Here is a 922746-nt window from a genome sequence, read left to right as displayed (position 1 = left end):
CGTCGGCCGCAGCTGCCGCCGCGCGGTGGTGCGCGGGCCGAGCTGCCGGGTGGCAACCAGCCCTCCCGCCCCAGCTGGAGCGACGAGAACGCCCAGCCGCCGGTGCCGCGCGCCTCGCTGGACACCCCGCGCGGGCACGACGAGGACCCGGCACAGACCTCCCGGATGCCGCGGATCGACGACCGTCAGGGCCCGGGCTCGACGGCCGAGATCCCGGCGGTCCCGCGTCCCGACGCACACCAGGGCCCGGGCTCCACGTCCGAGTTCGCCCGCCCCGGTGCGAACGCATCGCAGAACCCGGGCCAGTTCGTCCGACCGGACGTCTTCGGCGCCCCGGGCACGCAGAACAACTCGTCGCAGACGGGTCAGTACCCCGCACCGCAGGCGTACGACAGCGGCTCGACGGGCCAGCACGCCCTGCCCGGCCGCCCCGGCGGCGACTCCACCGGCCAGTTCGAGCGGCCCCAGGTCAACGGCACGTACGGCGGCGGCTCCGGCTACGGTGCCCCGCAGCCCCCGGCCCCGGCGCGTCCGCAGCAGCGGCCCGCCCGCCAGGAGCCCGAGGCCCTGCCGCCCGCGACGGGTCCCGGTGACGGGCGTACCCCGCTGTACGACACGCTGGAGACCAACTGGTTCCACGGCGGCCAGCAGGGGCGTCAGCCCGGTGCGGGCGGCTCGGCTCCGGCTCCCGCTCCCCAGCAGCCGCAGGCTCCTGCGGCTCCCTCCCAGCCTCCCGCCTCGGCCTCCTGGCGCAGCTCGCCGAACGACGACCTCGTCCGGCAGGCGGAACGCGTCCGGCAGCCGGCCGCGGGCGGTGTCACCACCTCCGGCCTGCCGCGCCGGGTGCCCAGGGCGAACCTCGTCCCGGGTACGGCTCAGCAGCAACAGCACCAAACCGGTCCGCAGGTCTCGCGTGCGCCTGACGACGTACGCGGCCGGCTGACCAATCTCCGTCGGGGTATCGCGCAGGGTCGACAGGTCGGTAGTGGCCAGACCGGCAGCTTCCCGAACCCCACTCACCAGCAGGAGCGTTAGTTGAGCCAGATGAGCCAGGCGGCACAGAACCTCAACTGGTTGATCACCAACTTCGTGGACAACACACCGGGTGTGTCCCACACCGTCGTCGTGTCAGCCGACGGTCTTCTGCTGGCCATGTCGGAGGGGTTCCCCCGCGACCGTGCCGACCAGCTGGCGGCCGTAGCGTCGGGTCTGACCTCGCTGACGGCGGGGGCCTCCCGGATCTTCGAGGGCGGCAGCGTGGCACAGACCGTTGTCGAGATGGAGCGGGGATTCCTCTTCCTCATGTCCGTCTCGGACGGTTCGTCCCTCGCCGTCCTGGCACACCCCGAATGCGACATCGGCCTCGTCGGCTACGAGATGGCGCTGCTGGTCGACCGCGCGGGCGCGGTGCTCACGCCCGACCTGCGCGCCGAACTCCAAGGCAGTCTGCTCCACTGATCACTCCCGGATCCACCCGTCTCACCAAATCACCGTCCGGCCGCCACAATCCCCCCATCGGCCTTCACCAGACGGCTTGACTGACCGACTTGCTGTCCCCGCCCGGAGGATTCATGACCCCGCCCACCGCCTCTCATGATCCGTACGCGGAGCCGTACGAGGATGAGGGCGACCAGCCGCTGGTACGGCCGTACGCGATGACCGGCGGCCGGACGCGGCCGCGCTACCAGTTGGCCATCGAGGCCTTGATCAGCACCACGGCCGACCCGGCAGCACTCATGGGGCTCCTCCCGGAGCACCAGCGCATCTGCCATCTGTGCCGTGAGGTGAAGTCGGTCGCCGAGGTCTCGGCGCTGCTGTCCATGCCGCTGGGTGTGGCCCGGATCCTCGTCGCGGACCTCGCGGAGGCCGGCCTGGTCGCCATCCACCAGCCGGGTGGCGACGAGAACAACGGCGGCGCACCGGACGTGACGCTGCTCGAAAGGGTGCTCAGTGGACTTCGCAAGCTCTGAACCGGGGCGGGCCACCACCTCCGCCAAGATCGTGGTGGCGGGCGGCTTCGGCGTGGGCAAGACCACGTTCGTGGGCGCCGTCTCGGAGATCAACCCGCTGCGCACCGAGGCCGTGATGACGTCCGCGAGCGCGGGCATCGACGACCTCACGCACACCGGTGACAAGACCACCACCACGGTGGCCATGGACTTCGGCCGTATCACCCTGGACCAGGACCTGATCCTGTACCTGTTCGGTACGCCGGGCCAGGACCGCTTCTGGTTCATGTGGGACGACCTGGTGCGCGGCGCGATCGGCGCGGTGGTGCTCGTGGACACCCGGCGCCTGGCGGACTGCTTCCCGGCGGTCGATTACTTCGAGAACAGCGGCCTGCCCTTCGTGGTCGCGCTCAACGGCTTCGACGGGCACCAGCCTTACCAGCCCGAGGAAGTGCGCGAGGCGCTGCAGATCGGTCCGGACACCCCGATCATCACGACGGACGCCCGGCACCGCTCGGATGCCAAGAGTGCGCTGATCACGCTGGTGGAGCACGCGCTGATGGCGCGGCTGCGGTAGATCAAATCGGAAGCGCCATACGGCAGTTGTCGTAGATGTGGCGGAGCCGACTGTGGCCTTTGACACGGTCGGCTTCGTTGTTCATAACGTTTCGGCAGAGGAATCGGGTGGTACGGCCACTCGTCGCGGTCAAGCGGTCTCGCTGCGCGCACAAAGGCCCCGTCTTTTGACGGGGCTCGTTCTTTATGACCGTTTTATCTGGGGCTTACATCACTCCGAATCCGCCGCTTCCACTGTTTGGAAGAGCGCAGGCCGACGTGCTGGAATGCCTGAACTGCCCAATAGTCAAAGACGTACTCAGCAGTACTGCGTACTCAATGGCGAACTGGGCTCTGAGACACTGCGGCACAACGTAGGTGCCGACCCCGCCGGAAGGTTGTTGGTCGAGTGAGGCGAAGCAAGAACAGTCCCGAGCCGTCGGCCCGGGGCAACTTCACCCCGCCGCCGCGCGGAGCGGCGCCCGCCCCTGTGCCCGGATCGGAACCCACGGCGGCGCCCGCGCCCAGCGGCGGCCGTCTCTCCCCGCGCAACTGGCGCGTGCCGACCCGGCTGAACGCGATCCTGCTCATACCCGTGCTGGTCGGCCTCGTCATGGGCGGCTTCCAGGTCAAGAGCTCGATCGACACCTGGCAGGAGGCCGAGGACGCGGAGAACACCGCGCGTCTGGTGCAGGCCGCCCTGGCCTACGGCGACGCACTCCTCGTCGAGCGCGACTCGACCGCCGCTCCCCTGCTGCAGGGCAAGGGACAGGACGACCCGGCGGTCGTCGCGGCCCGCGACAAGACCGACAAGGCCGCCGACGCCTTCGACGAAGCCGCCCAGAACATGCCGGACCGGCCCAACCTGGAGCGCCGTCTGGAGCGCTTCCGTGAGGTGGAGCCCGACCTGGCGGAGCTGCGCGCGGCCGCCTACACCGACAAGCTCGAGGGCGTGGAGACCGAAGAGGGCTACGTCGAGGTCGAGCACCGCCTGCTCGAGTTCTCCAACGAGCTGGGTCTCGGCACCGGCAACATCACCAGCTACGGCCGTACCGTCTACGCCATCTCGCTCACCAAGGGCGCGCTCTCCCTGGAGCGCTCCATCGGTATGCACATGCTGGTCAAGCCGGGCCCCAAGCCCACGGACCTGGCCCGGCAGCGCATCGCCCTCACCTCGTACGCCTACCTGGAGGGCATCGCCATCCAGGAGTACATCAGCGGCGGCACCGAGCAGGACAACCAGAAGCTCGACAACGCCAAGAAGGACATCCAGGCCGAGGGCCTCGCGATGGCCAAGGCGGCCAAGCAGAAGAACCCCGACTACGTCCCGCCGCCCGCCAAGCCGGAGACGATGGTCGGGTTGCTGGCCCGGCTGACGTCCACGGACACCAGTGAGCGTGCCGCGCTCGCCCAGCAGGGCATCACCGCCGAGAACTGGTGGGCGGTCAACACCCTCAAGTACAACGCCTACCGCGACATCGAGAACGACCTCGCCAACACCGCGGTGAACGAGGCCGCCGCCATCTCCGACGACGCCAAGCGCGACGCCCTGATCACCGGTGCCGCCGTCGTGGTCGCCCTGCTCGCCGCGTTCATCCTGGCCGGCATGGTCGCCCGCCAGATGTCCCGCGCGATGCGCCAGCTGCGCAACGCCGCCTTCGGTATCGCCGAGCAGCGTCTGCCGATGCTGGTCGACCAGCTCTCGCGCACCGACCCCGGCCGCGTGGACACCCGTGTCGCACCCATCCCGATCAACACCCGGGACGAGATCGGCGAAGTCGCCCGCGCCTTCGACCAGGTCCACCGCGAGGCCGTCCGGCTCGCCGCCGAGCAGGCCCTGCTGCGGGGCAACATCAACGCGATCTTCACCAACCTGTCGCGCCGCAACCAGTCGCTGATCGAGGGCCAGCTGACCCTGATCACCGACCTGGAGAACAACGAGGCCGACCCGGACCAGCTGGAGAACCTCTTCAAGCTGGACCACCTCGCGACCCGTATGCGCCGCAACGGCGAGAACCTCCTCGTCCTCGCCGGCGAGGAGCCCGGCCGCCGCTGGGACCAGCCGGTCCCGCTGGTCGACGTCCTGCGCGCCGCCTCCTCCGAGGTGGAGCAGTACGAGCGCATCGAGCTGTCGGGCGTCCCGGAGGCCGAGATCCACGGCCGCGCGGTCACCGACCTCGTGCACCTGCTCGCCGAGCTGCTGGAGAACGCGACGACGTTCTCCTCCCCGCAGACCAAGGTCCGCGTCACCGCGACCCGTCTCCCCGACGGCCGCATCATGATCGAGATCCACGACAAGGGCATCGGCCTCACCGCCGAGGACTTCGCGGACATCAACCACAAGCTGGCCAACCCGCCGACCGTGGACGCCGCGATCTCCCAGCGCATGGGCCTCTTCGTGGTCGGCCGGCTGTCCGACCGGCACGGCATCCGCGTCCAGCTGCGCCCCTCCGGCGAGCAGGCCGGCACCACCTCGCTGGTCATGCTGCCCGACGCGATCACGCACGGCGGTGGCGGCGAGCAGCAGCCCGCCCACGACGAGTTCACGGTGTCGCAGATCATCCCGGAGCAGAACTTCCAGGGTGAGGACTTCAACAACGGTCTGCCGATGCGCACGGCCGCCGAGCTCGGCTTCGACGACAGCCGCTACGCCGAGGTCCCCGACGACATACGCGAGCTGGACCCCGTCGGCCGCTCCCTGATGCGTGAGGAGCGCCGCGCGGCCCTGGAGGCCCAGGCGCACGGCCAGCAGCCCGGCCAGGAGACGCCCGAGGCGCCCGCGTACGACGAGTTCACCGGTCAGCAGGGCTACGACGGCCAGAACGGCTTCCCCGAGCAGCCCGGCGGGTACGACCCGCAGCGGGCGTACGAGGAGCAGCGGCAGACGTCGTACGAGGAGCAGCAGCAGGCTGCGTACGACGAGCCTCAGCGGGGCGGCTATGACGAGCCGCAGCGGCCGTCGTACGACGACCAGTACTACGCGCCGAACGGTGGCCTGCCGCAGAACGACACCTTCTCGTCGGGCGGCGGCTACCCCGAGCCCTCGTATCCGGAGCCGTCCCACGAGGAGCCCGCGGCCGCGAGCGCGTCCGCCTCGGAGACCTTCCCGGCCTTCGAGCAGCGGCGTCAGCAGGACGACTGGCCGCAGTCGAACGGCTACCGCAACGGATACCCGGACAGTTACGCTCCGGAAACGGAATCTGCGCAGGCCGATGACGCAAACGAGCATGACCGCGTAGGCTTCGACCGTCCGGGACCGGCTCCCTCCGCCGGCCACGCGCTGACCGATGCCGGGCTTCCCCGCCGCGGGTCCACGGCGAGCGGCACCAACGGCGCACGGCCCGCGCGGCAGGAAGCGCCGGCCCCCACACCGGAGAGCAACGGCGACAGCAGCTGGCGTTCGCAGAACGACGACCGCTGGCAGCAGGCCGCGCAGCTCCGGAAGCCCAAGGCAGGCGGGGTGACCTCCTCCGGCCTGCCGCGGCGGGTACCCAAGGCCAACCTGGTCGAGGGAGCCGCCGCAGCCACCCCACAGGGCGGCCCACAGGTCTCCCGCGCTCCCGAGGACGTCCGGGGCAGGCTGAGCAACCTGCGCCGGGGTGTCCAGCGGGGTCGCAGTGCGGGAAGTGAAACGAACGGCCAGGGCTTCGGTCCTGACAGCACCTACAACCAGGAGCGTTAGTGTGAGCCCGATGAGCCAGGCGGCACAGAACCTGAACTGGTTGATCACCAACTTCGTGGACAACACCCCCGGGGTGTCGCACACGGTGGTGGTCTCCGCCGACGGACTCCTTCTGGCGATGTCCGAAGGCTTCCCGCGCGACCGCGCCGACCAGCTCGCGGCCGTCGCCTCCGGTCTGACGTCACTGACGGCAGGCGCCTCCCGCATCTTCGAGGGTGGCAGCGTGAACCAGACGGTTGTGGAGATGGAGCGGGGATTCCTCTTCATCATGTCCATCTCCGACGGTTCGTCGCTCGCCGTCCTCGCACATCCCGAGGCGGACATCGGCCTCATTGGGTACGAGATGGCGCTTCTGGTCGACCGTGCCGGTACGGTCCTGACACCGGACCTGCGTGCGGAGCTTCAAGGCAGCCTGCTCAACTAACAGACAGTCGGTGCGTTTTGGCGTCCCGGGGCCGTAAGGTTTCGGGACGCGGCTCCACATGATGGGTGCCAGGCACAGTCGGAGGAGGAGAGAAAGTGGCAACACCCCCAGACGGTTCGTCAGCGGGCAACTGGTCGTACGGCCCTGCCCAGGGGCACGGCGACGGTTCCCAGAACCGGTACAACTTCCCCTCCCAGCCGAGCCAGCGTCAGCCGTACGCCCCGCAGGGCCCCGGGCCCTCGCCGTACGACCAGCCGCCGACGCCGCGCATCCAGCCCGTGCAGCCGCAGCGACGCGCCCCTGAGCCGGCGCCCGCAGGGGCGTCGAACAACCCCCTGGTGCGCCCGTACGCCATGACCGGCGGCCGGACGCGCCCGCGCTACCAGCTCGCCATCGAGGCACTGGTGCACACCACCGCGCAGCCGCACCAGATGCAGGGCCAGCTGCCCGAGCATCAGCGGATCTGCAACCTCTGCCGGGAAATCAAGTCGGTAGCCGAGATCTCCGCGCTCCTGACGATCCCTCTCGGCGTGGCCAGGATCCTCGTCGCCGACTTGGCGGAGGCGGGCCTGGTCGCCATCCATCAGCCGGGCGGCGACGAGAACGCCGGCGGCCAGCCAGACGTGACACTGCTCGAAAGGGTGCTCAGTGGACTTCGCAAGCTCTAGCGGCGGTCCTTCCCGCTCCACCACCTCCGCGAAGATCGTGGTGGCGGGCGGCTTCGGCGTGGGCAAGACCACGTTCGTCGGCGCCGTCTCGGAGATCAACCCGCTGCGCACAGAGGCCGTCATGACGTCTGCGTCGGCGGGCATCGACGACCTCACCCACACCGGAGACAAGACCACCACCACGGTGGCCATGGACTTCGGCCGTATCACCCTGGACCAGGACCTGATCCTGTACCTGTTCGGTACGCCGGGCCAGGACCGCTTCTGGTTCATGTGGGACGACCTGGTGCGCGGCGCGATCGGCGCGATCGTCCTGGTCGACACCCGCCGTCTCGCCGACTGCTTCCCCGCGGTCGACTACTTCGAGAACTCGGGCCTCCCCTTCGTCATCGCCCTCAACGGCTTCGACGGCAACCAGCCGTACTCGCCGGACGAGGTCCGCGAGGCGCTGCAGATCGGCCCCGACACCCCGATCATCACGACGGACGCCCGGCACCGGGCGGACGCCAAGTCGGCGCTGATCACGCTCGTCGAGCACGCCCTGATGGCGCGGCTGCGCTAGCCGGCCCGTCTCTTCGGCACGTTTCGCTTGCGGCCCTCGTTCCTCCTGTGGGAGGGATGGGGCCGTAAGTCGTTCGGGGAGGGGATACGAGGGTGATCGCGGAGACGGCCGCATTACGGCTGGGCACGACCGTGGCGAACACGGCGGCGCAGATCTGGCTCGGAGGCAGGCGGCGCGAGCAGGAACGCCATCTGTCCATCGAGGAGCTGGCCCGGGTGCGGATACCCGGGGTGAAGTTCTCGCGGAGTGTGAAGCGACAGTTCGAGCAGATCGCCGACGCGGTGTTCGACCGTCTGGAGCCGTTCCTGGAGCATGAGTTCAGGCGTCTGGAGGAGTCCGGGCGACAGGCGGTGATCGACGCGGTGTGCGACACGTTCGCGGCGGCGGACCTCTCCGACGGGGCGCTGCTCGCGGCGGACGCCCAGCCGGCCGAGCTGATCCGGCGGATCACCCGGGAGGTGCGCCCGCCGGTGGGGCTGGGCGAGGCGGAAGGCCGGTTGTACGAGCGGCTGTTCAACGAGTGCGTGGAGTACTACGTACGGATCGTGCGCGGCCTGCCGGTGTTCGAGGAACGGGCGCTGGCGGAGCTGTTGACGCGAACGACGTCGCTGGGCGCGGAGATCGCCCGGGTGTTGGAGCAGTTGCCGGACCGGTCACTCTTCGCGCCGGAGGGAACGGACCGGGACGAGGGGTTCCGACGACGATACCTGGAGCTAGTGAGCGCATCGCTGGACGAGGTGGAGCTGTTCCGCCGTACGTCGGACCGGGGGGCGGCGCAGGCTCGGCTGTCGGTGGCGTATGTGAGCCTGCGGGCCACAGGGGACGACGGGACAGGGCGGCGCTCAGCAGGCCCCCGGCAGCGCTCTCTGCCGCCGCTGCGGCCCGATATGAGCGACTGGGAGGACGGCGGCAGGCGCGAGGCCGCAGGAATGCGCGTGGAGGCTGCTCTGGGCGGCGCCTCGCGGGTTCTGCTCCGCGGTGAGGCCGGCTCCGGCAAGACGACGTTGCTGCGGTGGCTGGCGGTCACAGCGGCGCGGGGCGCGTTCGCCGGCGAGCTGGCCGGCTGGAACGGTCTGACGCCGGTGTTCGTAAAGCTGCGGGAGTACAGCGGGCGGGCGCTGCCGACGCCGGAGGCGATGCTGGACTCGGTGGCCGGGCACATCACCGGCGTGATGCCGAAGGCATGGGTCGAGCGGCAGTTGGCGGTCGGGAAAGCGTTGCTGCTGATCGACGGAGTGGATGAGCTGCTGGATGGGGAGCGTCGTGCGGTACGCGAATGGCTGCGCAAGCTGCTGGCGGCGTACGGAGAGGTGAGGGTGGTCGTCACTTCCCGGCCCGCGGCAGCAGGCGCGGACTGGCTGCGCCGCGAGGAATTCACGGCGCTTCATCTGGACCGCATGACGCCGCCCGACCTCGCGGCATTCGTGCGGCAATGGCATCAGGCGGTGCGGGAACTGGGCGAGGAACTGCCGTGTGCGGTGGAGGAACTGCCGCAGTACGAGCAGTCGTTGCTGAACAGCCTAAAGGACCGGCCGCATCTGCAGTCGCTGGCGGGGACGCCGCTGCTGGCGTCGATGCTGTGCGCGATGCATCTGAACCGGGGCAGCCAACTCCCCCGCGACCGGATGGAGTTGTACCGGAACGCCCTGCACGCCCTGGTCCATGAGCGGGACGCCCACCGGAACGTCCCCAGCGCCGTGGACAGCAGACTCAGCCTCGGGGACAAGCTGGTGCTGCTGCGGGATCTGGCGTGGCGGCTGTCGGACAACAACCGCAGTGAGATCTCGCTGGAGCAGGCGGAGCGGCACGTCGGGCGCAAGTTGGCGGGGATGCGACACCTGGAGGAACAGGACGGGGTGCGGGTCCTGGACCAGTTGCGGGGGCGCTCGGGCGTGCTGCGCTCCCCCGCCGTGGGGCGACTGGACTTCGTGCACCGCACCTTCCAGGAGTACCTGGCCGCCGAGGAGGCGACGGAGGAGGACCGCATCGGCAACCTGGTCGGGCGGGCGCATCTGGACATCTGGCGCGAGACGATCATCATGGCCGCGGGGCATGCCAACCGGCCGCAGCGGGAGGAACTGCTGGGCGGGATCCTGGACCGCGCGGAGGAGGAGCCCCGGCACGCGCGGCGGTTGCGGTTGTTGGCGGCAGCTTGTCAGGAGACGGTGCTGGAGGTGTCAGAGGGGCTGGCGGGGCGGTTGGATGGGGCGGTGGAATCCCTGTTGCCGGCGCGACGGGAGACGGATCCGCCTGCGCTGGCGGCGGTAGGGGCGAGTCTGCTGCGGAAGATGCCTCGGACGCTGGGGGAACTGACGGAGAAGGCGGCCGTACAGACCGTGCGGACAGTGGCGTTGATCGGCGGTGAAGAGGCTCTGGCACTGCTGGCGGAGTACGTCCGGGATGATCGCCGTCCTGTCATCGCCGAACTCATAGACGCCTGGGCCTACTTCGATGCGGAGGCCTACGCGCATGAGGTCCTGGCCCACCTGTCGCTGACGGGCCGTACCGTCAAGCTCACACACTCCGGCCAGTGGGCTGCGGTACGCCGCCTGGCGTCCGTCGACACGCTGGCGATCCACCATCCCTTCACGGACCTTGCGGCGTTGGGCGAGCTGCCACCCCTGCGAGAGCTCGTGATGTTCAATTCTCACGGCGTCGCAGACCTCACCGAGCTGCGTGTGCAGCCCTCCCTCGCGGTCCTCGCCATCTTGGGCAATGCGACTCTGGAGCACCTGGAAGCCCTGCGCGACCTGCCGAACCTGCGGGAGCTCTACTTGGGGCTCAGCGGTACACCGAGCCTCGACGGCCTGCGTCTCGGGTCGGACGTACGGTCCCTGGGACTGCTGAACGTGAGGGCGGACACGGACCTGGCCCCGCTCGCCCACCAAGACCACATCACGCAGCTGAACGTTCTGCCCATGGGCTACAGCCTGCCCGCCGACCTGAAGGCCGTGTTTCGCATGCCCCAACTCACCAACCTGAGCCTGCACGACGCCGACGTGGCCGCCTGGTCGACCGAGCCACCAGGGTTTCCGCCGAACCTGAAACGCCTGGCCCTGTACAACTGTCTCCTGCCCGACGACCCACGCGCCCTGGAACTGCCCGGCGTGGAAGTCATCATTGGCTGAAGCACACCACGGCCCCGCGCTCCCCACCGGGAGCACGGGGCCGCAGCCACACTCAAAGACTCAACGCCAGCTGTGCGGCGCCCGGAAGCCGGGCTCGCGCTCCAGGCGGCGCCAGCCCGCCTTCGCGCGGCCTCGGTGGGCCGGAGTCGGGGCGGAGGGCTGGGCGGCGGCGCGGGCCAGGAGGATCGCCGTGATGGCGGCGACTTCCTCGGGCTCGGCGTGGCCCTTCTCGACGCGAATATCAGGGAGGTTCATGGGTGTCAGTCTCCGTGAGAGAGGTTTCCGCGGGGGTGCCGCGAAGGGTCCGCCGGGTTACTGCGGGGGGTTGCCGTGCTTGCGGGAGGGCAGGTCGGCGTGCTTGGTCTGGAGCATCGCCAGGGACTTGATCAGCACCTCGCGGGTCTCCGAGGGGTCGATCACGTCGTCCACGAGACCGCGCTCGGCCGCGTAATACGGGTGCATGAGCTCGGACTTGTACTCCTTGACCATGCGGGCCCGCATGGCGTCGGGGTCCTCGGCCTCGGCGATCTGCCGACGGAAGATGACGTTGGCCGCACCCTCCGCGCCCATCACGGCGATCTCGTTCGTCGGCCAGGCGTAAGTGAGGTCGGCCCCGATGGACTGGCTGTCCATGACGATGTAGGCACCTCCGTACGCCTTGCGCAGGATCAGCGAGATCCGCGGCACGGTCGCGTTGCAGTAGGCGTAGAGGAGCTTCGCGCCGTGGCGGATGATTCCACCGTGCTCCTGGTCGACACCGGGCAGGAAGCCGGGTACGTCCAGAAGAGTGACGATCGGGATATTGAAGGCGTCGCACATCTGCACGAAGCGCGCGGCCTTTTCGCTGGCCTCGATGTCCAGCACACCCGCGAGCACCTGCGGCTGGTTGGCGATGATGCCGACCACCTGGCCGTCCAGCCGGGCCAGCGCGCAGATGATGTTCCGCGCCCAGCGCTCGTGGACCTCCAGGTACTCGCCGTCGTCGACGATCTCCTCGATGACCTTGGCCATGTCGTACGGCCGGTTGCCGTCCGCCGGGACCAGGTCGAGCAGGACGTCCGACCGGCGGTCGGCGGCGTCCGTGGACTCCACCCGGGGCGGGTTCTCGCGGTTGTTCTGCGGGAGCAGCGACAGCAGGTAGCGCACCTCGGCGATGCACGTCTCCTCGTCGTCGTACGCGAAGTGGCAGACGCCGGACGTCTCGGCGTGCACATCCGCGCCGCCCAGGCCGTTCTGGGTGATCTCCTCGCCCGTCACCGCCTTGACCACGTCCGGGCCGGTGATGAACATCTGGGAGGTCTCGCGGACCATGAAGACGAAGTCCGTCAGGGCGGGGCTGTACGCCGCGCCGCCCGCGCACGGGCCGAGCATGACCGAGATCTGCGGGATGACACCGCTCGCCTTGGTGTTGCGCTGGAAGATGCCGCCGTAGCCGGCGAGGGCGGAGACACCCTCCTGGATACGGGCGCCCGCGCCGTCGTTCAGGGAGACCAGCGGAGCGCCCGCCGCGATGGCCATGTCCATGATCTTGTGGATCTTGGTGGCGTGGGCCTCGCCCAGCGCGCCGCCGAAGATGCGGAAGTCATGGGCGTAGACGAAGACCGTGCGGCCCTCCACCGTGCCCCAGCCGGTGATGACACCGTCGGAGTACGGCTTCTTGGCCTCCAGGCCGAAACCGACCGCGCGGTGCCGGCGCAGCTGCTCGACCTCCCGGAAGGAGCCCGGGTCCAGCAGCAGCTCGATCCGCTCCCGGGCGGTCAGCTTGCCCTTGGCGTGCTGCGCCGCGGTCGCCTTCTCGCTCGGACCGGCCAGCGCCTGCGCACGGATCTCGTGCAGCTCGGCGGTCCGCCCGCGGGCGTCGATCGGCTCACCCGGTGCCTCTTCCAAAACGGTCATGTAGCGACCTTACGAAGGACGAGAAGGAAAGCGAGCCGTTGACTCCGTACAGTCTCCGGAGCGTTTTCCTGGTACCACTGAACAGAACCATCACGGCATGCAGCCTTTCCGACTGCTCAGAGGGCGTGCGGGTTGTCGGGGTCGCACAAAGACGTCAGCCGAGAGCCACCTCACATCGGTGGGTCGTACATACCATCCCCGGAGTGACACGGACACGCAGTCGGCGGCCCGCCGAGAGGACCTCGACCGAGTCGTCCGCCCGTACGATCCGCCGTACGGGGTGGTCCCAGGTGATCTCCAGCGGCTCGCCCGTGCGCGGCGGCTCGCTCACGCAGAGCGTAGCGGTACGGCCCCGGCGGCGGAGCAGCACGCTCGCGCCGGCGGAGGCGGCGAGCGGGCCCGCCGTACCCGGCTGCCAGAAGGTGGCGGCCGTCAGGCCGAGGGAGGGGACGCGGACCGCCTGATGGGCGGCGTCGTTGGCGAGGACCGACAGCCAGCGCCGGTCGGCGGCGCGGGCGGCCACCTCATCGCGGCCGGCGCCGGGCATGAGCAGGTAGACGTACGTCGCGTCCGTCGCGTCCGTGCCGTGGTCCAGCCAGAGGGTCTGCCAGCGGCGGGTGCGGCGCTCGGCCGTACTGCCGGTGTTGATGTCGGCCCAGGCGCCGGTGCGGTCCTCGCGCAGGGTGCGCAGATCGCCGTACGGCACCACCCAGCCGCCGTGGCCCTCCAGGTGCGCCCAGCCGGGTCCGCGTACGAAGGCCTGGGTGCCGCCCTCCCCCAGGTTGCGGTTGTCGACGACCGTCTCGACGGGGACGCCGTCGGCGCAACTGATCCCGGCACCGAGGCAGATCACGGCGTCCGCGACACAGAACCACGACTTGCGGGCCTCGAGGGTCGACCCCAGTCCCTTCACGTGCTGCCCGATCGCCGCGTACTCGCCGTCGGTCGTGCCGCCGACCCATCGCACGTCCGGCTTGGGCTCGCCCCACTCGCCGCCCGCCTTGTCGGGGAGGCGCTTGGTGGAGACGGTCGTACCGGGGAGGCGGTACCAGTCGACGGTCGGCCAGTACCAGTCCGTGTACTGATCGGACCGGCCGCCGAGACCCTCCGCCCACCAGGAGAGCATCCCGGCACCGGTGTGCCAGCCGCGCGGGTTCTCGCCGTTGCCGCACTCGTAGTACGCGATGCGGTCACTGGCCATGGCGATGTTCGCGACGAACCGAGGACGGCGGTGGACGGCCCGGTCCATGGCGGCGAAGAGGTGGTGGCCGGTGGGCTCGGGCGCGGCGGGGATAGGCGACGCGGCGACGGCGTGCAGTCGGGCGAGGTCGGCGACCCCGAACTGACGGGCCGTCAAGATCGGTGTGACCGTGGCCCGTTCGATCCACCCCTTGATACGGCCGTGCCAGCGCTCCCGTTCCGCCGCGCTCGCGCCGTCCGCGAGCAGGGCCATGGCGGCGATGACGCCCTGGCCGTGGAAGTGGTCGCTGCGCATCACGTGCCGCTCGTCGCTCTTGAGGTAACCCCGGCTGATGGCACGGCCGTTGACGCTGTCCATCATCAAGCCGTCGTGGATGAGGGGCGCGTAGGCACGCTCGACGCTGTCGAGCGCGATCTGCTTGTTCGGGTCGGTCACCGCCCACTCGGATCCGGCGAGCAGGGCGAAGAGGCGGCCCAGTCCGTCGAGGAGGACCTGGCCGTAGGTGCCGGAGTAGGCGACCCAGGTGTGCTGGACGAAGGAGCCGTCGGCGTAGAGGCCGTCGCCCTTCGTGACGTACGGGAAGACCGGCGAGAGCGCGTCACGGGCGAGCGCGATCTTGACCGGGGCCCGGCCGAGGATGCCGCGCAGGGCGGCGCTGCGGCACAGGTCGACGCGGTTGGCTCCGGTGGAGGTGCCGGAGTAGTCGGTGAGCAACGAGTCCGGGATGAAGTGGTCGACGGCCGCGCAGGCGGCGGTGATCCGGGCGTCGCCGAGGTGGCCGTACAGGGCGGCCGTGATGTCCATCAGCAGGCGGGGGCTGCCGATCTGCCATTCCCACCAGTTGCCGTAGCGGGTGGTCGAGGGGTTGTAGACGGTGGCGGAGAGGTGGTCGAGGCCGCGCAGGACGTCGGCGAGGAGGGCCGGGTCGGCGGTGGAGCCGGTGCCCTGCTGGACGTAGGCCTGGGTCATGGTCCACAGGCGGCCGTAGCTCTGGGTGATGCCGGCGGGCGGGTCGTAGGGGTGCCCGGGCCAGAGGGAGGTGGGAGTCGGGCTCATGGCCGCCTGGAAACCGCGGGCAAGGGTGCCGGTTTCGGCGAGGCGGGAGGCGTACGGCTGTGCCGCGGGGTCGTAGCCGGTACCGAGGGCGATGTCGAGCCAGCGCAGGCGGAGGGTGTCGTAAGGGTCGGCAACGGCTGCGCGGGCGGTGGGAGCGGCCGGAGCGGCCGTGGTCAGGAGGGCCGCCGTGAGTAAGACGGCTCGGCGGGTGGGGCCCGTGGAGGCTCTTCCGGAGGCTCTTCGGTGTGGGTTCATGCCCTGGGCATCTACCACCTCAGAGTAGTCACGCCAACACCTTGCGGATGATGTTGAATCCTGAACGGAATAGGTCTAAGGTCGGTCGCGTTGATGTAGTTAAAGATTCAACATCCTCGGGATTCAGCATCCTGGCGAAGGAGTACGTCATGACGAACACCGACCTGTCCGCACTGACCGGCGACTACACGATCGACGCGGCCCACTCCACCATCGGCTTCACCGTCCGCCACGCCATGGTCACCAATGTCAAGGGCAAGTTCCTCGACTTCAGCGGCTCGCTGCACCTGGACGGCAGCGACCCGTCCGCGTCCACGGCGTCCATCGACGTCAAGATGGAGAGCATCGACACCGGGTCCGCGGACCGCGACGGCCACCTCAAGAGCGCCGACTTCTTCAAGATCGACGAGTTCCCGACGATGACCTTCCGCTCGACGTCGGCCGAGGCCGTCGGCGGCGACGACTACCGCATCACCGGCGACCTGACGATCCTCGGCACCACCAGGCCGGTCACCATCGACCTGGAGTTCAACGGCGCGGCGAAGGACCCCTTCGGCAACGAGCGCGTCGGCTTCGAGGGCAAGGCGGAGATCAAGCGCTCCGAGTGGGGCCTGACCTGGAACGCGGCCCTGGAGACGGGCGGCGTGCTGGTCTCCGACAAGATCAAGCTGAACTTCGACATCTCGGCGATCAGGAACGCGTGAGCCTTCGGCGACAACGCCGCCGCCTGCTTCCTCCTCCCCTCCCGCTGAGCACTCGCCCTCCTACTCCCCCGTGTCAGGAGGGCGGGTGCTCGGTCATGTCTGCCGTGTCTGCAGAGATTCCGCATCGGGGGAGGCGCCATGCCCAGGAAGACAGGACCGGCTGGTCAAGTTCGCGAAGGCGGCGGTGGAGAACCGACGGAGGACTCCAACTTCGCCACCGCGGAGGCCACTTGAGCCGCGCGGCTCTCCGGCGTCCGCGCCCGGAGGATGCCGAGCATGACGAGGTACCGATCCGTCCTGCCCAGCCCGTCGAAGGCCGCCTCGGCCCGGGGATTCCGCTTCAGTGCGGCCGCGAGGTCGTCGGGGACGGTGGCGTCCTTCTGCGACGCGTACGCCGCCGCCCACCGCCCGTCGGCCTTCGCGGCGTCCACCTCCGCGAGCCCGGCGGGCCGCATACGGCCGGCGGCCGTCAGCTGCTCGACGCGCCGCACATTGACCATCGACCACAGGCTGTCCGGCCGTCGCGGAGTGATCCTCTGAAGGAAGTGCGTGGCGTCGAGCCCCTTGCGCTGACCGGTGATCCAGCCGTGGCACAGGGCGACGTCGTTGACCTCGGCGGCGGTGACGGAGGGGATGCCGGAGCCCTTCTTGGCGACCTTGATCCAGAGGCCCTGGTGCTGGGGTGCGGGGTGGGTGGTCAGCCAGGTGTCGAGGGCGGTGGCGGACTCGAAGGACAGGGGTTCGGTGCCGTCGAGGGGGGTCATGGGAAACACGGTAGGTGCGCTATAGGTCAGTTCTTGGCCTAGAAGGTCGGCAGGCCGGGGCCTGTGGCGGCTCGGGTTGCATTCCGGCCGGCCGACCGCTGTCGTCAACGGCCCGTCGCCGCCCGGCTGGTGGCATGCCGCCGGGGAGCGGTACGGACGGCGGTTCCCGGGCGGGGCGCCCGGGTCCTGAGCGGGCGTGGCCGGATTTGGCCACTTGTGAAGGCGCTCACAGCATTCCCATAATCCAGCAACAGATTTGACCGGCGCATGTCACAAGGAGAGGTTCCCCTTTCCCTCTCCTTTCCCCTTGTGTGGCATGCCCCTGACGGACCAGCGCTCTCCAAACGTTCGCATGTCCAACCCCCCACGGAAGGCATCACGTTGAAGAAGCTCCTCACCGCGCTCAAGAGATGCGCGGCCATCGGCGCCACCGCTCTCGCGATCGTCAGCCTTCAGCCCGTCTCGGCCGCGGAGGCCGCTCCCCAGCCCGTCGTCGGCGGAACCCGTGCCGCACAGGGCGAGTTCCCGTTCATGGTCCGGCTCTCCATGGGTTGTGGCGGCGCGCTCTACACCCAGCAGATCGTGCTCACCGCCGCGCACTGCGTGGGCTCGACCGGCCCCAACACCAGCATCACCGCCACCGCCGGCGTCGTGGACCTGCAGTCCACCAGCGGCCGCGTCCAGGTCCGCTCCACGTATGTGTACCGGGCGCCCGGCTACAACGGCAACGGCAAGGACTGGGCGCTGATCAAGCTCGCCCAGCCGATCAACCTGCCGACGCTGAAGATCGCCACGACCACGCAGTACAACACCGGCACCTTCACCGTCGCCGGCTGGGGCGCGGCCACCGAGGGCGGCGGCCAGCAGCGCTATATGCTCAAGGCCAACGTGCCGTTCGTCAGCGATGCCCAGTGCCGTTCCTACAGCGGCTACAGCGGCCTCATCGCGAACGAGGAGATCTGCGCCGGCTACCCGCAGGGCGGCGTCGACACCTGCCAGGGCGACTCCGGCGGCCCCATGTTCCGCCGTGACGCCAACAACGCCTGGATCCAGGTCGGCATCGTCAGCTGGGGCATAGGCTGCGCCCGCCCGAACGCCCCCGGCGTCTACACCGAGGTCTCGACCTTCGCCTCCGCGATCGCGTCGGCGGCGTCCGGCCTCTGATCTTTCAGCACCTCTGACCTGCCAGTACTGCGGGCCCGGCGTCCTCCGACGCCGGGCCCGTGCCTGTCGCGCCCACCGGCCGTCCGCTCAGAATCCTCCGCCGTCGAACCCTCCCCCGCCGAAGTCCCCTCCGCCGAAGCCTCCGCCGTCGAACCCACCTCCGTAGTCCCCAGTATCGAAGTCCGCCCCGGACACGTCGCCGCCCTCATGACCTCCGCCGCCGTACCCGTACCCCGCGCCGTAGTCGGCCGCGTAGGCGGGGGTGGCCATCATGCTGCCCAGCATCGTGCCGATGAGCAGGCCGGGGAGGATGCCGCCGCCGAAGTAGCCGCCGGCCCAGGGGCCGTAGGCGGGGCCGGCCTCCCAGTACGGTCGGCGGCCGTGCTCGGTGTCCACCTCGCGGACGACGGGGTCGCGACCGGCGGCCAGACGGGTCTGGTCGGCCGCGCAGACCGGGACCTCGCGGGCAGCGCCGCCGGGCGGGGTCCAGGTCTCGTCGGCGACCGCCGGGCCGTGGCGCGGGTCGAAGAAGCAGGGCGGGCGGCGTTCCGGCAGGGGCCGGTGATCCCGGCGGGCGGCCAGCTGGGTGAGGGAGAAGCGGCCGTCCGCCAGGGCTTGGGTGACCGCCTTGACGTCCTCCGGTTTGCGGGCCCCGTCCATGAGCCGCTTGGCCTTCTCGTAGGTGTCCAGCGCGCGTTCGTAGTCCGCGCGCATCGCGTCGTCGGCGCCGGGCTCGGCCGGGTGGAAGTCCAGGCGGTCCAGTTCCTCGCCGAAGGCGGTGATGTCCTCGTCGACCACGACCCGCAGCTTCTCCAGCGCCGCCCGCTGCTCCTGCTCGTGGCGCCGCCGGTTGCGCCGGACCAGCGCGTACGCGCCCGCGCCGCCCGCCGCCAGCACCGCGCCGACCGCGATCAGCCCGCTGACGTCCACGCCTGCGCCGCCCCCGCCGTCGCTCCAACTGGCGGGCGCCGTGCCGCGCACGTTGCGCAGCGCCGCGTCGACGAAGTCGTTCAGCTGGGCCTTGGGATCGCCGGCGCTCTGCACCGAGGTGACCAGGTTGTTCACGCCTTGCCGGGACAGCACGACGGAGTCGGCCGCCGCGTCGAAGCGATCACCGACCCGAACGCCGTACAGGCCCGTGACACCGGTCTCGGTACGGAGGTTCAGCAGGAGGTTCTGTGTCGGCTGATCGGCCGGGAGGACGGCGACGAAGACCGGCTTGTCGGCGTCCCTGATCTTGTCGGCGAGCGCTTCGGCGTCAGCCGACGACAGCTGGTCCGAGGCGGCGGGGGCCACGTAGACGGGATCCTCGCGCAGCGCCTCGGCGACCTGGGAAAGGTCCGTGGCCGCATGTGCGCCGGGCGCGCCGGCCATGAGCACCGCAACAGTCGCGGTGACCGGCACGATCAGCGAGCGCATGAGGCCCCGGAACAGCGGAGTCCTCATACCCTCGACGCTACCCGATGGACCGGGCGATGGCGTCGGTCCCGGTGGGGGAATCCCACCGGGACCGACATCCCTGCGCCGGTACCTGGTGCCGTACGACGGCTCACGCCGCCCGGTACGCCGCGCTCAGCTTCTCCACCGCCGCCCCGTACCGGCCCGTCAGCAGCAGATGGTCGGCCTCGGCGAAGGGCCCGGCCATCGCCTCGGTGATCTCCGTTCCGGCCTTCCGCTGGACGATCAGCCGGGCCTTGGTGACCAGGGCACGCCCTGCCTCCTCCGCACCGGCCTTCTCGGCGGCCGCGGCGGCGATGCCGAGCGCCTTCAGGGTCGCGGCGCCGCCCCCGGGCACCTTGGTCAGCGTGGGCAGGCCCCAGCCGTAGGGGAACCTGGGGTCGTACGACGCGTCCCCGACGTTGATCGGCAGCTGCGCCTCGCTCCTCGGCCAGGTGACGGGGAGCTGCCCGGTGAAGGGCCGCTTGCCGTAGAGGACGTCCGCTACGCCGTCGCCCTCGGTGCCCGGCAGCCAGGAGGCGACCAGCGCGTCGATCCCGGCCAGCGTCTCGTCGTCGATCAGCTGCGGGCGCCCGGAGACGGTCAGCACCGCGCACTTCATCGCGCCGCACACCTTGTCGACGGCGGCCAGGTCGGCAGCGCCGATCCGAAGGTCGTGCCCGTTGCCGACGTCTCCGGCGCCCTCGGCGTACGGGGTCTCGCCGACGACGACCACGCCGACGTCATGGCCGTCCGTCGGGGCCGAGGCGTCCTTGGAGTACGTCAGCCGCGCGGAGTTCTTCCGCACCGCCTCCAGGATCGTCGTACCGGGGGTGATGTCCCCGGACGAGCCCTGCCAGGTGATCGTCCAGCCGCCGCTCTGGTTGCCGATGTCGTCGGCGTTGGATCCGGCGACGTACACCTTCTGTGTCTTCCTCAGGGGCAGGAGCCCGTCGGCGTTCTTCAGCAGCACCTGCGACTCGGCCGCGGCCTGCCGGGCCACGGCCCGGTGGGCGGCGGACCCGATCTTCGATGCGCCGCTCGTGTCGGCGTACGGCTTCTCGAAGAGCCCCAGCCGGAACTTCTGCGTGAGGATGCGTGCTACGGCGTCGTCGATCCGCTTCTCGCTGATGCGCCCGGCCTCGACCTCCTTCACAAGCGTGGTGCGGAAGTCCCGGAAGGCGTACGGGGCCATGATCATGTCGAGGCCGGCGTTGACCGACGTACGGATGTCGGAGGCGTAGTCGCCGGGGATCTGGTCGATGCCGTTCCAGTCGCTGATGACGAAGCCGTCGAAGCCCATACGGTCCTTGAGTACGCCGTTGATCATGTCGGCGCGGGCGTGCATCTTGACGGGGCCCCGGCCGTCGCCGATCAGGTCGAGGGAGGAGTACGACGGCATGACCGTGCCCACACCGCGGTCGACGGCTGTCTCGTACGGCGCCAGGTGGACGGCCTCCAGCTGCTGCCGGGTGACCTTGGTGACGCCCTGGTCGATGGTGTACGTGCCGGTGGCGGAGGAGCCGTAGGCGGTGCCGCCGTCGCCGACGAAGTGCTTCGCCGTGGCGAGGACCTTGTCGGCGTCCTTCAGGTCCTTGCCGTTCGCGGCTCCCTGAAGGCCCTCGATGATCGTCTCCATGGAGTCCACGAGGGCCGGGTCCTCGCCGAAGGACTCGTACGCCCGTCCCCACCGGTCGTCCCGTGTCACGCACAGGCAGGGCGCGAAGTCCCAGGGGATGCCGGTGGCCCGGGTCTCGGCGGCCGTCACCGCGCCGGCCTGACGGGCGAGCGCCGGGTTCCGGGTCGCGCCGAGTCCGACGTTGTGCGGCATGATCGTCGCGCCGGCCAGGTTGTTGTGGCCGTGCACCGCGTCGACGCCGTAGATCAGCGGGATCTGGAAGCGCGTCGCCTGCGCCCGGAGCTGGAAGCCGTCGATCATCTTCGCCCAGGCCTCGGCGGTGTTGGGCGTCGGGGTGGAGCCGCCGCCGGAGAGCACCGAGCCGAGGGCGTACGTGGCGATGTCACCGGACTCGGTGAGCGCGCCGCGCTCCGCCTGGGTCATCTGGCCGGCCTTCTCCGCCAGGGACATGCGGGAGAGGAGGTCGGCGACGCGCTTGTGCACGGGCAACTTGCTGTCGAGATACGGCAGTCCGTGCGCGTCCACGACGATCTGAGGGGTCTCGGCCGGGGGCTTGGCGCCGGTGACCGTCAGCTTCAGCGGGATCGTCTCGGCCGGCTCGGCGGACCTGTCCCTGAGGGTGGGGACGCGGATCTCGCGGGTGGTGCCGGAGGCCGTGCCCGCCGGGAAGGTGACGGTTCCCGTGACCGGGGTGTAGTCGCCGCCGGGGTCGGCGGTGCCGCCCGTCGTCTCGTAGGTGACGGTCACGGGCTCGTCGATGGGGGCGGAGCCGGTGGTGGCCACGGTGAGCCGCGCGGTCGCCGTGCCGCCCTCGTCCGTCGGATACACGGCGGAGTCGGTGCGGACGGAGGCCTTCAGGGACTGGTCGGCCTTGCCGTACAACTCGACGCCGTCCATGGCGAACTCGGCTTTGGTGCCGACGGGGAGAGTGACGGAGTAGCCCCAGGTCTCGGTGAGGCCGAGGATGTGGTCGATGCCGCCGACCGGCTGGTAGTCCGTGCGATACGTGAAGTCGGTGAAGGGCAGTTCGATCTGTTTCCAGCCGGTGAAGTCGTCGGTGAAGGACGTCGTCCACAGCTCGGAGGCCTCGCCGTTGGCGCCGCCGTCCTTCAGTTCGAAGGCGATCTTCTTGCCGTTGTTCCGGCCGTCCCACCACAGGCGGATGCCCTTGTGGGCGGACCAGTCGTGGGCGGGCGCGGCGAAGGCGAAGTCGTGGGTGAAGCCGCCGTAGCCGCTGATGTCGTACGTGCCGGAGAGGACCTGCTCGCCCTCGGGCGCGTCGTCGCGGGCGGTCAGCCGGAGGGCGGGCGGGTCGTCGGTGTCGCCGCCCCAGGTGAAGATGCCCTCGGCGGGAGGGCTCGCGAAGGGGACCTCGCCCTCGAAGCGGTCGACGGGGACCGGGGCGGGGTCGTCGGCGCCGGACGCCGGGGCAGCGGTGGTGAGCGGGAGCAGGGCGGTCAGGAGCGCGGCGGAGGCGAGCAGGGCGGTTCTTCGCATGGAACGTCCCTCGACTCTCATAGTCCACATATGACTTAGCTCACGCCGTGAGTTAACTGGCGGTGCCTCTTGGCGTCAAGACTTCACGTCAGGACCGGTGTGCCCTCAACTCCTGGCCGGATCGGAGGGGTTGTCCCTTCGGCAAGTGAACGCGCGACCCCTTGACGTGTATAGGAAGCCGTCATTTACTCACGCCTCGCACGCCCCCATCCCCCACCTTCCAGAAGGGCGGCGCTCCATGAGGAGATCCACTCGGACGCTCGGGCTGCTCCTCGCCGGGCTCCTCACGACGGCCGGTTTCTCGGCGACCGGCTTCCCGCTGGCCACCCCCGCACAGGCCGCGGGCGAACAGGTCACCGCCTGGCTCACCACGACGGACGACGCCGGCGGACGCCATGTGGTCCGCGGGCTCCAGCCGCAGACGCCGTTCGCCTTCCAGGCCGGGTCCGGTGGCAGCGGCGAGAACATCACCGTCGACGAGAACACCCGCTACCAGACCTTCACCGGCGGCGGCGCGTCCTTCACGGACACCGCGGCCTGGCTGATGGACGGCAGCGGTGCGTTGCCGCAGGCCACGCGGGACGCCACCATGCGCAAGCTGTTCTCCCCGACGGAGGGCATCGGGCTGTCGTTCCTGCGCAATCCGATGGGCGGCTCGGACCTGGCGCGGTTCGGGTACACGTACGACGATGTGCCGGCCGGTCAGACCGATCCGGATCTCTCCGAGTTCTCCATCGCACACGACCTCCAGGACGTCGTACCGCTGACGAAGCAGGCGCTCCAGCTCAATCCCTCGCTCACCGTGATGGCCTCGCCGTGGACCGCTCCCGCCTGGATGAAGGACAGCGGGCAGCTCAACGGGGGCTGGCTGAAGGCGGAGTACTACGGGGCGTACGCCTCGTACTTCGTGAAGTACGTGCAGGCCTATCAGGCCCAGGGCATCCCGATCTCCTACGTCACCGCCCAGAACGAACCGACCTGCTGCTCGGGCTATCCGTCGATGAGCTGGAACGCGAGCGGGCTGGCGTACTTCACGAAGAACGAGCTGCTGCCGAAGCTGCGGAGCGCCGGGCTGTCTACGAAGGTGCTGGCGCACGACTGGAACTGGGACACCTACGACGCGTACGCGGCCCAGACCGTCGACGACGCGGCGGTCCGCTCCCACCCGAACTTCGGCGGGATCGCCTGGCACGGCTACGGCGGTGACGTGGCCAAGCAGACGCAGGTGCACCACCAGTACCCGCAGCTCGACGCGTTCGGCACCGAGCACTCGGGAGGCACCTGGATCGCGAACCAGCAGCGCGAGGACATGATGAACATCATCGACTACACCCGGAACTGGGCGAAGTCGGTGACGAAGTGGTCGCTGGCCGTGGACCAGAACCGGGGGCCGCACAACGGCGGCTGCGGGGTCTGCGACGGTCTGATCACCGTGCACAACGGGGACTCCCGGCACGGGCAGGTCGACTACACCGTCGAGTACTACACGATGGGCCATCTGACGAAGTTCGTACGGCCGGGTGCGCAGCGGATCGCGTCCACGGCGTCGTCGTCCGTGCCCAACGTGGCCTGGCGGAATCCCGACGGTTCGAAGGCGCTGATCGCCTACAACGACGCGTCGACCGCGAAGACGGTGACGATCAACTGGGGTTCGCAGCACGCCACTTACTCCCTGCCGGGCAAGACGTCGGCGACCTTCACCTGGTCGGGCACGCAGTCCGGGGGCGGGGAGCGCTCGGGCTCGTTCGTCGGACTTGCGGGCAAGTGCCTTGACGTGGCGGGGGGTTCGACGGCGAACGGTACGCCCGTGCAGCTCTACGACTGCAGCGGCTCGGCCGCCCAGCGGTGGACCGTGCAGGGCGACGGGTCGGTGCGGGCGCTCGGCAAGTGCCTGGACGTCACGTCCGGCTCGACCGCGGACGGCGCGAAGGTGCAGCTGTACGACTGCAACGGCACGGGTGCACAGCAGTGGTCGTACGACGCGTCGACCGGTGACGTGGTCAACCGCGCCGCGGACAAGTGCCTGGACGTGACGGACAACTCCTCGGCGAACGGCGCCCGCGCGCAGATCTGGAGCTGCACAGGGGCCGGCAACCAGAAGTGGCGGTTGCAGTAGGGGGGCGCCCCTTCAGGGCCGAAGCAGAGGTCTGGGGGCCGCAGGCCCCCAGCAGGGCCTGCGGCGGCTGCGCGTCCCACCCTCGGCCGACCCGCACCGGGCACGCGGTCCGCCTACTCCGCCGGCGTCACCCCGGCCCGCAGCAGGCCGTACGTGTACGCGTCCTCCAGGGCCTGCCAGGACGCCGCGATGACGTTCTCGGCGACGCCGACCGTGGACCACTCGCCCGTCCCGTCGGACGTAGAGATCAGGACGCGGGTGGTGGACTGGGTGCCGTGGACGCCTTCGAGGATGCGGACCTTGTAGTCGACGAGGTCGAGCTTGGCGAGCTGGGGGTAGATCTTTTCGAGGGCCACGCGCAGGGCCCGGTCGAGGGCGTTGACCGGGCCGTTGCCCTCCGCCGTGGCGACGATGCGCTCGCCCTTGGCGAAGAGCTTGACCGTGGCCTCGTTGGCGTGGGTGCCGTCGGGGCGGTCCTCGACGATCGCGCGCCAGGACTCGACCTGGAAGTACTTGAGGGGCTTGCCCTCCACCTCGGCCCTCAGCAACAGCTCGAAGCTCGCGTCGGCCGCCTCGTAGGTGTAGCCCTTGAGCTCGCGCTCCTTCACCCGCTCGACCACCCGGCCGACCAGCTCGCGGTCGCCGCCCAGGTCGATGCCGAGTTCCTTGCCCTTGAGCTCGACCGAGGCACGGCCCGCCATGTCGGAGACCAGCATCCGCATGGTGTTGCCGACCAGCTCGGGGTCGATGTGCTGGTACAGGTCCGGGTCGACCTTGATCGCGGAGGCGTGCAGGCCGGCCTTGTGGGCGAAGGCCGAGACGCCGACGTAGGGCTGGTGGGTGGAGGGGGTGAGGTTCACTACCTCCGCGATGGCGTGGCTGATGCGCGTCATCTCGCGGAGCCGGCCCTCGGGGAGGACCTTCTTGCCGTACTTCAGCTCCAGGGCCGCCACCACCGGGAAGAGGTTGGCGTTGCCGACCCGCTCGCCGTAGCCGTTGGCCGTGCACTGGACGTGGGTCGCGCCCGCGTCGACGGCGGCCAACGTATTCGCCACCGCGCAGCCCGTGTCGTCCTGGGCGTGGATGCCCAGGCGGGCGCCCGTGTCGGCCAGGACCGTCGAGACGACTGCCTGGACCTGGGCCGGGAGCATGCCGCCGTTCGTGTCGCAGAGGATGACGACGTCCGCGCCGGCCTCCGACGCCGTACGGACGACGGACTTCGCGTACTCGGCGTTGGCGCGGTAGCCGTCGAAGAAGTGCTCGCAGTCGACGAAGACGCGGCGGCCCTGCGAGCGCAGGTAGGAGACCGTGTCACGGACCATTTCGAGGTTCTCGTCGAGGGTGGTGCGCAGGGCCAGCTCCACGTGGCGGTCGTGGGACTTGGCGACCAGGGTGATCACCGGGGCGCCCGAGTCCAGGAGCGCCTTGACCTGCGGGTCCTCGGACGCCTTGCCGCCGGCGCGTCGGGTGGAGCCGAAGGCGACCAGCTGGGCGTGCTTGAAGTCGATCTCCTGCTGGGCGCGGGCGAAGAACTCGGTGTCCCTCGGGTTGGCGCCGGGCCAGCCGCCCTCGATGAAGCCCACGCCGAACTCGTCCAGGTGACGGGCGATGGCCAGCTTGTCGGCGACGGTGAGGTTGATGCCCTCCCGCTGGGCGCCGTCGCGCAGGGTGGTGTCGAAGACGTGGAACGAGTCGTCGAGCTCGCTGGTTACCGTCATGGTCGTAAGGCTCCTGTGTTGGATCTCGGTCTACCGGAATGACCGGCTCCACCGTCCCCACCTATGGTCCCTCGCGCTCTCCGCCCGGCTGCGGGTGGGCCGGGAAACAGAAAAACCTCTCGCGGGTGCGAGAGGTCTGCGCGCGGGTCGAGGACGACGGTGTCCGCCCGTACCTGGTCGTACGTGGCGGTCACTGCGGACCGGCGCGCCTGCTGCCAATAATCATGGCGAACGAGAGCACGGGGGCAGTCTGGCACAAGTCGCCCCAGTGCTCACCGTCCGTCTCAGGATGCGAGCACTGTGCTGATCAGCCCGCGCGGCGGACGAAGCCGTCGTTCACGCCGTTGGTGTCGCCGGCTACGAGCTGGGCCGAGGCGCTGCCGAGGCTGATGCGCTTCGCCCCCGCGCTCACCGAGGTCAGCCGGACGTAGGTGTCCGTCACGGGCCCGCCGGTGACCGACTCGCTGATCAGGCGGGTGGAGCCGGTGCGCAGGTCGCGCAGGTAGACGTTGGCCGGGCCTAGCGTTCCGCCGGGCAGCCTCGGGGTGGCCTCGTACCCCACGTACCGGCCGTCCGCGCTGATCACGGGCCGGTCGGGCATGCTCTCGCCGCCGGGGCCGGCGTCGACCCGCCGGGTGACGTCCGTGCGCAGGTCGCGGACGTAGAGGTCGGACGCGTCCGGGCCGCCGCCGGGGACCAGGTCCTCGTCCCAGTTCTGGAAGGCGACGGTGCGGCCGTCCGCAGAGAGCGTGGCGGGCAGTGCGTACCGCTGGGCCGGGGAGCCGTCCGCCTTGACGTTGACCCGCTCCTCGGCGCCGGTGCGGCGGTCGTGCACCCAGGTGACGCCGAGGGAGCTGCGCGGGACGAGCTGTGTGTAGAGGACGTAGCGGCCGTCGTCGCTCACGTCCTGGAACAGTGCCGGGTTGGTGGGACGGTCATGGTTGCTGATCCGCTCGGTCGTGCCGGTGCGGCGGTCGAAGACGTACACGGCTCCGAAGAGGTCGCGGGCGCCCTCCTCCATCCGGTCGGCCTTGGCGTTGAAGGCGATGTAGCGGGCGTTCGCCGAGAGGTCGGCGCCGGCCGCGTAGGCGGAGCCCCCGTCGAAGCCGACGCTGATCCGCTGTGTGGTGCCGGTGCGCCGGTCGTGCAGATAGATGTCGGCGGCGCCCGCGTCCGTGGGCGGGGTGTCCCAGTGGACCAGGTTCCGTGCGGTCGAGCTGAACAGGACGTACCGCCCGTCGGCGCTGATGGCCTGCACCGACGACTGCTGGTCGGCCTGCGCGCCGTCCGAGCTGACGCTGACCCGCTCGACGGACCCCTTGCGCAGGTCGCGCACGAAGACGTCCGACACCCTGTTGGTGTCGCCGGGCACCAGGTTGGACGCGTCGGCCGTGAAGGCCGCGAAGCGGCCGTCGGCGCTGAGCTGCGGTCCGTAGGAGTCGTCGTTGCCCTGGTCCCCCGTCGCCGACAGGGTGACCCGCTCGGTGGACGGGACGCGGGGCTCGGCGCCCGTCGACGTTCCGGTCAGTGCCACCGTGGCGGCGACGAAGGCGGCGGCGAGCGCGACGGCTCGCTTGGTGCTGTGCATGGTTGTTCCCCCGTGGGTGGTTGGTGTCATGGCACTGTCCGCAGGAAGACGTCCGACACCCCGTTGGTGTCCCCCTCCACCAGATCGGGTGACGCCGACTCGAACGCGACGACTGTGCCGTCGGCGTTGACGGAGGGGTGACCGGCCGGGAGGTCGTTGCGGCCACCCCAGCGGTCGACGCTGATCAACTGCCGCTTTCCCGTGGACAGTTCGAGGAGGTGTACGGCGCCCCGCGACACGTAGGCGACGTGCGTACCGCTCCCGGAGAGCGAGGGCTGTGCGCCCCTGACGCGGGTGGTGGCCCCGGTGTCGAGGTCGCGGACGTGGACGTGACGGCCCTGCTGGAAGGCGACCTTGCGGCCGTCGGCGCTGAGGGACGGTGCCGACGCGTTCTCCCAGGCCTTTTCCAGGGCGCCGGTGTCCAGGTCGCGGACGTAGAGGTCACCGCCCTGTTCGAAGGCGATGTACCGGCCGTCGTAGTTGATCGACGGATTGTCCGCCCCCTCGCCCATGGGTGCGCTGACCACGTCGGTGGTACCGCCGTTGAACTTGAAGCGGTAGACGCGGGGTCGCGGGTCCGGGTCGGCGTCGGTGGCGGGCAGCGTGGCGGCGTAGGTGATCCACTGGCAGGTGGGGTCGACCGCGGGCTGTCCCATCCAGGTGAAGCGGACGCCCTGGTAGGAGCCGAGGGTGGTGAGCTTGCCGACCGCGCGGTTGCGGATGTGGACCGCGGGGCCGCCGTCGGACTCGTGCGGGGCCACATGGCCGACCTCGCGTCCGCTGTAGCAGGGCGTGCCCTCGGACGACGGTTTCTGCGTACTGGAGTTGACCTGGGAGATGCCGCCGGACGCGTTGACGAACACCGAGCCCTCCGACGTGAAGGAGACGACCTTGTCCTCGCCCATCACCGGGTCGTACGACGCCCCGGACCGCTGCTGGCCGTTGGCGGTCAGGCTGATCCGCTCGGTGACGGAGGGCATCGGGGGCGGGTGGGCCGAGAGTCCGCCCGAGAAGACGAACACGTCCGACTCCCTGTTGGTGTCCCCCGGCACCAGATGGGACGCCGACGAACTGAACGCCACGGCACGCCCGCCCGCGGCCAGCGCCTCGTCCATCACCTGGGCGGCGTCCGGGAGGGCGGCCCCTTTCCGCCCGGTCCGCAGGTCGCGCACCCGTGTGCCGTCCTCGCCCGAGACGACGGCGTACCGGCCGTCCGCCGTGGCCGTGGAGGCGGTTCCCTCGGCGACGCGCCGGGACTCGCCCGTGCGGAGGTCATGGACGTACACACCGGAGTCGGCGTTGAGGAGGACGCGGCGGCCGTCCTCGGTGATGCGGATCAGGGTGGCGGTGCCGAGACCCGCGTCGACCTGGGTGCGCTCACCCGTCCTGCGGTCCTTGACGAAGACGTCCCTCGGGTCCGTCTCTTCGCTGGGCCCGGGCAGCGAGTAGGCGACCCGTGCGCCGTCCCCGCTGACCGAGGCGCCGCCCTTGGAGCCCTCCTCGGCCGGTGAGACGAGTTCGTCGGTGCCGGTGGCCGTGTCCCGGACGTACAGGAGCCGGGTGTTCTCGGGGCCGTGGCGGTTGCCGATGGTGTACGCGATGTGCGTGCCGTCCGGGCTGATGGACTGCACGCGGCCCAACTCGTTGAAGCCGGGCGGGCCTTGCGGCCACAGCCGCTCCGCGCGGCCGGTGGCGCGGTCGTACAGGTAAGGGGCCAGGAACCGGGTGCCCGCGGAGAAGGCGATACGGCTGCCGTCGGCGCTCGGCATCGGCGAGCCGTACGTGTGGCCGCTGCCGAGGTCGATCCTGGTGACCTCGCCGGTGGTCAGGTCCTTCGTGAGCAGACACGGCGTGAAGCGCGCGCAGCCGAAGCCCGGTGCGGTGGACGTGAACACGACGTGGCGGGCGTCGGCGCTGATCGCGGCCCCGCTCGACGGCCCGTCGGCCTGGGTGCCGTCGGCGGCGGTGCTGATTCTCTCCGTTCTCGGAGTGTGCGGCGCGGCTGACGCGGTCGTTGCCGTGACCGCGAGCAGTAAAGCCGCGCCTGAGAGGCATGCGGCGGCTCTGGACAAGTTCCCCCCTGATTTCCCCGTTGACGCTTCTCCCCCGGCCCCGCGCCGAGGGCTCCCTACGAGGCAAACGCACCACGCGCTACAGGGTCAATCCGCAATATTGCGTACAACCAGGACGTGCGCTCACGCGTCCGCGAGGAGGCTGTCGGCCAGGAACTCCCGTACGTGGCGCAGAACTTGCGCCCGGTCCGTGCCGCGCAGCCCGATCGCCACGTGGATGGCGAAGCCGTCGAGCAGGGCCCGCAGCCGGGACGCGAAACGGTCCGGGTCGACGGGCCGGAACTCGCCCCGCGACACCCCCTCCGCGAGCAGTGCCACCAGGTCCCGGTGCCAGGCGCCCTCGATCGCGGCCTGCCGGTCGCGGGCGGCGTCGTCGGCGTTCTGCGAGCGGTTCCAGACCTCCAGCCAGAGGGTCCAGTGCGGGTCGCGGTGGCCGTCGGGGACGTACAGGTCGACGTATGCGTCGAGCCGCTCGCGGGCCGGTGCCGTGCGGGTGAGCAGTCGGCCGCGCTCGGCGCCGAGCCGGCCCTCGCTCCACTCCAGGGTCTCCAGCAGCAGCTCGTCCTTGGAGTGGAAGTAGTAGAGGAGATGGCCGCTGCTCATGCCGACCTCGCGGCCGAGCGCCGCCATCGTGAGCTTCTCCAGACCGCGCTCGGCGATCATGTCCATGGCGGCGGCGAGGACGTCCTCACGCGGCGGCGCGTTCTTCCGCGCCCGCGCCGCACCGGTCGCCCGCGCCGCACCGGCCATCTGCTGCTCCTAGATCTTCGGCTGCTGTTGGGTGATGCAGTGGATCCCTCCCCCGCCAGCGAAGATGGTACGGGCGTCCACCAGCGTCACCGTCCGCTCGGGGAACAGTCGCCGGAAGATTCCGGCCGCGATCTCGTCGCGCGGGTCGTTGAAGCCGCACAGGACCACGCCGCCGTTGCAGAGGTAGTGGTTGATGTAGGAGTAGTCGGCCCAGTGCCCGTCGGCCTCCAGGACGGTCGGCGCGGGGACCTCCACCACCTCCAGCCGGCGCCCGCGCGCGTCCGTCGCCGACTTCAGGATGCCGATGACCTCCTTGGTCACCTCGTGGTCGGGGTGGGCCGGGTCCGGCTGGTGGTGGGCCACGACCACACCGGGGCGGGCGAAGGCGGCGACGATGTCGACGTGGCCGAGGGTGCCGAAGCCGTACGGGGGGTAGTCGCCGGTGAGGCCGCGGGGCAGCCAGATCGCCTTGCGGGTGCCGAGCATGGCGTGGATCTCCGCCTCGACCCGCTCGCGCGTCCAGTGCGGGTTGCGCTCGGGGCCGAGCTGGACGGTCTCCGTGAGCAGGACCGTGCCCTCGCCGTCCACGTGGATCGCGCCGCCTTCGTTGACGAGGTCCGAGCCGTACGTCCGCACCGCCCCCGCGAGGTCGGAGACGTACGCGGCGATCTTCGCGTCATGCTCCCAGCGGGCCCAGTCCTGGGCGCCCCAGCCGTTGAACGTCCAGTCGACGGCGGCGAGTTCACCCTTGCCGTTGGTCAGGAAGGTGGGGCCGATGTCGCGCATCCAGGCGTCGTCGAGGTCCCGTTCGACGGTGTCCACACCCGGCCCGAGCAGCGCCCGGGCCCCCTCGGACTGCCCGGGGCCGCACACCACCGTCACCGGCTCGAAGCGGCGGACGGCACGGGCGACCGACGCCCAGGCCAGACGGGAGGCGGCGAGTTCCTCGGGATCCTCGAAGGTCGCGTTCGGGCCCGGCCACGCCATCCAGGTGCGCTCGTGCGGGGTCCATTCGGCGGGCATGCGGAAACCGTCGGCGGCAGCGGACATCAGTGATCCTCACAGGCTGTGACATTAGAAGAAATACAGGCGGTTGAGGGAGACGGACTCGGCGGGCTCGGAGCGCAGCGGCTCTCCGTCGAGCGTGACCAGCCCCGTGCGCTGGTCCACATCGACCGCCCCGGTACGGGAGTTCAGACGCAGATCGGCCGGCCCGATGCCGCGCGTGCCGCGCACGGCGACCCTCCGGCGGCGGGTGGGCATCGTGTCGTTGCCCTGGTCGACGGCGGCCTGGGCGACGAAGGCGACCGAGATGTCGGCGGGTGTGGCGCCGTACGCCCCGAACTGCGGGCCGAGGACCAGGGGTTCGCAGGTGTCGGTGGCGGCGTTGGGATCCCCCACCACGCCGTACGCCGGGAAGCCGGCCTTCAGAACGAGCTGCGGCTTGGCGCCGAAGTACTCCGGCCGCCACAGCACGATGTCGGCCAGCTTGCCGACCTCCAGCGACCCCACCTCGTGCGCGAGGCCGTGCGCGATGGCCGGGTTGATGGTCAGCTTGGCCATGTAGCGCAGGACGCGCTCGTTGTCGTGACCACAGTCCGGGGCGCCGAACTCGGCCTTCATCTTCCCGGCCATGGCGAAGGTACGGCGGACCGTCTCGCCCGCGCGTCCCATGCCCTGCGCGTCCGACGAGGTGATACCGATCGCGCCCAGGTCGTGCAGGACGTCCTCGGCGCCCATGGTGCCGGCGCGGATGCGGTCGCGGGCCATGGCGGCGTCGCCGGGCAGATCGGTCTTCAGGTCGTGGACCGAGACGATCATGCCGTAGTGCTCGGCGACGGCGTCCCGGCCGAAGGGCAGGGTGGGGTTGGTGGAGGAGCCGATGACGTTCGGGACGCCGGCCATCTTCAGGACGTTCGGCACATGTCCGCCGCCGCAGCCCTCGATGTGGAAGGCGTGGATGGTGCGGCCCTCCAGTACCCGGAGGGTGTCCTCGACCGACAGGCACTCGTTCAACCCGTCGCTGTGCAGGGCGACTTGGACGTCGTGCTCCTCGGCGACGCGCAGCGCCGTGTCCAGCGCCCGGGTGTGGGCGCCCATGTCCTCGTGCACCTTGAAGCCCGAGGCGCCACCTTCGGCGAGGGCCTCGACCAGGGGAGCCTGATCCGAAGAGGAACCTCTCCCCAGGAACCCGATGTTGACCGGCCAGGCGTCGAAGGCGTTGAACGCGTGCCGCAGCGCCCACGGCGAGTTGACCCCGACGCCCCACACCGGCCCGAACTCCTGCCCGATGACCGTGGTCACCCCGGAGGCCAGCGAGGCCTCCATGATGCGCGGCGACAGCAGATGGACATGCGTGTCGACGGCCCCGGCGGTGGCGATGAGCCCCTCGCCGGACACGATCGACGTGCCGGTGCCGACGACGACGTCGACCCCGTCGAGGGTGTCGGGATTACCGGCCCGCCCGATCGAGCAGATCCGCCCCTCCCTGATCCCGATGGAGACCTTCCGGATCCCCAGCGCCGCGTCGATCACGACGACGTTGCTGATGACGACGTCACAGGTCTCCCGGACAGCGGCCGCCTTGAGGTGCAGCCCGTCCCGGGCGGTCTTGCCGAAGCCGGCGAGGAACTCGTCGCCGTAGCGCTGGGAGTCGGACTCGACGCGAATGGTGAGACCGGAGTCGCCGAGCCGGATGCGGTCACCGGCCCGCGGACCGTGCGTGGCGGCGTACTCGTACGGGCTGAGGCGGCGGGCCTCCGCGGGGTGGCCTCCTGGGCGGCTCATCGCTAGACCTCCTGATCCGGTGTTTCCGATACGCCATCAGGTGCTTCCGATACGCCGAGGTAGCCGCAGGCGGCGGCGCGGCGCAGTGCCTCCTCGCGGGCGCCGGGCGCGTCCAGCGCCCCGTCGACCAGACCGGCGAACCCGATGGCGATCCGGTCACCCCCGATCGGCACGAGCCCGACCTCGACGCTCTCCCCCGGCCCGAAGCGCACGGACGACCCGGCGGGGACGGCGAGCCGCATGCCGTAGGCCGACGCGCGGTCGAAGTCGAGACGCGGGTTGGTCTCGAAGAAGTGGAAGTGGGAGGTGACGGAGACGGGGACGGTCGCGGTGTTGGTGACCGTGAGCCGTACGACCGGTTCGGGCTCGACGTGCTCGGGCCCCGGCAGCAGCGCGCCGGGAGCCTGCGGACCGAGCCCGCCCCCTATCGGGTCGGACACGACCGCGAGCCGCGAGCCGTCGTCGAAGACCGCCTCGACATGCACCTCGGTGACGATGTCCGCGACGCCCGGCAGGACATCGTCCGGGCCGAGCACCGACCGGGCGCGGTCGATGGCCTCGGCGAGCCGGACCCCGTCCCGGGCGGCCTCGCACACGGTGTCCGCGATGAGCGCGGTGGCCTCCGGCACATTGAGCCGGAGCCCTCGGGCCCGGCGGGCGCGGGCCAGCTCTGCGGCTCCGAAGAGCAGCAGCCGGTCACGTTCCGTGGGGGTCAGTCTCATGACGCGGGCACCTCCTTGCCTCCCTCACATTAGAGCATCACTCTAAACATGAAATCCCGAGAACCGAAGTGTTGACTCGGCGGAACCGATCCATCACATTGAACGTCGCTCTAACTCTGGCGGCCGATCGAAGGAGACCTGCCATGCCGATGGAACAGCGCGGAGTCGACACCATCCCCGACGAGGAACGCACCAGCGGGCCACGCGATCTCGTCTCGATCCTCCTGGGCTCGAACCTCTGTCTGGGAGTGATCGTCTTCGGCTGGCTGCCGCCGTCCTTCGGCCTGGGCTGGTGGGCGTCGGTCAGCTCGATCGTGGTCGGCACCCTCGTCGGCACGGCCCTCACCGCCCCGCTGGCCCTGATCTCCCTGCGCACGGCGACGAACCTGTCCACGTCCTCCGGCGCCCAGTTCGGCGTCCGGGGCCGCCTGGTCGGCTCGGTCGTCGGCCTGCTGCTGGCGCTGGGCTACTCCGCCCTGACGGTGTGGATCGGCGGCGATGTGATGGTGAGCGTGCTGGGCCGCCTGTTCGGCGTGCCGGCGAACGACGTGTCGTACGGCGTCGTCTACGCACTCCTCGCCGCCGCGACCGTCACCGCGGCGGTGTACGGCTACCGCGTGCTGCTCGCCCTGTCCCGCGTCCTCGCGATCGGCATGACGGCGCTGCTGGTCCTCGGCGTGATCGCGTACGCCCCGCACTTCACCACCGCCGCCCTGCCGGACGCCGACGGCTATCTGCTGGGCGGCTTCTGGCCGACCTGGCTGCTGGCCATGGTGGCCGCGGGCCTGTCCGGCCCGATCGCCTTCATCACGCTGCTCGGCGACTACACCCGCTACATCTCCCCGGCCCGCCACACCTCCCGCCGCGTCCTGCACGCGACGTGGCTCGGCCTGATCCTGGGCCTGCTGGTCCCGCAGCTGTTCGGCACGTTCACGGCGTACGCGGCGCAGGCCGCCCTCGACTACGCCGGACCGCTCGTCTCCGCCTCCCCCGCCTGGTACCTGGTCCCGCTCCTGCTGGCCGCCTCCGCGGGCTCGGTCGGCAACGCCGGTCTGATGCTCTACTCCATGGGCCTCGACCTGGACGCCATCCTGCCGCGCGCGTCCCGGGCGACGGCCACGTACGCGGTCGCGGTGATCGCCACGGCCTGCGTGTTCATCGGCCACTACTACTCTTCCGCGCAGGACGCGATGACGTCCTTCGTGCTGCTTCTGACAGCGATCGGCACACCTTGGGCGGTCATCACCCTGATCGGCTTCGCGCGGTGTCGCGGGACGTACGACGCGGAGGCCCTGCAGGTGTTCAACCGCCGGGCGCGGGGCGGGATCTACTGGTACTCGGGCGGCTGGAACATCCCGGCGACGGTGTCATGGGCGCTGGGTGCGGTGGTCGGCGTGCTGGCGGTCGCGCTGCCGTCGTACGAGGGGCCGCTGCTGCGCCTGACCGGCGGGGTGGACTGCAGCTTCCTGTTGTCGGGGCTGGTGGGCGGACTCGCGTACGTGCTGCTGACGATCGGTGACTCCGCACCGGGACGCGAAAGGGCCACCACGGACGCGGAGTCCGCGGCGGCCCTGACGGTCCCGGCCGACAACTAGCCCAGCTTGTGCATCCAGCCGTGCTTGTCCTCGGACTTGCCCCGCTGAATGTCCAGGAGAGCCTGGCGGAGCTTCATCGTGACCTCGCCGGGCTCTCCGCCGCTCTGCTGCCACTCGGCGCCGGTGCGCTTCACGGTGCCGACCGGCGTGATGACGGCCGCCGTGCCGCAGGCGAAGACCTCGGTGAGGGTGCCGTTCTCGGAGTCGCGCTGCCACTGGTCGACGGAGATGCGGCCCTCCTCGGACTCGTAACCGAGGTCACGGGCGACCGAGAGGAGGGAGTCACGGGTGACGCCTTCCAGGATGGAGCCGGTGAGGGACGGGGTGATGATCTTGTTGCCGTACACGAAGTACAGGTTCATCCCGCCGAGTTCCTCGACCCACTTGCGCTCGACCGCGTCCAGGTAGCAGACCTGGGCGCAGCCCTTGGCGGCGGCCTCGGCCTGGGCCAGCAGGGACGCGGCGTAGTTGCCGCCCGTCTTGGCGTCGCCCATGCCGCCCGGCACGGCGCGGACGTGGTCCTCGGAGACCCAGATGGACACCGGCTTGACGCCACCGGGGAAGTAGGCGCCGGCCGGGGAGGCGATGACCATGAACAGGTACTCGCCGGCGGGCTTCACGCCCAGGCCGACCTCCGTCGCGAACATGAACGGACGCAGGTAGAGGGACTCCTCGCCGCCGTGCGCCGGGACCCAGGCCTCGTCCTGCTTCACCAGCACGTCGCACGCCTCGATGAACGTCTCCACCGGCAGCTCCGGCATGCCCAGCCGGCGGGCGGAGGACTGGAAGCGCCTGGCGTTCTTCTCGGGACGGAACGTGGCGACGGACCCGTCGGGCTGGCGGTACGCCTTGAGGCCCTCGAAGATCTCCTGCGCGTAGTGCAGGACCATGGTGGCCGGGTCGAGGGAGATCGGCGCGTACGGCACGAGCTCGCCGTCGTGCCAGCCGCGGCCCTCGGTCCACTTGATCGTCACCATGTGGTCGGTGAAGTGGCGGCCGAACCCCGGGTTGGCCAGTATCGCCTCGCGCTCGGCGGCGGAGAGCGGGCTGGCGGAGGGCTTGAGCTCGATCGTGGGCGTCGTCATGAGTGGATGTCCTTCACCGGTTTTCGTTGTGGCGGGCCGCACTCACGCCAGTACTGCCCGTGGCCAGTGCTAGGACGTCCGAGCATTCCTTCAATCCGCGGCTCCGCGTTCGATTATCTCAAGCGGGTGCCGTGGAAGAAATCGGCCTGTTCGGCGTGATCGGCGTGAAACCGCGACCCAGGGGTTGATGGTGTCACCCGGCGGCGGACATGGGGAAGCCGCCGGGTGCGATGTGACCCGACGGCTTCGAAGGTTGTTCGAGTGCGCGGCAGGTCAGCCGGCTACTCGTGCGGCCAGCGCGTCACCGATCTCGGCGGTGCTGCGGGCGGGCTTGCCGGTGCGCTCGGCGAGGTCCGCGGAGACCGCTTCGTCGATGCGGGCGGCCTCGGCGTCGTAGCCGAGGTGGCGCAGCAGCAGGGCGACGGACAGGACCGTGGCGGTGGGGTCGGCCTTGCCCTGGCCGGCGATGTCCGGGGCCGAGCCGTGGACGGGCTCGAACATGGACGGGAACTCTCCGGACGGGTTGATGTTGCCGGAGGCCGCCACGCCGATGCCGCCGGAGACGGCCGCGGCGAGGTCGGTGATGATGTCGCCGAAGAGGTTGTCGGTGACGATGACGTCGAACCGCTCGGGCTGGGTGACCAGGTAGATGGTCGCGGCGTCGACGTGCATGTACTCGGTGGTGACCTCGGGGAACTCCTCGGCCACCTTGTTGAAGATGTTGGTCCACAGGTGCCCGGCGAAGGTCAGCACGTTGTTCTTGTGGATCAGCGCCAGCTTCTTGCGCGGGCGGGCCTGCGCGCGGGCGAAGGCGTCGCGGACCACGCGCTCGACACCGAAGGCCGTGTTGACGGAGACCTCGGTGGCGACCTCGTGCTCGGTGCCCTTGCGGATGGTGCCGCCGTTGCCGGTGTACGGGCCCTCGGTGCCCTCACGGACCACGACGAAGTCGATGCTCGGCTCACCGGCGAGCGGGGTGGCGACGCCCGGGAGGAGCTTCGACGGACGCAGGTTGACGTGGTGGTCGAAGGCGAAGCGCAGCTTGAGCAGGAAACCGCGCTCCAGGACGCCGGAGGGGACGCTCGGGTCGCCGATGGCGCCCAGCAGGATGGCGTCGTGCTGCTTCAGGGCGTCGAGGTCGGCGTCGGTGAGGGTCTCACCGGTGGCGTGGTAGCGCCGGGCGCCGAAGTCGTACTCCTTGGTCTCCAGCTTCACATCCTGCGGAAGGACGGCGGAGAGGACCTTCAGGCCTTCGGCCACGACCTCCTGGCCGATGCCGTCACCCGGAATCACTGCGAGATTGAGGCTGCGAGACATGTCGGCACCCTACTCCTCGTCCCATGGGATGACATGGCGCGTCCGCGATGCGGACAGCCGGACGGGGGACGGCGTCAGTGCGTCGGCTGCCGTTCACCCGTATGTGGGGCGGGCGTTGGCCTGCGCTGGGAAGTTCCCTTCCATGGACATCCCCGACTTCGGCATCCCTCCCCAGCTGGCCCGCCGTATGAGCATGGCGGAGCAGCACGAGTACCTGCGTACGAAACTGACCCGGCGTCGCACGCTGGTGACCGCGGGCGCCGTGGCGGGCGGGCTGCTGACGGGCTGCTCGGCTTCGGGGGCGGGTACGGCGACCGGCCACTCGGCGTCCGCCTCCCCGCCGGCCAAGGTGCCGGGCTCCGCCGCGACCCCCTTCGGCCGCCACCTCGCCTTCGGCGCCGACCCCAGGACGCAGATGCGGACCTCCTGGCAGGTGCCGGCCGCGGTGAAGAAGCCGTACGTCCGGATCGGTCTGCGCCCGGACGACCTGGACCGCAGGATCGAGGCGGAGCTGCGCGACCTGAAGACCCCGGAGGTGGCGGGGGTGAGCGCGGCGGTGGAGCAGTACTACCTGCACGCGGCCCTGGACGGCCTGCGGCCCGGCACGACGTACTACTACGGCGCCGGACACGACGGCTTCGACCCGGCCTCCCCCGGAAACCGGTCCACGATCGCCTCCTTCCGCACGGCGCCCGCGTCCCCGCCCGAGCGGTTCGTGTTCACCGCGTTCGGCGACCAGGGGGTCGGCATGCACGCCGCCGACAACGACCGCGCCCTGCTGCGCCAGAACCCGGCCTTCCATCTGCACGCCGGGGACATCTGCTACGCGAACCCGACCGGCAAGGGCAAGGACTCGGACGCGTTCCAGGCGGGCATGTGGGACGTCTTCCTCAAGCAGACCGAGCCGGTGGCGAAGTCGGTGCCGTGGATGGTGACGACCGGCAACCACGACATGGAGGCCTGGTACTCGCCGGACGGCTACGGCGGCCAGCTCGCCCGTTTCTCCCTCCCGGACAGCGGCTTCGACCCGCGTACGGCGCCGGGGGTGTACGCGTTCACGTACGGCAACGTCGGCGTGGTCGCGCTGGACGCGAACGACGTGTCGTACGAGATCCCCGCCAACCTCGGCTACACGGAGGGACGGCAGACGAAGTGGCTGGACCGCACGCTCGGCGAGCTGCGGGCCGACCTCTCGGTCGATTTCGTCGTCGCCTTCTTCCACCACTGCGCCTACTCGACGTCGACGCACGCCTCCGACGGGGGCATCCGCGCCGAGTGGGTGCCGCTCTTCGCCAAGCACCAGGTCGACCTGGTGATCAACGGGCACAACCATGTGTACGAGCGGACCGACGCGATCCTGAACGGCGAGGTCGGCGCGCAGGTCCCGATCGGCGCGACGACGGACCCGACGCGCGACGGGATCGTGTACGTCACGGCGGGCGGCGGCGGCAAGGACCTGTACGGCTTCCCGAAGGGCGTCGAGGAGAGCTACGAGGGCCATGTCACCGAGCGGGAGTCGGTCGACTCCTTCAAGTGGACCAGGTCACGCGAGACCAAGGCGGAGAGCGTCCAGTGGTCGCGGGTGCGCTACCGCGGCTTCTCCTTCCTCTCGGTGGAGGCGGAGAGCGGAGCGAAGCCCCGGCTGAAGGTGTCGGCACTGACGCCCGACGGCGAGCGCGTCGATCACTTCGAGGTGCGGCGCGGCGCCTGATCGACCGGAGGCGCAGCGCCCCTGAAGGGGGCGCTGGGCTGTATCGATATGCGGCTCCGCCGCGTGGGCGCGACCAGCCACAACGGCGCCGCAGACGCACGAGGGCCCATCGCGGCATCCAGCGGAGCGCTACGCGGCCTGGTGACCGGTCGCGCCGCCGTTGTCCCGGCGGTCAAGCGCGCGCTGGAGCGCAGCCGCGGCGTTCTTGCGGTCGGACTCGCTCGTACGGGAGAGGTGACGGACTCGACGGCGGGCGGTCGTCTCGGCCATGGGAAATCGACTCCTTCGGCAATCCTGGAGTGCAACAAGGGGTTACGAGACGCCGGGTGGGGCGGGGAGCGGTGCCGCAGGGGTTGCCTGCACGGGGCCCGGCTCACGACCGCCATTCGCTTGATCGAGCGAGACGTTCGGCTTCTACAAAGCTAAGCGAGGACGGGGCATCTGTCTCCACAATTACTCGGACTTCCTACTATCTGAGACGGGGGAGTAGGTCACAAGCCGCTGACCTGCGCTTTCATCATCACGCGCAAGGGACGGAGCTGACAGCGGATCGCCCACTCGGCTGATGATCCGGGCGGCACGGGACGGACGGCCACGACGAGGGGAACGCTGACGTCATGAACGACACGGCGAAGGTGTTCCTCGAAGGCGGCCCGGACGATCTGCCCGAACGGATCGTCCCGACCCCGTCCCCCGGCCCGGATGTGAAGATCAAGCTCCGCGGTGGATACGAGCACTTCAGGCCGACGTCACGGCAGACGAACACGCCGGAGGGAGCGCTGACCGTGTACGAGTGGTGGGAGCGGACGGAGATCGCCGAATAGCTCGCCTCGACAGCGCGAGGGGCCGGGCGTGCGCCCGGCCCCTCGCCGCATGCTGACGGACCGTCAGCCCATGTGCGGGTAGGTGTAGTCGGTCGGCGGGACCAGCGTCTCCTTGATGGCGCGGGTCAGCGTCCAGCGCATCAGGTTCTGCGGGGCGCCGGCCTTGTCGTTGGTGCCGGAGGCGCGGCCGCCGCCGAAGGGCTGCTGGCCGACGACGGCGCCGGTCGACTTGTCGTTGATGTAGAAGTTGCCGGCCGCGTAGCGCAGCTTGTCCATCGTGTACGCCGCCGCCGCGCGGTCGCCCGCGATGACCGAGCCGGTGAGCGCGTAGGCGGACACCGACTCCATCTGGTCCAGCATCTCCTCGTACTTGTCGTCCTCGTAGACGTGCACGGCGAGGATCGGACCGAAGTACTCGGTGGTGAAGACCTCGTTCTCCGGGTCGTTGCACTCGATGACGGTCGGGCGGACGAAGTAGCCGACCGAGTCGTCGTAGGAGCCGCCCGCGACGATCGTGCAGGACGGGTCGGACTTGGCGCGGTCGATGGCGGCCTTGCTCTTGGCGAAGGCGCGCTCGTCGATGACGGCGCCGATGAAGTTGGACAGGTCGGTGACGTCACCCATGGTGATGTAGTCGACCTCGGCCGCGAACTCCTCCTTGAAGCCGGAGTTCCAGATCGACGCCGGGATGTACGCCCGGGAGGTCGCCGAGCACTTCTGGCCCTGGTACTCGAAGGCGCCGCGGGTCAGCGCGGTCTTCAGCACCGCCGTGTCGGCGCTCGGGTGGGCGACGACGAAGTCCTTGCCGCCGGTCTCGCCGACGATGCGCGGGTAGGAGCGGTACTTCTCGATGTTGTTGCCGACCGTCTTCCACAGGTACTGGAAGGTCTTGGTCGAGCCGGTGAAGTGGATGCCGGCGAGGTCGCGGTGCTCCAGCGCCACCTTGGAGACCTCGATGCCGTCACCGGTGACGAGGTTGATGACGCCCTTGGGCAGCCCTGCCTCCTCCAGCAGCTGCATGAGCAGCACGGCGGCGTGGGTCTGGGTCGGAGACGGCTTCCACACGACCACGTTGCCCATCAGCGCGGGCGCGGTGGGCAGATTGCCCGCGATCGCCGTGAAGTTGAACGGCGTGATCGCGTAGACGAAGCCCTCCAGCGGGCGGTGGTCGAGGCGGTTCCACACGCCCGGGGAGTTGGCCGGGGGCTGCTCGGCGAGCAGGTCACGGGCGTACTTGACGTTGAAGCGCCAGAAGTCGACGAGCTCGCAGGGCGTGTCGATCTCGGCCTGCTGGGCCGTCTTCGACTGGCCGAGCATGGTGGAGGCGGCCAGCGTCTCGCGCCACGGGCCGGCGAGCAGCTCGGCGGCGCGCAGGATGATCGCCGCGCGGTCGTCGAAGGACATCGCACGCCAGGCCGGCGCGGCGGCGAGGGCCGCGTCGATGGCGTCCTGGGCGTCCTGCTGGGTGGCGTTGCCGTAGGTGCCGAGGCGGGCCTTGTGGTTGTGCGGCTGCACGACGTCGAACCGCTCACCGCCGCCCAGCCGCTTCTCGCCGCCGATGGTGCAGGGCAGGTCGATCGGGTTCTCGGCCAGCTCCTTCAGCTTGGCCTCCAGCCGGGCGCGCTCGGGCGAGCCGGGGGCGTAGCCGTGCACCGGCTCGTTGACGGGGGTGGGGACCTGGGTCACAGCGTCCATGGGTTCCGTAACTCCTTGACTTGAGCGGTGTTCTCGAGCGGGTGCGGGCTCAGCCCTTGGTGATCATGCTGCGGACGAAGAAGCGCAGGTTGGCGGGCTTCTCCGCGAGCCTCCGCATGAAGTAGCCGTACCAGTCGGTGCCGTAGGCGGTGTAGACGCGCATCCGGTGGCCCTCGGCGGCCAGACGCAGGTGTTCGTCGCTGCGGATGCCGTACAGCATCTGGAACTCGTACTCGTCGGGCTTGCGCCCGGCGCGCCGCGCGAGCTCCTGGGCGATGGAGATCAGGCGCGGGTCGTGGGACCCGATCATCGGATACCCCGCGCCCTCCATCAGAACCTTGAGGATCCGGACGTACGCCTTGTCGATCTCGTGTTTCTGCTGGTAGGCGACCTCGGCGGGCTCCTTGTACGCGCCCTTGACCAGGCGCACCCGGCTGCCGTTCGCGGCGAGGCGGCGGGCGTCGGTCTCGGTGCGGAAGAGATAGGCCTGGATGACACAGCCGGTCTGCGGGAAGTCCCTGCGCAGTTCCTCGTGGATGGCGAACATCGAGTCGAGGGTGGTGTGGTCCTCCGCGTCGAGGGTGACGGTCGTACCGATGGCGGCGGCGGCCTCGACGACGGGGCGAACGTTGGCGAGGGCCAGCTCGTGGCCGCCCTCCAGGGCCTGCCCGAACATCGACAGCTTCACGGACATCTCGACGCGCTCGCCGAGCTCCAAGTCCTTGATCCGGTCGACGAGACGCAGATAGGCGTCCCGGGCGGCTTCGGCCTGCTCGGGGCGGGTGATGTCCTCGCCGACGACGTCCATCGTCAGCTCCAGGCCCTTGCCGGTGAGGTCCTCGATGATCGGCACGACCTCGTCGACCGTCTCGCCGGGAATGAACCGGTCGACGACCTGCTTCGTCACCGGGGCCGCCGAGATCAGGCGTCGCATCCGGTCGCTGCGCGACGCGGCGAGAATCACGGGACCCAGCACGGGGCACCTCCACAGACAGCAGAAAGGCGGCCGAATCCCAACCATTCGGGTACGGCACGGAGAACCACCGTGAAACCTAAGGATCCCTCCGATCGTCGGCCATCGACAGCTGTCACGCATCCGTGCCGCAGATCTCAGACAGATGTATGACGCCCCTGCGGTTATGCGGGAGAATGCCCGAGTGACAGCCGATTACAAAGGCGACTACCAGGAACTGGTCGACGAGATCTCGGAGCTCCTCGGCGCCCCCGCGACGCTGGAGAACCGGGACTTCGAGCTGATCGCCTTCGGCGCGTACGACAGCGAGGGCGAGCTGGACGCGTCGGCCCTGGACCCGGTCCGCACCCGCTCGATCCTGACGCGCCGCTCCACGGCCGCGGTACGGAGGTGGTTCGAGGGCTTCGGCATCACGCGGGCGACCGGGCCGGTGCAGATCCCGCCGACTCCGGAGGCCGGGGTGTACCGGGGGCGTATCTGCCTGCCGGTACGCCATCGGGGTGTCGTCCTGGGCTACGTCTGGCTGCTGGACGACGACCCGGGCCCGACCGAGCAGCAGCTGACGGCCGCGATGGAGGTGACGGCCCGCATCGGCGAGCTCCTCGCCGACGAGGCGCAGCACGGGGCGGATCTCAGCCGGGAGCTGCGGGCGGTGCTGACCGCCGAGGGCGGCTGGCAGGCGGACATGGCGGTGGCCGAGCTGCGCACGGCGCTGGGTCCGCGCGCGGACGGCGTCCATACGGTGGTCTGCGTGGCGCCCTGGCCGTCGGCCGACCCCGACGACGCCCCGTCCGTCCGTACGGTGCCGCACGCGACGGCGCTGTGCACTCTCCCGTGGGGCGCAAGCGGACAGAGCCTCGCGGTGCTCGTCCGGCTGCGCTCGCCGGAGGTGCGGACGGCGGCGCTGGCGGCGGCGTCCCGGCTGCTGAAGGAAGGGGCGGCCCAGACGCCGTCCCGGCCGTCCGCTCAGGGCCGGTCACCGGTGGCGGCCGGCCTCGGCGAACCGCGCACGGGCCTCGCCGATCTGAACGCCGTCTGGCAGGAGGCGTCGGCCGCGGCCCGCGCGGCGCTGGCGGAGCCGAGGCTCGGGCCGGTGGCCGAGTGGTCGCGCATCGGGCCGTACCGCCTGCTGACCTCCCTCTCCCCGCGGACGGCCCACGATCCCGCGGTCGCCCCGCTCCTCTCCCCCGCCCACCAGGAACTCGCCCGCACCGCCGAGGTCTACCTGGACTGCGCGGGTCAGGCCGGCCGCACGGCCGCCGAACTCGGCATCCACCGCCAGACCCTGTACTACCGCCTGTCCCGCGTCGAGCAGCTCACGGGGCTGGACCTGGACGACGGGGAGGACCGGCTGCTGCTGCACATGGCGTTGAAGGGATCACGCCTGTAGGCGTGGGGACTTCCGTCGTGGCCGGGGTGGCGAACGTGTGTGAATTGATCGCTCGGCCGGCTGTAATTCCCTTGCGCCCGGGCATACTTCACCGCGACTGTCACGCTTCGTACGCCGACGCCGACCAATTCGGGGGGCCTTGTGTACCGGCACGTGCTCACGCGGGCGATGCAGGTGGTGTCCTGCGTTCTCTCCGTGCTCGTGGGCCTCTCGATGAACTATGCGACCAACGTCGAGCACCCGCCGGCCTTCCTCGCCTTCCTGCAACGGTGGTCGGTCTCCGCCCTGGTGGTCACGGGCGTGATCTTCATCCTGCTGACCTGGTGGCTCAGCAGGTTCGACCAGCCCGTCACGACCAGAGCGGTGTCCTGGTCCGAGCGGCTCTCCCCCTACCCGGGACTTGAACCCTTCGACGAGCGCTACAGCAGTGTGTTCTTCGGTCGCGACCAGGAGATCGTCGCCCTCAGCCGTAGGATCAACCCGCCCTCGCGGACACAGAGTTCGCAGACCCTGGTCGTCACCGGAGCGTCGGGAGCGGGCAAGTCGTCCGTCCTCCGGGCGGGCCTCCTGCCGCAGCTCGCGCGGCGGGCTCAGTGGATCGTCGTCAGCCCCTTCACGCCGGACATCAACCCCTTCGCCGGGCTGGCGCAGGCGTTGGCCTCGGGGTCGCCCGTCACCACCGCGGCATCCGTGGAGGCCGAACTGCGCCGGACGGGGGCCGCCGCCCTGAGCCGGCACCTGGACGCCATGCGCGGCCGGCACCGCGGCGGCCCTCGCCCGGTGGTCATCACCGTCGACCAGGCCGAGGAGCTGCTCACCCTGGTCACCGACGAGGAGCGGGACGCCTTCCTCGGTCTGCTCGACGCGGCCCTGCACGGTGACCACCGGCTGAAGGTCGTGTTCGCCTTCCGTTCCGAGTTCATCACCCGTCTGGGGACCCTGCCCCATGCGCACCTGTTCCGCGACACGTTCTTTCTCGGGCCGGTGGCGCGCAGGTCCCTGTTCAAGGTGGTCGCGGAGCCGGCCGCCCGGGCGGGCATCGGCTTCGAACCCGGTCTGGTGGATCTGATCGTCAGCGAGGCGAGTGGAGGCGACGCCCTGCCGCTGCTGGCCTACACCCTGCAAGCCCTCGTCCCGGACCTGGACCGGCCCCAGCAGATCTCCGTTCAGGAGTACGAGGCGATCGGTGGAGTGGCCGGGGCGCTGACCGAACGGGCCGATCTCATCCTGTCCGGCCTGACCGCGGACGATCCCGACGCGCCGGTGCTGCCGACCCTGCTGAAGTTCGTGACGATCACCGAGGGCCAGCCCTCGCAACGCCCGGTGCCCAAGAACGCTCTGCAGCCGAGGGAGCAGGCGGTGACCGAGGCGTTCCTCGCCGACCGGCTGCTGGTGAGCGACGGGGACGGCAGCGAGCCGATTCTGCGGGTGGCCCACGAGGCGCTGTTCCGGCAGTGGCAGCCGCTCCGGCAGTCCATCGACGCGGCGGCGGAGGATCTGGCGCTGGCGGCCGACGTGGAGCGCTGGGCCACGGAGTGGGACACCGCCGGCAGACGCGAGTCGTATCTGCTGCGGGACGAGCGTCTGCGCCGGGCGCTGGGCTGGCTGTCCCGGCAGTGTGACGCCGTGGCCACCCGGCCGGTCGCCGTCGAGTTCCTGGAGTCCTCCCGCCGGGCCGACGAGGAGGCGATGCGCTGGCTGTCGGAGACGGTCGCGCAGCGCGCTCTGCTGGCGGTCGAGGACGATCCCGAATCGGGTCTGCTGCTGGCCCTGGCCGCGCTGGAGGACTGTGCGGACACCCATCTGGCCCGGCTGGCGCTGGTCAGCGCGCTCGCCTCGACCCGTATGTGCGTTCCGCTGACCGGGCACACGGGCCTCCTCCAGCGGGTGGCGTGGTCCCCGGACGGACAGCGTCTGGCGACCGCCTGCTACGACGGCACCGTTCGCATCTGGCGGGCCACGGACGGCGCGGTGGAGCGGGTCGTCGACGCCGGTTCCGGCTATCTGCACGAGGTCGCCTGGTCCCCGGACTGCCGTCTGCTGGTGACCGCGGGCCACGACGGCACCGCCCGCATCTGGTCGGCTCAGGACGGGTCCGCCACCGCGGTGCTGACCGGCCATGACGCGGAGATCCGCGGTGTGGCCTGGTCACCGGACGGGACGGTGATCGCGACCACCTCGCAGGACGGGACCGTCCGCCTGTGGGACCCGGTGACCGCGCGGCAGACCGCCGTGCTGACCGATCATGACGGGTTCGTTCACGCGGTGGCCTTCGCTCCCGACGGAGCCCGGCTGGCGACCGGCGGGCAGGACCGGCTGGTGCGGATCTGGGATGTGGCCGACCGCACCCTGGTGGGCGTGCTCGACGGCCACCAGGAACTGGTACGCACCGTCGCGTGGTCCTCCGACGGGCGGCTGGCCAGCGCGGGATACGACCACACGGTCAAGGTGTGGGACGTCGCCGCGGGCCGGGCGGCGCTCACCCTGCCGGCGGCGAAGGACCTGGTGCAGTCCGTCGCGTGGGCGCCGGACGGCACCCGGCTCGCGTCGGCGGCCAGCGACTGCACGGCCCGCGTGTGGGACGCGTCCACGGGAGCCGAGCTGATGGCCCTGCACGGGCACCAGAGCGTGGTGCGCGACGTCGCCTGGTCGCCCGACGGCGCCCGCATCGCCACCGTCGCCAATGACGGCTCCGGCCGGATCTGGGACCTCATGCGCCCCGACGACGTGGTCGTCCTGCGCGGACACGACGCGCTGGTCGAGGCGGCCGCCTGGTCACCTGACGGGCGGCTGCTGAGCACCGCCTCCTTCGACTGCACGGCCCGGGTGTGGGACGCCCGGCACGGCATCTGGCTGCACACCCTGGAGGGGCACCGCGACCCGGTCCGGGACGTGGCCTGGTCCCCGGACGCCCAGTTCATCGCCACCGCCTCCAACGACCGCACTATGCGCATCTGGTCCGCCGCGACCGGCCAGATGCTGAACACGGTCCAGGCCCACTCCGACCGGGTCGAGGGGGTGGCCTGGTCACCGGACGGCACGCGCGTCGCGACCAGCGCCCACGACCGTACGGTGCGGGTGTGGGACGCCTCCACCTGGGAGCTGCTGCACACGCTCGCCGGTCATGAGGACCTCATCCGCGACGTCTGCTGGTCACCGGACTCCACCCGCCTCGCCTCGGCCGCGGTCGACCGCACGGTGCGGATCTGGGACGCGGACACGGGAGCCGAGCTGCACTGCCTGACCGGCCCCACGGACTTCGTCCAGGCGGTCGCATGGTCGCCCGACGGTACGCACATCGCCTCCGTGTCGAACGACAGGACCCTTCGGATCCACACAGCGGCGGACGGAAGTCAGGTCCGCGCGATGACCGGCCACGACGACACCGTCCGGGACGTCTGCTGGTCGCCTGACGGCCGTTTCGCCGCCACCGGCTCCGCGGACGGCACGGCACGGATCTGGGACGTCGAACGGGGCGCGGAGCTGCTGATCCTCGGCGTGCACTCGGGCGGCGTCGAAAGCGTCGCCTGGTCACCGGACGGCGCACGGGTGGCCACGGCGTCCCGGGACCAGACCGTCCGCATCTGGTCGGTCGCCACGGATCTGCAGACCCTGATCGACAGGGGCCGCAGCCGGGCCAGTCGCGCGCTCAGCGCGGAGGAACGGCGCCGCCACGGTCTGCGGTAGCGGCGGTCGCCCCGACCGGCGAGCCCGGAAGGGCAGGCGGGATTATTGGAAATGATTGTCATCATGCTACGGTTCGCAGCAACCGCTCTCTTGACCACCCTTTTACCCGGAGGGTCCCGTGCGCCACCCCGCCCGCCTACTCCCCGCCACCGCCCTCACCGCCGCCTCCGCGCTGCTCACCGGCTGCTTCGCCGGTGCGGAGTCGTCCGCGGGCACCGAAGCGGGCGGCAAGCGCATCCGCGTCGCGCACATGCTGCCGCCCCGCTCCGGCCTGTCCCCCCTGAGCGACGACGCGTTCAAGCTCTCACGCTGGTCGACCGCCGAGACCCTGGTGAAGCTCGACGAGGACGGTGACGCCCAGCCGGCCCTCGCCACCGAGTGGCAGCAGTCCGGCCGTACCTGGACCTTCGAGATACGCGACGGCGTCACCTTCCACGACGGCACGAAGCTCGACGCCGAGGCCGTCGTGCGGTCGCTCACCAAGGCGGCCGGCGCCTCCCCCAAGCCCCGCATCCTCGACGGCGTGGAGCTGACCGCGAAGGCCGAGGACACCGACACGGTCACGGTCACCACCGGCACCGAGGATCCCCTCGTCCCGCAGCGGCTGAGCTCGCCCCAGCTGTCGATCCTGGCCGCCAAGGCCTACAACGGGAAGACGGTGAACCCGGTCGGCGCCGGCACCGGCCCCTTCGAGCTGGTCGAGGTCAACGGCACCGCCTCCGCCTCCCTCGACCGCTACGACGCGTACTGGGGCGGCAAGGCCAAGGCTCCGGGAATCGACGTCACGTTCGTGCCGGACGGGACCGCCCGCGCCGCCGCCCTGCGCACCGGCGAGGCCGACATCGTCGAGGCGATTCCGGTCTCCCAGGCCGCCGTCCTCGACCAGGACCTGATCACCGAGGTCCCGATGCCGCGCACCAACACGCTCTACCTGAACACCGAGAAGGGCGCTTTCAAGGACGCCTCGCTGCGTGCCGCCGCCCGGGAGGCGATCGACGCCAAGTCGATCGTCGAGGGCGTGTACGAGGGACGGGCGGATGTCGCCGAAGGGCTGCTCGGGCCCGCCCTGCCGTGGGCGGCCGACCTGCGCACGCCCGTCAAGCACACCGAGGCCGGCAAGCCGAACGGCACGACGATCACCATCGGCACCTTCACCGACCGGGCCGAACTGCCCGAGGTCGCCGCCACGCTGCAGCAGCAGCTGCAGAAGGCCGGATTCAAGGTGAAGCTCGACGTCCGCGAGTACGCGAACATCGAATCCGACGCCTTGGCGGGCAAGTTCGACGCGTTCATCCTCTCCCGCGCCACCGTCCTCGATTCCGGCGACCCGGTCGCCTACCTGTACAGCGACTTCGCTTCCGACGGATCCTTCAACATCTCCCAGCTCGCCGACCCCTCCGTGGACGCCGAGTTGAAGAAGGCCGGCGAGACCAAGGCCGGCGACTCCCGCCGCAGGGCGGTCATCGAGGCCGAGGCCGCCGTGCTCACCAAGGACGCGGCGATTCCCATGCTCCACGAGCGGGTCATCCAGGGCGACGCCGCCGGTGTCGTGGACGCGGCCCACGACCCGCGCGAGCGTGAGCTCGTCACGGTGGACACCTACGTCAAGTGAAACCCGCCGTAAGGAAGGTGGCCGGCCCGGCCGGGCTGACCCGCTTCGTCTGTCTCGTCGCCGTCCTGGCCACGGTCGGGCTGCTGCCCTGGCTCTCGCACAAGGACCCGGCGCTCACCGTGCTGCGCGCCCGTTCGGCCGAGCAGGAGGCGACCGGCGAGGCCCTGTCCGCGATCCGCGAGGACCTCGGCCTGGACGCCGGCCCCCTTTCGCTGCTGGGGAGTTGGGCCTCGGACCTGCTGCGCGGCGACTTCGGCACCTCCTGGGTGTCGGGGTACGACGTCCTGCCGTCCGTCGTCGCCGGGCTCCAGGTGTCGCTGGGCCTGATGGGCGCGGCGCTCGGCGTGGCGGTCGTGCTGGCCGCCGTACTGGTGGCGCCGGTGCTGGTGCGGGGGCGCGGGTCGGCCGGGGCGTTCGCCGCCATGCTGGCCGCCGTACCGGAGTTCCTGCTGGCCACCGTCGCACTGCTGGTGTGCGCAGTGTGGCTGGGATGGCTGCCGACAGCCGGCTGGGCGGGCCCCGAGTACCTGGTGCTGCCCGCGATCGCCCTCGGCGTCCCGGCGGGCGGCCTGCTCGGGCGGCTGGTCGCGGACGCGCTGCCCGCCGTCCTCGACGAGCGGTGGGTGGAGCTGTGGCGAGGTGCGGGAGTGAGCCGTACGAGGATCTCGGCGGCCGCCCTCAAGCGCGTCTTGCCGCCGCTGGTACCGCAGTTCGGGATGGTCGCCGTCGGCCTGACCGGAGGCGCGGTCGCGGTGGAGATGGTCTTCGCGGTGCCCGGCATCGGCCGCACGGCTCTGGGCGCGGCCAAGTCGCAGGATCTGCCGCTGCTCCAGGGCTCGGTGCTGGCCCTGCTGCTGCTCGGCCTGCTCGCCGGCGCGGCGGCGGCGCTCACCCGGCGTCGGCTGCTGGGCCCCGCCCTGCGTGACGCCGGTCTGACGCTGCCCCCGGCGCGCCCGGTCCGTACCCACCCGGCGATCCCGTTGGCGCTGTTCACCGTCCTCGCGGTGACCATCGGCTGGGGCCTGCTGCGGGACCCGTACACCGTGGACACGGCCGCCCGCCTCGCCGCCCCTTCCTGGGCGCACCCGCTCGGCACCGACGCCCTCGGCCGCGACGTACTCGCCCGGCTCGGCCACGGTGCCGCCTCGACGGTCGGCACGGCCGCCGCCATCTGCGCCCTGAGCCTGCTGATCGCGCTCGCGCTGGGCTTCCTGCCCGGCGTCGCGGCGGGCGCGGCGGACATCGCCAACGCCCTTCCCCCGGTGATCGTCGGCATCCTGGTCGCGGCGGCGACCGGCCCCGGCACCGGGGGCGCGGCCCTCGCGGTCGCGCTGATCTCGTGGCCGGCGCTGTCCGCGCACGCCGCCGCGCTGGTGCAGGAGGTGCGGGCGTCGACGTTCCTGACCGCCCAACCGGCCATGGGCGCGACCCCGTTCTGGATCCTCACCCGGCACGTCCTGCCGTCCGTCGCCGCCCCGGTCGCCCGGCACGCCCTGCTGCGCCTGCCCGGCATCGCCCTCGCCCTGGCGTCCCTCGGCTTCCTGGGCCTGGGCGCCCAGCCGCCCGCCCCCGAGTGGGGCCTGCTGCTCGACGAGTCCCGCGCCTACGTGGAACGCGCCCCGTGGGCGGCCCTCGCCCCGGCGGTCGCGCTGGCCCTGCTGGCGGGACTGGCGGTGTCGGGGGCGGCCGCGGTCCAGGGGAGGCGCCCGCGGAAAACGACCGGCCGCCCGATCGGCGAGCGCGGGACGGATGCCGTACGGAAGGAGGCCCCCGTTGGAGCCTGAGAACCGCTCCGAAGCGCTGCTGTCGGTGCACGATCTCCGCATCGCCTTCGACGGGGTCGAGGCCGTGCGCGGTCTGTCCTTCGAGGTCCGGCCGCGCGAGGTCCTCGCGATCGTCGGCGAGTCGGGCGCGGGCAAGTCCCTCACGGCCCGGGCGCTGCTGGGCATGCTGCCCCGGGGCGCGACGACGAGCGGGACGATCGAGCCGGACCTCGCGGCCCACCGCGGTCGCCGTATCTCCCTCGTCCCGCAGGACGCCCTGTCCGCCCTCTCCCCCGTGCACCCGGTGGGCGACCAACTCGCCGCCGCCGTACGGTCGGTGTCCCGCGTCTCCCGCAAGGAGGCCCGGGCCCGGGCGGTCGCCGCGCTCGACCGGGTGGGGATACCGGACGCCGCCCGCAAGGCACGGTCGTATCCGCACGAGTACTCCGGCGGCATGCGGCAGCGCGCCGTCATCGCCATGGCGACGATCAACGAGCCGGACATCGTCGTCGCCGACGAACCCACCACGGCCCTGGACGAGGAGCGCCGCGACCAGGTGCTGCGGGTGCTCGCCGAGCAGGGGGAAGCCGTGGGGGCAGCGCTCGTGCTGGTCACGCACGACATGGATGTCGTACGGGACCACGCGGACCGCGTGCTGGTCATGTACGCCGGACGCCTCACCGAACTCGGCCCGGCGGACGAGGTGCTGGGCCGCCCCCGCGCCCCGTACACCGCGGGCCTGCTGGCCTCCCTCCCTCAGCACGCATCCCCCGGCCGCCGCCTCCCCGCCCTGCGCGGCACCCCGCCCGCCCCCGGCGCGCTCCCACCGGGCTGCGCCTTCGCCACGCGCTGCCCGCTCGCGGCGGACGTCTGCCGTACGGCGGAACCGGAGCCGCAGCAGGTGGAGGTACGCCTGGTGGCCTGCCACCGCTGGCAGGAACTCCCCCACCCGGCAAAGCGGTTGTTCCAGGAACCGGAAGAAGAACAGGAAGAGGAGCGGCAGCCCGCATGAGTGACGACGCTCTGCTCGACGTCCGCGACCTCGTGGTCCGCTACGGCGGCGTCACCGCCGTCGACCATGTCTCCTTCAACCTGGCCGCCGGCGAGACCCTTGCCCTCAACGGCCCGTCCGGCTGCGGCAAGTCCTCCACGGCCCTCGCGGTTCTCCAGCTGCGCCGCCCGGACTCCGGTGAAGTCCGCTTCGAGGGCCGGGAGTTGACTACCCTCACCGAGCCCGAGCTGCGCCCGCTCCGCCCGCGTATGCAGCCCGTCTTCCAGGACCCGTACGGGTCGCTGAGCCCCCGCCACCGCATCCGGGACGCGGTGGCCGAACCGCTGAAGGTGCAGGGCCGCTGGAGCAGCGCCGACGGCCCCGCCCGGGTGGCCGAACTCCTCGACCGGGTCGGCCTCGACCCGTCGTACGGCGACCGCCGCCCGCACGAACTCTCCGGCGGCCAGTGCCAACGCGTGGGAATCGCCCGCGCCTTGGCCTCGGAGCCCCGCCTGCTGGTCCTCGACGAACCGGTGTCGTCCCTCGACCCGTCGGTGCGCGCCGGTGTGCTGAACCTGCTCGCCGACCTCCAGGACGCCCTCGGCCTCGGCTACCTCTTCATCTGCCACGACCGGGCGGTCGTTCGGCATGTGGCGGACCGGGTGATCGAGATGCGCGAGGGGCGGGTCATTTCCGGGTAGCGGCCTCGATCACCTGGCGGAGGCCTTCGGTGAGTTCCGCGGCGCTGGGCGCGGTCTCGGGGTCGAACGTCCACTGAGCGATGAGTCCGGTCATCAGCGTCAGATAGAACTTGCCGAGGGTGTCCACGGTCTCGTCCCGGACATCCTCCTCACGCCCGCCCATGAGCAGCGGGATGATGCCGCGCCCGGCCTCCAGCTGGGCACGCGACAGATAGTCGCGCACCTCGGGCAGCTGGTCGCCCAGGGCGATGATCTCCACGCTGAGGCGCCACACCGAGCCGGGCTCCCGCATGGTGCCGATGATGTTCGACCACACCTCTTGGAACCGCTCGATCGAGCCCGGTTCGGCGGTGAGCCCGACGGTCCCGTCGCCCTCGAAGGCGTCGCCCAGCCCCTCGACCAGCGCCACGTACGCCTGCGCCAGCAACGCGTCCTTCGAGCCGTAGTGATAGCCGATCGACGCCAGATTGGTCCCCGACTCCTTGACGATGTCGCGGGCCGTCGTGCGCACGAACCCCTTCGCCAGCAGGCAGCGCTTGGCGCCTTCGAGCAGATCCTCACGGTGTCCCATGGCACCCCACCCTACCCCGGATCCATACGCCCGTCCTATACAAGCGTTCTAGACAAGCGTTTAAGACGCGTGTACGTTCACCGCCATGACAACGAACGCGACGAGCACCACGCCCCCGCCCCCGTCCGGCCGCGCCGGCCGCCGCGAATGGACCGCCCTCGGCGTGCTGATGCTTCCGCTGCTGCTGGTCTCGATGGACGTCTCGGTCCTCTACTTCGCGATCCCGGCGATCAGCGCGGATCTGGAGCCGAGCGGCACCCAGCAGCTGTGGATCTTCGACATCTACGCCTTCGTCCTGGCCGGCCTGCTGATGACGATGGGCTCGCTCGGCGACCGCATCGGCCACCGCCGCCTCCTGCTGATCGGCGCCGCCGCCTTCGGCACCGCCTCACTGGTGGCGGCGTACGCGAACAGCGCCGAGATGCTGATCGCGGCCCGCGCGGTCCTCGGCATCGGCGGTGCGACCCTGATGCCGTCGACGATGGCCATGCTCCGCACGATGTTCGCCGACCCCGCCCAGCGCGCGAAGGCGATCGGCCTGTGGTCCGGCGTGATGACGGCTGGGATCGCGCTCGGCTCGGTGATGAGCGGAGTGCTGGTCGAGTACTTCTGGTGGGGCTCGGTCTTCCTGGTCAACCTGCCCGCGATGGCTCTGCTGCTGATCCTCGGCCCGATGCTGCTCCCCGAGTCGAGGAACCCCGCGCCCGGCCGCTTCGACCGGCTGAGCGTGCCGCTGTCGATGGCGGCCGTGCTCCCTGTGATCTACGGCCTGAAGGAGATCCCGTCCGAGGGCTGGAACGTCCGCTACGTCGTCTCGATCACCGTCGGCCTGCTCTTCGCCGCCCTCTTCGTCCACCGCCAGCGCACGGCCGCGGCACCGATGATCGACCCGGCGCTGTTCCGCGGACGGGGCTTCGCGCCATCGGTCGGCCTCAACCTCGTCTCGGCGTTCGGCGTGATGGGTTCGGCCTACTTCACCACGCAGTACCTGCAGTCGGTGCTCGACAAGAGCGCGCTGGAGGCGGCCCTGTGGGCGCTGCTGCCGTCGGTGCCGATCGGGGCGGCGGCACCGATCGCGACCCAGCTGGTGCACAAGGGCGTCAACCGCGCCTACGTCGTCAGCGCGGGCTTCGCCATCGCCGCGTCGGGCTTCGGGCTGCTGGCCCTCGCGGGTACCGACTCGATGGTGCTGGTGCTGGTCGCCTGTGGGGTGCTGGCCGTCGGGTGCGTCGTGGTGATGTCCCAGATCATGGACCTGGCGATGGGCACCGCCCCGGTGGAGCGGGCGGGCGCGGCGTCCTCCCTGATGGAGACCGGCGCGGAGTTCGGCGGCGCACTGGGCATGGCGGTGCTCGGCTCGATCGGTACGGCGATCTACCGGCACGAGATCCCGGCGTCGGCTCCGGACGTGGCACGCGAGACGCTGGGCGGCGCGCTGGCGGTCGCCGATCAGGTGCCGGGACTGGCGACGGCGGCTCGGGAGGCGTTCACCAGCGGGATGCAGGGGGCGGCGATCGCGGGGGCGGTGCTGCTGGCGGGGGCGGCGGTGCTGGCGGCGGTGGCGCTGCGCCGGGTCGGGATGCGGGAGGTGACGGAGGCACGGGAGCCGGAGAAGGTACCGGCATGACCAAAGGGAAGGGCGGGCTGAGACACCTCAGCCCGCCCTTCCCTTTTTCGTTGAGCGTCAGACCAGGTTCACCGAGCGGGCCGACGTGGCGCCGATCTCCTCAGCCACCTCCGTCAGCACCGCCTGGGACACCGTGTCATCCACCGTCAGGACGGCCAGCGCCTCACCACCGGCCACCGACCGCGACACCTGCATACCGGCGATGTTGATCCCGGCCTCACCGAAGATGCGGCCGACCGTGCCGACGACACCCGGACGGTCCTCGTACTTCAGGACGACCATGTGGTCGGCCAGCGCGAGGTCCACGTCGTAGTCGCCGACCGCGACGATCTTCTGCAGGTGCTTCGGGCCGGCCAGCGTGCCGGACACCGACACCTCCTCGCCGTTGCCGAGCGTGCCGCGCACGGTGACGACGTTGCGGTGGTCGGTCGCCTCCGAGCTGGTCGTCAGGCGCACCTCGACGCCGCGCTCCTGCGCGAACAGCGGGGCGTTGACGTACGACACCGTCTCGTCGACGACGTCCTCGAAGACACCCTTGAGGGCGCTGAGCTCCAGCACCTTCACATCGTGCTGGGTGATCTCGCCGTACACCTCGACGTCCAGGCGCACCGCGACCTCACCGGCGAGCGCGGTGAAGATACGGCCGAGGCGCTCGGCGAGAGGCAGACCCGGCTTGACGTCCTCGGCGATGACACCGCCCTGCACGTTCACCGCGTCCGGGACCAGCTCACCGGCGAGGGCGAGGCGCACCGAGCGGGCGACGGCGATACCGGCCTTCTCCTGCGCCTCGTCGGTGGAGGCACCGAGGTGCGGGGTGGCGACGACCTGGTCGAACTCGAACAGCGGGGAGTCCGTGCAGGGCTCCTTCGCGTACACGTCGAGGCCGGCGCCGGCGACCCGGCCCTCCTTCAGCGCCGAGTACAGCGCCTCCTCGTCGACGATCCCGCCGCGCGCGGCGTTGACGATGCGCACGCTCGGCTTGACCTTGCGCAGCGCCTCGTCGCCGATGAGGCCGAGGGTCTCGGGGGTCTTGGGCAGGTGGACGGTGATGAAGTCGGAGACCTCGAGAAGCTCGTCCAGCGACAGCACCTTGACGCCCATCTGCGCGGCCCGCGCGGGCTGCACATAGGGGTCGTAGGCAACGACCTTCATGCCGAAGGCGGACATGCGCTGCGCGACGAGCGCACCGATGCGGCCGAGGCCGACCACACCGAGGGTCTTCTCGGCGAGCTCCACACCCGTGTACTTGCTCCGCTTCCACTCGCCGTTCTTCAGCGCGGCGTTGGCCTGCGGGATGTTGCGGGCGGTGGCGAGGAGGAGACCACAGGCCAGCTCGGCGGCGGTCACGATGTTGGAGGTCGGGGCGTTGACGACCATCACGCCGGCCTTGGTGGCGGCGGAGACGTCGACGTTGTCCAGGCCGACGCCGGCTCGCGCGACGACCTTCAGCTTCTTCGCGGCGGCGATCGCCTCGGCGTCGACCTTGGTGGCGGAGCGGATCAGGATCGCGTCCACGTCGGCGATGGCAGGGAGCAGTTCGGCTCGGTCTGCTCCGTTGCAATGGCGGATCTCGAAGTCGGGGCCAAGCGCGTCGACGGTGGCGGGCGACAGCTCTTCAGCGATGAGTACGACGGGTTTCGAGCTCACGTGAGTCCTCACATGTCCAATGCGGACGGCCGTCCCGACGGCCGCAGGCGAGGGAGGGTGGTGGCCGCGTGGAAGACGCACGACGCTGTGGGCCTGACGCGTATGTAGTACGGCAGTGTAGTGCCGTGGCGGAGGTCGTCTTACGCCTCTGCGGAAGGATCACCCGGACGGGAAACTCCATTTTGTATGGGGGCTTCGCACGGGGTCCGGAGCAAAGCTCCGTGGCGGCACCCCCTGCCGAGGGTACCGCCACGGACGTGAGGCTTACGCCTCCTCGTTCACCCAGCTCATGAGCTTGCGCAGCTCCTTGCCGGTGGTCTCCAGCAGGTGCTCGGAGTCGGCGTTCTTGTACTCGTTGTACTTCTTCAGACCGCCGTGGTACTCGTCCATCCAGGCCTGGGCGAAGGTGCCGTCCTGGATCTCGGCGAGGACCTTCTTCATCTCGGCCTTGGTGGCGTCGGTGATGATCCGCGGGCCGGTGACGTAGTCGCCCCACTCGGCGGTCTCGGAGATCGACCAGCGCATCTTCTCCAGGCCGCCCTCGTACATGAGGTCCACGATCAGCTTCAGCTCGTGCAGGCACTCGAAGTACGCGATCTCCGGCTGGTAGCCGGCCTCGGTCAGCGTCTCGAAACCGGCCTTCACCAGGGCGGCCGTACCACCACAGAGGACGGCCTGCTCACCGAACAGGTCGGTCTCGGTCTCCTCGGTGAAGGTCGTCTTGATGACGCCGGCGCGGGTGCCGCCGATGCCCTTGGCGTACGACAGGGCGAGCGCGAAGGCGTTGCCGGAGGCGTCCTGCTCGACGGCGGCGATGCAGGGAACGCCGCGGCCCTCCTCGTACTGACGGCGCACCAGGTGGCCCGGGCCCTTCGGGGCGACCATGCAGACGTCCACGCCGGCCGGGGGCTTGATGAAGCCGAAGCGGATGTTGAAGCCGTGGCCGAAGAACAGGGCGTCGCCGTCGTTCAGGTTCGGGGCGATGTGCTCCTCGTAGACCTGGGCCTGGATCGGGTCCGGCACCAGGATCATGATGACGTCGGCCTCGGCGGCGGCCTCCGACGGCGTCACCACGCGCAGGCCCTGCTCCTCGGCCTTCGCCTTGGACTTGGAGCCCTCGTGCAGACCGACACGCACGTCGACACCCGAGTCACGGAGCGACAGCGCGTGGGCGTGGCCCTGGCTGCCGTAACCGATGACCGCGACCTTGCGGCCCTGGATGATGGACAGGTCGGCGTCGGCGTCGTAGAACAGCTCGGCCACTTTGGGTTCTCTCCTTGAGTGCAGGTGTTGCGTCCCACCGTATGACGGCGGGGGGAAGGGAAGTTTCGGGGTCTCGCTATACGGGCGGAATCCGGACGGCCGGTGTCACCCGGCCGTCCGAACGCGTCCTTATGCCGAACGGTCGAGCGCCCGCAGCGACCGGTCCGTGATCGACCGCGCGCCGCGTCCGATCGCGATCGTGCCCGACTGGACGAGCTCCTTGATGCCGAACGGCTCCAGCATCTTCAGCATGGCCTCCAGCTTGTCGCTGGAGCCGGTGGCCTCGATGGTGACGGCCTCCGGGGAGACGTCGACGGTCTTGGCGCGGAACAGCTGGACGATCTCGATGATCTGGGAGCGGGTCTCGTTGTCGGCCCGCACCTTCACCAGAACGAGTTCGCGCTGAACGGCCGAACCGGGCTCCAGCTCGACGATCTTCAGCACGTTGACGAGCTTGTTGAGCTGCTTCGTCACCTGCTCCAGCGGGAGGTCCTCGACGTTCACCACGATGGTGATGCGGGAGATGTCGGGGTGCTCGGTGACGCCGACCGCGAGCGAGTCGATGTTGAAGCCGCGGCGGGAGAACAGGGCGGCGATCCGGGCGAGGATGCCCGGCGTGTTCTCCACCAGGACGGAGAGCGTGTGCTTGGACATGGTGTTCTGCTCTTCCTCGCTCAGTCGTCTTCGTTGTCGCCGAAGTCGGGGCGGACGTCCCGAGCGGCCATGATCTCGTCGTTGGAGGTGCCGGCGGCGACCATCGGCCACACCATCGCGTCCTCGTGGACGATGAAGTCGATGACGACCGGACGGTCGTTGATGGAGTTCGCCTCTTCGATGACCTTGTCGAGGTCGGCCGGGTCCTCGCAGCGGATCGCGTAGCAGCCCATGGCCTCCGACAGCTTCACGAAGTCGGGGACGCGGGTGCCGGCGCTGGGCTGCTTGCCGTCGGCCTCGGGGCCGGAGTGCAGCACGGTGTTGGAGTAGCGCTGGTTGTAGAAGAGGGTCTGCCACTGGCGGACCATCCCGAGGGCGCCGTTGTTGATGATGGCGACCTTGATCGGGATGTTGTTCAGGGCGCAGGTGGTGAGCTCCTGATTGGTCATCTGGAAGCAGCCGTCGCCGTCGATCGCCCAGACGGTCTGGTCCGGGGCTCCGGCCTTGGCGCCCATCGCGGCCGGGACCGCGTAGCCCATGGTTCCGGCGCCGCCGGAGTTCAGCCAGGTGGCGGGCTTGTCGTACTGGATGAAGTGCGCGGCCCACATCTGGTGCTGGCCGACGCCCGCCGCGAAGATCGTGCCCTCCGGGGCGAGTTGACCGATGCGCTCGATGACCTGCTGCGGGGACAGCGAGCCGTCCTCGGGCTGGTCGTAGCCGAGCGGGTAGGTCTCGCGCCAGCGGTTGAGGTCGTTCCACCAGGCGGTGTAGTCACCCTGGTGGCCCTCGGCGTGCTCCTTCTGAACGGCCTGGACCAGGTCGGCGATGACCTCGCGGGCGTCGCCGACGATCGGCACGTCGGCGGCGCGGTTCTTGCCGATCTCGGCCGGGTCGATGTCGGCGTGGACGATCTTGGCGTACGGGGCGAAGCTGTCCAGCTTGCCGGTGACGCGGTCGTCGAAGCGGGCTCCGAGGGCGACGATCAGGTCGGCCTTCTGCAGCGCGGTGACGGCGGTGACCGCACCGTGCATGCCCGGCATTCCCACGTGCAGCGGGTGGCTGTCGGGGAATGCGCCGAGCGCCATCAGGGTGGTGGTGACGGGCGCTCCGGTGAGTTCCGCGAGGACCTTCAGCTCGGCGGTGGCGCCGGCCTTGATGACACCGCCGCCGACGTAGAGGACGGGGCGCTTCGCGGAGGTGATGAGCTTGGCGGCCTCACGGATCTGCTTGGCGTGCGGCTTGGTGACGGGCCGGTAGCCGGGCAGGTCCATGGCAGGCGGCCAGGAGAAGGTGGTCTGCGCCTGGAGGGCGTCCTTGGAGATGTCGACCAGGACCGGTCCGGGGCGGCCGGTGGAGGCGATGTGGAACGCCTGGGCGATCACCCGCGGGATGTCCTCGGCCTTGGTGACCAGGAAGTTGTGCTTGGTGATCGGCATGGTGATGCCGACGATGTCCGCCTCCTGGAAGGCGTCCGTGCCGATCGCCTTGGAGGCCACCTGCCCGGTGATCGCCACGAGCGGCACCGAGTCCATGTGCGCGTCGGCGATCGGGGTCACCAGGTTGGTGGCGCCCGGTCCCGAGGTCGCCATGCAGACGCCGACCCTGCCGGTGGCCTGCGCATAGCCGGTGGCCGCGTGGCCGGCGCCCTGCTCATGGCGGACCAGGACGTGGCGCACCCTGGTGGAGTCCATCAGCGGGTCGTACGCCGGAAGGATCGCACCACCGGGAATGCCGAATACCGTGTCGGCGCCGACCTCCTCGAGCGAACGGATGAGGGACTGCGCACCCGTGACGTGCTCGGGGGCGGACTGGTGTCCTCCGGATCGGGGCCGCGGCTGCGGGTGAGCCCCGGTGGCCTGCTCGGTCATCGGCATTCTCTTCTCGATGCTGAGGGTTTTTGCGAAGTTTGGGCGGAGTTTCGATGCTGCACGACTGGTGCCTGTGCAACAAAAAACCCCTCGTGCCAAAAGGCAAGCGAGGGGAGCGCGCCGGGTGTGGTCGCTGGGAGTTCCGGGTCCGTCCGGACGTCACCAGCTTCAGCCGACGCGCTTTCCAAGTACGAGAATTCGGGTGCGCATGGCACTGACCCTCCCCCCGGCACGCACTCACTGTCAAGTGGGTGGGACGGGAGTCTCATTATGTGAGCGAAGGGCACTGCCGCCTCCGAGAACAGCGGTCACACCACTGGTGTACACCGCGGGCCCACTCCCCGCGAACGCGGGCTCCACCGGTCCGTGCGGCACCGGGTAGTGGCCGGAACTGAGCGCCCGGCGCAGCCGGTACTCGTCCAGCGCCCCGGAGAACGCCATGCCCTGCCCGTGCGTGCACCCCATCGCGCGCAGGGCCACGACCTGTTCCGGCAGGTCCACGCCGTCGGCCACGGACTGCAGCCCGAGGTCGCCGGCGATCCGCAGCAGCCCGCTGGTGATCTTGTGCAGCCGGGCCGACTCGACGACTCCCTCGACCAGACCGCGGTCGAGTTTGAGCACGTCGACGGGGAGCCGACGCAGGGCCGTGATCGCCGCGTATCCGCTGCCGAAGCCGTCCAGGGCGACCCGGACACCGAGTCTGCGCAGGCCGCTGAGGCGGCGCTCCAGTTCGTCCAGCGAGACGCGGGGGTCGAGGTCGGACAGCTCGATGATCAGCGACCCGGACGGCAGCCCGTGCCGGGTCAGCAGCGCCTCGATCGAGCCGAGCGGCATCGACCGGTCGAGCAGCCGGCGCGCGCCCATCCGCACCGCGACGGGTACGGCGAGCCCGGTCGCGGTGCGCTCGGCGGCCTGCTCGACGGCCTCCTCCAGCATCCAGCGGCACAGCTCGGCGGTCTTGTCGCTGTCCTCGGACACCCGCAGGAACTCGGCGGGCGTGAACAGCACCCCTTGCGAGGACCGCCAGCGCGCCTGGGCGGCGACCGACGTGATCCGGCCGTCCGCCAGACACACCACCGGCTGGTGCAGCAGCGCGAACTCGCCGTCGTGCAGCGCGGCACGCAGGCGCGTGGCCAGCTCCGCCTTCCTTACGACGTCCTGCTGCATCTGCGGCTTGTACAGCTCGACGCGGCCCTTGCCCCCCGCCTTGGCGCGGTACATGGCCAGGTCGGCGTTGCGCAGCAGCTCCCCCGCGCCGAGGCCGGGCTCGGCGAAGGCGACGCCGATGGAGGCGTTGACGCGGACATCGTTGCCGTCGATGAGGTACGGCTGGGACAGCGTCACCCTGAGGCGGTCGGCGAGCTCCAGGATGTGCCGTTCGCGGGCGGTGCGGTCGCGGGTGTTGTCCCCGGCGATCAGGGCCGCGAACTCGTCGCCGCCCAGCCGGGACGCGGTGTCCCCGTGCCGGACGGCCTCCTGGAGTCTGCGGGCGGCCTGGACGAGCAGCTCGTCGCCGGCCTGGTGTCCGATCGTGTCGTTGACGCCCTTGAAGCCGTCGAGGTCGATGAAGAGGACGGCCGTGTTGCGCAGGGCGAGGCCGCGGTCGGTGGCGCGGCGGCCGGACAGGGCCTGCTGGACGCGCTTGGTGAACAGCGCGCGGTTGGGCAGGTCGGTGAGCGGGTCGTGCTCCGCGTTGTGCTGGAGCTGCGCCTGCAGGCGCACTCTTTCGGTCACGTCCCTGCTGTTGAAGATGAGGCCGCCGTGGTGCCGGTTGACGGTCGACTCGACGTTGAGCCAGCCGCCGTCGCCGGACCGGAAGCGGCATTCGATGCGCGTAGTGGGTTCCTCAAGTGGGCTGGCGGCGAGGAAGCGGCGCACTTCGTGCACCACGCAGCCCAGGTCCTCCGGGTGGATGAGGTTGGCCAGTTCCGTACCCACCAGCTCCTCGGCGGAGCGGCCGTAGACCCCGGCGGCGGCCGGGGAGACGTACCGGAGGATGCCGTTGGTCGCGGCGATCATGATGACGTCGCTGGAGCCCTGCACCAGGGAGCGGAAGTGGTTCTCCTTCTGCGCCAGTTCCTGGGTGAGGGTGATGTTGTCGAGCAGCATGATGCCCTGGCGCACCACGAGGGCGAGCACGACCGTGCCGCCGGTGATGAGCACCACGCGGTCGACGCTGCGGCCGTTGAGGACGTTGTAGAGGATCCCCAGCGTGCAGACGGCGGCGGCGAGATACGGCGTGAGCGCGGCCAGGGAACCGGCGATCGGCCGCGTGGCCGGGTACCGGGTGAGATCACCTCCCTGCGCGGGCGTGTGGTGGTGGCTCGTGGCGCGCTGTCCGGGCACGTGCTCGTGCACCACGCGCGTGTGCCCCGTCCCTTCCTGCCGTTCGGCGTCCGCGCGCCCGCGCCGGGGCGTGGCCCACGGGGCGTACGCCAGGAGCAGCGACCCGGCGAACCAGCCCGCGTCGAGCAGCTGGCCGGAGCGGTAGCTGTTGTGCAGCAGCGGCGAGGTGAACAGGGCGTCGCACATCACGGTCAGGGCGAGCGCGCCGATCGCGGTGTTGACCGCGGTGCGGTTCGCCGAGGAGCGGCGGAAGTGCAGCGCGAGCACCATGCTGACCAGGGCGATGTCGAGCAGCGGGTAGGCGAGCGAGAGCGCGGCGTGCGCCACGCTCGTCCCTCCGCCGGCGTCGATCTTGGCCGCCTGGGCCAGGGCGAGGCTCCACGCGAGCGTCAGCAGCGAGCCGCCGATGAGCCAGGCGTCCAGCCCGAGGCAGACCCAGCCGGCCTTGGTCACCGGGCGCTTGGCGAGCACCAGGAGTCCCACGATGGCGGGCGGCGCGAAGCAGAGGAAGAACCCGTCGGCGTAGGAGGGGCTGGGCACGGGCCGCTCCAGGACGACCTCGTACCACCCCCAGACCAGGTTGCCGAGGGCCGCCATCGCCGAGGAGAGGGCGAACAGCAGCCAGGCGGGTCGAAAGCGGATACGGCGGCTACGGGCGTAGCGGAAGCACGACACGGCGGCGGCGCCGGCCGCGGCGGCCAGCCCGAAGTCACCCATGATCAGCGCGAGTTGGTCCGACCCCCAGCCGAGCGCGGAACCGACGGCGTATGCCGCGCACACCAGAGCCAGAACGAGTTGCGGAACCATTCCCGAACCGCCGCCGGGGGACGAGAGGCGGGGCAGCATCGCCGCCGGCGACGGCTGTGCCCGCAGCGCCGAGTCGAGGGTGGTCGTGGGGGGCGGCGGCGAGCTCACCGGGCCCTCCCGGTCCGCGCCGCTCCCGGATCCCGAGGGTCCCGGTGCGCCGGCTGGGCATGCCGCCTGCGGCTGCTGTGCCTGCGGTGGTGATGGTTGTGACGGCAGCCGTGGATGCCGTGGTGGCCGCGTCTGCGCGCGGCCGTACTCCAGGGTCGCCGTCGGCGGCCCCGCCGCGTCGGATCGCTCGTCCATAGGCCGTGCATCGCCCGTCGCCCCCCTCACAAATCTGAAATGTCCATCCCCGGCGCCGACGGTGCGCGGCGCAACCCCTGTCGGGACGATACACCAGTCTCGTCACTCAGGGACATAGCGCCTCTACGCTCCGTGACGACCAGCGCATATGCGAGTACGGACCGCTTCCGTGAGGTTGCGGAGGGTACTCGAAGCGGATTAATGGTCGGTTGCGATTCGCGCACGCGGCCCGCGCGCCACGCTCAGCCGGTGAACGTCACGCGCGCGTCGCGCCCGTCGTAAGGATCACGTTGCGCAGCGGCTCCCGGTTCACATGACGACGCAACTGGTCCACCAGAAGCCGCTTGGCGCGCGGCAGGAACGCGGACGTCGGCCCGCCCACATGCGGGCTGATCAGCACGCCCGGCGCACGCCACAGGGGGTGCTCCCGAGGCAGCGGTTCGGGGTCGGTGACGTCCAGGGCGGCGGTGATGCGCCCGGTCTCCAGCTCGGCGAGCAGCGCCTTGGTGTCGACGACGGCTCCCCGGGCGACGTTGACCAGCAGCGCGCCGTCCTTCATCCGGGCGAGGAAGTCGGCATTGACCAGGTGCCGGGTGGCGTCCGTCAGGGGCGTGGACAGGATGACGACGTCCGCTTCCGGGAGCAGGGCGGGCAGTGCGGTGAGCGGATGCACAGGTCCGCGCGCCGTGGTGCGCTCAGAGCGCGCGACGCGCGCCACCCGCGCGACCTCAAAGGGTGCGAGCCGGTCCTCGATCGCGGCCCCGATCGAGCCGTATCCCACGATGAGGACGTTTTTGTCGGCGAGCGCGGGCCGGAATCCACCGATCCACTCCCCCTTGTCCTGCGCCCGCACGAAGTCGGGGATGCCGCGCAGCGAGGCGAGGATCAGCGTGAGGGTGAGCTCACCGGTGCTCGCCTCGTGCACCCCGCGCGCGTTGCACAGCCGCACGCCCGGGCGCAGGTACTTGAGGCCCGCCTCCACGTGGTCGATGCCGGCGGACAGCGTCTGCACGACCTCCACGGAGCTCATGTACGGCAGGGGACGCTGCCCGAGCTCGGGCGCCTTCATGTACGGGACGACGTAGAAGGCGCAGTCGGCCGGGTCGGCGGGGAAGTCCTCGGCGCCGTTCCAGAAGCGGTAGTCGGGCCCGTCCGGGAGTCCCTCGATCTCTTCCGGCGGGATGGGGAGCCATACGTCACCAGTCATGGTCAGGAGGCTATGTCAGGCGAACAGGAGTTCAGAGGTTAGGTTGGGGTGCCGGAAGAGGGAGGGTCACGTCCAGGTGGAGCGCAGGACGATCGGCGCGGCGGCGCTCGCGGTGGGAGCCGTCGGGCTCGGGTGCATGCCGATGAGCTGGGCGTACAGCGCGTCGCGGCAGCGGGGCGAGGAGTCGGTCAGGGCGGTGCACCGGGCGCTCGATCTGGGCTCGACGCTGCTGGACACGGCCGACATGTACGGTCCGTTCACCAACGAGCTGCTGGTGGGGCGGGTGCTGAAGGAACGCCGCCAGGACGCGTTCGTCTCCACGAAGGTCGGTCTGCTGGTGGGCGAACAGCACATCGTGGCCAACGGCCGTCCCGGCTATGTGAAGCGGGCCTGCGATGCCTCCCTGCGCCGCCTGCAGACGGACGTCATCGACCTCTACCAGCTGCATCGCCCGGACCCCGAAGTCCCCGTCGAGGAGACGTGGGGCGCGATGGCGGAGCTCGTACAGGCCGGAAAGGTACGGGCGTTGGGGCTGTGCGCGGTGGGCGCGCGGGGTGGCCGCCGCTCCGGAACGCGCCTGCACGACGTGACGATCCGTCAGCTGCAGCGGGTGCAGCAGGTCTTCCCCGTCAGCGCCGTGCAGGCGGAGCTGTCGGTGTGGTCGCCGGAGGCGCTGGAGACGCTGCTGCCGTGGTGCGAGGCGCGCGGCGTCGGCTTCCTGGCGGCCATGCCGCTGGGCAACGGCTTCCTCACCGGCACGCTGACCCCCGGCGAGGGCTTCGAACCGGACGACGTCCGCGCCCGGCACCCGCGCTTCACCGCGGAGATGATGGCGGCGAACCAGCCGATCGTGGCCGGCCTGCGCCGAATAGCGGCCCGTCACGGCGCAGGGGTCACACCCGCGCAGGTGGCGCTGGCGTGGGTGCTGGCGCAGGGGCGGCACGTCGTCCCGGTGCCCGGCACCAAGCAGGAACGCTGGGTGACGGAGAACGCGGGGGCCGAAGGGCTGCGGCTGACGCGGGAGGACCTGGCGGACGTGGCGGAGCTGCCAGGGGCGCAGGGGTCCTGGGACTGACGTCCGCGCAGGCCGGGCGGAATCCGGCCGGGGAGACCGGAAACGGCTGAGGGCCGGGCGGCGCTGAGCCAAGGTCCAGGGCGGCGCTGATTCAAGGTTCATGGATCGGGAACCTCTGAGACGCGAGCGGTGTATGAAGAGTAGAACCGGCCGCGTCGAAGGGACCGTGATCGTGCATCGTCGAGCTGTGACGGCCGTATGGGCCGCGGCCGCACTTGTGCTGACGGCCGGCTGCTCCTCCGACGACGGGGGATCACCGGGCGAGGGCAAGAGCGCGGCATCGAGCACCGCTACGGCCGGGGGGTCGTCGCCCACGGGTGCCGCGGCCGAGACTCCGCCCGCGCAAGGCACGGCCAAGGTCGTGCGCACGGTCGCCGAGGGCCTGAACACTCCCTGGGGCCTGGCCCCGCTCCCCGACGGCGACCTGCTCGTCTCCTCCCGCGACGAGGCCACGATCACGCGCGTCGACGGAAAGACGGGCAGGAAGACCGAGCTGGGCGAGGTGCCGGGGGTGTCCCCGGCGGGCGAGGGCGGCCTGATGGGCCTGGCGCTGTCGCCGGACTACGCCTCGGACCACATGATCTACGCGTACTTCACCTCGGCCTCGGACAACCGCATCGTCCGGATGCTGTACGACGAGGAGCGGCCGTCCGGCGAGCAGCTCGGCGCGCCCGACACGATCTTCAAGGGCATCCCCAAGGGCTTCATCCACAACGGCGGCAGGATCGCCTTCGGCCCGGACAAGATGCTGTACGCGGGCACGGGCGAGAGCGGCGACACGGGCTTGTCCCAGGACAAGGAGTCCACGGGCGGCAAGATCCTGCGCATGACACCGGAAGGCGAACCGGCTCCTGGTAACCCGTTCCCCGACTCCCCCGTGTACTCGTACGGCCACCGCAACGTGCAGGGCCTGGCCTGGGACTCCAAACAGCGCCTGTTCGCCGCGGAGTTCGGCCAGGACACCTGGGACGAGCTGAACGCGATCAAGCCGGGCGACAACTACGGCTGGCCGGAGGTCGAGGGCAAGTCCGACGACGCCGAGTTCCACAACCCACTGGCCCAGTGGGGCACCGACGACGCCTCCCCCAGCGGTATCGCCTACGCCGAGGGCTCCGTCTGGATGGCCGGCCTGAAGGGCCAGCGCCTGTGGCGCATCCCGCTGAACGGGACAGAGGCCTCCGCGGATCCGCAGGCGTTCCTGGAGAGCGAGTACGGCCGCCTGCGCACGGTCGTCGCGGCGGGCGGCGGCAAGCTGTGGCTGACGACCAGCAACACGGACGGGCGGGGCAGCCCCAAAGACGGGGACGACCGGATCCTGGAGGTGCAGGTGAGCTGAGCCGCCCCTGCCGTCACTTCTGCGCGTCCTCCTCCGCGTCCTCCTCGGCCGACACCTCGGGCCGCCGTACGACGACCTTCCCCGACGCGAGATCTATCGGCCCGCGCCAGGGGTCGTTGTCCCCGACGTCCTCGCGGGTCAGCTCCAGACGCTTCTGCTCGTCGCGGGTGTGCTTGCGGCCCGGGGCGAAGAGCTCTTCGAACGCGTTGAACACGGATCCTCCCTGGACCGACGTCCTTTACAGCGTAAGCCTCAGCTTCGCGTCCCGGACGTGAGTGTTTCGGCCGAAAACAACCCCATTCGATGCGCCACCGCAGCCGCCTCGCCGCGCCCCGAGACACCGAGCTTGCCCAGGATGTTCGAGACATGGACGCTGGCCGTCTTCGGGGAGATGAACAGTTCCTCGGCGATCTGGCGGTTGGTGCGGCCGGCGGAGACCAGGCGGAGGACGTCCCGTTCCCGGGTGGTGAGACCAAAGGCGTCGGACGGGTCGGGCGGGGGCGGGGCTGTCGTGAGGGCGAGGCGGGCTCGCTGGGCCAGGTGGGCTGTGGCGTCGGCGAGGGGGCGGGCGCCCAGGTGGGTGGCGGTGGCTCGGGCCAGCCGGAGCAGTTCCGTGGCGCGGGCGCGCTCGTCGTCGCCGCCGATCGCGAGCAGGGCCTCGGCCAGGCGGTGGCGGACCTGGGCGAGGTCGTAGGGGCGCTCCAGGGCTTCGAAGGCGGTGACCACGTCCGACCAGGTGTCGGGAGTGGCCCGGCTCTCGGCGCGGTCGAGCTCGGCTCGGGTCCACTTCTCGTACGCCAGCCACAGGGGCACGCCGGTGGTGAGCCTGCGGACGGCTTCGGAGAGCCGTTCCAGGAAGGCGGCGCGGCCCTCTTGTGCGGCGGGCAGCGCGCGGGCGTCGGACTCGGCGACGGCGGCGGCCCTCAGCAGCGGCCAGGCGTAGCGATGGGTGCCGGGTGGGAAGCCTGCGCTCAGGGCCCGGTCGGTCTCGGCGCGGGCGTCGAGAAGGCGGCCCTGTGCGGCGGCGATGCCCACAGCGAGGCAGGACATCGGGAGGTTGTTCTGCGGCATGGGGTCGTGGCTGCCGTAGGAGGCGCGGGCGGCGGCGAGGTGGCGGGCGGCGTCCGTGATCTCGCCGCGGGCGAGCGCGAGGTGGCCGAGCCAGTTGGAGCCTCCTCCGCGTGGCTTGGCGGACTGTCCCGTGCCCCGCGCGTTGACCGCGGCCTCGGCGGCCTCCTCCCAGCGGCCCAGGGACATCAGTGACTCGGCGAGATTCGCCCAGACCCAGGCCTCGGAGTCGCGCAGGCCCATCTTCTGGGTCAGGCGCAGGCCCTCCCGCAGGATGCCGGTGGATTCCTCGGAGCGGCCTATGCCCTCCAGGACGGACGGCAGGTTCACATGGCTGCGCCCGACCACCGCGGTGAGGCCGCGCGCCAGCACCTCGTCCCTGACCTCGTACATCTGGGCCAGTCCGGTCTCGATCTGCCCGGCGTCGACCATGAGGCCGCCGAGCGTGAGGCGCGCGTTCAGTTCGATGTCCTCGGCGCCCACCATGCGCGCGTACTCGACGGCCCGCTCGGCGGCCGACATGGCCTCGGGCCCCGGGTTGCGCAGCATCGACCAGTTGGCCGCGGTGGCCAGTACCTCGGCGTGCACCTCGGACGGTGGCAGACCGCGCACCAACTCCCGTGCCGTGCCGAGCTCTTTCCAGCCGTCGCCGCGGGCCTGGGCCTGGACCAGGCGGGAGCGCTGGACCCAGAACCAGGCGGCGCGGAGGGGATCCCCCTCGTCCTCCAGCAGGTGCAGGGCCCGCTTGGTGATCTTCAGGGCCCGTTCGCGCTCCCCGCACAGCCGGCCGGCGACGGCGGCCTCGGCCATCAGGTCGAGGTAGCGCAGGGGTGTGGTCTCGGGGTCGCAGCCGCAGGGCGGATAGACCTCGGTGTAGTCGACGGGGCGCAGCGTGGCCCGGATGTCCTCGGGGGCGGAGTCCCACAGCTCCATCGCGCGTTCCAGCAGCCGCAGTTGCTCGGAGTGGGCGTGCCGGCGGCGGGCGGCGACCGAGGCGTCCAGGACGGCGGGCAGGGCCTTGGCCGGATCGTGGGCGTGGTACCAGTAGCTGGCCAGCCGCATGACGCGCACGTCGGCCGGGACGAGCGTCGGGTCCGCCTCCAGGGCTTCCGCGTAACGGCGGTTGAGACGGGAACGCTCGCCGGGCAGCAGGTCGTCGCCGACGGCCTCGCGGACCAGGGAGTGCCGGAAGCGGTAGCCGTCGCCGTCGGGCGCGGCGATGAGGATGTTGGCGTTCACGGCGGCCCGCAGCGCCTCGATGAGGTCGTCCTCGGCGAGCTGGGCGACGGCGGCGAGCAGCCGGTACTCGACGGTGGAGCCGCCCTCGGCGACGATCCGGGCGATCCGCTGGGCGCTCTCGGGCAGCCCCTCCACGCGGACCAGGAGCAGGTCGCGCAGGGAGTCGGTGAGGCCGGTGCAGGAGCCGTCGTGGGCGGCGACGGCGAGTTCCTCGACGAAGAAGGCGTTGCCGTCGGAGCGTTCGAAGATGTCGTCGACCTGGGCCGGGTCGGGTTCCGTGGCGAGGATGCCGGCGATCTGACGGCCGACCTCGGCGCGGTTGAAGCGGCCGAGTTCGATACGGCGGACCGTGCGCACCCGGTCGAGTTCGGCGAGGAGCGGGCGCAGCGGGTGGCGGCGGTGGATGTCGTCGGAGCGGTAGGTGGCCAGGACGACGAGGCGGCCGGTGCGCAGGGTGCGGAAGAGGTAGGCCAGGAGGTGGCGGGTGGAGGCGTCGGCCCAGTGCAGGTCCTCCAGGGCGACGACGACGGTGCGGGCGGCGGCGACGCGCTCCAGGAGACGGGCCGTCAGCTCGAAGAGGCGGGCCATGCCCTCCTCGTCGGAACGGTCCGCCCCTCGGGCAACGGCCGTCTCGCCCAACTCGGGCAGCAGCCGGGCCAGTTCCTCCTCCTGACCGGCGGCCGCCGCGGCGAGCTCGTCCGGCAGTGCGCGGCGCAGGGCGCGCAGCGCGGTGGAGAACGGGGCGAACGGCAGTCCGTCGGCGCCGATCTCGACGCAGCCGCCGAGCACGACGACGGCGCCCTCGCGGGCGGCGGCGGTGGCGAACTCCTCGACGAGGCGCGTCTTGCCGACGCCGGCCTCACCGCCGATCACCAACGCCTGCGGGTTGCCTCCGGCGGCTTGGGCGAGGGCGGCGTTCAGCGTCTCCAACTCGGTTGCGCGGCCGACGAACACGGGGCTTACGGACCTGGTCTCCACGGGGCCGAGCATCGCACGCGGCACCGACAGTCCGGCACCGGTTTTCGCTGGGCTCGGCGCCGGTGGTGCCGTCTCCTGGGGGCTGCCGCCCCCAGACCCCCGCTTCGGCCCAGAAGGGGCCTCGTCCTCAAACGCCGGACGGGCTGGATTGCCTGGACCGGCGTCGAGAGGTGCGGCCCCTTGCGGGTGGGTGGGGGCTAGGGACGGCTTCCCCTCGTCCTCAAACGCCGGAACGGCCGGAATACCGGGACCGGCATCGAGAGGTGCCGCCGCCAACGGGTGGGCGGGGGCTAGGGACGGCTTCCCCTCGTCCTCAAGCGCCGGACGGGCCGAGATCGGCTCGACCGGCGTCGAGAAGCCATCGCCTGCCCCCGTGGCCCCCGCCTTCACGCGGCGCGTGGGTGTCGGTGCCTGCGGTGGCGGGACGTATGCGCCTCCTTCTCCGCCGCACCCTCAGCGGAGCGTTCCGTGGCCTCGCGGCGGGCGGCGCGGCGGGCGCGGAGGGCCTCGCGGACCAGGCGCTCGTGTTCGGCACGGCGGATCAGGTCGGCGGAGCGGAGGTGGTGGAACTCGTAGTCGTACATGGCAGGTTCCTCGTTCTTCCTGGTGAGAGTCGGTTGTCGGCTTCGCTTGCTGCGATGCCTCAACTTTCGTCTCCCAGGCGGGCCCGCCACATCGGGAGAGTTCCGCATCTTCGCCCGTGGGTGGGGCCTTAGACATGCCTGAGGGGCCTCAGGCGCCGCCTAAGGTGCTTACGGCGACTCTGAGACCCCTCGGGACCTGCGGTGACTCACCCCGCTGACGGTAGGCCGAGCAGCGCGTCGGTGTACTTGAGCACGGCCAGCAGCAGGCCGATGACGCCAAGCGCGACGCCGCCCCAGGCGACCGACTTGATCCACACGGCCTGCGGCTTGCCGGGCGTCCCGAATGCGGGCCGGGCGAGCACCACGACGCCGACGATCAGCGCGGCCAGCGCGAACACGGCGGCCCACAGGGCGGAGGTCTGCCAGGCGTCGCCGTAGACCTCCTTGATCTGCTTGGCGACGCTCGCGTTCGAGGCGGTCTCCAACTGGCCGACGAGGGTCTCGCGCGCGGCAGCGACCGTGCCGATCCAGCCACCGGTCAGGGAGACGAGGCCCAGCGCCGCGGAGACGACCGCCCCCGCGCCCTGGCCGACGCCGGAGGGGCCCGCTTCCGTGGCCTCAGCGGTCACCTCGTCCCCGGCCTCGTCGTGCTCCGCCACCTCGTCGGCGTCGGTGGAGTCGGTCGCGTCAGTCGTCTTGACGACGTCCACCTTCTCCTCGTCGGTCTTCGCCTCGGTGCCGGTGTCGGCGCCGGTCTCGTCCACTGTCTTCGTTCCCATGCCTCGCACCGTACGGACGCTGTCTGAGAGGTCTCTTAATGATCGCGTGGCGATCGAGAGGACTCTTCATGGTCGTTGTGAGCGGCACGCGCGCGTGCCTCACGCCACTCGGGGGCGAGGACGGACCACACCTCGAGGTCCTGGCGCACTCCCCGATAGGGGTAGCTCTGTCGCAGCACGCCGTCACGCGTCATGCCCAGCCGCCGCGCCACGTTGATGCTCGGTTCGTTGGCGGACGACGCCTGCCACTCCACACGGTGGATGCCGCGCACGTCAACCGCCCAGTCGATGAGGACCCGCATGGCACGCGTGACCAGTCCGCGCCCCGCGCCGGCCGGCTCCAGCCAGCAGCCGACCTCGCAGGTGCCCCGCTCGGCGTCGAAATGCAGGAACAGCACACCGCCGACGAGCTTTCCGTCCAGCCACAGGCCGTGCAGGCTGCCAGTGTCTGCGGCGCGCTTGTCCGCGTATGACTGAAGGAGTTCCCGGGCGGAGTCGGCGTCGGTGGCGTTGGCCCCGAACGGGATGTGCTGCCCGATGAACTCCCTGCCCCGGTTCAGATGCGCCAGGAACTCCTCCGCATGCCAGGGCTCCAGAGGCCGCAGTTCCGCTCCGTCGTCACCCAGCGATATCGCGTACATCCCGCTGTCGCCCCTCCTCCGCCAGCACGTCCGCCACCTCGGCGTCCGTCGCGGCGGCCAGCCTCTCATGGGCGGCACGGGACTCGGGCGGCTCGATGCTGATGCGGGGCATGCGCCGGTCGAGCCAGCGCGGCAGCCACCAGTTGGCGCCGCCGAGCATGTGCATCAAGGCGGGGACGAGGAGCGTACGGAGCACGAAGGCGTCCAGGGCCACGGCGGCGGCCAGCGCGATGCCGAACATGGCGATCACGCGGTCACCGCTGAGGACGAAGGCGAGGAAGACCGAGATCATGATGACCGCGGCGGAGTTGATCACCCGGCTGGTCTCGGCGAGGCCGACCCGGACCGCCCGCCGGTTGTCGCCGGTCTCCAGCCACTCCTCGTACATCCGGCTGACCAGGAAGACCTGGTAGTCCATGGAGAGGCCGAAGAGGACGGACACCATGATCACCGGGAGGAACGGCTCGATCGGGCCCGCGCGGCCCAGGCCCAGCAGCTCGCTCCCCCAGCCCCACTGGAAGATCGCGACAACGACGCCGAAGGCCGCGGCGACGGCGGCGACGTTCATCACGGCGGCCTTGAGCGGGATGCCGACGGACCGGAAGGCCACCAGGAGCAGCAGACAGCCCAGGCCGATGACGACCCCGACGAACAGCGGCAGCTTGCCGACGATCACGTCGGCGAAGTCGTCGTAGCCGGCCGTCATGCCGCCGACGTGCACATCGAGCGAGGTGCCGGTCTCGGCGCGCGGCAGCACCTCGGAGCGCAGCCGCTCGACGAGGTCGCTGGTCTGCCGCGACTGCGGGGAGGACTCCGGTACGACGGTGAGGTACGCGGTCTCGCCGCCGGTGTTGTACGTCACCGGGGTCACCGCCGCGACGCCCTCGGTGCCGCGGAGGGTGGCGTCGAGGTTGTCGAGGGCGAGCTTGTCGTCGCCGCCGTCGACCTCGGTGACCAGGGTGAGGGGGCCGTTCACGCCGGGTCCGAAGCCGTCGGCGAGGAGGTCGTAGGCCTGGCGCGTGGTGGAGGACTCGGGGTTGTTGCCCTGGTCGGAGGTGCCCAGGCGCAGGCCGAGGGTGGGCAGGGCGAGGACGGTGATGACGGCCAGGGCGATCGCGCCGAGCGCCTTGGGGTGGCGCTCCACGAACGCCGACCAGCGGGCGGCGAACCCGGTGGGCAGCTCCGGCTCGGGCCCGTGCTCGGCCAGCCGGCGCCGCTCGCGGCGGCTGAGCGCGCGCATGCCGATGAAGGACAGCAGGGCGGGCAGCAGGGTCACGGAGGCCGCGACCGTCAGGACCACGGTCAGCGAGGCGGCGAGGGCGACGCCGTTGAGGAAGCTGAGCTGGAGGATCAGCATCCCGAGCAGGGCGATGCACACGGTGGCACCGGCGAACACGACCGCGCGCCCTGTGGTCGCCACGGCGTTGGTGATCGACTCGGAGACGGTCAGCCCGCGTTTCAGTCCGCGCCGGTGTCTGGTGACGATGAACAGCGCGTAGTCGATGCCGACGCCGAGCCCGATGAGCATGCCGAGCATGGGAGCGAAGTCGGCGACGGTCATGGCGTGCCCGAGCAGCGCGATGCCGGCGTACGCGGTGCCGACGCCGACCAGTGCGGTGCCGATGGGCAGCAGCGAGGCGGCGAGGGAGCCGAAGGCGAGGAAGAGCACGACCGCGGCGACGGCCACGCCGACGATCTCGGCGATGTGCCCGCCCGGCGACTCGGTGAGCCCGACGGCGCTGCCGCCCAGCTCCACCTGGAGCCCGTCGGCCTCGGCGGCCTTGGCGGCGCTCACGACGGCCTGCGCCTCGCCCTTGTCGAGGTTCTCGGCACTGTCGTCGAAGGTGACGGTGGCGTACGCCGTGTGCCCGTCCTCGCTGATCTGGGCGGCGCCCTGCTTGCCGTACGGGCTGCCGACGGCCGCGACACCGGGCAGGTCCGCGATCTTGCCCAGCGTGCGGGTCATGGTCTGTTCGACGTCGGCGGCGCGGACGGTGCCGGAGGTGGTGTGCCAGACGACGGTGTCACTGTCGCCGCCGAGGCCGGGGAAGCCGTCCTCCAGGAGCTGGGTGGCGCGGCCGGACTCGGTGCCGGGGACCTGGTAGTCGTTCGAGTACGCGGTGCCGGTGACGGCGGCTGCCGCGGTCACCCCGCCGAAGGCGAGCAGCCAGAGCAGTACGGCGACGAGGCGGCGTTGTACACACCAGCGTGCAAGAGCTGCCACGAACGTGCTCCCGGTTCGACAATGTGTGGATCTTTGGCCGGGAACAGTTGTTCATGAAGTGAACAGCCCGCAAAGAACGCATGAGGGTTGTGGAGCCACTGTTGCAGGCGCCGGTGATCGTTTGCCGTATTCGTGGGTTTATTCACAGGAATGGGAGGCAGATCACAGGACAGTAACGGCCCCTTTGTCGCCGGGCGTGGTATCTCTCACAGAACTACGTCCGCGCAGTGGGAACTTCTCAGTCGAACTGGTCCCCCAGCGCCATCACCATCACCCCGGCGACGAGCAGCCACAGCGCCCGCCGGGTGCGCCCCCGGGAGCCGAGGAACGCGGCCAGCGCGCAGACGGCGGCCCCGAAGGCGTAGGCCGCCGGGACGAGGGCCGGCGCGGAACCGGCAGCACGCAGCGTCGAGGCGGCCAGCCCGGCGAGGGCGAGGAGCGCACCGGTCGCGGCAGCCGTCCAGCGGGCCCGCCGGGCCACCAGCGCCGGGTCCTCGACGTCCTCCGGATCCTCGGCGCCCTCCGGGTGCTCCGGATTCTGCGGGTCCTGCGCGTCCTCCGGGCCCGCCAGGTCCCGCTCGTCGTCCGGCGTCTGGGACTGGTCCTCCCGTGTCTCGGCTATCTCGGAATCACCACGTCCACTCATGGCGGGGGAGCGTAGCGCGTCGCGCCGGAAAACCCCGATGCGGGGCAGGACGGCCGGCTGCTAGCTTCCGAAGGTCAGCCGTCCTGCGGCACATCGCCGCCGACCTGGGCAGGTGCATTGTTTGAGCGTCCGGCCGAGCTCCGACGTATCCCTTTCCGCTTCCCCGGACTCAAGGAGCCCGTTCACCGATGCCGGACATCACCCCGAGGACCTCGAGTGAGGACCTCACCAAGCGGCTGAGCCACGCCCGCTACCCGCGCAGCAACAGCTACGACACCCGCTGGGTCATCGAGAACCAGATGGGTCCGAACGCCCTGTGGCTGCTGGAGTGGCTGGCCCCCGCCCTCGGCCTGGACGCCCTGCGCCCCTGCGCACGCGTCCTCGACCTGGGCTGCGGCCGGGCGATGACCTCGGTCTTCCTGGCCAGGGAGTACGACGCCCAGGTCACCGCCGCCGATCTGTGGATCAAGCCCGACGACAACGCCCGGCGCATCGCCGAGGCCGGCTTCGCCGACCGCGTGCTGCCCGTGCACGCCGAGGCACACGACCTGCCGTTCGCGGAGGGCAGCTTCGACGCGATCGTGAGCATCGACGCGTACCACTACTTCGGCACCAACGATCTGTATCTGCCCACGCTCACCCGGCTGTTGAAGCCGGGCGGGCGGATCGGTGTCGTCGTACCGGCGCTCCGGGAGGAGCCGGAGGGCACCGAGCCGCCGGAGCACCTCAAGCCGTGGTGGGAGCCCGACTTCTGGTCCTTCCACTCCGCCGAGTGGTGGCGACGGCACTGGGCCCGCAGTGGCGCCGTCGAGGTCGAGGCCGCCGACTGGCAGCCGGACGGCTGGCGGGACTGGCTGCTGTGGTGCGACGTGATCGCCGAGGAGAGCCCGGAGGAGTTCCATCGCACGATGGCCCGCCGGGTCGGCGAGATGGTGCGGCTGGACGAGGGCCGCGCGCTGGGCTTCGTACGGCTGGTGGGTCGCCGTATCCCATAACGGGCGCTCGAGGCCGCCGTATCCGAGTACGCGGGCCCGAGGCCGCCGTATCCGAGAACGCGCCGAGGGGGATGCATCGCCGTTGATGCATCCCCCTCGGGGTTTCACGACGGTGGGTCTCAGCCCTCGCTGACGCCCAGCTTCTCCAGGATCAGCTCCTTGACGCGCGCCGCGTCGGCCTGACCCCGGGTCGCCTTCATGACCGCGCCGACCAGGGCGCCGGCCGCGGCCACCTTGCCGCCGCGGATCTTGTCCGCGATGGCCGGGTTGCCGGCGATGGCCTCGTCGACGGCGGTGCCCAGGGCGCCCTCGTCGGAGACGACCTTCAGCCCGCGCTTGTCGACGACCTCGTCCGGGGTGCCTTCGCCCGCGAGGACGCCCTCGATGACCTGGCGGGCCAGCTTGTCGTTCAGGTCGCCCTTGGAGACCAGCTCGGCGACCCGGGCGACCTGCGCCGGGGTGATCGCCAGCTCGTCCAGCGCCTTGCCCGACTCGTTGGCGCTGCGGGCGAGTTCGCCCATCCACCACTTGCGGGCGGAGGCCGCGTCGGCACCGGCCTCGATGGTCGCCACGATCGGCTCCAGCGCACCGGCGTTGAGGATCGCCTGCATGTCGGTGGCGCTGATGCCCCACTCCTCGCGGAGCCGGTTGCGGCGCACGAGCGGCAGCTCGGGCAGCGCGGCGCGGATCTCCTCGACCCACTCGCGGGTGGGGGCGACGGGGACCAGGTCGGGCTCCGGGAAGTACCGGTAGTCCTCGGCCTCCTCCTTCACGCGGCCCGAGGTCGTCGACCCCGTGTCCTCGTGGAAGTGCCGGGTCTCCTGGACGATCGTGCCGCCGCTGCTCAGGACGGCCGCGTGCCGCTGGATCTCGTAACGGCAGGCGCGCTCGACGGACCGAAGCGAGTTGACGTTCTTGGTCTCCGAACGCGTGCCGAACTTGTCGGAGCCCTTCGGCATCAGCGACAGGTTCACGTCGCAGCGCATCTGGCCCATCTCCATACGGGCCTCGGAGACGCCGAGCGCCTTGATGAGCTCGCGCAGCTCACGGACGTACGCCTTCGCCACCTCGGGGGCACGGTCGCCCGCACCGACGATCGGCTTGGTGACGATCTCGATGAGCGGGATGCCGGCGCGGTTGTAGTCGAGCAGCGAGTGCGAGGCGCCGTGGATACGGCCCGTCGCGCCGCCGACGTGCGTCGACTTGCCGGTGTCCTCCTCCATGTGGGCGCGCTCGATCTCCACGCGGAAGGTCTCGCCGTCCTCCAGCTGGACGTCGAGGTAGCCGTTGAAGGCGATCGGCTCGTCGTACTGGGAGGTCTGGAAGTTCTTCGGCATGTCCGGATAGAAGTAGTTCTTCCGGGCGAAGCGGCACCACTCGGCGATCTCGCAGTTCAGCGCGAGGCCGATCTTGATGGCGGACTCGACGCCGGTCGCGTTGACGACCGGGAGCGCGCCGGGCAGGCCGAGGCAGACGGGACAGGTCTGCGTGTTGGCGTCCTGGCCGAGCGCGGTCGAACAGCCGCAGAACATCTTGGTCTTGGTGCCGAGTTCGACATGGACCTCGAGGCCCATGACGGGGTCGTACGACGCCAGAGCGTCCTCGTACGACACCAGGTCGGTCGTGGTGGTCACGGTGAACTTCCCTCTCAGCCCAGCAGGACGTCGTCGTCGCCGAGACGCTTCAGCTCGCGGTACATGATGGCGAGGTTGGTGACGACAGCGGCGCCCGTCACGACGGCGTCGATCAGCCGCAGCGTGTCGTTGTCGGTGCGGGCCTTCTTGATCTGCTTGACGACACCGAGGACGCCGAAGGCCGACGTGGCCATCGACACATACAGACCGGACTTGGACTTCTTGAAGCCCTTGGCCTTGGACAGTGCACTCACAGCGACGGAGCCTCCTCGAGCAACGGGTGCCCCCACTTTTCCACGAAGGCGGCCTCAACGGCGGCGCCCACCTTGTACAGGCGATCGTCCTTCAACGCCGGGGCGATGATCTGCAGGCCGACCGGGAGGTTGTCCTCCGGTGCCAGACCACAGGGCAGCGACATGGCCGCGTTGCCCGCGAGGTTCGTCGGGATGGTGCACAGGTCGGCGAGGTACATCGCCATCGGGTCGTCGGCACGCTCGCCGATCGGGAAGGCGGTGGTGGGAGTCGTGGGGGACACGATCACGTCCACCTGCTCGAAGGCCTTCTCGAAGTCGCGCGTGATGAGCGTGCGGACCTTCTGGGCGCTGCCGTAGTACGCGTCGTAGTACCCGCTCGACAGCGCGTACGTACCCAGCATGATGCGGCGCTTCACCTCGGGGCCGAAGCCGTCCGCGCGGGTGATCGAGGTGACCTCCTCGGCGGAGTGCGTGCCGTCGTCGCCGGTCCGCAGGCCGTAGCGCAGGCCGTCGAAGCGGGCGAGGTTGGAGGAGCACTCGGAGGGCGCGATCAGGTAGTACGCCGACAGCGCGAGGTCGAAGGACGGGCAGTCCAGCTCGACGATCTCGGCGCCGAGCTCCCGCAGCAGCTCGACGGACTCGTCGAAGCGCTGGATGACGCCGGCCTGGTAGCCCTCGCCGCGGAACTGCTTGACGACACCGACGCGCATGCCCTGGACGCTGCCGTTGCGGGCGGCTTCGACGACCGGCGGCACGGGCGCGTCGATCGACGTCGAGTCGAGCGGGTCGTGCCCGGCGATGACCTCGTGGAGCAGGGCCGCGTCCAGGACCGTACGGGCGCAGGGGCCGCCCTGGTCGAGGGAGCTGGAGAAGGCGACCATGCCGTACCGCGAGACGGCACCGTACGTCGGCTTCACGCCCACCGTGCCGGTGACGGCGGCCGGCTGGCGGATGGAGCCGCCGGTGTCGGTGCCGATGGCGAGGGGCGCCTGGAAGGAGGCGAGCGCGGCGGAGGAACCGCCACCGGAGCCGCCGGGGATCTTGGTGAGGTCCCAGGGGTTGCCGGTGGGCCCGTACGCACTGTTCTCCGTCGACGACCCCATGGCGAACTCGTCCATGTTGGTCTTGCCGAGGATGACGACGTCAGCGGCCTTGAGCTTCTTGGTGAGGGTGGCGTCGTACGGCGGAATCCACCCCTCCAGGATCTTCGAACCGACGGTCGTCGGGACGCCCTCGGTGGTGAAGATGTCCTTGAGCGCGAGGGGGACGCCGGCCAGCGGACCGAGCTTCTCACCGCGCTGCCGCTTCTCGTCGACGGCACGGGCCTGGGCGAGGGCGCCCTCGCGGTCGACGTGCAGGAAGGCGTGGACCTTCTCGTCGACGGCCTCGATACGGGCGAGGTGGGCCTCGGTGACCTCGACCGCGGTGAGCTCGCCGGAGGCGATCTTCGCGGCGGTCTCGGCGGCCGTGAGCTTGATGATGTCCGTCATGGCGATTAGTCCTCCCCCAGGATCTGCGGCACCTTGAAACGCTGCTGCTCCTGGGCCGGGGCGCCGGAGAGCGCCTGCTCGGGGGTGAGCGACGGACGGACCTCGTCCGCGCGCATGACGTTCGTCAGCGGGAGCGGGTGCGAGGTCGGCGGTACGTCTTGGTCGGCGACCTCACTGACGCGTGCGACCGCGCCGATGATGTCGTCCAGCTGTCCCGCGAAGTGCTCGAGCTCTTCGGGCTTCAGCTCCAGACGCGCCAGCCGGGCGAGGTGGGCGACCTCCTCGCGCGTGATGCCAGGCATGCAGCGATCCTCTGGGGTGAGTGTGTGTGGTTTGGGGCTGGGGCTAGTCGTCCCATTCCCGTCGTCCGCCCGAAGGGCGGGTCGCGCGGCGTCGCGCGACAGACGGGAATGGGACGACTAGCCCCAATCCTATGGGGCGGGGCCCGATGCCAGTGAAACGGTTTCCCGACGCCCGGCGTAGCGACGGCCACGGCCGTCATACGGCGAACAGCAGTCCGGCGCTGATCAGCACAACGACCGCCGTGGCGAAATGGATCCCGAACGCGACGGCCTTCGTACCGCCGTGACGCAGCACGATCACGGTGTCGAACAGCGGGATCAGCGCCACGCACAGCATGAACCAGGCCTCGGCCTCGGCGCCGACGAACGCGAGCAGCGCCAGGCCCAGCAGGCCGAAGGTGCCGTCCCGCAGCCCCTTGATCGTGAGGTACGCGGAGGCGTCGCCGTCGGGGTCGGCCGGCACGCCGTAGCCGGCGGCGGAGGGGCGGGGCTGGAGCAGGAAGCGGGCCCCGATGAACAGGACGAACAGGTTGAGTACGACGGCCAGGGTGTACGCGGTGACGGTCATGCCGTGTCTCCTCGTCAGGTCGAACGACGGAACTCCTAGCGGCGCTAGCGTTTGAAGCGACGCTAGCAGAGCACCGACAGATTCGCTAGCGCTGCTAGAATCCGAGGTATGTCCATCCAGACGCGCCGGGAGCGCGAACGAGCGGAGCGCGAGCGACTGATCGTCACGGCCGCGCGGGAGCTGGCGGAGGCCGAGGGCTGGGAGGCGGTGACCACGCGTCGCCTGGCGGCCGAGGTCGAGTACAGCCAGCCCGTCCTCTACAGCCACTTCAAGGGCAAGGACGCGATCATGGCGGCGGTGGCCGTGCAGGGCTGCGCGGACCTGGCCGCGGAGTTGCGTACGGCACGTGAGGCGGCGAAGGGAGAGCGCGGGGCGCTGGCCGCGGTGGGTGAGGCGTATACGGCGTTCGCGCGGCGTCGGCCGGCGCTGTACGACGCGATGTTCACCCACCACGTGGACCTGCCGTTCGCCACGCCCGAGGCACCGGCGGCCTTGCAGGAGGCCTTCGGCGAGCTGAGGCAGGCCGTCGAGCCGATCGCGGCCGAGGGTGACGACGTGGGCCTGCTGACGGAGACGTACTGGGCCGGGCTGCACGGCCTGGTGACGCTGATGCGGAGCGGGCGGCTGCCGGAGGGGGCGCATGAGCGGAGGCTGGAGCTGCTGACGGGGCACTTCAGTGCGGGGGCGCTTCGCTGATGGGGCCGCGATGGGAAGTGCCGCGATAGGTCGGCTGGCGTCTACGGGTTGGTTGTAGCTGGTCGCGCCCACTCGGCGGAGCCGCGTATCGATGGAGCCCCGCGCCCCTTAGGGCGTTGACCTCACTCGGCGGCAGGAAGGGCTGCCCTCGGGCGCTGCCAGCCTCGTGATCCCCGGGCCCGAAGCCAAGCCGTCGTTTCCTCCGGTGGCATCGCGGCCGCCACCAGCCATCCCTGTACGGCGTCGCAGCCGAGGTCGCGCAGTCGTTCCCAGGTCTCGTCGTCCTCGACACCCTCGGCCACGACGAGCAGCCCCAACGAGTGCGCCAAGTCGACCGTGCAGCGCACGATCTCCGCGTCCTCGGTGTCCACGGCCAGGCGGGCCACGAACGAGCGGTCGATCTTCAGTTCGCTCACGGGCAGCCGTCTGAGGTGCACCAGGGACGAATACCCCGTGCCGAAGTCGTCCAGGGACATCTTCACGCCGTGCCCGGTCAGGCCGGCGAGGGTGTCGGCGGCGCGCTGCGGGTCCTCCAGGAGGACGTGTTCCGTTATCTCCAGCTGGAGCGCTCCCGCCGGGACACCGTGCCGGGCGAGCCGCGCGGCGACGGAACCCGCGAACCCGGGTGTGTGGACATCGCGGGGGGAGACGTTGACCGCGACGGGCACGTACAGCCCCTGCGAGCGCCACTGAGCTACCTGCGCGAGCGCCGTCTCCAGCACGTACTCCGTCAGATGCGGCATCAGCCCGGACGACTCGGCGATCGCTATGAACTCGTCCGGCGGCACCTTCCCGCGTTCCGGATGCACCCAGCGGACCAGGGCCTCGAGGCCGGCGACCTGTCCGTCGAAGCGGACCTTCGGCTGGTAGTGCAGCTCGACCTCCTGCGCGTCGAGGGCCCGGCGCAGGTCCCCGAGCAGGCCGAGCCGGTCCGGGGTGTTGGAGTCCCGCTTCGACTCGTAGACCTCTACGCCCGTACGGTCCCGTTTCGCCTGGTACATCGCCACGTCCGCGCGCCGCAGCAGGCCCTCGGCGTCGAGGGCGTGGTCGGGGAAGACGGCGACGCCGGCGCTGGCCTCCAGGACCAGGGTGAGCCCGTCCAGGTCGAGCGGGGAGCTGAGGGCGGCGACGAGGCCGCGGGCGACCCGGGTCGCGGACGTCGTGGAGTCGGCGACCGGCAGTAAGACGGCGAACTCGTCGCCGCCGAGCCGCGCGGCCTCCGCTCCGCGCGGCAGCGCGAGCCGCAGCCGGTCGGCTATCTGCAACAGCAACCGGTCACCGGCAAGATGACCGAGCGTGTCGTTGACCGATCGGAAACGGTCGAGGTCGATCAGCATCAGGGCGGACCGGGCGCCGATGCGCTCGGCGTCGTCGAGTGCGGTCCAGATGCGCTCCAGCAGCCACTGCCGGTTGGGCAGCCCGGTCAGCGGGTCGCGCAGCTGCTCCTCCGCCCGGGCCCGGGCGATCCACAGGGTGGAGTCGAGGGCGATGAGGGGGATGGAGAACAGCGGCAGCAGGAGGGGCTTGGCGATGGCGACCACACACACCAGCGGTGCGATACCGAGCAACGCCACCGCGACCAGGCCCTGTCTGACCAGGGCGGTGCGGGCGACGGTGGGCAGGCCGCCGCGCGGGGCGTGCAGATACCACAGCAGAACGCGGGTGACCGCGAGATAGGCGGCGGCGACGAGCACCACGCCGGGGGCGGTGTAGAGCGTCCAGGTGTCGGGGTTCCAGGGGTTCTCGACGGTCGGTACGCGGCCGAAGGCGGCCAGCACCAGGGCGCCGGCGGCGATGCCGAGGATGTCCACCGCGCCGTGCAGCACCCCCTGCCGCCAGCGGCCCCGGCGCGCGACGCCGACCAGGACGACGACGGTCAGGCTGACCATGCCGGCGGACACCCAGCCGTACAGCACCAGGACGGCGAGGGTGAGAGCGGCGCCGGAGCCGGTGCCGCCCCACCAGCGGGCCCGGCCGAGCATGACGAGGTGGCCGACGATGACGCCGGTCAGCACGGCCAGGGACCAACCGACGGTGCCGGACGGGAAGAGGGCGTGGTTGCCGGTGAACGCCCGGTAGAACCCGGCGCCGAGGACGAACCCGGCCGCCGCGACGACCGCCGCGGGCAGCGCGGGCCAGGACAGGTGCCGTTCATGGTCGGAACCCGGCAGTCCGGCGGTGCGCTCGGCGTCGAGCGGCACGGCGGCGTGGCCGTCCGCCACGGTGTGCGGTGCGGCGGCGCTCCCCGCGCCTCTTTCCGCGCGCGAACGCTCCGCGGTCCGCGCCGCCCACCCCCGCCATGCGCCGGCCATCCGGCGCAGCCGTGAGTCGGGGGCGGCGCTCTCGGTCGGTTCCATTCCCGTCCCTCTCACAGCCGGCGGTGCCCACGCCACGCGGCCCGATGCCCGACAACAACCTTCAACGGCACCGCGTTGGAAAACCCTTCCCCTTGCCCTTCAAAGCCCTTCAGAGCCAAGGGGATGCCCCAACCGCAGCTGGGCACGGCAGGCGCACCCCTCAACAGTAGGCCGCAGAAGGCTTCCACGGGCAGCGGTCGTCGACGGTTGCCCGAATGCGCCCCAGCCACCCGTATGCATCTGATATGCGCCGATCGGGTGGCCTTCAACCACTACTCCTCTGTCGGGAGAGCAACTTCGGCCGCCGCGTCGGGCCCCTGCTCCAGCAGGACATTGAAGCCGTCCTCGTTCAGCACAGGCACCTTGAGCTGCATGGCCTTGTCGTACTTCGACCCTGGGCTGTCACCTACGACGACAAAAGACGTCTTCTTCGAAACGGAACCGGTCACCTTCGCTCCGCGACTTTGCAGGGCCTCCTTGGCGCCGTCGCGGGTGAAGTGCTCCAGCGTGCCGGTGACGACGACGGTAAGCCCTTCCAGCGGACGGGGGCCTTCGGCCTCGCCGGAGCCCTCCTCCTCCATGCGGACGCCGGCCGCCTTCCACTTGCGAAGGATCTCCTGGTGCCACTCCTCGGCGAACCACTCCTTGAGCGAGGCGGCGATGATCGGGCCGACGCCGTCGGTGTTCGCCAACTCCTCCTCGCCGGCCTGTTCGATGCGGTCGATGGAGCGGAACTCCCGGGCCAGCGCCTCGGCGGCGACCGGACCGACGTGCCGGATCGACAGGCCCGTGAGGATGCGGGCGAGCGGGCGTTCCTTGGCGGCGGCGATGTTCTCCAGCATCGCTACCGCGTTCTTCTTGGGCTCGCCCTGCTGGTTGGCGAAGACCGTGGCGATCTTCTCCTCACCGGTCTTCGGGTCCCGCTTGGGCAGACCGCTGTCCTGGTCGAGGACGTACGCCTTGATGGGCAGCAGCTGCTCGACGGTGAGGTCGAACAGGTCGCCCTCGTCGACGAGCGGCGGCTCGGCCGGCTCCAGCGGCTTGGTGAGCGCGGCAGCGGCGACGTAGCCGAAGTGCTCGATGTCCAGCGCCTTTCGGCCCGCGAGGTAGAACAGGCGCTCGCGCAACTGGGCCGGGCAGGTGCGGGCGTTCGGGCAGCGCAGATCGACGTCGCCCTCCTTCATGGGCCTGAGCGCCGTACCGCACTCCGGGCACTCGGCGGGCATCACGAACTCCCGCTCGCTGCCGTCACGCAGGTCGACGACCGGTCCGAGGATCTCCGGGATGACGTCGCCGGCCTTGCGCAGCACCACCGTGTCACCGATGAGAACGCCCTTGGCCTTGACGACGTCCTGGTTGTGCAGGGTGGCGAACTCGACCTCCGAACCCGCCACGGTGACCGGCTCGACCTGGGCGTACGGCGTGACGCGGCCCGTACGGCCAACACCCACACGGATGTTGATGAGCTTGGTGTTGACCTCTTCCGGCGCGTACTTGTACGCGATCGCCCAGCGCGGCGCGCGCGAGGTGGAGCCGAGGCGGCCTTGGAGGGGGATCTCGTCGAGCTTGACCACGACTCCGTCGATCTCGTGCTCCACGGAGTGGCGGTTCTCGCCGAAGTAGGCGATGAACTCCCGGACCCCGTCGAGGTCCTCGACCACCTTGTTGTGCCGTGCGGTGGGCAGGCCCCAGGCTTTCAGCAGGTCGTAGGCCTGGGAGAGGCGGCTCATGCCGTCGAAGCCCTGGAGGGCGCCGATGCCGTGGACGACCATGTGCAAGGGGCGGGTGGCGGTGACGCGCGGGTCCTTCTGGCGCAGTGAACCGGCGGCCGCGTTGCGCGGGTTGGCGAAAGGCTTGTCGCCGGCCTCGACCAGACGGGCGTTGAGCTCCTCGAACTTCTCCATCGGGAAGTAGACCTCGCCGCGGATCTCCACGAGGTCGGGGATGCGGTCACCCTTCAGACGGTCCGGAATGTCCGCGATCGTACGGACATTGGGGGTGATGTCCTCGCCGGTGCGGCCGTCGCCGCGCGTTGCCGCGCGGGTGAGGCGGCCCCGCTCGTAGGTGAGGTTGACGGCGAGGCCGTCGACCTTGAGCTCGCACAGGAAGTGGTACTTGGAGGTGCCGACGTCCTTGTGGACGCGCTCGGCCCAGGCGGCGAGCTCCAGATCGTCGAAGGCGTTGTCGAGCGACAGCATCCGCTCGCGGTGCTGGACCGCCGTGAACTCCGTCTCGTACGCGCCCGCCACCTTCTGCGTCGGTGAGTCCGGCGTGCGCAGCTCCGGATACTCGTCCTCCAGCGCTTCGAGCGAGCGCAGCAGCTTGTCGAACTCCGCGTCGCTGATGACGGGAGCGTCCTTCACGTAGTACCGGAAGCGGTGCTCCTCGATCTGCTCAGCGAGCTTCGCGTGCTGCTCCCGTGCCTCGACGGGCACCGTCGTCTCCGCTTGCTTGTCGCCGGCCACCGTGTTGTCCTCCCGTTACTCTGGGTTGTCCGCGAGGGATCTCGCCGCCCGGACGCAGTGGGCGAGAACCTTGCGCGCGTACTCCGGGGAGGCCCCCGCGAGTCCGCACGACGGCGTGACCGTGACCGCCTCCGCGAGAAGCCCCGGTGACAGCCCCAGCCTGCGCCACAGCGTCCTGACACCCATGACGCTACCGGCAGGGTCTGACAATGGGCCGTCCGTGCCCGGGACGACACCTGCGAAGAGCCGGGTCCCCGCTTCCACCGCCTCGCCGATCGCGTCGTCGTCACGCTCGGTGAGGAGGGAGAAGTCGAAGGAGATCGCCGCCGCGCCCGCCCGGCGCAGCAGGGCGAACGGGACGTCCGGTGCGCACGAGTGGACCACGACGGGGCCGTCGCCGTGAACCCCGACGACGTCCCGGAGCGTGGCCTCGACGATCTGCCGGTCCACGGCCCGGTGGGTCCGGTACCCGCTGGCGGTCTTCACGTGTCCGCGCAGGACGGCGACCAGGGAGGGCTCGTCGAGCTGGAGGACGAGCCGGGCGCCGGGCACGCGCCGCCGGACCTCTTCCAGGTGCTGCCGCAGCCCTTCCGTGAGCGAGGCGGCGAGGTCGCGGCAGGCTCCGGCGTCGGAGAGGGCGGCCTCGCCGTTCTTCAGCTCCAGCGCGGCGGCCAGGGTCCACGGCCCGACGGCCTGCACCTTCAACAGCCCTTCGTACCCCTGCGTGAACTCCTCCAGCGCGTCGAGGTCCTCCCCCAGCCACGATCGCGCCCGCTTGGTGTCCCGGCCCGGCCGGTCCCCGATCCGCCACCCGCTGGGCTCCACGCGCGCGTACAGCTCGACGAGCATCCCGGCGGTCCGGCCGATCATGTCCGCACCGGGGCCGCGGGCGGGCAACTCGGCGAGGAACGGGAAGTCCTCGAAGGACCCCGTGACGGTCTTGGCGGCCTCGCGGGCGTCGGTGCCGGGCAGGGAGCCGATGCCGGTGGCGGGGGCGAAGGTGGGGTTGTCGTTCACGTGGTGAAGCCTACGTATGGTTTTCGCCCCCGCCGCCCCTACCCGTCCCATCCTTGAAGGGGCTCCGCCCCCTCCACCCCGCCAGGGGGCTCCGCCCCCTGGACCCCCGCTCCTCAAACGCCGGAGGGGCTGACTTACCCAGCCCGTCCGGCGTTTGAGGACGAGGCCCCTTCAGGGCCGAAGCGGGGGTCTGGGGGCGGCGGCCCCCAGGGACGGGACGGGTAGGGGCGGCGGGGGCGAAGAGCCTCCGTCAGCGCCCGGGGCGCACCGTCACATCGTTGACCTCCGCGTCCCGTGGCAGGTCGATCGCCATCAGGATCGTCGTCGCCACCGACTCCGGGTCGATCCACTTCGAGGCGTCGTACTCCTTGCCCTCCTGCTGGTGGACCTTCGCCTGCATGGGGCTGGCCGTGCGGCCGGGGTAGACCGAGGTGACGCGGATGCCGTTGCCGTGCTCCTCGTGCCGCAGGGAGTCCGCGAGGGCCTTCAGGCCGTGCTTGGAGGCGGCGTACGCGGACCAGTCGGCGTGGGCGTTGAGGCCGGCGCCCGAGTTCACGAAGACCACGTGGCCACGGGTGGCGCGGAGTTGGGGCAGGAAGTGGCGGGTCAGCTCGGCCGGGGAGATCAGATTGACGTTGAGCTGGTGACGCCAGGACTTCGGGGTCAGGTCGCCCACCGGGCCCAGGTCCACGACCCCGGCGATGTGGAGCAGGGAGTCGACCCGGTCCGGAAGCGACTGGTGGGAGAAGGCCCAGGACAGCTTGTCCGGGTCCGCCAGGTCGCCGACCAGCGTCTTCGCACCGGGGAACGCCGCCGCCAGCTCCTTCGCACGGCCCGCGTCGCGCGCGTGGAGGACGAGATCGTCCCCGCGCTCGTGCAGGCGGCGCGCGACGGCGGCGCCGATGCCGGAACCCGCTCCGGTGATCACATGAGTAGCCATGCCCGCCATGCTCGCATCAGTGCGAGGCCACCCCACTCCCCGGCCCACTCACCCCCGGCACACTCGCCCCCGCTCACTCCACTCCCCGGCGCACTGGCCCCCTGCTCACTTCACCCCCCGGCTCTCCTCCAGGTACGCCAGCGCCCCCACCGGCTCCTCCGCGAAGAACACCAGGTCGCTCAGCGGGCGGGGCAGGAAGCCCTCGTCGTCCATGCGGCGGAACTGTTCCTTCAGGCCGTCGTAGAAGCCCGCGGTGTTGAGCAGGACCACCGGCTTGTCCGTGTGGCCGTGCTTCTTCAGTTCCAGGATCTCCGTCGCCTCGTCGAGGGTTCCCGTGCCGCCGACCATGATCACCACGGCGTCGGCCTTCTCCAGGAGCAGCTTCTTGCGCTCGGCGAGATCCTTCGCGATCACCATCTCGTCGACGCCCGGGCGGACCTTGGCGGCCAGGAACTCGACGGAGACCCCGACGAGCCGCCCGCCCGCCTCCTGCACCCCGTCGGCGACCACCTTCATCAGCCCGACGTCGGAGCCGCCCCACACGAGCGTGTGCCCGCCCTTGCCCAGCAGTTTCGCGAACTCGCGCGCGGGGCGCGTGTAACGGTCGTCGAGGTCGGCGGCGGAGAGGAAGACGCAGATTCGCATGGAACCACCGTATGCGGGAAGAACCGGGGGCCCGCGAACGCTTTTCGGGTATGGCTGACGGACACACGATCACGATCGAGCAGGGCACACAGCGCGTACGGGTCGTCCACGGCGACCAGGTCCTGGCGGAGAGCGACCGGCCGCTCGTCCTGCGGGAGACGGGCTGTCCCGTGCGGTACTACATCCCGGCCGAGGACGTACGACTGGACCTGCTGACGCCCTCCGACACGCACACTTACTGCCCGTTCAAGGGAACGGCCTCCTACTGGTCGCTGCCGGACGCGGCGGACCTGGTCTGGGCGTACCTCGACCCGAAGCCGGACGTGGCCGAGATCAAGGACCACCTCTGCTTCTACGAAGTACAAGTGTCGTGACGCGCCGCTCGCCTCACCGATGAGTTCCGTGCCGTACGGCAGTCTCCACAGGCATGGACAAGAAGACCATTTCGCGCGACGGCACCTCCATCGCGTACGAGAGCACCGGTCAGGGTCCGGCGGTGATCCTCGTCAGCGGCGCGATGTCCACCGGGGGCACGGTGGCGCCGCTGGCCGTTCCCCTGTCGGAGCGCTTCCGAGTCGTCGTGTACGACCGTCGGGGGCGTGGCGAGAGCGGTGACACGAAGCCGTACGCGGTGGAGCGCGAGGTCGAGGACCTCGCCGCGCTGATCGAGGCGGTGGGCGGCGAGGCGGCGCTGTGCGGCGTCTCGTCGGGCGGCGCGCTGGTGCTGGAGGCGGCGGCGAGCGGGCTGCCGGTGCGTCAGGTGGCGGTGTACGAGGTGCCGTTCGCCGTCTACGAGGGCGGCGCGAAGGAACGCGCGGAGTACACCGCGCGGCTGACCGAGGCACTCGAGCAGGGTCGTCGCGGGGATGCCGTCGAGCTGTTCCTGCGGCTGACCGGGATGGCCGAGGAGATGATCCAGGGCGCCCGCCACTCCCCCATGTGGCCCGGCATGGAGTCGATCGCGCCGAGCCTCGCCTACGACGACGCCGTGATGGGCGACGGTCTGGTGCCCCGGGAACGGCTGGCCTCGATCACGGTCCCGGCGCTGGCCGTCGCGGGCGGCGCGAGCCCCGCGTGGATGCGCGAGGCGGCGCGGGCGATCGCGGAGGCCGTGCCGGAGGGAACGTACCGGAGCTTGGAGGGGCAGACCCACATGGTGGAGCCGGGCGTCCTCGGGCCGGTGCTGGTGGAGTTCTTCGGGGGGTGACCGGGGCGACCGGGGCCGGGCACGCGCGTGTGCCACGGGGGAGCACACGCGCGTGTTCCCTTTCGCGCGGCACGGCTGTGTCACTGCCTACGCCTTCGCGCGCCACGCGTCTGTGCCGACTTACCCCATCGAGCGGCACGCGTGTGTGCCGGCCTACCCCTTCGAGCGGCACGCGTGTGTGCCGGCCCACCCCTTCGAGCGGCACGCGCGTGTGCCTGTCCCCCTGGGAGCGGGACGCGGGTGTGTCTACGCCGGCTCAGGCCACGCCCGCCGTCGCGCGCACCGTGGACGCGATCGTCGCCGAGCCCACCACGCGCGTGCCGTCGTACAGGACGATCGCCTGGCCGGGGGCCACGCCGCGGACCGGCTCGGTGAACGTGACTTCCAGGGAGTCGTCGACGAGTTCGGCGGTGACTTCCGTCTCGCCGCCGTGGGCGCGGAGCTGGGCGGTGTAGGTGCCGGGGCCGGTCGGGGCGGCGCCGCACCAGCGGGGCTTGATGGCGGTGAGGGCGGTGACGTCCAGGGCGGACGCCGGGCCGACCGTCACCGTGTTGTTCACGGGCGAGATGTCGAGGACGTAGCGCGGCTTGCCGTCGGCGGCCGGGGTGCCGATGCGCAGGCCCTTGCGCTGGCCGATGGTGAAGCCGTACGCACCCTCGTGGGTGCCGAGCTTGGCGCCGGACTCGTCGACGATGTCGCCCTCCGCCTTGCCGAGGCGGGAGGCGAGGAAGCCCTGGGTGTCGCCGTCGGCGATGAAGCAGATGTCGTGCGAGTCGGGCTTCTTGGCGACCGCCAGACCCCGCCGCTCGGCCTCGGCCCGGATCTCGTCCTTCGTCGTCACCGTGTCGCCGAGCGGGAACATGGCGTGCGCCAGCTGCTTCTCGTCGAGGACGCCGAGGACGTACGACTGGTCCTTGGCCATGTCGGAGGCGCGGTGCAGCTCGCGGGTGCCGTCCTCCTTCAGCACGACCTTGGCGTAGTGGCCCGTGCAGACGGCGTCGAAGCCCAGGGCGAGCGCCTTGTCCAGCAGCGCGGCGAACTTGATCTTCTCGTTGCAGCGCAGGCACGGGTTCGGGGTCCGGCCGGCCTCGTACTCGGCGATGAAGTCCTCGACCACGTCCTCGCGGAAGCGGTCGGCGAGGTCCCAGACGTAGAAGGGGATGCCGATGACGTCGGCGGCGCGGCGGGCGTCGCGGGAGTCCTCGATGGTGCAACAGCCCCGCGCGCCCGTGCGGAAGGACTGGGGGTTCGCGGAGAGCGCGAGGTGGACGCCGGTCACGTCGTGCCCCGCCTCGGCCGCGCGGGCGGCGGCGACGGCGGAGTCGACCCCGCCGGACATGGCGGCGAGGACGCGGAGGGGGCGGGAGCGCTGCGGGGTGTCAGTCATAGCCCTTCCAGGGTACGGGGGCGTGGGAACCAGAGCCCGCGAGTATCCGTTGACGATCACATGGGACAGCGGAAGGCTCCGAAGGACGGCGACCGGAAGGTCGGGCGTCGCGCGTTGCTGATCGGTGGGACGGTGGCCGCGGCGGGCTCGGCCGTGCTGGCCCGCGATGAGCTGGCGCGCCTGTGGTGGCGGGTGCCCGGCGTGGAGAAGCCGCGCAAGGAGGGCGAGGTCGACTATGCCGGCGCGCGGTGGGTGGCGGCGTCGGACGCGAACTGGAGGCGGGCTGACCGTCCCGACGACTACGGCATAGACATGGTGATCATCCATGTCACCCAGGGCAGCTTCGACAGCGCGGTGAAGGTGTTCCAGGACCCGGAGCACGGGGCGGCCGCGCACTACATCGTCCGTAAGGACGGCCACATCACGCAGATGATCCGCGAGCTGGACGTGGCGTACCACGCGGGCAACCGCGACTACAACGAGCGCAGTGTCGGCATCGAGCACGAGGGCTTCGTGGACCGGCCGCAGGACCTCACGGACGAGATGTACGAGGCGTCGGCGCGGCTCACGGCCCGGATATGCGCGCGGTACGACATCCCCGTCGACCGCGAGCACATCATCGGGCACGTGGAGGTCCCGGGGACCGACCACACGGATCCCGGCAAGCACTGGGACTGGGACCGGTACATGAAGCTCGTTCGGGCGGCGCGTACGGCGCCCGCGTAGCGGCCTACGTGAGCCCCGCCGCCCGCGCCCGTTCCACCGCCGGGCCGATCGCCTTGGCGACCGCCTCGACGTCGGCCTCCGTGGAGGTGTGGCCGAGGGAGAAGCGGAGGGTGCCGCGGGCCAGGTCGGGATCGGTGCCGGTGGCGAGGAGGACGTGGCTGGGCTGGGCGACGCCGGCGGTGCAGGCGGAGCCGGTGGAGCACTCGATGCCCTGGGCGTCCAGCAGCAGGAGCAGGGAGTCGCCCTCGCAGCCCGGGAAGGTGAAGTGCGCGTTGGCCGGGAGGCGGCCGCCGGGTGCCGGGTCGCCGCCGAGGATCGCATCCGGGACCGCCGTACGGACCGCCTCGACCAGGGCGTCGCGCAGGGCGCCGATCTCGTTCGCGAACCACTCGCGCTGCTCGGCGGCGAGGCGGCCGGCGACCGCGAAGGAGGCGATCGCGGGGACGTCGAGGGTGCCGGAGCGGACGTGGCGCTCCTGGCCGCCGCCGTGCAGGACGGGTACGGGGGTGTACTCGCGGCCTAGGATCAGGGCTCCTATCCCGTACGGGCCGCCGATCTTGTGGCCGGAGACGGTCATCGCGGCGAGGCCGGAAGCGGCGAAGTCGACGGGGACCTGACCGAAGGCCTGAACGGCGTCGGCATGCAGGGGGACGTCGAACTCCCTTGCCGTGTCGGCCAGTTCGCGGATCGGCATGACCGTGCCGATCTCGTTGTTTGCCCACATCACGGTGGCCAGGGCGACGTCGTGGGGGTTGCGGGCGATGGCTTCGCGCAGGGCGTCCGGGTGGACGCGGCCGTAGGAGTCGACCGGGAGGTACTCGACCGTGGCGCCCTCGTGCTCGGCGAGCCAGTGGACGGCGTCGAGGACGGCGTGGTGTTCGACGGGGCTGGCGAGGACCCGGGTGCGGGTGCCTGCCGGGTCGGCGTCGCGGCGGGACCAGTACAGGCCCTTGACCGCGAGGTTGTCGGCCTCGGTGCCGCCGGAGGTAAAGACGACCTCGCTGGGGCGGGCGCCGAGCGCTTCCGCGAGGGTCTCGCGGGCCTCCTCGACGGTGCGCCTCGCGCGGCGGCCGGATGCGTGGAGGGAGGAGGCGTTGCCGGTGACGCTCAGCTGGGCGGTCAGCGCCTCTGCCGCCTCCGGGAGCATCGGGGTGGTCGCGGCGTGGTCGAGGTAAGCCATGGTGGCCATGATTCTAAGGGGCGCCGGTAAGGGGGCCCGTGTCAAGGTTCCCCGGGGTGCTGCGAGGTCGTACGCCTTACCCGCGTGGCCCTGGAGGCCGATGGCGGTCGGGCCCGGCGCTGCAGGCCGTGCCCACTCTCCCCCGCTCTCCCCCGCTCTCGGCTGCGCTCGCGGCTCGTCCCCAGCCGCTCGCCGTCGGCTCGGGCAGGGCCTAGAAGCTCCACGACAGCGTGTTGTCCACCTGCATGAACGTCAGCAGGACCAGCAGGTCGGCGACGCCCAGGCCCATGCCGAGGAGTGCCCTGCCCCTGCGGTTCGTGCCGCGCCAGAGAGCCACCGCCGCCAGGACGATGGCGGTCGGGCCGAGGAAGAGGTTGAAGACGAGGAGGCCGATGAGGCCGAGGATGAAGGACGCCACGGCCATGCCGTCGGCATCGCGGGTGCGCGTGCGGGTGCCGGGGCGACCGGTGGCCGGTGCGGTGAGTTGCATGGGTGTCAGCTCCTGAGAGGTCGGTACGGACCGGTGGACGGAGTCAGTTGCGGCGTGCGTGGCGCTCGCGGGCGGCGAAGACGGCCAGCCAGACGGCGATCACGACAGCGGCGACGGCGGTGAAGCCGAGCGGCGCGTGGGCCACGGTGCCCAGCAGCACACCCAGCAGCAGGAGTGCGGCGACGAGGAACAGCATGAGATGGATCCCCCTCCGAGATCTCTCGCGTCGATCTCACTCGTTACATTTCGGTGAACAGTTGTAGTAACAGTTGTTCACTGACTCCAAGTCTAGCGCGCCCCACGGCTTTTCAATTCCAGAGAACAGTTGTTAACTGCATGGTATGAGTCACACCCTCGGCATCCGGCAGGCCCAGAAACAGAAGACCCGGCAGGCGCTCCTGGACGCGGCGTTGGGCCTGCTGGAGGAGCAGAGCCTGAGCAGTCTGGGGCTGCGCGAGGTCACCCGCGAGGTCGGCGTCGCCCCGACGGCCTTCTACCGGCACTTCCGCTCCACCGCCGATCTCGGCGTCGCCCTCGTCGAGGAGGCGCTCGGCAGCCTGCACCCGATGATCCGCTCGATCGTCTCCTCGCCCGGCGAGGCCGACCAACGCGTAGAGCGCGCCGTCGGTTTGATCGCCCAGCATGTCGCGACCCATCCGGCCCACGTCCGCTTCATCGCCCGCGAGCGGCACGGCGGAGTGCAGTCGGTACGGGAGGCGATCCAGGACCAACTGGCCCGTTTCGCCGACGAAGTGAAGGACGCGCTCACCAAGGACCCGGTGTCCGAAGGCTGGAACGACGACGACCTCCTCATGCTCGCCAACCTCTACGTCGACCAGATGCTGATGACGGCCTCCCTCTTCCTGGACGTCCTGGACGCACCGGAAGAGGAACGCCGGCGCGTCGCCCAGGTCGCGACCCGCCAGATGCGGCTGATCAGCATCGGCCGTGAGCACTGGCTGGACTGAGCGTCGGCAGCACGGGGGCCGCAGCAGGCGCAACAGAAGGGGCGGCACCCCCGTTCACCGGGAGTGCCCGCCCCTGTTGTCGTCCGCCAGAAGTGCCGGCCCTGTTGTCTTTCGCCGGAAGTGCCTCCCCGGCCGTACGTCGAGCCCCGTCAGCTCTTGGTCGCCGTCGCAGCCGCGCTCGGCGCGCCGCTCGGCGCACCGCTGGGCGCCGCCCCGCCGCCCTGGCCCCCGCCCGGACCGCCACAGCCGCCACCCTGCCCGCCGCCGGGGCCGCCCTGGCCGCCAACCTGGTCGGCACCACCCTGTCCCCCACCGGGGCCGCCACTGGGCGCACCGGACGGCTGGGCGGTCGGGGCGCCCGACGGAGCCCCGCTCGGTGCCCCCGACGGAGCCCCGCTCGGCGGCTGGCACGACGCCGATGACTGCCCGCCGGAGTTGCCGCTGTTCGAGGTCGACGACGTGTCGCCGGACCCGCAGGCCACCAGGGCCAGGGGCGAGAGCGCCAGCAGGTCCACGGCGGGGAGGAGACGCGCACGCTTCATGAGAAACAGCTCCAGGGAGGATGAGGAAGTGCTGTGCGGGAACTCAACCAACGCCGCTTAGGGCTTCCTTGAGGCCTCGCTGTAAGCGGCCTGTGCCAGGAGCAAAGCGCACCTAAAGGGACCCAGCTGACCTGCGGGTTTCCTCGGAGCCTGGCCTTACTCGCTGGTACAGGGCCGTGACAGAAGCGGCCGCCCGCGCCAGTTCCTCCCGCACCTCGGGCGGCGAGACGACCTCCACCCGGTCCGAGAACTGCAGGAGTTGGCGGGCCTCGCCGACAACTCCCAGCGAGAGACGGGTGGTGGCCCAGTCGCCCTCGACCTCCGGCAGGGAGATCAGCGACGACGCCATGAGCCGCAGAAACAGGTCGAGCCGGTCGCGTCGTACCCGCACGATGACGTCGATCCCGCCGGGCCGCTCCTCCACCTGGCGGCGCAACACCTCCCAGGCGTCGGCGAGTTCGACGCCCGGCCGCCGCCGCACCGCGTCGTCCAGCACGGTCGCCGACCGCACCCGGTCGGCGCGGAACAACTGCGGTTTCCCGCGCCGGTCCGCGACCAGGTACCAGACGCCGGCCTTCGAGACCAGGCCGTACGGGTCGACGGTGTACGTCCGCGGCTCCTGCTCCCCACCGTGCCGGTACCGCAGCCGGAGGCGGCGGTCGGAGAACACCGCGTCCTGCAACACGTCCAGGTCCACGGCGGGTTGGGGGCCGCCCTTCCAGCGTGTGGCGTCGACGAGGATACGGCGGGAGGTCACCTCGGCGGCCGGGCGGTGCGGGGCCGGCAGGGCCGCCATGACCTTGCGCAGTGCCGAGCCGAGCGCGGCGTCCAGGCCGAGGGCCGCGTGTGCGCCCTGTGCGGCCAGGATGAACAGGGCGCGGGATTCGTCGGCTGTGAGGCCGGTGACGTCGGTGCGGAAGCCGGCGAGCAGCTCTATCCCGCCGTGTCGCCCGCGCTCGGCGTAGACCGGGACGCCTGACGTGGAGAGAGCCTCTACGTCCCGGTAGACGGTGCGGACCGATACCTCCAGCCGCTCGGCGAGTTCTCGTGCGGGGATTCGGCCTCGGGTCTGGAGGAGCAGGAGGATCGAGAGGAGGCGGTCGGACTTCACGTGGTCAGGCTATGAGGGATGGTGCGCCTATTGACCAGCGCGGCGGAGCCGCACATCGATACAGCCCCGCGCCCCTGAAGGGGGCTCTTCAGCTCAGCCTTGCTCGCGCCAGTTGCCTCGACTGGGCCACCAATCTGTCCGCGCTGTCCCAGACCTCCGCGTCCTCCTCAAGGAAGCCGCCCGCGAGGTTGCGGGTCGTGATCGACACGCGCAGCGGTCCCGGCGCCGGTCGGCACCGCACATGCACGGTCAGCTCGACCGTCGGGACCCAGCCGGAGATGCCGATCTCGAAAGCGGTCGGGGGCAGTGCGTCGACCGCCAGGAGCAGGGAGAAGGGGTCGGGGTCGCGGCCGTCGGCGAGGCCGAACCAGGCTCGCATCTCGCCCTTGCCCGAGGGCTGACCGAGCGCCCAGCCCAGGGTGGAGGGGTCGAGCTTGAGCATCAGGCGGTCGGCGATGGCCGAGCTGCCGGAGACGGGGGCAGGACCGTCCTCGGGGCCGAAGCACTGGTCCAGCGGCGGGATCGCGGGCGGCTTCGCCGTCGTGCGGACGTCGTCGGGGAGGGAGTCCAGGTCGCCGTAGGACGCGAGGACGCGGATCCGTTCGACCTCGCGGCCCTGCTCGTCGTACTGGAAGAGCGAGGCCTGTCCGGTCGACAGCGTCCGCCCGGTGCGTACCACGTCCGTGCGGACGACCGCCGGGCCCGGCTGGGACGCGGTCAGGTAGTGCGCGGAGATGGTGAACGGGTCGCCGTGCGGCAGGGCGTCCGCGAGGGCGCGGCCCAGGACGGCCAGCAGATAGCCGCCGTTGACGGCGCTGATGATGGTCCAGCCCGCCGAGAGGTCGATGTCGTAGACGCCGGGTTCGCGCCGGGTGAGCGCGGTGTCGCGGTCGAACTCGCTGTCGCCGATGGTGGCCCGCGGGGCCGTCGGTGCGGAAGCTGCTTCTGGCATGGATGAACCGTACAACAGCCAACTACTAAGCGGTAGCTTTGGTGGCGGGTGAGGAGACGTCCGGGCAGCGTCCACGTGTGTCAAGGCGCATTGAGATGTGGGCAACTTTTCGGTAAGTGTCGGCACCCGTCCGAAACCTGAGACGGCGATAAGCCCTCTATCGGGACATGAGTCTCACCGGGACCGCGTTCCTCTACACGCTCTTCGCGCTGTGCGTCGTCGCCGTCGTGCTGCCGCTGGTCCTCTGGTCGCGGGTGCGCGGGCCGAGGGTCGTGCGGGCCGCCGCCAGGGTGCTGATGGTGCTGTTCGCCCAGGGCACGGCGGTCGCCCTGGTCTTCACGCTGGTCAACAACTCCAACCAGCTGTACGACAACTGGGGCGACCTGCTCGGCACCAGCGACCATGTGCAGGAGGCCGCCGACCTCGGGGCGAGCGGCACCGGCGGGATCGCGCTGGAGAAGCTGCCCAAGGTCCGGCAGGCCTTCAAGCAGGCCAAGGGGCCGGGCATGCGTGCGGACGGCGGGGTGCTCGTCACCCAGCTCAAGGGCCGGGTGTCCGGAGTGCACGCCGAGGTCCACGTCTGGCTGCCGCCGCAGTACCACGACCCGGCCTACCGCGATCACCGGTTCCCGGTCGTCGAGGTGCTGCCGGGCTATCCGGGCTCCTCGAAGGCGTGGTACGGGACGATGGACGCGCCCCAGCAGCTGGCACCGCTGATGCGCAGCGGGCAGATCGCGCCGTTCATCATCGTCTCGCCGCGCACCACACTGCTCCCCGGCCAGGACACCGGCTGCGCGAACATCCCCGGCAAGGTGAACGCCGACAGCTGGCTCAGCATCGACGTGCCGAAGATGGTCATGGACAACTTCCGGGCGCAGGCCGCGCCGGACGGCTGGGCGGTGGCCGGGTACTCGGCGGGCGCGCACTGCGCGGCGAAGCTCGCCGTCGCCCACCCCGACCGCTACCGGGCCGCGGTGAGCATGTCCGGCTACAACGACCCCATCGCCGTACCCCAGTCACTCGCCGGCAAGTCCCCGGCCCTGCGGGCGGCGAACAACCCGTATGTGCTCCTGAAGGGCGCCCCTGTGCCGCCGCGCGTCGCGCTCTACCTGTCCGGCCAGCCCAAGGACGGGTACGAGGCGGCGATGGCCCTCCGGCGCGTGGCGAAGGCGCCCACGACCGTGGACGTGGTGTTCATCCCGAGCAGTGCGGGAGGCCACACCATGGCGCTGTGGAAGCCGCAGGTGGTGCCGGCGTTCCGCTGGCTGACCGAGGTGATGGGGACCGGGCAGCGGACCCGGACGGCGCCGGGGACTACTCCTCTCGCACCGTCGACCGCCGGTTCCAGGCCCGCGGAGCTCGCCAGTGGAACCGCATCGCGAGCAGGCGCAGAACGAAGGCCGTGACGGCCGCGAGGGTGCTGGTGAGCGGGTTCAGGGCGTCGTAGTGGATGCACAGGACGACCATCGTGGCGCCGACGATCGCCGGGACCGCGTACAGGTCGCGGTCCCAGCGCAGCAGTGACGGCACCTCGTTGGCGAGGACGTCCCGCAGCACACCGCCGCCGACGGCGGTCGCGAGGCCGAGGGTGGCGGACGCGGTGAGGTTGAGGCCGTAGTCGTACGCTTTCGTCGTCCCGGCGACGCAGAACAGGCCGAGGCCCGCCGCGTCGAAGACGTTCACGCCGGTCTGGATGCGCTCCACGTGCGGGTGGAGGAAGAAGACGAGGAGCGCGGCGAGCAGCGGGGTGAGGAAGTACCCCAGGTCCGTGAAGGCGGCCGGGGGTACGGCGCCGATGACCACGTCCCGGAACAGCCCGCCGCCCAGGGCCGTGACCTCGGCGAGGACGGCGATGCCGAAGACGTCGAAGTTCTTGCGGACGGCCAGCAGGGCGCCGGAGATCGCGAAGACGAAGATGCCGATCAGGTCGAGCGTGTGCTGGACGGACGGGCTGAACAGTTGCTGGAGCACCCTGCCATTCTTACGCAGCAAAACGCCCCCACCTTGCAAAGCAAGGTGGGGGCCGGAGCGCTCTTACTTGTTCTCGTCCTTTGACGGCTCCGTGGACTCTTCGGAATCCGTCGTTCCCGTAGCCGCCTCGGCCTTCACCTCCGCCGCCACCGCCGCCGACGTCTCCGCGGACTCGGCCAGCACCTCGTCGGCGACCAGCTCCGCCGCCTCCTTGGCCGCGGTCAGCAGCACCGTGTCCTGCGGCTGCTGGTCCTCGAAGTTCTCCGGGTGGTGGCAGGCGACGCGCTGGCCGGGGCGCAGCTCGACGAGCGGCGGCTCGGCCGTCGTGCAGATCTGCGTCGCCTTCCAGCACCGGGTGTGGAAGCGGCAGCCGCTCGGCGGGGAGATCGGCGAGGGAACGTCGCCCTTGAGCAGGATGCGCTCGCTCTTGGCGTTCCTGCGCCTGGGGTCCGGTATCGGGACCGCCGACATCAGCGCCTTGGTGTACGGGTGCATCGGCGTCTTGTAGAGCAGGTCGCGGTCGGCCAGCTCCACGATCTTGCCGAGGTACATCACCGCGATCCGGTCCGAGACGTGCCGGACGACCGAGAGGTCGTGCGCGATGATCACGTACGTCAGGCCCAGCTCCTCCTGGAGGTCGTCGAGGAGGTTGACGACCTGTGCCTGGATGGACACGTCCAGCGCGGAGACCGGTTCGTCCGCCACCACGAGCTTGGGGTTGAGCGCGAGCGCGCGGGCGATGCCGATGCGCTGGCGCTGGCCGCCGGAGAACTCGTGCGGGTAGCGGTTGTAGTGCTCGGGGTTGAGGCCCACGACCGACAGCAGCCGCTGGACCTCCTTCTTGATGCCGCCCTCGGGCGTGACGCCCTGGAGCCGGAAGGGGGCGCCGATGATCGTGCCGATGGTGTGGCGCGGGTTCAGCGAGGAGTACGGGTCCTGGAAGATCATCTGCACGTCGCGGCGCATCGGGCGCATCCCGCTGACGCCGAGGTGCGTGATGTCCCGGCCCTCGAACTCCACCGTGCCGGCGGTCGGTTCGAGCAGCCGGGTGATCAGCCGGCCCATCGTCGACTTGCCGCAGCCCGACTCGCCCACCACGCCGAGGGTTTCACCGGCCCGGACCTCGAAGTCGATGCCGTCGACCGCGTGCACCGCGCCGACCTGCCGCTGGAACAGGCCCTTCTTGATCGGGAAGTGCTTCTGCAGCCCGGTCACCTTCAGCAGGACCTCGCCGGGGGCGGCGTCCTTGGTGAGGGTGGCACCGTCGCTCTTCGCGGGAGTGGTCACAGCCGTGTCCTTGGATTTCTCGCTCACAGCTTCGGCGCAATCTCTTCGGTCCAGATACGCTCCCGCTGCTCCTGGGTCATGTGGCAGGCGGCCCAGTGCCGGCTGCCGACCTCGGTCAGCTCGGGGCGGACCGTGCGGGTGACGTCGTCCTTCGGGATGTCCGCGTACGGGCAGCGCGGGTGGAAGGCGCAGCCGGACGGGACGTTGATCAGGGAGGGCGGGGAGCCCTTGACCGGGATCAGGCGCTCCTGCTGCTCGCGGTCCAGGCGCGGCATCGAGCCGAGCAGGCCCCAGGTGTAGGGGTGGCGGGGCTCGTAGAAGACCTTCTCGGCCGGTCCGCGCTCGACACAGCGGCCGCCGTACATCACCAGGATGTCGTCGGCCAGCTCGGCGACGACGCCCAGGTCATGGGTGATGATGATGACCGCCGAGCCGAACTCCGTCTGGAGGTCGCGGATGAGGTCCAGGATCTGCGCCTGGACGGTGACGTCGAGGGCGGTCGTCGGCTCGTCCGCGATGAGCAGTTCGGGGTTGTTCACCAGCGACATCGCGATCATCGCGCGCTGGCGCATACCGCCGGAGAACTCGTGCGGGTAGCTGTCGACCCGCTTGTCCGGCTGTGGGATGCCCACCCGGTCGAGCATCTCGACGGCACGGCGCTTCGCGGTCTTCTTGTCGACGTCGTGGTGGATGCGGTACGCCTCCACGATCTGGTGGCCGATCGTGTAGTACGGGTGCAGCGCGGACAGCGGGTCCTGGAAGATCATCGCCATGTCGCGGCCCCGCAGCTTGCGCACGTGGTCCGGGTCGGCGGACAGCAGCTCGGTGCCGTTCAGCCAGATCTCGCCGGAGATCTGCGCCTTGCGCTTGCCGTACTGGCCGGCGGTGTGCAGGCCCATGATGCCGAGCGAGGTCACCGACTTGCCGGAGCCCGACTCGCCCACGATGCCGAGGGTCTTGCCCTTCTCCAGCTGGAAGCTGAGCCCGTCGACGGACTTGACCAGGCCGTCGTCGGTCGGAAAGTGCACCTTCAGGTCGCGCACTTCCAGGAAGGAGGCCGGGGCCGGCGAGGTGCCCGTGGGCTCCCCCACGGCCGCTCCGGTCTTGCTGAGTTCCGTCATGCGAGCCTCACTCGGGGGTCGATCACGGCGTACAGGACGTCCACCACGAGGTTGGCGATGAGCACCGCGAGAGAAGTGATCAGGGTGACGCCCAGGATGACGGGCAGGTCCTGGTTCTTGATCGCGTTGAGCACCGCCTGGCCGAGGCCGGGCAGGCTGAACGTGGTCTCGGTCAGGATCGCGCCGCCGATGAGGGCGCCGAGGTCCATGCCCAGCATGGTCAGGATGGGCGTCATCGTCGAGCGCATGGCGTGCTTGCGGATGACGACGCCCTCGCGCAGGCCCTTGGCGCGGGCGGTGCGGATGTAGTCCTCGCCGAGGATCTCCAGCATGGTGGCGCGGGTGATCCGGGCGTACATCGCCGCGTACAGGAACGCGAGGGTGATCCACGGGAGGATCATGCCGCCGAGCCAGCCGGTGAAGCTCTCCTCCAGTGGCACGTACTCCGCGTTGATCCAGCCCAGACCGTAGGAGAAGATCGCCAGGCTGAGCAGACCGGTGAAGTAGATGGGCAGGGAGACACCCGCGAGGGCGACGACCATCGCGCTGCGGTCCCACAGGGTGCCCCGCTTGAGGGCGGAGAGGACACCCGCCGCGACACCGAACAGCAGCCACAGCACGGCGGCACCGAGTGCGAGCCCCAGGGTCACCGGGAAGCGGTCGGTCAGCACCGGCCAGATGGCCTGCTCGCTGCGGAACGAGTAGCCGAAGCAGGGCGCGGCGCACTCCGTGATGTCACCGCCGGCCGCGTAGGTGCGGCCCACGAAGATGCCCTTGAAGAACTCCCAGACCTGGACGTAGATCGGTTCGCTCAGGCCGAGCTTCTGCCGCACGGCCTCGACGGCCGCAGGGTCGGCCTGCTTGCCCACGAAGCTGGTGGCGATGTCGACACCCGCCCACTTCGGGACGAGGAAGAAGATGCCGAAGACCACCATGACGATGACCACGAGCATCACTGCGGCGGCGAAGAGCCGCCTGATCAGATAAGCGAGCACAGATCTCGGCCCGCCGCGGACCGTGGGCCACCGGAGGTCGTCCGATGGCCCACGGTCACGCCGCGCCGGCCTTCACCTGCCTTTCGTGCCGTACGGCGGGTGTGCCGGGGTTACTTCGCGGACTTCAGGCCGAGGTTGACGAAGTCGTACATGCCGCTGTACGCGTCCGTCGTGTAGACGTTGGCCAGGTTGTTCCCGCGCCAGTTGATGAACTTCTCGAAGACGAAGGGCAGGTAGTAGCCGCCCTCCATGACCTTGTGGTTGATCTCCGTGGCGATCTTGACCTTGCCGGCGTCGTCCAGCGTGGTGACGTACTGGTTGAACAGGCCGTCGATCGTCTTGTCCTTGATCAGGGCGTAGTTGTTGTTGCCGCTCTCGAGGATGTACTTGCTGCTCCACAGCGGCAGACCGTAGCCCTGGACGGACGGGAAGTCCGGGCCCCAGCCCATGATGATGATGCCGTAGCCCTTCTTCTTCACGTTCGAGGGGCTGCCGATGATGCCGGAGCTCTGCGAGCCGTCGTACTGGTCGATGTCGACCGTGATGCCGACCTGCTTCAGCGAGGCCTGGAGGGACTCGGCGGTGGCCACCTCGGCCGGCTTGTTGTTGCGGACGGCGATGGTGGTCTTGAAGCCGTTCGGCTGGCCGCAGGCCTTCAGCTCTTCCTTGGCCTTGGCGACGTTGCCCTTCTTGTTGGCACCGGCGAGCTCGTACGGGTCGTACTTCTGGCCCTCGGCGCCCGGGACGGACGGCGGCAGCATGTTGGTGCCGATGTCACCACCGGCGACCGGGCCGCCGCGCGCGTTCTGCAGCGAGACGTGGTCGGCGCCGTAGATCACGGCCTTGCGGCAGTGGATGTTGTCGAACGGCTTCACACTCTGCGGGAAGACCGCGTAGCGGATGTAGCCGGAGACCGGGTTGTCCAGGTTGGCCTTGTGCTGCTTCAGGGCGGTGGTGCGGCCCTGCGGCGACATACCGGTCTGGTTGATGTCCAGGTCGTAGTCGCCGGCGATCAGGCGGGCGTCCATGTCGTTGGCGTTCGTGAAGAACTTGACCGTGATCTTGTCCGGGTAGGCCTTGCGGATCGGGTCCGAGGCCTGCTTCCACTCGGTGTTGCGGACCAGCGTCAGGTCCTTGCCCGGGTTGTACGACTGGAACTTGTACGGGCCGGAGGAGAACGGGTGCAGGCCGTACTTGGACTTGGTGTCCTTGTCCTGGCGGACCGGGGACGCCGAGGTCAGGGCCAGCATCTCCTCGAAGTCGGAGTTGGCCTGCGGCAGTTTGAAGACGATGGTCTTGTCGTCCGGCGTCTCGATGGCCTTCAGGCCCAGCTTGTCCGCGGCCTTGTCCTTGTACGGGCCCGGGTACTCGCCCTTGGGGTCGAGCACGTCCTTCAGGTAGACCGGGCCGCCGGACAGCACGTCCTGCGCCCACTGGCGCTCGATGCCGTACTTGATGTCCTTGGAGGTGATCGGCTTGCCGTCCTCCCACGTGACCCCGTCACGCAGGGTGTACGTGTAGGTCTTGCCGTCGTCCGAGATCTTGGCGAGCCCGGTGGCGAGGTCGGGAGTCAGCTCGGCGCCGGCCTTGCCGGGCTCGGCCTTGCCCGTGACGAGCTGGCGGCTGTAGTAGCGCGAGAAGTTCCACATGAAGCCGTAGTAGCCACGCGTGGTGTCCCACGAGTCGGCGTCCTGGACACCGGCGAACTTCAGCGTGCCGCCCTTCTTGGCGAGGGAGGCCTGGGCAACCTTGTTGTTCGCGGCGTCGAAGCCCGGCGCGCCGCCCTTCGACCCCTCGTTGTCGTTGCCGCCGCCGCACGCCGCCGTGGTCAGCAGCGCGGCGACCACGGCGGCAGCGGCCATGGCCTGCTTGCGCCGCCCTGAGGTGCGTTGGGTAGTCACGATCTCGGATCCTCCGGATTTGAAGAGAGACCCCGTGTGGTGCCACGGGTCACTTGCGTACGGCAGTTCAGCGGGAGCCCTTCGGGTCCAGCGCGTCACGCACGCCGTCGCCGAAGAGGTTGAAGGCAAGAACGGTGATGAAGATCGCCACGCCCGGGATCACCATGTACATGGGGTCCGAGTCGTAGTAGTCGATCGCGCTCGAGAGCATCTGCCCCCAGGAGGCCGTGGGCGGCTTGACGCCCACGCCCAGGAAGCTGAGTGCCGCCTCGGTGAGGATGTTGGTGGGGATCATCATCGTCGTGTACACGATGATGGGGGCGACGAGGTTGGGCAGCAGTTCCTTGAACAGGATGTAGAACCGCCCGGCGCCGAGCGATCGGGCCGCCTCGACGTACTCCCGCTCGCGCAGCGAGAGCGTCTGGCCGCGGACCACGCGTCCGATGTAGGGCCAGCCGAAGAAGCCGATGACCAGGATCATCACGAACAGGCGGACACCGGTGCCGGTCAGCCCGAGCATCTCGTTCGGCATGACCGAGACCAGCGCGATGATGAACAGCAGCTGCGGGAAGGCCAGCAGGCCGTCCATGACCCGGCTGATGACCGAGTCGACCCAGCCGCCGAAGAAGCCGGCCAGGACGCCCAGGACGGTGCCGATGACGACGGCGACCAGCGCGGACAGGAAGCCGACGAGGAGCGAGATCCGGGCGCCGTAGACGATGCGCGCGAAGATGTCGCGGCCGCTGACCGGCTCGACACCCAGCAGGTGCTCGCCGCTGATGCCGCCGAGCGACCCGGTCGGCGTGCCGAACAGCGGGTCGATCAGGTCCTCGTGGTGCGTCTCCGGGTCCTGGCCCACCAGGTTGGCGATCACCGGCGCGAGCAGGGCGACGGCGATGAGCACGAGCACCACGACACCGCCCGTGAGGGCGAGTTTGTCCCGCTTCAGCCGCTCCCAGGCGATCCGTCCCAGGGAGCGCCCCTGTACGGCCTTGGCGCCGGTGGTGGCGACCGCCGCCTCTTCGGCCGCGCTGGGGGCAGCTTCCGCGGTCGGCTCGTGCAGTGGTGCCGTCATCAGGCAGGGACCCCTCTTCGATTCAACCGGCGGTAGCCGGCCCGCGCTTGCCGCTGTGGCGGCGTGATCAGTCCGTTGTACTCGTTCCTCGCACAGAGGGGCGAGCACCCCTGGAGCGGGAGTCTTCAACGCTTCAGCGTTTTGTTGCCAGAGTTGGCGAGGAAAGGATGCGCAACCGTGATGCTGTCTGGGGGGTTCCGTTATCCGAACAGCAGGTAACGACCGTCGGACGCCCATCAGTTGGGGCGTATGAGGGCGGACCGGGACCTTCCGATCGCATCTACGCGCGGAGATCCGCCTGTGAAACCGAAGTCGATGGCCGTCTGGGCCTGCGACAGTGCGGGTGCAGACTGAACAGTAGGTTAGCCGGAGAACGATCAGCGCTGATCAGTAACGACCCTGCGCCGGAGGGTAACCGTAGCCCGCCGCCGGAGCCTGCGCGGGGGCGACGGCGTGGGCCTCGCGGTCGTAGAAGGGCCGGGCGCTCGCGCGCATCCACATGGCGACCGGGTCGTACTCGTCGGACATCGCCACGGTCGAGACGGGCAGCCCGTCCGGGACCGCGCCGATCGACTGCGACATCATCGAGCGCACCGAGTCCACGGCGGGCGGGCTGGTGTCGTACACGTCGAGCCCGATCGCGAGATAGGGCGCACCGAGCGCCGGCTGCACCCAGGCGCGGCGCAGGGAGCGGACGGCCGGGGTGCGGTGGGCGTTCTGCGCGAGCAGGGCGTAGAACTGCGGGATCTCGATGGCGGGCTCCGACAGGCGCAGCGGGCCGGCGGGCTGGCGGTCCAGGCCGGTGGCGATGCGGCGCAGGTCGAGCCAGGGGATGCCGACGCCCCCGCCGGGGGCGTGCGGGTTGAGCCAGAGGCCGTAGTGGTCCGGGTAGAGGGTGCGGGCGACGTCGACGCCGTCGACCACTTCGTAACTGCGGTTCCAGCCGCTGGCCGACAGTTCCTGGGCGGAAGTGACGCACGGGGCGTAGCCGTGGCCGTCGACCTCCATGTTTCCGTACTGGGCGTCCGGGGAGCCGGCCTGGCCGTGCCACAGCAGCATCCAGACCTGGCCGGCGGACGGGGTCGCGAGCGCGCGGAGGAGCGCCTCGTAGGCGTCGTAACGCCCCGGCGTCACCTGGCGCAGCATGTGCTCGACCTGTCCGGTCGCCGCGGTGCCGCTCGCGCTCACCTTTTACCGCCCTTTCGGGAAACAGCCGTTTTCGCAACCAGCTTAAGCGTTGAGAGCTCGGGACTTGATGTGGTCTGCGGGCCGCGGGCCCTGTGCGGCTTGCCGCGCGCACGCGGGGAGCCGCACATCGATGCAGCCCCGCGCCCCTGAAAGGGCGCTGCCCCTCAGGGACCCCTAGAAGTCCCGCTGGTAGAAGGGCCTCACCTTCGCGCGCATCCACTCGATCACCGGATCCTGGGCCACGTCCAGCAGGACCAAGTTGACCGGCCACTGGATCGGGACCTTGCCCAGGGCTCGGCCCAGGGCGTCCGTCGGAGCGGCGCGCAAGTCGCCCTCCCACTGGGAGAGTTCCACGCCTATGAACATCACGGGGGCGGCCGTCTCGATCGCTGCCAGGCAGCGGCGGGCCGTGAGGACGACGCCGGTTTCGGCGAACTCGGCCGACGCCGCCGCGAGGAAGTCGACCGGGTCGTCCTGCCAGTCGGGTTCGTAGAGCTTGACGCGGCCCCCGGAGGTGAGGCCGTCCAGCGGGGTGCGGCCCACGCGGCAGAGCTCGGCCACCGCCGCCGGGGGCAGGGGAACGCCGACCACGCCGTCCGGGTTGACGGCGATGCCCACCTGCGGGGGCAGGCCGCGGGCGAACTCCACGGCCGGGGCGACGGTGTACGACATGTGGGAGCCGACGACCTGGCGGAACTGCTCCTCGGAGCTGAAGACCGGGACGTATGCCTGCCCCTCGATCTCCATCGTGGGCAGGTCCAGCGGGCCGCTGTGCGGGCCGCCCCCGTTGGGCAGGGGCACCCAGACGAAGCTGCGGCCCAGCACCTCGATGATCCGGCCGCCCGCCGACGGCAGGCCGAGGGAGGCCGAGAGCACCTCCTCCAGCTCGTTGCCGGGCCAGCCGCCGTGCGGGTGGAGGTGTGTCTGTGCCGGGAAGTCCGCGGGGAGATCCGCTGGGAAGTCCATCTGTCTGACCGCCTGCTGTGAACCACGTCTGTGGCCCAAAAGGCTATCCGGTGTCGGGGCGGGGCAGGTCCAGAGTGGGGCAGGTCCAGTGTGGGGCAGGCCCAGAGTGGGGCAGGTCCGGGCAGGCCCTGGGGGACCTCAGCCCGTGAACCCGATCCGGCGCAGTACGTCCGCCGCCGACCGGTCGATCAGTACCGCCGAGCCGCAACCCTGGGGCAGGTCGCCCTTCTCCACGGAGTGGAGCAGGCGGGCGGCCGCTCTGCGGTGGCGCAGGAAGGCGTAGCGGGAGACGCCTCGGCCGCGCTCGCGCTGGCCTTCCAGGGCGGCGTCCGGAGCGACGTCCAGCAGGAGCAGGTGGAGGGTGCCGCCGCGGCGGCGGGCCTCGCGGGCCAGCCAGCCGCGCACCCAGGCCTGGGTCCCGCAGTCGTGCACGACGACGCCCTCGCCGGAGCGCAGGGCGCGGCGCAGTCCGGCGTAGTGCGCGAGGCGTACCAGAGGGCGGTAGACGCCGTAGGGGAGGAAGCCGGGCATGCGGGCGTCCCAGCGGTCCCGGGTGTCCTGGGAGTCGATGCGGATGCCCTTCACCGTCCGCTCCATCAGCGTGGACTTGCCGCTGCCGGGCAGGCCGGTGACCACGACGAGGTCCTTGGGGCCGAAGAGCAGGGCGTGCGGGCTGTGGCCGGAGCGCTCGCGCAGGTCGCGGACGACGGGTGCGGGACACGTGCCGCGGGCATCGGCGGCCGGGGCCGCGGGCTGCTTGGGCAGCGCGATGCCCGAGGTCGTGGCGTACGCCGTGGTGCGGTTCACCGTCATCGTCCTCCTCCGGGGTCAGGATTCCCCATCCCCACTGAGCGTAAAGAGAAGGTAATGGAGGATCTCTCGCGTTTTCGTTCGCTTCCCGCCACAAGCCGGTTACAGAGGTGGCCTGCCACAGACGAGCCCGGCATGCAATGATGTCCGCGCCAACTGCATACCGGCCGTTTGAATCCGCGCGGGAGAGTTCCCAGCAGTGCATCGCTGGGACGCCGAAGGAGCAAGTCCCTCCCTTGAATCTCTCAGGCCCCGTTACCGCGCGGGCGAGGCACATCTGAAAAGCGGGCCGTCCCTCTCTTCGAGACGTTCGAGTCTTCGAGCAGAGGCGTGGCTCCACCCAAGGTGCAAGCCGTGATCGTCCCCGTGGCGGTCGTGGCGAACCTCTCAGGTTCCGATGACAGATGGGGAGGAACGACCTCGCCCTCCCCACGCTCGAATTCGCTCGCGCGGGGGACCCCCATCGCCCCTGGGAGACGACCGACCGATGAGCAGTACCGAACCCACTGGACCGCGCCGCACCGCGCTCGATGCCCTGCATCGCTCGCTCGGCGCGACGATGACCGACTTCGCCGGCTGGGACATGCCGCTGCGCTACGGCTCCGAGCGCGACGAGCACAACGCCGTGCGCACCAAGGCCGGTCTGTTCGACCTCTCCCACATGGGCGAGATCACCGTCACCGGCCCGCAGGCGGCCGCCTTCCTGAACTACGCCCTGGTCGGCAACATCGCCTCCGTCGGCGTCGGCCGCGCCCGCTACACCATGATCTGCCGGGCCGACGGCGGCATCCTCGACGACCTGATCGTCTACCGGCTCGCCGAGACCGAGTACATGATCGTCGCCAACGCCTCCAACGCCCAGGTCGTGCTGGACGCGCTGACCGAGCGGGTCGCCGGCTTCGACGCCGAGGTACGTGACGACCGGGACGCGTACGCCCTGATCGCCGTCCAGGGTCCCGAGTCCCCGGGAATCCTGAAGTCACTCACCGACGCCGACCTCGACGGCCTGAAGTACTACGCCGGCCTGCCCGGCACCGTCGCCGGCGTCCCCGCCCTCATCGCCCGCACCGGCTACACCGGCGAGGACGGCTTCGAGCTGTTCGTGAAGCCGGAGCACGCCGTCGAGCTGTGGCAGGCCCTGACCAAGGCGGGCGAGGGCGTCGGCCTGGTCCCGTGCGGCCTGTCCTGCCGGGACACCCTGCGGCTGGAGGCGGGCATGCCGCTGTACGGCCACGAGCTGTCGACTTCCCTCACGCCCTTCGACGCCGGGCTCGGCCGGGTGGTGAAGTTCGAGAAGGAGGGCGACTTCGTCGGGCGCGAGGCGCTCGCCGAGGCCGCCGCCCGTGCCTCGGAGAACCCGCCGCGCGTCCTGGTCGGCCTGGTCGCCGAGGGGCGTCGCGTCCCGCGTGCCGGGTACCCGGTCGTCGCCGGCGGCGAGGTCATCGGCGAGGTCACCTCGGGTGCGCCCTCCCCCACGCTGGGCAAGCCGATCGCCATGGCGTACGTCGACGCGGCGCACTCGGCGCCGGGCACGGCCGGGGTCGGCGTGGACATCCGCGGCAGCCACGAGCCGTACGAGGTCGTGGCGCTGCCGTTCTACAAGCGGCAGAAGTAGCACCAGAAGCGGCAGAACCCGCGCCAGACGGAGAGACTGGCAGCGGCCCGTGCGTGACCCTGCGCACATTTCCGCTGCTCACGCACGTTTCCAGCTGTCCCCCATTCATCACCACTCCCGCGCGTACAGGAGAATTCAGGCCATGAGCAACCCCCAGCAGCTGCGCTACAGCAAGGAGCACGAGTGGCTGTCGACCGCCGAGGACGGCGTCGCGACGGTCGGCATCACCGAGTTCGCGGCCAACGCGCTCGGCGATGTCGTCTACGCCCAGCTCCCCGAGGTCGGCTCGACCGTGACCGCGGGTGACACCTGCGGCGAGCTGGAGTCGACCAAGTCGGTGTCCGACCTGTACTCCCCGGTCACCGGCGAGGTCGTCGAGGTCAACGAGGACGTGACGAACGACCCGTCGCTGGTGAACTCCGCCCCCTTCGAGGGCGGCTGGCTGTTCAAGGTACGCGTCACGGAGGAGCCGGCCGACCTGCTCTCCGCCGACGAGTACGACGCCCACACCGCCGGCTGAGGAGTCGTATCCCCCTATGTCTGACATGTCACTTCTGAACGCGCCCCTGCACGAGCTCGACCCGGCCATCGCCGCCGCGCTCGACGCCGAGCTGGAGCGTCAGCAGTCCACCCTGGAGATGATCGCCTCCGAGAACTTCGCGCCGCTCGCGGTGATGGAGGCGCAGGGGTCGGTGCTGACCAACAAGTACGCCGAGGGCTACCCGGGACGGCGCTACTACGGCGGCTGCGAGCACGTCGACGTCGCCGAGCAGATCGCCATCGACCGGATCAAGGAGCTGTTCGGCGCCGAGTACGCCAACGTCCAGCCCCACTCCGGCGCCTCCGCCAACCAGGCCGCCCTGTTCGCCCTGGCCCAGCCCGGCGACACGATCCTGGGGCTGGACCTCGCCCACGGCGGCCACCTCACCCACGGAATGCGGCTGAACTTCTCCGGCAAGCAGTTCAACGTGGTCGCGTACCACGTGGACGACGCCGGCCTGGTCGACATGGCCGAGGTCGAGCGGCTCGCCAAGGAGCACCGCCCGAAGGTGATCATCGCGGGCTGGTCGGCATACCCGCGCCAGCTCGACTTCGCCGAGTTCCGCCGGATCGCCGACGAGGTCGAGGCGTACCTGTGGGTGGACATGGCGCACTTCGCGGGCCTGGTGGCCGCGGGCCTGCACCCGAACCCCGTCGAGTACGCGGACGTCGTCACGTCCACCACCCACAAGACCCTCGGCGGGCCGCGCGGCGGCATCATCCTCGCGAAGAAGGACTTCGCGAAGAAGCTGAACTCCTCGGTCTTCCCGGGCTTCCAGGGCGGGCCGCTGGAGCATGTGATCGCGGCGAAGGCGGTCTCCTTCAAGGTCGCCGCGAGCGAGGAGTTCAAGGAGCGCCAGCGCCGCACGGTCGAGGGCGCGAAGATCCTCGCCGAGCGGCTGACGGCCGCGGACGCCCGTGAGGCGGGTGTCAACGTCCTGTCCGGCGGCACGGACGTCCACCTCATCCTGGTCGACCTGCGCGAGTCCGAGCTGGACGGCCAGCAGGCCGAGGACCGCCTCCACGAGGTCGGCATCACGGTCAACCGCAACGCCGTCCCGAACGACCCGCGCCCGCCGATGGTGACGTCCGGTCTGCGCATCGGCACGCCCGCCCTGGCCACCCGCGGCTTCACGGCCGAGGACTTCGCCGAGGTCGCGGACATCATCGCCGAGGCGCTCAAGCCGTCGTACGACGCGGAGGCGCTCAAGGCCCGGGTCAAGGCCCTGGCCGACAAGCACCCGCTGTACCCCGGTCTGAACAAGTAGTTCCTTTTTGTGGGGTGTCCCGCACACTGGTCAGTGAGCGAGCGGGGCACCCCGCAGAAACCCTTCTGCACCACCCCGTATTGAGGAGTCCCCGTGGCCATCTCGGTCTTCGACCTGTTCTCGATCGGCATCGGCCCGTCGAGCTCCCACACGGTCGGCCCGATGCGCGCGGCACGCATGTTCGCGCGACGCCTGCGCAACGAGGACCTGCTGTCCTCCGTGGCGTCCGTCCGCTCCGAGCTGTACGGCTCGCTCGGCGCGACCGGCCACGGCCACGGCACGCCCAAGGCGGTGCTGCTGGGCCTGGAGGGCGCCTCGCCGCGGACGGTGAACGTGGAGACGGCGGACCAGCGGGTGGAGGACATCAAGGCAGCGGGCCGGATCCGGCTGCTCGGCGAGCACGAGATCCCGTTCTCCTTCGACGACGACATGGTCCTGCACCGCCGCAAGGCGCTCCCGTACCACGCGAACGGCATGACCCTGTGGGCGTTCGACGCTTCCGGGGCCGAACTGCTGTCGAAGACGTACTACTCGGTGGGCGGCGGCTTCGTCGTCGACGAGGACGCGGTCGGCGCGGACCGCATCAAGCTCGACGACACGGTGCTGAAGTACTCCTTCCGCACGGGCGACGAACTGCTGCGCCTGACGAAGGAGACCGGCCTGTCGATCTCGTCACTGATGCTGGAGAACGAGCGGGCCTGGCGCACGGAGGAGGAGATCCGCGCGGGCCTGCTGGAGATCTGGCGGGTGATGCGGGAGTGCGTGTCGCGCGGCATGTCGCGGGAGGGCATCCTGCCGGGCGGCCTGAAGGTCCGCCGCCGTGCCGCGGTCTCCGCCCGCCAACTCCGGGCGGAGGGTGACCCCTTGGCGCACGCGATGGAGTGGATCACGCTCTACGCGATGGCGGTGAACGAGGAGAACGCCGCGGGCGGCCGGGTGGTGACGGCCCCGACGAACGGCGCGGCGGGCATCATCCCGGCAGTCCTGCACTACTACATGAACTTCGTGCCGGGCGCGGACGAGGACGGAGTGGTCCGCTTCCTGCTGGCCGCCGGCGCGATCGGCATGCTCTTCAAGGAGAACGCGTCCATCTCCGGCGCCGAGGTCGGCTGCCAGGGCGAGGTCGGCTCCGCCTGCTCGATGGCGGCGGGCGCGCTGGCGGAGGTGCTCGGCGGCTCCCCGGAGCAGGTCGAGAACGCCGCCGAGATCGGCATGGAGCACAACCTCGGGCTGACGTGCGACCCGGTCGGCGGCCTGGTCCAGATCCCGTGCATCGAGCGCAACGGGATGGCCGCGGTCAAGGCCGTCACGGCGGCGAAGATGGCGATGCGCGGGGACGGCTCGCACAAGGTGTCCCTGGACAAGGTCATCAAGACGATGAAGGACACCGGCGCCGACATGAGCGTGAAGTACAAGGAGACGGCGCGGGGCGGGCTGGCGGTCAACATCATCGAATGTTGACAATTCCACGTCACGGACGCGTCAGCCGTGCCACGGTGGGGCATACACCCATTCCAACCCCTGTCCCCCCACCGGCGTTTCAGGGAGTCCCCTCATGCTGCGCGGCATCGACGTAAGCGCGTACCAGTCGTCGACCTACGACACGGACGGCATCTCCTTCGTCTTCATCAAGGCGACGGAGGGCCGCTCCTACGTCAACCCGAAACTCGGCGCCCAGACCAAGCGCGCCCGCGACGCCGGCCTCGTCGTCGGCTTCTACCACTTCCTCTGGCCCGGCAACCTCTCGGCCCAGGCGGAGTACTTCGTCAGCAAGGCCCCCGAGAGAGCGGGCGACATCCTCGCCGTCGACTGGGAGACGACGAGCGCGGGGACGCATGCGAGCAACGCGGAGAAGGATCTGTTCATCCGAAAGGTGAAGGAGAAGCGACCGAACAATCCGGTCGTTCTGTATGCAAACAGACACTACTGGCTGAACGTCGACAGGACGTCATACGCCGGCGACGGTCTCTGGATCGCCGACTACGTGACCGCCGGCAAGCCCCGCATCAGGGCCAAGTGGCGCTTTCACCAGTACACGGACGACCCCCTGGACAAGAACGTCGCGGACTTCCCCAGCAAGGCCGCCCTGCGTGAATGGGCCGAGAACGCATGACGATCCAGTGGCCCGACGTAGCCAGTTCTGCCCTGAGTCGCCTGGCGGGCGGATCAGCGAGGTACCTGTTGAGCAGCTCGAAGGTGCGAAGCTCGGGCGGCAAAGAGCGCCCGACGCATTGAGCGGCGAGTACTCGGACGAAGGCTTGTGCTCACCGCATCCGCGACACTCGATGACCCCACGCTTGACCATCTCCTGAACGACGCCGCTGGCCCTCTTCGCCCGCAGCGGCGTGAGCGGTTGGCCTTTGCTCTGCCGTTGGTAGTGACCAGTACAGAACCCTCGGGAGTACATGGCCCTGGCGCATCCCTCGAAGGAACATGAGCGCCCCTCAGCCGTTGCGCGCTCTGGATTGATGGGCGCCAGCCCTCTCCCTCGTCGGTGCTGCATGTAGTGCGTCTTGCACAGACCCTTCGTCAGTGGGTACCTGTCGGACGACCGGCCGCACGCCCATCCGTCCCCATACGCCTCGCACACCTTCACCCAATCCCCCTGCTACAGAAATTCGTTGACCTACCATCCGATCAACGACGACGTCGAACACGCGTCACGCTTGCGCACATCAATGCGGTTATCAGGGGTGGCGTTGGGGCTCATATAGGCTCCACCTGCGGCGAAGCAATCGCCGTACGGAAGAGGGGAACTTCTCGGCATGGGTGGGACCGTCGCTGCGGTCAGCAGCAACAGCACGTACTCGTTCACCAAGCCCAACCGCGACAGCATCACGCTGATCGCCGGGCTCGGAGTGGAGGGTGATGTGCATGCGGGGGTGACCGTGAAGCATCGGTCTCGGGTGCAGCGGGATCCTTCGCAGCCCAATCTGCGGCAAGTGCATTTCATCCATGAGGAGTTGTTCGAGGAGGTGCGGGCGGCCGGCTTCGAGGTGGCCAGTGGGGAGCTCGGGGAGAACGTCACGACGCGCGGGATCGATCTGCTCGGCCTGCCGAAGGGGACCCGGCTGCGGCTCGGGGACGAGGCCGTCGTGGAGGTGACCGGGCTGCGCAATCCATGTGCGCAGATCGACGGGTTTCAGAAGGGGCTGCTCAAGCAGGTCGTCGGGCGGGACGGCGACGGGAGCGTGCGGTTCAAGGCGGGGATCATGAGTGTGGTCGTCGCGGGCGGTGTCGTGCGCCCCGGGGATCCGGTGGCGGTGGAGCTGCCGGACGGGCCCCACCTGCCCCTCGAGATCGTCTAGCGTCCGGCCATGCCGGCAAGCGCCTCGGCCTGCCGCCGGCCTTGGAGCGGCACGGCGGGCGCTGGGCGGTACTGATCCGGTCCCGAACATGACGAAGGGGCGCCCGTCGGCCGCGCAGGCCTGCCGGGCGTCCCTTTCGCGCAGGTCACTTGTTCAGGAAGGTCCAGAACTCGTCGAACGACAGGAGCTTGTCGCCGTCCAGGTCGCGGCTGTTGATGATCGCCTGGGCGACCGCCTCGGTCACGTTCCAGTCGCCCTCCTGGGCCAGGGCGGTCTTGAACTCGGCGGCCGTGATGGCACCGTCCCCGTCCGCATCGATGCGCTCGAACTGCTTGCGTGCTTCCTCGATGTCGATGTGCGCCACCGATCCGCCCCTTTTCTCGCGTGTGTCATGGTGTGCTGGCTTACTGCCGCAGGTCAGATTAACCGCCTGCCCGCGCCTCCAGTGCGGCGACCACCCAGGCGAACTCCGCGCGGTGGGCGGACGCGGGTCCATGGCCCTTCACCACGGCCAGCAGCTCGCGATAGCGGGAGACCTTGTCGTTCGCGCCGGCCCTCATGCGTTCGAGCACGGCCGCCGGGTCGGCGTCGCCGAGCAGCTCCCCCAGGATCCGCTCCGCCTCGGGCGACTGCGGTGCGATGTCCTGCTCCCTCGCCTCGGCCGCCAGCTTCACCAGCTTCCTGGCGAACCACATCGACGCCCCGGCGGGCGTCTCGGGCCCACGGCCGGCCGCGTTGAACTCGGCCACACTGCGCATGTGCGCCCGGAACTCCGGGTCCTGGAGCAGCTCGGCCAGCTCCACCCAGGCGTCCACCTGCTCCGATGTCGGCTCGTCGGGCAGGTCAACGGCCATCTCCCGCATCCGCGTGCGGATCACGGGATCCGCCGTGTGCAGTCCGTGGAACATCTCGTCCACGAACTCCTCCAGGATCCGCCTCCGCTCGGCCGCGGACAGCCGCGCGAGCTTGTTCATGAGCGTCATCTCCTCCGCGGTCGACCCGCGCCTCGCAACGGTCGACAGCACCGCACGCGTCACCTTCAGCGACCGGATCTGTGCCTCCAGCGCGGCGACGTGGGTGGCCGCGACCGACGCCACGTCCTTCTCTCCGCTGACGACCTTCCGTACGTCGTCCAGACCCAGACCCAGCTCGCGCAGCGTGCGGATCAGCTCCAGGCGGGCGGCGGACTCGGCGTCGTAGAGGCGGTAGCCGCCGGACGACCGTGTGACGGGGCGCAGGACGCCCTCGTCGGACCAGTAGCGGATGGTCCGGACGGTCAGTCCGGTGGCCCGGGCCAGCTCGCCGATGGTGAAGAGTCCGGTGCTGTCTTCGGTCATGCCTGCGAGTGTGGGCCCTCCAGTGGGTGGAGACTCAACAGGCGGCTCCGGCGGTCTCTCAGTGCCAGGCCTCGTAGTGCGGGTTGCTCTGGCAGCCGCTCATGATCTCGACCTTGGTCGTCTTGTTCACCGGGCAGACGCCGATGATGTACTTGCGGGCGATGCCGCCCGGGAAGGCGACCTCCACCTGGTCGGCCCATTGGTGGGTGTCGCCGATGGTCTTGTTGACGTCGATGCCGCCGGGGGCGTCGATGTAGTAGTTCCAGCCCGACTTCCACCACTTCTTGTACAGGTCGTGGTCGTACGTCGTGGACACGAACGGGGAGGGCTGGTTGACCAGGACGTACTGCTCCAGGTCGTACTGGCCGTTCATCACGTCCTTGGGCTTGAAGCCCTCCTGGAAGACGATCTCCGGGCCGCGGCCGTCGGCCCGGTAGAGCGTGCCGCAGGTGGTGCGCCACGCCGGGTCGGGGGTGATGCGGTCGACGTCGACGCGGCGGTCGGCGGCCGCCTTGATCTTGTCGTCGTACTGGACGGGACAGGCGGCCGGGGCGGGGGCGGCGGCCGGGACGGGGGCGGCGGCCTTGTTGACGGTCGCGGCAGCCGAGGCGGGGTGTGCGGCAGCCGAGGCGAGGTGTGCGGTGACCGAGGCGGGGAGCTCGGTCGCCGAGGTGCGGGCGGTCTCGGGAGCCGTGGCGGCCGTCGTCGCGAGGACGGCCGAGAGGGACAGGACGGCGGCAGCGGCCCGCCGCGGCAGGCGAGTTGTGATCATGGGAGTACCATTCCGGGCCCGCGGGGGTGGGCCGTGGAGCGTCACTCGTACGACGGCGTGTCCACTGACTGCCGGTCAACCGCCGTTCACCGCCGGTCAACTGACCGTCCGCTAGCGGAAGATGCCCGTGTGGCCCAGGGAGTAGCGGCCCGGCTGCGGGTAGACGGCCAGGCCGTGCGGGCCGCTGCCCACCGGGATGCGGGCGAGCTGTTCGCCGGTGCGGGTGTCGATGGCGTACACCTCGGCGTCGTAACGTCCCGACAGCCACAGCACCTTGCCGTCGGCGGAGACGCCGCCCATGTCGGGGCTGCCGCCGTCGGGGAGGTGCCACTTCTTGGTGAGCCTGTTCTTCCGGAAGTCGAAGACGGAGACGCTGCCTTCGCCGCGGTTGGAGACGTACATCTCGCGGGAGTCGCGGCTGACGTAGAGGCCGTGGCAGCCCTTGCCGGTGGGCAGGAGCGTGGGCTCGGTGAACTTGTCGCCGTCCAGGACCCACATGCCGTGGGCCATCATGTCGGCGATGTAGAACCGCTTGCCGTCCGGTGAGACCTTCACGTCCTGGGGCATCGCGCCGTCGAAGGGGAGTTTTTGCTGGCCCACGACCTTCATCCGCTCCGTGTCGACCTTCAGCAGTTCCCCGCTGAACTCGCAGGAGACGATGAAGTAGCGGCCGTCGAGGGAGAAGTCGGCGTGGTTGACGCCGTAGCAGCTGACCGGCTCGGTCCTGATCCGCTTCATGGTGTGGGGGTCGCGGAAGACGAGTTCACGGTCGAGGGAGGCCATGACGACGGCGTACTTGCCGTTGGGGGTGAAGTAGAGGTTGTAGGGGTCGTGCACCTCGACCGGCTTGCCCGCCTTGCCTGTCTTCGGGTCGATGGGGGTGAGGGTGTGGCCGCGGTTGTTGTTGACCCAGAGGGTCTTCAGGTCCCAGGACGGGACGACGTGCTGAGGCTGCCGTCCGACGGGGATGGTCTCGGTGATCTCGTACGTCTTCGGGTCGATGACGGAGACGGTGTCCGACTCGGTGTTGGGGACGTAGACGCGGGACGGGAAGTCCTTGACGACCGGGGAGAGCTTGCCCGGGCGGTCGGCGGCGTAGACGTCCTTCGGGTCGAGGACGGGGGGCATGCCGGGGAGGCCGTTGAGGGGCTTCTTCTTCGGTGGGGCGGGGATGGCGGCCTGGGTGGCGCCGCGGGACTCGACGGCCGCGCTGCTCCTGTCCTTGGCGGACTCCGTGCCGCAGGCGACGAGCGCGAGGAGGCCGAGGCCGGCGAGGAGGGTGCGGTGGATGAGGTTCATCGGCAGTTCTTCCGTGCGGCGGGGAGGGCGGCGGCTGGGCAGCAGGTCAAGGTCACCGGACTATTTAATGAGGATTGCGTCGAAAAACGCATGATTCACCCGATAAGCGGCTCGTCCGGGTCGCCCTCAGCAGTGTTCTTCGCCCCCGCCGCCCCTACCCGTCCCATCCTCCAGGGGCTCCGCCCCTTCGACCCCGGCCGCTGGGGGCTGCCGCCCCCAGACCCCCGCTTCGGCCCTGAAGGGGCCTCGTCCTCAAACGCCGGACGAGCTGGGTGACGCGACCCGGCGCCAGAGACCGACCGGAGACGGCATGAACGCCCCAGCGGACGGGTGGGGGCTCGGGATGGTTGGCGACTCGCCCTCAAACGCCTGACGAACTCGATGACGCGACCCGGCGCCAGAGACTGACCGGACGTGGCGTGAACGCCCCCAGCGGGCGGAGCGCCAGGGGGGTCGGGGTCGGGCTCTTGCGGACGGCGGGGGTTAGCGGTCCGCCACCCTCATCTCGAACCACGTCGTCTTCCCCCGCGGCAACAGGTCCACGCCCCAGCGGTCGGAGAGTTTGTCCACCAGGAACAGGCCCCGGCCGCTGACGTCCATCTCCTGGACCGGCATCAGGCAGGGCAGCCCACGGGACGGGTCACGGACCTCGATGCGGATCCAGCCTCGGCGGCGGCGCATGCGGAGGCCGAAGACGCGGGCGCCGGTGTGGCGGACGGCGTTGCCGACCAGTTCGGAGACGAGTAAGACCGCGTCCTCGGTCATCTTGGGGGTCAGCCCCCACTGGCGCAGGACCACGACCTGGGCCAGCCGGCGTGCGGTGGCGGCGGACTCGGGGCGGGAAGGGAGCGGAACCTCCGCCTCCGTGGGATTGCCGAACAACTCCAGCGCCTTCGAGGCAGCTTCGTCCTCGACCCCCGGCGACCAGCGCGCCGCAATCGCACGGCCGTGTCCCCGCGGCTGTTCGACACCCTCCAGCCCCGCCATGCCCCCATCATGGCCGCCGACAGCGCCCTCCGGGGCCGTTCCCGAGGAATACATCCCCCGGAATGCCTCATTCCGACGGACTCCCGGGGCATATGACAGCGGCAGTTCGGAGTCGCCCACAGCCTGCCTTACCTGCGGCGACGGGGCCGCTGGAGGCAATCGACGGACTCCCCCGACAAGGCACGCTTAAGGCTGCCTTAAGGCTGCCATAAACCGCCCCATCGAGGGACCTGGATCAGACACCCCGTCAATTGCAAGTGAGTTGAGGGACTTTCGGGATGGAACTTGGCCCGGCTCCGCAGGCCTCAGAGACTCTCAGCAGCACTCTGAGGCCTCAGCACCCCTCAGAGGAACTTCGCCTTGCCCGGCCCCTCCTCCACGAAGCTCCGCATCCCCCGCTCCCGGTCCTCCGTCGCGAACAGCCCCGCGAACCAGTTCCGTTCGACCGCGAGGCCCGTCTCGATGTCCGTCTCCAGACCCGTGTCGATCGACTCCTTCGCCGCGCGGAGCGCGATCGCCGGGCCCTGCGCCAGCTTCGCCGCCCACGCGTGCGCCTCGGCGTAGACCTGGTCCGGCGCCACGACGCGGTCCACCAGGCCCAGTTCGCGCGCCTCGTCCGCCTTCACCATACGGCCGGTGAAGATCAGGTCCTTCGCCTTCGACGGTCCGATGAGGCGGGACAGCCGCTGGGTGCCGCCCGCGCCCGGGATCAGGCCGAGCAGGATCTCCGGCTGGCCCAGCTTGGCGTTGTCCGCGGCGATCCGGTAGTCCGCGCACAGCGCCAACTCGCAGCCGCCGCCGAGCGCGTAGCCCGTCACCGCCGCCACCACCGGCTTGGGGATCCGGGCCACCGCCGTGAACGAGTCCTGCAGGGCCCGGGCGCGCAGGACCATCGCCGTGTGGTCCATGGCCTGCATCTCCTTGATGTCCGCGCCGGCCGCGAACACCTTCTCCCCGCCGTAGATCACCACGGCCCGTACGTCGTCGCGCCGGGTCGCCTCCTCGGCGAGCTCCTTGAGGCGGTCCTGGGTGGCGATGTCCAGGGCGTTCATGGGCGGGCGGTCGAGGCGGAGGGTACCGACACCTTCGGCGACTTCGAGATTCACGGTCATGCGAGCAGGTTAACGGGGACTAACGCGGACGGCCCCGGTGCCGTACCTCACATCGAGGCCATGCACCGGGGCCGTACGTCGACGTCGGGACCGTACGCCGTCAGGAAGGCGCTACGCCTTCCACTTCTCCCACGACATGTTCCACCCGTTCAGCCCGTTCTCGGGAGCCACCGTCGCGTCGTTGGAGTTCTTCACGACCACCACGTCACCGATCATCGAGTGGTTGTAGAACCACGCGGCCGGCGTACCGCCGTCGTACGCCCCCTGGACATCGCGCAGGCCGACGCAGCCGTGGCTGGCGTTGTAGTTGCCGAAGGCGTCGCCGCCCCAGTAGTTGCCGTGGATGAAGGTGCCGGAGTCGGTGAGGCGGATGGCGTGCGGGACGTCCTCGATGTCGTACTCGCCGTCGTAGCCGACCGTGTCGCCGTTCATGCGGGTCTGGACGAACTTCTCGGTCATGACCATCTGGCCGTTCCAGGTGTCGTACCCGGGCTTGCCGGTGGTGACGGGGAGGGTCTTGACGACCTTGCCGTCCTGCATGACCTTCATCTTCTTGGTCTTCACGTCGACGACCGAGACCTGGTTGCGGCCGATGGTGAAGGAGACGGTCTTGGTCTGCTCGCCGTAGACGCCGGGGCGGCCCTCGACGCCGTCGAGGTTGAGGGCGACGGTGACCTTGGTGCCTTCCTTCCAGTATTTCTCGGGACGGAAGTCGAGACGGTCGTTGCCGAACCAGTGGCCCGCGACCTCGACGGCCGGCTCGGTCTTGACCGTGATCGCCTTCTCGACGTCCTCGGGCTTGGTGATGCCCCGGGTGAAGCGGATGGAGAACGGCATTCCGACGCCGACCTTGGAGCCGTCCTCCGGCCTGAAGTTGCCGAGGAAGGTGTTCTGGGGCGTGAGAGTGGTGAAGTCGGCCTCCTTGGTGGCCTCCAGCCCCTCGGAGTCCTTCGCGACCGCCTGCACGGTGTACTTCGTGGCGGCGGCGAGATGCGTGGACGGCGTCCAGGTGGCGCCGTCGCCGGATATCTTCCCGGCTATCGCCCTGCCCTTGGTGTCCTTGACCTCGACGGCCGTCAGCCTGCCCTTGGCCGCGGTGACCTTCAGCGCACCGCTGGTCTCGACGGACTTGGCGCCGTCCCCCGGGGCTATGGTCACGACGGCCTGCGACTTCTTGGCCTCCGCCGTGGAGGAGTCGTCGCCCTTCCCGTCGCCGGCCCCCGAGCCCGCTCCGCCACCTCCGCCGCACGCGGCGACGCCGAGCAGCAGAACGGCAGCCAGTGCCGCCAGCCCCTTGCCCCTACGCCCCCGCGCGTCAACCGACGCCCCCGATATCGGCCGCACGTTCAAGTCGTTCTCCCCTCCCCGGGCCCCGGCCACTGTCGGCCTGGTCGGACCCGCTCCCCCGCGCGTTCACCGCGCGCACCGGCGCATATTAACCACAAGGTCACGGGCGTCGGCCCGCGCGATTGTCACCGTTCCGTTCCAACATCGGCGGATAGCCGGTTGGTCGAGCAACTCACCCCCCTGTCCGATTACTTCACCGCACTCCCCCTCTTCCACTCCTTCCAGCCCATATTCCATCCTCCGAGGCCATTGTCGGGAGCGACCTTTTTGTCGTTGCTGCGGACGACCTCGACGACATCCCCGATCAGGCTGCGGTCGAAGAACCAGCCCGCGGGCGTCTCGGACCCGCCGCCCTTGACGTCCCTGAGCCCCACGCAGCCGTGGCTGACGTTGCTGTGGCCGAAGATGTCGGTGTCCGCCCAGTAGTTGCCGTGCAGGAAGGTGCCCGAGTCGGTGAGGCGCATGGCGTGCGGGACGTCCGGGATGTCGTACTCGCCCTTGCCGTCGGCCTTCTTGAAGCCGACCGTGGCGCCGTTCATCCGGGTCAGTTCGAGCATCTCGGTGACGACCATCTTGCCGTTGTAGGTGGTCGTCTTCGGGGCTCCGGCGGTGATCGGCACGGTGGCGAGCAGTTCGCCGTCGCGCCTGACCTGCATGGTGTGCCTGGCCGCGTCGACGAGGGAGACCTGGTGGCGGCCGACGGTGAAGGAGAACGTCTTGTCCTGCAGCCCGTACACCCCGGGCGCCCCTTCGAGGTCCCGCAGGCGCAGCGCGACGGTGACCCGGGTGCCGGGCTTCCAGTAGTGCCGGGGACGGAAGTCGAGGCGGGAGCGGCCGAACCAGTGCGGGCGGATCTCCACGGCCGGCTCGGCGGTGACCCGGACGGCGCGTTCGACGGCGGCGCGGTGCTCGATCTCCCGGTTGAACTCCAGGGAGACGATCATTCCGGTGCCGACGGTGGAGCGGTGCTCCGGGGTGACGTATCCGATGAACCGCTCGTCGGGGACGTACGTGGTGAACGTCGTGTGCCGTGCGCTGCGGCGCCCGTGGCCGTCGAGGGCCACCGCGTCGACCGTGTACCGGGCGGCCAGTGCGAGCCCGGGGTCGTCGGGCTCCCAGCGCAGGCCATCCTCGGAGATGTGCCCGGGGACCGGGGATTCCTCCGCGTCCTGGGACTTGACGACCTTCACCGACTCCAGGCGCCCGCTGAGCACGCGCACGAGCAGCCTGTCGTCGGGGCGTGCGCCCTTGGTGCCGTCGTCGGGTGTGACCCGGATGACGTCCTCGGGGGCCGGCCCCTTGCCCAGCATCTGGTCGATGCCGGAGCCGTCCGAAGTGCAGCCGACCGCCCCGGCCAGCAGTCCCGCCCATGTCAGTACGGCGGCCAACACGGCCCCCGCGCGCCGCGCGCGCCCTTGTACGTGCCTCACGAAGACCCCAACGATCGGGGTGGCCCTGGGGAAACGTGAGTGCGAGCCACCCGGTGGGCAGAACATGTGGGAGGACGACGCGACGGGGAGCCGCGGCTCGGGACGCCAAGGGCCCCTCCGCCACATTCGTGTGGTCCCTGAGCCGTGGGAGGCCGACAGGTGTCGAGCGCAGCCGAGCAGGAGGCGGTGGCCGGTGCGGTCGCCGCTGAGGAGGGGCGCCCGGCCGCCGTCGTGAACGGCGCGCAGCGCAAGGCCCCCGCGGTGCCCGTGTGGCCGGGTGCGCCCATGCCGCTGGGCGCCCGTTTCCGGGTCGGTCCGGACGGGGTGGCCGGCACCAACTTCGCGCTGTGGGCGGGCGGGGCGGAGGCGGTCGAGCTGTGCCTGTTCGACGGGCACGGGAAAGAGACGCGGGCCAAGCTGACCGAACTGACGCACGAGATCTGGCACGGGTTCGTGCCGGGTGTGATGCCCGGTCAGCGCTACGGCTACCGGGTGCACGGCCGCTGGGACCCGTGGACAGGCGGCCGCTGGAACCCGGCGAAGCTGCTCCTCGACCCGTACGCGCGCGCGGTGGACGGCGACTTCAGTCTACCGCCGGAGGTGTACGGCCATGTCCGCGACTGGCCCCAGCAGCATGTCGCGGACACCGTGCGCGACGACCGGGATTCGGCGCCGTACGTCCCGAAGGGCGTGGTCGTCCACGACGACGCCCCGGACGACGAATGGATGGACGACCGCCGGCCGAAGACGCCGTGGGCCGACTCGGTGATCTACGAGGTGCATGTACGGGGCTTCACTAAGCTGCACCCGGGGATACCGGAGGAACTGCGGGGGACGTACGCCGGTCTCGCGCATCCCGCGGCGATCGAGCACCTCGTCGAGCTGGGCGTGACGGCCGTCGAGCTGCTCCCGGTCCATCAGTTCGCGCACGAGGACCATCTGCTCCGCAAGGGCCTGCGCAACTACTGGGGCTACAACTCCATCGGCTACTTCGCGCCGCACGCCGCCTACTCCGCGTCCGGTACGACCGGTCAGCAGGTCGGCGAGTTCAAGCGCATGGTGCACGCGCTGCACGCGGCGGGGATCGAGGTCATCCTCGACGTCGTCTACAACCACACGGCGGAGGCGGGCGAGCTGGGCCCGACGCTGTCGTTGAAGGGCATCGACAACCGGGGGTACTACCGGTTGCAGTCGGACGCGCGCCGGTACGCGGACTACACGGGCTGCGGGAACACCCTGCACGTCGTCCAGCCGCACGTCCTGCGGCTCATCACCGACTCGCTGCGCTACTGGGTGACGGAGATGGGCGTGGACGGCTTCCGCTTCGACCTGGCGGCGGCGCTGGCCCGCTCCATGCACGACGTCGACATGCTGTCGCCGTTCCTGGCGGTGATCGCGCAGGATCCGGTGCTGCGGCGGGTGAAGCTGATCGCCGAGCCGTGGGACGTGGGGTCGGGCGGATATCAGGTGGGCGCCTTCCCGCCGCTGTGGACGGAGTGGAACGACCGCTACCGCAACGCCGTACGGGACTACTGGAGGGGCGCGCTGCCGGACGTCCGGGACCTGGGGTACCGCCTGTCGGGTTCGAGCGACCTGTACGCGTGGGGTGGCCGCCGCCCGTACGCCTCGGTCAACTTCGTGACCGCGCACGACGGTTTCACGCTGCGGGATCTGGTGTCGTACGAGCGCAAGCACAACGAGGCGAACGGGGAGGGCAACCGGGACGGCTCGGACGACAACCGGTCGTGGAACTGCGGCGCCGAGGGAGAGACGGACGACGAGCGCGTACGGGCGCTCAGGCGCCGCCAGTTGCGGAACCTGCTGACCACCCTGCTGTTGTCGACGGGCGTGCCGATGCTGGTCGCGGGCGACGAACTGGGGCGCACCCAGCGCGGCAACAACAACGCGTACTGCCAGGACAACGAGATCAGCTGGCTGGACTGGAGCCTGCTGGAGGACCCGGGCTGGAAGGCCCTGTTCGACCTCACCTCCCGGCTGATCGAGCTGCGGCACCGGCACCCCGTGCTGCGCCGCCGTGCCTTCTTCTCCGGGCGGGCGCACTCGGCCGACGGGCTGCGGGACCTGGCCTGGTTCACCGCGCGGGGCACGGAGATGACGGAACGGGACTGGTACGCGCCAGCCGCCACGCTGGGCATGTATCTGTCCGGGCGGGACATCCCGGGCCGGGACGAGCGCGGGGCGCCGATCCTCGACGACAGCTTCCTGGCCGTGCTGCACGCCGGGGACCGGCCGGTGAGCTTCGTGCTGCCGGGGCCGCCGTGGGCGGAGCGGTACGAGGTGGTCGTCGACACATCGCGGGAGGAGCAGGGGGAGGCGCCGGGGGTGGAGCACCGGGCGGGGGCGGCGATCACGGTGCCGGCGCGGGCGGTGCTGTTGCTGAAGGTGGACGGCTGACGATCCCCCGCTGTGTACGACCCTTCGAACGCGCAGGTCGTAGGACCAGCGGCCGATTGCGGACCGGCCAAAACTCGGTGGGCAGTGTCAGTGGCGATCCGTAGGCTCGCTGCTGATGGTGACGACACGTGCAACCGACGAGGACAGGGCCGATCGATCCGCCGTGCGTACGCTGCTGCGTCTGTGGCCGTATGTGCGGCCGGTGCGTTTGCGGTTGTTCTCCGCCGCGTTCGTGGCGATCGTCGCCTCCTGTCTGTCGCTGGTCATTCCGCTCGTCCTGAAGTGGATGGTGGACGGGCCCGTCGCCGACCGGGATCCGGCCGGGGTGTGGCTCGGGGCGCTGTTCCTGCTGCTGCTCGGGGTCGGGGAGGCGTTGCTGTTCGGGCTGCGGCGGTGGCTGGTGGCGCGGCCGCTGGCGGGGGTCGAGGCGGCGATGCGGGCGGATCTGTACCGGCATCTGCAGCGGCTGCCGGTGGCGTTCCACGATCGGTGGGCGTCGGGGCAGTTGCTGTCGCGGGGCACGACCGATCTGATGCTGCTGCGCATGTTCCTCGCCTTTCCGCTGACGTTCCTGCTGGTCAACGGTGTGACGATCCTCGTCGGCGTCCTCATCATGCTGCTCCAGGACTGGACGCTGGGGCTGGTGATCCTGGTCCCGGCCGTGCCCGTGGTCGTCACCTGCGTGATCTTCGAGAAGCGGTACGCCACAGTGGCGCGCCGCGCGCAGGACCAGGTGGGCGACCTGACGACGGTCGTCGAGGAGAGTGTGCTCGGGATCCGGATCATCAAGGGGTTCGGGCGGCACCGCAGTCAGGCACGGGCGTTCCGGGAGCTGTCGCGGACGCTGCGGGGGACTGAACTGCGGAAGGCCCGGCTGCTGGCGACGATCTGGGGCGTCATCGTGACGCTGCCGGAGGTGGCCATCGGGGCGGCGCTGGTGCTGGGTGCGGTGCAGGTGGCGGACGGGGGGTTGTCGGCAGGGACGCTGGTGGCGTTTCTGTCGACGGCGCTCGCTCTTCGGTGGCCTGTGGACTCGATCGGGTTTCTGCTGGCGATGAGCCAGGAGGCGGCTACGGCGACCGAGCGGTACTTCGAGGTGATGGACGCGGTGCCGGAGTCCGAGGAGGCAGTTGGCGTAGCTGCGGGCAGTCGTGCCGCTGGGGCGGCTCCCGACCCACAGAGAGCGGCACCTCGAAGCGCCGAGCTGCGCGACGTCCCCTCGCTCGCCACCGACTCCGGGCGCGCGGACGGCCTACGGTTCCACAACGTCCGCTTCCGCTACCCCGATGCGCCCACCGATTCCCCACCCATCCTCGACCGCATCGACCTCCACATCCGCCCCGGCGAGTCCATGGCCCTCGTCGGCGCGACGGGCAGCGGCAAGACGACCCTCACGGCCCTCGTCCCCCGCCTCCACGAGGTGACGTCCGGCCGCATCACGCTCGACGGCGAGGACATCGCCGAGATGCCCAGGGACACGCTGCGCGAACTCGTCGCCGTCGCCTTCGAGGAGCCCACCCTCTTCTCGGCCAGCGTCGCGGACAACGTTCTCATGGGGGCCGGAGAAGGCGCGGGAGAGCCCGAGCTGGAGCGGGCGCTCGCCGTCGCACAGGCCGACTTCGCGCACGCCCTCCCGCACGGCACCCACACGCAGGTCGGCGAGCAGGGGCTCAGTCTCTCCGGCGGGCAGCGGCAGCGGCTGGCGCTCGCGCGGGCCGTCGTCGGACGGCCGAGGTTCCTCGTCCTCGACGATCCCCTGTCGGCCCTCGACGTCCACACCGAGGCCGCCGTCGAGGCCGCCCTGCGGGACGTGCTGGCGGAGACCACCGCGCTCATCGTCGCCCACCGCCCCTCCACGGTGCTGCTCGCGGACCGCGTCGCCCTGCTCTCCGGCGGCCGTATCGCCGCCGTCGGCACGCATCACGAACTGCTGCGCACGAACGCCGAGTACGCCCATCTGATGGCCGGGACCGAGGAGGCCGACCGATGACGGCGACGACCGCCACCGCACCGGGCAAGGAACAGCCGGCCGAGGAACCCCCCAAGCCGGGCGACCCCTTCGACCGCGACGTCCTGCCCACTCCCCCGGGCGCCACCGGGGCCCTCCTGCGCTCCCTGCTCGCCCCGATGAAGGCCCGCGTCGCCCTGACCACGTTCCTGCTGCTGCTCCAGCAGGCGGCCGTGCAGGCGGGCCCGCTGCTGGTGGCGTACGCCATCGACACGGCCGTACCGGCGTTCCGGCGCGACGACCTGGGCCCGCTGATCGCCGTCGCCGTCGGCTATCTGCTGTGCGCGCTGGCCTCCGGCGGCCTGCAGTACGGGTTCATCCTGGTCTCCGCCCGCGTCAACCAGGACGTGCTGCTCGACCTGCGCGGCCGTATCTTCCGCCATGCCCAGGCCCTGAGCATCGACTTCCATGAGCGCTACACCTCGGGCCGGCTCATCTCCCGCTCCACCACGGACGTGGAGTCCCTGCGCGAGCTGCTCGACGAAGGCCTGCAGGAACTCGTCACCGTCGTCCTGTCCTTCGTCTACATCTCGGCGATGCTGCTGTGGCTGGACCTCGGCCTGGGTGCGGTCGCGGTGGCCTCCTTCGTGCCGCTGTACCTCCTCGTACGGCTCTATCGGCGGCGTGCCGCGCGCGTGTACACCGTGCGGTCCACCGCCATCGCCGCCGTGATCGTCAAGTTCGTCGAGACGATGAACGGCATCCGCCCGGTGCGCGCCTTCCGGCGCGAGGCCGCCAACGACGCCGACTTCGCCGTGCTCAACACCCGGCACGAGCGGACGAACGGCGACGCGCTGCTGGAGATGGCCCGTTACGTCGTCGGCTCCCGGCTCGTCGCCAACACGGCCGTCGCGGCGATCGTGCTGTGGGGCGCCCACCGGGTCGCGGGCGGCACCCTGGCCCTCGGTGTACTGGCGGCCGCGGTGCTGTATCTGCGGCGGCTGTACGACCCGATCGACCGGCTCGGCATGTTCCTCAACTCGTACCAGTCGGCGGCGGCCTCCCTGGAGAAGATCGCCGGGCTGCTGGCCCAGACGCCGTCCGTGCCCGAGCCCCGGGAACCCCGGCAGCTCCCGCCGCTCGAGAGCGAGCATCCCGGCCGCGAGGTCGTCTTCGACGGCGTCCGGTTCGCCTACCGCACCGGCGGCGAGGTCCTGCCCCGCTTCGATCTCACCATCCCGGCCGGCCAGACGGTCGCGGTCGTCGGCTCGACCGGCGCCGGCAAGTCGACGCTGGCCAAGCTGCTCGCCCGGTTCTACGACCCCTCCGACGGCCGGGTCCTGCTGGACGGCGTGGACCTGCGCGAGCTGGCCGTGCCCGAGCTGCGGCGCGGGGTGGTGATGGTGACGCAGGAGGCGTTCCTGTTCTCCGGCACGGTCGCCGAGAACATCGCCATCGGGCGGCCCGACGCCGGCCGCGAGGAGATCGAGCGGGCGGCGAAGGCCATCGGCGCGCACGACTTCATCAGCTCTCTCCCCGACGGCTACGACACCGACGTACGCAAGCGGGGCGGCCGTATCTCCGCCGGGCAACGCCAACTGGTCGCGTTCGCACGGGCGTTGCTCGCCGACCCCGCCGTGCTGATCCTCGACGAGGCGACCAGCTCCCTCGACATCCCCGGCGAACGGGCCGTGCAGCGCGCGATGTCGACGGTCCTGCACGGGCGTACGGCGGTCGTCATCGCGCACCGGCTGTCCACCGTCGAGATCGCCGACCGGGTCCTGGTCATGGAGCACGGCCGGATCGTCGAGGACGGCACCCCGGCCGAACTCATAGCGGGGACGGGCAGGTTCGCGGATCTGCACCGGGCTTGGCGGGACAGTCTGGCGTGACCGTGGAGGGACGGTCTGACGTGACCGTGGCAGGACAGTCTGGCGTGACCGTCCAGGGGGACAACAGGTGATCGACGCGTACGAGGATCCGGGCACTCCGGACTCCCGGGGTGGCTGGCGGTATCTGCTGTGGCTGGTGCTGCGGCAGCCCTGGCGGTCGGCGGCGGGGGCACTGCTGGGCAGCGTGTGGATGGTGCTGCTCGCGGCGACGCCCTTGCTGATGGCCCGGGCCGTGGACGAGGGGCTGGAGAAGGACGACATGGGCGCCCTCGCCCTGTGGTCGGGGCTGCTGGTGGTGGTCGGGGCGTTCAACGCCTGGCTGAGCATCATGCGGCACCGCACGATGACGCGGGTGCGGATGGACGCCAACTTCCGCACGGTCAAGGTCGTCGTCGGGCACGCGGTACGGCTCGGGGCCGCGCTGCCACGGCAGGTCGAGGCCGGGGAGATCGTGACGATCGGCGTGGGCGACGTGCACCAGATCGCCTCCGCGCTCACGGTGATCGGTCCGGGGGTCGGCGCGATCGCCGCCTACCTCGCGGTCTCCGGCCTGCTGCTGACCGTCTCCGTCGAGCTCACCGTGGTGGTGCTGCTCGGGATGCCGATGATCGCCCTGCTCGTCGGGCCGTTGATGCGCCGTCTGCAGGGCACGGAGGCAGAGTACCGGGAACGTCAGAGTGTCCTGACGGCCCGGATCGGCGACCTCGCGGGCGGCCTGCGCGTCCTCAACGGCCTCGGCGGCAAGGGCCTGGTCGCCGAGGCCTTCCGCCGCGACTCGGCCCGTCTGCGCGAGCAGGGCTACCGGGTCGGCTCGGTGACCAGCTGGATGCAGGCCCTCGGCGTCGGACTGCCCACGCTGTACCTCGCGGTGGTGACCTGGATGGCGGCCCGCATGGCGGCCCAGGGGACCATCACGGTCGGCGAGCTGGTGTCGGTCTACGGCTATGTCGCGGTCCTCGTCCGCCCGGTGTCGTACTTCGTGGACTGGGGCTACCAGCTCGGCCGGGGCGTGGTGGCCGCACGCCGCGTCGTACGCCTGCTGCGCCTGGAGCCGGAACCGGACACGGGCACGTGCGAGGCCCCCGCCGAGCCCTCGGTGCTGTACGACCCGGAGTCCGGCGTACGGGTACTCCCGGGCCGCCTGACCGCCCTGGCCGCCGCTGTGCCGACGGAGGCCGCGGCCGTGGTGGACCGCCTCGGCCGCTACACCCCGTCGGCGGCGACCTGGGGCGGCGTACCCCTGGCCGACATCCCGTTGCCGCAGCTCAGGGCACGCATCCTGGTCGCCGACCACGAGGCGGACCTGTTCGCGGGCACACTGCGTGAGCTGGTCGGGGGGCACTGGGGCCCCGACGGCCGCAGCGAGGCGGAGATCGCCCGGGCCGTACACACAGCAGTCGCCGAGGACATCGTCCGCGGCCTGCCCGACGGCCTCGACACCCCGATCGACGCCCAGGCCCGCAACCTCTCCGGCGGCCAACGCCAGCGTGTCCGCCTGGTCCGCGCGTTGCTGGCCGATCCCGAGGTCCTGCTGGCGGTGGAGCCGACGTCGGCGCTCGACGCCCACACGGAGGCGAGGGTCGCCGAACGCCTGCACGCGGCCCGGCAGGGCCGCACGACGGTCGTGACCACCACGTCCCCCCTGGTCCTGGACCAGGCGGACACCGTCCACTACTTGGTCGACGGCAAGGTGACGGCAACGGGCACGCACAGCGAACTGCTCGACGGGGAGCCGGGATACCGGGCACTGGTGGCACGGGACGAAGACGCCGAGGAGCTCTTGAGGTGACGGAAGCCAAACGCCGATCAGGGGCGCGGGGAACTGCGCGACAAGCCACAAAGCAGCCGCACCCGGCACACAACCCCAAGTCCCGAGCCCTCCCCCGCAATTCCCTCCCCATCGCAGAACCCAAAGACGTACGACAAGCCACCCTCCGCCTCATCCGAGCCGACGCCAAAGCCTTCACCGCCGTACTCGCCCTGAACTCCCTCGCCGCACTGGCCGGCCTGGCCGCCCCCTGGCTGGTAGGCCGCATCATCGACGAGGTCCGCGCCGGCCACGGCACAACGACCGTGGACAAACTCGCCCTGGCGATCCTGATCGCGGCAACAGCCCAGCTGTTGCTGGCCCGCTAGGCCCGGTACGAAGGCCACCGCTTCGGCGAACGCACCCTCGCCCGCATCCGCGAGGAGTTCGTCGACCGAACCCTCGCCCTGCACGCCTCCGTCGTGGAACGCGCCGGCACCGGCGACCTGACGGCCCGCGGCACGGCCGACGTGGCCACCGTCGGCACCACGCTCCGTGACGCCGGCCCCGAGATGCTGATCAACGTCGTGCAGGCGCTGTTCCTGCTCGCCGCGGTCTTCGCGATCGACCCGCTGCTCGGCGCGCTGGGGGTGCTCGTCCTCACCCCGATCTGGTTCGTGCTGCGCTGGTACCTGCGGCGGGCCCGGGACGCGTATCTCGCCGAGGGCGCGGCGAACTCGGAGGTCGCGGAGATCCTCGCGGCGACCGCGGCCGGCGCCCGCACGGTGGAGGCGTTCGGGCTCCGGGAGCACCGGGTCGCGGTCAGCCGTGCGGCGCTGGAGGAGTCCCGGCGCACACGCTTCCACACCCTGTTCCTGCGCTCGGTGTTCTTCCCGGTGGTGGAGGTGTCGTACCTCTTCCCGGTGGCGGGCGTGCTGCTGATCGGCGGGATCCTGCACGCGCACGGGGCGATCAGCCTCGGCGCGGTCGTGGCGGCCGGCCTGTACTTCCGGCAGTTCGAGGGGCCGCTCGACGAACTCCTGGTCCGGGTGGAGCAACTGCAGAGCAGCGGCGCCTCGTTCGCCCGCGTGGAGGGGCTGGCACGGGCGCCCCAGGCGAAGGAAACCGATTCTCCGATCCCCGCCGACGACCGCATCGACGTGACCGGCGTGCACTACACCTACGACCGCGGGGGCGAAGTCCTCACCGACGTCGACCTCACCGTACGGCCCGGAGAACGCCTGGCCGTGGTCGGACCGTCCGGCGCGGGAAAGACGACCCTCAGCCGCCTCCTGGCCGGCGTCGACGCGCCGACCGCCGGCTCGGTGACGGTCGGCGGCGTACCCGTCGTCGCCCTGGGCCCGGAGGAGCTGCGCCGCCAGGTCGTCCTGGTCACCCAGGAGCACCACGTCTTCCTCGGCACGGTCCGCGACAACCTCCGTATCGCCGAGCCGTCCGCCACGGACGAGGAGCTGTGGGCCGCGCTCACCGCGGTCGGCGCGGACACCTGGGTACGGCGGCTGCCCGACGGCCTGGACACGGCGCTCGGCGACGGCGGCTGCCGTACGGACGGCTCGCAGGCCCAGCAGCTCGCGCTCGCCCGCGTGGTGCTGGCCGACCCGCACACCCTGATCCTCGACGAGGCGACGGCCCTGCTCGACCCGACGACCGCCCGGCACACCGAGCGCGCCCTGGCCGCCGTACTCCAGGGCCGTACGGTCATCGCCATCGCGCACCGCCTGCACACCGCGCACGACGCGGACCGGGTGGCCGTGATGGAGAACGGCCGCCTCACGGAGCTCGGTACCCATGACGAGCTGGTCGCCGCGGACGGGGCGTACGCGGCGCTGTGGCGGTCGTGGCACGGGGAGCGGCCCGCCTCGCCCGGAACGGCGTCGGCCTGATCAGGCGATCTATGCTCGGTACCAGCACTGTCCGCTTCTCCTGGGGAAGTCCGTTGAACTTCTGGTCGATCTACCAGCACGGCTTCGCGCGCGTCGCCGCGTGCACCGGCCACACCGTCATCGCCGACCCGCACGCGAACGCGGAAGCGGTTCTGCGGCAGGCGCGCCGGTGCGCGCAGGAGGGCGTCGCGGTCGCCGTCTTCCCCGAGCTGGGCCTGACCGGCTACTCGATCGAGGACCTGCTGCTGCAGGACGCGGTGCTCGACGAGGTCGAGGAGGCGCTCGGCACGGTGGTGGCCGGGTCGGCGGACCTGCTGCCGGTGCTGGTCGTCGGCGCCCCGCTGCGCCACCGCCACCGGATCTACAACTGTGCGGTGGTCGTGCACCGCGGCCGGATCCTCGGCGTCGCGCCGAAGTCGTACCCGCCGAACTACCGGGAGTTCTACGAGCGGCGCCAGATCGCGTCCGGCGAGGACGAGCGCGGCGGAACGATCCGGCTGCGCGGCGAGGAGGTGCCGTTCGGGGTCGACCTGCTCTTCGAGGCGGCGGACGTGCCCGGCCTCGTGCTGCACGCGGAGATCTGCGAGGACATGTGGGTGCCGGTGCCGCCGAGCGCGGAGGCCGCGCTGGCCGGCGCGACCGTGCTCGCCAACCTCTCGGGCAGCCCGATCACGGTCGGCCGGGCCGAGGACCGGCGGCTGCTGTGCCGGGCGGCGTCCTCGCGCTGTCTGGCGGCGTACGTCTACTCGGCGGCCGGTCTGGGCGAGTCGACCACGGACCTGTCGTGGGACGGCCAGACCATGATCTACGAGAACGGTGTCCTGCTGGCCGAGACGGATCGTTTCCCCCTCGACGACCAGTACGCCGTGGCCGACGTCGACCTCGACCTGCTGCGCCAGGAGCGGCAGCGGATGGGCACGTTCGACGACAACCGCCGCGCCCACGCCACCCGTACCGGCGACTTCCGGCGCGTGCGGTTCCGACTCGACCCGCCGACGGCGGACCTGGGGCTGAAGCGCCGGGTCGAGCGCCTCCCGTTCGTGCCCGCCGACGCCGACCGGCTCGCCCTGGACTGCTACGAGGCGTACAACATCCAGGTCGCGGGTCTCCAGCAGCGGCTGGCGGCGATCGGCAGCCCGAAGGTGGTCATCGGGGTGTCCGGCGGCCTGGACTCCACGCATGCGCTGATCGTCGCCGCCCGGGCGATGGACCGCGCCGGCCGCCCGCGCAGCGACATCCTCGCCTTCACCCTGCCCGGCTTCGCCACCAGCGACCACACCAAGGACAACGCCCACAAGCTGATGAACTCGCTCGGCGTCACCGCGGCCGAGCTGGACATCACGCCGACCGCACGGCTGATGCTGCAGGAGATGGGCCACCCGTTCGCGTCCGGTGAGCCGGTGTACGACGTCACCTTCGAGAATGTGCAGGCGGGTCTGCGCACCGACTACCTGTTCCGCCTCGCCAACCAGCGCGGCGGCATCGTGCTCGGCACCGGCGACCTGTCGGAGCTGGCGCTCGGCTGGTCCACGTACGGCGTGGGCGACCAGATGAGCCACTACAACGTCAACGGCGGGGTGCCGAAGACGCTGATCCAGCATCTGATCCGCTGGGTCATCGGCAGCGGCCAGTTCGACGACGAGACCGGCAAGACACTGGCCGCGATCCTCGACACGGAGATCAGCCCCGAGCTGGTGCCGGGCGAGGAGATGCAGTCCACCGAGTCCAAGATCGGTCCGTACAACCTGCACGACTTCACGCTCTTCCACGTCCTGCGGTACGGCTTCCGGCCGTCGAAGATCGCCTTCCTGGCCTGGCACGCCTGGCACGACCCGGAGGCCGGCGCCTGGCCGCCGGGGTTCCCGGAGGCCAAGCGGGTGGCGTACGACCTGGCGGAGATCCGGCACTGGCTGGAGGTCTTCTGCCGGCGCTTCTTCGCGTTCGCACAGTTCAAGCGCTCGGCGATGCCGAACGGGCCGAAGGTGTCGGCCGGCGGTTCGCTCTCCCCGCGCGGCGACTGGCGCGCGCCGTCCGACGGCAACGCGGCTGTCTGGCTGCGGGACCTCGCCCGTATCGACGTGTGAGCCGCCCGTCCTGTCCGTTCCGTTTATCGAACGTGAACTCCCGGACAACGAACGATTTCCGGCCAACTTTCTGACGCGGTCCTGACAGAAACCGCAGTCAGCTGGCACTCTTCCCACGGCCGCGACACAGCAACCCCACAGCACCGTCACACGACGGTGCCCGCGGCCGAACTCCCGCACGCGCACGTCAGCTCCCGCACGCGCACGTCGTTCTGCGTACCACCCCGCTCTGCCCGGACGGCCCACCCGCCGGACGGTCTCCCCTGGCCGCGTGATCCGCGGCCGCGCAGAAGGAGTCAGTGTTGAGAGACAGTTCCTCCCACAGACGCACCCCCCACGCAGCACAGCGCCCCACGGCGTCCCGCCGGGCCGCCGCCGTCGCCCTCGTCGGCGTGGCCGCCCTGATCGCCGCGGCCGTCCAGTCGGGCGCCGCCACCGCAGCACCGGAGAAGGCACCGTCGGCTGCGGGCAAGGTCATACCGGGCGCCGAGTCCGTCAAGCTGTCCCCCGCCCAGCGCGCCGCGCTGATACGCGAGGCCAACGCCACCAAGGCGGACACCGCGAAGGACCTGGGCCTCGGCGCCAAGGAGAAGCTGGTCGTCCGTGACGTCCTCAAGGACGGCAACGGCACGGTCCACACCCGCTACGAGCGGACGTACGACGGCCTGCCCGTCCTCGGCGGCGACCTGGTCGTGGAGACCGCGAAGTCCGGCGAGACCGAGGCGGTCGTCAAGGCCACCCGCGCCGCCATCACGCCGGCGACCACGAAGGCCGTCGGATCCACCGCCAAGGCCGAGAAGCAGGCGCTGGCCGCAGCGAAGGCCGAGGACGCCAAGAGCCCCGACGTCAACCGGGCGCCGCGCAAGGTGATCTGGGCCGCGAACGGCAAGCCGACCGTGGCGTACGAGACGGTCGTCGGCGGCTTCCAGCACGACGGCACCCCGCAGGAACTGCACGTCATCACCGACGCCACCACCGGCGAGAAGCTGTACGAGTGGGAGGCGATCGAGACCGGCACCGGCAACACGGTGTACTCCGGCACGGTGAACCTGACCACCACGCAGTCCGGTTCGACGTACAACCTCACCGACGGCGCGCGCGGCAACCACAAGACGTACAACCTGAACCGCGGCACCTCCGGCACCGGCACCCTCTTCTCCGGCCCCGACGACGTCTGGGGCAACGGCAGCCCGTCCAACCTGGAGTCCGCGGGCGCCGACGCGCACTACGGTGCCGCGCTGACCTGGGACTACTACAAGAACGTGCACGGGCGTTCGGGCATCCGCGGTGACGGCGTCGGGGCCTACTCCCGCGTCCACTACGGCAACAACTACGTCAACGCGTTCTGGTCCGACAGCTGCTTCTGCATGACGTACGGCGACGGTTCGGGCAACGCCAACCCGCTGACGTCGATCGACGTGGCCGCGCACGAGATGACCCACGGGCTCACGTCGAACACGGCCGGTCTCAACTACAGCGGCGAGTCCGGCGGCCTGAACGAGGCCACCTCCGACATCTTCGGCTCGACGGTCGAGTTCTACGCCAACAACTCCTCCGACGTCGGTGACTACCTCATCGGCGAGGAGATCAACATCAACGGCGACGGCACCCCGCTGCGCTACATGGACAAGCCCAGCAAGGACGGCGCGTCCAAGGACGCCTGGTACTCGGGCATCGGCTCGATCGACGTGCACTACTCGTCGGGCCCCGCGAACCACTTCTTCTACCTGCTGAGCGAGGGCAGCGGCACCAAGACCATCAACGGTGTCACCTACAACTCGCCCACCTCGGACGGCCTTCCGGTCACCGGCATCGGCCGCGCCAAGGCGGAGAAGATCTGGTTCCGCGCGCTGACCACCAAGTTCACCTCGACCACCAACTACTCGGGCGCCCGCACCGGCACCCTCGCGGCGGCCGGTGAGCTGTACGGCACCACGAGCGCCGAGTACAAGGCGGTGCAGGACGCCTGGGCGGGCGTCAACGTGGGTGCGCGGTCCGACGGCGGCGGCGGTGGCGGTACGTCCTTCGAGAGCGGAACCGACGTGTCGATTCCGGACAACGGGGCGGCGGTGACGTCCCCGATCACGGTCTCCGGCCGGACCGGCAACGCGCCCTCCAACCTCCAGGTCGCCGTGGACATCGTCCACACCTACATCGGTGACCTCAAGGTGGACCTGGTCGCCCCCGACGGCACGGCGTACACGCTGAAGGGCTACGGCACCGGCGGCAGCTCGGACAACCTCAACACCACCTACACCGTGAACGCGTCCTCCGAGGTCGCCAACGGCGTGTGGCAGCTGCGGGTCCAGGACAACGCGGCCATCGACACCGGTTACATCAACAGCTGGAAGCTCACCTTCCCGTAGGCCGGTTCGCGGTCCGCTCAGGACAGGGCGTCGTCTCGGTGGGTTCAACTCCCGCCGGGACGGCGCCCGTTCACATTTTCGAAACATTTACCGGACAGTCAACTTTCGGCCAACATCACCGAACCCTCCTGACATGTACGCGCCCCAGGTGTCACTCTTCGTGCACCCGCCGCACAAGCACCACTGCACCTCCCCCACAAAGGAGCTCGTGTGACCCCCCTCTACGCGCGTCGCAAGCGCACCACTCTGGCCATCGCCACCGCGGTGGCGGCCGGAGCCCTCCTCACCACCGGTCTGACCGCGGGCAGTTCCGCCGCCGAGGACCAGGCGCAGAGCAGCAGAAAGGCGGCCCCCCTCGCCGTCCCGGTCGCGCTGGCCCCCGCGGCCCGCACCGCCCTCATCAAGGACCAGCAGGCCGAGGCGGCCGAGACCGCCGACGAGATAGGCCTCGGCGCCCAGGAGAAGCTGGTCGTCAAGGACGTCGTCAAGGACGCCGACGGCACGGTCCACACCCGCTACGAGCGCACCTACGCGGGCCTGCCCGTCCTCGGCGGCGACCTGGTCGTCCACGAGTCGTCGTCCGGCGCGACGAAGGGCGTCACCAAGGCGACGAAGGCCGCCATCAAGGTCGCCTCGCTCAAGCCGGAGATCACCGCGGCCAAGGCCGAGGGCCAGGCCGTGAAGCTGGCCAAGGCCGCCGGATCGAAGAAGACCGAGGCGGACAACGCGCCCCGCAAGGTGATCTGGGCCGCGAACGGCAAGCCGACCCTCGCCTACGAGACGGTCGTCGGCGGCCTCCAGGAGGACGGCACGCCCAACGAGCTGCACGTCATCACCGACGCTGCCACCGGCAAGAAGCTGTACGAGTACCAGGGCATCGAGACCGGCACCGGCAAGAGCCTCTACTCGGGCACGGTCACCCTCGGCACGACCCTGTCGGGTTCGACGTACCAGCTGTACGACACCTCGCGCGGCGGCCACAAGACGTACAACAAGGCCCGCAGCACCAGCTCCTCCGCGGGCACGCTGTTCACCGACGCGGACGACACCTGGGGCACCGGCGCCGCCTCCAGCTCCTCCAGCGACCAGACGGCCGCCGTCGACGCCGCCTACGGCGCCCAGGTCACCTGGGACTACTACAAGAACACCTTCGGCCGCAGCGGCATCAAGAACGACGGAAAGGCCGCGTACTCCCGCGTCCACTACGGCAACGCATACGTCAACGCCTTCTGGGACGACAGCTGCTTCTGCATGACGTACGGCGACGGCGAGGGGAACACGAAGCCCCTGACCTCGCTCGACGTGGCCGGCCACGAGATGACCCACGGCGTCACCTCCAACACGGCGGGCCTGAACTACTCCGGCGAGTCCGGCGGCCTGAACGAGGCCACCTCCGACATCTTCGGCACGGCGGTGGAGTTCTACGCGGCGAACTCCTCCGACCCCGGTGACTACCTCATCGGCGAGAAGATCGACATCAACGGCGACGGCACCCCGCTGCGCTACATGGACAAGCCGAGCAAGGACGGCAACTCCGCCGACTCCTGGTCGTCGTCGCTGGGCGGCCTGGACGTCCACTACTCCTCGGGTCCCGCGAACCACTTCTTCTACCTCCTGTCGGAGGGCAGCGGCGCCAAGACGATCAACGGGGTGAGCTACAACTCCCCGACGTCCAACGGCTCGACGGTCACCGGGATCGGCCGCGCCAAGGCCGCCGCGATCTGGTACAAGGCGCTGACCGAGTACATGACGTCGACGACGAACTACAAGGGCGCCCGTACGGCGACCCTGAGCGCGGCGTCCGCCCTGTACGGCGGCACCAGCAGCACCGAGTACAAGGCGGTGGCGGCCGCGTGGTCGGCGGTCAACGTCAGCTGACCGCAGGCCTGTTGACGCCCGACTGACGCAAGACCGGACACAGGTCCGACAGGGCGGCACCCGGAACGAAGGCATTCCCGGGTGCCGCCCTACTCTTGTCTCCCATGTCCTTCACGTACGACCACGTCGGCGCGACCCGGGAGAACGGCTTCTGCCCGCCCGGCTTCCACCCCCTGCATGTGCGCACCCGCATCGGCGAGGGCGAGGAGGTCTTCCGCAGAGCCGCCGAGGCGGTCATGACCTGGGAGATGCACCGCGCCATGGGCGTCGGCATCGACGCGTCGGCCCCCCGCGCGGCCCCCGACGTCGATGTCACGGTCACCCTCGCCGGCATGATCAAGGCACCGTGCCGGGTGGTCTGGACGGTGGAGGAACACCGGCGCGTGGGGTGGGCGTACGGCACGCTTTCCGGCCATCCGGAGTGCGGCGAGGAGGCGTTCCTCGTGGAACGCACGGGCGACGGCACCGTATGGCTGACGGTGAACGCATTCAGCCGCGGGGCGAAGTGGTACGCGCGGGCGGGGGGACCGGCCACCCGCGGACTCCAGCACGCTTATGCGCGGCGGTGCGGTGTGGTGCTGCGGCGGTTGTGCGCGCCGGTGCAGGAGGACTGACCGGGCGATACCGCGTTATCGGAATTACCCCGCAATGGGGACAATCGGTCAGAACTCTGTGATCGCAGAAAACCCCTTGACCCGGCAAACGCTTCCATGATTCCGTTTGCCTCAACGGGGGGAGTGATTCTGTGAGATTAGCGAGCATTCCTTGGGGGCAAACTCGCCGCGTCCTGGCGAGCTCAGCAGCCGCTCTGGCAATTCTGGGCAGTGCCATAGCGTGCGGCCATCAAGAGACGGCCGGCGAAGAGCGCACGAAGACCAGCGACGTGCGCACAGCGGACGACACCTCCATTCGCCGAATCGACCTCCCGCTCGACACGGCCATGAAAGCAGCCGCGGACCAGGGGAAAGGATTCGCCCTCCGCGATGCGACAAGCCTGGGCCGGTACATCAGCCCGGCCTACGCAGGCAACTTCAAGGCGTGCTTCGAAAAGCAGAAGCCGAACCTCAGGGCCGTTGATTTCTTTGCGGTCCGGCGTTCCGAGAAATGCCCACTTCGCGTCGGCGACGACATACCGCCCGGCAAAACGCCGAAGGTCCTCGGCGTGAGCCTGCGCACGGCGGTCCACCAACTCGTCGAAGCGGGATTTGCCCCGGACCACATCAGCGTCGACACACTCGACGAGGCTGGAAACAGGACCAACGAGCGCCATTGGTCATGGGAAGTCTGCACCCAGAATCCCACTGCCGGTACGCCTTTCTCGGCAGATCTGAAACCAAAGCTCGTCGTCGAAGCCTCTTGCTCCGGGGATTGAACCGGAACGTATCACTGCGAGAGAAGGAGGACGTAATGAAAAAGCGTCTGTTCGGGCGTACGGCAGCTATTCTTCCGATCGTGGCGGCACTCACTCTGGGGGTGTCTGCGAACGCCCACGCCGAGACGGACTGCACCGACTACTCCGACAACGGCGGCGGCAAGGCGACGTTCAAGGCGTACGGCGAACACCTCTTGGTGGACGACATCTTCGCCGACGGTCACTCCGCCATCGGGTTCATCGAAATCTACGGCGACGGTCAGTACTGGTACTGGAACCGGATGGGCGCGGACGGCGGTGTCCGCGACGTGGACCTCTCCCTCGCGGAGGGAACGACCGTCCACGTCGGTGCCTACCTCGGGAACTGGGACGGCACCGTCACCGGCGGCATCGACTTCGGCTCCAACGCCGTCATTCCGTCCTGTATCGGCACGGCCTGAAGCACGTACAAAGGGGAGGAGAGGCAGTCATGCGCACGTTTCTCAGGGTGGGGACCGTCGCGGCCACCGCGGCGTTGACGTTCGGTGCCATGGCGGGGGTGTCGTCGGCCGACACGTACGACAAGGGCTGCGCGGACGGGTGGAACGACCCGGGCGGCAGGGACTGCTGGGCCGAGTGGCGCAACAGCAGCGGCGTGGTCGTCTCGTGGGCCGGATTCACGGCCTATGACGAACTCATCTACGCGGTGGACGACAAGGCCGACGGTCGCGGGGTGTACGTGAAGGCCTCCTGGTCCGGCGGTTCGGCCGAGCTCAGGCACACACAGGGTGCCGACGCCCCAAGACTTGAAAAGGACCTCAACATAACGGAAGGCGCCTCTGTCTCCTTGACGATGTGCCAGACCGACGGTGGGGCGCTGCTGAACTGCGCCTACACGACAGCCATCGCCTGACGCGCGAGCAGGTGGCACATCGCGCTCGGCCGGGAGATCCCGGCCGAGCGCCACTGCTCATCGCATCAGCACCCCGGCCCCCTGCCCCATCTCCTCCGAAGGCACCGCCACCAGCCCCAACTCCGCGCCGGACGCCAGCAACCGATGCGCCGGCAGGATCCGCACCGTGTAGCCGTACGGGCCCGTCCGGTCCAGGGAGAGCGGCCCCTCGTACACCCACCGCCCCTCCGCGTCCGGATTCCCCGTCGGCTTCAGCGGCACCGTCGACGCGTCCGCGATGCGGTCCTCCGAGTCGACGCGGCCCGAGACCGCCTGGACCTCCACGTCGTCCGGACCCAGGTCGCCCAGGCCCACCCGGACGCGCAGGCTGAGCGTCGACCCGAGTTCCGCGGTGGCCGTCGGCGCCGACGTCTCGACGTGGTCGACCGTGACGCCGTGCCACGCCGAGCGCACCCGCCTCTTCCACTCCGCGAGTTCGCGCGCCGCGTCCGGCGTCATCGCGCGGTGCGCGTGGGCGGCCGGGGTGTAGAGGCGCTCGACGTACTCGCGGACCATCCGGCCGGCCAGGACCTTCGGGCCGAGCAGCGTCAGGGTCTGGCGGACCATCTCGATCCAGCGGTCGGGCAACCCGCCCTGGCCCCGCTCGTAGAAGCGGGGCGTGACGCGCTGCTCCAGCAGGTCGTACAGCGCCGCCGCCTCTATGTCGTCGCGGCGGTCCGGGTCCGTGCCGGTGCCGTCGGCCGTGGGGATCGCCCAGCCGAAGTCCGGCTGGAACCACTCGTCCCACCAGCCGTCCAGGACGGAGAGGTTGAGACAGCCGTTCAGCGCCGCCTTCATGCCGGACGTACCGCAGGCCTCCAGGGGCCGTAGCGGGTTGTTCAGCCAGATGTCGCAGCCGGGGTACAGCTTCTGGGCCATCGCCATGCCGTAGTCCGGCAGGAACACGATCCGGTGCCTCACGCGCGGGTCGTCCGCGAACCTCACCAGTTCCTGGACCAGGCGCTTTCCGCCGTCGTCCGCCGGGTGCGCCTTGCCCGCCACCACGATCTGGACGGGCCGCTCCGGGTGCAGAAGCAGGTCCATCAGGCGGTCGCGGTCGCGGAGCATCAGCGTAAGGCGTTTGTACGACGGGACCCGGCGCGCGAATCCGATCGTCAGGACGTCCGGGTCCAGGACGCGGTCGATCCAGCCCAACTCGGCGGTCCCGGCGCCGCGTTGCCGCCAGGAGGTGCGCAGGCGCTGCCGCACCTCCGTCACGAGTTGCTCGCGCAGGTTCCGGCGCAGCTCCCAGATGTCCTGGTCTGGGATGTCCCCGACCGCGTCCCAGCGGTCCGAGCCGCCGACGGTCATGGCGTCCTCGGTGCGCTGGACGCCGATCTGGCGGGCGCCGAGGCGGAAGACCTCGGGGGCGACCCAGGTCGGGGCGTGCACGCCGTTGGTGACCGAGGTGATGGGGACCTCGTCGGGGTCGAATCCCGGCCACAGGCCCGAGAACATCTCGCGGCTGACGTGGCCGTGGAGCAGCGAGACGCCGTTCGCCCGCTGGCCCAGGCGCAGGCCCATCACGGCCATGTTGAAGAGGTTCGGTTCGCCGCCGGGGTACGTCTCCATGCCGAGCTGCAGGATCCGCTCGACCGCGATGCTCGGGAGTTCGGCGTCGGGGCCGAAGTGGTGGGCGACCAGCTCGCGGTCGAAGCGGTCGATGCCGGCCGGGACGGGGGTGTGGGTGGTGAAGACCGTGCCGGCGCGGACGGCTTCCAGCGCGGAGTCGAAGTCCAGGCCCTCGGCGCAGAGTTCGGCGATGCGCTCCAGGCCGAGGAAGCCGGCGTGGCCCTCGTTGGTGTGGAAGACCTCGGGTGCGGGGTGGCCGGTCAGGCGGCAGTACGTGCGGACCGCCCGCACCCCTCCTATGCCCAGCAGCATCTCCTGCAGCAGCCGGTGCTCGCTGCCGCCGCCGTAGAGCCGGTCGGTCACGCCGCGTTCGCCGAGGCCGTTCTCCTCGACGTCGGAGTCCAGCATCAGCAGGGGCACCCGGCCGACCTGGGCGAGCCAGACGCGGGCGTGCAGCTGCTTGCCGCCGGGCAGGGCGAGGGAGACCTGGGCGGGGGTGTCGTCGGGTTCCTTGAGGAGCGCGAGCGGCAGCTCGTTGGGGTCCAGGACCGGGTAGTGCTCCTGCTGCCAGCCGTCCCGGGAGAGACTCTGGCGGAAGTAGCCGTGGCGGTAGAGCAGCCCGACGCCGATCAGGGGTACGCCGAGGTCGCTGGCCGCCTTGAGGTGGTCGCCGGCGAGGATGCCGAGGCCGCCGGAGTACTGGGGCAGGGCGGCCGTGATGCCGAACTCGGGCGAGAAGTAGGCGATGGCGGCGGGCAGTTCGGCGGACTGGTCCTGATACCAGCGCTCGCCCGTGACGTAGTCGTTGAGGTCACCGGCGACCGCGGTGAGGCGGCGCAGGAACCGGCGGTCCTCGGCCAGCTCCGCGAGCCGTCCGGGCGACACGCTGCCCAGCAGCCGTACGGGGTCGTTGCCCGAGGCGGCCCAGCACTCGGGGTCCACGGACTGGAAGAGATCGCGGGTCTCGGCGTGCCAGGACCAGCGCAGATTGCGGGCCAGATCGCTCAGCGGCCGGAGGGCTTCGGGGAGGACAGGACGGACGGTGAATCGACGGATCGCCTTCACGGTTCCACCTCGGGCAGCGCGTGGCGGGGGACGCACGGCAGTGTGCGTCCCGTCATCACTGCGCACGCTATCGGTATGCGGGGCTTCGTAACCACAGTGCGTTTTTGTGGCTGTCAAGCTGAGTACGAAAGAGCACGTCCGTCCGAAAAGCGCCGCAACCTTTGCACACCCCCCAAAGCCGATATGGCCGATTCCGCCCCCGTAGGCGTCCTTGTGGCGACTTCTCACGTCAGGAGAGGCTGACACGTGGCGCACCGGTCCACGCCGGGTGCACCCGGTGATCCAGGGCCGCCGTGCGCCGAGTTGAGGAGGGGAACTCACACCATGGCACGGACGCGCACACGGCGTCTGCGCCGGGCCGGTGGCCTGACCGCGGTGACCTGTGTCGCCGCACTGTCGGCCACCACCATGCCCGCGCACGCCGCACCGGAGGGGCAGATACTCGGCGCCGGAGAACCCGGCTCCGTCAGCGGCAGTTACCTGGTGACACTCAAGGGGGGAACGAAGGCTCCGTCGGCGGCCGGGAAGAGCCTCGCCGAGAAGTACGGGGCGAAAATAAGCCACACTTACGGCACGGTCCTCAACGGATACGCCATCCAGGCCAACGAGAGACAGGCCAAGCGGCTCGCGGCCGACTCCCGCGTCGCGTCGGTCGTCCAGGACACCCGCGTGACGCTCGACCACACCCAGAAGAACCCGCCGTCCTGGGGCCTCGACCGCATCGACCAGCCGAACCTGCCGCTGGACAACCGCTACACCTGGCCCGAGTCCGCGGGCGCCGGAGTGACCGTCTACGTGATCGACACCGGCATCCGCGTCTCGCACAAGGACTTCGGCGGCCGGGCGAGCTACGGCTGGGACTTCGTGGGCAACGACAGGACCGCCGGCGACGGCAACGGCCACGGCACCCATGTCGCCGGCACCATCGCGGGCAAGCAGTACGGCGTCGCCAAGAACGCGAAGGTCGTCGCCGTACGCGTCCTCGACAACGCCGGCAGCGGCACCACGGCCCAGGTCATCGCGGGCATCGACTGGGTGACCAGGCACGCGAAGAAGCCGGCGGTCGCCAACGTCAGCCTCGGCGGCCCCCGCAACGCACAGCTCGACGCCGCCGTGCGCAACTCGATCGCGTCCGGCGTCACCTACACGGTCGCGGCGGGCAACGACGGGCTGCCGGCCGGCCTCTACTCCCCCGCCGCGGTGAAGGAGGCCATCACCGTCGGCGCCACCGACAAGAAGGACGCGCGGGCCGGCTTCTCCAACTTCGGCTCGGCCCTGGACCTGTTCGCCCCGGGCGTCTCGATCACCTCGGCGTCGTACGCGAGCGACACCGGCCGGGCGACCTTCTCCGGTACGTCGATGGCGTCGCCGCACGCGGCGGGCGTGGCCGCGCTCTATCTGGCCGACCACCCCAGGGCCAGGCCGGCCCAGGTGTCCAAGGCGCTGGTGGACGGGGCGGTGTCCGGCAAGGTCTCCGGGCGCGGGCTCGGCTCGCCGAACAAACTCCTGCAGGTACCGGGGTCGTAGCGGCCTCTTCACGCCGAAATGCAGTCATCGGCCCCGTTCTTGCGAACGGGGCCGGTCTTGTGTGTAGACATACGCGTGAGTAGTTAACAAAGTGCCGGATTGCGTACCCGAATAGGGTGGGAAGGCTCCTCCGGTACACCCCACCCGTGCGCCCCCGGGCGTACTGGGAAACACCACGCAGGACCCACCTCCCCACAGCCATCCGCCCACCCACGTTGACGCGGACAGGAGCGGTCATGCCCGCCATGCACCACCAGTCGTCCTCACCCCCGACGTCCCGCACCGATGCGCTTCCCATCCAGCGCGCCGTCACCGCCGACACCGGACCACCCGCCGCGGAGCGATCCTCCGCGAGGGACACGTCCGTCGGCGTCGGGCGCATACCCGTCCTCGACGTCCGCCCGATCGTCCAGCACGGGCGCAGGCCCGCGAAGGCGGTGACCGGCGAGTCCTTCGAGATCTCGGCGACCGTGTTCCGTGAGGGGCATGACGCCGTGGCCGCCAATGTCGTGCTTACCGACCCGGACGGCCGTCCCGGCCCCTGGACGCCGATGCGTGAACTGGCCCCGGGCACCGACCGCTGGGGCGCCACCGTCACCGCCGGCGAACCCGGGCACTGGACCTACCGGGTGGAGGCCTGGGGCGATCCGGTCAGCACCTGGCGGCACCACGCCCAAATCAAGATCCCGGCCGGGATGGACACGGAACTGGTGCTGGAGGAGGGTGCCCGGCTGTACGAGCGTGCGGCCGCCGGAGTGCCCGAGAGCGACGGACGGCGTCAGGTGATCCTCGCGGCCGCCGAGGCGTTGCGGGACGAGAGCCGCCCGGCCTCCTGGCGGTTGGCGGCCGCGCTGACGCCCGAGGTGGATGCGGTGTTGGGGCGGTATCCGCTGCGGGACCTGGTCACCGCCTCGGATGCGCTGCCGCTGCTGGTGGAACGCGAACGCGCCCTGTACGGGGCCTGGTACGAGTTCTTCCCCCGCTCCGAGGGCACCCCCGAACGCCCGCACGGCACCTTCACCACCGCCGCGCGCCGGCTGCCCGCGATCGCCGCCATGGGCTTCGACGTGGTCTACCTGCCGCCCATCCACCCCATCGGCACCACCTTCCGCAAGGGCCGCAACAACACCCTGTCCGCCGGCGCGGACGACGTCGGCGTGCCCTGGGCCATCGGCTCCCCCGAGGGCGGCCACGACGCCGTCCACCCCGACCTGGGCACCCTCGAGGACTTCGACCGCTTCGTCGCCCGCGCCGCCGAACTCGGCCTGGAGATCGCCCTCGACTTCGCCCTGCAGTGCTCCCCCGACCACCCCTGGGTACAGAAACACCCCGAGTGGTTCCACCACCGCCCCGACGGCACCATCGCCTACGCCGAGAACCCGCCGAAGAAGTACCAGGACATCTACCCCCTCGCCTTCGACGCGGACATGGACGGCCTGATCACCGAGACCCTGCGGGTGCTGCGGCACTGGATGGCCCACGGGGTGCGGATCTTCCGGGTGGACAACCCGCACACCAAACCGGTGGTGTTCTGGCAGCGGGTGATCGCCGACATCAACCGCACCGACCCGGACGTGATCTTCCTGGCGGAGGCGTTCACCCGGCCGGCGATGATGCACACCCTGGCCCAGATCGGCTTCCAGCAGTCCTACACCTACTTCACCTGGCGCAACAGCAAGCAGGAGCTGACCGAGTACCTCACCGAGCTGTCGGGTGAGGCGGCGGCCTACATGCGGCCGAACTTCTTCGCCAACACCCCCGACATCCTGCACGCCTACCTCCAGCACGGCGGCCGTCCCGCCTTCGAGGTGCGTGCCGTGCTGGCCGCCACCCTCTCGCCCACCTGGGGCATCTACAGCGGCTACGAGCTGTGCGAGAACACCCCCCTGCGCGAGGGCAGCGAGGAATACCTCGACTCGGAGAAGTACCAACTCCGACCCCGCGACTGGGAAACCGCCGAACGGGAGGGGCGTACGATCACGCCCCTGATCACCCGGCTCAACGCCATCCGGCGCGCGAACCCGGCCCTGCGTCAGCTGCGCGATCTGCACTTCCATCACGCGGACAAGGACGAGGTCATCGCCTACTCGAAGCGGCAGGGCTCGAACACGGTTCTGGTGGTCGCCAACCTCGACCCTCACCACACCCAGGAGGCGACGGTCTCGTTGGACATGCCGCAACTCGGCCTGGACTGGCACGAGTCGGTGTCGGTGCGCGACGAGCTCACCGGCGAGACCTATCACTGGGGCAGGGCCAATTATGTGCGCCTTGAGCCGGGCGGCACGCCCGCGCACATCTTTCGTGTTCTGCGACCGTCCACCCCGCAGATCGGAGGGTCACCCACAAAATGATCGTCAACGAGCCCGTTCAGGACACCTTCGAGGACACTCCTGCCAAGGATCGTGACCCGGATTGGTTCAAGCGCGCCGTCTTCTACGAGGTCCTGGTCCGCTCCTTCCAGGACTCCAACGGCGACGGCGTCGGCGACCTCAAAGGCCTGACCGCCAAACTCGACTACCTGCAATGGCTCGGCGTCGACTGCCTGTGGCTGCCGCCCTTCTTCAAATCACCCCTCCGGGACGGCGGCTACGACGTCTCCGACTACACCTCCGTGCTGCCCGAATTCGGTGACCTCGCCGACTTCGTGGAATTCGTGGACTCGGCCCACCAGCGCGGCATGCGCGTCATCATCGACTTCGTCATGAACCACACCAGCGACCAGCACCCGTGGTTCCAGGAGTCCCGCAGGGACCCGGACGGCCCCTACGGCGACTACTACATGTGGGCCGACGACGACAAACAGTACGCCGACGCGCGCATCATCTTCGTCGACACCGAGGCCTCCAACTGGACCTTCGATCCGGTCCGCAAGCAGTACTTCTTCCACCGCTTCTTCTCCCACCAGCCGGACCTCAACTACGAGAACCCGGCGGTGCAGGAGGAGATCCTCTCCGCGCTGAAGTTCTGGCTGGACCTGGGAATCGACGGTTTCCGGCTGGACGCGGTGCCGTATCTGTACGCGGAGGAGGGCACGAACTGCGAGAACCTGCCCGCGACCCATGAGTTCCTCAAGCGGGTGCGGAAGGAGATCGACGCCCACTATCCGGACACGGTGCTGCTGGCGGAGGCCAACCAGTGGCCGGAGGACGTCGTCGACTACTTCGGCGACTTCCAGTCCGGCGGCGACGAATGCCACATGGCCTTCCACTTCCCGGTGATGCCCCGCATCTTCATGGCCGTCCGGCGGGAATCGCGCTACCCCGTCTCCGAAATCCTCGCCAAGACCCCGGCCATTCCCTCCGGCTGCCAGTGGGGCATCTTCCTGCGCAACCACGACGAGCTGACCCTCGAAATGGTCACCGACGAGGAACGCGACTACATGTACGCGGAGTACGCCAAGGACCCGCGTATGCGCGCCAACATCGGCATCCGCAGGCGGCTCGCCCCGCTCCTCGACAACGACCGCAACCAGATCGAGCTTTTCACCGCTCTGCTGCTGTCGCTCCCCGGCTCGCCGATCCTCTATTACGGCGACGAGATCGGCATGGGCGACAACATCTGGCTCGGCGACCGCGACGCCGTCCGCACGCCGATGCAGTGGACCCCGGACCGCAACGCCGGTTTCTCGTCGAGCGACCCGGGTCGGCTGTTCCTGCCCACGATCATGGACCCGGTCTACGGCTACCAGGTGACGAACGTCGAGGCGTCGATGTCCTCGCCGTCCTCGCTGCTGCACTGGACCCGTCGCATGATCGAGATCCGCAAGCAGAACCCGGCCTTCGGACTCGGCTCGTACACCGAACTCCAGTCGTCGAATCCGGCCGTGATCGCCTTCCTGCGCGAATACGAGGACGATCTCGTCCTGTGCGTGAACAACTTCTCCCGGTTCGCACAGCCGACGGAACTGGATCTGCGGAGGTTCAACGGGCGGCATCCCGTCGAGCTGTTCGGCGGGGTGCGATTCCCGGCCATCGGTGAGCTCCCGTACTTGCTGACTCTCGGAGGCCACGGCTTCTACTGGTTCCGGCTGCGCAAGGACGCCGCCTGAGAGCCCGGCGGGGCGGTTTCTACCGCCCCGCCCGGGGCACGCATCAGTAACACCCCGACCGGCCCGGGGAAAGGACGCGACGCCATGTCGGAAGCCGTCACCCGTACCACCCTCACGACCTCTCCCGGTCTCCTTGCGTCGCTGGACCCACTCCTGCGGGAGTGGCTGCCGCGGCAGCGGTGGTTCGCGGGCAAGGGCCGTCCCGTCACGGGCTTCTCGCTGGTGGCGGCCACCGAGCTGCTGCCGCCCGGCGGCAAGCTGGGCCTGTACCACCTGCTGGTGCGCGCCCATCAGCCCCTCGTACCGGTGCCGGGCGCCCCGGAGCAGCCCGCGGACTGCTACCAGCTCCTCATAGGAGAGCGCGAGGCGCTGCCGCCCCGGCTGGCGCCCGCGCTGATCGGACACGTGGCCGAGGGCCCGCTCGCCGGACGCACTGTGTACGACGCCCTGTACGACCTGCGCCCCGCCGAACTGCTCCTGGAGGCACTGCGCGCCGGGGCCAGGATCGGCGGGCTGCGCTTCGAACGCGACGGGAGCCAGGAGATCCGGTCCGGCCTGGTGCCGCGCCTGGTGACCTCCGAGCAGTCGAACTCGTCGGTCGTCTACGGCGATACGTTCATCCTGAAGCTGTTGCGCCGGGTCGTCCCCGGCGTCAATCCCGACCTGGAGCTCCCGCTGGCGCTGGCCCGCGAGGGCTGCGACCGGGTGCCCGCGCCGACGGCATGGATCAGGGCGGAGCTCTCCGGCGACTCGTACGTCCTCGGCGTGCTCCAGCCCTTCGTGCAGGGCGCGGCGGACGGCTGGGAACTGGCGCTGCGCGAGCTGGCCAAGGGCGAGGACTTCGGCGCCGCGGCACGGGCGCTCGGGCGCGCGACCGCCGAGGTACACACGGCGCTGGCCCGTACGCTTCCGACGGTGACTCTGGGGCACGTGCAAGTGCAGCAGCTGGTCGACGGCATGGTCGAGCGGCTGGACGCGGCCGCTCAGGCCGTGCCCACGCTGCGGCCGTACGCCCCCGGTCTGCGCTCCGCCTTCGAGGCGCTGGCCGACCTGGCCGCCGAGGGCTGCACCTGGACCGCCCAGCGCATCCACGGCGACCTGCATCTCGGGCAGTGTCTGCGCTCGCCCGCCGGCCAGTGGTGGCTCATCGACTTCGAGGGCGAGCCGTCGAAGCCGCTGGCCGAGCGGCGCATGCCACAGCCGCCGGTGCGGGACGTGGCCGGGATGCTGCGCTCCTTCGACTACGCGGCCCACTCGGCCGACCCGCCCATACCGGGCTGGGCCGAGACCTGCCGGGCCGCGTACTGCTCCGGATACGCCGAGGTCAGCGGCGTCGATCCGCGGACCGATCCGGTGCTGCTGCGCGCGTACGAGACCGACAAGGCGATCTACGAGGTCGTCTACGAGGCCCGCCACCGCCCCGACTGGCTCCCCGTACCGCTGTCCGCGATACGCCGTCTCGCCTCGGACTCCGGCACCCCGATCCCGTCACCGTCCCCGTCCCCCTCCACCCCCGCACCCGCATCCCCACCTTCGCCGAGGAGGCCCCGCCCGTGACCCCCCGCACCACTCCCTCCAGCGGTTCGGATCCGAAGAAGACGGCCGAGAAGCCGGTCGTGGACACGACCGAGGAGAAGGCCGCGAAGACGAGCGTCGCGAAAAAGGCGGCGACGAAGACGGCCAAGGCCGCCGAGAAGGCCGCGGAGGCCATGAAGAAGGGGACGACGAAGAAGGCCGCGGCGAAGAAGACGGCCGCGAAGAAGGCGCCGGCGAAGAAGGCCGCCGCCAAGAAGACCACCACCAAGAAAGCCACCGCGAAGAAGGCCGTGGCCAAGAAAGCCACCGCGAAAACCACGACGGCGAAGACCACGGCAGCGAAGAGCACCACTCCGAAGAAGGCCGCTGCCAAGAAGATCCCGGCGCAGAAGACGACGCCCAAGAAGATCCCCGCGCAGAAGGCGGCCCCCGAGAGGGCCACTCCGAAGCCTGCGGATCCGAAGCCCGCGGAACCCCTGGCGCCCGTAGAGGCAGCCGTCTCCCCCGCTCTCGACGCCGGCGACCGCGACCGTCTCCTCAGCGGCACCCACCACGACCCGCACTCCGTCCTCGGGGCACACCCGGTGCCCGGCGGGGTCGCCTTCCGCGCCTTCCGGCCGTACGCCCTGTCGGTGACCGTCGTCGCCGGGAGCCTGCGGGCCGAGCTGCACGACGACGGGGAAGGGTTCTTCTCAGGCCTGTTGCCGCTGCGGGACGTACCGTCGGACTACCGGCTCCTCATCGCCTACGAGGGGACGGTCCAGGAGACCGAGGACGCGTACCGTTTCCTGCCCGCACTGGGCGAGCTCGACCTGCATCTGATCGGTGAGGGACGGCACGAGCAGCTGTGGCGGGCGCTCGGCGCCGAGCCGATGACACACCAGGGCGTGACCGGCACCCGCTTCACGGTGTGGGCGCCGAACGCACGCGGCGTGTCGCTGGCCGGCACCTTCAACTACTGGGACGGCACGGGCTATCCGCTGCGCTCGCTCGGCGGCTCCGGCGTCTGGGAGCTGTTCGTGCCCGGCATCGGTGAGGGCGAGCTGTACAAGTTCGAGATCACGCGGCCGGACGGTTCCAAGACGCTGCGCGCGGACCCGCTGGCCCGCCGAACCGAGGCGCCGCCGAACACGTCGTCCGTCGTGCACGCCTCGCAGCACGAGTGGGGGGACGCGGCGTGGCTGGAGCGGCGCGGGTCGGTGCCGACGCACGAGGCGCCGTTCTCGGTGTACGAGGTCCACCTCCCGTCGTGGCGCCCTGGCCTGACGTATCGTCAACTCTCCGAGCAGCTCCCCGCGTACGTCAAGGACCTGGGCTTCACCCACGTCGAGCTGATGCCGGTCGCCGAGCACCCCTTCGGCGGCTCGTGGGGCTACCAGGTCACCGGCTTCTACGCGCCCACGGCGCGGCTCGGCACGCCGGACGACTTCAAGTACCTGGTCGACGCCCTGCACCAGGCCGGGATCGGCGTGCTGATGGACTGGGTGCCGGCGCACTTCCCGCGGGACGACTGGGCGCTGGCCGAGTTCGACGGGCGTCCGCTGTACGAGCACGAGGATCCGCTGCGGTCCGCGCACCCCGACTGGGGGACGCTGGAGTTCGACTTCGGGCGGCGAGAGGTGCGCAACTTCCTCGTCGCCAACGCCACGTACTGGTGCGAGGAGTTCCACATCGACGGGCTGCGGGTGGACGCCGTCGCCTCCATGCTCTACCTGGACTACTCGCGCGAGCCGGGCCAGTGGGTGCCGAACGAGCACGGTGGGCGGGAGAACCTGGACGCGGTGGCGTTCCTGCAGGAGATGAACGCGACGGTGTACCGGAGGGTGCCGGGGGTCGTGACGATCGCGGAGGAGTCGACGGCCTGGGACGGCGTGACGCGCCCGACGCATGTGTCGGGTCCCGGCGGTTTCGGGGGCCTCGGCTTCGGCCTGAAGTGGAACATGGGCTGGATGCACGACTCGCTGGAGTACATGGCCAAGGAGCCGATCCACCGCAAGTACCACCACAACGAGATGACGTTCTCGATGGTGTACGCCTACAGCGAGAACTACGTGCTGCCCATCTCCCACGACGAGGTCGTGCACGGCAAGCGCTCGCTGGTGTCGAAGATGCCGGGTGACTGGTGGCAGCAGCGCGCCAACCACCGTGCGTACCTGGGCTACATGTGGGCCCACCCCGGCAAGCAGCTCCTCTTCATGGGACAGGAGTTCGCGCAGGGCGCGGAGTGGTCCGAGGCGCACGGGCCGGACTGGTGGCTGCTGGATCCGGCGTACGGGGCGGAGCCGGACCACCGGGGTGTGCGGGACCTGGTCCGCGACCTGAACACGGTCTACCGGCACACCCCGGCTCTCTGGCAGCGGGACACCGACCCGTCCGGCTTCCAGTGGGTGGTCGGGGACGCGGCCGACGACAACGTGTTCGCGTTCCTGCGCTTCGACGCCGAGGGGGCTCCGCTGCTGGCGGTGTCGAACATGTCGCCGGTCGTGCGGCACGAGTACCGGCTGGGCGTGCCGGACGACGTCCCCGCGTGGCACGAGACGCTGAACACGGACGCGGCGCGCTACGGCGGCAGCGACGTGACGAACCCCGACCCGATCAAGCCGGAGGCCCAGCCGTGGCACGGCCGCGCGGCGAGTATCCGGCTGACGCTGCCACCGCTGGCCACCGTCTGGCTCCGGCCGGCCTAGGGTTTTTCGCCCCCGCCATCCCTACCCGTCCCATCCTTGAAGGGGCTCCGCCCCTTCCACCCCGCCAGGGGGCTCCGCCCCCTGGACCCCCGCTCCTCAAACGCCGGAGGGGCTGACTTACCCAGCCCGTCCGGCGTTTGAGGACGAGGCCCCTTCAGGGCCGAAGCGGGGGTCTGGGGGCCGCAGGCCCCCAGGAACCGGGGTCGAAGGGGCAGCGCCCCTGGAGGACGGGACGGGTAAGGGCGGCGGGGGCGAGACCCGTTCAGGTCGTGGTCAGCGGCTTCGGCAGGCGGCCCGTGTGCAGGACGCCCAGCCGCTGCGTGGCCCGCGTCAGCGCCACGTACAGGTCGCTCGTGCCGTACAGCCCGGGCTCCACCACCAGCACCGAGTCGAACTCCAACCCCTTCGACTGACGTGGATCGAGGAGGACGACGGCCTGCGTGAGGTCGGGTTCCGCCCCCGCCGTCACCCCGTCCAGCCCCGCCGCCAGCCTGCGGTGCAGATGGCGAGGCGCGATGACCGCGAGGCGACCCTCCGCCGGGGTCAGCTCCTCGACCGCCTTGGCCACCGCACCGGGGAGGTCGTCGGTGGCGCGGATCCACGGCCGTACGCCAGTCGAGCGCACCGAACTGGGCGGTTCGAAGTCGGGGTTCTCGGCGCGCACCACAGCCGCCGCCAGCTCCATGATCTCGGCCGGTGTGCGGTAGTTGACGCCGAGGCGGGTGTGCTCCCAGCGGTCCTCGACGTACGGGGCGAGGATCCCGGACCACGAGCCGACGCCCGCCGCCTCCGCGGTCTGCGCCGGGTCTCCGACCAGCGTCATCGAACGGGTCGGGCTGCGCCGCATGAGCAACCGCCAGGCCATCGGCGACAACTCCTGCGCCTCGTCGACGATGATGTGCCCGAACGCCCAGGTACGGTCGGCCGCCGCCCGCTCGGCGGCGCTGCGATGGTCGTCCTCCTCCTGGCGTTCGGCGAAGCGCTCGGCGTCGATGATGTCGTGCGCGGAGAGGACCTCACTGTCGTCGTCCTCCTTGTCCTCGAACTCGTACGTCCGCGAGGCGTACGAGACATCCAGGACGCCCTGCGCGTACGCCACCTGCGTCTCCCGCTCGCGCTCCGCCCGCGCCCGCGCCACCCGCTCGTCCACGCCCAGCAGTTCGGCCGCCTCGTCGAGCAGCGGTACGTCCGCCACGGTCCACTCCCGGGTCACCGGCCGGCGAATCGCGGCCGCGTCCTCGTCGGGGAGGTAGCCGACCGGATCGGCGAGGAAGTCCGCGACCAGGCGCTGCGGGGTCAGTCGCGGCCACAACTGGTCGATGGCCGCCCACACTTCGGGGTTCTCGGCGAGCTCGTCGCGGATCTGGGTGATGTCGGCGTCGTCGAGGAGGCTGGTGCCGTCGTACGGGTCGGTGCCGACGCGCTCGGCGTACAGCTCGGTGAGCGTGTTGAGGATGTGGCCCTCGAAGTGCTCGCGCGCGACGTTGTGCGGCAGCCGTGCGGCGCGGGTCTTCTCGCGCGCCACCTTCACCAGGCCGTCGTCGAGCATCAGGATCTCGCGGTCGTGCTCGATCGCGATCACCGGATCGGGCAGCGCCTGCCAGTCGCGTACGACCTCGGCGAGCACGTCCGCCATGTCGGCACGCCCCTTCACCGCGGCCGCCTCACGGCTGTCGGCCGCCGTCGCCCGCACGCCGGGGAACAGCTCGCCGACCGTGGCCAGCAGCACACCCGTCTCGCCCAGCGAGGGCAGGACCTCGCCGATGTAGCCGAGGAAGGCGGGGTTGGGGCCGACGATCAGGACCGCGCGCTTGGCGAGCAGTTCGCGGTGCTCGTAGAGGAGATACGCGGCGCGGTGCAGGGCGACCGCCGTCTTGCCCGTGCCGGGGCCGCCCTCCACCACCAGCACTCCGCGGTGCGGGGCCCGGATGATCTCGTCCTGCTCGGCCTGGATGGTCTGGACGATGTCGTTCATCCGGCCGGTGCGCGCGGAGTTCAGCGCGGCGAGCAGCACCGCGTCACCGGTCGGGTCCTCGTGGCCGGTCCGCTCCTGGTCGCCCAGGTCGAGGATCTCGTCGTGCAGGGCCGTGACGGTACGGCCGCTGGTGGTGATGTGCCGCCTGCGCCTGATCCCCATGGGGGTGTGGCCGGTGGCCAGGTAGAAGGGGCGGGCGACGTCGGCCCGCCAGTCGATGAGGATCGGGGTGCGCTCGGCGTCGTCGGTGCGCAGACCGATCCGGCCGATGTGGTGGGCGACGCCCGAGGAGTGGTCGATCCGGCCGAAGCAGAGCGAGCCGTCCACCGCGTTCAGCGCGGCGAGCAGCCCCGAGCGCTCGGCGACGAGGATGTCCCGCTCCAGCCGCGCCTGCATGGGCGTGTTGCCCTGGGCGAGCGCGTCCGTGACGGAGGTCTCGGTGTCACCGCGCAGCGCGTCCACGCGCGCGTACAGGTCGTCGATGAATTCCTGCTCGCGCCGCATTTCACCGTCTTGAAATTCGGTGTTTGACAATTCCGCTCCCGCCCGGATATACTGTGCTCACTGAACTTCTCCGCGACCCAACCCGATTGAAGTCGCGAACCATTGAATATACGCAAAGAAATCCCCGAGCGCAATTGCTCGAGGGATTTTTCCGTATTCCGGCGAGATCGGACGGGCTCAGCGAGATCAGAGCACGTCGGACAGCTCCTCCAGCAGCCGCCGCTTCGGTCGTGCCCCCACCATCGACTTCACGGGCTCGCCGCCGCGGAACACCATGAACGTCGGCATGGACAGCACCTTGTAGGCATTCGTGGTCAGTGGGTTGGTGTCCACGTCCAGCTGCACCACCTTGAGCCGCTCCCCCTCCTCAGAGGCGACAGCGCTGAGCACCGGCCCCATCTGCCGACACGGCGGGCACCAGTCGGCGGTGAACTCCACCAGCACCGGCAGCTCCGCCCCGATCACCTCCGCCTCGAAGTCCGCGTCCGTCACCTCGGCCACGCCTGCTGCCCTGATCACAGCTCCTGCCCTCCCAGTTCGCACAACGGTGGTTCCCCTTCGGCCAACACTGTCTCCTGCTCGGCCATCGCGAGCCGCAGGCCGATCTTGGCCCGCACGGCCTGCAACTCCCCGATCAGCGCGTCGAGCTCGTCCAGCTTGCGCCGGTAGACCGCGAGCGAGGCGGGACACGAGTCGCCCTCCGGGTGCCCGGCCCGCAGACACTCCACGAACGGCCGGGTCTCCTCCAGGTCGAACCCGAAGTCCTGCAGCGTCCTGATCTGCCGCAGCAGCTTCAGATCGCTCTCGTCGTACGTCCGATACCCGTTGCCACTGCGCCGCGCGGGCAGCAGCCCCCGCGACTCGTAGTAGCGCAACGTGCGCGTCGTGGTCCCGGCCCGCGCGGCCAGCTCGCCGATTCGCATGCGTACGAACGTAAGCCTTGACGCCGACGTCAGGGCAACCGCGGCAGGAGAGGCTTTCCCCGCACGGGGGAGGACAGCACGATCGACGTCGTCGTACGGCCCAGCGCCGAGGTCTGTTCGAGGACCTCCTCCAGGTGGACCGTGTCCTCGACGGCGACCTTGAGGATCCAGCAGTCCTCGCCGACGACGTGGTGGACCTCGATGATCTCCGGGCGGCCGATCAGCTCCAGGGTGCGCGGATGGCGGAGGGTGTAGCCGCCGTGCGGGTTGACCCGGATGAAGGCCTGGATGCCGTAGCCCAGCCGGGCGGGCGCGACCTGGGCGCCGTACCCCGTGATCGCTCCCGCAGCCTCCAGCCGCCGTACCCGCTCGGTGACGGCTGCCGGGCTGAGGCACACCCGGCGGCCCAGCTCGCTCAGCTTGATCCGGCCGTCGGTCTGGAGCAGTTCCAGGATCTGCCGGTCCAAGGCGTCGAAGGCCACCGATGTTTCGTTGGCGGCCGGGCGCAGATGCCGTGGTTCTTTCGGCGTGGTGGCCGGATCTCCCATGTCTTCCCCTTCAGAACGCGATGCGGGGCCCAGAGAATTATGGTCATGCGAAAGGCACGAGAGGTACTGGTCATCGGCGGCAACCGCTACTTCGGCAAACGGCTGATCGCGCGGCTGCTGGCCGCCGGAGACCGCGTGACGGTCCTCAACCGCGGATCGTCGGCTGCGCCGCCCGGCGCGGGGCGGCTTGTCGCCGACCGGAACGACGAGAAGTCCCTGACGGCGGCGCTGGGTTCGCGGACCTTCGACGCCGTGGTCGACCAGGTCTGTTACACACCGCGCCAGGCGGAGATCGCCCGCCGGGTCTTCACCGGCCGCACCCGTCGTTACGTGCTGACCTCGACGGTGGAGGTGTACGAGTACGAGGACTCGATCGCCCCCGTGCGCGAGACGTACGTGAATCCGCTGGACGTGTCCGTGGACCTCGAACTCCCCTGGGACGACCCCGAGTTCCTCGACACCCACTACGGCGAGGGCAAGCGGCAGGCGGAGGCCGTGTTCGCAGCCGACCCGGCCTTCCCTTACACGACGGTGCGGGTCGCCCATGTGCTGGGCGGGGACGACGACTTCACCGGCCGTATGACCCACTACGCGAGCCGCATCCGCGCCCGCGCGCCCATCGCCGTACCCGTGGTGAACCACCCGGCGACCTACATCCACGTCGAGGAGATCGCCGACTTCCTGTTCTGGGCGGTGGGCCAGGACTTCACCGGCCCCGTCAACGCCGCCTCCCACGGCCGGCTGACCACCGCTGACCTGTGCGACGCGATCGCCGCGCGCATCCCGGACGGCGAGACCGTCTTCCAGCCCGTCGAGGTCGGCGAGGTCTCCCCGTTCTCCTTCACACGCTTCTACGGCATGGACAACTCCCGTGCCACGCGGCTCGGTTTCCGCTTCACGCAGGCCCGGCAGTGGCTCCCGAAGGCCGTCGCCGAGACGCTCGGAAAGGACGGCACCTGACATGCGCCACCGCACTCTCGGCCCCCACCGCGTGAGCGCCATCGGCCTCGGCGTGATGCCGTTGTCCATCGAGGGCCGCCCCGACGACCGGCGCGCCCTGGCCACCGTGCACGCCGCCCTGGACTCGGGGGTGACACTGCTGGACACGGCGGACTCGTACCATCTGCCCGGCGCCGAGCCCGGTCACAACGAACTCCTCGTGGCCCGCGCGCTGGCCGCGTACGGCGGTGACACGGACCGCGTGCTCGTGGCCACCAAGGGCGGCCGCGGCAGGCCTGCCGACGGCAGCTGGACGGTCAACGGCGACCCCCGCCACCTCAAGGCGGCCGCCGAGGCCTCGCTGCGGCGGCTCGGCGTCGAGGCGATCAGCCTCTACCAGCTCCACAAGCCCGATCCCTCCGTTCCCTTCGAGGAGTCGGTCGGCGCGCTGCGCGAGCTTCTCGACGAGGGCAAGATCCGCATGGCCGGCGTCTCCAACACGGACGCGGACCAGATCCGCACGGCCCGTCGGATCCTCGGCGAACAGCTGGTCTCGGTGCAGAACCGGTACTCGCCCGCCGTACGGGACAGCGAGGCCGAGCTTCGGCTGTGCGCGGAGCTGGGACTGGCGTTCCTGCCGTGGAGCCCGCTGGGCGGCATCTCCCGCAGCTCGCTGGACGGGCCGTCGCGGACGCAGGACGACCCGCGCTTCGGCGCCTTCCACGCCGTGGCCGACGCACGCGGCGTCAGCCCACAGCAGGTGTGCCTGGCCTGGCTGCTGGCACGGTTCCCCGCCGTGCTCCCGATTCCGGGAGCGAGCCGCCCGGAGACGATCCGGGATTCGGCGGCCGCGGCGGACCTGGTGCTCGGCGCGGAGGAGTTGGCACGGCTCGACGGTGCGACCGCTCGGGTCGGTTGACGATCCCCGCTCAGTCCTCGTCCTCGTCCCTCTCCCCGTCGTCCCCCTCCTCATCGCGCATGCCCTCCGTGTCGGTGCCCGTGTCCGCGTCCGCGCCCCGCACCCCGAGCAGGCGGCGGGTGAGGCGGTCGTGGTCGGAGAGGAGTTCGTCGAGGGCGGCGCGGACGTCGTCCGGCTGGGTGCGGGGGGACTCGCGCTCGGCCGCGATCAGCACGGAGCGCCGTACCAGCTCCTTGGTGAAGGAGGCCGTCGTGCCCTCCGTGCGGGTCACCACCTCGTCCGTGATGTCCTTGCCGAGGCCGAGTCCGGCGCCGTAGAGGTCGAGCAGGCGGGCGCGGCCCTCGGCGTCCGGGAGGGGAATCTCGACGGCGAGGTCGATACGGCCGGGGCGCTGGGCCAGGGCCGGCTCCAGCAGGTCGGCCCGGTTGGTGGTGAGGAGGAAGGCGACGTCGGCGTCGTCGCCGAGGCCGTCCATCTCGTTCAGGACCTGGAAGAGCAGGGGCTGGTCGCCACCGCCGTAGTCGCGGGCCTCGGCGATCAGATCGCAGTCCTCCAGGACGACGAGCGCCGGCTGGAGCATACGGGCCAGGGCGCAGGCGGGGCCGATGGCCGAGATGCTGGTGCCGGCGAGGATCACCACCGTGAACTGCGGGAGGTGGGAGAGCAGATAGCGGATCGTGTGGGTCTTCCCGGTGCCGGGCGGGCCGTACAGCAGCAGTCCGCGGCGCAGATGCCGGCCGGCCGCGCGCAACTGCTCGCGGCGCCGGGCCACGCCCACGACCTGGCGTTCCAGACGTTCGAGGAGGCCGGGGGGCAGCACGATGTCGTCGCGGGTGAGGACCGGACGGCGATGGAAGCGGAAGGGCCCGAGACCATGCCCGAACTCCGAGCCCTCGAAGGAGAGGACCTGCCCACGGAAGACGTTGTCTTCCCGTACGAGGATGTCGAGCTCGGCGAGCACGCGGTCCCCGAACTCCTTGTCCCGCGCGAGGACTTCGACCTCGACCTTGTTGCGCCCGTACTCGTCCTGCGGTCCGCGCAGCAGCACCGCGAACCGTTCGTCGCCCTCGCGGCCGAGGTAGAACCCGCAGGAGACGCAGGCCAGTTCGGTGTCCGGCGCGACGGGGAGGTGGGCGTAGTCGACGGCGCCGATCACGAACCGGTCGTAGCGGTCGGCCGCGTCGAGGATGTCGCCGAGGGTGAGATCGCCGTGGTGCCGGCCACCGCGCAGGCCGATCAGCTCGTGGGAGCGGGCGGCGTCGGCGGCGAACCAGCGCTCCAGGGCGAGATGGACGTTGGGCAGGTCGTACGGTGCGTACGCCGCCTTGACCACGGGGCGGTCGGTCGGGGTGGAGCCGAGGTGGGCCATCAGCCGTGTGCTGAGGTTACGGCCGTCCTCCTGGTCCTTGCGTGATGCGCGGGCGACCGCCATCAGGAACTCGTAGAACAGGTCGTTCACTTGCTCCAGCGAGACAAGGGACGGCTCCTGGGCCCGTGGGGTGGACAACGGCTCTCGGGCCGGTGGGACCGCTGACGGTTCCTGGTCACGTGAGCCGGTCGACGCCTCTTCCGCCATGCCCGCCTCCTGGGGGACGGCCTGCATCAGGGCTTCCAGCGTGAGGCCGGGCGGGACGGCGGGTCAAAGGATTTCGGCGAGCGGGGCCACGCCCCGTAGGTGACCGGGCGGCTGAGAGACGGGGGAGCATCTCAGCCGCCCGGAGTGTGATGGCCGGACGCCCGGCCCCGGTTCAGGCGGGGCCGGGCGTCCGGAGCAGGGACCGGACGGGCCGGAGGTCAGGCCTTTGCGAGTTCCTTCTCGCCGCCCTGTTCCGGGACCTCGGCCGGGGCGCCGTGGCCGTCGTCGTCCAGGAGGGTCTTCTCGTCGAACGGGAGCTGACCGGCGAGCACTTGGTCGACGCGCTCGCGGTCGATCTCCTTCGTCCAGGTGCCGATCAGGACCGTGGCCACGGCGTTGCCCGCGAAGTTCGTCAGGGCGCGGGCCTCGCTCATGAAGCGGTCGATGCCGACGACCAGGCCGATGCCGTCCACCAGGGCCGGTTTGTGCGACTGCAGACCACCGGCCAGCGTGGCCAGACCGGCCCCGGTGACACCGGCGGCGCCCTTCGAGGCGACCAGCAGGAACAGCAGCAGCGGGATCTGCTCACCGAGTGACATCGGCGTGCCCATGGCGTCGGCGATGAACAGGGACGCCATGGTCATGTAGATCATGGTGCCGTCGAGGTTGAAGGAGTAGCCGGTCGGGACGGTGATGCCGACGACGGGCTTGCTGACACCCAGGTGCTCCATCTTCGCGATGAGCCGCGGCAGCGCGGACTCGGACGAGGACGTGGACAGGATCAGCAGGAACTCACGGCCCAGGTACTTGAAGAGCGTGAGGATGTTGAGGCCGGCGACGATCCGCAGCAGCGCGGCCAGCACGATGAAGACGAAGAGGAAGCAGGTGACGTAGAAGCCCAGCATCAGCACGGCGAGGCTCTTGAGCGCGTCCAGACCGGCGGAACCGGTGACGGCGGCGATGGCACCGAAGGCACCGATCGGCGCGGCCCACATCACCATGGCGAGGATGCGGAAGACGAGCCGCTGGATGTGCTCCACACCCCGCAGGATCGGCTGCCCGGCATCGCCCATGGCCTGCAGGGCGAAACCGGCCAGCAGCGCCACGAGCAGGGTCTGCAGCACCTCGCCCCCGGTGAAGGCGGAGACGATCGTGGTCGGGATGATGCCGAGCAGGAACTCGGTGGTGTCCTTGGCCTCCGCGTCGACCTGCGCATGACCGGCGTCCTTGACGGCGTCGGTGATGGCGAGCCCGGTGCCCGGCTCCAGGATGTTTCCGACGACGAGCCCGATACCGAGCGCGACCAGCGACATCACGAGGAAGTAGACCAGCGCGATACCGCCGACGGCACCGACCTTGGCGGCCTTCCGTACCGAGCCGATGCCCAGCACGATCGTGCAGAAGATGATCGGCGAGATCATCATCTTGATCAGGTTCACGAAGCCCGTTCCGATGGGCTTCAGCTCGACCGCGAGGTCGGGCGCGGCCAGACCCACGGCGATACCGAGGGCGACCGCGATGATCACCGCGATGTAGAGGTAGTGCGTGCGGTCCCGCTTGGCGACGGGTGCGGCAGGTGCCGTATCGGGGGAACTGGCGGCGGCCACGGCTGCCCTCCTTGACGTCTTCGTCGGCATCACCGGCGTGCGGCTCACGTCCGGGGTGGGGGTTCGCTGAGCGGGTGCCGCGCCCCGGTGCGGGGACGACGCCCTGGGGACGGGGGTCGTATTCAGCGATGCGGTGACTATCTCCCGCTGTGTGAGGGCGGTCACCCTTCCGTTCATTTAGTTCACAATCAGCCAGGGAGGCAGACTGACGACATGCGCATCCGTGTCCCGAGACCCCGCAGCCTCGCCGCTCAGCTCTTCGCCATGCAGGCCGTGCTGATAGCGGTGCTCGTCGCCGGATACGCGATCTTCACCTACGTCAGCGACCGCGGCCAGGCCGAGGACGCGGCGGGCCGGCAGGCCATGGCGGTGGCCCAGTCGATCGCGGACGCCCCGTCCGTACGGGAGGCGATCCGCACCGACGACCCGACGGCCGAGCTCCAGCCGTACGCGCTCCGGGTCCAGCACGACGCCGACGTCGACTTCGTCACGATCATGAACCGCGAGGGCATCCGCTGGACGCACCCCGACAAGAACCAGATCGGCCAGCACTTCCGCGGCCACACGGAGCGCGCCCTGCGCGGCGAGCCCTTCACGGAGGTGTACACCGGCACGCTGGGCCCGTCCGTCCGCGCGGTCGTACCGATCTACGACGGGGGAAGGGACCCGGCGCACATCGTCGGGCTGGTCAGCGCGGGCATCCGGGTCGAGGCGATCAGCAAGCGGGTGCAGGACCAGGTCGCGGCCCTGATCGGCGTCGCGGGGGGCGCGCTCGCACTGGGGGCGATCGGCACGTACGTCATCAACGCCAGGTTGCGCCGCCATACGCACGGCATGAACGCGGCCGAGCTCAGCCGCATGCACGACTATCACCAGGCCGCGCTGCACGCGGTGCGGGAGGGGCTGCTGATGCTGGACGGGCAGTACCGGGTGGCGTTGATCAACGACGGCGGGCGGGAGCTGCTGGGTGTGGACGGCGATGTCGTGGGCCGGTCGGTGGCGGAGCTGGGACTGCCGGCGCCGCTGACCGGGGCACTGCTGGCGTCCGAGCCGAGGGTCGACGAGGTGCATCTGGCGGCGGAGCGGGTGCTGGTGGTGAACACGTCGCCGGTGTCGGGCGGTGAGCGGCGCGGAACGGTGGTGACGCTGAGGGATGTGACCGAACTCCAGTCCCTGATGGGCGAGTTGGACTCCGAGCGGGGCTTCACCCAGGCCCTGCGCTCCCAGGCCCACGAGGCGGCGAACCGGCTGCACACGGTGGTCTCGCTGATCGAGCTGGGGCGGGCCGAGGAGGCGGTCGAGTTCGCGACAGCCGAGTTGGAGCTGGCACAGGCCCTGACCGACCAAGTGGTGGCCGCGGTGAGCGAGCCGGTGCTGGCGGCGTTGTTGCTGGGGAAGACTGCGCAGGCGAACGAACGGGGTGTGGAGCTCGTCGTATCGGAAGACAGCCGGCTGGACGACGGCCTGCTGCCGGACGCCCTGCCCGCTCGGGACCTCGTGACGATACTGGGCAACCTGATCGACAACGCGGTGGACGCGGCGCAGGGAAGCGTGGGGGCGCGGGTGACGGTGACGGCGTACGCCGAGGGCGGCGAGCTGGTGCTGCGGGTGTCGGACACGGGAGCCGGGGTGGACCCCGCGCTTGCCGAGGCGGTGTTCCAGCGCGGGTTCTCGACGAAGCCGGCCGGGCCGGGGGGACGGGGGCTGGGACTGGCGCTCGTACGACAGGCCGCGATCCGGCACCAAGGGGTGTTGTCGGTGGCGGAGGCCGACGGGGGTGGGGCGGTGTTCGAGGTGCGGTTGCCGTTGTCGGGAGGGGGTGGGTCGGAGGCGGGCGGGGCCCACGGGGGCGGGGCCCACGGGGACGGGTCCCAGGGGGCTGGGTCGGAAACGGCCAAGTCCGAGGGGGCCGGGTCGGAGGGGACCGGGCCGGAGGGGACCACGCCGGAAGGGACCGTTTCTCAGGGCGCGGCGGTTTCGAGAGGTGACGTATGACGGCGGCGGACGAGCAGGCGATTCGTGTCCTGGTCGTGGAGGACGACCCGGTGGCGGCGGACGCGCACATGATGTACGTCGGCCGGGTGCCCGGGTTCGTCGCGGTCGGCAAGGCGCATACGGGGGCGGAGGCGCGGCGCGCGCTGGAACGGACGCCGGTGGATCTGCTGTTGCTGGACCTGCACCTGCCGGATGTGCACGGGCTGCAGTTGGCGCGGTCGTTGCGGGCGGCCGGGTATCACGCGGATGTGATCGCGGTGACGTCGGCGCGGGATCTGGCCGTGGTGCGGGAGGGGGTGTCGCTGGGGGTCGTGCAGTACGTGCTGAAGCCGTTCACGTTCGCGACGCTGCGGGATCGGCTGGTGCGGTACGCCGAGTTCCATGCGGCGGTGGGCGAGGCGAGCGGGCAGGACGAGGTGGACCGGGCGTTGGCGGCGTTGCGGGCGCCCTCGCCTGCGGCGCTGCCGAAAGGGTTGAGCGGGCCGACGTTGGAGCGGGTGACGGGGGCTGTGCGGGAGGCCGAGGAGGGGCTTACGGCGGCGGGGGTGGCTGAGGCTGTGGGGATTTCCCGGATTACGGCTCGGCGGTATCTGGAGCATTTGGTGGAGGCGGGGAGGGCTGAGCGGAAGCCGGTTTATGGGCAGGTGGGGAGGCCGGAGTTGGTTTATCGGTGGGTTCGGGGGGCGCCGGGTCGCTGAGGGTTTCTGCCCAGGCGAGGGCTTGGGTTGCTTCAGTGGGGGCGTGGGCGCGAGTGAAGGCATCGGCGGCCTGGAGATAAGCGGTCCGGGCTTCGGCGGGGTGGTCGGCGGCCGTATGAGCCATCCCCAGATTTCTGAGAGTTCGGCCGACTTCGAACCAGTCGTCGAACTGCCTCAGGATCTCGCAGACGTGGCCGTATAACTCGATGGCCTCTTCCCTCCGGCCCATTTCCTCCAAGGCAAGACCCAGGTTGTTCAGCGACATGGCCTCACGTTGGTAGTCCCCAACGGCATGGAACAGATCTCGAGCATGAACGTGAGCCTCGAATTCCTCTTCTTCCCGTCCCGCCTGCCCAAGGGTGCTACCTAGATTTCCCCACGCCATGGCCTCGCGATGACGGTCTCCGACCGACCGAAACAAATCACGGGCGTGAATATGGGCCTCTATCGCCTCCTCCACTCGGCCTGACTGCACCAGGCTGACGCCCAGGTTGGAGAACGTGATGGCCTCTCGGTGGCGATCGCCGACGGACCGGAAGAGTGCAAGCGCGCGGTTGTGCGCCTCGACCGCCTCCTCGGGCCGATCCGTCTCCCGCAGGGCGATGCCGAGGTAGTCCGACTGCGTGGCCTCTGCCATGGCGTCACCAGCGCGGTGCGCCGCCTCGCGCGCGATGCTGGAGACAGTGATCCAGTCGTCGAACTGCCGGCGCCACGGCAAGTACTGCGCGAGGCAATCGGCCAATCGCACTGCCGTGGCCGCATAGCGTTTCTGCCGAGCCCACTGCACCGCCGCCACTAGCCCCGCCCGCTCAGCGTCCAGCCACGAAATTGCGTCCGCCCGCGATGCGAACCCCTCCGGTTCAACCGTCCCCGGCAACCAGCGCAACCGGTCATCAGCCGCATCCGCCCACCGGTAGTAAAAACCCAGCACGCGCTCCCGCGCCGCCTCCCCCTCCTCCCGCAACCCCGCATCCCCCGCCACCACACCCACCCCGAACACCCGCACCAAGTCATGCAACCGCCACCATCCACGCCCACTCCCCCGCCCAACGAGGTGTGCACGGGCCAAGGCCTTCAGCTCCCGCACCGGTGGTGCCTCAGCATCGACCAGCGTGGCGGCAACCTCGTCGCTCACCTCGGGTCCCGGCGCAAGGGCGAGCAAGCGCAGCAGCCGAGCCTGGTCCGGCGGCAGCCGACGGTAGGAGAGCTCGAAGGCAGCACGGACGCTGCGTTCGCCGTCGTCGAGATGGTCGAGGCGGTCACGGGACGCGGCGAGTTCCTCCACGAGTTCCGCCACCGGCATGTCCGGGTCCTCCGCCAGCAGAGCGGCCGCAATCTGCAGGGCCAGCGGGAGGTGCCCGCAGAGGCCGGCGAGTCGCTCGGCCGTGTCGGCATCGTCCACGACCCGGCCGTCGTACGGGTCGGCGATGCGCAAGGCGCCGTCGAGGAGTTCGTACGCCTCCTTCGGGCTGAGCTGGTCCAAGGGGACGAGCCGCGCGCCCAATTGGGGCAGCCGGTCGCGCGACGTGACCAGGACATGGTGCCGGGCGTCGCCCGGCAGGAGGGGCCGTACCTGATCCGGTGAGGAGGCGTTGTCGGCCAGGACCAGTACCGCGCCGCGCTCCTCGGCCCGGGCGGCCAGTGTCGAACGGTAGAGCACCGCCCGCTCATCTGCCGTAGTCGGGATGTGTTCCGGCGGGGTGCCCAGGGCGCGGAGCAGGGCCTGGAGGGCATGGTCGGCGGCGACGGGCTCCTGGTCGTAACCGTGCAGGTCGATGAAGAGAAACCCGCCGGGGAACCAGTCCCGCTCACGGGCCAGGTGCGCGGTCTCGACGGCCAGCGCGGTCTTGCCGATGCCGCCGAGACCGGACACGGCGGCGACGAGCGTCGCCGGGGACTCGGACGACTGCGCCCCGGCCGGGTCCAGCGCGCGCAGCAACGCAGCGGTCTCGCGCTCCCGGCCGGTGAATCCGCCGGGCCTCGGCGGCAGCCCGGCCAGCGCCTCGGGAACCGCGACCCCGCCCTGCTGAATCACGACCTGTACGCCGACCACCTCGCGCAGAAAGACCCCGCCCCGAAAGTCGGCATGGTCGCCGTCGTACCAGGACGTCTCGCTTCCCGGCGCATTCCCCTCCATGGCCCGCGCGACGGCACCAGCGGCACCCTGCGGATCGGCGGCGAGCAGGTCGGCCACTGCCTCGCCCCACTCCCGTACGGCGTCTCTCCGTGCCGGGTTCTGAGCCGCCTCGGCGATTTCCTGGGCGGATGCCCCAGCACTCAGCCCCACGGCCCGCGCCAGCCTCTCCACCGCCCGGCGTCCGCCGTCCCCACCCGCGCCCTCGGCCAGGGCCACCAGTAGCGCAGCTTTCATCCGCCCGTTCCCTACCCCGTGCTCGCCCCCGTCGGCCGGTTCAAGACCGTACGTACGTCAAAGGTACGGCGTCACAAGGGAGTTCACGCCTTCGCGTACCACACCACCTGCGAGGCAAGCCCAGCCACGGCGAGCGCCTCCAGCACCGACAGCGCGACGAGCAACCCGCCACCATCACCGTCCGCCCAGAACAGCACCAGCGCTGCCAGCGGCACTGCGCAGAACGCCGTCAGGTCCACGACAGTCTGGAGTGCCTTCCGCGACCTGCGCCGCGCGTCCCCACGATGCGCGGTCTCCCAGCCGAACGCCTGGAAGCCGCCGCTCGGTTCGGCCAGCGCCGCGAGCCGCGGCCCGAGATCCTCGCGGACGTACTTGCCGATCGCCGAGATCTTCTCGTCGTTCACGAGGTAGGTCCACCCGAGCACGACGCACACCGGCGGCAGCGCGAGCAGCATCGACGCCTGCTTTGCCTGCGCGGACGCGGCGATGACGGCGGCCACGGCCGCCAGGGTCACGTAGAGCAGGTTGTCCCGGAACCCGATCCGCGCCTTCTGCTCGTCCTTCACGCTCTGGTACTCGGCGAGCAGCAACTGCCCGACGGTGACGTCCTGTTCCGGCACTCGATTTCCTTCCCCCGGCTGTACGTTATGAGTGTGCCGGAGACTCAGCCCACTGTTCTCGTCCTGACCGCGCTTCCTCTCGAATACGCCGCCATACGCGCGCACGTCGAGAAACGGCAGGAGCTCGTGCACCCTGACGGAACCCGAGTCGAAGAGGGCCAACTACCCGGTACGCCCTGGCATGTTGCCATCGCCGAGCTGGGCATGGGCGCCGAGCGGGCCGCCGCTCTCACCACACAGCTCATCAACTGGCTGCATCCCGAGGCCGTGTTCTTCGTCGGCGTCGCCGGCAGCCTGAAGCACGACGTCGGGATCGGCGACGTCGTCGTGGGCACGCAGGTGCACGAGATCCATGGCGGCAAGCAGACACCCGAGGGTTTCCTGGTCCGGCCGAAGGCCCTGCCGGGCTCGCACGCGCTGGAACAGGCGGCCCGTTCCGCCGTGCGGGACATGCCCGACGTACGGGCGCACTTCATGCCTATCGCGACGGGTGACGTAGTCCTCGCGGACGCCGAGTCGGAGATCGCCCGGTTCATCCGCAGGAGCTACAACGACGCGGGCGCGATCGAGATGGAGGGCTCCGGGGCGCTCCAGGCGGCCCACCTGAACGGCCAGTTGAACGCCCTGGTGATCCGGGGCATCAGCGACCGGGCCGACGCGGGGAAGAGCAGGGCTGACGCCTCGGGTTCACAGGAACTCGCCGCCAAGCAGGCGGCTGCGGTGACGGTGGCCGTGCTGCGTAAGCATCAGCCCCGCAACCATTCCTCCGACTCCGAGGAGGGGCCCCATCGGCGCGGGGAGGGCGGAGCGACGTACGGCGGAGACCACATCGACTTCCGGGGCGGCACCTTCTACGGCCCCGTCACCGGCAAGAGCGACAGACGACGGTAGGAGCAGCAGGGGTACCACCCACGGCCCTGTCCCGCGAGCGACCGCCACACTCCCGCCCCGCCCCCTGGGGTTCACCGGCCGATCGGCAGAGCTGGATCGCCTGCTCCCGCACCTCTCCCCCGACGAGGACGACACGGCCGCGCTCCCGCTCCTCATCTTCGCGGTCACCGGTATGGGCGGCATCGGCAAGACCGCGCTGGCCGTGGAGGCGGCACACCGGGCCCGTGCGCGGGGCTGGTTCCCGGGCGGGACGCTCTTCGTGGACCTGCGCGGGTACGACGACGACCCGGCTACGGCCGATCAGGCGGTCCTAGCCCTGCTGGACGCGCTCGGCGTGCGGGACCGGGATCTGCCGCCGACGCCGGAGCGTCAGTACGACGCGTACCGCGAGCTCCTCTCCGAACGGCGGGACCGGATGCTGCTGATCCTGGACAACGCGTCGGGGCCGTCCCAGTACCTGCCGCTGCTGCCCGGGACGGACCACCACCGGGTGCTCATCACTTCGCGGGACCGTCCTGACGCCCTTCCGGTACGACTGATTGACCTGGAGACACTCATCCCAGGTGACTCCGTCGCCCTCGTGACCCGCGCCCTGCACGACACCGACGAACGGGACGACCGACCGGCACGCGAACCCGGAGCACTGCGCGAACTGGCCGATCTCTGCGGACACTTGCCCCTGGCTCTGCAGATCGCGGCGGGGATGCTGCGTCGGCGACGCCGTCGGGACATCGCTTCTCTGGTGGCCGAGATCCGGGACGCCGGGGATCCGACCGCTGTCCTCGACCGTGGCAGCCCTGGAACGGACATGTATGGGCGCTCGCTCGTTCTGCGTCCTGTGCTGGAGACCTCGTACCGTCGGCTGTCGCCCGACCAGGCCAGGCTGCTGCGCTTGCTCTGCCTTGCTCCGGGTGCGGAGACCGGTACGGAGGCCGTCGCCGCTCTTGCCGATCTCGACGCGGAGTCCGTGCTGCCCCTGCTGGAGGACTTGGCCGCCAGACATCTCGTCACGCCAGTGCGGCGCAGCAACGGGACGGCTTCCGCAATGCGGTGGCGGTTGCACGACCTGGTGCGGGTTTTCGGGGCGGGTGTGGTGGCGGGCGATGCGGGGTTGTGGGAGGAGGGGGAAGCAGCGCGGGAGCGAGTGCTGGGGTTTTACTACCGGTGGGCCGATGCGGCTGATGATCGGTTGCGGTGGTTGCCGGGGATGGCGGAGCCGGAGCGGTTCGACGACCGGGCGCAGGCGTTGGCCTGGCTGGACGGGGAGCGGGCGGGTCTGGTGGCGGCGGTGGGGTGGGGGCGGGAGGAGCGGTTCGCGGGCGCGGCCGTGCGGCTGGCCGAGTGTCTGGGGGAGTACCTGTCCTGGCGGCGGTATTTCGACGACTGGATCGCCGTGGAGGAGGCCGCGCGGGAGGCCGCCCACCGGTCCGGGGACCGGCTGGACGAGGCGGGCGCATGGAACAACCTCGGCCTCGCCCTGCGGAATGCGGGCCGGGTGGAGGAGGCGATCGACGCCCACACCCAGGCCCGCGACCTCTTTCAGGCCACCGAAAACCGCTACGGCGAAGGCATCGCGTGGAACAACCTCGGCCTCGCTCTGCGAGAAGCGGGCCGGGCGGGGAAGGCGATCGACGCCCACACCCAGGCCCGCGACCTGTACCAGGCCGCCGAAGACCGCAATAGCGAGGCCATGGCGTGGAACAACCTCGGTAGCGCCCTGCGGGAGGCGGGCCGGGCGGGGGAGGCGATCGACGCCCACACCCGGGCTCGCGCGTTGTTCAGGGCTACCGGAGACCGCCGCCGCGAGGCCACTGCGTGGCACAACCTCGGCGTCGCCCTGTGGAAGGCGGACCGGGTGGAGGAGGCGATCGAGGCGTACGGCAAGTCCCTGGAGGCATACCGGGGGTTCGAGGACTGGTACGGCGAGGGACAGGTCCTGCGCAACCTGGCCGTCGCACACCAGGCTGTCCGCCGCCCCGCCGAGGCACGCGCCGCTCTCCTCGGAGCCGCCGACGCCTTCACCCGCGCCAACGCCCCAGCCGAAGCCGCCGAGGTCCGCGCCCGCGCCGCCGAACAACCGGAATAACTTCCCACCCTCACACCCCCGCATACTCCCCGAGCCCCTGCCAAGGCACCACCACCCACATCCGCGTCCCACCCCGGGCTCCCGCCCCTCCCCGAACCCCATCGAATTGCGCGTGCTCCCCGTCGAATCCGGCGCGTTCTCGGGCACCGGGCACGCCGTTCTATGCCTACGGCCCGATCCCCCAGCTCGACACCGTGCATCCGCGACATCAAGTCCGGCAAGGCCGACCCCCTCCTGTAGGCGTTCGCCGCCACCCCACCGCCCAATCAGCCGCAGACGCATTGACCTGACTAGACCACTCAACCTACGTTCACCAGGCAGCCATCCCCGCGCCACAACGACGTGCGCCCGCAGGAGGTCATGCCCGTGCGCCCCACCGCCGTTCTCCCCGCACTCCTCGTCGCCGCCCTCACCGCCACCGCCCTCACATCCTGCGGCAGCGGTTCCGGCAGCGACCCGGACACCCTCAAGGTCTCCTTCAAACAGTCCACGGACAACTCCATCAAGGTGATGGACACCTACCTCGCGGACATCAAGAAGCAGTTCGAGAAGGCCAACCCCGGCAAGAAGGTCGAGTTCGTCCCCATCAAGGCCCCGGACTCGGAGTACTACACCAAGCTCCAGCAGATGCTCCGCTCCCCCAAGACCGCCCCCGACCTGGTCTACGAGGACACCTTCCTCATCAACTCGGACATCACCAGCGGGTATCTGAAGCCCCTCGACCCGTACCTCGGCAAGTGGCAGGACTGGAACCAGTTCATCGACACGGCGAAAGCCGCGGCCAAGGGCGAGGACGGCAAGACGTACGGCGTCCCGGACGGCACGGACACCCGGGGCCTGTGGTTCAGCAAGGACATCTTCAAGAAGGCCGGCCTGCCCGCCGACTGGCAGCCGAAGACCTGGGACGACGTCCTCGAAGCCGCCCGCACCATCAAGGAGGAAGTCCCCGACGTCATCCCCCTGAACGTCTACACGGGCAAACCCGTCGGCGAGGCCGCCACGATGCAGACTTTCGAGATGCTGCTCTACGGCACGGGTACGAATGCGGACGACGGCACATCGGACCCTCTGTACGACAGGGCCGCCAAGAAATGGATCGCCGGCAGCCAGGGCTTCAAGGACTCACTCGCCTTCGTGGAGACGGTCTACAAGGAGAAGCTCGGCCCGGACGTCTCCGACGCCCTCGACCCCAACGTCATGACCCGCGTCCGCGGCGAGTGGCTCCCGCAGGGCAAGCTCGCCATCGCCCTCGACGGCTCCTGGCTCCCCCAGGACTGGCTCCCCGGCAGCGGCCACGAATGGCCCGAGTGGTCCGACGAACTCGGCCTCGCCGCCATGCCGACCCAGAACGGCCAGGCCCCCGGCAAGGTGAGCATGTCCGGCGGCTGGACCTGGTCGATCCCTGCCAAGGCGGCCAACCCGGACCTGGCCTTCGAGTTCATCAAGACGATGCAGACGAAGGCGAACGCCCAGAAGTGGTACGTCGCCAACTCCGGCATCGCGGTACGGAAGGACGTCGCGAGCGACCCGTCGTACGTCAACGCCCAACCCGGCATCAAGTTCTTCACCGATCTCGTCGCGAACACCCACTACCGCCCCGCCTACCCGGCGTACCCGAAGGTCTCCACCGCGATCCAGGAGGCGATGGAGGGCGTGACGACGGGTGACATGTCGGTCGACGAGGCGGCGAAGGGCTACGACGAGGAGCTGAAGACGGCGGCGGACGGCCAGGTGATCGAGAAGTGAGCCCCCGCGCATGACGACCGTCGCCAAAACGCCAGGGTCCGGACCGGGAGCGGGACGGGGACGTGGGCGAGGGTGGGGACGGGGACGGGGGCAGGGGCCGGCCAACCCCCACGCCGCGCCACATCGCCCGCACTCCCGTCCCCTCCACCGCTCCCTCGCCCGAGCCCTCCCCCTCTCCCCGGCCGTCGTCCTCCTGCTCCTCTTCCTCGCCGGCCCCATCGCCTACTGCGCCTACATCGCCTTCACCGACCTCCAACTCACCGGCCAGGCAGCGGAGTCGTTCGTCGGCTTCGACAACTTCCGTACGGCCTTCGGTGACGAGGCGTTCCTCAACGCGGTCTGGCTCACCCTCGTCTTCACCGTCATCTCGGCCCTGCTCGGCCAGAACACCCTGGGCCTGGCCCTGGCCGCACTGATGCAGCGCGCGTCGAAGCCCGTGCGCACGCTGGTCGGCGGCATCGTCATCACGGCCTGGGTCCTGCCGGAGGTCGTCGCCGGTTTCCTCCTCTACGCCTTCTTCCGCCGCGAGGGCACTTTGAACGCCATCCTGGAGTGGCTCCATCTCCCCACCCAGAACTGGCTGTTCACCCTCCCGATCCTGGCAGTGTCCTTCGCGAACGTGTGGCGGGGCACGGCCTTCTCGATGCTGGTCTACTCGGCGGCGCTGAACGAGATCCCCAAGGAGATCACGGAGGCGGCGGAGGTCGACGGCGCGGGCGGCTGGCGCCGTATGTGGCACATCACGCTCCCGATGATCCGCCGCTCCATCGGCACGAACCTGATGCTCATCACCCTCCAGACGCTGTCCGTCTTCGGCCTGATCTGGGTGATGACGAGGGGCGGCCCGGGCGGCAAGAGCCAGACGCTGCCGCTCTTCATGTACGAGGAGGCGTTCCAGAAGAGCATGATCGGCTACGGCACGGCGGTGGCCCTGTTGTTGCTGGTGGTGGGCTCGTTGTTCTCGGTGGTCTATCTGCGTCTGCTGCGAACGGAGGTCTGACGCCCGTGTCCCGTACTCTCGCCTCCCGACGCACCACTCACCGCCTGGCCGCCGACGCCGGCCTTCTGGTGTTGGCCGCCGCGTTCGTGCTCCCACTGGCGTGGGTGATCCTCTCCTCGGTCGACACGAACGCCAACCTCCAAGTGAAGCTCCCGGACGGAGTGACCCTGGACAACTTCGACGCCGTCCTGACACCGGACATCACCTTCACGCCCCTGCTCAACAGCCTGCTCCTGTGCGGCGGGGGTACGGCACTGACCGTGGTGTGCGCGGCGCTGGCCGCGTATCCGCTGTCGCGGTTCGGGTCGCGGTTCAACCGGCCGTTCCTGCTCACGATTCTCTTCGCCACGAGTCTGCCGATCACGGCGATCATGGTGCCCGTGTATGCGCTGTTCGTGCAGGTGAACCTGATCGACACCATGCAGGGCACGATTTTCTTCTTCGCCGCGTCTCAATTGCCGTTCGCCATCTGGCTGATGAAGAACTTCATGGATGGCGTGCCGAAGGAGCTGGAGGAGGCTGCCTGGACGGACGGGGCGTCGTCGCTTCAGTCGCTGGTGCGGGTTGTGCTGCCGCTGATGGGGCCCGGTGTGGCGGTGGTGACGGTGTTCTCGTTCGTGATGATGTGGGGGAACTTCTTCGTGCCGTTCATGTTGTTGCTTACGCCGGATCAGATGCCTGCGGCGGTGAGCATCAATGAGTTCTTCGGGAATCGGGGGACCGTGGTGTATGGGCAGCTGGCGGCGTTCTCGGTTATCTATTCGACGCCGGTGATTTTGCTTTATGTGGTGGTGGCTCGGCGGTTGGGTGCGGGGTTTGCGTTGGGTGGGGCGGTCAAGGGGTGAGAGGTTCGGCTGCTGCGGTGCGGGCTGCGGCAGCTCGGTCGGGAGCCATGGCCCGGGTGAAGGAGTCAGCGGCGCGAAGTCGGCAGGACCGGGCCTTGGAAGGTTCCTGAGCGTCTTCGTATGCCCGGGCCAGCATCTCCAGGGTCAGACCTTCCGCGTACCAGTCCTCGAACTCCGTGTAGTACTCCAGGGATTCCTTGAACGACTCGATAGCCTCCTCCACCCGTCCCACCTGTTGCAGGGCACTGCCGAGGTTGCTCCACGCGTAGCCCTCGTGGTGGCGGTCCCCCACCCTCCGGAAGAGGTCACGGGCACGGGTATGGGCATCGATCGCTTCTTCCAGCCGTCCCGCTTCCCGCAGGGCGCCTCCGAGGTTGATCCACGCGATGCCCTCACCACGGCGGTCCCCGGCGGTCCGGAACAGGTCCAGGTCGGACAGGTGGACATCAATCGCCTCTTCGAGTCGACCCACCTTTTGTAAGGCGATGCCGAGTTGGTTCCGCGCAAAGACCTCGCGGTCGGCGTCCCCGGCGGCTCGGAACAGGTCGCAGGCCCGCCTGTGAGCGTCGACAGCCTCATCATCCCGCCCTGCCTGCCGCAGCGCGCCACCCAGACTCTCCCAGGCTCCGGCCTCGGCACGTCGGTGCCCCGAGCGGTGGGCCACTCCCCGGGCGGTACTTGCAACCATGATCCAGTCGTCGGAGTACCTCCGCCTGCTCAGGTACGTCACCAACCGTTCGGCCAACGACACCGCCATGTCCGCGTACGGGCGCTCATGAGCCCACTGCACGGCAGCCACCAGACCCTCACGCTCCCTGTCCAGCCACTCGAACGCGGCAGCACGGTCCGCGAACCGCTCCGGCTCCGGCCGTCCCGGAAACCACTCCAGCCGCTGATCGGCGGCCGTTGCCCACCGGTGGAAGTACTCCAGCAGCCGCCACCGGGCCGCGTTCCCCTCCTCCACGAAGTCGGCGCGATGGGCCACCGTCGCCACCCCGAACGCCCGCACCAGGTCATGCAGGCGCCACCGTCCGCGAGTACTCCCTCGCCCGACGAGGTGAGCTCGGGCCAGCTCGCCCAAGGCCCGAGTCGGCGGGGCATCCTCCCCGCTCAAGGCGGTTACGGCTTCGGTAGTCACCTCGGCCCCCGGGGCAAGGGCAAGCAGCCGCAGCAACCGGGCCTGATCAGGCGGCAGACGCCGATACGACAGGTCGAAGGCAGCGCGGACGCTGCGCTCCCCATCGTCGAGGTGAACCAAGCGGTCACGGAACTCCGAGAGCTCGGCGGCCAGTTCGGCAACGGGCTTGCCCCGGTCCAGCACCAGCAGCGCCGCCGCGATCTGGAGAGCGAGCGGCAGACACCCACAATGGGAAGCAACGTGCATGGCCGCCTCGGCTTCCTCGGCAACCCGGCTGTCGGCCGGGTCCGCGACCCGTAGCGCACCGTCGAGAAGCTCGAACGCCTCCCGCGGCGCCAACTCGTCCAGTGCCAGCAACCGCGCCCCCAGCTGCGGCAACTTACTGCGCGAGGTGACCAGCAACCGATGCCGCCCCTCACCGGGAAGCAACGGCCGCACCTGCCCCGGCGAGGACGCATTGTCGGCCACCACCAGCACCGCGCCCCGCTCCCGCCCCCGCTCGGCAAGCACCGACCGGTACAGCGCCCCCCGCTCATCCACCCCCACCGGAATGTGCTCCGGCTCCACACCGACCGCCCGCAGCAACGCCTCCAGCGCCTGCTCCCCCGTCACGGGATCGTCGTCGTACCCATGGAGATCCAGAAAGAGCACCCCGCCCGGAAACCACCCCTTCTCACACGCCTCGTGCGCCGCCTCCACCGCGAGCGCGGTCTTCCCGATACCGCCGAGCCCGGACAGCGCGGCGACCAGGACAGCCTCCGGCCCTCCGGTCACGGTCGGATCGAAGGCGCGGAGCAACTCCTCCAGCTCCTCGCCCCGCCCCGTGAAGCCGGCCGGCCTCGCGGGCAGCGCGTCCAGCGCCGTAGGCGCAGCAGCCTGCTGGTAGAAGGTCCCCTTGGCCACAACAGCCCCGTTGAACGCCCCGCCCCGGAGATCGACATGATCCCCGCCGTACCGCCCACCCTCACCGACCATGGCGCCGCCCCCGTACCGCCCACGAACCTCGCGCCCGAACACGGTACGCCCCGGAACCCCCGGGCAGATCGTCCTCCCGGAGCTCGGCGAGGGACACCGCCTCACCCGACGTCGGGATTGAGCCGCCGCTCACCCACCTCTCGGCGACCGCTCGGCCCGTTGACCATGCCGCACTCCTCTTCGATGTCCGTTCACACGATCCATGGCCGCAGCACCACCACCACGGACGACAAAGAGATCGACATGGGAGCACTTTCCCGAATATGCCCCCTGACCTTGCCATTCACCGAATGTCACCATCCATCGGGCCAAGCCGTCCCCCGCCCTGGCGCAACACGCCCCACTATCGCCCCACCTCGACAGACGACCTCCCCCCGTAAACGAACCCGCCAGTAGTCATAGCTTCCTACAATCCGTAATCCTGGCCGAACAGACCGTAGTCACCCCACCCCGCCGGCCCTACGTTGTGCCCCGTGCGCCGACCCCCAGCTCAACCGAACCAGCCCCACCACCACAACCATCACCCCGACCACCCCAGCCACCCCAACCGCCACAAACACCCCAACCGCTCCAGCCACCGGACCCCACCCACTCCCCCCTTCAACGCCCCCGCCGCCCGCAGACTCCGTGCCGCCCTCAACATGGGGCCCGAGCATGTCGCCTACGGCATGCGGGCCTCGTACGGGCTTCCCTACGTCACCGAAGACCTGGTCATCGCCTGGGAACGCGAGCTCGCCGCGCCGACCAGCAACGAGCTCACCGCACTCGCGGGGGTGCTGTGGTGCTCGCCCAGTGAGCTGCTCGGCAAGCCGCGGACGTTGCGTGAGCACCGCATCGCGCGCGGGCTCGCACCCGAGGACGTGGCGCGTACCGTCGGGCACGACCTCCCGGCCTATCTCCGCATGGAGGAGCTCGACGACTGGCGCGGCACCGACCGCCAGTCCGCCGCCCTCGCCGAGATCCTCGGCCTGTCGCTGCCGGACTTCATCACTGTCACGGGCCGCGACGGGAAGCTCGCCGAGCTGCTGCGCAGTGCCGTGACGACGCGCTGGCAGGCGTACGTACGCCCGGTCGGCAAGATGGTGCCCCTGGACCGGCGCATCCTGGAGACCGCCCTCCAGGAGCTGCACCAGAACTACCAGGGGCAGATGACCGCCACCCTCAGCTGGGGCGGCGACAACACGCACTCCGGTGCGGCCGGCCGCGAATACCTCGACCGGATCGTCGATCACTTCTGGACGACCGTCGGGAGAAGTGCCCCCTGAACTTCGACCCCGACTGAGTCTCCGGCCGCCCGGGAACCCGGCCTAGAACACCGACTCCGCCTCGTCCATCCGGTCCTTCGGCACCGTCTTCAGCTCGGTGACCGCCTCCGCCAGCGGCACCATCACCACGTCGGTCCCCCGCAGCGCGGTCATCCTGCCGAACTCGCCCCGGTGCGCCGCCTCCACCGCATGCCAGCCGAAGCGGGTGGCGAGGACGCGGTCGTACGCGGTCGGCGTGCCGCCGCGCTGGACGTGGCCGAGAATGACCGGCTTGGCCTCCTTGCCGAGGCGGCGCTCCAGCTCGAACGCCAGTGCCGTACCGATGCCCTGGAAGCGCTCGTGGCCGAACTGGTCGATCTCGCCCTTGCCGTAGTCCATGGTGCCCTCGGCGGGGTGGGCTCCCTCGGCGACGCAGATCACCGCGAACTTCTTGCCGCGCGCGAAGCGCTCCTCGACCATCTTCACGAGGTCTCCGGGGTCGAAGGGGCGCTCAGGCAGGCAGATGCCGTGCGCACCCGCGGCCATGCCGGACTCCAGCGCGATCCAGCCGGCGTGGCGGCCCATGACCTCCACCACCATCACCCGCTGGTGTGACTCCGCGGTCGTCTTCAGGCGGTCCATGGCCTCGGTGGCGACCCCGACCGCCGTGTCGAAGCCGAACGTGCGGTCCGTGGACGAGATGTCGTTGTCGATGGTCTTCGGCACGCCCACCACCGGCAGGCCCGCGTCCGACAGCATCCGTGCCGCCGTCAGGGTTCCCTCACCGCCGATCGGGATCAGCGCGTCGATGCCGAAGTCACGGGCGATGTCGGGGGCGCTCTCGCACGCCTCGCGCAACCGGTCGCGCTCCAGCCTCGACGACCCCAGGATCGTGCCGCCGCGCGCCAGGATGCCGCCGACCGCCTCCAGGTCGAGGCTGCGGTAGCGGCCGTCCAGCAGGCCCGCGTATCCGTCCTCGAAGCCGATCACCTCGTCGCCGTAGTGGGCGACGGCCCGGTGCACGACCGACCGGATCACTGCGTTCAGGCCGGGGCAGTCGCCGCCTGCGGTGAGAACTCCGATACGCATCGTGCTGTGTCTCCTGCTCGCTGTTGATACCGGTGAGCCGGTCCGATTGTTTCATGTTCCCCGCCTTGCGCCGCCGCATGTCCGACCCACGGGCCTGACGGGCGCCTAATCCACAGACAAGGGTATTGTCAAGAGGGTTTCGCTCACCTCACTGGGCGAATTTGCGACCAAAGGCTCCGCCAAGCCGCTGACAGACGGCCGGACCAGACGGCCAGACGGACGAACAGACGAAACGGAGAGCACGCGTGACGCGCAGCGTGTACGTGACCGGAATCGACCGCGGGGACGGCCGCCAGGTCGTCGAGCTCGGGGTGATGGAGCTCCTGACCCGGCAGGTCGACCGGGTGGGGGTGTTCCGGCCGCTGGTCCACCACAGTCCCGACCGGCTGTTCGAGCTGCTGCGCGCCCGCTATCGCCTCTCCCAGGACCCGGCCACGGTCTACGGCATGGACTACCACGAGGCGTCCGCGCTCCAGGCCGAGCGCGGGACCGACGAGCTGGTGTCCACGCTCGTCGACCGGTTCCATGTCGTCGCCCGCGACTACGACGTCGTCCTCGTCCTCGGCACCGACTACGCCGACACCCAGCTCCCGGACGAGCTGTCCCTCAACGCCCGGCTCGCCAACGAGTTCGGCGCGTCCGTGATACCGGTCGTGGGCGGGCGCAAGCAGACCACCGAGTCCGTGCTCGCCGAGACGCGAAACGCCTATCGGGCGTACGACAGCCTCGGCTGCGACGTGCTGGCCATGGTCACCAACCGGGTCGCCCGGGAGGACCGGGACGAGATCGCCGAGCGGCTCGAGTCGCGGCTGCCGGTGCCCTGTTACGTCGTCCCGGACGAGCCCGCGCTCTCCGCGCCGACCGTCGCGCAGATCGCCCAGTCCCTCGGCGCGAAGGTCCTGCTGGGCGACGACTCGGGGCTCGCGCGCGACGCCCTCGGGTTCGTCTTCGGCGGCGCCATGCTGCCCAACTTCCTCAGCGCCCTGACCCCGGGCTGCCTGGTCGTCACCCCGGGCGACCGCGCCGACCTGGTCGTCGGCTCGCTGGCCGCGCACAGCGCCGGCACCCCGCCGATCGCCGGCGTGCTGCTCACCCTGGACGAGCGCCCCGGCGACGAGATCCTCACCCTCGCCGCCCGCCTCGCCCCGGGCACCCCGGTGCTGTCGGTGCCCGGCTACAGCTTCCCCACCGCCGAGCAGCTGTTCTCCCTGGAGGGGAAGCTGAACGCGGCCACCCCGCGCAAGGCGGAGACCGCCCTCGGCCTCTTCGAGCGGTACGTCGACACCGGTGACCTGATCAAGCGGGTCTCGGCGCCGAGCAGCGACCGGGTCACACCGATGATGTTCGAGCACAAGCTCCTGGAGCAGGCCCGCTCGAACATGCGCCGCATCGTGCTGCCCGAGGGCACCGAGCCGCGCGTCCTGCACGCGGCCGAGGTGCTCCTGCGGCGCCGGGTCTGCGACCTCACCCTCCTCGGCCCCGTCGACCAGATACGCAAGAAGGCCGCCGACCTCGGCATCGACCTGGGCGACTCCCAGCTGATCGACCCGGCCACCAGCGAGCTGCGCGACGCCTTCGCCGAGAAGTACGCCCAGCTGCGCGCGCACAAGGGGGTCACGGTCGAGCTGGCGTACGACGTCGTCAGCGATGTGAACTACTTCGGCACCCTGATGGTGCAGGAGGGGCTCGCGGACGGCATGGTCTCGGGGTCCGTGCACTCCACGGCCGCAACCATCCGGCCCGGCTTCGAGATCATCAAGACCAAGGCCGACACGAAGATCGTCAGCTCCGTCTTCTTCATGTGCCTCGCCGACAGGGTGCTCGTCTACGGCGACTGCGCGGTGAACCCCGACCCGAACGCCGAGCAGCTGGCCGACATCGCCATCCAGTCGGCCGCCACCGCCGAACAGTTCGGTGTGGAGCCGCGGATCGCGATGCTGTCGTACTCGACGGGCACGTCCGGTTCGGGCGCCGATGTCGACAAGGTGCGCGAGGCGACCGAGCTGGCGCGGGAGCGGCGGCCCGATCTGAAGATCGAGGGGCCCATTCAGTACGACGCCGCCGTGGAGCCGTCCGTGGCCGCGACCAAGCTGCCGGAATCGGACGTGGCCGGGCAGGCAACGGTTCTGATCTTCCCTGACCTCAATACAGGTAACAACACCTACAAGGCCGTGCAGCGTTCGGCCGGCGCGATCGCCGTCGGCCCGGTGCTGCAGGGTCTGCGCAAGCCGGTCAACGACCTGTCCCGGGGCGCGCTCGTCCAGGACATCGTCAACACCGTCGCCATCACGGCGATCCAGGCCCAGTCCCCCAGCGAGAAGGTTTCCCAGCAGTGAGTGCGTCCCGCGTCCTCGTCCTCAACTCCGGCTCCTCGTCGGTGAAGTACCAGCTGCTCGACATGCGGGACAGCAGCCGGCTGGCCGTGGGCCTGGTCGAGCGCATCGGGGAGGAGACCTCCCGGCTCAAGCACACTCCGCTGGCGGGCGGCGGCGAGAGCCGTGAGTGGACCGGACCGATCGCCGACCACGAGGCCGCCCTGAAGGCCGTGTCGGCGGAGCTCGCCAAGGACGGTCTCGGGCTCGACTCGCCCGAGCTGGCCGCGATCGGGCACCGGGTGGTGCACGGCGGCAAGCACTTCACCGAGCCGACCGTCATCGACGACGCCGTGCTCGCCGAGATCGAGCGGCTGATACCCGTCGCCCCGCTGCACAACCCGGCCAACCTCACCGGCATCCGCACCGCCCGCCAGCTGCGGCCGGACCTGCCCCAGGTCGCCGTCTTCGACACCGCGTTCCACACGACGATGCCGGAGTCGGCCGCCCGCTACGCGATCGACGTCGAGACCGCCGACCGGCACCGGATACGCCGGTACGGCTTCCACGGCACCTCGCACGCGTACGTCTCCCGGGCCACCGCCGAGCTGCTCGGCAAGGCGCCCGAGGACGTGAACGTCATCGTGCTGCACCTGGGCAACGGCGCGTCCGCGTCCGCCGTACGGGGCGGTCGTTGCGTGGACACCTCCATGGGGCTGACGCCTTTGGAGGGGCTCGTGATGGGTACGCGATCCGGTGATGTGGATCCGGCGGTCATCTTCCATTTGGCGCGCGTTGCCGAAATGTCCATCGACGAAATCGACACTCTTCTCAACAAGAAGAGCGGTCTCATCGGTCTGTGCAGCGACAACGACATGCGGGAGATCCGGCGCCGCGTCGACGAGGGCGACGCGGAGGCGAAGCTCGCCTTCGACATCTACATTCATCGTTTGAAGAAGTACATCGGCGCCTATTACGCGGTGCTCGGCAGGGTGGACGCGGTGGCGTTCACGGCCGGCGTCGGGGAGAACGCGGCGCCCGTGCGGGAGGCGGCCGTCGCCGGCCTCGAGGAGCTGGGCCTGGCGGTGGACGGCGAGCTGAACGCCGTACGCGGTGACGAGCCGCGGCTGATTTCGCCGGCGCACGCGCGTGTGGCGGTCGCCGTGGTGCCGACGGATGAAGAACTGGAGATCGCGACGCAGACCTACGCACTGGTCGGACGCATTTGATATGCGGCTCCGCCGTGTGGAACGCCTGAGTAACACGGCTGAGCAATGCGCAGCTCATTTGTATCTTCCGCCAGACGGAATATTCCGCGGCGAAACAAACCGATAGGATCGTCCCATGCGCCGTTCGAAAATCGTTTGTACTCTCGGCCCCGCGGTCGACTCCCATGAACAGCTCGTCGCGCTGATCGAGGCGGGCATGAATGTGGCCCGCTTCAACTTCAGCCACGGCACCCACGAGGACCACCAGGGGCGGTACGAGCGCCTGCGTGCCGCCGCCCGGGAGACCGGGCGGGCCATCGGTGTGCTCGCCGACCTCCAGGGTCCGAAGATCCGTCTGGAGACCTTCGCCGAGGGCCCGGTCGAGCTGGAGCGCGGTGACGAGTTCGTCATCACGACCGAGGACGTCCCGGGCGACAAGTCCATCTGCGGGACCACCTACAAGGGCCTGCCCGGCGATGTCGCGCGCGGCGACCAGATCCTGATCAACGACGGCAACGTCGAGCTGAAGGTCCTGGACGTCGAGGGCCCGCGGGTGAAGACGATCGTCATCGAGGGCGGCGTCGTCTCCGACCACAAGGGCATCAACCTGCCCGGCGCGGCCGTGAACGTGCCGGCGCTGTCCGAGAAGGACGTCGAGGACCTGCGGTTCGCGCTGAACATGGGCTGCGACCTGGTCGCCCTGTCCTTCGTGCGGGACGCCAACGACGTGCAGGACGTGCACAAGGTCATGGACGAGGTCGGCCGCCGCGTCCCGGTCATCGCCAAGGTGGAGAAGCCGCAGGCGGTCGCCAACATGGAGGACGTCGTGATGGCGTTCGACGGCGTGATGGTCGCGCGTGGCGACCTGGCCGTCGAGTACCCGCTCGAGAAGGTCCCGATGGTGCAGAAGCGGCTCATCGAGCTGTGCCGCCGCAACGCCAAGCCGGTGATCGTGGCGACCCAGATGATGGAGTCGATGATCACCAACTCCCGTCCGACCCGCGCCGAGGCCTCCGACGTGGCCAACGCGATCCTGGACGGCGCGGATGCCGTCATGCTGTCGGCGGAGTCCTCGGTCGGCGCGTACCCGATCGAGACCGTCAAGACGATGTCGAAGATCGTCACCGCGGCCGAGCAGGAGCTGCTGTCCAAGGGCCTGCAGCCGCTCGTGCCGGGCAAGAAGCCCCGTACGCAGGGTGGTTCGGTGGCCCGCGCGGCCTGCGAGATCGCCGACTTCCTCGGCGGCAAGGGCCTGGTCGCCTTCACGCAGTCCGGCGACACCGCCCGCCGCCTGTGCCGCTACCGCGCCGCCCAGCCGATCGTGGCCTTCACCACGGACGAGGGCACCCGCAACCAGATGACGCTCAGCTGGGGTGTGGAGCCGCACGTGGTGCCGTTCGTCAACAGCACCGACGAGATGGTCGACCTGGTGGACCAGGAGATCGTCAAGATGGGCCTGTTCAACGAGGGCGACATCGTGGTGATCACGGCCGGTTCCCCGCCCGGCGTCCCCGGGACCACCAACATGGTCCGCGTCCACCACCTCGGCGGCGGCGCACGGGACTGACCCGAGGCCTGACAAGGCTGTCGTACGGCGCTGAGGGCGCCCCCTGTGACCAGGGGGCGCCCTCAGCGTTTTTGCGGCTCCCGAACGGGCTTGTGCGGACGCTCAGTCGGTCGTGAGCGCGGTTCAGTCGGTCGTGAACATGTGCATCCCGGGCACGTGCAGCGTGCCGCCGAACTGGGCCGCCTGGACGACCCTCACCTTGGTGAAGTAGATCAACGGGATGTTCAGGGGCGGCGGGTGCTCCGGGTCGAACGTCACCGGGATCAGGCCGAGCAGATTGCCGGAGATGCTCTCGGTGTACATCACCGTCGTGCCGTTGCGGATCGTGGACGTGGAGCCCTGGGCCGCCTGCACGTGGTAGGTCTTGCCGGACTGCTTGTCCTTGACCAGCTGGTGCAGGTCGCCGATGTCGGTGCCGTCGGAGATGACGTACTTCAGCACCTTCTTCTTGGTGCCGTTGGCGGTCTTCACCTCGACGATGCCCTGGTAGTCCGCGCCCTTCAGCAGCAGCGAGCTGGCCTCCAGGTACCAGGGGTCGTCCGCCACCGGCACCTTGTTGTCGACGCCGCTCTCGTCGTCGGTGGCGGCCGGACAGTCCTCGGCGTCCGTGGTGGAGCTCGCGGAGGGGCTCGGCGTGGCGGCGGCGGCAGCCTCCTCGGCGGTCTCCTGGGCCGCCTCGGTGGTGTCCTCCACGGCCTTGGACGCCGAGTCGGTGGTGTCCTTGACCGTGTCGGTGACCTTGTCGGCGGTCTCCTTGGCGGGGTCGGAGCCCTCGGAGGTGTCCTTGCCGGAGTCGGAGGACCCGGAGGACGTCTCCTCGCTCGCGCTCGCGGAGGGCGTCGGCGTCGGGCTCGCGCTCTCCTCGGAGCCGGAGCCGCCCGTGAAGATGCCGGTGATCGCGTCGCCGATGTCCTCCAGCAGGTTGCCGCCGCTCTCGGACGGCGAGGGGGACGGCGTGGTGGTGTCGCCGGACTGCGCCTCGCTCGACGTGCTCGGGGACGGCGCGGGCGTGGGCTCGGCCGCGTCGTCGGAACCTGAATCCGACGAGGAGGAGCCGCCCGTGGAACCCGAGGAACCGGACGTGTCCGAGGAGTCCGACGAACCCGAGGAACCCGTGGAGTCCTGGCCGGAGGAGGCCGACGGCGTCGGCTCCGGCGAGTCGTCCTGGTCCGTGGAGTCACCGGAGCTCGCGGAGGGCGACGGCGAGGCCGAAGCGTCCTCGGAGTCGTCCAGGGCCGCCACGCATTCCTTGTACTGGTCCGCGAACTCGTCGTACTCGTCCGCCGTCAGGCTGTTCGACGTCAGCTTCGACGAGTCGTTGCTGTCGGCCTGCGCGAGCGTCGGCGTGAACCCCATCCCCATGAGGACGGCGGTGGGCATCGCCGCCAGGGCTATCGCCTTGCCGGCCGGCATGTGGAACCTGGTGAACAGCGGCTTCTTGGGCGCCGCGTGACGCGGCCCGGTTCTCACACGGGACTTGTCCACATCAGTCCCGTGGGTCACCTCGTCAGCCGGCACTGTGCCTCCCGTTCGCCCCGTTCGCCGGGCTCGTTCCTGACAGATCGTTCGACTTGCCCAACTCGGCCGTGTCCTGGACCGGCTTGAGGACCGTGGTGTCGGGGTCCAGGCCCTCGGGAGCGCCACCCGTCCCCGTCGTGTCCGTCCGCGCCGGCTCCTGCTCGGGCGGCGCGCCGGGCACCCACGCCACGGCCATCGCCCCACCGATGAGGGCGAAGAGGAAGCCGATGAGGAAGCCGCCGAGGTTGGACAGGGGGATGGACACCAGCCCCAGCAGGATCGCCGCGATCCCGGCGAAGGTGCGGACGTGCTGCTGGAACCAGAGGGTGAAGCCCAGGACGACGAGCAGCACACCGATGATCAGCGAACTGGAGCCCCCCGCTGTCTGCATCGCCAGCGTCAGATGACCGATCTGAAGGTTCGCGTACGGGAAGTAGGCGATCGGGAGTCCGCCGAACATGACGAACAGACCGGCCCAGAACGGCCTCGTACCCCGCCAGGCGCGGAACTGCAGCCTCCGGCGGGTGAACTGGCCGGATACGGCAGGAGTCTCGGCGCTCATGGAAAACAGCTCCCTGGAACGGCGTTGCTGTGGTGGTGGTGCGGTGGTGAGTTGGTGAGCATGTGACCGCTTGTGAAGAAAGCGGGCGGAGAGTGGACGGGCGGGGGCGCCATCGGCTCCCCCGCCCGTCAGAGAGTGCTTAGTAGCACTCCTTGACACCCGTCGACAGCGACATCTTCAGACCGCTGAGCTTGAAGGTTCCGGCGGTGGTCGCCCACGCCGTCTGCTTCACGTCGGTCAGCGTGGCCTTGTCGGCCTGCTGGGCGAACCCGAAGGGGTTGGCCTGCTCGCCGCCGCCCTTCATGCCCGGACCCTTGCTGGCGTCCTTGGCCGCCACACCGATGTCGATGTTCTCGAACGTCGCGTCCGCGTTCAGTTCGGCGACGTCGATGTACAGGTTCTTGGCCTCAACCGGCGTGTCGCCGCCGCCCGCCCGCAGGATCAGGCTGACGCTCCCGAGGATCGGGACGTCGGGGGTGACCACGGACTGGCACAGGTTGTTGATCGTCGCGGACTTGAAGCCCGAGACGGCGACGGGGTGAACCGTCTTCTTGCCGGTGAGCGTGTAGCCCTCGTCAAGAGCGCCGTACTGCGAGAAACCCGTACCGACGAGCTTGTCGGTCGTGACCTTGAACGACTGGCCGGAGACACTGAACGACGCGGCGAGAGCGCCCTGCGCGAGGGCGACACCTATCGCAGCCGTGGCGGCGACGCTGGGCACCATGACCACAGCGAACCGCTTCCATCTGGTCCCGCCACGCACCTGGGACTCCATATTTCCTCCTTCTCGGACGTACATCTCCTGGCCTCGACCGAGCTCCCGTAGTCGACGGGTCGGCCAGGCAGGGATGGGAGAAGTGCTACGTCCTCGGGAAGGAGAGCGCCTGCGCTCGGTGGCGCGAACCGCGCCCGAATCACCGGCGATCACCCCCGAGCGACAACCACTGGTCGCGCCTGACACGCATCACGCACAACCTTGCTGGACAGGCTTCGCCGAGTGGGCGAAGACCCCCCTGTCCAAGAGCCGGCGCCACTGCCGCCGACTCTGCTCGGTGGGGACCCAGGAACTCCCGTGACCCGACCGGCTGTCGGGGTGCGGAAATGGACCGAGCGTGGCCGATCGTGGTGCATTCTCGCCGCCCGCACAAGGGGCTTCGTTACTCAGTAGTAACGGCGGGATAACCGAACAACGACCCGTCGGTCTCGGACAGCCACACAGGGTGGCGTCAAGCGACCGGACAAATCCAGGTATCACCGGACAGGCTCTGACAGAACGAAGCCTGTGACTTACCCCCAGTAACTGCGGCCGCGATTACCAAGATTTGGTAAAGCGCGGCCGCAGTGACGCCCTGTCGGCAAATCTTTCACTCGGGCCACACGCGCCCGTGCGTTTAGTGACTGGTCAGAACGGGGCCGCCGCCCCGCTCACTGGTCCGGTCAGAACAGCGCACGCGCCAACGCCCTGCGCGCCGCCGCCACACGCGGGTCCTCGGCACCCACGACCTCGAACAGCTCCAGTAGCCGAAGTCGTACGGTGTCCCGATCGTCACCCACCGTGCGCTGCACGGTCTCGATGAGCCGCCCGAAGGCGTCCTCGACATGACCGCCCACCAGATCCAGGTCGGCGGCGGCGATCTGCGCCTGCGCGTCCCCGGGCTTCTCGGCGGCGTTCTTGCGCACCTGCTGCGGGTCGGCACCCTGCACCCGCTGCAGCAACTCGGCCTGGGCGAGCCCCAGTTTGGCCTCCGAGTTCGCCGGGTCCTCGCTCAGCACGTTCTTGTACGCCTGTACGGCACCGGCCAAGTCGCCCGCGTCCAGGGCCTGTACGGCGGCCTCGAGCAGTGCGTCGTACGGACCGGCCGGCACGGCGGGAGCGGTCTGGGCGCCGCCACCCGGCTCGGCGTCCGGGTCGACGGTGAGACCGGTCAGGCCGAACCGCTGCTCGGCCACCGCGACGAGCTGGTCCAGCGTCTGGCGGATCTGCGCCTCACCGGCCGCCCCCTGGAAGAGCGGCAGCGCCTGCCCGGCGACGACGGCGAAGACGGCCGGAATCCCCTGCACGCCGAACTGCTGCATCAGCATCTGGTTGGCGTCGACGTCGATCTTGGCCAGCAGGAACCGCCCGTTGTACTCGACGGCGAGCCGCTCCAGTACCGGGCTCAGCTGCTTGCAGGGCTGGCACCACTCGGCCCAGAAGTCGATGACGACGGGCACCTCGGCGGACCGCTGCAGGACCTCCCGCTCGAACCCTGCCTCATCCACATCAATAACAAGATCGGCGGGCGATACGGCGCCGGTGCCCCCGCCCTGCCGGGCGGCCTCGGCACGCGCCTGCTCCGCCTTCGCCTTGGCCTCCTGGGCCGCCTTCACCGCGGCGAGGTCGACGACTCCGCTCATGGACATGTTCCGTGGCTGCATGCGTCTATCCTCCCCCGTCCGCGCGCATCAGTGAAAAGCGTTGCGAGAGCCGGTCGTGCTCTGCGCTGTACGACGCCGGGTCCCCACCCCACGCCAGTGGTTTCGCTACGAGTCGTAGCGTAATGGCACCGGGTGCCTCCGGAACACCACTCTCCGGTGATCTCCCTCACGGCCTCACAGGAACCGTCGTCTTATGGTCATGGGATGCAGACCCGCACTCCCGCCCCACGCGCCACAGGACGCCCCCGCAGCGCCGCGGCGGACGCGGCGATCCTCGCGGCCACCCGGGAGGCCCTGGTGGAGGTGGGCTGGTCCAAGCTCACCCTGGGAGACGTGGCGACGCGGGCGGGAGTTGCGAAAACCACCCTCTACCGCCGCTGGTCCGGCAAGAACGAGCTGGTCGTGGACGCGGTGGCGGAACTCTTCGACGAACTGGAACTCCCCGACCGGGGCACCCTGGCCGCCGACATCGAGGGCGTGGTCCTCCAATTCGCGGCGATCCTGGCCCGTCCCGAGGCCAAAAGTGGCCTGATGGCGGTGGTGGCGGAGGCGACCAGGGACGAGGCCCTGCGCGAACGCATCCGCGAGTCGATCGTCGAACGCCAGAAACGCCTGGTCCTGGAGGGCCGGGCGAGGGCCCAGTCCCGCGGCGAACTCCCACCCGAGACCGACCCCACGGAGTCCGCCCGCACGGTCGACCTCATCTTCGACATGGTGGCGGGAGCAGTGGTCCACCGCACGCTGGTCAGCGCGGAACCGGCGGACGAGGAGTGGGCACGAAATTTCGCCCGAATCCTGTCACTGGGCCTGGCACACTCAGCCCACTGATCTGCCCACCACTCAGCCGGTCCGGCGTTTGAGGACGAGGCCGTTCAGGCCGATGGGGGGTCTGTGGGGCGAAGCCCCCCAGGGATGGGAAGGGTAAGGGCGGCGGGGGCGAAATCATCTAGAACCCGGCCGGCTCCGTGTACACCCCCCACTCCTCCCGCAGCACCCCGCAGATCTCCCCCAGCGTCGCCTCGGCCCGCACCGCCTCCAACATCGGCTCGATCATGTTGGCGCCGCTCCGCGCAGCGCCCAGCATCCCGTCCAACGCGGAGCGCACCGCGGCATCGTCCCGCCCCGCCCGCCGGGCACCCAGCACCCGCACCTGCTCCCGCTCCACCTCATGGCTCACCCGCAGGATCTCCAGATCCCCGGTGACGGACCCGGTGTGGGCGTTCACCCCGACGACCCGCTTCTCACCCTTCTCCAGCGCCCGCTGATACCGGAACGCCGACTCAGCGATCTCCCCGGTGAACCAGCCGTCCTCGATCCCCCGCAGAATCCCGGACGTGATCGGCCCGATCGGGTGCCGCCCGTCGGGATGCGCCCGCAGCCCCCGCTCCTTTATCTGCTCGAAGATCTTCTCGGCGTCGGCCTCGATCCGGTCGGTCAGCTGCTCGACGTACCACGAACCACCCAGCGGATCGGCCACATTGGCGACCCCGGTCTCCTCCATCAGCACCTGCTGCGTCCGCAGCGCGATCTCGGCGGCCTGCTCGGAGGGCAGCGCGAGGGTCTCGTCGAGGGCGTTGGTGTGCAGCGAGTTCGTCCCGCCGAGCACGGCGGCCAGCGCCTCCACGGCCGTACGCACGACGTTGTTGTACGGCTGCTGGGCGGTCAGCGAGACACCCGCGGTCTGCGTGTGGAAGCGCAGCCACTGCGCCTTCTCGCTCTTCGCCCCGTACACGTCCCGCATCCACCGCGCCCAAATGCGCCGCGCCGCACGGAACTTGGCGATCTCCTCGAAGAAGTCGACGTGCGCGTCGAAGAAGAAGGAGAGACCCGGGGCGAAGACATCGACGTCCAGCCCGCGCGACAGCCCCAGCTCGACGTACCCGAACCCGTCCGCCAGCGTGTACGCCAGCTCCTGCGCGGCCGTCGCCCCCGCCTCCCGGATGTGGTACCCGGACACCGACAGCGGCTTGTACGCGGGAATCCCGGCGGCGCAGTACTCCATCAGGTCGCCGATGAGGCGCAGATGCGGCTCGGGCTGGAAGAGCCACTCCTTCTGGGCGATGTACTCCTTGAAGATGTCGGTCTGGAGGGTCCCGTTGAGCACCCCCGGATCCACACCCTGCCGCTCCGCCGCCACCAGGTACATGCAGAAGACGGGCACGGCCGGCCCGCTGATGGTCATGGACGTGGTCACGTCGCCCAGCGGGATGTCCTTGAACAGGACCTCCATGTCGGCGGCCGAGTCGATGGCGACCCCGCAGTGCCCGACCTCGCCCAGCGAGCGCGGATCGTCGGAGTCCCGCCCCATGAGCGTCGGCATGTCGAAGGCGACCGAGAGACCGCCGCCGCCGTTGCCGAGGATCATCTTGTACCGCTCGTTGGTCTGCTCGGCGTTGCCGAACCCGGCGAACTGCCGGATGGTCCACGTCCGCCCTCGATAGCCGGTCGGATACAGCCCGCGCGTGTAGGGGTACTCCCCGGGCCAGCCGATCCGCTCGAAGCCCTCGTACCTGTCCCCGGGTCGGGGACCGTACACCGGCTCCACGGGATCGCCGGAGAGCGTGGTGAAGTCAGCGTCGCGCTTGCGCGCGGCGTCGTACCGGGCCTGCCAGCGTCGGCGGCCCTCCTCGATGGCGTCAGCGTCCATACCCTCGAATTTACTAGGACGTCCAAGTAAATGTCGATGGGAAACCGCCGCACGCGTTCCGTACGGCGGTGGGGGTCAGGCCTTGGCGACCGCCGGCGAGCCCTCAGAGACCTTGGCCTCCAGCTCGTGGGTGACCTTGCGCTCCACGAAGAAGGCGGCCGTCGGGATCGTCCCGGCGAGCAGCACCCACAGCTGCCGCTTCACCGGCCACTTCGCCTTGGCGCCCAGGTCGAAGGCGAAGACGAGGTACACGACGTAGAGCCAGCCGTGCGCGATGCCGACGACGCTCGTGAAGCTGTCGGCGCCGTCCATCTTCAGCAGGTACTTGGCGACGACGCCCAGCGTGAGCAGGACGAGGAGGACACCGGTCACGTAGGCCATGACGCGGTAGCGCGTCAGCACGCTCTTCTTCATGCGTACGAGCGTAACCACCCGTTCCGGGAGATCTTGGCCGGGGTGGGGCCCGGGTCGGACCCAGGTCGATCCCGGTCAGCTCTCCTCGAAGTCGTGCGCCGCCACCCGCAGCGGGCGCAGCATCGCGAAGATCTCCGCGCACTCCTCGGCGTCGTAGACCCCGAGCCCGAAGTCCATCGCCATGAGGTCGCGGGTGGCCGCCTCGACGACTTCGCGGCCCTTGTCGGTGATGGAGGCGAGCGTGCCCCGCCCGTCGTTGGGGTTGGGCCGCTTGTCCACCAGACCCGACCTGACCAGCCGGTCCACGGTGTTCGTCACCGACGTCGGGTGGACCATGAGCCGCTCGCCGATCTTGGACATGGGCAGTTCGCCGGCCTTGGAGAAGTTGAGCAGCACCAGGGCCTCGTACCGCGCGAACGTCAGCCCGTACGGCTTGACCACCGCGTCGACCTCGGCGAGCAGGATCTGCTGGGCGCGCATGATCGAGGTGATGGCGGCCATGGACGGCACATTGCCCCAGCGCTGCTTCCAGAGTTCGTCGGCGCGCGCGATGGGATCGAAGGGAAGACTGAGCGGCTTCGGCACGGAACCGACCTTACCGGCCGGTCACATGCTGGTCAGCCCCGTCTCGCCCTTCGGTCCGCGCTGTGCGTCGGCCGTCTCCCTGATCCGGAAGACCGCCGTCCACCGGTCGTCGTGCAGGCAGGCGTTCATCGGCGCGACCAGGGCCTGGTGATCGGGGTCGGCCCGCCACTGTTCGACCGACTCCAGGCTGTCCCACTCGCTGGTGAGCAGCCAGCGAGCGGGATGGTCGATCGAGCGGCCCAGCTGCTCGCCGAGGTGCCCGGGGAACCGCACGGCGCGTTCGAGCACGCCCTGATAGGACTCCACGAAGTCCGCTTCCCGTCCTTCCCGGACGTGGAGCAGCCGAATGACACGCACGCGTTCCATGGCGCTCCCGTCAGGACGGGTCGAGGACGACGGGCAGCTCCGCGAGTCCGCGGAAGGCCGGGAACGGCACGGTCAGCCAGCGCGCGTCCTCGGGTGCCCCGGCCAGGGCCATGCGGGGGTACCGGCCGAAGAGGGTGGTGAGGGCGATCTGCATCTCCAGCCGGGCCAGCGGCGCGCCGATGCAGTAGTGCGGGCCGACGCCGAAGGCGATGTGCGTCGCCTGGACGTTCGGGCGTGTGACGTCGAGGCGGTCCGGATCGGCGAAGGCTTCGGGGTCACGGTGGGCCCCGGTGATCGAGATCTGCACGAGCGCACCCTTGGGGATGAGGGTGTCGCGCATCACGATGTCCTCTGTCGCGTGGCGGAACGTCGAGTTCTCCACGGAGGTCTCGAAGCGGAAGATCTCCTCGATGGCCGCGGTCATGGCGGTCTCGTCCCGGAGTGCCAGTTGCTTCTGCTCCGGCTGGGCGAGCAGGTGGTAGACGGCGTTGCCGATCTGGTAGGCGGTCGACTTGTGGCCGGCGAACAGCAGCACCCACGCCGTGGAGACCAGTTCGTGGTCCGTGAGCGCGCCATCCACGTCCTGTGCCGTGACGAGTGCGCTGAGCAGGCCCGAATCCGGCTCCTTCCGCTTTCGTGCGCACAGGTCCACAAGATAGTCACGTAGATTTCCCTCGGCGATTTCCAGCTTCTTTCTCGCCTCCGGCCCGAAACCGGTCTGCGCGACGGTGGCGGACCATTCCTGAGCCTGTTTGCGCTCGTTTTCCGGGACGCCCAGAAGTTCACAGATCACATGGAGCGGAAGCGGGAAACAGAACTCCGGGAGGAGATTGAACGGCCCCGATGCCGGGCATTGGTCCAGCAGTTCGTCGGTGATCTGCTGGACGCGCGATCGCAGCGATTCCACCCTTTTCGGAGTGAAGGTACTGCCGACGATCCTGCGGAGCCTGGTGTGCTTCGGCGGGTCCGAGAAGAGCATGTTGTCGTCGAGCGCGATCGACGAGTCGCCGAAAATGCGGTGGTAGGCGTCGATGGCGCCGTACATGTCCTTGCTCAGCCGGGGGTCGGCCAGCGCGGCACGCGCGTCGTCGTACCGCGTGATCAGGTACGTCTCGACGCCGTGGGGCGGCGACAGCGGGCACACGGGTGCCGTTTCCCGGAGCGCGGCGTACACGGGATGCGGGTTGGCGCGGAACTCCCGGCTGCACGCCGAGGCCGCGGCGGCGGCCTCTTCGGGCGACAGTGCCTCGGATTCCTCGGATGCGAACGCTTGCGTCATGGCTGGTCCCCGGGTAGGCGTGGATTCCGGCGGTCGGATTCCGCCGGTCAGTGCCACCGTTTCCCGGGCGGCACCGCGCCGCAAACGGCGCTGCGCCATATGGGTCGGGTCCCTGTAGGACGTGTGGGCCGCAGTCCGAGCTGGTAAACATCGTCGACGTGAGTGGACACGAAGCGGAATCTGTACCTGTGCTCATCGTCGGCGGATCCCTGGTGGGTCTTTCCACTTCGGTTTTCCTGGGGCGCCTCGGAATTGAGCACATGCTCGTGGAGCGGCATGCCGGGACGTCGACGCACCCGCGTGGCCGCGGCAACAATGTGCGCACCATGGAGATTTACCGGACCGCCGGCCTGGAGTCGCGTATTCGGCAGGCGGCCGGTGTGCTCGCCGGAAACGACGGCATTCTCCAGGTGGACACACTCACCGGGACGCAGCGCCGCTGGATCATCGGGGACATCTCCGGCGGCATGGACATCTCCCTGGTCAGCTCCTCGGACTGGTGCCTGTGCAGCCAGAACGATCTCGAGCCGGTCCTGCTGAGCTACGCCCGTCACCAGGGCGCCGACATCCGCTTCGACTCGGAGATGCTCTCCTTCACACAGGACGACGAGGGCGTTCAGGCGCAGGTCATGCGCCGGGACACCGGTGAGACGTACACCGTGAACGCCGGCTTCCTGGTGGCCGCGGACGGCCCCAGGAGCCCCATCCGCAGTCAGCTGGGGATCGGCCAGTCAGGGCCGGGCGAGCTGTTCCACAACGTCAGCGTCACGTTCCGCAGCAGGGCACTCAGGAACCACGTAGGGGAGAAACGATTCGTCGTCTGCTACGTCACCGACCCCAGGGGCGAGGGAGCCCTGCTGCCGGTGGACAACGAGGAGCGCTGGGTGATCCACGTTCCCTGGTATCCGGACCGGGGTGAAACCCTGGAGGACTTCACCGACGAGCGGCTGACGGCCCACATCCGCGCTGCCGTCGGCGTCGCGGACATCGACGTCGAGATCACGGGAAGGGCCCCGTGGCACGCCTCGAAGCGGGTCGCGGACCGATACGGCGAGGGCCGGGTCTTCCTGGCCGGCGACTCGGCCCACGAAATGCCGCCCACGGGGGCGTTCGGCTCCAACACCGGCATCCAGGACGCCCACAACCTGGCCTGGAAGCTGGCCTCGGTCCTGCGCGGCTGGGCCGGCCTGCCGTTGCTCGACTCCTACGAGCGGGAACGCCGGCCCGTCGCCCTCGCGACCGGCACGCGCGCGTGCGTCCAGGCGGCCGACGAGCAGCACCCGGGGTTCAGCCCTGCCGCGGGCCGCAACGACGACCCGGCGGACCTGCTGACCGTCGCCCTCTGCTACCGGTACGCGTCGAACGCCGTGGTGGGTGCCCCGCCGGACCGGCCGATCGTCCCCGACGCCTTCCAGCTGGGCGGCGAGCCGGGGAGCCGGGCACCCCACATGTGGGTCATGAGAGAAGGCCGCCGGATCTCCACGCTCGACCTGTACGAGCGCTCCTTCGTACTGCTCGCCGGGTCGGGAGGGCAGACATGGCGCAACGCCGTGGAGAAGGCCTCCCTGAACCTGGGCGTCCCCGTCGAGGCGTACCTCGTGGGAACGGGACCCGATCACGACCTCGCCCCCGACCCGGACGCCGACTGGGCGCAGCTGCACGGCACGGCCGAGGACGGTGCCGTCCTGGTACGCCCGGACGGCTTCGTCGCCTGGCGTGCGGGCGCCGCGATCCCGGACGCCGATCGCGTCCTGACGAACGTGCTGCAGACCGTGCTCTGCCGCGACTGAGCGATCCCTCGCCGAAACCCCTGCCGAAACCCCCTGCCGAACCCCCCGAACATCCCACACGGAGGACGTTGTTATGACCCTTGCCGGACGCGTCGACGTCCACCACCACTTCACCGCGCCCGCCTGGCTGGACTGGGCGGAGGCGCAAGGAGTGGTCAACCGCGAGAAGCTGCCCTGGTGGACGCGCTGGGACCTGGACTCGGCCCTGGAGGTCATGGACAAGACGGGCATCGCCACGTCCGTCATGACCGTCGCGATGCTCGGCCGGTTCCGCTCGCGTGTCCAGCGCCAGGACAGCGCCCGTGTCGCCCTGCGCGCGGCCGCCGACGTCGTCGAGAGCAACCCCGCGCGGTTCGCCTTCTTCACCCCCGTCTTCCTCGACGACCTGGAGCTCTCGTCATGGAGCGTCAGGTACGGCCTCGACGAACTCGGGGCCGTCGGGGTGAGCACGCGCACGAGCGTGGAAGGCGCGGTCCTCGGGGACAAGTCGCACGACCGCCTCCTGCACGAGCTGAACGAACGGTCCGCCGTCATCAGCACGCACCCCATGGAAGTGCCGGCCGGGCCGGACGGTTCGGGACTGCCGGGCATGCCGCCCTTCGTGTGCGACTTCCTGATGGACACCACCCGTGCGGCCATCAACCTCATCAGGAACGGCACGCTGGACCGCTATCCGAACCTCAGCTTCATCCTCCCGCACGGCGGAGGCTTCCTCCCCTACATGGCCACCCGGCTGGAACTCTTCGGCGGGCGCATCACCCCCGGCATCGAGCCCGGCCGGGTCCGTGACTACCTGCACCGGTTCTACTTCGACACCGCGGGCCCCATGTCCCCCTCGGCCACGCCCACGCTGCTGGCGACGGTCGACCCCGGCCGTATCCTCTTCGGCACCGACTGGCCGCCGACGCCCGCGCATGTCATCGTCGACCGCGTGACGCCCGCGCTGGACAGCGATCCCTGTCTGTCGGAGTCGCAGCGCCGAAGCATCAACCGGCAGAACGCGCTGCGGCTCATGCCGGCACTCGCCCGGCTGTCCCGGCTGTGACGGTTGCCCGGAGACCGAATGCACGAAGATGCCGCCGCCCGCGCTCGGTCAGCGCGGGCGGCGGCCTTCTGCGTTCTTCAGTCCCTCTCCCAGTGGTAGAAGCACCGCGCCATCGCGTCCTTGGGACTCCGCCAGGTCTGCGGGTCGTACGGGCTGACGAACGCTTCGAGCTTCCTGCTGATGTCGACGAACTCGGGGTGCCCGGTCACCTTCGCGATGGCGGGGCCCGGGTCCTGTTCGGCCTCGATGAAGTGCATGTACACATCGCCGAACTGGAACAGGGAGCGCTGGGTCACACCGACGAGGTGCGGGAGTTCGCCGCGGTCGGAGGCCGCGAAGACGCCGGCGATGTCCTGGGCCGACTGCGGGGCCATCCTGGCGACGATCAGGGCGTGGTGCACGAGACCTCCTCGATGCGGTCGCGGATGAGGGCCATCTGGATGGGCGAGTTGCGGTTGATGATGTCCGTCATCCCGGCGTCGTCGACCGGGGCGTCGGGCTTCATCGCGAAGTCCTGCGTCCAGTGCATGCGGGTGCCGTCGGGGGTCTCCTCGTACTCCCACACGATGTTCATGTACTCGAACGGGCCGGTCTCGACCCGCCGGGCACGGACGATGAGGTTCTCTCGGTCGGCGGTCCGTTCCGAGACCCAGCTCCACACCTTGCCGTTCTCGTCGGGGTGCATGGTCAGGCGGAAGGTCACCGTGTCGCCCTCGCGGGACAGCACGTCGCAGGACGCGTACTCGCTGAAGAGCTTGGGCCATCGCTCCAGGTCGTTCGTCATGTCCCAGACGAGGTCGACGGGTGCGGCGATGGTGATCTCGTTCTCGGTGTGACCTGGCACGTCAGGCTCCCGTCGTCAGTGCGCCGTTGACGAGCTCGAGGAAGGCGCGAGGACTCTTGCACCGCTCCGCGTCGGTGGGCAGCGCCACGCCGTGCCGGTTCTCCAGCTCGCCCACGATGCCGAGGAGGCCGAGCGAGTCCAGGCCGAACTCGGCGAACGGGGTGTCCGCCCGGCTCGCGAGCTCCGCCGGGTCGACGCTCACCCCGGCGGCCTTCTTCATCAGCGCGGCCAGTTCCTCGACGGTCACTTGGGTCACTTCAGTGGTCATGCGGTTCTCCTTGTCGTTCTAGACAGCGGATCCGGGGCCCCGGCGCAGGATCAGCGCCGCGTTGGAGCCCATGAGTCCCCGGCTGAGGACCAGGGCCGTGTGCAACTCGGCCGAGCGCGCCGTGGAGGTCACCAGGTCGATCTCGTGGCAGGCGTCGAAGACGTTCGGGGTCGGCGGTATCTGCCCGTGCTCCATGGCCAGCACCGCGGCCGCGATGTCCAGCAGCGGTGCCCCGCAGTACGACCGCCCGATACCGGTCTTGGGGGCCGTGACGGGCACGCGGGTGCCGTGCGGGCCGAGGGCGTCGACGAGGGCGAGGGCCTCCGCACGGTCCGCCTGGGGTACGCCCATCGCGTCGGCGAAGACCACGTCGATCTCCTCCGGCGCACAGCCGGCCTCGTGGAGGGCGCCGTGGATGGCCTGCGCGAGTCCTTCCCGTGACTGGTCCCAGTGCGCGGCGCCGGTGAAGGTGGCGGCATGTCCCGCCACGGTGGCCCGTACGACCGCGCCCCGGCGGCGTGCCCGGTCCGCCTCCTCGACGATCAGTACGGCACCCCCCTCGGCGGGCACGAAGCCGCGGGCCGCCGAGGTGAAGGGGCGGTAGGCGGTCGACGGGTCCTCGTCGGTGCTGAGCTCGGGGTAGCCGAGCTGACAGACCATCGAGTACGGGGCGAGCGGCGCCTCGGCCGCGCCGACCACCACCACGTCCGTCCCCCGCTCCACGACCCGGGCGGCGTGCGCGACGGCGTCCAGGCCGCCCGCCTCGTCGCTGGCCACCACTCCGCAGGGGCCCTTGAAGCCGCTGCGGATGGAGATCTGGCCGGTGCTGGCCGCGTAGAACCAGGCGATGGACTGGTAGGGCCCGACGAACCGGGACCCCTTCCCCCACAGCTTCTGCAGTTCCCGCTGGCCGAACTCGCCGCCGCCCGACCCGGCGGCGGTCACCACACCGACCGAGTACGGGGAGTCGGCGACGGCGGCCGCCTTGGTCAGCCCCGCGTCCTGCAGCGCGGCGTCGGCGGCGGCCAGGGCGAAGTGGGTGAACAGGTCGGTCTGGACGAGGAAGGTCTCCTCGATGAGCGCCGACGGGTCGAATCCGCGGACCTCGCCTGCGACCCGGAGCGGAAGGTGCTCGCAGCCCTCCCTGGTGATCCGGTCCAGAACGCTGGCGCCTTCCTTGACGGACTTCCAGTAGGTGTCCGTACGAAGGCCGTTGGGCGCGACCACACCGATCCCCGTGACGGCGGTGCGCCGGGTGCGTATGTCACTACCACTGTCGTTCATCGTTTCCTCCCAGCCGGCCCCGTCAGGAGCACCGCGGACTGGAACCCGCCGAAGCCGCTGCCCACGGAGAGCACGTGGTCGAGGCGGCGGGAGCGTGCGGTGCGCGGTACGTAGTCCAGGTCGCACTCGGGGTCCGGGGTCTCGTAGTTCGCCGTCGGCGGGACCACCTGCCGGGCCAGGGCGAGGACGCAGGCGACGACCTCGATCGCGCCGATCGCCCCGAGCGAGTGGCCCACCATGGACTTGATCGAGCTCATGGGGGTGTCGTAGGCGTGGGCGCCCAGGGACTTCTTGACCGCGGCGGTCTCGTGCCGGTCGTTCTGCCGGGTGCCCGAGCCGTGCGCGTTGACGTAGTCGATGTCGGTGGGGTTCACGCGCGCGTGGTCGAGCGCGGTGTCGATGGCGCGGGCCATCTCCAGGCCCTCACTGGTCAGGCCGGTCATGTGGTAGGCGTTGCCGAAGGTGGCGTAGCCGCCGATCTCGCAGTAGACGTGCGCGCCGCGCGCGCGGGCGTGTTCCAGTTCCTCCAGTACGAGGACGGCCGCGCCCTCGCCCATGACGAATCCGTCGCGGTGGGCGTCGAAGGGGCGGGAGGCGTGCTCGGGGTCGTCGTTGTTGGGTGACGTGGCCTTGATGGCGTCGAAACAGGCCATGGTGATCGGGGAGATCGGCGAGTCCGACGCCCCGGCTATGCAGATGTCGGCGCGGCCCTCCTCGATGGTGTGGAAGGCGTAGCCCACCGCGTCGAGGCCGGAGGTGCAGCCGGTGGAGACGGTCTGCACCGGCCCCTGCGCGCCGAACCGCTGCGCGACGTCCGCCGCGAGGGTGCTGGGCGAGAAGGCCCGGTGCAGCTCCGGCTCGGCGGCGCGATGGTCGACGTCCCAGCGCTTCCCCCGATCGCTGACGAGGACGTAGTCGTGCTCCAGCCGGGTCGTGCCGCCCACCGCGCTGCCCAGGGACACGGCCACACGCCAGGGGTTCTCCGCGGCGAAGTCGACACCGCTGTCGGTGACGGCCTCCGTCGCGGCGACCAGGGCGAACTGGATGTACCGGTCGGCGCGTTCGACCAGCTCGGGGCCGAGTCCGTGGGCCAGGGGGTCGAAGTCGCACTCGGCGGCTATGCGGGACCGCAGTCCGTCGGGGTCGAACAGGGTGATGCCACGTGTCGCGGTACGGCCGCTCGAGAGGAGGTCCCAGAACGCGGGCACCCCGATCCCTCCCGGAGCGACCACGCCTATGCCGGTGACCGCCACCCGCCGGGTCACGACAGGACCCCCGGTCGTTCGGGCTGCCCGCCCTCCTCCTGGATGCGCGGGTACGACGCGACGTCGTCACTGATCTCCGGGGCCTCCGTGTCGACGTGCCCGAGGCTCGGCTTCGGCGCGAGCGGACTCAGGTGGAAGACCATCCGGGCTTCCTCGTCACCGACGTTGCGGAAGCGGTGCCGCATGTCGATGGGGATCATCAGGCCCTGGTCGGCACGGAGAGGAAACGTTTCGCCGTCCAGGTCGACCTCCAGCCTGCCCTCGACGACGTACACGAACTCCTCGGAGTACGGGTGGTAGTGCTCGCTGATGCGTTCGCCCGGCCGCATGATGGCCAGGCCCATGAACCCGCTGGTGGCGCCCACCGTGACAGGGGTGAGCAGCGTGCGCAGGTCACCGCCGCGCTTCCGATTGGGCTCGATCTCTCTCACGTCCACGACGCGCGGGCGCATCTTCTCCATGGTCTGTCTCCAGGTCGGTCGATGGGATGGTGGTCCCTGAGGGCCTGTCCGGGCCTGTCCGGCGGAACGGGCCGGCGTCGCGGTCAGGACTGCGCAGCCCTGCGGTCGGTGATCAGGCTCATGTCGGCGTGCGCCAGGAGGCGGGTCGCCTCCCGCTCGCCCGTGGGCGCTCCCGCGAGGCCCAGTGCGGCGCTGTCGAGCAGCCGCGCCAGTACGGCGGCCTTGCGCGGGCCGTGGATGCCGAGCGCCCGGACCGGATCGGTCTCGGGGTCTCCCCGTACGTCGATGAGGCGGACGACGATGTCCTCCCGCTGGAAGACGGTGCTGCGGTGCACGGGGCCGGCCGGGTCGGCCGCCGCGGTCTCGTCCTGCCGCGACAGCAGCCGGGCCAGTGCCATCCCGCAGCCCTTGCGGGCCGGGTAATAGAGGGCGTGCCGCGTGATGTCGTCCGGTTCCGGTCCGCCGCGTGCCACGTGGTGGACGGCCGGCATGGCGGCGCGGGCGAAGAAGGCCCGTGCGGACTCGGGGTCGGACAGGTCCCGCTGCTGCTCCAGATGAGGGTTGAGGGCCTCCTCGACGGCTCGCACCTCGGGCTGGCGCGAGACGTGGCGCAGGGCGGCCATCAGGTCGCCCTCCACCTCGACGGTGCGCACCACCCGGTTGCCGTGCAGGAACAGGGTGGTGCGGCGCAGCCGCGTGGAGTCGTCGACGCGGGACTGGGGCGGCGCGTACCCGGCGAGGATCTCCGCGACCTTGGACTCGGAGCCGGGCTTGACGGTGAAGGTCAGGGCGTGGCGCGTGACCCCGTCGCCGACCCGTGCGTTCGTCTGGAGGCCGCCGATGCCCGGGCGGGCGCCGCCGGTCTCGCGGACGATGCCGTAGCGCATCGACTTCAGCTCACGGACGCAGTTCTGCAGGGGCCTGACCGTCTCGAAGTGCTCTTCACTGTTCACCCAGGCGAGGTACGGCGGGGCGGTCGCCCATTCGCTCGTGATGAGCCACTGGGACGGGTTCTCCAGGGACTGGCACAACTGGTCACCGAGGTGACCGGGGACCGACGCGACTCGGTCGCGCATCTGCTCGTAGGCGTCGAGGAACTCCTGCTGGGCGCCTTCGTGGAGATCGACCAGCAGGGTGACGCGCATCCGGGAGCCGTCGAATGCCGACTGGGATGTGTAGGGCGAAGTGGTCATCCGGAAGACCCTTCCTTCGCGGGAGCAAGCGGCGGCCGTCCCTGTCCACCAGCGGGAACGCGGGTTCCGGCCCTGAGCCTTCATCGTGGGTCAGGGCCACGGGGTCCGCGAGCCGCGCGGGCCAATCGAGGGAACTGCCCGCCGGACACGCCGGAATGCGGGTACGGATCACCTGCCGACGCGGTGTCAGGCGGGTCCCGGGGTGGCCGAGCCGTGGCGGACCACGAACCGAACTACCCGTTCAGCACAGGGAGTTGGATACGGAAACGCGCCGGGGCGGAGGTACGGGAGTCGTACGTCCACCCCGGCGCGTTGCCGGCCTGTGCACTGCGGCCTATTCGGCCAGATGCCGCTCCACGGTCTCCACCTTGGAGGTGAGACCGTCCGTCACACCGGGCCTGATGTCCGCCTTGAGCACCAGCGACACGCGCGGTGCCCGCGCCTCGACGGCGGCCACGGCGCGCTTGACGACATCCATGACCTCGTCCCAGCTGTCGCCCTCGATGGAGGTGAACATGGCGTCGGTGCGGTTGGGCAGACCCGACTCGCGGACGACCCGGACGGCGTCGGCGACGTACTCCCCCACGTCCTCGCCGACACCGAGCGGCGTCACGGAAAAGGCGACGATCACGCGTTGACCTTGCCTTCCCGACGGGCGCGGGAGGCGATGACCGCGTCCTCGGCCGCGCGCTTGAGCTTGCGCTCGGCGAAGAAGCCGCCGGCCGGCAGGACGGAGAGGACGAAGTAGAGCGCCGCCGTCTTCAGGGACCACTTGGTGCGGTTCCAGGCGTCCGCCCAGAAGATCACGTAGAGGATGAAGAGCACGCCGTGGACCATGCCCATCACGGGCACCGCGTTGAAGTCCGTGGTCCGCTTCAGCACCGAGCAGACGAGCAGGAGCAGGAACGACACCGCCTCGGGGGCCGAGACGAGTCGGAGGCGGCGGAGGGCGGTGGCGGTCTTGAGGTCCACGGGTCACCTTCGGTGGGGTTCGGTGGGAGAGAGGTCGGTCGGCTCGGATCACCTTGTGAACGCAAGCACAAACGCGCGTCCATTGTGGCAAACGCCGGGCGCGGGGTGGGGTCCGGGGTCGGAAGGACACCAGTGGACGACAGCACCGGCCTTCCTCGCCCCCGCCGCCCCTACCCGTCCCGTCCCTGGGGGCCTGCGGCCCCCAGACCCCCGCTTCGGCCCTGAAGGGGCCTCGTCCTCAAACGCCGGACGGGCTGGGTAAGTCAGCCCCTCCGGCGTTTGAGGAGCGGGGGTCCAGGGGGCGGAGCCCCCTGGCGGGGTGGAGGGGCGGAGCCCCTTCAAGGATGGGACGGGTAGGGGCGGCGGGGGCGAGAAAAAGCGAGGCTCGTACCGGCGCCGGACGGACTGGATGATGCTGGCCGGCGCCGGAAGCCAGGGTGGCGTCAGGGGTGATGTCCACCCATGGGATCTGTCGGCGGTGGGCACCCGCGGGCTACCTTTCGCTGCGTGGCGATGTTCCGACTGCAAGGCAGCAAGGTGCTCGCCGTCGACATGACCGGGGATGCCGTGAAGGCGAAGAACGGCTCGATGGTCGCGTACGACGGGCAGATGGCCTTCAAGAAGATGAGCGGCGGCGGTGAGGGCCTGCGGGGCATGGTGACCCGGCGCCTCACCGGTGAGCAGATGACGGTGATGGAGGTGAAGGGGCACGGGACGTGCTGGTTCGCGGACCGCGCCTCCGAAATCAACCTCGTGAACCTCCAGGGCGACAAGCTCTACGTCGAGTCGAGCAACCTGCTCGCGACCGACGCCGGGCTGCGGACCGGCACCACCTTCACGGGGATGCGCGGCGCCTCGCAGGGCAACGGGCTGTTCACCACGACCGTCGAAGGGCACGGGCAGGCAGCGATCATGTCCGATGGGCCGGCCGTGGTGCTGCGCGTCAGCTCGCAGTACCCGCTGACCGTCGACCCGGGGGCCTATGTGGCCCACCAGGGGAACCTGCGGCAGTCCTTCCAGTCCGGTGTGACCTTCCGCACCCTCATGGGCGAAGGCGGCGGCGAGGCCTTCCAGATCCGGTTCGAGGGAGACGGGCTGGTGTACGTACAGCCGAGCGAGCGGAACACGATCGCGGGGGACGTGTGACATGGGCTTCCGTGAGATCAACTCCAAGATGATCGAGGCGACCGTCGTGCCGGGGCAGCGGCTGTTCAGTCAGCGCGGGGCCATGCTCGCCTACAAGGGCGAGGTGTCCTTCACCCCGAACACGGCCGGCGGCCAGGGCGGGATCATGTCGATGATCGGGCGCCGGGTGGCGAACGAGGACACTCCCCTGATGACCGTCGAGGGCAGCGGCACGGTCCTCTTCGGGCACGGCGGCCACCACGTCCAGGTGATCAACCTCACGGGCGACACCCTGTGCGTCGAGGCGGACCGTCTCCTCGCCTTCGAGGGCACCCTCCAGCAGGGCACGATGTTCCTCGGCTCGCAGGGCGGGGTCATGGGCATGGTCCGGGGGCAGATCAGCGGGCAGGGGCTGTTCACGACCACTCTGAAGGGGCACGGAGCGGTGGCCGTGATGGCGCACGGGGGCGTCTTCGAGATCCCGATCACCCCGCAGCGGCCGGTCCATGTCGACCCCCAGGCCTACGTCGCCCACCACGGCGACGTGCGCAACAAGCTGTCCACCGCCCTGGGCTGGCGCGACATGGTGGGCCGCGGCTCCGGCGAGGCCTTCCAGCTGGAGCTCAGCGGCAGCGGTGCGGTGTACGTCCAGGCGTCGGAGGAGAAGCTGTGAGCCACTACCCGGGCGCGGGGCCCACGATCTACGACCCCACGACGCTGCCCTCCGACGACAACGTCAACGCCTACACCTTCTGCGTGGAGCTCAAGGGGAGCCAGTGGTTCCTGCAGAAGGGGAAGATGATCGCCTACTACGGCTCGATGGAGTTCAACGGCGTCGGGCACGGCCGACTGGACCGACTTGTCCGTACGTCCTTTCATTCGCCTCTGCACGCGAGCGACTGGGTCGTCGCGGCGGGCTCGGGCAAGATGCTGCTGGCCGACCGGGCCTTCGACGTCAACTCGTACGACCTGGAAGACGGCAATCTGACCATTCGCTCGGGCAACCTGCTCGCTTTTCAGCCAAGTCTCGCCCTCAAGCAATCGATTGTGCCGGGTTTTCTGACACTCATCGGAACCGGAAAGTTCGTGGCCGCATCTAACGGTCCGGTGGTGTTCATGGAACCCCCGATCCGGGTGGACCCGCAGGCACTCGTCGGCTGGGCCGACTGCCCGTCACCGTGCCACCACTACGACCATGGCTACATGACCGGCGTAATGGGCGGTCTACGTGCACTGACAGGCCTCGGCGGGGCCTCCGGAGAGGAGCATCAGTTCGAGTTCGTCGGAGCGGGCACGGTCCTGCTCCAGTCGACCGAGACCCTCATGGCCGAGCAGGCCACGGGGGCGGTCCCGCCGGACGCCGGAGTACCCGGTTCCGGTGGCACCCCCACAGGCCCTTCACAAATGGCCGGTGTACCGCGCCTTCCCGGACAGCTGGGAGACCTCCAGCGTCGCTTCGGGCTGTGAGCGGTAGTCTGCGGAGTGTGACATCGAACGTGTGCGCACACTGTCATGTCACAGAAAACCCTCACTAGTTCGCCTTTCAACTTCTTAGGTAGACTTCATTCATGGAGACCGAGACGGCCACCCCCTGGCTCACCGATGCGGAGCAGTGCGCCTGGCGCACCCACCTGGAGGTCAACAGGCTGTTGACGTACCAGCTCGAAAAGGACCTGCAGCCGTTCGGCCTGACAATGAACGACTACGAGATTCTGGTGAATCTCTCCGAGTCGGAGGACGTACGGATGCGGATGAGCGACCTCGCGTCCGCCACCCTCCAGTCCAAGAGCCGCCTCTCCCACCAGATCACCCGGATGGAGAACGCGAACCTGGTCCGGCGTGAGAACTGCGAGTCCGACCGCCGCGGGCTCTACGCGGTCCTCACCGACCACGGCATGGAGACGATGAAGAAGGTCGCGCCGCACCATGTGGCGTCCGTGCGCAAGCACTTCATCGATCTGCTGTCCCCCGAGGCCCTGACGGAGCTCGACAAGGCCCTCAAGCCGATCGCGGAGCACCTGCGCGGTCAGCGCGGGCGCCCGTAGCCCGGGCGCACCCGGCGCCTACGGAGCCTGCGGCAGGCGGAGTTCGAACAGGGCTCCGCCCGCCGGCGCCCGGCCCACGGTGAGCGTGCCACCGTGCCGTACGGCGACGTCGCGGGCGATGGCCAGGCCCAGCCCGGCGCCGCCGTCGTCGCGGCTGCGGGCCTCGTCGAGCCGGACGAACCGCTCGAAGATCCGCTCCCGGTCGGCCTCGGCCACCCCGTCCCCGTCGTCGGCGACGGCCGCGACGGCCCACGCCCCGTCCTTCCGGACGGTCACGGTGACCGCCGAGCGGGCGTGCCGCTGGGCGTTGTCCAGCAGGTTGGTGAGCACCCGGCCCACCTGCCCCCGTGCCCCCGCCACCGCCACGGCCTGCGCCTCCACCGTCACGTTCGCCCGCCCGTCGGCCTGCTCCCGGGCCAGCGCGCCGAGGTCGAACCGCGCGTCACCGGGCCGCTCCCCCGCGTCCAGGCGAGCGAGGAGCAGCAGGTCGGCCGCGAGGTCCTGGAGCCGTACGGTGTCCTCCACGGCGCCGTCGAGGTCGAGCAACTCGGGGTGGGCGGCGCCCACTTCGAGCTGGGTGCGCAGGGACGCGATCGGGCTGCGCAGCTCGTGCGAGGCGTCGGCGACGAAGCGGCGCTGGCGTTCCACCGAGGTCTGCAGGGCGGCCAGCGTCTCGTTGGTGGTCAGGGCGAGACGGGCGACTTCGTCGTGGGTGTCCGGCACCGGTACGCGGCGCGCGAGGTCCTCGGAGGCGGTGATCGCGGCCATCTCGCCGCGGATGCCCTCGACCGGGCGCAGGGCGCGCCGGGTGACCAGCCAGGTGACGCCGGCGACGACGCCGAGCAACAGCGGGAAGCCGATCAGCAGTACGGTCAACGCGGTCTTGACGGCGCTCTGTTCGGCGGAGAGCGGAGCGCCCGCGTACACGGTGAGCGTGCCCCTCCCGTCGACCTCGACGTGGACCTTGGCGAAGCGGTACTCGTCGGTCTCGCCGTCGACCGTGGCGGTGCCGTTCGTGAAGGTGGTGTGGTCGCTGATCTCGCCGGGTTCGAGGGATGCGAGGGAGGAGTCGTCGTCCGCGTCGTCGTCGGAGTCACCGGAGTCCCCGGCGTCGCTCGCGGCTCCTCCGAGGGACGGCTGCGGCTGCGGCCGCACCGCGTCGGTGCCCGTGCCGCTGATCCGCTCGAGATCCTCGCTGGCCGCGAGCAGCTTCCCGTCCTCGTCGACGATCTGGACCGGCACGTCCTTGTCCACCGACAGCCGGTCCTGCGGCTTGGTGAGCGCGATCTCCGAGGCGACGGCCCGTGCGGCGCGTTCCGCCTCCGTGGCTGCCTGCCCGATCAGGTTCGACCGCAGCGACAGCAGCACGGCGGTCCCGGCCGCGACCAGCGCCACCGCGACGACGAGGGTGGCGGCCAGCGTCGCCCGAGAGCGGACGGAACCGAAGAGGCGGCCCCTCACGGCGACGCCTCCGCTCTCTCCAGCCGGTACCCGACGCCGCGGACCGTCCGGATGAGCCCGGCACGCAGTTTGCGCCGCAGGGTGCTGACGTACACCTCGACGATGTTCGGATCGCCCTCGTACGCGAAGTCCCAGACGTGCTCCAGGATCTCCGCCTTGGACACCACCTCGCCGGCCCGCACGACGAGCGTCTCCAGCACCGCGAACTCCTTGGCGGTGAGGGTGACTTCCTCGTCGCCGAGGAAGACCCGGCGGGCGGCCGTGTCGACCTTGAGGTCGCCGTTGACGTGCACGGGAGAGGCTCCGGCGCCCTGGCCGCCGCGCCGCAGCAGCGCCTTGACGCGGGCGACGAGGACGACGTACGAGAACGGCTTGGTCAGGTAGTCGTCCGCGCCCGTGTCCAGCCCCTCGGCCTCGTCGTACTCGCCGTCCTTGGCGGTGAGCATCAGGATCGGCACGTCGTGGCCGGCGGCGCGCAGGGCGGCGCAGACGCGGTAGCCGTTCATGCCGGGCAGCATGATGTCGAGGATCACGAGGCCGTACGACCCCTCCGAGGCCCGGTACAGCCCCTCACGGCCGTCGTGGACGACGTCCACGGCATATCCCTCGGCCGTCAGCCCCTTGGCGAGCGACAGGGCCAGCCGCTTCTCGTCCTCCACGATCAACAGGCGCATGCGTAAAGGTTCGCAAAGCGAAGCTGAAGATCTCTTCAGGGGGCTTCAGGTTCCTCTCAGCGTCGGTTCGGCAGATTGATTCCCGTCGAAAGACAACGACTGCGAGTCAATCGGTATGAAACGGGAGGGAACCCAATGAAGCGCAACATCGTCATCGCCACCGTCGCCGCCGCGGCCCTGATCGGAGGCGGCACCGTCGCGGCCTACGCCGTCGGTGACGAGGACAGCGCGCCCACACAGCGTCAGTCGAACGTACGGGTCGCCGACGACCGGGACGACAGCGCGGCGGACGACCGGGACGACGACACCGCCGAGGTCCGTTCGGAGGCCGCCGCCAAGGTCACCGCCGCCGACGCGATCGCGGCCGCGCTGAAGCACACACCGGGTACGGCCGTCTCCGCCGACCTGGACGACGACGGCTCGGACGTGTGGGAGGTGAACGTCGTCAAGGGCGACGGCGCCGAGTACGACGTCCGGGTCGCCGCGGACGACGGCAAGGTCCTCGGCGCCCAGCGCGACGACGATGACGACAACGACGGGCGTGAAGACCTCGCCGCGCTGAAGGGCGCGAGCGTCGACGCCCGCGAGGCCGCGCAGGCCGCCGCGGCGAAGGGCACCGTCATCGACGTCGACCTCGACGACGACGGTCCGGCGGCCTGGAGCGTGGAGACCACGAAGGGCGAGTGGAAGGTCGACCTCAAGACGGGCAAGGTCACGCAGGACCACGACGACCGGGACGGCGACGACTCGGGCGACGACGACTGACGTCGGGTGCGGTCGGGTTTCCTCGCCCCCGGCCGCCCCTACCCGTCCCATCCTTGAAAGGGCTCCGCCCCTTCCACCCAGCCAGGGGGCTCCGCCCCCTGGACCCCCGTCGGCCCCGACAGGGCCTCGTCCTCAAACGCCGGACGGGCTGAACCTTCGTGACCGTCAGGCCTGCGTCAGCCCCGCCACCAGCTCGTCCGCCGCCCGGTACGGATCCAGCTCCCCGGCGACGATCTTCTCCGCCAGTGCGCCGAGGCGGCGGTCGCCGTGGAGGTCGGCGATGCGTTCGCGCAGGGCCGTGACGGCGATGGTCTCCACCTCGCGGGCGGCGCGGGCGCGGCGGCGTTCCGTGAGGACTCCGCGCTCCTCCATCCAGGCGCGGTGCTTCTCCAGGGCCTCCACGACCTCGTCGACGCCCTCGGCGCGGGCGGCGACCGTCTTGACGATGGGTGGGCGCCAGTCGCCGGGGCCGCGGGACTCGCCGAGGCCGAGCATGTGGTTGAGCTCGCGGGCGGTGGCGTCGGCGCCGTCGCGGTCGGCCTTGTTGACGACGTACACGTCGCCGATCTCCAGGATGCCCGCCTTCGCCGCCTGGATGCCGTCGCCCATGCCGGGGGCCAACAGGACGACGGAGGTGTCGGCCTGGGAGGCGATCTCGACCTCGGACTGGCCGACGCCGACCGTCTCGACCAGGATCACGTCGCAGCCCGCCGCGTCCAGGACGCGGATCGCCTGCGGGGCGGCCCACGCGAGGCCGCCCAGGTGGCCCCGCGTCGCCATCGAGCGGATGTAGACGCCCGGGTCGGAGGCGTGCTCCGACATCCGCACCCGGTCGCCGAGCAGGGCGCCGCCCGAGAACGGCGAGGACGGGTCGACGGCCAGGACGCCGACCCGCTTGCCCTGCTTGCGGTACGCCGTCACCAGCGCCGAGGTGGACGTCGACTTGCCGACGCCCGGGGAGCCGGTCAGGCCCACGACATAGGCGTTGCCCGTCAGCGGGGCCAGCGCCGCCATGACCTCCCGCAGCTGCGGGGACGCCCCCTCCACCAGGGAGATCAGCCGGGCGACCGCCCTCGGCCGACCCTCCCTGGCCTGGGTCACCAGCGTGGAGACGTCCTGCATCACAGCTCCGTTCACAGAGAGGTCCTACTAAGGAGAACTCAGGCCTTGGGTACCCGCACGATCAGCGCGTCACCCTGACCGCCGCCACCGCACAGCGCGGCCGCGCCGACGCCGCCGCCCCGCCGCTTCAGCTCCAGGGCCAGGTGCAGGACGAGACGCGCACCCGACATACCGATCGGGTGACCCAGGGCGATGGCACCGCCGTTGACGTTCACCTTTTCCGTGGACACTCCGAGGTCCTTCATTGACTGCACCGCGACGGCGGCGAAGGCCTCGTTGATCTCGATCAGGTCGAGGTCGGAGACCTCCAGGCCCTCCTTCTTCAGGGCGTGGAGGATGGCGTTGGAGGGCTGGGACTGGAGGCTGTTGTCCGGACCCGCCACGTTGCCGTGCGCGCCGATCTCCGCGATCCAGTCCAGGCCGAGCTCCTGCGCCTTGGCCTTGCTCATCACGACCACGGCCGCCGCGCCGTCCGAGATCTGCGAGGCCGAGCCGGCGGTGATGGTGCCGTCCTTCGAGAACGCGGGGCGCAGCTTGCCCAGCGACTCCGCGGTCGTGTCCCCGCGGATGCCCTCGTCCTTGCTGAACAGGACCGGGTCGCCCTTGCGCTGCGGGATCTCGACCGGGGTGATCTCGGCCTCGAAGATGCCGTTCTTCTGCGCGGCGGCGGCGCGCTGGTGGGACAGGGCGGCGATCTCGTCCTGCTCGGGGCGCTTAATGCCGAGGCGCGTGTTGTGCTTCTCCGTCGACTCGCCCATGGCGATGCCCTCGAAGGAGTCGGTCAGACCGTCGTACGCCATCGCGTCGATCATCTCGACCGCGCCGTACTTGAAGCCCTCGCGGGACTTCGGCAGCAGGTGGGGGGCGTTGGTCATGGACTCCTGGCCGCCCGCGACGATCACGTCGAACTCGCCAGCGCGGATCAGCTGGTCCGCGAGCGCGATCGCGTCGAGGCCGGACAGACACACCTTGTTGATGGTGAGCGCCGGGACGTTCATCGGGATGCCGGCCTTGACCGCGGCCTGGCGCGCCGGGATCTGCCCCGCCCCGGCCTGCAGCACCTGGCCCATGATCACGTACTGCACCTGGTCGCCGCCGATCCCCGCACGGTCGAGGGCGGCCTTGATCGCGAAGCCGCCGAGGTCGGCTCCGGAGAAGGACTTCAGTGAGCCGAGCAGCCGCCCCATCGGGGTGCGGGCACCCGCGACGATGACGGACGTCGTGCCGTTTCCAGAAGACATGAGGTGCGATCCCCTTCCAGCCTGCTACAGCCGAGGAGTGAACGAGGGTTTACTTCGAATGTACTGAGTGGCACTCCGTGCCGTCACCGGGCCGTCGGTGTGATCGCGCGCACGTTGCGTAACCACCGCAGGAGCGCTGCACTGAACAACATGCTGACGCGAATCGACCACATCGGAATCGCCTGTTTCGATCTCGACAAGACTGTCGAGTTCTACCGGGCCACCTATGGCTTCGAGGTGTTCCACTCCGAGGTCAACGAGGAGCAGGGCGTCCGCGAGGCCATGCTCAAGATCAACGACACGTCCGACGGAGGCGCCTCCTACCTGCAGCTTCTCGAGCCCACGCGTCCGGACTCCACCGTGGCGAAGTGGCTCGACAAGAACGGCGAGGGGGTCCACCACATCGCTTTCGGTACGGCGGATGTGGACGGCGACGCCGCCGACATCAAGGAAAAGGGCGTACGCGTTCTGTACGAAGAGCCCCGGCGTGGCTCCATGGGGTCACGAATCACCTTCCTGCACCCGAAGGATTGCCATGGCGTACTGACAGAACTGGTCACTTCGGCGCCTGTTGAGTCGCCTGAGCACTGACCCTCGTACATAGAGGCCGGTAGGGTTGGGGGCGGTCGCCGCTTCCTCCAGGGCGACCGCCATGTCCGGGGTCCGGGTTTCGGGGGACGAGGGTGGGGCAACAGCCCGTGCTCCGCCGTTGATCTGACACCATTCCCCGGGGGCCCCGTTCGGCGGATGGACGGTGCTCGTATGGAGAGACTTGCGACCAGGGGACGGATGGGACCGCGCAGTGCGGGGCTACGAACGCCAGGAGCGAGAGCCGGCGGCTGACGTCGACCACCTCTCTCGGTTCGAGGCCGAGATGGATCGGCTGAAGACCGAGCGGGAGAAGGCGATCCAGCACGCCGAGGACCTCGGCTACCAGGTCGAGGTGCTGCGCGCCAAGTTGCACGAGGCGCGGCGCACCATCATGTCCCGGCCCGCCTTCGACGGCGCCGACATCGGCTATCAGGCCGAGCAGTTGCTGCGCAACGCCCAGATCCAGGCCGACCAGCTGCGCCAGGACGCCGAGCGGGAGCTCAGCCAGGCCCGCGCGCAGACCCAGCGGATCCTCCAGGAGCACGCCGAGCAGGCGGCCCGGCTCCAGGCCGAGCTGCACCAGGAGGCGGTGACCCGCCGCCAGCAGCTGGACCAGGAGCTGGCCGAGCGGCGGCAGACCGTCGAGTCGCACGTCAACGAGAACGTGGCGTGGGCGGAGCAGCTGCGCGCCCGCAGCGAGCAGCAGGCCCGCCGGCTGCTCGACGAGTCCCGGGCCGAGGCCGAGCAGGCCATGGCGGCCGCGCGTGCCGAGGCCGAGCGGCTCACCGCCGAGGCCCGCCAGCGGCTGCAGAGCGAGGCCGAGTCGGCCCGCGCGGAGGCCGAGCAGATCCTGCGTCGCGCGCGTGCGGACGCCGAGCGGCTGCTGAACGCCGCCTCCACCCAGGCCCAGGAGGCCACCGACCACGCCGAGCAGCTGCGCAGCTCCACCGCGACCGAGTCGGATGCGGCCCGCCGGCAGGCCACCGAACTCAGCCGGGCCGCCGAGCAGCGCATGGCTCAGGCCGAGGAGGCGCTGCGCAAGGCGCAGTCCGAGGCCGAGAAGCTCGTCACCGAGGCCAAGGAGGCCGCCGCCAAGGCCCTCGCCAGCGCCGAGGCCGCCAACGAGACGCGCACGCGCACGGCGAAGGAGCAGGTCGCCCGGCTGGTCGAAGAGGCCACCAAGGAGGCCGAGAACACCAAGGCCGACGCCGAGCAGGTCATCGCCGACGCCCGCGCCGAGGCCGAGAAGCTGCTCGCGGAGGCGGCCGAGAAGGCGCGCACGATCACCGCCGAGGAGAGCGCGACCCAGCTGTCCAAGGCGGCCAAGACCGCCGAGGACGTCCTCAACAAGGCGCAGCAGGACGCGCAGAACACCACCAAGGCCGCGGCCGAGGAGGCCGAGCGGATCCGCAAGGAGGCCGAGGCCGAGGCGGACCGGCTGCGCGCCGAGGCGCACGACATCGCCGAGCAGCTCAAGGGCGCGGCGAAGGACGACACCAAGGAGTACCGCGCCAAGACGGTCGAGCTGCAGGAGGAGGCCCGCCGGCTGCGCGGCGAGGCCGAGCAGCTGCGCTCCGAGGCGGTCGCGGAGGGCGAGAAGATCCGCGCGGAGGCCCGCAAGGAGGCCGTCCAGCAGATCGAGGAGGCGGCCAAGACCGCCGAGGAGCTGCTCGCCAAGGCCAAGCAGGACGCGGACGAGCTGCGCCAGAAGGCCACCACGGACAGCGAGAAGGTCCGCACCGAGGCCATCGAGCGGGCGACGACGCTGCGCCGCCAGGCCGAGGAGACCCTCCAGCGCACCCGCCAGGAGGCCGAACGGCACCGCGAGGAGGTCGTCGAGCAGGCCGAGGGCATCAAGGCCGACGCCGAGCGGGCCGCGCGCGAGCTGCGCGAGGAGACCGAGCGTGCCGTCGAGGCCCGCCGCGTGGAGGCCGCAGAGGAGCTGACGCGGCTTCAGGCGGAGGCCGAGCAGCGGCTCGCCGCCGCCGAGCAGGCGCTCACCGACGCCCGCGAGGAGGCCGCGCGCATCCGCCGCGAGGCCGCCGAGGACACCGACCGGCTGCGCACCGAAGCCGCCGAGCGGATCCGCACCCTGCAGCAGCAGGCCGAGGAGGAGGCCGACCGGCTGCGCACCGAGGCCGCGTCGGACGCATCCGCGTCCCGGGCCGAGGGCGAGGCCGTCGCCGTACGCCTCAGGTCGGAGGCCGCGGCCGAGGCCGAGCGGTTGAAGTCGGAGGCGCAGGACACCGCCGACCGGGTACGGGCCGAGGCGCAGGCCGCTGCCGAGCGGCTGGCCACGGAGGCGTCCGAGACGCTGGCCGCCGCCCAGGAGGAGGCCGCCCGGCGCCGCCGCGAGGCCGAGGAACTCCTCGGCAGCGCCCGGCAGGAGGCCGACCAGGAGCGTGAGCGGGCCCGCGAGCAGAGCGAGGAGCTGCTGGCCTCCGCCCGTAAGCGGGTGGAGGAGGCGCAGGCCGAGGCGGTGCGGCTGGTCGAGGAGGCCGACCGGCGCGCCACCGAGATGGTGTCGGCGGCCGAGCAGCACGCCCAGCAGGTGCGCGACTCCGTGGCCGGCCTGCACGAGCAGGCCCAGGAGGAGATCACCGGGCTGCGCAGCGCCGCCGAGCACGCGGCGGACCGTACCCGCCGGGAGGCCCAGGAGGAGGCGGACCGGGTCCGCTCCGACGCCTACGCCGAGCGGGAGCGGGCCCGCGAGGACGCGGGCCGCGTCCGGCGCGAGGCCAACGAGGAGGCCGAGGCCGCCAAGTCCCTCGCCGAGCGCACGATGGCGGAGGCGATCGCCGAGGCGGAGCGGCTGCGGTCGGACGCCGCCGAGCACGCCCAGCGCATCCGGACCGAGGCGTCGGACAAGATCGCCGAGGCCGACCAGGCCGCCACGCGCACCCGGGCGGACGCCCGCGAGGACGCCAACCGGATCCGCTCGGATGCGGCGACGCAGGCCGACACCCTCATCACCGAGGCGCGCAACGAGGCGGAGCGGCTCCAGTCGGAGACGGTCGCGGAGGCCGACCGGGTGCGCGCCGAGGCGCTCGCCAAGGCCGAGAAGCTGGTCGGGGACGCCACGTCGGACGCGGAGCGGCTGCGCGCCGAGGCCGCCGAGACGATCGGTGCGGCACAGCAGCACGCGGAGCGGATCCGCAGCGAGTCCCAGCGGGTCAAGGCCGAGGCGGCGGAGGAGGCCGAGCGGCTGGTGGCGTCGGCGCGCGAGGAAGCCGAGCGCACCCTCGACGAAGCCCGCAAGGACGCCAACAAGCGGCGCTCCGAGGCGGCCGAGCAGGTCGACAAGCTCATCACCGAGACCACCGCCGAGGCGGACAAGCTGCTCACCGAGGCGCAGCAGCAGGCGCACAAGACGACCGCGGACGCCGAGGCGCAGGCCGACACCATGGTGGGCGCCGCCCGCAAGGAGGCCGACCGCCTCGTCTCCGAGGCGACGGTCGAGGGCAACTCCATGGTGGAGAAGGCCCGTACGGACGCGGACGAGCTGCTCGTCGGCGCCCGCCGGGACGCCACCGCGATCAGGGAGCGCGCGGAGGAGCTGCGCGACCGCATCACGACCGAGATCGAGAACCTGCACGAGCGGGCCCGTCGTGAGGCCGCCGAGACGATGAAGTCGACCGGCGACCGCTGCGACGCCCTCATCAAGGCCGCCGAGGAGCAGCTGGCCAAGGCACAGGCGAAGGCCAAGGAGATCGTCTCGGAGGCCAACTCCGAGGCGGGCAAGGTCCGTATCGCCGCCGTCAAGAAGGCCGAGGGGCTGCTGAAGGAGGCCGAGCAGAAGCGGTCCACGCTGATCAAGGAGGCCGAGGAGCTCAAGGCCGAGGCGATCCGCGAGGCCAAGCGCACGGTCGAGGAGGGCAAGCGCGAGCTGGAGGTCCTGGTCCGGCGCCGCGAGGACATCAACGCCGAGATCTCCCGCGTCCAGGACGTCCTGGAGGCGCTGGAGTCCTTCGAGGCACCCTCGGCGGGCAAGGACGGCGGGGTCAAGGCCGGTGCGACGGTGGGCGCCCCCCGATCGGGTGGCAAGTCGCCGGACAGCTAGCCAAGAGACCGGCCTCCGGTGTTTTCTGGGGCCTTTGACCAGATCTTTGGCAAGCAGTCCTGAGGTTAGCCACCCAAAAGGGGTGTCATTCTCCAGATCAAACACGCATCCGCTCGATGACACACCGCTTCGGCCCCTAGGATTCCACCTATCACCTCACCGGTCTCATTCGACAGGAACCCCATGAGCGACACTTCCCCCTACGGCTTCGAGCTTGTGCGGCGTGGGTACGACCGCGCTCAGGTGGACGAACGCATCTCGAAGCTCGTCTCCGACCGCGACAGCGCTCTGGCCCGTATCACCGCCCTGGAGAAGCGCATCGAGGAGCTCCACCTCGAGACGCAGAACGCCCAGGCCGCCGTGACCGACGCGGAGCCGTCGTACGCGGGTCTCGGCGCGCGTGTCGAGAAGATCCTCCGCCTCGCCGAGGAAGAGGCCAAGGATCTGCGCGAGGAGGCCCGCCGCGCCGCCGAGCAGCACCGCGAGCTCGCCGAGTCGGCGGCCCAGCAGGTCCGCAACGACGCAGAATCGTTCGCTGCGGAGCGCAAGGCCAAGGCCGAGGACGAGGGCGTCCGGATCGTCGAGAAGGCCAAGAGCGACGCCTCTCAGCTGCGTGCCGAGGCCCAGAAGGACGCGCAGTCCAAGCGCGAGGAGGCGGACGCCCTCTTCGAGGAGACCCGCGCCAAGGCCGCGCAGGCCGCCGCCGACTTCGAGACGAACCTCGCCAAGCGCCGCGAGCAGTCCGAGCGCGACCTGGCGTCCCGTCAGGCCAAGGCCGAGAAGCGCCTCGCCGAGATCGAGCACCGCGCCGAGCAGCTGCGCCTGGAGGCCGAGAAGCTGCGCACCGACGCCGAGCGCCGCGCCCGCCAGACGGTGGAGACGGCCCAGCGCCAGGCCGAGGACATCGTGGCCGACGCCAACGCCAAGGCCGACCGCATCCGTTCGGAATCCGAGCGCGAGCTCGCGGCCCTCACCAACCGCCGCGACAGCATCAACGCCCAGCTGACGAACGTCCGCGAGATGCTGGCGACCCTCACCGGTGCCGCGGTGGCCGCCGCGGGCACGCCGGCCGAGGACGAGCCGATCTCCCGCGGGGTGCCGGCTCAGCAGACCCGGTAACCAGTAGCGCGATCAGAGGCCCGCACCGTCTCCCCCGAAGGTGCGGGCCTTTGTCGTACCCACAGGGCTCCGGTCGACGGTGTTCACGTTGTTGCCGTCCTCGTAGGCCTCCGTTTGCCCGGTGGGGTGGCAGTCGCCGAAACCCGGCCCTAGCGTGGGCGCATGATTGAGCTCGAGGGGCTGACCAAGCGGTACGGCGAGAAGGTGGCGGTCAACAACCTCACCTTCACCGTCAGACCGGGCATGGTCACGGGCTTCCTCGGGCCCAACGGCGCCGGCAAGTCGACCACGATGCGGATGATCCTCGGGCTCGACCGCCCCACCGTCGGCGACGTCCGCATCGACGGCAAGCACTACGCCCAGCTCAAGGACCCGCTGACGTACATCGGCGCCCTGCTGGAGGCCAAGGCCTGGCACGGCGGGCGCAGTGCCTACAACCATCTGCTGTGCCTCGCGCAGAGCAACGGCATTCCGAAGCGCCGGGTGCGTGAGGTGCTGGAGACGGTCGGGCTCACGGCGGTCGCGCGGAAGAAGACCAAGGGCTTCTCGATGGGCATGGGACAGCGGCTCGGCATCGCCGCCGCGCTGCTCGGCGACCCGCAGATCCTGATGTTCGACGAGCCGGTCAACGGGCTCGACCCCGAGGGCATCCACTGGATCCGCAACCTGATGAAATCCCTTGCCGGCCAGGGCCGTACGGTCTTCGTCTCCTCGCACCTGATGAGCGAGATGGCGCTGACCGCCGACCACCTCGTCGTCATCGGGCAGGGCCGGCTGCTGGCCGACACGACCATGGCCGACTTCATCGAGCGGAACTCCAAGTCGTACGTCCGGATCCGCACCCCGCAGCGGGAGCGGCTGCTCGACGTGCTGCACACCGCCGGGATCACGGCCGTGGAGGCGGGCAACGGCACGCTCGAGGTCGACGGTGGCAAGGCGGAGCAGATCGGGGAGCTGGCGGCGCGGCACGGGGTCGTGCTGCACGAGCTGAGCCCGCAACAGGCCTCGCTGGAGGAGGCGTTCATGCAGCTGACCGCCGAGTCGGTGGAGTACCACGCGCACTCCGCGGCGCCGTCGCCCGGGCAGCCGGCACCGCCCCCCGGGCAGCAGCAGTGGGGCGAAGGCTGGAGGAGGGGCTGAACATGGCAGCGACCCAGGTCATCCGCTCCGAATGGACCAAGATCCGGTCCGTCGCCTCCACCGTGTGGACGCTCTCCCTCGCCGTGGTGGTCACCATCGCCCTCGGCATGCTGATCTCGGGCCTGTCGGCGAACGAGTTCGACAACATGAGCGAGCGGGACAGGCTCTCCTTCGATCCGACCTTCATCAGCTTCGCCGGGATGAGCCTCGGTCAGCTCGCGATGATCGTGTTCGGGGTACTCGTCGTCTCGAACGAGTACAGCACCGGCATGATCCGCAGCTCGCTGGCCGCCGTACCGCAGCGCGGCACCTTCCTGTTCAGCAAGATCGCGGTGGCGACCGGCCTCTCCCTGGTCGTCGGCCTGGCCACCAGCTTCGTCACGTTCTTCCTCGGGCAGGCGATGCTCGGCGAGCACAGGGCGGAGATCGGCGACCCGGGTGTGCTGCGGGCGGTGATCGGCGGCGGGCTCTACATGACCCTCATCGCGATGTTCTCGATGGGCGTCGCCGCGATGCTGCGCTCGCCGATGCTGTCGCTGGGCATCCTGATGCCGTTCTTCTTCCTGGTCTCCAACATCCTCGGCAACGTCTCGGCCACCGAGAAGATCGGCCGCTATCTGCCCGACCAGGCCGGCAGCAAGATCATGCAGGTGGTCACGCCGGTCGACGACGACACACCGTACGGTCCCTGGGGCGGGCTCGGCATCATGGCGCTGTGGGTGCTCGCGGCGATCGCCGGCGGTTACGCCACGCTCAGGAAACGGGACGCGTAGCGAGGGCGGGGGTACGAGCAGCGAGGGGCCGGCGGTGCGAGGTTTTACCTGCCCTTGAGTGGAACCGTCAGCGCCTCGATATCCTCCTAACCCTTACGGGGGCGTGTGCCCCGCTGTCCTGAACCTTTCGATGGGTGCGGAGCATGATCGAGGCAGTCGGCCTGACCAAGCGCTACGGCGACAAGACCGCTGTGTACAACCTGTCCTTCCAGGTGCGGCCCGGTGCCGTCACCGGCTTCCTGGGGCCCAACGGCTCGGGCAAGTCGACGACGATGCGCATGATCCTCGGCCTGGACAACCCGACTGCGGGGAACGTCACCATCGGCGGCTACCCGTACCGCAAGCTGCCCAACGCCCCCCGCCAGGTCGGCGCCCTGCTGGACGCCAAGGCGGTGCACGGCGGCCGCGCGGCACGCAACCACCTGCTGAGCCTCGCCCAGCTGTCCGGCATCCCGGCCCGCCGGGTCGACGAGGTGCTGGGCGTGGTCGGCCTGCAGGACGTGGCCAGGAAGCGCTCCAAGGGCTTCTCGCTCGGCATGGGCCAGCGCCTCGGCATCGCCGCCGCGCTGCTCGGCGACCCGCAGGTGCTGCTGTTCGACGAGCCGGTCAACGGCCTCGACCCCGAGGGCATCCTCTGGGTGCGCAACCTGATGAAGTCGCTGGCGGCCGAGGGCCGTACCGTCTTCGTCTCCTCGCACCTGATGAGCGAGATGGCGCTGACCGCCGACCACCTGATCGTCATCGGCCGCGGGCAGCTGCTCGCCGACATGAGCGTCAAGGACTTCATCGCGGCGAACTCGGCCGGCTTCGCCCGGGTCCGTACGCCCGACACCGAGCCGCAGCTGCGCGAGAAGCTGGCCGGCGCGCTCACCGAGGCGGGCGGTCATGTGCTGCCCGAGCAGGACGGCGCGCTGCGGGTGACCGGGCTGCCGCTCCCCCGCATCAGCGACATCGCGCACGACACCGACGTAAGGCTCTGGGAGCTGTCGCCGCACCAGGCCTCGCTGGAGGAGGCGTACATGCGGATGACGCAGGGCGCCGTCGACTACCGCTCGACCATCGACCAGAAGGAAGGGCTCCAGCAGCCGCTGCCGCCGGGCGCGCAGCCGCCGATGCCGGTCCCGGGCCAGGGCCAGCCGGGCTGGTACGCCCCGCCGCCGCCCCAGCAGGGCGGGCAGCCGTTCGCCCCGCCGCAGGGCGCGCCGGGCCAGGCGCCCGCCGGTCCGTACGGCGCTCCCGGGGCGCCCGGCGCCGGTACGGCCAACCCGTACGCCCAGCAGGCGCCCCAGCAGCCTCAGACGCCGCCCAGCCCGGCCCCGGGGCAGCCCGCCGGTCAGCAGGCCGCCGCCCCGCCCGCGCCCCAGCAGGCGCCCGCACAGCCGCCCGTGTCCGCCCCCGCGCAGACCGACGCACCCTCCACCCCTGCCGCCCTGACCAAGCCCGAGGACGCCCGATGAGCACGCCCCAGCCCCCGATGCCGCAGACCGCCGCACCGAACTGGCAGGCGGCGCCCGGCTCGCCGTACCCCACCTACACCTCGCCCATCCCCGTCGTGCGCACGCACCTCGGGCACGCGCTCGCCTCGGAGTGGACGAAGATCCGCTCGGTGCGCTCCACGATGTGGACGCTCGGCGTGTTCGTGCTGCTCGTCGTCGGCATCGGCCTGGCGGCCGCCGCTCTGGTCGCCGGCAACACCGGGCCCGGGGGCATGGGCGACCAGAACCCCCTGTCGTTCGGCTTCTTCGGGCTGCTGCTCGGCAGCATGTGCATCATCACGCTCGGCGTGCTGACCACGGCCTCGGAGTACGGCACCGGCATGATCCGGACCACGATGACCGCGTGCCCGAGCCGGAGCCGGGTGCTTGTGGCCAAGTCGATCGTGTTCTTCGCGGTCGCGTTCGTGGTGACACTGGCGTCGGCCCTCCTCGTCTCCCTCGCGGACGTGGCGCTGCTGGACGCGCGCGAGCCCACCGGTTCGGAGTGGCTGAAGGGCACGGTCGGCGTCTCGCTCTACATCGCGCTGCTCGGCCTGCTCTCGCTCGTGGTCGGCTCGATCATCCGGCACTCGGCGGGCGCGATCACGATCATGATCGGCGTGGTGCTGGCCCCGCTGGTCATCGCGCTGTTCATGTTCTCGGAGTCGCTGCAGGACCTCCAGAAGGCCCTGTTCGAGTACTCCATCCCGAACCAGCTCAGCGTCTTCTACGAGCAGTCCCTCAGCAACACCGGCCCGGCCGGCTGGGACCCGCTGTGGATCATGCTCGGCGTCACGGCCGCCGCGTTCGCCGGCGCCTTCGTCCTGCTGGAGCAGCGGGACGTGTGAACCCCTGCCGCGGTGACCGCGGCTAGAACCTCGGCGCGTTACGGGACCGCTGCACCCGCGTGGTGCGGCGGTCCTTCGCGTTCCAGCACGCCTTGTGCCAGTGGCGGCGGTCGTCGACGCCCGCGTGGTCCGGCCAGGCGACGACATGCGGGACGCCGTCGGGGATCAGCTGGTCGCAGCCCGGGCAGCGGTACGCCTTGCCCTGGGCGCTGGCCCCCGCCACATGCCGTACGTTCCAGTCCTCGCCCTGCCAGCTCTCCGAGGACTGCCAGCCGCCGTAACGACCGGAGCGGTCGTCCTCGGCACTGCGTCCGAACGAGGCCGCTCCTTTGGGGCCGTTGGGCCGGTTGCGACGCGGGGACACGGAACACCTCACGGGGCTATACAGGATGCACGGGTCATGTCCAGCCTACGCGGCGCGGACAGGGGTATTCGTACGGGACCAACCCCCACAAGTCCCTCACCCCGGGAATTCATTCGGACCGATTCTGCAGACAATCCGCAAATCTCTCCGTCAAGCCGTGTCCTCGGCACGTGTCAGACGGTTATGCCGGGTGGGGGAGCTCCGCGTCGGAGCCAAGGAAGCAGGAAAAGCAATGCGCGTAGGAAGTTTCGTGTTGGCGGCCCGGTTCCCGGGACAGGGCGACGGGGAGGCGCTGCACCGCGCGGTCCGCTCCGCCGAGGTCGCCGAGGAAGCGGGGCTCGACACGGTCTGGCTGGCCGAGCACCACTTCGTGCCGTACGGCACCTGTCCGTCCGCGGTCACTTTGGCCGCGTTACTGCTCGGCCGCACCCGGCGCCTGAGGGTCGGCACGGCGGTCAGTGTGCTGCCCACCGCCCACCCGGTGGCCCTCGGCGAACAGGCGGCGCTGCTGCACATCACCTCCGGCGGGCGGTTCTCGCTGGGTGTGGGCCGCGGCGGGCCCTGGGTCGATCTGGAGGTCTTCGGCTCGGGTCTCAAGGCGTACGAGGAGGAGTTCCCGGAATCACTCGATCTGCTGCTGCGCTGGCTGCGCGAACCCTCCGTCGCGGCCGCCGGCGAGCGGTTCGGGTTCCGTGAAGTCCCCGTCGTGCCAAGGCCCTCGGAGTGCCTCACGGACATGGAGGGTCCCGAGGTCGTCGTCGCGTGCACGTCGCCGCGGAGCGTACGCCTCGCGGCCGAGCGCGGGCTGCCGATGCTGCTCGGGATGCACGTGGGCGACGAGGAGAAGGCCGAGATGGTCGCCCTGTGGCGGGAGTACGCCCGCGCCGCCGGGCGGCCCGCCGAGGAGATCCTCGACGCGGCCCATGTCTCGGCCGGCGTCTGCCAGATCGCGGACCGGCGCACGGACGCGGTGGAGACCCTGACCAAGGCGATGCCGGGCTGGCTCCGACAGGGCTTGGAGGCCCATGTGACGGTGGACGGCCGCCAACGTGCGATGCGCGACCCGCTGGCGTACACCGAACTGCTCTGCGGACTGCACCCGGTGGGCACCCCGCGCCTGTGCGCCGACCGCCTGGCGGCGACCAGCGAACGGACCGGCATCTCCCGCTTCGCCCTGCTCGTCGAGGGCTCGGGCGACCTGGCGGCGACCGAGGAGAACGTACGACGGCTGGGTGCCGAAGTGCTGCCGCACCTCGGCTGAAGGTCCCCTGCTGTGCCTGTGCGTACCGAACGGACCGGTTCGCCAGGGGGCTTGCCGCCCCAGTACTGAATGCACCTCCCGCGTACGGAGCGGCAAGCAAGCGGCTGCCTGCGTCAGCAGTCCCTGAATTCCGGAGACTGGTTCAGCAGCTGACTGCGGACCGAGGTGAAGCGGGCAAGCGTCTCGTCGACCGAGGCGTCGAGCGGGAACACCGCCACCCGGTGGCAGTTCTGGAAGGCCAGTCGCACCCCGAAGTGCCGCTGCAGCGCGCCGCGTATCGCGTCACTCGCAAGCGCACGCAGCAGCTGGCCACGTGCCTGCTCGTCCGGCGGGGGCGTCTGGTTGTCGGCGAACGAGCCGCCATCGACCTTCAGCTGGGCCACCAGGGAGCTGATCATCTCCCATGCGTAGGGCAGGGAGGTCCGGACGCAGTCGACGAATTCGGCTTCGTCGACCTCGCCTCGCTCGGCCTTTTCGAGTAGGGCCGGTGAGACGTCGAGCGACATGGGTTCTCCTCTCGCACCCCCGAAGAGCAGGGGTTGCCTGACAGATAAGGGAGTTCGCGATATCGAACACTCTGCGTACACGCCTCGCGACCTCCCGTTTAATACGGTAGGCAACAGACGGTGACGGCACCAGGAGATTGCGTACATGGGCGGTCCCCGTTAGGCCCACAATCGGCCAGAAATGAACAGGGGCAGTCCGGGGTCATACGGACTCCCCCAGGGCGAATCGCGTCCACCCGTGCCCGTCGAGTAGCGTTGCCGACCATGCGTCTCGTCATTGCCCGATGCTCCGTCGACTACGCGGGCCGGCTCACCGCCCACCTGCCCTCGGCGCCCCGTCTGATCCTGGTCAAGGCGGACGGCAGCGTCTCGATCCACGCGGACGACCGGGCCTACAAGCCCCTGAACTGGATGTCGCCGCCGTGCACCCTGAAGGAGGGGGACGGCGAGCAGAAGGACGTCTGGACGGTCACCAACAAAGCGGGCGAGAAGCTGATCATCACGATGGAGGAGGTCCTCCATGACTCCTCGCACGAACTCGGCGTTGATCCTGGCCTGATCAAGGACGGTGTGGAAGCTCACCTCCAGGAACTCCTTGCCGACCGCATCGAGACGCTCGGCGAGGGCTACACGCTCATCCGACGCGAGTACATGACGGCGATCGGACCGGTGGACATCCTGTGCCGGGACGCCGAGGGCCAGACGGTCGCGGTCGAGATCAAGCGCCGGGGCGAGATCGACGGCGTGGAGCAACTCACGCGCTACCTGGAGCTGTTGAACCGGGATCCCCATCTCGCACCGGTCCGCGGCATCTTCGCGGCCCAGGAGATCAAGCCCCAGGCCCGGGTCCTCGCCACGGACCGCGGGATCGGGTGCCAGGTGCTCGACTACGACGCGCTGCGCGGGATCGAGGACGACAAGCTGCGGTTGTTCTGACCGGCGGTTCGCAGGCGGTCTTGGCGGTTCTACGACGGTGAGGGCCGGGTCCGAAGGGTGGACCCGGCCCTCTCGCGTGGCGCGGTGTGGAGCGGTGCGTCAGATCACGGCGTCCGAGCTGCTCGGTGAGCCTGCCCCGCTCGTCTCCGGTGCGCTTGCCGAACTGCTCGCGGGGGCACTGGAGGCGGGGCCGCTGGCCGAGTCCGAGGTCGTCGGTTCGGTCGTCGTCGGCTGCTCCGTCGGCGTGGGCGACGTGCTCCCGGTCGGCGTAGGCGTGGGCGACGGCGAGGTCGGTCGAGTCGTCGGACTCGTCGGCGGCCTGGTCGTCGACGGCGGCCTCGTGGTCGACGACGGCGGCTTCGTCGGAGAACTCGTCGTACCGCCACCCTGCGTGCCACTCGGGTCGTCCGACGGCTTCGTCGGATCGCCCGTCGGCGTCGGATCGTCCGATGTGCCGAGGGTGCCGTCGGGTCCCGGATCCGTCGGCCGGCTCGTCGCCGTACCGGTGTCGCCGGAGTGCTTCCCGTCGTCGCCCTCCGCCTTGTCGGCGCCGAGGCTGTCGTCGCCGATGCCCTGGCTGGCGGACGGGTTGACGCCGACCTGGTCGGCCGGGACGTTGGGGTCGTTGTCGGAGGTCGCGCCGAGGGTCACCACCGTGCCGAGTACGGCGACGAGCAGCGCGCCCGCGCCGGCCGCGACGAGGTTGCGGCGCGCGAAGTTCCGGACGCCGCCGCGGCCCTTGTGCGAGGCCGCCGGGGACGACGACGAGGACGCCTGGTGGGTGACCAGCGTCGTGTTGTCCCCGCCCGGCGGGAACGCGGTCGGCACGCCTCCGGGCGGCGACTGCGACTCCTCGTACCGCGCGCCGGACACCTCCTCCCCCGCGGTGGCGGCGAAGGCGGCAACCCCGGGCGTCGTACCGGAGCGGTCCGAGACCAGCGCGAGGGCGCGGCGGCCCGCCACCGTGCCGCGCTTGTCGGCGAGGGCGCCGCGCAGCCCGATGGAGGTCTCCAGCTCGGTACGGGCCCGGTCCAGCCGGCCGCCGCAGAGCGCGAGGATGCCCAACTCGTGGTGGAAGTAGGCCTGCTCGGTGACGTCACCGGCCAGCCTGGCGGCCTCGGCGCCCGCCCGCAGCGCCCGCTCCCAGGCGCTCCAGTGCAGCCCCGCGGCGAACGCGGGCGCGGCCGTACGGGCCAGCTGCACGGTCGGGCTCTCCTCGCCTTCGTCGGGCGGCGTCGTACCCGGCACCAGCACGCCCAGCGCGGCGAGCACGGCGTCCGCCTCGGCGCAGACGCGCTCCGGTGTGACCGAGGGGTGCCCGGCCCACCAGGTGTAGTGCCGGGCGGCGGTGAGGGCGCTGCCCTGCACGTCCTCGGCGTATCCGGCGGCCTCCAGCTGGGCCTGCACGCCGGCGGCGAGGCGGTAGCGGGAGCCGACGGGTGAGACCAGCCCGCAGTCGGCCAGCTCGCCCAGCGCGGCGTCCGCGTGGGTGTCGCCGACCAGCGCGGGCAGATGCGCCTGGTGCGGCACCTCGCCGCCGAGCGCGACGGCGAACTTCAGGGTGGCGCGGGCCGAGGCGCTGAGCCGCGAGGCCAGCAGCGGGGCAGGCCCGGCGGCCTCGCCGAGCGACGGCAGAGGCACTTCCTCGCCGCTGGACTCGCCCCCGAGCGGTGCGTCGAAGGGCTCGTCGGCCGGCGGCGCGTCCTCGAAGACCCCGTACTCGTCGACGGCGTCCGCCCCGGCCCGCAGCCGGTCCCGCTGCCGCAGCAGCGCCCCGGCCTGGACGAACCGCAGCGGCAGGCCCTCCGACTCGAACCATAGGTCGCCCGCCCAGTTCGACTCGTCCTCGGTGAGGACCCGGCCGACGCCGCGCTCCAGGAGCTCCACGCTCTCGGCACGGTCGAGACCGGCGAGGACGACGTCCTCGATGCCGGACTCGGCGGACGGCGCCGGTACGTCGGGGGTGACGCCGATCAGGAAGGCGCACTCGGGGGTCGCGTCCAGCAGTTCGTCGAGCGCGGCGCCGCCGAACTCGATGTCGTCCAGGACGACGACGGCGCCGATCTCCCGGACGAAGGAGAGCAGTTCGTCCGGTTCCGGGCGGTGCAAGGGGGCGCTGTACACGGCGTAGAAGAGGTCGTACAGCAGATCCTCGGGCGTGCGGCGGAAGCCGGTGAGGCGGACCACGCCGTCGGGGGCCAGGTCGGTGCAGTCCTCGGCGACCAGGTCGAGGAGGCTGGTGCGGCCGGCGCCCGGTGAGCCGACGAGGCGTACGGAGCGGCCGCGGGCGAGCATCCGTACCAGCTGCTCGCGCTCCTCCTGGCGGGCCAGCAGGGGCTGTGCGGGGCGGGTGGGGCCGGGCGGGACGGGCGGACGGGCGGCGCGGTCGGCCTCGGCACGTTCGGCCGGGGTCAGCTTCCCGGGCCGCGCGGGACGCTCCGCCGGCGGGCAGACCTCGATCTCGCTGCCGTCGACGGGGTTGACGGTGAGCAGGTAGTCGCCCGAGACCAGTTGCACCGTGCGGGCGAGTGCGGGCGAGTGCTGTCCGAAGTCGGGTGTGAGGGGATCCCTGGGAGGCCGCTGGCGCGACGGCTGGCCGTCCGCGTCATGGCCGTACTCCTCGGGTCCCCGGTTGTTCGGGTCCATAGGTTCAAGCCCCCCAAAAGCGTCGTGTGCTGAGGTTCCTGTCTTCGGTGACAGGACCCGGGCCCCTCCCGGCCTTTGCACACCGCGCTGTCGCTTCTGGTCCGGGCCCGCTCGAAGGGGTGTGTCCAGTGGCGGGCAGCCGAACCTTAAACCTTCGCACAGTATCTACGACAGGTCGGGGTACCGCGCCGCCCGAGACGTCACAGTCTCATGAGGATTGCGTGCGACGTGCGCTTCGCAGCCGGAACGCCCGACTGTCCCGCCCCACCCGTGCCGGGGGTCACACCCGGGGCAGTGACTCCACCCCGATGCCGCCCTCGATCGCCAGGATCCGGTGCAGCCGGGTGGCCACCAGCAGGCGCTGCATCTGCGGCGGTACACCGCGCAGCACCAGGCGCCGGCCGCAGCGGCCGGCCCGCCGGTGGGCCCCCATGATCACCCCGAGTCCGGTGGCGTCCCAGGAGTCCAGCTCGGACAGGTCCAGCACCAGATCGCCGACTCCGTCGTCGACGGCCGAATGCAGGACCGTACGGGCGTCCGCCGCACTGCGGACGTCGAGGACGCCCCCGACGACCAGTTCGGCGTGGTCGCCCCTGATGTGCATATGCGCTCCCCAAGCGTGCGTTCGTGCTCCGCGATGCTTTGTCAGTGCCTGTGTTTGCTATGAGTCTTCGCTGTGGCCGGTGATGCAACCTCTGACTGCGTTGAGCGGTCAGAGGTTGCCGTCTGTAAGCGAACCGATACCGAATTCACCCCATCGTGTGACACGCCAGGGGACTGTGCGGTTTTACGGATGCTCAGTAGCTGTAAAAGCCTTGCCCGCTCTTGCGGCCGATGTCACCCGCGTCCACCATCCGGCGCATCAGCTCCGGCGGGGCGAACTTCTCGTCCTGGGACTCGGTGTAGATGTTGCTGGTGGCGTGCAGCAGGATGTCGACGCCGGTGAGGTCGGCCGTGGCGAGCGGGCCCATGGCGTGACCGAAGCCCAGCTTGCAGGCGAGGTCGATGTCCTCGGCGGTGGCGACGCCCGACTCGTAGAGCTTGGTGGCCTCGACGACGAGCGCCGAGATCAGCCGGGTGGTGACGAAGCCGGCGACGTCACGGTTGACGACGATGCAGGTCTTGCCGACGGACTCGGCGAACTCCCGCGCGGTGGCGAGGGTTTCGTCGCTCGTCTTGTACCCGCGGACCAGCTCGACGAGCTGCATCATCGGCACCGGCGAGAAGAAGTGGACGCCCACGACCCGCTCGGGGCGCTCGGTGGCCGCCGCGATCTTGGTGATCGGGATGGCGGAGGTGTTGGAGGCGAGCACGGTGTCCTCGCGCACGATCTTGTCGAGCGTGCGGAAGATCTCGTGCTTGACCTCCAGCTTCTCGAAGACGGCCTCGACGACAACGTCCGCGTCGGCGGCGGCGTCCAGGTCGGTGGTCGCGGTGATGCGGGCGAGGGCGGCGTCGGCGTCGTGCGCCTCCAGCTTGCCCTTGCTGACGAACTTGTCGTAGGACGCCTTGATGCCGTCCGTGCCACGCTTGAGCGCCTCGTCGGTGACGTCACGCAGGACCACGTCCCAGCCCGCCTGCGCGGAGACCTGGGCGATCCCGGAACCCATCAAGCCGGCGCCGATGACGGCAAGCTTCCGTGCCACTGTTGCGACTCCCCTTTGAAACGCCTTACACCCTGTTTAGGTTGCCTCTTCGGCGGACCTTAGCGCTCGTGAGGGACGGTGTGACCGGTTAGTAACGCGAGTCACGTCTCATCTGACGGACATCACACCGGCACGGGTCATTCCGCGCCTCGGACGGCGTAGTTGAGCACCTTCTCGCTCAACAGCTCCTCGATGTCGTCGAGAAGCACCAGCACCTCTCGTTACACTTCGCCCGGATTGCGCCCCTTGAGCATCTCGCGGCCGACGGTGACGAAGACCGTCTGATGGGTCCAGGAGATCTGACCCGCGATCAGACCCGGCAGCGGGTCGTCGTCGGACGCGCCGGTCTCCTCGCGCAGGGTGGCTTCGAGGTGGTCGTGGATCTCCTGCTGGAGGCTCCACAGCCGGGAGCGCAGCGGCGGCGCCTATGGATGACGCGCATGAAACGGTCGTAGCCCTCCATGAGGCCCAGCCGGGGCGAGACCGCCTCGGCCTCGGCGCGCAGCTCGCGCAGCACGGCCCGGGCGGCCGACTCGCCCTCGTCCCGGGCGCGCACCCACCGCGACAGCTGCTCGACGACACCCGCGGAACGGTCGAAGAAGAGGTCCTCCTTGGCCGGGAAGTAGTTGTAGACGGTGTTCACGGACACGTCGGCCGCGGATGCCTCCGGCGGGAGAACCGGACCACCTCCCCCGCGCCCAGCCCACGGCTCAGGCCACCCGTCAGGGACACGCGGCATCGACCTGACCGTCCGCGACGGCGAGATCCTCGGCTTCCTGGGGTGCGCCGGGTATTCGGTTACGTCGCTCAGTCGGGCGGGGTCGACCCGCAGATCTCGGTGCGGGAGGAACTCGTCACCCAGGGGCGCCTGTACCGCCTGACGAAGACCCAGGCCGCCGAGCGCCGAGGAGTTGGCCCGCGACCTGGACCTGACCGGACTGCTGAACCGCAAGTGCGGCGCACTCTCCGGCGGGCAGCGGCGCCGGCTCGACATCGCGATGGCGCTCACGCACCGCCCGAAGGTCCTCTTCCTCGACGAGCCGACCACCGGCCTGGACCCCGGCAGCCGCGCCGACCTCTGGGACCTGGTCCGCCGGCTGCGCGACGAGCACGGCACGACCGTCTTCCTGACCACCCACTACCTCGACGAGGCGGACGCCCTCTCCGACCGCCTGGTGATCGTCGACAAGGGCGGGGTCGTGGCCGAAGGCACCCCGACCGCGCTGAAGCTGAAGTACGGAGGCTCGATCGACGCCACGCTCCAGGACACGTTCCTCGCCATCACGGGCCGCAGTGCGGCGCCGGCCGACCAGACCCCCGTAGCCGTATAGGACTCCTCACGATGCTGTTGCACGACACGGCCCTCATCTACAGCCGGTACGTCCGCCAGTCCCTGCGCTCCCGCTTCGCCCTGCTCTTCGGCGTCCTGATGCCGCTGCTGTACCTGTTGTTCTTCGGTCCCCTGCTGACCGATCTGCCGCTGGGCGGGCGCGGCAGCTCCTGGCAGGTGCTGGTGCCCGGGCTGCTGCTCCAACTCGGCTTGTTCGGGGCACTGTTCGCGGGCTTCGTGATCATCGTCGAGAAGGGTCAGGGGGTGGTCGAGCGCATGCGCGTGACGCCGGTCAGCCGCCTCGGTTTGCTGCTCGGCCGGGTGCTGCGCGACGCCACGGTGTTCGTCTTCCAGGCGGTCCTGCTGGTGCTGGCGGCGGTGGTGATGGGCCTGCGCGCCCCGCTCGCCGGCGTGCTGATCGGCTTCGCGTTCGTGGGCCTGCTCACCGTGTCGCTGGCCTCACTGTCGTACGCGGTGGCGATGAAGGTCCGCACCCCGCAGGAGTTCGGGCCCTTGATCAACGCGGTGAGCCCACATGCTGTACGGCGTCCTGGTCGCCGTCGCTCTCACCGCACTGGCCGTGACAGTGGGCACACGGGTCTTCCGGACGGCCGGAGCGTAACTACGCTGGCCACATGGTCAATCTGACGCGCATCTACACCAGGACCGGCGACCAGGGCACCACCGCCCTCGGCGACATGAGCCGGGTCGCCAAGACCGATCTGCGGATCTCCGCGTACGCGGACGCCAACGAGGCGAACGCGGTGATCGGCACGGCGATCGCGCTGGGGAACCTGGACGAGGAGATCGTCAAGGTCCTCACCCGCGTGCAGAACGACCTGTTCGACGTGGGTGCGGACCTGTCGACGCCGGTGGTGGAGAACCCGGAGTTCCCGCCCCTGCGGGTCGAGCAGTTCTACATCGACAAGCTGGAGGCGGACTGCGACCGCTTCAACGAGCGGCTGGAGAAGCTGCGGTCCTTCATCCTGCCGGGGGGAACGCCGGGAGCGGCCCTCCTCCACCAGGCGTGCACGGTGGTCCGGCGGGCCGAGCGGTCGACGTGGGCGGCGCTGGAAGTCCACGGCGAGGTGATGAACCCGCTGACCGCGACCTACCTCAACCGGCTGTCGGACCTGCTGTTCATCCTGGCCCGCACGGCGAACAAGGACGTCGGTGATGTGCTCTGGGTGCCCGGCGGGGAGCGCTAGGGCAGCTTGGCGGGCTCCCGCTTCGGGAACAGCGTGTAGCTCCCGGCGATGACCACGTTGATGCCGATCACCCACAGCATGCGCTGCTGCCACGCCCGCAGCGAGTCGGTCCCGCCGTCGCCGCCGACGTACCAGATCGCGGCCTGGAGCAGGGCCATGGCGACCACCGCCGCGAGGATCCAGCGGCCCGCGACCCTCCATTCGTGGACGGCGCGGGCCGTGCCGTACTTCGGCGGCCGGACCGGCGGCGGGCCGCCCGCGAAGCGGTGGGCGACACGGGCGTCGGCCCACTTGATCGTGGCGTGGCCCAGGCCCACGGTGAAGCCGATGTAGACGGCTGCCAGGCCGTGCTTCCAGTCGGGCTGCGCGCCGTTCTTGAGATCGATCGCGGTGACGGTGAACAGCACGATCTCCAGCAGCGGCTCGCACAGCAGCAGCGCGAGGCCCACCCGCGGCATCCGGAACACGTACCGGAAGGCCAGTCCCGCCGCCAGCAGCACCCAGAAGGCCACCTCGCACGCGACGATCAGTCCGACGATCACAACTCGCTCCTCTCGATCCTCCTTCCAGGCTCCCCTCGGGACCGGCCGCTTTCGTCGTCGGCGGTGACGAAGTGGCGGTACATCGAAAGATGCAGTCCAGGACCGTTCGCGAGCATCAAGCGGTGAGCGCCCGGCCCGTGTTGGATGGGTACATGGCCGTACGACTGCCCCGCCCGCACCGCTTCGACGTCTGCGTCGCCGTCGCCGGGCTGCTCTGCGGCATCCTGTTCTGGGCGCTCGGACTGAACCTGAACCCGGGCCGGCTTCTGCCGGGGGCGTGGGTGCTGCTGCCCCTCGTCGTGATGGCCTCCCTCGAACTGCTGCGCAGGACCAGACCCCAGCCCGCTGTCGTCCTCGGCACCGTCATGCTGGTCCTCGACCAGTTCACGGTCAGCAGCATCGCCACGATCACGATGTACACGGACCTCATGTACGCGGCCGCCCTGTACGGCACCCCCGCCGCCGCCCGCCGCCTGCCCATCAGCACGGGCCTGGTCACCGCGGGGGTGACGATCGGGTTCCTCGCCTGGTGGCGGGCGCCCGAGGCGCTGCTGATCGGCTTCCTGACCGGCGTGGTCTCCTTCGCCCCGGCAGCGACCGGCGCGCTCGTCCGCTACCACCGCGACGCCGCCGAGACGGCCCGGCTGCGGGCCGAGCAGACGGCTCTGCTCGCCGAGATGGACCGTGCCCAGGCCGTCGGCGCCGAGCGGGCCCGGATGGCCCGCGAGCTGCATGACATGGTCGCCAACCATCTCTCCGCCATCGCCATCCACTCCACCGCCGCGCTCTCCCTCGACGATCCGAACACCTCCCGGGACGCCCTCACCGTCATCCGCGAGAACAGCGTCGAGGGACTGGCCGAGATGCGCCGCCTGATCGGCATCCTGCGCGACAGCAGCGGCGACCTGGAACCTGCCGCCGCCCCGACGCTCGAAGGGCTCGGGTCCCTGGTCGAGGGCGCCCGCAACAACGGCCTGGACGTCACCCTCGACGGCGAGTACGGCAGCCTGCCCGCCCCCGTCGAGCTCGCCGCCTACCGCATCGTCCAGGAGTCCCTGACCAACGCCCTCAAGCACGCCTGCCCCGGCCGGGTCACGGTGGCCCTCGCCCAGCGGGACGGCTCCCTCACCGTCGCCGTGACCAGCCCCTTCGGCGACCGCGACGGACCGCGCGCCCCCGGCTCGGGCGCCGGGCTGGTCGGGATGCGGGAGCGCGTCGCGCTGCTGGGCGGCGACTTCGAGGCCGGCCCCGCCCAGGACCCGGACTCGGGCGACGGCAAGATCTGGGTCGTACGCGCCACGCTCCCCGTGACCGAAGGAGACAGAGAATGATCCGCGTCCTGGTCGCCGAGGACCAGTCCGCCGTTCGCGCCGGGCTGGTCCTCATCCTGCGCAGCGCGCCCGACATCGAGGTGGTCGGCGAGGCGGCGGACGGCGAGCAGGCGGTGGCCATGGCCCGCGAGCTGCGGCCCGACCTGGTGCTGATGGACGTTCAGATGCCGCGCCTGGACGGGGTGTCGGCGACCCGGCAGGTGGTCGCCGAGCGGCTCGCCGACGTCCTCGTGCTGACCACCTTCGACCTCGACGAGTACGTGTTCGGGGCGCTGCGGGCCGGGGCCGCGGGGTTCCTGCTGAAGAACACGGAGGCGAAGGACCTGATCGAGGCGGTCCGGACGGTGGCGCGCGGGGAGGGCCTGATCGCCCCGGCCGTCACCCGGCGCCTGATCGCCGAGTTCGCCGCGAAACCCGTGCGGGAGCCGACGGCCGACCCGTCCGTGCTGGACGCCCTCACGCGCCGCGAGCGCGAGGTGCTGTCCTGCCTCGGCGAGGGCCTGTCCAACGCCGACATCGCGGCCCGGCTCGACATGGCCGAGGCTACGGTGAAGACGCACGTCAGCCGGTTGCTGGGGAAGCTGGAGCTGCGCAGCCGGGTCCAAGCGGCCGTACTGGCGCAGGAGTTGGGGATCTAGGGGTGCGTGACGGCACCCCGAAGGGGCTAGTGGTCCAGACCTATTGACCCGTGGTCCAGACCTTTCTATTCTCACCGCACCATGAGTGCGGCATGAGGCTCAGTCATGCCTGCCCCTGACTCCCCAACAAGGAGGCGCAGCATGCGCTTCAGACACAGAGCCGCGGCAGGGTTCGCGACCCTGTTGCTCCCGCTGGCCGGTCTCGTCGGCCTGGCGAGCCCCGCCGAGGCGGCGACGTCCGCCACCGCGACCTACACCAAGACCCAGGACTGGGGGTCCGGCTTCGAGGGCAAGTGGACGGTGAAGAACACCGGCACCACGACCATCGGCTCCTGGACCGTCGAGTGGGACTTCCCCTCCGGTACCTCCGTCACCTCCGCCTGGGACGCCGACGTCACCTCCTCCGGCACCCACTGGACCGCCAAGAACAAGTCCTGGAACGGCACCCTCGCCCCCGGCGCCTCCGTCTCCTTCGGCTTCAACGGCACCGGCTCCGGCTCCCCCGCCAACTGCAAGCTCAACGGCGGCAGCTGCGACGGCGGCAGCGTCCCCGGCGACAACCCGCCCTCCGCCCCCGGCACGCCCAGCGCCTCCGACATCACCAACACCTCGGTGAAGCTGACCTGGTCGGCCGCCACCGACGACAAGGGCATCAAGAACTACGACGTCCTGCGCGACGGCACCAAGGTCGCGACGGTGACGACCACGTCGTACAGCGACACCGGCCTGACCGCCGGCACCGACTACTCCTACACCGTCCAGGCCCGCGACACCGCCGACCAGACGGGCCCGGTCAGCGGCGCCCGCGCGGTGCGCACCACCGGCGGCACGACCGAGCCGCCCACGGGTGACAAGGTCAAGCTCGGCTACTTCACCGAGTGGGGCGTCTACGGCCGCAACTACCACGTCAAGAACCTGGTGACGTCCGGCTCCGCGTCGAAGATCACGCACATCAACTACGCGTTCGGCAACGTCAAGGACGGCAAGTGCGTCGTCGACGACACCTACGCCGCCTACGACAAGGCCTACACCGCCGACCAGTCCGTCAGCGGCACCGCCGACACCTGGGACCAGCCGCTGCGCGGCAACTTCAACCAGCTGCGCCAGCTGAAGGCGAAGTACCCGCACATCAAGGTGCTGTACTCCTTCGGCGGCTGGACCTACTCCGGCGGCTTCGGCCAGGCCGCGGCCAACGCCGCCGCGTTCGCCAAGTCCTGCAAGGCCGTCGTGGAGGACCCGCGCTGGGCCGACGTCTTCGACGGCATCGACATCGACTGGGAGTACCCGAACGCCTGCGGCCTGACCTGCGACACCTCCGGCGCGGCGGCCTTCAAGAACCTCTCCCAGGCACTGCGCGCCGAGTTCGGCTCGAACTACCTGATCACCGCCGCCATCACCGCCGACGCCTCGTCCGGCGGCAAGATCGACGCGGCCGACTACGGCGGCGCCGCGCAGTACCTCGACTGGTACAACGTGATGACGTACGACTACTTCGGCGCCTGGGACAAGACCGGCCCGACCGCCCCGCACTCGCCGCTCACGTCGTACTCCGGCATCCCGAAGGAGGGCTTCAACTCGGCGGCCGCGATCGCCAAGCTCAAGGCGAAGGGCGTCCCGGCGAGCAAGCTGCTGCTCGGCATCGGCTTCTACGGCCGCGGCTGGACCGGCGTCACCCAGTCCGCCCCCGGCGGCACCGCCACGGGCCCGGCGACCGGCACCTACGAGGCGGGCATCGAGGACTACAAGGTGCTCAAGACGTCCTGTCCGGCCACCGGCACGGTCGCGGGCACCGCGTACGCGCACTGCGGCAGCAACTGGTGGTCGTACGACACTCCCTCGACGATCGCCGGGAAGATGAGCTGGGCCAAGACCCAGGGGCTCGGCGGCGCGTTCTTCTGGGAGTTCAGCGGTGACAGCAGCAACGGCGAGCTGGTGAGCGCCATCAACAGCGGACTGTCGTAAGGAGTTACCCGAAAGGGGTCACTGGCCCCTAAGCGACATTGACGCGCTGACCGGGCGGGGCTGCCTCAAGCCACGCGAGGAAACCGGTCAGCGCGTCTTCGCTCATGGCGAGTTCCAGGCGCGTGCCCCGGTGCAGACAGACGAGGATCACCGCGTCGGAGAGCAGCGCCAGCTCCTCCTCGCCGTCGGGGACGCGGCGGCCGGCCACCTCGATCGACGCGCGCTCCAGGATGCGGCGCGGGCGGTAGGCGTAGGAGAAGACGCGGTACCACTCGATGCGGTCGCCGTTGTAGCGGGCGACGCCGTAGCTCCAGCCCTTGCCGCTGGGGTCGGGTTTCTCCGGTACGTCCCAGCGCAGGGAACAGTCGAAGGTGCCGCCGGAGCGCTGGATGAGCCTGCGGCGCAGGCCGAAGACGAACAACCCCAGCACCACGAGGGCGACAACGATTCCGCACACAGTCAGAGCGAGGACCATCGACACCGACCTCCTCGTCTCCTAGGTAACGGAACGGAAAAAACTTCCATATCTGCCTCAGCCGCGACCGGCACCGGATTGCTCCGGTCCCAGCCGCGGCTGAGTGACGTCATCGCGTGCGCTCCCCCCGAGCCTAAGGGGCCCGGGCGGTACCCCCAGGGGTCAGCGCGCCGTCGCCGCCCGCAGTCGTACGTCCGCGCGGCGCTCGGCGGCAGCGTCGCCCTCCGCCTTCGCGCGCTCGAGCTCGCGCTCCGCGCGCTGGACGTCGATCTCGTCCGACAGCTCGGCGATCTCGGCCAGCAGCGACAGCTTGTTGTCGGCGAACGAGATGAAACCGCCGTGCACCGCGGCGATGACGGTTCCACCGTCACTCGTACGGATGGTCACCGGGCCCGACTCCAGCACACCGAGCAGCGGCTGGTGACCGGGCATGACGCCGATGTCGCCGGACGTGGTGCGCGCGACGACCAGGGTGGCCTGGCCCGACCAGACCTCACGGTCGGCGGCGACCAGCGCGACGTGCAGCTCAGCAGCCAAGGTGGCTCCTCGGGTCACCACCCGGCGGTTCTGCCGGGTGTTGGTTACAAGTCTAGTAGGCGTGGATGAGGGGGCGGGACGAACCCCCGCCCCCTCATCACGAGCTCAGTGGCTCACGAAGACCGGTGCGTCAGGAGACGCCCAGCTCCTTCGCGTTCTTCTTCAGGTCCTCGAGACCACCGCACATGAAGAACGCCTGCTCCGGGAAGTGGTCGAACTCACCGTCGCAGATCGCGTTGAACGCGGCGATCGACTCGTCCAGCGGCACGTCCGAGCCGTCCACACCGGTGAACTGCTTGGCGACGTGCGTGTTCTGGGACAGGAAGCGCTCGACGCGGCGGGCACGCTGGACGACCAGCTTGTCCTCCTCGCTGAGCTCGTCGATACCGAGGATCGCGATGATGTCCTGGAGGTCCTTGTACTTCTGCAGGATCCCCTTGACGCGCATGGCGCACTGGTAGTGGTCCGCCGCGATGTAGCGCGGGTCCAGGATCCGGGACGTGGAGTCCAGCGGGTCCACGGCCGGGTAGATGCCCTTCTCGGAGATCGGACGGGACAGAACCGTCGTCGCGTCGAGGTGGGCGAACGTGGTGGCCGGGGCCGGGTCGGTCAGGTCGTCCGCGGGGACGTAGATCGCCTGCATCGAGGTGATCGAGTGACCACGGGTCGAGGTGATGCGCTCCTGGAGGAGACCCATCTCGTCGGCCAGGTTCGGCTGGTAACCCACCGCGGAGGGCATACGGCCGAGCAGGGTCGACACCTCGGAACCGGCCTGCGTGAAGCGGAAGATGTTGTCGATGAAGAACAGCACGTCCTGCTTCTGCACATCGCGGAAGTACTCCGCCATGGTCAGACCGGCGAGGGCCACGCGCAGACGGGTGCCCGGGGGCTCGTCCATCTGACCGAAGACCAGCGCGGTCTTGTCGATGACGCCGGACTCGCTCATCTCGTCGATGAGGTCGTTGCCCTCACGGGTGCGCTCACCGACACCGGCGAACACCGACACACCGTCGTGGTTGTTGGCGACGCGGTAGATCATCTCCTGGATGAGCACCGTCTTGCCGACGCCGGCACCACCGAACAGACCGATCTTTCCACCCTTGACGTACGGGGTGAGAAGGTCGATGACCTTGACGCCGGTCTCGAACATCTCGGTCTTCGACTCGAGCTCGTCGAAGTTCGGGGCCTTGCGGTGGATGGACCAGCGCTCACCGTCGTAGGTCTCGTCGACGTTCAGCACCTCACCGAGGGTGTTGAACACCTTGCCCTTGGTGAAGTCGCCGACCGGGACGGTGATGCCGTCGCCGGTGTCGGTGACCGGGGCCTGGCGGACCAGACCGTCGGTGGGCTGCATGGAGATGGCGCGGACCAGGCCGTCACCGAGGTGCTGGGCGACCTCGAGGGTCAGGATCTTCTTCTCGCCCGCGTTGGCCGGGTCGGAGACCTCGACGTGCAGGGCGTTGTAGATCTCGGGCATCGCGTCGACGGGGAACTCCACGTCGACGACCGGGCCGATGACCCGGGCGACGCGGCCCGTAGCCGTCGCGGTCTCAACAGTGGTGGTCATTATCGGTCACTCCCCGCGGTCGCGTCGGCCAGGGCGCTGGCGCCACCGACGATCTCGCTGATTTCCTGGGTGATTTCGGCCTGGCGGGCCTGGTTGGCAAGCCGGGTGAGGGTCTCGATGAGCTCGCCGGCGTTGTCGGTGGCCGACTTCATCGCGCGCCGCGTGGCGGCGTGCTTGGAGGCGGCCGACTGGAGCAGCGCGTTGTAGATACGGCTCTCCACGTAGCGCGGCAGCAGGGCGTCGAGGACGTCCTCCGCCGACGGCTCGAAGTCGTACAGCGGAAGGATCTCGCCCTTGGACGGGGCCTCCTCCGCGACCTCTTCGAGGCTGAGCGGCAGCAGACGCGCATCCAGCGCCTGCTGGGTCATCATCGACACGAACTCGGTGTAGACGATGTGGAGCTCGTCCACGCCGCCCTCGGCCGTCGCCGTCTCGATGGCCTCGATCAGCGGGGCCGCGACCTTCTTGGCGTCCGCGTACGTGGGCTCGTCGGTGAAGCCGGTCCACGACTCCGCGATCTTGCGCTCACGGAAGTTGTAGTGGGCGACACCGCGCCGGCCGACGATGTAGATGTCGACCTGCTTGCCCTCGCGCTCCAGCCGCTCGGTGAGCTGCTCCGCCTGCTTGATGGCGTTGGAGTTGAAGGCGCCGGCGAGGCCGCGGTCGCTCGTCAGGAGCAGCACCGCGGACCGCGTGACCGTCTCGGCCTGCGTGGTCAGCGGGTGCTTGGTGTTCGAGCCGGTACCGACCGCCGTGACCGCGCGGGTGAGCTCGGTCGCGTACGGCGTGGAGGCCGCCACCTTGCGCTGCGCCTTGACGACGCGCGAGGCGGCGATCATCTCCATCGCCTTCGTGATCTTCTTGGTCGCGGTGACGGATCGGATGCGACGCTTGTAGACCCGGAGCTGGGCTCCCATGAGTCAGGTCCCTTCCTTACGTCACTTGGAGGCGCTGGTCGCCTTCGGGGCAGCCGGAGCCTCTTCGCCGAGCAGCTTGCCGTCCGAGGTCTCGAACTGCTTCTTGAACTCCGCGATGGCGTCGGCGACGGCGGTGAGCGTGTCGTCCGACATCTTGCCGCCCTCCTTGATGGAGGTCATGAGGCCCTGCTCCTTGCGGTGCAGGTACTCCAGGAGCTCCTTCTCGAAGCGGCGGATGTCGTTGACCGGCACGTCGTCCATCTTGCCGGTGGTGCCGGCCCACACGGAGACGACCTGGTCCTCGGTGGACATCGGCTCGTACTGGGCCTGCTTCAGCAGCTCGACCATGCGCTGACCGCGCTCCAGCTGCGCCTTCGACGCGGCGTCCAGGTCGGAACCGAAGGCGGCGAACGCCTCCAGCTCACGGAACTGGGCGAGGTCCACGCGGAGACGGCCCGAGACCTGCTTCATCGCCTTGTGCTGCGCGGAACCACCGACTCGGGAGACGGAGATACCGACGTTCAGCGCGGGGCGCTGACCGGCGTTGAACAGGTCCGACTCCAGGAAGCACTGGCCGTCGGTGATGGAGATGACGTTGGTCGGGATGAACGCCGAGACGTCGTTGGCCTTGGTCTCGACGATCGGCAGACCGGTCATCGAGCCGGCACCCATGTCGTCGGAGAGCTTGGCGCAGCGCTCCAGCAGACGGGAGTGCAGGTAGAAGACGTCACCCGGGTAGGCCTCACGGCCCGGCGGGCGGCGCAGCAGCAGGGACACGGCGCGGTAGGCGTCGGCCTGCTTCGAGAGGTCGTCGAAGATGATGAGGACGTGCTTGCCCTCGTACATCCACTGCTGACCGATGGCCGAACCGGTGTACGGCGCCAGGTACTTGAAGCCGGCCGGGTCGGACGCCGGGGCGGCGACGATGGTCGTGTACTCCAGCGCGCCGTTCTCCTCCAGCGCGCGGCGGACCGACGCGATGGTGGAGCCCTTCTGGCCGATGGCGACGTAGATGCAGCGGACCTGCTTGTTCGGGTCGCCGGTGCGCCAGTTGTCACGCTGGTTGATGATCGTGTCGACGGCCAGGGCGGTCTTGCCGGTCTGGCGGTCACCGATGATCAGCTGACGCTGACCACGGCCGATCGGGGTCATCGCGTCGACGGCCTTGTAGCCGGTCTCCATCGGCTCGTGCACCGACTTACGGGCCATGACGCCCGGGGCCTGCAGCTCGAGGGCGCGGCGGCCGGACGTCTCGATCTCGCCGAGACCGTCGATCGGGTTGCCGAGCGGGTCGACGACGCGGCCGAGGTAGCCCTCGCCCACCGCGACGGAGAGAACCTCACCGGTGCGCTGCACCGGCTGACCCTCCTCGATGCCGCTGAACTCACCGAGGACGATGGCACCGATCTCGCGCTCCTCGAGGTTGAGGGCGAGGCCGAGGGTGCCGTCCTCGAACTTCAGCAGTTCGTTGGCCATGGCCGAGGGCAGACCCTCGACCTTCGCGATGCCGTCGCCGGCAAGGGTGACCGTACCGACCTCCTCGCGCGAGGCCGCGTCCGGCTTGTACGACTGGACGAAGGTCTCCAGTGCGTCCCGGATCTCCTCCGGCCGGATCGTGAGCTCCGCCATCTGGGTTCCCTGCTCTCCTTGTTGGGCCCGAAGTTTCACTTTGGGGGTCTGGGGGCGACCCCCAGGAATCCTCTGCACGGCCCAACATGGGCCGTCGTAAGTACGTACTGCTATTAAGTTGCCGCTAGCTCGCCAGTCGGCGGCCGGCGTCCTCGATACGGTCCGCGAGGGAGCCGTTGATGACCTCGTCGCCGACCTGCACCCGGATACCGCCGACGACCTCGGGGTCCACGTCCAGGTTGAGGTGCATCTTGCGGCCGTAGAGCTTCGCGAGGGCGGCGCCCAGGCGCTGCTTCTGTACGTCGCTCAGCGGCACCGCCGAGGTGACGACGGCGACCATGCGGTCCCGGCGCTCGGCGGCGAGCTTGGACAGGGACTCCAGTCCCGACTCCAGGCTACGTCCACGCGGCGCGGTCACAAGACGCGTCACCAGACGCTCGGTGGTCGCCTTGGCCCGGCCGCCGAGCAGGCTGCGCAGCAGCTCGCTCTTGGCCGCCTTCGAGGCGGCGCGGTCGGTCAGCGCGGCGCGCAGCTCGGTGCTGGAAGAGACGATCCGGCCGAACCGGAACAGCTCGTCCTCGACGTCGTCGAGCGTGCCCGCCTTCTGGGCGGCGGTGAGGTCGGCGGTGTCCGCCAGCTCCTCCAGCGCGTCCACCAGGTCACGGGACTGCGACCAGCGGGAGCGCACCATGCCGGCCAGCAGGTCGACGGTCTCCCCGCCGACCTGGCCACCGAGCAGGCGCTGGGCCAGCTCGGCCTTGGCCTCACCGGCCTGCGCCGGGTCGGTGAGGACCCGACGCAGCGACACCTCGCGGTCGAGCAGCGCGGTGACGGCGGCCAGCTCGTCGGCGAGCTGCCCGGCGTCCACGGACGTGTTGTCCGTCAGCGCGTCGAGACGCTCACGTGCGGCTGCCAGGGCCTCGCGGCTCGCTCCGTTCATCGGCCGGCCTCGGCCTTCTCCTCGAGCTCGTCGAGGAAGCGGTCGATGACGCGGCTCTGCCGGGCGTGGTCCTCGAGGGACTCGCCGACGAGCTTGCCGGCCAGGTCGGTGGCGAGCTTGCCGACGTCCTGGCGCAGCGCGGACGCGGCGGCCTTGCGGTCGGCCTCGATCTGCGCGTGACCGGCGGCGACGATCTCCTCGCGCTGCCGCTGGCCTTCCGCACGCATCTCGGCGATGAGCGCGGCGCCCTGCTCCTGCGCCTCCTGGCGCAGACGCGCGGCCTCGTGCCGGGCCTCGGCGAGCTGGGCCTTGTACTGCTCAAGGACGCTCTGGGCCTCGGTCTGAGCGGCCTCGGCCTTCTCGATACCGCCCTCGATGGCCTCGCGACGCTCTTCCAGAACCTTGTTGATGTTCGGGAGGAGCTTCTTGGCGAGGAAGCCGAAGACGATGACGAAGGCGATCAGGCCGATGACAACTTCCGGCCACGGCGGAATGAGGGGGTTCTCCTTGTGCCCCTCCTGCGCCAGGATCATGGCGACGTCGTTCACGTCAGTGCCTTTCGTCGAAAGGGTCGGTCGTCAGGGCTCGTCTTAGTAGACGAACGGCATGACCAGACCGATGAGGGCGAGCGCCTCACAGAAGGCGAAGCCGAGGATCTGGTTGGCACGGATCAGGCCGGCAGCCTCGGGCTGACGGGCGAGGGCCTGGGTGCCGTTACCGAAGATGATGCCGACGCCGACGCCGGGGCCGATGGCCGCGAGACCGTAACCGACGGAACCGAGGTCACCGGTGACAGCAGCGAGGGTGGAGGCCATGAGAGTTCTTCCTTCTCTTTACGGACCGGTGGGGGTTGGCCACCGGACGGCTGTGGATTCGAAAGCGGGGGTGCTCAGTGGTGCTCAGCGAGCGCGCCCTGGATGAAGGTGCAGGTCAGCAGCACGAAGACGTACGCCTGGACGGCCTGGATGAAGAGCTCGAAGGCGGTCATGACGATGACCATCGTGAACGAGACGGCCGAGTAGGCGATGCCGACGCCGTTCAGCATGTACCAGCTGGCGATGGTGAACAGCAGCAGCAGGGTGTGACCGGCGAACATGTTCGCAAAGAGTCGCACCGCGTGCGTGAACGGACGGACCAGCAGGTTCGAGGCGAGCTCGATCGTCATGGACAGCGGGAGCACCGCGCCCAGCGACTTGTCGTAGCCGCTGAAGTTCTTGAAGGCGCCGACGAATCCGTGCCGCTTGAAGGTCAGTCCAACCCACAGGAAGTAGACGATCAGGGCCAGGACCATCGGGTAGGCGATGATCGACGTCACCGGGAAGGCGGCGACGGGCACGATCGACCACAGGTTCATCATCCAGATGAAGAAGAACAGCGAGACGGCGAGCGGGACGTACTTCTCGCCCTCCTTCTTGCCGATCGTCTCGTAGACGATGCCGCGGCGGACAAAGTCGTAGCCGGCCTCGACGACCATCTGCAGCTTGCCCGGGACAACGCTCGGCTTGCGGAACGCGGCCCAGAAGACGCCCACCACGATGATCGAACCGAGCAGCGCGAGCAGCATCGGCTTGTTGAAGTAGAAGGCGTTGCCGTCCGCGTCACCCATGAGGGGCTCGAACAGGAACGAGTGCAGGCCCGGAGCGACAGTGTCGAAGCCACATCCGTCGAAGAGGTGGCAGTTCGTGTCGAAGGCGAGCACCTGCGTCGGGTCAGCACTCACCGCGGGCTCCTTCATCGTGGCGCATAGATACGGCAACCTCGTTGTGTCGGCGCGGCTGACAGCCGCGGTTCGGCACGGGACTGGTGTTACGGATATGGGGGCGGCTGTGGGGCATCTCGCCTCGCGATTGAGCAGGCGTCAGCTCAGATGCCCGCGCCCGCGATGCCGCAGTTGGCACCGGACGATAGCAGGATCTCTCGAGCGTCTTTATCCCGGCCCTACCCCTCACGACGAGTGCCCCGTCTTTTCGGGCTTGTCGCCGTTGGAGGCGCCCGAATCGGGTTCGACGTAGAGGATCTTCGCCTTCATATGAGCACGCGTTTGCGCGGCGATCCACACGAGGGTGCCGACGACGAGCGTGATCGCGAAGGCCCGGGGGTTGAACAGCGTCGTGTTCTTGAAGAGGGAGAGGAAGACGAACAACAGCAGGATCTGAGCCGCGTAGAGCATCAGGCCCATGGCCTGGAACAAGTGCGGAAGCGATTTGGCAGTGCGCTGCAGAACGTAGAGACCGATTCCCATGAACAGGATCACGACCAACGTCGCGACAATCGCCCCGATCGCCCCCTCACCACCAGCGACCACCCCACTGACAGCGGCTGCGACAGCGCCGACGGCGGCTGTGGGCACAGCGGCCTGAAGCAGGATCCGGGCGTCATTGGACGGCATGGCGGCAACTCCGCTTTCACGGTGGGGGCAGGGTGTCGTCATGGACGAGCGTAGTCCCGGGCTGAGAGAGAACCTCACACCAATGGACCGTCGCACTACGGTCCTTCGGCTCTATCCGGGGGGTTCTCGTGAACGGTATCACAAACTATTTGATGAGGTCTTTACCTGGCGGGTGTGCCCGCCGTCACACATGAGAGTGACAGTGCGCGTCTGTGCAGCTTCGCGGTCGACTTGTCTGGTATTGGGGCGCTTCGCACCCCCATCGCACTCCCACGGTTTGGCAATGCTCTAGTCAGATTCTTACCTTGACCGTGTTCTTACGAGCCGCGAACGGGCGCCGATCGCCGTCGCTCCGTTGACACGCGAGACCCCGGCGGCGACCGGTGTGCGCACGTCCTCGGAGCAGGCCCCGGCCGGGGCGTCCGCCGGTGTCCCGGCGGCGGATGCCGACTGCGGTGTCGTGGCCGCCGGCTCGGCGACGACCCGGCCGCGGCGGTAGCGCGGCGGCACGAAGGCCTCGGCCCAGCGCGGGGTGCGCGGGGTGAAGCGGGGCAGCAGGAGGAGGACCAGGCCGATGGCGCTGAGGAACACCACGCCGAGCACGATCCACATGGACGCCGAGTTCACGGAGTAGGCGAGCGCACCGAAGGCGATCAGGGCCGACCAGAAGTACATGATCAGCACCGCGCGACTGTGGGAGTGCCCGATCTCCAGGAGGCGGTGGTGCAGGTGGCCCCGGTCGGCGGCGAAGGGGGACTGACCGCGCCAGGTGCGTCGGACGATCGCCAGCACCAGGTCGGCGGCCGGGATCGCGATGATCGTCAGGGGGAGGAGGAGCGGGATGTAGACCGGGACCGTCTGGTGCACGGCCGCCTTCTCGGACCCGGCGAACAGCTTCAGCGCGTCCGGGTCGACCTGGCCGGTGATGGAGATGGCGCCCGCGGCGAGGACCAGGCCGATCAGCATCGAGCCGGAGTCGCCCATGAAGATCCGCGCCGGGTGCATGTTGTGCGGCAGGAAGCCCAGGCACATGCCCATCAGGATCGCCGCGAACAGCGTGGCCGGGGCGGCGGCCTCGATGCCGTACGACACCCAGACCCGGTAGGCGTAGAGGAAGAACGCGGCCGAGGCGATGCACACCATGCCGGCCGCGAGGCCGTCCAGGCCGTCGACGAAGTTGACCGCGTTGATGGTGATGACGACCAGGGCGACCGTGAGCAGGGTGCCCTGCCACTGGGTCAGCGCCACGTTGCCGAGTCCCGGGATGGGCAGCCACAGGATCGTCAGGCCCTGCATGACCATGACGCCGGCGGCGATCATCTGGCCGCCCAGCTTGATCAGGGCATCGATCTCGAACTTGTCGTCAAGGACGCCGATGAGCCAGATGAGCGCCGCTCCGGAGAGCAGCGCCCGCGGTTCGTTGGAGTTCTCGAAGACGGCACTGAGGTTGGTGAGATGGTCGGCGACCAGCAGGCCCGCGCACAAGCCGAAGAACATCGCGATCCCGCCGAGCCGCGGAGTGGGCTCCCGGTGCACGTCGCGTGCCCGGATCTCCGGCATCGCTCCCGCCACGATCGCGAACTTCCGTACCGGCCCTGTCAGCAGATACGTCACCGCGGCCGTGATGCAGAGCGTCAGCAGGTATTCACGCACGGGCTTCCCCACAAGTCTCGCCGGCCATCTCAGCCCCACACCCTAGCGAGGGACACATACGCGACGCATATGTGTGGGGACTCCCGGGTAGCGACGATGGTTGCACGCGTGGCTGTGCATGCGGGTGCGTCTACCCCGCCTCAGCCGGGATACGGCGGAAATCTACCGGCCAGCTCCCGCACTTCTTCACGCGCCTTCTGGCTTTCCGCCTCCGCTCGCAGCACCCGCGCCAGCAACCCGGCCAGCCACGCCATCTCCTCCTCCCCCATGCCCTGGGTGGTCACGGCCGCCGTGCCGAGGCGCAGGCCGCGGGCGTCGCCGTGCGGCAGCGCGCAGCAGTCCAGCACGATCCCGGCCGCCGCGAGCCGGCCGCGCGCGCCGCGGCCGTCGACGCCGAGCGGCGCGGGGTCGGCGGTGATGAGGTGGGTGTCGGTGCCGCCCGTGGTGACGACCAGTCCCTCCGCGGCCAGCCCGGCCGCCAGGACCCTCGCATTGGCGACCACCTGATGGGCGTACGCGGTGAACGCGGGTGTTGCCGCCTCGCCGAACGCTACGGCCTTGGCGGCGATGGTGTGCATCTGCGCCCCGCCCTGGGTGAACGGGAAGACGGCGCGGTCGACGCGCTCGGCGAGGTCCGCGCCGCACAGGATCATGCCGCCGCGCGGTCCCCGCAGCACCTTGTGCGTGGTCGCGCAGACGACGTCGGCGTACGGCACGGGACTAGGCGCCGCTCCCCCGGCGACGAGCCCCATCGGGTGGGCGGCGTCGGCGATGAGGTACGCCCCGACGTCGTCGGCGACCTCGCGGAAGAAGGCGTAGTCGATGTGCCGGGGGTAGGCGATGGACCCGCACACGATCGCCTTGGGCCGGTGGGTGTGGGCGAGGGTGCGCACCTGGTCGTGGTCGATGAGCCCGGTCTCCGCGTCGACGCCGTAGGGGACGAAGTCGAACCAGCGGCCGGAGAAGTTGGCGGGCGAGCCGTGCGTGAGGTGTCCGCCGTACGGCAGCCCGAGGGCGAGCACGGTGTCGCCGGGCCGCAGCAGGGCGGCGTACGCGGCGAGGACGGCCGAGGAACCCGAGTGGGACTGCACGTTGGCGTGTTCGGCCCCGAACAGCAGCTTGGCCCGCTCCACGGCGAGCCGCTCGGCGACGTCGACCATCTCGCATCCGCCGTGGTATCGGGCGCCCGGATACCCCTCCGCGTACTTGTTGGCGAGCGGCGACCCGAGAGCCGCGAGCACGGCCGGCGACGTGAAGTTCTCGGCGGCGATGAGCTGGAGCGTCGTCGACTGCCGGTCGAGCTCCCCGAGCAGGATGTCGGCGAGCTGCGGGTCCTGGCGGCGCAGGACGTCGGCCTCGATGGCAGGGGTGACCGTCATGGTGGGCTCCGGGCGTGCGTCGACGGTGACGTACGTCCAATGTAGGCCCGGTACGTCAGGGGCGCCCGGTTGTTACGCCCTTGCAGTTACTCCGGTGAGCGCCGTGACGACAGGATCCAGCGCCTCGTGTATCTCGTCCCCCACCGACCGGAAGAACGTCAACGGCGCCCCGTACGGGTCGTACACCTCGTCCGCCTCCGCCGTCGGCGCGAGCAGCCACCCGCGTAGAGCAGCCGCGGCGCGCACCAACGCACGCGCGCGCGTCACCACGCCGTCCTCCAGGGGCGGCGTCGCGGGGACCCATCCCCGACGCGCCCCTCGCACTGCTCGGCCCTGGCGGGCCTCCCAGGCATCGGGACGCTGCGGCGGACTCCGTCCGCCGGCTTACCCCGCCCGCACTCAAGCGCGCGCAGGAACCCCCGTCAGCGCCGTGACCACCGGATCCAGCGCCTCGTGTATCTCGTCCCCCACCGACCGGAAGAACGTCAACGGCGCCCCGTACGGGTCGTACACCTCGTCCGCCTCCGCCGTCGGCGCGAGCAGCCACCCGCGTAGAGCAGCCGCGGCGCGCACCAACGCACGCGCGCGCGTCACCACGCCGTCCTCCAGGGGCGGCAGCGTCGCGGGGTCTATCGCCTTCACCAGGCGGGTGAACTCCTTGAGGGTGAAGGTGCGCAGGCCCGCCGAGTGGCCCATGGAGATGACCTGGGCGCGGTGGTCGCGGGTGGCCGTCAGGACCAGGTCGGCGCGGATGACGTGCTCGTCGAGGAGCTCGCGGCCGACGAAGCCGGAGGCGTCGGCACCGAAGTCGGCGAGGACGGTCTCCGCGTTGGCCTCCATGGGCGCGCCCTCGTGGCCCCAGGTCCCCGCGCTCTCCACGATCAGCCCGCCGCCCAGCACACCGAGCCGCTGCGCCACGAAATGACGGGTCAGCCGCTCGGTGATGGGTGAGCGGCACACATTGCCGGTGCTGACGTGGAGGATGCGGAAGCTGTCGCGCGGGAGCCCGACGAAGGTGGTCGTGATCTCCGCGGCACGTTCCCCGTTGCCTATGCCACGCCCCGCCTCAGGGGCTGTCAATTCGCCACCTCGAGGTCGGGTACGACCTTCCGCAGCTCGTCGGCCGAGATGGCACCCTCACGCAGCAGGAGCGGGACCTCGCGGGTGACGTCGACGATCGAGGAGGGCACGTTGCCCGGGGTCGGGCCGCCGTCGAGGTAGACGGACACCGAGTCGCCGAGCATCTCCTGCGCGGCGTCACAGTCCTCCGGCGCCGGGTGCCCGGTCAGGTTCGCCGAGGACACCGCCATCGGGCCGACCTCCGTCAGCAGCTCGATGGCGACCGGGTGCAGTGGCATGCGCACGGCAACCGTGCCCCGGGTGTCGCCCAGGTCCCACTGCAGGGACGGCTGGTGCTTGGCCACGAGCGTCAGCGCGCCCGGCCAGAACGCGTCCACCAGCTCCCAGGCCAGCTCGGAGAAGTCGGTGACGAGACCATGGAGCGTGTTCGGGGACCCGATCAGCACTGGGGTCGGCATGTTGCGGCCCCGCCCCTTGGCTTCCAGCAGGTCGCCAACGGCCTCCTTGGAGAACGCGTCGGCGCCGATGCCGTACACCGTGTCGGTCGGGAGGACCACGAGCTCGCCACGGCGGACGGCGGACGCGGCCTCACGCAGACCGGTCGTGCGGTCGGTCGCGTCGTTGGTGTCGTATCGCCGTGCCATATCTAGCGGGCCTCCTCGTACACGTACTGCGGGGATGAAGTTCTGCGGGCGGTCACGGCAGCGCCTTGCGGGCGGTCGCGAACCTCGGGCGGTTGTTGAGGTCGGGGTGGTCCGCCGCGTCGGCCCAGCCCCGCTCCTCGGTGAAGATCCACGGCACCTGGCCGCCCTGGGTGTCGGCGTGCTCGATGACGACGACACCGCCGGGGCGCAGGAGCCGGTGCGCGGTGCGCTCCAGTCCGCGGATGAGGTCGAGGCCGTCCTCCCCGGAGAACAGGGCGAGTTCGGGATCGTAGTCCCGCGCCTCGGGAGCGACGTACTCCCATTCGGTGAGCGGGATGTAGGGCGGGTTGGAGATGACCAGGTCGACCTGGCCGTCGAGGTCGGGGAAGGCGTCGAGGGCATTGCCCTGACGCAGGTCGACCCTGGACCCCGCCACGTTCTTCCGCGTCCACACCAGGGCGTCCTCGGACAGCTCGACGGCGTGCACGCGGGAGCGCGGGACCTCCTGGGCGAGGGCGAGCGCGATGGCGCCGGAGCCGGTGCACAGGTCGACGATGCAGGGCTCGACGACGTCCATGGCGCGCACGGCGTCTATGGCCCAGCCGACGACCGACTCGGTCTCGGGGCGGGGCACGAACACGCCCGGCCCGACTTGGAGTTCGAGATAGCGGAAGTAGGCCCGCCCGGTGATGTGCTGCAGCGGCTCACGCTGCTCACGGCGGGCGATGACCTCCCAGTAGCGGGCGTCGAAGTCCGCGTCCTTCACGGAGTGCAGCTCGCCCCGCTTCACGCCGTGCACGAACGCGGCGAGCTCCTCCGCGTCGTTGCGCGGTGAGGGCACGCCGGCATCGGCCAGCCGCTGGGTGGCCTGTGCCACCTCCGCGAGCAGCACGCTGCGGGGGCTTTGGGGTCGCCCCCCAAAAGATTGCTGCACGCAAGTCCTCCGTGTCGTACTCGTACGTGCGTACGTCCCTTACGTCGTTACGCGGCCGCCAGCTTCGCCGCCGAGTCCGCGTCGACGCACGCCTGGATCACCGCGTCGAGGTCGCCGTCCAGGACCTGGTCCAGGTTGTACGCCTTGAAGCCCACGCGGTGGTCCGAGATGCGATTCTCCGGGAAGTTGTAGGTGCGGATCTTCTCGGAGCGGTCGACGGTGCGGACCTGGCTGCGGCGGGCGTCCGCGGCCTCCTTCTCCGCCTCCTCCTGCGCAGCGGCAAGCAGCCTGGAGCGCAGGATACGCATCGCCTGCTCCTTGTTCTGCAGCTGGCTCTTCTCGTTCTGGCAGGAAGCGACGACTCCGGTCGGAATGTGCGTGATGCGCACGGCGGAGTCGGTGGTGTTGACGGACTGACCACCCGGGCCGGACGACCGGTACACGTCGATGCGCAGATCGTTCGGGTTGATCTCGACGTCGATCTCCTCGGCCTCCGGCGTGACCAGCACACCGGCCGCGGAGGTGTGGATACGGCCCTGGGACTCGGTCGCGGGCACGCGCTGCACGCGGTGCACACCGCCCTCGTACTTCAGCCGCGCCCACACGCCCTGACCGGGCTCGGTGGCGCCCTGGCCGCCCTTGGTCTTCACCGCGACCTGGACGTCCTTGTAGCCGCCCAGCTCGGACTCGGTGGCGTCGATGATCTCGGTCTTCCAGCCGACGCGCTCGGCGTAGCGCAGGTACATGCGCAGCAGATCGCCGGCGAACAGGGCCGACTCGTCGCCGCCCGCGCCCGCCTTGATCTCCAGGATCACGTCCTTGTCGTCGCTGGGGTCGCGCGGGACCAGCAGGAAGCGCAGCTTCTCCGTCAGCTCCTCGCGGTGCTTCTCCAGCTCCTTGACCTCGGCGGCGAACTCCGGGTCGTCGGCGCCAAGTTCACGCGCGGTCTCGATGTCGTCGCCGGTCTGCTTCCAGGAGCGGTACGTGGCGACGATCGGGGTGAGCTCGGCGTAGCGCTTGTTCAGCTTGCGCGCGTTCGCCTGGTCGGAGTGGACCGACGGGTCGGCGAGCTTCTTCTCCAGGTCGGCGTGCTCGGCGACGAGTTCCTCGACGGCCTCGAACATCTTGGGCTCCTGTGTGCGTACGGGGGTGAAGTGGGCGGCGACCAAAAACGCCGGTCCCGGCGCGCCTGAGTAGGGCGCGGCCGTGGACCGGCGAATTGGGGCTCGCTACTTCTTGGAGCCGGCAGCAGCCTTGCCGAAGCGGGCCTCGAAGCGGGCCACACGGCCACCGGTGTCGAGGATCTTCTGCTTGCCCGTGTAGAACGGGTGGCACTCGGAGCAGACCTCGGCACGGATGGTGCCGCTGGTGATCGTGCTACGGGTGGTGAACGACGCGCCACAGGTGCAGCTGACCTGCGTCTCGACGTACTCGGGGTGGATGTCGCGCTTCAAGGTGTCTCCTACTGTTTCGGGAGGGCGCCGGGTCGCTGCCGCGGGGTGCGGGAGCGTGAACCGGAGCCGACGTACCAGTCTGCCAGGACTGGGGCCATCCCCCAAAACCGGGGGTGGCTCTTGTTTGTTCCCTGCGGGCCGGTGGGGGCTTGTCGCGCCCACGCGGCGGAGCCGCACATCGATACAGCCCCGCGCCCCTAGGCGGCGTTCACGACACCCTTGGCATCGCCGGTCGCGGTGCCTTCGGTTGCCGACTTCGGGATCGCCCTGTCGTTCTTCAAGGCGTCCCACACCAGCCGAGCCTTCTTCTTCTCAACCAGCACCCGGTTCGGGTCCGCCGGGTCGTACTGGACCGGCATCGTGACCATGGTCATGTCCTTGGAGCCGATGCCCTTCAAGCCGTTGGCGAAGGACATGAGCTTGTTGACCGTGCCGAGGTCGGAGTCGGTGGTCACGGCGTTGGTCGCGGTGTCGGCGAGGTCGTAGAGCTTCTTCGGGTTGCCGAAGAGGTTGACGTCCTTGACCTGGTTGATCAGCGCCTTGATGAAGGCCTGCTGGAGCTGGATGCGGCCGAGGTCGGAGCCGTCGCCGACGCCGTGGCGGGTGCGGACCAGGCCGAGGGCCTGCTTGCCGGTGAGGTCGTGGGTGCCGGCCTTGAGGTTGAGGTGGCTGTCGGGGTCGTTGATGTCCTTGGTGGTCTTGACCGTGACGCCGCCGAGCTCGTCGATGAGCTTCTGGAAGCCGGAGAAGTCGACCTCGAGGTAGTGGTCCATGCGGATGCCGGTGAGGGACTCGACGGTCTTCACCGTGCAGGCCGCCCCGCCCGTGGAGTACGCCTCGTTGAACATCACGCCGGACGCGGCGTCATGCGTGTCGCCGTTGGTGTCCGTGCATTCGGGGCGGTCGACGAGGGTGTCGCGCGGGATGGAGACCACGCTGGCCTTCTTGTGGCCCTCGTAGACGTGCACGATCATCGCCGTGTCCGAGCGGGCGCTGCCGTCGTCGGCGCCGCCGCCGAGCTTCTTGTTGCTGCCGGAGCGGGTGTCCGAACCGAGGACGAGGATGTTCTCCGAGCCGTTGTCGACTTTCTCCGGCCGGTCGGTGCCGAGGGCCTGGTCGATGTCGACGCTCTTGAGGTTGCCGTTGAGCTTGAAGTAGAGGTAGCCGGCTCCGGTGCCGCCCAGGACCACGATGCCCGCGGCCGTCCAGGCCATGATCAGCAGGCCCTTGCGCCTGTCGCGGGGCTTGCGGCGGCGGCCCTTGGCGCGATGGCGCGGGCGGCTGGTGCCGGTCTCACCCGGTATGCCGGGCTCCGGCGTGCTCTCGGCGGACACTGTGCTCCTCGGTTCTCGTCCGGTCGGTTACCCCCTGCTTTCGCGGTCAGGCCTGGTCGATTACGACCCGTACCGCACCATCGTCACCCCGTCCCGTCAGACGGGGAAACCCGGGAAAGGGTTGCACAACGGACGGTGCCCACCGCCTGAGGACGATGGGCACCGTGCGTAGTCGGTGAAATCGGGTGTACCGCTCTCACCTGCTGGTTCAGCCGAAGATGTCGTACTGGTTGTGATCGGTGCCGACGGACTTCGGTGTGGCGAAGATCTCGCTGGTGGCCTTTCCGGTGCCCGGGTACAGGTAGAGCGTGCCGGAGGAGTTGCGGGCCAGGAAGTCGGCCTTGCCGTCGCCGGTGACGTCACCGACGGCGTCGAAGCCGGTGTAGCTCGCCCACGTACGCACCTTGATCCGGGTGGAGAAGGCGCCAGTGCCGGCCTTGCCGGTGCCCTTGAACAGGTAGATGTAGCCACCCGTCTTGCTGCGCGCGATCAGGTCGGTCTTGCCGTCGCCGGTGAAGTCGCCGTGGCCGCGCAGGGAGTTGTACTGGTTCCAGCCGGAGCCGACCTTCACGCGGGTGCCGAAGGTGCCGTTGCCGTTGCCCGGGTAGATCCACAGGTAGCCGGCGGAGTCGACCGAGAGCAGGTCGGGCTTGTAGTCGCCCGTGACATCACCCGGGACGACGATGCGCGTGCGGCTCGCCCAGTTGTCGGCGATCTGCTTGGTGGCCCAACTGCCGCTGGACTGCACGTAGTGCGCCCAGAACAGGTCGCCGTCGGAACTGCGCCGGAACAGCAGGTCCTGGTAGCCGTCGCGGTCCAGGTCGGTCTGCAGCACGAGGTTGACGCCGCTCCAGTCGCCCCACGACACGCGCGCGGCGAACGAGGTGCCGTTGGAGTCCTTCGAGTAGCCGGTCCTGGTGGAGGCGTTGCGCAGCCACAGGTCGGCCCGGTGGTCACCGCTGATGTTGGTGTCGTCCAGCCGCGGGTAGGCGGCACCGACGTAGCTGCTGACCTTGGAGAAGACGCTGTAGGCGCCCTCGGCGACGCAGTCCTGCACACCCCAGGAGACGACACCGACGATCCGGTTGTTCACGACGAGCGGCCCGCCGGAGTCACCGTTGCAGGCGGAGGTGGTGCCGCTGTCGCTGCCGCTCGCCGGGTTGCCCGCGCAGACCATGTGGCCCTTGATGAACTCGGTGCCGTAGTAGCCGGTGCAGGTGGTGTCGGACTGGATGGGCAGCGTGGCCGTCTTCAGCGTCTGCGAGATGTCCTGGTTGGTGGAGCTGGTACGGCCCCACCCGTAGACCTTGGCGCTCGTCCCCGCGGCGTACGAGGCGGTGTCGCCGGACGTCGTCATGCGGATCGGCGCCGCCTTGACCGCGTTGGCCAGCGTGACGACGGCGATGTCGTTGTCGATCGTCGTCGCGTTGTACGACGGGTGGTTCCACTGCCGGTGCGGCAGGGTGACGGTGCCGCCGTGCAGGTCGGTGTTGCCGGCGTCGTCGGTGGTCGGCAGCTGGGCGGTGCCGGTGACGACGGCGCCGTAGTTGTACCAGTCGTAGCCCTTGACGCAGTGCGCGGCGGTGAGGATCTTCGTCGGCGCGACGACGGCGCCCCCGCAGAAGAACCCGATGTCGTCGGCCTCGTCGGTGGTGCCCTGGTCGTCGTAGTACCAGAGCTGCGCCATCCAGGGCGCCGAGGTGATGGTGGTCTCGGTGCCACCGATGACCATGGGGCTCACGGTGGAGTCCCCGGAGGGGCCGCTGGTGCTCGCGCTGTACGACGACTTCTGGGCCGTCTCCCCCGCGGTCTCGTCACCCTCGACGGCACCCGCGACGCGCCGCTCCAGCTCGGCGAGCGAGGCCGAACTGGTGGCAGGCTTCACGGTCGGTTTCGGCAGCGCGGTGGCGGCCCCCGCGGACGAGGTCAGCAGCGCGGCGGCAACGGCGGCGGCGACGCCTGCGGCGGCAACGGGCAGCCCGAATCGCATCCGGCGTCTGTGACGACCGCTGCCGGACAGGGTGGTGGTCAAGAAGGTCCCCCCCAGAGGCACAAGAGTAGGAAGGGGCGCATGGATACGCCCGTTCCTATCAGCGCCAAAAGGCCGCCCTACGTCACTGAATGACGTAGGGCGGCCTTAACGCCCTCAGGGCGCGGGGCTGTCTTGAATTTTCGGCACCGCCGCGTGGGCGCGACCAGCCACGAACTACCCGCAGCCGACCACCAGCCGACAACTCAACGGCGACTAGTCACCATTGCCCGGCATCGGCGTCGTCTTCTGAATCTGCAGCAGGAACTCGGCGTTCGACTTCGTCTGCTTCATCTTGTCGAGCAGCAGCTCGATCGCCTGCTGCTGGTCGAGCGCGTGCAGCACCCGCCGCAGCTTCCAGACGATGGCGAGCTCCTCGTTGCCGAGCAGGATCTCTTCCTTACGGGTACCGGACGCGTCCACGTCCACCGCCGGGAAGATGCGCTTGTCGGCGAGCTTCCGGTCGAGCTTGAGCTCGGCGTTGCCCGTGCCCTTGAACTCCTCGAAGATCACCTCGTCCATGCGGGACCCGGTGTCCACCAGGGCGGTGGCGAGGATCGTCAGCGAGCCGCCGTCCTCGATGTTCCGCGCGGCACCGAAGAAGCGCTTCGGCGGGTACAGCGCGGTCGAGTCGACACCACCGGACAGGATGCGGCCGGAGGCGGGCGCGGCCAGGTTGTACGCACGGCCCAGACGCGTGATGGAGTCCAGCAGGACAACCACGTCGTGCCCGAGCTCGACCAGCCGCTTCGCACGCTCGATGGCGAGCTCGGCGACCGTCGTGTGGTCCTCGGCCGGGCGGTCGAAGGTCGAGGAGATGACCTCGCCCTTGACCGACCGCTGCATGTCGGTGACCTCTTCCGGACGCTCGTCGACGAGGACGACCATCAGGTGGCACTCGGGGTTGTTGTGCGTGATCGCGTTGGCGATGGCCTGCATGATCATGGTCTTGCCGGTCTTCGGCGGGGCCACGATCAGACCGCGCTGGCCCTTACCGATCGGCGACACGAGGTCGATGATGCGGGTGGTCAGCACGCCCGGGTCGGTCTCCAGGCGGAGCCGGTCCTGCGGGTACAGCGGGGTCAGCTTGTTGAACTCCGGGCGGCCACGGCCGTGTTCGGGCGCCATGCCGTTGACGGAGTCGAGGCGGACCAGCGCGTTGAACTTCTCGCGCCGCTCGCCTTCCTTGGGCTGACGGACCGCACCGGTGATGTGGTCGCCCTTGCGCAGGCCGTTCTTACGAACCTGGGCGAGGGAGACGTACACGTCGTTGGGACCCGGCAGGTAGCCCGACGTACGGATGAAGGCGTAGTTGTCGAGGATGTCCAGGATGCCCGCGACGGGGATCAGGACGTCGTCCTCGTTGATCTGCGGCTCCGCGCTGCCCATCTCGTCGCGGCCACGACGGCCACGGCGGTCGCGGTAACGCCCGCGACGGCCACGCCGGCCGCCCTCGAAGTCGTCGTCGTCCTGCGGGGCGTTGTCGCGCTGACGGTCCTGACGGCCGCCGCCCTGCTGCTGGCCCTGCTGGCGGTCCTGACGGCCGCCCTGCTGATCGTCGCCCTTGCGGCGGTCGCCACGGTCACCGCGGTCACCGCGGTCGCCACGGTCGCGGTCCCGGCCGCGCTCGCGGCGGTCGCGACGGCGGCCCTCGCCGCCCTCACCGGCGTCGCCCTTGGCGTCACCCTGCTGGGCCTGCGGCTGCGCGGGCGTCTCGGCCTTCGGCTCGCTCTTCGCCTCGGCGGCGACCGTCTCGGGGGCGGCGGCCGCGGGGGCACCGGCCTCGGCGGTGGCGCGGCGACGGCGGCGCTCGGCCGGGGCGTCGTCGCTGGCCGGCTGGCCGGGGATCTCGATCTGCTGCTGGGCCACGGCCTTCTCGGCGGGGGCCTCAGCCGCCTTCTCCGCCTTCTTGTCGGCGGCGGCCTCGTCGCCCGTACGGGCCCGGGAGGTGGCGCGGCGCTTCGGCTTGGTCTCGGTGGCGGCGTCGGCCTTCCCGGCCGGGGCACCCCCACCCGCCTGCGCCTCCTTGATGACCTCGATCAGCTGGCTCTTGCGCATACGCGCGGTGCCCCTGATTCCGAGGCCCGAGGCGACCTGCTGCAGCTCGGCCAGCACCATGCCCTCGAGGCCGGTACCGCGGCGCCGCCGGGAGCCGGCACCGGTGGCAGGCGCGGAGGCGTCCGTGGCGGGCGCGGCAGCGGTCTCCTCGACACGTGCGCCCATCAGATCGGTGGTGTCGCTCACGAAGGGTCCTTCCCTGGAGCGGACGTCGGCCTGTCTGGCTCGGCGACCGGTTGTGCTGTCCGGCTTCGGTCCCTGGTGTGTGGACCGTGCCGGGGCGGTGGTCCGCCAAAGCGGCGGAGGAAATATCTGGTGATGGCGCTTCCCAGAGCTGTGGCACTCAGTGTCTGTGTCACTCGGCTCGGTCGCGCCGGTTCCGGAGCGTGCCCGGCAAGTCGCTCAGTGCCCGCGTACGAGGTACTGCCCGCGTACGTCGTACGAAACACAGTGCGGCTTGGGAGGCTCCCGGAAGAATGTCTGTCCCGGACGGGGACACGAAGCACCTCGCCATGGTGGGGTCGGGTGCAGACTTGAGGTTAACACTACCGGATCCAACAAACATTCCCCCTCTCGAAATCCGGCAACCGCAGGCTTTTAAAAGTCACCGGAGGGTGCGAGCGGCAGCACGCTCGCTCCTTGGGCGTCGAGGTCGAGCCGGTTCGCGGCCCACCCTTCGCCTGCCAGATGGGCCACCTTGTCGGCGCTTTCCTCGTCGGCCAGTGCCAGCACCGTGGGGCCCGCGCCGGAGATGACTGCCGGGACCCCGTCGGCCCGCAGCCGCTCCACCAGCGCCGCGCTCTCGGGCATCGCGGGCGCGCGGTACTCCTGGTGGAGACGGTCCTCGGTGGCGGGCAGCAGCAGCTCGGGGCGCCTGGTCAGGGCCTCGACGAGCAGGGCGGCACGGCCCGCGTTGGTGGCGGCGTCGACGTGCGGCACGGTGCGCGGGAGCAGGCCGCGCGCGGTCTCGGTGAGGACCGGCTTTCCGGGCACGAAAACCACCGGAACGATGGAATCGGCGGGATCCATCCTGATCGCTCGCGCGGCGCCGCCCTCCATCCAGGAGAGGGTGAATCCGCCGAGCAGACAGGCCGCCACGTTGTCGGGGTGGCCCTCGATCTCGGTGGCGAGCTCCAGGAGGGCCGCGTCGTCGAGCCTGGCCTCGCCGCCTATGGTCACGGCGCGCGCGGCGACGATGCCGGCGCAGATGGCGGCCGACGAGGAACCGAGGCCCCGGCCGTGCGGGATGCGGTTGGCGCAGACGATCTCCAGGCCGCGCGGCTGGCCGCCCAGCAGATCGAAGGCGGTGCGCAGGGAGCGTACGAGAAGGTGGTTTTCGTCACGCGGCAGCGTCTCGCTGCCCTCACCCGCGATGTCGATGTGCAGCCCGGAGTCGGCCACCCGGACGACGACGTCGTCGTAGAGCCCCAGCGACAGGCCGAGGGCGTCGAAGCCCGGGCCGAGGTTGGCGCTGGTGGCGGGGACGCGCACCCGGACGGCGGCGGCGCGGAAGGCTGGACCGGCCATCGCTCGATGACTCTCCTTGAGCTGCGTGATTGTCGAAGACATTCGATGACGTACGAGAACCCCTGGGCCGCTCACCGGGCCACGGAGACGGCGCGGCACCGAGCCCCATGCGGAGGCATATGCGGCGGGCGGGTTCAGTACAGCCTATCGAAGGTAGGTTCTGTGGCGACATAGGGCGCACAGGAGGCGCACGATGCGTGTCGTATGCCCCCTGTGCACCCCCGTAGGGAAGTTCCCCAGGTAAGCGCCCTCTTACTCGCGCACGCGAGCCCCGTACGACGGGGCGTCGCGCCGCTACGACGGGGTGTGGCCCCGCTTACGCCAGCCCGAGCCGCTCGGCCGCCGTGGCCGCGTCGACCGGGACGGTGACGGGCTGCGGGGCGCCGGCGACGGCCCAGTCGGGGTCCTTGAGGCCGTTGCCGGTGACGGTGCACACGATTCGCTGGCCCGGGTCGACCTTGCCCTGCTCGGCGGCCTTCAGCAGACCGGCGACGGACGCGGCGGACGCGGGCTCCACGAAGACGCCCTCCTGCGCGGCCAACAGCCGGTAGGCGCGCAGGATTTCACGGTCCGTCACCTCGTCGATGAACCCGCCGGACTCGTCCCGCGCGGCAAGCGCGTACTGCCACGAGGCCGGGTTGCCGATGCGGATGGCGGTGGCGATGGTCGACGGGTCCTTGACGACCTCGCCGCGCACGATCGGGGCACTGCCGGAGGCCTGGAAACCCCACATCCGGGGGGTCTGCTTCGAGACACCGTCGGCGGCGTACTCCTTGTAACCCTTCCAGTACGCGGTGATGTTGCCCGCGTTGCCCACCGGCAGGACGTGGATGTCGGGGGCGTCCCCGAGCATGTCCACAATCTCGAAGGCCGCCGTCTTCTGACCCTCGATACGCACCGGATTGACCGAATTGACCAGCGCCACGGGGTAGTTGTCGCTCAGATCTCGGGCGAGCGTGAGGCAGTCGTCGAAGTTGCCGTCGACCTGGAGGATCTTCGCGCCGTGCACCAGCGCCTGGCCCATCTTGCCGAGCGCGATCTTGCCCTGCGGGACAAGAACGGCCGAAACCATTCCCGCGCGTACGGCATAAGCGGCGGCGGAGGCCGAGGTGTTGCCGGTGGAGGCGCAGATCACAGCCTTCGCGCCCTCCTCCTTGGCCTTGCTGATGGCCATGGTCATACCGCGGTCCTTGAAGGACCCGGTCGGGTTCGCACCCTCCACCTTGAGGTGGACCTCGCAGCCCGTGCGCTCGGAGAGCACCTGCGCGGGCACGAGGGGCGTGCCGCCCTCGCGGAGCGTCACGACCGGCGTGGTGTCGGAGACGGGCAGCCGGTCCCGGTACTCCTCGATGATTCCGCGCCACTGGTGGGTCATTGCTGGTTACTCTCCTTCAACCCGCATGATGCTGGCGACACCCCGCACGGTGTCGAGCTTGCGCAACGCCTCCACGGTCCCGCCGAGGGCCGCGTCGGACGCGCGGTGGGTGACGACGACGAGGGAGGCCTCGCCGTCCTTGCCCTGCTGGCGCACCGTATCGATCGAGACACCGTGCTCCGCGAACACGGTCGCCACCTGGGCGAGAACACCCGGTTTGTCGGCGACGTCGAGGCTGATGTGGTAGCGCGTGACGACCTCGCCCATGGGCGAGACGGGCAGGGCGGCGTACGCCGACTCGCCGGGCCCCGTTGCCCCGCTGAGCCGGTTGCGGCAGACGGCGACGAGGTCGCCGAGCACGGCGGACGCGGTCGGGGAACCGCCCGCGCCGGGGCCGTAGAACATGAGCTGGCCGGAGGCATCGGACTCCACGAACACGGCGTTGTACGCGCCGCGCACGGAGGCGAGCGGGTGGCTCAGCGGAATCATGGCGGGATGCACGCGCGCGGTGACGGACGCACCGTCCCCGGCCCGCTCGCAGATGGCGAGCAGCTTGATGGTGCAGCCCATCTCCTTCGCGGAGGCGAAGTCGGCCGCGGTCACCTCGGTCATGCCCTCGCGGTAGACGTCGTCGAGACGCACGCGCGTGTGGAAGGCGATACCGGCGAGGATGGCAGCCTTGGCGGCGGCGTCGAACCCCTCGACGTCGGCGGTGGGGTCGGCTTCGGCGTACCCCAGGGCGGTCGCCTCGTCGAGGGCCTCCTGATACCCGGCGCCGGTCGAGTCCATCTTGTCGAGGATGAAGTTGGTCGTCCCGTTGACGATGCCGAGCACCCGGTTGACCTTGTCGCCGGCGAGGGACTCGCGCAGCGGGCGGATCAGCGGGATGGCACCGGCGACGGCGGCCTCGTAGTAGAGGTCCTTGTTGTTCGCCTCCGCCGCCGCGTGGAGGGCGGCCCCGTCCTGGGCGAGGAGCGCCTTGTTGGCCGACACGACCGAGGCGCCGTGCTCGAAGGCGGTGGTGATGAGGGCGCGGGCGGGCTCGATGCCCCCGATCACCTCCACCACGACGTCGATGTCGCCGCGTTTGACGAGGGCGGTGGCGTCGGTGGTGATGAGCGCGGGGTCGATGCCCTCACGGACCTTGGACGGCCGCCGTACGGCCACGCCCGCGAGCTCCACGGGCGCCCCGATCCTGGCGGCGAGGTCGTCGGCGTGCGTCGTCATGATGCGCGCCACCTCTGAGCCGACCACTCCACAGCCCAGCAGCGCCACCTTCAGCGGACGCGTACGCATCATCCGACCTCGTTTCCTCATACCGTCTACGGTTGCACCAGTCTCACTCACCGGACGGGAGTTTCTGCCCTTCGTCCGGATCGTGAGACATCTATTTCATTTGTACGGGGGTGAAAGACAGGAGATCTTCCACCCCCGGTCCTTCCCCGGTCCTTCGCCGGTCCTTCCCCGGCCCGTCCCCGGTCCTCTTCGGGGTTACCCGACGTCGAGACGCAGGAGGTCCTCCTCCGTCTCCCGGCGGACGATCACCCGGGCCTCGCCGTCGTTCACGGCGACGACGGGCGGCCGAAGCACATGGTTGTAGTTGCTGGCCATGGACCGGCAGTAGGCACCCGTGGCCGGTACGGCGATGAGGTCACCCGGTGCCAGGTCGGCGGGAAGGAAGGCGTCCTTCACGACAATGTCGCCGCTCTCGCAGTGCTTGCCGACGACGCGCGCGAGCATGGGCTCGGCCTCGCTCGTCCGGGACACGAGGGCGACGCTGTACTCCGCGTCGTAGAGCGCCGTGCGGATGTTGTCGGACATGCCGCCGTCGACGGAGACGTACGTCCGCAGCCCGTCGAGGGGCTTGATGGTGCCGACTTCGTAGAGCGTGAAGGCGGTCGGGCCGACGATGGCACGCCCGGGCTCGACGGAGATCCGCGGGGTCCGCAGCTTGGCGGCCTCGCACTCACGGGTGACGATCTCGGTGAGCGCCTTGGCGATCTCGTGCGGCTCACGGGGATCGTCGTCACTCGTGTACGCGATCCCGAGGCCACCGCCGAGGTCGATCTCGGGCAGCTCGACGCCGTGCTCGTCACGGATGTCCTTGAGGAGGCCGACGACTCGGTGGGCGGCGACCTCGAAGCCGGACATGTCGAAGATCTGCGACCCGATGTGGGAGTGGATCCCGATGAGCTCCAGCCCGTCCAGCTTCAGCGCACGCCGTACGGCCTCGGCGGCCTGCCCCCCGGCGAGCGGGATACCGAACTTCTGGTCCTCGTGCGCCGTGGCGATGAACTCGTGCGTGTGGGCCTCGACCCCGACGGTGATACGGATCTGGACGCGCTGCCGCTTGCCCAGGGACTGGGCGACATGCGCGACCCGCACGATCTCCTGGAAGGAGTCGAGGACGATCCGTCCGACGCCGGCGTCGATGGCCCGGGTGATCTCGTCGACGGACTTGTTGTTGCCGTGGAAGGCGATGCGGTCGGCGGGCATACCGGCGGAGAGGGCGGTGGCGAGCTCACCACCGGAGCACACATCAAGATTGAGCCCCTCCTCGTGCAGCCACCGCACGACGGCACGAGACAGGAACGCCTTGCCGGCGTAGAAGACGTCGGCGTCGGCCCCGAAGGCACTGCGCCAGGCACGCGCGCGTGCCCGGAAGTCGGCCTCGTCGAGGAAGTAGGCCGGGGTGCCGTGCTGCTCGGCGAGCGTCTTCACATCGATACCGCCGACGGTGACCACACCGTCGGCATTCCGGCCGACGGTCTGGGCCCACACCTTGGGGTCCAGGTCGTTGAGGTCGGCGGGCGGGGCCGAGTAGTGGCCCTCGGGAAGGACGTCGGCGTGACGGGGCCCGGCGGGGTGTGCGGAACGGCTCATCGGTCTTCTCTTCGGCTCTCTCAGATGTGGTCGGGTGCGTCGATGCCGAGCAGGGACAGGCCACCGGCCAGCACCGTCCCGGCGGCTTCGGCAAGAGCGAGCCGGGCACGGTGGGCGGCCGAGGGTTTCTCCGCACCGCGTGGGAGAACGGCGGGCAGGAGAGGCAGGACGGCATCGGCGACGCTGACGAGGTGCCGGGCGAGACGGTCGGGGGCGCGGTCGGCTGCCGCCTGAGCGAGGACTCGAGGGTGGTCGGCGAGCAGGGCGGTGACGTCGTGCCGTACGTCCCCGGCCTCCGCGGCGAAACCCAGGTCGGCGGCGTTACGGCCGAGGGCCCGGGTGCGGGCGTGCGCATAACGGACGCGGAAGAGAGGGTTGCTCTCGCGCTGGACGAGGTGCTCGTCGGTGATACGGGGCCGGTCGTGGGCGGCGGGGTGGAGGAAGGCCCAGCGGGCGGCGTCGCGGCCGAGGGGGAGGGGGTTGACGGGGGCGGGCACCGGGCGCACGGGGTAGTGGGGCAGGGCGGGCCGCTGCCGGTTGGGCTGGTTGGGCTGGTTGGGCTGGTTGGGCTGAGCGTCGATACGCAGGCCCAGGATGTCGACCCATTCCGGCGGGAGCTCGGCCTCGCAGCGGGTGTGGACGCAGGCGCCCTGTGACCGCAGGATCCGCGCGAGGGCGTCCATCACGACGACGGCCCGTACCTCCCGTGGACAGACCAGCTGCACGAAGTCCGCGGAGGGGGCCTGCGCGTGCCCATACCGGGTGCCGCGCCGCAGGATCTCCTCGACGACTGCGGCGGTGACGGTCTCCCCGAGGCTGATGTTGAGGAACCCGGGCCCCGTGATGACGACGTCGGCGACGCCGTCGCTGCCGAGCAGGTGGGCCTGGAGAATCCCGGCGACGTCGCGCGGCGGCTGTCCGGCCGGGCGGGCGAGCTGGAGAGCGATGTTGGTGGCGTAGTCCCCACAGCCCCCGGGCCCGGGAGCCGTGACCACGGCACGCTCCGGCACGGCGACGCGCAGCTCCCCCTCGTCGACAGCACGACGCACCGCGCGCAGCACGGTACGGGAGAGCTCGACGGGGGTCACGGGACAAGCGTATGGGAGGAGGGGGGTGGGTATGCGAACGGGTTTGGCGGGGTCCCGCGATGTGGACGGCGTTGGGGGTTGACGGTCGCGGTGGCGGTGCCGAGTACGGCCGGGGCGCGCTGCGGAGCCGGGGGGGTGGGCGGTGCCGGCCGCAAAAGTCACCGGCGTGTCAGCCGGCGGTATGCCTCGGAGCCGACGCAGAAGTCACCGGGGTGTCAGCCGGCGGTGCGCCCGGCGGCCTCTTCTGCCCCGAAGACGCTGCCGAGGACGGCCTGGTCATCGCCCCGACCATCGCCCCGGCCGTCACCCTCACGGTCGCGCTCTCTGCCCAGTTCCCCGCTCCGCGCCCCCGCCCTTTCGTTCACCCTCTCCCCACTCCTCTTCCCCTCGAGCAACCGCCGTACGAGGCTGACGAGTTCGGCGGGCTCGAAGGGCTTGGCGAGGAAGGCGTCGACGCCGACATCGAGGCCGCTGTCGATCTCGTACTGGGTGCAGGCGCTGACGATGGCGAGGGGAAGATCGCGGGTACGGGGGTCGGAGCGCAACCGCGCGGCGGTGCGCAGCCCATCCAGCCGGGGCATGACCACATCCAGGGTGATCACATCGGGCCGCACCCGATGAACGACATCCAGACACTCGGCACCATCGGCCGCGGTCACGACCTCAAGCCCCTCGAGCTCGAGATTGACCCTGATCAGCTGCCGGATGACCTTGTTGTCGTCCACAACAAGCACCCGGCCCGACGCGCCTGGCACAACTCGAGAGTAGGTCCGGACCGGCCACCGCGTCCGGGTTTTCCCCACTTCCACCCCCTGCGGGCGAGCCACCCCAGGTAGCGCCCGGTGCCACCACCCGGAAACCCGTTCATGAACACCCCACCGAAGCTGGTAGGGTTCTACCCGTCGCCGCCAAGCAAGGCGCCCGACACGCCCCCGTAGCTCAGGGGATAGAGCAACGGCCTCCGGAGCCGTGTGCGCAGGTTCGAATCCTGCCGGGGGCACTCGCCAGTCAGCCAGCAAAAATCAAGCTCTGACCAGGGCGAATGCCGACATGAGAGAGCGGGAGTCAGTCTCACTGGCTCCCGCTCTTTCTCGCTCTCTCTCAGTGGTCGCGACACACCTCCGACACACTCGGTGAGTCCGCGTCTCCCTTACCCAGGTCGCTTCCCGGCCCTGGACAGACGAGGGCAGGTTTCGACAGGAGGCGCTGATTCGGTACTCGGCCCTCCCCGTGCATCCTGCACTCCCGCGGAACGCCCTATTGCCTGGTCGTCGCCCACTTGGCGTGTCCGAACGAAGCCTCTAGGGTCGTTGTCAGAGGTGCCTGCTTCACTTGACCTCTGAACACCACGAGGGAGCACCCATGACCACCCTGATCCGCACGACACCTGCGGAACTCGTAGCTCAACGGGAACGCCTGCTCGCAGAGGTGCACATGACCTTCGAGGAGCTGCGCGACCGAGCTGAGAATTACAGCTTGAGCAGCGACGAGCTTGACGTCTGGCACACCATTGAGGGCATCGACTACCTTCTCAATGGTGAGTGCTGAGGAAGCTACGCTCGATGAAAAGGCGGCCGAGTTCGCCGATACGCTGACAGACCTTACGCGGGGAGTCCTCGGTCAGGACTCCCCGCGTTTTTCTGCCCTGAACGTTGGGAACCGCATCAGGGTTGCACCCCTAGCCGCTGATGGCCGAAGTATGCGCATCCCTATAAAGATCGACGGTGAGAGGTGTCTAAGCCTCCACGTTCAGCACTTCTGCTGCTGGGACGGCCCGAACATGTACCTCGCAGCCGATCGGGCTGACGTACATGTCTTCTTCGAGGGCGTGCAAGATCCATTGCTTCGCTATGAGTACCTGCGCCACTCAAAGAATCCCCCGGGGGCCCACTTGCAGGTGCATGCCCACCGAGACGAGATGGCCTATCTACTCCGCCTCGCCGAAAAGAAAAAAGGCAGGCCGGCGGCGATGATGCGGAAGGGCAGGCTGCCTCGGCTATCAGAGATGCACCTGCCAGTCGGCGGCCACAGGCTGAGGCCAGCGCTTGAAGACGTGCTACTGCTGCTAGTCCGAGAGTTCGCCATCGATGTTGAGGACGGATGGGACACCGTCCTAGACCAGCACCTCAGGAGGTGGCGCGTGCTGCAACTCAAGTCCGCGGTTCGCGACGCTCATGAGTCTGCTGCCGAGACTCTGCGAGAGATGGGTTATACCGTCGAGCCGCCCAAAGATATGGAACCTCAACGAGTGGACTCTCGCCTCTACTGGCCCTGATCCACTCTCCCTGGGATCCGCTGTACTACAAGAGGCTGGCCTCTGGGAAGCTTTGCTCCATGGATGCTGGACTAGCTGCGGTACTGGGTGCGGTAGCAGGCGCCTTGGCGACTACAGGAGCCGCTCTGGCTACCGGCTGGGCCGCGCGCGAGCAGGCCAAGATCGCGGCTCGAGCCGAAGACCGACGCCAGAGGCGAGAACCACGAAGTGATATTTACCGACAGTTCATCGATGTCGCCACGGACATGGAGTACCACACGCAGCATGGGTCGCTCGTTGATGAGCCTGAAGAAGACTCGGAAATCATGGACCACTACGCCGCAATGCTGGAGCGGACTGCCAATAGGGTGCGAGAGGCGTGGATCGAAGTCGCATTGGCAGGGCCAGCGCAAGTTGAAAAAATAGCTGGCGAGATCGCCCAAACTTCCAAGGGGCTGGCCGAACTTGCTCGTGCCCGCGCCAATGGGTCGTCGTTCCACCTAAGCCCCTACTTCCCTGGGGCGCTGACGCATTTAGTCCAGGATTTCATAGGTGCCGCGCGGGAGGCCCTTGGCGATGACGGAACAGAGGCGCGAGTCCGTAACCGGCAGTAGGGGGCTGCCTACACAGCCCCCTACTGCCGGTCATTCCATTTCCCCTTCTTCTTTCAAAGCCTTTGTGATCTTGGCGTTGGCGGCTTCCTCATGGCCGTCAATGCAGCCGTGATATCGGCGGTGGATCACCTCTGGCGAGTTGCCGACCCGCCGGGCCACCTCAGCGATGGGCACTCCGGCGTTCAGCCACCGTGTGATGCAGGCGTGTCGCAGGTCGTAGGGGCGCCCGGCCAACGGCGAGTCGATCCGCTCAGGAGGAAGCGCGTACTCCCGCGCTTCCTCCCACACTCGCCAGTAGGTGGATGAGCCGACCACTCCCCCGCGCTCGTTCCCGAACACGCGCCCTTCCTTGGCGGTCCCGAACTCCTTCAGGTGCGCTCGGAGGATCGCGACCAGTACAGGCGGGATGGGGACTGGCCGGTCGGTGGATGCCTCGCGTGCCTTCAGGCCCCGGCGGTCGTGGCGCTCCCCGGAGTCGGTCCACTGCTTGCCGGAGACGGGGCGTGTCTCCCGCAGGGTCAGCGTGCCCCAGCCCTTCTCTGGCAGGTGGCAGTCCGACAGCCGTAGCCCGACCGCCTCAGCGGGCCGAAGCCCCGCGTAGTACAGGACCGCATAGAAGGCGACCAGACGCCGCCCACGGCAGCGATCCCACGACCCGACGTAGGAGACGGACGTGAGCAACTGCCGTGCTTGTATGGGGTTCACCAGGACTCGCGTGTCCACCACGTCGTTGGAGCCGACGCGCTTGCGGCGGGTCCGCTGAAGTGGGTTCTCCGGGAGCTCCCCCGTGGCAACGGCGTGTTCGAGAGCGGCGTTCAGGGCCCGTCGGCGCCGCTTGTACGTGTCGCCTGCGGCCGGGGTGCCGTCCAGCTTGTAGCTGACGCGGTACAGCACGTCCTCGAACACCTCGGCGTCGGCAAGGTCGCCCAAGGGCCGGTCGGTCGTGGTGACCCAGTCGTACGCGGCCTTGAGTTCGGCCGGCGGGTCCTCCCCCTCGTTCGCGGGCACGATCCCCCAGCGGAAGGCCAGCCGCAGCAACTCATCCTTGGGAGCGCCGTCCCCGCGCTTGACCATGGCCAGCGTCACGGCCGCGAGACCGTCCGCCATGCCCTCACGGGTCTTTGCCGCAGCCGTGCGCCACCGCCCGGCCACGTACTTCCGGCAGAACTCGAACCAGCGCAAGGGCGGTTCGGTGTCCGCTGCTTCGGCGGCTTCGGCCGCTGCGCGCATCTCGGACTCAGGCAGTCCGGATTCGATCTCGAACGCTTCACCGCGCCGGTTCATGGCCTGCCACAGCTCGGATCGTCGGCTTTCCGCGAGAGCGGACGTGGTGAAGGTGTCGCCGTGCACTCGCCCTGCTACCACCCACCGGAGGCGCCACGGGCGGGATTTGCGGCCGGTCTTGGACACTTTCCACAGCTTGACGTCGAAGGAGTAGCCCGGCCGGGCCGACCCGCGAGGACGCCCGGCAGGGGTGTCGTTCTCAGTGCTCACGCAGCGTCCTCCCGCTCCGCAAGCCATCGCTCGTACTCAGACCGCCGGATCCGCACGTCGCCGTTCGGGAGCTTGATTGAGCGGGGTGCCTTCCCGAGCTGGCGCCACCGGTAGAAGGTCGACGGGGCGACCTTCAGATCAGCGATGACCTCCTTGAGGGTCATCTTTTCGTCCCGCGTACGGGCGCTCATTCCGCCATCCCTTCGGCTTCGTCCGCACCGGACAGGCCGGACAGCTCCAATTCCGACTGTCCGGGGTATTCGTGCTGGTCAGGTGGGGTAACCGGACAGCCGGACAGTGCGGACACCTCTTGGGTGCCCTGTGTCCGGGTCTCGGTGTCCGGGTAGTACCGGCCGCCGGGGTCTTTGGTGAGCTGTCCGGCGTCGGCCATGCGGTTGCAGGTGCGGCGGATTGTGTCGAGATCGACGTGCGGCAGCTCGCCCGCCATGTCCTTTGGCTTGGCGCCGGGGTGGGCGCGGACGTAGCGAAGGATCGTGGCGCGGGTGTCGCTGACGGTGTGGTCGGTGACCGGGCCGTCCAACAGGTGCCAGGCGCCGGAGGCGGGTTGGAAGCTGAGGGCGTACTCGGCTTCGTCGACGTCGCGGCCGGTGACGTGCAGGATGCCGTCCGCCTGCCCGCGGGCCCGCTTCAGTACGAGCGTGGCGTCCGCGGCTCCGGCGATGCCGTTGGTGCCGGACACCTCGGTCAGGAAGTCCTCCGAGCCTGCCTTGCGGACGTGGTGGACCAAGACGACGGCCACGCCGTAGTGGTCCGCGAGTCGCTTGGCGTAGCCGACGGCGACGTAGTCCGCGTCGTATGCCGACACCCCTTGCGGGGCCTGGCCGCGCATTTTGGCGAACACGTCGATGACGACCATGCGCGCATCAGGGTTGCGCTCCAGCCACTGGGCGATGGCCTCGGTGCCGCCCTGGGGGAAGGGCGGGCATTCGGTGACCAGGGTCAGCCCGGCGGGGGCTGGCTGGCCTCCAAGGATCTTGCCCATGCGGGTCTGGAGACGGCGTGGGGTGTCTTCCAGGGCGAGGTAGAGCACCGGTCCGCCCTCGACGGGCACGGAGTCGAACGCCTTGCCTCCGGCCGCGACGGACAGGCCCAGTCCGAGGGAGAGCCAGGACTTGCCGACCTTGGGCGGTCCGGCGAGCACGTTGACGCCCTCGGCGAGGATGCCTGGCACGGCCCATTTCGGCTCGGGGAAGTGCGCGGCCATGAGCTGATCGGCCGTCCATGCCGTCCGGGGGCGCTCCCGCTTCGGCGGCGCCTCAGGGACCGGTCCGGGGTCGCTGGGCACGGAGTACAGGTGCAGGGGCGGGATGGGGTTGGTGCTCATGCCGCGACCGTCCGGGGGCGCCGTGCTCCGGCCCGCAGACCGGAGGCGATGGTGCGCCGTGCCTCGCGCTCGCCCTGGCCGACTTGGAGCGCGGCTGTGAGGAGCCAGCCGGTGACGTCGGCTTCGCTCAACTCGCCTCCGGCCACGAGCTGTCCCAGGGCGACCGCGGCGATGTAAAGGCTGTTGTTGTGCTCGTGCGGGCCGGAGCCGGTGACCCGCTGCACCTCCCCGTTGATCGCGGAACGGAGGAAGGCGGTGCGCCGTCCGCGGCCGGTGAGGGCAACCGTGATGGGCGTCTGCGGGGGCAGCGGGGCCGGGCGCAGGAGTTCGGCGAGCCAGCCAGGCAGGGGCGCCACGGGGGCGTTGTTGGCGACCTCGTACGGATGTGTGGCGAAGGTGCTGCCCGCGCCGACCACGAGTCCGCCCCACGCGCGGGTGTCGACCTTCCAGCCCAGCCCGCGGGCGCTGTCCCCGGCGGTGTTGCGCAGGGGCTCGCCCTCGGGGGCGGCGAAGTACAGATGGATGCCGCCGCTCCACGTACGCACGGTGTAGGTGTCGGCGGGGAAGGGCTGGCCGTGGCGCTCGCAGAGCACGGCGAGCACGTCGGCGCCGTCGGTGACGCCGTGCTCGGCCCAAGCGGCCGGCGGGGTGTCGCCGGGGTGCTTGGGCCGATCCAGGTCGATGACGACCAGGCCGGAAGGGCCGGTGGCGATGCCGACGTTGAAGGCAGCGACGGACCACGCGCGGGTGATGCGCTCAGGGTCCGTGGTGGCGCGGGTCTCCCAGTCGGAGACGGCCGGGCGCTTGTCGCCGGGGATGAGGGGGAAGACGCACCAGTCACGCGACCCCGCGTCCAGCGCGGCGGTGAGCTGGGCAGAGCCGTCCGGGTACGGCATGCTGGGGTTCTCCTGTTCTGTCTACCGATGGGCAGGGAGAACCGCGGCGGCGGGCGACCTTGCTGGGGAGTCCCGCCGCCGCGGCGTTGCTACTGCTTGTTGATCCAGTGGGCGTATGCCTGGCGGACATAGCCGCGCGGATCGGTGACGGCCTCGGAGTGTTCGCCGTCGATCTCCAGCAGACGGAGCGCGGCATTCATGGCCACCTCGGGGGCGTCGGTGTGGACGCGTGATGTCTCGTCGTCCAGGGCCATGCGGTCCAGCAGGGCGGCTTTGCGCAGCCAGTACTCCCGGTCAACGGCGCGGCCGTGCAGGTGCATGCGCGCCCGGTCAGCGGTCCAGCCGATCTCGCTGACGAGGCTCGGGGCGAGCGCGTACGCCTCTTCCGGCGCGGGCCACACTTCCGGCCCGGGACGGTGATCGGCGGTGACGTACAGCCGGGTGCGCTTGCCGTCGCGCGTGGGGTACTGGCGTGCCGAGCCTGTGTCGAAAGCGGCGGCCAGAGTGTGGCTGACGCGGTCGGTGTCGGCCGGGTCGCAGATGATGCGGATCTCGAACATGGTCAGATCTCCTTGTCGGTGGAGGGGAGTTCGGGCAGTCCGGCGGCTTCGACGGCCTTGAAGTCGAAGCCGGGCAGGGCGGCGCGGGTGACGAGGGCCTGGGCGAGCTGTTCGGCGTAGGCGGCGCCGGTGCGGGCGACCTCGATCTGCGCTCCGGCGCGCAGGGCCTCGACGCGCTCGATGTGGGCGTGTTCCTCGCGGCGCGCGCTGGTCTGCCGTTCGTAGCCGACGCGCTCGCGGCGGTCGGTGCGCCAGTACCGTGCGGCGAGCCCGTAGGCGATGGCGGTGGCCAGCACCCACAGCAGCAGCGGCAGGGACAGCCCGTCGGCGTATCCGGCGATACCCGCGAGGGCGAGCCCGCCGGAGGCGGCGAACGCGGTCCCGGCGAGCACGCCGTCACCGGAGCGACCGAGCGAGGCACAGGCGCCGGCCGCTGCGGCTCCGAGGGACAGCGCGGTCATCAGCACGGCGTTGCCGACGGAGTGTTCGGCGCCGTTGGCGTTCCAGATGCGGGCCAGGATCAGCACGGTGGACGTGGCGATGGCGGGGGCCGCCTTGGGCGCGATGATGGCTAGCCAGTGCCGGGCGATGATCTGTTCGTTCATGGCCGGGCTCCTCACAGTTGCTGAACGGCGTCGATGACGGCGGCGGCGAGCTGGTTGATCGGTCCGGCGGCGCCTGTGGAGGCGAGGAAGAAGCCGAACCCGGCGGCGATGAAGGCGGCGCCGTAGCCGAGGGACTTGGAGCGCAGCAGGAAGAACAGGACGAGTCCGAACAGGGCCACGAGCGAGACGGTGACGGCCACGGGCGGAACCTCCTTCGGGTGGTGGGGGCGAGTGGTCAGTGGGTGCCTTCGCGGTAGATCCGCTGGGCTCGGTTGAAGAGCCAGCGCCCTGCGCGTATGCGCTTGCCGGTGGCCTTGCAGCGGCGGCAGCTCTTGCCTCGCTTGGGCCGTCCCTTGCGGTCGGTGTCCATGGCGAAGCCAAAGCCGTTGCACTTGCGGCAGGTGCCGAACGGGCTGGCCGCACACAGAGCGCTGTAACCGAGCGTGACGAGCATCAGGCAGGCGATAGCAAGGGCGATGAGGGGCATCGGAGGCCCTTTCTCGGGGTTTTAGGGGTCTCCGCAGGTGGGGTGCTATGCGCTAGATCGCAGATCAGGTGCTATGTGGGGTGCTAGCGGGGGTGCTACCGGTAGCAGGGCGACGTGCTACCGGTAGCACCCTCTCGGGGCTAGGCGGCGCCCCGCTTTTCGTCACGCTCCGCAATTGCCTTCGTGAGGTCGGCGCGGGCGATGCCGCGGCGGGTGGTGCGGGTGCCGTCGTCGGTGGTCCCGGCCACGTCGCGGGTCTTGATGCCGTGCGGCTTGAGCGCGCTGGTGACGTTCTCGCCCTTCCAGCCGCCGTAGACCTCCGGCCGCAGCTCAGCCAGCCGGGCGGCGATCCGCTCGTTCCACACCCGCTCTTCCGACGGCGGCACGATGGCGGCGACGTCGGCGAGCAGGTCGTAGGACGGACCGGTCACGGCCTCGGGGTCCTCTCCGAGCGCGTGCCCGGACAGGGTGCCCTCTGCCTTGCGCAGGGCGTAGGCACGCTGGGCGATGGCGTGGGTGGCGTTGTCGTCCAGGTAGGCGGTGCGCACCACGACCGGCAGCGCGGTCGCTCCGGCGAGGTAGCCGTTACCGGCGTCGATCTCCGGACGGAACGACGTGGCGCGTACGCCGTTCTTGTACGCGGACGTCCCGAGGATCATGTCGTTCTCGACCTGTCCGGCGACCTTGAGGGCGAAGCGGATGGACACGTTGCCGCTGATCCCGGTCGGAAGCGAGTCCTTGTCCGGGCGCTGCGTGGCCAGGATCAGGATCACCCCGAGCGCGCGACCGAGCTTGATGATGAACTCAGCGTCGTCACCAGCCTGTTTGCCGTACTTGGGGTGGCCGAACAGGTTCTGACACTCATCGAACACGCCCACCAGCGGCCACAGCTTGAGCGAGCGCTTGTCAGCGATCTGCCGGGTGATGCGCTTGTCCGGGCACAGATCCCGCGGCAACTTCTTGATCGCAGCCGCGCGGCGCATGACTTCCTCGCGCAGCAGCTTCAGGGAGTCGGCCGCGTACTTGATCGAGTCGTCGTCGATGCCGGAGACGAACCGGTGCGAGACGCATTCAAGAGAGTCCAGGTCACCGGTGCCCTTGTTCTCGTGCAGCCACAGTTCCACGGACGGATCCATGGCCGCGCCGCAGCTCAGCACGCGCACGGAGGCGGTCTTGCCCTGGCCGGGCAGCGAGCCGATCAGGATGTTGTGCTGGATCATCGGCACGGACTGAGCCCGGCCGCGCGGGTCGATGCCGAACGGGATGCGCTTGAAGATGTCGTGCTTGGACGCGTTGGCGAGCGGCCACTTGACGATGCCGGTCTTGGACAGGTCCCGGTCGCCCACCCACAGGATGAGGCGTCCCTCGTGCTCGCTGGGGTCGGCGTCCGGCCACACACAGCCCAGGGGGCGGCGCAGGCCGGAGGCGAGCCGGGCGCGCCGGTCGGCGACGTCGGCGACCGTGACACCCAACGGCAGGTCGATATCCGCGCGCCAGCCGGGACCCTCGCGGGTGATCGGGGCGACGAACTTGATGCCGTCCTGGCCCTTCGCCACCGCGGAGGCAATCTGCCCGATGCCGATGGACGCCATGGCCTTGACCACGATGTCGCTGGTCAGCTTCTGCACCTCGGTCTTGATGACCGCGCGCGTGGCCAGCGGCGCATCCGCCGGCGCGCCCAGCCAGCCCAGCGTCAGCACGGCGACCACGGTGGCGATGACCTGCGTGCGCGGCTCAGCTCCGTACACCAGGAACAGGCCCATGACCAGGGCGAACAGGGCCCCGAGGATGGTGACGAGCATCCGCAGCCGCACCCGCCGGTCACGCTGCCGTGAGAGCTTCAGGTACAGCTCGGAGTTCTCCCGCCGCGCCTCCGCCTGACGCAGCGGCTCGCCCTCCGCATCGACCGCCCAACGGCCGATCCTGCCCAGGGTGTTGGCCAGGCCGCGCGGCGAGCGCCAGACCAGCTTGGGCACGTACAGGAACGGCACGCGAACCGAATGGAAGGCAACGGTGTGCCAGACGTGCCCGGCCAGCCACCGCATCGCGTCGGCGAACTCCGGGCCCGACTTCACCCACGCCGGGAGAACGTCCAGCCGCTTGGAATCGCGGATGCGGTCGATCAGGCCGGGGCCCGACTGAGTCGGCGCCGCACGGTCGACCAGGCTCGGCCCGGAGTCGTCCGACTCCCCCGTCTCCGGGGCGGCCGACTCGGTCGGCTGCGCATCGGCCGACCGGTCGGGCCCGGAGTCGGGCGACGCGTCGGACGGACGGTCGGCCGACTCCGTACGGGCCGACCGGGCCTTGTCCAGGTCGACCACGGCGCCCGCCGGGTCGGCGGCCATCTCGGCTTCCAGCCGGTTGAACAGTTCGTTGTCGTCGTCGGGGTGTTTCACTGAGACTTCCTTCTCTCTGGGAGGGATGGCGGGGCCCGGCCGCTGCTTTGGTCGGTTTGGGACCGGGCCCCGTACGGATCAGGCGGCGCGCTGTTCCTCGGGGTAGGCGCAGAGGATGCACATCCCGAGCGAGGTCGGGAGGCAGTAGCTGTAGGTGATCCGGCACTCGGGGCAGGTGCGGCGGGCGAGCATCGCCAGGGCGAGCGCACCCCACTTGCGCGGCGTCATCGGCCGCACCGGCTTCGCGCGGTCGACGCGGTAGAGGTAGGCGACCTGCACCCCGCCCTTGCGGCCGCGGTGGGCGCGCATCACCTGTGCGGCGATGGGCTGTCCGCCGGGCCGTAACCCGCGGGCGCGCAGCTGGCGACGGGTGGCGTAGCCGTCCGGGGCGAACTGCCACGGGTACGTGGGGATGCCGAACCGGGTGCCGGACGGGTCGAAGCACTTGGTGTGGGCGGACATCAGGCCGCCACCCCCACCACGGGCACATCGGCGCGGGCGCCGGAACGTCCGGCGCGCCGTCCGGCGATGGTGGCGAACAGCCGTCCCAGTCCCGCCCGGCGGGTTCCGGCGCGCGTCTGCTTGGCCGCATACATCGCCTCATCAGCCCGCCGCAGCAGTCCGGACAAGTCGTCGCCGGGGAAGTCCGCGGCGCGCACCCAGCCGAGAGAGACCGTGGTGTGGACGGCAGCGTCCTGGCCGTCGACCGGCCGGGCGAGCACGCCATGCAGCACGGCGAGCATGTCCGCGGCGGTGCCGTGGTCATCGATCAGGACAGCGGCGAACTCATCACCCCCGAGCCGCCCGGCCACGCCGGAGGGGCCGACGTGGTAGGCGGGCCGTTCCGCGGTCGCCTTCAGCAGGGCATCCCCGGCCGCGTGCCCGTACCGGTCATTGATCTGCTTGAACTTGTCGACGTTGGCCAGCACCACGACCGCCCGCGGGTCCCGCAGCAGGGCGGTAGCACGGCGGGTGAACGCCTCGCGCGTCCGCAGCCCGGTCAGCGGGTCACGGCGGGCGAGGTTCAAGCGCCGCCTCAGCCACAGCGTGTGAGCGGTCCAGCCGGAGGCGACCGGAGCCGCCGCGGCCAGCATGCTCAGCCAGGTGTTCATGCCGCCGCCCCCTCGGTCCCCTCGCTGTCGTCGCCGTCGACGGAGTGCAGACGGCGCCCCTCAGCCCGCTCGTTCAACAACAGGTCACGCAGCACACGCGAGTTGGCAGCCGAGCAGTGCAGCGTGGTCCGGATGGCTTCCGCGTTGATCGCGTCATCGGCCCAGTCGGCCGTGGTCTGGCGCGCCTCGGCGAGCAGTTCCGCCGGGGTCCGCGGCGCCTTGGCAGGCTTGGCCTTGCCCTTGGTACTGGCCGGGCGCTTGCGCGGCGACTTGGGCGCCTCCGGCTTCGGTTCTGCCGCCTGCTGCGGCGGCACGGGCGGGACGTCCTCGCTCGCCGGGGCCAACTCACCCAGCTTCAGCAGCACGCGTTCCGGGCGCGGGGTCTTCGACCGCCACCGCCGGCCGTGCCGCTCGCGCAGCCGGGCGCGAGCCAGCTGCCGCTCACGCTCCCGCTTCAGCGCCTCCGAGTAAGAGGTGATCTCCCACAGCGTCATCCGCCGCCACAGGGTGAACGTCGACAGCGGGGCGAGCATCCAGCGGGAGAACCGCACCTTCTCCATCCGCCGGCCGGTCGCGGCGCCGATCCGGACGGCGTAGACGTGGGCGCCGATCTCAGAGAACACCACCCACAGCAGCGGCATCGTGCCGTGCGCCACCTTGGCCCACAGCGAGTGCCCGACAGCGACGTTCAGTCCGCAGGTGACCAGCGTCAGCGCCCAGGGCACGAACCGCACCCACGCCAACGCCATGTCCATCCGGATCAGCAGCAGGTTGGCCACGGTGAACACCGGAATGGCCACGTCGATCCCGACCGGCAGCATCCACGGTTCCCCGAAGCCCCACCGGGCGGCGGCAGAGGAGACCGCGTCGAACGAGGCGATCAGCCCAAGGGCGCCGACTCCGGCCGCGGCGAGCGCGCCCAGTCCGGCAAGGCCCGTCTCCGGCTTCGTCAGCGGCGGCACTGTCGGCCGCGTCGACTCTGTTGTGGCCGTCATGCCGCCGCTCCCTTCCGGGAGCTCCGGCGGCGCCGGGCCGGGCGCGTCAGCGGGACGACGTTGAACAGCTCCGGGGCGTGCGCCTCGATCACCTCGGCGGCGATGCGGGCCACGTCGTCCGGCAGGCTGCGGTACTCGGGGTCGGCGAGGATGTCGCGCGCCGCGTCCAGGCGTGCCGCGCGCTCCTCGCCCGTCTCGCCCTCGGCCCCGAGCCACAGCTCAACCGGGGTGCCAAGGGCGAGCTCCACGAAGTCTTCGGCGGAGACAGCCTGTTGATGGCCGATGTACGTGCGCATGGTGCTCTCCTGAGTCGATGTGGCAGGGAGAGCCCGGCGGCGGGCGACCTTGCTGGGGAGTCCCACCGCACGAGCAGAAGCGATACATGCTTGAACGTGTATCTCACCGTGGCGCACTCAATCACGGCTGTCAAGCCCAGTGCCGTTCTCGGAGTGCCGCGCGATGTGACTTCAGGTTGCCGTGGGGGCCGGGGACGAAGTCACCGCGTCCCTGGACGACTTGGGACGTCCTCGATAGCGTTCGGGAGGTCGAGTACGTCCCTGGACGTCCCTGGGGGTTGGGATGGCGAACGAGCGCTTACGATCGGCGATGCTGACGCATGGCATCACGGTCGACGCCATGGCGACCCACGTCGGGGTGGACCCAAAAACTGTCGAGCGCTGGATCACACAGGGACGCGCGCCCTACCGGCGCCACCGCCTTGCCATCGCCGCATTCCTGCAGGAAGACGAGACATACCTCTGGCCGAACGGCCTTCCTGACAGCCAGCGGCAAGACGCAGCCGACGCTGAGGTCCTGAAGGTGTACCCGCACCGCTCCTACGTCCCTCCGGAACTCTGGCTGCAACTCTTCGGCCGGGCGGAGCGGGAGATCGGTGTACTCGTCCACGCAGGCGTGTTTCTGGCGGAGAACCCACGATGGCCCCAACTACTGAGACAGAAGGCGTCGTCCGGCGTGCGTGCCCGGATCCTGCTAGGCGACCCAGATAGTCCAGAGATCCGACGACGCGGGGAAGAGGAGGAGATCGGCGAAGGCGTCGCTTACAAGGTGCGCGAGGTCATGAAGCTCTACAGTCCGCTGTACTTGGTCCCGGGCATCGAGTTCCGGATGCACAGGTCAACTCTCCACAATTCCCTCTATCGCTCCGATGACGAGTGGCTGGTCAACACGCAGGTGTACGGCGTGAGCGCCCCCTTGACCCCGGTGCTCCACCTCCGCCGTGTCGCCGGCGCCCAGCTGGTCTCGACGTACCAGCAGAGCTTCGAGAAGGTGTGGTCCGAAGCCGTCCCCATCGAAAGGTCCTCATGAGTCGACGCACCGACTACTTCAACGATCCCGCCGCGCCGAAAGCCAACAGCATCGTGCCCGCGGTAACCGCGTTCGTCGTGAACGACGCGGGTGACGTACTCCTGGAGCGACGTTCTGACAACGGCCGCTGGGGCATGCCAGGCGGTGTGCAGGAGATCGGGGAGAACATCGCCGGTACGGTCGTCCGGGAGGTGCTGGAGGAGACAGGGATTCACGTCGAAGTGGTCGGCCTAGTCGGGATTTTCACCGACCCCGGCCACGTCATCGCTTTCGCAGATGGAGAGGTGCGTCAAGAGTTCTCGCTCTGCTTCCGGGCCCGGCCGATCGGTGGCGAGATCAAGGTGAGCTCGGAGTCCTTCGCAGTGCGGTGGGTCCCCAGGGCAGAGCTGGACTCTCTCGATATCTCGCCGACCACTCGTCGCCGCCTCGAAGAGGGCTTCCGCAACGCCGAGGTGCCTGTGATCAGCTGAGCTTCACCATCACGGCCTCAGCACGCTGCCGCACCCGGGCCACCCTTGCCATGAGCTCGGGCCGGGCCGCGGATACCGCCCGGAAGACGACGTGCTCGGGACCGTACCTCTCCAGGACTTCCGAGAGCCGCTCGGCAGGGTCCACTAGATCCCCGACCGGATCGCTGGTCAGGTCGCAATAGGTGATCGCGTCTACCAACTCGGGCTCGGCGGGCCCAAATTCGCTGAGCGCATCGTCCAGTCCAAGTTCAGATGCCTCCCACGAGGAGGACGTGTGGAAGGCCACGATGCTGCACAGCCGCGGGTCAGCCCCAACGACGTCGCACAGGTACCGGGCTCCGTCGATCATGTGCTGCCCTGTGTCCACTGCGGCCTGGGCATAGCCGATGTCGTGCGCGATGGCAGCGGCCGCCAACAGCTCGGCGTCCTCGCCCAGCGCCGGAGCCAGGGTCAGCGCCTGGGAGTAGACCCTCTGAGAGTGAGCCCATCGCCTCGGCAGACCATCAGCCAACAGCGACTCAGCAAGGTCATAGGCCCACTTGGCCAGTTGCATTTTCCACTGCCTCCGAGGCAATCGGGAGTTCAGGAAGGAGAGCTGACGAACCGGCCAACCCCATGTCTTGCCTCGATGTGACCGGCGGTCTCCAGTTCACGCACGGCGCGGCGAACCGTGCCGCGAGAGACCCCGTACTTCTCGACCAGGGCCGCTTCGCTCGGAAGTCGTGTGCCGGCAGGCAGGTCGCCCGTCCGAATCTGCTCTAGCAAGTCCGCCATGATCTGTTCGTACGGCGCAGTCCCAGCGCCCCCGGCAACGCTGCGGCCAACACCAGCCACGGTCCTGATGTCCCCTGATTCTTCGAGCGCACGCAGAGCACGCCGAACCGTCGTACGGGCCACCCCGAACTCCCGCCCGATCGCGGCCTCGGACGGCAACCCGTCCAGATAGGCCCCAGAGGCGATCCGCTCGCGCAACGTCTGAGAGATCACCTGGTACGTCCCGCGTGGGCTGGGGCTCGGCACGCATTCCTCCTTCGGGCACCATCGCGTTCCAGCTTCCCACGCACGCCTGTGCTTGTGGGATGTCGCAGCTGTCCGACTGTCCGGTTACGCGCCTCACCTGCACAAACGGGCCGGACAGCCCAAAGTACCGCTGTCCGGGCTGTCCGGTCACAGACAGCTGTAACACTACCGGGGGTGTTACAGCTGTCGGCGAAGCCGACCTCTCAACTGGCGTAGGAGCCGGAGGCGACTTCCGATCTGACTCTCCCGACGAAGGATGGCAAGGGGACGTGGAGTTTCCCTACTTGGTCAAGGCCTGCGTACGGCGCGGCGTGGCCCGCTCAGCGGGTGGTCTGCTCTGTCTTCGCCAGCGGACCACCCGCCGGCGGGCCACTGTGCCAGCGGCAGTCTTTCGTTGGGTGCCCTAGCACGGCAGGCTAAGGCCATGGGGGCATCTAGCGTGCGTGCACTGTTCCGCGTCAGTTTCAAGGACTACATTCCAGACCCAGATGACGCCGACTGCCTGCGCCGATCCAAGATCGTGCCGGCTGACCGGTTCACCTTCGACGACAACCATCTCGTACTGTGGCTCGCAGAAACCGAGGTGGCCCGTTTCGCCCTAGAAATGGTGAATGCCGTCAAGCTCGACAGCGTCCTAGGGACCAGTCAACGGGAGAACCCAGACCAGATCCGCGCCCGGTATCCGAACTTCGGTCAGCCATGGAGTGCGGAAGACGATGCAAAGCTGCTTACTAAATACCGGGAAGGCCAGCATGATTTCGAAACACTTGCCGAGGAATTCGGCCGACAGCCCAGCGCCATCCGCTCCCGCCTCTATAAGCTTGGACTAGAACAGCTTTGATGTGGCTGGGGCCGGTCGGCTCCACGGCTTTAGGTAGCCACTTTGGCGTGAGCCTCGAAGATCACGCCCAAAATCGGGCACTGACGGGCAGGCCCGCAAACCTGCCCGATCCGCGAGTCAGCGTAATGGGCCGTGATCACTCGCGCCAACGTAGCTCCAGCCCAAAGCCGCTCCACCGCCCTAGGTGAGTACCTGCCGCCGCAGCACTCAGACGGCGTTTACGTTGATCCGCTTACGAGCCTTTTCGTAAAGGAAATTGGATACCGGATCGTCTGCAGCCACAATATCTTGATACTCTACAGTTAGCGATCTGGTGATTTTTTCTACCTCGGACAGCGTATCCTTGTTAGACAGGATGCTTGCCTCGAAGGTGAGTCGATGTCGCAGTCCGGTGTAGCGGCGGGCCGAAGTCTTGTAAGACGCGCTCTTCCTCTCGGATCCCAAATACGACGCCGTAGCCGCGACTGCTCCCGAAACCGCCGAAGCAACTCCCCAAGTTTTGTCACCGCCAGTGGCGATAATTGTACCTGCTACGGCAGATACTAGGGCTGGAATAAAGACAAACAGACGCCCTATCGCCTCCGAGAATTTGGCAGCTTCGAAGTATGCCTGTGCACTGTACAGAGAGCTATCTTGCAGCCGCTCCAACTCCTTGACATAAGGGGCTATTTCTTCGTCACTTAGAGCCATGAAACGGCCTTTCCGGTGAGGGGCAGCTGTGGCGAGTCGAGAAGGTACCCGCATATCCATCTGAGATCAGGGAATGCGCTTTGCACCCTCCTCAACAGTCTCGGGGAGCAGTAGTTTGCGTCGTATAGGGCTACCAGGAGGGCCCGTCGCATGGCGCTATCGGGTTCTTCTTCGAACCTATGCAGCAAGAGTTGCGACTCTGAAAGCCTCGCATGGTTCCCGATGTAGCGCGCTGCAAATTCTCTCGGGAACTTAACCCTGTTGCGATCCTGTAGGATTACCCAAGCTAGCTCTAGCATCATCTTGTCATGGATTCCTGCCTTGATGAAGTAGCGCAAAATTCGCTGCTCAAGATAGGGGTAGCTGCGACTTTCACGCATTTCCATGAACTCGCAAAGACTCTTTGCGATGCGATGAGACCAGCCGTATAGAGACTCGAAGTAATTGAAGATTTCCCGGGCGAGATTTGCCACATACCTGAGATTTTCAAGGCACCATGGAACGGCGTAGTCATCTCGTATTTGCCGAAACCTATTGAGCGCGAATTTCAGATCGCGCATGTCCACTGGATTTCGGGCGATGACTCTCTTGAAGTAGACCCTCAGCTGATCCTTGGATCCCGGCGCAGCGATGTCGATGCTGTATGCGAGAGCAGCCTTATAACTATCATCAAGGAAGTCTCTAGCTTCCTGTAGCTCCCATATTCGCGTCTTGCTTCCCGATACTGAAAGGCGTCGGGATCGAAGTATCCGGTTGATACCCGCCAGGGCATCCCTCAAGGTGTTCCATTCGGAGTGGAATATCATCATGTCGTCCGAATATCGAACGAATTTCAGGCCGCTCTTTTTGAGGTATTCGTCAACTGGAGCCAGGTACAGGTTTGCCAGAATTCCAGAAGCGTCAGATCCCTGGGGGAGTCCCCAAGCGTGATTGATATCCTGGAAGCTCTCCAAGAACTTGCAGAGTCGCCGGAGTGTCCACACGTCTGGCGAAACCGCATACAGGTCATCAGTGAGGGTGGCTATATCGACGTGCTCATAAAAGGAGGAGACATCCGTGGAGGCGAAACGCAGGGATGAGTCCCGAGTCAGTAGCCTGATGGCATGTGTGCGCATGCGGAGCCAAGAGGTGACGGGGAAGCCCAGCTGGCTCGTCTTGGAATTCCATCGGTAACTGTATACGCCACTCAAGAGATTGGCGTCAATTGCTGCAGCCAATCGGTACACTAGAGCATCGTATACGAGATGGTCGCGAATGGAAAATCTACTGAGGGGTCTTACATCAATCGCGCCTTTGGGATACTCAAGGATCTCCGTATTGAGTGGTCCGCTCTTCTCATCTCGCACCTCTTCATCGATCGTCGTTCTGATTTCCGACCACTGATGATGCAGGTCTGCATGGGCGATAATGTCGGGAAGTTCGGACGCTGCCTGCGACCGCAGAAGGAGGCGCTTAGCGACGTTCAGCTCTCGCTCCAAGGTGACGCCACCCACTTGTCCCCCTCACCGTGGGACGTGCCCACTGCCCCCGTGGAGGCCGCATCCTAGCTGAGGTCAGCGCCCTGCAACGGCCGGACGTACGCACCGCTGGATGCGCACGGCAGGGTGGATCCGGGGAAGCGGGAGCACAGCAGAAGACGCATGCATCGTTGGTGGTGGTTCCTGGGCCGCCCCTGGGCTGTCCAAGGCCCCCGAGGCCGACCAACGACGACCGACAGTGTCAGACGAGCCACAGCCCTCAGCAGCGAAACGCTAGGTCAGAGCCCGCCGACCATACTGGTTTCCCCCTATGAGTAGCGGTCGGGATGGGAAGCGGTCGGGCAAGATGGGGTTCTCACCTTGATCCGACTAGACGTCGTCAAGGCAAGCAACCGAGGAACTCGTATGAACGCTGTCTACGTACGCATCGGCGAATACCGGTCCAGCTACCACACCGACGTTGACTGTCCGTCACTGAACGGGAAGCAGGACACCTACATGGGTCAGGAGTCGATGCCCGAGGATCAAGCCAGGGAGCAGGGGCTCACAGCCTGCAAGCACTGCAAGAAGTAGCTGTGCAAGCGCTTCCGCTGTCCAGTCGCCTGGTCGGACCCGATACGCCGACGACAGCGCCAGCAAGGCGCATCGCACTGTCACACGGCGAGTGTCTAACTGCGTGACAACGCCAACGCACAGCGGGCGGACAACCACGCAGACCCACGGCCGGTGAGAGGCACACCGGCCCTAGTTCAGGCGCCCGCCCAAGGCGCTTCGGGACGAAGCAGTCTTTTGCCTAGGGCGCCCAGCGCGTCTTTGTCCGCAGGTAAAGACCGGCTGGCGCAGTACTAGCCGTGTCGAGCTGCGGCCTCGTGCGACACAGCTCCGACACGGTACGGGTCCCCGTACTACTGCTGACTGGCTCCGGTGCAGGTCAGGCGGGATGTGAGGATCGATCGGCGCAATCACTCCGGAGCCGTGTGCGCAGGTTCGAATCCTGCCGGGGGCACTCGCCGAGCAGCCAGCGTGAATGAACCGCTGACCAGGGCGAATGCCGACTTGAGAGAGCGGGAGTCAGTCTCACCTGACTCCCGCTCTCTTTCGTTGCAACTAAGTGTCTGCGACACATGCCGGACACACCACTACGCCGACTGCGCCGCCGCTGAGACAGCAGCGCCGTCCCGCAAGGCACCGGGCTCGCGGCCGACACAGGGCCGAGCAGATGCCGTCGGTGCCCGCTCCCAACAGCGTCGCCCGGCCCGAGCAGTGGCCGAAGAGGGTGCGCCGTACGACGCCGGAGGCACGCGCCGGCTCTTCCAGGGTGATGTCGGGGTTCCACCCCAGTTCCCGACGTGCCGAGGTCGGCCATCCCGGGCGACCGGTACTCCTGGTGGATAACACGGGGGCCGATGCAGGCCACGGCCGGCGCGGCTTCCTGCTCTTCGTAGGCGAGGCCGGAGACCTGGGTCTTCTCCAGGGCCATGCGCAGGCGCGCCAGGTCGGTGATCGAGTGGGGGTGAGGCTCGGCAAAGGCCGGCACAGCAGTTCCTCGGTCAGCTCGGGGCCGGAGTAGGCGAGTAGGGCCTTGCCGACCCCCGGCAGTTCAGCGGCAGGCTGCCGCCGATGCGGGAGGAGCTGATCACCGACGTCGCGCTGGACCTGGTCGCACGGGCGGGAAGGGCGGCCTGATCGCCCGCAGCGGGCCACTCATCCGAAGCCGATTGTTCAGTTCACCCGAAACGGCCGCTCACCCGAAGCCGGTTGTTCGGTTCACCCGAACCCGGCCGCTCACCCGAAGTCGGATGTTCAGTTCACCCGGACCCGACCGCTCACCCGAAGTCAGAAGGACGCTCCTGCCCCGTCGGCCCGTCCCAGTTGTGCGGCTCCCCGCCGCTCAGCAGCTCCGCTGCCTGGTTCTGCGTGTGGGCGGCTGCCATCTGGGCCTCCGCCACGACGTCTCCGCGTTCACGCACCAGGTCCTCATAGATCGGTGGGTGATCGTTTCCGGCGGTACTGCGGGTCACAGTGCCGATCCTTCCGCTGGTTGTTGCCGTAAGGCCCTGTCGAGCCGGGCAGGTCCCTGCCCGGCCCACAAATTCAACACAGCCGAAGGATCGTATTTGGGGAGGAAACGTAGCCCCGATGCGCCCATCGTGAAAATGTCCCGTGCGTGCCGGGCCCCGAGGGCGGCCGGCGGATCAGACCTGGTGGTCGGTCGGGAGCATCGCCCAGACCGTCTTGCCCATGGGCTGCCGCCGGGTCCAGCCCCAGTGCTCGGACAGGGCGTCGATGATGCGCAGCCCGCGGCCGTGCTCGTCGAGGGGGTCGCTTGCGTGCGGGTAGACGGGGGGGCTGTCGCTCGGGTCGGTGACGGCGCAGACGAGGTGGGCCGTGCGGCGGAGGCTGAGCTTCAGCCAGACCTCGGCCTCGACGCGGGCGGCAGCGGAGGAGGAGTGCGCCGCGGAGTCCGGCACGCCGTGCTGTACGGCGTTGGCGGCCAGTTCGGTGACCACCATGAGGGCGTCCTCGCTGCAGTGGTCGAGTGCCCAGTCACCGAGCGTGCGACGGACGAAGTCGCGGGCCTGACCGCACCCCCGTTCGGCGCCGGCGAGCCGCAGGGCGACCGGGCGGGGCAGGATGCGCGGGGAGTCGGGCCTGGTGACAGGGCGGCGGTCCGGGATGCCGGGCAGCGCTTCCGGCGTCACGGCCAACCCCGCAGGTGGCGCAGCGCTACCGGGCACTCGAAGCCCTTCGTACGCAGGTAAGGACACAACGTCTCCCTGATACACGGTCAGGACGAGGCGGCTGCGCAGCAGTTGACGCCACGGACTATTATCCACGCCGACGGCGCCTCCGTGCAATTTCACGGGAAATTGCGCGCGCGGTGCCGACCCTGAGCACGTGGTGCGGTCCGGGCCCCTGGGGCGGCGGGGCGTGCGCGTGGCGGAACGTGAGCAAGGAGAGTGCAGTGCCAACAGCACAGAACGGCGTACGGGCAAGCTCGTTGGGCGTCCGCTGGATCAAGAGCCGGCACAGCAATGCCGAGGGCAACTGCGTCGAGGTGGCCTCCCTGAGCGACGGCAGCGTCGCGATGCGCAACTCCCGCCACCCCGACGGGCCGGCCCTCGTCTACACGCCGGCCGAGATCGCCGCCTTCCTGGCGGGCGCGAAGGAGGGGGAGTTCGACCACCTGGTGTGATCCGGACTCCAAGAGCTCTACGGCCCCTACGCGGAGTCAGAAGCCTGCCACAAAGCGGAAGTTGAGTCCTCTACTTCCTGCGGTTTCGGCGGCACGAGGCGGAGGGATGCGATAATGCAGTCTGTCGTATGCCGGTCTACCGGGAGTCAGGATGTCCGCCGAGTCACCTCGCATCTCCCGCCTCGAACCGTATCTGAGCCGCACCGAGCCCGCGCCGACCCTGCTCAAGATGCTGGTCGGCGTCCAGCTGGCGGGTATCCGCGAGGACGTCGGCCTCTCCCAGGACCAGGCGGCGCGTGCCGTGGGGTTCAGTCCGGCGAAGCTGTCGCGCATCGAGGCGGGCAAGGGCCGCCGGCCGCCCACGGAGGCCGATGTGCGCGCCTTGCTGGAGCACTACCGAGCCGACGACTACGAGGCCTCGGTGCTGCTGCAGTTGCTGCGGCGGGCCGGTGAGCCGGGCTGGTGGCAGCGGTACGACAAGCGGCTGATGCCGGAGTGGTTCGACCGGCTGGTCGGGCTGCAGGAGGCCGCGACGGCCATCCGTACCTTTGAACTCCAGTACATTCCCGGCCTGTTGCAGACCGAGGCCTACACCCGTGCCGTGGTGGAGCGTGGGCTGCCGGCGGCGCCGGCCCGTGAGGTGCAGCGGCGGGTGGAGCTGCGGATGCGCCGACGGGAGCTGCTGCACCGCCCGGACCCGCCCCGGCTGTGGGCGATCGTCGACGAGTCGGTGCTGCTGCGGGTGCTGGGCAGCCGCGAGGTGATGCGCGAGCAGCTCGAGTACCTGGAGGAGACGGCCCAGCTCCCCCATGTGACGGTGCAGATCGTCCCGCTGGACGTCACCAACGCCTCGGCGCCGGCCATCCCCGTCACGTATCTGCGCTTCGGCGGCGTCGATCTGCCCGACATCGTCTATCTGGAGCACATCAAGAGCGCCGCCTTCCTGGAGGACCAGGACGAGACGGAGGAGTACCGGATCGCCCTGGACCGGCTGGGCGACGAGGCCCTCAACCCGCGCGAGTCGCTGGAGCGGCTGCGCGAGACGAAGGCCCGGTACGCCCCTGCTCCCTGACCACCGACTACCGGAGCCGGCCCACGCCGCCGAACTCGATCCACTCCTGGGTGAGCTGGCGGGGCGCCACCTCGGTGTCCGGCCGCCAGGTGGACACCTCCACCAGCCCCGGCTCCAGGATGTCCAGTCCCTCGAACCACTGAGCGACGTCCTTCTCCTCGCGCACCCGGCCCCAGTGTCCCTGGGTTGCCTGGTCCATGAAGTTGGTGACGAAGTCGCGGACCTTGGGATCCTCGCTGACCAGCTGGCACATCACCAGGTAGCTGCCGGGCACGAGCCGTCCGGCAACCCGGCGGGCCACGGCGAGGGGGCCGTCGGTCTCGCTGTCGGGGATGCAGTGGAACACCGAGTTGAACAGCACGGCCACCGGCTGCGAGAAGTCGATCAGGCGCTTGGTGTCGGCGTGCGAGAAGATGCCGTCGGTGTCGCGCATGTCGGCGTGGATGACGGCGGTGTTCTCGTTCTGCTCCAGCAGGGCGCGGCCGTGGACCAGGACCATCGGGTCGTTGTCGACGTACACCACGCGCGAGGAGGGGTCGACGGCCTGCGCGACCTGGTGGACGTTGTTCTGGGTGGGCAGGCCGGAGCCGTGGTCGAGGAACTGCCGGATGCCGTAGTCCTCGGCCAGCGTCCGGACCACCCGCTGCAGGAAGCGCCGGTTGTTCAGCGCGAGGGCGCGGGTGCTGGGGACGACCTTGTCCAGCTCTTCGCAGGCGGCGCGGTCGGACGCGTAGTTGTCCTTGCCGCCGAGGTAGTAGTCGTACATGCGCGCGGCTGTCGGGACCGTGGCATCGATCGACGTGGACAGCTGCTTTCCAGGTTCCATGGTTCCCCCAGGGGCAGGCCGGCCGAGGAGATCACCTCGCCGACAACACATCCTAGGGAGGCGGCAGTTGGTGGGGCCAGTCCATCGGTCAACCGCCGGACGACGACCACCCTTGCCGGGCGACTCAGGTACCCACCGATCCGGCTGTTCCTCGAACCGATGACCGACCACACTGAAGGACATGTCATGCCCGTCCTGGACATACGGACCCGATGGCTCAGGGGCGTGCGCGCGCCCGACGCGAAGATCCGGCTGGTGTGCTTCCCCCACGCGGGCGGAGCGGCGAGTCACTTTCGCGACTGGGCGACGCTGACCCCGCCGGAGATCGAGGTGATAGGGGTGCAGTACCCGGGCCGCCAGGACCGCCTGGCCGACCCGTGCCCGGCCACGATGGCGGAGCTGGCGGACTCGATCACGCAGGCGCTGCTGCAGGAGACGGCCGACGACCTGCCGTTGGCCCTCTTCGGTCACAGCATGGGCTCGTCCGTGGCGTACGAGGTGGCACGCCGCCTGGAGGACGTCCCCGGCCGCACCCTCGCCCACCTGTTCGTGTCGAGCCGGGCCAGGCCCCGCACCCCGCAGGAGCAGGCCCCCCGCCCGGCGCCGACCGACAGCGAGATCCTCGCTCGCGTCCGCCAGTTGGACCCCGAGGGCGCCGCCGTCTACGACCACCCCGAACTGCGGCCCATGATCATGCCGGCACTGCGCGCGGACTTCCGCCTCCTGGCCGCGTACCGCCCGACCCGCCTGCGCCGGCTGGGGATCCCGGTCACGGCGTGCGGAGGCGACCGCGACCCCGCCTGCCCGCCCGACGACCTCTCGTCCTGGTCGGACGTCACGACGAAGGGGCTGGACATCGAGGTCTTCGAAGGGGGCCACTTCTATCTCGGCCCACGCAAAGAGGAGTTGCTGGCGCTCATCGCCGCACAGCTGTCATGAGGCGGCGTGTCGAACGGACGTGCAGGACGGGGGAGAGCTGGGCATGTTTCCCTTTCACCTTCAACGACCGGAGGGGACATGCCAGATGAGCGAGGCCGCCGCGTCCGCGCCCCGCAGGGTCGTCGTCACCGGACTCGGTGCCGTCACGCCGCTGGGCTTCGGGGTCGGGGCGTTGTGGCAGGGGCTGCTGGACGGGCGGCACGGGATACGGGAGTTGACGGGGGCCGAGTTCGACGGGTTGCCCGTGCGGATCGCCGGGATCGTCCCCGAGGACCCCGCTCGGCTGCTGCCCCGGCCGGTGGCACGGCGGATGAACCGGGCGGCACAAATGGGCGTGCTGGCCGCTCGGGAGGCATGGGCCGACGCCGGGTTCGTGGAGGGCGGTACCCGGGAGAGCGGGGTCGATCCGCAGCGGGTGGGGGTGAGTCTGGGGGCCATCCTCGGTGATGCGTCCGTGCTGGTCGGCGGGGACCGGAGGCTGCGGGACAAGGGGCCACGGGCCGTCTCGCCGCTCACCACCCCGATGACCGTGCCCTCGCAGGCCGCGTCCCAGGTCTCCCTCGATCTGCACATCACCGGCGAGGCCCGGACCGTGACGAGCGCGTGCGCGTCGGGGACCGAGGCCATAGGGCAGGCGATCGACCGCATACGGTACGGGCGCGTCGACGTCGCTCTGGCGGGCGGCGCCGAAGCCGTCGTCACGCCGGCGATCATGGCGTCCTTCGCCGCGATGCGGGCGCTGGCCGACGGCGACCCCGCCGACGGTTCGCCGTCCCGGCCCTTCGCCAAGGACCGGGCCGGGTTCGTCAACGGCGAGGGGGCCGGCATCCTCGTCCTGGAGGCCGAGGAGCACGCCCGGGCCCGTGGGGCGCGTATCTACTGCGAGGCCGCCGGATGGGGACTCTCCGCCGACGCCCACCACATGGCTGCCCCCGACCCGTCCGGCAACGGGGTCGCCCTCGCTCTCCGGCGCGCCCTGCGGGACGCCGGGGGCCGTCCCGGGGACGTCGTCCACGTGAACGCCCATGCCACGGCGACGATCGAGGGCGACCTCGCGGAGGCGGGCGCGCTGCGCGCGGTGCTCGGGCGACGCGCGGTACCGGTCACCGCGCTCAAGGGGCACCTGGGTCATCTCCAGGGGGCCGCGGGAGGCGTGGAGGCCGTGGCGGCCGCACTGACCCTGCATCACGGGGTGGTGCCGCCGACCGTGGGGTGCCGGGAGGTGGACGACGCGATCGACCTGGACGTGGTGAGGGGCGTGGCACGGCCGCTGCCGGAGGACGGGGACCTGGTGCTGAGCAACTCCTTCGGCTTCGGCGGCCACAACGCGGTATTGGCGCTGCGACGCGTTCGCTGATCGACAGGCAGGCCGGTAGCGCCCCGAAGGGGCGCGGGGCTGTATCGATATGCGGCTCCGCCACTTGGGCGCGATCAACCACACACAACCCGCACCCGCGAGACGTCAGCCCCACGCAGACGCCCAGGCGCTCAAAGTGCCGATCAAGCCGTGCGCTTACGGGACGCCGCCTTCTTGGCGGTCGTCTTCTTCGCGGTCGTCTTCTTGGCCGTGCTCTTCGCCGCCGTCTTCTTCGCTCCCTGGCCCGTCTTCGCCGTCGACTTCTTGGCCGAGGCCGCCGTCTTCTTCGCGGCGGTCTTCTTGGACGCCGCCGTGGACTTCTTGCCCGCCGCCTGCTTAGGGGCCGCCCTCGCCGTCTTGCGCTGCGGCAGGCGTCTGACCTCCCCCTTCTCCTTTGTCGGCGTCTCACCCCGAGACTCCTTGGCCGCCCGGACGCTGCTCTCCAGGGCAGCCATCAGGTCGAGGACCTTGCCGCCCGCCGCCGGCTCGGGGGCCTCCGGCGGCGCCTCACCGGCGGCCTTCGCGGCGACGACCTCCTCCAGCGCCTCGCGGTACTCGTCGTGCAGTTCGGTGAGGTCGACCTCACCGAGGGTGTCCATCAGGGCGTCCGCGAGGTCCAGTTCCTTCTCGTTCACCGTGACCCGCGTGTCCGGCGCGACCCCCTCCGGCTCCCGCACCTCGTCAGGCCACAGCAGCCCGTGCATGGCGATGGCGTCGCCGACCACCCGCAGCATGCCCAGCCGCTCGCGGCCCCGAAGGGCGAACTTCGCGATCGCCACCTTCTGGCTCCGCTTCAGTGCCTCCCGCAGCAGGGTGTACGGCTTCGCGGCCGGTGCCCCGCCCGCCGCGAGGTAGTACGCGCTGTCCATGTGCAGCGGGTCGATACGGTCGGCCGGTACGAAGGCCACGATCTCGATCGTCTTCGCCGTCGGAAGCGGAAGGTGGGCCAGGTCCTCGTCCGTGATCGGGATGATCGTGCCGTCCGCGTCCTCGTATCCCTTGCCGATCTCCGCCTGGGTGACCTCACGGTCGTCCAGCTCGCATACCTTGCGATAGCGAATGCGGCCACCGTCCTCCGTGTGGATCTGGCGGAAGGAGATCGAGTGGCTCTCCGTCGCGTTCACCACCTTGATCGGGATGCTGACCAGGCCGAACGAGATGGCGCCGTTCCATATGGATCGCACGTGCAGCACCCTTTCGATCGGTTCGCGAGACTCGCCCGGACATCCGCCACAATTTCTGGAATTCTCATCGTATGACGCCGATCACAGAGGTGGAGGGGCGACGGCTCGCGCTCAGCAACCTGGAGAAGGTGCTGTATCCGGCGACCGGCTTCACCAAGGGCGAGATGCTGCACTACTACGCCACGACGGCCGACGCCCTGTTGCCGCATCTGCGGGATCGGCCGCTGTCCTTCCTGCGCTACCCCGACGGCCCGGACGGCCAGGTGTTCTTCGCCAAGAACGTCCCGCCGGGCACGCCCGACTGGGTCACGACCGCCGAGGTGCCCCGCGTCGAGGGACCGGCGCGCATGGTGTTCGTGCAGGACCTCGCGAGCCTGATGTGGGCCGCCAACCTCGTCACCGAGTTCCATACGCCCCAGTGGGTGATCGGCGCGCCCGGCGAGGCCGACCGGCTGGTCTTCGACCTCGACCCCGGTTCACCCGCGACGGTGGTCGAGTGCTGCGAGGTCGCGCTCTGGCTGCGGGAGCGGCTGGCCGCCGACGGCATCGAGGCGTACGCCAAGACCTCCGGCTCGAAGGGCCTGCATCTCACCGCGGCCATCCGGCCGGCCCCCTCCGAGCAGGCCACCGAGTACGCCAAGGAGCTCGCCGTGGAGGCCGAGAAGGCCATGCCCCGGCTCGTGATCCACCGGATGACCAAGAGCCTGCGCCCCGGAAAGGTCTTCGTCGACTGGAGTCAGAACGCCGCCCGCAAGACGACGGCCACCCCCTACACCCTGCGCGCCCGCCGCGAGCCCACGGTGTCCGCACCGGTCACCTGGGAGGAGGTGGCGGACTGCCGCTCCCCTACCAGCTTGACCTTCCTCGCCGCGGACCTCGCCCCGCGCCTACAGGACTACGGCGACCTGCTGGCCCCGCTCCTCGTCCCGGACCGGGCAGGCGCGTTGCCCTGACCGACCCAGCCGGTCCGGCGTTTGAGAACGAGGCCCCTCAAGGGCCGAAGCGGGGGTCTGCGGGCGGCAGCCCCCAGTCGACGGTGACGACAGCCGATCCGCTCACCTAACCGGCGGCACCCCAGACCCGCCGGTCCCGAGCCATCGCATGCAGCGCCTCCACATCCGCCGGCTTCAGCACCCCGCCCAGCCGGGCCAGCCCCTCCAGCTCGGTGTCCCTGAGGACCCGTACCTCCCGGAGCGGCCCGGGGATCACCACGCCGGCGGGTTCGACCAGGGCGAGGACCGGATGGACCTCGGCGGTCAGGGCGTAGGAGGCGCGGTCGGCGTCGGCGCGGACGCGGCGCAGCAGGGGGTGCGGTTCCCGGCGGCCGAGGGAGACCATCGGGTCGGCGATCGTCACCTTCTGCTTACGGGCGTACAGGGCGTGCAGCGCGAACAGGCCGCCGGGGCCGATCACCAGATGGTGGATGCGGTCGCCGCCGGGCAGCGGGATGGAGTGCAGCGCGTGCCATCCGGCGCCGTCCAGCCGGTCGAGGGCCTCGCCGACCGCCTGCTCCGCGGTCAGCGCACGGCGGCGCGGGTCGGGACGCAGCCGGTGGGTGGGGCCGGGATCCCGGTCGAGGGCCACCAGGAGCGCCTCGCCGGGCCGGTTGGGGGCCAGGTCGTCGTCCGGGTGGAGGGTCAGCCTGGCCAGCTCGGCGGGGGTCGGGACCGGCGGCGGTCCCACCGTCACCGGGCCGGTGACGAAGGGGCCGAGCGCCTCCAGCACCTCGTCCCTGCGGTCCTCGCTGAGCAGGTTGATCCGGGCCGCCTCACGGTCGTACCAGGCGATGTTCCGCCCGTCCGTGAGGCAGACGTAGAGCCGTTCCTGGCCGTGCCGCCAGGTCGGTATGACGCGCAGTCCGCTCATGCACCATCACCCCACTGACCATGGGAACAGGCAGGGTGCTGCGTGGGCAAGAACCCGGTTACCTTTGAGAGGAGTTGGGCAGATCACCCGGGAGGGGTGGTTGGGGAGGCGCCGTTGCGTACCCGCAGGAAGCAACCCGACGTACCGGCTCCGGACAGCCCGTGGAGCGAGATCGTGCCCGGCCTGTGGATGGGCGGGCACGAGTTCCGTGGGCAGTCGGGACAACTGGAGTTCGCGGTCGTCCGGGACGAGTTCGATCTCGTACAGACTCTGCTGCGGCTGCCGGGCCACGGGCCCGGCCCCGGCGTCGAGCACCATGTGTGGCCGATTCCCGACGGGCCGCTGGACGGGACCCAGCTCGCGGGGGTGATACGGCTGGCCGAGGCGGCCTGTGAGGCACTGGACGAGGGCCGCAGGGTCCTCGTCCGCTGTTACCACGGATACAACCGCTCGGGGCTCGTCATCGCCCACGCCCTGATCCGCCGGAACCACTCCGCGGAGCGGGCGATCCGGCTGATACGCTCCCGCCGCTCTCCGTGGGCGCTGCACAACGAGCTGTTCGTCGAGTACCTCCGGGCCGGTCTGCCGACCGCCCGGCTGCTGGAGGAACTCGCCGAGTAGCCGTTTCGCCCGTCCGCCCACCGGGTGCGCAAAAAGGACTTCCGTACGAATAGGGTGTACGGGCCGACAACCATCCCCAGCCCCAGGAGAGCCGTGCCCCGCAGCCGCCCCACGCGCCTCGCCGCGCTCGGTGCCTTTGCCGCACTGCTGCTGGCGGCCGGCACGGCCTGCGGTGACGCCGGGGGGCTCCAGGGCGCGGGCCCGACCGAGACCGCGGTCAGCCCGGACAAGCTCTGGCCGCAGCTGACGCCGGCGTCCAGCCCGGCCTATGTCATCGGCGAGGTGAATCGGGAGGTCGTCAAGGGGGTCGCCGTCCCCGGGGGCGACATACGCGAGGTGGATCCGGTCGCCGTCGTGCGCAAGGAGATCGCCGAGGCCCCGGGTGACTACGAGGGCGCCAAGGCGCAGTACCGGACGACCGGCCGGCTGATGGCCGAGTGCGCCGAGGGCGCCGGACGCGGCAGGTGCCCGGTCCTGCAGCCGTACTACCGGGATCTGACCGGCGACGGGCAGCCCGACCTGACGGTGGGCTTCCGGCTGATGCCCGGCAACCAGACCGCGGTGCGCGTCTACACCGTCGAGAAGCGCAGGCTCGTGCAGGTGATGGAGTGGGACGACGCCATCAGCGGCGTCGAGCTGGCCGGGCGGTCGGTGATCATCCGCTCGCCGTCCGAGGTCGCGGGGTACGAGTACCGGCTGCAGTGGACCTGGGACGCCGACCAGAAGGCGATGCTGCTCACGCACGACGAGATGCTGCGCACCGGCCCGCACAAGAAGACGCCGCACCCGTCGCCGTCGCACCGGTCGCCCTCGTCTTCCGCCGCACCTTCGCGTTCAGCCTCTCCCTCCGGGGGCTCCCCTGCTGCGAGCACCCCATGAGGCTCGCGCTCCCCCAGTGGGCCGGCCCGCTCGCCGTGAAGGCCGCCGTCTTCATCACGGTGATGTGCTGTGCGCTCGCCGCGCTGCTCGGCATCCTGGTGCACGTCTCGGTGACGAACCAGACCGTCGGCCAGGCCCGCGACCGCGCCCTGTCCCGCCTGACGGACGCGACGGCGGCGTTCGAGGCCGGGGACACCCTCGCGCCGGGCGCCCGCCTCGATCCGCCGGAGCTGCCCCGGTCCCTGCGCGACCTGGCGCTGGCCGGGGACCGGGGCACGATGGTCGCCGATCACCACGGGCGCCCCATGATGTGGGCGGCGGGCCCGGTCGACGACGAGCGGGTCCTCGCCGTCGGGATCGACTACTCGCAGCAGGCCCGCACCATCGACGGGCTGGACCGGGCGATCCTGTGGTCGTCGGGGCTGGCGATCGGGGCGACGGTGCTGGTGGGCGCGTTCGCGGTGACGCGGGTGACGCGACGGCTGCACGCCACGGCCCGGGTGGCGCGGCGGATCAGCGGGGGCGATCTGGACGCGCGGGTCGACGATCCCCGTACGAAGGATCCGAGCCGGCCGCAGGACGAGGTGGCCGCGGTCGCCGCGGCGCTGGACACCATGGCGGCGTCCCTGCAGGGCAAACTGCTCGCCGAGCAGCGGTTCACGGCGGACGTGGCACATGAGCTGCGGACGCCGCTCACGGGGCTGCATGCGGCGGCCGAGCTGCTGCCGCCGGGGCGGCCGACGGAGCTTGTGCAGGACCGGGTGGCGGCGTTGCGCACGCTGACCGAGGATCTGCTGGAGATCTCGCGGCTGGACACCGGGCGTGAGCGGGTGGAGCTGGACAGCGAGCCGCTCGCTGCGCTGGCTGAGCGGGTGGTTCGGGCGTCCGGGACCGAGACCGAGGTCGTTGTCGTGCGGGACCTTGTGGTGGAGACGGATCGGCGGCGGTTGGAGCGGGTTCTCGGCAACCTGGTTGCCAATGCGCACAAGCATGGGCGGGGGCCGGTTGTGCTGACCGTGGATGGGCCTGTTGTCACCGTTCGGGATCACGGTGTGGGCTATCCGGAGTATCTCGTCGCGCATGGGCCGCAGCGGTTTCGTACGGAGGGCGGGGCCAAGGGGCATGGGCTGGGGCTGACCATTGCGTTGGGGCAGGCGGAGGTTTTGGGGGCTCGGCTGACATTCGCCAATGCGGTGGACGGCGGGGCCGTGGCGACGCTGACGCTGCGCTAGCAAGACCGAGAACCACGAGCTCGGGACCACAGGTGGTTCGTTGGCTGCGGGTTGTGGGGGCTTGTCGCGCAGTTCCCCGCGCCCGTGCGGGGCGCTCCTATGGCCCAGCACCGCGCGCGACTCTCCCCCATTACTCCTAATGTGGCGGTTAGTCAGGTTTGCCCCACTCTGATGGAGGTACCCCCATGACCCTGCGCTCCCGCATCCCCATATCCCTGGCCGCCGCCGTCGCCGTCGCGGCCTTCGCCACGCCCGCCGCCGCCGATGACGAGTTCGGTCAAGGCGGTGGCCATGACCGACAGTTCACAAGGGGGGTCGTCACCGCGAGCACGCTGCTGCTGCGCAGTGCGCCCAACCGGGGCAGTCAGGTGATCCGGACCGCCAGCCGGGGGGAAGTCGTCAGGATCTTCTGCCAGTGGTTCGGTGAGAGCGTCCAGGGCAACAACCGCTGGTACCTCCTCGCGGACGGCACCTGGGCCTGGGGGTCGGCCCGGTTCATCGAGACGAAGCGGCCGCCGCGCTTGTGCTGAGATGTAAGCAATGCACACAAGACGGACCATTTGGGTAAGTTCCGGACATGACCAAGGCCGGAACCACCCTGGTGGCAGCGGACGCGCCCGCTCCCGCCGTACGTCTCCCCCGGCGCCGTGGCATCGAACTGGCCCTCATCGTCGTGGCCGTCCTGCTCTCCGTGTACGGCTACTGCGCGGTCGGCATCGCCCGGCACGGGACCGTCCCGCCCGGCGCCGCCGGTTACGGCGCCGGGCTCGGTGTGCTCGCGTTGGTCGCGCATCTGGCGGTGCGGGTGCGCGCCCCCTGCGCGGACCCGCTGCTGCTGCCGATCGGCGTGCTGCTCAACGGCCTCGGCCTGGTCCTGATCTACCGGCTCGACCTGGAGACGCCGGACGACCTGGCGGCGCCCACCCAACTCGTGTGGTCGACGCTGGGGGTGGGTCTGTTCATCGTGGTCGTGCTGCTGCTGCGCGACCATCGTGTGCTCCAGCGCTACGCCTACGTGTGTGTCGTCGCCGCTCTGGTGCTGCTCACCCTGCCGATCTTCTTCCCGTCCGTGAACGGCGCCCGCATCTGGATCCGGATCGCCGGATTCTCCATCCAGCCCGGCGAGTTCGCGAAGGTACTGCTCGCGGTGTTCTTCGCGGCGTATCTGGCCGCCAACCGCAGCGCGCTGGCGTACACGGGCCGTCGGGTCTTCGGGCTGCCCCGGCTGCAACTGCCCACCGGGCGCGTTCTCGGGCCGATCGTCGCCATCTGGCTGCTGAGCGTGGGGGTGCTGGTCCTCGAACGGGATCTGGGGACCTCGCTGTTGTTCTTCGGGCTGTTCGTGGTGCTGCTGTACGTCGCCACCGGGCGCACCGGCTGGATCGCGGTCGGTCTGCTGCTCGCGGCGGTCGGAGCGGTGGCCGTCGGGCAGTTGGAGCCGCATGTGCACAGCAGGGTCGAGGACTGGCTGCATCCGTTCGCGTCGATCGAGGCGGGCCAGGGCCCCAACCAGCTGTCCCAGTCGCTGTTCGCCTTCGCGGCGGGCGGCATGGTCGGCACGGGACTGGGCCTCGGCCACTCGATCATGATCGGCTTCGCGGCCAAGTCGGACTTCATCCTGGCGACCGCCGGAGAGGAGCTCGGCCTGGCGGGGCTGTCGGCGATCTTCCTCCTGTACGGCCTGCTGGTGGAGCGCGGCTTCCGGGCCGGGCTGGCGTTGCGCGACCCCTTCGGACGGCTGCTCGCGGTGGGGCTCGCCTCGATCGTGGCGCTGCAGGTGTTCGTGATCGCGGGCGGGGTGACGGGGCTGATCCCGCTGACCGGCATGGCGATGCCGTTCCTGGCGCAGGGCGGCTCGTCCGTGGTCACCAACTGGGCGATCGTGGCGCTGCTGATCCGGCTGAGCGACCGGGCGCGGAGCCGGTTCGGCATTCCCAAGGACGTTCCCGGGGACCTGCCCGAGGACGGAGAGGCCCACAGGGACGGGGAGGCCGCCGTGGTGACGGGGCACGACGACCGCGCGGAGGCCGCCCGATGACCCGGCACATCCGGCACGCCGCCTTCTTCTGCGCCCTGCTGCTGGTGGCGCTGCTCGTGAACGCCGCCCGCATCCAGGTCATCGAGGCCCGGTCCTACGACGACAACATCGCCAACCGCCGCACCACCATCGCCCGTTACGGGCAGCCCCGCGGCGACATCCTGGTCGGCGGCGAACCGGTGACCGGATCCCACGACACCGGCGAGCACCTCCGCTACGAGCGGACGTACACCAACGGCCCGATGTACGCCCCCGTCACCGGCTTCGCCTCGCAGACGTACGGCACGACCTTCCTGGAGCACGCCGAGGACGGCATCCTGTCGGGCACCGATCCGCTGCTGTCGCCGTTCCCGGTGTGGAACGGCTCCGCCCGCGACCGGCACCCCGGCGGCGACGTCGTCACCACCCTGCACCGGGGCGCGCAGGAGGCGGCGTACGAAGGGCTGGCCGGCCGCAAGGGCGCGGTCGCGGCCGTGGAGCCGTCGACCGGGCGGATCCTGGCGTTGGTGTCCGCCCCGTCGTACGACCCGTCGGTCCTGTCCGGGAACGGCTCGTCGGTGCCCCGGTCCTGGGAGTCGCTGAACCGCGATCCGGACAAGCCGATGCTCAACCGGGCGGTGCGCAAGACATATCCGCCGGGGTCGACCTTCAAGGTGGTGACCGCGGCGGCGGCCCTGGACACGGGCGTGGTCGAGGACCTGGACGAGCCGACCGACTCCCCGGATCCGTACCGCCTGCCGGGGACCAGGACCAGGCTGACGAACGCGTCCAAGGGCTGCGCCGACGTCCCGCTGCGCAAGGCGTTCGAGTGGTCGTGCAACACGGTGTTCGCCCGGCTGGGGGTGCGGGTGGGCGCGGAGCGGATGGCGGCGACGGCGAAGGCCTTCGGGTTCAACGACCCGGGCCTGAGGATCCCCTTCTCGGTCGCCGAGAGCACCTTCGACTCCAAGGTGGACCGGGCGCAGCTCGCCCTGTCGTCGATCGGCCAGTACAACACGCGGGCCACTCCGCTGCAGATGGCGATGGTGGCGGCGGCCGTGGCCAACGGCGGTCAGGTGCGGTCGCCGTATCTCGTCGAGCGCACGACCCGGGCGGGCGGTTCCACGGTGGCGACGGCCGGGTCGCGCCCGATGCGGCAGGCCATGCGCCCGTCGACCGCCCGCCTGCTGAAGGAGCTCATGGCGGACGTGGTGCGGGAGGGCACCGGCACGAACGCCTGGATCCCCGGCGCGACCGTGGGCGGCAAGACCGGCACGGCCCAGCACGGCCTCGGCAACTCCGGGACGCCGTACGCCTGGTTCGTGTCCTGGGCGCAGGGCGACCACGACCTGGAGCCCAAGGTCGCGGTCGCCGTGGTGGTGGAGGACGCGGACGCCGACCGCGGGGAGATCAGCGGGGGTGGGGACGCGGCGCCGATCGCCCGGGCGGTGATGGAGTCGGTGCTGAAGTCACCCTCGGGCGAAGGCCGTTGACGTCGGCTCCTGGATCAGGGCGGTCGGCAGGGCGACGTACGCGGTGACGCCCGTGCCCTGGGTGGGCCGGAGCTCTACATGGGCGCCGAGGCGGGCGGCGAGGGCGCCGACGACATGGTGGCCGAGGAACCGGGTCGGGGCGGTGTGCAGGGAGTCGGCCTTACCGGACAGGACCGCGTTGGACTCGGCCAGGCGCTCCGGGGTCATCCCGATCCCGCGGTCCACGACGGCCAGGCAGTACTCGGTGCCGTCCCGCCAGCCGTAGATCTCCACGGGATGCTTGGGCGGGCTGAACATCAGCGCGTTCTCGACCAACTCGGCGAGGAGGTGGGACAGTTCGGCGACGCAGTGGCCGCGGACGCCGCACTGCTGGATGTCCACCGCGGCCACCCGCCGGTACTGCTCGACCTCCGACACGGCCGACCGCACCACGTCGGCGACGGCGACCGTGCCCTTCCAGGACCGGGCCGGGGACTCCTCACCGGCGAGCACGAGGAGCGACTCGGCGTTGCGGCGCATCCGCGTGGCCAGATGGTCGAGTTCGAAGAGCTCGGCGAGGGCGTCGGGGTCGAGTTCCTGGCGCTCCAGGGCGGTGATCAGGCCGAGCTGCCGGTTGAGCAGGCTCTGGTTGCGGCGGCCGAGGCTGGCCAGGGACTCGGTGCTGGTGCGGCGCAGTACGGCCTGCTGGACGGCAAGGCCCACGGCGGTGTCCTCGACGTTGCGCAGAGCGGCGGCCAGGCGGCTGATCTCCCGTGCGCCACCGGGAAGTTCGGGCCGCTCGGCCTCGTCGGCGAGCGGTTTGTCCGGGTCGGCCTCCTGGATCCGCCGGACGGCCTCGGGCAGCCGGGTCCCGGCGACGGCGTCCGCCTCGTCGGCCAGGGCGCCGAGGGGCCGGGTGATGGAGCGGGCCGAGAAGACGGCGAGCGCGACGGCCACGCCGAGGATCAGCACCCCGAGGGCGAGGAAGCCGCCGAGCTGCCGTGTGGCGGCGGAACCGGCGTCGGCGGCGTGTGCCCGGACGTCGTCCCCGACGGCCCGCTGCACCGTGTGCAGATCGTCGACGAGGGTCGTCATGTCGGCCCACCAGCGGGCCGGGGCCACGGTGAGCGCGGACCCGTCGGCACCCCGCTCGGCCCGCGCCTCGTACCCGGCGACCCGGCGTGCGGCGGCCGTACCGAAGGCGTCGTCCAGCGCGGCCTCCTCCCGTCCCCCGGCGAGCTGCCGGAACTGCCCCAGAGCGGCCACCCGCGTAGCCCGGACCTCCGTGAAGTCGAGGTACTCCCCGGACCGGAACCGCCCGGCCGCGAACACCCCGTTGAGGGAGCCGCGTTCGAGCGCGACGGCCTCCGTGGCCCGCGCGAGCGCCTGGAGCGCCTGCACGCCCTGCGCGATCCGCCGGTCGCCGTCGGGGGCGCCGGCCGACTCGGCGTCGACGAGGGCGGTGACGGCCTTGGTGTACGTCCGCAGGGTGGCGGCACGGTCGGCGGTACCGGCGTCGACGTCCTCACGCGTCGCGGCGAGGGCGGCGAGGGGGCCGTCGGCGGCCCGCAGGGCGGAGACCGCGGCGCCGGGCAGCCCCTCGCCCTCCTCGTCGAGCGCGGCACTCAACGCATCTCGCGCCTCATCGGTACGGCCGCGCTGCGCGACGACGTCGTCGCGATACCCCTTTTCGCCGCCCAACAGCCCGTTGGTCAGCCCGCGTTCGCGCTGCACCTCCCGGACGAGCTCCTGCGCCCGCAACAGCACCCCGACCTGCGCCTCGGTCTCCCGGGCGGCGGACCAGTCGGCGGCCCGGTCGGTGACGCCGAGGCCGATGAGGGCGAGCAGCAGGCAGGTCGGAACGGCCAGCACGATGGCCATACGGCCACGGATGGAGTGCCAGCCGGGAAGCGTGGCAGGTCGGCGGATGGTCGAGCGGAGGGTGGTCAGTACATTCCCCGTCATGCCCCGCGAGGCTACGGGCGGGCCGGTCAGGGCACGGTTTCCGCTCCGTAAGACAGCTGTGGACAGGTACTCACGCCCTCGCCGCCCCGCCTGTGAAAGGGGGACATGTGCCCACGTACTGAGACGGCCCCTGGGCCTGCCGTCCCCGCCCGACCTATCGTTCGGTTCATGACGCCATCGACCGCACCGGAAGCCGCCTACGAACTCGCCCAGGTCAACATCGCCCGTCTCAAGGCCCCGCTGGACTCCCCGCAGTTGAAGGACTTCGTCGACAACCTCGACCCCGTGAACGCCGCCGCCGACGCCGCCGACGGCTTCGTCTGGCGACTGCAGGACGACTCCGGCGACGCGACGGACATACCCGTCTTCGGCGACTCCTGGCTGATCATCAACCTGACCGTGTGGCGGGACACGAACGCCCTGACCGCGTTCATGTACCAGGGCCGGCACCGCGAGATGCTGGCCCGCCGCCGCGAGTGGTTCGAGAAGCTGCAGGAGGCGGTGACGGCCCTGTGGTGGGTCCCGGCGGGCCACCGCCCGACGGTCGCGGAGGCCGAGTCCCGCCTCCTCCACCTGCGCACCAACGGCCCGACCCCGTACGCCTTCACTCTGCGGACGTCGTATCCGCCGCAGGGGGCGGAGCCGGTGCTGGGGGAGGTGCCGGAGGGGTTGGGCTGCTCGGTCTAGGCGGGTCAGGCCTGCGGTTCCTGGGGCTCCGGGGTGGGCTCGGAGCCCCGCCGTCGGCGGTTGATCGCGGTGAGGTCGATGTCGATGGGGAACGGGACAGTCAACCTGAGCTTGTCGTGGTGGATGCCGGTCGGCACATACGCCTTGGTCGGCGGGTCGAGTTCGTAGACGTAGACGACGGGTAGGCCGTCATTCTCCTCAACCCTCCAGAAGTGCGGAATACCTGCGGCGGCGTACTTACGGGGCTTGGCCTCACGGTCACGCGCCACGGAGTCCTCGGACACGACCTCGATGGCGAGAATGACATCTCCGGGAAGGAGCCGCGTGCCCTTGGGTCCGGTGTCGGCGTCGGCGCGGACCACCAGGACGTCGGGCTCCGGGCGGTTATGCCGGTCGAGCGTGACTGTGAATTCGCGGTAGACATCGAATTCGTCAGGCGCCTGGTCGAGCAAAACGTTGTCCAGCAGTCGAATCGTGCGCATACGGAACGAGGTCTGCGGACTCACGAAGACAAGACTCCCGTCGATCAACTCCGTGTGCGGAGGAAGGTTGGGAAGCTCGTCGAGGTCGTCCGCCGTCCAGCCACCCTGCGGCGGACGGACCCACTCGTAGCCCTCGTCCACCCCGTAGTCGCGTGCGGCGCTCATGATCGTTCCCATGTACCGGAGTCTGCCTGGCACAGTCAGCGTACCCAGGACGAATACCCATTCGCCGCTCCATCGAGTGATCACTGGAGCGAGCCATCGACAGCCTGATCACCCCTCCGCCCCCGCCTCGATCGCGTCCGCCACCTCCCCCACCCGCTCCCGCTCCTCCACCGCGAACCGCTCGGCGTCGAGCTGCTCGGCGATCTCCTCGTCCTGCGCCATCAGCAGGTCCAGATTCGAGTCGCCCATCTCGAACACACCCATGTCGACATAGGCCTGCTGAAGGCGCTTCCCCCACAACCCGATGTCCTTGACGCAGGGGACTATGCGGGAGAACAGCAGCCGGCGGAACAGGGCGAGGAACTCGGACTGCTCGCTGTATTCCTCGGCCTCGGCGGTCGGAATGCCGAAGTTCTCCAGCACCTCCACGCCCCGCAGCCGGTCGCGCATCAGATAGCAGCCCTCGATGACGAACTCCTCCCGCTCGCGGAGCTCGGCGTCGGTGAGCTGTCGGTAGTAGTCCCGCAGCGCCATCCGCCCGAAGGCCACGTGCCGGGCCTCGTCCTGCATGACGTACGCCAGGATCTGCTTCGGCAGGGGCTTGTCGGTCGTGTCCCTGATCATGCCGAAGGCGGCCAGCGCCAGCCCCTCGATCAGGACCTGCATGCCCAGGTACGGCATGTCCCACCGGCTGTCCCGCAGCGTGTCGCCGAGCAGCGCCTGCAGATTGTCGTTGATCGGGTACAGCATCCCGATCTTCTCGTGCAGGAAACGGCCGTAGATCTCCGCGTGCCGGGCCTCGTCCATGACCTGGGTCGCCGAGTAGAACTTCGCGTCGAGGTCGGGGACGGACTCGACGATCCGTGCGGCGCAGACCATCGCGCCCTGCTCGCCGTGCAGGAACTGGCTGAACTGCCAGGAGGCGTAGTGCTGCCGCAGCTCGCCCTTGTCCTCGTCGGTGAGCTTGGCCCAGTACTTGGTGCCGTACAGGGACATGGACTCGTCGGGGGTGCCGAGCGGGTCGTGCGGATCGACCTCCCGCTCCCAGTCGATGCGCTTCTGGCCGTCCCACTGCTTGTCCTTGCCCTTCTGGTACAGGGCCAGCAGCCGGTCGCGGCCGTCGTCGTACTCCCAGCCGAAACGTGCCGCGCCGGTCGCCGGCACCTGCCAGAGGGGGTCTCCCGGATCTGTGGCGTACAGGTCGAAAGTCGGCATGTTCCGCAGGCTCACACGTAGTAGACGCGCGGTCAACAAGTCTTGCGCGAGGGATTGACGACCTTGCTGACAAGCAGTCTCATAAGAGCGGACGACGCACCCCCGGTAACGAGGTGAGGGACCGATGACGACCCTGACGGAAGCCGACGCGCTGGAAGGCCTGCGCGACGCACTCGGCCTGCTCAAGGACCGCGAACAGGTGGCCGAACGCCTCCTCGCCTCCTCCGCCAAGCACTCCTTCGACCCCGACAAGGAACTGGACTGGGACGCGCCCTTCGAGGAGGGCAAGTGGTTCTGGCCGCCGGAGCTGGTGTCGCTCTACGACACCCCGCTGTGGAAGCGGATGAGCGAGGAGCAGCGCATCCTCCTCTCCCAGCACGAGGCCGCGGCGCTCGCCTCGCTCGGGATCTGGTTCGAGATCATCCTCATGCAGCTCCTGGTCCGCCACATCTACGACAAAGCGGCGACGAGCGCCCACGTCCGCTACGCACTCACCGAGATCGAGGACGAGTGCCGCCACTCCAAGATGTTCGCCCGGCTGATCTCCCACGGCGGCACCCCCTGGTACCCCGTCAGCCGCGTCCACCAGAACCTGGGCCGCCTGTTCAAGACGATCTCCACCACCCCCGGTTCCTTCACGGCGACCCTGCTCGGCGAGGAGGTCCTCGACTGGATGCAGCGGCTGACGTTCCCGGACGAGCGGGTGCAGCCCCTGATCCGAGGCGTCACCCGAATCCACGTGGTGGAGGAGGCCCGCCACGTCCGGTACGCCCGCGAGGAGCTGCGCCGCCAGATGGTGACGGCGCCGAAGTGGTCCCAGGAGTTCACACGGGTCACCTCCGGTGAGTTCGCCCGGGTGTTCTCCGTCGCCTTCGTGAATCCGGAGGTCTACACGAACGTGGGCCTGGACAAGCGGGAGGCGATGGCGCAGGTGAAGGCGAGCGGGCATCGACGGGAGGTCATGCAGACGGGGGCGAAGAAGCTGACGGACTTCCTGGACGACATCGGGGTGCTGCGGGGGGTGGGGCGGCGGTTGTGGAGGTCGTCCGGCCTCCTGGCCTAGGCGAGTGGGTCGGCCCAAGGGGCGCGGGGAACTGCGCGACCAGCCACGACGGACCCGCAGCCACCAGATCCCCGCACCCTCCACGGCGACTAGGCTTCATGCCATGTCCGCCGCCCCGGCCTACCGCCGCCTGAGCGTCGAGGAACGCCGCAGCCAACTCCTCGACGCCGCCCTCACCCTCTTCGCGCACCGCGCCCCCGAGGACGTCTCCCTGGACGACGTGGCGGAGGCGGCCGGAGTGTCACGCCCCCTGGTGTACCGGTACTTCCCGGGCGGCAAGCAGCAGCTGTACGAGGCTGCCCTGAGGTCGGCCGCCGAAGAGCTCCAGCAGTGCTTCGACGAGCCCCGCCAGGGCCCCCTCCTCCCCCGCCTCACCCGTGCCCTCGACCGCTACCTCGCCTTCGTGGACGAGCACGACGCCGGCTTCAGCGCCCTGCTCCAGGGCGGCAGCGTCGTGGAGACGTCCCGCACGACCGCCATCGTCGACGGCGTACGCCGCGCCGCGGCCGAGCACATCCTCAGCCACCTGGAGGTCACCGACCCCGGCCTCCGCCTCCGCATGACGGTACGGATGTGGATCACCGCGGTGGAGGCGGCCTCCCTGATCTGGCTCGACGAGGACAAGCAGCCCCCCGTGCAGGAACTGCGGGACTGGCTGGTCGACCAGTTCATCGCCGTCCTCTCGGTCACGGCGTCCCGGGATCCACAGACCGCCGCGCTGGCCGAGAAGCTCGCGGCGGATGGCTGACACTGGTCCCGTGAAGAGCGAAGACACCCCGTTCGAGGGCGGCCCCATGGACGGCCGCGTGCTCCCGGTACTCCTGGGCATCACGGGCCACCCGCCCAAGACGTACCGCATCCCCGTCCCCGACCCGCACGGCGGCCCGCCCACGGTCCTCGTGTACCGCCGCGTCCCCCGCACACCGGGGGCCGGCAGGGGCCTCACGGGTCTCACCCAGCGCTGGAAGTACGCCTACGATCCCGAGGGCAGGCAGAGCCGCCGCCTGAACTGGCCGTGGTCCAAGCCGGACAGGCCGGACGCCACGCCGCGGGGCAAGCCGGACGACACCGACGGGTGACCCGGTTACGCCGACCCGCGCACACCTACCGCGCGAACCCGGCGCGCCCGCCTGATGCTCGCGGTGCGGAGCAGAGAGCCTCTCCGTACCGGAGGTGATGACGTGTCAGGAAGGCTATGGCGTTTGGCGTGTACGGCAGCGACGACGGCCTGCACGCTCCTCGCACCGACCCCCGCGACGGCAGACCCCGCACCACAAGAGCGATCCACGGCCGAGCTTCTGACAGATCTTCAGCGCCTGTACCGCGAGACCGAGCAGGCCACGGAGACCTACAACGCCACCGAGGAGAAGCTGCGCAGACAGCGCACCGAGGTGACCCGCCTCGACGCCGCCCTGGCCCGCGCCCGCCTCTCCCTGCACGACAGCCGAGGCGCGGCCGGCCGCCTGGCCCGCCAGCAGTACCAGAACACCACCGACGTCTCCCCGTACGTCCGCCTGCTCCTGGCCCGCGACCCCCAGCACGCCCTGGAGCAGGGCCACGTCATCGCCCGGCTGTCCCGCGAGCGCGCCGAAACGGTCGGCCGCCTGACCGGCACCGAACGCAGGGCGGACGAGCTGGCCCGCAAGGCCCGCAGGGCGCTGGACGGCCAACTCGCCCTCGCCGAACGGCAGAAGAAGGACCGGGACACCGTACAGAAGCGCCTGCGGAAGGTGGAGGAGCTGCTGGCCTCGCTCACCGCCGAGCAGCTCACGGCCCTGGCCGCATTCGAGAAGAAGGACACCGCGAAGGCACAAAGAGCCTTCATGGCGTCCGGCGCCCTCGCCAAGGAGGACCACAAGCCGTCCCCCGCGGCCCGCCGGGCCATGCGCTACGCCAAGCGGCAGCTGGGCAAGCCGTACCAGTGGGGCGCGGAGGGCCCCAGGACGTACGACTGCTCAGGCCTGACGTCCAAGGCATGGGCGCACGCCGGAGCCCGCATCCCCCGCACCAGCCAGGAGCAGTGGGCGCGGCTCGACCGCATTCCGCTGACCGAACTGCGCCCCGGCGACCTGGTCGTCTACTTCCCGGACGCCACCCACGTGGCCATGTACCTCGGCAAGGGCAAGGTGATCCAGGCGCCCCGCACCGGGGAGAAGATCAAGATCTCCCCGATCGCGTCGAACCCGGTCCTGGGCGCCGTACGCCCGGAGGTCAGGAACCGGAAACCTCAGCGAGATAAGCCGCGGTCTTCTCCGGCTCATAGAAGTAGTTCTCGAAATCGGCCGGGTCGTTGAACCCGTTGGCGAACCGGTCGGCGACGGGCGGCAGCTGACCCGCCGCGCCGATGAGGTTCAGGATGTGCTCCGGCGGCGGCGCCAGCATGGCGTTCGTCCACTTGGTCACGTGCTGTGCCGTGGCCCAGTACCGGTCGAAGGTGCTGCGCATCCACGCCTCGTCGAACTCCTTGTCCCCGTGCTCGAGGATCGAGGCGAGGTAGGCGGCGGCGCACTTGGACGCGGAGTTGGAGCCCTGCCCGGTGATGGGGTCGTTCGCCACGACGACGTCCGCGACACCCAGCACGAGCCCGCCGCCCGGGAGCCGGCCGATGGGGTTGCGCACGGTCGGGGCGTACCGCCCGCTCAGGACACCGCCGGCGTCCGTGAGCTCCACCTTGGTCGCCCGGGCGTGCTCCCACGGCGTGTACTTCTCCATGAGTCCCAGGGTCAGGGAGAGGTGCTCGGCCGGGTCCTTCACACCGTCGAAGACGTCGAGCGGCCCGCCGGGGATGCCCTCCCAGAACAGGATGTCGGCGCGCCCGGACGTCGTCAGACACGGCATGATGAACAGCTCGCCGACGCCGGGGACGAGGTTGCAGCGGACGGCCTCCATGTCCGGGTGCTCCGGACGCGGGCCCAGCCCGTGGACGTACGACACGGCCAGGGCGCGCTGCGGCTCGCTGTACGGGGAGCGCTCCGGGTCCCGCCCGAACATCTGGACGAGCTCGCCCTTGCCGGCCGAGACCAGCACCAGGTCGTACGTACGGGAGAAGTAGTCGAGGTCGCCGACGGCCGCGCCGTGGATGACCAGCTGTCCGCCACGCTGTGCGAACGTCTCCATCCACCCGGCCATCTTCACGCGCTGGTCGACCGACTGCGCGTACCCGTCGAGGTTGCCCACCCAGTCGATCGCGCGGGCCGCGGGGCCCTCGCCCCACGAGCCGGGGGCCGCCACCGAGACGCCGAGTCCCTCGATCTTCGGGGCCTGGGACTCCCAGAAGTTCAGCTGGAGATCGCGCTCGTGCTGCAGTGCCGTGTGGAACATGCACTGCGTGGACATGACGCGGCCGGAGCGGATCTCGTCCGCGGTCCGGTTGGACATCAGGGTGACCTCGTACCCGTGCGACTGGAGTCCGAGGGCGAGCTGGAGTCCGGACTGGCCGGCTCCGACGACGAGTATCTTCCGCATGCGGGTGGTGTCTCCTACAGGGATCGGGGACTGCTCGGGGACGACTACTCCGGGGTGACGTCCAGCGCGTGTCCGACCAGGGACAACAGGGTCTCGATGACCGAGATCCGGCGGCGCGCGTCCATGATCATGACAGGTATGTGTGCGGGAACGGTGAGGGCCTCGCGCACGTCCTCGGCCTCGAACAGCTCGCTGCCGTCGAAGTGGTTGACCGCGACGACGTACGGCAGCCCGGAGCTCTCGAAGTAGTCCAGCACCGGGAAGCAGTCCTTCAGCCGGCGGGTGTCGGCCAGGACGACGGCACCGATCGCGCCCCGCACGATGTCGTCCCACATGAACCAGAACCGCTGCTGGCCCGGCGTGCCGAACAGATACAGCACCAGGTCGTCGTCGAGCGTGATGCGGCCGAAGTCCATGGCCACGGTCGTGGTCAGCTTGCCCGGCGTCGAGGTGAGGTCGTCGGTCTCCTCGCTCGCCTCGGTCATCAGCGCCTCGGTCTGCAGGGGCGTGATCTCCGAGACGGCGGTGACCAGTGTGGTCTTGCCGACGCCGAAGCCGCCGGCCACGACTATCTTCGTGGCGACGGGCGCTCGGGTGCGGTCCGTCTGCCAGGACCTCAGGTCCTCGTCGGGCTCGACGAACGGGGTGGTGACGCCGGAGGCGGCGGCGTCAGAGACGACGGAGTCCACTCAGCACCCTTTCCAGCAGAGCGCGGTCCGGCCGGCCCGTGCCGTGGCCGGTTCCGGTGCCGTACACACGGATCTTTCCCTGGTCCGCGAGATCGCTGAGGAGCACGCGGACCACGCCGAGCGGCATCTTCAGCAGCGCGGCGATCTCGGCCACCGTGCGCATACGGCGGCACAGTTCGACGATGGCCCGCATCTCCGGCATCACCCGGGTGGTGAGGGAACCATTCGTCAGTTCCTTGCGCTCCTCGGGCGCCTCCAGCGCGGCCGTGCTGCCGACGAACGTCTCGACGAGCAGGACGTGGCCGAAGCGGGTGCGGCCGCCGGTGAGCGAGTAGGGGCGCACGCGGGCGGCCTTGCGGTCGCCGCCGCGGACGGGGAGGTGGGGCCTGCTGTTCGGGGCGTTGCTCATCGGGTACTCCCTGCCGACGCGGTCTCGAGGGATTTCCGTAGCTCGCTGCGGAGTTCGGGAGTGAGGACGTGGCCGGCCCGGCCGACGAAGAGCGCCATGTGGTAGGCCACCACGCTCATGTCGCAGTCCGCGGAGCCGTGCACGCCGAGCAGGGAGCCGTCGCTGATGGACATCACGAACAGGCTGCCCTCGTCCATCGCGATCATCGTGTGCTTCACGCCGCCGAACTCCATCAGCTTCGCGGCGCCGATGGTGAGGCTGCCGATGCCGGAGACGATGGTGGCGAGGTCGGCGGAGGAGCCGCGGGGGCCGGTGGGCCTGCCGTTCCTGGCCTCTCGGGCCTCTTCGTTGCGGGCGTGGTCCGAGGAGAGCAGGAGCAGGCCGTCGGAGGAGACCACTGCGACCGACTGGATGCCCGGCACCTCCTCGACCAGATTCGTCAACAACCAGTGCAGGTTGCGGGCTTCACTGCTCAGTCCGAAGGTACTGGGCGCGGTCAACTGCTTGCCTCCTCGACTGTGCCCCCCGTGGCTGCTTCGGATTCACTGCTGGGTGTCTTGTTCTGGCCGGTCTGTTCGGCGATCTCCGCCTGTACGTCGCGGTAGCCGGCCTCGGCTCCTCGGCGGAAGCCGCCGAGCCTTCTGCGGAGGGCTTCGGCGTCGACGCCCCCGGTCCGCTGCCGCGGGGCCTGGGCGGGCGCGGTGATCTTCGGAGTGCGCTTCGGCAGGCCCTTGTCGGTCACCTGCTCCTCGGGCTCCTCCCCCTCGTCCCGAGCACGCTCATGCGTGTCCGGGCCGATCGCATACGGGTCGGGGGCCGGAGCCTCCTCGGTCGCCCGCGCCTCCTCGGTCTCCGTCTCCTCGGCGGGCGCCGCGGCCTGCTCCGGGATCAGGAGCTCCATGGTGGACTCGGCAGGAGTCTCCGGTTCCGGTACGTCCTCGTCGGCTGCGTCCTTGTCAGCCACGTCCTTGTCGGCGTCGCCCGTCTCCCGTACGGCCTTCTCCGCCAGCGCCACCAGCGGGTCCCCGCCCTTGGTGCGGCCGCGCAGGACGTTGGAGTTGGCCTCCGCGTCGGCGCCCGGCAGGGAGAAGGAGTGCGTGCCGCGGGCTGACAGGTCGGACGGGACCGCGGCCGCGGGGGCCGCCGCCAGCAGCCCCTTGGGCAGGACCGCGACCGCCGCGACGCCGCCCTGCTTCTGCTCGCGGAGCTGGACGCGGACGCCGTGGCGGTGGGCGAGGCGGGCGACGACGTACAGGCCGAGACCCAGGCCGTCCTCGCCCTCCTGGTCGTAGGAGGCCTCGGGGTCGAAGTCGGCGAGGCGGGAGTTGAGGCGGGTCAGGCGATCGCTCGTCATTCCGATGCCCTCGTCCTGGACCGAGAGCATGACCTCGCCGTTCTCCAGCAGCCAGCCGGAGACCTCGACGGGCAGGTCGGGCGGGGAGAACGCCGTCGCGTTCTCCATCAGCTCGGCCAGGAGGTGGGAGAGGTCGTCGGCCGCGAAGCCCGCCACGTGCGCGTGGGGCGGAAGGGCGGCGATGCGGACGCGCTCGTAACGCTCGATCTCGCTGACCGCCGCACGGACGACGTCGACCAGCGGGACCGGCCCGGCGTGCTGCTGGACGTGCTCGGTGCCGGCCAGGACGAGGAGGTTCTCGCTGTGCCGGCGCATGACCGTGGCGAAGTGGTCGAGTTTGAAGAGCGTGGCGAGCCGGTCGGGGTCCTGCTCGCGCTCCTCCAGGCCCTCGATGACGGCGAGCTGGCGCTCGACGAGGCCGAGGGTGCGCAGGGCGAGGTTCACGAAGGTGGACCCGATGGTGTCCCGCAGGCGCTCCATCTGGGCGGCGGAGGCGGCGAGTTCGGCACGCAGCTCCTCGCGGGCGTCGGCCATCTTCTGGCGCTGGCCGACGAGGTGCTTGCGGTCGGACTCCAGCGTGGTGATGCGCTCGTGGAGAGCGACGGCGTGCGTGTGCAGGGCGTTGACGGAGTCGACGACCTGGGCGAACTCGTCCTTGCGGCCGGTGAACTTGACCGGTTCCTCGGCCGCCGGGTCCTCGGCCCGGGCGAGGCGCGCGGAACCGAGGCGGAGGACGGCGAGGGGGCGGGTGAGGCTGCGGGCCATGCCCGTGGCGACGCCGACCGCGAGCAGCATGAGGGCACCGAGGACGGCGATGCGGATCTCCAGCGCGGTGACGTCGTCGTCGCGGAGCTGTTCGAGGTCCTTGGTGCGGCGGTCGTAGAGGGCGGACTCGACGCCGCGCATGGCGTCGACGCGGGCGGACAGGGCGTCCTCGGCGCGCCGGGTGTTGGTGGCGAGGTCACGGTCGGAGAGCGTGGTCTGGTCGGTGAGGGCGGTGAGATAGCGCTCGGCCGTGTCGACCTCCGGGCCGGTGACCGTGGAGTCGTACGAGGTGCGCGCGCTCTTCGGGGCCGTGGCGCGGAAGTCGGCGAGGGCGGCGTCGGAGCGCAGCCGGGCCTGCTGGGCGGCGGCACTGAGGGCGGCGCGCTGCTTGGCGTCGGCGTCCGAGGAGGTCTTCTGCGTGGTCGCGAGGCCGGTGACCGGGTCGATGACGGTCTCGGTGGTGGTCGGCACGCTGAGGGCGGCGAGCAGCAGCCCACGGGCGGCGGCGGCCTGCTGTACGGCGGAGTCCAGCTCGGCCAGCGCGTGGGCGCCGGCGCCCGCGCGGGGCGGCATCTGCTCGGCCAGCCGCTCGGCGAGCCGGTGGAGTTCGGTGATGGCGGCCGAGTAGGCGCCGTGCGCTTCCAGCGCGCTGCTCTGGCCGGTGAGCGCGGCCCGGCGCACGGCCGCGATGCCGTCGAGGTCGTCGCGCAGGGAGGCGGGGGTGTCGGTGTCGGTGCGCAGCTCCTCGACCTGCCGGTCCACGCGGGCGCTGCGCTGCTCGCTGGGCGCCTTGGACTTGGGGCGGCCGGCGGCGATGTACGAGGTGACCTCGTCGCGCTCGTCGGCGAGGGAGTGGGCGAGGGTGAGCGCGTCCTCGGTCTGCTCGGCGAGGGTCACCAGCTGCTGGGAGTCGTGCAGTTGCCCGGAGGCGGCGACGACCGAGGGGACGCCGGCCCCGGCAATGGCGGCGGCCACGACGGCCACGGCGACGATCAGTCGGTTCCGTACGTGAGTCGGGCGCCCCTTGCCGGCGGGTGTGACATCGGTGGTGGTGCCGGGAGTGGGCTGGGTGCCCCCTGCGGAGGCCGTCTGCTTGCCTGAGCGACGAGGCCGCATCTTCTGCACCGGTGCTCGCATTCCTGACTCGTGATACCCATGGGTCCGGATGACGCTTCGTCAATTACCGCCGACCGTACGTACACCCCTCCCCCAAGCTCGCGACTTGGCTCGAGCAGGGGGTGCCCTCACCGGTTCCCGACCCTCCCAGTGCCGGTGGGCAACGGCCGCGCATCACCTGACCCGCCACCCGAAGGAGTGAACCCCGGAGGAGAGTTGGCGGGCAAGTTCCTCTGGCTCGCACACATGCCTTGCGCGGCGGGCCGGTTGGACGTCGGCGGCACACGATGGCAGTATTCGCCGCCACGTCTTGCCGGAGCCAGCCATTCCACCCTAAATCAGGCGTCTGACCTGCGCGACTGTACCCATTCGGCGACCGATGGAGCCCCTTCGCAAACCTTGTGAAGGCCTCGTGCAGACTGGCCGGATGCGAACAGAGCTTGTTTCGGAGCCCGGCCATCCGGCCCGCCCCAACGAGGACTTCGCGAGTGTCGCTCTTCCCGCCTCGGGACAGGGCGGCGTCCTGGTGGTCCTGGACGGTGTGACCCCGCCAAGGGGTGAGACGGGCTGTCTGCATTCCGTCCCCTGGTTCACCGCCCGACTCGGCGGAGCGCTGACCGAACTGACCGTTTCACTCCCTGATGTTCCCCTCGCCGACGCATTGGCCCGCGCCATCGCACGTACCGCTGAGGCCCACGCCGCAACCTGTGACCTTTCTCACCCACGCACCCCACAGGCAACGGTGGCTCTGGCACGGTGGTCGGCGGAGGCGGTGGAGTACCTGGTCCTGTCGGACTCGGCGCTCCTGGTGGAGTCGACGGACGGCGCGATCACGCCCTGCCTGGACGACCGCCTCGCGCGCCTGCCGCGCGCGTCCCTGGCCACGGACGCGCTGATCGACGCGCACATCCGCAACAAGGAGGGCGGCTTCTTCACGGCCGCCGCGGATCCGTCGGCGGCGGCGCGTGCGGTGACGGGGGTGCTGGCGCGGGGGGACGTGCGGACCCTGGTCGCACTGACGGACGGGGCGACCCGATGGGTGGAGAAGTTCCGGGAGGGGGACTGGGGGGACTGCTTCACGTTCGTACGGAAGGAGGGGGCGCGGGCGCTGGTGGATCGGGTGCGCGCGCTGGAGCTGGCCGACACCGAGGAACGGACGTATCTGGGGCGGAGCAAGACGCATGACGACGCGACGGTCGTGTACGCGGAGTTGTGACGACTCACCCTGCCTGACCGGCTGTTCACGTATTACGGTCGCAGGCGGTTGAGTTCGCGGGCACAGGGGGGCTGGAACATGGCTGGGACTTCGAGAGCTGCCAGGACACTGACGTGGGTGGCGGCCGTCCTGTGTGCGGCGGGCGCCGTCGCGCTCGTGCTGGTGGCCGTGCTGGTGGACCTGGACACCGCCGACCGTACGGCGAGTGTGGTCGGCGCGATCGCGAGTCTGGCGGGGCTGGTCGTGGCGGTGGTCGCGCTCGCAGGGAACGGCGGTGCGGGCGACCGCCGTATCGTCCGGGCCCGGGGACGGAACGCCACCGCGGTGCGCGGCAATGTCGTCGGCAGCGCCTTCGGCGCCGGCAGCAAGGTGTCCGGGACGATTTCCGGTCCCGCGCCGGGCGGGTCCGGAGCCGCCGGAGCCTCCACCGGCGAGGTCTCGGCGCGTGGCACAGGCGCCTTCGCCGCCGAAGGGGACGTCGTGGGCAATGCCTTCGGGGAGGGCAGCGAGGTCGAGGGGCAGTGACGTTGTTCTCGTGGCTGAAGCGGGGATCTCGTACGGCCGGGACCCCCTCCCACACCGACCGCGGTGCGCAACCGGGGCGCGTCGACGTCAGCGGCAAGGGCGCCATCGGTGCGGGCCGCGATGTGGCCGGCAACGCGATCGGGCCGTACAGCACCGTGCTGCACATCCAGCAGTTGGTGCAGCAGTTCGGCACGGTCGGCGCGGATCACAAGCCCCTGGAACCCGCCGACATCGAGACCGCGGTCGGCGACTACGCGACGCAGATACGGCACCGTTACGGACGGCTCGACCTGGAGGTGCTGATACCGACCGACGACGGTGACAGCCACCCTCCCGTGCAGTTGCGGGAGGTGTTCGTGCCACCGCTGCTGCGCGCCGACCCTCCTCAGCCCGATCTCCCGCCCGAACTCCACAAGCGCCTGATCGCCAGCGGCGAACTCCCCGCCAAGGAGGAACTCCCGCCGGGGATCAAGAAGGACTCGCTGGAGCGCCTCCGGCAGTCCTACCTGGACCGGCCGCCCGTGCCGATGTTGGACGTCGTCACCGATCCGCACGCGAAACGGCTGGTCCTGCTCGGCGACCCCGGGGCGGGCAAGTCCACCCTGGGCCGCTACCTGGCTCTCGGACTGACATCGGACACTCCACCGGAACCGCTGGCCGCGCTCACGGGCTGGCTGCCGCTGGTGGTGGAGCTGCGCAAGTACGCCGAGGCACAGTGGCGGGACCGGACGTTCGAGGACTTCCTCGACCACCTGCACCGGATGGAGCGGATGTCGGTGCCCCGCAGCGTGCTGGACGCCTGTCTGCGCGGCGGACGGGTGCTGGTGATCTTCGACGGTCTGGACGAGTTGTTCGATCCCGCGGTGCGCGAAGAGGTGAGCCGCCGGATCGTCGGCTTCGCGGCCCACTACGAGAACGTCCGGATCGTGGTGACCTCACGGGTCATCGGATACAAGGCAGCCGTCCTGGACGGGGCGGGCTTCAAGCACTACATGATCCAGGACCTGACCGAGCAGCAGATCGGCGAGTTCGCCAAGCGGTGGTACGACAACGTGTGCCGGGAGGATCCCGCGCCGAGCGAACGTCTGTGCCACCGGATCACGGCGGCGGTGACCCACTCGCGTCCGGTACGGGAACTCGCCGGAAACCCGCTGCTGCTGACCATCCTCGCCGTCATCGGCCGACGGCAGGAACTCCCCCGTGACCGGCAGGGCGTCTACAAGCACGCGGTGAGCGTCCTGATCGCACGCTGGGACCAGGAGACCAAGCACCTCAAGCCGAACCAGGACGTCGAGGCGCTGAAGTACCTGGACGACAAGGACCGGTACGACCTGCTGCGGCTGCTGGCCCGCCGCATGCAGGACGGGGAAGGCGGCATCGCCGGCAACCACATCCACGGTCCGGAGCTCGAGGCCACGTTCCAGGGCTACCTCCAGGACATCCTCGAACTGCCGCAGCCAGAGGCCCTGGCGGCGGCCCGGGAGATGAAGCGGCAGTTCCAGGAACGGAACTTCATCCTGAGCCGCTTCGGTGGCGAGGTGTACGGCTTCGTCCATCGCGCGTTCCTGGAGTACCTGGCGGCGACGGACATCGCCCGCCGGTACGCCGCCCGGGAGTGGACCCAGGAGGAGCTGATCGAACAGGTCTTCGTCCGCCGCGCACCCGACGCGAACTGGCACGAGGTGCTCCTGCTGCTCGTCGGTCTGATCGAGGAGGAGGTGCAGGTCCAGGATGCGGCGCGGGCGATCGACGCGCTGCTGGAACTGCATGAGCGGGCGGGCAGTTGGTACGACGCGAAAATGCTGGTGCTCGCTGTGCGGGCGCTCGCGGAGATACGCAAGATCGGCCGGCTGGGACCACAGAGCAGGGCCGTGGTGAACTGCCTGATCGACCACCTCGAACGTCCCTACGACAGCAACCTGTCCGCGGCACTGCCCGCCCTGGCCACCTTCTCCCCGCACTGGACCGGCCGCGGACGCTTTCTGCGCTGGTTCCATATGCGGGGACAGTTCCAGTCGAACATGAGCACATCCGCCGCTGCGGCCTGCAGCCTGTACCACGAACCGGAGGTCCCGACGCTTCTGGCACGACACGCCTGGTCGGGGGAGCTTCGGAGCGCGGCCCTGCGTCTGGTCGCCACCCGCTGGGCGGCCCGTCCGGGAATCCGTTCCCTCATCCTCGACCGCGCCGTCGAAGACCCCGCCGCGAGCGTTCGGGGCACCGCGCTGAGCGTGTTGGCCGAGCACTGGACCACCGATCCGGACATCCATGCCCTGATCCGTGCCCGCGCGATCGACGACACCCACGAGCAGGTCCGGAGCTCCGCTCTCAGGACGCTGGCGAGCACCTGGACCGACGACGCGGTGATCCAGCGGCTCATCCGCGATCGCTTCATGACGGACCACAGCGACTCTGTCCGGCTCACCGCATGGGCGGTGCTGGCCGAGCACTGGCCGAAGGACTCCGACACCCACTCTCTGGCCGGCGCCATCGCCGTCCAAAGCGACGACGCGAGCATGCGGTTCGAGGCGCTGGCCTACCTCGCCGAGCACTGGGCGGACCGACCCGCCACCCATGAGCTGATGTCCGAGCGCATCACCGCGGACCGCGACGAAAGCGTGCGCGGTACCGCCATGAGGTATATGGCCGAGCATGCCCGGGACAGGACCATCGCGTACGAGCTGATCCGCGACCGAGCCGTCAACGACGACCACTGGGTGGCGCGCGACGACGCGCTGGAGATTCTCGTCGAGTACTGGGCCGACCGACCGGACGTATACACGCTGATGCGCGAACGCGCAGTCGAGGACGACGACTACTACCTGCGCCGCACCGCCCTCACCTTCATCGCCGAACACTGGGGGAACGAGTCCGGGGCCGACGAACTGGTCAGATCCAGGGCGGTGAACGACAGCCACAGCTTGATCCGTTCCGCGGCGCTGGAGAGGTTGGAGAGGCACTGGTGCGAGGAACCCCGCACCCATGCCGTCCTGCGGGATCGCGCCATCAACGACGACGACACGGCAGTCCGGGGGGAGGCGTTGGACCTCCTCGCCACACACTGGCGCAGCCGACCCGACACACTCGCGCTGCTGCGCGCGTGCGCGGCCGACAGATCGGAGGGCTCCCTGCGGCTCGCGGCTCTGAGGCTTCTCGCCGAGCACTACCGGGACGAGCCCGACACGCATGAGCGGATCCGCGACCACGCCGTGGACGCTGATCCGCATATACGCGTGACCGCGCTCACTCTGCTTGCAGAACAGTGGCGGAACGAACCCGGCACCCATGAGCTGATCCGCGACCGTGTCACCGACGACAGCGCGGCGCACCGACGGGCAGTACTCACCCTGCTCGCCAAGTACTGGCGGAACGACCCCGGCACGCACCAGTTGATCGAGGACAGGGCCGCTCACGACCCTGATGAAGACGTCAGGAGGGCCGCGATCAACCGTCTCTCGGCCCACTGGTCCACCGCCCCCGGTTACGTCGGACTGATCCGCGACCGCGTGGTCCACGACCCGTCACCGAAGATCCGGTACTCCGCCCTCCAGCGATGCGCCTGCGAAGAGCCCACCCAGGACACCCTCGACCTCGTACAAGACCGGCTGAGAGGCGACGCCTCCCCCGAAGTCCGCATCGCCGCGGCCCGCATCCTGGCTTTTGCCTGGCCCGGCCACACTGACACGGCCGCTCTGCTGGACGACCGGGCCCGGAACGACGAGGACGAGGAAGTCCGTGAGGAAGCCGCCCGCGCTCTCCTCGCGGCCAGAGCGCTCGCCCCCGTCCAGGACAAACTCCCTTGAACCGGCCCCGGCGCCCCTACTTCTCCATCCCCCGGTTCAGCTGGTTCAGCAACCGCGCCAGCTCCGCGACCTCATGCCGGTCCCAGTGGGACAGCTGCTCGACGTACCGGGCCCGCCGTGCCTCGCGCACCTTCTCGACCCGGCCCCGTCCCTCTTCCGTGAGGTGCACCAGCCAGGCCCGCCCGTCCGCGGGGTCCGGCTCCCTGGCGACCAGGCCCAGGTCCTCCAGGGCCCGCAGCTGCCGGGACATCGTGGCCTTGCCGACGCCGATGTAGGCCGCGAGCTCCGTGGCCCGCTGGCGCCCGGACTCACCCAGCCGTACCAACAGGCCGTACGCCGCGGACTCCAGGTCCGGATGGACCGCGCGGGCCATCTCGCCCTGCTTGGCCCGGGCACGCCGGAACAGGACCGTCAACTCGCGCTCCAGGTCGAGGAATTCAGGCTGGCCCATACCACCACCGGGCGTGCCGGGTTCGGCTCGCCGCCCGTCGCCGTTTCCGTCTTCGTGCACGTCAGCCCCTGCCTCGCGTTTCCCGATCCTGAAAGTTTCCGCCGACCGCCGTCATCGCCGCTGCTCCGCCAGTATTTCGCAGGCTCAGACCAAAGGCAGCCTCCGGACCCCCTTCCACCTGCGCTTCTCCCTGCCTGGCTTCGCCACCGGAGGCTTGACTGGCATGCGCACGCCATAGCCGCCACCCCCGACGCCCCGCGTTTCCCCACCGAGCACCACCGAGCCTTCGGAGGCACGCTATGCCCGTGCACAGACCCGAACCGCTCCGCCCCCGGCGCCCGCGCCTAGCCGGGCTCCTGCTCACCGCCGTCCTCGCCCTCACCCTGGCCACACAGCCCTCCCCCGCAACGGCCGACGACGACATCCCGGCCCGCGGCTCCGCCCACATGGGCATGGGCGTCGCGGCCCACGACGGCGTGCACGGCCTCCCCGTCGGCACCCTGGCCACCCAGACGGAAGGCGTGGACGTCTCCAGCTATCAGGGCGACGTCGCCTGGTCGACCCTCTGGAACAACGGGGTCAGATGGGCCTACGTGAAGGCCACCGAGGGGACGTACTACACGAACCCGTACTTCGCCCAGCAGTACAACGGCTCCTACAACGTCGGCATGATCCGCGGCGCCTACCACTTCGCCACCCCGGACACCACCAATGGAGCAACCCAGGCCGACTATTTCGTCGACCACGGCGGCGGCTGGTCCCGCGACGGCAAGACCCTGCCCGGTGCCCTCGACATCGAGTGGAACCCGTACGGCGACGACTGCTACGGCAAGACCCAGAGCGCGATGGTCACCTGGATCCGCGACTTCCTGAACCAGTACAAGGCCCGCACCGGCCGCGACGCCGTCATCTACACGACCACCAGCTGGTGGACCCAGTGCACCGGCAACTACAGCGGCTTCGCCTCCGCCAACCCGCTGTGGGTCGCGCGGTACGCCTCCACGGTGGGGGATCTGCCGGCGGGCTGGAGCTACCACACGATGTGGCAGTACACGTCCTCCGGACCGACGGTCGGCGACCACAACAAGTTCAACGGGGCACTGGATCGCCTCCAGGCACTGGCGAACGGCTGACCGACGGCCGTAAGCCCCGCTGACCTACGGCCGTAGGCCTGATGTACGGCGAAGGCCCGGGCCTCCCTCACGAAAACCCGGGCCTTCCCTATCCGGTCGCGTCCGTCACGCCGCGACCGGAACCTCCGGCACCGCGCCGCTGGCGGCCGGCGACAGTGCCAGCTCCAAGACCTGGCGGACATCCGTCACGGCGTGGACGTCGAGCTTGTCCAGCACCTCGGCGGGGACGTCGTCCAGGTCGGGCTCGTTGCGCTTGGGGATGATGACGGTGGTGACGCCCGCACGGTGGGCCGCCAGCAGCTTCTGCTTGACGCCGCCGATCGGGAGGACCCGGCCGGTCAGCGACACCTCGCCCGTCATCGCCACGTCCGTGCGGACCAGACGGCCCGACAGGAGCGACGCGAGCGCCGTCGTCATCGTGATGCCCGCGCTCGGGCCGTCCTTGGGCACCGCGCCCGCCGGGAAGTGGATGTGCACGCCCCGGTCCTTCAGGTCGGCCACCGGCAGTTCGAGTTCGGCGCCGTGGGAGCGGAGGAACGACAGCGCGATCTGAGCGCTCTCCTTCATCACGTCACCCAGCTGGCCCGTCAGCGTCAGGCCCGCCGCGCCCGTCTCCGGGTCGGCCAGCGACGCCTCCACGAACAGCACGTCACCACCGGCGCCGGTCACCGCGAGGCCGGTTGCGACGCCCGGGACCGCCGTACGCCGCTCGGCCGGGTCCTGAGCCGACTCCGGCACGTGGTGCGGCCGGCCGATCAGGCCGCGCAGGTCGCCGTCCGTGATGGTGAACGGCAGTTCCTGCTCGCCCAGTTCGTGCTTGGCCGCTACCTTGCGGAGCAGCCTCGCGATGGACCGCTCCAGGTTGCGTACGCCCGCCTCGCGCGTGTACTCGCCGGCGAGCCTGCGCAGGGCGCTCTCGTCGATGGCGACCTCGTCCTTGTCCAGGCCCGCCCGCTCCAGCTGGCGCGGGAGCAGGTGGTCGCGGGCGATGACGATCTTCTCGTCCTCGGTGTAGCCGTCGAGGCGGACCAGCTCCATGCGGTCGAGCAGGGCCTCGGGGATGGCCTCCAGGACGTTGGCCGTGGCCAGGAAGACCACGTCCGACAGGTCCAGCTCCACCTCCAGGTAATGGTCCCGGAAGGTGTGGTTCTGGGCCGGGTCCAGCACCTCCAGCAGAGCCGCCGCCGGGTCGCCGCGGAAGTCCGAGCCCACCTTGTCGATCTCGTCGAGGAGCACGACCGGGTTCATGGAGCCGGCCTCCTTGATGGCCCGCACGATCCGGCCGGGCAGCGCGCCGACGTACGTACGCCGGTGGCCGCGGATCTCCGCCTCGTCCCGGACGCCGCCGAGGGCCACGCGGACGAACTTGCGGCCCATGGCGTGGGCGACGGACTCGCCGAGCGAGGTCTTGCCGACGCCGGGCGGGCCGACGAGGGCCAGCACGGCACCGCCGCGCCGCCCGCCGACCACACCGAGCCCGCGGTCGCTACGGCGCTTGCGCACCGCCAGGTACTCGGTGATCCGCTCCTTCACGTCCTCCAGACCGGCGTGCTCGGCGTCGAGGATCTCCTTGGCGCCCTGGATGTCGTAGGCGTCCTCGGTCCGCTCGTTCCAGGGCAGTTCGAGGACGGTGTCGAGCCACGTACGGATCCACGATCCCTCGGGCGACTGGTCGCTCGACCGCTCCAGCTTGTCGACCTCCTTGAGCGCGGCCTCGCGGACCTTCTCCGGCAGGTCGGCGGCCTCGACGCGGGCGCGGTAGTCGTCGGACTCCTCGCCCTCCTTCTCGCCGTTCAGCTCGCGCAGTTCCTTGCGGACGGCCTCCAGCTGACGGCGCAGCAGGAACTCGCGCTGCTGCTTGTCGACGCCCTCCTGGACGTCCTTGGCGATGGTCTCGGCGACGTCCTGCTCGGCGAGGTGGTCGCGCAGCTGCTGGGTGGCGAGCTTCAGGCGGGCCACCGGGTCGGCGGTCTCCAGCAGCTCCACCTTCTGCTCGGTGGTCAGGAAGGGCGAGTAACCGGAGTTGTCGGCAAGGGCGGAGACGTCGTCGATGGCCTGGACGCGGTCGACGACCTGCCAGGCGCCGCGCTTGCGCAGCCAGGCGGTGGCGAGGGCCTTGTATTCCTTGACCAGTTCGGTGACGTGCCCGGGCAGCGGCTCGGGGACCTTCTCGTCGAGCCGCGCGCCCTCGACCCACAGCGCCGCACCCGGCCCGGTCGTCCCGGCGCCGATCTTCACCCGGCCGCGACCGCGGATCAGGGCGCCCGGGTCACCGTCGGCCAGCCGGCCGACCTGCTCGACGGTGCCGAGCACACCCGTGCTCGCGTATGTGCCGTCGATGCGTGGCACCAGGAGGACCTTCGGCTTGCCGGGTTCCGAACGGGCGGCGGCCTGCGCGGCCTCCACCGCGGCCCGTACATCGGCGTCGCTCAGATCCAGCGGGACCACCATCCCCGGCAGCACGACCTCGTCGTCGAGCGGCAGCACAGGCAGGGTGAGCGGTGTGGACGTCGAACCCATGATCTCCCCTTCGGCAGTCAAGTTGAGTTATGCCGACTCAATGCACGAGGGACCTTGAATGTTCCCCGACCGCCGTTCGCTGTGAGCGATCACTCTCTCGACGCGCTGTGAACTGGGGTTTCGCGGTCGGCGGCGGGCACCCGGGGGGACTTGAGGACTCACGTAGAACGGTTGCCGGGGCGGGGGTCTTCCCGCGCGGAGGGCGGTCTTCCCGCGCTGTCTCCCCCTTCAGACACGCAGACCCTCGTCGGCGGATTCCGGGGCCTCGTCAGCCGCCCGCGCTCCCTCGGTGTACGCGGCGCCGAACTCGAACGGCCCATCGCGCGCCGGCGCGGCCGCCGACATGGCCGTACGGCAGCCCGTCCCGCCGGAGGGCGTCACGCTGCGGCGCGTCACGGCGGGCGCGGACATGCGCCGTATCGCCGCGAGGGAGTCGGTCCTGTGGGGTCAGGACCGGAACCGGCTCGCCGAGGCGGACGGCGAAGTTGTCTCAGCGGCCTGGCTGGTGTTCCGCGCGGGGACCGAGTTCGCGAGGCTGTGGGACGGTTCCCCGTCGGCCGAGTGGCGGGGCCGCGGCCTCCACCGCGCCCTGGTCGCCACCCGAGCCGCCCTCGCCGCCGCCTGGTCGCCCGCGGCCGGCTGACCCCGAGGCGCCCCACCGCCGGACCACCGGCCACATCCCGACCCCGATGGCCAGGGAGATCAGATGCCCCCAACCGGTCAGCGGGTCGGCAAGAGTGAGCAGGCCCTGGATCAGCAGCCCGCCGAACAGCACCAGCACCGGCCACCGCAGCCACGGCCGCAGCAGTCCGGCCAGCACGCCGATGCTCGTCGCGACGCCGAAGCTGATGCCGTAGTCGAGGCGGTGCAGCGAGCTGTCGGGCAGGTGGCCGACCAGCACCGCGAGCCCGACGGGACCCTCGGTCGCGAGGGTGGCCAGGACGTGCCCGGTCAGAAAGACGACGGCCGTGCGGGCGCCTCCGATCCGCCGCTCCAGCGCGGTGAGCACGAGCAGGAAGCAGAGCGTGTACGGCGCCACGATCCCGCCCGCGACCCACAACGCACTGGCGAGCAGCACCAGGACGGGCGTCCGCACGAGGTGCGCCACATCGGTGCTGGAACCCTGGTGCAGGGCGTGGACGAGGGCGGGGTCGGCGTATGTGGCGAGCAGCGAGGTGACGGCCAGTACGGCGGCGTAGGCGAAGGTGAACGGCGTGCCGGTGGGGGTGGGGAGCAGGTGCCAGGGACGGAAGGCACGGGGTCCGGGCTCGGTGACCGCACTGGTGACCGGTGCAGAGGACGGCGGCGCTGAGGGCGGCGGCGGCGCGGTCTGGGGTCCGCGTTGCCGCGGCAGTGCGTCCAGCAGCCCGACCACATCGGGCAGGCCCGCGTCACCGGAAGGAGTGGTCGCGCCCGAAGGGGCGGACCCGGGAGTCGAGCCCGTCCCACCCGCAGCCACAGTCCGTTCCACGGTGAGGCGCTCCTTCCGTTTCCCCCACCCTTGACCCGCCGCCCTCCCCTGTCTGTGACCGGCGCCACGCGGGACCCGATTCTCAGCAACCTCTCAAGAAGTCCACCCCGTGGGGTAATTCCCTCGGCCGCCCTGCCCGGAGCTGCCAGGATGGCCGGATGCCCACGTCGTACGACATCCCCGAAGTACTGGACCGTCGCGAAGGCCCCTATGGCGAGGTCGTGCTGCGACGCCACGGCGGGTTACTCCAGATCATCGCCAACGGCTGCTTCCTGATGGACACTTCCGACGGGCGTTCGGAGCGGCTGCTCGTCGACGCCGCACTCGACGCGCTGGGCGGGAGGCCGGCGCCTCACGTGCTGCTCGGCGGGCTGGGCGTGGGGTTCTCGCTCGCACACGCCGCGGCCGATCCCCGCCCGGGACGGATCACCGTCGTCGAGCGAGAGCCTGCGATTATCGGCTGGCATCTCGACGGACCGTTGTCCGGCTTCTCCGCCCGCGCCCTCGCCGACCCGCGCACCGAGATTCTGGAAACGGATCTCGTGACGTACGTACATGAGACATCCGCCACGTATGACGCACTGTGTCTCGACATCGACAACGGCCCCGACTGGACCGTCACCGAGGGCAACGACAGCCTGTACTCACCCGCCGGACTGGCAGGCTGCACAAGGGTGTTGAGGCCCGGCGGGGTCCTGGCCGTGTGGTCGGCCCAGCCCTCTCCGGAATTCGAAGAAACCTTGCGTAATGCCGGATTCCAACAGGTGCGTACCGAAGAGATCCCCGTTGCCCGGGGCGTTCCGGACGTCGTGCACCTCGCCGTCCGACCTGGATAGCCGTGGCGCGGTGACTCCCCGTACTCTGCTTCTCTGACGCGGATCATTCAAGCGTCAATCGCAAGCATGCGCAGGCATAGCCAGTCAGTAGGAATCACCCCACGGATTCCGGAAAGCAACTTTGGGGCGGGCGATGGAGCAGACACACACCTCCCACAACGGCACGGCGGCGACCCCTGGCGCACAGCGCCGGGTCCTCGTGGTCGAGGACGATCCGACCATCGTGGACGCCATCGCGGCCCGCCTGCGCGCCGAGGGATTCCTCGTGCAGACCGCGGGTGACGGTCCGGCGGCCGTCGACACGGCGGAGGCCTGGCAGCCCGACCTGCTGATCCTCGACATCATGCTGCCGGGCTTCGACGGCCTGGAGGTCTGCCGCCGGGTGCAGGCCCAGCGGCCGGTGCCGGTGCTGATGCTGACCGCGCGTGACGATGAGACCGACATGCTGGTCGGGCTCGGCGTCGGCGCCGACGACTACATGACGAAGCCGTTCTCGATGCGGGAGCTGGCGGCACGCGTGCACGTGCTGCTGCGCCGCGTCGAGCGGGCCGCGCTGGCCGCCACGACGCCGCGGTCGGGCATCCTGCGGCTCGGCGAGCTGGAGATCGACCACGCGCAGCGGCGCGTACGGGTGCGCAGTGAGGATGTTCACCTCACGCCGACCGAGTTCGACCTCCTGGTGTGCCTGGCGAACACCCCGCGCGCGGTGCTCTCCCGCGAGCAGCTGCTCGCCGAGGTGTGGGACTGGGCGGACGCCTCCGGCACCCGCACCGTCGACAGCCACATCAAGGCACTGCGCCGGAAGATCGGCGCCGAGCGGATCCGTACCGTGCACGGCGTGGGCTACGCCCTGGAGACCCCGACGCCATGAGCGACGGGCCGGCCGCGCGGAGAGGCCCCGGGGAACCCTGGGGCGGCGTACGTCCGTTCTCGATCAAGACCAAACTGGGCGCGCTGGTCGTCATCGCCGTGCTGATCACCACCGGGCTGTCGGTGATCGCGGTGCGCACCCAGACGGAGCTGCGCTTCATCACGGTCTTCTCGATGATCGCCACACTGCTCATCACGCAGTTCGTGGCGCACTCGCTCACCGCGCCGCTGGACGAGATGAACGCGGTGGCCCGGTCCATCTCGCACGGCGACTACACGCGCCGGGTCCGGGAGAACCGCCGGGACGAGCTGGGCGACCTGGCCGAGACGATCAACCGCATGGCCGACGAGCTGGAGGCCCAGGACCAGCAGCGCAAGGAGCTCGTGGCGAACGTCTCGCACGAGCTGCGCACCCCCATCGCGGGCCTGCGGGCCGTCCTGGAGAACGTGGTCGACGGCATCGCCGAGGCCGACCCGGAAACCATGCGTACGGCGCTGAAGCAGACCGAGCGGCTGGGCCGACTCGTGGAGACGCTGCTCGACCTGTCCCGCCTGGACAACGGCGTCGTACCGCTACGCATGCGGCGTTTCGAGGTCTGGCCGTACCTGTCCGGCGTGCTGAAGGAGGCCAACATGGTCGCCTCCGCGCGCGGGGGCATGGCGTCGGGCTCCGGCAGCCACACCCGTACGGACGTCCATCTGCACCTCGACGTCTCCCCGCCGGAGCTGACCGCGCACGCCGACCCGGAGCGCATCCACCAGGTGGTCGCCAACCTCATCGACAACGCGATCAAGCACAGCCCGCCGCACGGCCGCGTGACGGTCAAGGCGCGGCGCGGGACCTACCCGGAGTCGCTGGTGCTGGAGGTCCTGGACGAGGGGCCGGGCATTCCGCGGTCGGACTGGCACCGGGTCTTCGAGCGGTTCAACCGGGGCGCCGTGAGCCGGCCGCACGGGCCGGGCAGCGACGGCGGTACGGGGCTGGGGCTGGCGATCGCGCGCTGGGCCGTCGATCTGCACGGTGGCCGGATCGGCGTGGCCGAATCGGAGCGGGGTTGCCGGATTCTTGTCACGCTTCCAGGGCAGCCATCCGTACCAAGTTGACGTAAAGTTCGAAGCGGAGCCACAAGATCCACGTCTGTCCCGGCTGACGGACACGTGTGATCAGGTACAGGCCCGCGCCTTCGGCGTGCCGGGTCGCGATCGCGCCTTCCCATCTGAAGCCATCTGAACTGGAACCACGCTTGTTTCCCGCCATTTCCAGGCACGAAACACGCTGTTAGATGTGACTTACACGACGATGACCTTGCCCGGCCTCACCTTCCCGGCCATGGAGGCGTAGCCTTTATTCCCGCTGTCCATCACCTTGTGAAGCGGAAGAGGGCGGTTGCCGCCGTGTCGCCACAGTCCCCCAGTAACGCATCGAGCATCTCGACCGACGCAGACCAAGCGGGCAAGAACCCCGCGGCCGCGTTCGGTCCGAACGAGTGGCTCGTCGACGAGATCTATCAGCAGTACCTCCAGGACCCGAATTCGGTAGACCGCGCCTGGTGGGACTTCTTCGCCGACTACAAGCCGGGGGCGGCTGCCGCCTCGGCTCCGGCGGGTACTGCGGCCGCGGGGGCCGCAGAGACCACCACGGCTCCGGCGGCGCCCGCCGCCCCGGCGGCTCCGCCGGCCCCCGCGGCCCCGAAGCCCGCGGCCGCCGCGCCCGCCGCTCCGGCCCCGGCTCCCGCCGCGGCGAAGCCCGCCCCGGCCGCGAAGCCCGCCCAGCCGAAGAAGGCCGAGCCCGCCACCGCGTCTGCCGACGGCCCCGAGATCGTGCCGCTGCGCGGCCCGGCCGCCGCGGTCGCGAAGAACATGAACGCCTCGCTGGAGCTGCCGACCGCCACCTCGGTCCGCGCGGTCCCGGTGAAGCTGCTCTTCGACAACCGCATCGTCATCAACAACCACCTGAAGCGCGCCCGGGGCGGGAAGATCTCCTTCACGCACCTGATCGGCTACGCGATGGTGCAGGCCATCAAGGCCATGCCGTCGATGAACTGGTCCTTCGGCGAGAAGGACGGCAAGCCGACGCTGGTCAAGCCGCCGCACGTCAACCTCGGTCTGGCCATCGACCTGGTGAAGCCCAACGGCGACCGCCAGTTGGTCGTCGCGGCGATCAAGAAGGCCGAGACGCTGAACTTCTTCGAGTTCTGGCAGGCCTACGAGGACATCGTCCGCCGCGCCCGTGACGGCAAGCTGACGATGGACGACTTCACCGGCGTCACGGTCTCCCTGACCAACCCGGGCGGCCTCGGCACCGTGCACTCCGTGCCGCGTCTGATGCCCGGCCAGTCGGTGATCATGGGCGTCGGCTCCATGGACTACCCGGCGGAGTTCCAGGGCACGTCCCAGGACACGCTCAACAAGCTGGGCATCTCCAAGGTCATGACGCTGACGTCGACGTACGACCACCGCGTCATCCAGGGCGCCGCGTCCGGCGAGTTCCTGCGCCAGGTCGCGAACCTCCTCCTCGGCGAGAACAACTTCTACGACGAGATCTTCGAGGCCCTGCGCATCCCCTACGAGCCGGTCCGCTGGCTCAAGGACATCGACGCCTCGCACGACGACGACGTCACCAAGGCCGCCCGCGTCTTCGAGCTGATCCACTCCTACCGGGTCCGCGGCCACGTCATGGCCGACACCGACCCGCTGGAGTACCGCCAGCGCAAGCACCCCGACCTGGACATCACCGAGCACGGCCTCACCCTGTGGGACCTGGAGCGCGAGTTCGCCGTCGGCGGCTTCTCGGGCAAGTCCCTGATGAAGCTGCGCGACATCCTCGGCGTCCTGCGCGACTCGTACTGCCGCACCACCGGCATCGAGTTCATGCACATCCAGGACCCGAAGCAGCGCAAGTGGATCCAGGACCGCGTGGAGCGCGGCCACACCAAGCCGGAGCGCGAGGAGCAGCTGCGCATCCTGCGCCGCCTGAACGCCGCCGAGGCCTTCGAGACCTTCCTGCAGACGAAGTACGTCGGCCAGAAGCGCTTCTCCCTGGAGGGCGGCGAGTCCGTCATCCCGCTGCTCGACGCGGTGCTGGACTCGGCCGCCGAGTCCCGCCTGGACGAGGTCGTCATCGGCATGGCCCACCGCGGCCGCCTGAACGTGCTCGCCAACATCGTCGGCAAGTCGTACGCCCAGATCTTCCGCGAGTTCGAGGGCAACCTCGACCCGAAGTCGATGCACGGCTCCGGCGACGTGAAGTACCACCTGGGCGCCGAGGGCACCTTCACGGGCCTGGACGGCGAGCAGATCAAGGTCAGCCTGGTCGCGAACCCCTCCCACCTGGAGGCGGTGGACCCGGTCCTGGAGGGCGTCGCGCGCGCCAAGCAGGACGTCATCAACAAGGGCGGCACGGACTTCACCGTCCTGCCGGTGGCGATCCACGGCGACGCGGCCTTCGCGGGCCAGGGCGTGGTGGCCGAGACCCTGAACATGTCGCAGCTGCGCGGCTACCGCACCGGCGGCACGGTCCACATCGTCATCAACAACCAGGTCGGCTTCACGGCGGCGCCCGAGTCCTCACGCTCGTCGATGTACGCCACGGACGTGGCCCGCATGATCGAGGCCCCGATCTTCCACGTGAACGGCGACGACCCGGAGGCGGTCGTGCGTGTCGCGCGTCTGGCCTTCGAGTTCCGCCAGGCGTTCAACAAGGACGTGGTGATCGACCTCATCTGCTACCGCCGCCGCGGTCACAACGAGTCGGACAACCCAGCCTTCACCCAGCCGCTGATGTACGACCTGATCGACAAGAAGCGCTCGGTGCGCAAGCTGTACACCGAGTCCCTGATCGGTCGCGGCGACATCACCCTGGAAGAGGCCGAGCAGGCGCTGCAGGACTACCAGGGCCAGCTGGAGAAGGTCTTCACGGAGGTCCGCGAGGCCACCTCGCAGCCGGCCGCCGCGGTGCCCTCGGACCCGCAGGCCGAGTTCCCGGTCGCCGTCAGCACCGCCGTCACCACGGAGACCGTCAAGCGGATCGCCGAGTCCCAGGTCAACATCCCCGACCACATCACCGTCCACCCGCGTCTGCTGCCGCAGTTGCAGCGCCGGGCGTCGATGGTCGAGGACGGCACCATCGACTGGGGCATGGGCGAGACCCTCGCGGTCGGCTCCCTGCTGCTGGAGGGCGTCCCGGTCCGCCTGGCGGGCCAGGACTCGCAGCGCGGTACGTTCGGCCAGCGCCACGCGGTCATCATCGACCGTGAGACGGGCGAGGAGTACACGCCGCTGCAGTACCTCTCCGAGGACCAGGCACGGCTGAACGTCTACAACTCCCTGCTCTCCGAGTACGCCGCGATGGGCTTCGAGTACGGCTACTCGCTGGCCCGCCCGGACGCGCTCGTGATGTGGGAGGCGCAGTTCGGCGACTTCGTCAACGGCGCCCAGACGGTCGTGGACGAGTTCATCTCCTCGGCCGAGCAGAAGTGGGCCCAGACCTCCGGTGTGGTCCTGCTCCTCCCGCACGGCTACGAGGGCCAGGGCCCGGACCACTCCTCGGCCCGCCCGGAGCGGTTCCTGCAGCTGTGCGCGCAGAACAACATGACGGTCGCGATGCCCACGTCGCCGTCGAACTACTTCCACCTCCTGCGGTGGCAGGTGCACAACCCGCACCACAAGCCGCTGGTCGTCTTCACCCCGAAGTCGATGCTGCGTCTGAAGGCCGCGGCCTCGAAGGCGGAGGAGTTCACCACCGGGCAGTTCCAGCCGGTCATCGGTGACGCGTCGGTCGACCCGGCCGCCGTCAAGAAGGTCGTCTTCTGCGCCGGCAAGGTGTACTACGACATCGAGGCCGAGCGGAAGAAGCGCGGCGTCACGGACACGGCGATCATCCGCATCGAGCGCCTGTACCCGCTGCCGGGTGCCGAGCTCCAGGCCGAGATCGCCAAGTACCCGAACGCCGAGAAGTATCTGTGGGCCCAGGAGGAGCCGGCGAACCAGGGGGCGTGGCCGTTCATCGCGCTCAACCTGATCGACCACCTGGACCTGGCGGTCGGCGCCGACGTCCCGCACGGCGAGCGCCTGCGCCGCATCTCCCGTCCGCACTCCTCGTCCCCGGCCGTCGGTTCCGCCAAGCGGCACCAGGCCGAGCAGGAGCAGCTGGTGCGTGAGGTGTTCGAGGCCTGAGCCCGACGAACGGGTCTGATCGGAAGGCCCGGCCCCGAGTCCTGCCGACTCGGGGCCGGGCCTTCCGGCGTTCAAGGCCAACTCGCCCGTCACGCCACGGAACGGACGGCGTTCGGCGAGAGCCCGGCACACACGCGTGGTGGGCACGACATATCCTCACTGCATGTACTTCACCGACCGAGGCATCGAAGAACTGGAGAAGCGGCGCGGCGAGGAGGAGATCACCTTCGAGTGGCTGGCCGAGCAGCTGCGCACGTTCGTCGACCTGAATCCGGACTTCGAGGTACCGGTGGAGCGGCTGGCGACGTGGCTGGCCCGGCTGGACGACGAGGACGACGACGTGTAGACGTGTAGACGTGTAGCGGACCGGTCGCCCCCTCGGCGTGAGGGGCCACTGTCGGGCGTCCCTGGCGGACGCCTCCCGCCCCGGCGCCCTGATACGGGGCGCCCTTCGCGTTGTACGGCCGTCCGGTCGGCCGACGGTCCAGCGGGCGTGGCACACCGTACGCCTGTCGGGCAGCGGGGCAGCGGGCCCCCGAACCGCGCCCGTCTGTCGCACAGCGGGCCTGCCGAGCCCCGTCTCTCGAACAGCGGGCCTGTCGAGCAGCGCGCCGCGACACCTCGTACGGCTGGGGACGGGCGGCCAGGGAAGGCCGTAGGACCGTCAGCGCTTCTGACCACGCACGCGTTGCAACACCGCCGGTCCAGCGGACGGAGCACGCGTCACCGCACCGTCAGCCCAGCAGCCGGAGCACGCGTCACCGCACCGTCAGCCCAGCAGCCGTCGCGGCGTCACCGCGCGGTCAGTCCAGCGGCCGCACCGCCTCGTACGCCAGCCCCAGCGCGCCATGGGCGAGCAGCACCGCCCCCGCGGCGATCCAGCCACCGCTGCGGCGCCGTAGGCCCCAGGCCGCGAGGGGAAGACCTGCCGCCACCTGGGCGAGGGCGAGCGCGTGGGCCTTGGGGCCGCCTGCCCAGGGCAGCCAGGGGCCGAGGCGGCCGCCCTCGACGGCGTCGAGTTCCGCGCGGAAGGCGTCGCGCCAGCCCGACCACTCGATCCGGACGTGCGGCTGGAGGTGGGCGGCCTCGTGGAGCCGGTCGGCGCTTTCGCCGGGGGTGAGACCGTCGGGCAGGGACACGCCCGCCCGCGTGAGGATGGCGATGAGGCCACGCATGCGTGCGCGTGCGTCGGCCGCGGAATCGGGGCGCGTCAGCTCGTCCAGGGACTGCATGTCCAGGACCGGGTCGAGTCCGAGCCGGCCGGCGAAGGTGCGCATGGCCTCGTCCTCGCCGACCGGGGTGCCGTTGGCGAGCCAGATGTAGCCGACGGGGCGGCGGAAGCCGGAGGCGAGGGTGTATCCGGCGCGGTCGGCGTCCCACCAGAGGGCGAGAACGGGCCAGGAGGTGCCGACGGCGAGGGCGGTGGCCCAGCCGGTGAGGACGCGGTCGACCGGTTCGCCGCCCTCCTGCCAGGGCCGGCCCTCGGGGACGAGCACGCTCCACTCCCCGCCGGCCGGCGCGAGCAGCATGGGCTCGCGCAGCAGCTGGGCGGCGGAGGCGACGGACTCGGGCTCCGCGCGGCAGAGGAGCAGGGCGCCCGGGGTGGGGCGGGCCCGGCGGGCGGTCCTGGACTCTTCCGTCGACATGGCACCACGCTAGGCGGGTTTGTCCACCTCACGTGATTTGTGATCACCAGAACGAGTGCCTTGACTTTCGACCGCCGCGATATATCGTGTTTTACGGAAGACGCGATATGGCGTGTCGTGTTCAGGTCCGGCCCGTGCGGCCGCGTCCGGTCGCCCAGGAGGTCCGCACATGTCCGAGTGGTCCGTAGCAGAGCCCAGGAAGCTCACCTTCGACGAGCCGGTGAGCGAGCTCCAGGTGCGCATCGTCAACGGAACGGTGAACGTCGTGGGGACGGACGAAGGTTCCGCCCGCCTGGAGGTCTCCGAGATCGAGGGCCCACCCCTGGTGGTGACCCAACAGGGCGGCACACTGACGGTGGCGTACGACGACCTGCCCTGGAAGGGCTTCCTCAAGTGGCTCGACCGCAAGGGCTGGCGGCGCAGCGCGGTGGTCTCCCTGGCGGTGCCGGCCGACACCCGCGTCGAGGTGGGCGTGGTCGGCGCCGGGGCGGTGGTCTCCGGGATCCACGGCCCGTCGGTGGTCAAGGGCGTCACCGGCGACACGACCCTCGTCGGCCTGTCCGGCCCGGTCCGCGCCGACACCGTCTCCGGGAACCTGGAGGCGCAGGCCGTCACCGGCGACCTCCGCTTCAACTCCGTCTCCGGCGACCTCACTGTCGTCGAGGGATCCGGCTCGGCCGTGAAGGCCGACTCGGTGAGCGGCTCCATGATCGTCGACCTGGACCCGGACGGCCCGACCGACGTCCGGCTGACCAGCGTCTCCGGCGAGATCGCCATCCGCCTGCCGGCCCCGGCGGACGCGGACGTCGAGGCCAACACAGCGAGCGGGACCGTCTCCAACGCCTTCGAGGACCTCCGGGTCCACGGCCAGTGGGGCGCCCACAAGATCACCGGCCGTCTGGGCGCCGGCACGGGCAAGCTCCGGGCGACGACGGTCTCCGGCTCGATCGCCCTGCTGCGCCGCCCGCCCAAGGAGGACGAGCCGTGGGAGGCGGAGGCCTGGGAGGAGCCGGAGCCCACCGCGGACCCGACGGCCGACCCGGTGAGCGGCACACAGAACAGCTCGGGGGACAATTCCGTCTCCGGCCAGGGCGATCACCCGACGGACGCCCCGACCCACGCCCCGGCCGACGGCACGACCGACAAGAAGGTGCTCTGACATGCCCCCCGTCTTCGCCCATGGCCGCCTCCGTCTCTACCTGCTGAAGCTGCTGGACGAGGCCCCGCGCCACGGCTACGAGGTGATCCGCCTCCTCGAAGAGCGCTTCCAGGGGCTGTACGCACCCTCGGCCGGCACCGTTTACCCCCGTCTGGCCAAGCTGGAGGCCGAGGGCCTGGTCACCCACACCACCGAGGGCGGCCGCAAGGTGTACGCCATCACGGACGCCGGTCGCGCGGAACTGGCCGACCGCAGCGGCGAGTTGGCCGACCTGGAGCTGGAGATCAGGGAGTCGGTCGCCGAACTCGCCGCCGAGATCCGGGCCGATGTGCGCGGCGCGGCGGGCGACCTGCGGCGCGAGATGCGGGCGGCGGCGTCCGAGGCACGCCAGGGGAACGGCGCCAAGGCGGACACCCCCTTCGGCGACTTCTCGGACTACACCGACAAGGAGGCGTGGCGCGCCGCCAAGGAGGAGATGCGCCGCGCCAAGCAGGAGTGGAAGGAACAGGCCCGCCGCGCCAAGGACGAGAGCCGTCGCGCCCGCGAGGAGGCCCAGCGCGCCCGACGCCAGGCCAAGGAGGCACAGGACCGCGCCCGGGCCCAGGCCCAGGAGGAGGTCCAGCGCATCGCCCGCCGGGTCCAGGAACACGTACAGGACCACTTCGCCCGCGGCGACTGGCCGACGGGCGTCCGGGAGGGCCTGACGGAACTGGCCAAGGAGTTCGGCGACTTCGGCAAGGGGTACGGCCGGGACTTCGGCTTCGGCCGCCAGGGCAACGGGACCCCCAAGTCGGCACAGCAGCACCCCGACTACTCCGACACCCCGGAGGACTTCCCCGCCGACTACGAACCCACCTGGGCCCACGAGCCCCCCAGCGGCGACCCGGCCCGCGACCTGGACCGACTGCTCGACCGCTTCCGCGACGACATCCGCGACGCGGCCCGGGACCACGGCGTGACACCGGACCAACTCCGCGACGCCCGCCGCCACTTGTCGACGGCGGCGGCACACATCGGAGCGCTCCTGCGCACACCGAAGCCCTGACACCGAGGCCGCGGCGGCTGGGCGGCGCAGGCAGGCAGGCAGGAGCAGCGAGGCGAAGCAGAGGAGCGGGCAGGGAAGACGGGAGCCGGACGGGGGCGCGGGCGGCACGGGGGCCCTGGGCAGCACGGCAACCACCTCAGCCGACGGCCCAGGGCCATCGCCGGCGCCCCGGCGACGCACCCACCCACTCACCAGGACTCGGCCAGCCCCCCCACCAGGACCCGGTCGGCCCCCGCCGGGACACCCCAACCTGTCAACCGGCCTTGGCCTGCCCGGCTTCTCCCCCGCCGTACAGCACCCGGGTGACGGACTCGTAGGTCACGCCATGATCGGCGAGAACCTCGGCGGGTACGCCGGGACGGCTGGTCAGGGCGAGGAGGATGTGCTCATCACCGATGTGCCTGTCTCGACGGGCGACGGCGATACGCAGTGAGCGTTCCAGCACGTCCTTGGCGCCCCGGCTGAACGACCGTCGCCCCGACCACCACCCCTTGTCCTTGACGTCGCCGGACAATGCCCCCGCCCCGTGCACTTCCTCCACCCGGGCGACGATCTCCCCCACATCGATCCCCAACCCGGCCAACGCCTCGGCCTCGGCCTGCGACAACCCGCCCCGCCGCCGAGCCTCGTCCAGCGCCCCCCGCAACGACTCCAACCACTCCCCGCCTCCGAGCGCGGCGAGCGCGAACGAGGCCCGACTCCCCTCCCGATCCAGCAACGCAAGCAGCATGTGCTCGGCATCGACGGTCTGCGCCCCACCCCTCTCGGCCTGCTCGACCGCCCCCGTCACCACGGCACGGGCATCCTTCGTGAACCGCTCGAACATCAACGCCTCCCGTACTTCTTGTGCACGGCCTGCCTGCTGACCCCGAGTTCCGCGGCGATCTCTTGCCACGACCACCCCTGATTGCGCGCGCTGCGCACCTGCACCGCTTCCAACTGCTCCAGCAGCCGGCGCAGCGCCGCAACGGCCCGCAGCCCGATCCGCGGATCGCGATCACCCGCCCGCTCGGCGAGATCTGTTGCTTCGGTCATGATGTCAACGTAGATTGACACACCTATCCTCGTCAACCCCAGTTGACAAACAGAACGGCGGGCCCGAGGCAAAGCCCCGAACCCGCCGCACGTACCGAAGGCAGAAAGGTCAGTTGGTAAGCACGATCTTCCCGAACTGCTCCCCCGACTCCATCCGCTCGAAGCCCTCCCGCGCCCGGTCCATCGGAAGCACTTCATCGATCACAGGCCGCACCCCGGTGGCGGCGCAGAAGGAGAGCAGATCCTCAAGCTCATCCTTGGTCCCCATGGTGGACCCCACCACCTTCAACTCCAGGAAGAAGATCCGCGTGAGCTCGGCGTGCGAAGGCCGGTCACCACTGGTGGCACCGGAAATCACCAGCGTGCCGCCCGGCTTGAGCGACTTGACGGAGTGCGACCAGGTGGCGGCACCGACGGTCTCGATCACGGCATCGACCCGCTGCGGCAGCCGGGCCCCCGACTCCAGAGCCTCCACCGCCCCCAACTCCAGGGCACGCTTGCGCTTGGCCTCGTCCCGGCTGGTGGCGAAGACACGCAGCCCCGCGGCCTTGCCGAGCACGATGGCAGCGGTGGCAACGCCGCCCCCGGCCCCCTGCACGAGCACGGAGTCGCCGGGCCGCACCCCGGCGTTCGTGAACAGCATCCGATAGGCCGTCAGCCACGCAGTCGGCAGACAGGCGGCCTCCTCGAAGGAGAGCTCTTTGGGCTTGGGCAGGATGTTCCAGGTCGGTACGGCGACCTGCTCCGCAAAGGTGCCCTGATACCGCTCGGTGAGGATGGAACGAGGCTCCTTGGGCCCCACCCCATGCCCACTCTGTCCGATCACGGAATGCAGGACGACCTCGTTGCCGTCCTCGTCGACGCCGGCGGCGTCGCACCCGAGGATCATCGGCAACTTGTCCTCTGCGAGGCCCACACCCCGCAGTGACCACAGGTCGTGATGGTTGAGGGAGGCGGCCTTGACCTTGACGGCACTCCAGCCGGGACGGACCTCAGGGGCCGGCCGCTCCCCCAACTCCAGTCCGGAAAGCGGCTGGTCGCGGTCGATTCGGGCGGCATAGACAGCGAACATGACCTTGACGATAGGCCCCCATGACGACCGACGGAACCGAAGCGCCCTGTGAGACACGCCCGCTTGACGAGGCGCCCGACGTGGGGGCTGAGGCCGGGGGGTGCGCAGCCCGGCGCCACGGGTGGGCGCAGCTAAGTGGGCATGATGGCCCGTAGCCCCACGGGCCCGCAGTCGCGTACGGCGGGAAGGGGACGTGTCGGGGGGTGTCCGCCCGCAGTGGCCGGCGTCAACACGCAGCACCTCCTGGCCTAAGCCCGGCCGCCGGTCCGAGGACGGACACCCCCCGGCACGGCCCCGACCCACCCACCGACCGGGGGGCGCTACGCGCACCCCCAACCAGCGACACAGGCCGCCGCAGGCATCCCGCCCAACCGCCGGAGGCACGCCGCATCAACGCGCACCCCCACCACCCGCACAGGCCGCCGCAGCCATCCGGCCCAACCGCCGGAGGCCCCCGCTCGACCCACCTCAACAGCCCAACCTGCGGGCAAAAAAATGACCCCGCCCAACCACCGGACGGGGCCACTCAACCGACACTCACCTCAGCGCCGAGCAACACCCTCGGCCCGCGCCGCAGCCGCAACCGCCGCCGTGACCGCCGGAGCCACCCGCTCGTCGAAGGGCGACGGGATGACGTAGTCCGCGGCGAGGTCGTCCCCCACCACTCCCGCCAACGCCTCCGCCGCCGCGATCTTCATCCCCTCGGTGATCCGAGAGGCCCGCACCTGCAGCGCACCGGCGAAGATGCCGGGGAACGCGAGGACGTTGTTGATCTGGTTCGGGAAGTCGGACCGCCCGGTCGCCACGACCGCCGCGTACTTGTGCGCGACATCGGGGTGCACCTCGGGATTCGGGTTGGCCATGGCGAAGACGAAGGCCCCCTCCGCCATGGAAGCCACCGCCGACTCCGCGACCGTACCGCCGGAAACGCCGATGAACACGTCCGCACCCTCCAGAGCCGCCTCCAGCGACCCGGTGATGCCGGCCTTGTTGGTGAACCCGGCGAGCTCCCGCTTGACCGGCGTCAGATCGTCCCGGTCGGCCGAGACGACGCCCTTGCGGTCGGCGACGGCCACGTCCCCGATGCCGGCCTCGACCAGCATCTTGGCGATGGCGACACCGGCAGCGCCCGCGCCGGAGATGACGGCCCGCAGGTCCCCGATGGCCCGCCCGCTCAGCCGCGCAGCGTTCCGCAGGGCCGCCAGCGTCACGACCGCCGTGCCGTGCTGGTCGTCATGGAAGACCGGGATGTCGACCCGCTCCTGGAGCTTCCGCTCGATCTCGAAGCACCGCGGCGCCGAGATGTCCTCCAGGTTGACGCCGCCGAAGGACGGGGCGAGGCGCGCCACCGTCTCGACGATCTCGTCGACGTCCGTGCAGTCGAGCGCGATCGGGACCGCGTCCACGCCGCCGAACTGCTTGAACAGAATCGCCTTGCCTTCCATCACTGGAAGGGAGGCCTCCGGGCCGATGTCGCCGAGCCCGAGCACGGCCGTGCCGTCGGTGACCACGGCCACGACGGACGACTTCCACGTGTAGTCGTGGACGAGCGCCGGCTGCTCGGCGATCGCGGTGCACACGCGCGCGACGCCGGGTGTGTATGCGAGGGACAGGTCGTCCTTGTCGCGGACCGGCACGGTGGCCTGCACGGCCATCTTGCCGCCGCGGTGCAGCGCGAACGCCGGATCGAAGGAATCCAGGGGCTCGGCCCCGCCGTCCTGATCCGTACTGCTGTCGCTGCGAGGATTGACGATCTCCGCTGCCACTTTGTTTTACCCCTTAAATCTTCATTGGTTGAGGGTGGCCACTCCTGGTGAGGGGTGGGCGGGACCGCGCATGCCCCGATCTGTTGATGCGTACGGGTCATACGCGATGGGCGCGCCGCACACGCGCCCTGAGCCCCGGATGAGGGGTGTAAAGAACCTTCTTACCGGACGGACGGCATCGACGACGAGTCCAATATCTGCAAGATCACATGACGGGAAGGGAAACACGCATACGGACAACACGAATCGGACACGACGCGGCGACAGAAGTGCTGTGATTCGTGACCAAATAAGCGGACAATCGACGCCAGAAACTGCGAAAAGCCACCACCAGTCACAAACCCGGCACGCGAGTGATCCACATCCTGAGATACGCCGAAGATCTTCCGGCCGGAAGGGCACATTCCCATAGAAGGTCCGGCCGTGATGTACCGACCTGAGGCGGTTCGGGGGTCACCCGTTATCCGATTTTGACATGGCGGGCGCCCTGAATGGCTGAGTCCGAATGGCAAGATGCCGTAATCACACGAGGTCGCGACACTCGAAGGCGTGTGCTCTCGTCGACCTACGAAACCAAGGCGCCCGCCGACCCCATCGGCGAGTGCCCGCCCCATCGGCAACTCCACCCATCCGCCGGAGGAACCCACCATGACCGCACGCTCCACCCGTCGTACGACCGCCGCACGCTCCCGGCTGGCAGCGGTCGGCTCGATCGCGGTCGCAGGCGCACTGATTCTCACCGGCTGCGGTGACCAGACCAAGGACGGCGGCGCGGACAGCACGGACACCGCCACGGCGGCCGCCCCGCTCGCGGACAAGCTGCCCAAGGAGATCCGCGACAAGGGTGTCATCAAGGTCGGCTCGGACATCGCATACGCACCGGTCGAGTTCAAGGACAGTTCCGGCAAGACGGTCGGCATCGACCCCGACCTCGCCGCCGCCATGGGCAAGCAGCTGGGCGTGACGTTCGAGTTCGAGAACGGCACCTTCGACAGCCTGATCACGGGTCTGCGCTCCAAGCGCTACGACATCGCCATGTCCGCGATGACCGACACGAAGGACCGCCAGGAGGGCATCGACTCCGACACGGGCAAGAAGGTCGGTGAAGGCGTCGACTTCGTGGACTACTTCACCGCCGGTGTCTCGATCTACACCCAGAAGGGCAAGAACACCGACATCAAGACCTGGTCGGACCTGTGCGGCAAGAAGATCGTCGTGCAGCGCGGCACGGTCTCCGAGGACCTCGCCAAGTCCGAGTCCAAGAAGTGTCCGGGCGGCAAGAAGATCTCCATCGAGCCCTTCGACAACGACCAGCAGGCTCAGACCCGCCTGCGCGCCGGCGGCGCGGACGCCGGCTCCTCCGACTTCCCCGTCGCGGCGTACGCCGTGAAGACCTCCGGTGGCGGCAACGACTTCCAGCTGGTCGGCGAGCAGGTCGAGGCCGCGCCGTACGGCATCGCGGTCGCCAAGAACAACACCCAGCTGCGGGATGCCCTCAAGGCCGCCCTGGACGCGATCATCGCCAATGGCGAGTACGACAAGGTCATCAAGAAGTGGGGCGTCGAGGACGGCGCCGTGAAGGAAGCCACCATCAACGGCGGCAAGTGACCGCGCCGAGCAGCGGGCACTGAAAGGCAACACCCGTGACTGTTGACATCAACAAGACGGACGGACCTGCGGACACTCCGCCGGCCGGCCCGGAGGCGATCAAGGCCATCCCGGTCCGTCACTACGGGCGGTACATCTCCGCCGTCATCGCGCTCGCCCTGCTGGGCGGCATCGTGTACGCGTTCTCCCAGGGCAAGATCAACTGGGACGCGATCCCGGACTACTTCTTCAACGACCGCGTGCTCAGCGGTGTGGGCAGGACACTCCTGCTGACCGTCCTGTCCATGCTGATCGGCGTCGTCGGCGGCATCGTGCTGGCGGTGATGCGCCTGTCGCGGAACCCCGTGACCTCGTCCATCGCGTGGTTCTACATCTGGTTCTTCCGCGGCACGCCGGTCCTGGTCCAGCTGATCGTCTGGTTCAACCTGGGCCTGGTCTTCGAGTACATCAACCTCGGCCCGTTCTACAAGGACGAGTGGTCGGACTTCATGACCCCGTTCCTGACGGCGCTGCTCGGCCTGGGCCTCAACGAGGCCGCTTACATGGCGGAGATCTGCCGCGCCGGTCTGCTCGCGGTCGACGAGGGCCAGACCGAGGCGGCGCACGCGCTGGGCATGAGCCACTCCAAGACGCTGCGCCGGATCGTCATCCCGCAGGCGATGCGCGTGATCGTGCCGCCGACGGGCAACGAGGTCATCAACATGCTGAAGACGACCTCGCTGGTGTCCGTCGTCCAGTACTCCGAGCTCTTGCGTGTCGCCCAGGACATCGGCCAGACCTCCGGCGCCCCCGCCGAGATGCTGTTCCTCGCCGCTGCCTGGTACCTGGTGCTGACGTCGATCTTCAGTGTCGGCCAGTACTACCTCGAGCGGTACTACGCCCGAGGCTCCAGCCGCAGTCTGCCGGCGACGCCACTGCAGAAGATCAGGGCGAACCTGCTGTCCCTGTCGAACCGTTCGTCGGCGGGAGGTGCCGCATGACCGCCATGGTGAAGGCCGAAGGCGTCCACAAGTCCTTCGGGCTCGTCGAGGTCCTCAAGGGCATCGACCTGGAGGTGCAGACCGGCGAGGTGTTCTGCCTCATCGGACCCTCAGGCTCCGGCAAGTCGACGTTCCTGCGCTGCATCAACCACCTGGAGAAGATCAACGCCGGCCGGCTGTACGTCGACGGCGAGCTGGTCGGCTACCGCCAGAAGGGCGACAAGCTGTACGAGCTCAAGGACAGCGAGGTCGCGCTGAAGCGCCGGGACATCGGCATGGTGTTCCAGCGATTCAACCTGTTCCCGCACATGACGGCGGTGGAGAACGTCATGGAGGCGCCGATCCAGGTCAAGGGCACGAGCAAGGCCCAGGCCAGGGAGCGCGCACGGGAGCTGCTCGACCGCGTCGGCCTCGCCGACAAGGCCGGGAACTACCCCTCCCAGCTCTCCGGCGGCCAGCAGCAGCGCGTGGCCATCGCCCGGGCGCTCGCGATGGACCCGAAGCTGATGCTCTTCGACGAGCCGACCTCGGCCCTGGACCCGGAGCTGGTCGGCGACGTCCTCGACGTCATGCGCGACCTCGCCGAGTCCGGCATGACGATGGTCGTCGTCACCCATGAGATGGGCTTCGCCCGCGAGGTCGGCGACAGCCTGGTCTTCATGGACGGCGGCGTGGTCGTGGAAGCCGGCAACCCGCGCGACGTCCTGACCAACCCCCAGCACGAGCGGACCCAGGCGTTCTTGTCCAAGGTGCTGTAGGAACCACGAGTCGAACAACACCTCGGCCCCGCCAATTCTGTTGGCGGGGCCGAGGTGCATGCGTCACGTCGGGCGGAAAGCGAATTCCCTCGCGGCGTACGACCTCAATCCTGCGGATGGCCGCCGCGACAGCCACAAAAGGCGCGCTGACTCTGCGCATGCGCACGCACTGGACCAGGAAAGAGCAAGGGGATCATTTAAGAGCCAGCATCAGCGTGTCCGACGGCGAGCACCACACCGGCCGCGCCTCCCCGAAGCCCTTCTCGCGCAGTACGCGCGCGTGCCACTCGGCGGACGGCGTGTCGCCGTCGGCGTGCTCGCCGTAGATCTCGAAGCGGCGGGCCGTCGGCTCGGCGAGAACCGGGTCCTTGGCGGCGAGCTGCCACCACTCGGACCAGTCGAGGGCGCCGTCCGCCTTGGCCTGATCCATGCGGGCGTGGCGCTGGGCACGCTCGGCCGCGTTGATCCGGGGCGTCGACTCGTCGATCATGTGGTCCGCGTTCAGGAAGACACCGCCGTCGCGGACGAGCTCCGCGACCTGACCGTAGAGGGCCGCGAGGGGTTCACGGTGCAGCCAGTGCAGGGCCGTGGCGGTCAGGACGGCGTCGTACGAGTCGTACGGCAGCTTCGCCGGCCAGTCCGGGTCCTTGAGGTCGGCGGTGACGAAGGTGACCCGCTCGTCGCCCGCGAAGGTGCCCTCGGCGATGGCGAGGAGCGCGGGGTCGAGGTCGACCCCGGTGCTGGTGGCCTCGGGGAACCGCGTGAGCAGCCGGGCCGTGATGCTTCCCGTGCCGCACGCGAGATCGAGCACGCGCGGGGCGCGGCCGACGAGGGCCTCAACCATGTCGAGCATGATCCGGAAGCGTTCCTCCCGGTCGGGCATGTACCACTCCTGCTGCCGGTCCCAGCTCTCCTGCCAGGCAGGCCAGTCGGCGGCCGTCGTGGTGGTGGTCGTGTCCGTCATCGAGCCCCTCCATCGCGCACGTCACGTAATACCCTGGAAGCACGATCAGCTGTTACCCGACCGCACGACGACGATAGAACGCCTCCGTAAGGACTACAAGTGGAACTGGCCTATTACTCGGATTACGCCGTACGACTCGTCAACAGCGAGGAGCCGGCCCGGGGCAAGGACTCGCTGACCTCGGTCGAGGCCGTTCGCGACCTGTTCGGCGTCAGCCAGGAGGCGGCCCGCCGCGCCACCGACGCCGACGTCACCCGCTTCCGCTCGGTCCGTGCGCGGCTGAGGGCGGTCTTCGAGGCGGCGGACAAGGGCGACGAGACGCTGGCGGTGAACCTGCTGAACTCCCTCCTCCTGGAGTTCCCGGTGAGCCCGCAGATCTCCGGCCACGACTTCCGGGACGACGACGGCCGCCCCCTGTGGCACATGCACCTGGCGGACCACCCGTCGAACGCGACCGCGGGGTACGCGGCGATCGCGGCGATGGGCCTGGCGTTCCATCTGACGGAGTACGGCGTGGACCGTCTGGGCCTGTGCGAGGCGGCCCCGTGCCGCAACGCCTACCTGGACACGTCCACCAATCGCTCCCGGCGCTACTGCTCGGACCGCTGCGCCACCCGCGCCAACGTGGCCGCCTACCGCGCCCGCAAACGCCTGGAGGCCGACCGGTCGGCGAAGACGGGCCGCACCGCCGACAGCGCCCAGCGCGCCATCGCGAACGGCGAGCGCTGATCCGGCTTGCGCGGCCGGTAGCGCAGCCGGACCTTGCCCAGGATCAGCTCATCGGGCACGACTCCGTAGTCGGTGCTGTCGCCGCCGGCGTACGCGTTGTCCCCGAGCACCCACCAGCCGCCCTCACGGCGCTCCGTGGCGCGCTTGACGACGAGCAGGTCCTGCTGGAACGGATGGCGCAGGATGACGACGTCGCCGGCCCTGATCCGGCCGCGGTGCAGCACGACGAGCAGATCGCCGTGGTACAGCGTGGGCACCATCGACGGTCCGGTCACCTCGGCCCACCCGAAGGGCCGGCCCGCCCGCCCGCGCTCGGTCTCCTGCGACAACTCCGGCATCCCCGGCACCTCCCCGGTACGGTCCTCCACCAGTCTCAGTCTGACCCTGGACTTTTGTCCTAAGCCCATGGGGGCACTCGCGAAAACCCGTCTTGCAGGGAGTAATGTCCCACCTGAGAAGACGATCACGAGGAAGGAATGCTCCATGCTTTCCCGCCTGTTTGCCCCCAAGGTCAAGGTCAGCGCACACTGCGACCTGCCCTGCGGTGTGTACGACCCGGCCCAGGCCCGCATCGAGGCGGAGTCGGTGAAGGCCGTCCAGGAGAAGATGGCCGCCAACGACGACCCGCACTTCCAGGCACGCGCGACCGTCATCAAGGAGCAGCGCGCCGAGCTCGCCAAGCACCATGTGTCGGTCCTCTGGAGCGACTACTTCAAGCCCCCGCACTTCGAGAAGTACCCCGAGCTGCACCAGCTGGTCAACGACGCCCTGAAGGCCCTCTCGGCCGCCAAGGCGTCCACCGACCCGGCCACCGGTCAGAAGGCTCTGGACTACATCGCCCAGATCGACAAGATCTTCTGGGAGACCAAGAAGGCCTGATCTTTGATCAAGCCGTTTGACCTGCAATTTCCTTGGTTGTCAGGTCCGCCTGTCCGCACCCGGTCCGCAGGCCGCCTAGCACGGCGTCCATGGCGGTCCGGGTGCGGTCGTCCCACCCCTTCCCACTCCGCCCCGGCCCCCACCGGCAGGGCCCCTTCACAAGCCTTCTCCCGGCCGCTGTTGGTGGAAGCGATCACCAGTCCGTCACAGGCGACGACGCGGGCGCGGGACAACTCCCGTACTGCCTGGGGGATGTCGGGGACGTGGTAGAGCATGTGCAGCGCCAAGGCGGTGTGTACCGGCGGCCGTCCGGCAAGATCCACGTCTGAAACACGCCCTAGCACCCTCGCCTGCCGAAACTGCGGGACGCAAACGAGGGGGTTCGACACAGGGATCTCAGCGTCACGCAGCAGCAAGCCCGGGGAAGTGGGGTACGGGCTTGAGTCTCCCGTAGGGGGAGAGTGGAAGGTGAGGGCATGGACGGCGGCGCCCTCTACTCGATCGGTGAACTGGCCCGGCTCACCAGGCTGACAGTCAAGACGATCCGGTTCTACTCCGATCGCGGCATCGTTGTGCCCGCCGACCGCACGCCCGCAGGCTATCGCCGCTACGGCCCGGACTCCGTCGCCCGACTGGCTCTGGTGCGGACGCTGCGCGAACTGGGGCTCGGCCTCGATGCGATCCGTCAGGTCGTCGACCGGGAACTGACGCTCGGCGACGTCGCCGCGCAGCACGCCGCCGCGCTGGAGGTACAGATCGGCATCCTGCGCTTGCGGCGGGCGGTGCTGACGGCCGTGGCCAAGCGCAACCCCACCCCTGAGGAGACGAAACGCATGCACCAGCTCGCCCAGCTCTCCGAAGCCGAACGTCAACGATTGATCGACGACTTCCTCAACGCCGTCTTCACGGGTCTCCACGGTGGCGCCGAATACGCCGGGGCCCGGCGCTCCATGACGCCCGAGCTCCCCGACGACCCAACAGACGCACAGCTTGAGGCATGGGTGGAGTTGGCGGAACTGTCTCTGGACCCGGACTTCCGCGCCAGTGTGCGGGGCGGGGCCGAGGATCACGCGGCCGACCTGTCCGACAGCGGCTCCAGGCAGCCGCGCCCAGACGTTGTCGCGATCGCCCGTGACCATGCGACGGCGGCCCTCGCCTCCGCAATCAGCCCGCATTCCCCCCAGGCCGACCACGTCGTCGCAGCGCTCACAGCTGACTGCGCGCGCATCATCGGCCGACCCGACGACAGCGAACTGCATCGATGGATGCTGGAGCGTCTGACGGCCGCCAACGATCCCCGCCGGGACCGGTACTTCCACCTGCTCGCCCTGATCAACGGCTGGCCGGCTCCGGAACGTCTGACGCCGGCACTCGATTGGTCGGTCACGGCGCTTCGCCGGCGAGCGGCTCGATGACGCGACGCCTTCACCCCGCCGGCGCCCGGCAGGGAGCGGCATCGGATATCGATACGGCCACGTACGCTCCGGCCGTGGACATGGTCGCCGTACGGCTGCGGACAAGCGCGGCGCCCTCCGCCCCCGCTCTTCTGCTGCGGCCCTGGCATCCGACAGACGCTGACGGCCTGGTCGAGCTGCACCGCGATGGTGCCCTGCGCCGCTGGACCAGTTCGACGGTGGACGACGCGGTCGGCGCAGCGCGCTGGGTTCGGGAACAGCGGAAAGGGTGGGAGGCAGGGAATCGTTTCGGACTCGCCGTCGTGGAGCCCGGGACGTCCGGGAACGGTGAACGGCTGGTGGGCCACGTAGTCCTCAAGCGTCCTGCTTCTGGCTCTCCGTCGGCCGAGGTCGGCTACTGGACCGCAGCACATGCCCGCGGCCGGGGAGTGGCTCCCAGGGCACTGCAGGCGCTGACGGACTGGGCCTTCACCACCTTCGCGGACGACGGGCTGGAGCGTCTTGAACTCCTGCACCAGGTGGACAACACGGCATCCTGCCGCGTCGCGCAGAAGTGCCGGTACGAGTTGAGCACCCTCCTGCCCGCGGCACCGCCGGAATTCCCCCTCGATGGTCACCTCCACGCACGGATGCGAGACGTCTGATCTCGTGGGTCTCCTCAGCCCACCGTGCAGGAACCGCAGGAGGAGCGGCAGACGTCTTCGAGACGATCAAGGTTGAGGAGTACGCAGAGTGCGGATCTACATCACCGCGGACATGGAAGGCATCACGGGACTCGTGGATGCCCAGGATGTCCAACCCGGCGGACGGGACTACGAGCGGGGACGGCAGTCGATGGCGGAGGACGTGAACGCAGCCGTCCGGGGTGCCCTGGCAGCCGGCGCCACCGACATCACCGTCAACGACGCACACGGTCCCATGCGCAACCTGCTGGCGGATGCTCTGCACCCGGCAGCCCGCCTCATTCGCGGCAAGCCCAAGCAGATGGGCATGCTCGAAGGACTCGCCCCCGATCACGACGCGGTGATCTGCGTCGGCTACCACTCGCGGGCCGGCGCGCTCGGCGTGCTGAGTCACAGCTTCATGGGTCATGAGATCGAGGACATCTGGCTGGACGGCCGGCCGGTGGGCGAGATCGGCCTGGCCCACGCCACCGCGGCGGCCCTCGGGGTGCCGGTGGCGGTCCTCACAGGTGACGACCGCGCCTGCACGGAGATGACGGAGTGGGACGCCTCCGTCACCACCGTGGCCGTGAAGTATGCGCACGACCGCTTTGCGGCAGAACTGCGCCCGGCGGACGAAGCCAGAAGAGCGATCGAGGACGCCGTCGCCTCCAGTCTCTCCGCACCCCTGACGGCCCCGTCGGTATCTTCGGCCCCGTCCACCCTCACCGTCCGCTGGCAGTCGGCCTCGGTGGCCTCCACCCTCCTCGGAATTCCAGGTGTCGCATCGACAGACACCCGAACCGTCCAGGCTCAAGGCGAGGTGCCCAACCTCTACCGTCTCTTCGGGGTGTGGATGCGGGTAGCAGCCTCCCTGACCAACCAGCCGCCTTACTGCTGACCGCCATACCGCCCTCCGCGCCGAGGCAGTTGTCCTCCTGACTTCTGATCGCATGTGACGAACGGGCAGACCCGACGGCTCCACGGGCTCAAGGTTCCCTGAATCACCGGTGATTGTGTTCACGCGCCAAAAACTGGCTGCGCGTCGGCCCGTTCCCGTAGGTTCTGGCATGTCCACCCCCTCGCCCCACCTGCGAGGCGGGTGCCTCACCGGGGGAAGTCGAGCACCGCTCCGATCCCGTCTCGGCCGCTCGGGCCGAGGCGCTGTTCGGCGTGCTCCGCGGCAGCGGGCAAGTGGCGGACCGATTGCGGGGCCACGTCACCCGGCGGCATCTCCCGCGCCGTACTGAACGTCGATTCCCGGGAGAATCCCCTGCGCCGCCGCCTGCCCCTGTGGCCGATCCCGATGCTCTGGACCCTGGCCCTCGGTCTGTGGGGATTGTCCCGGCAGGACAGCGTGTGGCGGGACGAGGCCGCGACCTGGCAGGTGGCCCGACGGTCCGTCGCCGACATCTGGCACATGCTGGGGCACGTCGATGCCGTGCACGGGCTCTACTACCTGCTGATGCACGGACTGTTCGAGTGGTTCGGGGCCAGTACCACCACCCTGCGGCTGCCCTCCGTGCTGGCCATGGCCGTCGCGGCGGCCTGTGTGACGGTCATCGGCCGACGGCTGGCCGGGGTGTGGGCGGGCCTGGCGGGAGGGCTGGCGTTCGGGCTGCTGCCGGCCGTGCAGTTCCATCTGCAGGAGGGGCGCCCGTACGCGCTGGTCGTGGCCGGGGCGGGGGTGTCCACGCTGTTGCTGGTGACCGTCCTTCAGGGCCGTGGCCGGGCGGTGCACTGGGCCGCGTACGGGGGCACGGTCGCGGTGTGCGGGCTGCTGAACTGGCTGTCGCTGCTGATCCTGCCCGCACATCTGGCGACCCTCCTCTGGAGGCGTGCCGCGCGCGGGACATGGACGCGCTGGGCGGCGGCCGCGACGGTCGCCGTCGCCGCTGTGCTGCCGTTGGTCCTGTTCAGCCGGAGCCAGGCCGCCCAGGTCTCCTGGATCCCGCCGCTGACCTGGCACATGCTGATCGGCCCGGCGATCCTGCTGGCGATCGGCGGCCTCGGCGCCCTGCTGGACCGGCCGCGGGCGGGACGGCTGTCGGTCGCGGCCGTCGGGCTGCCGCTGCTGGCGGTGCCGCAGCTCGGCCTCCTCGGCCTCTGTCTGGTCCGGCCCCTGTTCCTGGACCGGTACGTCCTGTTCAGCATGCTCGGGCTGGCGCTGCTGATCGGTACGGCGCTGGGAACGGCCGTACGGGCGACCGAGCCGCGGTTCCCGAGAGCGGCGCCCTGGCTCGTCCCGGTCACGGTCGCCGTGGCGGTGCTGGCGCTGTTGCCTCAGTCGCTGGCCAAGCGGTCTCCGGCGAGCCGGGTGGACGACGTCCTGGCGGTGGCGGCGGACGTGCGGCGGCTCAAGGAGACCGGGGACGCGGTGGTCTTCCTGCCGGCGGCCCGGCGCGACACCGCGCTGGTCTCCCCCGGTCACTTCGCCGGTCTGCGGGACATCGCGCTGGCCAAGAGCCCCGTGGCGTCGGGGACGTTGAAGGGCGAGGAGGCGGATCCGGCCCGGATACGGTCCGCGATGCTGGCGCAGCACCGGATACTGCTGGTCACCGACGCGGCCGACGTGGCCCGGCCGCTGTCGAACCGGCGGGACGAAGTGAAGACCGCCGTGTTGAAGGAGTACTTCACGGTGGTGGCGGACGAGCAGGTCCGTGGGCGCCGGGTGACGGTGTACGAGCGGCTCTGAGCCGTACGTGAACGGGCCTGGCCGAAGTGCTCCGCCGGGCCGGGCCCTTTCAGCCGTCCGTCCGCGTTCCCGTCAGTGGAACTGCGGCACGATCAGACAGATCCCGTACGCCACCACCGCCGCGCAGGCGAGGAAGCACAGTCCGGCCTGGGCGACGCCGAGGCCGGACGTGCCGCCGCCCTGCTCGCGTGCCCCGTCGTAGCGGGCCAGGCCCAGCACGCCGAAGGCGAAGACGGTGACCACGGCCACCGTGACGGCGAGGCTCACCGCGGCGACTTGACCGAGGGCGGTCCAGTCGAGGTTCATTGTGTGAACTCCCCTTTCTCAGGCACCCGTTTCTCAGACGCCCGTTTCTCAGGCACCCGTCGGATCAGGCGGCCGTGCCGACCCGGGCCGGCTCCGCGCCGCGGATCGTGACCTCGTGGGTGTCGTTGACGTTGTGCGCGGACACCGGGTTGCGGCGGGAGACGAACACGATGCCGGCGGCCACGGCGGCACCCACCAGGGCGACCACGGCCGTACCGACGTTGCCTCCGTGCTTGACCACGCTCGCCGACACGCCGCCCACCAGCGCCGCGGCGGGCAGGGTGACCAGCCAGGCCACGACCATGCGGCCGGCCACACCCCAGCGGACCTCCGCCAGCCGGCGGCCCAGGCCCGCGCCGAGGATGCTGCCGGAGGCGACCTGGGTGGTGGACAGGGCGAAGCCCAGGTGGGCCGAGGTGAGGATCACCGTCGTGGAGGCCGTCTCGGCGGCGAAGCCCTGTGGGGACTGGATCTCCGTCAGGCCCTTGCCCATCGTGCGGATGATCCGCCAGCCGCCGAGGTAGGTGCCGAGGCCGATGGCCAGGCCTGCCGAGGCGATCACCCAGAAGGGCGGGCCCGCGTCATGGCCCAGCGCGCCCGCCGAGATCAGGGTCAGCGTGATGACGCCCATCGTCTTCTGCGCGTCGTTCGTGCCGTGGGCCAGGGAGACGAGCGAGGCCGAGGCGATCTGGCCGAGGCGGAAGCCCTTGGTGACGGACTGTTTGCGGGCGCGAGAAGTGAGCTTGTACGCCAGGTAGGTGGCCAGCAGCGCGGCGACCCCCGCCACGACCGGCGAGGCCACCGCCGGGATCAGTACCTTCTCGACAACCTTGTCGAAGTGCACGCCGTGCGCCCCCGCACCGACCCAGACGGCCCCGATCAGCCCGCCGAACAGCGCGTGCGACGAACTGGACGGCAGCCCGACCAGCCAGGTGAGCAGATTCCACAGGATCGCCCCGACCAGGCCCGCGAAGATCATGCCCGGGGTGACGAGGGTGTCGTCCACGATGCCGCCGGAGATCGTCTTGGCGACCTCGGTGGACAGGAAGGCGCCGATGACGTTCAGGACGCCACTGATGAGCACGGCCGTCCTCGCTCTGAGGGCCCCCGTGGCGATGGAGGTGGCCATCGCGTTCGCCGTGTCGTGGAATCCGTTGGTGAAGTCGAAGGCGAGGGCCGTCACGATGACGACCGCCACCAGGAACGTGATGTGGTCCATTCCCCAATGCAAACAAGCGCGGGCCAATATCCGGGGAACTGACGGCAAAGCGCGTCCCAGGAGGTGGCGCGCGGTTGGTAAGGGTCGTGCGGAGCGGGCGTGGACCTACGATCACACCATGAGCATCCGCTGGACGTACGCCTTCGCCGACCGGCCCGCCGACCTCCTCGGCCGGGCCTGCGCGTTCTGGACGGCCGTCACGGACACCCGACTGTCCGAATTCCGCGGTGAGCAGGACGAGTTCGTCACCCTGCTGCCGGGCGGCAGGGCCGACGCCTGCGTCAAGGCCCAGGGCGTCGACCCGGGTGCCGGTGGCGCGCACCTCGACTTCGCCGTGGACGACGTACCGGACCTCGTGCAGTCGGCGCTTCGGCTGGGTGCGGGCATCGCCGCCGAGCACGACGGGTGGGCCGTGCTGCGGTCGCCCGCCGGGCAGTTGTTCTGTGCCGTGCCGTGGCACGGGGAGTCGGTACGGCCGCCCGTGGTGCGCGGCAGCCGCCTCGACCAGGTCTGCGTCGACGTACCGCCATCCCTGTACGACGCCGAAGTCGCCTTCTGGAGCGCCCTGTTGGACGGCTGGGACTCGACGCCCGGCTCCCGCCCCGAGTTCCATGTGCTCAAGCCGCCGCCCGGGCTGCCGATCCGCATCCTGCTCCAGCGCCTCGACGAGGAGTGGCCCGCCTCCGCCCACCTGGACCTCGCCTGCGCGGACATCGAGACGACCCGCGCCCGGCACGAGGAGCTGGGCGCGGTCTTCGTCGCCCAGGGCTCCCACTGGACGGTGATGCGCGACCCGGCGGGCGGCACGTACTGCCTGACGGGGCGGGATCCGGAGACGGGCGGGCTCCCTAGGGCCGGTTCCTGACCCAGCAGAGGACGGAGCCGTCCTCCGCGGGCGTGGCGCTCGGGCACAGGGTCCGCCACGAGACCGACGCCGAGAACGAGGGCGTCGGAGCGGTCTCCTCCCAGCCGTACCTCCGCGGCTCGACCGAGTCCTGCAACCACAGCGTCACCCCGCCTGCGACGGCCACGACGATCACCCACGCCGCCACGACCCACAGCCATAACCGGCGCCGCCCCCTCACGCCCACGCCTCCACGTCCACGACCGCGTCCACCGGAATGGGCCCGTACACATGCGGGAACTCCTCGCCCCCGGGCTTCGGCGCCTCGTACTTCACCGGCGCACCGAGCCGCGCCGGGTCCACGACCAGCACCACCAGGTCATCCGGGCCCTCGCAGGAGCCGTACAGGAAGGCGGCGACGGACGGGAGCTGGGCGCGGGTCGAGCAGTGGATGAAGCCTTCCTGTTGGAGCGTGCGGCCGCGCGTCGACGTCTCGTACGCGCCGCGCTCGCGGGCCGCCTCCCACAGGGAGCGCTCGGTGATGTGGAGGATGTACGTGTGTTCGGGCATGGGGCCACGCTATGACCTCAGCCGTGCCGCCCGCGCGTGCAAATAGCGCTGTTCCGGCAGGCTCAGGGTCTTGGCGGCCGCGGACTCGTAGGCGGCGCGGGCCTCGGCACGCGCGCCGGCCCGCTCCAGGAGGTGGCCGCGGACCGCGTCCAGGCGGTGCCCCGCACCCAATTCGTCCTCCAGCGCGGCCAGTTCGGCCAGTCCCGCACGCGGTCCCCGCACCATGGCGACGGCGACCGCGCGGTTGAGGCGCTCGACAGGGCCGGGAACGAGGCGGACGAGGACGTCGTAGAGGCCGAGGATCTCCTGCCAGTCGGTCGCCTGCGCGGAGGGCGCCTCGTCGTGGACGGCCGCGATGGCCGCGCGCAGCTGGTACGGGCCCGCAGGACCTTTCGCGAGCGCCCGGGTGACCAGGGCGACGCCCTCCTCGATCGCGGCCTTGTCCCAGCGGTCGCGGTCCTGTTCGTCGAGGGGGACGAGTTCCCCGTGCGGGCCGGTGCGCGCGTCGCGGCGGGCGTCGGTGAGCAGCATCAGGGCGAGGAGGCCGGCCACCTCACCGGCGTCGGGGAGCAGGCGGTGGACCTCCCGGGTCAGCCGGATCGCATCCCCCGCGAGGTCCCGCCGCATCAGGCTCGCGCCCGAGGTCGCCGTGTAGCCCTCGTTGAAGATCAGGTACAGGGTCTGGAGGACCGCGGGCAGCCGGTCCTCCCAGTGGTCGGGGCGCCCGAAGCGCACACCGCGGACCTTCTGCTTGGCCCGGCTGATGCGCTGGGCCATCGTCGCCTCGGGTACCAGATAGGCGCGGGCGATCTCCGCCGTGGTCAGACCGCCGACGGCGCGCAGGGTGAGGGCGATCTGGGCGGGCGGGGTCAGGTCCGGGTGGCAGCACAGGAAGAGGAGCGTGAGGGTGTCGTCCTCGCGGGGAGCACGGTCCGCTCCTGGTGGCGGGGCCGTGAAGGCGTCCCGTGGCGTGAGCGCCGCGACCTTCTCCTCCCGGGCCCGACGGGACGCCTCCGCGCGCAGGGCGTCGGTCAGCCGGCGTGCGGCGACCTTGATCAGCCAGCCGCGCGGGTTGTCCGGGACGCCGGTGCGCGGCCACTGCTCGGCCGCGGCGAGCAGGGCCTCCTGTACGGCCTCCTCAGCGGTGTCGAAGTGGCCGTGCCGTCTGACCAGCGCGCCGAGGACCTGCGGCGCGTGACGGCGCAGCAGGTCCTCGGTGTCGGGTGTGGCGCTCATGGACGGCTCGGTTGTCTGCCGGTGTACGGCTCAGATGTCACCGGCGCCGTCCAGGATGGGCCGGATCACCACCGGGTACACGGGCGTCCCGGGGGGCTGGGGGCAGCGGGCGACGCGCTCGGCGATCTCGGTGACCCGCTCCAGGCTCGCGCAGTCCAGCACCCAGTAGCCGGCCAGCAGCTCCTTGGTCTCGCTGTACGGCCCGTCGGTGATCACCGCCTTGCCGTCCTGGCCCAGCGTGACGTGCCGGACCTTCGCGGGCTCGGCCAGGCCCTGCCCGTCGATCATCTCGCCGGTCTCGGCGAGATCGTCGTTGATGGACTGCATGTAGGCGTACATCGCCTGGATATCCTCCTGGCTCCAGGCCGCGGAGTGCTCGGACGCCTTGCCGCGCATCGCCTCGTAGTCCGCCTGCGTGCCCTGCACCATGACCAGGTACTTCATCAGTCCGCTCCTTCGGTTTCCGTCGGCTCGGGCCACCCTCGGTGGGCGGCTCTCACAGGGGACGTCGGAGCCGGGCCGGGATTCTCGACAGGGGGTTCAGGAGTTTTTCGTGGTGGGTGTGTCGCGCTGCTCCTGCTGCTCTGCATGCTCGGCGCCGTCCTCGGCGTACGCCTCGCACTTCGGGTTGCGACAGGGGCCGGCCACCCACACCGGGACCCACGCGCCGAGCGTCTTGTGACGCTTGACGACCGTCTCCACGGGCTGTCCGCACTTGGGACAGGCGTGCTCATCGCTGGCCATGTCCTCAGAGTAGGGCGGGTGGGGCGTCAGCGCTTCCTGCTGTACGTACGAACGACGGCGCCGTTGCCGAACGCGCGCACCTCGTCCAGGGTGAACTCCGTAATGGCGAAGTCCGAGCCGAACATCGGCATACCCGTGCCGTACACGATCGGGTACGACTTGATGACGAGCTCGTCGATCTCGTCGAACAGCGCTCCCGCGAGCTGCGAGCCGCCGCACAGGTAGATGCCCAACTCGCCGTCTTCCGCCTTGAGTTCGCGGACCGTGCCGACCAGGTCGTCCCTGACGATCTCGACCTGCGGGTCGGGCGACTCCGTGAGGGTGCGCGAGGCTACGTACTGGCGCATATGGGCGTACGGGCTGGTGATGCCCTCCTTCAGGGCCACGTCGTAGCTGGCCCGGCCCTGAATGATCGTGTCGAACCGCCTGTTCTCCAGGTCGTCGAAACCGAGGGCGCGACGGCCGGGGGTCGACACGGTCTCCGGGTACGTCGTCTTGAGGAACTCGAGGAACTCCTCATCGACGAAACGGAACATCGACGAGGCGTCGCCGGCCTGGTCCCCGATGAAGCCGTCGAGGGAGCAGGCGATGAAGTACGTGAGCTTTCGCAAGCCGGTCTCTTTCCGTAGGCTGGTCAACCACTTCGGTTGTAGTGCTTCAGTTGTAGTACTTCGCTTGTAGTGGTTGCAAGGGCATTTTCGGATCGGATGCAAGTGGGAGTGGGGATTCCGAATGGCGGGCAATCCGGAGCGCCGGGCCGCCCTCATCGATGCGGGCATCGAGGTACTCGCCCGCGAGGGGGCGCGCGGGCTGACGTTCCGAGCGGTGGACGCCGAGGCCGGGGTGCCGGTCGGCACCGCCTCCAACTACTTCACCGGGCGCGACGACCTGTTCCGGCAGATCGACACCCGGCTGCACGTCCGGCTCGCGCCCGATCCGGAGGTGATCGCCGAGCTGATGACTCGGCCGAAGGACCGCTCCCTGGTCACCGCCTTCATGCACGACCTGATGGCCCGCGCGACCCGCGACCGAACGGGCTATCTGGCCCTGCTGGAGATGCGCCTGGAGGCCAACCGGCGCCCCGAACTGCGCTCCTCCTTCACCAAGTCGGTGCGTGGCGACCTGGAGGAGGGCATGGAGTTCCACCGGAACGCCGGGCTGCCCGGCGGCGACGAGGTCGTCGTCGTGCTCTATCTCGCCATGCTCGGGCTGCTCCTGGAGCACCTGACGCTGCCGGAGGTACTGGACGGCGTGCTGCCCGGGGTCGGCGTGCCGGACGGTCTGGTCGAGCGGATCGCGGGGAGGATCGTGCCGGAGGCGTAGGTCGGCGATTGCGCCGGAGGACGACTGGGTCTGTGGAGCAGGTCAGCGATTACGTCTGCGGAGCAGGTCAGGGTGCCCGGGTGCGGCTCAGCCGCGCGGCTCGCGCCACATCGGCCACATCCGGGGGCCGTCCGGGAGGTCGAGGGGACGGCCCTTGAGCTCGAAGCCGAGGCGCTCGTACAGCTGCCGGCTGCGGGCGTTGCTGGCCTCCAGGTAGGCGGGCAGGCCGTCCTGGTCGCAGCGGTCGAGGACCGAGGTGATGAGCGCGGCGCCGAGGCCCTGGCCCTGGTGCCCGGGGGCGACGGCGATCATCCACAGGTACTCGTGAGCGCGGCCGGAGGGGTGGATGGCGGCCGTCAGTCGAGCGATCTGCTCGACGCGCTCGTTGTCCGGGTCGATCTCGGCGCGCAGCCGGGCGGGGCCTTCGTCGTCGGCGTGTTCGGGGTCGAGTCCGTGGTCCTGGGCGGGGATGGACAGCCACAGGGCGCAGGCCGTGCCGTCCACGGTGAGGTCGATGCGGCCGTCCGCGAGCACGATGTCGGTGAAGGCGGCCATGAGCCGGGGGTGCGTGGTACGGCGGTGTTCCTCACCCGGGAACACCCAGCCGCTGACCGGGTCGTCCTGGAAGGCCGCGTCCAGCAGCCCGATCACCAGCTCCCGGTCGCCCTCGCCCGCCGTCCGGATCGCCACGCCCATGTGTACCCGCCCCTTCGTGTCAACCTGCCTTGATCGTAGGGGGATTGGCGCGTGCGTGGGGCGTGCGCGCCTTCCGCGGAACCAGTTTGTCGCGATCCGACCGGTGCGCGGGCCGGTACACAGGGACGGGCCCCGCACACCGTGGGGATGTGCGGGACCCGCCGGTCCGGAGCCCTCGCCGGCCGTACGGGGTCAGGAACCGTACGGCCCCGCGGCTCCGGGGTCTGGACGACCGTCGGCCGCGGGAGCCTTGGTCGTGCGGCCATCGGCTGCCGCGGCCTTGAGTTGTACAGCTGTCGGCTGCGGCAACCTCAAGCCATTGAGCCGTTGGCCGCTGCGAACTCGGGCCGTGCTGCCGTCGGCTGCTGTGGTGTCGGGTCGTGCTGCCGTCGGCTGCCGTCGCCTTGGGCACCGCCGCCGTCACTGCCGTTGCCTTCAGTTGCTGCGTCGCGTCACGAACTCCGCCAAGGCCAGGAGTCCGCCCGCCTCCTCCGGGTCAGGGACCGCGCGGGCCAGTTCCTGCATGGCGCGGGCCATCCGGTCGGCGGCCTGAGCCTGCGCCCAGTCGCGTCCGCCCGCCCGCTCCACGGCGAGCGCGATCCGCGCAACGCTCTCCTCGTCCTCCTTGTCGTAAGGCACTTCGTACAGCGCGGTCAGTTCCGCCGCCGCCGGACCGCCGGAGGCCAGCGCGGCGACGACCGGAAGGGACTTCTTGCGGGCGGCGAGGTCCGCACCGGCCGGTTTGCCGGTGTGGCTCGGGTCGCCCCATATGCCGATCACGTCGTCGATGAGCTGGAAGGCGAGCCCGGCCTCACGGCCGAACGCGTCCAGCGCCGCCACGTCCTCGTCCGCCGCACCCGCGTACAGCGCGCCGAGGGCGCAGGCACACCCCAGCAGGGCACCCGTCTTGGCCTCGGCCATGGCAAGCACCTCGTCGAGTCCGACGTCGCCGGGCCCCCGCTTCTCCATCGCCGTGTCGGCATGCTGCCCGGCGCACAGCTCGACGACACACGCCGCGAGCCGGGCGGCGGCCGCCGCGGACGCCGGGTGCGGGTCCTCGGCGAGCAACTGCAGGGCCAGCGCCTCGAGGGCGTCCCCCGCGAGGATCGCGTCGGCGTCACCGAACACGGTCCACGCGGTGGGCCGGTGCCGGCGCGTGGTGTCCCGGTCCATCACGTCGTCGTGCAACAGCGTGAAGTTGTGCACCAGTTCCACCGCCACGGCCGCCGGTACGGCCGCCGCCCGCGCCCCCGGCCCGCCGAGCGCGGCGGCCGCGGTGAGGACGAGCGCCGGACGGATCGCCTTGCCCGCGTTGCCCGCCGCCGGGGTGCCGTCCGCGTGCTCCCAGCCGAAGTGGTAGCGCGCGATCCGGCGCATGGAACGGGGCAACGACTCGACGGTGGCGCGTAGTTCGGGGTCGACCGAGGCCCGGGCGCGCTCCAGGATCACCACCGCTTCGGGGCCGTCGAACGGGCCGGTCACGATGGAACGCCACGTCGTTCGCGTCGTCAACTCGGCCATGGCATCCCTCTCGGAGAGTCCGCGGACGGTGGCGCTTCCGCTGCGGCTGGGCGCATACGACCGGGATGTACCCGCCCCGACGGCCGCAGACACGGCGTCCAGGTGCGGAAACGTCACCCCCAGCGCCCGATTTCGACGTTCTCCAGCACACCGAGGGCGTCCGGCACCAGGACCGCGGCCGAGTAGTAGGCCGTCACCAGGTACTTGATGATGGCCTGTTCGTTGATGCCCATGAACCGGCAGGACAGGCTCGGCTCGATCTCGTCCGGGATGCCGGTGGCCCGCAGGCCGATGACGCCCTGGTCCTCCTCGCCGGTACGCATGGCGATGATCGAGGACGTACGCGCCTCGGTGACCGGGATCTTGTTGCACGGGAAGATCGGCACACCGCGCCAGGTGGGGATGCGGTTGCCGCCGATGTCGATGGTCTCCGGGACCAGTCCGCGCTGGTTGAGCTCACGGCCGAAGGCGGCGATCGCGCGCGGGTGGGCCAGGAAGAGCTTGGTGCCGCGGCGCCGGCAGAGCAGTTCGTCCATGTCGTCCGGGCTCGGCACGCCGTTGTGCGGCTGGATCCGCTGGTCGTACTCACAGTTGTGGAGCAGACCGAAGTCGCGGTTGTTGATGAGCTCGTGCTCCTGGCGCTCCTTCAGCGCCTCGACCGTCAGCCGGAGCTGCTGCTCGGTCTGGTTCATCGGCTGGTTGTAGAGGTCGGCCACGCGCGTGTGGATGCGCAGCACGGTCTGGGCGACGCTCAGTTCGTACTCACGGGGCCTTGCCTCGTAGTCGACGAAGGTGTGCGGGATGTCCGGCTCGCCGGTGTGACCGGCGGCGAGGTCGATCTCCTTCTCGCCGTACTTGTTGGTGCGCTGTTCGGGGATGGAGCGGCGCTGCTCGAGGTGCTCGCGCAGACCGTCGGAGCGCTCGGCGATCTGGTCGAGGTCCTGACGGGAGAGGACGAGCACCGTGCAGGCGGTGAGCGCGCGGGCCGTGTACTCCCAGATGGGCTCGCCGTCGAGCAGCGCGTGATCGCCGAAGTAGGCGCCGTCGGCGAGGACTCCGAGGACCGCGTCGTCGCCGTACGGGCCCGTGCCGATCTTCTCGACCTTGCCGTGCGCGAGCAGGTAGACCTTGTCGGTCGGGCTGCCGAACGAGGCGATCACCTCACCGGCGGCCACCTCTCGCTGCTCGCAGCGCCGGGCGAGTTCCGAGAGCACCTCTTCGTCCTCGTACGACCGCAGCGCCGGCAGTTCGGCCAGTTCGGCGGGGACGACCTCGACACTGTCGCCGGTCTTCACGAATGTCATGCGGCCGTCACCGACGGCGTACGTCAGCCGTCGGTTCACTCGGTAGGTGCCGCCCTGGATGTCCACCCATGGCAGCGTGCGCAGCAGCCAGCGGGAGCTGATCTCCTGCATCTGGGGTACGGACTTGGTCGTGGTGGCCAGGTTCCGCGCGGCCGCAGTGCCGAGACTCTGCTGCGGCTTGACCTGCTCCGTGCGGACCTCTTCGCCTACCGACATAAGGAATTGCCCTCCCGGTCATGCCCCGGCGCCGATCTGGCGCCCCGCATCACGATCTGCATGACAGAGCCTTCCATCACGGTGTGTGTCTGTGCTATTACCCGAAAGAGCGGGAATGGATCACGGGCTGCTGGGCAATTAGTGGGCCCTTGTCCACTCGCGGGGTGTGGCACGGGGTTTGGTACAGGGTCTGCCGCAGGGTTTCCCGCAGGTTTTGCAGCACGGTTTGTCGCACCGTCTTGTTCGCACCGTCTTGTCGCACTGTCCTGTCCGACTTGTCCGACGAAGGAGGCGGTCATGGCCTCACCCATGTCCGCGAGCAGGTTTCTGGAAAGACTGCGGGCGGAGGGCGCCACGGTCGTCGAAGTCGGCGACTGGGAGCACCACAACCGCAACCATGTGGGCCCGTGGGGCCCCGTCCATGGCGTGATGATCCATCACACGGTGACCGAGGGCAGCGAGCACACGGTCCAGCTCTGCCGCGACGGCTACGCCGGGCTGCCGGGTCCGCTGTGCCACGGCGTCATCACGAAGGACGGCAGGGTCCATCTCGTCGGCTACGGCCGCGCCAACCATGCCGGGCTGGGCGACGACGACGTCCTGCGCGCCGTCATCGCGGAGACGACCCTGCCGCCCGACAACGAGGCCAACACCGACGGCAACCGCCACTTCTACGGCTTCGAGTGCGAGAACCTCGGCGACGGCCAGGATCCGTGGCCCGAGCCCCAACTGGAGGCGATCGAACGGGTCTCCGCGGCGGTCTGCCGCCACCACGGCTGGACGGAGCGGTCGGTGATCGGGCATCTGGAGTGGCAGCCGGGGAAAGTGGATCCGCGGGGGTTCACCATGGCGTGGATGCGGGGGCGGATTCGGGAGCGGTTGCAGTAGGGAGGGTCCCTGCGGGTGCCTCCGGCGGTTGGGCGGGGGTGCCTGCGGCATGCCTCCGGCGGTTGGGCCGGGGGTGCGTGCGGTTGTCCGTGCGGGTGGTGGGGGTGCGCGTTGATGCCTGCGGCGCCTGTGCGGGTGGGGTGGGGGTGCGCGTAGCGCCTACGGGCCGGTGGGTGGGTCGGGGCCGCGCCGGGGGGTGTCCGTCCTCGGACCGGCGGCCGGACTTAAGCCAGGAGGTACTGCGTGTTGACGCCGGCCACTGCGGGCGGACACCCCCCGACACGTCCCCTTCCCGCCGTACGCGACTGCAGGCCCGTAGGGGTACGCGCATTCCCCCCACGGGCTGCCGAGCGAGCCTGACCGCGGCCCGTCACGCCGGCCTAGCCGCGGTCCGCCACAGCCCACGTAGCCGCGGGCCGTCACGCCCACCCCACCCAGCCGCAGGTCGCTGCCAGCCTGCCTAGCTGCGGGCAGTCGTGCCGCTGGGGCGGCACGGGTGGGCGCAGCGGCAGCCCGTCGCGCCGGGCTGCGCACCCACCCCCGCCCAGCCCCCACGCCGGGAAAGCCGCAAGCAGGCGGCCGGCGGGCGACAATGGCCTCGTGACCAGCCCCGACGCCGTGCCCGATCTCGCCGCTCTCCGCCCCCGGCTCCCCTCTCCGTTGCAGGAGCTCGCGGACGAGCGGTTCGCGCGATGTGGTGTGCGGCTGCTGGTCAAGCGCGACGACCTGATCCACCCGGAACTGATCGGCAACAAGTGGCGCAAGCTCGCGCCGAACCTCGCGGCCGCGGCCGGTCGTACGGTCGTCACCTTCGGCGGCGCCTACTCCAACCACCTGCGCGCCACCGCCGCCGCGGGCCGCCTCCTCGGCCTGCCCACGGTCGGCGTGGTGCGGGGTCAGGAGCTGGCAGAGCGGCCCCTCAACCCGTCGCTGGCGCGGTGCGTGGCCGACGGCATGCGGCTGCATTTCGTGGACAGGTCGACGTATCGCCGCAAGGCCGAGCCGGAGACTCTGGCGGCCGTTCTGCGAGCGGCGGGTGCGGAGGGGGCGTACGTCGTCCCGGAAGGCGGCAGCAACGGCCTTGCCGTACGGGGATGCCGGGCGCTCGGCGAGGAGCTGCGGGGGCGGGCCGATGTGGTTGCGGTTGCTTGTGGGACTGGTGGGACGTTGGCGGGGCTCGCCGCGGGGATCGGCCCCGGGCAGCGGGCCCTGGGCATACCTGTCCTCAAGGGTGGCTTCCTGGCCGACGACGTACGGGCACTGCAGGTGGATGCCTTCGGTGGGCCGCGGGGTGATTGGCGGTTGGACGAGCGGTTCCACTTCGGGGGGTACGGCCGTACGACTCCTGAACTTCATGCGTTCGCCGAGGACTTCGAGGGGCGGCACGGGGTGCCCGTCGAACGTCTCTATGTCGCCAAGTTGCTGTATGGGCTTGTCGCCTTGGCCGAGGAGGGTGTCCTTCCGCGCGGGGGTACGGTCGCAGCCGTCGTGACCGGAGCTCCTCTCACGGACCGATGAGTGCGCGAGGGGTGGTCGGACGGCCTGTTGGAGGGCGGTCTCACCCGGCCTCCCTGTATGCCGCCGCCTCCTCCAGGTCCAGCCGTCGCAGCAGCGTCCGCAACATCTCGTCGTCGATATAGCGACCGTCCCGCAGCTTCACGAACACCGCACGCTCGACGCCGATCACCTCGCGGGACAGGCGCCGGTAGGTGTCGTCGACGGACTCGCCGGTGACGGGGTTGGCCTGGCCCAGGCGTTCCCAGACGGAGTTGCGGCGGCGTTCCAGGACCGCTCGCAGGCGGTCGGCGAGGGGGTCGGGAAGGGCGTTGCGTTCGTCGGAGAGGAGTTCCTCCAGGCGTTGTTCGGCGGCCCGGGAGGCCTGCGCCTGGGCGTTCGCCTCGGCGAGGGTCTCGGCCTGCGGGTCGCGGCCGGGGAGTTTCAGCAGGCGGACCAGCGGCGGCAGCGTGAGGCCCTGCACGACCAGCGTGCCGATGACCGTCGTGAAGGTGAGGAAGAGGATCAGGTTGCGCTCGGGGAACGGCTCGCCGCCGTGCACCGTGAGCGGGATCGAGAAGGCGATGGCCAGGGACACCACGCCTCTCATACCGGCCCAGGAGATGACGAACGGGCCCTTCCAGGTGAGGTCCGCCTCGCGCTCGCGGATCCGCGTCGACAGCAGGGGCGGCAGGAAGGTCGCCGGGTAGACCCATACGAAGCGTGAGACGACGACCACGGCGAACACGGCGATCGCGTATCCGGCGGCGGGGCCGCCCTCGTACTCGCCAAGGCCCTTGAGGACCACTGGCAGTTGCAGTCCGATCAGCGCGAACACCGCCGACTCCAGCACGAACGTGACCATCTTCCACACCGCCTCCTCCTGGAGCCGGGTGGCGAAGTCGACCTCCCACGCGCGGTGCCCCAGGAACAGCGCGACGACCACGACCGCCAGCACTCCGGAGGCGTGCACCTGCTCGGCGGCGGCGTAGGCGACGAACGGGATCAGCAGGGAGAGCGTGTTCTGCAGCAGCGCCTCCTTGAGGTGCGTGCGCAGCCAGTGGATCGGCACCATCAGCACCAGCCCCATGCCGATACCGCCGACCGCGGCGAGCAGGAACTCGCCGATGCCGCCGGCCCAGGTGGCGCCCTCACCGACGGCGGCCGCGAGGGCGACCCGGTAGGCGGTGATCGCGGTGGCGTCGTTCACCAGGGACTCGCCCTGCAGGATCGTGGTGATCCGGGACGGCAGCCCCACCCGGCGCGCGACCGCCGTCGCCGCGACCGCGTCCGGCGGCGCCACCACCGCCCCGAGCACCAGCGCCGCGGTCAGCGGCAGCCCCGGGACGACCATGTACGCGACCCAGCCGACGGTGAAGGTCGCGAAGAGGACGTAGCCGACGGACAGCAGCATCACGGGGCGCAGTTGCGCCCGCAGATCGAGATACGAGCTGTCCGTCGCCGCGCTGTGCAGCAGCGGAGGCAGCACCAGCGGCAGGACGATGTGCGGGTCGAGCGTGTACTCGGGCACACCCGGTACGTACGAGACCGCGAGCCCGGCCGCGACGAGCAGCAGCGGCGCCGGCACGGGCGTCCGCCGCGCGGCCGCGGCAACGGCAGCGCTCCCCGCCACCAGCAACAGAAGCGGCATCACGTCCATACGTCTCGCCCACCCATCCCCACTCGCCCGAGTCCGCGCCGCCCGGCAGGCGACCCGTTCATGGTCTTCGCCCGTCGTCGATCATCGTCGCCGTGGCCCGCCCTCGATTTTCCGCGCGGCCCTGCGCGCGGCCGTCGTAACCTGGCAATCATGAAACAGTGCACGCACGCCGACGCGCTGCCGCACCCGGAACCCGGTCCGCTCAGCGACACCTGTCCGGAGTGCCTGGCGGACGGAGCGCATCCGGTGCAGCTGCGGTTGTGCCTCACCTGCGGTCATGTCGGCTGCTGCGACTCCTCGCCGGGACGGCACGCCACGGAGCACCACAAACAGTCCGGGCATCCGATCATGCGGACGTTCGAACCTGGCGAGCGCTGGCGCTGGTGCTTCGTCGACCACGTACTGGTGTGACGCCGACGTACGCTGGACGACTGGGGATCCGGACGGTTCGACCGTCTGACGCCTGGGTACGTCAAACCGGCGCGCGCTCTTCCCAATTGGGCCCGCAGACCCCCTAGCCACGGAGCGTATCCGTGTGTTTACTATGAGTGACAGCAAGGGGTTGGGGTCCTTGGGACAGGAAAGTTCAGAGCGCGATAGCGTCACCGCTGAACCACACATCGCGTTACCCCGGGGGGCGACCCTCGGCCCCGAGAAGCTTGTACCACCTTGGAGGTGAGGGTGTCCCAGATCGCAGGCGAGCCCGCGACCCAGGACTTCGTGGAAGTCCGGCTGCCGGCTGCGGGTGCCTACCTGTCGGTGCTGCGTACGGCGACTGCCGGCCTCGCCGCCCGTTTGGACTTCACCCTCGACGAGATCGAGGACCTGCGCATCGCGGTCGACGAGGCCTGCGCGATCCTGCTCCAGCAGGCCGTGCCCGGCTCGGTGCTCAGCTGTGTCTTCCGGCTCGTCGACGACTCGCTCGAGGTCACCGTCTCGGCCCCGACCACGGACGGCCACGCCCCCTCCAGGGACACCTTCGCCTGGACCGTCCTGTCCGCCCTCGCGGGCAAGGTCTCCTCCGCCGTGGACGAGGACAAAACCGTTTCGATCAGCCTCTACAAACAGCGCGGCGCGGGACCCGGGCCGGCGTGAGGAACGGGGACGGGCCGGTGCGGGACGAAGAGCGCGGCACACGGGAGCTGCCGGAGAGCACTCCCCCCTGCTCGGGCGGAGCCGAGAGCCTGGGGGCGGGCCCGAGCGGTCCGAGCGGATCCCGACGCATGGCAGACGGCATCGACGGCATTCCCGAGCAGGCCCGGCCGCACCCGGAGGACGACGCGGTGGAGGCCGGCTTCCTCGGCGACGGCCGGGAGGACGAGGGTGCCGTGCAGGGCGCGCTTCCGGGTGGGCGGATCGGGGTCTCCCCTGTCCGCGTGGGGGCGAGGGCTCGGGAGAGGGCGACGGGCGGGACGATGAGCGAGCACGAGCGAAACGCCGAGGACGAGGCGATGGGCGCGCACAGCGCGCAGGCCACGCACAGCGCGCAGGCCACGCACCACGAACCTCAGGACCGCAGCGGGGCGCGCGCCATGTTCATCGAGCTGCGCACGCTGAAGGAGGGCAGCGCCGAGTACGCGGAGCTGCGCAACCAGCTGGTCCGGATGCACCTGCCGCTCGTCGAACACCTCGCGCGCCGCTTCCGCAACCGCGGCGAGCCGCTCGACGACCTCACCCAGGTCGCCACCATCGGCCTGATCAAGTCGGTCGACCGCTTCGACCCGGACCGCGGCGTCGAGTTCTCGACGTACGCGACCCCGACGGTCGTCGGCGAGATCAAGCGGCACTTCCGCGACAAGGGCTGGGCGGTGCGGGTGCCCCGGCGCCTCCAGGAGCTGCGCCTGGCTCTTACGACGGCCACGGCCGAGCTGTCCCAGCAGCACGGCCGCTCCCCCACGGTCCACGAGCTCGCCGAGAAGCTGGCGATCTCGGAGGAGGAGGTCCTGGAGGGCCTGGAGTCCGCCAACGCGTACTCCACGCTGTCCCTGGACGTCCCCGACACGGACGACGAGTCCCCGGCGGTCGCGGACACCCTCGGCGCGGAGGACGAGGCGCTGGAGGGCGTCGAGTACCGGGAGTCGCTCAAGCCGCTGCTGGAAGACCTCCCGCCGCGCGAGAAGCGGATCCTGCTGCTGCGGTTCTTCGGCAACATGACCCAGTCGCAGATCGCGCAGGAGGTCGGCATCTCCCAGATGCACGTCTCCCGGCTGCTGGCGCGCACGCTGGCGCAGCTGCGGGAGAAGCTGCTGGTGGAGGAGTGACGGCTTCTTCGGAACGGTCACCGAGAACCGATGACCAGATACCGATGACTACATCTGGCCCGACCTGCTTCTAGTCCGACTACCTACGGCCCGGCCTGCTTCTGGCCCGACTACTTCTGGTCCTGTGCGCTGCCAGGCCCCCGGATCCCGAGGGCCTGGGTAGTCGCCGGGTTGATCAGGAGCACGAGCGTGGCGATCGCGACCACGGCGATCGCGATCCCCGCCGGAATGGCCATGCTGTCGGCCTGCAACAGGCTGTAGGCCACCGGCAGGGCCATGATCTGCGTGATGACGGACGGCCCCCGGCTCCAGCTCCGCAGAGCGAACAGCCCCCGCGCGGCGAGCAAGGGCAGCAGGGCGAGGGCGACCAGCGTCACGCCGAGCGTGACGGCCTGCTGCCGGTCGTCCGGCTCCCCGGCAAGCCCCAGCACGAGCACCCAGAGCCCCCCGACAGCCAGCGCCAGCCCTTCCAGCGCGGTGAGCGCCGCCGCATACGTCAGCCGGCGCGGGCGCGGACCGGCGGTTTCGGGGGTGGTGGGGGTCTGCTCCTTGGTCACCCCTGAAGGGTAGCCCTCGACACCACCGACTTCCCCAGCCGAGGCTGCCCAGCACCAGCTCGCGGGTTGCCGGGTGCGGCTGGGGGGCTGGGCCGGGCGGGGGCGATGGTGGCGGGGTGCGGGTGCGTGGCGCTGGGCGGCCGGGCCCGACGGGTGCGGGTGCGTGGCGCTGGGTGGCCGGGTGCGACCGTGGCGGGGTGCGACGGTGGCGGGCTGCGGCGCATGGCGCTGGGCCACCGGGGCCGACGGTGGCGGATGCGGGTCCGCGGCGCTGGGCGGCCGGGTGCGACGGTGGCGAATGCGATGCATGGCACTGGCGGGGGGTGCGCGCCGCCGGCGGAGCGGTGCCGGCGGCGCGCCACTGGGAGTGCAGCACAAGGGGGGCGCCCCAGCGGACTCAGGCCCGCTGCAGCGCAGCAGGCACCAGAAAACCGCCGGCAACAAGAACCCCCGGCCAAGCCGACGCAGTCACCCCGTGTCGAGACTCACGCCCGATCTCTTACCGGATCCCCACCTCGACCTGTGCCCGGTACCCCCCAGTAGGTACGCTGCCAGTCATGCGTGCACTTCTCGTGGTCAATCCGGCAGCAACCACCACAAGCGCACGTACGCGCGATGTCCTGATCCATGCGCTCGCCAGCGAGATGAAACTCGAGGCCGTCACCACCGAGTACCGCGGCCACGCACGCGACCTGGGCCGGCAGGCGGCGGACAGTGACGACGTCGACCTGGTGGTCGCCCTCGGCGGCGACGGCACGGTCAACGAGGTCGTCAACGGACTGTTGCACAACGGCCCCGCCCCGGAGCACCTCCCCCGCCTCGCGGTGGTCCCCGGCGGCTCCACCAACGTCTTCGCCCGCGCCCTCGGCCTGCCGAACGACGCCGTGGAGGCGACCGGCGCCCTGCTGGACGCCCTGCGCGAGGGCAGCGAACGTACCGTCGGCCTCGGCCTGACCTCGGGCACGCCCGGCACGGAGGACGAGGCGGTCCCCGCACGCTGGTTCACCTTCAACGCGGGCCTCGGCTTCGACGCCGGCGTGGTCGGCAGGGTCGAGCAGCAGCGTGAGCGTGGCAGAAGGTCGACGCACGCCCTCTACGTGCGCCAGGCGCTGCGGCAGTTCTTCGGCGAGGCGCACCGGCGACACGGCACGATCACGCTGGAACGTCCGGACGCGGAGCCGGTGACCGACCTGGTGCTGTCCATAGTCTCGAACACCTCTCCGTGGACCTTCCTGGGCAATCACCCGATGTACGCGTCGCCTAAAGCCTCGTTCGATAAAGGCCTCGACGTACTCGGTCTCAGCCGCATGACGACGGCCGCGGTTGCCCGGTATGGCACCCAGTTGCTCACTTCGTCCCCCGAGCGGGGACCCCATGGCAAGCACGCCACCTCACTCCACGACCTGGACCAGTTCACCTTGCATTCGAAGGTCCCTCTCCCCCTTCAGATGGACGGCGACCACCTAGGGCTGCGTACAAGCGTGACGTTCACAGGCGTACGCCGTGCACTGCGTGTGATTGTGTGAGCGGAAAGGGCTAAAGTCCTTTCACTCGAACGTTTAGGCCAGGATCCACCCCATGGAAGTACGGCTGTGACCTAGTCGACACCGAGGAATCAAAAAAAACTTTCCGGAAGGGGTTGTATCCGTCGCTGAGGTTTGCGAGTCTCTACGTGGCGATCGGGACGGCCCGCAACACCGGCCTCCACTGATCACCGGAACCCCTCTTCAATTCACAGGACCCACGCCAGGGAACCTGGCGGTAGGCCCTTCACTTGTTGAGGGATTCGTGAAAGCGTTCACATTCACAAGCAACCCAGCAGTAATACAAGGAGAGGTAGCAGCCATGGACTGGCGTCACAACGCCGTTTGCCGCGAGGAAGACCCCGAGCTCTTCTTCCCCATCGGCAACACCGGTCCTGCGCTGCTGCAGATCGAGGAAGCCAAGGCCGTCTGCCGTCGCTGCCCGGTTATCGAGCAGTGCCTGCAGTGGGCGCTCGAGTCCGGTCAGGACTCCGGCGTCTGGGGTGGTCTCAGCGAGGACGAGCGCCGCGCCATGAAGCGCCGCGCCGCCCGCAACCGGGCCCGTCAGGCCTCCGCCTGACAACACCCGCCCCGCAAACAGCCTGAGCTTGGCGGCGCGTACAGCGAGTACGCATCTCCCGCCCCCGAGCCGCAGCGCGCAGTACCCCCGATGCGCAGCAAATGCTGGCAACGAGCATGTTGAGCCCCAGCCCCCTGAACGGGTTGGGGCTCTTTGCTGTCCGGGGGACGGTCGAGTGTCCGGCCGTTGGCGCTGATCGACGGCGTCGGCGACGCGCCGTGTGTCGGCGGACGTTGCTTGGTGGGCGTTGCTCGGTGGCCATGTGCGGTCGCGGTGTGCAGTGCGCCACTCGGCCGCCGTGGTGTTCGCCACGGCCCCCTCCGACGCTTACTTGTGTGCCCGCACCGGGATGTCGAGGATCACCCGAGTCCCCCGCTCAGGCGCCGGCACCATGTCGAACGTGCCGCCCAACTCCCCCTCCACCAGGGTCCGTACGATCTGCAGGCCGAGGTTGCCCGCGGTGTGCGGGTCGAAGCCCTCGGGGAGGCCCACGCCGTCGTCCTGGACCGTGACGAGGAGGCGGGCCTGCTTCGTCGTACCCCCGCGGACCGCCGAGACCTCGACCGTGCCGGTGTCGCCCTCACGGAAGCCGTGTTCCAGGGCGTTCTGGAGGATCTCGGTCAGGACCATCGACAGCGGGGTGGCGACCTCGGCGTCGAGGATGCCGAAGCGGCCGGTGCGTCGGCCGGTGACCTTGCCGGGCGAGATCTCGGCGACCATCGCCAGCACCCGGTCGGCGATCTCGTCGAACTCCACACGCTCGTCGAGGTTCTGGGACAGCGTCTCGTGCACGATCGCGATCGAACCGACCCGGCGGACCGCCTCCTCCAGGGCCTCGCGGCCGCGGTCGGACTCGATGCGCCGGGCCTGGAGGCGGAGCAGGGCGGCCACCGTCTGGAGGTTGTTCTTCACCCGGTGGTGGATCTCCCGGATGGTCGCGTCCTTGGTGATCAACTCGCGCTCGCGGCGGCGCAGTTCGGTGACGTCCCGGAGCAGGACCAGCGAACCGATGCGGGTGCCCTTGGGCTTGAGCGGGATCGCGCGGAACTGGATGACCCCGTCGCTCGACTCGATCTCGAACTCGCGGGGTGCCCAGCCGCTGGCGACCTTGGCGAGCGCCTCGTCCACCGGCCCGTGGGTCGGGGCGAGTTCGGCGGTGGTCTTGCCGAGGTGGTGGCCGACGAGGTCGGCGGCGAGGCCGAGACGGTGGTAGGCCGACAGCGCGTTCGGGGAGGCGTACTGGACGATGCCGTCGGCGTCCAGGCGGATCAGGCCGTCGCCGACGCGCGGCGAGGCGTCCATGTCGACCTGCTGGTTGGCGAACGGGAACGCGCCGGCCGCGATCATCTGCGCCAGATCCGAGGCGCTTTGGAGGTACGTCAGCTCCAGACGGCTCGGGGTGCGGACGGTCAGCAGGTTGGTGTTGCGCGCGATGACACCGAGGACGCGCCCGTCCCGCCGTACGGGAATCGACTCGACGCGGACCGGCACCTCCTCGCGCCACTCGGGGTCGCCCTCCCGCACGATCCGGCCCTCGTCGAGCGCGGCGTCCAGCATCGGGCGGCGGCCGCGCGGGACGAGGTGGCCGACCATGTCGTCCTGGTACGAGGTCGGGCCGGTGTTGGGTCGCATCTGCGCGACGGAGACATACCTGGTGCCGTCGCTGGTGGGGACCCACAGGACCAGGTCGGCGAAGGAGAGGTCGGAGAGCAGTTGCCACTCCGAGACCAGCAGGTGGAGCCACTCGAGGTCGGAGTCGTCGAGGGCCGTGTGCTGGCGTACGAGTTCGTTCATGGAGGGCACGTGGCCGAGCGTACCTGGCGGTACGGACATGACTCGAAACCAGCCACTGGGGAGGCGATCCGGCCCCTTGGAACGACCCTGAGAACACCCGCGGGCCGCGGCGCCTGAGAGGGACCCTCAACCCTCCCGGCACCGCAGCCCGGAGCAATATCGGCCGTGGGGTGTGCGGTCCCGGTCGGCCGAGGATGAGGAGCCGGGGCAGTCAGGGCAGAGAGCTCCGGTTCCTCGGTCCGCCTTCCTGTGCGGGGAAGGCGGAAGTCGGTGCGTTCTTCTCCTACGCACTCCTTCGCATTGTGGACTAGACCACTCGGGTGTGTCCATGCGTTGGAGCCTGTTTGCTGTTGACGCTTCGTCGCGGGCTCCGACCAGTCAACGGACTGACGGAGAACTAGTAGGACGCCCTGGCATCCACCACGCAGCCTAACCCGTGTGGGTTCATGTGCGGGGCCAGATGGCCATGGCAATTTCCGCGAGTGCCTCCAGTTCCTCCCGGCTCGCCCCGTCGCGCGCCTGTTGTGACATGCCGTGGATGATCGCGCCGGCGTGCCGGGCGAGGGCGGCGGCGTCAGTCCCCGGCGGGAGTTCACCGGCTGCGACATCCGCTTTGATTCGGCTCTCGAAGGCGGCGATGGTGGCGTTGCGCCGGTCGCGCAGGGACTCGGCGACCTCCGGGGTCGTGCAGTTGATGGCCGCGTGGGCGATGAGGCAGCCGTGCGGGTGATCGGAGTCCGTGTACATGGCGGCGGCCTCGCGCAGGGTCCGTTCGACCGCGGCGCGGGAGGTGGGCTCCTCGGCGAGGGCCCGGTCGGCGAAGGAGGCGTACCGGGCGGTGTAGACGCGCACGGCCTCTTCGAAGAGGGAACGCTTGTCACCGAAGGCGGCGTAGAGGCTCGGGGCGCCGATGTCCATGACCTGGGTGAGATCGGAGACCGACGTCGCCTCGTAACCGCGCTCCCAGAAGGCGAGGATCGCCTTCTCCAGAGCGGTCTCGCGGTCGAAGGAACGGGGGCGGCCGCGGGGCTTGGGCGCGCGCTTGATCTTCGCCTTCGTGTCGTCGCTGCTCACCATGGGGTGGATTTTATAGCGGCTGCTAGAGAATTGTCGGTGCCCTGTTGTACGGTCTTTCTGTAGCGACCACTAGGGAATGCGAGGGGGCGTCGGCATGGGCGTGCTTACGGGCAGGACGGCACTGGTCACAGGGGCGAGCAGGGGGATCGGACGGGCCGTGGCCCAGCGGCTGGCGCGCGACGGGGCGCGGGTCGCCGTGCACTACGGCAGCAATGAGGTGGCGGCCAAGCAGACCGTGGCCGCGATCGAGGCAGCGGGCGGCAGCGCCTTCGCGATCCGCGCCGAGCTGGGGGTGCCCGGTGACGCGGAGGCCCTGTGGGAGGCCTTCGACCGACATGCCGAGGGGCTGGACATCCTGGTCAACAACGCGGGCATGGCGATCTTCGCGACCGTCGACGACACGGACGAGGAGCTCTACGACCGGACGCACGCGGTCAACGCCAGGGCGCCGTTCTTCATCGTCAAGCACGGCCTGCGGCGACTGCGCGACCACGGCCGGATCATCAACGTCACGGCTGCCACGGACGCTGCCATCGCCGCGATCGCCGCCACGCACATGGCCAAGGGCGCGGTCACGACGCTGACCCGCTCGCTCGCCGCCGAGCTTGCGCCGCGCGGTATCACCGCCAACTCGGTCGGGCCCGGGTTCATCGACACCGACCTGACGAGCGCGGCACTGGCCGACCCCGGGATACGCGCGCACGCGGAGTCCGTCTCGGTCTTCAAGCGGGTCGGTACGGCCTCCGAGGTGGCCGACGTGGTGGCGTTCCTGGCGTCGCCCGACTCCCGCTGGGTCACCGGCCAGCACATCGACGCGACGGGAGGCTCGCTGCTGAGCCTGCACTAGAAGCTGTCCGCAGATGCGGTTCCGCCCTCAGCGCGTCTCCGTCACCTTCGCCAGGGCCCGCGGGGCGTCCGGGTCCTGGCCTCGGGCGATCGCGACCTCGTAGGCCAGGAGCTGGAGAGGGATGATCTCCAGGATCGGCTGGACTTCCTCGGCCACGTCCTCGGTGGGCAGGACGAAGCCGGCCGATGCCTGCTCGACCTGGTGGCGGGGGCCGATGACGACCAGGTCGGCGCCGCGGCCGCGGAGTCGGTCGAGGACGGGCTGGAGGGCCTCGCCGCCCTTGCCGTCGGTGACGACCGCGATCACCGGGGAGACGTTGTCGACCATGGCGAGCGGGCCGTGCAGGAGGTCGGCGCCGGAGTAGGCGAGCGCCGGGATGTAGCTGGTCTCCATCAGCTTCAGGGCGGCTTCCTTGGCCGTGGGGTAGCCGTAGCCACGGGAGGTGATCACCATGCGCTCGGCGAAGCGGTAGCGGGCGGCGAGGGTGCGGATCTCGTCCTGCCGGGCGAGCAGTTGTGCGGCGAGGTCCGGGAGCACCTTGGCGGCGCTGCCGTCGCCGCCGCGCAGACCTTCGACGAAGAGGTAGAGGGCGAGAAGGGAGGCCGTATAGGTCTTGGTCGCGGGGAGGGCCCGCTCCGGTCCGGCCATGATGTCGAGGTGGTACTCGGAGACGCCGGCCAGCGGTGAGTCGGGGTTGTTGGTCACCGCGAGCGTGATCGCGCCGGCCTCGCGGGCGGCCCGGGTCGAGGCGACCAGGTCCGGGGAGCCGCCGGACTGGCTGACGGTGATGACCAGGACGTCGGTGAGGTCCGGGCGGGCACCGTAGGCAGTGGTGGTCGACATCGAGGTCAGACCGCAGGGCAGGCCGAGGCGGATCTCCAGGAGGTACTTGGCGTAGAGGGCGGCGTTGTCGGAGGTGCCGCGGGCGGTGAGCAGGACGAAGCGGGGGCCGCGGGCGGCGATCTCCTGGGCGACCTTGCGGACGGCGGGGGCAGCCTCGGACAGGATCCGGCGCAGCACGGCGGGCTGCTCGGCCATCTCGCGGGCCATGATGCGGCCGGGGACGTCGTTGTGGGGGGCGTGCGGGTCGGGAGGGTACGGGGTCGTGGCGGTCATGGGGGCCCTTCCTGCTGTCGCGCTCGTCGTGCCGGGACGGTCTCCATTCCACTTCCCCACGGGGAATGACGCCCGTCCGACGGTCTGCCGACATGTCTGCGGGGCTTGCGTTACATGGGTCCTGGAGCCCTGCTCTCTGCGCCTACGAGGTGCTAGATTGGTCTAAACCACATGCCCCTTCAGGGTGCCCTTCGAGTCCCTCTTCAGATCGGCAGGCCCAGCGTGGAAGTTGTCATCGTTCCGGACGCCAAGGCGGGTGGCGAGCTGATAGCCGAGGCCATGGCCCAGCTGCTCAGGCGCAAGCCCGACGCCCTGCTCGGCGTGGCCACCGGGTCGACGCCGCTGCCCATCTACGCGGCGCTCGCGGCGAAGGTGCGCTCCGGTGCCGTGGACGCCTCGCTCGCACGGATCGCGCAGCTCGACGAGTATGTGGGGCTGCCGGCCGAGCACCCCGAGTCGTACCGGTCGGTGCTGCGGCGCGAGGTGCTGGAGCCGCTCGGGGTCGGGATGGACGCGTTCATGGGGCCCGACGGCACGGCCGAGGACGTGCAGGGGGCGTGCGAGGCGTATGACGCGGCGCTGGCCGAGGCCGGGGGCGTAGATCTGCAGTTGCTCGGGATCGGGACGGACGGGCACATCGGGTTCAACGAGCCGTGTTCGTCGCTGGCCTCGCGGACGCGGATCAAGACGCTGACGGAGCAGACGCGGATCGACAACGCGCGGTTCTTCGACGGGGACATCGAGCAGGTGCCGCATCACGTGATCACGCAGGGGATCGGCACGATTCTCGAGGCGCGGCATCTGGTGTTGCTGGCCACGGGTGAGGGCAAGGCGGATGCGGTTGCGGCGACTGTGGAGGGGCCGGTCGCTGCGGTGTGTCCGGCATCGGCGTTGCAGTTGCATCCGCATGCCACGGTTGTTGTGGACGAGGGGGCGGCGTCCAAATTGAAGCTGGCCGACTATTTCCGGCACACGTATGCCAACAAGCCGGATTGGCAGGGGATCTGAGAAGCGGGTTTCGTCTGCCGGGTGCGGTTTGCTGCGGGCTGCGGGCCGTATCCGGCTGGTCGCGCAGTTCCCCGCGCCCCTAGGGACTGAAGGCGCCGGTCCTCTGTAAAAGGGACCGGCGCCTTTCTCGTCGTATCGGCTACTCCCCCGCGATGACCTCCGCCGCCGCCCGCCCGCACACCCGTGCCGCGCCGTGGGTTGCGATGTGCAGGGCGCCTCGGGGTGGCGCCTGGGGGACGCCCATTTCGACCACGATCGTGTCGGGGCGGGCCTCCAGCAGGATGTCGAGGGCCGTTGCCATCCAGGGGTGACGGTGTTCGTCGCGAACCACCGCCACGATCCGTCGGTCCCCCGCCGCGCCCAGTGCTTCCCGACCCGCGTCCTCCCCCGCGAAGCTGCCCGTCTCCGTGCCCGGGAGCAGGCGGCCCAGTTCCGCCGCCACGCCCCAGGGTGTCTCGTCGCCCACGGCGATGTTCGCGACCGGGGTGAACGCGGCGACGTAGGGCGCCTCGGTGAGCGGGGTGAAGTCCGCGGCGCCGGTCACCTTCAGGGCGCGGCGGGCGGCGATCAGGCCTACGTCCGTGCGAGCCGCGCCCTCGGTCGCCGGGGGCGCGGTCGCCGTCCAGCGGGCCAGTTCGCGGACGCGTTCCGCTGCCTCCGCCAGGCGTTCCTCGGGGAGTTCGCCGGAGCGGACCGCGGCGATCAGGGCGTCCCGCAGTCGCCGTACCGTCTCGTCGTCCGCCAGGCCGCCGCCGACGCAGATCGCGTCCGCACCGGCCGCGAGGGCGAGGACGCTGCCGCGTTCGATGCCGTAGGTGGCCGCGATGGCCTGCATCTCCATGCCGTCGGTGACGATCAGGCCGGTGTAGCCGAGGTCGCCGCGCAGGAGGTCCGTCAGGACCGGGCGGGAGAGGGTCGCCGGGTGGTCGGAGTCCAGGGCGGGGATGAGGATGTGCGCGCTCATCATTGCCCTTGTGCCGGCAGCGATCGCCGCGCGGAACGGGGACAGTTCGCGGTCGGACAGCACCTCCACGGCCGCGTCGATGCGTGGGAGGGCGTGGTGGGAGTCGACCGCCGTGTCGCCGTGGCCCGGGAAGTGCTTCGTGCAGGCCGCCACCCCCGCCGACTGCAGGCCGGTGACGTAGGCCGCGGTGTGGCGGGCGACCAGGGCGGTGTCGGCGCCGAAGGAGCGTACGCCGATCACCGGGTTCGCGGGGTTGGAGTTCACGTCCGCCGACGGGGCCCAGTTGAGGTTCACCCCACAGGCCGCGAGACGGCGGCCCAGTTCGGAGGCCACCTGCCTCGTCAGCTCGACGTCGTCCACCGCGCCCAGGGCGTGGTTGCCGGGGAAGCTGGAGCCGCTCCTCACCTCCAGCCTCGTCACATCACCGCCCTCCTCGTCGATGGCGACCAGCACGTCGTCCCGCTCGGCACGCAACTGGGCCGTCAGCGCGGCCAGTTGCTCCGGCGAGGCGATGTTGCGGCCGAACAGGCCGACGGAGGCGAGGCCCTCGCCGAGGCGGCGCAGCAGCCAGTCGGGGGCGGTGGTGCCGGTGAAGCCGGGCTGCAGGACGGTCAGGGCGTCGCGCGTCAAAGTGTCGGTACCGCTGGCGATTGTCGTCATCGGGTGGCGTTATCCCTTCACGGCGCCGGCCGTCAGGCCGTTGACAGCCCTGCGCTGCAGGAAGACGAAGAGGATCAGGATCGGGACGGCGAAGAGGGAGGATGCCGCCATCGTCGCGCCCCAGTCGTTGCCGAAGGCGGTCTGGAAGCTGGACAGCCACAGTGGCAGGGTCTGCGCTTCGGTCTCCTTGTTCAGCACCAGGACCAGGGGGAATTCATTCCATGCGGTGATGAAGCCGAAGAGGGAGGTGGACATCAGGCCGGGTGCCAGCAGCGGCAGGATGACCTTGCGGAACGCCTGGGCGCGGGTGCAGCCGTCGACCATCGCGGCCTCTTCCAGGTCACGGGGCACGGAGGCGACGAAGCCGCGCAGGGTCAGGATGGTGAAGGGCAGGATCATCATCATGTAGAAGACCGTCAGCGGCACGAGGCTGTTCAGCATCGACGCGTCCCGCACGATCATGTACATCGCGATGATCATCACCTCCCAGGGCGCCATCTGGGCCAGCATGAAGCCGATGACGAAACCGCGCCGCCCTTTGAACCGCATCCGGGCGAGGGCGAAGGAGCCCGCCAGCGCGATGACCAGGGCCAGAGCGACCGCGCAGAGCGTGACGATCAGCGAGTTGGTGACGTACGTCCAGAAGTGGTCGACGCCGGTCGCCCTCTTGAAGTGCTCGAAGGTGACGTCGGTGGGGAACCAGACCGGGTCCTCCGAGATGATGTCGCCGGTCGGTTTGAAGGCCGTGGCGAACATCCAGTACACGGGGAAGACGAAGCCGATGAACAGGACGACGGCCGTGACGTTGGGCCACAGGCGGCCGAAGAGCGAGCGCTGCACCGCTAGACCTCCTCTTCCTCTCGCTTGAGCACGATCCTGAGGTAGTAGGCCGTCAGGCCGAGCAGGATCAGAATGGTCAGGACGGCGATCGCGGCGCCCATGCCGTAGTGCTGGTTGCCGACGCCCTCGATGTAGGCGTAGACGGGCAGGATCTCGGTGAGCCGGTCGGGGCCGCCGCCGTTGATGGTGAAGACCTGCACGAACGCCTTGAAGACCCAGATGATCTCCAGGAAGGTCGTGGCGTAGAGGAAGGGGCGCAGGAAGGGGAGGGTCACCGTGGTGAAGCTCTTCCAGCCGCCCGCGCCGTCGAGCGCCGCGGCCTCGTAGAGCTCGCCCGGGATGGTGGTGGTGGCCGCGTACAGGTTGATCGCGACGAACGGGATCGACTGCCAGACGATCAGTACCGTGACCACGAAGAACGTCGACATCTGGCTGCTGGTCCAGCTGTAGTCGGCCATGGAGTGCCAACCGAGCTTGTCCAGGACCCAGTTGACGACGCCGAAGCGCTGCGCGAACAGCCACTGGTAGACGGTGGTCGCGGCGACCACGGGCATCGCCCAGGCCAGCACGAGCCCGATCATCAGCGTGACCCGCATCCGCTTGCCGAGGCGGGCCAGCAGCAGGCCGACCAGGGCTCCCAGGATCATGATCAGGGCGACGTTGACCGCCGTGAACAGGATCGAGCGCAGGGTGACGCGCCAGAAGTCCCGCCGGTGAGGACCTCCTTGTAGTTGTCGATGCCGTTCCACTCGGTGACGTGCTGGATCAGCTGCGCCATGTTGAGGTTCTGGAACGACAGCAGGACGTCCTTCAGCAGCGGCCAGCCGAGCAGCAGCACGGTGGCCGCGCAGGCCGGCAGCAGCAACAGGTACGGGGTGAGCGCGCCGAGGCGCGACGCGGCTCGGGGCCCCTGCCCGGCGGGTCCGCTCTCGTCCCTCTTGACTACGTCCACCGGGCCGGAGGGCGGCCGTTCGGTCTGCACGGTCATGCTCGCGATCTCTCTTCTCGACCTACGTACCTGGACCCGCGTACGGTCGCCGGGGCGGGGGGCGTCACGCGCATCCCCCGCCCCGGCGCGCACACCGGCGCCGTTACTGCCGCTGGTCCTACTGCTGCTGCGACAGGCGCTTGTTGAACTCGCCCTCGACCTGCTTGGCCGCCTCGGCCGGCGACTTACCGTTCAGCACGGCGGTCATGTACGTCTTGATCGGGTTGGGCGCGTTCTCCACGGCCGCCCACTCCGGGATCAGCGGCGTGGTGCCACCACCCGCGACGGCCGGCGCGGCGGCCTCGGCGACGGCGTTGCCCTTGAGGTTGGTCTGCAGCGACTCCTTGTTCGGGATGACGCCGTTGAGCTTGGCCAGCTCGCCCTCGTACTTGTCGGACAGGGCGATCTTCAGGAACTCCTTGGCCAGCTCCTGCTTCTTGCTGCCCGCGGCGACCGCGAGGTTGGAGCCGCCGAGGAAGACGCCCTCGGGCTTGTCGGCCGTGGCACCCGGGATGGTGAAGTAGCCGATCTCCTTCTCGATCTTCGGGTTGGCCTTGATCGCGACGCCGGCCTCCCAGCCCATGCCGATGAAGGCACCGACCTTGCCCTTGCCAAAGACCTCGGCCTGCTGCGGGGTGGCCTCGTCCTTGTCCTTGGGCGCCTTGGACAGCGCCTGGAACTTCTTGTACGTCTCCATGGCGGCAGCGACCTTCGGGTCGTCGAGGTTGGAGACGTACTTGTCGCCGTCCTTCTTCACCAGCTCGGCGCCCTCACCGATGGTCAGGCCGACGAAGTGGTACCAGTTCTGGCCGGGCAGGTAGAGGGGCTCGGCGTCGGTCTTCTCGCCGATCTGCTTGAGGTCGGCGTAGAACTCGTCGCGGGTCTTGGGGGTGTCCTTGATGCCCGCCTCGGCCCAGATCTTCTTGTTGTAGAGGACGACGCGGTTGGCGAAGTACCACGGCACCGCGTACTGCTTGCCGTCGTAGATCGACGACTCGTTCAGGGACTCGGTCCAGTCGGCGCCGATCCCGGTCTTGAGGTCGGCGAGGTCGGCGAGGCCGCCGGTCTTGGCGTAGGCCGGGGTCTGGGTGTTGCCGATCTCGAAGACGTCCGGCGGGTTCTCCTCCGACAGGGCGGTGGTCAGCTTCTGCTGGATGCCGTTCCACTGCTGGATCTCGAACTTGACCTTGGCCTTGGTCTTCTTCTCGAAGGCCGCGGCGACGTCCTTCTGCCACTGGTCGGGCGACGAGCCGTCCATCACCCACACGGTGAGCGTCTGGCCCGCGTAGCCGTCCGCCCCGGCCTTGTCCCCGCCGTCGCCGTTGTCTCCCCCGCACGCCGCCAGGGAGATCATCATGCCCGCGACACCGATCGCGGATATCAGCTTGCGCTTCACGCCACCCTCCTCAGGGATGCCCACACCTCCCGCCCATGGGCGGACCTGGACCAATGGTGTAGACCAGTAGGGGGAGCTTGGACCAGACCAGGAAGCGTGTCAAGGGTGGCCGAATAGCCCCTGACCAGCCGTTATGGGACCTACATATGCAGGAACCTTTAAGTAAGAAGCCAGCGAAAACAGCGGCACCGGAGTACTCTCGTCCGCTAGACCACTTGGCACTGTGGACTAGACCAAAAGAGGTGGCGACGGTATACAGAAGGGATCACGATGTGATCCGCATCCGGAGCCGGGAAGGCAGGCCATGAGCACCGACGTCAGCAGTGCGGAGAACGAGAACGGCGCCACCGTCCGTACCGCCCGCGTGCCCAAGTACTACCGCCTGAAGAAGCACCTCCTCGACATGACGGAGACCCAGGCGCCCGGCACCCCCGTCCCGCCCGAGCGGACCCTGGCCGCCGAGTTCGACACCTCCCGCACGACCGTGCGCCAGGCCCTGCAGGAACTGGTCGTCGAGGGGCGCCTGGAGCGCATCCAGGGCAAGGGCACGTTCGTCGCCAAGCCGAAGGTCTCGCAGGCCCTGCAACTCACCTCGTACACCGAGGACATGCGCGCCCAGGGCCTGGAGCCGACCTCCCAGCTGCTGGACATCGGCTACATCACCGCCGACGACCGCCTCGCCGACCTGCTCGACATCACGGCCGGCGGCCGGGTGCTGCGCATCGAGCGGCTGCGCATGGCGAACGGGGAGCCGATGGCCATCGAGACGACCCATCTGAGCGCGAAACGCTTCCCGGCGCTCAGGCGCAGCCTCGTGAAGTACACCTCCCTCTACACCGCGCTCGCCGAGGTCTACGACGTCCATCTCGCCGAGGCCGAGGAGACCATCGAGACCTCCCTGGCCACCCCGCGCGAGGCCGGCCTGCTCGGCACCGACGTGGGCCTGCCGATGCTGATGCTGTCCCGGCACTCGCTGGACCGGGAGGGGCAGCCGGTGGAGTGGGTGCGGTCGGTTTACCGAGGGGACCGCTACAAGTTCGTGGCCAGGCTCAAGCGGCCCGCCGAATAAGGCTGTTGAAGCGTCCACCGCGGTAGTGCACGCGGTGTAGCGCAACTGCGCATCCTGCTCTACGGTCCTCCCGTCGCCGCATGGACGGGAGGACTCCCCGGTGCGTACCGCGAACGTCCGAACCATCGTCGTCTGGAGCCTCGTCGCGCTCGTCGGTGCGGCGGGGTGGACCGTGCTCGCGCTCTCCCGCGGTGAGGAGGTCTCCGCCGCCTGGATGGTCGCGGCCGCCCTCGGCTCGTACGCGATCGCCTACCGCTTCTACGCCAAGTTCATCGCGTACAAGGTCCTGAAAGTCGACAGGACCAGGGCCACCCCGGCCGAACGCCTCAACAACGGCATCGACTTCCACCCCACCGACCGCCGCGTCCTGCTCGGCCACCACTTCGCAGCGATCGCCGGCGCCGGACCGCTGGTCGGCCCGGTCCTTGCCGCGCAGATGGGCTATCTCCCGGGCACGATCTGGATCATCGCGGGTGTCATCTTCGCGGGCGCGGTCCAGGACATGGTGGTGCTGTTCTTCTCCACCCGCCGGGACGGACGGTCGCTGGGGCAGATGGCGCGTGAGGAGATCGGCCCGTTCGGCGGCGCGGCCGCGCTGCTCGCCACCTTCGCCATCATGATCGTCCTGCTCGGCGTGCTGGCGCTGGTGATCGTCAACGCCCTCGCGCAGTCGCCGTGGGGGACCTTCTCCATCGCGATGACGATCCCGATCGCCCTGCTGATGGGCTTCTATCTGCGGGTCCTGCGCCCCGGTCGGGTCGCCGAGGTGTCGCTGATCGGCGTCGCCCTGCTGCTGTTCGCCCTGGTCGCGGGCCGCTGGGTCGCCGAGTCGTCCTGGGCCGACACCTTCACCCTCGCGCCCTCGACGCTGGTCGTCTGGCTGGTGGCGTACGGCTTCATCGCCTCTATCCTGCCGGTGTGGATGCTGCTGGCGCCGCGCGACTACCTGTCGACCTTCATGAAGATCGGCACGATCTTCCTGCTCGCCCTTGGTGTCGTCATCGCCTTGCCGACGCTGAAGATGGACGCGGTGACGGACTTCGCCTCACGCGGCGACGGCCCGGTCTTCGCGGGATCCCTCTTCCCCTTCGTCTTCATCACCATCGCCTGCGGCGCCCTGTCCGGCTTCCACTCGCTGATCTCGTCCGGTACGACGCCGAAGATGATCCAGAAGGAGACGCAGGTCCGGATGATCGGCTACGGCTCCATGCTGATGGAGTCGTCGGTCGCCGTGATGGCGCTGGTCGCGGCGAGCATCATCGACCCGGGCCTGTACTTCGCGATGAACGCGCCCGCCGGGGTCATCGGGGACACCGTGCAGAACGCCTCGCAGGTCGTGGGCAGTTGGGGCTACCAGATCTCCCCCGAGGCGCTCGCCCGGGCCGCGGAGAACGTCGAGGAAGCGAGCCTGCTCTCCCGTACCGGCGGCGCGCCCACCCTCGCCATCGGGGTCTCGGAGATCTTCTCCCAGGTCACCGGCGGCGGCCTGCGCGCCTTCTGGTACCACTTCGCAATCATGTTCGAGGCGCTGTTCATCCTGACCGCGCTGGACGCCGGAACCCGCGTGGGCCGGTTCATGCTCCAGGACATGCTGGGCAACGTCCACCGGCCGTTCAAGAACGTCAGCTGGAAGCCCGGCCTGGTCATCACCAGCGCGATCGTGTGCGGCCTGTGGGGGTACTTCCTGTGGGTCGGCGTTCATGAGCCCCTCGGCGGCATCAACCAGCTCTTCCCGATCTTCGGCATCTCGAACCAGCTGCTGGCCGCGGTCGCCCTCGCCGTCTGCACGACCCTGCTGGTGAAGTCCGGCCGCCTCAAGTGGGCCTGGATCACCGGTGTTCCGCTCGCCTGGGACGCCACGGTGACGCTCACCGCCAGCTGGCAGAAGGTGTTCTCCAGCGACCCGAAGGTCGGCTTCTTCAAGCAGCGTCAGGTGTTCCAGGACGCCATCGACCGCGGCGAGGTCCTGCCGCCCGCCAAGTCCATGGACGACATGCACACCGTGGTCACCAACTCCACGGTGGACGGCGTCCTCTCCGCGGTCCTCGCGCTCCTGATCGTCGTAGTGATCGTCGACGCTCTGCGCGTGTGCGTCCGGCATGTCCGCCGCCCGGCACTGTCCACGCTGAGCGAGGCGCCGTACGTCGAGTCGAAGATCACCGCTCCGGCCGGGCTGTTCCCGACGAAGGAGGAGAAGGAGGAGGAGCGCGGTGCGGTCGCTTCGACGGGTGCTTAGCGGGGTGCGCTGGTATGTGCGTGAGCTGACCGACGAGTCGGCGTACGACCGCTATGTGGCACACCTACGGCGCGAGCACCCGGACGCGAGGGTGCCCTCCCGGCGCGACTTCGAGCGGATGCGGACCGACCGCCAGGAAGCGGATCCGCGCCAGGGGTTCCGCTGCTGCTGAGCGCCCGCTGTCCCTGCTTCCTCCGCAGTCGTACACACCAACCCTCCACATCCGATATGCGGACGGGGTCTTCCGCTGTCGTTGCACCGTCACCTACATTGCCTGCGCGTTTCTAGGTGATCAGTGAGGGGACGGAGCCGTCAGATGTCAGATGCCCCAGAGGTGAACAGAGGTTTGGTGACACCCGCCCGGGTCGTCATCGCGCTCTGCCTCTTCGCGCCCTTCGTGGCGATGCTGTGGGTCGGTTCGTACGCCAAGACGGATCCGGAGTTCGCCGGCATCCCGTTCTTCTACTGGTACCAGATGCTGTGGGTCCTGCTCTCCACGCTGCTGACGATGGTCGCGTACAAGCTGTGGCAGCGTGACCAGCGCGCCCGTGCTTCCCAGAAGGGCGGTGCGTCGGAGTGAAGAACGACGTGAACGGCGTGGCACTCGCCGTCTTCATCTTCTTCTTCCTGGCCGTCACGGTCATGGGCTTCCTGGCCGCGCGCTGGCGCAAGGCCGAGAACGAGCACAGCCTCGACGAATGGGGCCTGGGCGGCCGGTCGTTCGGCACCTGGATCACCTGGTTCCTGCTCGGCGGCGACCTGTACACGGCGTACACCTTCGTGGCCGTCCCGGCGGCGATCTACGCGGCGGGCGCGGCGGGCTTCTTCGCGGTGCCGTACACGATCCTCGTCTACCCGCTGATCTTCACCTTCCTGCCCCGCCTGTGGTCGGTCTCCCACAAGCACGGCTATGTGACGACCTCGGACTTCGTACGCGGCCGCTTCGGCTCGAAGGGCCTGTCGCTGGCCGTGGCCGTCACCGGCATCCTGGCGACGATGCCGTACATCGCGCTGCAGTTGGTGGGCATCCAGGCGGTCCTCGACGTCATGGGCGTCGGCGGCGGCGAGAACACGAACTGGTTCATCAAGGACCTGCCGCTGCTGATCGCCTTCGGTGTGCTGGCCGCGTACACCTACTCCTCGGGCCTGCGCGCCCCCGCGCTGATCGCGTTCGTGAAGGACACGCTGATCTACGTCGTCATCGCGGTGGCGATCATCTACATCCCGATCAAGCTGGGCGGGTTCGACGAGATCTTCGGGGCCGCGGAGAAGAAGTACACGGATGCCGGTGCGGGCGGGCTCATCCCGCCTGCGGCAGGCCAGTGGACGTACGCCACCCTGGCGTTCGGTTCGGCCCTGGCGCTCTTCATGTACCCGCACTCGATCACGGCGACGCTGTCCTCGCGCAGCCGTGAGGTGATCCGCCGCAACACGACGATCCTGCCGCTGTACTCGCTGATGCTCGGCCTGCTCGCACTGCTGGGCTTCATGGCCATCGCGGCCGCGGTCACCGTCGACAACCCGCAGTTGGCGATCCCGCAGCTCTTCGAGGACATGTTCCCCAGCTGGTTCGCGGGCGTGGCCTTCGCGGCGATCGGTATCGGCGCCCTCGTCCCCGCGGCCATCATGTCCATCGCGGCCGCGAACCTCTTCACCCGCAACATCTACAAGGACTTCATCAAGCCCGACGCGACAGCCAAGCAGGAGACGCAGGTCTCCAAGCTGGTCTCGCTCCTGGTGAAGGTCGGCGCGCTGGTCTTCGTCCTGACCATGGACAAGACGGTCGCGATCAACTTCCAGCTGCTGGGCGGTATCTGGATCCTGCAGACCTTCCCGGCCCTGGTCGGCGGCCTGTTCACCCGCTGGTTCCACCGCTGGGCGCTGCTCGCCGGCTGGGCGGTCGGCATGATCTACGGCACGATCGCGGCCTACAACGTCTCCACTCCGGCGCAGAAGCACTTCGGCGGCTCGTCGGCGGAGATCCCCGGCATCGGGGAGATCGGCTACATCGGCCTGACGGCGTTCGTGCTGAACGTGGTGGTGGCGGTGGTCCTGACCTTCGTCCTGAAGGCGGCGAAGGCTCCCGAGGGCATCGACGAGACGAAGCCGGAGGACTACACGGCGGACGCGGGCGACCCGGGCGTGCAGGTGGAACTCCCGCCGGCGACCGCGGGCACGTCCCACTGAGCATCTGACATCGACGGGCCGCCGGAGACATCCGGCGGCCCGTTGTCGTACCCGTCGGACAGTGGCCGCTAGTCCCTGGTCCGCCTGGCCATCGCGTCCCAGAAATCGTCCAGTTCGCGGACACGCATACTCACCCAGTGCGGCATCTTCCTCCGCACCCCCCTGGGCAGCCACCGCTTCACGCGCCCCGGCAAGAGCGCCTGCTGCTGGCGGCAGAACGGCTCCCGGATCTCCCCCCGCGGTACACAGCCCCGGGGTGGGTACGGGCAGAGCTGGAACCTGCAGTCGGGCAGACAGGTGGAGCCCGGCGTGGGCGGGTCCGAGATGCCGGCCCGCAGGTCGGGCCGGAGCGGCCCACGGTCGCTGCGGATGCACGGCGGAAGCGGCATCCCCGGCTGCTCCGCGCGGGCCATCCGCTCCTCGACCTCGTCCGGATGCCCGTCCCGATCGATGAGGTTCAGCATCACGAGCATGTCGGCGACGAGACGCTGGGCGCGTGCGTCCAGGGTGCTCCAGCCGACCGAGGGCGGAATCCACAGGTTGTGCTTGCGGTATGCCTCGGGGTTGCCGGTGCGCGCGCCGATGTTGTCGGCGACGCCCTTCTCGTCGATCCACAGGAAGCGTTCGGGTTGCCCGGTCTCCAGCGCGAGGGCTACCAGGTCGCCTGCCTCGGCGACGAACGGATGCAGCAGCCGTCGGGGTGAGTCGCCGTCCGCACCGGGATGGCCGTGCGCTCTGTTCGCCGTGCCGGCCATCGAAAGCCAGCGCTCCACGGTCTGCACGGCGGTCGCCCCGCCCATGGCCTGGGCCGGCTCGCTCACGCCGTCGCGGTCGCCGTCCTTGCCCGGCGTCGCCTCCGCGCCCCGCTCATGGCTGCTCACGCTGTCCGGGAGCTCCCACAGGCACAGCGCCTGGAGCAGGATGAGCTGTGCATACCAGCACCGGGACTGCTGCAGCACGGTCTCCGCCTGGCGGATCAGGTCGGCGCGACCGCCCGGGTAGGCGTGCGGGTGCCGTTTGCGCCGGTTCGCCGCGTACTTGAAGCCCTGGGCCAGCGCGGCTTCGAGGGCGAGCGGCAGGTCGGGGACACCGCCGGTGGCTTTCGGGTCGAGGTGGCGCAGCCACTTGGTGAGGCGTTCCCGGGCCTCCTCACGGTGGGCCTCGTCGACCGAACCCAGCAGCATGGGGACCAGCCAGGCGCGCATCACGAACTCCCGGAACAGATCGACCCGTCTCTGCCGGTAGTCCTGGTTGAGTTCTCGCCGGACCCGCTGCAACCGGGCGATGCGCTCGGACCTGGCCCGTGAGGGCGCGGCGGCCCTCGCCACGCCCATGCGCTCGGCCCATTGCTCGTACTTCTGCCGCTTCCATGCCTTCAACTCGCCGAGCCTGTTGTTGTACTCGTTCACGGGGTCGCTGTTCAGCCCGACCCGCGCACGGATCAGGGCGAACGCCGGGTTGCCGCCCGTGCCGAACTCCTGGGCGGCGGCCAGGCGTATGGAGTAGGAGGGCTCCTGCACGCCGATCTCGAAGAGCTGCTCGTAGAGCGGGGTGGTGTCGATCCGGTCGGAGACGGCCCGCAGTGCGGCTCCGAGTTGCTTGAGCAGCCTCAGTTTCGCGTCGTCGAGGGTGCGCTGGTCCCCCTTGAAGCCGGCCCAGCTCTTGCGCACCCTGTCCACGATGCCGCCGAGCAGTCGCGGATCGCGCTCGACGCTCTCGATCTCCATGGCAGCCGCGTAGAGATCCAGCGCCTTCGGGTCGTCCGTACGGCGGTCCGCGGCCCTGCACAGCCGGTGGGCCAAGGTGTGTCCGCGCACGGGCGACTGGCGGACCAGCTCCTCGATCTCCTTCTTCACCTCGGCGCGCACACCGCCCCCTTGGGCCCTGAGCTTCGCCGCCCGCCGACGGGACAACAGCATCAGGGCGATGAGCAGTTCGCGACTGGGGCCGGGCGGCTGCAGTGCCTGCTCGACGAGCTCTCCGGCGCCCCGCTCCCCCAGCTGATTCAGGACGCGGTAGCCGAAGTAGGCCTGGACGATGCTGTGCGGGAAACGGACCTTGCGCTCGAAGCCCTCCACCAGCGCGAGCTTGTCCGCGTTGCTCGCGAACCGGGCGAGGACGGCACGGCACTGGTCCATGTTCCCTTCGCGCAGCCGCCTTCTCTCCTCCTCGCCGAGCCGATCGCAGAGCACGTCCCAGATCTGTTGCCGGTGCCACTCGGAGAAGACGTTCCCGCGTCTGCCGTACCGGTCGAAGCCGCGTCGGCTGGTCCACAGATGCTCGGCCCGGGCCTGAGCGCGCCGCGCCGGGCCGGCGTGGACGTCCGTGTTCAGCAGCTCCCCGAAGCCGACCTCCAGCTTGTCCTGGAGCAGTCCGACGCATGCCAGGGCAGAGACCACTTCGAGGGTGTCCCGGCGCTCCTGCGGGGTCAGCGCGACGTCCTCCCGCAGCCGGCCCTGGCACAGCGCCTCGTCCCACGTCTCCAGCAGCCACAGCCGCAGTGTGCCGCGGTCCCGGCTGCGGGTGTTCATGTGCTGCGGGTCGTTGTCCGGCCGGTCGTGCTCCAGAGCTCCGTGGCGGTGCAGTTCCCGGGCGATCTGCAGATAGACGGGTGACTCGGTCACCTCCGCCGTCTCCACGATCCAGTCGACGCGGCGCTCGTCCGTCTCCGGGACGTGCGCCTGGACGAAGCGCAGGGCCTCCTCCTCGCTGAGCGGTTCCAGCTCGACGATCGCGGCGGACGTGCTCTCCAGGGGGCTGTGCGGCCGGGAGGCGATGACGAGGGGCAGCTTCTCCTCGTGGGCACGCTCGATGGCCCGCCGGATGATGTTGTCCCGGTTCTGCTGGTGGTCGTCGTCGAGGAGAGCCTCCTCCAGTCCGTCGGCGATGACGACCGGCTTGTCGTCGGCGAGCAGCTGCTGCCAGACCCGCTCGGTCTTGCCGCGCGCGAGGATGCCGCGGGGTGCCTCGTCGGCGAAGCGCCGTCTGGCCATGCGTTCGAAGTTCAGTTCGCTCCCGTCGGTGGCGTCCCGCAGCCGGATCGGCACGGGCACGGCGTTCTGCCGGGCCAGCAGTTCGGTGAGCCGTACCAGGACCGCGGTCTTGCCGACGCCGATGCCGCCGACCAGCAGATAGGGCCGGCGCGTGTCGCGTTCCCGCAGCCGCTCGGCGATGACCTGGGCGATCTCCTCCCGGCCCACGATCTCGGCGGTGTCCGGTCCGGCGGTGGGCACCAGCCGGTGGGGGTCGACCCGCGCCTTCGCGAGATAGCGGCGCTTGGTCCACCGGTACCACCAGAACAGGAAGAGCGTGGCGGCGATCGACGCGGTGAGCACCGGGCCGACGAAGCGCATGACGGTCTCGAACCCCGGGTTGCCCTGCCGCCACTGCTCGAAGCCGGTCGTGTCCTGCGAGATCAGGATGTACAGGCCCTCCACGCACCAGGCGAGCAGCGCGAGTGCGGCCACCAGCCAGATGGCCCGGGTGACGTTGGTGTAGGAGACCCATCGGCGCCACTTCCTGGGGCGGGTGGTGCCGCGGCGGGCCTCCAGACGGATCGTCAGCGTGTGCCAGTGGCCCAGGAAGCCGCGTCTGGCCCAGCCGGCCGCCCGCCTCGGAGCCAGTGTCGCCATCGGCGCGTTGCGCGGCCGCTCCTTGCCGGGCGGGCGACGGACGACCCTCGTCATCATGCGTCTCCTTCCGAGAAGGGCTCTCGAAACGGAGGGACCGCGGGCGCCGACACCTACCTCCATGGAAGCACTCGCAGCACGCCCCGCAACCCGGTCGAAAACCCCGGGCCCGCGGCCATCCCCGTCCGGCAGACTCGGGACCATGGACATCGTGATCCGGCAGGTGGAACCCGGCGAGTACGACGCCCTCGGTGAGATCACCGCGCAGGCCTACCTCCAGGACGGACTGCTCGACTTCGGGCACAGCGACGAGTACCTCGGCGAGCTGAGGGACGTGGCCAAGCGGGCGGCCGCCGCCGAGGTGCTGGCCGCCGTGCACAACGGCCGCGTCGTCGGCGGTGTCACCTTCGTACCGTCCGGCGGCCCCATGGCCGACATAGCCGGCCCCGGCGAGGCGGAGATCCGCATGCTCGCCGTCTCGCGGGAGGCACGCGGCCGGGGCGCCGGCGAGGCCCTCGTACGTGCCTGTGTCGCCCGCGCACGGGCCACGGAGGGCTGCGTCCGGATCGTCCTGTCGACCCAGCGCACCATGCACGGCGCCCACCGCATCTACGAACGTCTGGGCTTCGTCCGCACACCCGAGCGGGACTGGAATCCGATCCCGCACCTCGACGACATCACTCTTCTCACCTATGAGTTGACGCTCTGAAACCACCGCGACACAACATCTGGGGGTGGCGTGGCGGGTGAGCACAAGATGTATGCTCATGCTCGCTGTCGCCGCAGGGGAATCCGGTGCGAATCCGGAACTGTCCCGCAACGGTGTACTTGTGCATGTCTGTTCCCAGAAACGCCGTGCACAGGAGTCAGTCCGAGGACCTGCCGACAGTGCACCCGGCCATCCGGTCGGTGTGCCCGACGTCCGGGCCTCGTGGAATGGGCCGGTGGACGCGACGCCGCGTGCGCTCGTGTGCTGCCCCCTGCCCTCGCCGAGGCCCCGTGCCGAGCGAGGGAGAGCCCCACGTGACCATCGCGCCAGCCGATCCTGCTTCAGCAGCGCCGTCCGCGACCATGGCGGCGGCCGACGGTCCCGGTGCCGCGCTGCTGCGGACCCTGACCGAGCTGACCGCCGACCTCCCCGACGCCGACCCCGGCCGGGTGGCCGCCGCCGCGCTGCGCGGCCGGTCCTCGCGGGCCGACGATGCGGAGCTGCGCGAGCTGGCCACCGAGGCGGCCGCCGGGCTCATCTCCGAGGACCCCGCCTACAGCAGGCTGGCCGCCCGGCTGCTGACCATCTCCATCGCCGCCGAGGCCGCCTCGCAGGGCGTGACGTCCTTCACCGAGTCGGTCGCGGTCGGCCACCGCGAGGGCCTCATCGCCGACCGGACCGCCGAGTTCGCGCGTCTCCACGCCGCCCACCTGGACGCGCTCGTCGACCCGGCCGCCGACGACCGCTTCGGTTACTTCGGCCTGCGCACCCTGCACAGCCGGTACCTGCTCCGGCACCCCCTCACCCGCAAGGTCATCGAGACGCCCCAGCACTTCATGCTGCGCGTCGCCGCCGGCCTCGCCGAGGACGACACGGTGAGGTCGGTCGACGAAGTCGCCGCGCTCTACGGGCTCATGAGCCGCCTCGACTACCTCCCCTCCTCCCCCACGCTCTTCAACTCCGGCACCCGGCACCCCCAGATGTCGTCCTGCTACCTCCTCGACTCCCCCAAGGACGAGCTGGACTCCATCTACGACCGCTACCACCAGGTGGCCCGCCTCTCCAAGCACGCCGGCGGCATCGGGCTGTCGTACTCCCGCATCCGCAGCCGGGGTTCGCTGATCCGCGGCACCAACGGCCACTCCAACGGCATCGTTCCGTTCCTGAAGACGCTCGACGCCTCCGTCGCCGCGGTGAACCAGGGCGGCCGGCGCAAGGGTGCCGCGGCGGTCTACCTGGAGACCTGGCACTCCGACATCGAGGAGTTCCTGGAGCTGCGCGACAACACCGGTGAGGACGCCCGCCGTACGCACAACCTCAACCTCGCGCACTGGGTCCCGGACGAGTTCATGCGCCGCGTGAACGCCGACGAGCAGTGGAGCCTGTTCTCGCCCGCCGACGTGCCCGAGCTGGTCGACCTGTGGGGCGAGGAGTTCGACGCGGCGTACCGCAAGGCGGAGGCAGCCGGGCTCGCCAAGAAGACCATCCCCGCCCGTGACCTGTACGGCCGCATGATGCGCACCCTCGCGCAGACCGGCAACGGCTGGATGACCTTCAAGGACGCCGCCAACCGCACCGCCAACCAGACGGCCCTGCCCGGCCATGTCGTCCACTCCTCGAACCTCTGCACGGAGATCCTGGAGGTCACGGACGACGGGGAGACGGCGGTCTGCAACCTGGGGTCCGTGAACCTGGGCGCCTTCGTGGACCCGACGCGTCAGGACATCGACTGGGAGCGGCTCGACGCCACCGTCCGCACCGCCGTCACCTTCCTCGACCGCGTCGTCGACATCAATTTCTACCCGACCGAGCAGGCAGGCCGCTCGAACGCCAGGTGGCGTCCGGTGGGCCTCGGCGCGATGGGCCTGCAGGACGTCTTCTTCAAGCTGCGGCTGCCCTTCGACTCGGCCGAGGCCAAGCAGCTCTCCACGCGGATCGCCGAGCGCATCATGCTCGCCGCGTACGAGGCGTCCGCCGACCTCGCCGAGCGGAACGGTCCCCTTCCGGCCTGGGAGAAGACGCGTACGGCCCGTGGTGTCCTGCACCCCGACCACTACGACGTCGAGCTGACGTGGCCCGAGCGCTGGGCGGCACTGCGCAGCCGTATCGCCGCCACCGGCATGCGCAACTCCCTCCTGCTCGCCATCGCGCCGACCGCCACCATCGCGTCGATCGCCGGCGTGTACGAGTGCATCGAGCCGCAGGTCTCCAACCTGTTCAAGCGCGAGACGCTCTCGGGTGAGTTCCTCCAGGTGAACTCGTACCTGGTGAACGACCTGAAGCAGCTCGGCGTGTGGGACGCCCGCACCCGCGAGGCCCTGCGCGACTCGAACGGCTCGGTGCAGGGTTTCGCCTGGATCCCCGAGGACGTGCGCGCGCTCTACCGCACGGCGTGGGAGATCCCGCAGCGCGGCCTGATCGACATGGCCGCGGCGCGGACCCCCTTCCTCGACCAGTCCCAGTCCCTGAACCTCTTCATGGAGACGCCGACCATCGGCAAGCTCTCCTCGATGTACGCGTACGCCTGGAAGTCGGGCCTGAAGACGACGTACTACCTGCGCTCGCGCCCGGCGACCCGTATCGCCCGCGCCGCCCAGGCGCAGGCCCAAGCCACCATCCCCGTTCAGCAGCCGGCGCCCGAAGACGCCGTCGCCTGCTCCCTGGAAAACCCCGAGTCCTGCGAGGCCTGCCAGTAATGACCACCCGTAACCAGAATCTCCTCGACCCGGGCTTCGAGCTGACCCTGCGCCCCATGCGCTACCCCGACTTCTACGAGCGCTACCGGGACGCCATCAAGAACACCTGGACCGTCGAGGAGGTCGACCTCCACTCGGACGTCGCCGACCTCGCGAAGCTCAGCCCCGCCGAGCAGCACCTCATCGGCCGCCTGGTCGCCTTCTTCGCGACGGGCGACTCGATCGTCGCGAACAACCTGGTGCTGACCCTCTACAAGCACATCAACTCCCCGGAAGCGCGCCTGTACTTGTCGCGCCAGCTCTTCGAGGAGGCCGTCCACGTCCAGTTCTACCTGACCCTCCTGGACACCTACCTCCCCGACCCGGAGGACCGCGCCGCCGCCTTCGATGCCGTCGAGAACATTCCCTCGATCCGCGAGAAGGCCGAGTTCTGCTTCAAGTGGATCAACGAGGTCGAGAAGCTGGAGCGGCTGGAGTCCAAGGCGGACCGCCGCCGCTTCCTGCTCAATCTGATCTGCTTCGCCGCGTGCATCGAGGGCCTGTTCTTCTACGGCGCCTTCGCGTACGTCTACTGGTTCCGCAGCCGGGGTCTGCTGCACGGCCTGGCCACCGGCACCAACTGGGTGTTCCGTGACGAGACGATGCACATGTCCTTCGCGTTCGACGTGGTCGACACCGTCCGCAAGGAGGAGCCGGAGCTCTTCGACGACCAGCTCCAGCAGCAGGTCACCGACATGCTGCGGGAGGCCGTCGAGGCCGAGCTGCAGTTCGCGCGCGACCTGTGCGGTGAGGGCCTCCCGGGCATGAACACCGACTCGATGCGGCAGTACCTGGAGTGTGTCGCCGACCAGCGCCTGACACGCCTCGGCTTCGCTCCGGTGTACGGCTCCGAGAACCCCTTCTCCTTCATGGAGCTGCAGGGCGTCCAGGAACTCACCAACTTCTTCGAGCGGCGTCCGTCGGCGTACCAGGTCGCCGTGGAGGGCACGGTCGACCTGGACGAGGACTTCTAGCCCGCGGCTACTTCAACGCCACCGCGTCCCCGGCCGACACGACCCGCGCGGTCGTCGTCGTGCCGGGGAAGTACCAGCGCCAGCTGCCTGCCGACGTCACGGTGACCTTGGTGCTGAGCTTGCCATGGGTGCCCGTCGTCACGGTCTTCACCGTGCTGTAGTGGGCGCCCCCGGCGGGCCGGAACTGCAGCTTGACCGGCTGCCCGGTGTAGCCGTGGTACTCCAGATTCTCCCAATTGGCCCGCGTCAGCTTGCCGTTGACGGTGAGCGTGGCACCCTTGGCGACGGGCTCGGGGGTCGCGTCGGTGGTGAGCTTCGAGGCACGCTTGACCTTGTAGAGGGCGATGCGGTCGGAGATCCAGTAGTCACCGTCGTTCGCCTTGACGGTCGCGTTGACCTGCCACTCGCCGGCGACCCTGTTGGAGTCGATGTCGTCGCTGTGGGGGATCCAGGCCGGGTCGATGGTCATCGTGCCCGTGCACACGGACGTGGTGGTGCTCTTCTTCACACAGGACGAGTCGCCGTCCCAGGTCGCGAAGCCGTAGGCGTTGGACGTGTTGAACGTGCTCAGGTCCGTGATCTTCTTGACGCCCGAGTCGTCCACGATGGTGATCGCGATCGGGTACTTCACGGTCTTCGTCGTGCCGACGATGACGTTCTTGCCGTGGTTGACGACCGTCTTGGTGACGCGGATGTCACCCTCGCCCTCGGCATGGGCGCCAGTGGCCGTGAGCAGGGTCAGGGCTGCCGCCCCGCCTGCCACGGCCCACAGTCTGTGTCTCATGATCCTCCCCTGTTGGTGCAGGAGAGGTTACGCCGCCCGCGCGAAGCGCTGCTGGCGGGTGCGGCGCTCCTGCGCCTCCCTGATCTGGCGGTCGATGCGGCGGTCGCGCACGATGCCGAGCACCGACGGGAGGACGAGGAGGACGAACATGCCGAGAACGGTGAGCATCGAGATCAGTCCTTCTGTCTGTTCCGTAGTCATGACACCACTGTCGCGCCGGATACTCCTTACGAACAGTGGCAGGACTGCCGTAGACCCTCGATTTACTGCCATCCACGAGGCACACTGGCAGCATGCTGAAGAACGTCGCCTGCGTCCTCGTCGATGGTGTGCACCCTTTCGAACTCGGCGTCGTCTGCGAGGTGTTCGGGCTCGACCGGAGCGACGAGGGCCTGCCGCTGTACGACTTCGCCGTGGTCTCGGCGGAGGGGCGGGCGCTGAGCACCCACGTTCCCGGGTTCACGGTCTCGACGCCGTACGGCCTCGAGCGCCTGGAGGAGGCCGACCTGATCGCCGTACCGGCCTCGGACGCGAACGTCACCCGTGACTATCCGCCCGCCCTGCTCGACGCCCTGCGCCGGGCCGTCGACCGAGGCGCCCGGGTGCTCAGCGTCTGCTCCGGTGTCTTCGTGCTGGGCGCGGCCGGGTTGCTCGACGGGCGGCGCTGTGCCGCCCACTGGCGCCATGCCGAGCTGCTCGCCCGGCGCTTTCCGCGGGCGGTCGTCGAGCCGGACGTGCTGTACGTCGACGCCGACCCGGTGATCACCTCCGCCGGCACCGCGGCCGGCATCGACGCCTGTCTCCACATCGTGCGCAAGGAGCAGGGCCCCGAGGTCGCCAACAGGATCGCCCGGCGCATGGTGGTGCCGCCGCACCGGGACGGCGGGCAGGCCCAGTACATCGAGCGCCCGCTGCCCCGCGCCGAGTGCGACACCGTCGGCGAGGTGCTGGCGTGGATGGAGCGGCACCTCGACGAGGAGGTCACCGTCGAGCAGCTCGCCGAGCGTGCGCACATGTCGCCGCGCACCTTCGCCCGCCGCTTCCAGCAGGAGACCGGCACGACCCCCTACCGCTGGATCCTGCGCCAACGGGTTCTGCTGGCCCAGCAGTTGCTGGAGGCGACGGACGAGACGGTGGACGCGATCGCCGGCCGGACAGGGTTCGGCACGGCGGCCGCACTGCGCCATCAGTTCGTACGGGCGCTGGGGACGACCCCGAACGCCTACCGGAGGACGTTCCAGGGACCGACCGCCGCGTGAGCGCTCCGCGGGGAGAGCCGCGATCGGCCGTCAGTCACCTGCGGGTCCGTCGTGGCTGGTCGCGCAGTTCCCCGCGCCCCTTTGGGGCGCGTCAGTCCCCCTCGGCACCGGCCTCAGCAGCAGGTTGTGCGGGTGGAGTGTGATGCCCACCCGGGTCGCGTCGTTCGAGCCGGGCACCTGCTCGAAGCGGTACCTGGTGGCCAGCGCCGCCGTGATCAGCGTCAGCATCGCCATGGAGAAGTGGTCGCTCGGGCACTTGCGGTTGCCGACGCCGAACGGGCTCATGGCGTATTTCGGCACGTCCTTGGCGCGTTCCGGGAGCCAGCGGTCGGGGTCGAAGTCGAGGTTGCGCGCGTACGACTTCGGGTCGCGCTGGACGGCGTAGGGGCTGTAGACGATGTCGGCCCCGGCCGGAATGCGATAGCCACCGAGTGACGTATCGGCCACCGCCCGTCGGGTCAGAATCCAGATCGCGGGGCGCAAACGCATCGCCTCCACGATGACATTGTTGGTGTGCCGGAGCCCGCGGACGTCCTCGAATGCCACGGGCCGGCCGCCGGTGACGGATTCGACCTCCGCGCATATCTTGTCGGCGTGTTCCGGATGTTCCACGAGCACATGGAGCAGCCACAAGATCGTGGAGGCCACGGTTTCGATGCCCGCGGTGAATATCGCGACGACCTGATCGTGGATCTCCTGCTCCCCGATGGGGTCGCCTTTCTCGTCCCGCGCCTCCAGCAATACGGTCAGCAAATCGTCCGGCCTTTGACCAGATGCCCGGCGTTCGGCGATGACCTCGTCGACCAGGCGATGAAAATCGGCCAATGCGCGGTTGAATGTGCGGTTGGCTGGGAGCGGCAGGTTGTAAAGCGGCCCGAGCGGGATCACCATCCGCCGGTACATGCGGCGGAAGAGGGTTTCGAGCGCGGTACACAGCCGCTCGGCCCGCTTGTCCATGTACGCGCCCCGCAGCAGACAGCGTGCGGTCATGCGCACGGCGATCCGGAAGGACTCGGCGCTGCAGTCGACGGTCTCGCCGGGCTTCCAGCGCTCGGTCAGCGCATGCGCCTCCTCCTCCATGATCGGCCCGTACCCGGGGATCGCGTCGAGCCGGAAGGCGGGCTGGATGGTGCGCCGCTGACGCCGGTGCCGTGGGCCGTTCGCGGTGGCCACGCCCTCCTTGCCGAGCAGGCCTTCCAGGGACTCCCACAGCGGCCCGGCGATCTCGAAGTCGGTGCTCAGCGCGAGTGCGCCGGTGAGGTCCGGCGTGGTCACGGCGTACACCGTCTTCGGTCCGAGCTTGATCCGTACGACGTCGCCGTGCTCCCGCAGCGCGGCCATGAAGGCCAGCGGATCACGGATCAGCTTCCAGCCGTGGCCGAGAAGCGGAACTCCTCCGCCCGCGAGGGGCGGCTCACGCAGTTCCGAGGCCGCACCGGGTCGGGCCTCGGGCTTCACAGACTCGACGGTCATTTCTCACCTGCCGCTTCGTTGTGGACGTACGGGGGCGTGGACCGGTCGTCCCAGCTGTCGACCATGTACCGGCCGGACTCGTGGTGGAACCAGTAGACCGAGCTGAACCAGTTGCGCATATTGCCGACACAGGCCCGCACGGCGGCGCCGAGTTCCTTTTCGCGCACTGTGCCGTCGGCCAGGGAGTCGGCGAATTCCAGGGCGGCCCGCTCGGCCACCAGGAAATCGGAAATGCAGGTCTCGACGCGCCGCCTGACTTCCGTCACCGCCTCCTCCAGAGTCAGCCCCTCGTGGGTGATGAGGCTGATTCCGAGATTGTGGACCTCGTCACCCGCGATTTCCTTGGGGAGCGAGCAGAGGTCGTTGTACCAGGCGGCGAATTCTTGGCTCAGTAACGCCGCCCGCCGATATGCCGGGTGTTTCCGTACGCCGTCCGGGAGTTCCCGTTCCGCGCTCGGCTCCAGGAGATCGGTCCAGATCCGGTGCGCGAAGGTGAGCCGGCGCAGTGCGAGGTATTCCTCGACCGTCGGAATGTGCCCCTCGATGCGGTTGCGGAATTCCCGGTCGTACGCCTCGATCACCGCGTGGAAGTGACGGGCGAAGCGGGCGTTCCAGGTGCGGGGCAGGAACGAGTACAGCCGCAGCACACTGTCCGCGAACCCCGCGACCAGCGGGTCGCCGTGACGCAGATGCTCCGCGGGGGAGTCGACGGCCGCGTGCAGGCGGAACCTCAGCCGCCGCCAGGCGGCCGGACGGTGGTGGACGATGTCGCGGTCGTGCCGGTCGTCCCAGACGAAGAACCACGCACTGTAGTCCCCGATCGCCTGGAGCACGTCGTCGGGGGCGCCGATGTAATACCCCGCCATCAGGTCCGTGTAGCACAGACCGTCGGCATATTCTTCGACCTTGTCGGCCGGCATCAGCCGCTTTTCCAGCAGCCAGGTGCGGGTCTTCTCCTGGAGTCGGGGCCAATACGGATGGAGTTGCCTGGGAAACGCTGCTTCGATCACCGGGAGAGAGAGCGATGGTGGTACCGCGACCGCCGTCGGTGTCGATGCGGTGCTCCGTGAGAAAGCATGCACGAACAAACCCCTCTCAGCCGCCAGTTGTGCAGTTGCGCACGCCCTCCCCTGCCGCTGTGCCGGGTGTGCGCCGTCGCATATCCCCGCGCTTCCATTCAGCACCACAACTGACCGATCCGGGAACGGATTTGCTTCATTCACTACCCCACCGTGCCGAGATTCTCCCCCTATGTGACTGAATTTGGATCACCAGCTGCACGGATAGGATCGAACGTGCGACGGACATGCGAACGGCGCCTGCTCAGGAAGGGGTTCCTGAACAGACGCCGTGTGTGAGGGGCTTGTGGGGCCGTCGAGCGGACCTCAGTCGTTGGCGACCACGGGGTACCGGGGCTCGTTCTCGGCCATCTGCCTCAGCGCGTCCTTGCGCTCCCGCTTGGAGAGACGGTCGATGTAGAGGTAGCCGTAGAGGTGGTCCGTCTCGTGCTGCAAACACCGAGCGAAGTACCCGGTGCCGCGCACCTTGATCGGGTTGCCCTTCTCGTCCTGCCCGGTCACCTCGGCGTAGTCGGGGCGGGCCAGCGGCGCGTACGCCGTCGGCACGGACAGGCAGCCCTCGTTGCTGTCGTCCAGACGGCGCTTGTCGGCGGGCAGGTCGACGAGCTTCGGGTTGCAGACCACGCCGACGTGGCGCACGCCCTGGTCGTCCTGGCAGTCGTAGACGAAGACCTTCAGGTCGACGCCGATCTGGTTGGCGGCCAGGCCCACGCCCTCGGCGGTGCGCTGCGAGGCGAACATGTCCGCCACCAGCTGGTCCAGCTCCGCGCCGAACTCGGTGACGTCCTTGCACTCCTTGTGCAGCACCGGGTTCCCCACGACGGTGATCGGCCGCGAGGTGCCGCGCTCACGCCAGGCGTTCTCGCGCTCCTCCGTGTCCTCGGTGTCGACGACGAACCCCTCGTCGTCCACGGGGAGCACGCCCGCGTGCTGCTGCTCGGTGTCCTGCTGGGCCATGACCGACGTATGCCTTCCTCGGAAAAACAGGGGTGTGATGCTGATACAGAGTACGGGGACGCGCCCCGACAGGGGCGCGGGGAACTGCGCGACCAGCCATACACAGCCCGCAGCCTGCAGACCGCCTCGCCCCTACGGCGACTAGCAGACCTCTTCCAAGTCCCGCCAATCACGCGAGTCCGGACTGTCCGCAACCCACCCGTCCAGCAACCCTCGGACCAGCGAAGCCGGCGCGGCCACCCCGCACTCCCGCTCCGGCACCCACAGCTGCCCGTCCGTCCGATGCCCCAGCGGCCCGGGGTGACCCGGCTCACTGTGATCATGCGGATCCAGATGCTCCCCGTCACCCTCATCGGACGGCATCCGCGACTCCGAGCACATCCGGCACAGCAGCCGCACGGACGACGACCAGTCCTCCGCAGCGAACCCGGCATCCGCGGCGAGCTGCTCCAGGGCGTCCCGGTCGGCCTCGGTGGCGGCCTCCAGGAGGACCACCCAGGTCGGCACCGGCGAGGGCGCCCACAGCTCGATCTCGTCGAAGACGGGGTAGGCGTGCCCGGACGACGTGGTCCGCTCCCCGTGGGGCACCCCGTCGTGCAGCACGACCTCGCCCCAGCGCCGCCCGGAGGACGGCAGCGGAATCGACAGCACCTCGATACGGGCGGGGTCGAGGCGCCGCCCCCACACGACCTCGGCCTCCCCCTCGGGGGACAGCCGTACGGCCGCGCTGCCCAGGTCCATCCCGACCGGCTCACCGGACGCTGTCGCCCCGCCGGGCACCCGCAGCCCGTACGCCTGCCAGGCCCGCCGGGCCAGCGGCCAGTCCTGCAGGGCGGTGGCCGCGATGCCGACGTTCCACCAGTCGGGCGCCCCGGTCTCCCGGTCGAGGAGGGCCACGGCCCGCAGTCCGGCCGCGCGGGCCTGCTCCCAGTCGTGCCGGAACTTGTGCAGCAGGGCGAGGTTGAACCAGGACTCCGACAGCCAGGGCTCCAGATCGGCGGCCCGCGTCAGCAGCGCGCCCGCGTCCTCGTACCGGCCGTCGCCGATGAGCGTGAACGCCCGGTCGGTGGCCTGCCGCCAGGAGGCGGAGGGCCGGTGCCGTCCCTTGCCGAAGATCCTCACGATTCCCGCCTGCCAGTTCCGTGGAGTGGGCTGGCTAGTGCTCGCCCCCGGACACCCTCTCATTCGCATCCAACCACGTACGGCTGGAAGGGCGCTCATTACCCATGGGTTACCCACCCACAGGCATGCTCAGACTGTCTCTGGACAACACCCGTGCGAGCGATCCGACCACCTCCGGCGCATAGTCCCCGGCGGTCCCCAGCCGCAGCTCCTCCAGTGCCTTCAGCGGCCCGCCGGGCCCGGCATCGCGCACCTTCTCCTCGTAGGCGTTCACGGCCCGCACGATCCGCGCGGCGACCGGCTGCTCCGGACAGGGGTCGGCCAGCCGCTCCACGACCGTGGCCACCTGAGGGTTCACTCCGGTCTGCCGGACGACGGCCCCGCCCAGCAGCGCGATCCGCCGCTGCTCCTCCACGGGCAGCCCGGAGGTGGCCCCCGCCGGCACCGGGTCGACCAGGCTGAGCTGGCCGATGTCGTGCATGAGGGCCGCGTACTCCAGCACGGTGAGCTCGGCCTCGGTGAGGCCCAGGTCCCGCCCGACCTCGCGGCTGAGCGCGGCCACCCGGCGGGCGTGTCCGGCCGGCGTGTACCCGGCGATCTCGGTGGCCCGGGCGAGGGAGGCGATGGTCTGCCGGTAGGTGGCGCGCACGCCGGCGTACCGGCGGAAGGACATCTGGGTGAGCAGCAGGGGGAGCGAGAAGACGGGCAGCGCCCACAGCCCGGTCACGGCGACCGCGAGCGCCATCACCGCGCCGGTCGCGCAGACGGCCGAGCCGATCCCGAGCGTGGCCCGCAGCTCGTCCCGCAGCAGCGGCCCGAACGGCCACCGGGTGCGGGAGTGCGCCAGCGCGGCGGCGAGCAGGGCGTCGCACAGGGCGGTGAGGGCGAGGATCGCGATCAGGAGCAGGGCGTAGGCGGTGCCCCAGCCCTGGAACGTGCCCTCGTTGTACAGGGGTTGGAAGCAGACCGCGGCGAAGCCGGTGGTGAGCACGCGCCGGGCGAGGTGGTCGGACACGGGGCGCCCGTGCGCGATGTGCGGCACGCTGCCGAGGAGCGAGGCGGCGAGGACGACGCCGACGACCTGGCTGACGCCGTGATGCGTGGGCTGTCCGCCGCTCTCCCCCAGCAGGGCGTACGACAGCGCGGCGGCGGCGCCGAGCGGTGCGGCCTCCCGGCCCTCGGCTCCGGTCCACCGGGTGAGCTCGCCCAGGGTGACCAGGGCCCCGAAGGCGACGGCCGTGCCGCGTTCGTACAGGCCGCTTCCCAGGGTGTCGATCAGGCTGACGGCGGCGAGGACGGCGGCGCAGGCGTGCACGAGGGTGAGCAGGAGGGGCCGTCTCGGCGCGCTCATCGGTGCGCTCCCCCCGGGACGCCGGCGGCCGGCGGGCGCGAAGCGAGCGTAGGGGCTTCGTCGGCGGTCACCGCGGGATGCCAGCCGTACTGGTCCACGGCTCGGACGAGGGCCGTGACCATCCGGGGGTCGAACTGCGAGCCCGCGCACCTCTCCAACTCCCGCAGGGCGACGGACACGGGCCGGGCCCGCGAGTAGGACCGGGTCGAGGTCATCGCGTCGAACGCGTCCGCGACGGCCACCACCCGGGCCGGCTCCGGGATCTGGCTCCCCCTCAGCCCGTAGGGGTAGCCGCTCCCGTCCAGCCGCTCATGGTGATGCAGGACGGCGGCCCGGGCCTCGCCGAGGAAGGAGATCCCGCGAACCATCTCGTGCCCGTACTCGGGATGCAGCTCGATCACCCGCCGCTCCTCGTGCGTGAGCGGACCGTCCTTGCGCAGCAGCCGCGTGGGCACGCCCAGCTTTCCCACGTCGTGCAGGATCCCGGCGAACCGCACCACCTCGACGCGCTCGTCGTCCAGGCCGAGCTCACGCGCGATCATCATCGAGGCCTGCCCGACCCGCTCGCTGTGTCCGCGGGTGTAGCCGTCCTTGATGTCGACGGCCTGGACGAGCGCCCGGATGGTCGCCTGGTGCGCCGCTCGTTCCCGGTGGTACTGGGCGAACACCCACCACGACACGCACATCGGCAGCAGCACGAGCAGCGCGGCGACCGGGCCGTACGGGCTGCGCCACAGCACGGCCATCATCAGCCCGGCCAGACCGTGCGCGGCGATGGGTGCGAGCGAGCGCAGGAAGAGGCCCCGCCAGGCGCGACGCACCGGGACGTGGTCGGCGAGCGCCTGGATCCCGCCGTCCAGTGCGGTCAGGACCAGACAGAACGCCAGCACAGCGGCGCCGGCGGGCGCGAGCGCGTACGGAAAGTCGGATGCCACGACGGCGTCCCGCCCGCCGAGCGCCTCGTGCACCCGTGCGGCCGCCCACACCGCGACCGCGAGCCGGCCCGCCCGCCACACCCGCCGCAGCCGGCGCTGCCGCCCGCCGACCGGGGCGACCAGCGCCCCCGGCACCGCGACCAGCGCGGCGGCCGACGGTGACAGCAGGAAGGCTCCGGCGAGGAGCACGGGATAGAAGGAGCCGAAGAACCGCTCGCCGCCGGCATAGGGGCCGGCGAGCAGGGCCACCGCCCACCAGGGCGTGTGCGCCCACGCCGGCCCGTGCAGGCAGTACAGGGCACCGAGGACGACACAGACGACGTAGACACGGGCCCGTGCCGGTATCGCCTCCATACGCCCCTCCCCGGCCACAGACTTCAGGCACGGGAGCCTAGGGCGGCAAGGGGGAGGTATGCGGTCTCAAGACCGGCGGATTAGCACGTTCGAGTGACGACAGCCCGTTCCAGGCAGGGGAGTTCCAGGGACCCGGAGGGTCAGGACTCCTGCGGTGTCGCGGTCACGTCGTGCTCGGGCACCGCCTGGCCGGAACGGATCAGGTCGAGCCGCCCCAGCACCTTGGCGCGCAGGTCGGTCGGTACGTCGTCATGTCCGCAGCACCGCTTGACCAGCTTCTTCACGGCCTGCTCGAGACCGTACTTCTCCAGGCACGGCGAGCACTCCTCGAAGTGCTGCTCGAACTTGGTGCAGTCGGCGTCAGGCATCTCACGATCGAGGAACTCGTACAGATGATCGAGTACCTCACTGCAGTCCGTCTCGTGCGGCTCTCCGCAGCTCATGAGCCCGAACCTTTCACTTCGTTCGACTCTCCGGCGCCGGCCGGGACCAGCCCGCGCTCACGGGCGTAGTCCTCGAGCATGCCGCGCAGTTGACGGCGGCCCCGGTGCAGCCGGGACATCACCGTACCGATGGGTGTCCCCATGATGTCCGCGATCTCCTTGTACGCAAAGCCCTCGACATCGGCCAGGTACACGGCGATGCGGAATTCCTCGGGGATCGCCTGGAGGGCTTCCTTCACGTCCGAGTCGGGCAGGTGGTCGAGCGCCTGCGACTCCGCGGAGCGCAAGCCCGTCGACATGTGCGACTCGGCGCGGGCGAGCTGCCAGTCCTCGATCTCCTCGGCCGCGGAGCGCTGGGGTTCACGCTGCTTCTTGCGGTACGAGTTGATGAAGGTGTTGGTGAGGATCCGGTACAGCCAGGCCTTCAGGTTGGTGCCCTCGCGGAACTGGTGGAAGGACGCGTACGCCTTGGCGTACGTCTCCTGCACCAGGTCCTCGGCGTCGGCCGGGTTGCGTGTCATGCGCAGCGCGGCCGAGTACATCTGGTCGAGGAATTCGAGCGCGTCCCGCTCGAAGCGCGCGCTACGCTCGGCGGTCGACTCCGTGGACGTGCCCACGCTCGTGCCCAGGCCCTCGGGCTGCTCCGCCTGGCCGTTGTCGGTCCCTGCGTCGGTACCGGGAACCGGACCCACCTCCTCAAGATTCCGGGCAGGACCGAAGCCGGTCCCACCTGAATCGGAGGATAGACGACCTGCCGTACCTGCCGCCCCTCGAATAGGAGCGGTCCTGGCCGCATGCAGCACCGTCCAGTCCAGGTCACTGCGGCTGCTGCGGGCCGGGCAGAAGGTCGAACCCATGCGGCGGACTTCCTCTCCTACGACGTCTGCGCTGCTGTTTCAGCACCGCTGTCCGCCACAACAGAGGTCCGGTCCGCAACATTCCCGAACCTTTACCGAGTGACCCGACCCACTCGTCACCCGAGTGACCCGACCCACTTGACCACCGCGTCCGTGACGACCGCCACGGCCTCGTCCTGATCGAGCGGCGCCCGCTTGGGCACCGCGAACCCGTGATCGCCGTACGGCACTTCGATCAGCTCGTAGTCCCCGTCGGGGAACTCCTCGGGCTTCCCGAACGGATCGTTCCCGCCCTGTACGACGAGGGTGGCCACCCCGGCCCCGAGCAGCTCCTCGGCGCGGGACTTCTCGGGCTTGCCTGGAGGGTGGAGGGGGAAGCTGAGGGCGAGGACGGCACGGGCGCCCAGTTCGACGGCGGTACGGCAGGCGACGCGGGCACCCGCGCTGCGGCCGCCGGAGATCACCGGCAGCCCGGGGCCGGCGAGCGCGGGCCAGACGCCGCGCCAGCCGACGTCGAGGGTCTTCGGCGCGGGTGCCACCTTCTTCCCGGCCACCCGCCAGGGCTGCTCGACTAGGGCGACGGTCACCCCGTGCCCGGGCAGGACGTCGGCCAGCGCCCGCAGGTCCCGGGCCTCGATGCCGCCGCCGGCGCCGTGGCTCACCGCCAGCACGAGCCGGGCGTTCTTCGCCGGGTGCCAGGTGATGCGGGCGTCTCCCGCATCCGTACCAATGATCTCGGTGGTCACGTCAGACTCGCTGGTCACGTCAGACTCGGTCGTCACATCAGAAGAGTGTGCCCTCTTCGGGCCCGTCCAGCTCCTTCAGCAGCTCCGGGCCGTTGTTGCGAACGTTGCTGACCAACGTGGAGACGGGATAGGCACGCATCAGTCCGGCCGGCGGCGGGTCGAGCAGCGTCCGCAGCTCGTCGGGGTCGGTGCGGGACGGGTCGAGCCAGGCGTCCCAGCGGTCCGGGGTCAGCATCAGCGGCATGCGGGGATGGATGTCGGCCAGCGTGTGCGGGCCTTCCGCGGGCGCCACCGCCAGCGGAGTGGTCTCCGCCTCCGTCGTGATGACGGAGCAGGTCACCCACCAGGCCTGCGGGTGCTCGTCGGGCAGCGTCTTGTCCCGCCAGAACTCGTACAGCCCCGCCATCGCGAACACCGACCCGTCGGCCGGCAACACGAAGTACGGCTGCTTGCGCGGCCGTTTCCGCCTGCCCTCCTGCTCCAGGTCCAGCTCCTGCTTGCCGGTGACCCACTCGTAGTAGCCGTCGGCGGGGATGATGCAGCGCCGGGAGGAGAAGGCCCGCCGGTACGACGGCTTCTCGTGCACCGTCTCGGCACGCGCGTTGATCATCTTGAAGGCGCTCTCGGGGGTCTTGGACCAGCTGGGCACCAGCCCCCACTTCAGCTTGCGCAGCTGCCGAACCGGCCGCGGGTCGGCGGCGTCTTTCAACGGACGGTCGAGGACGACGTGGACCTCCTTGGTCGGCGCCACGTTGTAGTCCGGTTCCAGGGTCTCCTCGGGCTCCCACTTCTCGATCTCAAAGATTCCTGCGAGATCCTCGGGCCTACGACTTGCCGCATACCGTCCGCACATACGTGCCACACTGCCAGATTCCATCCGACCACAGGGAGCCATCGCCTTACATGGACAGCACCGCATCCGCCTCGCTCGCCTCCCTCTGGGACGAGGTCGCCGGCACCCAGCCCGACCCCGATGTATGGGTGGTGATCGCCACCCTGGTCGCCGCGCTCGCCGTCGTCGTCCCGCACGGCCTGTGGCGCATCTCGCGCAACGCCATCACCATCGCCCACGAGGGCGGCCACGGCCTGGTCGCGCTGCTGACCGGCCGCACCCTGACCGGCATACGCCTGCACTCCGACACCAGCGGCCTCACCGTCAGCCGCGGCAAGCCGCACGGCCTCGGCATGATCCTCACGGCGGCGGCGGGCTACACGGCACCGCCGCTGCTGGGGCTCGCAGGCGCAGCCCTGCTCGCTTCCGGGCGGATCACACTGCTGCTGTGGGTGTCCACCGCGCTGCTGGTGGCGATGCTGGTGATGATCCGGAACGCGTACGGCGCGCTGACGGTGTTCGTCACGGGCGGCACGTTTGTGCTGGTGAGCTGGCTGACGGGTCCGCAGGTGCAGGCGGCGTTCGCGTATGTGGTGGTGTGGTTCCTGTTGCTGGGCGGCGTCAGGCCGGCGTTCGAGCTGCAGGCGAAGAGGGCGCGGGGAGGGGCTGGTGACTCGGACGCGGATCAGCTTTCGCGACTGACACACGTACCGGCAGGGTTGTGGCTCTTCCTGTTCCACGCGGTGTCGTTGTGCTCGCTGATAGGTGGGGGGCGCTGGCTGCTGGATGTGTGACAAGCCCCGAAGGGGCGAGTCGCACAGGGGCGCGGGGCTGTATCGATGTGCGGCTCCGCCGCGTGGGCGCGACCAGCCCCCACGGCGCCGCACCCGAACAACGGCCTGCACAACCCCCTGCTTATAAAGTGAACCCATGGCCCAAAACCCCGCCGCACCCACCGCCCTCTGGCCCGCCCCGCACGCGAGCGGAGCCGTCGACGCGACGGTCCACGTGCCCGGGTCCAAGTCCGTCACCAACCGCGCCCTCGTCCTGGCAGCCCTCGCCTCGGAACCGGGCTGGCTGCGCCGCCCCCTCCGCTCCCGCGACACCCTGCTGATGGCCGGCGCCCTGCGCGCGATGGGCGTCGGTATCGAGGAGGGTGTGGGCCCCGACGGCACCGGCGAGGCATGGCGGGTGCTCCCCACGGGCTTGCGGGGCCCGGCCACGGTCGACGTCGGCAACGCCGGCACGGTGATGCGCTTCCTGCCGCCGGTCGCCGCGCTCGCCGACGGCCCCATCCGCTTCGACGGCGACCCGAGGTCGTACGAGCGCCCCCTGCACGGCGTGATCGACGCCCTGCGCGTGCTCGGTGCCCGCATCGACGACGACGGCCGCGGCGCGCTGCCGCTGACGGTACACGGCGGGGGTGCCCTGGAGGGCGGCCCGGTGGAGATCGACGCCTCGTCGTCGTCCCAGTTCGTGTCGGCGCTGCTGCTGAGCGGCCCGCGCTTCAACCAGGGGGTCGAGGTCCGTCACATCGGTTCCTCCCTCCCCTCCATGCCGCACATCCGCATGACCGTCGACATGCTGCGCGCGGTCGGCGCCCAGGTGGACACCCCGGAGTCGGGCGGCGAGCCGAACGTCTGGCGGGTCACGCCGGGCGCCCTGCTCGGCCGCGACCTGACCGTCGAGCCGGACCTGTCCAACGCCCAGCCGTTCCTGGCGGCGGCGCTGGTGACCGGCGGCAAGGTCCTCATCCCGGACTGGCCGGCCCGTACCACCCAGCCCGGTGACCGGCTGCGGGAGATCTTCACCGAGATGGGCGGTTCCTGCGAACTCACCGAGTACGGGCTCGTGTTCACCGGTTCGGGTGCGATCCACGGCATCGACGTGGACCTGAGCGAGGTCGGCGAGCTGACCCCCGGCATCGCGGCGGTGGCCGCCCTCGCGGACTCCCCGTCCACCCTCCGCGGCGTCGCGCACCTGCGCCTGCACGAGACCGACCGCCTGGCCGCGCTGACCAAGGAGATCAACGAGCTCGGCGGCGACGTCACCGAGACCGCCGACGGCCTGCACATCCGCCCGCGCCGGCTGCACGGCGGCGTCTTCCACACCTACGAGGACCACCGCATGGCGACGGCCGGCGCGATCATCGGCCTCGCGGTCGAGGGCGTACGGATCGAGAACGTGGCGACGACGGCGAAGACCCTGCCGGACTTCCCCGAGCTGTGGACCGGGATGCTCGGGGCGTAGGGACACCGCCATGCGCCGCTACGGCAAGCACACCGACGAGGACGACATCCGCAGCCGCCCCGGCCGTCGGAACACCCGCCCGCGTACGAACATCCGGCCCAAGCACGAGGACGCCGCCGAGGGCATGGTCCTCACCGTCGACCGGGGACGTCTGACCTGCCTGGTCGGGGACCGGGTCGTGATGGCGATGAAGGCCCGCGAGCTCGGCCGCAAGGCCGCGGTGGTCGGGGACCGGGTGGCACTGGTCGGCGATCTGTCCGGGAAGAAGGACACGCTGGCGCGGATCGTGCGGATCGAGGAGCGGACGTCGGTGTTGCGCCGTACCGCGGACGACGACGATCCGTTCGAGCGCGTGGTGGTGGCCAACGCCGACCAACTCGCCATCGTCACCGCCCTCGCCGACCCCGAGCCGCGGCCCCGGCTGATCGACCGCTGTCTGGTGGCGGCGTTCGACGGCGGTCTGGAGCCGCTGCTGGTGATGACGAAGTCGGACCTGGCGCCGCCGGACAAACTCCTGGAGCTGTACGGGGCGTTGGACATCCCGTACGTCGTCACCAGCCGTGAGGAGCTGGAGGACGGGGGCGCGGCGGACCGGGTGCGGGAGCATCTGGACGGCCATGTCACGGCGTTCGTCGGTCACTCGGGCGTGGGCAAGACGACGCTGGTGAACGCGCTGGTGCCGCAGGAGCGCCGGCGTTCGACAGGGCATGTGAACGCGGTGACGGGGCGAGGGCGGCACACGACGACGTCGGCGCTCGCGCTGCCGCTGTCCGACGTGGACGGCTGGGTGATCGACACCCCCGGAGTCCGCTCGTTCGGGCTGGCGCACGTCGATCCGTCCCGGGTGATCCACGCGTTCCCCGACCTGGAACCGGGAACCGAGGGCTGCCCCCGTGCGTGCAGTCATGACGAACCGGACTGCGCGCTGGACGACTGGGTGACGGAGGGTCACGCCGATCCGGCGCGGCTGTACTCGCTGCGGCGGCTGCTGGCGACGCGGGAGCGCACGGAAGGCGACTGAGAGGACCGAGGACGGCGGCAGAGGAGGCCGGTTGACCTCCGCGTTGTTTGTCTCCCCGTGAGTCCGGTAAGGGCATAATCGCACCGAGCCGGATCCAAGCCCGACCAAAGCCAGACGAACCGGATGAGCCGGATGAAGCGGTCACACAACGTGGGGATACGGGAGGACAGCACATGGCGTGGCTGCTGGTCATCGTGGCGGGGCTGCTCGAAACCGGCTTCGCCGTCTGCCTGAAGCTGTCGCACGGCTTCACCCGGCTCTGGCCGACCGTCGCCTTCTGCATCTTCGCGCTCGGCAGTTTCGGGTTGCTGACGCTGTCCCTGAAGAAGCTGGACGTGGGGCCCGCGTATGCGGTGTGGACGGGGATCGGGGCGACGGGTACGGCGATCTACGGGATGATCTTCCTCGGGGACGTCGTGTCCACGCTGAAGATCGTGTCGATCAGCCTGGTGATCGTGGGGATCATCGGGTTGCAGCTGTCGGGATCGGCGCACTAGGTGCAGTGATCCGGAGCGTTGTTCACGCGGCTGACGGGTGGCCGGCCGCCGAGTGCGGCGAGTGGGGGCACCTCCCACGCCCTTGAGGCAGCGGGGAAGAAGGCAGTGGGCAAGCGTGCATGGCGTCACGCGGCACGCGGGAATGTGACGACCGCCCCCAGGGGCCGGGGTCAGCCGGTTAACTGCCGGTGCAGTGCACTGCGTACGAGATCGGAGACGCCGCCCTCACCGGGTGGGGCGGCGACGCAGGACAGGGCCAGTCTGACGACCAGTTCGCAGGAGCGGGCGAGGTCGGCCGTGTCGGACTTGTTGACGTCGGGGCCGGAGAGGACCGCCACGGCGCGGTCGCGGACGATGGCCACGAAGTCGCCGGGTGACGGGAGCGGGCCGTCGGCCCGTCGCTGTGCCGGTACGGCCGAGGAGGAGGGCACCGCGGACAGCGTGGGTGAGGGCAGGCGCTCGCTCCAGCAGCCGGTGAGCATGGCGCGGACGAGCGCGTTGTCGCGGGCGTGTGCGGCGGTCCACTCCGCGGTGGCGGTGAGGCGGTCGCGGGCGTCGCTGTGGGTGGCGAGGGCGCGGTCGACGCCGGCGAGATAGCCGTCGGCCTCTCTGCGCACGAGCGCGCGGGCAAGCCCCTCCTTGCTCCCGAACTCGTTGTACAGCGTCTGCCGGGACACTCCGGCCGCCGCGGCGACGTCCACCATCCGCACGGCGGACCACGGCCGGCGCGCCAGCGCCGTGTAAGCGGCGTCCAGCAGGGATTCCCGCGCTGCAGGCATCATCGCCTCCCTGGGGCGAGCGGCTCTGCGCCCAGATTTGACGCGCACAGGGTCACTGTCAAGGGTTCGCGAGGGCATCCGGGGGCGCCCGGCGTCCGGGGCGCGCGGGCCTCCGGCGGCCGAGCCGGAGCCGCCGACGGTCACCCCACAGGGCACCGCACACCTCGACGCCTCACATCTCAGCCCGCCCGGCGTTCGAGGGCGATCACAACCTCCCTCGGCGTTCGAATGCCGCGTCCGGTTTCAGGACGAACACAGCCATCCTCAACCCCACGCACCAGGGGCTCCGCCACACAACACCGGAGCTCACCCTCCAGCCCCCGCCGGCATCATTCAGCCCGTCCAGCGTTCGAGAACCACCACAACCATCCCCAACCCCCACCCACCCGCCGGGGCCTCCACCACACAACACCGGCGCTCCCCCTCCAACCCCCGCCGACATCACTCAGCCCGCCTTTGAGGACGAGGCCCCTTCAGGGCCGAAGCGGGGGTCTGTGGGCCGCGGGCCCCCAGGGACCGGGGTGGAAGGGGCGGAGCCCCTTCAGGATGGGACGGGTAGGGGCGGCGGGGGCGAGACACCCTCGCGGCCCCCCACCGCACGGACACTTGCCCCCCAAGGCCCAGTAGCCCCACCCCGACCACGACAGATACCGTTCGTCCCATGCCGGACTACCTCGACGATCTCCGCCTCGCCCACGTCCTCGCGGACGCCGCCGACGCCGCCACCATGGCCCGCTTCAAGGCCCTCGACCTCAAGGTCGAGACCAAGCCGGACATGACCCCGGTGAGCGAGGCCGACAAGGCCGCCGAGGAGCTGATCCGCGGGCAGCTGCAGCGCGCCCGGCCGAGAGACGCGATCCTCGGCGAGGAGTACGGCATCGAGGGCACCGGCCCCCGCCGCTGGGTGATCGACCCGATCGACGGCACCAAGAACTACGTACGCGGCGTCCCGGTCTGGGCCACGCTCATCGCCCTGATGGAGGCGGGCGAGACCGGCTTCCAACCGGTCGTGGGCGTCGTCTCCGCCCCCGCCCTCGGCCGCCGCTGGTGGGCCGCCCAGGGGCACGGCGCCTTCACCGGCCGCAGCCTCTCCTCCGCGACCCGTCTGCAGGTCTCCGGCGTCTCGAAGCTGACGGACGCCTCGTTCGCGTACTCCTCACTCAGCGGCTGGGAGGACCAGGGCCGGCTGGGCGGCTTCCTCGACCTCACGCGCGAGGTGTGGCGCACGCGCGCGTACGGCGACTTCTGGCCGTACATGATGGTCGCCGAGGGCTCGGTCGACCTCTGCGCCGAGCCCGAGCTCTCCCTCTGGGACATGGCCGCCAACGCGATCATCGTCACGGAGGCCGGCGGCACCTTCACCGGCCTCGACGGCCGCCCGGGCCCGCACAGCGGCAACGCGGCCGCTTCGAACGGCCTGCTGCACGACGAGTTGCTGGGGTATCTCAATCAGCGCTACTGACGGAATCTAAGGCCTGACCTGCACGTTTCCCGCTGCCTTACGCATCCTGGGCCGTCATCCGTCTATGGGTCGCCCTCGAACGCGCGGTTCACCGCCTCCCGCGTCCGCTTCTCGCTGCTGGGCATCAGATGCGTGTACGTGTGCAGTGTGAAGCCGGGATCGTGATGCCCCAGGGACTCCGACAGCGCCTTGCATCAACTGGAAGCTCCCGACCTACCTACGCAACGCGATCGGCAGCCCGATAGCGAACGACCGGCTCGGTGCCCTCGAAGGGCTCGCCCACCTGCACCGTACCGGCAACGCGACTGTCCGCGGTCGCGCTGCCGAGGAGATCCGCCGCCTTGCCGATGACGACAGCAGACTTGTGTCAGTTGCAGCGGCCGAATATCTCCAGTCCATCGAGCAGTACAAGCCGCCATCCGAAGCCTCTGGCGAACCGACGGTCGGCCACGTGCTCGACGCACCACATCCGACGATCGAGACACCGTCCAAGACCACTGGTCTGGCTACTAGGCAAGATCCCGAAACTCCAGCGGCTCCGGCACCGCCTGTCCCACAGGCATCACGGCGGCTTCGGACGTGCTGCCGGTGGAATCACTTACAGCCGACACTAGCCCCGGGCCCCTGGAAAACTCCCCCATAGCGGGGAAGGACGTCGATGGGCAGACCCCTCAGCCGGTTCCTCACGATGACATCCTCGAGTTCCCCACATCGGCGGAGCAGGCCAGCGCCGGCGACCCGGTTGCCACCCGCCGGTGTGGTAGCCTGCTCCTGACGATCACTGCCGCTGTCGTCTGGTTCACCAACACAGCTTCCACGGACGGCTCTTCCGCCAACAGCGGCTTCGACCAACCACTCGCCGTCCTCACCACCGGTGGTATCGGCGACACTGGTTTCATCACTGACGTGGCGTTCAGCCCCGACGGCAAGACCCTCGCCACCGCCAGCAACGGTGATCGCAGGACGTGGCTGCGGGACGTCGCCACCCGCAAGACCATCACCACCCTCACCGCGAGCGACGAACGCGTCGGGAGAATGGCGTTCAGCCCAGACGGCAAAACCCTCGCCACCGGCGGCAACAACGGCATGAGGGAGGGAGGCACTGTGCAACTGTGGACCCTCGCAAACGGGAAGAGCACCGCCACCCTGACCGGCCACACAGAAGGGGTCACCGGTGTGGCGTTCAGTCCGGATGGCAAGACCCTCGCCACCGCCAGCACGGTGACCGCAGGACGTGGCTGTGGGACGTCGCTGGTCATTCCAACGCATCCGCTTCGCCCACCAGTTCGGCGCCCTCGGCAAGGGGCTGACTGTCATCAGCAAAGACGCTATCCAACCAACCCGCGGCATCCTCTGGTCATCAGCGACACCAGGTCGGGCGGCTCTGTGCCGCGCGGGCTCCTGCAATGGCACTCTCTCTCGGCGCTTCGGCCCGTCTGCTGGGCGAGCGCCTGGAGGACGACGGCGAGGACGCCTCGGATGCCGACGTAGTTCCAGTGCCGGTCGGTGCACAGGGCAGGTGGGCTGATCCACCGCGGCAATCCGCCCGGTCCGAGCGAGCGCCCGCTCCCATCCGTCGGCCATCTGGGGCGTACTCATGACGGCACCATAGGGCAGACACATGCAAGGTCAGCGACGGAGGCCCACGAGCACGGTAGCTGCCACGCTGATGAGGCAGCCGATTGGCGTATTCCAGAAAGCTCCCCACCCAGCGATGTACCATCCTGGTCCACATGCGACGAGTATGGAGCACAATAACAAAGCCGCCCAAGAAAGTAACGCTGGCGATTTTCGGCGTGGGGCTTCTCGCAACGACATGTGAATTGTTCCTGTTTGGTGCCGCAGATATCAGTACATCACTCACCTACGCAGGGCGGATGACCGGAGTCGTGTTCCTGCTCGCGGCTCTCCTGGCATTGGGTGCATGTATAGCCTTCCTGAACTACTGCACTGCCCAGCCAGCGAAGTATTCAGGCGCCCTAACCTTTCTCGGCGTCATGGTGTCTCTGCTAGCCAATCTAACGCTGTTAATCCTGCAAATCGACGGCGGATACACTGGAATTCTATGGGTGTGGATAACATTTCTCCTTTGGGCTGGCTGGGCCCTTTGGCAACTTCACCGGTCTCAGGTATGGAGCGGAATCCCGTACCCGCGCACATTCGCGGCTGGGGTGGCAATCACTTCCCTGCTCGCAGTCGCCAACTTTTCCTACACCCTGATCTATCAGCCCTACACTTCTCCCGCCCTGATTTCCACACGGCTGGAGTTCGGGAAAGCGAAGGTGCATGAAGGCACTGTCGTCCTGCCTCTTCGGGTGCACACCAAGAACATGGGTAAGGTCGGTGTGTACGTGCTCGGCTCTCTTTATCAGGTGGCCGGCCGGATCGATGCTTTCAGTAAGGACGAAAGGAGTACGCGGATGTGGCTGCAGGACGTCAGTAGCAGGCAGCCCGACCTGTATCGCCACACGGACATCGACAAGGAGGGGTACCACCTGCTAGCCCAAGGTCGATTCTTGGCTCAGGGGAGTGTATTGCAGCCGGGCAGGGAAATAGTCTCGGAGAAGGTCATCCAACTTCCAGCGGCGCATCCATATGATCTATTGGGTGCCACAGGGAGCGTCGCTTACATAAGGAGAGATAGGGCGACCCTTGCCGATGATTACGCCAGCTCTGGGAAAAGCTCCTGGCGCAGCAATTTTACCCACACCACCGACGAACGGGAGGCTCCAGCCTGGGTAGCGAAGTCCGGGGTGGAAACTTTCAAATATCAGTCGCGCATTATACACAGCAGCGCCTTGCTGGAGAAAACCAGGCCTCCCCATAACGTGACCGTGTGGTGGGTTCTGACAAATCCAGGCTCCGAGTCGCAGTTCGGACCGCAAATAATCCACCTAGTCGCGAAGCGAGGGACGGAGGCACAGAAACCAACCCCTGCCGAGCGACGTCGAATGACAGACCGTTACGGACTCGATATTACGGCCAGTGGAAATGTGCAGAAGTCCGTTCAGGAACTGATTGAAAGTAGACAGAAATGATGGCTTTCCGCCCGCATCGTGGTCTACATGTCGCCGCAGCGGCTGCCGATCTGCCGCACCCTTGCGACCCCCGCCGCGGAAAGGCGGAGTTGCCGAAGCGAGCGTCTTTGCCGCGCGGCGGTTGTGAACCGCTAGCCTCGATCTTTCGTGACGGTCCGTCGGCTTTCGGCGGGCCGTTTCGGTTGTTCGGGTCGGTGGTGGGCACGCTGATGGCCCGGCTGTCGCGTCGGGTGGGCGCCGGTTTCCACGGGTCCGGCGGGGGTGGTGCTGCTCGCAGGGACGGGAACGTGCTGGTCAGCCAGGGTTCGGGAGGACTTCGAGCCGTGCCAGGGCGTCTGTGATCACGTCGGTCCAGGGCCAGTGACGTGCGAACCTCAGATGTCGGCGGCGGGCGGTGGTGACGATCTGGGCGGCGGCGGAGAGGAGGCGGAGCCGGAGGCGGCGGGGCTCCCACCTGCGGATTTCACCGGTCAGAATGAGCATGGGCATCCAGGCCAGCAGACCGAGTGCAATCTGGACGATCTCCAGCCAGACCCCGTTTTGCGCGGTGTCGTGCAGGGGCAGGTTCCGCAGGCCGGTCGCGCGGGCTGCCCTGACGCGGTCCTCGGCCCGTGCCCGCAGGCGGTGGCGGAGTTCGAGCTCGGCGATGGGCCGGCCGGTGGTGTTGGTGGCGAAGCACGCGATCCGCATGCCGTCGGCATCCGTGATCCTCAACTGGGCGCCGGGGTGCGGTCGTTCCTTCCGGACGATCAGCCGCATGCCCTTCGGCCAGCCGTCGAGCATGCCGCCGGTGAGTTCGGCGACCCAGGCCCCGTCGCGGATCTCTCCGTTGGGCTCGACGGCCGGCGTCCATGCCGCGAGCGGCACCTTGAGTACGGCCTGGTGAATTGCGTCGGTGATGGTCATGCCGACCGAATACGACAGCCACCGTCCACGTTTCGCGAGCCAGCCCACGAACTCGTGGGTGCCGCCCGCGGAGTCGGTGCGGATCAGTGTCCGGCGCCCGCGCCGGTAGGACTTGGGCAGCTGGGCCAGGGCCAGTTGGGCGGTCGTGATGTGATCGGCGGCGGTGTTGCTGCCGGCGTTTCCGGGCCTGAGCAGAGCGGCCACCGGTTCGCCGGACCCGCCCGTCCCGTGGTCGACGAAGCCCATCAGCGGATGGTGACCGAAGGCCTTCTTCCAGGTCGCAGCCGTGTCTTCCTTGTCGGAGTGCGCGATCACCAGGACGCCGTCCAGGTCCACGGTCACAGAACCGGTCGCACCCGGCGCCGCCTCCCTGGCCAACTTCCATACGTGCTCGCGCACTTGGGAACGGGCACCGCGGATCGTGTCCAGGACACGTTGGCCGCCCGCTGCGAGTGTGTCGATCAGCCGGGAGACGGTCGGGTCCGAGGCCACCGGCCCGAACACGGCCGGCTCGGCTCGCAACATGCTGATGTCGGCCAGGCAGTCGCCACCGAGGGCGACCGCGAGCGCCACATCCAGCAGGATCTTGCCGGGATCGTGCACCGCCCGCGGCTTGCGCCAGGGTGCCAGAGCCGCAGATATCGCAGTATCCAGGCCCATCTTGCGGGCCGTCTCCACCAGCAGCACGGTCCCGGCCTGCGAGACCACTCCACGACCGCTGCCCTCAGCGCGGACACGCGGGTATGACCCGATACGCTTCTTCACCTGAGAAGTGCTTCTTTCCGCGGCATGATCTGGACCCTCGACAAGTCCTATCGTTCCAGGTCAGGAGCACTTCTCGCGTTTGTGATCAAGCCTCGGACAGGCCACCTCGTGAAAGCCCGAGGCTAGCGAGCGCGCTCCCGGGCTTCCTGATTGCGCCTCAGGCCGTCGCGAATCGCGCCGTACCGTAGCGACGCCACCCCCATCAGAGACCTCCGGACAGTGGGGTCGCACCGTCCGCAGCCGCAAGGCGGGCCTCTGCACGGGGAGTCACACGATCCCAAGCCCGGTATTCACGCAGGTCATCCAACCCAGCCGGGGTCGTCTGCGGGCCGTCTGAGGGTGGCCGACGACGACCAACAACGACCAACGTCGACAGCAACCGCGCTGGTCTCCGGCAGGATGCGGACCAAAGCCACACCCCGCCGGAGGGCGGATCAATACCAGCGCTACTGAGAAGCACGAGACGACAGCGCACGCCCGCGGCGGTCCGCACGCGCCCCCTTGTTGACCCGCTCTTTGCCTGCCACTCTGAAAGTCCCCCCACTTGTGAATTTGTGAATCAGTGAACAAACGGTGTGGGGGCACTTCAGGAGGTGGCTCCATCCATGCTCGTACGTGACGCCATGAGCACCGTGGTCCTCACCATCGGCCCCACTCACACCCTTCGCCAGGCCGCCGCACTGATGTCCGCCCGTCGGGTCGGCGCGGCCGTGGTCCACGACCCCGACGCCGGCGGTATCGGCATCCTCACCGAACGCGACATCCTCAACTCCGTCGGCGTCGGCCAGAACCCCGACACCGAACGCACCCACGACCACACCACCAACGACGTCGTGTTCGCCGCCCCGTCGTGGACCCTGGAGGAGGCGGCCCGCGCCATGGCGCACGGCGGCTTCCGCCATCTGATCGTCCTGGACCACGACGAGCCCGTCGGCATCGTCTCGGTCCGCGACATCATCCGCTGCTGGGCGCCGGTCCGGCAGCACGTGCCGGCCTAGTCGACGACCCAGGAATAGGGCACGCAGATGGGCCGGGCCCCGAAGGAACCCGGCCCATCCACCACGGCAAGCGGTCCAGTGCTGGTATTCAGCCGCGCAGAGCCAGGACCGCGGCCTCCAGCCGCCTGCCGAAGTCGTCGCCCTCCGCGCGGAGAGGCGCCTCATGGTTGCCGACCAAAGCCGCTCTCGATCCTAACTTGGACTTAATCCAAGTCAAGCCGAACTCCAAAGTCACACCCATTCGGAACCTGGTCCTTCTGCTGTTAAGGTGGTCTCCATGAGTGACCTTCTGGAACGGCTGCGCGGACGCGGATGGCGGATGACCGCGCAGCGGCGCGTCGTGGCCGAGGTACTCGCCGGCGATCACGTCCACCTGACGGCCGACGAGGTGCACGCCCGGGCCGTCGCCAAGCTGCCCGAGATCTCCCGGGCGACCGTCTACAACACGCTGGGCGAGCTGGTCTCCCTCGGCGAGGTGCTCGAGGTCTCCACCGACAAGCGGGCGAAGCGGTACGACCCGAACGCCCACCGGCCCCACCACCACCTGGTCTGCGCCCAGTGCGGCGCGATCCGGGACGTCCACCCGACGGGCAACCCGATGGCCGACCTCCCCGACTCCGAGCGCTTCGGCTTCACGGTCTCGGACGTCGAGGTGACGTACCGCGGCCTCTGCCCGAACTGCGCCAAGGCGTAGACCGCCGGCTCCTTCAAGCCCCGGCCCCGATGAGGCGCCGGGGCTTCGCGCTGCGTACGACCTTCGGAACGACCTTCCGAACGCCCTTCGGAACAGCCTTCCGAACAGCCTTCGGAACGACCTTCGGAACAGCCTTCGGCTACGACCCCTGCGGGCAACCTTCCCGTATCTGACGGTCCGTCATATCGTCGACGGCACCCACCAGTCCGTACCGCACCCCGCGAGGAGCCCCCGTGGGAGAGCCGTATCAAGACCGCGAAGCGAGTGATCCGAAACTCAGAGCCACCGAGCTGACCCGCACCTTCGGCCGAACCCCCCACACCGTCGCCGCCCTCGGCCCCCTCGACCTGACCGTCGCCCCCGGCGAGTTCGTCTGTGTCGTCGGCCCCTCCGGCTGCGGCAAGTCCACGCTGCTGCGCATCGCCGCGGGCCTGCTCCGCCCGAGCACGGGCACGCTGGAGATCCGCACGAAGAGCCCGCGCCCGGCGGCCATGATCTTCCAGGACTACGGCATCTACGACTGGAAGACCGTCCGCGCCAACGTCCGCTTCGGCCTGGACATTCGTCGCGTCCCCCGCCGTGAGGCGAACGCCCGAGCCGACGACTGGCTGGCCCGCATGGGCCTGTCGGAGTTCGCGCACGCCTACCCCGCCACCCTCTCCGGCGGCATGCGGCAGCGCGTGGCGATCGCCCGTGCGCTGGCCGTGGAGCCCGAACTCCTGCTGATGGACGAGCCGTTCGCGGCGCTCGACGCCCAGCTCCGCACGATCCTGCAGGACGAACTGCTGGACCTCACCCAGTCGCTGCGGACGACCACGCTCTTCATCACCCACAGCCTGGAGGAGGCGATCGTCCTCGGCGACCGCGTGCTCGTGATGTCCGCCCGCCCGGGCCGGATCATCGCCGAGCACCGCCCGCCCTTCCCCCGCCCACGCACCGGTGACATCCGCGCCACACCCGAGTTCACCGCCCTGAGAAGCGAGCTGTGGGACCTGCTGCGGAAGGAGGCCGTACCGGCATGACGACCCTCACGAAACCACCCGCCGACTCGGTCCTGGTCCGCCGCCCCGGCCCGCAGGAGCTCCACCCGACCCGCACCCACCGCCGCCGACGCGCGCTGGAGCTGTCGCTGGCGCTCGCCGTACCCCTTGCCCTGATCCTCCTGTGGCAACTGGCCGCCACCCAGGCCTGGATCGACGACCGCGTCTATCCGGCCCCGTCCACGATCCTCGCCGACGGCTGGGACCGGGCCGCGGCCGGCGACCTCTGGCCGGACGTGTGGGCCACGCTGAAGCGCGTCCTGGCGGGATACGCGACCGGCACGGCGGCAGGCTACGCACTCGGCCTCCTGATGGGTTCCCTCTCTCTGGTCCGAGCGGCCCTGGAACCGCTCCTGGACGCGCTGTACGTCGTACCGAAACTGGCCCTCCTGCCCGTCTTCCTGAACATGTTCGGCCTGGGCGAGGGCCCCCAGGTGGCGTTGGTGGCGGCGACGGTGTTCTTCTTCGTCTGGATCTCGACGATGTCCGCGGTCATGTCCATCCCCTCCGGCCACCGGGACGCGGGCCAGGTCTTCGGCGCCTCGCGGTGGCAGATGTTCCGCCACGTCCTGCTCCCGGCGTCACTGCCGTCGGTCCTGGTGGGCGCGCGGATCGCGGCGGGCGTGGCGGTCCTGGTCATCGTCGCCTCGGAGCAGATCGCCGCGACGAACGGCCTGGGCCATCTGATCTTCGACTCACGCGCACTGTTCCAGAACGACGTGATGTTCGTCGGCATCGTCTGCGTCGCGGTCCTGGGGGTGCTCTTCTCCGAACTGATCCGCTTCGCGGGCCGCTTGCTCACCCCCTGGGCACCGAGGGACCGAGGAAGGGGCCAGTCATGAGATGGAAGAAGGGGCATGCATACGGAGCCGTCCTCACCGTGGCAGCTCTGCTGGCATCGGCGGCATGCTCATCGCCACAGGACTCGGACTCCTCGGCGAAGGCGGCGGCAGGCGACCGCACGATCCGCCCGGTCGAAGGCTGTGGCGCGAAGTCCTGGACGGACCCGAAGGACCGCTCCCCGACCCGCACACCCGCCCGCTGCCTCCCCGGATCCCCTCCCCCGCAGCCACTGTCCGAGCCCCGCGAACTGACGATCGCGACGGGAACACTGAGCGCCGAGTACGTGGCACCGCTGCAAGTGGCCCTCGACAAGGGCGAGTTCAAGAGGGAGGGCCTGGACGTCGAGCTGAAAGTGCTTCCGACCCCGGACGCCCTGCCCCTCCTGGCCAAGGGGGACATCGACGCCCTTTGGGCGGCTCCGGAGGCCGCGGTCATGAACGGCATCAAGGGCGGCTTCGACATCAAGTGGGTGGCGGGCAACTTCTCTCCCGCCCCGAACTCGAAGAGCGGCCTGTGGGTACGCCTGAAGGAGGGCGACACCGCGCACCGCGTCGCCATGGGCGGCCGCACACTGGGCACGATGATCGGCAAGGGCTCGGTCATCGCGTACCCCATGGAGAAGGCCCTGGAGAAGCATGGTGGCGGCCTGGCCGACATCCAGTACCAGCAACTGGGCTCGGCCGACGTCCTCACGGCCCTGCAGAACGGCGGCGTCGACTCCGCGTGGCTCCTGGACCCGGTCTGGCGCAAGGTGGACGGAAAGCAGGGCTACGCCTTCCTCGGCGGCCAGCCACCGGGCGAGCCTCTGGGCGGCATGCTCTACGGCCGCACGCTGCTGCAGGACGACGTGGAGGCGGGTGTGGCCCTCCTCAGGGCCTACATCCGCACGGTGAACACATACTTCGCGTCCGACTACAAGCAGAATGCGACGTTCGTCACATACTTGGCCAAACTCCTCAAGGCAGAGGAGCCGATCCTCAAGTCCACCCCGTCCCTCCGCATGGACTGGGAAATCCGGGCCGGCACGACAACCCGCCTCCAGTCGGCCTACGAGGCCCAAGGCGTAGCGGAGGGAGATCCCCTCCCTGAGTCCCGAACGGTGAACCGCGCCCTGTACGAGGAGGCGGTGGGCCACCTCCCCTGAAACACACCTAGGGCCGGGACCCTTACGGATCCCGGCCCTAGGCCTTCAGTAGCGGGGACAGGATTTGAACCTGCGACCTCTGGGTTATGAGCCCAGCGAGCTACCGAGCTGCTCCACCCCGCGTCGGTGAACGCAACATTACGTCAACAACGCGGAAGGAAGCAAATTGCTTACTTGGCCAGCACCGGCTCCGCATCCCTCAGCCCATCCGGCGTTCACTTTCTGACGCCGGTCCCGGCATTTCAGCCCGTCCGGCGTTTGAGGACGAGGCCCCTTCAGGGCCGACGGGGGTCCAGGGGGCGGAGCCCCCTGGCGGGGTGGAAGGGGCGGAGCCCCTTCAGGATGGGACGGGTAGGGGCGGCGGGGGCGAGAAACCCGACGTCAGCCACAACGCCGGACCCCAGACAGCCCACCTCGCTCCAGGCACCCGCCCAAAGCCCACCGCAGCGTCACGCCGACAGCTCCTCCCGCAGAGCGTCCCGCAACCGAGCCGCCCGCTCAGCCACCTCCGCCGGCCCCAACGTCACCGCCCGATCAGCCCACCGCTGCCCCTCCGCCAGCTCCCCGCGACGCGCGTAGACCAGAGCCAGCCGCAACGCCGACCGCCCATGCCCGGCATCAGCCGCCCGCGTCCACCACACGGCAGCCTCCGGCTCACTCCCCTCCCGGGCCAGCAGCAGCCCCAGATTGAACGCCCCGTTCCGCGACCCGGCCTCGGCAGCCTCCCGGTACCACCGAGCCGCCTCCACGACGTCCCCCCGAGCCGCGGCCAGCATCCCCACCCGCACCTGCGCCCGCCGATGCCCCTGGGATGCCGCCCGCTCGTACCACTCCTCGCACTCGGTCTTCTCGTGCACCGACTCCCCGAGCTCATGCGCGGGCTCCGGCGGCCGCCGTGCGTCCAGCAGCGTCGCCAGCCGATACGCGGCCTCCGCACTGCCGCCCCCGGCCGCGCACCGCAGATGCCGCTCCGCCGCGGGCTCGTCCCCGTCCCGCAGCCGAGCGATCCCCACCTGCAGCGCCGCCTCCGTGTGCCCGGCGGCGGCGGCACGCTCGTACCACCGCAGCGCGGCCCGCTCCTCGCCCCGCCCGGCGTACAAGATCCCGAGGTTGAAGGCCGCGTCGACGCTCCCCGCCTCCGCCGCCTTGGAGAACCACGGCTCGGCGCCGGTCGCGTCCCCACCCTGCAGCAGCAGGATCGCCAGCGCGTTCGCCGCCTCGCGGTGCCCGGCGTACGCCGCCCGCCGGTACCACTGCTCGGCCTGTGCGGTGCGCCCCTGCTCGGCGCAGAGCAACCCCAGGTTGTACGCCCCGTTCACATCGCCGGCGTCCATCGCGGCCCGGTACCACCGCTCGGCGGTCTGCGTCTCCCCGCGCTCGGCGTGCAGCGCCCCCAGCGCGTTCGCCGCGTTGCCGTCGCCGTCCTGCGCGGCCCGCAGCCACCACATGGCGGCGCTCTCGGTGTCCCCCGCGTCCCGCAGCAGGAACCCGAGCGCGCAGGCGGCCCGCGCCTCCCCGTCCTTGGCGGACGTCAGATACCAGCGCCCGGCCTCCTTGAGCTCCCCGCGCTTCTCGAGGATCGCCCCGAGGTGCAGCGCGGCCCGGCGGTGCCCGCGCGCGGCGGCCTGCCGGTACCACTGCTCGGCCTCGTCGAGCAGCGACTCACTCGGCCCTACACCGTTGTCGGCTCCGTCTTCGCCCGCCCGCACCGCCTGCCGGTCGAGCGCCCGCGCCAGCCGGTACGCCGCCTCCCGATGCCCGCGCTCCGCCGCGGCCCGCATCCACTGCTCGGCCGCGTCGTCGCTGCGGTGCTCCAGCAGATCGGCCAGCGCGTACGCGCCCAGCGTGTGTCCCTGCTGGGCCGACTGCCGCAGCCAGTACTCGGCGGCGGGTTCGTCGCCCCGCTCGCGGTGATGGCGCCCCAGCGCGTGCGCGGCCGCGGCCGATCCCGCGACGGCGGCGATCCGCCACCATCCTGCGGCCTCGTCGGCGTATCCCCGCTGGTGAAGAAGAACTCCCAGGTTGTTGGCGGCGGCCCGGTCCCCGGCTGCGGTTGCGGCACGCAGATGGGGCTCGGCTCCGTCGAGGTCCCCGCGGCGCAGCAGCATGGCCCCGAGGACACTCATCGCCTCGACGTCCCCGGCCTCGGCGGCGAGCCGCTGCCGGGCCTCCTCGACCGCGTCCCCCGCCTCGTCCCGGTCCACGGGCCGGCCGAAGGCGAAGTCGCCCTCCGGCTGCGCAAGATCACCCACCGGCTGCGAGGCACTGTCTGCCGGCTGCGCGACATCGCCCGTCGGCTGCACAAAGTCGGCAGGCTGCACAAACCGCCCTGTCTCCAACAGAGTTGCCTTGTCCCCCATAACGTCCATCGTCGCACCACCTGCAACCTGGGTACACCTGGTATACCGCAGCCAGTGAGGTCACTTCAGCGTTTTGTCGACATGCCCACAGAGAGACAAGTCAAACACAGTTCTCCCAACTCCCCACGGCGGCGTGGCCGTCCCGCCCTGCGGCACATGCGTTCGCACATCACAAAGGCCCGGATCCCTTGTCAGGATCCGGGCCTTCGCTGTCGTACGACATGTCGGTCAACATGTTCGTCGACTTCAGTAGCGGGGACAGGATTTGAACCTGCGACCTCTGGGTTATGAGCCCAGCGAGCTACCGAGCTGCTCCACCCCGCGCCGTTGTGAAGCAACCGTATCACGGCGCGGGGTGAGCTATTTGATCAGCCGCCGTCCCTAGCTGCCGGTGGGACTGCTGGACGGGCTCGGACTCGCACTCGGGCTCGGTTTGCTGCCGCTGTCACCACCGCCGCTGCCGCCCTTGTCCGCTTGCGCCTGTGCGTCCTCGGCCCGCTTCAGCGCGTCCTCGAGGTCCTCCTGCGCCCTGCCGTACGCCTCCCAGTCACCCTTCTTCAGGGCTTCCTGGCCGGCCTCGAAGGCCTTCTGGGCGTCGTTGAGCGCTTCCTGGACCGTCGGGTTGTCCGAGGTCGGCGGAGGCGTCGTACCGCCTTCCTCCTCGCCCTCGTCCGGTGGCTCGGTGGTCGGGCCCTCCGCTCCGAAGACCTTGTTGAGGGCCTCGCCGAGCGTGTCCTCGAAGGCGGTGGTGCCGCCGTAGGACACCAACACCTTCCGCAGGAGCGGGTACTTCAGTCCACCACCGCGTACGTAGACCGGCTCCACATAGAGCAGTCCGCCGTCCAGCGGGACCGCCAGCAGGTTGCCGTACTCGACTTCCGAGTCGCCGCCTCTCAGCAGCCTGATGGTCTCGGCGATGTTCTGCTCGGAGTTGAACTGACTCTGAACCTGACTGGGGCCGTTGACGGTGGTGTTGGTCGGCAGTTTCAGAATTCTGATCTTGCCGTAGTCACTGGTGCCCGCCTCGGCGTCGACCGCCATGAACGCACTGAGGTTGTCCCGGCCGTTCGGCGTGAACGTCGTCGTCAGCGAGAACGCCTGCGCCGCCTGGTCGGGCATCCTCATGCTCAGGTAGTACGGCGGCACCGCGTTGCCCGACTTGTTCGTCGGGTCGTCCGGCACCTGCCAGACCTCGCTGCCGCTGAGGAACGTCGTCGCGTCCTTCACGTGGTAGCGGGTGAGCAGCTCGCGCTGGACCTTGAACAGGTCCTGCGGGTAGCGCAGATGGGCCATCAGATCGTTCGAGATCTTGCTCTTGGGTTCCACCGTGTCCGGGAAGGCCTTCATCCAGGTCTTCAGGACCGGGTCCTGGGTGTCCCACTGGTAGAGCTTGACCTCGCCGGTGTAGGCGTCGACGGTCGCCTTCACCGAGTTGCGGATGTAGTTGACCTGGTTCTGCTGGGCCACGACCGCTCGCTGGTTGTTGCTGGCGGTCAGCGAGTCGGCCGTCGTGTCACCGAGGGTCGTCCGCGAGGAGTACGGGTATCCGTTGGTCGTCGTGTACGCGTCGACGATCCACTGGATGCGGTGGTTGACCACCGCCGGGTAGGCGTCGCCGTCGATGGTCAGCCACGGGGCCACCGCCTCGACGCGCTCCTTGGGCGTGCGGTTGTACAGGATGCGCGAACCGTCGCCGATCGCACCGGAGTACAGGATCTGCGGCTCGCCGAACGCCGCCGCATACGCGGCCCGGTTGACCGGGTTGGAGAGGCTGACGCCGCTGTCGGCCTCGTAGCTGTAGGTCTTCTCACCGCTGTCGTCGGAGTAGTCGATCTCCTTCTGGGGACCGCCGACGATGGAGTACATGGTGGTCTTCTCGCCGTAGTAGACCCGCTGCTCGTACGTCCCGAGATCGCCCTTGGAGGGCAGGTCGGACTCGGTGAACTCCGGGCGGCCCTGGGAGTCGGCGTTGGTGCCCTCGGCGGCCACCACGCCGTAGCCGTGGGTGTAGCGGAAGTGGTCGTTGATCCAGTTCCGCTTCGGAATGCCGTTGAGGTTGATCTCACGCAGACCGATGACCGTGTCCTGCTCCTTGCCGCCCTTGTCGTACCGGTCGACATCCAGGTTGGTCGGGAATGCGTAGTAGTTCCTGATCTGCTGGAGCTGCTGGAACGTCGGCGAGACGATGTTCGGGTCCAGGATGCGGATGCTCGCGGTGGAGTCCACGTCGTCGCGCAGTTGGGTCTTGTCCTCGGTCTTGCTCGTGCCCGCGTACTCGGTGACCTTGGCGCCGTCGATGCCGTACGCCTCGCGCGTCGCCTTGAGGTTCTTCTCGACGTACGGCGCTTCCTTGGCCTGCTCGTTGGGCTGGACCTGGAACTTCTGGACGATCGCCGGGTACAGGCCGCCGATGAGGATCGCCGAGAGCACCATCAGGCCGAAGCCGATGACGGGCAGCTGCCAGGTGCGCCGCCACAGGGTGGCGAAGAACAGCAGCGCGCAGATGACGGCGATGCAGAACAGGATCGTCTTGGCCGGCAGATAGGCATTGGCGTCGACGTACCTGAGGCCGGTCCAGTTGTCGGTCGCCTTGAAGTCACTGGACTTCACCGCGAGTCCGTACCGGTCGAGCCAGTAGGCGACCGCCTTCAGGGCGACGAAGATGCCGAGGAGGACCGACAGGTGGCCGGTGGCCGCGGCCGTGGCACGCGCGCCCGGGCTGGTGATGCGCAGCCCGCCGTACAGGTAGTGGGTGAGCGCGGCGGCGATCACGGAGAGGATCGCGGCGGCGAAGCCGAAGCCGAGCAGGAACCGGTACCAGGGCAGGTCGAAGGCGTAGAAGGAGACGTCGAGCTTGAACTGCGGGTCCTTCTGCCCGAAGGACACTCCGTTGACCCACATCAGCCAGGTGCGCCACTGGCTGGAGGCAGAGGCGCCGGCGATCAGACCGACGAGGGCGGTGATCGCGAGCAGCAGCCACTTCTTGTACGGCGCGATGCCCATGCGGTAGCGGTCGAGGCTCTGCTGCTCCATCGACATCGCGCTCAGCGGCGGGCGCAGCCGGTGGGCCAGCCAGATGTTGAAGCCGACCGCGAGTGCCATCAGCAGACCGAAGACGAAGAACAGCCCGATCTTCGTCCACAGCGTGGTCGTGAACACCGACGAGTAGTTCACCGACCGGTACCAGAGCCAGTCCGTCCAGAAGCCCGCGAACATGGTGAAGGCCATGCCGAGGACGGCGAGGACGCCCAGTGTCATGAGCAGCGTCCGGACACGCCGGGACGGGCGGCCCACTCTGATCCGTGGCCCGGTCGGGCCTCCGCCGCGGTCCGGCATCTGGAAAGCCAAGGTTCGCACCCCGAGGTTCGCTGTTGGTCCGTCAGGCCCGCGTCTTCGTGGACCCTCCGTGGTCCCCCGTGATCGTGGGCCCACACCTATGCAACTTACTCACCGTTTACTCAGTTCCCGATTCCGCCCAGGAACGAGGCAGGATTGTGACCATGTCCAACACTCCCATGGCGGCGAGCCCGCTGACCCGGGCCGTTCTCGAGATCGACGAGTACGCCTCCGGCCTCGGCTGGGACCAGCCCGCCCGCCTCTTCGCCCTCGTAGACACCGCACGGCTGCGGGACCAGGAACCCGGCCTCGCCGCCCAGCTCGGCCTGGGGGACGAGCAGGAGTCCTCCGGCCTGACCCCGATCGAGCAGGACGAACTTCCAACGGGCAAGGCGCTCGACGAGTTCCTCGGCACGATCGCCTGGCCCGACGCGGTGGCCGGCTGCGCGCTCACCGTCGAGCGCCTGATGCTGCCCCCGTCCGCCGAGGCCCAGGTGCCTCAGGGCCTGAGCGAGGCCAAGCTCGCGAAGTGGGTGGCGGACCATCCCGAGCGCCAGGAGGTCCGCATGACGGTCGCGGTCCTGCGCGACGGCGCCCGCGAGTCGGCCCTGCGCCTGCGCGAGAAGGACTCCCCGACGGAGGTCCTCACCGGCCCGGACCTGGTCCCGGGCCTGGCGGAGGCGCTGGCGGCGACGTTCGCGGACTGAGGTCTTCCGGTACGGCGACCAGCAGTACGGCGACGGTGACGGTGGAGCCGACGAGACCCGTTCCGTAGATGAGGGCTGGTACGGCAGTGGGGCGCCCCTTGAGGTGAAAGGGCGCCCCACTGCCGTACTCAGGCCTGCCGCTCAGTCCTTGGTCGTGCACTTCGGCAGGTCGGCGGTGTCGCCGGAGCGGATGTCCTTCAAGGCGTCGAGGGCGTTGGAGATGGTGCCGACCTTGACGAGGGTGAGCCCCTCGGGGACGTCCCTGGCGGCGGTCGCGCAGTTGTCGGCAGGCGTGAGGAAGTACTGGGCGCCCTTGTCGCGCGCGGCGATGGTCTTCATCTCGATGCCGCCGATGGGCCCGACCTTGCCGTCGTCGTCGATGGTGCCGGTGCCGGCGACGAACTTGCCGCCGGTGAGGCTGCCCGGGGTGAGCTTGTCGTAGAGCCCGAGCGAGAACATGAGGCCCGCGCTGGGGCCGCCGACATCGGCGAGCTTGATGTCGATGGAGAACGGGAAGGTGTGGTCGGTCCCGGCGGAGATCCCGACGATGGCGCGCTTCTCGCCGCTGTCGTCGGACTCGGCGGTCCTGATCGTGACCTTCTCGGTCTTCGTCGGCGTCCGACGCTCCTTCTCGGCGGCTGCCTGCTCCTTGGCCGGCACGATCGTGAAGACGACGTCCTGACCGGGCTTGTGCTTGGTCACCAGCTCGGCGACGTCGCCGGGTTCCTTCACCGCCGTACCGTCGACGGCCTTGATCACATCACCGGCGTGCAGCTTGCCCTCGGCCGGTGTCCCCTTCACCACGGTCGAGACGATGACCCAGCTCTGCACCGGGATGTTCAGCGCCTTCAGGGCGGCGACCTTGGCGCTCTCCTGGGACTGGCTGAACTCCTCGGCGTTCTCCTGGGTGGACTGCTCCTCGGTCTTGCCGTCCGGGTAGAGGGTGTCGTGCGGCACGACCTTGTTGTCATGTGCGAGCCAGCCGTAGACCGCCTCGACGAGGTTCATCTTGTAGTCGGCGCTGGTGACCCGGACGGTGGTCATGTTGAGATGCCCGGTCGTCGGATAGGTCTTGCGCCCGGAGATCTGCAGCACCGGCTCGCCGTCGTGCTCGCCGAGGGTGTTCACCGTCGGCCCCGGGGACATCTCCGAGTACGGCACGGGGATGAAGACTCCCGCGCACAGGAGCGCGATCAGCATCAGGGTGGAGGCGAGCATCGTCGCGGTGCGGCGTGGCATGGCAAGACAGTACGTGACACTCCTGTCAGCGCCCCGTCAGGGCTATCTGACCGTGACCTGTCAGCGCTGTGCCACCCGCCCCGCGATCATGTCGCGCCCCCCGTCCGGCATCACGTGCGGGAGGAGGGCCTCTCCATGGCCTCGCGGAACCGGGCATAGCCGTCGAGCTCCGGGCCGTCGCCCCGAGCCTTCCGGGTCCGGTTGGCCCAACTGCCCCACAGACCGGCGCCGATCGCAGCCACAAGCGGAATCAGCAACCAGGCGAGCGCCGCCATGCCGTCCTCCCATCCCCAATGAGTGACCGCAAACTGACTGATCAGCAGATTAACCACTGGCACTGACAACGCTCACGCCAGGGGTGCGGTTACGCAACCGGAGTGGGGTGGAAAGGGTTCGGACGGCCCTGTTCGGCAGGCGGACGGGTTCGGGCGGACCTGCTCAGCGGGCAGCGGATTCCGGAGGTCCTGCTCAGCGGGCGGCAGATTCCGGACTTCCCGCTCAGCAGGCAGCGGATTCCGGAGGTCGGTGCTCAGCAGGCGCCGACCCACTCCTCGGTGCCGTCCGAGAACTTCTGGTGCTTCCAGATGGGCACCTCGTGCTTGAGATCGTCGATCAGCTTCCGGCAAGCCTCGAAGGCCTCCCCGCGATGGGGGCAGGAGACGGCGACGACCACGGCGAGATCCCCCACCTTGAGCTCTCCGACGCGATGGACGGCCGCGAGTGCCCGCACCGGATACTCGGCGACGACCTTCTCCGCGATGCGCCGCATCTCGGCCTCGGCGCTGGGATGGCACGAGTAGCCGAGCTCGTCGACGTCGGCACCGCCGTCGTGGTTCCGCACGGTCCCCACGAAGAGCGCGATGCCGCCGGCGGCGTCGTCCCCGACGGCCCGGAAGACCTCGTCCACGGAGAGCGGCGTCTCGCGGATGCCGATCAGCTTGATGGGGTCCTGAGCGGCCTGCTCACCGGGGTGGTCGTTCGTGGTAGCCATGCGCCCATCGTGCCTCACGCGCGGAACCAGGGGGAATAGCGCTATCGCCCGGCACGCGTGCGTGGTGTTTTGGAGCCTCCTACAGGGTCGGCCCATCGGTTCGTTACAGCCGCTCGCCTTTCCTCTTCAGCCCGTCCGGCATTCGAGAAGACGCGCCATCGTCCCGATCCCCCCACCCGCAGGGGGCTCGCCTCCTTGACGCCGGTCCCGGCATTTCAGCCCGTCCGGCGTTTGAGGACGAGGCCCTTTAGGGGCCGACGGGGGTCCAGGGGGCGAAGCCCCCTGGCGGGGTCGAAGGGGCGGAGCCCCATCAGGATGGGACGGGTAGGGGCGGCGGGGGCGAGAAACCCCGACGCCCACCCCGCACACGTCACCCTCAGATCCGCCGCCGAGCCTTCCGGGCCCTCCGCACCACGGCAGCCGCGCCCAACAGGGCCACCGTGGCCCCCGCGGCACCCGCCGCGGTCGCGTCCTTCCTGCCCAACCGACGCCCCGCGACCGTATGCCTACCGGAGACCTCCTCCAGCAGCTCCGCGAGCACCTCCTCGTTGGTCCACTGCGGCCGCCACCCCGCGTCATGGAGCCGGCTCCCGCTCACCACCCAGGGGTACATCGTGTAGGCCAGGTCCCCGGCCGGGGAGGGCGTCAGCCCGATCCGGTGCAGCCGGGCCGCCGCGCCCAGCGCGACCGCCGACGGCAGCTCCATGCGCCGGATCCCGCTGAGCTCCTCGACCTCCTCCTGCTCCAGCCATCCGTCGCATCCGACGGCGAGTTCTCCGTCGACCTTCTCCAGGACGGCGTACTCCAGGGCGCTGCACAGGTCCTCGACATGGCAGAACTGCCAGGCAGGTCGCGACCCGGCGACGACAAGCAGCCGGGGTGACTCGAAGTACCTGGTCAGCGCGGTGTCCGTGCCGCCCACGAGCACCGCCGGCCGGACAACCGTGACATTGAGTCCCGGGTGAGCCCGCGGCGCCCTGCGTGCGAGGCGCTCGATCTCCAGCAGGTCCCCGACGCCGGTGGCCTCCGCCGTCGCCCGCAGCTCCGCGTCCTCGGACAGCGGCAGCTCGTTGTCCGGCAGTGCCCCGTACACCATCGCGGAGGTGCAGAGCACGACCCGGTGGATCCCGGCCGCCGCCGCGGCCGTCAGCACGGTCTGCGTCCCCCGAACGTTGTACGCCGTCCGCGCGGCCGGATCCGTCTCCAGATCCAGATCGAGCGCCAGGTGCACGACCACGTCGGCGCCCCGCAGCTTGTCCGCGATGGCCGGATCCCGCACATCCAGGATGTGCCACTGCGCCGCCGCGCACTCACCGCGCCGCTCGTCGATGGCGATGACCTGCTTGACCTCGTCCGACGCGGCAAGCCGCTCGGTGAGGAGCGCGCCGACACCGGACGCGGCACCGGTCACCGCGACGACGGGCCCGCGGGCGGCGGGAGGGGTTGACCGGTTTCGCGCTGCGCGAACCTGCGGATCAGGGGAACTCACCGGGCGTCTCCAGCGGTTGTCTTCAGTACGAACGCGAGTGACGCGTCCGTACCAGGTGGCATCCATCCTGCCGCAGGCCAAGAGTCGGCGAAGCACCGAGGCCCGATCGGCTCGCGGTGTCTACGCTGGGTGGTGTTATCGGGCAGCCGCGCCGCCGGTGCCAGCCGGTGGCCTTACCAGCCGAGGAATCCCGTGAGTGACACCCCATTCGGATTCGGCCTTCCGCCGGAGGAGCCGGAAGACGGCGACGAGGGCAAGAAGAAGGACCAGCAGAGCGGCGGTGGTCAGGGACCGGCCAACCCGTTCGGGTTCGGCGGCCTGCCCGGAGCCGGGGGCTTCGGCGGCCCGGGCGGCCCAGGTGCCGACAATCCGTTCGCAGCCATGTTCGGTTCGCTGAACCCCACCGACCTGGGCGCCGCGTTCCAGCAGCTGGGGCAGATGCTCTCGTACGAGGGCGGCCCGGTGAACTGGGACATGGCCAAGCAGATCGCCCGCCAGACGGTCTCCCAGGGAACCGCCGACGGCACGAAGGACGCGAGCGTGGGCCCCGCCGAGCGCAGAGCGGTCGAGGAAGCCATCCGTCTGGCCGATCTGTGGCTGGACGACGCGACGTCCCTGCCGTCCGGCGCGGGCTCCGCCGTGGCGTGGAGCCGCGCGGAGTGGGTCGAGGCGACCCTGCCCGCCTGGCAGGAACTCGTCGACCCGGTCGCCGAGCGTGTCGGCACCGCGATGGGTGACGTCCTGCCGGAGGAGATGCAGGCCATGGCCGGCCCGCTGATCGGCATGATGCGTTCCATGGGCGGCGCCATGTTCGGCACGCAGATCGGGCAGGCCGTCGGTGTGCTCGCGGGCGAGGTCATCGGCTCGACCGACATCGGCCTGCCGCTCGGCCCGGCCGGCAAGGCGGCGCTGCTGCCGGTGAACGTCGAGGCGTTCGGCAAGGACCTGGGCGTGCCGAAGGACGAGGTGCGGCTGTATCTCGCCCTGCGCGAGGCCGCCCACCAGCGCCTCTTCGCGCACGTGCCGTGGCTGCGCTCGCACCTGTTCGGGGCGGTCGACGGCTACGCGCGGGGGATCAAGGTCGACACCGCCAAGCTGGAGGACGTGGTCGGCCAGTTCGACCCGCAGAACCCGGAGCAACTGCAGGACGCCCTGCAGCAGGGCATGTTCCAGCCGGAGGACACGCCCGAGCAGAAGGCGGCCCTGGCTCGTCTGGAGACGGCTCTGGCGCTCGTCGAGGGCTGGGTCGACGCGGTGGTGCACGCGGCCGCGAAGCCACGCCTGTCGTCCGCGGACGCGCTGCGCGAGACGCTGCGCCGCCGCCGTGCCTCGGGCGGCCCGGCGGAGCAGACGTTCGCCACGCTGATCGGCCTGGAACTGCGCCCGCGCCGTCTGCGCGACGCCTCCCGCCTGTGGGCCTCGCTCACCGACGCGCGCGGTGTCGACGGCCGTGACGCCCTGTGGCACCACCCGGACATGCTGCCGACGGCCACCGACCTCGACGACCCCGACGGCTTCGTGCACCGCGAGCAGATCGACTTCTCCGAGCTGGACAAGATGCTCGGCGAGGCGGCGAGCGGCTCCGCGGAGAAGCCGAACCTGAAGAAGGACGACGGCTCCACGGGCGACGACAAGGGCGACGGCACCGAGTGAGCCTCCACGACGACGCGGTCCTCGTACTGAAGGGCTACGAGGACCAGGCAGATCTGCGCCAGACCTACCTGGAGCATCTGGAGGCCCACCCGGACGGCATGTGGAAGGCCTGCGGGGACGGGCACATCACGGCGAGCGCGCTGGTGATCGACCCGGATCGCGGGCGGGTGCTGCTCACGCTCCACAAGAAGCTGCAGATGTGGCTGCAGATGGGCGGCCACTGCGAGCCGGAGGACACCTCCCTGGAGGCCGCGGCACTGCGCGAGGCCACGGAGGAGTCCGGCGTCGCGGGACTGACGCTGCTGCCGGGCGGCCCGGTGCGCCTCGACCGGCACCCGATCCCGTCCCCGTGTCACTGGCACTACGACGTCCAGTACGCCGTTCTGGCCCCGCCGGACGCGGAGCACGCCATCAGCGACGAGTCCCTCGACGTGCGCTGGTTCGCCTACGACGAGGTGGCGGACGTGGCGGACGAGTCGGTCGTACGACTGCTGGAGGCCACGCGCGCGAGGCTCGCGGCCTGAACCACATGTAAGGGCCGGCCGCAACGGCGGTTGGCCCTTACACCTTCTTTCCGGACGGTTGGGCCGCGCCCCGAAGGGGCGCGGGGAACTGCGCGACCAGCCACACACGTCCCGCGGCGAAGAGACAGCCGCAGCCCCCGAAGCTCCTCGGCCCAACCCGCGGAGCGATCAGCTCCAGACGTTGCCCTGGTTCTGTCCCCGGGCCCCCTGCTGCCCCATGCCGTACTGCGCGGCGAGGCCCGAGCCGATCTGGGCGTTCTGCGGCGGCAGCATCTCGCTGGGCTGGACGAGTGCGAAGCCGCTGCCCATGAAGCTGAGCTCCCAGCCCTCACCCGTGTTTCCGCGGCGCCGCCACACCCCGGAGGAGTGCGTCTGGGCCTGCATCTGGACGCGCAGGGCGGTCGACCAGGCAACGATCGCGTCGGCGTCGCAGTTGACGTACTTGTCGGGCGTCACCTGCATCATCAGCGGCATGCCCGAGGTCATCAGGGCGACCTTGCCGCGGCCGGTGATGTTGAGCTGGTACTTCCCCGAACCGGAGATGCCGTAGAGGCTGTCGACGGCGATCACCTCGTGGTGCAGCGAGGAGTCCATGGCCAGCACATAGCTGCTGTCGACGGTCAGCCCGTCCTGGTCCACGTCCACCACGTGGACGTGCTGCTTGAGGTTGGCGAGGTAGACCGTGCCCTGCCCGTGGCAGCGCATGAGGTCGAGGCCCTCGCCGGTGTGCGCACGCGCACGTCCCTGCTGGTTGCTCTGGTACTCGGCGTCGAACTCGACCATGCCCTGATAGGCGACCATGGTCCCCTTGCGGGCGAGGATGTCGTCGTGACCCTCCAGGACGACGCGGAGCATCTGCTTGTTCTGCAGGCTCCAGCGCTCCTGGCTCTGCTGGTCGTTGTAGGCGAAAAGCGGGCTCTGCATGGCTTTCTTGCTCCCCCTCAGCCCCGGATCCGGAGGCGGTCGGTGCTGTCCTCGCTGGGCTGGACGACGACGATGCCCTGGCCGGAGAAGGCCATCTGGTAGGCCTCGCCGCTGCCCCGGCCGATGAGCGACTGCGCCTTGAAGCTGCGCTTGCCCTTCACCTTGAGGTTCGGGGACCAGGCGACGAGCGCGTCCGGGTCGACGTAGGTCTCGTCCTCGCCGCCGCCGCAGTCGACGACGATCGGCTTGCCCCGGGAGGTCAGCGCGACCCAGCCCTGCCCGGAGATCTTGGTGTTCCACAACCCCTGCCCGGCGAACTTCGCCAGGCCCTTCACCCGCTCGACACCCCAGGTGAGGTGGGCGTCGAAGGCGAGCAGGTTGGTGGCGTTGACGGAGATGCCGTCGCCGTTGAGGTTGATGACGACGACGTTGGCGCCGTAGTCGGCGAGGTAGAGCAGGCCGTCCCCGGTGCACTTCATCAGGGGCGCCCCCTCGCCGGTCATCCAGTCCTTGGCGATCTGGCGCACGGCCGGCGGGTTGGGCTCGTACTGGACGAAGCCTTCGTAGGCGACCATCGACCCCACGCGCGCGAAGAGGTCGTTCCCGGTCTGCATGGCGACCTTCAGCATGTGGTTGCCGTGGTTCTCCATGCGGGCGCCGACGGGTGCGGGGGCGTAGCCCGCGAGCGGCTGGTTCATGACGGGCTCTCCCTCAGATCTCGTACGGCTGGACGACGATGAAGTTGCCCGGCGCGCCCCGGAACTGGAGATTGACGCTCTCTCCGGTGGCGCCGGGGTAGGCGTTGCGGCGCATCCGCACCTGGCTGGAGGCGACCACCTGGGCGGCGGACGACCAGGCGACCACGGCGTTGGCGTCGGCGAACGTCGTGGGCGTGACGGGCAGCACTACGGGCGTGCCGTGCGTCTTGACGACGAGCGTGCCGGTGCCCGTGAACTGCATCGTGAACAGCGCGCCGCCCGGGATGCCGTGGCCTTCGATGCGGCGGATCTCGTACTGGAGACTCTCGTCGAAGGCGAGGACGTTCTCGGCGGAGACGCAGACGCCGTCGCCCTGGAGCTCGATGGGGTGCAGCATCGTGGAGTTCTCGGCGAGGAACACCTGGCCCTGGCCGGTGCAGCGCATCAGCTGCATCTCCTGGCCGGTCGCGTTGCCCACGATCCGGCCGGCGAAGCCGGCGCCCTTGTAGCTGAAGTCCACCTTGCCCTGGTACAGCACCATGCTGCCCTGCCGGGCCAGCACGGGCTGGCCACCGATGCCGAGGTCGACGCGGATCAGCTTCTTGTTCTGCTGCGTCCAGCGCTGCCCGGTGGGCGTCTCCTTGAACTGCTGGAGCGCCCCGGCCACACCGGCACCCTGAGGGGCGCCCTGGGGTGCGCCCTGCGGGGCACCCTGGGGGCCTCCGTAGGGGGCCTGCTGGCCCGGGACCTGGCCGTACGGGGGCTGCTGGCCGTAGCCCGGCGGCGGGGTCGGCTGGCCGTAACCGGGCGGCGGGGCCGGGGCCTGCGGGGCCTGTGGCTGGGCGTAACCGGGCGGCGGCGGGGCGCTCGGAGCGGGAGCCTGGCCGTACGGCGCCTGCTGGCCGGGCTGACCGTAGGGCGCCTGCTGGCCGGGCTGACCGTACGGCTGCTGCTGACCGGGCTGACCCGGCTGGCCGTAGGGCGCGGGCGCCGGGGCCGGGGGCGGCGGGGTGCCGCCGGGCGGAGTCACGGGCGCGACGATGGTGGGCTGGGCGTGCACCGACGGCGCGGGTGCGGGGGCCGGGGGCGGCGGGGTGGAGCCCGGCGGGGGCGCGAAGCCCTGGGCGGCGGGCTGCGGGGCCGGGGCGGGCGCCGGTGCAGGGGCGGGCGCGGGAGTCGCTGCCGGGGCGGCCGGGGCGCCGAACGTGGGCGGCGCGGCGGCCTGGGCGGGCGGGGCGAAACTGGGAGCGGCGCCGGTCTGCGGCTGCTGCGGGGCGGCGGGCGCCTCCTCCTCGGCGACCTCGCCGCCGAAGTTCTTCAGCAGCGCATCGAGGCCGCCGTCGAAGCCCTGTCCGACCGCGGCGAACCGCCAGACGTCCTTCAGGTAGAAGTCGCCCAGCATCACGGCACGTTCGGTGGAGAACTCCGAGCCGTTGAAGGCGTACCGGGCCACCTCCTCGCCGCCGGCGACGATACGGATGTACCCGGGGTTGATCTGCGACATCTGTCCGGCGCCGTCGATCGTCGCCGTGAAGGACAGCTTCTGGATCTGCGGGGGGATCTTGTCGAGCGTGACCCGGAAGGACTCCGTGTCGCCGGCCTGGGCGCCGAGGAGCTGGATGGACTCCTCGGGGGTCTTCGGCTGGTTGAAGAAGACGAAGTAGCGGTCGTCCGAGAGCCGTTCGTCGGCGTCGAGACCGAAGCAGCTGATGTCGAAGCTCAGCCCTGGGGCGGAGATCTGTACCCCTACGTACAGATCCGTGCCCGCGGTGAGGTCACTGATCCTGGCCTTGTGGCCGCGTTGGAATTCCCTGGCCATGCGTAACGACCGTCCCCCATCCCGAATGTGAGTGCGTCGCGCCAGGCTAACGGCAAACTCGGACATCGGACGAAGCCGGTACAGACCCGGTACACAACGCTTGCCCGGCCGGACCGGAAGCACTGCCTCCGGGGAGGGCCCGGGGGCCCTTGAGGGCGCGGTCACTCGCCGCGCGCGCCGGGCACATGGGGCAGTCGCTCGGCGGCGACGACCCCTTCGAGGTAGCCCTTGGCGCGCTCGGTGCGGGGATACGCCTCCAGCAGCCGCCAGAAGCGGGGCCCGTGACCGGGCACCAGAAGATGCGCGAGCTCATGGAGCAGGACGTAGTCGATGACGTACTCGGGCATGCCCTGCAGGCGGTGTGAAAGACGGATGCTGCCCTCGGCCGGAGTGCACGAGCCCCAGCGTGTGTTCTGATTGGTGACCCAGCGGACCGAGCTGGGCCGGGCGCGGCCGTCGAAGTACTGGGCCGACAACTGCTCGGCGCGCTCGGCCAGTTCGGCGTCGCCGAGGACCTGCTTGCTCTCCTGGGCGGCCAGCTTGTCGAGCATGACGTTGACCCAGCGCTGCTCCTCGGCCTCGGACATCCGGGCAGGGATGAGCACGACGGTGCGATCGCCCTCGCGGTACGCCGAGACCGTCCGGCGGCGCCGGGCGCTCCTGCGGACCTCGATCGCGTTCGCCCCCGGGCCGCTCGTCGGCGGGCTCGTCGTACTGCGCTGTGGCGTTCCGGCGCGGTGCAGTGGGTCGGCGGACACGCCCCGACGTTACCCGCTGCACATGGGGGAAGTCCCGACTCCGGGACGGTTCGATCCCGATCCCCCACCATGCGTTTGATTTGTACGACAAATATCCACCGCCTGTGGACAACTTTCGACGCCGGGCGCCGCGGCGGGGCATGCTGGCAGTCACCGGCGGAGCTGCGACCGAGCTCCATCGGCACACGGGGACGTTCCACGACGGCTACGGGGGCCAGTTCATGCACGCGACGGTTTCGACAGTTTCCGCACACTCGGCACATTCGTCATATTCGGCAGACTCATCGCATACGACGGTTCCAGCGGCTCCACTGGTCAAACCCGCCCTCAGGCGCGGGTGGCGCGATCTCAACACCGTGCAGTTCGGGATGACTCCGGCGCACGCGATGACGCTGGGTCCGATGGACACGGCGACGGGCAGTTTCCTCGACCTGCTCAACGGCACCCGCGGGCCGGAGCTGCTGCGCGAGGAGGGCCGCCGTATGGATCTGCCGGACGGCCATGTCGACGAGCTGGTGCGGCGGCTGGCAGGGGCCGGACTGCTCGACGACGCGAAGGGAGGCGGCCCGGCCGCCGACGCCCTGCGCGGCAAGAAGGAGGTTCTGGACCGGCTGCGCCCCGATCTGGCCTCCCTGTCCCTGACCACGTCCGAGCCGGGCGGGGCGATCGGCCGCCTGGCCGCCCGCCGCTCGCTGCGCGTGCAGGTGAGGGGCGCCGGCCGGGTGGGTGCGGTGGTGGCCTCGCTGCTGGCGGGCGCGGGCGTCGGCGAGGTCGACGTACGCGACGTCGGCCGTGTCGAGCCCTGGGACGTGGCGCCGGGCGGGCTGCCCGCCGAGGCGGTCGGCGACCGCAGGGACGAGGCCGCGCGACGCGCCGCACGCCGCTCGGCGCCGGACCGTCCACCCCGCCGCGGCCCTCGGTCGTCACTCGGGGAGGACAGCACCGGCCACTCCCTGGTGATCATCGCCCCGCGGGACGACGTCGCCGTGCACGCGCCCTCCCCGTCCGCAGCCGAACCCCTCATCACGTCCGGTACGCCCCATCTGTACGCCGGTGTCGTGGAGGGAACGGGCATCGTCGGCCCCCTGGTCCTTCCCGGCGAGACCGGCTGCGCCGGCTGTCTCAACGAGGGGCGTACCGACCGGGACCCGGCCTGGCCCCGCCTGGTCGCACAGTGGCGCTCGGGCTCGGGAAGGACGCCCCAGGTGCCGCCCTGCGATCTCGCGCTGGCAACGACGGTCGCCGGGCTGGCGGCCGCACACGCCCTGGCCTTCCTGGACGGCCACGTTCCGTCGAGCGCGGGTGCACGCTGGGAGGTGTCCCTGCCCGGTCTGAGCTGGCACGCCAGGCCCGTGTGGGCGCACCCGGCATGCCCCTGCGGCGCCGCGGAGAAAGGTGAGGGAGAACACCCCTCCGAGGACGAGGAGTCGCACGAGACAATGGAGGAGCAACGGCCGTCGAAGGAGTCGAGTCGTAAGGCAGACGCGGAGCGGCCGGCTGGGACCTGGAGGGCGCATGTCTGATCTTCCCCGCAAGGCGGTCACGCGGACTGCCAAGCTCGCCGCGCTCCCGCTCGGCTTCGCCGGGCGGGCGACCTGGGGACTGGGCAAGCGGATCGTCGGCGAGTCCGCGGAGATCGTCGGCCGTGAGCTGCAGCAGCGCACCGCCGAGCAGATGTTCAAGGTGCTCGGTGAGCTCAAGGGCGGCGCGATGAAGTTCGGGCAAGCCCTGTCCGTGTTCGAGTCGGCCCTGCCCGAGGAGATCGCCGGCCCCTACCGCGCGGCGCTGACGAAGCTGCAGGAGGCGGCGCCGCCGATGCCGACGCGCACCGTGCACAAGGTGCTGGGGGATCGGCTCGGCGAGGACTGGCACGACCTGTTCCTGGAGTTCGAGGACAAGCCCGCCGCAGCGGCCTCGATCGGCCAGGTGCACCGGGGGGTGTGGCACGACGGCCGTGAGGTGGCGGTCAAGGTGCAGTACCCGGGAGCCGGCGAGGCCCTGCTGTCCGACCTGAACCAACTGAGCCGCTTCGCCCGGCTGTTGGGTCCGCTGATTCCCGGCATGGACATCAAGCCACTGATCGCGGAGCTCAAGGACCGCGTCTCCGAGGAACTGGACTACGGCCTGGAGGCACAGGCCCAGCAGGTGCACGCGGAGGAGTTCGCCGACGACCCGGACGTCGTCGTGCCGGCGGTGGTCCATCACTGCGAGCAGGTCCTGATCACGGAGTGGATGGACGGCGTGCCGCTCTCGGAGGTGATCTCGGACGGCACCCAGGAGCAGCGTGATCGCGCCGGCCAGCTCCTCGCCCGCTTCCTCTTTTCCGGCCCGGCCCGTACCGGCCTGCTGCACGCCGACCCGCACCCCGGCAACTTCCGCCTCCTGCCGGGCGGCCCGGACGGCGAGGACGACTGGCGGCTCGGGGTCCTGGACTTCGGCACGGTCGACCGCCTCCCGGGGGGGCTGCCGACGCCCATCGGCGACTCCCTGCGCATGACCCTGGACGGCGAGGCGGAGACCGTCTACGAGCTCCTCTGCGCCGAGGGTTTCGTCAAGGAATCAATAGACCTGGATCCCGACGCGGTCCTCGACTACCTTCTGCCGATCATCGAACCGGCCCAGGTCGACGAGTTCACCTTCACCCGCGGCTGGATGCGCAGCCAGGCCGCCCGCGTGGCCGACCCCCGCTCCCCCGCCTACCAGTTGGGCAAGCAGCTCAACCTGCCCCCGGCCTACCTCCTCATCCACCGCGTGACATTGAGCACTATCGGCGTGCTGTGCCAGCTGGGCGCCACGGTACGGCTGCGCGAGGAGCTGGAGGAGTGGCTGCCGGGGTTCGCACCGGAGGAGGAGACCGGCGAGGAGGAGTCGGCAGCGGAGGCGTGAGCAGGGCTACCACCAGGCCGAGTCCAGGCGCCCCTCGATCGCTCTGAGGTTTTCCCGGGAACAGGCGTCGCAGAAGTAGTGGCGGATGCCGTTCTCCACGGAGCAGGTCCAGGTGGGCTGCGGTGCCTGAGCCTGGGTGCCGCAGCGGGCGCACACGAGGGGTCGCGGCTCCTTGGCGGAGCCGCCGTTGTCGCTGTCTCCGGGAAGACTCGTCACTCGGCGACGATATCGCCGCCACTGATCGATCGGCGGGCACAACGCACCGCGGGGGCCGGTCCGTTCGCACGGACCGGCCCCCGCGGGGAGCCATCGCCTACCCGGTGGGCAGGCCACCGTCTGGCGGTGTGGTGGGTTACTGCATGACCGCCCTGGCGAGCGCACGGCGGGCGCGCATCGAGGCGCGCTCGGCCCGGCGCTGCATGCGGCGAGCGGTCACCAGCTGCACGGCCCGGCGTTCCCGCTCGGCCTCATGCTGTCGCTCGTGCATATGCGCACGTGCCAGGGCTTCTTGGATGAGTTGCATCTCTCGGTTCCTGTTCTGACGCGAGTCGTTCGCGCCACTCGTGGTGAAGTCTTCAGGCGCGGAGCCTGTGAGTTCGTGGGTGGACGGCTTCATCGGGGCCTGCTTCTGGGGGTCGTGCGTGAGGGGGCGGTCGATCGTTCCTGTGATGTTCATGCCGTGACCGGGTTCTTGCGCGGGCGGCCACGCGGCCGCTTCCGGGCGACGACGACACCCTGGACGAACAGCTCGCCACCCCAGACGCCCCAGGGCTCACGCCGCTCCTTGGCGCCGGCGAGGCAGGCCTCGATCAGCGGGCAGGTGCGGCAGAGGGACTTGGCGTACTCGACGTCCGCCGGCGACTCGGCGAAGAAGACCTCCGGGTCGTAGGAACGGCAGGGGACGGGTACGCCGAGGTTCTCGATGGCGTCGTCGAGCGCGGTGAGCGCGGTGAGCGGGGTCAAGGTGGAGTCCTCCGTGGGGCCGGGCTTGGGGATCGCGTCTGAAGGCGGTACGGACGGGGCGTGCGCTTCGAGTTGCACGGTTCGTCTTCCTCGTCTGTTCGTTCCGGTCCTGTGGGACCGGGTGGCGGCTGGTACCGGGTTCTTTTCTTGTCCCGAGGCCCCTTCGGCTCCGTCATCCCCGTTCGGGGACAAACAGAAGGGCCGCGGATCCCGGATGGGGTTCCGCGGCCCTGAAGGCGCCGGCCTGATCGGCGATCAGGCTGGATCACTCCAGGGTTCTGGCCCACGGAAGGCCCACATCAGGTGGTGCTGCGTCGTCTGCTTCCGGAATCCGGCACCGGTCGCCGTAAAGGCATAGGCCTGCGCCTGTGCCGCTACTGCCGCTTCCAGTGCCTTGGTCGGTCGCTCATTGCGCTCACGGACGGGAAGGCCCGCGGGAGCAACGGAGGACGCCGGACGCGCGGCACGAATGCCGGACAGACCGGTGCCCTGGTTCGAGGCGCCGAGCATGCACAGGGAGGCGACGACCGAGCGATCGGTCATTTTGACGGTGCTGATGGAGCTGGTGTTGATGCTGATCACTGGACTCGCCTCCTCTCGGCGTCTCGGGGGACTGGGGTGAGCCAGTCCGACGGGTATGCAAGTAGAACACGGAATTGGGGCCTCCGAGAAGGCCTCCGTTCCCGTGGCTAAGAACCTATGGGGATTGCTGGGGCATGCGCAAACTATTTTTTCGACGAGTTCGTGTCATTCCCCGGCGGCGCCCTCCCCAACCTCCTGGCCTGCGCAAATGGCCAGCACATCGGCTCCGTAGCGGTCGAGCTTGCGCTTGAGGACTCCCGGGATGCGGGACAGTTCGACCGGATTGCTCGGCTCCGTTTCGGCGATGGCCATGAGGGTCCTGTCCGTGAAGATGCAGAAGTCCGGCTGCCCGCTGAGCCGCGCCTGGACCGCGCGCCACTCGCGGAGGCGTTCGTAGAGGCCCTCGTCCATGTCGGAGGGGCAGTCCTCGCAGCGCATCAGCTTCATCTCACCGGCGTCGGTGAGGGTGCGCCCGCAGACGCGGCAGCGGGCCGGGGTGCGCTGGGTCCTTCTCGGAGCGGCATCCGGTCTGCTCGTGAAGCCGCGCTCGACCCCGCCGGACTCTGCGGCGGCAATGCGTCCGACGGTGGCGGTCGAGCCGGGGCGCAGGCCGTCGAGGAAGCGGCTCGGGCGGCGGCCCGGCCGGCCGCCGGGCGCGCGGGTGAGCGCCCAGGAGACATGGAGGTGCTGCCGGGCCCGGGTGACGCCGACGTAGAGGAGGCGGCGTTCCTCCTCGATCTGCTCGTCGGTCTTTGCGTAGGTGATCGGCATCATGCCCTCGGCGACACCGACCAGGAACACGACATCCCACTCAAGGCCCTTGGCCGAGTGCAGGGAGGCGAGGGTGACGCCCTGGACGGTGGGGGCGTGCTGAGCGTTCGCCCGCTCGTCGAGTTCGGCGACGAGGTCGGCGAGGGTGGCGCCGGGTTTGGCGGCGGCGAAGTCCTGGGCCAGGTTCACCAGTGCGGCCAGCGACTCCCAGCGCTCTCTGGCGGCGCCGGACCCGGCCGGGGGTTCGGTCGTCCAGCCCTCTCCCGACAGCACGGCACGCACCTGCGAGGGCAGGTCGACGGCGTCGTCGAGGAGCGAGTCATTGCCGCCGAAGCGGGCCGCGCCGCGCAGGGCGATGCCCGCCTTGCGCACCTCGGGGCGGTCGAAGAACCGCTCGGCGCCCCGCAACTGGTAGGGGACGCCCGCGTCGGCGAGTGCCTGCTCGTAGGTCTCGGACTGGGAGTTGGTGCGGAACAGGATGGCGATCTCGCTGGCCGGGACGCCCGCGTCCATGAGGTCCCGGATGCGCCGGGCGGCGCCCTCGGCCTCGGCGGGCTCGTCCGTGTACTCGGTGTAGACGGGCTCGGGGCCGGGGTCGCGCTGGGAGATCAGTTCCAGGCGGTGGTCGGCGGCGCGGCCCCTGGCCTGGGCGAGCAGGCCGTTGGCGAGGTGAACCACCTGGGGGGTGGAGCGGTAGTCGCGGACCAGCTTGACGACGGTGGCACCGGGGTGGCGGGTGCGGAAGTCGAGCAGATGGTCGGGAGTTGCTCCTGTGAACGAATAGATCGTCTGGCTGGCGTCGCCGACCACGCACAGGTTGTCGCGGTCGCCGAGCCACAGTTCCAGCAGGCGCTGCTGGAGCGGGCTGACGTCCTGGTACTCGTCGACCACGAAGTGCTGGTACTGGGAGCGGACCTGGTCGGCGATGTCGTGCCGGTCCTGGAGGATGCCGACGGTGAGCAGCAGGACGTCCTCGAAGTCGATGACGGAGCGGTCCCGCTTGAGGTCCTCGTAGACGTTGTAGATCTGGGCGATCTCAGCCGGGTCGCGGGGGGCCTCGCGGCCGGCCTTGGCGGCAGCGGGCGCGTAGTCGGCGGGGACGGTCTGGGTGACCTTGGACCACTCGATCTCGGCCGTGACGTCCCGCAGCTCGTTCCGGTCGAGGCGGATGCGGCAGGCGGCGGCCGCGTCGGCGACGAGCTGGATCTTGCGGTCGACGAGCCGGGGCATGGAGCCGCCGATCGCTTTCGGCCAGAAGTACTGGAGCTGACGAAGGGCGGCCGAGTGGAACGTACGGGCCTGGACTCCCGCCGCGCCGAGCTGGCGCAGCCGGCCTCGCATCTCTCCGGCGGCGCGGTTGGTGAAGGTGACGGCGAGCACGCTGGAGGGCTGGAGGATGCCGGAGCGCACCCCGTAGGCGATGCGGTGGGTGATCGCCCGGGTCTTGCCCGTGCCGGCGCCGGCGAGCACGCACACCGGTCCGTGCAGGGCGGTGGCCACCTCGCGCTGCTCGGGGTCGAGCCCTTCGAGCACCGCGTCGGCAGAGTCCGGTGCCTGCGGGAAGAGGGTGGAGTGCGTTGCTGCTGTCACACGGCCATGCTGCCAGGTCGTCGGAGGCGCCTGTGCCGGTTGTCCACAGGCAGGCACTGATAGTCGTACTAATGCGGCAGGTGTCACGCTGCCGGGCATACCCCGGGTGGGAATGGCGTCCCCGTCGCGTGCGTTCCCTCTCTGGACGATCTGTTCCCCGGAGCCACCTAAGGAGCGCGCGAGACATGCAGGGCACTGTGACGATGTACAGCACGACGTGGTGCGGTTACTGCCAGCGGCTGAAGAAGCAGCTGGACCGCGAGGGCATCGCGTACACCGAGATCAACATCGAGCAGGACCCCGAGTCCGCCGCGTTCGTCGAGAAGGCGAATGGCGGAAATCAGACGGTCCCGACCGTGCTCTTCGCGGATGGTTCGACGCTGACGAACCCGTCGCTGGCTCAGGTGAAGCAGAAGATCGGCGTGTGATCGACGCGCAGACGCAGACAGAGGGTGGCCGTCCCGTTTCCGGGGCGGCCACCCTTTTGCTGTGGGCGCTCAGACGCTGCGGGTCGGCAGCGGCTTGCCGTACCAGAGCTCGATCAGGCGGGCCGCGATCGAGATGCCGTACGGCGGCATGACCTCGCCCGAGTCGAAGGCGGCGCACAGTTCCTCACGGGAGAACCAGCGGGCCTCGTGGATCTCGTCGCCGTCGACGTCGACCTCGGTGGAGGTGGCGCGGGCCATGAAGCCCAGCATGAGGCTGGACGGGAAGGGCCAGGGCTGGCTGGCGACGTACTCGACCTGGCCGACGGTGACACCGGCCTCCTCGAAGACCTCGCGGCGCACCGCCTGCTCGATGGACTCGCCGGGCTCGACGAAGCCTGCGAGCGTCGAGAAGCGGCCCTCGGGCCAGTGGACCTGGCGGCCGAGGAGGATACGGTCGTCCTCGTCGGTGACGGCCATGATCACGGCAGGGTCGGTGCGCGGGTAGTGCTCGGCACCACAGGCGGGGCAGCGGCGGATGTGGCCGGCCGCGGCGATCACGGTGCGCTCGCCGCAGCGGGAGCAGAAGCGGTGGGTGCGCTGCCAGTTCTCCAGGCCGACGGCGTGCACCATCAGGCCCGCGTCACGCGGCGACAGCAGCAGGCCCGCCTCGCGCAGGCCGGCCGGGCGCGCGGACTGGTCGATGCGGCCGGGGAGGGCGTCCTTCTGGAGGGCGAAGTAGCTGACGCCGTCCTCGTCGATGCCGAGGAAGTAACGGTGCGCCTCGGTGAGGGGGGCCTCGAAGGAGGGGGTCATGACGAGTTCGGTGCGCCCGTCCGCCGTCTCGTCGATAAGGACCTGGCCGCCGGAGACCACGAAGCAGCGGGTCGTGGGGTGGCTCCACGCCGCCGCGAGCCAGGCCTCGTCGAGCCGGTGGTGAGCGGCGCGGTCGATGCCGCTCGGGGCGGTGAGCGAAATGGGGCGGTCGGCGGTGTGGTCGGTCCAGGTGGTCACGGGTGCTTCCAACTCCCCCAGTGGAACGGTGTGCTTCGGCGGGCGGATCGGCGGGACGTGGGACGGGAGGCGACCGGGGGCGGCAGGGCTCGGCGGTTCGGGGCGGCCTCTTCAGTGTGCCCCGCGCGCGACGCCGCTCTGGACGGCCCCGGTGGCTCAGGGCGCATGGCGCCAGTTCGCGGCGAGGTCGCCCCACAGGTATGCGGTGGTTTCGACACCTTTGAGGAGCAGGTCCAGCTCGACCTTCTCGTTCGGGGCGTGCCAGCCGTCGGAGGGGACGGAGATGCCCAGGAAGAGCACGGGTGCGCCGAGGACGTCCTGGAGGTCGGCGGCGGGGCCCGAGCCGCCTTCGCGTGTGAAGCGGACGGGCTTCTCGAAGGCGCGGCCCATGGCCCGTACGACGGACTGCAGGGCCGGGTGGTCCAGCGGCGTCAGGCACGGGCGCGTACCCGCCGAGAACGTGATCTCCGAGCGGATACCGGCGGGAATCTGCTCGCCGGCCCAAACGCGGACCACCTTCTCGATGTGGTCGAGGTCCTGTCCCGCGACCAGCCGGAAGGACAGCTTCACCATGGCCGAGGACGGGATGATCGTCTTGCTACCGGGGCCCTGGTAGCCGCCGCCGATGCCGTTGACCTCAGCGGTGGGGCGGGCCCAGATCCGCTCCAGGGTGGTGTGCCCGGCCTCGCCGTGGGTGGCGTACGACTTGGCGGTGCGCAGCCACTGCTGCTCGTCGAAGGGCAGCTCGGCGAAGAGCTCGCGCTCGCGGTCGGTCAGTTCGACGATGCCGTCGTAGAAGCCGGGGATCGCCACGCGCGCGTGCTCGTCGTGCAGGGCGGCGACGAGGCGGGCGGCAGTGGTCGCCGGGTTGGGGACGGCGCCGCCGAAGGAGCCGGAGTGGATGTCCTGGTCGGGGCCGTACAGCCGGATCTCGCACTCGGCGAGGCCGCGCATGCCGGTGCACACGGTGGGGGTGTCCTCGGACCACATGCCGGTGTCGGACACGATCACGGCGTCTGCCGCAAGCCGCCCGGCGTGCTCCTCGACGAGGGCGCGGAAGTGCGGAGAGCCGGACTCCTCCTCGCCCTCGATCAGCAGCTTCAGGTTGACGGCCGGGGTGGTGCGGCCGGTGGTGGCGAGGTGCGCACGGACGCCGAGTGTGTGGAAGAACACCTGCCCCTTGTCGTCGGCCGCCCCGCGTGCGTACAGGCGCCCTTCGCGAACGGCGGGCTCGAAGGGCTCGCTGTCCCAGCCGTCCTCGCGGGCGGCGGGCTGGACGTCATGGTGGCCGTATACAAGGACTGTGGGCGCCTCCGGGTCCCCTGAGGGCCACTCGGCGAAGACAGCGGGCGCGCCCGGTGTCTGCCAGACCTCGGCAGTCGGGAAGCCGGTCTCCTTGAGCTTGGCGGCGAGCCAGTCGGCGCTGCGGCGTACGTCGGGCGCGTGGTCGGGCTGGGCCGACACGGACGGGATGCGCAGCCACTCGGCGAGGTCGTCGAGGAAGGCGGCGCGGTGCTGCTCGATGTACGTGCGGACGGCGCTGTCCGGGGTCTGGCTCATGGTCACGAGCCTATCGGCCCGCACCGACATCCTCGGTGGGCGGTTCCTCACAGTCCGCCTCCGCGACCGGCTCCCCGGTCAGCAGCCGCTCCAGTGCGGCCCGGTCCGGCAAGTCGTCCGGGCGAACGACCTCACCACTGCGGACGTATAGGAACGCGGCGTCGACCGACTCCAGGGGGACGCCCTGCTGTTCGGCCCAGGCAAGCCGGTACAGGGCCAGCTGGAGCGGGTCGGCGGTGCGGGTGCGGTTGGTCTTCCAGTCGACGATCTCGTACGTGGCCCCCTCACCTTCGCCGTGCTTGTAGACAGCGTCGATACGGCCCCGTACGACGCGGCCGGCGATCGCGAGCTGGAACGGGGCCTCGACCTGGTACGGCGTGCGGTGCGCGTACTCGGAGCGCTCGAAGGCGTCCTTGAGGGCTTCCAGGTCGCGCTCGTCGGCGATCTCGGCCTCGCTCCCGGGCAGCTCCTCCGGCTCCAGCATGGGCAGCGTCAGCTCTTCGAAGCGGGCCTCGACCCAGGCGTGGAACCGGGTGCCCCGGCGTGCGGCTGGTTGCGGCGGGCGCGGCATGGGGCGCGCGAGCTCCTGCGCGAATCCGTCCGGGTCGGCAGCCAGACGCAGCAGCTGGGACGCCGTCAGCGAGGCGGGCAGAGGTACGTCCGTGACGCGCGCGCGGGAACGCAGGAGCTCCCCGGTGAGGGCGTCGAGGTCGCGGTCCCAGGAGGCGATGGTGCGGGCCTCCTCGGGGGTGAGGGCTTCCGGTTCCGTGGCGTGGGGGCGTGCCGGTGGTGGGACGGCGTCCGGAGACGTCGCCTGGTGCGGGATCGAGGGACGGTCCGTGGTCAAGGAGTCCCAGTCGGCCGGGTCTCCTCCGGAGAAGGGATCCTCCTCCTCGTAATCGTCGTAGAGCGCTTCGTCGTCGTCCGGTGGCGGAGGCCAGTCCGGGTCGTCGTAGGTGTCCGGGTCGTGTGCCGCGGTGGGGTGGCCGTCTCCCTGGGAGGTGAGGCTCTCCAGGTGGGCCAGGACGGTCTCGGCGGCCGCGCGGCGCCGGGCCAGGGCAGCCTCGTCCAGGGGCAGGGGCCACACCTGGTCGGCGTTCGCCCGGTGCAGGGACGGGTTCTCCTCGTCCTCGGCAGGTTCGTCGGCCCAGGCCTCGATCTCGCCGTAGCCGGCCGCGCAGTGGTCGTAGAGGGCCAGCAGGAAGTCGGAGGGGCCGCGGGGCTTCTTCTGGGTGGGGCCCCACCAGTGGCCGGAGCCGAGGAGCAGGGAGCGGGGGCGGGTGAAGGTGACGTAGCCGAGGCGGAGCTCCTCGGTGTGCTGGTGGTCCTTCATGGCCTCCTGGAAGGCCTTCAGGCCTCGGGCGTCCCAGGAGGCGACGTCGGGGAGTGTGTCGGCGTCGCCGCGCAGCTCGTGCGGCAGCACCTTGCCCTGGGCGGTCCACTTCTCGCGCCCCTTGGTGCTGGGGAACGTGCCGGCGACCAGGCCGGGGACGGCCACGACGTCCCACTCCAGGCCCTTGGACTTGTGCGCGGTGAGCACCTTGACGGTGTTCTCGCCGCCGGGGAGGGCGTTGTCGAGGCCCTTCTCGTACTGGGCGGCGGTGCGCAGGAAGGCGAGGAAGGCGAGCAGGGTCGCCTCGTTGTCGCCGGCCGCGAACGAGGCGGCGATGTCGAGGAAGTTGGACAGGGTCTCGCGGCGGCGGGCGGCCAGCGCGTGCGGGGACGCCGACAGCTCCACCTCCAGGCCGGTGACGGCCAGGACGCGGTGCAGGACGTCCATCAGCGGGTCGGACAGGGAGCGGCGCAGGTCGCGCAGTTCGGTGGCCAGGCGCGCGAACCGCACGCGCGCGTCCGGCGAGAAGGGCAGCCCGTCGTCGTCCCCGTCACCGTCCAGCGGCGTCTCCAGGAACGTGTCGAGGGCGTCCGCGAGTGAGATCACCTCGGCGGGATCGATCCCCTCGACGGCCTCGGCGAGCCGGCGGTCCGGGTCTTCGTCGCCGTCCACGCGCGCGTGGGACACGAGCAGCCGCGCGCGGCGCCCCAGGAGGGCGAGGTCGCGCGGGCCGATGCGCCAGCGTGGGCCGGTGAGGAGCCGGACCAGGGAAGCGTTGGCGCCCGGGTCCTGGAGGACCTCGCAGACGGCGACCAGGTCGGCGATCTCGGGCAGGTGGAGCAGCCCGGACAGGCCGACCACCTCGACCGGGATGTCCCGGGCGACGAGCGCGCCCTGGATCTCGGCGAAGTCGGTCGTCGTGCGGCACAGGACGGCGATCTCGCCGGGCGCCTTCCCTGTGTGCACGAGGTGGGCGATGGAGTCGGCGATCCAGTCCATCTCCTCGGCATGGGTGGGCAGCAGCGCGCAGCGGACCGTGCCGTCGTGCTCGGCTCCGGGCGCCGGGCGGAGGGCCTCCACGCCTGCGTGCATGGCGCGCAGGGGCTCCGCGAGGCCGTTGGCGAGGTCGAGGAGGCGCCCGCCGCTGCGGCGGTTCTCGCTGAGCGCCTGCCGGGCGGCGGGGCGGCCGTCGGCGTGGGCGAAGTGCTCGGGGAAGTCGTCGAGGTTGGCGACGGAGGCGCCGCGCCAGCCGTAGATGGCCTGACAGGGATCGCCCACGGCGGTCACGGGGTGGCCCGTGCCGCCGCCGAACAGGCCCGCCAGGAGGACGCGTTGGGCGACGGACGTGTCCTGGTACTCGTCCAGGAGGACCACGCGGAACTCGTCGCGCAGGATGTGGCCCACCTCGGGGATGTCGGCCAGCTGCGCAGAGAGCGCGATCTGGTCACCGAAGTCGAGGAGGTCGCGCTCACGCTTGGCGGCCCGGTAGCGGACGACCAGCTCGGCGAGTTCGCGGCGGGCCGCGGCCGTCTCTGGGACCTTGCGCAGATCGGCGTTGCTGAGCTTGGCGCCCTGAAGGGTGAGCAGCAGCTCGGCGTCGTACGCGCGCAGGGCCTCGGGCCGTACCAGGTGCTCGGCGAGTTCGGCGTCGAGGGCGAGGAGGTCGCTGACCAGGTCGGCGAACGAGCGGGTGAGGGCCGGGTACGGGCCCGGCGCCTCGCGCAGCACGCGCGCGGCGAGCTGGTAGCGGGTGGCGTCGGCGAGCAGGCGGGAGGTCGGTTCGAGGCCGATGCGCAGGCCGTGGTCGGTCAGCAGACGGCCCGCGAAGGCGTGGTACGTCGAGATCACCGGCTCGCCCGGGGGGTTGTCCGGGTCGATGACGTCGGGGTCGGTGACGCCGGCCTTGATCAGCGCCTTGCGGACGCGTTCGGCGAGTTCACCGGCGGCCTTGTTGGTGAAGGTCAGGCCGAGGACCTGCTCGGGAGCGACCTGGCCGGTGCCGACCAGCCACACCACGCGTGCCGCCATCACCGTCGTCTTGCCCGAACCGGCTCCGGCCACGATCACCTGCGGGGCGGGCGGCGCGGTGATGCAGGCCGTCTGCTCCGGAGTGAACGGGATGCCGAGGAGCTCCTTGAGCTGCTCGGGATCGGTGATGCGGGCGGACACCTCAGAGAGGCTAGCGGCGGGCACTGACATTGGATGCCGGATCGCCCACCGGGCTGGAAGAAGCGCAGGTCAGCACACGTGGTGCGATCCATCACTCCAGTTGCTCGACCACATGCTGTCCGGCTGGCCCGACCCCCTGTCGTCCGACGTGGTTCGCCCCCATGTCGTCCGACCTAGGGCGAACCAATTCGCCCCCATGTCGTCCGGCTTACTCGACCACATGCCGCCCCTCGGGCCGCGCGCTGCACGACGCCCGGAACGCGCAGTGAGTGCAGTGCTGCCCCGCGGTGGGTGTGAACCGCTCGTCGAGGACCTTGCCCGCCGCGGTGGCGAGGAGGTCGCCGACCCACTCCCCCTCGGCGCCTTCCAGGGGCTCCTGCCCCTGCACCTTGGGCAGTGTCTCGCCGCCGTCCCGTTTGGCGGCGCCCTGGCGCAGCTGGACGAGTTCGGCGCCGCCCGGCTCGGGGCGTACGCCGTCGAAGGCCTCGTCGACCGCGCCTTCGCGGACGGCGAGCTGGTAGACGGCGAGCTGTGGGTGACGCGCCACCTCGGCCGCGCTGGGTGCCTGCTTGCCCGTCTTGAAGTCGACGACGTAGGCGCGGCCCTCGCCGTCGGCCTCGACGCGGTCCATCTGGCCGCGAATGCGCACCTCGAAGTCGCCGGCCTCCAGGGTCACGTCGAAGTCGTGCTCGCTCGCCACCGGCGTACGCCCCGCGCGGTCCATCACGTGCCACTTCAGGAAGCGTTCGAGCGCCACGCGCGCGTTGTCCTTCTCCTGCGCGGACTTCCACGGCGCGTCGAAAGCGAGCGCGTTCCACACGGAGTCGAGGCGCTCCATGAGGACGGCGAGGTCGGCCGGGGTGTGTCCGGAGGCGACCTCGTCGGCGAGGACGTGCACCACGTTGCCGAAGCCCTGGGCGGCGGTCGCGGGCGCGTCGGCCTTCACCTCGCGGCCCAGGAACCACTGCAGGGCACAGGTGTTGGCGAGCTGGTCGAGGGCGCTTCCGGAGAGCACGACTGGCTGGTCGCGGTTGCGCAGCGGCACCTTGGACTCGGTCGGCTCGAACATGCCCCACCAGCGGTAAGGGTGTGCGGCCGGGACCAGGGGGCGGCCCTCCTCGTCGGCGAGCGCGGCGAGGCGGGCAAGCCGGCGGGCGGCGGCCTCCCTGAGCGTGTCCGACGCGCGCGGGTCGACGGTCGTCGCCCGGAGTTCGGCGACGAGTGCGGCGACGGACAGCGGGCGCCGCGGTCGGCCCGTGACGTCCTTCGGTTCGACGCCGAGTTCGGTCAGGAAACGGGAGGGCTGATCGCCGTCGTCGGCCGGGGCCTTCACGGCCGTGACGACGAGGCGTTCACGCGCGCGCGTGGCGGCGACGTAGAACAGGCGGCGTTCCTCCGCCAGCAGCGCCCCCGGGGTGAGCGGTTCGGCGAGTCCGTCGCGGCCGATGCGGTCCGCCTCCAGGAGGGAGCCGCGGCGGCGCAGGTCCGGCCACAGGCCCTCCTGGACGCCGGCGACGACGACCAGGCGCCACTCGAGGCCCTTGGAGCGGTGCGCGGTCATCAGGCGCACGGCGTCGGGGCGTACGGCACGCCGCGTGAGGGTGTCGGCGGCGATGTCCTCGGCTTCGATCTCCTCGAGGAAGTTCAGGGCGCCCCGGCCGCCGGTGCGCTCCTCCGCGCGGGCCGCGGTCGCGAAGAGGGCGCATACGGCGTCCAGGTCGCGGTCGGCGTTGCGTCCGGCGGCACCGCCTCGGCGGGTGGCCCGCTCCAGGCGCGCGGGCCACGGGGTGCCCTCCCACAGGTCCCACAGCGCCTCCTCGGCCGTACCGCCGCCCGCGAGGCGCTCACGGGCCTTGCGGAGCAGCGCGCCGAGGCGCTGGGCGCCACGCGCGTACGTGGGGTCGTGCACCGCCAGCCGCTCCGGCTCGGCCAGTGCCCGCGCGAGCAGCTCGTCGGAGGGCGGCGGCAAGGGGTTGCCCGCCGCCCGCTCCTCGTCGCGCAGGGCACGTCCGAGACGCCGCAGGTCGGCTGCGTCCATGCCGGCGAGTGGGGAGGCGAGCAGGGTGAGGGCGGTTTCGGTGTCGAGCCAGCAGGTGGCGGGCTCGTCCGTGGAGTCGTGGTCGGCAGGGTCGCCCTGCTGCGGTCGTGCGTCGCCATCCTGTGGTCGTACGTCGGCCTCCTGCGGGCGTACGACGCCGCCGGCGCGCTCACGCCGTACGCCGCCGTCGGCCGCCTCCGCCGCGGCCACCGCACGCAGTGCCGTCAGCAGGGGCGCCACCGCCGGCTCGTGCCTGAGCGGCAGATCGTCGCCGTCGATGTCGAGGGGCACGCCGGCGGCCGTGAGCGCCCGGCGCACCGTCGGGATCGTGCGCGACCCGGCACGCACCAGGACGGCCATCTCGCCCCAGGGAACGCCGTCCTCCAGGTGTGCTCTGCGCAGGATGTCGGCGATGTTGTCCAGCTCGGTGCCGGGCGTCGGGTACGTGAAGACCTCGACGCGGCCGCCCTCTCGGGCAGGGGCGAGCTCTCGGTGGGCGCGTACCTTCTCCGCCGGGAGCCGGGTCAGCGGCATGCGCTGCGTCAGCAGCCGGGTCGCGGCCAGCAGGGCGGCGCCGGAGCGGCGGGAGGTGCGCAGGACCTCGACGGGCGCGGGGCGGCCGTCCGCGCGCGGGAAGGCCTGCGGGAACTCCAGGATGCCGTTCACGTCGGCGCCCCGGAACGCGTAGATCGACTGGTCGGGGTCCCCGAAGGCGACCAGGGTGCGGCCACCGCCCGCCAGGGCGTGCAGCAGCCGTACCTGGGCGGGGTCGGTGTCCTGGTACTCGTCGACATACACGGCGTCGTACTGCGCGGCGAGCCGATCGGCGGCCTCGGGACGGCGGGCGAGGAGCACCGCGCGGTGGACCAGTTCGGCGTAGTCGAGGACGCCCTGCATGTCGAGCACGTCGAGGTACTCGGCGAGGAAGGCGGCCGCGGCGCGCCAGTCGGGGCGGCCGATGCGGCGCGCGAAGGCGTCCAGCGCGTTGGGCCCGAGGCCCAACTCACGGCTGCGGGCGAGGACCGCGCGGACCTCGTCGGCGAAGCCGCGGGTGGTCAGGCAGGCGCGCAGTTCGTCCGGCCAGCGCATGTGGGCGAGCCCGAGCCGCTCAAGGTCCGGCTGGCCCGCGAGCAGTTCCCGTACGGTCACGTCCTGCTCGGGGCCGGACAGCAGCCGCAGCGGCTCCACGAACAGGTCGCTGTCCTGGTGCGCGCGGACCAGGGCGTAGCAGAACGAGTGGAACGTGGTCGCCTGGGGCGCGCGTGCCGCCCCTATGCGCAGCGCCATCCGGTCGCGCAGCTCCACGGCGGCCTTGCGGCTGAACGTGAGCACCAGGATGCGCTCGGGGTCCCCGCCGCGGGCGATGCGGGCCGCCACCGACTCGACGAGCGTGGTGGTCTTGCCGGTGCCCGGACCTGCGAGGACGAGCAACGGACCGGTCTTGTGGTCAACCACGACGCGCTGTGCGGCGTCCAGACGAGGGGGAGCCACCTGCACGACAGGGGTACGCACCAACCGGTAAGCGCCACGGGCCCCCTGTCGCACCGGGGGGTGCGACAGGCGCCTGGTGGAGGAAGAGGAGCTCACGTGGTTCGCCGGTCCTGGTGGGTGTGCTGGTGGGTCGTCCCTCGCGCGTGGAGGGCGGTGACTGCGGGGTGAGGGCGACACGTGCAGCCGACGCTACGCCGACGGATGGTGCGGAAGCAGGGCTTCCGATTCATCCCTCGGGACACTCCTGCCACGCAGGTCCCTCAACTCACGAACGTACGTCATGCCACGGACGTGCCCCGTTTCCCCCATACGGATCACAGGTCACACCGAGGTCCGCCCGATGGCGGAAGCTGTCAGGTGTGACCCTGTGCGCGTTCACCGCCGTCCCACCGCGCCCGCTTCATGTCGAGGCGCGGCAGGTGGCCCTCGGCGGCCCTGCTCGCCTCCTTCAGGGGCGTGCCCTCCGCGCGGTAGTGCTCCAGCGCTCTCAGCTCGTGACCGGGCAGCAGGACCCCGTCCGCGCGGACCACCCTCCACCACGGAACGGCTCCCCCGTAGAGGGCCATCACGCGGCCGACCTGACGGGGCCCACCGTCCTCCAGCCACTCCGCGACGTCCCCGTACGTCATGACACGACCCCGAGGAATCAGTTCGGCGACCTCGAGGACCCGCTCGGCGTACTCCGGCAGCGCATCCGCGTACTCCGGACGGGCGTCGTCGTACTCCGGGCGGGCGTCGTCCGGAAGGCTCTCCTCGCTCATCCGGCCCATCCTGCCCCACGCCACCGACAATGTGACGCGCTCGCCACCGTGCGTATCCCTCGCCCCCTGGCGGCGCTTCGGGCAGACTGTGCGCCCCCGCATTTGCACCCTGATGCCCCCGTGTGTCGGTGGGGCATGCCACCATCGTGCGGGCGGTGACTGGTGATACGAGATCAAGAAGAGACGATGAAGCAACAGGGTGTGCACCCGGAGGACGCGGAGAGCACCTCTGACGCTTCGTCGCGCCCCGGCACCACGAACGCCGGCAAGAAGGACAACGGCGACAGCGACGGCGGCAAGAAGGACGAGGCCAAGAAGGGCGCCGAGACGAGCGACGCCGGCCGCAAGGCCGTCGAGGGCAAGGCGGCGTACGACCTCGAAGAGGCGCACGTCGACGAGGTCGAGGGCGACGAACCGCTGCTCCCCGCGCGCGTGCACCGTCCGTCCGATCTGATGCGGCTCCTGGTGGGCGTGCTGGGCATCGCGCTGCTGCTCGCGATCGCCGCGTTCGCGCACGGCACCACCTCGGGTCTCGAGCAGGACATCAACAAGGGCACCGGGCAGGCGCCCGACGTGTTCAGCAAGATGGCCGGGCTGGTGTCCAGCATCGCGATCCTCCTGGTGCCCGTCGCCTTCGCGATCGAACGGCTGATCAAGCGGGACGGCCTGCGCATCGCCGACGGCGTCCTCGCGGCCGTCCTCGCACACGGGGTGACACTCGCCACAGACCTCTGGGTCGCGCGGGCCGCCCCGGACTCCATCCGGGACGCGCTGACCCAGCCCTCGCCCGGCGACGTCGGCTCCCTCACCGACCCGGTGCACGGCTATCTCGCGCCGGTCATCGCGTACATGACGGCCGTGGGCATGTCCCGCCGACCACGCTGGCGTGCGGTCCTGTGGGCGGTGCTGGTCCTCTACGCCTTCTCCATGCTGGTCACCGGCTACACCACGCCGTTCTCGATCCTCCTGACGCTGCTGATCGGCTGGGCCGTCGCCTACGGCACGCTGTACGCGGTCGGCTCGCCCAACGTCCGTCCCACCGGACGGACCCTGATGGCGGGCCTGAGGCACGTCGGCTTCCGCCCGGTGAGCGCGGCCCGCGAGGAGGTCTCCGACACCCAGGAGACCACCACCGACCGCGGCCGGCGCTACTTCGTCACCCTTGAGGACGGCCCGCCGCTGGACGTGACGGTGGTCGACCGGGAGCAGCAGGCACAGGGCTTCTTCTATCGCGCGTGGCGCAATCTCACGCTGCGCGGCTTCGCCACCCGCAGCAGTCTGCAGTCGCTGCGCCAGGCCCTGGAGCAGGAGGCGCTGCTCGCCTACGCGGCCATCGCGGCAGGCGCAAACGCGCCCAAGCTGATCGCGACCTCCGAGCTCGGCCCGGACGCCGTGATGCTCGTCTACGAGCACACCGGCGGACGCACCCTGGACTCGCTGCCGGACGAGGAGATCACGGACGATCTGCTGCACGGCACGTGGCGCCAGGTCAAGGCGTTGCAGTCCCGGCGCATCGCGCACCGCAGGCTGGTGGGTGACGCGATTCTGGTGGATCGTTCCGGCAAGGTGATCATCACCGATCTGCGCATCGGCGAGATCGCGGCGAACAATCTGCTGCTGCGGATGGACATCTCCCAGCTGCTGGTGACCCTCGGGCTCCGGGTGGGCGCCGAGCGCGCGGTGGCCTCGGCGGTGAGCGTGCTCGGCCCCGACGCCGTGGCCGACTGTCTGCCGATGCTGCAGCCCATCGCGCTGAGCCGCTCCACGCGCGCGACACTGCGCAGACTCGCCCGCGAGCGTGCCCAACGCGAGCGCGAGGCGGTGCTCGAGGCATCCCGGCAGGCCAAACACGCCCGCAGCGAGGAGACCGGCGACGATGCCGGTCCGGCACTCGACAAGCCGGACAAGAAGACCGTACGGGCACAGGCCCGGGCCGAGAAGCGGGCCATCGACGATGCCCTGGAGGAGGCGCGCGAGGAGGACCTGCTCACGCAGATCCGCCACGAGGTGCTGCGGATCAGGCCGCAGGCGCCGGTTGAGCCGGCCCGGCTGGAACGCGTGCGGCCGCGCACGCTGATCAGCTTCATCGCCGGTGCCATCGCCGCGTACTTCCTGCTGACCCAGCTCACCCACATCGAGTTCGGCCCGCTGATCGCCAACGCCCAGTGGGGCTGGGTGGCCGCGGCCGTGCTGTTCTCGGCTGCCAGCTACCTCGCGGCCGCGATGGCGCTGCTCGGGTTCGTGCCCGAGCGGGTGCCGTTCCGGCGGACGGTGGCCGCGCAGGTCGCCGGGTCGTTCGTGAAGATCGTCGCCCCGGCGGCGGTCGGTGGCGTCGCCCTCAACACACGCTTCCTGCAGCGCGCCGGAGTACGGCCGGGGCTCGCGGTGGCGAGCGTCGGCGCGTCGCAGCTGTTCGGGCTGGGCTGCCACATCCTGATGCTGCTGGCCTTCGGCTATCTGACCGGCACCGAGAAGACGCCGTCGCTGTCGCCGTCCCGGACGGTCATCGCGGGTCTGCTGACGGTGGCGGTCCTGGTGCTCGTGGTGACGTCGGTGCCGTTCCTGCGGAAATTCGTCGTCACGCGCGTGAGGTCGCTGTTCGCGGGTGTCGTGCCGCGCATGCTGGACGTGCTGCAGCGGCCGCAGAAGCTGGTCACCGGCATCGGCGGCATGCTGCTGCTGACCGCGTGCTTCGTGATGTGCCTGGACGCGTCGATCCGTGCCTTCGGCAGCCAGGGGACCTCCATCAGCCTCGCCAGCGTGGCCGTCGTCTTCCTCGCGGGCAATGCCCTCGGCTCGGCGGCCCCCACACCGGGCGGCGTGGGCGCCGTGGACGTGACCCTGACCGTCGGTCTGATCGCCGTGGGCCTGCCCAGCGAGGTAGCCGCGCCCTCGGTGCTGCTCTTCCGGATGCTGACGCTGTGGCTGCCGGTACTGCCGGGCTGGCTCGCCTTCAACCACCTGACCCGCAAGGGCGCGCTGTAGCGGGAGCGTCGTACGGAGGACCGCGAGGTCTCGTCGTGCGCGCGGGCATTCCAACGCGGCGCCTTGCCGTACGAGGAGCAGGGCGCCGTACGTTGAAAGGGCACCGAAGTGGTGAGGCGCCGCGGTACCTCGTACGGCCCGCGCCCCGAGCGCCCCACCCCGTACGACCGCAGGATGGGACCATGCCGAACCCTCCCCGGATGCGCACCGCTGCCCTGACCGCCACCGCCCTGCTGCTGTCCTCCCTGCTGGCGGGCTGCAGCAGCGACGACGACTCCGGGGACGAGGACCTGACGGCCCAGGAGCTGAGCTGGGAGGACTGCCCGGCCCCCTCCCAGGCACAGGGCGGCAAGGGCAGCCCGTCACCTCTGCCGGACGGCGGCACCTGGCAGTGCGCCACGATGAAGGCGCCCCGGGACTGGGACGATCCCAAGGGCGACACGATCGGCATCGAGCTGATCCGGGTGAAGGCCGACGGCCCCGCGAACCAGCGCATCGGCTCGCTGATCTTCAACTTCGGCGGGCCCGGCGGCTCCGGCGTCGCCGCGCTGCCCGGCTTCGGGGAGACCTACGAGAAGCTGCGCACCCGCTACGACCTGGTGAGCTTCGACCCGCGCGGGGTGGGCGGCAGCGAGCCCGTGCGGTGCGAGAACGACCAGCAGCTCGACGCCCACTTCCAGCAGGACGCGTCGCCGGACGACGCCGCCGAACGGACGGAACTGCTGGACAGCACCAAGGAATTCAACAAGGCGTGCGAGAAGAACTCCGACGGGATGCTGCCCCATGTGGGCACCAGCGACGCGGCCCGCGACCTGGACCTGATGCGCCAGGTCCTGGGCGACGCCAAGCTGCACTACTTCGGCATCTCGTACGGCACCGAACTCGGTGGCGTCTACGCCCACTTGTTCCCGAGGAACGTGGGCCGCGCCGTCTTCGACGCGGTGGTCGACCCGACGCAGAACACGGAACAGGGGGCACTCACGCAGGTCAAGGGCTTTGAGCTCGCGCTGGACAACTTCGCGGAGGACTGCACCTCCAAGACCGAGGGCTGCCCGATCGGCGCCACCCCCCAGGACGTCAAGGACCGCATCGCCAAGCTGCTGAAGGACCTCGACAGCAAGCCGATCGAGGGCATCTTCCCCCGTGAGCTGACCCAGAGCGCCGCGACCAACGGCATCGTGCAGGCGATGTATTCGCAGGAGTACTGGCCGCTTCTCACCCAGGGTCTCGAGCAGGCGTACGGCGGTCACGGCCAGACTCTGATGCTGCTGTCCGACTCGTTGAACGGGCGCAGCGAGAACGGCGAGTACAGCAACATCACCGCCGCCAACGTCTCGATCAACTGCGCCGACGAGAAACCGCGGTACACCCCCGCAGACGTGGAGCAGAAGCTGCCCGAATTCCGGGCCGCCTCGCCCCTCTTCGGCGACTCCTTCGCCTGGGCCCTGCTCAGCTGCACCGACTGGCCCGTGGCGGGCGCCGCCGACCACCCCGACGTCAGCGCGCCCGGCTCGGCGCCCATCCTCGTCATCGGCAACACGGGCGACCCGGCCACGCCGTACGAGGGCGCACGGAGGATGGTGGAGGCGCTGGGCAAGGGGGTGGGCGTCGAGCTGACGTACAAGGGGCAGGGACACGGGGCCTACAACAGCAAGAACAGGTGCGTGCAGGACGCGGTGAACGCCTATCTGCTGGACGGGAAACTGCCGGCGGCAGGCACCGTCTGCGGCTGAGACCGCCTCGGAACCGGGCAAATCAGCAGGTCAGAGAGTTATCCACAGGCTGTCACGGCCTTTTTCCTGATCTGCCTACTATGGCCTGACCGCCATCCGCGGCACAGCGCGGACGGCCTGCGAGGGGGGAAGTGACATGGCGCGTTTCGTACGGTGGACGGCCCTGACGGCCGCCGCCGCGCTGCTGGCGGCGGGCTGCAGCGGCGGCTCGTCCGACGGCGACAAGGCCGGTGGGGAGACAGGCAGCCCGAGTTCACCGACCGCGTCCACCGATGCAGCGACGCCGCTGCCGTCCTCGCTGACCTCGCAGAAGCTCGACTGGGGGCGTTGCAAGGCCACCGGGGACTCCTCCGCGCCGGGCGACGAGTGGCAGTGCGCGACGCTCAAGGCGCCGCTGGACTGGACGAAACCGGCGGGCAGGACGATCGACCTCGCGCTGATCCGCGCCAAGGCCAGTGGCGACGACCGCATCGGCTCGCTGCTGTTCAACTTCGGCGGCCCCGGCAGCTCGGGGCTGTCCACGCTGCCGTGGTACGCCTCCAACACGTCCGAGCTGGGCGAGCGGTACGACCTGGTGAGCTGGGACCCGCGCGGGGTGGGCGCCAGTGAGGGCGTCCGCTGCCGCAGCGACAAGGAGATCGAAGCCTCCGAGTCCTTGGACATCACGCCGGACACACCGACCGAGGAGACGGCGTACTTCCGGGACGCCGCCACCTTCGGCAAGGGCTGCCAGAAGTCCGCGGGCACGCTGATGGCGCATGTGTCGACCACGGACACCGCCCGCGACATGGACCTGATGCGTCAGGTCCTCGGCGACCCGAAGATGCACTACTTCGGCATCTCCTACGGCACCGAACTCGGCGGCATCTACGCCCACTTGTTCCCCAAGAACGTGGGGCGGCTGGTCCTGGACGCGGTCTCCGACCCGAGCGCCGACGCGGCGGGGCACGCCGAGAACCAGGCCAGGGGCTTCCAGCGGGCCCTGAACAACTACCTCAAGTCCACCGGTCAGGGCGCCGAAGAGGGCTCGCGGAAGATCGTGGACCTGCTGAAGCGGATCGACGCGGGCCCGCTGCCGACGTCCTCCGGTCGCAAGCTCACGGAGGCACTCGCTCTCACCGGCCTCATCATGCCGCTCTACAGCGAGGCGAGCTGGCCGACGCTGACCAGCGCCCTGGCGGCGGCGGAGGAGGGAGACGGCACGCAACTCCTGGCCCTCGCCGACCAGTACAACGACCGGGACGCCTCGGGGCACTACGCCACGGGAAACCACTCGCAACGGGTCATATCGTGCTTGGACGACAAGCAGCGGCCGACGGCCGAGGAGGCGAAGAAGCTGCTGCCGCGATTCGAGAAGGCCTCGCCCGTGTTCGGCCCCATGCTGGGCTGGGACACGGCCGGCTGGTGCCACGACTGGCCGGTGGCCGGGCAGTACGACACCCCGGAGGCGAGCGCGCCGGGTGCGGCACCGATCCTGCTGGTCGGCAACACCGGCGACCCGGCGACGCCCTACGAGGGCACCCGGAGGATGGCGGACGAACTGGGCAAGGGCGTCGGTGTGATGCTCACCTGGAAGGGCGAGGGCCACACCGCGTACGCGAAGGGGAGCGACTGCGTCGACTCCACCGTGAACGCATATCTGCTGCGGGGGACGGTGCCGGAGGACGGCAAGGTCTGCTCATGACGACGGCGGGGGCTTCGGGCACCCGTGGTGCCCGAAGCCCCCGCCGTGCGGAGCAGGTCGGGTCAGTACACCGGCTTGTGCGGCTCGATCTGGTTGACCCAGCCGATCACGCCGCCACCGACGTGCACGGCGTCGGCGAAGCCCGCGGACTTCAGGACCGCGAGGACTTCCGCACTGCGGACACCCGTCTTGCAGTGCAAGACGATCTTCTTGTCCTGCGGGAGGGTCTCCAGGGCCGTGCCCATGAGGAACTCGTTCTTCGGGATCAGCTTGGCGCCGGGGATCGAGACGATCTCGTACTCGTTGATCTCGCGGACGTCGATGATCTCGATGTTCTCGCCGTCGTCGATCCACTCCTTGAGCTGCTTGGGAGTGATCGTGGAGCCGGCGGCCGCCTCCTGGGCCTCCTCGGAGACGACGCCGCAGAAGGCCTCGTAGTCGATGAGCTCGGTGACGGTCGGGTTCTCGCCGCAGACCGCGCAGTTCGGGTCCTTGCGGACCTTGACCTGGCGGTACTGCATCTCCAGGGCGTCGTAGATCATCAGGCGGCCGACCAGCGGCTCACCGATGCCCGCGAGGAGCTTGATGGCCTCGTTGACCTGGATGGAGCCGATGGACGCGCACAGCACGCCGAGCACGCCGCCCTCGGCGCAGGAGGGGACCATGCCGGGGGGCGGGGGCTCCGGGTAGAGGCAGCGGTAGCAGGGGCCGTGCTCGGACCAGAAGACGGAGGCCTGACCGTCGAAGCGGTAGATCGAGCCCCACACGTACGGCTTGTTCAGCAGCACGCAGGCGTCGTTGACCAGGTAGCGGGTCGCGAAGTTGTCCGTGCCGTCGACGATCAGGTCGTACTGGCTGAAGATGTCCATCACGTTGTCGGCCTCGAGCCGCTCCTCGTGAAGGACCACGTTCACGTACGGGTTGATGCCCTTGACGCTGTCGCGGGCGGACTCGGCCTTGGAGCGGCCGATGTCGGACTGGCTGTGGATGATCTGGCGCTGCAGATTCGACTCGTCGACCTCGTCGAACTCCACGATGCCGAGCGTGCCGACGCCCGCCGCGGCCAGGTACATCAGCGCCGGCGAGCCCAGGCCACCGGCGCCCACACACAGCACCTTGGCGTTCTTCAGCCGCTTCTGCCCGTCCATCCCGACGTCGGGGATGATCAGGTGGCGGGAGTACCTGCGAACCTCGTCTACGGTGAGCTCGGGGGCCGGCTCGACCAGGGGTGGCAACGACACGGGGACTCCGTTGGTCGGTCGATCACTACAGTTGTTCTCCCCGTAACACTGCCATGGGCTTTTTCATTCCGAGACACCTGTTCCGATCCGCGAGACGATTTCGTCCCAGTAGCCGGGCATGGTCTCCCAGGGGTCGGTGCGCCCGCCGTGGTCCGTGCGGTCGGTGAACCAGATCGTCGCGGCGCCCTGCCAGCGGGCGATGCGCAGTGCCTCGTCGAGGTGGCCGAGGGGCACTCCGTGGACGAAGTGGCAGAAGCGGTCGGGCGGATAGTCGGCCGTCCACTCCGCCACCTGCGACCAGCGGTAGTCGCTCCACGAGCCCCGGAAGGTGACCAGCTGGTCGCCGCACTCGGCGTAGCCGGGGTGCGGGTGGGTGCCGTGGCCGAGGACGATGTGGGCCTTGTCACGCAGCGCGCGCAGCGTGCCGGCCGTGCGGCGGATCTCGGGCAGCGCGGCGCGTTCGTTCGGACAGCCGTCCAGGAGGAAGCCGTCGACCCGGTACCAGTCGAGGTACCGGTGCGCCTCGGAGATCACCTCGCCGAAGGCGCGCGCGCCGTGGGCCGTGCCGAGATGGGCTGTGCCGAGGCGGGCGGCGTCGAGGTGGCCGAGGATGCGGACTCCCGCGGCGCGCAGACGTGCGGCGGCCTGAAGGCAGTGTGGGTCGGGGCGGGTCCCGGGGCCGTTGGCGACGTTCAGGGCGACCCAGTGCACGGGGGTGCCGGGGCGGGTGAGTTCGCCCCACTCGGCGGGGGCGAGAAGGGGGTGTGCGTAGCCGGGGATGCCGAGGCCGGTGCGGAGGCCGGTGCTCGATGTGGCCGGTGTGGTGCCCATCAGATACGGCATGCCGCCTCCATCCAGATGTCACCGAGGGACTCTTCGAGGTTGATCCGGGGGCGCCAGCCGAGCCGGTCGCGGGCGGTGCGCACGTCGGCCTGCTGCCAGCTGCCGCAGCCGTCCGGGTACGGGTACGCGACCGGGGCACCGTGTCCCGGGTGGGCCATGTGGTCCGAGTCGGCGCGGGGATGGCCGATGGTGGACCGCAACGGGCCGGGCGGGCCGTCGAGTTCGTGGAGGGCGCCGCCGTATCCGGCCACGCGGGCGAGGACCGCGGCGGCGTCACGGAGGCGGACGGCGCGGCCGGAGCCGATGTTGATGACGCCCTGCGCCGCGGAGAGTGAGGCGGCGTGGACGGCGCGGGCCACGTCGCGGACGTCGACGAAGTCGCGCTGGGCGCCGAGGCCGGTGAGTTTGAGTTCGCCGTCGCCGGACTGCATGGCGCGGCGCATGGCCTCGGCGAGGCGGCCGAGGGGGGAACCGGCGGGGGTGCCGGGGCCTGCAGGTGAGAAGACCCTCAGGACCACGGCGTCCAGGCCGGAGCCCAGGACCAGTTCGGTGGCGGCGAGCTTGCTGACGCCGTACGGGCCGCCGGGGCGGGGGACGGCGTCCTCGGCCGTGGAGGAGCCGGGCTGGCTCGGGCCGTACTCGGCGCCGCAGCCGATCTGTACGAGGCGGGCGCCGCAGCCGCTGCGGCGCAGGGCCTCGCAGACAGTGGCGACGGCGACGGTGTTGTGGCGGGTGAGTTCGCGGGCGCCGCCCCGGGTGGCGCCGGCGCAGTTGATGACGACGCCGGGGTGGACCGCGTCCAGGAAGCGGGTGAGGGCGCCTGGGCTGCCGGACGCGAGGTCGAAGCGGACGTCGGCGTCGTCGCCACGGCCCAGTGCGGTGAGCTGGACTGCGGGGTCGGCGAGGAGGCGGTCGGCCACGAAGCGGCCGAGGTAGCCGTTGGCTCCGATCAGCAGGACTCTCATCGGGCGGCTCCCGGGGCCGAGGGGTGGTCGGATCGGGAGGTGATCATTTGGGGGTCTCCTTCAACGGCTTCAGGGGAGGAGGGGAATTCGGACAGGAGCGCTTCATCCGGTTTGTGCGCGCGTATGCCTGCGGCGGCTTCTACCGGTGAGTGGGGGTGCGCGTAGCGCCTCCGGACGCGGTGTGGGTCGGCGCGGCGCCGCGCGGGTTGCTGTCGTGTCACCACGGCTGATCCCGCCTTGCGTGTGCCGACGCCCTCGTGAGGGTGCGCGTCGCATGGAGCAGGAGGGTCAGCGCGCCCGCGCCGCAGGCGATCGTCGGGACGGCGGCCGGGCCCCATGTGTCGATCAGGGACTGGACGGGGGTCGCCAGCCACGCGCAGTCGGGAAGGCGGGCTGCGAAGAGGGTGGTCAGGGCCGTTGCCTCGGCTGAGGCTGTGGCTGTGAGGACGAGCGCGGGCGCCTGCGTGGAGCCGTGGGTGGTGAGGAGGCGGGAGAGGAACAAGAGGGCGCCGAGGGTGAGGGTCTGGGGGTAGGCGGCGGGCTCGTCCAGGACGGTGGCGGTGAGGGTCAGGAGGGCCGTCAGGGTGCCGAGGTAGAGCGTGAAGGTGCCCAGGAGCAGGGGCTTTGCGGACGTGGCGAAGTCGTCCAGGGCCCTGCTGGCCGACAGTTTGCGGCGGGCCCGTACGGCGAGGAGGTGGGCGCACCAGGCCGCGGGGGCACAGGAGAGGGTGAGGGCCAGGACGGGGGCGGTGGTCAGGGGCCAGGGGCCGTCGGCGGTGCCGGTGGGGAGGGCGTCGGGCCCTCCGGTGGCGGCTGCGCGGAGGAGTCCGTCGCCGAGGAGGGCGTAGGCGATGAGCCAGCAGGTCCGGGTGGCGGTCGGGTTCGTGCGGTCCGTGGTCGCTAAAGGGCCTCGGGCCAGGGCCGCGCGCACGGCGAGGGCCACCGCGAGGGCTCCTGCGGCAGCCGCGATCAGACGGGACTGGCCGTGAGTGTGATGCAGAGCGGTCACTGCCGCCGCGCAGAGGGCTCCGGGGAGGAGGGCGAGGAGGATCCAGCCGGCTCGTGCGCGGGGGTGGTGAGGGGCGGGGAGCTCGGGGGCGTCTCTCCGTCGCGGGGCGTTCGGGCGTACATCTCCTCCGCGAGGGAGAAGACGTCCCGGTGCACGAAGCGTGCCGCTGTGCGGTCGGTGACGCCGTGGGCTTCCAGGCCCGCGGCGATCTCCAGCGGGTCCACCGCGCGTTCACACAGGTCGCGGTGCCGGTGCATCAGCGCCTTCACGGGGTCGGCGCCGGTACGGCGGGTGGGGGTCGGCCGGGGGCGGGTGGTGCGGGCGGCGTTCGATTCCTCAGTGGTCGTGGCTGGGGCGTCGGCTCCGCCTTCGCGGGTGGCTCCGCCCTCGCTGGTGGCTCCGCCTTCGCCGGTGTCGGCTCCGTTCTCCCGTACGGGCGTCTCCGCCACGAGCCAGTCCTCCGACCGCTCGTCCCAGGCCCCGGGGTTGGTGGGGGCGCCGGGTAGGTCCAGTCCTCCGGGGCCGCTCATCGCGCCCCCTCCGTCGCGTGCGCCGTGGTGGCGCGTACGGGGGCTCCCGTCGGGCGGACAGGGCCGCCGCGGGCCACGAGGCGTGCGCTGCGCTCGGTCCAGCGGCCGGGGACATGGGCCTCGGCGGGGACGGCGAACGGCAAGGGGGATCCGGCCTCGTCGAGGACGAGGCGGCGGACCGGGGTGCGCGAGACGATCTCCAGGTAAATGCCGTGAAATGCTGCGACGTTCTGCTCGACGGTGAACAGTTCGAGCGCACGCGCGCGTGCGGCCGCGCCCAGGCGCTCACGGCGCTCGGGGTCGCGCAACAGCGCCACGCAGGCCTCCGCGAGCGCCCGTGGGTTGCGCGGCGGCACGACGAGACCGGTGCCGCCGATGACCTCCACCACCGCGCCGACGTCGGTGGACACCGTCGCGCGGCTGCAGAGCATGGCCTCGACCAGGCTGATCGGGAAGCCCTCCACGACGCTGGACAGGACGGTCACGGCGCCCGAGGCGTACGCGTCGGCGAGGGTGGGGATCTCCGGGCCGCCGATCTCCTCGAAGGAGACGGGGTTGACCCCGACCGTGTGCGGGCCCTCGGCCTCGTCGGGGAAGAGCTGTGCGGCCAGCGTCCTGCAGTGGCCGAGGTAGGCGGCGCCCTCGGCGCCCGAGGGTGTGCCGACGATCCGCAGGCGCGTCTTCGGCTGCTCCTTGCGGACCTCGGCGAAGGCGTGCAGCAACGACACCAGATCCTTGGCCGGTTCGACCCGGCCGACCCAGACGAGCGTGTCCGGGTCCGCGCGCTCCGGGCCCTCGCCGACCTCCGCGAAGCGGGATGCGTCCATGCCGGGGTAGACGGTGCGGAGTTTCCCCCGGTCGGCGCCGCAGCGCTCCTGCCAGCGGCGCGCGTGGCCGTTGCCGGGGGTGATGAGGGCGGCCCGGGCGTAGGTCTCGGCGGCGAGCCTGCCGTGGAAGGCGGCGAGCAGGGACCGTACTGCAGGCGAGGACTCGGTGGCGGCCAGGTAGTGCGTGCGGAGCCGGACCCCGTACTCGGTCAGCAACAGCGGTACGCCGCAGAAGTGGTGGGCGAGCAGGCCGGGCAGGGCCGCGGGGCCGCCGGAGGCGGCGTGGCACAAGTCGACCGAGCCGAGGCCCTCGTCCTCGTACCAGTCGAGCGAGAGGGGGCGCAGGGCGCGTTCCAGATGCGCGGCGACGGCCAGCAGATCGGGTACGCGCGCCTCCCGCGCCGGGGCCGACGCGCCCCGCGCCCGACAGGCGCGCTCAAGGGTGCGCACCGCGGCCTCGGAGCGGAGCGCTCCCACGAGCCCGCCCTCGTCGCGAGCGAGTTCGGCGAACCCGTACAACGCGTTGCCGAAACGGTCCGCCTCAGTGGCAGACGCGTCCCCGGGGATCCCGGGGGCGTCCATGGGGCCGCCCGCGCAGAGCACGGTCACCAGCTCGCCGTAGCACTCGGCGAACCGCCGGCGCGCCCGGCGCCCGTAGCCGACCCCGTCGTCTTCCGCCGTCCACAACGGCGCCGTGCGCACCCGGCTGACCTGCGGCGGCAGCGGGACCCAGCCCTCGTCCTCCTGGCGCCGGCTGCGGCTGAGCGCATAGATGTCGAACTCGTGCTGTCCGAGCCCGCGCACGAGCCGGTCGCACCAGAGCCCGGCGTCACCGCTCACATACGGATAGCCACCCTCCGCAATCAGTCCGATGCGCACGAGTACACCCCCGATCTCCCTTGAGGGGAGCCGCCGTTCCCCCGGCGGCTCGCAGCGGGACGAACGTATGCGGACAAGGCGGTGGCGCGATGGACGGTTGTCCATCGCACCACCAAAAGGGGTGAACGGTCGTAACTTTCCCGTGCAGGTCGCGTTCCGTCGCGCTAAGACATCACGCGCACACGGATCGTCACACCTGAACGGCCCGGACGGTCACACCACGGCCAACTCCCGTCGTGTGGCCCGCCGCCGGGCCGCGATCCGCGGGTCGAGCGCGGGTACGGCGGCCAGGAGCTGTTTGGTGTACGGGTCCTGCGGGTTGTCGTACACCTCGTCGGCGGGGCCCTGTTCGACGATCCGGCCGTGCCGCATCACCGCGACCCGGTCGCTGACCTGGCGCACGACGGCGAGGTCGTGCGCGACGAAGACGAGCGCGAGCCCGAGTTCGCGCTGCAACTCGCCGAGCAGGGCGACCACCTGGGCCTGGGTGGTGACGTCGAGCGCGGAGACGGGCTCGTCGCAGACGATGACGCGCGGGTCGGCCGCGAGCGCCCGCGCGATGCCGACGCGCTGGCGCTGACCGCCGCTGAACTCGTGCGGGTAGCGGTCGTAGTGCGCCGCTTCGAGCCCCACGCGCTCCAGCAGTTCCCGCACCCGCCCCCGGACGCGTGCCTCGTCCGGCTCCCCACGCGCGTGTAGCGGGTCGGCGATCGACTCGCCCACGCTGCGGCGGGGGTTGAGGGAGGAGACGGGGTCCTGGAAGACCAGCTGCACTGCCGGATCGAGGCCCACGCGCGCGTGCCCGTCGAAACGGACCTCGCCCGCCGTCGGCTCCAGGAGGCCGACGAGCATGCGCCCGAGCGTGGTCTTGCCGCTGCCGCTCTCCCCCACGATCCCGAGGGTCTCGCCGCGGTGGATCGTCAGCGACACGTCGTCCACCGCCGTGAACGCCCGCTTCCCGCGCCCGAATTCACGCCGGAGGCCGGTCGCCTCCAGGACGACCTCCGCCGGCGCGACAGACGGTTCCTCCGCCGCCGCAGCAGACGGTTCCCCCGCCGCCGCAGCAGCCGGTTCCTCCGCCTCCGCGGAGCCGGAGCGCGGCGCGTCCACGCGCGGGACCGCGCCGAGCAGTTCGCGCGTGTACGGCTGTGCGGGCGAGCCGAGGACGGTGGCGACCGGCCCGTGTTCGACCACGCGTCCGTGCCGCATGACGAGCACCTCGTCGACGCTCTCCGCGGCGACGCCCACGTCGTGCGTGACGAGGAGGAGGCCCATGGCCGTCTCCTCGCGGAGCGCGTGCAGGAGGTCGAGGATCTGGGCCTGGACGGTCACGTCGAGCGCGGTCGTGGGCTCATCGGCGATCAGCAGCTCGGGTTCACAGGCCAGCGCCATGGCGATGAGGGCACGCTGGCGCATGCCGCCGCTGAACTCGTGCGGGCGGGCACGGGATCGCCGTGCCGCGTCCGGAATGCCCACCCGGTCCAGCACCTGCACGGCACGCGCGCGTGCCGCTCGTCGCGAGGCACGCGTGTGCACGCGGAACACCTCGGCGATCTGGTCCCCGATGGCGTAGTACGGGTCCAGGGACGACAGCGGATCCTGGAACACCATCGCGGCCTTGCCACCGCGCAGCCGCCGCAGTGCCTCCTCGGGCGCCTTCTGTACGTCGACGCCGGCCACCTCGATCCCGCCGCCGACCCGCGCGCCCGTGCCGCGGTGCAGGCCGAGCAGGGCGGCGGCGACCGTGGACTTGCCGGAGCCGGACTCGCCGACGAGGGCGAGGGCGGCGCCCTGCTCCAGCCTGAAGGACAGCCCGTCCACGGCGCGCAGGGACCCGAACTCGACCGTCAGGTCCGTGATCTCCACCAGACTCATGCCAGCACCACCCGTCGGTCGGCCACCGCGTACAGGACGTCCGCGACGGCGTTGGCGAGGACCACGAAGAAGCCGGTCACCAGGACCATGCCGACGACCACCGGCAGGTCGACGACCTTGACCGCCTCGACCATCTCCTGGCCGATGCCGGGCAGCCCGAACAGCGTCTCGGTGAGCACGGCACCGCCGAACAGGACGCCGAGGTTGTTGGCGTTCACGGCGATGAGCGGGGCCACCGCGCCGCGCAGGGCGTGCCGCCAGATGATCGCCCGCTCGCCGACGCCGTAGGCCCGGAAGGTGCGCACGTGATCCTCGGCGAGGGTCTCCAGCATCGAGGCCCGGGTCAGCCGGGCATACGTGGCGGACTCGATCAGCGCGAGCGACAGCCAGGGCAGCAGGAGGTTCCAGGCCCACTGTTCGGGGTCGTCGGTGAAGGCGACGTACTGCGGGAAGGGCAGCAGCTCCAGTTGTCCGCAGACGACGATCATCAGGACGAGGCCGATGACGAAGACGGGCGTGGACATGCCCGCGAGCGTGAGCGCGGTCAGCAGCCGCTCGGTGAACCGGCCGCGCCGCCACACCGACAGCACCCCGGTGCCGACGCCGATGACCAGCCACAGCAGCATCGCGCCGAGCGCGAGCGAGGCCGTGACCGGCAGCTTCGTCAGGATCAGCGCCGTGACCTGCTGGTCGCTCTGGTACGACAGCCCGAGGCAGGGCGCCGAGCAGTGCTGGACCGAGGTGCCGGTGGAGTAGTCCTGGCCGGCGAAGAGGCCCTGCAGGAAGTGCCAGTAGCGCGTGTACAGCGGGTCGTCGAGGTGCAGTTGCCCGGCGACCTGCTGCACCTGGGCGGGCGAGCAGCGCGGGCCGCAGGTGATCTGGGCGACGTTGCCGGGGGTGACGTAGAAGACGACGTAGATGATCACCGAGAGGGCGAACAAGGTGACCACGGCACCGGCGGCCCGGCGCAGTACGAAACCACCGAAACCGCTCATGACGTCTCCCCCTTCGCTTCCTGCTTGCGGTCCGTCGGCTTCCGCTCGATGTCCGCCGTCTGTCGCTTGCGCCCCGTCCCGACCCGCAGCCGCGAGGCCGCGCGCGGGTCGAGGGCCGTGCGCACGCCGTCGCCCAGCACGGTGAGGGCGAGGACGGTCACGAAGAGGGAGCCCGCGGGCAGCAGGAGGTACTGCGGTGCCGCCTGGTACCAGACGTCCGCGGAGGTCAGCATCTGCCCCCAGGAGGGCGTCGGCGGCTTCACGCCCACACCGAGGAAGGACAGGGCGGCCTCGACGGTGATGTTCGACGGGACGAGGATCGCCGCGAAGGTGATGACGGGGGCCGCGAGGCCGGGGAGCAGCTCGCGGCGGGCGATCCGGACGGTGCCCCAGCCGCTGAGCCGGGCCGCGGCGACGTAGTCGAGCTCCTTGAGGGTGAGCGTCTGCGCACGCACCATCTTGGCGAGCGTGCCCCAGCCGGAGACCAGTCCGACGACCAGCGCCACCAGGACGGGGCGCGGGAAACTCGTGGGCACGATGGCGAGCAGGGCAAGCGCCACGACCATCAGCGGCATGGCCACGAAGATGTCGGCGATCCGGGTCAGGAGGAGGTCCACCCAGCGGTTGCCGAGTCCGGCGGCGACGCCGATGACGACGCCCAGCACAAGCTGTACGACCGTCGCCGCCAGCGCGACACCCAGCGACACGCGCGCGCCGTGGACCAGGCGCGCGAACAGGTCTCGGCCGGTCTGCGGTTCGACGCCGAGCCAGTGCTCGGCGCTCACTCCCCCGAACGACCCGATGGGCACGCCCCCGCGCGCGGAGTCCACCAGGGACGGGTGGTAGGTGGTGGGGTCCTGGCCCTCGATCGCGGTGAGCAGCGGTGCGGCGAGCGCGACCAGGACGAGCAGCGCGACGACGACCGCCGCGACGAGGGCGGCACGCTGCGTTCGCAGCCGCCGCCAGAACTGACGAGCCCCCGACGCCCCCGGGACGGCGATGTCCGCCCCGGGGGCCTGGGAGGTCAACAAGGCCTCGCTCATGATGACTTGACCAGATCCATTGACTACTTGATCCACTTGACCTGGTTGACCTACTTGACCGCGACCTGGGAGATGTCCAGTACGCCGGTCCAGTCACTGATCACGATGTTCTTGACGTCCTTGCCGTACAGCCGCTTGTAGACCGGGTGGAACAGCGGCACGGTCAGCGCCTGCTCGCCGATCTTCTTGTCCAGTGCACCCCAGCGCTCGGCGGCGGCGTCAAGATCGGTCAACTTGTTGATCGCGTCAATCTCGGCATTGACCGACTTGTCGTTCAGCAGGCCCGTATTGAAGTTCGCGCCGTCCTTGACGATCTGCCGGCCGTCGAAGATCGGGGCGAGGAAAGGACCGCCGGAGGGCCAGTCGGCACCCCAGTGGGCGAGGAAGAAGCCGGGCTCGGTCTTCACGTTGTGGATCTTGTCGGAGTAGTCGTTCTCTTCCAGACCCTGCAGCTTGACCGTGATGCCGGCCTTCTTGAGCGCGTCCTGGATCGCGGTCGCGATCTCGGGGCTGGTCTCGAAGTCCTTGGCGTTGGAGTGGGTCAGGGTGACGGTCAGCCCGCCTGCGTAACCGGCCTCCTTCAGCAGTTCCCTGGCCTTGGCCGGGTCACCGGCCTTGCCCGCCGGGAAGTGGTCGTACGGCGTGTAGCCGAAGGACTTCTGGTCCGGCAGGAAGGTGGTGGCGGGCTCGGCCAGCGCCGAGCCGCCCGCGGCATTGACCACGGACGACCGGTCGATGGCGTACGAGATCGCCTGCCGCACCTTGACGTTGTTGAACGGCTTGATCGTCGGGTTGAACGCGATGTAGTTGGTGTAGCCGAAGTGTCCAGTGCCGACGCGAGAGGCAAGTTCCTTGTCGCCGGTCACCTTGGCCAGCTCCGCCGGGCCGAGGTTGGTGTCCGTGGTGACCGCGGCGGCGTCCGCACCCTGGGACGACGACAGCCGCTGGTTGATCACGGACGAGTCCAGCCCGGACCGTACGTCGATCTTGTCCGGGTACGCCTTGCGCTCGGCGTCCGTCGAGGCGGACCAGTACGTGTTGCGCTCCAGGACGAGCCGCTCACCGTCGTTCTCGTTGCTGACGACCTTGTACGGCCCGGTCGAGATCGGGTGCTCCTCGTACTTCGTGCCGGTGTCCTTGTCCTGCGGCACGGGCGTGAACTGCGTCTGCGTGGCCAGGTACGGGAACTCGCCCTCGGGCTTGTTGAGCCGGAAGACGATGGTCCGCTGGTCCGGCGTCTCGATCGAGTCGAGCCCGCCCTTGTCCTTGTACGGCCCCTCGTAGTCGGCGCCGCCGATCAGCCAGTCCCTCAAGTAGGGCGCCCCACCCGACAGTTCGGGCGCGAAGGAGCGCTCGATGCCGTACTTGATGTCGGCCGAGGTGATCGGGGTGCCGTCCTCGTACTTGAGGCCCTCCTTGAGGGTGTACGTCCACACGGTGGCGTCCTTGTTCGGGCGCCCGGTGTCGGTGGCGAGGTCGGGGACGACCTCGGCGCCGGCCTCCCCGTTCTCGCGGTTGCGGGTGGTGAGCGTGCGGAAGACGAGGGACGGGACGTTTCCGCCGCCGGAGGTGTACAGGCGGGCGGGGTCGAAGTCCTGCTGCGGATTGGAGTTCAGGACCGTGAGCGTGCCGCCCTTGTGGGGCGTGGAGTCGCCGCCGGCGCCCTTGGCATCGTTGTCCTCAGGCCCGCAGGCGGCGGCGCCCGCTGCCACGACCAGGCTGACGGATGCCGCGGCCACGCGGCGCGCTATGACGGACGGTTGACGCATCGGAGACGACCTCTCGGATTGGTGGATCTCGCATGGACGGTCGAGAATCGAGTCAGCTCGACCTGTCTCGGATGGCGAGAAGGATTGACGCGGAGTGAGACGGAAATGAGCAGACGTCCGCCCCGGCGCCGGGTCGTCGGAAAAACCCGTGAACGAGCCGCGGGGTCAGACCCCGTCAACGACTCGGCGACTCACAGGAGAGGAAGAAGATCGCGACGCGAACGCCAAGGGGCGAACGTCAGCGACAGTGAATGTCGGCCACGCACAGAGCGGTCACACCGATGAGCGCCAGCTCGATGGCGGCGCGAGAAGAGGCGTGACGGGTCGACATGTGCAGAAATATGGATCAACACGCTGCACATGTCAATGTGACATGTGAACCATCCGTCAACTCCCGGGATACGGCCACGGGTTGGCCCGGCAGTGGATCCCGTCGTGATCGAGGAACTTGGTCTGCTGCTGCATGACCGGCGCGAGATCACCGTCCTTGTCACAGGTGACATGGCTGAAGCCGAGCCGGTGGCCGACCTCGTGGTTGATCAGCATCTGCCGGTACGCGTGAATCCGGTCACCGTAGGTCTTCGACCCCTGTGCCCATCTGTACGCGTTGATCATCACGCGCTCGGTGGCGGCCGAGTCGCACGACACGTTGTCCTCGGTGGTGTCGAGGCCTGACTTGGCGCACCAGACGGCGGTGGTGCCGGGGCTGGCCAGCGTGATGACGAAGTCGGGCTTGCCGGAGTAGATGCGCTCGAAGGTGCGGGCGCCGTTGTGGGACCAGCTGCGGTCGTCGTTGAGCGTCTTCTGCACGGCCTCGGCGAACAGTTCGCCGTCCAGCCCCAGCCCCTGCTCCACGTCCACGCGATAGGTGAACTTCTGCCCCGTCCCGGGCGCCTTGTCGATCCCCGGGATCGCGTCGAACTGCCCCGAGCCCTTGAGCGTGGCGCCGAGCGCGTACCTCTCGCCCATCTTCTGCTCGTACGTCAGCGGCGCCACGTCAGGCACACCGGACGGCACCGGCCGCCCGTCCCCGCGCGAGGCCGAGTCACGGGCGTCCCGCGCCTGATCGGTGGCGGACTGCGACTGTACGTCGCTGTCGTCCCGCCCCTTCGTGACCTGCCCGGCGACGACGACGGCCAGCACGGTGACGACGGCGGCGGCCGCGATGCCGGTGAAGGCCCGGCCCTTGGCACCCTTCGCCGGCACGGGCTCGCCGGTCGGCGGGGCGTCGTCGTCGAGGTCGGTGTCGTTCGCGACGCCGATGCCGGTCCCGGTGTCCCAGTCGGTGACGGAGGCGTACGGGTCGGCGGCGTGCGCGGAGTCGGACGTACGGAGCGCGAAGACGTCGTCGTCGCCGTCCTCACCGAAGGCGTCGAGGTACTCCTGCCGGGGCCCCTCGGACGGCGATGCCCGCCGGGGCCGCGGCAGGGGAACGCCGGTCGCAGGCGGAGCACCGGCCGCCGCGGGACCCCCGCGAGCGACCCCGGTCCGCCCCCTCAACTCGCCCCAGCCCCCACCGGGTTCACGCTGCTCGGGGTGACCGCCGCGGAGCAGGGGGGTGCCGTGGGCGGGAGTCCCGTCCGGCAGGCGGGGAACGCCGTGGGCGGGGGTGCCGTCGGGCAGCCGCGGGAAGCCACGCGCGGGCGTGCCATCGGGAAGCCGCGGGATGCCATGCGCCGGAGTGCCGTCCGGCAGCCTCGCGAACCCCTGCGCAGGCGTGCCGTCAGGAAGTCTCGGGATCCCCCGCGCGGGCGTACCGTCCTGGCCCCCGTGCCCTCCGTACGCCGGTGCCCCACCCGCCGGCATCCCCTGCCGACCCGGCGGTGGACCCGGCACTCGGCGACCGCCAGGACCACCGGGCCCGCCGGGGCCACCAGGGCCGCCAGGACCACCGGGCCCGCCAGGCCCCCCGGACTGCGGCCAGCCCCCCTGACCCGCCCCCGGAGCCGCACCCGGCCGCGGAGCCGGAACCCTTCCGGGCCCCGTACCCGGCACGGACGGCCCCCGCCGGTCGGCGCCCGCGGCGCCCGCCTCCGGCTGTGCTCCCCGGGAGCCCTGTCGTGCAGTTGTGTCCGCAGTGTCGCGCTTGGCGGCGGATCCGCGGCGGCTGTGGCGTCCCACGTCGCGCCTCAGCTCCCCGCGGTCTCGGTCACGGCGTCGTCCTCGACAGCGGACGCGCCCTCGGCCACGGTCGCATCCTCGCCCGCGGTCGCACTCTTGGCCGCAGTCGCACCCTCGGCCACGGGGCACCCTGCGGCCGCCGCCACCGGCTCCCCCGCCTCCGCGAGGAGTTCACGGAACGCCCGGGCGACCACCTCCGGGTACTCCATCATCGCCACGTGCCCCGCCTCCGGCAGGCTCAGCAGACGGGAGTCACGGAAGCTGCGCGCGGCCTTACTGCACATGCGGTAGCCCACGAGCTGGTCCCGGCCGCCGTAGATGAGCAGCGTCGGCGCCAGCACCCGCTCGGCCTGGCGCCACAGCGCGTGCTGGCCGCCCAGCGTGTAGGCGTTGACCAGTCCGCGCGCGGAACGCGTCATCGCGTCCCAGAAGTACGGCAGTTGCAGCCGCCGCTCCATCTCCTGGACGGCGTTGCGGAATCCTTCCGGCGTCACCATCCCGGGGTCGCCGTAGCACAGGTGCAGCACGCCACGGACCCGCTGCTCCGCCGTCCACTCCCTGGTGAGCCGGGAGAAGAGCGTGGTGACACCCGGCATCGCCAGCAGCGCCGTGGGCACAGCGCTGCGCTGGACGCGGATCTCCGGCAGCGCGGGCGACACGAGGGTGAGCGTACGAACCAGGTCGGGGCGCACCGCGGCGACGCGCGTGGTGACCGCGCCGCCGAGCGAGTTGCCGAAGAGGTGTACGGGGCCGCGGCCGGAGGCGTCGAGATAGCGGATCACCGCGCGTGCGTGCGCGGTGATCGAGTAGTCGCCGTCGTCCGGTGGCGGCGAGTCGCCGAAACCCGGCAGGTCGACGGCCTCGCAGTCGACGTCGCCCTCGAGCTGCTCCATCAGGGCCGACCAGTTCTGGGAGGAACCGCCGAGTCCGTGCACGTACAGCGCGGGCGGCAGCCCTTTGCGCGCGGGCGGCCTGGAGCGCACCGTCAGCGTGATGCCCGGCAGCCCGACCGAACGCAGCCGCTCGCCCTCCCCGACTCGGACGGCCGCCACCTTGGGAAGGACATTGGCGGCCGGCACGGACGGGAGCTCGGTCGAAGACATGCGCCAATGTTACGAGACGATCACGTCCTGGTTCATGTGTTCGCCATCACAACTCGACACGTACATGGCAGGCGCCCGGCCGGTGTACCCATGGAGGGAGGCCCGTCCGAATTGCCCACAGATCCCCCGCGGATCGCATAGCGTCCGGAAGCGGTGTCTCCTAGGCTCGTACGCAGGGCACCCGCATGTGGACCCCTGCTTCGCCCAGGGACGTCGTGCCCCACGGGGACGTTCTAGGAAGGGAGCCCACCATGGCCGTCGATCCCACCGACCCCGAGACCTTCGCGGACGACGACACCGAGGAAGCCCAGGAGTTCGACGTCGAGGCCCCCACGGCCGACGCGGCCGAACAGCACGCGGACGTCAGGCCCGACCGCGACGATCCGATGACCGCCGTGAACCCGGACCGCGCCAACGAGGCCGATCTGGTCGAACAGGCCCGCGTCGTCTCCATCGACGAGGACGACTACCGGTGACGCAGGCGCACACCCGGGGCCGGTGAGCACGAACGAACGCGTACGAGCGCGAACCAGGGTGCGTTCGGGCGCGAAAGTGAGCGCCGCTGAGCAGGAAAGAGACCGCTTGCTGCCCTTTTGGTCCCGGTTTCAAACCTTCTGCGCGACTTTCGCCACCGTCCGGTCCGTGAAATTCTGCGCTCGCACCGCGCACACCCGGGTTACCGAAAAGTACGATGGCGGCGCGGCGCACACCGCATGTGGACGACTTTGGGAGGCGGCGTGACAGCCATCGAGCAGACAGAGGCGGCACGCCCGCGGGGCACTCGCCTGCCGCGCCGTGCCCGACGGAACCAGCTTCTGGGCGCCGCCCAGGAGGTCTTCGTCGCGCAGGGCTACCACGCTGCCGCGATGGACGACATCGCCGAGCGCGCCGGCGTCAGCAAGCCGGTGCTCTACCAGCACTTCCCGGGCAAGCTCGACCTCTACCTCGCCCTGCTGGACCAGCACTGCGAGTCGCTGATCCAGGCCGTGCGGAACGCGCTTGCGTCGACGACCGACAACAAGCAGCGCGTACGGGCGACGATGGACGCGTACTTCGCGTACGTCGAGGACGACGGCGGCGCCTTCCGCCTGGTCTTCGAGTCGGACCTGACGAACGAGCCGGCCGTGCGCGAGCGCGTCGACAAGGTCACCAACGAGTGCGCCGAGGCGATCTGCGACGTCATCGCCGAGGACACGGGCCTCTCGCGCGCGGAGTCGATGCTGCTCGCCTCCGGCCTCGGCGGCCTCGCCCAGGTGGTGGCCCGCTCCTGGCTGCACAGCGACCGCAGCGTTCCACGCGACCAGGCGGTGCAGCTGCTGACCTCCCTGGCGTGGCGCGGCATCGCGGGCTTCCCGCTGCACGGCACCGAGCACCACTGACACAGATCCCGGGGACGTTTGTTCCCGCCGGCTGTTCGCTCCTGGCGTTCTTGGGCGGAGGGTGTACGTCCCCTCACCGGGCTAATGTGTGCTGGGTACGGCGCGTAAAGGTCGCGCACTTCACTGACCGTCGGAGGGACATAGCCGTGGAGGTCAAGATCGGCGTGCAGCACGCGCCGCGCGAGATCGTTCTGGAGAGCGGTCAGAGTGCCGAGGAGGTCGAGCGAGCGGTGTCCGAGGCACTGGCCGGGAAGTCGCAGCTGCTGACCCTCGTGGACGAGCACGGCCGCAAGGTCCTGGTGCCGGCCGAGCGTCTCGCGTACGTGGAGCTCGGCGAGCCGGCCCCGCGCAAGGTGGGCTTCGGCGCGCTGTAGGAAAGCGTCGGCAGACAGGCATTCACGGGGAGGGCCCGGTGACCACGGTCGCCGGGCCCTCCCCGTTCCGTCCCCCCGTTCCGTCTCCACAAATGAACCACAAGTCGATCACAGGGGAGGATTGCATTCCGCAGGTCAGGGGTATGACGGGCTACGACCGTTTCGAGCAGGTCGGCCATGTGGGAGGGACCCCAACATGCTCTTGGAAGCGCTCAGCTCCGCGATCCTCGGCCTGGCCCTGGCCTGGGCTGCCGCGCACCGCCTGCCGCACCGCCTGCCCGCCCGCTCCCTCGTCCTGCCGACGGGTGTCGCCGGCGGCCTCTTCGGCGCCTTCATCACGCACACCGCGCTGGACTTCGGCAACCTCTTCGTGGTCCTCATCGGCGCGGCCGTCGTCTCCGCCGCCTCACTCTCCCTGCTGGTACGCCCCGCGGGAAGACTCCGCCGCCACTCGGCGACCGCATGACCCCCGGGGACCGGCCGCCGGACGACTGACGCACCCGGCCCCCAGGAAACGCCTGTCCGTGTCTTTCAGCCCGTCCGGCGTTTGAGGACGAGGCCCCTCAAGGGCCGAAGCGGGGTCCAGGGGGCGGCAGCCCCCTGGCGGGGTCGAGGGGGCAGAGCCCCTTCAACGATGGGACGGGTAGGGGCGGCGCGGGCGAAACCCCTACGCCGCCAGCCCCAGCGCAGCCATCCGCTTCGTATGAGCCTCAGTGATCCGCGAGAACATCTTCCCGACCTCCGCAAGATCGAACCCGTCCGCGACCCCACCCACGAGCATCGTGGACAGCGCATCCCGATCGGCAACGACCCGCTGCGACTGCGACAGCGCCTCCCCCATCAACCGCCGGGCCCAGAGCGCAAGCCGCCCACCCACCCGCGGATCGGCATCGATCGCGGCCCGCACCTTCTCCACCGCGAACGACGCGTGCCCGGTGTCATCGAGCACGGCCAGCACCAGCCCCCGCGTGTCCGAGTCGAGCCGCGCCGCGACCTCCCGGTAGAAGTCACTGGCGATCGAGTCACCGACGTACGCCTTGACGAGCCCTTCCAGCCAGTCGGACGGCGCCGTCTGCTTGTGGAACCCGTCCAGCGCGGCGACGAACGGCTCCATGGCCTCCGTCGGCTCGGCCCCGATCTCGGTGAGCCGGTCGCGCAGCTTCTCGTAGTGGTGGAACTCGGCCGACGCCATCTTGGCCAGCTCCGCCTTGTCCGCCAGCGTCGGCGCCAGCTTGGCGTCCTCCGCCAGCCGCTCGAACGCCGCCAGCTCCCCGTAGGCCAGCGCGCCGAGCAGGTCCACGACGGCGGCCCGGTACTGCGGATCGGCGGAGGCCCGCGCCCAGTCCTGGGCGGCGACCCCGGTGTGTTCGGCGGAGGAGTCTGCGGTGTCGGAGGCGTCAGGGGTGTTGTCAGACGTCGTCATGAAGCGCACAATAGCCCGCTCCCCGCGTCACGGAAGTCCCTGGTCAATCACTGTGACGCCGACTACGTGACCAATTCGGCCATCGCATGTGCGCGTTTCCGGGGTATGGTGGTAATGCGCCCGCTGAGTACTCAGACGTATCTCGACGGGCCGCACGTTATGAGGATGCCCGGTCGGTGGCCCGATCGGCTCCGACCCGACAGCCCTCCACGGCCGTACGGCACTCTGCGTACGAAGCCCGGAGGGGGACACCCTCAGCGGTACGAGCGCTAGAGCGTCGGCAGTGGTCCCGTGCCTTACGGCCCGACCGTATGGCAGCCGACGTCCCCCGGCACGGTCCGTCAAAGACCCCCCGCGCTCGCCTCGCACCGCGCACACAGAAGAGGCAGCACCCTGACTACGACTTTTCGAGAGCTCGGAATCCTTCCCGAGACCGCCGAGGCCCTGGAAGCCGTCGGCATCACCACTCCCTTCCCCATCCAGGAGATGACCCTCCCCGTCGCCCTCTCCGGCACGGACGTCATCGGCCAGGCCAAGACCGGTACCGGCAAGACGCTGGGCTTCGGCCTTCCGCTCCTCGAGCGCGTCACCGTCCCCGCCGACGTGGAGGCCGGCCGCGCCAAGCCCGAGGCCCTCACCGACGCCCCGCAGGCGCTCGTCGTCGTCCCCACGCGCGAGCTGTGCACGCAGGTCACCAACGACCTGCTGACCGCGGGCAAGGTGCGCAACGTACGCGTCCTCGCCATCTACGGCGGCCGGGCCTACGAGCCGCAGGTCGAGGCCCTCAAGAAGGGCGTCGACGTGATCGTCGGCACCCCGGGCCGACTGCTGGACCTCGCGGGCCAGAAGAAGCTCAACCTCAAGCACATCAAGGCGCTCGTCCTCGACGAGGCCGACGAGATGCTCGACCTGGGCTTCCTGCCCGACGTCGAGAAGATCATCAACATGCTGCCGGCCCGGCGCCAGACCATGCTGTTCTCGGCGACCATGCCGGGCGCGGTCATCGGCCTCGCCCGCCGCTACATGTCGCAGCCCACCCACATCCGCGCCACCGCGCCGGACGACGAGGGCGTGACGGTCGCGAACATCGCGCAGCACGTCTACCGGGCGCACAACATGGACAAGCCGGAGATGGTCGCGCGCATACTGCAGGCCGACGGCCGGGGACTGGCCATGGTCTTCTGCCGTACGAAGCGCACGGCGGCCGATCTCGCCGACCAGCTCCAGCAGCGCGGTTTCGCGTCCGGCGCGGTCCACGGCGACCTCGGCCAGGGCGCCCGTGAGCAGGCGCTGCGCGCCTTCCGCAACGGCAAGGTGGACGTCCTCGTCTGCACCGACGTCGCCGCGCGCGGCATCGACGTCGAGGGTGTGACCCACGTCATCAACTACCAGTCGCCGGAAGACGAGAAGACGTACCTGCACCGCATCGGCCGCACCGGCCGCGCGGGCAACAAGGGCATCGCGATCACGCTGGTCGACTGGGACGACATCCCGCGCTGGCAGCTGATCAACAAGGCGCTGGAGCTGGACTTCAACGACCCGCCGGAGACGTACTCCACGTCCCCGCACCTCTTCGAGGAACTGAACATCCCCGCGGGCACCAAGGGTGTCCTGCCCCGCTCGGAGCGCACGCGCGCCGGGCTGGCGGCGGAGGAGGTGGAGGACCTCGGTGAGACCGGCGGCCGCGGTGGGCGCGGTCGCGGTGGCCGAGGCGGCCGGGACGAGTCCCGCTCGTCCTCGTCCTCGTCCTCGTCCGACCGCGAGCGCCCGGAGCGTACGTCGCGTCGCCGCCGCCGGACGCGCGGCGGGTCACCGCTGGACGGGACGCCGACGCCCGCCAACGGTCCCGCGACGGCGGAGGAGACCGTCGAGGCCACTTCGGCGGACTCCGTCACCGCATCTCGCACCCCGCGCCGCCGTCGCCGCACCCGCGGCGGGGCATCGCCGGAGGCGGCCCCGGCCGTGACGGCCACGTCCGCGGACGCCGCGGAGGCAGCGGTCACGACGGCCGAGGGCCCGTCCCTGGACACCGCCGAGGAGGCTCCGGCCACCGCGCGCCGCCGCCGCACACGCAAGTCGGCGGAGCCGAAGGCGACTTCGGCCGAGGCTGCGACCGCCACCGAGCCCGCGCAGGCATCCGAAGCCGTGCAGGCGTCCGAGCCTGCCATGGCCGCTCCGCAGATGCCGGAAGCCGAGGAGGCCCCCGCCACCACGCCGCGCCGCCGCACCCGCAAGGCAACGACCACGGCGGAGAGGGCCGTCGACACGGCGGAGAGCTCCACCGAGGCCGCACAGCAGGCTCCGCAGACCGCGGAGGCAGCGCAGACCGCCGAGGCAACGGAGTCCAAGCCGCGCCGCCGCACCCGCAAGGCAGCGACCGCCGCGGAGACGGCCGTCGACACGGTCGAGGGCACCACCGAGGCCAAGCCGAAGACGCGCCGCACCCGCAAGACCGCGGCGTCCGTCGAAACGGCCGACATCCCGGCCCAGACGGCCCAGGAGCCGGAGCCCACCGAGGCCAAGCCCAAGGCACGCCGCACGCGCAAGGCGACCGCCGCCGCCGAGACTGCCGTCGACACGGCCGAGGCCGCGGAGGCCAAGCCGAAGACGCCGCGTACGCGCAAGGCGACCGCCACGGCGGAGGCTGCCGTGGACACGGCCGAGGCCGCCGAGGCCAAGCCCAAGGCGCGCCGTACGCGCAAGACCACCGCCACCGCCGAGGCCGCCGTCGACACGGCTGAGGGCACGGAGGCGAAGCCGCGCCGTACGCGCAAGGCTGCCGCGACCATTGCCGAGCCGGAGGCCGCCGAGGCCAAGCCCCGGCGCACCCGCAAGGCAGCGGCTACCGCTGAGGCCGCCGTGGACACCGCTGAGGCCGCCGAGGCCAAGCCGAAGGCACGCCGCACCCGCAAGACCGCGACGTCCGCCACCCCGGCCGCGGACATCCCGGCCCAGGCCACCCAGGAGCCGACGGACGCCGAAGCGCCCGCACCGCGCCGCCGCACCCGCAAGGCCACGGCGACCGTGGAGGCTGCCGACGGCACGGCCGAGGTGAAGCCCAAGGTGCGCCGCACACGCAAGGCGACGGCCGCCGCGGAGCCCGCGGAGAGCTGATCTCCCGCACGACGGCCCGGTCCCGCATCACGTGGGGCCGGGCCGTCGGCGTTGCCGGGGTTACTCTCACGCTCCGGTCATCGGCATCCAGTGCATCTCAGCCCGTCCGGCGTTTGAGGACAAGGCCCGTTCAGGGCCGAAGCGGGGTCTGGGGGCGGCAGCCCCCAGGGACGGGACGGGTAGGGGGCGGAGGGGGCGAGCGAACCCCCCGACGGCCACCGCAGCACCGTCCCACCACTCGCCCACCAACGCCCCGCCCCCACCCGCTACCCTCCCCAACGTGACCACCCAACCCGCCGCCACGCCGCCCCCCAACGCCCGCGCCTACCCCCTCCACACCCCCCGCGGCACCTTCGCCGTAGTCGACTCCCCGGCCGCCCCCGACGTGAAGCTACGAGGCGTAGCCCTCCTGCTCCCCGGATTCACCGGCAGCAAGGAGGACTTCACGCTCATGCACGAGCCGCTCGCGGCACGCGGCTACCGCACGATCGCCGTGGACGGACGCGGCCAGCACGAGTCGGACGGCCCCGAGCACGACGAAGCCCCGTACGCCCAGGCAGAGTTGGCCCAGGACGTCCTCGCCCAGGCGGCAGCCCTCCGCACCCTCGACGGCCCCGAGGGCCCGGTCGCCCCCGACACCCCCCTCCACCTCCTCGGCCACTCCCTCGGCGGCCAGATCGCCCGTGCCGCCGTGCTCCTCGACCACTCCCCGTTCCGGTCACTCACCCTCATGGCATCGGGCCCCGCCCAGATCTCTGACTCCCAGCAGCAGCAGCGCGTGAAGCTGCTGCGGGACGCGCTCGCGGTGATGAACATGGCCGAGACCTGGGAGGCGATCCTCGCCATGGGCCCGCCCGAGGAGGTCGGCGGGCCGGCGCGCGGCATCGGCGGCCCGGACCTGCTGCGCCGCCGCTGGCTCGGCACGAAGCCCGCCCAACTCCTCGCCACCGGTCGCCAGTTGTGCACGGAACCGGACCGCGTCGACGAACTCGCCGCCGTCCCGCTCCCGTTCCACGTCCTGTCCGGCGCCGCCGACGACACCTGGCCGGTCCCGGTCCTGGACGACATGGCCGTACGGCTGCACGCCCGCCGCACGGTCATCCCCGGCGCCGAGCACTCCCCCAACGCCGACCAGCCCCTGCTCACGGCCGAGGCCATCGCGGACTTCTGGGACAGCGTCACCGGCACCGACGACTCCGACGGCCCCCGCCCCACGGACGCCTAGGACCTGGGACAGCCCGGGCCCCACGGAGGCCTAGGTCCTAGGGCAGCTCGGCCCCCGAAACCGCGCCCAGCGCCACCGGAGCAGCCCCGCTGCTAGTACTGCGCCTGCAGGTGCTCCCAGAACCCGTCCCGCAGCGCCCGCCGCAGATCGGCCTGCCCGCGCAGCGAGTACTGCAGCAGCCCCTCCGCCTCCACCAGCAGGTCCTGGTCCACCGACCCGGGGAGGTAGGGGTGCCCGGGCAGCAGCTCGACCAGCGACTCCCGCCCCCGCGCCGCGAGCCACTTCGCCGCGATCTGCGCGCCGACGAACCGGACGTCCTCCCGGGTGGGCCGAGCCCCCGCCGCCTCGTACGCGGCGGCGGTGCGCCGGGAGACGTACGGCTTGAAGAAGTCGAGGTCGAAGGTGCGCTGGCTGTCGACCTCCCAGAGCAGCGGCTCGGCCTGGTTACGGCCCTCCGGTGCCTCGATGCCCCACAGGTGGACCCGCGCCCCGTACCCTTGCGCCGCCTCGACCGCCGACACGAGGTCCTCGTCCCCGCCCAGCAGTGCCGCGTCGCTGATGGCGCGGTGTCTGGCCAGGGACTCCAGGTCGGTCCGGATCAGTGAATCGACGCCCTTTTGCTGGTTGTTGGCGTTGAGGTTCCCCAGACGCACCTTCACATCGGGGAGCTCGGCGATCGACTGCTGCTCCGCCGTGTGGATACGGCGCCGCGCACCGTCGTACCAGTAGACCCGCAGCAGCCTGCTGTCCGCGAAGATCGTGCGTGCCCTGTCGATGAGCGCCTCGATCAGGCCCTCCGCGTCCAGATCGAAGGCCCGGCGGTCTTCCGTCCCGGAGACCAGCCGTCCCGCGGCGGCGTACAGATAACCCGCGTCGACGAAGATCGCATGGGTCGAGGGCGTCTTCGCCACCTCGGCGAGCATGCGTTGCAGCAGCTCGTTGGTGTGTTCGATGCGGGCGGCGAGCGCCGCGAGGTCGTCGTTCATCGCCTCCATTGTCCCGGCGGTCACGCTGCGAACACAACCGGTCCCGGTCGGTCCCGCGGCGATCTCTCACCAGCCGCTTACCGGTCAGTAGTTAGCCGTTCGAAAAATTTCTTTAGCGTAGGGAATGTTTGTAACACCCAGACCGTTGCATACGTGTGTAACCAAGTGTGAACCCAGTAGTTCTCCTCAGGAGGATGACCAGACGAAGGGAGAAGCCATTGCGCTTCGAGATCATGCGACTCGACGAGGTCGACGGCACGCCCGTGGACAGCACCGTCGTGGACGCCGCCTCCGTCAACCGGATCGTTCAGCAGGCCGCCTCGATCGGTCAGCGGCTCTGGATCCGCCCGGCTGAGACCTCGGCCTCATAACAAGACGCTCATCACAGACGCACGCTCATAACAGACGCGGATCACCGCAGAAGCTTCGAAGCCCCCGTACGGCATCCATGCCGCACGGGGGCTTCGCGCATTACGTCAGGCTCAGGCGCCCTGGATCACCTGCGTGACCCCGTTGATGATCTGCTGCACGGCGATCGCCGACAGCATCATGCCCGCGAGCCGCGTCACCAGGACCACGCCGCCGTCCTTGATGACACGGATGATCAGCAGTGAGTACCGCATCACGAGCCACAGCACGACATGGATGGCGAGGATCGCCGCCCACACCGACGCCTGCGTGGCCACGGAGTCGGCCTTCTGCACGGCGAGGATGACGGACACGATCGCACCCGGCCCCGCGAGCAACGGCATGCCCAGCGGTACGAGGGCGACGTTGACGTCCTTGGTCTGCTTGGGCTCGTCCGTCTTGCCGGTGAGCAGGTCGAGCGCGATCAGCAGGAGCAGCAGCCCGCCCGCGATCATCAGCGCGGGGACGGAAACATGCAGGTAGTTCAGGATCTGGTGGCCGAGAAGCCCGAACACCGCGATCACCCCGCCCGCCACGCACACGGCCTGGAAGGCCATCCGCTTCTGCACCTTGCCGGGCCGGCCGGCGGTGAGCGCGAGGAAGATCGGGGTGATCCCGGGGGGATCCATGATGACGAAGAGGGTCAGGAAGAGGGAGCCGAAGACGGCGAGGTCGAACATGGGTGATGGGCCTTGCAGGTGAGTGAAACGCGCGGTGGGCAGTGCTGTGCCTCACCGCCGTGGGCATACGTTCCGCAGGGCGGAACGGGTGGGCACGGCCGACAGCGCCGGGTGCCTCGAAACGGACGTAAAGATGGCCGACCTAGACCCCGCCGGCCCCCGGCACGGGAAACGCTCCGGTCGCCCGCCGCGTGATCTCGCCGTACACCTCGGGATCCGTCGTGTACTCACCGAGCACGCACGTCTTGCGGCTGCCGTGGTAGTCGCTGGACCCGGTGGTCAGCAGCCCGAGCTCCTTCGCGAGCCCGCGCAGCCGCGCACGCGTGTCGGGGTCGTGGTCCATGTGGTCGACCTCGATGCCGTCGAGCCCGGCCGCGGCCATCTCGGCGATCGCGGACTCCGGCACGGTACGGCCCCGCTTGCTCGCGGCCGGGTGCGCGAAGACGGCGACCCCGCCCGCGGCCTTGATCAGCCGGATCGCCTCGAACGGGTCGGTCTCGTGCTTCTCCACGAAGGCCCGCCCGCCGTCGGCCAGCCAGTCCTGCGTGAAGGCATCACCCACGGTCGGTACGACCCCCAGCTCGACCAACGCGGAGGCGACGTGCGGCCGCCCGACCGAGCCGTCCCCGGCGATCCGCAGCACGTGCTCCCATGTCACCGGCACACCCAGCTCGTTGAGCTTCGCGACCATGCCCTGGGCCCGCGGCACCCGGTCGTCCCGCACCAGCTCCCGCTCCGCGAGCAGCGCCGGCTCCTCGGGGTCGAACAGATAGGCCAGCATGTGCATGCTCACACCGTCGATACGGCAGGACAGCTCGGCACCGGTGACGAGGGTGAGCCCCTCCGGCAGCGCGGCAATGGCCTCGGCGTACCCGCGGGTGGTGTCGTGATCGGTGAGAGCCACCACGTCGAGCCCGGCCGCGGCGGCATTGAGCACCAGCTCGGCCGGCGTGTCCGTACCGTCGGAAGCGGAGGAGTGGGTGTGCAGATCGATACGCACGACGCGAACTCCAGACGATGGCGACACGAACGGGGACGCTCAAGGATAACCGGATTTTCAACGCCCCCTGTCACACCCGCACCCGCTGAGCGCCCCCTACGGAAACGCCCTCAAGGGGCGCGGGGAACTGCGCGAGCAACCCACGACCACCCGCACCCGCCCCTCGTCAGCACACCTCGGCCCGGTGGGCGCTACGGCTCGAGCAAGCGCGGCGACAACGCTCCGCAGGGCACCAGATCCACCTCGGCCCCCGCATCCCGCAGATCCGTCAACACCAGCTCGTCGTACATCAACAACCCCGACTGCTCCGGCCACACGACCGCCCACAGCCACATCCCGAGCGCCTCCCCCGCGAACACGGCACGGTCGTCGGGCGTACCCGACACATGCCACAGCGGCGTCGGCCGCCCGGCGGCGAGGACCTTGGCCTGTGCCGGCTTCTCGACGTTCATGTACGGCCCGGGATCCGGCCCGTCGATGCCCGCATAGCGCGCGCCGAGCCCGACGCCGAGCTCCTCGGCGACCAGGATCAGCTCGCCCACGCCGCCGAGCGGCCCGGGCCCGGAGCAGGCAACGGCCGTCGCACGACCCCCGCTGCGGTCGTCGCCCGCGCTGGCGACGCCCGTGAACAGCCAGCCGATCGGCAGCGGCCACGGGATCCACACCGGCACCTGCGTCCGGTGCACAACAACACTGAGGGCCTCGACGCTGGGCGGGATCACAGGCTGCACCGGATGCACGGTGCCGTGCACATCGCACTGCCAGGTGTCGACGAAGAGTCCGGGAGCCCTGACCCGGCCACCACACTTCGGGCAACTGGGTTCGCCCCTCATAGGGCCCCACGGTCCTACCCCTTCCGCGTCACGTCAAGGACGATCACCCGACCGGGCGGAACCCGTTTCGCGAAGGGGGCCGGACGCTCTTTGCGTCGTTAGTATGCCTAACTTAATATGTGTATATGCCATCTATCTCTCCGCGTCAGCCGAAGGCCGTGTGGGCGACCGCCGGCGCGTCCGTCGTCGCATTCATGGGCATCGGGCTCGTCGACCCGATCCTGCCGTCCATCGCCGGCGGCCTGAACGCCACGCCCGGCCAGGTCTCCCTGCTCTTCACCTCGTACTTCCTCATCACCGCCGTGGCCATGCTGGTCACCGGCTTCGTCTCCAGCCGCATCGGCGGCCGCAGGACCCTGCTGCTGGGTCTGGCGTTCGTGGTCGTCTTCGCCGGGTTCGCGGGCACGTCCGGCTCCGTCGGCGAACTGGTCGGCTTCCGGGCGGGCTGGGGACTCGGCAACGCGCTCTTCGTCTCGACGGCCCTCGCGGTCATCGTCGGCGCGGCGGCGGGAGGCAGTGCGGCGGCGATCCTGCTGTACGAGTCCGCCCTCGGCCTCGGCATGGCCTGCGGGCCGCTGCTGGGCGCGCTGCTCGGGGACGCCAGCTGGCGCTACCCGTTCTTCGGCACGGCCTTCCTGATGGCCCTCGGCTTCCTGTGCATCGCGGCGTTCCTGAAGGAGCAGCCGAAGCCGGCCCGCAGGACGTCGCTGTTCGACCCGATCAGGGCCCTCGGCCACGGCGGTCTGGCGTCCGCGGCGGTCTCGGCGTTCTTCTACAACTACACGTTCTTCACGGTGCTGGCCTTCACGCCGTTCGTGCTGGACATGAGCCCGTACCGGTCGGGGGCGGTGTTCTTCGCCTGGGGTGTGCTGCTCGCCGTGTTCTCGGTGATCGTGGCCCCGCGTCTGCAGGAGCGGTTCGGTTCGCTGAAGGTGCTCGGCGGCTCGCTGGCGCTGCTCGCCGTGGACGTACTGGTCCTCGGCTACGGCGACCACGCCACCGCCGTCGTCTGCACGGTCCTGTCCGGCGCCTTCATCGGCGTGAACAACACCGTCTACACGGAGCTTGCCCTGGGCGTCTCGGACGCGCCGCGCCCGGTGGCGAGCGCGGGCTACAACTTCGTGCGGTGGTTCGCGGCGGCGGCCGCGCCCTACTTCGCGCCGAGGATCGAGGAGTGGACCGGCAGCATCCGTGTCCCGTTCGTGGTGGCCGCGGTCACCGCCGTGGCGGGCGCGCTGGTGGTCGTCGTACGGCGCAACGCCCTCTCGGACGAGGTCGAGGAACTTCAGACGCAGCACGCGACCGAGGACAGTGTCACCGTGTTCGCCAACTGACGCTTTTCAGCCACCGGTTGGTGAGGTTGCTCACGCCACGGTCACTCGAGCGGGACGGAGGTGCGGGCGGGGTCGCGAAGGTCCGTCCCGTTCGTCAGCCAGCGCTCCTGGAGGGCCTGGGCGCCGTGCACGCGCTTCCAGGCGGCCTCGTTCGGGGTCATCGGCAGCAGGGGCAGGAAGTGCACGGGGTCGGCGGGCTCGTCGAGCTCCAGGTCCTCGACCAGGCCGCCCGGCTCGGCGACCAGGACCGAGGTGAACGGGGCGCCGGGCCACAGCGGTTCCCCCACGTCCAGGGAGGCGCCCGGGGCCACGATCACACCCTCCACCTGCGGGGACGCGGCGAGTACGGCGAGCGGGCGGAGCACCTTGTCGGTGTCGGCGACGCCGGCACGGACGGAGAGGATCAGCTCGGCGCGCGGGCCCTTGACCGGGTCGGCGAGCACCGCGGTGGGGTCGCTCATCGGCTGCGCGGACATGCCGAGCGTGGCGTAGCGGACGATGTCGCCCTCCTGGAAACGGAGCACCTCGATGCGGTCCGTACCGAGGAAGGTGACCGCCGCGCGCGCGTCCGGTTCGCCCAGAGCGCTGCGCAACCGGGCTTCGACCAGAGGGAGAACATCAGCCATGCCGCGAGCATAGAACTCGTCAGTACCGGGCAAAGCAGCGCCTTGACACTTCAGTCGGCTGATACTCTTGCCCGGTGTTCGGGACAGCATGCAGAAGCGTCGCGATCGAGTCCCGGCACCAGGATTGAGACTCCCCTACGGGGAACCCCGAACGGGGTATGGAACGTCCCTCACGAGGGACCGGCCGGAGGAGGTGGGGCTGTTATGGATCGAAGTCGACCGTGCAGTACCACTCGCTCTTCCCGCCGCTGATGTGCTGATTCGGCTGTTCCGCTCCGGCTGACCGCCGCCCTTTCACGCTCGCGTCCTCACACGGAAGAGCACTTCGTTTCGCTCTGCCTGATCGGTCTGATCTGAATCAGCAACGAAGCCCATCACCGCGACGGTGCGGTGCTCCCCGCTTTGTGGACGTGCCAAACATCCTGAGGTCAGGACGTCCCCATTCCGGGCAGTTCCACCCGGGCCGCGGCCCTTCACGCTTCGTTGCCCGTTGCGAAGGAGCCTGCTCATGTCGATGATCCGCGACCTGCGTGCCGTCGTCCGGCCGTCCCGCGTCTCGCTGCGCAAGGACAACGGCACGTACGACACCACCCGCGACCCCTCGACGCCCTCCGCCGTCGTCGACTGCGCCGTCTACCGGAACGGCGCCCGTGTCGAGAGCGCGAAGCCCCTGACCCCGCACGAGGCGATGCGCCAGGTGCGGCGTGACGGCGGGTTCGTGTGGATCGGTCTGCACGAGCCGACCGAGGCCGAATTCTCCGGTATCGCCAGTGAGTTCGGGCTGCACCCGCTGGCCGTCGAGGACGCGGTCCAGGCCCACCAGCGCCCGAAGCTGGAGCGCTACGACGACTCGCTCTTCACCGTCTTCAAGACCATTCACTACGTCGAGCACGACGAGCTCACCGCCAACAGCGAGATCGTCGAGACCGGCGAGGTCATGTGCTTCACCGGGCGGGACTTCTTCATCACCGTCCGACACGGCGGGCAGGGGTCGCTGCGGGCACTGCGGCACCGGCTGCAGGACGACCCCGAGCTGCTCTCCAAGGGCCCCTCGGCCGTGCTGCACGCGATCGCCGACCATGTCGTCGACGGGTACATCGCGGTCGCCGACGCGGTGCAGGACGACATCGACGAGGTGGAGACGGAGGTCTTCTCGCCGGGCCGGAAGGGCTCGCCGCGCGGTACGGACGCGGGGCGGATCTACCAACTCAAGCGCGAGGTCCTGGAGTTCAAGCGGGCGGTGTCGCCCCTCCTGCGTCCCATGCAGCTGCTGAGCGAGCGGCCGATGCGGCTGATCGACCCGGACATCCAGAAGTACTTCCGGGACGTCGCCGACCACCTGGCCCGCGTGCAGGAGCAGGTGATGGGCTTCGACGAGCTGCTGAACTCGATCCTCCAGGCCAACCTGGCGCAGGCGTCCGTCGCGCAGAACGAGGACATGCGGAAGATCACCTCCTGGGCCGCGATCATCGCCGTACCGACGATGGTGTGCGGTGTGTACGGGATGAACTTCGACTACATGCCGGAGCTGCGCTGGAAGTTCGGGTACCCGATGGTGCTCGGGATCACGGCGATGATCTGCGTCGGCATCCATCGCACGCTGAAGCGGAACGGCTGGCTCTGACCGGCCCTGGCACGCCCGACCGGGCTGGATAGGCTTGCGCCATGACTAGCGAGCTGCTCGACCAGGCCCTCGTCGAGGAGGCCACCAAGAAGTCCGGCCTCATCTGGGTCAAGGGGCCTGGTCACCCGGCCCGGGCGCTGTGGCACGTCTGGCACGAGGGTGCCGCGTGTGTCGTGGGCGACGGTCCGGGCGAGCAGCCGCTGCCCGGGCTGGCCGACGGGGCCGAGGCCGAGGTGACGGTCCGCAGCAAGGACAAGGGCGGCCGGCTGGTCTCGTGGTCGGCGAAGGTCGTGGAGCTCGCGGCGGGGTCCGAGCAGTGGGACGCCGCGGTCGCCGAACTCAAGGGCAAGCGCCTGAACGCGCCCGACGGCGAGGCGATGCCGCAGCGCTGGGCACGTGAATGCCGCGTACTCCGCCTGGAGCCGACGGGCGCGACGGCCCCGCTGCCGGAGGCCTCCCTGGCCGAGGCCCCCTTGCCGACGCCGGCGACGACACGGCAGCCGATTCCGGCGGGCCTGCCGCGGTTGCTGATGAAGCGGCGCAGGCGGAAGTAGCCGGGGCCGGGAAGGGCCGTCCGGGGGCCGCGGCGCCGGAGGCTGGGGCCGACTGCCGGAGGGATCCGCCGGCCGCCGCCTACGACGTCGGCAGCTGCTTGCCGTAGTCCACCGTCTCGTCCTTGGCCGGTTTCTCCAGGGGGAAGTCCTTGCCCCAGGAGGAGAAGGTCAAGGTGCCCGCGCCGCCCGCCCGGGTCAGGCGGAGGGGGTACGGGGTTCCCTCCAGGGAGACGTCCAGGGTGCCGCCGGAGCCCTTGTCGCCGGTGATGCGGATGGTGCGGATGCCCGCCTGCTCGTGGTGGCCGTCGGTGGCCAGCGTGCCGTGCAGGGTCAGCAGGCCCTCGAGGAGGACGTCCTTCTCCGTGAAGCCGCTGAACTTCTTGTACGACGGATCGGCCTGCGGCACCTTCACATACTTGCCGCCCAGCTTGTCCGCGGCCGCCGCGTCCGCCTTGCCGCCGCTCTGCCCGTCCGCATCGCTCCAGAAGTCGGCGCCGGCCTTCAGATACAGCTGCTCACCGATCCGCAGCAGCTGGAAGGTCGCCCCCTGTACGGTCACCGACCCCGTCGCCCCGTCCGTCTTCAGCTGCATGTCGAGTTCGTAGGTGCGCCCGCTGGTCACCACGTTCCCGGACAGGCGCACCGCCTCGGCGGAGTCCGCGGCGGTACGGGTCTTGCGCTGGATCTCGGCGGCCGGCAGCTTGCCGACCCCGTTGGTGCCCTCGTCGGGGTCCTCACTGCATCCGGTCAGCCCCGTTCCGGACACGACCAGGGCGCACACGGCGCTCACCAGCGCGGCCCGGCGCTTACGCCCCTGGGGAATCGCAGTCACAGGTGGGGCTGCCTTTCTGTCGTGGGACCTGAGCGGCGTACCGCAGCGTACCGGGGCCGCACGGCCCCGGCGGAGCCAGTCCGTCCGGACCGCTCACCAGGGCGTATCGGATCAGGACGGGCTAGCCTGAAGCCCACCCGAGCGGGCAATTCGGAAATGCGGCACCGTCCGCGGAGCCGCACCAGAAACACGGCACACCCCGCACACAAAGGAGCCTCAGCCATGGCAGCCGGCGCTCCCCGGATCTTCGTCTCGCACCTCGCCGGCGTCGCCGCCTTCGACCCGAACGGCGACCAGGTGGGCCGCGTCAGAGATCTGGTCGTCATGCTGCGCGTCGGCCGACGCCCCCCGCGGCTGCTCGGCCTCGTCGTCGAACTCTCCACCCGGCGCCGCATCTTCCTGCCCATGACCCGGGTGACCAGCATCGAGTCCGGCCAGGTCATCACCACCGGCGTGCTCAACGTCCGCCGCTTCGAGCAGCGCCCCACCGAGCGCCTCGTCTTCGGCGAGCTCCTCGACCGGCGCGTCAGGCTCGTCGAGACCGGCGAGGACGTCACCGTCCTCGATCTGTCGGTGCAGCAGCTCCCGGCCCGCCGGGACTGGGAGATCGACAAGGTGTTCGTACGCAAGGGCGGCAGAAGCGGCGCCTTCCGGCGCGCCAAGGGCGAGTCGCTGACCGTCGAGTGGTCCGCCGTCACCGGCTTCACCCTGGAGGAGCAGGGACAGGGCGCCGAGAGCCTGCTCGCCACCTTCGAGCAGCTGCGCCCCGCCGACCTCGCCAACGTCCTGCACCACCTCTCCCCCAAGCGCCGCGCCGAGGTCGCCGCCGCCCTCGACGACGACCGCCTCGCCGACGTACTCGAAGAGCTCCCCGAGGACGACCAGATCGAGATCCTCGGCAAGCTGCAGGAGGAACGCGCCGCGGACGTCCTGGAGGCCATGGACCCGGACGACGCCGCCGACCTGCTCGGCGAGCTGCCCACGGAGGAGCAGGAGCGGCTGCTGAGCCTGATGCAGCCCGGCGACGCGGCCGACATGCGGCGCCTGATGGCGTACGAGGAGCACACGGCGGGCGGCCTGATGACGACCGAGCCGATCGTCCTACGGCCGGACGCGACCGTCGCCGACGCGCTGGCCCGGGTCCGCAACCCGGATCTCTCCCCCGCCCTCGCCGCCCAGGTCTACGTCTGCCGCCCGCCCGACGAGACGCCGACCGGCAAGTACCTCGGCACGGTCCACTTCCAGCGCCTGCTGCGCGACCCGCCGTACACCCTGGTCAGCTCGCTCGTCGACGAGGCCCTGGAAGCCCTGGCGCCGGACGCCGCGCTGCCGGTCGTCGCCGGGTTCTTCGCGACGTACGACATGGTCGCGGCGCCCGTCGTCGACGAGTCCGGGTCCCTGCTGGGCGTGGTGACCGTGGACGACGTACTGGACCACATGCTGCCCGAGGACTGGCGGGAGACGGAGTTCCACCTGGACGAGGACGCCGGCCAGGGGGTGACGGCGCATGGCTCCTGAGCGCGAGGGCGCACGCGAGCGCATGGTGTCGGGCGCCACCGCGGCCACCCGGGCGCCCCGCACGCGCCTCGATCAGCCCCGTCCGCCGCGCCGCCGGATCCTGCCGGAGTGGGACCCGGAGGCCTTCGGGCGGCTGTCGGAGCGCATCGCCCGCTTCATCGGCACCGGGCGGTTCCTCGTCTGGATGACGGTCGTGATCATCGTGTGGGTGCTGTGGAACATCGCAGCCCCGAGCGACCTGCGCTGGGACGAGTACCCGTTCATCTTCCTGACCCTGGTCCTGTCCCTGCAGGCCTCGTACGCCGCCCCGCTGATCCTGCTCGCGCAGAACCGGCAGGACGACCGTGACCGGGTCAACCTCGAACAGGACCGCAAGCAGAACGAGCGGTCCATCGCCGACACCGAGTACCTGACCCGCGAGATCGCCGCCCTGCGCATCGGGCTCGGGGAGGTCGCCACCCGCGACTGGATGCGCTCGGAGCTGCAGGACCTGATGAAGGAGCTGGAGGAGCGGCAGAACGGCCACCGCGTGGACGGCCACCAGGAGCGCGGAGTATTCCCGGCAGAACGGTCGCGCGGACGTGACGTAGAAGACCGCTGACAGGCTTTCCGGGGCAAGGCTACCGGGCCGTACCATCGTCCTTATGGCTACGGAAGACGCGGTGCGCGAAGCACTGGCGACGGTGAACGACCCCGAGATCAACCGCCCCATCACCGAGCTCGGGATGGTCAAGTCGGTCGACATCGGGGCGGACGGAGCGGTCGCGGTCACCGTGTACCTGACGGTCTCCGGCTGCCCGATGCGCGAGACGATCACGCAGCGTGTGACGGACGCGGTCTCCCGGGTAGAGGGCGTCACCCGCGTCGACGTCACGCTCGACGTCATGAGCGACGAGCAGCGCAAGGAGCTGGCCAACGCCCTGCGCGGCGGCCAGGCCGAGCGCGAGGTCCCCTTCGCCAAGCCGGGCTCGCTCACCCGTGTGTACGCGGTGGCCTCCGGCAAGGGCGGCGTCGGCAAGTCCTCCGTCACGGTCAACCTGGCGGCGGCGATGGCGGCCGACGGCCTCAAGGTGGGCGTCGTCGACGCCGACATCTACGGCCACAGCGTGCCGCGCATGCTGGGCGCGGACGGCCGCCCGACCCAGGTCGAGAACATGATCATGCCGCCGTCCGCGAACGGCGTGAAGGTGATCTCCATCGGCATGTTCACGCCGGGCAACGCGCCGGTGGTGTGGCGTGGCCCGATGCTCCACCGTGCCCTTCAGCAGTTCCTGGCGGACGTGTACTGGGGCGACCTGGACGTCCTGCTCCTGGACCTCCCGCCCGGCACCGGCGACATCGCGATCTCCGTGGCCCAGCTGGTCCCGAACGCCGAGATCCTGGTCGTGACGACCCCGCAGCAGGCGGCCGCCGAGGTCGCCGAGCGCGCGGGCTCCATCGCCGTCCAGACCCACCAGAAGATCGTCGGCGTGGTCGAGAACATGTCCGGCCTGCCCTGCCCGCACTGCGGCGAGATGGTCGACGTCTTCGGCACAGGCGGCGGCCAGGTCGTGGCGGACGGCCTCACCCGCACGACCGGCACGAACGTCCCGGTCCTCGGCAACATCCCCATCGACGTCCGCCTCCGCGAGGGCGGCGACGAGGGCAAGCCGGTGGTCCTGACGGATCCGGACTCCCCGGCGGGGTCCGCGCTGCGAGCGATCGCGGGGAAGTTGGGGGGACGGCAGCGGGGCCTGTCGGGGATGTCGCTGGGTATCACTCCAAGGAACAAGTTCTAAGACGCCCTAGGGGTGCGGGGACTGCGCGAGCAACCACACACGATCCGCAGCCGCGAGACGGCCCAAAGCCCTACGGCGAAGGGGCGCCGCATTACGCACGGCGCCCCTTTGTCATGCGTACGCGGAGATGTCCTTGATCATGGCGAAGCCCAGCCCGTACGCGCTCATGCCTCTCCCGTACGCCCCCACGTGCACCCCCTCCTGAGTCGAGCCGGCCAGCACCCACCCGAACTCGGACTCGCGGTAATGGAAGGGCGTCGGCACGCCGTCCACCGGAAGGGACAGCGTCGACCAGTCAGGCCCGTCCAGATCGTCGGCCAGCGCCCACGCGGTCTCCGTCTGCTGCTCCAGCCAGTCGTCGCGCAGGGAGTGGTCCATCTGTCCGGGCCACGTGAACGACAGCAGCCCCACACCCGCGAGCCAGGCCGCCGAGGACACCGACGTGGCCTCCAGCAGCCCCGTACCGTCGGCGCTCCTCCGGGACGGATTCGCCGCGACGGTCACCACGACCGCGAACTTCTCCCGGTCCTCCGACGCCTCGTTCCGTACGGAGGGCTCGTCACCGTGCCCGATCGACCCGTGTTCCACGGCCCCGTCGGCCGCTGTACCGACCTGCATCAGCCAGCGCGGCCCCGTGAAGGCCTCGTCGAGGCCGTACCACGGGAAGGGCGCCAGCAGGTAGCCGTCGACCGTGCGCCGGGCGGAGGGGACCTGCTGTCCGTTCTCCGTGACCGGTGCCTGCGCGACTGCCCGACTCGTCGTCTGACTCGTCGTCTCCATGTGCCCGGACGCCTCCTCGCTCTCGCCGGACCAGCCCGGCCCGCCCCCCTTCGGGCGGCGCTACCTGTTCAGGTACGGTCCGCACAACAACTCGGCAGCATAACCACACCGCACAAAGCTGCAGGGAAAGCGCCCGGCGCGTGGGGCGCGCAGGGGGCGGGTTCAGGCCGCGTGCGACCCGGGCGGAGTATGAGAAGCGTCACGTATGAACGGTGTTCGCTTCCGTGTTCGTACGGCTCAGGTGGCGTCGGCGTCGTAGGGCGGACGCTCGTCGCGGGCATTCTCGGGCTTCTTCGTCATGTCGACGCTGCCGCCGGAGGAACCCGAGGCGGAGGACGACGAAGAGGAGGCCGACGACTCCGAGTCGCGGCCGTGGACGGCGTCGGTGACCTCGGCCATCTCCTTCTTCAGGTCGAAGCCGTTGCGGATCTCCTTGAGCCCCAGGTCGTCGTTGTCCAGCTGCTTGCGGATGAACGTCTTGGGGTTGAGGTCCTCGAACTCGAAGTCCTTGAACTCCGGGCCGAGTTCCTGCCGGATGTCCTGCTTGGCGCTCTCCGAGAACTCGCGGATCTTGCGGATCGTCCGTGTGACGTCCTGGATCATCTTCGGGAGCTTGTCCGGACCGAAGATGAGCACGGCAAGGACGACGAGCGTCACCAGCTCGAGCGGTCCTATGTCATTGAACACCTGAAGCTCCTTGCGATGTCCTCGGTCCCCGGCCCTCGGGTCGGCTGTGGGTCTACCGCGGTCCGGGCCGGATCCACGGTACCCGGCGATCCGCTACGACCGGTACTGTCCCGAGGCCTCCGAGTGCGGGTGCGTGTGCGGTTTTCCGCGTTGTTTGCCATGTCAGAGCCCGTGCGGGTCCGCCACACGGGCTGCGCTGTGAGCTTTCTGTGAGTCTGACTCCCCGCTGAGTCTCAGTCACCGCTGGAATAGCCGAGCGTCAGCGAGATGGTGATCTTCTTGCCGCCGCGCTCCAGGGTCAGCTCCAGACGGTCGCCGGGCCGGTGGGCGCGGGTCTTGACGATGAGTTCCTCGCCGGAGTGGACGCGCTGGCCGTCGACCTCGGTGATGACGTCGCCCGGCTTGATGCCGGCCTTGTCGCCGGGGCCGCCCTGCGTGACGGCGGGGCCGCCGTCGCTGCCCTTGGTGCCGACGCGGGCGCCGTCGCCGCTGTAGTCCATGTCGAGGGTGACGCCGATGACCGGGTGGGTCGCCTTTCCCGTGTTGATCAGCTCCTCGGCGACCCGCTTGGCCTGGTTGACCGGGATGGCGAAGCCGAGGCCGATGGAGCCGGACTGGCCGCTGTCGAGGTCCGAGCCGCTGTCGGCCGACCGTATCGCCGAGTTGATGCCGATGACCCGGGCCCGGGCGTCGAGGAGGGGGCCGCCGGAGTTGCCGGGATTGATGGGCGCGTCGGTCTGCAACGCGTCCACATACGACACGTCACTCCCGTCGCCGCTCTCGCCGCCGGCCGTTATGGGCCGCTCCTTGGCGCTGATGATGCCGGAGGTGACGGTGCCCTCCAGGTCGAACGGGGCGCCGATCGCGATGACGGGGTCGCCGACCTGGACGTTGTCGGAGTTGCCGAGCGGCAGGGGTTTCAGGCCGCTGACGCCGGTGACCTTGACGACGGCGAGGTCGTAGCCGCTGTCACGTCCGACGACGGTGGCCTTGGCGGTGTCACCGCTGTGGAAGGTCACCGATATCTCGCCGTCGTCGCCCGCGGGTTCGACGACGTGGTTGTTGGTGAGGATGTGGCCGCGGTCGTCGAGCACGAACCCCGTCCCGGTGCCCTGCTCCTCGCTCCCGCTCACATGCAGCGTCACGACGCTGGGCAGGGCCCGAGCGGCGATCCCGGCGACACTGTCCGGCGCCCGCCCGGTGGGCTCGGCCTCGGCCTGCGGCAGCTCCACGTCCCCCACACCGCCGTTGCGCTCCAGCTGCGCCCCCACGACACCGCCGACGCCACCGGAGACGAGCGCGATCAGCAGAGCACCGACGATCAGCACCTTCCTGGCCCGCCTACGCCGCTGCCGCTCGGTGGCGACCCCAGCGCCGTTCTGCTGGAGGGGGGCTGTGGGGTGGGGGGTGGAGGCCCAGGGGTCGTAGTTCTGCCAGGGGTTGGTGGGGGGTGGGGTGTCTGCGTAGGTGGGGGTGGCTTGGGCGGGGGTGGCTTGGAGGGGTGCGGCTTGGGCGGGGGTGCCGTGGGCCGGGGTGCCGTGGGTGGGAGTGCCGTGGGTGGGAGTGCCGTGGGCCGGAGTGCCGTGGGCTGGGGTGCCGTGGGCTGGGGTGGGCTGGGCAAGGGTGTTGGCTGTCGACGGGGGTGCCTGGGCGGGGATGCCGTGGGATGGCGCCTGGGCGGGGGTACCGGGGGGTGTCGCCGGGACGGGAGCGCCAGGAGGCGGGGTCGGTACCGGAGCGGGTACGCCGGCTGTCGGGGCCGAGGCTGCCGACGGCACGGGCGTGCCGTGTGCTGCGGCCGACGCGCCGGGCGTCGGGGCGGGGAGAGCGGGAGTGGATGCGATCATGCCGTGCGCCGGTGGGGGCATCGGTACGGCCGTGCCGTGCGCGGGCGTGGTCGCCGGGTGCTGGACCGGCGGAGCGGGCGCCCAGGGGCCCGGTTCGCCGTAGGGCGGGGTGCTGTAGGGGTCGGGGTCGTGCAGGGGCTTGGGGCGTTCGACGGCGGGCGCTGGCGGGGCAGCCGCAGGCACCGCGCCCGGACGCGCCAGCTCGAAGTCGCCCTCGGCGGACGCCTCGTCTCCACCGATGCCGCCCACAGCAGGCCGGCGAAGCTCGAAGTCCCTCTCGGTGTCACCCTCGGCCGAAGCGCCGGCGTCACTGTCACCGCCGTCGGCACCAGGCCCCCGCAGTTCGAAGTCGCCCTCAGCCGAAGCCCCGGCACGACCGCCGCCGCCCGCACCAGGCCGACGTAGCTCGAAGTCCCCCTCGGTGTCACCCTCAGCGGAAGCCCCGTCGTCGCCCGTGCGCAGGGCCGGACGCGCCAACTCGAAGTCGCCGTTCGTGTGGTCACCGAGGCCCGGCCCGCCGGTGGCTCCCGGCGCCGTGGGCCCGGTCGGGTCGGATGCGCCCGGCGCCGTCGGCTCGCTCGTCTCGTCCGGTGTCGGTTCGGTGCCCTCCGCCCGGGCCGAGGGCTCCTGCGGCCGAGGCCGGTTCCACCACTTCGCCTTCGCGGGCTTCCCCTCGTTCATGCTCTGCTTCCTACTCGCTGCTGACCGTTGCTCGAGTAGGACGCTTCGCTCTCTCCGCCGCATCCGAAAGGACACGGCCGGAGCGCGGCCGGGCAGCCGCGGCCGATGGACCGTCGTGCGGCCGATCCACAGCCCGCGAAGAGGACCCGGTCTGCCGGATTCCCACCCCTGGTTCCTCGGCAGGCCGCCACCGGGAACGCCCCGGCGCCCGAACGCCTACTCAACTCTGCGCTGTCGCGCTCACGTTCCCTCAGGAAACCGGCGCCCTCGTGCTACCTCCCCCATCCGGCACGCGGCGTCAACGGCGGCCGCAGTTGATCGACTCCGCGCCCGGCTGTCGGCGGGGCGCGGCCCACCCCGGATTCAATCAGGTTCGTGGGCCGCTGCGCAGAGGTCGGGTCAGTGGCCGGTGGCGGGCGAGACGGAGGGAGATGACGTCGCGTCGGGGACGGGTGCGGCGAGCAGGTCGGGGGTCGCCGTGATCTCGGGGGCCGTGGACCACGAGGTGAGGGTGAGCGGCGGGGTCGCGCTGAGCGGGCGTATCAGCGGCGACATGGCGGCCGCGCCGGCCACCACGGGCGCCGTCAGGGTATGCATCTCCTGGTCGGCGGGCTGCGCAGGCATCCCGGGCAGGAGGGGGGCCGACACCTCGGTCGGCGCCGCCGGGGTGGCCGGCGTCCGCTGCCCCTGCCCCTGGGCGAGCAGCGGGCCGACCGCGCGGCGGCGCTGGTTCTCGGGTGCCGTCGCGGACCCGGTGCCCTGCGACCGCGCCGGTGTCACATTGCTGCCGCCCGAGCCGCCGCGCGCCTCGGCATCGGTCGGCGCACTAGCCGTGACGCCGCCCAGTGAGATGGCCGCGAGAGACACCGCCCCCGCCGCGACCAACGCGAACCGCATACGGGAGGACCCGGAGCGATCGGCGTCCTGACGGCCCACGGGATGGGTGCGGAAACCGCGGTCCGAGGTGGGGAGCGCGGGGGCATGCGAACGCGACGGGACGTATCCGAACTCGAAACGGTCGCCCCGCTTCACTCCGAACACCCCGGTGGCGCCCGGCCCCCCGGACAGTCCCCCGAATCCTCCCCCGCCCAGCGGCGAGCCGCCGCTGTCCAGGTCACCTCCCCCGGGGAGGCCCTGAAGGCGGGCCAGGAAACTCTCGGAGGGAGGCGGCGGGGCCGCCTCCGCGAAGACGTTCTTCAGTCGGCGCTGGGCGTCGGCCTCGGCCTTGCACTTGGCGCAGGTCGCCAGGTGGGCCAGGACACGCTCGCGCGTCTCATGACCGAGCTCTCCGTCGACAAGGGCGGAGAGTCGGTCTCCCAGATGCTGCTCTGCCAGGAGCCGTTCGGCGGGGTCGGGTCGGGAGCCACTCACGCGGTCGCGCCCCCTCCCCCCAGTGCGGGCACACGCGGCACGAAGGAGCGGCGCTCGGCGCGCGCCTCCGGCGAGCGGTGCGCGAGGGCCTTGCGCAACTGCGAGCGGCCTCGGTGGATACGGGAGCGGACCGTGCCGAGCTTGACGCCCAGGGTCGCGGCGATCTCCTCGTACGACAGTCCTTCGATGTCGCACAGGACGACCGCGGCGCGGAACTCGGGCGCGAGGGTGTCCAGGGCCTGCTGGACGTCCGCGTCGAAGTGCGCGTCGTTGAAGACCTGCTGGGGCGTGGGCTCCTTGCTGGGCAGCCGCTCGGCGGCGTCATCGCCCAGCGCGTCGAAGCGGATGCGCTGCTTGCGGCGGACCATGTCCAGGAAGAGGTTCGTGGTGATGCGGTGCAGCCAGCCCTCGAAGGTGCCCGGTGTGTACGTCGACAGGGAGCGGAAGACGCGGACGAAGACCTCTTGCGTCAGGTCCTCGGCATCGTGCTGGTTGCCGGTGAGGCGGTACGCCAGCCGGTAGACGCGGCCGCTGTGGGTGCTGACGATCTCCTCCCAGGTGGGCGGAGTCCACGCCTGCCCGTCCGCGTCGGTGGAGAAGGTCGCGGTCTGGGCGTAGTCGCCGGCGTGGCTGTGGTCAGCGGTGTCGTTCACGGATTTCGGCCTGCCCGCCGATCCGAGGAAGCGCCGCAGCACTCCTCCCCGATCCACAGGCGCAGCCGCACCTCCCCTGTCGGCTCTGGTGGTGTCCAGTGGAGCCCCTACCATAGCCACCTCGCCCGTTAGCTCCGGATAAGCGGTTTTACGAGAATTTGATCTGGGCTGATACGGCTGGTGGGCCTGCGTCAGCACTTGCTCGCGGTCCTGCTCGAGATCGTGATCCAACTGTGTCCCCCCGCTCGTCTTCCCACCCCTCTAAACGCGCGGTCCCATCTGCGGGTTCCCGGCCGCAACGGATACAGTCACGCCCAGGCAACCACGGGGCAAGGAGAGGGCCATTACCGGCAACCGGCAGACGAGCTGGGCGTTCGCCGACGCCTACGTCGCCGAGGACGACGTCCTGCGCTGGGCCCGCGACCGGGCCCGTGAGGCGGGGCTGCGCTCGGTGTCGCCCGGCACGGGCGCCGCGCTGCGGATGCTGGCCGCCTCGGTGGACGCGAAGGCGGTGGCGGAGATCGGTACCGGCACCGGCGTCTCCGGCATCCATCTACTGCACGGCATGCGCCCCGACGGCGTCCTGACGACCGTGGACCCCGAACCGGAGCACCAGCAGTTCGCCCGCCAGGCCTTCCGCGCCTCCGGCTTCGCCAGCAACCGCGCCCGCTTCATCCCGGGCCGTGCCCTGGACGTCCTGCCCCGCCTCGCGGACGCCGGCTACGACCTCGTCTTCTGTGACGGCGATCGGCTGGAGTTTCTCGACTATCTCGCTGAATCGTTGCGCCTGCTGCGTCCGGGTGGCCTCGTCGTCTTCGAGGGCGTCTTCGCCAACGGCCGGACGGTGGACTCGGGCCCGCAGCCCACGGAGGTCATACGCATCCGGGAGTTGCTGCGCGCGGTGCGCGAGAGCCAGGAGCTGGTGCCGTCGCTGCTGCCGGTGGGGGACGGGCTGCTGTGCGCGGTGAAGCGCTGAAGGCCTGACCGAGCGATGGCGGCCCGATCGAACGGTCACCGCCTGACCGGCCGTACGCCACGGACGTACGGCGAAGAGACCGCAGACGTACCGGGAAAACAGCGACCCCGGCACCGTGTGCGATGCCGGGGTTCGCCGAAAGGGTAAGGGTCGCTTCCGCGTCAGCCGACGACCTTCTTGAGGGCGTCGCCGAGTGCGTCGGCCTCGTCAGGGGTCAGCTCGACGACGAGCCGACCGCCGCCTTCGAGCGGAACGCGCATGACGATGCCCCGCCCCTCCTTGGTCACCTCGAGCGGGCCATCACCCGTTCGCGGCTTCATGGCCGCCATGCTCGTTCCCCTTCCTGAAACCAGCTCATAGTCAAAGCCGACGGCCCCATGGAGGGCACGCGTATCTGGCATGAGACACGCGACACCGGCATCGAACACATTGCTTCCAAGCCATTATCCCGCATCTCAGGACCCGATGACCAACATCAGTCGGCATCGCTTGGGCAACGCGCGCGAGCAAAACCACTCAATTCGGCGATGTGACTGCGATACTGCGCCACCGCACGCGATTCGGCCGAACGGAATCGGACACACATTCTTTGACGCAGGTCACATGACCGGTTGCCAGTGATCTCCGCCATGCTGTCCTTCAGACAGGTGCGTACCGACGAGTACGCCCGAGCCGCGACAACGGAGGGGATACGCCATGGCCGACACCGTGCTCTACGAGGTGAGCGACGGGCTCGCGACGATCACGCTGAACCGCCCCGAGGCGATGAATGCGCTGAACATCGAGGCCAAGGTCGCACTGCGGGAGGCGGTCCAGGCCGCGGCGGGCGACGACGCCGTACGGGCCGTGCTGCTGACCGCGGCCGGGGAGCGGGCGTTCTGTGTGGGGCAGGACCTGAAGGAGCACATCGGGCTGCTGGCCGCCGATCGGGAGAACGGGTCGGGGCAGACGATGAGCACGGTGCGGGAGCATTACAACCCGATCGTCCGGGCGCTGGCCGGGATGGCGAAGCCTGTGGTGGCCGGGGTGAACGGCGTCGCGGCGGGGGCGGGCTTCGGATTCGCGCTGGCCGCGGACTATCGCGTGGTGGCGGATACGGCCGCCTTCAACACGTCGTTCGCGGGCGTGGCTCTGACGGCCGACTCGGGGATCTCCTGGACCCTGCCGCGCGTCATCGGCGCCGGCCGCGCCGCCGACCTGCTGCTTTTCCCCAGGAACATCAAGGCGCAGGAGGCCTACGAGCTGGGGATCGCGAACCGGCTGGTGCCGGCGGATTCGCTGCGCGGCGAGGCCGAGAAGGTGGCTCGGGCGCTGGCCGAGGGACCGACGGTGGCATATGCGGCGATCAAGGAAGCGGTGGCGTTCGGGCTGTCGCACTCTCTTGAGGAGACCTTGGACAAGGAGGACGAGTTGCAGACGCGGGCGGGGTCGTCCGAGGACCATGCGATTGCGGTGCAGGCCTTCGTGAACAAGGAGAGGCCGAAGTATCTGGGCCGATGAGCTCGGGGCGGGAGCGCGGTCGGGGACTGCGGTTCATCGTGGTTGATCGCGCCCCGCGGCGGAGCCGCATATCGACACAGGCCCGCGCCCCTTACGGGGCGCTCCTCGCCACGCATGCTTCCAAGTGGTCGTCCACCAGGCCGCACGCCTGCATCAGGGCGTATGCCGTCGTCGGGCCTACGAAGCGCAGGCCCCGCTTCTTCAGTGCCTTCGACAGGGCCGTCGATTCTGGAGTGACTGCCGGTACGTCTGCCAGCGTCCTGGGGACCGGACGGGCAGCCGGGTCGGGGGCGTGGGACCAGATCAGTTCGTCCAGCTCACCCGGAGCCCAGTCGGCCAGTACGCGCGCGTTGGCCAGGGTCGCGTCGATCTTGGCTCTGTTGCGGATGATGCCGGGGTCGGCGAGGAGGCGGTCGCGGTCGGTGTCGGTGAAGGCGGCGACCTTGGCGATCTTGAAGTCGGCGAAGGCGGCGCGGAAGCCCGGGCGGCGGCGCAGGATCGTGATCCAGGACAGGCCCGACTGGAAGGCCTCCAGGCTGAGGCGTTCGTAGAGCTCGTCGTCGCCGTGGACCGGGCGGCCCCACTCCTCGTCGTGGTACGTCACATAGTCCGGGGTGGACAGGGCCCAGGGGCAGCGCAGGGCGCCGTCCGGGCCGGCGAGGGCCGTACCGTCACTCACTGCTGGTCCTCCTGGGCGGGCTTCTCCATCGACACATGGCCGCCGGCCGACGCCTGGGCCCCGGCCAGCGCGGACTCCAGGTCGGCGATACGGGCGTCGCGCTCGGCGAGCTCGGCGCCGAGGCGGCTGAGGGCGTCGTCGACGTCGGCCATGCGGTAGCCGCGGGCGGCGAGCGGGAAGCGGAGGCTGTCGATGTCGGCGCGGTCGACCGGGCGGTCCAGCGGCAGCAGGTCCTGCAGGCGCTCGGGGGCCGCCTCCGGCAGCGGGCCGTCGCCCTCGCCGCCGCCCACCACGGCGAGTGTCACCGCGGCGACCACGACGGCGAGCGCGACGACCAGGAACAAGAACATAACCATCGCTGTGGCCCCCACGGTCGGTGAATGCGAGCGGTCGAGTGTGTCAGTGTCCGATCGTGCCATGCGACTCTGACAGTTAGGGTCGCAGGCGGCCAGGCAGGCTCTAAGGCCCGCGAATTGCCAGGACGTACTAGGAGAGGTCACAGGGGATGCTCAGGCTGGGCAGGCGTGAGTTCGGCGCGCACGAGCCGGTGATCATGGCGATCGTGAACCGGACCCCGGACTCCTTTTACGACCAAGGGGCGACGTTCCGCGACGAGCCCGCCCTCGCGCGCGTGGAGCAGGCCGTGGCCGAGGGGGCGGCGATCATCGACATCGGTGGGGTCAAGGCCGGGCCGGGCGAAGAGGTGACCGCCGAGGAGGAGGCGCGGCGGACGGTCGGGTTCGTGGCCGAGGTGCGGCGGCGGTTTCCGGATGTCGTGATCAGCGTGGACACCTGGCGGGCCGAGGTCGGGGCGGCGGTGTGCGAGGCCGGGGCGGATCTGCTGAACGACGCGTGGGGTGGGGTGGATCCGGGGCTGGCGGAGGTCGCCGCGCGGTACGGGGTGGGGCTGGTGTGTACGCATGCGGGGGGTGCGGAGCCTCGGACTCGGCCGCACCGTGTGACGTACGACGACGTCATGGCCGAGATTCTGCGGGTGACGGTGGGGTTGGCCGAGCGGGCGTTGGCGCTGGGGGTGCCGCGGGAGTCGATCCTGATCGATCCCGGGCACGACTTCGGGAAGAACACGCGGCACAGTCTCGAGGCGACTCGGCGGTTGGGGGAGATGGTGGAGACGGGGTGGCCGGTGCTGGTGTCGCTGTCGAACAAGGACTTCGTCGGGGAGACGTTGGACAAGCCGGTGAAGGAGCGGGTGGTGGGGACCTTGGCGACGACTGCGGTGTCGGCGTGGTTGGGGGCGCAGGTGTACCGGGTTCATGAGGTGGCGGAGACTCGGCAGGTCCTGGACATGGTGGCGTCGATCGCGGGGCATCGGGCTCCGGCGGTGGCGCGTCGGGGGCTGGCCTAGCCCGTCGGGGACACCGGGCGGGTGGGCGACTTTCCTCGCCCCCGCCGCCCCTACCCGTCCCATCCTTGAAGGGGCTCCGCCCCTTCCACCCCGCCAGGGGGCTGCCGCCCCCTGGCCCCCCGCTTCGGCCCTGAAGGGGCCTCGTCCTCAAACGCCGGACGGGCTGAAGGATGCCGGCTGGCGCCGAGAAGTAACCGCCGACACTGCGAGGCGAAGCCCCTGCGGGTGGGTGGGGGCTAGGGATGGCTGTACTCGTCCTCAAACGCCGGACGGGCTGACAGACGCGGTCCGGCATCGCCCCAAAGGGGCGCGGGGAACTGCGCGACCAGCCCCCGCGGGCCCTTGGTCGCGCAGCCGGAGCCAAGCCACCGCGGCGCGTGCGAAGCATCCGCGGGGTCCACGGGGCGGAGCCCCAGGTGCTGCAGCCCGACACACGCCGTCGCCTCGGCGTGGGCCCCGCGCTAGCGGCCCGCCTCCTTGGACACCAAGGCCACCGCCTCGTCCACGTCGTCCGTGACGTGGAACAGCAGCAGGTCCTTCTCGGATGCCTTGCCCTGGGCCACCAGCGTGTTCTTCAGCCAGTCGACCAGGCCGCCCCAGTACTCGCTGCCGAACAGGACGATCGGGAAGCGGGTGACCTTCTGGGTCTGGACGAGGGTGAGGGCCTCGAAGAGTTCGTCGAGGGTGCCGAGGCCGCCGGGGAGGACCACGAAACCCTGGGCGTACTTGACGAACATCATCTTGCGGACGAAGAAGTACCGGAAGTTGAGGCCGATGTCGACGTACGGGTTGAGCCCCTGCTCGAAGGGCAGCTCGATGCCCAGGCCGACCGAGATGCCGCCCGCCTCGCAGGCGCCCTTGTTCGCCGCCTCCATCGCACCGGGGCCACCGCCCGTGATCACCGCGAAGCCCGCCTCGACCAGGCCTCGGCCGAGGCGGACCCCCGCGTCGTACTCCACGGACTCGACCGGTGTGCGCGCCGAGCCGAACACGCTGATCGCGGAGGGGAGTTCGGCGAGGGTCCCGAAGCCCTCGATGAACTCCGACTGGATGCGCAGGACGCGCCACGGGTCCGTGTGGACCCAGTCGGACGGGCCGCCCACGTCCAGCAGCCGTTGGTCGGTCGTACTCGCCGTCACCTGGCTCCGCCTCCGGATGACCGGTCCCAGGCGCTGCTCCGACGGTGGCTGCTTCTTCCCCTCGGGGTTGCCGGTAGCCATGTACGCTCCCTCCGCTGCGGGGCCTGCGCGACTTGCAGGTCGTTCCACCTCAGCGTAGATCCATGCGGGTTACGTACGGGGGACGTGAGCATGACCGCCATGAACCGCCATCGCCGCAGTCCGGTTCCGGCGCCCGTCCCCCGGCACTACGCCGTGAGCCAGGCCCTCAGCCGCTCCTCCCCCGCCAGGATCTTCGCGGTTTCCACCCGTTCGTCCCGCTTGTGCGCCAAGTGCGGGTTGCCGGGGCCGTAGTTGACCGCCGGGATGCCCAGGGACGAGAAGCGGGAGACGTCCGTCCAGCCGTACTTGGGGCGCGCGGTGCCGCCTACCGCCGTCATGAACGCCGCGGCCGCCGGGTGGGACAGGCCCGGCAGCGCGCCGCCGCTGTGGTCGTCCACCACGAACTCCTCGACACCACAGTCGGCGAAGACCTCGCGGACGTGCGCGACGGCCTCCTCCTCGGTACGGTCCGGCGCGTAGCGGAAGTTGACGGTCACGACGCATTCGTCGGGGATGACGTTGCCCGCCACGCCGCCGGAGATACCGACCGCGTTGAGGCCCTCGCGGTACTCCAGGCCGTCGATCACCGGGTAGCGCGGTTCGTACGAGGCCAGCTTCGCCAGGATCGGGGCCGCCGCATGGATCGCGTTCGAGCCCATCCAGCTGCGCGCGGAGTGAGCGCGCTCGCCCTTCGTCTTGAGGAGCACCCTCAGCGTGCCCTGGCAGCCGCCCTCCACCTCGCCGTCGGACGGCTCCAGCAGCACCGCGAAGTCGCCCTCCAGCCACTCCGGACGGTGCTCGGCGACGTGCTTGAGGCCGTTGAGGTCCGCGGTCACCTCTTCGTTGTCGTAGAAGACGAAGGTCAGGTCGCGGTTCGGGGCCGGGACCGTCGCCGCGATGCGCAGCTGGACCGCGACGCCCGACTTCATGTCGCAGGTGCCGCAGCCCCACAGGACGCCGTCCTCGTCCAGCCTCGACGGGACGTTGTCCGCGATCGGCACCGTGTCGATGTGGCCGGCCAGGATCACGCGCTCCGGCCGCCCCAGGTTCGTACGCGCCACGACGTTGTTGCCGTACCGCTCGACCGTGAGGTGCGGAAGGGCGCGCAGCGCGGTCTCGATGGCGTCCGCGAGGGGCTGTTCCGTACCGCTGACGGAGGGGAAGTCGACGAGCTGCGCGGTGAGCTTCGCGGCGTCCAGCGTGAGGTCAAGAGAGGTGTCGGCCATGGTGCCGACCCTAACGCGCCGGGCCGTCGGCCCACTTTCCCCACGGGCCCCATACCACTCGGTAACCTCGGCTACCTTGTAGGACGTGCCAGAGCCGTCTCCCTCCTTCGAACGTCGTGGCCGCCTCCTGCGTCGCGGGGCGGCCTTCCTGGTCCTGCTCGCCGTCGCGGGGTACCTCGCGGTGCAGTACGTCACCGGAGGCACCGGGGCGCCGGGCTGCGCGGTCGTCTCGGGCAGAGGCGACGGCGCGCGGTACGAGTTCACGCCGGAGCAGGCGGTGAACGCCGCGACGATCGCCGCCGTCGGCACCGGTCGCGGGCTGCCCGAGCGGGCCGTGACGATCGCGCTCGCCACCGCGCTGCAGGAGTCGGGGCTGCGCAACATCAGGCACGGTGACCGTGACTCGCTGGGCCTGTTCCAGCAGCGGCCCTCGCAGGGCTGGGGCACGGAGAAGGAGATCCTGGACCCGATCTACTCGTCCGGCATCTTCTACGAGCACCTGGTCAAGGTCCGCGGCTATACGGAGCTGCCGCTCACCGTCGCCGCGCAGCGCGTCCAGCGCAGCGGCTTTCCCGAGGCGTACGCCAAGCACGAACCGGACGCGACGCTGCTCGCCGCCGCCCTCACCGGGCGTTCGGCCGCGACGCTGACCTGCGAGGGGCGTCCCGGGGGCACGCGGGTCGCGGGTCCGGACGCCGTACGGGCCGCGCTCGCCAGGGACTTCGGGCGGCTGGAGTCGACCGCCGCCGAGCTGGGCGCCGCGCGGGCCACGCCCACCCCCTCGGTGATCGAGAGCGGCGGGAACACCGTCCTGCTGCCCGTGACCGCCGACAAGGGTTCCGACGGCGGGCGCGGTGTCCGCGAGCGTGGGTGGCAGCTGGCTCACTGGGCCGTGGCCAACGCTTCCGACCTGCACATCCAGCGGGTGTCGTACGCCGGGCGGGAGTGGACCGCCGGGAACACCGACAGCCAGTGGCGGGCGAGCGCGGCGCCGGGTGGCTCGGGGGCCGGGAGCGGGCTGGACTCGGTCCGGATCGTCACGACTCACTAGTGCGGGAAGCGGTGCGCGCAGCCGTTCGGCGACTCACTCCCGCGGGTTACCCGGGGCGCCGGTCGGCGACGGTGTGCGCAGGTTTTCGCGCGGTCACCCCCGTATCCGTCAAAGACCTTGGGAACAAAGGGCTGTAAGGATTCGGCAGGCTTTCCGGCGGGGCGCGTTTTGACCGTTTTTATCCGCAGGCGATAATGCGACGCATTGCCAACTCTTTACGTTGCGGCGCCGCAACCTTCGCGGGCTTCGAGCGGTAGTCACTGCGTCCGAGCCCGGAGATCAACAGCCAGTCGGTCAACTGCCGGGCATGGTCGGACACTTCATCGTTCTCATCCGACATATCCGTCGAAGGAGCATCATGTCCCTCCCCCTGACCCGCCGGATCGCCCGTGCCGCGCTGCTCGTCGCTGCGGGAGCGGCTGCCGGGGTCGGTGCGGCCGGCTCCGCCAGCGCGGCCCCCGAACTGCCCGACGCCTCGAAGGTCGGCGGGCTGACCGCCCTGGACGGCGCGAACGTCGTCGACGGCGCGGCTCAGAACGCCACCGGGATCGCGGGTGGCGCCGTCGACACGGCGGTCGACAAGGCGCTGCCGACCGCGACGAAGGCCGGCGACAAGGTGACCAAGACCGGCGGCAAGACCGCGAAGAAGGCGGTGCCGACCGCAGCCAAGGCCGGCAGCAAGGTTGCCAAGAAGGCGACGCCCGCGGCGCAGGAGACCGCGGGTGGCGTTGCCGGGTCGGTCGGGACCGTCCTCGGTGACGCGGCCGGTGCGGCCACGCAGACGACGCCGAAGACGGGGTCGCTGCCGGTGCAGGCGCTTCCGATCGGCTGACGGCCGCTGCCGATCGGCTGCGCCTGGCTTGAGCCGCCGACGGGGTTCAGGGAGTTCCCTGGGCCCCGTCGGCTTTTGCGTGCCTACGTCGGCAGGGGCCGGGGCGTGTTCGGGCCGCGCCCGGCGCTGCAGGCTGTGCCCACCCGTTACGCCAGGCGCTGGACCGCCGCCCTCACCCGCTCGTCCGTTGCCGTGAAGGCCACCCGTACGTGCTGGGCGCCCGCCTCGCCGTAGAAGTCGCCCGGGGCTACCAGGATGCCGAGGTCGGCGAGGTGGGCGACCGTGGTCCAGCAGGACTCGTTCTTCGTGGCCCAGAGGTAGAGGCTGGCCTCGCTGTGTTCGATGCGGAAGCCGTGGCGCTCCAGGGCGTCGCGGAGGGCGGTGCGGCGGGCCGCGTAGCGGTCGCGTTGGATGCGGACGTGTTCGTCGTCGCCCAGGGCCGCGACGACCGCCGCCTGGGTGGGCGCCGGCGTCATCATGCCGCCGTGCTTGCGGATCTCCAGCAGGGGTGACAGGACCGCCGGGTCGCCGGCCAGGAAGGCGGCGCGGTAGCCCGCCAGGTTCGAGCGCTTGGACAGCGAGTGGACCGCGACGATGCCCTCGTACGAGCCGCCGTTCACATCCGGGTGCAGGACCGAGACCGGGTCGGCCTCCCAGCCCAGCTCCAGGTAGCACTCGTCGGAGAAGATCAGGATGCCGTGCGAGCGGGCCCAGGCCACGATCCGGGTGAGCTCCGGCTTGGAGAGGACCTCGCCCGTGGGGTTCGACGGCGAGTTCAGCCAGAGCAGCTTCAGGCCCTCGGGGTCCAGCTCCGTCGGGTCGTCGTACACCTCGTACTCCGCGCGGGCCAGGCGGGCGCCCACCTCGTACGTCGGGTAGGCCAGCCGGGGGTAGGCCACCTTGTCGCCGGGGCCGAGGCCCAGCTGGGTGGGGAGCCAGGCGACCAGTTCCTTGGAGCCGACGACGGGGAGCACGTGCCGGTGGGTGACCTCGCGGGCGCCCAGGCGGCGCTCCACCCAGCTCGTGAGCGCGTCACGCAGCGCCGGGGTGCCCCAGACCGTGGGGTAGCCCGGGGAGTCCGCCGCGTCGATCAGGGCCTTCTGGATCAGCTCGGGGACGGGGTCGACGGGCGTGCCGACGGAGAGGTCGACGATGCCGTCCGGGTGCGCGGCGGCCGTCTTCTTGTACGGCTCCAGCTTGTCCCAGGGGAAGGTCGGAAGGCGGTCGGAGACTGCGGACACTGGATCTCGCTCACTTTCTGGTACAGCCGCTGGTACTGCCACTGCTCGTGCCGGATACGGCAACGCCTCGGTCCCGTACGGCGATCAAGGTGATCAGGCCGTACGGGACCGAGGCGGCACGCTGTGCGGGTCGCCGGTGTGGGTTACTCGGCCTGCGGCGGCAGCGCGGCGACGAACGGGTGGTCGCGCTCGATCAGACCCAGTTTGCTGGCGCCGCCGGGCGAGCCGAGCTCGTCGAAGAACTCGACGTTCGCCTTGTAGTAGTCCTTCCACTCCTCCGGCACGTCGTCCTCGTAGAAGATCGCCTCGACCGGGCAGACCGGCTCACAGGCTCCGCAGTCGACGCATTCGTCCGGGTGGATGTACAAGGACCTGGAGCCCTCGTAGATGCAGTCGACCGGGCACTCCTCGATGCACGCCTTGTCCTTGACGTCGACACAAGGCTGCGCGATGACGTAGGTCACGCTGTCGTTCCTCCTCGATAGGGCGCTGGCGGGCCTCCTCAGGCTCCGCCGCCTGGCGCGCGGGAGCGCGGCGTCGTCGATGCCCGCCCCTAGTATCTCCGTTCTTGGGCATGATCCGAACAGGAGGGGTGAACTGACCTGTGGAAATCTCTGCGACAGGGCGCCTTGAGGTCCGTATCACCGCTGCTGACGTGGGCAAACGGGTCTCTGTACGCCGCCTGAACGATCCTGCCGCTCCGGGTGAGAAGTTCACCGACACGGTGGGTGTTCTCGCATCCTGGGACGAGGGTGTGCTGCTGATCACACGGAAGAGTGGTGAAACCGTCCGCATCGCGGAATCCTCGCTGGTCGCGGGGAAGGTCGTGCCGAGCGCCCCGGCCCGTCGCCGGGGGCCCTCCGCCTCGTACGAGGAACTCGCGCACGTCGCCACGCGCGCGTGGCGGCCGGTGGAGAGCGAACGGCTCGGCGAGTGGGAGCTGCGGGCCGCGTCCGGGTTCACCCGCCGGGCCAACTCGGCGCTGCCGATCGGCGACCCCGGCATGCCCCTGGAGGCCGCGCTCGACGTCGTACGGCGCTGGTACGCCGACCGGGGGCTCCCGGCGTATGTCCAGACCGCGACCGGGGCCGAGGGTACGCAGGAGGTGCTGTGCGCGGAGCTGGAGCGGCTGGGGTGGGTGCGTGAGGTGTCCGCCGAGATGTGGATCGGGGCGCTGGCACCGGTCGCCGACCGGGATGAGGGCGCCGGAGTGGTGCTGTCCCGGGAGGCGGACGAGGCTTGGCTTGCGCGGTATCAGCGCAAGGGGGTGAGCGAGGTGGCCCTGAAGGTGCTCGGGAGCGGGCCGTCGGTGTGGTTCGCGACGGTTCCCGGTGCGGCGGGTGGTGCGCCTGCCGCGATCGGGCGGTGTGTGGTGGACGGGCGGTGGGCCGGGTTCGCCGCCGTGGAGGTGGATCCGGCGCTACGGCGGCAGGGGCTGGCGACCCGGGTGATGGCCGCGCTGGCCCGGCGGGCGCTCGACGAGGGGGCGTCGGCGGCATGGCTGCAGGTCGAGACGGAGAACGTGGGAGGGCGGGAGCTGTACGCCGGGATGGGGTTCGCCGCGCATCATGCGTACCACCACTATCGATCACTGTGAGCAGCGGTACGGATCGCCGTGAAAGGGCACGAGCCAGCTATGCGTCCCCCTTATCCCCCGTCACCCGAGCGCTCCGCCGAGCTGCGGCGGCGGTTCGCCGAAGAGGCGCGGTCCGAGCGGCCCGATCTGTCCCTGCTCTGTCTGCTGGTGGGGGCCGAGGCGGACGGGGCGCTGGACGAGGCGGGCATGGATGCGGTGCAGGTGGAGCTGGACGGGCTGGCGGGGCAGCTGCCGTTCCGGCCCGGGGGGCCGCGGGCGTGGGCGGTCGCGCTGCGGGAGCTGCTCGGGGAGCGGTACGGGTTTCGCGGCTCCGCCGCGGACTATCAGCGGCTGGAGTCGTCGTTGCTGCATCAGGTGCTGGAGCGGCGCAGGGGGCTGCCGATTCTGCTGTCGGTGGTGTGGATGGAGGTCGCTCGGCGGGCGGGGGCGCCGGTGTACGGGGTCGCGCTGCCCGGGCACTTCGTCGTGGGGTTCGGGCCGGCCGATGAGCAGGTGCTCGCCGACCCGTTCGACGGGGGGCGGGTGTTGACGGGGGGCGATGCGGAGATGCTGGTGGCGGGGGCCACGGGGGCTCCGCTGGATCCGTCGATGTTGACGCCGACCGATCCGTTGGATGTGGTGCTGCGGATCCTGAACAACATCCGGGCTTGGGCGGCTACCCGGCCTGAGCGGACGGATGTGGCGTTGTGGGCGGTGGAGTTGTCGCTGTTGCTGCCCTCGCATCCGGCACGGTTGCGGTTCGAGCGGGCGCAGTTGCTGGTCCAGCGGGGGGACTTCGTCGAGGGGGCCGCGGAGCTGGAGGAGTACGCGGAGTTGATCAGCGCGGTTGATGCGGCCGCGGCGGAGCGGGTGCGGGGGCAGGCTCGGGCGGCTCGGGCCATGTTGAACTGACGGTTCACCCAGTCGCCGTGGGGGATCCTGTTGTCATGCGACTGCGGGTTCGTTGTGGCTGGTCGCGCAGTTCCCCGCGCCCCTAGGGGCGTTGCACTACGTCGGCGCAGCCTGGGACGAAGATCAGGGATGCGACCACTGTCGTCGTCATATGTCATACGACGACCAGGGGCACCCGGCGTGTGCCGGGTGCCCCCTGTGGTCCGCGCGGGTACCGCTAGGTCGGGTTCGTGTCGATGGTGACGGTGCGCTCCGCCGGCGTCTTGCCGCGCAGGGCCTTGCGCAGGGCGGAGGCGACGTCCTGCGGCAGGACGTCACGCTTGCCGCTCGCGCCGTTGATCTGCACGCCGTCGAAGGTGGCGCCGTACGCCGCTTTGAGCGCCTTGAGGTCGTACGTGTCCACGAGCTTGCCGTCGACGGCCTTGACGCCGAGGATCTTCGGCAGGGACAGGGAGCCGAACGGGATGCTGTGCGCGGCGTCCGTCTGGACCGTGACCTTGCTGGCCATCGCCGGCTCGGCGAACTCCTTCATGAACCGGTCGACTTCGGCGTTCGTGACCGTCGGCTGCTGGGTGGTCGTCGGGACCTGCACCACGGAGGACGTGCCCGTCTCCACCTGGGTGCGGTACGCCTCCTCGACCGCCGTGGTCGACTTGGCGACGTCGATGCCCTTGCCGGGCTTGCCGTACACGGCGACCGCCTTGCCCGACTTGAAGGAGACCGTGCCCTCGGTCACCGAGCCGGAGCCGCCGGAGACCTGCTCCAGGGCGGCGTGCAGCTTCTCCTCGTCGGTGGGCATGACCGGATCGACGACCCGCTCCTGGCCGAACAGCGCGCCGATGACCGAGACGGGGTTGTAGTCGCTGGTCGCGGCCGCGCTGACCGTCTGCTGCATGTCGAACTGCAGCCCGGCCTTGTCCGGCTCCAGCGTGACGGTCCTGCCGCCCACCGACAGCTTCAGCGGCTTGTTGACCTGGTCGTCGAAGGCGTCGTTGAGCTTCTTCACCGCCTCGTCGCGGGTGCCGCCGCCGATGTCGACGCCGAGCACGGTGGTGCCCTTGGGCACGTCGGAGTGGGCCATCAGCAGGCCGGCGCCGTAGACGCCACCGGTGAGGACGATCACCCCGCCGCCGACCAGCGCCAGCTTGTTGCGGCCCTTCTTCTTGGGCGCGCGGGAGGCCGGGGCGCCCGACGAGGCGGGCTCGGGCAGCTTCGGGGGCGTGTGCGGCCCGGGCGCGTCGGTACCGCCCGGCCCGAAGGGTCCGCTCTGCGCGCCGGAGGGCACGACGGGGATGCCGCTGGTGACGGTGTGGCCGGAGACGTTGTCGGCGACGCCGCCGTAGTGCGGGGTGCCGGGCTCGGGGGCCGGTTTCTGCGGGGTGAGGATGGCGGTGTCGTCGCTCATGCCGCCGCCGGGGCCGAGGCCCGCGGTGTGGGGGGAGGCGCCGGGGCCGGCGGGACCGGCCGAAATACCGGAACCACCCGGCGCACCCGGGCCACCCGGCGCACCCTGGCCAGCAGGTCCGGGAGGACCGCTCGGGCCGCCGGGACCGCCCAGGCCGCTGCCGGGGCCACCGGGCCTGCTCGGGCCCGTGGAGATACCGGAACCACCCGGACCACCCGGACCACCCGGGCCGGCGGAGATACCGGAGCCGACCGGACCGCCGGGACGCCCGGGCGCACCGGAGCCGACGGGACCACCGGGACCGCTCGGACCACCGCGTCCGCCCCGTCCACCGCCGGGGGCCGGCGGCACCGCCGGACCGTCGCCGGTGACCGGACCGGTCGTCGGGCCCGAGGGACCCTGCGGGCTCCCCCGCCCGCCGAGGCCGTCCGGGCCGCCGAAGTCGCTCGGCCCGTTGAAGCCGCCGGAGCCGTCGAAGCCGTCCGGGGCGTTGAAGTCGGCGGAGGGGTCGAAGCCGCCCGGGCCCTCGGGGCCGCCCTGCGTGCCGTAGCCGTTCTGGCCGCCCTGACCGTTCTGGCCGCTGCCGTTGTCCGAGAAGTACGGCAGGTCGTCGCGGCGCACCTCGCCGCCGGGACGCGAACCGTTGCCATTGCCGTTGCCATTGCCGTTGCCCAGCGCGCCTGCCGCCAGGGCCTCGGTCACGTCGAAGGAACCGGTTCCGCCGCCGTGCCCGGGGGCCACGGGTCCGCCGGTCGCGCCGGGGAGTCCCGCGCCGCCGGGGCGGGAGCCCGCGTCGGGCCGGGCGCCGTTCGTGCCACCGGGTCGGGAACCGCCGGGCGCGCTCATCGCACCGACGACACCGCCCGGCCGCCCGCCACCGGGCCGCGCACCGCCGGGCGCACCGGCACCCGTGCCCGCGCCGCCGGGACCGCCCGCACCGGGGCCCGAACCGCCGGGCACACCGGCCCCGTTACCGGCCGCTCCGCCCTGACCGCCCTTGCCCGCCGAGGACTTGCGCGGCGCGAACCAGTCGCTCGTCTTCTCCTCCGCCTGCGCCGTGGGCTCGGCCGGAGACTCCGCGGTGCCCGTGGACGTGGAGGTGGGGGCGGACGGCGCCGGCGGCTCGGTGTCCGCGCTGCCGCCTGAGCTCTCGGCCTCTGCGACGGGCGTGCGTACGACGACCGGCGGAATGGGCCGCGACCCCGGGATGTTGATCCGGATCCGGGTCGTCAGCGTGGTCTCGGTCTTGCGTTCCTCCGGCTGCGTGGCCGAACGGCCCGCGTCCGTACCGCTGTCGGAAGCCATGGGGGTCCCGTACGGCGGCGTGCCCGAGGGGTATGCGGCTCCGCCGCGCCCGTTGGGCCCGGAGGACGGAGTGTCAGTTTCACGACTCAAGGCAGGTTCTCCCGGTTGGCTCCACCGCCTGTTCGACCTCATTGCTTCGGCCGGATCGGCGGCGCGCACCACCATACTGGCCACTTCCGGCCCGTATCCCACGACCGCCTGGGAAACCCACACGGGACTCGCACGAGTGGGTTGTGGAGAAGTGGTACGTCACTTGCCATGTCGGACGCCGTCGGCGTCCGGTTGCCGGACGGGGGCGAGGGTGGCGCAGATCACAGCCACCGCCATGCCGCCGAGCAGGAAGAGGTAGGAGGCGGCTCCCGTGCCGAAGACGAAGTCCCCTTCCGGTCGGCTGGCGGTGAGCAGGATGACGGTGATCATCCAGCCGCCGGCGGGCGCGACGGCCCCGGCCCGGCTACCCGCCGCGCGGCCGGCGCCCAGACAGAGCCCCGCCTCTCCCGCGAGCGCGAGCAGCAGCCCGCCCGGGAACCACGCCGGCTGCACCAGCGCCCCGGCCACGCCGACGACGGCGCCGAGCACGAAGAGCCCGAGGTAGGCGAGGACCCGCAGGCCGGAGGGCCGCTTCAGGGGCTGGGCGAGCATCGAGCTCATGACGCCTCCTTGACGGCGACACCGGCGACACCGGCGACACCGGCGACTCCTGCGAACAGGTCGGACTCCGTCTCGGCGCCGCGCTCCCCGCGTACCAACTCGTAGTACTCGGTGGTGAAGAGGGGTTGCGCGAGTTCGTTGGAGAGCGCGAAGTACAGCTCGGCCACGTCGATCTGGGTGGCGTGCGCCCGCATCGCGGCGGCCTTGGCGGCGGCGTACGCGGTGCCGTCGATCACGGTGGTGATCCGCTCGTCGTCGACCACTCCGGGTACGTCGTCGACGGTGGCGGCCTTACTGAAGGGCAATCCGGGCAGATCCGCCTGAAGCCGGGCGAAGGCTTCCTCGGCGACCGTGCGCGGGACGCGGTTCCAGTAGATCTTGGGGATCGGCCGGCCCGCGTCGGCGGCCAGCTCGGCCGCGCGCATGGCGATGCGGTGGGCCTGGATGTGGTCGGGGTGGCCGTAGCCGCCGTCGGGGTCATAGGTGACGAGGACCTGGGGGCGTACCTCCAGGATCACCTCGACGAGGGCCCGGGCCGCGTCGTCGAGGTCCGCCTGCCAGAGACACGCCGGGTCGTCGTTGTCGGCGAGGCCCATCATCCCGGAGTCCTCGTAACGGCCCTTTCCGCCGAGGAGACGGAAGTCCTCGACGCCGAGCTCGCGCATCGCGGCGGTGAGCTCGCCCAGGCGGTGTTCGCCCAGCTCGGCGCCGGTCAGGTGGTGCAGCTCAGGGGGAATGACCTCGCCGTGCTCGCCGAGAGTGCAGGTGACCAGGGTCACGTGGGCACCCTCGGCCGCGTACTTGGCCATGGTCGCGCCGTTGTTGATCGACTCGTCGTCCGGGTGCGCGTGCACCAGGAGGAGACGCCGGTCGGGCAGTTCCGTCATGGAGCCCACCCTACGAGGAGACCAGGACGCTCAGAACTTGATGCTGCCGATCATGCCCGCGATGTTCGTCGTCAGCTCGCTGATGGTGGGAGCGACGGTCGAGGACGCCAGGTAGAACCCGAGCAGCATGCAGACGACGGCATGCCCGGCCTTCAACCCTGATTTCTTGATCAGCAGGAAGACGATGATCGCCAGCAGCACCACCGCCGAAATCGAGAGTGCCACGGCGGCTCACCTCCAAGAATCCCAAGCGCGGGGGTGTCGGACTATGGGGGCAGATAAATCCATGCAGCAGCCAGCAGGTTCATACCCACTATGCGACAGTGATCATAACTATCCGTACGTGCGCATCGATCGGCGCACAGCCGCACAAGGGGGCGCACTGGCCAATATGGTCGGGGCATGACGACCGAGCCTGTCTCCTTCCCCCGACGGCACGCCCGCACCCAGAGGTTCACGCTCGGCGCGCCGCGCGCGTTCACGGTGGCGCCCGACGGCAGCCGTGTCGTGTTCCTGCGCTCCACCTCCGGTACGGACCCGGCGAATTCGCTGTGGGTGCTCGACACGGTGGACGGCAAGGAGCGCGTGGCGGCCGACCCGCGCGCCCTCCTGGGCGGCGCCTCGGAAGACCTCTCGCCCGAGGAGCGGGCGCGGCGCGAACGCAGCCGTGAGGCGGGCGCCGGCATCGTCGCCCACGCCACCGACACGGCCGTGGAGTTGGCGTCTTTTGCCTTGTCAGGGCGGCTTTTCACAGCGGAGCTGCGGGCCGGCACGGCACGCGAACTCCCGGTCCCGGGACCGGTGATCGACCCGCGCCCCTCCCCCGACGGACGGCACATCGCGTACGTCGCGCAGGGCGCCCTGCGGGTGGTGGGCGCCGAGGGCGAGGGCGACCGTGCGCTCGCCGAGCCGGAGTCGGACGGGGTCACCTATGGGCTGGCCGAGTTCATCGCGGCCGAGGAAATGGGACGCCATCGAGGCTTCTGGTGGGGCCCGGAGTCGGACCGGTTGCTCGTGGCGCGGGCGGACGACACGCCGGTACGCCGGTGGTGGATCTCCGATCCGGCGCGTCCGGAGCGCGAGCCGCAGCGGGTGGCGTATCCGGCGGCAGGGACCGGGAACGCGGACGTACAGCTGTTCGTGATCGGCCTGGACGGGGTGCGCACGGAGGTCTCCTGGGACCGGGCGCGGTACCCCTATCTGGCGCGAGTGCACTGGTCAGCCGCGGGTGCGCCGCTTCTGCTCGTACAAGCGCGCGACCAGCGCAGCCAGCTGTTCCTGGCCGTGGACCCGGCGACGGGGGCGACGCGGATGGTGCACGCCGACGAAGATCCACAATGGCTGGAACTTTTCGCCGGTGTGCCCTGCTGGAGCCCTTCCGGGCATCTCGTGCGCATCGCCGACGAAGGCGGCGCGCGGGTGCTCACGCTGGGCGAACGCCCGCTGACGGGACCGCAGTTGCACGTCCGGGCGGTGCTGGACGTCTCCGACGACGACGTACTGATCTCGGCGTCGGCGGGTGAGGCCGCGGCCGATCCCGAGATCGGCGAGGTGCATGTGTATCGGGTGAACGAGCTCGGCATGGAGCGCCTGTCGCAGGAGCCCGGCGTGCACTCCGCGGTGCGCGCCGGGGGCGTGACGGTCCTGGTGTCCCACGCCCTCGACCGGCCCGGGGCCAAGGTCCAGGTACTGCGCGAGGGGAAGCTCACCGCGACGGTCCGGTCGTACGCCGAAGATCCCGGTTTGACCCCGCGCGTGACCCTCACCGAGGGGGGCGCACGACGCATCCCGTGCGCCGTGCTTATGCCTCGGGACTACGCCGGTGACACTCCGCTCCCGGTTTTGCTGGACCCCTACGGGGGACCGCACGGCCCTCGGGTGGTCGCCGCGCACAACGCCCACCTGACCTCGCAGTGGTTCGCCGACCAGGGGTTCGCGGTGGTCGTGGCGGACGGGCGCGGTACGCCGGGCCGCTCGCCCGCCTGGGAGAAGGCGGTGCACGGGGACTTCACGGTCTCGCTCGACGACCAGATCGACGCGCTCCAGGACCTCGCGAAGTCCCACCCGCTCGACCTGTCCCGGGTGGCGATCCGCGGCTGGTCGTACGGCGGCTGGCTGGCGGGACTGGCGGTGCTGCGCCGCCCGGACGTCTTCCACGCGGGCATCGCGGGCGCCCCGGTCACGGACTGGCGCCTGTACGACACGCACTACACGGAGCGGTATCTGGGTGACCCCGCCGAGCAGCCGGAGTCGTACGCGAAGAGCTCGCTCGTCACCGACGACGGGCTCTCCTCGCCCGCCGAGCCGCACCGCCCGCTGATGATCGTGCACGGCCTGGCCGACGACAACGTGGTGGTGGCACATGCCCTGCGCCTGTCCTCCGCCCTCCTGGCGGCCGGCCGCCCGCACGAGGTGCTGCCGCTGTCCGGGGTGACCCATATGACCCCGCAGGAGCAGGTCGCGGAGAACCTGCTGCTGCTTCAGGTGGACTTCCTGAAGCGGTCGCTGGGGCCGAACTGACGGCGCGACCCGGTCAGTTGCCCTGTAGACCGAGGAAGACCAGGAGGGGAAGGCCGACGACCAGGAGGTGGACGACGCCGGTCTTCCAGTGGCGCAGCACCGCGGCGAGGGCGAAGCCGCCGCCGGCCAGCCACGCGGCGAAGACCAGGATGTCGTGCTGCGCGGCGTCCGCCCGCCGGTCGGCGTACTCGTCGAAGCCGGCGCCGATGCCGGAGGCGACCATGCCGAAGCCGAGGACGATCACCACCAGGACGTCGAGGAGTCCTACGAGGACGGCGATCAGTCCGTCGTGTTCGCGGGGTCGGCGTTCCATGGGCCGAGCCTCTCGCAGGGGCGGGCCGGGGCCTTGAGCATCCGTGCTCATCCGCTCAGGACCCCGGCGCCGCTCACCCGATGTCAGCCGTGGACCAGGGGCGAGCCCTGGAGTTCCTTGGTGACCGCTCCCTTTCCGTCAGCCTCGATGTCGTAGACGACCGTGGAGTCCGACGACCACCAGACCTCACCGTCGTACGTCATCGACGGGGCGGTGCAGGTGTTGGCGGGGGTGATCTCGAACCAGGTGTACTCGTCGTTGACGAGCTTGGTCAGGTCGCACGTCTTCGCGGTCTCGACGACGTCGGCGCTGTCCTTGCCCGGGCGGGACTCCAGGCGGGTGGTGATCTTGAAGCTGGTGAACCGCTTGCTGTTGTCGATGACCTGGTCGACCAGGATCTGCCAGCTGACCACGGACTTGGCGGTGATCTTGCCGCCGGCGGCGGTGGCGGTGTTCGTCACGTGGTAGAGCGACTCCGGCTTGTTGCCGGGGAAGTACACCTCGAAGGAGGAGTCGGCCGAGGCGGCGGCCGCCGGGGAGGCGAGCAGGACGCCGGTCGCGAGCGCGGAGGCGGCGAGCCCGGCGGTGGTGAGCAGCTTGCGCATGGGTGGTTCCTTTCGTGGGCAGCGGCCTGCGCCCGGCAAACCGGTGCGGCGGCGGGCACGCTGAGGTGACGTGAGGTCAGGACAGGTCGGGACTCTCCGCGCGGGGGGTCAATCCGCCGGAGACCGCGGTCAGTTGCAGATTCCGACCGCGGAGATGTTGTCGATGACGACCCTGCCGCCCTTCTTCATGTACGAGTACACCTCGCCGCAGTAGCCCTTCTTCTGGCGGACGGGGCCGGCGTACGTGCTGAACGTGCCGAAGTCCTCGTCGTGCGGGGTGTCGGTGTAGTTGTCCTTCAGCCGGATGCCCATGTACTGGGCGGAACCGGTCTCGTTGTGCAGGACGCCGCAGGTCGGCTTGTCGTAGATGCGAGGACCGGTCGTGGAGCCGTCGGTGTACACGTAGACGGTCGCGTACCGGGTGGTGGCGCTCGGCAGCCGCTGCGCGGTGAGGACCTTCGTGTATCCCTCGCCGCACACGGTCGCGGCCCGTACGGCGGCCTCCGGGTTCGCGGCCACGAGGGAGCGGGTGCTCCTGGACGCCTGCGTGGCGAACGTGAGGTCGTCGGCGCGGACGGCGGCGTCGGCCGACGGCGTGCCGGTGGCGGCGACGGCCTGGCCGGGCACGGAGGTGCCGAGCAGCGCCAGAGCGGAAATGGCCAGGGCAGAGCGGAACGCGGTCTTTGCGCGCATGCGAAATATCCCCCATGTTGATCCATACACGGGGGGTGATGTGGTCAGTTATCAGGCCCCCCGCCAGTCACAGGAGAACCTAACAGCTCCCACAAGAAACAGAAAGCGTGTTCCCATTCACACAGAGTGGGCGCGATCGCTTCACCGGCCGACCACAAACAGCAACGAGCCGGGGCGACATGGCGCGCCCCGGCTCGTTTACGGCACCCGCACGGCCGTACGCTGTTCAGCCTGACGCGTCCGTATATCGGGACCGGGTCGGCTGAGTTGCCTGCGTGTTAACGCGGTTGATGGGTGTTTGTACGGCTATGCCGCCTCCTTCGGCGGGACCAGCTGCTTCAGTTCGGCGAAATGGCAGGCGGAGTCGTGCGCCTCGGGCCCGCCCAACGCCCGGAACCGCAGCGGCACCGCGAGCTCCGGTACCTCTTGGGCGCAGCGTTCCTGCGCCTTCCAGCAGCGGGTGCGGAAGCGGCAGCCGGAGGGGACGTTCGTCGGGGACGGGACGTCGCCGGTGAGGATGATGCGCTCGCGGTGTGCACGGGCCTCCGGGTCGGGGACGGGGACCGCGGAGAGCAGTGCCTGGGTGTAGGGGTGCGTGGGGTGGTCGTAGATCTCGGTGTCCGTGCCGGTCTCCACGATCCGTCCGAGGTACATGACCCCAACACGGTCGCAGATGTGCCGGACGATCGACAGGTCGTGGGCGATGAAGACGTAGGACAGGTCGAACTCGTTCTGCAGGCGGTCCATCAGGTTGATGACCTGGGCCTGGACGGAGACGTCCAGCGCGGAGACGGGTTCGTCGGCGACGATGACGTCGGGGCGCAGGGCCAATCCGCGGGCGATGCCGATGCGTTGGCGCTGGCCGCCGGAGAACTGGTGCGGATAGCGGTTGATGTGCTCGGGGTTGAGGCCGACCACGTCGAGCAGGTCCTGGACCCTGCGGCGCCGGTCGCCCTTGGGGGCCACCTCGGGATGGATGTCGTACGGCTCTCCGACGATGTCGCCCACCGTCATACGGGGGTTGAGCGAGGTGTACGGGTCCTGGAACACCATCTGGATGTTGCGCCGTACGGCCTTCAGCGCGCGCCCGGACAGCTTGGTGATGTCCTGGCCCTGGTAGCGGATCTCGCCGGCCGTCGGGCGCTCCAGGTTGACCAGCATCTTGGCGACCGTCGACTTGCCGCAGCCGGACTCGCCGACGATGCCGAGGGTTTCGCCGCGGTGGAGGGTGAAGTCGACGCCGTCGACCGCCTTCACCGAGCCGACCTGTTTCCTGAAGAGGATGCCCTGGGTGAGCGGGTAATGCTTGACGAGCCCGCTGACCTGGAGAATCGGCTCAGCCATTCAGGCACTCCCTCCAGAAGTGGCAGGCGCTGCCCCGGGGTGTGTCCGACTCGGTGACCTCGTACAGCGGGGGTACGTCCGTGCGGCACACGTCGCGGGCCATCGGGCAGCGGGGGTGGAAGGCGCAGCCCTGCGGGGTGTTGATGAGGTTGGGCGGCAGGCCCTGGATGGCGTACAGCTCCTGACCCTTCTGGTCCAGGCGCGGGATGGAGTCCAGCAGGCCCCGGGTGTACGGGTGGGCGGGCGCCTTGTAGATGTCGTGGACCGGCGCCGACTCGACGATCCGGCCCGCGTACATCACGGCGATCCGGTCCGCCACGTCCGCGACCACGCCGAGGTCGTGGGTGATGAGGACCAGCCCCATGGTGTACTCGCGCTGCAACTCCGCGAGCAGGTCCATGACCTGGGCCTGGACGGTGACGTCGAGGGCCGTGGTGGGCTCGTCGGCGATGATGAGGGCCGGTTCGAGGGCGAGGGCCATCGCGATCATGATGCGCTGGCGCATGCCGCCGGAGAACTGGTGCGGGTAGTCGTTGACGCGGGCCGCGGCGGCCGGGATGCGTACGCGGTCCATCAGCTCCACGGCCTTGGCGCGGGCGTCCCTCCTCGACATCCCCCGGTGTACGACGAACATCTCGCCGAGCTGGTCGCCGACGGTCAGGACGGGGTTCAGCGACGACAGGGCGTCCTGGAAGATCATCGCCATCTCGGCCCCACGGACCTTGCGCCGCTCCTCTTCCTTCAATGTGAGCAGGTCCCGCCCCTGGAAGCGGATCTCGCCCCCGGTGATGCGCCCCGGCGGCATGTCGAGAATCCCCATCACCGCCTGCGCGGTCACCGACTTCCCGGACCCGGACTCCCCCAGCACGGCGAGCGTCTCCCCCGCCTCCACACCGAGGTCGACCCCGTTGACGGCCTTGGCGACCCCGTCCCGCGTCCGGAACTCCACGCGCAGATCACGCACTTCGAGCAACATGCCGCCGTCTCACCTCAGCTTCGGATCGAAGGGGTCGCGCACGATGCGCTCCGCTGGTGGTGCCGCGACAGGCCATCGATCGCCTGCGGCTCCGTCGTGGCTGGTTCGCACCCACGCCGCGGAGCCGCACATCGACACAGCCCCGCGCCCCAAGGCCCCAGCGCCGCCTGTGGAGCACCCGACACACCGGTCACACCGTCACCTCAACTTCGGATCCAGGGCGTCGCGCACCGCGTCGCCGAGCATGATGAACGCCAGGACCGTGACCGCCAGGGCGCCCGAGGGCCACAGGAGGGCGTGGGGGGCGTTGCGGACGTAGGGGGAGGCGGCCGAGATGTCGATGCCCCAGGAGACGCTCGGCGGTTTCAGGCCCACGCCCAGGTACGACAGGGTCGCCTCCAGGGCGATGTACGTGCCCAGGGCGATCGTCGCGACCACGATCACCGGGGCGACGGCGTTGGGCGCGATGTGGCGGAGCAGGATGCGGGAGTTGGAGGCGCCCAGGGCGCGGGCGGCCTGCACGTAGTCGTTCTGCCGGGCGGTGATGACCGCGCCGCGGGCGATGCGGGAGAGCTGCGGCCAGCCGAGCAGCACGATGAAGCCGATGACCGGCCAGACGGAGTTGCTCGTCACGACCGACAGCAGGACCAGGCCGCCGAGCACGACCGGGATGGCGAAGAAGACGTCGGTGACGCGGGAGAGGACCGAGTCCCACAGGCCGCCGAAGAAGCCGGCGAGCGCGCCCAGCACCGAGCCGAGCACCGCCACCCCGAGCGTGGCGCAGACGCCGACCGTGACGGACGTACGGGCGCCGTAGACGGTGCGCGTGTAGACGTCGCAGCCCTGGCCGTCGTAGCCGAACGGGTGGCCGGGTGCGGAGCCCTGCTGGGCCTTGGCGAGGTCGCACTCGAGGGGGCTGCCGGAGGCGATCGCCGAGGGCCAGAAGGAGATGAAGAGCAGGAAGAGGATGATCAGGGCCGAGACGAGGAAGACCGGGTTGCGGCGCAGGTCCCGCCAGGCGTCGGACCAGAGACTGCGGGGGCGGTCGGTGGAGGCGGCCGCGGGATCCGGGGCCGTCGGCTCCGCGCCGCCGTCCGGTTCCGTGGGCGCCCGCCCGCCGGAGCGAGGGCCTTCGAGGATCTCCGTCTCGCCGGCGGCCACCGGGATCGCGCCGCCCGATCCGCTGCCGGAGATCGCCCCCTCGGACTGGAACGGCTGGTCAGGCATAGCGGATCCTCGGGTCGAGTACGGCGTACAGGAGGTCGACGACCAGGTTGCAGAGGAGGAAGACGAGGACGAGGACCGTCACGAAGCCCACGACAGTCTGCGTGTTCTGACGGAGGATGCCCTGGTAGAGCTGGTAGCCGACGCCGTGGATGTTGAAGATCCGCTCGGTGACGATCGCGCCGCCCATGAGGAAGCCGATGTCGGCGCCGATGAAGGTGACGACCGGGATGAGGGAGTTGCGCAGCAGGTGCCGGGTGACGACGCGGCGGCGCGGCAGCCCTTTGGCGATCGCCGTGCGGACGTAGTCGGAGCGCCGGTTCTCCGCGATCGAGGTGCGGGTCAGGCGGGTGACGTACGCCAGGGAGACCGAGGCGAGGACCAGGCCTGGGATCATCAGCTCACCGAAGGGGGCCTCCGAGGAGACCGACGGCCGGATCCATCCCCACTCCACGCCGAGCAGCAGCTGCAGCAGCAGGCCGGTGACGAAGGTGGGGACGGAGATGACGACGAGGGTGACGAGCAGGACGCCGGTGTCGATGGGGCGGCCGCGGCGCAGGCCCGTGATGACGCCCAGCGTGATGCCGATGAGGATCTCGAAGAGGATCGCCACGATCGTGAGGCGGATGGTGACCGGGAAGGCCGTCGACATCAGCTCGGTGACTTCCTGGCCGTTGAACGCCGTACCGAAGTCTCCGGTGAAGATGTTCCCCATGTAGGTCAGGTACTGCTGCCACACGGGCTGGTCGAGGCCGAACTCCCTCCTGAGCTGGGCAGCCGTCGCCGGGTCGCACTGCCGGTCGCCGCACAGGCCCGCGACGGGGTCGCCCATCACGTTCACCATGAGGAAGATCAGCAGCGTGGACCCGATGAACACCGGGACCATCTGCACCAGACGCCGGACGACATACCGCCCCATGGCGGGCTCAGCCGACCTTGATCTCGTTGTAGACGGGGACGCTGAAGGGGTTCAGGGCCACGTTGGACAGCCGCTCCGACCAGCCGGCGCTGCCGTTCTGGTACCACAGCGGGATGGCCGCCATGTTGTCCCGGACGACCTCCTCGGCCTTCTGGAACATCTCCACGGCCTTCGCGGGGTCGGTCTCGGCGTTCGCCCGGTCGACGAGCCTGTCGAACTCCTCGCTCGACCACTTGCCGTCGTTGGAGGAGGCGCCCGTGTAGTAGAGCGGCTGGAGGAAGTTCTGGGTCAGCGGGTAGTCCATCTGCCAGCCCGCCCGGAACGGGCCGGAGAGCTTCTGCGTGGTGGACTTGCTACGGAAGTCGGCGAAGGTGCCGATCGGATTGCCGACGCAGGCCCGGTCGTTGTCCAGGGCATTGTTGATGGAGTTGCACACGGCGTCCACCCACAGCTTGTGGGAGCCCGTGTCCGCGTTGTACGTGATCTTCACCTGCCCGCCGGGCAGCCCGCCACCCTCCTTGATCAGCCGCTTCGCCGCGGCGGCGTCGTACTCGCACCACTGGCCGCACAGGCCCGCCTTGTAGCCGCCGTCCTTGCCGAGGACGGGTGAGGTCCAGTCGGTGGCGGGGGTGCGGGTCCCCTGGAAGATGGTCTTGGTGATCTGCTCGCGGTCGATCGCCCGGGACAGCCCCTGACGGACCTTGACCGAGCCGGCCTTGTTCCAGTTCTTGTCGTAGTGGGGGAACGCCAGCGTCTGGATGATGCCGGCCGGGGTGTTGAGGTACCGGTCGCCGAGGTCCTTCTCGACGTTCTTCAGCTGCTGTGCCGGTACGTCGTCGACCAGGTCGAGGTTGCCGGCCAGCAGGTCGGTGTAGGCCGTGTTGTTGTCCGTGTAGACCTTGAGGGTGACGCCGTCGTTGCGGGCCGCGTCGTCGCCCGGGTAGGCGTCCCACTTCGTCAGGCGCATCTCGGCGCCCTTGGTGTACGACTCCACGGTGTACGGCCCGTTGCCGACGGGCTTGGCCAGCCAGCCGGGGTGGTCGTCGAAGAACGCCCGTGGCAGCGGCACGAAGGCGTTGTAGCCGAGGGTGTCGGGGAAGCTGGAGAACTTCTGGCTGAGCCTGACGGTGAAGGTGCGGTCGTCGAGCACCTTCAGCCCGGACATCGTCTCGGAGCGCTGTGCGCCCTTCTCCGGGTGGACCTGGTCGTAGCCCTCGATGTAGCCGAAGAAGTAGGCGTTCTTCTGGTTGTTCTGCAGGCTCGCCCCGTAGTTCCAGGCGTCCACGAAGGACCGGGCGGTGACCTTCTCGCCGTTGCTGAAGGTCCAGCCGTCCTTGACGGTGATGGTGTAGTTCCGCGAGTCGGTGGTCTCGATCCGCTCGGCGAGCATGTCCTCGGCCTCGCCGGTCCTGGGGTCGTACCGCTTCAGCCCGCGGAAGATCATGTCGAGCACCTTGCCGCCCTGCACCTCGTTGGTGTTGGCCGGCTCCAGCGGGTTCTGCGGATCGGTCCAGGAGGAGCTGAGCACCGCGCCGCCGTCGGCACCGCTGCCGCCCCCGCCTCCGCAGGCCGTCGCCGCGAGGGCGACCGCCACCGCGCATGCGGCCCGTCCGGCGTACGTGGCTGTGCGCATGGTGCCTCCTCGTGACGGCGCCGCCCCTGTTTCGCCGCGCCCTGGCAGCAAATATCGGCAGCCGTGCGGGACTGTGCATGCGCACGGCAGCCATCTGGGGCGCCGTTAGCCCGTTCGGCGGCAACCGCGCGGTCCGGAAGCCGGCGCGGTGTCCGGTCCGGAAGCCGGCGATCTGCCCGTCAGGGCGCCACCAGCGGCTCTTCACCGGTGTGGACCAATGGCTGTCTCAATCTCATCACTTCGCTTTTCCCGCAGGCCAGATGGGGTTTCATGCACTGTTCACGCGCGCAGTAAAAGCGCTGACAGCCCAAGCTCACAGTCCAACAAGCCGTCCCTGTGCAAGCGATGACGCGAGGTCACGACCATGAGCACTCACGAGCAGCACAGCAGAGCGCGGCGGCTCCTCGCCGCGGCCGGAGCAGCCACCCTGACACTGGCGGCCGGACTCGTGCCGCATCAGGCGGTGGCTGCGGACGGCGACAAGGTCCTCACCGTCGCGGTCGCGCAGAGCGTCGACTCACTGAGCCCCTTCCTGGCGTCGCGGCTCCTCAGCACCAGCATCCACCGGCTGATGTACGAGTACCTCACGAACTACGACCCCAAGGACGCCCACGCCGTCCCGGCCCTGGCGACCAAGTGGGAGTCGTCACCGGACAAGCTGACCTGGACGTACACGATCCGCTCCAACTCCAAGTGGTCGGACGGCCGGCAGGCCACCGCCGAGGACGCGGCGTGGACGTTCAACACGATGATGACCGACGAGGGCGCGGCCACCGCCAACGGCAGCTTCGTCGCCAACTTCAGGAAGGTGACGGCCCCGAGCCCGACCAAGCTGGTCGTCGAGCTGAAGAAGCCGCAGGCCACGATGACGGCGCTGGACGTGCCGATCGTGCCGAAGCACATCTGGGAGAAGGTCGGCGACTTCTCGGAGTTCAACAACGACAAGAAGTTCCCCATCGTCGGGAACGGGCCGTTCATCCTCACCGACTACAAGCCCGACAGCTATGTGCGCCTGAAGGCCAACAAGAACTTCTGGCGCGGGGCCCCCAAGTTCGACGAGCTGGTCTTCCGGTACTACAAGGACCAGGACGCCGCGGTCGCCGCCCTGCGCAAGGGCGAGGTCTCCTTCGTCGCCGGGGCGCCCGCACTCACGCCCGCTCAGGCGGCCTCCCTCAAGGGCGAGGAGAACATCCACGTCAACGACGCCCCGGGCCGCCGCTTCTACGCCCTCGCGGTCAACCCCGGGGCACGGGCGAAGAACGGCCAGAAGTTCGGTGACGGCCACCCCTCCCTGCTGGACGAGCGGGTGCGGCACGCCCTGTTCATGGCCGTCGACCGCGAGACCATCATCGACAAGGTGTTCCAGGGGCACGCGGTGCAGGGCGAGGGCTACATCCCGCCCCGCTTCTCCCCGTACTTCTGGAAGCCGGCCGACGGGCAGGAACTCGCCCACGACCCCGCCAAGGCCGCCCAACTCCTCGACCAGGCCGGCTACAAGAAGAACGGCGACGGCAAGCGCGTCGGCAAGGACGGCAAGCCCATCAACTACCGCGTCCTGTGCCACGCCACCGACCCCAACGACAAGGCGGTCGGCCAGTACCTGAAGGAATGGTGGGGCGATCTCGGCATCGGCATGACCCTCGACTGCCTGGACAACGTCAGCGATCCCTGGCTCGCGGGGAACTACGACCTCGCCTTCGACGGCTGGTCCGTCAACCCCGACCCCGACTTCGTGCTGTCGATCCATACCTGCGCCGCCCTGCCCGCGACCCCGAAGGACACGGGCGCGACCGACAACTTCATCTGCGACAAGAAGTACGACGACCTGTACGCGCGGCAGCTCGCCGAGTACGACCCCGCCAAACGGGCGGACATCGTCAAGCAGATGGAGTCACGGCTGTACGACCTCGGGTACATGAACGTCATGGCGTATCCGAACGCGGTCGAGGCCTACCGCACGGACCAGATCAAGTCGATCACGACGATGCCCGCGAAGGCGGGCAACATCTACGGGCAGGACGGCTACTGGAGTTGGTGGTCGGCGACCCCGGCGGACTCCGACAGCTCCTCCGACGGCTCCGGCTCGACGGGCGTCGTCATCGGGATCGCCGTCGGCGCCGCCGTCCTGGTCGGTGCGGGTGCGCTCTTCGCGCTGCGCCGCCGGGCCACCGCCGAGGAGCGCGAGTAGCAGCCGATGACCGCCGACGCACCCTCCGCCGAGGCCGTCAAGGCCGCCGCGCCCGCGGTCCGAGGACCGCGGGCGCGCACCACCACGCACTATCTGCGGTACGGCGCAGGGAAGGTGGGCGGCGCCGCCGTCTCCCTGCTCGCCGTCCTCGTCACCGGGTTCTTCCTGTTCCGGCTGATCCCCGGCGACCCCGTCAAGACCATGACGGGCGGCCGCCCCATCTCCGCCGAGCAACTCGCCGCCTACCGCAAGGAGTTCGGGCTCGACCTGCCGCTGTGGCAGCAGTTCACCGACTACTGCGGCAAGGCGCTCACCGGAGATCTGGGGACGTCGTACCAGTTCCGGGCGCCCGTCGTCGACAAGATCTCCGAGGCGCTGCCCAACACCCTGCTGCTCACCGGCACCGCGTTCGTCCTGTACACCCTGCTCGGCATCGTCCTCGGCACGCGCTCGGCCTGGCGCCACGGCGGGCTCGGCGACCGGCTGAACACCGGTCTGGCGCTGACGCTCTACTCGGTCCCGTCGTTCTGGCTGGGCCTGCTGCTCATCATCGTGTTCTCGGTGGGGGTCGGCCCGATTCCCGGGCTGTTCCCGACCGGCGGCATGGAGTCCGGCGGCGAGGAGGGCTTCGCGTACGTCCTCGATGTCGCCCACCATCTGATCCTGCCCGTCGTCACGCTGCTCGCCGTCGAGTACGGCCAGACCCTGCTGGTGGCCCGCTCGGCGCTCCTCGACGAGATGGGCAGCGACTATCTGACGACCGCCCGCGCCAAGGGCCTGCGGGACGACCTGGTCCGGCGCCGGCATGCCGTGCCGAACGCGCTGCTGCCGACGGTGACGCTGGTCTTCGTCAACCTGGGCCGGACGGTGGCGGGGGTGATCCTGGTGGAGACGGTGTTCTCCTGGCCGGGCCTCGGTGGCCTGTTCTACCAGGCGCTGAGCGTCCCCGATCTGCCCCTCGTCCAGGGCCTGTTCCTCTTCTTCGCAGCGGCGGTGATCGTCATGAACACCCTGGCCGACCTGGTCTATCCACTGCTCGACCCCCGGGTGGGCCGATGACGACCGAGACCGATGGGCCCAAGGCGACCGGGACGGCCGGGACGACCGGGACCGAGGCGCGGCCGGCCGGTCCGCGCGCGCTCGCCTGGCAGCGGCGGCGCCGGTCCGCCGCACGCTTCTGGAAGGAATACCGCACCCATCGCGCAGGGCTGGTGGGCCTGGTGGCCCTCGCCGTGTTCGCGCTGCTGGCGCTGACCGCCCCGCTCACGGTCGGCTCCGACGTGGCCGGCGTGACCGGGGCGCCGGGACAGCCGATGGAGGGCCCGAGCGCGGAATTCCCCCTGGGCACCGACCGGTTCGGGCGGGATCTGCTGGGCCTGGTGGTGTGGGGCTCGCGGGTGTCGCTGCTCGTCGGGCTGCTCGCCGCGGCGCTGTCGGTGGCGATCGGCACGCTGGTCGGCATCACCGCGGGGCACTTCAAAGGGGCGTACGGCACCGTGCTGATGCGGATCACCGACTGGTTCCTGGTGATGCCGACCCTGGTCCTCGCCATCGCGCTGGCCACCGTGATGTCCCGCTCGCTGGGCACCGTCGTCCTGGCGATCGGCGTGACCTCCTGGCCGACCACGGCCCGGCTGGTGCGGGCGCAGACGCTGGCGGTGGAGTCACGGCCGTACATCGAACGGGCGACGGCACTGGGCGGCGGGCACTGGCACATCATGTCGCGGCATGTGCTGCCCAACGTCATGCCGCTGGTGCTCGCCCAGACGACGCTGATGATCTCGTCCTCCATCCTCGCCGAGGCGACGCTCGCCTTCCTGGGCCTGGGCGACCCGACCGTCGTCTCGTGGGGCGGGCTGCTCCAGGACGCCCGCGAGGCGGGCGCGGTCAGCTCCGGGAACTGGTGCTATCTGGTGCCGCCGGGCATCGCGATCGCGGTGGTGGCACTGGCGTTCACGCTGTGCGGGCGGGCGGTGGAGTCGGTGCTGAATCCGAGGTTGGGGGTGGGGCGTTGACGCTCCTGGAGGTCCGGAATCTGGAGGTGACCTATCCGGGCGGGGCAGCCGCCGTGCGGGGCGTCGACCTGACGCTGGCGGCCGGGCAGAAGCTCGGTATCGCCGGCGAGTCGGGCTGCGGCAAGTCCACGCTCGCCCTCGCCCTGCTGCGGCTGCTGCCGGCCGGGACCCGGATCAGCGGAGAGATCCTGCTGGACGGCGAGGACGTCCTCACCATGAAGTGGGGCCGGGTGCGGGCGGTGCGCTGGGCCGGGGCCTCCATCGTCTTCCAGGGCGCGATGCACTCGCTGAACGCCGTCCACCGCGTCGGCGACCAGATCGCCGAGCCGATCCTGCTGCACCGGAAGGCGACTCCGGCGGGCGCCAAGAAGAGGGCCGGGGAACTACTGGAGCAGGTGGGGCTCCCGGCGGCACGCGCATCGGCGTACCCGCACGAGTTGTCGGGTGGCCAGCGCCAGCGCGTGATGATCGCTATGGCCCTGGCCTGCGACCCCCGCCTCATCATCGCCGACGAGCCGACCACCGCGCTGGACGTGATGATCCAGGCGCAGATCCTCCGCCTGATCGAACAACTCGTCACGGAGCAGCAGTTGGGCCTGATCGCGATCAGTCACGACCTGGCGGTCCTCGCCGACACCTGCGACCGGCTGGCGGTGATGTACGCGGGCCGAGTGGTCGAGGAGGGCCCCGCGCGCACGGTCTACGAGGACGCCCGGCACCCCTACGGCAAGGCACTGTCGGAGGCGTTCCCGAGAATCGGCGACCCGTCATCACGCTTCGCCCCGCGCGGCCTGCCCGGCGACCCGCCGGACCCGTCCGCCGTCCCCTCCGGCTGCGCCTTCCACCCGCGCTGTCCGGTCGCGCTGGAGTCCTGCGCGGTGGACGACCCGCACCTGCGGGAGGCCGACGAGAACCGCCGGGCGGCGTGTGTGCATGTACGGGCGCCCCAGGACGCGAGGAGCCGACCATGACCCTCCTGAGCGCACAAGGCCTGCACATCACCTACCCCGGCCGGCACGGCGCCCCGCCCGCCCGCGCGGTGGACGGCGTCGACCTCGACATCGGCGCCGGCGAGATCGTGGCGCTGGTGGGCGAGTCCGGCTGCGGCAAGACGACGCTGGCCCGCGCACTGCTCGGCCTCGTGCCGCCGACGCAGGGGCGGGTGGTGTTCGACGGCGAGCAACTGCGTTACTCCTCGCGGGCCCTGAAGGCGTACCGGCGGCGCGTCCAGCTGGTCCTCCAGGACCCGACCGGGTCGCTGAACCCACGGCACACCGTGTACGACGCGGTGGCGGAGGGCCTGCGGATCCACGGCCATGGCGGCGACGAGCGTACGGCCGTGGCGGGGGCCCTGTCCCGCGCCGGGCTGCGGCCCCCCGAGCGCTTCTTCCTGCGCTACCCGCACGAACTGTCCGGAGGCCAGCGTCAACGGGTCGTCATCGCCGGAGCGTTGGTCCTCGAACCCGAACTCCTCGTCGCCGACGAGCCGGTGGCCTCCCTCGACGCCTCCGTACGCGGCGAGATCCTCGCCCTGCTGCTACGGCTGCGCACCGACCTCGGCCTGTCGGCGCTGGTGGTGACGCACGACCTGGGTCTGGCGTGGAACATCGCGGACCGGGTGGCGGTGATGTACCTGGGCCGGATCGTGGAGACGGGGGACGTGGAGCAGGTGCTGACGGCGCCGCGGCATCCGTACACGCAGGCGTTGCTGTCGGTCCTGCCGGAGGCACCGGGCGACCCGGTCGTCCTGACCGGCGAGCCGCCGGACCCGTCCCGCATTCCGTCCGGGTGCCGTTTCCACGCTCGGTGCCAGGTGCTGGCGAGTGGGGAGGCCGAGCGGGCGGGGGTGGCCGATGCGTGCCGGGCGGAGGATCCGGGGGTGCTCGGCGGGGGTGCGCAGGCGCAGGTGGCTTGTCACTGGGCGCGGGCGAGCATCACGGCGTGACGGCGGCGACCAGATCGACCCCGCAGCCGTCCGAGTTGACGAGACAGGCCGCGAAGTGGTCGGAGCCCCGCGTACGGGTAGCGGTCGGCGAGGAGCAGCTGCCGGCCATGCGCGGGGGCGGCTTCGGCGAGCGTGTCGACCTGGTCACGTGAACCGGCGTGGAAGGCGAGGTGGTGGAGGCCGGGGAGCATCCGGTCGTGCCGGTCGCCGCTCATCGCCGGGGACTGTTCGACGACGACGTACATCGGGCCGTTCCACCAGCCCCTCCATTGCCTCTCCCTGTGCAAGGACGCGCCCCGAAAGGGGCGCGGGGAACTGCGCGACCAGCCCCAGCGGCACCGCACAAAACGCACAACCGCCGCCCAGAACGCCAGTTCCCGGCACCCCTACAACGAGGGGAACCGGGAACAATGGCCAAGCCGTCGCAGACGCTACGCGTGGACGACGTCCTTCTCCTCGGCGAAGTGGCAGGCCGACTCATGAGCCGCCGGCGTGTCCTCGCCCTGGAAGCGCTCCGGGACCGCCAGCAGCGGGACCTCCTCGGCGCACTTGTCCTGGGCCTTCCAGCAGCGGGTGCGGAACCGGCAGCCCGACGGCGGGTTGGCCGGGGACGGGACGTCGCCGGTGAGGATGATCCGCTCGCGGTGTTCGCGGGCGTCCGGGTCGGGGACCGGGACCGCCGACAGCAGCGCCTGGGTGTAGGGGTGCGTCGGGTGGTCGTAGATCTGCTCGTCGGTGCCGATCTCGGCCATCTTGCCGAGGTACATCACACCGACGCGGTCCGAGATGTGCCGGACGATCGACAGGTCATGGGCGATGAAGATGTAGGACAGGTTGAACTCGTCCTGCAGTCGCTCCATCAGGTTGATGACCTGCGCCTGGACCGACACGTCCAGCGCCGACACCGGCTCGTCGCAGATGATGATCTCGGGGTTCAGAGCCAGACCGCGCGCGATGCCGATGCGCTGGCGCTGGCCGCCGGAGAACTGGTGCGGGTAGCGGTTGATGTACTCGGGGTTGAGGCCGACCACGTCCAGGAGCTCCTGGACCTTGCGGCGGCGGTCGCCCTTCGGGGCCACCTCGGGGTGGATGTCGAACGGCTCCCCGATGATGTCACCCACCGTCATACGGGGGTTGAGCGAGGTGTACGGATCCTGGAACACCATCTGGATGTTGCGGCGGACCGCCTTCAGCGCGCGCCCGGACAGCTTGGTGATGTCCTGGCCCTTGTAGAAGATCTCGCCGGCCGTCGCCCGCTCCAGGTTCATCAGGAGCTTGGCGACGGTGGACTTGCCACAACCCGACTCGCCCACGATGCCGAGGGTCTCGCCCTGGTACAGGTCGAAGGACACGCCGTCGACGGCCTTGACCGCGCCGACCTGCTTCTTGAACAGGATGCCCTGGGTGAGCGGGAAGTGCTTCACCAGGTTGCGCACCTGCAGGATCGGCTCGCCCCGCTCGACGGGCGCCTCGATCGCGGCGACCGCCTCGGACTCGGAGTGCGCGTCGACGACCTCGACCTCGGAGACGTTCGGCGTGGCGTCCTGCGGCTCGTCGTTCTTGCTGAGCTCAGCCATGGATCGTCTCCTTCCAGAAGTGGCAGGCCGAGCCGCGGCCGGCCAGCTCGGTGCCGTCCCGCTCGGCGACCGGGTTCAGGACCGGGATGTCGGTACGGCAGACGTCCTGGGCCTGGGGGCAGCGCGGGTTGAAGGCGCAACCGGTCGGAATGCGCAGCAGGTTGGGCGGCAGCCCCTTGATCGCGTACAGCTCCTGGCCCTTCTGGTCCAGGCGCGGGATCGACTCCAGCAGGCCCTTGGTGTACGGGTGCGCGGGGCGCTTGTACAGCTCGTGGACCGGGGCGCGCTCCACGATGCGCCCCGCGTACATCACCGCGATCTTGTCCGCGACGTCGGCGACCACGCCGAGGTCGTGGGTGATCAGGATGAGACCCATGTTGTACTCGCGCTGCAACTCCGCGAGCAGGTCCATGACCTGGGCCTGGACCGTCACGTCGAGGGCCGTGGTGGGCTCGTCGGCGATGATCAGGTCCGGCTCCAGGGCGAGTGCCATCGCGATCATGATGCGCTGGCGCATACCGCCCGAGAACTGGTGCGGGTAGTCGTTGACGCGGGCCGCGGCGGCCGGGATCTTCACCCGGTCCATCAGCTCGATCGCCTTGACCTTGGCGTCCTTCTTGGACATGCCCTGGTGGACTCGGAACATCTCGCCGAGCTGGTAGCCGACGGTCAGGACCGGGTTCAGCGAGGACAGCGCGTCCTGGAAGATCATGGCGATGCGCTGGCCGCGGATCTTGCGGCGCTCCTCGCCGGACATCTTCAGCATGTCCTGGCCGCGGAAGAGGATCTCGCCCTGCGGGATCCTCGCCGGCGGCATGTCGAGGATGCCCATGATGGCCTGGGCGGTGACGGACTTGCCGGAGCCGGACTCGCCGAGCACGGCGAGCGTCTCGCCCGCGTTCACGCTGTAGTTGACGCCGTTGACAGCCTTGGCGACACCCTCGCGGGTGTGGAACTCGACGTGCAGGTCACGCACTTCGAGCAGCGGGGTACCGTCGCCGTCACCGTCGCGGGGCGACGGCACGGGGACGACTTCTTCGATGATGGTCACGTACGCCTCCCTCAGCGCATCTTCGGGTCGAGGGCGTTGCGGACGGCCTCACCGAGCATGATGAACGCCAGCACCGTGATGCTGAGCATGATCGACGGGTACAGCATGATCCACTGGGCGACGCGGATCTGGTTGCCGCCGTCGGAGATGTCGTTGCCCCACGAGACGCCGCTCAGGCCGAGGCCCAGGAAGGACAGCGTGGCCTCGGCGGCGATGTAGACGCCGAGCGAGATGGTGGCGACGACGATCACCGGGGCGAGGGTGTTCGGCAGGATGTGCCGGAACATGATCCGCGGGGTGCTCGCGCCCAGGGCCTTGGCGGCCTGCACGTAGTCGGACTGCTTGGTGGTGATGACCGCACCGCGCATCACGCGGCAGATCTGCGTCCAGCCGAAGAAGCCGAGCGCGCCGATGACGACCCAGGTCGTGCGGTCCTGGAAGGAGTTGAGCACGACCATGGTGCCGAGCAGGAACGGGATACCGAAGAACACGTCCGTGATGCGCGACAGGACCGCGTCGACGACACCGCCGAAGTACCCGGCGATCATGCCGACGAACCCGCCGAGCAGCGTGACGAGGACGGTGGTGCCGAAGCCGACCGCGATGGAGGCCCGGGTGCCGTAGATGACACGGGCGTAGACGCTGCGGCCCTGCTGGTCGTAGCCGAGCCAGTCGGGGTCGCCGATGTTGCCCAGCCTGGGCTTCTGCAGATAGTGCTTGGCCAGGTCGCCGAGGATCGGGTCCGTGCTGGAGAACATCCCCGGGAAGAAGGTGATCAGCAGCAGGATGAAGATCAGCGCGCTGGAGATCAGGAAGATCCAGCTGCGGCGCAGATCGGCCCAGGCGTCACCCCAGAGGCTGCGGGCCTTCTCCGGCTTGGCCGGCTGCGGGGCGATTTCGGCGGCGACGGCCGCGTCCTGCGCCGCCACGGCGGTCTTGGTGACGTCAGGCATAGCGAATCCTCGGGTCCAGGACCGCGTAGAGCAGGTCGACGAGCAGGCTGGCGAGGAGGTAGACGAGGACCAGGATGGTCACCAGTCCGACCACAGTGGTTCCCTCGCGGCGCACGATGGACTCGTAGATGGTGCCTCCGACCCCCTGGATGTTGAACAGGCCCTCGGTGACGACGGCGCCGCCCATCAGCGCGCCGATGTCGATGCCCAGGTAAGTGACCACGGGGATCAGCGAGTTGCGCATCAGGTGGACGCCCACCACACGGCGCTTGGGCAGGCCCTTGGCGATCGCGGTGCGGATGTAGTCGGCGCGCAGGTTCTCGGCGATCGAGGTCCGGGTCAGCCGGGTCACATAGGCCAGTGACGCGGCTGCCAGCACAATCGCCGGCATCAGCAACTCGTTGTAGTTCATGGAGTCGTTGACGTTCGGCGGCAGCCAGCCCAGCTCGAAGGCGAAGACCACCTTGAGGATGTAGCCGAGCACAAAGACCGGCACCGAGATGAACAGCAGGGCGACCACGAGGATCACGTTGTCCGTCAGGCGTCCGGCGCGCATGCCCGCCACGACACCCAGCGCGATGCCCAGGACGACCTCGATGGCGAAGGCGAGCGAGGCGAGTCGCAGGGTCACGGGGAAGGCGTCGCCCAGCACGTCGGTGACGGGGCGGCCGCTGGCGATCTGCGTGCCGAAGTCGGCGTGCAGAAGCATGCCCTTCATGTAGTCGAAGTACTGCACCAGGATCGGCTGGTCCAGGCCGTACTCATGCCTCAGGGCCGCAATCACCTGCGGGCTGCCGGCCTTGTCGCCGAAGAGCCCTCGCACGGGGTCGCCGGGCAGGGCGTAGACCATGAGAAAGATCAGCAGGGTTGTCCCGAAGAACACCGGGATCATCTGGAGCAGTCGTCGTGCGACGTAGCGCCCCATCGTGCCTCCATGTCAATTCCAGCAGCGGCAGCCGACGGGCCCTTTCCACGCGCACCCGCTAAGGATGCGTGTGGAAAGGGCCCCCCAGCCGCTGCCGTCCCCCCGGGAGCGGCGCCGTTCGGCGCGGCTCCCGGGATCGCGGGCTGTCAGCGGTTACTTCTTCTTGACCTGAACGCCGGTCAGGATCGGGTCGCCGTCCTGGGCGTACGCGACGCCGGTGACGTTCTCCGAGTAGCCCGCGTTGACCTTGTAGTACCAGAGCGGAATGCTCGGCATGTACTCGGGGAGCTTCTTCTCCAGCTCCTGGTACAGCTTCTCCGACTCGTCCTGCGTCTTGGCGGCGTCGGCCTGGGTGATCAGAGTGTCGATCTCCTTGTTGGAGAAGCCGCTCTGGTTGCCGGCGGACTTGGTGCCGAACAGGTCACGCAGGAAGTTGGCGTTGAAGGGGTAGTCCAGCACCCAGCCCGAGCGGTACATGGACTTGACCTCCTGCGCGTCACGCGCGTTGAGGTCGGCCTGGAAGTCCGCCTTGGAGTCGCCGGTGCACTTCACGCCGGTGGCCTTGGTGATGGAGTTGCAGACCGCCTCCACCCACTCCTTGTGGCCGCCGTCGGCGTTGAACTGGATGGAGATGGCGTTGCCGGGAACGCCGCCGCCCTCCTTGATGAGCTGCTTGGCCTTGGCAGCGTCGTACTTGAAGATGTCGGTGCCCAGGTCCGGCTGGTAGCCGAGGACACCCTTGGCGACCCAGCCGGTGGCGGGCTCACGGGTGCCCTGAAGCACCGTCTTGGTGATGGTGTCGCGGTCGATCGCCATCGACAGGCCCTGCAGGACCTTGGGGTCGATGTCCTTCCACTGCTTGGTGTAGAAGGCGGGGGCGATCGTCTGGACCGCGGAGTAGGCCTGGTCCACGGCGCGGTCGCCGAGGTCCGTCTTGTAGACGGGCAGGTCCTTGGGCGCGATCTGGCGCAGGACGTCGACGTTGCCGGACTTCAGGTCCTCGTAGGCCGTCTCCAGGTTGGTGTAGTTCTTGAAGATCACACCACCGTTCTTGGCCTTGTTCGGACCCTGGTAGTCGTCGTAGCGGGCGACCTCGATCTGCTTCTTGTGGTCCCAGCTGACGAACTTGTACGGGCCGTTGCCGACCGGCTTCTCACCGGCGGCCTTCGGGTCCTTGTAGAAGGACTCGGGCAGCGGCGAGAAGACCTCGTAGCCCAGCTTGTAGACGAAGTACGGGATCGGGCTGGTGAGCTCGATGGTGAAGGTCGAGTCGTCGACGACCTTCAGACCGGACATCTCGGTCGCCTTCGGCTTGCCCTTGTCGGGGGCCACGTCGGAGTAGCCCTTGATGTCGGCGAACCAGAAGCTGTTGGTCTGCTTGTTCTCCGGGTTGGCGGCCCAGTTCCACGCCTTGACGTAGGACTCGGCGGTCACCGGGGTGCCGTCGTGGAACTTCCAGCCCTGCTTCAGCTTGACCGTGAAGGTCTTGTTGTCCTTGGTGTCCACCGACTCGGCGTTCACCATGACGATCTTGCCGCTCTTGTCGTAGTCGACGAGCGTGGAGAACAGAGCACGCGTGACGATGCTTCCGTTGGACTCCATGGTGTTCGCCGGCTGCAGCGGGTTCTGCGGCTCGCCGACCTCGATCGAGAACTTGCCGTTCGGGTCGATCGCGGCCTTGCTGTCGCTCCCGCCGTCACCACTTCCACCACCACAGGCGGTCGCGCCCAGGGCCACAACCGCGGCTATCGCGACCCACTTGGCGCTCTTGGCACCGCGCATGGGTTCCTCCTCATGAGTCCATTGGTTCACCGCAAAGGGGCGCACAAGACACGCTGCCGCTACCGTCACCGGCAGCGAAGAAAGTCTGGTGCCCCCACGCTCGCGAGTCGGCGCCCCGTCAGCGCGTGACTCGTTCTTCCGAGCTCTACGCGCCTAACTATCTGTCATTGCCACACGGCCGAACCACACCCGTAAGGTCTCGGTTCGATCACACCTGGCGCGTACTTCTTCCAAAATCCGGACAAAGGGTTTGCTGAAAGATCCCTGCGAAACGGACTTGTTACACATCTATCGGGAGTGAGCGTCCGCATTCCGGACGGATCGACGTGAAAAATCGATTGCGGCCACCGCGGCATCCATGCATGGAGGATCCAGCGCGCGCTCGCGGCAAGGCTCTGCGGTCACCCTGCGTGTACGCCGACGGCGACACAGGGGGTTGACAGCAGCGTAGTGGTCATCACGTGAAGACCAGACCCCTCTCTTGTAAATAGAGGGTTTTCCCTACCCGCGCGTTGCGTCTCTTCTCCGGCCCGATGCGGCTTCCCACAAGGCCCTACGACGACACCGGGCACCCGCCGCTCAGCGGGTGCCCGGTGTCGTCGTGTCAGGAGGGGGGCCGGCGTCAGCCGTGCTTGGCGCGGCTCGCGGCGCGGGCGCGCTCGCGGGCGTCCAGGTTCACCTTGCGGATGCGCACGGCCTCCGGCGTCACCTCGACGCACTCGTCGTCGCGGCAGAACTCCAGGGACTGCTCCAGCGACAGCTTGCGCGGCGGGACGATCGACTCGGCGACATCGGCCGTGGACGACCGCATGTTGGTGAGCTTCTTCTCCTTGGTGATGTTGACGTCCATGTCGTCGGAGCGGGAGTTCTCGCCGACGATCATGCCCTCGTACACCTCGGTGCCCGGCTCGACGAACAGCACGCCGCGCTCCTGAAGGTTCGTCATCGCGAACGCGGTGACGGCACCGGCGCGGTCGGCGACCAGCGAGCCGTTGTTGCGCGTCTGGAGAGCGCCGAACCAGGGCTCGTGGCCCTCGTGGATGGAGTGGGCGATACCCGTACCACGCGTCTGGGTCAGGAACTCGGTCCGGAACCCGATGAGACCGCGCGAGGGCACCACGAACTCCATGCGCACCCAACCCGAGCCGTGGTTGGACATGTTGTCCATACGGCCCTTGCGCACGCCCATCAACTGCGTGACGGCGCCCATGTGTTCCTCGGGCACGTCGATCGTCATGCGCTCGACGGGCTCGTAGACCTTGCCGTCGACGTCCTTGGTGACGACCTGCGGCTTGCCCACCGTCAGCTCGTACCCTTCCCGTCGCATGGTCTCGACGAGGATGGCGAGCGCGAGCTCACCACGGCCCTGGACCTCCCAGGCGTCGGGACGGTCGGTCTCGAGGACGCGGAGGCTGACGTTACCGATGAGCTCGCGGTCGAGGCGGTCCTTGACCTGGCGGGCGGTGACCTTGCGGTCCTTCACGGCCGCCTTCGCGTCGGCGCCCTTGCCGGTGCCGCCGCGGCCGACCAGCGGGGAGGTGTTGGTGCCGATGGTCATGGAGATCGCGGGCTCGTCGACCGTGATCAGCGGCAGCGGGACCGGGTTCTCGGTGTCGGCGAGGGTCTCGCCGATCATGATGTCGGGGATACCGGCGACGGCACAGATGTCGCCGGGCCCGGCCTTCTCCGCCGGCTTGCGGGTCAGCGCCTCGGTCATCATCAGCTCGGAGATCCGAACATTGCTGACGGACCCGTCACGCTTCATCCACGCGACCGTCTGGCCCTTCTTCAGCTCGCCCTGGTGGACGCGGAGCAGGGCGATACGGCCGAGGAAGTTGTCGGCGTCGAGGTTGGTGACGTGCGCCTGCAGCGGGGCGGTCTCGTCGTAGGTCGGGGCCGGGATGTGCTCGAGGATGGTCGAGAAGAACGGCTCCAGGCTGGTGGAGTCGCCCGGTACGGTCCCGTCCTCCGGCTTGGTGAGGGACGCGACGCCGTCACGGCCGCAGGCGTAGACGATCGGGAACTCGATCTGCTCCTCGTCGGCGTCCAGGTCGAGGAAGAGGTCGTACGTCTCATTGACGACCTCGTCGATCCGGGAGTCCGGCCGGTCCGTCTTGTTGATGCACAGGATGATCGGCAGCCGCTGCTGGAGCGCCTTGCGCAGCACGAAGCGGGTCTGCGGCAGCGGCCCCTCGGAGGCGTCGACGAGGAGGACAACCCCGTCCACCATCGACAGACCACGCTCGACCTCGCCACCGAAGTCGGCGTGGCCGGGGGTGTCGATGATGTTGATCGTGATCGGGTCGCCGCCGTCCTTGGGGTGGTACTTCACCGCCGTGTTCTTGGCGAGGATCGTGATGCCCTTCTCACGCTCCAGGTCGTTCGAGTCCATCATTCGGTCGTCGACCTGGTCGAGCTGGTGGGCGGCGAAGGCACCGGCCTGCTTCAGCATTCCGTCGACGATGGTCGTCTTGCCGTGGTCGACGTGGGCGACGATGGCGACGTTGCGGATGTCGTGGCGCGTGGCCATATTGCGGCGTACTCCCGGAGTGGTGAGGACGGCTCTCGCGTACGTCTGTGTTACGCGGGCCCTGCCGGGCTGGACACGCCACGGCCTCACCCCATGGTACGGGGCCGCGCTGGCGTGGGCTCGCCGGGCGGAGGGGATCAGGCTTCCTCGAGGGCCGGGGAGCCTTCCTCACAGGAACGGCGGGCGGCCTGAAGGGCGAGGCCGTCACCGTCGACGGACTCCTGGCAGGAGAGGACTCCGCCGATGTCGACGGTCCAGTTCCTGGCGTGGCCCGTGGTGGTCTTTCCGCCGGAGCAGGTGTAGCGGAAGTCACCTTCCCATTCCCTCACTCCGGCATACTCCACGAGCTCCCCGGGACCGGTGACCTTGGACAAGCCGCTCTCCAGCTTCGGCGCTGCGAGGTGCACATCGGTGAAGGCCCAGGTATCGCCGCTCACCTCCGCCAGGGTGCGGGCGTCGGAGTCGATCTCGCCGATCCTCTTGCCGAGCGAGAAGAGGACCTCCGCCGGGGACACGGCCGGCCCCTCGGCCCGTACGGCCGGCCTCGGGGTGTACACCCGCTCCATCTGCACGTTGATCGCGCCGTCGTCCCCGACTCGCTGGGACTCGGAGACTCCGGTCAGCCGGTCCGTCCGCCGGACGCCGGTCCACGTGAATGTGCCGTCGGCGCACGCCTTCACCACAGCCTTCTCGCGCTTGCCGCTGCTCCTGGGGTCGTCCTTCTCGTCCCCGGTACAGGCGGCGAGCCCCGCCGCCATCGCCACCGTCGCCAGTCCCGCCGTCCAGGTCCGTCGTGCCGTACCCCGCATGATCGGTGCCTCTCCCCCGTGGTGCGGACGCGGTCGACGCCCGCACCATGATCACTGTGGGACTCATGGTGCGGGCGCCGGGCGGGGGCGGCAAGGGCTTTGAGCGATCCCTGAGGTAGCGATCTCTGAGACACGGCCCCTATCAGCTTCAGCCGCCCGACGACGCGCTCGCCGACGCCTTCGCCCCCTTCTCCAGGAACCCCATGTCCTCGTACACCGGCGTCCGGAAACCGAAGGCGCCAGCGTTGGCGAGGCTCTTCCTCGCCGCTGTCAGCTGGGGGCGCTGGTAGAGGGGGATCGAGCCGGCCGCCGCCCAGATGCGGGAGTCGGCCTTGCGGATCAGGGCGCGGGACTCGGACTCGTCGAGCGTGGCGATCGCCTGGTCGAAGAGCTGGTCGACCTGGTCGGTGCCGACCCGGGTGTAGTTCTGCTCGACGTTCAGGGAGCCGTCGGCGGCCGGGACCGGCTTGGCGTAGATGGGGCGGGCGTCGGTGGCGGGGTAGGCGGAGGCGGGCCAGGAGTACAGGGCGAGGTCGTACTGGCCGGACGCGATGTGGTCCTTGAAGTAGCTCTCGTCCGAGACCTTGCTGATCGCGGTGCGGATACCGACCCGCTCCAGCATCAGGCCGATCCGGTCCGCCACCGTCCGCAGCGTCTGCGAGCCCTCCCCCGACGGCACCACGAAGCGCAGCAGCAGCGGCTTGCCGTCCTTCGCCAGCGGCCGGGCCGCCGCGCCCGCCGGTGCGGCGGTGCCCCGGGGGGCGTAGGCGCCGGGCGCCCCGCCCTGCTCCAGCTGCTTGGTGCCGTACTGCTTGCCGTCCTGGGCGAGATGCGCCCCCTCGCGGCCCTCCCTGCCCTCGCCTCCGTCCGCCTTGTTGTCCTGCCCGACGATGTACGTCCCGTCGTCCCCGCCCGAGGAATCCGAGTCCTTGTCGGCCTTGACGGCCTTGTCGGCTTTATCGGCCCCGTCGGCCTTCTCGCCCTCGTCGCCCTTCCCGGCCTTCTTCCCCTCCGGCCCGGCCGCCTTCTCCCCCTTCTTGCCCTCCTTGATCGGCCCGCCCTGCACCCACCCGGCATCCGCGAGCAGCGCCTGTGCCTCCTCGGTGTCCTGGTCGCCGATCGCGCCGCTGTTGTCGGCGTACGCGGCCTGGCCGGACAGCGCGAGGTGGCTGCCGACCGGCTGGGCGGGCAGGCCGAGCGGGGCGAGGACCAGCTTCGCGAGTTCCTCGCGGTCGAGCGCGCGGGCCACGGCCCGCCGGACCCGTTCGTCGGCGAGCGGACCGTCGGCACCGTTGAGGGCGAGCTGGGTGTACGCCGGTTCCAGGGACTTACGCACCTCGAAGCCCCGGAACGCGGCCACGTCCCGGCGCTGTTTGGGGGTCAGCTTGCGCCGGTCGGGGCCCATCAGGGGCGAGGCCGAGCCGACCGGCGAACCGGCGGCACTGGCGGTGGCGCTCCGCGGCGGCGAGGCGAGCGCGATGCGCCGAGCCGCGCCGGGGTCGATCTCGGCCAGGTCGAGCTGTCCGGCGGCCAGTTCGGCGGCCCGTTCGTCGCGCGGCACGGCCCGCAGCACGATCTCCTGCAGCTTGGCCCGCTCTCCCCACCAGCGGGGGTTGCGGGTGAGCCGGACCTCGTCGGCCTTGCGGTCGATCTTCTTCACGGCGAACGGCCCGGCGCTGATCTTCAGCTTCCGCCGCGCCCCGTCGTTGAACGAGTCCGGCGTGCCCATGACGTCCTTCGGGTACAGCGGCGAGAACAGCGACCGCCAGTCGGCGTACGGCCGCCCGAAGGTGACCCGGATCTCCAGGTCGCCCTTGCCGCGCTCGATCTTCTCGATGCGGTCGTAGCCGGCGTTGCGGGCGGTCCAGTAGGCGCTGTCCTTGCCGGACAGGGCCCGCCACTGGGCGGCGAAGTCGGCGGCGCCGATCTCCCGGCCGTCGCTCCAGACGGCCGCCTGGTTGAGCTTGTAGAGGACGACCTGTCTGGGCTCGGTCTCGACGATCTTGGCGGACTCCAGGAAGTCCGGGTTGCGCTCCGGCCGCCCGCTCTCGTCGAGCCGGAACATCGAGGGCAGGGTGGCCTGCGCGATCCGGGTCGTGGTCGCGTCGGCGTCCGACTGGAAGGTGTTCAGCGTCTCCGGCACGGCGTCCACGGCCCACCGGAGCGTGCCGCCGTCGGCGACCAGGTCCCGGGCGGCCGGTGCGATGTCCTGCCCGGCCAGCGGTTTTCCGGCCGGATCGGGGTCACTGCATCCGGCGAGCAGGGACACAGCGAGCGCGCTCGCGCCGAGGACGGCGACCGACCGCATGACCGAGCGTGTTCCGACGCCGTCGTGGGACATCTCTGGTACCTCCGGGGAGCGGCTCCCGCCGGTGCGTTGTGTACGTTTTGATCACGTTTGGCGGTATTTTGGAGCTGATCAGATCTACGGCCCCCCACTGAAGAGGAAAGGGTTCGCCGGGCGGAGACGACACGGCGGCGGGGCGCACAAGGCCACTCGTGTGGAGCAACGCAGCCCCACGCGTAGCGGGCCGAGGCGCCCCTCGCGCTCACTCGGCTCCCCGGCGCACACAGAGCGCGTGCGGGCGCGCGTCGGAGGCATGCAATCCGCCAATCGCTGCACATGCCTTCACATCGACAGGTGTGACGCGCAACACTCGCAGGCGCATGAACGTTGCCACCCAGGGCCGAAGGGCCCGCGGAAGTGAGGTCACGTCATGTCCGTGCAAGACGACCTGACAACTGTCCAGCGCTGTCTCGACGACCTGGCCCGGTCCGTGGGCCGCCTGGAGAAGCAGCTCGGCACCGCCGGTCTGGAGATGCGCCGCGTCCGGACCGACGCCAACCATCTGCGCGAGAGCGTCGCGCTGCTGCGGGAGGCGGCCGCGAGCCCGACCCCGCAGCGCAAACCCGAGCTCGTCACCATCCCCGACACGCCGTACGACGACTCTCTGTGGATCGACACGGATGACGAGGGTCTAGGCGCCCGGGACCGCCACGCCCCCTAGAACCCACACCCGACCGGAGTCATTGCATTGGCCACTGGTACGGAACCCCATCTGAACAGCGGCGGCGTACGAACCGGTACGCGCGCCGCGATCGCCGCCCCGCATCTGCGGACCGACCGCTGGTGGCTGGCCCCGGCCGCCACCGCGGCCGGTCTGCTGGCCTTCGTCGTGTACTCGACGTGGCGGGCCTTCGCCAACGCGGACTACTACGCGGCGCCGTACGTCTCCCCGTTCTACTCGCCCTGTCTGGCGGAGAACTGCGAGCCCATGCGCGCCGGGCCGAACTGGGAGCTGTTCGGGAGCTGGTGGGGCATCTCTCCTGCGATCATCATCCTGATCTTCCCGCTCGGCTTCCGCCTGACCTGCTACTACTACCGCAAGGCCTACTACCGCGGCTTCTGGATGTCGCCCCCGGCCTGCGCGGTGGCGGAGCCGCACAAGAAGTACTCCGGTGAGACCCGGTTCCCGCTGATCCTGCAGAACATCCACCGGTACTTCTTCTACGCCGCGATCCCGGTCGCCGGGATCCTGACGTACGACACGGTGCTCGCCTTCCGCGACGAGAACTACGAGTGGGGCCATATGGGCCTCGGCACGCTCGTCTTCCTCGTCAACATCGTGCTGATCTGGGCGTACACCCTCTCCTGTCACTCCTGCCGGCACATCGTCGGCGGCAAGCTCAAGCACTTCTCCAAGCACCCCGTGCGTTACCGGATGTGGCAGTGGATCGGGAAGCTCAACGCCCGCCACATGCTGCTCGCCTGGACGTCGCTGGTGAGCGTGGCGCTCGCCGACTTCTACGTCTATCTCGTCGCGTCCGGGGTCTTCGACGATCCGCGCTTCTTCTAGATTTGGTGGGGACTGAACAGATGTCCGTGGTCGAACGGCAGGAGTGGGACGTCGTCGTGGTCGGCGCCGGCGGGGCGGGCCTCCGGGCGGCGATCGAGGCACGCGAGCGAGGCGCCCGTACGGCCGTGATCTGCAAGTCGCTGTTCGGCAAGGCGCACACGGTGATGGCCGAGGGCGGCATCGCGGCGGCCATGGCCAACGCCAACCCGCACGACAACTGGCAGGTCCACTTCCGCGACACCATGCGCGGCGGCAAGTTCCTCAACCAGTGGCGGATGGCCGAGCTGCACGCACGCGAGGCGCCGGACCGGGTGTGGGAGCTGGAGACGTGGGGCGCGCTGTTCGACCGTACGAAGGACGGCCGTATCTCGCAGCGCAACTTCGGCGGCCACGAGTACCCGCGCCTCGCGCACGTCGGCGACCGCACCGGCCTGGAGCTGATCCGCACGCTCCAGCAGAAGATCGTCGCGCTCCAGCAGGAGGACAAGAAGGAGACCGGGGACTACGAGTCCCGGCTGAAGGTCTTCCAGGAGTGCACCGTCACCCGGGTCCTGAAGGACGGCAGCCGGGTCTCCGGGGTCTTCGCGTACGAGCGCGAGACGGGCCGCTTCTTCGTCCTCGAAGCCCCCGCCGTCGTCATCGCGACGGGCGGCATCGGCAAGTCCTTCAAGGTGACGTCGAACTCCTGGGAGTACACGGGCGACGGCCACGCGCTGGCGCTGCTCGCCGGGGCGCCCCTGCTGAACATGGAGTTCGTGCAGTTCCATCCGACGGGCATGGTCTGGCCGCCGTCGGTGAAGGGGATCCTGGTCACCGAGTCGGTGCGGGGCGACGGAGGGGTGCTGCGCAACTCCGAGGGCAAGCGGTTCATGTTCGACTACATCCCCGACGTCTTCAAGGAGAAGTACGCCGAGTCGGAGGAGGAGGGCGACCGCTGGTACGAGGACCCGGACAACAACCGGCGGCCGCCCGAGCTGCTCCCTCGTGACGAGGTCGCCCGGGCGATCAACGCCGAGGTGAAGGCGGGCCGGGGCTCCCCGCACGGCGGCGTGTTCCTGGACGTCTCGACCCGTATGCCGGCGGAGGTCATCAAGCGCCGGCTGCCCTCCATGTACCACCAGTTCAAGGAGCTGGCGGACGTGGACATCACGGCGGAGGCGATGGAGGTCGGGCCGACCTGTCACTACGTCATGGGCGGCATCGCGGTCGAGTCGGACACGGCGGCGGCACGGGGCGTACCCGGCCTCTACGCGGCCGGTGAAGTGGCCGGAGGGATGCACGGCTCGAACCGCCTCGGCGGCAATTCCCTCTCCGACCTGCTGGTGTTCGGGCGCCGCGCGGGCTGGCACGCCGCCGAGTACGCGGCCGCGCGGGCCTTCGAACGCCCCGAGGTCAGCGACCTGGAGGTCGACACGGCGGCCGCGGAGGCGCTACGGCCGTTCTCGGCGGAGGGCCCGGTCGGGGGCGAGGACGACGGGCGCCCGCCGGAGAACCCGTACACCCTCCACCAGGAGCTCCAGCAGACGATGAACGACCTCGTCGGCATCATCCGCCGCGAGGCCGAGATGGAGCAGGCGCTGGAGAAGCTCGCGGATCTGCGCGTACGGGCCCGCCGGGCCGGCGTCGAGGGGCACCGCCAGTTCAACCCCGGCTGGCACCTCGCGCTCGACCTGCGCAACATGCTGCTGGTCAGCGAGTGCGTGGCCCGGGCGGCGCTGGAGCGCACGGAGTCGCGGGGCGGCCACACCCGCGAGGACCATCCGACGATGGACCGCAAGTGGCGCAACATCAACCTGCTGTGCCACCTCGCCGACCCGACGGGCGGCCTCGCGGCCACCGACCCGGAGAGCGGCCAGATCACCCTCGTCCGCGAGACCACCGACCCCGTCCGCCCCGACCTGCTCGCCCTGTTCGACAAGGAGGAGCTGGTCAAGTACCTCGCCGAAGAGGAGCTGTACCAGTGAGCAGCTACGAGGCCCGCTTCAAGGTGTGGCGGGGCGATGTGCAGGGCGGCGGCCTGGAGGACTTCAAGGTCGAGGTGAACGACGGCGAGGTGGTCCTCGACATCATCCACCGCCTCCAGGCCACCCAGGCCCCCGATCTGGCCGTCCGCTGGAACTGCAAGGCGGGCAAGTGCGGTTCGTGCTCGGCGGAGATCAACGGGCGTCCGCGGCTGATGTGCATGACGCGGATGTCGGTGTTCGAGCGGGACGAGACGATCACCGTCACGCCGCTGCGGGCGTTTCCGGTGGTCCGGGATCTCGTCACGGACGTGGGCTTCAACTACGCGAAGGCGCGCGAGGTCCCGGCCTTCGTGCCGCCCGCGGATCTCGGCCCCGGCGAGTACCGGATGATGCAGGAGGACGTGGACCGCTCGCAGGAGTTCCGCAAGTGCATCGAGTGCTTCCTGTGCCAGGACACCTGCCATGTGGTCCGCGACCACGAGGAGAACAAGACGGCGTTCGCGGGGCCGCGCTTCCTGATGCGGGTCGCGGAGCTCGACATGCACCCGCTGGACGCGGCGAGCGAGACCGGCTTGGACCGCAAGAAGACCGCCCAGGACGAGCACGGTCTCGGCTACTGCAACATCACCAAGTGCTGCACGGAGGTCTGCCCCGAGGGCATCAAGATCACGGACAATGCGCTGATTCCCTTGAAGGAACGGGCGGTCGACCGCAAGTACGACCCGTTGGTGTGGCTGGGGTCGAAGATCAGGAGGCGGTCTTCGTAGCGTTCGTAGCGCCACGGCCGGGGCGCTGGGCCAGCATCTGCAGGCCCAGGCCCGCCATCATGACGAACCAGCCGGCCCAGGGCAGGGGGCCGTACGTCTCGGCGAGCGGACCCAGGAAGACGAACACCGCCCCACCGACGGCGCTCACCAGCGAGCCGTACCCCCACAGCGTCGGCCGCAGCACCCTGGCGCGGCCGAACGGCACGACCCAGCCGGTCGTGATGGTCACGATGCCGAGCACCCCGAGCAGGCCCAGGGACAGCGCCGCCGCCACCACCAAGTAGATGTGCATGGCGATCATCGTCCCACCAGGCGCAGGGCCTGCACCAGGTTGTGTTCCGCGATACCGCGCATGGATTCCGTAAAGGGGAAGTCCCCGTCGAGCAGCCAGAGCGGGCCGGCGACGAGGTCGAGGTGCGCTGAGCTCCTCGGCACCGTCTTCGTACCCCCTCCTCCCCCGCCCCACCCGGGGTCCGCCCCAGCCCGGACGCACCCCGCTCGCGCGGCCGCTTTCCTGCTCATACGCTCCGAAATGTGACGTCATCCTTGATCCGGGGCCGGCCGCGGCGTGCTGCCTCGCACATATCGGTGCGGGTCGGGCATGCCCTGGTGGGTGGGCTGATCGGGGTGGCGTGGTTGGTGTTGCCCGGGATGGCGGTCGGCGGTGGAGGGCCGGTTGCGGGCGGGGCGGAGCGGCCCGTTGCCGGGGCGGTGGGTCAGGGGGAGGTCGGGGAGACGTCCGCTGCCGATCTGGTGATGCCGATGCTGGCCGTGGTCGTGGTGGTCGTGCTCGCGGGGTTCGGGTTCCTGCGGCGGAGGCGGCGTGCACGCGGGCGTACGACACCCGGTGGCGCGCCGGTTCAGGTCGCCGAGCCGCAGATGGGGGAACTCGACGAGCGGGCACGGGCCTTGCTGGTCGAGGCCGATGACTGGGTGCGGGTCAGCCGGGAGGAGCTCGGGTTCGTCCAGGGGCGGGTCGGGGTCGTGGGCGTCCGTCCGGATGCCTCGCTCGGGGCGGCGGACGTGGAACCGTTCGCACGGGTGCTGCGGGACGCCGAGGCCGAGCTGGCGGTCGCGTTTCGGATGCGGTGGCAGTACGAGGGCGGAGTTCCGGGGGAGGACGCGGCTCGGCGGCATGTGCTGGCGGGGATCGTCGGGCGGGCCGAGGAGGCGGGGCGGTTGCTGGATGCGCAGGCCGCCGCGTTCGACCAGCTGCGCGGGCTGGAGGAGGGCCTCGGCGGGGGGCTGGGCGAGGCGTTGGCCGTCGCGGAGGCCCGGTTCCGGGAGCTGGCCGGGCGGACCGGCGGTGCCGACGCGGCCGTACGCGAGCTCGGTGAGCGGTACGCCCCCTCGGCCGTCGCCGCCGTCGTGGGCCACGTCGAGCAGGCCAAGGACCGGCTGGTGTTCGCCACGGCCCGCCTCAACCAGGCCCGCCAGAGCGCCGACTTGGGCGACATCGAGCGGGCCGCGGGCCGGCTGCGGTCCGCCGAGGGCGCCATCGCCCAGGCCGCCGTCTTCATCGACGGCATCGACCGGCTCGCCGGGGAGCTCGCCACGGCGGCGGCGATGGTTCCGGCCGCGCTGACCGGCGGGGAGGTCGAGATCGCCGGCGCGCGGGAGTCCTTGGCGGGGACCGGAGTCGCGCACGCGGACGTCCCTCCCGGTGAGCTGCGGGCCCGTGTGGCCCATGCCGACGTCGTCCTGGCCGTCGTACGAGAAGACCGGACCGCCGGGCCGTACGACCCCCTCGACCTGCTGCGGCGGATCGTGCGGGGCGTCGGGCCCGTCGTCGCGGGGCGGGCCGGCGTGCTTCCGGTCGCCGCGCTGGTGTGCGCGCGCAGTGCCGTCGCCGCCGCGGACGACGTGATCGCGACGCACCGGGCCGCGGTGGCCCACGAGGCCCGCACCCGGCTGGCGGAGGCCCGGCGCCTGCTCACGTCCCCGCCGCCCGCACCGCCCGGCCGGGACCCGCGCCGGGAGCTCGCCGACCTCCTCACGGCCGACACCCTGGCCCAGCAGGCCCGCGAGCTGGCCGAACAGGACGCACGCATGCACGGCCACCCCATCGACGGCCCCACCGAGGACGCCGACGGCCTCGCCGGCGCGGTCCTCGGCGGCGTCCTGCTGGGCGGGGACCCGGACGCCGGCCCACCCGCGAGCTTCGGCGGACCCCGCACCCGGGGCCGCCGCGGAGGGACGGCGCCTGCGTGAGGGGGCCGGCAAACGCCGCCCCACCGCGCCCCGAGCGAACTGCGGCCGCCGACGGCGAGACGGCACTACGGGGGCCACCCGCACCCGACGACGAAAACCACACGGGCAGTGCCGGGGGAACTCAACCCCGACAACCCACCCGCACCCGCCGACAGCGAGTCCGCCCCACAAGAGCCACCCGCACCCAACGACGAAAACCACACGGGCAGTGCGGGTGGGAACCAAACCCGGCCGAAGGCGAAGCCGAGGCCTCAGAACAGGCTCAGCAGCGCCTCCGCCGGATCCGCGAGCCCGTTTTCCCCATCCGGCAACGGCAGTTCGAACCACACCGTCTTGCCGCGCGGCGTCCGCCGCGACCCCCACGCCGCACTGAGGAGTCCGACGAGCTGCAGCCCCCGGCCCCCCTCGTCCGTGTCCCGCGCCCGCCGCCGCCGCGGCTGCACCAGCCCGGAGTCCCACACCTCGCACACCAGCGTGCGGTCCAGCAACAGCCGGAGCCTGATCTCACCCTCCCCGTAACGAAGGGCGTTGGTGACCAGCTCGCTGACCAGCAGTTCGGTGGTGTCGACGAGAGGCTCCAGGTCCCACGACAGCAGCTGCCCGCGAGCGTACTCACGGGCCCGCCCCACACTGCGCGGCTCACGCGGAAGCGTCCAGTCGCCGACCGACTCCGCGGGCAGACCCTGGACACGGGCCATCAACAACGCGATGTCGTCCTCGCCGTGGTGACTGTCGAGGGTGTTGAGTACGTGGTCGCAGACGTCCTCCAGGGGGCGCGTGGGATCGGTCAGTGCGCCGACGAAGGCCTGGAGGCCCTCGTCCAGCGGGTGGTCGCGGGACTCGACCAGTCCATCCGTGTAGAGCGCCAGCAGCGCACCCTCCGGCAGCTCGACCTCCACCTCCTCGAACGGCTCCCCTCCCACGCCCAGCGGCATCCCCGGCGGCACGTCCAGCATCAGCGCCGCCTCGCCGGGCTCGACCAGAACCGGTGGGAGGTGGCCGGCGTTCGCGAAGGTGCAGCGGCGCGTGACCGAGTCGTAGACCGCGTACACGCACGTCGCCAGGTACACCTCGGACAGGTCCGCCTCACGGGGCCGGCGGGCCGCACGCGTGGCCTGCTGGACACCCCCGGGCGCGCCCAGGCCGCGCGCGATCTCGTCCAGCGCCGAGAGGACTTCGGCCGGTTCGAGGTCCAGCAACGCCAGCGTTCGTACCGCCGAACGCAGTTCGCCCATCGCAACGGCCGCGCGCAACCCCCGGCCCATGACGTCCCCGACGACCAACGCCGTGCGGTGACCGGGAAGTTCGATGACGTCGAACCAGTCGCCGCCCACCTCGCTGGGCCGGTCGGAGGAGGAGTTGCCCGGCAGATAACGGCACGCGATGTCCAGGCCGGACGCGACCGGGTCCCCCGGCGGCAGCAGGGACCGCTGCAGTATCAGCGCCCGCTCGTGCTCGCGCCGGTACAGGCGGGCGTTGTCGATGCACACCGCCGCCCGCGCGGCCAGCTCCACCGCGAGGTCGCGGTCCCGGTCGCCGAACGGCTCGCTGCCCTTCGTACGCGCGAACTGCGCCAGTCCTACGACCGTGTCGTGGGCGACCATCGGCACGGCGAGCGTGGACTGCACGAGGCCGCCCTCCTCGCCGGGCACATGCTGCGGCCGTGCGGTGCGCAGGGCGTCCGCGCAGGGCGAGTTGAAGGGGTAGTGGTGGACGGCGCCGACCGCGACGGGGGCGCCGGAGCCGGTGAAGGGCGCGTCGGAGACCGCGCTGGCGAAGGCGACGCGGCGCAGCTCCGCGCTGCCGTCGGCGAGGCCGGGCGGGGTCTCGTCGCCGGCCAGCAGGCCCTGGTAGAGGTCGACCGTGGCCAGGTCGCAGAAGCCGGGCACCACGACGTCCAGGAGTTCGCGGGCCGTGGTCTCCAGGTCCAGGGAGTTGCCGATCCGGGCACCGGCCTCGTTCAGCAGGGCGAGATTGCGCCGGGCGGCGGCCGCCTCGCGGGCGGCGGCGCGACGGGCGGTGATGTCGGTTCCGAGCCAGGCGATGCCGATGGGACGGCCGCTGCCGCTGTGCACCCGGTAGAGGTTGATGGACCAGTGGCGACGCTCGTCGGAGCCGGGCAGAAAGCCCGTGACGTGCATGTCCGTGATGGAGTCGCCGCTCTCCAGGACCCGGCGCAGGGTGGCCGCGACCCGGTCGGCCTCCGGGCGGGGCAGATAGTCGTGGACGCCGCGGCCCCGGTGTTCGTCCGGTGCGCCGCCGAAGAGGGAGGCGAACCGGTGGTTGACGCGGCGGACCTTCAGGTCGGGGTCGATCAGCACGAACCCGAACGGAGATTGACCGAAAATCGACTGCGAGGCGGCCAGGTCGGTCTCCATACGGCGCAGGGTGCGGACGTCGACGACGATGCAGACGGCGGCCTTCTCGCCGTCCTCCGTCCGCGTCGGCATGACGTACACCTCGGCGAGACCGTCCTTGCCGCGCCCTCCGTCGCCGTCGTCCGGCGTCCGGAAGGGGACGACCCCGGTCCACTCCCGTCCGTCCAGGATCTCGGCCATCTTGCGCTGACCCTGGTCGCGCAGGTCGGGGTCGATGAACGTCTCTATGGGGTCCGAACCGACGGCACGCTCGGCCGGGATGCCGAAGAGCTGCTCGGCGCGCAGGCTCCACTGGTCGACCAGTCCGTCGGGGCCGATGGAGAAGGACGCGACCTTGATGTAGTCGTAGATCGAGCCGGGCGGGCTGCTCTGCCAGACGGCGTCGCCGGGACGGGCATCGCCGGAGGCCTGTGTATCTGGTGAGGCTTGAGAGGCAGTTGTGGTTATGGAGTCCTGTGTGGCTTCGGAGGCCTGTGCGTCGTAGGCCGGCCGCTCTCCCGCGGCCCTCGTCCTCGCGCCCTCCGACGGGTCCTCGGACTCCGTGGCCTTCGCTGGTATCTCGCTCACGCGAACCGTCCCCTCCAGCTCACCGCGTCCGGCACCGGTCACCGGCGGCGGCTGCCCGCAGTATCCAGCACTACGGCCCCGCACAACACGGTGTTCACGATCACAGCACGATCCCGATGGTTTTCGGTCCGGGCTGCGGAAACACTTCCAGACTTCTAACCAGCGGACACGCAGTCGAATCACGCGGCGGGCCACCTGCCACTGGCCTGAACCAGTCGCTCGACAGGGCAGGGGCGGACGTACAGCGGCGTGGGCGCCTACTGACGGGTTGTACAGGGCCCGGAGTCGCGGGAGGTCACTCCGGCACCGCGAGCTCGAACCACACCGTCTTGCCCCTGCTCCGGCCCGGCCGGGTTCCCCAGCGGCGCGAGGAGTGCGCCACGAGCTGGAGTCCGCGGCCGCTTTCGTCCTCGAGGTGGGCGATGCGTTCGCGGGGCGGGTCGGGGAGGGGGTCGGAGACCTCGACCAGGAGGACGCCGCCGAGGGTGACGGGACGGACCAGGCGTACGCCGATGGGGCCCGTGGCGTGCCGGAGGGAGTTGGTGACCAGCTCACTGACCAACAGCGCGGCGATGTCGGCGAGGCTGTCCAGGCCCCAGTCGCGCAGGCGGCCTCGGACGGCGGCACGCGCGGCGCGCACTGCGCCCGGCTCTGCGGGAAAGCTCCACTCGGCGCAGTCGCCATGGGTGTCGATCACGCCGATCACTTCCCAGGCCAGCGGGTTCGCCCATGTCCGGTTTCTTGGGGTTAATAGGCACATACCCGATATTCAGGGGCCGGTACCGACCTCATGCGAGGCGGGTACCCGCCTCGTTCGGGGCTGTGCACCGACCTCAGGCCGGAGATGCGTACCGGCCATAGCCGGGGGGCGCGTACGGGCCCCAGCCGCAGGGCGCGTACCGGCCACCGCAGCAGGGCGCGTACCGGCCTCAGCGCATCCGGCGGTTCGGCCTCACAGCTGCCGCGCCACCTCTCGCACCGCCGGCACGTCCTGGTCCAGCCAGTCGACGTCCCACAGTTCTCCTGGGCTCAGCCAGCGCAGCGCATCATGGTCCTGCAGCGGCTTGGGCTCCCCCGCCCCGGGGAGAAGTCGGACGGTCCACACCTGGAGGACGTAAGGGGGTTTCAACGGCCACTCCCCCGGCACCCGCTCGATCACCTCGGCATCGACGCCGAGTTCCTCCCGCAGCTCGCGCACCAGCGCCGCCTCGGGGGCTTCCCCGGGCTCGACCTTTCCCCCGGGCAACTCCCAGCGCCCGGCCAGGTCCTCAGGGGCGCTGCGGCGCGCCGCGAGCAGGCGGCCCGCTTCCAGCAGCGCGGCACCGACCACGATCCGTTCCGTCATGCGCCGGAGCCTACGGGAGCGGCGACGCGGGCGCGGATTCGCCGGCTGTCGACTTCGCCGACTGCGTCTTCGTCAGCCGTCGCATTCGTCAGCCGTCGTCTTCGTCAGCCGTCGGCGCTGTTTCCGTTCTGAGCGATGCGCTCCACCCAGTACAGCTGCTTGTGTCCCCGGTTATCCAGACTGTCCGCGATCTTCTGGGCCTCCGCCCGTGTCGCGTACCGGCCCACGCGGTAGCGATTGCCGTTGTCGTCCTGCCGGATGACGAGCCAAGGAAGAGTGATCGTGCTGTCGTTCATCGCGCCTCCCTGCTCCTTCCCGCCCAGGACCGCCCGAGTCCGACCCGCGGCCTGTGCCGTGCCCCGCCCGCTAAGGAAACCGCAATCCGCATATGCCCGAGCCTACGCCTAACCTTTACGCAGCGAATACGGCTTTTCACAAAGAGGTACGCAACCAGCCAAGTCGCAGGGGGCGCACGTCATCGAATGCGCCGTGCGCAGACGTCGATGCATCCGGTCACAGGCATGCCGGGAACGCCCGCTACGACCTGCGAAAACGGCCAGATTCCAACGGCGGTGGGAGGGGCGGGAGTTGGGGTTCTGGCGGGGGTAACGGCCGTGAAAGTGGGCGCTACTTCACCAAAGGTGTGCGCTACTTCACGGGGAGGTGGTACGCGACCCGGTAGCGGTCCGCCGGGATCACCACGTCCGCCGTCTCCACGGGGCGGCCGGACGCGTAGTAGGTGCGCTGGATGACGAGGACCACATGGCCGGGGACGCCGCCCAGCGCCAGGAGTTCCTCCGCCAGGCCGGGGCGCGCACCCACCTCCTCCGTCACGTTGTCCACGACCACGTCGATGGCAGCCATGCGCTCGACGACGCCCATGCCGCCGAGCGGGCCCTCCTCGGGCAGCATCACCGGCGTACGGCCGGTGACAGCGAGGGGTTCCCAGGAGGTGGAGAGCATCATCGCCTCGCCGGCGTCCCGGAAGACGTACCGCGTACACATGACGCGGTCGCCGGGCCGGATGGCGAGCCGCTCGGCGACGGCGACGCTCGCCTCGGCCTGCTCGCTGCTGGACTCCCAGGTCCCGCGGGCCTCGCCGTCGGCCTGCTCCTGGCGGAAGGGCGTGGCACCGCTCGGCGGGCGGAAGCCGGAGCGGGCGATCCGGCGGGGCACGGGACGCTCACGGACGTATGTCCCGGAGCCGGAGCGGCCCTCGACCAGGCCCTCGGCCATCAGTACCTTGCGCGCCTCCAGCGCGACGGTGTCCGAGACGCCGTACTCCTCGCGGATCCTGGCCTGGGACGGGAGGCGGGTGTGCGGTGGCAGCGAACCGTTGACGATCTTCTTGCGGAGATCACCCGCGACGCGCAGGTACGCCGGCTGCTCACCGAAAGTCACTGGCCGCTCCCATCAGGTTGTACAGACAGCAACAGCGTGGCAACCGTGGGTTGTCCCATGCAAGCAAAGGCCAGAGAATCACTCGATGTGATGACTTGTGCCCGGGTAGGGCTTTACGCAGGCGCTTTCTCCCCGCTATAGCCGCGATCACACATCCACTCACACAGTTCTGACACGGCCGACACGCTTCCGCCGCCGCTGCCCGAGTCGTTCGAGTCGTCCTCGTACGTCGGGAGGGTGGTGTCCAGGCCCAGGGCCTTGCGTGCGGTGACGGTCGTGGGGCCGTCGACGTACGCGTACGCCTCGTCGTAGTGCGCGTAGAACACGTCCGGGTCGCCGGTCTTCGCCGCCAGAGCCCACTCCTTGCGGGCGGCCTCCATCTCCGCGACCAGTTCGGTGACCGGCCGGGCGGCGGTCTTCGACCAGGTGTGGCCGCGCAGCGCCGCGATCTGCTCGCCGAGCGCCGCGTGGACGTCCTTCGCCCAGGCCTGGTTCGCCGCCAGGTCGTCCTCGGGCAGGTCCTCGGGCTCCTCGTACAGCGCCATGTCGACGGCGTTGGTCGCGGAGAGGAAGGCGATCTGGTCCGCGTCGAGCGTGGTCGCGTCGCTGCGCAGTGAGCCGGTCAGCTTGCCGTTCTCTTCTGTGCTGCCGAACAGGCAGGTGATCTCGCGGTCGCCGAAGCGCCAGCTCTGACGGGACGGGATGAAGTAGTAGACGTCCGCGTCGTCAGGGAGGGCCCAGGTGTCCATGGCGTAGTCGTCGGAGAGCGTGTAGCACTTGTCGTCGGCGATCCGGGTGACCTCGTCGTCGCCGGGGAAGGCGCCGCCCGGCAGCGTGACGACCGCGAAGACCTCGCCGTCGTGGCTGCCGGAGCACGGCACCTCGTCGACGTCGTACGCCTCGCCCTCCAGGTTGCCGGTCGCCGAGTCGAAGCAGTCGCCCTTGGCGAGCGCGTAGGCGGTGCCCTCGCCGCTCGCGGCGCCCTTGAAGCCGTCCCAGAAGTCGGATGCGGCGCCTGTGGTGAGCGCGAGCGTCCAGAGGGCGAGGCCGACGCCGGACAGCACGGAACCGGCGATCGCCATGCCTTTGCCGCGCTCGCCCTTCTTCTTGATCTGCGCCAGCGCGATCAGGCCGAGCACGAGTCCCACGGCGGGCAGGAAGCACAGGATGCCGAGGACCAGGGCGCTGATGGCGACGCCGTTGACGGCCGCCTGGGAGCCGAAGGGGCTGTGCGGGCCATACGGGCTGTACGGGCCGTAGGGGTGGTTCGCGTACGGTCCCTGGGCGGTGGGGAGGCCGGGAGCGCCCGGGACGCCGTACGGGTACGGCGACGGCGGCGGGTACTGGCCCTGCGTGTACGGCCCTTGGGGCTGCTCCGGGGACCCTTGGGGGTGCTGGGGTCCAGGGGGCGGAGGTATGGACACGAGTACCGTGCTCCTGGGTCGGGCGGCGGGGCCGGGTGGTGGAACTGGGGTACGACTGCGCGAATGGTAAGCCGAAGCGGCGGGCGCTGGGCGGGGTGCGGGGCGGTGGGGTGCGGGCGGTGGGGGTGCGCGTTGATGCGGCGGCCTCCGGCGGTTGGGCGGGATGCCTGCGGCGGCCTGCGCGGGTTCGGTGGGGGTTCGCGTAGCGCCTACGGGTGCGTTGTGGGTCGGGGCCGCGCCGGGGGGTGTCCGTCCTCGGACCGGCGGCTGGACTTAGGCCAGGAGGAACCGCGTGTTGACGCCGGCCACTGCGGGCGGACACCCCCGACACGTCCCCTTCCCGCCGTACGCGACCGCGGGCCCGTAGGGGTACGCGCCACCGCCTCACGGCCGCAGCAGCCCGCGCAGCTGCGCGCCGCCACGCCCACCCAGCCACGGTCCGCCACAGCCTGCGTAGCTGCGGGCCGTCATGCCGACCCCGCTGCGGGCAGTCGTGCCGCTGGGGCGGCACGGGTGGGCGCAGCGGCACCCCGCCAGCGCCGGGCTGCGCCCCCACACGGCTCGTCCTCGCGGTCGGCTGGGTCACGGGATCCGGAGCCGTTCCGCGAGGACGAGGGTGAGGGGGCGGCGGAGGGGCCGCCGGTTATTGAGTGAGGGTCAGAACTGCAGTGCCCAGGCGTCTATCCGCCCGGTGTCGTAGTTCGCGTTGTCGCTCACGCGCAGCTTCCACGTGCCGTTGGCCGCCTCCGAGGAGGCGTTCACCGAGTACGTGGTGTTGATGTTGTCCGAACTGCCGCCCGTGCCGTACGACTTGAGTGTGTACGCCGTGCCGTCGGGGGCTATCAGCTGGACCTGGAGGTCGCCGATGTACGTGTGGACGATGTGGACCTCGACCGCGAGGGCCGAGGGCGCGTTGCCGGAGACGCCGGAGACCGTCACCGGGGACTCGACCGTGGAGTTGTCGGCGATCGCGTAGTCACCGGTGTTCTCGAAGCGCGGGCCGGGCGGGGTGGTCGTGCCGCCGCCGACGTAGAGGAGGCGGTTGGGCGAGCCCGTGCCGGGGCTGGTGACGACGCCGGTGGTGGCGGCGGACGTCAGGGCCGAGGCGACCTGGGCCGGAGTGGCCGAGGGGTTGGCGGCCAGGTGGAGCGCGGCGGCGCCCGCGACGTGCGGGGTCGCCATCGACGTACCGGAGATGGTGTTGGTCGCCGAGTCGCTCGAGTTCCAGGCCGACGTGATGGACGAGCCCGGCGCGAAGAGGTCCAGGACCGATCCGTAGTTGGAGTAGCTCGCCTTGGCGTCGGAGCTGGTTGTCGCGCCGACCGTGATGGCTTCGGTGACGCGTGCGGGGGACCTTGTGGAGGCGTTGGTCGACTCGTTGCCCGCCGCGACGGCGAAGGTGACGCCGGAGGCTATGGCGTTGCGTACGGCCGTGTCGAGGGCGGTGTCGGCGCCGCCGCCGAGGGACATGTTGGCGACGGCCGGCTTGACCGCGTTCCGGGCGACCCAGTCGATACCGGCGACGACCTGGTCGGTGGTGCCCTGGCCGGAGTTGTTCAGGACGCGGACGCCGACGATCTTCGCCTTCTTGGCGACGCCGTACGACGATCCGGCGACCGTGCCCGCCACGTGTGTGCCGTGGCCGTGGCCGTCCTGGGCGGTGTTGTCGTTGTCGATGGCGTCGTAGCCGTAGGAGGCCCGGCCGCCGAAGTCGCTGTGGGTGATGCGGACGCCGGTGTCGATGACGTACGCCGTCACGCCCTGCCCGGCCGAGTCCGGGTACGTGTACGAGCTGTTCAGGGGGAGGTTCTTCTGGTCGATGCGGTCCAGGCCCCAGGAGGGCGGGTTGGTCTGGGTCGCGTCGATGCTGAACGTGCGGTTCTGGACCACGGAGGCGACCGCCGGGTCGGCGGCGAGCCGCTTCGCCTCGGCCTCGGAGGCCTCGATCGCGTAGCCGTTGAGGGCCTTCCTGTACGTCCGCTCGATGTCGGCGCCGTACTTCTCGACGAGGGCGCGCCCCGCCGTGGAGCCCGAACGGGCGTGGTCCGCCTTGAGGGTCACGATGTAGCTGTCGGCCACGGCGTTGGCCGCACCCGCGTACTGGATACGGCCCTCGGGAGCGGCCGCGGCGGGGAGAGCGGAGACGAGGCCCGCGGCGAGCGCCGTGGTGGCCACCGCGCTGAGGACGGCAAGTCTTCGCCGGGTGTCTCTGCGGGAGTTACGCATCACTGCCATCTGAGGGGTCCTCCTCGATTGGTGGTGCGCTTGTGGGGGTGACACCGAAGTGGACAGGGGCATGTCAATTCCCTGTGCCGCTCCTGTGTGTCAGCCGAAAGATTGAGGCCTCCACAGGAATTGCACAAGGGCCCTGCACGGCGAACTCCGCACACGCCGCCTTGCCGGGGTTGGTGGCCAACTCGCTTACGCGGAGCGGTACCGGGAAGAGAAACGGTAGGGGGCGGCTTCCGCGCCCCCAACCTCTTTTTCAGCCGCGGCCTCAGTCGTCGAAGGCCGTCGCCCGCGCGCTCTTCTCCCACGCGGCGATGTCCTCGCGGACCTGGTCGAGGTGGCCGAGGACCGCGGTGACGCCGTCGTCGCCGAGCGGGAGTCGCAGCGGGGTGCGGTCGGCCTCCAGGGCGGCCAGGATGAGGGCCGCCGCCTTGGCCGGGTCGCCGGGCTGGGTGCCGTCGCCGCCGGAGACGAAGTCGCGGGTCTGGCTCACCTTGGGGTACAGGCCACTGTCCGTGCTGGCCCCCGCCCGCCCGGTCTCGAACAGCGACGTACGGAAGGAACCCGGCTCGACGATCAGCACCTTGACGCCGAACTCGGCGACCTCGTCCGCGAGCCCTTCGGACATGCCCTCCAGCGCGAACTTGGTGGCGCTGTACGCCGAGAAGCCCGCGAAGGACATCTGCCCGCCCATGCTGCTCATCTGCACGATGGCTCCGGCCCGCCGCTCACGCATGTGCGGCAGCACAGCACGCGTGAGGGCGGCGGGCCCGAAGACATGCACATCGAACAGCTTGCGCAGCTCGTCCTCGGTTGTCTCCTCGAAGGCGCCCACATGGGTGCGGCCCGCGTTGTTGACCAGCACGTCGATCCGTCCGTGCCTAGCGATCACATCCCGTACGGCGGCCTCGGCAGCCCCCGTCTCGCCGACGTCCAGCCGCAGCGCCTCCACCTGATCGGGGTGGGCGGCCACGAGATCGTCCAGCCCCTCGGGCCGCCGTACCGCCCCCACCACCACGTCACCCTCGGCGAGCGCCGCCTCCGCGATGGCCCGCCCGAAGCCGCTGCTCGCGCCGGTGATCAGCCAAACCTTGTTCATGACAGCTCCTCGTATGCGTGGGCTCGTATGCACGTGCTCGTCTTGCGTGCTCGTCTTCGCGTGCTCGTCTTCGTGTGGTCGCGCAGGAACAAGCCTGCTGCCCCTGCCGGTTGCGCGTCCAAGACCCACGCTGATAACCGATGGTTATGCCGATGGACGTTCATGTGCGCGATCTGCGCTACTTCCTGACGGTGGCCGAGGAACTGCACTTCACCCGTGCGGCCGAACGGCTCTACGTCTCGCAGCCCGCGCTCAGCAAGCAAGTACGGGCGCTGGAGCGGCAGTTGGGCGTGGAGCTGTTCCGCCGTGATCCGCGGGGCGTCGCGCTCACCGAGGCCGGGGCGGCGCTGCTGCCGCATGCCCGGCGGGTGCTGGACGCCTGGTCCGAGGGGACGGCGGCGCTGGAGGCGGCCCGGGCCGCGGCGCGCGGCACGCTGGTGGTCGGCATGAGCACCAGCCCGGGCCGCGGCGGCCTGCTCCCGGCGATCCGCTCCCGCTTCACCGCCGCACACCCGGACACGGTCCTGCGTCTGCGCCAGGTGAGCTGGGAGGACCCGACGGCGGGCCTGGCGGACGGCGACTCGGACGTGGCCTTCGTCTGGCTGCCCCTCCCTGACGCCGACCGCTACGCGTGGACGGTGGTGGCGGAGGAGCCGCGCCTGGTCGCTCTCCCGGACGCCCACCCCCTGGCCTCCCGCTCGGAGATCGACTTCACGGCCCTGCTCGACGAGCCGTTCCTCGCCCTGCCGGCGAGTGCGGGGCCGTTGCGCGACTACTGGCTGGCGCTGGAGGAGCGGGGAGGCCGGCCGCCGCGGATCGGGGCGGAGATCGCGAGCACGGAGGAGACGTACGAGGCGCTGGTCGCCGGCCTCGGGATCTGCCTGGTGGCGACGGGCAACGCCCCACTGATCAGCCTGGGCGGGGTGCTGACCCGCCCGGTGCGAGGCATCTCGCCGAGCCGTTACGCGCTGGCGTGGCGCAAGGAGGACGAGGCGCGGCCGCTGGTGCGGGCGTATGCGGAGGCGTGCCGAAGGGTCGGCGGCGGCTGACTGACCGGGCTCTGCTGAGCGCTCAATGACTCTGCTGAGTGATCAATGCCTCTGCCGAGTGCTCAGTCCGGGCCGTTCCAGTCGAAGGGGAAGTGTTTGCTCGACTTTCCCGAGCGTTCCCAGGAGAAGCCGAACGCGTCCACACGGTCGGTCGTGGCCCGTCCCCAGGTCGCGACCTGCCCCGGTCCCACCTCCGCGCCGGGCGCGCCGTGCACCTGTACCCGTACGCCCTCCGGAGTCGTCGGCCCGGTGAGGGCCTCGGCGCTTGCCGCCACGCGTCCGGGTATCTCGGCACGCCAGGTCCCGAGGTCCTCGTCGATCTCCACCTGGATGGGGGCGGTGTCCATGCCCCGCATCTCAGCGCCGAAGACCTCACCGAACTGGGCGGGCCATCCACCCGCCGCGCCGCCGAAGATCGCCCCGAGCGCATCGCGTTGCCGCTGGTCCGCGCGCTCGTCGAGGAAGACCGCGGCGTACGGGTCCGTGTGCTCGCCGGCCCAGACGTTACCGGTGAAGGATGCGAGCATGAGGACGTTGAGATCGTCGAGCCTCACGTCGCCGAAGTTGCCCTCTCGGATGTGCCAGACCAGCACGCCTTCGCAGTCACCGTAGGTGGGAGGCTGGGCGAACGTGCACGGGCACGGTATGGCGCACTTGCAGACGTCGAACCAGTCGCCGGCCAGATGCCAGCGCGTCCCGGTGGTCACCTGCTCTGTCATCTTTGCTTCCCTCCTTCCGGGCCCGGAGGCTCGTTCGGAGTGCCGAGACCACGTCCCGGGGCGCTCTCGGGATCGCGAGGACTCCCTTCCAGTTTGCGCCCGACCGGCCGGAAGGGTAACCGCGCCGCTGGGGAAGCGGGTCAGCTGCGGCACCGGGGCGGCCGGGGAAGCGGGTCAGCTGGATTGGCTCAGGAAGCGGAGCGGCGAGCCCGGGTGCATCGTGCAGCGGGTTCTCGCCGGTGAGGAGGCGCCAGGGCCGATGTCAGGGCCTGTCAGGGTCGATGTCGCGCGCCGGATTGAGGCGTGCTCTCCTGGAAGTGTCCGCAGGAGGCCATGCCGATGCGTATCTCCCGGCCCTTCGAGCCCGCGCCCACCCGGTCGCCTGCGCCGACCGGAGCCGGCGGTGGGTTGCTGCCGAAGCGGGACCTTGCCTCCGCCTGGCTCCTCATCGTCCTGATCGCGGTGCCCGCGTGGGCGCTCACCATCGGCCAGGCCCGGGACATGGGGGTCGAGCCCGGCACGATGGGGATGGCGCTGCCCCTGTTCCTGCTGCTGTGGGTGACGATGATGGCGGCCATGATGCTGCCGTCCATGGCGCCGGTGGCCATCACCTGGGTGCGGGGAATCGGCCGCCGGTCCTCCGGCTGGACCCGGGCGGCGCGCACCGCCGAGTTCGTCGGCGGATACCTGATGGTGTGGACGGCCTTCGGGGCGCTGGCCTACGCGGCCCTCACCCTCACCGGCGATCTGGTGGCCGATCACCCGACCGCCGGGCGCTGGATCGGCTTCACCGCGTTCCTGCTCGCCGGGCTGTATCAGCTCGGTCCCCTCAAGAACGTGTGCCTGCGGCACTGCCGCGCCCCCATGAGCCACCTGATGCGCTACGCCGGCTTCCGGCACCCGGCCCGCGACCTGAGGGTGGGACTCCATCACGGCGCCTACTGCGTCGGCTGCTGCGCCGGGCTCATGATCGTCCTGATCCCGCTCGGTGTGATGAACGTGGCGGCCATGGCGGGGCTGGCCGTGCTGATCTTCGTCGAGAAACTGTGGTTCCGCGGGCCGTTGCTCTCCCGCGTCGTGGGCCCCGTGTTCCTCGTCCTGGCCGTACTCGCCCTGTCCCAGGACTGGCTGCTGCCGGGTCTGCGGGACTCGATGCCGTCGATGGACGGCATGTGACCCACGACCTCGCTCACGCCTTGCTGCACAGGAGCGGCAACCCAGACCCATCCAGCAGGGGTATGACGAAGGGGTCGGCTCCCGAAAGAGCCGACCCCTGCTGAGCCGCATGCTTGCCAGATCAGCGACGTGGTGTTGTTTCATCCGCTCACACGTTGAAGCGGAACTCCACGACGTCCCCGTCCTGCATCACATAGTCCTTGCCCTCCATCCGCGCCTTCCCCTTCGCGCGGGCCTCGGCGACCGAGCCGGTTTCCACCAGGTCGGCGAAGGAGATGACCTCGGCCTTGATGAAGCCCTTCTGGAAGTCGGTGTGGATGACGCCGGCGGCCTCGGGGGCGGTGGCGCCCTTCTTGATGGTCCAGGCGCGGGATTCCTTGGGGCCGGCCGTCAGGTAGGTCTGCAGGCCGAGGGTGTTGAAGCCGACGCGGGCGAGGGTGGCGAGGCCCGGCTCGTCCTGGCCGACGGACTGGAGGAGTTCGAGGGCCTCGTCCTCGTCGAGCTCGGCGAGGTCGGCCTCCAGCTTGGCGTTGAGGAAGATCGCCTCGGCGGGGGCGACCAGGGCGCGCTGCTCGTTCTTGAAGTCCTCGTCGACCAGCTCGTCCTCGTCGACGTTGAAGACGTAGAGGAAGGGCTTGGTGGTGAGGAGGTGCAGGTCGTGCAGGAGCTCGTTGCGCTCGGTGCCCTGGACGATGCCGTGCGCGAAGAGCGTGTCGCCCTTCTCCAGGATCTCCTTGGCCTCCTCGACGGCCTTGACCTTCGGCGCGATGTCCTTCTTGATCCGCGACTCCTTCTGGAGGCGGGGCAGAACCTTCTCGATGGTCTGGAGGTCGGCGAGGATCAGCTCGGTATTGATCGTCTCGATGTCGTCCTTCGGCGAGACCTTGCCGTCGACGTGGACGACGTTCTCGTCCTTGAAGGCGCGGATGACCTGGCAGATCGCGTCGGACTCACGGATGTTCGCGAGGAACTTGTTGCCCAGGCCCTCGCCCTCGGACGCGCCGCGCACGATGCCCGCGATGTCGACGAAGTCGACGGTCGCCGGGAGGATCCGCTGGGAGGAAAAAATCTCGGCCAGCTTCGCCAGGCGCGCGTCCGGGACGCCGACGACGCCGACGTTCGGCTCGATCGTGGCGAACGGGTAGTTGGCCGCCAGCACGTCGTTCTTGGTCAGGGCGTTGAACAGGGTCGACTTGCCGACATTCGGCAGACCGACGATTCCGATCGTGAGCGACACGTTGCGACTTCCCGTACGTGAGAGGACTTCAGGGGCTGGGCTGGGGCCCGGTCCTTCTTCGATCTTCGATGCAGATCGATCTTCGATGCAGATGCACGGGCCGATCCACCAGTCTACGGCGTGCCGGGCCCGGCCCCGGCGTCATGTCGAACACGTGGCCAAGGTCCGCTCCCAGGCGTGTCTGAGGGCCGATTCGACACATAAGCCGACCTAAGTTGGTCCAGTGGAACAACACAGGGCGCGGGGTGGCCGGTACGAATCGCGACGCGGTACGTCACCGCCGTTGCCGCCGCAGGCGGCGCGGGGTGAGGACGGATACGCACGGGGTGGGGAGAGATCGGTGAGGCGGGAAGGGGGGTTCGCGGGGGAAGGGAACGGTTCCGCTCGGTCGGCCGGGGCCGGCCGGTCCGCTCGGTCCAGCCGCGCCGCCCGGGCCGCCCGGTCCGACCGGCCCGTCCGCTCCACCCGGCCCGGGCCCCAGCGCCGCCCGGGATCGGCCCCCGCGGCAGCAGCAGCCGTACGACGCCCCGGACCGCCCCCGCCGCCGCAGGCGGTGGCCCGGTTCCCCAATCCCCGGCTCACCGGCCTGGGCGGCGGCCTCTTCTGCTGTGCCGTGATGATCCTGCTCGGCTACCTCGACGCGCTGCTGTTCGACGCGTCACTCACGGTGTACAGCGTGCTGTTCCTGCCGGTGTGTGTGCTGACCGCGTTGTGGGTGCGCAGGGGCGACCTGCTGACGGCGCCGGTGGTCGTACCGATCGCATTCGCCGTGGGGCTGGTTCCGGTGGCCGACAACGGCGGGGGAATCGGCGGTCACCTGATGGGGCTCTTCACCGCCCTCGCCACGCAGGCCGGGTGGCTGTACGGGGGGACGCTGGTCGCCGGTCTCATCGTGACCGTCCGAAAGGTCCGCGTGCTGGCCCGCAGGGCGGCGGCCCGCCGCCGGTCGCCGTGACCGTCGGCCGGGGCAGGCCCTAGCGGTCCTTCTCCGCCGCCCGCATCGCCGCCCCCACGATCCCCGCGTTGTTCTGCAGCTGGGCCGGGACGATCTCCGCCTTGATGCCCTCGATGTGGTGCAGGAACTTGTGGGACTTCCGGCTCACCCCGCCGCCGATGATGAACAGCTCCGGGGAGAACAGCATCTCGACATGGGCGAGGTACTTCTGGACGCGGTGGGCCCAGTGCTCCCACGTGAGCTCCTCGTCCTCCTTGGCCTTGCTGGAGGCGCGCTTCTCGGCGTCGTGGCCGTGGAGTTCGAGGTGGCCCAGCTCGGTGTTGGGGACCAGGGCGCCGTCGATGAACAGCGCGCTGCCGATGCCCGTGCCGAACGTGAGCAGGATCACGGTGCCGCGGCGGTCGCGGCCCGCGCCGAAGTGCATCTCGGCCACGCCGGCCGCGTCCGCGTCGTTGACCACCGTCACCGGGAGGCCGCCGAGGCGTTCGCTGAACAACGCGCGCGCGTCGGTGTCGATCCAGCTCTTGTCGACGTTCGCCGCCGTACGGATCGTGGATCCGTCGGTGACCACGCCGGGGAAGGTGAGCCCGACCGGCCCCGTCCAGCCGTAGTGCTCGACGACCTGCTTCACGCCGTCGGCCACCCCGTCGGGCGTGGCCGGGTGCGGAGTGAGCACCTTGAAGCGCTCCTGAGCGAGGTCGCCCCTGTCCAGGTCCACCGGGGCGCCCTTGATCCCGGATCCACCGATGTCCACGCCGAAGATCTGCATGGCCCTACGTTACGACGGAGGACTGACAGTCACTCCCCGGTGTCGCCGGATCAGTCAGTCGTCACAGTCGCCGGAGTCGCCGGATCAGTCACTCCTCGGATTCGCCGGACGCGGTGCGCTCGGCGATCAGCGCCGCCGCCTCCTCGCGCAGGTCCCGGCGCAGTTCCTTCGGCAGGGAGAAGGTGATGGACTCCTCGGCCGCCTTGACGAGTTCGACGTCGCCGTAGCCCCGCTGTCCGAGCCATTCCAGGACCTCCTCCACGAGGACCTCCGGGACGGAGGCGCCGGAGGTGACGCCCACCGTCGTGACGCCCTCCAGCCAGGCCTCGTCGATCTCGCTGGCGAAGTCCACGAGGTAGGCCTCGCGCGCGCCGGCCAGCTTGGCGACCTCGACCAGGCGCTTGGAGTTGGAGGAGTTGCGGGAGCCGACCACGATGACCAGCTCGGCCTCGGCGCCCATCTGCTTCACCGCGAGCTGGCGGTTCTGCGTGGCGTAGCAGATGTCGTCACTGGGCGGGGAGATCAGCTGCGGGAACTTCTCCTTCAGCGCGTCGACGGTCTCCATGGTCTCGTCGACGGAGAGGGTGGTCTGCGACAGCCACACGACCTTCGACGGGTCGCGGACCTCCACCTTGGCGACGTCCTTCGGACCGTCGACGAGCTGGATGTGGTCGGGGGCCTCGCCGGACGTGCCGATGACCTCTTCGTGGCCCTCGTGCCCGATCAGGAGGATGTCGTAGTCCTCATTGGCGAAGCGGACGGCTTCCTTGTGGACCTTGGTGACCAGGGGGCAGGTCGCGTCGATGGTGGCGAGCTTGCCGCGCTCGGCTTCTTCGTGGACGGTCGGGGCGACGCCGTGCGCCGAGAACATGACGATGTTCCCCGGCGGGACCTCCTCCGTCTGCTCGACGAAGATGGCGCCCTTCCTCTCCAGGGTCTGCACGACGTACTTGTTGTGGACGATCTCGTGCCGGACGTACACCGGAGCGCCGTACTGCTCCAGGGCTTTCTCGACGGCGATCACGGCGCGGTCCACGCCCGCGCAGTAGCCACGGGGGGCGGCGAGCAGGACACGGCGGCCAGGCGAAGCAGTCATGCACCCCATCGTACGGGTGCGTTCGCGGGCCGGAGATCGACGTCGCCCGCCTGCCCACCGCCTGCCCACCTCGTCCGCACCCGTCGTTTCCCACCCCTCACAACCTGCCGTCCGTCTCCCCACCAACCCGTCACCCACGCGCCGCGTGTTGTCGGTGGGGGCCGTTACGCTCGGCGCATGGCTGTGAACACGTCGCCCGAATCGCCCCTGCCCGTCGGTGAGGTGTCGCGGCTCATCGGGGGGTGGATCGACCGGCTCGGGGCGATCTGGGTCGAGGGGCAGATCACGCAGTTGTCGCGGCGGCCCGGTGCCGGCGTCGTGTTTCTGACGTTGCGGGATCCGTCGTACGACATCTCCGTGAGCGTGACGGCGTATCGGCAGGTGTTCGACGCCGTGTCCGACGTGGTGAGCGAGGGCGCCCGGGTCGTCGTGCTCGCCAAGCCCGAGTGGTACGCCCCGCGCGGTCAGCTCTCCCTGCGAGCCGCCGAGATAAGGCCCGTCGGCGTCGGCGAGCTGCTCGCCCGGCTGGAGATGCTGAAGAAGGCCCTCGCCGCCGAGGGGCTCTTCGCGCCGGAGCGGAAGAAGGCTCTCCCCTTCCTCCCTCAGCTCATCGGCCTCGTCTGCGGGCGCGCCTCCGCCGCCGAGCGGGACGTGCTGGAGAACGCCCGCCACCGCTGGCCCGCCGTCCGCTTCGAGGTGCGCAACGTCGCCGTGCAGGGCGTGCACGCCGTGCCGCAGGTCATGCAGGCGGTCAAAGAGCTCGACGAGATGGACGACGTGGATGTGATCATCGTCGCCCGTGGGGGCGGGAGCGTCGAGGATCTGCTGCCCTTCTCCGACGAGCAGCTCGTCCGGGCCGTCGCCGCGTGCCGCACGCCCGTCGTGTCCGCCATCGGGCACGAGCCGGACAATCCCCTCCTCGACCACGTCGCCGACCTGCGCGCCTCCACCCCCACCGACGCCGCCAAGAAGGTCGTACCGGACGTCGGCGAGGAGTACGAGCGCGTACGGCTGCTGCGTGACCGCGCCCGGCGGTGCGTCGAGGCGTTCATCGAACGGGAGGAGCGCGGGCTCGCCCACGCCCTCGCGCGGCCCTCGATAGAGGATCCGCACCGGATGATCGACGAGCGGGCCGATCATGTGGCCTCGCTCCTCGACCGCGGTCGCCGCTGCCTCGGCCACCATCTCGACCGGGCCGAGTCCGAGCTGACGCACACGCACGCACGCGTGGTGGCGCTCTCCCCCGCGGCGACCCTGAAACGGGGTTATGCGGTGCTGCAGAAGGCCGACGGGCACGTGGTCCGTGACCCGGGTGAGGTGGCGGCGGACGAGGCGCTGCGGGCGCGGGTCGCCGACGGTGAGTTCTCCGTACGGGTCGACGCGCACGTCGACGCACAGGCCGATGCATAGGGTGGGCGAATGACCAGCAAGGTGGAAGAGGCACTGGGCTACGAGCAGGCCCGGGACGAGCTGATCGAGGTCGTACGGCGGCTGGAGGCGGGCGGTACGACGCTGGAGGAGTCCCTCGCGCTGTGGGAGCGGGGCGAGGAGCTGGCCAAGGTGTGCCGGCGCTGGCTGGAGGGTGCACGGGCACGCCTGGACGCGGCGCTCGCCGAGGAGGCCGAGGCCGAGCAGGGGGGCGGCGAGGGCGAGGGCGAGTCGTAGAGCGAAGACGGCGGCGGGGTGTCGTAGGTGCAGGGGTGGGCTGTGAGGCGGATCACCAGGACGCGCCATTTGTTGAAACTTGAACTTGACTTGCGTACCGTCGACACCGGAACCGGTCCCCGGTCCGTTTACGCACGACGCACACCCGAGAAGGTTCACGCATGTCTCTCGTCCTTGACCCCGCCGCCCAGGACCTGCTGTTCCGCGAGGCCCGCACCGCGAACGCCTTCACCGACGAGCCGGTGACCGAGGAGCAGATCCAGGCGATCTACGACCTGGTCAAGTACGGCCCCACCGCCTTCAACCAGACCCCCCTGCGCATCACCCTGGTCCGCTCCGCCGAGGCCCGTGAGCGCCTGGTGCAGCACATGGCCGAGGGCAACCAGGCCAAGACCGCCGCCGCCCCGCTGGTCGCGATCCTCTCCGCGGACAACGAGTTCCACGAGGAGCTGCCGCACCTCTTCCCGGCCTTCCCGCAGGCGAAGGACGTCTTCTTCAGCGAGCGCGCCGCCCGTGAGCACGCCGCCGGGATGAACGCCGCCCTGCAGGCCGCGTACTTCATCGTCGGCGTCCGCGCCGCCGGACTGGCCGCCGGCCCGATGACCGGCTTCGACTTCGAGGGCGTCCGCAAGGAGTTCCTGGACGACGACCACACCCCGCTGATGGTCGTCAACATCGGCAAGCCGGGCCCCGACGCCTGGTACCCGCGCTCCCCGCGCCTGGAGTTCGACGAGGTCGTCACCACGGTCTGACCGACCCGTGCACGGCGAAGGCCCCCGGGATCACCCAACACCCGGGGGCCTTCGCCATGCCCATACGGTCACTCCGCCTTCAGGGCCTTGGCCAGCTGCGTCAGCTGCTCGAACGAGCCCGTGCCCGCCACCACGGTCGTCGCGCCCTTCTCCTGGTGCACGAGCGCGTCGTATCGGCCGCCCGTGTACCGCGTCCACGTCCGGTCGCCGATCTTCTGGGTGACCTTGGTCTCCCGCGCGCCCTGGGTGGCCTCTTCGAGGAACGTCGACGGCTTCTGGGTCGACTGCTCGATCTGGGCGTACTCCCCGTCGGGGGTGTGGAAGCCGAGATGCCAGGCGTCGAAGTCGTCGCCCTGGAAGCGGACGGAGGTCGCCTTCCAGGAGTCGGGCAGGCCCTGCGGCGCGGCCACCGGGTAGGACGCCGCACGGCGGGCCGTCAGCAGCTCCACGCGGTAGTCGACCCGCGGGAGGTCGGGGTCGCCCTCCTCATGGGGAACGAAGAGATAGATGCCCCCAGCCGCGAGCACGGTCACCCCGAGGGAGAGGACCATGTTCCGGACCGACTTCTGCTTGCCGTTCGAACCTGCCACGCCCCCTATCGTCGCAGGTACCCTGGCCTGCTCATCCGTGGGGCCCCCTGCTCATCCTGCCCACCCGGGGATAGAGTCAGGGCCGTCACCCTCATCCGGCCGTCGTCGTATCAGAAAGGTGCGCTCCGATGACCGAGAATCATCATCATCTGCCGACCGAACTCGAAGTACCCAGCGAAGCCCCCGACCGCAACCTCGCCCTGGAACTGGTCCGTGTGACCGAAGCCGCGGCGATGGCCGCGGGCCGCTGGGTCGGGCGCGGCGACAAGAACGGCGCCGACGGTGCCGCGGTGCGCGCCATGCGGACCCTCGTCCACACCGTGTCGATGAACGGCGTCGTCGTCATCGGTGAGGGCGAGAAGGACGAGGCACCGATGCTCTTCAACGGGGAGCGGGTCGGCGACGGCACCGGGCCCGAATGCGACATCGCCGTCGACCCGATCGACGGGACCACCCTGACCGCGAAGGGCATGCCCAACGCGATCTCCGTGCTCGCCGCGGCCGACCGTGGGTCCATGTTCGACCCGTCGGCCGTCTTCTACATGGACAAGCTCGTCACCGGTCCCGAGGCCGCCGACTTCGTCGACATCAACGCGCCCGTGGAAGTGAACATCCGCCGGGTCGCCAAGGCGAAGCGGTCGACGCCCGAGGACGTCACCGTCGTCATCCTCGACCGGCCCCGGCACGAGGGCATCATCAAGGAGATCCGGGACGCGGGTGCGCGCATCAAGCTGATCTCGGACGGCGACGTCGCCGGGTCGATCTACGCACTGCGTGAGGGCACCGGCGTCGACATGCTGCTCGGTATCGGCGGTACGCCGGAGGGGATCATCTCGGCGTGTGCCGTGAAGTGCCTCGGCGGGACCATCCAGGGCAAGCTGTGGCCCAAGGACGACGAGGAGCGGCAGCGGGCCATTGACGCCGGGCACGACCTGGACCGGGTGCTGATGACCGATGACCTGGTCGCCGGGGACAACGTGTTCTTCGTCGCGACCGGGATCACCGATGGTGAGTTGCTGCGGGGTGTGCGGTACCGGTCGGAGACCGCGACGACCGACTCGATCGTGATGCGGTCGAAGTCGGGGACGGTGCGGAGGATCGATTCCGAGCACCGGCTGAGCAAGCTGCGGGCTTACAGCGCGATCGACTTCGACAGGGCGAAGTGAATTGGCGCCTGATAGCTCGGGGACTGCGGGTCGTTGGCGACTGCCGGTTGTCCGTGGTTGATCGCGCAGTTCCCCGCGCCCCTTAAGGGCGTTGGGCGCCCCCGGTGCGGAGGGGGCGCCCTTTTTTGCTGCTTCTCAGCCCGCCTGCGCTATGCGGTTCGCCGTCCTCGCCGCCTTCTTCAGTTCCATTTCGCGGCGTCGGCGCCTCGCCAGGACCACTCGGCGTTCCGCTGCGGTGAGGCCGCCCCAGACGCCGTAGGGCTCGGGCTGGAGGAGGGCGTGTTCGCGACACTCGACCATGACCGGGCAGCGGGCGCAGACTCGCTTGGCCGCCTCCTCACGGGAGAGACGGGCCGCGGTGGGCTCCTTTGAGGGGGCGAAGAACAGGCCGGCCTCGTCGCGGCGGCACACGGCCTCGGTATGCCACGGGGCGTCTTGGTCCCTGTCTCGCACTGGCACCCGCTGGGCCGGAACGGCAGCTACCTGCAGGGACGAATGCGGCGGTTGCAGCACGGTCTACTCCTGACGACGGCTTCGCGAGCGAGAGACGATGCAGCAAGGTCTACCCGCTGTGCGCGCGCCTATGCAGTCAGTTCCGAACCGCTGGATTTCGGGGGGTCCTGCGCGCCGCTGTACGGCGATCGGCAGAGCCCTGAAGGCGGGTGGGAATCGGTTCGATTCACAACCGTCAACGATCCAAATGCTTGCGCAAACTCTTGGTGCCCTTGTCGACGCTGCGCTGAACGCGGTCGAGAATGTCGGCGACGAGTTTGCCCCGCTTCGGCCTGCCCTCGATGCTGCCGAGCACGGCCCAGCCGTCGACCTGGACGACCGGTGCCTCGGGGTCCTCCGCGTCGAGGTGGTCCACCTCGAAGGCGCCGAGCACACCGCCGCCGGTGCCGCGCAGCGAGACGTTCTCCGGGACGCGCACCTCGACGCTGCCGCAGACCGAGATCGCCCTGATCACGACCTGCTGGTACTCGAAGAGCGCCTCACTGAGGTCTATCTCCACGCTGCCGAAGATCGCGTACGCATGGATTCGGCGGCCCGCGCGCCAGCGGCCCTTGCGGACGGCGCTGCTGAAGACCGCGACCACGTTGTCGTCGGGGTCGGCCGGGATCGCGGCGGGGGCGGGGCGGCCGGCGGCCGGGATGTGGGGTGCGCGGCGCTGGTGGGCGGCGGGCAGGTCCCGTATGAAGACGTCCAGTTCGCCGACCGTCTTGGCGGCCAGCACGCCCTCGACGCGCTCGGCGTGCTCGTCGGCCGTGAGGCGGCCCTCGGCCAGGGCCTCGCGCAGGATGTCGGCGATCCGGTCGCGATCGGCGTCGGACGCGCGTAGCTCGGTGGCGGCAGCGGGTGCGGTCTGCTTCTGAAGGTCCACGGCAGCAGCGTACCCAAACACGATAGATCGCGATAGCCCCCGTATGGGTCCGGTCGGTGGTGGTCGAACTGAGCCTTACCTCACAAGCTCGCCGTCAGTGGCAGGTTCTACGCTGGTGGGCGCTGCCAATGGAGGTCAGCCGCGCTGTCTGTCGAGTGAGGAATGGGCGACATGCCTGAGTTCGCGTACACCGATCTGCTCCCCATGGGAGAGGACACCACCCCGTACCGGCTGGTGACCTCCGAGGGTGTCTCCACCTTCGAGGCCGACGGGCGGACGTTCCTCAAGGTGGAGCCCGAGGCGCTGCGCAAGCTCGCCGAGGAGGCCATGCACGACATCCAGCACTACCTGCGCCCCGCCCACCTCGCCCAGCTGCGCCGCATCATCGACGACCCCGAGGCGTCGAGCAACGACAAGTTCGTCGCCCTGGACCTGCTGAAGAACGCGAACATCGCGGCGGCGGGTGTCCTGCCGATGTGCCAGGACACCGGTACGGCGATCGTGATGGGCAAGCGCGGGCAGAACGTACTGACGCAGGGCGAGGACGAGGAAGCCCTGTCGCGCGGCATCTACGACGCGTACACCAAGCTCAATCTCCGGTACTCGCAGATGGCTCCGCTCACCATGTGGGAGGAGAAGAACACCGGGTCGAACCTGCCGGCCCAGATCGAGCTGTACGCCACCGACGGCGGCGCCTACAAGTTCCTGTTCATGGCGAAGGGCGGCGGCTCCGCCAACAAGTCCTTCCTGTACCAGGAGACGAAGGCCGTCCTGAACGAGGCCTCCATGATGAAGTTCCTGGAGGAGAAGATCCGTTCGCTGGGTACGGCCGCCTGTCCGCCGTACCACCTGGCGATCGTCGTGGGTGGTACGAGTGCGGAATACGCCCTCAAGACCGCGAAGTACGCCTCCGCGCACTACCTGGACGAGATTCCGGCCGAGGGCTCGCCGCTCGGGCACGGGTTCCGGGACAAGGAGCTGGAGGAGAAGGTCTTCGAGCTGACGCAGAGGATCGGGATCGGGGCCCAGTTCGGCGGGAAGTACTTCTGCCACGACGTACGCGTGGTGCGTCTGCCGCGGCACGGTGCCTCCTGCCCGGTCGCCATCGCCGTCTCCTGCTCCGCCGACCGGCAGGCCGTCGCGAAGATCACCGCGGAGGGCGTCTTCCTGGAGCAGCTGGAGACGGACCCGGCGCGCTTCCTGCCGGAGACGACGGAGGAGCATCTTGAGGCCGACGGGGACGTCGTCAAGATCGACCTCAACCAGCCGATGGACGACATCCTCGCCGAGCTGACCAAGTACCCGGTCAAGACCCGTCTCTCCCTCACCGGGCCGCTGGTCGTGGCCCGCGACATCGCGCACGCCAAGATCAAGGAGCGGCTGGATGCGGGTGAGGAGATGCCGCAGTACCTGAAGGACCACCCGGTGTACTACGCGGGGCCGGCCAAGACGCCGGAGGGGTACGCGTCGGGCTCCTTCGGTCCTACGACGGCCGGCCGCATGGACTCCTACGTCGAGCAGTTTCAGGCGGCGGGTGGCTCCAAGGTGATGCTGGCGAAGGGCAACCGGAGCAAGCAGGTCACGGACGCGTGCGCGGCACACGGCGGGTTCTACCTCGGCTCCATCGGCGGGCCCGCCGCCCGGCTCGCCCAGGACTGCATCAAGAAGGTCGAGGTCGTCGAGTACGAGGAGCTCGGCATGGAGGCCGTCTGGAAGATCGAGGTCGAGGACTTCCCGGCGTTCATCGTGGTCGACGACAAGGGCAACGACTTCTTCCAGGACCCGGCGCCCCAGCCGACGTTCACGTCGATTCCGGTACGGGGGCCCGGGCTGGCGTAGCGCCTCGGGTGCGGCGGGGTGGCCCGCAGCGAAGCCGCTGATGGATTCTGCGCCCCCAAGCGGGCCAACCCCGGAACAACCGCACCCACCCCCACGCTGTACCGGGTATGAGCGACTACCGCATCGAGCACGACTCCATGGGCGAGGTACGGGTCCCCGCCGAAGCGAAGTGGCGCGCGCAGACGCAGCGTGCCGTCGAGAACTTCCCCGTCTCCGGCCAGCGCATCGAGCGGGCCCACATCGAGGCGCTCGCCCGGATCAAGGGCGCCGCCGCGAAGGTGAACGCGCGGCTCGGGGTGCTCGACAAGGACATCGCCGAGGCCATTCAGGAAGCCGCTGACGAGGTCGCCGAGGGACGGTGGGACGAGCACTTCCCCGTGGATGTGTTCCAGACGGGGTCCGGGACCTCGTCCAACATGAACACCAACGAGGTCATCGCCACCCTCGCGACCGAGCGGCTCGGGCGGGACGTCCATCCCAATGACCACGTCAATGCGTCCCAGTCGTCCAACGACGTCTTCCCCTCCTCCATCCACATCGCCGCCACCGCCGCCGTCACCCGCGACCTCGTCCCGGCCCTCGAGCACCTCGCCGACTCCCTCACCCGCAAGGCCGAGGAGTTCGCCGATGTCGTGAAGTCCGGCCGTACTCATCTCATGGACGCCACGCCCGTGACGCTGGGGCAGGAGTTCGGCGGGTACGCCGCCCAGGTGCGGTACGGCGTCGAGCGGCTCGGCGCCTCCCTCCCCCGGCTCGCCGAACTGCCCCTCGGCGGTACGGCCGTCGGCACCGGCATCAACACGCCCCCCGGCTTCTCCGCCGCCGTCATCGAGGAGGTGGCCCGCGCCACCGGGCTGCCGCTCACCGAGGCGCGGGACCACTTCGAGGCGCAGGGCGCGCGGGACGGCATCGTCGAGACCAGTGGGCAGCTCAGGACCATCGCGGTCGGCCTGACGAAGATCGCGAACGACCTGCGGTGGATGTCGTCCGGGCCGCGCACCGGGCTCGCGGAGATCAGCCTGCCCGACCTCCAGCCGGGGTCGTCGATCATGCCCGGCAAGGTCAACCCGGTCATCCCCGAGGCCGTGCTCATGGTCGCCGCGCAGGTCATCGGCAATGACGCCACCGTGGCCACCGCCGGAGCCGCCGGCAACTTCGAGCTGAACGTGATGCTCCCGGTCATCGCGAAGAATGTCCTGGAGTCCATCCGGCTGCTGGCCAATGTCTCGCGGCTGCTCGCCGACCGGACCGTCGACGGCATCGTCGCCCACCGCGAACGGGCCCTGGAGTATGCCGAGTCGTCACCCTCCGTGGTCACGCCGCTCAACAAGTACATCGGGTACGAGGAGGCCGCCAAGGTCGCCAAGAAGGCCCTCGCGCAGCGCAAGACGATCCGCCAAGTCGTCCTGGAGAGCGGGTACGTGGAGCGCGGTGACCTCACACTTCAGCAGTTGGACGAGGCCCTGGATGTCCTGCGGATGACGCGGCCGTAACGAGTCGTCGTTCTGTCTTCGCTGCGGCGTGAACCGTGACGGGCGCCGCAGCGTCGTATGCCTGTGGCACCTAATATCTGTTCATGGCAGACGGTGGAGCGGTGACGACGGAAGTGGAAGCGGGCGGGTCGACGGGCTTCTGGGCGCCCGGGACACAGATCCTGTGGCGGTACCGGGAGAACGCCGGCCGTCGCTTCCACATCGCGCGTCCCGTGACCGTCGTACGGGACGACGACGAGATCCTCGCCGTATGGCTGGCGCCGGGGACGGAGTGCATCAAGCCGGTGCTCGCCGACGGAACCGCCGTGCACCTGGAGCCGCTTGAGACGCGGTACACCAAGCCGCGCACCGTTCAGCGCGACCGGTGGTTCGGGACCGGGGTGCTGAAGCTCGCCAGGCCCGGTGAACCGTGGTCGGTGTGGTTGTTCTGGGAGCCCGGGTGGCAGTTCAAGAACTGGTACGTGAATCTTGAGGAGCCGCTGGCCCGTTGGGCGGGCGGGGTGGACTCCGAGGACCACTTTCTCGACATCTCCGTGCACCCGGACCGCAGTTGGCACTGGCGGGACGAGGACGAGTTCGCGCAGGCCCAGCGGGACGGGCTGATCGACGAACCGCTGGCCGCGCAGGTGCGGGACGCCGGGCGTGACGCGGTCGAGGTGATCCGTGCCTGGGGGCCGCCGTTCGCCGACGGCTGGCCGCAGTGGCGCCCGGATCCCGCCTGGGCTGTACCTTCTTTGCCTGAGGACTGGGATCGCGCACCCGTGCACATGTCCTCATGAGACCCTTGATGCGCCCCCGGGCAACAAACGTAGGATCGTCCTCCGCAAGGGCGCGCAGGAACAACTACCGGAGTGCGCGCCAGGCTTGACCGATCGTCACCGAGGGGCGGCAGGACGTGAGCGAGGGTTACCAGGGCAATACCGGTACGGGCCGCAGACGGCTCACCGGTGGCACAGGAACTGCCTCTGGCCACGCGGGAATTCCGTTCCTGGGGCACGTATTCCGGGTATCGGAGTTTCGGCGGGACACACTGCACGCGTGGCGCGCAGCCCCGGACGGATGGATTCGAAAGGCGTGACGGAGCAGCCGACCTCCTTCGAACGCCCTGAGACGGGCGTCGACCCCGCGGAGTCCCGCGGGGCGCTCGTGCGTACCTCGACGCCGTCGTCGGCGCACGCCACACCGCCGCACACACCTGGCGGCGCCGCCGCCTTACCCGCGCAGGCGCGCACCGGAGAGACCCCTTCCACGCCGGGCACCACCGCACCGTCCGGCCCGAGCAAGGAGCCCCCAGTCATCGCCGGCAACGGCCCCGAGCACTCGCAGCCCTCCGTCGCCGCCGAGCCCGACACACACCGGCCGCGGCCCGTTCCGGAGGCCATACCGCCCCAGCCGGGCACCGAGCAGTCACAGGAGTCCGCGGAGCGGCGTACCGGTCAGGGGGTGCCGCCCGGGCGGCCCACGCCGATGCGGCGGGACGGGGACCGGCTGCGCTTCGTGGGCGCCGCCACCCGGCGGATCGCCCGCGGCATCGACCTGGACGAGATCGTGATGGGGCTGTGCCGGGCGACCGTGCCGACCTTCTCCGACGCGATCCTCGTCTATCTGCGCGACCCGCTGCCGGTCGGCGACGAGCGGCCCACGGGTCCCGTCGTGCTGCGGCTGCGCCGCACCGACCGGATCCCGGAGGAGCGCGACACCGAGGGCGGCTTCCTGCCGACACAACAGCAGCAGGAGCCGAACGAGCTGGCCGAACTGTCCGCCCTCACCGCCGAACTGTGCGAGGTGCGGCCGGGCGGTGCGCTCGCCGAGGTGCTGCGCGGCGTACGTCCCGTCTTCGCCGACGCGCCCGCCGCTCGCGCCGCGCTGCCCGAACTCCTCGGCGACGACGGGCAGTTGATCATTCCCGACGGTCAGCGCGCGATCCTCGCCCCGCTGCGCGGCCGCCGCCGGGTCATCGGCGCCGCGGTCTTCCTGCGCCGCCCGGAGCGCCTGGCCTTCGAGCCGGACGACCTCCTCGTCGCCGCCCAGCTCGCCACGCACAGCGCGCTCGGCATCGACAAGGCGGTGCTGTACGGCCGGGAGGCGTACATCGCCGACGAGCTGCAGCGCACGATGCTGCCGGAGACGCTGCCGCGTCCGACGGGCGTGCGGCTGGCGTCCCGCTACCTCCCGGCGGCCGAGACCGCCCGGGTGGGCGGTGACTGGTACGACGCGATCCCGCTGCCGGGCAGCCGTGTGGCGCTGGTCGTCGGTGACGTCATGGGCCACTCCATGACGTCGGCCGCGATCATGGGCCAGCTGCGGACGACGGCCCAGACCCTCGCCGGCCTCGACCTGCCGCCGCAGGAGGTCCTGCACCACCTCGACGAACAGGCCCAGCGACTGGGCACCGACCGCATGGCGACCTGCCTGTACGCGGTCTACGACCCCGTATCGCACCGCATCACCATCGCCAACGCCGGCCATCCGCCGCCCGTCCTGCTGCACCTGGGCGGCCGCGCGGAGGTGCTGCGCGTGCCCGCGGGCGCGCCGATCGGCGTCGGCGGCGTCGACTTCGAGGCCGTGGAGCTGGACGCGCCGGCCGGAGCGACCCTGCTCCTCTACACCGACGGCCTGGTCGAGTCCCGCCTGCGCGACGTGTGGACCGGCATAGAGCAGCTGCGCGAGAAGCTCGCCGCCACCGCGCAGCTGACCGGCCCCGACCATCCGCCGCCCCTCGAAGCCCTCTGCGACGAGGTCCTGGACATGCTCGGCCCGGGCGACCGGGACGACGACATCGCGCTTCTCGCCGCCCGCTTCGACGGGATCGCGCCCAGCGACGTGGCGTACTGGTTCCTGGAGCCGGAGGACGCGGCCCCGGGGCGGGCCCGGCGGCTGGCGCGGCGTGCCCTGGCCCGCTGGGGCATGGAGGACCTCACCGACTCGGTCGAGCTGCTCGTCAGTGAGGTCGTGACGAACGCCGTCCGCTACGCCTCCCGGCCGGTGACGCTGCGGTTGCTGCGCACCGACGTCCTGCGCTGCGAGGTGGGGGACGACGTACCCCAGCTGCCGCGGCTTCGGCAGGCGCGGGCCACGGACGAGGGCGGCCGTGGGCTGTACCTGGTCAATCGGCTGGCCCGGCGATGGGGCGCGACGCGGTTGAGCACCGGGAAGGTCGTCTGGTTCGAGTTGAACCGGGGGTGACGCGTACTCCGTGAATGCCGCGACGAGCAGACCTTTTTGACAGTGGATCAACTCCATTAATTTCCCCCGCGCCCTCATGGGATCGCATATATTTTCGAATGCGGTTGATCAGTACACCATGAAGGGGGAACATCCATGCACAAGATTGCCCAGCGGGGGCTTATGGCGCTGCTCGGCGCCGCGGTTCTGGCCGGCACCCAGGGCGGTGTCGCCTACGCGAGTGAGTACGACCGGACCGCCGAGTCCTTCCCCACGGGATCGCGCGTGGACTGGAAAGAGGACGGCGACCACCTGCTCATCAAGGACACCGTGAAGGACGGGCACTCCGCGGTCGCGCTGTTCCGCTGGTGGGACGCGTCCGAGGACCGGTACCACTGGTTCACGTACTTCAACAGGGACGGCGTGAACTCGGTGCGTGACGTCAACATGGACCTCTACGAGGGAACCACCATCAACTTCAAGGCCTGCATCGGCGACTGGGCCGGCAGCCTCGAGGCCAGCAGGGACTCCATTCGCAACTGCAGTGACTGGGAGGTCACGCTCGCCTGACGTCCGACCAACCGAGGGCTGAGTTCACCGCGAGGTGGTGCGGGAAGGGCGCCCGGCGTGTCGCCGGGCGCCCTTCCCTTTGCTGTCACTGGCCGTTGCCGGGCCTGACCGGGTCCAGGGTGACGTCGTCCGTCGGTCGGCCCGTCGGCTCCACCGTGGGCGGCTCGGTGGTCGGTTCCTCCGTCGGCTCTTCGGTCGTCGGCGTCTCCGTCGGCTCTTCGGTCGTCGGCGTCTCCGTCGGCTTCTGAGTCGTCGGTTCCTCCGTCGGCTCCTGGGTCGTGGGCTCCTCGGTCGGGGTCGGCGTCCAGGTCGGCCGGACCGCCGCGCCCTGGTCGGTGTCGAGGTCGAACCTGGCGTCCGGCTTTGTCACGCCGAACATGTACGCCGCCCAGATCTCCGCCGGGAAGCCACCACCGTTGACACGGTCCTCGCCGCCGGCGCCGTACATCTTGACCTGCCGGTGCGGAGGCTTGTCGTCCTCACCGAACAGGCCCACCGAGGTCACCAGGTCCGGTGTGTAGCCGGTGAACCAGGCCGACTTGTTGTCGTCGGACGTACCCGTCTTGCCGGCGACCTTCTGACCGTCACGCTTGGGGTTGTTCGCCACGGACTCCTGGGCCGTACCGTCGTCGACCACGCCCGTCAGCACCGAGGTCACGGTGTCGGCGGTCTCGCGGCTGATGACCTCCTCGCCGATCGGGTCGGGCAGCGTGACCGCACGGCTGTTGTGCTCGGCCGCCTTGATGATGCTCGGGGTGACCTTCTTGCCGTGGTTGTCGAGGGTGGCGTACACCCCGGCCATCTGCAGCGGGCTGGCGCCCATGGTGCCCAGGGTCTGGGCGGGTACGGCCTCCTCGTTGGTGGTGTCCATGCCGAGCTTGGCGGCGACGTCCATGACGTTCTCCATGCCGACGTCGACGCCCATCTGCGCGAAGACGGAGTTGATGGACTTGTTCATCGCCGTCTGCACGGTGACGTCGCCGTAGCTGTAGTCGTCCTCGTTCTCTGGGGCGAACCCGACCTTGGTGCCGTCGTCCACGACCGGCCGCTTGCTGGTGCCGTCGTAGACCGTGTTCGCGGTGATCGGCTTGCCGTCCTGGGTCTCGGCGTTCTCCTCCAGGGCGGCGGCCAGGATCACCGGCTTGAACGTCGACGCGGGCTGGTAGTCGGTGCGGGTCGCGTTGCTGAAGTAGTGGTCGAAGTAGTCCACGCCGCCGTAGAGGGCCACGACCTTGCCCGTCTTGGGGTCGACGGAGACCGCGCCGGCCTGGATGTCCGCGTCGACCTTCCGCTTCTTCTTGTCCAGCTTGCTGGTCAGCTGCGTCTTGACGGCCTTCTCCAGCGCGGCCTGCTTCTTCTTGTCGATGTTCAGGGTGATGGTCCAGCCCTGGTCGACGACCGCGGCCTCGGCCTGGGAGCGGGTGAGGTCCTGCTGCTTCATCAGCTGGTCCTCGAGCTGACGGTTGGCGAGCGCGACGAAGTAGCCCTTCTGGCCCTCGAGGCCGGCGGTGGGCTTCGGCTCCTTCGGCTCGGGGAACGTCATGCCCTGGCGCTCGGACTTGCCCAGCCAGCCCTCCTCGACCATGTTGTCCAGGACGTAGTTCCAACGGGCCTTGACCAGCTTCCTGCCGGTGTCGGACGCGGCGGTCCAGTCGTACTGGCTCGGCGCCTGGAGCAATGCGGCGAGGTACGCGCCCTGCTCGACCTTGAGCTTCTCGGCGTCGACGCCGTAGTAGGCCTGGGCCGCGGCCTGGATGCCGTAGGCGTTGCGGCCGTAGTAGCTGGTGTTGATGTAGCCCGCGAGGATCTCGTCCTTGGTCATCTCCCGGTCCACCTTCAAGGAGATGACCATCTCCTTGAGCTTGCGGCTGACCGTCTGTTCCTGGCTGAGGTAGTAGTTCTTGACGTACTGCTGGGTGATCGTCGAACCACCCTGCGCGCCCTTGCCCATCAGCGTGTTGAGCACACCGCGGGCCGTGCCCTTCAGGTCGATGCCGTTGTCGTGGTAGAAGGACTTGTTCTCCGCCGCGACAAAGGTGCGCTGGACCTTCTTGGGCACCTTGGACAGGTCCACGATCTCGCGGTTGACCTTGCCGGCGCGGGCCAGGGTGGTGCCGTCGCTGAACTTGTAGACGTTGCTCTGGCGCTGGGCGGCCTGGGCGGCGGCGTTGCCCCTGGGGATGTCGACCATCAGGTACAGCGCGATGAAGGAACCGATGGCGAGCAGGCACACGCCGAGGAACGTGCCGAGGATCTTCTTCCAGGTGAAGAGCCGGCGTATTCGGCCCTTGCCGTCGCCGCCCTTGCGCCCGGCCTTGGCCGCTCGGCGGGCCGCTGCCCGGCCTCCCGGGGCGCCCGACGGGCCCACCACGGTGATCGAGTCGCCGCCGGCCGCGGCCGACGGCATCTCCGACGAGCGCCGGGGCGCGGCGCGGCGCCCACCACGCTGGCGCGCTCGTCTCTCTTCCGCTCGTCCCATGGGTCCGTTCCGCTCCGCTTCGCTGTTGTGTGCGCTCCCGCCACACAGGTTCGTCGCTCAGGTCAGCTCAGAAAGCTAACACCGGAAGTTGTGACAAAGGACGGCCGATCCGGTCTTTTACGGACGTGACAATCAGCACCTGTCCCACCGGAACCGACGGCTGAGAGACGCATAGGGTTGCCTGCGTGGGGTAAAGTGATATCACTTAGCTAGAACGAGGCTTACGAAAGCCGACGGGAGCCGCCTACGGCCTCCCGGACGAATGGGATGAAACGGGGGAACCACCATGGCCACCGACCACACACCAGCCACCACCGACCACACGTCCACCACCGCCGACGTACCCGACATGCCCGCACCGCGCGTACGCGAGTTCACAGCGCACAGCATCGGGGGCGGACTGGCCCTGCTACTGGGCCTGGTCGGACTGCTGCTCGGCGCGGGCCTGATCGCGAGCGCCTCGGCCGTCTCCGGGGGTGGCGGCCAGGCGTCGCTGATCATCACCGGCATCCTGGTCGGCATAGCCGCGCTCCTCGCGATGTGCGGGCTGAACATGGTCGCGCCGGGCGAGGCGCGGGTCGTCCAGCTCTTCGGGCGGTACCGGGGGACGATCCGGCAGGACGGGCTGCGCTGGGTGAACCCCTTCACGTCCCGCACGAAGATCTCGACCCGCGTCCGCAACCACGAGACGGCGGTCCTCAAGGTCAACGACGCCTACGGCAACCCGATCGAGCTCGCCGCGGTCGTGGTGTGGAAGGTCGAGGACACCGCGCAGGCCACGTTCGAGGTGGACGACTTCCTGGAGTTCGTCTCCGCCCAGACCGAGGCGGCGGTGCGGCACATCGCCATCGAGTACCCGTACGACGCCCATGACGAGGCCGGCCTGTCGCTGCGCGGCAACGCCGAGGAGATCACCGAGAAGCTCGCCGCCGAACTGCACGCGCGCGTGGAAGCGGCCGGGGTGCAGATCATCGAGTCGCGCTTCACGCATCTCGCGTACGCTCCCGAGATCGCCTCCGCGATGCTCCAGCGGCAGCAGGCCGGGGCGGTCGTCGCGGCGCGCCGGCAGATCGTCGACGGGGCGGTGGGCATGGTCGAGGCGGCGCTCGCGCGGATCTCCGAGCGGGACATCGTGGAGCTGGACGAGGAGCGGAAAGCGGCGATGGTGTCGAACCTGATGGTGGTGCTGTGCGGGGACCGCGCACCGCAGCCCGTACTCAACACCGGGACCCTTTACCAGTGACGGTTCCCTCCGGGGGTTCGGCCCCTCAAGGTCGGCCGCAGCGCAAGCAGGTGCTGCTGCGGCTCGACCCGTCCGTGTACGAGGCGCTCGCGCGGTGGGCCGGTGATGAACTGCGGTCGGCCAACGCCCAGATCGAGTTCCTGCTGCGGCGCGCTCTCGCCGAGGCGGGTCGGCTGCCGGGTGAGGCCAAGCCGATTCCACGCCGAGGCCGTCCCCCCGTGAACCCACCCGAGTCTCAGTAGCAGAACCGTGACAATCGGCCCCCACCTGGGGTGCCGTACGCCAGGCCATGATCTACACACTCCGCGTATACATGCGGGGTATACACCCCGTGTAGAGTCCCTGTCATGTCCATCGGTCACACCCTTCTAGGGCTCCTGGAATCGGGCCCCCGCCACGGCTACGACCTCAAGCGGGCCTTCGACGAGAAGTTCGGTCACGACCGGCCGCTGCACTACGGCCAGGTCTACTCGACGATGTCCCGGCTGCTGAAGAACGGGCTCGTCGAGGTCGACGGGATCGAGCCCGGCGGCGGGCCCGAGCGGAAGCGGTACGCCATCACGGACGCCGGGATCACCGACGTACAACGGTGGCTCGCGACGCCCGAGAAGCCCGAGCCGTACCTCCAGTCGACCCTCTACACCAAGGTCGTCCTCGCCCTGCTCACCCGGCGCAACGCGGCCGACATCCTCGACACCCAGCGCGCCGAGCACCTGCGCATGATGCGCATCCTCACCGACCGCAAGAGGAAGGGGGATCTCGCCGATCAGCTGATCTGCGACCACGCCCTCTTCCACCTCGAGGCCGATCTGCGCTGGCTGGAACTCACCGCCGCGCGCCTCGACAAGCTGGCCGAGGTGGTGACCAAGTGACTCCGCCTCCCGGTTCCCTGCTGGCGGCCGAAGAGCTGCGCAAGGCCTACGGCCCGACCGTCGCCCTCGACGGCGCCGAGTTCTCCATCCATCCCGGCGAGGTCGTCGCCGTCATGGGGCCGTCCGGCTCCGGCAAGTCGACGCTGCTGCACTGCCTCGCCGGGATCGTGCCGCCCGACTCCGGGTCCATCACCTACAACGGGCGCGAGCTGGCCACCATGAACGACGCCCAGCGCAGCGCGCTCAGGCGCTCCGAGTTCGGGTTCGTCTTCCAGTTCGGGCAGCTCGTACCGGAGTTGACCTGCGTCGAGAACGTCGCCCTTCCGCTGCGGCTGAACGGCACCTCCCGCAAGGAGGCCGAGAAGGCCGCCCTGATCTGGATGGAGCGGCTGGAGGTCGACGACCTCAGGAAGAAGCGGCCCGGTGAGGTCTCCGGTGGTCAGGGGCAGCGCGTCGCCGTCGCCCGCGCGCTGGTCACCAACCCGCGTGTGCTGTTCGCCGACGAGCCGACCGGCGCGCTCGACTCCCTCAACGGCGAGCGCGTGATGGAGCTGCTGACGGACGCCGCCCGGTCGACCAACGCCGCCGTCGTCCTCGTCACGCACGAGGCGCGGGTCGCCGCCTACTCCGACCGCGAGATCGTCGTACGGGACGGCAAGTCCCGGGACATGGAGCGCGTCGTATGAGCGCGAGTCAGTGGGCCAAGGATCTGGGCCTGGGGGTCCGGTTCGCCTTCGCCGGCGGACGTGAGGGATGGGTCCGGGCCCTGCTGACGGCCGTCGGGGTCGGGCTCGGCGTGGCGTTGCTGCTGCTGACGACGGCCATCCCGAGCGCGCTGTCCGAGCGCAACCAGCGTGGCAGCGCGCGGGACGACTTCACGTACAGCGCGGAGAAGCTGCCGAAGGCGGACGACACGCTGATCATCGCCCGCACCGACACCACGTTCCGCGACAAGGACGTACGCGGCCGGATGCTGGAGCCCGAGGGGGCGCGGGCGCCGCTGCCGCCGGGCGTCGAGAAGTTCCCCGCGAAGGGCGAGATGGTCGTCTCTCCCGCGCTGGACCGGCTGCTCAAGTCCGACTCCGGCAAGCTGCTGCGCGAGCGCATCCCCTATCAGGTCGCCGGCACCATCACCCAGGACGGGCTCATCGGGCCCGGCGAACTCGCCTACTACGCGGGCGCCTCCGGCCTGGAGGACCAGCTGTCCGGCGGCTCCGTCGAGCGCATCGACTACTTCGGCCCCTCCCCCGGGAACACGGATGAGGGCCTGGACCCGGTGCTGCTCCTGCTCGTCCTGATCGTCTTCATCGTCCTGCTGCTGCCGGTCGCGGTGTTCATCGCGGCGGCCGTGCGCTTCGGCGGCGAGCGCCGGGACCGGCGGCTCGCGGCGCTGCGGCTGGTCGGCGCGGACGGGCGGATGGCGCGCCGGATCGCGGGCGGCGAGGCGCTCGCCGGGGCGCTGCTCGGGCTGGTCCTCGGCACCGGTTTCTTCCTGGTGGGGCGTCAGATGGCGGCCCTGCTGGAGGTGCGGGACATCACCGTGTTCCCGAGCGACCTCAACCCCTCGCCGACGCTCGCCGTACTGGTTGCCGTCGCCGTCCCGGCCGCCGCGGTCCTGGTGACGCTGTTCGCGCTGCGCGGGGTCGTCATCGAGCCCCTCGGCGTGGTCCGTACGGCGAGGCCACCGCGCCGCCGGCTGTGGTGGCGGCTGCTGCTGCCGCTGGGCGGCCTGGCCCTGCTGTACCCGATGGTGGGGCAGGGCAACGCCAACGGGGACTTCAACCAGTGGCTGGTGATCGGCGGCACCGTGCTGCTGCTGATCGGCATCACCGCGCTGCTGCCGTGGATCGTGGAGGCCGTGGTGGCCCGGCTGAACTCCGGCTCGGTCTCCTGGCAACTGGCCGTCCGCAGGCTGCAGTTGAGCAGCGGCACAGCCGCCCGCATGGTCAACGGCATCGCCGTCGCGGTGGCCGGGGCGATCGCGCTGCAGATGCTGTTCTCCGGCGTCGAGGGCGACTACACCAAGGACACCGGCAACGACCTGAACCGGGCTCAGATGCAGGTCGCCGTGCACGGCGACGTCCCGCTGGCCGAGGTCGGGCGGCAACTGGCGCAGACCAAGGGCGTACGCCGTGCGTCGGCCATCTCCCAGGGCTCGGCCGGTGAACGGGCCAAGGAACCGGACATCGCGGTGGAGGTGGCTCTCGGCAGCTGCGCCGAGCTGCGCGAAGTGGCGAAGCTCGCCTCGTGCCGGGACGGCGACGTCTTCCGGATCGTCGGCGGCGAGTACGACAGCGAGACGAAGAAGGTCACCGAACCGGGCGGCACTCTGTACTTCGACCCGGAGTACAGCGGGTCGACGAGCCACCCGGTGGCCTGGAAGGTGCCCTCCGGCATCAAGACGGCGGAGCAACGCCAGGACCCGACCGGCTACGAGCGCAGCGGACTGCTGTTCACCTCCGGCGCGCTGCCCGAGGCCGCGGAGGCCGGCCTGTACCAGCAGGTGTTCCTCTCGCTGGACCTGTCGGAGCCGGACGCCGCCGACTACGCGCGCAACACCGCCGCACGGCTCGACCCGCTGTCGGACGTGTACACACTGACGGCCACGAGGCGCTCGCTGGAGTTCCAGTCCATCCGCACCGGGCTGTTCGTCGGCGCGACCTGCGTCCTGCTGCTGATCGGCGCGAGCCTGCTGGTCTCCCAGCTGGAGCAGCTGCGCGAGCGCAAGAAGCTGCTGTCGTCCCTGGTCGCCTTCGGCACCCGGCGCAGCACGCTGAGCCTGTCGGTGCTCTGGCAGACGGCGATCCCGGTCGGCCTGGGGCTGCTGCTGGCGTCGACGGTGGGCCTGACGCTGGGTGCGGTCCTGCTGCGGATGACGGACACCTCGGTGCGCGTGGACTGGGCGAGCGTGCTGACGATGACCGGCGTCGGCGCCGCGGTCGTCCTCGTGGTGACGCTGCTCAGCCTGCCGCCGCTGCTGCGGCTGATGCGGCCGGACGGGCTGCGCACGGAGTGACGGTCACTCGTTGCCGTTCAACACCCGTACGGGCAGCGGCCGCAGAGCCTCTCGCAATGCGGCCGCCAGCTCCTCGTACTCCGCGCCGCGCGCGGCCCCCGTCCGCATGGCGAGGGCGACCCGGCGGGTGGGGGCGGGGTCGGCGAAGTAGCCGGTGAGGAGCCGGCTGCCGCGCGTCGTCTCCAGCTTGAGGGCGGTGCGCGGCAGCAGGGTCACCCCCAGCCCGCCCGAGACGAGCTGGACGAGCGTGGACAGTCCCGCGGCCGTCGTGGTCACCGGCGCGTCCTCACGACCGGCCTCCCGGCAGATGTCGAGGGCCTGGTCGCGCAGGCAGTGCCCTTCGTCGAGGAGCAGCAGGTTCAGCTCGCGCAGCGCCTCCCGCGGGATGCCCTCGCGGCCGCCCAGCCCGTGGCCGAGCGGGGTGACGAGCACGAAGTCCTCGTCGAAGAGCGGGAGTTCGACGACACCGGGTACGCCGAGGGGGACGGCGAGCAGCAGCAGATCGAGGCGCCCGCTGGTGAGGCCCTCGATGAGATTCGCGGTCTGCTCCTCATGCACCTGGAGGTCCAGGTGCGGGTAGCGGTCGTGGACCAGACGCAGAACCGTGGGCAACAGGTACGGCGCCACAGTCGGGATGACCCCGAGGCGCAGCACCCCGGTGAACGGCGCCCGGACCGCCTCCGCCTCCTCCATCAGCGCCCCGACCTCCGCCAGCACCGCCTTCGCCCGTACGGCGAGACGCTCGCCGGCGGGTGACAGGAGCACCTTGCGGGTCGTGCGCTCGAGGAGCGTGACCCCGAGCGTCTCCTCCAGCGCCGAGACGGCACCCGACAGGGCGGGCTGGCTCATGCCGATCGCGGCGGCCGCGTCCCGGAAGTGGAGGTGTTCGGCGACGGCGGCGAAGGCCCGCAGCTGGGCGAGGCTGGGCTGTCTCCTCTTACCCACGGTCATCAATAGGTACCTCCGATCAACCCGACCGAGTGTAGCTATTTCCCGTATCAATGCAGCCTGTGCCAGGATCGGTAAGGTCCAACCCAAAGGGAGACACCTGTACGAACGGGTGTCTCTTCGCTGCAAGGAGAGCGTGTGCTCACTGTCGGTGACAAGTTCCCCGAGTTCGAACTGACCGCCTGCGTCTCGCTGGAGAAGGGCAAGGAGTTCGAGACGATCAACCACAAGACCTACGAGGGCAAGTGGAAGATCGTGTTTGCCTGGCCCGCGGACTTCACTTTCGTGTGTCCGACCGAGATCACGGCCTTCGGCAAGCTGAACGAGGAGTTCGCCGATCGCGACGCGCAGGTCCTCGGCTTCTCCGGTGACTCCGAGTACGTGCACCACGCCTGGCGCAAGGACCACGACGACCTGCGTGACCTGCCGTTCCCGATGCTGGCCGACACCAAGCGCGAGCTGATGCGCGACCTGGGCATCGAGGGCGAGGACGGCTTCGCCAAGCGTGCCGTCTTCATCGTCGACCAGAACAACGAGATCCAGTTCTCCATGGTGACCGCCGGCTCCGTCGGCCGTAACCCCAAGGAGGTCCTGCGGGTCCTGGACGCCCTCCAGACGGACGAGCTGTGCCCGTGCAACTGGACCAAGGGCGACGAGACCCTGGACCCGGTCAAGCTCCTCGCCGGAGAGTGACGGACATGTCCCTCGACTCCCTCAAGTCCCGCCTCCCGGACTACGCCAAGGACCTGAAGCTCAACCTGGGCTCGGTCATCGGCAACTCCGACCTCCCGGCCCAGCAGCTGTGGGGCACGGTGCTCGCCACGGCGATCGCCGCGCGCTCCCCGATCGTGCTGCGCGAACTGGCGCCGGAGGCCAAGGCGAACCTCTCGCCGGAGGCGTACAACGCGGCGAAGTCCGCGGCCGCGGTGATGGCGATGAACAACGTCTTCTACCGGACCCGGCACCTGCTGTCCGACCACGAGTACGGCAACCTGCGCGCGGGGCTCCGTATGAACGTCATCGGCAACCCCGGTGTCGACAAGGTCGACTTCGAGCTGTGGTCGTTCGCCGTGTCCGCCATCAACGGCTGCGGCCTGTGCCTGGACTCGCACGAGCAGGTGCTGCGCAAGGCGGGCGTGGACCGTGAGGTCGTCCAGGAGGCGTTCAAGATCGCGTCCGTGATCCAGGCCGTGGGCTCCACCTTGGAGGCCGAGGCTGTGCTGGCCGACGTCGAGTAGGCGCCGTTGCTCTGTGGACCCCGCTCACCTCTCGTGGGCGGGGCCCTCTGCGTTGTCGTGGCGGTCGTTCCCGGGGGCTGCGCCCCCAGACCCCCCATCGGCCTGAACGGCCTCGTCCTCAAAGGCCGGACCGTCTGGTTGTTCCTGACCGGCGCTCGAAGGTGCCGCCCCCGCCGCGCTCCTTACCACCGCTTCCTGCGAATACGCCCGCAGATACCCCACGATCGTGTTCGACACCGCCACCAACGGCACCGCCACCACCGCACCCCCGATCCCCGCCACCATGCCGCCGGCCGCCACCGACAGCACCACCGCCAGCGGGTGGACGCGGACCGCGCGGCCCAGGATGAACGGTTGCAGGATGTGCCCCTCGATCTGCTGGACCGCGAGGACGACCGCGAGGGTCATGACCGCCGTGAAGATGCCCTGCGTCACCAGCGCCACGACCACGGCGAGGGCACCGGAGGCCACCGCTCCGACGAGCGGGATGAAGGAGAACAGGAAGATGAAGACGGCCAGCGGGACGGCCATCGGTACGTCGAGGAAGTAGATGCCGATGCCGATGAAGACGGCGTCGATCAGGGCGACGAGGACCGTGCCGCGCACGTACGCCGTGAGGGTCGCCCACGCACGCGGGCCAGCACCGGCGACGCCCGGGCGGGCCGCGGCGGGCACGAGCTTCAGCGTCCACTCCCAGATGCGCTTGCCGTCGTAGAGCAGGAAGAGGGTCGAGAAGGCCGCCAGCAGGATGCCGGTGAGGGTCTCGACGACGACCGTGACGCCTTCCAGGCCCGCGGTGGTGATCTCGTCGGTGTTGGCGCCGACCGCCTCCCGGAGGTTCTCGGCGATGTCGTTGATCTGCTTGTCGGTGACGTGGAAGGGGCTGTTGAGCAGCCATTTGCGCAGCTCGTCGATGCCGTCCTGGACCTGGTCGGAGAGGTTGTCGATGTTCTCCATGACCTGCCAGGTCACGAACCAGCCCATCAGCCCGATGACGACGAACCCGAGGATCGCGGTCAGGGCGGTGGCGGGCCCGCGCGGCACGCCCCGGCGCATCAGCCATGCCACAGAGGGCTGCATCAGCGCGGTGAGGAGCAGGGCGATGACGAACGCCAGCACGACGAGCTGGACGGCGCTGATGACCCGCATGAGCACCCAGACCGTGCCGGCCAGCACCAGCAGCCGCCAGCCGGCCTCCGCCGCGACCCGTACGCCCCACGGCACGACCTGCGCGGGGTCGGGGCGGGGCGGCGGTGCCGTGGGGGCGTAGTCGGGGGGCCGGGGGACGTGGTCGGCGGGCGGCGGCGGGGCCTCGGCGGCGGGCTCGGGCGCGACGGCGGTGGCCGATCGCCGCTCCGGCCGGAACTCGGCACTCTCGCGCTCCACCTCGGCGCGACGCTCGTCCAACCGCTCGCTCATCTCGGTCAGTCCGGCACCGAGCCGACCGAGCCACCCTGGCACTCGCGACATGATCCGTCCTCTTCCCCCGTCTCTCCGCACCACTCCCCCCTGGAGTCGTCCGTCCGACCGTACATGCGTCGCCGGAGAACAGCGAAAGCCCCTCACCACAAGGACGGTGAGAGGCTACGCAGGGTTGAGCAACGCCCCTGAGGGGCGCGGGGAACTGCGCGACCGGCCGCAACGGCGCCGCAGACAGACGACGACGTACAGCGGCCGAACCAGCGGAGCTCCTAGTACCAGTGGTTGGCCTGCCAGAACGACCAGGCGCCACACGGGCTGTCGTACCGCTCGTTCATGTAGTTGAGGCCCCACTTGATCTGGGTGGCCGGGTTCGTCTGCCAGTCGGAGCCGGCGGACGAGTACTTGCCGGCCGGGAGCGCCTGGAAGAGGCCGTAGGCACCCGAAGAGGGGTTCACGGCCCGGTAGTTCCAGCTGGACTCGTGGTCCACGATGTTGCTGAAGCACTGGAACTGGTCGCTCGGCACCATCTGGCGCGCCATCGCCTGGATCTGCTCGATGGTGTACGAGCTCTGGATCGGGAAGTCGGCCGAGGAGGACCGGGAGGCCTTCGCCTCGGCCTCTTGGCGCTCCTTGGCCTCCTGCGCCGCCTTCTCGGCGGCTTTCTGCTTCTCGATCGCGCTCTGGGCGGCAGCCTTGCGGGCCGCCTCCTCGGCATCCTTCTTGGCGCTCGCGTCCGCGGCGATGGCCTGGACGTTGGCCTGTGCCGTCAGGGACTCGGTCTGCACCTGGGCCTGCTGGCCCGCGGGTATGTCCGCGAGGAGCGTCGAATCGGCAGCCGTCGCCTCGGCGTCGTTGTTCTGCGCGGTGCTGCCCGAGGCAACGCCGACGACGCTTCCGACAGCGGTGACCGCGGTGGCAGAGGCCACTGCGAATCCCCTGACCGAAATCGGACTCACACGGTTTCCTTCCAGCATCGCCCGCTTCGGTGACCCTGGCGGACGCAATCGTGCCCCTGGCTCTGGCCTCCCACCTACGGGGTCACGGGAGGCACGGACCCGGTGGGCAACTCCCGCGAGGGGAGCGCCGCATGGTGCTCGGGCGGCATACGACGACGCTATGGAGTTGACGTGGTGTTGCTGTGGCGCCGTACCGCTGGGGGTACAGGTGTGTCGTATGCGGGGCCTGACAGGAGTGAGACTCTGCCGTAAGGCGATGCCGCAAGGCAATTCCGAGTTGCGTGTGAAAGCTCACACCTCGTTTGTCCCAGGGGATTTACGGAAAGCCGCACACGCCGAGGCGCCGCCCGGATAGGCTCTCCCGCCTTTCCGAACGGCGCCAACCAACGAGTAGCTACCGCAAGTTGAGCACTTGGGTCAGATCTGCCCGTCCTCCAGCATTTCGGTCACAAGGGCCGCGATCTGGGACCTCTCGGACCGCGTCAGGGTGACATGGGCGAAAAGGGGATGTCCCTTCAGTTTCTCCACGACGGCGACGACACCGTCGTAGCGCCCGACCCGCAAATTGTCCCTTTGTGCCACGTCATGGGTCAGAACAACCCGTGAATTGGCGCCGATTCGGGACAGAACGGTCAGCAGTACATTCCGTTCCAGCGACTGCGCCTCGTCCACGATCACGAACGCGTCGTGCAGCGAGCGCCCGCGGATGTGCGTGAGAGGAAGCACCTCCAGCATTCCCCGCGCGGTGACCTCTTCGATGACCTCGCGGCTGGTGACCGCGGACAGCGTGTCGAAGACCGCCTGCGCCCAGGGGCTCATCTTCTCGGCCTCGGTGCCGGGCAGATAGCCGAGCTCCTGCCCGCCCACCGCGTACAGCGGCCGGAAGACCATCACCTTCTGGTGCTGACGGCGCTCCAGCACCGCCTCGAGCCCCGCGCACAGCGCAAGCGCCGACTTGCCGGTGCCGGCCCGGCCGCCCATGGACACGATCCCGACGTCCGGGTCGAGGAGCAGGTCGAGCGCGATCCGCTGCTCGGCACTCCTGCCCTTGATACCGAAGGCCTCCCGGTCGCCGCGCACCAGACGGACATTGCCGTCGGGCGTGATCCGGCCCAGCGCCTTGCCGCGCTCGGAGTGGATCGTCAGCCCCGTGTGCACGGGCATGTCGGCCGCTTCGGGGACGTAGACGTGGCCTTCCTCGAAGAGGATGTCCACCTGCTCGCCCGGCAGGGTCAGTTCGGACATTCCGGTCCAGCCGGAGGAGTCCGTGATGGCGAGTTCGGCGCGGTACTCCTCGGCGAGGAGACCGACGGACGAGGCCTTGATCCTGAGCGGCAGGTCCTTCGACACGACGGTGACGTCGAACCCCTCGGCCTGCAGATTGCGGGCGACCGCGAGGATACGGGAGTCGTTGTCCCCCAGGCGGTAGCCGGTGGGCAGCACGCTGGGGTCCGAGTGGTTGAGCTCGACACGGACGGTCCCGCCGAGGTCCCCGGTCGGAATGGGGGCGTCGAGACGGCCGTACTTCACCCGGTAGTCGTCGAGCAGGCGCAGTGCCTGCCGGGCGAAGTAACCGAGTTCGGGATGGTGCCGCTTGGCCTCCAGTTCCGTCACCACGACGATGGGGAGCACGACCTCGTGCTCGTCGAAGCGGCTCAGGGCGTGCGGGTCGGCCAGCAGGACGCTGGTGTCGAGAACGTAGGTGCGCCGGTCTGGCTTGTGGCGCTTTGTGCTGGTCACCACGGAAGGACGTACCCCCTCGGATGAGGTCGGGGAGCGACGGAGTGGAGCTGGACCGGTCGTCGGCCGCCCTGCACGGGCCGAAAACCGGCCCTCCACTGCTTCTTCCGTGCCGTGACCGCACGGTCGGGCTGGTGCAAAGGGCCTCCCGGGCGGACGGCTCCGGCGCCGCCCGCTGAGATACGACACCCGTGGTTCGGGTGTCGACCTGCTTGGCTTATGCCCTCGAACATGCGGTGCCATGCCAGCGCATATGACGGCGCGCTGGTGAACTCCTTGTTACTTCTGTCCCGTAGTGGGCTACTTCTGTCCCGCAGTGAGCGACTTCCGTCTCACCTGAGTACGGCGATGGAGTGGCCGGAAAGGGCTCAGCCGCCGTAACGCCGGTGACGGGCCGCGTAGTCGCGCAGGGCGCGCAGGAAGTCCACCTTGCGGAAGGCCGGCCAGAAGACGTCGCAGAAGTAGTACTCGGAGTGGGCCGTTTGCCAGAGCATGAATCCGGACAGCCGCTGCTCCCCGCTGGTGCGGATCACGAGGTCCGGGTCAGGCTGGTCGCCGGTGTAGAGGTGGCGGCCGATCATGTCGATGTCGACGGCCTCGGCGAGGTCCTCCAGTGAGGTGCCCTTCTCCTGGGCGTCGAGCAGCATCGAGCGCACCGCGTCGGCGATCTCCTGGCGGCCGCCGTAGCCGATGGCGACGTTGACCAGTATCCCGTCGACGTGCGCGGTGGCCTCCTCGGCCTCCTTGAGGGTGGTCTGCATCCCGGACGGCAGCAGATCGGGCGTGCCGACGTGGTGCACCCGCCAGCGCCCGTCGGCGGCGAGGGAGCGGACGACATCCTCGATGATCCCGAGGAGCGGGACGAGCTCGTCCTGCGGGCGGTCGAAGTTGTCGGTCGACAGCAGCCAGAGGGTGACGACCTCGACGTCCGTCTCGGAGCACCAGCCGAGGAACTCCTCGATCTTCTCGGCACCGGCCCGGTGGCCGTGCACGGTGGAGGAGCCCGCCGCCTTCGCCCAGCGCCGGTTGCCGTCCATGATCACGCCGATGTGCTTGGGCACCTGAGCGTGGTCCAGGTGGCCTTCCACCCGGCGTGCGTACAGCCTGACCAGCAGGCCGCGCAGCTTGTCGCGCAGGTTCACGTGATTGTCAGCCCCTCCGTACGGATACGGTCCCCGCGGGGTGAGCCTACCGCTGCGCCTTGGATGGGGGGCGTCTGGGGTACGTGGCGGCTGCGGGTTGGGGGGGTTGATCGCGCAGTTCCCCGCGCCCCTTGGGGCGGTGCGGTCGCCCGCCGCCTGGTGAGTCCCCCTCCGTACAGAAAGAGCGCCCCCGTCCAGTGCAGAGGACGGGGCGGGCTCGCGGGCACAAAAAACGGGCCGGTCCGTGGGGGGAGACGGACCGGCCCGAGGGGGGGTTTCCACCATAACCCTTCGTAAGGGATGCTGCGCGCATCGGCGTGCCACAACTACTCTCCGAAATCGCTCGGCGACGGGGCGGTGGCCATGAGAGGGCCCCTTCGTGGCGGAATCATGGCCGCGTCGGGGCGGATTCCCTGGGGAAACGGGCGGGATGCGGATGGATCCGTAGGGTTTGCCGCACCTTGAGACCCGCTCGGCGACTTGTCCGCACTTCCCTCCCCCGGGTGACCCCGACCGCGAACGCCCGCTTGACGGCGCACATGACCGCGGGGGGCGGGCGTGAGTTCGATGCGATGCGCGTCCAGCAGGAGCATGTACGAGCACACGGCACCGCGCAGCCCCCTCCGCTGCGCGGTGCCGCCGCGCAGCTTTGCTTACGCGAATTACCTTGGTCTGAACTTACGTGACCGGCGGAGGGAAAGCGAGTCAGCCGTCATAACAATGTGGAAAAGGTGAGGGCTCCTTGGATGCGCAGGGGGCGACGGCCCTCCGCGCACGGATGCATGGTTTGCACGAGGCCGCGCATGGGCGGGTCCCGAGCGGACAGCGGCTGACCTATATCCGGCCTAACGTCGCCCTATGACTCTCACTGTCACTTGGCACGAGGCGAGTGCACGGCGGCGGGCGCGGCAGTTCCTGGACCGGCCCGCCGAGCGCGGCACGCCGGTCGCCGAGGTGGTCGGGGCGATACTCGGCGCGCATGCGCAGGTGCTGTCCGCGGCCGAGGTGTCGGTGGGGGTGCGGGCCGCCGGGGTGACTCGGGCGGACGTACGGGCGGCGCTGTGGGACGACCGCTCGCTGGTGAAGACGTTCGGCCCGCGCGGCACCGTGCATCTGCTTCCCGCCGCCGAACTGCCGCTGTGGTGCGGTGCGCTCAGCGCGATCCCGACGGGGCCGAGCCCGTTTCCGCCGGAGGTACGGGTGACGGAGGAACAGGCGGCGCAGATCGTCGCGGCGATCGGCGATGCCCTCGACGGGGTGTGTCTGACCGTGGAGGAGCTGGGTGAGGAGGTGGTCGCCCGCACCGGTCCCTGGGCCGGTGACCTGGTGATGCCCGCCTTCCAGGACCTGTGGCCACGCTGGCGGCAGGTGATGCACCGGGCAGGCCAGGCGGGTGCGCTGTGCTTCGGCCCGAATCGGGGGCGGAAGGTGACGTATACGCGGCCGCCCGGGTTCGACGCGGTGCCCGGGGACGTGGCACTGCACGCACTCGTACGGCGGTATCTGCGGGCATACGGTCCCGCTACACCGCAGAACTTCGCCACATGGCTGGCGGCACCGGCGGGTTGGGCGGTGTCGCTGTTCCGGGAACTGGCGGAGGGCGGGCAGATCGAGGAGGCCGGCTTTGAGGGGGCTTCGGCCTGGGTGGCGGCCGGTGACACGGGGTTTCCGGGGGCGGTCGTGCGCGGGGTGCGTCTGCTGCCGTACTTCGACGCGTACGCCATCGCCGCGCAACCGCGGACGTCGCTGTTCCCGGGAGCCGCGTACGAACGGGCCCTGGCGGGCGGTCAGGCCGGCAACTATCCCGTGCTGATGGTGGACGGACTGGTGGCGGGCGTCTGGCACCAGCGCCGCCAGGGCCGTCGTACGACGGTGACGGTGGAGGTGGTCGGACGACGGCTGACGGCGCGGCAGGAGCGGGAGTTGGGCGAGCAGGTGGAGCGGCTCGGGGAAGTGCTGGAGGCGAAGGCGGAGTTGGTGGTCGGGGAGGTCACGGTCGGGCCGCACGCGTGAGGTACGCCGGGGACGGGCTCACGCGCTGCGCTTGCGGGCCTCGAAGAGGTGGCGGGTGCTGTGCGCGACGAACGGGCCCGCGGACTCGATCTGCTCGTGCAGGGCGCGGAGTTGGGGTCGGTACGCCTCGACGGTGAAGCCGGGGACCATCCAGACCACCTTCCGCAGGAAGTGGACGACGGCCGCGATGTCGTGGAACTCGATGCGCAGCCGCTCGGCCCGCAGATCGACGATCTCCAGCCCGGCGGCCTCCGCGGCGGCGCGCTCGCGGTCGGGGTGGCGGTCGCTGCTCTGCGCCTCCGGGAGGGGGCCGAGGAAGTACTCGACGAGCTCGAAGACGCTGCGCGGCCCGACATGCTGGGCGAAGTAGGTGCCGCCGGGCTGGAGGACGCGGGCGATCTCGGCCCAGTGCGGGGTGACCGGGTGCCGGCTGCTGACTAGGTCGAAGGCGCCGTCGGCGAAGGGCAGCGGTGCGTCTTCGGGGCAGGCGACGACGGCGATGCCGTGCGGGCTCAGGAGGGCGGTGGCCTTGGCGACGTTCGGCGGCCAGCCTTCGGTGGCGACGGCGAGGGGCGGGACCTTCGTGTCGGCGCGGCGGAGGGCGAAGTCGAGTACCTCTCCTCCCCCGGTCTGGATGTCGAGGGCGGCGGTGGCACGGGTGAGCCGCTCGGCGAGGGACATGGCGTATCCCCAGGAGGGCCGCGCCTCGGTGGCCCTCCCCTCGAACCAGGAGAAGTCCCAGCCTTCGGTGGGGACGGCGGCGCCTTCGGCGACGAGGGCTTCGAAGGTACGGGGGTGGTCCTCGAAGGTGCGGGAGTGCTGCGGCTCGTCCATGCGGTGATCGTGTCAGGGCGTCGTCAGTGGGCGCCGCTGATTTTTTACGCCGGTGCCGCGGCGTCGGAGAGCACGAGGAGCACGTATCCCTCGTCGTCGTGCGGGAGGGTGCCGGTGCGCTGGAAGCCATGGCGTTCGAGGAGTCGTACGGAGGCGGTGTTGGTATGGAAGGGGTCGGCGTACAGAGGCCGGGTCTTCTCGAGTTCGAGGAAGAGGGCGAGCGCTCTGCTGCCGATGCCGCGCCCCCAGTACGGCCGCCCCAGCCAGTAGCCGAGGAAGCGGCGGTCGCCGTCCCACCAGGCGACGATGTTGCCGGCCACGTCGTCCCCGACCGTGACCGTCTGCACGAGGCCGGTCTCGTTCCCGAGCACGCGGGTCCGCCAGTGCTTCATGAAGGCGTCGCGCGGCCGAGGCGTGAACCTCGACCGCCGGACGGCTTCCGGGTCGTGCTCAAAGGCGAGGAAGGCCTCGAGGTCGGAGTCCAGCACATCGCGGAGACGTACGTCGGTGTCGTCGTGGCGCAGCTCATCGCCCATACCGTTCACCCCGTTCATGTCGCTCGTGTCGCTCATGTCGAGGAGTGTGGCAGGAGCCACTGACAACGCCGCCGTGTCGGCCGAACGGTCTACGGAACCAGCGGCCGCACTTCCTCGGCCACGAACCGCACGAACCCCTCCGGATCCGGCTCGTCCCCCGTCGGCTGCAGCACCACGGTGTCGGCACCGGCGTCCGCAAGCCGCTGTACGGCCTTCGCAACGGCGCCCGCGTCCCCGGCGACACCGAGATCGGGGACGGACTCGAGCCCTTCCGCGGCGAGCTCGGCCTTGAGGCGGGCGGGTCCGTCGGGTCCGGTGGCGGCGAGGAGATAGACGACGATCGGATGCGGCTCGGCACCGGAACCGGCACCCGCGCCCGCACGTCCCGCAGCCTGTCGCCCCTCGTCGATGAGTTGCCGTGCCCGCCGCACGCCCTCGGGTGAGGTCGAGGCGGTGAGCAGGGTCCCGTCGGCGGACTCCCCGGCGAGCCGGAGCGAGCGGGGGCCGGTGACGCCGGCGACGATGGGCACCGGCCCGGCGGGTGGCCAGTCGAGGGCGACGTCGTCGAGCTTCACGTACCGCCCCTCGACGGTGAGGCGCTCCCCGCGCAGCAGGGCGCGCAGCGCGTCGAGGTGCTCCCGCAACAGCGTCACCGGCGACTCGACCCGAGCCCCGACCTGCCTCATCCAGTCCTGCACACCGTGCCCGACGGCTAGGACCGGACGGCCCGGGAACATGCGGTACAAGGTTGCGGCCTCCATGGCGGTGATGGCGACGTTCCGCAACGGGACGGGCAGCAGGCCGACGCCGACCTTGACCCGCTCGGTCCAGGCGAGGGCGGCCGCGGCCGCGGAGATCCCTCCCTCCCGGAAACAGTCCTCCCAGAGCCAGAGCTCCTCGAGGCCGGCGTCGTCGGCGAGCCGGGCGACGGATCGGAGTCGTTCGGGGGCGAGTTGGGGACGGAACACTGCGCCGAGTCCTGTCATGGGATCTTTCCTACCCGGGTAGCACTCGGCGGACAACAGGAACTTCAGGAGGTGCCCGCGGATGGGGCGGCGATGGCGTGACGGGCGGGGGACGCTGGTGGTGCACGGACGGCCAGATGACGTCTCGGTCCCCCTGGAAGTCGCCTCGTCGTACCGAGCCCGTACAAAGGGGCTCCTGGGGCGAGACTTCGTCGACGGGGCAATACTGCTCACCCCGGCGAGCGGCGTGCACACCTTCCGTATGCGCATCCCCATCGACGTCGCTTATCTCGACCGCAAGCTGAACGTCATCGCCGTACGCACGATGCCGCCGGGGCGGCTGGGGCTGCCCCGGCTCCGTTCGCGGCATGTGCTGGAGGCGGAGGCCGGGGCCATGGCGGGGTGGGGGCTGCGGGTCGGGGTGCGGGTGACGGTTGAGGCCGGCTGACCGCGGGTGCTATGGGCGGCGCGGCCCGTCCTCCCGGCCCACCTCATGGTGACGCCCGTCAGGCCGCGGCAACGGCTTCAGATCCACCTGGATGCGATGCGTGGCGTCCCGGCTCACCGAGCCGCCGAGCCGTGCCTCGACCACGCCCAGGCGCAGACCCGCGCCGCCCTCTCCGGCCCGGTGGAACTGGACCGAGAACTCCAGGCTGACCTGCTCCACACTGAACCGCCAGTCGCTCGCCACGCCCTCGGCCTGGGCTCGCGCCAGCTCGGCACGCACCGTGCCGATGGCCTCCGCAAGACCGACCGGTTCCGTCTCCCCCACGTCAACTCACCGCCGTATTCCCGATATTGGCTGATCGAACCTGGTCACGAGTCTAGGGAGCACCATGCACCACGCGTAGTGTGAAGCGGTATGGGGGAGCTACGCGCAGACTGGAGGCTCAGGTTGCGGCGCGGGGGCGCGCGCGGGCCCATAGCGGGCGCCGGTGTGCTCGTCGATCAGCGCACGGCGCTGACCTGCGCGCACGTGGTGCGCGATCCGGACGCCGTGATGTGGCTGGAGTTCGCGGAGAACCGCGACCTCGAACCCGTGGCCGCACGGGTTCTGCCCGGCGGGTGGCTGCCGGAGGCCGAGGGCGGCGAGGACATCGCCGTGCTGCGCCTGGACAGCCCGCGCCCGCAGGCGCGCCCCGCGCCGTTGGAACCCAGGTTGTGGGGCGGCTTGGAGGTGTCCGCGACCGGGTATGCGGAGGGCTTCGATGACGGCATGACCCTGTGGGGCCGTATCAGCGGGGCCAGCGGGGAGCGGGTGCAGCTCGACGCCGTCGCCAAGGCGGAGGTGGTGCGGGCGGGGTTCAGCGGCGCCGCCGTGTGCACGCGGCCGGGCGAAGGGCGTCCCGCGCGCGTGGTCGGGCTCGTCGTCAGCTGGCGCGGGGACATGGGCGAGCTGCTGCCCGAGAACAACCGGCTCGCCTTCTCGTATCTGATTCCCGTCGACCGGATCGCCGAACTCTCGCCCCTGATCAAGGAGTTGAGCAGTCCGTACGCCTGGGATCACGGCTTCGAGGAGCGGCTGGACCGGTGGTTCGCGGACCCGGACGAGGAACCGGTGAAGATCACCGTGGTGTCTCCGGGCAGTGGCAAGGACCGCTCGCTGCGCCATCTGCTGCACCGCGCCGACCTCGTGCATCGCGGCGGCTCCTCCAGCAGGCCGGACCTCGCCGACCACGCCCTGGAGCACATCGCCTTCCCGCCCGGCCAGTATCTGGCGTACTGGGACTGGCTGCTCGGCACCAAGCGCCGCCCCGCGCAGGCGCCCGCCCTCGCGGCCGACCGCCCACCCCCTACGGTCCTTGTCGACGGCCTCGACGAGGAGCCCGAGCCCGGTCCCCTGATCGACCTCCTCGGCCGGCTGCGGGAGTGCGGCTTCCGGCTGCTGCTCGTCTTCCGCCACGCGGGCGGCACCGGCTGGACCGCGGCGTACGACGTACTCCTGCGGCCCGCGCTCCTCGCCCACGCGGACGCGTTGCTCGACCGGCTGCGGCGCGCGGAGTTCAACCGCTCGGTCCAGCTCGGCGTCGTCGACGACAACTCGCTCGCCTCCGCGACGGAGACGGCCGACCGGCGCCAGGCCGAGCGCCGGCTGATCCACGAGACGGATCCCCACCGGCAACTCACCGCGCTGCGCGAGCTGATCAGCACGCTGCGCGCCGACCTGGAGCGCCACGGAGGCCACCACGGAGGCCGGGCATGAGGCACTCCAGCACCCGGCCGGCGGCGACAGGGAGCACCGACGCCGGGACAAGGACGTCCTGCCCGCACCGGCGTTTCACCGGAGCCCCCTGCGGCGGCCACGTCCTGCCCACCGGCCACTGCGCCGAGTGCGGCCGTCACGAGAACGGCCCCGGGCTGCCCCGGCTGCCCACGGACCCGTGGGAGCTCGGCCCCCGGGACCTCCTCGCACTGCCCGAGCGCGAGCCGCGCTCCGAGCGGGCACGGCTCATCGATCCAGAGGCACCGCTGCGCATCCGTATGGGCTGCTCGTCCCCCGAGTGCGGTGTGGTCTTCGCCCCTCCCTACACCGAGGGCCCGGTGCCGATCGAGGGGTACTGCCCGGCCTGCGGCGAGCCCTACTCGTACCGGCCGGAACTCGCCGCGGGCGATGTGCTGCGCGACCAGTACCGGATCATGGGGCCCATCGCGCACGGCGGCCAGGGCTGGGTCTATCTCGCCGAGGACACCCACCTCGGTGACGTCGTCGCCGTCAAGGGACTGCTCAACCGCTACGAGCGGGACGGCGCCCGGCTCGCCGACGTCGAACGCCGCAACCTCGTCGCCATCCGCCATCCCCGGATCGTCCAGATCCGCGACTTCGTCGCGCGGCGGGACGGCACCGGCCAGGTGACCGGCGGCCATGTCGTCATGGACGACGTCGGGGACGGCACCCTGGAGAAGGTCGTCGAGGAGACCCGGCGGGGGGAGCAGGCCCTCGGGGGGCGGGTCCTCGACATCGAGGACGTCGCCGCGTACGGCTGCCAGATCCTCGAAGCCCTCGGCCATCTGCACACCGGTGGCGAACCGGTCTTCGTGTACGGGGACATGAAGCCCTCGAACGTGGTCCACCACAGGGACGGCGTCAAGGTCATCGACCTCGGCGGTATGCGGGAACAGGGCCAGAGCGAGCCGCCCGCCCATGTCACGCCCGGCTTCATGGCGCCCGAGACCGAGTCCTCGGGTCTGCCGACCGTCGCCCACGACCTGCACACCGTCGGTGCCACGCTGCGCGAACTCGCCGGCTGGGCCGTGGACAAGGTGCCCGGCCTCGGTGCCGCCTCCTTCTGGTGGGTCGTCGAGCGTGCCACCCGGCGGGATCCGGACCTGCGCTTCGCGAGCGCCCAGGACATGGCGGGCCAACTGCGCGGCGCCCTGCGGGAGATCCGTGCCCTGCGCGGCAAGAGCGACCCGCCCGAGCCGTCCCAGTACTTCCGGCCGTCCCCGCGGCTGCTCGGCGCCCGGCTCGGTACGGTGCCGGGCATCGGCCACTGGCTGGACCGCCCGCGCCGCCACCGGTACGAGCCGCCCGTCGCGCCCGCCCTCGACCCCGGCGCGCCCACGCCCACCGAGATCGCCCGCTGTCTGCCGGTGCCGGTGCACTATCCGGGCGATCCGCAGACCGCACGGTTCGAGGTGAGCAGTGGCTACGATCCGGGCCGACTGCTCGACCAGGACGGCGAGAGGCCCACCTCGGTGGAGATCTGCCTGCACAACGTGCGCGTCCTGCTGAGCCGGAACACCCGGGAAGACCTGGAGCGCGCCCAGGAGGAACTCGACACCGCCGCGTCCATTCCCGGGCCGCGTGCCGTGCGCCGATGGCGGCTGGACTGGCACCGCGCCCTGGTCGCGCTGCGCCGCGCCGACCTGGACGACGACCCGCGCCAGGTCGCCGCGGCCAAGGCGCACTTCACGGAGGTCCACCTCGACCTGCCCGGCGAGTACGCGCCGAAACTGGCCCTCGCCTACTGCGGAGAGTTACTCGGCGACGACACGACCGGCCCCACCGCCAAGGAGCTGTACGAGGCCGTCTTCGCCCGCAACCCTTCGCACGGCGGCGCCGCCCTGGGCCTCGCCCGGCTCGCGCTCCGTGACGGCGACCGCGGTGCGGCCCTCTACGTACTGCACCGGGTCCGCGCCGGCTCCCTGGACCACACCGTCGCCCGCATCGCCTCCCTGCGCATCCGCGCGGCCCGACTGCCCCACGGTGCTGATCCGCTGCCCTCGCCCACCGAGGTCGACGCGGCGCTGGCCGAGCTGCGCGGCCTCATGCGCCGGAACCCGGGCGTCGGCGAGCCGACTGTGTCCGAGGACGAGGCGCTGCGTCTGAGCACCGAGCTGAACGAATGGAAGCTGGATGCGCTGCACAGCCGCAGGGACGCGCCCGCCTCCCCGGGCCAGGGCGCCGGACGGCTCGGGGCCCGCAGCCTGAGACGCCTGACCCCGCAGGAGCGCGAGGTGCGCGCACGGATGGAGCGGCACTACCGGCAACTGGCCGCACACCACCGGGAGTCGGCCGCCGCCCACGAACACCTCGTGGACCTCTCCCACGCGGTACGGCCCCAGACCGCGATCTGAGCACGACACGCACCCCGCACGGCAACGCACGCAACGGACAGGACGGCACCGGACCCGGACCCGGACTCGGACTCCGGCCCGGTGCGAAAGGCGACGAAGCGAAGGAGCGGTGACGTACGACATGAGCAGCCCAACCCGGCCGCCGCACCTGGGCATTCAGCTGCACGTCGACCTCGACCGCGATCTGCGCCCGCACCGCAGCGCCAAGGTCGAGGCGCATCTGCGGGTCGACGTGACCGCCACCGGTGCCGCCGCCGAGCTGCCGGCCGTCGAACTCGCCGTGATCATCGCGGTGGACGTCGCCGAGACCCACCGGGCGGCCGTCCGGCGCGCCCTGCCCGCCGCGCTGCGCGCCCTGCCCGACGGCATCTCCTTCGCCGTGCTCGGCGGCGGTCCCGAGCCGGCCCCGTGCTATCCGCTGGGCGCTGCCGAGTGGGCTGTCGCCGACCAGCACCACAGACGCCGGGCCGCCTTCGCCGCGGGCGCGATCCCACTGCACCGGGACGGTCCGCGCCCCGCCGGCTACGCCGCCTGGGCGGCGAGGGCACGCGCCTTGCTCGCCGCCCGCCCCCTGTCCGTACGTCATCTGCTCCTGATCACCGACGGCAGCAGCGCCCGGGGCGAGACCCGGCTGCACGAGGAACTGGACTCCTGCGCCGGGCAGTTCACCTGCGATGTGTTCGCCGTGGGCCACGACTGGTCCCCCGATCCTCTGCTGACCCTCGCCGAACGGCTGCACGGCACCGCCGAGTTCGTGGACGACGGCCTCAGCCCGGCGATCACCGCAGCCATCCGGCGGCTGCGCCGGGTGCACGCCCCCCAGCTGCCCATCGAGGTGACCGTACGGCCCACCGTCCGCCAGGTGTCCCTGAACGAGAAGGCGCCCCGGCCGCACCGGCTGGGCGGGCTGCGCCGACCCGGCCGGCCCCGTCTCTGGAGCTTCCCCACCTACCAGTGGGAGCCGGGCTCGCGCGACTATCTGCTCACCCTCGTCGCCGACGCCGGTGCCGACCCGCTGGAGACCGACCTGCAGTTCGCCATGGTCTCCGTCGGCGACGTCCATGTGCCCGTCACCGCCCGCTGGCATCACCCCGAGCGGCCCCTTCCGCACGGCCCGGCAGGCAGTGGCACCCTGCGCGGCCTGAAGACCACCACCGTGATGCGGGACGCCCTGCGCAGGGGACTCGTCGCCGTCCGGGAACACCAAAACGACATCGCCGAACGCCACTTGGGGCAGGCCGCACGCCTGGCGGCACGGCTCGGCACACAGTGGGTGCTGGACGAGATCGACGCGGTCGCCGTCATCGAGGACGCGCGCGCGGGACGGGTCCGGCTGCGTCCCGCTGTCGACGCCGACACGCTCGCCCCGATACTCCTGCGCGCCGGATCCCGTCCGGGCGGCCCCCTGACCGACATCGCCGGCCTGCCGCCCGGCCCGCGCTGCGGCCACTGCGACACCCCGGCCGGGAGCGAGGCGCGTTACTGCATCAAGTGCGGGGAGAAGCTGCTGTGACCGTGTTGACCGGACGCGCCCCGACCTGGCACACGCACTCCCCGGCAGCTTTCTGGCGGGAACGCCTGCGCCCCTTCCGGACCCGCCGCCTGCTGGAGGTGCACCTGCTGGTCCTGACGCTGTGCGCGGCCGTCGCGGTGAGTGCCCTGCTCATCTCGTACCGGCAGACCCAGCAGGCCGCCCAGGCCCTCGCATCCCGGGAGGCACCGGCCGTGCAGGGGCTCGCCGCCACCCGGCTCGCGGTGCTGCGTGCCGACTGGGAGGCCGGGTTCCTGGTGAAAGCGGACCTCGCCGACGTCGCCGGATCGGGCGAGACCTACCGGGCCCAGCTCTCCGCCGCCGACCAGGGCCTGTCCCGCATCGCGGACAGGACGGACCAGGACCTCGGCACCGTCAACGGTCTGCTCGCCTCCTACAGCAGCTCGATCACCCTCGGCATGGCCACGTACCGCGACCAGCCACTCATGCGACAGCAGAAACTCGCCGAGGCCCACTCGCTGCTCACCCGCGACCCCGTCGGACTCGCGCCCCGACTGGACCAACTGCAGCGGAACCAGTTACGGCACGCCGAGGACACCGCCACCATGGGGTGGGTACAACGCAGCGGCTGGTGGCTCGCCGAACTCGCCCTGGCCGCCCTCGCGCTGACCCTGCTCTCCGCCCTGTTCGTGCTGCGCGACCGCTGCGGACGCGACTGGAACCCGTACCTGATCGCCGCCTTCGCCCTCACCGTGCTGCTCGCGATCGTCCCGCTGCTGACGGCGTCCTCCGCCCAGGACGACCTCGACAGCGTGCGCGCCGACCTGCGGCGGATCACGGACATCTCCCGGCAGGACTACTCCAGCGGCGTGGAGCCGGCACAGGCACAGCGGACGGTCACGGAGCAGTCCGAGGAGGTCCGGCGAGAGCTGGCCGACGACACCTGGACCGGCAGGGTGTACCAGGGCACCTTGATCGGCGGCCTGCTGGCCGTCGTCCTCCCCGCGGTGGGGCTCGGCCTGCGTCTCGACAACGACTACTGGAGGCGACGGTGACCCGGCCCTTCAAGCTGCTGGTGCTCCTCGTGGCGCTGCTGCTGGTCTCGGGCGGCAGCCTGGTGGCGGTCTGGGCGCAGCGGGACGCCGAGCAGCCGGTGACCATCCTCGGACCGTGGACCGACAACCAGGAGGAACAGTTCGAGGAGGTGCTGCGAAGCTTCGGCATCCCCTTCGACTACCAGGGCACCGCGGCCCAGCGCGAGGTGCTGCTCTCCAAGGTGCAGTCCGGGGAGCCCCCGGACATCGCGATCATGCCGGGCGTCGGCGAACTCGCCGAGTACGCCGACCAGGACCTCCTCAGCGAACTGGACGGCCTCTACGACGAGGAGGAGTACGGCGCCCCCTGGAAGTCGGCGGGCAGGACCTCGTCGGGACATGTCTACTGGGTCCCGGTCAAGGCGGACCTGAAGAGCGTCGTCTGGTACCGCGAGGGCGACGAACCCGCCGGTTCACCGGCACCGCTGAAGAGCTGGTGCATCGGCATGGGCGACGACGGCGCCTCCGGCTGGCCCGGCAGCGACTGGATCGAGGACCTCGTGCTGCAGCGGGCGGGCCCGAACACCTACGGGAAGTGGGCACTGGGCCGGGAGGAGTGGACCAGCGATCCGGTGCGCACGGCCTGGGAGGCGTGGGCCGGCCTGCTCCGGCAGGACAAGAACGCGGCGAAGAACGCCTTGCTCACCGATCACCGCGGCGCCCCGGGAAGGCAGGGGCTCCTGTTCTCGGGCTCGGGATCGGGCTCGGGCTCGGGCTCGGGCTCGGGTCCGGACTCAGGCCCGGGATCGGGATTGGGCCCGGGATCGGGCTCGGGCCAGGCCTCGGATTCGGGTTCCGGCTCAGGCTCCGGTTCGGACTCCGGCTCCGGCTCCGGCTCCGGCTCCAGGTCCGGCTCCGACTTGGGCTCGGGTTCCAGTTCCGACTCGGGCTCGGGTTCCGGTTCCGACTCGGGCGGCTGCGCCCTGGAGCACCAGGGCTCCTTCGCACGCTCCTTCTACGACGGGAACCCCGCAGCCCTGACCGACTCCGCCCCGCTCCTCCCCGGAGGCCCCTACCCGGTCCGGGCCCACGAGGTGACCGGCGACTTCGCCGCGCTGTTCAGCGACCGCCCCCAGGCCCGGAACCTGATCAAGAAGCTCGCCTCCTCGGAGGGCCAGCGGGCGTGGGCCAAGTATCCGGACGTCTTCTCGGCGAATCTCCAGGTGCCGCGGAAGCCCGGCCCGATCGGGCACGCGATCACCGACCGGCTCACGGGCAAGCGCCCCCGCTGCCTGGACGCCTCGGACGTCATGGCCCCCGCCGTACGGGACGCCTTCTACGAGGCCGCCCTGCTGACGATCGCCCGAGCCGCGGCCGGGGCGGACCTCGGCATCACGGGGCTCCTCCAGGATCTGCAGAGGGTGCAGAACGCACAGCCCGACAGGGAGGCAGGGCTGGAGACGGTGTGCAGTACGGCGTGAGCCGTGAGTCAGTACCGAAGGCCCCGTTCGGTCACTCCGCGTCGATGTCGGGTTGGATCTCCACGGTGAAGACGGCGTCCTCGGGACCGTAGCCTTCCCTGTCCTCCCAGACGATCACGCGCACGTGCCGCTGCCCGGCCCCGCCCCTCTCCCACTCGGTCACCAGGTCCGTGACGACGAGGGCGGCGACGTACTCGGCGGTCTCCTTGGGATCGTCGGTGACGACGGTCCCCCGCCACCGCTCGGGACGGCCGCCGTAGGGGCGCCAGCCCTGCGAGCCGTGCGGCTCGTCCACCCGGTACACCCAGCCCTTCTCGGTGCCCATGGCACCGATCCTGCCACTCGGGGGGACCGCGCGCCGCCCGCTGAGCCCGTCTGCCGCCCGCGACCTCACCGGACCGTCAGCCCTGATCCTCGCCTCCCATCCGACCGGTCTGTACCAACAGGTTCCCCCGCCTCCGCGAAACGAAGATCCCCCGCCCCGCCGGCATCGGACGCGGGCGTACGTTGCCGAGGATGTCGCCCTCGTTCGGGTCGCCGGAGAGCACCACGCCCTGCGCGCCCAGCTCCTTGATCCGCTGCATGAAGGGTTCGTACGAGGAGCGGCCGGCGCCCGCGGTGTTCCGGGCGACGATGAAGCGGATGCCCACATCGCGGGCGAACGGAAGGAGTTCCGTGAGCGGGGCGAGAGGGTTCCCGCTGGACGTCGACACCAGGTCGTAGTCGTCGACGACCACATACACCGTCGGGCCGCTCCACCAGCTGCGCTCCCGCAACTGGTCGGCTGTGACGTCGGGCGAAGGTGTGCGTCGGCGCATGAGGTCGGCCAGGGCCTCCACGTGGTGGTCCATGGCGTTGGACATGGGCACGTACTCGGCCAGGTGGGACGCCGGGGCTGCATCCAGGAGCGAGCGGCGGTTGTCGATGACGAAGAGTTTGCAGGAGTCCCCGTCGTGCAGGTCGGTGAGCTGTTTGATGAGGAGGCGCAGCAGGTTGGACTTGCCGGACTCGCTTTCGCCGAAGACGAGGAAGAAGGGGTCCTGGTCGAGGTTGACGTAGACGGGTTCCAGGTTGTTCTCGTCGAGGGCGAAGGCGACGCCACGTTTCGGCTCGGCGAGGGCTGCGGGCAGGTCTGCGAGGGGCAGTTGGCGTGGCAGGAGGCGGACTTCCGGTGCGCTGGGCCCTGTCCAGTGACGGGCCGCGTCCCGGCCCATGGCGGCGGTCGCCTCGGAGAGCTCGTCGTCGGAGTGGACGCCGTCGATGCGGGGGACCGCTGCCATGAAGTGCAGCGCTTCCGGAGTGACGCCCCGGCCTGGCACCCCCGTCGGAACATTTCCGGCCGCCTTGCGGTCCAGCTCGGAGTCCATGGGGTCGCCGAGTCGCAGCTCAAGGCGGTTCATCAGAAGGTCCTTGAGGTTGGCGCGGACCTCCATGGCGCGGGAGGCGGTGAGGATCAGGTGGATGCCGTAGCCGAGGCCCCTGGCGGCGATCTCGAGGACGGCCGCTTCCAACGCTTCATACTCCGTGCGGAAGTTCCCCCAGCCGTCGATGGCCAGGAAGACGTCACCCCACGGCTGGTCCGCCACGGAGATGTCACCACGCGCCCGCATCTTCCGGAACGTGGCGATGGAGTCGATGCCGGCACTGCGGAAGTACTCCTCGCGGCGCGTCATGATGCCGTACACCTCGGCGACCGTGCGGCGCACCCGCTCCGGGTCCAGGCGTGAGGCGACCCCGCCGACGTGCGGCAGCCCGGCGACGGCCGACATACCGCCACCGCCGAAGTCGAGGCCGTAGAACTGGACTTCGTGCGGCGTGTGGGTCAGCGCGAAGGCGGAGATGATGGTCCTGATGAGTGTCGATTTGCCGGACTGCGGACCGCCGACGATCTGCATGTGGCCCGCAGCACCGGAGAAGTCCCGGTACAGCGTGTCGCGGCGCTGCTCGAAGGGCTTGTCGACCACACCGAGCGGGACGACGAGGCGGCCCGCGCCCTCGTAGCCGGGCTTGGTCAGGCCGCGGCCCTCGACGCCGGCGAGTCCGGGGAGGAGGGCGTCCAGCGAGGGCGGGTTGTCCAGCGGGGGCAGCCACACCTGGTGTGCGGCCGGGCCCTGCCCGGTGAGGCGGCGCACGATGACGTCGAGCACAGTGTCGGCCAGGGCGTCGTCCCCGCTCGCCCGCGGGTCCGGCACCTGGGCCCGGGGATCGGGCTGTACGTAGTGCACCTGCACCGGGGCGGCGGTGAAGGGCACGGGACGGCGGTCCACGGGCAGCCGGCCGTCCCCTGTCGCGGCGGCTCGGGCGGAGGCGGGCCGGTGCGGACCGGACACGTACGCGGCCTTGAAGCGGGCCATTTCGTCGGTGCCGTACTTCAGGTAGCCCGAACCCGGGACGTTCGGCAGGTGGTACGCGTCCGGCACACCGAGGGCGGCGCGCGACTCGGCCTCGGAGAACGTCCGCAGACCGATGCGGTACGACAGGTAGGTCTCCAGACCGCGCAGGCGGCCTTCCTCCAGGCGCTGCGAAGCGAGCAGCAAGTGGACGCCCAGGGAGCGGCCGATGCGGCCGATCTGGACGAACATGTCGATGAAATCGGGCTTGGCGGTGAGGAGTTCGCTGAACTCGTCGATGACCAGGACGAGGGACGGGATGGGCTCCAGAGCGGCACCGGCCGAGCGGGCCTTCTCGTAGTCGTGGATGTTGGCGTAGTTGCCCGCCCGGCGGAGCAGCTCCTGGCGGCGGTTGAGTTCGCCGCGGATCGAGTCGCCCATGCGGTCCACGAGGGTCAGGTCATCCGCGAGGTTGGTGATCACCGCGGCGACATGCGGCAGGTCCGCCATGCCGGCGAACGTGGCACCGCCCTTGAAGTCGGCGAGGACGAAGTTCAGCGTCTCGGAGGAATGGGTCACCGCGAGGCCGAGCACGAGGGTGCGCAGCAGCTCCGACTTGCCGGAACCGGTGGCGCCGACGCACAAGCCGTGCGGGCCCATGCCGTCCTGCGCGGCCTCCTTCAGATCCAGCATCACCGGGGCGCCGTCCTCGCCGACACCGATCGGGACCCGCAGGCGCTCGGCGCGGGAGCGCGGGCGCCACGTGCGGCCGACGTTCACGGACTCCGCGTCGTCCAGGTCGAGCAGATCGGTGAACTCCAGGTTGGCGAGCAGTGGTTCGTCGGAGTCACCGCCGGACGCCATGTACAGGGGCGCGAGTTGGAGGGCGAGTGCCTCAGCTGCTTCGGGACTGAGACGGTCGGGTGTCCCTTCGTAGACCATGCCGTCGCCGGACTCCAGGCGCAGTGCCTGGGAGTGCACGACGACCGAGAGGCCGCCGCGTGCCCCGGTGAGCCTGCCCGGCACGACCTCGACGATCGTGACACCTTGCAGCCCCTCGGCCGCTGCCAGCGCCGACAGCGGCGACAGCGCCTCCCCGTCGAGTACGACGACGATGTGCGGCTGTTCCAGGAGGGGCTGGCCGCCGGCCTGGAACCGGGGGCGGCCTTCGAGCTGCTCCTTGAGCAACAGCTCCAGATCATGCGCGTTGGACGTGATCAGACGGCGGCTGCCCGCCCCGTCACTTCCGTCGGTCTGGACGTGGGGCAGCCACTTGGCCCACTCCCAGTGAGGGGCTGTGTCGGTTCCGGCAGCGATGGCGACGACCAGGTCGTCGGGAGCGTGCAGTGAGACCAGGGAGGCCACCATGGCGCGCGCCGACGCCCGGACATGACTCTCCTCCCCGCTGAGGGTGAGGTGGTAGAAGGCCCGCAGCGAGATCGCCATGGGCAGGCCCTCGATCGTGCTGTGCGCGGTGAGGAACTGCTTCATGGCCCCGGCGGTGAGCGGCTCCAGCTCGTCCACCGGAGCGGTCTCGGGTGCGATCAGCGGGGTGGCGAGCTGCTGGCTGCCCAGACCGATCCGCACTTGCCCGAAGTCGTCGTCGCTGATGCGCCGTTCCCAGACGCGGCTGCCCTCGGCGACCAAGGCCCACAACTGCTCGGGCGCCGGATGCAGATAGAACTGGGCGTCGCGCTGCAGCCGGGCGGTGCGAAGAACCGACCGGCGGGTTTTGGCCAGGTATTTCAGGTAGTCCCGCCGCATGTCGGCGAGCTGGCCCTGGGTGCCGCGCCGGTAGCGGACGAGCATGGCAATGCCCATGGCGATCGTCGACGCGATCATCACCATGCCCATGATGCGCACGACCGGGTTCGGCGTCATGAAGAAGAAGACGACGGAACCGCCCATGCCCAGCATGGGCAGCAGCTGCATCAACGCCCCCTCCTGTTGCCCTCTGGGCAACTCGGGCGGGGATTGCAACTGCACTGGATCGGCGGGCACCGCAGCGGGCAGGGCCCTCGGCGGCCGTTTGACGACGATCTGGCTCAAAGCTGACCCGTCCCCCTCACGGATTGAAGAGCCCCTGTCCGCACCCCCGTGGCGCCGACTCCATCCGAACTGGATCTGGAGTGGATCCTACTGGCGGGCACTGACATTGCGGAGGGTAGGGTGGCGGTCACGCGTGTGCGCACCCGCGAAACCCGCGAACAAGCAATGGCTTCCGGGCCATTCACGGCGATTCGGAATGAGAACGGACACGCGAAGGAACGGGACAGCGAACGGGGCAGGGGCGCGGCCCGCGATCTGAAAAGCACCGCGAGGGGGAGCAGTAGGTGCCTACGACGGGGACGGTTCGAGCGACGGGAAACACCGGCGGTTATGCGGGACCGGGGGCCTTTACGGGACCGGGGACGCCGACCGCTCGCAGCACCGGCTTCCGCCGCGTCATCGTGGCGGCGCCGGACAGCCGTATCGATGTGGCGCTGCCCGACGACATTCCGCTCGCGCACCTCTATCCGGAGATCCTGCGCCTGTCGGGGCAGAGTCCGGCCCCCGGCGCCCCGGTCGGGTACCACCTGGTGCGCCGGGACGGGACGGTGCTCGACGAGGCACGCTCGCTCGCCACGCAGCGCATCGCCGACGGCGAGTTCCTGCTACTGCGCCCCTTCGCCGAATCCCTCCCGCCCGCGGTGTTCGACGACGTCTCGCACGCTACGGCCAGCGCTGTCACCCGCGACCGCGCGCTGTGGAACGACGAACTCCTGCGCGCCGCCGGACTCTTCGGCGGCAGTGTGCTGCTGATCCTGCTCGCCTTCGTGGCCTGGAGCTCCGACGTCCGCCACGACATGCACGGCCTCCCGGGCCTCGTGGCCGCGGTCTCGGGCGTGGTGCTCCTGGCGATCGCCGCCGTACGCGCCCGGGTGTACGGCGATCGTGGATCGTGCGTGGCCTTCGGCACAGGTGCCCTCGCGAATCTGGGGGTTGCCGGCAGCGGACTGGTCGCGCTGCCGGCCGGAGAGGGCATCGGCAGGCTGCAGTTCCTGCTCGCCTGCGCCGCCGTGCTGGTGGGATCAGTCGTCCTGGTGATCCTCACGCCGAGCGGGGACGGTCCCTTCGTCGCCTTCGCGTTCGCTTCGGCCGTCGGCATGCTGCTGACGTTCGTGTCGATCCTCGCCGAGATGCGGCCGGTCGAGACCGCGGCGGTCTGCTCCCCGCTCGCCCTGGGCACCCTCGCCTTCCTGCCGGGCCTCGCCACGCGTTTCGCCCGCCTTCCCATCGGCTTCGACCCACCGCGCACCGCCGTCGGCAGCGGCTACGACGACGCGGATGACGACGGCGCCGGCCATGGCGATGGCGCCGGGGCACGCGCCGCGGTCGACGCCGACCGCATCGCCGCTCAGGCACGGCGGGGCCACGAGCTGCTGCTCGGCCTGGTCGGCGGTTGCGCGCTCGTCGCGACGGCTGCGACCGCAGTGCTCGGGTTCTCCGACGACCTGTGGGCCCAACTGCTCGCGCTCGCCACCGGATTGGCCCTGCTGATGCGCGCCCATCTGTTCCGGCACACCGTTCAGGTGGCCTGCACGCTCGCGGCGGGCCTCGCCTCGCTCGTGCTCCTGGGACTCGGGCTCTCCCTCAACCCACCCGGCTGGATGGTCCTGGAGGCGCTACGAGGTGACGGTACGGCCCTCGACATCAGGCTGGTCTGGCTGTCGGTCGCGGTCGCCGTCGTCGCCGGAGCGATCGCCACGATCGCGCTGGTCGTCCCCAGCAAGGGGGTCACCCCGTTCTGGGGCCGATTCCTCGAGATCGCCGAGAGTTTCGTCCTGCTGACACTGCTGCCGCTGTGTCTCGCGGTGTTCGGGGCGTACCAGCAGATGCGCTCGCTCTCTTCGTGAGGGCAACGGGCTGACGGGCTTTGAGGAAGAGGCAGCGGAACCATGGCATCACGGCGGGATGAACTCAACGCCTACACCTTCGCGCGACGGCGCCTGGTCGGGCAGTTCCTGCAGCCCAACCCGAACGGCACGGAGGAGGGTTGGCCCCGCCCGCTGCGCGCGGTCGTGCCGGGTGCGATCGTCGCGACGGTCATCCTCGCGGCGTTCGGTGCTTGGGGCATGTTCAAGCCCGCCGCGCCGCAGGGCTGGGACAAGCCCGGGGAGAACATCATCATCTCCAGCAAGTCGACCACGCGGTACGTCATCCTCAAGACCGACGGCAAGGCACAACTGCACCCGGTGCTGAACATGTCCTCGGCGAAGCTGCTGCTGCAGCCCGACAAGGGCAAGGTCATCAACGTCGACGAATCGGTGCTCGACAACGGCAGGATCCCGCACGGCCCCACCCTCGGCATCCCCTACGCCCCCGACCGTCTGCCCGACGCCGACGAAGCCGGATCGAAGAAGCGCTGGGTGGTCTGCGAACGGCCCGGTGAAGGCGGCCGTGCCATCCAGAAGGCGGCCTTCATCCTCGCCGCTCGCGACATGGACCGGACCGAAGGGGCGGAGCGGCTGCGCGGCGGCGAGCTGATGTACGTGGAAGGCCCGGGCCCGGACCGCATGCGCTACGTCGTCGACGCCCAGGGAACGGCGTACCCCGTGGAAAACGAGGAACTGCTGCTGCGCACGGTCGTCGGCGAGGGCCGACAGCCCCAGAGGGTGTCAGCCGGCTGGCTGAAGACCCTCCACCGGGGCGACACCATCGCCTTTCCGACGATCCCCGGCACACCCGGCACCGACGCTGGGATCCCGGGCCGGCTGCCGACCGAGGCGAACAAGGTGGGCATGGTCCTGGAGGCACCATCCGGTACCAGGATGCAGAAGTACGTCGTCCTGCGGGGGCGGGTCGCACCGGTCTCCGACTTCATCGCGAAGCTCCTGCTCAGCAGCCGGGACCTGACCGGCCTCGGGCAGGCGAGCCGAGCGATGCCTGTCAGCGCCGGCAGCTTCACACCCGGGGCGCCTTTCGGCGCGGAGAAGACCTGGCCTCAGCAGCAGCCTGAGCCGGTCAACTCGGCGAGCACCGACGAGGGCAGCCGCAACACGCTGTGCAACGTCCTGCGCGACGTGGACGAGGACAACGGCGCCACGACCCTGAACACCTGGGCGGGCAGGGCCTTCCCCGCCACGCTTCCCACGGGTTCGAGCAGCGCGTACGTCACCCCCGGATCGGGGCAGTTCTTCCGCCAGTTCACGGGCTCGTCGACCAGCTCCGGCTTCTTCTTCCTGGTCACTGACACCGGCCTGCGCTATGCGATGCAGTCCAACGGTGACAGCGAGACGGACGACGCGGGCATCGGCTCCTCGGGCTCGGCTGCCGAGCGGCGGGAACAGCGTGAGGCAGCGCTGCAGGAGGCTCAGCAGGCACAGAACCGCCTCGGCTACAAGGACGTGACACCGGCCCCGATCCCGGCCGAGTGGTCCGCGTTCCTGCCGACGGGGCCGCGGCTGTCGACGGGGGCGGCTCGGCAGCCGCAGGGATCGTGAGGGGGCGGGCCGAGCAATGCGTACGGATCGCTTCTTGCGCCGCCTCGCCGGAACGGCCGCTGCCACCCTCGCGGTCGTCGCGGGATTCCCGGCGCCTGCGGCCACCGCCGCCGGTACGGAGGATCAGTGCACCTTCGGCGGCAAGTCGTACGAGGGCCGCCCCTGGGCGCTGCAACGGGTCATGCTGGACGAGCTGTGGAAGCAGTCCACGGGCGAGGGCGTGCGCGTCGCGGTCATCGACACGGGTGTGGACGTCAAGAACCCCCAGCTCACCCCGGCGGTGGACGTCAAGAGCGGCCGCAATTACCTCCCGAAGAACCTCAAGGACGACAACGGCAACAAGATCCAGCGCGGCCGCGAGGACGGCACCACCGACGTGGTGGGCCACGGCACGAAGGTCGCCGGAATCATCGCTGCCAGGCCAGCCAAGGGCACGGGCTTCGTCGGCCTGGCCCCCAAGGCGACGATCATCCCGATCCAGCAGAACGACGCGGAGGGCCACGGCGACACCAAGACCCTGGCGGCGGCCATCGACTACGCCGCCAACGAGGCCAAGGCCGACATCATCAACATCTCCCAGGACACGGCCAACGCGGTCGTTCCCACCTCGAGCCTGAAGCGGGCGGTGGACAACGCCCTGGCCAAGGAGATCGTCATCGTGGCCTCGGCGGGCAACGACGGCCTCGACGGCAACGTAAAGAAGACCTACCCGGCTTCGTACGACGGCGTCCTGGCGGTAGCCGCCGCGGACCGCAACAACGAACGCGCGGCCTTCTCCCAGTCGGGCGACTTCGTCGACGTCGCAGCCCCCGGCGTCGACATGGTCTCCACCGTCCCCGGCGGCGGGCACTGCGCCGACAACGGCACGAGCTTCTCCGCCCCCTACGTCGCCGGGATCGCCGCCCTCATCAAGGCCAAGCACCGAGACTGGACGCAGGAGCAGATCACCGCCCAGATCATGCAGACCGCGGAGCGCTCCATCCCTGGCCATGACCGCCTGGTCGGCTGGGGAGTCGTCGACCCCGTACGGGCCCTGACGGAGGATGACAGACCGATCAAATCTCCCGTGCCGAGCAACGTCGGCGCCGGGCAGGCCGAGCCCCCCACCGTGGCCCAACTCCCCCTCGGGGAAACCCCGCAGGAGCGGGCTGTTCGCGTCGGGACCTTTGTGGTGGTGGGCAGCTTGGTACTGGTGGCGGTCATCGCGGGCGGGGCGGTAGCCATGAGGGACGGCCGGAGGAGGGCCGGGGGCTCGCGGGCGTGACACCAGCATCTGAGCTAGCGGACCCAGTGAGCCTCCGCCAACTTGTATTCGCAGGTCAAAGGGCTGGAGTGACAGCCTTCATGGCAGCGCAGCACCACCAGAGACAGACGGGCACCTGGCGTCGTGGTGCACTGGCCACTGATCACCAGTGAAGGGGGAGAGAGATGACAGTCGACATAGAAAAGTTCCGCCGGGACGCGCATCGGATCGAGAAGTGGTCGATCGGGTGGATGCTGCTGTCGTTGGCGATGTGGGGGTGGTTCGGCTATCGGTTGCTGGTGGACGACGACAGGGGATACCGCAGATTCGGCAAATACGCCGAAACCAGCCACTCACTGGTGGGCATACTCGCGCTCGCGGTCATCCCGACGATCATCGGAGCAACGACCATCGTGTACTCCCAAGTCCTGTTCCGCTTGGCCCGCCAAACCAAGCCAGAGCTCAAGTGAGGGGACTCCTGGACGCGTACGTCATGAGCCGGCCCGTGGTCCTGCTCGGTGATCGGCGCGACCGTACTCGAACGCCTATCAGCAGATTGAAACCGGACGCCAAGGTGCCTGGTAGGTCGTGGATCCCCTCTACGACGCGCACTTCGACGGTGGACAACTACGACTGCGACGCTGCCAGCGGATGACCCCCTGTGATCAAACGTGGGGACCGACGCAAAGGAACACGGCCAGAACGATGGCCACGGCCAGGGGGCCCAGCAGTGCGAACCGGGCGGAGCGGGCGAGACGAGCAACGCCGGGGGCGAAGTAACGGGGAGTCAATACCGCTGCAGTGAGGCCGACCTGGATCACGGTCACTGTCGCGGACGGGACTACCGACGTCAGCGGCTGCATCCAGGCGAGGGACAGAACAGCCAGGAGAAGGACAGGCCCGAACGTGAGCAGCGTCGCCCAGCTCCAGAAGAACAGGGCGAGGTAACGGCAGGCCGGCCAGTCGGCCAGATCACGGGGTTTGACGTTCCGGGTGACGTTCACAGGTCGAGTCTGTGGTCGGGGACCGGGTGACAACATGAGTGCGACTACTCATCAGGGGCTTCGCCAACTACTCATAGAGGTGTCGTCGCACGCGCGTGTCACCGGCCGATCAGAGCTTGAACGCTCCCCGGCAAATCCATCCGGCACCGAGGACTGCGTTCCGCAGGGGGTCCGTCATCTCCCGCGTGTCGAAGCGAAACGTCTCGACCTTACGCCGATGGCCGTCGGGGCCCTGCTTGGTCTCCCACTGCCGGTACACCGCAGGTGCGTGCCCACGTCCGTACTGCCCACTGGCGTTGTCGGAAGAACTGTTCTCCCATCGCTCGTCAAGGAAACGCACCTCATGCTTCTCCGGGATCAGGAGCATCCGAGTCTTGAGGGTCACACCCACCCGTGGAATCCGGCACTCCGCGACCAGGTCAGCCTTCTCGGCTGGGAGAGCGTTGCGCACCCGGTACGGCACGTCCGGCCCGTTGAGCGCGAGCAGTGCGGCCCGGACCTCCATGCTCGGCAGCGGTGCGACCCTGCTGTCAGGGTGCCTCGTGCCGGTCAGTTTGTCCCAAAGACGGCCCATCGCCTCCCCAAACTGGAAGGGTGAGAGCGCGGAGGAACTGCTGGCGCTTGAGCGCGCCTGTCGCGAAGCACCTCACGCCATCAGTGCCCTTCTCGGACTTCCCGATCTCTTTCCTGCAGCCTTTTCTGTTCCGGAGGTGGGGTGGACACCTCCCGTGCGTGCCCACCCCGGTTCCGTTGACCGCTGTTAGTAGTTGGCGGCGGCCTTACGGTCGGCGGCGCTGTAGGCCGCGCTCGCCTCGCGTACTGCGTTCGCGATGGAATTCAAGGCCTGGTGGATCTCCCTGGCCTTGATGTCCCACTCGCGGTGAAGGCCGTCCGCCGCGGTCTTGGCCTCGCCCTCGAAGAAGGCCGAGAGTTCCTTCATTCGCCTCTGGAGGGCCTCCAGGTCCGTGTCCAGCTTCTTGGCCTGGGCGGTGATGTCCCCTGCGGCCCGCTCAAGTTCCGCGTAGGTGACGAGCATTGTGCCGTTGTCTACTGCCATAGCTTCTCCAACTGCCTTCCGTGTCTGCTGCTCTGAAGGTTTGAAGCGACGGTTTGCTACATGCCGGAGAAGGCCGAGGGCTTGCCCGACGCCGGGAGGGCACTGCCGGCCGAGCCGGAGCCGCCCGTGTCGATGCCCGCCAGGGCCTGGTAGATCTCTTCGTCGGTGCTGCCGGCGATGCGGCGGTTGTCGTTGACCGCGTTCTGGAAGCGGACGAGCAGGTTGCCGATGTGGGCCATGCGCTCGTTGATCTCGGTCTGCTTCCGGTCGAAGGACACGGCACCCTGGCCCTGCCACTTGCCTTCCACACCGTCGATCACGGCGTGCAGCTGCTGGAGCTGCTGCTTCACTGACCCGAAGCGTTCGTTGAGCTCCTGCTCGAACTGCCGCAGTACGTCGTCCGTGACTTTCTGGGTTCCTGCCATTTGTTTTTCCTTTCCGGTGCTTTCCGGTGCTGTGGTGGGTTCGATGGCTTGGACAGGCTGCGTGCTGAACGGCGCGTGGCACGTCCGGTGCGATCCGTCGCGGGGTGGCTCATGGGCCGCTGCAGCCTCGTGGAGTGTGACGGTCCCGTACTCGGGGCCTCCAGCGCCCCGGACATCGCCAGCACCCGGCACGACGCTCATGCCTCCCTGTTTGCTACGTCCGTGGGTCGTTGACACGGATCCTGCGTCGGCACACCGCTGCCGTGGATCACCGTCCGCCCGCAGTCGGCGTTGGTGAGGAAGACGAAATCGGGGTGCTCGCCGACCAGAAGTCGGAGTGAATGTAAGGAAGCCCCTTGGATTCTGGTGAGCCCGGCTTGAGAGGCTCCCTGGGCGCTTCGGTCACCTTGGACTCCGTGACACACGGGGAGGTGACATGGAACCCGGCTTGGCCCTTGTACCCGAACTCCAGGCTGACCTGGAAGCCGTCCGGCGCGGTCGCGAAGATCGCTGGCATGTCGGTGTTTCTTCTAACCGACGTGATCTTGTAACCCTCCTTCTTCCAGTAGTTCTCCACGACACCGAGAAAGCTGCCACGCCGCTCGGCCGAGATGATCGTCATCACATAGCGCCGACGGGTCACCGACCCGGTACCCGTACCGTCATTCTTGAAATCGGTGCAGCTGGAGTCAGTCGATGGCCCTCGCATTACCTCGACAGATGGCTTGATCGCCTTGAGGGTCGCGTCGATGACGCCCTCGGCGTGATCAGCCGCATCCTGCATGTTCATGTTTGACTCCTTCGCCGCACCCGCTTTCCTTCCTTCACTTCCACTGTCGCCGGTGAGGCCACAACCGGAAACAATGAGAGTCGACGCTACGAGGGTTGCAGCACGAATTTTCATCGGTATTTATCCCAAGTCACGAGGTCAGGACGGCCCGCGACGATGGCCGCAATGTTGGCAGCGGATACAGGATCTTTATCCTGGGCCGGGTTGAAATAGTTGGAATGCGCCGGAGTCGGCCCCTGGCCATCGACCACCGGCATCGGACCGTCAAGCACCTCAAAGCGTCTGGCACCAAACGCCTCACTGGCCGGGTCCTTGCCGAACCAGATATCGTCATCGCCTTGGTCCGCGATGTCCCCGGCGAGGTATACAGCGGCCGGACCGCCACCGAAGAAAACACTGCCAGCCATGGCCTCCTGCTTCGACGGCAGGTGGCTGACAGGGTCGTTCTCGGCCGCACCCACGTACACGTGGTCCTTGCCGACGCCAAGATCTTCCGCCTTGTCGACGCCCACGCCAGGGCTCCCGAGAAGAATGATGTCATCGGCTCCGGGGACTCCCCCTGGCTCCTGCGTTGCTGCCCCCACTAGGCGGGAACCGTAGGAGTGTCCGATCGCAACCAGGTGCGGGTCCTTGTGATCATTCGTCGCAGCGATTCCGCCCATGAACGAGTTGTACGCAGGCGCACCCTTCTCTGCTTTGTGTGCGGACATGACATCCGTGTCGGACACCAATGTGACGGGGTCCAAGGGAGCGGAGAGCTGGGGCGCGTCATAGCCCAGCCAAACGATGGATGCACTGGAGGGATCCTTGTCCCGGGCGCCAACCGCAGTGTCATAGGCGCGCTTCACGTCATTCTGAGCAAAGGCTGTGTCCAGGGCAGTGCCGAGACCGGGAACATACGCCGAGACGTTCTTCGATGTGTCGGGGTTCCCGAAAGCAACGGCTGCCCGGCCAAGGCCTTGGTCGCTGATCCCCAGCAGATACATTGGTGGCTCTTTCGGGTCCACCAACTGTTTCGCGGCATTTTCCTGCAGTTGCTGCTGGATACTCTTCAGAGCGTCCAGCTGCGTCTTGGCCTTGTCCCCGTCTTCACTAGAGAGCTTGCCGATCAGGATATTCAGGTTTTCACGGTTGACCTCATCCCGAACCGCGGAAGGGATTCCGTCCAGGTTGCCGATGATCTCCGGAAACGCCCTCTTATATTCGTCGCGCTCCTCATCGCTAAGGCCGTCCCACCACTTTTTACGGTCGGCGGGCGATTTGTCCAGCGGGATTTGATCACGAATGTACTCGCTTGCAGCCGAGCTGACCGTGTCGGCATCGGCAGCCACGTCCGTCCACGTCTTGGTGTTGACCGTCAGCCCCGGCGCCGCCTTGAGTTTCTCCAGCGCCTTGCTGTACCGGTCGTCGATCTCCGTGGCTTCCTGGACAGCGTGGGCGATCCGGTCGGCGATGTACTGGGCCTTTGCGCGGTGGGGGTTGGCGCTGTGCAGGCCCGAGGTGTCCGGGCCCAATCCGGGGGTGTACCGGCCGGTGCTGCCTGTGATCGTTCCACCGGGGATTGCGTCATCGGTCACCTCATTTTTGCCACCGGGGGGATACACGACGCTGCCGTCCGCGTTAACGGTGTACGACAGCGCCTCCGCGTCCCCCAGGGCTTCAAGCAGGCGGCGCCTTGGTCTGGCGATCTCGGAAGAGAAGCCGTTGAGAGCACCACTGACCAGGCCACACTCGACCTGGGTGTAGTGGAAGTTCTCCGACAGCTTCTTCAACTGCCTGAGCGCCGCCTCCGCCGCCTCGCCCTCATTGGCACCCTGAATGACCTTGGTGATCTGCTTGTCGATACGCTCCTTGGCCGCATCGGCCATGTCACTCGCCGCGCGGTACCCGTCCGCCGCCTCCGTGTACTCAAATGGCTTGATGGCCTTAAGCGTCTTGAGGTCCATGCTTCCGGATCACCACCCCTTGCCCGCGCTGCCAGCAGCCGGCGCATCCTCAGAGCGGACCTTCAGGCCGGCGATCTCGGCCTTGATGGCCTCGTCGGTCCTCAACTGGTCGTTGCCCGTCTTCTCCAGCACTTCAGCGAGCCCGCCGCACAGCTCAGTAATGTCCCTGATCCGGCGCTCCCAGGAGTCGTACACCTCCTGCTGAGCCGCCGCGGTCAGGCATCCGGGATCCTTGCCAAGCCCCGTCTGGCCGTCCTTCAGCTTCGTCAGCGCCTTACCGGTGTTCTCTCGCAGGTCGCTGACGTCCTTTCCCGCCTTCGACCACGCGGCCTTGTCAGACCTCACCTTGCCGGTAACGCCGCCACCGCTTGAGCCGCCGCCTCCTGGATCAGCCGGCAGCTGGTTGAGTCGCATCTGCGTGGTGTGCCGCTCGGCCACCGCAGCCTTGAGCTGCTCCCACTCCTCCCACGCCATGCGTGGCCCCTCCCCGTGTCGTGTCGTATGCCGTCGAACGGTTGTGAACGTGCGGCCGCGACGCTGCGGTGGTCGCGAAGTACGGTAGTGCCACGGCATCACGTGCCCCATCCGTATCTGCCACCAGCGCGTCTGAGTATCCGTACTCAGTGGGCGATGGACGTCGTGTTGCGGCGCCGGGCGCGCACTACAGGGATGGCGATTGCGGCACCCAGCAGAGTGGCAGCACCTATGCCCAGCGTGATCCAGAGAGCCGTGTCGCTGTCATCCTCACGTGCAAGGGCGGCGGCGGACTGCTTGTCCTCGTTCATGGTCCCAGCGGACTCGGAGGCCTTCGGAGACGGCGACTTGGGCTCCGCGGCGGCCAGGTCGGGGAGAGGGTACTCGTCGGCTGGACCGGGATCGCCGGGGGTCTTCAGGGCGATCCGGGGACGCACAACTCCGTAGCCGATGTAGTCGTTTCGCTTGGCGCCGCTTGTGGGGCCGGCTGCGGTGTTGAGCATGACCCTGAGGACCTGGTTGTTGGTCCAGTCAGGGTGCTTCGACCAGATGAGAGCCGCGCTCGCGGAGGCGATGGCGGTGGCGTCGCTCGTGCCATGGGACTTGCACAGGCCCGTCTTGCCGCCACAAGCGGCAACCATGTCGATGCCTGGCGCAGTCAGGTCTACCTGTTGACCGTACTGTGACTCATCTGTCTTGCGGAGATCCTTGCCGATCGCTCCCACCCCGACGACCCCCGGAGTGGCGGCGGGGTATGCGCGAGACGAGTCTCCGTTGTTGCCTACAGCTGCGAAGATCAAAGCACCCTTGTCCAGGGCATACTTCACAGCGTCGCTCTCTTGCTTCCGCACGGCCGGAGTAGCAGCCCATCCCTCGGTCCCCATGGAAATGTTGATGACCTTGGCCCCTGCATCGGCGGCGTACCTGATTGCTTCGGGGAATACGGTTTCCTTCTCGCGTACCCGAATGGGCAGAATCTTCGCCCCGGGGGCGAGGCCGAAGGCCCCATCCCCTCCCCTGCTCTCGCCGGTTCCGGCGATCAATGCGGCCATGCCCGTGCCATGGCCACGGTAGTCAGTGTGCTCATCACCTGAGACGTTTGGCGCGAAGTCCTTTCCCTCAAGTACCTGCCCCGCGAGGTCGGGGTTCTTGTCGTTGACCCCGCTGTCGATCACCGCGACGGTGACGCCCTCGCCCTTGGTCACCTTCCACATCTCTTCCGCCTTCATGGCGGTCAGATGCCACTGCTGGGAACGGATGGACTCCGCATGGGACGGCGTGGTGGCGACGCCCATCAGCAGGGCTGCAAGTACTCCCGGCAGCAGGGCCCTGTGGGTGAGACGCTGCATTTGGCTGGTGGGCATGGGGATTCCTCTTGCAGTCCTAACGAGTTCAGTCCACGACGGGCGGTGTCGCGCGACGTACGCCCTGCTGCCAGGTCTCTTCATCTTCAGTGAGGTAGTCGGGGCGCTCGCCTCGGCGATCCTCATTACGAGACTTCACCGAAGGAGAGCCCGGCGGCACCACGGGTCCGCCACGCCCAACCGGTCCGGCACCGTGCTGCGGCTCGCCTGCCCTGCGCACCGCGCCCGAGGCCGACGGCCCGCCGCGCGTGCCGCCTTGACCTGCAGGGCCCGCAGTGCGTCCACTGCCGCCCGAAATGCCGTGTGCCGCTCCAGTGCCGCCCGGGGTGAAGGGGCGTGCACTCCCTGTCCCGGCCTGCTGGGGACGGCCTCCGACAATGCCGCCCGTTTCCGAGGCGAAGCGACGACCACCCGTCCCACCGCCGGGTGCGGTGCCACGCGCCGTGGGCGAGCCGCCGACGCTGATGGGGCGGGCGTTCACGGCCTCCGGCCCCTGCGGGCGACCACCAACAATGCCGTCGGGCTGTCCTGCGATGCGTCGGCCACTACCCGTTCCGCCCTGGTCGGCCCCAGGCCTTCCGGTACCGACGGGCTGGCCCGCTGAGCCACGGCCGTACACACCCTCACCGCCGACCACAGTGCCCCGGGGGATACCACCGTTGCCCCGTCCCGGAGACGAAGGCATTGGCCTTCCGCCCGTGATCCCTCCTCCGGGGGCGGGGCGCTGGGCGGAAGGTCCGGCGCTCATCGGAGTCTGCCCAGGGGCCACCGGGCGCCGGAATCCAGAGGAAGGGCGGCCTGCCCCTGCCGGAGGGCCGGTTGGCCTTTGTCCACCCCCGTTTACCGGGGAAACCACTCCGGGGGGCACCGTCGGAAGTCCCTCCGGCCGTCCCCCCGCCATCGGCGGGCCACTCGCCGGGCCCGACGGTGCAGTTGGCGCCTCGGGCAGGGTGGCAACGCTGTCGATCTCCACCCCCGTGGTCGGCTGCGGACGCACAGCACCTCCGGCAGGGGCTCCAGGAGCACTGGCAGAGGTCTCGGGTGCGCCAACCGACCCGCTCGCGCCATCGCCCTGGTCCACGGAGCCACTGGCTCGCCCACTGGACCCGGCTGATCCCACCGTTCTGGGTGCGGTCGCGTCAGCGGCACCACCGGTGGGTACGAAGTCTTCACGCGTATCGAAGCCCTTGGTAGGGGGCGGCATCACAGCCTTGGGCGGCGGCGGAAACACCGGCTTCTCCAACCCGTCCATCTGCTCCGCAGACAACGTGTAGGACTCCCCGAGCTTCTTCATCTGCCGAGCAGCCTCTTGCCGCTCCGCTTCCCGCTTGGCCAAGACCGCCTGAATGTCCCGTGTGGAGTCACGGGTGACGGAAGCCGAATCGGGGTCCTTGGGCGTCGCCTTCGCTGCTTCCAGGTTTGCCTGCGCCTTGGCCAGGGTGGACTGGCCATACTTCGTGTCCCGGGGGATCGACGCCTGGACGCTCGCGATCGTGCCGGCAGCCTCCTGGAGCCACTTTGACGCGCCTTCGCTGTAGTCCGCCAGCCGCAGCGTCGCATTCGCGAGGTCTGCGCTCCAGTTGCGGAACGCGTCGGCTCCCTCCCCCTTCCAACTCACCCACTGCGGACGCGTCTTCAGCTCCTCGCCGACCTTCTTGATCTCTGCGCCCACCCGCAAGAGTTTGGCCGCGGCGATGATGACCGTGTTGGCGTCGGCCTGATCCAGCCAGGCGAGCATGTCCTCGTGGCTCATGCTCTCGAACGACGTCTTGCCGCCGCCCCTGCCCTTGTCGCCCATCTCGTCTCCCCGTTATCCCCGTGTGCCCCGTGATGCCTAACCAACCGTCATCAGAAGCCCGACGCGCCGGACGTGTCGCCACTCCCCGAGGCGCCGCCCGGCTTCGTGGTCTCCCCACCGGGCGCACCTGGGATCTGCGGCTCGTAGCTTCCGCCGTAGTGTTCGGTCGTGTCCTTGCTGATCGCCAGCATGCGCTGGCTGACCTCCGCGTCCACGTTCTCGTAGCCCTTGTGCGAGGCCAGGACCGCGATGCTCATGCCCTCGATGGAGTCGGTGAGGAGCTTGGAGAGCTTCTCCAATTCCGAGATCACTGTCTCGTACGAGGTGAAGAGGCTGGTTGCCTCAGCCCAACCAGCAGCTCCGCCACCGAAGTTGGCTCTCGATATCGCGTCCTGTCCGACCTGCTTCGGGCCGGCCGGGCCTTCCCGCAGGTCACGCAGGAGCGCGTCGATGCGGTCCCGGAACTTCGTGAAGGACTGCAACTCGGTGATGACGTCACCAGCAGCCGAAACCGCTGCCTGGAGGCCCGACCCGACGCCGAATACATCTGCGGCCGCCGATGCTACTGGGCCCCCCAAGAAACCCTCCGCCCATGCGGCTGGGTCCGCCACAGGTGCGTCGATCGGCACGTCGTCCGCCACAGCATCCTCCCCGTTAGCCAAAGCGTCAGGTTTCACTCTAGCTACGGGCACTGACAATTCGTACACCTGCTTTGCGTCTGCAAGTGAGCGCACAAGCGGACAAGTTGGGTACAGTCGGTCGCAACTGACCGTCACGAATTCGTGACAGACGCTGTCGTCGTGGACGCCGTCGATGGCCGAAAAGTGTACGCATGGGCCGATGGCCTCGCAGAAGCGGATGGGACCACTCCGCACCGCGTTCGACGAACCAGCTAGACGCGCGAGCGCCCCGCACTGCCTCCAGGCCCGAGTGCCGCATCCCACTCGACGTCAGATTCCTTGTTGCGAATGCGGAAGGTTCTCAAGAAGCACCACTCGCGAGCCTTCCCCGGAGCGGTCGCAAGACACGGCTCACGCGACCGGCTCGGCCCTGCTGTGCCGACGGCGGCAGTACGGAGCAACGGCGGCGACGCGGTGCGTCAGAGCAGGTGGTCCACCTTCCCCGCCTTGATGTCGAGGATGAGCGCGCGGAGGGCTTCGCGGGTATCGGTGAGGTAGGTGTCCTCGGCGCCGGCTATGGCGATATAGGCGTTGCCGTCGGGGTCGGTACCGAGACGGAAGCAGTTGTTGCCCTCACCACAGAACGGCTCTTCCCAGGTGATGCGATCGCTCACGACGCCTCCTACAGTTCTCGGGCGATCTTGTGGATGACGTCACGTGATGCTTCCGGACTCATCGCTGCGGCGTCCATCCAGTCCAGATGCGCACGGTACTTCGTGAGCTGGGCCTCGGCATGGGTGAATTCCGGTCCGTGCGCCGAGTCCAGCTGCACAGTGTCGAGTTGAGATACAGGCCCGTCGGCGTAGAGCAGCGCGTGTCCCGCGCCGGGGAACCCGCCCTTGGGAGCCGGGATCAAGGGCGCGGTCGGGCAGCCGGCCTTGCCCTTGCTGCTTGATGTGCCGAGCGAACCATTGACATGAACCGCCCGACGCCTGCGCGGGGCGAAGCGTGGACGCTACGGTCGTCAGCTGATCGTCGGGCAGGGCGGGCAGCTGGGTTCGGCAGGCGATCCGGCCGACAAGCTTCTCGGCGGCGGAGCGGGCTATGCGAGCGAGCCGCTGACGGTCTGCCGCGGGTGTCGTTGTGCTGCTTCCGGCCCCGCACTCAGCGGTAATGGCGCCGGTCGACGGGTTGGGGAGCACAACGCCGTTTGCTTCGAGGGCCGCTACGACACGCTTCGCGCTCATGGCATGAGGGGCCGCTCGGTACCAGTAGTAGAAACCGTAGCTCACCGCGGCTCACCGGGTTCCAGGGCCGGCCCCGTCACTGTCGTCGAGACCCAGCCGCACAACGGGCCCGGCGGATGCCACCTCGATCACTCCCCAGTCTCCCTCCAAGTGAAAGACAGATCCGTTCCAGAAGAGGGTGTCGATGCCTCCATAGTCCTTGTCTCCGGAGGCATCCAGCGCTGGAGGCGTTCCCTGTCCGGTCCAGGAGAGGTCCCGCACGTTCTGGAATTCGATCACGGCTCGTGCGTAGCAGTTCTGCTCGTCGGCGCCAGGCGGGTGATACGAAGGATGCTGCGGCGTGAGGACCAGCTCCACCTCGAGGGCCAGGCGGGCTGGAGTCGCCTCGATGCCAAGGACGAAGCTGTCCTCGAGGTAGAGGTTTTCGAATCCGGCCAGCTGCGGATATTCGACCTTCTCAGTGTTCACGGCAAGTCCCAGACAATCGGCGTGTGGTTCCCAGGGCTCTTCCTTGTGACCGGGTTCCCCTGCGGATCGATTCGCTCTCCTTGGGCATTTCTGATTTCCACGTGCGGCATGCCACTTCCCGGGGCACGGCTGCTCCCTTGCTTCAGGGTGACACGGACGATTCCGTTCTCGTCGACGAACTTCGGGGGGCCATTTTGTGTCTGTGTCTCGGTCCACCCTTGCTCGCGCGCCCATTTTGCGATTCCGGACGCTGTCCGGTGGCCTCCGACAGCGTCGCCGGAAGCGGCCGGACCCTGCTGCGCGGGAGAAGAGTTCGTCCCTTGTCCCGATCCGCCGCTTCCGCCACCAGTGTTGCCGCCTCCGCCGACGGCGCCGGCAGCCATGAGGGCGACACCCGCGGCACCCAGACGCGCGGCAAGTGCAGTCCCCAACGCCCCTTCGCCCATGGCGGTGACACCAGCGAGGGCAAAGCCCGCCCCGGGCGGGAAGAGCGCCAGGAGGGAGAGGAGGAGCAGGGCGAAGCCGAGGTAGATGAGGAATCGATCGAGTGCTTCAAGCAGGTGCGCGGCGGGGATCGCCCTTCCGTCGGCGCCGGCTTCGCCCAAGCTTCGCCAGAGCAGGAGCGTTCCGGCCGTAGCGGAGCCCAGCGCTGATCCGGTGCGGAAACGGTGCGTGGCCAGTTGTTCGCCCAGGGGGTGGGTGGTCGCTTGTCGCCAGGTGCGTAGCAGTGTGGCCAGCAGCCAGGCGGTCCACATCAGGGCCGCTATGGCGAAGGCTCGCAAGATCTTCGGGCCGGTGCCCGTCGTGAAGTAGTCCTGTAGTCCGGCTGTCGACTTGAACGAGCCAACGCCGAGGAAGAGAACGGACGGGAGCACGAGAACGCAGGGGATGAGGATCAGGAGCCGTCTACGGCGGGGCCCACCCACGGCGGACCTGACTGCTCTCACCTGGTCCCGTATCGCGACCGTATGCCGCCATGACTGTGCGTTGTCCGTGGCGTCGATTCGGGCAGCGATGTCGGCCACTGAGCGGTGTAAGGGTTCGGCGGTGGGAAGTGGGGTCGCGGGAGCTGTGCAGGAGTAGCAGAGGGAGCGGCGCAGGCGTATGAAGCGCAGGGCTATCAGGGGGGTCCATGGAAAGCGCCGAGACGCATAGCGGATCAGCGCCGCCGCGGAGTCCTTGTCCGTCCGCTCCGCCGCCAGCAGTACGCCGGGGAGGCGCCGCTTGCCATGGCGCAGGCAGGCCAGGTCCGCCGTCATCGCCAACAGCAGTGCCAGAAGGGGTGCGGCCCACAGCTTGCCGTCCAGGTTTTCCAGCCACTGGCCGGACTCACCGCCCGAGTGCCCGGCCGCGTAGTTGTTGAGGGTGTGGTGGGCCACTGCTGCGCCGAAGGGGATCAGCGCGAGTGGCTTCAACCGGACTCGCGCCCGCCACAAGATGCCAACTGCCAGACCGGCCAAAGCAGTCCACGCGAGGTGGGTGAAGGTGGGGACCGTGACCTCGCCTGTCCGGCCCAGGTTCAGGGCGGCAGCCGGGGCCGGGAGCCACGACGTGAATACCTCACCCGGGCCCGGGATGTACGGCGCCGACAGGCTGTCCGGGACGATCCAGCCGCCGTGGCGGGCCAGGGCGCGGTCCGCGTCCAGGGAGTAGCGAAGAAGTGCTTCCAGCAGGCCGAAGCCTGCGCCGAGGGCGGCTCCCAGGATCGTGAAGTCTGTCAGGCCCCATTGGCGGCGCACCTTTGCGTACAGGCCTGCCAGGAGGAGGGGTGACACCTTCAGCAGCTCCTCCACCCATGGAGCCGTGGTGTAGGCGGTGGTGTTCACGACCTCGGCCAGTGAGCGGCCCGTTTGGGCGGCGATCGTTCGTGTGTAGGTGAGTTCCAGGAGCGCCGTGGCCGTTCCGCAGGCGTAGACACCTACGAGGACGGTCAGCAGAACCGTGGCGAGGCGTACGGAACGCGTCGGCCAGGAGAGAGCGAAGAGCTGTACGACGCCATAAAGTGCCGCGGCCGACATGAGTACGGTCACGCGCGTCTCCCCCGTTGTGTCGAGTCAGCCTTCCGTGCGCGGGAAGGAGACCTCCACCCTTCGGTTCTTCTTGCGGCCCGCCTCCGTCGCGTTGGAGGAGATGGGGTACTGCTCGCCGTAGCCCCGTACCTCGTACGTGATCGAGGAGTCGTTCAGCTCCGATTCCAGGACTCCCTGTACGGCGTTCGCGCGTTTCCGGGACAGTACGTCGCCGTGGGCCGAGGAGCCCAGGTTGTCGGTGAAGCCGAAGACGCGGATGCGTGTTGCGTTCTGGGTTTTGATCTCTTCCGCGATGGATGCGATACGGGCCTTTGCCTCGCCGGTCAGCTTTGCGCTGTCCTTCGGGAAGAGGACCTCCGCCTGGAGCGCGAACTTCACGTCCGTGTTGGTGTCTTCTCGGCGTTCCTCGCCGGCCTGGTCCTCGACGACCTGCTTGATGTCCAGGACCTTGGGTTCGGCGAGCGTGGCGCCTTCCGGGAGCTTGAGGTCGGGGTCGTTCGCGTCCACTTCGACCGGGGCGGAGGCGCTGGCCTCGGTGCCGGGTGGGACGCTGGGGTCGTCGGCCGCCTCGGCTGTGGTGGCGCCGAGGATGTTGGTGGCGAGCATGAGGGTGGCTGCGGTGAGGGTGAGGGGGAGGGGGAGGGGGAGGCGGGGGGTGCGGGTCATGGTTGCCTCACCCGGAGATCTGGATGGTGGCTGCGGCGAAAGTCGGCAGTTGGAAAGTGACCTCGCTCGTGTCCGTGGGCGGAGATGGGAACTGCATGAACACGGCCAGGCTTTCTCCGGCCTTGAGGGTCGAGAAACCCGTGGTCGTCAGCGGACGGCCGTCCGTGTCCCGCAGTACGTAGTACCGCTTCTTGCTCTTTGAGTCGACGAGTGTGGCACCACCGAGGGAACGGCCGTTCCTGGTGATCTCGGTCTCGTTGCCGCTCAACGCGGACGGGACCGACATGCTCTTGGCCCCATCGTTCTTCAGGCTCCCGTTCACGGTGACGAAACCACCGGAATCACGCTGAGCAGAGGTGATCTGGAGGAGCAGTCCGTCCGAGCCCTTCAACTCCGCAAGGGGTTCGTCCGCTTGTCCCTCCTGAGCACTGGGGTCGGAGCCACCGTTCGTGGTGGCGGGCGCCGAAGCCTCCGGCTTCTTGTCGTCGTCCCCGCCGCTGCCGCAGCCGGCCACGCCGAGGGCCAGTCCAGCCGCAACGGTCAGCGCGACCATGCCCCTGTGGGCCTTCGTAGTGAACCGAATGCTCATTCCTCTGATTCCTTCGTCACTCGTCATTCGCTTGTCAGTCGGCCAGGTGGACGTCGAAGAGATCCTCAGGGCCCGGAAGGGTGGTCGGATCGTCCGGGTCCGGGTCCCAGGTCCTGTCCCCGCAGGTGAGTTGCGGCAGAGGCAGTACGTCGTCACCCTCACCGTCCCCGGCTTCCTCGCCGTCCCCGGCTTCCTCTCCGGGGAGGTCGAACTCGCAGCGAAACTCGATGACGGCGGTGGCGGTGGCTTGTGACTTCTCGTCCTCCGTACCGGGGACGATCGAGTCTCCGACGGGCTTGTCCGTCTCGACCTTGACCTCGTAGCGCAGGATCCCTGGATCGCAGCCCTCTACATGGGCGTCGTTCTGCGCCGCGAGTTCGTCTGCTCGCCAGCAGGACAGATCCAGGCCACCCACGTCACCGTCGAAGATGTCCTGCCACTCCTCGGGGTCGAGTACGTCCTCCATCCACTTGCCCGCGAGTTGGTCCCGCGTGTCCAGTGCCGCCGCCAACGCCGCTGCATCCGCAGCGGTTTGGGCGCCGTTCCGGTTTGCCGCGGCCTGGCCGACCGCAAGGTAAGCGAACGCGAGAAAAAGCAGGCCCGCCACCACCGTGATGTAGATGGGGAAGGCCTGCCCTGCGTCGCCGTACCTGGATCGCCGCATCAGCCGCCGGTCACTTCGGTGATCTTGTCCGTGATCGCGTCGAAGATCGTCTGGCCGATGTCCGTCCCCGCAATGGCCAACACGATCGCCACCACCACCGCAATGATCCCCAGATACTCCACCGCCGTCTGCCCCTTGTCGTCGCGAGCAGTCCGGGAGCGGAGGTATGCGACGGTGGTGTTGATCCAGTTGCTCATGGTGTTCCCCTCTGGTGTCCGGCGATCGTCGAGCGCTTGGCTCGCAAGTCTTGAGAGAAGTCTTGCGAGAAAAGTAAGCGGGAATACCCGAAACACCAGAGGGTCCCTGGGCCCGATTCCGGGCCCTGGCCGAAAACCATCGCTGCGCCATCGCCGTCAACTCCGTCCTGCGTGTGAACCCGGGGCCGTACCCAGCCACTTCGCGGCGGCCTGGGTCCGGCTGGTGCTGTGGAGTTTGGCGAAGATGCGGTTGATGTGGTTCTTGACCGTCTTCTCGCTGATGAAGCAGGTGGCGGCGATCTGCTGGTTGTTCATGCCCGATGCGATGAGGTCCATGATCTCCGCCTCCCTCCTGCTCAGCTGGAACCGCAACCTGTATGACGACAACTGTCCCATATCCAGTTGCACTTGCGAAAGGTGTTCGTCGGAATTCCCTGTAGATGTTGGAAGTTCAGCGTTTGCTTGCGCGATGTCGGCTGCTGTGAACTCGCCGTGCGCCTGTCGCCGTTCCGGCACGTCCAGCATGTTCGGCACGTCCAGCATGTCCAGCATGTCCGGCACGTCCGGCACCTCCGTCATGCCCCCTCCCCCCTACTCCCCCGTCAACGACCCGAAGTCCGTCCCCGACCCCAGCAGCAACCCCGCCCCCAACAGGATCATCGTCGCCGGCACCATGAACGTCGTGATCATCATCGTGGCCTTGGGCACCGCCCGGGCCGCCTTGCGCCGCGCGTTCTGCGCATCCGTACGCCGCATGTCCTTCGCCAGCGCCACCAGCGTGTCGACGATCGGCGCGCCGAGCTCCTCCCCTTGCTGGAGCGCCGTCACGAACATCGCGACCTGCTCGGAGTCGTTCCTCCGCCTCAGCTCCGCGAAAGCCTGGCGGCGGCTCATACCGAGGTCCATCTGGCGGAGCGTGATGCGGAGTTCGTCGGCCCACGGGCCCTCGTATTTCGACGCCACCCGGTCCAACGCCTGGCGGAAGCCCAGGCCCGCACTCACCACCACCGCCAGCACGTCCAGGAAGTCCGGCAGGGTGCGTTCGATCTCGTCCTTCCGGATGCGGATCGCCGACCAGATGCCGACCTCCGTCCAGAAGGCGCCGAAGGCCAGCAGCAGCAACGCCATCAGCACCTGGCCCCGGAGCAGGAACACCAGGAAGCCGACGGCGCCCAGGAAGCCGTACACCGCCCGCCTGGCCGCATAGCGGTCGATGGTCAGGCCGCCGGGGTTGCCCGCCAGGTCGATCTTGCGGCGGTACTTGGCGACCAGCTTCGGGCCCATCAGGCGCAGCACGGCGGGGGCGTAGCGCATGCCGAGGCGGTCGACGAGCGAGTCCACGGCGCCGGTGCGGGTCGCGCCGACCTCCAGGGCCAGCGCCAGATCGCTGGGCAGTTTCGCGTCCGCCCGGTACATGCGGACGGCGGCGAAGATCCCCCACACGCTCAGGCCCATCACCAGTGCCAGGAGCAGGCCGAGTTGTCCGAGTCCCATCGTCGTCTTCCTCCTTCCCGCTCGTGCGCCTCAGACGTCGATCCGCGACATACGGCGGATGAGGATGAAACCGACCGCATACAGGCCGAACGCGATCAGCACCGCCGCCTGGCCGAGCGGCGAACCCGTCATGCGGTCCAGGGCTCCGTCCTTCACGCCGTTCATGAGGAACAGTGATCCGACACCCAGCACCGGGACCGCGTACGACGTCATGTTCACCTGGGAGAGTTGCGTACGGACCTCGCGCCTCGTCTCCTTGCGCTCCTCCAGCGTCTCCGTCAGGTTCCGCAGCGCGCTCACCACCTGGCCGCCGGCCCGGTTGGACAGCACCAGCGTCGTGACCAGGACGACCAGTTCGCGGGACGGGAGGCGTTCCGCGAGGTCGCCCAGGGCGTCGTCCATCGAGGCGCCCAGCGCCAGCTGGTGAGAGACCTTGGCCAGTTCCTCGCCCGCGGGAGCCTCCAGCTCCTCCGCCGCCAGGCCGATCGCCGTACGGAGTGCGAGGCCCGCGTGGGCGGCGTTGGCCAGGATGCGGGCGAGTTCGGGGAGTTGGTTGATGAACTTCTCGATGCGCTTCTGGCGTTGCCAGTTGAGGAACTGGACCGCGGCCCCGATGCCGAGCAGGCCCGCGATCGGGCCGAAGAAGGGTGCGAGGGTCGCCTGGCCGACCAGCCACAGGCCCGCCACCGCCGCCAGCATGTAGGCGAAGAACTCGCCGGGTGTAACGTCCAGGCCCGTCGCCGCCAGGCGCAGTTCCAGCTGCTTGCCCAGTTTCGTACGGCGCAGGCGGCGGTCCAGGTCGGCGAAGCGGCGTCGGCGGCCCCCGGCGCCGGTGATCTGGCCGGTGGCCGTCAGGCGGTCGACCAGGGCCTGGCGCTGGGCCCTGCCGGAGGCGTACGCGTGGATGCCGAGCACGGCCAGCGCGCAGGTCAGCAGGGCGACGCCGGTCGTGAGCGTGATGCGGGTCTGCAGCTCCAAGGCTACGGTCCGCAGGTCCAGAGCGAGGGTGTGGGGTTCCATGGCGACGGGTTCCTACCTGGCTTCTCGGGTGGCGAGCTCGAGCGGGGACTGGGCGACGCCGAAGGCCTGGGGGATCGGCTGGCTCGCCATGTAGAGGCGGTCGGCGGTGCGGCGTGGGAGGGGGAAGTAGGCGAAGGCGCCGTGGACGCGGCCGTCCGGTGTCATGGGCTGGGCGTTGAAGCGGGCCACCGTCGCCAGCCGGTACGGCTCCGCCCCGTGGCTGTCCAGGATCGCGATCTCGGTGATCCTGCGCGCCCCGTCCGGGAACCGGGTCAGCTGGATGATCACGTCCACCGCGCTGTTGATCTGGTCGTGCAGCGCCTCGAAGGGGACCGACACGTCGGACATGGACGCCAGGGTCTTCAGGCGCATCAGCGCGTCCTCCGCGCTGTTGGCGTGCACGGTGGCCAGGGAGCCGTCGTGGCCCGTCGACATCGCCTGGAGCATGTCCAGGGACTCGCCGCCGCGGACCTCACCGACGACGATCCGGTCGGGGCGCATACGGAGGGAGTTGCGGACCAGGTCGCGGATGGTGACCTGGCCCTTGCCCTCGACGTTGGGGGGCCGGGACTCCAGGCGGATCACATGCGACTGCTGGAGCTGGAGTTCGGCCGAGTCCTCGATGGTGATGATGCGCTCGGTCTCGGGGATCAGGCCCGACAGCGCATTCAGCAGCGTCGTCTTTCCCGTGCCCGTCGCGCCCGAGACGATGATGTTGAACTTGGCCTGCACGAGCCCGGCCAGCAGATACACCATGGGCTCGTCGAGCGAGCCGAGGCCGATCATCTCGTGCAGGGTGAAGGAGCGGGGGAAGCGGCGGATCGTCAGGGTCGCGCCGGTGAGGGACAGCGGCGGGATGATGACGTTCACGCGCTCACCGGACGGCAGGCGGGCGTCCACCATCGGGTTCGACTCGTCCACCCGCCGGTTCACCGTCGAGACGATCCGCTCGATCGTCTGCATCAGCTGGTCGTGGGAGGGGAAGCGGAGCGGCAACTGCTCTACGCGGCCCGCTCGTTCGACGAAGATCGCGTCCGGGCCGTTCACCATGATCTCGGTGATCGACGCGTCCTCCAGGAGGGGTTCGAGGATGCCTAGGCCCAGCGCCTCGTCGACGACCCTGCGGATCAGCTGCGAGCGCTCGACCGTCGACAGCACCGGGCCCTCACGGCTGATGATGTGGCCCAGGACCCGCTCCAGGCGGGCCCGGCGCTCGGCCGCGGCCAGCGAGCTCATCTCCGCGAGGTCGATCTCCTCCAGGAGCTTGGCCCGGTAGGAGGCGACCAGGTGGCCGTCCTCGCCCCGGCCGACGGACTCCTCGGGGGTGTTGATGCGTGACCTCAGGCTCATGTGGATCCTCGTTCAGTGGTCGAGCGGCATGGTCGCGGTCTTCTGGGCGGGGTCGAAGTTCCAGCCGGGGACGATCGACGGGATCTCGACGGTGGCGGTGACGGTGACCTCGTCGCCGCCCTCCGCGGGGCTGCAGGTGACGGACAGCCAGTCGCTGATCGCGTTCACACAGCCGTCCTGCGCGTTCTGGTCCAGCGAGGCCGCCCGCGCCCCCGCCCTGGCCGCCGTGCCCGCCTGCTGGGCGGCGTAGGCGATGAGCCCGAGCTGTACGCCCGCCATGGCGACGAGGATCAGGATCGGGAGGAACCCGAGGTACTCGATGGCGACCTGGCCGCGGTCGCGGGTTTTCGCGTCGTACGACATCTCAGTCGGCCTTCTCTTCCTGCACGGCCCCCGCGTGGCCCTCGACCGTGAAGGGGAAGCCGATCGCGCCGGGGAAGAGGACGGGCACCTCCAGGCGCACGTCCGCGGTGGCATAGCCGCCGCTCGCACCGCAGTCCACCGTGGCGCCGCCCTCCCACGCGCCCGGCAGGTGTTGCAGCGCGGCCTCCTCGCAGCCCGCCTGCCCCTCGGACACCGCCCCGGCCCGCGCCGCCTCGTCCGCGGCGTTCCCGGCCAGCGAGTACGTGTAGCCGAGCAGCACGCACTGCCACAGCAGCACCAGCGTCAGGATGATCAGCGGCGTCATCCCGAGGAACTCGATCGTGACCTGGCCCTTGTCCCCCCGGCCCGCCGCTTGGGCCCCGCACCGGAGGGCCGCCCCCTCACCATCCCAGCTCCCTGCGCCGCCGGAACGTCAGTGCCGCCCGGTCCCCGCCCCGAGCCCTCCCGTTCCGCCGCTGAACGGCTCCCTCCGTGCCCTTGACCAGCCCCAGCTCCCCGGCGAGAGCCCACAGGGCCTGTTTGACCGTCCCCCTGCCGTCCAGCTCGTGCACGCGGCCGGTGTCGACCGCGCCCTGGAGTTCCTTGAAGTTGGCGGGGATCGCGGTGGCGGCGATACCCGTCCCGGTGATCTTCTGGATCAGGGCGGGCTGGATCTCCGCACCGCGCGAGTGGCGGTTGACGACGATCGTGGTCTCCTCGGCCTTGCGGATCTGGAGGCGGTCCCACATCCGTACGGTGCGTTTGGCGCCGCGGACGGCGACCACGTCCGGGGTGGTGACGAGGAGCGCCGTGTCGGCCATCTCCACGGCGGCCGCGCTCGCGCCGGTCAGCTGGCCGCCGCAGTCGACGACGACGACCTCGTAGCGGGAGCGCAGGGCGCTGACGATGTGGCGGGCGGCGCGGTCGGTGACCTCCTCGCCGCGCTCGCCGTCGCCGGGGGCGAGGAGCAGGGCGACGCCCGTGTCGTGCCGGAACACCGCGTCCGCCAGCACGCGCGGCGAGATGTCGTTGATGGCGGCGAGGTCGACGACCGAGCGGCGGAACTGGATGTCCAGGTAGGCGGCGATGTCCCCGGTCTGCAGGTCCATGTCGAGCAGGGCGGTGTCGCGCCCGGACGCCTGGGCGGCGAGGGCGAGTTGGATGGCCGTGAGGGTGGTGCCGACCCCGCCCTTCGCGCCGCTGACCGTGACGACGGTGCCGCCGACGCCGCTGAACACGTCCCCGCCGGCGCCCAGATGCCGCCGTACGCCGACCGACCACTGGGCCACCGCGTGGACCCGGCTGGCCAGTTCCTCGTAGTGCAGCGGCAGGGCGACCAGGCCCCGGGCCCCGTAGTCCATGGCGGCCTGGAAGAGGCCGGGGCTGGCGTCGGACGTCACGAGGATGACGCCGACCGCGGGGAAGCGCAGAGCGACCTCGCGGATCAGCTCCAGGGCCGGGACGGGGCCGATGCGTTCGTGGACGACGACGACCTCGGGCAGTTCGTCGATGGACTCGGCGGCCAGGCGCGCGAGGGTGTCGACGAGCTGGGTGGAGTCGGTGACCGGGGCCACCGGCTCGGCGTCGGGGAGCTGGCTGAGCAGCGTCGTGAGGGAACGGACCGCGTCCGCGTCGCCGACGGCCGGGAGGATCCTCGTGGGCATAGGGCCTCTCACTTGTCCTTGGCGAGTTCGTAGGTGCGGTCCGTCGTGGGGATGTCGGAGTCGCTCCCGGGTGCCACCAGGGCGAGCCGTACCTCGTCGGCGAACGACTCGGCGTAGGTGATGCGCTGGGCGTCGAGGGCGGACAGGGCGAAGGTGATCGGGACGGCGTCGGTGGCCCGGCGGCTGCGGTCGTTCTCGTCGGGTTCGAGCGAGGTCAGCTTGCCCACGTCGATGACCCTGGCGTTCTCCACGATGAGCTTGGACTGGTCGGGGTCCGCGTCCCGCTGCCCCTCGAAGGTGGCGTAGACGTTGACCGTGCTGCCCGGGGTGATCTTGCCGGCGACGCCCGTCGCCGCGTCGATCATGATGGCGATCTCCTGCTCGCCCGACTTGAGCGCGGGCTGGTCGACGATCATGTCGCTCTGCAGCAGGGAGCCCTCCCGCAGGGTCGTGACGGCGATCTTGCCCTGGATCTCACGGAGGTCGGTGACCGCGTTCTCGGACAGCCACCGCTCGGGCATCGAGATCTTCTCGAACTGGCTCGCGCTGAGCTGCGTGTAGGGGGCCACGCTCGACTTGACCCGGTAGGCGGTGACCTCGGGCCCGACCTTGGACTTCACGTCGCTGATGACGGACAGGACGCCGGCGAAGGCGCCGAGGGCGCAGACGACCGACAGGAGCAGGAGTATCACGCCGCGGCGCTGACGGGAGTTCATGAACCGGACAACCTCATTGGGGGAATCGGTCGGGAGCGGTCGGGTGGGACAGGTCGGGGTCAGGGCCGGTCAGCCTGCGCGGGCCGGTTGCTCGTGGGCGGGCGGGGTGGCGGAGCAGAAGACGCAGCGGTCGCCTATGACGTCGATGCCGCACCAGTGACAGGAGTTCTGCCGTACGGAGGTGACCAGCTGGTAAAGCACCGACAGATCGGGCAGATAGGCGCAGAACTCGATCAGCTTGGGCGTCCCCCACCAGGCCGCGGACTCGGCGGGCAGCACCGCCTCGCGCAGGCCCTGCGGTCTCCAGGACGGGGTCAGGCTGGTGGTGACCCAGTCGGACTGGAGTTGCCCCTTGGCGACCAGCATCGACGTGCCGAACTCCGGGCCGGGCAGGGTGACTCCGGGGGCGATGCGGACCAGCTGGGGGGCGGGGTGGGCGAGGACGGCGAACTGGCTGCCGGGCACCCAGGACTTGGCGTGCGACTTGAGGTCGACGGGGATGCGGTCCAGCTTGGCGACGGAGCCGAGGAGGGCCCCGGCGTGGATGTAGTGGGTGAGCAGCCGCCCGGCCGAGGCGAGGACGCCGGGGCTGAGGTCGCAGGAGGCCAGCTGCCGCAACTGGCGGGCGAGTACGGCGAGTCCGAGCGGGGGCAGTTCGGGGCGGAACAGGGCGATCCGGTCGGTCTCCAGCAGGGACCGTACGGTGCGCAGCCGTTGCTCGACACCACGGGGGACGGCCTGTGAGCAGACGACGATCACATGCCCGTGCTGCTCGATCAGCGTCTGCACGACCGCCAACGACCGCTCCAGCGGCTCGCGGTCGAGGTCCCGGAGCACGACGGCGGGCACGGTTCGCTCGTCCTGCGCCGGCAGCGCCATGTCGGCGCTGGTCACGGCGATGGCAGTTGGCACGCGCGCTCCCCGTTTCCCGCCGGTTCGGTGCACCGCCGTTCACTGCCGTGCACCGAAATGACTTCATTGCGTGACTACCTCAGCACTGTATCCACGGCCCCACGGCCGGAGAACAGCGTTTCTGTAGCCGACAAGGAACTCCGCTCGCACAAGTCACGCCAAATCGGGGCAGGTTACGCACACAAAGTCTCCACGACCGGAATCCCTTGACAGTTGGATTGGTCTGGACCAACTTGTTGTCATGTTCATACACGGAAGATCGACACGGCTCTGGCCGGGCGCCGTCACCGCCGCCCTCGCCCTCACCTTCGCCGCCTTCACGGGCGCGGGTCCCGCGTCCGCCGCCGACGTCAACAACGCCAGGAACGCAGGATTCGAGTCCGGCCTGGGCAACTGGACCTGTTCCGCGAGCAGCGGGACGACGGTCTCCTCCCCGGTGCACGGCGGCTCGGCCGCGCTGAAGGCCACGCCGGCCGGGCAGGACAACGCCCGGTGCAGCCAGACGGTCGCGGTCAAGCCGAACTCGACGTACTCGCTGAGCGCGTGGGTGCAGGGCGGGTACACCTATCTGGGCGTCGCGGGGACGGGTACGACGGACGTCTCGACGTGGACGCCGGATTCGACGAGTTGGAAGCAGCTGTCGACGAGCTTCACGACCGGCTCCTCCACCACCTCCGTGACGGTGTACACGCACGGCTGGTACGGGCAGGCCGCGTACTACGCGGACGACGTGTCGGTGTACGGCCCCGACGGTGGCGGGGGCACCGACCCCTCCCCCACCGTCCCCGGGGCGCCGAGCGGGCTGACCGTGTCGGGTACGACGTCCTCGTCGGTGTCGCTGTCCTGGAACACCGTCTCGGGCGCCACCGGCTACAACGTCTACCGCGCCGGCACGAAGGTGGCCGCGGTGACCGGCACCTCGGCGACCGTGACCGGGCTCGCGGCCTCGACGTCGTACTCCTTCCAGGTCACGGCGACCAACGCGGCCGGTGAGTCCCCGAAGTCGGCGGCGGTGACGGGCACGACGAACACGCCGACCGGCCCGGGCCCGGCCCTTCCCAAGCACGCGGTGACCGGGTACTGGCAGAACTTCAACAACGGCGCCACGGTCCAGAAGCTCGCCGACGTCCAGTCGCAGTACGACATCATCGCCGTCGCCTTCGCGGACGCGACATCGACGCCGGGCGCGGTGACCTTCGCCCTGGACTCGGCCGGGCTGGGCGGCTACACCGTCGACCAGTTCAAGGCCGACATCAGGGCGAAGCAGGCCGCCGGGAAGAAGGTCGTCATCTCGGTCGGCGGTGAGCGCGGGACGGTCGCGGTGAACGACGCGGCGTCCGCGACGAACTTCGCGAACTCGGTGTACTCGCTCATGCAGACGTACGGCTTCGACGGCGTCGACATCGACTTGGAGAACGGCCTCAACGCGACCTACATGACACAGGCCCTGCGGTCGCTCTCGGCGAAGGCGGGCTCGTCGCTGATCATCACGATGGCGCCGCAGACCATCGACATGCAGTCGACGTCGAACTCCTACTTCCAGACCGCGCTGAACATCAAGGACATCCTCACGGTCGTCAACATGCAGTACTACAACAGCGGTTCGATGCTGGGCTGCGACGGCAAGGTCTACAGCCAGGGCTCGGTGGACTTCCTGACCGCGCTGGCCTGTATCCAGCTGGAGGGCGGCCTGGCCCCGTCCCAGGTCGGCCTGGGCCTGCCGGCCTCGACGCGGGGCGCGGGCAGCGGGTATGTGTCGCCGACCGTCGTGAACAACGCCCTTGACTGTCTGACCAGGGGCACGGGGTGCGGTTCCTTCAAGCCCTCGCGGACCTATCCCGACCTGCGGGGCGCGATGACGTGGTCGACGAACTGGGACGCGACCGCGGGCAACGCGTGGTCGAACGCGGTGGGGCCGCATGTGCACGCGCTGCCGTAGGCGCCGTTGCCCTCACCCCGCCGGACGGTAGTGGCCAAGCACCCAGGCGAGCTGCGCGAACCACTCCTGCAGTCGCGTCCGGGGCTTGGCCTCCACCACGCACTCGTAGAACCGGCCGTCCATGTGGACGACGGCGACCATCAGGGCCTTGCCGTCGGGGCTCGCCTTGTAGTGGACGCTGCGGATCTCCGGCCAGCGGAACTCCATCGTGAAGCCGGACAGCTCGAAGACGACGCCGGACGCGTCGACGACGACCGCGTTGCGCTTGTCGACCGCCAGGAACTCCGGGCCGGCCGGTGCCGGTGCCGGTTGGGGAGGGACCGGGGCGTACGCGGGCTGCGCAGGCGGCGGGTAGTGCGGCGCGTACTGCGGCGGGGGTGGGCCGAAGCCCGGGACGGGTGGGGGTGGGGGCTGCTCGGTCATCCGTCGGATCCTCGGTCCTCGCGCTCGCCGTGAGCTTTTGCGTGCTGTGGTGAAACATTCTCCCTGCCTCACCGCATCAGTGAAGTGAGGACCTCACCGACAGCCGGCGCACAGCACAGGGGGAACGCATGAGACAGGCCCGCGCGGACGACTACGCGGAGTTCGCGGTGGCCAGGGCCGGGCATCTGTACCGGTCCGCCTGTCTGCTGACCGCCGGGGACACCCACCTCGCCGAGGATCTCGTCCAGGAGGCCCTCGGCCGGATCTACGTCCGCTGGGGCCGGGTGTCCCGGGTGGACAACCCGGCCGGGTACGCGCAGACGGTCCTCACCCGCACCTTCCTCGCCCATCAGCGGCGCCGCAGCAGCACCGAGCGGGCCACGGACGCCATTCCCGACCGGGCGGCGGCCGACGGCGGCCACGGTGACCTGTCGCTGCGGCTGACCCTGCTGCAGGCGCTGGCCCGGCTGCCCGCCAAGGACCGGGCCGTGGTCGTCCTGCGGTACTGGGAGGACCGGTCCGTCGAGGAGACCGCCGACGCGCTGAACGCCAGTTCCGCGGCGGTGCGCACGCGGTGCACCCGGGCGCTCGGCCGGTTGCGCGAGCTGCTGGGCGAGGACCTCGGCGAGTACGCCGCTCCCTGACCCGCGGTCCCCTTCCCACGGCCCCCCTCTCCGACGACCCCAATCCTGAGAAACGGTGGTTTGCCATGCCTGTGGAACACGACGAGGAGCACTTCGCGGGGCGGCTCAGTCACGCCCTGCACGACGCCGGCGGGGGCTTCGACACGGACCGGGCCGCGCTCGCGGCCGGCGGTCAGGCACGGGGGCGGCGGCTGAGGCTGCGACGGCGGGCCGCCGTGGCGGGGGGCGCGGCCGGGATCGCGCTGGTCGGCGTCGGCGCCGCGCTGCTGGTGCCGTGGGGCGGCACACCCGCCCCGCTGCCGGCGAGCTCCCGCGTGTCCGAGCGGCCGTCGAACACGCCGTCCACCGCCCCGGTGACGAGCCGCGAACTCATCGAGACGCTCGAGGAACTGCTCCCCGAGGGCAAGGTCAGCGAGCAGGAGGCGCGGGGCGCCGACGGCGACCTGCCGATGCCCTACGTCCGCCTCGTGTACGACGACGGCAAGGGCCCCGGGGCCATCGGCGTCGGCCTGAACCGGGTCGAGCCCGGCAGCGACCAGGCGCGCCAGACGACCGACTGCCCCGACAAGACGCTGACCCCGCACGACAGCTGTGTCTCCACCCGGCTGCCGGACGGCTCCCTGCTCAAGCTCTTCCAGGGGTACGAGTATCCCGACCGGCGCGTGGACACCAAGTGGTGGTCGGCGGACCTGATCACCCCGGCCGGACAGCACATCTCCGTCAGCGAATGGAACGCCGCCGCCCAGAAGGGCGCGCCGATCAGCAGGAGCGAACCACCCCTGTCCACCGCCCAGTTGAAGGAGCTGGTGACGGCGCAGGTGTGGCGCGGGTACGTCGACTCCATTCCCCAGGACACCGGTAAGCCGACGGCGACGGACCAGCCGGTCACCGTCGAGGAGCCGTCCTACGCCGAGATCCTGGACACGCTCGTGCCGCTCCTCCCCAAGGACGCGAAGGTCGTCGCGAAGGGCACCGACTACTCCTATCTCGTCGTCGACGACGGCAAGGGCAGGAGCCTCGTCGAGATCGACGTCCAGCACGGCATGGGCGACGTCGCCGGCGAGCTGTTCGGGAGCGACGCCGAGACCCTGCCGGACGGCACCAAGGTCACGAGCCGGGAGGACGCGGGCGACAAGGACGTCCCGGGCTGCGTGCGCTGGACCGTCGACACCCTGCGCACCGACGGCTTCCGCGTCGTGGTCAGCGCCTACAACGCGGACGGCCCGCATGCCGCCCCGACCCACGCGAAGCCCGCCCTGACCGCGCGGCAGCTCCGGGAGATCGCCCTCAGCCCGACGTGGGACCGGTTCCGCTAGACGGCTGCGGGACGGCTAGAAGAACTCCGACCACGGCTGGTCCCAGACCTGCTTCACGCACAGCACCAGGAACAGCAGCCCGGCGATCGCCAGCATCACGTTGCTGACCGGGCCGTTGCGCCATTCCCTGGGCGTGCGCGAGGAGTTCAGGAGCCAGATCAGGGTGCCGGCGAGGAAGGGGAGGAAGGCCGCGCCCAGGACGCCGTAGAGGATGATCAGGCGGAAGGGCTGGCCCTGGAACAGCAGGACGATGGGCGGGAAGGTCAGCCACAGCAGGTACGCGCGGAACGGCCAGGAGCGTTCGCGCGCGCCGGAGGCGACCTCCTCGCCCTTCAGCTCCCGGCGCGTGCGGTAGCGGGCCACGAAGTCCGCGAACATCAGGCTCACGCCGTGCCAGACGCCGATGAGGGAAGTGAAGGAGGTGGCGAAGAAGCCGATCAGGAAGAACTTGGCCGTCGCCGTGCCGTACTCGTCCGCCAGGATGTCGCCGAGCTGGATCAGGCCCTTGTCGCCACTGGCGATGGCGATGTTCGCGGAGTGCAGCAGCTCGGCGCCGACGAAGAGCATGGCCACGACGAAGATGCCCGTCGTGGCGTAGGCGACGCGGTTGTCGAGCCGCATGACCTTCATCCAGCCGGTGTTCGTCCAGCCCTTGGCGTTGACCCAGTAGCCGTACGCGGCAAGCGTGATGGTGCCGCCGACGCCGCCGATGAGGCCGAGGGTGTTGAGGATCGAGTCCTTCTCGTCGGGCAGGACGGGCAGCAGACCGGCGAAGGCGTCCGGGAGGTTGGGCGTGACGCGGATCGCCAGATACACCGTCACCACGAACATGACGCCCACCAGGACCGTCATGACCTTCTCGAAGACCTCGTACTTGTTGAACCAGACGAACGCCAGTCCGACCAGTCCGCAGGCGATGGCCCACCACTCCAGGTCCATCACGTCCGGGAACAGCGCCTGCAGAGGCAGCGCGCTCGACGACATCGCGGCCGCGCCGTAGACGAAGCCCCAGATCACGGCGTAGACGACGAAGAACCAGGTGGTCCAGCGGCCGAGACTCGCCCAGCCGTCGAAGAGGGTGCGCCCGGTCGACAGATGCCAGCGCCCCGCCGCCTCGGCGAGGGAGATCTTGACCAGACAGCCGATGATCGCGGCCCAGAGCAGTGTGTAGCCGAAGTTGCTGCCCGCGATGAGGGTGGCGACCAGGTCGCCGGCGCCGACGCCGGTCGCGGCGACGACGATGCCGGGGCCGATGTAGCGCCAACTGGACTTACGGGGGCCGGAGTCGGTCTCGCCCACCTGTGGTGCCGCTGTGTTTCCCGTGGTGTCCGCCATGATGGTCAAGAAAGCTCAAAGGCGGCGGGGGGACAAGAGGGCCTGCGTCATCTCCACTCGATGTGCTCATGCCCGGGACCGCTCGGTTTGCCGCTCGGTGGACGGCGACTGCCGCCGACAGCCGTCGCCCGACCCACACGTACCGAGCTCGAACCACACCGTCTTGCCCACCCCGTCCTGGTGGCACCCCCAGCGCCGGGCGAGCGCGTCCACCAGGAACATCCCCCGCCCACTCTCCGAGGCACCCGCTTCCAGCACCTTCGGAACGCGACGGCCGGCGTCCTGGACCTCGCAGCGCAGGATCCCGTGCGCGGCGAACAGGGTGACCCTGAAGCGGCTCGCGGAGTGCAGCAGGGCGTTGGTGGCAAGCTCGCTGACCAGCAGCTCGGCCACGTCCGCCACGTCGTCCAGGTCTGTGAGCCCCCATTCCTCCAGCTGCCGGCGGACCTCCGTACGGGCCTCGCGGACCGCGGAGGGACGGGGGTCGTACTCGACGGTCAGATGGCCGGCCCCCATGGGCGGTTGGGGATACGAACCGTACTGAGGATGGGACTCAGGGAAGCGCGCCCCGGAGAGGTGCAGCATGGGTCCAGGGTGGCGGTCCGGGGATACGGCCGCACGGGGAGGAATACCTGATTCCATACCTGCACCGGCACACCGCTACCCGTACTGCAGCCGGACGCTCGCCCCCTCCCCTTCGTCCCGGACGTCGACGTACGCGCACACCTGCCGGGCGAACCACAGCCCCTGCCCGGGTTCCAGTTCCGCGTTCGGCGGCGGTACGAAGCCGGCGAGCGGGTCGTCGACGCGGCGCCCGGCGCGCAGTTCGCAGACGCACGCCGGCGCCTCGCCCCACAGTAGGGCCCCGTCGAGCGGGCCGAGGGCGCCGGCCGCCTCCGTGACGGCCGTGGCGAACAACTCGGCGTCCGCGGCGTACAGTCCGTGCGCCGCCGCCCAGGCCCGTACGGCGTCGGCGGTGGGTGCCGGGCCGGGGAGGCGTTCGGCGTCGGCGGGGGGCGGTGGCAGCGGTACGGCGTCGAGTTCGGCGGCGAGGCGGACCGGGTCCTCGTAGACGCCGGTGTCCGGGTGGGCGCGGCGGGCGGCGGCGACGATGGCGGGGCCCGCCACGCGGGCGTCGTAGGCGCACAGGGCCGTCGTCGCGAGCGGGGCGAAGAGGAGGTTGGCGAGCGCCTCGTAGCGGATCCACTCGGCGGTCTCCCGCGGTGAGCGTCCCGCGCGGCCGCCCCAGACGGGTTCCATGAGGAGGTGGATACGGCCGCCGGGGCCGGCGTGCGCGGCGAGGTAGCCGGCGCCCTGGGCGATCGCGTTGGCGGCGGAGCCGGTGTACCACTCGGTGTGCGGGACGAGACCGACGTTCTTCGCGTCACCGTCGAGGGCGTCGCGCAGGAGGTCCAGGTTGGCGGGGGCGGCGATGGCCACGGGCGGGGGTTCGCCGGGGTCGGCGAGGGCTTCGGTGAGGAAGGGGAGGGCGGTGGAGAGGAACTCGTCGTCGGTGGCGAAGACGGTCATGCGGTGGTCGAACGGGGTCATGGAGGGCTCTCCTCGGGAGCTGGGTGTCGGATCGGGCGGCGGTCGGTGAGCCGGGCGCCGGTCGTATGTCTCAGCGCTGAGCCGCCACCCAGGCCGCGATCTGGCTGCGGTTGTTGAAGCCGAGCTTGCCGAGGATGCGTTCGACGTGGCCCTCGGCGGTGCGGCGGGCGATGATCAGGCGGTCGGCGATCTGCTGGTTGGCGAGGCCCTGGGCGACGAGTTCGGCGACCTCGGTCTCGCGGCGGGTGAGGCGGACGCCGGCCGTGGGCTGACGGAGGCTGGGTCTGTCGTTCGCTTTGCGTGCGCCCGTGGTGCGGTTGGCGCCAGTGGTGCCGGTGGTGTCCGTGCCTGTCAGGCCTGGGGTGGCTGTGGGCCGTTGGGGGTGTCTGCCGTCGGTGAGTGCGAAGTCGACGGTCTCCGCGAGGCCGAGTCCGGTGCCGCGGTCGTACGCCCGGCGGAAGGCGGGGCGGTCCAGGGCCTCGCGGGCGCGGGCCTCGCTGTCGTGGCGGGTCGAGTTGAGGGCCGCCGAGCCCCAGCGGTCGCGGTCGATGCCGGACCATGTGCGGTCGGCGGCGCCGAGGAGGACGGCCGCGCGTTCGTGGGCGCCGGTCTCCGTGGCGATGCGGGCCAGGAGGTCGAGGGTGAGGGCGATGCCGATGACGTCGTGGACGGCGAGTTTGAGGCGCAGGGCCTGGCGGGCGTGGTGTTCGGCCCGGCGCCAGTCGCGCTGCACGGTGTGGGCGAGGGCGAGCATCCGCAGGACGTACGAGTGCACCCACTCCTCGCCGTGCCGTTCGCACATCCGGCGGGCCCGCTCGCAGACCTCGACGGCGCGGTCGGCCTCGCCCAGGAAGCCCAGGGCGCAGGCGAGTTCGACCTGGTCGAGGCCGTACAGGCTGAGGTGCTGGCCGGGGACGGGGCCGCGGGCGACGCTGGTCTCGAAGTGCGTGAGGGCGGTCGGGAGGTCGTCCATGAACAGGGTGATGACGCCGATGGCGTACGCGGCGTGGGCCGCCTCGGCCTCGTCGTGCAGGTCGCGGGCGAGGGCGTGGGCGTCGCGGGCCCGCGCGAGACCCGCGGTGAGGTCGTGGGTGGCGGCGGCGAGGAGGCCCGCGATCCACAGGCCGCGGGCGCGTTCGCGGGTGGGCTCCGGGTTGGCGGCCAGGGCGCGGTCGAGCCAGTGGCGGCCCTCACGGGGGGCTCCGCAGGCGTGCCAGTAGAACCACAGGGTGCCGGCGAGGCGCAGGCCGGGGAGGCGTTCGCCCGGGGTGGTGAGGCTGAAGTCGAGGGCGGCGCGGAGGTTGTCCTGGTCGGCGCGGAGGCGGGCGACGATGTCGCGCTGGCCGGGGCCGAACCAGGCGTTCTCGCAGGTGGCGGCGCGGTGCAGCATCCAGTCGCGTTGGCGGCGGCGGGCCGCGGGTTCTTCGCCGGGGAGGCGGCGCAGGCGGTCCAGGCCGTGGTGGCGGAGGGTGTCGAGGAGGCGGTAGCGGATGCCGTCGGGGCCGTCCTCTCGGGACAGTACGGATTTGTCGACGAGGCCGGTGATGGCGTCGAGGACGTCGTCGGGGTGGATGCGGGGGGTGGTGGCCGCGAGGTGTTTCTCGCCCCCGCCGCCCCTACCCGTCCCATCCCGAAGGGGCTCCGCCCCTTCCACCCCGCCAGGGGGCTCCGCCCCCTGGACCCCCGTCGGCTCTGAAGGGGCCTCGTCCTCAAACGCCGGACGGGCTGAGAGGCCCGGACCGGCGCTGGGCGCCACGCGTTCCCCGTCCGCACACACCGCCTCCGCCGTCTCCAAGTCGAAGCTCCCCGCCAGCACCGACAGGCGCGCCCACACCAACTGCTCCCGTTCGGTGCACAGTTCGTGGCTCCAGTCGACCGCCGCGCGCAGCGTCTGGTGGCGAGGCAGGGCGGCGGGGCTGCCGCCGGTGAGGAGGCGGTAGCGGTCGTCGAGGCGGTCGAGGAGCTGGTCGACGTCGAGGACGCGCATGCGGACGGCGGCGAGTTCGATGGCGAGGGGGAGGCCGTCGAGGCGTCGGCAGAGGCGGGCGACGGCGGCCCGGTTCGCGGCGGTCAGGCGGAAGCCGGGGACAACCGCGGCGGCCCGGTCGGCGAAGAGGGCCAGGGCGGGATAGCCCTCGGGAGTGGAGAGGTCACCGTCGGGGTCGGGGACCGGCAAGGGGCGTACGTCCAGGAGGTGTTCCTCGGTGAGGCCGAGGCGGTGGCGGCTGGTGGCGAGGATGCGTACGCCGGTCGTGCCGTGCAGCAGGGCCGCGGCGAGTTCGGCGCAGGCCGGCAGCAGGTGTTCGCAGTTGTCGAGGAGCAGGAGCAGCCTGCGGTCCCTCACCTGCTCCACCAGCGCCTGCAACGGCGGCCGCGCGGAGTGGTCGTGCAGGTCGAGCGCGTCGGCGGCGGCGAGTGGGACGAGGGCCGGGTCGTCCAGGCCGGAGAGGGGCACGAAGCGCACGCCGTCCGGGAAGGTGCGCCGTACACCGGCCGCGATGCGTGCGGCGAGGCGGGTCTTGCCGACGCCGCCGGGGCCGGTCAGCGTGACCAGCCGGGTCCGGGCCAACAGCTCGCGTCCGGCGGCCAGTTCGCCGCGCCGGTCGACGAAGCTGGTCGTCTCGACCGGCAGCTGGTGATCCCGTCGTGGCGCTGATCCGCCCATGATCAGCCGTTCCTCCGGGGTGTTGTCCGAAGCCGGGTGTTGCCCGAAGCGGGTGTGGTCCGAAGCCGGATTTGATCCGAAACCGGGTGTCGTCCGAAGCCGGGCATGGTCCGACGGAGCCGGGGTGGAGAGCCGGGGAGCGGGAGGGTGCGGCGTTCCCCACCACTCCCGCCGCTCCCACCGCTCCCCCTTGCGCGGACCCTCACCCTCCCCCGGCCTCGCTCCGGCCCGCACATCCGGCTCACACCCCTGGGTGGACTTCGCCCGGGACCACTCCGCAAGCAGTACGCGCGCGTACACTGCGCGGCTGATTTCCGAGCGATTCCCGCCACGGATCGCCGACTCACCCTTGACCTGTCCATGCCACCGGCCCACGATGAGCGCCACACCTGCACCACGTACGTCGCACTGAACCCCACCCCCCACTCCCACAAGGAGACTTCATGCGACTTCGCATACGCGGATCGGGCGCCCGCAGCGGCAGACGTACCGCCGCCCTCGCCGCACTGCTCGCCCTCGCCCTCGCGGCACCCCTCTCGGCGAACGTGTCCGCGAGCGCCGACAGCGCCACCAAGGCCGCCCCCTCGGCCGACGACATCCGGCAGTACGAGGTGCACATGCACTCGACCGCCAAGGACCGCACGGCACTTCAGCGGACGGGTGTGACCGTCGACGAGGTCCACGGTCACGGTGTCGTCGTCTCCGGCCGCGCGGACCAGATCAAGAAGCTCCGCACGCTCGGCTACGACGTCACCCCGCTCGGCGCGGTCCCCGACCGGTCCGCCGGCGAGGACGACGTACGCCTCTACGACTTCCCGTCAGGCGACTCGCGCTACCACAACTACGCGGAGATGACGAGCGAGATCAACTCGATCGTCTCGGCCAACTCCTCCATCGCGAGCCAGCGCGTGATCGGTACGTCGTACCAGGGCCGGAACATCGTCGCGATCAAGATCAGCGACAACGTGGGGACCGACGAGGCCGAGCCCGAGGTCCTCTTCACGCACCACCAGCACGCCCGTGAGCATCTCACCGTCGAGATGGCGCTGTATCTGCTGCGCGAGCTGACCTCCGACTACGGCAGCGACTCCCGGGTCACCAGCATGGTGAACAACCGCGAGATCTGGATCGTGCCCGACCTCAACCCGGACGGCGGCGAGTACGACATCGCCACCGGCTCCTACCGGTCGTGGCGCAAGAACCGGCAGCCCAACTCCGGGTCGTCGTACGTCGGAACCGACCTCAACCGGAACTGGAACTACCGGTGGGGTTGCTGCGGTGGCTCGTCGGGGTCGCCGTCCTCGGACACGTACCGGGGCACGTCCGCCGAGTCGGCGCCGGAGGTCAAGGTGGTCGCCAACTTCGTACGCAGCCGCGTGGTCGGCGGGGTCCAGCAGATCAAGGCCGGGGTCGACTTCCACACGTACAGCGAGCTGGTGCTGTGGCCGTTCGGGTACACGTACTCCGACACCACGACCGGGATGACCGCCGACGACCGCAACGCGTTCGCGACGGTCGGGCGGAAGATGGCGGCGAGCAACGGCTATACGCCGGAGCAGTCCAGTGACCTGTACATCACGGACGGGTCGATCGACGACTGGCTGTGGGGCAGCCAGAAGATCTTCGGGTACACCTTCGAGATGTATCCGTCGTCCAGTGGGGGTGGGGGGTTCTACCCGCCCGACGAGGTGATCGAGCGGGAGACTTCCCGGAACAGGGACGCGGTGTTGCAGCTTCTGGAGAACGCGGACTGTATGTACAGGTCCATCGGTAAGGAAGCCCAGTACTGCAGTTAGGACTCACTGTCCTCGAAGTAGGCGTCGAGGACGGCGTCCAACTGCTCGTCCCACTCCTTGAAGCGGCTCCTGGCCGTCGCCTCGATCTCGATCGGGTACCAGCGGCGGTCAGGAGTGTGCACCGTGACGGTGAAACGCTTCCCGAAGCGCGGGGCCTCCGTCTCGACGGCGCCGATCTCGTCCCAGCGGAACTCGCACTCCTGGTCGTCCAGGGAGAGCCGTACGCCCTTGTGGTCGGCGACGATACGGGCCCGGCGGTCGGCGGCCTCGAAGACGGGACCGTCGACGGGCTCCTCGTCCTCGTCGTCGTCCCCTTCGGCGTCGTCCTCCGCGGCCTCATCGGCGACTTGGAGGTCCGTCTCCGCGGATTCGGTCTCCTCCCTGGATTCGGTCACCTCGGATTCCGTCTCCTCGGAAACGGCCTCCTCGGTCACGTCCTCATCCTTCACGCCCTGTGGCTTCACGCCCTCCGGCTTGACGGACGCGGGCGAGGTGAGCCCGGGGATGAAGGCCGGGTCGAACCCGGCGCCTTCCAGGGGCTGGCTGCCTGAACCTATGCGCTGCTCCACAGCGGAGCAGTATGGTCGACGACCCTGTGTCCCGCGCAACCAGCCCCCGCATCGTTACACGAACAAACTCAACACCGCCGCCACCACGAACCCGGCCACCGACAGCACACTCTCCAGCACCGTCCACGTCTTCAACGTGTCCCGCTCGCTGATCCCGAAGTACTTGGCGACGATCCAGAAGCCTCCGTCGTTGACGTGGGAGGCGAAGATGGAGCCGGCCGAGATGGCCATGATGACGAGGGCGGTGAAGGCCTGGGAGTGGCCGCCCTCGGTGAGGAGGGGGGCGACGATGCCGGCCGTGGTGACGATGGCGACCGTGGCCGAGCCCTGGGCGACGCGGAGGACCACCGAGATCAGGTAGGAGAGGACGATCACGGGGAGGCCGACGTCGTTGAAGGTGTCGGAGAGGGCCTGGGCGACGCCGCTGGCCTTGAGGACGGCGCCGAAGACACCGCCCGCGCCGACGACCAGGAGGATGTTGCCGACGGGCTTCAGGGAGGAAGTCGACACCGTCTCCAGGGACTTGCGGGACCAGCCGCGGCGGATGCCGAGGAGGTAGTAGGCGAGCAGCAGGGCGATCGTCAGGGCCACGAACGGGTTGCCGAAGAACTCGACCACCGAGCGGGTGGTGGAGGGGTCCAGGGCGATCGAGGAGAAGGTCGCCGCCAGGATCAGCACCAGCGGCGTGCCGATGATGCCTAGGACCGTGCCGAGCGGCACCGGCTTCTCCTGCGGCTCGACCCCGACGGCACGCTGCTCGTTGATGACCGCCAGCTTCGCCTCGGCCGCCGCCTCGACCATGTCCTGCGGGACCGGGATGAAGATGCGACGGCCGATCCACGCCGAGAACGCCCAGGCCGCGAACACGGCCGGGATGCCGCACACGATGCCCATGAGGATGACCCAGCCGAGGTCCACGTGGAGCAGTCCGGCCGCGGCCACCGGGCCCGGGTGCGGGGGCAGAAAGGCGTGCGTCATCGACAGGCCGGCCAGCAGCGGCAGGCAGTAGAGCAGGATGGACTTCCCGGAGCGCTTGGCCGCGGCGTACACGATCGGCGCGAGGACGAAGATGCCGACGTCGAAGAAGACCGGGATGCCGAAGATGAGGCCGGTGAGGCCCATGGCGAGGGGGGCGCGCTTCTCACCGAAGAGGTTGAGGAGACGGGACGCCAGCACCTCCGCGCCGCCGCTCACTTCGAGGATCGCGCCGAGCATCGTGCCCAGGCCGATGATGATCGCGACATGGCCGAGGATGCCGCCCATGCCGGACTCGATGGTCGACACGGCGTCGCTTCGCTGGACGGTGCCGAAGAGTTCGGTGACCGAGAGGCCGGCCATGAGGCCGACGGCTATGGAGACCGCGAGGAGCGCCACGAAGGGCTGGATACGCGCCTTGATGATCAGGAACAGGAGCAGGGCGATGCCGATGGCGGCGACCGTCAGCAGTCCCGCCGTACCGTCGACGAGGAGGAGCAGGCCTCCGGTGTGGGGCGGGGTTTCGGCGGCGGGGGCGGATGCGGCGAGCGGATGGGACATACGGGGGTCCTCTTCGTAAATGCATAGAGCTTTCGGGCAGGGGGGATCGCGGTACGGCGTCCCGGGGGGTGGGAGACGCCGTACCGGTTACGGCATGCGGGAGTTGAGGGGGAGTCAGCCGAGTACGGCGAGCGCGTCGATCTCGACGAGGAGGCCCGCGGGCAGACCGACGTAGACCGTGGTCCGGGCGGCGGGCGGCTGGGTGAGGCCCTGCGCCTCGAAGTAGGCGTTGTAGATCTCGTTCATCTCGGCGAAGTGGGCGACGTCCGTCAGATAGACGCGGATCATCATCACATCGTCCCAGGAGGCGCCGCCCTCCTCCAGGATCGCCTTGACGTTGGCGAGGGTCTGGAGGGTCTGCTCGCGCAGGGTGGGACCGGCGGGCGTCGGGGGCTTGCCCTCTTCCGCGGGCAGGAAGCCGACCTGGCCCGCGACCTGGAGGATGTTCCCCTTCTTCACGCCGTGCGAGAACTTGGCGGGCGGAGTGGTGTGGGTCTTCGGGGTGAGTGCGATCTTCTCGGTCATACGGGTTCCTTGCTGTCCTCGGTCATACGGAGTTCTTCGCTGAGGTTCTGCCGGAGTACTCGCCGCTGATGTCGTCCGCCGTACGGCGCACCAGCGGGAGCAGGGTGAGGAGTTCGTCGGCGGTGACGACGACGTTCGGCGCCGAGACCGACATCGCGGCGACGACCCGGCCGTCGGCGCCGCGGATCGGTGCGGCGACGCAGTTGATGGACTCCTCGTGGCCGCCGAGGTCGGTGGCCCAGCCCTGTTCGCGCACCTTGTCCAACTCCCGCAGGAAGGCGAGGGCGTTGGGGGTGGAACGGGCCGTGTACATGGGGTAGTCGAGCTTGTCGGCGAGGGCCCGGCGTTCGGGCTCGGGCAGGTCGGCGAGCAGCAGCTTGGCGACGGCGGCGACGGTGATGGCGACCGGCTTGCCGATTCGGGAGTACATCCGCACCGGGTACCGGCTCTCGACCTTGTCGATGTAGAGCACCTCGTCCTCCTCGTACACCGCCAGGTGCACGGTGTGGCCGCACTGTTCGTTGAGGCGTACGAGGTGGGGGTGGGCGATCTCGCGGATGTCGAGGTTCTCCATCGCCTCCTGGGCAAGCGCGATGAGACGGGCGCCGAGACGGTAGCGCTGGTCGGACTGGCGGTAGACCATGCCGTGCTCGTGCAGGGTGCGCAGGAGGCGGAGCGCCGTGGACTTGTGGACGCCGAGGCGGTCGGCGACCTGGCCGAGGTCGGCGGGGCCCTCGGCGAGCAGCGGCAGGATGCTGAGCGCTCGGTCGACGGTCTGGCTCATGGCGTACGTACCTCCTCGTCGGCCCTGTGAGCGGCTTGCGTCCAGCCGGGGCCGAGTCGAAGTTTCTCCCACCCGGCGTCGTCGAGGGCGACCAGGCGGTCGGCGTGGTCGCGGGAGGGGGGCGGGGCGAGGTCGCCGGGGGCGGTGAGGGTGGCTGCGGCCCAGAGGTGGGCTTGGCGGAGGCGGGCCTTTACGGGCAGGCCGCGGAGGGTGGCGGAGAGGAAGCCGGCGGCGAAGGCGTCGCCGGCGCCGACCGTTGCCACGGGAGTGACGTGGAGCGCGGGTTCGAAAGTTGTCGTCGGCTGTGTGGCGCCCGGGGTTGGGGTGGGCCGGGGGCGGGTCGCGCAGCCCGGCGTCGGCGGGGTGCCTCCCCCAGAGGGGGTACCCCCAGCGCCCACCCGTGCCGCCCCAGCGGCACGACTGCCCGCAGGCTGCGCGGGTCGGCCGTCGGCAGGCTGCACGGGTCGGCCACCCGCAGGCTGCGTAGGTCGCCCGCTCGCAGGCCGCGCAGACCGGCCGCCCGCAGGCTGCACGGATCCGCCACCCCCAGGCTGCGCGAGTCGGCCACCCGCGCCTTGCGGCTGGCGGCTGTCGGCCGACCCAAGGGGCGCGGGGAACTGCGCGACCAGCCCACTGCGACCCGCAGCCGACACGAATGCCGTAGCCCCCACTCCTCCGTGCTTCACCACCAGCACCCCCGGCTCCGGCAGCAGCCCCCGGATCGCCTCCGGCCCGCCGGCGACTCCCCAGGCCTCCTCGGCCTCGTCCACGCCCACAAACACGATGTCCGCCCCGCGCGCCAGCTCCAGCAGCACAGCCGGGCCGTCCGCGTCCCGCCACAGTCCGGGCCGGTAGTTGACGTCGAACGAGACCAGCGGACGCCCCGCCCCCGGCCCCGTCAGCTCCCGCATCAACCCCAGGCACCCCTCCGACAACGCCGCGGTGATCCCCGACAGATGCAGCACCCGCCCCGCCCGCACCGCCTCCAGGTCCACGTTCTCGACAGACATCGCCGACGCCGCCGACCCCGCCCGGTAGTACGCCACCTCATGCGCATCCGTCCCCCGGTCCCCCGCCGTGCGGAAGTACACCCCCGTCGGACGCACCGGATCCCGGCGGACGGCCGAGACGTCGACGCCGTACTCCCCGATCGCCTCCACCAGATGGTCGCCGAACCCGTCCGCGCCGACCCGGCTGACCCACCGCACCGCATGCCCCGCGGCAGCGAGCCCGCACACGACGTTCGACTCGGCGCCCCCGATCCCCCGCTCGAACGACGGCACATCGGCGAGGCGCCCCGGGCGTGAGGGAAGGAACGTGACCATGGACTCGCCGAGCGCGACGACGTCCACGACGTCGGGGGCATTGCAGGGTCCGGTGACAGTCACGATCGTCGTAGCTCCTCGGCGTTTTCGCGGGACGCGGTTCCGTTGACCCCGCGTTGGCCGAGATGTTAGACAGCGGTAAGCGACATACGCAATGAGCGTTGCAGTTAGTGCAACTGCCCAGATCAGGGAGGCTCCATGCCAGCCGACAGCCCCTCCGAAGCCCTCGCCCGCCTCGCAGAGGACCGCGTCGACCACCGCTTCAAGGGCCTCCCCCGGACGCCGACGGCCTGACCGTCGCCGAACTGGCCGCCCAGCGCCGCAACCTCTTCGCCGGCGGCTTCGCCACGCCCGTCCTCGCGCTCTCCGCCGAGCGCCTGGAGCACAACCTCGACCTCATGGAGACGTACGCCGCCCGCCACGGCCTCGCCTTCGCCCCGCACGGCAAGACCACCATGGCCCCCCAGCTGTTCCAGCGGCAGATCGAGCACGGCGCGTGGGGCATCACGCTCGCGGTGCCGCACCAGGTGCGGGTCGCGCGGGCGTACGGCGTCCAGCGGGTCTTCCTCGCGAACGAACTGGTGGACCCGGCCGCCCTGCGCTGGATCGCCGGTGAGCTGGCCGCCGATCCGGACTTCCGTCTCATCTGTTACGTCGACTCCGTGCGTGGCGTGGAGCTCATGGACGCGGCCCTGCGGGACGCCGGGTCCGCCCGTCCGCTGGACGTCGTCGTCGAGCTGGCGGCCGGGGACGGGGCCCGTACCGGCGTGCGTACGGAGGCCGAGTGCGCGGCGGTCGCGGACGCGGTGGCGGGCGCGTCCACGCTGCGGCTCGTCGGGGTCGCGGGGTACGAGGGCGAGGTGCCGCAGGCCGATCCCGAGCGCGTGCACGCGTGGCTACGGCGGCTGGTCGCTCTCGCCGTCGAGTTCGACAAGGCGGGGCGGTTCGCGGGGCTGGACGAGATCGTCGTCAGCGCGGGCGGCAGCGCGTGGTTCGACGCGGTGGCGGACGTGTTCGCCGAGATCCCCGGACTCTCCCTGCCCGTACTGAAGTTGCTGCGCTCGGGCGCGTACGTCTCGCACGACGACGGCCACTACCGCAAGCTGACCCCGTTCAACCGGGTCCCGGAGGAGGGCGCCCTGGAACCCGCCTTCCGCCTCTGGGCCCAGGTCGTCTCCCGCCCCTCCCCCGACCAGGCGTTCGTCAACGCGGGCAAGCGGGACGCGGCGTACGACCTCGATCTGCCGTTCGCCCAGGTGGTCCGCCGGGACGGCGCCGAGCGCCCGGCCACCGGCATCTCGGTGACCGCCCTGTCCGACCAGCACGCGTGGCTGCGGACGACCGAGGAGGCGGACCTGGAGGTCGGGGACTGGCTCGGCATGGGGCTGTCCCACCCGTGCACGTCGTTCGACAAGTGGCAGCTGATCCCGGTCGCGGAGGCGGACGGGACCGTCGTCGACTACATCCGCACGTTCTTCTAGGAGGTGGCGGTCGTGGAAGAGCTCGTGATCCGTGACGCGGAGGTCGTCGACGGCAGCGGCGGTCCGTCCTACCGCGCCGATGTGGTCGTGGACGGCGGCCGGATCGTGTCGATCGTCCAGGAGGCGGCCGCGGCCGGCTGCCAACGGCCGAAGGCGCGGCGCGAGTTGGACGCCGAGGGCCTGGCCCTCTCCCCCGGCTTCATCGACATGCACGCCCACAGCGACCTGGCGCTGCTGCGCGACCCCGACCACAGCGCGAAGGCCGCACAGGGGGTCACCCTCGAAGTCATCGGCCAGGACGGGCTGTCGTACGCCCCGGTCGACGACCGTACGCTCGCCGAGGTCCGCCGCGCGATCACCGGCTGGAACGGCTCCGGCGACGACATCGACTTCGACTGGCGGACGGTGGGCGAGTACCTCGACCGACTGGACCGTGGTATCGCCGTGAACGCGGCCTACCTCATCCCCCAGGGAACGGTCCGCGCGCTCGCCGTCGGCTGGGAGGACCGGGAGGCGACGCCGGACGAACTCGACCGCATGCGGCAGTTGGTCGCGGAGGGCATGGAACAGGGCGCGGTCGGCATGTCGTCCGGGCTGACGTACACGCCGGGCATGTACGCCAAGGACGCCGAGCTGACGGAGCTGTGCCGGGTGGTGGCGTCGTACGGCGGCTACTACTGCCCGCACCACCGCTCGTACGGGGCCGGGGCCCTGGAGGCGTACGCGGAGATGGTGGCCCTGACGAGGGAGGCTGGCTGCTCCCTCCACCTCGCCCACGCCACCATGAACTTCGGCGTGAACAAGGGCCGCGCGCCCGAGCTGCTGTCCCTGCTGGACGAGGCCCTGGCAGCCGGCGCCGACATCACTCTCGACACCTACCCCTACACCCCCGGCTGCACCACCCTCGTCGCCATGCTGCCCAGTTGGGCGAGCGAGGGCGGCCCCGAGGCGATCCTGGCCCGTCTGGCGGACGAGGAGACGGCCGAGCGCATCCGGCATCACATGGAGGTCGTCGGCGCGGACGGCTGCCACGGCGTTCCCATCGAGTGGGACACGATCGAGATCTCGGGCGTGAGTGACGCGACCTTGGCGGATTTCGTCGGCCGTACGATCCAGGAGTCGGCGAGCGCACGAGGCGAGGCCCCCTGGGTGACCGCGCGGGGTCTGCTCCTGAAGGACCGACTCGGCTCGACGATCCTCCAGCACGTCGGCCACGAGGAGAACGTGCGGACGATCATGCGGCACCGCGTCCACACGGGCGGTTCGGACGGCATCCTGCAGGGCGCGAAGCCGCATCCGAGGGCGTACGGCACGTTCCCGCACTATCTCGGCCGGTACGTACGGGAGTTGAGGGTCCTGTCCCTGGAGGAGTGCGTGGCCCATCTGACCGGCCGCCCCGCAGCCCGGCTGCGACTGCCGGACCGCGGGCTGGTCCGCGAGGGCTACCGGGCGGACCTCGTGCTGTTCGACCCGGAGACGGTAGCGGCGGGCTCCACGTTCACGGAGCCGCGCACGCTACCGACGGGCATCCCGCACGTCCTCATCGACGGCCGTTTCGTGATCGAGGACGGCCGCCGGACGGACGTACTGGCGGGACGAGCGATCCGCAGAACCGCGTAGCCGATTGGCCGGTTACGGCTTGGGCAGGACGCATCCGCTCGCGCTCAGGTCGAGCTTGTTGTCGACGCCGAAGCAGGCGGGGATCTGGTAGGTCTGCTGGGCGTAGTTGATGCCCTGGCGGACGGTGACGTTGCCGCTCTCGTCGACCTCGCACGGGTTGTTGACCGTGCAGCGCTGGCCGTCCTCGTTGCCGGTGTTGTTGACGGCGACGACCTGCTTGGTGGCCTGGTCGATGACGGGGGAGCCGGAGGTGCCGCCGATGGTGTTGCAGGCGGACGTGTAGCGGACCGAGTCCTTGAAGGTCCAGTCGCCTTCCTTGAGGCGGTACGCGAACCCGTCGATGTTGCAGTTGTACAGCCGCTTCCAGTAGCCGGAGGCGACGGTGATGGCGGTACCGGCGACCGGGTGGGTGTCGGCCACGGTGAGCGCGTTGATGCCGTACCTGCTCTTGATCTGCGCGTAGGTGCTGGTGAGCTGATAGATCGACACGTCCGTGTCGGTCATCGTCCCGTAGGCGATCTTGCTGGCGCGCAGCGTGCCGACCCGGGAGCCGGACGAGTTGAGCAGTCCGAAGGTGCGGCTGGAGGCCCGGTCGACGACGACCTCACCGGGCCCCGGCATGCCGGTCTCCAGACAGTGGCCGTTGGACATCACCAGCGCCGGGTCGTTGTCCTCCGAGTCCGAGAAGCGGACGACGGAGCCGGAACAGTTGCTGAGAGAGACGGTGCCCGCGAAGTCGACGGCCTGAACAGTGGGGTTCAGGGTCCGGCTCAGGCTCTCCGTGGTGGACGTGACGGCGTCTCGCACGGTCGACAGAGCCGTCTCCGTGTCCACGCTGTCCACGCTCTTGCCGAACGAGCCGGCCGTGTCCACGGGAGCCGCGATCGCGGGAGCGGCACCGGCCCCGGCTATCGCCAGGGCGAGGAGGGCGGCGCCGAGAGGTTTTCTCATGTGGGGGTCCCCTCATACGAAGAGGGGTGACCGAAGGATTTCCGGTCACCCGCGTTTTTGTCATGCGCATTCTCACGCAGGAGGGGGGTGCGGACAAGGACTTACCTACCGGCGAGTTCAGGCCGTAGGGCTTTCCCTATCACGGTGGGACGGGGGTGTTGGGAGAGCGGCGCAGGACGTTCACGGGAGGGGGGTGAGATCACCACAGTCGGCACACCCGGGACTCACGCGCCTTGGGAGGCCTCCTCGTCCGCTTCATCCGCGGAGTCGATGTCGAGCCGGCGAAGACCGACCTCGTCCGGGCAGTCACCAAGCGCTTCACCTCCTGAGCGCTAGCCCCACCCGCCGGGCCTTCAACCCGGCTTCTTGGTGTTGCCCTGGCCCTGTCCGGGCTTGTCGTTCGAGTTGCCCGGCGCGTCGGGGGTCGCGGTGGGCGTGGAGGGAGGCGGGGTCGCGCTGGTGGTGGTCGGGTCGGGCGAGGGGGTCTTGTCGTCGGAGTCGGAGCTGGAGCCGGTGCCGGAGCTGGAGTCGGAGTCCGAGTCGGCGTCGTCGGACGCGGACGGGCTCGTGGCGGTGCTCGGGGAGGTGCTGCGCGACGGCTCGGTTTCGTCGGACGGGCGGGCACCGGCCGAGGTGCCACCGAAGGGCTCCGTCGGTACGGCCAGGTCCCCGGCCGTCGGGCTCGTCCGGTCGTCCTTGGTCTGCGCGCTGCCCTCCGAGGAGGACCCGGACATGGCGAAGCCGGCTATCAACGCCGCCACCGACACCACCCCCGCCGCGCCGGCGGCCACTGCGACGCGCCCCGAACGCCAGATGCTGGGCTGATGCCGGCCTCGGTGACTGCGGCGGCCGCCGCGTCCCGCGTCATGGCCGTCGCCGTGGCCGTCGCCGTAGTCGTAGTCGTAGCCGTTCTCGTAGACGTAGTCGTAGCCACCGCTTGCACCGGAGCCACCACCGGCACCGGATGCGGCGCCGGCACCGCGGCGCTCAGGGACACCATCCACCCCGTCGACCACCGGAGGCAGCTCGGTCGTCTCGTCGTACGCGTTCTGCCATCCATGGGCGGCCGCGGGGTCGGCGTACGCCTCGTAGACCGGGGACGGCTCGGCCTGGGGGTGGTACACGTTCGGCGTCGCCTCGGGCACGTCGGCCGGCTGGATCCCGCCATGGGTGCCGTACGCACCGGGGGTACCGTGCGCGGTATTCGCCCCGTACGTTCCGTTTTCGTGCTCCGGCGGCCTGGACATGACCGCGCATTGTAGAGACGGGAGTGGCCCGTGGGACAGCTACCGGCGATAACGGCGCAAACCACCGCGTCTCACGTGTCGGAAAACACGGTCCAAGGGGCGTTACCGGGCCGTAAGCTCCTTGACATGCAGGTGATCCAGTCGACCAAGCTCGCCAACGTCTGTTACGAGATCCGGGGCCCGGTGCTCGAGGAGGCGATGCGGCTCGAGTCGGCGGGGCATCGGATCCTCAAGCTGAACACCGGCAATCCGGCCGCGTTCGGCTTCGAGTGTCCGCCCGAGATCCTGGAGGACATCCTCCGGAACGTGTCCACGGCGCACGGGTACGGCGACGCGAAGGGGCTGCTCGCCGCGCGCCGGGCCGTCGTCATGCACAACCAGACCCTCGGCATCGAGACCGACGTCGAGCACGTCTTCATCGGCAACGGCGTCTCCGAGCTCATCGTCATGGCGATGCAGGGGCTGCTCGACGACGGGGACGAGGTGCTGGTCCCGGCTCCCGACTACCCCCTGTGGACCGCCGCCGTGTCCCTGTCCGGCGGCACCGCCGTGCACTACCGGTGCGACGAGCAGTCCGACTGGATGCCCGACCTCGCCGACATCGAGCGCAAGGTCACCGACCGCACCAAGGCCCTCGTCATCATCAACCCCAACAACCCGACGGGGGCCGTGTACGACGAGGCCATGCTCCGCGGGCTGACGGACATCGCCCGGCGGCACAACCTCCTCGTCTGCTCCGACGAGATCTACGACAAGATCCTCTACGACGGCGCCACGCACACCCCGACCGCCGCCATCGCCTCCGACCTGCTCACCCTCACCTTCAACGGCATGTCGAAGGCGTACCGCGTCGCCGGGTACCGGGTGGGCTGGATGTCGATCTCCGGCCCCCGCGCCCACGCCGACTCCTACATCGAGGGCCTCACCATCCTCGCGAACATGCGGCTGTGCGCGAACATGCCCGGTCAGCACGGGGTCGTGGCCGCGCTCAGCGGCCGGCAGTCCATCAACGACCTGGTGCTGCCCGGGGGGCGACTGAGGGAACAGATGGATGTCGCGTACGAGCTGCTGACGCAGATCCCCGGCGTGACATGCGTACGGCCGAAGGGGGCGCTGTATCTCTTCCCGCGCCTCGACCCCAAGGTCTTCAAGATCAAGGACGACCGGCAGATGGTCCTGGACCTGCTGCGGCGCGAGAAGATCATGGTCGTCCAGGGCTCGGGCTTCAACTGGCCGGAGTCGGATCACTTCCGGGTGGTGACCTTGCCGACGGTCACGGATCTGCGGGACGCGGTGGGGCGGATCGGGCGGTTCCTGGACGGATACAGCCAGCCGTAGATCTTTTGCGTTCACTCAACTTTAGACGGAATCTAAGCTAGGATGGCTTCCTGACAGCACAGGAGGCCATCCATGTACGAACCGATCCGCACCAAGTCGGTCCACAGCACGATGGCCGGCACCACCTCCGACTTTCCGCACCGCTCCCGCGAGGAGGAGCTGGACATCCAGCTCGCGGGGCACCTCGCGGCGCTGCTGGCCGTCACGGACGAGCTGCGCGCGGCGGCGCCCTCCGCCGACCTGGATGAGGCGACCGAACGGCTCGCCGCCCAGGTGAGCCGGTTGCGGGGTGGGATGACGCCGGCCCGCATGTCCGCGGCGCCCTCCGGCACCGACTTCCCCGCCCTGCACCAGCGGGCCCACGCCCTCGCGGGCCGCGCGCTGGTCGTCGCCGCGTCGCGGGCGGACACCGCGGCCGCGATCCTCGCCGCCGAGCGAATGGACGCGCATGCCGCTGCGCTGGCCGAGCCGCAGGAACTGACCGGCGTTGGCTGACCCCCCTGAACGGCCCCGGTCCGCGTGCACCCGCAGCGACGCGCGGACCGGGTTGCCATAGTTTGTTGTTTCGCGGCTGACGGTTGTCTGTGGCTAGTCGCGCCCACGCGGCGGAGCCGCATATCGACACGGTCCCGCGCCCCTGACGGGGCGCTCCACTCCACCCGTGTTGTACCGGGACCGGTATGACACCTCCCGTTCACCCCTCCCGGCGGGGAACGTTGGATTCCGCGAGCACTCTCCGCGGTGTGAGACGTATCGCAGGGATCGTCCTCGCGGTGCTGCTGATCGGTGGCGTGGTGGCCGCCGTCGTCGCAGGCCGCAGCGATGAGGACACGGGCACGGCAACGAAGACCGTGCGCACGGTGATCGGATCGGAGAAGGCGGAGTTCTTCGCCGATCCCGACGTGGTGAAGGCCCTCGCCGCCAAGGGCTACACCGTGAAGGCCGAGACCTCCGGGTCATGGGCCATGGAGGGGCTCGACCTCGAGGGGTACGACCTCGCGCTGCCGTCGAGTCAGGCGCCGGCCGTCGAGCTGGCCACGAAGTACAAGGTGACGGGGACACTGCCCCGGCCCTTCTACTCGCCCCTCGTCGTAGTGGCGCACAAGAACGCCGCCGAGGTGCTCGCGGCGAACGGGCTCGCCACGCTGGACGAGGCCCACCGGGGCACGCTGAAGATGGCCGCCTATCTCGACGCCGCCCGCGCCGACCGCACCTGGCAGCAGCTCAAGGGGGCGGCGAAGTACGGGGAGTTGACGGGCACGCTCTATCTGTCCAGCACCGACCCCGAGATCTCCAACTCCGGCGCCCTCTACCTCGCGGCCGCCTCCTACGTCGCCAACGGCGGCAAGGTCGTCGCCACCGACGCCGAGGTCGATCGCACCGCGCCGCTGCTGCACAAGCTGGTCAGCGTGCAGGGCGCCCAGCAGTCCGGCAGTGACGCCGCGTTCCGGGACTTCGTCAGCGGCGCCGGCAATCCGCTCGTCGTGGTCTACGAGTCGCAGGTCGCCTCGCTGCTGGCGGACGGGCAGAAGCCCGACGACCTGGTCGTGCTCTACCCGGACAGCACGGTCAACAGCGACCACACCGTCGTACCGCTCACCGAGAACGGCAAGGCGGTCGCCGAACTCCTTTCCTCGGACCCGAAGTTGCGCGCGCTGGAAGCCCGGCACGGTTTCCGCCCGCAGGGCGAGGCCACCGAGTTCGCCGCCGGCACCACCTATCTCAGGCAGGAACTGACCGGCGTCCGCCAGGCGCCCGTGCCCACCGCCGAGGTGCTGCACGAGCTGGCGCGACGGGCGCGCGGATAAGGGGGACCCATTCACATGACCAGCAGTGACGACACCTTCGTCCTCACTCCGCCCGACCCCGTGGCCTCCGTGCCGCGCGAGAAGGCCGGCGGACTCGTCCCGGTCGACGACACCGTCCGTACCGACATGGCCGAGAAGGCCTCCGCCTACGTCGAGGGACTCGCCGCCCTCGACGCCCGCTCCCCCGAGTTCGCCGGCAAGGTCGGTGAGATCACCGCCCTCGGCGCCGGGGAGATGCGGACGGCGGCCGCGCAGTCCAACCGGATGCTGGAGCGGACCGTCCGGAGCCTGCCGGACAAGGGCGGGGACGCCCAGTCGCAGGTCGCGGGCTCGCTCGTGGAACTCCGGCGGGTGGTGGAGGACCTGGACCCGCGGGACCTGCCCGCCGCCAAGGGGCGCAAGTTCCTTTCCCGGCTTCCCGGTGGCAACAAGCTGCGCGATCACGTCGCCAAGTACGCCTCCGCGCAGGGGACCCTCAACAAGATCGTGGGGTCGCTGCGGGGCGGGCAGGACGAGCTGCGGCGCGACAATGCCGCTCTGCAGACCGAGCGGGTGCGGCTGTGGGAGACCATGGGCAAGCTCCAGGAGTACATCGTGCTGACGGAGGCCCTGGACACCGCCGTCGAGCAGCACATCGCCGGGGTCGACGCGAGCGATCCACAGCAGGCGGACTCCCTGCGGGCCGACGTCCTCTTCCCCGTCCGGCGGAAGCACCAGGACCTGCTCACCCAACTCGCGGTGTGCGCGCAGGGCTACCTCGCCATGGACGTCGTACGGCGCAACAACGAGGAGCTGATCAAGGGCGTCGACCGGGCCGCGACCACGACCGTCTCGGCGCTGCGCATCTCGGTGATGCTGGCGTCCGCCCTCGACAACCAGAAGAAGGTCGTCGAGCAGGTCAACGCCCTGCGCGGGACGACCGAGGACCTCATCCGGGGCAACGCCGAGATGCTGGCGACCCAGAGCGGGGAGATCCAGCGCATCGCCGCCGACCCGGCGGTGGGGGCGGAGACCCTCCGCGGCGCCTTCCAGCAGATCTACCGCACCCTCGACGCCATCGACACCTACAAGGTCCAGGCGACCGAGGCGATGGCGACGACCGTCGAGAACCTGACCGCCGAACTCCAACACGCGAGCGCCTACTTGGAGCGCAGCCGTGCGCAGGGCGCTCTGGAAGGGGGCGGGCTCGGATGAGACACCCTCAAGGCCGACGTCTGCTCGCCCCCGCGCTCGCCGCCCTGGCCCTGCTGACCGCCTGCACCTCACAGCAGAAGGCCGCCGACGACCCGAACGCCCCGCGACCCGGCACCCTCCGCGTCCTCGCCTCCAGCGAGCTCGGCGACATGACCCCGGTCCTCGACCGGATCGCCGACGACACCGGCATCGAGGTCCGGCCCACCTACATGGGCACCCTCGACGCCGTGGAGCTGCTGGCGAAGGGCAAGGCGGACGGGCAGTACGACGCGCTGTGGCTGTCCTCCAACGACTATCTGCGGCTGAGGCCGGAAGCGGCGAAGAAGGTCGTGTCGGAGACGCCCGTCATGTCGAGCCCCGTCGCCATCGGCGTCAGGTCCGCGAGCCTCGGCAAGCTGGGCTGGAAGCCGGACGACGTCACCTGGTCGCAGATCGAGCAGGCAGTCCAGGACGGCAGCCTCACCTACGGCATGACCGACCCGGCCCGCTCCAACTCCGGCTTCGCCACCCTCGTTTCGGTGGCCTCGGCCCTCTCCGGCGCGCAGTCCGCGCTCACGGACGCCGACGTCACCAAGGCCACGCCTCGCCTGAAGGAGTTCTTCAAGGGGCAGAGGCTGACCTCGGGGTCGTCGGGCTGGCTGGCGACGGCGTACAAGCGCCGCGGGAACGTCGACGCCCTGCTCAACTACGAGTCCGTCCTCAAGGGTATCCCGGGCCTGACCGTGATCCGCCCCAAGGACGGCGTCGTCACCGCCGACTACCCGCTCTCCTCGCTCGCGTCGACGAACGCCGCGACCCGCGAGGACGTCCGCCGCGTCACCGAGGCACTGCGCACCGAGGACGTCCAGCGGCTGATCACCGAGCACACCCATCGCCGCCCGGTCGTCGCCTCCGTCCCGCCCGCGCCCGGCCTCGACAGCAGCCGGCGGCGCGAACTGCCCTTCCCGGGCAGCCGGTCGGTCGCCGACGGGCTGCTCGACTCGTACGAGAACGAGCTGCGCCGCCCGTCCAGGACGGTCTACGTCCTCGACACTTCCGGCTCCATGGAGGGCGACCGCCTGGAGCAGCTGAAGCAGGCGCTCACCGACCTCACCGGCGACTTCCGCGAGCGCGAGGAGGTCGCGCTGATGCCGTTCGGGTCGGAGGTGAAGAGCGTGCGCACGCATGTCGTGGAGCCGGCCGACCCGAAGGCCGGGCTGGCGGGGATCCGCAAGGACACCGAAGCACTCTCCGCCGACGGCGACACCGCGATCTACACCTCGCTGGAGAAGGCGTACGAGCATCTGGGCGCCGGACGGTCCCAGGACGCGTTCACGTCGGTCGTGCTGATGACGGACGGTGAGAACACCACCGGCGCCGAGGCGGCTGACTTCGACGCCTTCTACGCCGGGCTCGACCGCGACCGGCGGGAGACGCCCGTCTTCCCCATCCTCTTCGGCGACTCCGACCGGTCCGAGCTGGAGCACATCGCCGAGCTGACCGGCGGCCGCCTCTTCGACGCCCAGGAGGGCTCGCTGGACGGCGCCTTCGAGGAGATCCGTGGCTACCAATAGGACGGCTGCGAGCAAGGCAGTGGCGTATCTGGAGTCCCGCAAGAACCTCGCGGGGAGCGCCTGCGGGCTGGTCGGCCTCGTGCTGACCTTCACGGGGGTGGCGGGCCCGTACTGGCCCGTCGTGGTCGCGGGACTGTACGGCGCGGGCGCGCTGATCGCCCCGCCGGAGCGGCCCGCGTTGCCCGACTTCCCGGACCCGTCGGCCCAGCTCGACGAGGTGCGGGGCGACTTCGAGAAGCTGCGCGGCTATCTGGCGGACGTCGAGCTGTCGGTCACGGCCGCCGCGCGGCTGCGGGAACTCACCGAGCTGCTGGCCGCGTTGCTCGACCGCGGCTGGGTCGCCGAGCTGCTCGCGCACGATCCGGAGGGCGTGCACGTGCTCTCCCGGATCGTGCGGCGCGACCTTCTCGAGGCCGTCGACAGCTTCGTGCGGACGCGGTGGTGGACGCGGATGGCCCCGGGCACGGAGTCTCCCGAGCTGCATCTGGAGCGTCAGCTCGGTCTGCTGAAGAAGGACGCCGAGCGGCTGGCGGCGGGCCTGCGCGAGACGGAGGCCCGCCGCCAGGAGTCCCACACCCGGTACCTGGAGGACCGGGGCGGGACCGGCGGCGGCCTTACCGCCTGACGTACACCGTCGCCGATGCGGACGACCCGGTGTGCAGGTCGTCGCCCGGCCAGCTGACCGTGTAGTCCGCGTCGCCCCGGGTGCGCGGCAGGTCGTTGATCGTGAACGTGCCGTCGGCGCCGACCGTCACCGACGACAGCGTGCCGGTGCCGAGCCGGTCGGTCCGGGTGACCTTGAGGACCGCCCGGTCCGGCAGCGCCTTGCCCTGGGCGGTGAAGGTGCCGGTGATCTCGACGCCCGTGCTCAGCGAGCCCTCCTCGGGTGCGGTGAGCGCGATCGAGGTGGGCGCCTTGCCGACGTTCACCGTGGTGGTGACGTCCTCGGCGGGGCGGTGGGTCAGGTCGCCGAGGTAGGAGACGGTGTAGGTGGCGTCGCCGACGAGGTCGGGCTCGTCGAGGACGGTGAACGTGCCGTCGGCCTTGACGGTGAAAGTGCCCAGGTCGTGGGTGCCGGTGGCGTCGGTGCGGGTCGCCTTGACCTTCAGGGGCTCGGTGGGCGCCGGGCCGTCCTGCTCCAGCTTGCCCCGCACGGCCAGCGGCTCGCCGGCGACGGCCTGGGCGGGGCTGTGTGTGAGGCCGCCGGTGAAGCGGGCGTCGTACTGGACGGCCGGGGGCTGGATGACGTGCAGCCAGTACTGGTTGCCGGCCGCGTTGGTGGTCACCGCGAAGAGACGGGAGCCGTCCGCCGACCACTCCAGGCCGCGCGGGGCGACCCGGTCGCCGTCGAGGCTGCCCTCGAAGGCGAACTCCAGCGGGGTGGTGGCGTCGGCCGGGTCGGCGGGCTGGACCAGCAGGTCCGGCGTAGAGCCGGTGGCCGAGGCGCCGCGCGCGATGTACTTGCCGTCGCCGCCGAAGGCGACCGCGCTGGCCAACGCCCCGGCGGGCAGGGCCTGGTAGCCGTCGGCCGCGTCGGACAGGTCGGTGGTGTTCAGCAGCCGGGTCCCGGCGGTCGCGTCGGCGACGGCGACCTTGCTGCCGTCCGCGGAGAACGCCATGTCCTTCAGGTTCAGGGCGCCCTTGCCGTCGGCGTCGGCGAACCGGCGGGCCGCATTGCGCACGAGGGTGCCGCCGCTGGTGTCGTACACCGTCAGGAACGGGTTGCCTGCCTGCGCGTTGAGCGGCTGGCCCATCAGCATCCGGTCGCCCGGACCGGCCTCCAGCTGGAGCTTGCCGTAGTCCTGCCAGTTGGTGCGCGGCGCCGTGTTGGTGGCGGGGACGTAGGAGTCCAGGTAGGTCAGCGTCGTGTCGCACTGCGACGTGTAGTACGAGTACGGCGTGGTGTGGTACACCGTGCCGCCGGAGAAGGCGAGGCTGCGGCCGCAGGTGTCGGTGGAGACGTACAGGCCGTTCGAGGTGTAGGTGCTGGTGTCGTAGCGCCAGATCACCTCGCGTCCGCCGACGTAGAGCGTGGATCCGTCGGCGTTCAGGGCCAGTCCGGAGATGTGCTGCTGGGTGCTGATCGTGGTGATCCGCTCGCCCTGGAAGTTGTAGACGACGATGAGGCCGCTGTTGGAGTAGCTGCCCATGTTGCTGTCGGCGACGTAGACCCGCTGGTGCGCGGAGTCCACCGCCATCGCCGAGTACGACGAGATCGGCAGCTTGGCCACCGCGTCGGAGGCCGCCGCGTGGGCCGCGGGTGCGGCGGCGACGGTCAGGCCGGTCCCGGCGAGTGCGGCGGCCAGCAGCGTGGCCGCGAGACGTCTGGGACGGTGTGCGCCATCAAGGCGTGCAGTATTCAACTGTGCCCCCCACAGGCTGAATTGAGCGGTCACTGGGATCAGTGACGCCCCTGTGGAGACCATGTAACAGCCATGAAGATCCTGCGATCAAGGCGGCGCGACCGCACAAACGAACGACATACAGGCGAGGGCCTGTCGCCGCGCGCTTCCGTCGGGGCGGACGGGAACGCGGCGACAGGCCCACAGCCCCGCACGCCGTTGTACGGAACCTCGCCGGTCTGTGGTGCGGTCACCGCGGCCGGCCGTGACGATGTTGCTGGTCAGGGCACTCTCGGAGCCGGCCGCGGCGTCTTGGGGGGCTGGGTCAGCCCAGGCGCTGTACCAGGGCGCGGTACTCGTCCCACAGCTCCTTCGGCGTGTGCTCGCCGAAGGTGTTGAGGTGCTCGGGGACGAGCGCGGCCTCCTCGCGCCAGACCTCCTTGTCGACGGTGAGGAGGAAGTCCAGGTCGGCGTCCGACAGTTCGAGGCCGTTCGTGTCGAGGGCCTCCTTGGTCGGCAGGATGCCGATGGGGGTCTCGACGCCCTCGGCCTTGCCCTCCAGGCGCTCGACGATCCACTTCAGGACGCGGCTGTTCTCGCCGAAGCCGGGCCAGACGAACTTGCCCTCGTCGTTCTTGCGGAACCAGTTGACGTAGTAGATCTTCGGCAGCTTGGACTGGTCCTTGTCCTTGGCGACGTCGACCCAGTGGGCCATGTAGTCGCCCATGTTGTAGCCGCAGAAGGGCAGCATCGCGAACGGGTCGCGGCGCAGCTCGCCGACCTTGCCCTCGGCGGCGGCGGTCTTCTCGGAGGCCACGTTGGCGCCGAGGAACACGCCGTGGTTCCAGTCGAAGGACTCCGTCACCAGCGGTACGGCGGTGGCGCGGCGGCCGCCGAACAGGATCGCCGAGATCGGCACGCCCTTGGGGTCCTCCCACTCGGGCGCGATGATCGGGCACTGGGAGGCGGGGACGGTGAAGCGGGCGTTGGGGTGGGCGGCCGGGGTCTCGCTCTCCGGCGTCCAGTCGTTGCCCTTCCAGTCGGTGAGGTGGGCCGGGGTCTCCTCCGTCATGCCCTCCCACCAGATGTCGTTGTCGTCGGTCAGCGCGACGTTGGTGAAGACCGAGTTGCCCCACAGCGTCTTCATCGCGTTGGCGTTGGTGTGCTCACCGGTGCCGGGCGCGACGCCGAAGAAGCCGGCCTCGGGGTTGATGGCGTACAGGCGGCCGTCCTCGCCGAAGCGCATCCAGGCGATGTCGTCGCCGATGGTCTCGACGGTCCAGCCGGAGATCGTGGGCTCCAGCATGGCGAGGTTGGTCTTGCCGCAGGCGCTCGGGAAGGCGGCGGCAACGTACTTGGACTCGCCCTGCGGCGGGGTCAGCTTGAGGATCAGCATGTGCTCGGCGAGCCAGCCCTCGTCGCGGGCCATGACGGAGGCGATGCGCAGGGCGTAGCACTTCTTGCCGAGCAGGGCGTTGCCGCCGTAGCCGGAGCCGTAGGACCAGATCTCGCGGGTCTCCGGGAAGTGGGAGATGTACTTGGTCCGGTTGCACGGCCAGGGGACGTCCTCCTGGCCCTCCTCCAGCGGGGCGCCGACGGAGTGCACGGCCTTCACGAAGAAGCCGTCCTCACCGAGCTCGTCGAGGACGGCCTGGCCCATGCGGGTCATGGTGCGCATGGAGACGGCGACGTAGGCGGAGTCGGTGATCTCGACGCCGATCGCGGAGAGTTTCGAGCCGAGCGGACCCATGCAGAACGGGACGACGTACATGGTCCGGCCGCGCATCGAGCCGCGGAAGACGCCCTTCTCACCGGAGAAGACCTCACGCATCTCGGCGGGGTCCATCCAGTGGTTCGTGGGGCCCGCGTCCTCCTCCTTCTCGGAGCAGATGAAGGTCCGGTCCTCGACGCGCGCGACGTCGGTCGGGTCGGAGGCGGCGTAGTACGAGTTGGGGCGCTTGATCGGGTCGAGCTTCTTGAAGGTGCCCTTCGCGACGAGCTCCTCACACAGACGCTCGTACTCGGCCTCGGATCCGTCACACCAGACCACGCTGTCCGGCTGCGTCAGTTCGGCGATCTCGTTCACCCACGAGACCAGTTCGCGGTGGTTGGTGGGGACGACGGGGGGAGCCGCGATGTCGCGCGCCACGGTTGCTCCTAAGTGAGGGATTTCGGTCCTGATATGCCCTTGTATGCCCCGTGGGGGCCGCGACCCGGATGCTTCGCGGACTCAAGCCGTCTGGATCTTCCGCGCTCATCCGGTGCCGACCGCACTCATTTGATCATCCGACGCGTCCGCCCATATGTCCAGAGGGCGTCACAGGTGAGCGGCGTGAGCATCGCCACTCATCCCGATGTTTTCGATGCGTCACCACGGCTTCACCCCGGGTGCGCCCCTACCGAGTGCCCCGTGAGACGATGGCCACTTCCGGGTACCCATCTGGTCGCCCTGATACGTAACTTACGGTCCCGTAGGTACGCTTTCCCTTATGACTGCGCCCGTCCCCGACGCGCCCACGGACACGCCGGCCGCCGGCCGCGGTTCCGGCGCGCCTTCCTTGCCGCATCAGATCGCGCACCACGCCCAGCAGCTCTCCGAGGAGATCAAGCCCAGACTCCGGGGCTGGCTGCATCTGGGCATGTTCCCGGCCGTGCTCGTCGCGGGCATGGCACTGACCGCCCTCGCGGACTCCCCGCGGGGCCGTCTCGCCTGCGGGATCTACGCCCTCACGGCCTGCCTGCTGTTCGGCGTGAGCGCGCTGTACCACCGGGGCAACTGGAGCCCCCGGATGGACGGCATCCTGCGCCGACTGGATCACGCCAACATCTTCCTGATCATCGCGGGCACGTACACCCCGCTGACGATGCTGCTACTGCCGGGAGCCAAGGGGCAGTGGCTGCTGTGGGGCATCTGGGGGGCCGCGGCGGCGGGCATCGTCTTCCGCGTCTTCTGGGTCGGCGCCCCGCGCTGGCTCTACACCCCCTGCTACATCGCGATGGGCTGGGCGGCCGTCTTCTTCCTGCCGGACTTCATGCACACCGGCGGCGTCGCCGTGCTGGTCCTGGTGATCGTCGGCGGTGTCCTGTACAGCGCGGGCGGCGTGGTCTACGGCATCAAGCGCCCGAACCCGTCACCGCGCTGGTTCGGCTTCCACGAGGTCTTCCACTCCTTCACGCTGGCGGCCTTCATCGCGCACTACATCGGTATCTCGCTGGTGGCGTACCAGCACGCGTAACCCGCGCACCGCACGGAAGGGCCATGGCTCCGAGCCGTGGCCCTTTTTACATGCCGAAACCGATTGACCACCTCAATCGATTGACAGCCTCACCGATTGACAGTCCCTACATTTTGAGAGCTACTCCCATTTCATGGACACTCTCATATGACGATCCTGAACGTGGCGCTGCCGACGATGGCCGCCGATCTCGGAGCTGATGCTGCCCGCCGGACTGCTCGGCGACCGCTTCGGGCGGCTGCCGATGCGGATCACCGGGCTCGGGATCTTCCTCGCCGGGTCGCTGGTGGGCGCAATGGCCGGCGACGTGAACGAGGTTGGTCAGTCATCGGCGGCTGCTGAACCACTTCTGGTGGGGCTCGGTCTTCCTGGTCAACGTCCCGATGGCCGCGATCGGCATCGCCGCCTGCGTCTTCCTGCTCCCGGAGACGAAGGCCCCCGCCTCTCCGAAGGTCGACACCGTCTCCTCCGCGCTCACCGCGACCTGCCTCGGCGCGCTGGTCTACGCGATCATCGAGGCGCCCACGCGGGGCTGGGGCGACCCGCTGGTGCCGGCCGTGCTCGCAGGCTCGGTCGTCCTGATCGCCGCGCTGGTGCTGCGTGAACGGCGCGTCGAGCGGCCCATGCTCGACATTTCGTGCTGCCGCCGTACCTCCAGGCGGTCCTCGGCCACGACGCCCTCGGCACCGGGCGGTCTCCTGGTCGCCTTGCGGACGGCTCCGCCGGTCGTCGTCCGCTTCGGTGCGCGGGCCACGGTGAGCGCGGGCATGGTGTGGCTGGCCTTCGCCGCGCTCCTCGGCAGCCGTACGACGGTCGGCTCCGGCTACGGCTTCACCGCGCTGTGGCTCTCCCTCACCGGCCTCGGCTTCGGCTTCTCGCTCACCCCGGCGATGAACAACGCCCTCGGCGCCCTCCCCCGCGACCGCGCCGGCTGGGGGTCCCCCCACGCCTTCAAGGCAGTGGGGGAGGCTCCGGGCTCCTGATGACGCTGAGTCAGGTCGGCGGTGCGATCGGCATCGCGCTGCTCGGCAGCCGACGTCACCGGGCTGCCCGCGCAGGCCACGACGCCGGACATGGCTGTCGAGCAGGCCGATGCCCGACAATGACCCGCATGACACCCGCACGCCCCCTCCCCCTCGGCGACCGCCCCCAGCTGGGACTTCGTGAGCGGAAGAAGATCAAGACCCGGACGGCGATCCGCACCGCGACCTACGCCCTGATCAAGGAGCAGGGCTACGACGCCACCACGATCGAGCAGATCGCCGAGCGCGCCGAAGTGTCGCCGTCCACGGTCTTCCGGTACTTCCCGACGAAGGAGGACATCGTCCTCACGGACGAGTACGACCCCCTGATGCTTCAGGAGTTGCGCGCCCGGCCCGCCGGAGAGTCGTGGATGGACTCGGTGCGGCACGTGATGCACAAGGCCATCGACGCGATGATGGCGGAGAGCCCCGAGGTGATCAGGGTGCGGGCGCACCTCGCGGTCCAGGTCCCCGCCATCCGTTCCCGGATGGTCGAGAGCATGTCGGAGACCGGGCGCCTGCTCCGCGCGGCCCTCGCCGAGCGCTCCGGCCTGGCCCCGGACAGCCTCGAAGTGCGCGTCTACGCGATGTCCCTCGTCGGCGGCCTGATGGAGGCCAACATGTCCTGGGCGGAGAACGGCTTCGAGGACGACCTGCACGACATGGTGGACCGGGCCCTGGACGTCCTGGAGCACGGGCTCCCCACCGAAAAGCCCTGAGGCCGGAGCCACCTCCCGTGACATCCTGACCAGGTGAACGGTCCCGAGATCCACGTCGAGTTCGCCCCCGAGCTGGCCCTGTTCGTCCAGCGTGAGCTGCACCGGACGCTCGTCACCGACGGCGTCTCGTCCCTGGGCCACGTCGTCGAGTCGGCCGGCGTCCCGCTGACCGAGGTCGGCGCCCTGTGGGTCGACGGCCGCGAGGTACCGACGTCGTACGTCCCCGCGGCCGGCGACCGGGTGCAGATCCGGCCCGTCGAGCGGCCCCAGCGGGTGCCCGGCGCTCCCCTGCGCTTCCTCCTCGACGTCCATCTCGGCACCCTGGCCCGCCGCCTGCGCCTGCTCGGCGTGGACACGGCCTACGAGTCGACGGACATCGGCGACCCTGCGCTCGCCGCCCGCTCGGCCGCCGAGCAGCGCGTGATGCTGAGCCGGGACAGGGGACTGCTGCGCCGGCGTGAGCTGTGGGCCGGCGCGTTCGTCTACAGCACCCGGCCCGACGAGCAGCTCCGCGACGTGCTCGACCGGTTCCGGCCCGAACTGCGTCCCTGGACCCGCTGCACCGCCTGCAACGGCCTGCTCAAGGAGGCCACCAAGGAGGAGGTGGCGGACCAGCTGGAGGGCGGGACGCAGCGGTCGTACGACGTCTTCGCGCAATGCGGCCAGTGCGGGCGCGCGTACTGGAAGGGCGCGCACCACGAACAGCTGGTCGCCATCGTGGAGCGCGCCCTGGCCGACTACGCGAGCTGAGGCTAACGCCTGCTCACATCGCCCTTCCCACAAGCGATTCCGTCCCCGTTCCGGTCCAACCGCAGCGGGTCGTCCTTGCCGTTGACCTTCAGGCGGCCGTAGTCGTTCTGCTTCAGCCAGTCGCAGCGGGACTTCGTCGTCGCCTTCACGGTCGGCGGGAAGTCGGTCGGCACGCAGACGTTGACGGAGCCGTAGTGCCGGTCGCAGCCGGAGACGGTCGGGCTGACCTTCTGGGACGTGCGCTTCTTGCCCGGTCCCGTGACCTTGCCCTTCAGGTCGTCGGCGAAGTCGTGGACGTGGGCCGAGGCGTCCGTGGCGGACAGGGCCTGCGGGCCCTGGAGGTGCACCCACTTGGCGACCGACGGGACACCGTTGGCGTCGACCGCGAAGAGCATGTACCAGCCGGGCGGGGCCAGGTTGGGATTGCTCGTCACGTTCAGGTCGACGTTGTTGCCGTCCACCGACAGCGGCAGGTCGACGAAGCGCTGGTTCGGGTCGGAGGAGTGGGTGACGGCGGCCGGGCGGATCAGCTCGGCCTTGGCGATGGGCCGGTCGACGGTGATCCGCTGGGTGTCGCCGTACGTCCACTCGGTGTCGATGACCGACGTGATCTTCGGGCGCGGGCCCTTCAGCAGATACGGCGGGGTGTAGATCGACACGTCGTGGTTCCAGGAGCCGTTGCCCGGGTTGTCGCCCGTCGTCATCACGCGGCCGTCGGGGAGCAGGAACGCCGAGGAGTGGTAGCCGCGCTCCTCCGGGTCCGGCGCCACCGGGTCGAAGGTGTTGGTCGCCGGGTCGTAGAGCGACGACTCGTACACCGGGTCGGCCCGGTTGTGCAGCGCGCCGCCCGTCTCCAGGACCTTGCCGTCGGGCAGGAGTACGGCGGAGACGTACATCTTGCCCTGGTTGCCGGTCTCGGCGACCTTGCCGGCCCCGAGGTCGACGGTGCCCTGCGGGAGCGGCGGGCCGGCGACGTAGGACGGGTTGGGCTGCTTGAGGTCGATGACGTCGGTGAGGCGGTTCGCGTCCGGGTTGGAGTCGATGTTGCCGCCGCCGATCGTGAGGACCTTCTGGTCCTGGGCCGGGGGCAGCAGCACGCTCGCGGACTGGTCGCGCTCGTCCTTCTTCTGCAGACCCGGGATCTGCGTGACCGTGTTGGCGTTGTAGTCGTAGATCGCCGAGCCCGTGCCGGGGATGTTGTTGCCGAAGACATGGCTGCCGGAGTAGAAGAGGCGGCCGTCCTGCATGAGGATCATCGACGGGTACAGGCCCCAGTAGGACCAGGTCTGGTTGACCTTCCACAGCGGCTGCCACCGCTGCTCGGCGTCCGACCACAGCTCGGCGGTCACCGAACCGGTCGAGTCCTCCTTCAGCCCGCCGAAGGAGATGACATCACCGTTGCCGAGGATGGTGGCCGACGGGTACCAGTGGCCGTCGTTCATGTCGTTCGTCCTGCTGTACGTCTCGGTGACCGGGTCGAAGACGTACGAGTCCTTGTACCCCTGGTAGCCGATCGTGCCGTCGGCCGACGGATAGCCCTTGTTGCCGCTCATCACGAGCACACGCCCGTCGTCGAGCTGTACATGGCCGGCGCAGAACATGTCCTTGGGCGTGGGGATCTGCTTGTACGTGCCGTTCTGCGGGTCGTAGACCGCGCTGGTGAACGTGCCCGCCTTGAACAGCTGCTCGCTGTTGCCGGAGCCGGCGATCAGCAGCACCTTGCCGTTGTTGAGGACGACGGAGTGCATGGAGCGGACCGGGTTCTTCGTGGGCAGGACGTCCCAGCGGCCGTTCGCGCACTCCTCCGCCGTGCCCGTGCACACCGGGTCGGGGACGGGGTCGGCGACCTGGTCCATCGTGTAGTCGTCGGTGGTGACGGAGCCGGTGCCGTAGACCGAGACGCCCCAGGCGATCCGGTCGGTGCCGACGGGTACCTCGGGTGTGCGGACCGTGGCCTCGCTCCAACCGGACGCCATCTCCAGCGTCTTGAGGTCGGTCCAGTACTGCCAGCCCGCCGTGGCGTCGTGCCGGAAGAGGGTGATCGAGGTGTCCGGGGTGGTCGACTTGTACCAGAGCCCGAGGTCGTACTGCTTGCCCGGCGTCACGACGGGCGCGCACTCGGCGGACTCGGTGATCAGCGCCTTGCGGTCACCTTCCACGCGCCGGGTCAGCGTGACCTTCATGGCCTTGCTGCCGGAGTGGGCGTCGGCCACCACCTCGAAGGTGAAGTCGTTGTCGCCCCAGCCGGACTTCTTCCAGCAGTACGGCATGTCGTCGCTGCCGGCGGTCTCGAAGCCGGGGTTCTTGATGAGGTTGGCGGCGGAGGCGGACTGGGGTGAGGTGAGGAGAAGGCCTCCGGTGAGGCCCGCGACGGCCAACAAGGCCGATCTCCGTCTGTTTCTCATGCAGTACTCCTTGCTGTGCGGCTCCTGCGCGGCAGATAGACCAGCGCTTCGGTACCGACGAAGCGCAGGACGAAGGTGATGACCAGGGCCAGCGCGGTGGCGGGCAGCACGGCCAGCCCGAACTGCCCGACCAGCAGCGCGATCAGCGGGATGCGCAGCACCAGGTCGGCGTTGGCGAGCAGCGCGAACCGTACGGTGCGGTCGGCCCAGTGGCGGTGCTGCCGCCGGTCGCGGAACAGCAGCTTCTCGATGAGCAGGAAGTTCCAGGCCACGCCGAACTGGTTGGCGACGATCTCGGCGGGGAGATAGTGCAGCCCGGACTGGGTCATCGCCCACAGGGCGGCCAGGTTCGGCACGAAACCGGTCAGCCCGATCAGGCCGAACACCACCATCCGGGCCAGCGGATCGGCCGTCCGCAGCCCGGCGAGGTGGCGCAGGAAGCGGCGCCCCTCGGCGGCCGTGGACTTGGACTCCCCCGCGAACCGCTCCTGGAACACGAACGGCACCTCGGTGACCGCCCGCGGCCGGCTGCGGACCGCCAGCTCCAGCAGGATCTTGTAGCCGAGCGGCTTGAGCGCCTGAGCGGTGATGTCGCTGCGGCGGATGGCGAAGAAACCGCTCATCGGGTCGCTGATGCCGTGCAGCCTGCGCGGGAAGAGGGACTTGGTCAGCCAGGTCGCCGCCCGCGACACGGCCACGCGGTAGCTGCCCGCGAGCCCCGCGCGGCTGCCGCCCTTGATGTACCGGGAGGCGACGACGAGCCCGGCGTTCGCGCGCTCACCGGTGGCGACCAACTCCGGGACCAGGGACGGCGGATGCTGGCAGTCGCCGTCCATGACGACGATCCAGTCCGACCCGGCCGCCTTCATCCCCTCGACGACCGCGCCGCCGAGCCCGCCGACGGGTTCGTCCCGGTGAATGACGGTGACGGGGAACGGGCAGTCCTGCGCGGCCTCCTTGATGACCTGCGGGGTGTCGTCGGTGGAGTCGTCCACGAAGACGACCTCGCAGGGCAGCCGGGACGGCACCGACTCGGTGATCTGGTGCAGCAGCTGCCGTACGTTCGCGGACTCGTTGAAGGTCGGTACGACGATGGTGACGGCACCGGGTTCGGCTACCTCGGCCGCCTGTACGGTCGCGTCGCCCAGCTCCTCGGGGACGGTGGACTCCTGGCTCATCGAACCCCTCCCGAGGCCTTCTGGATCTGCCGGATCTCGATCCGGTCCGCGCCGGTGCCGAAGGTGGCGACCGGCGTCGAGTGCTCGATGGCCGCCTTGACGCCCGGCAGGTCGGCCGCGTCCCGCCGTACCGTCGGCGAGGCGACGACGTAGTCGAGGTCCTTCCAGCCGCGCGGCATCGTCTTCGTCACGGCCGGGTCGAGGTCGGCCTTGTAGAACCAGATGACGCCGAGCCCGGGCTTGTACCCGGCGTGCACCAGGTCGAGCCACAGCGCGTCGTCGACGAGTACCCGGGTGTCCTGCGGGTCCTCCACCTCGGTGGACAGCCACGTGGAGGCGGCCCGGTAGGGCGCGTTGGCGTCGGCGGTGACGGCGGTGCGGTCGCCGTCGTACCAGCGGGGTACGACATAGGCGCCGGCGGCGATCGCGAGGACGGCCGCGAGGGCGTACCGGCCGCCGGTGACGTACCGGTGCTCGGCCTCGGACCGCCGGCGCCGCAGGACGGCGTGGGCGACGGAGGCGGTTCCTCCGGCGAGGACGAGGGCGAGGAAGGGCAGCGCCTGGATGACGTACATCGCGGGCAGATAGCCGTTGGGGCGCATGGCCACCAGGGCGAGGATCACCACCGCGCACGACGGTCCGGCCAGGGCGCGTGCGGTGACCGACCAGCGCCAGGTGACCAGGAGCAGCAGGCCGCCCGCGAGACCGCCGAGGATGAGGACGCGGTCGTAGTAGAGCCACGACTGCAGCACGCCGTACGACCCGGTCCCCTGATCGAGGATGAAGCCCGAACCCGGCCTGGTCATCTGGTACTTGATGCCGTCCCAGAGCGAGACGTGCCCGCCGCCCGGGAACAGCTCGCCCTTCAGCAGGGCGAACAGGGGGTACGAGAGGCCGATCAGCGCGCAGGCGGTGACCGCGCCGGTCAGGGCGAACTTGCGGGTGTCACGGTGGCTGTGCCGCCACATGGTGATGAAGACCGCGGGGAGGACGAAGAGCATCGTCTCCTTGGTCAGCACGGCCGTGGCGGCCGCGATCCCCGCGCCGAAGTGGTGCCAGAGGTGACGGCTCGGGGAGGCGGCGAGGGCGAACGCGAGGAGCGTCCACATCACCGCGAGGTTGTCGAGGAAGATCTCCCGCTGCAGGACCACCGACAGGGGCGAAAGACCGAACAGGACCATGCCGAGCCCGGCCGCCCAGCGCGGCAGGGACAGCCGTCGCCCGAGGACGTAGACGAGGACCGCGCTGACCGCGCTGATGACGAGCATCGCGGCGCGCATGGTGCCGACGGTCATCGACTCGGGGCTGAGCGCCGCCGGTATCCAGGTCAGCAGGGCTATCTGGATCCAGCCGAGGGGCGGGTGGTCGTACCAGTAGGTGTAGTGGGCGAGGCCCCGGCCCTCCTGGACGGCCCAGGCCTGGGCGAGGTAGGTGCCCTCGTCGTCGCTGAGGGTCGGATAGTCGGCGATGTTCCAGCCCTGCACGACGAGGATCGCGACGAGGAGTACGCCGCACAGGATCAGGTCGGGGCGGGAGGAGCGGAGGCGGCTCGGCGGGTCCGCCAGGCTTGTTCGACCGGTCGAACGCGTTGCATGGACAGGTTGTCTCTGCGCGGGGACCTGGGGAGTGGTCACCGCGGGAAGGGTGGAGGTCACGCAGGGACGTCCTCTCGGAGGTCGCGGGTCACTTCGGCGTTGAGATGCGCGCCGACGTGAGTGGTCAACTCCCAGTCGTTCCGGCCGCGTTGCTCACGCCATACGGCGCGGACGGCGGCCCCGGCGAGGAGCACCTGATAGAAGGGGCCGCCCACGATGAGCTTCACGTAGTGGACGAAGCGGACGCGAAGCCCGTACTGCTTGCCGAAGTCGTGCAGTCCGACGACCTCGAAGACGAAGGTGACGAGCGCGGTGACGGCCGGCAGGAAGGTGATGAAGGCGACGGTCACGGACACGTCGAGGAACACCGCGATAGCGATGTTGAGCGGGATGATGAGCCCGGTGAAGGCCTGCATGAACGGCGTCATGAGCGTGTAGCGAGCGAGCAACCGCTGCCCGAAGGTGGGCAGTTGCTTCCAGTCCTTCTTCCGGTAGACCTGCAGGAAGCCCTGGTTCCAGCGGGTGCGCTGCTTCAGCAGCGACATCAGGCTGCCGGGCGTCTCCTCCTTGGTCACCATGTCGGAGTCGTAGGCGACGACGACCTTCTTGCCGACGCTGGACAGGCGGACGCCGAGATCGCAGTCCTCGGCCAGGCAGTTCGGGTCCCAGCCGTCGGCTTCCCTGAGGACGTCCGTCCGTACGAAGACGGTGTTGCCGCCGAGCGGGATGAACCCCTTCTGCGCGTGCAGATGCAGTCGCGACCGGAACCAGAAGAAGTACTCCAGGCAGTTGCGCAGGCTGTACCAGCTGGAGTGGAAGTTGATCAGCTGGACCCCGCCCTGGACGACATCCGCCCCCGTCGTCCGGAACGCGTGGTCGACATGCGCTAGGAGCTCCGGGTGGACCTGGTCCTCGGCGTCGAAGACCCCGACGACATCGCCGCGGCAGTGCGGCAGCGCCGTGTTCATGGCCTTCGGCTTGTTCTTCTTCTCGTGAGTGTCGACCACGACGCGGACGCGCGGATCGCGGGCGGCGGCCTTGTTCGCCACCTCCGTGGTCTCCGGGTCGTCGTGCCCGACGATCACGATGATCTCGAAGTCGGTGTGGGTCGACTCCAGCAGGCGCTGGATGGTGTGGTCCAGCACGGCCTGTTCGTGCCGGGCCGGCAACAGCAGCGAGAACGACACGTGCTCGCCGCCGTCCGGTCTGCTGAACCGGGTGGAGGCGAGCACTTCGGGCGTGCGCCACGCGTGCATCTGCCACCACAAAGTGAAGGCCGCCATCCAGAACAAGGCCAGCGAGACGACGGCTATGAAGACAGACGTCAGCAACAGATCCCCCCAGATCCCCAATTGCCCCCTGTCGCGACAACAAGTCACATCTGTCGCGGAACTGTGTAGACATTAAGGGTGATCTGTGAAGTCCGCAGGCCGTTTCAGTGAAGAGCTCGTTTCATCACAACGAGCCCCGAGAGTGAACAATTCGAACACAGGTTACGTAACTGCCCCGCGCCCGCTGCCGTTTCAGCTGCTCAGCGCGGTGCGCAACCGGTCCGGATCGGTGGTCGGGGCATCGCAAGTGAAGTTACGGCAGACGTAAGCGGCGGGTTGACCCTGCTGCAGGGGCCGGTCAACAAGGAGCGGAAACTCGTCACTCTCCGGAGTGCCTACGGCCACGACCGCACCCGGGGCGGTGCCCAGAAGTGCCGTGCGGTGCAAGGTCTGCGTGGCCTTGTCGTCGAGGCCCGGTCCGACGACCGCGACCTCACGGGGCCCGTCGAGGTTGGCCTCGGCGACGGCCAGGCCCCAGCCGATGAAACGGGGGACGCGCGGGCCGAGGGCCTTGACGACGCCGAGCGCCTTCTCGGCGGCGGCGCGATGGGGTGCGGAGCCGGTCTGGGCGGCGTAGCTCAGCAGGGCGCCGGCCGCCGCGCTCCAGCCGGAGGGGGCGGCGTTGTCGGTGGGGTCCTGGGGTCGGCGGATCAGCCGCTCGGCGTCGGCGGCGGTGTCGTAGAGGGTGCCGGACTCCTCGTCGACGAAACGGGCGAGGACGTGGTCGAGCAGGAACCCGGCGAAGTCCAGCCAGACGCCCTCGCCGGTGACGGAGGCGAGCGCGAGGAAGCCCTCGGCGACATCGCCGTAGTCCTCCAGGACGCCCGCGTTGGCGCCGACGTGGCCGTCCTTGCTGGTGCGGGCGAGGCGGGCGGCGTCGTCGAGGTGCAGCCGTACGAGGAGGTCGGCGGCGCCGAGGGCGGCGTCCACGAGGTCGGGGCGGTCGAAGTAGGCGCCGGTCTCGGCGAGCGCGGCGATCGCGAGGCCGTTCCAGGCGGCGACGATCTTGTCGTCGCGGCCGGGCGCGGGGCGTTCGCTCCTGCTGTCCAGCAGCCGCTGCCGGATGCCGGTGATCTTCTCGGCGTCGACCAGGCCGTCCTGCTGCGGGAGCTGGAGGACGGAGGAGCCGTGCTCGAAGGTGCCCTCCTCGGTGACGCCGAAGTACCGGGCGGCGAGCTCGGCGTCGTCGTCGCCGAGCACCTCGCGCAGCTGCCGCGGGGTCCACACGTAGTACGCCCCCTCGACGTGCTTGCCGGTGCCGTCGTCGCTGTCGGCGTCGAGCGCGGAGGCGAACCCGCCCTCGTTGGTCCGCAGTTCGCGCACCATGAAGTCGGCGGTCTCCAGCGCCACGCGCCGGGCGAGCTCGGAGCCGGTGGCCCGCCACAGGTGGGCGTAGACGCGGCACAGCAGGGCGTTGTCGTACAGCATCTTCTCGAAGTGCGGCACGACCCAGTCGCGGTCGACGGAGTACCGCGCGAACCCGCCGCCGAGCTGGTCGTAGATGCCGCCCCGGGCCATCCGCTCGCAGGTGTCCTGGGCCATCTGAAGCGCACCCTCGGCGCCCGTCCGCGCATGGTGCCGCAACAGGAACTCGATCACCATGGACGGCGGGAACTTGGGCGCCCCTGCGAACCCGCCCCTCTGCGGGTCGTACTCCCGGGTGAGCCCGAGCAGCGCCTGCGCGAGCTCCTGCTCGCCGGGTGCCTCGGTGCCGCCGTAGGAGATTTCCCGCCCGGCAAGATCCCGCACGATCTTCCCCGCGACGTCCGCGACCTCCTCCCGCCGGTCGGTCCAGGCACTGTGGACGCCCTCCAGCACCTGGCGGAAGGACGGCATGCCGTGCCGGGGGGCGGGCGGGAAGTAGGTGCCGAAGTAGAAGGGCTCGGCGTCGGGGGTGAGGAAGACGGTCATGGGCCAGCCGCCCTGTCCGGTGGCCGCCTGGACGGCCTCCATGTAGACGGCGTCCACGTCGGGGCGTTCCTCGCGGTCGACTTTGATGTTGACGAAGTGGGCGTTGAGGTAGTCGGCGGTCTCGTGGTCCTCGAAGGACTCGTGCGCCATCACGTGACACCAGTGACAGCTGCTGTATCCGACGCTGAGCAGGACCGGTTTGTTGCTCTTACGGGCCTCCTCGAAGGCCTCGGCCGACCACGGCCACCAGTCGACGGGGTTGTCCGCGTGCTGGAGCAGGTAGGGGGACGTCTCGTGAGCCAGTCGGTTCGGCATGGGGTCCATCCTGCCGCAGTACCCCGCCGATCAGGCGTCAGGCGTCTCCCAGACGGTGACGTCGAGCTTTCCCGTTCCCCTGTCGGGTGCGGTGACGACACGGGACGGTGACATCCTGGCCGCCGATGGGTGAGCGGGTGCCTGGGCGGGGGCGCCGGCTCCATTTAGACCAGCTCATGCTCTGACCGCACGCCCCCTCGCCCCCGTACGCCGTCCGCAGCACACTTGACCAAGAACGCCGTTGCCGCCGGAGGGGGACGTCACATGCGGGACAGCCATCGGACGGATGCCGAGCGGCTGTTGGCTCGGGCCGTGGAGGAGGAGGTGCGGCGCTCGGGCGGGCGCACCGACGGGCAGGTGCTGTTGTCGCGGGCGCGCGGGGCGTTGGACTCCATGGCGCAGACGGCGGCCGAGGAGTACGAGGCGTACACCCGCGCACTGGACGAGGCGGAGGCCGGCCGGCTGACGTTCGGGCAGCGGTTCGCGCGGGAGGGCGGCGGTACGCCGCTGATGGTGGCGGGCGTCGCCGCGGTCGCGGCCGCCGTGTCCGACCTGGCGCTCGGCACCGGCGCGGGGACGGCGGTCGGCGCGGGCGTGACCGTCGGTGTCGTGGGCGCGGCGGCGACGGTCGTGAAGGTGGCCGGCACCCATCTGCCCGCCGCACACCATCGCGCGGGCGCCGTCGGCCAGCCCGGCGGCCCGGAACAGCTGCGACTGCAGTGGCTGACGGCGCTGGAGGTGCGGGGCATCCGCCCGTTCCTCGACCAGCAGCGGGTGATGGCCGCGTCCACCGGGCCGAAGAAGAAGGGGCCGCAGCTGCGCGGCGCGGACAAGAGCGCGGCGGCCCGCGGCCGGAACGTGCTGGAGCAGTCGTTCGGCCAGCTCCCGGAGCTGATCGGCCCGTTCGCGGGCCGCAGGCAGGAGATGGCCCGCATCCGGCAGTGGGTGCAGGCGGCGCGGGCGAGTACGGAGACGAAGCCGACGGTCGTCGTCCTGCACGGGGCGCCCGGCAGCGGCCGTACGGCACTGGCGGTCCGCGCGGCCCACGACCTGAAGGACCAGTTCCGCGGGGCGTGCGTGGTGGACCTGCGCGGCGACAGCGCGGAGGAGCCGCCGCTCACGACGAGAGACGCGCTGCTGCATCTGCTGAACCGTTTGGGCGCCCCGCGCGAGCAGCTCCTGTTCCGTGAGCGCTCCTCGGCCGACCAGCAGGTCAAGCGGCTGAGCGAGCTCTACCACCAGCACCTCACCGGCCTCCCGGTCACCGTCGTACTGGACGACGCCTCGGACCCGGAGCAGGTCCGCACCCTCGTCCCCGAGCGCTCCGACAGCCTGGTCCTGGTCACCGCCCGCGAGCCCCTCGACCTGCCCGGGGACCTCGCCGCCTGGGTGCACCGGCTGCCGGTGGAGACGCTGGACGCGGCGGGCGCGGAGGAGCTGCTGACGGCGGCGGCGCAGGACGACTCGGGTCCGTACGACGCCGAATCCGCCGACCGGATACGCCAGTTGTGCGGTGGACTGCCGCTCGCGCTGCGCATCGCGGGCTCGTCGCTGGGCCCGCGTTCACCGCGCACGCTGGCGACCGATCTGGGCGCGTACGGCCCGGTCGAGCCGGTCGAGCGGGTGCTGTGGCTGCGCTACACCGACCAGTCCGAGGCGGCGCGGCGTCTGCTGCGCAGGCTCGCTCTGGCGGGCCGGGCCTCGCTGGGCGCGGCAGCGGCGGCGGCGCTCCTGGCCACGGACGAGGCGGAGGCGACCCGTCACCTGGTGGCCCTGTCCCGGTCGGGCCTGATCGACCAGGTCCGCGGCAGCCGCTACCGCCTGCACGACCTGGTCCGCGCCTTCGCCCACGCCCGCCTCCTCGACGAGGAGGAGCCGGCGGAGCGTACGGCGGCGCAGGAGCGGCTGATCGTGAACTACGCGGAGCTCGCCGACTCGGTCCTGCGCCTGGTCGACGGCAACATGTCGACCCGCTCGGACCGTTTCAGCCCGCACGGCTTCACGTCGCTGGACGAGGCGCTGCGCTGGCTGGACGACGAGTCGAGCTTCATCACGGCGGCGCTCAGGCACGCGGAGGACGTGAACCAGGCGGCGGTGCTGAACCTGCTCGGCGCCCTGTGCGACTACTGCCTCCTGCGCGGCGACCTCTACCGCCTCGGCGAGATCAGCGAGCTGGCCCAGGCCGTCGACCAGGGCCTGCTGGTCCGCTCGGTGCAGTGGCGCACGGGCATCGCGGCCCGCCAGCTCGGCGAGCTGGACAAGGCGCGCACGACCCTGACCTCGGTGGTCGAGCTCTACATGGAGGCCCACCACGACGCGGGCGCGGCCCGGGCCCTGTGCTCCCTCGGCATCACGCTCCACCACCAGGGCCACCTCACCGAGGCGGCGGCGAAACTCCGCGAGGCCCTGGACCTGCAGTCCGCTGACGCGCTGGCGACGGACCGCGCCTGGACGATGCACGCGCTGGCGGCGGTGGAACGGGACCGGGGCCGGGTCTCCGAGTCCCTGGACCTGCTGACCGACTCCCTGGCCCTGCACCGCGCCGGCGAGTCGATCCACGGCGAGGCCTGGGCGCACTTCCAGCTGGGTCAGCTGAGCCTGCGGATGGGCGACGTGCCGCGCGCGGAGACGGAGCTGCGGACGGCCTTGAACTTGTACGGCCGCACCCGCGACGCCCGTGGCGAGGCCTGGGCGCTCACCCAGCTCTCCCGCGTCCGCCTGGTCGCCGGCGACCCGTCCCCGGCGGTGGACGGCCTGCGTCAGGCGGCGGCCCGCCACCGCGACAACGAGGACGCGCGCGGCGAGGCCTGGTCCCTCTACTACCTGGGCCAGGCCCTGGAGGAGACCGGGAACCTCGACTTGGCGGTCCGCGAGCTGGAACGCTCCCGCACGATGTTCTCCCGCATGCAGGACGTCTACGGCCTGGCCTGCGCCCGCCACCACTCGGCCCGCGTCACCCGCGACCAGCGCGCCGCCCAGACCGGCTCCCTGAAGAACTCCGGCTTCGCCCGCCAGCTCCTGGCGGACGCCCGCGCCAACTTCCAGCGCATCGGCGTCGCGCACGGCGAGGCGTGGACATGCCTGGAGCTGGCCGTCGTGGACGCGGGGAACGCCCGTACGCAGCAGGCGCTGGCCCTGTGCGACGAGGCGGTGACGCTGTTCGCGTCGTACGGCGACCGGAGAGGCGAGGACTGGGCGCGGTTCCTGCGGTGCACGTTGCTGCCGTATGCCGCGCCCGGGGGTGTGGAGGTCGGCACGGCGGTGGCGCAGGAGGAACTGGCCCAGCTGGCACGGGACGGGCATGCGCTGCGGGACGAGAAGCTGAGCGACTGCATCGAGGCGTATCTGCTGTTGCTGGAACGGGGCGTGAACCTGGAAGCCGGATGGCAGGCTTGGCGGTTGGGGATGGTGCCGAATCGGCATGCCCGGGAGGTCATGGGGGTGGCGGTGGTGGCTTCGCGGGGGTGAGGTCGGGGGTTTGCTCGGTCCAAGGACCGGGTTTCTGGGAAGGTGGCTGAAGGGTGACTGCGGCCGGAGCTCGGCCGGTTGGGGGCTTCGATGAACGACGTGCTGCGCCGGCCTACTCCGCCGCCGGGGATGCCGGTCCCGTTCGTAGGGCGGGACGCGGAGGTCGAGGCACTCGCCGGCGTGGTGGCCGGAGGCGCTCGCACCCTGGTTCTGCACGGGCCCCCCGGTGTGGGCAAGTCGGCGCTGGCAGCCGCGCTGGTGGAGCGCATCGGAGCCGAGCCTGGCCCCGTGCACTGGCTGTCGCTCGACGACCATGCCGACGCCGAGACGACGTTGTTACGGCTCCTGGCGGAGCACGGGGCGCCTCGGCGGCCGATCCTCGAAGCCGCGATGCTGACCGACAAGTCGGATCCCCAGAGGGAGTTCGACCGACGGCTGTGGCGCGAGTGCGAACGGCACATCCGGAATTCCGTCATCGTCCTCGACGGCGTCGGACTTTACGGGGAAGCCATGCTGGGTGCCCTGACGGACGGTGCCGGTCTGGTGATCGTCACAACGCAGTTCCCCGGTCTGTGGCTGAACAGGCCGGCGCACGTCCATGACGTGCTGCCGCTGCGCACCGGGGACGCCGCTGTGCTGGTACAAGACGTGGCCCAGGTGACCGGAACGGACTCCCAGGTGCTTCGTCGACTGGCCTCCGCAGCAAGGGGATTACCCGTCTGGCTCAGGGTGGCCGGTGCTGTCCTGGCCCGGATGGGCGACACCCCGCCTGACGAGGTCAGCACTCCGGACGACCTGTTCACGCTCGCCTGGAACCGCCTCGATTCCGGCGTCCAGGACGCCCTGCTGCGGCTCGCGGTGCGCGAGAGGAACACCACGACCTTCACCGCGCGAACCGTGGCCGGCCTGCTAGCCCCGGCCGGAGATCCACCGGATCTGCCGCACCTCCTGAGCAGCCTGGAGGCGTACGAGCTCCTGCGCACCGTGCGGGACGGGGTTCTCGCGCTGCCCTCGCCGGTCGCCGCGGCCGCGCTGCGTCATGTGACCAAGGGGGGCCCGCGGCACCTGCGCGCAGAGGTGACGAGGGAGCTGGTGAACGCGGCGAGCGACCACGCCTGGGACACGGTACGTCTGCTGGACGGCAGGGCCTCCCAGCCTTCGCGGTTCGATCGCGGAGCGCCCGGCGCCCGTATGACCCCCGACGAACTGGCCGCTCATGTCGATGAGTTCATCATGCTCGTTGATCGAGGCCGCCCGCTTCCCCTGCTCGTCGACGCGCTGGCCACCCTCTTGGCCGTACGAGGTGACGCCCACCGGCTCGTGGCGCTCCATCGGAGGTCGGGAGGCGGCGCCCGGATGGCTCTGGCCCAGTTGCTCCGCGACGTGGGCGCCCCGCAGCAGCACGACATCCGTCTCTTCGACGGTGAATTCCCCCGACGCATCGTCCTGAGTTCGGCCGAGGCCCGGTATTGCATCGGTGACCTGGCCGGGACCCTGAACACACTCGACCGTGGCCTGAGCGAGGACGGGTTCGCCCCTGCGGCGTGGTTCTCGCTGGTGCGCGGCGCGGTGCTGTGTGACCAGGGGCGCCCGCTCGAGGCCGAGGTCGCGTTGAGGGAGTCCGCGGAGGAACACCGACGTGCCGGTTGCCTCCGGGGGCGGGGCTGGGCCCTGTTCCACTACGCCCGGGTCTGCCTGCTGCTGAACCGCCCGCAGCAGGCGGATCACCTGCTGGGCCAGGCCTTGCAGGCGATGCGTACCGTCGGAGACGAACGCGGCCGGAACTGGATCGCCACCGAGCGGATCCGGCTTCACCTGCTGCGACGCGATGGTGCGGCGGCCACACTCGGGGCGCAGGAGGCCCTCGCCGCGCACCAACGGGCGGAAGACATCCGCGGCATGGGGTGGACCTGCCAATACTTGGGGCTGGCCCACGCCCTACAGGGACGCCTCGCGGAAGCCCGCGTGGCCATGCGGTCCGCCACACGTCACTTCAAGGCGTGCGCGGACCTGCTGGGAGCGACGTGGACCCGGCACCGGCTGGCCCTGCTGAGTGAAATTCACTCGGCGAGGCGCCAACTGTTGTTGTGCTGCGAGGAGTTCGACGGCGTCGGCTGTTCACTCGGCCAGGCATGGTCCCTGGTCGAAATAGTCCTGCGATCCGAACGGAGCAGCCTGACAAGGTACGACGTCCCCTTGGCGAGGGCCGAGGAACTCTTCGAGGGCCTCAACGACCAAGCCGGCCTCGCCTGGGTACGCACCCTCCGTGCGCTGCACGAAGGACCGCCGACGTACCAGCGGCGTGTCGCCCCGCGCCAACACCTGCCCACCAACATCGCCGGGCGGGAGCAGTTGCAGGCGGACCTCACGGAGTTCTGGCGCGCGGCGGTCCACAGCGACACCCCCGTCATCCCGTTGCACGCCCGCGACACGATGGCCAGCCCCGACTCCGACGGCCCCAAGCCGCTGCTGAAGTACCTCGCCTCCACCGCAGGGCTCTCGGCCACCCCTGGCTGCCATGTGCGCCTCACCCTCCTGGACGACTCCCCCTCCGCCCATGCCCCGACCCGCATCCTCCTCCGCGTGATCCCGGAGGAGGACCACCCCTGGTCCGCTCCGGCGGACGAGGAGCCCTGGCTCACGTCGGTCGCCGTCCCCCTCACCCCCCTCTCGGTCGAACCGCCCAGCGCTCTCCTGCGTCCTTCCCGGCACGCCGATCAGGGCGCCGAGTTCGACATCACGCCGCATCGCTCCGGCACCCACGTGATCCGCTTCACCGCCCTGGAACGCACCGGCACGGTGCTCCAGCAGGTCGAGACGGAGCTGGAGATCCCCGATTCCGGGCGGCCGGCCGGCCTCGCGGCGCCGCATGCGACTTCGCTGTGGGAGCGGTAGGACAGGGATGGGCACGGAACTACAGGTCCGCATCGTCCAGGATCCCAGCAGCGGCTTCACCACCCTGCCGGACGAACTGACCCAGGGCCCGGACATCACCGTGTGCCTGGACCTCCTGGCGGGCGACCGGATCCGGGCACGGCTCTACGGGCCTGCCGTACCGTCCCTGTACGGCACCGAGCACCGTGTGGACCTGACGGTGCGCCCGGACGAGGTGCGGTCGGCGGCGGCTCGCCTGTGCCGACTGTGGAAGGAACTCCTGGTGGACTTCCGGCCGCCGGCTGCGGACGGCCGCCCGAGGGCCGACGGAGTCGCGCAGCCGTATGCGTCGCTGGTGGACCTGCGCTCCCGCCCGCCCGGCGAGTTGTACGCCATCGTCCAAGAGCTCGCCCTCGCAGGCGAGGAGTTGCTGTTCGGAACACTCCTCGGCGGCATGGACCGGCGCGTCCAGCGCTTCGGCGCCTATCTCGCCCAGGCCTTGGCCGGCGGGGACGGCCTGCGGGTCCGCTTCGATTCGGAGCTCTACGTTCCGTGGCCGATGATGTGCCTGCCTTCCGCGGCCGTCACATCACAGGAGCGGGACCACGACCTGTCCCCTCTCTTCTCCCGCTTCCTCGGCCACCGCCACCAGATCGAACAGACCGGCGGCGCCTATCCCTGGCTCGGCGGCCGCCAGGACCCGCCCGCCGTGCCCTCCGTCAGCCTCAACCACGACCCGCACGTCGATCGCAAGGGCCGTACCAAGGCCGCCGAAGTGGCCGCCGTACTCGCGAAGGACACCCGCTTCGTGGAACGCACGACACGCACCGAATTCGTGCAGGCGCTGGCGGACGACTCCCTCGACGATCACCTGATGTACTTCTGGTGCCACGGCCACTTCATCGCCAACGGCCCCCAAGCCGCGTGCCTCGCCCTGAAGTTGTCGGACCAGACCCCCATCGACGCCCACACGGTCCGCGACCGCCGACGCCGTTTCGGCGACGACAGCCCGTTCCAGCCGTTCGTCGTGCTCAACGCATGCAACGCGGGCGTACCGGAGGGCAGCGCCGACCTCGCCTTCCTCGGCCGCGAGCTGATCCACGCGGGCGCCCGCGGTGTACTCGGCCCCCAGATAGAGATGCCGCAGCTCTTCGCCGCCGAGTACGCGCTCGCGTTCGTCACCCGCTATCTGCGCGGCACCGAGACCGCCGGAGCGATCGCCCATGCCGTCGCCCGCCACTTCTCCGACGAACTGCACAATCCCCTCGGCTTCACCTACGCGCTGCACCACGGCATGGACACCCGCCTGGAGCGCGCCTGCGCGGACCCCGCCGACGGTACGGACACCGGCCAGGAGGTCGCCGTATGACCGCGCCCGAAACCGCTGCGGCCGTGCGCACGGTCGACCTGGGCCCGGACGGCTGGCTCGTCCAAGACACCCCCACCGGCCCCCGCCCCGTCCCTGCACACCGTCTCGACGACCACTTCGCCGAGGAGCTGGCCCCGCCCGCCTGGGCCACCGACCTGCTCGTGTACGTCCACGGCTGGCAGACCAAGCCCGAGTCCGCGCTCACCGCCGTCAACCGACTGCTCGCACTGACGGCGGCCCAGTACGACCAAGCCCGCTACCCGAACCTCGAGCCCTGGCACCCCTGGACCGTCCTCATCCGCTGGCCCTCCCGCTCGCTGCCCTCCCTCGGCGGCTACCGCCGTATCCGCGACCGGGCACACGCGATGAGTACGAAGGGCCACGCGGCCCACATCATCGGCCGCCTCCTCGGCTACCTGGACTCCCACCGCGCCGACCCGTCCGCTCCGCCGGTCCTGGCCAACTGCGACGGCCAGTATCTGCACCTGATCGGGCATTCCTTCGGCTGCCGTTTCCTGTGCGAGGCCGTCCAGTGGGCCGCGGACGAGGAGTCGCTCACTCTGGGGTGGAGTACGCCGGAACCGCGCGGTCGGCCGTTCACCGTGGACTCGATGCTGCTCCTCCAGATGGCGGCGCCCCGCGACGCCTTCTCCGCCACCTTCACCAGCCTCGCCGAGGCTCCCCTGCACGGCCCGGTCGTCGCGACGTACTCGCAGCACGACCGGGCCACCGGCTTCTGGCATCTGCGGGCGGAGCGGCGGGCCGGCATCGGATACGCGGGCATCGGGACCGCGCCCGTGCCGGTCTCGTCGATCCGGATGCTGTCGCCGGACGAGCCCTACCCGCTCTCCGCGCTCGATCACCGGTTCGTCAGCATCGACGCCAGTGACGTCTTCATCCGTGGGGCCGGCCCGGCCGGCGCGCACTCGGACCACCTGCGGCCGGAGTCCGCCCACCTGCTGCTGTCCCTGGCCGACCACTGCCGGTGAGTGCCGCGAGCGCCGGTCCTCAGTCCTCGTACGGATCGACGAGCCGGATCGGCTGCCGCACCGCCTCCAGCACATCCGCCGGGAAGTCCGGCCCCGGCACGTAGTGACGGGCCTTTGTGTTGCCGACGGCTTCCAAAAGGCCGGCCTCGGTCAACGCGCGAATGTCGCGCACCGCCTGCTGGTTGCTCAGGTTCTCGGCGCGCTGGTAGCGGGCGCGGCGGACACGGCCGGACAGCGCGGCGTCATGCAGGGCGGTGACCTGGCGTTCGTCGATGCCGTGGCGCTCCGCGTGCTCGGTCAGGTCGATCCAGCAGCGGTTGGACCGGGTGATCCGGTGCTGCACCGACTGGGACTGCTGGTGGTAGGCGAGGAGGTTGAAGCGGATCCAGGGGGCTGTGTCGCGGTCGGGGGTCCACTCCTTGCCGCCTACGCGGCCGAGGATCTTGTAGTACTCCCAGGTGTTCTTCGGCTTGCCCAGCCAGGCCTCGATCGAGGAGAACTCGGGCGCGAGGGTACCGCCACGCGCGATCAGCAGGGTCTGCAGTGAACGTGACATACGGCCGTTGCCGACTGCCCAAGGGTGGATGTTGACCAGGTTGAGGTGCGCCATCGCGGCGCGGACCAGGACATGGGAGTCGGGATCGCCCTGGTTGAGCCACACGACCAGCTCGTCCATGAGAGCCGGCACCTGTTCGGCATCCGGGGCGATGTACGCAGCCTCCTGTGGATCACCCGGCTCATTGATCCACGCGCCTCGCCTGCGGAACTGGCCGGCGAGTTTCTTCGGGTGGTGATGGCCCTGCAGCATCCAGTGCAGGGCGTTGAGCAGCCACACCGAGTAGGTGAACCCAGGCGCGTCGTGGAGCGACTGGATATACGTCATGGCGTGCTGGTACGCCAGCGTCTCCGCCTTGTTCTCCTCAGACGTGGCCACTTCCTGCTCGCCGTCGATCAGGTCCTCGACGTCGGCGGAGTCGACCCTGTATCCCTCGATGGTGTTGGAGCCGGCGATGGCGTTCGCGGTCAGCGTCTTGCGCAGCCCCGTCGTCCACTTGGTCGGCGTCTGCCGGACCTGATGCCGCAACTCATCACGCATCTTGTCGACGCTCTCCAGCACCTCGCGGTCCTTCGAGGTGAGAGCAGGCGTGCGATACAGCATGACTCCATGATACCCACAGGGAATCATGGAGTCATGCCGTCACATGCATCGCCTCGTCGTCAGCCCTTCGCGGCGGCGTCCCCGGACTCTGCCTTCGGATCCGGGGCTTCCTTGAAGTCGACCTTGCCCATGTGCCGGTTCATGGACTTCATCAGACCCCACACGGCCACCGCCATCACCGCGAAGACGATGAAGCCGAGGACGCCAGGGGTGACCTTGTCCTCGTCCACCTCCTTGGCGAGGGTGGCGAGGTGCGTCATTGCCAGGCTTGCGCTTGCGCTCATGTCAGGCATTGTCGCGGATGCCCGCAAAGAGGTCGTCCTCGGGGAGGGAGGTATCGACGAGGGACTTCGCGAGCTCGTACTCCTCCGTCGGCCAGACCTCTCTCTGGAGCTCCAGCGGGACGCGGAACCAACCGCCGTCGGGGTCGATCTGTGTGGCGTGCGCGATCAGGGCCTTGTCACGGATCTCGTAGAAGTCACCGCACGGGACGTGCGTGGTGAGCGTGCGCTGCTTCATTCCGAACTCGTCCCAGCGCTTGAGCCAGTCGCCGTAGGGGGACTCCAGGCCGCGGTCGAGCATGGCCTGGTGCAGCGCCTCGGTGCGGGGGCGGTTGAAGCCCTGGTTGTAGTAGAGCTTCAGCGGCTGGTAGGCGGGGCCGAACTCCGACTCCGGGTACTTCTCGGTGTCCGCCGCGCCCTCGAAGGCCACCATCGAGATCTTGTGGGTCATGATGTGGTCGGGGTGCGGGTAGCCCCCGTTCTCGTCGTAGGTGGTGATCACCTGCGGGCGGAACGAGCGGATCTGCTTCACCAGCTCCCCGGCCGCCTTGTCGACGTCCTCCAGGGCGAAGCAGCCCTCGGGCAGCGGCGGCAGCGGGTCGCCCTCGGGCAGGCCGGAGTCGACGAAGCCGAGCCACTCCTGCTTCACGCCGAGGATCTCGCGAGCCTCGTCCATCTCCTTCTTGCGTACCTCGTGGATGTGCTCCTCGATGTACTTGTCGCCCTGCAGCTTGGGATTGAGGATGGAGCCGCGCTCCCCGCCCGTGCAGGTCACCACCAGCACGTCCACCCCCTCGGACACGTACTTCGCCATGGTGGCCGCGCCCTTGCTCGACTCGTCGTCGGGGTGGGCGTGAACGGCCATCAGTCGCAGCTGGTCAGTCAAGACTCAATCCTCGTAGTCGGCGCCCGGTGTGAACCGGTGCGATCGGCGGCTTCTATAGTGACCGAATCGGGGGGCGGATAATTCCGGGGTACGGACCCCAGGCCCCGTTTTGGGACATCCGTCCCGCCCCGGCCGAGAGGACGATCATGAGTACGGCGAGCACGCGACTGCCCGAGGGTCGCTACGGCCGCTCCTCGGACGCGCGCGCCGACCGCACGCTCAAGGTCGTCGGCGCCCTCCTCGGCGTGGTTCTGCTGGGGCTGGTCGGCTACTTCGGCTACCACTACGTCGGCCAGAACAAGATCAGCGCCGAGGTGATCGAGTTCGACGCGACGAAGGACGCGGTGAAGGTCCACCTGGAGGTCCGCAAGGACTCCGGCGCCTCCGGCTACTGCACCGTGCGCTCCCAGGCGGAGAACGGCGCCGAGGTGGGCCGCGCCGACTTCCGCTTCGAGGGCGACGCCACGCGGATCGACAAGGTCGTCACACTGCGCACGACGTCCCAGGGGACGACGGCCGAGCTGCTCGGCTGCCACGCCGACTGAACCGGCCGGTCGAAACCGCCCGACACTGGTCGACACCGACTGGCTCTGTCCGGAATACGTAGGCGCTGACCTGCGTTGACGCGATTCTGATGGCTTATGTCCTCCCCCTTCGGCCATTGAATTGTTAGGCTCGTGGTTTCGCCCATCCGTGAAGGAACATCCTTCTGGGTAGGGCGATGCTTTGTATTCCCAGTACCTACGAGGAGCACCTGTGACCCAGACCAGCGAGAACGTCACCTGGCTGACCCAGGAGGCGTACAACAAGCTCAAGGATGAGCTTGAGTACCTTACTGGTCCCGCGCGCACGGAGATCGCCGCCAAGATCGCGGCCGCGCGCGAGGAGGGCGACCTGCGTGAGAACGGCGGGTACCACGCGGCCAAGGAGGAGCAGGGCAAGCAGGAGCTCCGTGTGCGCCAGCTCACCCAGCTCCTGGAGAACGCCCAGGTCGGCGAGGCACCGGCATCGGCGGACGGTGCGGTCGCGCCCGGCATGGTCGTGACGATCGCCTTCGACGGTGACGAGGACGACACCCTGACCTTCCTGCTCGCCTCGCGCGAGTACGCGAGCGCCGACATCGAGACCTACTCGCCGCAGTCCCCGCTGGGCACCGGCGTCATCGGTCACAAGGTCGGCGAGGACGCCGAGTACGAGCTGCCCAACGGCAAGAAGGCCTCGGTGAAGATCCTGAAGGCCGAGCCCTACAGCGGCTGACCCGGGCCGTGCGGCGGCTGACCCCGACCGACATGTCCTTGACCGGCCCCCGGCGCCCACGTGGCGCCGGGGGCTTTTGTCATGCGGTCGCCGAGCGGTACTTCCGCACCGCCAGGGTGCGGAATATGACGATGATCAGGACCGAGTAGATCAGCGAGGCCCAGACCGGGTGCTGCATGGGCCAGGCGTCCGAGGGCGACACCCCGGGGTTGCCGAAGAGCTCGCGGCACGCCTGGACCGTGGCGCTGAAGGGGTTCCAGTCGGCGACGTGCCGCAGCCACGGAGTCATGTGGCTGGTGTCCACGAACGCGTTCGAGATGAAGGTGACCGGGAAGAGCCAGATGAGTCCGCTGGACGTGGCCGCCTCGGGCGTACGGACGGACATGCCGATCAGGGCGCCGATCCAGGTGAACGCGTAACCGAGCAGGAGCAGCAGCCCGAAGGCGCCCAGCACCCGGCCGGCGTTGGTGTCCCCGTCCGACCCGACGCGCCAGCCGACCAGCAGGGCGACCACCGCCAGGACGACCAGCGTCAGGGCGGTCTGCACGAGGTCGGCGAAGGTGCGCCCGGTGAGCACCGCGCCCCTGGCCATGGGCAGGGAGCGGAAGCGGTCGATGAGGCCCTTGTGCATGTCGTCGGCGATGCCCGCGCCGGAGCTGGCGGTGGCGAACGTGACGGTCTGCGCGAAGATGCCCGCCATCAGGAAGTTCTTGTAGTCGACCGCGCTGGTGCTGCCCCCGATCTGCATGGACCCGCCGAAGACGTAGGTGAACAGCACCACGAACATGATCGGCTGGATGAGCCCGTAGATGATCATCTCGGGGATCCGGGACATCCGGATCAGATTGCGTTTCGCGACGACCATCGAGTCCCGGACGGACTGGCTGACCGGGTTCGTCGCCGGTGCGACGCGCACGGCGTCGAGAGCACTCATTTGTCGGCCTCCTTGCCGTTCTCCTCGTCTTTCACCTCGGCCACATGGCCCGTCAGGGACAGGAACACGTCGTCGAGGGTCGGGCGACGAAGGCCGATGTCGTCGATCTCGATGCCGCGGGTGTCGAGCTCGCGGATGACCTCGGCGAGCAGCTTGGCGCCGCCGGTCACGGGCACGGTGAGCTTGCGCATGTGCTCCTCGACCGTGGTCTCGCCCTTGCCGGAGCCGCTCAGGCTGAATCTGTTCAAGAGGGCGGCCGCGGGCTGTATGTCCTCGCGCTCGTGCACCACGACCTCGACGCGCTCGCCGCCGGTGCGGGCCTTGAGCTGGTCGGAGGTGCCCTTGGCGATCACACGGCCGTGGTCGACGACCGCGATCTCGTGCGCCAGGTGATCGGCCTCCTCCAGGTACTGGGTGGTCAGCAGCAGGGTCGTACCGCCCGAGACGAGCCGCTTGATGACCTCCCACAGCAGCTGACGGTTGCGCGGGTCGAGGCCGGTCGTCGGCTCGTCCATGAACATCACGGGCGGCGAGACCACCAGGGCGGCGGCGAGGTCGAGGCGGCGGCGCATGCCGCCGGAGTAGGTCTTGGTGGGGCGGTCGGCCGCGTCGGCGAGGTCGAACTGCTCCAGCAGTTCGGCCGCGCGGGCCTTCGCCGCCTTCGCCTTCATCTGGTAGAGCTGGCCGACCATCTGCAGGTTCTCGCGGCCGGTCAGGTACTCGTCGACCGCCGCGAACTGGCCGGACAGGCCGATGGAGCGGCGTACGGCGTCGGGATGCTTGAGGACGTCGATGCCCGCGACGACCGCCGAGCCGCTGTCGGGGCGCAGCAGGGTCGTCAGACAGCGGACGGTCGTCGTCTTGCCCGCGCCGTTCGGCCCGAGCAGGCCGAGGACCGTGCCCTCGGGGACATCGAGATCGACGCCGTCCAGAGCCCTTACGTCGCCGAAGGTCTTCACCAGGCCTTCGGCAGAGATGGCGCCTGGCATATGGGTCTCCACGTCGTTGGGGATTACTGGCCATGCGATTGCGATACCGACACACCATAACGCGATGTATCGCGTCTCTCAACGGAGTTACTCGAACGGGTGACAAAGAGGGCGCTGACCTCGGCCGCCGTCTCGATCGGCGGCTCGGTCGGCGGCTCAGTCGATGACGGTGTAGCCCGCCTCGCGCAGGGCCTGGCCGACCTCGACGCAGTGCGCCGGGCCCTTCGTCTCCAGGTGCAGCTCGACCTCCGCCTCCGTGAGCCCGAGCCGTGGGTCGGTCCGTACGTGACTCACATCGAGGACGTTAGCGTCCACCACTGACAACACCCCCAGAAGCGTGGCGAGCGCGCCCGGCCGGTCCGTCAGCCGCAGCCGCACGGCCAGGTAGCGGCCCTGCGCGGCCATGCCGTGCCGCAGCACGCGCTGCAGCAGCACCGGGTCGACGTTGCCGCCGGACAACACCGCGACGACCGGTCCCTCGAAGGCGCCGGGGTCGCTCAGCAGCGCCGCGACGGGACTCGCCCCGGCCGGCTCGACGACCAGCTTGGCCCGCTCCAGGCACAGCAGCAGGGCGGTGGCCAGCTCGTCCTCGGTGACCGTGCGGACCTCGTCCACCAGATCGCGGACGAGCCGGAACGGCACGTCACCGGGCCGTCCGACCCTGATGCCGTCGGCCATCGTCGCCGGGTTGTCGACCGCGACCGGATGCCCGGCCGCCAGCGAGGGCGGATACGCCGCCGCGCCCGCCGCCTGCACGCCCACGATCCGCACGTCCGGCCGCAGCGTCTTCACCGCCATCGCGATGCCCGCCGCGAGCCCTCCCCCGCCGATGCCGACGACGATCGTCCGCACCTCCGGGCACTGTTCGAGGATCTCCAGGCCGACCGTGCCCTGGCCCGCGATGATGTCGGGGTGGTCGAAGGGGTGGATGAACACCGCGCCCGTCGCGTCCGCGTACTCCTGCGCGGCGGCCAGTGTCTCGTCGACCACCTGGCCGTGCAGGCGCACCTCGGCGCCGTAGTCCCGGGTGGCGCTGATCTTCGGCAGCGGGGCGCCCTTCGGCATGAACACGGTGGAGCGCACGCCGAGCAGCGACGACGCCAGGGCGACGCCCTGCGCGTGGTTGCCGGCGCTGGCGGCCACGACCCCCGCCGCCCGCTCCTCCGGAAGCAGCCCGGCGATGCGGACGTAGGCGCCGCGCAGCTTGAACGAACCCGTCCGCTGGAGGTTCTCGCACTTGAAGTGCACCGGCGCGCCCACCAGCTGGGACAGGTGCCTGCTGCCCTCCATCGCCGTCACCCGCGCCACGCCCGTCAGCATCTTCTGGGCGCCGTGCACGTCGTCGAGCGTGACGGGAGGCAAGGAGTCAGCCGTGCTGTAGCTCATGACACAAGTCTCGCAGTTCACAGGCGCGAATCACCGTTGTGACCAAGCTCCGAGACGGGTTTGCGCAGCGCCGGTACACCCCGGGTCCGGGCCGCGTACCCTGTCCCCCAACCCAGCACCCCCTTCATGAAGTGAGCCCCCGGCCATGCCCACAACACCTGAAATGTCGATGGACATGACGACCGTCGCTGACAGCGGTCTCCTCGACACGCTGCAGCACGAGGTGGCGGTGTTCGCCCGCCGTGCCGAACAGACCCGGCTCGGTGGGGTCGGGCAGGTGCGCAACTCCATGGACCGCGCCGCATACCTGCTGCTCAACCGCCTCGACAAGGAAGGCCCCATGGGCGTCAAGGCGCTCGCCGCGAGCATGGGGATCGACTCGTCGACGGTCACCCGGCAGGTGGCGCCGCTCGTCGACACGGGGCTCGTCAAGCGGACCTCGCACCCCGAGGACGGTCGGGCGGTGGTGCTGCAGCTGTCCCCGCGCGGGCAGTCGCGGCTGGAGGAAGTGCGGTCGTCCCGGCGTCAGTTGATGGCCGAGCTGACACACGACTGGGCCCCGGAGGAGCGCGAGGCGTTCTGCACGCTCCTCACACGCTTCAACGTCGCGCTCTCCGCGCGGATGGCGGTCCAGGGGATCTCGGGCGCGGAGACGCCTACGCCGTCCTGAGGGGTGGTTCGGCGGGGGCATCGGCTCACGCGACCGCTGTACCGGCACGCACGCGTGCTCGGGTGATCCGCTCCCGACTCTTGACCCCGGGCCGCCGCCGGCCTCATATGAAACCGGGCCCTCCTCTCGTACGCGACCGACGCGTCCCGTACGTGGCCGGGTCCGGTTCCTCAGGGGTGTTCATGCGGGAGGGGCGGTGGGACGACGGCGTGCGGCCCAGGACGCCCGCCGGGCCCGGGAGTTCGAGGCGTTCGTCGCGGGCGCGGCAGGGCGGCTGCTGCATGCCGCCACGCTGCTCACCGCGGAGCCTCCGGAGGACAACCCGCGCGCGAGGCGCCTGCTGACGCTGTCCCTCGCACACACGTACGCGTACTGGGACCGGCTGCGCGGCGAGGACCCGTACGACCGGGCCCGCCAGTACCTGGCCGCCCGCTTCGCCCGCGCCGCCTGGCACCAGTACGGCGGCCTGGCCGCCCTCGCCCGGTTCCGCCCGCCCCCCGAAGGCCCGCTCGCCCGGCTCTCCCCGCAGGAACGCCTGATCCTGGTCCTGCGGCTGTACGAGGGTGTCGCCGAGGAGCAGGTGGCGGCCCTGCTCGGGCTGCCCACGGAGCGCGTCCACGCGATCTGCGACCGGGCGACATCGACGCTGCTGCGTCCGCCGCGAGGCGCTGCGCCGGCCGTGCTCGGAGCGAAGGTGGTGTCGCCGTGAATCGCCCCCAACGGGAAGCGGCCGTACGGCGCATCATGGAGGGCACGCCGCCGCCGGTGCCGCCGGAGCTGTACACGGAGGTCGTGCGGCGCGGCGGCCGCATGCTGCGCCACAGGACGGCCGCCGTACGCCTGATGTGGCTGCTGCTGTTCGCCGCCACGGTGGCGTTCGTGGTGTGGGCCGTGATGGCACGGCCGTGGGTGGAGCCGCCGTCGGAGACGACTCCACCGCTGACGGGCTGGTGAGGCTTTCGCAGCCCCCTGGGCAGGCCCTGGCCTAGCCGAGCGCCTGCTGGAGGTCCTCCAGGAGGTCGTCGACGTTCTCGATGCCCACGGAGAGGCGTACGAGGTCGGCGGGTACCTCCAGGGCCGAGCCGGCCGCGGACGCGTGCGTCATGCGTCCCGGGTGCTCGATGAGGGACTCGACACCGCCCAGGGACTCGCCGAGCGTGAACACCTTGGCGCGGTTGCAGACCTCGACGGCCGCCTCCTCGCCCCCGGCGACCTGGAAGGAGATCATGCCGCCGAACGCCCTCATCTGCTTGGCGGCGACCTCGTGACCGGGGTGCTCGGGCAGCCCCGGGTACAGAACGCGCGTCACGCGCGCGTGCCGGCTCAGCATGTCGGCGATCTTCGTGGCGTTCTCGCTGTGCCGGTCCATGCGCACCGACAGCGTCTTGGTGCCGCGCAGCACCAGCCAGGAGTCGAAGGGCCCGGCGACCGCGCCCATCGCGTTCTGGTGGAAGGCCAGTTCCTCACCCAGGTCCGCGTCGCTGACGATCAGCGCGCCGCCGACGACGTCCGAGTGGCCGCCCATGTACTTCGTCAGGGAGTGCACCACGACGTCCGCGCCGAGGGACAGCGGCTGCTGCAGGTACGGCGTGGCGAAGGTGTTGTCGACGACGAGCTTCGCGCCCGCGTCCCGGGCGATCTGGGCGACGGCGGCGATGTCGGTGATGCCGAGCAGCGGGTTGGAGGGGGTCTCCACCCACACGACCTTGGTCTTCGGGGTGATGGCGGCCCGTACGGCGGACGGATCGCTGGTGTCGGCGACCGACCACTCCACTCCCCACCGGGCGACGACCTTCGCGAACAGGCGGAACGTACCGCCGTACGCGTCATTGGGGATGACCACGTGGTCACCGGGGCTGAGCAGCGTACGCAACAGGCAGTCCTCGGCCGCCAGTCCGGACGCGAACGCAAGGCCGCGGCGGCCGCCCTCCAGGGCGGCGAGGTTCTCCTCCAGCGCGGTCCTGGTCGGGTTGGCGCTACGGCTGTACTCGTAGCCGCCCCGCAGGCCGCCGACGCCGTCCTGCTTGTAGGTCGAGACCTGGTAGATCGGCGGGACGACCGCGCCGGTGAGGGGATCGGCGGTGTTGCCCGCGTGGATCGCCAGGGTCTCGAAGTGCTGACTGATGTGCCTGTCACTCATGGGCACCGAGCGTAATGCGCGAACGGTGACTCCGTCGGCTGGGGCGGACAACCAGGCGCCGCGCCTCCGCGACACTCCGGCGTTGCCGCCGGTACTGCCGGGGGCCTGCGGCCGCCAGACCCCCGCTTCGGCCCTGAACGGGCTTCGTCCTCAAACGCCGGACGGGCTGAGTTCCCGGCCCGGCACCGACGTCGGTACGCCAAGCCCACGGAACCCCACGGAACCCCACAGAACCCTTTCTCCACAGGCCCCGACCTCGTTGGCCATTTGTCCGTGGCGTCTGGAACGCTGGAGGCATGGAGATTCTCTGGGTCCTGATCGCGCTCGTCATACTCGGCTTCGTGGTGCTGCCGTTCATGAGGCGCAGGCGGGGCATGATCGAGCAGGTCCCGCCGGGCCACCCGGACGCCGCGGACCCGGCGAACTACGGCTTCGTACGGCAGGAGGAGCTGGACGTCCGCATGCCCGGCCCCGACCAGGACCTGCTGGACGTCCTGGACCTGGTCCAGCGCACCCAGGACTACCGCGCGGCCTCGCAGCTGCTGGCCGGCACGGAGGCGGAGGGCGAGCTGCGCTGGCAGCGTGTGCAGGCCTTCGCCGGCGCCGCGTCGCTGGAGCTGCAGCAGCGGCCGGGCGGGGTCAGTGAGTCGCCGGGCGGGCAGTGGCTGCGCGTGTGGCGGACCGAGCAGCCCAAGGACGCGGGCGGCGCGGCCGTACACGCGGAGTTCCTCGTCCAGCAGGCGTGGCGCACGGCGACGCCGGGCACGGACGAGTTCCGGATCATCATGGAGGAGGCGAGGTCGGCATGCGCCGACGCGGCGCTGCTCGCTCCCGGTGACCCGATCCCCTACATCATCGAGTTGTCGGTGGCCCGTGGCCTGGCCTACCCCCGGTCGGAGTTCGAGCAGCTCTGGCTGAAGATCCTGGACCGCGCCCCGGCCCACATGGGCGCGCACCTGGCGGCCCTGCACTACTGGTGCGAGAAGTGGCACGGCTCGCGCGCGCTGGCGAACGACTTCGCGGAGGCCGCGGCGGCCCGCGCCCCCCAGGGCTCCCTCCTCGCCGCCATGCCGCTCTTCGCGGTGTTCGAGCACCTGCCCGAGGTGAACCTGGTCAGCGGCTTCTACCAGAGCGAGGTCGTGACGAAGGCGATCCACGGCGCGCTGTACGCGGTGCACTCGGCCCGCCCCGACGACCCGATGCTGGCGCACGTACGCCATCTGCTGGTCTTCTTCCTGGTGCGCGGCGAGCGCTGGGCGGAGGCCATGAACCAGCTGATACATGTCGACGGCCATGTCGGCGCTCTCCCCTGGACCCTCTCCCCCGACCCGGCCGCGGAGTTCGCGGTCTACCGCGCACTCGCGGTGGCGGGCTACGAGGCGAACGGCGGCAGCCCGGCGACCCTGCCGCACTGATCCGCGCACCAAGGCGTATGTGCAGCAGCGGGACTGCGGGACTACAGCGCCGCGCAGGTGGTGAGGGCGCGGGGTGGAATCTGAGGTCCCGGCCGTACGTTGAAGGGGGTACCGTCCGGCGGGGGCACCCTTCGGAGGCCCGCGAGGAAGGAAGCCTCATGCTCTTCGGCCGTACGCCCGTCCTGCCCACCCCCGAGCAGGCGCTGAAGGGCCGTCCGGAACCGGCCTTCACGGTCCCCGACCGCCACACGGTCCTCGGCAACCCGCTCCTCGGCCCCTACCCCGAGGGCCTGGAGATCGCCGACTTCGGCCTGGGCTGCTTCTGGGGCGCCGAGCGCAAGTTCTGGCAGCTGCCGGCGGGTGTGTGGACGACCCTGGTCGGCTACCAGGGCGGTTACACCGAGAACCCCACCTACGAGGAGGTCTGCTCGGGCCTGACCGGCCACGCGGAGGTCGTCCGCGTGGTCCACGACCCGAGCGTGATCTCGTACGAACGCCTCCTGAAGACCTTCTGGGAGTCCCACGACCCCACGCAGGGCTTCCGCCAGGGCAACGACGTCGGCACCCAGTACCGCTCGGCGATCCACACCCACACCCCGGCCCAGGCGAAGACGGCCCAGACCTCCCGCGACTCCTACCAGAAGGTCCTGACGGGCTCCGGCTACGGCACGATCACGACGGAGATCCTTCCGGCGGAGGGGCGGGACTTCTATCCGGCGGAGGGGTACCACCAGCAGTACCTGGACAAGAACCCTGCGGGGTACTGCGGGATCGGGGGCACGGGTGTCTCCTGCCCGATCGGCGTGGCGAAGGCGGACGGCTGACGTCAGCGGGTGGCTTCGGAACAGAGGCTGCGCAGTGACACGCAGCACCTGCGGAGCCTCCGCCGGTCGGCCTCCGCCTTCCGTCGAGCCGTCCCGCGGTCAGCGCTCCGTGCGGGCGGGCAGTCGCCATCCCGGGCGCGGGAAGTGGCAGGTGTAGCCGTCCGGGTAACGCTGCAGGTAGTCCTGATGCTCGGGCTCCGCCTCCCAGAAGGGGCCGACCGGCTCCACCTCGGTGACGACCTTGCCCGGCCACAGGCCGGAGGCGTCCACATCCGCGATCGTGTCCTCGGCGATCCTCTTCTGCTCGTCGTCCACGTAGTAGATCGCCGAGCGGTAGCTGAGGCCGATGTCATTGCCCTGGCGGTTCTTGGTGCTCGGGTCGTGGATCTGGAAGAAGAACTCCAGGAGCGTGCGGAAGTCGGTCTTCTCAGGATCGAAAAGGATCTCAATGGCCTCCGCGTGCGTGCCATGGTTACGGTACGTCGCGTTCGGCACGTCACCCCCGGTGTATCCGACCCTGGTCGCCGTCACGCCCGGGAGCCGACGGATCAGATCCTGCATTCCCCAGAAACATCCGCCCGCCAGCACGGCCCTCTGCGTCTGCGTAGCCATTGAGGCCTCCCATACGTGTCAGCTTGATCATTCGGGTTGATCATTCGGGCTGCTCGGCTCGCCCACCACCGCATCCGAAGCCCACCTTCCTCAACGCGTGAGGTCTTCGTGGGATTCCGTGCGTCAACTGCCTTGGCAGGCGGGACCGAACCGAGAGATCCGCTTCATACACTCCCCGCCACGGCGCCGTAGGCGAGTCGTCTCCGGTGCGGTGTCATGTCACACCGGCGGAAGGTGTCACCTGTGGCGGACGAGCAGGTTCTCAGAGCCCAGAGATGGGTGAACTCCACTTACGGCAACGTCACCGGCTACGTGCGCTGCCCCGAGACCGGCAACACCGGCTGGTCCACCATGAACTCCCTGATCATGGGCCTCCAGCACGAGCTGGGCATCAGCCCGGTCGTCGCCTCCTTCGGCCCCACCACGTACTCGAAGTTCGCCGCCCTCGGAGACATCGGCTTCGGCTGGGACAGGAACCGCAATATCGTCGCCGTCCTCGAGTACGGCCTGTGGTGCAAGGGCTACTGGGCCGTCGAGCCCGGCAGCGAGGGCTGGTTCACCGGCGTCACCCGGGCGGCCGTCGAAGACCTCCGCGAGAACATGGGCATCGGCGGCGACGGCGTCATCAACGCCAAGCTCGCCAAGGCCATCCTCAACATGGACGCGTACGTCGTCGTGGCCGGTGGAACCGACAAGATCCGCTCGATTCAGCAGTGGCTCAACGGCCGGTACTGGACCCGCGGCGAGTTCAACATCGGCCCCTGCGACGGCATCTACTCCCGCGACGTCCAGAAGTCGCTGATGTACGCCATCCAGTACGAGCTGGGCCTGACCCCGAACGGCAACTTCGGCCCCGGAACCCAGGCGGGCCTGAAGGCCAACACCGTCGGCCCCGGATCGTCGGGCATCTTCATGCAGTTCTTCTCCGCCGCCTGCGTGTTCAACGAACCGACCCCCGGCGCCGACACCCCGCGTACCGGCTTCACCAGCTCCTGGAACGGCGACCTCGAGAACTGGGTGAAGGACTTCCAGGCCTTCAGCAGGCTGCCGGTCACCCGCAGAGGCGACTACCAGACCTGGGCCCAGCTCCTGGTGTCCATGGGAGACGCGGACCGGCCCGCGAGCGGCAGCGACACCCGGTACGAGATCACGGCCTCCCGCGCCAGGTGGCTGTACGACAACGACTACCGCGTCGTCGGCCGCTACATATACGACCCTCCCGGCTCCACCCTCGACAAGGAGATCAAGCCGGGCGAGCTGAAGACCATCTTCGACGCCGGCTTGAGGGTCTTCCCCATCTACCAGGACAACGCCCGCCGACTCACCGACTTCACCTACTCCCAGGGCTACCAGCACGCCCTCAACGCCCACAAGCTGGCCTCCGACTACGGCTTCAACCCCGGAACCACGATCTACTTCGCCGTCGACTACGACGCCACCCAGGCCGAGATCGACGGCAGCCCCTACGGCATCGTCACCTACTTCCACGGCGTGCAGGCCGGCCTGGCCGGCCAGGGCAAGAAGTACAACCACGGCGTCTACGGCTCCCGCAACGTCTGCATCAACGTCACCGAGAGGACGTTCGCCCGCCACTCCTTCGTCTCCGGCATGTCCTGGGGCTTCTCCGGGAACCTCGGCTTCCCCCTGCCGGGGAACTGGTCGTTCAACCAGATCAAGGAATTCAGGGTCACCAACGGTTCCGACAGCTTCGACCTGGACCGTGACGTCGTCTCCGGCACCGACCCGGGCGTCTCGTCCGTCAACGACCAGGCCGGCCCGGCCGACGACTTCATCAACTACGTCAGCAGGCTGTACGACCTCGCCGGCGAGTACGGGGCCTCCGGCACGAAGCGCAGCCAGCTCGTCCTGGAGTATGTCCGCCATGTCACCTACGGCGACTGGCAGTGGAAGATACTGATCGGCGGCTACGACACCGGCTTCGTGGACTTCGCCAACTCCAGGGGCATGTCGGTGAGGAAGTGGTTCACGGACCCGTTCACCGGATACTCGCTGGGCGCCGAGCACATGATGGCCACGGCCAATGCTCACGTCCTCATCGACCTCCCCGGAGACCTGGGCGAGGCGAACGGCGGCGACGTCGGCGGCTGGGCCGGCGACATCATGACGTTCTGGTCCGACTGGCGCCACTCCGAGGAGGAGTACGCCAATCCGCTCGACTTCTGCCGTGCCAAGCTCGCCCTCCCCGGCGTCACCTCCTCCTTCGGCTTCACGGACCTCATCGAGGACGCCGACGGCTACCTCCTCGCGCGCGCCGTCCGGGGCGGCAGGAACATCCTCGACGCGGTGAGGGCCCACTACCAGGGCGGTGGCGGCCTGCGCCGGTTCAACCACTACTTCGAGCAGCGCTGGGGCAACTCGACCACCTGCAAGAACTCCGTGAACTTCGCGCTGTGCGGCACCGAGTCGAAGATCATGGCAGCCCAGCTCGGACTCATCACCAAGAGCGGCGCCGTCCTTCCCAACGACTACAAGCTCACCCCCGGTGGAGAGGAAAAGGTCAACAACTTCTGCCAGGGCTTCGTCGACGCCATCAACGCCCGTCGCGGCATGGAGTCCCGGATGGCCTCCCAGTACCGCGCCAACCACGAAAGGTTCCTGCGCGACGCCGCTGCGCGCGCACAGCGGCGCGACAGGTAGACACAAGGCATGACGGAAACAGTGCTGTTCGCCGGGGTCCTTGCACTGGTCGCGTGGTTCGTCTGGAACGTCTGGAGTGTCGTCCAAGTCTTCAAGGGGCTGCGTGAACGCTTCTGGACCCGTCCGATGTGGTGGCTTCGAATCCTCTCCGTCTCCCTCTTCACCGGCACGGCCGCGTGGCTGTTCGGAGCCTTCTCCGGAGGGCTGGACGTCGAGGAGTCGTGTCGGCTCACCCACCATCAGCACTACGACTCGGCCTACCGCTCGGCCCACGCCGAGGAGTTCCAGCGCCTGTTTCCGCTGAGCAACAAGTGCAACGCCAGTTACGACCTCGTCCCTTCATGGGTCAACCCGACGGTCGCGGCCTGCTTCGTCATCGCGGTGCTCTGCGTCCTCGCACTCGGCCGGCTCGGCTTGTCCCGCGCGTTGACCGTGAAACGAAAGGAACTTCGGTCATGATCAGGACCGACTTGTCCAGGCGTCACTTCATCGGTGCCTCCGCCGGCGTGGTCGGCGCGCTCACGCTCACCACCGCCGGCGAAGCCGCCGCGGCCCCGGCGGACGGCCGCACGTGGTCCACAGGGCGGTCGGCGAACGGCTGGCCGGTCCTTCGGACAGCCGAGTCGTTCCGCATCGAGGGCAGCGACCGCACGGTCCGGCTCGCCGGCGGAGACGCCGCGACGGTCCTTCTGCACGTGGCAAGACGTTTCCACTACGAGATCGACTCCCTTCGTTCCGGAGACGTCCACGGCTGGACCGATGACCGCGAGGTGAAGGCGGACTACGAGTCGAACCACCTGTCCGGCACCGCGATCGCGATCCGCCGCCTGGACTACCCCGTCGGTTCGAAGGGGAACCTGTACCCCAACGAGCTGATCGTGGTGCGGGACATCCTCACGGAGCTGGACGGCATCGTCGCCTGGGGAGGCGACTTCACGACACCGAAGGAGTCACACTTCGAGATCGCCGTCAGACCCGGGCACCCCCGCCTGAAGGGTGTCGCCCGCAAGATCCGCCGGTGGGAAACGGGCCCCGGCGACGAGGGCGCCGGCGCGATCGACGCGTTCGACCCGAGGCGCCGCAGGGCGGTACGCGCGTTTCAACGGCGTGCTTCGTAGGAGCAGCACCGTGGCCGTCCCGTGGCCGCCGAGCGATTGTCGGACCCTCGTGCTCTCATGGGTGGCATGACCAGCAGGAGTGTCCTCGTGGAGCGGCGCATCGCCGCGGGCCGGGGGCCCGTGTGGGAGGCCCTGACCGACCTTCGGGGCATGGAGCGGGTGCTCAGCGGTGTCTCGAAGGTCGACGTCCTCACGGACGGGGCCTTCGGTGTCGGGACGCGCTGGCGGGAGACGAGGCGGATGTTCGGCAAGGAGGCCACCGAGGAGATGTGGGTGACCGCCTGCGAACCGCCCGAGCGCTATGTGGTGGAGGCCGAGTCGCACGGCACCCACTACGTCTCGGAATGGGTGCTACGGGCGGACGGGCCATCGGCGACGACGGTCCGGATGACCTTCACCGCCGTGGTCTCCGGCGGCGTCACGGGCGTGCTCGCCAGGATCCTGGGCGGTCTGGGCACACGGGCGGTGAGCAGAGCGATCGCCAAGGACCTGGACGAGGTCGCCTCCGCGGTCGAGGGGCGCAGCGGCTGAGTCACGCTGTGGTCGGGGCGCGACGTGCGGTGAGTACGGGCTGGTAGTAGCCGCTGGTGGGTGGGGTGTGCCAGGTCAGGTCGGTGAAACCGGCCTCGGAGGCGAGGTCTGTCAGCTGCCGGCCGGTGATGGCCCAGGTCGTGGTCCGGCGGGCTCGGACCGTCCAGGTGTTCCCTGTGGGGATGAGCTGGAAGTGCTCCTGGTCGTAGCGCTCGCCGTCCTCGTGCCAGTGCCAGAGCTGGAAGGTGATCGCCTTGCCGTCGGAGGTCTCCGTGACCTGGGGCGGCGTCGCGGTGGGTCTGGTGCGGCGGATCTCGTCGTAGTCGCGGATGGTGATGATCAGGAGGCCGTCGTCGCGCAGCACCCGTCGCATGCCGCGCAGCGCCGCCGTGACGTCCTGTGCGGACAGGAGGTGGGCGAGCGAGTTGTCGGCGCAGACGACGACGTCGAAGGCGGACGGCGTGAACGGCAGCGCACGCATGTCCGCGGCGGTCGTCGGGAGAGACACCCCCCGGGCGGCCGCCTCGGTCAGGGCACGTGCGGCGGCGACGGGGCTCAGGTCGCTGCCGACGAGCCGGTGACCGGCCAGGGCCAGCCCGATGGCCTGGGTGCCGATTCCGCAGGCGCAGTCCAGGACTCGCTGGGCTCCGGGGCCCAGCTGGTTGCGGACGAGTGCGTCCAGCGACTGCGCCTGCCGGGCCATGCTCGCGTCCCAGTTCGGGAAGATCAGGTGGTAGTCGGGGGCCAGGTCGTCGTAGAAGTCCCGCGCTGAGGATCCGGACATGTCCCCAAGCTAGGGGTGGCCGCCCTCCCGGCCCACGGATTACGGATTGGCTGACCTGTGCGGGCCGGTGACTGGCTGACCTCCCGTCTCCCCTGCGTGGCCCCTCAAGCCGACGGCGCCGAGTTACTCCCCGTCCCCGCCTTCGTCGCGTCGGTCCCCCAGCTCGCCAGCAGCCGCAGCGACTCCGCCGACGGCGAGCCCGGCTCCGCGTAGTACGTGATCAGGACCTGGTCCGTGCCGTCGGACAGGCGGAACGACTCGAAGTTCAAGGTCAGCTCGCCCACCAGGGGGTGCCGGATGCGCTTGACGCCGTAGCTCTTCTCCTTGACGTCATGGATCGCCCACAGGCGACGGAACTCCTCGCTCTTGACGGAGAGTTCGCCGACCAGGGCGGACAGGCGCGGGTCGTCCGGGTGGCAACCCGCGTCCATGCGGAGGTAGCTGACCATGTCGGACGCCTTCTGGTCCCACTCGACGAACAGATCGCGGTACTCGGGCCGCAGGAAGACGAGGCGGGCCCAGTTGCGCTCCTGCACCGGCAGCTCCGCCCAGTCGCCGAAGACCGCCGCCGCCATCCGGTTCCAGGCGAGGATGTCCGACCGCCGGCCGGAGATGTACGCGGGAACGCCGTCGATCGAGTCCAGCAGCTGCCGCAGCGCCGACCGCACCTGCTCCGTCCGCGCCGCCGGCTTCTTCTTGTGCTGCTTCGGCTTCGCGAGGTGCGTGAGGTGCGCATGCTCGGCATCGGTCAGCCGCAGCGCGCGGGCGATGGCGTCCAGGACCTCCGCGGATACGTTTCGGCCGTTGCCCTGCTCCAGGCGCGTGTAGTACGCCACGGACACCCCGGCCAGCTGTGCCAGCTCCTCGCGCCGCAGCCCCGGCACCCTGCGGTGCCGCCCGAAGTCCGGCAGCCCGACGTCCTCCGGCTTCAGCCGGGCACGCCGGGTGCGCAGGAACTCGCTGAGTTCGGCGCGCCGGTCCAGTCCGGCCCCGGTGTCGGCGGCGGGTCCTGTCACGGATTCGGGCTGTTCGTCCATGCCTCAAGTATTCCCGGTAGTACGCACACGAGCCTGACCCCGCCAGTGGTAGGACCGGCGGACGTACGTACAACCGAGGTCTGGGTGACTCCCGCCCCGCCCGGCAGGCTGAATGCCGTGCCCGGACGGACAGCACGGACAGAAGGCAGCCGGGCGCAGAACCCCGCTAGGAGATACCCGGCATGACCACCGTTGCCGCATACGCAGCACCCGCCGCCAAGGCTCCGCTGGAGCGCACCACCATCGAGCGCCGCGAGGTCGGCGAGTTCGACGTCCTGATCGACATCAAGTTCGCCGGTATCTGCCACTCCGACATCCACCAGGCCCGGGAGGGCTGGGGCGAGGCGATCTTCCCGATGGTTCCGGGCCACGAGATCGCCGGCATCGTCGCCGAGGTCGGCTCGGGGGTCACCAAGTACCAGGTCGGCGACCGCGTGGGCGTCGGCTGCCTGGTCGATTCCTGCCGTGAGTGCGAGAACTGCAAGGCCGGCCGGGAGCAGTACTGCCTCAACGGCGGCTTCGGCCCCACGTACAACGCCATCGGGCGGGACGGCACGCCCAACTACGGCGGCTACTCGCAGAAGATCGTCGTCGACGAGAACTACGTCGTCCGCATCCCCGACAGCCTGCCGCTCGATGTGGCCGCGCCGCTCCTGTGCGCCGGCATCACCCTCTACTCCCCGCTGAAGCGCTGGAACGCCGGCCCCGGCAAGAAGGTCGCGATCCTCGGCCTGGGCGGCCTCGGGCACATGGGCGTGAAGATCGCGCACGCCCTCGGCGCCGAGGTGACGGTCCTGTCGCAGTCCCTGCGCAAGCAGGAGGACGGCCTCAAGCTGGGTGCCGACCACTACTACGCCACCAGCGACCCGAAGACCTTCGAGGAGCTGCGCGGCACGTTCGATCTGATCGTGTCCACGGTGTCGGCCCCGCTGGACTTCAACGCCTACCTGACGCTGCTGAAGACGGAGGGCGCGCTGGTGAACGTGGGCGCCCCCGAGGAGCCGATCTCCCTCAACCTCTTCTCCGTGATCGGCGGCGGCAAGACCCTCGCCGGTTCCATGATCGGCGGCATCGCCGAGACCCAGGAGATGCTGGACTTCTGCGCCGAGCACGGCTTCGGCGCCGAGATCGAGCTGATCCGTGCGGACGAGATCAACGAGGCGTACGAGCGGGTGCTCAGCAGTGATGTGCGGTACCGGTTCGTGATCGACACGGCCACGATCTGACACCGGTACGCCGGTAGGTCGGTGGCCGATGGCCGGTACGCCGACACGCCGGTCGTATGACCGAGGGCCCCGGAGCCGCACTGCTCCGGGGCCCTCAGCGCGTTCGGCGTACGCGGGGCTCCGGAGGCGGAGCACCAGAGGAGTAGAGCCACTCCCTCCCTACGGCCGATGTACCGCCCGGCGGCCCTGCCTAGCGTGAAACCAGGAGCCAGTCCGAACCGTGCACACGAGGAGGCAGCCCCGATGACCGTCCAGCTCAACCACACCATCGTCGCCGCGCACGACAAGAAGGCGTCGGCCCACTTCCTCGCCGACATCCTGGGCCTGGAGGTGCGCCCGCAGTACGGCCCCTTCATCCCGGTCCAGATCCCCAACGGCGTGACCCTGGACTACATGGACTCACCCGGCGCCATCACGCCGCAGCACTACGCGTTCCTGGTGTCGGAGGACGAGTTCGACACGATCTTCGGCCGGATACGGGAGTCCGGCCTGACGTACTGGGCGGACCCGTTCCACCGCCGCCCGGGCGAGATCAACCACAACGACGGCGGCCGCGGCGCCTACTTCGAGGATCCGAACGGCCACAGCCTGGAGATCCTGACGCGACCGTACGGCAGCGGCGGCTGACGGCGCACGCCGGGGTGAGCCCCGAGCAGCGGCGGGCGTGGCCGGCCGCACACCCCTGCCCCGACGAGCCGTCACCCCCGATACGGCGGCGCAGCCCCCCAGTTCCACCGCGGCACCGGCTGCTCCGCCGGCGGGACCGCGTCCGGCGCCGAGAAGTGGACCGCCAGCCGCGTCCCCCACTCCACGTATGCCAGGAACGCCGAGCGGAACTCCGCGTCCGTCGGGAGGCCCGCCTCGTCGGCCGCGTCCTGGATGAGGTTGACCCAGCGGCGGCGCTGGAGTTCGGTGATCCCCCGGCCCAGGTGCTTGGCGACCATGTGGCCGTGGCCGCCCTGGGTCTCGGAGTAGGCGGGCGGGCCGCCGAAGATCTCGCCGAGCCAGAGCGCCACGTGTTCCGCATGGGCCGGGTCCAGGTCCGCGAACAGCGGGGCCAGCAGGTCGTCCTTGCGGACCTTGTCGTAGAAGACCGACGTCAGGCGGGCGAACGCCTCCGCCCCGCCGGCCCAGGCGTAGAGCGTCGGCACCGACGCGCCCGTGCCGCGGACCGTCGTCGGCTTGTAGTGGCGCATCTCCTCGATGTGCGTCACGTACGGGCGGATCTCGGCGAAGAAGTCGGCGAACAGCTCCGACTTGCGGAAGCCCTCCATGTGGTCCTGCGTGGACGTCCAGGTGATGCGCAGGACGTAGTGCTCGAAGTCCTCCTCGCAGCGGGCGAGTTCGTAGTCGACGCAGTGGGGGGACGCGGCGAGCTGGGCCGCGGCGCGGGTGTAGGCGGCCAGGAACTCCGCCGACTTCTGCTCGGGGATGCGGTACCGGATGTATTCGACCGTGTGAGCCGTCATGGCCTCACCGAAACACGAAAATCCGGCGGACGCCCGTCTTCCGGTGTCTTCGACGCTCAGAACTTCGCTGACTGAAGCAGTCCAGTGGTGCGGCGGCGGACTGACGCCCGCACCGCACGGCAAAGCCCCGCCGGAAGCTGCACCTCCGGCGGGGCTCGCCCTCAGGGCCCCCAGGAACTCAGGGCCCGCTCGGCGCCGTACGGCCTACTTGCCGTAGTACGCGTTGTAGATCGAGACCGTCGACTTGTTGCCCTTCTTGTCGGCGACCTTGGCGTGGAAGGAGACGGCCTTCCCCTTCCCCGGGTTCTTCACGGTGATCTTGCCGTCCTTGACCTCGAGCTTCTTCCAGGTCTGGCCGTAGTCGTACGACACGTACACGTGCAGCGACCTGAGGTTGCTGCCCGCCGCCGCGCCCACGACGGTGACCGGGAAGGTCTGGGTCTTGTCGGCCTCGACCCGGCTGTCCAGGCCCGTCTTCGCGTTGAAGCGGACCGTGGAGGCCGGGAGCGTGACCAGATCGGCCGACTTCTTGGAGCGGAAGGTCCAGCTCGCGTCGATCCGCGTGGAGGCGGCCGCGACCTTGGTGCTGCGCTTGACCGAGGTCGTCAGCTTGTACTCGGCCTCCGCGCCCGGGACCGTGAACGGCTCGCCGAACAGCGGGTCCTGGTTGGTGCCGATCTTGGTGCCGTTGCGGTACAGGTTCGTGGTGACCGAGGTGAAGTCGGACGAGCCCGCGTGCTTGTTGGCGTCGGCGAACAGCGGCAGCGAGCCGTAGATGTCGTTGCCCTCACGGAACAGGCCGAAGTACTTGTTGAGGTGCGGGCCGAAGACCGCCGTGTTGAAGGTCTTCGAGTAGCTCTGGCCCGCCTTGAACGTCTGCGGGTCGCCCAGGCTGTAACCCGCGTCGATGATCGGGATGCCGTCCGCGTCCTTGCCGGCGTACTGCATGAAGTCGAACGTCCACTGGATCTTGTCGGACGTCGACAGGTACACCGTCCGCGAGCCGGGCAGCTTCTGCTCGATCGGGGTGCCGAGCGCGGCGTCCTCCGGGAAGATGCCCAGGGGCAGGAGGGAGCCGGTCTTGCCGGGGGTCGGGGCACCGAGGTTGTTCTTCACCTTGGCGAGCTCGTCCGCCTTGAAGTGGCGGACCTTGTCGCCCTTGATCTTCTTGACCTTGGCGGTGGTGGCGACGTCGTACTCGGCGTTGTCGCCCTTGGTCCACTGCCCGTTCCAGGTCTGGCTCAGGCCGCTGGCGATCTCCGGGCCGACGTGTGCCATGCGCAGGTCGGCGAACGAGGTGAGGGCGAAGGCGACGCCCACGCCCGCCGCGTCGTAGAAGTAGTTGCTGCCGGCGAACGTCTGCTTGGCCTGCGCGTCCGGCACGGTGATGTCGGCCGCCTTGGCCGTGCGGGCGTCGATCGTCACCGAGGTGTTCTTGGTGACGTTCAGCTTCGGCTGGACCAGCCAGTCGAGGCCGCCCTCGAAGTTCACCCAGTCCTTGGCGATCCAGGCGTCCAGCAGATACGTGCCCTTGGGCAGCCGCATCTTCGTCGTGCCGGACGCGGCGAGCGGCACCTGGTAGGCGCGGTCCGTCGCCAGGCCGGTGTAGCCGAACAGGGCGGTGTTGTAGTCGGGGGCCGGCTTGCCGTCCTTGTCGATGTGCTTGACGGTGACGTCGTACGACTCCACCTCGCGCTCCACCGCGGCGGCCGTACGGACGCTCTGCCCGTCACCCGTCGCCGTCACGTACGCGGAGTAGGCGCCGTCGAGCGTGCCGCCCAGCTTGGTGTTGACGGTGAGGTCGACGGCCGCCTTGCCGCCCGCCGGGACCGTCACCTTCGTCGCGCCGAGCTTGAAGAAGCCCGCGGGAGCCGCCTGGCCCTTGGGGTTCGTCGCCGTCGCGGAGAGCGTGAGCGTGACGTCCTTCGTACCGAGGTTGCGGTACGTCAGCGCCTTGGTGACCGGCGTGTCGTCGGTGTGCGGCCACTGCTGCACACCGAAGCTCACCGACACCGGGTCGGCGATCACGGTCTGCTTGATGGCCTTGTCGACCTGGATACGGCCCGAACCCTGCTCGAACGGCGTGTACTTGCCGCCCTTGGCCGAACCGGTCAGCGCGCCCTTGAGCTCGGCGTACGTCCAGTCCGGGTGCTGCTGCTTGAGGATCGCCGCCGCGCCCGCGACATGCGGGGTCGCCATCGACGTACCCGAGATGGTCAGGTAGCCGGCCGGCTTCTCGCCGACCTCCTGCTCGATGAGGCTGCCCTTGGCGGAGGCGGCCGTGATGTCCACGCCGGGCGCGGTGACGTCCGGCTTGATGGCGCCGTCGCCGAGCCGCGGGCCGGTGCTGGAGAAGTCGGCGAGCTTGTCCTTGTCGTCGACGGCGCCGACGGTGAGGGCGGCGTCCGCGCTGCCGGGCGAACCGACCGACTGCGGGCCCGAGTTGCCGGCCGCGATCGCGAAGAGGATGCCCTTCTCGGCGGACAGCTTGTTGACCGCCGCCTCCAGCGGGTCGACGTCGGGCGTGTCCTGCCCGCCGAGGCTGAGGTTGACGACCTGGGCGCCCTGCTCGGCCGCCCACTCCATGCCCGCCAGGATGCCGGAGTCGTCGCCGAAGCCCTGGTCGTCGAGGACCTTGCCGCTGAGGATGTCGGCGCCCGGTGCGACGCCCTTGTACTTGCCGCCGGACTTGGCGCCGGTGCCGGCCGCGATGGACGCGACGTGCGTGCCGTGGCCGACCTTGTCCTCCGCGGTGGCGGCCGGCGAGAAGTTCTTGGCCGCGATCACCTGGTCCTTGAGGTCCGGGTGGGTCGCGTCGACGCCGGTGTCCAGGACGGCGATCTTGACGCCCTTGCCGTCGTAGCCGGCCTCCCATGCCTTGGGGGCGCCGATCTGCGGCACGGACTTGTCGAGGCTGGCCTCGCGGACGCCGTCGAGCCAGACGTGCGCGATGCCGGAGGCCGTCCTGTGCCCGTTGGTGAGCGCGTCCCACAGCTCGGGGGCGTCCTGGTGCGGGGTCTGGACCGCGTCCGCGTTCAGGGACTTCAGGGTCCGGCGGAGCTTGCCCGCGTCCCGGACGTCCGCCTTGGTGCCGGCGGCGGCGCCCTGGTAGCCGACGATGACCTTCAGGCCCTTGGCCTGGGAGGTGCGGGTCGCGGACTTGTTGAGCTCGGTGATGTCGAACAGCCGCTGGTCGAGCTTGCCGGTGGCGACCAGCCGGGCCGCGTCGGCCGGGATCACGAGCGTGTGCCCGTCGGCCTTGCGTATCTGTACGGGTATGTGCTCGCGTCCCTTGGCCCGCTCCAGGCCGACGACCCGGCCCTTGGAGTCGATGGAGACCCGGTCACCCGTGATCAGGGTGATGCGGTGGGGGGACGTGAACGAGGGAGCGGTGCCGGACGGGCGCTGCTCCGGTTCGGCCGACGCCGGGCTGGTCATTCCCGCGGCGAGGGCGACGGCGGCCGCCGTGGCGACAGTGGCCGCGCATGCTCTTTTGACTTGTCTGCGCAAGTTTCCCCCTTGCAGAAGGTCCGGGCGAATTCCCGTTCACCCGGCCGGGGGAGGTCCCGTGCGCGTGCGCGTCACCCCCCGGAATACGCAGTATGCCGAGGGGTGATCAGGCACCTCAATACATGAGAAGGAGATGAGAAGCGCACCTGCCGACTGTTACGCAACGGCGTGAACTCCGTTACAAACTCGTCGAGTTACGCTCCCGCGTTCTCCTTGACACTGATCCGTCCCTTGCGGATGGTCGCCACCCTGGGGGCCTTTTTCGCGATCGCCGAGTCGTGGGTGACCATGATGAAGGTCAACCCCAGTTCCTTCCACATGCGTTCGAGTACGTCCATGATCTCGTCGCGCATCGACTCGTCGAGGTTTCCGGTGGGTTCGTCGGCGAGCAGCACCTTGGGCTGCTTCACGAGTGCGCGGGCGATGGCGACGCGCTGCTGCTGCCCACCGGACATCTCGGACGGCAGATGCGTGAGCCGTTCACCGAGGCCGACGGACTGCAGCGCCTCGGCGGCCCGTTCGCGCCGGTCCTTCGGCTTCACGCCGAGGGGGACGAGGGCGGTCTCGACGTTCTCCTGTGCGGTGAGGGTGGGAATGAGGTTGAAGGCCTGAAAGACGAAGCCGATGTTCTCGCTGCGCACCTTTGTCAGCCGGGCTTCGGAGAGCTTGGCCAAGTCGGTGCCGTCGAGAACGACTTCACCCGCGGTGGGCCGGTCGAGTCCGCCGAGCATTTGGAGAAGGGTGGACTTGCCGCCGCCGGTGGGGCCCTGGATGACGAGCCGGTCGCCGTCGGCGATGGTGAGATCGACTCCGTCGAGGGCGTCGATGGTTTCCTTGCCTCGGGTGTAGCGCTTGGTGACGCTTTTGAGTTCGTACATGGTGGGTGACTCCTGGGTGGGGTTCGGGGGTGGATCGGATCGTTTTGCGACTGCGGGTTCATGGGGGCTGGTCGCGCAGTTCCCCGCGCCCCTAGGGGGTTGCAGTCCCGTCGGCCGTAGCTGCGGCCGGCGTAGCCCGCCAGCCGCCCGCCGCCACAACCTGCGTAGTCGCGAGCGCCGCAGCCCGCGCAGCCGCTGCACCTGCATAGCCGCGAGCACCGCAGTCCGCGCAGCCGCCACAGCCTGCGTAGCTGCGGGCAGTCGTGCCGCTGGGGCGGCACGGGTGGGCGCAGCGGCACCCCGCCGGCGCGGGTGAGCGACACCCACCCCCCAGCCGCAGCCGACGCCAGCTACTCGACGCGGCGCAGCGCATCCGCGGGGCGGAGCCGTGACGCTCGCCAGCCGCCGAACGCGCCGGCGATCAGCCCGCCCGTCACCGCAAGGCCGACCGCGAGCGCAACCGTCGTGAGACTGACGGGCGCAGTGAGCGCGACGTCCAGCGTCCTGGACGCGGCCTGGCGCGCGGGACCGCCGAAGCCCCCGCCCCCACCGGGGCCGCCCATCCCGCCACCGGCGCCGCCACCCAACTGGGCCTGCAGGGTCGGGCTGATCGCCGTCACGGCATACGCCCCCGCCAGACCGACGGCGATCCCCAGCGCCCCACCGAGCAGCCCGTTGACGACCGCCTCACCGACCACCTGCCGAGTCACCCGCCCCGACTTCCACCCCAGCGCCTTCAGCGTCCCGAACTCCCGCACCCGGCGCGACACCGCCGAGGAGGTCAGCAGCCCGGCCACGAGGAACGCCGCCACCAGCACCGCGATGGACAGCCACTTGCCGACACTGGTCGCCAGCGAAGACGCCGTCGACAGGGAGCCGGACACCGTGTCCGCGAGGTCCGCGGAGGTCGTCACCGTCGTACCGGAGATGTTCTTCTGGATGGCCGACTTGACGGAGTCGATCTGCTGGGAGTCGGTCGCCTTGACGTAGATCGTGGTGACCTTGTTCTTCGCGTCGGCGAGCGTCTGCGCCTGCTTCAACGGGATGTAGAGGTTGGCGGCCGCATCCCCGCTGTCGGGCGTGGCGATGCCGATGACCTTGAACTTGGTGCCCTTGACGGTGACGGTGGAGCCGACCTTGAGCTTCTTCTCCTTGGCGTAGGAGGTGTCGGCGACCACGACCTCGGCGTTCGTCTCCGTCGTCTTGAAGGTACGCCCGCTGGTGATCTTCGAGGAGGTCAGCGGCCCGAGCGCCGGCTCGGTGACATCGGTGCCGTAGACGGAGTAGTTGTTGACGTCGAAGTCGGCGCCCCCGCCGCGCACTTCGCCCTGCGGCTGCCCGGTGCCACCGGTGCCGCCGGCACCCTGTCCGGGGCCCGCGCCCTGCTGGCCCCCGCCGCTCTGGTCCTGCTGGAACTGCCCCCGCGTGAACTGCCCGCTGACCTTGATGACCTGAAGGCTCAGCCCGCCCACGGCATCGGAGACGCCGCTCTGCGCGCCGACCTTGGTCACGGTCGAGCTCGACAGCGTCTGGAAGCCCTGGACCATGACCCGGTCGCTGGACTGCTCGTCGTCGGAGTCGCTGTCCCGCGCGTCGAACTGGAAGCGGGGCCGCTCCGAGCTGCTCGCGGCCGGCTCGGCTGCCTTGGTGACGGTCATGTCCGTGCCCAGGCCGTACAGGGACTGCAGGACCTTGTCCTGGGCCTTGCTCATGCCGGAGGACACGGAGTTGACCACGATGACCAGCGCGATGCCCAGCGCGAGGCCGGAGGCGACGACGAGGGCCGCCTTTCTGCGGCGGCGCAGCTCGCGCCTCAGGTAGGTGAAGAACATGCGCCGCAAGCTAGGTACGGCGCGTGATGAAGGGATAAGGCCGAAATAAGAGATGGATGAGAAGGCTGAGGCCGCCCCCGGAAACGCCGATGCCGCCCCTGAGGGCGGCATCGCTCAGCTGTGGGTCAGCTGTGGGGCCACAGAGTGCGGCAGCGTCGTCAGGCGGTCGGCACCGTCGGACGATCGGCGCGTCAGACGGCCGAACCGGCCTTCCACTGCGCCCAGTCCATGTTCCAGCCGTTGAGGCCGTTGTCCGGCGCGACCGTCTTGTCGCCGGTGTTCTGGACGACCACGACGTCACCGAGGATCGAGTTGTTGTAGAACCAGTAGCCCGCCGTGCCCTTGTCGTTGGCACCCTTGGTGTCGGACAGGCCCACACAGCCGTGGCTGGTGTTCACGCTGCCGAAGATGGACTTGGCGCCCCAGTAGTTGCCGTGCACGAAGGTGCCGGAGTTGGTGAGGCGGATGGCGTGCGGCACGTCCTTGATGTCGTACTCGCCCTTGCCGTCGTCGTCCGTGAAGCCCACGGTCGCGCCGTTCATGCGCGTCTCCTTGAACTTCTCGGACATCACCATGATGCCTTCGTAGGTCTTGTTCTCCGGGGAACCGGCGGAGATCGGGATGGTCTTGACGACCTTGCCGTCCTGCGTGACCTTCATCTGCTTGGTCTTCGCATCGACGTAGGAGATCTGGTTGCGGCCGATCTTGAAGGTGACCGTCTTCTGCTGGACGCCGTAGACACCGTCGGCGCCCTCGACGCCGTCCAGGGCCATCTTCAGGGTGACGGTGGCGCCCTCCTGCCAGTAGTCCTCGGGCCGGCAGTCCATGCGGGTGTCGTTGAACCAGTGGCAGACGACTTCCTGGCCACTGGTGGTGGAGACGGTGATGCCCTTCTGGACGGCCGCCTTGTTGCTGATCGCCTTGTCGAAGTTGATCGACACGGGCATGCCGACGCCGACCGTGGAGCCGTCCTCCGGCGTGTAGTAGCCGAGGAAGCTGTTGTTCGGGGACACGGTGGTGAAGGAGGCGTTCTCATGGGCCTCGAGGCCCTTGGCGTCCTTCGCGGCCACCGCGATCTTGTAGGTCGTGGAGCGCTCCAGCTGGGCGCTGGGCTTCCAGCTGGTCTTGTCGGCGGATATCTCGCCCTCGACCGGGGCGCCGTCGGCGGTCGTCATCGTCACCTCGGTGAGCGTGCCCTTGCTCACGGTGACGGCGGCGGAGTTGTTGATGGAGGCGTTGTCGGTGCCGTCCTCGGGCGTGATCTTGATCTGGGCCTCGGAGGTCTTCTTGGCGGCCGCCTCGTCGACCTTGGACTGCGAGGAGTCGCCGCCGTCGCTCCCCGAGGCGTTGTCGTCGCCGCCGGAGCAGGCCGAGAGCACCAGGACACCGCCGAGCAGTGCGGACGCGACCGTGAGGCCCTTGCGCCGCTTACTGTTCGTCATCACACGCTTCTCCATTGTTCCCGAATCCCAAAAACCCCGAGAGTCCCCGTCAAGAATCTTCAACGCTACGACCGGTTCGTCCCGTTCCACATACCTGGTATGTGTGGGGCACACCACGTCCGCCGTGGCGGAGGCCGCCGTGACGGATGGTGCGGATGTCGGTCAGTGCGCAGCTTGAGACGACGAAACCCCGGGCGGCGGTTGCCGCCCGGGGTCACGTTTTCCCCAAGGCGCCTCAGCCGACCCTGTCCGGTGCTTCGTCGTCGAAGTCCTCGTCGACATCATCGTCGTCGAGGTCCCACTCCGGCGAATCCGGGTCGTGGTCGATGCGCTCACTGGACCAGGAGGCCTGGGCGAGCTCGATCCCGGGTACGTCGCTGACCAGGTCGAACGGATCAACGAGATAGGCGAGTGCCTCGGCGGTGTCTTCCGTCACACTGCCTTCCGCGTGGGCCCGTTCGTCGGCCGGCATGGTGCTGTCGCCGGCGATGCGCCGGAGTGCGGCCCTGGTGAGCGCGTCCTCGTCGTCCACTTCGAGAACGACTTCCACGCGAAGCCGTACAAACCGTGATGTTTCTGGAGTACTCATGCCCCGGAGCGTACGGCTCATCTCGCCCGTGACTTTCCCGTGACCCGCGACTTTCACTAACATCGCCCCACACGGCCAATTCGCCAGCACCACAAGGGGATCGATATTCCGTGTCCGCCGCTCACCGATCGTCGTCCACCGCACGCCGATCGCTGCTGACCGCCACCGCCGCGGGGGCCCTGCTGGGCGCCCTGTGGTTCGTGCCCTCCGCCAACGCAACGGGCGAGGAGCCGGCGAGAACGGAGCCGTCGGCGGCCCCGTCGACGCAGGTCACGCAGCAGGCGCGGGCCGCCTCCGAGGCCACGGACACGACCGCGGACGGCACCCGGCTCGCCGACACCGGAAGCTTCGACACCACGCCGTACGTCGTCGGCGGAACCGCCTTCCTCGCGCTGGGCGCGGGCTTCGTCGCGTACTCGGTGCGCCGGGAACGCCTCGGGTTCTGAGCCCGGAACGCCCCGGTTTTTGAAATCACTTGACGATCCTTTCACCTGGGCTTCATAGTCCGCGCATGAAGAGATCATCGGGCGTGCGTGTAGCCGCCACGGTTGCCGTGAGCGCGCTGTCGCTCGCCCTTGTCACGGGTTGCGGAGGCGACTCCGGCGGTTCTGACGCGAAGGCGCTCAGCTCCGCGGAGTTGAAGAAGTCGATCATCGCCCGGGGCGACGTCGACGGGTACAAGGTGGACGCCTCCGGCAAGCAGCTGCCGAAGTCCAAGGAACAGGTCACGAGCAGCGAGGAGCAGTGCCGGCCGCTCGCCTACGCCATGGGCGGCCAGGCGCCGGGCGACTCCGCGTCGAACACGGCCGTCATGGCCACCGAGCAGAAGAAGCCCACCGACACGGCCTCCAAGTCCCTGGAGGACCTGAGCGAGGGCGAGTTCGAGGACTCGTTCTCCGAGGCGCTGAGCCTCGACATGACCGTCGTCGGCCTCTCCTCGTACGACGGTGACGGCGCCGAGCAGACCTTCAAGTCCGTGTCGGACGCGGTGAAGAGCTGCGCCGGGGGCTTCCCCCTCACCATGCAGGGCACGGACCAGAAGGTCACCAAGCTCACCACGGAGAAGGCGTCCGGAGCCGGTGACGAGTCGGTGGCGTTCACCGCGGTCAGCGACCTGGAGGACGGCGACGTGGGCACCACGCACGTCGAGGTGGTGCGCCACGGCAGCACGATCGCCACGTACTACACGATGAACCTCGGCCTGATGATGACGGACAAGCCGTACGACGTCCCGGCCGCGCTCATCGACGCGCAGGCGGCGAAGCTGAAGTAACGCGCAGGCCGCGCGACGGAAGTAACCCGCTCAGCAGCAAGGGGCCCTGTCGGCCGTACGACAGGGCCCCTTGCCATGTCACTGAAGCGGCCCGGTGACCTTCTCCGCCGCCGCGACCAACTCCCCACCGCGCACGAACGCGTCGGCCGCGGCGAGGTCGGGTGCCAGGAACCGGTCGGGCCCGGGGCCTTGCACCCCCGCTGCCCGTACGGCGTCGATGACCGCCTGCGAGGCCGGCGCCGGGGCGAGCCCTTCCCGCAACTCGATGGCGCGCGTGGCGGCGTACAGCTCGACGGCGATGACCCGCGTGAGGTTGTCGACGGCGGTACGCAGCTTGCGGGCGGCGGACCAGCCCATGGAGACGTGGTCCTCCTGCATGGCGGAGGAGGGAATGGAGTCGGCGGACGCGGGCACGGCCAGCCGCTTCATCTCGCTCACCAGGGCGGCCTGGGTGTACTGGGCGATCATCAGCCCGGAGTCGACCCCGGCGTCGTCGGCGAGGAACGGCGGCAGCCCGTGGCTGCGGTTCTTGTCGAGCAGCCGGTCGGTGCGGCGCTCGGCGATGGAGGCGAGGTCGGCTGCGGCGATGGCGAGGAAGTCGAGCACGTAGGCGACGGGCGCCCCGTGGAAGTTGCCGTTGGACTCCACCCGCCCGTCGGGCAGCACGACAGGATTGTCCACGGCCGACGCCAGCTCCCGCTCGGCGACCAGCCGCGCATGCGCCATGGTGTCCCGCCCGGCACCGGCGACCTGCGGAGCACACCGCACCGAGTACGCGTCCTGGACGCGGGGCGCGTCGTCCTGGTGATGCCCGGTCAGCCCCGAACCCTTGAGCACGGCCAGCATGTTGGCGGCGGAGGCGCCCTGCCCCGGGTGCGGCCGGATGGCGTGCAGCTCGGGCGCGAGCACCTTGTCGGTCCCGAGGAGCGCTTCGAGGCTGAGGGCGGCGGTGACGTCGGCGGACTTGTACAGCATGTCCAGATCGGCGAGGGCCATGATCAGCATGCCGAGCATGCCGTCGGTGCCGTTGAGAAGGGCGAGGCCTTCCTTCTCCCGCAGCTCGACGGGCGCGATGCCGTGCGCGGCGAGCAGCTCGCCGGCGGGCCGCACGGTCCCGTCCGGTCCCTCGGCCTCCCCCTCCCCATCAACGTGAGGGCGCAGTGCGAAAGAGGAGCAAGGTCACCGGAGCACCCCAGTGACCCGTATTCATGAACGACAGGCGTGATACCGGCATTGAGAACATCGGCCATGGTCTGCGCGACCTCGGGCCGTACGCCCGTGTGCCCCGAGCAGACGGTCTTGAGCCGCAGGAACATCAGCGCCCGTACGACTTCCCGCTCCACCCGCGGCCCCATCCCCGCGGCGTGCGAACGGACGATGTTGCGCTGCAGCTGGGCCCGCAGCTCCTGGCTGATGTGCCGGGTCGCCAGGGCGCCGAAGCCGGTGGAGACGCCGTAGACGGGCTCGGGCTTGGCCGCCAGCGCGTCCACGATCTCGCGGGCCGCGGCAAGCGCCGCGACCGCCTCCGCCGACAACTCGACCCGGGCCCCGCCGCGCGCCACGGCGAGGACGTCGGACGCGGTGACCCCGGACGTCCCCACCACCACAGTATGCATATCCATATTCAGGAGCGTACGCAGTGAAGACGAAGATGTCACTAGTGGCTACCCGGTACGACCCTTACAACGCCTTCCAGCCCGTCCGGCGTTTCGAGGACGAGGCCCTTCAGGATGGGACGGGTAGGGGCGGCGGGGGCGAGAAAGGCCAGCCCCGCCGCAGCGCAGGGGCGCCGTCACGGCAGGCGCCCCCGGAACCGCCGACGCTCCACGGCCCCCTCCCCGGAGGGCTCCGCATCGGCAAGCCGCACGACCGGGTCGTCCGGCCCCTCCCGCCCCGCGACGACAGGCCTGTCGGCCCGTACGGCCTTGGCCTGATACTGCGCCGCGTCAGCGAGACGGAACAGCCGCCGGGCGGACCGCACAGGCCCGATCGCGTCCTCGGTGGACGCCACCCCGCACGCCACCCCCTCCCCGAGCTCCAACTCCCCCGCCCGGCGGCAGAGTTCGTCCGCGGCCTTCACCACATCATCCGCAGGCGACCCGACCGCGAGCAGACAGAACTCGTCCCCACCGAGCCGCGCGGCAAGCGCACCCGGCAGCATCGCCCCGCACAGCGACAACACCGACCCGAACCGCTCGAGCAGCCGGTCCCCGACCGCATGCCCCTGTGTGTCATTGACCCGCTTGAGCCCGTTGAGGTCACAGACGACAAGGCTGACCACGAGGCCCTGATTCCGGTGCCGCTCGATCGCCTCCTCCAACCGCACATCGACCGCACGCCGATTGGCGAGCCCGGTCAGCGCATCGGTGAACGCCAGCCGCCGGGCCTCCTCCAGCCGCTCGCTCTGCGCGAGCCCGGCGGCCACGACGGAGGCCAGCACGGTGGCGAAGTCGGCGTCACCCCGGTCGAAGACAGGAGTACCGACGGACCGGGCGACATACAGCTCCCCCCAGGCCCGCCCGTTCAGCACGATGGGCGCGACGACACAGCACCCCCGCCCACGACGCCGTAGCGCGGCCACCCGCTGGTGGCAGTACCCGGGGTGACCGGCGGACGGCCCGTCGGCCGTCTCCACCCAGGCGTTGGGCTCACCCCCGGCAGCCCACCGCTCGTGCAGGAACTCGGTGATCTCCGGGAACTGATGCACCGGATAGGCCTCGTCGCCCGGAAACTCCTCCTCCCCCCGAGTCCGGTCCCCCACGTTCACGAGCACCCGCAGCCGCCCGAGCTCCCGCTCCCACACCGACAGCGCGGCAAAGCTCCCGGCCAGCGCCCGGCACGCCCCGAGCGCAGCCGCCCGCCAGGACTCACGCGGGGTGTGCGCCGCCGCCATCCCCTGCGCCAACGCCACCACGGCAGCGAGCCGTCTGTCCTCACCCATCCCTCCAGGCTAGGAGGTTTAGGGCGAACTGGGACATTGAGGCGCCGCTTGGAGTGACAGGCGAGTCTGCGGGAGGGGCGACGTGTCGGCGTCAGGGTGGCGCCCCACCGAGCTGGCGACTCGACACGCAGCCCCGCCAATCCGGCGACGCAACGTCAAGCCCACCAATCCGGCGACGCAACCTCAAGCCCACCAATTCAGCGACGCAACACCCAGCCCGCCAATCCAGCGAGGCAACACCCAGCGCCACCCACTCAACGCCCCCTCAGCCCCCTACTCCCCCGGCCACTCAGGCCGCCGCTTCTCGTTGAACGCCGCCACACCCTCCGCCCGGTCCCCCGAGAACGCCACCGCCCGCCACGCCGCGTCCTCGACCTCCAGCCCGGCCCGCAGATCCAGCCCGTGCCCCACCCGCAACGCCCGCTTGGCGGCGCGCAGCCCCACCGGCGAGTTCGTCGCCATCCGGGAGCCCAGGGCCAGCGCCTCCTCCCGGTCCCGCCCCTCCTCCACGAGCACGTCCACCAACCCCAGCTCACGGGCCTCCACTGCCTCAACCCTGCGCGCCGTGAAGATCAGCTCCGCCGCCCGGGCGGCCCCCACCCGCCGCGGCAGCAACTGCGTGCCCCCACCCCCCGGAATGACCCCGACGGACACCTCAGGCAGCCCCACCACAGCCGTACGGTCGGCCACGATCACATCGCAGGACAACGCCAGCTCGAAGCCGCCACCCAGCGCGAAGCCATGCACCGCCGCGATCGTCGGCACGGGCAGCTCCAGCACCCCCGTGTACGCGGCCCGCGCCACCGGCCGCTGCCGCACCAGGTCCGCGTCACTGAAGGAGTTCCGCTCCTTCAGATCCGCCCCGACACAGAACGCCCGTTCATGCGTCGAGGTCAGCACCACCACCCGCACGCTCTTGTCCGCGCCCAGCGCCGCGCACGCCCCCGCGATCGAACGGGCCATCTCGGTCGAGACGGCGTTCATGGCCTTGGGCCGGTCGAGGGCGAGCTCCGCGACATGCCCGACATCCCCGTCACCGTGTCGCCGCACAGCCACGAACTCCCCGTACCGCTCCTCACTCATGACACCCTCCGGTTAACGCGGGTTAACAACACTCGCCCCGATCATCGCAGCCGGATCCCTCCGGAGAAAGGCCCACCACGAGGGATTCCGCGGTTCCCGAGTCGAGGTCCGACACCCCGTTCGAGTGACATCCCGCGCAACTCCCCCCGCACCGCCGAGGACAGCGCATAACGTGCGCGACACCACGGCGCATTGGGGGCGCGAGCGTGTCGGGAGGGGACGTGATGGGCGTGACGGCGGAAGAGTCGCAGAAGGAAGAAACAGCGCCGAGCGCCTTCTTCACCCCCCGCGGCCGCCACCGCCGCCCCCGCCCGCGCAAGGTTCTCCTAGCCGCCGGGGGCTTGGCCCTGGCCGCCGGCGCCCTGAGCCTCGTACGCCTGACCCCCGACTCCGACGTCACCGGCGTCGAGGCAGCGGACTCCGCCCCGACCCCGGCCCTCGGCACGGACACGGACCTCGCGACCGACGCAGCCGCCACACCCGAGCCGCCCCACCTCAAACCAAGCCCGTCCTCGACCTACGCCATGGGCGGCCTGGGCACGACACCGACGACGGACACGATCGTCGTACCGACCACGAACACCACGGCTGCACCACGCCCCGGCGCCTCCGGCACCAAGACAGACGACACCACGGCGCCCATCCCGACCCACCATCCCACGGCACCGACCAGCCGCGAACCGGCCCCGACACCGACACCCACCCGGCCCGCCCCAAATCCCCCGGTACCCGAGCCGACTCAATCCGACGACAACGCGGTCTGCGTCCCGGTCATCGGCCTCTGCGTGGACCCCCTGGCCAAGGACGACTGACAACGACCCGCGCTGCAACGCCCCTCAAAGGGGCGCGGGGCTGTATCGATATGCGGCTCTGCCGCGTGGGCGCGACCAGCCACAACGAACCGGCAGCCGACACACAACCGCCACCCCAACGGCGCTTGGTCACTCGCCCCCGGCGGACGCCCTCCGCGTCAGAAGCCACGGCTCCACGACGCCGAGCCCACGCACCGGCCGCTGCCACATCGGCTGCAGCGCAAACCGATACACCGGCGGCTCCTCCCCTTCCTTCTCCGCAGCGGCAGCGGCCTCCGCCGCCTCTGCCTCCGACGCAGGCGCCTCGCCCGTGCGGATGAGTTCCTCCGCGAACGCGCTGTCGACGAGCACGGCGTCGCGCGGGGCTATCGACGTCAGCCGGGAGGCAAGGTTCACGGTCGTCCCGAACACATCGCCCATTCGAGTGGTCACCGTGCCGAAGGCGATGCCGACGCGCAGCTCGGGCATCGTCTCGTCGTTGGCCATCGTCTCGATGAGCCGCAGCGCGATCTCCGCGGCGACGCCGGCGTCGTCCGCCGCGTACAGAACCTCGTCACCCAGCGTCTTGATCAGCCGTCCCCCGCGCGCGGCCACGAGGTCGGCCGCGGTGGTCTCGAAGGCCTCGACGAGCTCGCCGAGTTCCTCTTCCTCCATACGGCGGGTCAGCCGTGTGAACCCGACGAGGTCGGCGAATCCGACCGCCAGCCGCCGGTCGACCATCTCCTCGTCGTCGGCGGCCTGCACGACCCGGCCGGTCGCGGCGGCGAGCTGGCGGCGCCAGACGTAGACGAGGAACTCCTCCAGCTCGGGCAGGAGCAGCTCGACCAGGGGATACGTCACCTCGGTCCGCGTCATGCCCGGCTCCGGGGGCTCGGTCAGGCCCTCCAGGAAGGAGTCGATCTGCCATTCGGCCAGCCGGGCGGTGGTCTGCCCGGTGGATCTGGCCACCTGCACGGCCATGGCCTCGCTGAGCAGCCCCGCCTCGACGAGACCGGCGAGGCGCCGCAGCGCCAGTACGTCGGCCTCGGTCAGCGCCTTGGCCTGCCCGATGTCGGCGAACCCCATGGCCCGCCAGAACCGGGACGCCAGCTCCATGGAGACACCGGCGCTACGGGCCGCCTGAAACGGGGTGTAGCGCCGCTCGGCGCCGAGGATGAGCTGTTCGAGGCGCAGCGCGAGCGGATCCTCGCCGGGGTCGGCGGCGTGGGGGTCCACCCGGCCGTCCGCGCCCGTGCCGGAGCCCGTGTCGTCGACGGTCACGCCTGCTGCCCTTCCGATCTTCCGCGGTCAGTTCGACCGGCCTTCACTGTACGGCAGGTGTGCGCCAGCTCACTCCGTTAGGTTGAGCCGACGGTTCCAGTGGCTGCCTGGTGGTGGGGTACCCGGCGTGGGTGCGGGCCTCGTCCTCACACGCCGGACGGGCCGGGTCGGCATACTCACGCCAACCGCAGGTGCACGATGTCCCCCGCCCCCACAGGCTCCTGCACCCCGTCCTCCGTCGCCAGGACCAACCGCCCGTCCCCGTCGATCGCCACCGCCTCCCCCGTGATCGCCCGCTCCCCCGGCAACTCGGCCCGCACCACCCTCCCCAACGTCGCGCACCCCGCCGCATACGTCTCCTGCAGCTCGCTCACCACGGGATCCCCCACCGCGGCCCGCCACCGCCCGTACCAGTCCTCCAGCGCCCGCAGCACCCCCCGCAGCAGCGGATCCCGGTCCGTGCTCACGGCTCCGGCCAGCGCCAGCGACCCCGCCTGCGGCACCGGCAGCTCGTCCTCACGCAGCGTGACATTGATGCCGACGCCGATGACCACCCCCGCGTCCCCGGCACGCTCCGCCAGGATCCCGCCGGCCTTGCGCTCCTCCCCGCCGACAGTCACCAGCAGGTCGTTCGGCCACTTGAGTGCCGTATCGACGCCCGCCGCCCGCGACAGCCCCGTCGCCACGGCGACCCCCGTCAGCAGCGGCAGCCACCCCCACCGGGCCACCGGCACCTCGGCCGGATTCAGCAGCACGGAGAAGAACAGCCCGGAGCGGGCCGGTGCCGTCCACTGCCGTTCCAGGCGCCCCTTGCCGGCCGTCTGCTCCTCGGCGACGAGGACCGCGCCCTCGCCCGCCTTGCCCTCGGTCGCCAGGTCCACCAGGTCGGTGTTGGTGGAGCCGGTGCGCTGCACGACCTCCACCTCACGCCACAACCCGCCCTCCCGCACGAGCCCCCGCCGCAGCGCGGCGGCGTTCAGCGGCGGACGGTCCAGGTCGGACCAACGGCTGTCGTCTGATGCATCGCGTGGCGTCATGCAAGCCACCCTAGGTGTGTGAAACGCCGCACTGCTGATTCGTAGGCCCACCACTACTCTACGGATGAGTAACCGTCCCCCCTTTTGAGCAGGCAGGGAGCCACATCCCGATGTCCGAGCCGGAAGAGCGTCACGAGATCCAAGAGACACAAGGGATCGACATCCACACCACCGCGGGCAAGCTCGCGGATCTCCAGCGCCGTATCGATGAAGCGACGCACGCCGGCTCCGCACGCGCCGTCGAAAAGCAGCACGCCAAGGGCAAGTTGACGGCTCGTGAGCGCATCGAGCTGCTCCTCGACGAGGGGTCGTTCGTCGAGCTCGACGAGTTCGCCCGGCACCGCTCCACCAACTTCGGCCTCGACAAGAACCGCCCGTACGGCGACGGTGTCGTCACCGGGTACGGCACCGTCGACGGCCGTCCCGTCGCCGTCTTCTCCCAGGACTTCACCGTCTTCGGCGGTGCGCTGGGCGAGGTCTACGGCCAGAAGATCGTCAAGGTGATGGACTTCGCGCTGAAGACCGGCTGCCCGGTCATCGGCATCAACGACTCCGGCGGCGCCCGCATCCAGGAGGGCGTGGCCTCGCTGGGCGCGTACGGCGAGATCTTCCGCCGCAACACGCACGCGTCCGGTGTCATCCCGCAGATCTCGCTGGTCGTCGGCCCGTGCGCGGGCGGTGCGGTCTACTCCCCGGCGATCACCGACTTCACGGTCATGGTCGACCAGACCTCGCACATGTTCATCACCGGCCCGGACGTCATCAAGACGGTCACCGGCGAGGACGTCGGCTTCGAGGAGCTGGGCGGCGCCCGCACCCACAACTCCACCTCCGGCGTGGCGCATCACATGGCCGGCGACGAGAAGGACGCCATCGAGTACGTCAAGCAGTTGCTGTCGTACCTGCCGTCCAACAACCTCTCCGAGCCCCCGGCGTTCCCGGAGGAGGCGGACCTCTCGGTCACCGACGAGGACCGTGAGCTGGACACGATCGTGCCGGACAGCGCGAACCAGCCGTACGACATGCACGCGGTGATCGAACACGTCCTGGACGACGCCGAGTTCTTCGAGACGCAGCCGCTGTTCGCGCCGAACATCATCACCGGGTTCGGGCGGGTCGAGGGCCGTCCCGTCGGCATCGTCGCCAACCAGCCGATGCAGTTCGCCGGCTGCCTCGACATCGACGCGAGTGAGAAGGCCGCGCGGTTCGTGCGGACCTGCGACGCCTTCAACGTCCCGGTGATCACCTTCGTCGACGTGCCGGGCTTCCTCCCGGGTGTGGACCAGGAGCACACCGGCATCATCCGCCGCGGCGCCAAGCTGATCTACGCCTACGCCGAGGCGACGGTTCCGCTCATCACGGTCATCACCCGCAAGGCCTTCGGCGGCGCCTACGACGTCATGGGCTCCAAGCACCTCGGCGCCGACCTCAACCTCGCCTGGCCGACCGCCCAGATCGCCGTCATGGGCGCCCAGGGCGCGGTCAACATCCTGCACCGGCGCACCATCGCCGAGGCGGAGGCGAGCGGCGAGGACGTCGAGGCGGTGCGCGCCCGGCTGATCCAGGAGTACGAGGACGCGCTCCTCAACCCGTACGTCGCCGCCGAGCGCGGCTACATCGACGCGGTGATCATGCCGTCCGACACCCGCCTCCATGTCGTACGGGGCCTGCGTCAGCTGCGCACCAAGCGGGAATCCCTGCCTCCGAAGAAGCACGGCAACATCCCCCTCTAGGCCTGCTGGGAGCCGTCATGAACATCAAGGTCCTACGGGGCAACCCGACACCGGAGGAGCTGGCCGCCGCCCTGGCGGTGGTCCGCGCCCGCGCCGCGGCGGCGAACGCCCTCCCGCCCGGCGCGCCCGCCCCCGCGACTCCTGGGCGGACCCGGCCCGCATCGCGGCACAGAGGGTGCCGCGGCCGGGGCCGACGACGTGGGCGCGCACCTACTGGCCAACCTGACCGCCAACACCTCAGGGGCGCGGGGCTGTGTCGATATGCGGCTCCGCCGCGTGGGCGCACCTCAGGACAACTTGGGGCGCCTTTTGAGTACCCGTACTCAGGCGCCCCAGGTCGGCCAAGCCCCACGCTAGTGGCATGCTGTGGTCCGACCCCGAGAACGAGCCGCCCAAGGAACTGCATGACATGCAGGAGATGTTGCGGCGGCTGGGCGTTCTCATGGCGCTGGCCATGGTGCTCACGATGATCGTGCTCGGACTGAGGTGAGCCCGGCCGGGCGCGCCGATACGCTGACCGCATGACTGATCAGCCCCGCCGCCGACTCGTCCTCGCCTCCCAGTCCCCCGCCCGGCTCAATCTGCTCCGGCAGGCCGGCCTGGACCCCGAGGTCATCGTGAGCGGCGTCGACGAGGACGCCGTCACCGCGCCCACCCCCGCCGAGCTGGCGCTGGCCCTGGCCGAGGCGAAGGCCTCCGTCGTGGCGGCGAAGCCGGAGGTCAAGGGCGCCATCGTGATCGGCTGCGACTCGGTCCTCGAACTGGACGGCCAGGCCCTGGGCAAGCCGGCGGACGCCGAGGAGGCCACGGCCCGCTGGAAGTCGATGCGCGGCCGCGCGGGCACCCTGCAGACCGGCCACTGCATCTACGACACCCTCACCGGCCGGTACACCTCCGCCACCGCCTCCACGGTCGTCCGCTTCGGCGAGCCGACCGACGAGGAGATCGCGGCGTACGTCGCCTCCGGCGAACCCCTCTACGTCGCCGGGGCGTTCACGCTGGACGGCCGTTCGGCTCCGTTCATCGACGGCATCGACGGCGACCACGGCAATGTGATCGGCATCAGCCTGCCGCTGGTACGGCGGCTGCTGAGCCAACTGGGCATCGGCATCACGGAGTTGTGGGCGCCGGCGGAGGCGTGACGGGCGAGCCGCCCGCCGGGGAGCCGTCGTCGCCCTTGCCGCCGTCGGGAACGGCGTCGGCGGGCTCCCCGGGCGCGCCCTGGGCGTCGTACGTCATCAGCAGCAGCACGATGAGGCCGAGGACGACGACCATGAACAGGAACGCCGTCCAGCCCACCAGCCCCCAGGCGAACGCGCCCAGCAGCCCGTGCACCACGGCCGCGCTGATCAGCAGGATGCGCCCGAAGCCGACCGGCGCGCGGTCGCGCACGGCCACGAGCAGGGCGACCAGCCCGCACAGCGCGAAGTAGGCGCCGAAGACCAGGCCGCCGATCTTCGAGGACAGCGACATCACATCCGGGTCCAGCCCCGCGAGCGACATGTCCTGCCGGTCGACGACGACCCCGAGGAACCACTGCACCGCCGCGATGCCGAGCCCCTCGACGAAGAGGACGACCGCCACCACCCACGCCACCGGCCTGCGTACCACCGGCCCCCACCCACTCTCGAGTCGAACCCTTGTTACCCGAAGTACGTTCGATACATCGCGAACGCTACTAACGGGTAAACCCTGGGACAAGGGTTCTGCGGGCGGCAAAGAATCATTGGGCCATTCGTAGGGATTCCACAAAGAAACCGAGTGGCCCGCAGCACGTGATGACAGAGACCTTGACCACAGCGGAGGGCTAGGGTTTGCCGGGAGAGACCTGCGTGCCGAGGCGCGACATGGGATTTCGCAGGTCGAGCGAGCCTGGAATCACGCTCCGTGTGGGCAAGCTCACCACTGGGGACGGGTCGATGTGTCGTGTCGGCAGTCCCTAAACTCGGCTTGTTTCAAGGAGGGAGCCTCAATCGTGCGCAAGGTGCTCATCGCCAACCGTGGCGAAATCGCTGTCCGCGTGGCCCGGGCCTGTCGGGATGCCGGGATCGCGAGCGTGGCCGTCTACGCCGACCCGGACCGGGACGCTCTGCATGTCCGCGCCGCGGATGAGGCGTTCGCCCTGGGCGGTGACACCCCGGCCACCAGCTATCTGGACATCGACAAGGTCCTCAAAGCCGCGCGCGAGTCCGGGGCGGACGCGATCCATCCGGGCTACGGCTTCCTGTCGGAGAACGCCGACTTCGCCCAAGCCGTCCTGGACGCCGGGCTGATCTGGATCGGCCCGCCGCCGCAGGCCATCCGCGACCTCGGCGACAAGGTGGCCGCCCGGCACATCGCCCAGCGGGCGGGCGCCCCGCTCGTCGCCGGTACGCCCGACCCGGTCTCGGGCGCCGAGGAGGTCGTGGCCTTCGCCGAGGAGCACGGCCTGCCGATCGCCATCAAGGCCGCCTTCGGCGGTGGCGGACGCGGCCTGAAGGTCGCCCGCACCCTCGAAGAGGTCCCCGAGCTCTACGACTCCGCCGTGCGTGAGGCCGTCGCCGCCTTCGGGCGCGGGGAGTGCTTCGTCGAGCGCTACCTCGACAAGCCGCGCCACGTCGAGACCCAGTGCCTGGCCGACCAGCACGGCAACGTGGTCGTGGTCTCCACCCGTGACTGCTCGCTGCAGCGCCGGCACCAGAAGCTGGTCGAGGAGGCCCCGGCCCCGTTCCTGTCCGACGAGCAGGTCGCCGAGCTGTACTCGTCCTCCAAGGCCATCCTGAAGGAGGCCGGCTACGTCGGCGCCGGAACCGTGGAGTTCCTGGTGGGGGCGGACGGCACGATCTCCTTCCTGGAGGTCAACACCCGTCTGCAGGTCGAGCACCCGGTCACCGAAGAGGTCGCCGGCATCGACCTGGTGCGGGAGATGTTCCGCATCGCCGACGGCGAGGAACTCGGCTACGACGACCCGCCGCTGCGCGGCCATTCCTTCGAGTTCCGCATCAACGGCGAGGACCCCGGCCGCAACTTCCTGCCGGCCCCCGGCACGGTGACCGCCTTCAACCCGCCGACCGGCCCGGGCGTGCGCCTGGACGCGGGCGTGGAGTCCGGCTCCGTGATCGGCCCGGCGTGGGACTCGCTGCTGGCCAAGCTGATCGTCACCGGCGCCACCCGCGAGCAGGCCCTGCAGCGCGCGGCCCGTGCGCTGGCCGAGTTCCAGGTCGAGGGCATGGCCACCGCGATCCCGTTCCACCGCAAGGTGGTCACCGACCCGGCCTTCGCCCCCGAACTCACCGGCAGCCAGGACCCCTTCACGGTCCACACCCGCTGGATCGAGACCGAGTTCGTCAACGACATCAAGCCCTTCGCCGCCCCCGCCGACGCCACCGAGGCGGAGGAGGAGGCCGGGCGTGAGACGGTCGTCGTCGAGGTCGGCGGCAAGCGCCTGGAGGTCTCCCTCCCGGCCTCCCTCGGCATGACCCTGGCCCGCACCGGCCTGGCCGCCGGGGCCAAGCCCAAGCGCCGCGCGGCGAAGAAGTCCGGCCCGGTGGCTTCCGGCGACACCCTCGCCTCCCCGATGCAGGGCACCATCGTCAAGGTGGCCGTCGAGGAAGGCCAGGAGGTCAAGGAAGGCGACCTGGTCGTCGTCCTCGAAGCGATGAAGATGGAACAGCCCCTCAACGCCCACAAGTCCGGCACCATCAAGGGCCTGTCGGCCGAGGTCGGCGCCTCCCTCACCTCCGGCGCACCCATCTGCGAGATCAAGGACTGAGCCGTACGAGGATTTCGTACGACGTCCCGGAGCGCCCGGCGGACTGGAGCAGCCAGTCCGCCGGGCGCCTCGTTTCCCGGGACTGTCCGCCCTCGGTGGCATCCTGGAGGCACACCGGGGCGCGAGAGAGGGCAGGTGGGAACCATGGTGGGCGCGACCTCACGCGGAGGTGCGGGGAACGGGGGTGCGGCGGCGCTGCCGGCCCCGCCGCGCACCATGCGGGCCGATGCCCGCCGCAACTACGAGCGCCTGCTCACCGAGGCCCGTTCCGCCTTCGCCGAGCACGGCACGGACGCGTCGCTCGAGGACGTGGCCCGTCGGGCGGGCGTAGGCATCGGCACGCTGTACCGCCATTTCCCCAACCGGGACGCCCTGTTGAGCGCCGTCTTCGAGGACGCGGTCGGCGACCTGCTGACCCGCTCCCACGAACTCCTCCACGCCCCGGAGCCCTGCGCGGCCCTGGTGACCTGGCTGCGCGAGATGGTCACCCACGCCGGCGAGTACCGCGGCCTCGCCCACGCCCTGATGTCCGTCTCCCACGACCAGTCCTCGGCCCTCGCCCGCTGCAGCGACCCCATCAGACAAGCGGGCGGCGCACTGCTGGCCCGGGCACAGCAGGCGGGCACGGTCCGGGAGGACGTGGCGATCGGCGACCTCCTCCAACTCACACACGCGATCGCATTGGCGGCGGAGGAGACACCGGGGGATCCGGAGCTGGCGGACAGGCTGCTGCGCCTGACTCTGCGGGGTTTGAAAAGCGGTTGAAGACAGCCGCCCCAGGGGCAGCCGACCCCGGGGCGCGGGGAACTGCGCGACCAGCCACGAACCACCCGCACCCGCGCAACAACACGGACCCCTACGGCGAAGCGGCGCCGAAACCTGACGTCAACGCCGCCGCAAATCCGCGACCCGCGCCCGCTCCCGCTCCGTCGGCCCCTGCTCACCCAGCACCGCCGCGGCGGGCCGCAACCCCTGCCCCCGCCTAGGCCCCGGCAAGGGGCGTCGCCGCGCCGGGACCTCGTCACCCCCCGACGCCCCCGTCGCCCCCGCGACGGCGATCTGCACCCCCTGATCGGCGAGGGCCTGCAGCTCGGTGTGGGCGCGGTCGTCATGGACCGGCGGTTCGTCGGTGACCAGACGGGTGATGACTTCCGTGGGCACCGTCTGGAACATCGTGTCCGTGCCGAGCTTGGTGTGATCGGCGAGGACGACGACCTCCGAGGCCGCCTGGACGAGCGCCCGGTCGACGGACGCCGAGAGCATGTTGGACGTGGACAGCCCGCGCTCGGCGGTGAGGCCGCTCCCGGAGATGAAGGCCCGCGACACCCGCAGCCCCTGCAGGGACTGCTCGGCACCGCTGCCCACCAGGGCGTAGTTCGAACCGCGGAGCGTACCGCCGGTCATCACGACTTCGACCCGGTTGGCATGGGCCAACGCCTGCGCCACCAGAAGGGAGTTGGTGACGACGGTCAGACCGGGGATGCGCGCGAGCCGGCGTGCCAGCTCCTGCGTGGTGGTTCCCGCCCCGACGACGATCGCCTCGCCCTCCTCCACGAAGTTCGCGGCGAGGTCGGCGATGGCCGTCTTCTCGGCGGTCGCGAGATGTGACTTCTGCGGAAAGCCGGACTCCCGCGTGAACCCGCCCGGCAATACCGCACCGCCATGCCGGCGGTCGAGGAGTCCTTCTGCCTCCAGTGCGCGCACGTCCCGCCGTACGGTCACTTCGGAGGTCTGGACGACGCGGGCGAGCTCACGGAGCGAAACCGCTCCATTCGCTCGCACCATTTCGAGGATCAATTGGCGACGTTCTGCAGCGAACACGAAACTGACAGTAACCCCAACGACCGTCTGGTTTCAGCAGTTTGCGCCGAATAACAGAAGTTGTTCGCACGCAAGGGCGAGAAGTGGTATAGGGCCTAGTCCCGCCGCCTATGCCGTACGCATGGTCGACAACTCCCCGTGACCAGCGAGGAGTTGGTTCTGGCCGTCAGAGTTCGCCGCCGGACTTCCGCGTGTGCAGCTGCCGTGCCACCTCGGCGATCGAGCCCGAAAGGGAGGGGTACACGGTGAAGGCGTTCGCGATCTGTTCGACCGTCAGATTGTTGTCGACCGCGATCGAGATCGGGTGGATCAGTTCCGAAGCGCGCGGCGACACGACCACACCGCCGACCACGATGCCGGTACCCGGCCGACAGAAGATCTTGACGAAGCCGTCCCGGATGCCCTGCATCTTGGCGCGCGGGTTGCGCAGCAGCGGCAGTTTGACCACCCGGGCGTCGATCTTGCCCGCGTCCACGTCCGCCTGCGTGTAGCCGACGGTGGCGATCTCCGGATCGGTGAAGACGTTCGACGACACAGTCTTCAGATTCAGCGGGGCCACCGCGTCGCCGAGGAAGTGGTACATGGCGATACGTCCCTGCATCGCCGCGACGGAGGCGAGGGCGAAGACTCCGGTGACGTCACCGGCGGCGTAGACCCCGGGAGCCGTGGTCCTGGACACCTTGTCGGTCCAGATGTGCCCGGAGTCGCGCAGCTTGACGCCGGCCTCCTCCAGGCCCATGCCCTCGGAGTTCGGGATGGCGCCGACGGCCATGAGGCAGTGGGTGCCGCTGATGACACGCCCGTCGGCGAGGGTGACCTCCACCCGGTCGCCGACCCGCTTGGCGGCGGCGGCACGCGAGCGCGCCATGACGTTCATGCCGCGGCGCCGGAAGACGTCTTCGAGTACGGCGGCGGCGTCCGGGTCCTCACCCGGCAGCACGCGGTCCCGCGACGACACGAGGGTGACTCGCGACCCGAGCGCCTGGTAGGCACCGGCGAACTCGGCACCGGTGACACCGGAGCCGACCACGATGAGCTCCTCGGGCAGCTCGGTGAGGTCGTAGACCTGGGTCCAGTTCAGGATGCGCTCGCCGTCGGGCTGGGCGTCGGGCAGCTCACGAGGGTGCCCACCGGTGGCGATGAGCACCGCGTCCGCGGTGAGCGTCTCCTCGGTCCCGTCCGCGGCCCGCACCACGACCTTCCGTGACCCGTCGAGGGCCTGCATGCCCTCCAGCCGCCCACGCCCGCGCAGGACCCGGGCACCGGCACGCGTCACCGAAGCCGTGATGTCATGCGACTGCGCGAGAGCGAGCCGCTTCACACGCCGGTTGACCTTGCCCAGGTCGACCCCCACGACACGCGCGGGCGTGTCGAGGTACGGCGTGTCGTCGGCGACGATGATGCCGAGCTCCTCGTACGAGGAATCGAAGGTCGTCATCACCTCGGCCGTGGCGATCAGAGTCTTCGACGGCACGCAGTCGGTGAGCACCGACGCCCCGCCCAGACCGTCGCAGTCGACGACGGTCACCTCCGCGCCGAGCTGCGCGGCCACCAGCGCCGCTTCGTATCCGCCGGGTCCGCCACCGATGATCACGATCCGAGTCACGTACTCCATTGTCCCGCACGCATCACAGTGCGACCGCCTGGGGGGCCGCCCGAGACACCACTGTTACGGGAGGGACCGACGATTCCCCTGCCGTACCCTCTGTCCATGTCGCTCTACGCCGCCTACGCCGGCAATCTCGACGCGCGGCTGATGACCCGCCGCGCCCCGCACTCGCCGCTGCGCGCCACCGGCTGGCTGAACGGGTGGCGGCTGACCTTCGGGGGCGAGCAGCTCGGCTGGGACGGCGCGCTGGCGACGCTCGTCGAAGAGCCGGGCGAGCAGGTCTTCGTCGCGCTGTACGACATCGCGCCGATGGACGAGGAGTCCCTCGACCGCTGGGAGGGCGTCGGCCTCGGCATCTACCGGCGGCTCCGGGTCCGCGTGCACACGCTGGAGGGCGAGGAGCCGGCCTGGGTGTACGTGCTGAACGCCTACGAGGGCGGGCTGCCGTCGGCGCGCTACCTGGGCGAGATCGCGGACGCGGCGGAGTCGGCCGGGGCACCGCACGACTACGTGATGGAGCTGCGGAAGCGGCCCTGCTGAGCCCCTCGGCACCCGCACCCGCGCCTGCCTCTCCTTCCCTTCTCTCCCCTCCCTTCGTTGGAAACGACAAGACAACGATCGCCATCCCGTGAGCTCTGTCATCTACGCGCGTAGGCCCAGACCGGCTACCCTCAGTCGCGTGAACGCATCTCTTCTTCCGGACGACATCCAGGGCGATCCCCACGCCGCCGCCGACGCCGCCGCCGCGCGCCTGCGCGAACTCACGGGCGCCGAGACCCACGACGTCGCCCTCGTGATGGGCTCCGGCTGGGCTCCGGCCGTGGACGCCCTGGGCGCACCCGAGGCCGAGTTCCAGGTCACCGAGCTGCCCGGGTTCCCCCCGCCCGCGGTGGAAGGGCACGGCGGAAAGATCCGCTCCTACCGGATCGGCAACAAGCGCGCCCTGGTCTTCCTGGGCCGCACGCACTACTACGAGGGCCGTGGCGTGGCGGCCGTGGCCCACGGCGTCCGTACCGCGGTCGCCGCCGGCTGCAAGACGATCGTCCTCACCAACGGCTGCGGCGGCCTGCGCGAGGGCATGCGCCCCGGCCAGCCGGTCCTGATCAGCGACCACATCAACCTCACGGCGACGTCCCCGATCATCGGCGCCAACTTCGTCGACCTCACCGACCTCTACTCCCCGCGCCTGCGCGCCCTGTGCAAGGAGATCGACCCCACGCTGGAGGAGGGCGTCTACGCCCAGTTCCCCGGTCCGCACTACGAGACGCCGGCCGAGATCCGGATGGCGCGGGTCATCGGGGCGGACCTGGTAGGCATGTCGACGGTGCTCGAAGCGATCGCGGCGCGTGAGGCGGGGGCCGAGGTCCTGGGCATCTCGCTGGTCACCAACCTCGCGGCGGGGATGACGGGTGAGCCGCTGAACCACGAGGAGGTTCTGCAGGCGGGCCGTGACTCGGCTACGCGGATGGGGTCGCTGCTGGCGCAGGTGCTCGGGCGGCTGTGAGGCGTTGCGGGGGCTGACGCCGGGTGTTTCTCGCCCCCGCCGCCCCTACCCGTCCCATCCTTGAAGGAGCTCCGCCCCTTCCACCCCGCCAGGGGGCTCCGCCCCCTGGACCCCCGCTCCTCAAACGCCGGAGGGGCTGACTTACCCAGCCCGTCCGGCGTTCGAACACGAAGCCCCGCGCCATCCCCAGCCCCCACCCACCCGCCGGGGACTCTGCTCCTCGACGGCCGGTCGGCATCTCTCAGCCCGTCCGGCGTTCGAGGACGAGGGCACCACCATCCCGAACCCCCACCCACCCCCGGGGAGCGGCCACCTCATCGACGCTGGTCCGCATCCCTCAGCCCGTCCGGCGTTTGAGGACGAGGCCCCTTCAGGGCCGAAGCGGGGGTCTGGGGGCGGCAGCCCCCAGGAACGGGGTCGAAGGGGCAGCGCCCCTGGAGGATGGGACGGGTAGGGGCGGCGGGGGCGAAACCCTGCGGACCCGCACCACTCCGCTCCGAACGACACGAACGAGAGGTTGACCGACGTGCACGACGATCTCATCGCCCGAGCCCAGGCCTGGCTCGCCGAGGACCCCGACCCGGAGACCCGCGACGAACTCGCCAAGCTCATCGAAGCCGCGGACGTCGAGGAGCTCGCCGCACGCTTCAGCGGCACCCTCCAGTTCGGCACGGCAGGCCTGCGCGGAGAGCTCGGCGCCGGCCCCATGCGCATGAACCGCACGGTCGTCATCCGCGCCGCGGCCGGCCTCGCCGCGTACCTGAAGAAGAACGGCCACGAAGGCGGCCTCGTCGTCATCGGCTACGACGCCCGCCACAAGTCGGAGGACTTCGCCCGCGACACGGCCGCCGTGATGACGGGCGCGGGCCTGCGCGCCGCCGTACTCCCCCGCCCCCTCCCCACCCCCGTCCTCGCCTACGCCATAAGGCACCTCGGCGCGGTCGCCGGCGTGGAGGTCACCGCCAGCCACAACCCGCCCCGCGACAACGGCTACAAGGTCTACCTCGGCGACGGTTCCCAGATCGTCCCGCCCGCGGACATCGACATCGCGGAAGAGATCGCCGCCGTCCCGTCCCTGACCGTCGTCCCCCGTCCCACCGAAGGCTGGGAAACCCTCGACGACAGCATCCTGGACGCCTACCTCTCCCGCACGGACGCGGTCCTGTCCGCCGACTCCCCCCGCACCGCCCGCACCGTCTACACGGCGATGCACGGCGTCGGCAAGGACGTCCTCCTCGCCGCGTTCGAACGCGCCGGCTTCCCCGCCCCCGACCTCGTCACCGAGCAGGCCGACCCCGACCCGGACTTCCCCACCGTCGCCTTCCCCAACCCGGAAGAGCCCGGCGCGATGGACCTCGCCTTCGCCAAGGCCCGCGAGACCGCCCCCGACCTCGTCATCGCCAACGACCCCGACGCCGACCGCTGCGCCGCGGCCGTCAAGGACGGCGAGGACTGGCGGATGCTGCGCGGCGACGAGGTCGGCGCGCTCCTCGCCGCCCACCTGGTGAGCCGCGGAGCGCAGGGCACCTTCGCGGAGTCCATCGTCTCCTCCTCCCTCCTCGGCCGTATCGCCGAGAAGGCGGGGCTGCGGTACGAGCAGACCCTCACCGGCTTCAAGTGGATCGCCCGCGTCGACGGCCTGCGCTACGGCTACGAGGAGGCCCTCGGCTACTGCGTCGACCCCGAGGGCGTACGCGACAAGGACGGCATCACCGCCGCCCTGCTCATCACCGAGCTCGCCTCCGTCCTCAAGGCCGAGGGCCGCACGCTCCTCGACCTGCTCGACGACCTCGCCGTGGAGCACGGCCTGCACGCCACCGACCAGCTCTCGGTGCGCGTCCAGGACCTGTCGGTCATCGCCGACGCCATGCGCCGACTGCGCGAACAGCCGCCGACCGAGCTGGCCGGACTGCCCATCACCCGCGCCGAGGACCTCACCCGGGGCACCGAGACGCTCCCGCCCACCGACGGCCTGCGCTACACCCTCGAGGGCGCCCGCGTCATCGTCCGCCCCAGCGGCACGGAACCCAAGCTGAAGTGCTACCTGGAGGTCGTCGTCCCGGTCGCGACCCACGCCGACCTCCCGGCCGCCCGCGCCAAGGCGACCGACCTGCTCACGACGATCAAGCGGGACCTGTCGACAGCGGCGGGCATCTGAGCCATACGCGATCCGCGGGGTCGCACTCGCCCCCCACGGGGTGCCCCCACCCGGCGGCACCCCATCGGGTGATTTCCCCACGGCGGTTGACCCGGGCTCCACGCCCCGCCCCACCGCCCGGGCAACGGTGGAGCGGAAACGCACCACCGAGCAGCCTGGAGCCGCCGCCGTGTCCTCGACCGCATTCCGGCCGACACCCCGAGCGACCAACGCCCCCGGCACCGACCTCCACTCCGGCTCCCCGCCCCCACCGCTCCGGCGCGCTCTGTCCGCTCCGCTGCGCGCCCTGCGCCACGCGGCCCCCGCCCTCCTCGCCTACCTCGCCGTACGCGGCACGGGCCTGCTGCTCCTCGCCGACTGGGCGCACCGGCAGCGGCACGGCGTCTGGCCGATCCTGGCGACGCAGTGGGACGCCGACTGGTATCTCGGCATCGCCGACCACGGCTACGCGCGCGAGCTCGGCACCGCGCCCAGCGCCAACAACCTCGCCTTCTTCCCGCTCTACCCGGTCCTGGTCAAGGCGGTCGCGGCGGTCACGCCCGGCACCCGCGCCAGCACCGGCCTCGCCCTCGCCGTCCTTGCCTCCCTCGTCGCCGCGTGGGGCGTGTTCGCCCTCGGCGACCGGCTGCACGGCCGCCGGGTCGGCGTCCTCCTCACCGTCCTGTGGGCCGCGTTCCCGGTCGGCCTCGTGCAGTGGATGGGCTACACGGAGTCCCTGTTCACGGCGCTCGCGGCCTGGTCGCTGTACGCCGTGCTCACCGGCCGCCTCCTCACCGCGGCCTGGCTCGCGGCACTGGCGGGCCTGACCCGCCCCACCGGCATCGCGGTGGCGGCGGCGATCACGGTGACCGCCCTGCTCGCCCTGCGCCGCCGCTTCTCCCTCCGTACCCTCGCGGCCGCCGCGATCGCGCCCCTCGGCTGGTGCGGATACGTCGCCTGGGTGGGCCTGCGCGTCGGCCGCTGGGACGGCTACTTCGCCGTGCAGCGCCTGTGGCACAACGAGCTGGACGGCGGCCTCGAGACCCTCCGCTGGATGCGGCGGCTCCTGGCGTACGACCCGACGCCCGAGCTGTTCCTGGTGCTGGTGACGCTCACGCTGATCGGATCCGTGGTGCTGTTCGGGCTGTCGGTGTGGGACCGGCAGCCGGTGCCGCTACTGGTCTTCACGGCCGTACTCCTGGCGATCGTCCTGGGCAGCGGCGGCGTCTACTTCCCCCGCGCCCGCTTCCTCCTGCCCGCCTTCCCGCTCCTGCTCCCCCTCGCCCTGCACCTGTCACGCGCCTCCGCCCGCCACCGCACCCTGGCCCTCGCGGCGGCGGTCATCGGCTCGGCGTACTGCGGCGCGTACATGGCGTTGGTGTGGCCGAGCGCGCCGTGATGCCCTACGTGCGAGCGGAGCCGGGCGCCTGGAAGGCCCGCCGGTCGGGTCTCTCAGGGCATGGTCAGCAGGATCAGCAGCAACACGGCCCCCGCGATCGCGGGTCCCACCACCTCGTAGGCCCACCGCACGGTGACCTCACCCTGCGCGGACTCCGCGTTCTCCCGGCGCTCCAGCAGTTCCCGCAGGTCGTCCATGACCTGGTCGGTCTCGGCCCGTACCGGCCCGTGAGCGTCCGTGTCCGCCCCAGGGGCCCCGAACTCGAGCCTGTCCACACTCAGTCCCTCACGGCCGCGGCCGCCTCGCTCACCCCGTGTGCCGGTGCTCCGCTCCACGGCCGCCCGGGACGACCGGCGCGCCGCCTTCTTGCGGGCCCGCAGCGAGACGGGAAGCGCCCAGAGCTGGAACTTGGTGCCGGACTTGGCGACGACCTCGTTCGAGTAACCGGACCGCAGCGAGGCGATCTGCCCCCAGGGCAGCACGATCACGCGCAGGGGGTTGCGGATGCGCAACCGGTCCTCGTTGGCGTAGACGGCGGGCCGCAGGGTGAAGGCGGACACCAGCGGCACGATCAGGATCAGCGCCGCGAGAGCCAGCCATTGGGTGCGCCCCTCGCCCCGCACCAGCGCGTCGATGCCGAGCCAGAGCACGACGGCCAGCAGCAGGACGCCGCCGACGATGCCCATGTGCGAGCGGTAGACCCGGTCCTTCGACACGGGGTCCGGTGAGGGTGACTGAGGCTCGGGGGTCGTCATGAGGCCGATTCTGCCCGACGCCTCGGACGCCGCTCATCCGCACCACCCCCCGCACAAGATGAGCACCCGGGCCTGTACAGCTGCTACGCGCGTAGATATGCTCGTCTGGTGACCATGCCCACCAATGCACCCACCGCAGCTCACACTCTCTCGGACGTCACCGCGTCCGACAGCACGCTGCGCCGCTTCCTCCACGGGCTGCCCGGCGTCGACGCGGTCGGCCTGGAGGCGCGGGCCGCGTCCCTCGGTACCCGTTCCATCAAGACGACCGCCAAGGCGTACGCCATCGACCTCGCCATCTCGATGGTCGACCTGACGACGCTGGAAGGCGCGGACACCCCGGGCAAGGTCCGGGCGCTCGGCGCCAAGGCGGTCCACCCCGACCCCACCGACCGTACGACCCCGGCGACCGCGGCCGTCTGCGTCTACCCCGACATGGTCGCCACGGCCAAGGCGGCCGTCGCCGGCTCGGGCGTGAAGGTCGCCTCCGTCGCCACCGCCTTCCCGGCCGGCCGCGCCGCCCTCGACGTGAAGCTGGCCGACGTGCGCGACGCCGTCTCGGCCGGCGCGGACGAGGTGGACATGGTCATCGACCGCGGGGCGTTCCTCGCGGGCAACTACATGAAGGTGTACGACGAGATCGTCGCCGTGAAGGAGGCCTGCGGGGCGAGCGCCCGCCTCAAGGTCATCTTCGAGACCGGCGAGCTGTCGACGTACGACAACATCCGGCGGGCGAGCTGGCTCGGCATGCTGGCGGGCGCCGACTTCATCAAGACGTCCACCGGCAAGGTCGCCGTCAACGCCACCCCCGCGAACACGCTCCTTATGCTGGAAGCGGTACGCGACTTCCGTGCCCAGACCGGCATCCAGGTCGGCGTGAAGCCGGCCGGCGGGATCAGGACGACCAAGGACGCCATCAAGTTCCTCGTCCTGGTCAACGAGACCGTCGGCGAGGACTGGCTGGACAACCACTGGTTCCGCTTCGGCGCCTCCTCGCTCCTGAACGACCTGCTGATGCAGCGTCAGAAGCTGGCCACCGGCCGCTACTCCGGCCCCGACTACGTGACGGTGGACTGATCACCATGGCATCGGCATTCGAATACGCACCGGCCCCCGAGTCCCGCGGAGTCGTCGACATCGCGCCCTCGTACGGCCTGTTCATCGACGGCGAGTTCACCGAGGCCGCCGACGGCAAGGTCTTCAAGACCGTCTCGCCGTCCACCGAGGAGGTCCTCTCCGAGATCGCCCAGGCCGGCGAGGCGGACGTGGACCGCGCGGTGAAGGCCGCCCGCAAGGCCTTCGAGAAGTGGTCGGCGCTGCCCGGCTCCGAGCGCGCGAAGTATCTGTTCCGCATCGCCCGGATCATCCAGGAGCGCAGCCGCGAGCTGGCGGTCCTGGAGACCCTGGACAACGGCAAGCCGATCAAGGAGACGCGCGACGCGGACCTGCCCCTGGTCGCCGCGCACTTCTTCTACTACGCGGGCTGGGCCGACAAACTGGAGCACGCTGGCTTCGGCGCGAGCCCGAGGCCGCTCGGCGTCGCCGGCCAGGTCATCCCCTGGAACTTCCCGCTGCTGATGCTGGCGTGGAAGATCGCCCCGGCCCTCGCGACGGGCAACACGGTCGTCCTGAAGCCGGCCGAGACCACCCCGCTCTCCGCCCTGTTCTTCGCGGACATCTGCCGCCAGGCCGGGCTGCCGAAGGGCGTCGTCAACATCCTTCCCGGATACGGCGACACGGGCGCCGCGCTCGTCGCGCACCCGGACGTCAACAAGGTGGCGTTCACCGGCTCCACGGCTGTCGGCAAGGAGATCGCCCGCACGGTCGCCGGCAGCCGCAAGAAGCTCACCCTCGAGCTCGGCGGCAAGGGCGCCAACATCGTCTTCGACGACGCCCCGATCGACCAGGCGGTGGAGGGGATCGTCAACGGGATCTTCTTCAACCAGGGCCAGGTCTGCTGCGCGGGCAGCCGTCTGCTGGTCCAGGAGTCGATCCAGGACGAGCTGCTGGACTCCCTCAAGCGCAGGCTCTCCACGCTCCGCCTCGGCGACCCGCTGGACAAGAACACCGACATCGGCGCGATCAACTCCGAGGAGCAGCTCTCCCGCATCACCACGCTCGTCGAGCAGGGCGAGGCGGAGGGCGCCGAGCGCTGGTCCCCGGCCTGCGAACTGCCCGAGAGCGGCTACTGGTTCGCCCCGACGCTCTTCACGAACGTCACCCAGGCGCACCGGATCGCCCGCGACGAGATCTTCGGCCCGGTCCTGTCGGTCCTCACCTTCCGCACGCCGGACGAGGCCGTCGCCAAGGCCAACAACACCCCGTACGGCCTGTCGGCGGGCGTCTGGACGGAGAAGGGGTCGAGGATCCTGGCCGTCGCGAACAAGCTCCGGGCCGGCGTCGTCTGGTCCAACACGTTCAACAAGTTCGACCCGACCTCGCCGTTCGGCGGCTACAAGGAGTCGGGCTTCGGCCGCGAGGGCGGCCGCCACGGCCTGGAGGCGTACCTCGATGTCTGACAAGAACGACAAGACCGAGCGCGTCGAGCGGCTCTCCGTCTTCAAGACCTACAAGCTGTACGTCGGCGGGAAGTTCCCGCGTTCCGAGAGCGGCCGGGTGTACGAGGTGACGGACTCGAAGGGCAACTGGCTGGCCAACGCGCCCCTTTCGTCCCGTAAGGACGCCCGTGACGCGGTGGTCGCCGCGCGCAAGGCGTTCGGCGCGTGGTCCGGCGCGACGGCGTACAACCGCGGCCAGATCCTCTACCGCATCGCCGAGATGCTGGAGGGGCGCCGCGAGCAGTACGTCCGCGAAGTGGCCGACGCGGAGGGGCTGTCGAAGTCCAAGGCGGCCCAGGTCGTGGACGCGGCGATCGACCGCTGGGTCTGGTACGCGGGCTGGACCGACAAGATCGCCCAGGTGGTCGGCGGCGGGAACCCGGTCGCGGGCCCGTTCTTCAACCTCTCCTCTCCCGAGCCGACGGGCGTGGTGGCCGTCCTGGCTCCGCAGGAGTCGTCCTTCCTGGGCCTGGTCTCGGTGGTCGCCCCGGTGATCGCCACCGGCAACACGGCAGTCGTGGTCGCGTCCGAGAAGTCGCCGCTCCCCGCCCTCTCCCTCGGCGAGGTCCTGGCCACCTCCGACCTGCCCGGCGGTGTCGTCAACATCCTCTCCGGCCGTACGGCGGAGATCGCGACGCCTCTGGCCGCGCACCAGGACGTCAACGCGATCGACCTCGCGGGCGCCGACGACGTCCTGGCGAAGGAGCTGGAGATCGCCGCGGCGGACAATCTGAAGCGCGTCCTGCGTCCACAGCCTGTGGACGAGGTCGACTGGTCGGCAACTCCCGGCATCGACCGCATGACGGCGTTCCTGGAGACGAAGACGGTCTGGCACCCGACGGGGTCGCTGGGCGCGTCCGGCTCGTCGTACTGAGGACCTGAGGTCCTGATGGCCGACGGGCACCGAGACTGGAGAGCCGTGCTTCCCCGCCGTCCAGGGGAGGTGCGGCTCTCCGCTGTTGCCGGTGCGGAGGGTAGTCCGGTGAACGCGAGGTGTAGTCGGCGTGTGATGCGCGCATCAAACGAGGTCCGCCGGGTCGTTCTGCGCCCCGGCGATGCCTCACACTGGTGTCCCGTGAGTTCCCAACCGCCCATACCGACGCGAGTCGTGCTGCTCTGCGGCCCTTCCGGCTCCGGCAAGTCCCTTCTCGCCGCCCGCTCCGGTCTTCCGGTCCTGCGGCTCGACGACTTCTACAAAGAGGGCGACGACCCGACCCTGCCGCAGGTCCCCGGGAGCTCCGACATCGACTGGGACCACCCCGGCTCGTGGGACGCCGACACGGCCGTGGCGGCGATCGTGGAACTGTGCCGCACGGGCCGTACGCACGTGCCGCTGTACGACATCTCGCTCAGCGCCCGCACCGGCGCGGAGACGGTCGAGATCGGGCGGACCCCGCTGTTCATCGCGGAGGGCATCTTCGCCGCCGAGATCGTCACGCGCTGCCGGGAACTCGGCGTCCTGGCCGACGCGCTGTGCCTGAGCCGCGGCCCCGTGAAGACGTTCCGCCGCCGCTTCCTGCGCGACCTGAAGGAGGGCCGCAAGTCGGTGCCCTTCCTGCTGCGCCGCGGCTGGCGCCTGATGCGCCTGGAACGCTCGATCATCGCCCGCCAGACCGCCCTCGGCGCCCACGCCTGCGACCGGGACGAGGCCCTCGGCCGCCTCACCGCGGCCGCGGCGGGCCGCTGCCCGGCGGCGACTCCGGCCACCTGAACGAAGACGGCACCATCCGCGTCGTAGGACCGGCAAGAACGGTCCCCCGTGGAAAGGAAGCCGATGACCACTGTCCTCAGGTCCGGCCGACGGCTGATCATGGCGGCCCTGCTCCTCACCGCGGCCGTCGGCTGCGCGGAGTCAGGTGGTGCGGGCGGGGCGGCCGAGGCGTCGTGTGCGCACCTGGTCACCTACGACAGCCGCACCTACCTGGGCGTCGCCAACGTCGACTTCACCGTCGGCGAGAAGCTGGGCACCGCTACGATCCCGGCCTGCGACGACACCCCGAACGACCCGGGTGACAGTCGGCCGCAAGGCGAGGTCACCGCATACGCGGTCGAGGGGTTCGACCCCGACGTCGCCATCGCGGTCGGCGACACGCCCGCCGAGGCGACCCTCATGAAGGTGCGCTGACCGCACACAGCGAAGCGGGACCGGACGGACCCCCCGGCCCTCCAGCCCCGCTGTCGTTGTGCTCCCCCGTTTCCCCCGTGGTGGAGCACCCCCCGTTACATTCCCCCGTTGGTCCCCCGTGGGCCCCCCGACCCCCGTGGTCCCCCCCACTTGCTACCGCTCCCCCGAGCGGCCCCCCACGACCTTCAGGCGACAAGCTCCCCGAAGGCGTCCTCCTCGTCACGGCCGAAGCTGAGGACCTCGTCCTCACGCAGCCGGCGGAGCGACCGCCAGATGCTGGACTTCACCGTGCCGACACTGATGTCGAGGATCTCCGCGATCTCCGGGTCGGTGCGGCCCTCGTAGTAGCGCAGGACCAGCATCGTCCGCTGGAGTTCGGGGAGGCGGGCGAGCGCCTGCCACAGGACCGCGCGCAGCTCGGTGCCGCGCATCGCGTCCGTGTCGCCGGGCGTCTCCGGCAGTTCCTCGGTCGGGTACTCGTTCAGCTTGCGGCGGCGCCACGCGCTGATGTGCAGGTTGGTCATGGTGCGGCGGAGGTAGCCCCCGACCGCGGCCTTGTCGCTGATCCGGTCCCAGGCCTTGTACGTCGAGAACAGCGCGCTCTGGAGCAGGTCCTCGGCCTCGAAACGGTCACCGGTCAGGTGGTAGGCGGTTGCGTACAGGGAGGCGCGGCGCTCCTGGACGTAGGCGGTGAACTCCGCCTCCGACAGCGAGCGACGCCGCTCCCCCGAGTCCTCCCTGTACGCGGCTCCCCCGTGAGCTTCCCCCGTGAAACCGTCAACCACCGTCATGTACGCGGTGTGCTGACGCCCGGTGCCGCGAGCGCACCCCCGCCCGCTCACGGCACCGGACTTCTCCGAACCCCGGCCCCCGTTCACGTCGTGCAGCCGCGTGATAACCGCGCTGGTGCTGGTGCCGTGCAGCGTGTTCATCTCGCGCCCCCCGTCGTGGACTTCCGGTGTTCTGCTCGTGCGTCTTGCTGTGGTGCGTCTTGCTGTCTTGCCTGTGCCGAAAAGCTTGCCCGGGCACCTTCATGGCCGTGTCCGCCGACTGTCACAGACCTGTCACAGGGGCCTGTGTCAGAGGTGGCCCCCAGGCGCGGGACAGCGCGACCACAGAGAGGAGCGCTACGTGCGCGTAGCCGTACAGCTCGTACAGGTGTCGAAAGACCGCCTCGCATGGGCCAGAATGACCCCCGTGCCTTCCCTGTTGCTGATCGAGGACGACGACGCCATCCGCACGGCCCTGGAGCTCTCACTGACGCGCCAGGGACACCGTGTGGCCACGGCTGCCACCGGCGAGGACGGCCTGAAACTGCTGCGTGAGCAGCGGCCGGACCTGATCGTGCTGGACGTGATGCTGCCCGGCATCGACGGCTTCGAGGTGTGCCGCCGCATCCGGCGCACCGACCAGCTGCCGATCATCCTGCTGACCGCGCGCAGCGACGACATCGACGTCGTGGTCGGACTGGAGTCCGGCGCGGACGACTACGTGGTCAAACCCGTGCAGGGGCGGGTCCTCGACGCCCGGATCCGGGCCGTGCTGCGGCGCGGGGAACGGGAGTCGAACGACGCGGCGTCCTTCGGCAGCCTGGTCATCGACCGGGCGGCGATGACCGTGACGAAGAACGGCGAGGACCTCCAGCTGACCCCGACCGAACTGCGGCTGCTGCTCGAACTGAGCCGCCGGCCGGGCCAGGCCCTGTCCCGCCAGCAGCTGCTGCGCCTGGTCTGGGAACACGACTACCTGGGCGACTCCCGTCTCGTTGACGCCTGCGTGCAGCGACTGCGCGCCAAGGTCGAGGACGTGCCCTCCTCCCCCACCCTGATCCGTACGGTCCGTGGTGTCGGCTACCGCCTGGACGCGCCTCAGTGACCGACGCGCAAGGGGGTTTCCGCGGCTGGGTCGCGGCTCGCAAGGGAGTGTGGTCGAGGCTGCGTTTCACCAGCCTGCGACTGCGGCTGGTGGTCGTCTTCGGCCTGGTGGCGCTCACGGCCGCCGTATCGGCCTCCGGGATCGCCTACTGGCTCAACCGCGAGGCGGTGCTCAGGCGCACCCAGGACGCGGTGCTGCGCGACTTCGAGCAGGAGATGCAGAACCGCGCGGGCCTGCTGCCGCAGGAGCCGACGCAGGACGAACTGCAGCACACCGCCGGGCAGATGGCCAACAGCAGCCAGCGCTTCAGCGTGCTGCTCGTGGCCCGGGACGCCGACGGCAAGCCCGTCTACGGCAGCTCCGGCGGCCTGGACGGCTTCACGCTCACGGACGTGCCCAAGTCGCTGCGCACGGCGGTGAACGAGAAGCAGCAGGTGAACAACAAGTCCGAGTACCGCCTGTACTGGCAGCGGATCTCGGACGACGACACCCCGTACCTGATCGCCGGCACACGCGTGAACGGCGGCGGTCCGACCGGCTACATGCTGAAGTCCCTGGAGCAGGAGGCCAAGGACCTCAACTCCCTGGCCTGGTCGCTCGGCATCGCCACGGGCCTCGCCCTGATCGGCTCCGCGCTGCTCGCGCAGGCCGCCGCCACGACCGTACTGAAGCCGGTGCAGCGCTTGGGCGCCGCCGCCCGCCGCCTCGGCGAGGGCAAGCTGGACACCCGCCTGCGTGTCTCCGGCACGGACGAACTGGCCGACCTCTCAAGGACGTTCAACAACGCGGCCGAGGCGCTGGAGAAGCGGGTGGCCGACATGGCCGCGCGGGACGAGGCGTCCCGCCGGTTCGTGGCGGACATGTCCCACGAACTGCGGACCCCCCTCACCGCGATCACCGCGGTCACCGAGGTCCTGGAGGAGGAGCTGGAGGCGGAGTCCGGCTCGATGGACCCCATGATCGAGCCCGCCGTACGCCTGGTGGTCAGCGAGACCCGCCGCCTGAACGACCTCGTCGAGAACCTGATGGAGGTCACCCGCTTCGACGCGGGCACGGCCCGCCTGGTCCTAGACGACGTCGACATAGCCGACCAGATCACGGCGTGCATCGACGCCCGTGCCTGGCTGGACGCGGTCGACCTGGTCGCCGAGCGCGGCATCATGGCCCGCCTGGACCCCCGCCGTCTGGACGTCATCCTGGCCAACCTCATCGGCAACGCGCTGAAGCACGGCGGCTCGCCGGTCCGGGTCGCGATCCGTGAGGCGGACGACTCGATCGTGATCGAGGTACGCGACCACGGCCCCGGCATCCCCGAGGACGTCCTCCCCCACGTCTTCGACCGCTTCTACAAGGCCAGCGCCTCCCGCCCGCGCTCCGAGGGCAGCGGCCTCGGCCTGTCCATCGCCCTGGAGAACGCCCACATCCACGGCGGCGACATCACCGCCGCCAACTCCCCCGAAGGCGGCGCGGTGTTCACCCTGCGCCTGCCCCGGGACGCCTCGGAGCTGGCCCAGCAGACGAACGGCAACGAGGGCAACGGCAAGGGCGCCGGCGACGCGAAGAAGGGGGACGCCTGATGAACGTGCACGGCTCGGCGGGCGTTCCCGTCGCCGGCCCCGATGGGGCATTCCACGCGCGCGTAGACGCCACGCACACACGCGTACACCGCCTCCAGGCTGCCTCGCCCTCGCAAGGACACGCTCGCACAGCCCGCCGCGTCCTGACGGTCTCAGCGCTGGCCACCGCCCTCCTGACCGGCTGCGGCATACGGTCCACGGAGGTCCCGACCGACTTCGGCCCCGCGCCCTCGCGCGTGCACTGCTCCCTCTCCGAACCGAACGTGTCGACGCAGGCCTCGCGCGGGCTTCCGGTGCAGGTGTTCCTGCTATGCGGCTCGCAGCTGGTGGCGGTCGAGCGGACGGTACGGGTGCCGGACGGCACGGCGGACTCGGAGCGGCGCGTGCTCGTGGCTCAGGGCCTGCTCGACGCGCTGGAGGCCTCGCCGTCGGCCGACGAGAAGGAGGCCGGCTACACGACGGACGTCCGCGGCGCCATGAGCGTGAGCGGGCCGCGCCGCGACGACCCCGACGAGACGCTGCGCCTGAGCACGCCCCCGAGCAACCTCACGTCGTACGCCCTCGCCCAGATCGTCTGCACCTTCTCGGACTCGACGGCCGCTGAGGGCGACGGCTCGGTCATCCTGGGCGGCCCCACCGAGGCACCCCCACGCCGCTACGAGTGCACGGACGAGGTCCGCACGAGGCCGGGCACCAACGCGCCCCCGTCAACCGAGGTCACGGGGTGACTGCGTCGGCTGGGCCGGACCACCACGCACCGCGGCTTTCCCACGCTCGGCGTTGACGCGGGCCCTGCTGGGGGCCTGCGGCCCCCAGACCCCCGCTTCGGCCCTGAAGGGGCCTCGTCCTCAAACGCCGGACGGGCTGAAGTTGCCTGGACCGGCGTTGAGAGGCCACCGCACGACTGGTTGAGGCACCCCGGAGTTGGGAGGCGTACCCCCCACGAGCCTGCGGTCGCCGACGGCGGGGAGGGGACGTGCCGGGGGGTGCCCGCCCGCCCACCACCCGCACGGACGACCACACGCGCCCCGGCCCCACCGCCGGAGGCCCGTGTGGCGGACGCCTCACCCCGGTCCCACGTCTCCCGGAACCGATCCTGCCGGGGGGCGCGTCTAGGGGGGCGTGCAGCGTCAAGGCTCCATCGGCGGCAGCGCCGCGATCCGCATCCGTGCGACGGGGGGTGTGCTCCTGGTCGCGCATCTCGCGTTCGTCGCCTGGCTCACGCTGCGCCCCTTGGACGTCCCCTGGGTGATGCCGGCCAACCTGCGACCGTTCGCCGGAATAAGAGCAGACCTGGCCCTGGGCTGGCAGGAGGCCGCCCGCCGCATCATCGAGGGTCTCGCGCTGCTCGCCCCGCTGGGGGTACTGATCCCGATGACCCACGGCAGGCTCGACGCCTCCCCCCTCGGCTCCCTGGTCCGCACGGTCGCCGCCGGCGCCCTGATCTCGCTGGGCATCGAACTGCTGCAGACCGACGTACCAGGCCAGGTCGTGGACATCGACTCACTCCTGCTGAACACGGTCGGCGTGGCCCTCGCGCACGCGACGATCGTCCCCGCGGCCCGCGCCTGGCTCCGCCGCAGGTCCCGCCGCGCGCACCGGACGACAACCCTCCAGGAGGAGCCCACTCAGGGTCGGACCCCGACGATTCCCAGGGTCGGGATAGCTCCATAGAGTGACGCTTTGCCCGCTTCGTCGCCATAACGTGGATGTCAGATGAGGCAACCACTCGGAAGGCCCCACAAGGGGGGCCTTCGGCCGACGCTCGCGAAGGAGCCGCACCATGACCGCGCTCGCCCGACCCACCCATGGCCGCATGATCGGCGGAGTGTGCGCCGCGCTGGCACGGCGCTTCGGCACCTCCGCGACGACGATGCGCGTGATCTTCCTGATCTCCTGCCTGCTCCCGGGCCCGCAGTTCCTGCTCTATATAGCCCTGTGGATCCTGCTCCCCTCGGAGGACAAGGCGAACAAGGCACGCACAGCCTGGTGAACCACTAAGAACAGCCCGGCCGCTGGAAACAGCAGTCCCCCTGACCGGCCGACCCCGGTCAGGGGGAAGCACACGTGCGGCTCAGGCCGTCGCGAGCCGCTGCTGGGCCCGAGCCGCACGCGTTCCGAGGACGGTGATCGTCACGACGCCGAGCACCGCCAGCAGACCGACCCCGACGGTCCCGGCCCAGCCGCCCGCGTGGAAGGCGACGGCACCCACCGTGCTGCCCGCGCTGGAGCCGATGTAGTAGGCGGACTGGTACAGCGCCGAGGCCTGGGCGCGGCCGTGCGTCGCCGTCTTGCTGACCGCGGAGGACGCCACCGCGTGGCCCGCGAAGAAGCCGCCGGTGATGAGGACCAGTCCCAGCAGGACCAGCGGGAGGGAGCCCGCGAGGGACAGCAGCAGACCCGCGGCAGTCGTACCGCCCGCCGCGTACAGCGCGCCTCGGCGGCCCAGGCGGCCCACCAGCCGTCCCGCCGTCGACGCCGACACCGTACCGACGAGGTACACCAGGAAGATCGAGCCGACGATGCCCTGGGGAAGGCCGAACGGCGCTTCCGTCAGGCGGTAACCGATCACCGTGTACACGCCGCCGAAGACCGTCATGAACAGCGCGCCGATCGCGTACAGACGGCACAGCAGCGGGTCGGAGAGATGGCGTCGCACCGTACGCACGAGCACCCGCGGCCGCAGCGAGCCCGGCTTGAAGTGCCGCGGCGCCGGAAGCAGCAGCCGGAAGGCGACCGCACAGGCCACCGCGATCGCACCGATCACGCCGACCGCGACCCGCCAGCCCCACTCCTGCGCGACCCAGCCGGTGATGACCCGGCCGCTCATCCCGCCGACGCTGTTGCCCGCGACGAACAGCCCGATCGCCGTGACCAGCGCCTTCGGCCGGACCTCCTCGGCGAGATACGCCGTCGCAGAGGCCGGCAGACCCGCCAGCGCCGCGCCCTGGACCGCCCGCAGCACGACCAGGGCGGTCAGGTTCGGCGCGAAGGGGACCAGCAACCCGACGGTGACCGCGACGGCCAGCGACGCCGTCATGACCGTACGGCGTCCGAATCGCTCCGACAGCGCGCTCATGGGCAGTACGAACAGGGCCAGACCGCCCGTCGCCGCCGCCACCGTCCAGCTCGCCTCGCTCGGCGCCACCCCGAACTCGCCGGAGATCAGGGGCAGAAGGGCCTGCGTGGAGTAGAGCAGCGCGAAGGTCGCGACACCGGCGAGGAAGAGGGCGAAGCTCATCCGGCGGTAGCCGGGGCCGCCCGGGGCCATACGGGAGTCGACGACAGGGACAGCGGGTGCGGCGCCCACGGTGGTGGACGCCCCGGTACTGGCGGGAGACATGCTTCGAAGCTACGTACGGCCCTACTCATCCGTCCAATGCATGAACTCGCCATAATCGTTCCCATGCCGCATCAACACAGCTCACAGCCTCGCCTGTCACCATCCAGTGACACAGAAGACATGACAGACCTGTCGAGGTTGCTCGCCCCCCGCCTCGCCTACTTCGCCGGTGTCGCCCGCACCGAGCACGTCACCCGCGCCGCCCAGGAGATGCAGGTCCCGCAGTCCACGCTCTCCCGTGCCATGGTGCGCCTGGAACAGGACCTGGGCGTCGACCTGTTCGCCCGCCACGGCCGTACGGTCTCCCTGACCCCCGCCGGCCGCACCTTCCTCGCCTCCGTGGAACGCGCCCTCGCCGAGATCCGGCGCGCCGCCGACGAGGTACGGGCCGACGCCGACCCGGCCACCGGCAAGGTCGCCTTCGGCTTCCTGCACACCATGGGCGCGGAAACGGTCCCCGGCCTCCTCCACGCCTTCCGCGCCGACCACCCGCGCGTCCGCTTCAGCCTGGTCCAGAACTACGGCGAGGCGATGATCGAACGCCTGCGAGCGGGCGAACTGGACCTGTGCCTGACCTCCCCGGTCCCGGACGCCCCGGACCTGGTGGCCCGCCGCCTCGACGAACAAAAGCTCCGCCTGGTCGTCCCCGCAGACCACCCTCTCGCCACCCGCAAACGCATCCGCCTGGCAGAGGCGTCGGACGAGATCTTCGTCACCCTGGAACCCGGATACGGCCTCCGCCGCATCACCGACGACCTGTGCAAGGAGGCGGGCTTCAAGCCACGCATCGCCTTCGAGGGGGAGGAGGCGGAGACGCTGCGGGGGCTGGTGGCGGCGGGCCTCGGAGTCGCTCTCCTGCCCCCACCGGCAGTACCACGCCCGGGGGTGGCCGAGCTGACGGTCACGGCCCCACGCGCGGCACGCGAAATCGGCGTCGCCTGGCTGGCCGACCGCCCGGACACACCCCCAGTGGCAGCCTTCAAGAAGTTCTTGCTCTCAAGAAGGGGCAGCCTATTGCCCTGAAGGGGCGCGGGGCTGTGTCAATATGCGGCTCCGCCGCGTGGGCGCGAGCAACCACGAACCACCTGCACCCGCCGACGAAACAACCACCCCAACGGCGCTACCGCCGCAACGACTTACCGAACCCGGCGGCCAACGGCATCCGAAGCCCCAAAGGAGGCGGAGCCGCAAACGCATCAGCAACCGGCCGCGAAAAGGTTCTCCCGAACAACACCCCCATGACAAAGTCCTCGGCCAATGCGAGGACTTCATCCCGATGCTGCTGCAACCCATGCCGATCGGAGTGCACTTCGAACCGGCACACATCCCGGTTCGCCTTCTTCGCCCGCGCCGCCAGCCGAAAGGACAGCTCAGGGTCGGAGACGTCGTCATTCGTGCCGTGCACGATCATCACCCGCCGCCCCCCGAGCTGCTTCACCGGTTCGGGTGAGGCCGCCACATCCTCCTCCGGCAGCCAAGGCGCTATCGCCAGCACGGAGTTGACGGCTTCATGACCCCCCGCATGCAGGGCGGCCCGCCCGCCCATGTCGATCCCGGCGAGGCACACAGGAACGTCCCCGTAGCGCCGTACGACCTCGTCCGCCGCCCACAACGCATCGCTCGCATGGCTCGCGGCACTGCCGTTCCACCCACGAAACCGGTAGTGGACGACATGCGCGGCGAGCCCCTCCCCACGCCCCGCCCGCACCAGCCGGCGCCCCAGGCTGCGCAGATACGAGGTCGCCAACAGCGGCGTCGGCCTGCGATGTGAGACCTCGTCACCACCGGGAAGCAGGAGCACCACGCCGCTCACCGCTGTCGGCTCCGGCCCGATCGCCCTGCCCAGCCGGGCCCTGCGAACCGGCGTCACTTGTTGTGCCATGACAGAACAGTGTCAGAAGTAAGGGTGTACGCCACCCGTCCGTGGGGTCACCGTTACGTATCGACGGATTCGTACAACGCCGAACATGACGACGAACACGATGGCGAACATGACGGCGAACGAAATGGAACGATCAGCAAGCGATCTACACGCGTAGGCCTTACAGTGCGGAAATGACGAGCGAGACTGCCCCGAAGGCGAACACCCCGAGCTCGGACCAGATCCGCCGGGCTCCGAAGGTTCTGCTGCACGACCACCTCGACGGCGGGCTCCGCCCCGGCACCATCGTCGAGCTCGCCCGCGCGACGGGCTACACCCAGCTCCCCGAGACCGACCCCGACAAGCTCGGCGTCTGGTTCCGTGAGGCCGCCGACTCGGGCTCCCTGGAGCGGTACCTGGAGACGTTCAGGCACACCGTCGGCGTCATGCAGACCCGCGACGCCCTCGTCCGGGTCGCCGCCGAGTGCGCCGTGGACCTCGCCGAGGACGGGGTCGTCTACGCCGAGGTGCGGTACGCGCCCGAACAGCACCTCGAGGGCGGGCTCAGCCTCGAAGAGGTCGTCGAGGCCGTCAATGAGGGGTTCCGGGAGGGCGAGCGGATCGCCCGGGAGAACGGCCACCGCATCCGCGTGGGCGCCCTGCTCACCGCCATGCGGCACGCCGCCCGCGCCCTGGAGATCGCCGAACTCGCCAACCGCTACCGTGACCTGGGCGTCGTCGGGTTCGACATCGCGGGCGCCGAGGCCGGCCACCCGCCGACCCGGCACCTCGACGCCTTCGAGTACCTCAAGCGCGAGAACAACCACTTCACCATCCACGCGGGCGAGGCCTTCGGCCTGCCGTCGATCTGGCAGGCCCTGCAGTGGTGCGGTGCCGACCGGCTCGGGCACGGGGTGCGGATCATCGACGACATCCAGGTGCACGCCGACGGCTCGGTGAAGCTCGGCCGGCTCGCCTCGTACGTACGGGACAAGCGCATCCCGCTGGAGCTGTGCCCGAGCTCCAACCTGCAGACGGGCGCCGCGGACTCGTACGCCGCCCACCCCATCGGGCTGCTGCGCCGCCTCCACTTCCGCGCGACCGTGAACACCGACAATCGCCTGATGTCCCACACCAGCATGAGCCGGGAATTCGAGCATCTTGTCGAGGCATTCGGTTACACGCTCGACGACATGCAGTGGTTCTCCGTCAATGCGATGAAATCATCGTTCATTCCTTTCGATGAACGACTGGCCATGATCAATGACGTGATCAAGCCCGGATATGCCGAACTGAAGTCCGAGTGGCTTTTCCGACAGACCACGTCTACCAGCGATTCTGCTGCCGAAGAGGGGTGACGGGCGGGCCTGCGCCCACACGGAGCGCGAACCTCATTCACAATCCGTCCTCATTTCGATGTTTGCGGAGGCGTGTGGGGCGTGTTTACGGTCGAGAACCGCTCACAACCCCGTAACGAATTTCGAGGACGCATTTCATGAAGCAGTCTGCTGCCAAGACCCTCGGTGTCGCCGCTCTCGGTGCCGCCTTCGCCGCCGCGGGCGCCGGCGCCGCGAACGCCGCGCCGGTCAGCCCGGAGGCCGCCGGCACGGCACTGGACACCGTGACCAGGACGCTCCCGGCCGAGAACCTCTCCCAGGCCACGCCGGCCGCCACCGCGGGTCTGGCCCAGGGTCAGGAGGCGCTCACCACCGGAGTGGCCGCCGCGCAGCCGGCTGCCGAGCAGGCCGTGGTCGGCGGCCCGACCGGCGTGGCCGCCGCGCTGCTCGGCGGGGTGCCGGTGCAGGTCCTGCCCACCAATGTGCTGCCCACCCAGGGCCTGCCGCTGAACGGCGCTCCGCTCGCCTGAGCCGGCCTCACCGCCACAGCATCGCTGGGGCGCGCCCTTGGACGGGGGTGCGCCCCAGCGGTGTGTCGACGAGAGGCCGTTCGACCTGCGCTTTCGTCCGCTCCGGCGGCCATTGTCAGTGGGCTGCGGTAGCTTCCGAGGTGGTGGGCGCGACGATGCGCACCACGGGATACGGCCACAGGGGTGGGTGGACGATGAGCGACGGTACGGCGACGACGACGGACCTCGATGTCAGGCTGGAGAAACACCGCGTCGAACTGACCGGGTACTGCTACCGCATGCTCGGCTCGTCCTTCGAGGCCGAGGACGCGGTGCAGGACACGATGGTCCGTGCCTGGCGGAGCTACGAGAAGTTCGAGGGGCGTTCCAGCCTCCGGTCGTGGCTGTACCGCATCGCGACGAACGTGTGCCTGGACATGCTGACCGCCGGCAACAAGCGGGCGAGGCCGATGGACCTGACGGAGTCGACGCCGCTCGCGCAGGCGGCGCTCTCGCCCCGGCCGGACAACACCTGGCTGGAGCCGATGCCGGACAGCCGGGTGCTGCCCACGACCGACGACCCGGCGGAGGCGGCCGTCGCCAAGGAGTCGGTGCGGCTCGCCTTCATGGCCGCACTGCAGCAACTGCCGCCCAAGCAGCGGGCGGTGCTGATCCTGCGCGAGGTGCTGGCCTGGAAGGCGAGCGAGGTCGCCGAGCTGCTCGGCACGACGGTCGCGTCGGTCAACAGCGCGCTGCAGCGGGCCCGCGCGACGCTCGCCGAGCAGCAGCAGCCGGGCGGTGACGCCGCCGTCTCCGACCCGCTGGACGAGGAGCAGCAAAAGCTCCTGGACCGGTATGTCGCGGCCTTCGAGGGCTACGACATGACGGCGCTGACGGCCCTGCTGCACGAGGACGCCATCATGACGATGCCGCCGTTCGACCTATGGCTGACCGGCGTCAAGGACATCACCGGCTTCATGACGACACTCGGCGCCCCCTGCGCGGGCTCGCACCTGGTGCCGGTCCAGGTCAACGGGCTGCCGGGGTTCGCCCAGTACAAGCCGGACCCGGACAAGGGCGGCTTCAGCCCCTGGGCGGTCCAGGTCCTGGAGATATCAGACGGCCGGATCACCGGGTTCCACTGCTTCCTCGACACGCAGCGCTGGTTCCCGCTGTTCGGGCTCCCCCTCCACCTCGAAGCGGAGACCGACCAGGTCGAGGAGGGCGTGTAGCGCGGGGTCCGCGTCCCGCAGCCGGATCCGGCCCCCGGCCCGCCGGGCGGCCAGCTGCAGCCGCGACAGCAGATCCACGACGCCCAGCCCCGGCGGCCCGAGCCCACCCACATCGCACACCACGACTCCCGCCCCGGTGGCCTCCAGCCGCGCCCGTACCTCGTCGCACAGCCCCGGCACCTCGTCCCGGGTGACGGGGCCGGCCAGCACGAGTACAGCGGGTGTCATGGCGTCCACGATCGGTAGACCGGGCGGGCGGGCGGAACTCATCGCCCAGGTTCCTCTCGCCGACGTCCACCCAACACACACGGCTGCTCGTCGCGCTGCGCGGGGTGTCCGCCGACCGAGATCACGTTGACCCGCTCCCCTCGTTCCCCCGAGGGTTGCCTGTATGCCCCACGCATCAGCGCATCCCCGAATACCCTGCGGCTTTCTTCCCGCCAAGGAGGTTCCGTGCAGGGGGTGTTGACCGGTTTCGCGGTGATCGCGGTCGTCATCGGGGTGGGCTATGTGATCGGCCGGCGCGGCTACCTGGGCGACCATGGCCGCGAGGTCCTCACCAAGCTGGCCTTCCACGTGGCCTCCCCCGCACTGCTCTTCACCACGCTCGCCCAGACCGACCTGTCGGTGATCTTCTCCAGCCGGCTCCTGGTGACCGCGCTGAGCACGGCCGCGGCGGCCGGGGTCTTCGTCGCGGTCGGTGTCGTACGGCGCTGGGGCGTGGGCCGTACGACGATCGGCGCGCTCTGCTCCAGCTACGTCAACTCGGGCAACCTCGGCATCCCGATCGCGGTGTATGTGCTGGGCGACGCGTCGCTGGTAGCGCCGGTGCTGCTGTTCCAGTTGGTGGGTGTCACGCCGATCGCCCTGACGATCCTCGATCTGTCCGGCGAGGGAGAGAAGGGCCCGTTGTGGCAGCGCCTACTGACACCCTTGCGCAATCCGATCGCGGTCGGCTCACTGGCGGGCGTCGCGGTGTCGGCGGCCGGCGTGAAGGTCCCGGCCCCCGTCCTGGACCCGCTCACCCTGATCGGCGGGATGTCGGTCCCGGCGGTCCTGCTGGCCTTCGGCATCTCCCTGTGCGGCAGCACGATGCCCGGCCGGGGCCCGGACCGTCTTCCGGTGCTGCTCTCGGTCGCCCTGAAGTCGGTGGGCCAGCCTGCGGCCGCCTGGGCGCTGGCGGCGGGGGTGTTCGGGCTGCGGGGCGCTCCGCTGCTGGACGTGGTGGTGACGTCGGCACTGCCGGCCGCGCAGAACCTGTTCACGTATGCGTCGAGTTACGGGGTGGGCGAGCGGTTGGCGCGGGACTCGATTCTGGTGTCGACGGTGTTGTCAGTGCCGGTTCTGGTGGTGGTGGCGGCGGTGCTGGGCTGAGGGAAGTCGCCAGTGTCCAGGGTGATGCCGAACGGCATGGGAAGCGGGATCGGAGCGCCGTACTTGCCGGCCCACAGGACCCGGAAGACGTCGCCCTTCGGCTCGCCGTACAGCGTGACGGTGGGACCGCCCGGGGCCAGAGAGTCGATGAGCAGATAGAGAGGGATGCCGGCCTCGGCGTAACCGGCCGTCTTGTGGATGCGGTCGTTGCGCGCGGTGACCTTCGAGGTGATCTCCACGACGAGTTCGGCCTTACCGGCAGGGACGAACGCGTCATCCCCCGCCCGCAGTGCCTCCGCCGGTACGACGGCGAGGTCCGGCACGTAGAGCCCCAGCCGGGGTGGCACGGCAAGGCCCAGCCACTGGTAGATGCCCCAGTCGTCCGGGATCACGTCGTACAGACGGCGATGCACGCGCTCCGTGACCTCACTGTGCGCCACGGAGGGCAGCGGTGTCACTGTGACAACCCGTCGATGATCTCTGTTCTGCACCCCTTGGGGGCGTCAGTCTGCTGCCAGATCCAGACGATCTCGTCCCATTCGTTGTCAGCCATGATGTAGTCGCCCTCGATCATCTGCACGAGAGCCATCCAACATGCCGAACGGGACCGGTGCCGGTCCACCGATCCCGTTCACCCGAATGAGGAAACGCCAGGTCAGGCAATACGTTCCAGCACCACCGGCGAAGCCGTGAAGTCCGTACCCGGCCCCGCGATGTCGTACGAACCCTCCACCGCCTGCAGTGCGTACTCGAAGCGCTCCGGGGTGTCCGTGTGGAGGGTCAGCAGGGGCTGGCCCTCGGTGACCGTGTCTCCGGGCTTGGCGTGCATCTCGATGCCCGCGCCCGCCTGTACGGGGTCCTCCTTGCGGGCACGCCCCGCGCCCAGGCGCCAGGCGGCGACGCCGATGTCGTAGGCGTCGAGGCGGGTCAGGACGCCGGAGGACGGGGCCTTGATCACGTGCTGCTCTCGTGCCACCGGCAGCTCCGCGTCGGGGTCGCCGCCCTGGGCCGCGATCATGCGGCGCCAGACGTCCATCGCCGAGCCGTCGGCCAGGGCCTTCGCCGGGTCGGCGTCCTTCACTCCGGCCGCGTCCAGCATTTCGCGGGCCAGCGCCAGCGTCAGTTCCACCACGTCCGCCGGGCCGCCGCCCGCCAGGACCTCCACCGACTCGCGGACTTCGAGGGCGTTGCCCGCCGTCAGGCCCAGGGGGGTCGACATGTCCGTCAGCAGGGCCACCGTCTTCACGCCGTGGTCGGTGCCCAGGCCCACCATCGTGGACGCCAGTTCGCGTGCGTCCTCGATGGTCTTCATGAAGGCGCCCGTGCCGACCTTCACGTCCAGGACAAGGGAGCCCGTGCCCTCGGCGATCTTCTTCGACATGATCGAGGACGCGATGAGGGGGATCGCCTCGACCGTTCCCGTCACGTCGCGGAGTGCGTACAGCTTCTTGTCCGCGGGGGCCAGGCCATCGCCCGCCGCGCAGATCACCGCGCCCGTGGTGTCCAGGACGTGCAGCATCTCCTCGTTCGAGAGGAGGGCGCGCCAGCCCGGGATCGACTCCAGCTTGTCCAGCGTGCCGCCCGTGTGGCCGAGGCCGCGGCCCGACAGCTGGGGGACGGCGGCACCGCAGGCCGCCACCAGGGGCGCCAGCGGCAGGGTGATCTTGTCGCCGACGCCACCCGTGGAGTGCTTGTCGGCCGTCGGGCGGGACAGCGACGAGAAGTCCATGCGCTCGCCGGAGGCGATCATCGCGGCCGTCCAGCGGGCGATCTCGCGGCGGTTCATGCCGTTGAGCAGGATCGCCATGGCGAGCGCGGACATCTGCTCGTCGGCGACCTCCCCGCGGGTGTACGCGTCGATGACCCAGTCGATCTGCTCGTCGCTGAGCTCACCGCGGTCCCGCTTGGTGCGGATGACAGAGATTGCGTCCATGGCCATGGCTTTCCTTCCGGCCGAACATTCAGGAAACGGCACGGCCCCTCTGAGCGGCTCGCCGGAGCAACTCAGAAGGGCCGCGCAGGAGTTACTTGGTGAGGTGGCCCGGCCCGAAGGCCTGGGGCAGCATCTGCGACAGCGGCAGGATCCCCGCCGGGGTCTCCAGCAGCAGATCCGGGCCGCCGAACTCGTAGAGCAGCTGGCGGCAGCGGCCGCACGGGACCAGGATCTCGCTCTTGCCGTCCACGCACGTGAAGTGCGTCAGCCGGCCGCCCCCCGTGTTCTGCAGCTCCGAGACCAGTCCGCACTCGGCGCACAGGCTGAGGCCGTAACTGGCGTTCTCCACGTTGCAGCCGGTGATCGTACGGCCGTCGTCGACCAGGGCCGCGACGCCGACCGGGTAGCCGGAGTACGGGGCGTAGGCGCGGGACATGGCGTCCCGGGCCGCCGCGCGCAGCTTGTCCCAGTCGACGTCGTGGGAGGCGGCCGAGGTCACTTGCCCTGCCCCTTCCGGTACGGCAGGCCGTCCGCCTTCGGCATCCGCAGGCGCTGCGCGGACAGCACCAGGACGACGAGCGTGATGACGTACGGCGTGGCGGAGACGACCTGGTTCGGGACCTCGTTGGTGCCGGCGTACCAGGCGAACACCAGGGCGCCGACGACCGCGGTGATCGCGGCCTGGAGGTACCTCTTGGAGATCACGAGCCAGATGGCGCCGATGATCAGCAGCAGCGCGCCGAGCAGCAGCAGGGCATGGACGTTCTCGGAGCCGCCGCGCAGGTTGAGGCTGTCGGTGTAGCCGAACAGGCCGGCGCCGATGGCGAGGCCGCCCGGCATCCAGTTGCCGAAGATCATCGCCGCGAGGCCGATGAAGCCGCGGCCGCTGACCTGGCCCTCCAGGTAGAAGGGGTTGGCCACGATGGACAGGAAGACGCCGCCGAGACCGGCCAGGCCGCCGGAGATGATCACGGCGATGTACTTGTACTTGTAGACGTTGACGCCGAGGGACTCGGCCGCGACCGGGTTCTCACCGCAGGAACGCAGGCGCAGGCCGAAGGCGGTGCGCCACAGGATCCACCAGGTCGCCGGGATCAGCGCTACGGCGATGAGGGTCAGCCACGAGACGTTGGTGACCAGGCCGCCGAGCAGGCCCGCGATGTCGGAGATGAAGAACCAGCCCTGGTTGTTGAGGTCCCGCAGGGCGTCGGACAGGCCCGGCACGGTGAAGTGGCCGAGGGAGTCGACCGCCGGGGACTGCTTGGCGGATCCGCCCGCGTGGCCCTCGAAGGCGAGGGGCGCGAGGTAGCGGGTGGCGCCGAGGGCGAGGATGTTGATCGCCACACCGGAGACGATGTGGTTGACGTTGAAGGTGACGGTGACGAAGGCGTGCAGCAGGCCGCCGATGCAGCCGCCGATGATGCCGACCAGGACACCGGTCCACGGGCCCCACTGGAAGCCGGCCCAGGCGCCGAACCAGGTGCCGAGGATCATCATGCCCTCGAGACCGATGTTGACGACGCCCGCGCGCTCGGCCCACAGACCGCCGAGACCGGCGAGGCCGATCGGGACGGCGAGCTGGAGGGCGGTGGACATCTGGCTGACGTTGGTGATGCCGTCCGCGCCGGTGATGATGCGGACGATCGAGGTCAGCGCCAGGGCTCCGGCGATGACCAGCAGCAGGACGGGCCACGACAGGCGGCGGCCGGTGGGCGCCGCGGGCTGCAGCGTGGGCTGGTTGACGTCGACCGCTGAAGTCTGCGGGGTGGTCATCGGCCCGCCACCTCCTTCGTGGTGTTGTTGTCGGCGCCGAGGACGTTCCCGGCAGCCAGCTCCGCGCCGACCCGGCGCTGCTGGCGGCGCAGGCCCCACTCGCGTACGGCCTCGTAGGAGACGACGACCGAGAGCACGATCAGGCCCTGCATGATGACCGCGATCTCCTTGTCGTAGCCGTGGAAGTCCAGCTCGGGCGAGGCCTTGTCGAGCCAGGCCCACAGCAGGGCGGCGAACGCGATGCCGACCGGGCTGTTACGGCCGAGCAGTGCGATGCCGATGCCGAGGAAGCCGATGCCGGTGGGGAAGTTCAGGCTGTAGGTGTGGGTGTCGCCGAGCAGGATCGGCAGGCCCGCGAGACCGGAGATGGCGCCGGAGAGCAGCATGGCGGTGAGGACCATGCGCTTGGGGTCGACGCCGGAGGCCGCGGCGGCGCTCTCCGAGGCGCCGGAGGCGCGCAGGTCGAAGCCGAAGCGGGTGCGGTTGAGGACGACCCAGTAGCCGATGCCGAGCAGGACGGCGAGGAAGACCAGGCCGTAGATCTCGCCGGCGTCTCCCATGTCGATGCCGGGGACCCAGCCGGACTCGTGCATCTCGCCGGTGGTGTTGTTGTTGCCGACCTTGACGCCGAAGACGTTCGGCAGCCACAGGTAGGCGATGACGGAGGTCGCGATCGCGTTGAGCATGATCGTCGCGACGACCTCGCTGACGCCCCGGGTGACCTTGAGGACACCGGCGATGCCGGCCCAGAAGGCGCCGGTGAACAGCGCGGTGAGGAGCAGCAGCGGGATCTGGATCGCGGCCGGCAGGTTCATGTGGGCGCCGACGATGGCCGTCATCATGGCGGCGAGCTGGTACTGGCCGTCGACACCGATGTTGAACAGGTTCATCCGGAAGCCGATGGCCACCGCGAGGGCCGCGATGTAGTACATCGAGGCCTGGTTGATGATCAGGACCTGGATGTCGGAGAACGAGGCCTGCTCGAACATCACGGCGAACGGCTCGACCGGGTTCTTGCCGGAGGCGAGCAGCACGATCGCGCTGAGCACGAAGGCCACGGCGAGCGCGATGACCGGTCCGGCCACCGCGAGGAGCACGCGCTCCTTGTCGAACTTCTTCATCAGCGGGCCTCGTCTTCCGGAGCCTCGGGAGACTTACGGATCTCGGGGGTGTCTGCGCCGGGCTCGGCGGTCTCTTCGTGTTCCAGGTGACCGGTCGCGGCACCGGTCATGGCCGAACCGAGCTCCTCCGGGGTGATGGTGGCCGGGTCGGCGTCCGCGACCAGCTTGCCGTTGTAGATCACCCGGAGCGTGTCGGACAGGCCGATCAGCTCGTCCAGGTCGGCGGAGATCAGCAGCACGGCCAGGCCCTCGCGGCGGGCCTCACGGATGTGGTCCCAGATCGCGGCCTGCGCACCGACGTCCACACCACGGGTCGGGTGCGCGGCGATCAGGAAGCGCGGCTTGTGGCTCATCTCGCGGCCGACGATCAGCTTCTGCTGGTTTCCGCCGGACAGGGAGGCGGCGGTGACGTCGATGCCGGGGGTACGGACGTCGTACTCCTCGACGATGCGGCGCGTGTCCTCCTGCGCGGCCTTCGGGTCCAGCCATACGCCCTTGGCGTTGGGCTTCTCGGTGACGTGGCCGAGGATGCGGTTCTCCCAGAGGGGGGCCTCCAGGAGCAGGCCGTGGCGGTGGCGGTCCTCGGGGATGTAGCCGATGCCCTGCTCGCGGCGCCTGCGGGTGGGCATCGACGTGATGTCCTCGCCCAGGAAGCGGATGGTGCCGGAGTGGGCGTGCTTCAGGCCGATCAGTGCGTCGACCAGCTCGGTCTGGCCGTTGCCCTCGACACCGGCGATGCCCAGCACCTCGCCCGCACGGATCTTGAACGAGATGTCGTCCAGCAGGCGCTTCACGGAACCGCGCTTGACCTCGTCCATGAGCAGGCTCGCGGACGACTTGCCGAGCGTGACGGCGCCGCCGGAGTAGACCGTCAGGTCCTCGACCTCGATGACGGCCTTGTCGGTGACCGTCGACTCCGCGGTCTCCGGCGTGGGCAGCTCGCTGCCGACCATCATCTCGGCGAGCTGGCGCGGGGTGGTCTCGGAGGGGACGGCCGTACCGACCGTCGTACCGCGGCGGATGACGGTGATCTCGTCGGCGACGGAGAGGACCTCGCCCAGCTTGTGGGAGATGAAGATGACCGACAGGCCCTCGGCCTTCAGCTCGCGCAGGTTGTCGAAGAGCGCGTCGACCTCCTGCGGGACGAGCACGGCGGTCGGCTCGTCGAGGATCAGGGTGGTGGCGCCGCGGTAGAGGACCTTGAGGATCTCCACGCGCTGACGGGCGGCGACGCCGAGCTCCTCGACCAGGAGGTCGGGCTTGACGCCGAGGCCGTAGCGCTCGGAGATCTCCTTGATCTTGCGGCGGGCCTTGGCGCCGATGCCGTACAGCTTCTCGCTGCCCAGGACGACGTTCTCGAGGACGGTGAGGTTGTCGGCGAGCATGAAGTGCTGGTGCACCATGCCGATGCCGCGCGCGATGGCGTCGGCCGGCGACGAGAAGGTGACCTGCTCGCCGTCGACGGCGATGGTGCCCTCGTCCGGCTTCTGCATGCCGTAGAGGATCTTCATCAGCGTCGACTTGCCGGCGCCGTTCTCACCGACGAGGGCGTGGACGGTGCCCTTGCGGACGCTGAGGTGGATGTCGTGGTTGGCCACGACGCCCGGGAAACGCTTGGTGATCCCGGCGAGCTCGACGGCGGTCACCTGACCGTTGACCGCCGCGCCGGCCGGAGGGCTGCTGGACGCGTTGATGGCGCACTCTCCTGGGGACGGGGGTCGTCTACGCGCGTAGCGCCCCTATGGCCTGAAAGGGGGCCGACGCACCGCGACAACGGGGTACGGGGAAGGACTCCCGCTGGGAAAGCCTCCCCGTACCCCGTTGAGCGGACGTAACCCCGGGGTTACCGCTGCTCAGGGTGTGAGGGCGTGTCGCACGGATCCTGCCGGCGGCCATGGGACACCCCCTGTTGTGCTCAGCTCGTCTTGACCTTGATCTCGCCGCTGACGATCTTCTCCTTGGCCGTCTTGATGGCTTCCTGGACCTCGGCGTCGTCCGCGAACTTCGGGTTGGAGTTCGACAGGCTCACCTGGCCGGTCTTCAGATCGCCACGAACGATACCGGTCGCGGGCTTGCCGTCCTCGACCGACTTCGCCAGGTTGTAGACCGCCTTGGCGACGTCCTTCATCGCCGAGGTCAGGATCGAGTCCTTGTACTTGGCGAGGGCTTCCTGGTTGTACTGGTCGGAGTCGACACCGATGGCCCACACCTTGTTGGCGGCGGCGGCCTCGATGACGCCCTGGCCGGAGAGACCGGCGGCCGCGTAGACGACGTCGGCCTTCTTCTCGATCTGGCCCTCGGCGGCCGACTTGCCCTTGTCGGGGCTGGAGAAGCCGCCCTCCTCCGCGGTCTGCGTGAGGTACTGGCTCAGGACCTTGACCTTGGGGTTGGTGTCCTGGACGCCCTGCTCGAAACCGGCCTGGAACTTGTGGATCAGCGGGATGTCCACGCCGCCCACGAAGCCGACGGTGTTCGTCTTGGTGCTCTTGGCGGCGGCGACACCGGCCAGGTACGAGGCCTCCTCCTCGGAGAAGACCAGGTCGGCCACGTTCTTCGCCTCGACCGTGGAGTCGTCCACGATGCCGAAGGTGGTGTCCGGGAACTTCTCCGCGGCGCCCTTCACGGCGGCGGCGTACGCGTAGCCGACGCCGATGACCGGGTTGTAGCCCTGCTTGGCCAGCGAGACCAGGCGCTGCTCCTTGTCCGCGTCGGTCTCACCCTCGGTGGGCTCGACGTCGGCGGTCTTGTAGCCGAACTCCTTCTTCGCCTGCTCCAGGCCCGCGTACGCCGCGTCGTTGAAGGACTGATCGCCCTTGCCGCCGACGTCGTACGCGATGGCGAGACCCTTGTCGCCCTTCGAGTCCGACGACGACGCGGACGTCGAGGTACCGCCGCAGGCGGAGAGCGCGAGGGCCAGAGAGGCGGTCGCTGCGCCTGCGACCGTGATCCGGGAAATCCGGCGCATGAGTTGTAGCTCCTGTCGTACTAGCGCCGGACGGTACAGCTCGGTACAGCTTGCAGCTACGGCGCTGGCTTTCGCTGCAGAGTAACGCGCGTAGACCGGCCGGAACACCCCTTCTGTTCACCTTGTTATCGGCCCGTGGCCAACTCCACGTTGGGCCTTGACCAAGGGCTTGCCGACAGCAAACGGAGGGTGGCGGTGGGTGATCCGGCGCCGCCCGGAGCATCCGGGAACGGCGAAGCGGGCGGGCACCCTCGGATGCCCGCCCGCTACACAGTCGTACGACTCACAGCCGTACGGCCGCTGCTACTCGGTCTTGACCTTGATGGAGCCGTCGATGATGCCCGCCTTGGCCTTGTCCACGGCGTCCTTGAGGCCCGCGATCTTCGCGAACTCCGGGTTGGACTCGGCCAGGCCGACGCCGTTGACCTTCAGGTCGAAGGTCTGGGTGCCAGTCAGCGGCTTGTCGTCGTGAACGGACTTGGCCAGCGCGTAGACGGCGCCGCCGACGTCCTTGAGGGCGGACGTCAGGATGTACTGCTTGTACGAGGCCAGGGCGGCCTGCTTGTACTGGTCGGAGTCGACGCCGATCGCCCAGACCTTGGCCTTCGCGGCGGCCTCGATGACGCCCTGCCCGGACAGGCCGGCCGCCTGGTAGACGACGTCGGCCTTCTTCTCGATCTGGCCCTCGGCGGCGGCCTTGCCCTTGTCGGGGCTGGAGAAGCCGCCCTCCTCGGCGGTCTGGGTCAGGTACTGCGAGATGACCTTGACCTTGCCACCGCTGGTGTCCTGGACGCCCTGCTTGTAGCCGGCCTCGAACTTGTGGATCAGCGGGATGTCCACACCGCCCACGAAGCCGACCGTGTTCGTCTTGGTGGCCTTGGCCGCGGCGACGCCGGCCAGGTACGAGGCCTGCTCCTCGGCGAAGACCAGGGAGGCGACGTTCTCGCCCTCGACCACGGAGTCGACGATGCCGAAGGTGGTCTTCGGGTACTTCTTGGCCGCGGCCTCCATGGCGGGACCGTAGGCGAAGCCGACGCCGATGACCGGGTTGTAGCCCTGCTTGGCGAGCGACGCCAGGCGCTGCTCCTTGTCGGCGTCCGTCTCGCCCTCGGTGGGCTCGATGTCGGCGGTCTTGTAGCCGAACTCCTTCTGGGCCTTCTGCAGACCGGCGTACGCGGCGTCGTTGAAGGACTGGTCGCCCTTGCCGCCGATGTCGTACGCGATGGCGAGACCCAGGTTCTTGTCGCCACCGTCGCCGCTGCCGCCGCCGTTGTCACTGCTGGTACCACCGCACGCGGTGGCAGCGAGCGCGAGCGACGCGACCCCCACCGCGACACGGGTCAGTTTGGATATCCGACGCATCGTGAAGTTCCCCATTCTCCAAGCCCCGCAGTGGGTGCTGAGTTCGGCGCACATTAACGCGCGTAGACACTCCTGGGAACGGGGTTCCGCGCGGCTGTTATCCATTCGTGCCGATGGCCGGTTAAGTCCTTGTGAACCACCGGATCGAAAGGCGCACATGAGGGCGTTGCACCTCTTCCGTGCGACACGCTCCGTATACCTGGGGTGCTTCAGCGTGATGACATGCGCTCACGTCCCATCGCCATGCGCCCAGGCTGCCTCGGCTCCACTGCGGCCGCAACCGGAGTGGAGCCGAGGCAGCCGTCAGGCGGCGCCGTCCAGGAGAGCCGCCGCGGTGAAGAGCTCCACGCCCACCGCGATGGCCGACTCGTCGACGTCGAAGTCGCCCTGGTGCAGGTCGCGGCCGATGCGGTCGCCGGGGGTGCGGACGCCGAGGCGGGCCATGGCGCCGGGGACGTGCTCCAGGTACCAGGAGAAGTCCTCGCCGCCGAGGCTCTGCTCGGTGCCCTCTACGGAGTCGGGGCCGCGGCGGGCGGTCATGGCGTCGCGGAGGAGGTCGGTCGCTTCGGGGTCGTTGACGACGGGCGGGACGCCGCGGATGTAGTTGATCTCCGACTTGGCGCGGTGGAGGTTGGCGATCTCGTCGATGGCGGCGACCACGAGGTCGGGCGCCTGCCGCCAGGCGTCGAGGTCGAGGCAGCGGACGGTGCCTTCGAGCTCGGCGTGCTGCGGGATGACGTTCGGCGCGTGGCCGGACTCGATCCGGCCCCAGGTCACCGCGAGGCCGCTGCGGGCGTCGGTACGCCGGGCGACGAGTGCGGGGACGTCGGTGACGACCCGGGCGGCGGCGGTGACCAGGTCGGTGGTGAGGTGGGGGCGGGCGGTGTGGCCGCCGGGCCCGTCGAGGGCGATTTCGAGCCGGTCGCAGGCCGAGGTGATCGCGCCCTCCCGCAGCCCGATCCTGCCCGCGTCCACCTTGGGATCGCAGTGCAGGGCGAGGATCCGGCCCACCCCGTCGAGCACCCCGCATTCGATGACGTCTGCGGCGCCGCCGGGGAGCACCTCCTCGGCGGGCTGGAAGATCAGCCGGACGGGGCGGGGCAGCTGCCCGCGCCGGAGCAGCTCGGCCAGGACCAGCCCGGCGCCCAGCACCACGGTCGTGTGCACGTCGTGCCCGCACGCATGCGCCCGGTCGGGCACGGTCGAGCGGTACGGGCACTCACTCTTCGTGTCCGGGATGGGCAGGGCGTCGATGTCCGCGCGCAGGGCGAGCACGGGCCGCTCGCCGTCCGGCTCCCCGATGTCACAGATGAGCCCGGTTCCGCTGGCGAGCACGCGGGGGTGGAGGCCAGCCTTCTCCAGGCGGGCCTTGATCGCGGCGGTCGTACGGAACTCCTGGTTGCCGAGCTCCGGGTGCATGTGCAAGTCGCGCCGGAACTCGACGAGTTCGGCACGGAGCGCCTCCGGCAGGGTGCCGGGAAGGACGGCTTCCCCTGGTTTATCGGCCTCGGACTCTGGGGACATCAACTTGTTCACCCTCTGAAGGGTAGGACGCCGAGGTGGCCAACTGACCCTCGATCAACAAAAGTTCAACCCGTTTGGGGAAGAAAATCTGGCCGCCCGACGCATAGGTATCGGTTTGGGTGGGTAAACTCGCGCGACTTTCGGCCGAGTCGATCATGGAATCGACGGGGACGGAGAGTGACGATGCCAGCCATCCACACCTCCACGGATACCACGCCGCGGACAGAACCGTCGGTTGTGTTCACCTGTCGGGATCGCACACCCACGGTGAACCGCCGGACGCCTGTCCGCCCGCCGCACTAGGGTGCGCCCCGTGACCGCCGAGAACCCCCACACCTCCCCGAGCCCCTCGATCCCCGAGCACGCCGACTTCCTGGAGGCCACCAGAGCGTCGTACGACGCCATCGCCCCCGCCTACACGGAGGCCTTCTCCGACTGGCCGGCCGACAGCGCTCCCCTGGACCGCTCCCTGGTCACCGTCTTCGCCGAGCTGGCCGGCGAGCACGCCCCGGCCCCCGTCGCCGACCTCGGCAGCGGTCCTGGCTACATCACGGCCCGGCTGGACGCGCTCGGCGTTCCGGTCTTCGGCGTCGACCTCTCGCCGCGGATGGTGGCTCTGGCGCGCCGGGCACATCCCGAACTCCGGTTCCATGTGGGCTCGATGACGTCGCTGGACCTGCCGGACGCGACGCTGGGCGGGATCGTCGCGCTGTACTCGATCATCCACGTCCCGGACGATCACCTGCCGGCGACCTTCGCCGAGTTCCACCGTGTACTGGTGCCCGGAGCCCCGCTCCTGCTGGGTTTCCAGACCGGCGACACCGAGGACCACCTGCACCTGAGCGAGCGCTTCGGCCAGGAGATCACGCTCGACTACTACTGGCGCACGCCGGACACCGTCATCGCCCACCTGACGGAGGCGGGCCTCAGGCTGTCCGCCCGGATCGTGCGGGAACCCGACGGCGAGGAGAAGCGCCCCCGCGCCTTCCTGCTCGCCGAGAAGCCCCGAGGCTGTTTTCGGCCAAGTGATCACACCTAGGTAGAACTACCGAAGCGCTCCTCCCCCAGCACCCGTAGAAACGAACCCGGTGCTGCTCATGCCGAGTCGTGGAGGAACTTCGTATGCCCATGCCTGGTCACTCGATACACCGTGCGCTGGCCACGAGCCTGGACGTGGCCGACGGACAGCGTGTGCTGGACCTCGGGTGCGGGACCGGCGGGACGCTGCAGGCCGTGGCGGAGCGGGCGCCGGGGGCGTTACTTCACGGGTGCGACGTCGATCGGGAGGCCGTGGCGGCGGCGCGGACGCTGCTGGGCGGGCACGCCGAGATCGAGGTGCACGACCTCAACAAGCCGACCCGGTACGACGCCGGCAGCATGGACGCGGTCGTCTGCCATGACGTCCTGGAGTTCCTGCGCGACCCGGCGGCGCTGATCGACGAGGTGGCCCGGCTGCTGCGGCCGGGCGGTACGGCGGTGATCTCGCACACGGACTACGACGCCCTGGTGATCCGCGCGGGCGACCCGGAGCTGACGCGTGCCGTGTGCCACGGGTGGGCCGAATTCCCCGAGGAGTGGATGGAGTTCAGCGACGCCTGGATGGGGCGCAAGGCGGCGGCCCTGGTGCGCAAGAGCTTGCTGGACGTGGAGCACGTCGACACGCATGTGACGGTGGGGACGGAGCTGACCGGGTTCGCCCGGCACCGGGTGGAGCAGATCGCCACGGCCCTGCGGCAACGCGCGGTCAACCGCACGGGGCCGCTGTCGGTCGCCGAGATCGACGAGTGGACGGCGTCGGTGGAACGGGCCGCGCGGGACGGGGAGTTCTTCTACGCGGAGACCGCGTTCCTCGTCCGCGCGACCGCCGCGTACGCGTCCGTCCCGGCATGACCGCCGCCGCGCCCACCGCGCCCGCCGCCTCGCCCGCCCGCACGGCCGCACCCGCCATGGCCGCCACCGTCTGCGCGATGGTCAGCGTGCAGACCGGCGCCTCGCTCGCCGTCCCGCTCTTCGACCGGATGTCGCCGGCCGGGACGGCCTGGCTGCGGCTGAGCTGCGCGGCGGTACTGCTGCTCGTATGGACCCGGCCGCGGATCCGCCGTCTGCCCCGCCGGGGCCTCGTGGCGGCAGCGGCGCTCGGCTGCGCCAGCGCGGTGATGACCCTGTGTTCCTTCGAGGCGATCGACCGGCTGCCGCTGGGCACGGTCAGCGCGGTGGAGTTCACCGGACCGCTGCTGGTCGCCGTCGTGGGGTCGCGGCGACGCACCGACCTGGTGTGGCCGCTGCTGGCGCTGGCCGGGGTGCTGCTGCTGACCCGGCCCTGGGAGGCGTCCGCGGACTGGGCGGGGATCGGGTACGCGCTGGGTGCCGCGGCGGGGCTGGGCGGCTACATCGTGCTGACCCAGCGGGTGGGCGACCGGCTGCCCGGCCAGCAGGGCGTCGCGCTGTCCACGGTTGTGGCGGCCCTGTGCACCGGAGCGGTGGCGGTCGGCGGGGCGGAGGCGGACTGGTGGAGCCCGCATGTGCTGGCCGTCTCCGCGCTGGCCGCGGTGCTGCTGCCGATCGCCCCGCATGTGCTGGAGCTGTTCGCACTGCGCCGCCTGACGGCGAGTGCGTTCGGCACGCTGATGAGCCTGGAACCGGCGGTCGCCACCGGCATCGGCTTCCTCCTCCTCGCCCAGAGCCCGGACGCCGGCCAGTTGGCCGGTGTGGTGCTGGTGTGCGTGGCGGGTACGGCGGCCTGCCGCAGCGGGACGAGGAGCGATACGCCGACGGCGACCGGGCCGGCCGTGAGTCAGCCCGATATGCCCCGCTCCTCGCCACGTCCGTCCTCGGAGCGGTAGTACCAGGCCACGGCCTCCGCACGGTTGCGCACGCCGAGTCTGGTCAGGAGCTGGGCGACATGCGCGTTGACCGTGCGGACGCTCAGGCGCAGTTCCTCGGCGATCTCCCGGTCCGTGCGTCCCTCGGCGAGGCGGGCGATCACCTCGCGCTGGCGTGGTGTCAGGTCGGTCGGCGGTGCCGGGGTGGGCCGGTGGGCTTCCGGGGAGGGGTCCGGGGGTGGGGACGCGCGCAGCCGGGTGATCCGTTCGAGGTACGGCTCCGCGCCCATGGGTACGGCGATGCGCTCCGCCTCGTCGAGCAGCGCGGTCGCGCGATCGTCACCCGGTGCGTACCCGGCCGCCCGTCCCAGCAGGGCGTGGACCAGGCGGGCCCGGGCATGGGTGCGCCGGAAGACCCAGATGGCGGTGTCCCAGTGCTCCGCCTCGTCCTGCGCGCGGGCCCCGGCACGTGCCGCTTCCGCGCGTGCCACGGCCACCACCCCGTCCGTCAGTTCGTAGGGCGCGGCCACATGGTGGCGTACCCGGGTGTAGACGCTCTCCAGGGTCTCCAGCAGCCGGTCGGGCGCGGTGTCGGGGTGCAGCATGGGCGGCCGGGGGCCGGTCGTCTGGGCGTGGATCGCGGAGGCGAGCGCGTCGATGACGTACAGGCCGCTGCTGGGTGGTGCGAGGTGGCCGCCGGCCAGGAGGAGCGCGCGGCCGGTGAGCTCCTCGACGGCCGCGTGGTCGCCGAGCCGGGCCGCCGCGGCGAGCGCCAGGCTGAGGAAGTACGCCTCGTGCAGCGGGCTGCTGGTCGCCACCAGCCGGACCAGCGAAGGTGCCGGGTCCGCGTCCCGGCTGCGCCAGCTGAGCAGCCAGGCCCGGACGAGTTCCTCCTCGACCTCGTTGAGGGAGCCGTGCCGCTCGTGCGGTGCCGGTTCGCTCAGCAGGGCGTCCGCCTCGGGCCAGCGGCCGGCCTCGATCAGGTCCTCGATCAGGGCCAGGCGCAGCGTGTTGCCCTCCTCAGTGGCCAGTTCGCCGTGCTCGGTGGCGTAGGCCAGGCCGGCGCCGCGGATGCGGGCGGCGTCGGCGACGTTCCCGGTGCGCAGGTAGGTGGCGCGGGCCTCGTTGAAGTAGGAGCGCACGACCAGGTGGTGCTGCCGGGACTCGATGCCCAGCCGACGGGCGCGCCGGGTGCGGTGCAGGGACTCGTCGAGGTGGCCCAGAGTGAGGGCGGCCTCGGCCACGACCGTGCAGACGACGGTCTCCAGCTCGGCGTCGTCGGCCTCGGAGGCCAGCTCCGCGGCCTCGTGCAGCAGCCGTACGCCGTCGTCGGTACGGCCCCGCCGCAGCCCGGCGAGCCCGGAGGAGCACAGCACCCGGATCCGCTCGTGCGGCGGCGCGTCCGGTCCCAGCTCGGCGAGGGACTGCTCGAAGTAGTCGTGCTCCCAGCTGGTGCTTCCCGCGTCGAGGTAGCGGCCGAGGTGTTCCAGGAGCAGCGCGCGGGAGTCCGAGGTCCGCCCGGCCTCGGTCAGTGCCCGGACGGCGATCTGGTGGGCCTCGTCGGCCCGGCCGCGGAGGAAGGCCCGCTCGGCCTGGCGACGGAGCGTCTCTGCCCTGCTCGACGCAGCGTCGGTGTCGTCGTCCTGTCCGGCAGCCGCCACGACCCGCCTCTCACCTCGGCCAACCTCGCAGGTCAGAGGGTAACAATCGGTTACCTCCGGGCAGAGCACGGCAGTTGACGCCCGCCGGCCGGATCACACCGCGCTCACCGGCGACAGCGGGTGCATTCCCGCCGCCCCGGCAGGAAGCCCTGCGCCCGCGGCGAGGCGTTCCCCGTCAGCCGGGCGGGGCCGTGTCGCGGATGCTCTCGGCGTGTGCGGACCGTCGTGGTGCACCTGTCCGAGGGAGGCCTTGGACCACGCACCGCGTGCTGCGCGAACCCGCGGCCGGGCAGACGCGCCCCGCACGTCCCTCGGAGGCCACAGCGCGGCACAGGAGCGTGAGCGTCGTCGTCCGCTAGACCGCGCTCACCGCCGACAGCCGATGCACATCCCGCGCCGTCCCCGTGACCCCCGACAGGAACCCCTGCGCCCGCGGTGAGGCGTTCTCCGTCAGCCAGGCGGGGTCGATGTCGCAGACCGCGACGCGGACCTCCGTGCCGATCAGGGCCAGCGGCAACGTATGCACGACCGTCGACGGGAAGCTCAGGACCGTGCGGCCGATCGGTCCGCGGCGGGCGATCAGTTCCAGCGGGAGGTCGGGGCGTACGACCTCCAGACCCGTCTCCACCGCCAGCCGGTGGAGTTTCTCCGCGCTCTCGCGGCGGTGGGCGAAATAGCGGGTGGCGCCGTGCGTCTTGGCCAGGGAGCTGACGGCCTCCAGGTAGCGGTCGCCGTCCACCACGCCGGTCTCCACCAGCGAGGTGCCCACCATGTCCGCGCCCTTGGTGATGCGGGGCGGGCCGAAGCGGGCCCGGGTCCAGGCGAAGGTGTTGGCCGTGACCGTCACGCCGTCCGGCGTCTCGTCCATGGGCATGGACGAGAAGATCTCGACCTTCCGGCGCTCGCTCGGCGTCAGACGCTTCCGGGCCGCCGACGACACCGGCGCGAAGACCAGGTCGCGGGGGCCGGGTCGGCCACCCTTGCGGTGCCAGCGCACCAGGCGCTCGCCGCGGGCGAGTTGGGCGACGAACTCCATGGTCGCCGTGCCGTCGTCGACGACGACGAGGTCGCGGGCCTTGGTGATGGTCAGGAGCAGCTGGACGTAGCGGGAGAAGGGGTCGCCGAGCACCACACGCTCGGCCCGCCGCAGCAGCCCCGCCAGGCCGCCGATCGTCTGGAAGGGAGCCGCCGCGCCGCCCCGCGCCTCCTCCCAGCGGACCTCGTGGCCGTCCTCGCGCGCCAGCTCGGCCATCCGGCGCAGCTGGCCGCGGGTCATGGGGTCGATCGGGGACAGGACGACGAGGGTGAGTCCCGCGCCGACGGTATGCGCGTGGGCGTGCGCCCACTCCAGCACGTTCAGGAGCTGTACCGGGCTCTCGACGAAGGCGAGAGTGTGGGGGCCGGTGTTCCCGGCGCGGGGGCTCATCGACGTACGACCGTCCCGTCGTAAGGCGCTCATGCGGCGCTCGTATTCAGCTCGTGTGGCTCGGGTGGAGCGGAGCCCGAAGGCGCCGAGTCCGAGCGCCCCTGTTCGGAGCACTCGGAGTCGGCGCTGTCGGACTCGCTGCGTTCCGGATCAGACCTGGACCGGCTCGCCCGCCGCCGCGGCGATCTCCGCCTCGGCGACCACGCCGGCGACGCGGCGCAGCTTCTTCATCGGGCCGAGCTCGGAGTCGTAGACCTTCTTGACACCGTCACCGAGGGAGGCCTCGATGGTGCGGATGTCGCGGACGAGGCGCGTGAGGCCCTGCGGCTCGACGGAGGCGGCCTGGTCGGAGCCCCACATCGCGCGGTCGAGGGTGATGTGGCGCTCGACGAAGGTCGCCCCGAGCGCGACCGCGGCGAGAGTGGTCTGCAGGCCGGTCTCGTGGCCGGAGTAGCCGATCGGGACGTTCGGGAACTCCTTCTCCAGCGTGTTGATCACGCGGAGGTTGAGCTCCTCGGCCTTCGCCGGGTAGGTGGAGGTGGCGTGGCACATCAGGATGTTGTCGGAGCCGAGGACCTCCACCGCGTGGCGGATCTGCTTCGGGGTCGACATGCCGGTGGAGAGGATGACCGCACGGTTGGTGGCGCGCAGGGCCCGCAGCAGCTCGTCGTCCGTCAGGGAGGCCGAGGCGACCTTGTGGGCGGGGACGTCGAACTTCTCCAGGAAGGCGACGGCCTCGGTGTCCCACGGGGAGGCGAACCAGTCGATCCCCTTCTCCTTGCAGTACTCGTCGATCTGGCGGTACTCGTCCTCACCGAACTCCACGCGGTGGCGGTAGTCGATGTAGGTCATCCGGCCCCAGGGGGTGTCGCGCTCGATGTCCCACTGGTCGCGCGGCGTGCAGATCTCCGGGGTGCGCTTCTGGAACTTGACGGCGTCACAGCCGGCCTCGGCGGCCACGTCGATGAGCTTGAAGGCGTTCTCCAGCTCACCGTTGTGGTTGATGCCGATCTCGCCGCAGATGTAGACGGGGCGACCCGGGCCGACCTCGCGCGAACCGAAGTTGCGGATGCGGGAGTAGGTGCTCATGGCAAAGATGTCCTTACTTGGTGAGGGAATCGAGAGAGGGGCCGAGGATCCAGCTGGCGATCTCTCGGATCGCGCCGTCGCCACCGGGGGTGGCGGTGACCGCGCGTGCGGCGCCGCGCACGACGTCGTGGGCGCTCGCGACCGCCACGGGCCAGCCGACGAGGGCGAAGCACGGGAGGTCGTTGACGTCGTTGCCGACGTAGAGCACGCGCTCAGGCGCGATGCCCTGCTCCTCGCACCACTGCTTCAGCGCGAGGTCCTTGCGGTCGATGCCGTGCAGCACGGGAATCTGCAGCTTCCGTGCGCGGGCGGCGACGACCGGGTTCTGCTCCGTGGACAGGATCAGCATCTTCAGGCCGCTCTTGCGCAGGGCGGCGATGCCGAGGCCGTCTCCGCGGTGCACGGAGACGAACTCCTTTCCATCGGCATCGATCAGCACCCGGTCGTCGGTCTGGGTGCCGTCGAAGTCCAGTACGACCGCGTCGATGTCGTCCGTGGTCGGGAGGGCGCCGGGCCGGTCCGCGTCGAACAGCGGCGCCAGCGCGCGGGCGCGGGCCAGGTCGTGCGGATCGTCGATCTCCAGCACCCGGGCGGGGTCGGTGCGCACGAGCTCGGTGCGGCCGAAGAAGCGGTGCTTGTGCTCGCGGAAGCCTCTGGCGTCCATCGCGTAGGCGGCGCCGGTCTCCAGGAAGTCCTGGGGGCGGTCCTGGCGGCGCGGGCGGAAGGACTTGTCGTGGTTGACGCCGTAGCCCCCGCCGGCGGTCGCGCGCTCGGTCTGCGCGGCGGCCGCGTCGTCGTCGCCGTGGCGCCACACGAAGCCGTGGAAGGGGGCGACGGTCAGGGAGGTGTCGGCGCCGTTGGCGACGATGGCCTTGACGACGGCGTCGATGTCCTCGCGGACGATGAAGGGGCTGGTGCACTGCACGAGCAGGACCACGTCCACCGGCGCGCCGTGCAGCGCCTCGTGGGCGTCCATGGCGTGCAGCACGGCCGCCTCGGAGGTGGCGGTGTCACCGGCGATGGCGGCGGGGCGCAGCACGACCTCGGCGCCGGCCTGGCGGGCGGCGGCCGCGATGCCCTGGTCGTCGGTGGAGACGACGACGTCGGTCACCAGGCGGCTGGCCCGGCACTCGCGCACGGCGCGCGCCACCAGCGGTACGCCGCCGACGGGCATGAGGTTCTTCGCGGGCACGCCCTTGGAGCCGCCGCGCGCGGGGATCACGGCGAGTACTCGGCGTACCGATCCGCCTTGGCCTGCTTCCGGGTTGGACATGGGCTCCACTCCTTGGGCTCCTTGCGAGGGCTTCGGGGCGCGTCCCGGCGCCCCGGTCGGGTCGCTCACAGCTCCCCCATCCGCCGGATGACGGGCGCCACCCGCTGTACGCCGTGCCGGTAGGCGCCGCGTGCCGCCCGGCGCACTATCTGGCGGACCGGGCCGGGCTCCTTGTCGTGGGCGGGGGCGCCGGGCAGCGGGGTGCCGTCCGGGCCGAGGTGGTGGCGGGCGAGGATGCCGGGCAGATAGCCGGGCGCGGTGGCCGGCGTGTAGTACGGGGTGAGGGCGGGCATGCCGCCCGGGCGGTCCAGCAGCTCGGTGATGCGCTCGCGGGCCGCGTCGAAGGCGGTGGCGTAGGTGCCGTCGGCGCAGACTCCCTGCCGGGACACCCACTCCTCGTCGGGCACCGGGCGGTGTCCCTCGTCCAACTGGTCCCAGGAGGCGAGACAGCCGGAGCCGACGAAGTGGTGGTTGCCGAGCACCTCGCGCACGCCGAGGTCGGTGAGGACGACGGTGGGGATACGGCGGTGCAGCGACTCCAGCGCCGCCGTGGAGCTGATGGTGACCAGCAGGTCGGTGCGGTCGAGAACCTCGCCCATGTTGCCGTAGACCAGCTGGAAGTTGGCCGGCGGTTCGAGCCGCTGGACCAGCTTCTGGTACGGCAACTCCTCGATGTGCGTGGTGTGTTCGCCGGGCTTGGAGCGCAGCTTGAGCAGTACTTCACGCTCGGGGTGCTTGCGGGCGTGCTGGATGAGGCGGTTCAGCAGGTACGTGCGGTCCTTGCGGCTGTCCGGCACGGAGGGCTGGGCGGCGAAGACGACCGTGTACGGGTCGTGCTCGCCGGTGTAGGGCTCCCCGCCGAGGAACGGCAGCGCGACCTCGGTCACCGACGAGGCGTCGGCGCCGACTCCCTCGTACACCGCGCGGAAACGCTCGGCGTCCTGGCGGGAGTTGGCGAGGACGAGGTCCGCGCCGTGCCGCAGCAGCAGGCCGTCGGCGAGCTTCTCGTAGACGACGCCGACATAGCCGGTGACGACGACGGGCCGCTCGGACTTCCCCTCCCAGACCCGCTTCAGGCCGTGCAGCATGGCTTGCACACCGCCGCCCACGAGGGCGAGGACCAGGACGTCGTACGACTCCCGCGCCATGGTGCGCAGGAACTCGACGGCCGTCACCTCACGCAGGGAGTCGGCGTGGACGCCGACTTCCTGGAGCTGGCGGGCGGTGGGGGTGGCCCGGCCACGCAGGAGATATCCGTCCAGACGGATGTCCGATTTTTCGCTGTTCTCCGGTGCAATGCGGTTCGCGGTGAGCGCACCCCATTTCCACCGGGTATCGGAATCCGCGAGTACGGCAACTCGCCGGGTCTTCGTCGCACTTACTGGCACGTCGAAGACGCTAGGAAGCGATTGAGAGGTTCTGCCCAACCCGAATGCAACAAACGGTTAACAGCACATCGACGAACGGCGAATCAGGGCCCGAAGCCGTTGAAAAAAGGCCTGGTTCATGGCATCGCCACGCGTCGTTCACCTGACATCAATCTGCGGGTAAAGACGGATGCCGGACCGCCCCCTAACGTCCTTCGCGTGGTCAAGCTCTCCGTCATCGTGCCGTTCTACAACGTGCAGCAATACGCGCCCGACACTCTGAAGAGCCTGCGTGCGAACACGCGTGAGGACTTCGAGTTCATCCTCGTCGACGACTGCTCGACCGACGGGACACCGGACATTCTCGCGCGCGCGGAGCGCGAGCTGCCGGGCGCGGTCGTCGTCAGACACGAGCAGAACGGAGGGCTGGCCACCGCGCGGAACACGGGCATCGACAAGGCGCGCGGCGAGTACCTCACGTTCCTGGACGGCGACGACTGGCTGGCACCCGGATACTTCCCGCAACTCCTGGCCAGCATCGAGGAGTTGGGCTGCGACTTCGTGCGCACCGACCATGTGCAGTCCACCGGGCGGGCGCGCAGCATCCACCGGGTGCCGCACGGCCGGCGCTGGACGGTGATGAACCCGCGCGAGGCGATCCTGCCCGCCGACCGGTCGACGTCCGTGGACTACGCGTACGCCTGGGCGGGCATCTACCACCGGCGCCTGGTCGACCGCGGGCTGCTGCACTTCACCCACGGGCTGCGCACCGCCGAGGACCGGCCGTGGATCTGGAAACTGCACCGGGAGGCGGAATCCTTCGCCGCGGTGGGGCTGCTCGGTGTCTACTACCGGCGCGGAGTGGCGTCCTCACTCACCCAGATCGGTGACGTACGGCAGCTGGATTTCATTCGTGCGTTCGACCAGGTAATCGAGGAAACCGCGGCTGACCCCGAGGCCGATAAGCTGCTGCCGAAAGCCGTGCGCACTTATTGCGCGATCATGGCTCACCACCTCGGACAAATCGAGAGGTTCGAACCCGCCGTGGCCCGAAAACTGCGCTCGCTGAGCGCCGCCGCCCTGAAAAGAATGCCGCAGGACGTGCTCGCGGAGGTCATGGACTCGATGGACGCGCAGCGAGCGGCCCGTCTGCGGCGGGTGCGCCGCAGGGCGGTCGGAGCCCGGACGGTGGCCGCCTGATGCCTCGCACCACCCAGATCTTCTGCGCCTCCACCCTGTACGGCGCCGCGACCCTCGCCGCCGCCCTGGACGCCGGGCTCTTCGCACCGGCCGACCGGCGGCTGCTGCTGGTCACCAACAACGCGACCAACCCCGAGATCACCCCGTCCGTCGACGCGATGCCGGGCTTCACCCGGATCGCCGAGCGCTTCGACGAGGTGCGGTCCTGGAACGCGACCATCTCCCCGTTCCATCCGAGCGGTTGGTCGCCGCGCGCCGACGACATCCCCATGTGGGAGCGGTACGTACGGCTGCTGTGGAACCTCGGCGACGACGAGATCCAGCTGGCCGTCGAGTCCGTGCAGGTCAACCCGGCGCTCGCGCTGTGCCAGCTGTTCACCGGTGCTCCCGTCGACGTCTACGCCGACGGCCTCATAAGCTACGGCCCCACGCGCGACAAGATCGACCCGCTGGTCGGCACCCGTATCGGCCGCCTGCTGCACCTCGATCTCGTCCCGGGCCTCACCCCGCTGCTGCTCACCGAGTTCGACGTCCCGGCCGAACTGGTGCCGTCCGAGGCGTTCCTGAAGGTGCTCGGCGAACTCGCCGAGCCCGAGGACCAGTTGCCGTCAGTGGCTGAACAACCCGCCCTGCTGCTCGGCCAGTACCTCGCCGCGCTCGGCATCCTCACCGACGCCGAGGAGGAGGACCTGCACCTGCAGATGGTGCGCGGCGCCGTCGGACTGGGCCACCGCAAGCTCGTGTTCAAGCCGCACCCCGTCGCGCCGGCCCGCTGGACGAAGCTCCTGGAGGACGAGGCTAGCAAGCTGGGCGCCGAACTCACCCTGCTCGACCGCCCCGTCCTCGCCGAGGTGGCCTTCCAGCGGCTGCGGCCCGCCCTGGTCGTCGGCTGCTTCTCCACCGCGCTGTTCACCGCCGCCGGCCTGTACGGCCTTCCGGTCGCGCGGGTCGGCACCGACTCCGTGCTGGCCCGGCTCACGCCCTACCAGAACAGCAACCGTGTGCCGCTGACCATCGTCGACGCGCTGCTGCCGGACATCGCGGACGCCGCCGCGGTGAACGCCTGGTCGATGCCCCCGCGCGAGCGGGTAGAGGAACTGGCCGCGCTGCTCAAGGCGGTCGGCTTCGCGATGCAGCCCAAGATCTACCCGGGGCTGCGCGGCGCGGCGGAGGCCTACCTCTCCAAGCATCTGAACCCGCACACCTGGCGCTACTTCAAGCGCAAGCGCCTGACCTCGCTCGCCCTCCCCGGCGCCGTACCGGCCCAGCTCTCCTTCATCCCGCGCAACGCGACCGTGCGCCGACTGGCGCGCCGGGCCCGGGCGCTGAAGCAGGTGGCCGGCCGGAAGTAGCCAGAAACAAGGGGTGGTCGAACAAGGGGTGGTTGTTCATCCGTGTGACACCTTTGCGCTCCCTGAGCGTCAGCCGTCACTCACCTTTCACCCGTCCGAGGGACATAGCGTTCGGTCGTCGTATCAGATGGCACCGTCTGTCACGTACGACTGAACGCACCTCGAGACTCCCAGGAGAAGGGCCCCAGGATGAGCGCGGCTGACCAGGTCACGGCACCGCCGGCACCAGCGGCACCCCGGCTGGACCAGGTCCTCGCCGAGCGGCCTGTCGTCCGGCCCCGAAGAGAGAGCCGGCTGCGCGCCCTGGACGGTCTGCGGCTGCTGGCCGCGCTGATGGTGTGCATGTACCACTTCACCGGCAAGAACGGCGAGGTGGAGGCCTCCTGGCACCAGTCCCCCGGGGTCATGTTCCCGACGCTGTCGCAGCTGTCCACCTACGGCAGCCTGGGTGTGCAGTTCTTCTTCGTCATCAGCGGCTTCGTGATCTGCATGAGCAGCTGGGGCCGCAGCCTCGGCGACTTCTTCCGCTCCCGGATCTCCCGCCTCTACCCGGCGTACTGGGTGGCCATCGTCATGGTCACCGGCGCGGCGGTGCTCCTGCCGGTCGTCGTCCACCCGGTCCGGCCGGACGAGTTCCTGGTCAACCTCACGATGATGCAGCAGCCGCTGGGCGTGCCGCGGGTCCTGGGCGTGTGCTGGACGCTCTGGGTGGAGCTGAAGTTCTACGTGCTGTTCGCGCTGTTCGTGATCTGGAAGGGCGTCACCTACAAGCGCGTGGTCACCTTCTGCATCCTGTGGACGCTGGCCGGTGCCTTCGCCCGGGTCGCCGACAACCCGCTGACGGACGAGTTGGTGATGCGCGACCACGCGCCGTTCTTCATCGGCGGCCTCGCGCTGTACCTGATCCACCGCTTCGGCAGCGACCCGCTGCTGTGGGGGATCGTCGGGATGTCCTTCCTCCTGGGCCAGCGCTACTCGGTCATGGCGCTGTGGCACCCGGGCGCGCAGGGCGACTTCCACCGCAATCCGTTCGTCATCCAGGCCATCGTCTTCTGCGCCTTCGCCGCCGTCGCGGTGGTGGCGCTGGGCTGGACGAACTGGGCCAACTGGAGCTGGCTGACGGTGGCCGGGGCGCTGACGTACCCCTTCTATCTGATCCACGAGCACCTGGGCTGGTTCTTCATCCGGGTGCTGCACCGGGGGCTGGGGCTGGGGTCGTACCCGACGCTGGCGCTGTCGGTGCTGAGCCTGCTGGGACTGGCCTGGCTGATGCACCGGTTCGTGGAGAAGCCGTTCGGGCCGAGGTTGAAGCGGGCGCTGCCGGCGGTTCGGCTGCATTAGCCGTGGTTCGAGTGCGGGCCGGTGGGGGGCTGGTCGCGCAGTTCCGCGCGCCCCTGGTGGGGCGCTGCGCGCCTCCCACCCCCCACCGACATACCCGGCGTTACTTCCGCGTCGTCTGCCGCAGCTGCCGTACGGCCTTCCTCACCGCCGGGTGCCTGCGCAGCGCCTCCGCCCTTACCGGGCTGCCACCCGGCAGACGCAGGCTGGTGAGGCGGCGGCGCTTGAAGTAGCGCTGGTAGCCGGTCAGGTTGGCGGCGAGCCAGGCGGTCACCTCGTCGCGCAGGGCGTGGTGCTTGCGGGACTGCATGCAGTAGCCGACGCTGCGCACCAGCGGGGCCAGCTCCTCGGCCATCCCGGCGAGTTCGAGCGGGGTGCCGAGCTCGGCGTGCTCGGCGTCGGGCAGGGCCGCGTCGATGATGGTCAGCGGGATGCGGTTGCTGTTCTCGTACGGGGTGATGCGTTCGAGGAGCAGCTCCGTGCCGACGCGGGCGACCGGGATGCCGTAGAAGGCGGCGGCGGTCATCAGCGCGGTGGAGAAGCAGCCGATGACGAGCTTCGGCTTCAGGTACGCGAAGACCGTCTCGGCGAGGACGGGCTCGTTCAGCACCGTGAGCGTGACGCCGAGTTCGTCGGCGACCGCCTCCAGGGACTCGTTGAAGACGGCGGGCGCGCTGGGGTGCGGCTTGAAGAGGACGTCCCGGTGACCGGCGCGGGCTGCGGCACGCAGGAAGCGGATGTGCAGCTGCTCCTCCTCGTCCTGGGTGATCAGGTCGATGGCCGAGAGGTACTGGCCGAGGAGGACGGCGGTGGGCGGGTTGTCGGCCGGGAGGCGCTCGGCGAGGATGCCGGCGCCGGACTCGCCGATCTGCGCGAGGACGTCGACGATCGCCTCGTTCGGGACGGCCTCGGGCTCGACGCCGTACTCGGACAGGAGCATGGGCGTCAGGCCCGGCACCAGGTCGAGGTGGAGGACGCGCTTGATACGGCTGCTCATGCCGTGCGGGATGCGGTTGCGGGTCGGGCCGTAGCTCATCAGGCCGTCCGCGTACACATGGATCGGGCTGTCCGCGAAGATGTCCGCGACCGCGCGGGAGGGGTTGGCCTGGATGGACTCGCAGGCGATCTCGACGGGTTCGTCGCCCAGGTTCCAGGCGAGGCGTACGGCCTTCTCCCACAGCAGGGTGTCCTGGCCACGCGGCGACCAGCCGGCCGGGTGGTGCGGGGAGATGAACTCGTTCCAGGAGCGCACCTCGTCGAACTCGGGACGCAGCTTCTCGAATCCGGCCATGCGGTCCAGCGGGGTGCCGACCTCGGGGACAGCGGCGGTGTTGCTGACGACGAGGATGCGGCGGACGCCCTCGCGGGGGCCGAACTGGCCGGCGCGGAGGGCGGCGGTGACGGTCGCGGCCGCGTACTGCGTGGCCGAGAAGAACAGCTGGATCACGCCGCCACTCCCTTCATGCCGCCGCGTATCCGGCGCAGCATGTACACGCGCTCCTCGCCCATCCCGACGAGGGCCTCTTCCAGTTCGTCCTCCGACATCCTGCCCAGCGCCTCGGCCGCCATCTGCTTCAGCCTGGCCGCGATGCTGCGCTCGAACCGGCCGCGGCTGAGCAGCTGGTGGGCGATGACGACGCAGTAGTTCCGCAGCGCCTTCTTGCGCAGTTTGTCCACCTCGGGGTCGTCGGCGAGCTCGGCGAGGACGAGGTCGAAGGAGCGGAAGAAGTCCAGCTGGCGGACGTCGCCGATCTGGGTGAGCGAACTGGCCACGCCCCGGCGGTAGAAGACCCCGCGCAGGCTGGCGACGGCATAGGACTCGGCCCTGCGGTGCAGGTCCCAGATCCAGGGGCGGTCCTCGGCGGTCTTCAGTCCGTCGTGGAAGCGGAGCATGCCCTTGTCGAGGAGGCGACGGTGGTAGACGCCGGCCCAGGCGTACGGGTAGTCGACCATGGTCGTGTCGTCGACCGGGAGGATCGAGGTGCGCGGGTCCAGCGGGGTGTGCCGCCGGCCCTCGGGCGCCCGGTGCACGGCCCGTTCGATGCCGGTGACCTGCACGTGGTCGGTGCGTACGAAGTCGACGTCGAACCGCTCGATGGCGTCCACCAGGTCCGCGAGATAGCCGGGCGCCAGCCAGTCGTCACCGTCGAGGAAGGTGAGGTAGCGGCCTTCCGAGGCGTCGATCCCGGTGTTGCGCGCGGTGGCCAGTCCGCCGTTCCGCTCGTGCCGTATCACCCGGCTGTTCCTGAGTCTCTTCGTCAGCGTCAGCAGCGCTTCGTATGTCTTGTCCTTCGTGGACCGGTCCTCGACGAAGATGAACTCGAAGTCGTCCCGTTCGTTGTTGACCAGGCTGGTCACGGTCTCGGGTACGTACGACTCGATGTTGTAGCACGGGACGATCACGGACAGTGTCGGGGGGCGGTTGGTCACGCGTACACCTGGGCTCTCTCCGGGGCGGATCCCTGCGACCGTAGGAGACGTTCGACGCCGGACACCGACTCCCCGACAACTACCGGGTGAACGAAAGGTAACGGTCAGCTGATCCCGTACCGCGCCCCGATGCCGGCGATCACCACCGCCAGCCCCTCCTCGAAGTGCGTGTCGTAGTCGGTGAAGATTTCCGCGCCGGCCTGGGCCGACAAGGGGAAGTCGGCCATCAGCCGGGCCCGTTCCGCCACGTCGTACCCCTCCCTCCGCTCCCCCGCCACCGGCTCGACGCCCTGTTCCTCGGTGACGAAACCGAGGGTGTAGAGGTACGTCGTCGAGGTCGCCCGGACCGCCTGGGCGAGGGTGAAGCCGACGGCCGTGAACAGGCGCAGGTTGTCCTCCATCTGCTCGGCATGCTCGATGCCGGTGAAGCGTGAGCCGCTGAAGACCTTCGCGCCGTCGCGGTAGCCGAGCAGCGCCGCGCGCAGTCCGCGGTTGGACTTGAGCAGGCGTTCCTGCCAGGTATCCGCGGGGTCGAGGGGGGTCGCGGCGACCATCCGGCGGTACATCTCGGTCGCCATCTCGTCGAGCAGCGCCTGTTTGTCCTTGAAGTGCCAGTACAGGGCCGGCGCCTTGACGTCCAGCTCCTTGGCGATGGCGCGCAGCGTCAGCCCGTCCAGTCCGACCTCGTTCAGGAGCTCGAGGGCGGTGTCGGCGACGCGGTTGCGGTCGAGGGGCGCTCGGCGGTCTGCGTTCACGCTTGACAGCTTAACGGCGTTAAGGGCACGCTCATCACCGACAGTACTTAACAGCGTTAAGGGAGAATACCCGATGCGTACAGATTTGGGCTTCGACGTCGATACCGACGTCCTGATCGTCGGCGCCGGCCCGACCGGCCTCGCCCTCGGCATCGACCTGGCGCGGCGCGGGGTGGACGCGCTGGTCGTGGAGCGGGACGGCGGACTGTTCCCGGGCTCACGCGGCAAGGGCATCCAGCCGCGCACGATGGAGGTCTTCGACGACTTGGGCGTGCTCGACGCGATCCGCGCGGCGGGCGGCAGCTATCCGGTCGGGATGATCTGGCAGGACGGCAAGCGGGTGGGCGAGCACCAGATGTTCGACCCGGCCGAGGTGACGGAGGACTCGCCGTACACCGAGCCGTGGATGGTGCCGCAGTGGCGGACGCAGGAAGTGCTGTTCGCGCGGCTGGAGGAGCTGGGCGGGAAGGTCGCCTTCGGCCGGGAGGCCGTCGGGATCACGCAGGACGAGCACGCAGTGACGGTCCGCTTCGCGGCCGGCGACAGCGTCCGCGCGCGGCACGTCGTCGCCGCCGACGGCGGCCGTTCGGCGGTACGGCGGTCTCTCGGCATCGGCATGACCGGGGAGACCGTCGACCCGAACCCGGTCCTGGTGGCGGACGTCAGGATCAGCGGGCTGGACCGGGACAACTGGCACGTGTTCCCGCCGCGCGGGGCGGACGAGGGCTTCCTGGCCATCTGCCCGCTCGCGGGTACGGAGGACTTCCAGGTGGTGGCCCAGTTCGCGGAGGCGGCGTCGGTGGACGTCTCGCTGGAGGGCGTACGCAAGGTGGTCGCCGCGCGCTCGCATCTGGCGCCGGAGGACGTGACCGAGATGCGCTGGGCTTCCGACTTCCGGCCGCGGGCGGCGCTTGCGGACCGGTTCCGGGACGGGCGGGTGTTCCTCGCGGGGGACGCCGCGCATGTCCACTCACCGGCGGGCGGGCAGGGGCTCAACACCAGCGTGCAGGACGCCTACAACCTGGGGTGGAAGCTGGGGGCGGTGCTGCGGGACGGGGCGGACGCCGCTCTGCTGGGCACGTACGAGGAGGAGCGGCGCGCCATCGCCGCCGACATGCTCGGCCTGTCGACCGGCGTCCACCGCGGCGAGGTCCGGCGCGGCGAGGCGACCCGCCAACTCGGCCTGGGCTATCGCGAGTCGACGCTCACGGAGGAGACACGGGCGACACCGGGTCCGGTACGAGCGGGTGATCGCGCCCCCGACGGCACACTGGGCGGCGTACGCCTCTTCGACGCGTTCCGGGGGCCGCACTGGACGTTGGTGGCGGTGGGGGTGGAGCCGCCGGAGGTACCGGGGGCGGTACGGGTGGTCCGGGGGCGGGCGCAGGAGTCGTACGGCAGCGGGCTGTTCCTTGTGCGGCCGGACGGTTACGTGGGGTGGGCCGGGGACCAGGCAGCCGGGCTTGCGGATTACCTGGGCCGGTTCGGGCTTCGCTAGTCGTCGCCGTCGAGGAGGGTGTCGACGGAGAGGTCGAGGGTGACGCCTACGGATTCGGGGACGGGGACGGTCTGGCCTCGCTTGTAGCGGGCAGGGTCCGGGTACTTGCCGTCGGTCGGGTTCCGGTACAGAAGGACCTCGTCGTGTTTGCGGTCAGCGACAAGGTAAACGGGGATATTTGCCCGCGCGTAGATGTCAACCTTGGTGGCCGTGTCGTTGGTCCAGTTGGAGGAGGTCACCTCCAACACCAGACGGAAGACGTGTGGTGCGTAGCAGTTCTTCTCGACGAGTGCGTCCTTGTAGTCGTCGTCTACGACAGAGAAGTCCGGCACTGCGTAATCGTCCGGCCCGGTCGGCAGCCACAAGCCGATGCCCTGCACGTATCTGAGCCCTGCCTGCCTGGCCTTGATCCGCAGAAACTCCTCGATGAGCCAGGTCAGCGTCTCCTGATGCGCCCCATCCGGCGGCGGTGTCACAACAATGCTCCCGTTGAGGATCTCCACCCGGTGCCCGGGCAGCTCCTCCCAGAGCCGGTCGGCAGCATCGGCAAGCGACGACTCGTGCAGCATCACAGCCACGGCACCCTCCTTTCGGGAACACCCTCCACGAGCGTAACCGGGGGCGGGCGATTTCCGGCCCCGATCACCCATTCGAGGGAATCGACCAGCTCAGAAGGCATCCGAGGGAACGTACGTCCCCCAAACCTCCCGCAACGCATTGCACACCTCCCCCACAGTCGCCCGAGCCCGCAACGCCTCCTTCATCGGGTACAGCACGTTGTCCTCCCCCTCCGCCGCCTTCTTCAGGGCGTCGAGGGCCGAGTCCACCGCCCCCCGGTCCCGCTCCGCCCGCAGCTTCGCGAGCCGTTCCGCCTGCTGGGCCTCGATGGCCGGGTCCACGCGGAGCGGCTCGTACGGCTCCTCCTCGTGCAGCTGGAAGCGGTTGACGCCGACCACGACCCGCTCGCCGGAGTCCGTCTCCTGGGCGATCCGGTAGGCGCTGCGCTCGATCTCGGCCTTCTGGAAGCCGTGCTCGATGGCCGCCACCGCGCCGCCGAGGTCCTCGACCTTCCGCATCAGCTCGACGGCCGCCGCCTCGACGTCGTCGGTCATCTTCTCGATGACGTAGGAGCCCGCGAAGGGGTCGACCGTCGCTGTCACGTCCGTCTCGTAGGCGAGGACCTGCTGCGTACGCAGTGCCAGCCGCGCGCTCTTGTCCGTCGGCAGCGCGATCGCCTCGTCGAAGGAGTTGGTGTGCAGGGACTGCGTGCCGCCGAGGACCGCCGCCAGGCCCTGGACGGCGACGCGCACCAGGTTCACCTCCGGCTGCTGGGCCGTCAGCTGCACGCCCGCCGTCTGCGTGTGGAAGCGCAGCATCATCGACTTGGGGTTCTTCGCACCGAACTCGTCCCGCATCACCCGGGCCCAGATCCTGCGCGCCGCGCGGAACTTGGCGACCTCCTCCAGGATCGTCGTACGGGCCACGAAGAAGAAGGACAGGCGGGGCGCGAAGTCGTCGACGTCCATGCCCGCCGCCACGGCCGTGCGGACGTACTCGATGCCGTCGGCCAGGGTGAAGGCGATCTCCTGCACGGGCGAGGCGCCCGCTTCGGCCATGTGGTAGCCGGAGATCGAGATCGTGTTCCACTTCGGGATCTCGGCCTTGCAGTACTTGAAGATGTCGGCGATCAGGCGGAGGGAGGGCTTGGGCGGGAAGATGTACGTCCCGCGCGCGATGTACTCCTTGAGCACGTCGTTCTGGATCGTGCCGGTCAGCTGTTCGGCGCTCACGCCCTGTTCCTCCGCGACCAGCTGGTAGAGGAGCAGGAGCAGGGCCGCGGGGGCGTTGATCGTCATCGACGTCGACACCTTGTCCAGCGGGATCCCGCCGAACAGCACCCGCATGTCGTCGATCGAGTCGATCGCCACGCCCACCTTGCCGACCTCACCGTGCGCGATCGGCGCGTCGGAGTCGTGGCCCATCTGGGTGGGCAGGTCGAAGGCGACGGAGAGGCCCGTCGTGCCGTGCGCGATCAGGTCGCGGTAGCGGGCGTTGGACTCCGTCGCCGTGCCGAAGCCGGCGTACTGGCGCATCGTCCAGGGGCGGCCGGTGTACATCGTGGGGTAGACGCCGCGGGTGAAGGGGTACGCGCCGGGCTCGCCGAGCTTCTCGGATGCGTCCCAGCCGTGCAGCGCGTCCGGCCCGTAGACCGGCTCGATGGGCAGTCCGGATTCCGACTCGCGCGTCATGGTGTGGCCCTCCGTGTTGCTGCGCTTGTTACCCGGTCGCTGTGCTTGTTACCTGCCAGTACAGATTCTCCCAGAGGCGGTTCACCCTTGTCTCCCACCATGCCGCGTAGTTCGCAACCGGTCATGCGCGGGGAACATCTCAAGTGACATCAGGTGTGGCCGGGGGCGGCCGGGATGAGACGACGGGGGGTTGGATGCGTACCAGGGGCATGGGGAGGATCCACGTCAGGGGCTTGCGTGCACCGACCGCCGTGCTCGCCTCGGGTGCCGTGCTCGCGGTGCTGTGCGGGTGCACCGTGCAGGCATCGGGCGAAGAGCAACGGTCGCCGGTGCGCATAGAGCTCCCGAGCAGCACGCCGTCCGCGAAGTCCGCCCCGCCCGACGACAAGCCGAGCGCCACGCCCACGCCGCCGGCACCCGCCGTGCTGTGGTCGCGGGGCGACGAGGGCCGTGACATACGCGAGCTCCAGGCCCGCCTGCGGCAGATCGCCTGGCTCTTCGACGGGCCGACCGGGACGTACGACGACCTGACCGAGCAGGCGGTGCGGGGCTTCCAGGGCAAGCGGGGGCTGCCGAGGACGGGGAAGACCGACGAGGTCACCTGGCAGCGGCTGCTGAAGATGACGCGCGAACCCGGCAAGTGGGACCTGTATCTGATGGGCGGGCAGCCCGCCGACGCGCCGGACGCGCGGTGCCTGACCGGCCGGGTGCTGTGCGTCAGCAAGTCGAGCCGGACGCTGCGCTGGATGATCGACGGGCGGACCGTCCTGACGGTGCCGGTGCGGTTCGGAGCGCAGTACACACCGACACGGGAAGGTGTGTTCAGCGTCTACTGGAAGTCCCGGCACCATGTGTCGACGCTCTATGACTCGCCCATGCCGTACGCGATGTTCTTCAGCGGTGGCCAGGCGGTGCACTACTCGTCCGACTTCGCGGCCACGGGTTACGCCGGTGCCTCGCACGGCTGCGTCAACGTGGCGGACGAGCGGGCGATCGCGGAGATGTTCGCGCAGGTCCGGACCGGCGACAAGGTCGTCGTCCACTGGTGAGGCGGAGAACTTCCGCGGTGAGGGAGAAGTGGGGCGCGGGCGGGACCGGGGGAACGTGTCCCGCCCGCGCCGATGCACGAGCCGCAGGTACGGGGGGAACCCCGGCTCTGTGCGACGGCCGATGACCAGTCGGCTCACTTTCATCAGCGCCACCCCGACCGAAAACGTCACTCCTGGCGCGAAGATTTTTCTATGAGATGCAAAACCGCAGGTCAGAGGAGTGTGACGGGAGTGACTGCGAGGGCGTTCCGCTCAGAGCGCGCTGTACGACGGGCTCGGTGACTTCGCCGCGGCGCCGTTCGTGCGGTGGCCGTTGCCGCCGCCGTTGCCGTTGCCATGGCCGTGGCCGCCCGAGCCGTTCGGGCGATCCTCGTCGTCGCCCTTGCCTCCGTCGCCCTTGCCGCCCTGCTCGTCGGTGTCGCCCTTGGCCTTGTCCGGCTGAGCCTGGGTGCTCTCGCCGGCGCCGGTGAGGAGACCCGTGCAGTACTTCCACACGCGTGCGGAACTGCCCGCCGCGCTCTCCAGGGCACGGCGGCGGTCGCGGGACAGCTGCTTGCCGTCACGCATGTCGCGGCAGGCCGTGACGGCCTGCCGCCACCCGCCGGACTGGCCGTCCCGGTCCGCGCCGGCGGTTTCGCGGTCCCCGGCGGGGCCACCGGGTGCGGTGTCCTTGGGGGCGCCGGGGCCGGGGTGGTCCTTCGAGGTGCCGCGGGGCGTGGGCTCGTCCTGCGCGCCGATGTCCGGCGAGGGCGAGATCAGGGGGCGTTCCGGGGGCACCGCTGCCGAGACCGTGGCGGCGGGGCGGCCCGGTTCGTCGCCGCCGAACGGCGTCTTCAGCACTCCGGTTCCGGCCGCGACCGCGACCCCGCCGACCATGCCGACGGCCAGCGCGGCGGCCAGCCCGAGCCGCACCGGACGGCCCCAGCGGCGGCGACGGGCGGTGCAGTCGGGAGCGCCGATCCGGACGAGCCCGACGTCGCCGGCCCGGGAGGCGTGGGAACCGGAGCGGTGACCGACGGTCATGGCAACGTCGTCACGATCCGCCCGCGCCGCGCGGAACGCCGCCAGCGCCGCGGCCTCTCCAGGGAGTTCCGCGCCGCTGCTCAGCGGGGGTTCGACGGTCAGTGCCTCAAGGGTCTTGGCGAGCCGTTCGGCCTGGTCGCGATCGGCCGCGTCGACAGCTTCGAGTGACTCTCCGCGCAGCAACCGCTCCGCCGTTTCGCGGTCCAGCCACCTGTACTGCTCGTCGGCCATCACACATCCTTCTGCGTCCGCGTGACGCTTTGCGTCACACTCGCAGACGTCACCGCGCGGTCGCGGGTTCCTCGCTGGGGAGGCAGGGCGTCGAGGACCCCGGCCGATTCCGGATCGTCGCCGAGCAGCTCGGCGAGCCGCTTCAGGCCCCGGTGCGCGGCGGTCCGTACGGCACCCGGACGCTTGCCCAGCGTCTCCGCGGCCGTCTTGGCGTCGAGCCCCACGACCACACGCAGGACGACGGCCTCGGCCTGGTCCTGCGGCAGCCGTGCGATGAGGGAGAGGGTGCCGTCGGTGGCCAGGGCCTCCATGGCCTCGCCCGCGGTGTCCGACTCGGCGGCCTTCCCGGTCAGCTCCGTCTCGTCGCCGCCGATCGCGGGGCGGCGGCCGCGCATGCGTATGTGGTCCAGCGCACGGTTGCGGGCTATTCGGGCGGCCCAGCCGCGGAAGCGGTCCGCGTCCCCGCTGAACCGGTCCAGGTCACGGGCTATCTGCAGCCACGCCTCCGATGCGACGTCCTCGGCGTCGGGGTCGCCGACCAGCGTCCGTACGTACCCGAGCAGCCGCGGGTGCACGGATCGGTACACAGTCCGGAACGCGGTCTCGTCCCCGTCCTGTGCCGCAAGCACCGCGGCTGTCAGCTCCGCGTCGTCCCCCAGCACTGGTGGTGGTGCCCTTCTTTGCGCCCAAGCCGGCGCCGCTCTCGCGGACCGGAATTCTCGCCGTCGTGGTTCCTCTTAATGACTACGGTCCAAGGTCGCTGGTCCGTCGGTGGTCTTGTCTCTGCCGTCGGCGCGAAAGGCACGTTACGGCGTGAAAGCGCTGCTCGTCCATGTCCGTACAACATGCAACTACCTGGGAATCCGCGAAGTCGCCGCCCGGGTGTGACAGAAAACGCAGTCCCGGCGCTGTAGAGAGTACGGGCCGCCGCGCGGCCCGTGCCGCGCGACGGCCGGGGCCTCTCCTGTGGGGGGTGGCGGCCCCGGCCGTCTCCGCGACGCTTCCGGCTCCGACCGGGACGATGCCGACGATGGACCGGAAGATCAGCGCCGCCATCGGATCGTGGACGACAAGCACCAGCTGCAGCAGCCGGTCAGCAAAGTTGGGACGGCGGCTCACCTGAACCCGCTTGAACCGCTTCTCGCCCCGTGCGTCAGTTCTTCGTCCCGTTCCCAGAGTCCTTGTCGGCCTGGTCGCCGCCCGCGCCGCTGTTCGCGTTGCCCGCACCGCTCTCCGCACTGTCGGCATTGCCGGTGTTGTCGGCGTTGCCCGCGTTGTCCGCACCATTGCCGTCGGCACCGCTCGTCGCGTCGGCACCGTTCGCCGCATTGCCGTCGGCGCCGTTCGTCGCCTCGCCCGCTCCGCGGCCCGGTGTGGCCGCCCGGCTCGGCCTGCTCGTGGGCGTCACCCGGGCCAGCTGCTCGGCGCAGTACGCGGCCACCTTGTCCGCGCCGCCCGCCTCCGTGACCAGCCGCTGCCAGGCCGTCGAGTCCAGCGCGTCGCCGCGGCCCGCGACCTGGTCGTAGGCACGGCACTTGGCCTCGGTGTCCTGGGCGGTGGCGGGGTGGCCGGGCTTGCCGGAGGCGGCGCCGGACGTCGCGGCGGAGGGCCCGGCGGCCGGCCCGTCGGAGGCGCCGGCCGCCGGGGTCGGCCTCGCCTTGTCGCCGGAGTCGTCCGGCATGTCGGAGGAGCCGATCGCCGCGAACGCCACACCGCCCAACGTCAGGCTCGCGGCGAACAGGGACAGTCCGGTCTTCAGCGACCGCGCCAGCCGCCGCTGCTCACGGGACCGCCAGTCGTCCCGGCGCCGGGTGCGCGTCCGGTGGGCCCCGGCTGCCCGGGCCGCCCGGAACGCGGCCACGGCACGCTGCTCGCCCTCGGTGTCCACGGGGTGCCCGCGCAGCACGGCGGCGGAGAGCAGCGCCGCCAGCTCGGCGTCGTCGAGCGCCAGGACCCGGCCGGACGGGTGACCGTGGGCCATGCCGTCAGGGTGCACACGCCGACGGCCGGAGGCTCCACCGCCGCTCTGCTGTTCACCCATGTGCGTTCCCGTTCCTGTCGACGTGCTCTGTCTGCCGTTACGGCCCTTGGTCCCCCCGCGTCGTACGTGATCTACGTGACCTGTATGACTGCTGTGGCTCACAAGCTCGTAGAGCCTGTACGTCCCTCACGCCCCGTACGACTCATCGCGCCGTTCATTTCGATTCCCCCAGCGTCCGGGGGCCGTCATCCGTCACACCTGCGGCGCCCAGCTGTTTGGCAAGGCGCTTCAGCCCCCGGTGCGCGGCCGTCCGCACCGCGCCCGGGCGCTTGCCGAGGACGCGTGCCGCGGCGGGGGCGTCGAGGCCGACGACGACGCGCAGCAGCACCGCCTCGGCCTGGTCCCGCGGCAGCCCCCGGAGCAGCTCCAGGGCGTGTTCGGTGGAGAGCGACTCCAGCGCCTGGTCGTGCGTGCTGTCCGGACCGGGCAGGTCCAGTACGTCCTGTTCCAGCGCCGACGACCGGGGCCGTACCTTCTGCCGGCGCAGATGGTCCAGCGCCCGGTGCCGGGCGATGGTCGCCGTCCAGCCCCGGAACCCGGCTCCGTCACCCTTGAACCGGCCGAGGTCCCGGGCGATCTCCAGCCAGGCGTCGGACGCCACGTCCTCCGCGTCGCCCCCGACCAGCCCGCGCAGATACCCGAGCAGTCCGGGCTGCACCAGCCGGTACGCGACCGCGAACGCGGCTTCGTCGCCTTCCTGGGCCCGCGCGACGGCCGCGCCCAAATCCCCGTCGTACGCGTGCACGCGGCGGGGTACCCCTCCGTGGCCCAAGAACTGTCCTCGTCCGTACCGGTTCGTGACGAATCCGCACCTTGCGGCACGCCCACGCTGTCGACGTCCCTCCACGCACAACAGCGCCGGGATTCACAGAAGTGTCACAGCGCGGGCGTCGCCGCTTCCTGCGGCAGCACCACGGTCCCCTCGTACGGCCCCGAGGCCCGCTCGGTCACCTCCTGGGCATAGCGGATGCCCTGGGTTCCGTACGGGATACGCAGGACGCACCGGAAGGTGTGCGAAGTGACCTGGTACGTCGAGGGGTTGAGGACGAGCGACTCCTCGGCGCGCTCCACGGTGATCCCGCTCTCCGGTGCCGTGACGCCGGCCGCGCGCAACTGCTCGAGTGTCGGGGCGAGTTCGCGCAGGGCCTTGCGTACGACGCCCTGGTCCCGAACGGCGGGCAGCGCGGCGGACGTCGTACGGACGCGCAGTTCGACGCTCCGGTCCGAGGCGGTGACGGAGACCGCGTCGCCGTAGTCCTCGAACGTGTCGAGGGCGGCCATCGGGTCCTCGACCTTGCTCGCGATCTCCGAGTCGGCGAGGGGCCCGTGCCGCCAGGCGGCGTCGCCGTCCTTGACGTATCCGACGCCGTCGACGGCGTAGACCGTCTCGGACTTGGTCACGCCCTTGTTGCTCCGGCTGCTGCCGACGGAGTGCAGTGCCCATGTCGCGCCCGTGGTCCGGTGCACGGTCGCGGAGTAGGTGGCGCCACTGGTCTGCCCCTGGAGGGTCAGGTCCTCGCTCCCCCGCACGGTGAACCGCCAGCCCTTCTCCGCGGCCATCGCCTCCTCGGCCAGGGCGAGGAACTCGGCGGAGGTCTCGGGTGCGGGGGCGGAGGGGGACTCGACGGGGGCGGGGGCGGCCGCCCGGCGGCTCGGTTCGGCGGGCGGCGCGTCGTCCGCCGCGCACCCCGTGAGGGCGGCGGAGAGGAGGAGCGCGGTCGTCGCCGCGAGGCGTGTTCTCACGCCACGGCCCTCCGTGCCCGCCCGTGCAGGGTCAGGTAGAAGATCTGCAGGGACTCCTTGGGGCCACCGAGCTCGAACCGGTTGAGCACCTTGCCCAGCGGGTTCCAGACCCGCCCGTCCGGCATGCGCACCCCGACCGGCTGGCCGAAGTAGGCACACTGGTCGGCGTCGAAGTCCACCCACACCGCCCCCGCGCGGCGCACGAGGACCTCACCGACGTACGCCCCGAGCCCCAACAGTGTCCTCTGCGCGCGCTCCCGGTCCGCGCCGCCCTTGCGCAGTCCGTCGATCAGGAAGTCGACGATGCGCAGGCTGGCCACCGAGTAGTCGAGCGGCAGCCGCTGCCTGGCGGTCACGCCGGTGACGAAGGCCGCGGCGTGCGGGCCCATCTCGTGGGCGCCCGGCACCCGTTCGTCCACTGTGCTCATGGGACCCCACCCCTTTGCTCGGCCGACGGAGGGACTCCCACTGGCCCCTCCGCTGATCAAGCGGACGTCGCCTCGTGAGCATCACGGGTAACGGGCGTGTTCCTTCACACACAGCGAAGTCACAGCACACGTACAACCTTTCGACTTCTCGTGTGTCTGTGCGGTCGGCGTCGAGCTGCCACGGCTGCCCCGTACAACCATTGCGGCTGATCGGGGGTCAGAGACGTTGCCGCGCAAACGCCCTGACCGGCGGGGAACTTCGCACAGCCGAGCCTCAGGAATGGCATACGATGCGCGCGCCCCCCTCATAAAGCTCGCGTAAGAGGATGTACACGTCATGTCAATCCGTAGCCCTTTCCGTTCTGTTCGTGGCATATCTGCCGCCGTCGCCCTGCTCGCGATCGGCGCGGCCGGCTGCTCGGATGTCTCGGACGCCGTCGACAGCGCCAAGGACGGCGCGAAGAAGGTGGCCCGCCAGCGGTCGGTGTTCTCGCTGGAGATCGGTGACTGCTACAACCCGAACACCAAGGGCGAGGGCGAGGAGATCCTCGTCGAGATCGTGCCCTGCGACGAGGCGCACGAGGGGCAGGTCGTCGGCGACTTCAAGCTCGACGACGCGAAGTCGTACCCCGGCGACGAGGCGGTCTGGGCGGTCGCCGACAAGCAGTGCCCGGTCGAGGCGGGGAAGGTCGCCCCGGACACCTGGGCGCTGCCCAAGGGGGTCGCCGTCTTCTACTACACCCCGACCAAGGAGAGCTGGGCGACCGGCGACCGCGCCGTGACCTGCACCTACACCAAGGAAAAGGGCAGGTTCACCGGCTCGATGACGGCGGACGCGAAGTCCTTGAAGCCCGAGCAGACCGCGTACCTGAAGGGCGCGAACGCCGTCTACGACGCCCTGTGGGCCAACCAGCCCGAGTCGGACACCGTCGAGGACGACCTGGCCGGCTACAAGAAGCAGGCCAAGGCCGTCGCTGCCGCCCTCGACACGCACCTCGCGGGCCTGAAGGGCATCGACGGCACGGAGGTCGGCAAGCTCCGCGAGCAGCTGACGAAGACGGCCGCGAACTGGAAGAAGGCCGCGAACGCCGCCGACGCCGACGCGTTCTACATCGCCTACGACCCGGCCTTCACCGGCCTCGACCCGAACAAGACGGTCGCCGCCCGCAAGGAGCTGGGCCTGGCCACCACCGTCCCGGCCGACGACGCCGAGGTCTGGGCGAGCTGACACTCTTCGGGCAGGCGGGGTCGAGTCCACCAAGGACCCGGCCCCGCCTTCTCGTTGGCCTGCCCCCCCGCCCGCGACTGAACGGCCGTGGTGTGACGGTCGGGCACCTGGTCGGGCCGCATTCCCTGGGTGACGGTTCCCGCACCTCGTGCGCTGTGTGTAAGTGACACCTGTGTGACAGGTGATGCGACCGTGACCATTTACCGGGGGTGGGACAGTTGAGTCCTCGCAGGACCCATGCGTACAAACCGCTCAGCCTCAAGAGACGGGCGTGGCTGACGGTGGGAGCCGTCGTGCTGAGCGGTGCCGGCGTCGTGACGTACGCCATCGCGGAGCCCTCCGCGCCGGCCGACGCCAAGCGGGAGACCCGCAAGCCGTCGATCCACACGCTCGGGCTCAAGGACCGCGGCTCGGGTCGCAAGGGCCTGGCCAAGCAGGACACCGACCGCTTCAGCGCGGTCGTGCTGACCTGGAACGACCCCGAGAAGCAGGCCAAGGGCACGCCCGAGGTGCGCACCCGGGACATCGAGACCGGCAAGTGGTCGGACTGGCAGAAGGTGACGCTCGAGCCCAGCCAGGCGGACGGCGCCGAGGGCGAGCGGGCCGCTCTGCGCGGCGGCACCGAGTCGGTCTGGACCGGCGACTCCGACGGCATCGAGGTGCGGGTCGTCAACGCGGACGGCACCGAGGCGACGGGCCAGCCGGCCGGCATGGACGTCAAGCTGCTCGACCCGGGCACGGATCCGAAGGGCGCGATACGCCCGGCCGCTTTCGCGGCCGAGGAGACCACGGCGCCGGCCACGCAGTCCCCGGCGCCGACGGAAACGGCCACCCCCACGGCACCGGTCGAGCCGACCGATCCGGCCTCGGCGCCCGGCACCCCGGCGCCCACGGACACCCCCACGGCGACCGGAACGCCCACCGGGTCCCCGTCCCCGACCGCCTCCCCCACCCCGACCTCCACGGTCCCCGCGCCCCGGCCCTCGACGGTCGTCAAGCCGCCGGTCATCACGCAGGCCGAGTGGGGCGCGTCGACCGACTACAACGGCACACCCGAGTACGGCACCGAGATCAAGGCCGCCGTCATCCACCACACCGGCGTCGACAGCGACAACGGCCTGTCCTGCGCCGAGTCCCGGGCCAGGATGCGCACGATCCAGCAGGGGCACCTCAGCCAGGGCTGGTTCGACGTCGGCTACAACTTCGTCGTCGACAAGTGCGGCCAGATCTTCGAGGGCCGCAGCGGCGGCATGGACCTGCCGGTGACCGGCGCGCACGACGCCGGGTTCAACACCGACACGGTCGGCATCTCGTACATCGGCAACTTCGAGAAGGCGCAGCCCAGTCGGGCGGCGCTGGACGCGATCTCCCGGATCGTGGCCTGGAAGTTCGGGATGTACGGCATCGACCCGACCGGCAAGGTGACGCTGACGTCCGGCGTGGACCAGGGCTACAGCGGCAACAAGATCCCGAAGGGCACGTCGGTCACGCTGCCGCGCGTCTTCGGCCACCGGGACACCAACTCCACGGCCTGCCCGGGCGCCAACCTCTACCCCAAGCTCAGCCGGATCGCCCAGGTCGCCAAGACCCCGGGCATCTCGCACGCCCTGGCCACCTCGGACTTCAACCGTGACGGCATCACCGACCTGGTCACCGGCACGCCCCGCGCGCTGAGCAACGGCGGCACCCTCACGGTCGTCCCGGGCGGCATCGACGGCCCGGTCCCCGCCTCGAAGCGGACGATCACCCAGAACAGCACCGGTGTTCCCGGCTCCCACGAGTCCGGCGACAGCTTCGGCGCCTCGACGGCGTGGGGCGACGTCAACGGCGACGGCTACGCCGACCTCGCGATCGGCGCGCCCGGCGAGGACGACACCAGCGGCAACGCCGACCGCGGTTCGGTCACGGTGCTGTACGGCCCGGCGCTCGACTCGGGCCTCACGTACACCACTTCGGGCAGTGTCACGGCGGCGGGCGCCAAGCTCGGCTCCACCGTGGCCGTCGGCGACTTCAACGGCGACGGCAAGGCGGACGTGTTCGCGGCCGGCACCGGCAAGGGCGGCAACTGGAACGCGCGGCTGACCGGCGGCGCGACGGCGACCGGCACGCTGACCTCCGCCACGGGGTCGGTGGCCTACCTGGACGCCGCGACCGGCGACTTCAACCGGGACGGCTACGCGGACGTCGCCCTCAACTACCGCGACACCGGCGGCATCGGCCGCGTGCTCCGCTTCGCGGGCTCGGCGACCGGCCTGACCAAGGCCGGCGTGATCTCCGTCAAGGGCGGCCGCTCCATCGCCGCGGGCGACGTCAACGGCAACGGCTACGACGACATCGTCATCGGCCAGCCGGTGGTGTCGGAGTCGGGCGGCCTCTCCGGCGGCCAGATCACGATGGTCCCCGGCACGTCGACGGGCTTCACCACCACCGGCATGACGACGATCCACCAGGACACGGCCTACGTCCCCGGCGGCAACGAGTCCGGTGACCTGTTCGGCGCCTCGGTCTCGGTCGGCGACTACAACGCCGACGGCTACGCGGACGCCCTGGCCGGCGCCCCCGGCGAGGACCTGACCCGCAGCGGCGTCAACTACGCCAACGCGGGCGACGCGATCCTGGTCAAGGGCGCGTCCTCCGGCCTGACCGGCTCGGGCTCGGTCGCGGTCTCCCAGGACACCTCCGGCGTCGCCGGCACCGCGGAGACCGGCGACCTGTTCGGCTCCGCGGTGTCGCTGACGGACCTGTCGGGCTACGGCCGAGCGGACCTGACGTTCGGCGCGGAGGGCGAGGACGGCACGGACGGCATCGTCCTGTACCTGCCGAGCAACAGCACGGGCCTCGGCTACCCGCAGGCCGTCATCTACAGCAAGACCACCCTGGCCACCCCGACGGACGCCCACCTGGGCCAGACGCTGACGCCGTAGCGACGCCGTCACCCGTCGAGGACACCTGACCCGGCCGGGACCCCACCCATTCACGGGGTCCCGGCCGGGTCATGCTCAGCGGCGTCGCGCTACCACCGCGACTGCTCCCGTGACTGCCCCCGCGTCGCGTCCCGGCACAGCAACCGCAGCGACCCGTCGCCCGCGAAACACCGCCGGGCCTCGTCGATCGGATCCCACAGCCGCCCGTCCGGCGTACGGATCCAGTGCTCGCCGCCCGACGCCCACCACTCCGCGCCGGTCTGACGGGCGATCACCTCACCGGCGTACGCGCCGAGCCCGCGCAGCGTGGTCTCCACGGCGGCACAGGGCGTCCCCTCGTCGCGCAGGCCCTCGATCATCCGGTCGACCCGCCACAGGCTCTGCGCCGAGTAGTCGAGCCGCAGCCGCGCTCCCTCGCGCATCATCGCCACCGCGTCCGCCGCCCACCGGACCGGCTTCGTCGCAGCTGAGGGCCTGGTTTCCTGCTGAGTCGTCACACTGGGGAGAGCGTGGCCGCAGAGCTTTTCGTCACGCGGATCCGGGGGCTGCCCGGGACCGGTGCAGGACCGCCTCACCTCCACCCCACGACGCCCACAGGACTCCCTCAGGAACCAGGTTTACGCGAGCGTCCGTGTTGACGCGAGGGTGACGGTTCGCCGCTCCCGTGCGCTCCAGTCACTGATGAGCATGTACCTCCATCTGCGCGCGGTGCCGCCCTCGGCGCTGCGCAACAGCGCGACCTGGTTCCAGCGCCTTTTCGAGGACGACTGGGACACCGTGCGGGAGCGGATCGGCCGGCATCGCGAGGAGGTGCTCGACAAGCTGTACGGCGACGTCGAGACCCTCTACTCCGGCATCCCCCCGCACCACGCACCGGAAGGCCCACGGACCCAAGTGGTCCTCGGTGGCCGCCCGGTGTTCCACACCGACTCCTCCTTGCCGCCGTTCCTGCTGCTCACCGCCTCCCAGGTGACCGGGGTCGCCGCCTACCTCAAGGCGGCCGACTTCGACGGGCTGTGGCGGCACGCGCGCGTGCAACTGCTGCGGCCGTACGCCGTGCCGGACGCGGAACCCGAAGTGCGCGGCCTCTTCGCGGCGACACACCGCGACCTGACCGCGTTCTACGCACAGACGGCGCAGTACGGCGACGCGGTGGTGAAGTGGCTGGTGGTCTGAGAACAGCTGGTGGTCTGAGAACAGAAGGGGGCAGGGGGGGCAGGGCGTCAGCCCCGCCCCCGGGCCCGCCGCGACACCACCGCCCGCAGCACCCGCCGCCCCTCCGTCGACACCTCCAGCGCCCGGCGCAGCCCGCCCGCACCATGCCCGGCGAGCAGCTCCAGGACGCTGACCTGGCGGCGCAGTTCGGCGGCGACGAGCGGCGACATGCCCTCCGTACGGCCCTCACGGCGTGCGTCGACCGAGGACGCCTCGTCCTCCGCGGGGTCGAGAAGCCGGTGCACCTGCAGCGAGGCCACCGAGCAGGCGTCGGCCCATATGCGTGCCTCGGCGGCGGACCGGACGGCCGGGGCTTCGGCCAGCATCCGCCGGGCGAGCAGCGCGGCCTCGTCCTCGACGCCCTCGTCGTCCACGACCTCCGCGACGCCCAGCTTGACGCGCACCTCCTCCAGCAGCTCGCCCCAAGCGGCCGGGTCCCCGCCGGACGCGAGGTTCGCCCACAGCGGCCGCAGCACCTCGTCGTCACCGCCCAGCAGGGGCACACACCGGTCCAAACAAGCCAACCCGCTGGCGGCCAGTCCGCGTTCGTCGGCCTGAGCGATCAGTTCCACCAGGCTCATCCACGCCTCCTAAGCGGGTCTTTCGTGAGGGCCGGGGCCCCCGCACAGGCCCCTGGCAGGCTCCTTCCCTAACGGAGCCCGCACTTCCCCTTACTGCGTGCGACGGCCCCTGAGTGTCACAGGGGAACCACGCCCAGCCGGTCGAGCAGCCGGAAGAAGAGGTTTTCGGCCAAAGGGTCCGCTTCAGCGGTGAGTACGTCGGCGAGCGGCTCGGCGTTCACCTCGTGCCCGGCCTCGGCGGCCCAGGCGACGGCCCGCTCGGCGGCGTCAGCGGGTTCGAGGAAGTAGTCCTCGACCGTGAGCCCGTCCTCGCCGAGGTACCCGGCCATCGCGGCCCGCCCCAGGCACGTCGTCCACGCCCCGCTCTCCGGCGCCGCGGCCTCCACGACCACGCAGTCACTGTCCATGACGTACCCGAACAGCGCGGGCGCCCCGGTCTCGCGGGCCAGGTCGTTCATGTTCCCGACGTCCCCCTCCCCGCTCGGGTACTCCCACACCTGCCAGCCGCCCGGCGTCCGCTCGCGCAGGGCCAGGCCCTCGACACCCGACAGCGCGTCCAGCTCCGCCAGCGGCCGCTCCCCGCGGCCCACGACGAAGTACCCCCAGTAGCCCATCCCGGTTCCCCCTGGCTGTTCGGTTCGGCTGGGGCCGAATTTTCCACAGTCGTACGGATGTCCGCAGCCGTACGGTCCAATCCGCAGCTCAGCTCAGCCGGTCGGCGAGCCTGCGGAACTCCGCCCAGGACAGCGCCGGCCGCCTCGCGTCCCACAGCTTCTGCACCGTCGCCCTGAGCGGCATCCGGATGCCTGCGGCGACCTGGGCCTGGGTCTGCGCGTTCGAGAAATCGCACCACACCGCGAAGGACCCGCCCAGGATCTGGTCGTCGTACGCAGCCGACACGGCCACCGTTCCCCGCACCACCCGCGGCGTCCACTGCTCGTAGATCCGCTGCCCCGTCGGATAGACGAAGGTCTGCGGCTGCCCCAGCACGTAGTAGAGGAACTCGTCGTTGTAGTTGATCAGCCGGCGCCCCGCGCTCAGATACTGCACCGGCACCCGCGCGCCGATCTCCTTGCCCGTCCAGTACGCCACCTGGATGTCCTTGTCCGGCTGGACGGACGTGTTCCGGAAGAACCCGTCGTTCCAGGCGCGGGGCACCCGGTCGTGGGCGCGGACCGTGGCGGCGCGGTCGTTGAGCCACTTGGTGGTCAGGTCGGCGACGGTTCCCGAGGCGCCGTAGGCCTTCCGCGCGGCGGCGGCGAGCTGCGGGTAGGTCAGCTCGGGGTTGGACACGGTCAGCGCCTGGTACTCGTCGCCGCCGAGATGCCACTGGCCGCCGGGGAAGAGACCGGCGTACTCATTGAGCAGATCGTCGACGATCTTCGCGGACTCGGGGTTGGAGATGTCGATCGCGCCGCGCGTGGCGACACCCGACACGTTCCGCAGCTGCAGCTCGGGGTGCGCGGCGATGACCGCGCCCAGGTGCCCGGGCGAGTCGATCTCGGGCACCACGGTGATGTGCCGGGCGGCCGCCAGCCGGATGATCTTCCTGACCTGGGCCTTGGTGAGGTGCTGCCGGGACACGATCTCGGGGTGCGAGTCGGACTCGATACGGAATCCCTGGTCGTCGGAGAAATGCAGCCCGAGCTGGTTGAACTTCAGGTCACCCAGCTCCCGCACCCGGTCCTCGATCCAGTCCGCGGTGAAGTGCTTGCGGGCGATGTCGAGCATGAACCCGCGCACCGGCTTGGCCGGCGCGTCGCGCACGACGCCCTCCGGCGCCGTACCCCCGCCGTGCACCTCCTGCTTGAGCGTCCGGGTCCCGTAGAAGACCCCCGCCTCACCCGGCCCGCTGATCTCCACGCGGCCCTGGCGCACGGTCATGGTGTACGACTCCGCACCCGCGCCCTGCCCGCCCTTCAGGGCCAGCCGCACGTCCCCGGCACGCACGTCCTCCTTCTCACCGGCGTACGTCAGCCCCAGCTCACCCGCGAGGAGCCGCCCCTCGTCGGCGAGCCCGGCGTCGCTCACGACGACCCGCTCCCGGCGCGCGGGACGCCAGCCGGGCCCCCGGGCGGCGGTGTGGGAACCCACGGCGGGGATGGTCCGGGGGGCTTTGGAGAGCGGATACGACCGGGTGGGCGACGGACTCGGACGGGTCGCCCCCTTCGAGTCGGAGGGCGAGGCGGGCGCGGAGGTACCCGGGGCCGTACGCCCCTGCTGCGACTCTCCGGCCCCTCCGTCGTCGCCGGTGGCCAGGAGCCCGAGGCTCACTCCGGCCGCGACCGTCACGACGACCACCGCGACGATCAGCACCCACGTCTGCGTCAGCGCGCTCTTCGCCGGTGACCGGCGCCTGTGCTTGTGCTGGCTCACGCCGCCAACCTAGGCCCTGTGCGCTCCATCAGGCGTCCACCACACGTTCCGAAACTCTCCCGTTCGACTGAAATTCGGGCATCCGTCGGACACGTCACGTCCACTCTCGATAACGTGGCACCACTCCTCTCCCAAAATCCCCTGCCGAAACCCACGTGACGCCCACACACCTTCCTGGCCGAGTCGCCATACCGTCGCTCCCCGAGCAGACCCGCACTCCACCGTCCCCGAACGCGCTGGAGTCCTTCAACACCGCCCCCGCCGGCGAGATCCGTCGCACGCTGCTCACCTGCCTGCGCAGCCCCCGCTGGGCCGACCGCATCGCGGGCCACCGCCCGTACCCCGACGTCGACTCCCTGCTGGCGGCGTCGGACGAGGCGGCGTACGACCTGGCACCGGCTGATCTGGCGGAGGCGCTGGCAGGCGAAACGTTGCCAGTACTGCCGGAGGGGATCTACGGAGCAGCCCATACGGCGCTCAACGCAGCAAATGCCGCATACGAGGCCAAGTTCGGACACGCATTCGTCATCTGCCTCGACGATCTGCCACCGGCAGAGGCCCTGGACCATGTACTGCACGCCATCCGGTCTCGATTGGCAAACGATCCGGACGACGAACGAGTACTGACGGCAGACGAACTCCGGCGCCTGGCAAAGGGACGTCTGGTGCGCGCCCTGAGGGGCGCGGGGAACCGCGCGACAAGCCACAACGGCGCCGCACACGGCAATAAACCAGATATCTCGCCCCAATAGCCGCCAATCACCCATCCGCGTGCCAGTTTGATCACACCGCCAGCCCCCCGCTCAGCCCAGCGGCAGCGCATGGCTACGATGCTGGGGGCCGGTGGACCGTACCCGGCCGGGCCCGACCGACAGCACAAGCCGGCTGGCCCCAATCCCCGCTCCCGGAGGAACTTCCGTGCCGGCTGGAACGCTGTACCGCGGCCGGGAAGGAATGTGGTCCTGGGTGGCTCACCGAGTCACCGGCGTCCTCATTTTCTTCTTCCTGTTCGTTCACGTGCTGGACACTGCTCTCGTCCGTGTCTCCCCGAGGACTACGACAAGGTCGTAGCCACGTACAAGACGCCGATCGTCGCGCTGCTGGAGTACGGCCTCGTCGCCGCCATCCTCTTCCACGCGCTCAACGGCCTGCGCGTCATCGCCGTCGACTTCTGGTCGAAGGGCCCGCGCTACCAGAAGCAGATGCTCTGGTCCGTCGTCGGCCTGTGGCTCGTGCTGATGCTCGGGGCGATCTACCCCGTTCTCGGCCACGCCGCTCGTGAACTGTTCGGGAGCTGACGCGCACGATGTCAAACAACACAGTCACCACTGAGAAGACCGCCACCGGTATCGGCCCCGTCGAGGGCGAGTCCCTCTACAACGTCGACAACCCGGCCCCCTACATCGAGGCGCCGCGCAAGCGCACCAAGAAGACCCCGAAGTCCACGCGGGGCAACTTCGAGATGGCCGCCTGGCTGTTCATGCGCCTGTCCGGCATCGTGCTGGTCGTCCTGGTCATCGGCCACCTGCTGATCCAGCTCGTGCTGGACGGCGGTGTCTCCAAGATCGGCTTCGCGTTCGTCGCGGGCCGCTGGGCGTCCCCGTTCTGGCAGGTCTGGGACCTGCTGATGCTGTGGCTGGCGATGCTGCACGGGGCCAACGGCCTGCGCACGGTCATCAACGACTACGCGGAGCGCGCGAACACCCGGCTGTGGCTGAAGGGCCTGCTCTACACCGCCACGGTGTTCACCATCCTGCTGGGCACGCTGGTGATCTTCACCTTCGACCCGAACATCCGCTAGGCACGGGGCTGAGGCAACCACCATGAAGATCCACAAGTACGACACCGTCATCGTCGGCGCCGGTGGCGCGGGCATGCGCGCGGCCATCGAGTCCACGAAGCGCAGCCGCACCGCCGTGCTGACCAAGCTCTACCCCACCCGCTCCCACACGGGCGCCGCGCAGGGCGGTATGGCCGCCGCGCTGGCCAACGTGGAGGAGGACAACTGGGAGTGGCACACCTTCGACACGGTCAAGGGCGGTGACTACCTGGTCGACCAGGACGCCGCCGAGATCCTGGCGAAGGAGGCCATCGACTCCGTCCTCGACCTGGAGAAGATGGGCCTGCCGTTCAACCGCACCCCGAACGGCACGATCGACCAGCGGCGATTCGGCGGCCACTCCCGTAACCACGGTGAGGCGCCCGTCCGCCGCTCCTGCTACGCGGCCGACCGCACCGGCCACATGATCCTCCAGACGCTGTACCAGAACTGCGTCAAGGAGGGCGTGGAGTTCTTCAACGAGTTCTACGTCCTGGACCAGCTGATCACCGAGGTCGACGGCGTCAAGAAGTCGGCGGGCGTCGTGGCGTACGAGCTGGCGACCGGCGAGATCCACGTCTTCCAGGCGAAGGCCGTCATCTACGCCTCCGGTGGCTGCGGCAAGTTCTTCAAGGTGACGTCGAACGCGCACACGCTGACGGGCGACGGCCAGGCGGCCGTGTACCGCCGGGGTCTGCCGCTGGAGGACATGGAGTTCTTCCAGTTCCACCCGACCGGCATCTGGCGCATGGGCATCCTGCTGACGGAGGGCGCCCGTGGTGAGGGCGGCATCCTCCGCAACAAGGACGGCGAGCGCTTCATGGAGAAGTACGCGCCGGTCATGAAGGACCTCGCGTCCCGTGACGTCGTGTCCCGCTCCATCTACACGGAGATCCGCGAGGGCCGCGGCTGTGGCCCCGAGGGCGACCACGTCTACCTGGACCTGACGCACCTCCCGCCGGAGCAGCTGGACGCCAAGCTCCCGGACATCACGGAGTTCGCGCGGACCTACCTCGGTATCGAGCCGTACACGGACCCGATCCCGATCCAGCCCACCGCGCACTACGCGATGGGCGGCATCCCGACGAACGTCGAGGGTGAGGTCCTGGCCGACAACACCACCGTCGTCCCCGGCCTGTACGCGGCCGGCGAGGTCGCCTGTGTGTCGGTGCACGGCGCCAACCGTCTGGGCACGAACTCGCTCCTGGACATCAACGTGTTCGGCAAGCGGGCCGGCATCGCGGCGGCGGAGTACAGCCAGAAGGCGGACTTCGTCGAGCTGCCGGAGAACCCGGCCGAGTTCGTGATCGACCAGGTGGAGCGGCTGCGCTCCTCCACCGGCACCGAGCGGGTGGCGACGCTCCGCAAGGAGCTGCAGGAGACCATGGACGCGAACGTCATGGTGTTCCGCACGGAGCAGACGATCAAGACGGCGGTCGAGAAGATCGCGGAGCTGCGCGAGCGCTACAAGAACGTCTCGATCCAGGACAAGGGCAAGCGGTTCAACACCGACCTGCTGGAGGCCATCGAGCTGGGCAACCTGCTCGACCTGGCCGAGGTCATGGCCGTGTCCGCGCTGGCCCGCAAGGAGTCCCGCGGCGGTCACTACCGCGAGGACTACCCGAACCGCGACGACGTCAACTTCATGCGCCACACCATGGCGTACCGCGAGGTGGGCGACGACGGCACCGAGTCCGTCCGTCTCGACTACAAGCCGGTCGTCCAGACCCGCTACCAGCCGATGGAGCGTAAGTACTGATGGCAACCCCCGTTATGGACAAGGTGGAGGCCGAGTCCGCCGCGTCCCCGTACATCACGGTCACCTTCCGGGTCCGCCGCTTCAACCCGGAGGTCTCGGCGGAGGCGACCTGGGAAGACTTCCAGCTGGAGATCGACCCGAAGGAGCGCGTCCTCGACGGCCTCCACAAGATCAAGTGGGACCTGGACGGCACGCTGACCTTCCGCCGCTCCTGCGCCCACGGCATCTGCGGCTCGGACGCGATGAGGATCAACGGCAAGAACCGCCTTGCCTGCAAGACCCTCATCAAGGACATCAACCCCGAGAAGCCGATCACGGTCGAGCCCATAAAGGGCCTCACGGTCCTGAAGGACCTGGTCGTGGACATGGAGCCGTTCTTCCAGGCGTACCGGGACGTCATGCCCTTCCTCATCACGAAGGACACGAACGAGCCCACGCGTGAGCGGCTGCAGTCGGCGGAGGACCGCGAGCGCTTCGACGACACGACGAAGTGCATCCTCTGCGCCGCGTGCACGTCCTCGTGCCCGGTCTTCTGGAACGACGGCCAGTACTTCGGTCCGGCGGCCATCGTCAACGCCCACCGCTTCATCTTCGACAGCCGTGACGAGGCGGGCGAACAGCGCCTGGAGATCCTCAACGACAAGGACGGCGTCTGGCGCTGCCGCACGACCTTCAACTGCACGGACGCCTGCCCGCGCGGCATCGAGGTCACGAAGGCGATCGCCGAGGTGAAGAAGGCACTGATCACGCGCCGCTTCTGAGACCGTTGCCGGTGCGGCGTTCCGTACGGCTGTGAGGGCCCCGTCTCCCGGGTCGGTACCGGGGGCGGGGCCCTCGCCCGTTTCTCAAGGCCTGTCACTGAAAGGGCGGAGCCCGGTCACGGCAGGCGGTGGCTGGACGACGGACACGGCGAACGGCACGCTGACCGTCGCCCTACGAGCCACCACCGACAATCACCGTTTCCGGCCGATCATCCCCTTACTCTGACGGTATGTCAGATGATGAGTCGTACGAGCTGCTCGGGTTCGACAACGTGCTGCTGCCGGTCGGCGACCTCGGCGAGGCCGTCCGGTTCTACGAACACGCCGGGTTCGCGGTCGGGTTCCGACTCGACGAGGCCGGGATCGCGCTGCTGAAGGTCGGGGGCGAGACGCCCGGGATCCTGCTGCGGCACGAGGAGGCGCTGGGGCACCGGCCGCCCCCCTGGCCCTATCCGCGGGTGTGGCTGGAGGTGCCGGACGCGCGAGCGGCGGCGCGGGCGCTGGGAGACGCGGGCATCGCCCCGCTCGACGCGCCCTTCTCCGGGGCCACCGGCTGGACCGTCGAGATCGCCGACCCCTGGGGGAACGTCATCGGGCTCACGGACTACACCAAGCGGCCGGAACTGGCACGCAGGTCATGACGTGACGGAGGCCTCACCCCATTGAGTTGAACACGTTCAAAGCCAGGTCTAGAGTCTTCCTCGTCAGCGTTTTGAACGCGTTCAAGAAGGGGGAGGCCATGGACCGCACGGTCATCGCCTACGTCATCTACCTGGTCGTCAGCATCGCCCTGACCGTCTGGGTGGCCCGCACACTCAGCCGCAACGGGCGGATCTTCCTCGCCGACGTGCTGCGCGGGAACGAGAAGCTCGCCGACGCCGTGAACCACCTTCTGGTGGTCGGCTTCTACCTCGTCAACCTCGGCTTCGTCGCGCTGTACCTGAGCGACGACGACACCATCGTCGACACGCGCGGCATCTTCGAGGCCCTGTCGACCAAGCTCGGCGTGGTCCTCCTGGTGCTCGGCGTGATGCATCTGGCCAACGTCTACGTGCTCAACAAGATCCGCCGGCGCGGGGTGATGGAGCGCGAGCAGGTGCCTCCGGTCGCTCCGCAGGGCTGGGCCGCTCCGTCGGCCGGGGCGTGACCGAGTGGCCGGCATGACGGATGCCGCCGCGGCCGGCGGGCCCCACGCACCGAGCGCCGGGCCCGCCGCCCCGGTCCGCCGGCTGACCGTCCTCTACGACGCCAGCTGCTCCCTGTGCTCCTTCCTGCGCGACTGGCTCGTGAAACAGCCGCAACTGGTTCCGCTGGAGCTGGTGCCGGCCGGGTCCGACGAGGCCCGGCGGCGCTATCCCGGCCTCGACCACGGCGCCACGCTCGACGAGATCACCGTCGTCGGCGACGCCGGGCAGATCTACCGGGGTCCCGCCGCCTGGATCGTCACCCTGTGGGCCCTGCGCGAGCACCGGCCGCTCGCGCATCGCCTCAGCACTCCCTCGGGGGCACGGCTCGCCAAGGGGGCCGTGCTCGCCGCCGCCAAGTGGCGCGGGGCGCAGCAGGGTGGGGCGCGGCGGGGCGGCGGGCAATGGGGCGGGCAGGTCTAGCGACGCGCGGACGGGTGGTCGTACGACCCGAGTCGGGGCTGGACGTACAGCCCGCCGGGCTGCGACGGCGGTACCTGCACGACGCAGTGAGGCCCGGCCCAAAGGAGCTCAATCCATCCTGAACAGCCCGCTTTCGGACTCGGTTTTGGCATGCGCTCTTCCAAAACCGTCTGCGGGTTGGCACGCTGCCTCCCGGTTCTCCACTCCGCTCTCGACCGACTGTCTGTCAGCCGGGCGGCCCACCCGGTCGCCCGGTCCCCCCATCGCAGAAGGAGTACGCGTGAGAGGCATAACCCGCATACCCCGCCCCGTGGTCGGCGCCCTGGTCGGCGTCACCGCGCTGCTCACCGCCGGCGCCCTGGCCACCCCCGCAAGCGCCGCGCCGAGGTCCGACAGCTCCACCGGCGTCAGCTCGGTCTCGGCCGGCGCGCAGAAACAGGCCCGTGACTTCTGGACGCCGGACCGGATGCGCGGGGCGACCCCGCTCGACCTGGTGAGCGTCAACGGCCACTACGACGGCGGCTCGGCACCCCTCAAGGGCAAGGCGACCACCGTCGCGCCCAGCGCTCCGGCCGCGGCCGTCGGCAAGGCCGCCGCCGACATCGGCCTGCTGGCCTTCCCCAACAGCGGCGGCCAATGGACCGGCGGCGGTGCGGTCGTGTCCACGGCGGGCCGGGTGTTCTTCACCTACCAGGGCCGTACGGCGTCCTGTTCCGGCAACGCCGTCACCAGCGCCAACAAGAGCACCGTCATCACGGCGGGCCACTGTGTGAAGCTGGAGGGCGCCTGGCACACCAACTGGGTCTTCGTGCCCGGCTACCACGACGGGCAGGCCCCGTACGGCCGCTGGACCGCGTCGAAGACGCTGTCCACGCCGCAGTGGACGGCGAGCGAGGACATCAACTACGACGTCGGCGCCGCGGTCGTGGCCCCGCTGGGCGGCAAGCTGCTGACGGACGTCGTCGGCGGTCAGGGGCTGGCCTTCAACACCGGCTACAACCTGCCCATGTACTCGTTCGGCTTCCCGGCCGCCGCCCCGTACGACGGCGAGAAGTTCATCTACTGCAGCGGCAACACCAGCCGGGACTTCCTGCTGTCGAACGACCACGGCATGAACTGCAACATGACCGGCGGCTCCAGCGGCGGCCCCTGGTTCACCAAGTTCAACGAGTCCACCGGCACCGGCCTGCTGTCCTCGGTGAACAGCTTCAAGTACAACTTCCTGCCGAACCGGATGTACGGCCCGTACTTCGGCGCCGACGCCCAGAACCTCTACCAGACGGCACAGGCCTCCTGACGGCGGGCCGAAACACCACTCGTTAGGCTCTCGTTCCGTGCCCTCGAAGAACGAAAGCCCTGAACAGGGCGACGCGCCCAGCAAGTCCGAGCAGACCCGCGCCAAGTCGGAGCAGACTCGTGCGCTGATCCTGGAGACCGCCATGCGGCTGTTCCAGGAGCGGGGCTACGACAAGACGACGATGCGGGCGATCGCCCAGGAGGCCGGGGTCTCCGTCGGCAACGCGTACTACTACTTCGAGGGCAAGGAACACCTGATCCAGGGCTTCTACGACCGGATCGCCGCCGAGCACCAGGCGGCGGTCCGGGAGGTCCTGGCCCGGGAGACCGACCTTGAGGCGCGGCTCGGGGGCGTCCTGAAGGTGTGGCTGGACATCGCCACGCCGTACCACGAGTTCGCGGTGCAGTTCTTCAAGAACGCCGCCGATCCCGACAGCCCGCTCAGCCCCTTCTCCCCCGAGTCGGAGCACGCGCGCGTGGAGGCCATCAGCGTCCATCGGCAGGTGCTGGCGGGCGCGACGAAGACCAAGGTGCCCGAAGAGCTGCGGGACGTACTGCCCGAGTTGATGTGGCTCGCGCAGATGGGGCTCGTCCTGTACTGGATCTTCGACCGCACCGAGGGCCGCGAGCGCAGCTACCGGCTGGCCGAGCGAGGTGCCCGGCTGACCGCGCGGGGTGTCTCGCTGGCGCGTTTCCGGGTGCTCAGGCCCTTGGTGCGCGAGGTGCACGAGCTGTTCACCGACTTCCTGCCGGGGATGACGAACGCGCTGCCGGATCCGGCGAAGGAGAAGGCGAACGGGAAGGCCGACGACAGGCCCTAAGGGCTGCCCGCCGACGGCCAGGGAGCGCCCGCCGAGGACGAGCGCCCCTGACACCCGCTCACTGAAGGTCAGTTGACGACGCCCCCGCGTGGGGCGGCGTCCAGCTCGCCCTCGGCCAGCTCCACGTCGTACACCAGCGGCCCGTCCGCCACGACCACCTGGCCCGCCCGGGACCCGTACGACTCGGCGGTCGTCGCCAGCAGATACGTCCCCGGCGCCGGCACCGAGACGATGTACGAGCCGTCGGCCAGGGACGTCACCCGGTCCAACTGGCGCCCGCCCTTCGTCAGCAGCGTCACCGCCGCGCCGTCGACCGGCTCACCGTCGGCGGTGCGGACGAAGCCGTGCACGACCGAGGCCCTGCCCGCCCGTACCGGCTCCTCCTCGGCCACCGCCGCCTCCTCCTTCGGCTCGACGGCCAGATGCGGCATCCGCTTCTCCAGCCAGTCCGGCAGCCACCAGTTCGCCTTGCCGAGCATGTGCATCGCGGCCGGCACCAGGGCCGTCCGCAGGATGAAGGCGTCCAGGGCGACGGCGGCCGCGAGGCCGATGCCCGCCATCGCGCCCTCCATGTCGCCGCTCAGCACGAACGCGCTGAACACGCAGATCATGATCAGGGCGGCGGAGTTGATGACCCGGCTGGTCTCCGCGAGGCCGACGCGGACCGCGCGCGCGTTGTCCTTCGTGTGGACCCACTCCTCGTGCATCCGGCTCACCAGGAACACCTGGTAGTCCATGGAGAGGCCGAACAGCAGGGACAGCATGATGACCGGCAGGAACGACGTGATCGGTCCTTCCTTGCCGACGCCGATGAGCTCGGTGCCCCAGCCCCACTGGAAGATCGCCACCAGGACGCCGAAGGACGCGGCGGCCGCGATGAGGTTCATCAGGGCGGCCGTCAGCGGCACCACCAGCGAGCGGAAGGCCACCAGCAGGAGCAGGAAGCCGAGCGCGATGATCGTCGCGACGAAGTACGGCAGGCGCTCGCCGGTGACCGATGCGAAGTCCTTGAAGACCGCCGTCACCCCGCCGACGTGGGCCTCGGCCCCGGACTGCGGGATCACGTCGTCGCGCAGCCGGTCGATCAGCTGGTCCGTCTGCTCGGACTGGGGCGATGTGTCCGGTACGACCTGGATGACCGTGACGCCGTTCGCGGGCGGGAGGGCGGCCACTTGGGCGACGCCCTCGGTCGAGCGGATGCCGTCGACCAGGCCGGCGGGGGCATCACCCTCGACGACCACCTGGAGCGGGCCGTTGAAGCCCGGGCCGAAGCCCTCGGCCAGCAGGTCGTAGGCCTGCCGGGTCGTGGTGGACTCCTGGTGGTTGCCCTGGTCGGTGGCGCCGAGTCGGAGCGACAGCACGGGGATCGCGAGGACCGCCATGACTACGACGGCCAGCGCGGCTACCGGACGCGGGCGCTTTTGGACGTACGACGACCAGCGCGCCGCGAGTCCGCTCGCCTCCTCCGGCTCCGGTCCCGCCGCGGCCAGCTTGCGCCGCTGCCGGCGGCTGAGCACCCGCATGCCGAGCAGTCCGAGGAGGGCGGGCAGCAGGGTGACCGCGGCCAGCACGCTCAGGACGACGGTGAGCGAGGTCGCGACGACCACGCCGTCCAGGAACCGCATGTTCATCACCAGCATTCCGGCGAGCGCGATGCACACCGTGCCGCCCGCGAACAGCACGGCGCGACCGGAGGTGTTGAGGGCCGTCACCGCCGCCTCCTCCGGCTTCATCCCGCGCAGGATGCCGCGCCGGTGCCGGGTGACGATGAACAGGGCGTAGTCGATGCCGACACCGAGGCCGATCAACGAGCCGAGCAGCGGGGCCACTTCGGGCACGTCGGTGACGTGGCTCATCAGCATCGTCGCGATCATGCCGGTGCCGACGCCCGCGATCGCCACGACGATCGGCAGCAGCATCGCGAAGAGCGAACCGAAGGCCAGGAACAGCACGACCGCCGCCGCGAGGATGCCGACCGCCTCCGCGATGCCCTGCGGCGGCTCCTGGGTGCGGGCGATCGCCTGGCCGCCCAGCTCGACCTGGAGTCCGTCGCGTTCGGCGGCCTGCGCCGTGTCGACGACGTCCTCGATCAGCTCCATGGGGACGGCGTTCGCCTGCTCGGTGAAGGTGATCTGGGCGTACGCGATCCGCCCGTCCCGACTGATCTGCGCGGCTGACTGGGCCGCGTACGGGTCGGTGACCTCACCGACCCCCTTCATCCGCCCGATCTCCTCGAGCGCGGGCTCGATCCGGGACCGTACGGACTCGTCCCGTACGGAACCGTCGTCCACCTTCCACACCACCGTGTCGGTGTCGCCGGCACGCTCCGGGAAGGCCTTCTCCATCAGGTCGTACGCGGTCGTGGAGTCCGTGTTCGGGAGGGAGAAGACGTTCGCGTAGTTCGTGCCCGCGGCCGAACTCGCCGCGCCCAGGCCGAACAGTGCCCCCAACCACAGCAACAGGACCACCAGCCGGTGCCGATAGCACCACCGTGCCAATGCCGCCACGCTCAACGCTCCTTATTCGGTTCGGTCGGTCCCCCAGGTCCTGGGCAACAGCATTGGCGGCGGCAGGCGCGCGTGGCAGGCGAGGGCCATGACTCTCAAGGAACTCCAAAGCGACCAACCGCCCGACTGTCAGTGGCCCCGCCGATACTGGGGGCATGACGACGGCTTCTGGCACCGTGCTGGTCGTGGAGGACGAGGAGAGCATCGCGGACGTCCTCGCGATCGCCCTGCGCTACCACCGTTTCGAGGTAATGATCGCGGGCACGGTCCGCGAGGCGCTCGCCCTCGCCGAGCGCACCCGGCCCGACGTGGCGCTGCTCGACGTCATGCTCCCGGACGGCGACGGCCGCGCCCTCGGGCGTGAACTGCGCGAGCGGCGGCCCGGCCTGGCACTCGTCTTCCTCACCGCACGCGACTCGCCCGCCGAGATCGTCGGCGCGCTCGGCTTCGGCGACGACTACATCACCAAGCCGTTCAACATCGACGAGGTCGTCGCCCGCATCACGGCGGTGCTGCGCCGCACCCGGCCGGCCGACGTCCTGCCGCAGCGACCGCCGCTCAGATACGGCGACCTGGAACTGGACGAGACGACGTACTCGGTGCACCGCGCGGGCCGGACCGTCGAACTCACCCCCACCGAGTACGCGTTGCTGCGCTTCCTGGTGCGCAACGGCGGCCGGATCGTGCCCAAGGAGCAACTCCTGCGCCACGTCTGGCAGTACGAGCACACCCCGCCCGAGTCGACCGTCGTCGAGACCTACATCAGCTATCTGCGGCGCAAGCTGGACGCCCTGGGACCGCCGGTGATCACCACACGGCGGGGCGTCGGATACGGGCTGGCATGAGGATCCCCGGGGTCTTCGACGTCCGCCGCCGGCGCGGCATCCACTCGCTGCGCGGCAAGCTGACGCTGGCGAACGTGGCGCTGCTGGCCGTCGGCATCGCCGTCGCCACCGCGGTCAGCCTGATGACCGCGCGTTTCTACCTGCTCGGCAAGGTCGACACCGAGCTGATGAACGCGCGCACCACCTTGCGGAACGCCGGGTTCACCCTTCAGCAGATCGAGTCCCTGAGCGAACTGGGCATCGCGCTGGACAAGTTCACCGGCGACGGGGCCACGGACACCGATCCGCTGCCCAGCCCGACCATGGTGTACGTCGCGGTCGACTCCGCCGGGCGGCCGGTGGCCCTGGGCCCGCTGAAGCCGACACCCCGCCAGCACGCGCTCGCCGCCGCCGCGAAGGACCCGGTCGCCCTCGCCGCCGACGAGGACCCGCGGGACGTACGGGTCGACGGTGAGCGCCATCGGCTGACCGGCGCGCGGTTGTCGGACGGCACCGTCGTGCTGATCGCCGTACCGACCGAGGGTCTGCACGAGGGCATGGGCAAGGCGCTCAGGATGGACCTGGCCGTCGGCACCCTGCTGCTGGCGCTGCTCGGCTGTCTGACGATGTTCAGCGTGCGCCGCCGGATGCAGCCGCTGGAGGACATGGTGGAGACCTCGTCCGCGATCGCCGAGGGCGATCTGACCCGGCGCGTCCCCTCCAGCCGAGAGGCCACCCTGGAGGTCGAACAGCTCCGGGTCGCCCTCAACTCGATGCTCCACCAAGTGGAGTCGGCGTACCGCACCCGCGAGCGCAGCGCGGCCCAGCTCCGCCGCTTCGTCGGCGACGCCTCCCACGAGCTGCGCACCCCGCTGTCCGCGATACGCGGGTACCTCCAGCTGTACGACAAGGGGATGCTGGTCGAGCCGGCCGAGCGCAAGCGCGCCTGGGACCGGATGAACGGCGAGGTCGACCGCATGGGCCGCCTCGTCGACGAGCTGCTCACCCTCGCCCGCCTCGACCAGCAGCCCGAACTGCGCTTCCGCAACGTCGACTTGAGCCGACTCGTGCGCGACGCCGCCGAGGACCTGCGGGTACAGCAGCCGGAACGGCCTCTCACGGTCGACGCCGACGGCACCCTGCTGGTGCGCGCCGACGAGTCGGGGCTGCGCCAGGTGCTGGGCAACCTGCTCAGCAACGTCCGCACGCACACGCCCGCGGATGTGCCGGTGCGGCTGGGGGTGGAGCGGGCCGACGGGGTCGTACGGCTGTGTGTCGAGGACAAGGGGCCGGGGCTGTGCGCGGAGGACGCGGCACGCGTCTTCGACCGGTTCTTCCGGGCCGGCGGGGGTGCGGGCAGCGGTCTGGGGATGGCGATCGTGCAGGGGGTGGTGGAGGCGCACGGCGGCGAGGTCAGCGTGCGGACGGCGCCAGGTGAGGGCTTGCGGGTGACGGTGACGCTGCCGACCCCAGGGGCGCGGGGAACCGCGCGTCCAGCCCCGTACGGCCCGCACCGCGAACCCGGAGAATCCCACCCACCCGGAGCGTCACGGCACTCCTAGCGGAGCGACAAGCGCCCATACCGTCTGCCCGTGCCGTCCCCGGCTCCACACCCCCCACGCCGCGGCCAGGTTCTCCACCAGGTGCAGGCCGCGGCCGGCCTCCTCCCACTCCTCCACCACCCGTGAGCGGGGCTCGAGCCGGCCCTCGTCCGACACCTCGATCAGGCAGGAACCGTCGGCGAGCGCGGTCACGGCGACCTCGAACTCCCGCTCAACGAGCGGGCCGTGGCGTACCACATTGGTGGCCAGCTCCGAGACGAGCAGCACCGCGTCCTCCAGCGCCGGATCCCGTGGCCCGTGCCCCCAGTCGGCCAGGTGGTCCCGGGCCCGGCGCCGGGCGAGGCCGACGGACGCCGGGTGCCGGGGCAGCCGAAAGACGTTGCGTCTCACCACGTTTGCTCCTCACCCGGCGCACACCTTCGTCACAGGATGCAGCGCGGAGTGCCCCCCTGGCATCAGCAGGGGGATGTCAAGGCAGCGAGATCGCGTCAGATCCAGGAGAGGCGCCAGAGCCGGAAGACACCGGTGCCGTCCGACAGATACTGACCGCCGCCGACGTCCTCGCTGGTGACCACGTACTCCTTGGCCTGCCACAGCGGAATGACCGGGACGTCGCGGGCCACGGTCTCCTGCACCGAGCGGAGGTCCCGTACGGCCTCGCTGCGGTCGGCGTACTGCTGGCTCGCCGTGATCTGCCGGTCGACGCTCTTGTTGCTGTAGCCGGTGTGCATGGTGCCGTCGGTGCCGACGAGGGGGCTGCCGTAGGTGTCCGGGTCGGGGAAGTCGGCGACCCAGCCGACGGCGTAGGCGTCGAGCTTGCCGCCCGCCCAGCGCTTCTGGAAGTCGGTCCACTCGTAGCCCTTGACCGTCACCTTGAACAGGCCGGTCGCCTCCAGTTGCCGCTTGATCTCCGCGGCCTCCTCGGCGGCGGCGCCACGGCCGGTGGCGTAGCCGTAGGTGAAGCGGACGGGCAGGCTGACGCCGGCCTCGTCGAGCAGGGCGCGCGCCTTGGCGGTGCTGAGCTCGGGATAGGTGTCGAAGAACGACGTGGTGTGGCCGGTGATGCCGGTCGGGATCAGCGAGTACAGCGGGTCGACGGTGCCCTTGTACACCGTGGCCGCCAGCCGCTCGCGGTCGATCAGCCAGGCCATGGCCTGCCGGACCCGGACGTCGTGCAGCGGTGAACCCGCGCGGGTGTTGAAGTACAGGTTGCGGATCTCGGAGCTGTCCGCCTCGGAGACGCGCTGGTCCGGGTCGGCGGCGTTCAGGCCGGCGAGGACCCGGGGCGGCAGCGTGCGGGTGGCGACGTCGACCTGCTTCGCCTTCCAGGCGGCGTCGAGGGCGTCGGCATCCGCGTAGTAGCGCAGTTCGACGGGACGGCCGGTGCCCTTGAGGGCGCCCGTGTAGCGCGTATTGGGGGCGAGGACGGCCTTCTTGTCCTTCGTGTACGCGGTCAGGGTGTACGGGCCGGTGCCATCGACACCGTTGTCACTGCGCAGCGCGCCCGCCGGATACTTCTCGCGGTCGACGATGGCACCCGCCCCGGTGGCCACCTTCAGCGGGAACGTGGCGTCGGGCGACGACAGATGAAAGGTGACCGTACGGCCGCTCGCGCTCACCGAGCCGAGCGTGTCCAGCACGGCGGACGGGCCGACGTCCGACTTGATCCGCTTGACCCGGTCGAAGGAGTACTTGACGTCCTGTGCGGTCATGACGCGCCCGCTCGGGAACGTGAGGCCTTCGCGCAGTTCGCAGCGGTAGGTGGTCAGTTCGCTGCCGACGAACGCGCAACTCTCGGCTGCGTCCGGCACGGGTGTGGTGCCGCCCGGCTCGAAGGTCAGCAACGACTGGAAGACGTTGTTGAACAGCGCCCAGGACCCGGCGTCATAAGCGCCGGCCGGGTCGAGCGACGTGACCGCGTCCGTCGTACCGACCGCGATGGTCCCGCCCTGGTCCTCCTGCGACGGCAGCAACTGCCAGCCGCCCACTCCCACGGCCGCCAGCGCGAGCAGCGTCGCGAGAATCCGCATGCGAACAGAACGCATGGGTGTGCCTCTCCCCAGGCCCTCGACGGGCCCCCGCATGAGCAATGGATTTACGCCACTCCCCTTAGTGGCGCGCACACCTAATCACACGGGTTTCACCAGGGGGAAGGGGATTCTGGTGACATGGGAAAGAACTTACCTACGGGCGTTTCCAGCGGATTTCACAGGCTGTTCACAGAGTGGACGGACAGGCCGTCGCCCGTCAGGCCTGACGGGACGCCAGCTCGATCACCGTGACGTCGGACGGGGCACCCACGCGCGTCGGCGGACCCCAGGCGCCCGCGCCCCGGCTGACGTACAGCTGGGTGTCGCCGTAGTGCTCCAGGCCGGCCAGGGTCGGGTTCGCCATCTCCGCCACGAGGTTGCCGGGCCACATCTGGCCGCCGTGGGTGTGGCCGGAGAGCTGGAGGTCGACGCCGTGGTCGACGGCGTCGTGGATCTGGACCGGCTGGTGGGCGAGGAGCACGCACGCGCGTGCTCTGTCCCGGTCACCGAGGGCCTTGGCGAAGTCGGGGCCCTGACCCTCGCCCTCGCCCGCGACGTCGTTGACACCGGCCAGGTCGAAGTGGGGCAGCTCGGTACGGGCGTTCTCCAGGGGGCGCAGGCCCAGACGGCGTACCTCCTCGACCCACTGCTCGGCCCCCGAGAAGTACTCGTGGTTGCCGGTGACGAAGAACGCGCCGTGCCGGGCCCTCAGTTGGGCCAGCGGGGCGGCCGCCGGGCCGAGGTCCTTCACGCTGCCGTCCACCAGGTCGCCGACCACCGCGATGAGATCGGGCTGGGTGCCGTTGATCGTGTCGACGACCTTCTGGGCGAAGCCCCGCCCCAGGACCGGGCCCAGGTGGATGTCGCTGACGACCGCGATCCGGTAACCGTGCGCCGCGCGCGGGAGCTTGGCCAGCGGGACGGTGACCCGCTTCACCTTCGGGCCGCGCAGCACGCCGTACGTGCCGTAGCCGACGGTGCCGACGGCGGCCGCCGCGGCGGCACCGGCGACGACCCGGGAGACGAAGAGGCGGCGGGTGGGGGTGGCGAGCGGGCGTGACGGGTCGGTGGGCTCCGGGGTGAGGACCGGGGCCGGGTCGGTCTCGGACGCCGGCGGCGGGTCGGTCGTGAGGGCGGTGGAGGGGCCGGAGGCGGACGGGAGCGTCTGGTTCTCGGCCGCCTTGGTGCCGGACGTCGTGGCAGGCGCTGTGGCGGGGGACACGGCAGGGGATGCGGCCGCCGTCACTCCCGCCGGCACCGGCTCCGGTTCCCGTACGGCTTCCTCGGCGCGCGCCCGCCGCTCGACCCACCGCCGCAGCAGTGGTCGTACGAGTTCACCCGCCACCACTCCCAGCAGCAGGTATATCGACAGGGCCAGCCACAGGAAGCCCGGCCAGGCCAGGATCTGCTGGAGCAGGAAGGGCGCACCCGCGCGTTCGGCGACGAGGGCACCGACCGTCAGCGCCCAGCCGCCGGCGATCACCACCGCGCCCGCGCGGCGCACGAACCCGGGTCCGCGGGTCGTGTCGCGGAAGAGGCGGCGCCACACGAACCAGTTGCCCGCCACCAGGGCGGACAGCACGAGCAGTGCGACAAGCGCGAAGACGATGACCACGCCGACGTTCCCTTTCCTTTGCGTGCCGAGTGAACGTCCCGGGCCCTGGCCGAGTTCCTATGACGTGCGGCGCAGTGCGCGCACTCCGCGCAACCCGATGACCCCGATGACCGTCCCCAATACGAAGGAGACGACGGCGAGCAGCAGGTGCACCCAGAAGTACGCCGTCGGGTGACCGTCGTCGAACGCGAGCCCGCTGCTGTCCTTGATCAGGTTTTTGACGAAAGTGACCCAGATGACCCAGCTCCACACCCCGAAGGCGAGCAGGAACCAGGAGACGGGGCGGCTGAGCTTCATACGTTCAGTATCACCATCACCTGTCCGGTTCCCCGAGCGGGGTGGGGACGGAAGCGGGACTTCCATGGGAACGGCATGTACTTTCTCCGTCGTGCCCGCACCCAAGAAGACCGCCAGGCGATCCCTGCTGGTCACTTCCGCCGTCCTGTCGTCCCTCGCGCTGACCGCGCCCGTCTCCCACGCGGCTCCCAAGCCGTCACCGAGTACGAGCCCGTCGGCCACTCCCCCGGCGAACATGTCGACCGTGGGCGGCGAACGGCTCGGCCGGCCCGGCACACAGGTGAACCTCGCGAGCGGTGTCCCCGTCCTGCCCAAGGACCTGAGCGCCCGCTCCTGGGTCGTCGCCGACGCCGAGTCCGGACAGGTGCTCGCCGCGCACAACGCGCACTGGCGGCTGGCGCCCGCGAGCACCATGAAGATGCTGTTCGCCGACACGGTGCTGCCGAAGTTCCCGAAGACGATGGAGCACAAGGTCGTCCCGTCCGACCTGGCGGACATCGGTTCCGGCTCCAGCATGGTCGGGATAAAGGAGGGCGAGACGTACACCGTCCACGACCTGTGGCTCGGGGTCTTCCTGCGCTCCGGCAACGACGCCGTGCACGTCCTGTCGAAGATGAACGGCGGGATCAAGAACACCGTCGAGGAGATGAACGCGCACGCCGAGGAGCTGCAGGCCCTCGACACACACGCCGTGTCCCCCGACGGCTACGACGCTCCGGGCCAGGTCTCGTCGGCGTACGACCTCACCCTGATCGCCCGCTCCGGGCTGCAGAAGAAGGACTTCCGCGAGTACTGCTCGACCGTCACCGCCAAGTTCCCGGGCGAGACGAAGAAGAACAAGAAGGGCAAGTCGGTCCGCGAGTCCTTCGAGATCCAGAACACCAACCGGCTGCTGTCCGGCGACAGCGACATCCCCGTCTACCAGGGCATCGCGGGCATCAAGAACGGCAACACCACGAACGCCGGCGCCACCTTCACCGGTGTGGCCGAGCGCGACGGCAAGGTGCTGCTCGTCACGGTCATGAACCCGGAGAAGAGCGAGCACAACGAGGTCTACAAGGAGACCGCGCGGCTCTTCGACTGGGGCTTCAAGGCGGCCGGCAAGGTGCAGCCGGTGGGTGAGCTGGTGCCGCCGAAGGGCGCGGTGCAGGCCAGCGCGCAGCCGGGTGCGAACGACTCCGGGGAGGCCGGTGGCGCCGGGGACGGCCAGGAGTCGTCGAAGTCGGCGGTGGGGGCCTCGGCTGCCGGCGGCTCGAGCGGCATCGGCGTCGCGATCGGGATCGCCGGCGGGGTGCTGGTGCTGCTCGCGGCGGGCGTGTTCCTGATCAACCGCCGGTGGCCGCTGCCCGACCTGGTGCGCCGTCGGAGCCGCCCCTGACGCCGGGCTTCGCGGGCGGAGTTGAGCCGTCGGGCGGACCTGAACCTTCGGGCCCGCCCGCGTGTTCGAGCTCGCCCGAGTCCTCGGACTCGCCGGAGTCCTCTGCCTCACCCGAGTCCCCCGACTCATCGGCGAGTTCGGTCTCCTTGCTCTGCGTCGCCGTCCAGGCTGCGCAGAACACCACCAGCTTCGCGGTGAAGTTGATCCACAGCAGCAGGGCGACCGGCACGCCGAACGCGCCGTACATGCTCTTCGTGGCCACGCCCTGCATATAGCCGCTCAGCAGCAGCTTCAGCAGTTCGAACCCGATCGCGCCGATCAGCGCCGCCACCATCAGCCGACGGCGCGCCGGTTCGACACCGGGCAGCAGGGTCAGGACGTACAGCAGGAGCAGGAAGTCGGTGAGTACGGCGACGAGGAACGCGGCGATGTGCAGCAGGACGCCGCCCCAGCCGCCCTCGTCGATGCCGATCTGCCGGGTGATCCAGCCGACCATGGCGGAGGCGACCGCGGAGGCCACGATCGTCACCAGCACCGCGCCGCCGAGGCCGACCAGGACGCCCGCGTCCTTGGCCTTGCGCAGGACGGGGTTCTCCTCGTCGTCGGGCAGCTCCCACACGGCGCGCAGGCACTCGCGCATGGAGCCGACCCAGCTGATGCCGGTGAACAGCAGCACGGCGCCGGCGATGAGGCTGACCGTGCCGGCGTTCTGGACCAGTGCGCCGATGTCGAGCTGGTCGGAGATGCCGGGTACCTGTTCGGCGAGCTTGTCCTCCAGTTTGTCCTGCTGCTCCTGGCTGAGCGTCGCGGCGGCGATCGCCGCGGCCACCGTGAGCAGCGGAAACAGCGCGACGAAGCTGATGAACGTCATCGCGGCGGCCAGCCGTGTCCACTTCACCCGGTCCATGCGCTCGTACGACCGCCACGCGTGCGTGGTCATCAGCCGGGTCACCATGGGCCCGACGCCGGGGAGTTTTTTCAGCCAGTCCATGATCAGACCCTGCCCTCGGTGCGGAAGACCAATGTCCGAGTGCCCCAAAACCTCAGGACAGTCGCCAGCGCCATACCGATTCCGGCGCCGGACACGGTGTCCGCGCGCTGGGAGGTGAAGCCGAGGCAGTAGTGACTCACGCCGAGACACAGCAGCTGTACAGCCGCTCCGGCGGTGTTCACCGCGAAGAAGACGGCGTACGGACGCACGCCCCTCGGGTGGGTGTGGCGGTAGGTGCCGAGGGCGTTCCCGGCGTAGGCGACCGTGCAGCCGGCGACGAAGGAGAGGGCCTTGGCGGTGAGGGGGCCCAGGGCGGCGGGGCCGCGCAGGCAGGTGAAGAGGGCGAGGTCGACCGCGTAGGCGAGAAGACCGACGGCGGCGAAGCCGACGAGCTCACGGCGGGTGGCTTTCGGGCCGGTGAGGGGGCTGCGGGGCGGGGATTCGGCTCGGTCGTCCCACGCGCGCGTGCGCGACGGTTCGTTTCGGTCGTTCCACGCACGCGTGCGCGACGGTTCGTTTCGGTCCTTCGGCGCGCGCGTGCCTACCAATTGGCGACCGCCAACCCGTACATCGCCAGCCACACCACCCCGATGAGGGCGAGCGCCCGGTCGCGCAGGACGACGTCCTCGGGTTCGCCGGCCGTGCCGCGGTCGGCGAAGACGGCGTAGCGCAGGATCGCGAGGATGAAGGCGACCATGGACAGTTGCCGCCAGGGCAGCACGCCGGTGTGCGGGACGCCGCCCTCCTCCATGGCCCACAGGCAGTACCCGAGGACGGCGACCCCGGCCGCCAGTTGCCAGACGAAGCGCAGATAGCCGGCGGTGTACTCGGTGAGCAACGCGCGCGTGGCGCCCGCTTTCCCGGCCATCTGCACGGCTTCGGAGTACCGCTTGGCCGACACCATGAACAGCGCCCCGAACCCGGTCGTGATCAGGAACCAGCGCGACAGGGGGATACCCAGCGCGAGCCCGCCGACCATCGCCCGCATCAGGAACCCGGTCGTGACGACGGCGAGATCGACGACCAGGACGTGCTTGAGGCTGACACAGTACGCCAGTTGCATGCCGATGTACGCCGTGAGCAGGGCAGCGACGGCGGGCGACGTCAACCACGCCGCGGCGGCCGGCGCCAGGACCGCGAGGGCGCCTCCGACGGCGTACGCGACGCGCACGGGGACCTGTCCGGCGGCGACCGGGCGGTGACGCTTGGTGGGGTGGGCGCGGTCCGCCTCGGCGTCGCGGGCGTCGTTGACCAGATACACGGCGGCGGCGCAGGCCGTGAAGAGCGCGAAGACGAGCGCGAGTTGGACCAGGGCGTGGGTCGAGAAGAGCCGGCCGGCGGCGGCCGGGGCGGCGACGACCAGGACGTTCTTGACCCACTGCTTGGGGCGCGCGGTCCTGAGGAGGCCTTTCAGAAGCGCGCCGAGACCGGCTTTGGGGGGCCGCGGTGCGGACCGGCGCGGGGGTGTGCGCTGCTCGTGCAGCGCCGCTTGCCTGGTGCGCGCGGCATCCGTGAAGGGCGCGGTCTCAGTCATGCGCGCCCCCTCTCCGCAGCCGGCCCGTCCCGAGGCACGCCGCGAGTACGCCCAGGGCCGCGCCCGCCGCCACGTCCGAGGGGTAGTGCACGCCGACGACCAGGCGCGAGACGCACATCGCGGCGGCGAGCGGCGGGACCACGTACGCGCCGAGCGCGCCGTAGGCGACGGCGGCCGCCGCTGCGGAGGTCGCGTGGGAGCTGGGGAAGGAGTGCCGGCCGGCGGTGCGCACGAGGGGCACGACGTGCGCCGGGCGGGGGCGGCGCACCACCCTTTTCACCCCCATGCTGACGAGGTGCGCGCCCGCGGTGAGCGCCGTGCCCCGCAACCAGGCGCCGCGTCGCCCACCGTCCACGGCGGCCCCCGCCAGGCCCGCCGCCAGCCACAGCGCGCCGTGCTCGCCGGCCCGGGAGAGGGCGCGCGCGGCGGCGGCGACGCGTGGGTCACGGCCGCGGGCATGGAACGCCGAAAGGATCCGGCGGTCCACTCCCCGAAGGCTTCGGTGGTCCATGTCGTCGAGGTGGTCGAGGTGGTCGAGGTGATCCATGTGGACTCACTGTTCACGCCGACCACGCGAGAACTACGGCAATATTGAACGACATCCCATTAATCACCCATTTCGGGGAGGGAAGGGATGTTTCAGAACTGATCGCCCACACCGGGGCGCTACGGTCGCCGACATGCCTGCCGACACCGTCTCCGTCACGGGATGGGGCCGCACCGCCCCCACCACCGCCCGTCTGATCCGCCCCCGGACGTACGAGGAGGCCGTGGCCGCCGTCCGGGACTGCGGGGCTCGCGGGGGCATCCCGAGGGGCCTGGGGCGGGCGTACGGGGACGCGGCGCAGAACGCCGGGGGCGCGGTACTCGACATGACGGGCCTGGACCGCATCCACGCGATCGACGCCGACGGCGGCACCGTACTGTGCGACGCGGGTGTCTCCCTGCACCGGCTGATGGAGGTCCTGCTGCCGCTCGGCTGGTTCGTGCCGGTGACCCCTGGCACCCGCTATGTCACCGTCGGCGGCGCGATCGGCGCCGACATCCACGGCAAGAACCACCATGTCTCGGGCGCCTTCTCCCGCCATGTCCTGTCCCTGGAGCTCCTGACCGCCGACGGCGGCATCCGCACGGTCCGCCGCGGCACGCCCCTGTTCGACGCGACCACCGGCGGCATGGGCCTGACCGGCGTGATCCTGACCGCGACGGTCCAACTCCAGCCTGTGGAGACCTCGCTGATGTCGGTCGACACGGAGCGCGCGCGGGACCTCGACGACCTGATGGCCCGTCTGGTCGCCACCGACGACCACTACCGCTACTCGGTCGCGTGGATCGACCTGCTGGCGCGCGGCGCGGCGACAGGACGCGCGGTGCTCACGCGCGGCGACCACGCAACCCTGGAGGCGCTGCGCGAAGGCACGCGCGCGCGTAGAGACCCGCTCGCCTTCCGCCCCTCCCGCCTGCCTGCCGCGCCCGCCCTCCTCCCGGAAGGGCTGCTGAGCCGCCGTACGGTGGGCTGGTTCAACGAGCTCTGGTACCGCAGGGCGCCACACGCGCGTACCGGCGAACTGCAGAAGCTCGCCACCTTCTTCCACCCGCTGGACGGCGTGCCCCACTGGAACCGGATCTACGGCCGGGGCGGCTTCGTGCAGTACCAGTTCGTGGTCGGACGCGGCCAGGAGGACACACTGCGCCGGATTGTGCGGCGCCTCTCCGAACACCGCTGCCCGTCCTTCCTGGCCGTCCTCAAGCGGTTCGGGGACGCAGACCCCGGCTGGCTGTCCTTCCCGGTGCCCGGCTGGACGCTGGCCCTGGACATCCCGGCCGGCCTGCCAGGCCTGCCCGCGCTCCTCGACGAGTTGGACGAGGAGGTGGCCGCGGCCGGCGGGCGCGTCTACCTCGCCAAGGACTCCCGGCTGCGGCCCGAGCTGCTCGCCGCGATGTACCCGCGCCTGGACGACTTCCGCGCGCTGCGCGCCGAACTGGACCCGCGCGGGGTGTTCATGTCGGACCTGGCCCGCCGCCTCGCCCTGTAGCACCCGCCCTCAGATCTCCCGGCCCCCCGGCCCCGGACTCTCAGACCCCTAGGAGCTGTCGTGAAGGACGCCTTCGGCCTCCCCCAGTCCCTGCTCGTCCTCGGCGGTACGTCCGAGATCGCGCTGGCCACCGCCCGCCGCCTGATCGCGCGCCGCACCCGCACCGTATGGCTGGCGGGCCGCCCGTCGCCCGCCCTGGAGCAGTCCGCGGCCGACCTGCGCGCCCTGGGAGCCGACGTGCGCACCGTGGACTTCGACGCGCTCGACCCCGAGTCCCACGAGACGGCGCTCGGCAAGGTCTTCGCGGAGGGCGACATCGACATGGTGCTCCTCGCCTTCGGGGTCCTCGGCGACCAGGCCCGCGACGAGCGCGAGCCACTGAACGCCGTGCGGGTCGCCCAGACCAACTACACGGGCGCCGTGTCGGCGAGCCTGGTCAGCGCCGCCGCACTCCAGTCCCAGGGCCACGGCTCGCTCGTCGTCCTCTCCTCCGTCGCCGGCGAGCGGGCCCGCCGCGCCAACTTCATCTACGGCTCCAGCAAGGCCGGCCTCGACACCTTCTGCCAGGGCCTGGGCGACGCCCTGCACGGCACCGGCGTCCACGTCATGGTCGTACGCCCCGGATTCGTACGGACGAAGATGACCGCGGGCCTGGAGGAATCCCCTCTCGCGACGACCCCGGAGGCGGTCGCGACAGCGATCGAGGCGGGCCTGCGACGCCGCTCGGAGACGGTGTGGGTGCCGGGGGCGCTGCGCCTGGTGATGTCAGCGCTGCGGCATGCCCCGCGAGGGCTGTTCCGACGGTTGCCTCTGTAGTTCTCAGCTCGGCAGCGTCCCTAGAGGGGCGCGGGGAACTGCGCGACCAGCCACAACAGCGCCGCAGACGACCACCGGCAATGCGCGGCACCACCCATCGCGGCGCTCCTAGCGGAGCGTCTCCCGCTCCACACGCCCCGCCTGCGGCGGCACCACCGCACCCCCGAAGGCAAAGTCCCTCAGCTTGCGCCACACGCCGTCGGCGCCCTGTTCGTAGAGGGCGAAGCCGGTGCAGGCCCAGCCGGCCTCGTAGTCGGCGAGTTCCTCGAAGGCGCGGTCCATCGACTCGTCGTCGATGCCGTGCGCGACCGTGACGTGCGGGTGGTAGGGGAACTGCAGTTCGCGTGCGACGGGTCCGGAGGCGTCACGGACCTGCTTCTGCAGCCAGGTGCAGGCCTCGGCGCCCTCGACGACCTGGACGAAGACGACCGGCGAGAGGGGCCGGAAGGTGCCGGTGCCGGACAGCCGCATCGGGAAGGGGCGGCCGGCGGCCGCGACCTCCACGAGATGCGCCTCGATCGCGGGCAGCAGTGAGGCGTCGACCTCTGTCGGCGGCAGCAACGTGACATGCGTGGGGATGCCGTGAGCCGCGGCGTCGCCGAAGCCCGCGCGCCGCTCCTGGAGCAGGCTGCCGTGAGGCTCCGGGACCGCGATCGACACGCCGATCGTTACGGTCCCCACGTCGTCTCCTGTCGTCTGTTGGTGGGCGTGAGTGGCCGCCGTGGCAGCCACTCGGCTATCGACTGTACGGCTACGGCCGGGCCGCGGGCAGGCGCAACCGTAGTGATATGCAGCGCTGTACGGGCTCAGTGCTTGGCGGGCAGGAAACCCACCCTGTCGTACGCCTGGGAGAGCGTCTCCGCGGCGACGGCGCGCGCCTTCTCCGCGCCCTTGGCCAGGATCGAGTCCAGCGTCTCCGGGTCGTCCAGATACTGCTGGGTGCGCTCCCGGAAGGGCGTCACGAACTCGACCATGACCTCGGCGAGGTCCGTCTTGAGCGCACCGTAGCCCTTGCCGTCGTACTTCTGCTCCAGTTCCGTGATTCCCGCCCCCGTGAGGGTCGAGTAGATGGTGAGCAGATTGCTGATGCCCGGCTTGTTCTCGACGTCGTAGCGGATGACCGTCTCGGTGTCGGTGACCGCGCTCTTGACCTTCTTGGCGGTGGTCTTCGGCTCGTCGAGCAGGTTGATGAGGCCCTTCGGCGTGGACGCCGACTTGCTCATCTTGATCGACGGGTCCTGAAGGTCGTAGATCTTCGCCGTCTCCTTGAGGATGTACGGCTTCGGGACGGTGAAGGTCTGGCCGAAGCGGCCGTTGAAGCGCTCGGCGAGGTCGCGGGTGAGCTCGATGTGCTGGCGCTGATCCTCGCCGACCGGGACCTCGTTGGCCTGGTACAGCAGGATGTCCGCGACCTGCAGGATCGGGTACGTGAACAGGCCCACCGAGGCCCGGTCCGCGCCCTGCTTGGCGGACTTGTCCTTGAACTGGGTCATGCGGGACGCCTCGCCGAAACCGGTGAGGCAGTTCATGACCCAGGCGAGCTGGGCGTGCTCGGGGACGTGGCTCTGGACGAACAGCGTGCAGCGCTCGGGGTCCAGCCCGGCGGCCAGCAGCTGGGCGGCGGCCAGGCGGGTGTTGGCGCGCAGGTCGGCGGGGTCCTGCGGGAGCGTGATCGCGTGCAGGTCGACGACCATGTAGAACGCGTCGTGGGACTCCTGGAGGGCAACCCACTGGCGGACGGCGCCGAGGTAGTTGCCGAGGTGGAACGAGCCTGCGGTGGGCTGGATTCCGGAGAGCACGCGGGGTCGATCAGAGGCCATGCTCACCATTCTCTCAGGTTCCGAAGGCCGGTCCGGAACTGGTCGGAAACAGATGGGAACCGATCCGTCTCCGACGGTGTAACAAAGGTGTGAGGACGCGGGAGGGGGGCCGCATCGTCGATGAGGCCGCGGTGATCGCACGCGTACGCGCCGGGGAGCCGGAGGCGTACGCGCAGCTGGTGCGGGCCCATACGGGCATCGCGCTCAGGGCGGCCGCCGCGCTCGGGGCGGGTGCGGACGCGGAGGACGTGGTGCAGCAGGCGTTCGTGAAGGCGTACTGCTCGCTGGGCCGGTTCAGGGACGGCGCGGCGTTCAAGCCATGGCTGCTGTCCATCGTGGCCAATGAGACGAGGAACACAGTGCGCACGGCAGCCCGCCAGCGCACGCTCGCCGGGCGCGAGGCGGCGTTCGTGGAGGCGGAGCCGCTGATACCGGAATCGGCGGATCCTGCGGTGGCCGCGCTGGAGATAGAGCGCCGCGCCGCCCTGCAGGCCGCCTTGGAGAAGCTGAGCGAGGAGCACCGCCTGGTCGTCACTTACCGCTATCTCCTGGAGATGGACGAATCCGAGACGGCCCAGGCCCTGGGGTGGCCCAGGGGCACGGTGAAGTCCCGGCTGAACCGCGCGCTGCGGAAGCTGGGGCGGCTGCTGCCGGACTTTCAGCCTCGGGAAGGGGGTGATGAGCATGGGTGACGGAGGAACGCCTCATGACAGCGATGGACGGACGCCGTACGGCGGTCAGGGGCCGGGGGCGTATGACGGTCAGGGGCCCGAGGCGTACGACGGTCAGGGGCCGGAGGCATACGACGATCACGGCCCGGGGGCGTACGGCGGTGAAGGACGGCGTGTGTACGACCGTGAGAGCGGTGGGGGCCACGGAGGCACCGATCGGGATGGTTGGCGCGGCGGTGGCGAAGGTGCTGGTGACCCCGGTCGGCGCGGCGGTGGCCGAGGAACTGGTGACTCCGGGCGGCGCGGCGGCGAAGGCACCGATGCCCCCGGTGGGCACGGCGGCGGAGAAGGCCCCGATGACCCTGATCGGCGCGGCAGCGGAGGCGGCATCGGTGATCGCGGTCGGCGTTCGGAGGCCGCGCGGCTGTCCGAGGAGCTGCGGGCGCTCGGGCGCTCGCTGGACGCGCCGGGGGCGGCGGACGGCGCGGAGACGATGGTCGAGCGGGTGCTGGGGCAGATACTCGCCGAGCACTCGCCTGTTCCGGTGGCCGAGCCGCCGGGCGCCGCTGAGCGGCTGCGAGCCGTGCGGCGCTGGATGCGGATGCGGTGGCGGTCACTGACTGCGGCCCTGTGCGGCCTGCTCACGGTGCTCGTGCTCACGCCCCCGGTGCGGGCGGCGGTCTTCGACTGGTTCGGCTTCGCCGGAGCCGAGGTGCGGTACGACCCGTCGGCGGTCCCGTCGCCCGGCGCCGAGGTCCCCGGCTGCGGCCACTCGGTGTCCCTGGCGCAGGCCGAGCGCCGGGCCGGGTTCGAGCCGCTGGTGCCGACCGAGCTCGGTATGCCGAACGCCGTTGCGGTGTCGGGCGAGCCGCGGGGACGGTTCGTGGTGAGCCTGTGCTGGCGCGAGGACGGGCGCACGATACGGCTGGACGAGCGGCGGGCGGGCCTGGACATCTCCTTCACGAAGACGGTGCGTGAGCAGCCGGAGTGGATCTGGCTGGAGGACGACAGCTCGGACGGCGACAGCTCGGACCCGGCCCTGTGGTTTCCCCGGCCGCACCTGCTGAGCTTCTCGCTGCTGGACCCGGACGGGGACCACTACACCCGCCAGGAACGCACGGCCGGGCCGACGCTGCTGTGGACGCATCGGACGCCCGAGGCCGACGGCGGCGACGGCAGCGATGGCGCCGACGTGACGGCCCGACTGGAGGGGGTGGCGTCGAAGGGGCGGGCGGTGGAGATCGCGAGGTCGCTCGAGACGGCGTCCGACGCCGCTTCCGGCCAAGCCGACGACGACTTCCCCGGCATGCCCTCCGACAGGTCCCCCAATTAGTCGCCCCAGGGTGGGAACCCAAGCGGGTCGGGCGGTGTACCAGAAGTGACACGCGGCTCGGGGACGGGCCGCACGGGGATCGCTCGACTTGGGGGTTCGGATGGGCGGACATGGGATCGGCTGCTGGGGAGACCGGTTGCGTCGGCGGGGGCAGGGGGCCGGATGGTCGGGAGATCGGCCGCCCGGAGCATCCCGCGGGAACGGGGCCGGTTGGAGGCGCAGCTGGGGTCGTGAACTGGCGGCCACGACAGGGGCGTTGGCGGCGGCGCTCGCCCTCATGGTGTGGGGCGCGGCGCCCGCGTCGGCCGGAGGACCGACGAGTGTGCTCCTGGCCTCACCGGAGAGCGGGGAGACGGCCTCGCTGTACTACTCCGACAAGGAGTACGGCGAGCTGGAGCAGCTGCTCGGCGCCCCGGGCACAGGCACGCGTGACAAGCCGCCCGAGGCAGGCCTGACGGCAGTCCGCCAGATCAACGTCACCTGGATGCTCCACGACGTGACGCCCTGGCGCCTCGACCGGGTCTACCCGGCCGACGACGGGCAGGACGTCTGGATACACACGGCGGCCAACCTGGACAGGACGACGAACGGCGCCTGGCACCGCGCCGAGCATCCGACCCCGCTACGTGCCCTGCTCAAAAAGCTGGGCCTCATGGGCAAGGCCACGGGCGGGGGAAGCGCAGCGATCTTCCCGCCGGCGTGGGAGGTGTACGGGACGGACGACGGGGCGAAGGACTCGGCCGAAGCCGCGGCCAAGGCGCCCGCGGCGACCGAGGCGTCCCAGGCCCGGTCGTCGGGGGCGAGTGACGGCACCGACTGGTGGTGGGCATTGCCGGGCGTGGCGGTCGGGGCGGTGCTTGCACTGGTCCTGCGCCCCTTCGCCGCCCGTCTGCCACTGAACCGCCTGCGGGGCGAGCCGGGGCCGAGGCAGGAGCTGCGGGACATATGAGGGCGGGCGGGCTCGGCCCCGGACCGCAGCCGAGAGCCGCGCCCGTCGGCTCAGCCCTCGGCGTCAGACCACGGCCTCAGAAACCCGGCCTCAGCCTCAGAACCCGGCCTCAGCCCAGGTCGACCTCCGGGTACAGCGGGAAGCCGGCCACGAGGTCGGTGGCGCGGTGGGAGATCTCGTCGGCGATCTTCGGGTCGAGGACGTGAGCGGCCTTGGACGGGGCGCCCGACTTGGTCGTACCGGGCTCGGTGGTGGTGAGGACACGGTCGATGAGGGCGGCGACCTCGTCCATCTCGGCGGTGCCCAGGCCACGGGTGGTCAGGGCGGGGGTGCCGATGCGGATGCCGGAGGTGTACCAGGCGCCGTTCGGGTCGGCGGGGATGGCGTTGCGGTTGGTGACGATGCCGGAGTCGAGGAGGGCCGCCTCGGCCTGGCGGCCGGTGAGGCCGTAGGAGGAGGCGACGTCGATCAGGTTCAGGTGGTTGTCGGTGCCGCCGGTCACGAGGGTCGCGCCCCGGCGCATCAGGCCCTCGGCCAGCGCCCGGGAGTTGTCGACGATGCGCTGTGCGTAGTCGCGGAAGGACTCCTGGCGGGCCTCGGCGAGGGCGACGGCCTTGGCAGCCATGACGTGCGGGAGCGGGCCGCCGAGGACCATCGGGCAGCCGCGGTCGACCTGGTCCTTGAGGGAGTCGTCGCACAGGACCATGCCGCCGCGCGGGCCGCGCAGCGACTTGTGGGTGGTGGTGGTGACGATCTGGGCGTGCGGGACCGGGTCGAAGTCGCCGGTGAGAACCTTGCCGGCGACGAGACCGGCGAAGTGGGCCATGTCGACCATGAGCGTGGCGCCGACCTCGTCGGCGATCTCACGCATGATCCGGAAGTTCACGAGACGGGGGTAGGCGGAGTAGCCGGCGACGATGATGAGGGGCTTGAAGTCGCGGGCCTGGGCGCGCAGGGCCTCGTAGTCGATGAGGCCGGTGGCCGGGTCGGTGCCGTAGGAACGCTGGTCGAACATCTTGCCGGAGATGTTCGGACGGAAGCCGTGCGTGAGGTGGCCGCCGGCGTCCAGGGACATGCCGAGCATGCGCTGGTTGCCGAAGGCCTGGCGGAGCTCGGCCCAGTCGGCCTCGTTGAGGTCGTTGACCTGACGGACGCCGGTTTTCTCCAGGAAGGGGGCTTCGACCCGGTCGGCGAGGACGGCCCAGAAGGCGACGAGGTTGGCGTCGATGCCGGAGTGCGGCTGGACGTAGGCGTGGCGGGCGCCGAAGAGCTCGCGGGCGTGCTCGGCGGCGAGGGACTCGACGGTGTCGACGTTGCGGCAGCCGGCGTAGAAGCGGCGGCCGACGGTGCCCTCGGCGTACTTGTCGCTGAACCAGTTGCCCATCGCCAGGAGGGTGGCCGGGGAGGCGTAGTTCTCGGAGGCGATCAGTTTGAGCATCTCGCGCTGGTCGGCGACCTCCTGGCCGATGGCGTCGGCCACGCGCGGCTCGACGGCGCGGATCACGTCGAGGGCGGAACGGAAGGCGGTGGACTCGGTGGAGAGGGGCTCGGCTGACATGGGGACCTCCGGACGTCGTGTGCAGCGTTCACGGTACGGCCCAGGCGCACGGCACTCGGTGCTGGACGACACGGTCCAGTGGGCCGCTCCCCGATGGTCCGTCCCATCCCAGCGCGCCAGTCACGGCCCGTCGATCAGCCTACCGGGCGCGCCGACGAAGCATGGTCCCGCGTCCACCATGCGAGCAACGATAGGAAGGGGCCGCAAAGCACTTGAACGGCCAGAAATGGACAGTGGCCACGGGTCTCGTGACGGGCGGAGCGCGAGCCCTCGTGGTGGCGGAAACGGAGAGCCTCGTGAGCACGTCGAGCACCACCGAAGCCCTGATCGCCGCGGCCGACGCGCACAGCGCCCCCACCTATCACCCGTTGCCGGTCGTGGTGGCGACGGCGGACGGGGCCTGGATGACGGATGTGGAGGGGCGGCGGTATCTGGACCTGCTGGCCGGGTATTCGGCGCTGAACTTCGGGCATGGCAACCGGCGGATCGTGGAGGCGGCGAAGGCGCAGTTGGAGCGGGTGACGCTGACGTCGCGGGCGTTTCACCACGACCGGTTCGCGGCGTTCTGCGAGCAGCTCGCCGAGCTGTGCGGCATGGAGATGGTGCTGCCGATGAACACGGGGGCGGAGGCCGTGGAGACGGCGGTGAAGACCGCCCGGAAGTGGGGGTACCGGGTCAAGGGCGTGCCGGCGGAGATGGCGAAGATCGTGGTCGCCGGGAACAACTTCCACGGGCGTACGACGACGATCATCAGCTTCTCCACCGATCCGGAGGCGCGGGCGGACTTCGGGCCGTACACGCCGGGCTTCGAGATCGTGCCGTACGGGGACCTGACGGCGATGCGGGAGGCGATGACGGAGAACACCGTCGCCGTGTTGCTGGAGCCGATCCAGGGCGAGGCGGGGGTTCTCGTCCCCCCGGCGGGCTATCTGCCGACGGTGCGGGAGCTGACGCGGGAGCGGAACGTGCTGTTCGTGGCGGACGAGATCCAGTCGGGACTGGGGCGCACGGGTCGTACCTTCGCGTGCGAGCACGAGGGGGTGGTGCCGGATGTGTATGTGCTCGGGAAGGCGCTCGGGGGCGGGATCGTGCCGGTGTCGGCTGTGGTGTCCAGCGCCGCGGTGCTCGGGGTGTTCCGGCCCGGGGAGCACGGGTCGACCTTCGGCGGGAATCCGCTGGCCTGCGCGGTGGCGCTGGAGGTGATCGCGATGCTGCGGACGGGCGAGTTCCAGGCGCGGGCGGCGGAGCTCGGGGAGCATCTGCACCGGGAGCTGGGGGCGTTGGCCGGCACGGGGCGGGTGACGGCGGTACGGGGGCGCGGGCTGTGGGCGGGGATCGACATCGCCCGGGCGTACGGCACCGGGCGGGAGGTGTCCGAGAAGCTGATGGACCGGGGCGTGCTGGTGAAGGACACCCATGGGGCGACGATCCGGATCGCGCCGCCGCTGGTGATCGGGAAGGAGGATCTGGACTGGGGGCTCGCCCAGCTGCGGGGCGTGCTCGGGGTGTGAGCCGACTGCGGCTGTCTGCTGCGGCGGGGCCTGCTCAGGGTGTGAACCGACTGCGCCCGTCTGCCGCTGCGGGACCTGCCCAGGGTGTGAACCGACTGCGGCCGTCTGCCGCTGCGGGACCTGCCCAGGGTGTGAACCGACTGCGCCCGTCTGCCGCTGCGGGACCTGCCCAGGGTGTGAACCGACTGCGCCCGTCTGCCGCTGCGGGACCTGCCCAGGGTGTGAACCGACTGCGGCCGTCTGCTGAGGCAGGGTGCGCTTCTGCCGCCCGGGTCGTGGACGGTGGTTCGGGGGACCGAGCCGGGCCGCAGCAGCGGTCGGGGCCCCTCCGCCCGGGCTCGCTAAAGGATCACGTGTGGCAGGAAGCGCGCGTACTCGTCCGTGATCAGGCCGGAGGACTCGCGGATGCCGAGGCCCGCCGGCTCGTCCTCGACGACCCAGGCGCCGAGGACGACATGGTTGCCGTCGAAGGCCGGGAGCGGGGCCAACTGCTGGTAGCAGCAGGGCTCGTCGCGCAGGACGGGGTCCGTGCCCTTCTCGTGCACGGTCACGCCCGCGCCCTCGCGGCCGAGCAGGGGCTTGGCGACGTAGCCCGTCGTCCCCGCCAGCTCCCGTGGTCCGTCGAGGTAGGCGGGGAGGAGGTTCGGGTGGTCCGGGTAGAGCTCCCAGAGGATGGCGAGGAGGGCCTTGTTGCTGAGGAGCATCTTCCAGGCGGGTTCGACCCAGAGGGTGGTGCCCGTGCCGCCGCCGTTGTCGAGGGTGTCGAGGACGTGGCCGGCGAAGCGGTCGGTGGTGAGCCACTCCCAGGGGTAGAGCTTGAAACAGCTGCGGATGAAGCGGAGCTGGGTGTCGACGAAGCGGCCCGAGAGGCCGTCCCAGCCGATCTCCTCCATGGAGATCCAGCCGGTGTCCAGGCCCGCCTGTTCCGCGGTCTCCTTCAGATAGGCGACCGTCATCAGATCCTCGCCGAGTTCGTCGGCCGAGGAGTACGCGAAGTAGAGCGGGCTGCCGGGCGGGAGCAGGGCGGACTGTTTCTTCCAGGCGGCGACGAGGCGTTCGTGGAGGGAGTTCCACTGGTCGGCGCCGGGGAAGCGCTCCTCCATCCAGAACCACTGGGGCGAGGCGGCCTCGACCAGCGAGGTGGGGGTGTCGGCGTTGTACTCCAGGAGTTTCGCCGGGCCGGTGCCGTCGTAGCGGAGGTCGAAGCGGCCGTAGACGGAGGGGAGTTCGGCGCGCCGGCGCCAGGCCTCGGCTACCGCGTCCGCGATGCGCGGGTCGGTGATGCCGAGGTCGGCGAAGCGGTTCTCGGCGACGATGTGCTCGGCCGCCGCGAGGCACATACGGTGTAGTTCCTCGACGACTTCCTCCAGCGCCTCGACCTCCGCCAGGGAGAAGACGTAGTGGGCGCTCTCGTCCCAGTACGGGCGCAGGGAGTTGTCGGGGTGGCGGGTGAGGGGATAGATGAGCCCCTGTTCCTCGACGGTCTGCTGCCAGCCGGGGCGGGGCCCGATCGTGCGGCGCTCCATCTGATTCGCAGGCCCCGCTCAGCCGCCGCTGCTGCCCGAGCCCGAGCAGCCGAAGCCGCCGCGGTCGACGGCCTCGCTGCGGCTGAAGGTGCCGTAGTCGGCGCGGCCGTCGTCGACCTCGGCGTCGTAGTACCAGGCGGCGTCGCTGCTGCGGCCGGAGCCGGTCTTCTTGCGGCCCTTGCCGTAGGAGGCGCTTGACGAGGTGGAGCCGGACTTGCAGTTCTTGTCCGCGACGACCTTGTAGCCCTCGTAGGTGTAGCTGTCACGGTCGACGCAGCGGCGGTCCGGTTCCGAGCCGCAGGAGGTCAGGGCGGCGGCTATGACTCCCATGCCGCCGAGTACGACGGTGCTGGAGCGCAGCCGACGTCGCGTTTCCGCCATGTGTGTCTCCCCCGATGATGCCCATGAGGCCGTGCGGCCGATGTTCTGGTTGTCGTACGGCGAACAGCCTAGAGATCGTTTCGCGTACGGCTGTCGGAGGGTTGCCTTTCGACTGCTCGCCTGCGGTCGCTTTGCACCGTTTGGGATTGTCTGTGCGCCGGATGTGGAGAGCGGCACTGGAACTCCGCAGGAAGTCGCTCGAGGCGGTGTCTAAGTCCGCTGGACGCGGGTGGGAACTGCCGCCCTGCTGTGGGTGAATGAAACGGACAGTCGTTCGGACGGGGAGGGCTCGAATGGACCGGGACATACGCAAGGTGGACGACGTGCTCAGGCTGCTGGACGGCCTGTTCGCGCCGGAGTCCGACAGCCTGACGAACGATGCCGCAGCCTGGTGGGACAGCGTGTACGCGGACCGTTCCAGCGCGGTGCCGTTCTTCGCGCCGAAGCCGGACGAGAATCTGGTCTCCTACGCCGAGCGCGGGCTGCTCGGGACGGGGCGTGCTCTGGACCTGGGGTGCGGTGCGGGCCGAAACGCGCTGTATCTGGCCTCGCTGGGCTTCGACGTGGACGCGGTCGATCTGTCGTCGGCGGCCGTGGCCTGGGCCGAGGAGCGTGCCCGGGATGCGGGGGCGAAGATCCGCTTCGTGTGCGGCGACGCGCTGGCGCCGGCGGACGGTGAACTCGACGGCCCCTACGACCTGATCTACGACTCGAGTTGCTTCCACCATCTGCCGCCGCACCGCCGTATCAGCTATCTGGCCTTCCTCGAGCGGGTCCTGGCCCCCGGAGGGCATCTCGCGCTCACCTGCTTCGCGGGCGGCGGGATGGGGTCCGAACTCAGTGACACGGACTTCTATCGCCAATCCGGTCTGCGGGGCGGTGTGTTCCATGCCGGCCTGGCCTACACACCCGAGTCGCTGCGGTGGGTCTTCTGCGACCTGACCGAGGTCGAGGTGCGCCGCATGAGCAAAGAGCCGCCGCAGTCGCCCTGGTTCGGTGAGCCGTTCTTGTGGACGGCGCTGTTTCGTCGGGACCAGCCGTGAAAGCCCGGGCGCGCCGCCGCCAGCGCCGCTGCTGACAGCCGACCCGGCCCACGGCAGGGGGCGCGGGCCAGGTCAGGCGGTCTGGCGGTCTGGCGTCCCGCTCAGGCAGGGAGGTGGAGGCGCAGACGGCGGGCGGCAGCGGCCACGGACGCGCCGGCTGCCAGGGCGATCCCGGCCAGCGCCAGGAAGTAGGCGGGCAGGGGCACAACGGCGGTCAGGCGGAAGAGCTGCCCGCCGAGGACGACCCCGACGGCGGCGAACATGCCGTTCAGCGCCAGGAACCTGTTGAGATAGCCGGGCGGGGCGGCCGCGGCGGCCAGTGCCAGGCCGGCCGGGGCGAGCACGACCTCGCCCAGGGAGTACAGCAGGTAGACGGCGATCAGCCAGGCCATCGAGACGTGGCCGGTACGGGCCAGGAGGGCGGCCACCGTCATGACGACGAAGCTCACCCCCGCCGCGGCCAGGGCTCCGGCGAACTTGGTGGTCGTCGTCGCCCGCACCCGGCCGGCGAAGGGCGCCAGGAGCAGGATGAACAGCGGGTGCACGGACTGCAGCCAGCTCGCTGGGACCGTGAAGCCGAGAACATCGCGGTCGGTGTGATGCGCAGCGAAGAGCGACAGGGCGGAACCGCTCTGCGCGAAGATCATCCAGAAGGCCGCCGAGGCTGTCATGACCGCGGTGAAGGCGGTCAGCCGGTGGCGCTCGACGGCGCTGCGGCGGCCCAGCGCACGCAGATAGAGAAACGGCAGGCACACGGTGGCCAGGCCCAGCAGGGCCAGCACCGCGAGCAGCGGCAGAACGCCCAGGACGACGGTGGTCGCGGCGGTGGCACCGACCGCGACGACCGCAACGGCACGCCGGGCGGCGGTCCGGGCCTCCGCGCGGGTCAGGGGCCGGGTGGGTGCGCTGCCGACGCCGTCGAGGACGCGCAGGCCGATACGGAACTGAGCAAGGCCCGCCACCATGCCGAAGGCGGCCGCCGCGAAGCCCAGGTGCCAGGTGACCTTTTCCGCGAGGAATCCGGTGACGACCGGGGCGAGCAGTGCGGAGACCTGGATGCACATGTAGAAGCGGGAGAAGGCCTCCTCCCGCTTGGCCGTGCCGCTGACCGCGGACACCATGGCGGCCAGGGACGGCTTGACCAGGCCGGTGCCCACGACGACGAGGGCGAGACCGGTGTAGAGGGCGGGGGCGGCCGTGATCGCGAGGACGGCGTGGCCGCAGGCGATGAGCGCGCCGCCCGCCAGTACGGCCCGGCGAGCCCCGAGGACCCGGTCGGCGAGCCAGCCCCCGGGCAGGCCGGCCATGAAGTTCAGGGACATGTAGGTCGCGAAGAGCGCGGTGGCCGTCTGCTGGGACATGCCCAGGCCGCCGTCGGCGGGGGCGGCGGTGAGATAGAGGACGAGGATCGCCGCCATGCCGAAGAAGCTGAAGCGCTCCCACAGGTCGACGCCGAGCAGGGTGAGAAAGCCACGGCGGGCCCCGGGGCCCGCGACGCCGCCCTCCCGTACGGCGGGTGTGTTCGTCCGTGCGGCGGACCGGCTCTGCCCGTCTCCGGTGTCCCCACGACGTATCCCGGCACCGCTGTGGTCGCGTGTCCGGCTCGGGCTGTCCACGGTCTCTCCTTCGTGCGGTTCGGATCAGGCGACGGCCAGGTCGTGCGCGCGCAGCGGCTCCCACCAGGCGCGGTTGGCGTGATACCAGGCGACCGTCTCGGCCAGAGCCGTGTCGAAGTCCTTCGCCGGCCGGTATGCGAGCTCGGTGCGTATCTTCGTGAAGTCGACGGAGTAGCGCCGGTCATGGCCCTTGCGGTCGGGCACGAAGTCGACCATCTCCCAGCCGACGCCGCAGGCGGTGAGGAGACGCTGTGTCAGCTCCCGGTTCGTCAGCTCCGTGCCGCCGCCGATGTTGTAGATCTCACCGGCCCGCCCCTGGGTGCGGACCAGTTCGATGCCGCGTACGTGGTCGTCGATGTGCAGCCACTCCCGGACGTTGAGGCCGTCGCCGTACAGCGGCACCTTCCGGCCCTGGAGCAGGTTGGTGATGAACAGCGGGATGACCTTCTCCGGGAACTGGTGGTGCCCGAAGTTGTTGGTGCAGCGCAGGACGCGCGTGTCCAGACCGTGGGTCCGGTGGTAGGAGAGGACGAGCAGGTCGCTTGCGGCCTTTGACGCCGAGTACGGGGAGCTGGGGTGCAGCGGGTCCGTCTCGGGGCAGGCGTGGTCGACGGAGCCGTACACCTCGTCCGTGGAGATGTGGACGAAGGTGCCGATGCCGTGCCGCAGGGCGGCGTCGAGCAGGATCTGCGTGCCCACGACATTCGTCTGGACGAACGGGTCCGCGCCGGTGATCGAGCGGTCCACGTGGGTCTCGGCCGCGAAGTGGACGATCTGGTCGTGCTGCGCCACCAGCCGGTCCACGAGCGGGGCATCACAGATGTCGCCCTGCTCGAAGGCGAAGCCGGCGCTGTCGCGCACGGCGTCGAGGTTGGCCGGGTTCCCCGCGTAGGTGAGCTTGTCGAGGACGGTGACGCCGACGTCGCCGGGGCCGTGGGCGCCGAGGAGCGTGCGGACGTAGTGCGAGCCGATGAAGCCGGCTCCTCCGGTTACCAGAATCCTGTTGGTCATGAGGAGATCTGCACCTTGCTGTTGTCTCCGAGGATCAGACGGTGCGCCGCACGGGTCCGGGGCGCCGGGGTGACCTGGACGTTCCGTCCCACGAGGGAGGACTCCAGCCGGCGGACGCCGGTGATGGAGGAGTCGCCGAGGACGATCGAGAACTCGATCTCGCTGTCCTCCACGCGGCAGTTGTCGGATATCGAGGTGAAGGGGCCGACGTACGAGTCGGTGATCGAGGTGCCCGCTCCGACGACGGCAGGTCCGACGATGCGCGATCTCCGCACGACCGCGCCTTCGGAGATCTCCACCCGCCCGATGATCTCGCTGGCGTCGTCGACGTCACCCTCGATCTTGGTGATCAGGGTCTCCAGGACGGTTCGGTTGGCCTCGAGCATGTCCTCGACGCCGCCGGTGTCCTTCCAGTAGCCGGTGATCGTGGTGGAGCGGACGCTCTTGCCCTGCCTGATCAGCCATTCGATGGCGTGGGTGATCTCGAGTTCGTCTCGCCAGGAGGGCTTGATCGCGCGTACCGCCTCGTGGACGGCGGGCGTGAAGAGGTAGACGCCGACCAGGGCGAGGTCGCTCTTGGGGTGGATCGGCTTCTCCTCCAGGCCGATCACCCGCCCGGACGCGTCGAGTTCGGCGACGCCGAAGGCCCGCGGGTCGGGGACCCGGGTGAGGAGGATCTGGGCGTCCGGGCGCTCCCGGCGGAACTCCTCGACGAGTCCGGTGATACCGCCGAGGATGAAGTTGTCCCCGAGGTACATCACGAAGTCGTCGTCGCCGAGGAAGTCCCGTGCGATCAGCACCGCGTGGGCCAGGCCCAGCGGCTCTTCCTGCGGGATATAGGTGACGCGCAGCCCCATCTTCGAGCCGTCCCCCACCGCGTCCATGATCTCCTGGGCGGTGTCGCCCACGATGATGCCGACCTCTTCGATCCCGGCGGCGGCGATGGCCTCCAGGCCGTAGAAGAGGACGGGTTTGTTCGCGACGGGGACCATCTGTTTCGCCGAGGTGTGGGTGATCGGACGCAGCCGAGTCCCCGCCCCTCCGGACAGGACGAGTGCCTTCACGTGTTCGCTCCGTGGGTCTGCGGCGCTTCGCCGGCAAGGTGGGTGGGTGAGCCCGGGTATGTCACCGAGCGCGGTGCTGGGCGGTCAGGCGCTCGAGGATCGGGACGGTGTCGTTCGGAGTGGGCTCTACGAGGGCCTCCTGGCGGAGGCGTTCGGCGGCTTCCCGGAAGGACGGCTCGTCCAGGATCCGGACGAGGTTCTCGCGCAGGAGGTCCGGCTTGAGCTCACCGGCCGGGATGTAGAGCCCGGCACCGACGCGCTCCAGGTGCCGGCCCTTGACCGGGGTGTCCCAGGTGGCGGCGATCACGATCTGGGGGACCCCGTACAGCATGGCCGTGCCCCAGGTGCCCGAGCCGCCGTGGTGGACGATCGCCGAGCAGCTCGGCAGGAGGGCCTGCAGCGGGATGAAGTCGACCAGCCGGGTGTTGTCCGGCACCTGGCGCAGGTTCTCTCGCTGGAGGCTGTCCATCGTGGCGATGATCTCGATGTCGAGGTCCGCCACGGCGTCGAGCAGGTCGGCCTGGGAGATGTAGTCCAGGCCCCGCTCGCGTCCGGCGACACCGAGGGTGAGGCAGACACGGGGGCGCTGCGGGGGCTCGTACACCCACTGGGGCACGACGGAGGGGCCGTTGTACGGGACGTACCGGCTGGGGACGATCTTCAGGCCGGACTTGAGCCGGGCGCTCTCGGGCAGCAGGTCGACCGTCCACTGGCCGGTGACGAGCTCCTCGTCGAAGGTGTCGCCGAAGCGCGCGGCCACGCCGCCCAGCCAGTCGGCGAGCGGATCGCTCTGCTGGTCCGCCGGGCGGGCGCGGTTGAGCGCGAGGAACTCCTCCCGGGCGCGCATGGTGACGTCCTGGCCCCAGACGATCCGGGCGTGGGCGGCACCGACGGCCCGCGCGGCGATGGCGCCGGCGTACGTGCCGAGCTCCCAGAGCACCAGGTCGGGCCGCCAGGCGCGGGCGAAGTCCACCATCCCGTCCACGAAGGTGTCGTTGTTGAGGGTGGTGTGGAACCGGCCCACCAGGGCCTCGTGCAGTTCGTGCAGATAGTCCCAGGTCAGGGTCTCCGGGGTGGAGAACGTGAAGTCCCACTCGCGGCTGTAGGACGTCGTGCCCGAGGGCGCGGGGGCGAACATGGCGTGGTCGGTACCGACCGCGACCGCGGACAGGCCGGCCTGGACGATGTCGTCGACCAGGACCGGGTGGCTGGCGACCAGCACCTCGTGCCCGGCGTTCTGCAACGCCCACGCCGTGTTGACGATCTTGTAGAAGTGCGTCTTGATACCGGCACAGGCCAGGAGTACTCGCATGATCAACCTCTCGATTCAACGGCCCGGTCGGCCAGCATCTGCAGTACGCCGACGAGGGTGGCGGCCGCCACGAGCTGCCGGTTCGCGATCAGCGCCGGCATGTCCCGCAGCGGAATCCACGCCATCGCGTCGGATTCGTGGGGGTCGGTGGGCGCGCCCACCCGAGTGGCCGAGGCAGCCCTGAACACGTGCTGCTCGGCGTTGGTGATCCCGGTGATCGGCTGGACGTAGCCGAGCGGGGTCACGTCGGACGGGAGCCAGCCGGTCTCCTCGACCGCCTCGCGGACGGCCGCCTGGGCCGGCGTCTCGCCCTCCTCCACCGCGCCGCCGGGAAGTTCCCAGCTCCAGGTGTCCGTGGTGAAGCGGTGTCGCCATAGCATCAGCACCCGGTCCTGGTCGTCCGTGACGGCCACGGCCACGGACGGCGGGATCCTGACGAGGTGGTGGTCCCGGCGTGAGCCGTCCGGGAACTCGATGTCGGACAGCAGCAGGTCCACCCACTCGCTTTCGTAGAGCGGGCGTTCGCCGTGCACGATCCACCGCATCGCAGCCCCCTACACCCGGCTCGGAGCGGTGCGGACGGCGACCTCGGCGACCAGTGCGGCCAGGGCGGCGGACCGGTCCGCGACGGGCTGCCAGCCCGTGATCCGGGTGAAGGCCGACGCGTCGACCTCCATGCCCTGGAGGTCGGTGGCTTCGGCCTCGCCCGGCGGCGGGACCTCGACGACCGGAACGGGGTCCGCTCCGGTGTGGTCCGCCACGGCCGCCGCGATCGCCGTGAACATGTCGCCGAGGGGTTCGCTGCGGCCGGTCCCGATGGGCCAGTGCCGTCCCGCGAGGGCGTCGGCGTGGTCGAGGGCGGCGGCGAAGGCGCGGGCGACGTCCGTCACATGGATCATCTCCCGGCGGACGGTCTTGTCCCACAGCTCCAGACGCCTGCCCTCGAGGGCACGCCGGATCATGGTGACGACCACGCCGCGGTCGGCGGCCGTGTCCTGGGGGCCGGGTCCGAAGATGGTCGGCATCCGCAAGGAGACGGCCCGGATCAGGCCCTCGTCGCCGGCTGCCTTCAGCGCCAGCTCGGCCTGCAGTTTCTGCCGCGGGTAGGCGCTCCTGGGGTCGTCCGGCTCGGAACCGTCGATGCGGACCTTGCCGGGTACGCCGACCGAGGCCACGGTTCCGGCGAACAGCACGGCCGGGCGGCGGTCCGGTACGGCGTTCTCCCGCAGGACCCGGACGAGGTCGTGCACCAGCCCGACGTTGACCCGCTCGACGGCAGGGTCGGCGCCCGCGCCGCGCCACGAGGTCGCGCCGGAGATACGGGCGGCCAGGTGCACGACGGCGTCCGCACCCTCGACGGCGGCGGCGAGCTGCCCGGGGACGGTGAGGTCCGCGACCACGGTCTCGACTGCGGCGCGGGCCCCCTCCGGTACGGCGGCCGGGCGGCGCGAGACCAGCCGCAGCCGGATGTCCCGTACGGCGAGCTCGCGGGTGAGGGCGGTGCCCAGATAGCCGGAGGCGCCGAGGACGACGACGAGCGGCCGGGGCGCGGCGGCGGTCACAGCGCCGCCTCGAGCGCGCAGCTGGTCTGGTAGTCCGGCAGGAGCCCCCGTTCGAGGGCCTGCTCCAGCGTGGGCGCCACGATGTCGCGCTCCGACAGGATCGGCTCGACGCCCTCGAGGGTGACGGGCAGTCCGAGTGCCGGGTCGAGCGGGGAGATGGCGTGCTCGTTCTCCGTGACGAACGGCCCGGACATCAGGTACACCATCGCGGTGTCGTCCTCGAGGGCGACGAACGCATGGCCGACCCCGACGGGCAGGTACGTCGAACGGAAGTGCTCCTGGTCGAGCAGGACCGAGTCCCACGTGCCGAACGTCGGCGACCCCACCCGCAGGTCGACCACCAGGTCGAGGGCCCGGCCTCGCGCGCAGTAGACGTGCTTGGCCGTGCCCGGCGGGGTCGAGGTGAAGTGCACACCGCGCACCACGCCTCGCCGGGAGTGGCTCTGACTGGCCTGGTGGACGGGGAAGGCATGCCCGGTCGCGTCGGTGAACAGCGGTCGCTGGTAGGTGGCCACGAACAGACCGCGGTCGTCGGGGAAGACCTTGGGCGTGAACTCGAAGGCGCCCTTGACGGCGAGTTCGCGGACGCCCGCGGTCGCGGTCGCCGTAGGGCCGGCGTGTTCGGTCGTCATCTCTGGGTTCCCTGGGTCGTCACAGCTCGACGGCGTGTGAGGTGAGCAAGGCCATGAGCGTGCGGGCCTGCACGTTCACGTAGCGGCCGTACCGCAGCAGCGTGTTCAGCTGCCCCGCGGTGAGCCAGCGGTAGCCCGGCGGCGGCTCGTCGGGAGCCTCGGTCTCGTCGGCCTCGACGATCAGGTAGCGCGCCTGTGCGTTGAGGAACCGGCCGCCTTCCTCCGAGTGGACGGCCTCGTAGCGGATCCGGTCGGGACGGGCGCCGAGCACCAGGTCGAGGAAGGGGGGCCGGGCGTCGCCGGTGAGGTGCGCGTAGTGCCGGGGCGTGTACTGGACGGTGGGCGACAGCTCGATGGAGTCGATGAAGCCGGCCTCCACCCGGGCGTGCGCGAGCAGGTGGGGGACGCCGCCGATCTTCCGGGTGACGAAAGCGATGGCGCCCTGGCCGCGGGGTTCGAACAGGGGCTGCGTCCAGGCGCCGACCTCGCGGTTGGACGCCTGGGCCCGCACGGCCACCACACTGAAGTACCAGTCGCGTTCGTGGTCGATGGATTCGGGGCCGCGCCGCCAGCCCGAGACGCCGTGCAGCGGGATCCGGCGGACATCCACGGAGTGGCGGGAGCGCTCCGCCGCGTACCAGGACAGCAGTTCCGCGTCGGTGTGCAGGGCGCCGGTCTCCTCGAAAGGCACCGGGAGGCAGGCGAGCACCGTGCGCGAGTCCATGTTGACCACGTCGTCGCGGCGCAGCAGCTCGCCGATCTGACCCAGCGTCAGCCAGCAGAAGTCGTCGTGCAGGACGACGTCCTCCGTGGTCTCGACGATCACGTTGCGGTTGAACTTGCGGTAGAACCAGGCTCCGTGCTCGGACTGCAGGACGTCGGCGAGTACGGTCGCCCCGGCCGCCCCGGTGAAGTACTCGAGGTACTTGACGTCGGCGCCCTTGTGGACCTTGGTGTAGTTGCTGCGCGTCGCCTGGACGGTCGGTGACAGCTGGACCAGGTTTGCGTTGCCCGGCTCCATCTTCGCCTGCATCAGGAAGTGCAGGACACCGTCGAACTCCTTGGCAAGGATGCCGAGAATGCCGACCTCGGGCTGGTTGATGATGGGCTGCTGCCACTCGGGGAAGGGGCCCTCCCCCACCGTGACGTGCAGGCCCTCCACGCTGAAGAACCGGCCCGTGTCGTGGACCAGGTTCCCGGTCGCCGGGTGGAACGACCAGGACTCCAGGTCGGCGAACGGAATCCGTTCCACCCGGAACCGGTTCACCAGCGCCCGGTAGGCGAGCCAGCCCGTGAAGTCGTCGACGGACATGCCCGATCCGGCGCCGGCGGCGGCGGACCGGGCCAGCCGCGCCGGCAGCCCGACATCTTCACGTGCGCTGAGCGTTGCTGTGGTCGACATCGGCTCGTCCTCGTCCGTCGTCCGGTCACTCGCCCCACTTCATGTAGATCACCGGCGGCTCGCGGCCCGGCAGCTGGCGCAGCGGGGCGTGGTCGAGGCCGAAGACCTCGCGCAGGGCCGTGGTCTCGCCCGGCCACTTGGGGTGGGCGAGCTCGTCGAAGGCGAGGATGCTGCCCTTGGTCAGGTGCGGGCGGATCGCCTCGAGCAGTTCCTTGGTGGGCTGGTACAGGTCGAGGTCGAAGTAGGCCATCGCGATGACCGTCTCCGGGTTCTCCTCCAGGTACTGCGGGACGGTCTCGCGGACGTCGCCCTGGATGACGAAGGAGCGCTGCGTGTGCCCGAACGGCTCGGACAGCTCGTGGGCCGCGAGGACCTCGCGCAGGTGCTCGACCTCGCCGTCCGGCACCGCGAACCGGCCGGGGACCGCGCTGGTGCTGACCTTGTCGACGTCCTCGATGTCGTCGGGGAAGCCCGTGAAGGTGTCGAAGCCGATGATGCGGCGCAGCGAGTTGTACGGCTCGTAGATGCTGCGCAGAGCCGTCAGGGTCGCCAGGTGGCGGCCGTGGAGGACACCGAACTCCATGATGACGCCCGGGACCTCGGGCAGCATGCGGTACAGCGCGTCCATGGACAGCAGGTCGGACAGCTGGTGGCGGCGCAGGTACACCGGCAGGTTGTCGATCAGGTACTTGGGCGGGATCGGGCTTTCCTCGAAGAGCTTGGTGAGCCGCTCACGCGCTTCGCGCTCCTGGTCCGACTCGTGGGGAACGATCCGCGGGTCGGTGAATCCGTCCTTGGCCATGAGGGGCCGGTCCTTTCGTTCGGTGAGTCAAGAGAGCCAGGCGTCGGGTGCCGGTCCGCCACGGCCGACCGGTGGGAAGAGCGCGTCGAGCCGGTCCAGTACGTCCTGGGGCAGCGGCTCGTGCAGGGCGGCGAGGGCGCCGTCGACGTGGGCGGCGGTACGGGGGCCGATGACGAGCCCGGTCACCCCGGGGCGGGACAGGGCCCAGGCCATGCCGACCTCGGCGGGATCCCGCCCGAGGTTGGCGCAGAGCTTCTCGTACGCCTCGATGGTGCCCCGGTGGTGTTCCAGGGCCTCCAGCGCACGGCCCTGACCCGATTTCACGGCGGTGTTCTCCCGCAGCTTGCGCAGGACGCCGCTGAGCAGGCCGCCGTGCAGGGGCGACCAGACCAGGACGCCCAGGCCGTACGCCTGTGCGGCCGGGATCACTTCGAGCTCCGCGTGCCGGGTCACGAGGTTGTACACGCACTGCTCGGAGGCGAGTCCGAGGAAGTGCCGTTGCCGGGCGGCCTCCTGTGCGGAGGCGATGTCCCAGCCGGCGAAGTTGGAGGAGCCGACGTAGCGGACCTTGCCCTGGGCCACGAGGATCTCCATGGCCTGCCAGATCTCGTCCCAGCCGACGGCACGGTCCACGTGGTGGATCTGGTAGAGGTCGATCCAGTCGGTGCCGAGCCTGCGCAGCGAGGCCTCGCAGGCGGAGATGACGTTCCGCACCGACAGGCCCTGCTGGTAGGGGCCGTCCCCCATGGGGTCGCCGACCTTGGTCGCGAGCACGATCTCCTCGCGCCGGGACGGGCGGGCCGCCAGCCAGCTGCCGATGACCTCCTCGGCGTGGCCCTTGTGGACGCGCCAGCCGTAGGTGTTGGCGGTGTCGAGGAAGGTGACTCCCTGGGCGACCGCGTGGTCGAGCAGGCGGTGGGCACCGGACTCGTCGAGCCGGCCGCCGAAGTTCACGGTGCCGAAGGCGAGTTTGCTGATCTCCAGCCCTGTCCGGCCGAGCCGGGTGTGGAGCGGGCTGCGCGTCATCTGTCGTACTCCCCACTGCGTCGGCGGCTCTTGCGCTTCGGGTCCCAGCATGGAGAGGTCGTCTCGAACGGCCCTGGTGTCCGGCTGGTCCGCCGCCGGAGCGTGGAAACGGTGGGGGCCGGCGGGCCGGGAGTCTCCCGGCCCGCCGGCCCCAGACGGTGTGCTGTCCGGCTCAGCCGAAGATGTGGATGTTCTCGTCGACCCAGTCGCGCAGGGTCAGCGGGGCCTTGCCGGTGATCTTCTCGACGGAGTCGGAGATCTTCCAGTCCCATGCGGCGGACTGGCGCTTGAGCTCGAGCAGGGCTTCGAGTCGGGGACCCCCCCAGCCGAGACGGTCGAACTCGGCCTGGGTCTCGGCCTGGGTGCGCTCGACGACCCTGACTTCCTTGCCGAGGGCTTCGCCGATGATCTCGCCCTGGCGCTGCGGGCTGAGGGCCTCGCCGCCGGTGAGGGTGTAGGCCTGGCCCTCGTGGCCGGAGGTGGTGAGGACCTTGGCGGCAACGGAGGCGATGTCCCGCGGGTGGATCATCGCGGAGACGGGGTCGCCCTCGGTGACGTACATGGTCCGCTCCTTGCCGATGGTGTCGGCGTAGCCGTAGAGGTAGACCATGAAGGTGCCGGGGCGCAGGATGGTCCACTCCAGGCCGGACTCCTGGATGACCTGCTCGCCGGCACGGTGGCCGGAGGTCAGCGGGTCGGTGGCGCCGTAGCCGACGCCGCTCGTGGAGAGCTTGACCAGGTGCTTGACGCCGGCTTCGCGGGCGGCGGCGACGAGGGTGCGCTCCTGGACCGGGCCCTCGGGCCCGTAGCCGGGCGGGCAGACGAAGACGCGGTCGACGCCGGCCAGGGCGGCGGGCAGCGTCTCGGGCTTGTCGAAGTCGCCGGCGACAACCTCGACGCCGGCGGGGAAGTTCGCCTTGCCGGGGTTGCGGGTCATCGCCCGCACGGGCACGCCGTCGGCGGCGAGCTGGGCGACGAGTTCGGAGCCGACGTTGCCGGTGGCACCGGTTACGAGAATCATTGCGTGTGTCTCCTTGGGATGTGCTGCACGGCGGAAGTCCGTGCGAAGGGGCCACTCATGGAGTGGGAGAGTCGGTTCGCCGCGAGGGCGGAGGGGGAGGCGGCGGTGCCGTCGCCGGACTACTCGGACTCGTCGCCGCCGTGGCCGTGACCGCCGGCGAGCTTGACGTCCTTGAGGAAGAGCGCGGCCACCAGGCCGATCAGCGCGATCGGGATCACCGCGTAGAACGTGGCACGGAGCGAGTCCGCGTAGATGTCGACGACTTCGGCGCGCACGGAGCTGGAGAGGCGGCCGAGCACCTCGGGCGAGAGCGAGCCGTCCTTGTTGAGGTCGGTGCCGGCTTCACCGCTGAGCCGCTCGTGGAGGCCGGTGCCGAGCCGGGAGGTCATCAGAGCGGCGAAGAGCGAGACACCGAGGCCGGTGCCGAGCTGCCGCATGAGGTTGGCGGTGCCCTGCACGGCACCGATGTCCCGCATGCTCGCGGTGTTGCGGGCGGCGAGGCTCAGGGCCTGCGAGTTGAGGCCGGCGCCGACGCCGAAGAGCATGACGTACAGGACCGTGAGCGGGACCCCGGTGTCGGGGCCGGCGGTGGAGAACAGCAGGCCCGCGAGAGCGAACACCGCCATGCTGAGCACCGGGAACCAGCGGTAGGACCCGCTGTGCCCGATGACCTTGGTGCTGAGCCAGGAGGTCACGACGACACCGAGCATCAGGGCGGTGAGGGCGTAGCCGGACTGCTGTACGTCGAGGCCGAGGACGGTCTGCAGCCACAGGACCAGGTAGTTGAGCACACCCAGGCCGATGAACCCGGCGATGAAGCTGAGGATGACGACGATCGTGAAGGTCCGGTCGGCGAAGAGCCGGAGCGGGATGACCGGGTCGACGGCGCGACGCTGGGCGAGGATGAAGAGCGCCACGGCGAGGACGGATCCGACGGCCAGGCCGAGGATGACGGGCGAGGTCCAGGAGTACTTGACGCCGGCCCAGCCGGTGAGGAGGTTGAGGGCGACGATCGCGGCGACGAGCAGGACGACGCCGGCGTAGTCGATGTGCGCCTTCTGGCGGGTCTGAGCGGGCAGGCGCAGCAGTGCGGAGACGATGACGAGGACGACGAGGCCGACGGGCAGGTTCACGAAGAACACCCAGCGCCAGTTGGCGAGGTCGGTCAGGATGCCGCCGAGCGTGGGGCCGATGAGCGAGGCGGCGCCGAAGGTGATGGCGAACCAGCCGTAGTAGCGGGCGCCTTCACGCGGCGAGAACATCTCGCCGATGAGGGCGAGGACGCAGATGAACAGCCCGCCGCTGCCGATGCCCTGGATGACGCGGAAGGTGATGAGCTGACCCATCGTCTGGGCAATGCCGCATAGGGCGGATCCGGCGAGGAAGACGATGATGGAGGCCATGAAGACGCGCTTGCGCCCGAAGAGGTCACCGAGTTTGCCGTAGACGGGTACGGCGGCGCTGCCGCCGATGAGGTAGCCGGTGGTGACCCAGGCGAACTGGTCCAGTCCGCCCAGGTCGCTCACCACGTGCGGCAGTGCGGTGGCGACGATCTGCGTGTCCAGCAGGGACAGGAAGACCGCCACCATGAGGGTGAACACGACCGTGTTGGTGCGGGCCGGCGAAGCAGATGCTGCGGAGGCGTTGACAGCCGGCTCGGCTGCAGGGGAAGCCATGAGGAATCCTTGTAATCGAGGAGCGGTGCCGGGATACGCGGGCGCCACTCGGAGTGGGAGTACGCAGAACGAACTCGTTGAAGAACGCTGCTGTTGTCGCAGCGGAGATAGGGTGGTCGGATCCAGTCCGACTCCGGCCTCTTCGGCCCTCTCAACCACTGATCAGTCGTCAGTTGACTGCTGATCCTGGTTCTTCGTTGTTCGTTGCTGGGTGGCCACATCCTCTGTGTCGATTACAGATGCCCGGTACCTTAGCCGATGATCAGAGAGCGGTGCAACCGCTGTGCGGTCGGCCCACCGGCCGACCGCCGGGCGGTCAGGGGACCAGCACGACCTTGCCGGTGTGCTGCCGGGCCTCCATCAGCTCGTGCGCCTTGGCCGCGTCCTCCAGTGGGATCCGGCTGTACACGGCGGGCTTGACCTGGCCGGACTCCACGTACTCCAGGAGCTCCTTGCGGCCCGCGGCGATGACCTCGGGCCGGTCCTGGAACAGGGCGTACAGGTTGAAGCCGTGCAGCGACTTCATGTCGATGAAGTCCCAGGGCGAGATGGCCGGCGGGCGCTCGCCCGAAGCGCCGCCGTAGCAGACGATGCGGCCGAAGCGGGCGGCCAGCTGAATGCTGTGCGCGAGGACCTCGTTGCCGACCGTCTCGAGCACCAGGTCGGCGCCCTTGTCGCCGGTGGCCGCGCGGACCTCGTCCACCCAGTCCTCGTGCCCGTAGCAGATCGCGACGTCCGCGCCGACGGAGCGGATGAAGTCGAGCTTGGCCGGGGATCCGACGGTGCCGATGATGCGGCCGGCACCCTTGGCACGGGCGAGCTGGACGAGGAGGTGGCCGATGCCGCCGGAAGCCGCGTTGATCAGGACGGTCTCGCCGGGCTTCAACTGACCGACCGTGGTGAGCACGTGGTACGCGGTCTCACCGGGACTGGGCAGCGCGGTGGCCTGAGCGGCGTCGATGGTCGCCGGGATCCGGAAGACCGTGGCCGCGTACGCCGTCGCGTACTCGGCGTAGGCGCCGTAGCGGACCGGGGCGACGACGCGGTCTCCCACCGCCACGTCGGTCACGCCCGCGCCGACCGCCTCGACGACACCGGCGACATCGCCGGCGGGCGCGGCGGGCAGGGTGGCGGGGCCGCCGATGGGCAGGCCCTGGCGCTTCTGGACGTCGGCGTAGTTGACGCCGATCGCCTCGGCGCGGATCAGTACCTCACCGGCTTTGGCCTCCGGCTTGGGGGCGTCCTCGACGCGCAGGACGCTCGGGTCGCCGTGCTCGTAGTAACGGACGACGCGCATGGTTCCTCCAGGGGAGTCTGGGCGGGCGGTCACCAGGTGACCGGGACAGTGCGGAAGCCGCTGAGCAGCCGCCCGGGCATCCATTCGAGTTCGTCCTCGGTGCACGCGAGCGTCAGCGTCGGGAACCGGTCGAACAGGTTGGTCAGGGCGATCTGCATCTCCATGCGCACCAGCGGGGCGCCCAGGCAGTGGTGGATGCCGTGGCCGAGCGTGAGGTGGCGCGTGTCCTCGCGGCGGATGTCGAGCCGGTCCGCCTCGGGGAAGCGTTCCTCGTCCCGGTTGGCGGCGCTGATCGCGGCGAGAACTCCGCTGCCCGCGGGGATGGTGACGTCCCCGAAGGTCATGTCCTCCAGCAGGATCCGGTAGGCGGCGCCGTCGCCGGGGCCCTGGTAGCGCATGAGCTCCTCGACCGCGTTGGGCATGAGCTCCGGGTGCTCCCGCAGGTCGGCCAGCTGCTCCGGGTGCAGCAGCAGCGTCGCGACGCACAGCCCGATCTGAAGGAACGTCGTCTCGTGGCCGGCCATGAGCAGCTGGGTGGCCGTGGAGACCAGCTCGCCCTCGGTGAGCTGGTCCTCGTCGTCGCGGGCCGCGACGAGCGCGCTGAGCACGTCGTCCCCCGGGGCGCGCCGCTTGTCGGCGACGAGCGAGCCGAGGTACTCGCGCAGTTCCTTGGCCGCGGCCTGGATCTCCTCGGCCGGGTTGTTCTCGAGGACGAGGAAGGCCTCCGACCACTTGCGGAACTGCGAGCGGTCACCGCGCGGCACGCCCAGCAGGTCGCAGATCATGTTGATCGGCAGCGGATGCGCGTACGCCTCGACGATGTCGGCCGAGTTGCCGCCTCGCTCCATCTCGTCGAGGAGCTCGTGGGTGAGCCGGTGGATGCGCGGACGGAAACTCTCCACCAGTTCGGGCGTGAACGCCTTCGCAACGAGCCGCCGCAGCCGGGTGTGCTGCGGCGGGTCGGTGAAGTTGAGGCTCTCCAGCGGCGGCCAGTTGGTCATCAGCGGCACATCGGGCCGGTGCAGGTCCGCGCTGCACCGGGGGTCGAGCAGGACCCGGCGGACGTCTTCGTAGCGGCCGACCATGTAGCCGGGCGAACCGCTGGGCATCGTCAGCTGGGCCACCCGCTGCTCGCGCAGCGCGGCGAAGTCGACCGGGCAGCGGGTCGGGTAGTCCCGGCTGAAGGGAAAGGTGAACTTCGGTGCTTCTTCGGTCATCGGGGTCTCTTCATTTCTCATGGTCGAGGTCGCCGGCCGGGAGAGTCGAGCGCGCACGACGGCCACCGGCGGGCCTGGCGGGTGTCAGGCTCCGCCGGTGACCCGGATGGTCTGGCCGTTGACGTTGCCGTTGGCGCGCGAACCGAGGAACACGATCGTGTTCGCGACGTCCTCGGGCACCGACAGGTGGCCCGACGGGAGGGTCTTCGCCTTGGCCTCCAGCGCGGCGGCCGGGGCGATCCGGCGCACGTTCTCGGTCAGGGTCTGGCCCGGGGCGACCACGTTGACCAGGATGTTCTCGGGGGCCAGCTCCCAGGTCAGGCTCCGGGCGATGCCCAGCAGGCCGGCCTTGGCCGCGCCGTAGGCGGCGCCTCCGACCATGCCGTAGTCGGCGAGGCCCGAGGAGACCATGACGATGCGGCCCCACTCGCGGCCGCGCATGAACGGCAGCGCCGCGGCGATCGTGTGGAAGGTCGCGTCGACGCTGGTGCGCAGGACCTCCTGCCACAGCTTCGGGTCGGCGTCCTCGAAGGCGGGCATCACCCGGCCGGGGCGAGGGATGCCCTCGGACCACACGACGGCGTTGCTGACCAGGACGTCGATGCCGCCCCAGGTGTCGGCGACGGTCTTGACCGCGTCCCGGATGACGGCCTCGTCGGTGAGGTCGTAACGCACCGTCAGGGTGTCGGCGGCGCCGGCCTCGCGGGCGAGCCGGGCGGTCTCCTGCGCGCCTTCCTTGTTGCTGTTGTACGTGATCGCGACGCGCGCGCCGTCCTTGGCATAGGCGACGGCGGTCGCCCGGCCGATGCCCGAGGAGGCCCCGGTCACCAGCACGACCTTGTTACGGAGATCGGTCTCCATCACTCACTCCAATTCAGCCAGATCGTGGGTTGGTTCGCTGCGGAGGCCGGCGGCTCAGACCTTCTTCGCCACGCCGGCCAGGGCGTGGGCCTCGGCGCCGAAGCCCTCGGGGTCGCCCTCCGGGCCGATGTGCCACAGCGGAACCGGGACCACGCCGGGCTCGAGCAGCTCGAGGCCCTCGAACAGGTCCGTGACCTCGGCGGTGTCGCGCCAGTAGACCTCGCTGACATTGCGCACGTAGGTCTCCTGGGCGGAGGCGGGAACCTCCTCCGGTGCCGGCTTCTTGTCCATGCCGGCGTGCGAGATGACGACGTAGCTGCCGGGGGCGAGCTTCGCGGTGAACTCGCGCAGCATGGCCTTCGGGTCGTCGGCGTCGCTGACGAAGTGGAGGACGGCGGCGAAGATCAGGGCGACGGGGCGCGAGAAGTCGATCAGCTCGATCTCCTTCGACGCGAAGATGTCGCCGGGCTTGCGCAGGTCGCCCAGGAGCGACGCGGCCTGGTCGTTGCCCGCGAGGATGGCCTTGCCGTGTGCCACGGCGACCGGGTCGATGTCCACGTACAGCACACGGCTGTCGGGGTTGTTCTCGAGGGCGACCTCGTGCACGTTGCCCTCGGTCGGGATGCCGGAGCCGATGTCGAGGAACTGGTCGATGCCCAGCGCGGTCAGTTCCTTGACGGCGCGGCGCAGGAAGGCCCGGTTGGAGCGCAGGGTGCGTGGCAGCAGGGGGTTCTTGTCCGCGATGGACTTGGCGACGGCGACGTCGGCCGGGAAGTTGTGCGTGCCGCCGACCCAGTAGTCGTAGACGCGGGCGATGCTCGGCTTGTCGATGTCGACCTCGGGCGGTGCCCAGGACGGACGGTTCACGGTTGTCTCCTCTGTTGCGGCTGGCTTACGGGATGGGGACCGGCTCGAAGCTGCGCGGTCAGCGCAGACGGACCGGCAGGGAGGCGAGCCCGCGCAGGTTGAAGCTCGGCCGCCAGGGCAGCTCGCCCTCGGGCTGCGCAAGGCTCAGCCCGGGGAAGCGGCGGAACAGCTCGCCGAGCACGATGCGGCCTTCGAGCCGGGCCAGGGGCGCGCCGATGCAGTGGTGGATGCCGTGACCGAACGCCAGGTGCCCGGAGTTCTTGCGCGTGATGTCGACGCGGTCCGGGTCGGCGTAGCGCTTCGGGTCGCGGCCGGCGGCGCTCAGCGAGATGGTGATGAACTCGCCCTTGGGGATCAGTACGTCGCCCAGCTGGATGGGCTCCAGGGTGAAGCGCCAGGTTGCGTTGGCCAGCGGCGCGTCGATGCGCAGGAACTCGTCGATCGCGCTGTCCCAGAGGCCGGGGTCGGCCTCCAGCAGGGCACGCTGGTCGGGATTGGTGAGCAGCGCGAGGGTGCCGGTGTTGAGCAGGTTGACCGTGGTCTCGTGGCCGGCGACGAGGAGGAGGAACGCCATCGAGATCAGTTCGACCTCGTCGAGCTTCTCGCCCTCGTCGGTCGCCTCGATCAGCGCGGTCAGCATGTCGTCGGCCGGGTTCGCGCGCTTGTCGGCGATGAGGGCGCGCAGGTAGGCGACCATGTCCTGGCTGGCGTCGAGGGCTTCCTCGGTGCCCTGGCCGGAGGTGAGCAGGTTGGACCAGCGGCGGAACCGGTCGCGGTCCTCCGGCGGCACGCCGAGCAGCCAGCAGATCACCGTGAAGGGGACCGGGAAGCTGAGGGCGTTCATCAGGTCCACCTCGTCCTGGCCCTCGATGGCGTCCAGGAGTTCGGTGACCAGTTCGGTGATCCGGGGGCGCAGCGCCTCGACCTGACGCATGGTGAACGCCTTGGCGACGAGCTTGCGCAGGCGCGTGTGGTCCGGCGGGTCGCTGTCCAGCATGGTGGTGCTCAGCTCGGTCGCGAACTGCTTGCGCGTTCCCCGCTGTGCCTGGAAGTGCGCCTGCTTCTCGGGGTCCACGAAGTTCTGCGGGACCAGGCCGTAGCCGACCCGCATGTCCTTGCTCACCCGTGGGTCGGTCAGCAGCGCCTTGGCGTCCTCGTAGCGGGTCACCAGCCACGTCTTGAGGCCGTTGGGAGTGGCCACGAGGTGCGCGGGCGACTGCTCTCGCAACGGGGCGAGCGTGGGGTGCGGATCGCGTATGAAATCGGAGTCGAACAGCTCGAGCACATTGCTCGTCGTCGCTGCGCTGGCCACGTGGGGCTCCCTCGTATGGCGGCAGATTTATTCGTTCGCTTGGCGAGCTCTGACTTATTCCTCGGAAGTTATTCAGCCACAAGAAAAAGGGAGTTCCCACCCCGGTCCAGGCTTCTTCAAGCCTGTTTCAAGCGGATTCCCAATTCCGGCTTCCTCGCATGGGAATTCCACTTTCCGGATCCCTTGGGGCGACGGTGGGAGCCCGCGTGCCGGACCGTCGGCGGTCCGGCAGGGGGCTGCTTGTGGCGAGATTCAGTAACTCGCGAGCACCTGGTAGATCTCGAACGGGCGGTCCCGTTCGGTGTCGCGGAATTCACGCAGGGGCGCCGTCTGGTCCTTGTGCTCCGCGCCGCGCTCCCACGTCTCGAAGGACTTCCAGCTGTCCCAGTGGCTCACCACGACATAGCTGTCCGGGCGGCCCAGCTCGTTCATGAGCTGGTTGCCCAGCAGACCCGGGGTGCCGGCCATGCGACGGCTGGCCTCGTGATAGGCCGCCAGGACGTCCTCGCCCCGGTCGGAGAGGTGGTAGAGCACGACCTCCACGGCGGGGGTGGCCGTCATGCGGCCGCCCCGGAGAGGTTCGCGACGATGTTCATCGTCGTCATGGAGCCGCCGCTGCGGTACGGGTGCAGCTTGGTGCGGTGCTGGAGGTGGGTGTCACTGGACTCGAACTCGCGGAAACGCGGCTCGTCCACCCAGTCGCTGACGATGTAGTAGATGCCGTCCTCGTTGTCCGTCGTGCTCTTGGACAGCCACTGGCCACGATTGGCGGGGTGGCCGGTCACCGAACTGCCCACCTCCTTCCACACGCGCTCGAACTCGGCTTCCATACCGGGCTTGATCTGCATACGGAGCATGACCCGGAACGTCGCGTCGGTCACGTCAGATGCCTCCGTCGACGTTGAGGGTCTCGCCGGTGACGTACGCGGAAAGATCGCTGAGCAGGAAGAGGACCGGTGCGGCCAGTTCCTCGACAGTGCCCAGGCGGGCGAGTGCCGTCTTCTGGGAGTAGGTGGCGCGCAGCCCCTCGGCGCGCTCCGCCGGCATGGCCCCGAAGGCCTCCGTCTCGATGACGCCGGGCGCGACCACGTTGACGCGGATGCCCTTGCCGCCGAGTTCCTTGGCCAGCGAGCGGGTCAGGCCGATCATCGCGGCCTTCGCGGCCGTGTAGTGGGCGCGCAGCGGGATACCGGCAGCGGCGCCACGCGAGCCGATGTTGACGATCGAGCCACCGGCGCCGAGCAGCGGCAGGGCCTGCTGGATGACCCGGTACGAGGCGGTCAGGTTGGTGTCGAGGACACGCGACCACTCTTCGGCCGGCAGCTCGGCGAACGGTATGTGGGTGATCGTGCCGGCGTTGTTGACGATGCCGTCGAGCCGCCCGTAGCGGTTCTGGGCCTCCTCGACGAGCCCGTCCACCTCGGCGATCTCGCCGACGTCGGCACGCACGACGTGGTGGTCGCCGCCCGTCTCCTTGAGCTCTCGGCGCAGGCTCTCGACGTATTCGCTCTCCTGGCGGTAGCAGGTGAGCACATCGGCACCCGCGCGGGCGGCGGCCAGGACGATGCCACGTCCGATGCCCCGGGTGCCTCCGGTGACGAGCAGCTTCTTGCCGCGCAATACGAGTTCCACGGTGTTCCCCTCCTGTGGTGCGTCAGCGGATTCAGCTCGCATGGGCGGCGCGTGCGGCGGCCTCGAGCCTTTCCTTGATCAGGTTCATCTGGACCACGGTGTTGCGGTTGATCCGGTCCGTCATGCCCGCGTCGTCGAGCGGGGCGCCGTCCTTCATGTGGAAGTCCTGGGTCCACTGCATCCGGACGCCGGCGTCCGTCTGGGTGTACTCCCAGCGGATGTTCATGTACTCGAACGGGCCGGTCTCCACGCGGTGGGCGCGGACGGTGCGGGTCGCCTCGTCGGTGGTGCGCCGGGAGACCCAGCTCCACACCTTGCCGTTCTCGTCGGGGTGCAGTGCGAGCCGGAAGGTGACGGTGGGGCCGTCCTGCTCCAGGATCTCGGCGAGGGCGTACTCGCTGAACAACTCGGTCCAGGACGCCACGTCGTTGGTGCGCTCCCAGACCAGGTCCATGGGGGCGTCGATGACGACGGAGTTCTCGGTGTGGCCGGCCATCAGAGACGGACTCCGCTCGTACGACGGTTGAATTCGCTCATGACTTGCTGCCTTTCGCTTGTGCGGGGCTCACTTGGCGTGCTCGGTGCGGTTCCCGGCCCCCACGACCAGCGCGGAGGCGAAGCCGCCGTGCCCGCGGGCCAGTACGACGGCGGTCCGAGGCGCGGTGTGCCGGGGGCGGTCGACGACCAGGTCGATGCCCAGCTCCGCGGCGGGGCGGCCGGAGCCGGCGGTGTGCGGGATCACGCCGGCGCTCAGGCTGAGCAGGGCGGTCGCCACGTCCAGCGCGGCACCGCCCGCGTAGAGCCGGCCGGTGAGCGTCTTGGGTGCGGTCACCGGCACCCGGCCGGCGCCGAACACCTCGTTGATCGCGGCGGCTTCGGCGCGGTCGAGGTCCGCGACGCCGACAGCGTCGGCGAAGACGACGTCCACGGCGTCGGCGGTGGTCCCGGCGTCCGCGAGGGCGCGCCGGATCACCGCGGCGAGCACGGGCGGGCGTCCGGAGCCGGCGGGCGGGTCGAACCCGGCGGCGTAGCCGAGGATCCGGCCGTAGTGCGAGGCGCCTCGCTCGCGGGCGCCCTCCTCCGTCTCCACGACCAGGATGGCGCCGCCTTCGCCGGGTACGTAGCCGCGGGCGGCGTCGTCGAAGGGCAGGTAGGCGCGGGTCGGGTCGTCCTCGGTGGACAACGCGCCGGTGGACAGCTGGGCGCTCAGACCGTAGGGGCACAGCGAGGCGTCCGTACCGCCGGACAGCACCAGCCGGGAGCCGGTGTCCAGCAGCCGCCGGGACTGGCCCAGCGCGTCCAGGCCGCCGGCCTGCTCGGCGCAGATGACACCGCAGGGGCCGCGCATGCCGTGGCGGATGGACACCTGGCCGGTGGTGGCCGCGTAGAACCAGGCGATCGACTGGTAGGCGCCGACCCAGGCCGGTCCCCGCTGGTACAGGTTCTCCATCTCGTGCTGGCCGAACTCGGTGCCGCCCGACGAGCTCGCGGTGACCACGGCCATCTCGTACTCGGGCAGCTGCGCAGGGTCGGCGCCGGCGTCGGCGAGCGCGGCCTCCGCGGCTGCGAGAGCGACATGCGTGTAGCGGTCGGTCTGCATGATGAGGCGGCTGGGAACGTGGTCGCGGGCGTCGAAGCCCGGCACCTCCCCCGCCACCTTCACCGGGTACGAGGACGGGTCGAAGCGCGTGATGCGGCCCAGGCCGCTCTTGCCGGCCAGCACGGACTCCCAGTGCCGGCGGACTCCGATGCCGGTGGGGGCGACCACGCCGAGGCCGGTGACGACCGCGGGACGCCGTGGCCCTTCGGGTATGCCGAGCGCGCTCATGCCGCCGCCCTTCCGGTCCCGGCGCCGGGACGGCCGAGAATCATGGCGCTCTGGAAGCCGCCGAATCCGCTGCCGACGCTGAGCACGTGGTCCATCCGGTGCTCCCGGGCGGTCACCGGCACGTAGTCGAGGTCGCACTTGGGGTCCGGGACCGACAGGTTCGCCGTCGGGGGCACCACCTGGTGACGCAGCGCCAAGGCGCACGCGGCCACCTCCAGCGAGCCGATCGCACCCAGCGAGTGCCCGATCATCGACTTGATGGAGCTGACCGGAACCTCGTACGCGCGTTGCCCGAGGCTCCGCTTGAACGCGGCCGTCTCGTGCCGGTCGTTCTGCTTGGTGCCCGAGCCGTGCGCGTTGATGTAGTCGATGTCCTCCGGGTCGAGGTGCGCGCGGTCCAGGGCGACGCGGATGGCCTCGGCCATCTCGCGGCCCTCTGGCTTGAGCCCGGTCATGTGGAACGCGTTGGAGCGGCCGGCGAAGCCCACCACCTCGGCGTAGCCGGTGGCACCCCGGCGACGCGCCGACTCGGCGTCCTCGATCACCATGACCGCGGCGCCCTCGCCGAGGACGAACCCGTCGCGGCGGCCGTCGAAGGGCCGGGAAGCCGCGGCGGGGTCGCCGCCGGTGTTGGGCGTCGTCGCCTTGATGGCGTCGAAGCAGGCGGAGGTGATCGGCGACAGCGGAGCGTCGGTCGCGCCCGCGATGACGATGTCGGCAGTGCCTTCCTCGATGAGCTGGACGCCGTGGGCGACCGCGTCCAGGCCGGACGTGCAGCCGGTGGAGATCAGTGCGACGGGGCCCTCCGCCCCTGCCTGCCAGGCGACTTCGGCCGCCAGTGTGCTGGGGACCATGTAGCCGTACAGGTGCGGGACACCGTAGGTGTGGTCGACGAGCCAGTTCTTGCCGCCGTCCGACAGGACCGCGTACTCGTCCTCCAGACCGGTGGTGCAGCCGACGGCGCTGCCGATGCTGACGCCGATCCGGCCCGGTTCTGCGGCTCCGAGGTCGATGCCGCTGTCCTCGATGGCCTCACGGGCGGCGACGACCGCGAACTGGGCGGCGCGGTCCATCCGGCGGACTTCCTGGTTGCTCAGGCCCGCGGCCACCGGGTCGAAGTCGCACTCGGCGGCGACCCGGGAGCGGAAGTCCGACGCGTCGAACAGGGTGATCTCCCGGGTGGCCGTGCGGCCGTTGGACAGCAGGTCCCAGTAGGCGTCCCGGCCGATGCCGCCGGGGGCGACGGCGCCGACCCCGGTGATGACGGCACGACGGCTCATCGGGCCCCTCCGACGTCCGGGTTGGCGCCGCCCTCGACGAGCGGCGTCTCGGTGTCGACGTGGCCGAGCTCCGGGCGCGGCGCCAGCGGGGACAGGTGGAACACCACCTGTGCCGGTTCCTGGCCGGCGTTGACCAGGCGGTGGCGGACGCCGATCGGGACGAGCAGGGAGTCGCCCGGGCCGATGCGTACGGGCTCCCCGTCGAGGCTGATCTCCAGATCACCGGAGATGACGTGCAGGAACTCCTCGGAGTACGGGTGCAGGTGCTCGGTGACGTACTCCCCCGGGGACAGTCTCAGTGTCCCGCCGAAGCCGGAGGTGCAGCCGACGGTGCGGGGGCTGAGGGTGATCCGGATGTCGCCGCCGCGTTTGCGGTTGGCGGCGACGTCCTCGAGGTTGACCTTGCTGGGGTTCGCCGTCGTGGTCATCGCGTACCGCCCAGGGTCGGGCCGGACGGCTTGGTGGTGACGGGACCGTCCTGCGGGGTCCAGGTGTAGAACGGCACGGCCATCGCGTCGCGCGGCTCACGCCAGTTGGGGTCGTAGGGGGAGATGAACTCCTGCAGGCGGGTGTTGATGTCGTCGTACAGCGGGTGGCTGCGCGCCTTGTACAGGTTCGGGCCGATGTCCTGCTCGGCCTCGACGAGGTGGAAGTACAGGTCGTGGAAGGCGAACAGGGTCCGCCTGGAGACGCCCACCATGTGCGGCAGGTCGGTGCTGTCCGAGTCCGCGAAGACCTTGGCGACGCCCTCGGCGTCGGCGAGATTCATCCGCGCCACGATCAGTGTGCGGTGCACGTTGCCCTCCTGGCTTCTTCGGTCGTGACTCCACCCTCGCGGGAGGCTCTCGAAGCTGTCTTGAAGCGGTCTGGACCGGCGGCCCGGGCGGTCACAGCCGCAGGTCGATCCGGTACTCGGTGAGCCAGGTCTCGAGCTGCAGCACCATTTCCATGCTGGCCCGCTCGACCCAGGCGAAGGCGCCCTGCGGGGAGCTGCCGGCGGTCAGTGCGTCGGTGGTCGCCGAGGTGTCGAGCAGGGGCGCGACGGCGGCGCCGCGGTCGGTGGCCAGCTCGGTGAACCGGCGCCGCACGAAGTCCCCGTAGGCCGCCTCCTGGGTGGTGGGGTACGCGCTCTTCTTGCGCTGCAGTACGGCCTCGGGCAGCAGGTCGGCCACCGCGGAGCGCAGCAGGCTCTTCTCGACGCCGTCCACGCGCTTCATGGCGGCCGGCACGTTGTAGACGTACTCGACCAGCGCCCGGTCGCAGAACGGCGGTCGCAGCTGCACGCCGTGGGCCATGCTCATGCGGTCGGCGCGGTCGAGGTGGGTGGGTGCCCAGCGGGTGAGGGCGAGGTAGGTGACCTCGCGGGCCCGGCGCTCGGCGGGGGTGTTGCCGTCGATGTGCGGGACCTCGGTGAGGGCGTCGCGGTAGTGCTGGTCGGCGTAGCCGATGAAGTCGAGTTCCTTGCGCAGCCGGCGGTCGACCATGGAGGTGCCCAGGCCGCCCGCGGCGGCGTCGTGGCCGCGCTCGAAGGAGACCCACGGGAACGTCTGCGAGTTGCTGTGCTGGGGGTCGTAGGCCCAGAAGTAGCCGTTGAAGACCTCGTCGGCGGTCTCGCCGGAGAGCACGGCGGCGAAGCCCTCCGCGCGCAGCCGGGCGAAGAACTGGATGAGGGAGACGTCCATGTCGCCGAGCGGGGAAGGGGCGTCCTGCACGCGCAGGGAGGCGGCGTGCACCTCGGGGTCCGTGAGTGCGGCCGTGTCGAGGAGGATCTCGGTGTGCCGCGAACCGATGTGCTGCGAGGCGAGCGCGGCGAAGGGCGCGTCCGGTGTGGAGCGCATCGTGGGATGCGGCTCGAAGTTCTCGGTGTAGCCGGTGAAGTTCACGGAGAAGCTGCGCAGCGGGCCGGAGCCGGCGGCGGTGAGCGTCCGGTGGGCGAGGGCCGTCAGCGCGCTGGAGTCGATGCCGCCGGAGAGCATCGCGCCCACCGGGACATCGGCGTGCAGGTGCGAGGCGACCGCGTCGGCGAGCAGGCCGCGGACGGTGGTGACGGTGTCCTGGAGGCTGTCGGTGTGCTGCCACGCGGGCAGCGACCAGTAGCGCCTGTCGTGGCTGCCCGGGCGGCGCACGACGAGGACGTGGCCGGGGACGACCTCGCGCATGCCGCGGTAGACGGCCGTGCCGGGCTTGCGGCTGTGCGCGAACAGCTCGCGCAGGCCGTCGGCGTCCACGACCGGTTCCACATCGGGGTGGGCGAGGATCGCCTTGGCCTCGGAGCCGAAGATGACGCCGGTGGGCGTCGGGTAGTAGCTGAGCGGCTTGACGCCGAGCCGGTCGCGGGCCAGCAGGAGCTCCTGGCTGCGGACGTCCCACAGGGCGATCGCGAAGAGGCCCTCCAGGTGGCCGAGGAAGTCGGCGCCCCACTCCAGGTAGGCGTGCAGGGCGGTCTCGCCGTCGCCGCCGCCGGTGAACCGGTGGCCCTTGGCGGCCAGTTCGGTGCGCAGCTCGGTGTGGTTGGTGATGGCCCCGTCGAGGGTGAGGACCGCGACGGTGGTGCCGCCTTCGGTGGTGTGGGCGACAGGCTGCTTCCCCGACTCCGTCGGGTCGAGAAGTGCCAGGCGCCGGTGGGCGAGAGCGGCGTGGCCCTCGGCCCAGGTGCCCTGGCCGTCCGGGCCGCGGTGGGCGAGGGTGGCCGCCATGGCCTCGACGACGTCGGTCTGCGGGGCGAGGTCCCGCTCGAAGTCGACCCAGCCGGCGATTGCGCTCATCGGGAGGTCCTCTCGTTCACGGCGAGTTCGGTGGTGTCGCCGGTGTCGGTGGCGGTGGCGAGCGTGACGGCGACGAGGGCGAGCGGGATGCCGCTGACGGCGGCACGGAAGTCGTCCAGGCCGGGCGCTGGCCCGTCGGCCACGGTGATGCCGAGGCGGCGCTGGGCGGCTTCGGCGCCGTAGCGCTCGTACAGCTCCAGGTATCCGCGGGCGGTCGTCTCGGGGTCGGTGACCAGCTCGAAGCGGGCCGCGGTGCGCCTGCCGTTCCAGGTCAGCTCACCGTCGGCCGCTGCCCGGAAGTTGTGGCGCCAGGAGCTGCCGGTGGCGACGTACAGGGCGCCGTCGAGGCGGTGGACGCCCGCGGGCACGGTGTACGCGCGTCCGGTGCGGCGGCCCGTGAAGTGCAGCAGCGCGAGGTGGGCCGCGACCGGTCCGGGGTCGGGCCGGGAGAGGAGCGCGGTCATACGGGCGTTGGCGGCGGCGCGGTCCTCGTCGCCGGGCAGCGTCCGGGTGATGCGCGCGCCTGCCGTCGTGCTCTGCTCGATCGCGGTCATGACAGCACCACCGCGGCCGCGGTCAGGGCGCAGCCGGCGACGGCGAAGCAGGTGCGCAGCAGGTGCCAGTCGCGCCACTGGGTCCGCGGGTCGTCCCAGCCGGGGCCGATGTCCTCCGGCCGGGTCTTCTTGACCCGGTTGTTGATGGGGACGTTCCGGGTCTGGGAGACGACGGCGACTCCGGTCATGGCGAGCGCCGCGGCGATGAACAGCACGCGCGGCGCGGCCTCGTCGGCGCGCACGGCGAACGCCGCGTCGACGACGACGGAGCCGGACACGATGAACGGCATGATCCGGTCGTAGCGCTTGCCGAGCAGCTTGTGCGTGTCGACATAGCGGTCGGGGGTCATCGCGATCAGGGCGGGCATGACGCTGATCGCCACGGCGAACAGCACTCCCGCCACCAGCCCGGTGCCCAGCAGCACCAGCACACTCAGGGTTTCCACCACGGCCCGAGGCCCTCCCGTTCCACACGGATCGTCAACAGCGGTAAGGGCGACGGTTCCAGCGAGGCCTCGTGTACCGCTCGAAGCGGTCTTGACGGGCGGGCGGGTCCGGGCAACCGCGGCACAGGGCGCGTGCGCAGCCCGAGCGGCCCTCTAGCCGGGCCCTGTTCGCTGGCCGGGAGTCCGGAACCGCATCGGGACGGAAACGGCATCGAGACAAGGGAGCACATCCGGTGGCGGAACAAACCGACGTACTGATCGTGGGCGGCAGCATGGTGGGCCTCGCCCAGGCGCTGTTCCTCGCCCAGCAGGGCATCCGGCCGGTGCTCGTCGAGCGGCACACGCACATCTCGGCGCACCCGCGGGCCCAGGCGGCCAGTCCCCGCACGATGGAACTGATGCGTGCGCTGGGCCTGGAGCAGAAGGTGCGCAGGCAGGAGAACCCGCACGCGCAGTACGGCGACATCCTGCAGGTGGAATCGCTCACGGGCGCCGAACTGGGCCGTTTCGACGGGCCCTTCCGGCACGATCCGAACGAGGTCAGCACCACCGGCTGGACGCTGATCGGGCAGGACCGCTTCGAGCCGGTCCTGCGCGCGAAGGCCGAGGAACTGGGCGCGGACATCCGGTTCGGCACCGAGCTGGTGAGCTACGAGCAGGACGCAGACGGGGTCACCGCGGTGCTGCGGGACCTGCGGCACGACACCGAGACCACGGTCCGCGCGAAGTACCTCGTCGCCGCGGACGGGTTCCGCAGCCCGATCCGTGAGGGGCTGGGCATCGGCACGCACGGCCAGGGCGCCTTCGGGCGCCAGATGAACATCATCTTCCATGCCGCGCTCGACGAGTACGTCGCCGGCCGCGAGTTCTTCCTCTGCTTCGTCAGCAACGACAAGGTCAAGGGTGTGCTGGGCCGGCTCGACGACGCGGACCGCTGGGTGCTGGCGCCGAGCCTGCCGCCTCAGGAGACCCACGCCGAGTACTCCGAGGAGGACTGCATCGAGATGGTGCGGGCCGCGGTCGGCGTGCCGGACCTGGATGTGGCGGTGGAGTCGAGCAGCAGCTGGGAGATCGCGGCGCGGATCGCCGACCGGTTCCGCTCCGGCCGGGTGCTGCTGGCCGGTGACGCGGCCCATGTCATGCCGCCCACCGGTGGTTTCGGCGGCAACATGGGGGTGCAGGACGCGCACAACCTGGCGTGGAAGCTGGCGCTGGTGCTGCGCGGGCAGGCCGGTCCGCAACTGCTGGACACCTATGAGGAGGAGCGGATCCCGGTCGCCGAGTTCACCGTCGAGCAGGGGGTGATCCGCTATCTGCAGCGCAGCGGCCTGGACGAGGAGGTGGCGGCCCGGCACCGCCCGGAGACCACCGTGCTGTTCGGCCACGTCTACCGTTCGGGCGCGGTGCTGGCCGAGCCCGGCGGGGACGACGGCGCCCCGGTGGAGGATCCCACCCAGCCGTCGGGCCGTCCGGGCACCCGGGCCCCGCACGTGGAGCTGCGCTCCGGCGGCACGGACGTCCCGTTGCACGACCTGCTGACGGGCGGCTGGCGGTTGCTGGCCGGGCCGGACAGCGGCCTGTGGGAGAGGGCCGTGGGCGGCGTGTCCCGGCTCACCGGCATCGACATCGCCTTCCACCGGGTCGGCGGCGAGGAGCCGGCCGATGTGGTCGAGGAGTTCCTGAAGCAGTACGGGATCACCGCCTCGGGTGCCGCGCTGGTCCGCCCGGACGGGTTCCTGGCGTGGCGTGCGGCCGAGCAGCCCGCGGACCCGGCGGTCGAACTGTCGGCGGTCGTGCACCGGTTGCTGTCGCGCTCGGTCTGAGACGGCCTGCGCTCACAACGACGTGGCGCGCCTCCCCGGGTGGGGAGGCGCGCCACGTCGTTTCGCGCCCGGGAGTCGGTCAGTCCAGGGCGAGGATCCCGCGCAGCAGGCCGGTCACGGTCCGGGCGACGTCGCCTTCGGGGCCTGAGGGGGAACGCCAGGCGACGAAGCCGTCGGGGCGGACCAGGACCGCGCCGCCGTCGGAGATCCCGTAGCGCTCCTTGAAGGTGCCCTCGGTGTCGGCGTAGTCGCCGCCCTCGCCGATGCCGCGGACGCTCAGTACCAGGCCGAGATCGCGGCCGGCCGCGGCGGCCGCGGCCCATGGCGCGGCGGGGCCGGCGGTCAGCAGGGTAAAGCCGACCGGGAAGAGGTCCACGGTGGAGAACGGGCCGTGGTCACCGGTGACGACGACGTGCGGGGCGCGTGAGCCGGGCCGGCCGCTGGGCTTGTCCGGGTTCTCGGTGACGGTCCACAGCTGCGGGTCCTCACCGGCGAACGCGCCCGCCGGATAGGCGTATCCGAAGGTCATCGTGGTCTCGTCGACCAGGTCCTTGGCGACGTCCTGGAACTGCTTGCCCTCGCGGACGGCGAAGCGCAGCATCGCCTGACGCACCGTCTCCTCGGCAACCGGGCGGCGCTCGGAGTCGTACGTGGCCAGCAGGCCCTGCCCGGCCTTGCCGCTCAGCACCAGGGCGAGCTTCCAGGCCAGGTTGTAGGCGTCCTGGATGCCGGTGCTGGCGCCGAAGGCACCGGTGGGCGGCATGACGTGCGCGGCGTCGCCGGCGACGAGGAAGCGGCCGGAGACGAAGGTGTCGGCGACCCGCGCCGAGATGTCCCAGGCCGGCATGTTCACCGACTCGATCGTCAGCGGCAGGTCGGGGACGCCGACGGCGGCGCGGACCAGTTCGACGCAGCGCTCGGGGGTGAAGTCCTCGGCGCTCTGCCCCTTCTCCGGGAAGAAGGAGACGTTGATGACCCACTTGCGGTCGTTGTCGATCGGGATGATCGTGCCGCGCACGTCGGGGTTGTTGACATAGGCGGCGATGATCTTGCGGCCGCGCAGCGGCTCGGTCAGGTCGGCGTCGAAGAAGAAGCTGACCAGGTTAGTGATGGTGCCGCGGCCGTGGGCGCCGATGCCCAGCAGCTCGCGGAGCGGGCTGCGGCTGCCGTCGGCCCCGACGACGTACTCGGCGCGCAGCCGGGAGGTCTCGCCGGTGCCGACGTCGGTGAGGGTGGCGGTCACTCCGTCGGCGTCCTGCGTGACGGCGTCGAGGCGGGTGTGGAAGCGCAGGTCGACGCCGACCTCCTCGGCCCGCTTGCGCAGAATGGGCTCGAGCTGGTTCTGGTCGATCAGGGTCCATTGCGCGGGGCTGATCCGGCTGATGTCCTCGATGGAGGCGTTGGGCATGCGGACCCGCTCGTTGCCGGCGAGGGTCTCCACGTGCACGAGGTCGGTGTTGCCGGAGATCGGCGAACGTCCGGCCCGGACGCGCTCCTCCATGCCGACGGCACGGTAGAGCTCCATCGTGCGCGGGTTGATGGCGCGGGCCTTGGGGTGGGTGGAGGTGCCGGGGTGGCGCTCCACCAGCGTCGCCTTCACCCCGTGGTGGGCGAGGAACACGGCGGCGGACAGGCCCGTGAGGCCGCCGCCGACGATGAGAACGGGCACCTTCTCCTGGCTCATGGTGACTCCTTGGGTGGTCGGGGCGGGCGGCTCCGTGTGGCCGGTCATCGGGTCGCGGTCACCAGCGTGTGCGTGCCGAGCAGCGGCTCCGCGGTGATGCCGGTGAATCCGGCCCGGCTCAGCCAGGTGCTGACGTCGCCGGTGCGGTATTCGGAGCCGTCGGGGCTGACCAGGCGCATGTGGAGGCTGGACAGCAGGCGCTCGGCGTTGCGGCGTTCGTCGTCGATCATCCGGTCGTAGACGAGGATCCGCCCGCCGGGATTGACGGACGCGTGGACGCGGCGCAGCAGCTCCTGGCGCCGGTCGGTGTCGAAGCCGTGCAGGATGTGGCCGAGCACGATGACGTCGGCCTTCGGGATGTCGTCCGTGAAGAAGTCGCCGCCGGTGAACTCGATGCGGCCGCCGAGGCCGAGACGGGCGGTGTGCTCGGTGAACAGCGGGCGGGTGCGCTCGAGGTCGAACACCCCGGCCGTCAGGTGCGGGTGCTCCTTGACCAGGACCGACGCGAGGTTGCCGCGCGCGCCGCCGAGGTCCACGAAGGAGGAGTGGCGGCTCCAGTCGATCCGGCCGGCGATCTCGATGCCCATCCGGTCGCTGTAGGCGTCGAGACCGGCGAAGAAGCGCTTCATCTTCTCCGGGTCCTTGTGCCGGTCGCCCACGAAGCCGCCCTTGTCGGGGTCGAGGTGCTGCGGGGCGCCGGTGGTCAGTGCCTCGGTGAGCCGGCCCCACGTGCTGTACAGGGTCTCGTTGGTCAGTTCGACGAACCCGCCGAGGTAGGTGGGGGTGCCGGGCACGAGGTACGCCTGGGCCAGCGGCGCGTTGCCGTACTGGTCCCCGCTGCGCTCGAGCAGGCCGAGGCCCGCGAGCGCGTCGAGGAAGTCGGGGGCCATGCGCGGGTGCAGGCCGGTCGCGGCAACGATGTGGTCCGCCCCCGCCGGCCCTTCGGCGAGTGCGCCGAACACCCCGAGCGTCACCGCGCTGTGCAGCACCTTGGCCGCGCAGTCCGCGATGGTCAGCTTGATCAGCGGACCGGGGTCGACCGCCGCTGCCGTCGTACGGTCATCGGTCGTTGTCACGCGAGCCTCCTAGCAAGCCATGGGGACCGCCACGGTCCCGACCCGACAATGGCCCGTGCGCATGGAGTCCCACTCGAACCGGCCTGAAGCGGGCCTGGCCCCCGGGCGCAGGAAGGGCTGCCCTCCCACCGGAAGACGCGGGGTGGGAGGGCAGCCCTTCGGCCTTGGATCACACGCGGGGGATTCGTGCGATCAGGCCGCTCGGGAGGGCTTGCCGGCCGCGCCCGAGAGGGCGGAGCCGGCCAGGAACAGGGTCAGCGCGGACAGGAGGGTGGCCTTGTGGCCGAAGAGGTCGCCGAGCTTGCCGTAGATCGGCGTGGTCACGCTGGCGGCGATGACGTAGGCGATGGTCACCCACGCGAAGAGCCCCATGCCGTGGAGGTCGCCCGCGATGCGGGGCAGGGCGGTGATGACGATCTGTGTGTCGAGGACGGCCAGGAACGCACAGAGCATGCACGCGATCAGGACCGGTGTGGTCCGGGTGCCGGAGGGACTACGTCCCCCGGCCCCCTGGGCAGGGGAAGCGGACAAGGCGGGACCGCCTTTCAGGGTCGGTGGGGATCCCCCCTTGCACCGGCCGCCTGGAGTGGCGGGCGGTGTCATCTTCGCTACCGGGCCCGAAAGGGGCTTAGGGGATGGTGACTTCTTGTCTGTGAGACGGGCTGCGTGAAAGGTGTGGCCGGACCCGGCCGTGGAAGTGGCCGGGCCGCGGAGGACGGGAATGCCGAACCGGGCTGTGACTGCCCGGAGACTTCAGCATCACGTCCCGCAATACATGCATGTTACCACGCAATTAGATGCACGACCACATGGACATGCATCCCTTTCTCGCCCGCTACTTGAAGACGGTCCGGGTGGGGTCCCCTGTCCCGGCCCAGGCGGCCAGGGCCGAACGCAGACCCTCGGCGACCTCGGCGGGCGAGGCGTCCTTGTCGGCGGCCCAGGCGACATAGCCGTCGGGGCGGACGAGCACACCGGCGAGCTCCGGCTCCTCGGCGCACTCGGCGACGACGTGCCGCACTCGGCCGGCCCAGCCCAGCGTCGCGCCCCACTCCCCGTACACCTCGGAGATCTCGGGGCGGCCGCCCAGGTCCAGCAGGGCGAAGGTGCCGCGGTGCAGGAGCTTCGGGAGGGTGACGGTGCCGTCCGCGGTCTCCAGCGTCAGGTCGCGGGCGAAGTCGCCGAGCAGCCGGTGCTCGGGCCCCGGCAGTTCGTAGCGGACCGCGACGCCGCTGAGCATCTCGGCGACGTGGCGGTTGACCTGATCCTTCGTCATCAGCTCCTGGAAGAGCTCACGCAGCTGGGTGACGTACGGGTCGGGGTTCATCAGGGCGATCTGCGCACGGGTGTTGGCCAGCACGTTGCGGGCCGGCGCCTGGCGCTCCTTGTCGTACGTGTCTAGCAGACCCTCCGGGGCCCAGCCGTTGATCTCCGCGGCCAGCTTCCAGCCGAGGTTGAGGGCGTCCTGCAGACCGAGGTTGACGCCCTGGCCGCCGACGGGGAAGTGCGTGTGCGCGGCGTCACCGGCCACGAAGATGCGCCCCTCGCGGTAGCGCTCGGCCTGGCAGGCGGAGTCGGTGAACCACGACAGCCAGCGCGGCTCGCTCGCGCCGAGGTCGTCGCCCCAGATCTCCCGCAGGCTGTCGGTGAACTCCTCCATCGTCAGCTCGGTGCCCGCCTCCTTGCCCTGCTGGAAGTCGAAGGTGGCGACGCGGTGGTACTTCTCGTCGAGCGGGACGCAGAAGAGCAGGCCGCGCTCGGTGCGCTCCATGCCCATCGGCGCCTTCTCGCGGTCGGCGAGGACGACGTCGGCCAGGCGCGCGGTGACGCGGCCGCCGGTGCCGGGGAAGCCGATGCCCGCGGACCTGCGGACCAGGCTGCGGCCGCCGTCGGTGCCGACGACATAGCGGCCGCGCAGCGTGTAGGGGCCCTCGGGGCCGGTGACGTCGACCTCGGCACCGTCCGCGTCCTGCCGGACGGCGGTCACCTCGTGGCCGCGGCGGACCGGGACACCGAGTTCCTCCGCGCGCTCCTCGAGCAGGCGCTCGGTGCGGGTCTGCTCGGACAGCAGCGCGTAGTTGTGGGCGCTGTCGAGCAGGGAGAAGTCCACCCAGACGTCGAGCCCCGCGAAGTGGCCGTTGCTCCACGAGCGGGCGCCGTCACGGAAACGCTCGACCAGGCCGCGGCGGTCGAGCGACTCCAGCGAACGGGCGTGCAGACCGAATGCCTTGGAGTGGGGTGTCCGCTCGGTGAGGCGCTCCAGGACGACGGGCTTGGCGCGGGAGATGCGGAGTTCGGAGGCGAGCAGCATGCCCACCGGGCCTCCGCCGACGATGAGGACGTCGAAATCGAAGTCCTTGGTGTTCGGCATTGCGGTCCTTCCAGGGGAGAAGAGTGGATTGAGGAGTAGCTATATGCGTGTAGTCATGCAACACATTGTGAGCATGCACATTCCGAACGCCTGACATCCCCGCGCCTAGGATGTGTGCCATGGAACCTTCGAGCACCAGGCCGAAGAGCGTGCGGCGCTCGGGCGCGCACGGCCCGCTCGCCGAGGACGCTCTGCTGGACGCGGTGGGCCCGGCGTTCTCGCGGCTGCGCCGCGCCGCCGCGCTGAACGTGGAGAAACCGGTGTCCCGCAAGGACATGAGCCGGACCCTGGTGCTCAACATCGTGGAGGAGGGGCCGGAGCACAACGGCCAGGAGATCACCGTCGGAGTCGTCGCGGAACGGCTGGCCGTGGACCCTTCCGTGGCCAGCCGCATGGTCACCGACTGCATCTCCGCCGGCTACCTGGTCCGTGCCGCGTCCCAGCAGGACGGACGGCGCACGATCCTGGAGATGACCGACGAGGGACTGGAGATGCTGGCGGCCTTCCGGCGCCACCAGCGGGCGGCCTTCGAGTTCATCACCCGGGACTGGCCCGAGGACGAGCGCCTGCAGTTCGCCCGGCTGCTGATCAAGTACGTCGGCTCGGTGGCCGAGGCACGCGACGCGTCGGTCGGCGGATGACCGCCCGCCCTTCATCGCTCAGCGCGCGAGAATCCGGCGCAGCGCCGCGATGAGCTCCGCGCCCTGGTCGCCGGCCGGCACACCGCCCGGGGAGCGCCAGGCGACGATCCCGTCGGGGCGTACCAGGACGGCTCCGTCCGCGCGGACACCGTAGGCGGCGTTCCAGCGGCCCTCCGGGTCGGCCAGTGCCCCGCCGTCCTGGACGGTCGCGGCGATGCGGTGGAAGGTGAGGCGCGCGCCGGTCCCGGCGGCTGCCGCCTCGGCCGCCTCGGCCCAGGAACCGCCGTCCTGACCGGCCATCAGCACGAATCCGGTGCCGAACAGATCGAGTGTGGCCAGCGGGGCACCGTCCCGCTCCAGCAGCACGTACGGGGCGCGGGTTCCGGGCTCGCCGCGCAGCGTGCGCGGGTCGGAGGTCAACGGCAGCTGCGTGGCCCCCGTCTCGGGGACGAACGCGCCGGAGCGGTAGGCCTGGCCCATCGTCACGGTCATCGCGTCGTCGGTGGCGGCCTGCTGCTCCTCGGTCGCGGTGCCCGAGCGCATGGCCAGCTGCAGCGAGCCCTGCTGCGCGGTGTACAGGCCGACCGGCCGGCGCTCTTCCTGATAGGTGGTCAGCAGCCCCGGGCCTGCGGTTCCCTCGAGGACCAGGGCCAGCTTCCAGGCCAGGTTGAAGGCGTCGGCGATGCCGGTGTTGGCCCCGTACCCGCCGGTGGGCGGGATCTGGTGGGCGGCGTCGCCCGCGATCAGCACCCGCCCCTGGACGAAGGTCTCGGCCACCAGCTCGGCCATGTCCCAGGGGAAGCGGGAGCGGACGGTGACCGCGACCTCGTCCGAGCCGATCGCCGCGGAGACCAGTTCGGCGCAGCGGGCGTCGGTGAAGTCGTCCAGGCTCTCGCCCTTGCCGGGGTCGTAGCCGACGATCAGCGTGCCCTCGGTGAGGGTGTCGTCGTGCACCAGGATGCCGGTGACCGTGTCGTTCTTGACGTGTACGACGCTGTAGCGGCGGTCGCCGAGCACCGCGCCGAAGTCGGCGCCGAAGGCGATGCTGACGTGCCGGGAGAGCACACCCCGGCCCTCACGGGCGATGCCGAGGGCCTCACGCACCGTGCTGCGCGGCCCGTCCGCGGCCACCAGATAGTCGGCGCGCAGGGTGCTCTCGACCCCCTCCGCGTTCCTGACGACGGCGGTGACCCCGTCGTCGTCCTGCGTGAACGAGACCAGCTCGGTGCTGAACCGCAGGTCGGCGCCGAGCTTCTCGGCCCGGGCACGCAGGATCGGCTCCAGCCGGTCCTGGGGCAGCAGCAGCAGCTTGGACGGGGTCAGGTCGGAGAGCTCGTCCCCGCCCTCCAGCTCCTCCTTGCTGAAGAGGACCTCGCCGGCCAGCGACACCACGCCGGCGCGTGTCTTGTGCTTCTCGAAGCCGGACGCCGCCTCCTTGGCGGCCTCCTCGACCCCGACCGTGCGCAGGAGTTCGGCGGTGCGCGGGTAGTAGCCGACCGCGCGGGGATGGATGGAGGTGCTCGGGTGCCGCTCGACGACGGTGCAGGGCACCTTGTGATGTGCGAGGAACACCGCGGTGGACAGGCCGACGAGACTGCCGCCGACGATCAGTACACGTGTGTCGCTGGTACTCACAAAGAACCCCTCTCGCGGATGCCGGTCTGTGCGGATCGTGGCAGCGGCCGGTGGACCTGAACTCGAACGCGGCTCGGGTGGTCAGGCCTTGAGGGAATACGTGGACCAGGAACTGTCCGCCTGGAATCCGAGGCGAGCGTTGAGGGCGACGACCGCGTCGTTGTGCACGTCGTTCCAGGCCTGCACCAGCATCAGGCCCTCGTTCTCGCGGGCGGCCCGGGCCAGCAGGTCCGCCTTGAGCCAGGTGCCGAGGCCGCGGCGCCGCCGATCGGCGAGCACGAGGGTCTCGCCCGCGTCCGCCATCGGGCTGTCGCGGACGAAGAGCGTGCCGTACCCGGCGACTTCGCCGGAGTCGTCGGCGACGGCGGCGGTCACGTACTGGCGGTGTCCGGCCCGCCCGGCCTCGGCCTCGCGAGCTCGCACGTCGTCGGCGGTGGGGGTGCGCACCTGCGCCTGGCCGTTGACCGGTGCGTCGAGGGTGCTCCATGCGCGGGCGTAGGAGTCGACGAGTTCGTCGGGGCAGCGGTCGGTCCACCGCACCAAGTGGTGACCGGGCAGGGCGCGGGCGGCGAGCTCGTCGAGTGAGGTGCGGGCCGGGCCGCGCAGGAAGAGGCGGTTGCGCAGGTTCGTGCCGCGCAGCTCCGCGCCGCACACGGAGGCGAAGGCCGCGGCGGCGGGGGTGTCGGGTGCGTCGACCATGAGGTGGCTACGACCGCGGGCGCGCAGTTCGGCTCGGGCGGCGTCCACCAGGGCGGTGCCGGCACCGCGGCGGCGGAAGGAGGGGAAGACCCATAGCGAGCCGTGGCCGGGGCCGGCCGGGTCGCCGAGGTCGAGGCCGAGCTTGGTGCAGCCGGCGGGCAGGTCGCCGTCGAAGGCGGCCAGGACCATCCGGTCGGCGCCGTGCCGGCGCTGCAGGAGACGGGCCAGCAGGGCCTCCGAAACCGGCGGATCGCCGGGAAGTTCGAGGCTCATCGTCTCCTGGAAGCCCGGGAGGAGAAGGGAGATCGTGGCCGGGTCGTCGCCGTCGAGGCTGCGGATTTCCATGGAGGCATGGTGTGCCACGGCGGTCGTACGACCATGGAGCGGGACTCGAGCCCGGGGATCCGCACATCCCCGGGCCCGAACCACCGCGGCAGGGCGGCGCCGGCGCTCATCGGCGGCACGGACGCGCCCTGGAGGCGGGCCGGTCCAGGACCGGCACCTGGTCGGAGGTGAACGTCGGGCGTGGTGCGCAGACGCACCCGACGCGGGTGGCCGACGAGTTTGCCGGGCCGGGCGCAGTGCGGCGGTCTCCGTGCACCGCGGCCGCAGTGCTCCGAGTCCGGAGCGCCGGCCGTGACGTCCCGCAGCCGTGGTCAGCCGACCGGCGCCGCGCCGCCGATGCTCTGGCCGTGTCGGAAGAAGCCGTCGGGGTCGTAGGCCCGCTTGACGGCGCGCAGCCGGGGGGCGTTCTCCGCGTAGTGGTCGCTCTCCCACTCCGCCGGCACCCGGGAGCTGGGGAAGTTGATGTACGAGCCGATGGCCGACGGGGCGAGGGCGGCGCCGCACCGGTCGGCCCACTCGTCGAGTTCCGCCGGGCCCTGGAGCGCCGCGTCCTCGTCGCGGGTCGCGATCTGGAAACCGGTCAGGAACTGCGCGTCGCGGTGCACGTACGCGGTCTCGGTGCGACCGACGCGGTTGGCGGCGCCGCCGAGCGCGATGCACAGCAGATAGCGCTCGTTGTCCAGGTCCGGGTTCCAGGCCTGCAGCAGGGCGTCGGCCTCGGCACGGGTGACGGGCCGGCCGGTGAGCCGGTAGGCCTGCCGGGTGTAGGGGTGGCGGTGGCCGACCGCGTCGGGGTGGGTGCCGGTGCGGTGGCACTGCTGGACGGTCTTGGAGCCGCACAGAGCCTCGTGCATGACGTCGGCGTAGAGACCGGGAGTGCCGGCCTCGCGGTGCAGGGGCTTGGTGCCGGTGCGCTCGGTGAGTTCGTCGAGGGCGCGTTCGAGTGCCTCGGGTGTGCCGTGGTACACGCCCCAGATCTTGACGACCGGCTTGCCGCCGGGGCCGAAGATGCCGGGCAGCACGACGAGGGAAGTACCGAGGTCGTCGGATCCCTCGGCCGCCCACGCCTGCCAGGCGGTCAGTACGTCGCCGGCGTCCTCGTGCGACCACAGGGTCTCGAAGCCGGTCAGCCGCGGGGCGTCGACGGGGCGCAGTTCGAACTCGGTGACGATGCCGAAGTTCCCGCCACCGCCACCGCGCAGCGCCCAGTACAGGTCGGGGTGCTCGTCCGCGGACGCACGCACGGTCCGGCCGTCGGCGAGGACGACGCGGGCGGAGGCGATCCGGTCGCTGCCGACCCCGAACTTGCGGGTCTGCCAGCCCAGTCCGCCGCCGGTCAGGAAGCCGCCCTGGCTGACGGTGGGGAAGGTACCGGTGACGATCTGGCGGCCCAGCGGCTTGAGGATGTCGAGCGCGTCCAGCGACTGGATGCCGGCGCCGATGCGGACGGTGGGGCCGTCGGCGACGGCGTGGTTCATCCGGGACAGGTCGATGACCAGGCCCGTACCGGTCGACCAGCCGTTGAAGCTGTGCCCGGCGCCGCGGACGTGCGCGGCGATGCCGTTCTCCCGGGCGTGGCGCACACAGGCGAGGACGTCGTCGACGGACTCGCAGTAGGCGATGCCGAACGGTGTGACCGTGTCGTATTCGGTGTTCTGCAACTGCTTGGCGAGTGGGTACCCCGGATCGGACGGGAGAACGAGCTCACCCTTGAGTTCATCGCGCAACATGGGTTCTTCCTCCGTGGCTTGCCGGTCCGGGGTGCCCTGTCCCGGCTACTTGTCGATGCCGAACTTGCGGGCGGTGACCTTGGAACCCTCATGGCCGCGCAGCAGCTCACCGGTGGGCGAGTAGAAGTTGGCGCCGCCGGTGCCCTCCCAGCGGTCGTCGGAGACGAACTCGCCGTTCACGAAGACGTGGGCCTCGCCGACGTGCTCGCCCTCCGGGCTGACGGCGATGATGTGGAAGTTGTAGTCGAAGGAGTCCTTGCCGGTGGACTCCCAGTTGCCCAGGCCGATGTTCTTGGTGTTGGCCTGATAGCAGGTGACGCCGCCGTCACCCGTGAAGGAAGCCAGCCCGACCACGGACTTGCCGTCGTCCTCCAGCACCGTGGTCCAGGTTCCGACCAGCCTCGGGTCCGTCATGGCGATTCTCCTGACATGGGTCTCGGATTGCGTCGTGTGCCGTCGATACGGTGCCGCCCGGTGCTGGAGCGATGCTCGAACGGCCGTGCAGCACAGGTGGGGAGCGGGGCTCACCTTCCGCGCCACGTCCCGGCGGACCGGTGCGGGTTGTGGTGTGCCCGGTGCCAGCCGGAGGCCTCGGTCCCGCGGTCCGTCGCCGCCTGCTGTGCCGCGGCGGCGCGCTGCGTCAGCAGGGCCGTCAGGACCACGGTGAGGGCAGCGGTCTCCTCCGCCGAGGGATGGCCGCCGATGATCTGCCAGGTGGTCATGGGTCTCGTCCCCTCCCCCGTCACACCGGCGGGTTGCCGTGCTTGCGGGACGGGATGTCCGCGTACTTGGAGCGCAGCATCGTGAGCGCCCCGATCAACGCCGTGCGCGTCTGTGCGGGGTCGATGACGTCGTCCACCAGGCCGCGTTCGGCGGCGTAGTAGGGGTGCATCAGCTCCGACTGGTATTCCTTGATCTTCTGCGCGCGCACGACGTCGGGATCGTCGGCGGCGGCGATCTCCCGGCGGAAGATGACGTTGGCGGCGCCCTCGGCGCCCATGACGGCGATCTCGTTGCTGGGCCAGGCCAGCGACACGTCCGCGCCGATGGACCGCGAGTCCATGACGATGTACGCGCCGCCGTAGGCCTTGCGCAGGATCAGCTGTACCCGCGGGACGGTCGCGTTGCAGTAGGCGTACAGCAGTTTGGCCCCGTGCCGGATGATGCCGCCGTGCTCCTGGTCCACGCCCGGCAGGAAGCCGGGTACGTCCACGAGGGTCACCAGGGGGATGGAGAAGGCGTCGCAGAACTGCACGAAGCGCGCGGCCTTTTCGCTGGCGTGGATGTCGAGGACCCCGGCGAAGGCGGATGGCTGGTTGGCCACGACGCCAGTGACGTGCCCGTCCAGGCGGACGAGGGCACACACCACGTTGGTGGCCCAGCCGGGCTGGATCTCGAAGTACTCCCCGTCGTCGACGATCTCCTCGATGACCGCCCGTATGTCGTACGCCTGGTTGGCGTTGGCCGGGACGATCTCCCGCAGGCTCTCGGTCAGCCGGCCGGCCGGGTCCTGCGACGGTTGCCGGGGCGCCGTCTCACGGTTGTTGGACGGCAGCAGGGACAGCAGGTAGCGCACGTCCTCGAGGCAGGCGGCCTCGTCGTCGTAGGCGAAGGCCGCGACGCCGGAGACGGTGGCGTGCACGTCAGCGCCGCCGAGCCCGTTCTGCGTGATCTCCTCGCCGGTGACGGCCTTGACGACGTCGGGTCCGGTGATGAACATCTGCGAGGTCTCGCGCACCATGAACACGAAGTCCGTCAGGGCCGGCGAGTAGGCGGCGCCGCCCGCGCAGGGGCCGAGCATCACGGAGATCTGCGGGATGACACCCGAGGCCTTCGTGTTGCGCTGGAAGATGCCGCCGTAGCCGGCGAGCGCGGTGACGCCCTCCTGGATACGGGCGCCGGCACCGTCGTTGAGGGAGACAAGGGGGGCTCCGGCCGCCAGCGCCAGGTCCATCACCTTGTGGATCTTCGCCGCGTGGGCCTCGCCGAGGGCACCGCCGAAGATGCGGAAGTCGTGTGCGTAGACGAAGACGGTACGGCCGTGGACGGTGCCCCATCCGGTGATCACACCGTCGGTGTAGGGCCGCTTGTTCTCCAGCCCGAACCCGGTCGCACGGTGCCGGCGCAGAGCCTCGATCTCCTGGAACGAACCCTCGTCCAGCAGGAGGTCGATGCGTTCGCGGGCGGTCAGCTTGCCCTTGGCGTGCTGCCGTGCCGTGGCCTTGTCGTCGGGGCCGCCGGCCGCCAGCGCCTTGATCTCGGCGAGTTCGGTCAGCCGGTCATGTACCGGCCCCTCGGTAGCGATGCTCATGCGTTGTCCTCCGGGTGCGACAGCGAGCGTGCCAGGTGCCGTTCGACCGCACTGAGCGGGACGTCGGGGCGAAGCCGCTCGGGGTGCCCCGGCGGGGGTTTGAGCAGGATCCGCTTGTCGTCCGGGACCCACTCCTGCCCCGATTCATCCGGCACGGGGATGTAGACCCAGATGGCGCCTGCCGCCGCCAGCGACCGGCCGATGGCTCGTAGAAACGCGGTGGTTATCGACCAGGCACCCACAAGTCCCCCGTCACCGAGGACGCACCCGTCAGCAGCGGCATGACCGTCCTCCTCACTTCCCGATACGCGGTGTCGGACTCGCCCACACTCACAGGACGGGCTCAAAGGTGCTTGGAGGTGCGCTCGAGAAGCGGCCGGGTTCCGCCGGCGGTCACCGGGCTCGGACGGGGCAGGCCCAGCCGATCGCGCAGGGTGTGGCCCTCGTACCGGGTGCGCAGCAGTCCGCGCCGCCGCAGCAGCGGAAGCACGTGGTCGACCAGTGCGGCAAGCCCGTCCGGCAGGTGGCTCGGCAGGAAGACGAAGCCGTCGGCACCGCCGTGGACGAACCACTCCTCGAGCTCGTCGGCGACCTCCTGCGCGGAGCCGAGCAGGAAGGCGGGGCCGGGCTCGGTACCGGGTGCCTCGAGACGGGCATCGGGGCCGAGTGAGTCCTGCAGCGCGCTGTAGATGTCCTCGGCCTCGCCCCGGGTGCGCCCGGTGACCAGGAAGACCGTGGGCATGATCCGTACCCGGTCCGGTTCCCGCCCCCGCTCGGCCAGTTGTGCGCGCAGCGCGTGGATCTCGGCCGACGCCCGGGCCATGGTGCGCCGGCCGATGAGGATCACGTCGGCCCACTCGGCGGTGAAGTCCCGTGCGTCCGCCGAGGGCAGCGGGGAGTGCACCAGGACGGGGTGCCCCTGCGGCGGGCGCGCGATGTTGAGCGGTCCCCGCACCTGGAAGTGGTCGCCCCGATGGGCGGGCACGTGCAGCTTGGCCGGGTCGAAGTACCGGCCGGTGAGCTGGTCGTAGAGGAAGGCGTCGTCCTCCCAGCTGTCCCAGAGGCGGGTCGCCACGTGAAGGAACTCGTCGGCCCGGTGGTATCCCATGACCACACCCGGCGGCCGTTCGATGCCGAAGTTCTGGGCCTCGGCGTCCGTGATGGGTACGGTGACGTGCCAGCCGGCCCGGCCGCCGCTGATGAAGTCGAGCGAGGCGAAGGTCCGGGCGACGGAGAACGGCTCGGTGCAGGTGGTCGTGGCGGACGCGACGAGACCGACGTGCCGGGTGTGCACGGCCAGCGCGGACAGCAGGGTCAGCGGCTCCAGATGGGCCACCCCGCCGGGCCGGCCCGGGCCGTGGCCGTCGCCGCGGGAGAGGTCCTCCCCCAGCGCGTCGTCCAGCAGGAGGAAATCGAGCCTGCCTCGCTCGGCGGTCTGCGCGAGCATGCGGTAGTGGTCGAAGCCGAGCGCCCTCTCGGGCCGGACGCCGGGGTACCGCCAGGCGCCGGCGTGGTGCCCGAGCGCCGGAGCGGGCAGCAGCGCCCCCAGCCTCATCGGTGCGCGGTCGGTTTGCACGAGACGCCTCCCAGCGGTCGGCCCGGCTCGGCCGGACATCGTGCTCGGCAGTGGAGCAGAAACCGCTCGAGGAACGCTCAGGCCTCGGCCTTCGGCCCCGCTGCCGGACCGGTCGGCGACTCCGGCGGCCCCGGGGCACCGGGGCAGCGCGTCCGCGGACACCGGGCAGCCCGTCCCCGGATACCGGGGCAGCGCGACCGGGACGACCGGGACCGAGGCGCGGGCGGCCGGTCCGCGCGCGCTCGCCTGGCAGCGGCGGCGCCGGTCCGCCGCACGCTTGACACTGGGGCGGTGCGTCCACGGCCACCGGGCAGCCCGTCCGCGGCCACCGTGCAGTGCGTCCGCGGACTGCCCTGACAGCCTCGTCAAGGCCGTTCGGAGTCATGCGCCGGTGCCGCCGGAGGGTCCGCGCCCGTCCCCGGGACCCACCCCTCGTCGAGCGAGGCGAGCACCCGGGCCAGGGTGCGGGCCAGGGAGGGGGCGTCTGTCTCGCCTGCACCGTGCGTCACCGTGAGCGGGCCGGGCCCGGCGGCATCGGTCAGGCTCCGGGCGATGCGCCGGGCCAGCTGTCCGCTGCCCGACCAGCCCGCCAGCACCAAGGGACGGCGTGGGCCGAGTGCGACACGCAACGCGTGTGCCACGGTGTCGGGTTCGACCCTGCCGGTGTTCACCGCCAGCATCAGCTCGGGACCGGTGTGCAGCGGCATCAGGGCGCCGTAGCAGTCGTGGTCCGCGTCCGGTGGCGGGACCAGGCAGACGGCCGGACCGTCGGCGCGCCCGCCCGCCCGGAGCGGGACCAGGACGGCGTCGGGCCGGCCGGGCACCGTGCGCGGTGCGTCGGCGCCGGGCAGGGCCTCGAGGACTTCGGTGATGGGCCGGCTGCCGTCCGCCCTGTCCGGGAAGGTCCGCAGCAGCCGCATGATCTGGACGAGCAGGCCGGCCGCCTCGGCGTCGGCGAGCAGGCCCCGGTCGTGCACAGCGGTGATCACCAGCCTGCCGAGCGGGTCGTAGCGGGCGAGGAGGCCGACCGTCAGCGGGCTGGAGGAGCCGGTGCTCTGCGGCGGTTCGACGCGGATGCCCTGGGCGGCGAGTTGCGCCGTCAGGTCGTCGGCGGGCGGCACGGGGCGTTCGAAGCGCACGGCGGTGGCGAAGAGGGCGTCGTCGGCGGAGCGTCCGCTCCACTGCCGCAGTTGCCCGGCACCGGCCCATTCGTACGCGGACATGTCCAGGGCGCGGTCCCGCAGCACGGCGAGAAGCTCCGGGACGGTGGCTGCCGGATCGACGTCCACGGTCACCGGCAGCACGCCGGACAGCGCACCCGTCAACTGCTCCACACCCTCCAGGGCGATGCCCCGGCCGTCGACGGAGACCCCGAAGCCGACCATGGCCGGCCGGTCGGCACCCCTGGCCCGGTACAGCAGCAGCGCCCACGCGGCGTGCAGCGCGATGCTCTCGGTGACGCCCCAGGTCGCCGCCCAGTGGACGAGCCGCCCCGCCTCCGACGGCGACAGTCGCCGGGAGACGCGTCCGAAGCCCCTGGACCGGGCGGGCGCGCAGGCCGGCTGCACGGCCACGCCGCGAGGCGAAAGCGCCCGTGCCCAGAACTCCCGCGCGGGGGAAGGATCGCGGCTGCCGAGCCACCGTGCGTAGTCGCGCAGGTCCGGCCGTCTCGCACCGCCCACCGGGGAGCCCTCGCGGAGGTAGGCGCGGTAGAACGCGCGCAGCAGCAGCCGTGCGCTCCACGTGTCGACCAGCGCCTGGTGGAACGTGAGCAGGATCTTGGTCTGCTGCACCGTCCCGGACCGGGTCCGCGGAGCGTCGAGCACTGTGACCCGCAGCGCGCCCGGCCGGTGCAGGTTCAGGCCGCGACGGCGGTCGCGCTCGAGCAGCAGGGCCCAGGTTGTGTCGGTGTGCGACAGCCGTACGACCTGCAGGGTGGCGCGGTCGTGGAGGGTGATCCGGGTGTGGTCGCGCGGGTCGAACGCGGCGCGGAGCAGCATCTCGTTGTCGCACACCACCTGCCAGGCGGCGGTGAACCGCTCGCTGTCCAGCGGGCCGTGCCAGGTCCAGTGGAGCTGTTCGACGTGGTGTCCCGCATCGGTGTCGGCGAGGGACTCGGCCAGCAGTTCTCGCTGGCGTGGCGTGGCCGGAACGGCCGGTCCGGCGAACACCGGCTGCCCCTCCGCCGCCGGATCGGCCAGTCGCTCCAGGAGGGAGCGCAGGTGGTCGCAGAGCTCGTCCACGGTGGTGCGGGCGCAGTCGTCGCCGGGGCGCGGCCGCCACCGGGCTCGCACGTGCAGCAGGCCGTCCTCGACGTAGGTGCGGACCTCCAGCCCGTGGTCCGGCTCCTCGGCCGGCTGCGGCAGCCGGCCCGGTCCGCTCGACACGACGGTGAAACTGCGTGCGGGCCCGGGCAGTTCGCCCGGTTCGTGGTGGACCAGGCGAACGGGTACCGCGCGCCGTGTGCCGGCAGGTGCCGGACCGACGTGCCCGTGGCTGTCGTCGTCGGCGGTGAGAGCGGGCAGGGCGGCGGCCAGATAGCAGTCGGGGGGCAGGTGCCGGTCGCTGTCCAGCCGGACGGACCGGGAGCGGGTGTACGGACCGACGGTGCGCGCCCGCCCCAGCGGCTCGGTACGTCCGTCGGTGCACAGGTCGAAGACGACGTCGTGCGTGCGCAGCCAGCGGGCCACGGCCTGCCCGAAGGCTCCCGCGAGCACTTCGGGGCCGGACATCCCGTAGTGGTCCGGGAGGACGGTGAGGAGCCGCTTGGTCTCCTCGGGCGAGAGCGTGAAGTGGGCGCGCTGTGTCTGCGTGGTCCCGACGGCCGTCGGTGCCCCGGTGGCGGTCACCGGGGCGGGGTCGTCGTGCGCATCCGGCGGCTCCGCATCCCCGGCGGGGTCCCACCGGCCGGTGTCCGTGGGGGCCGGCCCCGTGGCCCAGCCCTTCCGCCGGCCCTCGTCGGCGCACAGCTGCGGTTCCCGGCCGGCCATGAGCGCCTCCAGTGCCATGTCGAGGTCCTCCAGCAGGACCCGCCAGGACGCCGGGTCGGCGGCCAGGTCGTGCACGGCGAGGAACAGCAGGTCGGCCGTGCCGGAACCGGGTATCCCGCCCTGGGCGTGCAGGGCACGCAGCGATGCTCCCGAGCGGGGGTCGAGACCGCGGCGCGTGTCGGCCACGGCCGCGTCGAAGGCGGTGCGGTCGGGGAACCGGGCCGTGGTCAGACAGTCCTGCGGCGCTTGCGGGCCCTGCGCGCGGGTGCCGAGCAGCAGGCCCCCTCCCGGTGCCGGGCCCAGGGGGGTGCACACCATCGGATGCGCGGCCGCAACGGTGCGCAGGGCCCGTCGCAGGATGTCCGGGTCGACGGCCTCGTGCAGGCGCAACAGCAGGCTGTGGTGGGCCCGGTGCGGGGCCCGGTGCAGGGCGTCGAGCACGGCGCGCAGGCCTCGCTCCAGCGGTGCTGGGCCGGTCGGCGCGGTCAGCAAGTCCGCCAGCAGTCCCACCGGGGGGTGCGGATCCGGGGCGGCCGCTGCGCTACCGCGGGCGGTCAGACACAGGGTGTGGTGCGCGGGCCCGTGCCGCCGGAGCCGGGCGTAGAGCTCACCGTGGTGCACAGCCGGCGCGTCACCGGCGTCACCGGCCTCGACGCGCCAGGTGCACAGGTCGGCGCGGCGGGCGACGGTACGTGCGAGGGCCGTCTCCAGCAGGGCCGGGTCGAGGTGCCCGTACAGCTCGAGGACCGGTCCGACGGTCACCACGGTCAGTGCCGGATCTTCGGCAGGGCCCTTGCTCATGAGCCACCGCTCCTTTCCATGGCACACGGAAGCCGGCCTGCCTGCTCATGTTTGCGGCCGACATATGTATGCATGGCGCACGGTATCGGCGTGCGGGAGGCGGTGCTTACGCCCTCCAGACATCCTTAAGCGCCTGCTGAGCGGGGCTGCTGCGGTGCTGAGGCGGACGACTCCCCGGGCAGCAACTGTGCCACGAGGCTCATGGACCTCTCGTCCGCCACGGTCCGCTCGGCGGTCCAGGGCATCGCGCGGGGGGCCGGGGTGTAGCGGGCCACCGTGACCAGATAGCGCTCCAGCGCCCGGTAGGTGCCGAACGCCCAGGCCTCGCTCGCCGCAGGGCCGCCGTCCGGTGCGAGCAGCCCGTCGGCGGCGCCGTCGGGGAGTTCTCCCTCCATGCCCGGGGGGAAACCGAACTCGTCGAACGCCAGCCGCAGTCCCTGCCCGAGCGCTTTGGTGTACGCCTCCTTCAGCGTCCACAGGCGCAGCAGGGCGGCCGTCTGGCGTGGGCTGTCCAGGCCGCTCAGGAAGGCCCGTTCGGCGGGCGTGCACATGCGCTCGTGCAGCACGTCCAAGGTCAGTGTGCGTGAGAGCGGTTCGGTGTCGACGCCGATGCGTCCGCCGCGGCTGATGCCGACCACGATGAGCTCGTCGGTGTGGGACAGCCCCACGTCGATCTGCCCCAGCCCGCGCAGATGGGGCCGCCCGCCGATCTTGTAGGCGAGGTCGAGTTCGGCGGCGTCGGTGCCCAGGGCGGCCGCCGCCGTGTACTTCAGCACCAGCCGCGCGGCGGCGAACCGGTGTCGTACCTGGGGATCGGCGGTACGCCGGTAGCGCGGCCAGTCCCGGCCCAGCAGCAGGCGCAGCCGGGGCTCGGTGACGACGGCGCTCAGCCACTCGCCCCAGGTGGTGAACACCACCGCGTTGCCGCGCCGGTCCATCCCCTCCCGAACCGCGTCCCACGGTCCGGCCGGCCCCGCCACGTGCACGGGCGGGGTGATGCGGGGCCCTGGCGTCATCCGGTCGGCTCCTCCCGGGCTCCCAGCGCGAGTGGGATGCCATCGAGGTCGAGGCCGCGTCCCGTGCGATGGCGGCGCAGCAGTTCGTCGAGGACGCCGGTCACGCAGTCCTGCGGTACGTCGGGCAGCGCGAGCCCCAGCCTGCGGCCGAGCCGGGACAGGGCGAGGACGGCCCAGCCGGGGTCGGCGAGGAAGGGGTCGTCGCCCTCCTGCCCCTCCCAGACGGCGAGAACGGCGGCGGCCGCGACGACGAGTCCGTACCGGTCGCTCAAGGCGCAGGCTGCGGGGCCGGCCAGGGCTTCGCCGAACCGGCCCGGAAGCAGGGCGCACTGGTCGCGCAGCGCACGCAGTTCCGCGAGGAAGACGTCCGCCGTCCGTGCGAGCAGCCCGGTGCGGCCTCCGGTGCGGCCCAGCCGGGTGAGCCGTTCGGCGGCGCCGACCAGGGAGGCGGCGAGGAAGTCCCCGCCGCCGGCGAAGGCCAGCGCCCGGTGGTTCAGCGGCGGCACATCCGCATGGCGGCGGAACAGTTCGGGGGGTGCTTCCTCCTCGATGAACCAGGAACGGTTCGCGAGGCCGCCCAGCTGCGGCACGACGACCGCCTGGCAGGCGGCGGCGCCGGCGCGGCCGAGTCCCGCGGTCGGCAGATCGCGCACCAGTTTGGCGAGGATGCCGTGCAGGAGGTCGTCATCGGGCCGCCGGTGCGAGCCGAGCACGGCGGACAGTTCCTCGAGCCCGTCCTGGAGCAGGGCGGTCACGGTGTAGGTGGCGGCGACCGTCGGCGCATGGGTCCGGCCGGGCAACGCGCCGGCCGCCCGCAGGCACACCGTGGTCAGGGCGTCGCAGACGAGCAGGTCGGTGAAGACTCCGGCGAGCGGCCGGTGCCAGCGGCGGGCGGGTGGCCCGGAGCGCCCGTCGGTGGCCGCGCCCACGGCGGACCGCAGGATCGGGTCGACGGCCGCGGTGACGGCCCCGGCGACCAGGCATCGGTTGACCTGGTTCATGCGCAGTGCCAGGGCGGCCCCGTCCCCGGGAGCGCCCACGAGCGCGTCGTCGGGTACCGGACACTCGTTGAACCGCAGACCGGAGAAGAGTGCTCCGCGCATCCCCTCGGTCGCCACGCGCGGCAACCGGTGGATCCGCCCGCCGGGCAGCCGCGCAGGGTCGACCAGCAGCACGGAGTGGGTGCGGGGACCGTAGGCGGCGGTGCGGGCGTGGACCAGGTAGACGTCCGCTCGGGCGGCGTCCGGGACGACGGCCTTGCTGCCGCTGAGGAGCGTGCCCGCGCCGTCGGCCCGGCGCCGGCCGTCGATCTGCTCGCGTCGGACCCCGCCTGCCGGCGCCAGCCCCGGATGCACCACGGTGGCCCGTCCGCCGCCCAACAGCAGCCGAGCCATGGTGCGCTGCTGTTCGGCGGTTCCGGCCGCCCATACCGCGGAGGAGGCGAACAGCGAGGTGACGCCGCCGGTGAAACCGAGCGCCACATCGCGCCGGAACACCGGCCGCAGGACCTTCATGAGCAGGTCGGCCCGGGTCAGGGTGCCGCCGTGGCCCGCGGGAACGAACTCGGATACGAGCCCTGCCTCGGCGAGCAGCCGTTCGGTGGCCCATGCGGGCCGGCGGTCCTGCGCAGCGGTGACGAACGCCGCGAAGCCGTGGGCGTTGGCCGGGTCGTACGGGTCGCCGAGCAGGGCGTCCAGCCGAGCGGCCCGGCACAGCGCACCGGTCACCGGTCCGTCCATGGAGCCTTCTGTGGCGACGGTGCCGGGAGCGGGGGTGCGCCGTTCGGTGATCCGGGGGACGGCGCACGGTTCTGCGGTGGTGGTCATGACATTCCTGGGACGTGCATGCCGAGCGCGTCGGCCGCGTCCTCCGCGTGCCTGCGCGCGAGTTCGAGCAGCATGGCGCTGTCCCGGCTGATGGTCTCGCGGACGTACCGGCGGGCGTCGGACAGGTCGGCGTCCTCCCCCAGGACGCGGGTGACGTCCCGTTCCTCCAGCACCACTTGGTGCCGCACACGCACGGTGACTCCCGCCGGGTCGGGCTCCACCGACCATTCGCCGGCCTGTCCGGCGATCAGCGCGGGCGGCTCGGTGAGTTTGTAGACGATGAGTCCGGCACCGGGGAAGCACAGGCGTACGGCCCGGCTCTGCTCGGCGTCCTCGGCCGTGGTGCGCACCATCTGGATGCCGGGCACGTCCTCGTCCAGGTGGACGTCCCTCAGCCCTGGAACGCTTCCGGACCAGGCGCCCGCCCGGTACAGGAAGCCGTAGACCAGTTCCGCGGGTCCGTCGACGCGTAGCGCGTCCTCGAAGGTCAGGACCAGCTCGTCGAGGACGGTCCAGCTCTCCGTGCGGCGCTTCAGGTCGGCCATGTGCCTGCGGATGCCGGCGTCGCCGATCCGGTCCGCCGGGAGGCGGTCGTCCACCGTCGAGAACTCGCGCACGAGCGTCAGCACCGAGGAGCCGCCGGGCAACTGCTCGACGCTCCAGCTGCCGAGCATGCCGTCCGCGGCTCCCGAGCCCCCCTCGCGGCGGAACTCGATCCGCCGCGCACCGGGATCGAGCGTGCGCCGGGTGACCCAGGACGTCACTCCGTCACTGGTCAGTGCCCACATGCGCAGGCGCTGTTCGGAGCCCACCAGGTCCAGCTGTTCCACATGCACGGTCGGGGCGTGGAACAGCGGCCAACGCTCGGCGTCCGCGAGGAACCCGTAGACGACTCCGGCGGGTGCGGCCACCTCGATCCGATGCGATGTGCGGTGCACGGCCGGTGCGGGCATCGGCGTTCACCCCCTTCTCGTCGCGGGAGGCGACTGTAGGCGCCGCCCCTCGAATCCCGGTGGAACGGGAGTCGAACACGGCTGGTGGCCACGCCGGGATCCGGACCCGGACCCGCCCTCCCGGCGGCGCCGCTCCGCAGGTGACGCGAAACACCGGGTGGGCCGCGGCTGCCGGACTCGAGCGGTCCTCCAGCCGATGCCGACCGGATGCCGACCGGACACCCCGGCGGACGCCGACCGTCCGCACGGCACACGGACGGCCGGGATCGACCGGACACCCAGCCGCCGCAGAGCGAGGTTCCGGCTTCCGGGCAGGGCCGCGCACCGGGCCCGGAAGCCGGGTCGAGCCCGTCTCCACCCGCGCTCGGCGAACGTGCCGTCAAATCGGCACCGCACACCTCCCGGGCATCCGGGGTCAACCTCACCTCGGCGGCATGAGCACCCACTGCACGGCTCGGTTCGACTGACGTGAAACTGGAGGAATACGCCATGGGGCTTCTGTTCACCTCGGAGTCCGTGACCGAGGGTCACCCCGACAAGATCGCTGACCAGATCAGCGACACCATTCTCGACGCGCTCCTGCGCGAGGACGCGACCTCCCGGGTCGCCGTCGAGACGCTCATCACCACCGGCCTGGTGCACGTGGCCGGCGAGGTCACGACGCAGGCCTACGCGCCGATCGCCCAGCTCGTGCGCAACAAGATCCTGGAGATCGGCTACGACTCCTCGGCCAAGGGCTTCGACGGCGCCTCCTGCGGCGTGTCCGTGTCGATCGGCGCGCAGTCCCCCGACATCGCGCAGGGCGTGGACACGGCCTACGAGTCCCGGGTCGAAGGCGCCGCCGCAGCTGGAGAGACCGACGAGCTGGACCGGCAGGGCGCGGGCGACCAGGGCCTGATGTTCGGCTACGCCTCGGACGAGACGCCGACGCTGATGCCGCTGCCGATCTTCCTGGCGCACCGCCTGTCCAAGCGCCTGTCCGAGGTCCGCAAGAACGGCACGGTCCCCTACCTGCGCCCGGACGGCAAGACGCAGGTCACCATCGAGTACGACGGCGACAAGGCCGTACGCCTGGACACGGTGGTGGTCTCCTCGCAGCACGCCCCGGACATCGACCTGAACTCCCTGTTGACCCCCGACATCCGTGAATCGGTGGTCGAACCGGAACTGAGGGCGCTCGCCGAGGACGGCATCAAGCTGGACACCGAGGGCTACCGCCTGCTGGTCAATCCGACCGGCCGTTTCGAGATCGGCGGCCCGATGGGTGACGCGGGCCTGACCGGCCGCAAGATCATCATCGACACGTACGGCGGCATGGCCCGCCACGGTGGCGGTGCGTTCTCCGGCAAGGACCCGTCCAAGGTGGACCGTTCGGCGGCGTACGCGATGCGCTGGGTCGCCAAGAACGTCGTCGCGGCCGGTCTGGCGTCGCGTTGCGAGGTGCAGGTGGCCTACGCGATCGGCAAGGCCGAGCCGGTGGGCCTGTTCGTGGAGACCTTCGGCACCCACAAGGTGGCGACCGAGCGGATCGAGAGGGCGATCGACGAGGTCTTCGACCTCCGCCCGGCCGCCATCATCCGCGACCTGGACCTGCTGCGCCCGATCTACGCCCAGACGGCCGCCTACGGCCACTTCGGCCGCGAGCTGCCCGACTTCACCTGGGAGCGTACCGATCGCGTGGATGCCCTCCGCACGGCCGCAGGGGTCTGACATGCGGATCGCCGTCACCGGATCCATCGCCACCGACCATCTGATGACGTTTCCGGGGCACTTCAGCGAGCAGCTGTTGCCCGACCGGCTCGCCAGTGTCTCGCTGTCCTTCCTGGTGGACGACCTCCACATACGCCGGGGCGGTGTCGCGGCCAACATCGCCTTCGGCCTGGGACTGCTGGGTCTGTCGCCCTTGCTGGTAGGTGCCGCGGGCGCCGACTTCGCCGAGTACGGAGCCTGGTTGCGGGCGCACGGTGTCGACACTCGCCCTGTGAGAGTGACGACACGGCACCAGACAGCCCGGTTCATGTGCATCACGGACGAGCAGCAGAACCAGATCGCGGCCTTCTACGCGGGCGCGATGGTGGAGTCCCGCGACATCAGCCTGCCCGAGATCGCCGCTCGCACCGGAAGCCCCGACCTCGCCGTCATCGCACCCGACGATCCGCGGGCCATGCTGCGCCACACCCGGGAGTGCCAGGAGCTCGGCATCCCCGTCGCCGCCGACCCCTCGCAGCAACTGGCGCGTCTGGAACGCGAGGAGGCCCGCCGACTGGTCGACGGTGCGCGCCTGCTGTTCGCCAACGAGTACGAGTCCGCGCTGCTGTGCGAGAGAACGGGCTGGACCGAGCAGCAGGTGCTGGATCGCGTGGGCACCTGGATCACCACCCGGGGCGCCGACGGGGTGACGCTCGCCTCCGCCGGCGACAGGGTGCTGACCGTACCGGCCGTGCCGGCCAAGCAGGCGGCCGATCCCACGGGCGTGGGCGACGGCTTCCGCGCGGGTTACCTCGCCGGGGTGGCCGGCGGGCTGCCGGAGGAACGGGCGGCCCAGCTCGGCTGCACCCTCGCCACAACGGTCCTGGAGAGCGTCGGCACCCAGGAGTACCGGCTGACGGCCGACGGTCTGTCCGCCCGTATCGCCGATGCGTACGGCCCGGATGCCGCCGCGCACATCACACGCCACGTGGAGGTCCCGGCATGACGGCGTCTTCCGAGACTCTGCGGGAGGCCCTCGCCTCCCGGGTCGTGGTGGCCGACGGAGCGATGGGCACCATGCTCCAGGCCCATGATCCGACTCTGGAGGACTTCCAGCAGCTGGAGGGCTGCAACGAGGTCCTCAACGTCACCCGGCCGGACATCGTCCGCTCCGTGCACGACGCGTACTTCGCGGCGGGCGTGGACTGCGTGGAGACCAACACCTTCGGTGCCAACCACTCGGCGATGGCGGAGTACGACATCGCCGACCGGGTGTACGAGCTGTCGGAGGCGGGCGCCCGTATCGCCCGGGAGGCGGCCGACGCCTGGAGCGCCGGCGACGGCCGTCCACGGTGGGTGCTGGGGTCGATGGGACCCGGTACGAAGCTGCCGACCCTCGGCCACATCGGCTACGGCCCGCTGCGGGACGGCTTCCAGGCGAACGCCGAGGGCCTGCTCGCCGGCGGCGCGGACGCCCTGATCGTGGAGACCACGCAGGACCTGCTGCAGACGAAGTCATCGGTCCTGGGCGCCCGGCGTGCCATGGAGGCGACCGGCAGCGAGGTGCCGCTGCTCGTCTCGATGGCCTTCGAGACGACCGGCACGATGCTGCTCGGTTCGGAGATCGGCGCCGCGCTGACCGCGCTGGAGCCGCTGGGCATCGACATGATCGGCCTGAACTGCTCGACGGGTCCGGCCGAGATGAGTGAGCACCTGCGCCACTTGGCCCGGCACTCCCGTATCCCGCTGCTGTGCATGCCGAACGCGGGCCTGCCCGTGCTGACCAGGGACGGCGCGCATTTCCCGCTTGGCCCGGAGGGCCTGGCGGACGCTCAGGAGTCATTCGTACGCGAGTACGGCCTGTCGCTGGTGGGCGGCTGTTGCGGTACGACGCCGGAGCATCTGCGCCAGTTGGTCGAGCGGGTCCGCGGCGTCACTCCGACCGAGCGGGAGCCGCGTCCGGAGCCGGGGGCGGCTTCCCTCTATCAGACGGTGCCGTTCCGGCAGGACACCTCCTACCTGGCCATCGGTGAGCGCACCAACGCCAACGGCTCGAAGAAGTTCCGTGAGGCGATGCTGGAGGGCCGCTGGGACGACTGTGTGGAGATGGCGCGCGAGCAGATCCGCGAGGGCGCGCACATGCTCGATCTGTGTGTGGACTACGTCGGCCGTGACGGGGTGGCCGACATGGAGGAACTGGCGGGCCGTTTCGCCACCGCCTCCACGCTGCCGATCGTGCTGGACTCCACCGAGGTCGACGTGATCCGGGCCGGTCTGGAGAAGCTCGGCGGGCGGGCGGTGATCAACTCGGTCAACTACGAGGACGGCGACGGTCCGGAGTCCCGCTTCGCGAAGGTCACCGAGCTCGCCCGGGAGCACGGCGCGGCGCTGATCGCGCTGACCATCGACGAGGAGGGCCAGGCCCGCACCCCGGAGAAGAAGGTGGAGATCGCCGAACGGCTGATCGCCGACCTCACCGGGAACTGCGGGATCCACGAGTGCGACATCCTCATCGACACCCTGACCTTCACCATCTGCACCGGCCAGGAGGAGTCCCGCAAGGACGGCATCGCCACCATCGAGGCGATCCGCGAACTCAAGCGCCGCCACCCGCAGGTGCAGACCACGCTGGGCCTGTCGAACATTTCCTTCGGTCTCAACCCGGCCGCCCGCATCCTGCTCAACTCCGTCTTCCTGGACGAGTGTGTCAAGGCGGGCCTGGACTCGGCGATCGTGCACGCCTCGAAGATCCTGCCGATCGCCCGGTTCAGCGAGGAAGAGGTGACCACCGCCCTCGACCTGATCTACGACCGTCGTGCCGAGGGCTACGACCCGCTGCAGAAGCTCATGCAGCTCTTCGAAGGGGCCACCGCGAAGTCGCTGAAGGCGGGCAAGGCCGAGGAACTGGCCGCGCTGCCGCTGGAGGAGCGCTTGAAGCGGCGCATCATCGACGGTGAGCGCAACGGCCTGGAGGCCGACCTGGATGCGGCCCTGCAGGACCGGCCGGCCCTGGACATCGTCAATGAGACGCTGCTGGACGGCATGAAGGTGGTCGGTGAGCTGTTCGGCTCCGGTCAGATGCAGTTGCCGTTCGTGCTGCAGTCGGCGGAGGTGATGAAGGCCGCTGTCGCCTATCTCGAGCCGCACATGGAGAAGTCGGACTCTGAGGGCAAGGGCACCATCGTGCTGGCCACGGTGCGCGGTGATGTGCACGACATCGGCAAGAACCTGGTGGACATCATCTTGTCCAACAACGGCTACACGGTGGTGAATCTGGGCATCAAGCAGCCGGTCTCGGCGATCCTGGAGGCGGCCGAGGAGCACCGGGCGGATGTGATCGGTATGTCCGGGCTGCTGGTGAAGTCCACGGTGATCATGAAGGAGAACCTGGAGGAGCTCAACCAGCGCGGCCTGGCCGCGGATTACCCGGTCATTCTGGGCGGCGCCGCCCTCACCCGCGCCTACGTCGAGCAGGACCTGCACGAGATCTACCAGGGCGAAGTCCGCTACGCCCGCGACGCGTTCGAGGGCCTGCGCCTGATGGACGCCCTCATCGGCGTCAAGCGCGGCGTGCCCGGCGCCAAGCTCCCCGAGCTCAAGCAGCGCCGGGTCAGGACCACCGCCGCCGCCGCGGCCGTGGTGGAGGAGCGCCCCGAGGAAGGCCACGTCCGCTCCGACGTCGCCACCGACAACCCCCTCCCCACACCGCCGTTCTGGGGCACCCGCGTCGTCAAGGGCATCCAGCTCAAGGAGTACGCCTCCTGGCTCGACGAGACGGCTCTGTTCCGGGGGCAGTGGGGGCTGACGAAGGACCTGGTCGAGGCCGAGGGCCGCCCCCGGCTGCGCGGTCTGCTCGACAAGCTCCAGACGGAGAACCTCCTCGAAGCGGCCGTGGTCTACGGCTACTTCCCGTGCGTCTCCAAGGACGACGACCTGATCCTCCTGGACGAGCACGGCAACGAAAGCACCCGCTTCACCTTCCCGCGCCAGAGCCGCGGCCGCCGCCTGTGCCTGGCCGACTTCTTCCGCCCCGAGGAGTCCGGGGAGACCGATGTGGTCGGCCTCCAGGTGGTGACGGTCGGCTCGAGGATCGGAACGGAGACCGCGCGGCTGTTCGCGGCCGACGCCTACCGTGACTACCTCGAACTGCACGGCCTGTCCGTCCAGTTGGCGGAGGCGCTGGCCGAGTACTGGCACGCCCGTGTCCGTGCCGAGCTCGGTATAGCGGGACAGGAGCCGGCGGACCTGGCGGGGATGCTGCGCACCGAGTACCAGGGCTGCCGCTACTCGCTGGGCTATCCGGCCTGCCCCGACCTGGAGGACCGGGCGAAGATCGCCGGTCTGCTCCAGCCGGAGCGCATCGGCGTCCACCTGTCGGAGGAGTTCCAGCTGCACCCCGAGCAGTCCACGGACGCGATCGTCGTCCACCACCCGCAGGCGAGCTACTTCAACGCGGGAGGCCGCGCATGACGAGCTTTTCCTTCGAGTTCTTCCCACCGAAGACGGCCGCCGGCGAGCAGACGCTGTGGCAGGCGGTCCGCCGAGCAGAGGCGCTGCGGCCGGACTTCGTCTCCGTGACCTACGGCGCGGGCGGCTCCTCCCGGGACCGGACCATCGAGGTCACCCGACGTATCGCGGCGGAGACGACCCTCCGCCCGGTCGCGCATCTGACCGCCGTGGGCCACTCGGTGGCCGAGTTGCGGCACATCATCGGTGCCTACGCGGACGCCGGAATCAGGGACGTCCTCGCCCTGCGCGGCGACCCCCCGGGCGCGCCCAAGGGGCCGTGGGTGCCACACCCGGACGGCTTCACCCACGCGTACCAACTGGTCGAACTCGTCCGCTCCCTGGGGGACTTCACCATCGGCGTGGCCGCCTTCCCCGAGCGGCATCCCCGCTCACCCGACTGGGACACCGACATCCGGCACTTCGTCGCCAAGTGCCGTGCCGGCGCCGACTACGCCATCACGCAGATGTTCTTCCACGTCGAGGACTATCTGCGGCTGCGGGACCGGGTGGCCGCGGCCGGATGCGACATCCCGATCATCCCCGAGATCATGCCCGCCACCGACGTACGCCAGATCCGCCGGTTCGCCGAATTGAGCGACGCCGCCTTCCCCGAGGACCTGGCCCACCGACTGGAAGCCGCCCGCGACGATCCCGCCACGGGCCACCGCATCGGCGTCGAGTACGCCACCGCCATGGCCGAACGCCTTCTCGCCGAGGGCGCGCCCGGACTGCACTACATCACCCTGAACAGGTCCACCGCGGCCCTGGACATCCACCGTAACGTCATCAGTTCAAGGAGCATTCGTGTCACCTGAGTTCACGGACTTCAAGGTCGCCGACCTGTCCCTGGCCGAGTTCGGCCGTAAGGAGATCACCCTCGCCGAGCATGAGATGCCCGGTCTGATGGCGATCCGTAAGGAGTATGCCGAGGCGCAGCCGCTGGCCGGTGCCCGGATCACGGGCTCGTTGCACATGACGGTGCAGACGGCCGTGCTGATCGAGACCCTGGCCGCGCTGGGTGCGCAGGTGCGCTGGGCGTCCTGCAACATCTTCTCCACCCAGGACCACGCGGCCGCCGCGATCGCCGTCGGCCCGAACGGCACCCCGGACGATCCGCAGGGCATCCCGGTCTTCGCCTGGAAGGGCGAGACGCTGGAGGAGTACTGGTGGTGCACGGAGCAGGCGCTGACCTGGCCGAACACGCCCACCGGCGGCCCGAACATGATCCTGGACGACGGCGGTGACGCCACGCTCCTCGTCCACAAGGGCGTCGAGTACGCGAAGACGGGCGAGCTACCGACGGCCGACAATGAGGAACTCGCCGCCGTGCGCGCGCTGTTGGAGGCGAGCTCGCTCGACTGGACCGCCATCGCCTCCGAGATCCGGGGTGTGACCGAGGAGACCACGACGGGTGTCCATCGCCTGTACGAGATGCAGCGCGACGGGACTCTGCTGTTCCCGGCGATCAACGTCAACGATGCCGTGACGAAGTCGAAGTTCGACAACAAGTACGGCTGCCGGCACTCCCTGATCGACGGCATCAACCGTGCCACCGACGTCCTGATCGGTGGCAAGACGGCGGTCGTGTGTGGTTACGGGGACGTGGGCAAGGGCTGCGCGGAGTCGTTGCGCGGGCAGGGTGCCCGTGTGATCGTCACCGAGATCGACCCGATCTGCGCGCTGCAGGCGGCGATGGACGGCTACCAGGTCACGACCCTGGACGAGGTCGTCGACACCGCGGACATCTTCATCACCACGACCGGCAACAAGGACATCATCATGGCCTCGGACATGGCCCGGATGAAGCACCAGGCGATCGTGGGGAACATCGGCCACTTCGACAACGAGATCGACATGGCGGGTCTGGCGAAGGTCCCGGGCATCGTCAAGGACGAGGTCAAGCCGCAGGTCCACACCTGGACCTTCCCCGACGGCAAGGTGATCATCGTGCTGTCGGAGGGGCGGCTGCTGAACCTGGGCAACGCCACCGGTCACCCGTCGTTCGTGATGTCCAACTCCTTCGCGGACCAGACGCTGGCCCAGATCGAGCTGTTCACCAAGCCGGACGCCTATCCGACCGGTGTGTACACGCTGCCCAAGCACCTGGACGAGAAGGTCGCCCGCCTCCACCTGGACGCGCTCGGCGTGAAGCTGACCAAGCTGCGCCCCGAGCAGGCCGCGTACATCGGCGTCGACGTCGAGGGCCCGTACAAGCCGGACCACTACCGCTACTGAACACGAGCACCACGAAGGGGGGCGGTCCGCAGGACCGCCCCCCTGAGCTGTGCGAAACGGTGTCCGAGGACGCCGTCGGTCAGGCCGCGCGGGCAGCGTCCGCGAGCACCCGGTTGACGACGTCGAGGTACTGGCGCGGGGTCTCGGCCTCCTCCAGGGCCTCCTCGTCGAGGGCGACGCCGTGGTCGCGCTCGATGGCGCCGGTGACCTGCAACAGGGCCAGCGAGTCGTAGCTGAGCTCGGAGAACGGAACGTCCAGGACCTCGCCGTCCAGGTCGTAGGTGTCGCTGTCACCGGCGTTGGTGCGCAGCAGGACGACCAGATCCTTGATGTCGAGCGATTGCATCGGTGGCTCTCTCTTTCTCGTGCCGAGCACGTTCAGCGGTGAGTTGGTCGGTGAGGGGTCATCAGCGATGCCTGGCCTGGTGCGGTACCGGGCGGCGGCCCGGGTCCCGGCGGGGACGCCACGCGTATCACCGGGCCACGAGGGCTCGTGAGCCGGGCCGCCGCAGCTCATCGTGGGGCGTGGCCAGAACGCCCGGCCCCGCCGCGGCGGCGGAACCAACGCGCCGTACGACACGGATGGCACGCCCGAGGAGGCGGGGCAGCGCACCTTCTCGTACGAAGAAGTGGTCGCCGGAGACCGTGCGCGTCACCACCGGACCGGCGCTCCATCCGCGCCAGCCGTCGACGACGGAGGGCGGTGCCAGCGGGTCGCGGTCTCCGGAGACGGCGAGCAGCGGCACCGGCACCCGGCCGTCGCGGTCCGCGGTGCGGCGGGCCGCGACGCGCAGCGCGTGCGCCAGGCGCAGATCGTCGCACAGCACGGGCAGCAACGCCCGGTGCCAGTAGTCGCCCGGCACCGCTCCGTCGGGCACGGCTCCCATGGTGCGGAGCCGGTCCATCAGGGTGGCGTCGAAGGTGTGAGAGTTGTCGGACAGTTCGCTGGCCCGGTCCGGCGGCGGGCAGGCACCGACGGCCAGCAGGGCGGGAAGCGGGAGTCCCCGCTCCTGCAGAGCCTTGGTGAGGGTGTAGGCCACCATGGCGCCCAGGCTGTGCCCGTACAGGACGTACGTCCGGTCCGGCTCGGGCCTGACGCGTTCCAGCAGGTCGGCGACGAGTGCCGACCGGTCGGTCAGACGCGGTTCACGCCGTCGGCTCTCCCGGCCCGGCAGCAGCACGGGCACGGTCTCGACGGTGGGACCCAAGAGGCGCGCCCAGCCGTGGAAGGCAGAGACTCCGGCCCCAGCGTGCGCGAAGCAGTACAGCCGTACGGGTGCCGCCTTGTCTGCCATGTCCGCCCTCCTCGACCCTGGTTCCGCGGGTCCCATCAGCCTCGCTGACGGTGCTAGAGGCGGGCTCGAAGCGGTCACAACGGTCGAACGAGTCAGGATGTGTAGAGGTCGAAGGTCGAGCCACGGCGGGGACCCGCGGCGATGTCCAGCGCGGGGTCCACGCTCAGCATGGCCTGGTGCAGGCGCTGCAGCTGAGGCGACGGTTCCACGCCCAGTTCCTCGATGAGCCGTACGCGCAGCTGACGGTAGACGTCGAGTGCCGCGGCCTGCCGGCCCGAGCGGTACAGCGCCACCATGGCCTGCGAGTGCAGCCCTTCGTGCTGGGGGTGGCGCGCGATGAGGTCCCTGAGTTCGGCGATCAGCTCGGTGTGCCTTCCCAGGCGCAGTTCGGCGTCGATCCGCCGTTCCATCGTGCCGAGCCTGCTCTCCTCCAGGCGGACTGTCTCGATGGTCAGCAACGGTCCGACGCGTACGTCGACCAGGGCCGGGCCCTGCCAGAGGTCCAGCGCCTGACGCAGCGTTTCTGCCGCGTGCGCGTCATCGCCGGCCTCGAACGCCGCACGCCCCGCGGCCGAGAGCCGCTCGTAGGCGTGCACGTCGACGCTGTCGGGGGCGATCTGCAGGACGTATCCCCCGTGCCGAGTGGCCAGGACGTCCTTGGCGTTGCGCGCGGAGTCGGGCCCCATGGCCGTGCCGAGCCGCCGGCGCAGTTGAAGGATGTAGGTCTGCAAGGTGGTGAGGGCACTGACCGGCGGTTCTCCGCCCCAGATCTCCTCCATCAAAGTCGGTACGGGCATCACACGGCCTGGGTACAGCGCGAGCAGCGCCAGGATCTGTCGCGGTTTGCTCGCTGTCGGCGCGATCGGCACACCACCGATCTCGGCACTGAGTGGACCCAGTATCTGAATCCTCATGTTTCCGATCCCCCTTCGCGTCTTTCTTCTCCTCGAGCGTGCGTTCGAAGAGCGGGTGCGCTGCATGCACCGTAACGGCCAGAAATCGGCCACACCGTTTTCCTTGAGCCCCCGTCAAGTTGCCCTCCACCCGCTACGGAACGGGCGCCGGCACGGCGATGCAGCACCTTGCGAGCGGCTTTCGCTCAGAACCTGATGCCGTCTGTTGCCGAACGGCACGGGACGGCCGGTCGCGGCCACGCACGCGTGACGGGCGGCGATCGGTCCAGGAACTCGATCGTGCGGCCCGGAACCCGCGGATCAGATACGGGCTCTCAGCTCGACACCGGCACCTTGTCGGGACCGGCCAGCAGGATGGAGCGCTGCAGACGGCTGAGGGCCGTCGACGGTTCGATGCCCATCTCCCGCACGAGGGTGGTACGCAGCAAGCGGTACACGTCGAGGGCTTCACCGCGGCGGCCGGAGCGCTGCAGCGCCACCATGAACTGCCCGTGGAGGTTCTCGTGCGTGCGGTACTGGCTGACGAGGACGGTCAGTTCGGGCAGCAGTTCGCGGTGCCGGCCCAGCCTCAGGTCCGCCTCGATGCGCTGGTCGAGAGCGCAGAGCCGGCTCTCTTGCAGGCGACGCGCCTCGATCTCCAGCTGCGGGCCCGACTGAACGTCCGCGAAGGGCGCGCCGCTCCACAGGGCCAGGGCCTCGCGCAACAGACGTGCCGCACGCGTGTGGTCGCCGGCGTCCATGGCCCGGTAACCGAGACCCGCCAGCCGGTCGAACTCGCGCACGTCGCTGGCGCCGCCCCGCGTGTTCAACAGATAACCGCCGGGGCACGTCACGAGGATGTCCTTGGCCGTCACCGGTTCCGCGGTGCCCGCGTCGAGGGCGGTGGTGATCAGCTCGCGCAGCTGCAGCACATAGGTCTGCAGGGTGGTACGAGCGCTACGCGGCGGCCGTTCGCCCCAGAGCTCCTCGACCAACGCCGAGACGGACACGGGTTGATCAGCGTGCAGAGCCAGCAGTGCCAGCACCCGTCGCGCCTTGGGTGCCGTGGGAGTGATGGACACCCCTTCTTCTCGCACTCCGAGGGTGCCCAGTACCTGGATGTCCACGCCAATTCCCCCAGTCGTCGCTGTAAGCGCCGTCGAATCTCGCCATCAGGGCGAGTAGAACACCGAGTTAAAAACAGTCCATGCGGTTTGTCAATGGACGTACTATCGACCTGCTGGCTCCCGGATGCCTGTACGGCGCCTGCGGCTGCAGGCACACCTGCTCGTGCTCACCGCCCGTCTCCACTGCCCATCGGGAGGCACCCCATGTCCGTCGGCGACGTGACCGTTCGACGCCTTCACGTGCGACGTCGCCGTCCGGCCGGAAACCGGCACGCATCACCACATCGGCTGATTCAGCGGGCGCCGCCGCCTCCTCCATGGGGCGGGCCAGGACGTCCTTGCCCGGGAAGGGGAAGTACGAGCCCCTTGCTCACATCGACCCGCTCGCCGGCTCAAGCGGCAAGGCCGGTACGCGTCCCTCACTGACGAAGACCCCTGCGGCCGCGCGGATCAGTGCGCGGTCGCAGAGGTCTTCGGCCGCGCGGATCAGTGCGCGGCGGGCCAGGACAGTCGTTTCGGCGGAGTCGACCGCTGTCAGGTGCCGGCCGCGGCCAAGGCCACCGGAGGCTGCTGCTTCGCCTCGGCTATCACCCGGGCGCCCCGGTCGGGCGCGGTGTCGAGCCGGGCAAGGACGGCCGGAGCCGCGATCGCGGGGAGCACGTAGTTGAACAGAGACGACATGCGTTCCTCCAGGTCTGCCCAGTCGGCGGCAGCCTGCGAGACGAACTGCACCCCGATCCACGCACCGAGGAAGACCTGGGCAGCTTCCGCGGGCACCACGTGCGGGAGTACTTCGCCCCGCTCCTTGGCGTCCGCCAGGAACGACGCGGTCACTTCGGCCCATGCCGGCCAGGCGCTTCCGAAGACATCCCGCCCTTGCAGGTCTGCGGAGAGCCGGACACCGGCGAGCAGCAGCGGCTCCTGGGGCAGGCGCTTGGCGAGGGTCATGCCCGCGTCCACCCACTCCTGCAGCTTCAGCTCCCGCGGCAGGTGGTATTCCGCCGTTATCTGCGCCTGGAGGACGCCCTGGGCCAGGGCCGCCTTGGAGTTGAAGTGGAAGTACAGGGCACCTTTGGTGACGCCGGCCCTGCTCAGGATCTCGGCGATGGTGGCGGCCGCGTACCCGCGCTCCGCGAAGACGGCGGCGGCTGCCTCAAGAACAGCACGTCGGGTCCGGACAGCCCTCTCCTGCTGAGCCATGAGACCCTCCTTTGAATAAAAATTAAACCAAACATGCCGTACTTTACGGAACACTCGGAGTGAAGAACAGCCGCTCGGCGACATTGGGCCCGGGAGAGGGCAGCTCACCAGGCGATGCGTCCTCCATCCACCGGGACCGTCGCCCCGGTGACGAAGGAGGCCCGGTCGCTGCACAGCCATGCCGCTGCCTCGGCCACCTCCTCCGGATCGGCCGCCCGCCCCTGGGGGGCCGAACGGTATGCCTTCTGCTCCGCCTCCGGGTGCCGCGTGAACCAGGCGTCGACCAGCTCCGAGCGGGTGAGACCGGGAGCGATCGCGTTGACCCGGATGCCGTGGGCGGCGTACTCGACCGCGGCCGCCTTCGTCAGGCCGATGACGGCGTGCTTGGAGGCGATGTACGGCGCGGCCGTCGAGGAGGCGACCAGGCCGCCGACACTGCTGGTGTTGACGATCGCTCCTCCCCCACAGGTGAGCATGGCGGCGATCTCGTGGCGCAGGCAGTTCCACACCCCGCGCACGTTGGTGGCCATGACGTGCTCGTAGGCGTCGTCGTCGATCAGGTGCAGCGGAGCCTTCTCGATGCCGACCCCGGCGTTGTTGAAGGCCGCGTCCAGCCTTCCGTACCGGGACATCGCGTGCTCCACGATCGTCCGGGCGTCCTCGCCGCGCGAGACGTCGGCGACGACGTAGCTCGCCGTGGCGCCCTCCTCGCCCAGCCGGCGGACGAGTTCGCGCAGCCGTTCCTCGCGGCGCGCCGACAGCACCAGGCGGGCTCCCTGCCGGGCGAAGACCCCGGCCGCGGCCGCACCGATGCCGCTGCTGGCCCCGGTGATGACCACGACCTTCCCGCTCAGCGGGCCGTCGCTGTCAGTCACGGATCGCTCCCTCGCGGCCGGGGGCGGCAGCCGGGGAACCCGCGTCCTCCCAGCACGTGCCCGCGGCCGCTTCGGCGTCCACGGTGCGCAGCAGAGCCTCGTCGATGTCGTGCAGGCCGCGCACCAGATGCCGTACGCCGGCCCGCCGCATCAGGGTGTGCTGGTGGCCGTGCTCGAAGTCGCTGGGACGGCCGATGAAGGGCACCCCGAGCCGACGGGCCTCCTCGGCGAACCTGGCCACGTCGTCGACGAAGAGGACACGGTCGTACGGCAGTTGGAAGATGTCCTGGGTGATCTCGCTGATCCCGGGGCGGAAGCGGTCGGTGCACACGTAGCCGGGGCCGTCGAAGAAGTGGGCCAGCGGGCCGAGATGGCGGTCGAAGTGCGTCTTGTCCAATCCGCCGTAGCACACGATGCGCAGTCCCATGGCACGCAGCCGGGTGAGCAGTTCCGCCGCGCCGTCGAGCACCCGCACCGGATGCCGGACGAGGTAGCGCTCGCGCTCCCGCAGATAGGTGTCCACGAGTTCCTGCGGGGACATGGTCACCTTCGCAGCCTCGGCGAACGCCTGGGCGGCCACGAGCTGGGTCTGGGAGAAGAGGGCGTACTCGACCTCGGGGGTGTACTCGCCGCCCCGCTCGACCACCATCTGCCGGATGACGGGGCTGAAGGTGTCGTTGAGCAGGACGCCGTCGATGTTGACCGCGGCGAGCCGGAGGTGCTGCACAGCGGTGGACACGTCTTGTGTCTCCTCGGCTGCGGGGCTCACTGCGCGGCCCCGGGCGTCAGGACCACCGGAAGCTCACGGTGGCCGGTGGATATGAAGGACTCGAGCGGACGCAGCTGCCGCCGCGGCACGGCCAGCCGCATGTGCGGGAAGCGTTCGAACAGGGCCGCCAGTGCCGTGGTCGCCTCGAGTGTCGCCAGCGGCCGGCCCAGGCAGTGGTGGGCGCCGTGCCCGAAGGCGAGGTGGTCCCGGCTGGTGCTCCGGGAGGCGTCGAAACGGTCGGCGTCCGGCCCGTGTCGCTCCGGATCGCGGCCGGCCGCGGCCAGGGAGAACACAATCGGTTCGCCCTTGGGTATGCGTGCGCCCGGGAGATCGATGTCCTCCACCGCGAAGCGGAACAGGACCGTGGCGACCGGCGCCTGCGAGCGCAGCGTCTCGTCCACCACCGCCTCCCAGGAGACCGTCCCCTGCTGGGCCATACGCAGTTGGTCAGGGTGCGTGAGGAGAGCGACGATCGCCTGGTCCAGCAGATTGACGGTCGTCTCGTGGCCTGCCCCGATGATCAGCAGGAGGGTGTCCACGAGCTCCTTCTCGGTCAGTCCCGCACCGCCTTCGTCGCGCACCGCGATGAGGTCGCTGGTCATGTCCGGGCCCGGTTCGCGCCGCTTGCGGGCCACGAGGTCGCTGAGCAGGAGGTACAACTCGACCTGGTTGGCCTGAGCTTGTTCGGAGGTGGTCGTCGTGGTGAACAACACGTCGACCACGCGGTGCAGATCCTCACGCCCGGCCTCGGCCAGGCCGAGCATCTCGCAGATCACCTTGATGGGCAGCGGGCGGGCGAACTCCTGGCGGAGATCGACCGGTTGGTCTTTCGGCAGGCCTGCCAGCCGCTCGATCAGCTCGTGGACGATCTCGGTGATCCTCGGCTGGAGCAGGGTGGTACGCCGGGCGGTGAAGGCACCGGCCACCAATCGGCGCAGGCGCCGGTGCTCCTCACCGTAGGCGGTGAGCATGCTGCGCACGGAAACCCACATGGCAAGCGGCCATGCGTCGTCCACCTCGCCGTCGATCCAGGCGGGCCAGTGGCGGTGGGCGTCCTTGGAGACCCGGGGGTCCGCCATCAGACGCTTGATCAGTTCATGCTCGGTGATCGCCCATGCGGCGACTCCTCCGGGCAGCTCGACCCGGGTGGCCGGACCGCGTGCGCGCAGACATGCTGCTTCAGCGTGGACATCCCGCCCACTGGGGTCCAAGAGAGCAGGGACGGTTGGTTCTTCCATCGGTCGGCTTCCCCCTAAACGCCGGTCCCACGGTACGGAAATCGCGGTGGACAGACCGGTGCCCAGAAGTGGTTGCTAACGCTGACGGCACCGGCGACCCCGCGATCGTAAAGGAAAAGGCGCGCTTTGCTACAGGATTGCTGTCCATTCGGCGTCGGAGCCGCTCATCCTGAGCCGCCGACTCCCGAACCACGGAATCCGAACGCTTGACCGATCCTTTGCCAGGCTGCGATTGAGAACCAAACCGGTAGGTCCGTATCTTACTTGCTCGGACACGCTTTCAGCGACTCACCGGGGGAATCGAGTTGTCCTTGACTTCGCTGCAGACCCATGTCTTGACGCCTGACGTTCCGGGGCTGACCACCACGGTTCCAAAGGAGTACGTCCACCGCGCAAGCCTGGCCGAGGTCTTCCTCACCGGGTGTGCCAGGCAGAGCGACACCCACTTCTCGCTCTCCGGCCAGTGGCCGCGAGCGCACACCTTCTTCCAGGCCGCGGACGGCAGCAGCCACGACCCGCTGCTCACCGCCGAGACGTTTCGCCAGGCCGGCCTGCTCCTGGCCCACGCCGAACTCGGAGTCCCGCTCGGGCACCACTTCGTCATGTGGGACCTCGGGTTCAGCGCCGAGCTCGATCAACTGCACATCGGCTCCACGCCCACCGACGTGGAGTTGAGCGCCGTGTGCACGGACATCGCCTTCCGGGGTGGCAAGGCCACCGGATTCCGTATGGAGCTGTCCATACGGCGCGACGGCAAAGCGGTCGGCGCCGGCGGAGGCCGGTTCACCTGCATCTCGCCCGCCGTCTACCGGCGGCTGCGCGGCAGCCGCCTCGACTGCGACATGAGCAGTCGGCGTGGCCTGCCGCGTCCCACGATGCCGGCGGCCACGGTCGGACGCGCCCGGCCGGAGGACGTGGTGCTCTCGCCCACCGAGCAGCCCAACCGCTGGCTGCTGACGCCCGATCCGGACCACCCGGTCCTGTTCGACCACACCGGCGACCACTACCCGGGGATGGTCCTTCTGGAGGCGGCCCGACAAGCCGCGTGCGCGCTCGTGATGCCGTACACGATCACACCGTCCGCCATCTCCACCGTCTTCCACCGCTACGCGGAGATCGACGAGGCGTGCACCATCGAGGCGACACCGGCCGCCTCGCAGGAACGCGACCTGGGGACCATCGAGGTGACGGGGCATCAGGCCGGCCAGCCGGTCTTCAGGTCCCTCCTGACCGGCCCGCTCCACTGCCCGTGAGCCGTTCTCACGGCAACACCCGGCACAACGCCTCCAGCGCCCCCGCCCACGCGTGATCCGGCGGCGTCCCGTACCCCACGACCAGCGCGTCCAACGGCTCCGTCGCTGCGGACTCGTGGCGGTAGAAGGTCAGGCCGTGGAGGGCCAGGCCCTGCCAGTTCGCCGCCTGGACGACGGACTGTTCCGTGCCCGGTGGGAGGCGGAGGACGACGTGGAGACCGGCCGCGATGCCGGTGACGTGGAGGTGGGGCGCGTGCGTGGCCAGGGCGCGGACCAGGGCGTCCCTGCGGCGGCGGTAGCGCAGGCGGGCGGCGCGGACATGGCGGTCGTAGGCGCCGGACGTCAGGAACTCCGCCAGGGTCAGCTGGTCCAGGACGCTGCAGGTGTCCATGCCGCCCTTGGCCGCCGTCACCTCCCGCACCAGCGTCGGCGGCAGCACCATCCAGGCCAGCCGCAGACCGGGGGCGAGGGACTTGCTGGCCGTGCCCAGATAGACGACGTGGTCGGGGTCCAGGCCCTGGAGCGCGCCTACGGGCTGGCGGTCGTAGCGGAACTCGCCGTCGTAGTCGTCCTCCAGGACGAGGCCTCCGGTGCGGCGCGCCCAGTCCACCACCGTCGCCCGGCGGTCGCGGTGCAGGGGTACGCCCATGGGGAACTGGTGGGCCGGGGTGAGGAGCACCGCGCCTGCACCTGCACCGGGCCCCGCACCTGCACCAGGCCCTGTGTCGGCCCCTGACCCCTCTTGCGTCAACTCCTCGGGGTTCGTGCCCAGTTCGTCGAAGGGGAGCGGGGCGGTGGCCAGTCCGGCCGCCGTCAGTTGTCTCCAGTGCGGCGGCAGGCCGTACGACTCCACCGCCACCGTCTCCGTCCCGCGCGCCCGCAGCACCCTGGCGAGCAGTTGCAGGCCGTGCACGAAACCCGCGCACACCACGATGCACTCGGGGTCGGCTCGCACGCCCCGCGCGCGGGAGAGGTAGCCGGCGAGGGCGGTGCGCAGTTCGGCGCGGCCGCGCGGGTCGCCGTAGCCGAGGGCCTGGTGCGGGGCGGCGAGGAAGGCTCGGCGGGCCGCCTTGAGCCACTCCGTGCGGGGGAAGGCGGAGAGGTCCGGGGTGCCGGGGACGAGGTCGTAGGCGGGCCGGCGGCGTTCCGGGTGGGGTGGGGCCGTGACGCGGGGCGAAGTGAGGGCGGTGACGCCAGGTGAGGTCAGGGCGGTGAGACGGGGTGGGGCGGGGGCATGGGGTGACACCGGAGCACCCGCCGGAGCACCCGCCGGAGCACCCGGTGACGCCGGAGCACCCGGTGACGCCGGAGCACCCGGTGACGCCGGCGCGCCCGCTCCCGGCATCACCGCCCGGTCGGCCACCCGTGTCCCCGACCCCTGGCGGGCGGTGAGCCAGCCCTCGGCGACCAGTTCGGCGTAGGCCTCGGCGACCGTGTTGCGGGCAACGCCCAGGTCGGCGGCGAGGGAGCGGGAGGAGGGCAGGCGGGTGCCGGGGGCGAGGCGGCCTGTGCGGACCGCCTCACGCAGGGCGTCGCTCAGGCCGCGGCGCAGGCCCGGGCCCGCCGGTTCCAGGTGGAGGTCGATGCCCAGAGTGGCCCAAGGTTTCGGCATGGAAATGGACCATACTCCCGGGCTGCTTCCCTCCTAGGGTCGAGATCATGTCGACGACAGACAGCACTGCCACGGTCACCACAGTGGAGTACGCCCCCGAGCGGCCCGCCCGGCTGAGCTGGGCCGAGCATGCCCCCGACGTCTACAAGGCGATGATCCGGCTCGACGCGGCCGCCCGGAAGGGGCTCGAGCCGAAGCTGTACGAGCTGGTGAAGATCCGCGCCTCGCAGATCAATCACTGCGCCTTCTGCCTGGACATGCACACCAAGGACGCGCTCGCGGCGGGCGAGAGCGTCGAGCGGATCGTGCAGCTCGGCGCCTGGGAGGAGTCGGCGCACTTCTACACCCCGAAGGAGCTCGCGGCGATCGAGCTGACGGAGGCCGTGACCGTACTGACGGACGGGTTCGTGCCCGACGACGTGTACGAGAAGGCCGCCAAGCACTTCGAGGAGGCCGAGCTCGCCCAGCTCATCGCCGCGATCACGGTGATCAACGCCTGGAACCGGTTCGGGGTGACCTGCCGTATGGCCCCGGGCCACTACCAGCCCGGCCAGCACCTGTGAGCGCCCGCGCATCGGTGAGCCCACGCACGCGGCTGCTCGACCCTGCCGTCGGGCAGGCCATGTCCGCGCTCAGCGCGACCGCGAAGAGGGGCCTCGGCGACCCGGCCCTCGCCGAGCTCGTCGTCATCCGGGCCTCGCAACTCAACCACTGCGCCTTCTGTCTCGACATGCACCTCGCCCTCGCCCGCGAGCACGGCGTGAGCGAGCGGCAGCTCGATCTGCTGGCCGCGTGGGAGGAGGCCGAGGACGTGTTCGACGAGCGGGAGCGGGCCGCGCTCGCGCTGACCGAGTCGGTCACCGTCCTCACGGACGGCTTTGTGCCGGACGAGGTGTACGACCGTGCCGCCGCGCACTTCGACGAGTCCGAACTCGCCCATCTCATCGGCCTGGTCGTCGCCATCAACAACTGGAACCGGATGATGGTCGGCCGACGCATTCCACCAGGGGGATACACACCATGACCGAAACCGTGACCCAGGCCGGCGCAGTGACCAAGGTCGAAGCCTTACGCGCACTCCACCGCCGCCGCTCCCCCGGCGACCCGCTCGTCCTGCCCGGCCCCTGGGACGCCGCCAGCGCCCGCGCCTTCGTCGAGGCCGGGTTCCCGGCCCTCGCCACGCCCAGCGCGGGGGTCGCCGCCGCCCTCGGCCACGAGGACGGGCAGACCCCGGCCGACGAGATGTTCGCGGCGGTCGCGCGGATCGTTCGGGCCGTCGACGTGCCGGTGTCGGCGGACATCGAGGACGGGTACGGGATCGCGCCGAAGGAGCTGGTGGAGCGGCTGCTGGAGACGGGCGCCGTCGGCTGCAACCTCGAGGACTCCGCGGACGGGGCCCTGAAGGACCCGCGCGCACACGCCGACTGGCTCGCCGAGGTACGGCACGCCGCCGCCGACCGGCTCTTCGTCAACGCCCGGATCGACACCTTCATCCGCCCGCCCGGTGCCGCCGGCCCCAAGCAGGCCGCCGAACGGGCCATCGAGCGGGCGGCGTTGTACGTCGCCGCGGGCGCCGACTGCGTGTATCCGATCGGCGCCCCCACCGACGTACTGCCGCTGCTGCGGTCCGGGATCCAGGGGCCGATCAATGTGCACGGCACGGTGACCGGGGACGGCCCCTCGCCCACCGAACTCGGTGAACTCGGGGCCACCCGGATCACGTTCGGGCCAGGACTCCAGCGCCGGGCCACTCAGGCCCTGCGTGGCATCGCGGCCGATCTCGCGGCCGGCCTCATGAAGTGACGGTCAGGACAGCCACACGGTCCGTCAGGACAGCCACGCCTTCCACGTGGACTCGTGGCTGTCCGCCCACTTCTTCGCCGCCTCCTCGGGCGACAGCTTCTGCTCGGCGATCATCAGGGAGACCTCGTTCTGGTCCTCGGTCGTCCACTTGAACTTCTTCAGCAGGGCCGCTGCCGCACCGCCGTCCTTCGCGAAGTCCGCGTTGAGGTACTTCTGCAGCGGGGTGTGCGGGTAGGCGCAGGCGACCTTCTCCGGGTCCGCGTCGCAGCCCTCCTTGTACGCCGGCAGCTTCACTTCGGTCATCGGGACCTTCTTGAACAGCCACTGCGGTTCGTACCAGTACGTCAGGAAGGGCTTCTTCTCCTTGGCGAACTGTTTGATCTGCGTGATCTGCGCGGCCTCCGAACCGGCGAACACCACCTGGTAGTCCAGGTCCAGGTTGTTCACCAGCGCCTTGTCGTTGGTGACGTAGGAGGGCGAGCCGTCCATCAGCTGGCCCTTGCCGCCGCTCTCCGCCGTGCGCATCTGATCCGCGTACTTGTTGAGGTTCTTCCAGTCGGTGACGTCCGGGTGGGCCTTGGCGAAGTACGTCGGGACGTACCAGCCGATGTGCCCGGTGACCCCGAGGTCGCCGCCGGGCACGATCGTCTTCTTGTCCTTGACGTACAGCTGCTCCTCGTCCGGGTGGCCCCAGTCCTCCATGATCGCGTCGACCCGGCCCTGGCTGAGCGCGTCCCAGGCGGGCACCTCGTCGATCTGCACGGTGTCGACGCGGTAGCCGAGCTCGTGCTCCAGCAGGTACTGGGCGACGGCCACGTTGGCCTGTGCGCCGACCCAGGACTGCACGGACAGGGTCACGGACTTGGCGCCCTGGGCGTTGGCGAAGGGCGAGGCCTGCTTGGTCATGTCGGCGGCGCCGCAGCCGTTCAGCAGCAGCAACGACAGCGAGGACACGCCGGCCACTGCGGCAGTCGTACGGATACGAATACGCATGTCAGGCTCCCTTCCTCGTGCGGCGTTCCGTCGGCTGTGTCACCCGGTCCAGCATCAGGCCCAGGCAGACGATCGCCGCGCCGGCCACCAGACCGGTCGCCAGGTCGCCCTGGGCGAGGCCGAAGACGACGTCGTAGCCGAGCGCGCCACCGCCGACCAGGCCGCCGATGATGACGACGGCGAGGACCAGGACCACGCCCTGGTTGACGGCGAGCAGCAACGCCGGGCGGGCCAGCGGAAGCTGGACCTGCCGCAGCTGCTGGGCGGGGGTCGCGCCGAGCGAGCGGGCCGACTCCAGGGCGGCCGGGTCGACCTGGCGCAGGCCCTGGGTGGTGATGCGGACGACGGCGGGCAGGGCGTAGACGACGGCCGCGGCGACCGCGGGGGCGCGGCCCACGCCGAACAGGGCCACGACCGGGATCAGGTACACGAACTGCGGCATCGTCTGGAAGACGTCCAGCACGGGGCGCAGCAGCCGCTCGAAGCGGTCGCTGCGCGCCGCCGCGACGCCGGTCGCGAAGCCGAGGACCAGGGTGACGGCGACGGCCGCCAGGACCTGGGACAGGGTGTCGAGCGACGGGCCCCACACGCCGAGGACGCCGATCGCGGCCATGGCGAGCACGGCGGTGAGCGCGGTGCGCCAGGTGCCGATCAGCCAGGCGAGGGCGGCGACGATCAGCAGCACCGACCACCAGGGCAGCCACTGCAGGCCGTCCCGCACCGGGTCGAGGATCCAGGTCGTGAAGTGGGCCGCCCAGTCGGCGGTGCCGCCGATGACGGGCACGCCGGAGTAGAGGTGGTCGGTCATCCAGTCGACGGCGCGGTTGACCGGCTCGGCGATGTTCAGGGTCCAGGCGTCGGGCCAGTCGAGGCGGCCGGTGAGACGTCCGGCCACCGCCACGGCCACGGCGCCGGCCAGGGCGTACACCCAGCGCGAGCGGCCGTTCGGCTGCGGCTCGTCGCCGAGGCGCTCCCCTGCCGCGCCGGTCACCCGGTCCAGTACGACGGCGAGCAGCACGATCGGGATGCCGGCGGCCAGTGCCGCGCCGACGTCGACCGAGGCCAGCGCCTGGTAGACGCGGTCACCGAGGCCGCCCGCGCCGATGACCGACGCGATGACCGCCATCGACAGCGCCATCATGATCGTCTGGTTGAGGCCGAGGAGGAGTTCCTTGCGGGCCAGCGGGATACGGGCGGTCAGCAGGCGCTGCCGTGCGGTGGCGCCGAGCGACTCGACCGCCTCCAGCACCTCCTTGTCGGCGCCGCGCAGGCCGAGGGCGGTGAGGCGGGCCATCGGCGGGGCGGCGTAGACGACGGTGGCCAGGACGGCGGCGGGGACGCCCATGCCGAAGACCAGGACGACGGGGAGCAGGTAGGCGTACGCCGGGAGCACCTGCATGGTGTCCAGGAGGGGGCGCAGGGCCCGGTCCATACGGTCGGACAGCCCCGAGGCGAGGCCCAGCAGCCCACCGACGACGACCGAGGCGAGGACCGCCACGACCATCAGCGCGAGGGTCTGCATGGTCGGGATCCACATGCCGAGGACACCGCAGGCCAGGAAC

At 70.2% G+C, this 922746-nt stretch carries 804 protein-coding genes, 3 tRNA genes, 20 pseudogenes and 3 riboswitches (2 of these 830 only partly in view); of the genes and pseudogenes, 339 read left to right on the top strand and 488 right to left on the bottom strand.

Annotation, left to right across the window (positions count from 1 at the left end; all coding sequences use genetic code 11):
• The 9 genes from ACQEV2_RS30185 to ACQEV2_RS30145 all read left to right on the top strand — a co-directional run.
• On the top strand, window positions 1-1035 hold the final stretch of the coding sequence (locus ACQEV2_RS30185) for a nitrate- and nitrite sensing domain-containing protein (RefSeq protein ID WP_433048297.1). It extends 2664 nt beyond the left edge of the window; the window shows 1035 of its 3699 coding nt (coding positions 2665-3699); its start codon lies off the left edge, out of view; its stop codon occupies window positions 1033-1035.
• A 9-nt stretch (window positions 1036-1044) separates the two neighbouring features.
• Complete coding sequence (locus ACQEV2_RS30180) at window positions 1045-1458, top strand: roadblock/LC7 domain-containing protein (protein WP_003993189.1); 414 nt, start codon at window positions 1045-1047, stop codon at window positions 1456-1458.
• Between the two features lie 113 nt (window positions 1459-1571).
• Window positions 1572-1970 carry a DUF742 domain-containing protein gene (locus ACQEV2_RS30175; protein ID WP_003997626.1) on the top strand — a complete coding sequence of 133 codons (399 nt, stop codon included), beginning with the start codon at window positions 1572-1574 and terminating at the stop codon, window positions 1968-1970.
• Window positions 1951-2526: a GTP-binding protein gene (locus ACQEV2_RS30170; protein ID WP_388801008.1), complete on the top strand. Its 576-nt coding sequence runs from the start codon at window positions 1951-1953 to the stop codon at window positions 2524-2526. Before ACQEV2_RS30175 ends, ACQEV2_RS30170 begins: the two co-directional genes overlap by 20 nt.
• Before the next feature lie 387 nt (window positions 2527-2913).
• Window positions 2914-6186, top strand: a complete 3273-nt coding sequence (locus ACQEV2_RS30165) for a sensor histidine kinase (protein WP_433048292.1) — start codon at window positions 2914-2916, stop codon at window positions 6184-6186.
• Window positions 6187-6196: 10 nt separating this feature from the next.
• Window positions 6197-6610, top strand: a complete 414-nt coding sequence (locus ACQEV2_RS30160; protein WP_004983065.1) for a roadblock/LC7 domain-containing protein — start codon at window positions 6197-6199, stop codon at window positions 6608-6610.
• A gap of 95 nt (window positions 6611-6705) precedes the next feature.
• Window positions 6706-7278: a DUF742 domain-containing protein gene (locus tag ACQEV2_RS30155; RefSeq protein ID WP_433048289.1), complete on the top strand. Its 573-nt coding sequence runs from the start codon at window positions 6706-6708 to the stop codon at window positions 7276-7278.
• The gene (locus ACQEV2_RS30150; RefSeq protein WP_029183992.1) at window positions 7259-7840 is read left to right on the top strand and encodes a GTP-binding protein; all 582 of its coding nucleotides are present in this window, start codon (window positions 7259-7261) and stop codon (window positions 7838-7840) included. Before ACQEV2_RS30155 ends, ACQEV2_RS30150 begins: the two co-directional genes overlap by 20 nt.
• 92 nt (window positions 7841-7932) lie before the next feature.
• Window positions 7933-10968 carry an NACHT domain-containing protein gene (locus tag ACQEV2_RS30145; protein WP_433048285.1) on the top strand — a complete coding sequence of 1012 codons (3036 nt, stop codon included), beginning with the start codon at window positions 7933-7935 and terminating at the stop codon, window positions 10966-10968.
• A gap of 60 nt (window positions 10969-11028) precedes the next feature.
• Here ACQEV2_RS30145 and ACQEV2_RS30140 read toward each other — a convergent pair whose 3' ends face one another.
• The 3 genes from ACQEV2_RS30140 to ACQEV2_RS30130 form a co-directional block, all read right to left on the bottom strand.
• Window positions 11029-11223 (bottom strand): acyl-CoA carboxylase subunit epsilon, encoded by a 195-nt coding sequence (locus ACQEV2_RS30140; RefSeq protein WP_433048282.1) that lies wholly within the window; start codon window positions 11221-11223, stop codon window positions 11029-11031.
• A gap of 57 nt (window positions 11224-11280) precedes the next feature.
• On the bottom strand, window positions 11281-12864 hold the full coding sequence (locus ACQEV2_RS30135) for an acyl-CoA carboxylase subunit beta (protein ID WP_433048279.1): 1584 nt from the start codon (window positions 12862-12864) through the stop codon (window positions 11281-11283).
• A gap of 154 nt (window positions 12865-13018) precedes the next feature.
• Window positions 13019-15376: a polysaccharide lyase 8 family protein gene (locus ACQEV2_RS30130; protein WP_433048276.1), complete on the bottom strand. Its 2358-nt coding sequence runs from the start codon at window positions 15374-15376 to the stop codon at window positions 13019-13021.
• Between the two features lie 149 nt (window positions 15377-15525).
• Here ACQEV2_RS30130 and ACQEV2_RS30125 point away from each other — a divergent pair, with 149 nt between their 5' ends.
• Window positions 15526-16080, top strand: a complete 555-nt coding sequence (locus ACQEV2_RS30125) for a YceI family protein (protein WP_433048273.1) — start codon at window positions 15526-15528, stop codon at window positions 16078-16080.
• Window positions 16081-16244: 164 nt separating this feature from the next.
• Here ACQEV2_RS30125 and ACQEV2_RS30120 read toward each other — a convergent pair whose 3' ends face one another.
• Window positions 16245-16844, bottom strand: coding sequence for a YdeI/OmpD-associated family protein (locus ACQEV2_RS30120; protein WP_433048270.1), 600 nt, complete (start codon window positions 16842-16844; stop codon window positions 16245-16247).
• 381 nt (window positions 16845-17225) lie between these two features.
• Between ACQEV2_RS30120 and ACQEV2_RS30115 the strand changes: the two genes are divergently transcribed.
• The gene (locus ACQEV2_RS30115; protein ID WP_433048267.1) at window positions 17226-18008 is read left to right on the top strand and encodes a S1 family peptidase; all 783 of its coding nucleotides are present in this window, start codon (window positions 17226-17228) and stop codon (window positions 18006-18008) included.
• 87 nt (window positions 18009-18095) lie between these two features.
• Here ACQEV2_RS30115 and ACQEV2_RS30110 read toward each other — a convergent pair whose 3' ends face one another.
• Together ACQEV2_RS30110 and ACQEV2_RS30105 are read right to left on the bottom strand one after the other, a co-directional pair.
• Entirely contained in the window at window positions 18096-19454 is a 1359-nt protein-coding gene (locus ACQEV2_RS30110) for a hypothetical protein (protein WP_433048264.1), read from the bottom strand.
• Between the two features lie 103 nt (window positions 19455-19557).
• Entirely contained in the window at window positions 19558-22581 is a 3024-nt protein-coding gene (locus ACQEV2_RS30105) for a glycoside hydrolase family 3 protein (RefSeq protein WP_433048261.1), read from the bottom strand.
• A 238-nt stretch (window positions 22582-22819) separates the two neighbouring features.
• On the opposite strand from ACQEV2_RS30105, the gene ACQEV2_RS30100 reads away from it, so the two are divergent.
• On the top strand, window positions 22820-24697 hold the full coding sequence (locus tag ACQEV2_RS30100) for a lectin (RefSeq protein WP_433048256.1): 1878 nt from the start codon (window positions 22820-22822) through the stop codon (window positions 24695-24697).
• Between the two features lie 113 nt (window positions 24698-24810).
• Here ACQEV2_RS30100 and cimA read toward each other — a convergent pair whose 3' ends face one another.
• The 7 genes from cimA to ureA form a co-directional block, all read right to left on the bottom strand.
• Window positions 24811-26415 (bottom strand): citramalate synthase, encoded by a 1605-nt coding sequence (cimA, locus tag ACQEV2_RS30095; RefSeq protein WP_433048253.1) that lies wholly within the window; start codon window positions 26413-26415, stop codon window positions 24811-24813.
• A gap of 307 nt (window positions 26416-26722) precedes the next feature.
• Entirely contained in the window at window positions 26723-28003 is a 1281-nt protein-coding gene (locus ACQEV2_RS30090) for a TolB family protein (RefSeq protein WP_433048250.1), read from the bottom strand.
• 26 nt (window positions 28004-28029) lie between these two features.
• The gene (locus ACQEV2_RS30085; protein ID WP_433048247.1) at window positions 28030-30075 is read right to left on the bottom strand and encodes a hypothetical protein; all 2046 of its coding nucleotides are present in this window, start codon (window positions 30073-30075) and stop codon (window positions 28030-28032) included.
• Between the two features lie 123 nt (window positions 30076-30198).
• Window positions 30199-30825: a TetR/AcrR family transcriptional regulator gene (locus tag ACQEV2_RS30080; RefSeq protein WP_433048244.1), complete on the bottom strand. Its 627-nt coding sequence runs from the start codon at window positions 30823-30825 to the stop codon at window positions 30199-30201.
• A 9-nt stretch (window positions 30826-30834) separates the two neighbouring features.
• A complete protein-coding gene (locus ACQEV2_RS30075; protein ID WP_433048241.1) occupies window positions 30835-31875 on the bottom strand; it encodes an agmatine deiminase family protein in 1041 nt (346 codons plus the stop codon).
• A gap of 24 nt (window positions 31876-31899) precedes the next feature.
• The gene (locus tag ACQEV2_RS30070) at window positions 31900-33612 is read right to left on the bottom strand and encodes an urease subunit alpha (protein WP_433048238.1); all 1713 of its coding nucleotides are present in this window, start codon (window positions 33610-33612) and stop codon (window positions 31900-31902) included.
• Between the two features lie 2 nt (window positions 33613-33614).
• The gene (gene ureA, locus ACQEV2_RS30065; protein ID WP_433048235.1) at window positions 33615-34334 is read right to left on the bottom strand and encodes an urease subunit gamma; all 720 of its coding nucleotides are present in this window, start codon (window positions 34332-34334) and stop codon (window positions 33615-33617) included.
• Window positions 34335-34477: 143 nt separating this feature from the next.
• Between ureA and ACQEV2_RS30060 the strand changes: the two genes are divergently transcribed.
• Complete coding sequence (locus ACQEV2_RS30060) at window positions 34478-35929, top strand: cytosine permease (RefSeq protein WP_433048232.1); 1452 nt, start codon at window positions 34478-34480, stop codon at window positions 35927-35929.
• Here the strand turns inward: ACQEV2_RS30060 and ACQEV2_RS30055 are convergent.
• Together ACQEV2_RS30055 and ACQEV2_RS30050 are read right to left on the bottom strand one after the other, a co-directional pair.
• Entirely contained in the window at window positions 35926-37014 is a 1089-nt protein-coding gene (locus ACQEV2_RS30055) for a branched-chain amino acid aminotransferase (RefSeq protein WP_433048229.1), read from the bottom strand. The two genes, ACQEV2_RS30060 and ACQEV2_RS30055, sit on opposite strands and share 4 nt — an antisense overlap.
• Before the next feature lie 273 nt (window positions 37015-37287).
• Window positions 37288-38331, bottom strand: coding sequence for a 3-isopropylmalate dehydrogenase (locus ACQEV2_RS30050; RefSeq protein ID WP_433048226.1), 1044 nt, complete (start codon window positions 38329-38331; stop codon window positions 37288-37290).
• Between the two features lie 142 nt (window positions 38332-38473).
• On the opposite strand from ACQEV2_RS30050, the gene ACQEV2_RS30045 reads away from it, so the two are divergent.
• Window positions 38474-40042, top strand: coding sequence for a purple acid phosphatase family protein (locus ACQEV2_RS30045; RefSeq protein ID WP_433048223.1), 1569 nt, complete (start codon window positions 38474-38476; stop codon window positions 40040-40042).
• Between the two features lie 129 nt (window positions 40043-40171).
• Here the strand turns inward: ACQEV2_RS30045 and ACQEV2_RS30040 are convergent, their stop codons facing one another.
• On the bottom strand, window positions 40172-40312 hold the full coding sequence (locus ACQEV2_RS30040; protein ID WP_107083653.1) for a hypothetical protein: 141 nt from the start codon (window positions 40310-40312) through the stop codon (window positions 40172-40174).
• A 347-nt stretch (window positions 40313-40659) separates the two neighbouring features.
• On the opposite strand from ACQEV2_RS30040, the gene ACQEV2_RS30035 reads away from it, so the two are divergent.
• The gene (locus ACQEV2_RS30035) at window positions 40660-40866 is read left to right on the top strand and encodes a DUF5988 family protein (protein WP_433048220.1); all 207 of its coding nucleotides are present in this window, start codon (window positions 40660-40662) and stop codon (window positions 40864-40866) included.
• A 63-nt stretch (window positions 40867-40929) separates the two neighbouring features.
• On the opposite strand, the gene pruA is transcribed toward ACQEV2_RS30035, so the two are convergent.
• Both pruA and ACQEV2_RS30025 read right to left on the bottom strand, forming a co-directional pair.
• Window positions 40930-42561: an L-glutamate gamma-semialdehyde dehydrogenase gene (gene pruA, locus ACQEV2_RS30030; RefSeq protein ID WP_433048217.1), complete on the bottom strand. Its 1632-nt coding sequence runs from the start codon at window positions 42559-42561 to the stop codon at window positions 40930-40932.
• A 49-nt stretch (window positions 42562-42610) separates the two neighbouring features.
• On the bottom strand, window positions 42611-43537 hold the full coding sequence (locus ACQEV2_RS30025) for a proline dehydrogenase family protein (RefSeq protein WP_433048214.1): 927 nt from the start codon (window positions 43535-43537) through the stop codon (window positions 42611-42613).
• A gap of 163 nt (window positions 43538-43700) precedes the next feature.
• On the opposite strand from ACQEV2_RS30025, the gene ACQEV2_RS30020 reads away from it, so the two are divergent.
• The 6 genes from ACQEV2_RS30020 (at window position 43701) to ACQEV2_RS29995 (ending at window position 53678) form a co-directional block, all read left to right on the top strand.
• The gene (locus ACQEV2_RS30020) at window positions 43701-44924 is read left to right on the top strand and encodes a PucR family transcriptional regulator (RefSeq protein WP_433048211.1); all 1224 of its coding nucleotides are present in this window, start codon (window positions 43701-43703) and stop codon (window positions 44922-44924) included.
• A gap of 213 nt (window positions 44925-45137) precedes the next feature.
• On the top strand, window positions 45138-48611 hold the full coding sequence (locus ACQEV2_RS30015; RefSeq protein WP_433048208.1) for an NACHT and WD repeat domain-containing protein: 3474 nt from the start codon (window positions 45138-45140) through the stop codon (window positions 48609-48611).
• 118 nt (window positions 48612-48729) lie between these two features.
• Window positions 48730-50223, top strand: coding sequence for an ABC transporter substrate-binding protein (locus tag ACQEV2_RS30010; protein WP_433048205.1), 1494 nt, complete (start codon window positions 48730-48732; stop codon window positions 50221-50223).
• Window positions 50220-52007 carry an ABC transporter permease subunit gene (locus ACQEV2_RS30005; RefSeq protein ID WP_433048202.1) on the top strand — a complete coding sequence of 596 codons (1788 nt, stop codon included), beginning with the start codon at window positions 50220-50222 and terminating at the stop codon, window positions 52005-52007. The genes ACQEV2_RS30010 and ACQEV2_RS30005 overlap by 4 nt, the downstream gene beginning before the upstream one ends.
• Entirely contained in the window at window positions 51997-52998 is a 1002-nt protein-coding gene (locus ACQEV2_RS30000) for an ABC transporter ATP-binding protein (protein ID WP_433048199.1), read from the top strand. Before ACQEV2_RS30005 ends, ACQEV2_RS30000 begins: the two co-directional genes overlap by 11 nt.
• Complete coding sequence (locus ACQEV2_RS29995; RefSeq protein ID WP_433048196.1) at window positions 52995-53678, top strand: ATP-binding cassette domain-containing protein; 684 nt, start codon at window positions 52995-52997, stop codon at window positions 53676-53678. Before ACQEV2_RS30000 ends, ACQEV2_RS29995 begins: the two co-directional genes overlap by 4 nt.
• Here ACQEV2_RS29995 and ACQEV2_RS29990 read toward each other — a convergent pair.
• A complete protein-coding gene (locus tag ACQEV2_RS29990; protein ID WP_433048193.1) occupies window positions 53665-54249 on the bottom strand; it encodes a TetR/AcrR family transcriptional regulator in 585 nt (194 codons plus the stop codon). The two genes, ACQEV2_RS29995 and ACQEV2_RS29990, sit on opposite strands and share 14 nt — an antisense overlap.
• An 85-nt stretch (window positions 54250-54334) precedes the next feature.
• Here ACQEV2_RS29990 and ACQEV2_RS29985 point away from each other — a divergent pair, with 85 nt between their 5' ends.
• Entirely contained in the window at window positions 54335-55876 is a 1542-nt protein-coding gene (locus ACQEV2_RS29985; protein WP_433048190.1) for an MFS transporter, read from the top strand.
• Between the two features lie 57 nt (window positions 55877-55933).
• On the opposite strand, the gene serA is transcribed toward ACQEV2_RS29985, so the two are convergent.
• From serA to ACQEV2_RS29955, 6 genes are all read right to left on the bottom strand, one after another.
• Window positions 55934-57523, bottom strand: coding sequence for a phosphoglycerate dehydrogenase (gene serA, locus ACQEV2_RS29980; protein ID WP_433048187.1), 1590 nt, complete (start codon window positions 57521-57523; stop codon window positions 55934-55936).
• A 264-nt stretch (window positions 57524-57787) separates the two neighbouring features.
• Window positions 57788-58786, bottom strand: coding sequence for a ketol-acid reductoisomerase (gene ilvC / locus ACQEV2_RS29975; RefSeq protein ID WP_093722997.1), 999 nt, complete (start codon window positions 58784-58786; stop codon window positions 57788-57790).
• Between the two features lie 129 nt (window positions 58787-58915).
• Window positions 58916-59440, bottom strand: a complete 525-nt coding sequence (ilvN, locus tag ACQEV2_RS29970) for an acetolactate synthase small subunit (protein ID WP_031485293.1) — start codon at window positions 59438-59440, stop codon at window positions 58916-58918.
• 20 nt (window positions 59441-59460) lie between these two features.
• Window positions 59461-61314, bottom strand: a complete 1854-nt coding sequence (locus ACQEV2_RS29965) for an acetolactate synthase large subunit (protein ID WP_433048182.1) — start codon at window positions 61312-61314, stop codon at window positions 59461-59463.
• Window positions 61315-61551: 237 nt separating this feature from the next.
• Window positions 61552-64569: a putative bifunctional diguanylate cyclase/phosphodiesterase gene (locus ACQEV2_RS29960; RefSeq protein ID WP_433048179.1), complete on the bottom strand. Its 3018-nt coding sequence runs from the start codon at window positions 64567-64569 to the stop codon at window positions 61552-61554.
• 451 nt (window positions 64570-65020) lie between these two features.
• Entirely contained in the window at window positions 65021-65971 is a 951-nt protein-coding gene (locus ACQEV2_RS29955; RefSeq protein WP_433048176.1) for a 2-hydroxyacid dehydrogenase, read from the bottom strand.
• A gap of 76 nt (window positions 65972-66047) precedes the next feature.
• Here ACQEV2_RS29955 and ACQEV2_RS29950 point away from each other — a divergent pair, with 76 nt between their 5' ends.
• The gene (locus ACQEV2_RS29950; RefSeq protein ID WP_433048173.1) at window positions 66048-67046 is read left to right on the top strand and encodes an aldo/keto reductase; all 999 of its coding nucleotides are present in this window, start codon (window positions 66048-66050) and stop codon (window positions 67044-67046) included.
• A 133-nt stretch (window positions 67047-67179) separates the two neighbouring features.
• A complete protein-coding gene (locus tag ACQEV2_RS29945; protein WP_433048170.1) occupies window positions 67180-68382 on the top strand; it encodes a PQQ-dependent sugar dehydrogenase in 1203 nt (400 codons plus the stop codon).
• A gap of 13 nt (window positions 68383-68395) precedes the next feature.
• Here ACQEV2_RS29945 and ACQEV2_RS29940 read toward each other — a convergent pair whose 3' ends face one another.
• The 7 genes from ACQEV2_RS29940 to ACQEV2_RS29910 form a co-directional block, all read right to left on the bottom strand.
• Window positions 68396-68596 carry a DUF6191 domain-containing protein gene (locus tag ACQEV2_RS29940; protein WP_433048168.1) on the bottom strand — a complete coding sequence of 67 codons (201 nt, stop codon included), beginning with the start codon at window positions 68594-68596 and terminating at the stop codon, window positions 68396-68398.
• 38 nt (window positions 68597-68634) lie between these two features.
• The gene (locus ACQEV2_RS29935) at window positions 68635-71679 is read right to left on the bottom strand and encodes a helix-turn-helix transcriptional regulator (protein ID WP_433048165.1); all 3045 of its coding nucleotides are present in this window, start codon (window positions 71677-71679) and stop codon (window positions 68635-68637) included.
• Between the two features lie 374 nt (window positions 71680-72053).
• The gene (locus ACQEV2_RS29930; protein ID WP_433048162.1) at window positions 72054-72251 is read right to left on the bottom strand and encodes a hypothetical protein; all 198 of its coding nucleotides are present in this window, start codon (window positions 72249-72251) and stop codon (window positions 72054-72056) included.
• Window positions 72252-72457: 206 nt separating this feature from the next.
• Window positions 72458-73030, bottom strand: coding sequence for a hypothetical protein (locus ACQEV2_RS29925; protein ID WP_433048159.1), 573 nt, complete (start codon window positions 73028-73030; stop codon window positions 72458-72460).
• Window positions 73031-73065: 35 nt separating this feature from the next.
• Entirely contained in the window at window positions 73066-73671 is a 606-nt protein-coding gene (locus tag ACQEV2_RS29920) for a GNAT family N-acetyltransferase (RefSeq protein WP_433048156.1), read from the bottom strand.
• The gene (locus tag ACQEV2_RS29915) at window positions 73649-75895 is read right to left on the bottom strand and encodes an MMPL family transporter (protein WP_433048153.1); all 2247 of its coding nucleotides are present in this window, start codon (window positions 75893-75895) and stop codon (window positions 73649-73651) included. Before ACQEV2_RS29915 ends, ACQEV2_RS29920 begins: the two co-directional genes overlap by 23 nt.
• Window positions 75896-76133: 238 nt before the next feature.
• Entirely contained in the window at window positions 76134-76541 is a 408-nt protein-coding gene (locus ACQEV2_RS29910; RefSeq protein WP_433048150.1) for a hypothetical protein, read from the bottom strand.
• A 188-nt stretch (window positions 76542-76729) separates the two neighbouring features.
• Between ACQEV2_RS29910 and ACQEV2_RS29905 the strand changes: the two genes are divergently transcribed.
• Entirely contained in the window at window positions 76730-77536 is an 807-nt protein-coding gene (locus ACQEV2_RS29905) for an SAM-dependent methyltransferase (RefSeq protein WP_433048147.1), read from the top strand.
• Window positions 77537-77655: 119 nt separating this feature from the next.
• Here the strand turns inward: ACQEV2_RS29905 and gatB are convergent, their stop codons facing one another.
• The 5 genes from gatB to ACQEV2_RS29880 form a co-directional block, all read right to left on the bottom strand.
• Window positions 77656-79170, bottom strand: coding sequence for an Asp-tRNA(Asn)/Glu-tRNA(Gln) amidotransferase subunit GatB (gatB, locus tag ACQEV2_RS29900; protein ID WP_433048144.1), 1515 nt, complete (start codon window positions 79168-79170; stop codon window positions 77656-77658).
• Window positions 79171-79184: 14 nt separating this feature from the next.
• On the bottom strand, window positions 79185-79424 hold the full coding sequence (locus tag ACQEV2_RS29895; RefSeq protein WP_433048141.1) for a hypothetical protein: 240 nt from the start codon (window positions 79422-79424) through the stop codon (window positions 79185-79187).
• Window positions 79421-80914 (bottom strand): Asp-tRNA(Asn)/Glu-tRNA(Gln) amidotransferase subunit GatA, encoded by a 1494-nt coding sequence (gene gatA, locus ACQEV2_RS29890; protein WP_433048138.1) that lies wholly within the window; start codon window positions 80912-80914, stop codon window positions 79421-79423. Before gatA ends, ACQEV2_RS29895 begins: the two co-directional genes overlap by 4 nt.
• Before the next feature lie 5 nt (window positions 80915-80919).
• Complete coding sequence (gene gatC, locus ACQEV2_RS29885) at window positions 80920-81216, bottom strand: Asp-tRNA(Asn)/Glu-tRNA(Gln) amidotransferase subunit GatC (protein WP_007384860.1); 297 nt, start codon at window positions 81214-81216, stop codon at window positions 80920-80922.
• 196 nt (window positions 81217-81412) lie between these two features.
• On the bottom strand, window positions 81413-81784 hold the full coding sequence (locus ACQEV2_RS29880) for a DUF4267 domain-containing protein (protein ID WP_433048135.1): 372 nt from the start codon (window positions 81782-81784) through the stop codon (window positions 81413-81415).
• A 108-nt stretch (window positions 81785-81892) separates the two neighbouring features.
• On the opposite strand from ACQEV2_RS29880, the gene ACQEV2_RS29875 reads away from it, so the two are divergent.
• Complete coding sequence (locus ACQEV2_RS29875) at window positions 81893-82480, top strand: TetR/AcrR family transcriptional regulator (RefSeq protein WP_433048132.1); 588 nt, start codon at window positions 81893-81895, stop codon at window positions 82478-82480.
• 122 nt (window positions 82481-82602) lie between these two features.
• Here the strand turns inward: ACQEV2_RS29875 and ACQEV2_RS29870 are convergent, their stop codons facing one another.
• The 5 genes from ACQEV2_RS29870 to ACQEV2_RS29850 form a co-directional block, all read right to left on the bottom strand.
• A complete protein-coding gene (locus ACQEV2_RS29870) occupies window positions 82603-84837 on the bottom strand; it encodes a putative bifunctional diguanylate cyclase/phosphodiesterase (RefSeq protein ID WP_433048129.1) in 2235 nt (744 codons plus the stop codon).
• A 272-nt stretch (window positions 84838-85109) separates the two neighbouring features.
• Window positions 85110-87302 carry an NAD-dependent DNA ligase LigA gene (ligA, locus tag ACQEV2_RS29865; RefSeq protein WP_433048126.1) on the bottom strand — a complete coding sequence of 731 codons (2193 nt, stop codon included), beginning with the start codon at window positions 87300-87302 and terminating at the stop codon, window positions 85110-85112.
• Window positions 87303-87317: 15 nt separating this feature from the next.
• Window positions 87318-88319, bottom strand: a complete 1002-nt coding sequence (locus ACQEV2_RS29860) for a methionine synthase (RefSeq protein ID WP_433048123.1) — start codon at window positions 88317-88319, stop codon at window positions 87318-87320.
• Between the two features lie 250 nt (window positions 88320-88569).
• Window positions 88570-89259 (bottom strand): SDR family oxidoreductase, encoded by a 690-nt coding sequence (locus ACQEV2_RS29855; protein ID WP_433048120.1) that lies wholly within the window; start codon window positions 89257-89259, stop codon window positions 88570-88572.
• Between the two features lie 105 nt (window positions 89260-89364).
• Entirely contained in the window at window positions 89365-89904 is a 540-nt protein-coding gene (locus tag ACQEV2_RS29850) for a TIGR00730 family Rossman fold protein (protein WP_433048117.1), read from the bottom strand.
• A gap of 50 nt (window positions 89905-89954) precedes the next feature.
• On the opposite strand from ACQEV2_RS29850, the gene ACQEV2_RS29845 reads away from it, so the two are divergent.
• Together ACQEV2_RS29845 and ACQEV2_RS29840 are read left to right on the top strand one after the other, a co-directional pair.
• A complete protein-coding gene (locus ACQEV2_RS29845) occupies window positions 89955-90278 on the top strand; it encodes a DUF427 domain-containing protein (protein ID WP_433048114.1) in 324 nt (107 codons plus the stop codon).
• A gap of 53 nt (window positions 90279-90331) precedes the next feature.
• Window positions 90332-91111, top strand: a complete 780-nt coding sequence (locus tag ACQEV2_RS29840) for an alpha/beta fold hydrolase (protein WP_433048111.1) — start codon at window positions 90332-90334, stop codon at window positions 91109-91111.
• Between the two features lie 256 nt (window positions 91112-91367).
• Here ACQEV2_RS29840 and mnmA read toward each other — a convergent pair whose 3' ends face one another.
• Window positions 91368-92498 (bottom strand): tRNA 2-thiouridine(34) synthase MnmA, encoded by a 1131-nt coding sequence (gene mnmA / locus ACQEV2_RS29835; protein WP_433048108.1) that lies wholly within the window; start codon window positions 92496-92498, stop codon window positions 91368-91370.
• Window positions 92499-92558: 60 nt separating this feature from the next.
• Between mnmA and ACQEV2_RS29830 the strand changes: the two genes are divergently transcribed.
• Window positions 92559-93224, top strand: coding sequence for an N-acetylmuramoyl-L-alanine amidase (locus ACQEV2_RS29830; RefSeq protein WP_433048105.1), 666 nt, complete (start codon window positions 92559-92561; stop codon window positions 93222-93224).
• A gap of 4 nt (window positions 93225-93228) precedes the next feature.
• On the opposite strand, the gene ACQEV2_RS29825 is transcribed toward ACQEV2_RS29830, so the two are convergent.
• The 3 genes from ACQEV2_RS29825 to ACQEV2_RS29815 form a co-directional block, all read right to left on the bottom strand.
• Entirely contained in the window at window positions 93229-94404 is a 1176-nt protein-coding gene (locus tag ACQEV2_RS29825; protein ID WP_433054882.1) for a cysteine desulfurase family protein, read from the bottom strand.
• Window positions 94405-94615: 211 nt separating this feature from the next.
• Window positions 94616-94894 carry a DUF4190 domain-containing protein gene (locus ACQEV2_RS29820; protein ID WP_433048102.1) on the bottom strand — a complete coding sequence of 93 codons (279 nt, stop codon included), beginning with the start codon at window positions 94892-94894 and terminating at the stop codon, window positions 94616-94618.
• Window positions 94895-94937: 43 nt separating this feature from the next.
• The gene (locus tag ACQEV2_RS29815; protein ID WP_433048099.1) at window positions 94938-95090 is read right to left on the bottom strand and encodes a hypothetical protein; all 153 of its coding nucleotides are present in this window, start codon (window positions 95088-95090) and stop codon (window positions 94938-94940) included.
• 145 nt (window positions 95091-95235) lie between these two features.
• Here ACQEV2_RS29815 and ACQEV2_RS29810 point away from each other — a divergent pair, with 145 nt between their 5' ends.
• The gene (locus tag ACQEV2_RS29810) at window positions 95236-95862 is read left to right on the top strand and encodes a TetR family transcriptional regulator (protein WP_433048096.1); all 627 of its coding nucleotides are present in this window, start codon (window positions 95236-95238) and stop codon (window positions 95860-95862) included.
• Window positions 95863-96011: 149 nt separating this feature from the next.
• Here the strand turns inward: ACQEV2_RS29810 and ACQEV2_RS29805 are convergent, their stop codons facing one another.
• The 3 genes from ACQEV2_RS29805 to ACQEV2_RS29795 form a co-directional block, all read right to left on the bottom strand.
• Complete coding sequence (locus tag ACQEV2_RS29805) at window positions 96012-96404, bottom strand: hypothetical protein (protein WP_433048093.1); 393 nt, start codon at window positions 96402-96404, stop codon at window positions 96012-96014.
• A gap of 112 nt (window positions 96405-96516) precedes the next feature.
• Complete coding sequence (locus tag ACQEV2_RS29800) at window positions 96517-97515, bottom strand: helix-turn-helix transcriptional regulator (protein WP_433048090.1); 999 nt, start codon at window positions 97513-97515, stop codon at window positions 96517-96519.
• A gap of 88 nt (window positions 97516-97603) precedes the next feature.
• Window positions 97604-98467, bottom strand: a complete 864-nt coding sequence (locus ACQEV2_RS29795; RefSeq protein WP_433048087.1) for a thioesterase family protein — start codon at window positions 98465-98467, stop codon at window positions 97604-97606.
• A gap of 167 nt (window positions 98468-98634) precedes the next feature.
• Between ACQEV2_RS29795 and ACQEV2_RS29790 the strand changes: the two genes are divergently transcribed.
• Entirely contained in the window at window positions 98635-99873 is a 1239-nt protein-coding gene (locus ACQEV2_RS29790) for an alpha/beta hydrolase (RefSeq protein ID WP_433048084.1), read from the top strand.
• Here the strand turns inward: ACQEV2_RS29790 and ACQEV2_RS29785 are convergent.
• The 9 genes from ACQEV2_RS29785 to ACQEV2_RS29745 form a co-directional block, all read right to left on the bottom strand.
• On the bottom strand, window positions 99782-100438 hold the full coding sequence (locus tag ACQEV2_RS29785) for a trimeric intracellular cation channel family protein (protein ID WP_433048080.1): 657 nt from the start codon (window positions 100436-100438) through the stop codon (window positions 99782-99784). The two genes, ACQEV2_RS29790 and ACQEV2_RS29785, sit on opposite strands and share 92 nt — an antisense overlap.
• Before the next feature lie 63 nt (window positions 100439-100501).
• Entirely contained in the window at window positions 100502-101725 is a 1224-nt protein-coding gene (locus ACQEV2_RS29780) for an ABC transporter ATP-binding protein (RefSeq protein ID WP_433048077.1), read from the bottom strand.
• A 23-nt stretch (window positions 101726-101748) separates the two neighbouring features.
• Window positions 101749-102846 carry an ABC transporter ATP-binding protein gene (locus tag ACQEV2_RS29775; protein WP_433048074.1) on the bottom strand — a complete coding sequence of 366 codons (1098 nt, stop codon included), beginning with the start codon at window positions 102844-102846 and terminating at the stop codon, window positions 101749-101751.
• Window positions 102843-103841 carry an ABC transporter permease gene (locus tag ACQEV2_RS29770; RefSeq protein ID WP_433048071.1) on the bottom strand — a complete coding sequence of 333 codons (999 nt, stop codon included), beginning with the start codon at window positions 103839-103841 and terminating at the stop codon, window positions 102843-102845. The genes ACQEV2_RS29775 and ACQEV2_RS29770 overlap by 4 nt, the downstream gene beginning before the upstream one ends.
• 110 nt (window positions 103842-103951) lie before the next feature.
• Window positions 103952-105742 (bottom strand): ABC transporter substrate-binding protein, encoded by a 1791-nt coding sequence (locus ACQEV2_RS29765; protein ID WP_433048068.1) that lies wholly within the window; start codon window positions 105740-105742, stop codon window positions 103952-103954.
• A 67-nt stretch (window positions 105743-105809) separates the two neighbouring features.
• A complete protein-coding gene (locus ACQEV2_RS29760; RefSeq protein WP_433048065.1) occupies window positions 105810-106817 on the bottom strand; it encodes an ABC transporter permease in 1008 nt (335 codons plus the stop codon).
• Window positions 106818-107204: 387 nt separating this feature from the next.
• Window positions 107205-108005 carry an enhanced serine sensitivity protein SseB C-terminal domain-containing protein gene (locus tag ACQEV2_RS29755; RefSeq protein ID WP_433048062.1) on the bottom strand — a complete coding sequence of 267 codons (801 nt, stop codon included), beginning with the start codon at window positions 108003-108005 and terminating at the stop codon, window positions 107205-107207.
• Between the two features lie 174 nt (window positions 108006-108179).
• Window positions 108180-108971: an enhanced serine sensitivity protein SseB gene (locus ACQEV2_RS29750; protein WP_433048059.1), complete on the bottom strand. Its 792-nt coding sequence runs from the start codon at window positions 108969-108971 to the stop codon at window positions 108180-108182.
• A 138-nt stretch (window positions 108972-109109) separates the two neighbouring features.
• Entirely contained in the window at window positions 109110-109784 is a 675-nt protein-coding gene (locus ACQEV2_RS29745; RefSeq protein WP_433048056.1) for an AAA family ATPase, read from the bottom strand.
• A gap of 169 nt (window positions 109785-109953) precedes the next feature.
• Window positions 109954-110052: riboswitch (glycine riboswitch) on the top strand.
• Between the two features lie 216 nt (window positions 110053-110268).
• Between ACQEV2_RS29745 and gcvT the strand changes: the two genes are divergently transcribed.
• The 6 genes from gcvT to ACQEV2_RS29715 all read left to right on the top strand — a co-directional run bounded on the left by gcvT (window position 110269) and on the right by ACQEV2_RS29715 (window position 116512).
• The gene (gene gcvT, locus ACQEV2_RS29740; protein ID WP_433048053.1) at window positions 110269-111396 is read left to right on the top strand and encodes a glycine cleavage system aminomethyltransferase GcvT; all 1128 of its coding nucleotides are present in this window, start codon (window positions 110269-110271) and stop codon (window positions 111394-111396) included.
• Between the two features lie 142 nt (window positions 111397-111538).
• A complete protein-coding gene (gene gcvH / locus ACQEV2_RS29735; protein WP_433048050.1) occupies window positions 111539-111916 on the top strand; it encodes a glycine cleavage system protein GcvH in 378 nt (125 codons plus the stop codon).
• 25 nt (window positions 111917-111941) lie between these two features.
• Window positions 111942-113204 carry a serine hydroxymethyltransferase gene (glyA, locus tag ACQEV2_RS29730; protein WP_433048047.1) on the top strand — a complete coding sequence of 421 codons (1263 nt, stop codon included), beginning with the start codon at window positions 111942-111944 and terminating at the stop codon, window positions 113202-113204.
• Window positions 113205-113297: 93 nt separating this feature from the next.
• A complete protein-coding gene (locus ACQEV2_RS29725; protein ID WP_433048044.1) occupies window positions 113298-114665 on the top strand; it encodes an L-serine ammonia-lyase in 1368 nt (455 codons plus the stop codon).
• 94 nt (window positions 114666-114759) lie between these two features.
• Window positions 114760-115317 carry a glycoside hydrolase family 25 protein gene (locus ACQEV2_RS29720; RefSeq protein WP_433048041.1) on the top strand — a complete coding sequence of 186 codons (558 nt, stop codon included), beginning with the start codon at window positions 114760-114762 and terminating at the stop codon, window positions 115315-115317.
• A gap of 652 nt (window positions 115318-115969) precedes the next feature.
• Complete coding sequence (locus ACQEV2_RS29715; RefSeq protein ID WP_433048039.1) at window positions 115970-116512, top strand: MOSC domain-containing protein; 543 nt, start codon at window positions 115970-115972, stop codon at window positions 116510-116512.
• Between the two features lie 145 nt (window positions 116513-116657).
• On the opposite strand, the gene ACQEV2_RS29710 is transcribed toward ACQEV2_RS29715, so the two are convergent.
• The 8 genes from ACQEV2_RS29710 to ACQEV2_RS29675 form a co-directional block, all read right to left on the bottom strand.
• Window positions 116658-116876: an EF-hand domain-containing protein gene (locus ACQEV2_RS29710; RefSeq protein WP_433048036.1), complete on the bottom strand. Its 219-nt coding sequence runs from the start codon at window positions 116874-116876 to the stop codon at window positions 116658-116660.
• 58 nt (window positions 116877-116934) lie between these two features.
• Entirely contained in the window at window positions 116935-117849 is a 915-nt protein-coding gene (locus ACQEV2_RS29705) for a MerR family transcriptional regulator (RefSeq protein WP_433048033.1), read from the bottom strand.
• A gap of 58 nt (window positions 117850-117907) precedes the next feature.
• Entirely contained in the window at window positions 117908-118621 is a 714-nt protein-coding gene (locus ACQEV2_RS29700; RefSeq protein ID WP_433048030.1) for an ADP-ribosyltransferase, read from the bottom strand.
• A 111-nt stretch (window positions 118622-118732) separates the two neighbouring features.
• Window positions 118733-119920 (bottom strand): YncE family protein, encoded by a 1188-nt coding sequence (locus tag ACQEV2_RS29695; RefSeq protein WP_433048027.1) that lies wholly within the window; start codon window positions 119918-119920, stop codon window positions 118733-118735.
• Between the two features lie 483 nt (window positions 119921-120403).
• Window positions 120404-120907: an ATP-binding protein gene (locus ACQEV2_RS29690; RefSeq protein ID WP_433048024.1), complete on the bottom strand. Its 504-nt coding sequence runs from the start codon at window positions 120905-120907 to the stop codon at window positions 120404-120406.
• A 344-nt stretch (window positions 120908-121251) separates the two neighbouring features.
• Complete coding sequence (locus ACQEV2_RS29685; protein WP_433048021.1) at window positions 121252-122019, bottom strand: enoyl-CoA hydratase/isomerase family protein; 768 nt, start codon at window positions 122017-122019, stop codon at window positions 121252-121254.
• 111 nt (window positions 122020-122130) lie between these two features.
• Entirely contained in the window at window positions 122131-123369 is a 1239-nt protein-coding gene (locus ACQEV2_RS29680) for a L,D-transpeptidase (protein WP_433048018.1), read from the bottom strand.
• Between the two features lie 185 nt (window positions 123370-123554).
• Complete coding sequence (locus ACQEV2_RS29675; protein WP_433048015.1) at window positions 123555-124796, bottom strand: Ig-like domain-containing protein; 1242 nt, start codon at window positions 124794-124796, stop codon at window positions 123555-123557.
• Between the two features lie 159 nt (window positions 124797-124955).
• Between ACQEV2_RS29675 and glgX the strand changes: the two genes are divergently transcribed.
• From glgX to ACQEV2_RS29615, 12 genes and pseudogenes are all read left to right on the top strand, one after another.
• On the top strand, window positions 124956-127211 hold the full coding sequence (gene glgX / locus ACQEV2_RS29670; protein ID WP_433048012.1) for a glycogen debranching protein GlgX: 2256 nt from the start codon (window positions 124956-124958) through the stop codon (window positions 127209-127211).
• 115 nt (window positions 127212-127326) lie between these two features.
• Window positions 127327-129201: an ABC transporter ATP-binding protein gene (locus ACQEV2_RS29665; protein ID WP_433048011.1), complete on the top strand. Its 1875-nt coding sequence runs from the start codon at window positions 127327-127329 to the stop codon at window positions 129199-129201.
• On the top strand, window positions 129198-131051 hold the full coding sequence (locus tag ACQEV2_RS29660) for an ABC transporter ATP-binding protein (RefSeq protein WP_433048009.1): 1854 nt from the start codon (window positions 129198-129200) through the stop codon (window positions 131049-131051). The genes ACQEV2_RS29665 and ACQEV2_RS29660 overlap by 4 nt, the downstream gene beginning before the upstream one ends.
• Before the next feature lie 67 nt (window positions 131052-131118).
• Window positions 131119-132840, top strand: a complete 1722-nt coding sequence (locus tag ACQEV2_RS29655; protein ID WP_433048006.1) for an ABC transporter ATP-binding protein — start codon at window positions 131119-131121, stop codon at window positions 132838-132840.
• Between the two features lie 110 nt (window positions 132841-132950).
• A pseudogene (locus ACQEV2_RS29650) lies at window positions 132951-134702 on the top strand (ABC transporter ATP-binding protein).
• A gap of 53 nt (window positions 134703-134755) precedes the next feature.
• A complete protein-coding gene (locus tag ACQEV2_RS29645) occupies window positions 134756-136786 on the top strand; it encodes an NAD(+) synthase (RefSeq protein ID WP_433048003.1) in 2031 nt (676 codons plus the stop codon).
• Window positions 136787-137088: 302 nt separating this feature from the next.
• The gene (locus tag ACQEV2_RS29640; protein WP_433048000.1) at window positions 137089-139152 is read left to right on the top strand and encodes a M4 family metallopeptidase; all 2064 of its coding nucleotides are present in this window, start codon (window positions 137089-137091) and stop codon (window positions 139150-139152) included.
• A 210-nt stretch (window positions 139153-139362) separates the two neighbouring features.
• The gene (locus ACQEV2_RS29635) at window positions 139363-141030 is read left to right on the top strand and encodes a M4 family metallopeptidase (protein ID WP_433047997.1); all 1668 of its coding nucleotides are present in this window, start codon (window positions 139363-139365) and stop codon (window positions 141028-141030) included.
• 104 nt (window positions 141031-141134) lie between these two features.
• A complete protein-coding gene (locus tag ACQEV2_RS29630) occupies window positions 141135-141644 on the top strand; it encodes a DUF1990 family protein (protein WP_433047994.1) in 510 nt (169 codons plus the stop codon).
• A gap of 269 nt (window positions 141645-141913) precedes the next feature.
• Window positions 141914-142402 carry a hypothetical protein gene (locus ACQEV2_RS29625; RefSeq protein WP_433047991.1) on the top strand — a complete coding sequence of 163 codons (489 nt, stop codon included), beginning with the start codon at window positions 141914-141916 and terminating at the stop codon, window positions 142400-142402.
• 80 nt (window positions 142403-142482) lie between these two features.
• Window positions 142483-142842: a hypothetical protein gene (locus ACQEV2_RS29620; RefSeq protein WP_433047988.1), complete on the top strand. Its 360-nt coding sequence runs from the start codon at window positions 142483-142485 to the stop codon at window positions 142840-142842.
• A 29-nt stretch (window positions 142843-142871) separates the two neighbouring features.
• The gene (locus ACQEV2_RS29615; RefSeq protein WP_433047985.1) at window positions 142872-143294 is read left to right on the top strand and encodes a hypothetical protein; all 423 of its coding nucleotides are present in this window, start codon (window positions 142872-142874) and stop codon (window positions 143292-143294) included.
• A gap of 57 nt (window positions 143295-143351) precedes the next feature.
• Here the strand turns inward: ACQEV2_RS29615 and ACQEV2_RS29610 are convergent, their stop codons facing one another.
• Window positions 143352-145970, bottom strand: coding sequence for a glycosyltransferase family 1 protein (locus tag ACQEV2_RS29610; RefSeq protein WP_433047982.1), 2619 nt, complete (start codon window positions 145968-145970; stop codon window positions 143352-143354).
• Between the two features lie 324 nt (window positions 145971-146294).
• On the opposite strand from ACQEV2_RS29610, the gene ACQEV2_RS29605 reads away from it, so the two are divergent.
• The 5 genes from ACQEV2_RS29605 to glgB all read left to right on the top strand — a co-directional run bounded on the left by ACQEV2_RS29605 (window position 146295) and on the right by glgB (window position 155768).
• Window positions 146295-147497 carry a S8 family peptidase gene (locus ACQEV2_RS29605; RefSeq protein ID WP_433047979.1) on the top strand — a complete coding sequence of 401 codons (1203 nt, stop codon included), beginning with the start codon at window positions 146295-146297 and terminating at the stop codon, window positions 147495-147497.
• A gap of 236 nt (window positions 147498-147733) precedes the next feature.
• Entirely contained in the window at window positions 147734-149848 is a 2115-nt protein-coding gene (locus ACQEV2_RS29600) for a maltotransferase domain-containing protein (RefSeq protein ID WP_433047976.1), read from the top strand.
• The gene (treS, locus tag ACQEV2_RS29595; RefSeq protein WP_433047974.1) at window positions 149845-151545 is read left to right on the top strand and encodes a maltose alpha-D-glucosyltransferase; all 1701 of its coding nucleotides are present in this window, start codon (window positions 149845-149847) and stop codon (window positions 151543-151545) included. The genes ACQEV2_RS29600 and treS overlap by 4 nt, the downstream gene beginning before the upstream one ends.
• Before the next feature lie 84 nt (window positions 151546-151629).
• Entirely contained in the window at window positions 151630-153102 is a 1473-nt protein-coding gene (locus ACQEV2_RS29590; protein ID WP_433047971.1) for a maltokinase N-terminal cap-like domain-containing protein, read from the top strand.
• Entirely contained in the window at window positions 153099-155768 is a 2670-nt protein-coding gene (glgB, locus tag ACQEV2_RS29585) for a 1,4-alpha-glucan branching enzyme (protein ID WP_433047968.1), read from the top strand. The genes ACQEV2_RS29590 and glgB overlap by 4 nt, the downstream gene beginning before the upstream one ends.
• Before the next feature lie 262 nt (window positions 155769-156030).
• Here the strand turns inward: glgB and ACQEV2_RS29580 are convergent, their stop codons facing one another.
• The 4 genes from ACQEV2_RS29580 to ACQEV2_RS29565 form a co-directional block, all read right to left on the bottom strand.
• The gene (locus ACQEV2_RS29580; protein ID WP_433047965.1) at window positions 156031-158247 is read right to left on the bottom strand and encodes a HelD family protein; all 2217 of its coding nucleotides are present in this window, start codon (window positions 158245-158247) and stop codon (window positions 156031-156033) included.
• A gap of 186 nt (window positions 158248-158433) precedes the next feature.
• Window positions 158434-158748 (bottom strand): thioredoxin family protein, encoded by a 315-nt coding sequence (locus ACQEV2_RS29575; RefSeq protein WP_433054879.1) that lies wholly within the window; start codon window positions 158746-158748, stop codon window positions 158434-158436.
• A gap of 14 nt (window positions 158749-158762) precedes the next feature.
• Window positions 158763-159170, bottom strand: coding sequence for a MerR family transcriptional regulator (locus ACQEV2_RS29570; protein WP_433047962.1), 408 nt, complete (start codon window positions 159168-159170; stop codon window positions 158763-158765).
• A 29-nt stretch (window positions 159171-159199) separates the two neighbouring features.
• On the bottom strand, window positions 159200-159718 hold the full coding sequence (locus ACQEV2_RS29565) for an Lrp/AsnC family transcriptional regulator (RefSeq protein ID WP_433047959.1): 519 nt from the start codon (window positions 159716-159718) through the stop codon (window positions 159200-159202).
• Window positions 159719-159763: 45 nt separating this feature from the next.
• Between ACQEV2_RS29565 and ACQEV2_RS29560 the strand changes: the two genes are divergently transcribed.
• Together ACQEV2_RS29560 and ACQEV2_RS29555 are read left to right on the top strand one after the other, a co-directional pair.
• Window positions 159764-160678 carry an NAD-dependent epimerase/dehydratase family protein gene (locus tag ACQEV2_RS29560; RefSeq protein WP_433047956.1) on the top strand — a complete coding sequence of 305 codons (915 nt, stop codon included), beginning with the start codon at window positions 159764-159766 and terminating at the stop codon, window positions 160676-160678.
• A gap of 1 nt (window position 160679) precedes the next feature.
• Window positions 160680-161576 (top strand): aldo/keto reductase, encoded by an 897-nt coding sequence (locus tag ACQEV2_RS29555; protein ID WP_433047953.1) that lies wholly within the window; start codon window positions 160680-160682, stop codon window positions 161574-161576.
• A gap of 10 nt (window positions 161577-161586) precedes the next feature.
• Here the strand turns inward: ACQEV2_RS29555 and ACQEV2_RS29550 are convergent, their stop codons facing one another.
• Both ACQEV2_RS29550 and ACQEV2_RS29545 read right to left on the bottom strand, forming a co-directional pair.
• Window positions 161587-163179: an AAA family ATPase gene (locus tag ACQEV2_RS29550; protein WP_433047950.1), complete on the bottom strand. Its 1593-nt coding sequence runs from the start codon at window positions 163177-163179 to the stop codon at window positions 161587-161589.
• 191 nt (window positions 163180-163370) lie between these two features.
• Window positions 163371-164789 (bottom strand): cation:dicarboxylate symporter family transporter, encoded by a 1419-nt coding sequence (locus ACQEV2_RS29545; protein WP_433054876.1) that lies wholly within the window; start codon window positions 164787-164789, stop codon window positions 163371-163373.
• 183 nt (window positions 164790-164972) lie between these two features.
• On the opposite strand from ACQEV2_RS29545, the gene ACQEV2_RS29540 reads away from it, so the two are divergent.
• Window positions 164973-166754: a sensor histidine kinase gene (locus ACQEV2_RS29540; protein ID WP_433047947.1), complete on the top strand. Its 1782-nt coding sequence runs from the start codon at window positions 164973-164975 to the stop codon at window positions 166752-166754.
• On the top strand, window positions 166751-167452 hold the full coding sequence (locus ACQEV2_RS29535) for a response regulator (protein WP_433047944.1): 702 nt from the start codon (window positions 166751-166753) through the stop codon (window positions 167450-167452). The genes ACQEV2_RS29540 and ACQEV2_RS29535 overlap by 4 nt, the downstream gene beginning before the upstream one ends.
• On the opposite strand, the pseudogene ACQEV2_RS29530 reads toward ACQEV2_RS29535, so the two are convergent.
• Window positions 167448-169823: pseudogene (locus ACQEV2_RS29530) on the bottom strand (tetratricopeptide repeat protein); the annotation flags it as partial. The gene ACQEV2_RS29535 and the pseudogene ACQEV2_RS29530 overlap by 5 nt on opposite strands.
• A gap of 83 nt (window positions 169824-169906) precedes the next feature.
• A complete protein-coding gene (locus tag ACQEV2_RS29525; protein WP_433047941.1) occupies window positions 169907-170443 on the bottom strand; it encodes a hypothetical protein in 537 nt (178 codons plus the stop codon).
• Between the two features lie 27 nt (window positions 170444-170470).
• On the opposite strand from ACQEV2_RS29525, the gene ACQEV2_RS29520 reads away from it, so the two are divergent.
• From ACQEV2_RS29520 to ACQEV2_RS29500, 5 genes are all read left to right on the top strand, one after another.
• The gene (locus tag ACQEV2_RS29520) at window positions 170471-171334 is read left to right on the top strand and encodes a nucleosidase (RefSeq protein WP_433047939.1); all 864 of its coding nucleotides are present in this window, start codon (window positions 170471-170473) and stop codon (window positions 171332-171334) included.
• A 100-nt stretch (window positions 171335-171434) separates the two neighbouring features.
• Window positions 171435-173420 (top strand): tetratricopeptide repeat protein, encoded by a 1986-nt coding sequence (locus tag ACQEV2_RS29515; protein ID WP_433054873.1) that lies wholly within the window; start codon window positions 171435-171437, stop codon window positions 173418-173420.
• A 360-nt stretch (window positions 173421-173780) separates the two neighbouring features.
• Window positions 173781-175166 carry an extracellular solute-binding protein gene (locus ACQEV2_RS29510; RefSeq protein ID WP_433047934.1) on the top strand — a complete coding sequence of 462 codons (1386 nt, stop codon included), beginning with the start codon at window positions 173781-173783 and terminating at the stop codon, window positions 175164-175166.
• 10 nt (window positions 175167-175176) lie between these two features.
• Complete coding sequence (locus ACQEV2_RS29505) at window positions 175177-176166, top strand: carbohydrate ABC transporter permease (RefSeq protein WP_433047931.1); 990 nt, start codon at window positions 175177-175179, stop codon at window positions 176164-176166.
• A 5-nt stretch (window positions 176167-176171) separates the two neighbouring features.
• Window positions 176172-177011, top strand: coding sequence for a carbohydrate ABC transporter permease (locus tag ACQEV2_RS29500; protein ID WP_433047928.1), 840 nt, complete (start codon window positions 176172-176174; stop codon window positions 177009-177011).
• Here the strand turns inward: ACQEV2_RS29500 and ACQEV2_RS29495 are convergent.
• A complete protein-coding gene (locus tag ACQEV2_RS29495; RefSeq protein ID WP_433047925.1) occupies window positions 177001-179052 on the bottom strand; it encodes a tetratricopeptide repeat protein in 2052 nt (683 codons plus the stop codon). The two genes, ACQEV2_RS29500 and ACQEV2_RS29495, sit on opposite strands and share 11 nt — an antisense overlap.
• A 545-nt stretch (window positions 179053-179597) precedes the next feature.
• Here ACQEV2_RS29495 and ACQEV2_RS29490 point away from each other — a divergent pair.
• On the top strand, window positions 179598-180389 hold the full coding sequence (locus ACQEV2_RS29490; protein WP_433047922.1) for an XRE family transcriptional regulator: 792 nt from the start codon (window positions 179598-179600) through the stop codon (window positions 180387-180389).
• Between the two features lie 42 nt (window positions 180390-180431).
• Here the strand turns inward: ACQEV2_RS29490 and ACQEV2_RS29485 are convergent, their stop codons facing one another.
• Complete coding sequence (locus tag ACQEV2_RS29485; protein ID WP_433047919.1) at window positions 180432-181457, bottom strand: ATP-dependent 6-phosphofructokinase; 1026 nt, start codon at window positions 181455-181457, stop codon at window positions 180432-180434.
• 245 nt (window positions 181458-181702) lie between these two features.
• On the opposite strand from ACQEV2_RS29485, the gene pta reads away from it, so the two are divergent.
• The 3 genes from pta (at window position 181703) to pyk (ending at window position 186544) form a co-directional block, all read left to right on the top strand.
• Entirely contained in the window at window positions 181703-183793 is a 2091-nt protein-coding gene (gene pta, locus ACQEV2_RS29480) for a phosphate acetyltransferase (RefSeq protein ID WP_433047916.1), read from the top strand.
• Window positions 183790-184998, top strand: a complete 1209-nt coding sequence (locus ACQEV2_RS29475) for an acetate kinase (RefSeq protein ID WP_433047913.1) — start codon at window positions 183790-183792, stop codon at window positions 184996-184998. Before pta ends, ACQEV2_RS29475 begins: the two co-directional genes overlap by 4 nt.
• 115 nt (window positions 184999-185113) lie before the next feature.
• Window positions 185114-186544, top strand: coding sequence for a pyruvate kinase (pyk, locus tag ACQEV2_RS29470; protein WP_433047910.1), 1431 nt, complete (start codon window positions 185114-185116; stop codon window positions 186542-186544).
• A gap of 123 nt (window positions 186545-186667) precedes the next feature.
• Here the strand turns inward: pyk and ACQEV2_RS29465 are convergent, their stop codons facing one another.
• The 4 genes from ACQEV2_RS29465 to ACQEV2_RS29450 form a co-directional block, all read right to left on the bottom strand.
• On the bottom strand, window positions 186668-188062 hold the full coding sequence (locus tag ACQEV2_RS29465; RefSeq protein WP_433047907.1) for a hypothetical protein: 1395 nt from the start codon (window positions 188060-188062) through the stop codon (window positions 186668-186670).
• The gene (locus ACQEV2_RS29460) at window positions 188052-188624 is read right to left on the bottom strand and encodes a DUF6114 domain-containing protein (RefSeq protein WP_433047904.1); all 573 of its coding nucleotides are present in this window, start codon (window positions 188622-188624) and stop codon (window positions 188052-188054) included. The genes ACQEV2_RS29465 and ACQEV2_RS29460 overlap by 11 nt, the downstream gene beginning before the upstream one ends.
• A gap of 139 nt (window positions 188625-188763) precedes the next feature.
• The gene (locus tag ACQEV2_RS29455) at window positions 188764-189399 is read right to left on the bottom strand and encodes a DUF6230 family protein (RefSeq protein WP_433047901.1); all 636 of its coding nucleotides are present in this window, start codon (window positions 189397-189399) and stop codon (window positions 188764-188766) included.
• A gap of 662 nt (window positions 189400-190061) precedes the next feature.
• A complete protein-coding gene (locus ACQEV2_RS29450; protein WP_433047898.1) occupies window positions 190062-191042 on the bottom strand; it encodes a tetratricopeptide repeat protein in 981 nt (326 codons plus the stop codon).
• 204 nt (window positions 191043-191246) lie between these two features.
• Here ACQEV2_RS29450 and ACQEV2_RS29445 point away from each other — a divergent pair, with 204 nt between their 5' ends.
• Window positions 191247-191870 (top strand): TetR/AcrR family transcriptional regulator, encoded by a 624-nt coding sequence (locus ACQEV2_RS29445; RefSeq protein ID WP_433047895.1) that lies wholly within the window; start codon window positions 191247-191249, stop codon window positions 191868-191870.
• A 118-nt stretch (window positions 191871-191988) separates the two neighbouring features.
• Here the strand turns inward: ACQEV2_RS29445 and ACQEV2_RS29440 are convergent, their stop codons facing one another.
• The 5 genes from ACQEV2_RS29440 to ACQEV2_RS29420 all read right to left on the bottom strand — a co-directional run bounded on the left by ACQEV2_RS29440 (window position 191989) and on the right by ACQEV2_RS29420 (window position 196333).
• Window positions 191989-193689 carry an acyl-CoA mutase large subunit family protein gene (locus tag ACQEV2_RS29440; protein ID WP_433047892.1) on the bottom strand — a complete coding sequence of 567 codons (1701 nt, stop codon included), beginning with the start codon at window positions 193687-193689 and terminating at the stop codon, window positions 191989-191991.
• Between the two features lie 75 nt (window positions 193690-193764).
• On the bottom strand, window positions 193765-194103 hold the full coding sequence (locus tag ACQEV2_RS29435) for a DUF3817 domain-containing protein (protein WP_433047889.1): 339 nt from the start codon (window positions 194101-194103) through the stop codon (window positions 193765-193767).
• 75 nt (window positions 194104-194178) lie between these two features.
• Window positions 194179-194688: a MarR family winged helix-turn-helix transcriptional regulator gene (locus tag ACQEV2_RS29430; RefSeq protein ID WP_433047886.1), complete on the bottom strand. Its 510-nt coding sequence runs from the start codon at window positions 194686-194688 to the stop codon at window positions 194179-194181.
• A gap of 21 nt (window positions 194689-194709) precedes the next feature.
• Window positions 194710-195054 (bottom strand): antibiotic biosynthesis monooxygenase family protein, encoded by a 345-nt coding sequence (locus tag ACQEV2_RS29425; protein ID WP_433047883.1) that lies wholly within the window; start codon window positions 195052-195054, stop codon window positions 194710-194712.
• A gap of 10 nt (window positions 195055-195064) precedes the next feature.
• Window positions 195065-196333: a cytochrome P450 family protein gene (locus ACQEV2_RS29420; RefSeq protein ID WP_433047880.1), complete on the bottom strand. Its 1269-nt coding sequence runs from the start codon at window positions 196331-196333 to the stop codon at window positions 195065-195067.
• A 158-nt stretch (window positions 196334-196491) separates the two neighbouring features.
• Between ACQEV2_RS29420 and ACQEV2_RS29415 the strand changes: the two genes are divergently transcribed.
• Both ACQEV2_RS29415 and ACQEV2_RS29410 read left to right on the top strand, forming a co-directional pair.
• Window positions 196492-198123, top strand: a complete 1632-nt coding sequence (locus tag ACQEV2_RS29415) for an FAD-dependent oxidoreductase (protein WP_433047877.1) — start codon at window positions 196492-196494, stop codon at window positions 198121-198123.
• A gap of 73 nt (window positions 198124-198196) precedes the next feature.
• A complete protein-coding gene (locus ACQEV2_RS29410; protein WP_433047874.1) occupies window positions 198197-199168 on the top strand; it encodes an amidohydrolase family protein in 972 nt (323 codons plus the stop codon).
• Window positions 199169-199245: 77 nt separating this feature from the next.
• Here the strand turns inward: ACQEV2_RS29410 and ACQEV2_RS29405 are convergent, their stop codons facing one another.
• The 9 genes from ACQEV2_RS29405 to ACQEV2_RS29365 form a co-directional block, all read right to left on the bottom strand.
• Complete coding sequence (locus tag ACQEV2_RS29405) at window positions 199246-199569, bottom strand: TcmI family type II polyketide cyclase (protein ID WP_433047871.1); 324 nt, start codon at window positions 199567-199569, stop codon at window positions 199246-199248.
• The gene (locus tag ACQEV2_RS29400) at window positions 199554-200012 is read right to left on the bottom strand and encodes an SRPBCC family protein (RefSeq protein WP_433047868.1); all 459 of its coding nucleotides are present in this window, start codon (window positions 200010-200012) and stop codon (window positions 199554-199556) included. Before ACQEV2_RS29400 ends, ACQEV2_RS29405 begins: the two co-directional genes overlap by 16 nt.
• A gap of 1 nt (window position 200013) precedes the next feature.
• Window positions 200014-200280 carry an acyl carrier protein gene (locus tag ACQEV2_RS29395; RefSeq protein WP_433047865.1) on the bottom strand — a complete coding sequence of 89 codons (267 nt, stop codon included), beginning with the start codon at window positions 200278-200280 and terminating at the stop codon, window positions 200014-200016.
• Window positions 200281-200298: 18 nt separating this feature from the next.
• Window positions 200299-201564, bottom strand: a complete 1266-nt coding sequence (locus tag ACQEV2_RS29390; protein WP_433047862.1) for a ketosynthase chain-length factor — start codon at window positions 201562-201564, stop codon at window positions 200299-200301.
• Window positions 201561-202829, bottom strand: a complete 1269-nt coding sequence (locus ACQEV2_RS29385) for a beta-ketoacyl-[acyl-carrier-protein] synthase family protein (RefSeq protein ID WP_433047859.1) — start codon at window positions 202827-202829, stop codon at window positions 201561-201563. The genes ACQEV2_RS29390 and ACQEV2_RS29385 overlap by 4 nt, the downstream gene beginning before the upstream one ends.
• Entirely contained in the window at window positions 202826-203290 is a 465-nt protein-coding gene (locus tag ACQEV2_RS29380; protein WP_433047856.1) for a cupin domain-containing protein, read from the bottom strand. The genes ACQEV2_RS29385 and ACQEV2_RS29380 overlap by 4 nt, the downstream gene beginning before the upstream one ends.
• Window positions 203291-203373: 83 nt before the next feature.
• A complete protein-coding gene (locus ACQEV2_RS29375; RefSeq protein ID WP_433047853.1) occupies window positions 203374-204483 on the bottom strand; it encodes a SchA/CurD-like domain-containing protein in 1110 nt (369 codons plus the stop codon).
• 334 nt (window positions 204484-204817) lie between these two features.
• Entirely contained in the window at window positions 204818-205114 is a 297-nt protein-coding gene (locus ACQEV2_RS29370) for an MTH1187 family thiamine-binding protein (RefSeq protein WP_433047850.1), read from the bottom strand.
• Window positions 205111-205455 (bottom strand): DUF3817 domain-containing protein, encoded by a 345-nt coding sequence (locus ACQEV2_RS29365; RefSeq protein WP_433047847.1) that lies wholly within the window; start codon window positions 205453-205455, stop codon window positions 205111-205113. The genes ACQEV2_RS29370 and ACQEV2_RS29365 overlap by 4 nt, the downstream gene beginning before the upstream one ends.
• Before the next feature lie 513 nt (window positions 205456-205968).
• On the opposite strand from ACQEV2_RS29365, the gene ACQEV2_RS29360 reads away from it, so the two are divergent.
• From ACQEV2_RS29360 to ACQEV2_RS29345, 4 genes are all read left to right on the top strand, one after another.
• The gene (locus tag ACQEV2_RS29360; RefSeq protein WP_433054871.1) at window positions 205969-206601 is read left to right on the top strand and encodes an AIM24 family protein; all 633 of its coding nucleotides are present in this window, start codon (window positions 205969-205971) and stop codon (window positions 206599-206601) included.
• A gap of 1 nt (window position 206602) precedes the next feature.
• Entirely contained in the window at window positions 206603-207253 is a 651-nt protein-coding gene (locus tag ACQEV2_RS29355; protein WP_433047845.1) for an AIM24 family protein, read from the top strand.
• Window positions 207250-208047, top strand: coding sequence for an AIM24 family protein (locus tag ACQEV2_RS29350; RefSeq protein WP_433047843.1), 798 nt, complete (start codon window positions 207250-207252; stop codon window positions 208045-208047). Before ACQEV2_RS29355 ends, ACQEV2_RS29350 begins: the two co-directional genes overlap by 4 nt.
• Window positions 208048-208148: 101 nt before the next feature.
• Window positions 208149-208625, top strand: a complete 477-nt coding sequence (locus ACQEV2_RS29345) for a MarR family winged helix-turn-helix transcriptional regulator (protein WP_433047840.1) — start codon at window positions 208149-208151, stop codon at window positions 208623-208625.
• Window positions 208626-208643: 18 nt separating this feature from the next.
• On the opposite strand, the gene ACQEV2_RS29340 is transcribed toward ACQEV2_RS29345, so the two are convergent.
• A complete protein-coding gene (locus ACQEV2_RS29340; protein WP_433047837.1) occupies window positions 208644-210086 on the bottom strand; it encodes a sensor histidine kinase in 1443 nt (480 codons plus the stop codon).
• Complete coding sequence (locus ACQEV2_RS29335) at window positions 210083-210760, bottom strand: response regulator transcription factor (protein ID WP_433047834.1); 678 nt, start codon at window positions 210758-210760, stop codon at window positions 210083-210085. Before ACQEV2_RS29335 ends, ACQEV2_RS29340 begins: the two co-directional genes overlap by 4 nt.
• 135 nt (window positions 210761-210895) lie before the next feature.
• Here ACQEV2_RS29335 and ACQEV2_RS29330 point away from each other — a divergent pair, with 135 nt between their 5' ends.
• The gene (locus ACQEV2_RS29330; protein WP_433047831.1) at window positions 210896-211525 is read left to right on the top strand and encodes a PepSY domain-containing protein; all 630 of its coding nucleotides are present in this window, start codon (window positions 210896-210898) and stop codon (window positions 211523-211525) included.
• Window positions 211526-211690: 165 nt separating this feature from the next.
• On the opposite strand, the gene meaB is transcribed toward ACQEV2_RS29330, so the two are convergent.
• Both meaB and ACQEV2_RS29320 read right to left on the bottom strand, forming a co-directional pair.
• Window positions 211691-212647, bottom strand: coding sequence for a methylmalonyl Co-A mutase-associated GTPase MeaB (gene meaB, locus ACQEV2_RS29325; protein WP_433047828.1), 957 nt, complete (start codon window positions 212645-212647; stop codon window positions 211691-211693).
• 38 nt (window positions 212648-212685) lie between these two features.
• A complete protein-coding gene (locus ACQEV2_RS29320) occupies window positions 212686-213888 on the bottom strand; it encodes an acetyl-CoA C-acetyltransferase (protein WP_433047825.1) in 1203 nt (400 codons plus the stop codon).
• 150 nt (window positions 213889-214038) lie between these two features.
• On the opposite strand from ACQEV2_RS29320, the gene mce reads away from it, so the two are divergent.
• The 7 genes from mce to ACQEV2_RS29285 all read left to right on the top strand — a co-directional run bounded on the left by mce (window position 214039) and on the right by ACQEV2_RS29285 (window position 223894).
• Window positions 214039-214479, top strand: a complete 441-nt coding sequence (gene mce, locus ACQEV2_RS29315) for a methylmalonyl-CoA epimerase (protein ID WP_030950042.1) — start codon at window positions 214039-214041, stop codon at window positions 214477-214479.
• Between the two features lie 211 nt (window positions 214480-214690).
• Window positions 214691-218539 (top strand): polarized growth protein Scy, encoded by a 3849-nt coding sequence (gene scy / locus ACQEV2_RS29310; RefSeq protein ID WP_433047820.1) that lies wholly within the window; start codon window positions 214691-214693, stop codon window positions 218537-218539.
• 183 nt (window positions 218540-218722) lie between these two features.
• Window positions 218723-219658, top strand: coding sequence for a hypothetical protein (locus ACQEV2_RS29305; protein WP_003997840.1), 936 nt, complete (start codon window positions 218723-218725; stop codon window positions 219656-219658).
• A 162-nt stretch (window positions 219659-219820) separates the two neighbouring features.
• Window positions 219821-220798 carry an ABC transporter ATP-binding protein gene (locus ACQEV2_RS29300; RefSeq protein WP_433047816.1) on the top strand — a complete coding sequence of 326 codons (978 nt, stop codon included), beginning with the start codon at window positions 219821-219823 and terminating at the stop codon, window positions 220796-220798.
• A 2-nt stretch (window positions 220799-220800) separates the two neighbouring features.
• Entirely contained in the window at window positions 220801-221571 is a 771-nt protein-coding gene (locus tag ACQEV2_RS29295) for an ABC transporter permease (RefSeq protein WP_433047813.1), read from the top strand.
• Window positions 221572-221714: 143 nt separating this feature from the next.
• Window positions 221715-223028, top strand: coding sequence for an ABC transporter ATP-binding protein (locus ACQEV2_RS29290; protein ID WP_433047810.1), 1314 nt, complete (start codon window positions 221715-221717; stop codon window positions 223026-223028).
• Window positions 223025-223894, top strand: a complete 870-nt coding sequence (locus ACQEV2_RS29285) for an ABC transporter permease (RefSeq protein ID WP_433047807.1) — start codon at window positions 223025-223027, stop codon at window positions 223892-223894. The genes ACQEV2_RS29290 and ACQEV2_RS29285 overlap by 4 nt, the downstream gene beginning before the upstream one ends.
• A 22-nt stretch (window positions 223895-223916) precedes the next feature.
• Here the strand turns inward: ACQEV2_RS29285 and ACQEV2_RS29280 are convergent, their stop codons facing one another.
• Window positions 223917-224258: an ATP/GTP-binding protein gene (locus ACQEV2_RS29280; RefSeq protein ID WP_433047804.1), complete on the bottom strand. Its 342-nt coding sequence runs from the start codon at window positions 224256-224258 to the stop codon at window positions 223917-223919.
• Between the two features lie 232 nt (window positions 224259-224490).
• On the opposite strand from ACQEV2_RS29280, the gene ACQEV2_RS29275 reads away from it, so the two are divergent.
• Window positions 224491-225519, top strand: a complete 1029-nt coding sequence (locus tag ACQEV2_RS29275) for an LLM class flavin-dependent oxidoreductase (protein WP_433047801.1) — start codon at window positions 224491-224493, stop codon at window positions 225517-225519.
• Window positions 225520-225632: 113 nt separating this feature from the next.
• On the opposite strand, the gene ACQEV2_RS29270 is transcribed toward ACQEV2_RS29275, so the two are convergent.
• A complete protein-coding gene (locus ACQEV2_RS29270) occupies window positions 225633-226025 on the bottom strand; it encodes an SCO5389 family protein (RefSeq protein ID WP_097269047.1) in 393 nt (130 codons plus the stop codon).
• A gap of 264 nt (window positions 226026-226289) precedes the next feature.
• Between ACQEV2_RS29270 and nucS the strand changes: the two genes are divergently transcribed.
• On the top strand, window positions 226290-226961 hold the full coding sequence (gene nucS / locus ACQEV2_RS29265; protein WP_433047798.1) for an endonuclease NucS: 672 nt from the start codon (window positions 226290-226292) through the stop codon (window positions 226959-226961).
• A 99-nt stretch (window positions 226962-227060) separates the two neighbouring features.
• Here nucS and ACQEV2_RS29260 read toward each other — a convergent pair whose 3' ends face one another.
• From ACQEV2_RS29260 to ACQEV2_RS29245, 4 genes and pseudogenes are all read right to left on the bottom strand, one after another.
• Window positions 227061-229607 carry an ATP-binding protein gene (locus ACQEV2_RS29260; protein ID WP_433047795.1) on the bottom strand — a complete coding sequence of 849 codons (2547 nt, stop codon included), beginning with the start codon at window positions 229605-229607 and terminating at the stop codon, window positions 227061-227063.
• Between the two features lie 280 nt (window positions 229608-229887).
• Window positions 229888-230211 carry an STAS domain-containing protein gene (locus ACQEV2_RS29255; RefSeq protein ID WP_030046661.1) on the bottom strand — a complete coding sequence of 108 codons (324 nt, stop codon included), beginning with the start codon at window positions 230209-230211 and terminating at the stop codon, window positions 229888-229890.
• A gap of 193 nt (window positions 230212-230404) precedes the next feature.
• Entirely contained in the window at window positions 230405-231253 is an 849-nt protein-coding gene (locus tag ACQEV2_RS29250) for a 3-hydroxyacyl-CoA dehydrogenase family protein (RefSeq protein ID WP_399112622.1), read from the bottom strand.
• A gap of 137 nt (window positions 231254-231390) precedes the next feature.
• A pseudogene (locus ACQEV2_RS29245) lies at window positions 231391-231917 on the bottom strand (TetR/AcrR family transcriptional regulator); the annotation flags it as partial.
• Between ACQEV2_RS29245 and ACQEV2_RS29240 the strand changes: the two are divergent.
• The 3 genes and pseudogenes from ACQEV2_RS29240 (at window position 231889) to ACQEV2_RS29230 (ending at window position 233791) form a co-directional block, all read left to right on the top strand.
• Window positions 231889-232584 (top strand): annotated as a pseudogene (locus ACQEV2_RS29240) (ABC transporter ATP-binding protein). The pseudogenes ACQEV2_RS29245 and ACQEV2_RS29240 overlap by 29 nt on opposite strands.
• A gap of 11 nt (window positions 232585-232595) precedes the next feature.
• A pseudogene (locus ACQEV2_RS29235) lies at window positions 232596-233205 on the top strand (ABC transporter permease).
• Between the two features lie 13 nt (window positions 233206-233218).
• Complete coding sequence (locus ACQEV2_RS29230) at window positions 233219-233791, top strand: cob(I)yrinic acid a,c-diamide adenosyltransferase (RefSeq protein WP_433047790.1); 573 nt, start codon at window positions 233219-233221, stop codon at window positions 233789-233791.
• Here the strand turns inward: ACQEV2_RS29230 and ACQEV2_RS29225 are convergent.
• Window positions 233788-234333: a hypothetical protein gene (locus ACQEV2_RS29225; RefSeq protein WP_433047787.1), complete on the bottom strand. Its 546-nt coding sequence runs from the start codon at window positions 234331-234333 to the stop codon at window positions 233788-233790. The genes ACQEV2_RS29230 and ACQEV2_RS29225 overlap by 4 nt on opposite strands.
• A 152-nt stretch (window positions 234334-234485) precedes the next feature.
• On the opposite strand from ACQEV2_RS29225, the gene ACQEV2_RS29220 reads away from it, so the two are divergent.
• From ACQEV2_RS29220 to ACQEV2_RS29210, 3 genes are all read left to right on the top strand, one after another.
• A complete protein-coding gene (locus tag ACQEV2_RS29220; RefSeq protein ID WP_433054868.1) occupies window positions 234486-235664 on the top strand; it encodes a sensor histidine kinase in 1179 nt (392 codons plus the stop codon).
• The gene (locus ACQEV2_RS29215; protein ID WP_433047784.1) at window positions 235661-236302 is read left to right on the top strand and encodes a response regulator; all 642 of its coding nucleotides are present in this window, start codon (window positions 235661-235663) and stop codon (window positions 236300-236302) included. The genes ACQEV2_RS29220 and ACQEV2_RS29215 overlap by 4 nt, the downstream gene beginning before the upstream one ends.
• 141 nt (window positions 236303-236443) lie before the next feature.
• Window positions 236444-238264, top strand: a complete 1821-nt coding sequence (locus ACQEV2_RS29210) for a glycosyl hydrolase family 18 protein (protein WP_433047781.1) — start codon at window positions 236444-236446, stop codon at window positions 238262-238264.
• Window positions 238265-238292: 28 nt separating this feature from the next.
• Here the strand turns inward: ACQEV2_RS29210 and ACQEV2_RS29205 are convergent, their stop codons facing one another.
• From ACQEV2_RS29205 to ACQEV2_RS29075, 27 genes and pseudogenes are all read right to left on the bottom strand, one after another.
• On the bottom strand, window positions 238293-238739 hold the full coding sequence (locus tag ACQEV2_RS29205) for a DUF2550 domain-containing protein (protein WP_398815302.1): 447 nt from the start codon (window positions 238737-238739) through the stop codon (window positions 238293-238295).
• 162 nt (window positions 238740-238901) lie between these two features.
• Window positions 238902-239276: a F0F1 ATP synthase subunit epsilon gene (locus ACQEV2_RS29200; RefSeq protein WP_433047777.1), complete on the bottom strand. Its 375-nt coding sequence runs from the start codon at window positions 239274-239276 to the stop codon at window positions 238902-238904.
• Window positions 239277-239406: 130 nt separating this feature from the next.
• Window positions 239407-240843: a F0F1 ATP synthase subunit beta gene (gene atpD, locus ACQEV2_RS29195; RefSeq protein WP_433047774.1), complete on the bottom strand. Its 1437-nt coding sequence runs from the start codon at window positions 240841-240843 to the stop codon at window positions 239407-239409.
• Window positions 240843-241760 carry a F0F1 ATP synthase subunit gamma gene (locus ACQEV2_RS29190; RefSeq protein ID WP_433047771.1) on the bottom strand — a complete coding sequence of 306 codons (918 nt, stop codon included), beginning with the start codon at window positions 241758-241760 and terminating at the stop codon, window positions 240843-240845. Before ACQEV2_RS29190 ends, atpD begins: the two co-directional genes overlap by 1 nt.
• A gap of 21 nt (window positions 241761-241781) precedes the next feature.
• Window positions 241782-243389 (bottom strand): F0F1 ATP synthase subunit alpha, encoded by a 1608-nt coding sequence (gene atpA / locus ACQEV2_RS29185; protein ID WP_433047768.1) that lies wholly within the window; start codon window positions 243387-243389, stop codon window positions 241782-241784.
• 124 nt (window positions 243390-243513) lie between these two features.
• Window positions 243514-244329, bottom strand: coding sequence for a F0F1 ATP synthase subunit delta (locus ACQEV2_RS29180; RefSeq protein WP_433047765.1), 816 nt, complete (start codon window positions 244327-244329; stop codon window positions 243514-243516).
• Complete coding sequence (locus ACQEV2_RS29175) at window positions 244326-244862, bottom strand: F0F1 ATP synthase subunit B (protein ID WP_433054865.1); 537 nt, start codon at window positions 244860-244862, stop codon at window positions 244326-244328. Before ACQEV2_RS29175 ends, ACQEV2_RS29180 begins: the two co-directional genes overlap by 4 nt.
• 57 nt (window positions 244863-244919) lie before the next feature.
• Window positions 244920-245144: an ATP synthase F0 subunit C gene (gene atpE / locus ACQEV2_RS29170; protein WP_126395086.1), complete on the bottom strand. Its 225-nt coding sequence runs from the start codon at window positions 245142-245144 to the stop codon at window positions 244920-244922.
• A gap of 74 nt (window positions 245145-245218) precedes the next feature.
• On the bottom strand, window positions 245219-246064 hold the full coding sequence (gene atpB, locus ACQEV2_RS29165; RefSeq protein WP_433047762.1) for a F0F1 ATP synthase subunit A: 846 nt from the start codon (window positions 246062-246064) through the stop codon (window positions 245219-245221).
• Between the two features lie 210 nt (window positions 246065-246274).
• A complete protein-coding gene (locus ACQEV2_RS29160; RefSeq protein ID WP_433047759.1) occupies window positions 246275-246718 on the bottom strand; it encodes a hypothetical protein in 444 nt (147 codons plus the stop codon).
• Window positions 246719-247018: 300 nt separating this feature from the next.
• Complete coding sequence (locus ACQEV2_RS29155) at window positions 247019-248371, bottom strand: MraY family glycosyltransferase (protein WP_433047756.1); 1353 nt, start codon at window positions 248369-248371, stop codon at window positions 247019-247021.
• 140 nt (window positions 248372-248511) lie between these two features.
• On the bottom strand, window positions 248512-249750 hold the full coding sequence (gene glyA, locus ACQEV2_RS29150) for a serine hydroxymethyltransferase (protein ID WP_433047753.1): 1239 nt from the start codon (window positions 249748-249750) through the stop codon (window positions 248512-248514).
• A 72-nt stretch (window positions 249751-249822) separates the two neighbouring features.
• A pseudogene (locus ACQEV2_RS29145) lies at window positions 249823-250047 on the bottom strand (protein-tyrosine-phosphatase); the annotation flags it as partial.
• 102 nt (window positions 250048-250149) lie between these two features.
• Window positions 250150-250830, bottom strand: coding sequence for a protein-tyrosine-phosphatase (locus tag ACQEV2_RS29140; protein WP_433047750.1), 681 nt, complete (start codon window positions 250828-250830; stop codon window positions 250150-250152).
• Window positions 250827-251474 (bottom strand): L-threonylcarbamoyladenylate synthase, encoded by a 648-nt coding sequence (locus tag ACQEV2_RS29135; RefSeq protein ID WP_433047747.1) that lies wholly within the window; start codon window positions 251472-251474, stop codon window positions 250827-250829. Before ACQEV2_RS29135 ends, ACQEV2_RS29140 begins: the two co-directional genes overlap by 4 nt.
• 52 nt (window positions 251475-251526) lie before the next feature.
• A complete protein-coding gene (prmC, locus tag ACQEV2_RS29130) occupies window positions 251527-252366 on the bottom strand; it encodes a peptide chain release factor N(5)-glutamine methyltransferase (protein ID WP_433047744.1) in 840 nt (279 codons plus the stop codon).
• Window positions 252367-252455: 89 nt separating this feature from the next.
• Window positions 252456-253532: a peptide chain release factor 1 gene (prfA, locus tag ACQEV2_RS29125; protein WP_433047741.1), complete on the bottom strand. Its 1077-nt coding sequence runs from the start codon at window positions 253530-253532 to the stop codon at window positions 252456-252458.
• Window positions 253533-253637: 105 nt separating this feature from the next.
• Window positions 253638-253862, bottom strand: a complete 225-nt coding sequence (gene rpmE, locus ACQEV2_RS29120; protein WP_062155333.1) for a 50S ribosomal protein L31 — start codon at window positions 253860-253862, stop codon at window positions 253638-253640.
• A gap of 197 nt (window positions 253863-254059) precedes the next feature.
• Window positions 254060-255196 carry an LCP family protein gene (locus ACQEV2_RS29115; protein WP_433047737.1) on the bottom strand — a complete coding sequence of 379 codons (1137 nt, stop codon included), beginning with the start codon at window positions 255194-255196 and terminating at the stop codon, window positions 254060-254062.
• 208 nt (window positions 255197-255404) lie between these two features.
• A complete protein-coding gene (locus ACQEV2_RS29110; RefSeq protein ID WP_433054862.1) occupies window positions 255405-257186 on the bottom strand; it encodes a trypsin-like serine protease in 1782 nt (593 codons plus the stop codon).
• A 255-nt stretch (window positions 257187-257441) separates the two neighbouring features.
• The gene (gene rho, locus ACQEV2_RS29105) at window positions 257442-259469 is read right to left on the bottom strand and encodes a transcription termination factor Rho (protein WP_433047734.1); all 2028 of its coding nucleotides are present in this window, start codon (window positions 259467-259469) and stop codon (window positions 257442-257444) included.
• A 411-nt stretch (window positions 259470-259880) separates the two neighbouring features.
• Window positions 259881-260810: a homoserine kinase gene (gene thrB, locus ACQEV2_RS29100; protein WP_433047731.1), complete on the bottom strand. Its 930-nt coding sequence runs from the start codon at window positions 260808-260810 to the stop codon at window positions 259881-259883.
• A 316-nt stretch (window positions 260811-261126) separates the two neighbouring features.
• On the bottom strand, window positions 261127-262185 hold the full coding sequence (thrC, locus tag ACQEV2_RS29095; protein WP_433047728.1) for a threonine synthase: 1059 nt from the start codon (window positions 262183-262185) through the stop codon (window positions 261127-261129).
• Window positions 262186-262191: 6 nt separating this feature from the next.
• Window positions 262192-263481, bottom strand: a complete 1290-nt coding sequence (locus ACQEV2_RS29090; protein WP_433054859.1) for a homoserine dehydrogenase — start codon at window positions 263479-263481, stop codon at window positions 262192-262194.
• A 195-nt stretch (window positions 263482-263676) separates the two neighbouring features.
• On the bottom strand, window positions 263677-265068 hold the full coding sequence (gene lysA / locus ACQEV2_RS29085; protein ID WP_433047725.1) for a diaminopimelate decarboxylase: 1392 nt from the start codon (window positions 265066-265068) through the stop codon (window positions 263677-263679).
• A 20-nt stretch (window positions 265069-265088) separates the two neighbouring features.
• Entirely contained in the window at window positions 265089-266156 is a 1068-nt protein-coding gene (nrtL, locus tag ACQEV2_RS29080) for an ArgS-related anticodon-binding protein NrtL (protein WP_433047722.1), read from the bottom strand.
• Window positions 266157-266371: 215 nt separating this feature from the next.
• Window positions 266372-266959, bottom strand: a complete 588-nt coding sequence (locus ACQEV2_RS29075) for a response regulator (protein ID WP_433054856.1) — start codon at window positions 266957-266959, stop codon at window positions 266372-266374.
• 125 nt (window positions 266960-267084) lie between these two features.
• On the opposite strand from ACQEV2_RS29075, the gene ACQEV2_RS29070 reads away from it, so the two are divergent.
• The 4 genes from ACQEV2_RS29070 to ACQEV2_RS29055 all read left to right on the top strand — a co-directional run bounded on the left by ACQEV2_RS29070 (window position 267085) and on the right by ACQEV2_RS29055 (window position 269024).
• Window positions 267085-267156, top strand: a tRNA-Arg gene (locus ACQEV2_RS29070).
• 362 nt (window positions 267157-267518) lie between these two features.
• Window positions 267519-267704, top strand: a complete 186-nt coding sequence (locus ACQEV2_RS29065; RefSeq protein WP_433047719.1) for a hypothetical protein — start codon at window positions 267519-267521, stop codon at window positions 267702-267704.
• Window positions 267691-268431: a hypothetical protein gene (locus ACQEV2_RS29060; protein WP_433047716.1), complete on the top strand. Its 741-nt coding sequence runs from the start codon at window positions 267691-267693 to the stop codon at window positions 268429-268431. The genes ACQEV2_RS29065 and ACQEV2_RS29060 overlap by 14 nt, the downstream gene beginning before the upstream one ends.
• 245 nt (window positions 268432-268676) lie before the next feature.
• Window positions 268677-269024, top strand: coding sequence for a hypothetical protein (locus ACQEV2_RS29055; protein WP_433047713.1), 348 nt, complete (start codon window positions 268677-268679; stop codon window positions 269022-269024).
• Between the two features lie 30 nt (window positions 269025-269054).
• On the opposite strand, the gene ACQEV2_RS29050 is transcribed toward ACQEV2_RS29055, so the two are convergent.
• The 13 genes from ACQEV2_RS29050 to ACQEV2_RS28990 form a co-directional block, all read right to left on the bottom strand.
• Window positions 269055-270518, bottom strand: coding sequence for a tyrosine-type recombinase/integrase (locus tag ACQEV2_RS29050; RefSeq protein WP_433047710.1), 1464 nt, complete (start codon window positions 270516-270518; stop codon window positions 269055-269057).
• On the bottom strand, window positions 270515-270709 hold the full coding sequence (locus tag ACQEV2_RS29045) for a helix-turn-helix transcriptional regulator (RefSeq protein WP_433047707.1): 195 nt from the start codon (window positions 270707-270709) through the stop codon (window positions 270515-270517). Before ACQEV2_RS29045 ends, ACQEV2_RS29050 begins: the two co-directional genes overlap by 4 nt.
• Window positions 270706-271863, bottom strand: coding sequence for an AAA family ATPase (locus ACQEV2_RS29040; RefSeq protein WP_433047704.1), 1158 nt, complete (start codon window positions 271861-271863; stop codon window positions 270706-270708). The genes ACQEV2_RS29045 and ACQEV2_RS29040 overlap by 4 nt, the downstream gene beginning before the upstream one ends.
• Window positions 271860-272759, bottom strand: coding sequence for a bifunctional DNA primase/polymerase (locus ACQEV2_RS29035; protein WP_433047701.1), 900 nt, complete (start codon window positions 272757-272759; stop codon window positions 271860-271862). The genes ACQEV2_RS29040 and ACQEV2_RS29035 overlap by 4 nt, the downstream gene beginning before the upstream one ends.
• A gap of 89 nt (window positions 272760-272848) precedes the next feature.
• Complete coding sequence (locus ACQEV2_RS29030; protein ID WP_433047698.1) at window positions 272849-273319, bottom strand: hypothetical protein; 471 nt, start codon at window positions 273317-273319, stop codon at window positions 272849-272851.
• A 2-nt stretch (window positions 273320-273321) separates the two neighbouring features.
• Window positions 273322-273924 (bottom strand): hypothetical protein, encoded by a 603-nt coding sequence (locus ACQEV2_RS29025; RefSeq protein ID WP_433047695.1) that lies wholly within the window; start codon window positions 273922-273924, stop codon window positions 273322-273324.
• Between the two features lie 11 nt (window positions 273925-273935).
• Entirely contained in the window at window positions 273936-274124 is a 189-nt protein-coding gene (locus ACQEV2_RS29020; RefSeq protein ID WP_433047692.1) for a hypothetical protein, read from the bottom strand.
• Window positions 274125-274159: 35 nt separating this feature from the next.
• Window positions 274160-274411 carry a hypothetical protein gene (locus ACQEV2_RS29015; RefSeq protein ID WP_433047689.1) on the bottom strand — a complete coding sequence of 84 codons (252 nt, stop codon included), beginning with the start codon at window positions 274409-274411 and terminating at the stop codon, window positions 274160-274162.
• A 140-nt stretch (window positions 274412-274551) separates the two neighbouring features.
• Window positions 274552-276807, bottom strand: a complete 2256-nt coding sequence (locus tag ACQEV2_RS29010) for a cell division protein FtsK (RefSeq protein ID WP_433047686.1) — start codon at window positions 276805-276807, stop codon at window positions 274552-274554.
• Window positions 276808-276885: 78 nt separating this feature from the next.
• Window positions 276886-277269: an RRQRL motif-containing zinc-binding protein gene (locus tag ACQEV2_RS29005; protein ID WP_433047683.1), complete on the bottom strand. Its 384-nt coding sequence runs from the start codon at window positions 277267-277269 to the stop codon at window positions 276886-276888.
• Window positions 277269-277919: a GGDEF domain-containing protein gene (locus tag ACQEV2_RS29000; protein WP_433047680.1), complete on the bottom strand. Its 651-nt coding sequence runs from the start codon at window positions 277917-277919 to the stop codon at window positions 277269-277271. The genes ACQEV2_RS29005 and ACQEV2_RS29000 overlap by 1 nt, the downstream gene beginning before the upstream one ends.
• On the bottom strand, window positions 277916-278914 hold the full coding sequence (locus ACQEV2_RS28995) for a DUF2637 domain-containing protein (RefSeq protein ID WP_433047677.1): 999 nt from the start codon (window positions 278912-278914) through the stop codon (window positions 277916-277918). The genes ACQEV2_RS29000 and ACQEV2_RS28995 overlap by 4 nt, the downstream gene beginning before the upstream one ends.
• Window positions 278911-279210 carry a hypothetical protein gene (locus tag ACQEV2_RS28990; protein ID WP_433047674.1) on the bottom strand — a complete coding sequence of 100 codons (300 nt, stop codon included), beginning with the start codon at window positions 279208-279210 and terminating at the stop codon, window positions 278911-278913. Before ACQEV2_RS28990 ends, ACQEV2_RS28995 begins: the two co-directional genes overlap by 4 nt.
• 340 nt (window positions 279211-279550) lie before the next feature.
• Here ACQEV2_RS28990 and ACQEV2_RS28985 point away from each other — a divergent pair, with 340 nt between their 5' ends.
• Together ACQEV2_RS28985 and ACQEV2_RS28980 are read left to right on the top strand one after the other, a co-directional pair.
• On the top strand, window positions 279551-280240 hold the full coding sequence (locus ACQEV2_RS28985) for an XRE family transcriptional regulator (protein WP_433047671.1): 690 nt from the start codon (window positions 279551-279553) through the stop codon (window positions 280238-280240).
• Window positions 280237-280710: an NUDIX domain-containing protein gene (locus ACQEV2_RS28980; RefSeq protein ID WP_433047668.1), complete on the top strand. Its 474-nt coding sequence runs from the start codon at window positions 280237-280239 to the stop codon at window positions 280708-280710. Before ACQEV2_RS28985 ends, ACQEV2_RS28980 begins: the two co-directional genes overlap by 4 nt.
• Here ACQEV2_RS28980 and ACQEV2_RS28975 read toward each other — a convergent pair.
• Together ACQEV2_RS28975 and ACQEV2_RS28970 are read right to left on the bottom strand one after the other, a co-directional pair.
• Complete coding sequence (locus ACQEV2_RS28975) at window positions 280703-281263, bottom strand: HD domain-containing protein (protein WP_433047665.1); 561 nt, start codon at window positions 281261-281263, stop codon at window positions 280703-280705. The genes ACQEV2_RS28980 and ACQEV2_RS28975 overlap by 8 nt on opposite strands.
• 29 nt (window positions 281264-281292) lie before the next feature.
• Window positions 281293-281730 carry a GntR family transcriptional regulator gene (locus ACQEV2_RS28970; RefSeq protein WP_433047662.1) on the bottom strand — a complete coding sequence of 146 codons (438 nt, stop codon included), beginning with the start codon at window positions 281728-281730 and terminating at the stop codon, window positions 281293-281295.
• Window positions 281731-282169: 439 nt separating this feature from the next.
• Between ACQEV2_RS28970 and ACQEV2_RS28965 the strand changes: the two genes are divergently transcribed.
• The gene (locus ACQEV2_RS28965; protein WP_433047659.1) at window positions 282170-282571 is read left to right on the top strand and encodes a hypothetical protein; all 402 of its coding nucleotides are present in this window, start codon (window positions 282170-282172) and stop codon (window positions 282569-282571) included.
• 207 nt (window positions 282572-282778) lie between these two features.
• On the opposite strand, the gene ACQEV2_RS28960 is transcribed toward ACQEV2_RS28965, so the two are convergent.
• Together ACQEV2_RS28960 and ACQEV2_RS28955 are read right to left on the bottom strand one after the other, a co-directional pair.
• Complete coding sequence (locus tag ACQEV2_RS28960; protein WP_433047656.1) at window positions 282779-283261, bottom strand: hypothetical protein; 483 nt, start codon at window positions 283259-283261, stop codon at window positions 282779-282781.
• Complete coding sequence (locus ACQEV2_RS28955; RefSeq protein WP_433047653.1) at window positions 283252-284754, bottom strand: reverse transcriptase domain-containing protein; 1503 nt, start codon at window positions 284752-284754, stop codon at window positions 283252-283254. Before ACQEV2_RS28955 ends, ACQEV2_RS28960 begins: the two co-directional genes overlap by 10 nt.
• A 390-nt stretch (window positions 284755-285144) precedes the next feature.
• On the opposite strand from ACQEV2_RS28955, the gene ACQEV2_RS28950 reads away from it, so the two are divergent.
• Window positions 285145-285312 carry a hypothetical protein gene (locus ACQEV2_RS28950; RefSeq protein WP_433047650.1) on the top strand — a complete coding sequence of 56 codons (168 nt, stop codon included), beginning with the start codon at window positions 285145-285147 and terminating at the stop codon, window positions 285310-285312.
• A gap of 633 nt (window positions 285313-285945) precedes the next feature.
• Here ACQEV2_RS28950 and ACQEV2_RS28945 read toward each other — a convergent pair.
• The 4 genes and pseudogenes from ACQEV2_RS28945 to ACQEV2_RS28930 all read right to left on the bottom strand — a co-directional run.
• A pseudogene (locus ACQEV2_RS28945) lies at window positions 285946-286137 on the bottom strand (hypothetical protein); the annotation flags it as partial.
• Window positions 286133-286367 (bottom strand): annotated as a pseudogene (locus ACQEV2_RS28940) (IclR family transcriptional regulator domain-containing protein); the annotation flags it as partial. The pseudogenes ACQEV2_RS28940 and ACQEV2_RS28945, both read right to left, overlap by 5 nt.
• Before the next feature lie 198 nt (window positions 286368-286565).
• Complete coding sequence (locus ACQEV2_RS28935; protein ID WP_433047647.1) at window positions 286566-286760, bottom strand: hypothetical protein; 195 nt, start codon at window positions 286758-286760, stop codon at window positions 286566-286568.
• A 174-nt stretch (window positions 286761-286934) separates the two neighbouring features.
• Complete coding sequence (locus ACQEV2_RS28930) at window positions 286935-287441, bottom strand: ATP-binding protein (RefSeq protein ID WP_433047644.1); 507 nt, start codon at window positions 287439-287441, stop codon at window positions 286935-286937.
• A gap of 263 nt (window positions 287442-287704) precedes the next feature.
• Here ACQEV2_RS28930 and ACQEV2_RS28925 point away from each other — a divergent pair, with 263 nt between their 5' ends.
• Together ACQEV2_RS28925 and ACQEV2_RS28920 are read left to right on the top strand one after the other, a co-directional pair.
• Window positions 287705-287935, top strand: a complete 231-nt coding sequence (locus ACQEV2_RS28925; RefSeq protein ID WP_433047641.1) for a DUF397 domain-containing protein — start codon at window positions 287705-287707, stop codon at window positions 287933-287935.
• Between the two features lie 151 nt (window positions 287936-288086).
• The gene (locus tag ACQEV2_RS28920) at window positions 288087-289007 is read left to right on the top strand and encodes a helix-turn-helix domain-containing protein (RefSeq protein WP_433047638.1); all 921 of its coding nucleotides are present in this window, start codon (window positions 288087-288089) and stop codon (window positions 289005-289007) included.
• A 7-nt stretch (window positions 289008-289014) separates the two neighbouring features.
• Here the strand turns inward: ACQEV2_RS28920 and ACQEV2_RS28915 are convergent, their stop codons facing one another.
• Window positions 289015-289833: an SAM-dependent methyltransferase gene (locus ACQEV2_RS28915; RefSeq protein WP_433047635.1), complete on the bottom strand. Its 819-nt coding sequence runs from the start codon at window positions 289831-289833 to the stop codon at window positions 289015-289017.
• Window positions 289834-290019: 186 nt separating this feature from the next.
• Here ACQEV2_RS28915 and ACQEV2_RS28910 point away from each other — a divergent pair, with 186 nt between their 5' ends.
• Both ACQEV2_RS28910 and ACQEV2_RS28905 read left to right on the top strand, forming a co-directional pair.
• Window positions 290020-290772, top strand: a complete 753-nt coding sequence (locus ACQEV2_RS28910) for a thioesterase II family protein (protein WP_433047632.1) — start codon at window positions 290020-290022, stop codon at window positions 290770-290772.
• A gap of 100 nt (window positions 290773-290872) precedes the next feature.
• Window positions 290873-292129: pseudogene (locus ACQEV2_RS28905) on the top strand (beta-ketoacyl-[acyl-carrier-protein] synthase family protein); the annotation flags it as partial.
• A 143-nt stretch (window positions 292130-292272) separates the two neighbouring features.
• Here the strand turns inward: ACQEV2_RS28905 and ACQEV2_RS28900 are convergent.
• Entirely contained in the window at window positions 292273-293313 is a 1041-nt protein-coding gene (locus ACQEV2_RS28900) for a Ku protein (protein WP_433047629.1), read from the bottom strand.
• Window positions 293314-293384: 71 nt separating this feature from the next.
• Between ACQEV2_RS28900 and ligD the strand changes: the two genes are divergently transcribed.
• Window positions 293385-294266, top strand: a complete 882-nt coding sequence (gene ligD / locus ACQEV2_RS28895) for a non-homologous end-joining DNA ligase (RefSeq protein WP_433047626.1) — start codon at window positions 293385-293387, stop codon at window positions 294264-294266.
• A gap of 106 nt (window positions 294267-294372) precedes the next feature.
• Here the strand turns inward: ligD and ACQEV2_RS28890 are convergent, their stop codons facing one another.
• Entirely contained in the window at window positions 294373-295179 is an 807-nt protein-coding gene (locus ACQEV2_RS28890) for a nuclease-related domain-containing protein (RefSeq protein ID WP_433047623.1), read from the bottom strand.
• Between the two features lie 114 nt (window positions 295180-295293).
• On the opposite strand from ACQEV2_RS28890, the gene ACQEV2_RS28885 reads away from it, so the two are divergent.
• The 6 genes from ACQEV2_RS28885 (at window position 295294) to ACQEV2_RS28860 (ending at window position 301421) form a co-directional block, all read left to right on the top strand.
• Window positions 295294-295800, top strand: a complete 507-nt coding sequence (locus tag ACQEV2_RS28885; protein WP_433047620.1) for a protein-tyrosine phosphatase family protein — start codon at window positions 295294-295296, stop codon at window positions 295798-295800.
• A 93-nt stretch (window positions 295801-295893) separates the two neighbouring features.
• Window positions 295894-296679: a hypothetical protein gene (locus ACQEV2_RS28880; RefSeq protein ID WP_433047617.1), complete on the top strand. Its 786-nt coding sequence runs from the start codon at window positions 295894-295896 to the stop codon at window positions 296677-296679.
• Window positions 296676-297911, top strand: coding sequence for an ATP-binding protein (locus tag ACQEV2_RS28875; RefSeq protein ID WP_433047614.1), 1236 nt, complete (start codon window positions 296676-296678; stop codon window positions 297909-297911). Before ACQEV2_RS28880 ends, ACQEV2_RS28875 begins: the two co-directional genes overlap by 4 nt.
• A 185-nt stretch (window positions 297912-298096) precedes the next feature.
• The gene (locus ACQEV2_RS28870; RefSeq protein ID WP_433047611.1) at window positions 298097-298441 is read left to right on the top strand and encodes an SH3 domain-containing protein; all 345 of its coding nucleotides are present in this window, start codon (window positions 298097-298099) and stop codon (window positions 298439-298441) included.
• 47 nt (window positions 298442-298488) lie between these two features.
• A complete protein-coding gene (locus ACQEV2_RS28865; protein ID WP_433047608.1) occupies window positions 298489-299949 on the top strand; it encodes an FtsW/RodA/SpoVE family cell cycle protein in 1461 nt (486 codons plus the stop codon).
• A complete protein-coding gene (locus ACQEV2_RS28860; protein WP_433047605.1) occupies window positions 299946-301421 on the top strand; it encodes a penicillin-binding transpeptidase domain-containing protein in 1476 nt (491 codons plus the stop codon). Before ACQEV2_RS28865 ends, ACQEV2_RS28860 begins: the two co-directional genes overlap by 4 nt.
• On the opposite strand, the gene ACQEV2_RS28855 is transcribed toward ACQEV2_RS28860, so the two are convergent.
• Window positions 301398-303365, bottom strand: coding sequence for a nitrate- and nitrite sensing domain-containing protein (locus ACQEV2_RS28855; RefSeq protein ID WP_433047602.1), 1968 nt, complete (start codon window positions 303363-303365; stop codon window positions 301398-301400). The two genes, ACQEV2_RS28860 and ACQEV2_RS28855, sit on opposite strands and share 24 nt — an antisense overlap.
• A 168-nt stretch (window positions 303366-303533) precedes the next feature.
• Between ACQEV2_RS28855 and ACQEV2_RS28850 the strand changes: the two genes are divergently transcribed.
• Window positions 303534-304052, top strand: coding sequence for a DUF3291 domain-containing protein (locus tag ACQEV2_RS28850; protein ID WP_433047599.1), 519 nt, complete (start codon window positions 303534-303536; stop codon window positions 304050-304052).
• Window positions 304053-304057: 5 nt separating this feature from the next.
• Here the strand turns inward: ACQEV2_RS28850 and ACQEV2_RS28845 are convergent, their stop codons facing one another.
• Both ACQEV2_RS28845 and ACQEV2_RS28840 read right to left on the bottom strand, forming a co-directional pair.
• Window positions 304058-304699 (bottom strand): Uma2 family endonuclease, encoded by a 642-nt coding sequence (locus tag ACQEV2_RS28845; RefSeq protein WP_433047596.1) that lies wholly within the window; start codon window positions 304697-304699, stop codon window positions 304058-304060.
• A gap of 108 nt (window positions 304700-304807) precedes the next feature.
• On the bottom strand, window positions 304808-305914 hold the full coding sequence (locus ACQEV2_RS28840) for a ferritin-like domain-containing protein (RefSeq protein WP_433047593.1): 1107 nt from the start codon (window positions 305912-305914) through the stop codon (window positions 304808-304810).
• A gap of 124 nt (window positions 305915-306038) precedes the next feature.
• On the opposite strand from ACQEV2_RS28840, the gene ACQEV2_RS28835 reads away from it, so the two are divergent.
• The 4 genes from ACQEV2_RS28835 (at window position 306039) to ACQEV2_RS28820 (ending at window position 309271) form a co-directional block, all read left to right on the top strand.
• Complete coding sequence (locus ACQEV2_RS28835) at window positions 306039-306977, top strand: AurF N-oxygenase family protein (protein ID WP_433047590.1); 939 nt, start codon at window positions 306039-306041, stop codon at window positions 306975-306977.
• 103 nt (window positions 306978-307080) lie between these two features.
• Window positions 307081-307725: a TetR/AcrR family transcriptional regulator gene (locus ACQEV2_RS28830; RefSeq protein WP_433047587.1), complete on the top strand. Its 645-nt coding sequence runs from the start codon at window positions 307081-307083 to the stop codon at window positions 307723-307725.
• Window positions 307726-307735: 10 nt separating this feature from the next.
• Entirely contained in the window at window positions 307736-308056 is a 321-nt protein-coding gene (locus ACQEV2_RS28825; RefSeq protein ID WP_433047584.1) for a hypothetical protein, read from the top strand.
• A gap of 102 nt (window positions 308057-308158) precedes the next feature.
• Window positions 308159-309271, top strand: coding sequence for an NlpC/P60 family protein (locus tag ACQEV2_RS28820; RefSeq protein ID WP_433047581.1), 1113 nt, complete (start codon window positions 308159-308161; stop codon window positions 309269-309271).
• On the opposite strand, the gene ACQEV2_RS28815 is transcribed toward ACQEV2_RS28820, so the two are convergent.
• Genes ACQEV2_RS28815 through ACQEV2_RS28795 form a run of 5 tightly spaced genes read right to left on the bottom strand, consistent with a single transcriptional unit; the run spans window position 309189 to window position 314796 of the window.
• Window positions 309189-310442: a styrene monooxygenase/indole monooxygenase family protein gene (locus ACQEV2_RS28815; protein WP_433047578.1), complete on the bottom strand. Its 1254-nt coding sequence runs from the start codon at window positions 310440-310442 to the stop codon at window positions 309189-309191. The two genes, ACQEV2_RS28820 and ACQEV2_RS28815, sit on opposite strands and share 83 nt — an antisense overlap.
• Window positions 310443-310486: 44 nt before the next feature.
• Window positions 310487-311131 (bottom strand): GTP-binding protein, encoded by a 645-nt coding sequence (locus ACQEV2_RS28810; protein WP_433047575.1) that lies wholly within the window; start codon window positions 311129-311131, stop codon window positions 310487-310489.
• A complete protein-coding gene (locus ACQEV2_RS28805) occupies window positions 311112-311540 on the bottom strand; it encodes a DUF742 domain-containing protein (RefSeq protein WP_433047572.1) in 429 nt (142 codons plus the stop codon). Before ACQEV2_RS28805 ends, ACQEV2_RS28810 begins: the two co-directional genes overlap by 20 nt.
• Window positions 311537-312040, bottom strand: coding sequence for a roadblock/LC7 domain-containing protein (locus ACQEV2_RS28800; protein ID WP_433047569.1), 504 nt, complete (start codon window positions 312038-312040; stop codon window positions 311537-311539). The genes ACQEV2_RS28805 and ACQEV2_RS28800 overlap by 4 nt, the downstream gene beginning before the upstream one ends.
• The gene (locus ACQEV2_RS28795) at window positions 312037-314796 is read right to left on the bottom strand and encodes a sensor histidine kinase (RefSeq protein ID WP_433047566.1); all 2760 of its coding nucleotides are present in this window, start codon (window positions 314794-314796) and stop codon (window positions 312037-312039) included. The genes ACQEV2_RS28800 and ACQEV2_RS28795 overlap by 4 nt, the downstream gene beginning before the upstream one ends.
• Window positions 314797-315202: 406 nt before the next feature.
• On the opposite strand from ACQEV2_RS28795, the gene ACQEV2_RS28790 reads away from it, so the two are divergent.
• From ACQEV2_RS28790 to ACQEV2_RS28780, 3 genes are all read left to right on the top strand, one after another.
• Entirely contained in the window at window positions 315203-315991 is a 789-nt protein-coding gene (locus ACQEV2_RS28790; protein ID WP_433047563.1) for a protein phosphatase 2C domain-containing protein, read from the top strand.
• A gap of 117 nt (window positions 315992-316108) precedes the next feature.
• Complete coding sequence (locus ACQEV2_RS28785) at window positions 316109-316516, top strand: hypothetical protein (RefSeq protein WP_433047560.1); 408 nt, start codon at window positions 316109-316111, stop codon at window positions 316514-316516.
• Window positions 316513-320319, top strand: a complete 3807-nt coding sequence (locus ACQEV2_RS28780; protein WP_433047557.1) for a HEAT repeat domain-containing protein — start codon at window positions 316513-316515, stop codon at window positions 320317-320319. The genes ACQEV2_RS28785 and ACQEV2_RS28780 overlap by 4 nt, the downstream gene beginning before the upstream one ends.
• Window positions 320320-320335: 16 nt before the next feature.
• On the opposite strand, the gene ACQEV2_RS28775 is transcribed toward ACQEV2_RS28780, so the two are convergent.
• A complete protein-coding gene (locus ACQEV2_RS28775; RefSeq protein WP_433047554.1) occupies window positions 320336-320830 on the bottom strand; it encodes a MarR family winged helix-turn-helix transcriptional regulator in 495 nt (164 codons plus the stop codon).
• Between the two features lie 239 nt (window positions 320831-321069).
• Between ACQEV2_RS28775 and ACQEV2_RS28770 the strand changes: the two genes are divergently transcribed.
• Window positions 321070-321903 carry a lysozyme gene (locus tag ACQEV2_RS28770; RefSeq protein ID WP_433047551.1) on the top strand — a complete coding sequence of 278 codons (834 nt, stop codon included), beginning with the start codon at window positions 321070-321072 and terminating at the stop codon, window positions 321901-321903.
• Window positions 321904-322008: 105 nt separating this feature from the next.
• On the opposite strand, the gene lon is transcribed toward ACQEV2_RS28770, so the two are convergent.
• From lon to ACQEV2_RS28755, 3 genes are all read right to left on the bottom strand, one after another.
• Window positions 322009-324423, bottom strand: a complete 2415-nt coding sequence (gene lon / locus ACQEV2_RS28765; protein WP_433047548.1) for an endopeptidase La — start codon at window positions 324421-324423, stop codon at window positions 322009-322011.
• A gap of 228 nt (window positions 324424-324651) precedes the next feature.
• A complete protein-coding gene (locus tag ACQEV2_RS28760) occupies window positions 324652-324834 on the bottom strand; it encodes a hypothetical protein (RefSeq protein WP_433047545.1) in 183 nt (60 codons plus the stop codon).
• Window positions 324835-324913: 79 nt separating this feature from the next.
• Window positions 324914-325894, bottom strand: a complete 981-nt coding sequence (locus ACQEV2_RS28755) for a rhomboid-like protein (protein WP_433047542.1) — start codon at window positions 325892-325894, stop codon at window positions 324914-324916.
• Between the two features lie 158 nt (window positions 325895-326052).
• Between ACQEV2_RS28755 and ACQEV2_RS28750 the strand changes: the two genes are divergently transcribed.
• The 5 genes from ACQEV2_RS28750 to ACQEV2_RS28730 all read left to right on the top strand — a co-directional run bounded on the left by ACQEV2_RS28750 (window position 326053) and on the right by ACQEV2_RS28730 (window position 333121).
• Window positions 326053-326730 carry a spermidine synthase gene (locus ACQEV2_RS28750; RefSeq protein WP_433047539.1) on the top strand — a complete coding sequence of 226 codons (678 nt, stop codon included), beginning with the start codon at window positions 326053-326055 and terminating at the stop codon, window positions 326728-326730.
• A 133-nt stretch (window positions 326731-326863) separates the two neighbouring features.
• Window positions 326864-327601: a response regulator transcription factor gene (locus ACQEV2_RS28745; RefSeq protein WP_003997964.1), complete on the top strand. Its 738-nt coding sequence runs from the start codon at window positions 326864-326866 to the stop codon at window positions 327599-327601.
• A complete protein-coding gene (locus tag ACQEV2_RS28740; protein ID WP_433047535.1) occupies window positions 327598-328704 on the top strand; it encodes a sensor histidine kinase in 1107 nt (368 codons plus the stop codon). The genes ACQEV2_RS28745 and ACQEV2_RS28740 overlap by 4 nt, the downstream gene beginning before the upstream one ends.
• Before the next feature lie 291 nt (window positions 328705-328995).
• A complete protein-coding gene (locus ACQEV2_RS28735) occupies window positions 328996-332775 on the top strand; it encodes a multifunctional oxoglutarate decarboxylase/oxoglutarate dehydrogenase thiamine pyrophosphate-binding subunit/dihydrolipoyllysine-residue succinyltransferase subunit (RefSeq protein ID WP_433047532.1) in 3780 nt (1259 codons plus the stop codon).
• A gap of 163 nt (window positions 332776-332938) precedes the next feature.
• Complete coding sequence (locus tag ACQEV2_RS28730; protein WP_003997970.1) at window positions 332939-333121, top strand: DUF6104 family protein; 183 nt, start codon at window positions 332939-332941, stop codon at window positions 333119-333121.
• 457 nt (window positions 333122-333578) lie between these two features.
• Here ACQEV2_RS28730 and ACQEV2_RS28725 read toward each other — a convergent pair whose 3' ends face one another.
• Window positions 333579-334421 carry a hypothetical protein gene (locus ACQEV2_RS28725; RefSeq protein WP_433047529.1) on the bottom strand — a complete coding sequence of 281 codons (843 nt, stop codon included), beginning with the start codon at window positions 334419-334421 and terminating at the stop codon, window positions 333579-333581.
• A gap of 169 nt (window positions 334422-334590) precedes the next feature.
• On the opposite strand from ACQEV2_RS28725, the gene ACQEV2_RS28720 reads away from it, so the two are divergent.
• Window positions 334591-335580: a DUF4097 family beta strand repeat-containing protein gene (locus ACQEV2_RS28720; protein ID WP_433047526.1), complete on the top strand. Its 990-nt coding sequence runs from the start codon at window positions 334591-334593 to the stop codon at window positions 335578-335580.
• Window position 335581: 1 nt separating this feature from the next.
• Window positions 335582-336625, top strand: coding sequence for a helix-turn-helix transcriptional regulator (locus tag ACQEV2_RS28715; RefSeq protein WP_433047523.1), 1044 nt, complete (start codon window positions 335582-335584; stop codon window positions 336623-336625).
• Between the two features lie 253 nt (window positions 336626-336878).
• Here the strand turns inward: ACQEV2_RS28715 and ACQEV2_RS28710 are convergent, their stop codons facing one another.
• The 4 genes from ACQEV2_RS28710 to ACQEV2_RS28695 form a co-directional block, all read right to left on the bottom strand.
• The gene (locus tag ACQEV2_RS28710; RefSeq protein ID WP_433047520.1) at window positions 336879-337451 is read right to left on the bottom strand and encodes a Clp protease N-terminal domain-containing protein; all 573 of its coding nucleotides are present in this window, start codon (window positions 337449-337451) and stop codon (window positions 336879-336881) included.
• Window positions 337451-337660 (bottom strand): helix-turn-helix domain-containing protein, encoded by a 210-nt coding sequence (locus tag ACQEV2_RS28705; protein ID WP_030952466.1) that lies wholly within the window; start codon window positions 337658-337660, stop codon window positions 337451-337453. Before ACQEV2_RS28705 ends, ACQEV2_RS28710 begins: the two co-directional genes overlap by 1 nt.
• Before the next feature lie 109 nt (window positions 337661-337769).
• Window positions 337770-338732, bottom strand: coding sequence for a zinc-binding dehydrogenase (locus ACQEV2_RS28700; RefSeq protein WP_433047517.1), 963 nt, complete (start codon window positions 338730-338732; stop codon window positions 337770-337772).
• 542 nt (window positions 338733-339274) lie between these two features.
• Window positions 339275-340498 (bottom strand): NAD(P)-dependent malic enzyme, encoded by a 1224-nt coding sequence (locus tag ACQEV2_RS28695; protein ID WP_433047514.1) that lies wholly within the window; start codon window positions 340496-340498, stop codon window positions 339275-339277.
• A 648-nt stretch (window positions 340499-341146) separates the two neighbouring features.
• On the opposite strand from ACQEV2_RS28695, the gene ACQEV2_RS28690 reads away from it, so the two are divergent.
• From ACQEV2_RS28690 to ACQEV2_RS28680, 3 genes are read left to right on the top strand one after another with little or no spacing between them, the layout of a single operon-like run.
• A complete protein-coding gene (locus tag ACQEV2_RS28690; protein WP_433047511.1) occupies window positions 341147-342106 on the top strand; it encodes an ABC transporter substrate-binding protein in 960 nt (319 codons plus the stop codon).
• Window positions 342107-342141: 35 nt separating this feature from the next.
• Entirely contained in the window at window positions 342142-343086 is a 945-nt protein-coding gene (locus ACQEV2_RS28685; RefSeq protein ID WP_433047508.1) for an amino acid ABC transporter permease, read from the top strand.
• Window positions 343083-343844 carry an amino acid ABC transporter ATP-binding protein gene (locus tag ACQEV2_RS28680; RefSeq protein ID WP_433047505.1) on the top strand — a complete coding sequence of 254 codons (762 nt, stop codon included), beginning with the start codon at window positions 343083-343085 and terminating at the stop codon, window positions 343842-343844. Before ACQEV2_RS28685 ends, ACQEV2_RS28680 begins: the two co-directional genes overlap by 4 nt.
• A 193-nt stretch (window positions 343845-344037) precedes the next feature.
• Here the strand turns inward: ACQEV2_RS28680 and ACQEV2_RS28675 are convergent, their stop codons facing one another.
• Complete coding sequence (locus tag ACQEV2_RS28675; protein ID WP_433047502.1) at window positions 344038-344808, bottom strand: class I SAM-dependent methyltransferase; 771 nt, start codon at window positions 344806-344808, stop codon at window positions 344038-344040.
• Between the two features lie 99 nt (window positions 344809-344907).
• On the opposite strand from ACQEV2_RS28675, the gene ACQEV2_RS28670 reads away from it, so the two are divergent.
• Window positions 344908-345537, top strand: a complete 630-nt coding sequence (locus tag ACQEV2_RS28670) for a CGNR zinc finger domain-containing protein (RefSeq protein WP_433047499.1) — start codon at window positions 344908-344910, stop codon at window positions 345535-345537.
• Here the strand turns inward: ACQEV2_RS28670 and sodX are convergent.
• Window positions 345441-345875, bottom strand: coding sequence for a nickel-type superoxide dismutase maturation protease (sodX, locus tag ACQEV2_RS28665; protein ID WP_433054853.1), 435 nt, complete (start codon window positions 345873-345875; stop codon window positions 345441-345443). The genes ACQEV2_RS28670 and sodX overlap by 97 nt on opposite strands.
• Window positions 345876-346020: 145 nt before the next feature.
• Here sodX and sodN point away from each other — a divergent pair, with 145 nt between their 5' ends.
• The 5 genes from sodN (at window position 346021) to ACQEV2_RS28640 (ending at window position 351188) form a co-directional block, all read left to right on the top strand.
• The gene (gene sodN, locus ACQEV2_RS28660) at window positions 346021-346416 is read left to right on the top strand and encodes a superoxide dismutase, Ni (protein WP_020123534.1); all 396 of its coding nucleotides are present in this window, start codon (window positions 346021-346023) and stop codon (window positions 346414-346416) included.
• 476 nt (window positions 346417-346892) lie between these two features.
• Complete coding sequence (locus tag ACQEV2_RS28655; protein WP_433047495.1) at window positions 346893-347831, top strand: MerR family transcriptional regulator; 939 nt, start codon at window positions 346893-346895, stop codon at window positions 347829-347831.
• An 80-nt stretch (window positions 347832-347911) separates the two neighbouring features.
• A complete protein-coding gene (locus tag ACQEV2_RS28650; RefSeq protein ID WP_433054850.1) occupies window positions 347912-348475 on the top strand; it encodes a GNAT family N-acetyltransferase in 564 nt (187 codons plus the stop codon).
• 88 nt (window positions 348476-348563) lie between these two features.
• Window positions 348564-349394: a M55 family metallopeptidase gene (locus ACQEV2_RS28645; RefSeq protein ID WP_433047492.1), complete on the top strand. Its 831-nt coding sequence runs from the start codon at window positions 348564-348566 to the stop codon at window positions 349392-349394.
• Between the two features lie 405 nt (window positions 349395-349799).
• Window positions 349800-351188 (top strand): glycosyltransferase family 39 protein, encoded by a 1389-nt coding sequence (locus tag ACQEV2_RS28640; RefSeq protein ID WP_433047489.1) that lies wholly within the window; start codon window positions 349800-349802, stop codon window positions 351186-351188.
• 72 nt (window positions 351189-351260) lie between these two features.
• On the opposite strand, the gene ACQEV2_RS28635 is transcribed toward ACQEV2_RS28640, so the two are convergent.
• Both ACQEV2_RS28635 and ACQEV2_RS28630 read right to left on the bottom strand, forming a co-directional pair.
• Window positions 351261-351494 carry a hypothetical protein gene (locus ACQEV2_RS28635; RefSeq protein ID WP_433047486.1) on the bottom strand — a complete coding sequence of 78 codons (234 nt, stop codon included), beginning with the start codon at window positions 351492-351494 and terminating at the stop codon, window positions 351261-351263.
• A 64-nt stretch (window positions 351495-351558) separates the two neighbouring features.
• Entirely contained in the window at window positions 351559-352713 is a 1155-nt protein-coding gene (locus tag ACQEV2_RS28630) for an anion permease (protein WP_433047483.1), read from the bottom strand.
• A 118-nt stretch (window positions 352714-352831) separates the two neighbouring features.
• On the opposite strand from ACQEV2_RS28630, the gene ACQEV2_RS28625 reads away from it, so the two are divergent.
• Window positions 352832-353578 (top strand): VOC family protein, encoded by a 747-nt coding sequence (locus tag ACQEV2_RS28625; protein WP_433047480.1) that lies wholly within the window; start codon window positions 352832-352834, stop codon window positions 353576-353578.
• Here ACQEV2_RS28625 and ACQEV2_RS28620 read toward each other — a convergent pair.
• The 6 genes from ACQEV2_RS28620 to ACQEV2_RS28595 all read right to left on the bottom strand — a co-directional run bounded on the left by ACQEV2_RS28620 (window position 353562) and on the right by ACQEV2_RS28595 (window position 356718).
• The gene (locus tag ACQEV2_RS28620) at window positions 353562-353798 is read right to left on the bottom strand and encodes a hypothetical protein (protein ID WP_433047477.1); all 237 of its coding nucleotides are present in this window, start codon (window positions 353796-353798) and stop codon (window positions 353562-353564) included. The two genes, ACQEV2_RS28625 and ACQEV2_RS28620, sit on opposite strands and share 17 nt — an antisense overlap.
• On the bottom strand, window positions 353795-354127 hold the full coding sequence (locus tag ACQEV2_RS28615; protein ID WP_433047474.1) for a DUF952 domain-containing protein: 333 nt from the start codon (window positions 354125-354127) through the stop codon (window positions 353795-353797). Before ACQEV2_RS28615 ends, ACQEV2_RS28620 begins: the two co-directional genes overlap by 4 nt.
• A 9-nt stretch (window positions 354128-354136) precedes the next feature.
• The gene (locus ACQEV2_RS28610) at window positions 354137-355363 is read right to left on the bottom strand and encodes an RNA polymerase sigma factor (protein ID WP_433047471.1); all 1227 of its coding nucleotides are present in this window, start codon (window positions 355361-355363) and stop codon (window positions 354137-354139) included.
• Between the two features lie 30 nt (window positions 355364-355393).
• Entirely contained in the window at window positions 355394-355807 is a 414-nt protein-coding gene (locus ACQEV2_RS28605) for a YciI family protein (protein ID WP_433047468.1), read from the bottom strand.
• A 96-nt stretch (window positions 355808-355903) separates the two neighbouring features.
• Complete coding sequence (locus ACQEV2_RS28600; protein WP_433047465.1) at window positions 355904-356107, bottom strand: hypothetical protein; 204 nt, start codon at window positions 356105-356107, stop codon at window positions 355904-355906.
• Window positions 356108-356133: 26 nt separating this feature from the next.
• Window positions 356134-356718, bottom strand: coding sequence for a dihydrofolate reductase family protein (locus ACQEV2_RS28595; protein ID WP_433047462.1), 585 nt, complete (start codon window positions 356716-356718; stop codon window positions 356134-356136).
• Between the two features lie 121 nt (window positions 356719-356839).
• Between ACQEV2_RS28595 and ACQEV2_RS28590 the strand changes: the two genes are divergently transcribed.
• The gene (locus ACQEV2_RS28590; protein WP_433047459.1) at window positions 356840-357430 is read left to right on the top strand and encodes a TetR/AcrR family transcriptional regulator; all 591 of its coding nucleotides are present in this window, start codon (window positions 356840-356842) and stop codon (window positions 357428-357430) included.
• Window positions 357431-357517: 87 nt separating this feature from the next.
• Here ACQEV2_RS28590 and ACQEV2_RS28585 read toward each other — a convergent pair whose 3' ends face one another.
• From ACQEV2_RS28585 to ACQEV2_RS28575, 3 genes are all read right to left on the bottom strand, one after another.
• Entirely contained in the window at window positions 357518-358126 is a 609-nt protein-coding gene (locus ACQEV2_RS28585; RefSeq protein WP_433047456.1) for a GNAT family N-acetyltransferase, read from the bottom strand.
• A 435-nt stretch (window positions 358127-358561) separates the two neighbouring features.
• A complete protein-coding gene (locus tag ACQEV2_RS28580; protein ID WP_433047453.1) occupies window positions 358562-359647 on the bottom strand; it encodes a family 2 encapsulin nanocompartment cargo protein polyprenyl transferase in 1086 nt (361 codons plus the stop codon).
• 113 nt (window positions 359648-359760) lie between these two features.
• A complete protein-coding gene (locus ACQEV2_RS28575; RefSeq protein WP_433047450.1) occupies window positions 359761-361167 on the bottom strand; it encodes a family 2B encapsulin nanocompartment shell protein in 1407 nt (468 codons plus the stop codon).
• Between the two features lie 297 nt (window positions 361168-361464).
• Between ACQEV2_RS28575 and ACQEV2_RS28570 the strand changes: the two genes are divergently transcribed.
• Window positions 361465-362055 carry an N-acetylmuramoyl-L-alanine amidase gene (locus ACQEV2_RS28570; RefSeq protein WP_433047447.1) on the top strand — a complete coding sequence of 197 codons (591 nt, stop codon included), beginning with the start codon at window positions 361465-361467 and terminating at the stop codon, window positions 362053-362055.
• 600 nt (window positions 362056-362655) lie between these two features.
• Window positions 362656-363573 (top strand): 1-aminocyclopropane-1-carboxylate deaminase/D-cysteine desulfhydrase, encoded by a 918-nt coding sequence (locus tag ACQEV2_RS28565; protein WP_433047444.1) that lies wholly within the window; start codon window positions 362656-362658, stop codon window positions 363571-363573.
• A gap of 40 nt (window positions 363574-363613) precedes the next feature.
• Here the strand turns inward: ACQEV2_RS28565 and ACQEV2_RS28560 are convergent, their stop codons facing one another.
• The gene (locus tag ACQEV2_RS28560) at window positions 363614-365209 is read right to left on the bottom strand and encodes a Na+/H+ antiporter (protein WP_433047441.1); all 1596 of its coding nucleotides are present in this window, start codon (window positions 365207-365209) and stop codon (window positions 363614-363616) included.
• A 150-nt stretch (window positions 365210-365359) separates the two neighbouring features.
• Here ACQEV2_RS28560 and ACQEV2_RS28555 point away from each other — a divergent pair, with 150 nt between their 5' ends.
• From ACQEV2_RS28555 to ACQEV2_RS28545, 3 genes are all read left to right on the top strand, one after another.
• Entirely contained in the window at window positions 365360-365620 is a 261-nt protein-coding gene (locus ACQEV2_RS28555; protein ID WP_433047438.1) for a UBP-type zinc finger domain-containing protein, read from the top strand.
• 270 nt (window positions 365621-365890) lie between these two features.
• The gene (locus ACQEV2_RS28550; RefSeq protein WP_004925829.1) at window positions 365891-366304 is read left to right on the top strand and encodes an anti-sigma regulatory factor; all 414 of its coding nucleotides are present in this window, start codon (window positions 365891-365893) and stop codon (window positions 366302-366304) included.
• Between the two features lie 17 nt (window positions 366305-366321).
• The gene (locus ACQEV2_RS28545; RefSeq protein ID WP_433054847.1) at window positions 366322-367470 is read left to right on the top strand and encodes an RNA polymerase sigma factor SigF; all 1149 of its coding nucleotides are present in this window, start codon (window positions 366322-366324) and stop codon (window positions 367468-367470) included.
• A gap of 110 nt (window positions 367471-367580) precedes the next feature.
• Here ACQEV2_RS28545 and ACQEV2_RS28540 read toward each other — a convergent pair whose 3' ends face one another.
• Window positions 367581-368027, bottom strand: a complete 447-nt coding sequence (locus tag ACQEV2_RS28540) for a hypothetical protein (RefSeq protein WP_433047435.1) — start codon at window positions 368025-368027, stop codon at window positions 367581-367583.
• Between the two features lie 557 nt (window positions 368028-368584).
• Between ACQEV2_RS28540 and ACQEV2_RS28535 the strand changes: the two genes are divergently transcribed.
• Both ACQEV2_RS28535 and ACQEV2_RS28530 read left to right on the top strand, forming a co-directional pair.
• On the top strand, window positions 368585-369553 hold the full coding sequence (locus ACQEV2_RS28535; RefSeq protein WP_433047432.1) for a diacylglycerol/lipid kinase family protein: 969 nt from the start codon (window positions 368585-368587) through the stop codon (window positions 369551-369553).
• Window positions 369554-369872: 319 nt separating this feature from the next.
• On the top strand, window positions 369873-370130 hold the full coding sequence (locus ACQEV2_RS28530) for a WhiB family transcriptional regulator (RefSeq protein WP_003992873.1): 258 nt from the start codon (window positions 369873-369875) through the stop codon (window positions 370128-370130).
• A 327-nt stretch (window positions 370131-370457) separates the two neighbouring features.
• Here ACQEV2_RS28530 and ACQEV2_RS28525 read toward each other — a convergent pair whose 3' ends face one another.
• A complete protein-coding gene (locus ACQEV2_RS28525) occupies window positions 370458-371924 on the bottom strand; it encodes a sensor histidine kinase (RefSeq protein ID WP_433054844.1) in 1467 nt (488 codons plus the stop codon).
• Window positions 371925-372368: 444 nt separating this feature from the next.
• Entirely contained in the window at window positions 372369-373001 is a 633-nt protein-coding gene (locus ACQEV2_RS28520) for a TetR/AcrR family transcriptional regulator (RefSeq protein WP_433047427.1), read from the bottom strand.
• 94 nt (window positions 373002-373095) lie between these two features.
• Between ACQEV2_RS28520 and ACQEV2_RS28515 the strand changes: the two genes are divergently transcribed.
• On the top strand, window positions 373096-373848 hold the full coding sequence (locus tag ACQEV2_RS28515; protein WP_433047424.1) for an SDR family oxidoreductase: 753 nt from the start codon (window positions 373096-373098) through the stop codon (window positions 373846-373848).
• A 27-nt stretch (window positions 373849-373875) separates the two neighbouring features.
• Here the strand turns inward: ACQEV2_RS28515 and ACQEV2_RS28510 are convergent, their stop codons facing one another.
• On the bottom strand, window positions 373876-374964 hold the full coding sequence (locus ACQEV2_RS28510; protein WP_433047421.1) for an SIS domain-containing protein: 1089 nt from the start codon (window positions 374962-374964) through the stop codon (window positions 373876-373878).
• A gap of 222 nt (window positions 374965-375186) precedes the next feature.
• Here ACQEV2_RS28510 and nagB point away from each other — a divergent pair, with 222 nt between their 5' ends.
• Window positions 375187-375972: a glucosamine-6-phosphate deaminase gene (nagB, locus tag ACQEV2_RS28505; protein WP_433047418.1), complete on the top strand. Its 786-nt coding sequence runs from the start codon at window positions 375187-375189 to the stop codon at window positions 375970-375972.
• A gap of 139 nt (window positions 375973-376111) precedes the next feature.
• Here nagB and ACQEV2_RS28500 read toward each other — a convergent pair whose 3' ends face one another.
• The 4 genes and pseudogenes from ACQEV2_RS28500 to ACQEV2_RS28485 form a co-directional block, all read right to left on the bottom strand.
• Complete coding sequence (locus ACQEV2_RS28500) at window positions 376112-377596, bottom strand: glycoside hydrolase family 3 protein (RefSeq protein ID WP_433047415.1); 1485 nt, start codon at window positions 377594-377596, stop codon at window positions 376112-376114.
• 9 nt (window positions 377597-377605) lie between these two features.
• Window positions 377606-378436 (bottom strand): carbohydrate ABC transporter permease, encoded by an 831-nt coding sequence (locus ACQEV2_RS28495; RefSeq protein WP_433047412.1) that lies wholly within the window; start codon window positions 378434-378436, stop codon window positions 377606-377608.
• Between the two features lie 2 nt (window positions 378437-378438).
• A pseudogene (locus ACQEV2_RS28490) lies at window positions 378439-379424 on the bottom strand (carbohydrate ABC transporter permease).
• Window positions 379425-379542: 118 nt separating this feature from the next.
• Window positions 379543-380820 (bottom strand): extracellular solute-binding protein, encoded by a 1278-nt coding sequence (locus tag ACQEV2_RS28485; protein ID WP_433047409.1) that lies wholly within the window; start codon window positions 380818-380820, stop codon window positions 379543-379545.
• 304 nt (window positions 380821-381124) lie between these two features.
• Between ACQEV2_RS28485 and ACQEV2_RS28480 the strand changes: the two genes are divergently transcribed.
• The 5 genes from ACQEV2_RS28480 to mctP all read left to right on the top strand — a co-directional run bounded on the left by ACQEV2_RS28480 (window position 381125) and on the right by mctP (window position 386312).
• Window positions 381125-381889, top strand: a complete 765-nt coding sequence (locus tag ACQEV2_RS28480) for a GntR family transcriptional regulator (protein ID WP_194040874.1) — start codon at window positions 381125-381127, stop codon at window positions 381887-381889.
• Between the two features lie 100 nt (window positions 381890-381989).
• Window positions 381990-384125, top strand: a complete 2136-nt coding sequence (locus ACQEV2_RS28475; protein WP_433047405.1) for a carbon starvation CstA family protein — start codon at window positions 381990-381992, stop codon at window positions 384123-384125.
• The gene (locus tag ACQEV2_RS28470; RefSeq protein WP_433047402.1) at window positions 384100-384297 is read left to right on the top strand and encodes a YbdD/YjiX family protein; all 198 of its coding nucleotides are present in this window, start codon (window positions 384100-384102) and stop codon (window positions 384295-384297) included. The genes ACQEV2_RS28475 and ACQEV2_RS28470 overlap by 26 nt, the downstream gene beginning before the upstream one ends.
• Before the next feature lie 144 nt (window positions 384298-384441).
• A complete protein-coding gene (locus ACQEV2_RS28465; RefSeq protein ID WP_433047399.1) occupies window positions 384442-384705 on the top strand; it encodes a DUF3311 domain-containing protein in 264 nt (87 codons plus the stop codon).
• A complete protein-coding gene (mctP, locus tag ACQEV2_RS28460) occupies window positions 384702-386312 on the top strand; it encodes a monocarboxylate uptake permease MctP (RefSeq protein ID WP_433047396.1) in 1611 nt (536 codons plus the stop codon). The genes ACQEV2_RS28465 and mctP overlap by 4 nt, the downstream gene beginning before the upstream one ends.
• A 68-nt stretch (window positions 386313-386380) precedes the next feature.
• Here mctP and ACQEV2_RS28455 read toward each other — a convergent pair whose 3' ends face one another.
• The gene (locus tag ACQEV2_RS28455) at window positions 386381-390001 is read right to left on the bottom strand and encodes an NACHT domain-containing protein (protein WP_433047393.1); all 3621 of its coding nucleotides are present in this window, start codon (window positions 389999-390001) and stop codon (window positions 386381-386383) included.
• A gap of 142 nt (window positions 390002-390143) precedes the next feature.
• Between ACQEV2_RS28455 and ACQEV2_RS28450 the strand changes: the two genes are divergently transcribed.
• The 3 genes from ACQEV2_RS28450 (at window position 390144) to ACQEV2_RS28440 (ending at window position 394359) form a co-directional block, all read left to right on the top strand.
• Window positions 390144-390650, top strand: a complete 507-nt coding sequence (locus tag ACQEV2_RS28450; protein WP_433047390.1) for a GNAT family N-acetyltransferase — start codon at window positions 390144-390146, stop codon at window positions 390648-390650.
• Window positions 390651-390667: 17 nt separating this feature from the next.
• A riboswitch (cobalamin riboswitch) is annotated at window positions 390668-390842 on the top strand.
• Window positions 390843-390964: 122 nt separating this feature from the next.
• Window positions 390965-393346: a ribonucleoside-diphosphate reductase subunit alpha gene (locus ACQEV2_RS28445; protein ID WP_433047387.1), complete on the top strand. Its 2382-nt coding sequence runs from the start codon at window positions 390965-390967 to the stop codon at window positions 393344-393346.
• The gene (locus tag ACQEV2_RS28440; protein WP_433047384.1) at window positions 393346-394359 is read left to right on the top strand and encodes a ribonucleotide-diphosphate reductase subunit beta; all 1014 of its coding nucleotides are present in this window, start codon (window positions 393346-393348) and stop codon (window positions 394357-394359) included. Before ACQEV2_RS28445 ends, ACQEV2_RS28440 begins: the two co-directional genes overlap by 1 nt.
• A 7-nt stretch (window positions 394360-394366) precedes the next feature.
• Here ACQEV2_RS28440 and ACQEV2_RS28435 read toward each other — a convergent pair whose 3' ends face one another.
• A complete protein-coding gene (locus tag ACQEV2_RS28435; RefSeq protein WP_433047381.1) occupies window positions 394367-395143 on the bottom strand; it encodes a hypothetical protein in 777 nt (258 codons plus the stop codon).
• Window positions 395144-395170: 27 nt separating this feature from the next.
• Window positions 395171-395344 (bottom strand): hypothetical protein, encoded by a 174-nt coding sequence (locus tag ACQEV2_RS28430; RefSeq protein ID WP_433047378.1) that lies wholly within the window; start codon window positions 395342-395344, stop codon window positions 395171-395173.
• A 92-nt stretch (window positions 395345-395436) separates the two neighbouring features.
• Between ACQEV2_RS28430 and ACQEV2_RS28425 the strand changes: the two genes are divergently transcribed.
• Window positions 395437-396402 carry a helix-turn-helix domain-containing protein gene (locus ACQEV2_RS28425; protein ID WP_433047375.1) on the top strand — a complete coding sequence of 322 codons (966 nt, stop codon included), beginning with the start codon at window positions 395437-395439 and terminating at the stop codon, window positions 396400-396402.
• Between the two features lie 30 nt (window positions 396403-396432).
• Here ACQEV2_RS28425 and ACQEV2_RS28420 read toward each other — a convergent pair whose 3' ends face one another.
• The 10 genes from ACQEV2_RS28420 to ACQEV2_RS28375 form a co-directional block, all read right to left on the bottom strand.
• Window positions 396433-397875 carry a cytochrome P450 gene (locus ACQEV2_RS28420; protein WP_433047372.1) on the bottom strand — a complete coding sequence of 481 codons (1443 nt, stop codon included), beginning with the start codon at window positions 397873-397875 and terminating at the stop codon, window positions 396433-396435.
• Window positions 397872-398957, bottom strand: a complete 1086-nt coding sequence (gene cyc1, locus ACQEV2_RS28415; RefSeq protein ID WP_433047369.1) for an epi-isozizaene synthase — start codon at window positions 398955-398957, stop codon at window positions 397872-397874. Before cyc1 ends, ACQEV2_RS28420 begins: the two co-directional genes overlap by 4 nt.
• A gap of 303 nt (window positions 398958-399260) precedes the next feature.
• Window positions 399261-399911, bottom strand: coding sequence for a peptide deformylase (def, locus tag ACQEV2_RS28410; protein ID WP_433047366.1), 651 nt, complete (start codon window positions 399909-399911; stop codon window positions 399261-399263).
• A gap of 141 nt (window positions 399912-400052) precedes the next feature.
• Window positions 400053-401033, bottom strand: a complete 981-nt coding sequence (locus ACQEV2_RS28405; RefSeq protein ID WP_398814888.1) for a tetratricopeptide repeat protein — start codon at window positions 401031-401033, stop codon at window positions 400053-400055.
• Window positions 401034-401142: 109 nt separating this feature from the next.
• Window positions 401143-402384: an HD-GYP domain-containing protein gene (locus ACQEV2_RS28400; RefSeq protein WP_433047363.1), complete on the bottom strand. Its 1242-nt coding sequence runs from the start codon at window positions 402382-402384 to the stop codon at window positions 401143-401145.
• Window positions 402381-403673 (bottom strand): HD-GYP domain-containing protein, encoded by a 1293-nt coding sequence (locus ACQEV2_RS28395; RefSeq protein WP_433047360.1) that lies wholly within the window; start codon window positions 403671-403673, stop codon window positions 402381-402383. Before ACQEV2_RS28395 ends, ACQEV2_RS28400 begins: the two co-directional genes overlap by 4 nt.
• A gap of 140 nt (window positions 403674-403813) precedes the next feature.
• Window positions 403814-404116, bottom strand: a complete 303-nt coding sequence (gene rsrA / locus ACQEV2_RS28390; protein ID WP_093906706.1) for a mycothiol system anti-sigma-R factor — start codon at window positions 404114-404116, stop codon at window positions 403814-403816.
• The gene (sigR, locus tag ACQEV2_RS28385; RefSeq protein WP_128434547.1) at window positions 404113-404808 is read right to left on the bottom strand and encodes an RNA polymerase sigma factor SigR; all 696 of its coding nucleotides are present in this window, start codon (window positions 404806-404808) and stop codon (window positions 404113-404115) included. The genes rsrA and sigR overlap by 4 nt, the downstream gene beginning before the upstream one ends.
• A 281-nt stretch (window positions 404809-405089) precedes the next feature.
• Window positions 405090-405719 (bottom strand): alpha/beta hydrolase family protein, encoded by a 630-nt coding sequence (locus tag ACQEV2_RS28380; protein WP_433054841.1) that lies wholly within the window; start codon window positions 405717-405719, stop codon window positions 405090-405092.
• Window positions 405720-405756: 37 nt separating this feature from the next.
• A complete protein-coding gene (locus tag ACQEV2_RS28375; RefSeq protein WP_433047356.1) occupies window positions 405757-406572 on the bottom strand; it encodes an SOS response-associated peptidase in 816 nt (271 codons plus the stop codon).
• Window positions 406573-406622: 50 nt separating this feature from the next.
• Between ACQEV2_RS28375 and ACQEV2_RS28370 the strand changes: the two genes are divergently transcribed.
• From ACQEV2_RS28370 to ACQEV2_RS28355, 4 genes are all read left to right on the top strand, one after another.
• Window positions 406623-407345 (top strand): M50 family metallopeptidase, encoded by a 723-nt coding sequence (locus ACQEV2_RS28370; protein ID WP_433047353.1) that lies wholly within the window; start codon window positions 406623-406625, stop codon window positions 407343-407345.
• 136 nt (window positions 407346-407481) lie between these two features.
• A complete protein-coding gene (aroA, locus tag ACQEV2_RS28365) occupies window positions 407482-408801 on the top strand; it encodes a 3-phosphoshikimate 1-carboxyvinyltransferase (RefSeq protein WP_433047350.1) in 1320 nt (439 codons plus the stop codon).
• 10 nt (window positions 408802-408811) lie between these two features.
• Window positions 408812-409822, top strand: a complete 1011-nt coding sequence (rsgA, locus tag ACQEV2_RS28360) for a ribosome small subunit-dependent GTPase A (RefSeq protein ID WP_433047347.1) — start codon at window positions 408812-408814, stop codon at window positions 409820-409822.
• Between the two features lie 173 nt (window positions 409823-409995).
• Complete coding sequence (locus ACQEV2_RS28355; RefSeq protein ID WP_433047344.1) at window positions 409996-410319, top strand: DMT family transporter; 324 nt, start codon at window positions 409996-409998, stop codon at window positions 410317-410319.
• Between the two features lie 170 nt (window positions 410320-410489).
• Here ACQEV2_RS28355 and ACQEV2_RS28350 read toward each other — a convergent pair whose 3' ends face one another.
• Window positions 410490-411101: a TetR/AcrR family transcriptional regulator gene (locus tag ACQEV2_RS28350; protein ID WP_433047335.1), complete on the bottom strand. Its 612-nt coding sequence runs from the start codon at window positions 411099-411101 to the stop codon at window positions 410490-410492.
• Window positions 411102-411759: 658 nt separating this feature from the next.
• Between ACQEV2_RS28350 and hisN the strand changes: the two genes are divergently transcribed.
• Entirely contained in the window at window positions 411760-412560 is an 801-nt protein-coding gene (gene hisN / locus ACQEV2_RS28345; protein WP_433047333.1) for a histidinol-phosphatase, read from the top strand.
• 62 nt (window positions 412561-412622) lie between these two features.
• On the opposite strand, the pseudogene ACQEV2_RS28340 reads toward hisN, so the two are convergent.
• Window positions 412623-412751: pseudogene (locus ACQEV2_RS28340) on the bottom strand (site-specific integrase); the annotation flags it as partial.
• Between the two features lie 388 nt (window positions 412752-413139).
• Between ACQEV2_RS28340 and ACQEV2_RS28335 the strand changes: the two are divergent.
• Both ACQEV2_RS28335 and ACQEV2_RS28330 read left to right on the top strand, forming a co-directional pair.
• Window positions 413140-414051 (top strand): WD40 repeat domain-containing protein, encoded by a 912-nt coding sequence (locus tag ACQEV2_RS28335; protein ID WP_433047330.1) that lies wholly within the window; start codon window positions 413140-413142, stop codon window positions 414049-414051.
• 242 nt (window positions 414052-414293) lie between these two features.
• A complete protein-coding gene (locus ACQEV2_RS28330; protein WP_433047327.1) occupies window positions 414294-415598 on the top strand; it encodes a hypothetical protein in 1305 nt (434 codons plus the stop codon).
• A gap of 294 nt (window positions 415599-415892) precedes the next feature.
• Here ACQEV2_RS28330 and ACQEV2_RS28325 read toward each other — a convergent pair whose 3' ends face one another.
• Window positions 415893-417269, bottom strand: a complete 1377-nt coding sequence (locus tag ACQEV2_RS28325; RefSeq protein WP_433047324.1) for an IS1380 family transposase — start codon at window positions 417267-417269, stop codon at window positions 415893-415895.
• Window positions 417270-417874: 605 nt separating this feature from the next.
• On the opposite strand from ACQEV2_RS28325, the gene ACQEV2_RS28320 reads away from it, so the two are divergent.
• From ACQEV2_RS28320 to ACQEV2_RS28300, 5 genes are all read left to right on the top strand, one after another.
• Entirely contained in the window at window positions 417875-418267 is a 393-nt protein-coding gene (locus ACQEV2_RS28320) for a CBS domain-containing protein (RefSeq protein ID WP_433047321.1), read from the top strand.
• 277 nt (window positions 418268-418544) lie between these two features.
• Window positions 418545-418961, top strand: coding sequence for a Fur family transcriptional regulator (locus ACQEV2_RS28315; RefSeq protein WP_433047318.1), 417 nt, complete (start codon window positions 418545-418547; stop codon window positions 418959-418961).
• Window positions 418962-419194: 233 nt separating this feature from the next.
• Window positions 419195-419983 (top strand): ABC transporter ATP-binding protein, encoded by a 789-nt coding sequence (locus tag ACQEV2_RS28310; RefSeq protein WP_433047315.1) that lies wholly within the window; start codon window positions 419195-419197, stop codon window positions 419981-419983.
• Complete coding sequence (locus ACQEV2_RS28305; protein WP_433047312.1) at window positions 419980-420843, top strand: ABC transporter permease; 864 nt, start codon at window positions 419980-419982, stop codon at window positions 420841-420843. Before ACQEV2_RS28310 ends, ACQEV2_RS28305 begins: the two co-directional genes overlap by 4 nt.
• Window positions 420840-421988, top strand: a complete 1149-nt coding sequence (locus ACQEV2_RS28300) for an ABC transporter substrate-binding protein (RefSeq protein ID WP_433047309.1) — start codon at window positions 420840-420842, stop codon at window positions 421986-421988. The genes ACQEV2_RS28305 and ACQEV2_RS28300 overlap by 4 nt, the downstream gene beginning before the upstream one ends.
• Window positions 421989-422037: 49 nt before the next feature.
• Here ACQEV2_RS28300 and ACQEV2_RS28295 read toward each other — a convergent pair.
• The 4 genes from ACQEV2_RS28295 to ACQEV2_RS28280 all read right to left on the bottom strand — a co-directional run bounded on the left by ACQEV2_RS28295 (window position 422038) and on the right by ACQEV2_RS28280 (window position 427684).
• Window positions 422038-422111 (bottom strand) — tRNA-Met (locus ACQEV2_RS28295).
• Between the two features lie 326 nt (window positions 422112-422437).
• On the bottom strand, window positions 422438-424357 hold the full coding sequence (locus ACQEV2_RS28290; RefSeq protein WP_433047306.1) for a sel1 repeat family protein: 1920 nt from the start codon (window positions 424355-424357) through the stop codon (window positions 422438-422440).
• A 241-nt stretch (window positions 424358-424598) separates the two neighbouring features.
• Window positions 424599-424672 (bottom strand) — tRNA-Met (locus tag ACQEV2_RS28285).
• A 57-nt stretch (window positions 424673-424729) separates the two neighbouring features.
• Window positions 424730-427684: a UPF0182 family membrane protein gene (locus tag ACQEV2_RS28280; protein ID WP_433054838.1), complete on the bottom strand. Its 2955-nt coding sequence runs from the start codon at window positions 427682-427684 to the stop codon at window positions 424730-424732.
• A gap of 164 nt (window positions 427685-427848) precedes the next feature.
• Here ACQEV2_RS28280 and ACQEV2_RS28275 point away from each other — a divergent pair, with 164 nt between their 5' ends.
• Window positions 427849-428391, top strand: coding sequence for a PPA1309 family protein (locus ACQEV2_RS28275; protein ID WP_433047303.1), 543 nt, complete (start codon window positions 427849-427851; stop codon window positions 428389-428391).
• A 141-nt stretch (window positions 428392-428532) separates the two neighbouring features.
• Here ACQEV2_RS28275 and ACQEV2_RS28270 read toward each other — a convergent pair whose 3' ends face one another.
• The 4 genes from ACQEV2_RS28270 to ACQEV2_RS28255 form a co-directional block, all read right to left on the bottom strand.
• Window positions 428533-429630 carry a YlbL family protein gene (locus tag ACQEV2_RS28270; RefSeq protein ID WP_433047300.1) on the bottom strand — a complete coding sequence of 366 codons (1098 nt, stop codon included), beginning with the start codon at window positions 429628-429630 and terminating at the stop codon, window positions 428533-428535.
• Window positions 429631-429740: 110 nt separating this feature from the next.
• The gene (locus ACQEV2_RS28265) at window positions 429741-429905 is read right to left on the bottom strand and encodes a hypothetical protein (protein WP_433047297.1); all 165 of its coding nucleotides are present in this window, start codon (window positions 429903-429905) and stop codon (window positions 429741-429743) included.
• Between the two features lie 254 nt (window positions 429906-430159).
• The gene (locus ACQEV2_RS28260; RefSeq protein ID WP_433047294.1) at window positions 430160-430621 is read right to left on the bottom strand and encodes a molybdenum cofactor biosynthesis protein MoaE; all 462 of its coding nucleotides are present in this window, start codon (window positions 430619-430621) and stop codon (window positions 430160-430162) included.
• Between the two features lie 376 nt (window positions 430622-430997).
• Window positions 430998-432110 (bottom strand): SDR family oxidoreductase, encoded by a 1113-nt coding sequence (locus ACQEV2_RS28255; RefSeq protein ID WP_433047291.1) that lies wholly within the window; start codon window positions 432108-432110, stop codon window positions 430998-431000.
• A 192-nt stretch (window positions 432111-432302) separates the two neighbouring features.
• Here ACQEV2_RS28255 and ACQEV2_RS28250 point away from each other — a divergent pair, with 192 nt between their 5' ends.
• Together ACQEV2_RS28250 and ACQEV2_RS28245 are read left to right on the top strand one after the other, a co-directional pair.
• Complete coding sequence (locus ACQEV2_RS28250) at window positions 432303-433763, top strand: zinc-dependent metalloprotease (RefSeq protein WP_433047288.1); 1461 nt, start codon at window positions 432303-432305, stop codon at window positions 433761-433763.
• The gene (locus ACQEV2_RS28245; protein ID WP_433047285.1) at window positions 433760-434287 is read left to right on the top strand and encodes an NUDIX hydrolase; all 528 of its coding nucleotides are present in this window, start codon (window positions 433760-433762) and stop codon (window positions 434285-434287) included. The genes ACQEV2_RS28250 and ACQEV2_RS28245 overlap by 4 nt, the downstream gene beginning before the upstream one ends.
• Before the next feature lie 168 nt (window positions 434288-434455).
• Here ACQEV2_RS28245 and ACQEV2_RS28240 read toward each other — a convergent pair whose 3' ends face one another.
• The 4 genes from ACQEV2_RS28240 to ACQEV2_RS28225 form a co-directional block, all read right to left on the bottom strand.
• Window positions 434456-435211, bottom strand: coding sequence for an AIM24 family protein (locus tag ACQEV2_RS28240; RefSeq protein WP_433047282.1), 756 nt, complete (start codon window positions 435209-435211; stop codon window positions 434456-434458).
• Window positions 435212-435228: 17 nt separating this feature from the next.
• A complete protein-coding gene (locus ACQEV2_RS28235) occupies window positions 435229-435909 on the bottom strand; it encodes an AIM24 family protein (RefSeq protein ID WP_433047279.1) in 681 nt (226 codons plus the stop codon).
• 13 nt (window positions 435910-435922) lie between these two features.
• Window positions 435923-437728, bottom strand: coding sequence for a TerD family protein (locus ACQEV2_RS28230; protein ID WP_433047276.1), 1806 nt, complete (start codon window positions 437726-437728; stop codon window positions 435923-435925).
• 161 nt (window positions 437729-437889) lie between these two features.
• Complete coding sequence (locus ACQEV2_RS28225; RefSeq protein ID WP_433047274.1) at window positions 437890-438486, bottom strand: M48 metallopeptidase family protein; 597 nt, start codon at window positions 438484-438486, stop codon at window positions 437890-437892.
• 368 nt (window positions 438487-438854) lie between these two features.
• Between ACQEV2_RS28225 and ACQEV2_RS28220 the strand changes: the two genes are divergently transcribed.
• Window positions 438855-440009: a TOMM precursor leader peptide-binding protein gene (locus ACQEV2_RS28220; RefSeq protein WP_433047272.1), complete on the top strand. Its 1155-nt coding sequence runs from the start codon at window positions 438855-438857 to the stop codon at window positions 440007-440009.
• Window positions 440002-441372, top strand: a complete 1371-nt coding sequence (locus ACQEV2_RS28215; protein ID WP_433047269.1) for an ABC1 kinase family protein — start codon at window positions 440002-440004, stop codon at window positions 441370-441372. The genes ACQEV2_RS28220 and ACQEV2_RS28215 overlap by 8 nt, the downstream gene beginning before the upstream one ends.
• 6 nt (window positions 441373-441378) lie before the next feature.
• Here the strand turns inward: ACQEV2_RS28215 and ACQEV2_RS28210 are convergent, their stop codons facing one another.
• From ACQEV2_RS28210 to ACQEV2_RS28190, 5 genes are all read right to left on the bottom strand, one after another.
• On the bottom strand, window positions 441379-441588 hold the full coding sequence (locus ACQEV2_RS28210) for a hypothetical protein (protein ID WP_433047266.1): 210 nt from the start codon (window positions 441586-441588) through the stop codon (window positions 441379-441381).
• Between the two features lie 136 nt (window positions 441589-441724).
• On the bottom strand, window positions 441725-442048 hold the full coding sequence (locus tag ACQEV2_RS28205) for a hypothetical protein (RefSeq protein WP_433047263.1): 324 nt from the start codon (window positions 442046-442048) through the stop codon (window positions 441725-441727).
• Window positions 442045-442413, bottom strand: a complete 369-nt coding sequence (locus tag ACQEV2_RS28200; RefSeq protein ID WP_194041041.1) for a WhiB family transcriptional regulator — start codon at window positions 442411-442413, stop codon at window positions 442045-442047. Before ACQEV2_RS28200 ends, ACQEV2_RS28205 begins: the two co-directional genes overlap by 4 nt.
• A gap of 177 nt (window positions 442414-442590) precedes the next feature.
• Window positions 442591-442917, bottom strand: coding sequence for a hypothetical protein (locus ACQEV2_RS28195; protein WP_398814798.1), 327 nt, complete (start codon window positions 442915-442917; stop codon window positions 442591-442593).
• 165 nt (window positions 442918-443082) lie between these two features.
• On the bottom strand, window positions 443083-445278 hold the full coding sequence (locus tag ACQEV2_RS28190; RefSeq protein WP_433047258.1) for an ATP-dependent DNA helicase UvrD2: 2196 nt from the start codon (window positions 445276-445278) through the stop codon (window positions 443083-443085).
• Between the two features lie 185 nt (window positions 445279-445463).
• On the opposite strand from ACQEV2_RS28190, the gene ACQEV2_RS28185 reads away from it, so the two are divergent.
• Entirely contained in the window at window positions 445464-445706 is a 243-nt protein-coding gene (locus ACQEV2_RS28185) for a mycoredoxin (RefSeq protein WP_433047255.1), read from the top strand.
• 69 nt (window positions 445707-445775) lie between these two features.
• Here the strand turns inward: ACQEV2_RS28185 and nudC are convergent, their stop codons facing one another.
• From nudC to ACQEV2_RS28160, 5 genes are all read right to left on the bottom strand, one after another.
• Entirely contained in the window at window positions 445776-446717 is a 942-nt protein-coding gene (gene nudC / locus ACQEV2_RS28180) for an NAD(+) diphosphatase (RefSeq protein ID WP_433047252.1), read from the bottom strand.
• Between the two features lie 156 nt (window positions 446718-446873).
• The gene (locus tag ACQEV2_RS28175) at window positions 446874-448277 is read right to left on the bottom strand and encodes a dipeptidase (RefSeq protein WP_433047249.1); all 1404 of its coding nucleotides are present in this window, start codon (window positions 448275-448277) and stop codon (window positions 446874-446876) included.
• A 10-nt stretch (window positions 448278-448287) separates the two neighbouring features.
• Complete coding sequence (locus tag ACQEV2_RS28170; RefSeq protein WP_433047246.1) at window positions 448288-451779, bottom strand: UvrD-helicase domain-containing protein; 3492 nt, start codon at window positions 451777-451779, stop codon at window positions 448288-448290.
• Window positions 451780-451987: 208 nt separating this feature from the next.
• Window positions 451988-455404, bottom strand: a complete 3417-nt coding sequence (locus ACQEV2_RS28165; RefSeq protein WP_433047243.1) for an ATP-dependent helicase — start codon at window positions 455402-455404, stop codon at window positions 451988-451990.
• Between the two features lie 257 nt (window positions 455405-455661).
• A complete protein-coding gene (locus ACQEV2_RS28160; RefSeq protein WP_433047240.1) occupies window positions 455662-456069 on the bottom strand; it encodes an MGMT family protein in 408 nt (135 codons plus the stop codon).
• 186 nt (window positions 456070-456255) lie between these two features.
• Here ACQEV2_RS28160 and ACQEV2_RS28155 point away from each other — a divergent pair, with 186 nt between their 5' ends.
• From ACQEV2_RS28155 to ACQEV2_RS28145, 3 genes are all read left to right on the top strand, one after another.
• On the top strand, window positions 456256-459054 hold the full coding sequence (locus ACQEV2_RS28155; RefSeq protein WP_433047237.1) for a lysylphosphatidylglycerol synthase domain-containing protein: 2799 nt from the start codon (window positions 456256-456258) through the stop codon (window positions 459052-459054).
• A gap of 182 nt (window positions 459055-459236) precedes the next feature.
• On the top strand, window positions 459237-460787 hold the full coding sequence (locus ACQEV2_RS28150; RefSeq protein ID WP_433047234.1) for an alpha/beta hydrolase: 1551 nt from the start codon (window positions 459237-459239) through the stop codon (window positions 460785-460787).
• Window positions 460788-460923: 136 nt separating this feature from the next.
• Entirely contained in the window at window positions 460924-462471 is a 1548-nt protein-coding gene (locus tag ACQEV2_RS28145) for an alpha/beta hydrolase (protein ID WP_433047231.1), read from the top strand.
• A gap of 62 nt (window positions 462472-462533) precedes the next feature.
• Here ACQEV2_RS28145 and moeZ read toward each other — a convergent pair whose 3' ends face one another.
• From moeZ to ACQEV2_RS28085, 12 genes and pseudogenes are all read right to left on the bottom strand, one after another.
• Window positions 462534-463712, bottom strand: a complete 1179-nt coding sequence (moeZ, locus tag ACQEV2_RS28140) for an adenylyltransferase/sulfurtransferase MoeZ (RefSeq protein WP_433047228.1) — start codon at window positions 463710-463712, stop codon at window positions 462534-462536.
• A 63-nt stretch (window positions 463713-463775) separates the two neighbouring features.
• Window positions 463776-464555, bottom strand: a complete 780-nt coding sequence (locus ACQEV2_RS28135; RefSeq protein ID WP_433047225.1) for a spherulation-specific family 4 protein — start codon at window positions 464553-464555, stop codon at window positions 463776-463778.
• Window positions 464543-465520, bottom strand: a complete 978-nt coding sequence (locus ACQEV2_RS28130) for an NAD-dependent epimerase/dehydratase family protein (RefSeq protein ID WP_433047222.1) — start codon at window positions 465518-465520, stop codon at window positions 464543-464545. The genes ACQEV2_RS28135 and ACQEV2_RS28130 overlap by 13 nt, the downstream gene beginning before the upstream one ends.
• A gap of 217 nt (window positions 465521-465737) precedes the next feature.
• A pseudogene (locus tag ACQEV2_RS28125) lies at window positions 465738-467059 on the bottom strand (hypothetical protein).
• Window positions 467056-468765: a DUF3492 domain-containing protein gene (locus tag ACQEV2_RS28120; protein WP_433047219.1), complete on the bottom strand. Its 1710-nt coding sequence runs from the start codon at window positions 468763-468765 to the stop codon at window positions 467056-467058. Before ACQEV2_RS28120 ends, ACQEV2_RS28125 begins: the two are co-directional and overlap by 4 nt.
• A gap of 213 nt (window positions 468766-468978) precedes the next feature.
• Complete coding sequence (locus tag ACQEV2_RS28115) at window positions 468979-470640, bottom strand: dipeptide ABC transporter ATP-binding protein (RefSeq protein WP_433047216.1); 1662 nt, start codon at window positions 470638-470640, stop codon at window positions 468979-468981.
• Complete coding sequence (locus ACQEV2_RS28110; protein WP_433047213.1) at window positions 470637-471635, bottom strand: ABC transporter permease; 999 nt, start codon at window positions 471633-471635, stop codon at window positions 470637-470639. The genes ACQEV2_RS28115 and ACQEV2_RS28110 overlap by 4 nt, the downstream gene beginning before the upstream one ends.
• Window positions 471632-472678, bottom strand: coding sequence for an ABC transporter permease (locus ACQEV2_RS28105; protein ID WP_433047210.1), 1047 nt, complete (start codon window positions 472676-472678; stop codon window positions 471632-471634). The genes ACQEV2_RS28110 and ACQEV2_RS28105 overlap by 4 nt, the downstream gene beginning before the upstream one ends.
• A 50-nt stretch (window positions 472679-472728) precedes the next feature.
• A complete protein-coding gene (locus ACQEV2_RS28100; protein WP_433047207.1) occupies window positions 472729-474447 on the bottom strand; it encodes an ABC transporter substrate-binding protein in 1719 nt (572 codons plus the stop codon).
• Between the two features lie 238 nt (window positions 474448-474685).
• Window positions 474686-474778 carry an Ms4533A family Cys-rich leader peptide gene (locus ACQEV2_RS28095; protein ID WP_341846150.1) on the bottom strand — a complete coding sequence of 31 codons (93 nt, stop codon included), beginning with the start codon at window positions 474776-474778 and terminating at the stop codon, window positions 474686-474688.
• A 56-nt stretch (window positions 474779-474834) separates the two neighbouring features.
• Window positions 474835-476568 (bottom strand): DUF3152 domain-containing protein, encoded by a 1734-nt coding sequence (locus ACQEV2_RS28090; protein ID WP_433047204.1) that lies wholly within the window; start codon window positions 476566-476568, stop codon window positions 474835-474837.
• 8 nt (window positions 476569-476576) lie between these two features.
• Complete coding sequence (locus tag ACQEV2_RS28085; RefSeq protein WP_433047201.1) at window positions 476577-477671, bottom strand: alpha/beta fold hydrolase; 1095 nt, start codon at window positions 477669-477671, stop codon at window positions 476577-476579.
• 251 nt (window positions 477672-477922) lie between these two features.
• On the opposite strand from ACQEV2_RS28085, the gene ACQEV2_RS28080 reads away from it, so the two are divergent.
• From ACQEV2_RS28080 to ACQEV2_RS28065, 4 genes are all read left to right on the top strand, one after another.
• A complete protein-coding gene (locus ACQEV2_RS28080; protein WP_433047198.1) occupies window positions 477923-478147 on the top strand; it encodes a hypothetical protein in 225 nt (74 codons plus the stop codon).
• Between the two features lie 261 nt (window positions 478148-478408).
• Window positions 478409-479050, top strand: a complete 642-nt coding sequence (locus tag ACQEV2_RS28075) for a TetR/AcrR family transcriptional regulator (RefSeq protein ID WP_234765491.1) — start codon at window positions 478409-478411, stop codon at window positions 479048-479050.
• A gap of 146 nt (window positions 479051-479196) precedes the next feature.
• Entirely contained in the window at window positions 479197-479424 is a 228-nt protein-coding gene (locus ACQEV2_RS28070; protein ID WP_003998121.1) for a DUF3107 domain-containing protein, read from the top strand.
• A gap of 196 nt (window positions 479425-479620) precedes the next feature.
• Window positions 479621-479890, top strand: a complete 270-nt coding sequence (locus tag ACQEV2_RS28065) for a hypothetical protein (protein ID WP_433047193.1) — start codon at window positions 479621-479623, stop codon at window positions 479888-479890.
• A 201-nt stretch (window positions 479891-480091) separates the two neighbouring features.
• On the opposite strand, the gene ACQEV2_RS28060 is transcribed toward ACQEV2_RS28065, so the two are convergent.
• Entirely contained in the window at window positions 480092-480856 is a 765-nt protein-coding gene (locus ACQEV2_RS28060) for a ferritin-like fold-containing protein (protein WP_433047190.1), read from the bottom strand.
• 477 nt (window positions 480857-481333) lie between these two features.
• Between ACQEV2_RS28060 and ACQEV2_RS28055 the strand changes: the two genes are divergently transcribed.
• Both ACQEV2_RS28055 and ACQEV2_RS28050 read left to right on the top strand, forming a co-directional pair.
• Window positions 481334-483961 (top strand): DEAD/DEAH box helicase, encoded by a 2628-nt coding sequence (locus ACQEV2_RS28055; protein ID WP_433047187.1) that lies wholly within the window; start codon window positions 481334-481336, stop codon window positions 483959-483961.
• A gap of 280 nt (window positions 483962-484241) precedes the next feature.
• The gene (locus ACQEV2_RS28050; protein WP_433047184.1) at window positions 484242-485186 is read left to right on the top strand and encodes an alpha/beta fold hydrolase; all 945 of its coding nucleotides are present in this window, start codon (window positions 484242-484244) and stop codon (window positions 485184-485186) included.
• Window positions 485187-485278: 92 nt separating this feature from the next.
• Here ACQEV2_RS28050 and ACQEV2_RS28045 read toward each other — a convergent pair whose 3' ends face one another.
• Entirely contained in the window at window positions 485279-486172 is an 894-nt protein-coding gene (locus ACQEV2_RS28045) for an NYN domain-containing protein (RefSeq protein ID WP_433047181.1), read from the bottom strand.
• A gap of 194 nt (window positions 486173-486366) precedes the next feature.
• Between ACQEV2_RS28045 and ACQEV2_RS28040 the strand changes: the two genes are divergently transcribed.
• Window positions 486367-486543 carry a hypothetical protein gene (locus tag ACQEV2_RS28040; protein ID WP_433055259.1) on the top strand — a complete coding sequence of 59 codons (177 nt, stop codon included), beginning with the start codon at window positions 486367-486369 and terminating at the stop codon, window positions 486541-486543.
• A 111-nt stretch (window positions 486544-486654) separates the two neighbouring features.
• Here the strand turns inward: ACQEV2_RS28040 and ACQEV2_RS28035 are convergent, their stop codons facing one another.
• From ACQEV2_RS28035 to ACQEV2_RS28025, 3 genes are all read right to left on the bottom strand, one after another.
• Complete coding sequence (locus ACQEV2_RS28035; protein ID WP_433047178.1) at window positions 486655-487260, bottom strand: MarC family protein; 606 nt, start codon at window positions 487258-487260, stop codon at window positions 486655-486657.
• 142 nt (window positions 487261-487402) lie between these two features.
• A complete protein-coding gene (locus tag ACQEV2_RS28030; protein WP_433047175.1) occupies window positions 487403-488260 on the bottom strand; it encodes a PHP domain-containing protein in 858 nt (285 codons plus the stop codon).
• A 191-nt stretch (window positions 488261-488451) separates the two neighbouring features.
• A complete protein-coding gene (locus tag ACQEV2_RS28025) occupies window positions 488452-489093 on the bottom strand; it encodes a DUF6758 family protein (RefSeq protein ID WP_433047172.1) in 642 nt (213 codons plus the stop codon).
• 125 nt (window positions 489094-489218) lie between these two features.
• Between ACQEV2_RS28025 and ACQEV2_RS28020 the strand changes: the two genes are divergently transcribed.
• Window positions 489219-490427, top strand: a complete 1209-nt coding sequence (locus ACQEV2_RS28020) for an MFS transporter (protein WP_433047169.1) — start codon at window positions 489219-489221, stop codon at window positions 490425-490427.
• Between the two features lie 41 nt (window positions 490428-490468).
• Here ACQEV2_RS28020 and ACQEV2_RS28015 read toward each other — a convergent pair whose 3' ends face one another.
• Window positions 490469-491053, bottom strand: coding sequence for a suppressor of fused domain protein (locus ACQEV2_RS28015; protein WP_433047166.1), 585 nt, complete (start codon window positions 491051-491053; stop codon window positions 490469-490471).
• Window positions 491054-491561: 508 nt separating this feature from the next.
• Here ACQEV2_RS28015 and ACQEV2_RS28010 point away from each other — a divergent pair.
• Together ACQEV2_RS28010 and ACQEV2_RS28005 are read left to right on the top strand one after the other, a co-directional pair.
• Window positions 491562-492677 carry a magnesium and cobalt transport protein CorA gene (locus tag ACQEV2_RS28010; RefSeq protein WP_433047163.1) on the top strand — a complete coding sequence of 372 codons (1116 nt, stop codon included), beginning with the start codon at window positions 491562-491564 and terminating at the stop codon, window positions 492675-492677.
• Between the two features lie 41 nt (window positions 492678-492718).
• Entirely contained in the window at window positions 492719-493231 is a 513-nt protein-coding gene (locus ACQEV2_RS28005) for a hypothetical protein (protein ID WP_433047160.1), read from the top strand.
• Between the two features lie 79 nt (window positions 493232-493310).
• On the opposite strand, the gene ACQEV2_RS28000 is transcribed toward ACQEV2_RS28005, so the two are convergent.
• Window positions 493311-494063, bottom strand: coding sequence for a hypothetical protein (locus ACQEV2_RS28000; RefSeq protein WP_433047157.1), 753 nt, complete (start codon window positions 494061-494063; stop codon window positions 493311-493313).
• A gap of 222 nt (window positions 494064-494285) precedes the next feature.
• Here ACQEV2_RS28000 and ACQEV2_RS27995 point away from each other — a divergent pair, with 222 nt between their 5' ends.
• The 3 genes from ACQEV2_RS27995 to ACQEV2_RS27985 are packed head-to-tail and all read left to right on the top strand — an operon-like array spanning window position 494286 to window position 497359.
• Complete coding sequence (locus ACQEV2_RS27995) at window positions 494286-495581, top strand: magnesium transporter MgtE N-terminal domain-containing protein (RefSeq protein ID WP_433047154.1); 1296 nt, start codon at window positions 494286-494288, stop codon at window positions 495579-495581.
• A complete protein-coding gene (locus ACQEV2_RS27990; protein ID WP_433047151.1) occupies window positions 495571-496182 on the top strand; it encodes a DUF1003 domain-containing protein in 612 nt (203 codons plus the stop codon). Before ACQEV2_RS27995 ends, ACQEV2_RS27990 begins: the two co-directional genes overlap by 11 nt.
• A 43-nt stretch (window positions 496183-496225) precedes the next feature.
• Window positions 496226-497359, top strand: a complete 1134-nt coding sequence (locus ACQEV2_RS27985) for an Mrp/NBP35 family ATP-binding protein (protein WP_433047148.1) — start codon at window positions 496226-496228, stop codon at window positions 497357-497359.
• 111 nt (window positions 497360-497470) lie between these two features.
• On the opposite strand, the gene ACQEV2_RS27980 is transcribed toward ACQEV2_RS27985, so the two are convergent.
• From ACQEV2_RS27980 to sigE, 5 genes are all read right to left on the bottom strand, one after another.
• A complete protein-coding gene (locus ACQEV2_RS27980; RefSeq protein WP_433047145.1) occupies window positions 497471-498139 on the bottom strand; it encodes a hypothetical protein in 669 nt (222 codons plus the stop codon).
• Window positions 498140-498376: 237 nt separating this feature from the next.
• Window positions 498377-498826, bottom strand: a complete 450-nt coding sequence (locus ACQEV2_RS27975; RefSeq protein WP_433047142.1) for a sec-independent translocase — start codon at window positions 498824-498826, stop codon at window positions 498377-498379.
• A 233-nt stretch (window positions 498827-499059) separates the two neighbouring features.
• Window positions 499060-500673, bottom strand: a complete 1614-nt coding sequence (locus ACQEV2_RS27970; RefSeq protein ID WP_433054835.1) for a trypsin-like peptidase domain-containing protein — start codon at window positions 500671-500673, stop codon at window positions 499060-499062.
• A gap of 1080 nt (window positions 500674-501753) precedes the next feature.
• Window positions 501754-502725 (bottom strand): zf-HC2 domain-containing protein, encoded by a 972-nt coding sequence (locus tag ACQEV2_RS27965; protein ID WP_433047139.1) that lies wholly within the window; start codon window positions 502723-502725, stop codon window positions 501754-501756.
• Window positions 502722-503420 carry an RNA polymerase sigma factor SigE gene (gene sigE / locus ACQEV2_RS27960; protein WP_433054832.1) on the bottom strand — a complete coding sequence of 233 codons (699 nt, stop codon included), beginning with the start codon at window positions 503418-503420 and terminating at the stop codon, window positions 502722-502724. The genes ACQEV2_RS27965 and sigE overlap by 4 nt, the downstream gene beginning before the upstream one ends.
• Window positions 503421-503721: 301 nt before the next feature.
• Between sigE and ACQEV2_RS27955 the strand changes: the two genes are divergently transcribed.
• Window positions 503722-504354, top strand: a complete 633-nt coding sequence (locus ACQEV2_RS27955) for an O-methyltransferase (RefSeq protein ID WP_433054829.1) — start codon at window positions 503722-503724, stop codon at window positions 504352-504354.
• A gap of 161 nt (window positions 504355-504515) precedes the next feature.
• Here ACQEV2_RS27955 and ACQEV2_RS27950 read toward each other — a convergent pair whose 3' ends face one another.
• On the bottom strand, window positions 504516-504683 hold the full coding sequence (locus ACQEV2_RS27950) for a DUF3117 domain-containing protein (protein WP_003966491.1): 168 nt from the start codon (window positions 504681-504683) through the stop codon (window positions 504516-504518).
• A 367-nt stretch (window positions 504684-505050) separates the two neighbouring features.
• Between ACQEV2_RS27950 and ACQEV2_RS27945 the strand changes: the two genes are divergently transcribed.
• Complete coding sequence (locus ACQEV2_RS27945; RefSeq protein ID WP_433047136.1) at window positions 505051-505854, top strand: enoyl-CoA hydratase/isomerase family protein; 804 nt, start codon at window positions 505051-505053, stop codon at window positions 505852-505854.
• A gap of 91 nt (window positions 505855-505945) precedes the next feature.
• On the opposite strand, the gene ACQEV2_RS27940 is transcribed toward ACQEV2_RS27945, so the two are convergent.
• Complete coding sequence (locus ACQEV2_RS27940; protein WP_433047133.1) at window positions 505946-506533, bottom strand: DNA-3-methyladenine glycosylase I; 588 nt, start codon at window positions 506531-506533, stop codon at window positions 505946-505948.
• Complete coding sequence (locus tag ACQEV2_RS27935) at window positions 506530-506883, bottom strand: DivIVA domain-containing protein (RefSeq protein ID WP_433054826.1); 354 nt, start codon at window positions 506881-506883, stop codon at window positions 506530-506532. The genes ACQEV2_RS27940 and ACQEV2_RS27935 overlap by 4 nt, the downstream gene beginning before the upstream one ends.
• A 155-nt stretch (window positions 506884-507038) precedes the next feature.
• On the opposite strand from ACQEV2_RS27935, the gene folP reads away from it, so the two are divergent.
• Window positions 507039-507899, top strand: coding sequence for a dihydropteroate synthase (gene folP / locus ACQEV2_RS27930; protein ID WP_433047130.1), 861 nt, complete (start codon window positions 507039-507041; stop codon window positions 507897-507899).
• A 461-nt stretch (window positions 507900-508360) separates the two neighbouring features.
• Here folP and ACQEV2_RS27925 read toward each other — a convergent pair whose 3' ends face one another.
• Window positions 508361-509119: a TIGR00730 family Rossman fold protein gene (locus tag ACQEV2_RS27925; RefSeq protein WP_433047127.1), complete on the bottom strand. Its 759-nt coding sequence runs from the start codon at window positions 509117-509119 to the stop codon at window positions 508361-508363.
• 146 nt (window positions 509120-509265) lie between these two features.
• Complete coding sequence (dapE, locus tag ACQEV2_RS27920) at window positions 509266-510345, bottom strand: succinyl-diaminopimelate desuccinylase (RefSeq protein WP_433047124.1); 1080 nt, start codon at window positions 510343-510345, stop codon at window positions 509266-509268.
• Between the two features lie 85 nt (window positions 510346-510430).
• On the opposite strand from dapE, the gene ACQEV2_RS27915 reads away from it, so the two are divergent.
• Window positions 510431-511396: a heavy metal transporter gene (locus ACQEV2_RS27915; RefSeq protein WP_433047121.1), complete on the top strand. Its 966-nt coding sequence runs from the start codon at window positions 510431-510433 to the stop codon at window positions 511394-511396.
• A 358-nt stretch (window positions 511397-511754) separates the two neighbouring features.
• Entirely contained in the window at window positions 511755-512228 is a 474-nt protein-coding gene (locus ACQEV2_RS27910) for an ATP-binding protein (RefSeq protein WP_433047118.1), read from the top strand.
• A 146-nt stretch (window positions 512229-512374) separates the two neighbouring features.
• Here ACQEV2_RS27910 and ACQEV2_RS27905 read toward each other — a convergent pair whose 3' ends face one another.
• Both ACQEV2_RS27905 and fdxA read right to left on the bottom strand, forming a co-directional pair.
• Window positions 512375-513469 (bottom strand): bifunctional succinyldiaminopimelate transaminase/glutamate-prephenate aminotransferase, encoded by a 1095-nt coding sequence (locus tag ACQEV2_RS27905; protein ID WP_433047115.1) that lies wholly within the window; start codon window positions 513467-513469, stop codon window positions 512375-512377.
• A gap of 143 nt (window positions 513470-513612) precedes the next feature.
• The gene (gene fdxA, locus ACQEV2_RS27900) at window positions 513613-513933 is read right to left on the bottom strand and encodes a ferredoxin (RefSeq protein ID WP_003998156.1); all 321 of its coding nucleotides are present in this window, start codon (window positions 513931-513933) and stop codon (window positions 513613-513615) included.
• Window positions 513934-514073: 140 nt separating this feature from the next.
• Between fdxA and ACQEV2_RS27895 the strand changes: the two genes are divergently transcribed.
• Window positions 514074-515066, top strand: a complete 993-nt coding sequence (locus tag ACQEV2_RS27895) for a GNAT family N-acetyltransferase (RefSeq protein ID WP_433047111.1) — start codon at window positions 514074-514076, stop codon at window positions 515064-515066.
• 39 nt (window positions 515067-515105) lie between these two features.
• Window positions 515106-515957, top strand: a complete 852-nt coding sequence (locus tag ACQEV2_RS27890; protein WP_433047108.1) for a tetratricopeptide repeat protein — start codon at window positions 515106-515108, stop codon at window positions 515955-515957.
• A gap of 217 nt (window positions 515958-516174) precedes the next feature.
• Here ACQEV2_RS27890 and ACQEV2_RS27885 read toward each other — a convergent pair whose 3' ends face one another.
• The 4 genes from ACQEV2_RS27885 to ACQEV2_RS27870 form a co-directional block, all read right to left on the bottom strand.
• Window positions 516175-518757, bottom strand: coding sequence for a hypothetical protein (locus ACQEV2_RS27885; protein WP_433047105.1), 2583 nt, complete (start codon window positions 518755-518757; stop codon window positions 516175-516177).
• A gap of 159 nt (window positions 518758-518916) precedes the next feature.
• Window positions 518917-519318: a DUF6113 family protein gene (locus tag ACQEV2_RS27880; protein ID WP_433047102.1), complete on the bottom strand. Its 402-nt coding sequence runs from the start codon at window positions 519316-519318 to the stop codon at window positions 518917-518919.
• Window positions 519315-520205 carry an N-acetyl-1-D-myo-inositol-2-amino-2-deoxy-alpha-D-glucopyranoside deacetylase gene (gene mshB / locus ACQEV2_RS27875; RefSeq protein WP_433047099.1) on the bottom strand — a complete coding sequence of 297 codons (891 nt, stop codon included), beginning with the start codon at window positions 520203-520205 and terminating at the stop codon, window positions 519315-519317. The genes ACQEV2_RS27880 and mshB overlap by 4 nt, the downstream gene beginning before the upstream one ends.
• Window positions 520206-520235: 30 nt before the next feature.
• Complete coding sequence (locus ACQEV2_RS27870) at window positions 520236-520430, bottom strand: hypothetical protein (RefSeq protein WP_019755516.1); 195 nt, start codon at window positions 520428-520430, stop codon at window positions 520236-520238.
• Window positions 520431-520607: 177 nt separating this feature from the next.
• On the opposite strand from ACQEV2_RS27870, the gene ACQEV2_RS27865 reads away from it, so the two are divergent.
• On the top strand, window positions 520608-522725 hold the full coding sequence (locus ACQEV2_RS27865; protein WP_433047096.1) for a prolyl oligopeptidase family serine peptidase: 2118 nt from the start codon (window positions 520608-520610) through the stop codon (window positions 522723-522725).
• 13 nt (window positions 522726-522738) lie between these two features.
• Here ACQEV2_RS27865 and ACQEV2_RS27860 read toward each other — a convergent pair whose 3' ends face one another.
• The 8 genes from ACQEV2_RS27860 to ACQEV2_RS27825 all read right to left on the bottom strand — a co-directional run bounded on the left by ACQEV2_RS27860 (window position 522739) and on the right by ACQEV2_RS27825 (window position 530432).
• Window positions 522739-523038 carry a hypothetical protein gene (locus ACQEV2_RS27860; RefSeq protein ID WP_433047093.1) on the bottom strand — a complete coding sequence of 100 codons (300 nt, stop codon included), beginning with the start codon at window positions 523036-523038 and terminating at the stop codon, window positions 522739-522741.
• An 83-nt stretch (window positions 523039-523121) separates the two neighbouring features.
• Window positions 523122-523643: a hypothetical protein gene (locus ACQEV2_RS27855; protein ID WP_433047090.1), complete on the bottom strand. Its 522-nt coding sequence runs from the start codon at window positions 523641-523643 to the stop codon at window positions 523122-523124.
• Window positions 523644-523772: 129 nt separating this feature from the next.
• Complete coding sequence (locus tag ACQEV2_RS27850; RefSeq protein WP_433047087.1) at window positions 523773-524336, bottom strand: hypothetical protein; 564 nt, start codon at window positions 524334-524336, stop codon at window positions 523773-523775.
• A 306-nt stretch (window positions 524337-524642) separates the two neighbouring features.
• A complete protein-coding gene (locus ACQEV2_RS27845; RefSeq protein WP_433047084.1) occupies window positions 524643-525680 on the bottom strand; it encodes an ABC transporter ATP-binding protein in 1038 nt (345 codons plus the stop codon).
• Entirely contained in the window at window positions 525673-526656 is a 984-nt protein-coding gene (locus tag ACQEV2_RS27840; RefSeq protein ID WP_433047081.1) for an ABC transporter ATP-binding protein, read from the bottom strand. The genes ACQEV2_RS27845 and ACQEV2_RS27840 overlap by 8 nt, the downstream gene beginning before the upstream one ends.
• A 198-nt stretch (window positions 526657-526854) precedes the next feature.
• Window positions 526855-527883, bottom strand: coding sequence for an ABC transporter permease (locus ACQEV2_RS27835; protein ID WP_433047078.1), 1029 nt, complete (start codon window positions 527881-527883; stop codon window positions 526855-526857).
• Entirely contained in the window at window positions 527876-528799 is a 924-nt protein-coding gene (locus tag ACQEV2_RS27830; protein ID WP_433047075.1) for an ABC transporter permease, read from the bottom strand. Before ACQEV2_RS27830 ends, ACQEV2_RS27835 begins: the two co-directional genes overlap by 8 nt.
• Window positions 528800-528806: 7 nt before the next feature.
• On the bottom strand, window positions 528807-530432 hold the full coding sequence (locus tag ACQEV2_RS27825) for a peptide ABC transporter substrate-binding protein (RefSeq protein WP_433047072.1): 1626 nt from the start codon (window positions 530430-530432) through the stop codon (window positions 528807-528809).
• 364 nt (window positions 530433-530796) lie between these two features.
• Between ACQEV2_RS27825 and ACQEV2_RS27820 the strand changes: the two genes are divergently transcribed.
• From ACQEV2_RS27820 to ACQEV2_RS27800, 5 genes are read left to right on the top strand one after another with little or no spacing between them, the layout of a single operon-like run.
• Window positions 530797-532620: an ABC transporter substrate-binding protein gene (locus tag ACQEV2_RS27820; protein ID WP_433047069.1), complete on the top strand. Its 1824-nt coding sequence runs from the start codon at window positions 530797-530799 to the stop codon at window positions 532618-532620.
• A gap of 6 nt (window positions 532621-532626) precedes the next feature.
• The gene (locus tag ACQEV2_RS27815) at window positions 532627-533679 is read left to right on the top strand and encodes an ABC transporter permease (RefSeq protein ID WP_433047066.1); all 1053 of its coding nucleotides are present in this window, start codon (window positions 532627-532629) and stop codon (window positions 533677-533679) included.
• Window positions 533676-534635, top strand: a complete 960-nt coding sequence (locus ACQEV2_RS27810) for an ABC transporter permease (RefSeq protein ID WP_433047063.1) — start codon at window positions 533676-533678, stop codon at window positions 534633-534635. The genes ACQEV2_RS27815 and ACQEV2_RS27810 overlap by 4 nt, the downstream gene beginning before the upstream one ends.
• A complete protein-coding gene (locus tag ACQEV2_RS27805) occupies window positions 534632-535606 on the top strand; it encodes an ABC transporter ATP-binding protein (RefSeq protein ID WP_433047060.1) in 975 nt (324 codons plus the stop codon). Before ACQEV2_RS27810 ends, ACQEV2_RS27805 begins: the two co-directional genes overlap by 4 nt.
• Window positions 535603-536580 (top strand): ABC transporter ATP-binding protein, encoded by a 978-nt coding sequence (locus ACQEV2_RS27800; RefSeq protein ID WP_433047057.1) that lies wholly within the window; start codon window positions 535603-535605, stop codon window positions 536578-536580. Before ACQEV2_RS27805 ends, ACQEV2_RS27800 begins: the two co-directional genes overlap by 4 nt.
• Here ACQEV2_RS27800 and ACQEV2_RS27795 read toward each other — a convergent pair.
• The 9 genes from ACQEV2_RS27795 to ACQEV2_RS27755 all read right to left on the bottom strand — a co-directional run bounded on the left by ACQEV2_RS27795 (window position 536550) and on the right by ACQEV2_RS27755 (window position 548548).
• Complete coding sequence (locus ACQEV2_RS27795) at window positions 536550-536825, bottom strand: hypothetical protein (RefSeq protein WP_433047054.1); 276 nt, start codon at window positions 536823-536825, stop codon at window positions 536550-536552. The genes ACQEV2_RS27800 and ACQEV2_RS27795 overlap by 31 nt on opposite strands.
• 186 nt (window positions 536826-537011) lie before the next feature.
• Window positions 537012-538157 (bottom strand): ABC transporter ATP-binding protein, encoded by a 1146-nt coding sequence (locus tag ACQEV2_RS27790; RefSeq protein WP_433047051.1) that lies wholly within the window; start codon window positions 538155-538157, stop codon window positions 537012-537014.
• The gene (locus tag ACQEV2_RS27785; protein ID WP_433047048.1) at window positions 538150-539208 is read right to left on the bottom strand and encodes an ABC transporter ATP-binding protein; all 1059 of its coding nucleotides are present in this window, start codon (window positions 539206-539208) and stop codon (window positions 538150-538152) included. Before ACQEV2_RS27785 ends, ACQEV2_RS27790 begins: the two co-directional genes overlap by 8 nt.
• Window positions 539209-539219: 11 nt before the next feature.
• Window positions 539220-540161 (bottom strand): ABC transporter permease, encoded by a 942-nt coding sequence (locus tag ACQEV2_RS27780; protein ID WP_433047045.1) that lies wholly within the window; start codon window positions 540159-540161, stop codon window positions 539220-539222.
• Window positions 540154-541086, bottom strand: a complete 933-nt coding sequence (locus ACQEV2_RS27775) for an ABC transporter permease (RefSeq protein WP_433047042.1) — start codon at window positions 541084-541086, stop codon at window positions 540154-540156. The genes ACQEV2_RS27780 and ACQEV2_RS27775 overlap by 8 nt, the downstream gene beginning before the upstream one ends.
• A 153-nt stretch (window positions 541087-541239) precedes the next feature.
• Window positions 541240-542868, bottom strand: a complete 1629-nt coding sequence (locus ACQEV2_RS27770) for a peptide ABC transporter substrate-binding protein (protein ID WP_433047039.1) — start codon at window positions 542866-542868, stop codon at window positions 541240-541242.
• 622 nt (window positions 542869-543490) lie between these two features.
• On the bottom strand, window positions 543491-545398 hold the full coding sequence (gene typA / locus ACQEV2_RS27765; protein ID WP_433047036.1) for a translational GTPase TypA: 1908 nt from the start codon (window positions 545396-545398) through the stop codon (window positions 543491-543493).
• Between the two features lie 137 nt (window positions 545399-545535).
• Complete coding sequence (locus tag ACQEV2_RS27760) at window positions 545536-546207, bottom strand: hypothetical protein (protein ID WP_433047033.1); 672 nt, start codon at window positions 546205-546207, stop codon at window positions 545536-545538.
• Window positions 546208-546355: 148 nt separating this feature from the next.
• Complete coding sequence (locus ACQEV2_RS27755; protein WP_433047030.1) at window positions 546356-548548, bottom strand: ABC transporter family substrate-binding protein; 2193 nt, start codon at window positions 548546-548548, stop codon at window positions 546356-546358.
• 376 nt (window positions 548549-548924) lie between these two features.
• On the opposite strand from ACQEV2_RS27755, the gene ACQEV2_RS27750 reads away from it, so the two are divergent.
• The 4 genes from ACQEV2_RS27750 to ACQEV2_RS27735 are packed head-to-tail and all read left to right on the top strand — an operon-like array spanning window position 548925 to window position 552795.
• The gene (locus tag ACQEV2_RS27750) at window positions 548925-549215 is read left to right on the top strand and encodes a hypothetical protein (protein ID WP_433047027.1); all 291 of its coding nucleotides are present in this window, start codon (window positions 548925-548927) and stop codon (window positions 549213-549215) included.
• Window positions 549216-549242: 27 nt separating this feature from the next.
• Entirely contained in the window at window positions 549243-550064 is an 822-nt protein-coding gene (locus tag ACQEV2_RS27745) for a hypothetical protein (protein ID WP_433047024.1), read from the top strand.
• 20 nt (window positions 550065-550084) lie between these two features.
• The gene (locus ACQEV2_RS27740; protein ID WP_433047021.1) at window positions 550085-552028 is read left to right on the top strand and encodes a fumarate reductase/succinate dehydrogenase flavoprotein subunit; all 1944 of its coding nucleotides are present in this window, start codon (window positions 550085-550087) and stop codon (window positions 552026-552028) included.
• Complete coding sequence (locus tag ACQEV2_RS27735) at window positions 552025-552795, top strand: succinate dehydrogenase/fumarate reductase iron-sulfur subunit (RefSeq protein ID WP_433047018.1); 771 nt, start codon at window positions 552025-552027, stop codon at window positions 552793-552795. The genes ACQEV2_RS27740 and ACQEV2_RS27735 overlap by 4 nt, the downstream gene beginning before the upstream one ends.
• On the opposite strand, the gene ACQEV2_RS27730 is transcribed toward ACQEV2_RS27735, so the two are convergent.
• A complete protein-coding gene (locus tag ACQEV2_RS27730; protein ID WP_433047015.1) occupies window positions 552776-553087 on the bottom strand; it encodes a hypothetical protein in 312 nt (103 codons plus the stop codon). The two genes, ACQEV2_RS27735 and ACQEV2_RS27730, sit on opposite strands and share 20 nt — an antisense overlap.
• A 5-nt stretch (window positions 553088-553092) precedes the next feature.
• Entirely contained in the window at window positions 553093-553230 is a 138-nt protein-coding gene (locus tag ACQEV2_RS27725; RefSeq protein ID WP_433047012.1) for a hypothetical protein, read from the bottom strand.
• A 99-nt stretch (window positions 553231-553329) separates the two neighbouring features.
• On the opposite strand from ACQEV2_RS27725, the gene ACQEV2_RS27720 reads away from it, so the two are divergent.
• The gene (locus ACQEV2_RS27720) at window positions 553330-555006 is read left to right on the top strand and encodes a hypothetical protein (RefSeq protein WP_433047009.1); all 1677 of its coding nucleotides are present in this window, start codon (window positions 553330-553332) and stop codon (window positions 555004-555006) included.
• Between the two features lie 251 nt (window positions 555007-555257).
• Here ACQEV2_RS27720 and ACQEV2_RS27715 read toward each other — a convergent pair whose 3' ends face one another.
• The 8 genes from ACQEV2_RS27715 to ACQEV2_RS27680 all read right to left on the bottom strand — a co-directional run bounded on the left by ACQEV2_RS27715 (window position 555258) and on the right by ACQEV2_RS27680 (window position 565449).
• A complete protein-coding gene (locus tag ACQEV2_RS27715; protein ID WP_433047006.1) occupies window positions 555258-557951 on the bottom strand; it encodes a SpoIIE family protein phosphatase in 2694 nt (897 codons plus the stop codon).
• A 295-nt stretch (window positions 557952-558246) separates the two neighbouring features.
• The gene (locus ACQEV2_RS27710) at window positions 558247-558711 is read right to left on the bottom strand and encodes an ATP-binding protein (RefSeq protein WP_433047003.1); all 465 of its coding nucleotides are present in this window, start codon (window positions 558709-558711) and stop codon (window positions 558247-558249) included.
• 192 nt (window positions 558712-558903) lie between these two features.
• On the bottom strand, window positions 558904-559296 hold the full coding sequence (locus ACQEV2_RS27705) for a (deoxy)nucleoside triphosphate pyrophosphohydrolase (protein WP_433047000.1): 393 nt from the start codon (window positions 559294-559296) through the stop codon (window positions 558904-558906).
• 104 nt (window positions 559297-559400) lie between these two features.
• Window positions 559401-559592: an SPOR domain-containing protein gene (locus tag ACQEV2_RS27700; RefSeq protein ID WP_433046997.1), complete on the bottom strand. Its 192-nt coding sequence runs from the start codon at window positions 559590-559592 to the stop codon at window positions 559401-559403.
• A gap of 352 nt (window positions 559593-559944) precedes the next feature.
• Complete coding sequence (locus ACQEV2_RS27695) at window positions 559945-560697, bottom strand: GntR family transcriptional regulator (RefSeq protein ID WP_433046994.1); 753 nt, start codon at window positions 560695-560697, stop codon at window positions 559945-559947.
• A gap of 113 nt (window positions 560698-560810) precedes the next feature.
• A complete protein-coding gene (locus tag ACQEV2_RS27690) occupies window positions 560811-562121 on the bottom strand; it encodes a DUF4190 domain-containing protein (RefSeq protein WP_433046991.1) in 1311 nt (436 codons plus the stop codon).
• A 657-nt stretch (window positions 562122-562778) separates the two neighbouring features.
• A complete protein-coding gene (locus ACQEV2_RS27685) occupies window positions 562779-564356 on the bottom strand; it encodes a S8 family peptidase (RefSeq protein WP_433046988.1) in 1578 nt (525 codons plus the stop codon).
• Window positions 564357-564618: 262 nt separating this feature from the next.
• Window positions 564619-565449, bottom strand: coding sequence for an oxidoreductase (locus tag ACQEV2_RS27680; RefSeq protein WP_433046985.1), 831 nt, complete (start codon window positions 565447-565449; stop codon window positions 564619-564621).
• Between the two features lie 146 nt (window positions 565450-565595).
• On the opposite strand from ACQEV2_RS27680, the gene ACQEV2_RS27675 reads away from it, so the two are divergent.
• Entirely contained in the window at window positions 565596-566498 is a 903-nt protein-coding gene (locus ACQEV2_RS27675) for a LysR family transcriptional regulator (RefSeq protein ID WP_433046982.1), read from the top strand.
• A 62-nt stretch (window positions 566499-566560) separates the two neighbouring features.
• Here the strand turns inward: ACQEV2_RS27675 and ACQEV2_RS27670 are convergent, their stop codons facing one another.
• Complete coding sequence (locus tag ACQEV2_RS27670; RefSeq protein WP_433046979.1) at window positions 566561-567217, bottom strand: DUF1326 domain-containing protein; 657 nt, start codon at window positions 567215-567217, stop codon at window positions 566561-566563.
• 339 nt (window positions 567218-567556) lie between these two features.
• On the opposite strand from ACQEV2_RS27670, the gene ACQEV2_RS27665 reads away from it, so the two are divergent.
• Window positions 567557-568393, top strand: a complete 837-nt coding sequence (locus ACQEV2_RS27665; protein WP_433046976.1) for a DUF2182 domain-containing protein — start codon at window positions 567557-567559, stop codon at window positions 568391-568393.
• A gap of 148 nt (window positions 568394-568541) precedes the next feature.
• On the opposite strand, the gene ychF is transcribed toward ACQEV2_RS27665, so the two are convergent.
• Window positions 568542-569630 carry a redox-regulated ATPase YchF gene (gene ychF / locus ACQEV2_RS27660; RefSeq protein ID WP_433046973.1) on the bottom strand — a complete coding sequence of 363 codons (1089 nt, stop codon included), beginning with the start codon at window positions 569628-569630 and terminating at the stop codon, window positions 568542-568544.
• A 553-nt stretch (window positions 569631-570183) separates the two neighbouring features.
• Between ychF and ACQEV2_RS27655 the strand changes: the two genes are divergently transcribed.
• Window positions 570184-570585: a DUF6542 domain-containing protein gene (locus ACQEV2_RS27655; RefSeq protein ID WP_433046970.1), complete on the top strand. Its 402-nt coding sequence runs from the start codon at window positions 570184-570186 to the stop codon at window positions 570583-570585.
• Between the two features lie 19 nt (window positions 570586-570604).
• Here ACQEV2_RS27655 and ppgK read toward each other — a convergent pair whose 3' ends face one another.
• Both ppgK and ACQEV2_RS27645 read right to left on the bottom strand, forming a co-directional pair.
• Window positions 570605-571354: a polyphosphate--glucose phosphotransferase gene (gene ppgK / locus ACQEV2_RS27650; protein WP_433046967.1), complete on the bottom strand. Its 750-nt coding sequence runs from the start codon at window positions 571352-571354 to the stop codon at window positions 570605-570607.
• Window positions 571355-571442: 88 nt separating this feature from the next.
• On the bottom strand, window positions 571443-572459 hold the full coding sequence (locus ACQEV2_RS27645) for a 4-hydroxy-3-methylbut-2-enyl diphosphate reductase (RefSeq protein ID WP_433046964.1): 1017 nt from the start codon (window positions 572457-572459) through the stop codon (window positions 571443-571445).
• A gap of 168 nt (window positions 572460-572627) precedes the next feature.
• On the opposite strand from ACQEV2_RS27645, the gene xseA reads away from it, so the two are divergent.
• The 3 genes from xseA (at window position 572628) to ACQEV2_RS27630 (ending at window position 574867) form a co-directional block, all read left to right on the top strand.
• Window positions 572628-573860, top strand: a complete 1233-nt coding sequence (xseA, locus tag ACQEV2_RS27640) for an exodeoxyribonuclease VII large subunit (RefSeq protein WP_433046961.1) — start codon at window positions 572628-572630, stop codon at window positions 573858-573860.
• Between the two features lie 9 nt (window positions 573861-573869).
• Entirely contained in the window at window positions 573870-574115 is a 246-nt protein-coding gene (locus ACQEV2_RS27635) for an exodeoxyribonuclease VII small subunit (protein ID WP_433046958.1), read from the top strand.
• A gap of 161 nt (window positions 574116-574276) precedes the next feature.
• A complete protein-coding gene (locus tag ACQEV2_RS27630; RefSeq protein ID WP_433046955.1) occupies window positions 574277-574867 on the top strand; it encodes a malonic semialdehyde reductase in 591 nt (196 codons plus the stop codon).
• A gap of 68 nt (window positions 574868-574935) precedes the next feature.
• On the opposite strand, the gene ACQEV2_RS27625 is transcribed toward ACQEV2_RS27630, so the two are convergent.
• Window positions 574936-575457 (bottom strand): DUF4245 domain-containing protein, encoded by a 522-nt coding sequence (locus ACQEV2_RS27625; RefSeq protein ID WP_433046952.1) that lies wholly within the window; start codon window positions 575455-575457, stop codon window positions 574936-574938.
• Between the two features lie 128 nt (window positions 575458-575585).
• Between ACQEV2_RS27625 and glpX the strand changes: the two genes are divergently transcribed.
• Window positions 575586-576623, top strand: a complete 1038-nt coding sequence (gene glpX, locus ACQEV2_RS27620; RefSeq protein WP_398814401.1) for a class II fructose-bisphosphatase — start codon at window positions 575586-575588, stop codon at window positions 576621-576623.
• Between the two features lie 135 nt (window positions 576624-576758).
• Here glpX and ACQEV2_RS27615 read toward each other — a convergent pair whose 3' ends face one another.
• Both ACQEV2_RS27615 and ACQEV2_RS27610 read right to left on the bottom strand, forming a co-directional pair.
• The gene (locus ACQEV2_RS27615) at window positions 576759-577136 is read right to left on the bottom strand and encodes a WhiB family transcriptional regulator (RefSeq protein ID WP_398814398.1); all 378 of its coding nucleotides are present in this window, start codon (window positions 577134-577136) and stop codon (window positions 576759-576761) included.
• 175 nt (window positions 577137-577311) lie between these two features.
• The gene (locus tag ACQEV2_RS27610) at window positions 577312-578004 is read right to left on the bottom strand and encodes a DUF1707 SHOCT-like domain-containing protein (RefSeq protein ID WP_433046947.1); all 693 of its coding nucleotides are present in this window, start codon (window positions 578002-578004) and stop codon (window positions 577312-577314) included.
• Window positions 578005-578175: 171 nt separating this feature from the next.
• Here ACQEV2_RS27610 and ACQEV2_RS27605 point away from each other — a divergent pair, with 171 nt between their 5' ends.
• The 5 genes from ACQEV2_RS27605 (at window position 578176) to ACQEV2_RS27585 (ending at window position 585071) form a co-directional block, all read left to right on the top strand.
• Complete coding sequence (locus ACQEV2_RS27605; RefSeq protein ID WP_433046944.1) at window positions 578176-579843, top strand: fumarate hydratase; 1668 nt, start codon at window positions 578176-578178, stop codon at window positions 579841-579843.
• 107 nt (window positions 579844-579950) lie between these two features.
• On the top strand, window positions 579951-581336 hold the full coding sequence (locus ACQEV2_RS27600; protein WP_433046941.1) for a class II fumarate hydratase: 1386 nt from the start codon (window positions 579951-579953) through the stop codon (window positions 581334-581336).
• Between the two features lie 83 nt (window positions 581337-581419).
• On the top strand, window positions 581420-582115 hold the full coding sequence (fomD, locus tag ACQEV2_RS27595; protein WP_433046938.1) for a cytidylyl-2-hydroxypropylphosphonate hydrolase: 696 nt from the start codon (window positions 581420-581422) through the stop codon (window positions 582113-582115).
• Window positions 582116-582395: 280 nt separating this feature from the next.
• Window positions 582396-584522 (top strand): SpoIIE family protein phosphatase, encoded by a 2127-nt coding sequence (locus ACQEV2_RS27590; RefSeq protein WP_433054823.1) that lies wholly within the window; start codon window positions 582396-582398, stop codon window positions 584520-584522.
• A 135-nt stretch (window positions 584523-584657) separates the two neighbouring features.
• Complete coding sequence (locus tag ACQEV2_RS27585) at window positions 584658-585071, top strand: hypothetical protein (RefSeq protein WP_433046935.1); 414 nt, start codon at window positions 584658-584660, stop codon at window positions 585069-585071.
• Window positions 585072-585156: 85 nt separating this feature from the next.
• Here ACQEV2_RS27585 and ACQEV2_RS27580 read toward each other — a convergent pair whose 3' ends face one another.
• The gene (locus tag ACQEV2_RS27580; RefSeq protein ID WP_433046932.1) at window positions 585157-587550 is read right to left on the bottom strand and encodes a transglycosylase domain-containing protein; all 2394 of its coding nucleotides are present in this window, start codon (window positions 587548-587550) and stop codon (window positions 585157-585159) included.
• 286 nt (window positions 587551-587836) lie between these two features.
• On the opposite strand from ACQEV2_RS27580, the gene ACQEV2_RS27575 reads away from it, so the two are divergent.
• The 5 genes from ACQEV2_RS27575 to ACQEV2_RS27555 all read left to right on the top strand — a co-directional run bounded on the left by ACQEV2_RS27575 (window position 587837) and on the right by ACQEV2_RS27555 (window position 592681).
• A complete protein-coding gene (locus tag ACQEV2_RS27575) occupies window positions 587837-588793 on the top strand; it encodes an SPFH domain-containing protein (protein ID WP_433046929.1) in 957 nt (318 codons plus the stop codon).
• Window positions 588790-589035, top strand: a complete 246-nt coding sequence (locus ACQEV2_RS27570; protein ID WP_384771583.1) for a hypothetical protein — start codon at window positions 588790-588792, stop codon at window positions 589033-589035. The genes ACQEV2_RS27575 and ACQEV2_RS27570 overlap by 4 nt, the downstream gene beginning before the upstream one ends.
• A 105-nt stretch (window positions 589036-589140) precedes the next feature.
• Window positions 589141-589665 (top strand): PadR family transcriptional regulator, encoded by a 525-nt coding sequence (locus ACQEV2_RS27565; protein ID WP_147993470.1) that lies wholly within the window; start codon window positions 589141-589143, stop codon window positions 589663-589665.
• A complete protein-coding gene (locus tag ACQEV2_RS27560; protein ID WP_433046924.1) occupies window positions 589662-590351 on the top strand; it encodes an ABC transporter ATP-binding protein in 690 nt (229 codons plus the stop codon). The genes ACQEV2_RS27565 and ACQEV2_RS27560 overlap by 4 nt, the downstream gene beginning before the upstream one ends.
• Window positions 590348-592681, top strand: coding sequence for an ABC transporter permease (locus tag ACQEV2_RS27555; RefSeq protein WP_433046921.1), 2334 nt, complete (start codon window positions 590348-590350; stop codon window positions 592679-592681). Before ACQEV2_RS27560 ends, ACQEV2_RS27555 begins: the two co-directional genes overlap by 4 nt.
• A 3-nt stretch (window positions 592682-592684) precedes the next feature.
• Here the strand turns inward: ACQEV2_RS27555 and ACQEV2_RS27550 are convergent, their stop codons facing one another.
• On the bottom strand, window positions 592685-593632 hold the full coding sequence (locus ACQEV2_RS27550) for a LysR substrate-binding domain-containing protein (RefSeq protein WP_433046918.1): 948 nt from the start codon (window positions 593630-593632) through the stop codon (window positions 592685-592687).
• A gap of 135 nt (window positions 593633-593767) precedes the next feature.
• Between ACQEV2_RS27550 and ACQEV2_RS27545 the strand changes: the two genes are divergently transcribed.
• Window positions 593768-594322: a peroxiredoxin gene (locus ACQEV2_RS27545; RefSeq protein WP_433046915.1), complete on the top strand. Its 555-nt coding sequence runs from the start codon at window positions 593768-593770 to the stop codon at window positions 594320-594322.
• Window positions 594323-594327: 5 nt separating this feature from the next.
• On the top strand, window positions 594328-594867 hold the full coding sequence (locus ACQEV2_RS27540) for an alkyl hydroperoxide reductase (protein ID WP_433046912.1): 540 nt from the start codon (window positions 594328-594330) through the stop codon (window positions 594865-594867).
• 24 nt (window positions 594868-594891) lie between these two features.
• Here the strand turns inward: ACQEV2_RS27540 and ACQEV2_RS27535 are convergent, their stop codons facing one another.
• The 4 genes from ACQEV2_RS27535 to ACQEV2_RS27520 all read right to left on the bottom strand — a co-directional run bounded on the left by ACQEV2_RS27535 (window position 594892) and on the right by ACQEV2_RS27520 (window position 600127).
• Window positions 594892-596337 (bottom strand): AI-2E family transporter, encoded by a 1446-nt coding sequence (locus tag ACQEV2_RS27535; protein ID WP_433046909.1) that lies wholly within the window; start codon window positions 596335-596337, stop codon window positions 594892-594894.
• Between the two features lie 221 nt (window positions 596338-596558).
• Window positions 596559-597263, bottom strand: a complete 705-nt coding sequence (locus ACQEV2_RS27530) for a transglycosylase SLT domain-containing protein (protein ID WP_433046906.1) — start codon at window positions 597261-597263, stop codon at window positions 596559-596561.
• 399 nt (window positions 597264-597662) lie between these two features.
• Entirely contained in the window at window positions 597663-598988 is a 1326-nt protein-coding gene (locus tag ACQEV2_RS27525; RefSeq protein ID WP_433046903.1) for a PhoH family protein, read from the bottom strand.
• A 365-nt stretch (window positions 598989-599353) separates the two neighbouring features.
• Window positions 599354-600127 carry an isoprenyl transferase gene (locus ACQEV2_RS27520; RefSeq protein ID WP_433046900.1) on the bottom strand — a complete coding sequence of 258 codons (774 nt, stop codon included), beginning with the start codon at window positions 600125-600127 and terminating at the stop codon, window positions 599354-599356.
• An 858-nt stretch (window positions 600128-600985) separates the two neighbouring features.
• Between ACQEV2_RS27520 and ACQEV2_RS27515 the strand changes: the two genes are divergently transcribed.
• Window positions 600986-602140 carry a winged helix DNA-binding domain-containing protein gene (locus ACQEV2_RS27515; protein ID WP_433046897.1) on the top strand — a complete coding sequence of 385 codons (1155 nt, stop codon included), beginning with the start codon at window positions 600986-600988 and terminating at the stop codon, window positions 602138-602140.
• 18 nt (window positions 602141-602158) lie between these two features.
• Here the strand turns inward: ACQEV2_RS27515 and ACQEV2_RS27510 are convergent, their stop codons facing one another.
• The 3 genes from ACQEV2_RS27510 to ACQEV2_RS27500 all read right to left on the bottom strand — a co-directional run bounded on the left by ACQEV2_RS27510 (window position 602159) and on the right by ACQEV2_RS27500 (window position 604496).
• Window positions 602159-602974: a methyltransferase domain-containing protein gene (locus ACQEV2_RS27510; RefSeq protein ID WP_433046894.1), complete on the bottom strand. Its 816-nt coding sequence runs from the start codon at window positions 602972-602974 to the stop codon at window positions 602159-602161.
• A gap of 44 nt (window positions 602975-603018) precedes the next feature.
• A complete protein-coding gene (locus tag ACQEV2_RS27505) occupies window positions 603019-603510 on the bottom strand; it encodes a GNAT family N-acetyltransferase (RefSeq protein ID WP_433054820.1) in 492 nt (163 codons plus the stop codon).
• Window positions 603511-603599: 89 nt separating this feature from the next.
• Entirely contained in the window at window positions 603600-604496 is an 897-nt protein-coding gene (locus ACQEV2_RS27500; RefSeq protein ID WP_433046891.1) for an LLM class flavin-dependent oxidoreductase, read from the bottom strand.
• Window positions 604497-604557: 61 nt separating this feature from the next.
• Here ACQEV2_RS27500 and ACQEV2_RS27495 point away from each other — a divergent pair, with 61 nt between their 5' ends.
• Window positions 604558-604923 (top strand): DUF192 domain-containing protein, encoded by a 366-nt coding sequence (locus ACQEV2_RS27495; protein WP_433046888.1) that lies wholly within the window; start codon window positions 604558-604560, stop codon window positions 604921-604923.
• 9 nt (window positions 604924-604932) lie between these two features.
• Here ACQEV2_RS27495 and ACQEV2_RS27490 read toward each other — a convergent pair whose 3' ends face one another.
• Window positions 604933-605247, bottom strand: coding sequence for a trypco2 family protein (locus tag ACQEV2_RS27490; RefSeq protein ID WP_433046885.1), 315 nt, complete (start codon window positions 605245-605247; stop codon window positions 604933-604935).
• A 90-nt stretch (window positions 605248-605337) separates the two neighbouring features.
• Between ACQEV2_RS27490 and ACQEV2_RS27485 the strand changes: the two genes are divergently transcribed.
• The 5 genes from ACQEV2_RS27485 (at window position 605338) to ACQEV2_RS27465 (ending at window position 613060) form a co-directional block, all read left to right on the top strand.
• Entirely contained in the window at window positions 605338-606678 is a 1341-nt protein-coding gene (locus ACQEV2_RS27485; protein ID WP_433046882.1) for a S1 family peptidase, read from the top strand.
• Complete coding sequence (locus tag ACQEV2_RS27480; protein ID WP_433046879.1) at window positions 606675-609053, top strand: tetratricopeptide repeat protein; 2379 nt, start codon at window positions 606675-606677, stop codon at window positions 609051-609053. The genes ACQEV2_RS27485 and ACQEV2_RS27480 overlap by 4 nt, the downstream gene beginning before the upstream one ends.
• Before the next feature lie 121 nt (window positions 609054-609174).
• Complete coding sequence (locus tag ACQEV2_RS27475) at window positions 609175-610566, top strand: hypothetical protein (protein WP_433046876.1); 1392 nt, start codon at window positions 609175-609177, stop codon at window positions 610564-610566.
• The gene (locus ACQEV2_RS27470; protein WP_433046874.1) at window positions 610563-611600 is read left to right on the top strand and encodes a hypothetical protein; all 1038 of its coding nucleotides are present in this window, start codon (window positions 610563-610565) and stop codon (window positions 611598-611600) included. Before ACQEV2_RS27475 ends, ACQEV2_RS27470 begins: the two co-directional genes overlap by 4 nt.
• The gene (locus ACQEV2_RS27465) at window positions 611597-613060 is read left to right on the top strand and encodes an extracellular solute-binding protein (protein WP_433046871.1); all 1464 of its coding nucleotides are present in this window, start codon (window positions 611597-611599) and stop codon (window positions 613058-613060) included. The genes ACQEV2_RS27470 and ACQEV2_RS27465 overlap by 4 nt, the downstream gene beginning before the upstream one ends.
• 31 nt (window positions 613061-613091) lie before the next feature.
• Here the strand turns inward: ACQEV2_RS27465 and ACQEV2_RS27460 are convergent, their stop codons facing one another.
• Both ACQEV2_RS27460 and eccCa read right to left on the bottom strand, forming a co-directional pair.
• On the bottom strand, window positions 613092-613385 hold the full coding sequence (locus ACQEV2_RS27460) for a hypothetical protein (RefSeq protein WP_433046868.1): 294 nt from the start codon (window positions 613383-613385) through the stop codon (window positions 613092-613094).
• 76 nt (window positions 613386-613461) lie between these two features.
• Window positions 613462-617439, bottom strand: a complete 3978-nt coding sequence (gene eccCa / locus ACQEV2_RS27455) for a type VII secretion protein EccCa (protein ID WP_433046865.1) — start codon at window positions 617437-617439, stop codon at window positions 613462-613464.
• Between the two features lie 398 nt (window positions 617440-617837).
• On the opposite strand from eccCa, the gene eccD reads away from it, so the two are divergent.
• The 4 genes from eccD to ACQEV2_RS27435 all read left to right on the top strand — a co-directional run bounded on the left by eccD (window position 617838) and on the right by ACQEV2_RS27435 (window position 622586).
• Window positions 617838-619286: a type VII secretion integral membrane protein EccD gene (eccD, locus tag ACQEV2_RS27450; protein WP_433054817.1), complete on the top strand. Its 1449-nt coding sequence runs from the start codon at window positions 617838-617840 to the stop codon at window positions 619284-619286.
• Between the two features lie 42 nt (window positions 619287-619328).
• Window positions 619329-620873, top strand: coding sequence for a type VII secretion protein EccB (gene eccB / locus ACQEV2_RS27445; protein ID WP_433046862.1), 1545 nt, complete (start codon window positions 619329-619331; stop codon window positions 620871-620873).
• Window positions 620874-620889: 16 nt separating this feature from the next.
• Window positions 620890-622137 (top strand): type VII secretion-associated serine protease mycosin, encoded by a 1248-nt coding sequence (gene mycP, locus ACQEV2_RS27440; protein WP_433046859.1) that lies wholly within the window; start codon window positions 620890-620892, stop codon window positions 622135-622137.
• A 164-nt stretch (window positions 622138-622301) separates the two neighbouring features.
• The gene (locus ACQEV2_RS27435) at window positions 622302-622586 is read left to right on the top strand and encodes a hypothetical protein (protein WP_433046856.1); all 285 of its coding nucleotides are present in this window, start codon (window positions 622302-622304) and stop codon (window positions 622584-622586) included.
• A 195-nt stretch (window positions 622587-622781) separates the two neighbouring features.
• Here ACQEV2_RS27435 and ACQEV2_RS27430 read toward each other — a convergent pair whose 3' ends face one another.
• The 26 genes and pseudogenes from ACQEV2_RS27430 to ACQEV2_RS27305 all read right to left on the bottom strand — a co-directional run bounded on the left by ACQEV2_RS27430 (window position 622782) and on the right by ACQEV2_RS27305 (window position 644941).
• On the bottom strand, window positions 622782-623120 hold the full coding sequence (locus ACQEV2_RS27430; protein WP_433046853.1) for a hypothetical protein: 339 nt from the start codon (window positions 623118-623120) through the stop codon (window positions 622782-622784).
• A 109-nt stretch (window positions 623121-623229) separates the two neighbouring features.
• On the bottom strand, window positions 623230-623625 hold the full coding sequence (locus tag ACQEV2_RS27425; protein WP_433046850.1) for a hypothetical protein: 396 nt from the start codon (window positions 623623-623625) through the stop codon (window positions 623230-623232).
• A 255-nt stretch (window positions 623626-623880) separates the two neighbouring features.
• A complete protein-coding gene (locus ACQEV2_RS27420) occupies window positions 623881-624177 on the bottom strand; it encodes a WXG100 family type VII secretion target (RefSeq protein ID WP_433046847.1) in 297 nt (98 codons plus the stop codon).
• A gap of 56 nt (window positions 624178-624233) precedes the next feature.
• On the bottom strand, window positions 624234-624602 hold the full coding sequence (locus ACQEV2_RS27415) for a WXG100 family type VII secretion target (RefSeq protein ID WP_433046844.1): 369 nt from the start codon (window positions 624600-624602) through the stop codon (window positions 624234-624236).
• A 268-nt stretch (window positions 624603-624870) separates the two neighbouring features.
• On the bottom strand, window positions 624871-625392 hold the full coding sequence (locus ACQEV2_RS27410) for a hypothetical protein (RefSeq protein WP_433046841.1): 522 nt from the start codon (window positions 625390-625392) through the stop codon (window positions 624871-624873).
• 110 nt (window positions 625393-625502) lie between these two features.
• Window positions 625503-627338, bottom strand: coding sequence for an alpha/beta hydrolase (locus tag ACQEV2_RS27405; RefSeq protein WP_433046838.1), 1836 nt, complete (start codon window positions 627336-627338; stop codon window positions 625503-625505).
• A gap of 9 nt (window positions 627339-627347) precedes the next feature.
• A complete protein-coding gene (locus ACQEV2_RS27400) occupies window positions 627348-627812 on the bottom strand; it encodes a hypothetical protein (protein WP_433046835.1) in 465 nt (154 codons plus the stop codon).
• Window positions 627813-627958: 146 nt separating this feature from the next.
• Window positions 627959-629176 (bottom strand): type VII secretion-associated serine protease mycosin, encoded by a 1218-nt coding sequence (gene mycP, locus ACQEV2_RS27395; protein WP_433046832.1) that lies wholly within the window; start codon window positions 629174-629176, stop codon window positions 627959-627961.
• Between the two features lie 1848 nt (window positions 629177-631024).
• On the bottom strand, window positions 631025-631615 hold the full coding sequence (locus tag ACQEV2_RS27390; RefSeq protein ID WP_433046829.1) for a hypothetical protein: 591 nt from the start codon (window positions 631613-631615) through the stop codon (window positions 631025-631027).
• A gap of 458 nt (window positions 631616-632073) precedes the next feature.
• Window positions 632074-632268, bottom strand: a complete 195-nt coding sequence (locus ACQEV2_RS27385) for a hypothetical protein (RefSeq protein ID WP_433046826.1) — start codon at window positions 632266-632268, stop codon at window positions 632074-632076.
• A gap of 8 nt (window positions 632269-632276) precedes the next feature.
• Window positions 632277-632510 (bottom strand): annotated as a pseudogene (locus ACQEV2_RS27380) (Scr1 family TA system antitoxin-like transcriptional regulator); the annotation flags it as partial.
• Between the two features lie 382 nt (window positions 632511-632892).
• Window positions 632893-633309 (bottom strand): hypothetical protein, encoded by a 417-nt coding sequence (locus ACQEV2_RS27375; protein ID WP_433046823.1) that lies wholly within the window; start codon window positions 633307-633309, stop codon window positions 632893-632895.
• Window positions 633306-635327, bottom strand: coding sequence for a PrsW family glutamic-type intramembrane protease (locus ACQEV2_RS27370; protein WP_433046820.1), 2022 nt, complete (start codon window positions 635325-635327; stop codon window positions 633306-633308). The genes ACQEV2_RS27375 and ACQEV2_RS27370 overlap by 4 nt, the downstream gene beginning before the upstream one ends.
• 36 nt (window positions 635328-635363) lie before the next feature.
• Complete coding sequence (locus ACQEV2_RS27365) at window positions 635364-636005, bottom strand: OmpA family protein (RefSeq protein ID WP_433046817.1); 642 nt, start codon at window positions 636003-636005, stop codon at window positions 635364-635366.
• 7 nt (window positions 636006-636012) lie between these two features.
• Complete coding sequence (locus ACQEV2_RS27360) at window positions 636013-636594, bottom strand: hypothetical protein (protein WP_433046814.1); 582 nt, start codon at window positions 636592-636594, stop codon at window positions 636013-636015.
• A 34-nt stretch (window positions 636595-636628) separates the two neighbouring features.
• Complete coding sequence (locus ACQEV2_RS27355) at window positions 636629-637258, bottom strand: pilus assembly protein TadG-related protein (protein WP_433046811.1); 630 nt, start codon at window positions 637256-637258, stop codon at window positions 636629-636631.
• A complete protein-coding gene (locus ACQEV2_RS27350; protein WP_433046808.1) occupies window positions 637258-637455 on the bottom strand; it encodes a Flp family type IVb pilin in 198 nt (65 codons plus the stop codon). The genes ACQEV2_RS27355 and ACQEV2_RS27350 overlap by 1 nt, the downstream gene beginning before the upstream one ends.
• A 156-nt stretch (window positions 637456-637611) precedes the next feature.
• Window positions 637612-637902: pseudogene (locus ACQEV2_RS27345) on the bottom strand (response regulator transcription factor); the annotation flags it as partial.
• Window positions 637903-638046: 144 nt separating this feature from the next.
• A complete protein-coding gene (locus tag ACQEV2_RS27340; protein WP_433046805.1) occupies window positions 638047-638949 on the bottom strand; it encodes a DUF5936 domain-containing protein in 903 nt (300 codons plus the stop codon).
• Between the two features lie 30 nt (window positions 638950-638979).
• Window positions 638980-639927, bottom strand: a complete 948-nt coding sequence (locus tag ACQEV2_RS27335) for a type II secretion system F family protein (protein WP_433054814.1) — start codon at window positions 639925-639927, stop codon at window positions 638980-638982.
• Window positions 639928-639981: 54 nt separating this feature from the next.
• Window positions 639982-641319, bottom strand: coding sequence for a CpaF family protein (locus ACQEV2_RS27330; RefSeq protein ID WP_433046802.1), 1338 nt, complete (start codon window positions 641317-641319; stop codon window positions 639982-639984).
• A 12-nt stretch (window positions 641320-641331) separates the two neighbouring features.
• Window positions 641332-641682, bottom strand: a complete 351-nt coding sequence (locus ACQEV2_RS27325) for a TadE/TadG family type IV pilus assembly protein (RefSeq protein ID WP_433046799.1) — start codon at window positions 641680-641682, stop codon at window positions 641332-641334.
• 1 nt (window position 641683) lies between these two features.
• Window positions 641684-642007: a pilus assembly protein gene (locus ACQEV2_RS27320; protein WP_433046796.1), complete on the bottom strand. Its 324-nt coding sequence runs from the start codon at window positions 642005-642007 to the stop codon at window positions 641684-641686.
• Between the two features lie 76 nt (window positions 642008-642083).
• Window positions 642084-643346 (bottom strand): AAA family ATPase, encoded by a 1263-nt coding sequence (locus ACQEV2_RS27315; protein WP_433046793.1) that lies wholly within the window; start codon window positions 643344-643346, stop codon window positions 642084-642086.
• A gap of 8 nt (window positions 643347-643354) precedes the next feature.
• On the bottom strand, window positions 643355-644062 hold the full coding sequence (gene cpaB, locus ACQEV2_RS27310; protein ID WP_433046790.1) for a Flp pilus assembly protein CpaB: 708 nt from the start codon (window positions 644060-644062) through the stop codon (window positions 643355-643357).
• Window positions 644063-644131: 69 nt separating this feature from the next.
• Entirely contained in the window at window positions 644132-644941 is an 810-nt protein-coding gene (locus ACQEV2_RS27305) for a hypothetical protein (protein WP_433054811.1), read from the bottom strand.
• A 274-nt stretch (window positions 644942-645215) separates the two neighbouring features.
• Here ACQEV2_RS27305 and ACQEV2_RS27300 point away from each other — a divergent pair, with 274 nt between their 5' ends.
• Window positions 645216-646913 (top strand): chitinase, encoded by a 1698-nt coding sequence (locus ACQEV2_RS27300; protein ID WP_433046787.1) that lies wholly within the window; start codon window positions 645216-645218, stop codon window positions 646911-646913.
• A gap of 12 nt (window positions 646914-646925) precedes the next feature.
• Here ACQEV2_RS27300 and ACQEV2_RS27295 read toward each other — a convergent pair whose 3' ends face one another.
• On the bottom strand, window positions 646926-647336 hold the full coding sequence (locus ACQEV2_RS27295) for a hypothetical protein (protein WP_433046784.1): 411 nt from the start codon (window positions 647334-647336) through the stop codon (window positions 646926-646928).
• A 128-nt stretch (window positions 647337-647464) separates the two neighbouring features.
• Between ACQEV2_RS27295 and ACQEV2_RS27290 the strand changes: the two genes are divergently transcribed.
• Window positions 647465-647980, top strand: a complete 516-nt coding sequence (locus tag ACQEV2_RS27290; RefSeq protein ID WP_433046781.1) for a SigE family RNA polymerase sigma factor — start codon at window positions 647465-647467, stop codon at window positions 647978-647980.
• Window positions 647981-648045: 65 nt separating this feature from the next.
• Window positions 648046-649296 (top strand): hypothetical protein, encoded by a 1251-nt coding sequence (locus ACQEV2_RS27285; RefSeq protein WP_433046778.1) that lies wholly within the window; start codon window positions 648046-648048, stop codon window positions 649294-649296.
• Window positions 649297-649311: 15 nt separating this feature from the next.
• On the opposite strand, the gene ACQEV2_RS27280 is transcribed toward ACQEV2_RS27285, so the two are convergent.
• The 4 genes from ACQEV2_RS27280 to ACQEV2_RS27265 form a co-directional block, all read right to left on the bottom strand.
• On the bottom strand, window positions 649312-650631 hold the full coding sequence (locus ACQEV2_RS27280) for an Nramp family divalent metal transporter (protein ID WP_433046775.1): 1320 nt from the start codon (window positions 650629-650631) through the stop codon (window positions 649312-649314).
• Window positions 650632-650697: 66 nt separating this feature from the next.
• A complete protein-coding gene (locus ACQEV2_RS27275; RefSeq protein ID WP_433046772.1) occupies window positions 650698-651216 on the bottom strand; it encodes an ATP-binding protein in 519 nt (172 codons plus the stop codon).
• Window positions 651217-651291: 75 nt separating this feature from the next.
• Window positions 651292-652182: an anti-sigma factor RsbA family regulatory protein gene (locus ACQEV2_RS27270; RefSeq protein WP_433046769.1), complete on the bottom strand. Its 891-nt coding sequence runs from the start codon at window positions 652180-652182 to the stop codon at window positions 651292-651294.
• A 70-nt stretch (window positions 652183-652252) separates the two neighbouring features.
• A complete protein-coding gene (locus tag ACQEV2_RS27265; protein ID WP_433046766.1) occupies window positions 652253-654847 on the bottom strand; it encodes an ATP-binding protein in 2595 nt (864 codons plus the stop codon).
• 443 nt (window positions 654848-655290) lie between these two features.
• Between ACQEV2_RS27265 and ACQEV2_RS27260 the strand changes: the two genes are divergently transcribed.
• The gene (locus ACQEV2_RS27260; protein ID WP_433046763.1) at window positions 655291-656643 is read left to right on the top strand and encodes a M14 family metallopeptidase; all 1353 of its coding nucleotides are present in this window, start codon (window positions 655291-655293) and stop codon (window positions 656641-656643) included.
• On the opposite strand, the gene ACQEV2_RS27255 is transcribed toward ACQEV2_RS27260, so the two are convergent.
• From ACQEV2_RS27255 to ACQEV2_RS27235, 5 genes are all read right to left on the bottom strand, one after another.
• Window positions 656640-657212 (bottom strand): hypothetical protein, encoded by a 573-nt coding sequence (locus tag ACQEV2_RS27255; RefSeq protein WP_433046760.1) that lies wholly within the window; start codon window positions 657210-657212, stop codon window positions 656640-656642. The two genes, ACQEV2_RS27260 and ACQEV2_RS27255, sit on opposite strands and share 4 nt — an antisense overlap.
• A 54-nt stretch (window positions 657213-657266) precedes the next feature.
• Window positions 657267-658748 carry a GntP family permease gene (locus ACQEV2_RS27250; protein ID WP_433046757.1) on the bottom strand — a complete coding sequence of 494 codons (1482 nt, stop codon included), beginning with the start codon at window positions 658746-658748 and terminating at the stop codon, window positions 657267-657269.
• A gap of 114 nt (window positions 658749-658862) precedes the next feature.
• On the bottom strand, window positions 658863-659273 hold the full coding sequence (locus ACQEV2_RS27245; protein ID WP_433046754.1) for a RidA family protein: 411 nt from the start codon (window positions 659271-659273) through the stop codon (window positions 658863-658865).
• A gap of 22 nt (window positions 659274-659295) precedes the next feature.
• Window positions 659296-660057 (bottom strand): IclR family transcriptional regulator, encoded by a 762-nt coding sequence (locus tag ACQEV2_RS27240; protein ID WP_433046751.1) that lies wholly within the window; start codon window positions 660055-660057, stop codon window positions 659296-659298.
• The gene (locus ACQEV2_RS27235; RefSeq protein ID WP_433054809.1) at window positions 660054-661382 is read right to left on the bottom strand and encodes a PfkB family carbohydrate kinase; all 1329 of its coding nucleotides are present in this window, start codon (window positions 661380-661382) and stop codon (window positions 660054-660056) included. The genes ACQEV2_RS27240 and ACQEV2_RS27235 overlap by 4 nt, the downstream gene beginning before the upstream one ends.
• Window positions 661383-661580: 198 nt before the next feature.
• Here ACQEV2_RS27235 and ACQEV2_RS27230 point away from each other — a divergent pair.
• A pseudogene (locus tag ACQEV2_RS27230) lies at window positions 661581-662863 on the top strand (amino acid deaminase).
• Between the two features lie 12 nt (window positions 662864-662875).
• Entirely contained in the window at window positions 662876-664483 is a 1608-nt protein-coding gene (locus ACQEV2_RS27225) for an N-acyl-D-amino-acid deacylase family protein (protein WP_433046748.1), read from the top strand.
• Window positions 664484-664495: 12 nt separating this feature from the next.
• Here ACQEV2_RS27225 and ACQEV2_RS27220 read toward each other — a convergent pair whose 3' ends face one another.
• Window positions 664496-665434 (bottom strand): trypsin-like peptidase domain-containing protein, encoded by a 939-nt coding sequence (locus ACQEV2_RS27220; RefSeq protein ID WP_433046745.1) that lies wholly within the window; start codon window positions 665432-665434, stop codon window positions 664496-664498.
• A 353-nt stretch (window positions 665435-665787) separates the two neighbouring features.
• Window positions 665788-666681, bottom strand: a complete 894-nt coding sequence (locus ACQEV2_RS27215; protein ID WP_433046742.1) for a hypothetical protein — start codon at window positions 666679-666681, stop codon at window positions 665788-665790.
• Window positions 666682-666807: 126 nt separating this feature from the next.
• On the opposite strand from ACQEV2_RS27215, the gene ACQEV2_RS27210 reads away from it, so the two are divergent.
• The 6 genes from ACQEV2_RS27210 to ACQEV2_RS27185 all read left to right on the top strand — a co-directional run bounded on the left by ACQEV2_RS27210 (window position 666808) and on the right by ACQEV2_RS27185 (window position 673199).
• Entirely contained in the window at window positions 666808-668019 is a 1212-nt protein-coding gene (locus ACQEV2_RS27210; RefSeq protein WP_433046739.1) for a pyridoxal phosphate-dependent aminotransferase, read from the top strand.
• A 72-nt stretch (window positions 668020-668091) separates the two neighbouring features.
• Window positions 668092-668514: a hypothetical protein gene (locus tag ACQEV2_RS27205; protein WP_433046736.1), complete on the top strand. Its 423-nt coding sequence runs from the start codon at window positions 668092-668094 to the stop codon at window positions 668512-668514.
• 248 nt (window positions 668515-668762) lie between these two features.
• Window positions 668763-669827 (top strand): hypothetical protein, encoded by a 1065-nt coding sequence (locus tag ACQEV2_RS27200; RefSeq protein ID WP_433046733.1) that lies wholly within the window; start codon window positions 668763-668765, stop codon window positions 669825-669827.
• A 15-nt stretch (window positions 669828-669842) separates the two neighbouring features.
• A complete protein-coding gene (locus tag ACQEV2_RS27195; protein ID WP_433046730.1) occupies window positions 669843-671021 on the top strand; it encodes a toxic anion resistance protein in 1179 nt (392 codons plus the stop codon).
• Entirely contained in the window at window positions 671018-672574 is a 1557-nt protein-coding gene (locus tag ACQEV2_RS27190; protein ID WP_433046728.1) for a substrate-binding and vWA domain-containing protein, read from the top strand. Before ACQEV2_RS27195 ends, ACQEV2_RS27190 begins: the two co-directional genes overlap by 4 nt.
• Window positions 672575-672593: 19 nt before the next feature.
• Window positions 672594-673199: a hypothetical protein gene (locus ACQEV2_RS27185; RefSeq protein WP_433054806.1), complete on the top strand. Its 606-nt coding sequence runs from the start codon at window positions 672594-672596 to the stop codon at window positions 673197-673199.
• On the opposite strand, the gene ACQEV2_RS27180 is transcribed toward ACQEV2_RS27185, so the two are convergent.
• Both ACQEV2_RS27180 and ACQEV2_RS27175 read right to left on the bottom strand, forming a co-directional pair.
• Window positions 673189-674937, bottom strand: coding sequence for an Ig-like domain repeat protein (locus ACQEV2_RS27180; RefSeq protein ID WP_433046725.1), 1749 nt, complete (start codon window positions 674935-674937; stop codon window positions 673189-673191). The genes ACQEV2_RS27185 and ACQEV2_RS27180 overlap by 11 nt on opposite strands.
• Before the next feature lie 304 nt (window positions 674938-675241).
• Window positions 675242-677065, bottom strand: a complete 1824-nt coding sequence (locus ACQEV2_RS27175) for a phosphoenolpyruvate carboxykinase (GTP) (RefSeq protein ID WP_433046722.1) — start codon at window positions 677063-677065, stop codon at window positions 675242-675244.
• Between the two features lie 340 nt (window positions 677066-677405).
• Between ACQEV2_RS27175 and trhA the strand changes: the two genes are divergently transcribed.
• The 4 genes and pseudogenes from trhA to ACQEV2_RS27155 all read left to right on the top strand — a co-directional run bounded on the left by trhA (window position 677406) and on the right by ACQEV2_RS27155 (window position 680643).
• Window positions 677406-678152, top strand: coding sequence for a PAQR family membrane homeostasis protein TrhA (gene trhA / locus ACQEV2_RS27170; RefSeq protein ID WP_433046719.1), 747 nt, complete (start codon window positions 677406-677408; stop codon window positions 678150-678152).
• Between the two features lie 147 nt (window positions 678153-678299).
• Window positions 678300-679185: pseudogene (locus ACQEV2_RS27165) on the top strand (MFS transporter); the annotation flags it as partial.
• Window positions 679186-679263: 78 nt separating this feature from the next.
• Window positions 679264-679893, top strand: coding sequence for a TetR/AcrR family transcriptional regulator (locus tag ACQEV2_RS27160; RefSeq protein WP_433054803.1), 630 nt, complete (start codon window positions 679264-679266; stop codon window positions 679891-679893).
• Window positions 679894-679926: 33 nt separating this feature from the next.
• A complete protein-coding gene (locus ACQEV2_RS27155) occupies window positions 679927-680643 on the top strand; it encodes a Mut7-C RNAse domain-containing protein (RefSeq protein WP_433046716.1) in 717 nt (238 codons plus the stop codon).
• 2 nt (window positions 680644-680645) lie between these two features.
• Here ACQEV2_RS27155 and ACQEV2_RS27150 read toward each other — a convergent pair whose 3' ends face one another.
• From ACQEV2_RS27150 to ACQEV2_RS27130, 5 genes are all read right to left on the bottom strand, one after another.
• A complete protein-coding gene (locus ACQEV2_RS27150) occupies window positions 680646-683048 on the bottom strand; it encodes a galactose oxidase-like domain-containing protein (protein ID WP_433046714.1) in 2403 nt (800 codons plus the stop codon).
• Window positions 683045-684226, bottom strand: a complete 1182-nt coding sequence (locus ACQEV2_RS27145) for a glycosyltransferase (RefSeq protein WP_433046711.1) — start codon at window positions 684224-684226, stop codon at window positions 683045-683047. Before ACQEV2_RS27145 ends, ACQEV2_RS27150 begins: the two co-directional genes overlap by 4 nt.
• On the bottom strand, window positions 684223-685881 hold the full coding sequence (locus tag ACQEV2_RS27140; protein ID WP_433046708.1) for an ArnT family glycosyltransferase: 1659 nt from the start codon (window positions 685879-685881) through the stop codon (window positions 684223-684225). The genes ACQEV2_RS27145 and ACQEV2_RS27140 overlap by 4 nt, the downstream gene beginning before the upstream one ends.
• Window positions 685878-687152, bottom strand: coding sequence for a glycosyltransferase (locus tag ACQEV2_RS27135; RefSeq protein ID WP_433046705.1), 1275 nt, complete (start codon window positions 687150-687152; stop codon window positions 685878-685880). The genes ACQEV2_RS27140 and ACQEV2_RS27135 overlap by 4 nt, the downstream gene beginning before the upstream one ends.
• 192 nt (window positions 687153-687344) lie before the next feature.
• Complete coding sequence (locus tag ACQEV2_RS27130) at window positions 687345-689378, bottom strand: thioredoxin domain-containing protein (RefSeq protein ID WP_433046702.1); 2034 nt, start codon at window positions 689376-689378, stop codon at window positions 687345-687347.
• A gap of 264 nt (window positions 689379-689642) precedes the next feature.
• Here ACQEV2_RS27130 and ACQEV2_RS27125 point away from each other — a divergent pair, with 264 nt between their 5' ends.
• From ACQEV2_RS27125 to ACQEV2_RS27110, 4 genes are all read left to right on the top strand, one after another.
• Window positions 689643-692846, top strand: coding sequence for a tetratricopeptide repeat protein (locus ACQEV2_RS27125; RefSeq protein WP_433046699.1), 3204 nt, complete (start codon window positions 689643-689645; stop codon window positions 692844-692846).
• A gap of 90 nt (window positions 692847-692936) precedes the next feature.
• Complete coding sequence (locus ACQEV2_RS27120; RefSeq protein WP_433046696.1) at window positions 692937-695741, top strand: AAA family ATPase; 2805 nt, start codon at window positions 692937-692939, stop codon at window positions 695739-695741.
• Between the two features lie 7 nt (window positions 695742-695748).
• Window positions 695749-697089 (top strand): CHAT domain-containing protein, encoded by a 1341-nt coding sequence (locus ACQEV2_RS27115; protein ID WP_433046693.1) that lies wholly within the window; start codon window positions 695749-695751, stop codon window positions 697087-697089.
• Window positions 697086-698078 (top strand): hypothetical protein, encoded by a 993-nt coding sequence (locus ACQEV2_RS27110; RefSeq protein ID WP_433046690.1) that lies wholly within the window; start codon window positions 697086-697088, stop codon window positions 698076-698078. The genes ACQEV2_RS27115 and ACQEV2_RS27110 overlap by 4 nt, the downstream gene beginning before the upstream one ends.
• A 19-nt stretch (window positions 698079-698097) precedes the next feature.
• On the opposite strand, the gene ACQEV2_RS27105 is transcribed toward ACQEV2_RS27110, so the two are convergent.
• The 3 genes from ACQEV2_RS27105 to mca are packed head-to-tail and all read right to left on the bottom strand — an operon-like array spanning window position 698098 to window position 700383.
• Window positions 698098-699237 (bottom strand): Fic family protein, encoded by a 1140-nt coding sequence (locus ACQEV2_RS27105; RefSeq protein ID WP_433046687.1) that lies wholly within the window; start codon window positions 699235-699237, stop codon window positions 698098-698100.
• 59 nt (window positions 699238-699296) lie between these two features.
• Window positions 699297-699530, bottom strand: coding sequence for a hypothetical protein (locus ACQEV2_RS27100; RefSeq protein WP_433046684.1), 234 nt, complete (start codon window positions 699528-699530; stop codon window positions 699297-699299).
• Window positions 699523-700383: a mycothiol conjugate amidase Mca gene (gene mca, locus ACQEV2_RS27095; RefSeq protein WP_433054800.1), complete on the bottom strand. Its 861-nt coding sequence runs from the start codon at window positions 700381-700383 to the stop codon at window positions 699523-699525. The genes ACQEV2_RS27100 and mca overlap by 8 nt, the downstream gene beginning before the upstream one ends.
• Before the next feature lie 167 nt (window positions 700384-700550).
• On the opposite strand from mca, the gene ACQEV2_RS27090 reads away from it, so the two are divergent.
• Both ACQEV2_RS27090 and greA read left to right on the top strand, forming a co-directional pair.
• Entirely contained in the window at window positions 700551-700949 is a 399-nt protein-coding gene (locus ACQEV2_RS27090) for a DUF4307 domain-containing protein (RefSeq protein ID WP_433046681.1), read from the top strand.
• A 211-nt stretch (window positions 700950-701160) separates the two neighbouring features.
• A complete protein-coding gene (greA, locus tag ACQEV2_RS27085; RefSeq protein WP_433046678.1) occupies window positions 701161-701661 on the top strand; it encodes a transcription elongation factor GreA in 501 nt (166 codons plus the stop codon).
• 79 nt (window positions 701662-701740) lie between these two features.
• Here the strand turns inward: greA and ACQEV2_RS27080 are convergent, their stop codons facing one another.
• The 3 genes from ACQEV2_RS27080 to ilvA form a co-directional block, all read right to left on the bottom strand.
• Complete coding sequence (locus tag ACQEV2_RS27080; RefSeq protein ID WP_433046675.1) at window positions 701741-702595, bottom strand: ABC transporter permease; 855 nt, start codon at window positions 702593-702595, stop codon at window positions 701741-701743.
• Entirely contained in the window at window positions 702592-703584 is a 993-nt protein-coding gene (locus tag ACQEV2_RS27075; RefSeq protein ID WP_433046672.1) for an ATP-binding cassette domain-containing protein, read from the bottom strand. Before ACQEV2_RS27075 ends, ACQEV2_RS27080 begins: the two co-directional genes overlap by 4 nt.
• Before the next feature lie 156 nt (window positions 703585-703740).
• Window positions 703741-704970, bottom strand: coding sequence for a threonine ammonia-lyase (gene ilvA, locus ACQEV2_RS27070; protein ID WP_433046669.1), 1230 nt, complete (start codon window positions 704968-704970; stop codon window positions 703741-703743).
• A gap of 163 nt (window positions 704971-705133) precedes the next feature.
• Between ilvA and ACQEV2_RS27065 the strand changes: the two genes are divergently transcribed.
• The 3 genes from ACQEV2_RS27065 (at window position 705134) to ACQEV2_RS27055 (ending at window position 706594) form a co-directional block, all read left to right on the top strand.
• Window positions 705134-705640 (top strand): MarR family winged helix-turn-helix transcriptional regulator, encoded by a 507-nt coding sequence (locus ACQEV2_RS27065; RefSeq protein ID WP_433054797.1) that lies wholly within the window; start codon window positions 705134-705136, stop codon window positions 705638-705640.
• Between the two features lie 196 nt (window positions 705641-705836).
• The gene (locus tag ACQEV2_RS27060; protein ID WP_433046666.1) at window positions 705837-706349 is read left to right on the top strand and encodes a sigma factor-like helix-turn-helix DNA-binding protein; all 513 of its coding nucleotides are present in this window, start codon (window positions 705837-705839) and stop codon (window positions 706347-706349) included.
• A complete protein-coding gene (locus ACQEV2_RS27055) occupies window positions 706346-706594 on the top strand; it encodes a hypothetical protein (protein WP_433046663.1) in 249 nt (82 codons plus the stop codon). Before ACQEV2_RS27060 ends, ACQEV2_RS27055 begins: the two co-directional genes overlap by 4 nt.
• A gap of 31 nt (window positions 706595-706625) precedes the next feature.
• Here the strand turns inward: ACQEV2_RS27055 and ACQEV2_RS27050 are convergent, their stop codons facing one another.
• Window positions 706626-707780, bottom strand: a complete 1155-nt coding sequence (locus tag ACQEV2_RS27050; RefSeq protein WP_433046660.1) for a cystathionine gamma-synthase — start codon at window positions 707778-707780, stop codon at window positions 706626-706628.
• 296 nt (window positions 707781-708076) lie between these two features.
• Here ACQEV2_RS27050 and ACQEV2_RS27045 point away from each other — a divergent pair, with 296 nt between their 5' ends.
• Together ACQEV2_RS27045 and msrA (ACQEV2_RS27040) are read left to right on the top strand one after the other, a co-directional pair.
• Window positions 708077-709195 carry a hypothetical protein gene (locus ACQEV2_RS27045; RefSeq protein WP_433046657.1) on the top strand — a complete coding sequence of 373 codons (1119 nt, stop codon included), beginning with the start codon at window positions 708077-708079 and terminating at the stop codon, window positions 709193-709195.
• 158 nt (window positions 709196-709353) lie between these two features.
• On the top strand, window positions 709354-710019 hold the full coding sequence (gene msrA, locus ACQEV2_RS27040) for a peptide-methionine (S)-S-oxide reductase MsrA (protein WP_433046654.1): 666 nt from the start codon (window positions 709354-709356) through the stop codon (window positions 710017-710019).
• A 99-nt stretch (window positions 710020-710118) separates the two neighbouring features.
• Here msrA (ACQEV2_RS27040) and msrA (ACQEV2_RS27035) read toward each other — a convergent pair whose 3' ends face one another.
• The gene (gene msrA, locus ACQEV2_RS27035) at window positions 710119-710631 is read right to left on the bottom strand and encodes a peptide-methionine (S)-S-oxide reductase MsrA (RefSeq protein WP_433046651.1); all 513 of its coding nucleotides are present in this window, start codon (window positions 710629-710631) and stop codon (window positions 710119-710121) included.
• Window positions 710632-710874: 243 nt separating this feature from the next.
• Between msrA (ACQEV2_RS27035) and ACQEV2_RS27030 the strand changes: the two genes are divergently transcribed.
• The 4 genes from ACQEV2_RS27030 to ACQEV2_RS27015 all read left to right on the top strand — a co-directional run bounded on the left by ACQEV2_RS27030 (window position 710875) and on the right by ACQEV2_RS27015 (window position 714938).
• On the top strand, window positions 710875-713289 hold the full coding sequence (locus ACQEV2_RS27030; protein WP_433046648.1) for a glycoside hydrolase domain-containing protein: 2415 nt from the start codon (window positions 710875-710877) through the stop codon (window positions 713287-713289).
• 9 nt (window positions 713290-713298) lie between these two features.
• Window positions 713299-713748 carry a hypothetical protein gene (locus ACQEV2_RS27025; protein ID WP_433046645.1) on the top strand — a complete coding sequence of 150 codons (450 nt, stop codon included), beginning with the start codon at window positions 713299-713301 and terminating at the stop codon, window positions 713746-713748.
• Entirely contained in the window at window positions 713745-714407 is a 663-nt protein-coding gene (locus ACQEV2_RS27020) for a hypothetical protein (RefSeq protein ID WP_433046642.1), read from the top strand. The genes ACQEV2_RS27025 and ACQEV2_RS27020 overlap by 4 nt, the downstream gene beginning before the upstream one ends.
• Window positions 714408-714473: 66 nt before the next feature.
• Entirely contained in the window at window positions 714474-714938 is a 465-nt protein-coding gene (locus ACQEV2_RS27015; protein ID WP_433046639.1) for an SRPBCC family protein, read from the top strand.
• A 1-nt stretch (window position 714939) separates the two neighbouring features.
• On the opposite strand, the gene ACQEV2_RS27010 is transcribed toward ACQEV2_RS27015, so the two are convergent.
• Together ACQEV2_RS27010 and ACQEV2_RS27005 are read right to left on the bottom strand one after the other, a co-directional pair.
• Window positions 714940-715722, bottom strand: coding sequence for a class I SAM-dependent methyltransferase (locus ACQEV2_RS27010; RefSeq protein WP_433046636.1), 783 nt, complete (start codon window positions 715720-715722; stop codon window positions 714940-714942).
• Window positions 715723-715826: 104 nt separating this feature from the next.
• Window positions 715827-716759 (bottom strand): helix-turn-helix domain-containing protein, encoded by a 933-nt coding sequence (locus ACQEV2_RS27005; protein ID WP_433046633.1) that lies wholly within the window; start codon window positions 716757-716759, stop codon window positions 715827-715829.
• A gap of 182 nt (window positions 716760-716941) precedes the next feature.
• Between ACQEV2_RS27005 and ACQEV2_RS27000 the strand changes: the two genes are divergently transcribed.
• Together ACQEV2_RS27000 and ACQEV2_RS26995 are read left to right on the top strand one after the other, a co-directional pair.
• Window positions 716942-717985, top strand: coding sequence for an NAD(P)-dependent alcohol dehydrogenase (locus ACQEV2_RS27000; protein WP_433046630.1), 1044 nt, complete (start codon window positions 716942-716944; stop codon window positions 717983-717985).
• A gap of 243 nt (window positions 717986-718228) precedes the next feature.
• A complete protein-coding gene (locus tag ACQEV2_RS26995) occupies window positions 718229-718612 on the top strand; it encodes a VOC family protein (protein ID WP_433046627.1) in 384 nt (127 codons plus the stop codon).
• 71 nt (window positions 718613-718683) lie between these two features.
• Here ACQEV2_RS26995 and ACQEV2_RS26990 read toward each other — a convergent pair whose 3' ends face one another.
• The 6 genes from ACQEV2_RS26990 to ACQEV2_RS26965 all read right to left on the bottom strand — a co-directional run bounded on the left by ACQEV2_RS26990 (window position 718684) and on the right by ACQEV2_RS26965 (window position 727705).
• Window positions 718684-719454: a group II truncated hemoglobin gene (locus ACQEV2_RS26990; RefSeq protein ID WP_433046624.1), complete on the bottom strand. Its 771-nt coding sequence runs from the start codon at window positions 719452-719454 to the stop codon at window positions 718684-718686.
• Window positions 719455-719658: 204 nt separating this feature from the next.
• Window positions 719659-722892, bottom strand: coding sequence for a S8 family peptidase (locus ACQEV2_RS26985; protein WP_433054794.1), 3234 nt, complete (start codon window positions 722890-722892; stop codon window positions 719659-719661).
• A 266-nt stretch (window positions 722893-723158) separates the two neighbouring features.
• Window positions 723159-723842, bottom strand: a complete 684-nt coding sequence (locus tag ACQEV2_RS26980; RefSeq protein WP_433046621.1) for an ABC transporter ATP-binding protein — start codon at window positions 723840-723842, stop codon at window positions 723159-723161.
• A 350-nt stretch (window positions 723843-724192) separates the two neighbouring features.
• Entirely contained in the window at window positions 724193-725674 is a 1482-nt protein-coding gene (locus ACQEV2_RS26975) for an ABC transporter permease (RefSeq protein ID WP_433046618.1), read from the bottom strand.
• Between the two features lie 191 nt (window positions 725675-725865).
• Window positions 725866-727116: a L,D-transpeptidase gene (locus tag ACQEV2_RS26970; protein ID WP_433046615.1), complete on the bottom strand. Its 1251-nt coding sequence runs from the start codon at window positions 727114-727116 to the stop codon at window positions 725866-725868.
• 235 nt (window positions 727117-727351) lie between these two features.
• Window positions 727352-727705: a hypothetical protein gene (locus tag ACQEV2_RS26965; RefSeq protein WP_433046612.1), complete on the bottom strand. Its 354-nt coding sequence runs from the start codon at window positions 727703-727705 to the stop codon at window positions 727352-727354.
• A gap of 152 nt (window positions 727706-727857) precedes the next feature.
• Here ACQEV2_RS26965 and ACQEV2_RS26960 point away from each other — a divergent pair, with 152 nt between their 5' ends.
• Together ACQEV2_RS26960 and ACQEV2_RS26955 are read left to right on the top strand one after the other, a co-directional pair.
• Window positions 727858-728151: an LPXTG cell wall anchor domain-containing protein gene (locus ACQEV2_RS26960; RefSeq protein WP_433054791.1), complete on the top strand. Its 294-nt coding sequence runs from the start codon at window positions 727858-727860 to the stop codon at window positions 728149-728151.
• 65 nt (window positions 728152-728216) lie between these two features.
• Window positions 728217-728978: a hypothetical protein gene (locus tag ACQEV2_RS26955; protein ID WP_433046609.1), complete on the top strand. Its 762-nt coding sequence runs from the start codon at window positions 728217-728219 to the stop codon at window positions 728976-728978.
• Window positions 728979-729056: 78 nt separating this feature from the next.
• Here ACQEV2_RS26955 and hutH read toward each other — a convergent pair.
• The 3 genes and pseudogenes from hutH to ACQEV2_RS26940 all read right to left on the bottom strand — a co-directional run bounded on the left by hutH (window position 729057) and on the right by ACQEV2_RS26940 (window position 733002).
• Window positions 729057-730594, bottom strand: a pseudogene (gene hutH, locus ACQEV2_RS26950) (histidine ammonia-lyase).
• A gap of 176 nt (window positions 730595-730770) precedes the next feature.
• A complete protein-coding gene (locus tag ACQEV2_RS26945) occupies window positions 730771-731919 on the bottom strand; it encodes a diguanylate cyclase domain-containing protein (protein WP_433046606.1) in 1149 nt (382 codons plus the stop codon).
• A 273-nt stretch (window positions 731920-732192) separates the two neighbouring features.
• Window positions 732193-733002, bottom strand: a complete 810-nt coding sequence (locus ACQEV2_RS26940) for an enoyl-CoA hydratase/isomerase family protein (RefSeq protein ID WP_433046603.1) — start codon at window positions 733000-733002, stop codon at window positions 732193-732195.
• A gap of 224 nt (window positions 733003-733226) precedes the next feature.
• Here ACQEV2_RS26940 and ACQEV2_RS26935 point away from each other — a divergent pair, with 224 nt between their 5' ends.
• The gene (locus ACQEV2_RS26935; RefSeq protein ID WP_433054788.1) at window positions 733227-733814 is read left to right on the top strand and encodes a hypothetical protein; all 588 of its coding nucleotides are present in this window, start codon (window positions 733227-733229) and stop codon (window positions 733812-733814) included.
• A gap of 129 nt (window positions 733815-733943) precedes the next feature.
• On the opposite strand, the gene ACQEV2_RS26930 is transcribed toward ACQEV2_RS26935, so the two are convergent.
• Both ACQEV2_RS26930 and ACQEV2_RS26925 read right to left on the bottom strand, forming a co-directional pair.
• A complete protein-coding gene (locus tag ACQEV2_RS26930; protein WP_433046600.1) occupies window positions 733944-735074 on the bottom strand; it encodes an adenylate/guanylate cyclase domain-containing protein in 1131 nt (376 codons plus the stop codon).
• 176 nt (window positions 735075-735250) lie between these two features.
• Window positions 735251-736111, bottom strand: a complete 861-nt coding sequence (locus ACQEV2_RS26925; protein WP_433046597.1) for a biotin--[acetyl-CoA-carboxylase] ligase — start codon at window positions 736109-736111, stop codon at window positions 735251-735253.
• 110 nt (window positions 736112-736221) lie between these two features.
• Here ACQEV2_RS26925 and ACQEV2_RS26920 point away from each other — a divergent pair, with 110 nt between their 5' ends.
• The 4 genes and pseudogenes from ACQEV2_RS26920 to ACQEV2_RS26905 all read left to right on the top strand — a co-directional run bounded on the left by ACQEV2_RS26920 (window position 736222) and on the right by ACQEV2_RS26905 (window position 738986).
• Window positions 736222-737844, top strand: a complete 1623-nt coding sequence (locus ACQEV2_RS26920; protein WP_433046594.1) for an acyl-CoA carboxylase subunit beta — start codon at window positions 736222-736224, stop codon at window positions 737842-737844.
• A 17-nt stretch (window positions 737845-737861) separates the two neighbouring features.
• Window positions 737862-738070: pseudogene (locus ACQEV2_RS26915) on the top strand (acyl-CoA carboxylase epsilon subunit).
• Between the two features lie 135 nt (window positions 738071-738205).
• On the top strand, window positions 738206-738334 hold the full coding sequence (gene mmpB / locus ACQEV2_RS26910; protein WP_433046591.1) for a morphogenic membrane protein MmpB: 129 nt from the start codon (window positions 738206-738208) through the stop codon (window positions 738332-738334).
• Between the two features lie 31 nt (window positions 738335-738365).
• Window positions 738366-738986: a Maf family protein gene (locus ACQEV2_RS26905; RefSeq protein WP_433046588.1), complete on the top strand. Its 621-nt coding sequence runs from the start codon at window positions 738366-738368 to the stop codon at window positions 738984-738986.
• Here ACQEV2_RS26905 and ACQEV2_RS26900 read toward each other — a convergent pair.
• A complete protein-coding gene (locus ACQEV2_RS26900; protein WP_433046585.1) occupies window positions 738955-739455 on the bottom strand; it encodes a hypothetical protein in 501 nt (166 codons plus the stop codon). The genes ACQEV2_RS26905 and ACQEV2_RS26900 overlap by 32 nt on opposite strands.
• Window positions 739456-739819: 364 nt before the next feature.
• Here ACQEV2_RS26900 and ACQEV2_RS26895 point away from each other — a divergent pair, with 364 nt between their 5' ends.
• Together ACQEV2_RS26895 and ACQEV2_RS26890 are read left to right on the top strand one after the other, a co-directional pair.
• Window positions 739820-741595 (top strand): acetyl/propionyl/methylcrotonyl-CoA carboxylase subunit alpha, encoded by a 1776-nt coding sequence (locus tag ACQEV2_RS26895; protein WP_433046582.1) that lies wholly within the window; start codon window positions 739820-739822, stop codon window positions 741593-741595.
• Between the two features lie 144 nt (window positions 741596-741739).
• Window positions 741740-742360, top strand: a complete 621-nt coding sequence (locus ACQEV2_RS26890; RefSeq protein WP_433046579.1) for a TetR/AcrR family transcriptional regulator — start codon at window positions 741740-741742, stop codon at window positions 742358-742360.
• A gap of 120 nt (window positions 742361-742480) precedes the next feature.
• On the opposite strand, the gene ACQEV2_RS26885 is transcribed toward ACQEV2_RS26890, so the two are convergent.
• Together ACQEV2_RS26885 and ACQEV2_RS26880 are read right to left on the bottom strand one after the other, a co-directional pair.
• Window positions 742481-743416, bottom strand: coding sequence for a DeoR/GlpR family DNA-binding transcription regulator (locus tag ACQEV2_RS26885; protein WP_433046576.1), 936 nt, complete (start codon window positions 743414-743416; stop codon window positions 742481-742483).
• A 166-nt stretch (window positions 743417-743582) separates the two neighbouring features.
• Complete coding sequence (locus ACQEV2_RS26880) at window positions 743583-745031, bottom strand: NAD(P)H-quinone dehydrogenase (protein WP_433046573.1); 1449 nt, start codon at window positions 745029-745031, stop codon at window positions 743583-743585.
• Between the two features lie 96 nt (window positions 745032-745127).
• On the opposite strand from ACQEV2_RS26880, the gene ACQEV2_RS26875 reads away from it, so the two are divergent.
• From ACQEV2_RS26875 to ACQEV2_RS26860, 4 genes are all read left to right on the top strand, one after another.
• Entirely contained in the window at window positions 745128-745565 is a 438-nt protein-coding gene (locus tag ACQEV2_RS26875) for a gamma-glutamylcyclotransferase (RefSeq protein ID WP_003998392.1), read from the top strand.
• Window positions 745566-745704: 139 nt separating this feature from the next.
• On the top strand, window positions 745705-746529 hold the full coding sequence (locus ACQEV2_RS26870; protein ID WP_217209247.1) for a purine-nucleoside phosphorylase: 825 nt from the start codon (window positions 745705-745707) through the stop codon (window positions 746527-746529).
• Between the two features lie 526 nt (window positions 746530-747055).
• Complete coding sequence (locus ACQEV2_RS26865; RefSeq protein WP_433046569.1) at window positions 747056-748687, top strand: phospho-sugar mutase; 1632 nt, start codon at window positions 747056-747058, stop codon at window positions 748685-748687.
• Between the two features lie 169 nt (window positions 748688-748856).
• On the top strand, window positions 748857-750065 hold the full coding sequence (locus ACQEV2_RS26860; RefSeq protein ID WP_433046566.1) for a hypothetical protein: 1209 nt from the start codon (window positions 748857-748859) through the stop codon (window positions 750063-750065).
• Window positions 750066-750118: 53 nt separating this feature from the next.
• Here the strand turns inward: ACQEV2_RS26860 and ACQEV2_RS26855 are convergent, their stop codons facing one another.
• Window positions 750119-750820, bottom strand: a complete 702-nt coding sequence (locus tag ACQEV2_RS26855) for a PH domain-containing protein (RefSeq protein WP_433046563.1) — start codon at window positions 750818-750820, stop codon at window positions 750119-750121.
• A gap of 114 nt (window positions 750821-750934) precedes the next feature.
• Here ACQEV2_RS26855 and deoC point away from each other — a divergent pair, with 114 nt between their 5' ends.
• From deoC to ACQEV2_RS26830, 5 genes are all read left to right on the top strand, one after another.
• Window positions 750935-751897, top strand: a complete 963-nt coding sequence (gene deoC / locus ACQEV2_RS26850; protein ID WP_433054785.1) for a deoxyribose-phosphate aldolase — start codon at window positions 750935-750937, stop codon at window positions 751895-751897.
• A 5-nt stretch (window positions 751898-751902) separates the two neighbouring features.
• The gene (locus ACQEV2_RS26845; RefSeq protein WP_433046560.1) at window positions 751903-753339 is read left to right on the top strand and encodes an aldehyde dehydrogenase family protein; all 1437 of its coding nucleotides are present in this window, start codon (window positions 751903-751905) and stop codon (window positions 753337-753339) included.
• Window positions 753332-754252 carry an aldehyde dehydrogenase family protein gene (locus ACQEV2_RS26840; RefSeq protein WP_433046557.1) on the top strand — a complete coding sequence of 307 codons (921 nt, stop codon included), beginning with the start codon at window positions 753332-753334 and terminating at the stop codon, window positions 754250-754252. The genes ACQEV2_RS26845 and ACQEV2_RS26840 overlap by 8 nt, the downstream gene beginning before the upstream one ends.
• 135 nt (window positions 754253-754387) lie before the next feature.
• The gene (locus tag ACQEV2_RS26835) at window positions 754388-755089 is read left to right on the top strand and encodes a uridine kinase family protein (protein WP_433046554.1); all 702 of its coding nucleotides are present in this window, start codon (window positions 754388-754390) and stop codon (window positions 755087-755089) included.
• A gap of 63 nt (window positions 755090-755152) precedes the next feature.
• On the top strand, window positions 755153-755503 hold the full coding sequence (locus ACQEV2_RS26830) for a DUF6281 family protein (protein WP_433046551.1): 351 nt from the start codon (window positions 755153-755155) through the stop codon (window positions 755501-755503).
• Between the two features lie 185 nt (window positions 755504-755688).
• On the opposite strand, the gene ACQEV2_RS26825 is transcribed toward ACQEV2_RS26830, so the two are convergent.
• Entirely contained in the window at window positions 755689-756435 is a 747-nt protein-coding gene (locus ACQEV2_RS26825) for a SigE family RNA polymerase sigma factor (RefSeq protein WP_398820795.1), read from the bottom strand.
• A 265-nt stretch (window positions 756436-756700) separates the two neighbouring features.
• Here ACQEV2_RS26825 and afsQ1 point away from each other — a divergent pair, with 265 nt between their 5' ends.
• The 5 genes from afsQ1 (at window position 756701) to ACQEV2_RS26800 (ending at window position 760948) form a co-directional block, all read left to right on the top strand.
• Window positions 756701-757378 carry a two-component system response regulator AfsQ1 gene (gene afsQ1 / locus ACQEV2_RS26820; protein ID WP_062722075.1) on the top strand — a complete coding sequence of 226 codons (678 nt, stop codon included), beginning with the start codon at window positions 756701-756703 and terminating at the stop codon, window positions 757376-757378.
• Complete coding sequence (locus tag ACQEV2_RS26815) at window positions 757375-758955, top strand: ATP-binding protein (protein ID WP_433046546.1); 1581 nt, start codon at window positions 757375-757377, stop codon at window positions 758953-758955. The genes afsQ1 and ACQEV2_RS26815 overlap by 4 nt, the downstream gene beginning before the upstream one ends.
• Window positions 758955-759683, top strand: a complete 729-nt coding sequence (locus tag ACQEV2_RS26810; protein WP_433046543.1) for a hypothetical protein — start codon at window positions 758955-758957, stop codon at window positions 759681-759683. The genes ACQEV2_RS26815 and ACQEV2_RS26810 overlap by 1 nt, the downstream gene beginning before the upstream one ends.
• Before the next feature lie 394 nt (window positions 759684-760077).
• Window positions 760078-760629 carry a VanZ family protein gene (locus tag ACQEV2_RS26805; RefSeq protein ID WP_433046540.1) on the top strand — a complete coding sequence of 184 codons (552 nt, stop codon included), beginning with the start codon at window positions 760078-760080 and terminating at the stop codon, window positions 760627-760629.
• Window positions 760630-760738: 109 nt separating this feature from the next.
• Window positions 760739-760948: a PspC domain-containing protein gene (locus ACQEV2_RS26800; protein WP_433046537.1), complete on the top strand. Its 210-nt coding sequence runs from the start codon at window positions 760739-760741 to the stop codon at window positions 760946-760948.
• Window positions 760949-761029: 81 nt separating this feature from the next.
• Here the strand turns inward: ACQEV2_RS26800 and ACQEV2_RS26795 are convergent, their stop codons facing one another.
• Window positions 761030-762298 (bottom strand): MFS transporter, encoded by a 1269-nt coding sequence (locus tag ACQEV2_RS26795; protein ID WP_433046529.1) that lies wholly within the window; start codon window positions 762296-762298, stop codon window positions 761030-761032.
• A 63-nt stretch (window positions 762299-762361) separates the two neighbouring features.
• Here ACQEV2_RS26795 and ACQEV2_RS26790 point away from each other — a divergent pair, with 63 nt between their 5' ends.
• The gene (locus ACQEV2_RS26790) at window positions 762362-763321 is read left to right on the top strand and encodes a LysR family transcriptional regulator (RefSeq protein WP_433046526.1); all 960 of its coding nucleotides are present in this window, start codon (window positions 762362-762364) and stop codon (window positions 763319-763321) included.
• A gap of 97 nt (window positions 763322-763418) precedes the next feature.
• Here the strand turns inward: ACQEV2_RS26790 and ACQEV2_RS26785 are convergent, their stop codons facing one another.
• On the bottom strand, window positions 763419-764180 hold the full coding sequence (locus ACQEV2_RS26785; RefSeq protein WP_433046523.1) for an alpha/beta hydrolase: 762 nt from the start codon (window positions 764178-764180) through the stop codon (window positions 763419-763421).
• Window positions 764181-764353: 173 nt separating this feature from the next.
• On the opposite strand from ACQEV2_RS26785, the gene ACQEV2_RS26780 reads away from it, so the two are divergent.
• The 3 genes from ACQEV2_RS26780 (at window position 764354) to ACQEV2_RS26770 (ending at window position 767237) form a co-directional block, all read left to right on the top strand.
• Window positions 764354-765517, top strand: a complete 1164-nt coding sequence (locus ACQEV2_RS26780) for an adenosine deaminase (protein ID WP_433046520.1) — start codon at window positions 764354-764356, stop codon at window positions 765515-765517.
• 137 nt (window positions 765518-765654) lie between these two features.
• Window positions 765655-766026: an ATP-binding protein gene (locus ACQEV2_RS26775; protein WP_433046517.1), complete on the top strand. Its 372-nt coding sequence runs from the start codon at window positions 765655-765657 to the stop codon at window positions 766024-766026.
• Window positions 766027-766220: 194 nt separating this feature from the next.
• Complete coding sequence (locus tag ACQEV2_RS26770; protein ID WP_433046514.1) at window positions 766221-767237, top strand: sigma-70 family RNA polymerase sigma factor; 1017 nt, start codon at window positions 766221-766223, stop codon at window positions 767235-767237.
• Here the strand turns inward: ACQEV2_RS26770 and ACQEV2_RS26765 are convergent.
• Window positions 767121-767507 (bottom strand): STAS domain-containing protein, encoded by a 387-nt coding sequence (locus tag ACQEV2_RS26765; protein WP_433046511.1) that lies wholly within the window; start codon window positions 767505-767507, stop codon window positions 767121-767123. The genes ACQEV2_RS26770 and ACQEV2_RS26765 overlap by 117 nt on opposite strands.
• Window positions 767508-767690: 183 nt before the next feature.
• Here ACQEV2_RS26765 and ACQEV2_RS26760 point away from each other — a divergent pair, with 183 nt between their 5' ends.
• Window positions 767691-768611 carry an AEC family transporter gene (locus tag ACQEV2_RS26760; protein WP_433046508.1) on the top strand — a complete coding sequence of 307 codons (921 nt, stop codon included), beginning with the start codon at window positions 767691-767693 and terminating at the stop codon, window positions 768609-768611.
• On the opposite strand, the gene ACQEV2_RS26755 is transcribed toward ACQEV2_RS26760, so the two are convergent.
• The 10 genes from ACQEV2_RS26755 to ACQEV2_RS26710 form a co-directional block, all read right to left on the bottom strand.
• Window positions 768515-769051, bottom strand: a complete 537-nt coding sequence (locus ACQEV2_RS26755; protein WP_433046505.1) for a Uma2 family endonuclease — start codon at window positions 769049-769051, stop codon at window positions 768515-768517. The genes ACQEV2_RS26760 and ACQEV2_RS26755 overlap by 97 nt on opposite strands.
• A 14-nt stretch (window positions 769052-769065) precedes the next feature.
• Window positions 769066-769191 (bottom strand): hypothetical protein, encoded by a 126-nt coding sequence (locus ACQEV2_RS26750; protein ID WP_433046502.1) that lies wholly within the window; start codon window positions 769189-769191, stop codon window positions 769066-769068.
• A 75-nt stretch (window positions 769192-769266) separates the two neighbouring features.
• Window positions 769267-770544, bottom strand: a complete 1278-nt coding sequence (locus ACQEV2_RS26745; protein WP_433046499.1) for a thymidine phosphorylase — start codon at window positions 770542-770544, stop codon at window positions 769267-769269.
• A gap of 91 nt (window positions 770545-770635) precedes the next feature.
• Entirely contained in the window at window positions 770636-771043 is a 408-nt protein-coding gene (locus tag ACQEV2_RS26740; RefSeq protein ID WP_433046496.1) for a cytidine deaminase, read from the bottom strand.
• Window positions 771040-772317 (bottom strand): ABC transporter permease, encoded by a 1278-nt coding sequence (locus tag ACQEV2_RS26735; protein WP_433046493.1) that lies wholly within the window; start codon window positions 772315-772317, stop codon window positions 771040-771042. Before ACQEV2_RS26735 ends, ACQEV2_RS26740 begins: the two co-directional genes overlap by 4 nt.
• On the bottom strand, window positions 772314-773438 hold the full coding sequence (locus tag ACQEV2_RS26730) for an ABC transporter permease (RefSeq protein WP_433046490.1): 1125 nt from the start codon (window positions 773436-773438) through the stop codon (window positions 772314-772316). The genes ACQEV2_RS26735 and ACQEV2_RS26730 overlap by 4 nt, the downstream gene beginning before the upstream one ends.
• On the bottom strand, window positions 773438-775084 hold the full coding sequence (locus ACQEV2_RS26725; RefSeq protein ID WP_433046487.1) for an ABC transporter ATP-binding protein: 1647 nt from the start codon (window positions 775082-775084) through the stop codon (window positions 773438-773440). Before ACQEV2_RS26725 ends, ACQEV2_RS26730 begins: the two co-directional genes overlap by 1 nt.
• A 269-nt stretch (window positions 775085-775353) precedes the next feature.
• A complete protein-coding gene (locus ACQEV2_RS26720; RefSeq protein ID WP_433046484.1) occupies window positions 775354-776403 on the bottom strand; it encodes a BMP family lipoprotein in 1050 nt (349 codons plus the stop codon).
• A 303-nt stretch (window positions 776404-776706) separates the two neighbouring features.
• Window positions 776707-777765, bottom strand: a complete 1059-nt coding sequence (locus ACQEV2_RS26715; RefSeq protein WP_433046481.1) for a BMP family lipoprotein — start codon at window positions 777763-777765, stop codon at window positions 776707-776709.
• Window positions 777766-778068: 303 nt separating this feature from the next.
• Window positions 778069-779289: a M20 family metallopeptidase gene (locus ACQEV2_RS26710; protein WP_433054782.1), complete on the bottom strand. Its 1221-nt coding sequence runs from the start codon at window positions 779287-779289 to the stop codon at window positions 778069-778071.
• 313 nt (window positions 779290-779602) lie between these two features.
• Here ACQEV2_RS26710 and ACQEV2_RS26705 point away from each other — a divergent pair, with 313 nt between their 5' ends.
• The 3 genes from ACQEV2_RS26705 to ACQEV2_RS26695 all read left to right on the top strand — a co-directional run bounded on the left by ACQEV2_RS26705 (window position 779603) and on the right by ACQEV2_RS26695 (window position 782132).
• On the top strand, window positions 779603-780328 hold the full coding sequence (locus ACQEV2_RS26705; protein ID WP_433046478.1) for a class I SAM-dependent DNA methyltransferase: 726 nt from the start codon (window positions 779603-779605) through the stop codon (window positions 780326-780328).
• 83 nt (window positions 780329-780411) lie between these two features.
• A complete protein-coding gene (locus tag ACQEV2_RS26700) occupies window positions 780412-781179 on the top strand; it encodes a methyltransferase (protein ID WP_433046476.1) in 768 nt (255 codons plus the stop codon).
• Entirely contained in the window at window positions 781176-782132 is a 957-nt protein-coding gene (locus tag ACQEV2_RS26695; protein WP_433046473.1) for an EamA family transporter, read from the top strand. The genes ACQEV2_RS26700 and ACQEV2_RS26695 overlap by 4 nt, the downstream gene beginning before the upstream one ends.
• Here the strand turns inward: ACQEV2_RS26695 and ACQEV2_RS26690 are convergent.
• The 5 genes from ACQEV2_RS26690 to ACQEV2_RS26670 all read right to left on the bottom strand — a co-directional run bounded on the left by ACQEV2_RS26690 (window position 782084) and on the right by ACQEV2_RS26670 (window position 788948).
• The gene (locus ACQEV2_RS26690; RefSeq protein WP_433046470.1) at window positions 782084-783772 is read right to left on the bottom strand and encodes a response regulator transcription factor; all 1689 of its coding nucleotides are present in this window, start codon (window positions 783770-783772) and stop codon (window positions 782084-782086) included. The genes ACQEV2_RS26695 and ACQEV2_RS26690 overlap by 49 nt on opposite strands.
• A 355-nt stretch (window positions 783773-784127) precedes the next feature.
• The gene (locus ACQEV2_RS26685) at window positions 784128-785198 is read right to left on the bottom strand and encodes a hypothetical protein (RefSeq protein WP_433054779.1); all 1071 of its coding nucleotides are present in this window, start codon (window positions 785196-785198) and stop codon (window positions 784128-784130) included.
• Between the two features lie 150 nt (window positions 785199-785348).
• Window positions 785349-786287 (bottom strand): N-acetylneuraminate synthase family protein, encoded by a 939-nt coding sequence (locus ACQEV2_RS26680; protein WP_433046468.1) that lies wholly within the window; start codon window positions 786285-786287, stop codon window positions 785349-785351.
• A gap of 13 nt (window positions 786288-786300) precedes the next feature.
• Window positions 786301-787560, bottom strand: coding sequence for a cytidylyltransferase domain-containing protein (locus ACQEV2_RS26675; RefSeq protein ID WP_433046465.1), 1260 nt, complete (start codon window positions 787558-787560; stop codon window positions 786301-786303).
• A gap of 65 nt (window positions 787561-787625) precedes the next feature.
• Window positions 787626-788948 carry a DUF6716 putative glycosyltransferase gene (locus ACQEV2_RS26670; RefSeq protein ID WP_433046462.1) on the bottom strand — a complete coding sequence of 441 codons (1323 nt, stop codon included), beginning with the start codon at window positions 788946-788948 and terminating at the stop codon, window positions 787626-787628.
• Between the two features lie 198 nt (window positions 788949-789146).
• Here ACQEV2_RS26670 and ACQEV2_RS26665 point away from each other — a divergent pair, with 198 nt between their 5' ends.
• The 3 genes from ACQEV2_RS26665 (at window position 789147) to ACQEV2_RS26655 (ending at window position 792820) form a co-directional block, all read left to right on the top strand.
• On the top strand, window positions 789147-790127 hold the full coding sequence (locus ACQEV2_RS26665; protein ID WP_433046459.1) for a glycosyltransferase family 2 protein: 981 nt from the start codon (window positions 789147-789149) through the stop codon (window positions 790125-790127).
• The gene (locus ACQEV2_RS26660; RefSeq protein WP_433046456.1) at window positions 790127-791479 is read left to right on the top strand and encodes a polysialyltransferase family glycosyltransferase; all 1353 of its coding nucleotides are present in this window, start codon (window positions 790127-790129) and stop codon (window positions 791477-791479) included. Before ACQEV2_RS26665 ends, ACQEV2_RS26660 begins: the two co-directional genes overlap by 1 nt.
• 189 nt (window positions 791480-791668) lie before the next feature.
• Window positions 791669-792820, top strand: a complete 1152-nt coding sequence (locus ACQEV2_RS26655; RefSeq protein WP_433046453.1) for an acyltransferase family protein — start codon at window positions 791669-791671, stop codon at window positions 792818-792820.
• Between the two features lie 100 nt (window positions 792821-792920).
• Here ACQEV2_RS26655 and ACQEV2_RS26650 read toward each other — a convergent pair whose 3' ends face one another.
• The 3 genes from ACQEV2_RS26650 to ACQEV2_RS26640 all read right to left on the bottom strand — a co-directional run bounded on the left by ACQEV2_RS26650 (window position 792921) and on the right by ACQEV2_RS26640 (window position 796002).
• Complete coding sequence (locus ACQEV2_RS26650) at window positions 792921-794264, bottom strand: alpha-2,8-polysialyltransferase family protein (protein ID WP_433046450.1); 1344 nt, start codon at window positions 794262-794264, stop codon at window positions 792921-792923.
• The gene (locus tag ACQEV2_RS26645) at window positions 794261-795247 is read right to left on the bottom strand and encodes a glycosyltransferase family 2 protein (protein ID WP_433046447.1); all 987 of its coding nucleotides are present in this window, start codon (window positions 795245-795247) and stop codon (window positions 794261-794263) included. Before ACQEV2_RS26645 ends, ACQEV2_RS26650 begins: the two co-directional genes overlap by 4 nt.
• Before the next feature lie 104 nt (window positions 795248-795351).
• A complete protein-coding gene (locus ACQEV2_RS26640) occupies window positions 795352-796002 on the bottom strand; it encodes a TetR/AcrR family transcriptional regulator C-terminal domain-containing protein (RefSeq protein WP_433046444.1) in 651 nt (216 codons plus the stop codon).
• Window positions 796003-796075: 73 nt separating this feature from the next.
• On the opposite strand from ACQEV2_RS26640, the gene ACQEV2_RS26635 reads away from it, so the two are divergent.
• The gene (locus ACQEV2_RS26635; RefSeq protein WP_433046441.1) at window positions 796076-797500 is read left to right on the top strand and encodes an FAD-dependent oxidoreductase; all 1425 of its coding nucleotides are present in this window, start codon (window positions 796076-796078) and stop codon (window positions 797498-797500) included.
• On the opposite strand, the gene ACQEV2_RS26630 is transcribed toward ACQEV2_RS26635, so the two are convergent.
• Both ACQEV2_RS26630 and ACQEV2_RS26625 read right to left on the bottom strand, forming a co-directional pair.
• Window positions 797497-798069 carry a Uma2 family endonuclease gene (locus ACQEV2_RS26630; protein ID WP_433054776.1) on the bottom strand — a complete coding sequence of 191 codons (573 nt, stop codon included), beginning with the start codon at window positions 798067-798069 and terminating at the stop codon, window positions 797497-797499. The two genes, ACQEV2_RS26635 and ACQEV2_RS26630, sit on opposite strands and share 4 nt — an antisense overlap.
• 99 nt (window positions 798070-798168) lie before the next feature.
• The gene (locus ACQEV2_RS26625; RefSeq protein WP_433046438.1) at window positions 798169-799749 is read right to left on the bottom strand and encodes an acyl-CoA mutase large subunit family protein; all 1581 of its coding nucleotides are present in this window, start codon (window positions 799747-799749) and stop codon (window positions 798169-798171) included.
• Window positions 799750-799943: 194 nt separating this feature from the next.
• Between ACQEV2_RS26625 and ACQEV2_RS26620 the strand changes: the two genes are divergently transcribed.
• On the top strand, window positions 799944-800798 hold the full coding sequence (locus ACQEV2_RS26620; protein WP_433046435.1) for a L,D-transpeptidase family protein: 855 nt from the start codon (window positions 799944-799946) through the stop codon (window positions 800796-800798).
• 252 nt (window positions 800799-801050) lie between these two features.
• On the opposite strand, the gene ACQEV2_RS26615 is transcribed toward ACQEV2_RS26620, so the two are convergent.
• From ACQEV2_RS26615 to ACQEV2_RS26590, 6 genes are all read right to left on the bottom strand, one after another.
• The gene (locus tag ACQEV2_RS26615; RefSeq protein WP_433046432.1) at window positions 801051-802052 is read right to left on the bottom strand and encodes a hypothetical protein; all 1002 of its coding nucleotides are present in this window, start codon (window positions 802050-802052) and stop codon (window positions 801051-801053) included.
• Window positions 802052-802714 (bottom strand): RNA polymerase sigma factor, encoded by a 663-nt coding sequence (locus ACQEV2_RS26610; RefSeq protein WP_433046429.1) that lies wholly within the window; start codon window positions 802712-802714, stop codon window positions 802052-802054. The genes ACQEV2_RS26615 and ACQEV2_RS26610 overlap by 1 nt, the downstream gene beginning before the upstream one ends.
• 491 nt (window positions 802715-803205) lie before the next feature.
• Entirely contained in the window at window positions 803206-804033 is an 828-nt protein-coding gene (locus tag ACQEV2_RS26605) for a hypothetical protein (RefSeq protein WP_433046426.1), read from the bottom strand.
• Window positions 804034-804247: 214 nt separating this feature from the next.
• Window positions 804248-804865, bottom strand: a complete 618-nt coding sequence (locus tag ACQEV2_RS26600) for an RNA polymerase sigma factor (RefSeq protein WP_433046423.1) — start codon at window positions 804863-804865, stop codon at window positions 804248-804250.
• Window positions 804866-804969: 104 nt separating this feature from the next.
• On the bottom strand, window positions 804970-805836 hold the full coding sequence (locus tag ACQEV2_RS26595) for a hypothetical protein (protein WP_433046420.1): 867 nt from the start codon (window positions 805834-805836) through the stop codon (window positions 804970-804972).
• On the bottom strand, window positions 805833-806264 hold the full coding sequence (locus ACQEV2_RS26590) for a hypothetical protein (protein WP_433046417.1): 432 nt from the start codon (window positions 806262-806264) through the stop codon (window positions 805833-805835). The genes ACQEV2_RS26595 and ACQEV2_RS26590 overlap by 4 nt, the downstream gene beginning before the upstream one ends.
• Before the next feature lie 337 nt (window positions 806265-806601).
• Between ACQEV2_RS26590 and ACQEV2_RS26585 the strand changes: the two genes are divergently transcribed.
• Together ACQEV2_RS26585 and ACQEV2_RS26580 are read left to right on the top strand one after the other, a co-directional pair.
• Entirely contained in the window at window positions 806602-807492 is an 891-nt protein-coding gene (locus ACQEV2_RS26585; protein ID WP_433046414.1) for a septum formation family protein, read from the top strand.
• Between the two features lie 293 nt (window positions 807493-807785).
• A complete protein-coding gene (locus tag ACQEV2_RS26580) occupies window positions 807786-810416 on the top strand; it encodes an N-acetylmuramoyl-L-alanine amidase (protein WP_433046411.1) in 2631 nt (876 codons plus the stop codon).
• An 89-nt stretch (window positions 810417-810505) separates the two neighbouring features.
• Here the strand turns inward: ACQEV2_RS26580 and ACQEV2_RS26575 are convergent, their stop codons facing one another.
• On the bottom strand, window positions 810506-810913 hold the full coding sequence (locus ACQEV2_RS26575; RefSeq protein ID WP_433046409.1) for a hypothetical protein: 408 nt from the start codon (window positions 810911-810913) through the stop codon (window positions 810506-810508).
• 184 nt (window positions 810914-811097) lie between these two features.
• Here ACQEV2_RS26575 and ACQEV2_RS26570 point away from each other — a divergent pair, with 184 nt between their 5' ends.
• Window positions 811098-811592, top strand: a complete 495-nt coding sequence (locus ACQEV2_RS26570) for a DUF1877 family protein (RefSeq protein WP_433046406.1) — start codon at window positions 811098-811100, stop codon at window positions 811590-811592.
• Between the two features lie 47 nt (window positions 811593-811639).
• Here the strand turns inward: ACQEV2_RS26570 and ACQEV2_RS26565 are convergent, their stop codons facing one another.
• From ACQEV2_RS26565 to ACQEV2_RS26555, 3 genes are all read right to left on the bottom strand, one after another.
• Window positions 811640-812212, bottom strand: coding sequence for a hypothetical protein (locus ACQEV2_RS26565; protein WP_433046403.1), 573 nt, complete (start codon window positions 812210-812212; stop codon window positions 811640-811642).
• Between the two features lie 116 nt (window positions 812213-812328).
• Entirely contained in the window at window positions 812329-812826 is a 498-nt protein-coding gene (locus tag ACQEV2_RS26560) for a hypothetical protein (protein ID WP_433046400.1), read from the bottom strand.
• 88 nt (window positions 812827-812914) lie between these two features.
• On the bottom strand, window positions 812915-814588 hold the full coding sequence (locus ACQEV2_RS26555) for a beta-N-acetylhexosaminidase (protein ID WP_433046397.1): 1674 nt from the start codon (window positions 814586-814588) through the stop codon (window positions 812915-812917).
• A 155-nt stretch (window positions 814589-814743) separates the two neighbouring features.
• Between ACQEV2_RS26555 and ACQEV2_RS26550 the strand changes: the two genes are divergently transcribed.
• The 10 genes and pseudogenes from ACQEV2_RS26550 to ACQEV2_RS26505 all read left to right on the top strand — a co-directional run bounded on the left by ACQEV2_RS26550 (window position 814744) and on the right by ACQEV2_RS26505 (window position 822651).
• Complete coding sequence (locus tag ACQEV2_RS26550) at window positions 814744-815340, top strand: 2-oxo-4-hydroxy-4-carboxy-5-ureidoimidazoline decarboxylase (protein ID WP_433046394.1); 597 nt, start codon at window positions 814744-814746, stop codon at window positions 815338-815340.
• Between the two features lie 202 nt (window positions 815341-815542).
• Window positions 815543-815886 (top strand): annotated as a pseudogene (sdhC, locus tag ACQEV2_RS26545) (succinate dehydrogenase, cytochrome b556 subunit).
• Window positions 815887-815894: 8 nt separating this feature from the next.
• A complete protein-coding gene (locus tag ACQEV2_RS26540) occupies window positions 815895-816389 on the top strand; it encodes a succinate dehydrogenase hydrophobic membrane anchor subunit (RefSeq protein WP_433046391.1) in 495 nt (164 codons plus the stop codon).
• A 22-nt stretch (window positions 816390-816411) separates the two neighbouring features.
• A complete protein-coding gene (gene sdhA, locus ACQEV2_RS26535) occupies window positions 816412-818166 on the top strand; it encodes a succinate dehydrogenase flavoprotein subunit (RefSeq protein ID WP_433046388.1) in 1755 nt (584 codons plus the stop codon).
• Window positions 818166-818927 carry a succinate dehydrogenase iron-sulfur subunit gene (locus ACQEV2_RS26530; protein ID WP_398820700.1) on the top strand — a complete coding sequence of 254 codons (762 nt, stop codon included), beginning with the start codon at window positions 818166-818168 and terminating at the stop codon, window positions 818925-818927. Before sdhA ends, ACQEV2_RS26530 begins: the two co-directional genes overlap by 1 nt.
• 230 nt (window positions 818928-819157) lie before the next feature.
• A complete protein-coding gene (locus ACQEV2_RS26525; protein ID WP_433046383.1) occupies window positions 819158-819568 on the top strand; it encodes a VOC family protein in 411 nt (136 codons plus the stop codon).
• 98 nt (window positions 819569-819666) lie between these two features.
• Entirely contained in the window at window positions 819667-820074 is a 408-nt protein-coding gene (locus tag ACQEV2_RS26520) for a hypothetical protein (protein WP_433046380.1), read from the top strand.
• A 13-nt stretch (window positions 820075-820087) separates the two neighbouring features.
• A pseudogene (locus tag ACQEV2_RS26515) lies at window positions 820088-820624 on the top strand (thiol-disulfide oxidoreductase DCC family protein).
• Window positions 820625-820814: 190 nt separating this feature from the next.
• Window positions 820815-821831 (top strand): trypsin-like serine peptidase, encoded by a 1017-nt coding sequence (locus ACQEV2_RS26510; RefSeq protein WP_433046377.1) that lies wholly within the window; start codon window positions 820815-820817, stop codon window positions 821829-821831.
• A 37-nt stretch (window positions 821832-821868) separates the two neighbouring features.
• Window positions 821869-822651: a TetR family transcriptional regulator gene (locus ACQEV2_RS26505; protein WP_433046374.1), complete on the top strand. Its 783-nt coding sequence runs from the start codon at window positions 821869-821871 to the stop codon at window positions 822649-822651.
• Window positions 822652-822719: 68 nt separating this feature from the next.
• On the opposite strand, the gene ACQEV2_RS26500 is transcribed toward ACQEV2_RS26505, so the two are convergent.
• Window positions 822720-825149 carry an MMPL family transporter gene (locus ACQEV2_RS26500; protein WP_433054773.1) on the bottom strand — a complete coding sequence of 810 codons (2430 nt, stop codon included), beginning with the start codon at window positions 825147-825149 and terminating at the stop codon, window positions 822720-822722.
• A gap of 164 nt (window positions 825150-825313) precedes the next feature.
• On the opposite strand from ACQEV2_RS26500, the gene ACQEV2_RS26495 reads away from it, so the two are divergent.
• Both ACQEV2_RS26495 and ACQEV2_RS26490 read left to right on the top strand, forming a co-directional pair.
• Complete coding sequence (locus tag ACQEV2_RS26495; protein ID WP_433046371.1) at window positions 825314-826003, top strand: response regulator transcription factor; 690 nt, start codon at window positions 825314-825316, stop codon at window positions 826001-826003.
• The gene (locus tag ACQEV2_RS26490) at window positions 826000-827544 is read left to right on the top strand and encodes an ATP-binding protein (protein WP_433046368.1); all 1545 of its coding nucleotides are present in this window, start codon (window positions 826000-826002) and stop codon (window positions 827542-827544) included. The genes ACQEV2_RS26495 and ACQEV2_RS26490 overlap by 4 nt, the downstream gene beginning before the upstream one ends.
• On the opposite strand, the gene ACQEV2_RS26485 is transcribed toward ACQEV2_RS26490, so the two are convergent.
• From ACQEV2_RS26485 to ACQEV2_RS26470, 4 genes are all read right to left on the bottom strand, one after another.
• Window positions 827530-827937, bottom strand: coding sequence for an ATP-binding protein (locus ACQEV2_RS26485; RefSeq protein WP_433046365.1), 408 nt, complete (start codon window positions 827935-827937; stop codon window positions 827530-827532). The genes ACQEV2_RS26490 and ACQEV2_RS26485 overlap by 15 nt on opposite strands.
• A 95-nt stretch (window positions 827938-828032) precedes the next feature.
• Window positions 828033-829589, bottom strand: coding sequence for an ABC transporter substrate-binding protein (locus ACQEV2_RS26480; RefSeq protein ID WP_433046362.1), 1557 nt, complete (start codon window positions 829587-829589; stop codon window positions 828033-828035).
• A gap of 202 nt (window positions 829590-829791) precedes the next feature.
• Entirely contained in the window at window positions 829792-831189 is a 1398-nt protein-coding gene (locus ACQEV2_RS26475) for a metallophosphoesterase (protein WP_433046359.1), read from the bottom strand.
• A 57-nt stretch (window positions 831190-831246) separates the two neighbouring features.
• Window positions 831247-831486: an SCO4848 family membrane protein gene (locus ACQEV2_RS26470; RefSeq protein ID WP_398820666.1), complete on the bottom strand. Its 240-nt coding sequence runs from the start codon at window positions 831484-831486 to the stop codon at window positions 831247-831249.
• A 91-nt stretch (window positions 831487-831577) separates the two neighbouring features.
• Here ACQEV2_RS26470 and ACQEV2_RS26465 point away from each other — a divergent pair, with 91 nt between their 5' ends.
• Window positions 831578-832864, top strand: coding sequence for a D-alanyl-D-alanine carboxypeptidase family protein (locus tag ACQEV2_RS26465; protein ID WP_433046355.1), 1287 nt, complete (start codon window positions 831578-831580; stop codon window positions 832862-832864).
• Here ACQEV2_RS26465 and ACQEV2_RS26460 read toward each other — a convergent pair.
• Genes ACQEV2_RS26460 through ACQEV2_RS26445 form a run of 4 tightly spaced genes read right to left on the bottom strand, consistent with a single transcriptional unit; the run spans window position 832812 to window position 835936 of the window.
• Window positions 832812-833855, bottom strand: coding sequence for a YihY/virulence factor BrkB family protein (locus ACQEV2_RS26460; protein ID WP_433046352.1), 1044 nt, complete (start codon window positions 833853-833855; stop codon window positions 832812-832814). The genes ACQEV2_RS26465 and ACQEV2_RS26460 overlap by 53 nt on opposite strands.
• 2 nt (window positions 833856-833857) lie before the next feature.
• Window positions 833858-834403, bottom strand: coding sequence for a GtrA family protein (locus ACQEV2_RS26455; RefSeq protein ID WP_433046349.1), 546 nt, complete (start codon window positions 834401-834403; stop codon window positions 833858-833860).
• Window positions 834397-835389, bottom strand: a complete 993-nt coding sequence (locus tag ACQEV2_RS26450; RefSeq protein ID WP_433046346.1) for a decaprenyl-phosphate phosphoribosyltransferase — start codon at window positions 835387-835389, stop codon at window positions 834397-834399. Before ACQEV2_RS26450 ends, ACQEV2_RS26455 begins: the two co-directional genes overlap by 7 nt.
• Window positions 835382-835936, bottom strand: a complete 555-nt coding sequence (locus ACQEV2_RS26445) for a phosphatase PAP2 family protein (protein WP_433046343.1) — start codon at window positions 835934-835936, stop codon at window positions 835382-835384. Before ACQEV2_RS26445 ends, ACQEV2_RS26450 begins: the two co-directional genes overlap by 8 nt.
• Window positions 835937-836069: 133 nt before the next feature.
• Between ACQEV2_RS26445 and ACQEV2_RS26440 the strand changes: the two genes are divergently transcribed.
• Window positions 836070-837425: an FAD-binding protein gene (locus tag ACQEV2_RS26440; protein ID WP_433046340.1), complete on the top strand. Its 1356-nt coding sequence runs from the start codon at window positions 836070-836072 to the stop codon at window positions 837423-837425.
• Between the two features lie 60 nt (window positions 837426-837485).
• Window positions 837486-838241 carry a decaprenylphospho-beta-D-erythro-pentofuranosid-2-ulose 2-reductase gene (locus ACQEV2_RS26435; RefSeq protein WP_433046337.1) on the top strand — a complete coding sequence of 252 codons (756 nt, stop codon included), beginning with the start codon at window positions 837486-837488 and terminating at the stop codon, window positions 838239-838241.
• Window positions 838242-838349: 108 nt separating this feature from the next.
• Here the strand turns inward: ACQEV2_RS26435 and ACQEV2_RS26430 are convergent, their stop codons facing one another.
• On the bottom strand, window positions 838350-838922 hold the full coding sequence (locus ACQEV2_RS26430) for a 2'-5' RNA ligase family protein (protein WP_433046334.1): 573 nt from the start codon (window positions 838920-838922) through the stop codon (window positions 838350-838352).
• A 125-nt stretch (window positions 838923-839047) separates the two neighbouring features.
• A complete protein-coding gene (gene trpS, locus ACQEV2_RS26425) occupies window positions 839048-840061 on the bottom strand; it encodes a tryptophan--tRNA ligase (RefSeq protein ID WP_433046331.1) in 1014 nt (337 codons plus the stop codon).
• A gap of 89 nt (window positions 840062-840150) precedes the next feature.
• On the opposite strand from trpS, the gene ACQEV2_RS26420 reads away from it, so the two are divergent.
• The 3 genes from ACQEV2_RS26420 (at window position 840151) to ACQEV2_RS26410 (ending at window position 843014) form a co-directional block, all read left to right on the top strand.
• On the top strand, window positions 840151-840753 hold the full coding sequence (locus tag ACQEV2_RS26420; RefSeq protein ID WP_433046328.1) for an RNA polymerase sigma factor: 603 nt from the start codon (window positions 840151-840153) through the stop codon (window positions 840751-840753).
• 367 nt (window positions 840754-841120) lie between these two features.
• Window positions 841121-842065 carry a hypothetical protein gene (locus tag ACQEV2_RS26415; RefSeq protein WP_433054770.1) on the top strand — a complete coding sequence of 315 codons (945 nt, stop codon included), beginning with the start codon at window positions 841121-841123 and terminating at the stop codon, window positions 842063-842065.
• A 256-nt stretch (window positions 842066-842321) separates the two neighbouring features.
• Entirely contained in the window at window positions 842322-843014 is a 693-nt protein-coding gene (locus ACQEV2_RS26410) for a hypothetical protein (RefSeq protein ID WP_433046325.1), read from the top strand.
• Window positions 843015-843123: 109 nt separating this feature from the next.
• Here the strand turns inward: ACQEV2_RS26410 and ACQEV2_RS26405 are convergent, their stop codons facing one another.
• Window positions 843124-844572, bottom strand: a complete 1449-nt coding sequence (locus tag ACQEV2_RS26405; protein WP_433046322.1) for a glycine hydroxymethyltransferase — start codon at window positions 844570-844572, stop codon at window positions 843124-843126.
• Window positions 844573-844603: 31 nt separating this feature from the next.
• Window positions 844604-844706, bottom strand: a riboswitch (ZMP/ZTP riboswitch).
• A 162-nt stretch (window positions 844707-844868) separates the two neighbouring features.
• Here ACQEV2_RS26405 and rocD point away from each other — a divergent pair.
• Entirely contained in the window at window positions 844869-846083 is a 1215-nt protein-coding gene (gene rocD / locus ACQEV2_RS26400) for an ornithine--oxo-acid transaminase (RefSeq protein WP_433046319.1), read from the top strand.
• Window positions 846084-846424: 341 nt separating this feature from the next.
• Here the strand turns inward: rocD and ACQEV2_RS26395 are convergent, their stop codons facing one another.
• Both ACQEV2_RS26395 and ACQEV2_RS26390 read right to left on the bottom strand, forming a co-directional pair.
• Window positions 846425-847609: a glutathionylspermidine synthase family protein gene (locus ACQEV2_RS26395; protein WP_433046316.1), complete on the bottom strand. Its 1185-nt coding sequence runs from the start codon at window positions 847607-847609 to the stop codon at window positions 846425-846427.
• Window positions 847610-847627: 18 nt separating this feature from the next.
• The gene (locus ACQEV2_RS26390) at window positions 847628-847990 is read right to left on the bottom strand and encodes a hypothetical protein (RefSeq protein WP_433046313.1); all 363 of its coding nucleotides are present in this window, start codon (window positions 847988-847990) and stop codon (window positions 847628-847630) included.
• 293 nt (window positions 847991-848283) lie between these two features.
• Here ACQEV2_RS26390 and ACQEV2_RS26385 point away from each other — a divergent pair, with 293 nt between their 5' ends.
• Window positions 848284-849033, top strand: coding sequence for a class I SAM-dependent methyltransferase (locus ACQEV2_RS26385; RefSeq protein ID WP_433046310.1), 750 nt, complete (start codon window positions 848284-848286; stop codon window positions 849031-849033).
• Between the two features lie 101 nt (window positions 849034-849134).
• Here ACQEV2_RS26385 and ACQEV2_RS26380 read toward each other — a convergent pair whose 3' ends face one another.
• From ACQEV2_RS26380 to ACQEV2_RS26245, 28 genes are all read right to left on the bottom strand, one after another.
• The gene (locus tag ACQEV2_RS26380; protein ID WP_433046307.1) at window positions 849135-850649 is read right to left on the bottom strand and encodes a peptide MFS transporter; all 1515 of its coding nucleotides are present in this window, start codon (window positions 850647-850649) and stop codon (window positions 849135-849137) included.
• Window positions 850650-850673: 24 nt separating this feature from the next.
• Window positions 850674-851660, bottom strand: coding sequence for a dTDP-glucose 4,6-dehydratase (gene rfbB / locus ACQEV2_RS26375; protein ID WP_433046304.1), 987 nt, complete (start codon window positions 851658-851660; stop codon window positions 850674-850676).
• Window positions 851657-852724, bottom strand: coding sequence for a glucose-1-phosphate thymidylyltransferase (locus tag ACQEV2_RS26370; protein ID WP_433046301.1), 1068 nt, complete (start codon window positions 852722-852724; stop codon window positions 851657-851659). The genes rfbB and ACQEV2_RS26370 overlap by 4 nt, the downstream gene beginning before the upstream one ends.
• 61 nt (window positions 852725-852785) lie before the next feature.
• Entirely contained in the window at window positions 852786-854036 is a 1251-nt protein-coding gene (locus ACQEV2_RS26365; RefSeq protein ID WP_433046298.1) for an activator-dependent family glycosyltransferase, read from the bottom strand.
• Between the two features lie 2 nt (window positions 854037-854038).
• Window positions 854039-854581 carry an NUDIX hydrolase gene (locus tag ACQEV2_RS26360; RefSeq protein ID WP_433046295.1) on the bottom strand — a complete coding sequence of 181 codons (543 nt, stop codon included), beginning with the start codon at window positions 854579-854581 and terminating at the stop codon, window positions 854039-854041.
• A 9-nt stretch (window positions 854582-854590) separates the two neighbouring features.
• Complete coding sequence (locus ACQEV2_RS26355; RefSeq protein WP_433046292.1) at window positions 854591-855598, bottom strand: NAD-dependent epimerase/dehydratase family protein; 1008 nt, start codon at window positions 855596-855598, stop codon at window positions 854591-854593.
• Entirely contained in the window at window positions 855595-856230 is a 636-nt protein-coding gene (locus ACQEV2_RS26350) for a dTDP-4-dehydrorhamnose 3,5-epimerase family protein (protein ID WP_433046289.1), read from the bottom strand. Before ACQEV2_RS26350 ends, ACQEV2_RS26355 begins: the two co-directional genes overlap by 4 nt.
• Window positions 856231-856249: 19 nt before the next feature.
• Window positions 856250-857632, bottom strand: coding sequence for an NDP-hexose 2,3-dehydratase family protein (locus ACQEV2_RS26345; RefSeq protein ID WP_433046286.1), 1383 nt, complete (start codon window positions 857630-857632; stop codon window positions 856250-856252).
• A gap of 25 nt (window positions 857633-857657) precedes the next feature.
• Complete coding sequence (locus ACQEV2_RS26340; protein ID WP_433046283.1) at window positions 857658-858434, bottom strand: class I SAM-dependent methyltransferase; 777 nt, start codon at window positions 858432-858434, stop codon at window positions 857658-857660.
• Between the two features lie 27 nt (window positions 858435-858461).
• Window positions 858462-859460 carry an aldo/keto reductase gene (locus ACQEV2_RS26335; protein WP_433046280.1) on the bottom strand — a complete coding sequence of 333 codons (999 nt, stop codon included), beginning with the start codon at window positions 859458-859460 and terminating at the stop codon, window positions 858462-858464.
• A gap of 172 nt (window positions 859461-859632) precedes the next feature.
• Complete coding sequence (locus tag ACQEV2_RS26330; protein WP_433046277.1) at window positions 859633-860481, bottom strand: SDR family oxidoreductase; 849 nt, start codon at window positions 860479-860481, stop codon at window positions 859633-859635.
• Window positions 860482-860600: 119 nt separating this feature from the next.
• On the bottom strand, window positions 860601-862157 hold the full coding sequence (locus ACQEV2_RS26325) for an MDR family MFS transporter (protein WP_433046274.1): 1557 nt from the start codon (window positions 862155-862157) through the stop codon (window positions 860601-860603).
• A 316-nt stretch (window positions 862158-862473) separates the two neighbouring features.
• Window positions 862474-863454, bottom strand: coding sequence for a quinone oxidoreductase family protein (locus ACQEV2_RS26320; protein ID WP_433046271.1), 981 nt, complete (start codon window positions 863452-863454; stop codon window positions 862474-862476).
• A gap of 29 nt (window positions 863455-863483) precedes the next feature.
• Window positions 863484-864671, bottom strand: a complete 1188-nt coding sequence (locus ACQEV2_RS26315) for a cytochrome P450 (RefSeq protein WP_433046268.1) — start codon at window positions 864669-864671, stop codon at window positions 863484-863486.
• 84 nt (window positions 864672-864755) lie between these two features.
• The gene (locus tag ACQEV2_RS26310; protein ID WP_433046265.1) at window positions 864756-865532 is read right to left on the bottom strand and encodes an SDR family NAD(P)-dependent oxidoreductase; all 777 of its coding nucleotides are present in this window, start codon (window positions 865530-865532) and stop codon (window positions 864756-864758) included.
• Between the two features lie 54 nt (window positions 865533-865586).
• Entirely contained in the window at window positions 865587-866399 is an 813-nt protein-coding gene (locus ACQEV2_RS26305) for an SAM-dependent methyltransferase (RefSeq protein WP_433046262.1), read from the bottom strand.
• 58 nt (window positions 866400-866457) lie between these two features.
• Entirely contained in the window at window positions 866458-867711 is a 1254-nt protein-coding gene (locus ACQEV2_RS26300) for a cytochrome P450 family protein (protein ID WP_433046259.1), read from the bottom strand.
• Window positions 867712-867963: 252 nt separating this feature from the next.
• Window positions 867964-868272 (bottom strand): antibiotic biosynthesis monooxygenase family protein, encoded by a 309-nt coding sequence (locus ACQEV2_RS26295; protein WP_433046256.1) that lies wholly within the window; start codon window positions 868270-868272, stop codon window positions 867964-867966.
• Window positions 868269-868592: an antibiotic biosynthesis monooxygenase family protein gene (locus ACQEV2_RS26290; RefSeq protein ID WP_433046253.1), complete on the bottom strand. Its 324-nt coding sequence runs from the start codon at window positions 868590-868592 to the stop codon at window positions 868269-868271. Before ACQEV2_RS26290 ends, ACQEV2_RS26295 begins: the two co-directional genes overlap by 4 nt.
• A 1-nt stretch (window position 868593) precedes the next feature.
• On the bottom strand, window positions 868594-869343 hold the full coding sequence (locus ACQEV2_RS26285) for an SDR family NAD(P)-dependent oxidoreductase (protein ID WP_433046250.1): 750 nt from the start codon (window positions 869341-869343) through the stop codon (window positions 868594-868596).
• Window positions 869344-869374: 31 nt separating this feature from the next.
• Entirely contained in the window at window positions 869375-869839 is a 465-nt protein-coding gene (locus ACQEV2_RS26280; RefSeq protein ID WP_433046247.1) for an SRPBCC family protein, read from the bottom strand.
• Between the two features lie 69 nt (window positions 869840-869908).
• On the bottom strand, window positions 869909-871171 hold the full coding sequence (locus tag ACQEV2_RS26275) for a ketosynthase chain-length factor (RefSeq protein ID WP_433046244.1): 1263 nt from the start codon (window positions 871169-871171) through the stop codon (window positions 869909-869911).
• Window positions 871168-872451 carry a beta-ketoacyl-[acyl-carrier-protein] synthase family protein gene (locus ACQEV2_RS26270; RefSeq protein ID WP_433046241.1) on the bottom strand — a complete coding sequence of 428 codons (1284 nt, stop codon included), beginning with the start codon at window positions 872449-872451 and terminating at the stop codon, window positions 871168-871170. The genes ACQEV2_RS26275 and ACQEV2_RS26270 overlap by 4 nt, the downstream gene beginning before the upstream one ends.
• Window positions 872448-872879, bottom strand: a complete 432-nt coding sequence (locus ACQEV2_RS26265; RefSeq protein WP_433046238.1) for a cupin domain-containing protein — start codon at window positions 872877-872879, stop codon at window positions 872448-872450. Before ACQEV2_RS26265 ends, ACQEV2_RS26270 begins: the two co-directional genes overlap by 4 nt.
• Window positions 872876-873247, bottom strand: coding sequence for a TcmI family type II polyketide cyclase (locus ACQEV2_RS26260; RefSeq protein ID WP_232655845.1), 372 nt, complete (start codon window positions 873245-873247; stop codon window positions 872876-872878). The genes ACQEV2_RS26265 and ACQEV2_RS26260 overlap by 4 nt, the downstream gene beginning before the upstream one ends.
• A 91-nt stretch (window positions 873248-873338) precedes the next feature.
• A complete protein-coding gene (gene asnB / locus ACQEV2_RS26255) occupies window positions 873339-875216 on the bottom strand; it encodes an asparagine synthase (glutamine-hydrolyzing) (RefSeq protein WP_433046234.1) in 1878 nt (625 codons plus the stop codon).
• Entirely contained in the window at window positions 875213-875770 is a 558-nt protein-coding gene (locus ACQEV2_RS26250; protein WP_433046231.1) for a hypothetical protein, read from the bottom strand. Before ACQEV2_RS26250 ends, asnB begins: the two co-directional genes overlap by 4 nt.
• On the bottom strand, window positions 875767-876219 hold the full coding sequence (locus ACQEV2_RS26245) for a DUF1772 domain-containing protein (protein WP_433046228.1): 453 nt from the start codon (window positions 876217-876219) through the stop codon (window positions 875767-875769). Before ACQEV2_RS26245 ends, ACQEV2_RS26250 begins: the two co-directional genes overlap by 4 nt.
• A gap of 230 nt (window positions 876220-876449) precedes the next feature.
• Between ACQEV2_RS26245 and ACQEV2_RS26240 the strand changes: the two genes are divergently transcribed.
• Window positions 876450-878039, top strand: coding sequence for an FAD-dependent monooxygenase (locus tag ACQEV2_RS26240; RefSeq protein ID WP_433046225.1), 1590 nt, complete (start codon window positions 876450-876452; stop codon window positions 878037-878039).
• A 79-nt stretch (window positions 878040-878118) separates the two neighbouring features.
• Here ACQEV2_RS26240 and ACQEV2_RS26235 read toward each other — a convergent pair whose 3' ends face one another.
• The 4 genes from ACQEV2_RS26235 to ACQEV2_RS26220 all read right to left on the bottom strand — a co-directional run bounded on the left by ACQEV2_RS26235 (window position 878119) and on the right by ACQEV2_RS26220 (window position 883170).
• Window positions 878119-879723, bottom strand: coding sequence for an FAD-dependent oxidoreductase (locus ACQEV2_RS26235; RefSeq protein WP_433046222.1), 1605 nt, complete (start codon window positions 879721-879723; stop codon window positions 878119-878121).
• Between the two features lie 44 nt (window positions 879724-879767).
• Complete coding sequence (locus ACQEV2_RS26230) at window positions 879768-880799, bottom strand: methyltransferase (protein WP_433046219.1); 1032 nt, start codon at window positions 880797-880799, stop codon at window positions 879768-879770.
• Between the two features lie 192 nt (window positions 880800-880991).
• Complete coding sequence (locus ACQEV2_RS26225) at window positions 880992-881252, bottom strand: MFS transporter (RefSeq protein WP_433046216.1); 261 nt, start codon at window positions 881250-881252, stop codon at window positions 880992-880994.
• A 382-nt stretch (window positions 881253-881634) separates the two neighbouring features.
• On the bottom strand, window positions 881635-883170 hold the full coding sequence (locus ACQEV2_RS26220) for an FAD-dependent monooxygenase (RefSeq protein ID WP_433046213.1): 1536 nt from the start codon (window positions 883168-883170) through the stop codon (window positions 881635-881637).
• Between the two features lie 119 nt (window positions 883171-883289).
• Between ACQEV2_RS26220 and ACQEV2_RS26215 the strand changes: the two genes are divergently transcribed.
• Window positions 883290-883811 carry a MarR family winged helix-turn-helix transcriptional regulator gene (locus tag ACQEV2_RS26215; RefSeq protein WP_433046210.1) on the top strand — a complete coding sequence of 174 codons (522 nt, stop codon included), beginning with the start codon at window positions 883290-883292 and terminating at the stop codon, window positions 883809-883811.
• 18 nt (window positions 883812-883829) lie between these two features.
• Here the strand turns inward: ACQEV2_RS26215 and ACQEV2_RS26210 are convergent, their stop codons facing one another.
• The 12 genes from ACQEV2_RS26210 to ACQEV2_RS26155 all read right to left on the bottom strand — a co-directional run bounded on the left by ACQEV2_RS26210 (window position 883830) and on the right by ACQEV2_RS26155 (window position 899693).
• Window positions 883830-885446 (bottom strand): FAD-dependent oxidoreductase, encoded by a 1617-nt coding sequence (locus ACQEV2_RS26210; protein WP_433046207.1) that lies wholly within the window; start codon window positions 885444-885446, stop codon window positions 883830-883832.
• An 81-nt stretch (window positions 885447-885527) separates the two neighbouring features.
• Window positions 885528-886490, bottom strand: a complete 963-nt coding sequence (locus tag ACQEV2_RS26205) for an N-acetyltransferase family protein (protein ID WP_433046204.1) — start codon at window positions 886488-886490, stop codon at window positions 885528-885530.
• Between the two features lie 311 nt (window positions 886491-886801).
• On the bottom strand, window positions 886802-888220 hold the full coding sequence (locus ACQEV2_RS26200; RefSeq protein WP_433046201.1) for an FAD-binding oxidoreductase: 1419 nt from the start codon (window positions 888218-888220) through the stop codon (window positions 886802-886804).
• 45 nt (window positions 888221-888265) lie between these two features.
• Window positions 888266-888634, bottom strand: a complete 369-nt coding sequence (locus tag ACQEV2_RS26195; RefSeq protein ID WP_433046198.1) for a hypothetical protein — start codon at window positions 888632-888634, stop codon at window positions 888266-888268.
• Window positions 888635-888744: 110 nt separating this feature from the next.
• Window positions 888745-888942, bottom strand: a complete 198-nt coding sequence (locus ACQEV2_RS26190; RefSeq protein WP_433046195.1) for an acyl-CoA carboxylase epsilon subunit — start codon at window positions 888940-888942, stop codon at window positions 888745-888747.
• 20 nt (window positions 888943-888962) lie between these two features.
• Window positions 888963-890531 carry an acyl-CoA carboxylase subunit beta gene (locus ACQEV2_RS26185; RefSeq protein WP_433046192.1) on the bottom strand — a complete coding sequence of 523 codons (1569 nt, stop codon included), beginning with the start codon at window positions 890529-890531 and terminating at the stop codon, window positions 888963-888965.
• Window positions 890528-890773 carry a DUF6059 family protein gene (locus ACQEV2_RS26180; protein WP_433046188.1) on the bottom strand — a complete coding sequence of 82 codons (246 nt, stop codon included), beginning with the start codon at window positions 890771-890773 and terminating at the stop codon, window positions 890528-890530. Before ACQEV2_RS26180 ends, ACQEV2_RS26185 begins: the two co-directional genes overlap by 4 nt.
• A 101-nt stretch (window positions 890774-890874) precedes the next feature.
• Window positions 890875-892107 (bottom strand): NtaA/DmoA family FMN-dependent monooxygenase, encoded by a 1233-nt coding sequence (locus ACQEV2_RS26175; RefSeq protein ID WP_433046185.1) that lies wholly within the window; start codon window positions 892105-892107, stop codon window positions 890875-890877.
• Between the two features lie 365 nt (window positions 892108-892472).
• A complete protein-coding gene (locus tag ACQEV2_RS26170; RefSeq protein ID WP_433046182.1) occupies window positions 892473-895898 on the bottom strand; it encodes a condensation domain-containing protein in 3426 nt (1141 codons plus the stop codon).
• A gap of 125 nt (window positions 895899-896023) precedes the next feature.
• Window positions 896024-896914, bottom strand: coding sequence for a 4'-phosphopantetheinyl transferase family protein (locus ACQEV2_RS26165; protein WP_433046179.1), 891 nt, complete (start codon window positions 896912-896914; stop codon window positions 896024-896026).
• Complete coding sequence (locus ACQEV2_RS26160) at window positions 896911-898740, bottom strand: acyl-CoA dehydrogenase (protein ID WP_433046175.1); 1830 nt, start codon at window positions 898738-898740, stop codon at window positions 896911-896913. Before ACQEV2_RS26160 ends, ACQEV2_RS26165 begins: the two co-directional genes overlap by 4 nt.
• Window positions 898737-899693 (bottom strand): aromatase/cyclase, encoded by a 957-nt coding sequence (locus ACQEV2_RS26155; protein WP_433046172.1) that lies wholly within the window; start codon window positions 899691-899693, stop codon window positions 898737-898739. Before ACQEV2_RS26155 ends, ACQEV2_RS26160 begins: the two co-directional genes overlap by 4 nt.
• A 489-nt stretch (window positions 899694-900182) precedes the next feature.
• Here ACQEV2_RS26155 and metK point away from each other — a divergent pair, with 489 nt between their 5' ends.
• From metK to ahcY, 5 genes are read left to right on the top strand one after another with little or no spacing between them, the layout of a single operon-like run.
• Window positions 900183-901403, top strand: coding sequence for a methionine adenosyltransferase (gene metK, locus ACQEV2_RS26150; protein ID WP_433046169.1), 1221 nt, complete (start codon window positions 900183-900185; stop codon window positions 901401-901403).
• Window position 901404: 1 nt separating this feature from the next.
• Window positions 901405-902388, top strand: coding sequence for a carbohydrate kinase family protein (locus tag ACQEV2_RS26145; RefSeq protein WP_433046166.1), 984 nt, complete (start codon window positions 901405-901407; stop codon window positions 902386-902388).
• A complete protein-coding gene (gene metH / locus ACQEV2_RS26140; protein ID WP_433046163.1) occupies window positions 902385-905852 on the top strand; it encodes a methionine synthase in 3468 nt (1155 codons plus the stop codon). The genes ACQEV2_RS26145 and metH overlap by 4 nt, the downstream gene beginning before the upstream one ends.
• Entirely contained in the window at window positions 905849-906706 is an 858-nt protein-coding gene (metF, locus tag ACQEV2_RS26135) for a methylenetetrahydrofolate reductase [NAD(P)H] (protein WP_433046160.1), read from the top strand. The genes metH and metF overlap by 4 nt, the downstream gene beginning before the upstream one ends.
• Complete coding sequence (gene ahcY / locus ACQEV2_RS26130; protein ID WP_433046157.1) at window positions 906696-908126, top strand: adenosylhomocysteinase; 1431 nt, start codon at window positions 906696-906698, stop codon at window positions 908124-908126. The genes metF and ahcY overlap by 11 nt, the downstream gene beginning before the upstream one ends.
• A gap of 79 nt (window positions 908127-908205) precedes the next feature.
• On the opposite strand, the gene ACQEV2_RS26125 is transcribed toward ahcY, so the two are convergent.
• The 8 genes from ACQEV2_RS26125 to ACQEV2_RS26090 form a co-directional block, all read right to left on the bottom strand.
• Complete coding sequence (locus ACQEV2_RS26125) at window positions 908206-908472, bottom strand: phosphopantetheine-binding protein (protein ID WP_433046154.1); 267 nt, start codon at window positions 908470-908472, stop codon at window positions 908206-908208.
• A 127-nt stretch (window positions 908473-908599) separates the two neighbouring features.
• The gene (locus ACQEV2_RS26120) at window positions 908600-909421 is read right to left on the bottom strand and encodes a thioesterase II family protein (protein ID WP_433046151.1); all 822 of its coding nucleotides are present in this window, start codon (window positions 909419-909421) and stop codon (window positions 908600-908602) included.
• A 92-nt stretch (window positions 909422-909513) separates the two neighbouring features.
• On the bottom strand, window positions 909514-910335 hold the full coding sequence (locus ACQEV2_RS26115) for an AfsR/SARP family transcriptional regulator (RefSeq protein WP_433046148.1): 822 nt from the start codon (window positions 910333-910335) through the stop codon (window positions 909514-909516).
• Between the two features lie 314 nt (window positions 910336-910649).
• Window positions 910650-911441 (bottom strand): AfsR/SARP family transcriptional regulator, encoded by a 792-nt coding sequence (locus ACQEV2_RS26110; RefSeq protein ID WP_433046145.1) that lies wholly within the window; start codon window positions 911439-911441, stop codon window positions 910650-910652.
• Window positions 911442-911975: 534 nt separating this feature from the next.
• Complete coding sequence (locus ACQEV2_RS26105) at window positions 911976-912641, bottom strand: ScbR family autoregulator-binding transcription factor (protein ID WP_433046142.1); 666 nt, start codon at window positions 912639-912641, stop codon at window positions 911976-911978.
• A gap of 104 nt (window positions 912642-912745) precedes the next feature.
• Window positions 912746-913516, bottom strand: a complete 771-nt coding sequence (locus ACQEV2_RS26100; protein WP_433046139.1) for an SDR family NAD(P)-dependent oxidoreductase — start codon at window positions 913514-913516, stop codon at window positions 912746-912748.
• Window positions 913509-914255 (bottom strand): HAD family phosphatase, encoded by a 747-nt coding sequence (locus ACQEV2_RS26095; protein WP_433046136.1) that lies wholly within the window; start codon window positions 914253-914255, stop codon window positions 913509-913511. The genes ACQEV2_RS26100 and ACQEV2_RS26095 overlap by 8 nt, the downstream gene beginning before the upstream one ends.
• A 26-nt stretch (window positions 914256-914281) precedes the next feature.
• Window positions 914282-915364 carry a cytochrome P450 family protein gene (locus ACQEV2_RS26090; protein ID WP_433046133.1) on the bottom strand — a complete coding sequence of 361 codons (1083 nt, stop codon included), beginning with the start codon at window positions 915362-915364 and terminating at the stop codon, window positions 914282-914284.
• Window positions 915365-915858: 494 nt separating this feature from the next.
• Between ACQEV2_RS26090 and ACQEV2_RS26085 the strand changes: the two genes are divergently transcribed.
• On the top strand, window positions 915859-916776 hold the full coding sequence (locus ACQEV2_RS26085; protein ID WP_433046130.1) for a ScbA/BarX family gamma-butyrolactone biosynthesis protein: 918 nt from the start codon (window positions 915859-915861) through the stop codon (window positions 916774-916776).
• A 7-nt stretch (window positions 916777-916783) separates the two neighbouring features.
• On the opposite strand, the gene ACQEV2_RS26080 is transcribed toward ACQEV2_RS26085, so the two are convergent.
• Window positions 916784-918388: a PLP-dependent aminotransferase family protein gene (locus tag ACQEV2_RS26080; protein ID WP_433046127.1), complete on the bottom strand. Its 1605-nt coding sequence runs from the start codon at window positions 918386-918388 to the stop codon at window positions 916784-916786.
• A gap of 47 nt (window positions 918389-918435) precedes the next feature.
• On the opposite strand from ACQEV2_RS26080, the gene ACQEV2_RS26075 reads away from it, so the two are divergent.
• Genes ACQEV2_RS26075 through ACQEV2_RS26065 form a run of 3 tightly spaced genes read left to right on the top strand, consistent with a single transcriptional unit; the run spans window position 918436 to window position 920191 of the window.
• Window positions 918436-918951 (top strand): carboxymuconolactone decarboxylase family protein, encoded by a 516-nt coding sequence (locus ACQEV2_RS26075; RefSeq protein WP_433046124.1) that lies wholly within the window; start codon window positions 918436-918438, stop codon window positions 918949-918951.
• Window positions 918952-918965: 14 nt separating this feature from the next.
• Window positions 918966-919412, top strand: a complete 447-nt coding sequence (locus ACQEV2_RS26070) for a carboxymuconolactone decarboxylase family protein (RefSeq protein ID WP_433046121.1) — start codon at window positions 918966-918968, stop codon at window positions 919410-919412.
• Entirely contained in the window at window positions 919409-920191 is a 783-nt protein-coding gene (locus tag ACQEV2_RS26065; RefSeq protein ID WP_433046118.1) for an isocitrate lyase/PEP mutase family protein, read from the top strand. The genes ACQEV2_RS26070 and ACQEV2_RS26065 overlap by 4 nt, the downstream gene beginning before the upstream one ends.
• A gap of 24 nt (window positions 920192-920215) precedes the next feature.
• On the opposite strand, the gene ACQEV2_RS26060 is transcribed toward ACQEV2_RS26065, so the two are convergent.
• Window positions 920216-921184, bottom strand: a complete 969-nt coding sequence (locus ACQEV2_RS26060) for an ABC transporter substrate-binding protein (RefSeq protein ID WP_433046115.1) — start codon at window positions 921182-921184, stop codon at window positions 920216-920218.
• Window position 921185: 1 nt separating this feature from the next.
• Window positions 921186-922746, bottom strand: the 3' portion of a protein-coding gene (locus ACQEV2_RS26055) for an ABC transporter permease (protein ID WP_433046112.1). It continues 386 nt past the right edge of the window; the window shows 1561 of its 1947 coding nt (coding positions 387-1947); its start codon lies beyond the right edge, outside the window — the gene reads right to left on this strand; it ends in the stop codon at window positions 921186-921188.

Source organism: Streptomyces sp. CA-251387, assembly GCF_050936625.1.
Classification (GTDB): domain Bacteria; phylum Actinomycetota; class Actinomycetes; order Streptomycetales; family Streptomycetaceae; genus Streptomyces.
This window is presented reverse-complemented; position numbering and strand designations above follow the sequence as displayed.

Bases quoted from the DNA above. Each gene is read 5' to 3' on its own strand.
- ACQEV2_RS30180 (WP_003993189.1), top strand. From the start codon at position 1,045: ATGAGCCAGGCGGCACAGAACCTCAACTGGTTGATCACCAACTTCGTG.
- ACQEV2_RS30175 (WP_003997626.1), top strand. From the start codon at position 1,572: ATGACCCCGCCCACCGCCTCTCATGATCCGTACGCGGAGCCGTACGAG.
- ACQEV2_RS30160 (WP_004983065.1), top strand. From the start codon at position 6,197: ATGAGCCAGGCGGCACAGAACCTGAACTGGTTGATCACCAACTTCGTG.
- ACQEV2_RS30140 (WP_433048282.1), bottom strand. From the start codon at position 11,223: ATGAACCTCCCTGATATTCGCGTCGAGAAGGGCCACGCCGAGCCCGAG.
- ACQEV2_RS30135 (WP_433048279.1), bottom strand. From the start codon at position 12,864: ATGACCGTTTTGGAAGAGGCACCGGGTGAGCCGATCGACGCCCGCGGG.
- ACQEV2_RS30130 (WP_433048276.1), bottom strand. From the start codon at position 15,376: ATGAACCCACACCGAAGAGCCTCCGGAAGAGCCTCCACGGGCCCCACC.
- ACQEV2_RS30125 (WP_433048273.1), top strand. From the start codon at position 15,526: ATGACGAACACCGACCTGTCCGCACTGACCGGCGACTACACGATCGAC.
- ACQEV2_RS30120 (WP_433048270.1), bottom strand. From the start codon at position 16,844: ATGACCCCCCTCGACGGCACCGAACCCCTGTCCTTCGAGTCCGCCACC.
- ACQEV2_RS30110 (WP_433048264.1), bottom strand. From the start codon at position 19,454: ATGAGGACTCCGCTGTTCCGGGGCCTCATGCGCTCGCTGATCGTGCCG.
- ACQEV2_RS30105 (WP_433048261.1), bottom strand. From the start codon at position 22,581: ATGCGAAGAACCGCCCTGCTCGCCTCCGCCGCGCTCCTGACCGCCCTG.
- ACQEV2_RS30100 (WP_433048256.1), top strand. From the start codon at position 22,820: ATGAGGAGATCCACTCGGACGCTCGGGCTGCTCCTCGCCGGGCTCCTC.
- cimA (WP_433048253.1), bottom strand. From the start codon at position 26,415: ATGACGGTAACCAGCGAGCTCGACGACTCGTTCCACGTCTTCGACACC.
- ACQEV2_RS30090 (WP_433048250.1), bottom strand. From the start codon at position 28,003: ATGCACAGCACCAAGCGAGCCGTCGCGCTCGCCGCCGCCTTCGTCGCC.
- ACQEV2_RS30080 (WP_433048244.1), bottom strand. From the start codon at position 30,825: ATGGCCGGTGCGGCGCGGGCGACCGGTGCGGCGCGGGCGCGGAAGAAC.
- ACQEV2_RS30075 (WP_433048241.1), bottom strand. From the start codon at position 31,875: ATGTCCGCTGCCGCCGACGGTTTCCGCATGCCCGCCGAATGGACCCCG.
- ACQEV2_RS30070 (WP_433048238.1), bottom strand. From the start codon at position 33,612: ATGAGCCGCCCAGGAGGCCACCCCGCGGAGGCCCGCCGCCTCAGCCCG.
- ureA (WP_433048235.1), bottom strand. From the start codon at position 34,334: ATGAGACTGACCCCCACGGAACGTGACCGGCTGCTGCTCTTCGGAGCC.
- ACQEV2_RS30060 (WP_433048232.1), top strand. From the start codon at position 34,478: ATGCCGATGGAACAGCGCGGAGTCGACACCATCCCCGACGAGGAACGC.
- ACQEV2_RS30055 (WP_433048229.1), bottom strand. From the start codon at position 37,014: ATGACGACGCCCACGATCGAGCTCAAGCCCTCCGCCAGCCCGCTCTCC.
- ACQEV2_RS30050 (WP_433048226.1), bottom strand. From the start codon at position 38,331: ATGTCTCGCAGCCTCAATCTCGCAGTGATTCCGGGTGACGGCATCGGC.
- ACQEV2_RS30045 (WP_433048223.1), top strand. From the start codon at position 38,474: ATGGACATCCCCGACTTCGGCATCCCTCCCCAGCTGGCCCGCCGTATG.
- ACQEV2_RS30040 (WP_107083653.1), bottom strand. From the start codon at position 40,312: ATGGCCGAGACGACCGCCCGCCGTCGAGTCCGTCACCTCTCCCGTACG.
- ACQEV2_RS30035 (WP_433048220.1), top strand. From the start codon at position 40,660: ATGAACGACACGGCGAAGGTGTTCCTCGAAGGCGGCCCGGACGATCTG.
- pruA (WP_433048217.1), bottom strand. From the start codon at position 42,561: ATGGACGCTGTGACCCAGGTCCCCACCCCCGTCAACGAGCCGGTGCAC.
- ACQEV2_RS30020 (WP_433048211.1), top strand. From the start codon at position 43,701: ATGCGGGAGAATGCCCGAGTGACAGCCGATTACAAAGGCGACTACCAG.
- ACQEV2_RS30015 (WP_433048208.1), top strand. From the start codon at position 45,138: ATGAACTATGCGACCAACGTCGAGCACCCGCCGGCCTTCCTCGCCTTC.
- ACQEV2_RS29995 (WP_433048196.1), top strand. From the start codon at position 52,995: ATGAGTGACGACGCTCTGCTCGACGTCCGCGACCTCGTGGTCCGCTAC.
- ACQEV2_RS29990 (WP_433048193.1), bottom strand. From the start codon at position 54,249: ATGGGACACCGTGAGGATCTGCTCGAAGGCGCCAAGCGCTGCCTGCTG.
- ACQEV2_RS29985 (WP_433048190.1), top strand. From the start codon at position 54,335: ATGACAACGAACGCGACGAGCACCACGCCCCCGCCCCCGTCCGGCCGC.
- ilvN (WP_031485293.1), bottom strand. From the start codon at position 59,440: ATGTCCAAGCACACGCTCTCCGTCCTGGTGGAGAACACGCCGGGCATC.
- ACQEV2_RS29965 (WP_433048182.1), bottom strand. From the start codon at position 61,314: ATGCCGATGACCGAGCAGGCCACCGGGGCTCACCCGCAGCCGCGGCCC.
- ACQEV2_RS29955 (WP_433048176.1), bottom strand. From the start codon at position 65,971: ATGACTGGTGACGTATGGCTCCCCATCCCGCCGGAAGAGATCGAGGGA.
- ACQEV2_RS29945 (WP_433048170.1), top strand. From the start codon at position 67,180: ATGAAGAGTAGAACCGGCCGCGTCGAAGGGACCGTGATCGTGCATCGT.
- ACQEV2_RS29935 (WP_433048165.1), bottom strand. From the start codon at position 71,679: ATGCTCGGCCCCGTGGAGACCAGGTCCGTAAGCCCCGTGTTCGTCGGC.
- ACQEV2_RS29930 (WP_433048162.1), bottom strand. From the start codon at position 72,251: ATGTACGACTACGAGTTCCACCACCTCCGCTCCGCCGACCTGATCCGC.
- ACQEV2_RS29925 (WP_433048159.1), bottom strand. From the start codon at position 73,030: ATGGGAACGAAGACAGTGGACGAGACCGGCGCCGACACCGGCACCGAG.
- ACQEV2_RS29920 (WP_433048156.1), bottom strand. From the start codon at position 73,671: ATGTACGCGATATCGCTGGGTGACGACGGAGCGGAACTGCGGCCTCTG.
- ACQEV2_RS29910 (WP_433048150.1), bottom strand. From the start codon at position 76,541: ATGAGTGGACGTGGTGATTCCGAGATAGCCGAGACACGGGAGGACCAG.
- ACQEV2_RS29905 (WP_433048147.1), top strand. From the start codon at position 76,730: ATGCCGGACATCACCCCGAGGACCTCGAGTGAGGACCTCACCAAGCGG.
- gatA (WP_433048138.1), bottom strand. From the start codon at position 80,914: ATGACGGACATCATCAAGCTCACGGCCGCCGAGACCGCCGCGAAGATC.
- gatC (WP_007384860.1), bottom strand. From the start codon at position 81,216: ATGCCTGGCATCACGCGCGAGGAGGTCGCCCACCTCGCCCGGCTGGCG.
- ACQEV2_RS29880 (WP_433048135.1), bottom strand. From the start codon at position 81,784: ATGACCGTCACCGCGTACACCCTGGCCGTCGTACTCAACCTGTTCGTC.
- ACQEV2_RS29875 (WP_433048132.1), top strand. From the start codon at position 81,893: ATGTCCATCCAGACGCGCCGGGAGCGCGAACGAGCGGAGCGCGAGCGA.
- ACQEV2_RS29870 (WP_433048129.1), bottom strand. From the start codon at position 84,837: ATGGAACCGACCGAGAGCGCCGCCCCCGACTCACGGCTGCGCCGGATG.
- ACQEV2_RS29855 (WP_433048120.1), bottom strand. From the start codon at position 89,259: ATGGCTACTCATGTGATCACCGGAGCGGGTTCCGGCATCGGCGCCGCC.
- ACQEV2_RS29850 (WP_433048117.1), bottom strand. From the start codon at position 89,904: ATGCGAATCTGCGTCTTCCTCTCCGCCGCCGACCTCGACGACCGTTAC.
- ACQEV2_RS29845 (WP_433048114.1), top strand. From the start codon at position 89,955: ATGGCTGACGGACACACGATCACGATCGAGCAGGGCACACAGCGCGTA.
- ACQEV2_RS29840 (WP_433048111.1), top strand. From the start codon at position 90,332: ATGGACAAGAAGACCATTTCGCGCGACGGCACCTCCATCGCGTACGAG.
- mnmA (WP_433048108.1), bottom strand. From the start codon at position 92,498: ATGACTGACACCCCGCAGCGCTCCCGCCCCCTCCGCGTCCTCGCCGCC.
- ACQEV2_RS29830 (WP_433048105.1), top strand. From the start codon at position 92,559: ATGGGACAGCGGAAGGCTCCGAAGGACGGCGACCGGAAGGTCGGGCGT.
- ACQEV2_RS29825 (WP_433054882.1), bottom strand. From the start codon at position 94,404: ATGGCTTACCTCGACCACGCCGCGACCACCCCGATGCTCCCGGAGGCG.
- ACQEV2_RS29820 (WP_433048102.1), bottom strand. From the start codon at position 94,894: ATGCAACTCACCGCACCGGCCACCGGTCGCCCCGGCACCCGCACGCGC.
- ACQEV2_RS29815 (WP_433048099.1), bottom strand. From the start codon at position 95,090: ATGCTGTTCCTCGTCGCCGCACTCCTGCTGCTGGGTGTGCTGCTGGGC.
- ACQEV2_RS29810 (WP_433048096.1), top strand. From the start codon at position 95,236: ATGAGTCACACCCTCGGCATCCGGCAGGCCCAGAAACAGAAGACCCGG.
- ACQEV2_RS29805 (WP_433048093.1), bottom strand. From the start codon at position 96,404: ATGAAGCGTGCGCGTCTCCTCCCCGCCGTGGACCTGCTGGCGCTCTCG.
- ACQEV2_RS29795 (WP_433048087.1), bottom strand. From the start codon at position 98,467: ATGCCAGAAGCAGCTTCCGCACCGACGGCCCCGCGGGCCACCATCGGC.
- ACQEV2_RS29790 (WP_433048084.1), top strand. From the start codon at position 98,635: ATGAGTCTCACCGGGACCGCGTTCCTCTACACGCTCTTCGCGCTGTGC.
- ACQEV2_RS29775 (WP_433048074.1), bottom strand. From the start codon at position 102,846: ATGACGGAACTCAGCAAGACCGGAGCGGCCGTGGGGGAGCCCACGGGC.
- ACQEV2_RS29760 (WP_433048065.1), bottom strand. From the start codon at position 106,817: ATGACGGCACCACTGCACGAGCCGACCGCGGAAGCTGCCCCCAGCGCG.
- ACQEV2_RS29750 (WP_433048059.1), bottom strand. From the start codon at position 108,971: ATGGACTTCCCAGCGGATCTCCCCGCGGACTTCCCGGCACAGACACAC.
- ACQEV2_RS29745 (WP_433048056.1), bottom strand. From the start codon at position 109,784: ATGACGGTGAACCGCACCACGGCGTACGCCACGACCTCGGGCATCGCG.
- gcvT (WP_433048053.1), top strand. From the start codon at position 110,269: ATGAGCAGTACCGAACCCACTGGACCGCGCCGCACCGCGCTCGATGCC.
- gcvH (WP_433048050.1), top strand. From the start codon at position 111,539: ATGAGCAACCCCCAGCAGCTGCGCTACAGCAAGGAGCACGAGTGGCTG.
- glyA (WP_433048047.1), top strand. From the start codon at position 111,942: ATGTCACTTCTGAACGCGCCCCTGCACGAGCTCGACCCGGCCATCGCC.
- ACQEV2_RS29720 (WP_433048041.1), top strand. From the start codon at position 114,760: ATGCTGCGCGGCATCGACGTAAGCGCGTACCAGTCGTCGACCTACGAC.
- ACQEV2_RS29715 (WP_433048039.1), top strand. From the start codon at position 115,970: ATGGGTGGGACCGTCGCTGCGGTCAGCAGCAACAGCACGTACTCGTTC.
- ACQEV2_RS29705 (WP_433048033.1), bottom strand. From the start codon at position 117,849: ATGACCGAAGACAGCACCGGACTCTTCACCATCGGCGAGCTGGCCCGG.
- ACQEV2_RS29700 (WP_433048030.1), bottom strand. From the start codon at position 118,621: ATGATCACAACTCGCCTGCCGCGGCGGGCCGCTGCCGCCGTCCTGTCC.
- ACQEV2_RS29695 (WP_433048027.1), bottom strand. From the start codon at position 119,920: ATGAACCTCATCCACCGCACCCTCCTCGCCGGCCTCGGCCTCCTCGCG.
- ACQEV2_RS29690 (WP_433048024.1), bottom strand. From the start codon at position 120,907: ATGGCGGGGCTGGAGGGTGTCGAACAGCCGCGGGGACACGGCCGTGCG.
- ACQEV2_RS29685 (WP_433048021.1), bottom strand. From the start codon at position 122,019: ATGACCGTGAATCTCGAAGTCGCCGAAGGTGTCGGTACCCTCCGCCTC.
- ACQEV2_RS29665 (WP_433048011.1), top strand. From the start codon at position 127,327: ATGGTGACGACACGTGCAACCGACGAGGACAGGGCCGATCGATCCGCC.
- ACQEV2_RS29660 (WP_433048009.1), top strand. From the start codon at position 129,198: ATGACGGCGACGACCGCCACCGCACCGGGCAAGGAACAGCCGGCCGAG.
- ACQEV2_RS29630 (WP_433047994.1), top strand. From the start codon at position 141,135: ATGTCCTTCACGTACGACCACGTCGGCGCGACCCGGGAGAACGGCTTC.
- ACQEV2_RS29615 (WP_433047985.1), top strand. From the start codon at position 142,872: ATGCGCACGTTTCTCAGGGTGGGGACCGTCGCGGCCACCGCGGCGTTG.
- ACQEV2_RS29605 (WP_433047979.1), top strand. From the start codon at position 146,295: ATGGCACGGACGCGCACACGGCGTCTGCGCCGGGCCGGTGGCCTGACC.
- ACQEV2_RS29600 (WP_433047976.1), top strand. From the start codon at position 147,734: ATGCCCGCCATGCACCACCAGTCGTCCTCACCCCCGACGTCCCGCACC.
- treS (WP_433047974.1), top strand. From the start codon at position 149,845: ATGATCGTCAACGAGCCCGTTCAGGACACCTTCGAGGACACTCCTGCC.
- ACQEV2_RS29590 (WP_433047971.1), top strand. From the start codon at position 151,630: ATGTCGGAAGCCGTCACCCGTACCACCCTCACGACCTCTCCCGGTCTC.
- ACQEV2_RS29580 (WP_433047965.1), bottom strand. From the start codon at position 158,247: ATGCGGCGCGAGCAGGAATTCATCGACGACCTGTACGCGCGCGTGGAC.
- ACQEV2_RS29570 (WP_433047962.1), bottom strand. From the start codon at position 159,170: ATGCGAATCGGCGAGCTGGCCGCGCGGGCCGGGACCACGACGCGCACG.
- ACQEV2_RS29565 (WP_433047959.1), bottom strand. From the start codon at position 159,718: ATGGGAGATCCGGCCACCACGCCGAAAGAACCACGGCATCTGCGCCCG.
- ACQEV2_RS29560 (WP_433047956.1), top strand. From the start codon at position 159,764: ATGCGAAAGGCACGAGAGGTACTGGTCATCGGCGGCAACCGCTACTTC.
- ACQEV2_RS29555 (WP_433047953.1), top strand. From the start codon at position 160,680: ATGCGCCACCGCACTCTCGGCCCCCACCGCGTGAGCGCCATCGGCCTC.
- ACQEV2_RS29550 (WP_433047950.1), bottom strand. From the start codon at position 163,179: ATGCAGGCCGTCCCCCAGGAGGCGGGCATGGCGGAAGAGGCGTCGACC.
- ACQEV2_RS29545 (WP_433054876.1), bottom strand. From the start codon at position 164,789: ATGCCGACGAAGACGTCAAGGAGGGCAGCCGTGGCCGCCGCCAGTTCC.
- ACQEV2_RS29540 (WP_433047947.1), top strand. From the start codon at position 164,973: ATGCGCATCCGTGTCCCGAGACCCCGCAGCCTCGCCGCTCAGCTCTTC.
- ACQEV2_RS29535 (WP_433047944.1), top strand. From the start codon at position 166,751: ATGACGGCGGCGGACGAGCAGGCGATTCGTGTCCTGGTCGTGGAGGAC.
- ACQEV2_RS29520 (WP_433047939.1), top strand. From the start codon at position 170,471: ATGAGTGTGCCGGAGACTCAGCCCACTGTTCTCGTCCTGACCGCGCTT.
- ACQEV2_RS29510 (WP_433047934.1), top strand. From the start codon at position 173,781: ATGCCCGTGCGCCCCACCGCCGTTCTCCCCGCACTCCTCGTCGCCGCC.
- ACQEV2_RS29505 (WP_433047931.1), top strand. From the start codon at position 175,177: ATGACGACCGTCGCCAAAACGCCAGGGTCCGGACCGGGAGCGGGACGG.
- ACQEV2_RS29485 (WP_433047919.1), bottom strand. From the start codon at position 181,457: ATGCGTATCGGAGTTCTCACCGCAGGCGGCGACTGCCCCGGCCTGAAC.
- pyk (WP_433047910.1), top strand. From the start codon at position 185,114: ATGCGCCGTTCGAAAATCGTTTGTACTCTCGGCCCCGCGGTCGACTCC.
- ACQEV2_RS29460 (WP_433047904.1), bottom strand. From the start codon at position 188,624: ATGAGCGCCGAGACTCCTGCCGTATCCGGCCAGTTCACCCGCCGGAGG.
- ACQEV2_RS29455 (WP_433047901.1), bottom strand. From the start codon at position 189,399: ATGGAGTCCCAGGTGCGTGGCGGGACCAGATGGAAGCGGTTCGCTGTG.
- ACQEV2_RS29450 (WP_433047898.1), bottom strand. From the start codon at position 191,042: ATGCAGCCACGGAACATGTCCATGAGCGGAGTCGTCGACCTCGCCGCG.
- ACQEV2_RS29445 (WP_433047895.1), top strand. From the start codon at position 191,247: ATGCAGACCCGCACTCCCGCCCCACGCGCCACAGGACGCCCCCGCAGC.
- ACQEV2_RS29440 (WP_433047892.1), bottom strand. From the start codon at position 193,689: ATGGACGCTGACGCCATCGAGGAGGGCCGCCGACGCTGGCAGGCCCGG.
- ACQEV2_RS29435 (WP_433047889.1), bottom strand. From the start codon at position 194,103: ATGAAGAAGAGCGTGCTGACGCGCTACCGCGTCATGGCCTACGTGACC.
- ACQEV2_RS29425 (WP_433047883.1), bottom strand. From the start codon at position 195,054: ATGGAACGCGTGCGTGTCATTCGGCTGCTCCACGTCCGGGAAGGACGG.
- ACQEV2_RS29420 (WP_433047880.1), bottom strand. From the start codon at position 196,333: ATGACGCAAGCGTTCGCATCCGAGGAATCCGAGGCACTGTCGCCCGAA.
- ACQEV2_RS29410 (WP_433047874.1), top strand. From the start codon at position 198,197: ATGACCCTTGCCGGACGCGTCGACGTCCACCACCACTTCACCGCGCCC.
- ACQEV2_RS29395 (WP_433047865.1), bottom strand. From the start codon at position 200,280: ATGACCACTGAAGTGACCCAAGTGACCGTCGAGGAACTGGCCGCGCTG.
- ACQEV2_RS29390 (WP_433047862.1), bottom strand. From the start codon at position 201,564: ATGAACGACAGTGGTAGTGACATACGCACCCGGCGCACCGCCGTCACG.
- ACQEV2_RS29380 (WP_433047856.1), bottom strand. From the start codon at position 203,290: ATGGAGAAGATGCGCCCGCGCGTCGTGGACGTGAGAGAGATCGAGCCC.
- ACQEV2_RS29375 (WP_433047853.1), bottom strand. From the start codon at position 204,483: ATGACCACTTCGCCCTACACATCCCAGTCGGCATTCGACGGCTCCCGG.
- ACQEV2_RS29360 (WP_433054871.1), top strand. From the start codon at position 205,969: ATGTTCCGACTGCAAGGCAGCAAGGTGCTCGCCGTCGACATGACCGGG.
- ACQEV2_RS29355 (WP_433047845.1), top strand. From the start codon at position 206,603: ATGGGCTTCCGTGAGATCAACTCCAAGATGATCGAGGCGACCGTCGTG.
- ACQEV2_RS29345 (WP_433047840.1), top strand. From the start codon at position 208,149: ATGGAGACCGAGACGGCCACCCCCTGGCTCACCGATGCGGAGCAGTGC.
- ACQEV2_RS29335 (WP_433047834.1), bottom strand. From the start codon at position 210,760: ATGCGCCTGTTGATCGTGGAGGACGAGAAGCGGCTGGCCCTGTCGCTC.
- ACQEV2_RS29330 (WP_433047831.1), top strand. From the start codon at position 210,896: ATGAAGCGCAACATCGTCATCGCCACCGTCGCCGCCGCGGCCCTGATC.
- meaB (WP_433047828.1), bottom strand. From the start codon at position 212,647: ATGCAGGACGTCTCCACGCTGGTGACCCAGGCCAGGGAGGGTCGGCCG.
- ACQEV2_RS29320 (WP_433047825.1), bottom strand. From the start codon at position 213,888: ATGTCTTCTGGAAACGGCACGACGTCCGTCATCGTCGCGGGTGCCCGC.
- mce (WP_030950042.1), top strand. From the start codon at position 214,039: ATGCTGACGCGAATCGACCACATCGGAATCGCCTGTTTCGATCTCGAC.
- ACQEV2_RS29305 (WP_003997840.1), top strand. From the start codon at position 218,723: ATGAGCGACACTTCCCCCTACGGCTTCGAGCTTGTGCGGCGTGGGTAC.
- ACQEV2_RS29300 (WP_433047816.1), top strand. From the start codon at position 219,821: ATGATTGAGCTCGAGGGGCTGACCAAGCGGTACGGCGAGAAGGTGGCG.
- ACQEV2_RS29295 (WP_433047813.1), top strand. From the start codon at position 220,801: ATGGCAGCGACCCAGGTCATCCGCTCCGAATGGACCAAGATCCGGTCC.
- ACQEV2_RS29290 (WP_433047810.1), top strand. From the start codon at position 221,715: ATGATCGAGGCAGTCGGCCTGACCAAGCGCTACGGCGACAAGACCGCT.
- ACQEV2_RS29285 (WP_433047807.1), top strand. From the start codon at position 223,025: ATGAGCACGCCCCAGCCCCCGATGCCGCAGACCGCCGCACCGAACTGG.
- ACQEV2_RS29275 (WP_433047801.1), top strand. From the start codon at position 224,491: ATGCGCGTAGGAAGTTTCGTGTTGGCGGCCCGGTTCCCGGGACAGGGC.
- ACQEV2_RS29270 (WP_097269047.1), bottom strand. From the start codon at position 226,025: ATGTCGCTCGACGTCTCACCGGCCCTACTCGAAAAGGCCGAGCGAGGC.
- nucS (WP_433047798.1), top strand. From the start codon at position 226,290: ATGCGTCTCGTCATTGCCCGATGCTCCGTCGACTACGCGGGCCGGCTC.
- ACQEV2_RS29260 (WP_433047795.1), bottom strand. From the start codon at position 229,607: ATGGACCCGAACAACCGGGGACCCGAGGAGTACGGCCATGACGCGGAC.
- ACQEV2_RS29255 (WP_030046661.1), bottom strand. From the start codon at position 230,211: ATGCACATCAGGGGCGACCACGCCGAACTGGTCGTCGGGGGCGTCCTC.
- ACQEV2_RS29230 (WP_433047790.1), top strand. From the start codon at position 233,219: ATGGTCAATCTGACGCGCATCTACACCAGGACCGGCGACCAGGGCACC.
- ACQEV2_RS29220 (WP_433054868.1), top strand. From the start codon at position 234,486: ATGGCCGTACGACTGCCCCGCCCGCACCGCTTCGACGTCTGCGTCGCC.
- ACQEV2_RS29215 (WP_433047784.1), top strand. From the start codon at position 235,661: ATGATCCGCGTCCTGGTCGCCGAGGACCAGTCCGCCGTTCGCGCCGGG.
- ACQEV2_RS29210 (WP_433047781.1), top strand. From the start codon at position 236,444: ATGCGCTTCAGACACAGAGCCGCGGCAGGGTTCGCGACCCTGTTGCTC.
- ACQEV2_RS29205 (WP_398815302.1), bottom strand. From the start codon at position 238,739: ATGGTCCTCGCTCTGACTGTGTGCGGAATCGTTGTCGCCCTCGTGGTG.
- atpD (WP_433047774.1), bottom strand. From the start codon at position 240,843: ATGACCACCACTGTTGAGACCGCGACGGCTACGGGCCGCGTCGCCCGG.
- ACQEV2_RS29190 (WP_433047771.1), bottom strand. From the start codon at position 241,760: ATGGGAGCCCAGCTCCGGGTCTACAAGCGTCGCATCCGATCCGTCACC.
- atpA (WP_433047768.1), bottom strand. From the start codon at position 243,389: ATGGCGGAGCTCACGATCCGGCCGGAGGAGATCCGGGACGCACTGGAG.
- ACQEV2_RS29180 (WP_433047765.1), bottom strand. From the start codon at position 244,329: ATGAACGGAGCGAGCCGCGAGGCCCTGGCAGCCGCACGTGAGCGTCTC.
- ACQEV2_RS29175 (WP_433054865.1), bottom strand. From the start codon at position 244,862: ATGATCCTGGCGCAGGAGGGGCACAAGGAGAACCCCCTCATTCCGCCG.
- atpE (WP_126395086.1), bottom strand. From the start codon at position 245,144: ATGGCCTCCACCCTCGCTGCTGTCACCGGTGACCTCGGTTCCGTCGGT.
- atpB (WP_433047762.1), bottom strand. From the start codon at position 246,064: ATGAAGGAGCCCGCGGTGAGTGCTGACCCGACGCAGGTGCTCGCCTTC.
- ACQEV2_RS29160 (WP_433047759.1), bottom strand. From the start codon at position 246,718: ATGCCGTCCAATGACGCCCGGATCCTGCTTCAGGCCGCTGTGCCCACA.
- glyA (WP_433047753.1), bottom strand. From the start codon at position 249,750: ATGACGGTCACCCCTGCCATCGAGGCCGACGTCCTGCGCCGCCAGGAC.
- ACQEV2_RS29135 (WP_433047747.1), bottom strand. From the start codon at position 251,474: ATGGCACGGCGATACGACACCAACGACGCGACCGACCGCACGACCGGT.
- prfA (WP_433047741.1), bottom strand. From the start codon at position 253,532: ATGTTCGAGGCCGTCGAGGAACTCGTCGCCGAGCACGCCGACCTGGAG.
- ACQEV2_RS29110 (WP_433054862.1), bottom strand. From the start codon at position 257,186: ATGCGATTCGGGCTGCCCGTTGCCGCCGCAGGCGTCGCCGCCGCCGTT.
- thrB (WP_433047731.1), bottom strand. From the start codon at position 260,810: ATGGCCGGTCCAGCCTTCCGCGCCGCCGCCGTCCGGGTGCGCGTCCCC.
- thrC (WP_433047728.1), bottom strand. From the start codon at position 262,185: ATGACCCACCAGTGGCGCGGAATCATCGAGGAGTACCGGGACCGGCTG.
- ACQEV2_RS29090 (WP_433054859.1), bottom strand. From the start codon at position 263,481: ATGCGTACGCGTCCGCTGAAGGTGGCGCTGCTGGGCTGTGGAGTGGTC.
- lysA (WP_433047725.1), bottom strand. From the start codon at position 265,068: ATGAGCCGTTCCGCACACCCCGCCGGGCCCCGTCACGCCGACGTCCTT.
- ACQEV2_RS29065 (WP_433047719.1), top strand. From the start codon at position 267,519: ATGACCACCCTGATCCGCACGACACCTGCGGAACTCGTAGCTCAACGG.
- ACQEV2_RS29060 (WP_433047716.1), top strand. From the start codon at position 267,691: ATGGTGAGTGCTGAGGAAGCTACGCTCGATGAAAAGGCGGCCGAGTTC.
- ACQEV2_RS29055 (WP_433047713.1), top strand. From the start codon at position 268,677: ATGGAGTACCACACGCAGCATGGGTCGCTCGTTGATGAGCCTGAAGAA.
- ACQEV2_RS29045 (WP_433047707.1), bottom strand. From the start codon at position 270,709: ATGAGCGCCCGTACGCGGGACGAAAAGATGACCCTCAAGGAGGTCATC.
- ACQEV2_RS29040 (WP_433047704.1), bottom strand. From the start codon at position 271,863: ATGAGCACCAACCCCATCCCGCCCCTGCACCTGTACTCCGTGCCCAGC.
- ACQEV2_RS29035 (WP_433047701.1), bottom strand. From the start codon at position 272,759: ATGCCGTACCCGGACGGCTCTGCCCAGCTCACCGCCGCGCTGGACGCG.
- ACQEV2_RS29030 (WP_433047698.1), bottom strand. From the start codon at position 273,319: ATGTTCGAGATCCGCATCATCTGCGACCCGGCCGACACCGACCGCGTC.
- ACQEV2_RS29025 (WP_433047695.1), bottom strand. From the start codon at position 273,924: ATGAACGAACAGATCATCGCCCGGCACTGGCTAGCCATCATCGCGCCC.
- ACQEV2_RS29015 (WP_433047689.1), bottom strand. From the start codon at position 274,411: ATGCCCCTCATCGCCCTTGCTATCGCCTGCCTGATGCTCGTCACGCTC.
- ACQEV2_RS29005 (WP_433047683.1), bottom strand. From the start codon at position 277,269: ATGTCCGCCCACACCAAGTGCTTCGACCCGTCCGGCACCCGGTTCGGC.
- ACQEV2_RS29000 (WP_433047680.1), bottom strand. From the start codon at position 277,919: ATGAACACCTGGCTGAGCATGCTGGCCGCGGCGGCTCCGGTCGCCTCC.
- ACQEV2_RS28995 (WP_433047677.1), bottom strand. From the start codon at position 278,914: ATGACGGCCACAACAGAGTCGACGCGGCCGACAGTGCCGCCGCTGACG.
- ACQEV2_RS28990 (WP_433047674.1), bottom strand. From the start codon at position 279,210: ATGCGCACGTACATCGGCCATCAACAGGCTGTCTCCGCCGAAGACTTC.
- ACQEV2_RS28985 (WP_433047671.1), top strand. From the start codon at position 279,551: ATGGCGACCCACGTCGGGGTGGACCCAAAAACTGTCGAGCGCTGGATC.
- ACQEV2_RS28980 (WP_433047668.1), top strand. From the start codon at position 280,237: ATGAGTCGACGCACCGACTACTTCAACGATCCCGCCGCGCCGAAAGCC.
- ACQEV2_RS28975 (WP_433047665.1), bottom strand. From the start codon at position 281,263: ATGCAACTGGCCAAGTGGGCCTATGACCTTGCTGAGTCGCTGTTGGCT.
- ACQEV2_RS28960 (WP_433047656.1), bottom strand. From the start codon at position 283,261: ATGGCTCTAAGTGACGAAGAAATAGCCCCTTATGTCAAGGAGTTGGAG.
- ACQEV2_RS28950 (WP_433047650.1), top strand. From the start codon at position 285,145: ATGAACGCTGTCTACGTACGCATCGGCGAATACCGGTCCAGCTACCAC.
- ACQEV2_RS28920 (WP_433047638.1), top strand. From the start codon at position 288,087: ATGTCCGCCGAGTCACCTCGCATCTCCCGCCTCGAACCGTATCTGAGC.
- ACQEV2_RS28915 (WP_433047635.1), bottom strand. From the start codon at position 289,833: ATGGAACCTGGAAAGCAGCTGTCCACGTCGATCGATGCCACGGTCCCG.
- ACQEV2_RS28910 (WP_433047632.1), top strand. From the start codon at position 290,020: ATGCCCGTCCTGGACATACGGACCCGATGGCTCAGGGGCGTGCGCGCG.
- ligD (WP_433047626.1), top strand. From the start codon at position 293,385: ATGACGCCGATCACAGAGGTGGAGGGGCGACGGCTCGCGCTCAGCAAC.
- ACQEV2_RS28890 (WP_433047623.1), bottom strand. From the start codon at position 295,179: ATGAGCGGACTGCGCGTCATACCGACCTGGCGGCACGGCCAGGAACGG.
- ACQEV2_RS28875 (WP_433047614.1), top strand. From the start codon at position 296,676: ATGAGGCTCGCGCTCCCCCAGTGGGCCGGCCCGCTCGCCGTGAAGGCC.
- ACQEV2_RS28870 (WP_433047611.1), top strand. From the start codon at position 298,097: ATGACCCTGCGCTCCCGCATCCCCATATCCCTGGCCGCCGCCGTCGCC.
- ACQEV2_RS28865 (WP_433047608.1), top strand. From the start codon at position 298,489: ATGACCAAGGCCGGAACCACCCTGGTGGCAGCGGACGCGCCCGCTCCC.
- ACQEV2_RS28860 (WP_433047605.1), top strand. From the start codon at position 299,946: ATGACCCGGCACATCCGGCACGCCGCCTTCTTCTGCGCCCTGCTGCTG.
- ACQEV2_RS28855 (WP_433047602.1), bottom strand. From the start codon at position 303,365: ATGACGGGGAATGTACTGACCACCCTCCGCTCGACCATCCGCCGACCT.
- ACQEV2_RS28850 (WP_433047599.1), top strand. From the start codon at position 303,534: ATGACGCCATCGACCGCACCGGAAGCCGCCTACGAACTCGCCCAGGTC.
- ACQEV2_RS28845 (WP_433047596.1), bottom strand. From the start codon at position 304,699: ATGAGCGCCGCACGCGACTACGGGGTGGACGAGGGCTACGAGTGGGTC.
- ACQEV2_RS28840 (WP_433047593.1), bottom strand. From the start codon at position 305,914: ATGCCGACTTTCGACCTGTACGCCACAGATCCGGGAGACCCCCTCTGG.
- ACQEV2_RS28835 (WP_433047590.1), top strand. From the start codon at position 306,039: ATGACGACCCTGACGGAAGCCGACGCGCTGGAAGGCCTGCGCGACGCA.
- ACQEV2_RS28830 (WP_433047587.1), top strand. From the start codon at position 307,081: ATGTCCGCCGCCCCGGCCTACCGCCGCCTGAGCGTCGAGGAACGCCGC.
- ACQEV2_RS28815 (WP_433047578.1), bottom strand. From the start codon at position 310,442: ATGCGGAAGATACTCGTCGTCGGAGCCGGCCAGTCCGGACTCCAGCTC.
- ACQEV2_RS28805 (WP_433047572.1), bottom strand. From the start codon at position 311,540: ATGAGCAACGCCCCGAACAGCAGGCCCCACCTCCCCGTCCGCGGCGGC.
- ACQEV2_RS28795 (WP_433047566.1), bottom strand. From the start codon at position 314,796: ATGCGAGCACCGGTGCAGAAGATGCGGCCTCGTCGCTCAGGCAAGCAG.
- ACQEV2_RS28790 (WP_433047563.1), top strand. From the start codon at position 315,203: ATGCGAACAGAGCTTGTTTCGGAGCCCGGCCATCCGGCCCGCCCCAAC.
- ACQEV2_RS28770 (WP_433047551.1), top strand. From the start codon at position 321,070: ATGCCCGTGCACAGACCCGAACCGCTCCGCCCCCGGCGCCCGCGCCTA.
- lon (WP_433047548.1), bottom strand. From the start codon at position 324,423: ATGGGTTCGACGTCCACACCGCTCACCCTGCCTGTGCTGCCGCTCGAC.
- ACQEV2_RS28760 (WP_433047545.1), bottom strand. From the start codon at position 324,834: ATGTCCGCGCCCGCCGTGACGCGCCGCAGCGTGACGCCCTCCGGCGGG.
- ACQEV2_RS28750 (WP_433047539.1), top strand. From the start codon at position 326,053: ATGCCCACGTCGTACGACATCCCCGAAGTACTGGACCGTCGCGAAGGC.
- ACQEV2_RS28745 (WP_003997964.1), top strand. From the start codon at position 326,864: ATGGAGCAGACACACACCTCCCACAACGGCACGGCGGCGACCCCTGGC.
- ACQEV2_RS28740 (WP_433047535.1), top strand. From the start codon at position 327,598: ATGAGCGACGGGCCGGCCGCGCGGAGAGGCCCCGGGGAACCCTGGGGC.
- ACQEV2_RS28730 (WP_003997970.1), top strand. From the start codon at position 332,939: ATGTACTTCACCGACCGAGGCATCGAAGAACTGGAGAAGCGGCGCGGC.
- ACQEV2_RS28725 (WP_433047529.1), bottom strand. From the start codon at position 334,421: ATGTCGACGGAAGAGTCCAGGACCGCCCGCCGGGCCCGCCCCACCCCG.
- ACQEV2_RS28720 (WP_433047526.1), top strand. From the start codon at position 334,591: ATGTCCGAGTGGTCCGTAGCAGAGCCCAGGAAGCTCACCTTCGACGAG.
- ACQEV2_RS28715 (WP_433047523.1), top strand. From the start codon at position 335,582: ATGCCCCCCGTCTTCGCCCATGGCCGCCTCCGTCTCTACCTGCTGAAG.
- ACQEV2_RS28710 (WP_433047520.1), bottom strand. From the start codon at position 337,451: ATGTTCGAGCGGTTCACGAAGGATGCCCGTGCCGTGGTGACGGGGGCG.
- ACQEV2_RS28705 (WP_030952466.1), bottom strand. From the start codon at position 337,660: ATGACCGAAGCAACAGATCTCGCCGAGCGGGCGGGTGATCGCGATCCG.
- ACQEV2_RS28700 (WP_433047517.1), bottom strand. From the start codon at position 338,732: ATGTTCGCTGTCTATGCCGCCCGAATCGACCGCGACCAGCCGCTTTCC.
- ACQEV2_RS28690 (WP_433047511.1), top strand. From the start codon at position 341,147: ATGACCGCACGCTCCACCCGTCGTACGACCGCCGCACGCTCCCGGCTG.
- ACQEV2_RS28680 (WP_433047505.1), top strand. From the start codon at position 343,083: ATGACCGCCATGGTGAAGGCCGAAGGCGTCCACAAGTCCTTCGGGCTC.
- ACQEV2_RS28675 (WP_433047502.1), bottom strand. From the start codon at position 344,808: ATGACGGACACGACCACCACCACGACGGCCGCCGACTGGCCTGCCTGG.
- sodX (WP_433054853.1), bottom strand. From the start codon at position 345,875: ATGCCGGAGTTGTCGCAGGAGACCGAGCGCGGGCGGGCGGGCCGGCCC.
- sodN (WP_020123534.1), top strand. From the start codon at position 346,021: ATGCTTTCCCGCCTGTTTGCCCCCAAGGTCAAGGTCAGCGCACACTGC.
- ACQEV2_RS28655 (WP_433047495.1), top strand. From the start codon at position 346,893: ATGGACGGCGGCGCCCTCTACTCGATCGGTGAACTGGCCCGGCTCACC.
- ACQEV2_RS28650 (WP_433054850.1), top strand. From the start codon at position 347,912: ATGGTCGCCGTACGGCTGCGGACAAGCGCGGCGCCCTCCGCCCCCGCT.
- ACQEV2_RS28640 (WP_433047489.1), top strand. From the start codon at position 349,800: ATGCTCTGGACCCTGGCCCTCGGTCTGTGGGGATTGTCCCGGCAGGAC.
- ACQEV2_RS28635 (WP_433047486.1), bottom strand. From the start codon at position 351,494: ATGAACCTCGACTGGACCGCCCTCGGTCAAGTCGCCGCGGTGAGCCTC.
- ACQEV2_RS28630 (WP_433047483.1), bottom strand. From the start codon at position 352,713: ATGGACCACATCACGTTCCTGGTGGCGGTCGTCATCGTGACGGCCCTC.
- ACQEV2_RS28625 (WP_433047480.1), top strand. From the start codon at position 352,832: ATGAGCATCCGCTGGACGTACGCCTTCGCCGACCGGCCCGCCGACCTC.
- ACQEV2_RS28615 (WP_433047474.1), bottom strand. From the start codon at position 354,127: ATGCCCGAACACACGTACATCCTCCACATCACCGAGCGCTCCCTGTGG.
- ACQEV2_RS28610 (WP_433047471.1), bottom strand. From the start codon at position 355,363: ATGAGCGCCACACCCGACACCGAGGACCTGCTGCGCCGTCACGCGCCG.
- ACQEV2_RS28605 (WP_433047468.1), bottom strand. From the start codon at position 355,807: ATGAAGTACCTGGTCATGGTGCAGGGCACGCAGGCGGACTACGAGGCG.
- ACQEV2_RS28600 (WP_433047465.1), bottom strand. From the start codon at position 356,107: ATGGCCAGCGATGAGCACGCCTGTCCCAAGTGCGGACAGCCCGTGGAG.
- ACQEV2_RS28590 (WP_433047459.1), top strand. From the start codon at position 356,840: ATGGCGGGCAATCCGGAGCGCCGGGCCGCCCTCATCGATGCGGGCATC.
- ACQEV2_RS28585 (WP_433047456.1), bottom strand. From the start codon at position 358,126: ATGGGCGTGGCGATCCGGACGGCGGGCGAGGGCGACCGGGAGCTGGTG.
- ACQEV2_RS28580 (WP_433047453.1), bottom strand. From the start codon at position 359,647: ATGGCCGAGTTGACGACGCGAACGACGTGGCGTTCCATCGTGACCGGC.
- ACQEV2_RS28575 (WP_433047450.1), bottom strand. From the start codon at position 361,167: ATGTCGGTAGGCGAAGAGGTCCGCACGGAGCAGGTCAAGCCGCAGCAG.
- ACQEV2_RS28570 (WP_433047447.1), top strand. From the start codon at position 361,465: ATGGCCTCACCCATGTCCGCGAGCAGGTTTCTGGAAAGACTGCGGGCG.
- ACQEV2_RS28560 (WP_433047441.1), bottom strand. From the start codon at position 365,209: ATGGACGTGATGCCGCTTCTGTTGCTGGTGGCGGGGAGCGCTGCCGTT.
- ACQEV2_RS28555 (WP_433047438.1), top strand. From the start codon at position 365,360: ATGAAACAGTGCACGCACGCCGACGCGCTGCCGCACCCGGAACCCGGT.
- ACQEV2_RS28535 (WP_433047432.1), top strand. From the start codon at position 368,585: ATGCGTGCACTTCTCGTGGTCAATCCGGCAGCAACCACCACAAGCGCA.
- ACQEV2_RS28530 (WP_003992873.1), top strand. From the start codon at position 369,873: ATGGACTGGCGTCACAACGCCGTTTGCCGCGAGGAAGACCCCGAGCTC.
- ACQEV2_RS28525 (WP_433054844.1), bottom strand. From the start codon at position 371,924: ATGAACGAACTCGTACGCCAGCACACGGCCCTCGACGACTCCGACCTC.
- ACQEV2_RS28520 (WP_433047427.1), bottom strand. From the start codon at position 373,001: ATGGTGAGCAGCGACGACACGAAGGCGAAGATCAAGCGCGCGCCCAAG.
- ACQEV2_RS28515 (WP_433047424.1), top strand. From the start codon at position 373,096: ATGGGCGTGCTTACGGGCAGGACGGCACTGGTCACAGGGGCGAGCAGG.
- ACQEV2_RS28510 (WP_433047421.1), bottom strand. From the start codon at position 374,964: ATGACCGCCACGACCCCGTACCCTCCCGACCCGCACGCCCCCCACAAC.
- ACQEV2_RS28500 (WP_433047415.1), bottom strand. From the start codon at position 377,596: ATGACGACAATCGCCAGCGGTACCGACACTTTGACGCGCGACGCCCTG.
- ACQEV2_RS28480 (WP_194040874.1), top strand. From the start codon at position 381,125: ATGAGCACCGACGTCAGCAGTGCGGAGAACGAGAACGGCGCCACCGTC.
- ACQEV2_RS28465 (WP_433047399.1), top strand. From the start codon at position 384,442: ATGTCAGATGCCCCAGAGGTGAACAGAGGTTTGGTGACACCCGCCCGG.
- ACQEV2_RS28455 (WP_433047393.1), bottom strand. From the start codon at position 390,001: ATGATGACGAGGGTCGTCCGTCGCCCGCCCGGCAAGGAGCGGCCGCGC.
- ACQEV2_RS28450 (WP_433047390.1), top strand. From the start codon at position 390,144: ATGGACATCGTGATCCGGCAGGTGGAACCCGGCGAGTACGACGCCCTC.
- ACQEV2_RS28440 (WP_433047384.1), top strand. From the start codon at position 393,346: ATGACCACCCGTAACCAGAATCTCCTCGACCCGGGCTTCGAGCTGACC.
- ACQEV2_RS28435 (WP_433047381.1), bottom strand. From the start codon at position 395,143: ATGAGACACAGACTGTGGGCCGTGGCAGGCGGGGCGGCAGCCCTGACC.
- ACQEV2_RS28430 (WP_433047378.1), bottom strand. From the start codon at position 395,344: ATGACTACGGAACAGACAGAAGGACTGATCTCGATGCTCACCGTTCTC.
- ACQEV2_RS28425 (WP_433047375.1), top strand. From the start codon at position 395,437: ATGCTGAAGAACGTCGCCTGCGTCCTCGTCGATGGTGTGCACCCTTTC.
- ACQEV2_RS28420 (WP_433047372.1), bottom strand. From the start codon at position 397,875: ATGACCGTCGAGTCTGTGAAGCCCGAGGCCCGACCCGGTGCGGCCTCG.
- def (WP_433047366.1), bottom strand. From the start codon at position 399,911: ATGGCCCAGCAGGACACCGAGCAGCAGCACGCGGGCGTGCTCCCCGTG.
- ACQEV2_RS28400 (WP_433047363.1), bottom strand. From the start codon at position 402,384: ATGAGCGCGCCGAGACGGCCCCTCCTGCTCACCCTCGTGCACGCCTGC.
- ACQEV2_RS28395 (WP_433047360.1), bottom strand. From the start codon at position 403,673: ATGGAGGCGATACCGGCACGGGCCCGTGTCTACGTCGTCTGTGTCGTC.
- rsrA (WP_093906706.1), bottom strand. From the start codon at position 404,116: ATGAGCTGCGGAGAGCCGCACGAGACGGACTGCAGTGAGGTACTCGAT.
- ACQEV2_RS28375 (WP_433047356.1), bottom strand. From the start codon at position 406,572: ATGTGCGGACGGTATGCGGCAAGTCGTAGGCCCGAGGATCTCGCAGGA.
- ACQEV2_RS28370 (WP_433047353.1), top strand. From the start codon at position 406,623: ATGGACAGCACCGCATCCGCCTCGCTCGCCTCCCTCTGGGACGAGGTC.
- aroA (WP_433047350.1), top strand. From the start codon at position 407,482: ATGGCCCAAAACCCCGCCGCACCCACCGCCCTCTGGCCCGCCCCGCAC.
- rsgA (WP_433047347.1), top strand. From the start codon at position 408,812: ATGCGCCGCTACGGCAAGCACACCGACGAGGACGACATCCGCAGCCGC.
- ACQEV2_RS28355 (WP_433047344.1), top strand. From the start codon at position 409,996: ATGGCGTGGCTGCTGGTCATCGTGGCGGGGCTGCTCGAAACCGGCTTC.
- ACQEV2_RS28350 (WP_433047335.1), bottom strand. From the start codon at position 411,101: ATGATGCCTGCAGCGCGGGAATCCCTGCTGGACGCCGCTTACACGGCG.
- hisN (WP_433047333.1), top strand. From the start codon at position 411,760: ATGCCGGACTACCTCGACGATCTCCGCCTCGCCCACGTCCTCGCGGAC.
- ACQEV2_RS28330 (WP_433047327.1), top strand. From the start codon at position 414,294: ATGCGACGAGTATGGAGCACAATAACAAAGCCGCCCAAGAAAGTAACG.
- ACQEV2_RS28320 (WP_433047321.1), top strand. From the start codon at position 417,875: ATGCTCGTACGTGACGCCATGAGCACCGTGGTCCTCACCATCGGCCCC.
- ACQEV2_RS28315 (WP_433047318.1), top strand. From the start codon at position 418,545: ATGAGTGACCTTCTGGAACGGCTGCGCGGACGCGGATGGCGGATGACC.
- ACQEV2_RS28305 (WP_433047312.1), top strand. From the start codon at position 419,980: ATGACGACCCTCACGAAACCACCCGCCGACTCGGTCCTGGTCCGCCGC.
- ACQEV2_RS28300 (WP_433047309.1), top strand. From the start codon at position 420,840: ATGAGATGGAAGAAGGGGCATGCATACGGAGCCGTCCTCACCGTGGCA.
- ACQEV2_RS28290 (WP_433047306.1), bottom strand. From the start codon at position 424,357: ATGGACGTTATGGGGGACAAGGCAACTCTGTTGGAGACAGGGCGGTTT.
- ACQEV2_RS28280 (WP_433054838.1), bottom strand. From the start codon at position 427,684: ATGCCGGACCGCGGCGGAGGCCCGACCGGGCCACGGATCAGAGTGGGC.
- ACQEV2_RS28275 (WP_433047303.1), top strand. From the start codon at position 427,849: ATGTCCAACACTCCCATGGCGGCGAGCCCGCTGACCCGGGCCGTTCTC.
- ACQEV2_RS28270 (WP_433047300.1), bottom strand. From the start codon at position 429,630: ATGCCACGCCGCACCGCGACGATGCTCGCCTCCACCCTGATGCTGATC.
- ACQEV2_RS28265 (WP_433047297.1), bottom strand. From the start codon at position 429,905: ATGGCGGCGCTCGCCTGGTTGCTGATTCCGCTTGTGGCTGCGATCGGC.
- ACQEV2_RS28260 (WP_433047294.1), bottom strand. From the start codon at position 430,621: ATGGCTACCACGAACGACCACCCCGGTGAGCAGGCCGCTCAGGACCCC.
- ACQEV2_RS28240 (WP_433047282.1), bottom strand. From the start codon at position 435,211: ATGCAGAGCCCGCTTTTCGCCTACAACGACCAGCAGAGCCAGGAGCGC.
- ACQEV2_RS28235 (WP_433047279.1), bottom strand. From the start codon at position 435,909: ATGAACCAGCCGCTCGCGGGCTACGCCCCCGCACCCGTCGGCGCCCGC.
- ACQEV2_RS28230 (WP_433047276.1), bottom strand. From the start codon at position 437,728: ATGGCCAGGGAATTCCAACGCGGCCACAAGGCCAGGATCAGTGACCTC.
- ACQEV2_RS28220 (WP_433047272.1), top strand. From the start codon at position 438,855: ATGACTCCGGCGCACGCGATGACGCTGGGTCCGATGGACACGGCGACG.
- ACQEV2_RS28215 (WP_433047269.1), top strand. From the start codon at position 440,002: ATGTCTGATCTTCCCCGCAAGGCGGTCACGCGGACTGCCAAGCTCGCC.
- ACQEV2_RS28205 (WP_433047263.1), bottom strand. From the start codon at position 442,048: ATGAACATCACAGGAACGATCGACCGCCCCCTCACGCACGACCCCCAG.
- ACQEV2_RS28185 (WP_433047255.1), top strand. From the start codon at position 445,464: ATGCAGGGCACTGTGACGATGTACAGCACGACGTGGTGCGGTTACTGC.
- ACQEV2_RS28175 (WP_433047249.1), bottom strand. From the start codon at position 448,277: ATGAGCCAGACCCCGGACAGCGCCGTCCGCACGTACATCGAGCAGCAC.
- ACQEV2_RS28160 (WP_433047240.1), bottom strand. From the start codon at position 456,069: ATGAGCGAGGAGAGCCTTCCGGACGACGCCCGCCCGGAGTACGACGAC.
- ACQEV2_RS28155 (WP_433047237.1), top strand. From the start codon at position 456,256: ATGAAGCAACAGGGTGTGCACCCGGAGGACGCGGAGAGCACCTCTGAC.
- ACQEV2_RS28150 (WP_433047234.1), top strand. From the start codon at position 459,237: ATGCCGAACCCTCCCCGGATGCGCACCGCTGCCCTGACCGCCACCGCC.
- ACQEV2_RS28145 (WP_433047231.1), top strand. From the start codon at position 460,924: ATGGCGCGTTTCGTACGGTGGACGGCCCTGACGGCCGCCGCCGCGCTG.
- ACQEV2_RS28135 (WP_433047225.1), bottom strand. From the start codon at position 464,555: ATGCCGTATCTGATGGGCACCACACCGGCCACATCGAGCACCGGCCTC.
- ACQEV2_RS28130 (WP_433047222.1), bottom strand. From the start codon at position 465,520: ATGAGAGTCCTGCTGATCGGAGCCAACGGCTACCTCGGCCGCTTCGTG.
- ACQEV2_RS28115 (WP_433047216.1), bottom strand. From the start codon at position 470,640: ATGAGTCTGGTGGAGATCACGGACCTGACGGTCGAGTTCGGGTCCCTG.
- ACQEV2_RS28110 (WP_433047213.1), bottom strand. From the start codon at position 471,635: ATGAGCGGTTTCGGTGGTTTCGTACTGCGCCGGGCCGCCGGTGCCGTG.
- ACQEV2_RS28105 (WP_433047210.1), bottom strand. From the start codon at position 472,678: ATGAGCGAGGCCTTGTTGACCTCCCAGGCCCCCGGGGCGGACATCGCC.
- ACQEV2_RS28100 (WP_433047207.1), bottom strand. From the start codon at position 474,447: ATGCGTCAACCGTCCGTCATAGCGCGCCGCGTGGCCGCGGCATCCGTC.
- ACQEV2_RS28095 (WP_341846150.1), bottom strand. From the start codon at position 474,778: ATGTCGACCCGTCACGCCTCTTCTCGCGCCGCCATCGAGCTGGCGCTC.
- ACQEV2_RS28085 (WP_433047201.1), bottom strand. From the start codon at position 477,671: ATGTCTTCGACCGAGCTCCCGTCCGTGCCGGCCGCCAATGTCCTTCCC.
- ACQEV2_RS28080 (WP_433047198.1), top strand. From the start codon at position 477,923: ATGGCCGTCGATCCCACCGACCCCGAGACCTTCGCGGACGACGACACC.
- ACQEV2_RS28065 (WP_433047193.1), top strand. From the start codon at position 479,621: ATGCTCTTGGAAGCGCTCAGCTCCGCGATCCTCGGCCTGGCCCTGGCC.
- ACQEV2_RS28055 (WP_433047187.1), top strand. From the start codon at position 481,334: ATGACCCTCCCCGTCGCCCTCTCCGGCACGGACGTCATCGGCCAGGCC.
- ACQEV2_RS28045 (WP_433047181.1), bottom strand. From the start codon at position 486,172: ATGAACGACGACCTCGCGGCGCTCGCCGCCCGCATCGAACACACCAAC.
- ACQEV2_RS28040 (WP_433055259.1), top strand. From the start codon at position 486,367: ATGACCAGACGAAGGGAGAAGCCATTGCGCTTCGAGATCATGCGACTC.
- ACQEV2_RS28035 (WP_433047178.1), bottom strand. From the start codon at position 487,260: ATGTTCGACCTCGCCGTCTTCGGCTCCCTCTTCCTGACCCTCTTCGTC.
- ACQEV2_RS28025 (WP_433047172.1), bottom strand. From the start codon at position 489,093: ATGAGGGGCGAACCCAGTTGCCCGAAGTGTGGTGGCCGGGTCAGGGCT.
- ACQEV2_RS28020 (WP_433047169.1), top strand. From the start codon at position 489,219: ATGCCATCTATCTCTCCGCGTCAGCCGAAGGCCGTGTGGGCGACCGCC.
- ACQEV2_RS28015 (WP_433047166.1), bottom strand. From the start codon at position 491,053: ATGGCTGATGTTCTCCCTCTGGTCGAAGCCCGGTTGCGCAGCGCTCTG.
- ACQEV2_RS28010 (WP_433047163.1), top strand. From the start codon at position 491,562: ATGTCGATGATCCGCGACCTGCGTGCCGTCGTCCGGCCGTCCCGCGTC.
- ACQEV2_RS28005 (WP_433047160.1), top strand. From the start codon at position 492,719: ATGACTAGCGAGCTGCTCGACCAGGCCCTCGTCGAGGAGGCCACCAAG.
- ACQEV2_RS27995 (WP_433047154.1), top strand. From the start codon at position 494,286: ATGGCAGCCGGCGCTCCCCGGATCTTCGTCTCGCACCTCGCCGGCGTC.
- ACQEV2_RS27990 (WP_433047151.1), top strand. From the start codon at position 495,571: ATGGCTCCTGAGCGCGAGGGCGCACGCGAGCGCATGGTGTCGGGCGCC.
- ACQEV2_RS27985 (WP_433047148.1), top strand. From the start codon at position 496,226: ATGGCTACGGAAGACGCGGTGCGCGAAGCACTGGCGACGGTGAACGAC.
- ACQEV2_RS27980 (WP_433047145.1), bottom strand. From the start codon at position 498,139: ATGGAGACGACGAGTCAGACGACGAGTCGGGCAGTCGCGCAGGCACCG.
- ACQEV2_RS27970 (WP_433054835.1), bottom strand. From the start codon at position 500,673: ATGATCGCATCCACTCCCGCTCTCCCCGCCCCGACGCCCGGCGCGTCG.
- ACQEV2_RS27950 (WP_003966491.1), bottom strand. From the start codon at position 504,683: ATGGCGGCCATGAAGCCGCGAACGGGTGATGGCCCGCTCGAGGTGACC.
- ACQEV2_RS27945 (WP_433047136.1), top strand. From the start codon at position 505,051: ATGGCCGACACCGTGCTCTACGAGGTGAGCGACGGGCTCGCGACGATC.
- ACQEV2_RS27935 (WP_433054826.1), bottom strand. From the start codon at position 506,883: ATGTTCTTGTTCCTGGTCGTCGCGCTCGCCGTCGTGGTCGCCGCGGTG.
- folP (WP_433047130.1), top strand. From the start codon at position 507,039: ATGCTCAGGCTGGGCAGGCGTGAGTTCGGCGCGCACGAGCCGGTGATC.
- ACQEV2_RS27925 (WP_433047127.1), bottom strand. From the start codon at position 509,119: ATGGCTACCGGCAACCCCGAGGGGAAGAAGCAGCCACCGTCGGAGCAG.
- dapE (WP_433047124.1), bottom strand. From the start codon at position 510,345: ATGGCCGACACCTCTCTTGACCTCACGCTGGACGCCGCGAAGCTCACC.
- ACQEV2_RS27910 (WP_433047118.1), top strand. From the start codon at position 511,755: ATGTCCCTCCCCCTGACCCGCCGGATCGCCCGTGCCGCGCTGCTCGTC.
- ACQEV2_RS27890 (WP_433047108.1), top strand. From the start codon at position 515,106: ATGCGTCCCCCTTATCCCCCGTCACCCGAGCGCTCCGCCGAGCTGCGG.
- ACQEV2_RS27880 (WP_433047102.1), bottom strand. From the start codon at position 519,318: ATGAGCTCGATGCTCGCCCAGCCCCTGAAGCGGCCCTCCGGCCTGCGG.
- mshB (WP_433047099.1), bottom strand. From the start codon at position 520,205: ATGACGGAACTGCCCGACCGGCGTCTCCTCCTGGTGCACGCGCACCCG.
- ACQEV2_RS27865 (WP_433047096.1), top strand. From the start codon at position 520,608: ATGACGACCGAGCCTGTCTCCTTCCCCCGACGGCACGCCCGCACCCAG.
- ACQEV2_RS27860 (WP_433047093.1), bottom strand. From the start codon at position 523,038: ATGGAACGCCGACCCCGCGAACACGACGGACTGATCGCCGTCCTCGTA.
- ACQEV2_RS27855 (WP_433047090.1), bottom strand. From the start codon at position 523,643: ATGCGCAAGCTGCTCACCACCGCCGGGCTCGCCGCCTCCGCGCTCGCG.
- ACQEV2_RS27850 (WP_433047087.1), bottom strand. From the start codon at position 524,336: ATGCGCGCAAAGACCGCGTTCCGCTCTGCCCTGGCCATTTCCGCTCTG.
- ACQEV2_RS27845 (WP_433047084.1), bottom strand. From the start codon at position 525,680: ATGGCTGAGCCGATTCTCCAGGTCAGCGGGCTCGTCAAGCATTACCCG.
- ACQEV2_RS27840 (WP_433047081.1), bottom strand. From the start codon at position 526,656: ATGTTGCTCGAAGTGCGTGATCTGCGCGTGGAGTTCCGGACGCGGGAC.
- ACQEV2_RS27835 (WP_433047078.1), bottom strand. From the start codon at position 527,883: ATGCCTGACCAGCCGTTCCAGTCCGAGGGGGCGATCTCCGGCAGCGGA.
- ACQEV2_RS27830 (WP_433047075.1), bottom strand. From the start codon at position 528,799: ATGGGGCGGTATGTCGTCCGGCGTCTGGTGCAGATGGTCCCGGTGTTC.
- ACQEV2_RS27825 (WP_433047072.1), bottom strand. From the start codon at position 530,432: ATGCGCACAGCCACGTACGCCGGACGGGCCGCATGCGCGGTGGCGGTC.
- ACQEV2_RS27820 (WP_433047069.1), top strand. From the start codon at position 530,797: ATGAGCACTCACGAGCAGCACAGCAGAGCGCGGCGGCTCCTCGCCGCG.
- ACQEV2_RS27815 (WP_433047066.1), top strand. From the start codon at position 532,627: ATGACCGCCGACGCACCCTCCGCCGAGGCCGTCAAGGCCGCCGCGCCC.
- ACQEV2_RS27810 (WP_433047063.1), top strand. From the start codon at position 533,676: ATGACGACCGAGACCGATGGGCCCAAGGCGACCGGGACGGCCGGGACG.
- ACQEV2_RS27800 (WP_433047057.1), top strand. From the start codon at position 535,603: ATGACCCTCCTGAGCGCACAAGGCCTGCACATCACCTACCCCGGCCGG.
- ACQEV2_RS27795 (WP_433047054.1), bottom strand. From the start codon at position 536,825: ATGTACGTCGTCGTCGAACAGTCCCCGGCGATGAGCGGCGACCGGCAC.
- ACQEV2_RS27790 (WP_433047051.1), bottom strand. From the start codon at position 538,157: ATGGCTGAGCTCAGCAAGAACGACGAGCCGCAGGACGCCACGCCGAAC.
- ACQEV2_RS27780 (WP_433047045.1), bottom strand. From the start codon at position 540,161: ATGCCTGACGTCACCAAGACCGCCGTGGCGGCGCAGGACGCGGCCGTC.
- ACQEV2_RS27775 (WP_433047042.1), bottom strand. From the start codon at position 541,086: ATGGGGCGCTACGTCGCACGACGACTGCTCCAGATGATCCCGGTGTTC.
- ACQEV2_RS27770 (WP_433047039.1), bottom strand. From the start codon at position 542,868: ATGCGCGGTGCCAAGAGCGCCAAGTGGGTCGCGATAGCCGCGGTTGTG.
- typA (WP_433047036.1), bottom strand. From the start codon at position 545,398: ATGGCCACGCGCCACGACATCCGCAACGTCGCCATCGTCGCCCACGTC.
- ACQEV2_RS27760 (WP_433047033.1), bottom strand. From the start codon at position 546,207: ATGCGGGGTACGGCACGACGGACCTGGACGGCGGGACTGGCGACGGTG.
- ACQEV2_RS27755 (WP_433047030.1), bottom strand. From the start codon at position 548,548: ATGTCCCACGACGGCGTCGGAACACGCTCGGTCATGCGGTCGGTCGCC.
- ACQEV2_RS27750 (WP_433047027.1), top strand. From the start codon at position 548,925: ATGTCCGTGCAAGACGACCTGACAACTGTCCAGCGCTGTCTCGACGAC.
- ACQEV2_RS27740 (WP_433047021.1), top strand. From the start codon at position 550,085: ATGTCCGTGGTCGAACGGCAGGAGTGGGACGTCGTCGTGGTCGGCGCC.
- ACQEV2_RS27730 (WP_433047015.1), bottom strand. From the start codon at position 553,087: ATGCACATCTACTTGGTGGTGGCGGCGGCGCTGTCCCTGGGCCTGCTC.
- ACQEV2_RS27710 (WP_433047003.1), bottom strand. From the start codon at position 558,711: ATGTGCCTATTAACCCCAAGAAACCGGACATGGGCGAACCCGCTGGCC.
- ACQEV2_RS27705 (WP_433047000.1), bottom strand. From the start codon at position 559,296: ATGACGGAACGGATCGTGGTCGGTGCCGCGCTGCTGGAAGCGGGCCGC.
- ACQEV2_RS27700 (WP_433046997.1), bottom strand. From the start codon at position 559,592: ATGAACGACAGCACGATCACTCTTCCTTGGCTCGTCATCCGGCAGGAC.
- ACQEV2_RS27685 (WP_433046988.1), bottom strand. From the start codon at position 564,356: ATGGCAGTGATGCGTAACTCCCGCAGAGACACCCGGCGAAGACTTGCC.
- ACQEV2_RS27680 (WP_433046985.1), bottom strand. From the start codon at position 565,449: ATGAACAAGGTTTGGCTGATCACCGGCGCGAGCAGCGGCTTCGGGCGG.
- ACQEV2_RS27675 (WP_433046982.1), top strand. From the start codon at position 565,596: ATGCCGATGGACGTTCATGTGCGCGATCTGCGCTACTTCCTGACGGTG.
- ACQEV2_RS27670 (WP_433046979.1), bottom strand. From the start codon at position 567,217: ATGACAGAGCAGGTGACCACCGGGACGCGCTGGCATCTGGCCGGCGAC.
- ACQEV2_RS27665 (WP_433046976.1), top strand. From the start codon at position 567,557: ATGCGTATCTCCCGGCCCTTCGAGCCCGCGCCCACCCGGTCGCCTGCG.
- ppgK (WP_433046967.1), bottom strand. From the start codon at position 571,354: ATGCAGATCTTCGGCGTGGACATCGGTGGATCCGGGATCAAGGGCGCC.
- ACQEV2_RS27645 (WP_433046964.1), bottom strand. From the start codon at position 572,459: ATGGGGTGCATGACTGCTTCGCCTGGCCGCCGTGTCCTGCTCGCCGCC.
- xseA (WP_433046961.1), top strand. From the start codon at position 572,628: ATGGCTGTGAACACGTCGCCCGAATCGCCCCTGCCCGTCGGTGAGGTG.
- ACQEV2_RS27635 (WP_433046958.1), top strand. From the start codon at position 573,870: ATGACCAGCAAGGTGGAAGAGGCACTGGGCTACGAGCAGGCCCGGGAC.
- ACQEV2_RS27630 (WP_433046955.1), top strand. From the start codon at position 574,277: ATGTCTCTCGTCCTTGACCCCGCCGCCCAGGACCTGCTGTTCCGCGAG.
- glpX (WP_398814401.1), top strand. From the start codon at position 575,586: ATGACCGAGAATCATCATCATCTGCCGACCGAACTCGAAGTACCCAGC.
- ACQEV2_RS27605 (WP_433046944.1), top strand. From the start codon at position 578,176: ATGCCTGAGTTCGCGTACACCGATCTGCTCCCCATGGGAGAGGACACC.
- ACQEV2_RS27600 (WP_433046941.1), top strand. From the start codon at position 579,951: ATGAGCGACTACCGCATCGAGCACGACTCCATGGGCGAGGTACGGGTC.
- fomD (WP_433046938.1), top strand. From the start codon at position 581,420: ATGGCAGACGGTGGAGCGGTGACGACGGAAGTGGAAGCGGGCGGGTCG.
- ACQEV2_RS27590 (WP_433054823.1), top strand. From the start codon at position 582,396: ATGGATTCGAAAGGCGTGACGGAGCAGCCGACCTCCTTCGAACGCCCT.
- ACQEV2_RS27585 (WP_433046935.1), top strand. From the start codon at position 584,658: ATGCACAAGATTGCCCAGCGGGGGCTTATGGCGCTGCTCGGCGCCGCG.
- ACQEV2_RS27580 (WP_433046932.1), bottom strand. From the start codon at position 587,550: ATGGGACGAGCGGAAGAGAGACGAGCGCGCCAGCGTGGTGGGCGCCGC.
- ACQEV2_RS27575 (WP_433046929.1), top strand. From the start codon at position 587,837: ATGGCCACCGACCACACACCAGCCACCACCGACCACACGTCCACCACC.
- ACQEV2_RS27565 (WP_147993470.1), top strand. From the start codon at position 589,141: ATGTCCATCGGTCACACCCTTCTAGGGCTCCTGGAATCGGGCCCCCGC.
- ACQEV2_RS27555 (WP_433046921.1), top strand. From the start codon at position 590,348: ATGAGCGCGAGTCAGTGGGCCAAGGATCTGGGCCTGGGGGTCCGGTTC.
- ACQEV2_RS27550 (WP_433046918.1), bottom strand. From the start codon at position 593,632: ATGACCGTGGGTAAGAGGAGACAGCCCAGCCTCGCCCAGCTGCGGGCC.
- ACQEV2_RS27540 (WP_433046912.1), top strand. From the start codon at position 594,328: ATGTCCCTCGACTCCCTCAAGTCCCGCCTCCCGGACTACGCCAAGGAC.
- ACQEV2_RS27535 (WP_433046909.1), bottom strand. From the start codon at position 596,337: ATGTCGCGAGTGCCAGGGTGGCTCGGTCGGCTCGGTGCCGGACTGACC.
- ACQEV2_RS27530 (WP_433046906.1), bottom strand. From the start codon at position 597,263: ATGCTGGAAGGAAACCGTGTGAGTCCGATTTCGGTCAGGGGATTCGCA.
- ACQEV2_RS27515 (WP_433046897.1), top strand. From the start codon at position 600,986: ATGACTCTCACTGTCACTTGGCACGAGGCGAGTGCACGGCGGCGGGCG.
- ACQEV2_RS27510 (WP_433046894.1), bottom strand. From the start codon at position 602,974: ATGGACGAGCCGCAGCACTCCCGCACCTTCGAGGACCACCCCCGTACC.
- ACQEV2_RS27505 (WP_433054820.1), bottom strand. From the start codon at position 603,510: ATGGGCGATGAGCTGCGCCACGACGACACCGACGTACGTCTCCGCGAT.
- ACQEV2_RS27500 (WP_433046891.1), bottom strand. From the start codon at position 604,496: ATGACAGGACTCGGCGCAGTGTTCCGTCCCCAACTCGCCCCCGAACGA.
- ACQEV2_RS27495 (WP_433046888.1), top strand. From the start codon at position 604,558: ATGGGGCGGCGATGGCGTGACGGGCGGGGGACGCTGGTGGTGCACGGA.
- ACQEV2_RS27485 (WP_433046882.1), top strand. From the start codon at position 605,338: ATGGGGGAGCTACGCGCAGACTGGAGGCTCAGGTTGCGGCGCGGGGGC.
- ACQEV2_RS27480 (WP_433046879.1), top strand. From the start codon at position 606,675: ATGAGGCACTCCAGCACCCGGCCGGCGGCGACAGGGAGCACCGACGCC.
- ACQEV2_RS27475 (WP_433046876.1), top strand. From the start codon at position 609,175: ATGAGCAGCCCAACCCGGCCGCCGCACCTGGGCATTCAGCTGCACGTC.
- ACQEV2_RS27460 (WP_433046868.1), bottom strand. From the start codon at position 613,385: ATGGGCACCGAGAAGGGCTGGGTGTACCGGGTGGACGAGCCGCACGGC.
- eccB (WP_433046862.1), top strand. From the start codon at position 619,329: ATGGCATCACGGCGGGATGAACTCAACGCCTACACCTTCGCGCGACGG.
- mycP (WP_433046859.1), top strand. From the start codon at position 620,890: ATGCGTACGGATCGCTTCTTGCGCCGCCTCGCCGGAACGGCCGCTGCC.
- ACQEV2_RS27435 (WP_433046856.1), top strand. From the start codon at position 622,302: ATGACAGTCGACATAGAAAAGTTCCGCCGGGACGCGCATCGGATCGAG.
- ACQEV2_RS27425 (WP_433046850.1), bottom strand. From the start codon at position 623,625: ATGGAGGTCCGGGCCGCACTGCTCGCGCTCAACGGGCCGGACGTGCCG.
- ACQEV2_RS27420 (WP_433046847.1), bottom strand. From the start codon at position 624,177: ATGGCAGTAGACAACGGCACAATGCTCGTCACCTACGCGGAACTTGAG.
- ACQEV2_RS27415 (WP_433046844.1), bottom strand. From the start codon at position 624,602: ATGGCAGGAACCCAGAAAGTCACGGACGACGTACTGCGGCAGTTCGAG.
- ACQEV2_RS27410 (WP_433046841.1), bottom strand. From the start codon at position 625,392: ATGAACATGCAGGATGCGGCTGATCACGCCGAGGGCGTCATCGACGCG.
- ACQEV2_RS27405 (WP_433046838.1), bottom strand. From the start codon at position 627,338: ATGGACCTCAAGACGCTTAAGGCCATCAAGCCATTTGAGTACACGGAG.
- ACQEV2_RS27400 (WP_433046835.1), bottom strand. From the start codon at position 627,812: ATGGCGTGGGAGGAGTGGGAGCAGCTCAAGGCTGCGGTGGCCGAGCGG.
- mycP (WP_433046832.1), bottom strand. From the start codon at position 629,176: ATGCCCACCAGCCAAATGCAGCGTCTCACCCACAGGGCCCTGCTGCCG.
- ACQEV2_RS27370 (WP_433046820.1), bottom strand. From the start codon at position 635,327: ATGTCGGCCGCGGCACTTTATGGCGTCGTACAGCTCTTCGCTCTCTCC.
- ACQEV2_RS27365 (WP_433046817.1), bottom strand. From the start codon at position 636,005: ATGACCCGCACCCCCCGCCTCCCCCTCCCCCTCCCCCTCACCCTCACC.
- ACQEV2_RS27360 (WP_433046814.1), bottom strand. From the start codon at position 636,594: ATGAGCATTCGGTTCACTACGAAGGCCCACAGGGGCATGGTCGCGCTG.
- ACQEV2_RS27355 (WP_433046811.1), bottom strand. From the start codon at position 637,258: ATGCGGCGATCCAGGTACGGCGACGCAGGGCAGGCCTTCCCCATCTAC.
- ACQEV2_RS27350 (WP_433046808.1), bottom strand. From the start codon at position 637,455: ATGAGCAACTGGATCAACACCACCGTCGCATACCTCCGCTCCCGGACT.
- ACQEV2_RS27340 (WP_433046805.1), bottom strand. From the start codon at position 638,949: ATGGGACTCGGACAACTCGGCCTGCTCCTGGCACTGGTGATGGGCCTG.
- ACQEV2_RS27330 (WP_433046802.1), bottom strand. From the start codon at position 641,319: ATGAGCCTGAGGTCACGCATCAACACCCCCGAGGAGTCCGTCGGCCGG.
- ACQEV2_RS27325 (WP_433046799.1), bottom strand. From the start codon at position 641,682: ATGTCGTACGACGCGAAAACCCGCGACCGCGGCCAGGTCGCCATCGAG.
- ACQEV2_RS27320 (WP_433046796.1), bottom strand. From the start codon at position 642,007: ATGACGCCGCTGATCATCCTGACGCTGGTGCTGCTGTGGCAGTGCGTG.
- ACQEV2_RS27315 (WP_433046793.1), bottom strand. From the start codon at position 643,346: ATGCCCACGAGGATCCTCCCGGCCGTCGGCGACGCGGACGCGGTCCGT.
- cpaB (WP_433046790.1), bottom strand. From the start codon at position 644,062: ATGAACTCCCGTCAGCGCCGCGGCGTGATACTCCTGCTCCTGTCGGTC.
- ACQEV2_RS27305 (WP_433054811.1), bottom strand. From the start codon at position 644,941: ATGGCGCTGCCGGCGCAGGACGAGCGAACCGTGCCCGCCGTCGTGCTC.
- ACQEV2_RS27300 (WP_433046787.1), top strand. From the start codon at position 645,216: ATGTTCATACACGGAAGATCGACACGGCTCTGGCCGGGCGCCGTCACC.
- ACQEV2_RS27295 (WP_433046784.1), bottom strand. From the start codon at position 647,336: ATGACCGAGCAGCCCCCACCCCCACCCGTCCCGGGCTTCGGCCCACCC.
- ACQEV2_RS27290 (WP_433046781.1), top strand. From the start codon at position 647,465: ATGAGACAGGCCCGCGCGGACGACTACGCGGAGTTCGCGGTGGCCAGG.
- ACQEV2_RS27285 (WP_433046778.1), top strand. From the start codon at position 648,046: ATGCCTGTGGAACACGACGAGGAGCACTTCGCGGGGCGGCTCAGTCAC.
- ACQEV2_RS27280 (WP_433046775.1), bottom strand. From the start codon at position 650,631: ATGGCGGACACCACGGGAAACACAGCGGCACCACAGGTGGGCGAGACC.
- ACQEV2_RS27275 (WP_433046772.1), bottom strand. From the start codon at position 651,216: ATGCTGCACCTCTCCGGGGCGCGCTTCCCTGAGTCCCATCCTCAGTAC.
- ACQEV2_RS27270 (WP_433046769.1), bottom strand. From the start codon at position 652,182: ATGACCCCGTTCGACCACCGCATGACCGTCTTCGCCACCGACGACGAG.
- ACQEV2_RS27265 (WP_433046766.1), bottom strand. From the start codon at position 654,847: ATGGGCGGATCAGCGCCACGACGGGATCACCAGCTGCCGGTCGAGACG.
- ACQEV2_RS27260 (WP_433046763.1), top strand. From the start codon at position 655,291: ATGCGACTTCGCATACGCGGATCGGGCGCCCGCAGCGGCAGACGTACC.
- ACQEV2_RS27250 (WP_433046757.1), bottom strand. From the start codon at position 658,748: ATGTCCCATCCGCTCGCCGCATCCGCCCCCGCCGCCGAAACCCCGCCC.
- ACQEV2_RS27245 (WP_433046754.1), bottom strand. From the start codon at position 659,273: ATGACCGAGAAGATCGCACTCACCCCGAAGACCCACACCACTCCGCCC.
- ACQEV2_RS27240 (WP_433046751.1), bottom strand. From the start codon at position 660,057: ATGAGCCAGACCGTCGACCGAGCGCTCAGCATCCTGCCGCTGCTCGCC.
- ACQEV2_RS27235 (WP_433054809.1), bottom strand. From the start codon at position 661,382: ATGGTCACGTTCCTTCCCTCACGCCCGGGGCGCCTCGCCGATGTGCCG.
- ACQEV2_RS27220 (WP_433046745.1), bottom strand. From the start codon at position 665,434: ATGAGAAAACCTCTCGGCGCCGCCCTCCTCGCCCTGGCGATAGCCGGG.
- ACQEV2_RS27215 (WP_433046742.1), bottom strand. From the start codon at position 666,681: ATGTCCAGGCCGCCGGAGCACGAAAACGGAACGTACGGGGCGAATACC.
- ACQEV2_RS27210 (WP_433046739.1), top strand. From the start codon at position 666,808: ATGCAGGTGATCCAGTCGACCAAGCTCGCCAACGTCTGTTACGAGATC.
- ACQEV2_RS27205 (WP_433046736.1), top strand. From the start codon at position 668,092: ATGTACGAACCGATCCGCACCAAGTCGGTCCACAGCACGATGGCCGGC.
- ACQEV2_RS27195 (WP_433046730.1), top strand. From the start codon at position 669,843: ATGACCAGCAGTGACGACACCTTCGTCCTCACTCCGCCCGACCCCGTG.
- ACQEV2_RS27190 (WP_433046728.1), top strand. From the start codon at position 671,018: ATGAGACACCCTCAAGGCCGACGTCTGCTCGCCCCCGCGCTCGCCGCC.
- trhA (WP_433046719.1), top strand. From the start codon at position 677,406: ATGACTGCGCCCGTCCCCGACGCGCCCACGGACACGCCGGCCGCCGGC.
- ACQEV2_RS27160 (WP_433054803.1), top strand. From the start codon at position 679,264: ATGACACCCGCACGCCCCCTCCCCCTCGGCGACCGCCCCCAGCTGGGA.
- ACQEV2_RS27150 (WP_433046714.1), bottom strand. From the start codon at position 683,048: ATGAGAAACAGACGGAGATCGGCCTTGTTGGCCGTCGCGGGCCTCACC.
- ACQEV2_RS27145 (WP_433046711.1), bottom strand. From the start codon at position 684,226: ATGAGCCAGGAGTCCACCGTCCCCGAGGAGCTGGGCGACGCGACCGTA.
- ACQEV2_RS27130 (WP_433046702.1), bottom strand. From the start codon at position 689,378: ATGCCGAACCGACTGGCTCACGAGACGTCCCCCTACCTGCTCCAGCAC.
- ACQEV2_RS27125 (WP_433046699.1), top strand. From the start codon at position 689,643: ATGCGGGACAGCCATCGGACGGATGCCGAGCGGCTGTTGGCTCGGGCC.
- ACQEV2_RS27120 (WP_433046696.1), top strand. From the start codon at position 692,937: ATGAACGACGTGCTGCGCCGGCCTACTCCGCCGCCGGGGATGCCGGTC.
- ACQEV2_RS27115 (WP_433046693.1), top strand. From the start codon at position 695,749: ATGGGCACGGAACTACAGGTCCGCATCGTCCAGGATCCCAGCAGCGGC.
- ACQEV2_RS27110 (WP_433046690.1), top strand. From the start codon at position 697,086: ATGACCGCGCCCGAAACCGCTGCGGCCGTGCGCACGGTCGACCTGGGC.
- ACQEV2_RS27105 (WP_433046687.1), bottom strand. From the start codon at position 699,237: ATGCTGTATCGCACGCCTGCTCTCACCTCGAAGGACCGCGAGGTGCTG.
- ACQEV2_RS27100 (WP_433046684.1), bottom strand. From the start codon at position 699,530: ATGCCTGACATGAGCGCAAGCGCAAGCCTGGCAATGACGCACCTCGCC.
- mca (WP_433054800.1), bottom strand. From the start codon at position 700,383: ATGGCCGTTCACGCCCACCCCGACGACGAGTCGAGCAAGGGCGCGGCC.
- ACQEV2_RS27090 (WP_433046681.1), top strand. From the start codon at position 700,551: ATGAGTACGGCGAGCACGCGACTGCCCGAGGGTCGCTACGGCCGCTCC.
- ACQEV2_RS27080 (WP_433046675.1), bottom strand. From the start codon at position 702,595: ATGAGTGCTCTCGACGCCGTGCGCGTCGCACCGGCGACGAACCCGGTC.
- ACQEV2_RS27075 (WP_433046672.1), bottom strand. From the start codon at position 703,584: ATGCCAGGCGCCATCTCTGCCGAAGGCCTGGTGAAGACCTTCGGCGAC.
- ilvA (WP_433046669.1), bottom strand. From the start codon at position 704,970: ATGAGCTACAGCACGGCTGACTCCTTGCCTCCCGTCACGCTCGACGAC.
- ACQEV2_RS27065 (WP_433054797.1), top strand. From the start codon at position 705,134: ATGTCGATGGACATGACGACCGTCGCTGACAGCGGTCTCCTCGACACG.
- ACQEV2_RS27050 (WP_433046660.1), bottom strand. From the start codon at position 707,780: ATGAGTGACAGGCACATCAGTCAGCACTTCGAGACCCTGGCGATCCAC.
- ACQEV2_RS27045 (WP_433046657.1), top strand. From the start codon at position 708,077: ATGGAGATTCTCTGGGTCCTGATCGCGCTCGTCATACTCGGCTTCGTG.
- msrA (WP_433046654.1), top strand. From the start codon at position 709,354: ATGCTCTTCGGCCGTACGCCCGTCCTGCCCACCCCCGAGCAGGCGCTG.
- msrA (WP_433046651.1), bottom strand. From the start codon at position 710,631: ATGGCTACGCAGACGCAGAGGGCCGTGCTGGCGGGCGGATGTTTCTGG.
- ACQEV2_RS27025 (WP_433046645.1), top strand. From the start codon at position 713,299: ATGACGGAAACAGTGCTGTTCGCCGGGGTCCTTGCACTGGTCGCGTGG.
- ACQEV2_RS27020 (WP_433046642.1), top strand. From the start codon at position 713,745: ATGATCAGGACCGACTTGTCCAGGCGTCACTTCATCGGTGCCTCCGCC.
- ACQEV2_RS27015 (WP_433046639.1), top strand. From the start codon at position 714,474: ATGACCAGCAGGAGTGTCCTCGTGGAGCGGCGCATCGCCGCGGGCCGG.
- ACQEV2_RS27010 (WP_433046636.1), bottom strand. From the start codon at position 715,722: ATGTCCGGATCCTCAGCGCGGGACTTCTACGACGACCTGGCCCCCGAC.
- ACQEV2_RS27005 (WP_433046633.1), bottom strand. From the start codon at position 716,759: ATGGACGAACAGCCCGAATCCGTGACAGGACCCGCCGCCGACACCGGG.
- ACQEV2_RS27000 (WP_433046630.1), top strand. From the start codon at position 716,942: ATGACCACCGTTGCCGCATACGCAGCACCCGCCGCCAAGGCTCCGCTG.
- ACQEV2_RS26995 (WP_433046627.1), top strand. From the start codon at position 718,229: ATGACCGTCCAGCTCAACCACACCATCGTCGCCGCGCACGACAAGAAG.
- ACQEV2_RS26990 (WP_433046624.1), bottom strand. From the start codon at position 719,454: ATGACGGCTCACACGGTCGAATACATCCGGTACCGCATCCCCGAGCAG.
- ACQEV2_RS26985 (WP_433054794.1), bottom strand. From the start codon at position 722,892: ATGACCAGCCCGGCGTCGGCCGAACCGGAGCAGCGCCCGTCCGGCACC.
- ACQEV2_RS26980 (WP_433046621.1), bottom strand. From the start codon at position 723,842: ATGTACGAACTCAAAAGCGTCACCAAGCGCTACACCCGAGGCAAGGAA.
- ACQEV2_RS26975 (WP_433046618.1), bottom strand. From the start codon at position 725,674: ATGTTCTTCACCTACCTGAGGCGCGAGCTGCGCCGCCGCAGAAAGGCG.
- ACQEV2_RS26970 (WP_433046615.1), bottom strand. From the start codon at position 727,116: ATGACGAACAGTAAGCGGCGCAAGGGCCTCACGGTCGCGTCCGCACTG.
- ACQEV2_RS26965 (WP_433046612.1), bottom strand. From the start codon at position 727,705: ATGAGTACTCCAGAAACATCACGGTTTGTACGGCTTCGCGTGGAAGTC.
- ACQEV2_RS26955 (WP_433046609.1), top strand. From the start codon at position 728,217: ATGAAGAGATCATCGGGCGTGCGTGTAGCCGCCACGGTTGCCGTGAGC.
- ACQEV2_RS26945 (WP_433046606.1), bottom strand. From the start codon at position 731,919: ATGGGTGAGGACAGACGGCTCGCTGCCGTGGTGGCGTTGGCGCAGGGG.
- ACQEV2_RS26940 (WP_433046603.1), bottom strand. From the start codon at position 733,002: ATGAGTGAGGAGCGGTACGGGGAGTTCGTGGCTGTGCGGCGACACGGT.
- ACQEV2_RS26935 (WP_433054788.1), top strand. From the start codon at position 733,227: ATGGGCGTGACGGCGGAAGAGTCGCAGAAGGAAGAAACAGCGCCGAGC.
- ACQEV2_RS26925 (WP_433046597.1), bottom strand. From the start codon at position 736,111: ATGACGCCACGCGATGCATCAGACGACAGCCGTTGGTCCGACCTGGAC.
- ACQEV2_RS26920 (WP_433046594.1), top strand. From the start codon at position 736,222: ATGTCCGAGCCGGAAGAGCGTCACGAGATCCAAGAGACACAAGGGATC.
- mmpB (WP_433046591.1), top strand. From the start codon at position 738,206: ATGCTGTGGTCCGACCCCGAGAACGAGCCGCCCAAGGAACTGCATGAC.
- ACQEV2_RS26905 (WP_433046588.1), top strand. From the start codon at position 738,366: ATGACTGATCAGCCCCGCCGCCGACTCGTCCTCGCCTCCCAGTCCCCC.
- ACQEV2_RS26890 (WP_433046579.1), top strand. From the start codon at position 741,740: ATGGTGGGCGCGACCTCACGCGGAGGTGCGGGGAACGGGGGTGCGGCG.
- ACQEV2_RS26880 (WP_433046573.1), bottom strand. From the start codon at position 745,031: ATGGAGTACGTGACTCGGATCGTGATCATCGGTGGCGGACCCGGCGGA.
- ACQEV2_RS26875 (WP_003998392.1), top strand. From the start codon at position 745,128: ATGTCGCTCTACGCCGCCTACGCCGGCAATCTCGACGCGCGGCTGATG.
- ACQEV2_RS26855 (WP_433046563.1), bottom strand. From the start codon at position 750,820: ATGACGACCCCCGAGCCTCAGTCACCCTCACCGGACCCCGTGTCGAAG.
- deoC (WP_433054785.1), top strand. From the start codon at position 750,935: ATGCCCACCAATGCACCCACCGCAGCTCACACTCTCTCGGACGTCACC.
- ACQEV2_RS26845 (WP_433046560.1), top strand. From the start codon at position 751,903: ATGGCATCGGCATTCGAATACGCACCGGCCCCCGAGTCCCGCGGAGTC.
- ACQEV2_RS26840 (WP_433046557.1), top strand. From the start codon at position 753,332: ATGTCTGACAAGAACGACAAGACCGAGCGCGTCGAGCGGCTCTCCGTC.
- ACQEV2_RS26835 (WP_433046554.1), top strand. From the start codon at position 754,388: ATGCGCGCATCAAACGAGGTCCGCCGGGTCGTTCTGCGCCCCGGCGAT.
- ACQEV2_RS26830 (WP_433046551.1), top strand. From the start codon at position 755,153: ATGACCACTGTCCTCAGGTCCGGCCGACGGCTGATCATGGCGGCCCTG.
- ACQEV2_RS26825 (WP_398820795.1), bottom strand. From the start codon at position 756,435: ATGAACACGCTGCACGGCACCAGCACCAGCGCGGTTATCACGCGGCTG.
- ACQEV2_RS26810 (WP_433046543.1), top strand. From the start codon at position 758,955: ATGAACGTGCACGGCTCGGCGGGCGTTCCCGTCGCCGGCCCCGATGGG.
- ACQEV2_RS26800 (WP_433046537.1), top strand. From the start codon at position 760,739: ATGACCGCGCTCGCCCGACCCACCCATGGCCGCATGATCGGCGGAGTG.
- ACQEV2_RS26795 (WP_433046529.1), bottom strand. From the start codon at position 762,298: ATGTCTCCCGCCAGTACCGGGGCGTCCACCACCGTGGGCGCCGCACCC.
- ACQEV2_RS26790 (WP_433046526.1), top strand. From the start codon at position 762,362: ATGCCGCATCAACACAGCTCACAGCCTCGCCTGTCACCATCCAGTGAC.
- ACQEV2_RS26785 (WP_433046523.1), bottom strand. From the start codon at position 764,180: ATGGCACAACAAGTGACGCCGGTTCGCAGGGCCCGGCTGGGCAGGGCG.
- ACQEV2_RS26780 (WP_433046520.1), top strand. From the start codon at position 764,354: ATGACGAGCGAGACTGCCCCGAAGGCGAACACCCCGAGCTCGGACCAG.
- ACQEV2_RS26775 (WP_433046517.1), top strand. From the start codon at position 765,655: ATGAAGCAGTCTGCTGCCAAGACCCTCGGTGTCGCCGCTCTCGGTGCC.
- ACQEV2_RS26770 (WP_433046514.1), top strand. From the start codon at position 766,221: ATGAGCGACGGTACGGCGACGACGACGGACCTCGATGTCAGGCTGGAG.
- ACQEV2_RS26765 (WP_433046511.1), bottom strand. From the start codon at position 767,507: ATGAGTTCCGCCCGCCCGCCCGGTCTACCGATCGTGGACGCCATGACA.
- ACQEV2_RS26745 (WP_433046499.1), bottom strand. From the start codon at position 770,544: ATGGACGCAATCTCTGTCATCCGCACCAAGCGGGACCGCGGTGAGCTC.
- ACQEV2_RS26735 (WP_433046493.1), bottom strand. From the start codon at position 772,317: ATGACCACCCCGCAGACTTCAGCGGTCGACGTCAACCAGCCCACGCTG.
- ACQEV2_RS26730 (WP_433046490.1), bottom strand. From the start codon at position 773,438: ATGAAGAAGTTCGACAAGGAGCGCGTGCTCCTCGCGGTGGCCGGACCG.
- ACQEV2_RS26720 (WP_433046484.1), bottom strand. From the start codon at position 776,403: ATGCGCCGGATTTCCCGGATCACGGTCGCAGGCGCAGCGACCGCCTCT.
- ACQEV2_RS26715 (WP_433046481.1), bottom strand. From the start codon at position 777,765: ATGCGTCGGATATCCAAACTGACCCGTGTCGCGGTGGGGGTCGCGTCG.
- ACQEV2_RS26710 (WP_433054782.1), bottom strand. From the start codon at position 779,289: ATGTCCCCAGAGTCCGAGGCCGATAAACCAGGGGAAGCCGTCCTTCCC.
- ACQEV2_RS26700 (WP_433046476.1), top strand. From the start codon at position 780,412: ATGCCCATGCCTGGTCACTCGATACACCGTGCGCTGGCCACGAGCCTG.
- ACQEV2_RS26695 (WP_433046473.1), top strand. From the start codon at position 781,176: ATGACCGCCGCCGCGCCCACCGCGCCCGCCGCCTCGCCCGCCCGCACG.
- ACQEV2_RS26685 (WP_433054779.1), bottom strand. From the start codon at position 785,198: ATGAGCCCCCGCGCCGGGAACACCGGCCCCCACACTCTCGCCTTCGTC.
- ACQEV2_RS26680 (WP_433046468.1), bottom strand. From the start codon at position 786,287: ATGAGCACCTACTCCCGCATCCGCAACTTCGGTTCGCGCGAGGTCGGC.
- ACQEV2_RS26675 (WP_433046465.1), bottom strand. From the start codon at position 787,560: ATGTCCAACCCGGAAGCAGGCCAAGGCGGATCGGTACGCCGAGTACTC.
- ACQEV2_RS26660 (WP_433046456.1), top strand. From the start codon at position 790,127: ATGCCTCGCACCACCCAGATCTTCTGCGCCTCCACCCTGTACGGCGCC.
- ACQEV2_RS26655 (WP_433046453.1), top strand. From the start codon at position 791,669: ATGAGCGCGGCTGACCAGGTCACGGCACCGCCGGCACCAGCGGCACCC.
- ACQEV2_RS26635 (WP_433046441.1), top strand. From the start codon at position 796,076: ATGCGTACAGATTTGGGCTTCGACGTCGATACCGACGTCCTGATCGTC.
- ACQEV2_RS26630 (WP_433054776.1), bottom strand. From the start codon at position 798,069: ATGCTGCACGAGTCGTCGCTTGCCGATGCTGCCGACCGGCTCTGGGAG.
- ACQEV2_RS26625 (WP_433046438.1), bottom strand. From the start codon at position 799,749: ATGACGCGCGAGTCGGAATCCGGACTGCCCATCGAGCCGGTCTACGGG.
- ACQEV2_RS26620 (WP_433046435.1), top strand. From the start codon at position 799,944: ATGCGTACCAGGGGCATGGGGAGGATCCACGTCAGGGGCTTGCGTGCA.
- ACQEV2_RS26615 (WP_433046432.1), bottom strand. From the start codon at position 802,052: ATGGCCGACGAGCAGTACAGGTGGCTGGACCGCGAAACGGCGGAGCGG.
- ACQEV2_RS26605 (WP_433046426.1), bottom strand. From the start codon at position 804,033: ATGGCCCACGGTCACCCGTCCGGCCGGGTCCTGGCGCTCGACGACGCC.
- ACQEV2_RS26590 (WP_433046417.1), bottom strand. From the start codon at position 806,264: ATGAGCACAGTGGACGAACGGGTGCCGGGCGCCCACGAGATGGGCCCG.
- ACQEV2_RS26585 (WP_433046414.1), top strand. From the start codon at position 806,602: ATGTCAATCCGTAGCCCTTTCCGTTCTGTTCGTGGCATATCTGCCGCC.
- ACQEV2_RS26570 (WP_433046406.1), top strand. From the start codon at position 811,098: ATGAGCATGTACCTCCATCTGCGCGCGGTGCCGCCCTCGGCGCTGCGC.
- ACQEV2_RS26565 (WP_433046403.1), bottom strand. From the start codon at position 812,212: ATGAGCCTGGTGGAACTGATCGCTCAGGCCGACGAACGCGGACTGGCC.
- ACQEV2_RS26560 (WP_433046400.1), bottom strand. From the start codon at position 812,826: ATGGGCTACTGGGGGTACTTCGTCGTGGGCCGCGGGGAGCGGCCGCTG.
- ACQEV2_RS26540 (WP_433046391.1), top strand. From the start codon at position 815,895: ATGTCAAACAACACAGTCACCACTGAGAAGACCGCCACCGGTATCGGC.
- sdhA (WP_433046388.1), top strand. From the start codon at position 816,412: ATGAAGATCCACAAGTACGACACCGTCATCGTCGGCGCCGGTGGCGCG.
- ACQEV2_RS26530 (WP_398820700.1), top strand. From the start codon at position 818,166: ATGGCAACCCCCGTTATGGACAAGGTGGAGGCCGAGTCCGCCGCGTCC.
- ACQEV2_RS26525 (WP_433046383.1), top strand. From the start codon at position 819,158: ATGTCAGATGATGAGTCGTACGAGCTGCTCGGGTTCGACAACGTGCTG.
- ACQEV2_RS26520 (WP_433046380.1), top strand. From the start codon at position 819,667: ATGGACCGCACGGTCATCGCCTACGTCATCTACCTGGTCGTCAGCATC.
- ACQEV2_RS26495 (WP_433046371.1), top strand. From the start codon at position 825,314: ATGACGACGGCTTCTGGCACCGTGCTGGTCGTGGAGGACGAGGAGAGC.
- ACQEV2_RS26490 (WP_433046368.1), top strand. From the start codon at position 826,000: ATGAGGATCCCCGGGGTCTTCGACGTCCGCCGCCGGCGCGGCATCCAC.
- ACQEV2_RS26480 (WP_433046362.1), bottom strand. From the start codon at position 829,589: ATGCGTTCTGTTCGCATGCGGATTCTCGCGACGCTGCTCGCGCTGGCG.
- ACQEV2_RS26470 (WP_398820666.1), bottom strand. From the start codon at position 831,486: ATGAAGCTCAGCCGCCCCGTCTCCTGGTTCCTGCTCGCCTTCGGGGTG.
- ACQEV2_RS26460 (WP_433046352.1), bottom strand. From the start codon at position 833,855: ATGGACTGGCTGAAAAAACTCCCCGGCGTCGGGCCCATGGTGACCCGG.
- ACQEV2_RS26450 (WP_433046346.1), bottom strand. From the start codon at position 835,389: ATGACTGAGACCGCGCCCTTCACGGATGCCGCGCGCACCAGGCAAGCG.
- ACQEV2_RS26445 (WP_433046343.1), bottom strand. From the start codon at position 835,936: ATGGATCACCTCGACCACCTCGACCACCTCGACGACATGGACCACCGA.
- ACQEV2_RS26440 (WP_433046340.1), top strand. From the start codon at position 836,070: ATGCCTGCCGACACCGTCTCCGTCACGGGATGGGGCCGCACCGCCCCC.
- trpS (WP_433046331.1), bottom strand. From the start codon at position 840,061: ATGGCCTCTGATCGACCCCGCGTGCTCTCCGGAATCCAGCCCACCGCA.
- ACQEV2_RS26405 (WP_433046322.1), bottom strand. From the start codon at position 844,572: ATGTCAGCCGAGCCCCTCTCCACCGAGTCCACCGCCTTCCGTTCCGCC.
- ACQEV2_RS26395 (WP_433046316.1), bottom strand. From the start codon at position 847,609: ATGGAGCGCCGCACGATCGGGCCCCGCCCCGGCTGGCAGCAGACCGTC.
- ACQEV2_RS26390 (WP_433046313.1), bottom strand. From the start codon at position 847,990: ATGGCGGAAACGCGACGTCGGCTGCGCTCCAGCACCGTCGTACTCGGC.
- ACQEV2_RS26385 (WP_433046310.1), top strand. From the start codon at position 848,284: ATGGACCGGGACATACGCAAGGTGGACGACGTGCTCAGGCTGCTGGAC.
- rfbB (WP_433046304.1), bottom strand. From the start codon at position 851,660: ATGACCAACAGGATTCTGGTAACCGGAGGAGCCGGCTTCATCGGCTCG.
- ACQEV2_RS26365 (WP_433046298.1), bottom strand. From the start codon at position 854,036: ATGCGAGTACTCCTGGCCTGTGCCGGTATCAAGACGCACTTCTACAAG.
- ACQEV2_RS26360 (WP_433046295.1), bottom strand. From the start codon at position 854,581: ATGCGGTGGATCGTGCACGGCGAACGCCCGCTCTACGAAAGCGAGTGG.
- ACQEV2_RS26350 (WP_433046289.1), bottom strand. From the start codon at position 856,230: ATGACGACCGAACACGCCGGCCCTACGGCGACCGCGACCGCGGGCGTC.
- ACQEV2_RS26345 (WP_433046286.1), bottom strand. From the start codon at position 857,632: ATGTCGACCACAGCAACGCTCAGCGCACGTGAAGATGTCGGGCTGCCG.
- ACQEV2_RS26340 (WP_433046283.1), bottom strand. From the start codon at position 858,434: ATGGCCAAGGACGGATTCACCGACCCGCGGATCGTTCCCCACGAGTCG.
- ACQEV2_RS26335 (WP_433046280.1), bottom strand. From the start codon at position 859,460: ATGACGCGCAGCCCGCTCCACACCCGGCTCGGCCGGACAGGGCTGGAG.
- ACQEV2_RS26330 (WP_433046277.1), bottom strand. From the start codon at position 860,481: ATGATTCTCGTAACCGGTGCCACCGGCAACGTCGGCTCCGAACTCGTC.
- ACQEV2_RS26325 (WP_433046274.1), bottom strand. From the start codon at position 862,157: ATGGCTTCCCCTGCAGCCGAGCCGGCTGTCAACGCCTCCGCAGCATCT.
- ACQEV2_RS26320 (WP_433046271.1), bottom strand. From the start codon at position 863,454: ATGCGCGTCGTCCGTTACTACGAGCACGGCGACCCGAGCGTCCTGCGC.
- ACQEV2_RS26315 (WP_433046268.1), bottom strand. From the start codon at position 864,671: ATGACCGAAGAAGCACCGAAGTTCACCTTTCCCTTCAGCCGGGACTAC.
- ACQEV2_RS26310 (WP_433046265.1), bottom strand. From the start codon at position 865,532: ATGGAGACCGATCTCCGTAACAAGGTCGTGCTGGTGACCGGGGCCTCC.
- ACQEV2_RS26295 (WP_433046256.1), bottom strand. From the start codon at position 868,272: ATGACGGCCACCCCCGCCGTGGAGGTCGTGCTCTACCACCTCTCCGAC.
- ACQEV2_RS26280 (WP_433046247.1), bottom strand. From the start codon at position 869,839: ATGGCCGGCCACACCGAGAACTCCGTCGTCATCGACGCCCCCATGGAC.
- ACQEV2_RS26275 (WP_433046244.1), bottom strand. From the start codon at position 871,171: ATGAGCGCGCTCGGCATACCCGAAGGGCCACGGCGTCCCGCGGTCGTC.
- ACQEV2_RS26270 (WP_433046241.1), bottom strand. From the start codon at position 872,451: ATGAGCCGTCGTGCCGTCATCACCGGGGTCGGCGCCGTCGCCCCCGGC.
- ACQEV2_RS26265 (WP_433046238.1), bottom strand. From the start codon at position 872,879: ATGACCACGACGGCGAACCCCAGCAAGGTCAACCTCGAGGACGTCGCC.
- asnB (WP_433046234.1), bottom strand. From the start codon at position 875,216: ATGAGCGCAATCGCCGGCTGGGTCGACTTCGAGCGGGACCTCGCCCCG.
- ACQEV2_RS26250 (WP_433046231.1), bottom strand. From the start codon at position 875,770: ATGACCGCGATCGAGCAGAGCACGACGGCAGGCGCGCGCATCACCCGG.
- ACQEV2_RS26235 (WP_433046222.1), bottom strand. From the start codon at position 879,723: ATGAGCCAGGAGAAGGTGCCCGTTCTCATCGTCGGCGGCGGCCTCACG.
- ACQEV2_RS26225 (WP_433046216.1), bottom strand. From the start codon at position 881,252: ATGCTCTGTGCGTTCCTGGCCGTCCTCGACACACAGATCGTCATCACC.
- ACQEV2_RS26220 (WP_433046213.1), bottom strand. From the start codon at position 883,170: ATGCCGAACACCAAGGACTTCGATTTCGACGTCCTCATCGTCGGCGGA.
- ACQEV2_RS26215 (WP_433046210.1), top strand. From the start codon at position 883,290: ATGGAACCTTCGAGCACCAGGCCGAAGAGCGTGCGGCGCTCGGGCGCG.
- ACQEV2_RS26205 (WP_433046204.1), bottom strand. From the start codon at position 886,490: ATGGAAATCCGCAGCCTCGACGGCGACGACCCGGCCACGATCTCCCTT.
- ACQEV2_RS26200 (WP_433046201.1), bottom strand. From the start codon at position 888,220: ATGTTGCGCGATGAACTCAAGGGTGAGCTCGTTCTCCCGTCCGATCCG.
- ACQEV2_RS26195 (WP_433046198.1), bottom strand. From the start codon at position 888,634: ATGACGGACCCGAGGCTGGTCGGAACCTGGACCACGGTGCTGGAGGAC.
- ACQEV2_RS26190 (WP_433046195.1), bottom strand. From the start codon at position 888,942: ATGACCACCTGGCAGATCATCGGCGGCCATCCCTCGGCGGAGGAGACC.
- ACQEV2_RS26185 (WP_433046192.1), bottom strand. From the start codon at position 890,531: ATGAGCATCGCTACCGAGGGGCCGGTACATGACCGGCTGACCGAACTC.
- ACQEV2_RS26170 (WP_433046182.1), bottom strand. From the start codon at position 895,898: ATGAGCAAGGGCCCTGCCGAAGATCCGGCACTGACCGTGGTGACCGTC.
- ACQEV2_RS26165 (WP_433046179.1), bottom strand. From the start codon at position 896,914: ATGACGCCAGGGCCCCGCATCACCCCGCCCGTGCACGTGGCGGGGCCG.
- ACQEV2_RS26160 (WP_433046175.1), bottom strand. From the start codon at position 898,740: ATGACCACCACCGCAGAACCGTGCGCCGTCCCCCGGATCACCGAACGG.
- ACQEV2_RS26155 (WP_433046172.1), bottom strand. From the start codon at position 899,693: ATGCCCGCACCGGCCGTGCACCGCACATCGCATCGGATCGAGGTGGCC.
- metK (WP_433046169.1), top strand. From the start codon at position 900,183: ATGGGGCTTCTGTTCACCTCGGAGTCCGTGACCGAGGGTCACCCCGAC.
- ACQEV2_RS26145 (WP_433046166.1), top strand. From the start codon at position 901,405: ATGCGGATCGCCGTCACCGGATCCATCGCCACCGACCATCTGATGACG.
- metH (WP_433046163.1), top strand. From the start codon at position 902,385: ATGACGGCGTCTTCCGAGACTCTGCGGGAGGCCCTCGCCTCCCGGGTC.
- metF (WP_433046160.1), top strand. From the start codon at position 905,849: ATGACGAGCTTTTCCTTCGAGTTCTTCCCACCGAAGACGGCCGCCGGC.
- ACQEV2_RS26125 (WP_433046154.1), bottom strand. From the start codon at position 908,472: ATGCAATCGCTCGACATCAAGGATCTGGTCGTCCTGCTGCGCACCAAC.
- ACQEV2_RS26120 (WP_433046151.1), bottom strand. From the start codon at position 909,421: ATGGCAGACAAGGCGGCACCCGTACGGCTGTACTGCTTCGCGCACGCT.
- ACQEV2_RS26115 (WP_433046148.1), bottom strand. From the start codon at position 910,335: ATGAGGATTCAGATACTGGGTCCACTCAGTGCCGAGATCGGTGGTGTG.
- ACQEV2_RS26105 (WP_433046142.1), bottom strand. From the start codon at position 912,641: ATGGCTCAGCAGGAGAGGGCTGTCCGGACCCGACGTGCTGTTCTTGAG.
- ACQEV2_RS26090 (WP_433046133.1), bottom strand. From the start codon at position 915,364: ATGGCGGACCCCCGGGTCTCCAAGGACGCCCACCGCCACTGGCCCGCC.
- ACQEV2_RS26080 (WP_433046127.1), bottom strand. From the start codon at position 918,388: ATGCCGAAACCTTGGGCCACTCTGGGCATCGACCTCCACCTGGAACCG.
- ACQEV2_RS26075 (WP_433046124.1), top strand. From the start codon at position 918,436: ATGTCGACGACAGACAGCACTGCCACGGTCACCACAGTGGAGTACGCC.
- ACQEV2_RS26065 (WP_433046118.1), top strand. From the start codon at position 919,409: ATGACCGAAACCGTGACCCAGGCCGGCGCAGTGACCAAGGTCGAAGCC.
- ACQEV2_RS26060 (WP_433046115.1), bottom strand. From the start codon at position 921,184: ATGCGTATTCGTATCCGTACGACTGCCGCAGTGGCCGGCGTGTCCTCG.